Below are 922746 nucleotides of genomic sequence, written 5' to 3' on the forward strand. Positions count from 1 at the left end.
ACTGGCTGCACCACGCGCGCCGCGACCAGTCGGTGGCGCGCTCGCGCCACGAGGCGATCGAGGCGCTGGCCCAGGCCGACGCGAGCGGCCACCTGTCGTCGACCCTGGCCCAGGTGCCGGACATCGAACGCATCACCACGCGCATCGCGCTGCTGTCGGCGCGTCCGCGCGACCTCGCCAGCCTGCGCGACGGCCTGAAACAACTGCCGGCGCTGCGCGCGCAGGTGGCGCGCTGCTTCATCCCGGGCGACTCCTGCCTGCTGCGCGAGATCCACGACGCCCTGGCCCCGCCCGAGGCCTGCCTCGATTTGCTGGTACGCGCGGTGGCGGAAGAGCCGGCGGCGATGGTGCGCGACGGCGGCGTGTTCGCGCGCGGCTTCGACGCCGAGCTGGACGAGCTGCGCGCCCTGTCCGAGAACGCCGGCCAGTTCCTGGTCGACCTCGAGACGCGCGAGCGCGAGCGCACGGGCATTGCCAACCTGCGCGTCGAGTACAACCGGGTGCACGGCTTCTACATCGAGGTCACCAACGGCCAGGCCGACAAGGTGCCCGACGACTACCGGCGCCGCCAGACGCTGAAGAACTGCGAGCGCTACATCACGCCGGAACTGAAGGCCTTCGAAGACAAGGCCTTGTCGGCCCAGGACCGCGCCCTGTCGCGCGAAAAGGTCCTGTACGACGAGCTGCTGACCTGCCTGGCGCCGCACATCGGCCAGCTGCAGACGGTGGCGCAAGGCCTGGCCCAGATCGACACCCTGGTGGCGCTGACCCGCCACGCGTTGCAGAACAACTGGTGCGCACCGCAACTGGTGGCCGAGCCTTGCCTGACCATCGTCGAGGGCCGCCATCCGGTGGTCGAGCAGCAGATCGAGCGCTTCATCGCCAACGACTGCAAGCTGTCCAACGAACGGCGCCTGTTGCTCATCACCGGCCCGAACATGGGCGGTAAATCGACCTTCATGCGCCAGACCGCGCTGATCGTGCTGCTGGCCTACATCGGCAGCTATGTGCCTGCCACCAGCGCAACCATCGGCCCGATCGACCGCATCTTCACCCGCATCGGCGCCAACGACGATCTCGCCGGCGGACGCTCGACCTTCATGGTCGAGATGACCGAATCGGCCGCGATCCTGAACGGCGCGACCGAGCACTCGCTGGTGCTGATGGACGAGGTCGGGCGCGGCACCTCGACCTTCGATGGCCTGGCGCTGGCCTGGGCGATCGCGCGCCACCTGATCGACTCCAGCCGCAGCTTCACCCTGTTCGCGACCCATTATTTCGAGCTGACCCAGCTGCCGGAAGCCCACCCGAGCGCGGCCAACGTGCACCTGTCGGCGGTCGAGCACAAGGACAGCATCGTATTCCTGCACGCGGTGCAGGGCGGTCCGGCCTCCCAGAGCTACGGCTTGCAGGTGGCGCAACTGGCGGGCGTGCCGCCGGCGGTGATCAAGGCCGCGCGCAGGCACCTGGCGCGCCTGGAATCGCAGGCCCTCGACACCACGCCCCAGCTCGACCTGTTCGCCCTGCCCTGCGACGAGCCGGAACAGGCGGAACAGGCACCGGAGGCGGCTGCTCCTGCCGTATCCTCCGCCCTCCTCGACGCCCTCGACGCGCTCGACCCGGATGCGCTCACCCCGCGTGAAGCGCTCGAGCGTCTGTACGAGCTCAAGCGTCTCGCCGCCTGATGCGCCGCCTGCGTCCCACCGCCCTGCTGGCCGCCGCCCTGTGCGCGGCCCTGTGCCTGCCGGCCGCGGCGGCCGGACGCAAGGACGATGGCGACGCCCACCGCTTCGGCGTCATCGGCCACAGCTTCGACGCCAAGAACGACAAGCGCTTCAGGCAGGCGCTGGCCGACACCACGGAAAAGGCCAACGCCTTTGTCGTCGTCACCGGCATCAAGCATGCGGCCGAGCCTTGCGGCGACCGCCTCTACCAGGAGCGGCGCGACCTGGTCGAACGCTTCAAGCGGCCGATCATCGTGCTGCCGGCCGGCAGCGACTGGACCGGCTGCCGCAACTCGGCGGGCCGCACCAACGCCATCGAGCGCCTGAACCGCCTGCGAGAACTGTTCCATGGCGAGCCGCACTCGCTCGGCAAAGCCACGCTGCCCCTTACGCGGCTGTCGATGAGCCCGCGCTTTCGCAGCTATGCCGAGAACGCCCACTGGACCGTGGGCAAGGTGCTCTACGCCAGCGTCAACCTGCCGGCGAATAACAACCACTACCTGGCCGCGGCCGGCCGCAACAGCGAATACGAGGACCGGCTGGTCGCCAACCGCTTCTGGCTGAACCGTCTATTTACCCTGGCGAAGGGCGACAAGGTCGATGCGATCGTCCTGTTCTCCGAAGGAGACCTGAAGCCTTTCGCGGAACCGGAGGCGCGCACCCTGCTGCGTCGCAATACCGGCGTGTTCGACGGCTTCGGCTTCACGCGCAGGCAGGTGCAGGCGCTGGCGAAAAAGTTCGACGGCAAGGTGCTGCTGGTCGACAGCGGGACGCTGGCCAAGGGCAAACAGCCGGAGATCGAATGGCATGGCAACCTGGGGCACCTGTCGGTCGATGCGCAGGCGGTGGAGGTCGAGGTGAAGCCAGGAACGAAGTCGCTGTTCGTGGTGAAGGATGCGGCGGATTGAGTCAGGCCGCAGGCTGATCGGTTGGACGCGCTGGCAGCCGGCGGCTTCAGCGTGAACGAAACGGAGCTGACACGGCCGCGCGTTCCGCGTGGGCACGGGGTGCCCACCCTACGATCGACAATCGCTGAGTACCTGTGACATCCGCAGCATGCAGGCGGTGACCGTAGGGTGGGCACTCCGTGCCCACGCGAACGCCCGCATCGCGACTGCGCGAACCGGCACCCGCGGCGTCCTCATGACGAAACGCCGACAAGGCACACCCGCAGTACCGACATCGCACGGACGCCCAAACAAAAACCGGGACATTGCGTCCCGGTCTTCATGTAACGATCAGTGCAGCGGCTGGCTGCGGAACTGGTCGCCCGGCTCGCTGTCGTCGTCGCCTTCGTCTTCACCGTGGTGGTGACCGTGGGCGCCGTGCACGTGGCCGTGGGCGACTTCTTCTTCGGTGGCGGCGCGCACGTCGATCACCGACAGCTCGAAGCGCAGGGCCATGCCGGCCAGCGGGTGGTTACCGTCCAGCACGACCTTGTCGTCGGCGATTTCGGTGACGGTGAAGATGGTCGGCTCGTCGTCCGGCGCGCCTTCGGCCATGCCTTCGAACTGCATGCCGACTTCGAGCGGCTCCGGCAGGCGCGAACGGTCTTCGACCTTGACCAGCTCGGCGTCGTAGTCGCCGAATGCGTCTTCCGGCTCGATCTGCAGGGTCGACGAATAGCCGACTTCCTTGCCGTCGAGATGCTCTTCGATCTTCGGCAGGGTGTTCTCGTAGCCGCCGTGCAGGTAGACCATCGGCTGCACACCTTCCTCGATCAGGTTGTTCTGCGCATCCGACAGTTTATAGTTGACCGACACGACCGTATTCTTGGCAATCTTCATCGCACATCCTTTCTGTGTAAGGTGCGGATTATACCCCGCTGACCGCTGCCGCCCCTGGTGCGGCTGGTTATAATGACGCATGAAAAAATTACAGCTCCTTGGGAATATTACTCCCGCCCAGTTTCTCCGTGATTACTGGCACAAGAAACCGCTCCTGATCCGCGGCGCCATCCCCGGCTTCAAGCCCCTGCTCAAGTTCGAGCGCCTGGCCGACCTGGCCACCAAGAACTTCGTCGAATCGCGCCTCGTCACCCAGATCGACGGCGAATGGAACATGCAGCATGGCCCGCTGACCGAACTGCCGCCCCGTACCCAGCCGAACTGGACCATGCTGGTGCAGGGCGTCAACCTGTACGACGAGAAGGCCGACGATTTGTTGCGCCAGTTCCGCTTCCTGCCGGACGCACGCCTCGACGACCTGATGATCAGCTATGCCACCGACGGCGCCGGCGTCGGTCCCCACTTCGATTCGTATGACGTGTTCCTGCTGCAAGCCCACGGCAAGCGCCGCTGGAAGATCAGCGCCCAGGAAGACCTGTCGCTGGTCGAAGGCCTGCCGCTGAAGATCCTGTCCAACTTTACCCCGGAAGAGGAATTCGTGCTCGAGCCGGGCGACATGCTGTACCTGCCCCCGCACTATGCCCACGACGGCATTGCCGAGGGCGAGTGCATGACGTATTCGATCGGTTTCCGCTCGCCTTCGTTCCAGGAATTGGGCGAAGCCTTCCTGCAATTCATGGCCGACTCGATCGACCTGCCCGGCCGCTATGCCGACCCTGACATCCAGCCGGCAAAGAACCCGGCCGAGATCCCGCGCGAAATGCTCGCAACCATCACCGAGGAACTCAACAAGGTGCGCTGGGACGAGGAGGACGTGACGATCTTCTTCGGCGAATACATGTCCGAGCCGAAGCACAACGTGTTCTTCACCGGTCCGTCCAAGCCGCTCACCGTCGGCCGCTTCATGGAAAGCGCCGCGAAAAAGGGCCTGAAGCTGTCCGCCAAGACCCTGATGCTCTACCGCGGCAAGCACGTCTTCATCAACGGCGAGTCGTTCGCCGTGAGCCGTGCCGACAAGGTGGTGCTGGACGTGCTGGCCAACGAGCGCCGGCTCGACGGTGCGGCGCTGGAGCAAGCGTCGGATGACGTGCTCGAGGCGCTGTACACCTGGTACCAGGACGGCTGGATCGAGCTCGGCTAAGCAAGCGACGGTGAGCGAGCCGCCGGCGATCCGCTTCGACACCCGGCGCGACTGCGAGACGCAGTGGCGCGCGGTGCTGGAACGCGCGCGCCAGCGGCTCGACATGTTCGACCCGGATTTCGCCGTCTTCCCGCTCGGCGCGCTGGAGGCCGACGCCCGGCTGCGCGCCTTCCTGGGCGGCGGCGGGCACCTGCGTCTCGCCATGCACGACAGCGGACACATCGAGCGTCACTACCCGCGCTTCCTGCGCCTGCTGCGCGACCATGGCCACCTGGTCGAATGCCGCCAGACCCCGCGTACGCTGCGCCAGCTCACCGATTCCTTCTGCATCGCCGACGACGTGCACGTGCTGCGCCGTTTTCACAGCGACCACCTGCGCGGCGAGGCCGACTTCGAGGCGCCCGGGGCGGCCGACCTGCCCGCCCACCGCTTCGCCGCGATCTGGGAAGAATCGGGTCTCATCCTCACGCCAACGGTCACCGGACTGTAGTTTTTGTCACGCATTTTGCCTTGTTGAAAGCCCTCATCATTCCTGTTGCATCTTGTAACAAAATGAACCTTAACAAGTAACAAAATACTTACATTTTGGCATGTGTTTTCTATTGCGAATGAGTAAATTTGGCTATAATATCGGGTTAGGAAGGTTCCGTTGTATATGCGTCACTGTTGCTTCATGTGCAAGTACACGAGAATTCCAGCGAGCGATAATTACCGGTAATTATTCATCGTAACAACAAGAAGTACTCCACTTTTGAATTAAAAGGAAAATCATGAAAAAGTCCCTGCTGATCGTTTCCCTGATGGCTGTTGCCCTGGCTGCTTGCTCGAAGAAAGAAGAAGCACCGGCAACCCCGGCTGCTGTCGAAGCTCCTGCTGCTGACACCACCGCAACCACCACCACCGACGTTGCTGCTCCGGCAACCACCGACGCTGCTGCAACCCCGGCTGCTGACGCTGCCGCTGCTGCCGCTACCGCTTCGGCTGCTGCTTCGGAAGCCGCTTCGGCTGCTTCGACCGCTGCTGACGCTGCTGCTGACGCTGCTGCAACCACCAAGTAATCAGATTCTTTCTGATGCAAGACCGGCCTGCGGGCCGGTTTTTTTTCGCCTGGAGGTTTGTGTGCGACTTCGGTGAAGCCGCAATCGGTGGGTACGAGTACCCACCCTACAAACCCCGCGTTGCGAACGTTGATGAGGGCGTAGGGTGGGTACTCGTACCCACGCGGTCGTACGCATGCACGTCGCACAAGCAACAACGCCAAACGCCGGGTGCGCGCCAATAAAAAAGCCGGCCACACGGGCCGGCTCTCTGGCTCAAGCAAGCAGCACTATTACTTCAACTCGTCATTCAGCAGCGACAGGATCTTGGCCGCGGTCGGCGACGCATCCGCCTTGCCCTCGTTGTCCTGGACGGTGACGACGCTGCTGTTGCCGTTTTCAAGACCCTTGACCAGCACGCGGTAGCGCTGGGCTTCCTTGGCTTTCTCGTCTTCGCCGAAGGTGAACAGGCGCTTGAAGAAGCCGTCCTTGCTCTTGGCGTCGAGGTCGACGTAGCGCACGAAGTACACGCCCTGCACGCGGTCGCGGTCTTCGACGGTGAAGCCGACGCGGTCGAGCGCCAGGCCGACGCGGCGCCATGCGCGGTCGAAACCTTCGTCGACTTCGACGTGGTCGCCCACCAGCTTGGCGCGCTGCGGCGCCGGTGCGGCGCCCTCGACCTTGGCCTGGGCGGCCTGCACCTGCTCGGGGGCGGTGGCGCCGGTCAGGCGCGCCACCAGGCGGCCCAGGAACTGGGCTTCCAGCGTCGGGTCGTTCGGACGCACGGTCCAGACCGTGGTTTCCTTCTGGGCGCCGGTCAGCACCTCTTCGGCGCCGCGGTGGCTGATGTAGATTTCGGTCGAGCCGTCCGGCAGGCGCTCGAGGCGGGTGCGGTACTTGTCGCGCTCGCCGGTCGAATAGGCGCGGTCGAAGACCTTGCCGATCGTGCTGCGCAGGAAGTCCTGCGGGATCTTCGAGCGGTTCTCGGCCCACTCGGTTTCCATCACGCCGGTTGCCGGCGATTCGCTGGCCAGGCCGAAGCCGGCATCTTCCCAGAACTGGCGCACCTGCGGCCACAGCTGCTCGGGCGTCTGCTTGACCACCAGCCAGCGCTGGTCGCCGGCGCGCTCGACACGCACGGCCTCGGTCGAAATGGGACCAATAGAACCGGCAGCTGTACCGGCGGCTTGCGCCGACGGCACACTGCCTGCCCCGGCAGCCTGCGATTGCTGGAAGCCGGAAGCGGTGGCGACGCCGCTCTTGTCCGGCGTTGCGTAACGATTGTCCTTCTGGAGCTGGGTCAGGTCGGGCGGCACGTCCAGCGGCGGCGCCTTCTTCGACGACTTGTAGTCCACCTTGTCCGACTCGAACACGGTGGTGCATGCCGCCATGTTCAGGGCCAGTGCGGAAAGCACCAGCACGCGCGCTGCGGTCGGCGCGGAAACGCGGGTCGCGAGGGTCTTCTTGTTGCGAGTAGTCATATCGTTACGATTTCAGATCTGTAAACCAACACCCTTGCGGGACTCAGGATTGCGGCAGGAGGCCCGCCTCGCGCAGCGCAACGCGCACGGTGTCGTGGAACGGCGCCGACAGGGGCGCCAGCGGCAGGCGCAGGCCCGCCGGCATCTTGCCCATCTCCGCCAGCGCCCACTTGACCGGCACCGGGTTGGGCTCGACGAACAGCTTGGCATGCAGTTGCAGCACGCTGTTGTTGATCTCGATGGCGCGGGCAATATTGCCGGCCATGGCCGCTTCGCACAGTTCGTGCATGGCGCGCGGCGCCACGTTGGCCGTCACCGAGATGTTGCCGGCGCCGCCGCAGAACATCAGCGCCATCGCGGTCGGATCGTCGCCCGAGTAGACGGCGAAGGACGCATCGACCATCTTCAGCAGCTCGATGCCGCGGCCGATATTGCCGGTAGCATCTTTCACGCCGACGATGTTGTCGATCGGCGCCAGGCGCGCGATAGTCTCGTTGCTCATGTCGGCCACGGTACGGCCCGGCACGTTGTACAGGATCACCGGCAGGTCCACCGCTTCGGCGATGGCCTTGAAGTGGCGGTACATGCCTTCCTGGGTCGGACGGTTGTAGTAAGGAACGACCTGCAGCGAGGCGTCGGCGCCGACTTCCCGGGCGTGACGCGTCAGCGCGATCGCTTCGGCGGTCGAGTTGCCGCCGGTGCCGGCGATGACGGGGATGCGGCCGGCCACGTGGTCGACGGCCAGCTTGACCAGCTCGCAGTGCTCTTCCGGGCTGACGGTCGCCGACTCGCCGGTGGTGCCGACGATGACGATGCCGTCGGTGCCTTCGGCCACATGCCAGTCGATCAGTTTGCGCAGGCTGTCCTTGTCGAGACTGCCATCCTCAAACATCGGCGTGACGATTGCTACTATGCTGCCCTTAATCATAATCTCTGGTACGTGTCGGAAAATAAAAATCTGATTGTAGCGGATAGCCCGGTGCTATGGTTCATTAACCGCAGATAAATGGTCGAGCCGGGCCTCGGTTTGAACGAAGCTTGCGCCGCCCGCGCACAGGCGCTGCACCCGGGCCGGCTTGGGTTCCCGGACCACGCCGTCCTCGTAGGCCAGCACGCGCAGGCCGGCGCCGGCGGCCAGCTCCAGCAGCTCACCGGGACGCAGCAGGAAGGCGGGATTCGAGGGCTTGCCGAAGGCTTCGTTGCCGAGCGCGAAAGTCTCGTAGACCAGCACGCCACCCGGCGCCAGGCTGGCGGCCAGGTCGGCCAGCAGCGGCCGGTGCAGGTAGTTGGTGACGACGATGCCGGCGAAGCGGCCGGCCGCGAACGGCCAGCGCGCGCCTTCCGCCTCGAGGTCATGCGCCAGCGTGACGATGCCGGGAGCGGCGGCGGCCTGCAGGGCTTGCGGGTCGCGGTCGACCGCCAGCACCGGGTGGCCAAGCTGCGCGAACAGGCGCGCGTGGCGGCCGCTGCCGCAGGCCAGGTCCAGGACCTCCCCTGGCGGCACCAGCGGCGCGAAGCGGCGTACCCAGGACGATGGATGAACGGTCGGCGCGTGCATCACATTAACAGGAAAGTCAGCGGCGAAGCGATCAGCTTGACCGCCTGCGCGCCCAGCCACATCACCGGCTGCACCCAGAACGCGAGCAAGTTAAAGTACAGCAGCGCCAGCAGGATGAAGAAGCCGTAGGGCTCGATGCGCGCGAACTTGAAGGCGAGCCGGTGCGGCAGCATGCTGGTCAGCACCCGCCCGCCGTCCAGCGGCGGCAGCGGGAACAGGTTGAAGGCAAAGATCAGCAGGTTCGTCACCAGGCCGGCCTGGGCCATCTTGTTCGGGAACTCCTCGTCGACGCCGAACGCGGTCAGCAGCACCCCGAACACCAGCCACATCAGCGCCATCAGCAGGTTGGCGCCGGGTCCGGCCAGCGCCACCCAGGCCATGTCGCGCTTCGGGTTGCGCAGGTTACCGAACTGCACCGGCACCGGCTTCGCATAGCCGAACACGAAGCCGCTGGTCAGGTACAGCACGATCGGAATGATGATGGTGCCGAACAGGTCGATGTGCACCAGCGGATTGAGGGTCATGCGGCCCTGGGCATAGGCCGTGTTGTCGCCCAGGCGGCGGGCGGCGTAGGCGTGGGCCGCCTCGTGCAGGGTGATCGCAAACAGCACGGGCAGCGCGAACACCAGGATGTTTCGGAAATTTTCAACCATGGGGGGCGATTTTAGCAGAGCCTGGCGTGGCGGACGGCAGGCGGCCGGTCGGGCCGCCCGCCGATGGATTCCCGTGACCGGGACGGTGAGCGATCAGAGACCGAAGGCGGCCGGATCGCCCCTGCCCTCGCGCAGCAGCACAGGGTCGGGGCCGGTGAGGTCGATGATGGTGGTGGCTTCCAGGGTGCCGGCGCCGCCGTCGACGACCAGCTCGATCTGCTTTTCCAGGCGCTCGCGCACTTCGTCCGGGTCGGACAGCATGTGGTCGTCGCCCGGCAGCTGCAGGGTGGTGCCGATCAGCGGCTCGCCCAGTTCCTCGAGCAGGGCCAGCGTGATCTTGTTCTCCGGCACGCGCAGGCCGATGGTCTTGCGCGAGGGGTGGGACAGGCGGCGCGGCACCTCCTTGGTCGCCTCCAGGATCACGGTATAGGGGCCGGGCGTGGTCGCCTTCAGCAGCCGGTACTGGGCATTGTCGACGCGCGCGTACTGGGCGATCTCGGACAGGTCGCGGCACAGCAGCGTCAGGTGGTGCTTGTCGTCGATGCCGCGCACCCGGCGCAGCTTTTCGACCGCGTTTTTATCGTCCAACTGGCACACCAGCGCATAGGCCGAATCGGTCGGCAGCGCGACCACCCCGCCCGAGCGGAGGATCTGCGCCGCCTGCTTGATGAGGCGCGGTTGCGGGTTCTCGGGGTGGATCTGGAAGAATTGGCTCATCGGGTTCCTTTCTGGTCAGCGCAGCGCCTGCAGGGCGGCGATGCGTTGTTCCATCGGCGGGTGGGTCGAGAACAGCGCGCCCCAGCCGCCGCCGCTGCCGGAGATGCCGGACGCGCTCATCGACGAGGGCAAGGCGCCCGGCTGCAGGCCGCCCAGGCGGGCCAGCGCATGCTGCATCGGCACGGTCGAGCCCAGCAGCTTGGCCGAGCCGGCGTCGGCGCGGAATTCGCGCTGGCGCGAGAACCAGGCCACGATGATCGAGGCCACCAGGCCGAACAGGATTTCGCAAACGAATACGGTGACCATGTAGCCGATGCCGGGGCCGCGGTCGTCGTTGCCGCGCAGGAGCACCTTGTCGACAAAGAAGCCGACCACGCGCGCCAGGAACACGACGAAGGTATTCACCACGCCCTGGATCAGGGTCAGCGTGACCATGTCGCCGTTGGCGATGTGGGCCACCTCGTGGCCGAGCACGGCCTCGACCTCGTCTTCGGTCATGCCCTGCAGCAGGCCGGTGGACACGGCCACCAGCGCGGAATTTTTAAAGGCACCGGTCGCAAAGGCGTTCGGTTCGCCGTCGTAGACAGCCACTTCGGGCATGCCGATGCCGGCACGGTCGGCGAGTTTACGGACCGTGTTGACGAGCCAGAGTTCGGTCGAGTTCTGCGGCTGCTCGATGACGCGCGCGCCGGTCGACCACTTGGCCATCGGTTTGCTCATCAGGAGCGAGATGATCGAACCGGTAAAGCCGACCACCAGCGAGAAGACCGCCAGGGCGCCGACGTTGATGCCCTCGGCCGACACCGCGCGCCCGACACCCAGCAGGTTCAGGACAACGGTGAGCACCAGCACAACCGCGAGGTTGGTGGCGAGGAACAATACGATGCGCTTCATGGAAAAAAACCTCGACAGGATGTCATTAACAGGCTGCCAAGATAAGGCTGGGCCCGGGAAAATTCAAGGGTAGACGCTTATGGCGGGCTTAAGGAACGTGACACGGACGATGTATCCGCGCCGTAGGGTGGGCGCCCCGTGCCCACGCGTGAAGCCGGCGTTGTGTTGGCGTTTACAATGCGCTGCGTCTGCTCATCGTTTCCGCGTGGGCACGTCATTGATGCCCCGGCATCAATGACCCCACCCTACGCGGAACCCGGCAGGTCTCAGAACCAGTCGTGCCAGACCGGCGTCACGCTGGCAGGCAGCGGCGGCAGGGCATCGAACTCGACCCGCGCCTCGCCCGGCGCATGGAAATCGGTGCCGCGCGAGGCCAGGAAGCCGTAGCGGCGCGCCACCTCGGCATAGGTTGCATATTGATCCGGCGTATGGCTGCCGGTCACGACCTCGATCGCATTGCCGCCGCGCTGGCGGAATTCGTCGAACAGCGCGCCCTCGGCGGTGGCGTCGAACTTGTAGCGGCCCGGGTGTGCGATCACGGGAATGCCGCCGGCGCTGCGGATCCAGTCCATCGCTTCTTCGAGTGTGGCCCAGCGGTGCGGCACGTAGCCGGGCTTGCCTTCGGTCAGGTATTTGCGGAAGACCTCCGGGGTGGTATTGCAAAAGCCGGTCTCGACGATGTAACGCGCGAAGTGCGTGCGCGACAGCAGGTCCGGGTTGCCGACGTATTTCAGCGCGCCCTCGTAGGCGCCGGGGATGCCGGCCGCTTCCAGTTGCGCCGCGATCTCGCGCCCGCGCGCATCGCGGCCGTGGCGGGTCGCGGCCAGGCCCGCCAGCAGTTCGGGGTTGTCCTCGTCCACGTGCAGGCCGACCAGGTGCACGGTCTGGTTGGCCCAGGTGACGGAAATCTCGACGCCCGGCACGAAGCGCATGCCCACTTCCTCCGCCGCGGCGCGCGCCGCCTTGATGCCGCCGACCTCGTCGTGGTCGGTCAGCGCCCAGGCATCGACGCCGCCCTTGCGCGCATAGGCCGCCACGGCGGCAGGCGTGAGGACGCCGTCGGAAACGTTGGAATGGCAGTGAAGGTCGACTTTCAGCATGGGGCGGCGCGCTTGCGGATACTGGACGGAGCGGACATTGTACGCCGCAATCGCCGCGCGGTGCGACGCGGCCGGGACGCCTCTTCCTGTGGGTGCCTGGACAATGCTAGAGTTGCCTTTTTCACATCCATGACGAGCGACATGAAGACCTACCACGGCAGCTGCCACTGCGGCGCGGTGCGCTATGAAGCGGACATCGACCTGGCCGCGGGCACGATCAAGTGCAACTGCACGATCTGCACCAAGATGCGCTTCTGGGCGGCGCCCGTGACGCCATCGCAATTCCGTCTACTGGAAGGCGCGCAGGCGCTGGGCGAATACCGCTTCCACACGCGGCGCGACGGGCATTACTTTTGCCGTGGCTGCGGCATCAACGTGTTCTCGACCGGCGAATCGCCGGCGATGGGACCGTTCGTGGCGGTGACGGTGGCCAGCCTGGACGATGCACCCGTCGAGGAATTGATTGCGGCGCCGGTAAGGTATTTCGATGGGCGCAACGATAACTGGACAACGCCGCCGGCGGAGGTGCGGCACCTATAAGCCGTATGCAAACGATATTTGCATGAAAGGCCGCGAGTGCAAATATTGTTTGCAGTCATTTAAGGCCGGTTGAACGCGTGGGCGGGAGACCCGCCCACGCTACGTCCCTCGCGTCGCGGGTTTTCGGCCCGCGACGCATCCCGTATCTATGGACTCCACCCGATTTGCAAGAAGAAGATTGAATTTTTGCCGTTAGGAAGAGTTTGCTTGTATCTATTCGGCCTGTATGTTGAGCGTTTCCAGTGCTCTGGCCCTGATGTGATACGCGCGTCAGGATCCTCATAGGGTGACGGCCTTGATGGCCACTACAGTTTACGGATTCACCCGACGCCGGTTCGACCTGTTGGCATCATTCGTTCTTCTCGTCGCAAACTTGGCGATTGCTCCTTGTTGTTGCTGAGTTACTCGACAGTCTTTTCAGGCCGGCCTGGGCGTGTCTTTCGACCAGGCCGGAACATAAGGACGTCCGTGCGCGATCAGCGCCCAGATCACCCTGGCCATCTTGTTGGCCAGCGCAGTCGCGGCAACGTTGAAACTGCGCCGTTCTGCCAGCCTTGTTGCCCATTGCAGCAGCTTGTCGGGCTTGCCGCTTGCTGTTCTCAGCGCACTGCGCGCTCCGTGTATGAGCAGGGTGCGCAGGTAGCTGTCGCCCCTGCAGGTAATGCCATACAAGCGCTGCTTGCCTCCACTGCTATGCTCGCGTGGCACGAGGCCTAAATTCGCTGCAAAGTCTCGCGCGCTCTTGTAGTGGTGCGGATCGGCGATCGTTGCCTGCACTGCCGTTGCCGTCAACGGCCCTACACCCGGCACTTCCATCAGTTTCTTCGCCAGTTCCGACCTGGCTGCCTGATTCAAACGTCGGTCGTACGCCTGAATCCTCTCGTCCTTGTCGTCCAGCTGGGCCTTGAGCTCCCGGAATGTCTCCAGGGCCATACCAGACAAACCATTGTCCGGATCGTTCAGCCATGCTTTCAGTCCGTCGCGCAATCTTTCCACGCGCTTGGGAAATACCCGGCCATATTCGCCGGCAAATGCCCGGATCCTGTTGATCATCGCCACCCGTTCTGTCATCAGGGCGCTGCGAGCGCGGTGCAGCATCTGTAAATCTTGCTGTGCAGCCGTATTGATCGGCACATACTTGGTCGAACCGCGCGAGCGTGCCTCGGCAATTGCAGCAGCGTCGTTCATGTCGTTTTTGTTACCAGTGACATATGCCCTGACGTGTTGGGCCGCAATCAGTTTGGCGTCGTGCCCCATTTCCACGAGCTTGCGTGCCCAGTAATGCGAACCTGCGCAGGCTTCGATACCAATCATCGCCGGGGCCATCTGCGCGAACTGCGCAAGCACCTGGTCTCGAGAAAGCTTACGCTTGAACACCCGCTTGCCGTGTCCATCGAGCCCGACCGCGAAGAACACGTCCTTCGCAATATCCAAACCAACGACTTTTGCGCTAGCATTCATGGTGACTCCCCCTCTTGTTTTAGCTTGCCAGCCCAATCTGGCACGCTTGGCACAATGATGCCGATATCAGGAGGGTGGAGTCCATCACATTAGGGTGGGCTCTCGAGCCCACGCGGATCGCGCGCACCACGAACAGCACAGGCAACAGCCCCACGTCCCCGTGCATATCACCGATTCAACGCGTCAAAAACGCCTCGATCAGGCGCGCCAGCACCGCCGGCTGGTCATGGTGCACCATGTGCCCCGCCTCCGGCACGACATGGGCTTCGACCGACGCCATGTGCGCCAGCCGCCGGTCGACTTCCGCCCGCATCTCTTCCTGCAGCCCCATCCAGCGCCACATCTCCGTCTCCGCCGCCTCGATCCACAGCACCGGCGCGGTGATCTTCTTCCAGACCGCGATCATCTCGTCCAGGTGGTACAGCAGCGGCCCGTTCATCTTGTGCGCGGGGTCGCCCAGGATCTCGTACTCGCCCGCGTCGTTGCGCGCCGACCAGTGTTCGGCCAGGAAAGTCGCGCGCTCGTCCGGCAGGCGCGGGTTGGTCTTCTGCAGCCGCCCCGCCACCTCCTCCAGGCTGGCGTAGCCCTTCATGGTCGGCGGGTTCTTCAGCTCGTCGAGCCACTTCGCCATGCGCTTGGGCGCCTGCTGGGGCACGCTGCCCATCAGGCCGATGCCTTCGAGGTTGATCAATTTCTTCACGCGCTGGGGGCGCACGCCGGCGTACAGGCTGACGACGTTGCCGCCCATGCTGTGGCCGAGCAGGTTCACCGGCTCGCTTGGGGAGTAATGGTCGAGCAGGAAGTCGAGGTCGGCGACGTAGTCGGGGAACCAGTAGGTGTCGGAGTGGCTGCGCTCCGACAGGCCGAAGCCGCGCCAGTCGTGGGCGATGATGTGCCAGTCGCCTTCCAGGCAGTCGACAATGAACTGGAACGAGGCCGACACATCCATCCAGCCATGCGCCATGAAGATCTTCGGCGCGCCTTCGCGGCCCCAGTGACGCACGTGGGTGCGCAGGCCGCGCACGGTGAGGAATTCGGAACGGGAAGGTTTCATGGCTGGGTCGACAGTCAAAAAAGAACGATCGTTCAATTATACGCAAGCCGTTGAATTCCTGCCCGTCATCTTCATATGGGGCCAATCGGGCGATGGCGGGCGCGAGGGCGTAAAATAGCAGTACTTCAACCTTCCGCGAGCACATCCATGGCGATTTACCAGCTGGGCGAGCATGCGCCCGAGATCGATGCGTCGGCCTATGTGGCCGATTCAGCCAACCTGATCGGCAAAGTGACGATCGAGGCGAATGCCTCGGTGTGGTTCGGTGTCACGATCCGCGGCGACAACGAGCGGATCACGATCGGCGAGAACAGCAACGTGCAGGAAGGCACGGTGATGCACACCGACATGGGCTACCCGCTCACGCTCGGCAAAGGCGTCACCGTCGGCCACCAGGCGATGCTGCACGGGTGCACGGTGGGCGATGGCTCGCTGATCGGCATCCAGGCCGTGATCCTGAACGGCGCAAAGATCGGCAAGGGTTGCCTGGTCGGTGCCGGAGCACTGGTTACCGAGGGCAAGGAATTTCCCGACAACTCGCTCATCATCGGTACGCCGGCGAAAGCGGTGCGTACCCTCACGGAAGAAGACCTGCTGCGCCTGCAGGCCAATGCCGCCAGTTATGTGGCGCGCGGCCAGCTGTTCAAGGCGCAGCTCAAGCAAATCGGATAGACAATGACGACAGTAGACACCAAGGACACCCTGCAGAAATTCATCTTCGACAACGCCGCCGTGCGCGGCGAGCTGGTCGAGATTTCCGACACCTGGCGCGAGATCCAGGCCCGCCACGGCTACCCCAAGGCCGTGCGCGCCATGCTGGGCGAAATGGTGGCGGCAAGCGCCCTGCTGTCGGCCAACCTGAAGTTCAACGGCGCGATCGTGATGCAGATCCACGGCGACGGCCCGGTGCGCCTGCTGGTGGTCGAATGCGACGCCGGTCTGCGCATCCGCGCCACGGCAAAACTGGCGCCGGACGCCGAGGTGGCGGACGACGCCAGCCTGACCGATCTGCTGAACGCGAACGGCCGCGGCCGTTTCGTGATCACCCTCGATCCGGCCGACAAGGTGCCGGGCCAGCAGCCCTACCAGGGCATCGTGCCGCTGCACGGCGAGAACATGGCGACCGTCATCGAGAACTACATGCTGCGCTCGGAACAGATGGACACCAAATTGTGGCTGGCGGCCGACGACCAGGTCTCGCGCGGCCTGCTGCTGCAGAAACTGCCGCGCCACACCGGCAAGGATGACCAGGTGAAACAGGCGACCGAAGAGGAAGACCTGGAAACCTGGAACCGCGCCGTGATGCTGGGCAGCACCCTGAAGCAGGAAGAGCTGCTGACGACCGACATCCAGACCCTGCTGACCCGCCTGTTCTGGGAAGAAACGATTCGCGTGTTCGACCCGCAGCATCCGCAGTTCCACTGCAGCTGCACCCGCGAAAAGGTCGGCAACATGCTCAAGATGCTGGGCCAGGAAGAAGTCGAGTCGGCGCTGGCCGACCTGGGCGAACTGGGCATCAACTGCGATTTCTGCGGCAAGCACTACGCCTTCGACAAGGTCGACTGCGCCCAGCTGTTCGCCACCCCGATCGCGTCGGATGCGATGACGCCGGCCGAAGACACGAAACACTAATCAAAGGAACCCCTGACGATGCGCGACACGCCCCGCTCCGCCTTTCCCCACATGGTCGCCCTGCCGACCCGCTGGATGGACAACGACAGCTACGGGCATGTCAACAACGTCAACTACTACAGTTTCTTCGACACCGCGGTCAATCGCTACCTGGTCGACCGCGGCGTGCTCGACATCCACAAGGACGACATCGTCGGCTTCGTCGTCGAGACCGGCTGCTCCTACTTCAGCTCCATCTCCTTCCCCGACCTCATCCACGTCGGCGTCCGGGTTGCCAAACTGGGCAATTCGAGCGTGCGCTACGAGATCGCGCTCTACCGCAACGACGATGGCTTGCCGGCCGCGGCCGGGCATTTCGTGCACGTCTACGTCGACCGGCGCAGCAACAAGTCGGTGCCGATTCCGGATGCCGTCCGTGCGATCCTGCAGACGCTCGCCCCCGCCTGAGCTGCGGCCCATGTACCGGCATTGAACCGGGTTATCGTACCGCATGATTTTCGCGCCGGTGCTAAGCTGTGATTTGTTAGCAGTGCTACAACTTCCACCCGCACTGATACTTGACCACAGGAGAATCGCAATGCACATGGATACCGGCATCAATACCGAGGACCGCGCGAAGATCGTCGAGTCGCTCTCGACCGTCCTGGCGGACGCCTACATGCTTTATCTGAAAACCCACAACTTCCACTGGAACGTCACCGGGCCGATGTTCTCGACCCTGCACGTGATGTTCGAGGAGCAGTACACCGAGCAGTGGAATGCGCTCGATGAAATCGCCGAGCGCATTCGTTCGCTGGGCCATTTCGCCCCGGCCACGTCGAAGCGCTATGCCGAACTGTCGAACATCAAGGAAGAGCCGGAAGTACTCTCGGCCAAGGAAATGATCCGCCAGCTGGTCGACGGCAACGAAATCATCGTCCGCACCATGCGCGAAGGCGTGAAGATCGCCGACGAGCTGGACGACTTCCCGACCGCCGACATGCTGACCGCACGCATGGACGTACACGAGAAGAATGCCTGGATGCTGCGCTCCTTCCTGGAGCAAGGCGCCGGCGCGACGCAGGGCGAGGCCTCGTCGGACTAAGATGACCGCGGCGGGCAGCGCCTGCCCGCCGCGTGCCGTCCGCTCCTGCCCGGGGCTAAGCCTCGGGCAGGACGTAATCGAATTCGTAGAAATGCTGGCGCTCCTCGATGCGGATGCGCATCGTGCCGGCAATCCCCGCCAGTTCCCCGGTGCCCGAATCGGGCACGACCGTGATCGACAGCGCCTGCGCCCCGCGCGCCATCGTGCCGCTGTACTGGACCACGAAGCTGCCGCTCCTGCCGTCCAGCTTGCCGCTCACGCGCTCGATCGCCACGTAGCCGGCCGAGCCTTCGGTCGTCGTCATCGCCGACAGCATCTCGCCCACGCCGCTGCCTTCCAGCGCGCCGTGATAGCGCTTGTCGATCGTCATGCGTCCGGTCGTCACGCCATCGTGCACCGCGGGCTGGCCTTGCGGAGTGACGGTCACGTCGAACGGTCCTGCGGCATGTTGCTGGCTCATGGTGCGCTCGCTTTTCAGTGAAGAGATAGCGAACATTCTAGGGCAAACGGAGCGCCTTGCGTGCGTCAAGCGCAGGGTGGGCGCCCCCGTGCCCACGCGTGAAGCCGGCGTCGTGTTGGCGTCTACAACACGCTGCGTCTGCTCATCGTTCACGCGTGGGCACGGGGCGCCCACCCTACGCCGCCGAAGCCTGTGGTATCAGTGCGCCTCGCCCGGCAAATGCAGGTCGATCACCTTCATGATCGCCAGCGTCGCGTCCAGGCTCAGTTCGCCATTGGCGAAAGCGGCGCGCAGTTCAGCCTGCGGCAGGCCGGCGGCCGCCGCCAGGTGGGCCGTCCCTTCGGCGCGCGACGCGACGACCAAGGCATCGACCAGCACGGCGGTGTCGCCGGATTCGAAAGCGGCGGCAAGCCAGGCGGCCAGCGCCTCGAGCGTCGTCAGGGAAGCGGCGGCATCGCCCGATGCGCCATCAGGAGTGGTCGGGGAAGTCATGGTGTTCAGTGTGTCGGGCCGGGGGCGGTGCTCTTGGCCTCTTTCGGCGGCGGCGGAGGCGGCGGTACGGTCATCGATTCGACCGGCTGCTCGTCCTTGCGCAGCACCTGCACGAAGATCTCGTTCTGCTTGATCATGCCCAGTTCCAGGCGCGCCCGTTCCTCGACGGCGCCGAGGCCCTCGCGCAGGTCGCGCACCTCGGAGTCGAGCTTGGCGTTGCGCGCCTTGAGCCCGTCGGTATGCGCCTGGGCCAGCGCGACCTGGTCGCGCAGGTCGGCGACGGCGAGCATGCCGCCCTTTCCCAACCACAGCGGGTACTGGATCAGCAACAGCAAGGCGGCAAGGGCGAGCGTAATCAGGCGCATGACAGAAAATGATACGCCGGCCGATCATTGCAATCGGCCGGCGGTGGTGGAACGATGTTGATTTACTTCAGGCTTATTTCAGATTATAGAACGCGTCACGGCCCGGGTAGCTGGCCACGTCGCCCAGGTCTTCCTCGATGCGCAGGAGCTGGTTGTACTTGGCCATGCGGTCCGAACGCGACATCGAGCCGGTCTTGATCTGCAGGGCGTTCAGGCCGACGGCGATGTCGGCGATGGTCGAGTCCTCGGTTTCGCCCGAACGGTGCGAGATCACGGCGGTGTAGCCGGCGCGCTTGGCCATCTCGATGGCGGCGAAGGTCTCGGTCAGGGTGCCGATCTGGTTGATCTTGATGAGGATCGAGTTGGCGATGTTCTTCTGGATGCCTTCTTTCAGGATCTTGGTGTTGGTGACGAATAAATCGTCGCCCACCAACTGCACCTTCTTGCCCAGGGCCTCGGTCAGGATGCCCCAGCCTTCCCAGTCGCCTTCGGCCATCGCGTCCTCGATCGAGATGATCGGGTACTTGTCGCACCAGGTCGCCAGCATGTTGGTGAAGTCGGTCGACGACAGGGTCAGGCCCTCGCCTTCGAGCACGTACTTGCCGTCCTTGTAGAATTCGCTGGCGGCGCAGTCCAGGCCGATGGCGATGTCGCTGCCCGCCTGGTAGCCGGCTTCCTCGATCGCCTGCATGATCAGCTTGATCGCTTCCTCGTGGTTGGCCACGTTCGGCGCGAAGCCGCCTTCGTCGCCGACCGAGGTCGCCAGGCCCTTGGCGTGCAGGATCTTCTTCAGGGTGTGGAACACCTCGGCGCCGTAGCGCATGGCTTCCTTGAACGAAGGCGCGCCGACCGGGATGATCATGAATTCCTGGATGTCCAGGTTGTTGTCGGCGTGGGCGCCGCCGTTGATGACGTTCATCATCGGCACCGGCATCTGCATCGCGCCCGAACCGCCGAAGTAGCGGTACAGTGGCAGGCCCGCTTCCTCGGCGGCGGCCTTGGCCACGGCCATCGACACGGCCAGCATCGCGTTCGCGCCCAGGCGGCTCTTGTTCTCGGTGCCGTCCAGGTCGATCAGGGTACGGTCGAGGAAGGCCTGCTCGTTCGCGTCCAGGCCCATGATTGCTTCGCTGATTTCGGTGTTGATGTTCTCGCAGGCCTGCAGCACACCCTTGCCGAAGTAACGCTTCGGGTCGCCGTCGCGCAGTTCGATCGCTTCGCGCGAACCGGTCGATGCGCCCGACGGCACGGCGGCACGGCCCATCACGCCCGATTCGAGCAGCACGTCGCATTCGACGGTGGGATTGCCGCGCGAGTCGATGATCTCGCGGCCGATGATGTCAACGATAGCACTCATGGTTTACTCTCCAAAAGGTAAAAAATCGTGGCGCACATGAAAGTCGAGGCGCCGCACAGGCGCCTCGACTTTCATGCTTGATAATCGAATTATCTAATTATGCCTTGAAGCTGTTCTCGAGGAAGCCCGCACGCTTGACCACGCGGTCGAGCTCGACCAGGGTCGTCAGCAGTTCCTTCATGCGGCCCAGCGGGACGGCGTTCGGGCCATCCGACAGCGCATTGGCCGGATCCGGGTGGGTTTCCATGAACAGGCCGGCGACACCGGCCGCCACCGCGGCGCGCGACAGCACGGGGACGTGCTCGCGCTGGCCGCCCGAGGACGTGCCCTGCCCGCCCGGCAGCTGCACCGAGTGGGTGGCATCGAACACCACCGGGCAGTTCGATTCGCGCATGATGGCGAGCGAACGCATGTCCGAGACCAAGTTGTTGTAGCCGAACGAGGCGCCGCGCTCGCAGGCCATGAAGTTGTCTTCGTTCAGGCCCGCTTCGCGCGCGGCGGCGCGTGCCTTGTCGATCACGTTCTTCATGTCGCCCGGGGCCAGGAACTGGCCCTTCTTGATGTTGACCGGCTTGCCCGAACGCGCGCAGGCGTTGATGAAATCGGTCTGGCGGCACAGGAAGGCCGGGGTCTGCAGCACGTCGACCACGCTCGCCACTTCGGCGATCATCTCTTCGTCGTGCACGTCGGTCAGCACCGGCACGCCGAGCTCGCGGCGCACGTCGGCCAGGATCTCCAGGCCTTTTTCGCGGCCGGGGCCGCGGAACGACTTGCCCGACGAGCGGTTGGCCTTGTCGAACGACGATTTATAGATGAAGGGGATGCCCAGCGCGCTGGTGATTTCCTTCAGGGTGCCGGCCGTGTCGAGCGCCATCTGGCGCGACTCGATCACGCAGGTGCCGGCGATCAGGAAGATCGGGTGTTCCTGGCCTACGTCGAAACCACACAGTTTCATGCTACGTCTCCTTGCAAAGCTTGTTCGTTCGCCGCCACCTTCGGGTTGGCCGCCTGGTGCGCCAGGGCCGCCTGGATGAAGGAAGTGAACAGCGGATGGCCGCTGCGCGGGGTCGACTTGAATTCGGGGTGGAACTGCACGCCCATGTACCACGGGTGCGCATTTTCGCCTTCACGCGGCAGTTCCATGATCTCGCACAGGTCTTCGTTCGGGGTGCGCGCCGCGACCACCATGCCGGCCGCTTCCACCTTCGGCAGGTAGTAGTTGTTGGCCTCGTAGCGGTGACGGTGACGCTCGGTGACGACGCTGCCGTAGATCTCGGCGGCCAGCGTGCCCGGCTTCACCGCGCAGGTCTGGGCGCCCAGGCGCATCGTACCACCCAGGTCCGAGTTCTCGTCGCGCTTTTCGACCTTGCCGTCGTGGTTCTGCCATTCGTTGATCAGGGCCACGACCGGCTGGTCGGTGTCCAGGTCGAACTCGGTCGAGTTGGCGTTCGGCAGGCCGGCCATGTGGCGCGCGTACTCGATCAGCGCGACCTGCATGCCCAGGCAGATGCCGAGGTAAGGGATCTTGTTCTCGCGGGCATAGCGCGCGGCCATGATCTTGCCTTCCACGCCGCGCTTGCCGAAGCCGCCCGGAACCAGGATGGCGTCGTACTTGGCCAGGTGATCGCAGCCCTTGGTCTCGATTTCTTCCGAGTCCAGGTATTCGATGTTGACGCGGCTTTCGGTGTGGATGCCGGCGTGGCGCAGCGCCTCGGTCAGCGATTTATACGATTCGATCAGGTCGACGTACTTGCCGACCATGCCGATGGTCACCTCGTGCTTCGGGTTCTCCATGGTCTGGATCAGGCGGGTCCACATCGACAGGTCGGCCGCCGGCGCTTCCAGGCCCAGCGCTTCCAGGATGATGTCGTCCAGGCCCTGGTCGTTCAGCACCTGCGGCACCTTGTAGATGGTGTCGACGTCCCACACCGAGATCACGGCCTGCTCTTCGACGTTGGCGAACAGCGAGATCTTGGCGCGCTCGTCGTCCGGGATGCGGCGGTCTGCGCGGCACAGCAGCGCGTTCGGCGAAATGCCGATCTCGCGCAGCTTCTGCACCGAATGCTGGGTCGGCTTGGTCTTCAGTTCGCCGGCGGTCGAGATGTACGGAACCAGGGTCAGGTGCACGAAAGCAGCGCCCTTGCGGCCCACGCGCAGCGACAGCTGGCGCGCCGCTTCCAGGAAGGGCAGCGACTCGATGTCGCCGACGGTGCCGCCGATTTCCACCAGCGCCACGTCGACGCCTTCGGCGCCGCGGCGGATGTAATCCTGGATCTCGTTGGTGATGTGCGGGATCACCTGCACGGTCTTGCCGAGGTACTCGCCGCGGCGTTCCTTGCGGATCACCGATTCGTAGATCTGGCCGGTGGTGAAGTTGTTCACCTTTTTCATGCGGGTGCTGATGAAGCGCTCGTAGTGGCCGAGGTCGAGGTCGGTCTCTGCGCCGTCGTCGGTGACGAAGACTTCACCGTGCTGGGTCGGGCTCATCGTGCCGGGGTCGACGTTGATGTAGGGATCGAGCTTGAGCAGGGTGACTTTGAGGCCGCGCGATTCGAGGATCGCGGCGAGGGAAGCGGCCGCGATCCCCTTGCCCAGGGAAGACACGACGCCGCCAGTGACGAATACAAATTTGGTCATTGTGCTGAAGGTGCCGAACGGCACGCGCGGGAAATAGAAATTATACCTTAAACAGGCCAACACTTCTTCATCGCGAGGGAGAAGCATGCTGGAATGCACTGTTTTCAGCCTGCGGCATCGCGCTTGACCGAGAGCTGTTTCGTAATGACAACAGCAAACTTCCTCCTTGCGCTAGTTCATATAAGTGTTTTCCACAATGCAATAGACATTGATATTCATCAATGAAATATGAAGATCCCGCCATCGTTATATCTGACCATCATGGGTTTCTTCAACAATCTGAATATCGGAAAACGCCTCGCCGCCGGCTTTGCCCTGACGCTCGCGACCACCCTGCTGATCGCCGCCGTCGGCATGCTGCGCCTGCACGACAGCGCCGCGCGCAGCGCCGCCGTCCTGGACGCGCCGCTGGCCAAGGAACGCATGATCACCGAGTGGTATACGCAGATCTTCGCCGCCGTGCGCCGTACCGCGGCGATCGCCAAGAGCAGCGACGATTCGCTCGGCGCCTACTTCAAGGAAGACGCCGCCAGGACCGGCGCCCGCTCGACCGAACTGATCAAGCAGATCGAACCCCTGATCGCCGCAGGCGCCGAAAAAGCCCTGTTCGACCGCATCGGCGAGCAGCGCAAGATCTATACAAAGGCACGCGACGAGGCGGTGAAGGCCAAGGCCGCCGGCGACGCGGCGCTCGCGGCGCAGATCCTCGACCAGCAGTTCACCCCGGCCGCGACGGCCTACCAGGAATCGGTGCAGCAGCTGGTCGCCATGCAGCACGCGCACATCGCCGCCGCGGCCCAGGCCAACCAGGAAAGCGCCGCCGCGAGCCAGAAGCTGATCGGCGCGCTCGCGGTGCTGGCGGTGCTGCTCGGCGCCGTGTCGTCCTGGCTGCTCACGCGCGGCATCGTGCGTCCGATCCGCGAAGCGGTGGCGCTGGCCGAGACCGTGGCCAGCGGCGACCTGTCGCGCCGCATCGAGGCCAACGGCCGCGACGAGACCGGCGCCCTGCTGCGCGCCCTGCGCCACATGAACGAGAGCCTGGTGGCGATCGTCACCGAGGTCCGCGGCAGCACCGACACCATCGCCAACGCGTCCGGCGAAATCGCCGCCGGCAACCTCGATTTATCAAGCCGCACCGAGCAGCAGGCCTCCGCGCTCGAACAGACCGCCGCCTCGATGGAACAGCTGACCACCACCGTGCGCCAGAACGCGGACAATGCGCGCCAGGCCAACCAGCTTGCGATCACCGCTTCCAACGTGGCCGTCGACGGCGGCGCCGTGGTCGGCCAGGTGATCGCCACCATGGGCTCGATCAACGCATCCTCGCGCAAGATCGTCGACATCATCGGCGTCATCGACGGCATCGCCTTCCAGACCAATATCCTGGCGCTGAACGCCGCCGTCGAGGCGGCGCGTGCCGGCGAACAGGGCCGCGGCTTCGCGGTCGTGGCCTCCGAAGTGCGTACCCTGGCCCAGCGCTCGGCCGCCGCGGCCAAGGAAATCAAGACCCTCATCGGCGACTCGGTGGACAAGGTCGACCAGGGAGCGAAGCTGGTCGACCAGGCCGGCGCGACCATGGAACAGGTGGTCGAATCGATCCGCCGCGTCACCGACATCATGGCCGAGATCACCCACGCCAGCCAGGAACAGACCGGCGGCATCGAACAGGTCAACGCGGCGATCGGCCAGATGGACGAGTCGACCCAGCAGAACGCGGCCCTGGTCGAGGAATCGGCGGCCGCGGCCGGGTCGATGCAGGACCAGGCGGCCAAGCTGGCGCAGGTGGTGAGCGTGTTCAAGCTGGATGCGCAGGTCGTTCCGGCCGTGGCTGCGGCCGTGGCCGCACCCGCACGCGCCCTCGTGCGCGCCAAGCCGGCCGCGCGTCCGTTGAAAACGGCGCCGGTCAAGACGGCGGCGCGCGCGACCGCGGGTGCGGACGAGTGGGAAGCGTTCTGATCGCGGCTTGGCGTGATCGATGCAGCCGCCCGGTTCGCCGGGCGTTTTTTGGCGCGGGTGTTCGGATGGTGATACCGCGTGGACTCGGGAGTCCACCCTACAACGGCAAGGCATCGTAGGGTGGACTCCCGAGTCCACGCTGTGACGGCGAGTGCGTCATCGTCGCCCCATCCACAAACGATAACGCCGGCATGACGCCGGCGTTATCGTTTGTGGCCGCGGCACGCCTCGATGAGGCATGCCGCAGTTTTATTTCCCTATTACTTCTGGCCCGGCTTCAGCAGGTCCAGCAGTATCGCGGTTTCAGCCGCGATGAACGAACGCACGGTCGGCTTGAAGTCCGGCGCCCACTGCGGCGAGTGGGTGCCCGGCGGGTACTTGCCGGCGGCGCGTGCGGCGGCCAGCTTGCCCGGTTCGACGGCGCCGACGTGCAGCAGGATGGCCTTGACGCCGGCCTGGCCGTAGTTGGCGAAGTCTTCCGAGGTCATCTTGGCCGGCATCTCGACCACCTTGTCGGCGCCCAGGGCGCCCTGGATCGCGGTGACGGCGCGTGCGGTCAGCTCGGGATCGTTGTAGACCGAGTCGGCGCCCGGCTTGATTTCCACCAGCGGCTCCTTCGGCATGCCGGCGGCCATCGCCTCGCCCTTCACTTCGCGCTGGATACTGGCCAGGACGCGCTGGCGCACTTCCGGCTTGAAGGTGCGCACGGTCAGCTGCAGCTTGACCTGGTCCGGCACGATGTTGGCCTGGGTGCCGCCGTGGATGCTGCCGACGGTGATGACGACCGGGTCGGCCGGGTTGTTCTCGCGCGAGATCAGGGTCTGCAGGGCCATCACGACGCGTGCCGACAGCACGACCGGGTCGCGGGTTTCCTGCGGCGTGGCGCCGTGGCCGCCCTGGCCGAACAGGGTGATGGTGACGGTATCGGCCGAGGCGCGGAAGTGGCCGGCGTGGTAGCCGACGGTGCCTGCCGGCAGGGTGCCTTCGTCATGCATCGACAGCGCGTAGTCCGGCTTCGGGAAGCGGGTGAACAGGCCGTCCTTGAGCATCGCGGCCGAGCCGGTCAGCGGCTCTTCGGCCGGCTGGCCGACCAGCATCAGGGTGCCGCTCCACAGCTTGCGGTTTTCGGCCATCAGCTTGGCGGTGGCGTACCAGGCCGACATGTGGACGTCGTGGCCGCAGGCGTGCATGGTCGCGACGGTCTCGCCGGCGGCGTTCTTGACGGTCTTGGTGCTGGCGAACGGCAGGCCGGTCTTTTCCTGCACCGGCAGGCCGTCGATCTCGGTACGCAGCATCGCGGTCGGGCCGGCGCCGTTCTTCAGGATCGCGACGACGCCGGTGCCGCCGACGCCGGTGGTCACTTCGAAGCCGAGGGCCTTGACGCGCTCGGCCAGGGTCTTGGCGGTTTCGTGTTCGGCGAAGGCCAGTTCGGGATTGCGGTGCAGGTGCTGGTACAGGGCTTCGACGGCCGGGTAGTCCTTGTCGAGCTGGGCGGCGATCTGCGGCGGCAGGGCGGCGGCATGCGCAGCGCCGGCGAGGCTGGCGGCGGCCAGGAACAGGTGTTGCAGGAGTCGGGTCGATGATTTCATGAGCTTCTTCAGTGAAAGCGCGCTGATGCGCAGAGGGTGAGACAAAAATCTATTGCAAACTTTCGAGGGCCGCAAGCGTAACAAGCCAGTTTCCGCAAAGCAATATTTAACAATTAACAGTGTATGCTCAATCACTAAAAGTGTCGTAAAAATTTCCTTTCGTCTCTTTTTATTGGCTATGAGCATTATTTCTCCGTAGAATCCCCAGCCTGCAAGGGTTTCCGGCATGCATTGTCAGGCAGGTTTTCCACCCCCGGACGAGCGACGATGACGCCCCTCTCTCTCTCTCTCACCAATACCAGAAGGAATGCTGTAATGGGTTTCATCTCCAACATCAAGATCGGCAAACGCCTGGGTCTCGGCTTTGCGCTGATCCTGGCCATGACCGTGCTCATCGCCTGTGCCGGCGTGTGGCGCCTGAACGAAGTGGCTGACGGCACCCGGACAATGATGTCCGCGCCATTGACCAAGGAACGCCTAATCACCGACTGGTATACCCTGAACTTCGCTTCGATCCGCCGTACCGCCGCCATCGTCAAGAGCAGCGACCCCGCGCTCGGCCCCTACTTCAAGGAAGACTCGGCCGCCTCGGTGAAAAAGGCGGCCGAACTGCTCAAGCAGATCGAGCCGCTGATCGATGGCGAGCAGGAAAAAGCCCAGTTCGCGAAGATCCTCGAGCAGCGCAAGCTGTACAGCGCATCGCGCGACGGCGCCGTCAAGGCCAAGGCCGATGGCAACGAGGAAGAAGCGGCGCGCCTGCTCGACAAGAGCTTCACCCCGGCCGCCCAGCTGTACCAGGAACTGCTGCAGGAACTGGTCGTCATGCAGCGCGCCAGCATCGATGCGACCGCCAAGGCGATCGACGCCAAGGCTGAGCGTAGCCAGACCGTGATCGGCGCCCTCACCGCCTGCGCGGTCCTGCTCGGCGCCGCGCTGTCCTGGCTGCTGACCACCGGCATCACCCGTCCGATCCGCACCGCCGTCGAAGTGGCCGAAACCGTCGCCGGCGGCGACCTGACGCGCCGCATCGACGCCAGCAGCAAGGACGAAACCGGCGCCCTGCTGCGCGCCCTGCGTCACATGAACGACAGCCTGGTGCGCATCGTCGGCGAAGTACGTACCGGCACCGACACCATCGCCACCGGCTCGACCGAGATCTCGGCCGGCAACCTCGATCTGTCGGCCCGCACCGAGCAGCAGGCTTCCGCGCTGGAAGAAACCGCCGCCTCGATGGAAGAACTGACCACCACCGTGCGCCAGAACGCGGACAATGCCCGCCAGGCCAACCAGCTCTCGATCGCGGCCTCGGAAATCGCGGTCCAGGGCGGCGCCGTGGTCGGCGAAGTCATCACCACGATGGGCTCGATCAACGAATCCTCGCGCAAGATCGTCGACATCATCGGCGTCATCGACGGCATCGCGTTCCAGACCAACATCCTGGCGCTGAACGCCGCCGTCGAGGCGGCCCGTGCCGGCGAACAGGGCCGCGGCTTCGCCGTCGTGGCCTCCGAAGTGCGCACCCTGGCCCAACGTTCGGCCGCCGCGGCCAAGGAAATCAAGCTTCTCATCGGCGACTCGGTGGACAAGGTCGACCTCGGAGCGAAGCTGGTCGACCGGGCCGGCGCGACCATGGAACAGGTGGTCGAATCGATCCGCCGCGTCACCGACATCATGGCCGAGATTACCCACGCCAGCCAGGAACAGACCGGCGGCATCGAGCAGGTCAACGCCGCCATCGGCCAGATGGACCAGGTCACCCAGCAGAACGCCGCCCTGGTCGAGGAATCGGCGGCCGCCGCCGCCTCGATGCAGGACCAGGCCGCCAAGCTGGCCCAGGTGGTCGGCGTGTTCAAGCTCGACGCCCACGCCGCTCCTGCCAAGGCCGCGGCTGCCGCCCCGGCGCGCGCCCTGGCCGTGCGCGCCGCGCCGGCCGCGCGTCCGGTGAAGAAGGCGCCGGTGGTTGCAGCGCCGGCCAAGCCGGCGGCGCGTGCGACTGCGACCGCCGGTGCGGACGAGTGGGAAGAGTTCTGACCGGCTCTCTGGTTGGATGATGAGGAGCCGCCTTCGGGCGGCTTTTTTGTTTGATGCGTCACCATCGACGTGGATGACGTACCCGTAGGGTGGGCGGCTTCGCCGCCCACGCGGTGATCGTTGGTGGCTGCGATATCGCGCGCGGTAATCTTGCTGCCAGCTCGCCAATCGAAAACCTGCGCACGCTATCGGGGCTGTTGCCTGCCCTGTTATCGGTTCGCTCCATCCGCGTGGGCACAAGTGCCCACCCTACGGGAGACGTCACGGACTCACGGGACGGAACCCGATGCCAACGCTGCAATTTCCCTGTATACCCTGACCACGTTTGACGACGCCACGCGACACCTGTGCGCGCTGCGCGCATGCGCGTCTTGACGCTCCTGCGGCGCTCGGGCAGAGTTGCGCCATGGCACTGTCCCTATGGCAGTGCGCACCCATCCCGCTTACATTTTTCGCAGCCAATGCCCATCGATTTCCAGCCTCCTCCGCAGTCCACCGCACAGATCCAGCCCGCCACCAACGCTTCCTTCGACGAACAGTACGAACAGGCGCGCGCGCTGGCCAATGGCGGCCAGCCGGCGCTGGCCGTGGCCGCCTACGGTGTCCTGCTGGCGCGCTCGCCCGGCAACGTCGACGTGCTGCTGGGACGCGGCATCGCCTACACGCGCCTGGACCGCTGGGCCGAGGCCCAGGCCGACCTGGAAGCGGCGGCCAAGGCTTCGCCCGACTACGCCGACGTCTGGCTCGCGCTCGGCAACATGCACCAGTGGCATGACCAGCCCGAACAAGCCATCGCCGCCTACAGCCGCCTGGTCGCGCTGCGGCCAAGCGATGCGGCCGGCTGGCTGGCGCGTGCGCGCGCCTACCGCGCCGCCGGTCGGATTGCGGAAGCACGCGCCGACCTGGCCAAGGCGCGCGCCGTCGGCGGCAACGCGGCCGAGATCGACGCCTTCGATGCCGCCATGGCTGCGGCCTCGCTTGCAGCCGAATCGCCGCAGCCGCGCGCCGGCAATCCGGAAGCGGCCCTGGCCGCCGGCTATGCGTGGGCGGCCAGCCTGTCGGGCAGCTGGACGGACGTGGGCAGCGGCCCGCGCTGGAACGACCAGACCGCCAGCGTGCGCCATTACATGCAGCGCGGTTCGATCGGCTTCGAGACCCTGCGCGCGCACCGCTTCGACCAGAGCGGTTATGCCTGGGCGCTCGACGCCTACACCGACCTGTGGCCGGGCGCCTACGCCAACCTGCGCTACCAGCGCGCGCCCGCCGCCCGCCTGTTCCCCGAGAATTCGGGCCGGGTCGAGATCTGGCAGTCGCTGGGCAGCGGCTGGGAAGTCTCGCTCAGCGACGACGTGCTCGGCTTCGATTCGCGCGTCAACATCTACGGCGCGACGCTCGGCAAGTACGTCGGCAACTGGTACATCCAGCTGCGCCACCAGAACATCGTGTCGGAAGATTCGCACAGCAGCGGCGACCGCCTGATGGCGCGCTACTACTACGCCGGCGACGCCGACAGCTATCTCGAGGCCACGGCCAACCGCGGCCGCAGCGACGATCCGCTGTCGCTGGCCGGCGGCCGCGCGCGCTCGGGCGGCGGCAGCCTGACCTGGGTGCGCTACTGGTCGCGCGACTGGGGCACCAAGGTCGGCGCCAGCTTCTCGCGCGACAGTGGAGACGCGCGCGAACGCGGCGTCTCGATCGGCCTGTACCGCCGGTGGTAAGCGTGCGTCCCAGCGTGTTCGAGCGCCTCGGGCGCGCGCTTGCCTTTCCGTTCGAAGCCCTGCCGGCCCTGGTGCTGGCCTGGCTCTGCCTGCGCATCGCCGAAGCGATCCATGCCAGCGGCGCCGGCGTGGCGCAGTCGAGCCTGTTCGGCGCCGGCCTCGGCAACGACCTGCTGTCGCTGCTGCGCTTCGGTTTCGTCTTCCTGCTTGGCGCGCTGCCGCTGGCCCTGGTCCCCTCGCGCCGCTGGCGCACCGTCCTGCTCGGCGTGGTCTGGAGCCTGCTGCTGCTGGCGCACGCGGCGCTGCTGCAATACCACTGGATCTCGGGCGTGCCGCTCGGCGCCGACCTGTTCGCCTATTCCGGCGACGAAGTGAAGTCGACCGTGGCCGGCGGTTTCCAGATCAGCCCCCTGCTGGGCGTGGCCGCGCCGGCCGCGCTGGCCGTGCTGTGGCTGGGCCTGGCGCTGACGCTGCGCGACTGGTGGCCGCGCGCCTCCGCCCGCGGCGCCGCCATCGTCCTGGCCGCCAGCCTGGCCGGCTTCGCCCTGCTGCCGCAGCGCTTCGTGCCGCCGGTCGCGCGCAGCGATGCCGATGCCGAATACCTGCTGAACAAGACCGCCTTCTTCATCGACAACAACCTGGCTGGCCTGCATGCGCCGGATGCCGACGCCGCCGCGCCGCACGTCAAGGCGCAGACGCCCTGGTCGGGCAGCGACCCGGCCCATCCCTTCGCACATCTCGAACGCACGCCCGATACGCTCGGTCCCCTGTTCGAAGCGCGCCCCGGCGCGGCGCCGCCGAACCTGGTCTTCATCATCGTCGAAGGCCTGGGCCGCAGCTTCTCCGGTCCCGGCGCGCGCCTGGGCAGTTTCACGCCCTTCCTCGACGAGCTGGCCGGTCAAAGCCTGTATTTCGAGAACTTCCTGTCGGGCCAGGGCCGCACCTTCGGCGTACTGACCACGGTGTTCGGCTCCCTGCCCTTCGGCGAGAACGGCCTGGCCGCCCGGGGCGACAAGCTGCCGCGCCACGAATCGCTGCTGACCGTGCTGAAGAAGCAGGACTACCGCCTGCGCTTCTATTCGGGCTCGAACCTGGACTTCGACAACGAGGGCCTGTTCCTGCGCCGCCAGGGCGTCGACACCCTGGTCAGCGAAAAGGACTTCGGCCCGCCACACAAGCGCAGCAACGACTGGGGCTATGCCGACCGCGACCTGGTGGAAGTGGCGGCGGCACGCGAGGCGCAGGCCCCGGCCGGCCGTTTCGTCAGCATCCTCCAGACCACCAGCATGCACAGTCCCTTCACCTTTCCGGGCAAGGACGACTACCTGCGCCGCGTCGACGCGCGCCTGGCCGAACTGAAGCTGGCGCCCTCGCCGATCCACGCGAACGGACGCGACATCTTCGCCAGCATCCTCTACACCGACGACGCGCTGCGCCTGTTCTTTGCGCGCGCACGACAGCTGCCGGGCTTCGAGAACACGATCTTCGTGATCACCGGCGACCACCGCCTGCCCGAGCTGCCGATGGACACCCGCATCGAGCGCTACCACGTGCCGCTGATCGTCTATTCGCCGCTCCTGAAGGCACCACGCGCGATCAAGGCGGTCTCCTCGCAATTCGACATCGCGCCCTCGCTGCTGGCCTACCTGGCCAACAACCACGGCCTGAAGTCGCCGGCCGAGGTGAGCTGGATCGGCACCGGGCTGGACACCGAACAGTCGTTCCGCAACCTGCACGTGATTCCGCTGAAGCAGACCAAGACCGAGATGAGCGACTTCGTCTCGGGCACGGCCTACCTGGCCCAGGGGCAGCTGTACACCATCGGCGACGGCATGCAGACAGACCGTAACCCCGACGCCGCGGCGCTGGCGCGGGCCCAGGCCCAGTTCCGCGGCTTCCTGGAAGCGAACGGCACCGCCGGGCGCAGCGCGGCCCTGCTGCCCGCCGCCGATGCGACACTGGCCGCCTATGGCGGCGAGCGCACGCTGCGCGGCACCGCGCTGGCCGCCAGCGCGGGCGACATCGGCGTGACCAGCTTGCGCCGGGTTGCCGGCGGCAAGGAAGCCGTGTTCGAGGCGACCTTCACCAACCACGGCGCCCACGCCTCGCCCGACTTCGTGCCGCTGCTCGTCATCACCAACGAGCACGGGCTGGAACTGAACGAGACCGCCGCGCCTGCGCTTGCCCTCGGCCCCGGCGAGTCCAGCACGGTGAGGCTGCGCCCGGACGTGGACAAGGTGGCGCCGGGCAGCTATTTCGTTTCGGTCCTGCCTTCGCACCCGGCCACCGGCCGCCCGGTCGGTGTCGGCCAGTACCACGTGGAGACGCGCCTGTGAATCGTCTATGGAAACGCCTGCTCGCTACCCTGCTGCTCGCGCTTGCCGCCGCCGCTTTTGCCCACGGCGCCCACGCCGCCGAGCGCATCGGCCCGCGCGCGATCTGGACCTGGGAAGAGGATTCGTATGCGATGCTCGAGGACCCGGCCGCGGCCGGCCGCGCGATCGGTTTCCTGCAGTCGAAGTCGATCGACACCGTCTTCCTGTACGCCGACGCCTTCGACAAACGCAACCTGATCGTCGCGCAGCCCCAGCTCTACCGGCGCCTGATCCGGCGCCTGCACGCCTCCGGCCTGAAGGCCTACGCCCTGCTCGGTTCGGGCTACCTGCGCACCGAGCGCTACGTGCTGCCCAAGCATCGGGCCGAGGCGCTGGCGATGCTGCAGCGCGTCCTCGACTACAACAAGGCGGCCGCGCCCGAGGAACGCTTCGACGGCATCAACGTCGACATCGAGCCGCACATCCTGGACGAATGGGCCACCCGCAAGATGGACCTGCTGGCCGAGTTCGTGGCGCTGTCGGACGCGCTGATGCAGGCCAAGCGCGCATCGAACCAAGCGCTGCCGATGGGCCCGGCGATCCCCTTCTGGCTGGACGGCCTGTCCATCGAATGGAAGGGCCAGCGCAAACCGGTGAGCCAGCACGTGCAGGACATCTACGACTACGTAGCGCTGATGGACTACCGCGACCGCGCGCTGGGCGGCGACGGCATCGTCAGCCATGCGATGGATGAGCTGCGCTATGCCGAGCGCATCGAGCGCCGTGTGCTGATCGGCGTGGAAACGCTGCCGAACGCGATCAAGAAAGTCTCCTTCCACCACCTGAAGGAAGCGGACCTGGAACGCGAGCTGGGCGTGACGGCGCAAAGCGTGGGCGCGATGCAGCCCTTTGGCGGCTTCGTGATCCACCATTACGGCTCGTACCGCAAGTGGCTGGGACTCGCGCCCTAGGCGGATGGCCCAGGCCCTGCGGCTTCAGATCCGGGTTAGCCGCACCGTATGCTGCTGTTCCTTGCCCTCGGCGTTCCAGCGCTGGTGGGCTTCCAGGGTCGCATCGTCGATCCGGCGCCACTCGAAACGGGCGGGTGCGTTGACCGGCTCGAACACGGCGCCGTCGTTGTCGATGCGCGCGGCCTTCCAGGTGAACTCCCCCCACTGCGAGATCACCTCGCCATCCTTGAACGAAATGGTGCTGCCGTCGCTGCGCCCGTCGAAGGCGGCGCTGGCGTAGCGGTGCGACTGGAATACGTTCGGCGCGGGCCGCCCGTATTCCTCGTAGAACTCCTTGCCGTCGGCGCTATGGCCTTTCCAGCGGCCGACCAGGAACTGCAGCCGGGCGAAGTCTTCAGGGCTGAACATGCGCGCCTCCAAACAAGGAAAGTGGTTCGCGCACTGTACGCCCCTGATCCGCCGCGCGGCACACGATAAGCCGCGCCGTCCCTGCCGGGCTCAGTCGCTCACCACGTGCCAGACGTCCTTCATCTTGTCGCCCTTGCGCTCGCCGGGCTTGGCGTCCTTGGCGAACAGGTAGAGCGGCTTGCCCTTGTAGGCCAGCTGCTTGGCGCCGTCGTCGCGCGTGACGACCGAATACGGCGAGGTGACGGTGTCGCCGGTGACGGGCACCGGCGGCCACATCTTCGCGCATTCGCCGTTGCAGACGCTTTTTCCTGAACCGGCCTGGTCCTTGTCGAAGGTATAGACCGTCATGCCGGCGGCGTCGGCCAGCACGCCATCGACTTTCTTGAGCGACTGGGCCAGGGCAGTAGTGCTGGACAGCACGAGCGCGGCGCCCAGTGCTGCAAAGACAGGATGAATCGCTTTCATGGCAATCTCCTGGTTGAACGGATGAAGATCCAGTATAGGACACGCGGCGGACGATTCGGCCTGTCGCGTCGGCAAAAGGCAACATGCCTGCGCCGAGTGTGCAAGGCCGCAACGGTTTGTCGCCTGCGGTATGCACCGCAGCTGACGCGGCAGCTCGGCGGCGAAAAGGCATTGACAGGCAGACCACAAAACGGCGACATTGCTGGTTACCATTTCTCATTTACAACATGTCATGCATGATGTTGCCGTTGCGGCCGACGCGCTCCCGGTCGATGCGACTGTGCCCGCGGAGCATCCGCCCGCCGCGCGCACCTTGCGCTTCAGCTTCACCGGCAGCGGACGCGAGTATTTCCGCATCTGGGTCGTCAACCTGCTGCTGACGCTGGCCAGCCTCGGCATCTACTCGGCCTGGGCCAAAGTGCGCAGGCTGCAATACTTCGACCGGAATACCGTGCTGGCCGGCGCGCGCTTCGACTTCCACGGCAGTCCGAAGGCCATCCTGCGCGGCAGGGTGCTGGCGGTGCTGCTGCTGGCGGCCTATCACTACGCGTTCGGCATCTCGGTCACGGCCGGCCTGGCGACCATTGCAGTGCTGCTGGTCTCCCTGCCCTGGCTGATCCGCAGCGCCCTGCGTTTTCGTCTCGGCCATACCAGCTACCGCGGCCTGCATTTCCATTTCTCGGGCTCGGTGCCGATGGCTTACCGGGTCTACCTGGCGCCGATCGCCGTCTTCCTGCTGCCTGGCGTGCTGGTGGCGGTGTACGGCGAAACGCCCTGGGTGACGGTGGCCTGGCTGCTCTACCTCGGCTGGCCGCTCATGTACGCCTGGATGAAACACTACCAGTACGGCTACGTGGCCTATGGCGACCAGGCTTCCAGCAACGAACTGACCGTGCCCGGGTTCTTCGGCATCTACGTGCGCGGCTCCCTGCTGGCCACCTCGATCGTGATGGTCGCCTTCCTGGCCGCGGTCGTGGCGATGCCGCTGGGCGCGCTGATGCCGGCCGAGAGCGCCGCGGTGGGGATCGGCGTGGCCGTGGGCGCAGGGATGGCCCTGATGGCCTATGTCCTGCTCGGACCTTACCAGCAGGTGCGCATCCTGAACCTGTGCCTGCGGCACACGTCCTTTCCCGGCGTGCGCCTGGTCTCGACCCTGTCGGCACGCGGGTTCGCGCGCCTGCAGCTGAAGAACCTGGCCCTGACCCTGCTCACCCTCGGCCTGTACCGGCCGTTCGCGGTGGTCAGCGCCTACCGCTACCGCCTGGAGCACCTGGCGCTCGAGGTCGACGAGGGCTTCGACCACGTCGTCTCGCGCGTCACGGCGGGCGGCGGCGCGGCGGGCGACGGCGCCGCCGACTTCGTCGGCCTCGACCTGTCCTGGTGAGCGCCATGACGACCGCATACTTTTTCGACGGACGCAGCGCGCGCCGCCACGAGGTCGCCCTGGGCGTCGGCGACGGCGCCATCACGCTCGTGGGCGCCATCGACCGCAGCTATGCCTGCGGCGATACCCGCGTTGCCGAACCCTTCGAAGGCACGCCGACGGTACTGTATTTTCCGGACGGCGCACGCTGCGAGGTGGACGAGCCCGAGGCGGGCCGCATGCTGCGCGCGGCGCTGGGCTACCGTGCCTCGCGCACGGTGCGGCTGACCGCCCACACCTGGGCCGTGCTGGCGGCGCTGGTGCTGCTGGTGGCGCTCATCCTCGTCACGACCTTCTGGGGCATACCGACGGCCGCAAGGAAGATCGCGGACGCGCTGCCGCCATCGGTCGACCGCTCGCTCGGCGAGAGCGCCGTCGATGCCTTGCGCGCCAGCGGCGTGCTGCGCCAGAGCCGCCTGAGCGACGAATGGCTGGCCGAGGTCCAGCAGCTCATGCGCCGCGTTGCGCCGGCCGACGTGCCGGTCCGCCTGCTGATCCACGACGTCAAGGCGTTCGGCGCCAACGCGATCGCCCTGCCCGACGGCAGCATCATCATGTCTGACCTCATGGTGCGGCTGGTCGTCGGCAAGCGCGGCACGATCGGCGACACCGAGGCCGCGCAGCTGGCCGGCGTGCTGGCGCACGAGATCGGCCACGTGCGCCTGCGCCACGGCACGCGGGTCCTGGCCGGCTCCTCGCTGGCAGCCGCCCTGAGCGCCAGCCTGCTCGGCGACTTCAGCGGCGTCGCCGCCCTGCCCGGCGTGCTCGCCAGCCTGAGCTACTCGCGCGAGATGGAAGCCGAGGCCGACGAATACGCCATCGCGCTGCTGCGCAAGAACGGCATTTCCACCCTCCCCCTGGCCGACCTGTTCGAACGCATGGAGTATGGGCCGGAGCTGGAAGAAAGCGGCAAGGAGGCGCCGGGCTGGATCTGGGAAGCGGCGGAGTCCTTCATGTCCAGCCATCCGCTGAGCGAGGAACGCGCCGAACGCCTGCGCGAAGCGGCCAGCGAGTAGGAGGCGCTGCGGGAAGCGATACGGAAAGGCGGCCCTTGCCTCAGGAGGAACTGGACAGCTTCATGAGCACCAGGCCGCTGACGATCAGGACGGCCGCGATGACGCGCAGCGGCGTCAGCTGTTCGCCGAGGACGGTGATGCCGACGATGAAGGCGCCGACCGCGCCGATGCCGGTCCAGATCGTGTAGGCGGTGCCGAGCGGCAGAGTGCGCATCGAGAACGACAGCAAGCCAAAACTGGCTGTCATCAGGACCAGCGTGAGAACGGTGGGAAGGGGTCGGGAAAAGCCATCCGACAGCTTCATCGAATAGGCCCAGGCGACCTCGAGAATCCCGGCAAGTACAAGCACTATCCAGGCCATGACACACTCCTGTAAAAACAGAGCGGGTCGTCCCGAAGCAGTTGCCCTCGATGAGGGGGAGGTCGTCCTCCTGGAGGCGCCCGGGAACTCCAGGCGCATGTGGATGCCTGGAATTATAGGAAACAAAACCGGCAGGGTCAACGCCGGGCGGCGCTGCGTGCCTGCCGCCATGCCGTCAGCCGCTATGCTGTCAGCCGAAATCCCCTCAGCAGAAATCGCGGCTATTGGTCGTCAATCTTCCCAGCAGGTGCGACAGGTCGACCAGCCGCTTGGCGACCAAATGTTTGACCTGTCCCTCGCTCTGCCAGATGCCGTAGACCCCAAGCAGGTTCGCGCCCAGCACTTCGCGCCGCTGCTGTTCGACCAGGTCGGGCCAGACGATCACGTTGACGTTCCCCGTTTCGTCTTCCAGCGTGATGAACAGCACGCCCTTCGCCGTGCCCGGACGCTGGCGCACGGTGACGATGCCGCAGCCGCGCGCCAGCTGGCCGTCGGCGTACTCGTTCAGGCTTGATGCCGGCATGAAGCGCTGCGCCAGCAATTGCTTCCTCAGCAGCGCCAGCGGGTGGCGGCCCAGGGTCAGGCCTTGCGCGCGGTAGTCGCCGACGATCTCGTCGCCCTCGGAAGGCGCAGCCAGCGCCGGCATCTCTTCGGCCACCGAGGTCGGGCGCAGCAGGTCCTTGTCCGGCACCGCGCCCACCGCCTGCCACAGCGCCTCGCGCCGGTGCCCGGCCAGCGAGCGCAAGGCATTCGCGCCGGCCAGCACCTGCAAATCGCTCCGGTCCAGCCCTGCCCGCCGCGCCAGGTCGGCCACGCTGTCGAAGGGTTTGATCGCGCGCGCTTCCTCGATGCGCATGGCGGCCTCGAAGCGCATCCCGCGCTGCAGGGACAGGCCCAGGCGCACCGCCGGCTGGCGCCTGCGGTCGTGCAGCTCCTCCAGCGTCGACTCCCAGCCGCTGATGTTGACGTCGGTCGGGCGCACTTCGATGCCGTGGCGCTGCGCGTCCTGCACCAGTTGCGAGGGACTGTAGAAACCCATCGGCTGGCTGTTGAGCAGCGCGCAAAGAAAAGCCGCCGGCTCGTGGCACTTGATCCAGGAACTGGCATAGGCCAGCAGCGCGAAGCTGGCCGCGTGCGACTCGGGAAAACCGTATTCGCCGAAGCCCTGGATCTGGCTGAAGATCTGCTCGGCGAAGGCCAGGTCGTAGCCGCGCTCGAGCATGCCGCGCACGATGCGGTCGTAGTACTGTTCCAGCCCGCCCTTGCGCTTCCAGGCGGCCATCGCGCGCCGCAGCTGGTCGGCCTCGCCCGGCGTGAAGCCGGCGCCGAGGATCGCCACCTGCATCACCTGTTCCTGGAAGATCGGTACGCCCAGCGTGCGCTCGAGCGCGATCTGCATCTCCTGGCTCGGATAGACGACGTGTTCGAGGCCCTGGCGCCGGCGCAGGTAGGGGTGGACCATGCCGCCCTGGATCGGGCCGGGCCGCACCACCGCCACTTCGATGACGAGGTCGTAGAACACGCGCGGCTTCATCCGCGGCAGCATGCTCATCTGCGCGCGCGACTCGATCTGGAACACGCCCACCGTGTCGGCGGCGCAGATCATGTCGTAGGTAGCGGCATCGTCGGGCGGGATGTCCTGCATCTCGAAGGGCATGTCCTGGCGCAGGCTGACCAGGGCCAGCGCGCGGCGCAGCATCGACAGCATGCCCAGCGCCAGCACGTCGACCTTCATCAGGCCCAGTTCCTCGAGGTCGTTCTTGTCCCACTGGATGACGCTGCGGTCAAGCATGGCCGCATTCTCGATCGGCACCAGGCGCGACAGCTTGCCCTGGGCGATGACGAAGCCGCCCGGGTGCTGCGACAGGTGGCGCGGAAAATTCAGCAGCTGCTGGGCCAGGGTCGCCCACTGGCGCGACAGCGGCGCCTCCGGATCGAGGCCGCTCTCGGCGAGGCGGTTCAGGAGGTCGGCCTTGCTGTCGAACCAGTGGTGGTTCTTGCAGACCTTCTCGATGATGGCGAGGTCGATGCCGAGCGCGCGGCCGCTGTCGCGTAGCGCACTCTTGGGCCGGTAGCTGATCACCACCGCGGCCAGCGCGGCGCGGGTGCGGCCGTATTTGGCGTAGATGTACTGGATGACCTCTTCGCGGCGCTGGTGCTCGAAGTCGACGTCGATGTCCGGCGGCTCGTTGCGCTCCTTCGAGATGAAGCGCTCGAACAGCAGGTTCGCCCGCGCCGGATCGACCTCGGTGATGCCGAGGCAGTAGCAGACCGCCGAATTGGCGGCCGAGCCGCGGCCCTGGCACAGGATGTCCTGCGAACGGGCGAAGCGCACGATGTCGTAGACGGTCAGGAAGTAGTGCTCGTACTGCATGTCCGCAATGAGCGCCAGTTCGTGCTCGATCTGGGCCTGCACCTTCGCCGGGATGCCTTCGCGGAAGCGCCGGTGCGCGCCGATATACGTTTCGGCGCGCAGGAAGCTGCTCGCGCTCTGGCCCGGCGGGACCACCTCGTTCGGGTATTCGTAGCGTAGTTCGTCGAGCGAGAAGCTGCAGGCGGAAGCGATACGCAGCGTCTCGTTCAGCGCTTCCTTCGCGTAGATGTTCGCCAGGCGCAGGCGCGCGCGCAGGTGCTGCTCGGCGTTCTGCGCCAGGCCATAGCCGCATTCGGCCACGGGTTTGTTCAGGCGGGTGGCGGTGAGCGTGTCCTGCAGCGGCTTCCTCGAACGCACGTGCATGGTCACATGGCCGAGCGCGACGATGGGCAGGCCGTGCTGCCAGCCCACCTCTTCCACCGTCAGGCGGTGCGCCTCGTCGAAGGCGCGGTGCAGCAGGGTCAGGCCGAGCCAGGCACGGTTCGGGAAGTGCGCGGCGATCCAGGCGGCCTGCTCGTGCAGGCGGTCGACGCCGGCCCGGTCGTGGCCGGGATAGGCCGGCAGCAGGATCGCCAGGCAGTCGGGCATGCCCTTCAAGTGGGCCAGCTCGCCCTGCGGATCGGCGATATCCTGCGGCGTCAGGAAGTAGCTGCCCTTCTCGCTGCGCGTGCGGCCCAGGGTGATGAATTCGGACAGGTTGCCGTAGCCGTTGCGGTTTTGCGCCAGCAGGATCAGCGAGAGGGCAGTACTGCCGGCCTGGCTGCCGTCGGGCTGCTTCAGGTGGAAGTGGGCGCCGACGATGAAGGGCAGCCCCGCCTTCTTCGCCTCGGCATGGGCGCGCACCACGCCGGCCAGCGAGCACTCGTCGGTCAGCGCCAGCGCCGCATACCCCAGGCGCACCGCCCGTTCGACCAGCTCCTCGGCGTGCGACGCGCCTTGCAGGAAGGAGAAATTCGAGAGGCAGAACAGCTCGGCATAGTCGGGCAGGCCCTGCATCGATGGGTCGGGCGGCGAAGGCATTGGTCGATCGGCTGGCAGATGAGTTGAGAAAAATTAAAACGTGCAAACCGCACAAAAGTACTGTATAAAAACACAGTATCACTGACGAGATCACTTTGGCAAGGACCAGCAATGCAAGTTCATGAGTTCGTGTGTTTCGGCGAGCAGCCCGGCGAAGGCAATCCGGCGCTCGTCGTCGTGGGCGGCAACGGCAACCCGGGGTGGCGCCGGGCGCTGGCGCGCGAGCGCAATCTCACCTGCGTGTTCCTCGATCCGGGCGACGGGCTCGCGTGCGACGGACTTAATACAGCGGCGGTGCTGGACTTCGTCTATCCGCACATGCGCAGTCCCCTGTGCCTGCATGCCACGCTGGCGGCGGCCCAGCTGCTGTTCGAGCGCCACGGGGGACACCAGCCCCTGAAAGTGAAAACAGCGATGCATGGCCAGTCCTTGCTGCTCATGCCCGATGGCGAGAATGTCTTCGTGCAGTTGGCGCGCCAGGAGGCGCCGCGGGTGGAGACGCTGTTGGACATCGATGCCCTCCTGCCCGAGCGCCTGCTGGCCGCGCCCGACCTGGCCCTGGCCACCGCCCCGCGTGTGGCCTCGGTCGGCAGCCCCAAGCTGCTGCTGGAAGTGGCTGACGTGGACACGCTGTACGGCCTGGCGCCGGACCTGGCCCTGATCCACGTCTGGGGGAAAGAAGTCGGCGTGAACGGCTGCTACGTCTGGTGCAGGACGGAAAAGAACAGCGGCGACGGCGAAGTCGAAGGACGCAACTTCAACCACCTGGAGCCGGGCCTGGAAGACAGCGCCACCGGCGTCGCAGCCGGCGCCCTCACCCTGGCGCTCGGCCAGGGCCTGACGCTGCGCCAGGGCCGCGCCACCGGACGCAATTGCGTGATCCGCACCGCGCTGGAAGGCGCGCTGGAGGCTGATACTGTGCTTGTCGGCGGGCTGGCACAGCGCGTCGACTGAACGCTACCGATTCCGCCACCACGGCCATCATGCACCGCGTAGGTGGGCGGCTCCACCTTCAACAGATGCGCCTCCGCGGCGTGCGCGCCGCCCACGCGTCCAACCCACGCCCGCACAGCGCGACCGCCTCACGCAGCCCGACCGTCTCACGAAGCCCGCCTACAACAGGCTAATCCCCGGCAAGGACAACAGCGAGGTCTCGCGCATCACCTGCACGAAATCGAGCAAGCAGGCATTCCCCGCCAGCCGCTTCGGCGTCACCGCATACAGCCGCCCCGTCAAGCCGTCCGGCCCGATGCGCTGGCGCGCCACATAGCCCCGCTCCAGGTAGCCGTTGACCGCCCACAGCGGCAAGGCCGCCAGTCCGCGTCCGCTCGCCACCAGTTGCAGCATGCCGACCGTCAGCTCGGTCGTGCGCCGCGGTGGTTCGACCCCGGCGGGCTTGAGCACTTGCCGCACCAGGTCCAGCATGTCGTCCGGCACCGGGTAGGTAATCAATGCCTGGGTCGCGAAATCCTGGGCCGTCAGGTGCGGCTTGGCGAGATAGGGGTGGTTCAGCGGCAGGATCGCGACCATCTCGAATTCGAACAGCGGGTGGAAGTCGACCTCGGTCTCGCTCTCGTCCAGCTCCGACACGATCGCCACCTCGGCGCGGTCCTGGTGCAGCAAGCCGATCGGATCGGCCTGGAAGCCGGAGACGATGTCCTGCTCGACCTCGGGCCAGCGCGCGCGCAGCGCGTCCATCGACGGCATCAGCCAGTCGAAACAGGTGTGGCATTCGACCGCGATGCGCAGCTTGCCGGTGGCGTTGCTGACCAGGCGCGCCAGGTCGCGCTCGGCCGCGCCGACAAGGGGCAGGACCTGCTCGGCCAGCGCCAGCAGGCGCTGGCCGGCCGCGGTGAAGGCAACCGGCGCCGACTTGCGTTCGAACAGGCCGGTCTCGTACTGCCGCTCCAGCGCCAGCACCTGGTGCGACAGCGCCGATTGCGTCACGTTCAGCAATTGCGCCGCGCGCGAAATGGTGCCGGCCTCCTTCAGGGCCAGCAGGGTGCGCAGGTGGCGCAGTTCAAGGATGGAAGTCGCCATGAATTATTTTCACGTTTTCTCAAAATTTATTCGTTTGAATTATGCACGAGTTCTGACGACAATCCTTAGCATTGTTCATACAAATTGAGATTATCATGATTAGAATTCATACCCTCGGCTACCCACGCATTGGCCTGCAACGCGAGCTGAAGTTCGCCCTCGAAGGTCACTGGCGCGGCGAAACGGACGAGGCGCAACTGGAAGCGGTCGGCGCCGCCCTGCGCGCACGCCACTGGCAGCAGCAGGCGCAGGCCGGGCTCGACTTCGTCACGGTCGGCGACTTCGCCTTCTACGACCACGTCGCCAACCACATCCAGCTGTTCGGCTGCGAGCCAGCGCGCTTCGGTTTCGACGGCGGCGAGTCAACGCTGGCGCGCTACTTCACGCTGGCGCGCGGCGTCGCCCGCGAACCCACTGGCAGGCATGAGGGTCAGCATGACAGCGCGGCCTGCTGCGCTGGGCACGGCGGCGGCAAGCCGGCGCTGGAAATGACCAAGTGGTTCGACACCAACTACCACTACCTGGTCCCCGAGTTCGACCGCGCCACCCGCTTCGCGCTGGCCTCCGACCGCCTGCTGGCCGAGGTCGCCGAGGCGCAGGCGCTCGGCCACCAGGTCAAGGTAGCGCTGCTCGGCCCCCTGACCTTCCTCTGGCTGGGCAAGGCGAAGGAGGACGGCATCGACCGGCTCGACCTGCTGGACGAGCTGCTGCCGGTCTACGTGCAACTGCTGGTGCAACTGAAGCGTGCAGGCGTGGCCTGGGTCCAGCTCGACGAACCCATCCTCGGCCTCGACCTGCCGGGCGCCTGGCTGCTCGCCTTCGAGCGCGCCTATCACCAATTGGCCACCAGCCAGGTCCCGCTGCTGCTGGCCACCTATTTTTCGCCGCTCGAAGGCCAGCTGAGCGTGGCCTGCAAGCTGCCGGTGGCCGGCCTGCACGTGGACGGCGTGCGCGCCGCGCACGAGCTGCAGGCGGTGGCCGATTGGCTGCCCGATAACAAGGTGCTCTCGGCCGGCATCGTCGACGGCCGCAATATCTGGCGCACGGATCTCGACCGCGCGCTGGCCCTGCTGCGGCCGCTGGCCCAGCGCCGCGGCGAACTCTGGCTCGCGCCTTCCTGCTCGCTGCTGCACGTGCCGCTGTCGCTGCGCGAGGACGCCGCCATCGATGCCGAGCTGCGCGGCTGGCTCGCCGGCGCCGAGGAGAAGCTCGACGAACTGCGCGTCCTGCGCAACGCGCTGGTCGAGGGCGACGGCAGCGTCTGGACCGAACTGTGCGCCTCGCGCGCCGCGGCCGAGGCGCGCGCCGCCAGCCCGCGCGTGCGCAAGCCGGAAGTCGCGCGCCGTCTCGCCAGCCTGGCCCCAGGTGCCGACCGCCGCGCCAGCCCCTTCCCCGTGCGCCAGGCGGCACAGGCCGCGCGCTTCCAATTGCCGCTCTACCCGACCACCACCATCGGCTCGTTCCCGCAGACGGCGGCGATCCGCGCCGCCCGCGCCGCCTTCAAACGCGGCGACCTGGCGCGCGAGGACTACGAAGCGGCGATGCGGCGCGAGATCGCACAGGCAGTGCGCGAACAGGAGCTGCTGGGCATCGACGTGCTGGTGCACGGCGAGGCCGAACGCAACGACATGGTCGAGTACTTCGGCGAGCAGCTCGATGGCTTTGCCTTCAGCGCCAACGGCTGGGTGCAATCGTATGGCTCGCGCTGCGTGAAGCCGCCGGTGCTGTTCGGCGACGTCGCGCGCAGCCAGGCGATGACGGTGGCCTGGAGCGCCTATGCCCAGGGCCTCACCGCGCGTCCGGTGAAAGGCATGCTGACCGGCCCGGTGACCATCCTGCAGTGGTCGTTCGTGCGCGACGACCAGCCGCGCGCCACCACCGCGCTGCAGATCGCGCTGGCGATCCGCGACGAAGTGACGGACCTGGAGGCGGCCGGCATCGGCATCATCCAGATCGACGAGCCGGCCCTGCGCGAAGGCCTGCCGCTACGCCGCGCGCTCTGGCGCGACTACCTGGACTGGGCCGCGCGCGCCTTCCGCATCGCCGCCTCGAACATCGCCGACAGCACCCAGCTGCACACCCACATGTGCTACGCCGAGTTCAACGACATCCTGCCGGCGATCGCGGCGATGGACGCCGACGTCATCACCATCGAGACCAGCCGCTCCGACATGGAACTGCTGCGCGGTTTCGGCGACTTCGCCTACCCGAACGCGATCGGCCCGGGCGTGTACGACATCCACTCGCCGCGCGTGCCCAGCGTCGACGACATCCTGCGCCTGATGCGCAAGGCGGCCGCGGCGATCCCGCCGGCGCAGCTGTGGGTCAATCCCGACTGCGGCCTGAAGACACGCGACTGGCCCGAGACGCGCGCGGCGCTGCGCAACATGGTCGAGGCGGCGAAGGTGTTGCGGAGCGAAGCGGCGTTGCGCGGGCAGGCAGCCTGAGGATTCGTAGGGTGGGCACCTGTGCCCACGCGGTGATACGTAACAGCAAAATCACCGAGAACGATGCCGGAGCGATGATGTGATCCGTTGTAGGGTGGGTTCTTGTACCCACCAGTACAACGGTGAATGATCGGCAATGCACGCCGTGAGACCGGGTGGGTTCGAGAACCCACCCTACAAACCCCTCGCATCTCACCCAATCCGACTGGAACAGAGCTGTCTTCGTGCATGCGGTGAGACAGCGTGGACACGGGTGTCCACCCTACCCACCATCACAACGTTTGACCATCCGCAATACAGGTCCGTAGGGTGGGTTCTCGAACCCACCATCACAACGTTTGACCATCCGCAATACACGCCGCAAGACCGCATGAATGCGCGTATCCGCCCCATAACACCCGCCATTTCCACGCATCCTGCATAGACAACCTCATCATCACCCACCCCATTTTGGTGCATCCGTTGTGTTTCAGTCACAGCCAGTAGTTGAGCTTGTAAATATTGATTAGCATGAAATTTTTCTCACTGGAGATGTTTCGTGGTTAATCCAACTCAGCTTCGCCGCGCGGTGCTGCTTGCCCTGTATGGCGGCGGCGCGCTGGCCGCTTTCGTTCCACCGGCCCTTGCCCAGACCGAAGCGTCCACCGTGCCGGCCACGCCCGCCGCCGCCGAGTCAGCCGCGATGCAAAGCGTGCACGTGGTCGGCACCCGCCGTACCGGCGCCGCGTCCAGCACCGACACGCCGGTCCCGGTCGACATCATCCCGATGACGCGCCTGGCGGAACAGGGCAGCCAGTTCGACCTGGCGCAGACGCTGACCAACATCTCCCCTTCGTTCAACTCCACGCGCCAGAGCGGCGCCGACGGCGCCGACCTGGTCGACTCGGCGGCCCTGCGCGGCCTCGGCTCGGACCAGACCCTGGTCCTGGTCAACGGCAAGCGCCGCCACACCACCGCCCTGGTCAACCTGTTCGGCGCGCGCAACCGCGGCAACACCGGCACCGACCTGAACGCGATCCCGATGATGGCGATCCGTAACGTGCAGGTGCTGCGCGACGGCGCCGCCGCCCAGTACGGCTCGGACGCGATCGCCGGCGTGATGAACATCGAACTCAAGAAGAACCTGGGCTGCGAAGCGGTCGCGGGCTGGGGCCAGTACACCGAAGGCGACGGCGACAACTACCTGGCGTCGGCCTACTGCGGCATCCCGGTCGCCGGCGGCAGCTTCGGCGTGACCGGCGAATACCTCTACCGCGGCCGCTCGAACCGCGCCGAGGAAGGCAACCCGCGCATCATCGGCGACAGCAAGACCGAGAACCAGACCGTGTACATCAATGGCGACTTCGCCCTCGGCGGCGGCAAGGTGTACCTCACCGCCGGCGCCCAGCGCCGCGACGCGTCGTCGGCCGCCTTTGCGCGCGGCGGCGTCGGCTCGGACGACATCCCTTCGCGCAACTCGGCCGCCATGTATCCAGACGGATTCGTCCCCTTCATCAACGGCGACCTGAAGGACCGCTACGCCACCCTCGGCTACCGCACCAAGTTCGGCGACTGGAGCGCGGACTTCTCGCAGACCTACGGCTACAACCGCCTCGACTACACGATCGCCAACACGCTCAACGCCTCGATCGCCCAGCTCGACTTCATCCGCGGCGGCAGCGGGGTCAGCCCGGACTCGTTCTCGGCCGGCGGCTTCGACTTCAGGCAGCTGACCACCAACGCCGACTTCAGCCGCTACTACGGCGGCATCTTCAACGGCCTGAACGCCGCCTTCGGCTTCGAGTACCGCAAGGAGAACTACCGCATCTTCGCCGGCGAACCGGGTTCCTACATCGACGCCGACGGCGTGGGCGCGGGCGGCAACGCCGGCAGCCAGGGCTTCCCGGGCTTCCAGCCGGGCGACGCCACCGATCGCGGCCGCCACAGCAGCGCCGCCTACCTCGACCTCGAGGCCGACCTCACCGAACGCCTGAAGCTGCAGGCGGCGCTGCGCCACGAGCGCTTCTCCGACTTCGGCTCGACCACCGACGGCAAGCTCGCCGCCGCCTTCAAGCTCGGCGGCGACGTGCTGCTGCGCGCCTCGGCCAGCACCGGTTTCCGCGCGCCCTCGCTGCAGCAGGTCTACTTCTCGTCGACCTTCACCGACTTCGTGAGCGGCCAGCCGCTCGACGTGGTGCTGGCGCCGAACGGCGGCGCGGTCGCCAACGCGGCCGGGATCCCGAAGCTGACCGAGGAAAAGTCGAAGAGCGTCACGCTGGGCGCGACCTGGACACCGTCGCCATCGACCTCGGTCACGGCCGACCTGTACCGCATCGACATCGACGACCGCATCGTGCTCTCGGGCCGCTTCGACGCCGAGAACTACCCGGCGCTGGGCGCGACCCTGCAGACCCTGGGCGTGGGCCAGGCCCAGTTCTTCGTCAACTCGGTCGACACCGAAACCAAAGGCCTGGACATCACCGCCTCGCACCGCATGCCGCTGGCAGCTGGCCGCCTGAACACCTTCCTGGCGCTGAACTTTAGCAAGACCGAAGTGACCGGCGTGCACGCGCCGAGCGCGCTGGCCGGTTTCGAGGACGTGCTGCTGTCCGAGCGCGAGCGCCTGTTCATCGAACAGGGCGGCCCGCGCCGCAAGGCCACGCTCGGCTTCGAGTATACGCAGGGCAAGCTGGGCACGGACTTCCGCATCATCCACTTCGGCGCGCAGACCCTGGGCACCTTCTCGGGCCCGCCGGTGCCGAACGCCTACTACGAACCGAAGACCTCGGCCGACCTGGCCTTTACCTGGTCCTTCAGCGACAAAACCAAGCTGACCGTGGGCGGCACCAACATCTTCAACGTCAAGCCATCCGAGCAGGATCCGAACGAGACCGACAACGGTTTCAAGTACGAGAGCGTGCAGTTCGGCCTGAACGGCGCGGCGTACTTTGCACGCCTGTGGCACAAGTTCTGAAGGACCGGCGCGGCAGCAGGCCCTGCCCGGCCGCTTGAGCATCCTGCCCGCGCTGCGCGCGGGCAGGAAGGCTTCTTCCAAGTAGGCCGGCATTGACGAAATTGATTTCCCCTGTCCAGCAGCAGGCATGTTGATCGACCTATATAATCCAGGTTTATCGAAAATGCCGAAGGAGTTCCCATGCACGACAGTCAGAACTCCTCGCAGCAGATGGCGCAGGAAGCTGTCGCCATCCTCGAAAGCATTTCGGACGGTTTCTATTCGGTCAACCGCGACTGGGAATTCACGTATGTGAACCAGCAGGCCGAGCGGCTGCTCGGCGTGGCGCGCGAGCACATCCTCGGGCGCTCGATCTGGGAAGCCTACCCTCCCCTGTGCGGCACGCCTTTCGAGACGGCCTACCGCAAGGCCATGCACGAGCAGGCCGCCGCCGAGGTCACCTCGTACTACCCGGACCACCAGAAGTGGTACCAGGTGCGGATCGCGCCGGTCGCGACCGGCCTGTCCTTCTATTTCCGCGACGTCAGCGCGCAGGTGAAGACGGAACAGGCGCTGCGCGAAAGCGAACGCAACTTCCGCCAGATGGCCGAGTCGATTCCGCAGATCGTCTGGATCATCGACGCGTCGGGCCGCGGCGTCTATTTCAATCACCAGTGGGAGGCCTATACCGGCGTTCCCATCGATTCCACCACCCCGGCCCACGTGGCCGAGGAATTCGTCCATCCCGACGATCGCGCCGCGACCATGGCGGCGTGGAACATCGCCTACGAGGAGCGCAGCGGCTTCCACGTCGAGCACCGCATCCGCTCGGCCGCGGGCGGCTACCGCTGGTTCCTGGTGCGCGCCGAGCCCTACCTGGGCGAGGACGGCAGGATCGAGCGCTGGTTCGGCACCTCGACCGACATCCACGAAGAAAAAGTAAACAAGATCGCGCTCCGCGAAAGCGAGGAGCGCCTGCGTTCGCTGCTCGAATCGGTACAGGCCGCGGAGCGGCGCCACGCCTTCCAGCTGGCGCTGGCCGACCGCATCCGTCCCCTGCTCGATCCCGAGGAAGTCACGGCCACGGCCAGCGAGCTGCTCGGCAAGGCCGTCGGCTGCGGCCGCGTCGTCTACGGCGAGGCGGACGAGACGGCCGAGCACCTCGCCCTCGGTCGCGACTGGACCGACGGCAGCCTGGGCTCGATGAGCGGCATGCGCCTGCACCTGGACGACTTCGGCGCCGCCATCGTCGACGTGCTGCGCGCCGGGCATAACGTCGTCATCGACGATATCCTGGCCGACCCGGTCGGCGCGCGCCATACCGCGGCCTACCGGGCGAGCGGCATCCGCGCGGTCCTGGCCATCCCGCTGATGAAAGAAGGGCGCCTGCGCGCCGTCCTGAGCCTGCACCACGCCGAGGCGCGCCACTGGACGCCCGAACAGATCGCGATGGCCGAGGACATGGTCGACCGCACCTGGTTCGCCGTCGAGAGCGCGCGCGCCCAGGCCGAGCTGCGCGCCGAGCGCGACCAGAGCCGGCACATCTTCGACAGCATGACCGAAGGCTTCGCCCTGCTCGACAGCGACTGGACCATCCTGCAGATCAACGAGATCGGCGCGAAGCTGTCGCACACGACGCGCGCCGGGCTGCTCGGGCGCAAGCTGTGGTCGGCCATGCCGGAGCTGGCCGACGGCCCGGTCGAAGCACTCTACCGGCGCGTGCAGTCGAGCAGGCTGCCGGCCAATCTCGAATACCTGCAGCTGCTCCCGGACGGTGCGACCTGGCTCGACATCCGGGCCTATGCGTTGCCGGAAGGCCGGCTTGCGGTGTTCTTCCGCGACATCACCGAGCGCAAGTCAGCCGAGGAAAAGCTCAGGGAGGCGGACCGCCGCAAGGACGAGTTCCTGGCGATGCTCGCGCATGAGCTGCGCAACCCGCTGGCGCCGATCGGCGCGGCGGCGCACCTGCTACGCATGGGCAAGCTGGACGAAGACCGCGTGCGCCACACCAGCCAGATCATCGGCCGCCAGGTCGACCACATGAGCCACCTGATCAACGACCTGCTCGACGTCTCGCGCGTCACGCGCGGCCTGGTCGAACTGGACAATGCGGCGGTCGACCTCCACCAGGTCGTGCACGAGGCCATCGAGCAGGTGTCGCCGCTGATCCAGCTGCGCCGCCATCGCCTGCACACGCACATGGCGCCGGAGCCGGCGAGCGTGATGGGCGACAGGAAGCGGCTGGTGCAGGTCGTCACCAACATCCTCAACAACGCGGCCAAGTACACCAACGAGGGCGGTGCCATCACGCTGAGCGCGGACGTGTCGGCCACGCAGGTGTGCATCGAGGTGGCCGACAACGGCATCGGCATGACGCCCGACCTCGCCGCGCACGCCTTCGACCTGTTCTCGCAGGCCGAACGCAGTTCCGACCGTTCCGCCGGCGGCCTCGGACTCGGCCTGGCGCTCGTCAAGAGCCTGGTCGAGCTGCATGGCGGCAGCGTCACCTGCGACAGCGCCGGGCTTGGCAAGGGCAGCGTATTCCGCGTCTGCCTGCCGCGCCTGGCCGCCGGCGCCGCGGCTGGCGCCGCGCACGGCACCGAGAGCGCGGCGGATCCGGCCGGCGGCGGCCTGCGGGTGCTGGTGGTCGACGACAACGCCGATGCGGCGGCGATGCTGGCCATGGTGCTGGAGAGCCTGGGCCACCGCGTCGCGGTCGAACACAGCTCGCACGCCGCGCTCGAGCGCGCACGCCGCGAGCGGCTTGATGCCTGCGTGCTCGACATCGGCCTGCCCGACGTTGACGGCTACGAGCTGGCGCGGCGCCTGCGCGCGCAGCCCGAGACGGCCAATGCGGTCCTGATCGCCGTCACCGGCTACGGCCACGAGAGCGACCGCCGGCGCTCGCTCGCCGCCGGCTTCACCCATCACCTGGTCAAGCCGGCCGACACCGGGCAGCTGATGGCGATCCTGGCGGAGATCGGCAAGTCCCGGGAACCGCGCAGCCAATAGAAAACAGCAGCCGGAGCTGCTGTCGTTTGCGATGGAACCGTAGGGTGGGCACTCTGTGCCCACGCGTTACGCACGGCGCCGGTAGCCGCAGGCGGCGGCCTGTCGCCCGCAAAGCGCGCGCTGGAGGCGAACGGGCCGAGCTTGAGGTTGGCGGGCGATCGGTGCCGGCCAACGCGGAAAGGATGCGCACGTAACGCGTGGGCACGGCGTGCCCACCCTACGTTTTTCGCGGTGCCTTTAACCGACGACCTTCTCGGTCTCGCCGGCGGCCTTGCTTTCGCCGAGACGCCGCTCCCAGTAATGCGCATTCTTGATCCCCAGCGCCACCGGATCGAACTGCGGATCCTTGCCCGCGGCCTTCTGGGCCTCGTAGTCGCGCAGGCACTTGAAGGCGACGTTGCGCATCAACAGGATCGCGACCAGGTTCAGCCAGGCCATCAGGCCGACGCCGATGTCGCCCAGGGCCCAGGCCACGTCGGCGGTCTTGACGGTGCCGTAGACGGTGGCGGCGATGATCGCGACCTTCAGCGCGAACTTCATCCACGGATGGCGCGCATGGCGGTCGATGTAGGCGATGTTGGTCTCGGCGATGTAATAGTAGGCGACGATGGTGGTAAAGGCGAAGAACAGCAGCGCCATCGCGACGAAGATCGCGCCGAAGCCCGGCATCGTGTTTTCCAGCGCGGTCTGCACGTAGCCCGGGCCGCTGGCCACGCCCTGCACGCCGGTGTACATCGCGACGCCGTTCGGGCCCTCGACGTTGTACTGGCCGGTGATGAGCAGCATGAAGGCGGTGGCCGAGCACACGAACAGGGTGTCGACGTAGACCGAGAAGCCCTGCACCAGGCCCTGCTTGGCCGGGTGGCTCACTTCCGCGGCCGACGAGGCATGCGGGCCGGTGCCCTGGCCGGCCTCGTTCGAGTACACGCCGCGCTTCACGCCCCACTGGATGGCCATGCCGATGATGGCGCCGAAGCCCGCGTCCAGGCCGAAGGCCGAGCTGAAGATCAGCTTCAGGACGCCCGGCAGCTGCTCGATGTGCAGGAAGATGATGACGCAGGCGACGATGATGTAGCCGAGCGCCATGAAGGGCACGATCAGTTCCGCAAAGGTGGCGATGCGCTTGACGCCGCCGAAGATGATGAAGCCCAGCGCGATCGCCAGCAGCGCCGCGGTGACGTTCGGGTCGATGCCGACGGCGGTCTTCAGGCCTTCCGCAATCGAATTGGCCTGCACGCCCGGCAGCAGCAGGCCGGTGGCGAGGATGGTGGCGAAGGCGAAGGTCAGCGCATACCACTTCATGCCCAGGCCCTTCTCGATGTAGAAGGCCGGGCCGCCGCGGTATTCCTTGGCGATCTGCTCCTTGTAGACCTGGCCCAGGGTCGATTCGACGAAGGCCGAGCTGGCGCCGAGGAAGGCCACCGCCCACATCCAGAATACGGCGCCGGGGCCGCCGAAGGTGATCGCGGTCGCCACGCCGGCGATGTTGCCGGTGCCGACGCGGCCGGCCAGGGTCATGGTCAGGGCCTGGAAGGAAGAGACGCCCTGCTCCGAACTCTTTCCCTCGAACATGATGCGCGTCATTTCACGGAAATGGCGCAATTGGAGGAAACGCGAGCGCAGCGAGAAATACAGGCCCGCTCCCAGGCACAGCACGATCAGTGCCGGGCTCCAGATAATTCCATTGATGGTACTGACCAACTCATTCATCTACATGTTCCCCATTGCATGTGCGGCGACCTGGCTGTCGCCTGGATGTTGTCGTTCATGATCGGAAACGTTGCCCGATCTTCAAGAACCACACGATACCTCAAGGCTTGGGCGTTTCCTATTTTTTTGTTGCAATTGTTCCCCGCTGCACCGGTACAGGGCATGCGGCTGCATGGCGCCCCCGCCGCTGCCCACCTGTGGGGCATTCGCGCACCAGTCCCAAAGACAGTATCATTCGGCCCAGAAATCGATAGAAAAGAGGAATTCCATGGTCATCGTGACCCACAATGGCAAGTTCCATGCGGATGACGCATGGGCTTGCGCCGTACTGAACATCCTGTATCCCGAGGCCGAACTGGTGCGCACGCGCGACACGGCCACCATCGAGGCGGCCGATTTCGCGGTCGACGTCGGCGGCATCTGGGACCCGGCCCGCGGCCGCTTCGACCACCACCAGAAAGGCTTCGACGGCGCCCGCGCCAGCGGTGTGCCCTATGCCAGCGCCGGCCTGGTCTGGCGCGAATACGGCGCGCGCTGCGTCGCCGCGCTGGCCGCCGCCCACCTGGGCTGCCAGCTGAAGGACAGCACCGCGCTCGAGATGGCGTATTCGATCGACGCCGACATCGTGCAATACCTCGACCTGTCCGACGTCGGCGCCGCCAAGAACGCGCCGGGTGGCTACGGCCTGTCGGCCATCGTCTCGGGCTTCAACCCGAACTGGCTGGATGAAGAGCGCATCGGCTATGGCGCGCCGACCGAAGCCTACCGCCTGCAGGAATTCCGCCGCGCGATGGCCCTGCTGACCGACATCATGGTCAATGCCGTGAAATACCGCGTCGGCGCCCTGCTCGCGGTCGAACAGGTGCGCGACGCCGAGACCCTGCATAACGGCCGCCTGCTCTACCTGCACAACAGCGCCCTGCCCTGGTCGAGCGTGGTACGCAAGGAAATGCCGAAGGTGCTGTTCGTCATCAGCCACAGCATCGGCGAACGGCGCTACATGCTGCATACGGTATCGGTCAGCCCGGAAAGCTTCGAGGCACGTGCCGACCTGCCCGCGTCCTGGGCCGGCCTGCGCGACGCCGACCTGGCGGCGGTGACCGGCGTGCCGGATGCGACCTTCTGCCACAACGGCAGGTTCATCGCGGCGGCCAAGTCCTATGAAGGGGCACTGGCGATGGCGCGGCTGGCGCTGGACGCGGTGGACGCGGGCGCCTAGGAGTCTGCGCGGCAGAGAGGATCGTGTCATCGGATGAGGCAGGGCAAACGTTGAGGGAGGATGACGACCAGTTATCTTCCCTACGATCCTCAGCAGCAGTTTTTGTTGCCGCCCGCGCTGGAGGAATGGCTGCCCGAAGGGCATCTGGCTTATTTCATCAGCGATACGGTCGATTTGCTCGACCTGAGTGCTTTTCATGTCCGCTACGCCGGCGGTGGTCCGCGCAACCAGCCGTTCCACCCCGGGATGATGGTCAAGGTGCTGCTCTATGCCTACGCGAGCGGTGTCTTCTCGTCGCGCAAGATCGCGCGTAAGCTGCATGAGGACGTGGCATTCCGGGTTCTCGCGGCCGGTAACTTTCCGAAGCACCGGACGATCTGCGATTTTCGCGCCTTGCATCTGGATGAGTTGGCCGGACTATTCGTGCAGGTGGTGAAGTTGGCGCGCGAGTGCGGCATGGTAAAGTTGGGGACAGTCGCAATCGATGGCACCAAGGTCAAGGCCTCAGCGTCGCGCCATAAGGCGATGAGCTACCAGCGCATGATCGACACCGAAGCAGAGCTCAAGGCGCAGATCGATCAATTAATGGAGCGTGCCAAGCAAACCGATGCAGCCGAGCGCAATGAGCCGGAACTGGATATTCCGGCCGAGCTTGAGCGACGCGAGCAGAGGCTGAAGGTGATTCAGGCGGCACGCGAGCGGCTCGAAGCGAGGCAGCGCGAAGCGGATCGCAGCAAGGGGCGCAGCGAGGATGACGAACGCATCCCGCGCGACAAGGACGGCAAGCCAAAGAACAAAAACGGCAACCGCTACAAGCGCGACTTCGGCATTCCGGAAGACTCGGCGCAGGAGAATTTCACCGACCCCGACAGCCGCATCATGAAACGTGCTGGTGGCGGCTTTGACCAATGCTACAACGGCCAGACGGCGGTCGATGCCCATGCCCATATCATCGTCGCCGCTGAACTTACCAATTGTGGAGCCGATGCTGGCAACCTGGCACCGATGCTCGCCGCCGTCGAGGCCGCGACAGGCCATGCTCCATGCATCACACTTGCCGATGCCGGCTACCGGGCCGAGGCGACGTTTGCCCAGTTGGCATCACACCCGACCGACCTATATGTCGCTCTTGGCAGAGAAGGACAGGATCTCGCCAAGATCGACGCCAAGGCCAACCCGCATACGCTAGCCATGCGCAGCAAGATGCAGACGCCTTTGGCAAAGGCGGCATATCGACGACGCAAAGCTATCGTCGAAGCTCCCAACGCCTGGATCAAGCATGTGCTGGGCTTTCGCAGCTTCAGCTTGCGGGGCCTTCAGAAAGTGAAGGCCGAGTGGAAGCTCGTTTGTGCCGCTTTGAATTTGCGGCGGATGGGGCAATTCGCCACCTGAAGTGCGAAAAGGAGCGGGCAAATCCGCCGCTATCAGCCTTTGAAAACCCGCGAGAACGAAAATCCGACACGACGCGGCGAGAATCCGACATCAAGCACCCGGCGCGACCTGATTGCGCAACGCCAACCTCATATCAAACCTTCTGCCGCGCAGACTCCTAGGCGCGTGCCAGGCGGCGCGCCGCCTGCTTCGCCGGCGTATCCCCCAGCGGCAGCAGCCAGGCCGAACGCGCGAAGGCACGCACCAGCGCCGCTTCGCCGCGGCGCAGGCCGCGTCCGCGCAACTGCGGCAGCGAGCGCACCGGTTCGGGGGTCATCTCGACCGCGGCGCGTACCAGCAGGCGCTGGAGCGGCCGCAGCGGCGCGGGCACGATCGGCGCCCCGGCCATGATCGCCAAAAACTCGTCGAGGATGCTTGAGCCTTCCAGGCCGGGCGCGGTCGCGGCGAGCAATGCTTCCCACGCGGCCCAGGAGCGCGGCAGGCCGGTCGCGCCATACAGCCGGGCGGCAGCCTGGCCTTCGACGAAGGCGGCGTCCTTCTCCTGCGCGGACAAAGGCTGGACGTAGCGGTGGTAGGCCTCGGTGAAGCCGTAGACGGCGGTCGCCTGCACCCAGTCGAGCAGGCGCGGATCGTTGGCGCGGTAGGCCAGCCCCTCGGGCGTGCTCCCCGTCACACGGTCGTGCAGGCGCACGACGCGCGCGATCATTTGTTCGGCCGCCGAGCGCGGGCCATAGACCGTCATCATGGCGGCGAAGCCGGTGCGGCGCAGGCGCAGGCCCGGGTCGCGTCGGAAGCCGCCCTGGTCCCAGACACCCGAGCGCACCGAGGGCTCGGCCAGCTCGAGCAGCACCGCGGCCACCCCGCCGACGAACAGGACGATCGGGTTGGCGAACACCCGCCATGCGACGCCGTCCCTGGGGGCCAGCGCCGGCTCGCCGGGCGGCTGGCTGAAATCGAATTCCATGCCCGAAGGCAGGCGCATCAATTCCTGGATTGCCTGCAGCATCGTGTGCCTGTTCCGCCTTTTGCAGGAAGATCGTCTATCGTCTGAAACGAAACAGCCCCGGCATGCCGGGGCTGTTTCCAATAAAAAGTCCGGCCCCGGTCGCTTACTTCGAGGCGTCCTGCATCTTTTCGCCGGCGCGCTCGACGGCACGGCCGGTGGCGTCGGTGGCCTTGGCCGCGCCTTCTTTCACGTCCTGGGCGGCTTCGCGCGATTCCTGGCGCACTTCGGCGCCGGCTTCACGCATCTTCTCGCCGGCACGGTCGGTGGCCTGGTCGATGTTCTCGCCGGCGCGGTCGGCGGCGTTCTCGATGCGCTCGCCGGCGCGATCGGTAGCAGCGTCGACGCGCGCGGCGGCTTCACGGGTTTCGGCGGCGGCGTTGGCGCCGGCGTTGTCGATGGCGGCGCCGGCTTCCTGGGCCGGGCCCATGTTCGGATTGTCGTCGGCCTTCTTGCAGCCGGTGGCGACCATGGCAACAGCGAGCATCAGGGCGGGAATGGTGATCTTTTTCATGGTGGGCTCCTTTGTTTAAAAGTTGTAATTTAGATTACATCTTTCCGCCGAAGCACGTCACACAATTGGTGTAACGGGTGTTGCGAAATGTAAGCGGGCGCCATGGTAGGATTTGCCATGGACCGCCGCACCGACTACAAGACCGCCTTGCTCATCCACACCATCGTCAACGCGCCGCTGGCGCTTGGCCAACCCTCCCCTGCGCGCGAGCTGGCGCGCCTGGGCGTGCCCTTCGACGTGGCGCGCCGCGTGCTCACCAAACCTGCCGAGCGACGTCACCAGTTTCCGTCGCGCGAATTGCCGACGGACCTGCGCTAGGCACTCAGTCAGGCAGTCAGGTTTTTCCCAACGGAAAACGCACCAGCGCCGCCAGCCCGCCCAGCCGCTCCGACTTGTCGAGCCTGAGCGTCGCCCCATGGCGCTCGGCGATGGCCTTGATGATCGCCAGGCCCAGGCCGCTGCCGGCGGCATCGCTGCCGGCGACGCGATAGAAGCGGTCGAACACGCGCTCGCGCTCGTCAGGCGGGATGCCCGGGCCGCTGTCCTCGACCGTGATCTCGGCCGCGTCCTTTTGCAGGCGCACCGCGATGTCGACCGTGCCACCGCCCGGCGTGTACTTCACCGCGTTCTCGACCAGGTTGCGCAGCAGGATGTGCAGGGCGTCGGGCTGGCCCGCGATGCTGACCTCGTCGGCATGCTGCAGGCCGAGGTCGATCTGCTTGGCCTGGGCCAGGCCGGCCAGGTCGCCGACGGTGCGGCGCGCCAGCTCGGCCAGGTCGACCGGCCTGGCCGCCGCGCCGTCGCCGGCCGAGGCTTCCTGGCGCGCCAGCACCAGCAACTGCTCGACCAGGCGCGTGGCGCGGTCGATGCCGGCGGTCAGGCGGGCGACGGCCACCTTGCGCGCTTCGACGGTCTCGGCGCGGTCCAGGCTCTGCGCCTGCAGGCGCAACGCGGCCAGCGGCGTGCGCAGTTCGTGGGCGGCGTCGGCGACGAAATGCTGCTGGGCGTCGAAGGCCGTGCGCACGCGGTCGAACAGCAGGTTCAGTTCGTGCATCAGCGGGCGCACCTCGTCCGGCAGGCCGGCTTCCGACACCGGCGACAGGTCGTCGGCCTGGCGCGCCGCGACCTGCTTGCGCACCCGCGCCACCGGTTCGAGCGAACCGCTCACCACCCACCAGACGACCAGCATCAGCATCGGCATCATGACCGCGATCGGGCCGAGGGTGCGCAGGGCCAGGTTGCCGGCCATGTTGCGGCGCACCGCCAGGTCCTGGGCCACCTGCACGGTCTGGCCGGCGGTCTGGATCGAGAACACGCGGTAGGTGGTGCCGTTCGCCTTGAGGTTGGAAAAGCCGAGCACCGCGCGCTGCGGCAGGCGCGCGCGCGAAACGCTGTGGAAGACCTGGACGCCGTCCGGGGACCACATCTGCACCACCAGGTCGTCGTTGCCCGGCGCATCCTCGATGCGCTCGCGCGCCTCGGTGTTCGACAGCGGCGTGCCCGAACGCAGCGAGAGCGCCATCTGCTGCATGTGGTAGTCGAAAATCTGGTCGGCGTCGGACAGCGCCGTGTTGTAGGCGATCGAGGCTTGCGCCAGCGCCGCCAGCGTGATGGCCGCCAGCAGGAACCAGAGCAGGCGCCCGCGCAGCGAATGCGTCACCTTCATGCCTTGGGTACCATGTAGCCCACGCCGCGCACGTTCTGGATCAGGTCGCTGCCGAGCTTCTTGCGCAGGCCGTGGATGTAGACCTCGACCGCGTTGCTGCTCACCTCGTCGCGCCAGCTGTAGAGCTTTTCTTCAAGTTGAGCACGAGACAGCACGGCGCCCGGACGGGCGACCAGGGCCTCGAGCACCGCCCATTCGCGCGCCGACAGCGAGACCGGTTCGCCGTCGACCAGGGTTTCGCGGGTGGCGGGATTGACCGAGATGTTCTTGTATTCGAAGATGGGTTCGGCGCGCCCGGCGGCACGCCGCAGCAGCGCGCGGATGCGCGCCAGCAGTTCGTCGAGATCGTAGGGTTTCAGAACGTAGTCGTCGGCGCCGGCGTCCAGCCCGGCGATGCGCTGGGCGACCGAATCGCGCGCGGTGGCGACCAGCACCGGGGTGCGGTCCTTGCGGTTGCGCATCGAGCGCAGCACGTCGAGCCCGTCCTTCCTCGGCAGCCCGAGGTCGAGCAGGACCAGGTCGTAGTTCTGGTTCTGCACCAGGGCCGTGTCGGCCATTTCGCCGTCCTTGACCCAATCGACGGCGTAGTGCTCGGCCCGCAGCAGGTCGAGCACCACTTCGCCGATCATCGTATCGTCTTCCACCAACAGTAACCGCATGATCCACCCCATCTAGGAACCTTGATCAACCTTACTACACGTCGGTTTCCCAAGGTCCCGTTAAGTTAGTGGTGCGCGACGGAAGACACTACATTGCGTCAGCCAATCCGCACCGGAATGAAGATTCTGTCATTCCCGCGCTGGATCAGCAAGGCGACCGACTTGCTGGACTTGCCGACCACGTCGCGCACCTGCTCGACGCTGGTGACCGGCTTGCCGTTCACCGACAGCAGCACGTCGCCCGGCGCCACGCCGGCCAGTTCGGCCGCGCCGCGGGCGTCCTCGATCACGAGGCCGGAGGCGATGCCGCTCTGGCGGCGCTCGATCGGCTCGAGCGGACGCAGGACCAGGCCCAGCTTGGCGCCCTGGTCGGTCGCGGCCAGCGCTTCGCGCTCGCTCGGCGCGGCGCGGTCGGCGGCATTGCCCAGGGTCGCGTTCAGGCGCACGATCTTGCCGTCGCGCCAGACGTCGAGCGCGACCTTGTCGCCCGGCTTGGCCACCGCCAGCGAGCCCGGCAGGTCGCCCGAGCCGATGATCGGCTGGCCGTTCACCTTGCGCACGATGTCGCCCGTCTTCAGGCCGGCCTTTTCGGCCGGGCTGCCGCGTTCGACGTTGGCGATCAGGGCGCCTTCGGGCGACTCGAGGTTGAAGGAATCGGCGAAGCCCTGGTTCACGTCCTGGATCGAGATGCCCAGCTTGGCATGCTCCACCTTACCGGTGGTCATGATCTGGTCCTTGATGCGCGAGGCGACCTCGATCGGGATCGCGAACGACAGGCCCTGGTAGCCGCCGGTCTGGCTGTAGATCTGCGAGTTGATGCCGACCACCTCGCCGCGCGTGTTGAACAGCGGGCCGCCGGAGTTGCCCGGGTTGACCGCGACGTCGGTCTGGATGAACTGGACGTTGGTGTCGCTCGGCAGGCTGCGGCCGGTGGCGCTGACCACGCCGGCGGTGACGGTCGACTCCAGGCCGAAGGGCGAGCCGATCGCCAGCACCCATTCGCCGGTCTGCAGGTTGCGCGCATTGCCCAGCGGGACGGTCGGCAGGTTCTTGGCGTCGATCTTCAGCACGGCGACGTCGGTGGCCGTGTCGGAACCGAGCACCTTGGCGCGGAATTCGCGGCGGTCGGCCAGCTTGACCGTGACTTCGCTGGCGCCCTTGACCACGTGGGCGTTCGTCAGGATGACGCCGTCCGGGCTTACGATAAAGCCCGATCCGGCGCCGAAAACGGGAGCGTCGCGTTGCGGACCGCGCGGGTCCTGGAACTGACGGAAGAATTCGTAGAACGGATGGCGCGGATCCATCTGCGGCATGGCGTTCGTACTGGTCTTGGTGGTGCCCATGACACGGATGTTCACCACCGCCTTGCCGTTCTGCTTGGCGATGCGGGTGAAGTCCGGCAGGGTGACGGTGGCGGCGGGTGCGCCTGCCACCGCGGCGGGAGCCTGGACCGGAGCAGCCGGTGCCGCCGCCGTGGCAGCGGCCGGCGGCGTGGCCTGGGCGGTAGCGTTGTTGTGGTTGACTGCAACCGCACCGACCGCGCCGCCAATAACGCCCGCCGCGCACAGCGCCAGCGTGAGACGTTTTGCGGTGATGGCAGTGATTGCACCTTCGTTTTGCATGGACGTGCTCCTGGATGTTGGTGTTGGTCGATGACGGATCATCGATGGTTGTAGTGTCGCCGATCTGTCTTAGAACATGCTTAAAACTCATCTTTGGGGCGGGCCGTTGCGTGGATCGCATGGGACGAAGGGTGGGCGGCATAGCCGCCCACCCCACGCCCATCCGGACAATTCTGTCCGCCCCGGGACGTAAAAAAGGGCGCCCGGCGGGCACCCTCTTTCGCTACTGCCTAGTGCCGTTTAAGCGGCTTGACGCTGTTCGATTTGCTGAACATTGTCGATGGTGCCGTTGCCGTCGCCAATCGCGATCTTGCGCGGCTTGAGGGCCTCGGGCACTTCGCGCACCAGTTCGATGGTCAGCATGCCGTTGTCGAACGAGGCGGTGGTGACCTTCACGTGGTTCGCCAGCTGGAAGCGCTGTTCGAAGTCGCGGGCGGCGATGCCGCGGTGCAGGTAGGTACGCTGGGTCTCGTCCTTCTGCTTGCGACCGGTCACGTGCAGGGTGTCGCGCTCGGCGACGATTTCCACTTCGTCGCGGGTGAAGCCGGCAAGGGCCATCACGATGCGGTATTTGTCCTCGGCGACCAGCTCGATGTTGTACGGCGGGTAGCTCGGCTGCGACTCGGCGCGTTGCTCGAGCAGGCTGGCCAGGCGGTCAAAACCGATGGCGGAACGGTACAGGGGAGTCAGATCGAAAGTACGCATGATAAATATCCTTTTCAAAGTTAAGCGATATGTTGACGGACCTCATCGTGAGCATCCGTTGGGACCAATCTAATGCCATCCAATGCGCTTTTCAAGGGATACGAAATACGGATTTTTAGTCCGTTTTGCAAATTTTATTTGCAACGATGTTTCGGAGTATTTCATCGGGTTTCCCCACGGGCTGCGTGCTACACTCGTCCGGTTTTGTTACCCGAACACATCAAAAGATGCGCACTCTCGCCCCGTTTTCCTTCGCCGCCAAGACGGCCTCCACCCTCGCCCTGGCGCTCGCGCTGGCCTTCCCCGCACAGGCCGCCGTACCGGCGCCAGTCGACCAGCCCTACCCCGGCACCATCGTCCTGAAGGTCGATGCGACCAACCTCTCGCAGCAGATCTTCCGCATGCGCATGACGGTGCCGGTCAAGCCTGGCCCGATGACCTTCCTGTATCCGCAGTGGCTGCCGGCGAACCACGGTCCGAGCGGCCCGCTGACGCAACTGGCAGGCCTGAAATTCACGGCCAACGGCAAGCCGGTCGAGTGGACGCGCGATCCGGTCGAGGTGTTCGCTTTCCACGTCACCGTGCCCGAGGGAGCGTCGACGCTGGACGTCGAATACCAGTTCCTGTCGCCGCTCGACTCGAGCCAGGGCCGCATCGTCATGACCGACGACATCATCGGCCTGCAATGGCCGTCGGTGACGCTCTACCCGGCCGGCTACGTGGCGCGCCGCATCACGGTCCAGCCTTCGCTGACGCTTCCCGCCGGCTGGCGGTACGGCACCGCGTTGGAGACCGCCGAACGTCAGGGCGACGAGATCCGTTTCAAGGCCCACGACCTGGAAACCCTGATCGATTCGCCGCTGTTCGCAGGCCGCCACTTCAAGCAGTACGACCTCGACCCGGGCGCCAAGGTGCGCGTCTCGCTGAACGTGGTCGCCGACAATCCGGAAAGCCTGGAAGCCAAGCCCGAGCAGATCGCCGCCCACCGCGCGATGGTCCAGCAATCGCTCAAGCTGTTCGGCTCGCACCACTACCAGCACTACGACTTCCTGCTGGCGCTGTCGGACGAATTCGGCGGCATCGGCCGCGAGCACCACCAGTCGAGCGAGAACGGCGTCAAGCCGGGCTACTTCACCGACTGGGCGCGCAGCGAAGCCGGGCGCGACCTGCTGCCGCACGAGTACACCCACTCCTGGAACGGCAAGTTCCGCCGCCCGGCCGGCCAGGACGTCCCGAACTTCAACACCCCGCTGCAGAACAGCCTGCTGTGGGTCTACGAAGGCCAGACCCAGTACTGGGGCGGCATCATCGCCGCCCGTTCGGGCCTGGTGTCGCAGGCGCACGCGCGCGACGCGCTGGCCGCCACCGCGGCGCGCTACGACAATACCCAGGGCCGCGCCTGGCGCGCAATGCAGGACACGGTAAACGACCCGATCATCGCCGGCCGCCACGCGCTGGCCTGGAGCAACTGGCAGCGCAGCGAGGACTACTACTCGGAAGGCGCGCTGATCTGGCTCGACGTCGACACCAAGATCCGCGAACTGTCCGGCGACAAGCGCTCGCTCGACGACTTCGCGCGCGCTTTCTACGGCATCAATAACGGCAGCATGCTGCCGGCCTTCTACACCTTCGAAGACGTCGTCGCGCAACTCGACCGCGTGCAGAAGTTCGACTGGGCGCCCTTCCTGCGTTCGCGCGTCGAAGGCCACGGCCCGGGCGCGCCGCTCGACGGCCTCCAGCGCGCCGGCTGGAAGCTGGTCTACACCGACACCCCGACCGACGCCATCAAGGCCCTGGAAGAACGCAGCAAGTCGGCCGACTTCAGCTACTCGCTGGGCTTCTCGGTGCGCGCCGACGGCGGCGTGAGCAACGTGATCTGGGACGGCGTGGGCTTCCGCGCCGGCCTCGCCGGCAACACGACCATCGTGGCCGTGAACAACCGCGTGTACAAGCCGGACGTGCTGAAGGCGGCGGTGAAGGCAGCCAAGGGCACGAAAGCGCCGATCGAACTGCTGGTCCGCAAGGGCAACAACCTGCGCACCATCTCGCTCGACTACCACGACGGCTTGCGCTACCCACGCCTGGAACGCATCCCGGGCACGCCGGACCGCCTGGAAGCGATCTACAAGGCGCTGAAGTAAATCGGGGTCGGTGGTATGCTGGCTGTATGACTACCGACTCTTCAGACATTGAACTGTCCGGGCCTTTCAAGGCCACGGACGGTAACGGCCAAACCCACGACGTCAAGGCGATCCGCATTTTCGACGAGGGTTATGGGATCATCGACGTGTACGTGGACTTCGCCCAGCCCATCGATGCCGGGCTCTACAAGGACAAGGTCCTGGTGAAGCAGCTCATCGACCGCCTGCGCGCGCTCGGCTATCGTGGCCCGGACTTCGGCCACAGCGATCCGGGCCTGCAGGACCGCAAGCTGATCGTGCTCGAAGCGCCGGAGGAGTTCGCGGCGTTTGCCAAGAGCCGCGGGTGGAAGAACCTGGCGGAAGACTTCGACGAATAAGGCGGCCGGCATCGCCTAGCGCTCCACGTCACTCACACGGTCGCGATCGTAGGGTGGGCACCCCTTGCCCACGCGAACGCTCGCGTCATGTTGGCTGTCTTATCGCGGCTCCGTGATCGTGTCGCGGCGCCTCCTCGGGTGACGCTGCGGCTTATCCAATTCCCACGTACAAATCACGCTAACTCTGTGCCGGCTTCCGCGTGGGCACGGAGTGCCCACCCTACGGTTGCCACGGCGGCGATACGATCGCCGCCGCGGCACATCACACCTTCTCGATAAACCGCGCGCTCCACGCCGCGATCAGCGCGGCCACCTGCGCCGCATCGTCCCTGCTTGTGACCAGGTGGTCCATCCCGTCGAGCGATACGAAGCTCTTCGGATACTGCGCCAGCTCGAAAATGCGCTGGCCGTTGGCGATATCGACGGTATCGTCGTTCGGCGCATGCATCACCAGCAACGCGCGGCCGAGATGGGCGATCCGTTCGCTCAATGCATGCTGCGTGGCATCCTCGACGAACTGCTGGCGGATATGAAAATCGCGCCCCGCCAGCCTGACCCGCGCCTCGCCCTGTTCGGCCAGCGTGGCGAGATGTTCTGAGAACAGCTGGTCGACCACGTAGTGCGGATCGCTCGGCGAGGCGATCGTCACCACGGCGGTCGATTCGGGAATGCGGGCCGCCGCGGCCAGCACCGCCGTGCCGCCCATGCTGTGGCCGACGAGCAGGCGCGGCGCCTCGAAATGTTCGCGCAGGAAGGCGGCGGCCGCGACCAGGTCTTCCACGTTCGACGAAAAATTGGTGTCGGCAAAGTTGCCGGCGCTGGCGCCGAGGCCGGCGAAGTCGAAACGCAGCATGGCCACGCCGCGCTCGGCCAGGCCATGGCAGATGCGGTTTGCCGCCAGCACGTCCTTGCTGCAGGTGAAGCAGTGGGCGAAGACGCCGTAGGCGCGCGGTGTGCCGTCGGGCATGTCCAGCTTGGCCGCCAGCTTGCCGTGCGGACCCTGGAACTCGACGCGTTCTGTGAGCATGATGTCCTTCTGTTGCAATGAAGGCGCTACTCTGCACGCGATTGGGGATGCGTGCAAGGATGGTACCAGATCCTGCGCGCCAATATTTCGACTATACTGGAAATATCGAATCGGTTAGTGGAGCGACGATGGACAACAAGGATGCGGTAACGGCCCTGGCGGCCCTCGCGCAGGAGGCGCGGCTGGCGATCTTCCGGCTTCTCGTGCAGGCCGGGCCCGAAGGTTTGGCCGCAAGCAGGATCGCGCAGGCACTGAGCATGCCGTCCTCCTCGCTTTCCTTTCACCTGAAAGAGCTGACCCGCGCCGGGCTCATTGTCCCTCGCCAGGAAGGCCGTTTCATCATGTATGCCGCGCAGTTCGACACGATGCATGCCCTGCTCGCTTTTCTCACGGAGAATTGCTGCGGCGGTGCGCCCTGCGGCACGGCCACCAAGCTTGCCTGTGCACCCGGCGCCTGTGGGGCGTAAGCAAGCACTTACCACCCACCTGACGAGACCTGACGTGAACGTCCTCTTCCTCTGCACCGGCAACTCCTGCCGCTCGCTCATCGGCGAAGCCGTCTTCAACCACCTGGCGCCGGACGGCTGGCGCGCCATCAGCGCCGGCAGCCAGCCCACCGGCAAGCTGAACGAGCGGGCGCTGGCCCTGCTGGCGGCCAAAGGCATCGCCACAGGCGGCTACTACAGCAAATCCTGGGACGAGCTGCCGATCATGCCGGACATCGTGGTGACAGTCTGCGCCAGCGCCGCCGGCGAAACCTGCCCGGCCTATCTCGGTCCGGTCCTGCGAACGCACTGGGGCGTCGACGACCCCAGCCATGCGGCAGGAACGGAAGAAGAGATCGGCGCCGCTTTCGAGCAAGCCTATGCGATCCTGCGCGCGCGCATCGAGGCCTTCCTGGCCCTGCCGCTGGACGAACTGGCAAGCGACCGTGCGCGGCTCAAGGCCGAGCTCGATCGTATCGGCGGTATTGGCCGCCTCGCAGCCTGAAGAATACGCGTGCTGACCGCTATCCTCACTTTCCTGGTAACGCTTGGCTTCGTCATCTGGCAGCCGCGCGGGCTAGGCATCGGCTGGAGCGCTTCCATCGGCGCCATCGTCGCCCTGCTCGCAGGCGTCATTCACATCAGCGACATCCCGGTCGTCTGGCACATCGTCTGGAACGCCACCGGCGCCTTCGTCGCCGTGATCGTCATCAGCCTCCTGCTCGACAAGGCGGGCTTCTTCGAATGGTCCGCCCTGCACGTGGCGCGCTGGGGTGGAGGCAATGGCAGGCGCCTGTTCGTGCTGCTGGTCCTGCTCGGCGCCACTGTCGCCGCGCTGTTCGCCAACGACGGCGCGGCGCTGATCCTCACGCCCATCGTCATCGCCATGCTGGCCGCCCTGCGCTTTTCGCCGAAGGCGACACTGGCCTTCGTGATGGCGGCCGGCTTCATCGCCGACACCGCCAGCCTGCCGCTGGTCGTGTCGAACCTCGTCAATATCGTGTCGGCCGACTACTTCGGCATCGGCTTCGCGCGCTATGCCGCGGTGATGGTGCCGGTGAACCTGGTGTCGGTGGCGGCTACCCTGGGGGCGCTGGTCTGGTTCTTCCGCAAGGACATCCCCGCCGACTACGACCTGGCCTCCCTGAAGCATCCGGATGAGGCGATCCACGACCGCGCGACCTTCATCGCCGGCTGGTGGGTGCTGGCGCTGCTGCTGATCGGGTTCTTCTGGCTGGACGCTGCCGGGATGCCGATCAGTGCCGTGGCCGCGGTGGGCGCCGTGCTCCTGCTGGCGGTGGCCGCACGCGGCCACCGGATCTCGACCCGGGAAGTGCTGCGCGAAGCCCCCTGGCAGGTGGTCGTGTTCTCGCTGGGGATGTACCTGGTGGTCTATGGCCTGCGCAACGCGGGACTGACCGATCACCTCACCGTACTGCTCGAACGCTGCGCCGGCTACGGCATCTGGGGCGCCGCGCTCGGCACCGGTTTCATCACCGCCATCCTGTCATCCGTCATGAACAACATGCCGACGGTACTGGTGGGCGCGCTGGCGATCGATGCCACCGCGACCCAGGGCGTGGTGCGCGAGGCGATGATCTACGCGAACGTCATCGGCGCCGACCTCGGTCCGAAGATCACCCCGATCGGCAGCCTGGCCACCCTGCTCTGGCTGCACGTGCTGGCGACGAAAGGTATCCGTATCTCCTGGAGCTATTACTTCCGGGTCGGCATCGTGCTGACGCTGCCGATCCTCCTGGTCACCCTGAGCGCACTGGCGGTGCGCCTGAGCTGAACTAAGCTAAGGAATCAACATGGACAAACTCTCCGATCTCCCCAACATCCAGCCGGCATTGCTGGACCTGCCGACGATGGACAAGCTCGCGCCAGCCGGCGACATGCGCCACCCGCCGCGCATCCTGATGCTCTACGGTTCGCTGCGCGAACGCTCCTTCAGCCGCTTCCTCACCGAAGAGGCGGCGCGCATCCTGGAACACTTCGGCGCCGAGGTGAAAATCTTCGACCCGATGGAACTGCCGATGGTCGGCAGCGTACCCGAGACCCACCCGAAGGTGGCCGAGCTGCGCGCGCTGTGCCTGTGGTCGGAAGGCCAGGTCTGGTGCAGCCCCGAGCGCCACGGCGCGATCACGGCGGTGATGAAGAACCAGATCGACTGGATTCCGCTGGAGATGGGCGCGATCCGCCCGAGCCAGGGCCGCACGCTGGCCGTCATGCAGGTCTGCGGCGGATCGCAGTCCTTCAACGTGGTCAACACCCTGCGCCTGCTGGGGCGCTGGATGCGCATGTTCACGATCCCGAACCAGTCCTCGGTGCCGATGGCCTACAAGGAGTTCGACGAGGCTGGCCGCATGCGGCCGTCGGCCTACTACGACCGGGTGGTCGACGTGATGGAAGAGCTGTTCAAGATGACGCTGCTGATGCGCGGGCGGACGGACTACCTGACGGACCGCTACAGCGAGCGTAACGAGCGGGCGCAGAAGGCGATCAACCGGCAGATCGAGAAGCTGTAGCGTCGTTTCCGCTGTCGCAGAGCGCTCACCCGAACAAGCCATGCAGGAACCACCTCGGCTCCGCATCCTCGCCCGCTCCGACGATGCGCTCCCGGTACACCCAGTACAGCGCATGGTCCTGCCCCTCGGCGATGAAGTAGTCGCGCGTCTGGGTCTGGCTCCACCACCCGGCCTCGATGCGCTCGGGCGTCGAGACCATCCTCAACGGTGAGCCGTAGAACGGCCGGTGGTTGCGCATCAGGAGCGCGATCGGCTTGGCCAGGATCCAGGTCGGGCGCGGCAGGCTGTCGACGTCGGGCGGCATCTGCGATGCACGCTCCTTCTCGCGCACCTTCTGCTGCACCGGAACCCAGCTGTTCGCCACCTCGGGCCGGTAGTCGGCCTGCGGCAGCGCTTGCAGCACGTTCTCGGGGCCGAGGCGCGCGACCAGCAGTTCCAGCATGCGCAGGCGGTCTTCCTCGCTGCCGCCGGGCTCGGGGAACAGCGACTCGCTCGGCGGCGCCATCGGCTGCACTTGGCTGGCGTCGAGCACCAGGGCGATCACGGGGGCGTCGAGCACCAGCTTGGCCAGGCGCTCGCGCAGCAGGCGCACCAGGTGCTCGTCGCGCCAGGTGGGCTCGGCCAGCGCGACCTCGACCGGCGTCGGTGGGCGCGCCACCCTGCCCCGCTCGTGCTCGAGCAGGAGCGTGATGCGCTCGACGGCGAGCTGGTGCGCGCACAGCCAGCCGGTCAATTGCTGCACCAGGCGTTCGGCGCCAAGCAGGCACTCCTCGGCATTCTCGAGCCGGTCGAAGAGTTCGATCTTGGCGTGGAAGCGCGTCGGCGCCGCGATCCATTCGAACAGCTCGGGCGCCATGCCGTAGGCGGCGTCCAGCATGTCGAGCAGTTCGCGCCCGCAGCGCCGCTGCAGGCCGGGACGCGGCAGGCGCCGCATGGCGCCCAGGTCGAAGCAGCCGATGCCTTCGAACCAGGCGGTATAGGGGCGCGCCGGCGGCGGCAGGCTGCTCGGCAAGGCATCAAGCCGGCGCGTGAGCGAAGCGATGCGCAAGACCCGTCCCGCGCGCCGGCGCGCCAGCATCCAGGCGCCGCGCGCGGTGGGCGCGCAGCTGAGCACCCCGCTGAAGCCGAGGGCGCGCAGGCTGGCGCGCACGCGCCGGCACAACGCGCGCACGCCCCCGAACAGGCGCAGGCTGGCGCCGATGTCGATGAGCAAGGTCGATTCCTCGGCAATCGTGACCAGCGGCGTGTACTGCAGCAGCGCCAGCGCCGCCGCGTGCAGGGCCTCGGCTTCGCGCTCGGGGGCGCGCACGTGCAGGCGCGCCTCGGGCATGAGCATCAATACGCCGCCGCGGCGCATGCCGTGGCTTATCCCGGCGGCGCGCGCAGCCGGTGAGGCCGCCAGCACGCGCTCCTGCTCGAGCACGACGCTGCCGGCGTCACTGGACCAGTTCGGGCTGAAGACCTCGAGCGGTAACTGGGGCAGGTGCAGGCCGATCCACAAACGCATGTCGTTGGAGCAAAGAAGGAGTAAGTGGAAGGAACAGGGGCGCGTCGCGCTGCGGCCCCCGGCGCTTGACGAAACCGACCTCGAGCCCGCCGGCGGCCGGCCGCAGCGACAGGCGCAGCGGCGCCGGCGAAGCGTCTTGCGCGGCGGCGAGCGGGCGCATCATGAAAAACAGGGTCTCGCCGCTTTGCGCGGCCAGGTGCAGGCGGCGCAGGCTGTCGCCGCGCACATGGTTGGCCCAGAACAGCAGCGCGCCACAACTGCCGCTGCGCAGCACCTGCTCGGCCGCCCACAGGGCGTCGCTGGTGCGGCTGGCGCGCAGCCAGATCAGCTGCGAGGGCGGCACGCCGAGCGCGGCCAGCGCCAGCGCCTGCGGCGGATGGGGCGGCTGCAGCAGCACGATGCGGCGCGCCGCGACTTCCGCCAGGGCCGGGCGCAGCAGGCGCATTTCGCCGATGCCGCTCTGCTGCAGCAGCAGGTCGACCAGGGTGCCGACCGGCCAGCCGCCGCCCGGCAACTGCTTCGACAGCACAGGGTGGCCGCTGTCGACGCAGCGGGTGCCGGCGCGCGCCAGCTGCGAGGCGCGCCATAGGGATGGGTGCAATTCTTCCGGTGATGAAATTTCTTGTAAGGAAGACATAATGGAGGCAAATGCAAAAGTACTGGATGGATATACAGTACTCGTTCGTTCAGCTTTTGGCAAGATGTGTATATTCTGTCCATGCAGGATTTCACCTTGTGCCGGTGCGCGCCGAGGCCTACGTGCTCTGTTTAGCCATCCTCTTCCATCCGATCCGCATCAAAAGATGAAATAATGGCGCTTCACTGATTATCCACCTGACAATGTTCGTAGATCTCTTTTACTCGCAATACACCGTGGCAGACCGAGGCCAGCCATGACGACGATCCAGCTGGTCGGCGCCATCCTGTTCGCCTGCGCACTCGTCCATACCTTCGCCGCCAAGGGTTTCGAGATCCTGGCCGACCGCCATCCGCGTCATGCCGGACTGTTCCACCTGCTGGGCGAAGTCGAGGTCGTATTCGGCTTCTGGGCCTTCGTCCTGATCGTGGCGATGGCCTTCCTTTCCGGGCCGGACGCGGCCATCGGCTATGCCGAGTCGCGCCACTACACCGAACCGCTGTTCGTCTTCACCGTCATGGTGATCGCCGCCTCGCGCCCCGTGCTCGACGCCGTGCGCGCGCTGCTGCGCACCACGGCGCGCCTGGCGCCGCTGCGCACCGAGGTCATGCTGGCCTGGCTCGGCCTGGCCCTGGTGCCGCTGGCCGGTTCCCTGATCACCGAACCGGCGGCGATGACGCTGGCGGCGCTGATGCTCGCGCCCCAGGTATTCCGCCCCGGCGTACCGGAAGCGCTGAAGTACGGCGCGCTGGGCGTGTTGTTCGTCAATGTCTCGATCGGCGGCACGCTGACCTCCTACGCCGCGCCGCCGGTGCTGATGGTGGCCGGCACCTGGGGCTGGGACAGCGCCTATATGTTCGCCCACTTCGGCTGGCGCGCCGCGGTGGCCGTGTTCATCAACGCCACCGTCATCGTCCTGCTGCTGCGCAAGCACCTGGCGCCGCCCCCTGCCCCGACCGGCGGCGAACAGATCGTGCCGCTCAAGGTCTCGTTGATCCACCTGGGCTTCCTGGCCGCCGTGGTGCTGCTGGCCCACCATCCGGTGCTCTTCCTCGGCCTGTTCATGCTGTTCCTGGGCTTCACCAAGGCCTACGAACGGCACCAGGATCCGCTGATCCTGAAGGAAGGGCTGCTGGTCGGCTTTTTCCTGGCCGGCCTGGTGGTGCTCGGTGGCATGCAGCAATGGTGGCTGCAGCCCATCGTCTCGAGCCTGGGACCGACCGCGCTGTTCTTCGGCGCGCTGGGCCTGACCGCGATCACCGACAATGCCGCCCTCACCTACCTGGGCTCGCTGATCGCCGGCCTGTCCGAACATTCCCAGTACATGCTGGTGGCGGGCGCGGTCGCCGGCGGCGGCCTGACCGTCATCGCCAACGCCCCGAACCCGGCCGGCGCCGCGCTGCTGCGCAACGGCTTCAGCGACGAGTCGATCAACGCGCTCGGCCTGCTGGCCGGCGCGCTGGGGCCGACCGCCGTGGCGGCCCTGCTTTTCCTCATCTGAAGGAGCACACATGGACGACACCGTATTGATCGACAAGACCGGCACCATCGAACGCTGCTGCCGGCGCGCCCGCGAGGAGTACGAGAAGGACCCGACCACGTTTGTGGGCGACATCACGCGCCAGGACGCGGCCACGCTCAACGTGATCCGGGCCTGGGAGGCGACGGTGGAGATGGGGGATTATGTGATTGCCGAGGCCGGGCTGGGCGAGCCGCAGGACGAGCGCGAAGTGATTACCCTGCTGGCCGGGCATGGCTGGATCGATGCGGCGCTGGCCGAAGACCTGAAGCGCACCGGTGAATTCTGCCGCGCCGAATGGGATCACCAGGCCGCACCTTTGCCGGCGCTGGTGACGATCATCAAGCGTGGGCTGGATGATTTCGGTGCCTACAGCCAGGCCTTGCTGGCTGGTGCATCGCAGACATGATGGCGCCGCTTATGGGCGTCCATCCGTCCTGCCGAAGCGGGGTCGGCGAAGCGTGGGCCGGCTCAGTTCGGTTTGCCGGGATTCTTGTTGGCCGCTTGCTGTGCGGACTGTCCTGACTGGCTCTGCACGCTGCCATGGAACGACGCGTTGCCGGCCTGGCTGTCGACCTGCATGCTGGCGCCCGCGCCTTCGCGCTGCGGCTGGGAAGCCGCCTTGGGCTGGGCGCTACCGTTGCCGCGCGGCGCATCGCTCTCGAAGGGATTGCGGAAATTCTTCAGCGCTTCTTCCTGCTTGCGCATGCTGCGGTCGGTTTCCTCCACCGCCGTGCGCGTCACCTCGTCCGCCAGCGCATGGGCGGTACGGGCGGTTTCCTGGACATGCTCCTGGGCGACACGGGCCAGGTCGACCTGGGTGTCGGCGGTAAGACGCGAAAGATGCTGCTGGTAAGAACGCAGCTTGTCCGCGGCCGGCTGGGCGCGGGCAGCGACTTCACTGAACGCATCGCTGCTGTTCTGGGTGGTCAGCAGGCGCTGGTTGGCGATCACGCTTTCCTCGAACATCGCCTGGCCGAGCTGCATATTGGCCTGGCAGATATTCTGGAAAGCGTCGGTCATCGATTTAGACAGGTCGTTGAAAAAAGCAGCCTGGGAATCCAGGTGCATACGGACCGCGGGTGTAACGGATGATGAGAATGGAAACATGGTGTACCTTTTCTTGGTCGGGCCGCCAGCGGCGGCCACGTCGGATGGGAGTGCGGAGCCTGGCGGTGCAGGCGAGGAAGCGGCAACGATGTTTCAGCTCACCGCTCGAATGCAGGATCGCGAAGGGATCCGGCGAAACAGATGACACTATGCGCCTTTCATACCGCGCACGGGACGAAATCCGGATAAGTATTTACGCGCCATAAAATCCGGCAATGTTTCATGGCCTGCCAAGGCCAAGCCCGCGCGTCCACAGCCTCGCCCCGGCGTCCCCGCTGCACATCCCGCTTGTGGTTGCACTGCGCGCTGAACTGATATCATTCGCGTTTTCCGGACCTGGGCTCCCGACGCTGCCTGACAGCGCTCCCGTCCCTTACCCTATAGAACATCAAGAATGAATACACCGACCCAACTGCCTGGCTTCTGGAGCCGGCTGTCCCTTGCCTTCGGCAGCTTCTTCAAGACCGTCGGCGACGCCGAATTCGCCGCGCGCCTGCGCGATGACCAGGTCGGCCCTGTGGCCGCGCCGCCCGCTCCCGCACCTGCTCCCGCACCTGCCCCGATACCCACTCCGGCCCCGGCACCCGCCGCGCCGGTTCCGGCCCCGACCGTGCTGCGCGAAACGACGCCGGAAGCCGCCCTGCAGCTGCTGACCCTGCTGCAGCGCGAAGCGCGCCTGATCGACTTCGCCAACGAGAACCTGGCTGCCTACGCCGACGCCGACATCGGCGCCGCCGCCCGCGTCGTGCACGAAGGCTGCGCCCGCGTGCTGAAGGAACACTTCACGATCCAGCCCGTCCGCAGCGAGGCGGAAGGCGCCCGCGTGACGCTGGAAGAAGGCTTCGATGCCGCCAGCGTGCGCCTGACCGGCAACGTGGTCGGCAAGGCCCCGTTCAAGGGCACGTTGTCGCACCGCGGCTGGCGCGCGACGGATGTCCGTCTTCCCCAGCTGGCGAAAGAACACGACGCCAGCGTGATCGCTCCCGCGGAGGTGGAACTGTGAGCGCCCGTTACGCCATCGGCATCGACCTGGGCACGACCCACAGCGCGCTCTCGTATGTCGACCTGGAACAGAGCGACGGCGAGAAGACCGCGCACGGCGTGCTGCCGGTGCCGCAGCTGACCGCGCCCGGCACCGTCGACGCGCTGCCGCTGCTGCCGTCCTTCCTCTACCTGCCGCATCCGGACGAACTGGCGCCGGGCGAACTGGCCCTGCCATGGAGCGCCGAAGGCGAGACCACCATTGCCGGCGAGATGGCGCGCAGCCGCGGCGCCACCACGCCGATCCGCCTGGTGTCCTCGGCCAAGAGCTGGCTCTCGCACCCGAGCGTGGACCGCCGCGCCGCCATCCTGCCGAGCGATGCGCCGGAAGAAGTCACGCGCGTCTCGCCACTGGAAGCGTCCACGCGCTACCTGCAGCACTTGCGCCGCGCCTGGGACCAGGCGCATCCGGAAGCGCCCTTCGACCAGCAGCAGGTCACCGTCACGATTCCGGCCTCGTTCGACCCGGGCGCGCGCGAACTGACCGCGGAAGCGGCGCGCAACGCCGGCTACACCTCCGCCACCCTGCTGGAAGAACCGCAGGCCGCGCTGTACAGCTGGATCCAGGGCAGCAACGGCGCCTGGCGCAAGCAGGTGAAAGCCGGCGACATCGTGCTGGTGGTCGACGTCGGCGGCGGCACCAGCGACTTTTCGCTGATCGCCATCCTCGAACGCGAAGGCAAGCTGGAGCCGCATCGCGTGGCCGTGGGCGACCACATCCTGCTCGGCGGCGACAACATGGACCTGGCGCTGGCGCACCTGGTCGCGCGCAAGCTGGCCGCCAACGGCACCCAGCTCGACGCCTGGCAGATGCGCGCCCTCACCTACGGCTGCCGTGGCGCCAAGGAACACCTGCTGGCCGACGCGAACGCCACTACCTGGCCGATCGTGGTGCCGAGCCGCGGCTCGAAGCTCATCGGCGGCTCGATCCGCACCGAGCTGACGCGCGAGGAAGTCACGACCTTCATCCTTGATGGTTTCTTCCCGCGCGTGGAAGCGAGCGCCCGTCCTGCCGTGCGTACCCGTGCCGGCCTGACGCAACTCGGCCTGCCTTACGCCCAGGACGCCGCCGTCACCAAGCACCTGGCGGCCTTCCTGGCGCGCCAGGCCGGCGCCACCGCTGAACTGGAAGGCTTCGCTGGCAATGTCAACGCCGACCATACCTTCCTGCATCCGAGCGCGGTGCTGTTCAACGGCGGCGTGTTCAAGTCCGGCATCCTGGCCCAACGCGTGATGGACACCATCAACGACTGGCTCTACATGGAAGGCGCGGAACCGGCGCGCATGCTGGAAGGCGCCGACCTCGACCTGGCCGTTGCCCGCGGCGCGGCCTACTACAGCTATGCGCGGCGCGGCGGCGGCGTGCGCATCCGCGGCGGCACGGCCCGTTCCTACTACGTCGGCGTGGAATCGTCGATGCCGGCGATCCCCGGCATGGAGCCGCCGATCCAGGCCCTGTGCGTGGCGCCCTTCGGCATGGAAGAAGGCAGCGAACTGGAACTGCCGGGCCAGGAATTCGGCCTGGTGGTGGGCGAGCCTGTCCACTTCCGCTTCTTCGGCTCGACCACGCGCCGCCAGGACCAGATCGGCGAGGTGCTCGATTTCTGGGGCCCGGACGAGCTGCAGGAACTGAACGAGATCCAGGCCACGCTGCCGGCCGAGGGCCGCACGCCGGGCGACGTGGTGCAGGTGAAACTGCACGCGCTGGCAACCGAAGCGGGCACGCTGGAGCTGGCGGCATTGTCGCCTGACGGCCAGCGCTGGAAGGTCGAGTTCGACGTTCGTACCGCACCCGAGGCCCAGTGACGCCCTACCTGGTCAGCATCGACCTCGGCACCACGAACACGGTGCTGGCCTACGCCGCACCGGGGGCACAAGAGGTCGAATTGTTCACCATCGAGCAGCTGGTGGCGCCCGGCGAAGTGGCCGGGCAGCCGCTGCTGCCCTCGAACCGCTACCACCCGGCCGAAGGGGAGCTCGCGGCCGGCGAACTGCAGCTGCCCTGGCTGCTGCCCGACGTGGCGGGCGTGGCGCAGGTGGCCGTCGGCCGCCTGGCGCGCAACCTCGGCGCGGCGACGCCGGGCCGGCTGGTAACCAGCGCCAAGAGCTGGCTCTCGCATCCGGGCGTGGACCGCATGGCGCCGATCCTGCCCTGGGGCGCCGAACCCGACGTACCGAAAGTCTCGCCGGTGGCGGCCAGCGCCAGCTACCTGGCCCACCTGCGCGCCAACTGGAACATCCGCTTCCCTGCTCACCCGCTGGAACGGCAGGAACTGGTGCTGACCGTGCCGGCTTCCTTCGACGAAGGCGCGCGCGCCCTCACGCTGGAAGCGGCGAAGCTGGCCGGCCTGCCGCAACTGCGCCTGCTGGAAGAGCCGCAGGCCGCCCTCTACGACTGGTTGTACCGCCACCGCGCCAGCCTGGCGCAGGACCTGGCCGGCACGCGCCTGGTGCTGGTGCTTGATACCGGCGGCGGCACCACCGACTTCAGCCTGGTCAAGGTCGAACTCGTGGACGGCGAACCGGCGCTCACGCGCATCGGCGTCGGCAACCACCTGATCCTCGGCGGCGACAACATGGACCTCGCCCTGGCCCACCTGGTCGAGGCGCGCATGAACGAGGCGGCCGGCGCGGCGGCTGGCAATGCAGCGCCGCGCGAACGCCTGTCGGCGGCGCGCCTGGCCCAGCTGACAGAACGCTGCCGCGCGGCCAAGGAGCAGCTGCTGGCGCCCGACGCGCCGGAGTTTGTCACCGTCACCCTGCTCGGCGCCGGCGCGCGCCTGATCGGCGGCAGCCGCAAGGCCGAACTGCGGCGCGAGGACATCGCGCGCGTGGTGCTGGACGGCTTCTTCCCGCTCAACGAGGCGCAGGAAGAGGCGAAACGCGCCCGCGCCGGCATCGTCGAATTCGGCCTGCCCTACGCCAGCGACCCGGCCGTCACGCGCCACCTGGCGAGCTTCCTGCGCCAGCACGCGGCAGCGGCGCGCGAAGCCCTCGACCTGCCGGAAGACGATACATCCCTGCCGGTGCCGGACACCCTGCTGCTCAACGGCGGCGTGTTCCGCGGCGCCGCGCTGGCCGAACGCCTGGCCGAGGTGCTGGGACGCTGGCGCGGCCAGCCCCTGCGCGTCCTGCACAACGACGATCCCGACGTGGCCGTGGCGCGCGGCGGCGTTGCCTATTCGCTGGCGCGCCAGGGCCAGGCGCCCGCCATCGAAAGCGGCGCGGCGCGCAGCTACTACCTGCTGCTCGAAGGCGAGCGTGGGACGAATGGCCACTTGCGCGCCGTCTGCCTGCTGCCGCGCGGTACGCCGGCCGCCACCGAAGTACAGCTGGCCGATCGTACTTTCGCGCTGCGCCTGGGGCGGCCGGTGCGCTTCCACCTGGTGTCGACGATTGCCGACGCCGGCCAGGCGCCGCAGCCGGGCGCGCTGGTCGACCTGGCGCCGGGCGACGTGGTGCGGCTGCCGCCGATTGCCACCGTGCTGCGCGCGGCGCCCGGCGCGGCGGCGCGCAGCGACGTGCCGGTGCAGCTGGTGACGACGCTGAGCGAAGTCGGCTCCCTCGAGGTGCATTGCGTGGCAGCAGATGGCAGCGGCCAGCGCTGGCAACTCGCCTTCGAGCTGCGCGAAGCCGAGGGCGGCGACCCCGCCGAGACGCCGGAGATCGAGGCCATGCCGGCCAACCTGGATGCTGCCATCGAAAAGATCGACCGCATCTTCGGCACCCGCTCGAAGCAGGTCGACCCGAAGGAAGTGCGCCAGCTGCGCGCCAGCCTGGAACACCTGCTGGGCCGGCGCGAAGGCTGGACCACGCCGCTCTTGCGGCGCCTGTTCGACGCGCTGATGGAGCGCGCCAGGGGCCGGCGCCGCTCGAGCGAGCACGAACGCGCCTGGCTGAACCTGGCCGGTTACTCCCTGCGTCCCGGCTTCGGCCATCCGCTCGACGGCTGGCGCATCGAGCAGTTGTGGGCGATGTTCGAGAACGGCGTCCAGTACCACAAGGAAGGCCAGGTGCGCGCCGAATGGTGGACGCTGTGGCGCCGCGTGGCCGGCGGCCTCGACACCGAAGCCCAGCTGCGCCTGCTCGACGACTTCGCCTTCAACCTGCAGGCCGACGCCTCCGAACGCGGCAAGCGCCCGATCACCCTGGTCGACGGCAGCGAGGACGACATGCTGCGCCTGGGCGCCTCGCTGGAGCGCATCCCGTCGGCCTACAAGGCCGAGATCGGCAACTGGATGATGGAGCAGATCATGGCCATCCCAACCGCAGGCGCGAAGCTCGATGCGAAGACGGCGGCAACCTATACGCGCTACCTGTGGGCCCTGGGCCGCGTCGGCGCGCGCCAGTCCTTCCACGGCAGCGCGCACGAAGTCGCCCCTGCCGAGGTCGCGGAAGAATGGCTGGGCCAGCTCCTGCAGCTGGACTGGAAGAAGGTCGAGCCGGCCGGCTTCGCCGCCGCCCACATCGCGCGCATGACGGGCGACCGTTCGCGCGATATCGCGGAAGCCGTGCGCGAACAGGTGCTGCGGCGCCTGTCGTCGACCGGTGCGCCCGCGACCTGGTCGGCCATGGTGCGCGAGGTGGTGGAACTGGACCAGGCGAGCGAGACCCGGATGCTGGGCGAGGCGCTGCCGCCGGGGCTGAAGCTGCTACGCTGAGCTCCCCTACGGGTCTCAGGCAAGACATTGTTATCGGGACGCACACGTTCGGTGGGTTCGAGAACCCACCCTACGATCGATGCATTCCCGTAGGGTGGGCCGGGCCGCGCAGGACCCCGTGCCCACGCGTTCAAACAGCTCCTGCGCAGCCGCCAACAGTGTTCAAGCATTCGTTGAACGGGTCCTACTCGACCGTCACCGGCAGATCCCGTCCTGCCGTCGCGACCAGGCCCGCATAATCGGCCGCGTGGATGCGCAGGATGTACTCGCCCGGCGCCAGGTCGGCCACCTTCCAGCTCCCCGGCAGCGCCTGTCCGCCCTGCATCGTATTGCTGACCGCATAGGCGAAGCGCGTCACCTTGCTGCCGTAGACCGTGATGCCGCTGCTGTCGGCGTACACCAGCTTCACCGCTTCGCGCTCGCGCGGCAGGCGGTCGTAGACCTGGGTGATCAGGGGCGCTTCGAAGCCCGCCACTGGCGTGCCGTCTGCGTGCAGCACCTGGTAGCCCAGCTTGTAGAGGCCGAGGCGGCGGCGCGCCAGGTTGCCGTCCATCTGGTCGTAGGCGTCGACCACGATGTTGACCTCGCCCTGGGTGCGCGCGACGCGCAGCGGCTGGCCCTTGCGCGCGGGGCGGATGCGCTTGCCCGCGGCGTCGTACAGGGCGATGCCCTGGATGGTCGGGGGAATGGTGTCGCGCAGGCCGACGAAAGGCAGGGTCAGGGGATTCACCACCGCGCCGCCGGGGTAGTAATCCATGTGCACGTGGGCCATCGGGTTGATGGTGCCGAGCGCCTCGCCCACGGCGAAGCGGGTGCCGCGCCGCACCCGCACGCGTTCCGGCTTGCCGTTCGAACCGGCCAGCAGCTGGAAGCGCTCGTCGAGCGCCTTGCCGTTGGCTTCGCGTCCGACCCGCATGTGGATGTAGGAGAAGGGACCCAGGCTCATGCCTTCGCCGAGCGAGCCGAAGCCCCAGTTCGGATAGGGATCGCTGATCTTCGAGGGCAGCACCGCCAGCACGCGCGAACCGATGTCGGCGCGGATGTCCAGGCCGGCGTGGAAGTGGTGGCGGCTTTCGCCGTCGTAGCTGCCGCGCACCTCGCCCATCACGCCGACCACCTCGTGCACTTCCTGCTGCGGGCCGACCGGCCAGGGCATGGGTTCGCTGCGCGTGAACGCGGCAGCCCGTATCGGTGTCGCAGGCTCTCCCTGTTTCGGTTCGGCCAGGGAAAACACGCGCAGCGCCTGGCCGTCGGCCACGACCAGGCTGCCGTCGCGGCGCACCGCGATGCCGCGCGGCGCGTACAGGCGCACCGTGCCGTCGCTGCCGTAGCTGGCCTCGGGCGGACGATCAATGTCCGTCAGCGCGTGCGAGGTGCCGTCGGGTGCGATCTGGACGATGCGCCCGCCCGCGCCGCTGCTCACGTACAGGTAGCCGTCGCCGGTCAGCGCCAGCCCGCTCGGGCGGCGCAGCACCGGCTGCGGATCGTTCTCGATCGGCTTGGCGATGGTCGCGACCATGCCGTCCGCATCGATGCGGCGCACCGCGTCGTTGCCGGTGTCGGCGACGTAGAGCACGCCCTTCTTGTCGACCGCGACGGCGGTCGGGGTGTCGAAGCCGGCCACGGAAGCCATGCCGTCGCCGGCGCCCGGCAGGCCGTTGCCGGCCACGGTGGTGACGCTGCCGTCCGGGGCGATGCGGCGGATGCGGTCGTTGTAGGTGTCGGCGACATAGACGTTGCCCTCCTTGTCGACCGCCAGGCCCACCGGGCCGTTGAAGCGCGCGGCGCGTCCCAGGCCATCCTGGTAGCCGGGCTGGCCGTCGCCGGCGAGCGTGCTCACGCTGCCGTCGGGCGCGATTCTACGGATCGCGTGGTTGCCGGTATCGGCCACGTAGAGGTTGCCTTTGCGGTCCAGCGCCAGCGCCGACGGGGTGTGGAAGGCGGCGGCCGTGCCCACGCCGTCGGCGAAGCCCTCGCGCCCGCCGGCAAAGGTCGAGACCGCGCCATCCGGGGCGATGCGGCGGATGCGGTTGCTGTCGCCGGCGTCGGCGACGTAGGCATTCCCCTGCAGGTCGAGCGCCACGCCGAATGGGTCGCTGAAGCGGCTGGCGGCGGCCGCGCCGTCGACGACGCCGTTGCCGCCGTCGCCTGCGAGCGGCGTCACGCGCGCCGTCCAGGCGGGTTTGGTCGGCGCCTCGGCCGCCAGCCAGAGTGCGCGCCGCGGGGCGCCTTCCTGCCCGCCGCCGCTGAAGTACAGGGCCGCGCCGCCGGCCAGGATGCCGGCGCCCGCCAGCGCCGCGATGATCGTTATTCGTTTCACTGTCACTACCCGGATTTGCTCAGCCCGGGAGTCTAACCGATCGGCCGGGTTCGCATCGGCGCGGCATTTCAAACGTATGCCGCCCGCCGGCCGGAATCGCTACCATCGGTTACAGCCGCCGTGACCGCCAGGTCGCGGCCTTCCACTACTCCCCGCCAGGAGCGCACATGGATTCGAACAACAGGAAGCCGGCCGAGGAGCCGCAAGCCTCGCGCCGGCGCTTCGTCGGCACCGTCGCCACCGGTCTTGCCGCGACGGCCGCCGCATCGACAACCTTGCCCGCGGCTGCCCAGCAGGACGCAGCGGCCGGCCAGCCGCCCGCCGGACGCGCGCGCGACGCCGCCGCACGCTATCCGAGGCCGCCCTTCCCCAACCAGTCGCAACCCTGGCCCGGCCTGGCCGGCAAGATGACGCCGCGGCCCGACCACGGCGAGACCACCTACCGCGGCAGCGGGCGCCTGGCGGGACGCCGCGCGCTCGTCACCGGCGGCGACTCGGGCATCGGCCGCGCGGCCGTGATCGCCTTTGCGCGCGAGGGCGCGGACGTGGCCATCAATTACCTGCCGGCCGAGGAGGCGGATGCGCGCGAGGTCGTGAAGCTGATCCAGGACGCGGGCCGCAAGGCGGTGGCGATCCCGGGCGATATCCGCGACGAGGCCTTCTGCCGCAAGCTGGTCGACGAGGCGGTGCGCCAGCTCGGCGGACTGGACATCGTGGTCAACAACGCGGCGCGCCAGCACTCGACCGATTCCATCCTCGACCTCACCACCGAGCAGTTCGACTGGACCTTCAAGACCAACGTGTATGCGATGTTCTGGATCACCAAGGCGGCCGTGCCGCACCTGAAGCCGGGCAGCTGCATCATCAACACCGCCTCGGTGCAGGCCTACAGCCCTTCTCCCAACCTGCTCGACTATGCACAGACCAAGGCGGCCCAGGTGGCCTTCACCAAGTCGCTCGCCAAGCAGCTGGGCAAGAAAGGCATCCGCGTGAACGCGATCGCGCCGGGGCCGATCTGGACGCCGCTGCAGGTGTCGGGCGGGCAGACCCAGGAAAACCTGAAGAAATTCGGGGAGGATTCGCCGCTGGGCCGGCCGGGCCAGCCGGCCGAACTGGCGCTGGCCTTCGTGACGCTGGCGGCGGACGAGTCGAGCTATACGACCGGGCAGGTGTACGGCGTGGCGGGGGGAGCGGGCAATCCCTGAGTGGAAGCATTTCCGGCCGCGCGGGACCAAGGGTCCTGGCGCGGCATCTTGACGCCGGCGGCGCTGGCGATCAGCGGCGGCGCAGCAGGCGTGCGAACAGCGCCGGGATCGAACGGGTCGGGATCAGTTTGCCCAGTGGGCCAGCATAGTTGCAGCGGGATGTGACAGTCATCTTTATGGCCTCCGAAACATTACTTGGCAGAATAACCATACGGCTGAGTTCCTTCTGTGCGCCAGCTCGCATAGCGCGACCATAGGGTCCCATACCCGCATGACAGCGCCGTGACAAGCGCGCGCGCCGCGGCGCGATTGAGTCATATCATGGGTATTGCAAGCCGCGCTCCTATGCTGTTGGAGGGAGCTTGCAGGGAATGTCAACACACATACAGGGAGAACGAGATGGGCTACGCAGATCGTGACAAGTATGGGATGTACAAAGACACCGGCAGCGCCGGTCCCGGACCGGCGCTGATGGGGGCCGACACCCTGATCGGCGACAACGTCGTCAACGGCGCCGAGGAAGACCTCGGCGACATCAAGGAAATCATGCTCGACATGAACACCGGCCAGGTGGCCTACGCCGTGCTGGCTTTCGGCGGCTTCCTCGGCATGGGCGAAAAACTGTTCGCCGTGCCCTGGCAGGCCCTGCACCTGGACACCGTCAACAAGCGCTTCGTGCTGAACGTCGAGAAAGAGCGCCTGAAAACCGCGCCCGGCTTCAACAAGGATTCCTGGCCCGACATGAGCGACATGAACTGGGCCAGCCAGATCCACAGCTTCTACGGCACCGATCCCGCGCGCGGCGGCGCCCCGACCATGGGTCCGGGCGTGGTGATGAGCGGCACGGTCGGCGGCCTGGGCGGATCGGCCGCCAGCATGGGCGCCGGCGGCGGCCTGGGCGCTGGCCATGCCGGCAGCAGCGCGACGACTGGCGGCGCGGGCTCTGCGCTGGGCGCCGGCGCCGGCGGCGGCAGCCTCGATCCGCGTCCTGGCAACCTGGGCGACGACAAGGACCTGAGCAAGATCAGGGGCAGCAATATCGGCTGACAATGGCCGGACGATCCGCCGCCGGAAGCGGTGGCGGACCTCTTCTCAGGTCAGCGGCCACAACCGTAGGGTGGGCGCGGCCGGCGTGGGCACCCCGTGCCCACACATTACCGGCGCATCTTTCGGTCACAGACCTCGACCTATCGCTCGCGCAATATCGCCTGATACGATCAAGTTTTGACTCGCGGATATGTTGCGAGCGATACTTATCCCGACGTAGGCGACGGAGACGTGCGTAACGCGTGGGCACAGAGTGCCCACCCTACCGAACTGCGATACGGGCACAAGAATGGCCCCGGCATCGCGCGCGATCCTTAGCGGATCATCGACTCCCACACCTTCTGCAGCCGCTTGGCCGACACCGGCATCGGCGTACGCAACTCCTGCGCGAACAGCGACACCCGCAACTCCTCCAGCATCCAGCGGAACTCCGTCATGCGCGGGTCGTTGTTCTTGCCCGGCTGCTTCGAAATACGCTGGTACTGGCTGGCGGCGTTCTGCCATTCCGCCATCAGTTGCGCGTCGCGCGACGGGTTGCCGCGCAGCTTTTCCAGGCGTACGTTCATCGCCTTCAGGTAGCGCGGGAAGTGGGCCAGCTGGCTGTACTCGTTGTCGGCAACGAAGCGCTTGTGCACCAGGCCCTGCAATTGCGCCTGCATGTCGGCGGCCACCGCCTGCGGCAAGCCGTTCAGGCGCTTCGGCATGCCGTGGAATTCGGCCAGGATGGAACCGACCAGGCGCGCGATCTCGTTGATGAGCAGGCCGATGCGGCCCTTGCCCTCGTCCTTGCGCTTGTTGAAGGACGCGGCATCATGCGGCAGCGGGTCCTGCAGGCAGGCGATGTCGATCGCCTTCTGGATGATCTGGTCGCGCAGCTCTTCCTGCGAACCGACCGCCATGAACTGCATGCCCATCTGCTGCAGGCCGGGGATGTTCTTCTCGGCGAACTTCAACTGGTCCTTCAACTGCAGCGCGAACAGGCGGCGCAGGCCGATGCGGTGGGTGCGCGCCGCCACGTTCGGGTCGTCGAAGACCTCAATGTCGCAATGCATGCCTTTATCGACCAGGGCCGGGAAGCCGATCAGGGTCAGCTTGCCCTGCTTGATCTCCAACAGCTCCGGCAGCTCGCCGAAGCTCCAGCTGGTCAAACCGGTATGCTGGCTGACCGCCGGCGCGGCGGCAGCCGCGGACGCAGCTGCAGCTGCAGGCGCATTACCGCTCTTCTTGTCCCGCGCCGCCGACGCAGCCGCAGCGGGCGTCGTCGGCGTCGACGGCGTCTTGCCCTTGCCCCAGGCAGCCGGCGTGGCGACCGTGGGCCGCATCCCACCCATCGCCGCCGGTGCGGTTTCCGCCATCTTCTGGAAGCTCTCGCGCGCCTGGGCGCCCAGCTCGGCCTGCAAGGCTGCCAGGTTGCGGCCCATGTCGAGCTGGCGGCCATGCTCGTCGATCACCTTGAAGTTCATGAACAGGTGGGCCGGCAGGGTCTCGAGCTTGAAGTCGCCCGTGAGCACGTTCACGCCGGTCTCGGCGCGCACATCAAGAATCAAGACGTCGATCAAATCGCCGCGCCCGAACGTGCCAGCCGCGTTGATGCGGTCGACGAAACGCGCCGCGTAGTCGGGCAGCGGCACGCAGTGGCGGCGCAGCTTCTGCGGCAAGGACTTCAGCAGCAGGTGCACCTTCTCCTTGAGCATGCCCGGCACCAGCCAGGCCGCGCGCTCGAGCGGGATCTGGTTCAGCGCGAACAGCGGCACCGCCAGCGTGACGCCGTCGCGCAGGCTGCCCGGCTCGAAGTGATAGGACAGGCCCATCTCAATGCCGGTGACGTTCATCGTCTTCGGGAACAGCTCGGTGGTGACGCCGGCCGCCTCGTGGCGCATCAACTCCTCGCGGTTCAGGTACAGCAGCTTCGGATTGTCGCGCGAGGCGTCCTTGTACCATTTCTCGAAGCCGGCGCCGTTTACCACGTCCTTCGGAATCTCGGCGTCGTAGAAGGCCGCGATCAGCTGGTCGTCGACCAGCACGTCCTGGCGGCGCGACTTGTGCTCGAGGTTCTCGATCTCCCGCACCAGCTTGTGGTTGTGCGCGTAGAACGGCAGGCGCGTCTCGTAGTCGCCCGCCACCAGCGCGTCGCGGATGAAGATCTCGCGCGCTTCATACGGGTTGTGCAGCGCGTAGTTGATGCGCCGGCCGCTGTAGACCACGATGCCGTACAGGGTCGCGCGCTCCAGCGCCGACACCTGCGCCGGCTTCTTCTCCCAGCGCGGCTCGCCCCAGGATTTCTTCAGCAGGTGCCCGCCGATCTTCTCGATCCACTCGGGCTGGATCTGGGCCACGGTGCGCGCGTACAGGCGCGTGGTCTCGACCAGTTCGGCCGCCATGATCCAGCGCCCCGCCTTTTTCGTCAGCGCGGAACCCGGCCAGATGTGGAACTTGATGCCGCGCGCGCCGAGATAACCCGCGCCCGGCTCGTCCTCGCCCTTGAAGCCGATGTTCCCCAGGAGGCCGGTCAAGAGCGCCATGTGCAGCTGCTCGTAGGTGGCGGCCGCCCCGTTCAGGCGCCAGCCCTGTTCGCGCACGATGGTCAGCAGCTGCGAATGCACGTCGCGCCACTCGCGCAGGCGCAGCTGCGACAGGAAGTTGGCGCGGCAGTTTTCCTGCAGCTGGCGGTTCGACTTCTTGTGCGCGATCGCGTCCTCGAACCAGCTCCAGATCTTCAGGTAGCTGATGAACTCGGACTTCTCGTCGGCGAACTTCTTGTGCTTCTCGTCAGCCTGCTGCTGGTACTCCATCGGCCGGTCGCGCGGATCCTGCACCGACAGCGCGGCCGCGATGATCAGCATCTCGGTCAGGCAGTCGTTGTCCACGGCCGCCAGGATCATGCGGCCCACGCGCGGGTCGAGCGGCAGGCGCGCCAGCTTGCGGCCCAGCGGCGTCAGCTCGTTGGTCTCGTCGACCGCGCCCACTTCCTGCAGCAGCTGGTAGCCGTCGGCGATCGCGCGGCCCTGCGGCGGCTCGATGAAGGGGAAGGTCTCGACGTCGGTCAGGTGCAGCGACTTCATGCGCAGGATGACGGCGGCGAGGGACGAACGCAGGATCTCGGGGTCGGTGAACTTCGGACGCTGGTTGAAATCCTCTTCCTCGTACAGGCGGATGCAGACGCCATCGGCCACGCGGCCGCAACGGCCGGCGCGCTGGTTCGCCGCCGACTGCGCGATCGGCTCCACCTGCAGCTGCTCGACCTTGTTGCGGAAGCTGTAGCGTTTGACACGCGCGAGGCCGGCGTCGACCACGTAGCGGATGCCCGGCACGGTCAGCGAGGTCTCGGCCACGTTCGTCGCCAGCACGATGCGGCGCGCGTTGGTGGTGCGAAAAACGCGGTCCTGCTCTTCCACCGACAGACGGGCGAACAACGGCAGGATCTCGACGTGCGGCGGATGCTGCTTGCGCAGGGCTTCGGCGCAGTCGCGGATCTCGCGCTCGCCGGGCAGGAAGACCAGCACGTCGCCCGAACCGATGCGGCACAGTTCATCCACGCCATCGACCACGGCGTCGATCAGGTCGCGCTTCTCGCGCGCCTGCTGCGCCTTTGGCATTGGCTTGTTGTCGACGCCGCCGCCCACCACGACCGGATCGCGCTCGACCGGACGGTAGCGCACCTCGACCTTGTACAGGCGGCCCGAGACCTCGATCACCGGCACCGCCGGCTTGCCTTCCTGCGCGAAGTGGCGCGCGAAGCGCTCGGCGTCGATCGTCGCCGAGGTGATGATCACCTTCAGGTCCAGACGGCGCGGCAGCAGCTGCTTCAGGTAGCCGAGCAGGAAGTCGATGTTCAGGCTGCGCTCGTGCGCCTCGTCGATGATGATGGTGTCGTAGGCGCGCAGCAGCGGATCGGTCTGGGTCTCGGCCAGCAGGATACCGTCGGTCATCAGCTTGACCGAGGCGCCTGCCTGCAGGGTGTCGTTGAAACGCACCTTGTAGCCGACGTGTTCGCCGAGCGGCGAGCCGAGTTCCTGGGCGATGCGCTTCGCGGTCGAGGACGCGGCGATGCGGCGCGGCTGGGTGTGGCCGATCAGGCCCTTCTCGCCGCGGCCCAGCTCCAGGCAGATCTTCGGCAGCTGGGTGGTCTTACCGGAACCGGTCTCGCCCGAGACGATGACGACCTGGTGCGCCATCAACGCCTTGGCGATCTCGGCGCGGCGGCCGGATACCGGCAGGTCCTCGGGATAGGTGATCGGCGGCAGCGGATTGCGTACGCGCGGCGCCTGCGTACCTTCGCGCGGGGCACGTTCGCGGCGTTCTCCCTGCGCGCGCTGGCCGTCCTGCGCCGGCCTGTCCTGTGCCGATCGCTCCTGCGCACGACGTTCGCCCTGCTGCGGACGCGGTCCGCGCTGCGCGTTGGCGCCCTGCCCGGCCTGTGGCGCTGGCGCGCGCTGTGCGCCGCGCTGGCCCGTTTGCTGGCCTGCCTGCGGCTGCTGCGCACCGCCCTCGCTCGGATGCCGGCGCTCGCCTTTCGTCTGCAAACGCCCTTCCGGCGTCTGCGTCATCGGCGCGCGTAAATCTCCCGCGGCGCGCTCGCGGCGCGGGTTCGACTCAGGCTGGGAAGATACTGCGCGCGCCGCGTCCGGCGAAGGCTTGTTACTCTGTTCAGACATTGTTTTTACGAGGTATTTGGTGCGCAAGTCGCGCAGCGAATTATAATGCGGCAAATGGAAAACCCTACCCAATTCGTCCAGTGGCTGCGCTCTGTCGCGCCGTATATTCATGCCTTTGGCGGCAAGACCTTTGTCGTTGCTTTTCCCGGTGAACTGGTGGCTGCCGGCGCCCTGCCGGTGCTGGCCCAGGACCTGTCCCTGCTGGTCGCACTCGGCATCCGTATCGTGATCGTGCACGGCTCGCGGCCCCAGGTCGCCGAGCAGCTCGCGCTGCGCAACGTCGAGGGCCGCTTCCACAACGGCGTGCGCATCACCGACACCGCCGCCATGGAATGCGCCAAGGAAGCCGCGGGCGAATTGCGTCTCGATATCGAGGCGGCCTTCAGCCAGGGCCTGCCGAACACGCCGATGTCGAACGCCCAGATCAGCATCGTGTCGGGCAACTTCGTCGTCGCCCGCCCGCTCGGCGTGATCGACGGCGTCGACTTCGAACTGACCGGCGTGACGCGCAAGATCGCCGCCGACAAGATCGCCCCCATCCTGCAGACCGAGGACAACCTGGTGTTGCTGTCCCCGCTTGGCTTCTCGCCGACCGGGGAGGTGTTCAACCTGACCATGGAAGACGTGGCAGCCTCGGCCGCGGTCGCCCTGCACGCCGACAAGCTGATCTACATCACCGAAACGCCGATGATGGTCGATGCCGCCGGCGCCGAGATCCGCGAACTGTCCTCGCACCAGGCCGAGGCCGTGCTGCAGGCCGGCTTCCTGCCGCAGGACGCGTCCTTCTACCTGCGCCACGCGGTCAAGGCCTGCAACAGCGGCGTCGACCGCGCCCACATCGTGCCGTTCGAGATGGACGGCTCGGCCCTGCTCGAACTGTTCACCCACGACGGCGTGGGCACCATGATCAGCCACGAGAACCTGGAAAGCCTGCGCCAGGCCACAATTGAGGACGTCGGCGGAATTATCAAGCTGATCGAGCCACTCGAGGCGGACGGCACCCTGGTTTACCGCGGCCGCGAGCTGATCGAGCGCGAGATCGAGCAGTTCTCGGTCATCGAGCACGACGGCGTGATCTTCGGCTGCGCCGCCTTGTACCCCTTCCCGGAAGCGAAGATGGGCGAGATGGCCTGCCTCACGGTGAACCCCGACGTGCAGGCCCAGGGCGACGGCGAGCGCATCCTCAAGCACATGGAGAACCGCGCCCGCGCCGCCGGCCTCACCAAGCTGTTCGTGCTGACCACGCGCACCGCGCACTGGTTCAAGAAGCGCGGCTTCCAGCCGGCCACCGTGGACGACCTGCCGAAGGACCGCGCCCACATGTACAACTGGCAGCGCAAGTCCCAGATTTTCATCAAGACTTTATAATCGCTGTTTTAGAACTTCGAATAAACCGTCGCGAGCGGCAGCAATGTTGGCCGAGAAGCGCAGCTGTACGGTTGTACAGCGAGCATCGCAGGGCGACAGTGCAACGCGCAGCAGGTTTGTTTGAAGTTCCCTTTACTCACGAATTTCAGGAGCAAGAATCATGGCCCGCACCGTCAACTGCATCAAACTCAAGAAGGAAGCCGAAGGGCTGGACTTCCCGCCCGTACCTGGCGAAATGGGCAAGAAGATCTACCTGCAGGTGTCGAAGGAAGCCTGGCAGGCCTGGCTCAAGCACCAGACCATGCTGATCAACGAAAACCGCCTGAACCTGGCCGACGACCGCGCCCGCAAGTACCTGGCCACCCAGATGGAAAAGCACTTCTTCGGCGAAGGCGCCGACCAGGCCGTCGGCTACGTGCCGCCGACCGCGTAATCAGTCCAACTCCAGTCCCAGCTGCTCCCCGCCTTCTGGGGGGTAACTGATGCGGGTGCCTTCCACCCGCGCAAACGGCGTCAGCTTGTGCGGGCGCCGTTTTTGTTTGCCGATGATGTCCTCGACCTCGACCCCGCGCACGAGCAGTGCGTCGCCCACCAGCGAGCGGTGGCAGCGCCAGGGCACGGCTTCGGCGCACATCAGGGCGCAGCGCTGCGTCTGCGCCAGTTCGATCACCAGGTCCACGTTCTTGCCGAATTCCGGCGTCTGCATGTAGTCGGCGTAGCCGCGAAACGAGGTGTTGCGCCAGCCGCCGTTGGGCGAATCCGGACGCGGACGGCGCAGGCCACCGAGGCCCGGGATCTGGCGATACGCGATGCCGGCCTCGGCCAGCGAGCCCGGCAACTGGTCCTGGCCGAACTGCGGGTTGTGGCGCGACTTGGGAACGGTGCGGATGTCGAGCACGCAGTCGACCTCGTTCAGCCGCAGCAGCGCGATGAATTCCTCGATCGATTGGTTCGAATGGCCGATGGTGCAGACGGTGTGCGTGCTCACTGGACTCCTCCGCGACAATGGGACGCTTCATTGTCGCGCAGCGAGGAAAAACGCGGCGCAGCCAAGCGCCGCCAAGCACTAATCTAAGTACTCACCCAAAAATAAATGTGTTTTTGGCTGCCATAACCGGCGCGTTGCTGCGTTGACTCGTGCTTGCAGTGCTCGCACTGCGGCGCACTCGTCGCCTTGCACCGCATCCGGTTCTGTTTGCCAAAATTCACATTTATTTCCGGTCGAGTACTTAGTCGACGGTTTCGGTTTCGGCTGCACGCTCGCGCAGCGGCGCCTTGGCCGCTGCAGCAACCGGCACCGGCGCCTTGTAGCGCAGCACGATGCCTTGCGCGGTCACCATCGCCATGTAGCCGACGAGCTCGGCCATTTCCTCGAACACGAGCGAGTGGCCGAAGAAACTGCGCACCAGTTCCGGCACGTGGCCTTCGCCGATGGTCGAACCGAGTGCCGCACCCAGCACGAGCAGCACACAGCCCCAGGGAAAGCGGCCGCTGGTCACGACTTCCAACAGGAAGCGGTGCAGGCGGTGGCGCCAGGCGAGGTAGAGCGAGGCGGCCAGCATCAGGCCGGCAAGCGGGGGCACCAGCGGGCGGTACCAGAGGACGCGGGAGCGGTAGATCGGGCCGTCGTCGCCGAAACCTGATGGCTCGAGGAAGACCGAACCCCAGCTCAGCTCGCGCCCGACCAGCAGCAGCCAAATCGGCACCACGCACAGCGCGAGGGCGGCCGCCTTGCCTTTAGGACCCTGCCGCCATGCATGAGCGGCAAAGACCAGGCCGGCCAGCAACACAAGCACCTGGGCATTCTCGACCACGCCGTTTTCCCAGCCCCACTCCACCGGCACGATGCGCGACAGCGGGTAGCAGAGGAATAGGCTCAGCAGCAGTAAACGCTGCAGCGTGACACGGTTCGGATCGACCCGGTCGAGGTAGGCGGAAAGTGCATTCATGGGTGTAGGCAATCGATGTACCGACTGGCGCAGCGCAAGACGATCCTCGCACCGAAATAATGACTAGCCAGTCAGTTAAAGACAACAATATACATGATAGGCCGTAACTGCGCCTATGCAACTATCAGAATGCCCGGGATGGATGCATTTCGTGGGGAGCGCGCTACATTTTTCGGCACTGGCGCAATTCGCAACGCGCCATGAACACTTTTCCATCCGCACATTGAATGCGATAAACCTCGATCGGGCCTTCCTCGGTCAGCAGGCCGGCGCCCTGCGGGCTGGTGCAGGCATGCTGCCGGGCCAGGCGCTCGACGGTGCTGGACGAGACGCCGACGCGATGGGGCACGCGCTCGATCGGCACGACATCGACGCCGGCCGGCGCCGCCGATTGCTGCGGCGCCTCGACTGCGAGCGGCGCCGGCGCCGGCCCGAACATTCCACACCCGCCCAACAGGACGGGAACCAGCAGCGCCAGCAGTCGTTTCATCGCGTCTCCGGACGAATCCGTACAGGATCAGGACAGGATCAGAAAAGGATCAAAAAGTAAGGGTCTTCACGCCTTCGGCGGTGCCGAGCAGGCAGACGTTGGCACCGCGTGCGGCGAACAGGCCGACCGCGATCACGCCGACGATGCCGTTGATCTGCGTTTCCAGCGCCACCGGGTCGGCGATCTGCAGGCCGACAACGTCGATGATCTCGCCGCCGTTGTCGGTGATGAAGGCCTCATCGCTGCCGGCCTTGGTGCGCAGGCGCGGCTGGCCGCCCAGGCTTGCGAGCTGGCGCATCACGGCCGCGCGCGCCATCGGGATGACTTCCACCGGCAGCGGGAACTTGCCCAGGGTCGGCACCAGCTTCGAGCCGTCGGCGATGCACACGAATTGCTGCGACACCGAGGCCACGATCTTCTCGCGCGTCAGCGCCGCGCCGCCGCCCTTGATCATCGCGCCTTCGTCGGTGATCTCGTCGGCGCCGTCGATGTAGACGGCGATCGATTCGACCTCGTTCAGGTCGAACACCGGGATGCCGTGGCCGCGCAGGCGCGCCGCGGTCGCTTCCGAGGAGGCGACGGTGCCCTTGATGCGGTCCTTGATCTTCGCCAGCTCGTCGATGAAGAAGTTGGCCGTCGAGCCGGTGCCCACGCCGATGATTTCGCCCTCGACCACGTAGTCGATGGCGGCGCGTGCAACAGCTTGCTTGAGTTCGTCCTGAGTCATGATGTAAAGAAGATGGGTGAGAAATGGCGACATTTTAGCGGATCGGCCCTCCCCGCTCCCGCCTTTCGGCATGGCTTTTCGCCAGCGCGCCGCGCTCCGGCCGGCATGCATATCCGATTTCGCCCCATACATATCCATCAGACATTGCTGAAAAAACAGAAATATCTGACACTGGATGAATTGATGGCAAGCATCAGCTGTTTACAGGCATACACCACAGCCATACACCACAGGCATACACCACAGGCAGATACAGATGAAGATCTTCACGAAGAAGCGCATGGCCCTGGCAACTGGCCTGCTGGTGGCCGGCGCGGTCGCGCTGGTGCTGGTCAAGCGCGGCGGCGAGCCCGAGGTCCCACCGCTGAAATACCGCTTCGCCGCGGTCGATACCGGCAGCATCACCCACACCGTCACCGCCACCGGCACCATCAACCCGGTGGCCCTGATCAACGTCGGCTCGCAGGTGTCGGGCACCGTGGTCGAGCTGAAGGCCGACTTCAACGACCGCGTGAAAAAAGGCCAGGTGCTGCTGAAGCTGGACCCGACCATCTTCAACGCCCAGGTCGGCCAGGCGCGCGCAAGCCTGGCCGCGAACCAGGCCTCGCTGCGGCTGGCCCAGGCCAAGTACGAGCGCAACCAGCAACTGCTGGCCCAGAACTTCGTCTCCAGCCTGGCGCTCGACGAATCGCGCCGCGAACTCGACGTGGCGCGCGCCAACCTGTTGCTGGCGAAAGCCCAGGTCGACCGCGCCCAGGCCGACCTCGACAACAGCGTGATCCGCAGCCCGATCGACGGCGTGGTCATCAAGCGCACCATCGACCTCGGCCAGACCGTCGCGGCGTCGTTCAACACGCCCAACCTGTTCCAGATCGCCCGCGACCTGACCAAGATGCAGATCGACACCAGCGTGTCGGAAGCCGACGTCGGCGCACTCAAGGATGGCCTGCCGGGCCGCTTCGTGGTCGACGCCTATCCGAACCGCGAATTCAACGCCGTCATGCGCCAGTTCCGGCTGGCGCCGAACGTGGTGCAGAACGTCGTCACCTACAACGTCGTGCTCGACGTCGACAACCAGGACGAACTGCTAAAACCCGGCATGACGGCCCAGGTCCGCCTGGTCACCGACACCCGGCCGAAGGCGCTACGCATCCCGACCGCGGCGCTGCGTTTCCGCCTGTCCGACGAAGAGCTGGAGAAGGAACGCAAGCGCGCGAAAGACGGCAACAAGGACGACAGGAACGCGGCCGTGAAGACCGTCGCGGCGACACCCGCGGCGGCACAGGACGACGATCTGGCGCTGCAGGACAGGAGCGAGACGGCGCGCCTGTTCAAGGTCTACAAGCTCGACGCCCGCAACCAGCCGCAGCCGGTCGACGTGCGCATCGGCCTGTCGAACTTCCGCTACACCGAGATCGTGAGCGGCGACCTGAAGCCGGGCGAGCGCATCATCACCCGATCGCTGCAGCCGAACCAGGACATGTGATGACGAAGGCGAACACCGATGCACTGATCGACATCCGCGCCGTCACCAAGAGCTACGTCTCCGGCAGCGTCGAGACCCCGGTGCTGTTCGGGATCGACCTGCAGGTGGCGCGCGGCGACTTCATCGCGGTGATGGGCCAGTCCGGCTCGGGCAAGTCGACCCTGATGAACATCCTCGGCTGCCTGGACCAGGCCAGCGGCGGCGACTACCTGCTCGACGGCGCCGACACGCGTGCGCTGACGCGCCCCCAGCTGGCCGAGATCCGCAACCGCACCATCGGTTTCGTTTTCCAGAGCTTCAACCTGATCAAGCGCATGAGCATCCTCGAGAACGTCGCGCTGCCGCTGATCTACGCCGGCGCCGCGCGCTCGCACGCGCTGGCCAAGGCGCAGCAGGAACTCGAGCGCGTCGGCCTGGCCGCTTTCGGCAAGCGTACGCCGAACCAGCTCTCGGGCGGCCAGCAGCAGCGCGTGGCGATCGCACGCGCCCTCGTCGCCGATCCGCCGCTGATCCTGGCCGACGAACCGACCGGCAACCTCGACACCCAGACCAGCGACGAGATCATGCGCGGCCTGCAGCAGCTGAACAAGGAACGCGGCATCACCATCGTGCTCGTCACGCACGAACCCGACATCGCCGCCTGGAGCCGGCGCCTGGTGCGCCTGAAGGACGGCCGCGTGCTGTACGACGGTCCGGCCGCCGAAGGCCTGCGCCAGCTCGCCGCCGGCCACGACCAGCGCATCCACGGGAGCGAGGCATGAAGCTCTACCAGGTGATGGTGGAAGCCTTCCGCTCGATGGCGGCGAACCGCCTGCGCACCGCACTGACCATGCTCGGCATCGTGATCGGCATCGCCTCGGTGGTGCTGATGCTGGCGCTGGGCGACACCATGCAGCGCTTCATCGCGAAGGAGCTGCAGGCGCTGGGCACCAACATGGTCTACGTGTTCCCGGGCGGCGACCGCACCCAGGCCGAGCGCATGCGCGCCGGCGCCGCGCCCTCGCTGACGCTGCTTGATGCCGACGCCCTGGACCGCCTGCCGAGCCTGGCCGGCGCCGCTCCCGCCCTGCAGGGCAGCTTCAAGCTCGCCGCCGGCAACGAGACCGCGTCCAGCCTGGTGTTCGGCGTGACCCCGGCCATGTTCAGGATCCGCAACTGGAAGGTCGACCAGGGCAGCATGTTCACCGACGACGACGTACGTGCGGCCGCGCGCACGGTGGTCATCGGGCAGAAGGTGGCGGACCAGTTCTTTTACCGGCTCGACCCGCTGGGGCGCTACCTGCGCATCGAGAACGTCGCGTTCCAGGTCGTCGGCGTATTGCAGGGCGAGGGCCGCCAGATCGACGGCGGCGACTTGTCGGAGATGGTGCTGGTGCCGATCACGGCGGCGCGCGCCTACATGGTGCGCGGCCCCTTCCCCGACAACGTCCACTACATCGCGGCCCAGGGCCGCTCCGAAGGCGCGCTGGCCGATGCGGTCGAGGACATGAAGGAAACGCTGCGCGACCGCCACCGCATCAAGCTCGACGACCCGGACGACTTCCGCGTGCAGAACCTGGCGACCTTCGCCGCCACCGGTTCGAAGATCAGCACCGGCATCGCCCTGCTGCTGGGCGTGATCGGCGGGATCTCGCTGCTGGTCGGCGGCATCGGCATCATGAACATCATGCTGGTGTCGGTGACCGAGCGCACCCGCGAGATCGGCATCCGCATGGCCATCGGCGCCAAGCCGCGCGACATCCTGCTGCAGTTCCTGGTCGAGGCCGTGGTGATCTGCCTGGCCGGCGCCGCGGTCGGCATCGCCATCGCGGCGGCCGGCGCGGCGGCGGTGACGGCCTACGCCGATTTCGAGGTCGCGGTCGGGCTGCGCGCGGTGATCGTCGCCTGCGCCTTCGCCACCGCCGTCGGCGTGTTCTTCGGCTTCTATCCGGCGCGGCGCGCCTCGCGCCTGCTGCCGGTGGATTGCCTGCGCCACGAGTGAGCCACCGGATTTTTCATCCTCATCGTCAAAGGAATCGTATGCGTTCCACCGTGTTTTCGCGTCGTCGCTTTATCACCGTTGCAGCGACGGTCCTGACCGCCCTGCCGGCGCTGGCCGCGCCCTTCGAATCAAACCGGATCACGGTGCGCACCGAAGGCGCGGGGCCGGACGTGGTCCTGGTCCCGGGCCTGAATTCCTCCCCGCGTGTCTGGGCCTCGACCGTGGCCGCGCTGCCGGGCTACCGCTACCACCTGGTGCAGCTGGCGGGCTTTGCCGGCCAGCCCGCCGGCGCCAACAGGGAAGGCCCGGTCGCCGCGCCGGCGGCCGAAGAGATCGCCCGCTACATCAAGGAAGCCGGCCTGAAGCAGCCGGCCGTCATCGGCCACTCGATGGGCGGCACCATCGGCCTGATGCTGGCCAGCCGCCATCCGGATGTCCTGTCGCGCCTGATGGTGGTCGACATGTTTCCGCACCTGGGCAGCTTCTTTGCCGGCCCCGGCGCGCCGCCCGAACGCGTGGCCGCCGTCGCCGACGCGGTGGCAGCCCAGCTGCGCAGCGCCACCCCCGGGCAGCGCGGCAAGCACGCCGCCGACACCATCGCCGGCATGGTCGACACCGCGTCCATGCGCGCCGGCGCGACCGCCGACGTGCTGGCCAGCGACCAGGACGTGGGCAGCCGGGCCATGCGCGAGCTGATCGTCACCAACCTGGTGCCCGAGCTGCCGAAGATCGCCGTGCCGGTGACGGTGCTGTACGTCCAACCGAAGACCGTCCCGCTGCCGGCGGCGCAGTTCGACGCCGTCTACCAGGCCGGCTATGCGCCGGTGAAGCACCTGAGCCTGAAACGCATCCCGGACAGCGCCCACTTCATCATGTGGGACCAGCCGCAACGCTTCCAGGCGGAAGTGAAAGCCTTCCTGGCCGCACGGTAGGCCGGGACGGAGCGCTTCCCGAACGGCAGCGGCCCGGCGCCGACCTTGCTTGCATCCCTCCACCGCTTCCCTATGATGAAGGTTCGTCAACGAACCAATGCGGAGGCAGGAAATGGATACCGTAGGGGTAAGCGAGGTCGAGGAACTCCAGGGCGGGCTCAGGGGCAAGGTGCTGCTGCCGGGCGAGCCGGCGTACGACGAGGCCCGCAGGATCTGGAACGCGATGATCGACAAGCGTCCCGCCATGATCGTGCGTTGCGCCGGCGCGGCCGACGTGCGCGCGTCCGTCAATTTCGCGCGCGACCACGGCCTGCGGCTGGCGGTGCGCGGCGGCGGCCACAACATCGCCGGCAGCGCGCTGGTCAACGATGGCCTGGTGATCGACCTGGGCGCGATGCGCTCGGTACAGGTGGCGCCGCACAGGAAGCGGGCCTGGGTCGAGGGTGGCGCCCTCCTGCGCGACGTCGACCACGAGACCCAGGCCTACGGGCTGGCGACGCCGCTCGGCATTAATTCGACCACCGGCGTGGCCGGCCTGACGCTCGGCGGCGGCTTCGGCTGGCTGACGCGGAAATACGGGATGGCCGTCGACAACCTGGTCGCCGCCGACATCGTCACGGCCAGCGGCGACCCCCTGCACATCGACGCCGACAACCATCCCGACCTGTTCTGGGCGATCCGCGGCGGCGGCGGCAATTTCGGCGTGGTGACCACTTTCGAATTCGCGCTGCACGCGGTCGGTCCCATGGTCACCGGCGGCCTGATCGTCTTCCCGTTTGCCCAGGCCGCATCGGTGCTGAGGAAGTACCGCGACTACGTCGAGGCCATGGACGATGACCTGTCGGTCTGGGCCGTGCTGCGCGGCGCGCCGCCGCTGCCCTTCCTGCCGCCGGCCGTGCACGGCACCGGCATCGTGGCGCTGGCCTTCTTCTCGCCCCTGCCTGCGGATCGGGTGCAGGGCGCGATCGCCGACGTGCGCGCCTTCGGCGAGCCGGTCGGCGAGCACGTCGGCGCCGTGCCCTACAGCGCCTGGCAGCAGGTCTTCGATCCGCTGCTGGTGCCGCCGGCGCGCAACTACTGGAAGTCGCACAACTTCAACACGCTCAGCGACGCCGCCCTCGAGGTGGTGATCGCCTACGCCGGCCGCCTGCCCTCGAGCCAGAGCGAGATCTTCCTCGGGCTGATCGGCGGCGCGGCGAATACCCGCGCCCCGGACGAGATGGCCTACCCGCACCGTACCGCGCTGTACGCGATGAACGTGCACACGCGCTGGGAGGATGCGCAGGACGACGCCACCTGCCTGGCCTGGGCGCGCGAGTTCTTCAAGGCGGCGGCGCCCCATGCGGCCGGCAGTGTCTACATCAACTTCCTCAACGAGGACGAAGTCGACCGCATCGCCGAAGCCTACGGCCCTAACTACCGCCGGCTCAAGGAAATCAAGGCGAAGTACGATCCGGACAACCTGTTCCGCACCAACCAGAACATCCTGCCCGGCCCGTGACGCGTCGCTTCCCTCAGCGCGCCCGGTCCAGCCAGGCGCGCAGTCCGCGCGTGAAGAGCACGGGGAAGACGCTCGCGTGGTCCTCGCCGGGGAACACCTCGAGCCGTGTCTGCAGGCCGCGATAGCGGCGGCCGTTCAGGGCGGCGTCGAATTCCTTCAGGTCGGCGACCATGTCGGCCTCTTCCTCGAGGCGCGAACGCCGCTTGCCGGGCGCGAGCGTCTCGCGCGCGCCGATGCCGAAATAGACCGAGGCCGGCAGGTCGCGCCGCAAGCGCGCATAGGCCTGCTCGCGCTCGAACATCACGCCGCGGTCGAACCACAATGACGGGCTGCCGAGGATGTAGTGCTCGAAGGTGGCGGGCCGGGTCAGCAGCACCTCCAGGCCCAGCAGGCTGCCGTAGGAATGGCCGACGAAGGCCTTGCGCCCCATGTCGGCGCGGTACTGGGCGGCGACCAGCGGGAACACCTCGTCGGCAATGAAGCGGCCGTAGGCGCCGGCTTCGCCGAAGGCCGGCGCGCGGCCCGGCATGTCGGAACGGTAGGAGGACCCGCGCAGCGTGCTCGGCGTGTAGTCGCGGCGCCGGCTGTGGACCGCGCTGTCCCCCTTGGCGTAGGACAGGCCGACGACGATGACCTCCTCCATGCCGGCGTGTTTCGCCAGGCGCTGGGCGATCGAGCGCACCAGCGGGAAGGCGTAGTTGGCGTCGGTGACGAACAACACCGGGTAGCGCCGGGTCGTGTTGCGATTCGTGCTGCGATTTGTGTTGCGATTTGTGTTGCGATAGGACTCGGGCAACGCGACCAGCAGCTGGTAATCGCGCTCCAGTGCGCGCGCGTGGATGTCGCGCACTTCGGTGCCGTCGAGCTGGTAGGACGCGGGCGTGGCGGCGGCGCCGCCGCATGCCAGGCAGAGGACCAGGGCCAGGGCGGAGAGTCGTGGTTTCAAGCGTGCTCCTTGTAATCGTCGGTGGGGTGGTCGGACAGGTGGGTCGATTCTGCGGCGGCGCGCGCGGGCCGGCAGCAGGAGGGTGACGAAACGCCGCTTCCGCGGGACGGACGGCGGCGCGGCGGCGGCCCGGCCACAGTTGCCACTGATATACTTTTATCGATGAAGCATCGCCTCCTTTCCCGCCTTCCTTTCCCCCTCTTTGCGCTCCCGCCGGCAGCCAGGACCGTCGCCCTCGCCCTGCTCGCGTGGACGGCCATCAGCGCGCTGGGCGCCCTGCAGACCTACAGCGACAACCTGCGCGGCGGTGTCGACAGCCACTATCCGGCCCTGTTCGTGACCTGGTTCGCCGAGTACGCGCTGCCGCTCCTCGTCCTCAGCGTCGGCCTGAGCCTGGTCCTGGCGCGCTGGCCCGGCCTGATCGAGCGTCCGCGCAACGTCCTCCTGCTGTTCGTCGGGCTGGTCCTGGTGTTCCAGCCCACGCAGTGGACCTGGATGGCCTGGCTGCGCGGCTACCTCGACGCCGCCAGCCTCGGCGAACCCTGGCAGTTGCTGCGCAAGATGCTGCTGGTCGGCTGGTTCTCGACCACCGGCACCTTCGCCGCCATCCTCGCCCTGCACTACTGGCGCCGCGCGCGCGAGCGCGAACTGGCCTGGCGGCGCGCGCAGACCGACATGTTCAGCCTGCGCCTGGCGCTGGAGGAGCAGCGCACCCTCGCCCTGCGCGCCCAGCTCGAACCGCACTTCCTGTTCAATGCCCTGAACGCGATCAGTGCGCTGGTGCGCGACGGCGACAAGGCGCTGGCCCTGGGCGCCATCGGCCGCTTGAGCGACCTGCTGCGCTACGCGCTGTCGGCCAGCGCGCGCAGCAGCACCACGGTCGCGGCCGAACTCGATTTCGTGCGCGACTACCTCGACCTGCAGCGCCTGCGCTACGGCGAACGGCTGCGCGTGCACGTCGAGGGCGCGGACGACCTGCTGCACGCAGTCGAGTGCCCGCCCCTGCTGCTGCAGCCGCTGGTCGAGAACGCCCTGCGCCACGACCTCGACTGCCGCGCCGGACCGGGCGACATCCGACTGCACTTCGCACGCGAGGGCGACGCGCTGGCGATCCGCGTCACCAATCCCGCCGGCAGCGGCGTGTCGCCGAATCCCGGCGCGGGCCTCGGACTGGCCAACACGCGCGAGCGCCTGCGCCTGCTGCATCCGGGCGCCTCGCTGCACGCCGGGATGAAAGGCGAGCGCTTCGTCGCCGAGGTCCGCCTGCCGCTGGCGGAGGTGGACTGAATGACGAGGCGCTACCTGATCGTCGACGACGAAGCGCCGGGCCGCGCCAACCTGCGCCTGGCGATGGCCGCCCATCCGGACTGGGTCCTGGTGGCCGAATGCGACGGCGCGGCGGCCGCGCGCGCCGTCCTCGCCGGCCAGGACGTCGACCTGGTCTTCCTCGACATCCAGATGCCGGCCGAGTCGGGCCTGGTGCTGGCGCGCGAGCTCAGCCGCCTGCGCGAGCCGCCGCTGGTGGTCTTCGTGTCGGCCCACAGCGAACACGCGATCGAGGCCTTCGAGGTGCATGCGCTGGACTACCTGCTCAAGCCGCTGAGCGACGCCCGGCTGGCCCAGGCCGTCGAGCGCAGCGCGGCCATGCTGCACCAGCGCCAGCGCGAAGCCTACGGCGCCGCCCTGCGCGACTATGTCGATGCCGGCGATGCCGGCGCTGGCGCCGGGCGCGTGGACCACGTCAACGTGCGCTCGGTCGGGCGCATCGAGCGCATCGGGATCGCGGATGTGCTCTGGCTCGGCGCGGCCGCGAATTACGTCGAGCTGCACCTGGCGGGACGCAGTGTCCTGCACCGCATCACCCTCAACCGGATGGAAGCGCTGCTCCCGCCCGCGGATTTCCTGCGCGTGCACCGCGGCGCCATCGTGCGGCGCGGCCAGATTGCCCGCCTCGACAGCACGGGCGAGGCCGCTTACCGCCTGCTGCTGCGCTGCGGCGCCGTGGTGCCGGTCAGCGAACGCTACCTGGAGGCCGTGAAGTCGGCCATGTGACGACATGCCGGTTCGGAGGGACGACCACCCTGTTCCGGCCTGGACCGGCGTGCCTATACTGCCTGCCGACACCAAACACAAAAAAGGAGTGCACCATGAGCGTCCGCCGTCCCTTCCCTCGCCTGGCCATGGCTTTGGTCTGTTCACTGGCCTGCTCCCTGGCCACGGCCGCCGACGCCACCGCCATCCGCGCCATCGTCGACCGGGCGGTGCGCCCGGTGCTGGCGCAGCACGAAGTGCCCGGCATGGCGGTGGCCGTGACGGTCGACGGCGAGGCGCTATTCTTCAACTACGGCCTGGCTTCCAAAGAGGCTGGCACGCCCGTGACCGAAGACACCCTGTTCGAACTCGGCTCGATCAGCAAGACCTTCACGGCGACGCTGGCAACCTACGCCCAGGCACAAGGCAAGTTGTCGCTCGACGACCATCCCGGCCGCACCATCGCGCAGTTGAAGGGCAGCGCGCTCGACCGCGCCACCCTGCTGGAACTGGGCACCTACACGGCGGCGAACCTGCCGCTGCAGGTGCCGGACGCCGTGCAGGACGATGCGCAGATGCTCGCCTGGCTGGTCGCATGGGAGCCGGACGCTGCGCCGGGCACGCAACGCCGCTACTCGAATCCGAGCATCGGCCTGTTCGGACGGATCGCGGCCATGGCGCTGGGACGCGACTTCGGCGAGGCGCTGGAACGGCAGCTGTTCCCGGCCCTGGGCCTGGCGCACAGTCACGTGCGCGTGCCCGCCGGCTCGATGGCGAACTATGCCTGGGGCTACGACAAGGAAGGCAAGCCGGTGCGGGTCCGGCCGGACGTTTTCGCTCCTGAGAGCTACGGCGTGAAGTCGAGCGCCGCCGACATGATCCGCTTCATCCAGGCCAATATCGATCCACGCCTGCTCGCGGCGCCGCTGCGCCAGGCCGTGGAAGGCACCCAGGTCGGCTATTACCAGGCAGGGCCGATGGTGCAGGGACTCGGCTGGGAGCAGTACCGCGCGCCCCTCGGCCTGGCGCGCCTGCTGGAAGGGAATTCCCCGGCCATGATCGAGCAGGCCAACCCGGTCGCCAAGCTCGCTCCCCTGCCGGCGCCACCCGGCACCCTGTTCAACAAGACCGGCGCGACGCGCGGCTTCGGCGCCTATGCCGCCTTCATCCCGGAACGGAAGATCGGCATCGTCATGCTGGCGAATAAAAACTATCCGATAGCGGCGCGCGTCACCGCGGCCCATGCGATCCTGGAACAGCTCGCCCAGCCACCACGGGACACGGCCGCACGATGACTACCCTGCCGACAACGACGCACGCCGGCGTGCAGCACGCGCTTCCCGCAGGAGCGCCCGCGCGCCCGCGCAACTTCGGCATCGACTGCCTGCGCGGACTGGCCATCCTGCTGGTGATCGTGCACCACCTCGCCCTGCCCTTCCGCCTGCCGCTGGGCCCGAGCCTGCTGGGGGAATGGTGGCCGAAACGGCTGATCAATGCCGTCAGTTTCAACGGCTACGAAGCCGTGTTCGTGTTCTTCGTCATTTCGGGCTTCCTGATCGCGACGCGCATCATCGAGCGCGACGGCGAACTCGCACGGGTCGAGCTGCGCCACTTCTACGCGGCCAGGGCCAGGCGCATCCTGCCCCTGCTGCTCCCGATCCTGGCGCTGCTGAGCATTCTCGCCTGGCTCGGCGTGCCCGGCTTTGCGCCCGAGCCCGGCGAACAAAGCATCGCCGGCCTGCTGGGCTCGGCCCTAAGCTTCACCTTCAACTGGTACGAGGGCCGCACCGGCTGGGCGCCGGCCGGCTGGGACGTGCTGTGGTCGCTGTCGATCGAGGAGGCCTTCTACCTCGGCTTTCCGCTGCTGTGCCTGTGGCTGCCGCGCCGCCTGCTGGCCGGGCTGCTGGTGCTGTGGGCGCTGGCGCTGTCGCCCCTGCGCGACCTGGTGCCGGCGAGCGACGAGGTCTGGCGCGAAAAGGCCTACCTGCCCGGCATGGCGGCGATCGCCTGGGGCGTGCTGGCGGCCCTGCTGGCGCGGCGCTGGACACCCTCGCGCGGACAGGCGCTGATGCTGGCCCTGGCCGGCGCGCTGTGCCTGCTGGCGGCGCTCGGCTGGGGCGAGCTGGTCCATCGCCACCTGTTCCAGTCCAGCCTTTACTGGATGTGCATCGGCGCCTGCCTGCTGCTGTTCGCCTTCCAGGCGCATCCGCCGGCGCCGCGGCGCGGCCTGCGCTGGCTGGCGCGCATGGGAGAGATGAGCTACGAGCTCTACCTGTCGCACATGTTCGTCGTGCTGGCGGCGGTGGCGATCTACCGCGCGCAGCTGGGGGAAAACCAGGACTGGACCTTCGCCATCTACCTGCCGGTGCTGGTGCTGTGCTACGCATTGGCGGGCGCGCTCGCGCGGATGACGGCGCACATCGGGCGCGGCGTGCGGCGTTGACGGGATCCGGCGCCAGGGCCTCGAGCATGCGCCACCGTGACAATCGGCACATGTTCGGGCCGTCATGCTCGGCTATCATGCTTTTTTTATCGACGGACAGGATGGACATGGGACGCTGGAACACAAGGTTGCCAATTTTCCTGATGGGTGCGCTCCTGCACCTGCATGCGGCGGCTGCGGCCGACGTGGCCGCGCTCACCTTCATCAACGGGCTTCCGTTCACCACGATAAAAATTGGCGCGGCCACGACGCGCTTGATGATCGATTCGGGCGGCGCGCTGGGCATCTCGATTCCGCAAACGACCGTCAGCGAATCGGGTTCCGTTACCCTGCTCGACAGCAAGAGCAAATTCCGCGACATACACGACGATGTCTTCGAGGTCCAGAATCTCGTCGCCAACCAGGTGGTGATCGGGTCGACGCCTATCGGGCCGATCCAGGGCCATATCCATACCGAATGGGGCGGCGCGCCGGAGGGCCCGGAGGCCGCGCTGACAAAGGCGCGGAAAGCGGGTGCGATCGGATTGGGCGCCTTTGGCGCGCGGCCGCTGCTGTTCGATTACGCCCAGGCGCGGCTGGTGATCTACGCTCCTGGAGAAGGCCCGGCGGCCGGGCATCCCGGGTGGCGGACCCTGCGTCTCGCCTACGGCAAGGAAGGACCGAGCGTCACCCTGCGCATCGATGGCAAACCGCTCAAGTTCGTGCTGGACACCGGCACCTCCGTCAATCTCGTTGACGCCGCAATGCTCGCGCCCTCCGCCCCCGCATGCAGCGACGCGGATGCAGCGCGCGAAGCTTGCGATCCGCGGCTGCTGCGCGATGTCCGGGACGAGAGCGGGCAGCCCATGGAAGCCTTCCAGGCCGAACGCATGAATTTCAGCGGAGCGCCGTTCGCCGGCATCCTGGGAGCGCCGTTTTTCGCCCGGCGCCGGGTCCTGATCGACCTTGCCGGGCAGCGCTTGCTGCTTGCTTCACCCGGCACCGACACCGAAGAAAAACACTGACACCGGCGCCCTTCAGCGCGCCGTGGCCAGCGCCTCGCCCGGGACGGGACACAGGCCGGTCGTGCCGCCAGGTTTTTTCACGAGGCAGAAACGGGCCTGGTAACGCAGCGGCATGGAGGCCTTGCGGCCGGGACGGGCCTCGACCTGCACCAGGTAAGCCTTGCCCGGCGCCAGCGCCGCGGCCGGGGTCTGCGGCAAGGCCTGCACCCGTCCGCCATAGGGAATGCACATGCTGTTCATCACCGGGAAAGTGCGCTCGCGCGGCATCGCCATGCGCCACATCAGCTTGCCGCCGGCCTCGCTGACCGTCACCGACTGGAAGTCCGGAACGCCGCCGCGTTGTTCCTCACGCTGCGAGATCGTGAAGCACGGCACCCCGTTCGCGCCTTCGCGCACCTGGGCCTCGCCGACGCGCCGCGCCGCCTGCGCCGGGGGCGCGAGCAGGAGGATCAGGAGCAGGGTCAGCGGGAGCGTCATGGCGGGCGAAAACAGCAAAGCAGGCAGACTCCTAGCCTACGATGTTGCTACGCAGCAGTGTTGAGCAAAATCAAATGCAGAATTGGTAAGGCGGCACGCGCTCGCCTTCAGGCGAAGCGGGCGAGGCGTCCGGCCCAGCCGCGATGCAGGTTGGCGCGATCAAGCGGGTCGGCCAGGAAACCGGCCAGCACCCGCTCGTACAGCGCCAACTGGCCGCCGTACTGGCGCTGGCGCATCGCGTCCGGGCGGCGCAGGAATTTCAGGACGAAGTAGTCGGCCAACAGGTCGCCCTGGGCTTCCATATTGTAGTCGGCAAGCGTCGCGCCCTCGGCCAGCTCGTAGTCGTAGCGCAAGCCGACGCGCACGGCGCCGCGCAGGCGCACCGGGTAGCCCAGCTGGTGCTGCCAGACGTGGACCATTTCATGGATGAACCAGTGCTGTACCTTCACCTCGGCCTGGGCATAGTCGTCGAGGAAACAAGAGGCGTGGAAATACATGCTGCCGTTCGGCGTCATCGCGCAGTTCTTCGGCTGGAACGGCATGTAGCGGCGGGCATAGATACGCACGCGCGAATAATCGATGGCGTTGCGAAACAGCAGCGAGGCCATGGCGATTTCACCCGCAGTCAGTGGGCGCCAGGGAGGTGAGCGTAGACGAGGAAAAGGTGCAGCCGCCAACGGGCACTTTCGGAAGAGTGAACGGTGAAGCAATCTTAATGCAGATTGCCAGAATACCCTGTTGAACGACTTCGCCGGAGCGCGACCGCCTCGCATTCCCGACCGGCCGCAACCGATCCATTGCCGACATCGCTGAACTTCCTGTTCAAACGTCTCGTCCTCGCCATTCTAAAAATCCGCTACGGCACAGCCCGATGCCACGGACTGCAAGTTTTTTGCTCATCTAAAACACGGCGTCTGGTTGTCAAGCTTTCTATACTGTAGAGTGCTTACCAATAATTAAAATTACAACGGAGAACACATGGTTTCGAACCAGTTTTTGTTGGTTGTGGCGCTTGCCGCTGCGCTTGGCGGATGCGGTGGCGGCGGGAGCGGCACGACGCAAGCGCCAGGCCCGACACCGACACCGACACCGGCACCAACCCCGCCCCCGCCGTCTGCCGTCAGCGGGCTCGTGCCTGCGGCACCGACGGTCGGCGCCACGCTGTATGCAGACGCCGCATCCCTGCGCGTCTTGCGTGCCGGCGCGGTCTGGACGTACCACGGGGTCGAGAAGCCCGCCGGCGAACGCGCGCCAGACTTCACTACCTATACGAACATCGTCACCCATGCGGCATCCGGCAGCGACGTAACGGAGAGCGGCACGCATCCGTTCAACGAAGAGGCGGAAAGCAACCCGATCCGGTACGAAGGCGGAGCCTACATGTCGACCAACCAGATCGCATTCTCCGCGAACGCGCCGGCCCAGGCGGTCGACGTGATCGAATTGCGCTCGCCGGTCAAGGTCAACGACCAGTATGCCAGCATCGACAAGCACATCCCCGACAGCGGCGCCGACGTCGATGGCGACAACGTCAACGACGCGCTCGACGTTGCCGTGTACAGCACGGTGATCGGTGAAGAAATGCTCGATCTGCCGAACCGGCGCCAGGTCAAGGCCGTCCACGTCGACACGCGCTTGCGTGCGCGCGTCAAGTACAGCAAGAGCGGTACCCTTTCGCCGGTGTACGAGTCGCTCCAGAGTACCTGGTATGCGCCGGGCATCGGCATCGTCAAGAGCCGCCTCGAAGAACCGAACGATACCGCCGGCCTGCCGAACCGCGTCGTCACCGAAATTCTCGAGAACTGGGATGGCTTGACGCAGGGACTCGGCCATACGGATACCGTGCTGGCTGCGGCGCCTGCCGGTTCGTCGCTCTCCGGCCCGCCGCTGCAATATGTCGGCGACGTGGTCGGTTTCGACACCTCGGCGGTTGCCATCGGCCAGATTCCGAACCAGCCTTCGAACGAGGGCCTGGCGGTGGCCCAGCTCGACGCCCGCGGCACAGTCGTGGCCGCGCGCACCTATGCGCGCACGGATTTGTTCCCCGGGACGAATTTCTTCTCGGAGCCGCGCGCAATCCGCGTCGGCAACGAAATCAGGCTCTTTACGCGCATCGGCAACCAGCAGCTGTCGATGGTCGGGCTGGATGCGACCGGCCAGCGCATCGTGCGGCCGGCGGTGCAAGTCGTGAACGATGCCCAGATGGGCAACGACAACGACAACGGCAGCTACCGTGTCGCCAGCGACGACACTGGCGTCTGGATAGGCTGGGTGCGCGCCACCTGGGACGGTCAAACATCCAGGCGCTGGCTGGTGGCCCGGCATGTCGATGCGAATGGCCTGGCGCTGGGGCCGGTATCGACCGTGACACCGCCGGCTTCGATCAACATGTCCAGGCTGAAGATGGCGCTCGACGGCAACCGGCTCGCCTTTTCCTGGTATGCAAGCAACCTGCAGCCCAGCTGGCGCCTGGCGATGATCGATACCGGCACCGGCGCCAGCGTGACCGACCAGGTTCTGGGCATTACCTTCGACAATTGCCGATTCTTGAACACGGTCGCGCTGCAGCCGGGACTGGCGATGACCTGCTCGGACTTGTCCGGCATCGGTGCGGTTCGCCTCGACGCCAATGGCAACCCGGTTCTTTTGCCCGGCGCCACGCTCCAGGCCAGCGAGCTGCAGGCGCCGTGGCTGCTGCCGACCCGCGGCAATGCCGGTGTGTATGGCGGCACTTCCGGACAACTGATTGCCAGCATCGTCCAGAGTGGGCAATTCTGGCCTGAAGGCAGGAGCGACGCTAGCTTCACGACACTCTTCGACACCGCCGGTACCGGCCCCCTGGCGGCCAGCGAGCCAAGGCTGCTGGCCCGCATCTCGCCAGCCGTGAACGTGCAAGCCTTGGTGAGGGTCGGCAACCGCTTGCTGGTGATCGGCGCCGACAGTGCCGGCAACATGAATACGACGGTCGTCTGGCTGCCTGACTAATACGCAGCCAGGACGCGCGCGCCGTTTCCTGCGTCAGCGACTTACTGCTTGCGCAGGGCCGCCGCGGCCCTGGCCAGCTCGGTGATGCGGTCCCAGTCGCCGGCCGCCAGGGCGTCCTTCGGGGTCAGCCAGGAGCCGCCGACGCAGGCCACGTTCTTGCAGGCCATGAAAGCGGGCGCCGTGTCGATCGAGATGCCGCCGGTCGGGCAGAAGGTCATGTCCGGCAGCGGGCCGGCGATTGCGTTGAGCATGCCGACGCCGCCCGCCGGCACCGCCGGGAACAGCTTCAACTGCTTGAAGCCGGCTTCGCGCGCGGCCATCACTTCCGACGGCGTCATCACGCCCGGCAGCAACGGCAGGCCGCTCGATTTGGCCGCTGCGATCAGCGACGGGGTCAGGCCCGGCGAGACGCCGAACACGGCGCCGGCATCGCGCGCGGCGGCGAATTCTTCCGGCTGGGTCAGGGTGCCGACGCCGACGATCGCGCCTTCGACCTGGGCCATGTCGCGGATCGCCTGCAGGCCGTGCGCGGTACGCAGCGTCACTTCGAGCACGCGGATGCCGCCGGCAACCAGGGCTTTCGCCAGCGGGACGGCGTGGCTGGGGTCGTCGATGGCGATCACGGGAATCACGCTCGCCGAGCGCATAATGTCAAGTACGGTCATATTCGTAGTCATGGTTCGCAGTCGTGGTTCGCAGTGGTGGTTACTTATTCGTCCTGAACAGGAAGTCTTCGTCGGAGCCGGGCATGATTTCGCCGCTGTCGGCGCCCTCGTGCAGCGGCAGGGTGGTGTGCTTCGGCGACGGCAGCGGGAAGGTCGCCGCGCCCTCTTCCGCCGCGCTGCTGCCGTTGCGGAACATCGCGAACAGCTCGCGGCCCATGCCGATGTGGCTGGACGAGATGTCGGCGCTGGCCTGCTTGCGCTGGGCCCAGACCTCTTCCGGCACCAGGGCCTGCAGGGTGCCGTTGGTGGCGTCGACGCGCAGGATGTCGCCGTCGCGCACCAGGCCGAGCGGACCGCCGGCCAGGATCTCGGGCGAGACGTGGATCGCCGCCGGCACCTTGCCCGACGCGCCCGACATGCGGCCGTCGGTCACCATCGCCACGTGGTGGCCGGCGTCCTGCAGGTTGGCCAGCGCCGGGGTCAGCGCGTGCAGTTCCGGCATGCCGTTGGCGCGCGGGCCCTGGAAGCGGATCACCGCCACGAAGTCGCGGTTCAGGTGGCCGGCCTTGTAGGCGTGCATGAAGTCTTCCTGCGAATTGAAGGTCAGCGCAGGGGCTTCCACCACATGGTGCTCCTTCTTGACCGCCGAGACCTTCATGATGGCGCGGCCGAGGTTACCCTGGACCAGCACCATGCCGCCGTTGTCGCTGAACGGGTTGGTGTACTTGCGCAGCACCGCCTCGTCGCCGCTCTGCTCCGGCAGGTCGCGCCAGACCACCTTGCCGTCCTCGCCCAGGAAGGGCTCCTTGCAGTGCTGGCGCAGGCCGTGGCCGAGGATGGTGTTGACGTCCTCGTGCGCCAGGCCGGCGTCGAGCAGTTCGCGGATCACGAAGCCCGGGCCGCCGGCGGCCTGGAAATGGTTCACGTCGGCGTCGCCGTTCGGGTAGATGCGGGTCAGCGACGGCACCACTTTTGACAGCGCGTCGAAGTCATTCCAGTCGATGACGATGCCGGCCGCGCGCGCGATCGCCACCAGGTGCAGCGTGTGGTTGGTCGAGCCGCCGGTCGCGTGCAGTGCGACGATGGCGTTGACGATGCTCTTCTCGTCGACGATGTGCCCGACCGGCATGTAGTTGCCGCCCTGCTGGGAGATCGAGACCGCCTGGTGCGAGGCCGCGGCCGTCAATGCGTCGCGCAGCGGCGTGCCCGGGGTGATGAAGGCGGCGCCCGGCAAGTGCAGGCCCATCATCTCCATCAGCATCTGGTTGCTGTTGGCGGTGCCGTAGAAGGTGCAGGTGCCGGCGCCGTGGTAGGAGGCCGATTCGCCTTCCAGCAGTTCCTCGCGGGTGGCTTCGCCCTTGGCGTAGCGCTGGCGAATGGCCGCCTTTTCCTTGTTCGAGATGCCCGAGGTCATCGGGCCGCCGGGCACGAACACGGCCGGGATGTGGCCGAAGTGCAGCGCGCCGATCAGCAGGCCCGGCACGATCTTGTCGCAGATGCCCAGGTAGAGGGCGGCGTCGAACATGTTGTGCGACAACGCCACGGCGGTCGACATGGCGATCGTGTCGCGCGAGAACAGCGACAGCTCCATGCCCGGCTGGCCTTGCGTCACGCCGTCGCACATGGCCGGCACGCCGCCGGCGAACTGGGCCACGGCGCCGACGTCGCGCACGGCTTCCTTGATCACTTTCGGGAAGTATTCGAACGGCTGGTGCGCCGACAGCATGTCGTTGTAGGACGAGACGATCGCCACCGACGGCTTCTTCTGCTCGCGCAGCTTGAGCTTGTCGTTGGCCGGGAAGGCGGCGAAGCCGTGGGCCAGGTTGGTGCACGACAGCGCCCCGCGCTGCACACCCTTGACCCGCGCCGCCTCGAGGTGCGCAAGATACGCGGCGCGCGAGGCGCGGCTGCGTTGGATGATCCGGTTCGTTACCTGTTCAACTACAGGGTGCAGCGCCATAATCGTTCCTTCGAAAATTTGACTCTGAAATTTTACTACAGAATTGGGATGGGGTTTGCGGGCGGGGTCGATTTTGCGGCTGTGCATACGTGGCATACCGCGTGGGCACGAGTGCCCACCCTACGAAACCCAGGCGGCGGGCGCGTGACGTTTTTGTAGGGTGGGCTCTCGAGCCCACGCGGTGCAAGGTTGAAAGATCGATCAACAGCCGCGCGCCCGCACTCAAGCATTGTGTAGTGAATTTACGAACGATTCCTGTATTATTCGATAATCTGTCTAAAACAATATCTCGCGCGAGCCATGTCCCAGCCTTCCTTGACTACCACCGCCAGCTTCCAGGCCCTCGAAACCCACGCCGTCGAGGCCGAAGACTGGCAGATGCGCCACCTGTTCGCAGCCGATCCGCAGCGCTTCGAACGCATGTCGACCGAGGCCGCCGGCCTGTTCCTAGACTATTCAAAAAACCGGCTTGACGGGCGCACGCTTGAACTGCTGGCAAGCCTTGCGCGCGAGCGCGGCGTCGAGCAGCGCCGCGACGCCATGTTCGCCGGCGAGAAGATCAACAACACCGAAAACCGCGCCGTCCTGCACACCGCCTTGCGCGCCCCGCGCGACCTGAAGCTGACGGTCGATGGCCAGGATGTCGCCGCCGATGTGCACGCCGTGCTGGCGCGCATCAAGACCTTCACCGACGCCGTGCGCAGCGGCGAATGGCTGGGCCACACCGGCAAGCCGATCACCGACATCGTCAACATCGGCATCGGCGGCTCCGACCTCGGCCCGAAGATGGTCTGCCTGGCGCTGCGCCAGTACAGCCATCCGCGCCTGGCGCTGCACTTCGTCTCGAACGTCGACGGCCATGACATGGACGCGGCGCTGGAAAAGGTCGATCCCGAGACCACCCTGTTCATCATCGCCTCGAAGACCTTCACCACGGCCGAGACCATGATGAACGCCCAGACCGCGCGCAAGTGGTTCCTCGCCCACGCGCCTGAAGAGGCGTTGGCCAAACATTTTGTGGCGGTGTCGACCAACGTCGAGGCGATCAAGACCTTCGGCATCGATCCGGCCAACATGTTCCCGTTCTGGGACTGGGTCGGCGGCCGCTATTCGGTCTGGTCGGCGATCGGCCTGCCGGTGGCGCTCGCCGTCGGCTTCGGCTATTTCTCCGACTTCCTGGCCGGCGCCCATGAGATGGACCAGCACTTCCGCACCGCGCCGGTCGAGCAGAACATGCCGATGATCCTGGCCCTGGTCGGCTTCTGGAACCGCCAGTTCCTGGGCGCCACCTCGGTCACGATCGCGCCCTACCACCAGGACCTGAACCGCTTCCCGGCCTACCTGCAGCAGCTCGACATGGAAAGCAACGGCAAGCGCGTGACGCGCGACGGCGAGCCGGTCGACACCCCGACCTGCCCGGCGATCTGGGGCGAACCGGGCACCAATGGCCAGCACGCCTATTTCCAGCTGCTGCACCAGGGCACCGACCTGACGCCGATCGACTTCATCGCGGCGCTGCGCCCGGCCCACGAGCTGCACAACCACCACACCGCGCTGCTGGCGAACTGTTTTGCGCAGTCGGAAGCCTTCATGAAGGGCAAGGACATCGACGAGGTGCGCAAGGACCTGCAGGGACAGGGCCTGTCGCTCGCCGAGATCGAACGCCTGGCGCCGCACAAGACCTTCCCCGGCAACCGCCCGAGCAATACGATCCTGATGGAATACCTGACCCCGGCCACGCTGGGCGCCCTGATCGCGCTGTACGAGCACAAGACCTTCGTGCAAGGCGTGATCTGGGACCTGAACAGCTTCGACCAGTGGGGCGTCGAGCTGGGCAAGGTGCTGGCCAAGAAGATCGAAGCCGAGCTTGCCGGCGAGGCGCATCCCGAACAACACGACAGCTCCACGAATGGCCTGATCGCGCGCGCAAAGGCCGCCGTTTAAGTTTTTAACTTTCATAGAAGGGGACACGGACACCACCATGAAGAATGCGAAGATCGACGTCGTCCACGACGAAGCGATGCAGGTCGGCGAATGCCCGCTGTGGCACGACGTCGAGTCGGCCCTGTACTGGGTCGACATCAACGGGCTCACCGTCAACCGCGTACACCCGGCCAGCGGCAAGTTCTCGTCCTGGAAGATGGCGTCCGAACCCTCGGCCATCGCCGCCGACGGCGACAACAACCTGGTCGTCGCCACCCGCCAGGGCTTCGTGCGCCTGAATACGACCAGCGGCGAAGTCACCGACATCTGCCCGGCTCCCTACGACACGAGCATGGTGCGCTTCAACGACGGCCGCGTCGATCCGCAGGGCCGCTTCTGGGTCGGCACCATGTACGAGCCGCGCGACAAGCCGGCCGCCGAGATGTACGTGCTCGAACGCGACCAGCTGCGCCTGGCCTGGTCGGGCGGCATGACCAATTCGAACGGCCTGGCCTGGAGCCTGGACGGGCGCACCATGTTCCACGCCGACACCACCAGCCACCGCATCGACGTCTACGATTTCGATCCCGATGCCGGCGCGGCTGCGCTCAATCGCAACCTCGTCACCTTCTCGACCGATAAGAACTCGCCGGACTATGGCGGCCGCCCCGACGGCGCCGCCGTCGACAGCGAGGGCAACTACTGGATCGCGATGTTCGAGGGCGGGCGCCTGCTCAAGCTGTCGCCGACGGGCGAACTGCTGCGCGAAGTCCAGCTGCCGCTGCGCTGCCCGACCGGGCTCGCCTTCGGCGGCGCCGACCTGCGTACGCTCTACATCACCACCGCCAGCCACGGCCGCTCGAATGCGGAGAAGGAGCAGTATCCGCTGACCGGCAAGGTGCTGGCGCTGCGGGTCGACGTGCCGGGTGTGGTGCAGCCCGACTACCGGCGCTGAGCCAACGCCGGCAGCATGTCACTGCCGGCGTGCGCACAGGCCGTAGGGTGGGCGCCCCGTGCCCACGCGTAACGCATGCCTCATGTTGGCGTTGACAGAGCGCCGCGTCTGCTCATCGTTCACGCGTGGGCACGGGGGCGCCCACCCTACGCCTCCTCCCAGCGACTGGCGCGCCCCACCTCCCGAGCCTATGGCACCATCGATCCTCTCCAATACACGTAGTAGAATTTCTTGCTAAGCGCATATCTGTGTAGTAAATTTACACACGACTCCCATTACTCTTTGTCCTGATACCCATGGCTCTTTCCGATTTCGACCTCGTCTTCTTTGGCGGCAGCGGCGACCTCTCGATGCGCAAGCTCCTGCCCGCAATGTATGCGCGCGACGTCGCCAACGACCTGCCGCCGACCGCGCGCATCATCTGCGTCGGCAAGGACGAGAGTTCGCAGGAAGCCTTCCTGGACATGATCGAGACCCACTCCAGGCCGCACATCAAGGAGACCGTGGTCGAGGAAAAGTGGCAGCGCTTCCTCCAGCGCATCACCTACGTCGCGCTCGACGCCACCCGCGTCCAGACCTATGCGCCGCTGGTCGAGGCCTTGCGCAAGAACGAGGACATCACGCGCGTCTACTACCTGGCCACGCCGCCCAGCCTGTTCGCGCGCATCTGCGACAACCTGGCCGAAACCGGCCTGGCCACACCGAACTCGCGCGTGGTGCTGGAAAAGCCGCTGGGACGCGACCTGGCGTCGGCCAAGCAGATCAACCTGGACGTGGGCAAGGTGTTCGCCGAATCGCAGATCTACCGGATCGACCACTACCTCGGCAAGGAGACCGTGCAGAACCTGCTGGCCCTGCGCTTCGGTAACGTGCTGTTCGAGCCGCTGTGGCGGCGCGAATGGATCTCGGACGTGCAGATCACCATCGCCGAGAAGATCGGCGTCGGCAACCGCCTGGGCTACTACGACACCTCGGGCGCGCTGCGCGACATGCTGCAGAACCACCTGCTGCAACTGCTGTGCATCGTGGCGATGGAGCCGCCGACCTCGATCGCGCCGGACGCCGTGCGCGACGCCAAGCTGCAGGTGCTGCGCTCGCTGAAGCGCTTCACCCCGACCACCCTCTCCCAGAACATCGTGCGCGGCCAGTACCGCGCCGGCTTCGTCGACGGCCAGGCCGTGCCGAGCTACCGCGACGAACCGGACGCGCCGAAAAGCTCGAAGACCGAGACTTTTGTGGCCATGAAGGCCGAGATCGACACCTGGCGCTGGGCCGGCGTGCCCTTCTACCTGCGCACCGGCAAACGCATGGCCGACCGCCTGGCCGAGATCGTGGTGCGCTTCAAGCAGATCCCGCATTCGATCTTCAACCAGCCGACCTCGAGCTTCCAGCCGAACAGCCTGGTGATCCGCCTGCAGCCGGACGAAGGCCTGTCGCTGAACCTGATGGCCAAGACCCCGGGCGACTCGATGCGCCTGAAGCAGGCCGAGCTCGAACTCGACTTCCGCGAGCAGTTCAAGGCGCCGCGCATGGAAGCCTACGAACGGCTGCTGCTCGACGTCCTGCGCGGCCAGCTGACCCTGTTCATGCGCGGCGACGAGCTGGAAGCGGCCTGGGAATGGGTCGAGCCCATCCTCGACCATTGGGAGCAGGACGATACCGCGCCGGTGCCGTATGCCTCGGGCACCTGGGGCCCGGCCGCCTCGTCGGCCCTGATCGGCCGCGACGGCCTGCAGTGGCGCGAAGAAGCGCTTCCAGAAGATTGAATATTAGAGCGCAAGGAATCCGGCCAAGCATGGCCGGACCGTTCCGCAGGCGCGTTGCCATGCAACGCGAAACCCCTGCTTCACCGCTGCCTGAGGACTGATTTCATCATGCTGCTCGACTCCATCCGCACCCAGCTCGATTCGCTGTCGAAGTCCGAGCGCAAGGTCGCGCTCGCGGTGCTCGAAGCACCCAGCGCCACCGTCAGCCAGAACATCACGGCGCTGGCCAAGAGCGCGCAGGTGTCCGAGCCGACCGTGGTGCGTTTCTGCCGCACCCTCGGCTACGACGGCTGGCACGAATTCAAGCTGAAACTCGCGCAGGGACTGGCCCTGGCCCTGCCCGCCGCCAACGAGCAGCCGGCCCAGGACGACCTGGCCGCCGACCTCGTGAACAAGATCTGCAGCCGCTCGATCAACACCCTGCTCGACCTGCGCAACAATTTGAATGCCGAGTCGGTGCAGAAGGCGCTCGACATCCTGTCGCGCGCGAACAAGATCGAGTTCTACGGCCAGGGCACCTCGGGCTTCGTCGCGGCCGACGCCCAGCACAAGTTCTTCCGCTCGGGCGTGCCGACCGTGTCCTACACCGACCCGGCGATCCACTCGATCGCCGCCGCCCTGCTGCGCGAAGGCGACTGCGTGGTGGCGATCTCCCAGCGCGGCAACAATCCCTCGCTGGTACGCTCGGCCAAGCTGGCGCGGCGCGGCGGCGCCGACGTGATCGTGCTGGCGCCCTCGGGCACCCCGCTGGCCGACATGGCGACCGTGCTGATCCCGATCGACCTGGTCTTCAACATCGACCCCTACACGCCGATCTCGGCGCGCCTGGCCTACCTGGTCGTGATCGACGTGCTGGCGGTCGGCCTGGCCCTGCAGCGCGGCCCCGAGTTCCGGCGCAAGATGCAGAATGCGCAAAAGGCGCTGCAGGAGTTCGACATGCAGTTCGATTCCTTCATCGGCTGATTCATGGGCCTGCGCAAGAAGCTGACCTTCTGGGGCGCGCACGCGGACGACGACAGCCTGGTCCTGGACGTGATCGCCGGACGCAAGACCGTCACCGCCGACACCGTCGAGGACTACTACAAAGGCTATGGCGAACTGGGCGACGGCGCCTATGCGGCCGGCGACCTGATCGACGTCCACGACCTGCGCGGACGCCGGCGCTGCACGATCCGCGCGACCGAGGTGCGCGTCGTCCGCTTCGGCGACATTCCGGAAGACGTCTGGCGCGGCGAGACCTTTGCGAGCGCGGACGAATTCAGGGAAGTCCACGTCCGCTGCCTGCCGCACCTGGACCTGCATGACGACGTCGAATTCGTGACCTTGCATTTCGAACTGCTGGAAGTGGCGCCCGCCAGCTGAAGCCCCCCTTGACGGGAAAACAAGCCCGGCGTTTCGCCGTATAATGTTTTTTTACCCAGGGTTAAGCTATGCCGTCGCCATCCGGTATGACCATTTCGCTGCGCCGGCTGCTCATCCTCCTCAGCGCGATCGGGCTGCTGCCGCTCGCCCTGCTCGGGCTGTGGTCGCTGCATGCCGCCGGCCAGTACCAGCAGCGCGAGCAGGAGCGCGCGATGCTCGACCTGGCGCGCGCCCTCTCCAGCGCCGTCGACGCGGAACTCGACGGCGCGGTCTCGACCCTGGCCAACCTGGCCCAGGCGCCGGCCATCGGCGCCGGCGACATCCGCGGCTTCTACTACATCGCGGCCCGGCAGGCCGCTGCCCATCCCGAATGGTTGACCGTGATCCTCACCGACGCCGAGGGCAAGATCCTGTTCCGCACCACCAGCCCTTTCGGCGCCGCCGGCGGACGCATCGCCGATCCGGACAGCCTGCAGCGACTGCTCGCCGTGCAAAAACCGCTGGTCGGACAGGTGGCGCGCGGGCCGCGCGGGCGGCCGGCCTTCCCGGTCCGCGTGCCCGTGCGCGACCACGCCGGCCGGCTGTATGCGCTGACCGGCGCGCTCCAGCCAGACCGCATCCTGCGCGTGATCGAGCGCCAGCGGGCGCCGGCCGGATCGGTGATCGCGATTATCGATGCTTCCGGCGCGATCGTCGCCCGCTCGTCGCGTCACGAACAGACCGTCGCCACCCCGCCCAGCGCCTCGCTGGCCAGGCTGATCCGCAGCCGCGCGCCGGAAGGCATCGGCGCCACCACCACGCTCGAGGGCGAAGCGGTCACCACCGCTTATACCCGCCTGTCGCGCTACGGCTGGAGCGTCGCGCTCAGCGTGCCGACGACGACGGTCGGAAGTGCGACGCTCGAGGGCATTGCCCTCTATGGCTGGGGCCTGGCGCTGTCCCTGCTGGCAAGCATCGGCATTGCCTGGCTGCTGTCGGCGCGCATCGCCAGGACCTTCCGCACGCTGCAGGCGGCAACCGCCGCGCTCGGCACCGGCGAGCAGGCGACGGTGGCGCCCTCGCGGGTCAAGGAATTCCGCCTGATGGGCGAGGCCATCGAGACCGCGGCGAGGCAGCGCGCCGCCCACGAACAGGAGCGTTCGCGCCTGCTCGCCTCGCTCGAGCAGGCGCTCGAGGCAAGCCGCCAGTCCGGCCAGGTGAAGGACGAATTCCTCGCGATGCTCGGCCACGAACTGCGCAATCCGCTCAGCCCGATCGTCGCCTCGCTCGACCTGATGGACCTGCGCGGCGACCGGGCAAGCGAGCGCGAACGCGGCATCATGCGGCGCCAGGTCCAGCACATGAAGCGGCTGGTCGACGACCTGCTCGACGTGTCGCGCATCGCGACCGGCAAGATGGGGCTCGATCCGCGGCCGCTGAACCTGGCCGAGCTGGTGCGCCACGGCGCCGCCAGCCGCCCCGGAATGATCGTGGAGCTGGCGGCGCCCGCCGCGCTGTGGGTCCACGGCGACGAAAGCCGGCTGGCCCAGGTCCTGAACAACCTGCTGTCGAATGCCGAGCGCTTCGGCAAGGGCAAGGCGCGGGTCGGCTTGAGCGAGTGCGACGGCTGGGCGCGGCTGGAAGTGGCCGACAGCGGCATCGGCATGCCGCCCGAGCTGCTGGCGCGCGTGTTCGAACCCTTCTACCAGGCGCAGCAGCAGCTTGCGCGCAGCACCGGCGGGCTCGGCCTGGGCCTGGCGATCGTCCACAAGATCGTCGCGCTGCACGGCGGGCGGATCCGCGCCCACAGCGACGGTCCCGGCCGCGGCAGCCGCTTCGTGGTCGAGTTGCCGCTGGCGCCGGCGCCGGCGCCTTCCGCCACGCGGCTTGGCGCCCATGATGCGGCGCCCGAGCGCGTGCTGCTGGTCGACGACAACCTCGACGCCGCCACCGCCACGGCGGCGATCCTGGCCCAGCTCGGGCACGAGGTCTGCGTGGCCCACAGCGGGGCCGAGGCGCTGGCCGTCGCGGCGCGCTGCGCGCCCTCGGTGGCGTTCCTCGATATCGGCCTGCCGGACATGGACGGCTACGCCCTGGCGGGCGCGCTGCGGCGCCTGAGCCTGGCGCCGCGCCTGGTGGCACTGACGGGCTACGGCCAGCAGGACGACATCGGCCGCGCCCTCGACGCCGGTTTCGACCTGCACCTGACCAAACCGGCCACGCTCGACGAGCTGCGGCGTGCGGTCAACGGACAGGCGGCGCCGGAACCGGCGGCATCGGCAGGGTAAGCGCCAGCCCGGCGCCCGTCGAAAATCTTTACAGGATCGCGGGCCGCATGACACAAGTCGGCCGGAAAGCGAGCGTATTCAAGCACTTGGCGAGCAATTGAGCGTCTGGCCCGCTCCTTGCTATGGATGACAGCACCAAAACCAAGGAGGGGTCATGAAAATTCTGTCTTACCTTGCAGCCGCCGCGCTGTCCCTGCTGCCGCTGTGCAGCCAGGCGGGCGTCATCTACCAATGGCAGGCGACGAACGACGAAACGCCGTATGGCATCACCCTCGAACTCGAGTTCGACGAAGCCACGGTCCAGGCCGGCACGCTGAACTATTATTTCGAGCACTTCAACGACGATCTTCCGCCGCCCGGCCTGCTGAACCTGCGCTACACCTTCCCCGGTCCCTACGGCGTGCAATGGTCGCTGCAGGATGGCGGCTTCGAAAGCCAGCTGGGCTACATCGACCTGCAGCTCAGCTTCGGGGCGGACGGTTTCCTGAGCGGTTCGATCTACCTCAACGACAGCGAGAGCCACCTCTACATGGAGTCGGTCGGCCGGACATTTACCATTGTCGACGCCAACAGCGACTACGAAATGATCGAGGCCGGTTGCCCCTGGCACCGCCCCGAACCGTGCGCCGGCGCCACCGGCTACCTCGCGCGCGAGGGTGCAGAGCTTCCGGCCGAGGTCCCCGAACCGGCGACGCTGGCCCTGTTCGGCGCCGGCCTGCTGGCGGCAGCCCGCCTGCGGCGCAAGACTGTCCGGTAAGCCCGGCAGGCGGCAGGCGGGATCGGGCCCATCCTGATCGCTCCGATTCGCCGCCTGCCGGCCGCGCGTGCTGGCTGTAGAATAGTGCTTTTCGTCCAGCCTGATCGACAGCGCCATGCACATCAACCCAGAACGCAGCACCCGTCCCGACTACGACCTGCTGGTACGCCAGGTCACCAGCGTCCTCGAAGGCGAGCGCGACCTGATCGCGAACGCCTCGCAGTTCTCCGCGCTCGTCTACGACACCATCGCCGACCTGAACTGGGCCGGTTTCTACCTCACCGTCCCCGCTAAAAAGGGCGAAGGCCAGGACCTGCTGGTCGGCCCCTTCCAGGGCAAGCCGGCTTGCGCACGCATTCCCTTCGGGCGCGGCGTCTGCGGCGCCACCGCCGTCGAACGCAAGACCATCGTCGTGCCGGACGTGCACGCCTTCCCGGGCCACATCGCCTGCGACTCGGCCTCGAACTCGGAAATCGTGATCCCGCTGGTCAAGAACGACAAGCTGGTCGGCGTGTTCGACATCGACAGCCCGCAGCTGGACCGCTTCTCGGATGAGGACCGCGCGGGGCTGGAAGCGATGGTCGCGGCGTTCCTGGAAGCGACCGACTGCTGATGTCGGCGCTGCGCGGTTGGACGTTTCGACCGAACCAGCGCCGTACCGCGTGGGCACAGGTGTCCACCCTACAAGCAGCATGCAAATATTATTCGGTAGCATTATTAAATAGGCAAATTATATGAACCAGCTCGACCAACTGAAGCAATACACCACCGTGGTCGCCGACACCGGCGACTTCCAGTCGATCAAGGCCTACGCGCCGCAGGATGCGACCACCAATCCTTCGCTGATCCTGAAGGCCGTGCAGAAGCCGGAATACCGTCCGCTGCTGGAACAGGCCGTCGCCGGCGCCAACGGCGCATCGGTCGAGGCGATCGTCGACAATCTCCTGATCGCCTTCGGCGTCGAGATCCTGAAGTACGTCCCGGGCCGCGTCTCGACCGAGATCGATGCCGCCCTGTCGTTCGACACCGAAGCCACGGTCGCCAAGGGCCGCGAACTGATCGCCCTGTACGAAAAGGCCGGCGTCTCGCGCGAGCGCGTGCTGATCAAGATCGCCTCGACCTGGGAAGGCATCCGCGCCGCCGAGATCCTGGAAAAGGACGGCATCCACTGCAACCTGACCCTGCTGTTCTCGCTGTGCCAGGCCGTGGCCTGCGCCGAAGCGGGCGTCAAGCTGATCTCGCCTTTCGTGGGCCGCATCTACGACTGGTACAAGAAGTCGACCGGCACCGACTATCAAGGCGCGGACGATCCGGGCGTGCAGTCGGTCAAGCGCATCTACCAGTACTACCGCAAATTCGGCTACGACACCGAAGTCATGGGCGCGAGCTTCCGCAACACCTCGCAGATCCTGGAACTGGCAGGCTGCGACCTGCTGACCATTTCGCCGGACCTGCTGCAGAAGCTGGCCGACACCGACGCGCCGGTCGAGCGCAAGCTGGTGGCGGACGCCGATGTGGCCATCGAAAAGATCGCCGTCGACGAGAAGAACTTCCGCTTCATGCTCAACGAAGATGCGATGGCGACCGAGAAGCTGGCCGAAGGCATCCGCGCCTTCGTGGCCGATTCGGCCAAGCTGAAGAAGATGATCGAAGAACTGCGCTGATCGGCAGTTCATGGCAGAAAAAAGGCGCGGCTGGTCCGCGCCTTTTTTATTCCGCGCTCTTTATTCCGCGCTCTTTATTCCGTTTGCTTGGCGCGAATACCGTCGAGCAGGGTATCGAACACCTGTCCGCCGGTCTCGAGCAGGCTGAAGGAGCCGGGTTCGAACATCCAGTTGCGGATCAACCCATCCATCATCGACCACAGGCCGAGTGCCTGCACGCGCGCATTCACGTCCGCACGGATCTGTCCGCCGCGGATGCCCAGTTTAATGCGTTCTTCCACATGGGCCATCCACTCCTTCTTGCTCTGGCTGCGGCGCACCCGCACGGCGTCGAGTTCGCTCACGAATTCCACCTTCAGCGAAGCGATCTCGAACACCCTGCGCGCCTTCGGATCCTGCTCGGTTACCCGGAAGATCTCCAGCACGAAACTGCGCAGGTCGTCGAGCGGATCGGTCTCGCTGGCCTTGTTCAGCACGGTCAGCGCGCACTCGAACGGCAGCGTGGCGCGCTCCATCATCGCGTTGAAGAGCGCGCCTTTGTCGTCAAAATGCCAATAAATCGCGCCGCGCGTCACACCGGCAGCGCTTGCGATATGCTGCAAGGTCGTTCGCGATACTCCCTGTTCTACAAACAATTGCTCTGCTGCATCGAGGATGCTGTCTCGCGTAGCGGCCGCTTCTTCCTTGGTTCTGCGGGCCATCTTCTCTCCGTTTTTTTAGGTTCATCGCACTTTGCCGGGGAACGCATCCTTGATTTTCAGGAAGAAGTAGGATGCGTCCCGAAAACCGTAGGCCATGCGCTTGATGACCTTGATGCGGTTGTTGACGCCTTCAAGGATCGATGAGCTCATCGGATAGATGGCTGATGCCAGGATGCCGCGGCGATATTTGGCCAGGCGTTTGGCAAACTGGATCAGCGGTGCGATCTGGCTTTGCAAGGCGAGCTTGAGCCAGGCTTTCCACCGCCGGGCACCGTCCCGGACTGATGGCGCATACCAGATTTCCTTCAGCTCGGTCTTGAGCAGGTAAACCGTTGCCAAGGGCTGGTTGGCAGCCAACAGCTCTTCGAGCTTGACGGCCTGCTCGGCCTTGAGGTTGTCACGATTGCGCAGTAACAGCCAGCGACTGCGCTTGATGACCTGGCGGGCTTTTGGTTCGGCACGCAAGGCATTGGCCTGGTCGACACGAACCCGGTCGACCACTTCGCGACCGAAGCGCGCCACCACATGAAACAGGTCGTAGACGACTTCTGCGTTTGGACATTGCTGGCGAACTTCGAGGTCCATGGCCGTGTTCATATCCATGGCAACGGCTTCGATCCGCTGGCAGCCTTCCTCTCCCAGCAACTCGAAGAACGGCCGAATCGCTTCCCGGCTATTGCCTTCTCCCACCCATAGCACCCGCATTCGTTCGGCATCCAGGGCGACAGTGGCGTACCGGTGCCCCTTGTGCAGGGCGAATTCGTCCATGACCAAGCGCCGTACGCCTTCTGCCGAGAAGCCACCATGCAGGTGCTGCAAGCGCCGATGATCGATGTCCTTGATGGTATGCCAGTGCAGGCCGGTCAACCGGGCCACATGGGCTATCGGAAGCAGCTGTGCCAGCGCCTCCACCCAGAGGCGCACGCGGTGCGTGATGCGCGCCCGGCGGTCGAGCCAAACAATGTGCTCGGCTACCCGTGCGTCGCAGTGATGGCAGTCCAGTCGCCGCACCGGCACATCGAGCCAGACACGCCTATCCAGAATGTCGCGGTCACGCACCTTACGCCTTCGGCACTCATGAACCAGAGCGCAAGGCTGGCGGCATGCCCCGCACAAAGCTTCGCTTGAAGGGCTGGTATCGAGAACGATTAACAGCGACCCGTCCTCTTGTTCGTGGACGGCATCGACAATATGGCCTTCCCAAAACGGGACAGACGGCATAGCATTGAGCATGGCGGTGGTTTGACAGACTGATTTGTTTGGCGACTATCAATCTACCAACATCAGACCTCCGCCACCACCTCCTGCTCAGTTCGTCAATCCCGTCTTCCCCCATTCCCCGCGAAGAACCTTTTTTTAGGTGGTCCAACACGTTAAACATACACTCGTGATAGTATATAAAAAATTTCGCAAAAGCCAGTGACATACCGTGCACAGGGACCTCGAAGAGGTTCATGAGGGCGGTTTTGTCTTTTTAATAAAACCAGAAGGAAGCACACGTAATGCGCTCTGCCCACTCCTCTCCCCTGTCCCTGACCCGGATTGCCGCCTGCACGCTGATGGCGGTGACCCTGCTGTCGGCCTGCGGCAAGAAAGACGCCGCCCAGGCCGGTCCTGGCGCCGGCGGCCAGATGCCGCCGCCGCAAGTCGGCGTCATCACGACCAAGTTCCAGCAGGTCGCCCTTGAAACCGAATTGCCGGCGCGTGTCGAAGCGATCCGCGTGGCCGAAGTCCGCGCCCGCGTCAACGGCGTCGTCCTCAAGCGTACGTTTACGGAAGGTGGCATGGTAAAGCAGGGCCAGTCGCTCTACCAGATCGATCCGGAACCCTACCAGGCCCAGCTGAACGCGTCGCAGGCCGCCGTCGGCCGCGCCCAGGCCAACCTGACCTCGGCTTCCGCCACCGTCGAGCGCTACAAGCCGCTGGTCGAGGCAAATGCGATCAGCAAGCAGGAATACACCAACGCCGTGGCCGCCGCCAAGCAGGCCGAGGCCGACGTCGCCTCGGCCAAGGCGCAGTTGAAGATTTCGCAGATTAACTACGGTTACTCCAACGTCTACGCCCCGATCTCGGGCCGCATCGGCCGCGCGCTGGTGACCGAAGGCGCCCTGGTCTCGAGCGCCGAAGCGACCCAGCTGGCGCTGATCCAGCAGACCGACTCGGTCTTCCTGAACATCACCCAGTCGGCTTCCGAGCTGCAGCGCCTGCGCAAGCAGGCCGGCGGCAAGGGCATCGACGCGGCCATCCCGGTGACCGTGGTGCTGGACGACGGCACGGTGCTGCCGCGCCAGGGCAAGCTGCTGTTCTCGGACGTGACCGTGGATCCGACCAGCGGCCAGGTGACCCTGCGCGCCCAGGTCGCGAATCCGGACAACGCCCTGCTGCCGGGCCAGTACGTGCGCGTACGCCTGGCCCAGGCCGAGCTGCCGTCGGGCATCCTGGTGCCGCAACAGGCCGTCACGCGTGGCGGCCAGACCGGCGACACCCTGATGGTGATCGGCGCCGACAACAAGCCGACCCCGCGCACCGTCAAGATCGCGTCGCAGGAAGGCAGTAACTGGGTCGTGACCGATGGCCTGAAGGAAGGCGAGCGCGTCATGGTCGACGGTTTCCAGAAGTTGCAGATGCTGCCGCCGGGCACCCCGGTGCAGCCGGTGGCCTGGACCCCGCAGAACTCCGGCACCGCTCCGGCCGCCGCAGGCAACCCGGCCCAGCCGAACGCGACCGGCGCCGCGGCCGTCAATGCCGCCGGCGGTTCGCGCACCCCGGCTACCGGTTCGCCGGCCGCCGGCGCGACCACGCCAGGCCAGAGCCGCCAGTAATTGGTGACCGAGTCGTCACTGAGTAAAAGGAACAGGACTTTTCATGGCACGCTTTTTTATTGACCGCCCTATTTTTGCCTGGGTGATCGCGCTGTTCATCATGGTGCTTGGCGGTGTTGCCGTCAAAACACTGCCGATCGCGCAATACCCGACCGTGGCGCCGCCTTCGATCGTCGTCAACGTCGCCTATCCGGGCGCGTCGGCACAGGTGCTCGAAGACTCCGTCATCTCCGTCATCGAACGCGAGATGAACGGCGCCCAAGGCATGATCTACATGGAATCGACCAGCCAGGCCAACGGCACCGGCTCGATCACCATCTCGTTCGAGACCGGCACCGACCCCGACCTGGCCCAGGTCGACGTCCAGAACCGCCTGTCGCGCGCGACCCCGCGCCTGCCCCCGGCCGTGACCCAGCAGGGTGTGCGCGTCGACAAGGCACGCTCGAACTTCCTGCTGTTCACCATCCTGTCGTCGGACGACCCGAACTGGGACCCGGTGGCGCTGGGCGACTACGCCTCGCGTAACGTCCTGCCGGAACTCCAGCGGATCAAGGGCGTGGGCCAGGCCCAGCTGTTCGGCACCGAGAAGGCGATGCGCATCTGGATCGATCCGGCCAAGCTGGTCGGCTTCAACCTGTCGCCGACCGACGTCAACACCGCGATCAGCCAGCAGAACGCCCAGGTCGCCTCGGGCACCATCGGCGACCTGCCGCTGGCGCAAGGCCAGCAGATCACCGCCACCGTGATCGTGGCCGGCCAGCTGGCGACCGTCGAACAGTTCGGCAACATCGTGCTGCGCGCCAATCCGGACGGCTCCACCGTGCGCCTGAAGGACGTCGCCCGCATCGAGATCGGCGGCCAGGCCTATGCCACCTCGGCGCGCCTGAACGGCAAGCCGTCGGCCGGTATCGGCGTCCAGCTGTCGCCGACCGGTAACGCACTGGAAACCGGTGACCTGATCAAGGCCCGCATGCAGGAACTGTCGAAGTTCTTCCCGCACGGCATGAAGTACACCATCCCGTACGACTCGACCACCTTCATCAACATCTCGATCGAACAGGTGGTGCATACCCTGCTCGAAGCGGTCGCGCTGGTGTTCGTCGTGATGTACGTCTTCCTGCAGAACTTCCGCTACACCCTGATCCCGACCATCGTGGTGCCGGTCGCCCTGCTCGGTTCGTTCGCGACCCTGCTGGCCCTGGGCTTCTCGATCAACGTGCTGACCATGTTCGGCATGGTGCTGGTGATCGGTATCGTGGTCGACGACGCCATCGTGGTCGTCGAGAACGTCGAGCGCATCATGTCCGAGGAAGGCCTGCCGCCGCTGCAGGCAACCCGCAAGGCCATGGGCCAGATCTCGGGCGCCATCATCGGCGTGACCGTGGTCCTGATGTCGGTGTTCGTGCCGCTCGCCTTCTTCTCTGGCGCTGTCGGCAACATCTACCGCCAGTTCTCGGCGGTGATGGTGTCCTCGATCGCCTTCTCGGCCTTCCTGGCGCTGTCGCTGACCCCGGCGCTGTGCGCGCACCTGCTGAAACCGGTCGAAGCCGGTCACCACATGGAGAAGAAAGGCTTCTTCGGCTGGTTCAACCGTAACTTCAGCGCCGGCGCCAAGCGCTATGAAGGCTTCGTCGGCTCGATCCTGGGCCGCGCCGGCCGCTGGATGGTCGTGTTCGTGGTGCTGGTCGGCGTGGTCGGCCTGCTGTTCACCCGCCTGCCGAACTCCTTCCTGCCGAACGAAGACCAGGGCTATGTGATCGCCAACATCCAGCTGCCGCCGGGCGCCACCGCCGAGCGCACCAACGTCGTGCTGCGCGCGATGGAAGAGTACGTCATGAAGCAGCCGGAATACGCGAACATGGTGGCCGTTACCGGCTTCTCGTTCTCGGGCCAGGGCCAGAACATGGGCCTCGCCTTCATCCCGCTGAAACCCTGGGCCGACCGCAAGGGCCAGGGCCAGGACGCGCAATCCTTCGCCAACCGCATCACGATGCACATGGGCGCCCTGCGCGACTCCTTCATCTTCGTGGTGAGCCCGCCGCCGATCCCCGAACTGGGCACCGGCACCGGCTTCTCGTTCCGCCTGCAGGACCGCGGCGGCAACGGCCACGAAGCGCTGGTCAAGGCGCGTAACCAGATGCTGGGCATGGCAATGCAGAGCAAGGTGCTGACCGGCATGCGTCCGGAAGGCCTGGAAGACGCACCGCAGCTCAAGCTGAACATCGACCGCGACAAGGCGCAAGCGCTGGGCGTGACCTTCAGCGCGATCAACTCGGCGCTGTCGACCTCGCTCGGTTCGAGCTACGTGAACGACTTCCCGAACCAGGGCCGCCTGCAGCGCGTGATCGTCCAGGCCGATGCGCCGAACCGCATGCAGCCGGACGACCTGCTGCGCATCAACGCGCTGAATACCCAGGGCCGCCCGGTGCCGCTGTCCTCGTTCGCGTCGACCGAATGGGTCACGGGCCCGATGCAGACCATCCGCTACAACGGCTATCCGTCGATGAAGCTGACCGGCGAACCGGCCCCGGGTTACTCGAGCGGCCAGGCGCTGGCCGAGATGGAGCGCCTGGCAGCCCAGCTGCCGCCCGGCTTCGCCTTCGAATGGACCGGCCAGTCGCGCGAGGAAATCCTGTCCGGCTCGACCGTGTTCATCCTGATCGGCTTCTCGCTGCTGGCGGTGTTCCTGGCCCTGGCCGCGCTGTATGAAAGCTGGACCATCCCGGTGGCGGTGCTGCTGGTGGTGCCGCTGGGCGTGCTCGGTTCGCTGCTGGCGGCGTCGATGCGCGGCCTGTCGAACGACGTCTACTTCAAGGTCGGCCTGATCACGATTATCGGCCTGGCGGCGAAGAACGCGATCCTGATCATCGAGTTCGCGAAGGACCTGCAGGCGCAGGGCAAGTCGCCGATGCAGGCGGCGCTCGAAGCGGCGCACCTGCGTTTCCGCCCGATCGTCATGACCTCGCTGGCCTTCATCCTCGGCGTGCTGCCGCTGGTGATCGCGAGCGGCGCCGGCTCGGCCGGCCAGCGCGCCATCGGTACCGGCGTGATGGGCGGCATGATCACGGCAACCGCACTGGGCGTGGTCTTCGTGCCGGTCTTCTTCGTCGTGGTCCGCACCCTGTTCAAGGGCAGCAAGCGCCAGAACGAGCTGTACACGCACCACGAAGACACCGGCAGCGTAGTGAAGGAAAAAATTCAATGACTCTGATATCCAAGACTAAACGTTTCACTCCCTTGGTCCTGGCACTGGCGCTGGCCGGCTGCGTGAACCTGGCGCCGAAGTACGAGCGCCCGGCCGCACCGGTTGCCGGCAGCTTCCCGCAGCTGCCGGCCGAAGGCGGCGTGACGCTGCCGACCGCGACCACCGAAGCGCCGGCCAGCATCGCCTGGCAGCGCTTCTTCGCCGACGCCCGCCTGCGCCAGCTGATCGAGCTGTCGCTGGCGAATAACCGCGACCTGCGCGTGGCGGTCCTGAACATCGAGCAGGCGCGCGCCCAGTACCGCATCACCCGCGCCGACCGCGTGCCGACCGTATCGGCCGCCGTCACCGGCAACCGCCAGAGCGTCGGCGAAGACCAGCCGATCCAGAGCGCCTACCAGGCCGGCCTGAGCGTGTCGAACTTCGAGCTCGACCTGTTCGGCCGCGTGCGCAACCTGTCCGAAGCGGCGCTGGCGCAGTACTTCTCCACCGAGGAAGCGCGCAAGACCGCTCAGATCAGCCTGATCGCCTCGGTCGCCAACAGCTACCTGTCGCTGCTGGCCGACGACGAGCTGCTGGCGCTCACCGAGCAGACCCTCAAGACGCGCGAGGAATCGCTGCGCCTGACCAGGCTGCGCTTCGAGAACGGCGTCTCGTCGAACCTCGAACTGCAGCAGTCGGCCTCGCTGGTCGAGACGGCGCGCGCCACGCTGGCGCAACTGCGCCGCCTGCGCGCCCAGGATGCCAACACGCTGACCCTGCTGGTGGGCCAGCCGATCCCGGAGAACCTGCCGGCCGGCGCCACCCTGGCGACGACCGAGCTGCCGGACCTGCCGGCCGGCCTTCCTTCGGACCTCCTGACCGTGCGTCCGGATATCCGCCAGGCCGAGCAACAGCTGATCGCGGCCAACGCCAACATCGGCGCGGCGCGCGCGAACTACTTCCCGCGCATCTCGCTGACCGCCAGCGCCGGCAGCGCCAGCACCGAGCTGTCGGGCCTGTTCAAGAGCGGCTCGTTCGGCTGGACCTTTGCCCCGCAAGCGATCCTGCCGATCTTCGACCTTGGCCGCGTGAGCGCGGGCGTCGACGTCGCCCGCGCCGGTCGCGACATCGCGGTGGCGCAGTACGAGCGCACGATCCAGACCGCCTTCCGCGAAGTGGCGGACGCGCTGGCGGGCCAGGCCACCTTCAGCGAACAGCTGCGCGCCCAGCGCGCCGTGGCTACCGCCGAGGAAACCCGCTTCAAGCTGTCCGACCTGCGCTACCGCAGCGGCGCGGCCAGCTACCTCGACCTGCTCGACGCCCAGCGCTCGCTGTTCCAGGCGCAGCAGTCGGCGGTCGAAGCGAACCTGGCGCGCCTGCAGAACCAGGTCACGCTGTACCGCGTGCTGGGCGGCGGCTGGGGCGAGCCTGCGCCGGAAGCGCAGGCGGCGCGCTGATCGCCGGCATATGTCGTAACGGAAACCGGGGCCTGTGCCCCGGTTTTTTTTCGCCTTTTTTGGGGCCATCGCTTGCAACGGTTCCGTGCGGCCCTGTTGAACTGAACTTGGCTACACTGGACGGGTCTATTGGTGATGGCGCCATTGAGGCGCCGCCCACTGCCATGCGGAACTTTTTTCACTCACACTGGAAAGTCATCGTTGCGCTCGTCCTGCTCATCATGGTGGCGATCTTGACGATCAGCCCCGAGTCCGCCCGCGCGGCGCCCGACCTGGCCGAACGCATGCGCCAGCATGTGCGCGCCGTCGCCTCCGAGGAACACAACACGAACAAGCCCGAGCAGCTCGAGCATGCCGCCCGCTACATCGAAACGGCGCTGGAACGCGCCGGCTACAAGCCCGCGCGCCAGGAATACGAGGCCGGCGGGCAACGCGTGCGCAACATCGAGGTGGCGATCGACAACGTCGCCAAAGGCAAGCGGCCGGAGCGCATCTTCATCGTCGGCGCCCACTACGATTCGGCGCAAGGCGCGCCAGGCGCGAACGACAACGGCAGCGGCACCGCGGCCGTGCTCGAGCTGGCGCGCCTGCTGCGCACCACGCAGCCGGCCGCCGGCACCGAGGTGCGTTTCGTCTTCTTCGTCAACGAGGAACCGCCCTTCTTCATGGGCGAGCAAATGGGCAGCATGCGCCATGCGGCCGAGCTGAAGCGCCAGGGGCAGCAGGTCGAGGGCGCGCTGGTGCTGGAAACGATGGGCTATTACACGGACCAGCCGGGCAGCCAGCGGTTGCCGCCGGGGCTGGACGGACAGTATCCGGATACCGGCAACTTCATCGCCTTCGTCGGCACGATCGAGTCCTCGGCGCTGGTGCGCCAGGCGCTGGCGGCCTTCCGCGACGCCTCCGATTTCCCGGCACAGGGCCTGGCCGCGCCGGCGCACACGATGGGCGTGACCCTGTCCGACCACAGCGCCTACAACCGGCACGGCTATCCGGCGCTGATGATCACCGACACCGCCTTCATGCGCTATCCCTACTATCACACGGCGCAGGACACGCCCGACAAGCTCGACTACGAGAGCATGGCGCGCGTCGTCACGGGGCTGTCGAAGACGATCGCCGCGCTGGCGGGCGCCACGCGCGGCTGACCGGACTGTTACTCGGCCTCGTTCAGGAACATTTCCTGCAAATCGTTCAGGAAGCGCTGGCCCAGCTCGGTCGGGCGGATGAGCTTGAAGTCGCGGTACAGCAAACCCTTGGCCTCGGCCGTATCGAGGGCCTTGCCGATCGCCGTGATGCTCATGCCGGTGCGCTCGCCGAACAGGTTCGGATCGAAGCCGCCGGTGAGGCGCAATGCGTTGAGCATGAATTCGAAGCCCATGTCGGCGCGCGCGATTTCATGCTCTTCCTGTACCGGGTTCCCGCGTTTCGCCGCCTCGATGAAAGAGTTCGGCTGCTTGAAGCGTGCCTGGCGCAGCACGCGGTGCGGGAAGGAGATCTTCGAGTGCGCGCCTGCGCCCACGCCCAGGTAGTCGCCGAAGGTCCAGTAGTTCAGGTTGTGGCGCGCGCGCCGGCCCGGCTGCGCATAGGCCGACACCTCGTAGTGCTCGAAGCCGGCGGCCGCAGTGACCTCCGCGATCATGTCCTGCATGTCGGCGCTGGTGTCGTCGTCGGGCAGCTGCGGCGGGTACTTGGCGAAGACCGTGTTCGGCTCCATCGTCAGGTGGTACAGCGACAGGTGCGGGGGCGCAAAGGAGAGCGCGGTCTGGAGGTCGCGTTGCGCCTGCTCCAGCGTCTGCGAAGGCAGCGCGTACATCAGGTCGAGGTTGAAGTTCTCAAAAGTAGAGCGCGCGATCTCCACCGCGCGCAGCGCCTCGCGCTCGTCGTGGATGCGGCCCAGGGCTTTCAAATGCTCGCCATTGAAGCTCTGGATGCCGATCGACAGGCGGTTCACGCCGCTGTCGCGGTAGTGGCGGAACTTCTCGACCTCGAAAGTGCCGGGATTGGCCTCCATCGTGATCTCGGCATCCAGCTCCAGCGGCAGCAGGGTGCGCACGTCCGACAGCAGGCGGTCCATGCCGGCGGCCGACATCAGGCTCGGCGTGCCGCCGCCGATGAAGACCGTGTGGATCTTGCGGCCCCAGATCAGCGGCAGCGACTGTTCCAGGTCGAGGCGCACGGCGTCCAGGTACGCCTTTTCCGGCAGCTCGCCCTTGGCCTCGTGCGAATTGAAATCGCAGTAGGGGCACTTGCGCACGCACCAGGGGAAGTGGATGTAGAGCGACAGCGGCGGCAGCGCCGCCAGGTTCAGCGCGCCCGGCTGCAGGTATTGCAATGCAGCGGAGGCAGGTGAGCGCGGCTCAGCTGCCGGTGCGGCACTTACAATTTTAATCGGGATCATTTCAGTTTCTCTACCAGTGCGCGCAGGGCCTGGCCGCGGTGCGACTGCGCGTTCTTTTCCGCGGGCGTGAGTTCGGCCGTGGTCTTGCCCAGCGCCGGGATCAGGAAGTAAGGATCGTAGCCGAAGCCGTTCTCGCCGCGCGGGGTGGCGATGATTTCGCCATCCCAGCGGCCGTCGGCGATGATCGGCTGCGGATCGTCGGCATGGCGCACGTAGACCAGCACGCAGTAGTAATACGCCGACTTGTCGGCCTTGTCGGCCAGCTCCGCCACCAGTTTTTCGTTGTTGCGGGCATCGGACTTCGGCTCGCCGGCAAAGCGCGCCGAATACACGCCGGGCGCACCGCCGAGCGCGTTCACGCACACGCCCGAGTCGTCGGCCAGCGCCGGCAGGCCGGTCAGGCGCGCAGCGTGGCGCGCCTTCTCCAGGGCGTTCTCGACGAAAGTGGCGTGCGGCTCCTCGGCTTCCGGCACGTTGAATTCGCCCTGCGGGTGCAGGGTGAAACCGATCGGGCCGAGGATCTGCTGGAATTCCTTGAGCTTGCCGGCGTTGTTCGAGGCGAGGATGAGGCGTTGGGTCATGGTGGTGGCGGGAGGGTAAGACGAAGGGGGTATTTTACCTTTTCGCGATTTCGCGCGCCGGTGGAGCCGTTGCCGCGGACCGTAGGGTGGGCACCTGTGCCCACGCGAAAGCATGAGCAGCGTTGGCCCGGCCGAGGCCCGGCCATGCGCACAACGGCAACGTGTCCACAAGCGTCATGTTGGCGCCAGCGTCGATCGCGTGCGTTGCGGGGCGAATCGTTGTCGTTGCGGACGCACGGATACGCGCGTAACGCGTGGGCACGGCGTGCCCACCCTACGGTCGGCGGCCGTGATGGCTTACTTGGCGATGCCGAGCGACTGCTTCTGCAGCCGCACCAGGTCCGCGATCCCGGCCTGCGCCAGGTCGAGCAGGCGGTTCATGCCGGCGCGATCGAAAGCCGCGCCCTCGGCCGTGCCCTGCACTTCGACGAAATGGCCCTGTTCCGTCATCACCACGTTCATGTCGGTGTCGCAGCCCGAATCTTCCAGGTAATCGAGATCCAGCACGGGCGTGCCCTGGTAGACGCCGACCGAGATCGCGGCGACGAAGTGCTTCACCGGCACCGCGGCCAGCACGCCGCCGGCGACCAGCCTCGAAAACGCATCGTGGGCGGCCACCATGGCGCCAGTGATCGCGGCGGTGCGGGTGCCGCCGTCGGCCTGGATCACGTCGCAGTCCAGGTGCAGGGTGCGCTCGCCGAAGGCTTCGAGGTCGAAGGCGGCGCGCAGCGAGCGGCCGATCAGGCGCTGGATCTCCTGGGTGCGGCCGGTCTGCTTGCCGCGCGCGGCTTCGCGGTCCATGCGGCTGTGGGTCGAACGCGGCAGCATGCCGTATTCGGCGGTCAGCCAGCCCTGCCCCTTCCCTTTCAGGAAGCCCGGCACCTTTTCTTCGATGCTGGCGGTGCAGATCACCTTGGTGTCGCCGCATTCGATCAGCACCGAACCTTCGGCGTGCTTGGTGTACTGGCGGGTGATGCGAATGTCGCGCAGCTGGTCGACGGCGCGGCCGCTCGGACGGGTTGCGAATGTCATGGTGGACCTTTGTCTATTTGAGTAATTGGGAGGACTTCTCGATCGCCCGGTTGATCTCGGCGATCGCCTTCTCGATGGCGTCTTCGTCGAACGGATCGACATCCAGCGCGGCATCCAGTTCGGCGCCTGCGCCGACGATGGTGCTGCTGACCTGGTCGGCGGCCAGCATCTGGGTCGAGACCACGTTCGGCAGGCCGGCTCCGGCGCCGGCACCGTCGTCGCCCTGCCAGCTGATCGCCAGCGCGGTCGTGTTGTCGCCGCGCGCACCGCCGCGCGCCACGGCGGCCGCGACCAGCTCGGGCACCGCCTGCACCACCGTGCCGGCAGCCAGGCTGCGCACGATCTCGTGGTCCGGCAGCGTCGACCACAGGCCGTCGGAACACAGCAGCAGCACGTCGCCGGCCTGCAGCACGGACTGGCGCGACAGCTCGATGCGCGGCGGAGTATGGGCGCCCAGGCAGTTGTAGAGCTTGTTGCGATCCGGGTGGTTCGGCGCATCCGCCGGGTCGACCTGGCCCTTGTCGATCAGGTATTCGAGGTGCGAGTGGTCGCGCGTGCGCGCCAGCACCTGGCCTGCGCGCAGCCAGTACAGGCGCGAGTCGCCGCAATGCGCCCACACGGCGCAGTTGTGCTGCACCAGGCAGGCCACCACCGTGGTGCGCGGCGTGTCGGGCAGCTGGTGGCGCGCCGCATAGGCGTGGATGTCGCGGTGCGCCTGCGTCAGGGCCTCCTCCAGGAAGCGCTCGGGCTTCCTGATGGCCGGGCGCCCCTGCATCTGGAACATCATCGACAGGGTCTGCATCGCGATGGTCGCGGCGACCTCGCCGTGCAGGTGGCCGCCCATGCCGTCGGCCAGCACCAGCAGCAGCGCGTCGCGCGTGAAGCAGTAGCCCATGCGGTCCTGGTTGACGCGGCGCGCGCCGATGTGGCTTTGCTGGTAGACGGAAAACTGCATGCCTGGCTCCTTTAATTGGCGCTGCCGCCCTTTGCGCGCCCGAGACCGCCGAGGCGCCCGAACAGGCCGCGCAAGCCGCCCACGGCCGGCGCGGGGACGGGCGGGACTTCTTCCGCGATCGCTTGGGCCGGCGCCGCCTGCAGCACCTTCTGGACTTCGAACACGCTGCGCGGACGCGCCATCGGGTCGAGCGCCAGGCAGGCGCGCACCACGTCGAGCAGTTCCGGCGAATAGGCCGCCTCGATGCGCGCGAAGTGCGCAGCCAGCTTGTCCTCGTTCGCGCGGGCGTCGGCCGCTTGCGGCGCCGCGCCGCTCATGCAGGCGAACAGGGCCGCGCCGATGCTGTAGATGTCCGACCATGGCCCGAGCGGCGCGCCCCTGGCGTAGAGCTCGGGCGGTGCGAAGCCCGGCGTGTACATCGGCGCCAGCATGGGATGGTCCTTGTTGATCGCCTGGCGCGCGGCGCCGAAGTCGAGCAGGATCGGCGAACCGTCGCTGCGCAGGTAGATGTTGGCCGGCTTCAGGTCCAGGTGCAGCAGCTTGTTGGCGTGGACTTCGCGCAGGCCGTGGCAGACGCCGGTAAATACCTTGCGCACGAAACGCTCGTTCAGGCGGCTGCCCTTGCCCACCACGCGCGCGACGTGCTCCTGCAGCGAGTGGCCCGATTCGTAGGCCATCACCATGTAGACCGTCTCGTTGGCGCGGAAGAAGTTCAGGATGCGCACCACGTTCGGGTGATTCACGCGCGCCAGCGCCCTGCCCTCCTCGAAGAAGCACTTCAGGCCGATGCGAAACAGCGGCTGGTGCGGCTTGGCGACCGTGGGCGCAAGCTCGCCCGGCTGGCGCAGCGCGAGCGCGCTCGGCAGGTACTCCTTGATGGCCACCGCACTGCCTTCGGCATCATATGCAAGATAGACAATACTGAACCCGCCGGACGCGATTTTCTTTACAATACGATATCCGGCAATCTCCAGCCCATCCGGCAAGGGTGCGTTATTTTGTGCGGCCATACTGAAGAGTTCCTTGCATAACACGGCGATTGTGTGGATAAATGTCGGCTTTGTAAAGAATAAAGAGCGTCCAGCAACAACCTCAGCACCTGGCGCATCGCCGCGGACAAAACGTCAATACGGCGAGACGAATGCAGGCCGCTAGGGGAGTTGTACAGACGCTCTACAAACCGGGGACTCCATTGAGCATTTCAAGCATGACAGGTTATGCGGTTGCCACCAGCGAAGGCGCTGCCGGCACCCTCACGATCGAAATCAAGAGCGTCAATTCGCGCTTTCTCGATCTTCAGTTCCGCATCAACGACGAGCTGCGCGCGCTGGAACCGGACCTGCGCGCCGCGATCATGGCCGCCATCACCCGCGGCAAAGTCGAAGCCCGACTGTCCTTCGGCCGCAAGGCCAGCGGCGGCACCCAGGCGCTGAACCAGGAACTGCTGGCCGACCTGGCGCGGCTGCAGGGCGAGGTCAGCCGCCACTTCGCCCAGGCGTCCCCAATGTCGGTCGCCGAGCTGTTGCGCTGGCCCGGCGTGATCGAGGAATCGCACATCGGCCAGGAGTCGCTGCAGGCCGACGTGGCCGCCCTCACCGCGAAGACCATCGCCGCTTTCGTCGAGAGCCGCAAGCGCGAAGGCGCGGCGCTGGAAGCCATGCTGGTGTCGCGCATCGACGCGATGGAAGCGATCGTCAGGCGCATCACCCCCTTGATCCCGCAGGTCATTTCCCAGTTCCAGCAAAAGGCGGTCGAGCGTATGCAGGACGCGCTGGGCCTGGCCGGCCACGGCAACCCGTCGACCTTGACGCGCCAGGAAGTGTTCGAGCGCATCCGCCAGGAAGTGACGCTGTACGGCATCCGCATCGACGTCTCGGAAGAGCTGTCGCGCCTGTCGGCCCACCTGAACGAGACCCGCCACATCCTGAAGAAAGGCGGCCAGGTCGGCAAGCGCCTGGACTTCATGATGCAGGAGCTGAACCGCGAAGCGAACACGCTCGGCGCCAAGGCCTCGGTCAAGGAGCTGGCGGACGCCTCGATGGAGCTGAAGCTGCTCATCGAGCAGATGCGCGAGCAGGTGCAGAACCTGGAGTAAGTACAATTTGAATTGGCGGCGTGGCTTTTTTAGCGCCGCTTGAACGCGTGGGCACGGGGCGCCCACCCTACCGCATCAAACGTAGGGTGGGCACCCCGTGCCCACGCGTTCAGCTATATGATGAATAATCGCGGTAAACAAACCGCAATCGAAGAAAACACAGAATCAAAGGAACACACCATGCTCACCACCGCTTTCTCCGGCAGCCTGTTCGTCGTCGCCGCGCCTTCCGGCGCCGGCAAGTCGACCCTGGTCAACGCGCTGCTGGCGCAGGAGCCGGGCATCAAGCTGTCGATCTCGACCACCACGCGTCCGCCGCGTCCGGGCGAGCAGGACGGCCGCGAGTACCACTTCACCACCGCCGAGGACTTCGTCGCCCGCGCCGAGCGCGGCGAATTCCTGGAATGGGCCGAGGTGCACGGCAATTACTACGGCACCAGCCGCCTGACCGTGGAAAAGGAAATGAAGACCGGCACCGACATCCTGCTGGAAATCGACTGGCAGGGCGCGCGCCAGGTCAAGAAGCAGTTCCCGGACGCGGCCGGCATCTTCATCCTGCCGCCGTCGATCGCGGCGCTGGAAGAGCGCCTGCACAAGCGCGGCACCGACGAACCGCACATCATCACGCGCCGCCTGCTGGCCGCCGGGGGCGAGATCGCTCACGCTCCCGAGTTCGAATATGCTATCATCAACGAAGAGTTCAACGTCGCCCTGGCCGAGCTGCGGGCGATTGTCCAAGCGACACGCTGCCGCTTCGCCCAACAGGCCGCCCGCAACGCCTCGCTGTTTGCCCAACTGGGTATCCACGCACTGCAACAATCGTAATGTCTGCGGCGTCGTTCGCGCCGCCGCACTTCTATCTATTTGGAGTCCACCATGGCCCGCATCACCATCGAAGATTGCCTGAAAAACGTCCCGAACCGCTTCCAGCTGACCCTGGCCGCGACCTACCGCGCACGCCAGCTGCTGCAGGGCCACACCCCGAAGGTCGAAGCCAAGGACAAGCCGACCGTCGTCGCGCTGCGCGAAATTGCTGCCGGTAAAGTCGGCCTGGAAATGCTGAAAAAGGTGCCGATGTAAGGACATGGGCAAGGCCCGCCGGGCCTGCTCATCACGCACTCAAAATCGTCGGCCCGTAATTCTGTTATTCTGTCACCACACTGCGGCTGATCGACATAGCGTATGAACCTGTCTACCCCGGATTCGACTCATTCAGGCAATCCCCCCGCCCGGGCCAAGCGCCCGGGCAAGCCGCAAGAAACCGCCGAGCCTACGGCCATCGGCGTTGCATCGGTCACGCAACTGGTCGATAAACTCTCCGAATACCTCACCCCCGTCGAGCTGAAGAAGGTCAAGGAAGCCTATCGCTTCTCGGACGAGATGCACCTCGGCCAGGTGCGCAAGTCGGGCGAACCCTATATCTCGCACCCGATCGCGGTGGCCGAGATCTGCGCCGAGTGGAAGCTCGACGCCCAGGCCATCATGGCCGCCCTGCTGCACGACGTCATCGAAGACCAGGACGTCAAGAAGGAAGAACTCATCGAGCGCTTCGGCCCGCAGGTCGCGAACCTGGTCGACGGCCTGTCCAAGCTGGAAAAGATCGAGTTCCAGAGCCTGGTCGAGGCGCAGGCGGAAAACTTCCGCAAGATGCTGCTGGCGATGGCGTCCGACGTGCGCGTGATCCTGATCAAGCTGGCCGACCGCCTGCACAACATGCGCACGCTCGGCGTGATGGTCCCGGCCAAGAAGCGCCGCATCGCCGGCGAGACGATGGAAGTCTACGTCCCGATCGCGCACCGTCTCGGCCTGAACAACATCTACCGCGAACTGCAGGACCTGGCCTTCTCGCACCTCTACCCGCTGCGCTACCGCACCTTGTCGAAGGCGGTCAAGGCGGCGCGCGGCAACCGCCGCGAGGTGGTCAAGAAGATCCTCGAGGCGGTCAAGCAGACGCTGGCCATGGCCGGCATCCATGCCGAGGTCTACGGCCGCGAGAAAACCCTGTTCGGCATCTATAAAAAGATGCGCAACAAGCACCTGTCGTTCTCGCAGGTGCTCGACGTGTACGGTTTTCGCGTCGTGGTCGACAGCATCCCGAACTGTTACGTGGCCCTCGGCACCCTGCACGGGCTGTACAAGCCGATGCCCGGCAAGTTCAAGGACTACATCGCGATCCGCAAGATCAACGGCTACCAGTCGCTGCATACCACCCTGATCGGCCCCTACGGCACCCCGGTCGAATTCCAGATCCGCACCCAGGACATGCACCGCACCGCGGAGAGCGGCGTGGCGGCGCACTGGCTGTACAAGACCGGCGACCAGAACATGTCGGACCTGCAGCAGCGCACCCATGCCTGGCTGCAGTCGCTGCTCGACATCCAGCAGCAGACCGGCGACTCGGCCGAGTTCCTCGAGCACGTGAAGGTCGACCTGTTCCCGGATTCGGTCTACGTGTTCACGCCGAAGTCGAAGATCATCGCCCTGCCGCGCGGCGCCACGGCGCTCGACTTCGCCTACTCGATCCACACCGGCATCGGCGACCACTGCGTGGCGGTCAAGATCAACAACGAGACCCAGCCGCTGCGCACCGAGCTGCACAACGGCGACATCGTCGAGATCGTCACCGACCCGGATTCGCGCCCGAGCCCGACCTGGCTCAACTACGTCCGCACCGGCAAGGCGCGCTCGGCGATCCGCCATCACCTGCGCACGGTGAACGTCAACGAATCGGTCGAGCTGGGCCAGGAACTGCTGGCCCAGGCGCTGGCCGCGCGCGGCATCGCGCCCGAGCTGCCGGCCGCCACCATCGACAAGGTGCTGGCCGAATCCTCGGCCAAGTCGATGGAGGAGCTGTACGCCGACATCGGCATCGGCAAGCGCATGCCGGCGCTGGTGGCGCGCCACATCTTCGGCCTGATGGAAGGCGAAACCGACGTGCTGCCGTCGAGCGCGCCGCTGGCCGGCGACATCGACCCGGTCACGATCTACGGCAGCGAAGGCGTATCGGTCCAGCTGGCGCCCTGCTGCCTGCCGATCCCGGGCGACCAGATCGTCGGCCAGCTGCGCCGCGACCAGGGGCTGGTGGTGCACACGGCCGACTGCCTGCCGGCCAAGCGCCTGCGCGCCAAGGAGCCCGACCGCTGGATCGCCGTGCAATGGGGCGAGGAGCTGAACCGCCGCTTCGACTGCCGCATCCGCCTGCTGATCAACAACGAAAAGGGCATCCTCGCGCGCGTGGCGGCCGAGATCGGCGAGTCGGACGGCAACATCACTTACGTCGGCATGGACGAGGACGACGAGAACATGATGACCCAACTGCGCTTCACCATCCAGGTGAAGGACCGGGTGCACTTGGCGCACCTGATCCGCAACCTGCGGCGCGTGGCGGGCGTCAACCGGGTCGAGCGCGAGCGGGCCTGACACCGCACGGCCAGGAACGAACAGCCCACCTCGCGTGGGCTGTTTTTTTGGTACTGCCGCCGCTGCGAGGCGGACATGCCCGGCGCCATTCGCATTCCCTACCTGGCGCGCACATCCAATCGTGCCCGGCGCCCGTATCCTCGAGTGGTAAACTTGGCAAGACAGAGGAAGGCGAACGCACGTGCGCTTGCGCCGCCCCGCGCCGCCCGGCTTGCCCGTGGCGTGTACCGAGGTGCGCGCCGGTTTGCATACCGCCTCCCGCACGCCCGCCCGTCCTCGGGCGGCCATGTCAACAGGCTGGGCAGCGTCCTGCCCAGCCCGGTCGCCAGGACCGCGAAAGAAAGCCAATCGATGACTGACCCAGTGCTCAAGGACGCCGCCAGCCCCGCCGCCCGGCCGCGAATGCAAGTCAACCCGCCCGTCTTCTACATCTCGGCCGCGCTCATCCTTGTCTTCGCGCTGTTGAGCGCCCTCTTCCCGCAGCGCGCCGGCAGCGTGTTTTCCATGCTGCAGGCCGGCATCGTGCGCGATTTCGGCTGGTTCTACATCGTGGCCGTCGCCCTCTTCCTGATCTTCGTGCTGTTCCTGATGATGAGCCGCTACGGCGACGTCAAGCTCGGCCCGGACGACAGCGAGCCCGAATACAGCTACCTGTCCTGGTTCGCCATGCTGTTCAGCGCCGGCATGGGCATCGGCCTGCTGTTCTTCGGCGTCGCCGAGCCGATCCAGCACTATGCCCAGCCGCCCGTGGGCGAAGGACGCACCATCGAGTCGGCGCGCCAGGCCATGGTCCTGACCTTCTTCCACTGGGGCGTGCATGCCTGGGCGATCTACATCGTGATCGGCCTGGCGCTGGCCTATTTCGCGTTCCGGCGCGGCCTGCCGCTGACCTTGCGTTCCAGCCTGTTTCCGCTGATCGGCCAGAAGATCCACGGCCCGATCGGCCACGCCATCGACATCTTCGCGGTGCTCGGCACCATGTTCGGCGTCGCCACCTCGCTCGGCTTCGGCGTGTTGCAGGTCAATGCCGGCTTTGCCCACCTGTTCGGCATGCCCGTCAACACCACGGTCCAGGTCATCCTGATCGCTGTCATCACCGGCCTGGCGACGTTGTCGGCCGGCACGGGACTCGACAAGGGCGTGAAGCGCCTGTCGGAACTGAACATCATCCTGGCGATCGCGCTCCTGTTGTTCGTGCTGGCGGTGGGCTCGACCGTGTTCCTGCTGCAGGCCTTCGTGCAGAACGTCGGCACCTACCTGGGCGCGGTCGTGTCGCGCACCTTCCGCATGTACGCCTACGAGCCGAATGCCTGGCTGGGCGACTGGACCCTGTTCTACTGGGGCTGGTGGATCTCGTGGTCGCCGTTCGTCGGCATGTTCATCGCGCGCATCTCGCGCGGGCGCACCATCCGCGAATTCGTCACCGGCGTGCTGCTGGTGCCGGTGCTGTTCACCTTCCTGTGGATGACCGTGTTCGGCAATACCGCCATCGCGCTCGACTTCTCCGGCGCCGCGCCGATCGTGCAGACGGTCACCGACAACATGCCGGTGGCGCTGTTCACGATGCTCGAGCAGCTGCCCTTCCCGATGATCGCCTCCGGCCTGGCGACGGTGCTGGTGATTACCTTCTTCGTCACCTCGGCCGATTCCGGCGCATTGGTGATCGACATGATCACCTCCGGCGCGGCGCCGAATCCGCCGGTCTGGCAGCGCATCTTCTGGGCCGTCTGCGCCGGCGTGGTCGGCGCCGTGCTGCTGCTGGCCGGGGCCTGGAAGCGCTCCAGACCGCCGCGCTCGCCAGCGCCCTGCCGTTCGCCGTGATCATGCTGTTCATCTGCTACGGGCTGCTGCGCGCCCTGCAGACGGAGACCAAGGGCGCGTCGATGGACCTGTCGATCGCCGCGAATGCCCCACCGGATGCCGACGGCCTGAGCTGGCAGCAGCGGCTGGCCAGCATCACCCACTTCTACGGCAAGGCCGAGATCACGGCCTTCATGAACGACACCGCGCGTCCCGCGCTGGAAGCGGTCGCCAGCCAGTTCCGCGAAACCGGCCTGGCGCCGGAAGTGACGCAAACCGATGGCCATCTCGAGCTGACCGTGCCGCACGGCGACCGCGGCACCTTCCGCTACACCATCCGCGCACGCAGCTTCCGCGCGCCCAGCTTCGCCTGGGCCGAAACCACGGGCCCGCATCCGGACACCCGGCACTACCGCACCATGGCGCACAGTGCCGAAGGCGACCCGCAGCACGACGTGAGCGGCTATACGCGCGACCAGCTGATCAACGACCTGGTGAAACGCTACGCCCGCTTCCGGCACGTGCGGCGCATCACCTGAAGCCGAGCGGACGCCTGGGCCTGCCGCAGTGTTATCGCCGCAGTTTCCGCAGTTTCCGCAGTTTCATCACCTGGCCGCGAACCCGGCGCGCCAGGCTGGGCCATCAAGCGACGTGAAAGGCCAAGCCGAGGATGCGGTCGAAGGCGTCGCAGGCGCCGGCACAGGCTTCGGCGACCTCTTCCTCGCCGCGCACCTCGGCGCGCAGCGCTCCCATGAAGGCGCGCCAGCGCGGACCAGGGCCGGCGTCGCCGGCGCCGCGCAGGTAGCGCAGCGGGTGCGGGGCGAGTTGCGCCGCCAGGCGCTTGTAGAGCACGGCGCCGCCCAGTTGCGAGCCCTCGACCACGTAGGCCACGCCCCAGCGGTAGGCGGCGCTGGCGCCCTGCGGCCAGTCCGGGGCGCCGGCGGGCGCGGGCATGGCGTGGCCGGCCAGCGCGGGATCGGCCAGGTCGGCCTCGATCAGGGCGAGATGGGGGGCGCTGGGAAGCCCCGATGGGCCTTGCGGGCCGTCGTCGTAGCTGTCCAGCCAGGCTTGCAACGGCGCCAGCCAGGCGCGCAGCAGTTGCAGGTGGGCCGCATAGTCGGCCAGGGTGGCGTCGGGCGCGGACAGCGGCAAGCCGCTGTCGAGGCGTTCGTGGCGCGCGGCCGTGGCCTGCCGCAGCGCGGCCAGGACGTCGGACTCGCGCGCGGTGTCGTGGAATTGATTCATGGGGGCCAGGTGCGCCAAATCACGCATCTTACCAGCCATGGGGCATGCCGTCCCGCCGCACCGGACAAAATCCGGCTGCGTCAGCTAACGCTCGTTCGAGAGCCTGGCTTGCGGGTCTTGCCGACTACCGTCAATCCGTGATCGGTTCCGGATATTCCACGCTCAGGATTTCCAGCTCGTCCACGCCCTGCGGCGTCTGCAGCGTGACGACATCGCCCTCGCGCGCCTTGGTCAGCGCGCGCGCCACCGGCGAGACCCAGCTGATGCGCCCGCGCAGCGGGTCGAGCTCGTCGACGCCGACGATGGTGACCGTGTGCTCCTCGCCGGCTGTATTCGAATAGGAAACAGTCGCGCCAAAAAAGACCTGATCGTTTCCATAATGGACACTCGGATCGACCACGAAAGCCGAATCCATGCGCTTGGTGAGGAAGCGGATGCGGCGGTCGATCTCGCGCAGGCGGCGCTTGCCGTAGATGTAATCGCCGTTCTCCGAGCGGTCGCCGTTCGAGGCGGCCCAGTGCACGACGCGCACCACCTCGGGCCGATCGACGTCGATCAGCTGCAGCAGCTCGTCCTTGATGGCCTTGTAGCCGCTAGGGGTGATGTAGTTCTTGGCGCCGGCCGGAATGGCCTGCGCCAGTGCGACGGCGTCATCGTCGTCCTCGTTGTCGGACTCTTTTACAAATGCCTTATTCATAAGCCTTATTGTAATGGCATCGCGCCGGAGGCAGCGCCGGTTTATCGTATGATGGCGCAAATGAAAGCCGCCCCCGCCACCCGCTCCCCGCTGCTCGCGCCGCTGTTGTACGTGGCGGCGCTGCTGCTCCTGCTCGAGGAATGGCTGTGGCGCCTGGGCAGCCGCTTTGCTGCCGGGCTGGCCGACTGGCCGCTGCTGGCCTGGGTGGAAAACCGGGTGCGCCGCCTGCCGCCGTATCCGGCGCTGCTGGTCTTCGCCCTGCCCGGCCTGATGCTGTTGCCGGTCAAGCTGCTGGCCCTGCTGGCGATCGCCCACGGCCATCCGGCATGGGGCGTCGCCACCTTCGTGCTCGCCAAGCTCGGCGGCGCGGTGGTGGTGGCGCGCCTCTACGTGCTGACCCTGCCCGCCTTGCTGGCGCTGGTCTGGTTCGCACGGTGGCACAATCGCTTCATTATGCTCAAGGACCAGCTCATTACACGCCTGCGCGCCAGCGCCGCCTGGCGCCGCGCACGCCGCGCCGTCGCCGCCATGCAGAGCACGCTGCGCCGCACCCTGCGCCGGCTGCGGCGCCAGTTGCGCCCGTCGGTGCCCTTCGGCAGCCGCCAGGCGACGCGCAGCGCGCGCGCCCTGCGCCGCTTCGTCTCGCTGTGGCGGCGCCGCCGCAAATCCACCGGAGCAGAACGACCATGAACAGCGCCGCGCTTTCCCTCGCCGCCCCGATGCAGGAAGCCGCCTCGGAGATCTACCTGATCGACCCCGCCACCTTGGCCCTGGTCGACCTGAACGATTGCGCGCGCCAGAACCTCGGCGTCGACGGCGCCGACCTGCGCGGCGCCAGCATCATGGAAGTCGCGCCCGAGCTGGACGGCGCAACGCTGGCCGGCCTGCTGGCCGGGCTCGGCGAGGACATCGGCGCCCAGCGCTGCCTGCGCACCCGCCTGCGCCGCGCCGACGGCAGCACCTACCCGGCCCGGCTGAGCTTCCTGCGCACCCAGCGCGACGGCCGCGCGCTGCTGCTGGCGATCGGCGACGACCTCTCGCCCGGCCAGGCCGCCGCCGCCGCGCTGGCCGAATACCAGGCCCGCTTCAACGCCATCGTCGACCATACGCCGGGGCTGGTCTACCAGTTCGTGCTCGGCGCCGACGGCCGCCACGCCTTCCCCTACCTGAGCGAGGGCTGCGCCGCCCTGCTCGGCGTGCAGCCGGCGGCGCTGCAGGCCGATCCCGACCTGTTCCTGCGCCTGATCCTGCTTGACGACCGCAAGGGCTATCTCGAGGCCATGGCGGTGTCGAAAGTCAGCCTGTCGGCCTGGAACTGGGAAGGCCGGATCTGGATCGACGCCTGGAAGGACGTCAAATGGATCAACCTGCGCGCCACGCCCCATCCCGCTCCCGGCGGCGCGGTGCAGTGGGACGGCATCATGACCAACATTACCGAGAGCAAGAACGAGCAGCAGGACGTGCTGCGCTCGCGCGCGCGGCTGGCCGAACTGACCGACCACATCGAGCAGGTGAAGGAGCAGGAACGCGCCCGCATCGCGCGCGAAATCCACGACGACCTGGGCGGCAACCTCACCGCCATCAAGATGGCCCTGGCCATGCTCAGCGCGCGCCTGCCCGACGACCAGCCCGGGCTGCTCGAAAAGGCGAGCTACCTCGACGACCTGGTCGACCGCACGATCGAGGCGGTGCATCGCATCTCGCTCGACCTGCGCCCTTCCACGCTCGATCTCGGCATCGTCGCCGCCCTCGAGTGGCAGGCGCGCGAGTTCGAGAAGCAGATGGGCATCGCCTGCGTCTTCCGCAGCGTGGAGCGCGACATCGAACTCGATCCCGACCATGCGGCGGCGCTGTTCCGCATCTTCCAGGAGGCGCTCACGAATGTCGCCAAGCATGCCGGCGCGACCCGGGTGACGGTCACGCTGCGGCGCCAGCGCCAGCACCTGACCCTCGCCATCTGCGACAACGGCCGCGGCATCGCCCCGGCCGACCGCCTCAAGCCGCACTCCTTCGGGCTGCGCGGCATGAGCGAGCGGGCGCGCGCCCTCGGCGGCACCCTGACCTTGTCGCCGGCGCCCGGAGGTGGCACGATGGTGACCATCAAGATCAGGCTGGCCCCGGCGCCCGCGCGAACCGACACAAGAAGCAGCGACGCAAGATTCGACACCAGGTAACAATGACCGACAAAGCAACCATCCGTGTATTCATTGCCGACGACCACGCCATCGTGCGCGAAGGCCTGAAACAGATCCTGGCCGAGCAGCGCGACATCATCGTCGCCGGCGAGGCCGAGAACGGGCTCGACGCCATCAAGCTGTTCCGCAAGTCGCGCTGCCATGTGATGCTGCTCGACATCTCCCTGCCCGACCGCAACGGCATCGAAGTGCTCAAGCAGATCAAGGCGGAGCGCCCGGAGCTGGCGGTGCTGATGCTGTCCATGCACCGCGAAGACCAGTACGCGATCCGCGCCCTGAAGGCCGGCGCGGCCGGTTATCTCACCAAGCAGAGCGCCCCGCGCGAGCTGGTCACCGCGATCCGCCAGGTGGCCGGCGGCCAGAAGTACGTCAGCGCGACCCTGGCCCAGGCGCTGGCCAGCCAGATCGGGACGGACCACGAGGCGCCGGTGCACGACAGCCTGTCCGACCGCGAGTTCCAGACCCTGACCATGATCGCCTCCGGCAAGACGGTCAGCGAGATCGCGCGCGAACTCTCGCTCTCGGTCAAGACGGTCAGCGAATACCGGGCGCGCCTGCTGGCCAAGATGAACCTGAAGACCAGCGCCGAACTGACCTCCTACGCGATCCGCAACCAGCTCGTTGAATAAGGGAAACGGGCATTACTGCTAAGTAAGCCACTTTTTGGGCTCTTTTCAGTCGATGACGAAAAGAAAACCTGATTATCATTGCGATAAATCAAGTAAATACTCGCTGTACCATGTCCAACCCGCCCACTCCTGCCCAACACCCCGTCGAGATCGCCCGCGAGGCCTTCCGCCGCCTCGCCACGCGGCGCATCGCGCCCACGCCCGACGCCTACCGCGACATCTACAACGAGATCGCCGGCATTCCCAAGCCCGCCGTTGCTCCTCCGGCGCCGATTCCGCTGACCGGCCCGGCGCCCGAGGAAGTGCTGGGCGGCTTCGCCGTGCAGCTGACCGAGGCCCCGGGCGAGCTGGCCGAGTACGGGCGCCGCCTGAACCACGCGGTCAAGGGACGCAACTGGGAAGCCTATGCGCGCGCGCTGTCGCAGCTGGTCGAAAGACACTTGCGGCGCGGCATCCCGCCCGGCATCACCTACGGCATGGAGAGCAAAGACACCGCCCTCCTGCGCGAACTGCTCAGCCGCACGCTGGCCTTCGCCCTGGCCTCGCTGCTGCCGGCCAGTTCGACGCTGGCGGGCGAAGCCGAGTCGCTCGGCGCGGCGGTGAAGATCGCCCACAGCGAGGCGGCGCTGCAGGAAATCGCGGCGCGCCTGAAGGAGCTGTGCTTCCAGATCGAGCTGCACAACGGCGACGCGGCCGAGCAGCAGGAACTGCTGCTGCGCCTGTTCAAGCTGCTGCTGGAAAACGTCAGCGAACTGCTCGACGACGACAGCTGGATGCGCGGCCAGATCGCCGCCGTGCAGGACCTGATCGCCGGCCCCATCGACCAGCGCGCGCTGGAAGACGCCACGCGCAGCCTGAAGGACGTGATCTACAAGCAGGGCCAGCTCAAGCACGGCCTGTCGGACGTGAAGGCCACGGTCAAGAACATGATGATGACCTTCATCGACCGTCTCGGCTCGGTGGCCGCATCGACCGGCGACTTCCACGACAAGCTGGGCGGGTTCAGCGAACGCATCCGCCATGCAGGCGACATCACGGAACTGAACGAAGTGCTCGACGAGGTGCTGCGCGAGACCCGCCAGGCCCAGGAAGAAGCGCTGGCCTCGCGCGACCGCATGCTGGCCGCGCACCGCGAGGTGCAGGAAGCGGAAAGCCGGATCAAGGAGCTCGAAGCGAAGCTCCAGCACATGAGCGAACTGGTGCGCGAGGACCAGCTGACCGGCACCCTGAACCGGCGCGGCCTGGACGACGTGTTCGAGCGCGAGAGCGCCCGCGCCGACCGCCGCGGCACGCCGCTGTGCGTGGCCCTGCTCGATCTCGACAACTTCAAGAAGCTCAACGACACCTATGGCCACCTGGCCGGCGACAACGCCCTGCGCCACCTGGCGAAAGTGGTGAAGAACACCCTGCGCTCGATCGACGTGATCGCGCGCTTCGGCGGCGAGGAATTCATGATCATGCTGCCCGAAACGCCGGTCGAGGCGGCGGTGCTGACCATGGTGAGGCTGCAGCGCGAGCTCACCAAGCACTTCTTCCTGCACGACAACGAGAAGCTCCTGATCACCTTCTCCGCCGGCGTCGCGCTGCGCCTGCCAAACGAGGACCAGGCCTCGCTGCTGGCGCGCGTCGACCGCGCGATGTACCAGGCCAAGCAGAGCGGCAAGAACCGGGTGGTGGTGGCGCAGGAAAGCCTTTTCTAGTCTGCCAAATGACGTTTCGACATCCTGTCGGTGGAATCACACAGAATCACGCGAATCGACAAGAAAACAAATGTATCCGGGCCATTTGCTTGAACCCACGTTTTCCGTGAAGTACCATTAATACCCGCCTCCAGCCCTCTCACCGGACGACCATGGCCATCCTTCATCCCTCGCGCTCCCTTACCGCCCTTGTTCCCCAGTACGTCAGCCGGTTCAGCTGCATCGGACCCAGCTGCGAGGACAGCTGCTGCGCAGGTTGGCGCGTCACGATCGACAAGAAAACCTTTAACGCTTACCGCCAGTCGAATCACCCGGAACTCAAGCCGGTCTTCGAATCGAAGGTCAAGCGCACCCGCAGCGAAGGAGGCGACACCAGCTACGCGCGCATCGAGCTTGACGAGGAAAGCGCGGATTGCCCGCTGATGCAGGAGCGCCTCTGTTCGGTACAAAAGAACCTAAACGAGAGCTACCTGTCGCACACCTGCTTTTCCTACCCGCGCACGACGCGCCATTTCGCCAACAGCGTCGAACAGAGCCTGACCCTGTCCTGCCCGGAAGCGGCGCGCCAGGCGCTGCTGCACCCGGACGCCTTCGACTTTGTCGAGAACAAGATCATGGTCCGCGACAGCACGGCCGGCAGCATCCAGCCCAAGCATGGCTTGAGCATCGACATGATGAACGAGATCCGCATCTTCTGCTTCCAGCTGATGCGCAGCGAAGGCCTGGCACTGTGGGAGAAGATGGCCGTGCTCGGCGTCTTCTGCGAAAGCCTCACCACGGCGATCCAGGACCACCAGCAGCAGCGCATTCCGGCCCTGATCGAAGAACTCATCGTCGGGCTGGAACAAGGCGCGATTACCACGGCGCTGAAGGACCTGCAGCCGAACCACGAGGCCCAGGCTCTCGTTTTCGCCACGCTGTGGTCGACCAAGCTCTCGACGACGCACTCCAGCTCGCAGCGTGAAATCCTGGCAATGATCGCCAGGGGTATAGGTACCGACGAGGCCCGCGGAGTAGCGCGGCAAGAGGCCATCGTCGCGCACTACCGCCGCGGCATCGAGCGCCTGCCGGCGGCCCTGCGGGACGCGCCTTTCATGCTGGAGCACTATGTGCTGAACGAGATGTTCAGCAACCTGTTCCCGTTCGGCGATACTACGCCTTACGAAAGCTACCTGCGCCTGGCGTCGCGTTTCGGGATGGTCAGATTCATGCTGGCCGCGCAGTGCGCCGGGGGCGAGGAGCTGCCGTCGCCCGCCCTGCTGGCGCGCACGGTGCAGGTGTTCTGCCGACGTTTCCAGCACGACCGGAACTTCGCTGCGAATACCAGCCAGGCCCTGCACAACACTGGTTGGCACCGGCTGGAAAAGGTCTACGGCTTCCTGCGCTTCTGAGCAGCTGACTGGTCCTACAATAGATTGACAGTTTTAAGCAGCTAGAAGAAATCGTTCTTGCCGACCCCAGAGCGCCCGATGAATCTCATCGGGCGTCTTGTATTTCAGGGCCTGATGCGAACGTTCCTGGTTGTAGATCGCCGCCGACTGCGCCACGATGCGTCGTGCTTCCACCAAGTCGTCCGCGCGGTGCGACGGAAACTCAGTCTTTAGGATGCCATTGATTCGCTCATGCTTTTTGGGCAGCTTGCCCCCCATATTCCTTACGGGTCACTTCCAGCATCGCTTCGAATAACTGGGCCTGTTTTAGGACGGGAGAAGGGCCGAAAAAAAAGCCATCCGTATGGATGGCTTTTTCTTTTACCGGCGGTGCAGCGCCGTTGGGGGCGAGCCCGAGGTCAGTAGCCGCTGTTGGCCGCCAGGGCCGCCAGCTGCTGGGTGAGATAACTGTTCATGCTCTGCATGTTCGTCATCATGGTGTCGAGCGAAGTGAACTGGGCGCGGTAGCGCTTTTCGGTCTGCTCCAGCTGCAGCGTCATCCGGTCCTGGCTTTTTTCCAGGCTCTTCAGCGAAGCGTTCAGGCCGTCGGTGCGGGACTTGAACAGGCCCTTCGAACCGAGCATCTCTTCGGTGACGTCGAGCAGGCGGGTGGCGACGCCGGTCTTCGCATTGAACAGGTTCGAGACGCCTTCGAAGTTGTTGGCGATCGCCGTTTCCAGCTTGGCCGGCTTCTCCAGCTTCAGGGTGCCGTCGCGCTGGAAGGCGATGCCGATGTCGGACAGGGTCTTCAGCCCGGTAGCGTCGGTAACCGCCTTGCCCAGCTCGGCGCGGATGTTGGTCAGGATCGAACGCGCGCCCGAGTCGCCGTTGAGCACGGCGCCGGTCTTGGTCGCCGCGTTGTAGGCGGTCTGCTTGTTCACCGCCGTCGCCAGGGTATTGTAGGCATCGACAAAGGCCGTGATCGACTTCGTGACCGCGGCCGTGTCCTTGGTCAGGGTCACGTTGACCGGATTGTCTTCATTGACCTGGGCCAGGTTCAGGGTCACGCCCTTGATGGCGTCGGTGACGGTGTTCGAGGACTTCGAGACGGCGATGCCGTCGATGGTCATCTCGGCATCCTGCGCCTTCTGGGTCGCGGTCATGCCGCCCGCGCCCGTAGCGAAGGCGGCCAGGTCGCCGGTGCCGGTGATGGTGAGGCCATTCTTCACGCCGGTCTTGTTGCCGGTAATGACCAGGCGGTCCTCGGTGCCGTCGTTCAGGATCGTTGCGGTGACGCCGGCATTGGCCTTGTTGATGGCGCTCGACAGGCCAGCCAGGGTGGCGTCGGTCACCGTCAGCGGCACGCTCTTGCCGTCGATCTGGATGCTCATCGCGCCGCTCAGTTTCGCCCCCGTTGCAATGCCCGCCGACACCAGCTTGTCGCTCTGGGCCAGCTGTTTCACTTCGATCGCATAGCTGCCGGGGGTGGCGCCGCCGTCCTTGGTGGCCGAGACGCCGACCACCTCGCTCTTGCTGGAACTGGCCGTGAGCGCCTGCAGCGCATCGCCCGACAAGGCCTTGACGGCGCTTTGGAAGGTCGACACCGCGCTCTTGAGCGTGCCGAATGCGGAAAGCCTGGAATTGAAGCTGGCCTGCTTGGCCTGCAGGTTCTGCAGCGGCTGCTTTTCGATCGCCATCAGGGACGTCACGAGTCCATCGACGTCCAGTCCCGACAACATGCCGGCGGCACTAATACTCATACCAAGCTCCCATCAGTTGACGCCCGACCCGCGGTCAGGCCTTGTCCCGTAACATCACGCCCTGCATCTGCTCGATCGAGCGCCACAGCTTGAGCGCCTCGACGGTCGGAATCTGGCGCAGCACGGTATCGGTCTGGGTGTCGACCACCTTGACCACGGTGCGGCCGGTGTCCTCGTCGACCGAAAAACGCACGCCTTGCGCGGCAGCCTGCGCTACCTTGTTCAGGTCGGCCACGATATTACCCAGCTCATGCTTGTCCGGTTGCGCCGCGGGGCGCTCCGAGGGCGCCGGAGCGGGCCTGGACACGGACTCGGCGGCTGGCTTTGCCGGGTTGCCGGCCACGGCCGGCGGGCTTCCGTTTTGTATTGGTTGCAACATCGGAATACCTCTCTAGAAACGACTGCGCGGGCCAGAGCCCGCACAGTTGAAACATCGATTATACCGGTCGATTAACCACGCAGCAGCGACATCACGTTGTTCGGTGCCGAGTTGGCCTGGGCCAGCATCGCGGTGCCGGCCTGTTGCAGGACCTGTGCACGGCTCAGTTTGCTGGTCTCGGCGGCGTAGTCGGTGTCCATGATGCGGCTCTTTGCTGCCGACTGGTTCTCGACCGAGGTAGCCAGGTTGCTGATCGCGTAGCCCATGCGGTTCTGCGCGGTACCGAGCGAAGCGCGTTCGGTGTTCAAAGATTTCAAGGCCGCGTCGATATTCGTAATCGACTTGGCTGCATTTGCCGTGGTGCTGACATCGAAAGTGCCGGGGTTGGTCCCGTCGGCCGCTGCGTCAACCATCGTTGCATTCTTCGTCAGGCCAGTGTAGCCGGTGCTCTTCGCAAACGTCACATCAATCTTTTGTGTTTCGTCAGCACCTACCTGAATGGATTTCGTTACGGCGGCGGCACTGGACAACAGTGGAATACCATTAAATTTGGTTGAATTTGCGATACGCGAGATCTCATCGTTTAATGCAACCATTTCAGTATCGATATTCGACGTCTCGTCTGCGCCGTTGGTACCGTTAGCGGCCTGAACAGCCAATTCACGCATACGCTGCAGGGCGTCGGAAATATTCGACAGAGCGCCATCGGCAGTCTGAATCATCGAGATGCCGTCGTTGGCATTGCGCGACGCCTGCGACATACCGCGGATCTGCGAGTCCATCTTGGCCGCGATCGACATGCCGGCAGCGTCATCTTTCGAGCTGTTCACGCGCAGGCCCGACGACAGGCGGGTCATCGAGGTCTGCAGTTCGTTGGCCGACTTGGTCAGGTTGCGCTGTGCGTTCAGCGACGACATATTGGTGTTGATGATCGACATGGTAGTTCTCCAGTGGGCAGTTCAGTTTAGTGCTGCTATCGGGGTTCGGTTCTCGTTGCTTGCGTCGTTTGAATCAGCTCGCTTGAATTCTTTAACGGACCCCTCCGCAAAACCTTGAGGAAATTTTTTTAAAAAAAATGTTTATGAGCAACTTGCTACCTGAAGCGGACCGAACCGGTACATGACGTCCTTCCCGCGACAGGAGCGTCAACGGCAGGTTTCGGAAAATATTGAGGCCACGCGGCCGGCGCTGGGGCGCCGATTTTCTATTACTGGCAAAAAATTTCACAATCTCATCGGCACGGCATCCTGCACTCCAGTCGTGCTCGCATTGCAATTCCCCCGCGCTTCTGGCGTAATGGGCCCATCGGAACGAACCAGCCTCCCTGGTGAATTGTTAAATATGCAGAAACCCCAGATCCCGGTAGACGAAGCAAAACGCCTGGCGGCGCTCTATGCAACCGAACTGTTCGGCACCGGTCCGGAAGAAGCCTTCGACCGGATCACCCGCCTGGCGACCAAGCTGCTCGACGTGCCGACCGCCCTGGTCTCGCTGGTCGGCAGCGATACCCAATGGTTCAAGTCGCGCTGCGGCATGGCGGCCCAGTCGACCTCGCGCGACATCTCGTTCTGCGGCCACGCCATCCTCAGCGACGCGCCGCTGGTGGTCGAGGACGCCACCCTGGACGAACGTTTCGCCGACAATCCGGCCGTGACCGGTCCGCCCTACGTCCGCTTCTACGCCGGGGTGCCGCTGCATTCGATCGAGCGCGACAGGCTGGGCACGCTGTGCGTGATCGACACCCGTCCGCGCCGCTTCAGCGCCGAGCAGTTGTCGCAATTGCACGAACTGGCGCACATGGTCGAGGAGCTGATCTACCACCGCCAGCTGGCGCGCGCCGCCCAGGAACTGCACGAGCAGCTGCTGCACAACGCCGCGCATGCGCCGGTGCCGGCCGCCGCCGGCCAGGTGAAATACCTGCTGACCCACGACGCGCTGACCGGCCTGGCCAACCGCCAGGCGCTGCTGCGCACGATCGGCGAGAGCATTCCGGCCTGGCAGGCATCCGGCGCCGGCGCGGTCGTGGCCTGCCTGAACCTGGACCGCTTCAAGCGGGTCAACGAAGTGCTCGGCCACGTCGCGGGCGACCAGGCCCTGGTGGCGGTCACGCGCGCCCTGCAGTCGCGCCTGCGCGAAGACGACATGCTGGCGCGCTCGGGCAACGACGAATTCGTCATGATGCTCAACGACCCCGGCGACGCCGAGCGCCTGCAGGCCCGCCTCGACGAGCTGATGAACGAAGTCGGGCGCCATGCCTTCGGCAAGGATGCCGACATCTCGATCAGCTGCAGCATCGGTTACGCCTGCTATCCGCAGGACGGGCAGGATGCCGACACCCTGCTCAACAACGCGGTGACGGCGATGCGCCATGCCAAGGGCATGGGCGGCGGCCGCATCGAACGCTACGCGCCCGAACAGCGGCGCGAACTCGGGCGCCGCCTGCTGCTCGAAAGCCAACTGCGGCGCGCGCTCGAACGCGACGAACTGTTCCTCCAATACCAGCCGAAGATCGAACTCGTCACCTGCGCGCTGGCCGGCTTCGAGGTGCTGCTGCGCTGGCGCCATCCCGAGCACGGCGTGGTCCCGCCCGAGGAATTCGTGCCGATCGCCGAGGAAACCGGCCTGATCGCCCCGATCGGCGAATGGATCGTGAAGAGCGCCGTCGCCCAGCTGGCCGCCTGGCGCCAGGCCGGCCTGGCCGCGGCGCCGGTGGCGGTGAATTTGTCGGCGCGCCAGTTCCTGCAAAGCGACATCGTCGCCATCGTCAGCGAATTGCTCGACACCACAGGGCTGCCGCCCGCCCTGCTGGAACTGGAGCTGACCGAAAGCGTCTCGATGGCCGACCCGGCGCGCAGCATGGTCGTCATGCACAAGCTCAAAGCGCTCGGCGTGACGCTGAGCATCGACGACTTCGGCACCGGCTATTCCAGCTTCAGCTACCTGCGGCGCCTGCCGATCGACAAGCTGAAGATCGACAAGTCCTTTGTCCTGGACATTGCGCACAACCGCGATTCGCGCGCCATCGTCCAGGCGATCGCCGCCATGGCGCACCGCCTGAACCTGCAGGTCATCGCCGAAGGCGTCGAAACCCAGGCCCAGGCCAACGCGCTACGCGAGGCCGGCTGCGACCAGGGCCAGGGTTTCCTGTACGCGCGCCCCCTGGACGCCGACGACGCCGCCCGCTTCATCGAAGGCCAGGCTCCGGCCCGCCGCCTGCGCAGCGCGCCGTAGGGTGGGCGCCCCCGTGCCCACGCGTGAAGCCAGCGTCGTGTTGGCGTCCACGACGGGTGGCGTCTGCTCATCGTTCACGCGTGGGCACGGAGTGCCCACCCTACCGCTCCCCGACGCAGGCCTGAACCACTGCCCGTCGCCTTTGTCCTACACCCGATACAATTGTTAACAACTTCCAGAAGTGTGCGCCAGGCACGCAGATATCATTGTGCCAACGCCGCCCGCCAGCGCCGCCTGACACCGGTTGCCAACGGGCATGGGAGAAGTAAATGATGCAACGACGAACCGACGAACAAACCGCCCTGACGGCTGAATACGCACTCTACCTGGTCGATATCCGCGGAGTGGATTTCGCTTTCAAGTATCTCGACAGCTGCAACGTGCCGCGCGCAATCCTGGCGCGCGCCCTGCAATCGCCCCAGCATCGCCGCCACCACGAACGCCGCAAGGTCCCGCGCAACGATTGATCCGCCTGCGATCGGGTGCGTTGTTTCCTTGCGCCCCCGCAAGACCTCCGTTTCGTTATCCACCTGACAAAGGGTCAAAATGACGGGTATTCCCGGCTCTCAAGTCCCGTTAGAAGCTGCCGTTAAGCCAGTAAACTACCCTGGTTGAAGAATGGCAGGCCGGCCTCGACGCCGCCCCGACCCGCTTCAGCGCGAACGCAACACTACTGAAGTATTTGGAGGTTCTGATGTTTGGATCGATGCAGCGCGGCGTGAACGCCTACGCAAAAGTAGGGCTGGAAACTTCGGTGATTGCCGCCTCGCCCCACAAATTGATCGTGATGCTGTACGACGGCGCACTCGTTGCTGTCAGGAACGCGGTCAGGCACATGGCGGCCGGCCAGATTGTCGAGAAAGGCGCCGCCATCTCGAAGGCACTGGACATCATCAACAGCGGCCTGCGCGCCAGCCTCGACAAGAAGGCGGGCGGCGAGATCGCTGCCAATCTCGACCTGCTGTATGTCTATATGACCGAGCGCCTCCTGACCGCCAACCTGCAGAACAAGGCCGAGATGCTGGAAGAAGTACACACCCTGCTGGCCGACATGCGCGACGCCTGGTCGCAGATCGGCGAGAAGCCGGCCGCGCCGGATGCGCTGGCCTCCCACTACCCTGTCATGGCGAGCGCGTGATGATGACCGGCCAGGAAGTGCTGTCCGAATACGCCGCCGTCGCCGCCCTGACCGGCCAGATGCGGGCTGCCGCCGAAGCCGGCGACTGGGACCAGCTGGTGCTGCTCGAGCAGCGCTGCACGGTCCACGTCGACACGCTCAAACGCGAAGAAGCAGCGGTCGCGCTCAATCCGCAGGGCCGCCAGGCCAAGGTCGACTGCATCAAGCGCATCCTGGCCGACGACCGCCGCATCCGCGACCTGACCATGCCGTGGATGGCCCAGCTGTCGGCCCTGATCAACAACTCCGGTACCCAGCGCCGCCTCGCGAACGCCTACGGCAGCGTATAGACATAAATGGTCGAGCGCCTGCCCAGTCCCGGCGTCAGCGCCACGCAGCCGGTACGGCCGGCGCAGCCGCTCGAACGCACGGGCGATCCGCGCCTCGACGCCCTGCAGCGCACGCTGGCGACCATGCTGGGCAGCAAAGTTCCCGTTTCCGTGCTGTCGCGCCTGGGCGACGGCAGCTTCGTGGTACGAGTCGCCGACATGGCGGTGCGCATGCAGTTGCCACCCGGCACGCAACCCGGCGCCCAACTGTCGATGAAGGTGCTGGCGGCCTCGCCCCAGCCCACCTTCCAGCTCGGCGACGCCACCCTGCACGCCGCGCCGGCGCCGCCCGGCGCCAGCACGGCGGCATCGCTGGCCGCCGCCGTGGCCGCGGCCACCACCCCGCTGCGCCACACCGGCGGCCAGGACGCCGCCGCCGACCTGAGTCCGGCCGCGCGCCTGCTGTCCCAGGTGCTGCACAGCGCCGCCGGCGAGCACGCGGCCGGCGCCCGGACCCAGGGCGGCGCCGCCGTGACCAGCCCCACGCCCCTGCTGCCGCAAGGCGCGCCGGATGCGACCCAGCTCGCCGGCAAGCTCGCCCAGGCGATCGCGCACAGCGGGCTGTTCTATGAATCGCACCTGGCCGACTGGGCCGAGGGCAAGCGTTCCTTGAACGAACTGGCGCAGGAACCGCAGGCGCGCAACGTCCCCGGCACCGCGGCCACCGACCCGGCCAGCGCGCGCATGATCAACCTGCAGCTCGCCAGCCACGAGCAGGGCCAGGTCCTGTGGCAGGGCCAGCTCGCGCCCGGCCAGCCTTTCGAATGGCAGGTAAGGCGGCAGAAAAACCGCGAACAGGACGGCCAGGCAGGCGGCGAGGACGGGCTCGAACCGGGCTGGGAAAGCGGCCTGCGCCTGCGCTTCGCCGCCCTGGGCGAGATCGAGGCCAGCGTCTCGCTGCACGGCAGCCGGCTGCGCATCGCCCTGCACGCGGCGACCGACTCGGCCGCCGCCCTGCGCGCGGGCGCGCCGCGCCTGCAGGAAGCGCTGGCGGCCGCCGGCACCGAGCTGGCCGCGCTCCACATCCAGGCCCACGAGGACGCATGAGCGACGACACAGGCAAGGATGTCCACCTCCACCGGCAGCGCGCCGTCGCCCTCGCCTATGCGGCCGGGACCGCGGCGCCGACCGTGGTCGCCAAGGGCCGCGGCCTGGTCGCCGAACAAATCATCGAACGCGCGCGCGAAGCCGGCGTGTTCGTGCACGAATCGAAGGAACTGGTGTCGCTGCTGATGGACATCGACCTCGACAGCCATATCCCGCCTGCCCTGTACCGCGCAATTGCAGAACTGTTGGCATGGCTTTATCATATTGAGTCAGCGCAACAAACCGGCGGGCCGCTTTCCGCCCCTCCCGACAGCGCGCTCCTCATCGACTCACCTGCACCACCGGCGGAACAAGATGCAAGCAATTCATGACGCAGAACTGGAAAACTGGCACGACTACGAGGTGCAGTCGCGCAGGGAGATCGTCGCGCTGCTGCGCCAGATCGGCGAGAAAAAACAACTGATCCGCATGAAGATCAAGGGCGAGGCCGACGTCTGCGTCACCTCGATCCTGGAAGTCGATCCCGACAGCGGCCTGTTCATCCTCGACCGCTCGATCAACCGCGAGCAGAACGAACGCATCGTGCGCACCGGCCAGGTGATGTGCGAGACCTACCTCGACAAGATCCGCATCCTGTTCCGCGCCGGCGGCCTGCAGGAACTCGAGTTCGAAGGCACGGCGGCGCTGGCCGCCCAGATCCCGGATTCGCTGATCCGCCTGCAGCGGCGCGAGTTCTACCGCATGCCGACGCCGGTGACCAACCCGGTGCCGGCGTTCGTGCCGCTGCCGATCGACCTGGGCGGCGGCAGCGCCAGCTTCCCGCTGGCCGACATCAGCTGCGGCGGCGTCGCCCTGCTCGACAGCAAGATGATGCTGAACTCGACCATCGGCCAGACCTTCACCGGCTGCCGCATCGAGCTGCCTGAGATCGGCACCGTCACCACCTCGCTGCAGGTGCGCAACGCCCTCGACGTCACCATGCTCAACAACAAGACCAGCCGCCGCATCGGCTGCATGTTCGTGGATATTTCGCGTGCGAACATGGCGGCGGTGCAGCGCTACATCACCAGGCTCGAGCGCGAGCGCAACGCCAGGCTGGCTGGATTGAGCTGATTGAACGATCCGGCAATGCAAAGGCCATTACCGTAGGGTGGGCACGCCGTGCCCACGCGTTACGGGCGTCTCCGGGATGCGTTGGCGGCGGCTTATCGCTCGCGGTGCATGCCTCGGACGGGACGGCGGCTCGCGGCAAGGCTGGCGGGCGACACCTCAACGTTATCGGTGCAAGGCGCCGCACGTAACGCGTGGGCACGGAGTGCCCACCCTACGAATTAACAACAAAACGGGCCGCGCTCCTGCTGGAGACGCGGCCCGTTTCTCATCCTGATTGCGGTGATCAGACCTGCATGTTCATGATCTCGTGGTAGGCCGACACCAGTTTGTTGCGCACCTGCACGGTGGCCTGGAAGGCGATGCTCGACTTCTGCATCGCGATCATGGTGTCCGACAGGCTGACGCTGTCGTCGCCCATCGCGAATTTCTGGCCCAGTTCTTCCGCGTGCTTCTGCGAATTGCTGACCTGCTGGAGCGAGTTCTTCAGCGCGTCCGAGAAGCTGACCTTCGAGGCGCCCTCGCTGGCGCCGACGTCGGCCGCCTTGCCCAGGTCACCGAGCTTGCCGAGGTTGCCGAGGTTGCCGATACCGCCGAGGCTGCCCGGCGCCAGGTTCGGCGCGGCGGGCTTGGTGGCGGCCGCCTTCAACTGGGCCATCATCGCCTCGATGCGGCTGCTGTCGATGCCGCCGATTCCGCCTATGCTCATGGGTTCTCCTGTCTTTCCGTTGCGTGCCCGTGCGCGAAACGCGGCCGGGCGATGTCAGGCTGTCAGATTACCAGCGCGACAGCAATAATTTGCGGTGAGCAAGAGGGGAAACCACCCCCTATTCCGGGGTTTGAATGTTGCCCTACGGCTTCATAATCCTGCCTGATCCCTTTTTTCCACCCTGGACAACCACCATGGCCGCGACCGCCGACGAACTGCTCGACACCCCAGCACAGCCGCAACCCTTCCTGAAGACCGACATGGGCAAGAAAGTGCTCATCGGCGGCGGCGTGGCGGCGGCACTGGCCCTGATCGTGGCGGTCTGGCTGTGGAACCAGTCGCCCGACTACCGCGTCCTGTACGCCAACTACAGCGACAAGGATGGCGGCGCGATCACCGCGGCGCTCGACCAGATGGGGGTCAAGTACAAATTTTCCGAAGGCGGCAGCGCGATCCTGGTGCCGGCCGAGCAAGTGCCGGACCTGCGCCTGAAACTGGCCTCGCAGGGCCTGCCGAAAGGCGGCAACCTCGGCTTCGAGCTGATGGAAAACCAGAAGCTGGGCGTGTCGCAGTTCCTGGAGCAAGTCAATTACCAGCGCTCGCTGGAGGGCGAGCTGGCGCGTTCGATCCAGTCGCTCGGCTCGGTCGCCGCGGCGCGCGTGCACCTGGCGCTGCCGAAGCCCTCGGTATTCGTGCGCGACCAGCAAAAGCCGACCGCCTCGGTCCTGCTGAACCTGCAGTCCGGCCGCGCCCTCGATCCGGGCCAGGTCAGCGCCATCGTGCACCTGGTCGCCTCCAGCATTCCCGAGCTGACCGTCGGCAACGTCACCGTGGTCGACCAGAACGGCAATTTGCTGTCCGAGCAGCCGAAGCAGAATGGCCTCAACAAGCAGCTCGACGCCACCCAGCTCAAGTACGTCGAGACGGTGCAGCAGAACATCATCAAGCAGGTCGAGTCGCTGATCACCCCGATCGTCGGCAAGGACAACGTGCGCGCCGAGGCGACCGCCGAGATCGATTTTGCCCAGGTCGACACCGCCGCCGAAATGTACAAGCCGAATTCGCCGCCGGAGCCGCAGGCGATCCGCAGCCAGCAGACCTCGGAGCAGACCGGCCCGACGACCGGCAACGCCAACGGCATCCCGGGCGCGCTGTCGAACCAGCCGCCGGGCGTGGCCACGGCTCCCCTGGATGGTACCGCTGCAGGCCCGGCTGGCGCCGCGCCGGCAGCTGGCCCGACCCGCAAGGACGCGACCACGAATTACGAAGTCGACAAGACCATTCGCTACGAGCAGCGCCCGATGGGCGGCATCAAGCGCCTGACGGTCGGCGTGGTGGTGAACTACCGCCGCTCGGTCGACCCGAATACCGGCAAGGTGACGGTCAAGCCGTTGTCGGCCGCCGAGGTCAGCCAGATCAACGACCTGGTCAAGCAGGCGATGGGCTACTCGGAAGCGCGCGGCGACACCATGAGCGTGGCGAATGCCCCCTTCGACGGCGTCGACCGGCCGGACGAAGCCGGCCCCGACTGGTACAAGGACCCGGCCAACCTGCCGCTGGCATGGGAAGTCGGCAAGTACCTGCTGATCGCCGCCATCATCGCCTTCCTCTACTTCCGCATCCTGCGCCCGCTGCTGCGCCCGGTGATGCACAAGTTCGACGAGGCGGTCGCGATGCCGGAAGAGGAAAAGAAGGAAGAAGAGGAAGAAGATCCCGACGCCGTGGTCAAGCTGGGCGAAGACGGCCAGCCGATCGGCGAGGAAGAGGAAGAAGCGCCACGGGAGCGCAGCTACCGCGCCAACCTGGCGCTGGCGAAGGAAATGGCGCGCGACGATCCGCGCATCGTGGCAAACGTGATCAAGGCATGGGTGGGTGCGGAATGAGCGACAAGGACAAGGAAGGTATCACCAAGGCGGCAATCCTGATGCTGGCCCTGGGCGAGGAAGAAGCGGCCGAGGTGATGAAGTTCCTCGGCCCGCGCGAGGTGCTGAAGCTGGGCGCCGCCATGGCCGCGATGAAGTCGGTGCAGCACGAGCAGGTGGTCAACGTGCTGGAAGCCTTCCGCGACGAGGCCGACGCCCACTCGACGGTCGGCCTCGATTCGGACGAGTACATCCGCGAGGTGCTGACCAAGGCGCTGGGCGACGACAAGGCCGCGGTGCTGCTGAACCGCATCCTGGGCGGCAAGGACGCCTCGGGCATCGAGAGCCTGAAGTGGATGGACGCGCAGTCGGTGTCGGAACTGATCCGCAACGAGCACCCGCAGATCATCGCCACCATCCTGGTGCACCTCGAGCGCGACCAGGCCTGCGAGATCCTCAGCCACTTCACCGAGCGCCTGCGCAACGACGTCGTGCTGCGCATCGCCACCCTGGACGGCGTGCAGCCGGCCGCACTGCGCGAGCTGAACGACGTGCTGACCAAGCTGCTGTCGGGTAACGAGCACATCAAGAAGTCCTCGCTCGGCGGCGTGCGCACCGCGGCCGAGATCCTGAACTTCATGGCCGGCGAGCAGGAAAGCGCGGTCATGGAAAACATCAAGAACTACGACAACGACATGGCGCAGAAGATCATGGACGAGATGTTCGTGTTCGACAACATCATCGACATCGACGACCGCGGCATCCAGCTGCTGCTGCGCGAAGTGCAGTCGGAAATGCTGATCGTCGCCCTGAAGGGCGCCTCGCAGGACCTGCGCGAGAAGATCTTCCGCAACATGAGCCAGCGCGCCAGCGAAATGATGCGCGAAGACCTGGAATCGAAGGGTCCGGTGCGCCTGTCGGAAGTGGAAGCCCAGCAGAAGCAGATCCTGCAGATCGTGCGCCGCCTGGCCGACGAGGGCCAGGTCGTCCTCGGCGGCAAGGGCGAAGACTCCTTCGTTTAAGTTAAGATTCGATGATGAACAAGGACTTGCAGGGCGCTTTCAAGCGCTGGGAAATGACTTCCTTCGGCGACGAGCGGCCGAGCACCCTCGCCGCCCGCATCAAGGAAAAAGAGGAGGAGGAAAACCGCGCCCAAGCTGCCGCAGCTGGCGCTGCCGCAGCTCGGGCGCAGCAGTTCGCCGCCGAGCAGGCCGCCGCGGCCATGCCGGCGGTGCAGCTGCCGACGGCCGCCGAACTGGAAGCGATCCGCGAGCAGGCGCGCGCCGAAGGCTATGCCGAGGGCCTGGAAGAAGGCCGCGCCGCCGGCCATGCCGAAGCCTTCGAGGCCGGCCGCGTCGAAGCCGCCACCGAGCTGCAAAGCCTGCGCGCGGTCGCGGCCTCCTTCAGCGACGCGCTGGCCCAGGCCGACGAGACCATCGCCGCCGACGTGCTCGACCTGGCCCTGCACCTGGCCCGCTCGATGGTGCGCACCGCCTTCGAGGTGCGTCCGGAACTGGTCATCGGCATCGTGCGCGAAGCGATCGAATACCTGCCGGTGCTGCAGCAGCCGGCCGTGCTGGCGCTCCATCCCGACGACATCGACATCGTGCGCGCCGGCCTGGCCGACGAACTCGACAAGGGCGGTTGGCGCGTCGTCGCCGATCCGCAAATCGCGCGCGGCGGCTGCAAGGTCGATACCGCCAGCAACCAGATCGATGCCGGGGCCGCGGCCCGCTGGAGCCGCCTGACGCATGCGCTGGGCAAGAACGTGGAGTGGCTCGCCTGATGAGCACCGCAACCTTGGACCGTCACACGTCGCGCTGGAAATCCTACCTGGCCGACTGCGATGCGCTGGTCGGCTTCGTGGAGCCGATGCAGGTCTCGGGACGCGTCACGCGCGTGGCCGGCCTGGTCATGGAATGCGTCGGCCTGCGCCTGGCGGTGGGCAGCGCCTGCACCATCCCGCTGCCGAACGGCGCGAAGATCGAGGCCGAAGTGGTCGGCTTCGAGGGCGAGCGCCTGTTCCTGATGCCGCAGAGCGACGTCGAGGGCGTGGTGCCGGGTTCGCGCGTGTTCCCGGTCGAGACCCCGGTGCCGCGTCCGGGCACGGTGAACCATCCGCGCCGCCGTCCGAGCGACCGCGCGCGCCACCTGCCGGTCGGCATGGGCCTGCTCGGCCGCGTGGTCGACGGCGCCGGCCGTCCGCTCGACGGCAAGGGCCCGCTCGCCACCAGCGACGTCGCCCCGATCAACGCCCGTCCGGTGAATCCGCTCGACCGCGCGCCGATCAAGGACACCCTGGACGTCGGCGTACGCGCGATCAACGCCATGCTGACCGTGGGCCGCGGCCAGCGCCTGGGCCTGTTCGCCGGCACCGGCGTCGGCAAATCCGTGCTGCTGGGGATGATCGCGCGCTACACCACGGCCGACGTGATCGTCGTCGGCCTGATCGGCGAACGGGGCCGCGAGGTGAAGGAATTCATCGAGCAGATCCTGGGCGAGGATGGCCTGGCCCGCTCGGCCGTGGTCGCCGCGCCCGCCGACAGCCCGCCGCTGATGCGCCTGCAGGGCGCGGCCTATGCCACCGCGATTGCCGAGCACTTCCGCGACCAGGGCAAGAACGTCCTCCTGATCATGGATTCGCTGACCCGCTACGCCATGGCGCAGCGCGAGATCGCCCTGGCCATTGGCGAACCGCCGGCGACCAAGGGTTATCCGCCCTCGGTGTTCGCCAAGCTGCCGGTACTGGTCGAACGCGCCGGCAACGGCCTGGAGGGCGGCGGTTCGATCACCGCCTTCTACACCGTGCTGTCCGAGGGCGACGACCAACAAGACCCGATTGCCGACGCCGCGCGCGGTATCCTCGACGGCCACATCGTGCTGAATCGCCACCTGGCCGAGGCCGGCCACTACCCCGCGATCGACATCGAACAGTCGATCAGCCGGGCCATGCACGGCATTACCTCGCACCAGCACCAGCAGTCGGCGCGCAAGCTGAAACAGCTGTATTCGCGCTACCAGCGCTCGCGCGACCTGATCAGCGTCGGCGCCTATGCGCCCGGCAGCGACCCGGTGCTCGACCAGGCGATCGCGCTGAACGAGAAGATCGAGGAATTCCTGTGCCAGGAAATCCACGAGAACACCAACATGGGCCAGAGTTTGGGGCAATTAGGCGCTCTGTTCGGCTGATTGATTCCATATTTGCCTCGGTATACTTGAATCATGGCAAATACCTCCGCCCTTGAAACCCTGATCGAGCTGGCCCAGCGCGATTCCGACGCCGCCGCCAAGCGCCTCGGCGCCGCGCTGAAGGCGGTCGAGGAAGCGGAAGCGAAACTGCAGATGCTGCTGGGCTACCGCGACGACTACGCGAACAAGCTCGACCAGGCGCAGATGGCGGGCATCACGCCCTTCGCCTACCGTAATTTCGTCGCCTTTATCGACAAGCTCGACAACGCGACCAACGGCCAGCGCGAAGTGCTCAAGCATGCGAAGTACAAGAGCGAGCAGGAAAAGAAGGCCTGGCAGGAAAGCGAGCGCAAGCGCTTGTCCTACCGCACGCTGAACGAGCGGGCGGCGGCCGAGGCGCTGAAGGTCGAGAACAAGCGCGACCAGAAAATGATGGACGACCACGCCGCGCGCACCGTCCGCCACCAACGTTGAACCTATCATGACGATGCAAACCACTTCCCTTCCGTTCCAGGTGAGCGGCGCCAACGGCGCGAACGGCCTCAATTCCACGCATGGCCAGGCGCGCGACATGCGCGGCAGCGCGGTGCTGGCCGAGGGCGCCGACTTCGGCGCCGCGCTGACGCGCCAGCTGGCCCAGCGCCAGCTCGAGCAGCGCCAGGCGCTGGCCGCGCCGCCGCGCGCGCCGCAGTCGCAGCCGGCCGCCCAGCCGCCGGCCGCGGCGAAACCGCAGGCGCCGGCGCAACCCGCCGCCAACGAAGCGAAGGCGCCGGCACGCGAAGCGGCAAAGGAGCCGGCGAAGGACGGCACCCAGGCCGACGAAGCCGGGAAAGCGGACGCCGCCCACGGCGCAGGCGAGACCAGGACCGCCGCCGAGGGCAAGGATGGCGAGGACGCCGACGCCAAGGGCGCCGATGCGGCGACCGACATGCTGGCCATGCTGGCCAGCCTCGGCCAGCCAGCCCAGGCGGCAGCGCCGGCCGTGGCGGAAGAATCCGCCGCCGGCGGCCTGCAGGCGGCGCTCAAGGGCAAGCCCGGCGTCGACGACGGCAAGGGCGCCGTCAAGCCCGACGCCGATGCGCTCGGCGCAGTGACCGACCAGCCGCAGGACAAGGCCGCACCCGGCGTCGACCTGCGCGCGCTCGACCTGGCCCGGGCCGGCGAGCAGGCCGGCAAGGCACAGGCCGATGCCGGCCAGTTCTCGGCCAAGCTGCAGGACAGCATGGCGCACGCCGCCGCGCTGAAGGACACGGCGCCCGCGGCCGTGACCCAACTGGCGACCCAGGCCAATGCCCTGCAGACGGCGCAGGCCGCCGGCGCCCTGCCGACCGACCGCCTCAGCGCCCGCGTCGGCACGCCAGCCTGGGACAACCAGGTCGGCCAGAAGGTGATCTGGATGGTCGGCGGCGAGGACCAGAGCGCCACGCTGGAACTGAACCCGCCGGATCTCGGCCCGGTGCAGGTGGTGCTGAACGTCTCGAACGACATGGCCAGCGTGACCTTCTCGGCCCAGCAGCTCGAAGTGCGCCAGGCCCTGGAAAACTCCCTGCCGCGCCTGCGCGAGATGATGAACGAGAGCGGCATCGCCCTCGGTAACGCGACCGTGAACGCGGGCAACGACGGTTCCCAGCAGCAGAACCAGCAGGGCTCGGGCCGTCCGGGCAGCGGCGGCGGCAATGGCGCCGGCGGCGACAGCGCCGTGGCGGAAGCCGCGCCACGCCAGCGCACCAGCATCCTCGGTGGCGCGGGGGCGGTCGATACCTTTGCGTAATCCATAAGATGTTGACCTTGTAGGGTGGGTTCTCGAACCCACCGGTACGGCGGATGCCCACCCGTTGCGTTTCCGGCAACCGCCAACACGGATCACCCGGCGAAACCGCGTGGGTTCGAGAACCCACCCTACGCACAAACTTCGATCTGACCGGCCTTCTCCCCTCTTTTCAAAGCTTGCCGTCGCGCACTTTTTCTCGATAATGTCATCATTACGCAATCCATCTGGCACCGAGGTATCTTGAAAGCGAATCCGAAAACGAAGTCCGCCCCCGCGGCAGACGCAGCGGCGCCGGCAGGCGGCTCGAAGAAGAAGCTCATGATCATCGCGATCGCGGGCGTGCTGCTGCTCGGCGGCGGCGCCGGTGCGGGCTGGTACTTCCTGCACGGCAGCGGCGACGCCGAGGCCCATGAGGAAGCGCCGAAGAAAAAGAAGAAAGAGAAGAAGGCCGCCGTCAAGTCCGAGTACGTGCCGATCGAGCAGTTCGTGGTCAACCTGCAGCCGGGCGACGAAGGCGACCAGTACCTGCAGATCCAGTTCACCCTGCAGGTCGACGGTCCCGAGCAGGCGCTCCTGGTCAAGGACAACATGGCCAAGGTGCGCAGCCGCGTGCTGATGCTGTTGTCGGGCAAGAAGGCCTCCGAGATCAACACCATCGCCGGCAAGCAGCAGCTGGCCGCCGAGATCAAGGCCGTCGTCCAGGCGCCGTTCGACGAGCATGGCGACGAGCAGGAAGTGTCCGACGTGCTGTTCACCTCGTTCATCATCCAGTAAAGACGCATCATGGCCGATAATTTCCTCTCACAGGAAGAAGTCGATGCCCTCCTCAAGGGGGTCAACGGCGATCAGGACGACGTTTCCGCGCCTGAAGACACCTCGGGAGTCCGCACCTACAACCTGGCGACCCAGGAGCGGATCGTGCGCGGCCGCATGCCGACGCTCGAGATCATCAACGAGCGCTTCGCGCGTTTGTTGCGCATCGGCCTGTTCAACTTCCTGCGCCGCAGCGCCGAGGTCTCGGTGGGCTCGGTGCGGGTCTCGAAGTACAGCGAATTCATCCGCAACCTGGTGGTTCCGACCAACCTGAACCTGATCCACATGAAGCCCCTGCGCGGCACCGCGCTGATGGTCTTCGATCCGGGCCTGGTGTTCCTGCTGGTCGACAACCTGTTCGGTGGCGACGGCCGCTTCCACACGCGCGTCGAAGGGCGCGACTTTACCCAGACCGAGCAGCGCATCATCCTGCGCATCCTCGACATCGTGTTCGAGGCGTATACCAAGTCGTGGGAGCCGGTGTACCCGATCGAGTTCGAATACATCCGTTCGGAGATGAACACCCAGTTCGCGAACATCGCGACGCCCAACGAAGTCGTGGTATCGTCCACTTTCACGATCGAGCTCGGCCCGGTCTCGGGCCAGATCCACTTCTGCATGCCCTATTCGATGATCGAGCCGATCCGCGATGCGCTGACCTCGAGCATCCAGGGCGAGGCGCTGGAAGTCGACAAGCGCTGGATCCGCCTGATGACCCAGCAGATCCAGGTCGCCGAAGTCGAGCTGGTGGCCGAACTCGGCCACGGCAAGGCGAACTTCGACGAGATCCTCAACATGAAAATCGGCGACGTGATCCCGATCAGCGTCCCCGAGACCATCCAGGCCACCGTCGACGGCGTGCCGGTGATGGAATGCTCCTACGGCGTCTCGAACGGCCAGTACGCGCTGAAGGTCGAAAAACTACTGGCCAATAGCGACAGCTTCAAGTAATTCAGGAGAAACACCATGTCTGACACCCAGGACGACCAGAGCCTCGACGACGATTGGGGCGCCGCGATTGCCGAACAGGCCGCCGCCGAAGCCGCCGCGCTGCAGAAGCAGCAGCAGGCCAGCGCCGCCGTGTTCCAGGACTTCGGCACCAAGAATCCGCGTCCGGATACGCCGAACGACATCGACTTCATTCTCGACATCCCGGTCCAGCTGACGGTGGAACTGGGCCGCACGAAGATTGCCATCAAGAACCTGCTGCAGCTGGCCCAGGGCTCGGTCGTCGAGCTCGACGGCCTGGCCGGCGAACCGATGGACGTGCTGGTCAACGGCTGCCTGATCGCCCAGGGCGAGGTCGTGGTCGTGAACGACAAGTTCGGTATCCGACTCACTGATATCATCACACCTTCGGAACGGATCAGAAAATTGAATAAATGATGCCCCTGCTCGCCCCCGCCCGCCTGACTGCACATGAAATTGGGAGTGTCGTTGAGGCAGCCAGCCCAGGCTGGCTGCCTTTTCTCTCCTTACGCAGGCGCGGGGCGAGCGCCTTGCTGTCGCTGGCCTGCCTGATGCCGCTGGCGGCCTGCGCGGCCCAGCCGGCCCAGCCCGGCTCGACCGAATCGCCAGCTGTCGCCCAGCCCGCACCGACGACCGCGCCGGCGCAGCCGCCGGCTGCGGCGGCACCCGCGGCGCGCCAGCAACAGGACACCGCGACGCCGGCCACCCAGCCGCCAACCGCCGCGTCGGCCCCGGCCCCGGCCCGTACTGCGCCTGCCAACGCTCCCCGCTCCACCGCGCCGGCACCGGCGCCGGGCGACGCCCCCTCCTCCATCGCGCCGCAGGAACGCGTCACCACGGTCGGCGAAGTGCCGACCACGGCGCAAGGTTCAGCCGACCGAGCGCCTGCGAACGCGCCGCCGGCCCAGGTCGTGCCCGGCGCCCCGGCCGCGATTCCCGGCACCCCGGCCAATCCGGTGACGATTCCCCAGCCGGCGCCCGGCCCCTCGACCGGCAGCCTGCTGCAGACCATCTTCGCCCTGGTGCTGGTGCTGGCCCTGCTGGCCGCCCTGGCCTGGCTGGCCAAGCGCTATGGCCCGAAGATCGCGGGCGGCGGCGGCGGCAACCTGCGCATGGTCGGCTCGCTCAACATCGGCGGGCGCGAACGCATCATGGTGGTGGAAGTCGGCGACCAGTGGATCGTGGTCGGCGCCTCGCCCGGCCGCATCAACGCGCTGGCGACGATGCCGAAACAGGCGGCCGCAGCGGCGGGCGGCGTACAATCCGGCGCCACGCTGGCCGGCCAGCCCCCGTCGGCGACGAGTTTTTCCGACTGGCTCAAACAGACGATCGACAAACGTAATGCGAAATAAGAAACTCCTGCTGGCCGCCGGCCTCACGGCGCTGGCAGCGCTGCCGCTGATAGCACTGGCCCAGCCGGGCATCCCCGCCTTCACCACCAGCGCCGCGCCGGGCGGCGGCACCCAGTATTCGCTGCCGGTGCAGACGCTGCTCCTGATGACGGCGTTCACCTTCCTGCCGGCCGCCCTGCTGATGATGACCAGCTTCACCCGCATCATCATCGTGCTGTCGCTGCTGCGCCAGGCGATCGGCACGCAAACCGCGCCGCCGAACCAGGTGATGGTGGGCCTGGCCCTGTTCCTGACCCTGTTCGTGATGGGCCCGACCTTCGACAAGATCTACACTGAGGCCTACCTGCCGCTGCAGGAGAACCGCATCCAGATGACGGAAGCGATGAACCGCGGCGCGGCGCCCCTGAAGGACTTCATGCTGAAGCAGACGCGCCAGTCGGACCTGGCGATGTTCGCCAAGATCTCGCGCACGCCGGCCCTGCAGGGTCCGGAAGACGTGCCGCTGCGCGTCTTGATCCCGGCCTTCGTCACCAGCGAACTGAAGACCGCGTTCCAGATCGGCTTCGCGATCTTCATCCCATTCCTGATCATCGACATGGTGGTGGCCTCGGTGCTGATGTCGATGGGCATGATGATGATGTCGCCGGCGGTGATCTCGCTGCCCTTCAAGATGATGCTGTTCGTGCTGGTCGATGGCTGGCAACTGCTGCTGGGCTCGCTGTCCCAGAGCTTCAACTAGGGAGCCACGATGACGCCAGAATCGGTCATGACGATGGGCCGCACGGCCATGGAAATCACGCTGCTGGTGTCGGCGCCGCTGCTGCTGGTGGCGCTGATCGTCGGCCTGGTGGTCAGCATCTTCCAGGCCGCGACCCAGATCAACGAACAGACCCTCTCCTTTATCCCGAAGCTGGTTGCGGTCTTCATCGCCCTGATCGTGGCCGGGCCCTGGATGCTGTCGGTGATGCTCGACTACATGCGCCAGGTGTTCACCGGCATTCCGAACATGGTCGGCTAGTGGCAGGTCGATGCTGACCCTTGCCGCGGCGGACATCAACGCCTGGATCGCCGGCCTGCTGTGGCCGCTCACGCGCATCCTCGGCCTGATCGCGGCCTCGCCCGTGCTCGGCCACGCCAGCGTGCCGACCTCGGTCAAGGTCGTGCTCGGCGTGCTGCTGGCCGCCATCATCGCGCCCACCGTGCCGGCGATTCCCGCCACCGACCCGACTTCCTGGGCCGGCCTCCTGATCCTGGTGCAGGAACTGCTGGTCGGGCTGGCGATGGGGTTCTCGATGCGGATCGTGTTCGCGGCGGTCGAATATGCCGGCGAACTGGCCAGCTCGACCATGGGCCTGGCGTTCGCCTCCTTCTTCGATCCCGCCACCCAGGGCCGTTCGGCGGCGATCAGCCAGTTCATGTCGATGGTCGCGACCATGGCCTTCCTGGCCGTGAACGCCCACCTGGTGCTGCTGGCGGCGCTGTCGGAAAGTTTCGTCAGCCTGCCGATCTCGGCCACGCCGCTGTCGCTCACCGCGCCGCTGGAAGTGGTGCGCTGGGGTGCGCGCATCTTTTCGGCCGGCCTGCAATTGTCGATGCCGATCCTTGCCGCGCTACTGATCGTCAACGTCGCGCTCGGCATCCTGACGCGCGCCGCACCCCAGCTGAACATCTTCGGCATCGGCTTCCCGATCACGCTCGGGGTCGGGCTGCTGACGATCAGCGTGGCCCTGCCCTACCTCGGCACGCCGATCGTCAACCTGTTCAACGAAGGCATCGAGGCTGGACGGCGCATTCCGCGCAGCGCAGCCGAGCGCGTGCCGCCGCCCGCAGCGCCGCCCGCCAGCCTGCCGGCCGCTCCCGCCGGCTAAGGGCCGCTCGATATTATTGCCTGGCAATCAATAATAACCAGGCGATTCATGAACCGGGGTCACGAATACCCGGTAGCCAGCCCCATCTGCCTGCCGCGCACGTGCGAAATCACCGCTCGCACCCGACCGTTTGCTGCGCTATCATGGACCGATCGAAACGCGCCCGGCCGGACGAGGGCGCACAACGGTCCAGGAGGGCGCGTTGAACCTGTCACCTTTGCCGCTTGCGGTCTTCGTGGTCGATGCCGAGGGCACGATCACGAGCTGGAACAAGGCTTGCGAAAAGCTGGCCGGCTACACGGCAGCCGACATCCGCCACCAGACGCTGGCCCGGATCGTCGCGTTCGATGACCCGGACGGCGCCGCCTTGCCGGTCGCGGCGCGCACCGATATCGAGTCCAGCGGCAGCCTGATCTGCGCCGACGGCAAGCGCCTGCCGGTACGGATCACGGTCGCGCCTCAGTCCTACGATCTGGACCTGCCCGGCAGCTTCAGCGTCATCATGATTCCCCGGAACGGCCACGGACCCTCGCGCTATTCGCTGATCCAGGACCTGCCGGTGGCCGACATCATCGAGGGCCTGCCCTGCGTGTTCTACGTGATCGACCAGAGCGGCCACCTGCTGCTGTGGAACCACCAGCTGGAAGAAGCGCTCGAAATGTCGAGCGAGGAACTGCCCACCACGAACGTCAAATACTTCTTCGACGAGAAGGAAAGGCCGGCGATCGTGGAGAAAATCCTCACCGCATTCGACAGGGGCGGCTCCGCGCACGAGGCCGAGCTGGTCGGCAAGCACGGCAAGCGTACCGCCTTCCTGTTCCACTGCGTCGCCACCAGCCTGGGCAGCCTGCCCTGCGTGTTCGGCACCGGGCTCGACATCACGGCGCGCAAGCAGAGCGAACAGGGAATGCGGGTACGCGAGCGGGCCATTTATTCCAGCGTCAACGCGATCGTCATCACCTGCTATACGGACGGCAGGAACCAGATCGAGTACGTGAATCCCGCCTTCGAGCAGATGACCGGCTACACCTTGGCCGAGATCAAGGGCCGCGACCCGCGCTTCATGCGCGTCGAAGGCTGCGACGTACACGAACACCAGCGCATCCACGACGCGCTGGAACGCCAGACCAGCGTGCGCTCGGTGCTGCGCAACCAGCGCAAGAACGGCGAGATCTTCTGGAACGACCTGCGCATCGATCCGGTGATCAATGTCGACGGCGAGGTGACGCATTTCGTGGCCGTCATGAACGACATCACCGAGGCCCGCCATTACGAGCGCCGCCTGCACCACCTGGCCCACCACGACCCGCTCACGGGGCTGGCTAACCGCACCCTGCTGCAGGACGAACTGAAGCGCGCGATCGAATTCGCGGTGGGCAACGAACTGCTGGGCGCGCTGGCCTTTCTCGACCTCGACAATTTCAAGTACATCAACGACAACTTCGGCCACGAAGCCGGCGACGTGGTGCTGCGCGAGATCGCCAGCCGCCTGCGCGCCAGCGTGCGCGAGGACGACACGGTCGCGCGCGTCGGCGGCGACGAATTCGTGCTGGTCATCCGCGACCAGCCGAGCACACAGCACGTGGCCGACCTGGTCGAGCGCATCCGCCGCAGCGTCGGCGCGCCGATCACCGTGGCCGGCAAGGAAATCCTGCCCGGCACCAGCATCGGCGTCAGCCTGTTTCCCCTGGACGGCGACAACGTCGACCGCGTGATGCGCGCCGCCGACGCCGCCATGTACCACGCCAAGAGCCTGGGCAAGAACAACTGCCAGTTCTATTCCACCGAACTGAACCAGGTCGTGCACCGGCACCTGCTGCTCGAGGCCAGCCTGAGCCGGGCGATCCGCAACGACGAACTGACCCTCGACTACCAGCCGAAAGTCGACCTGCGCACGGGCAAGGTGATCGGCGCCGAGGCCCTGGTGCGCTGGCGCCACCCGGAACACGGCCTGGTCTCGCCCGAGGAATTCATTCCCGTGGCCGAGGAAACCGGCCTCATCGTGCCGCTGGGCGAATGGGTGCTGGCGCAAGCCTGCGGCACCCTCAAGACCTTGCGCGCGCTGGGCATCGGCGACTTCGTCATCTCGATCAACCTGTCGGCGCGGCAGTTGCGCCAGCGCCAGTTCGCGCGCCACCTGGCCGAGGTGCTGGAAGGCCATGGCGTCGATCCGCGCATGCTGGAACTGGAAGTGACGGAAAGCCAGCTGATGGACCGCCCGCTGGAAGCGACCCAGGCGCTGGCCGAACTGAAGGCGCTGGGCGTGCGCCTGTCGATCGACGACTTCGGCACCGGCTACTCGAGCCTGAGCCAGCTGCAGAAATTCCCGGTCGACGTCATCAAGATCGACCGTTCCTTCCTCGACGGCGGCCCGGACGACAGCCATGCCGTGATCACCCGCGCCATCATCGCCCTCGGCCACAGCCTGAAGCTGGAGGTGATCGCCGAAGGCGTGGAAACGCAGGAACAACTCGCCTTCCTGCGCCAGCACGACTGCGACCAGATGCAGGGTTATTACTTCAGCCCGGCCCTGCCCCAGGACAAGCTGCAGGCCATGGTCTGCAGCGACGCACGCCTGCCTGGCTAGGCGCCCTCGTGCTTGCCATGACGCCGGTGGTGCGCCGGCGCCGCTTCGCGTCCCCCTCCGCTCGGCGCGGCAGTTGCCTGACTGTCGGAATTTCTTACAACTGTCGTTCGACGCCATGCGTTTCAACGACTAAGTTGTTGTTTTCTTACGATATTTTTCCTGCTGGCATTAATATTGCTAGTTGGTTACTCGTATTGCAAATAAACCTACTCCCTGGAGAGACAATGAACACCATCCTGAAACATGCCCTCCCTGCCTTGATGCTGGCCGCCTGTACCTTCTCCGCCAATGCCGGCGTGATCACCCTGGGCAGCATCGACAAGAACTACGGCAGCGCACCGGGCCGCGGCGACAAGGCCAGCACCGGAGGCAAATCCTGCGACACCCTGAACAGCGCGTCGATCACGGTGCGCGATACGCAGACCGGCTGCACGCGCTTCAGCGACACCTTCGATTTCAGCCACCTGGACTACAAGCGCATCGACAGCCTGTCGCTGTCGCTGAGCTTCAGCCAGACCAACGACTACAACTACTTCCTGGGCTTCATTCCGGTCGCTGAAGACTGGCGCGTCATCATCGCCGACACGCCTTCGCACCGCACATCCAACCTGATGGACATGAACAACAAAAACGGCCAGACCACCCAGTTGTTCCATATCGACGCCAAGACCCACGCCGACGTCTTCACGAAGATTGCGCAGGATGGCAAGTTCTACCTGTGGTTCGGCGACGAGGCCTGGGGATCGAACAACTTCAAGCTGAGCGCGGCCAGCCTGACGATCAATGGTACGCCGGTATCGGAACCGTCGAGCATCGCCCTGTTCGGCGTCGCCATGCTGGGCGCCGCCTACGCAAGGCGCCGCCGCGCGGTGAAGTAAGCGGGCGCCTTCTTCGCAGGAAGCGAACAGGGCCGCGCCGGTTTTCCGGCAGCGGCCCTGTGTCTTTTCGCGCGACGCGCGCAGGCCTGTCGCGCTACTTGCGCGTCTCCGGCAGCAGCGCCGTCGCCAGTCCCAGCAGCGGCAGGAAGGACGTCAGGCCGTAGACCCAGACGATGCCGTTGTGATCCGCGAGCTGCCCCAGGCCGGCGGCGCCGATGCCGCCGATGCCGAACATCAAGCCGAACATCAGGCCCGACACCAGGCCCACGCGGCCGGGTACCGCTTCCTGGGCATAGACCACCAGCGCCGAGAAGGCCGAGGACATCACCAGGCCGACGATGCCGGCCAGGACCGCGGTCCAGAACAGGTTGGCGTACGGCAGCGCCAGCGCGAACGGCGCCACGCCCAGGAAGGAAATCCAGATCACGGCCTTGCGCCCGATGCGGTCGCCCACCGGGCCACCCGCGAAGGTGCCGATCGCCACCGACGCCAGGAACATGAACAGGAACAGCTGGCTCTGCTCGACGCTCAGGGCGAAGCGCTGGATCAGGTAGAAGGTGAAGTAGTTCGTGAACGAGGCGATGTAGACGAATTTGGCAAACATCAGCACGCAGATGACCGCCACCGCGCGGATCACCTCGGCGCGGCCCAGCCCGGCCTTCTGGTTGCGCGCCAGGCCTTTCAGCTGGGCGTGCCCGTGCGTCAGCGTCCAGCCGGTCAGGCGGAAAAGAACGGCGACGGCGACCAGCGCCGCGACCATGAACCAGGCGATCGCCGGCTGGCCGTGCGGGATCACGATGGCGGCCGCCAGCAGCGGGCCGATCGCCGAGCCGGAATTACCGCCGACCTGGAAGGCCGACTGCGCGGTGCCGAAGCGCCCGCCCGAGGCCATGCGCGCGACGCGCGAGGCTTCCGGGTGGAAGGTGGCGGAGCCGACGCCGATCACGGCCGACGCCAGCAGCAGCATCTCGAAGCTCCCGGCAAAGGCCAGCAGGGCGATGCCGAGCAGGGTCACCATCATCCCCGCCGGCAGCAGGTAGGGTTTCGGGTGCTTGTCGGTGTACAGGCCGACCCAGGGCTGCAGCAGCGAGGCCGTGACCTGGTAGGTCAGCCCGATCAGCCCGATCTCGCCGAAGCTGAGCGCAAACTGGCCTTTCAGCATCGGGTAGATCGCGGGCAGCATGGCCTGGATCATGTCGTTCAGGAAGTGCGCGAAGGCAGCCGTTCCGACGATGCCGGCAAAGAAGGTGGTGCCGGGTTGTCCGGCTGCCGGCGTCACGGTAGCGGCGGCGGCCGGGCTGTCGATGGAAGTCCTGGTGGTCATGGGGCGACGGTGTTGCGTACCTATTGCGTACGTATTGCGGGAAAGACGAAAGCTGCGGGCAGGCAGCGCCAGCCCGCCAGTGTAGGCGCGCCGGTCAAGGCCGTCTCGCGCTCATCTGCCAAAAGGTGTAGAGTTCCTGCCATGGCGACACCCTTGAAAAACCGGCACCAGGACTTCCACGACCTTCCGCGGCCACTGGTCGCCATGGAAAACACCCTGCCTGCCGGGACGGTGACCGGCTGGCATTCCCACCCGCGCGGCCAGCTGCTGTACGCGATCAAGGGCGTCATGATCGTGCATTCGGACGCCGGCTCCTGGGTCGTGCCCCCGAGCCGCGCCTTGTGGATTGTGGCCGGCCTGCGCCACAACGTCATCATGTCCGGCGACGTCGAGATGCGCACCGCCTACATCGATGCGCAGGCGGCGCCCGGCCTGCCCCGGCAGACCTGCGTCATCAACGTCTCGCCGCTGCTGCGCGAACTGATGGTGGAAGCGGTGCGCATCCCGCTCGACCGCGACCTCGGCGCGCGCGAAGAACGCCTGGTCGGCCTGCTGCTCGACGAGCTGAGCGTCTCGAGCGCGATCCCCCTGCACTTGCCGATGCCGTTTGACACCCGGCTCAAGTCGCTCTGCCAGTCCCTGATCGACCAGCCCGGCAACCCGGCGCAGGTGCGCGACTGGGCCGCCGCGCTCGGCATGGGAGAGCGGACGCTGCACCGCCTGTTCTCGCAGGAGACCGGCATGACTTTCGCGCGCTGGCGCGAGCAGGCCCGGCTGCTGTCGGCGCTCGAGCAGCTGGCCCAGGGCAGGAAGGGCATCGACGTGGCCTTCGGCTGCGGGTATGCCAGCCAGAGCGCCTTCGCCGCGATGTTCCGGCGCCACTTCGGGGTGCCGCCGTCGAACTTCTACCGGTAGGTTGGCCTGTTCCTCTCTAATCGTCGAAACCGCGCCTGGCGCGGCGGCGCGCGAGGTACACGCCCAGCATGGCCAGGGGCGAATAGAACAGGCCGGCAGCCAGCATCAGTTCGACGGGCGCCTGTGCAGCCGACGTGTCGCTCATGGAGGCCATCACCAGGCGCACCACGAGGTAGACGGCGGCGCTGAAAGGCAGGCACAACAGGTAGGTGCCGCGCCCGGTCGGGACGAAGTGGCCCAGGGCGTGTCCGGTCAGGATCGCCGCCAGCAGATAGATCATCGCGTTTCCTTTTCAAGGGGTGAAGGAAGGGCGTTGCAGACCAACGCCGCACGTCGCTCGTCGAGCCAGCCCATGGTAGGGAGCGCGGCGGCGCGCTCCACGCGCTGCGTCAAGGTGCGCGGGAAGCGTGGGGCGGCGTTACGCGAATGCCACGGCGGCGCCGGAACGCGTACGCGGGCCGCATCGAAGCAGCGAGTGCGGCGTGTCGGCGAGCGCGACTGGAGTCAGACGGGATTACCTTCGCCAGAGCTGATGGCGCGCCTTGGCGCGGAGCGACGACTTTCGGCAAACTCATCTTGAAGTAAAGCAACATACACCGTACACTTTCTTTCGCAAGGGATTGCGACCGGCCAGAAGCGGCCGTTCGGACTCTGAATATCAAAAATGAGGTATCCAATGCTGAAATTACCTGATCTCGACGAACAAATCGATCTATGCGCTCTAACTGGAAGACTAGATAGGACTTATCGCTATAAGGGAACTATCTGCCCGAAGGTCGCGCTGGACGGCCATATAGCAATTCAGCACTCGGGATATACCCTCATCGATTTGGATTTAGAAGATGCTCAGGAGTATCTTAAAGAAGCGTTCAGATTGAAGGGTGAACGAACGTCTATACCTCCGCCAAACGCAAAACTCCACGATGAATTTGTGCTGCCGACTGAAGGCCCTGTACCAAGAGTCATCAAGGCGCTATGGATCAGCGCAGTCATAATTTACGCAAAGTGTTTTGCGGAAGCCAAAGGGCGCAGGGTAAAACTAGAGAAAAGCGTGATTCCGGCACATATGCGCGCTTGTCATGACAAGATAATAAAATATCGCAATACTATTGTTGCGCACGCAGGTGAAGGAAACTTGGAAAGCGCGCTTCCAGAACTCGTGATTGGCCCTAGACCGGAGCCCTTCTATTGGATTAAGAGCAATGTCAAAAGAGTTGAGTTCGTAGATGATCGCAACGAAAGAGTTACTTTTCAAGATCTCGTTAAAGCAGTCCACAAGCACGTGATTGAGAAGCGAGAACAGCACGTGCGCAGGCTACTTGAGAACGTTAAGAAAACCCCTCTAGATACTTGGTATGCTCGCGCAATACTAAGCCCGGTAGACAAGATTGAAAGCGCCTAACAAAAACCCCGTAGTTGCTCAGCAAGCAACAGCCGGGTAGACTGGGCCGCGCCGACCGATTGAATACGCAGCCAAAAGCGGACGTTCTCGACCGTCGAAGTAGTCACCAGTGGAGTTAGGTATGCACTTTACCTTTTTGCTCTTTTTAGGCTTCATTCTTTGCGCTGTCATTAGCCCATTGGTAGCGGTAGGAGTCATGTGGGCACTGTGCACGGAACGATGGCGCTACGCCGGAAGGCGGGTCGGCAAGATGGGGGTGATCTTTGCAGCGATTTCTATCGCCACGTATTTCAGTCTCAACGCGCTGCTAGGAGATGCCGCTCCCGTTCGACCAATATCCATTGCAATCGCTGGCGGAGGCGGTTTCACAGTCGGGGCGGCGGGTATTTGGGCATGGATATGGATCAGGAGCCGCAAGGGTCTGGCGACAGCCGATTAAGGTCTGCTTCGGGTCGTAAGCGGACGCTACCGGACGTCCGCAACCGGCCAGAAGCAGCCCTTGCCAGTGCTGCATCACACCCAGTAAAACACACATCAAATGAAGATTACGGTAAAGAAGGTCGCGCTCTTTCTAGTTGCATGCGGGGTGGCTGGATGGGTAGGCAGCGTGTGGATGCAGAATGCTCCATATGCTGCAGAAGTGCTTACATTCGTAAAAGGCGATCAGCAGGTCATCAATCAGATAGGGCCGATTAGCTCTGCAAAACTCGTTGGTATTACGTCTGTACAGAGCAGCATAAGTCACGATGATAAATTCACTCCGGGCTATGACCTTTATCAAGTGAGCGTACGCGGAGAACGGTCTTCGGTACGAGTTACCGTTGAACGTAAAGCCTCGCAAAATGGGAGCAGCGATCTTCGTGTCGAATCGATTGAATGAGGCGTGCAACTGATGTGAGAGCGAAATGTCCTGGTGAGGCGACGTGTAGGACCGTAAAGGGTCGTTAGCGGACGCTCCAACAGGGCTGCAACCGGCTAAAGGCGGACGTTCCTGAAAAACCAATTTTACAAGCCTGACAACATGGTATGCTTGTTTCAAAGGCCCGTTTTCCCTGAACCGCACACCTGAGGAGAAAGCAATGAACGTACGCGCAATTGGTCTGACGATCACTGTCGTTGATATTGCCTATGTCGTCATCAGGTTGTGGAAGGCTTTCAATTCCCCGGATGGCGAGCGGTACTTGAAGCGCCGTATGCAGGGACCTTTCGTGCCGCTGACTCCAGAGGAGCAAGCGCGCGACAAGGCACGCAAGCTCGATAGCTGAGTGTCCGCTTCGGGTTGCGCATTCAACCGGTCGACGCGAAAGACAGCGGCGGCGCGATAACGCACCGGCCGCCACAGTGGGTTCGAGAACCCACCCGACGAAAGCGCGGCGCGCTTAGCCGATGTAGTTGAACAGCGACAGCCCCGACATGGTCTTGAACGATTTCTGCGCCGCTTCCAGCGTGGTCTGCTGGGTCGCGTACTGCGAGATCGCCTTCACGATGTCCAGGTCCTGCAGCCGCGACAGGGTGCCCGCGTACTGCAGGCCCAGGTCGGCGCCCGAGTCCTCCAGGTAGTCGAGTTCCTTCATGCGCGAGCCGATCGAGGCGCGCACGGTCAGCATGTTGTCGAGCGAGGACTTCAGGCCTTCGCTGGCGGTCGTGAGCTTGTTGTTCAGCGCGGCCAGGCTGGTGGTATCGTCGCCGGATGCGCGCAGGGCCGCGACCAGGTCGGTCATGGTGGTGAAGATCGATTCGCGCTGGCTCGGCTTGACCTCGAACTTGTCGCCGTCGGCCGGGGCGCCGCTGATCGTGAACGAGGTGCCGTCGAAGGCGATCTGCTTGCCGGCGACATAGGGCTCGTCGGCCAGCACCACGTTCTTCGGCGTGGTGCTCTCGTCGGTCACGCTGTAGGTGGTCACGGCCGGGCTGCCGCTGACCTTGAATTCCAGCGTGTAGTTGTGGCCGGTCAGCTTGCTGGCGTCGGTCACCGAGCCCGAGGTGGCGACCGCCCCGCCCTTGTTGCCGTCGACCATAATGGTCTGGGTAGTGCCGTTGCCGGTGCGGTTGTTCTCGAAGATGGCGTTGCCCGAGTCGCTGATCGCGATCGAGCGCGAAGGGCCGACCTGCAGCATGCGCTGGCCCTGGTCGCCCTGGTAGATGGCGCCGCTGTCGGTCTGGACGAAGGGAACGGTGCTGCCCTTGTAGCCCGAGAACAGGTAGCCGCCGTTGCCGTCGGCCCGGTTCGCCACGCCCAGCAGGTCCTGCATGCGGCCTTCGATCTCGGTCGCGATCATCAGGCGCTGCTCGCGCGACAGCGCGCCGCCGCCGGCCTGCACCACCAGGGTCTGCACGTCCATGACCAGGTCGGCGCCGTCGCTGAGCGCGCTTTCCACCAGCGCCAGCGAATCGTTCGCGTTCCCGCGGTTGGTCGCGTACTGGGTGTTGAGCGACTGCGACTGCGTCACTTCCAGCGCGCGCGCCGAGGCGATCGGGTCGTCGGCGGCGGTCAGCATGCGCCGGTTGGTCGACAGCTGGTTCTGGGTCTTCGCCATCTGCGACTGCAGCGTGTTGAGCTGGGTGGTGGCGTTCTCGTAGATGCTTCGGGTACTGATGCGCATGTTCTATTCTCCGCGGGCTGCCGTATCAGCGCCCGATCGACAGCAGGGTGTCGAAGATGCTGCTGGCGATCTGCATGACCTTGCCGGCCGCCTGGTAGGCCTGCTGGTACTTCAGCAGGTTGGTCGCTTCCTCGTCCAGGTTGACGCCCGAGACGTCGAGCGCGGCGCCCTGCACCTGCTTGAGCAGGGCTTCGTTGGCGCTGGCGTTGACCTGCACTTCGCGCGTCTTGTTGCCGACCGTGCTGACGGTCTGGGCAAAGGCCGACTGGTAGGTCGCCTTGCCGCCGTCGAAGATGTTGGTGGTCTGCAGCGCGGCCAGGGCCTGGATGTTGCGCGTGTCGGCGCTGGCGCCGGTGTTGGCGCTGATGGTGAAGCTGTCGCCGTCCTGGGGCACGCCGCTGGTGCTCACGTTCATGCCGCTGAAGCTGTAGCTGGCGTTGGCCTTGTAGGGCGCGCTGCCGCCGGTATAGGTGGTGGTCGTGCCGTTCAGGGTCATGGTCACGGTGGCGCCGCTCGGGAAGCCCGAGAGGTTGTCGGCGGCGCTGTCGTAGCGCAGCGTGACCGGCAGGCTGGGCGGCGTGCCGAAGAAGCTGCTGTCCACGGCGCCGGCGCTCAGCTTGGCGCTGCCCTTGTTCTCGTTCGGGACGGCGGTCGCGATCGGGGTGGCGGCGGCGATCTGGTTCACGTGGCTCAGAGCCACGTCCATGCCGGAAGCACCGTAAGCGGTCGGGCGCACCAGGTAGTTGTCGCCGGCGGCCGCGTTGCCGGTGATCGTGAAGGCGACGCCGTCCTTCTCGAAGGTGGTGCCGGCCGGGTCGTAGGGTTCGACCTTGGTCTTCTGGCGGTCGGACAGGCGCGTGATGTAGAAGTCGGTGCCGTCGGACTCAATCTTGTAGTCGCTGTCGGTCAGCTTGGTGGGATCCGTGACGGCCGCGCCGACCTTGGCGGTGCTGGTAATGGCGTTGTCTACCGCCGCGCCGACGTAGGCCGGGGCCTGCACGAAGAAATCCTTGCCCTGCTGGCCGGTGGCATCGATGCCGAGCTTGTGCTGGGCGTTGAAGGTCGAGGCCAGGCCGATCGCGAGGCGGCCGATCTGGTTCTGGACGCGGTCCAGGGTATTGGTGCGGAACTCGAGCAGGCCGCCCAGTTCGCCGCCGGCGAGCGCGCTTTCCGGCAGCGCCACCACTTTGTCGGCGGTGGCATAGCCGACCGTCAGGCGGGTCTGGTCGGTCGGCGACTTCATGGTCGCCAGCTGGAACGACTGCTGGCCCACGACCAGCGGCTGGCCGGTGCCGATCGAGACGTTCAGCGCATTGTTGCTGCCGGCCGTGACGGTCGCCTTGACGTGCTTGTTCAGCTCCATCACCAGCTGGTCGCGCTGGTCGAGCAGATCGTTCGGCTGGCGCCCTTCGATCGAGCCGTAGGAGCCGATCTTCCCGTTCAGCTCCGAGATCTGGCGCGCATAGGCGTTGATCAGGTTGACGTTGGTCTCGATCTCGGTGTTCACGCCGGAATCGATCTCTTCCAGGCGCGCGTCGATCTGCTGGAAGCTGCCGGACAGGGTCTCGGCCGCGGACAGCAGGGCCTGGCGCGATGGGCCGGAGGCGCCGTTGCCGGCCACTTCCTGCACCGCCGAGAAGAAGTTCTGGAGCGCCGGCGACAGGCCCGAGGTGGTGTCGGCCAGCAGGTTGTCGATCTGGCTGATCTGGTTGTAGTAGGCGTCGAGCGAGGATTTCGAGGCGGTCGCGGTGCGCACCTGGTTGTTCAGGAATTCGTCGCTGTAGCGCTTGATCTCGGCGATCTTGGTGCCGGTGCCGACAAATCCGTAGCCGAACTCCATCGACGTCGACGTGGCCTGCACCACGCCCTGGCGGCTGTAGCCGTCCACGTTGGCGTTGGTGATGTTGTGGCCGGTCGTCGCCAGCGCCGTCTGCGCCGCGTACAGGCCAGTCTTGCCGATGCTGAGGAGGTTTCCGGACATGTCGTTTCTCTATCTGTTGTTATGTTCTACGGCAGGCATTGCCAAAACTTGAATGCCGCCGCGGTCAGGACACTCGTTACGCCAGGGAGTTCTTGATAATTTTTGACAACTTAGCCCCGTATTGCGGGTCGGTCGCGTAGCCGGCGCGCTGCAGGCCGTGCGCGAAGGCCGAGGCGTCGCCTGCGCTGTCGAGCACTTTTTCGTAGCGCGGATTGTTCGCCAGCATGCGCGCGTAATCCTTGAACGAGTCGCCCGGGGTGTCGTAGGCACGGAACTTCTCGACCTTCTGGTGCGGCTTGCCGTTGATGTATTCGGTGGTCACGGCGGTCGCGACCTTGCCCTTCCAGCCCGGGCCGGCCTTGATGCCGAACAGGTTGTTGGCGTTCGTGCCGTCGGCATTGCGGATCATGCGCCGGCCCCAGCCGGTTTCGAGGGCCGCCTGGCCCAGCATGAACTTGGCCGGCACGCCGGTGACTTCTTCCGCCGCGGCCGCGTGGGCGCCGAGCTTTTCCTGGAAGGCGCGCACGTGGGCCGGCTGGACCCGGCCGGCGCCGTTGATGCCCTGGGTCTGCAGGCCGGCGTCCAGGCCTTCCTTCAGCGGTCCGAGCTTGCCCTTGACCGGGATGTCGAGCGCCTCGGCGACGCCGTTCCTGCCGACCACGGCGGACGCGGTGCCGGCATCGGCGCCGATCGCCAGCGCCTTGGCGTCGGTCTGCACCGACAGCTGGCGCACCAGCACGTCGGCCAGGCCCATGCCGCGCTTGGCCAGGTTCTGGCTGAGCTGCTGGTCGAGCATGGACGTGAACATCTTCGTCTGCTGGTTGTCCATCACGCCTTCCTGGGGCGTGGCCTCGCGCATGGTCTTCATCATCTGGTTGATGAACAGGGCCTCGAACTGGGTCGCGGCGCCGCGCATGGCATCGTTCGAGCCGGCCTTGGCCGACTGCTTCAGTTTGCCGAGGTCCTGGACGTCGAGCGCGAACTTGCTGCTCAGGTCGTGCTTGGAAGGGATCATGCGGCGTCCTTAGATGATCTCGAGTTCGGCGCGCAGCGAACCGGCGGCCTTCAGCGCCTGCAGGATGGCCAGCAGGTCTTGCGGGGTCGCACCGATCGAATTCATGGCCTTGACCACTTCCGCCAGCGAGGCGCCGCCCTTCACCAGCAGCACCTTGCCCGGGTCCTTCTTGACCTCCACGGTCGGGGTGGTCGTGACCACGGTCTGGCCGCGCGAGCCCGGGGCCGGCTGGCTGACGTTCTGGTCGGCGCCGATCGTCACCGACAGGTTGCCGTGCGAGATGGCGCAGGTATCGAGGGTGACGGCCTGGTTCATCACCACCGAGCCGGTGCGCGCGTTCAGGATCACCTTGGCGGCGGCCGCGGCCGGCTTGACGTCGATGTTTTCCAGCAGGCCGATGAAGCTCACGCGCGCATCCGACGAGGCCGGGGTACGCACGCGGATCACGCGCCCGTCGAGGGCGGTGGCGGTGCCGGCGCCGAACTGGTCGTTCACGGCGGTTACCACGCGGCTGGCGGTAGCGAAGTCGGTGTCGTTCAGTTCCAGGCGGATCTGGTTGTTCTCGCCCAGGTTCGACGGCACCGCGCGCTCGACGGTGGCGCCGGCCGAGATCTTGCCGACCGACAGATGGTTGACCTGCACCTGGGCGCCACCGGCGGAGGCGCCCACGCCACCCACCAGCACGTTACCCTGCGCCATGGCGTAGACCTGGCCGTCCGCGCCGTGTAGCGGCGTCATCAGGAGGGTGCCGCCGCGCAGGCTCTTCGCGTTGCCGATCGAGGACACGGTGATGTCGATGGTCTGGCCCGGCTGGGCAAAGGCCGGCAGCGAGGTCGTGACCATCACGGCCGCGACGTTTTTCAGTTGCAGCTGGCCGGTCGGCGGCAGGTTCACGCCCTTCTGCTGCAGCATGGCGATGATCGACTGCACGGTGAACGGGGTCTGGCTGGTCTGGTCGCCGGTGCCGTCCAGGCCCACCACCAGGCCGTAGCCCGACAACTGGTTCTGGCGCACGCCGGCGATGCTGGCCATGTCCTTCAGGCGCTCGGCCTGGGCCATCGGTGCGGCGATCGTGCTTGCGAGAGCGGCGCACAGCGCCAGCAGCGGAAAGGTAAAACGCATCATCACTCCGGAAAAATCAGAACGGCAGCAGCGACTGGAAGAAGCGCGACATCATCGAATTCACCTCGGCGCGGTCGATGCGGCTGTTGGTGCGGTACTCGACGCGCGCGTCGGCCACCACGGTCGACGAGACGACGTTGCCCGTCTGGATGGTGTCGGGGCTGACGAGCCCCGAGAAGCGGATGAACTCGATGCCCTTGTTCATCGCGACCTGCTTCTCGCCGGCGACGATCAAATTGCCGTTGGCAAGCACCTCGGTGACGGTCACGCCGATGGTGCCGGTGAAGGCATTGCTGGCGCTCTGGTTGTCGCCGTCGGCGAACTTGATGCCGCCTTCGGTGCCGACGCTCGCGCCCAGCCTCGACTGCAGCGGGCCCGGCAGGCCAAACGTGGCGCTGCCCGTCTTGTTGCCCGAGCTGGCGCCGCTCTTGTTGGCCGAGGTCTTCTCGACGATGTTGATGGTCAGCAGGTCGCCCACCTGGCGCGCGCGGCGGTCTTCGAACATTGGGCGGTAGCGCGCGGCGTTATAGATGGCGCCATCGGTCGGCGGCGCGACCTCGGCCAGCGCCGGACGCGCGCTGCGCGTTTCCTGCACGATCGAGCTCGGGGTGGTGGCGCAGCCGGTGAGGACCAGGGCGGCCGCGATGAATGCGAGTTTCTTCATGATGTAAACGTGAACGATTACAGCTGGGCCAGCTTCTGCAGCATCTGGTCGGAGGTCGTGATCGCCTTCGAATTGATCTCGTAGGCGCGCTGGGTCTGGATCATGTTGACCATCTCCTCGACCACGTTGACGTTCGAGGTCTCGACGTAGCCCTGCATCAGCACGCCGGCGCCGTTGGTGCCCGGGGTGTTCGCGTTCGGGTTGCCCGAGGCGGTGGTTTCCATGTACAGGTTCTCGCCCTTCGATTCCAGGCCGGCCGGATTCACGAAGGTCATCAATTGCAGGTTGCCGATCTGGGTGGTGGCGGTGGTGCCGGCCGTTTTCACCGACACGGTGCCGTCGCGGCCGACGGTGATCGTCTCGGCGTTGGCCGGAATCGTGATCGGCGGCTGCACCGGATAGCCGCTGGAGGTGACCAGGGTGCCGTTGGAATCGACCTGGAAGGAACCGTCGCGGGTGTACGCCTGGGTGCCGTCGGGCAGCAGCACGGGGAAGAAGCCGGTGCCGTTGATCATCACGTCCTTCGAGTTGCCCGTTTCCTGCGGGTTACCCTGGGTGAAGATGCGCTCGGTCGAGACGGCGCGCACGCCGGTGCCCAGCTGCAGGCCGGACGGCAGGTTGGTTTGCTGCGACGATTGGGCGCCGGGCTGGCGCACGGTCTGGTACAGCAGGTCCTCGAACACCGCACGCGAACGCTTGAAGCCGTTGGTGCTGACGTTGGCGAGGTTGTTGGTGATGACGTCGAGGTTGGTCTGCTGCGCCTCGAGGCCGGTCTTGGCGATGAACAGCGAACGAATCATGGGTTTCTCCTTTTGGCGGCGGGATCGGCAGGTGCCGGCCGCCATGCATAATAGAATTATGCTGGAGAAACACTTAGTTCAAAGCGAGGATCTGGCTGGCTTTCGCGGCGTTATTCTCGGCGTTCTTCATCAGGCTCATTTGCGTTTCGAAGCTGCGCGCCAGCCCGATCATGGTCACCATCGCGTCCACCGCGTTGACGTTGCTGCCCTCCAGGGCGCCGCCGGCGACGCGGACCGCCGGATCCACTTGGGCGTTGCCGCCATCCTTCAGGCGGAACAGGCCGTCGTCGCCGCGCACCAGGTCCTGGGTCGGCGGATTGACCAGCTTCAGGCGGCCGAGGATGACCGGCGCGGCCGGACGCTCGGCGTTCGAGACCGTGGAAATCGTGCCGTCGCCGCCGATGGTGACCGTAACGTCCGGCGGGATCGTGATCGGACCGCCCTCGCCCATGATGGTCTGGCCGCCGGTCGTGGTCAGCACGCCGTTCGGGCTCATCTGCAGGGCGCCATTGCGGGTATAGCTTTCGGTGCCGTCCGGGTTCTGGACCGCGATCCAGCCCGGGCCCTTGACCGCGACGTCGAGGTCGCGCCCGGTGATCTGCAGCGGGCCGGACGAAAAATCGGCGCCGACCGTGTTGTTGACCACGAAAGCACGGGTCGGCAGGCCTTCGCTTTGCACCGGCACGGCGCGGAAGGTGTCGAGCTGGGCACGGAAACCCGTCGTGTTCAGGTTCGCCAGGTTGTTCGAGGTCGTCGCCTGCTGTTCCAGGATGTGCTTGGTGCCGGAGGCGGCGGTGTAGATCAAGCGGTCCATGATTGTTTCCTTCGTTGTACGTGCCGGGTAATGCGTTTCGATGTGCTGCTGTTCCACCGCGTGGGTACAAGTACCCACCCTACCAAACCGTTTTTCGTAGGGTGGGTACTCGTACCCACGCGGCCTCACCGCTTGAACAAACGCGGCGCCGAACCAATCACGCTTAGCGCATGTTCACCAACGTCTGCAACACCGAATCCTGCGTCTTGATGGTCTGCGCATTCGCCTGGTACACGCGCTGCGCGGTGATCATGTTGACCAGCTCGGCGGTCAGGTCGACGTTCGAGGTCTCGACCGCCGACGACTGCAGCACGCCGAAGCTGCCCGAGTCCGGCACGCCGACCAGCGGCGTGCCCGAGTCGGCCGATTCGGCCCAGGCGTTGTTGCCGAGCGGCTCGAGGCCGTTGGGGTTGGTGAAGTTGGCCAGCACCACCTGGCCCAGCGGCTTGCTCTGGCCGTTGCTGTACTGGCCGAGGATGATGCCCTCTTCACCGATCGAGAAACGCTGCAGGTTGCCGGCGGTGTAGCCGTCCTGGACCAGCTTCTTGTCGCTGGTCGAGGTGCCGTACTGGGTGGTGCCGGTGTAGGCGATTTCCATCGTCTGGGTCTGGGCCGAGCCGGTCGACGGGAAGATCGGCAGGTCGATGTTGAACTTGCCGCCGTTCGGGGTGGTCACCGCGTTCAGGGCGCCGTTCTCGTCGAAGCGCAGGGTGCCGATCGGCACCGCCGGGACCTTGACCGCGGCCGCGATGGCCTTGTCGACCTGGTCCGGCGAGGCGCCGGCGATGCGCGCCGCGTCCGCGCCGGCGGCGACGATCGCGGCCTGGCCGGCAGCGTCGGCGCCGGCCGTGCCGGCCGCCGCCGACACCATGCGCGACGCTTCGGTGGCGTAGTTCGCCAGCGCGGCGGCAACCGTCGCCGCCACCGGCGGGATCGCCTTGGTCGCCGCGTCCCAGGCGGCGCGCGCCGCGTTCACGGCGGCGAAGTCGGCGGTGTCGCCCTGCGCGGCCTGCGCCACTTTCAGGTTGGTGATCTCGGTGCCGTCGTTGGCCGCGTAGACGTCCCAGGTGCCCGAGCCGTTCTTCACGTAGAAGGTCGACAGCACGTGCGGATTGCCCAGCGTGTCGTAGACGTCGATCGGGGTCTGCTTGTTGTAGGTGTTGGGGTCGCCCGCGTCGAAGGGATTCACGGCCGGCGCCGCGGCGCGCGAGTCGAGGTTCATCTCGATGCCGACCTTGGCGGTCGAGACCGGCTTCAGGTTGGCGGTGTCGATCCGCAGCGGGATCGGGGCGCCGGCCAGCACCTGGCCGGTGACGCCCACGCCGTAGCCGGTCAGCTTCGAACCGGCCGCGTTGACCATGTAGCCTTCCTTGTCCAGCGAGAATTGGCCGTTGCGGGTGTACTGCACCATGCCCGAGGACACGGTACGGAAGAAGCCCTGGCCGTTGATCGCGATGTCGAGCGAGTTGTTCGAGGATTCGATATTGCCTTGGGTGAACTGCTGGGCGATCTGCGACACCTTGGTGCCGATACCGGCCGTCATGCCGCCGGCGCCGTTCAGCGAGCTGGCATACACGTCGGCGAACTGCGCCTGCGCGCCCTTGAAGCCGACCGTGCTGGCGTTGGCGATGTTGTTACCGATGACGTCCAGCGATTTCGCAGCACCATTCAAGCCGCTCAGACCTTGTTGAAAAGACATGTGGTTCTCCTGAAAGAATTGGGGTAGCGGCTTATTTAAAGCACTTGTTTGATGTCGGCGAGGGTCACGGCCCCCTTGCCCGCGAGGTTCAACTTGACCCCGTCCTTGGAATTGGTGCTGACACTGGCCACGCTGTCGAGCGTGAGGCCCTTGACGTCGGTCAGCGGCTGGCCGCCGCGGGTGGCGACGATGCGGAAGGTGTAGCCGCCGTCGGCGAGGGTGGCGGCGTCGACCGCGTCCGAGCTGCCGTCCCAGGCCAGCGGGGTGGCGCCGGCTTCCATCGCGCCCATCTCGATCGTGGCCACGTCCTTGCCGGTCTTCGGATCGGTCACGATCACCTGCACGTTGTCGGCCGCGGTCGCCAGGTCGATGCCGAACACCGACTGGCCTTTCACCAGCGTCAGGTTGCTGCCTTCGACCAGCACGCCATGGCCGATCAGGTTGGTCGCCGCCAGCGCCTCGCTCGACTGGTAGCTCGACTTCAGCGTCTCCAGCGTCTCGTTCAGCTTGTTCACGCCGGTCACGGTCTGGAGCTGGGCCAGCTGGCTGGTCACCTGGGCGTTGTCGAGCGGGTTCAGCGGGTCCTGGTTCTTCAGCTGGGTCACGAGCAGGGTCATGAACTTGTCGGTATCGGCCTGGACGCCGTCCTTCTCGGTCTTCTTGGCGTTCATGGTCGCCATCAGGTCGTTGATCGAGGTGCCGGCGGCGGCGCTGTTTACGGTGGACATATCGGTGGCTCGTTAGGATTATTGACCCAGGGTCAGGGTTTTCAGCAGCATGCTTTTCGCCGCGTTCATGGTTTCGACGTTGTTCTGGTACGAGCGCGAGGCCGACAGCATGTTCACCATCTCGTCCACCGCGTTCACGTTCGGCATCGAGACATAGCCCTTCTCGTCGGCCATCGGGTGCTTGGGATCGTAGACCTGCTTCAGGGGCGACGGATCTTCGACCACTTCGCGCACCTTGACGCCGGTGCCGCCGGTGGCCATCGGCACCGCCTCGAACACGACCTGCTTGGCGCGGTAGGCTTCGCCGGTGCTCGAGGTGGCGCTGTCGGCGTTGGCGAGGTTGCTGGCGACCGTGTTCAGGCGCTGGGCCTGGGCGCTCATGGCCGAGCCGGAGACATTGAAGATATTAAAGAGCGACATGATGGCTGACCTCTGAAGGCTTATTGACCGTTCTGGATCGCCGCCAGCAGGCCGCGGATCTGGTGGTTGATCATGGTGATGCCGGCTTCGTAACGCAGCGCGTTGTCGGCGAACTGGTTGCGCTCGACGTCCATGTCGACCGTGTTGCCGTCGACCGCGCCCTGCACCACGCCGCGGTAGAGCACCGGGGTGCCGTCCGGCAGCGCCTTGCCGTCGGCGGCCGGCTGCTGGTGGCGCGCATTGGTGGCGGCCAGCGGATTGCCGGGGTTCGCCGCGCGCGACAAGGCGCCCTGCATGGCGCTGGCGAAGTCGATGTCGCGCGCCTTGAAGTTCGGGGTGTCGGCGTTGGCGATGTTGGACGCCAACAGTTCCTGGCGCTGCGACCGCAGGGACAGCGCCGTTTCGTTGAAGCGTAAGTAGTTGTCGAGTTTGCCGATCATGCCGCCTCCGGACAGATTTCTGGTTGGGACAGCGTGAATCATACGTTTGGGCAACACAACCCAATCGAACGATAAGGCGCCCCAAACCCCGGCTATTCAAAGTTTCACTGCGGCATCAAGACGCCTAAGATGGCAGGCATCGAAAAGCATTCTTTTGCCATGTTCAAGAATTTGAGATTGTTCACCCTCCTGCTGCTGGCCGCGCCGCTGGCGCTGGCACAGACGCCAGGCGCGCGCCAGGACGGCGCCGCGCTGCGCAAGGTGGCGGAACACTATCTGCAGACGCAAAGCGCCGGCCTGCCCGGCAAGGTGACAGTGAAGATCGGCGCGGTCGACCCGCGCCTGTCGCTGCCGGCCTGCCCGGCGCCGGAAGCCTTCCAGCAGCCGGGCGCCCGGCCCTGGGGCAAGACCACGGTCGGCGTGCGCTGCACGGCCCCGAGCTGGAGCATGTTCCTGCAGGCCCAGGTGACGGTGATCGCCGACTACGTGACCGCCGCCGTGCCGCTGGCCCAGGGCCAGGCCATCGAGGCCGGCCAGCTGACCACGATGCAGGGAGATATTGCCGCCATGCCGAACGGGATCGTCACCGAGATGGCGCAGGCGATCGGCCGCACGCCCATCGTTTCGCTGCCGGCCGGCGCCCCGCTGCGCCTCGATTCGCTCAAGAGCAAACCGGTGGTGCAGCAGAACCAGGCGGTGCGTATCGTTTCTCGTGGGGAAAACTTCTCGGTCTCGGGCGAAGGCAAGGCGATTGGCAATGCCGGCGAGGGCCAGGTGGTGCAGGTACGCACCCCGCGCGGGGCGATCATCAGCGGCACGGCGCGGATGGGGGGCATCGTCGAAGTGGCATTGTAAAAAAACTTCTTTGTTTGCGGATCCGCGCTAAAGTTTGGGCCTGTACGGCCGTTACACAGTGCAGATCCCGGAGTTCCTGCTCCGAACAGAGAAGGATGATGCTGTGAAAATCAACGATACCCTCAAAGGCCCGCAAGGCCTGCAACAACAGAATCAGACCACGGCAGCCAACGCGAAGCAGGCGGAAAAGGCTGCCGCCACCGCCGCCCCGGCCCAGACCGACAGCGTACGCCTGTCGTCGCAAGCCCAGGCAACGAGCGGTACCGGCAAGGCGAACGAAGTGTTCGATGCCAAGAAAGTTGAACGTATCAAGATGGCAATTGCCGATGGGCAGTTCCAAGTCAATTCCGAAAGGATCGCGGACGGCTTGCTCGATACCGTGCGCGACCTGCTCCACTCACGCAACCGATAAAGCGATATGACCAGTCCGAACGCCACCCTCCCCGCCGAACGCCAGCGCATCGACGCACTGGTGGAACTGATGAAGCAGGAACAGCAACTGCTGGTGGCGGCGGATGCGGACGGACTGGCAGAAGTGACGCCACGCAAGGTCGCGCTGGTGCAGGAACTGGCGCAACTCTCGCGCCAGCGCCACGCGACCCTGGGCGGCGCGGGTTTTCCCGCGGCGGAAGCGGGCATGGCCCCCTGGCTGGCGGCGCACGGCGACGAGGCTGTGCGCTCATCCTGGTCCGAACTGCTGGCACGCACGGCGGAGGCCAAGGAACTGAACCGGGTGAATGGCATGCTGATCAATCGCCAGATGGCGCATAACCAGACCGTGCTGCAGGCGCTGCGTACGCCGACCGGCGGCGCGGAATCGACCTTGTATGGGGCCAACGGGCAGACCTTTGGCGCCGGGGCGTCGCGGCGGTTCGTGCTGGGCTGAGGTTTACTTTCTTCTCTTTTGATGACGGCCGCATGCGGCCGTTGTTGTTTCCGGGTGCGCTCAAGACCTGGCCAGCTGGCGTCGCTCGATTGCGCCGCCTCGCGCCGAAAGCTGACCCATCTGGACCGTTCTAAACCGGCAACGCTGCAGATACGAGAGCGTGCAGTTCGGCCTGACAGGCGCCGCTTGGCTTGCCCGCATCGCACAAGCTCCGATGCGTTGGTGGTCCGGGCACGCCCCGGATGGCCGCAGCGTCAAGCCGCACGCTAGAGCGTGCTCTCGGTTGCGGTGCAACAAATTATCTCCTAACATACCCATCAATGATGCATTTAAAGCAAATTTTTGGAGGGTATGATCTTGCTTCCCCTTCCCTACACCCCGGATGTCGAAACGGTCGCTGAAGACGAAGCGCGCCTGACCGAAGAGATCGTCGAACGGATGGCGGCTACCAACCGCTGCGCCTTCGAGCGCCACCGCCACGGGATCCGCGACGCCCATGCGAAGTCGAACGGCCTGCTGGTGGGCGAGCTCGAGGTCCATGCGGATTTGCCGCCCGAGCTGCGCCAGGGGATCTTTGCCGAGGCGCGCACTTACCAGGTGGTCGCGCGCCTGTCCTCGGCGCCCGGCGACATCCACTCCGACAAGATTCCCGCCCCGCGCGGCTTTGCGCTCAAGGTGATGGGCGTAGACGGCGAACGCCTGTCGCCCGACATTGCCGGCGCCAACCAGGACTTCCTGATGGTGAACTTCCCGGTGCTCGCTTTCGGCACCATCCCGAAGTACAAGCAGATGCTGGCGCTGCTCGAAGCGAACGCGCATGCGCCGGACACCTTCCAGCGCCTGGTCGCCGGCACCGCGCGCGGCGCGAAGGAACTGGTGCAGGCACTGGGCCTGGAGCCGGGTGCCACCCTCGAAGGCCTGGCGCGCGACAACCACCATCCGCTCGGCGAGACCTACCACACGCAGGCGGCAATCCGCTTCGGCGACTACATCGCCAAGCTTGCGCTCGCGCCGAAGTCCGCGGAGGTACGCGCGCTGGCCGGCCAGCCGCTGCGCGAGGTGCACGACGCCTGCATGCGCGACGCCGTCAGCGCCTTCTTCGCCGAACAGGGCGCGGAATATGAACTGTCGGCGCAGCTGTGCGTCGACCTGGCGGCGATGCCGGTCGAGGACGCCGCCATACCGTGGAGCGAGGCGCGTTCCCCGCACCGCCCCATTGCCACGCTGCGCTTCCCTGCGCAGCCCAGCGCCACGCCCGGACGCCAGGTGTACGGCGACGACGTCCTGTCCTTCAACCCCTGGAACGGCATCGAGGCGCACCGGCCGCTGGGCGGCATCATGCGCATCCGGCGCGCGGCCTATGAGCGTTCGAGCGCATATCGCCACACGATGAACGCGCGACCGCGCACGGAGCCATCGCAGCCTTCCGACATTCCCGACTGAGGAGCCAGAACCATGACCGAGAAAACCACCGATCCGCGCCTGGACGACGAAACCTGGCTGCAGGAAGTCAGGCGCCGCATCGACGCGGTGGCGCACGACGCGCCGCATCTTGCGAAGATCGCGCTGGAAGCGATGGTGCGAAAGCACAATCCCGACCTGAAGGGCAGCGCCAGATCGGCCGGGCGCGCCGGCAAGCAATCCGGCAACGTGTCCGAGCTGACCGCCATCGCGCAGCTCAAGCCGGGCGGCGCCGACCGCCTGCGCCGCATTTTCGATCTCACCAACGGCAATATGGACGGCGCCCAGCGCGTCTCCACCTTGCACGACATGCGTTTCGTCTTCTTCGACAACGACACCCGCATCCTGTTCGCCACCACCTATGACGGCGACTGGGACAGCTACATCAACGATTTCGCGACCAAGATCCCGGAACTGATGGACCTGCTGTTTGCGAACGTGGAAGGCTGGCCCGGCATCGCCAGTCCGCAAGTGAAGGACTTCATTGCCGCGCACCAGATCGACGCCGCCGGCTGGTTCGTCGCCAATCCGCAGGTGACAGTGGTCGATACCCGCCGCTACCAGCGCATGGAAAAGGCGCTGGATGCCTTCTTCGATGCCATGGCCGCGCATCCGCCCGCGGACGAGACGACGCGCAAGGCGCTCGATACGCTCACGGCCGCGATCTCGCAGCCGGAAGGGGTGGATTACTGACATGAGCCTGCTCACCGATCTGAAGGCGCGCTTCCGGCGCGAACGGGTCACGCTGGCCCTGGACGACATCCAGGCCCTGATCCTGCGCTCGCGCCCCGAACCCTATGTCGGCATCCACGCGATGCTGCATATCGACGAGGCGGAGGGAGGACGCGACCTGGTGCGCCGCCTGGCCGCCCACATTCCCTCCGCAGCTGGCTGGACCGACGACCGCGAAGCCTGGATTGGCGCAGCTCTCAGTTTCCAGGGCCTGAAGGCGCTGGGCCTGCCGGAATCCTCGCTGAAGAGTTTTCCCCTGCCCTTCCAGCAAGGCATGGCGGCACGCGCCGAACAACTGCGCGACATCGGCGGCAATGCGCCCGAACACTGGGACGAGGCCTTTCGCCCCGGCGCCTGCCACCTCGCGCTGACGATCTATGCGCGCGACGAGGCCGCGCTCGACGTCGCGCGCGCCAAGGCCATGGGCGAACTGGCGCGCTCGCACGGCGTGACCCTGGTCGGCACCCATGCCTTCGGCGCCGATGCCGACGCCAAGAACCCCTTCGGCTTCCGCGATTCGATTTCGCAGCCGGCAGTCGCCGGCAGCGGCGTCGATCCGGTGCCGGGCCAGGAGCGTGCGATCGCGGCCGGCGAATTCATCCTCGGCGAAGACAGCGAGAGCGGGGCGCCGGTGGCGATGCCCGATCCGCCTGAATTGGGGCGCAACGGCTCCTTCGTGGTGCTGCGCAAGTACGCCAGCCAGGTCGGCGCCTTCAATGATTTCGTGCGCAGCCATGCCTCCGGCGAGCAGGAGGAAGAGCTGCTGGCCGCCAAGCTGGTCGGGCGCTGGCGCAGCGGCGCGCCGCTGATCCTCGCGCCCGAGCATGACGATCCGGACCTGGGCGCCGACCCGACTCGCAACAACGATTTCGATTTTTCGAAGGACCCACGCGGCTTCGTATGCCCGCATGCGTCCCACATGCGGCGCCTGAACCCGCGCGACAGCAAGCTGACGATCCTGACCGACGTGAACATCCACCGCATCATTCGACGCTCCTCGACCTTCGGCCCCAAATGGCGCCGCGACGTGACGGCGGCCGACGATGTGCATGGCGACCGCGGCATCTTCTTCATCTTCATCAGCGCGCGCGCTTACGACACCATCGAGTTTCTCCAGCAGGAGTGGATCAACCGCGGCAACTTCATCGACCTTGGTGCCGAGCGCGACGCCGTCGTCGGCCTGCACGAGACGCCCGGCAGCTTCACGCTGCCGCAGCCGCCGGTGAGACGCCGACTGGACGGCGTCGCCACCTTCAATCGCCTGAGGGGCGGCGAATACCTGTTCATGCCGTCGCTGAGCGCCCTGCGCTGGATCGGCGAGGCCGGCTGGACAGGCTAGCGGTCCGATGGAGCTGGAGATGGCAAGAGCCAACAACATCCAGCTTCCGTGACATCGAACGAGATATTCGAGCAGGTCAGGCGTTGATACTTGCCTTTCAATGCGATGCACTCAGCGGCTCCGATTGGGCGTCGCGGCGGTTCGTGCTGGGTTGAGGCTTACTTTCTTATCTTTCAACAATGGCCGCTGACGCGGCCGTTGCTGTTTCTGTTTCCGGGGCCAACTCCACCCATCCCGTGAGCAGGTGACTAAGAGCGACCGGCGCCACCGTTCCGTCCTTTGCTGTTTGCGTACACCCACGTGTATTCAGCGCCAAACAGGAAAATCTGCGCAGAATAATAAAACCACGCGACAAGAATCACAAAAGAGCCGGCTGCGCCAAAGCCCGAGGCCACGCTCGATTTCGCAAGGTACAAGCCGATCAAGGATTTGCCTACGTTGAAGAGCAAGGCTGTTACCGCGGCCCCCATCCACACATCGTGCCAGGATATCTTCGCGGTCGGCATGATCTTGTAGATCATCGCAAACAGCACTGTGAAGAGGGCAAACGACGCAGCGAAATTCAGGACACTCGCCAGCACGCTTTCCGCTGCATTTCCCCCGCCCAACCATTCGCTCGTCGCCGCGAGCGCAGCGCTGACGACAAGGGACACCATCAGCATGAAAGCGAGTCCGAGCACCAGGCCGAAGGATAAGATGCGGCTGCGCACCCACCCCCAAATGCCTGAAGGTTTTTCTTTCGCCGGCACGCGCCAGATGCGGTCCAGATCGGTTTGCAGTTCGGCGAAAATGGCCGTGGCGCCCAGCAGCAGCAGAAAACCGCCAACGATACTGGCGACGATCCCGGTGGACGGTTCACGCGCGGCTTGAAGCAAGCCCTGCACCGCCGTCGCTCCTTCCTTCCCCATGATGCCTTGAAGCTGCGCGATGATTGCGCCTTGTGCGGCGTCCTGTCCAAATACCAACCCGGCAATCGCGATGACGAGGACCAGTAGCGGCGCCAGGGAAAACAGTGTGTAGTACGACAGCGCCGCCCCCATGCTCGGGGCGTAATCATCGATCCATGCATTTCCTGCCGCCAGAATGATTTGCCACTGCCTGCCGACCCAGCTCTTCGAAGTTTGCTCGAACCTTGGGTGCGGCGGGGTGCTTGTGGCTGTATCCGTGTCCTTTGCATCGACTGTATCCGCGTCCTTTGCATCGGATGTGCGGTTCTCTGAACGCGTCACAACATATTCTTTTGCTTCCTGGACCGGGGCGGATGCGGGAACACTGGCATTCTTCACTGCCGAGGCAAGAAACGCTGCCAGAGGAACGATAAAACTACCCGCCTTCATCGTATCGCCGCTGTCGTCGCTGCGTTCCACTGCCCTGCTGAGCCTACTGGGCCTGCTCGACCGACTGGGCCAACTGAATACAGGCGTTTTTTTGCGTCTGACGAGGGCATAGCCCGCCGCTGCGATGCCCAGCACAGCGGCGCCACGCACATACGGAGAGGAAAGCACATCCGAGGCCTTCGATTTGAACACCTCGAACTGCGCATTCGCTCTCGGCTCGGCGGCAGTCACGCGGGTTTCTGCTTCATGCTTTTCTTGATCGGTAGCGCTCATATTGTCCTCATGTGGTCGGCATGCGTGCCGGGCCGCCGGGGCGTGACGGCGGCGTGACGGCGAAATGGCTGGTTTCCACCTTAAGCCTTTCATAAGGACGGGTCAGTACGGTGACTCACCGTCTGCAGATGCAAAAGCGGATTGTGCATCCGGCACATGCCATTCAGGAGACTGTTCAATTGATTGCGGTATACGAATCAAGTTTGCGACAACGCGAGCCTGGTATCGCGTGGGTTCGAGAACCCACCCTACAAACCTTGCCTTAGCGCAAGCACCATCACTCCCAACGGGCACACAGTATTCCTTGGAGTCATTTTTCGACGGAGGAATCCATGCGACGCCCTGCCCTTTACACCGCTGCCGCCCTGCTGCTGGCCTGCGCCCTGCCCGCCCATGCTCTCGGCGAGATCGCCGTTACCGTCACGCCCGACCAGCCGGCGCTCGGCAAGGGCGACGACGTCAACGTCACCGTTACCCTGACCAACACCGGCAGCACGCCCCAGCGCCTGCTGAAGTGGCGCACGCCCTTCGTGCCGGCGGAGCACGCGCTGTTCCAGATCACGCGCGACGGGCTGCCGGTGCGCTATCTCGGCCGTCACGTGAAGCGCGCGGCGCCGACCGAAGCGGATTACATCGTGCTGGCACCGGGCGAATCGCGCAGCGCCCGCGTCGAGCTGTCGAAGCTGTACGAGATGCAGGTCACGGGCGCTTATTCGGTGCGCTACCACACCAGCAATGCCGCGCCCAGCGCCAAGGCGGGGGCCGACATCGTGGTCGGCGACATCGCGTCGAATCCGGCGGCGATCTGGATCGAGGGCCGCCTGCCGCGAGGTATCGTCACGCCTAGCCTGGCCGCGCCCAGCGGCCCGGCCGGCCTGAGCTTCAGCCAGTGCTCGAACGCCCAGCAGGCCTCGATCACGAACGCCTTTGCCGCCGGCACCGCGATGGCCACCGATGGCGTGGAATACCTGACCAGCCGCAAGCAGCAGGGTCCGCGCTACGTGAACTGGTTCGGCACGCACGAGGCGGCGCGCGTGACCACGGCCACGAACAATTTCACGGCCATCAAGAACGCCTTCGAGACCAAGCCGGTGAAGGTCGACTGCGGCTGCGACGAGCCGTATTTCGCCTACGTCTACCCGGGGCAGCCCTACAACATCTATGTCTGCCGGGCCTTCTGGAGCGCGCCGCTAACCGGCACCGATTCGATGGGCGGCACCCTGCTGCACGAGATGAGCCATTTCGACGTGGTGGCCGGCACCGACGACCACGTCTACGGCCAGAGCGGCGCGGCCGAGCTGGCGCGCACCGCGCCGCAGCGGGCGATCAACAATGCCGACTCGCACGAGTATTTCGGGGAGAACACACCGCCCTTGCAGTAAAGGATGACTAGCACGGCTGAGCAGCAAAAGCCAGCGAAATATTAAAAAACCTGCACATCTATTAGTCTTGCGCAAAGAAGCTGCGCACTATTCGATGCGCATTGCTGCCGGCTCATGAAATGTTCAGTATGTAAGTGAGTTTTCGTTAGATTGAGATCAAGCTTTCTGCGAGAACTCGTCAATAACAAGGCCGTACCTTGGCCATGACAACTTACATACGGAGAGCAAACATGAGCTGGAACAGCATCCTGAAGTCGGCAGTCGGTATCGCGGCACTGGGCGTGGCCTTTGGCGCGCAGGCGGGGTCGAATGGCGTGAAGGTCTCGGTCACGCCCGAGAAAAACATGCTCGGCGCGAGCGACGACGTGGTGGTCAAGGTGACGATCACGAACACCTCGAACAGCCCGCAGTATGTGCTGAAGTCGCGCACCCCGTTCGAGGGCCTGAGCGCGCCGCTGTTCGACATCACCCGCGACGGCCAGAAAGTGATCTACACCGGCGCCCTGGTCAAGCGCGCCAAGCCGACCGCGGCCGACTACTACCTGCTCAAGCCGGGCGCCTCGCACACGGTGAAAGTGGAACTGTCGGCCCTGTACGACATGAGCGTGACGGGCGACTACGCGATCCGCTACCGCACCGCTTCGCCGGATCTGTTCCTGGGCAACAAGGGCCGTCTCGGCGGCGAGGTCAGCGCGGCCGCCGGCGGCGCCGAGATCGGCGAGCTGCAATCGGATGCCGCTGCGCTCTACATCGAGGGCCGCCTGCCGCGCGGCGCGGCCTCGCCGATTCTGGAAGCGCTCAAGCAGCAGGGCGGCACCGTGACCGCGGCCGCGACCAGCTACGCGAACTGCACCGCCTCGCAGCAGTCGACCATCGCCTCGGCGATCTCGACCGCCAAGACCATGAGCAACGGCTCGGTCACCTACATGGCCAAGACCACGATAGGGCCGCGCTACACCAAGTGGTTCGGCACCGCGACCTCGAGCCGCGTCTCGACCGTGCGCTCGCACTTCAACGCGATCAAGAGCGCGTTCGACAACCAGAACGTGGTGGTCGACTGCGGCTGCAACGACAGCGCCTACGCCTACGTGTATCCGACCCAGCCCTACCGCATCTACGTCTGCCGCGCCTTCTGGAACGCGCCGCTGACCGGCACCGATTCGAAGGGCGGCACCCTGGTGCACGAGATGAGCCACTTCAACGTCGTCGCCGGCACCGACGACCACGTGTATGGCCAGAGCGGCGCGGCCAGCCTGGCGATCAGCAATCCGTCGCTGGCCGTCGACAACGCCGACTCGCACGAATACTTCGCCGAGAACACCCCGGCGTTGAATTGATCGGCTAATTTGCCGATTATTTGCCGATGTGGATGAAGGTCAGCGGCCGCGCGGGGCTTTGCGACGGCTTGTCGAGCTGCTTCACATCGGCCAGGTAAGGGCCGTCATAGCCGATCTGGTAGCTGTGACGGCCTGCCACGAAGGCGTACGAGGGCGTGATGTCGATCGTGTTCTTCACTTCCTTGCCCGGCGCGACCGGCACGTAATCGTCCGCCGTCAGCGCCGCGCGCTTCACCATCTTGCCGGTGTAGTCGAGCGGCCGGCCGTCGAAGGCGCGCACGTCGAAGCGGCGCCCGCTCAGTTCCTTCTCTTCCGCCATCTCGCGCGGGACCCAGATGGTCTGCTTGCCGTAGTTGTACACCGTCAGGTGCACCAGCGCGCGGCCGTTCACGGATTCGACTTCGATCTTGTTTCGGACTGCCACTTGGGGGTCTCCGGGGGCGGCGCCCGCGAGTGCGGGCAGGAAGCTGGCCGCGGTCAGCGCAGTTAGGGCGGTCAGCAGGAAGGGTCGGCGTTGCATGGGTGCTCCATATGCTTGTGTGATTCCATTGTGCGGGCGGGAGCCGGAAATGCCAAGGGGCGGGGTGAGTTTGACGTTCCGTGGTAGCGAAGGGTGATCGCGTGGGGTCGAGACCCCACCCTACGCAACCTGTTACCCGTAGGGTGGGGTCTTGACCCCACCGTATAGAATGCCTGATGAAAGATTATTTCATCGGAACCAACAAACTGAAATTTTCTTTCACTCCGGCTTCGCCGCCAGGATCGTCACCGCCACCCGCCGATTACGCGCCCTGCCCGCCTCGTCCTCGTTCGATGCCACCGGCCGGTTCTCGCCATGCCCGACCGCTGTCAGGCGCGCCGGGGCAATGCCATTCTCGATGAAGAGCCGCACCACGCTGCTGGCGCGCACGGCCGAGAGTTCCCAGTTCGATGGAAACAACGGATTGGCGATCGGCACGTTGTCGGTATGCCCCTCAACCTCGATCGCATGCGGATCGTCCTTCAGCAGGCCGGCGACCACGCCCAGCGTCGCGCGCGATGCCTCGCCCAGCGCCGCCTGGCCCTGCGCGAACAGCACGCTCTCGCTGATCTCGACACTGACGCCGCGCGCGGTCTGCACCACGCGCACCTTGCCCGATTCGACCAGCGGCGCCAGCGAAGCGCCCAGGTCGCGCGCCAGGGTATTCATGCGTTCGCGGTCACGCCTGGCCGCCTCCGCCCGCTTGCGCGCGATGATGCCCGACAGCGGTAGCGGCTCGAGCGTGCTGCTGGCCTGCGGGGTCTGCGGATTGCCGCCGAAGGCGCTGCCCAGGGCGTCGGAGAGCACCTTGTACTTGCCCTCGTTGACGATGGAGATGGCGTACATCACGACGAAGAAGGCGAACAGCAGCGTGATCAGGTCGGCGTAGGAAATCAACCAGCGGTCACGGTCCTCGCCATGCGGCTGCGCATCGTCGTAGCGTTTGCGCGCCATGTCAGCGCTTCGCCAGCAGGCTGGCCACGCGCTCTTCCACCACACGGGTGTGGTTGCCGCTGGCCAGGTCGTGGAAGACCTCTGTGAGGATCTCGTACTGCACCACCTGGTCGGCGACGATGGCCTTCAGCTTGTTGCCGACCGGGAGGAAGAACAGGTTGGCCAGCCCCACGCCGTACACGGTCGACACGAACGCCACCGCGATGCCCGAACCGAGCCGCGACGGATCGGACAGGTTTTCCATCACGTGGATCAGGCCCAGCACCGCGCCCAGGATGCCGATGGTCGGCGCGTAGCCGGCCGCCGATTCCCAGATGCGCGCGGCCTGGCGCTCGGCGAATTCGAAAGCGTTGATCTCGGTTTCCAGCAGGTTGCGCAGCTTCTCGGGCTGGATGCCGTCCACCACCAGGCGCAGGCCCTTCTGGATGAACGGATCCTTGGTGCCCATGTACTGCTCGAGCGAGAGCAGGCCGTCGCGCCGCGCCGTCAGGCTCCACAACGCGATCGCGCTGGCCAGCGGCTGGCGCTGGCTGCGCGGCGGGAAGAACACCCAGCGCAGCATGCGCATGCCGCGCAGGAAGCTGCGTGCTTCGGATTGCAGCAGCACCGCGCCGAAGGTGCCGACGACGACGATGGCGAAGGCCGCCGGCTGGAACAGCGAGGCGAAGCGGCCGCCGTCGAGCGTGTGCCCGACGAACAGGCCGGCCAGCGCCAGCGCCAGGCCGATCAGGCTGGCGAAGTCCACAGTCTCTCCCGCAGCGAGGCACGCAGGCGCGCCACGGCTTGCGTGTGCAGCTGCGACACGCGCGATTCGGAGACGCCGAGGACGGCGCCGATTTCCTTCAGGTTCAGCTCTTCCTCGTAATAGAGGCCCATCAGGATCTTCTCGCGCGGCGGCAGGTTGTCGATCGCCTCGATCACGGCCGAGCGGAAGTCGGTGTCGAGCAGCGCGCGCAGCGGGTCGGCGTCGTCGACCGCGTACCGGTCGAGGAAGCTGTCGTTGCCGTCGTCCTCGTGGAAGTCCTCGTAATAGACCAGCTGGTGGCCGCCGCCTTCGAACAGCATGTCCTGGTAATCCTCGAGCGGCAGGTTGAGCGATTTTGCGACTTCCGATTCGCTCGGCGGGCGGCCCAGGCGTTGCTGCAGCGTGGTCATGGCGGTCTCCACTTTCTTCATGTTCTGGCGGGTGCTGCGCGGCATCCAGTCGTTGGCGCGCAATTCGTCGACCATCGCGCCGCGGATGCGCAGCACGGCATAGGTCTCGAACTGGGCCCCGTGGTTGTCCTCGTAGCGGTTGATGGCGTCGAGCAGGCCCATCATGCCGGCCTGGATCAGGTCGTCGACCTCGACCGAGGGCGGCAGCTTGGCCTTCATCTGGTGCGCCAGGCGCTTGACCAGCGGCTGGTGCTGGGTGAGCAAGTGATTCTTGTCCGCTTTCCCTTTGACGGTATACATGCTTGTGCTTTTTTCTTAAGAGCCGACGCGTACATTGAAACCGGCGTCAAAACCAGCGCCGCCGTGGCGCCCCACTTGGGCCATGCCCGGCAAGGCGAAGCGCCCGGCGAGCCGGCGGAACGCCACCGACGCCCCGGCCAGCGGGAAGGCGTCGACCACGGTGCGCCCGAGGCGGGCCGCGCGGTGCAGGTATTCGTCGGCCGGCACCGAGCCCATGGAACTCAAGGTTACTGCAAGGTAACGACTTGCCGCCGATGCCATATTATCGTAAACCACCTTGGCCTCAGCCTCGGTGGCCCCGGTGATCAGGATGCCGAAAGGACGGCGCCCGAACTCCTGGGCCAGGCGCTTGATCAGCGCATAGGCGTTGGTGATCGAGGTGGCGCTGTTCGAGACCTGCACCACGATTTCGGAATCGGCCAGCATCGGCACGGCGAAGCCGCCTTCGCGGTTCAGTTCGCCGTCGACGATGACGATGCCGCCCTGCCCTTTCACCATGACGTCGAAGGCCTTCGCCAGGCGGCGTTGCTCATCGCTTCCGGTACGCGGCACGACGCCGTCGCGCGCCAGCAGGGCAACCTGGAAACCCTGCGGCGCCTGCTGGACCACCTGGTTCAGCGCGCACTCCTGGCGCGCCACCTGCATCAAACTGACGTGGCGTTCCATCTCCAGGTGGCGGGCGACGCCCAACTCGCGTTGGCAGGCGTCGACGATCATCACCTCGTTGCCGGCCTGGGCCAGCGAGGCGCCCAGGTTGACCAGCATCGCGGCCTTGTCGTCGCCCGGCGTGGCCGAGAGGAACGTCACCACGCGCGGCTTCGGCCCGGCCAGCATCCGGCGCAGGCCTTCGGCCTGGTCGAAGTCGAAACTAGCCAAGGCGCACCCCGCGCAGGCTGCTGTCGCCGGCGACGTTGCCGGTATGCGCCATCACCAGCGGCAGGTCGGCGTCGTCGAACTGGTTGCCGGCGTCGCGGCGGCCGCGAAAGGCGCGGTCGACCAGCATGGCGCGGTCGGCCAGGTGCAGGTCTTCCGGCACGCGCTGGCCGTTCGAGATGTAATGCAGGTTCAGTTTCTGGCGAATCACGACGTCGAGCACGCTGCCGATCGAGGCGGCTTCGTCGAGCTTGGTCATGATGCAGCCGTGCAGGCCGCTGCCCTGGTAGGCGCGCACCACTTCGTTCAGGGTCTCGCCGGTGGCGGTCGCGTTCAGGCACAGCAGGCGCTTCACATCCGCGCCGGCGCCGGCCAGCATCGACACCTGCTCGGTGACCATCTGGTCGCGCTGCGACATGCCGATGGTGTCGATCAGCACGGTGTGCTTGTTCTTGAGCTCTTTCAATGCAATGCGCAGGTCGGCCTCGTCCTTCACCGAGTGCACCATCACGCCCAGGATCTTGCCATAGATGCGCAGCTGCTCGTGGCCGCCGATACGGTAGGCGTCGGTGGTGATCAAAGCGAGCTTCTCGGGACCGTGGCGCATCACGCAGCGCGCCGCCAGCTTGGCGGTGGTGGTGGTCTTGCCGACGCCGGTCGGGCCGACCAGGGCGAACACGCCGCCCTTGTCCAGCAGCGAGTCTTCGTCGGCCATGGTGGTCAAGTTACGGGCCAGCACGGTCTTGATCCAGCGCATCGCCTCTGCGGCATCCTTGTTGGCCGGCATCTTGTCGATCAGGTAGCGCGACAGCGACGCCGAGAAGCCGGCCGCCAGCATCTCGCGCAGCACGACGGCCTTCTGCGGCTCGCGCTGCTGGGTGCTGCCCCAGGACAGCTCGGCCAGCTGGCTTTCCATCATGCCGCGCATGGCGCGGATCTCGCTCATCATGCCGTTCATCTCGGCGGCGGCCGATTCGCGCGCCTGGGCGACCGCGGCCTGCATCATCTGGGTCATGGCGGCCATGTCGAAGGCCGGCTCCGCGGCCGGCGCAGGCGCGCGGCGCGCGCTGAAGGCGGCTTCGAATTCCGGCTCCATCTGGGCGGCGCGGCGCGGGGCGAAGACGTGCTCCGGCGCTGGGGCGGGTGCCGGCGCTGCGGCGCGGCGGTTCACGAAAGCCGGGGCTTCCGGCTCGAAGGCGTGCAGGTGGTCGAGGCGCGGCTGGGGCGCGGCCATGTCGGATTCGGCGGCCGGGGAAGCGAGCGAGGCGACGTCGTCGTTGTCGAGCGCGAGGATCTCGACCACGCCGTCGACGGGCCGGTTCGAGAGGATGACGGCGTCAGGCCCGAGCGCATCGCGCACCTTGCGCAAGGCTTCCCGGGATGTTGCCGCTGTAAATTTCTTCACATTCATCTTTTTCTCCGCACTGCTTCTGGTCTGTTCGTTGCAGGCATGGTTCGCCTGTCTACGGAAGAGATTATTGACGATGCCGTGAAGCAACCATCTACCGAAAAGGATGGGGAAATGGGGCTAATTCTGCGGGAGGTTGGCTTGAGAGCCCTGCGGCGACGTCTCCTACCGAGGCGCACAGGCTGTATTTCGTAGACACCTATCACCATTTGACAACGTCACCGGCTACAAGTGAGCAAATTGAGCCGCTCCATAGTATTGTCGGTGTGCCTCTCCCAGATCACACGCCCGTAGCACCTTAGAGGGTGTAGACAAACTAGAAGTCGTAACGGTGACATGCTTTCCCTGATATGGGAGGACATGCCATAGCAAGCAAAGATCTATCCGATTCTCAGCCGCCGACGAATCTCGGCGGCAGGCCGTCAGCGTTGAACTCTGTGCATATCGCAGCTTTGCACGAAATCGTGTCCGAGCATGCGCAGGTGAGCCTGGCGGAGATTGCCGGCGAGCTGGCGCATCGCTGTGGCGTGCACGTGTGTGAAGCGACGATCCGGCGCGCATTGCGCGCAGAAGGGATCGTGCGGCTCAAGGTGAAGCGCCGGGCGTACCCAACGGCCGATAAAGGACCCAAACGCTACGGCTACACGGCGGCACACCGGCGCGAGAATGTCCCTTTCTACAGCACTAATCTGACCGATGCCAAATGGGACCTGGTCGCCGACTTATTCGAGCGCGCTCCAGGCCAGCGGGGCACACCAGCTCACTACAGCCGGCGCGAGCTGGTCAATGCCTGTTCCTACATTTTGCGTACAGGCTGCGCCCGGCGGCTGTTGCCAGCCACGTTTCCCCCCTTGGCAGGCAGTCTACAAAACCTTCGCACGTTGGGCCGCAGCAGGCGTGTTTGAGCAGATGCAGGATCGGTTGCGCGAGCAATGATGCTCACGTATCGGGCGCCCGGAGGCGCCGACAGCGGCCGTCATTGATGCCCAATCCAATCGCAGCTCGCCGCAGGGTGGCGAAAGCGGTTTCGATGCAGGCAAGAAGGTCAAAGGTCGAAAACGCAACCTCGTCGTCGATACGATGGGTTTGATCATCGCACTTAGCGTCACCGCTGCGAGTGTGCAGGACCGGGATGCTGCCGCGGCGGTTGTGGCGCAAGCGTGCGCAAAAGCGCCCGCACTTGCAACGCTTTACACCGATGGCGCCTACGCTGGAAAGTGTGCCCGCGAGATCGAGCAGCGGCACCAGATCCGCGTCGAAGTCATACGGCGTCCCAGAAACGGCACGACGGGAACCTTGCACAACACCGCACAAGGGGCCGTCCCGGCTGCAGGAATCGACAGGGGCTTCGTGGTCCTGCCAAAGCGTTGGGTTGTCGAACGGACGCACGCGTGGACTGAACGCTGGCGACGCACCATCATGCACCACGACCGCAAACTAGCCATTTTGGCTGCTTGGGTCTGGCTGGCAGAGGCCAGAATACTACTCAGCAGACTAACTTTTAGGAGTTAATTTCGTACACACCCTGTTATTAGCTCTTGGTCAACGGTAATTGATCTGGATGTATCCGACGATGCTTGCGTGCCGGCGTAAAATTATGACATCTTTATAGCCCAACGAAAATGCCAACCGAGTTATTAAGTGCCGAAAGCGCATCAGTACGCGAACGATCTTATTGAATAAGATCGCCGAGGCGGCGATCTCATTTTACTTAAGCACATCTGTCACCAGTTCAAACGCCTCGGTTGGCAACTCTTCACAAACACGTCCAGAGATAAGTTAAAGATTGTACTTTTACTTTTTTTGCTTAACCTTCCTTCATTGGTTTGCTTCTTCAGCAGCAACTTCAGCTTGCTCTATCATCAGACGATCAGTCTCCGAAAAATATTTGTAAACCTCCGAAAACATAGCTGAGTTTTTTAACCCTACAAGATAAATGAAACTATCAAGACGATTCTTCCGATAGGCTTCAATGTCGAACACATCCTGAAAGCGATCTAGTGAGTTCACCATATCCAGCATAAGCAGGGTACGCATGCATTTTCCACACTTTCCGCAGTTCCGTTTTTCTGCCGGATAAAGGCAAACGTTCAGGAATTTTTGAGCAGTTGAGAGCGCACAAATCGAACGCGTCTTTTCAAGACGTTCGCTTTTTACTCCACCTGTAACCACCTGAAACTCCACACAACTAAACGTGTATAAAAGCAACAACTCAAACTGCGCAGTATCCCTGATACTATTATCCTTCAGCCCAAAATGACTAAAGTCTTCTGCAGTTGAATAATAATATGTACGAAACAATTTTTTCAGCGACAAGACACCGAACATTGTTTTAAAAAAATGAGTGTACAAATGCGGCAAACGAAGTGCTTCGTTAATATTTGTCGCCGTGCGAACCAAGGGCAGACCGAGATCTTGCGCTACCATTTCTGCTCTCTCGTATATTGGACCATCATTCCCGTACAAATAGTTTCCGCAATACAGATGCGTTAGATTCATCGACTTATAAATCGAGTCTTTATACAAACTTACCGTATAAAAACTATCAACACCACATGACATACCAGTCGCCACGGCATTTCCTCGAATCAAGAGTGATGAATCAGTTGCGGCCGTTATTTTTACTTTATATAGCCGCGGATCGTGGGCGCAAAGCTGTGGGACCAAGATTTCATTCAGGTTGTGCAAGAACTGCTCGCTCACAGGAGCTTCGCAAACAATATCCTTACAAACCCTCATCGCGAACGGAAGAATTGCACATAGAAATGCATCTGTCCGTTCTGCCAGCAAGAACTGACCATATATTTTATTAGTCTCGCACCAAAGCGTCTTCACCTGTCCATCGATCCTGATATCGGCATTCAATCTTGCAGCATCATCAATTGTCGTAATATATGGCTTTGAGATGGTGATATCTCGTTCGAAGCCAATTGCCCTCTCATACAAAACGTAAGGCTTATCCTGAAAAGCCAACATGTTTTTCTCAAAAGCGTTTGGACAATTATTTTTCCTCAGAAAACGGCGCAACTGTTCAACATTATCGTCAGCACCTAGCGTGTAAATAATATCTACCTGATCGTCACGGTAGCCAAGCACCTCCGTCAGATACGCACAAGTTATTTCCCCGCGCACACCAATTGACTTGGATCTTGCGAGAACCTCATCGCAAAAGGCCCGTACCGCGTCATCGCGCTCCTTATGGCCGTAATCTTTGAAAGATTTATTCGGAATGGTCGACTCGCAACCGACAACATAGCAAGGTATTTCTTGTGGATAGGAAGAAATCCAGTGCGTAAGAGCCTTGATCTTATCTATGCTACTGCTTCCCCAATTTTTCTCAAGCATGAGTACAATCAGGGATACGTCATCAAGTCCATCTCCTAATTGCACAAACTCGAAGCCGTTATGTAGATGAAACGAAGATGGTGTATTGCTTGCTACTTTCATAATTTGTTTGCCTTATTAGGTGTCCTGCATTACAAATACATTAATGCTACGTCAGAGAGATATTGCTCAAGCAGAGTGACTGCTCGCACACCCCACTTACTATGATTTATCTCATAGCCATTCTTTAATTATTTAATCAATGCAATAAAAGGAGGCAGCACGACTTATTACTTCATCGTTTTTGCAGCTTAAAGCCACGGCCACCCTTTTGCATAGCAACTCGAAACACATCGTTTTGATGCTTAACAGATACTGCTGATGTCATTAAGCCATTTTTCTGAGCGACGATCTCTTGAGCTCCTAGTTTTACGCATCTAATAGTAGTGTGCGTATTAAATAGTAAATTCATGACAGCCTTTTAATGTCGTAGATGCTGTCACGTTGATGCTCTCGATTGGCTCATCTGTGCAGTCCGATCAGTAGCCACCCTCCCTAGGCTCAAAAGGATAGATCTCTAGCGCTGCCCGGGCACTCCGAAGAATCACGCATAATTGACGACAGTGCGCAGCGCCATGCCTCCTCTAGCCGTCTATGCACCTTCGCTATGCAATTCGGTACGATTGATGCCGAACGGATTCGTAATCATGCTAGCCATGCCAATACCTGGACATGTCAGGCTCCGACTACGGGAGCGGGCTACAACATTCAGGATCACATTGTACCTTGTACAAGTGACCCTTCTAAACGTTGAAAGGTATCACTATGTTATCAGTTGAATTACCCTTCGGTCCAGATATCGCTGTTTCACCATGGCTTAAGCTTTTAACGGCATCAGCCTTGAATATCTGTGAAGTTGCCACACATGGCATCTCGTCCGTTAGAAGCCGTCAAACGTTTCCTAATGGGAAATTCGCTGGCAATGGCTTGACAGGCGAGCATGACATAAGTCATTGACTTTATTAAAAATTCCTGATTTGCATCTCAAAGAGAAATGTAAATTTTTTTTGACAAAAGCGGACGGAGTGTAGGGAAGCTCAAGCCGCTTCTGCTAGTAAAAAAGCCGACGCTTTCTGGCGCGCACTCAGGTCCGTGCTTTGCGACGAGCTAATTAGCGGGCTGTCATCATAATCGTTCAATTTCCAGACTACCAAACAATAGAACTAGTACTTTCTTCTGAGTTCCTGGGGTTAACGATTCGGCCCGATGGCCCTTCCGTGCTTCTTTTATGCGCATTCTTCATCACCGAAATTCATCAAAGAACGTGGATTCAGGTCCGTCCTCAGAAAAATACTCCGGTTTTAATGATCATGTCAGCCCTAACGGTGCCTTCCGCTAGCCACTTCTTTAAATGAATTACTGCGCCCCGACCAGGCTGGTCACCCGGATCGTCTTCGTCTCCGGAATCTCCGAATGCGACAAGACCTTCAGTTGTGGCAATGCGCGGCGCAGGAAGCGCGACAGCAGCACGCGCAGCGGGCCCGGCACCAGCAGCACCGGCGTGTGGCCCATCGCCTCCTGCTGCTGCGAGGCCAGGTGGGCCTGCTGGGCGATGGTGTCGGCCAGGCCCGGCTCGATGCCGGTGCCGTCGCCGCCCGCGCCCAGGGCCTGCATCAGGAGGCGCTCGAGGCGGTTGTCCAGGGTCATCACGCTCAGTTCGTTGGTGCCCGGGAACAGCTGCTGCACGATCGCGCGTCCCAGCGCAATGCGCACCAGCGCCGTCAAATCGTTCGGGTCCTGGGTCTGCGGCGCGTGTTCCGACAGGGTCTCGATGATGGTGCGCATGTCGCGGATGTGCACGCCTTCGAGCAGCAGGTTCTGCAGCACCTTTTGCAAGGTCGACAGCGAGACCACCTTCGGCACCAGGTCTTCGACCAGCTTCGGCGATTCCTTGCCCAGGTGATCCAGCAAGGCCTGCACTTCCATGCGCCCCAGCAGTTCCGACGCGTGGGTCGTGATCAGGTGGTTCAGGTGGGTGGCGACAACCGTGCCGGCGTCGACCACGGTATAGCCCAGGTTCTGCGCCTCGTCGCGCATGCTGGCCTCGATCCAGACGGCCGGCAGGCCGAAGGCCGGGTCGGTCGTCTGCTGGCCCGGCAGCGTGCCGCTCGCCATGCCCGGGTTGATCGCCAGGAACTGGCCGTTGACCGCTTCGCCGGCGCCCACTTCCACGCCCTTCAGGGTGATGCGGTAGGCGGACGGCTTCAGTTCCAGGTTGTCGCGGATGTGCACCGGCGGCGCCAGGAAGCCGACTTCCTGGGCGAACTTCTTGCGGATGCCCTTGATGCGCTTGAGCAGCTCGCCGCCCTGGGTCTTGTCGACCAACGGGATCAGGCGGTAGCCCACTTCCAGGCCCAGGGTGTCGACCGGCATGATGTCCTGCCAGGTCGCTTCCTCGGTCTCGGCGGATGCTGCCTTGGCCGCGCCCGCCGCCGCTTCATCGGCCGCGGCTTCGGCTTCGCGCTGCGGCGCATCCTTGGCGCGCTTGGCCAGCAGGTAGCCGCTGCCGCAGAGGGCGCCGGCCAGCAGCAGGAAAACCAGGTTCGGCATGCCCGGGATCAGGCCCAGGCCGCCGATGATGATGCCGGTGATGTACAGCACCTCGGGCTTGGCGAACAGTTGGCCGACCATCTGGCCGCCGATGTCCTGGTCGTTGGCCACGCGCGAGACGACCATACCGGCCGCGATCGAGATGATCAGCGAAGGAATCTGCGCGACCAGGCCGTCGCCGATCGCCAGCAAGGTATAGGTTTTCGCGGCATCGCCGACGGCCATGTCGTGCATCACCACGCCGACGATCAGGCCGCCGATGACGTTGATCAGGGTGACCATGATGCCGGCGATGGCATCGCCCTTGACGTACTTCGAAGCACCGTCCATGGCGCCGTAGAACTCGGCTTCCTGGCCGACTTCGGCGCGGCGCTTGCGCGCCTCGGCTTCGCCGATCATGCCGGCGTTCAGGTCGGCGTCGATCGCCATCTGCTTGCCCGGCATCGCGTCCAGGGCGAAGCGCGCGCCCACTTCGGCGATACGGCCCGCACCCTTGGTGACGACGGTGAAGTTGATGATGGTGAGGATGACGAACACCACGATACCGACGGTGTAGTTACCGCCGATCAGGAAGTGGCCGAAGGCTTCGATCACCTTGCCGGCAGCGGCGCCACCGGTATGGCCTTCGGTCAGCACGATACGCGTCGAGGCCACATTGAGCGACAGGCGCAGCATCGTGGACACCAGCAGGATCGCCGGAAAGGCCATGAAGTCGAGCGGCTTGACCGTGTACAGCGCGGTCAAGAGCACGATCACCGACAGCGCGATATTGAAGCTGAAGAACAGGTCGAGGATGAATGCCGGCAGCGGCAGGATCATCATCGCCAGCAGCAGGATGATCAGGATCGGCGCGGCCAGGGCAGTGCCCCGGGCGCCGAGTCCGCTCAGCCAGGCGGGCAGTCTCAAACTATTCATCGAATTGCTCCGTTATCGGTATCGGTTTATTGCGGTTGTTGCGTTTATTGCGGTTGTTGCGGCTTTTGCGACGCCGGGTCCAGCGGGTCCATCTCCGGCGGCACGGGCAGCTTCGTCGGGCGATCCGGATAGTGGCCGCCGGCCTTGCTGTAGTTACGCAGCTGGAACACGTAGGCCAGCACTTCGGCCACGGCCGAGTACAGCTTCTCGGGAATCTCGTCGTCGATCTCGGTGTGCTTGTACAGCGCACGGGCCAGGGCCGGGGCTTCGAGCATGGCGACCTTGTTTTCCTTGGCCAGCTCGCGGATCTTGGCCGCCACTTCGTCGACGCCCTTGGCGACCACGCGCGGCGCACCGGCCTGGCCGTCGGCGTACTTCAGCGCCACCGCGTAGTGGGTCGGGTTGGTCACCACGACGTCGGCAGTGGGCACATTCTGCATCATGCGGTTGCGCGCCATTTGCCGCTGCATCTGGCGAATCTTCCCTTTAATCTGAGGATTGCCGTCCGACTCCTTGGCTTCCTCGATCATTTCCTGGCGCGTCATCTTGTGCTTGTTGGCGTAATGCCAGATCTGGTACGGGCCGTCGATCGCCGCGATCACGCCCAGCGCGCCGACGATGAACAGGAAGGCGCGCCACATCAGGCTGGCCAGGTGGCCGGTCGAGGTGCCCAGCGGCTCCACCGCCAGGCCGAGCACCGCATCCATCTCGCTCACGACGACCACCCAGGCCACGGCGCCGACCAGCAGGGTCTTGGCGATCGCCTTCAGGAGTTCGACCAGGGCATTGGCCGAGAACATGTTGCCCAGCCCGCTGATCGGATTGAGCTTCATGAAGTTGGGCGCGAAGGCTTTCGTGCTGAAGTTGAAGCCGCCGATCATCAGCGGCGAGGCCACCGCGACCAGCATGATGGCAAAGGCCAGCGGCAGGCAGGCCAGCAGCACGCCGCCGACGTCGGCCGCGATGCGCTCGAGCAGGACGCTCGGGTTGTAGATCTGCTCGCGGTTCAGGCTCAGGCCCGACTCGAGCGCGCCCTGCAGGCGGCCGACCAGGCTGCCGCCGGTGATCCACAGGCCGGCGCCGGCCGTCATCAGCACGGCAAAGGTCGCCAGTTCGCGCGACCGGGGAACGTCGCCTTCTTCGCGCGCTTTCTCGAGCTTCTTGGGTGACGCGTCTTCTGTCTTTTCTGCGTCGCTGTCCGCCATGCCTGTTCCCCTGCCGTCCTTTAATCGGTCAAGTCTCGATTATCGCTGCTATTGCCGCACGGCTATATCTAGAACAAGCAGGAAAAGTCCTGCCAATTCATACTTGGCCGAAAAAGTTGCCTCACGGAATTATTCTAATTGTTAATTTTTCTGAAGGGCAAAATAGGAAAGTATTGTAAAAATCGCTATCAATTGTGCTACGCGTTGCGCATACTAGCTCTACAATAAAAACGGTCCAGCAGAGCACAAGAACCTCAAACCCCTTGATTCCAAAGGGAAATAATAGCTGGCAGGGATGTCTTGCAACTACGCGGCAGGTTTGCCGTGGAATCGGTTCATGCACGTCCACTGTCATCGGGGGCTCTATGGGTATCGTTTCAAATGTGAAATTTTTCTGCGTCACATCTTTTCTGTGCGCTGCCGGACTCTTCGCCGGTGCGGCGCAGGCGGGCGGGGAACTGGCCGTGCCCGAGAATCCGTTCCGCTCCGCAATGATCATCGACAGCGAATCGCCCAGCAGGGCGCGCTGGGACGTCTACCTGTCCGGCTACGCCTGGCATGACCGCGATACCTACACCGAGAAGCAGCTGAACAAGATGAACGAGAACACCCTGGGCGGCGGCATCGGGCGCAGCATCCGCAACGAGCGCGGCAACGACGAAGGGGTCTACGTCATCCGCATTCGCGACTCGAACGAGCGGCCGCAGTGGATGGCGGGCTATGTGTACCAGTGGGTGTTTCCGGTGGTGTCGAAATACGAAGTGAGCGCCGGGCTGACCGCGCTCCTGATCCGGCGCCACGACTGGTTCGAGGGCCGTCCCTTCCCCGCACTCCTGCCGGTCGCCTCGTTCGGCACCCACAAGGCCCAGTTGACGGCCACCTACGTGCCCCACCTGTCGATGCGCAAGGGCAAAGGCAATATCGTGTTGCTGATGCTGAAGATGTCGCTCTAAGGCGCCGAGGCTCAGGCGCCGTTCAGCTGCAGCTCGTCGGCTTCATCGTCGGCGACAGCCGCGGCCAGCTGCAAGGGCGCCGGATGCGCGCTTCCCGGCGCACCCTCGGCCAGCAGCGTGTAAAAATCGCGGCCGTAGAAGGCGCCATTGAGCTGGGTCTGGGTGATCAGGTAGGCACGGAAACGGCGCCAGAGCCCGCGGTCGAAGCGCGTCACCGCCGTCCAGAATTGCGCCAGCTCACCCTGGAAGGTCAAGCCGTCCATGTCGTACAGGGCGCGCCCCATCAACTTCAGCGGCTTGTAGTGGTACAGGCTGGACAAGCCGACCGTGCTGTTGATCGTGACCACGCCGCGCGAATGGCGCAGCAGCGTCGGCAGGTGCACGTCGTGGACGTAATGCACGCGGCCGTGCACGCCGTGGCGCTCGCACAGTTCGCCGATCAGGCGCCGGTAGTCGCGCTGGCCGCGGTCCATCGGGTGATGCTTGAACACCAGGTGGTGACGCGCGTCGGCATGGGCCGCGAACGACGCGACCACCTCGCGGATGAAATCGCGCACGTCGGCGTACGGGCTGTGGGTGGTCACCTGGCTGTCGTTGTACACCTGCAGCGCCACCGCGAAATACTGGCCGTCGTGTTCGCTCAACAGCTTCTCGAACACGGATTTGTCGCGCCAGCGGTTCAGGTGCTTGCGCGCCCAGGAACGGCACCAGGCGCGCGCCTCGTAGCGGATCGAAAACTTCTTGTGGTGGCGGTACAGCGGATAGCGCGACTTCAGCAGCCGCCCGGCCGCGTAATAAAACATCGACGACCAGGCCGCGCGGCCGAAGCTCGGGTGCGCCGGCGCGGGTTTCGGGACCGGCACGTCCGGCAGCGACAGGTAGAAGGCCGGGCTGCGCGGCACCAACGAATGGACGTTGACGCCGCCGCATTCGAGCGTCACATAGTCCGGCCGCACGTAACCCTCTTCGAAGACGAAGAAGGACAGGCCCATCTCGTCGGCCACCGTCTTCGCCGCCTTGTGATAATGGCGGCAGTCGCCGAAGCACAGGATGCCGTCGATCCGGTGCACCTCGAGGAACAGGCGCAGGTAGCCGGGAAAATCGGCGAGCGCGCCACGGTAATCGACCGAATCGAGCTTACGGTGGAAGAACCAGTCGCCGCCATTGAAGTTCATCTTCTTGACGGCCACGCCCTGCTCCCCCAGCCAGGCCGCGACCCGGTTGAAGAACGTGCCCATCGGGCCCTGCAGCATCAGGATGCGGCGGCATTGCAGCAGATTGTAGTAACCAGGGACGGAATAGTCGCCCATCTGGTAACGGGCGAGCTGCCTGGGATCGAGGCGTGCATTCATGAGGGAAGGCTGGACGGGAACGGCGGCTTGATTATAGGAAATCCTACCGCCCGAAAACTCAAGCTTTGTAACATTGCGGAAATAAATGCTCTATTTCAACGCCTAAGCGTTGTGTGAGCGCAACTCTCCGCGTAACAATTCCAGCAATGCCCTCCCCTTGCGCAGCTTGCGGGCAAGCCAGCCGGTGTCGAGCGCCGCATCGGCGCCGTTCGCCTGGCGGGCCAGGTGGTGCATGACCTGCTCGGCCGAGGCGAACCCCGGCGCACCGGGCAGCACATAGCGCGGATAGGCCAGCATCACGGCATGCACGAGACCATCCAGGCCGACCCGGCGCTGCCGCGCCGGCAGCGCGAAGTGGTCGTTCGTCAGCCCCCAGCCCGCGTAGAACGGGCCGCCATAGCAGTGCACGGCACGCCCGTGCAGCAAGGCCTCGAAGCCGGACAGCGACGTCATGGTGTGGACTTCGTCGGCGGCGAGGATGCAGTCGATGATGTTGGCCTCGTTGACGCAGCCGTCGGCAAGCACCGCCAGTTCCTCGGCCGGCACGGCGCCGCGGCGGTTGCCCGCGACCACGTCCGGATGCGCCTTGTAGAGGATGCAGGCGTCGGGGTTGGCCGCGCGCACGGTCCGCAGCAGGTCGAGGTTGGTGCGCACCGCGGGCGAGCCGCGCATGATCGAGGCATCGTCCTCGACCTGGCCCGGCACCAGCAACACGCGGCGGCCGCGCGCCTCCACTTGCAACGCCGAGCGGGCCAGGTTGTACTTGCTGAGTTTCATCGACACGTAAGCCTGGCGAAAGCGCGCGGCGCGCGCCAGGTCGTCGGCGTCGAGCTCCTGGGTGGCGAGCAAGTGTTCGAGCGCGCTGCCGGAAGCCGGATCGTAGTACATGCCCGAGGTGTCGAGCACCAGCGACACCGGGCGGAACAGGTCCGAGCCGAGACCGACCGAACGCAGGAAGCCGTCTTCCATGCGCCACAGCGGCAGGCCGCGCTCGCGCGCGAGCGCACCCAGGCGCGCCTCTTCCCGGATGCCCCACATGACGATGCGCGCGTCGGGCGCCAAGGACTGGCGCGCCAGCGCCTGCGCCGAGCGCACGAAGCGCAGGCGCGACGACGGCCCGGACAGGAAGGGGCGCACGATCGCGCGCTTCCACAGGCTCATGCCGACGCAATACAGCGTGCCGCGCGCGACATCGTTGGCGGCCTTGTTGCGCGCCAGCCAGTCGATGACGTCGAAGATGCTGCCGGGCGCACCGGTCGCCGGATCGATGTAGCGCGCGTAGTGCAGGTAGGCCGCCTCGAACAGCTGCTCGAGCGTGCGCCGCACCGGACGGCGCGCCCGCAGCGCTTCCATGCCGGGATGGCGGTCGTCGGTCAGGCCCCAGCCCGCATACCAGGGCTGGCCGAAGCACACCACGGGCTTTTCCAGCATCAGCGCCTCGAAACCCATCTGCGAAGTGACCACGTAGACCTTGTCGACCTGCGCGAGCAGGCCGAGCGGCGAGACGTCGTCGGCCAGCACCTGCAGGCGCGCGTCGGCATGCGGGGACAAGGCGGCCGCCGGCAGGTAGCCGCTCTTCTTGCCGCTCAGGACGTCGGGATGGGTCTTGACCCAGATCTCGGCCTGTGGATTCTCGCCCAGCGCCGCCTCCAGCATCGCGCCGAAGCGCGCGTGGTCTGCCCCTCCCAGGCGCACCGACACGTCGCCCACGGTCTGGTCGATGACCAGCACGCGCGCGGCATGGGGCGCGGCCAGCGGCGGCAGCGCACGCTCGGGCGCGTGGTTATACTTCGACAGCTTGTGGCGGCGGATCAGCCCCAGCGCACGGCGCGCCTGCGCCTGCTTTTCCTCGTCGGGCGCCAGCCCGGCGATCAGCGCCTCCAGGCGCGACGGTTCGGTGGCGTCGTAATAGATGCCGAGATCGTCCACGACCAGCGACAGCGGCGCGGCGCCGGCCACGCCCAGGCCGACCGAGCGCAGGAAGCCGTCTTCGAGGGCGAGGAAGGGTAGCTTGTGGCGGGCGGCGTAGGCGCGGGCCTGTTGCGCGGTGTCGCGGCGGCCCCAGCCGGCCACTGCGTCGAGGCCCCGTGGATCGGCAATTGCGGTCAGGCGCAGCCTGCGGACTTCCTTGCCCATAAACGCGGCCAGATGCGGCAGGCGCCAGATCCCGCCCGAGAAAATACCGATCACATCAGGCCTGCAGCGATGCGAGGTGTTTGCTGAAGTCCGCACCGACATCGGGATGCTTCATGCCATAGGCCAGCGTGGCTTTCAGGTAGCCCAGCTTCGAACCGCAGTCATAGCGCGTGCCGGCCAGGGTCTGTGCCAGCACTGGCTCATCCTTGAGCAGCGCGGCGATGCCATCGGTAAGCTGGATTTCGCCGCCGGCGCCGGCGCGCACGGCACGCAGCTTCTCGAAAATCGCCGGCGTCAGGATGTAGCGGCCGACCACGGCCAGGTTCGACGGGGCGACGCTCGGGTGCGGCTTCTCGACGATACTGGAAATCCGGGTCTTGTCGTCGTCACGCTGTGCCGCCTCGACGATGCCGTAGGAACCGGTCTGCTCCCAGTCCACGGTCTCGACGCCCAATACCGCACTTCCAGTCTGCTCGTAGGTACGGACCATCTGCGCCATCGCACCGGGCTCGCTGTCGATCAGGTCGTCGGCCAGGATCACCGCGAACGGCGCATCGCCGACAGCCGGTTCGGCGCACAGGACCGCATGTCCGAGGCCTAGCGCCTGCGCCTGGCGAATGTAGAGGCAGGACACATGCGACGGCAGGATGTCCTTCGCCAGCTCCAGCAATTTGTGCTTGCTGTTGCGCTCCAACTCGCTTTCCAGTTCGTAGGCCTTGTCGAAATGGTCCTCGATGCTGCGCTTGTTGCGGCCGGTGACGAAGATCATTTCGGTGATGCCGGCGGCGACGGCTTCTTCGACGGCGTACTGGATCAGTGGTTTGTCCACGATCGGGAGCATTTCCTTTGGACTGGCCTTGGTGGCCGGTAAAAAGCGCGAGCCGAGGCCTGCGACCGGGAAAACAGCTTTAGTGATTTTTTTCATTTTTAGGTTCTTTGCAACTGGACGTACTAGATCACAAACACTTAATATTCTAATCGTACTAGATCATAAATAATTAATGCTCTAATATTTATTGCCCCACGCCATTTGCGTTGCGCGTTCTTTCGCCGCTGCAGCCATCTTTAAGCGAAGTGTCTTATCCTCAGCCAACATGGAAATTGCTTCTTTCCAAGCACCAGGTTCATTCGGCAGGAGAAGCCCATCAATACCGTGTCGAACGAATCCTCGATAAGGCGCAACATTCGTATATAGTCCTACTGCCCCCATCCGTACATAATCAAAAAACTTAGTAGGACCTCTTCCTTTATTGAATTCCTCAGAAAGAAGAGGTGCAAGACCAATGTCTCGATATATGACGCGAGTGTATTCAAGATAATTAGCCCAATTCATAGGGTGCAATACTGACACCCTAGGAAAATCACGGTAGAGCTTATTTACTGCGTTATCGCCGAATAGCTCCAATGCGATCTTTGCGTTTTGGGTCAACACCTCTCCGAGTATTGGTGCCAGCCACTTTAGCTCTCCCTGATGTGAAGCAGTTCCATGATAGCAAACCGTCGTCGCTTCTATTTTACGCATTTCGGCATGACTCGGCCTTGGGTCAAGCACCGTAGGCGACCATTGCCAATATTTTTCCGCTAAATAAGGCGATCCCACCCAGAACTCACTGCACAATTTCGTTAGAAGCTCAAAATGGTCGGAGGCGAGTCTTTTTATTTTTCGAGCATACGCTGCCGGCAGGTCAATCAGGACACTCCGATCCATCAGGTCGTCATCCATAAAATAAATGATGCGCCCACCGACTGATTTAAAACTAAACAGTTCTGGAATCCACGCTTTCGTTAGGTACCGAGAGATAATTAGAACGCGACACCCAGCAGCAGCAAGTTGACAAGGCGCCACCGACTCTGGATCGACAATATCTGCCCGCAGTCCTTTTGCTTCGAGATAAGGGCGAAGCAAGTAGTTAATAGATGCACTCTCGCCTTTACTGAAGATTATCGCTTCCGATAGGGCTTCGAAATTTCTGCTCGACGGCCGCGCTGTTTGGCGCAGCCCCCCCCTCATCCATTCTAAAATATACTTGCCAACCATTAGCACTTATGCGGCTTCAGCTAACGTAGCTAGAAGCGATTTGCGAAAAATATGGAGCAGGCACAAGCCGATTATTCTGAAAGAACTTATAGTATTCCCCAGCCAACCGAGCGCGATTAGCGTCAAACTCATCTGGATCAAAACGAAACAATCGAGGAAGCTCGTCACGTCGAATTCCCCCGATCACCTCAGATGCGGCAACGTGCGGTACTTTCATTGTCTCGCATAGCTCTTTAGTCCTAGAGTCGTGTGCAATACATAGTCCTGGTATGCCTGCTTGCAGAGCAAGCATCACACCATGAATTCGGGTTCCAATTACGAAATCAAACCTGCGCACAAACTCAAGCCACGCTGCCGCAGAAAAGAAGCTAAAGGCATGCTGTTCAGTCCACTTCGTAAACTCTTCGTCCGATAACTGCGGGCAAGCGTAATTACGGCAAAGGTCCCGTTGCTCCTGCGTTATCCATTTAGCTTCTCCACGGCCTATCTGAACCATTTCCAAAGGGCTTTGGCAAATATACGCCCCCTTATTTGCGCCCATCAGCTGTACAAGAGACGCCTCCAAGCGAGCAAGGTGGCCCCAACGTTGGTGTCCCGCCGTTACCGCAATATTTTGCGGATTCCCCGTAAAGCGCTCAGCAATCGTCTTACCCAGCTTTACTTCTGGACTGATGAACAAAGTTGGGCAACCAAGAGCAACCGTTTTATCAGCGAGACCATACCGCTCCAACGAACGCCGACTGAACTCTCCGCGCATTGCAATATTAGGTGCGGCAGTAGGCGAACGCTCCTGAATTTCCCTAATCCAGTCCAATGTCCCTGCCGGGATATCGACCTCCTGTTGTAGATTACCCGCTTGCGCACCCAAACCAATACCTACAAGCCGACACTCTAATTTCCTGAAATTATTCACAAGAAAACCGAGATCAGCATGTGGACCAAGCTGATTAGCCAACGTTAAAACCCCAACATCTCCTGTTCGACTTATTTCGGCTGACGGCATATGCCAGAGCTTGGATTTAAGACCACCTCCCAACAGTCGGCTAATGGCATAACAAAATGCCAAATTTCCGGTATTATCGCCTACCAACTGATAGGCCCGGATCGTGTCAAGCATGCCGCTATCCTCGACGGAGGGCGCAAAACCGAGAAGAAACGGCTTCATTTAGTTATCCTTCACCAATTTAAAACGTGGACCTTCATATTTAATTAACCGCCCCTCCTCAATCTCGGCCACTAAGATCGACAAGGCTGCTTCGACGTTTGAGAAATCAAGTTTCGAAGCGACTGCCTGGACATTGTAGTCCCACCATTTCACCTCGCTCATCCTAGCGATAACCGAATTATTGAAGCGATACCTTTTGACTACAGCAGGAACCCCGGCCACGATGGCATAGTCAGGGACATCAGCTACCACTACACTGTGTGCTGCAACAATAGCGCCATTACCGATCTTGACTCCAGATTTTATAAAAACACCTTGTCCGATCCAAACATCGTTACCGATCTCCACACAGCTATTAGAATTGAATCGATTTTTTGGCAGCTCAGCAACATATTTATTTTCGTTTAGCCAAGTACCCCACCCATGGACATTCGGCACATATTGCACCATTGAGGTTGATAACCAATCCGCAGGATGCTGATCGGATGCTATGTCAACTCCAGGCGCAATTGAACAGTAGCGACCAACCTTGCAGTGTCCTAGTTTGCCCCCATAAATTCCAGTAAAAGCACCGACTTGAACTAAATTGTGTGGAGCAAGTACCGCTTGAATAACAACAGGAGCCTCTACCCAAGAGTCTCTATGAAGTTGCGGCAGCGTATGCGCAATATTTACCCCAGAACCGGGTGCGAATGAGACAGTCACTTCAGCTTTCCAAAATATTCAAAATGTGCGCGCGCGCATTCCGCATACGTTAAAGGAGCACGAATACCTGTGTGCAGCCTATCCCACAGTTCAGGTTCACGCGCAGCACGATGCAAGATGTTTTGCCATCCAGCAGTGCTACCAGCAGGGACATGTAGGCCATTTACGTCATGTAGAACCTTTTCGGCCATACCGCCGATATCCGAGCAGATGACTGGCCTGCCTGCGACGAATGCCTCCTGAATGACCATGGGGGAGTTTTCCCACCAGATAGAGGGAATAACGACCCAATCGACATTGGCCATACGCGAACGCAGTTCATGCGGCTGATACGGGCCAACCCACTGCAATACTCCCTGTTTGATCAAGGGGTCACGTAGCGTCTCTACACTTTCTCGGAACTCTGCAGTCTGGTACTCCAGGTTCGCGCCATGCACTTCTACCGTGAGCTTGCGGCGCTCGACCGGTGTCATTGCGTTCAGTGCCTTTAGAACGACGTCTAGTCCCTTGAACGGATTAATCTGACCGAAGAAACCGAAGCGGTTCCGAGTCTCACGGCCCTGCAGCAGACGTGGCGGCAGCGGCTCTTCCGGCGCCTGCCCGTTCTCGATCACTACGATCTTGCCCGGCTCGATCCCCCACTGAATGTAGCGCTTGCGCAAGAACTCGGATGGAGAGACGAAACCATCGACTAGTGCAAAGTACTTCTGGAAGCGATGCTTTCGCAGCCAGAAGTCCTCGATCGTCTTCTGTGGGAAGCAGCGCTGGCAGTCATCAAGCGATTCACGGTTGCAGAGCTTGAAACTGCCGGTCTTGATCATCTGTCCGTTATTGCTGCAGATGGCCATAAACTCGTGCAAAGTCATGTAGATCTTGATCGATGGATCGACCTGCTTGATCACACGGATGTATTCCAGTCCTAGATGCGCATAGTGATGGGTATGCACGATCGTTGGCTTAAGTGCGCGGATGAGGTCCGCAAACCAAGTCGTAAGCGATTCCTGGTGCGCCGCCGTCATGTTGTGCCAGTCGTGAACGGCCTGTTCCCACAGGTATTCGTTCTGGCGGCGGACGCTGATTGCGCCGGTATGGCCGCGATTTCGGTCGGCGCGGCCGAGGAACCATGCTTCTTCGACGTTGGGATCCGAACGGTATGCTTTGAACAGGTTATATGCGGCGATCTCGCCGCCGCCCAGGCTGAAGTCCGGATGGGCGTGCGCCATGACCAGAATACGCTGTTGTTGGTTTTCCATAAAATCTTCCGTTAATTCTTGATGACCACGTTGCCGCCCGCAAGCAGCGTCTGCCATTTGTTCTGGTGACGAACCGCGTTATAGATTACGACGCGTGTGCGCATGTCGTCGTTACCGAGCAGCTTGAACGACTGCCGTTCGAGGTGGGTCAACTGGACGGACGGGCAGTACGCGATATCGAAGCCCGCATCACGCAGTTTCAGGCACAGGTCGGAATCCTCGAAGTCGCCGATCAGATAGCCCGTGTCCCATTTGTCCACTTTCTCGAAATCGCTCTGCCGCATGACCAGACAGGCGCCGGTCACTGCCGGAACGATGGTCAGTTCCCTGGACGGGTCGAGGCTCGGATCGAGCCCCATACATGGATGGTGGTTGGTCCAGATGCCGAGGTCTTCGCGCCTCAGGAAAGCCATGCCCGCGTGCTGGATCGACCCTTCCGCCGTCACCAAACGTGGACCGACGGCACCGATATTCGGTCGTGTACGGAGTACATCGATAAGGTCCTCGAGCCAGCCCGGCTTCTGAGGGAATGCGTCGCTGTTCAGGAAAGCGAGGTATTCCCCCTTCGCGCAGGTAACGCCGAGATTGTTCGCCCCCGAGAAACCGCGGTTCGCGTTTCCCCACACCCAGCGTACCGGCAACTGATATACGCGGTACAGTGCTTCGATCTCTGTCGGAAAACCCTGCAGCAAGGCCGGGTCGTCCAGCACGTAGATGATCTCGGCGTTCACCTTGAGCCATTCGTCCTCGCAGAACTCCATAAGCTGATGCTCAACGAAGTCGGTCCGGCCGTACAACGGAATGATCACGCTGATCAGGGGCGCTTCAGGCGGCTGCCCGAGCTGGCGCACTTTGACTGGCAATAAGTCTTGCGCCGCACGCTGCAACCGGATGAGTTTTTCGAGGATCGGCTCATCGATTTCGGCAATCCGGTTATGGAAGTCAGCCAGCGCCACATTGAGCGAGAACAGATGGCGTGCCGCGGCAACCGGATCCGAGGACAGCGTTCCCGCCCTGATCTCGGCTAGTTGGTGAACACCGTCACTCCCCAGCATCTTGAGTTTCCAAGTGTTTTCCGGCTTTAGACCGCTGACATGCGCAACAAGCCCGGCGTAGTCGGAAGGGCCGTACTCCACACCGAACGCGTTGGCAACATCCTGGCGATAGCTGCGGTAGAGGCCGTGCATTGGGGAAATATTGCCGCTCTCGTCTTCGACCCAGACAAGAGCTGCCGGGTCTTTCTGCAGCAGCCAACCGATGATCACGCCTTCGCCCGTCTGCGTGCAGGAGCAAGCCTGCTCGAAGTAGGCTTTCGCGTCGCTGGTCTGGCTTGCCGACTCGGGCAGCATGGCGACGATCTCGCGCCACTCTTCGGTGAATGCTGGAACATTGTGAATCAGCGAAGCGAACGCTGTCTGAAGCAGCTGTCGCTCAGCGCTTGCCGGACCAGGATGCGCCGAAAGCGACAGCACGAACGACTGTCTTTGGCGGCGTTGGGGACACATCCACGACAGCGTAACTGGCTCGTCACCATTCGCTTGTGCGATCAGGACAAAACCGGTCTCCTCATTGGAGATCGACAAGTGCGCGGCCACATCCGGCCGCTTGGCGCTAAACCACTCGACAGCGAGGACCGCTTCGCCGGATTGCACTTGGAGCTCGACGTCCGCCGTGGACCATCCTGCAAGCACGATTTTCGATCCAATCACACAGGCCAGGTCGACTTTCACCTGTTGAGTATGCTTTGCGTTCTGCCCTTGGATAGTAACCGGCATCTTTTGCACATGCGGTACTTGGGCAAGCGATTCCTGCTTGGCTTGCGAATTCTGTTTCGAAGCCGCGCGATATAGTTTCATTTGTATCCTTCGTTAGCGGACAGGGTTTGTCCTCGATATTTTCTTCTTGATGGGGCCGGCGGCTATGCTATTCATACGCTTGCCGGCGCTTGATGCTTATTGGTGAACGAGCCTGACACACGAGCCGCTGAACAGCAGGCTGCTTACCTGGCTCTGAATGATCGAATGGCCTCGTTCGTTTGGATGAACGCCGTCGCCCGAGTCATACTCGGGAGCGAGGCGACCGTCAGCACTGGCCAGCAATTGCCGCACCGGGACAAAACATCCACCAAGCGCCGCCGCCAGGCGCTCGTCGATCGTGCGCATCTGCGCTAGCTGGGCATCGCTCAGGTTCCTCGGCTGGGTCGAGGTGATCACCACCGGCACGCCTGCCGCCAGCGCCTGGGCGCGAATCGCCAACAGGTTGCCAACGATCTCGTCGCTGCTGTAGCCGCGCGAGGTGTCGTTGGTCGGGTAGGACACGATCAGCAGCACCGGCTTGCGCGACAGCGCCTGGTCGATGTTGATGGACGGGTCCGACGCAGGCCGTCCAGCAGGGCGCGGCGCGTTCACACCAAGGCCTTCGTAGCTCACGGTGCCGCCCTTGGCGATATTCGCCACCTGCGCGCCATTACCGGCATGGGCTGCGCCCAGCAGCGCGACCCAGCCCTTGCCCGCCGGCGCGCCGGAACCGGCCGCGGTCGACGACCCCATCACGACCCAGGCCCCCGGCCCGACCTGTACTACAGGCGCAGGGACCGCCACGACAGGGGTAGAGGCTGGCGTATCGCCACCGCCACCACAGGCCGCCAATGCACCCAACAGCGCGGCGCACAGGAGACGCTTTCCGTGCTTCAGGTAAGACATCTGCTTTTTTCTCAGTTCAGTGTTCATGGATATCCAACATCTCGCAGTAAGGCAGGTTCTTCGGATCATGTGCCGCAACAGCGGCGCAGGCCTGTGCACGCGCGCGCGCCTGCGCATCGGCGGCGCGCAGCTTCTCGGCCACGGCATGACGCAGCACGAAGCCGACGCCCGGCGGCGTGATCATGAAGCGCGCCGTAGTCTGCATGACCAGGTAATCGGGACGTTCGTGCGCAACGACCGCGGTGTCGATATTGCCCGCGCTGTGCACGAAGACGATGCGGCGGAAGACGCGCTTGAGGTACTTCAGCATCGGATAGGAAGACGATGCGCCGAACAGCAGCAGCGTCGCCTGCCAGGGGGCGTGCTTGCACCCGAACACCAGTACCCGGCCGATATTCGGCAGGTGGTTGTCGAACACCGCATCCTGGGTGGCCGGTGCCGCCTGCAGGAATTCAGTCGGCGCCACCAGGGCAGGCTGCAGCTTGCTGCCGAGGTCTCCGGCAAAGGGCATCGTGTGATAAACGTCGCCAGCCCAGCATCGGCGCGCCGCCTCCGTGTCGAGGTCCAGCTGCTCGACCAGCGCCAACGCCGCCTGCATTGCGCCGCGATCGGTCCAGTGCGTATCGGTCTTGATGAAGCATTGCGCCCGGTCCGGACGGGCACGCAGCAGGGCCGCGGTGTCGATCACCTGGTGTTGCGGACGGCTCAGGCCCAGCACCTGCTCGTGCACGGTATACGCGCCTTTCGCATGTGGATAGTGCTCGGGGAGCACTTGCTCCTTCGATGCCGCGATCATCACGGCATGGCGCGCATGAGTATCCGCGGCGATGGAGGCGCAGGCGTCGAGGTAGTCCAACCAGCGCGCCAGGTCTTCCGGTTCGAGCGTCAGGCGGCCAGTGTACTGGTCCACGCTGTGGTTCGTGTCGTTGTCCAGGTAAAGCCAGCCGTCACTACCCTGGATGACCTGATGAGTGGCGGGCGACACGGTCCGCGGCACCGGCGTGCCTTCCAGCGTCACGTCGCACAGCCAGACCGTTTGCCCCTCCAGGTTGACGCCAAGCGTGAACTGCTCCGGCACCGGATCCAGGTGCGCGATGAAGCCGCAGCGCAGGCGTGGGTGCTCGTCGGGCACGGCGCCGAGCACGCGGCGGATCACGTCCGGGCGCGGGTTGCTGAATGCAAGCACCTTGTCCCGGGCCTCCTCCCCGCTGCCGATGCGGACCACCAGTTCGGCGCATGCTGCCTCGCCCTTGCCCAGCGCCCAGCCCTGCAGATACAAGCCACGATCACCGATGCGCGCGGCGGCGCCGGCCGCCGGAAAATCCAGCGCCCAGGCATGCAGCTCCGGCGTCGGAAGCTTGCGAATCGATGCGAACTGCGTCATCTCAAGCCTCCGTCGCCAGGTCCAGCGAATAGTCTTCGCGCTGGAGCGTCAGGTTGGGGTTGTAGTACGGGTCGCGCGCCAGCACTTCCGGCCAGCGCGCCTGCATGACGGCGCACTCGCGCTTGAAGCGCTCGCGCTTTTCCGGCGTCTCGTCGCTGCCGCGGCTGACCGACTCGTGGTGGTACAGCTCGGCGAACGGTGTGAACAGGTTGCGATAGCCGGCCTGCATCACTTTCAGGCACAGGTCGACGTCGTTGAACGCCACGCGCAGCCCGGTTTCGTCCAGGCCGCCGACCTGCTCGAACACCTCGCGGCGCAGCAGCAGCGCCGCGGCCGTCACCGCGCTCGTGTTGTGCACGATACGCAGGCGCGAGAAATACCCGTCGTCTTCGCGCGGCCGGTACTTGTGCGAATGACCTGCAACCCCGCCGATGCCGCAGACCACGCCGGCGTGCTGGATGGTGTCGTTCGGATAGTACAGCTTGGCGCCCACGCAGCCGATGTCGGCGCGCAGCGCATGGCTCACCATCTCGCTCAGCCAGTCCGGACTGATCACCTCGACATCGTTGTTGATGAGGCCGAGGATGCTGCCGCGTGCCTGGCGCGCGGCGAAATTGTTGATCGCCGAATAATTGAAAGGCTGGTCATAGCGCAGCACGCGCACCCTGTCCGCCGCTTCCAGCTCCGCCATGTAGGCGAGCGTGCGCGGGCAGCTGCTCTGGTTGTCGACGACCAGGATCTCGTAGTTGGCATAGCTGGTCTTCTGCACGATCGAGTCGATGCAGGTCTTGAGCACGTCATGGCAATCCCGCGTCGGCACGATCAGGCTGACCAGCGGCGCCGGCGCGGGAATCGCCCAGTGCTGGCGGTACAGGCCCGGCGCGATGACGCTGACCGCTACCGGCTGGCCGGTGCTGTCGAAATGGTCCTGCAGGGCGCGGCGTGCGGCCTCGGTCGTATAGGCTTTCTGTTCCTGCCCGCTGGCGGTCGAGCCCTCGGCCATGCGCCAGTGGTACAGCACCTGCGGGACATGGACGATGTCGCGCGCGTCGGCGATCCGCGCCACGCAGCGCAGTACCAGGTCGTAGTCCTGGCTGCCTTCGTAGCCGGCGCGGAAGCCGCCGACGGCCTGCACCAGTTCGCGGCGGTAAACGCCCAGGTGCGAAATGTAGTTCTGCGAGTACAGCAGGTCCGGCGAAAAGTCCGGCTTGAAATATGGGGCGCAGCGCCGACCTTTCGGATCGAGCTTGTCCTCGTCCGAGTACACCAGCTGCGCGCTCGGGCGCGTCTGCAGGGCCTTCACGACTTCGAACAGCGCGTGCGGCGCCAGCTCGTCGTCATGGTCGAGCAGCACGACGAATTCGCCGCTGGCAAGCGCCAGCGCGCTGTTGCTTGCAGCGACGATGTGCCCGTTGACGGGGCGGTACGCGACCTTGATGCGTGCATCCTGCTGCGCATAGCCGTCCAGGATCGCGCGGACCTGCGTCTGGGTCGAGGCATCGTCGGCGATGCACAATTCCCAGTGCGGGTAGCCCTGCGCAAGCACGCTGTCGAGGCAGGCGCGCAGCATGACCGGATCGGTGTTGTAGGTCGGGACGACGATCGACATCACCGGCTTCCACTGCCATTGCGCGGCCACGGCCCGCTGTTCCGACGCGCTCGTCAGGCGCGGCTGCTCGGTACGCTCGATCCAGTCGGCATACGAGACCAGCTCGCTGCCCGCTTCGAACACCTTGCAATAGTCGGCCCATAGCTGTTCGTCCGACGCGGCGGCGGCGCCGGCCGCGTGCAGCGGATGGCGCGCCGCCAGCTTGCGGCGCAGGCGGGTACGCGCAAATGCCGCGCCGACACGCACCAGGCGCAGCTGCTCGAGGCCGAAGCTGCCGGGCGCGCTGAGCGGGTCGAAACGCAGGCGTGCGTCGGCCGGGAGGTACACCAGCCGCTTGCACAGGCGCTCCGAATGCAGGCGCAGCGAGAAAGCGGTGTCTTCGGATTCGCCGCTGCCGGTGTCCGGATAGATGCGCGCATGCACCGACGCGTTGGGCAGGCGCAGCTTCGCTTCGAACATGTACCAGCCGGCCGGCACCTGGTGCGCGAGGCGGAAGTGCGGATCGGCGCCGACCGACTCGTAGTGTCCCGGCAGGCCCGGCACCGGCTGCAGCTCGTGCGCCGGCCGCCAGTCGCCGACCGTGTACATGGGCCAGAGCTTGCGGATCATGGGCTTGGCGTGGCGGAACACGCGCTTCTTCAGGCGCGTGAAACCGCTCGTCGCCGGCGTCTGCACCTTCATCAGGCCAGCGCCTCTTCCGTCTCGTACACCTCGGCCACGTCGAAGCGCACGCCCTGCGCGTCCTTCGCCGAGACCGACGGTGCGGCCGCGATCGGCCAGTCGATCGCCAGCGTCGGGTCGTCCCAGGCGATGCAGCGCTCGTGTTCGGGCGAATAGTAATCGGTGGTCTTGTACAGGAACTCGGCCGACTCGGACAGCACCACGAAGCCGTGCGCGAAGCCTTCCGGCACCCACAGCTGCTTCTTGTTTTCCGCGCTCAGGATTTCGCCGACCCACTGGCCGAAGGTCGGCGAGCCCTTGCGCAGGTCGACGGCGACGTCGAACACGCTGCCGTCGACCACGCGCACCAGCTTGCCCTGGGCCTGCTTGACCTGGTAGTGCAGGCCGCGCAGCACGTTGCGCGCGGACTTCGAGTGGTTGTCCTGGACGAAGTCGACCTCGCGGCCGATCGCTTCCTCGAAGCGGCGGTGGTTGAAGCTTTCGAAGAAGAAGCCGCGGTCGTCGCCGAATACGCGCGGTTCGAACAGGACGACGTCGGGAATGGCAAGGCGGATGGCGTTCATCAGAAAACAGTCTCTTTCAGGATGCGTGACAGGTATTGGCCGTAGCCGTTCTTTTTCATCGGTGCGGCGAGCGCTTCGAGTTGTTCCGGGCTGATCCAGCCCTTGCGGAACGCGATCTCCTCCGGGCAGGCCACCTTCAGGCCCTGGCGGTGTTCCAGGGTGGCGATGAACTTGCTGGCGTCGAGCAGCGACTCGTGGGTGCCGGTGTCGAGCCAGGCGTAGCCGCGGCCCATGATCTCCACGTGCAGCTTGCCCAGGTCCATGTAGATCCGGTTCAGGTCGGTGATCTCGAGTTCGCCGCGCGCCGAAGGCTTCAGGCTTTTCGCGATCTCGACCACGTTCTCGTCGTAGAAATACAGGCCGGTGACCGCGTAGTGCGAGCGCGGGTTGGCCGGCTTTTCTTCCAGGCTGATGGCGCGGCCGGTGGCGTCGAAATCGACCACGCCATAGCGCTCGGGGTCCTGCACGTGGTAGGCGAACACGCTGGCGCCATCCCTGCGCGCCGAGGCGCGCTCGAGCAGCTGGTTGAATTCGTGGCCATGGAACAGGTTATCGCCCAGCACCAATGCCGAGGGGCTGCCGTCCAGGAAGCGCTCGCCGATGGTAAAGGCCTGGGGCAGGCCTTCGGGCGACTCCTGCACCGCGTAGGACAGGTTCAGGCCCCAGCTTGCGCCGCTGCCCAGCAGCTGCTCGAAGCGCGGCGTGTCCTGCGGCGTCGAGATGATCAGGATGTCGCGGATACCGGCCAGCATCAGGGTGCTCAGCGGGTAATAGATCATCGGCTTGTCGAACACCGGCATCAGTTGCTTCGACATGGCCAGGGTGGCCGGGTACAAACGGGTGCCGCTGCCGCCGGCGAGGATGATGCCCTTGCGTTTTGTTGTTGCCATCATAATTGTCCTTGCGCCGCCAGCTCGGCAATGAGTCGGTTGACGTGGTGACGCCAGTCCGGCAGCTGGAGGCCGAACGTGGTCTGGAACTTGTGCGTGTCGAGACGCGAATTGCGCGGGCGCGCGGCCGGCGTCGGATAAGCCTCGGTGACGATCGGCTGCACCTGCTGCGGGCCGGCCTTCAGCGGCGCGCCGTGGGCGAGCGCCTGCTCCAGCACGTATTGCGCGTAGCCGTGCCAGGTGGTGGCGCCGGCCGCGACCAGGTGGTAGGTGCCCGACATCGCAGGCCCGGCCGCTCCGGCATCGCGGATGCTGTGCAGCGCAAGCGCGGTGGCGTCGGCGATCAGCTCGGCGGAAGTCGGCGCGCCATGCTGGTCGGCGATCACGTTCAGCTGTTCGCGCTCCTTGGCCAGGCGCAGCATGGTCTTGGCGAAGTTGCCGCCGCGCGCCGCGAACACCCAGCTGGTGCGCAGGATCAGGTGGCGCGCGCCGCTGGCGCGGATGCGTTCCTCGCCCTCGCACTTGGTGCTGCCGTAGACCGACAGCGGACGGGTGGCGTCGCTTTCGACGTAGGCGCCCTCTTTCGTGCCGTCGAACACGTAGTCGGTCGAGTAGTGCACCAGCCAGGCGCCGCAGGCGGCGGCTTCCTCGGCCAGCACGCCGGGGGCCAGCGCGTTCACGCGCTGCGCGGTGTCGGCGTCGCTTTCGGCCTTGTCGACCGCGGTGTAGGCGGCGGCGTTGACGATCACGTCCGGCGCGAACGCACGCATGCAGGCGCGCAGCGACTCGGGCTGTGCGAAATCGGCCTGTTCGCGGCCCAGCATGCGCAGTTCGCCCAGCGGCGCCAGCGCGCGCTGTAGCTCCCAGCCGACCTGGCCATCCTTGCCCAATAACAGGATCTTCATGCGTCGTACTGCCTTTCCATCCATTCGCGGTAGGCGCCGCTGGTGACGTTGCCCACCCAGTCCTGGTGGTCCAGGTACCACTGGACCGTCTTGCGGATGCCGGTCTCGAAGGTCTCGACCGGACGCCAGCCCAGCTCGCGCTCGAGCTTGCGCGCGTCGATCGCATAGCGGCGGTCGTGGCCCGGACGGTCCTTCACGAAGGTCATCTGGTCGGCGTAGGGCTGGCCGTCGGCGCGCGGCGCCAGTTCGTCGAGGATGGCGCACAGGGTGCGCACGACGTCGATGTTGGCCTTCTCGTTCCAGCCGCCGACGTTGTAGGTCTCGCCCAGGCGGCCGGCTTCGAGTACGCGGCGGATCGCGCTGCAGTGATCCGTAACGTAGAGCCAGTCGCGGATCTGCTGGCCGTCGCCGTAGATCGGCAGCGGCTTGCCGGCCAGCGCGTTGTGGATCACCAGCGGAATCAGTTTTTCCGGGAAGTGGTAAGGACCGTAGTTGTTCGAGCAGTTGGTGGTCAGTACCGGCAGGCCGTAGGTGTGGTGGTAGGCGCGCACCAGGTGGTCCGACGCGGCCTTGCTCGCCGAATACGGGCTGTTCGGCTCGTAGCGGTGGGTCTCGGTGAAGGCCGGCGCATCGGCGTCCAGGGAGCCGTAGACCTCGTCGGTCGACACGTGCAGGAAGCGGAACGCGGCGCGCTCGCTGTCGGACAGCGCGCTCCAGTAGGCGCGCACCGCTTCGAGCAGGTTGAAGCTGCCGACGATGTTGGTCTGGATGAAGGCGCCCGGGCCTTCGATCGAACGGTCGACGTGGCTCTCGGCGGCGAAGTTCAGCACCGCACGCACCTTGTGCTCGGCCAGCAGGCGCGCCACCAGGGCGCCGTCGCCGATGTCGCCGTGCACGAACACGTGACGGGCGTCGCCCTTCAGGCTGGCCAGGTTCTCGAGGTTGCCGGCATAGGTCAGCTTGTCCAGGTTGACGACGGTCTCGTCGTTGTTTGCGAGCCAGTCGAGGACGAAGTTCGACCCGATGAAGCCGGCGCCGCCGGTCACAAGAATAGTCATGCTTGATACTTCCCTAGTTGATTACTGAATTCGTTGTTATCGCCGTGCGCGCACGGCATGTATTACAGGCCCAGTACCACTTTCGCGGCGACGGCGATCTGGTAAATAATCTGCGTCATGTCCTTGAAGATCTGGCGCGACTTGACGTCGACCTTCGGCAGCACCAGCACTTCGTCGCCGGCGCGCAGGCGCGTGTCCGGGTTGCCTTCCTCGAAGCTGCCGTCGCGGTGGGCGATCACCACGCGCGAGTTCTCCGCGTTCTGGGTATAGCCGCCGGCGCGGGCGATGTAGTCGCGCACCTTCAGCGCGCCGTCGAAGGCCACCGCGTTCGGGAACAGCACCTCGCCGCTCACCAGCACCAGGCCGTCGCGGGTCGGAATGCGCAGCACGTCGCCGTTTTCCAGCAGCAGCTCGTCGCGCGCCGCGTTCGAGGCGATCTGCACCTGGCCGCTCGGCTCGATCTTCCTGGCCCGCTCGACCCATTGCAGGATCAGGTCCGACTCCTGCTTGCGCAGCACCGCTTCGTCGCTGGTGCCGCTGCGCGCGGTCAGTACCGCAGACTCGAGGCTGCGCATCGAGGTCTGCAGCATGGCGCGCTGGCGCTCGCGCACGCTGACGCGGTAGAGCTGGATGCTGGCGGCGTCCGACAGCGGCGTCATGCGCACCTGGCCGAGCAGCGCGCCGATGCGCGAGCCGTAAGGCAGCACGAACTCCTGCTGGCCCTGGTGCTCGCCTTCGACGCGGACGGTGATCGTGCCGGGCTTCTTGTCGGCGGTGAACTCGACGTCGTCGCCGTTGGCCGCGCGCACTTCGCGCGCCGCGCTCAGCGGGTAGTAATCGGTGTTGCGCACGGTGCCGGTGTTGCGGATCACGCGCACATGGGTGGCGCTGGCGGCCGGCTTGGCCAGGCGCGCCAGTTCGTCGATCGACAGGTCGGCGCCGGCGAACTCGAAACGCTTGGCGTTAGCGGCCAGGCCGGTGACGCGCACCGTGTTCTGGCGCGGCGCGATGAAGATCACGTCGCCGTCGCTCAGCTGGATCTGCGGGATGCTGCCCTGCAGCAGGAAGTCGTACAGGTTGACCGTGGCGCGCACCTGCTGGCCGCGCTTGACCTGCACGTCCAGGAAGCTGCCGCGGTCGACGTCGATGCCGCCGGCCTGGTCCAGGTAGTTGAGCAGGCTGTCCATGCTGGTGCCGTTGTACATGCCCGGACGGTTGACGAAGCCGCCGACGTAGATCCGCACCGGCTGGGCTGCGGCCAGGCTGGCGTAGCCGTTGACGTTGGCGCGGAACACCTGGCGCATCGCCGTCTCCAGCGTGCGCTGGAGGTCGCGGTTGCGCACGCCGAGCAGCTTGACCGGGCCGAGCTGCGGCACGAACAGGTTGCCCTGCGGGTCGACCGTCAGGATGCCGTCGAAGGTGTAGCCGCCCCAGAGGCGGATCTGGATGCGGTCGCCCACCGCGACCATGTAGTCGGGGTTGAACTGGGTGGCGCCGCCAGCGGCGAAGCTGCCCGAGAACAGCGAGGCGCCGAACACGTCGGTGGCGCGGTTGGCGCTGTAGTCGTAGCGCTGCGGGGCCTGCAGCGGCACTTCGGCCGGCATCGCCGCGGCCTGCTGGGCCTGGGCGGCGGCCTGCAACTGGGCCGCGGTCGGCGGCATGATCCCGGCAGGCAGCGCCACGGCCGGGGCGCCGGTCGGCGCGGCCGTCGGGACGGCGCCGGCGGACAGGGTCACGGCCAGCAGCGCGCCAAGGGAAAGACGTGGAACGAAACGAAGCATTGGTTAATCCTTGTGATCGCGGACGATCGCCGCGAGCAGGTGCACGACGCCTGCCAGCAGCAGGGTGACGAGCACCGAAACGATGATGTTGTAGCCGCGGCGCGGTTCGAGCGCGTGCTGCGGCAGGGTCGGGCTCTGCACCACCGAGACCTTCTTCAGGTTGCGGGTCGCTTCCACCCTGCCCTTCTCGAGCGCCACCAGCGCCGTCTTGTAAACGTCGTTGGCGAAGCCGGCTTCCATCTCGAGGCGCTGGTATTCCTCGACCGTGCTGTTGAGGGCCTTGCCGCTGGTCGAGGTCAGGCGCGCCTGCTCCTGGGCCAGCTGCTTGTCGATGGCCTCGATCTGCAGGTCGATCTCGACCACGCCGGCCGCGCGCGGCTCGAGGTAGCCGAGCAGCGCGGTGCGGCGGGTCTGCAGTTCGGTGCGCTGCGCGTTCAGGCGCTCGACCACGCCGTTGAGCTGCTCGGCGCGGCTCTGCGGCGAGACCAGGCCGTGCGTGTTCTGGAAGCGCACCACCGCCTGGCGCGTGCGCTGGAAGCGCTCGGCCATCTGCGCCACCTGCTTCTCGACGAAGGCGACCTGGTCGCGCGCGAGCTGGTGCGCCATCTCGTTCATGGCGCGCTCGCCCTCGCGCACCAGCAGCGTGGTGATGGCCTGGGCGGTGCGGGCGTCGTAGCCCTGCGCCTTGATCACCAGCACGCCCGAGTACTCGTCGAGCTCGACGCTCACGCGCGACAGGTAGTACTGGAGGAACCATTCGTCCGGCACGTCCTTGGCCCACATGCGCGACAGCGGGTCGCGCGCGCGGTCGCTGTAGTGCGCGCGCAGGTTCAGCTCCTTGTCGAGCTTCCTGAGCATGTCCATCGACAGCAGGTAGTTGCGCAGCAGGAGTTCATCGCTGCGGCTGCCGTTGACGCCGCCGAGCAGGGAGCTGAAATCCATCGTGTGGCCGCCGGCCAGGTCGGTGCGCTGGACGATCACGTTGGCCTGCGACACATAGCGATCCGAGGCGACCAGGCCCCAGTAGGCGGTGGCGGCGGCGCAGACGACGGCGGCGATGCCGAACACGCCGCGCTTGCGCAGCGCCTTGGCCAGGCGCGTCGTCCGGCCGCGCAAGCCGCTTGCGGGCTTGCCCGGCGCCGGCGCCACGGTCGCTTCCTCGTTGATGCGGTCATTCATACTGCAATGCTTTCCTTGTAATGTTTCAGCGCGTCGCCGATGTCGTCGAACCAGTGGGCGCGGCCCTCGTGCAGCCAGATGCCGGCGCTGCAGAATTCGCGCAAGGTACTGTCGCTGTGCGACACCATGATCAGGCCGGCGCGGTTGGCCAGGTTCTTGAAGGCCTTGTTGGCCTTGCCGCGGAAGGCGGCGTCGCCGGTCGACGTGACTTCGTCGGAGATGTAGACGTCGAAGTCGAAGGCCAGCGACATGGCGAACTGCAGGCGCGACTTCATGCCGGCCGAATAGGTCTTGACCGGCTCGTCGAAGGAAGCGCCGATCTCGGCGAAGTCCTGCATGAAGGCGATGCGCTCGGCCATCTCGTGCTCGTGGCCGAGGATGCGGCAGACGAACTTGGCGTTCTGGCGCCCGGTGAGCGAACCCTGCAGGCCGCCGCCGAAGCCCATCGGCCAGGACACGCGGCACTGGCGCTCGATGCGCCCGCGGTTCGGGGTGTCGATGCCGCCGATCAGGCGCAGCAGGGTCGACTTGCCGGCGCCATTGCGCCCGACCAGGCCGACGTTGACGTTCTTCGGGATCGTGAACGACACGCCGCTCAGCACCCATTTGCCGGGGCCGTGTTCGGTGCGGTAGCGCTTGTGGACGTCGTCGACGATGATCATTGGCTCACCACGCGCTGGGCGAAACGGACCTGCAGCGCCAGGCCGAGAAAGACCAGCACCAGGGCCCAGGCGTACAGGTAGGCCAGGCTCAGGTCGGTGATGGTGTGATAGTAGGGAGCGAACGCCAGGCGCGCCGACTCCAGACCGTGCACCAGCGGGTTGAGCGCCAGCCAGCCGCGGTAGGGCTCGGGAATCGCGCCGATCTGGACCATCACGCCGGACATGAAGTAGGCCGGCATCATGATGATGTTGACGAGCTTGCCCAGTTCCGGCACCAGTTCGGTGCCGACCGAGAACACCAGGCCGAAGCCCAGCCCGACCAGCCACAGGCCGAGCAGCGCGCCGAGCAGGGTCAGGGGATCGGCAGGCAGGATGTCGTGGCCGAGCAGCGCCAGCACGCACAAGGCCAGGATCAGCACCAGCAGCATCAGGAAGCCTTCGGTGGCCGCGCGCACGAGCACGGTGTCGACCGGCTTGACCTGGCGATAGGTGAACAGGGCGCGGTTGGCGCTGATGGCGTTGGTGCACTGGTTGGCGGTGCGGCGGAACATGAAGAACGCCACCATGCCGGTGGTCAGCCACAGGGTGGTGTCGATGCCGCCCACGGTCGTGACGCGGATCGCGGTGAACATCGCGAGCATGAACATCACGTGGATCAGGGGCTCGAGCAGGATCCAGACCCATGCGGCGCGGCCGGCGGCGAGACGATTCACCGTCTCGCGCAGCAGCAGCGCTTTCCACGCCGAACAGGTTACCGAAAGGCCGGAACGGACGACCACACTCATGACACCGATACTCGCAATCGAAAGGACCCAGAAGGGCTCGCAAAACCATGGGCAAGGCGTACGCCAGGGCTAAGCCCAGCGTTACCGGAGCCACGGGGTTGGGAATGAACCGCGATCGGCGATCAGCGGTACGAAAACAGGGGGTAACGGAATGAACTACGTGTTACTCGAAGGCATTGTAGCCGATGATCCTGGATTGCTCTAGAGAGGGAAATTGTTACAAATTCCAAAGAGACAATCAGGTATTTTCCTAGCGGCAATGTTAAATATTCTAAAGAAAGTAATATTTAACAAGAAGGGGAAGGATTATTGCGGATATTACTGGTCAAGCCAGCAATAAAAGTGAGTTTTAGTGAGATTAATCGCCATCCTTTTTGACGAATATGCCGAAGAAATCTCACCAAAAATCACAAGAACGTACGTACAAGCGTGAAGCGCTACAGAAGAATATTGATGAAAAAATTTTGTACAAATGTGGTTTTTTCGTCGGTGCTCAGGACTGCAGCGGCTCCGGCTCCGGCACCAGGGTCGCCACAGGGGCCGCGGAACGTGCCTGCGCCCGCATTGCGCGGCGCCGACGGGCGCGTGCGGCGTGCGCGACGTACCAGTAGAACGCCAGGTAAAGCGCGAAACTGGCCAGGGTACCGACCAGCAGCGCGCCATTGTTGTCGGCGAAGCGCACCGCCAGCACGGCCGGCACTGCCGCGATCAGCCACGAGAACGGCGACACCAGGGCGTTGCGCAGCGGCGCGCTGAGGGCGCGGAAGTAGCGTCCGGTAATGGCGATTTTCACCAGGCTGTGCAGGTGGCAGCTGTCCGGCTGGCCGGGGTGGCGCCGGCACCAGAGGCGGCGCGCGATCGTGAACACGGTTTCGAATACCGGGTAGGCGCACGCCAGCAGGGGCGCCCAGGGCGAGACGTCGGGGTTGCGGTAGACCAGCATCACCGAGAGCCAGGACAGCAGGAAGCCCAGCAGGTAGGCGCCGCCATCGCCGAGGAACAGTTTGCCAAACGGGAAATTGACGAGGAAGAAGCCGGCGGTCACCGCGCAGATCAGGAAGCACAGGCGCGCCAGTTCGGCATCGCCGCACCCGTCCGCGATGAAACCCAGCGCGACCAGGCCGATGATCACGGTGCCGCTGGCCAGGCCGTTGAAGCCGTCGATGATGTTGACCGCATTGGCGACGCCACCGACCGCAAAGGCCGTGAACAGCACCGACAGCGGCAGCGAGACGAGCGCCGCATCGAGCGGACCGATGCCGGTTTCGATGATGCGCACGTCGGTCAGGGCCCAGCAGGCCACGCCGCTGATCATGGTGGCGAGCAGGCGCGCGCCGATCGAGACGCGGCGGGTCAGGTCTTCGGCCATGCCGAACAGGAAGGCCGGCAGCGCGGCGACCAGCAACGGCGCAAACAGTGCCTGCTGCTGGCGCGACGACATGGCGCAGGCGACGATCAGGCCAAGCATGATGGCCAGGCCGCCGATGCGCGGGGTCGGAGCACTATGGAATTTCTGCACGCCGCGCGTTGCGTCCAGCGTGAACCGCCCATGCCAGCGGGTCGTTGCGACCAGCACGAGGGAGGAGACCAGCGAGACCATCCAGCCGACTTCAGAGACTATGTAATGAGTTTCCAATCGTTCCACGTTGACGCGAAAATAACTGGGCAATTCTAACGCATTTCTCTGGAGAAAGCATGAACTCAGCGGCAATCGTGCGGCGCAGCACGGCACTCGCAAGGGCGCTGCGTCGACTTTGCAAGTGACTGATTTGCCACAGCTTTTCGAGAATTCGATATTTGATTTGATTAACTGCAATAAATATTCTCTTCACTTTTCCTAATATTTCCCGACATTTTGTTACAGTTTTTGAGGCGTTTCCACCACATCGATTCGATTGCCAATTACAACTCGTAACATATCGCGAAGGGCACGATGATGAAGCAATTTCCTAAACTCAAATATCGTTGCCTAATATTATTAATGGCAGGCTGGGCCTCATTTCCCGCGACCGGGCAAACCACCAAAGACGAGCTCGATGCCGCCAAAAATGCGCTGGAGTTGCGGATCGTCCAGTTGACCGGCGATGCCATGGCCGCACGGCGCGAAGCCGAAGCGCGCCAGGCCACGCTGGAAGCCGAGCGCGCCGCCCTGTTGGCCCAGTTGCCGGCGGCGAACGCGCGTGCCCTGGCGGGCGCCGTCGAGACGCGCCAGTTCGGCGCCGCCGGGCTGGTGCGCGCCTTCGACCTGGCGCGCCAGCTCGCCGTCGAAGTCTGCGCCACCCTGCCGGCCGGCGAAAAGATCGTGCTCCACGATCCGGCCGCCAGCCAGGGCGTGCTGGCGGCGCGCACCGTCAACGACGCCCTGGTGCGCATGGGCGAGGACATGGCACGCCGCAACAAGGAACTCCAGCTGTACATCGACACCCACACGCCGCCCGGCGCCGTGCTCACTACCCTGTCGGCCGCGCTGACGGTGGTGCCGGCCGTGCTGCGCGCATCGGCCGACACGGCGTCCCTGTTCAAGAGCGATGTCACGGCCGCCGGCCTGGCCTATGGCGAGGGCGCGCGCGCCCTGTTCGCGAGCGCGCTGGCCGAATCCTGCCCCCAGCAAGTCGCCGGACTCGGCAGCGGTTACCTGGGCGAACTCGATACCGCCCAGCACGAACGCCTGCTCGGCCGCCAGCGCGCCCTGGCCGGCCACCGCGCCGACTACGCCAACCGCATTGCCCTGCTGCAAAAGCTGGCCGATAACGCCAAGGGAGAAGATAAGAAGGAACTGAGCGCAGTGGCGGGCGCTGCCGGCGCCGCGCTGGAGGCGGTCGACGCCTTCGTCGAGTCGCTGCGGGCCGGCGAGCCGGGGGATCGCAGCCCGCTGCACAACGCCGCACGCTACCTCGGCTACGCCAACCGTACTGCGGGCGCGGCCGTGCTCGACGTCGACCTGCGGCTGGAAGGCATGAGCATCGTGCGCGATCAGCTGTTTACCGGACAGAAGCTGCGTTTGTCCGGCATCGCCCTGCTCTGGTACCGGCTGCATGCGCCGGACGGCAGCGTCCGATTTGCGCGCACGCTGCGGCGGATGGCGCCGCCGGTCGAGGTGGACCTGCGCGGCGATGGCGCACAAGCACTGTTTGCCGACGAGACCGCGCCGGCGCGCTAAGTACTCGACCGGAAATAAATGTGAATTTTGGCAAACAGAACCGGAGGCGGTGCAAGGCGGCGAGTGCGCCGCAGTGCGAGCACTGCAAGCGCGAGCCAACGCAGCAACGCGCCGGTTATGACAGCCAAAAACACATTTATTTTTGGGTGAGTACTTAGCGCTACGCTTTGCGAATCACCTGGTCAATGGCGCCGAAAATCGACTTGCCCTTCTCGTCGAGCATCTCGATGCGGATGGTGTCGCCGAAACGCATGAAGGGCGTGCTCGGCGCGCCGTCGGCAATGGTTTCCAGGCAACGCTGCTCGGCGATGCAAGAATAGCCCAAAGTGGCGTCGCGATTCGATACCGTACCCGAACCGACGATGCTGCCGGCGCACGCGTTGCGTGTCTTGCACAGGTGCGCGATGAGCTGCGGGAAATTAAAGGCCATGTCCACGCCCGCATCCGGCTGGCCGACCAGGTGGCCGTTCCAGGTCGAACGCAGCGGCAGGTGGACCTTGCCGCCGCGCCAGGCGTCGCCCAGTTCGTCGGGCGTGACCGCCACCGGCGAAAAGCTGGTGGCCGGCTTCGACTGCAGGAAACCGAAACCCTTGGCCAGCTCGGCGGGAATCAGGTTGCGCAGCGAAACGTCGTTGGCCAGCATGAGCAGGCGGATCCTGCCGTGCGCTTCGTCCGGCGTCGCGCCCATCGGCACATCGTCCGTGACGACCGCCACCTCGGCCTCGAAATCGATGCCCCACTCCTCGTGCGCCAGCACGATGTCGTCGTGCGGCCCGAGGAAATCGTCGCTCCCGCCCTGGACCATCAGCGGATCGTCGCGGAAGGATTCCGGCATCTCGGCATTGCGCGCGCGCCGCACCAGCTCCACGTGGTTCAGGTAGGCCGAGCCGTCGGCCCACTGGAAGGCACGCGGCAGCGGCGCCATGCACAGCTTGGGGTCGAAATCGAAGGCGCGCCGCGCCTGCCCGGCGTTGAGCTGGGCGTACAGCTCGTCGAGCTGGGGCGCGATGAAGGCCCAGTCGTCGAGCGCGGCCTGGAGGGTCGGGGCGATGGCGTCGGCCATGTGCGCGGTCTTCAGGTCGCGCGACACGACGGCCAGCTGGCCGTCGCGGCTGCCGTCGTGGATGGTCGCAAGTTTCATTGGCGGTCGGGAAAACGATGGTGCGCTATTGTAGTGCAGCGCTCTTCCGCCGTAACGCCCCGCGCCGCAACGCCCCGCGCCGTCAGAAGGTGCCGAGCAGGCCCAGGCCGATCGAGCGCTGGAAGTAGTTGTAGTCGATCAGGCTCTGACCGTAGCCGGCGAAGGCCTGGGCATAGCCTTTCAGGTTGCCGGCCAGCGGGAAGGCCCAGCCGGCCTGGATCGCGCCTTTGTCGGTGTGGAAGTTGTAGCGCAGCGTGGACGAGTAGATGTGCCCATCGCGGCGGTAGGCCAGGGCCAGGTCGCCGTGGCCCATGTAGTCGACGATGTCCGGGTTGTCGTCGTCGCTCTCGCTCAGGCGCTTCCAGACCCGGGCGGTGGCCGAAAAGCCGTCCTTCTCGACGCCGAGCTGGGCGTAGAAGCGGTTCCAGCTGCGCGAGAGCGAGCCCGACTGGCCGTTCGACTGGTGCACGAAGCCGAGGCCGGCGAAGCGCAGGTCGACGCCGCCGACCTGGGCATGCAGCGGCGTGATCGCCATCACCTCGGGCTGGTAGTTGGTTTCGCGGAAGGGGCTCGATGCGTCGTGGTTGGCCGCCTGCCAGAAGCTGTTCTGGGTGTAGCCGAACCAGAGGTCGACAGGCTTGCCGAAAGCCTGCTCGACCATCTTCATCTTGAAGCTCAGCTGGAAGGCCAGCTCGCCTTTCGACAGCTTGGTGTCGCCGTCGGCCAGGTCGCGGTAAGGGACGTAGGGGGCGTCGTTCGGGCGATAGGTGCGGGTCGCGATCAGGTAGTTCGCATGGTGCGGACGGAACTTGAACACGCCGCGGCGGTAGGGATCGTCGAGCTCCCAGTGATCGAGCTGGCTGAACCTGGCGCTGCTTTCGGCGGATGGGCGGGCCGTGACCACCGGTACGGTCGCCGCAGGAGCGCCGCTGGCCGGGTTGACCACGACCGCGGCCTCGGTGCGCGGCGCCGGCGTGGCGGCCAGCTGGTCGAAACAGGCCAGGCGGGCGGTGTTGTCCTCGATGTTGGCGCAGTCGGACAGCAGTTTCGGGGCGTCCTGCGCACTGGCGCCGGCGGCGGCGCAGACCAGGGGAAGCGTAATCAGGAGGGTACGGTATGAGAGCGGCATGTAATACACGGTTGTCGGTTGCAAAAAGGCGTCATCGCATCCGGCAACGCATGACTGCGCCGACCACGATCTGACGCGAGTCAATACGATTTTGTAAGAAAAACAGCTTTTTTGTCGCACGCTTACCAAGGCGATACCGAAGTGTGCGTGAGTCGGAGGAGGAGCCCGTAGGGTGGGCACCCCGTGCCCACGCGTGAACGGTGATCATTGTTGGCCTGCTTTTCGCGCCGCCACGACGCAAAGGTCACGCGTGGGCACAGGGGCGCCCACCCTACCCCCTTGAAAAGCGTCAACGCGACGCATGCGTTCGCGTGGGCACGGGGTGCCCACCCTACGCCGATCATTGCGGCCCGGCAGTTCAAGCGGCAACCACCCTACCGCAACCGGGAACGGAGTCCCTCAGGCGGGCACCAGCAAATCCAGCTGCGCCTGCTCCAGGAAGCACCACTCCCCTTCCTTGAGGCCCAGCGACTCGAGCGTCAAGCCGCCGATGGCCGAACGGTGCAGCGCGCCGCAGTGGTTGCCGGCGGCGGCCAGCATGCGCTTGACCTGGTGGTACTTGCCCTGTTCGAGCACGATCTCGAGCTGGTGCTCGTCGCGCTGCACGCAGGACACCGCGCGCAGCGGCGCCGGCTCGTCGTGCAGTTGCACGCCGGCGAGCATCTGCTCGACCAGCGCCGGCGTCACCGGATCGGCCGTGGTCGCCTGGTAGATCTTCGGCACGTGGCGCTTCGGCGAGGACTGGGCATGGATGAAGGGGCCGTCGTCCGACATCAGGAGCAGGCCGGTGGTGTCGTGGTCGAGACGGCCGACCGGCTGCACTTCACGCCAGCCGAACTGCTCCGGCAACAAGGTCAGGACGCCCGGGTGGTGGCTGGGCTTGCGCGAGCATTCGAAGTTGGCCGGCTTGTACAGCGCGATATACACGTGTTCGCGGTAGACCCATTCTTCGTCGAAGACGGTCAGCACCAGGCCGTCGGTCTCGACCGTGGTCTTGTAGTTGTCTTCGATCACGCCATTCACGGCGACGTCGCCATCCTCGATCAGCGCGCGGCAATACTTGCGGGTGCCGAAGCCTTGCGATTGCAGGATTCGGTCCAGGGATAATTTACTCATGGGCGAGACTTTAACAGAAGGCCCATCAGCGCAGAAGGTCCACCGCCAGCAAGGGCCACGCAATGTTACCGCTAGGATAGTGATCTTCTACTCGTTTGACATATATCAATCGAAGCACACCATCCATTGATAGACTTCAACTCCATTAGGAATCGGCCTAACGCGACCAGCAGAACTGAAGAGGTATCGTTAGGAATTACTACCCAATACAAATAAGAGGATGACGACAATGCAACCAGTGAAATCCGATCAGGTCACCCCGCCCACGGTCGCTCCGGCGTCGGTCAAGGCAGCGCGCCTGTCGCTGGCGCGTTCGCATACCGCGCTGTTTCCGACCCGGCTCGCCCTGGCGCGCTGGACCAGCGGCGGCAACGTCCCGCATCTGCACGGTTCGGCGCACGCGCCGCTGCGCGCCGCCTGGTATGCCCGCGCCCAGCGCGATTTCCAGGCCTGGCTCGAGCGCGGCGGCTTCGTCCAGCATGACGACGGCGCCGCCCTCTCCCATCCGGCCGCGTCCGACACCCGCGCCTGAAAACCGATGCATAAAAGAAAACGACGGCTTGCGCCGTCGTTTTCGCTTCCCGGGAAGGGCCGGGTGGCATGAGGAATGGAATTCTCTCGAAAGCCGCACGTATGCGGCGCGATCGCGTCAACTAATGAACAATTGCGAACAGGTTGGCACTTCTTGTTGGTCGCCCTCCCCTGAAAGAACCACGAAGGTCACTATAGACCACTTCTCGGAACTTTCAAGGGACATATTGAGCAACGTCAGCTCAGCGCATTCCCACTCATTTTAATTGCGGCAATACCGTGTGCGACATGGCCTTCACCGCGCCATCGCCCACGGACGCGCCGAATTTCTTCAATACGCGTTCCGGCAAGCCTTCGTGAGCGGTGTAGTCGACGATGTCCTCGGCCTTGACGATGTCGCGCGCGACGGTGTCGACGGTGCCGAAACCGTCGGCCAGGCCCATCTCGACGGCCTTGGCGCCGGTCCAGTACAGGCCGGAGAAGGTTTCCGGTGTCTCCTTCAGGCGCGAACCGCGTCCGGCGCGCACCACCGAAATGAATTGCTGGTGGATTTCGTTGAGCATTTCCTGGGCGTGGGCGCGGTGCTTCTCCGATTGCGGGCTGAACGGGTCGAGGAAGCCCTTGTTGGCGCCCGCCGTCAGCAGGCGCCGCTCGACACCCAGCTTTTCCATGGTGCCTGTGAAACCGAAACTGTCCATCAGTACGCCGACCGAGCCGACGATGCTGGCCTTGTTGACATAGATCTTGTCGGCCGCGGCGGCGATGTAGTACCCGCCGGAGGCGCAGATCTCGTCGACCACCACGTACAGCGGCTTGTCCGGATACCCCTTCCTCAGGCGCCGGATCTCGTCGACGATGATCCCGGCCTGCACCGGGCTGCCGCCGGGGCTGTCGATGCGCATCACCACCGCCGCCGAGCCCGCGTCGGAAAACGCCTTGTTCAGCGAGGGGATCACATTGTCGGCCGATCCGCTGCCTTCCGCTTCGATCTCGCCGTTAATTTCGATGAGTGCCGTGTGGCGGCCGAGGTTCTCGTCGTCGCTGCCGAAGCTCAATCCGAGGTAAGTCCAGAGTCCGACGACGAGCACGAGCAGGAAGGCCAGCCGGAAGAAGATGCTCCAGCGGCGCGCCGCGCGGCGCTCCTTGATGGTGGCGAACACCAGCTTCTCGAGGGTCTCGCGCTCCCAGTTGCCCGCGGTCGGGTTGGCTGCAAACCGGCTTTCGCCATCGTTCCTGATGTTGTCGCTCATAAGCAGTGTTGAAGTTAAATGGTTGCAGCCTTCCTCAGGCGGCCGGCTGGAACCGCTCGTCCGGCTGCCAGGATACCTTGCCGTCCGCTTCGCGCACCGCGATCGCACGCAGCCGCGCGCCACGGCAGGGTCCGCCAGCGCAGAGGCCGGTCGCCGGCTGGTACACGGCCCCATGGGTTGCGCACATCAGGTACTCGCCGCTGGACTCGAAAAACTGCCCCTTGACCCAGTCCAGCTCGGTCGGCACATGGGCACAACGGTTCAGGTAGGCATAGGCGGTGCCGCCGAAGCGCACCACGAAGCCGGTCGCCGGTTCGCCGAAGGCCAGCACGGGAAAGCGCACCCCCGCGCCGCCATCGACCAGGGCCTCGGAGTCGCAAATGTAAACATCCGCCATTATGCGTTATCGGTCAGCCAGGCGTGCAGTTCGACCGCTGTCTTGGCGGAAAACACGGGATGGCAGGCCTGCAGCTGGTCGACCGGATGGGCGCCATACTCGACGGCAATCCCGGCGGCGCCGGCATTGCGCGCCATCAGCAGGTCGTGCGTGGTATCGCCGATCATCACCGTGCGGCGCATGTCCTGGCCGAGTTCGCGCGTCAATTCCTGCAGCATGGCCGGATGCGGCTTGGAGAAGGTTTCATCCGCACAACGGGTAGCGTCGAACATCGACAGCAGTCCGGCCGCGTTCAGCGCCCGGTTCAGGCCCACGCGGCTCTTGCCGGTGGCCACCGCCAGGAAATAGCCCTGTTGGGAAAGTTCGCTCAACATCTCGCGAACTCCCTTGAACAGCACCAGTTCGTGGTCTTTCGTCAGGAAATGGTAGCGGTAGCGCTCGACCATGCGTGGATACAGCGCCGGCTCGATGTCGGGCACCGCCGTCTGCATGGCTTCGGGCAGTGCCAGGCCGATGACGTGCGAGGCCGCCCCGTCGCTCGGCACGGGCAGGCCGACGTCGCGCGCGGCTGCCTGGATGCACTTGACGATGGCCGCCGTGCTGTCCATCAAGGTGCCGTCCCAGTCGAAGACGATCAGATCAAATTGCTTTCTTGGCATTTCTTCCGGCCAGTGCCGGCTCCTGTTTATTACCGGCAATGTGCCGTAGGGTGGGCGCCCCGTGCCCATGCGGTGATCGCTACTGCTCATGCATTCGCGCTGGTACCGCTATCCACGTGTTTTTCATGCTTGCGTAACGCCACGCATGATAAACGGTGGGCACGGGGCGCCCACGAACCATCAAGCTACCGGTTGCCCCAAGCTTACCAAGAAACGATCGCACTCGGCTGGCAAGGGCGCCTGCAGCGTCATCTTCGCGCCGGAATCCGGGTGGGTGAAGGTGATTTTGTGAGCGTGAAGGAACATCCGGCGCAGCGCACCGCGCGTTTCGGTAGCCTTCTGCAACTGCTTGTTGAGGGCGAAATCGCCGTACTTCTCGTCGCCCAGGATGGGGAAGCCCGACGATGCCAGGTGAACGCGAATCTGGTGGGTACGCCCGGTCTTCAGTTCCGCTTCCAGCAAGGCAAATTCTTCCCATTTGCGCAGCAGGCTGAAGACGGTGTGCGATTCCATGCCGCCAGCTTGCACCACGACACGGCGCTCGCCGTCGGGCGTCGTGTATTTATGTAAAGGCAACTTTACATGCTGGCGCTTGTTGACCCAGTTGCCGGAAACAGCCGTCAGGTAACGCTTGTCGGTAAGGCCTTCGCGCATCTGGTCGTGCAGGTTGGTCAGCGCCGAGCGCTTTTTGGCCAGCAACAACAGTCCCGAGGTTTCGCGGTCGAGGCGGTGCACCAGTTCCAGGAACTTGGCGTCCGGCCGCGCCGCGCGCAACTGCTCGATGACGCCATACGACACGCCCGAGCCGCCATGGACGGCGACGCCGGCCGGCTTGTCGATCACCAGCAGGTGATTGTCCTCGTGCACGATCTTGAATTCGGCGCCGGGAACGGCCGCGCTGCTGGCTTTTTCGGCAACGCGAATCGGTGGAATGCGCACCAGGTCGCCCTGCTCCAGCCGATACAGCTGGTCGATGCGGCCCTTGTTGACGCGCACCTCGCCCGAACGCAGGATACGGTAGATATGGCTCTTCGGAACGCCCTTGCACACGCGCAACAAGTAATTGTCAATACGCTGGCCGGCTTCTTCCTCGGTAATAGTGACGAACTGTGCCGCTAATGCCTGTGATGAAGGGGGAACAACATCGTTTTGCATCTTCATTTGGCCTGTCTTCCCAGAAATTCTCTCTAAGTCCTTCATTTTGAATATATAATCGACAGGCGGCGGTCAAACCTCTGCAGGTGTAAGAATTAAAACGATATTTTACACAGGGGCGCGTTCCATCGGCCCCGCTGGCATGCAAAATCGATGGAAAAAACGTGTACGCACATTTCTGCGTGGATCAGGGTTGCACCGCAGTTGCAATCGGGTCGCGCGCAGGAGTGCCGGATTGGATTGTTTGGAACTGTAAGGATAAGTACCGGCAAGCCTGCTCATGCGGGCTCGCCGGTTGATGGTGTCGATAACGCTTGTCGTTTCGCCCGACCCGATGTAAGCCTCACCCGAAGGCTTGAGAGTAAAGGCTGATTAACGAGGAAGGTCGAGAAACCGTAGCGAGCGCAGCAGGCATGTTGGCCGAGCCCCAGGGGATGACGGCCGGCGGGCCGACGCGCAACAGGTTGATCGACGCCTCCTTTCGCCGATAAGATCGAAGTCTTGGTTGCTGGCTGGCTACGGTTTGGCTGGTTGTTGCGCGCACCGCCTGGCTGACCCTTTGCGCCGCTCATGAAGCGGGCCGGGCACAGCTACAGTTGCGGCGTGCCCTCGGCATGACGATCGACACCATTCGCGCCCTGTGGCGGCAGCGTTGCCTTTTGCTTCGCCGGCCCCACACACCCGGGCATACCCCCCTCCAGCTCTCCCCTCCCGCGTACTTCCCTGTACTTTCGCCGCCCTGGCAAGGCGGCATGGAACGGCCCACGGGTCGCGGAGTCAATAAAAATGAAACGCATGTTGTTTAATGCTACGCAGCAAGAGGAGCTGCGCGTAGCGATCGTCGACGGCCAGAAACTGATCGACATCGATATCGAAACGGCCGGACGCGAACAGCGCAAGTCCAATATCTACAAGGGTGTCATCACCCGCATCGAACCCTCCCTCGAAGCTTGCTTCGTCAGCTACGGCGAAGACCGCCACGGCTTCCTCCCCTTCAAAGAAGTTGCCCGCTCCTATTTCCGCGATGGCGTCGACGTGCGCAACTGCACGATCAAGGAAGCCCTGCGCGAAGGCCAGGAAATCATGGTCCAGGTCGAAAAAGAGGAACGCGGCAACAAGGGCGCTGCCCTGACCTCGTTCATCTCGCTGGCCGGCCGCTACCTGGTCCTGATGCCGAACAACCCGCGCGGCGGCGGCGTGTCGCGCCGTGTCGAAGGCGAAGAGCGCCAGGAACTGCGCGAGACCATGGACAAGCTGGACCTGCCGCAAGGCATGTCGGTCATCGCCCGCACCGCCGGCATCGGCCGCACGGTCGAAGAGCTGCAGTGGGACTTGAATTACCTGATGCAACTGTGGCGCGCCATCGAAGGCGCCGGCAAATCGGCCGCCGGTCCTTTCCTGATCTACCAGGAAAGCTCGCTCGTCATCCGCGCCATCCGCGATTACTTCCAGCCTGACATCGGCGAAGTCCTGATCGACACCGACGAGATCTTCGACCAGGCCCAGCAGTTCATGTCGCACGTGATGCCTGACATGGCGCACCGCGTGAAGCGCTACAGCGACGACGTGCCGCTGTTCTCGCGTTTCCAGATCGAACACCAGATCGAGACCGCCTACGCGCGCACCGTGCCGCTGCCGTCGGGTGGCGCGATCGTCATCGACCACACCGAAGCCCTGGTTTCCATCGACGTCAACTCGGCGCGCGCCACGCGCGGCTCGGACATCGAGACCACCGCCTTCAACACCAACTGCGAAGCGGCCGACGAAGTGGCCCGCCAGCTGCGCCTGCGCGACCTGGGCGGCCTGATCGTGATCGACTTCATCGACATGGAAGTGGCCAAGAACCAGCGCGAAGTGGAAACGCGCCTGAAGGAAGCCCTGCACCACGACCGCGCCCGCGTTCAGATGGGCAAGATTTCCCGCTTCGGCCTGATGGAACTGTCGCGCCAGCGCCTGCGTCCTTCGCTGTCCGAAGGCTCCCACGTGACCTGCCCACGCTGCTCGGGCACCGGCCACATCCGCGATACCGAATCGTCCGCCCTGCAGGTGCTGCGCATCATCCAGGAAGAGGCGATGAAGGAAAACTCGGCCACCATCCACGTCCAGGTGCCGGTCGACGTTGCCGCCTTCCTGCTGAACGAGAAGCGTGGCGAAGTCATGAAGATCGAGGCGCGCCACCGCATCAGCGTGATCCTGGTGCCGAACAAGCATCTCGACACCCCGCACTACAAGCTCGAGCGCATCAAGCACGACGATCCGCGCCTGGAAGACGCCGCCGCCAGCTACAGCCTGGCCGAGACCGCCGAAACCGACATGGCCTACAGCAAGCGCCAGAAGGAAGAAGCCAAGCCGCGCCAGGAAGCCGTGGTCAAGAGCATCACCCCGGCCCAGCCGGCGCCGGTGGTCGACCGCAGCGAGCCGGTCAAGGCCGCCAAACCGGTCGAGCCGCCGGTCGTCGCCGTTCCGCAACCGACCGTCGCTCCGGCCCCGACCGGCTTCTTCGCCAAGCTGCGCAGCTTCTTCTTCGGCGCCCCCGAGCCGGTCGCACCGCCCCCGGCGCCGGTCGAGCCGCCGAAACCGGCAGCCCCCAGCCCGGCCGAGCGCGGCGAGCGCAATGGCCGCGGTCCGCGTGCTGCCCGTAACGGCCGCAACGGCAAGCCTGGCCGCGAGCGCGAAGAGCGCGACGTGACGGCCAAGGCCGGCGTCGACGAGAGCGCCAAGGCCGAGCGCGAAGAGAAGGCCCCGCGCCAGCCGCGTCCGCCGCGCGAGCCGCGTGCTCCGCGCGAACCGCGCGAGCAGGTCGAGACCGCCCAGGCCGCACCAGCCGGCCAGCGTCCGGAGCGTGCCGAGCGCGGTGAGCGCGCCGAACGTGGCGAGCGCGCCGAACGCACGCCGCGCCAGCCGCGCGAGCGTACCGAACGCGTCCAGCCGGTCGAAGCCAAGCTCGACGAAGTGAACGCGGTCGAGGCGATCCCGACCCCGGTCAGCGAACTGTCGACCACCACCCCGCACGGCGACCAGCTCGACCACGCGGTGAAGGCGGTGACCAGCCAGGGCCCGGTCGGCGATGACTTCGAGAACGAGGCCGGCGACGAGCCGCGCCGCCGCCGCCGCCGCGGTGGCCGCAACCGCAACCGCCGCGACCGCGACCAGGTCGAGGGCATGGAAGCGGGCGAGCACGGCGAACACGACGGCGCACCGGCCTTTACGCCGGTCGCCGACGAGGAAGCCGCCAAGGTGCAAGCCGAGAAGTCGGGCCGCAAGCCGCGCGCGCCGAAGCAAGACGCCAAGCTGGCGCCATGGCCCTTCCCGACCGCCGCGTCGGTCGCCGCCGCCCAGGCCAAGGCCGCCGCCAAAGCCGCGCCCGCTCCGGCAGCATCCGCTCCGGTGGCAGCCGCCGAGGCCGCGCCAGTGTCGGCAGTGAAGGCGCCGACCGCCGACGCCTGGTTCTTCCCGACCGCGGCATCGGTTGCCGCCAGCCAGGCCAAGCCGGCCGCGCCGGCCGCCGAAACCGTCGCCGCAGCACCTGCGACGCCTGCCCAGCCGGTACAAGCTGCCGAGCCGGTGCAAGCTGCCGAGCCGGTGCAAGCTGCCGAGCCGGTGCAGGCTGCCGTCCCGGCGCCTGCCGCCGAGCCGGTCGTGACCGCACCGGCCGAGCCGGTGCGAGCCGCTGCGCCAGCCCCGGCCCCGGCCCCGGTCCAGCCAGCACCAGCACCAGCACGAGCACCAGCGCCAGCGCCGGTAGCGGCCGCGCCAGTCCCGGCGGCAAGCACGCCGGCGCCCGCGGCCAACCTCGACGAGCTGCTCGGCAACGCCGGCCTGACCCTGGCCGCGACCGATCCTGAAAAGCTGCGCGCAGCCCAGGAAGCGGCCGCCAAGGCAGCCGCGCCGGTCCGCCTCGGCCGTGCCCGCAAGCCGGTCGCGCCGCCGGTCGAAGAGCCGCTGATCCAGGTCGACACCCGCCAGTGATAGCGCCTGCCGCTGTGAAAGCGAAATAACGCTGTCAAAAGCGGAACAAAAGAGGGAAGCCCGCGGGCTTCCCTCTTTTTTGTCCTTGACGCTCCTTATTGAAGCCCGTGCCCGCCATGAACGAGAGTGCCGCCCCCCGCCAGGTCAGCCGCCGCGAAGCCTTCCTGTACTGGCTCAAGCTCGGTTTCATCAGCTTCGGCGGCCCGGCCGGCCAGATCGCCCTGATGCATGCCGAGCTGGTCGAGCGCCGCCGCTGGATTTCCGAAGGCCGCTTCCTGCATGCGCTCAACTACTGCATGCTGCTGCCGGGACCGGAGGCGACCCAGCTGGCGGTCTACATCGGCTGGCTGCTGCATCGCACGCGCGGCGGCATCGTCGCCGGCGTCCTGTTCATCCTGCCTTCGCTGCTGCTCCTGATGGGCCTGGGCTGGATCTACCTGGCCTACGGCCACCTGCCGGTCCTGGCCGGCATCATGGACGGGATCAAGCCGGCGGTGGTGGCGATCGTGCTGGCGGCCGCCTGGCGCCTCGGCAGCCGCACCTTGCGCAACGCGATCCTGGTCGGTATCGCCGCGCTGGCCTTCGTCGCCATCGCATTCCTGCACATCCCCTTTCCGCTGATCGTGCTCGGCGCGGCCCTGGCCGGCGCGGCCGGCGTGCGCCTGAAGCCGGCGGCCTTCCTGGCGCCCGGTGCGGCGAACGCCCATGCCGGCGCGCAGCCCGGCAGCGCTTCTCCGGCCCTGATCGACGACGACACGCCGACGCCGGCGCACGCGCGCTTTTCCTGGGCGCGCCTGGCGCTGGTCGCCCTCGGCGGCGTCGCCCTGATGGCCGCCGCCTGGCTGGCGCTGGCCGCCTGGGGCGGCGCCAATGGCACCCTGGCGCAGATGGGCTGGTTCTTCAGCAAGGCCGCGCTGCTGACCTTCGGCGGCGCCTATGCCGTGCTGCCCTATGTGGTGCAGGGCGCGGTCGAACACTACGGCTGGCTCGACGCGACCCAGATGATCGACGGCCTGGCGCTGGGCGAGAGTACGCCGGGTCCCCTGATCATGATCGTGGCCTTCGTCGGCTTCGTCGGCGGCTGGACCCACGCCCTGCTCGGACCCGAGGCGCTGCCGCTGGCCGGCCTGCTCGGCGGCGCGGTCGCCGCGCTGTTTACCTTCCTGCCCTCGTTCATCTTCATCCTGGCCGGCGGCCCGCTGGTCGAGGCCACGCGCGGCGACCTGCGCCTGACTGCGCCGCTGACCGCCATTTCCGCGGCGGTGGTCGGCGTCATCGCCAGCCTTGCTGTATACTTCGGGCGCGAAGTGTTTTTCGCCGGCGGCGTCTTCCAACCCGCTGCCCTCGTCATCGGATTCCTCGCCGCGGTCGCGCTGCTGCGCTACCGGGTCGGCACCATCAAGCTGCTCGCCGCCTGTGCGCTCGCGGGCCTCGTGCTATCGTATTGGTATGGCTGAAAAAATCATCATGCTGAATGACCTGCGCAGTCCCGCGCTGGCCATTCCGGCAACCCCCGTTCCACCCAGCGGCCATCTCGTCGATGCGCTCGCGCGTCCCCTGCACGACCTGCGGATCTCGGTCACCGACCGCTGCAATTTCCGCTGCGTGTACTGCATGCCGAAGGAAGTGTTCGGCAAGGACTACCCCTACCTGCCGCATGGCGACCTGCTCTCGTTCGAGGAAATCACGCGCGTGGCGCGCATCTTCATCGCCCACGGCGTCGAGAAGATCCGCCTGACCGGCGGCGAGCCGCTGCTGCGCAAGAACCTCGAGCACCTGGTGGCAATGCTGCGCGCGCTGCCGACCGTCTCCGGCCGCCCGCTCGACCTGACGCTCACGACCAACGGCTCGATCCTGGCACGCAAGGCGCGCGCCCTGAAGGACGCCGGCCTGGACCGCGTCACGGTGTCGCTCGACGCGATGGACGACGCCGTCTTCAAGCGCATGAACGACGTCGACTTCGCAGTAAGCGACGTGCTGGCCGGGATCGAGGCGGCGCATGCCGCCGGCCTCGGCCCGATCAAGGTCAACATGGTGGTCAAGCGCGGCAGCAACGACGACCAGATCGTGCCGATGGCGCGCCACTTCAAAGGCTCCCCCGTCATCCTGCGCTTCATCGAGTACATGGACGTGGGCGCCTCGAACGGCTGGAACATGGATGAAGTCGTGCCGTCGAACGAGGTGGTGCAGCGCATCGGGGCCGAGATGCCGCTGGCGCCGCTCGACCCGAACTACACCGGCGAGACCGCGGCGCGCTGGCGCTACCTGGACGGCGGCGGCGAAATCGGCGTCATCTCCAGCGTCACCGGCGCCTTCTGCAAGGATTGCAGCCGCATGCGCCTGTCGACCGAGGGCAAGCTGTACACCTGCCTGTTCGCGACCCAGGGCCACGACCTGCGCGCCCTGCTGCGCGGCGGCCATGATGACCTGGCGATCGGCGGCGCCGTCGCGCGCCTGTGGCAGGGCCGCGCCGACCGCTATTCCGAGACCCGCACCATCAACACCACGGGCCTGGCGCGCGGCGCGCGCAAAGTCGAAATGTCCTATATCGGCGGTTAAACAATGACTAAGCAAGCATCGATCAGCGGACTGATCCTCGCGGGCGGACGCGGCTCGCGCATGGGCCACGTCGACAAGGGCCTGCAGCCCTTCCGCGGCAAGACCATGGTGGCGCACGTGCTCGAGCGCCTCGCGCCGCAGGTGGCCAGCCTGGCGATCAACGCCAACCAGAACCTCGCCACCTATGCCGAATTCGGCGTGCCGGTCTGGCCGGACGACCTGGCCGGTTTCGCCGGCCCGCTGGCCGGGCTGGAAACCGGCCTGCGCCGCTGCCAGACCACCTACCTGCTGACCGCCCCTTGCGATTCGCCCTTCGTCCCCACCGACCTAGCCGCACGCCTGCTGGCCGCGCTCGAGGAACAGGACGCCGATCTCGCCTTTGCCGCGACCCAGGAGCCGGGCCAGCGCGTGCAGCCGCACCCGGTGTTCTGCCTGGTGAAGGCGAACCTGCTGCCGATTCTCTCCAGTTACCTGCTTGATGGTGGCCGGCGCATGGACGGCTGGTACAAGGACCTGAAGTCCGTCGAGGTGCTGTTCGAGGACGCGGATGCCTTCCGCAACATCAATACGCTCGACGAACTGCGCAGCCTGGATACGGGCGCCGCGCCGCGCCTGCAGGACGTGACGAGCTGCCTGTCGGCCTACGATCCGGACGCGCTGCCGGTGCGTGACGCCCAGCGCATCATCCGCGAGTTCGTGCAGCCGGTGCGCGCCATCGAGCAGGTGGCGCTGCGCGCTGCCCTCGGCCGCGTGCTGGCGCGCGACATCGTCTCCCCGATCGACGTGCCGGCCCACGACAATTCGGCAATGGACGGCTACGCCCTGCGCGGCGCGGACATTCCACTTGACGGCGTGGCGCGCCTGGCGGTGATCGGCACCGTCTATGCCGGGCGGCCGACCGAGCTGGTGCCCGGCCCGGGCGAATGCGTGCGCATCATGACCGGCGGCGTCATGCCGACTGGCTGCGACAGCGTGGTGCCGCAGGAATTGCTGGTCGAGGACGGCGAGCGCGAGATCGTGCTGAAGGCGGGCACCATCCGCGCCGGCGACAACCGGCGCTTCAAAGGCGAAGACCTGAAGGCCGGCAGTCCGGCCCTCGCCGCCGGCAAGATCGTCCGCCCGGCCGACCTGGGCCTGATCGCCTCGCTCGGCATCGCCGAAGTGCCGGTGCAGCGCCGCCTGCGCGTGGCCTTCTTCTCGACCGGCGACGAGCTGCGCTCGATCGGCCAGGCGCTCGATGAGGGCAGCGTCTACGACAGCAACCGCTACACCATCTACGGCATGCTGCAGCGCCTGGGCTGCGACATCATCGACATGGGCATCGTGCGCGACGACCCGGCGGCGCTCGAAGAAGCGCTGCGCAGCGCCTGCGAGAACGCGGACGCGATCGTCACCTCCGGCGGCGTCTCGGTCGGCGCCGCCGACTACACCAAGCAGATCATGGCGCGCCTGGGCGACGTCACCTTCTGGAAGATCGGCATGCGCCCGGGCCGCCCGCTGGCCTTCGGCCGTATTAACTCGAACGGCCGCAGCGCCTTCCTGTTCGGCCTGCCGGGCAATCCGGTGGCGGTGATGGTCTCGTTCTACTTCTTCGCGCGCGCAGCCCTGCTGCGCATGATGGGCGCCGACGCGCCCCTGCCGCTGCTGCGCGCCCGCTCGCAGGGCGCGATCCGCAAGAAACCCGGCCGCACCGAATACCAGCGCGGCATCCTCACCCACGGCGACGACGGCGCGCCCCAGGTGCGCATCACCGGCTCGCAAGGCTCCGGCATCCTGCGCTCGATGTCGGAAGCGAACTGCATGGTGGTGCTGCACGACGAACAGGGCAGCGTCGCGGCGGGGGAGATGGTGGATGTGCTGATGTTCGAGGGCTTGATATAACGATAGCAGCGCCGGATCGTAGGGTGGGCGCCCCGTGCCAACGCGTGACGCATGCGGACCGCTGCCACGTCTGTGGCTTGCTGCTCTACTCGATCCACATCACTTCCATCTGCGGCGTCCCGCCCCAGTCCGCCGGATACACACCATTTTTTACGTACCGATGAAACGTCGAATACGGCCAATCCGCCGCACTCGCCACATGGCCATGCCGCACCGGGTTGAAATGGATGTAGTCCATATGGCGTTCGAAATCGCGATCATCGCGGATCTGGTGTTCATGAAAACGGCGTTGCCAGATCGATGCATCGCGGTGCTGGATACGCGACGGATTTCTGGCGCCGGTTGAAACCGTGGAGACCAAGGCAAATCTGGAGACCGAGCTCTTGATGATTGCCCAGCGGGTCGAATAGTCAGTATCGCCGTCGGGCAGGGTCCAGATGCAATGCAGGTGGTCGGGCATCAGCACCCAAGCATCGATCTCAAATGGCCGTGATTGACGGACGTCTTCGATAGCTCGGCGCAATGCCGAGCGAATCGGCGGCAAGCATAGGATCGGATTTCGCCGGAAGGACACCAACGTGAAAAAATAGGTGGAGCCAGTGCGAGAGCGGCGATAGCGGGACATAGTGGCACGCATTGTAGAGAACGCGTAGAGCCGTTTGTTAATGTACGTGGTGGTTGATGAGACGCGTCAAGGAAAAGCCTGCGCATCAATTCCAAAACAGGCCGCGTCAACGCAACATTCCGCGTGGGCACGGGGCGCCCACCCTACGATTGCGAGCACCGGGTCTATTCATCCCGCTCCATCCCATCCGGCCCCAGCATCAGTTGCGCCGCCTCGCTCGGCAGCGCCTCGACCGACTTGAGCTTGCGCGCCATCTGGCGGCTGCGCACTTCGGCGCTTTCGATGTTCTTCGCCGCCTTTTCCAGGGTCGCCTTGGTGGCGGCCAGGACGTCGCCGAACTTGGCGAATTCGGTCTTCACCGCGCCCAGCACCTGCCACACTTCGGAGGAACGCTTCTCCAGCGCCAGCGTGCGGAAGCCCATCTGCAGGCTGTTCAATAGCGCGGTCAGCGTCGACGGGCCGGCGATCGTCACCCGCAGCGTGCGCTGCAGGTCGTCGGCGACGCCGGGGCGGCGCATCACTTCGGCGTACAGGCCTTCGGTCGGCAGGAACAGGATCGCGAAGTCGGTCGTCTGCGGCGGCGACACGTATTTCTCGCAAATCGTCTTCGCTTCGGCGCGCACCGCGCGTTCCAGTTCGGCACCGAAGCGGGCTACACCTTCGGCGTCCGAACGTTCCTGGGCATCCAGCAAACGTTCGTACTGCTCCTTCGGGAACTTGGCGTCGATCGGCAGCCACAGCGGCGGGCCCCCGTCGACCACGCCCGGCAGCTTGATCGCGAACTCGACGCGGGCGTTCGAGCCGGCCACGGTCTCGACGTTCTTCGCGTACTGGTCCACCGTCAGCACCTGTTCGAGCAGCATCTCGAGCTGCACCTCGCCCCAGGTGCCGCGCGTCTTCACGTTGGTCAGCACGCGCTTGAGGTCGCCCACGCCGATCGCCAGCTGCTGCATCTCGCCCAGGCCCTGGTGCACCTTCTCCAGGCGTTCGGACACATGGCGGAACGATTCGGTCAGGCGTGTTTCCAGCGTCGTGTGCAGCTTTTCGTCGACGGTCTGGCGCATCTCTTCCAGGCGCTTGGCGTTGTCGACCTGCAGGTCGCGGATCTTGGTCTCGAGCGTGGCGCGCACCTCCAGCATGCGCTGGGCGTTCGATTCGGTGAGGTTTGCCAGGGTCTGCTGCAGGGTGTCGGCGAAGCGCTTCAGAGCGCGCGCCTGTTCCTCGCGCCCGCCGGCGGCGTGCAGCTGCATCTGCTGGCGCATGCTGTCCAGTTGCTGGACGGTGGCCCCCTGGTGCAGGGCCATGTGGGCGGCGAGTTCCTGGCGCGTGGCCTGGGCGCTGTGCTGCAGTTCCAGCCGCAGTTCGCGCTCGACGCGTTCGAACTGCTGGCCGTTGCCGTCGCCGCTGCCGTTACCACCGAGGCCGCGGCCGCGCAGCAGCACCAGGACCTGCAGCGCGATCACGACAAGCAGCGCGATCGCGATCACCGCGAATTGGAGGGTGCTCATCTCAGTCGGCCTTGTTGCGCATCCAGTCGGCGGTCTGGTAGAAGGATTGCATCAGCCGCAGGCGCAGGTCGTCGTCCATGCCGATGTCTTCCATGGCCCAGGCCATCGCGCGCAGCCACTGGTCACGCTCTTTGGTGCCGATCGCGAACGGCAGGTGGCGCGCACGCAGGCGCGGGTGGCCGTAGCGTTCGATGAACAGGTCGGGCCCGCCCATCCAGCCGGACAGGAACATAAAGAGCTTCTCGCGCGAGCTGTCGTTCGGCTTGGGATGCATCGCGTGGATGCCGGCGAATTCCGGCTCCAGTTCCATCAGGTCGTAGAAGCGGTCGACCAGTTCGCGCAGGCGGCTTTCGCCGCCGATGATTTCGTACAGGGTTTGGTTCTCGGACATCCCGTCATCATAACGTAGCGTGGGCACTTCGTGCCCACGCGTGAACGATGAATATGGTCAGCCCGCCTCGCGCAGCGTCTGCAGCGGCGGCTGGCGCAGCACGCTGCGCAGGCCGAACCAGCCGCCCACCAGCGCGCAGGCCACGCCGGCCGTGATGCCGGCCATCCAGACGCCCGGCTCGAAGGTCCAGGGGAACTTGAACTGGTACTCCGCCAGCGCCCAGCCGAGCGCCGCCGCGCCGCTCGCGGCCAGCAAACCGGCCAGTCCCCCGACCAGCATGAACTCGATGCGCTGGGCTTGCGCCAGCTGCTTGCGGGTGGCGCCCAGCGCGCGCAGCAGGCCGGCCTCGCGGGTGCGCTCGGCCTGCGATCCCATCAGGGCCGCGTACAGCACCAGCACGCCCGAGGCGAGCGTGAACAGGAACAGGAACTCGACCGCCACCACGACCTGGTCGACCACTTCCTGCACTTGGCGGATGATGCCGCTGACGTCGATCACGGTCAGGTTCGGATAGGCGCGCGAGAGCTGGCTGGCCAGGTTGGCGCCGCGCTCGGGCAGGTGGAAGGCGGTCATGTAGGTTGCCGGCGCATTCGCCATCGCCTGCGGGTTGATGATGACGAAGAAGTTGGCGCGCATCGAACCCCACTCCACCTTGCGCAGGCTGGTGACCTTGGCGTCCACCGCCAGGCCCGCCATGTCGAAGCGCATCACGTCGCCGAGCTTCAGGCCGAGCGTGCGGGCGATGCCCTGCTCGACCGAGGCTTCGGCCACGCCCGGCGCATCAAGGTACCACTTGCCGGCGACGATCTCGTTTTCCGCCGGCGGCTCGGCCATCGTCGACAGGTTGAATTCGCGGTTGGCCAGGCGGCGCGCGTCGTCGCTGGCATAGGTGTCGGCGGTCACCGGCTTGCCGTTGACGGCGGTCAGGCGGCCGCGGATCATCGGATAGAGCACCGGCGCCTGCACGCCGGCCTGGCGCAGCCGGTCTTCGACGCCCTGCTTCTGGTCGGGCAGCACGTTGATGATGAAGCGGTTCGGCGCATTCTCGGGCGTTGCGCGCTCCCAGGCAGCGACCAGGTCGCCGCGCACCACGGTCAGCAGCAGCAGCGCCATCAGGCCCAGCGCCAGCGACACCACCTGCACCACGGTGGCGCCGGGACGGCGCTGCAGCGAGGTGACCGCGAAGCGCCAGCCCTGGTGGGCAAAGGCGCCGCGCAGGCGGCGCAGCAGGCGCAGGCCGAGCCAGGCGACCAGCGCGAACACGGCGAAGCCGCCCAGGAAGCCGCCGGCGGTGGTCAAGGCCAGCTTGGGGTCGCCCGCCTGCCACAGCAGCAGCGCGACGAAGACGCCGGTGCCGAGGCCATAGGTGGCCAGCGCCATCGGCTGGGGCGCGGCCTGCTCGCGCCGGATCACGCGGTTGTGCGGGACGTTACGCAGTTGCAGCACCGGCGGCAGCGCGAAGCCGACCAGCAGCAGCATGCCGGTGGCGATGCCCTGCAGCGCCGGCAGCGGAGAAACAGGCGGCAGGTCGGCCGGCAGCAGGGTGCCGATCAATTCGAGCAGGACGAAGTGGGCGCCGAAACCGACCAGCACCCCGAGCAGGCTGCCGGCCAGGCCGACCAGCGCGAACTCGATCAGGTACATGGCGCCGACCTGGTTCTGGGTCATGCCCAGGCAGCGCAGCATGGCGCAGGCGTCGAGGTGGCGCTGCATGAAGCGGCGCGCCGCCATCGCCACGGCGACCGCCGCCAGCATCGCCGACAGCAGGCCGACCAGGGACAGGAAGCGGTCGGCGCGGTCCAGGGTGGCGCGCATCTCGGGGCGGCCGTTTTCCAGCGACTCGAGGCGCACGCCCTTGACGTTGTCGCGCTCGATGCGCTCGCGCAGCCAGCCGTCGAAGTCTTTCACGCGCGCGAAGTCGTTCTTCGAGGGCGCCGCCACCTGCACGCGGTAGGTCACGCGCGCGAAGTTGTCGACCAGGCCGGTCGATTCCAGGTCGGCGGCGTTGAGCAGCACGCGCGGCGCGAAGTTGGCGAACGAGGCGCCGCGGTCCGGCTCGGCCGCGACCAGTTGGGCGATCGTGAAGCGGCGGTCGCCCAGCTGCAGGGTCCCGCCGACCTTGACGCCGATCGCCGGCAGCAGGTTGGCATCGACCCAGACCGTGCCGGGCGTGGGGATCGCCTGCGTCTTCGTGCCCAGTGCCTGGCTCGCATCCTCGGGATCGGTCGTGATGCGCAGTTCGCCGCGCAGCGGGTAGCCGGCGGAGACCGCCTTGATCGACGCCAGCTGGGCCTGCGAATCCTCGCCCTCCCCGCCTTGCGCCATGCTGGGGAAGGTGACCGTGTCGGCCAGCAGCAGCCCGCGCCGCTGGGCTTCCGCGCGCCAGGCGGCGGCGACCGGCTGGTCGGCATTGATGACCAGGTCGGCGCCGAGCAGCTGGTTGGCGTCGCGGTTCAGGCCGGCGCGCATGCGGTCGATGAAGAAGCCGACCGAGGAGAGCGCGGAGACGGCAACGATCAGCGCCACCAGCAGGAAGCGCAGTTCGCCCGCGCGCCAGTCGCGCGCGGTCATGCGGAGGGACTGGATCAGCACGGACGTCTCCCGGTCAGGCAGCGTGCGCGCTGGCGAAGAAGCGGTCGACCTCGGCCAGGAAGGCGCGCTTCTGTTCCGGTTCGAGGAAGGCGGCGGCGAAACTGTTGCGCGCCAGCTGGCGCGCATGCGATTCGTCCAGCGGCAAGGCCTCGAAGGCGGCGACGAAATTGTCGTTCATGTAGCCGCCGAAATAGGCCGGGTCGTCCGAGTTGACGGTGACGGCCAGTCCCTTGTCGAGCAGGGTGCGCAGGTTGTGCGAGCCCATGACGTCGAACACGCGCAGCTTGATGTTCGACAGCGGGCACACGGTCAGCGCCATCTGCTCGCGCACCAGGCGCTCGACCAGCTCCGGGCTCTCCAGGCAGCGCACGCCGTGGTCGATGCGTTCGACATTGAGGATGTCGAGCGCGCTGTCGATGTAGGCCGGCGGCCCCTCCTCGCCCGCATGCGCCACGAGGCGCAGGCCGAGCTGGCGCGCACGCTCGAACACGCGCGCGAATTTTTCCGGCGGGTGGCCGAGCTCGGAGGAATCGAGACCGACGCCGATGAACTTGTCGCGGTAAGGGAGCGCCTCCTCCAGCGTGGCGATGGCTTCTTCTTCCGACAGGTGGCGCAGGAAGCACATGATCAGCGAAGCGCTGATCGGCCCGTCCTGGCAGGCGCGCCAGATGCCGTTGACGACGGTCTCGAAAGGCACGCCGCGCGCGGTGTGGGTCTGGGGATCGAAGAAGATCTCGGCATGCCGGACATTGTCGTCCGCGGCTTTGCGCAAGTAGGCCGCGGTCATGTCGTAGAAATCCTGCTCGGTCAGCAGTACGCTGGCGCCCGCGTAATAGATATCGAGAAAGGACTGCAAGTCGGTAAAAGCGTAGGCCTGACGCAACGCCTCGACCGAGGGATAGGCCAGCGACACCCCATTCCTTTGCGCCAGCGCAAAGATCAGCTCGGGTTCCAGCGAACCTTCGATGTGGATGTGCAATTCTGCTTTCGGCATCTGTTGAATCGTATGGCGCAGCTGCTCGGTCAGCATGTTTTTCTCTCCGGCTGGAAGTCGATGGATGGGGCTAGACCGTGCAGTGTACCGCATGCCGTCGGACCTCGTTTCATTGGAGGAGAAGGCGCAGGCGATCGGCGAATCGGTATGCGAATCGCGTGCGCCACCAGCAGCGCATATCGTGCACTATCGATTCAGGGCTTTGCCAACCCAGCAGTAAAGATAAAGAAAAACGGCGTATTCTGGCTCCCGGGCCGCGCCATGTTCGACGTGTTCCGGCGCACCTGCGCCCTACCGTCAATTGGCAATTTTTAACCAAAAATCAACGACTTAGCAGTAACGCGACAGTACATACGAACTGCTTTGACTTCGAGAACCAATAGGCACATAATAAATTTCAGAAATACAAGAAGACCCTCCGATTACCATGGAAATTCCGGCCACGAGCCTGGGAACTTCGGCCACGAGCCGTAGAGCGCCTAACAAAATCTTCAGGGCAAGGCGCAGCGTCGAAGACAGTACGCGTGTACGGCGAGACGATGCAACGCAGCCATGGAGATTTTGTTAGGCGCTCTTAGAACAAGAATGACCCGCCTGAATCGCCGCCACCGCGGCGCTACCAGGGCGACCCGCCAATAAAGGAAGTACGCCAAGAAAAAAACGGGGCCTGGGCAGCCGACATCGCTCGGACTGTCGTGACAGTGATCGTTGTTAGCAAACTAAAGGACATGCACATGACCATTTTTGACAACTACGCAGCCCGTTATGAGCGTACCCGCGAAGAAGAATATTCCCTCTCCGAGTACCTTGCCCTGTGCAAGAAGGATCCGCTGACCTACGCCAGCGCGCCGGAACGCATGCTCGCTGCCATCGGGGAACCCACGCTCGTCGATACCCGCCTCGACCCACGGCTGTCGCGCATCTTCGCCAACAAGGTCATCAAAATCTATCCCGCGTTCAAGGAGTTCTACGGGATGGAGGAAGTCATCGAACAGGTGGTCTCCTACTTCCGCCATGCCGCGCAAGGGCTGGAGGAACGCAAGCAGATCCTGTATCTGCTGGGACCTGTCGGCGGCGGCAAGTCCTCGATTGCCGAAAAGCTCAAGCACCTGATGGAACAGGTGCCCTTCTACGCGATCAAGGGTTCGCCCGTGAACGAGTCGCCGCTGGGCCTGTTCAACGAAGAGGAAGACGGCGTCATCCTCGAGGAGGACTACGGCATTCCACGCCGCTACCTGCGCGCCATCCCGAGCCCGTGGGCGGTCAAGCGCCTGCACGAGTTCGGCGGCGACATCAACAAGTTCCGCGTGGTCAAGCGCTACCCCTCGGTCCTCAAGCAGATCGCCATCTCGAAGACCGAGCCGGGCGACGAGAACAACCAGGACATTTCCTCGCTGGTCGGCAAAGTCGACATCCGCAAGCTCGAAGACTATTCCCAGGACGATCCGGACGCCTACAGCTATTCCGGCGGCCTGTGCCTGGCGAACCAGGGCCTGATGGAATTCGTCGAGATGTTCAAGGCGCCGATCAAGGTGCTGCACCCGCTGCTGACCGCCACCCAGGAAGGCAACTACAAGGGTACCGAAGGCTTCGGCGCGATTCCCTTCGAGGGCATCATCCTGGCGCACTCGAACGAATCGGAGTGGAAGAGCTTCCGCAACAACCGCAACAACGAGGCTTTCCTTGACCGCATTTATATCGTCAAGGTGCCCTACTGCCTGCGCGTGTCCGACGAGATTAAGATCTACGACAAGCTGATTCGCAATTCCTCGCTCGAAAGGGCGCCCTGCGCACCGGGCACCCTGCGCATGATGGCGCAGTTCGCGATCCTGTCGCGCCTGAAAGATCCGGAAAACTCGAGCATCTTCTCGAAGATGCTGGTCTACGACGGCGAAAATTTGAAGGACACCGATCCGAAGGCCAAGTCGCTGCACGAATACGTCGACTACGCCGGCGTGGACGAAGGCATGAACGGATTGTCGACCCGCTTCGCTTTCAAGATCCTGTCGAAGGTCTTCAACTTCGACAACACCGAAGTGGCGGCCAACCCGGTGCACCTGCTCTACGTGCTCGAACAGCAGATCGAGCGCGAGCAGTTCCCGCCAGAACTCGAGCAGCGCTACCACTCCTATATCAAGGAGCACCTGGCGCAGCGCTATGTCGACTTCATCGGCAAGGAAATCCAGACCGCCTACCTGGAAAGCTATTCCGAGTATGGCCAGAACATCTTCGACCGCTACGTGACCTTCGCCGACTTCTGGATCCAGGACCAGGAGTTCCGCGACCCGGACACCGGCGAGAGCTTCGACCGCGAAGCGCTGAACGCCGAGCTGGAGAAGATCGAGAAGCCGGCCGGCATCTCGAATCCGAAGGATTTCCGCAACGAGATCGTCAACTTCGGCCTGCGCGCCCGCGCCACCAACGGCGGCAAGAACCCGGCGTGGACCAGCTACGAGAAGTTCCGCACCGTCATCGAGAAGAAAATGTTCTCGAACACCGAGGAACTTCTGCCCGTTATTTCGTTCAACGCCAAGGCCAGTGCCGAGGACGCGACCAAGCACGCCGACTTCGTTGCGCGCATGGTCGAAAAAGGCTACACGGCCAAACAGGTACGCCTGCTGTGCGAATGGTATCTGCGCGTGAGGAAATCCTCGTAAGCAAGGCCATTGAGCCAGGCCGGGTTGCGCGGGACGGCAGGACCGCGCGCCTCCACCGGCCGCCTCGGTGCTGGCGGGAACCGTCAGGCGCTGCCGGGAAGCATGCAAGGTCCGGTTCCGCGCATTTTTGGCGACCCTGCCAGCCGTGCGCGCCCCGCGTGCGCACGGGGAGGATTAAGATAGGGGGACCGGGGCAGCATCCGGTCCGCCGCGAATTTGAGCAGGAGGCATGTTTTGACTTACCTCATCGACCGACGCTTGCAGGGCAAGAACAAGTCCGCGGTCAACCGCGAACGCTTCCTGCGCCGCTACAAGGCGCAAATCAAGGATGCGGTCGGCCGCGCGATCAAGGGCCGCTCGATCACCGACATCGAGAACGGCGAAAAGGTATCGATCCCGGTCAAGGACGTCAACGAACCCCACTTCGGCCACGCCCATGGCGGCGTGTGGGAAACCGTCAACCCCGGGAATACCGAATACCAGAAAGGCGACCAGTTCAACCGCCCGCGCAGTGGCGGCGGCGGCTCCGGACGCGGTCGTTCCGGCAACAGCGAACAGACGGTCGAGGACGACTTCATCTTCGAGCTGTCGCGTGAAGAGTTCATGAACTACTTCTTCGAAGATCTTGAACTCCCGAACATGGTCAAGACCCAACTGACCCAGACCATCGACTTCAAGACCCAGCGGGCCGGCTACAACGTCTCGGGCACACCCTCGAACATCCACGTGCTGCGCTCGCTGCGCGGCGCGCTCGGCCGACGCATTGCCGTCGGCGGACCGAGCCGGCGCCAGCTCGCGCTCGCCGAACAGGAATTGCAGGAACTGCAGGAACAGGAAGTGCCGGAGAGCGACCCGCGCGTCGTCGAACTGCGGCGCAAGATCCACCATTACCATACGCGCATCAACGCGATTCCCTTCATCGATCCGTTCGACCTGCGCTACAGCAACCGCATCAAGGTGCCGAAGCCCAGCACCCAGGCGGTGATGTTCTGCATCATGGACGTTTCCGGCTCGATGGACGAAACGCGCAAGGACACGGCCAAGCGCTTCTTCATCCTGCTCTACCTGTTCCTGAAACGTGTGTACGAACACATCGATGTCGTCTTCATCCGCCACCACACGGCCGCGGCCGAAGTCGACGAGGAAGAATTCTTCCACTCGCGCGAATCGGGCGGCACCGTGGTGTCCTCGGCCCTGCACCTGCTGCAAAAGGTCATCGGCGAGCGCTACGCCAGCTCCGACTGGAACACCTACGTGGCCCAGGCCTCGGACGGCGACAACTGGGACAACGATTCCGTGCTGTGCAAGCAGTTGCTGACCAACGGCATCATGCCGAAGGTCCAGTATTACACCTATGTCGAAATCACCGACGGACCGCCACAGAACCTGTGGGAGCAATACACCGAAGTCGCCTCGCACCACAGTAACTTCGCGATGCAGAAAATCGTGACGCCGGCCGACATCTATCCGGTCTTCCGCGAGCTGTTCAAGAAACAGCCGAAGTAAGCCCTACTATATATAGAGGGACGCATATGCCAGACGATCGTACCAATCCCCGCGCCCTGCCCGAACAGTCGGAGTGGACCTTCGACCTGATCGAACAGGCGCACGAAGAAATCCGCCGGGTCGCCCGCCAGTTCGGTCTCGACACCTACCCCAACCAGCTCGAAATCATCACCGCCGAGCAGATGATGGACGCCTACACCTCGGTCGGCATGCCGGTGTCCTATAACCACTGGTCGTTCGGCAAGCATTTCCTGACGACGGAAAAGAGCTACAAGCGCGGCCAGATGGGCCTGGCCTACGAAATCGTCATCAATTCGAATCCCTGCATCGCCTACCTGATGGAGGAAAACAGCCTGACGATGCAGGCACTGGTCATCGCCCACGCGGCCTATGGCCACAACTCTTTCTTTAAAGGCAATTACCTGTTCCGCACCTGGACCGACGCCGAAGCCATCGTCGACTACATGGTGTTTGCCAAGAACTATATTGCCGAATGCGAGCAGCGCTACGGCATCGATGCGGTCGAGGAATTGCTCGACTCCTGCCACGCGATCCAGAACTATGGCGTGGACCGCTACAAGCGGCCGGCGAAACTGTCGGTGGCCCAGGAGGCGGCGCGCCAGAAAGAGCGCGAAGAGTATGCGCAGTCGCAGGTGAATGCCCTGTGGCGTACCGTGCCGCGGCGCGAAGAGCAGGAGCGCGATGCGCCGCCGCCGCGCTTTCCGCTCGAGCCCGAGGAAAACCTGCTGTACTTTATAGAGAAGTATGCGCCGCTGCTCGAACCCTGGCAGCGCGAACTGGTGCGCATCACCCGCAAGATCTCGCAATACTTCTACCCGCAGCGGCAAACCCAGGTCATGAACGAAGGCTGGGCCACCTTCTGGCACTACACGATCCTGCAGCAACTATATAAAGAGGGGATCGTCGGCGACGGCTTCATGCTCGAGTTCCTGCAAAGCCATACCAACGTCGTGTTCCAGCCGGCGGCGACCAGCCCTTATTACTCCGGCATCAATCCGTATGCCCTCGGATTCGCGATGATGAGTGACATCCGCCGCATCTGCGAGAAACCGACCGAGGAAGACCGCGCCTGGTTCCCCGACATTGCCGGCAGTGACTGGATCAAGACGCTAGACTTCGCAATGCGCAACTTCAAGGACGAAAGCTTCATCGCCCAGTACCTGTCGCCCAAGCTGATCCGCGACTTCCACTTCTTCGCCGTACTCGACGACGACCGCAGCGACAAGCTGACGATTTCCGCGATCCACGACGAGGCCGGCTACCGTTACGTGCGCCAGCAGCTTGCCGAGCAATACAATATCGGCAACCGCGAACCCAACATCCAGGTCTGGCAGGTCAATACGCGCGACGACCGCGCCCTGACCCTGCGCCATACCCAGTTCCAGCGCCGCCCGCTCAATGGCCAGGCGCAGGAAGTGCTCAAGCACGTCGCCCGCCTGTGGGGCTTCGACGTACGTCTTGAGACCATGGATACGAGCGGCCACGTGGTCAGCTTCCTGGAATGCCGGCGCGAAAAGCGCAATCGTTAATAAGCGCAGCCGGTAAATTGCTTACGGGCACGAAATGCTGTCTAGACGTGTCCGTAAGCAAGCTCTTCACTGAGCCATATCAAGAAATCGTCTTCCTATCACCCGGGCTCATACGCATGCCCCGTGTCCCCTCCGGCTGTGTTATCTACCGCACGCCTCCATTCCCCGAAACTGGCTATAGTTTGCGAAAAGCTCAGCATTGCACTATATGATATTTGCCAAGTGGCAAATTCGGCGTGCAAAATTTGGTAAACGCGTGGGTCTTTCCAGATGTTCTACAGTAGGGCAAGTACTTAGCTGCAATCTTGTAATTTTTACTCGCTTTTAGGTGCGCTTTTTTGCACAACAGGAGTGCGTTCGGATGAGCTGTATTGCTTGGATTTACAGGCAGTTACGAGCGTTTGAGGGCCCTAAAAATACCTGTGCAAAAAAGAATTCGTAGGTATAATTCGCCGATGTCCCGGATGCGGCCTTGTCTTTTCGTCGTGTTTTGTGGGTTTAGTAGCAACAAAAAGAGTTGGTATTGGAGAAAGCAGGCATGAATTTTTCACATGAGAAGGAACCGGGGAAGAATCTCACTGGTATCACCATTGTGGTCCTGTTGCACGTCCTGGTCGCCTGGGGGATCATCAATGGTCTCGGTACGAAGGTGATCACGAAGGTACAGGAAGCAGTGGAAACCAAGCTGATCGAGGAGGTGAAGCCGCCGCCACCACCGGAAACCCCGCCGCCGCCGCCGCCGCCGGAAATGAAGGCACCGCCGCCGCCGTTCATCCCGCCGGTCGAGGTACAGGTACAGCAACCGCCGCCGCCGCAGAACACGATTGCAGCCGCGACGAACACGCCGCCGCCGACGACGAGCCTGGCGCCTCCGGCTCCACCTGCCCCGCCGGCACCACCGGCACCGGCAGCAGGCCCGGTCAGCACCCCGGCAGTCGCGGACTTCAGCAGCTGCGCCAAACCGGAATATCCGAAATCGGCAGCACGTAACGAAGAAGAAGGTACGACCACGCTTTCGTTCCTGATCGGCGTCGACGGCCGCGCAATCGACTCCAAGATCACGAAGTCGAGTGGTTCGCGTGATCTGGACAGGGCAGCTCAGGCAGCCATCGGCAAGTGCCGCTTCAAGCCGGCCGTCGTCAATGGTCAGCCTCAGCAGTCATGGGCTCCAGTTCAGTACGTCTGGTCGCTGGACCAATAAACCGAGACAGAGCACCGTCTCACATTATGATTTTCGTTGTCGTTTAGATCAGCGAACTGTCTATTTTATATTTCTGGAGGAAGCATGTTTAAGAATACCCGTTTGTCCGCTGTTCTGGCGGCTGTCCTGTTCTCGGTTACGGCGGCATCGGCCCTGGTGTCGGCACCGGCCTTCGCCGACGCTCCGGCAGCAGGCGCAGAAGCTCCGGCGGCAACCGCTCCGGCCGACGCAGCAGCCGCTCCGGCAGCTGACGCAGCCGCTGCTCCGGCAGGCGACGCCGCTCCGGCCGCCGCCGCTGGCGACAAGGAAGAAGTCCACAACCCGTACGGCTTCCAGGCCATGTGGGAAGAAGGCGACTTCGTCAACAAGGGCACCATCATCATCCTGTCGCTGATGTCGATGGGTTCGTGGTACATCATCATCACCAAGCTGATCGACCAGTCGAAGATCATGCGCCAGTCGAAGGAAACTTCGCAGAAGTTCTGGAAAGCCAACTCGATCGCAGCCGGCTCGGCCCAGCTGAAAGAAGGTTCGCCGTTCCGCTTCATCGCTGAAACCGGCACCAAGGCAACCCAGCACCACGACGGCGCCCTGCTCGAGCAGATCGACCTGTCGACCTGGGTGACCATGCAGATCCAGCGCGCCGTGGACCGCGTCCAGTCGCGCCTGCAAGATGGCCTGTCGTTCCTGGCAACCGTTGGTTCGACCTCGCCGTTCATCGGTCTGTTCGGTACCGTCTGGGGCATCTACAACGCACTGACCAACATCGGTATGTCGGGTAACGCTTCGATCGACAAGGTTGCAGGTCCGGTGGGTGAAGCACTGATCATGACCGCCTTCGGTCTGTTCGTTGCAGTTCCGGCCGTTCTGGGCTACAACTGGCTGGTCCGTCGTAACAAGACCGCAATGGAAGACATCCGTTCGTTCAGCGCCGACGTGCACTCGGTCCTGGTATCGGGCGCCATGTCGACCTCGGAAGCCGCTCGCGCTGCTTCGTCGGCCAAGAAGATCGGCTAATTCAGGCTGTCTTCACAAAGACTAGATTGGATAAATTATGGGAATGAGTGTCGGCTCCGATTCCGGAGATGATGATGCCGTGATGTCAGAAATCAACACGACGCCGCTCGTCGACATCATGTTGGTTCTTCTGATCATCTTCCTGATCACCAGCCCGGTGGTCCTGCAGCTGCAAAAGGTGAATCTGCCGGCAGAAACGAACCAGGTCACCAAGACTGCGCCGGAAGACATCAACATCACCGTCAACAAAGACGGCGAGATGTACTGGAACCAGACCCGCATCGCGAATACGGACGAGCTGTTCAAGTTCCTCGCGGAGCAGTCGGTGAAGGTGCCGCAGCCTGCAGTGAAAGTTCGTGGCGACCAAGAAACGCGCTACGAATCGATCGGTCGGGTGATCTACACGGCACAACGTGCTGGGGTACAGAAGGTCGGTTTCGTCATCGAACCACCTGATAAGGGCGGCTGATAAAGCTTCCCCGCAAACCGGGCTTCGGCCCGGTTTGCGACCGCGACCCCAACATTTGAAAAGGAAACACCATGGGTATGAACGTAGGTTCAGGCTCCGCCAAAGGAGCTGATCCGGAACCGATGATGGAAATGAACATGACGCCGCTGATCGACGTCCTGCTCGTTCTGATCATTATGCTGATCATCACGATTCCGAAGCAAAACCACTCGGTCAATCTGAACATGCCGGTTGGCACCCCGCCGCCGCAGACGGAAGAACCCCGGGTTGTGACGATCGACGTGGACTTCGACGGCACCGTTCTCTGGGACGGCCAGGTAGTCCAGGATCGTGCGACCCTGGAAGCCAAGATGAATGAAGTGGCAGCCCAGCCCAACCAGCCGGAAGTGCATCTGCGTCCGAACAAGCTGGTCGAGTACAAGGTTGTTGCCGGTGTCATGGCTACCGCCCAGCGTCTCGGCGTCACCAAGATCGGCATGGTCGGTAACGAGCAGTTCCAGTAACCGCACCAGGTTTGACCAACACGGCAGGGTTTCCCTGCCGTGTCCATTTTCAAAGAGGATTTTCGACACATGAGCAAATTCCGTCTCGCACACCTCGGCCTCGCACTGGCCGCCCTCGGCTTCACCGCAGCCACCCCTGTCATTGGCCTGGCCCCTGCCCACGCGGCGGAAGCCGTGCGCGCCGAGATCGGCAAGCCGCTGCAGGCAGCCCAGGCGTTGATGAAACAGGGCAAGCACAAGGATGCCCTGGCAAAACTGCGCGAAGCGGACAAGGTCGCCAACAAGACCGCCAACGAAAGCTTCCTGATCGAGCGCGTGCGCGCCTCGGCAGCATCGTCGGCCGGTGACTACGATACCGCCGCCAAGGCCTTCGAAGCCCTGATCGCTTCGGGCAAGCTGTCGGCCAGCGAGCGCAGCCAGTTCTCGGAAGGCTTGATCGGCATCTACATGCGCGCGGGCGACCTGAACAAGGCGAACGAAGCCATCCAGCGCCAGCTCAAGGACCGCGACGATCCGAAACTGCGCGCCTATTTGCTGCAGAACTATTACAAGCAGGGCAACATCGCTGCCCTGGAAACCGAGTTGCGCGCCGCCGAGAAGTCGGGCCGCATGAACGAAGACATGCTCGGCATGCTGGCCAACATCCAGCTCAAGAAGAACGACAAGGTCGGCTACGTCAACACCATCGAGAAACTGGCCGCCAACTACCCGAAGGCCCAGTACTGGAATGACCTGCTGAACCGCGTCCAGGGCAAACCGGGCTTCTCCGGCCGCCTGGCGGTGGACGTCTACCGCCTGAAGCTGGCGAACAACCTGATGAAGAAGCCGAGCGAGTTCATGGAAATGGCCCAGCTCGTGCTGCAGGCGAAGGCCCCGGCCGAAGCCCTGAAGGTCATCGACAAGGGCTACAAGAGCGGCGCCCTGGGCACCGGCCCGGATGCCGAACGCCACAAGCGCCTGAAGGACCTGGCCGAGAAGAACCTGGCCGACCAGAACAAGGGCTTTGCCGCCCTGGAAGCCGAATACACGGCCGCCAAGGACAACGACAGCCTGGTCGCCCTGGGTTACAGCCTGGTGCAGTCCGGCCAGGCCGACAAGGGCCTGAAGATGATGGAAGCCGCGATCAAGGCGGGCGGCCTGCGCTATGCCGACGAAGCCAAGCTGCGCCTGGGCGAAGCCTATGCCGTGGCCGGCAAGAAGCAGCAGGCGATCAGCACGCTGCGTACCGTGAGCGGCAAGGAAGGCACCGCCGACCTGGCCCGCTACTGGATCATGGCCATCAACAAGCCACTGGCCTGATTCCCGCGTTCCCGCGCCTGAAAACGCCGCCCCCTCCGGGCGGCGTTTTTTTTGGCCAACGTCCCCGTCCCCGCCAACCCTGGCCTGCTCTTCCGCTGTGCAACAAGCCTTTACCGTATAATCAGGTATTTCACCCTGGATTGACGTGCAGCCACCCAGCGGCACTCTGAACCAATGAAGGTATTTCGCGGACTTCCCAACGACCAGGCGCGTGCCCCTTGCGCCCTCACGATCGGCAACTTCGACGGTGTCCACCGCGGCCACCAGGCATTGCTTGCGCGCGTGCGGGCGGCAGCCGACAGCCTCGGGCTGGAAGCGGCCGTGATGACCTTCGAGCCCCATCCGCGCGAATATTTTGCGCGCCGCAGCGGGGATCTCAGCCGCGCCCCGGCACGCATCGCCAACCTGCGCGACAAGCTCGAGGCACTGGAAAACGGCGGCATCGACCGCGTCATCGTCGAACACTTCAACGAGCATTTCGCGGCGATGTCGCCGGAAGAATTCACCGAGCGCGTGCTGGTCGAGGGCCTGCACGTGAAATGGCTGATGGTGGGCGAGGACTTCTGCTATGGCGCCCGGCGCGCCGGCAACGTCGCCATGCTGGTCGAAGCGGGCAAGCGCCACGGCTTCCACGTCGAAACCCTGCCCACCGTGCTCGAAGGCGAACAGCGGATTTCCTCCTCGGCCGTGCGCGCTACCCTGGCCGCCGGCGACCTCGACGCCACCGGCGCCCTGCTCGGCCACCCGTATTCCATCTCCGGCCACGTGATCCATGGCCAGAAGCTCGGCCGCACGCTGGGCTTTCCGACGCTGAACCTGCGCGTCATGCACCGTCCCGCCCTGCAGGGCATCTTCGTGGTCCAGGTGCATGGCCTGGCCGACGGCCCGCTGCCGGCGGTCGCCAGCCTGGGCGTGCGCCCGACCGTCGAGGACGCCGGCCGCATGCTGCTCGAAGTGCACATCTTCGACTACGCCCAGCCCTGCTACGGCAAGCTGGTGCGCGTCGAATTCCTGCAGAAGCTGCGCGACGAGGAAAAATACGTCGACCTCGACACCCTGACCGCGGCCATCCACCGCGATGCCGAGCAGGCGCGCGCCTGGTTCGCGGCGCGCGACGCCCGCCGCGATGCCCCCGCCGGCTGCGGCGCGGCCAGCCGCGCCGGCGCCCTGACCGCCACCGACCGAATTTGACGCGCAGGCCACCACGCTTGCGCGGCCGCCCCTGGCTGGCCACTCCCGAACACTCCTCTTGAAGAAACATATGTCCGAAAACAGCAAACCCGTCCAGAATGCGCCTGCCCAGAAAGGCGCGAAGAAGCCTGAAAGCAAATATCCGGTCAACATGACCGATACCGCCTTCCCGATGCGCGGCGACCTCGCCAAGCGCGAACCGGGCTGGGTCAAGCAATGGCAGGACAAGAAGATCTACCAGCGCATCCGCAAGGCGGCGGCCGGCCGTCCGAAGTTCATCCTGCACGACGGTCCGCCGTATGCGAACGGCGACATCCACCTGGGCCACGCCGTCAACAAGATCCTGAAGGACATGGTCGTCAAGTCGCGCACCATGAGCGGCTTCGACGCGCCCTACGTGCCGGGCTGGGACTGCCACGGCATGCCAATCGAGATCCAGATCGAAAAACAGTTCGGCAAGAACCTACCGACCGCCGAGGTGCTGCAGAAAGCCCGCGCCTATGCCCTCGAACAGATCGACCGCCAGCGCGCCGGCTTCATCCGCCTGGGCGTGCTGGGCGAATGGGACAACCCCTACCTGACCATGGCCTACGGTAACGAGGCCGACGAACTGCGCGCCCTCGGCAAGCTGCTCGACAAGGGTTATGTCTACCGCGGCCTGAAGCCGGTCAACTGGTGCTTCGATTGCGGTTCGGCGCTGGCAGAAGCCGAAGTCGAATACCAGGACAAGCGCGACCCGGCGATCGACGTCGGTTTCCCGTTCGCGGAGCCAGAGAAAGTCGCGGCCGCCTTCGGTCTCGCGCAACTGCCGACCACGAACGGCTTCATCGTGATCTGGACCACGACGCCGTGGACCATCCCGTCGAACCAGGCCCTGAACGTGCATCCGGAAGTGAGCTACGCGCTGGTGCAGACCGAGCGTGACGGTCAACCGCTGCTGCTGCTCGTCGCCCAGGACCTGGCTGAGTCGGTCCTGCAGCGCTACAAGCTCGAAGGCCAGGTGATCGCCACCACGGTCGGCGAAAAGCTGTCGGAGATCCGCTTCAAGCACCCGCTGCACGCCGCCGATCCGTTCTACGACCGCACCTCGCCGGTCTACCTGGCCGACTACGTGACCACCGACAGCGGCACCGGCGTGGTGCACTCGGCTCCGGCCTACGGTCTGGAAGACTTCCAGTCCTGCAAGGCGCACGGCATGAAGGACGACCAGATCCTGAAACCGGTGATGGGCAATGGCGACTATGCGTCGACGCTGCCGCTGTTCGGCGGCATGAATATCTGGGAGGCTTCGCGTCCGATCTGCGACGCCCTGCGCGCCGCCGGCGCCCTGTTCGAACTCAAGATGTTCGACCACAGCTACATGCACTGCTGGCGCCACAAGACCCCGATCGTCTACCGCGCGACCAGCCAGTGGTTCGCCGGCATGGACATCACGCCGAAGGACGGCGGTGCTACCCTGCGCGAAACCGCGCTGGCCGGCATCGAGAAAACGCAGTTCTTCCCGGACTGGGGCCAGGCGCGCCTGCACGGCATGATCGCCAACCGTCCGGACTGGACCCTGTCGCGCCAGCGCCAGTGGGGCGTGCCGATGGCCTTCTTCATCCACAAGGAAACGGGCGAGCTGCATCCGCGCACCCCGGAACTGCTGGAGCAGGTCGCGAAACTGATCGAACAGAAGGGCATCGATGCCTGGCAGGCGCTCGACCCGCGCGAACTGCTGGGTATTGAGGCCGACCTCTACGAGAAGAACAAGGACACGCTCGACGTCTGGTTCGACTCGGGCACGACGCACGAGACCGTGCTGCGCGGCTCGCACAAGGAGCAGTCCGCCTTCCCGGCCGACCTCTACCTGGAAGGCTCGGACCAGCACCGCGGCTGGTTCCATTCGTCGCTGCTGACCTCGTCGATGCTGAACGGGGTTCCTCCTTATAAAGCGCTGCTGACCCACGGCTTCACGGTCGACGAGAACGGCAAGAAGATGTCCAAGTCGCTCGGCAACACGCTGGCGCCGCAGAAGATCTCCGACACGCTCGGCGCCGACATCCTGCGCCTGTGGGTGGCCTCGACCGACTACACGGGCGAACTGGCGATCAGCGAAGAGATCCTCAAGCGCGTGACGGAAGCCTACCGCCGCATCCGCAACACCCTGCGCTTCCTGCTGGCGAACACCTCGGACTTCGATCCGGCGAAGAATGCCGTGCCGGTCGCCGAGATGTTCGAGATCGACCGCTACGCGCTGGCCGAGACCGCGCGCCTGCAGCGCGACATCGGCGCCCACTTCGAACGCTACGAGTTCCACCCGGTGGTCGCGCGCCTGCAGAACTTCTGCTCGGAAGACCTGGGCGGCTTCTACCTCGACATCCTGAAGGACCGCCTGTACACCAGCGGCGTCGATTCCCTGGCCCGCCGCTCGGCCCAGACCGCGCTGTGGCACATCGCGCATTCCCTGCTGCGCGTGATGGCGCCGATCCTGTCCTTCACCGCCGAGGAAGCCTGGGCCGTGTTCGCCGGCCAGCAGGCCTTTGCCGACAGCGACGAGACCATCTTCACGCAAACCCTGTGGAGCTTCCCGGAGCTGGCGGATGGCGACGCGCTGCTGGCCAAGTACGCGGCGCTGCGCGAAGTACGCGCGGATGTCACCAAGCAGCTCGAGGAAGTGCGCGCTTCCGGCGCCATCGGCTCCTCGCTGCAGGCGGAACTGGCGATCCGCGCCGCCGGCGACAAGTACGATTTGCTGGCCAGCCTGGACGACGACCTGAAGTTCGTCTTCATCACCTCGCAGGCGAGCGTCGAGAAGGTCGACGACGCCGCCAACGAGGCGGTGAGCGTGACCCCGTCGGAAGCGGAAAAGTGCGAGCGCTGCTGGCACTACCGCCGCGACGTCGGCCACAACCACGAGCACGCCGGCCTGTGCGGCCGCTGCGTGGCCAACCTGTTCGGCGCCGGCGAAGCACGCCGTTTCGCGTAAGCAGCAGTACAGCAACCGCCATGTCGGCTCCCGGCATGGCGGTTTTTCACATCCGATCCGATAACCAAATGGCAACCAAGAAAAAACCAGGCATTTCCACGGTCCACAAATCCGGCGCCGGCATGACCCCGTGGCTGGGCATCGCCTTCATCATCGTGCTGATCGACCAGCTGACCAAGATCACGATCTCGAAACTGTTCGTCTACGGCGAATCTCTGCCGGTCACCAGTTTCTTCAACCTGGTGCTGGTGTACAACCCGGGCGCGGCCTTTTCCTTCCTGGGCGACCAGGGCGGCTGGCAGCGCTGGTTCTTCACCGCGATCGCGATCGGCGCGATCGGCTTCATCCTGTATCTGCTCAAGCGCAACGCCGGCCAGCGCCTGTTCTGCTGGTCGCTGGCGCTGATCCTGGGCGGCGCCGTCGGCAACGTGATCGACCGGGTCGCCTACGGCCACGTGATCGACTTCCTCGACTTCTACTGGCGCGGCGTCGGCCACTTCCCGGCCTTTAACGTCGCCGACATCGGCATCTCGATCGGCGCCTTCCTGTTCATCGTGGACGAACTGCGCCGCGTAAATAAAAACTAAGCAAGAACTAAGCAAGTCCCAAGCACAACCCAAGCAAGCTGAACAAGGAGACCGACATGAGCATGGACCTGAAGGGCAAGAAGATCGTCCTCGGCCTGTCCGGGGGCGTGGCCTGCTACAAGGCCGCCGAACTGTGCCGCGCGCTGGTCAAGCAGGGCGCCAGGGTGCACGTGGCGATGACCGAGGCCGCCACCCACTTCATCGGCCAGGTGACGCTGCAGGCGCTGTCCGGCAACCCGGTGTGGCTGGACCAGTGGGACCCGCGCATGCCCAACAACATGGCCCACATCGACCTCACGCGCGGCGCCGACGCGGTGCTGATCGCGCCCTGCTCGGCCGACTTCATCCGTAAACTCGCGCACGGCGTGTGCGACGACCTGCTCTCGACGCTGTGCCTGGCGCGTCCGCAGGGCGTGCCGCTGCTGGTCGCGCCGGCAATGAACGTCGAGATGTGGCAGAACCCGGCCACCCAGCGCAACGTCGCCACGCTGCTGCAGGATGGGGTTTGCATCTTCGGCCCCGCCGCCGGCGAACAGGCCTGCGGCGAAACCGGCCTGGGCCGCATGCTCGAACCCGAGCAGCTGCTGGAGGAACTGGTCGCCTCCTTCCAGCAGAAGGTCCTGGCGGGCAAGCGCGTCCTGATCACGGCCGGGCCGACCTTCGAGGCCATCGATCCGGTGCGCGGCATCACCAACCTGTCCTCGGGCAAGATGGGCTATGCGATCGCGCGCGCGGCGCGCGAGGCCGGCGCCGAGGTCACGCTGGTCTCCGGCCCGACCGCCCTGCCGACGCCGCACGGCGTGCGCCGCATCGACGTGCTGTCGGCCCAGCAGATGCACGACGCGGTCATGGCCCAGGTCGAGGGCCAACACGTGTTCGTCGGCGTGGCGGCGGTGGCCGACTGGCGCGTCGCCAACGCCAGCGAGCAGAAGCTGAAAAAGCAGGAAGGCGGCGCCCCGCCCCAGCTCGAATTCGTGCAGAACGCCGACATCCTGGCCTCGGTGGCGGCCACTACCTCGCTGTCGGGCTGGCCCTACTGCGTCGGCTTTGCCGCCGAGTCGGAAAACCTGGTCGCGTACGGCGCCGCCAAGCGCGAGAAAAAGGGCATCCCTCTGCTGGTCGGCAACATCGGCCACCACACCTTCGGGCAGGATGACAATTCCATCGTCCTGTTCGACGACAGCGGCCATACCGTGCTGCCGCGCGCCGACAAGCTGACGCTGGCGCGCCAGCTCATTTCCGAAATCGGCAAGCGCCTGGAACAGCGCTCGCTGCTCACCTGAATCACGAACCAGCAACACGCATGAAAAACATTGACGTAAAAATCCTCGACCCGCGCATGAAAGACCTGCTGCCGGCCTATGCAACGCCCGGCAGCGCGGGCCTGGACCTGCGCGCCTGCATCGACGCCCCGCTCACGCTCGAGCCGGGGCAGACCGTGCTGGTGCCGACCGGCCTGGCGATCCACGTGGCCGATCCCGGCTATGCGGCGATGATCCTGCCGCGCAGTGGGCTCGGCCATAAGAACGGCATCGTTCTGGGCAATCTGGTAGGCTTGATCGACTCCGACTACCAGGGGCAATTGATGGTGTCGACCTGGAACCGCGGTCACGCGAGCTTCACCCTGCAGCCGCTGGACCGGCTGGCGCAGCTGGTGATCGTGCCGGTGCTGCAGGTCGGCTTCAACGTGGTGGAGGAATTCGCAACCAGCGAACGGGGCGCCGGAGGGTTCGGCAGCACCGGAAAACAATAACACAAGGAGGACCATGATCCGCATCCATCGCCTGCGCCCGGGGGCGCTGGCAGTCTTTACCGCCCTGCTGCTGTCGGCCTGTACGACGCCAGGCCAGTTCGGCCAGACCGGCACCTTCCCTGGCGCCGCCACCGAGACGCCGCAGGGCCAGCCGCTCACCCCGCAAATGGCCGCAGCGGCCGACACGCTCACCACGATGGCCGCGCTGCAGGACCGCCTGTACCGCGTGGCCGCCCCGCTCCTGATCGACAACGCCGAACTGTGCACGAAACACGCACGCAACCTGCTCGGCTTCACGGCGAAGAACCGCTACTCGTATCCGGGCGAATACAACGAGGCCGCGCACCTGGCTTTCGGCATGGATGAACGGCTGCAGGTCACCGGCGTCCTGGCCGGCAGCGGCGCGGCCAAGGCCGGCCTGCGCCTGGGCGATGGCCTGGTGGCGGCCGGCGGCAAGCCGCTGCCGACCGGGCCGAACGCGCTGTCCGGCGCCGGCGCCGTGTTCGGCCCGATCGTCGCGTCGCAGCCGACCCTGCCGCTGACGGTCGAACGCGACGGCCGCAACCGCGACCTGAGCATCCCGGTCACGCGCGCCTGCAGCTTCGCGATCGAACTGGGCAACGCCGACAACGTCAACGCCTATGCCGACGGCCAGCGCGTGATGGTCACGCGCGGCATGATCGGCGTGACCAAGAACGACGACGAGCTGGCCTACGTGCTGGCGCGCACGATGGCGCACAACATGCTGAGCCATGCGGCGGCGCAGCGCAATTCGGCGACGATCGACAGCGTCATCACCAACCTGACGCGCGTGACGCCGGACCTGTCGATGCTGAACGGCAGCGCCGGCATCAAGGCCATGCCGGGCAACCTGGACGCGGCGGCCGACCGCCTCGGGATCTTCCTGCTGGCGCGCGCCGACTACAACATCGAGGGCGTCTCGGCGTTCTGGAAGCGCTTCGCGGCCAGCTATCCGGCCAGCGTGGCCAACGGCCATACCGCCAACCACCCGGCGCTGACGGCGCGCCTCGCCGCGATCGACGCCGCCGTGGCGGACGTCAAGGCCAAGCGCGCGGCGAAGAAGCCGATCACGCCGTGATGTGACCCGTTTGACCGGCCGCGTGTTCGCAATGGGACGCGGCCGGTCTTGCATGCGGTAACGTGTAAAGTATGCCAACACACCGCGTCGTTCCGCGTGGGCACAGCGTGCCCACCCTACTGTCAGCGTCGCGGTAACTTCAACCGGATCGTCAACGCTATCCGTAGGGTGGGCACCCTGTGCCCACGCCAACATCCGCACCACGTTACCGCCATTTCGCCCACACGGCAATCACATTGGCCGCGCTTCCATACGCACACCCGCGGCCCCTCCCCTCCCCGCCGACGCTCCCCCGGCTTTTTTTGTATCATTGTCATCCCTCACCAGCAGCGCCAGCAGACCGAACCATGGATAGCCTCGACCTGGAAGTACTCAAGACCGCCGCCGGCTGGATCGCCGCAGGCCACCGCTGCGAGCTGGTCACCGTGGTCAAGACCTGGGGCTCGAGCCCGCGCCCGATCGGCGCCACCCTGGCGGTGCGCGGCGATGGCCGCGTGATCGGCTCGGTGTCCGGCGGCTGCATCGAGGACGACCTGATCGAGAACGTGCGCGCCAAGGGCATTTCCCCGGACGCCAAGCCGCACATCGTCAGCTACGGCATCAGCGCCGACGACGCCCACCGCTTCGGCCTGCCCTGCGGCGGCACCATCGAGCTGGCCGTCGAGCCGCTGCATGCCGGCAGCGGCCTGCCTGAACTGCTGCACCGTCTCGAAGGCGGCGAACTGCTCGAGCGCCGGCTCGACCTGAACAGCGGCGTCGTCACGCTGGCGCCTGCGGCACCGGGCGCCGTGCTGCGCGTCGAGAACGAAAGCCTCACCACCGTGCACGGCCCGCGCTGGCGCCTGATCATCATCGGCGCCGGCCCGCTGTCGCGTTTCCTGGCCCAGGTCGCCAGCGGCATGGACTACCGCGTCAGCGTCTGCGATCCGCGCGAGGAATACCGCGCCGACTGGAACGTACCCGGCGTCGAGCTGCTGCACGCCATGCCCGACGACGTCGTGATCGAGGCGCGCCTGGATGCTCGCAGCGCCGTGGTCGCGTTGACGCACGACCCGAAGCTCGACGACCTGGCCCTGATGGAAGCGCTGAAGTCGGATGCCTTCTACGTCGGCGCGATCGGCTCGCGCCTGAACAATGCCAAGCGCCGCGAGCGCCTCAGGCTGTTCGACCTCACCGATGCCGAGCTCGACCGCCTGCACGGTCCGATCGGCCTCTACATCGGCAGCAAAACGCCGGCCGAGATCGCGATTGCGATCCTGGCCGAGATGACCGCCATCAAGAACGGCGTGCCGGCGGCGATGCTGGTGCCGCACGCGGCCGCGCCCCAGCCGGCCGGGACCGTGGCCTGCGGACCTTGAACCTTATCGCTATTCGATAGCAACAAACAGGATGCGTGCAACGACGGCGCGCGTCACGATGCGCCTTTGCCGGCCATAAGCACATGAACACTTCTAATTTCCTGCGCCTCCTGCTGCTGGCCGCCATCTGGGGCGGCTCCTTCCTCTTCATGCGCATCGGCGCGCCGGTGCTGGGGCCGGCCGTGCTGATCGAGTACCGGGTGCTGTTCGCCGCGCTGTTCCTGGCGACCGTCGGCCTGGCGCTGCGCAAGCGGCTCGACCTGCGCGCCAACTGGAAGCATTACCTGATGCTGGGCTTCTTCAACTCGGCGCTGCCCTTCCTGCTGTTCGCCTACGGCGCGCGCACGCTCAGCGCTTCGGTGCTGTCGGTGCTGAACGCCACCGCGCCGATGTGGGGTGCCCTGCTCGGCGCCGTCTGGGGCCGCCATCCGATCAACCTGAAGACCGGCATCGGCCTGGTGCTGGGCACGGCCGGCGTGGCCCTGCTGGTCGGTTTCGACGACGTCTCGACGCGCCCGGGCGCCGCCATCGCGATCGCGGCCGCGTTGGCGGCGGCGCTGTGCTACAGCATCGCCAGCCTGTACGCCAAGTCGGCGAAAAGCGTCGAGCCCTTCGCCAATGCCCACGGCACCATGTGGGCCGCGACCCTGTTCGTGCTGCCGGCCCTGCCCTTCTTCCCGGCGCCCAGCACGCCCACGCCCGGCGTCTGGGCGGCGGTGCTGGCCCTGGGCGTGCTGTGCAGCGGCATCGCCTACCTGATCTATTTCCGCCTGATCGAGGAAGTCGGCCCGACTTCGGCGCTGACGGTGACCTTCCTGAACCCGGTGTTCGGCATCCTGTGGGGCGCACTGTTCCTGGGCGAAGTAGTGGGCTGGCACACCCTGGCGGGCTCGGCCATCGTGCTGGTCGGCACCGCCCTCGTCACCGGTTTCGTACCGCGCCTGGGACGTGGCGCACCCGCCGCTGCCGGCAAATGATGACTGCGCACACGCTGATCCTGCCGCTGCCGGCCCAGTACCGTATCGAGGACGTGCTGGCCTTCCATGCACGCGATGCCGAAGGCCTGGCCGAGCAGGTCGGCGCAGATAACGTGCGCAAGGCCGTGCTGCTGGACGGGGTGCCGGTGCTGTTCGATGTGCGCCTTGGCGCGGACGCGGCCGCGTGCCGGATCGAGGCCGACGGCGCGCTCGGCGAGGGCGCGCAGGTGCTGGCGCAAGATGCGCTGCGCAACATCCTGGCGCTGCGCATCGACCCGGCGCCGTTCGCCGACGTCGTGCGCGACGACGCCGCCTTCGGCCCGCTGGTGCGGCGCCAGCCAGGCCTGCGCATCGTGCAGTCCGCCACCGTGTTCGAGGCGCTGACCTGGGCCATCATCGGCCAGCAGATCAACCTGCCGTTCGCGATCAGCCTGCGCCGCACCTTCATCGAACAGGCGGGACGCAGGCACAGCAGCGGCCTGTGGTGCTACCCCGAGGCCGCCGACGTCGCGCGCCTGGATCTCGAAACGCTGACCAGCCGCAAGTTCTCGCGCGCCAAGGCCGAGACCCTGCTGCGCGTGGCGCGCCTGGCGGCCGAGGGCGAGCTGGTGCTGCGCCAGGACGACGCCCCTGAGCGCGCCGGCGCCGCCCTGCTTGCCATCAAGGGCATCGGCCCCTGGACCGTCAACTACACCCTGCTGCGCGGCTACGGTTATGCCGACTGCTCGCTGCACGGGGACGTGGCGGTGCGCAGCGCGATCGGACGCTTGACCGGCGCCGCCACGAAGCCGGACATCGCGCAGGCCGAAGCCTGGCTCGCCGCCTACCGGCCGCACCGGACGATGGCGGCGGCGTATTTGTGGGCGAGCCTGAGCCAGCCGGCCGGGTGAACGCCGCCGGCTAGTAGGGTGGGCGGCTGCACCCCGGTGTGTGCATCGTCGCACCTGATGCGCCGCCCACGCGGCGATCGTTGGCGCCTCCGTGACCGCGCCGAATGATCTTGCCGATAACTATCACCGCGTGGGCAGCGCACCGGCCGCGTGTCTTCACGCGGTCGGGTCGAGCTGCCCACCCTAATGTGATGGACTCCACCCTCCTGATATCGGCATCATTGTGCCAAGCGTGCCAGATTGGACTGGCAAGCTAAAACAAGAGGGGGAGTCACCATGAATGCTAGCGCAAAAGTGGTTGGTTTGGATATTGCGAAGGACGTGTTCTTCGCGGTCGGGCTCGATGGACACGGCAAGCGGGTGTTCAAGCGTAAGCTTTCTCGAGACCAGGTGCTTGCGCAGTTCGCGCAGATGGCCCCGGCGATGATTGGTATCGAAGCCTGCGCAGGTTCGCATTACTGGGCACGCAAGCTCGTGGAAATGGGGCACGACGCCAAACTGATTGCGGCCCAACACGTCAGGGCATATGTCACTGGTAACAAAAACGACATGAACGACGCTGCTGCAATTGCCGAGGCACGCTCGCGCGGTTCGACCAAGTATGTGCCGATCAATACGGCTGCACAGCAAGATTTACAGATGCTGCACCGCGCTCGCAGCGCCCTGATGACAGAACGGGTGGCGATGATCAACAGGATCCGGGCATTTGCCGGCGAATATGGCCGGGTATTTCCCAAGCGCGTGGAAAGATTGCGCGACGGACTGAAAGCATGGCTGAACGATCCGGACAATGGTTTGTCTGGTATGGCCCTGGAGACATTCCGGGAGCTCAAGGCCCAGCTGGACGACAAGGACGAGAGGATTCAGGCGTACGACCGACGTTTGAATCAGGCAGCCAGGTCGGAACTGGCGAAGAAACTGATGGAAGTGCCGGGTGTAGGGCCGTTGACGGCAACGGCAGTGCAGGCAACGATCGCCGATCCGCACCACTACAAGAGCGCGCGAGACTTTGCAGCGAATTTAGGCCTCGTGCCACGCGAGCATAGCAGTGGAGGCAAGCAGCGCTTGTATGGCATTACCTGCAGGGGCGACAGCTACCTGCGCACCCTGCTCATACACGGAGCGCGCAGTGCGCTGAGAACAGCAAGCGGCAAGCCCGACAAGCTGCTGCAATGGGCAACAAGGCTGGCAGAACGGCGCAGTTTCAACGTTGCCGCGACTGCGCTGGCCAACAAGATGGCCAGGGTGATCTGGGCGCTGATCGCGCACGGACGTCCTTATGTTCCGGCCTGGTCGAAAGACACGCCCAGGCCGGCCTGAAAAGACTGTCGAGTAACTCAGCAACAACAAGGAGCAATCGCCAAGTTTGCGACGAGAAGAACGAATGATGCCAACAGGTCGAACCGGCGTCGGGTGAATCCGTAAACTGTAGTGGCCATCAAGGCCGTCACCCTATGAGGATCCTGACGCGCGTATCACATCAGGGCCAGAGCACTGGAAACGCTCAACATACAGGCCGAATAGATACAAGCAAACTCTTCCTAACGGCAAAAATTCAATCTTCTTCTTGCAAATCGGGTGGAGTCCATAGATACGGTCCCGAACGCCGTCGCCCGGTTCGCCACGCGCCGCCCACTTCGCAGTTCAGCACCAGCGCGGCAAGCCCTCGAACTGCTGCGCGCCCTCCCCTGAAAAACGGATCAGCTCAGACAGCGGCACGGTCGCCAGGTTGTCGCGCCCGTAGTGACCGCCGAGCGCACTGGGAATCTTGAGGCAGTATGTGCGGTCTTCGGTCAGCGGACCCAGCGTGGATTCGGCCAGGTCGACCAGTTCCGGCATATACCAGTCGTTCAGGAAGTCCTGGTTATAGGACAGCGCATCCAGGGCCGCGCGGTCTTCTGCGACCGGCTCGCAGCACAGGTCTTGCGGACGCAGCCGCCAATAGCTGCCGTCGGCGTCGCGAATGATCAGATTGCCGAAGGCATTCGCGCCCAGCACCTCGACGGCGGTCAGGCCCACCCAGCCCCAGGCCTCGTTGATGTCGTCAACAGTAATCATGGTCGAATCCGTCATCGTCATGGAGTCAATGGCATGGCACGTGCACACAGCCGAGCCAGCCAACAGTTGGACACTGCCGGGTTCGCCAAGTGCCGTCAACGCGCAGCCCGCTTGATCCTGATCGAGAGTTTTCGGAAGGAAAATGGAAAAAGCCGCTGTTTCCTTTGAAGAAAACAGCGGCTTTTCGAATTCTGGTTGCGGGGACAGGATTTGAACCTGTGACCTTCGGGTTATGAGCCCGACGAGCTGCCAGACTGCTCCACCCCGCGTCTGATGAAATGAATTATACGCCCCTTCGCCGGTTTAGGCAAACTTAATCCTGGCACGATGTGCGATTGCAGCAGCAAAGGGGGCACCGACAGCCCGCGGCCGCTCGGGACGCGCCCCGCACTGACGGCACAGCCGGGCCATTCGGGTGTAAAGTAGGCACACATTCATTTCCGCCATTTTTTATGAAATTCTGTTCCGAGTGCGGCCATGCGGTCGCGCTGGCCATTCCCGAAGGCGACAACCGGCCCCGCCATGTGTGCTCGCAGTGTGGCACGATCCATTACCAGAATCCAAAGATGGTGATCGGCACGATTCCAGTATGGGAGCAGGACGGGCAGCTGCAGGTCCTGCTGTGCCGGCGCGCGATCGAACCGCGCTACGGCTACTGGACCCTGCCCGCGGGCTTCATGGAAAACGGCGAAACCACCGGCGAGGCCGCGGCACGCGAAACGGACGAGGAGGCCGGCGCCAACATCGAGCTCGGCAAGCTGTTTGCCCTGCTCAACGTCGCGCACGTGCACCAGGTGCACATGTTCTACCTGGCCGCCCTGCGCGACCTGGACTTCCATCCCGGCGAGGAGAGCCTCGAAGTGCAGCTGTTCGCCGAGCGCGACATCCCTTGGGACGAGCTGGCTTTCCCGACCATCCGCAAGACGCTGGAACTGTTTTTCGAAGATCGCGTCAAAATGCGCGAGGGCGGCCAGCAGGTCGGTTACGGGTTCCACAGCCACGACATCGTCCGCCCGATGATCGCCCCGCGCGAACCCGACTGACCAGCGAGCACGCCATGATTCCCTGGCTCGACGCGCATACGCCGTTTCCCGACGTGTCCGAGGCGCTGACCATCGACGCGCCCGGCCTGCTCGCGGCCGGCGCCGACCTGTCGCCGCAGCGCCTGCTGCTGGCCTACCAGAACGGCATCTTCCCCTGGTTCTCCGAAGGCCAGCCCATCCTCTGGTGGAGCACCGACCCGCGCATGGTGCTCAAGACGGGCCAGTTCAAGATCAGCGACAGCCTGAAGAAAACCCTGCGCCGCATCGAACGCAGCCGCACGAGCGGCGGACGCTGGCAGGTGCGCTTCGACAGTGCCTTCGACGCCGTGATGCGCGCCTGCGCCGCGCCGCGCAAGGACGGGCCCGGCACCTGGATTTCCGAAGACATCATCGCTGGCTATACCGGCCTGCACCGGATGGGCTATGCCCACTCGTCCGAGGTCTGGCTCGACGGCGAACTGGTCGGCGGCGCCTATGGCGTCTGCATCGGCCGCATGTTCTATGGCGAGTCGATGTTCGCGCGCGTCTCCGACGCCTCGAAAGTCGCGCTCGCTTACCTGGTCGCCTTCCTGCGCGCGCATGGCGTGCAGATGATCGATTGCCAGCAGGAGACCGGCCACCTGGCCTCGCTGGGCGCGGCGCCGATTCCGCGCAGCGTCTTCCTGCAGCACCTGCGTTCGGCGATCCGCGAGCCGGCCATCGAACGCTGGGAAGTGGCGCCACCGTTGACTGGCTAACCGTGCGCGCCCTGTTGATTCGTTAGAATAGGTTCATCACGTCGTCTCGAGAGTCCTGCATGACGCACCTTAATGACCTGCCCTTCTCCACGCTGCAGTTCTACACGACCGCGCCCTACCCCTGCAGCTATCTGGATGCGCGCCAGGCGCGCTCGCAGGTGGCCACGCCTTCGCACCTGATCAATGCCGACGTGTACTCCGAGCTCGTGAAGAACGGCTTCCGCCGCAGCGGCATCTTCACCTACCGGCCGTATTGCGACGGCTGCCAGGCCTGCATCCCGGTGCGCGTGCGCTGCGCCGACTTCGCGCCGAACCGCGCGCAGCGCCGCGCCTGGAAACGCCACGAGGACCTGACCGCCATGGTGGCCAACCTGTCTTTCTCGGACGAGCATTACGCGCTCTACCTGCGCTACCAGACCACGCGCCACGTCGGCGGCGGCATGGACCAGGACAGCCGCGACCAGTACGCCCAGTTCCTGCTGCAAAGCCGGGTCAACACGCGCCTGGTCGAGTTCCGCGAGCCCGACGGTACGCTACGGATGGTGTCGATCATCGACGTGCTGTCCGACGGCCTGTCCTCGGTCTACACCTTCTTCGATCCGGACGTGCCCGGCGCTTCCTTCGGTACCTACAACATCATGTGGCAGGTCGGCCAGGCGCGCGAGCTGGGCCTGCCCTTCGTCTACCTCGGCTACTGGATCGAGCAGAGCCCGAAGATGGCCTACAAGATCAATTTCCGCCCGCTGGAAGCGCGCATCGGCGGGAAGTGGGGCATCCTGGATCGGTAGGGTGGGCGGGTAGCCGCAGCAATTGTCGAAACGGCACACGCGCACGGTACAATGTTGCGACCATTTCCAAGAGCGTTCCATGTCCGACAAACTCCTGTACACCCTCGCCCGCCCCCTGCTGTTCGCGCTGCCGCCTGAAACCGCCCACAACCTGACCCTGCCGGCCCTGCGCCGCGCCGCCGAGCGCGGCATGACCGGCATGTTCAGGAAGCCCGCGCCCGATCCGCGCACCGTGATGGGCATCACTTTTCCGAACCCGGTCGGCCTTGCCGCCGGCCTCGACAAGGACGGCGCCTACATCGACGGCTTGGCCGCGCTCGGCTTCGGCTCGATCGAGATCGGCACCGTCACCCCGCGCGCCCAGGCCGGCAACCCGAAGCCGCGCATGTTCCGCCTGCCGGCTGCGCAAGGCATCATCAACCGCATGGGTTTCAACAACGGCGGCGTCGACGCGTTTGTCGCGAATGTACAAGCGTCGCGCTTCTACCAGGAAAAGCAGGGCGTACTCGGCCTGAACATCGGCAAGAACGCCGACACGCCGATCGAGCGCGCGGCCGAGGATTACCTGCACTGCCTGCGCAAGGTCTACCCTTACGCCAGCTACGTCACGGTCAACATCTCCTCGCCGAACACCAAGAACCTGCGCCAACTGCAGGGCGCCTCCGAGCTGGACGACCTGCTGTCGCAGCTGAAGCTTGAACAGACCCGCCTGGCGGACGCGAGCGGACGCTACGTGCCGCTGGCACTGAAGATCGCCCCGGACATCGACGCCGACCAGATCCAGAACATCGCCGGCGCCCTGCTGCGCCACAAGATCGACGGCGTGATCGCCACCAACACCACGCTCAGCCGCAACCACGTCGCCGGCATGCGCCACGGCAAAGAGACCGGCGGCCTGTCGGGCGCGCCGGTGTTCGACCTGTCGAACATCGTGGTGCGCGAGATGAAGAAGGTACTGGGCGACGCGGTGCCGATCATCGGCGTCGGCGGCATCCTGTCGGGGCTTGATGCGAAGGAAAAGATGGCGGCCGGCGCCCAGCTGGTGCAGCTGTACAGCGGCCTGATCTACCGCGGCCCGGCGCTGGTGCGCGAGTGCGCGGACGCATTGAAGAACTAAGGGAAACGCGATGGAACGCAAACGGCTGGGGCGCAGCGACCTGATGGTATCAACAGCCTGTCTGGGCACCATGACCTTCGGCGAGCAGAACACCGAGCTTGATGCGCACGCCCAGCTCGACTATGCGGTCGAGCGCGGCATCAACTTCATCGATACCGCCGAGATGTATCCGGTGATGGGCCGCGCCGAGACCCAGGGTTCGACCGAGCGCTTCATCGGCACTTGGCTGCAAAAACGCGGCCGCCGCGACGACCTGGTGATCGCCTCGAAAATCGCCGGCCCGAACGCGAACATGGCCTGGATCCGCGGCGCATCGCACGACCTGGACGCAGCCAACGTGCGCGCGGCGGTGGAGACGAGCCTGCAGCGTTTGCAGACGGACTATATCGACCTCTACCAGGTCCACTGGCCGAGCCGGAATGTCCCGATCTTCGGTTCCAACAGCTTCAACCCGAAGCGCGAGCGCGACAGCGTGCCGATCGAGGAAACCCTGGGCGCGCTGGGTGAACTGGTCAAGGCCGGCAAGATCCGCCACATCGGCGTCTCGAACGAAAGCCCCTGGGGCGTGTGCGAGTACGTGAAGCAGAGCGAAACGCAGGGCCTGCCGCGCATCGCCACCATCCAGAATTTGTACAACCTGACGGCGCGCGCTTTCGAGACCACCCTGCTCGACGAGGTGTGCTTCCGCGAAGACGTCAGCCTGCTGGCCTACAGTCCGCTCGCCTTCGGCCAGCTCACGGCCAAGTACATCGACGATCCGAAGGCGCACGGCCGGCTGACGATCTTCCCGCCGAACTGGAGCCCGCGCTACGTGCGGCCCGAAGTACTGGCGGCCACGCGCGACTACGCGGCGCTGGCGCGCGCGAATGGCTTGAGCCCGGCGCAGATGGCGCTGGCCTGGTGTTACTCGAGGTGGTTCGTGGGGTCGACCATCATCGGGGCGACCAACCTGGCGCAGCTGAAGGAGAACATCGATGCGGCGGAGATCGTGTTGTCGCGTGAGGTGACGGACGCGATCGATGCGATTCATGCACGGATCACGAATCCGGGGCAGTAGGGTGGGGTCATTGAGGCCAATGGCCTCAATGACGTGCCCACGCGTGAAGCCTGCGTCATGTTGGCATTTATGAGGCGCCGCGTCTGCTCATCGTTTACGCGTGGGCACAGGGGCGCCCACCCTACGCCGCCACTTCCGCCTGCAGCGTCTTCTCGATATCCGAGCGCGTGAACCCGGGAGCGAAACGCTCGATGAAGTGGTAAGCGTAAGCCCGCAGATACGCCCCGCGCCGCACGGCCAGGCGCGTCACGTTCGGCGCGAACAGGTGCGAGGACTCGACCGCGCGCAGGCCGCGGTCGCGGCCGTGGTCGAAAGCCATCGAGGCGATGATGCCCACGCCCATCCCCAGCGACACGTACTGCTTGATGACGTCCGAATCCATGGCTGTGAGGACGATGTCCGGCGTCAGCCCGGCGCTGCGGAAGGCTTCGTCGATGTGGCCGCGGCCGGTGTAGCCGACGTCGTAGGTAATCAGCGGATAGTTGGCCAGGTCGTCCAGCTTGAGCGGCGTACTGCCCAGCAGCGGATGGCCGTCCGGCGCCACCACCACGTGGCTCCAGCGGTAGCACGGAAAAGAGACCAGGTCGGGGAAGGCCGACAGGCCCTCGGTGGCGATGCCGATGTCGGCGCGGCCCGACAGCACCCATTCGGCGATGTGTTCCGGCGCGCTCTGCTGCAGGGCGATGCGCACGTTCGGGAAGGCGTTGCGGAAGGACTGCACCACCTGCGGCAGCGCATAGCGCGCCTGGGTGTGGGTGACGGCAATCGTCAGCGTGCCGCTGTCCTGGGCCGCGTATTCCTGGCTGGCCTGGGCCAGGTTCTCCGCTTCCACCAGCAGGCGCTCGACGATCTTCAGGATACCCTTGCCCGGCCCGGTGAGGCCGGTCAGGCGCTTGCCGTTGCGCTCGAAGATGACGACGCCGAGTTCTTCCTCGAGTTCGCGGATCTGGCGCGACACGCCCGGCTGCGAGGTGAACAGCGCGTTGGCGACGTCGGTCAGGTTGAAGTTGCGGCGCGCGGCCTCGCGGACCGAGCGCAGCTGCTGGAAGTTCATATGCCGCCCCCCTCGTCGACGAACACTTCGATGCGGCGCGGACGCACGGTGAGCGTCTCGCCTTCCTTCAGGCCGAGGCGCGCGAAGCGTTCGTTCGGGATCACGGCCTCGATCAATTGGGCGGTGTCGAGGCGCTCGAGGTCGAGCTGGGCCAGCGGGCCGATCGCGTGCGCGCGGCGCAGCTTGACGGCGATGCCCGGCTGGCCCGGCTGCCCTGGCACATAGCGTTCCACATCCAGGTCGTGCGGACGGACGTAGCCGATGCCTTCGGCATTCGTCACGCCATTCAGGCTGGGCGCGTCGAACAGGGCGTCGCCGCTGGCCAGCACGCCTTCGTGCACGCGGCCGTGGAACAGGTTGACGTTACCGAGGAAGCCGTAGACGAAAGGCGACGCCGGCTGGTTATAGACGCTTTCCGGCGTGCCGAGCTGCTCGACGCGGCCCTTGTTCATCAGGACCACCTGGTCGGCCACTTCCAGCGCTTCTTCCTGGTCGTGGGTGACGAAGATCGAGGTGACGTGCAGCTCGTCGTGCAGGCGGCGCAGCCAGCGGCGCAGTTCCTTGCGCACCTTGGCGTCGAGGGCGCCGAAGGGTTCGTCGAGCAGCAGCACGCGCGGCTCGACCGCCAGCGCCCGCGCCAATGCGATGCGCTGGCGCTGGCCGCCGGACAGTTGCGGTGGGTAGCGGTCGGCGATCCAGTCGAGCTGCACCAGTTCCAGCAGCTGCTTGACCTTGGCGCGGATCTGGTCCTCGGAGGGGCGTTCCTTGCGCGGCTTCACGCGCAGGCCGAAGGCGACGTTCTCGAACACGGTCATGTGCTTGAACAGCGCATAGTGCTGGAACACGAAGCCGACCTGGCGCTCGCGCACGTGGCGGTGCGAGGCGTCCTGGTCGTCGAGCAGGACCGCACCGGAATCCGGATGCTCGAGGCCGGCGATGATGCGCAGCAGCGTGGTCTTGCCGCAGCCCGAAGGGCCGAGCAAGGCGGTCAGCTGGCCGTCCGGGAACTGCAGCGAGACGTCGTCGAGCGCGGTGAACTGGCCGAACTGTTTGCGGATGTGTTGGACTTCGATCGTCATTGCGCGTGCTCCGTGTTGCCGGCGTCGCTACTCCTGGACTGGTGCAGGCGCCATTCGATAAAGGTCTTGACGGCCAGCGTCACCAGCGCGAGCAGCGCCAGCAGGGATGCGATCGCGAACGCGGCCGTGAAGTTGTATTCGTTGTAGAGGATTTCCACCTGCAGCGGCATGGTGTTGGTCTCGCCGCGGATGTGGCCCGAGACCACCGACACCGCGCCGAACTCGCCCATCGCGCGCGCATTGCACAGGATGACGCCGTACAGCAGGCCCCACTTGATGTTCGGGAGCGTCACGCGCCAGAAGGTCTGCCAGCCGTTCGCGCCCAGCACCAGGGCCGCTTCCTCCTCCTCGGTGCCCTGCTGCTGCATCAGCGGGATCAGCTCGCGCGCCACGAACGGGAAGGTGATGAACACGGTCGCCAGCACGATGCCCGGCACCGCGAACAGGATCTTGATGTCGTGCGCGGCCAGCCACTCGCCGAACCAGCCCTGGGCGCCGAACAGCAGCACGTAGATCAGGCCGGCGATCACCGGCGAGACCGAGAACGGCAGGTCGATCAGGGTCAGCAGCACGCTCTTGCCGCGGAAATCGAACTTGGCGATGGCCCAGGCGGCGGCCACGCCGAACACCAGGTTCAGCGGCACCGAAATGCCGGCCGCGATCAGGGTCAGCTTGATGGCCGAGATCGCATCCGGGTCGAGGATCGATTCGACATAGGTGTCCCAGCCGCGCTTGAGCGCTTCGGTGAACACGGCGACCAGCGGCACGAACAGGAACAGGGTCAGGAAGGTCAGCGCGACGCCGATCAGCGTCCAGCGCACCCAGTTCGGTTCGAAGGTATTGGTTGTCGGGGCGCGCAGCGTGCGCGGCGCGGCGACGGTGGGTTTATCGACGATGGTATCGAGTGCAGCGCTCATTTCTTGCCCGCCCGTTTGCGCGTCCATGCCTGGAGCAGGTTGATCGTCAGGAGCAGGATGAACGAGATGATCAGCATCACGACCGCAATCGCGGTGGCGCCGGCATAGTCGTACTGCTCCAGTTTGGTGATGATGAACAGCGGCGTGATCTCGGACACCATCGGCAGGTTGCCGGCGATGAAGATGACCGAGCCGTATTCGCCGGTGGCGCGGGCAAAGGCCAGCGCGAAGCCGGTCAGCAGGGCCGGCACGATCGACGGCAGGATCACGCGGAAGAAAGTCTGCAGCGGGCTGGCGCCGAGACTGGCCGCGGCTTCCTCCAGTTCGCGTTCGGCCTCTTCCAGCACCGGCTGCACGGTGCGCACCACGAACGGCAGGCCGATGAAGGTCAGCGCGACGACCACGCCGAGCGGGGTGAACGCGACCTTGATGCCGAGTTTGTCGAGGTATTGGCCGATCCAGCCGTTGCTCGAATACAGGGCCGTCAGGGTGATGCCGGCCACGGCGGTCGGCAGCGCGAACGGCAGGTCGACCAGGGCGTCGATGAAGCGCTTGCCGGGAAACTTGTAGCGCACCAGCACCCAGGCAACGATGCCGCCGAAGACGACGTTGAGCGCCGCGCCGATCAGCGAGGCGCCGAAGGTGAGCTTGTAGGAAGCGACCACGCGCTCGGAGGTGACGGCGCTCCAGAAGGCTTCCCAGCTCATGGTGAAGGTTTTGAGGAAGACGGCCGAGAGCGGGATCAGCACGATCAGTGCGAGATAAAAGATCGTGAACCCGAGCGACAGCCCGAAGCCGGGAATGACCCGGCCGGGTGCGCGTGCTTGCGGGATGGAAGTCATGGGGTGCCTTATTACATTTTCTTCTAACAGGCTGACATAATCTCACGCAATATTCATAATACAAACGAAGGAATCTTCATTTGCATAGACGAATTACGCTATTAGCGGGCTGAACTCGATACGTCGCGTAAATCAGTAGATCAGTTTGGCCGCGACACCAGTCAGCGTCATGGCCAGCAGCGCGCGCAGGAAACGTTCAGGCACCTTGCGCGCCAACATCGAACCAAGGGTGATGCCGGGCAGCGAGCCGATCAGCAGGGTCACCAGCAGCATCCAGTCGATCGAGCCCAGCCACCAGTGGCCGAAGGCGGCGATCGCGGTCAGCGGCACCGCGTAGGCGATGTCGGTGCCGGCCACTTCGGCCGGGGTCAGCTTCGGGTAGAGCATTACCAGCAGGGTCGCGCCGATGGCGCCGGCGCCGATCGAGGACACCGTGACCAGCACGCCGAGAATGGCGCCGGAAATCACGGTGGCGGCGGTCAGGCTCCGCCCCTGCAGCTGGCGGCCCGGATGGGCATGGATCCAGGCCAGCATGCGGCGCCGGAACAGCAGCGCGACCACGGTCAGCATGACCGAGCCGGCGATCGAATAGCGGATGAGCTGGCCGATCTCGGCGTCGAGCGCACCGAAGTGGCGCAGCGCCAGCGTGGCGACCAGGGCGGCCGGCAGCGCGCCCAGGCACAGGCGGCGCACGATGCTCCAGTTGACCGTGTTATTGAAGCGGTGGGTGATGGTGCCGACGCCTTTAGTGATCGAGGCGAAGGCCAGGTCGGTGCCGACCGCAACCGTCGGCGAAACGCCGAACAGCAGCGTCAGGAGCGGCGTCATCAGCGAGCCGCCGCCGACGCCCGTCATGCCTACCAGGAGACCGACCCCGAAGCCGGCCGTAATGTATGTCATCAACATGCTGTACCCTCAAGTGAACCCAAGAGTAAGCCGGGTCAGCCGTTGGACAAACGACAGCTTCCTTATTTGCTTATGCGTGCAAGGGGGACGGGGGTGCTGAGGGCGACGGATCGTTATGCGGTTTTCGTAGGGTGGGCTCTTGAGCCCACGCGGGATCATCGGCCGAAAATACGCGGCGTGACCGGAAGACCGGATACTCCAGCCTACCGGGTGGCGTTTCGATACATCACCGTTCGACCGCGTGGGTTCAAGAACCCACCCTACGCCCTTCGATCGCCATTGCGGCCGATCAAAGGACGTGGATGCCGGCCAGCGACTTACTTGTTCGGCTGCGGCGTCAAACGCAGGTAAGGACGCGGCGCCGTGTAGCCCTTCGGATACTTCTGCTTGAGCTGCTCCGGATCCTGCACGGTCAGCGGGATGATGACGTCGTCGCCATCCTTCCAGTTGCCCGGGGTGGCCACGGTGTAGCCGTCGGTCAATTGCAGGGCGTCGATGACGCGCAGCACTTCGTCGAAGTTGCGGCCGGTGCTCATCGGGTAGGTGATGGTCAGGCGGATTTTCTTGTTCGGGTCGATCACGAACAGCGAACGCACGGTCGCGGTGGCCGACTGTTCCGGATGGATCATGTCGTACAGGCTGGACACCGACTTGTCGGCGTCGGCGATGATCGGGAAGCCCACCACGGTCTGCTGGGTTTCCTCGATGTCCTTGATCCAGTTGCGGTGCTGCTCGGCCGGGTCGACCGACAGCGCGATCGCTTTCACGTTGCGCTTGTCGAATTCGGGCTTGAGCTTGGCGGTCAGGCCCAGTTCGGTGGTGCAGACCGGCGTGAAGTCGGCCGGGTGCGAGAACAGCACCACCCAGGAGTCGCCCGCCCACTCGTGAAAGCGGATGCGGCCGATGCTGGAATCCTGCTCGAAATCGGGTGCGGTATCGCCGAGGCGTAAGCTCATGGTTTTCTCCATAGTGAAGGACAAGGATGTGCGGCGTCACCATGGCGCCGCACTGACAATTCAGCCATTGTGCGGCATTTCTGACAAGCTTGCCGGGCTATCACGCAAACCGGTTGTAGAGCACCGTGCCCCAGGTGACGGCCGCCAGCAGGACGGAGAGGCCGACGGCAGCGCTGCCGAAATCCTTGGCGTTCTTCGACAATGGATGGCGTTCGAGCGAGATCCGGTCGACCACGGCCTCGAAGGCCGAATTGATCAGCTCGACGATCAGCACCAGCAGCAGCACCCCGATCAGGACCAGGCGCTCGAACGCCGACACCGGCAGCACGAAGGCGAAAATCACCCCCAGCACGAACACCAGCAGTTCCTGGCGGAAGGCGTGCTCGATGCGCCAGGCCGTGACCAGCCCCTGGATCGAATAATTCGACGCATTGATGATGCGGCGGAACCCACTTTTACTCTTGAACTCGCTGACCGGATCTTCCATGTAGTTTCCAAAAACACATACAAGATTCCATTATGCCCGTTCCCGTCCATGCCGTCGCTGCCGGATGTTAGACGCTGGGCACTAGTGAATCCGCCGACGCTTTTTCGCATTATGGTATAAAGTAGAGACGATACTGCACTGCACCAACCACATCATGAAAATCGACACCCTTGAACCAGCCAAGACCTCGATCCAGGTGATTGAACGCATGGTCGCGCTGCTCGATGCGCTGGCCAATTATCCGGACCCGGTCAGCCTGAAGGAACTCTCCAAGGTATCGGGCCTGCACCCTTCCACCGCGCACCGCATCCTGAACGACATGGTCGTGACCCGCTTCGTCGACCGCGTCGAGCCGGGCACTTACCGCCTCGGCATGCGGCTGCTGGAGCTGGGCAACGTGGTCAAGAGCCGGCTGTCGGTGCGCGAAGCGGCGCTGGACTTCATGCGCAACCTGCACAAGAAGACCCAGCAGACGGTGAACCTGTCGGTGCGCCAGGGCGACGAGATCGTCTACATCGACCGCGCCTTTTCCGAGCGTTCCGGCATGCAGGTGGTGCGCGCGATCGGCGGACGCGGTCCGCTGCACCTGACCTCGACCGGCAAGCTGTTCCTGTCGGTGGACGAGCCGAAGGCGATCCGGGCCTATGCGACCCGCACCGGTCTTGCCGGCCACAACAAGAATTCGATCACCGACCTCGCCAAGCTCGAACGCGAACTGAGCCTGGTGCGGGCGCGCGGCTATGCGCGCGACAACGAGGAGCTGGAACTGGGGGTGCGTTGCATGGCCGCCGGCATCCATGACGACAGCGGCAGGCTGGTGGCCGGCCTGTCGATCTCGGCGCCGGCCGACCGCCTGCAGGAGGAATGGCTCGACGACCTGGTGCAGACCGCCGGGCAGATTTCGGCCACGCTGGGCTTCCGCCCCGCCTCGGCAGCCTGAGCTCGAAAAAAAACCCTCGCGGCTGGCCGGGAGGGTTGGTAGAGCGCGCCGGTTGTCAACGCTTCTGGAGCACCGTCGCCGCCGACACGGTCGAGAACGAGGTGTGGGTCGTGTCGCTGGCGGTCGCCGGCGATGCGGCGTGTGCTGCCGGGACGATGCTGTCGGGCGTCAGCGCTTCGAGCCAGCGCCGCATGCGGCCGGCATCGGCGGTCCGCGACATCTTGCCTTTCGAATCCAGGAAAACCATGATCACGTTGCGCCCCTGGATCATCGCCTGCATCACCAGGCAGCGCCCTGCTTCGTTGATGAAACCGGTCTTCTGCAGGCCGATGTTCCAGTCGGGCAGCGCCACCAAATAGTTCGTGTTCGCGTAGCGCATCGGGCGGCCGCTCGCCTCCACCACCCAGTTCGGGTCGGTCGAGTACTGGCGCAGCAAGGGCTTCTGGTGGGCAAAGGCGACCAGCTTGGCGAGGTCGCGCGCGCTCGAGACGTTCTGGCTCGACAGGCCGCTGGAATCGACGTAGCGGGTGTCGTTCATGCCCAGCTCCCTGGCCTTGGCGTTCATGGCGGCGACGAAAGCGTCGATACCACCCGGATAGTTACGACCCAGCGCGGAAGCGGCCCGGTTCTCGGAGCTCATCAGGGCGATGTGCAGCAGGTTGCCACGGGTCATGCGTGCGCCGACGGGTAGGCGCGAGCTGCTGTACTTGAGGCGGTCGACGTCGGCGTTCGTGATCGTCAGCATCTCGTTCAGGTCCTGCCCTGCCTCGACGACGACCAGTCCGGTCATCAGCTTGGTGATCGAGGCGATCGGCAGCGGGACATTGGCGTTCTTCTCGAACAGGACCTCGGAGCTGTTCTGGTCCAGGACCAGCGCGACGTTCGAGCGAAGCGACAGCGGATCGTCCGTCTTGTGCAGGCCGGCCAGGTCGCCGGCGGTACGCATCGCCGCCACGGTCGGCGCGGCCTTGCGCACCACTTGGTAGGTGACGCGGCGCTTGCCGTTGACCTTCGTAACCCGGCGCACCATGCGCTGGCGATTGCCGTCGGCGGCCTGCGCCACGTCCTGGCGCTTGGCGCGCTTGGCCTTGGCCGCGGTCTTCTTCTTGACCGGCTTCTTCTTGGCGGCCTGGCGCTTCTGCTTTTCCGAGCTGGCCTGGCTTCCCGCGCCGGCGCCGGCCGCGGAGGCCGGCTCCGCCACCAGGAACAGCGATACCAGGATGGCCAACGCAAGCTTAATCATCTGCACTCCCTTGCATGTGAAACTGATGAGTCATGACTCAAGTGTAGCCGTGTCGACCTCAAGTACAAGCACATTTGACACTGTCGCCATCATTTTGCCCCACTTCAATGGCTTGCGGCGCGCCGCGCGGCCCCGAACATTCCCTTTCGATTCAAATGTGTACGTGATGCAACATGTTATTTTACAAAGTGCACGAAGGACGCCAGCGGCTCGCGTTCGGTGACGAGCGAGTTTTCAATCTTTTCCGGGTCGGCCCAGCCCAGCGCCATGCCGCATACCACGGTCTCGTTGGCGGGCAGGTGCAGTTGCTCGGCGATGATGCGGTGGTATTGGGTAAAGGCGGCCTGGGGGCAAGTGTCGAGCCCGCGTCCGCGCGCCGCCACCATGATGTTTTGCAGGAACATCCCGTAGTCGAGCCAGGAGCCCTGCTCCATGACGCGGTCGATCGTGAAGATCAGGCCGACCGGGGCATCGAAGAAACGGAAATTGCGCGCATGCTGGGCCGCCATGCCGGCCTTGTCGTCGCGCGTCAAACCCAGCAGGCTGTACAGATCCCAGCCGACCTTGCGCCGGCGGTCGATGAAGGGCGAGACCCACTCGCGCGGGTAATACGGGTATTCCTCGGTGTGCTGGCGCGACAGTTCCGGGTCGAGGTGCACGGCCAGGATCGCGCTGGATAAGGCACTGCGCGCCTGCCCGGTCAGCACATAGACCTTCCACGGCTGGGTGTTCGTGCCCGAGGGCGCGCGCGCGGCCACCTCGAGGATTTTCTCGATGTCTTCCTGCGCAACGGGACGGTCGAGGAAGGCGCGGATCGAACGGCGCGAGGTGATGGCGGCGTCGACCGCTTCCTGCTGCTGGCTTGAAATCATGAAGTCTCCTTTTTCTTGACGACGAATGCGACACCGGCAACGGCTACCGCCATGCCCGCCAGCCCGAGCAGGCCGAGGGCCTCGCCGAACAGCAGCCAGGCCATGATAGCGGTCGTCGGCGGGGTCAGGTAGAGCAGGCTCGTCACCTCGGTGGCGGCGCTGCGGCTGATCAGCCGGAACAGCAGGAAGATCGCGCCGATCGACAGCGCGAACACCGACCACAGCAAGGCGCCAAGAAAGTGGATGGTCCACTCTACCTTTGACAACGAAACATCCAACTGTTCCAGAACGATCGCGAGCGGCAGCAGCACTGCCACCGTGGCCGCAAACTGGATCACGGTCCCCGTACGCAGGTCGAACTGCGGGCAATAGCGCTTCTGGTACATGGTGCCGGCGGTAATCGAGAACAGCGCCAGCACGCAATACAGGATGGGGGCGAGCGACAGGCCGGCCAGGTCGATCTTGGCATATACCACCAGGGCGACGCCGAGCAGGCCCAGCGTTAGTCCCAGCCATTGGCGCGGCAGCACGCGCTCGCCGATCAGCGGCGCGGCGACTGCCGTCAGGATCGGCTGCATGCCGACGATGAGCGCAGACAGGCCGGCCGGCATGCCGATCTTGATCGCGCTCCAGACGCCGCCGAGGTAGCCCGCCTGCAGCAGCAGGCCGGCGATGGCGACGTGCCAGATCCGGCCGCTCGGCCAGGGGGCGCGCCAAAGCAGCACGATGGGCACCAACACCACCAGCACGCCCAGGCAACGCAAGAGAAGGAAGGTGAGCGGCGGCGCATAAGGCAAGCCGTACTTGGCCGCGATGAAGCCGGTGCTCCACAGCACGACGAAGAACAGCGGCAGCGGCGCCAGCCAGGATTGGGCGGGACGTGTAGCGCCTGAGGTGGCGGTCGATGGGGCCATGATGGTCAAAGGTGGCGCGGCAGGCCATGGGCTGGCGTAAACGACAAGTCTAGCACGGGCGGCATGAACATTTTTCCGAGCCGAAAAAAGGCATGCAGATGGCCCGATTCGCTGGCAAAGCGATCAGTAAACTTGTTCATAAGTATTTCATTCGCTGCAAGAAAACAACAAAGCTTACCTCGATGGTGCATCGCACCAAAAACGCTTGACCTGCTCGCCAAAGTGAGGAAAAATTCGCTCTGTTGCGGTGCACAATACCTTCGATGCACCGGCCAGCCTTCCCGCTTCACCGGTCACAGCAGCATCATCCACATAACGTCTTGTTTGGAGAACCACATGTTTGCAATCCCTGAGCAGTTCTCGAATGCCACCAAAGCAAACCTCGAATCGCAATTCGCCCTGCTGTCCTCGCTGACGTCGAAGACCTTCGAAAGCATGGAAAAACTGGTGGAACTCAACATCGCCACCGCCCGCGCCACCTTGTCGGACAACTCGACCGCCGCCCGCCAGCTGCTGTCGGCCAAGGACCCGCAGGAATTCTTCCAGCTGTCCGCTTCCCAGGCCCAGCCGACCGCCGAGAAGGCGCTGTCGTACAGCCGCCAGCTGGCCTCGATCGCCACCGGCACCGGCGCCGAGTTCTCGAAGGCCGCCGAAAGCCAGATCGTCGAAGCCAACCGCAAGGTCATCGCCCTGGTCGACGAAGTGAGCAAGAACGCCCCGGCCGGTTCGGAAACCTTCGTTGCCGCCGTCAAGACCGCGATCAGCAACGCCAACGCCGGCTACGAGCAGTTCAGCAAGACCACCAAGCAGGCGGTCGAAGCCATGGAAAACAACATGAACGCGGCCATGTCGCAGTTCTCGAACGTCGCCGCCAAGGCGCCGGCCGCTGCCGCCAACGCCGCTTCGGCTGCCGCTGCCTAAGCTTCCTGCTTAAGTAAGAGTAAAAAGGGGCTGGCCGACATCGTCGGCCAGCCCCTTTTTTCGTAGGGTGGGCGCCCCGTGCCCACGCGTGAACGATGGGCAGACGCAACGCTTTATGAACGCCAACACAACGCAGGCTTCCAGCGTGGGCACGGGGCGCCCACCCTACTCTCCCAAATACGCCGCCTGCACGCGCGGATCGTGCAGCATATCGCCGGCCGGGCCGCTCATCGTGATCAAGCCCGATTCCATCACATAGCCGCGGTGCGCAGCCTGCAGCGCCAGCTTGGCATTCTGCTCGACTAGCAGCATGGTAATGCCCTGCTTCGACACGTCGCGGATCACCTCGAAGATCTTCTCGACCATGAGCGGCGCCAGGCCCATCGACGGCTCGTCGAGCAGCAGCAGGGTCGGATGGCACATCAGGGCGCGCGCCATGGCCAGCATCTGCTGCTCGCCGCCCGACAGGGTGCCGGCCAGCTGGCTCGACCTTTCCTTCAGGCGCGGGAACACCCCGTACCACTTCTCGATGTCAACCTCGATGCCCGCCTTGTCGTTGCGCGTAAACGCGCCCATCAGCAGGTTCTCGTGGATCGACATGCGGGTGAACACCCCGCGTCCTTCCGGCACCATGGCCAGCTTGCGCTGCACCAACTGGAAGGACTGGCGTCCTTTCAACGGCTCGCCGAGATAGGCAATCGTGCCCTCGACCTTTGCGGTCGGCAGCGTGCCGGTAATCGCTTTCAGGGTGGTGGTCTTGCCGGCGCCGTTGGCGCCGATCAGGGTGACCAGCTCGCCCCGGTTCACTTCCAGGTCGACGCCCTTGACCGCCTTGATGCCGCCGTAGGCGACCTGCAGGCCCTCGATCTTCAGGATGTTGTCGCTCATCAGTGAGCACCTCCCAGGTAGGCCGCGATCACCGCCGGATCCTTCTGGATCTCGGCCGGCGGTCCTTCGGCGATGCGCTTGCCGTATTCGAGCACGGTGATGCGGTCGCACAGGCCCATCATCAGTTTCACGTCGTGCTCGATCAGGAGCACGGTCTTGCCTTGCGATTTGATCTTCACCAGCAGTTCGCGCAGCGCCAGCTTCTCGGTAGCGTTCATGCCTGCCGCCGGCTCGTCCAGCGCCAGCAGCTGCGGCTCGGTGGCCAGCGCGCGGGCGATTTCCAGGCGCCGCTGGTCGCCGTAGGACAGGTATTTCGCGGTGCGGTGGGCGAACTTGCCGATGCCGACGAAGTCGAGCAGCTCCTCGGCCTTGGCGCGGATCGCCGCCTCTTCCTCGCGCGCCGCCTTGTGGCGGAAGATGGCGCCGAACACGCCCTGCCTGGTGCGCACGTGGCGCCCGACCATCACGTTCTCCAGCGCGCTCATCTCGCCGAACAGGCGGATGTTCTGGAAGGTGCGCGCAATGCCCGCCTTGGCCACCGCGTGCGGCGCCGAGGGCGAATACGGCTTGCCGGCCAGCTCGAAGGTGCCGCTGTCCGGCTGGTACAGCCCGGTGATCACGTTGAAGAAGGTGGTCTTGCCGGCGCCGTTCGGGCCGATCAGGCCGACGATCTGGCCGCGCTCGATGCGGATGGCGACGTCGGTCAGCGCCTGCAGGCCGCCGAAGCGCTTGTTCACGCCCGAGATGTTCAACAGGATGTCGCTCATGCCTTGGCCTCCTCTTCATCCTCGCGCGCCAGGGCCGCGTTCGGGCGCTCCTCCTTGTTCGGCGACGGCCACAGGCCTGCCGGACGCACCAGCATGATGCCGACCAGCGCCAGGCCGTAGAGCAGCTGGCGCAGCACCTCGGCCTCGACGATTTTCTCGCCGAACAGCGCGACCTGGGCCGGCTCGACCACGTGGCGCAGGATTTCCGGCAAGGCCGCCAGCAGAACGCCGCCCAGCACCACGCCCGGGATGTGGCCGATCCCGCCCAGCACCACCATCGCCAGCACGGCGATCGATTCGGTCAGCGCGAACGATTCCGGCGAGACGAAGCCCTGGAAGGCCGCGAACATGGCGCCGGCCACGCCGCCGAAGGAGGCGCCCATCGAGAACGCCAGCAGCTTGACGTTGCGGGTATTGATGCCCATCGCCTTGGCGGCGATCTCGTCCTCGCGGATCGCGACCCAGGCGCGGCCCAGGCGCGAATGCTGCAGGCGGCTGGTCATAAAAATGGTGGCGATGCACAGGCCCAGGAACAGGAAGTAGTAAGCGTTCACTGACGGGATCCCGTAGCCGCCGATGTAGACCGTCGACTGCGACCCGGCCTCGCCCGCCAGCGAGACGCCGAAGAAGCGGATCGGGTCGATCATGTTGATGCCCTGCGGCCCGTTGGTGATGTTGATCGGCTCGATCAGGTTGTTCATGAAGATGCGGATGATCTCGCCGAAGCCGAGCGTCACGATGGCGAGGTAGTCGCCGCGCAATTTGAGGGTCGGCGCGCCCAGCAGCGCGCCGAACAGGGCCGCGACGAGGGCCGCGAGCGGCACGATCGCCCATACCGACAGGTGGATGCCTTCCTGCTGGATTTCCGGGCCGAGCACGGCCACCAACCACTCGCCCAGCGCCGGATAGTTGTAGACCACCGACTCGAGCAGGGCCGCGAACTGGGGCGAGGCGAACAGGCCGGTGAGATAGGCGCCGACCGCGAAAAAGGCGATGTAGCCGAGGTCGAGCAGGCCGGCGAAGCCGACCACGATGTTCAGGCCCAGCGCCAGCATGATGTAGAGCAGCGCCAGGTCGATGATGCGGACCCAGGAGTTGCCGTACTGCGAGGCGAAGAAGGGAAAGGCGAGCATCACGGCCAGCAGCAGGAGCATGTTGATGCGGGCCTGGCGTGGGTGGTGCTGGAGGTCGAAAGTCAGCAGGGACATGTCGGCTCCTTACGCACGGTCGGCGACGCGTTCGCCCATGATGCCGGACGGGCGCACCGTCAGCACCAGGATCAGCACCACGAAGGCGAAGATGTCCTGGTAATGGCTGCCGAGGAAGCCGCCGGTGAGTTCGCCGATATAACCGGCGCCGAGCGCTTCGATGATACCCAGCAGCAGGCCGCCGATCATGGCGCCGTAGATATTGCCGATCCCGCCCAGCACCGCGGCGCAGAACGCTTTCAGGCCCGGCAGCACGCCCATGGTGAAGGTGACCGAAGCGTAGTTGGCGCCCCACATCACGCCGGCCACGGCCGCCAGGGCGGCGCCGATGGCGAAGGTGGCGACGATGACGCGGTTCGAGTCGACGCCCATCAGGCCGGCCACGCGCGGGTTCTCGGCGACGGCACGCATTGCCCGGCCCATCCTGGTGCGTTCAACCAGAAGCACCAGGGCAACCATGGCGAGCGCGGCCAGCGACAGCAGCAGCACCTGGGTCTGCGAAATCATCGCCCCGCCGATCATGATCGGCTCGGACGACAGCAGTTGCGGGAAAGGCAGCGGGCTGCGGCCCCAGAACGGCATCGCCATCACGATGGTCTGCAGCAGGATCGAGACGCCGATCGCGGTGATCAGGGGCGCCAGGCGCGGCGCGTTGCGCAGGCGGCGGTAGGCGACGCGCTCGATCAGCACGTTGACCAGCATGGCGACGGGTATCGCACCGAGGATGGCAAGGGCCAGCTGCAGGTAGCCCGGCAGGCCGGGAAAGTGGGCGTCGAGCAGTTGCAGGATCGACAGGCCGACCATGGCGCCGATCATCAGGACATCGCCGTGGGCGAAGTTAATGAGATTGAGCACCCCGTAGACCATCGTGTACCCGAGCGCGACCAGTGCATACATACTGCCTAGCACCAGCCCGTTAAGTATCTGCTGGACAAAAGTCTCCATCGTTTCCGCTGCCTCTTTCTTTCGATAACAAAAACGGCACTTCGAGGTCCCCGAAGTGCCGCTGCGTGGCTGACGCCATGTCAAGCCAGATGGACTGCCTTCGGCATGCCATGTAGCCTTCATTCACCGCGACCGCAGACCGTCTCCCTTCACGGAAGAACAGTTGCCAAGACAAAAATTCCGAGCGTCGCCATCATAGCGAGCTTTTTGCGAAACGAACAACGGAAAAATTGTTGCGGCGCGCCTTTGTTATCGAAAGAACAGCAGGGTTTACGCGACGTCGGCGCGCACGCCGTCCAGGCCTTTCGGCAGCGGGAAGGTCACGTTCTCTTCCACGCCCTCGAGCGCGCGCACGCTGGCCGCGCCGAGCGACTTCAGGCGGTCGATCACGGCCTGCACCAGCACCTCGGGCGCCGAGGCGCCGGCGGTGACGCCGATGCGCTTCTTGCCGGCGATCCAGACCGGGTCGATCTTGCTGGCGTCGTCGATCATGTAGGCCGGCGTGCCCATCTTTTCGGCCACTTCGCGCAGGCGGTTCGAGTTCGAGCTGTTCGGGCTGCCGACCACGACCACGACTTCCACCTGCGGCGCCATGAACTTCACGGCTTCCTGGCGGTTGGTGGTGGCGTAGCAGATATCGCCCTTCTTCGGTTCGATGATGTTCGGGAAGCGCTTCTTCAGGGCGGCGATGATGTCCAGCGTGTCGTCCACCGACAGCGTGGTCTGCGAGACGTAGGCCAGCAGCTCGGGATTGGCGACCTGCAGCGTCTCGACGTCCTCGACGGTCTCGACCAGGTGCATGCCCTCTTCCGCCTGTCCCATCGTGCCTTCGACTTCCGGGTGACCCTGGTGGCCGATCATGATGATCTCGGCGCCCTGCTTGCGCATCTTCGACACTTCCACGTGGACCTTGGTGACCAGCGGGCAGGTGGCGTCGAAGATCTTCAGGCCGCGCGCCTCGGCTTCGGCGCGCACGGCCTTCGAGACGCCGTGGGCCGAGAACACCAGCGTGTTGCCGGCCGGGACGTCGTCGAGTTCCTCGATGAAGATCGCGCCTTTGTTGCGCAGGTCGGCCACGACGTAGGCGTTGTGGACGATCTCGTGGCGCACGTAGATCGGCGCGCCGAACTGGTTCAATGCGCGCTCGACGATTTCGATGGCACGGTCGACGCCGGCGCAGAAGCCGCGCGGCTGGGCAAGCAGAATCTCGTTTTCCATAGTGTTCCCTTTACAGGACCGAAATCAGTTTCACTTCGAATTGCAGGGCCTGGCCGGCCAGCGGATGGTTGAAATCGAACAGCGCGCTGTCCTCGCGCATTTCCAGCAGCACGCCGGCGAAGCGGCCGCCCTTCGGCGCGTTGAACTCGATCAGCTCACCGACCTTGTAGTCGGCATCCGGCACCGAATTTTCTTCCAGCGTCGCCTTCGACACCGGCTGGATCAGTTCCGGGTTGCGGTCGCCGAAGGCTTCCTGCGCGCTCAGCGCGAAGGTTTCGTGGGCGCCTTCCGGCAGGCCGATCAGGCGCTGCTCGAGGAAAGGCGCCAGCTGGCCCTGGCCCAGCAGCAACGTGGCCGGCGTCCCGGTGAAAGTGGTGATCAGGTCGGCACCGCCGGCAATGGCGAGCCGGTAATGCAGGGTCAGGTAGGACGATTCGTTGACGACGGCGGGAGAGGCGTTGGACATGTTCGTTTCGAGTAGCAAGCAAGCCTGTTGCAGGCAAACCGCTATTGTAAGCCACCACCGCCCTTCCCGCCGCCGGCCGCCGCTTTTTTCGGCAGCGGCGAGGTTGCCAGAAATCGTTTCGGGCCCGTCTGTCGTGTCGGCGCATCGGCATGGCGGTCGTTCGGCCCGGTGAGAAACCGCTGGGCGAACCAGGCGCCCGCGACGATCGTGCGGCACGGCACCCATCTTGTCTTGCGTCGCGCCGCACCAGGTGCTACCGTTGCCGCGCGGCCGTCCGGCCGCCTTTCCTGGAGCGGTGCGGTGGACGACGACACGCAATACGAATATGTGAGATTCTGGGCGCGCGTCGGCGCTGCGCTGATCGATACGCTGCTGATGTTCTTCCTGACGCTGCCGCTGCTCCTCATGCTGTACGGCCCGGGATACTGGGACAGCGACAGCCTGTTCCTGGGGCCGGCCGACATCCTGATTTCCTACGTACTGCCGGCCATCGCCGTGATCGCGTTCTGGGTGGCGCGCGGCGCAACGCCGGGCAAGATGGCGATCTCGGCCCAGGTCGTCGATGCCCGCACCGGCAACAAGCCCGCACTCGGGCAGTCGGTCGGCCGTTATCTCGGCTACTACGTCTCGACGATTCCGCTCGGCCTGGGCTTGCTGTGGGTCGCGATCGATCCGAAAAAGCAGGGTTGGCACGACAAGCTGGCGGGCACTGTCGTGATCCGCCGCAAGCGGGCGCCCGCGCCGCCAGTGCGTTTCGAACGACAGTCCTGATCGCTCCAGGCCTTGGCGCCGCAGCCTGCGCACATGCGCGCTAGATCAGAACCGGCTTTCCTTGTCTGCCCATAATGCGTGGCGGCGATGCGGCCGCGGCCGCATGCCCTTCCCTCTACGACAAGGAGCAACATGGGTATCAACGACTGGCCGGAACAGGACCGGCCGCGCGAACGGCTGGCGCGCGAAGGCGCGGCGGCCCTCTCGAACGCCGAGCTGCTGGCCATCTTCCTGCGCGTGGGCGTGCGCGGGCGCAACGCGGTCGAACTCGGCGGCCACATGCTCGATCACTTCGGCTCGCTCCAGCGCCTGCTGCATGCCACGCCCCAGGAGTTTTCGGAAGTGCATGGCCTGGGCATGGCCAAGTATGCGCAACTGCAGGCCGTCATGGAACTGTCGCGGCGCGCCGTGTCGGAGCAATTCTTCCGCCAGGCGCTGTGCTCGCCCGACGTCGTCAAAAACTATTTGCGCGCCAAGTTCGGCCTGCAGGCCTACGAGTCCTTCGTGGTGCTGTTCGTCGACGTCAAGAACCGCCTGATCGATGCGCAGGAAATGTTTCGTGGCACCCTCACGCACACCAGCGTCTATCCGCGCGAAGTGGTGAAGGCGGCGCTGCGGCGCAATGCCTCGGGCGTGATGCTGGCCCATAACCACCCGTCCGGCGAGTGCGCGCCGAGCGAGGCGGACCTGGGCCTGACCCGCGCCCTGACCCAGGCGCTGGCCCTGGTCGACGTACGCGTGCTCGACCATTTCGTGGTGGCCGGCACACAGGTACATTCCTTTGCCGAACACGGCCAGTTATGACGAAGCCTGCAGTTAACTGCGTGAAAACAAGGCGCTAGCGTCGTTTTTACGATTGTTAAATTTATGCAGCAATCTAAGACACAATTGTTTTTCGCAAGTGATTGATTCCGCGATGGTTTTCACGCTATACTCTCGTTTTTCCGATTTTGGAAGTTTATCTAAGGAGTGCACTATGGCACGTGTCTGCCAAGTTACTGGCAAGGGACCGATGGTTGGCAACAACGTCTCCCACGCTAACAACAAGACGAAGCGTCGTTTCCTGCCTAACCTGCAGAACCGTCGCATTTTCGTGGAATCCGAAAACCGCTGGGTCTCCCTGCGTTTGTCCAACGCCGGCCTGCGCGTCATCGACAAGCTGGGCATCGACGCCGTTCTGGCCGACATGCGCGCTCGTGGCGAAAAAGTTTAATTAGGGAGCTATCATGGCAAAAACTGGCCGCGACAAAATCAAGCTGGAATCGACCGCAGGTACGGGTCACTTCTACACCACCACCAAGAACAAGCGCACCATGCCGGCGAAGATGGAAATCACCAAATTCGACCCGAAGGCACGCAAGCACGTGATCTACAAGGAAACCAAGATCAAGTAATTCGATCTGGTGCAGTAGACAGAAAAGCCGCCCACGCAAGTGTGCGGCTTTTTTATTTGTGCGATGCGCGCGGCCCTGCCGCCCACCCCGCCCTTTGGGCGGGACGAAAAAAAAGAGCGGGCAGTGCCCGCTCTTCTTCATTGTCGCCGGTCGCGCTGCGATCAGGCCTTGTTGGCGCGCTTGCGGGCAACCATGCCGGCGCCCAGCATCGCGATGCCGAACAGGGCCAGCGAGCCCGGCTCCGGCACTTCGGCCAGCTTGAACTGGCCGTTGTTCGACACGAAGAAGTACTGGCCTGGCTTGTTCTTGTAGGGGCTCTTGCCTGCACAGCCCGGACCCTTGAAGCCCGCGAATTCGCATGCGACTTCATCCACCAGACGCGAGGTCGGCGAACCGACGGTGTTGGCGTTGGTGAAGGCGAACGACAGGATGGCTTCCTTCGACAGGTCCTTGCCATTTTCACGGAAGAAGTAGCCTTCCGCCAAGCTGCCTACGCTGGCCGAGGCCAGCACGCTGACCTGGCCATTCTTCACCGGGCTCCCGCTTGCATCGACCAGGCCGCCGCCGCCGGCCAGCACGTCGAAGCTGGCGATCAGGTTGCCCAGGTTGGCGCCGTACACGCCCGCGGTGGTGCCGTACTGGCCGTTGGTCGGGTTCTGGTACATGCGGATGGTGCCGCCGGTGAACTTGAAGGCGCCGCTGAAGTTACCGGTGCCCTGGGCTTCGAAGACGGCCGAAATGTTGCCGCCCGCGTAGTTCAGCGGGAACAGCGCGCCATTACCGTCGGCCTGCGTGATGTTGAAGACAGCGTGCTCGACGAAGGAGAAGGAATTCTTGCCGGTCGGGGTCAGCTGGATGAAGGCATTGCCGTTCACGTCCAGGTATTCATTAACCGATTGGCCGCTTTCGAAACCGCCACCGTTCGGGTTGAACACCCAGTCGTTCAGCACGACGCCGCCAGCGTGCGCAGCATTGAACGAGAGGGCCAGGGCGGCAGCGCAAGTCAGCTTCTTCAGAAGTTTCATAGTGTGCTCTTTAACAGTAAGGTTTGGAGTGTTCAGACCTAGCTAAATAAGCAATACTTGTGCCAGATAAATCTTTACTATTGGAATCAATTACTTACTGGAACAGAAGATGAATTAAAAACAATGACTGTAAGAAATTTCGACAGAATAAACGCCTTGGTCGTGCGGGCCGGCTTGCCCCTGGAACGATACGGCGGAAGAACAAACAACAACGGCTCCCGCAGGAGCCGTTGAGATGGGCAACGAGGCCTTTTACGCGTAGCTACGCAGGCGCAGCGAGAACTCCTGCAGCGACTTGATGCCCGACGCTTCGGCACGGGCGCACCAGTCCTGCAACTGTTGCAGCAGCTGGTCACGGGTCGAGTGCGAACGTTCCCAGATCGCGCCCAGTTCCACGCGCATCTGGTGCATGGTCTCCAGCGCCTTGCTGTGCTTGAACAGCTCGATCAGCTGCTCCTTTTGCGACAGTTCCAGCTTGCCCGGCTCGCGCTGCAGCAGCTTGCGCGAGCTCTTCAGGAAGCGCGCTTCCAGCTCGGCCTTGTGCTTCAGGTGCTCGAATTCCTCGTGGAAAGCGGCCTTGACCGACTTGGCGTATTTCGCCATCACGTCGTAGCGGTTGGTGATCACCGACTGCAGGGTTTCCAGGTCGGCGACGGCCTTGTCCTTGGCCAGCTTCGGCTTCGGGGCAACCTTTTTCACTTTCGCCAGGCCCAGCATTTCCAGGGTGCGGATATACGCCCAGCCGAGGTCGAATTCGTACCACTTGCTCGACAGCTTGGCCGAGGTGGCGTAGGTGTGGTGGTTGTTGTGCAGCTCTTCGCCGCCGATCAGGATGCCCCACGGGAAGATGTTGGTCGCCGCATCGTTGCAGTCGTAGTTGCGGTAACCCCACCAGTGGCCCAGGCCATTGATGATGCCGGCCGCAGTAATCGGGATCCACATCATCTGGACCGCCCAGATGCTGACGCCGATGACGCCGAACAGCACGAAGTTAATCACCAGCAGCGCCGACACGCCGGCCGCGCTGTAACGGGTGTAGACATTGCGCTCGATCCAGTCGTCCGGGGTGCCGTGGCCATACTTTTCCAGCGTTTCCTTGTTCTTGCTCTCGGCGCGATACAGTTCGGCGCCTTCCAGCAGCACTTTCTTGATGCCGCGGGTCTGCGGGCTGTGCGGATCTTCCTCGGTGTCGCACTTGGCGTGGTGCTTGCGGTGGATGGCCGCCCATTCCTTGGTCACCTGGCCCGTCGTCAGCCACAGCCAGAAACGGAAGAAGTGGCTGGGGATCGCATGCAGTTCCAGTGCGCGGTGGGCCTGGTGGCGGTGCAGGTAGATGGTGACAGCTGCGATGGTGATGTGGGTCACCACCAGCGTGTACACCACGGCCTCCCAGGCGCTCAGGCCGACAAGGCCGGTGGACATGAATTCCAGCGCGGAATGCAGGATGTTGCTAAAGGTCATTAGTGCTCCAAAGTGATTGCTTGTCTGTGTGGCGCCGTTTTTCTGTGGAAACGGTCGCGGTAGCGGCACGAACGCGCCGCCGATCAACCCCGCATTCTACGCACTTTCCGATGACGCACGGCACGAACAGCGCAGATAAATCCACCCTGATTCGAAATGTGCGACACCGGGATGCGAAATATGCATCAAACGGGGGAAGCTTGTGGCGGAAGGCCCAGTCGGATGGCGCCGGAATGCACCAGCGCATAGATATTCTTGTTCACGGCCGAGATCACGCCGCCGCTGCCCTTTTCCGGATCGATGATCGAAAAGCCCAGCTCCAGCTCGTAGCCGTGCGGACCGAAGGCGTTCAATTGCACCGAAGGCGCCGGCTCCGCGATCACGCGCTCGACCGCGTCGGCCTGGCGCGCCAGCAGGGCCATGACTTCGTTCAGGTCGCTGTCGTAGGCGACCGTGACCTTCGTGTTCAGGCGCACCGCCTTGTTGGTTGTCGCCTGGTTCAGGACCACGCCGGTGATCAGCATTTCGTTCGGCAGCAGGGTCTGGGTGCCGTCAAGCGCCTGCAGCACCGTGGTGCGCGTGTTGATGCGCGCCACCCGGCCCGAATACTTGTCCACCGTGATCGGGTCGCCGATCGACAAACTGCGTTCCAGCAGGATCAGGAAGCCGGACACGTAGTTGCTGGCGATACGCTGCATGCCGAGACCCAGGCCGACGCCGAGCGCGCCGCCGAACACCGACAGCACGGTCAGGTCGAGGCCGACCAGCCCCAGGCTGACCAGCACCGACACCAGGATCAGGATCGCGCGCCCCAGCCGCGCCAGCACCACGCGCACCGAGGTGTGCATGCCCTCCAGGCGCATCAGGCGCTCTTCCAGCGCGGCGCCGGCCCACAGGGCCAGCATCATCAGGACGACGACGGAGACGATGGCTTGCAGGATCGCCAGCAGCGACGCCCGCTTCGCGCCAAGCGGCACCTGATGCGTGTCGAGGAAGGCGATGATGTCGGGCCATTGCCCGGTCAGGTAGAGAGCAACCCCAACCCACACCACCAGTGCCAGTACCTTCTCGAAGGTCTGCAGGGCCGTGCCGAGCTGGCCATGGCGGGCGAAGACCCGCCGCAGCAGATAGAACACCATGCGGATCCAGGCCATCGACGCGAACAGCGGCAAGGCCACGCGCAGCAGGTGCACGTTCTGGTGCCGGCCCAGGATCACCATGGCCAGCCAGACGCCGGCCGTGATCAACAGCGGCCCCAGCACCCGGCCGAAGCCCTCGACGCCGATGCGGCGGATCGCCCCGGCGTTCGTGTCCTCGTGCAGCCAGCTGCGCCGGATGATGCGCGCGAGCAGCATGCCGACGGCGACCGCGATCGCGATCGCCAGCGCCTGCCACAGAATGCGAGGATTGCTGATGTCCTCGAGCAGGTCCTGCAGCAGGTCGGTCAGCGGCATGTTGCGCACGTCTTGCCTTACTCCGCGTCAGCCTCGGCGGCCTTCGGCGCCTTGGCGCTCACTGCCTTGCGCTCCAGCACGGCGGCGAAGAAGCCGTCGGTCTGGTGCTTGTGCGGCAGCAGCTTGAGGTACTTGTCCATCTCGAGGTCGATCTTCTGCTCGGCCAGGACCTTGCTCATCGGCACCAGTTCGAAGTCCGGATGCGATGCCAGGAACTGCTCGACGATGAAGTCGTTCTCTTCGTTCAGCAGCGAGCAGGTGGCGTACACCAGGCGGCCGCCGCCCTTCAGCAGGCGCGCGGCGCCGTCCAGGATCGAGGCCTGCTTTTCCTGCATCTCGGCCACGGCGCCTTCCGGCTGGCGCCATTTCACGTCCGGATTGCGGCGCAGCGTACCCAGGCCCGAGCATGGCGCGTCGACCAGCACGCGGTCGATCTTGCCGGCCAGGCGCTTGATCTTGGCATCGCGCTCGTGCGCGATCAGGACCGGATGCACGTTCGACAGGCCACTGCGGGCCAGGCGCGGCTTCAGCTTCGACAGGCGCTTTTCCGAGACGTCGAAGGCGTACAGGCGGCCAGTGTTGCGCATGGTCGCGCCCAGCGCCAGGGTCTTGCCGCCGGCGCCGGCGCAGAAGTCGACGACCATCTCGCCGCGGCGCGCAGCCAGGATCTGGGCCAGCACCTGGCTGCCCTCGTCCTGCACCTCGATCGCGCCTTCCTTGAACAGCGGCAGGCCCTGCAGGTTCGGCTTCTTCTTGACGCGCAGGCCGAGCGGCGAGTACGGCGTCGGCTCGGCGATGATCGGCGCTTCGGCCAGCTTGGCGATCACCTCGTCGCGGTTGGCCTTGATGGCGTTCACGCGCAGGTCCAGCGGCGCCGGCGTGTTCAGCACGGCGGCCAGCTCCTGGGCTTCCTGCTCGCCGTACTGGCCGACCAGCTTGTCGTACAGCCACTGCGGCAGGTTGGCGCGCGCCAGCGGCGGCAGCAGGCTGCGGTCGATTTCCTTGATGCGGGTGAGGAAGGCGGTTTCGTCTTCCGTCAAGCCGCCGAGGGCATCGATGCCGACGGTTTCCGACAGGCCCAGCAGGGCCAGGCGGCGCATCGACGGGGTGCCGCCGGTGCCGCCGAACTCGGTGAAGAAGGTTTTATTGCGCAGGACGGCGTAGACCGCTTCGGCGATCACGCCGCGTTCGCGCGGACCGAGGCGCTGGTGATCCTTGAAGTAGCGCGACAGGGTAACGTCGGCCGGGGCCGTAAAGCGCAAGATCTCGCGCAGCACTTCTTCGGTGCTGCCGAGAATTGCTGGTGGCAATCTCATGAAATTCCTTGATTAGATACTGTAGTGAATCAGGCGAACTGCGCGATGCGCACGTCGCCTTGTTCGATGCTCAGCCTGTCCTCGACGAACAGGCGCACCGCGTAGGGGTAGAGTTTGTGTTCCTCGGCCAGCACGCGCGCGGCCAGGGTGTCCTCGGTGTCGCCGGGCAGCACCGGAACGCGCGCCTGGGCGACCATCGGGCCGTGGTCCAGCTCGGCGGTAACGAAGTGCACCGTCGCGCCGTGTTCGGGCACGCCTGCCTCCAGGGCCTTCTTGTGCGTGTCCAGGCCCGGAAAGGCCGGCAGCAGCGAAGGGTGGATGTTCAGCATGCGCCCCGCATAATGCGCGACGAAAGGCGCCGTCAGGATGCGCATGAATCCTGCCAGCACGACCAGGTCGGGCGCGAAACGGTCGATCTCGCGCTGCAGGGCGGCGTCGAAACTGGCGCGGTCCGGGTATTCCTTGCTCACGACGACAGCAGTCGGGATCCCGTGCGCCTCGGCGAAGGCCAGCCCTTTCGCGTCAGGCTTGTTGCTGATCACTGCCGCCACGCGCGCCGGCCAGCCCTCGCGCTGGGCTGCACGCACGACCGCTTCCATGTTGCTGCCGCGGCCGGAAATGAGGATCACGATGTTTTTCATAGCGCGCATTGTACCGTATGGCCAACGCCAAACTGTGGTATGGCAACGCCAGGAGCGGGTCTTGCTTTTATTCGAAGGAATAGAATACGCGGAAAGGCACGCGCTTGTCGGCCCAGAATTCGGCCGCGTCGCGGAACACGTCGAGCAGGGTCTCGCGCGCTTCCTTATCGAATTTCTGCGTGTTCGGCAATTGTTCCAGCACGACGAGGAAGCCGGGCTGGGGACCGGCCTGGGACACCGTCTCGGTCAGGCAATTGCGCAGGGCGTCGAAGTTCTTGCTGCAGGGTTTGGTGAAGTGGAAGTTTTCGCCGATGCGGGCGCACACCTGTTGCTTGGTCAGCGTGTTGGCGCAGTGCGCGTACAGGAAATGGTGGCCCATGCGCGCCGCTTCTTCCTGCAGTTCCGGCACCCGATAGGCCCGAATCGACTGCACAAGATTGGACGGCACTCTCATCAACAAACTCATTTTTCCCTCAAGTCGACCTGGTGGTGTGGTTCGAATCGCCAGTGCCCGCTCACCATGCGCGCCCGGGCGGCAACGTTGCTCTCCTAAATCGTTTCCACGCGCCAATAAACCCTAATTTGTGTAAGGGTAACGTTTTGTAGTTACCGAAGCAACCCGAATGTGACCTGAATAGTCCAATTTCGAAAAAAATTGCCGCTTTTTCACCCTAATCCGCCCTTTTTTGCGCGTTTTGCCATTCTGGACGGACCGCGCCAGTCTGCCCTCCGCTGTTACATTTTGTTGCCACGTAGATCGATTCTGCGGCCTCAACAGGATTAACATACAAGCGTGGATGAAAACAAATCCCGCCCCGCCAACAGCACCGAACGAACGAGGTTCACGATGAACATGACTAGCAAAGTACTGATTTCCGCCCTGGGGCTGTGCGCCTTGCCGCTCGCCCAGGCTGCCGAATTCGAAGACTTCGGACGCGTGGTGCGCGTACAGCCGCGCGTCGAACAGATCCGCCAGCCGCGCCAGGAATGCCGCACCGAATACGTGCAGGTGCCGGTACAGCAGCAGCGCGGCAGCGGCGGCTCGGTGGTCGGCGGCATCGCCGGCGCCCTGCTGGGCAGCCAGGTCGGCAGCGGTAACGGCAAGGTGGCCGCCGCCGCCGCCGGCGCCATCGCCGGCGCCATGGTCGGCGACCGCGTCGAAAACAACGGCCGCAACTACAATCCGGGCGTCCAGGAGCAGGCCGTGCGCCAGTGCCGCACCATCGACTCCTACGAGTCGCGCACCACCGGCTACGACGTGACCTACGAATACCGCGGCCAGACCGAAACCGCCTTCATGAGCCGCGACCCCGGCAACCGCATCCGCCTGCGCGTCTCCGCCCAGCCGGACGAGCAGTATTAATCAATCAAGACTTAAAGAGTCGAGATGTATCGGGACCTCGAGAAACCGTAGCGAGCGGAAGGAGTTTTGGCCGAGCCGCCAAGGCGATGATGCTCGCTGTACGAGCAGTACAGTGAGCATCGCAGGGCTAGGCGCCCCCGCCAAAATCCGACGCGCAGCAGGTTTATCGAGGTCCCCACCACAGTTGTTATCGGCTCGGAGAACGCCCCCTCCTTCTCCGCGCCGACCTCATTCCCATTACGCTTGCGCAGCGGGAACCCCTCCCCCGATAATAGGACGATTCAACAGGTCGCCCTATGCTCATCAAACGTAAATCCATCGAACAAGCCGAATCCTCGCGCCGTCCCGCGCGCAAACCAAAGTTCGCGCCGGTGACGCTGTCCGAACAGGACGGCGTGCGCTATCTCCACTTCGGCACCGAATGGGTGCAAGGCGCCATGCGCATCCGCAAGCCCGACTGGCCCGAGCTGGAATACGCCCAGCAGATGATGGCCTGGATGCTGTTCATCGCGTCGCCGCGCCGCATCGCCCAGCTTGGCCTGGGCGCGGCCACGCTCACCAAGTACTGCTACCGCCAGTTCCCCGAAGCGCAGGTCAGCGCCGTCGAACTGAATCCCTCGGTCATCGCCATTTGTAATTCGATGTTCAAGCTGCCGCCCGAGGACGAGCGCCTGAACGTGCTCGAGATGGACGCAATGGACTTCGTGGAAGACCCGGACAACCACGGCGCCTTCGACGTGCTGCAATGCGACCTGTACGACGCCACCGCCAAGGGCCCGGTGCTCGACACGCCCGAGTTCTACAGCGCCTGCAACGCCTGCCTGGCGCCGCACGGGATCATGACGGTCAACCTGTTCGGCGACCACCCGAGCTTCAACAAGAACATCAAGGCGATGAAGTTCGCCTTCGACTACGTGATCTGCCTGCCCGAAGTCCACGACGGTAACGTCGTCGCGCTGTGCTTCAAGACCAGGCCCCAGCTCGACAACGCGGCCCTGGCCGAACGCGCGGCCCAGATCGTGGCCGCCACCAAGCTGCCCGCGAAGTCCTGGGTCAAGGGGATCGCGGCGGGCATCGAAGCCGCGCGCTGACCAGCGCTTACTGACGAGGGAATCATGACCGCCAACGCACCGCAGACGACTTCCCTCCCCCGCACGCCCCAGCGTCCGCGGCGCCTGGACCTGCAGGCGATCTTCTCCTGGCTGCTGGCCGACGGCATCGTCGAGAAGGACAAGGTCAAGCTCCATTTCGCGCAAGCCCAGGGCATCCTGAAGAACGCGGCCGGCTCCATGCATCCGCTCACGGCGGTCGCGCAATGCAAGCTGCTGTCGAACCAGCCGCCGCACCGCCTGCTCACGCTCGACGTGCTGAGCGAGCGGTGCGCGGCCAAGGTCGGCCTGCCCTTCATCCGCATCGATCCCTTGAAGATCGACTTCACCCGGGTGGCCGACGTGATGTCGGCCAGCTACGCGGCGCGCTTCAACATCCTGCCGGTCGACATCAGCGCGACCACGCTGACGGTGGCCACCGCCGATCCGTTCGCGACCGAGTGGGAAGCCGAGATCGCCAAGGTGTCGCGGCGCCGGGTCGAGCTGGTGCTGGCCAATCCGCTCGACATCGCCCAGTACATCTCGCAGTTCTTCAGCCTGGCCAAGTCGATCCGCGACGCCAGCAAGACCAACGCCCAGGACCTCGCGCTGCGCAACAACTTCGAGCAGCTGGTCGAGCTGGGCAAGGCAAATAAACAGTTCGACGCCAACGACCAGCACATCGTCAACATCGTCGACTGGCTGTGGGGCTACGCCTTCGAGCAGCGCGCATCGGACATCCACCTGGAACCCAAGCGCGAATTCGCCGTAATCCGTTTCCGCATCGACGGCGTGCTGCACCAGGTCTACCAGGTGCCGGCGGCGGTGATGCTGGCCATGACCGCGCGCATCAAGTTGTTGGGGCGGATGGACGTGATCGAGAAGCGCCGCCCGCAGGACGGCCGCATCAAGACCCGCACCAACACCGGCCAGGAAGTCGAACTGCGCCTGTCGACCATGCCGACCGCCTTCGGCGAAAAGCTGGTGATGCGCATCTTCGACCCGGAAGTGGTGGTCAAGACCCTGCCCGAACTGGGCTTCCCACCGGAGGACGCGCGGCGCTGGGACGCGCTCACCAGCCGCCCGCACGGCATCATCCTGGTCACCGGCCCCACCGGCTCGGGCAAGACCACCACGCTGTACACGACCCTGAAAGCGCTGGCGACCAACGAGGTCAACGTCTGCACGGTGGAAGACCCGATCGAGATGGTCGAGGCCTCGTTCAACCAGATGCAGGTCCAGCCCGGCATCGACCTCTCCTTTGCCGACGGCGTGCGCGCCCTGATGCGCCAGGATCCGGACATCATCATGGTCGGCGAGATCCGCGACCTGGCGACGGCCGAAATGGCGATCCAGGCCGCGCTGACCGGCCACCTGGTGCTGTCGACCCTGCACACCAACGACGCGCCGTCGGCCATCATGCGCCTGCTCGAACTGGGCGTGCCCGACTACCTGCTGGAAGCGACACTGATCGGCGTGATGGCGCAACGCCTGGTGCGCACCCTGTGCCCGGACTGCAAAACCCCGGACGGCGAGCTGAGCGACGACGTCTGGCAAAACATCGCCGGCGCCTGGAACCTTCCCAAGCCGGCGACGGCCTATCGTCCGATCGGCTGTCCGGAATGCCGCCAGACCGGCTACCGCGGGCGCACTGGGCTGTACGAATTGCTGACCGTGTCGGAAGCCTTTACGCAACTGATCGGCGCCTCGGCCGATTTGCAGGCGCTGCGCCAGCAAAGCGTGGCGGACGGCATGAAGCCGCTGCGCATCGCCGGCGCGATGAAGATCGCGGAAGGCGTGACCACGGCGGAAGAAGTGCTGAAGGTGACCTCGGCCTTGTCGTCTGCAAGTTGATGCACGTTACCTCTAGCGCAAACGGAAATCGCCGGCTATAATGCTGCCTCTTTCGGGTCGTTAGCTCAGCTGGTAGAGCAGCGGACTTTTAATCCGTTGGTCGCAGGTTCGAATCCCGCACGGCCTACCACGAATTTAGTAGTAGCAATGAAGGCGTTACGAGTGATCGTGACGCCTTTTTTGTTTTTTAAGATATCGAACCGGATATGGATATTTAGTATGCATCCGGCATGGCGCCCCTTCCTTCACTCGAAAAAATCGGCAATTTTTTCGATCTCGCGTCTAGTCCACCGAATACCGTTTTCATAGATCTCTTCCGCATCCCTTCCCAATGCGTGAGCTTTCTTGCCGGCTGTAGAGGCAACTTGCTTACCAGACGCAGCAACCGCGCCATATGCATTACTTGTCTTGGCAACAGCCTTGCTAGCACTATCCTTTACCGCTTTAGCCGCCTCGCTCGCGCTACGCTGAGCCGCATCTGCAGCACGCCCGACCATAGCAGCGGTGCCATCAACGACCGTTGTTACTCTTTCCTTCCCTGCCTGGGCTACTGACCTCACCATATTATTAGCGGCCCCAACCTTGTTCTGAATCCAGTTTCCACCCTCAGCCCAAATACTGATAGTTGACTCGTCCAGTCCACGTGGACGAAAATAGGTAAAAGGCTCAATATTTCCCATAAAGTCAACCTTGGAATCATGCACATAGTGCGAAAAAAAATCCATCGTACTTTGTGTCGAATTCGCGTCCCAAGCGTCAAGCTGCCAATCCTTAATCTCCAGATATTGCGCAAACCCTCTGGCAGTACTTTCCTCAAGCCGCAGCCACTGGCCCGCCTTTACTAGTGACCGATAGAGGCTTACCTCAAAGGCCATCCCCTTAGATCCGAAGATGTATTTGAGCTTATTCGCATCCCTTCTACGCTCGCCAACGCTCCTTATTCCTTTTCGATGCATGGTGCCATGAGCACTGTAATAGAGCCGCAAATGTCCCTTTACTTGCTCTTCAATCGTCGCACCAGTGCCAGCGCATGCCGCCATGTAAGAGCGAAAAGCTTTTTCGGTTTCAGGGCGGCACTCGAAGCGATCTTTAAAAAGTGGATAAGCTCGCTTCTTGATCTCGTCGTAACTTAATATTCTTGCGCCATGTAGTATCGCGTCCTTCATCATGTCACGCATTGGTATCCGTGCGTAATTATTATCCACCCCCTGCTCATGTGGTTCATACCCGCCTCCAACATCCGAATGCACGCCCGGATACACTTTCTCAAGCCAGTTACCAACAAGCTTGCCATCCTTTTGAATCAAGTCAACGGGAAAGGAAAACCTCAATTCGTGCGCTGCAATAAAGTGCGCGCATCTCTCGACCAATCTTGAAACGATGAGTTCCCGCTCAGTAAAGGGGGTGCGTGCATTTTGCGCCGGAACGCCAAACGAAGCTACGGTATCGAACACGCCCATGAAATTAATACGAGCTGGAGCCCCCTGATATACCAAGGAATCATTACTTGAATCACATTTTTTATGAACAGGTTTGAAAACGCTCGTGCGAGCGCTGCTCCACGTGAAAAGCCGAAAATGGAAAGATTAATGACTTTAACGAGTCTATGTCTTGCCAAGACGGTATTCAAGTCGTTGAAACTCTTCTGCTTATTCTCATCAGCATACTTTGCAACATGACCGCCAAGCAATGAAGCATTAGCGATTAACGCTGCACGCAGCTGTTCGTTCACCATATCGCCGGCGTAAGCCATACGTCGACTCCCTCCCGCACCAGAGCCAGCCCCAGGGAAACCATCCTCAATCCATGCCGATGCTGCAGCCATCCGGTCCGAAGCCCTGCCGTTGAATTTTGTTCCGACACCTGCTACGTAAATGGGATAATTCGTGCCGCTCCTACAGACTGCGCCGCCAGTTTTGCTGCCAGATACAGGCGTGCAACATTGCTCCACTTTTTAGTTACACCATCGATCTCATCATTATTTCCGGTACCGTCGAAGAAAATAGCGACATGAATCACTTCCCTGCAGTCCTGATACGGTTTCGGGGGGGGCATCTGGTACATCGCGGTTTGCGGAGCAGCATGCCTGTACGCATTCACTTGCCATGCTTCCTCTCCCATTCCTCAATTATTTGTCTGCCGCGAATGGTCTGCAACTCATCCTTGCTACCCTTGCTGAGCTTGATCTCGACTGTGTTGTCATCGTAAATATGCAATGCCAACCATTTGATATCCTTGCTTATTTCATCTAGCGTAGGAATGTTTCTTGCCCTAACGATTTCGCCGTTTCCTGCCGCCCCTTCTGGACCTCCCATGCGCCACGTGACCAGTTGCGGCCCCAAAGTTATAGACTGCATCATCATTACTGCGTTGGAGCCGTAAAAAGAATACTCCATTGCTGCCATAAAGTCAGTGCCATTCATATCCACATCGTAGATAGGTCGATCGAGATAGCTGAACAATGATACGTTGAGAGATATTTTCATAGACCTTGCTTCGCAAGCCGTAAAAAATAAGGGGGAACACCCAAGGAGCTGCAAATATCTTCGTCGCGAAATCGGTTTACTCATATCGCCCCACTGACTCATGCCGTCGTTTGATTAAGGAAGCAATTCAAGAGCATCATGAAATGACAGTTGCCGTGTCTTTACTTGATTTAAAAGATCGGCAATATACCGATCCTCGCGAAGGCGCTCTTTGTAAATCATTTCGACGCAAACATAATTCACCAAATCGCGCATCGAAATAAGCCCGATATCACGCGCTCTGTTTAGGGCGCCACGAACGATGTGATATTGCTCCGACGACGAAAAATCGTTAATCAGATTAGACTGATTCAGAGTGAGGTAGTACAACAAATAATCTGGCACGCTTGCCTCGACTAAATCGTCGACTTGGCGCTGATCTAATTCAAGGGAGCGCACTGCCGCTACGGCGGGTGTTGCTCTGACAGCAAACGAATGAATTACCCCATTCCGATCCCAATACCACCACTTTGCTATGCCGTCAGCTAACATGGTTTGCTGTCCTTGATCCAGTACTGGCCCAGGAACGTGTAGCGTTTGGTCATCCGCCTGGCCCATTAGTGTTCCGAGCACTGCCGAGTCCCAAAAGGCAAAGAACATCGTGTCCCCATCTGGTAGCGAAATTTTCGTGCAATGGGCAAGTTGATTAAAGAGCGAATCGAAGGGTTTACAGGTCGCGATGACCGAAACGCAAGGAGTTGACGCTCCATGCAGACGAATCCACATCCAGCCACTATCAGAATAATCTGGCGAGCAGAGCTCCACGAGATGCGGACACAGTTGTGCGAGCGGACTATCCAAGGGAGCGTCCAACAAACAACGTGATTGGCGCGAACCTGCTCCGAACATATTCGGAAGCTTTTGGCATTGGGCATTGTCGACAATTGCGTACCACCTGAGCGATGGATCCTCGCACGCAATTTCTTGGAACACACCGAGATCTAGCCTCATACGCTCCATCTACGCTCCTTTATTGATGAAGGCCGACCTCTGAAGCGCACGCTTAGCAAGACATTCAACACATACGGATTGCGGCAGTATGGGCAGCTTATAGCTCAATTGTTGCGGCGGTAAGAAACTCTTCTTCCCCGCATGCACCTTGATCTTTCCCGGACACTGCACCTTAATATTCCCGCCCTCGATCGTGATATTCGCCCCACCCGCCGTCGACAAACTGATCTTCTTGGCCGCAGCCCAATCGATGTGCGCATTGGCTGAGATCATATTCACCTCATCGCGCGCCTGCACTTTCAGCTCGTCACCCTGCGCCTGCACATCGATGTCATCCTTGGCCGCGATCAGCTGCAGGCCCAGGCCACCCTCACCCGCCTTCACCGCCCCACCCAGCACGCCAATCGCCTGACCGGTATGCACCCGCATCTGCCCACCGCTAACGAACTGCGTATCCATGCCACTCATCAAGGTAACCGTCTCGCCGTTCGCCAATTGCAGGCTTTGCCCGGCATTCGCCCCAAACCCATCCTTGGCCGCAATCGCGATGACAGGGTCGACCGGATGCGGCAACTTGCCTTCGCCGGCCGAGGTAGTCCTGGCCCCGGCATCGGCCATGGCCGCGTCAAGCGACTCCTTGCCGACCATGCCCGACAAGGCCGTGAGCATTGCCTTCAACGGCGCCGCCTTCTCGTCCAGCACGCTCGCGCCGGCCTTGGCGGCGCCAAGCTGCCCCGCCAGCGCCACCGTCTGGTGCGTGACGGCAGCGGCACTGAAGGTCTCTGCCATCCGGACTGCCTGCTGTAATACACCGATGCCGGCGGCGTTCTCGCCTGCCGGATCGCGCGCGGCGGAAGAATGGTTGATCGCGTAGCTCGACACCAGCAGCCCGGCTCCGGCCCGCACGGCGCCGTAGGCGTCGGTGCGCAGTTCGGCGCCGAGGCCGCGGAAGCTGCCGCGGTAGTTGTCCGCGCTGTGAATCAAATGTCCAAGGTTCAGTTCGCTCGCAGCATGGGTGCTGCGAAGCTGGACGCGTCCCTGGCCGTCGGTGTCGTCGAACAGCAGCTGGTTGTAGCCGCTGCCGCCGAACTCCTTGCTGCGCACGCCCCACTGGGCGGCGGGATTGCGGTGGCCGGCGCTGTCGCTTGACGCGCCATGCCATGCCGGGCTGTTGCCGCCGGCGAGGTTGCCCTGCGCCGAAGGAGCGTGGTCGCTGGCCGACTTGAAGCAGTCCAGGTCATCGGACGCGTTGCGCTGGCCGCCCGGCGTCGGCGTGATCCCGCCCTCGCCCCGGCCGTTGTACAGCGCGCCCACGATGATCGGGCGATCGATGTCGTTTTCGAGGAATTGCACCAGCACTTCCTGTCCGATGCGCGGCAAGAACTGGCTGCCCATGCCGCCCCCGGCCGCGCGCTGGGCGACGCGCACCCAGCAGCTCGCATCGCCGCTGTCCTGCCAGTGGAAGCGGATGCGCACCCGGCCCAGGCGGTCGCAGTAGAGCTCGTTAGCGCCGTTCGGCCGGTCGCTGCCGTCGGCGCCGATGACGATGGCGCTCTGCGCGCCGCGCGCGGTCGGCTGCGGCCGGTCCGGCAGTTCCGGGCGCCAGGGGATGTCGGCAGGGATGGCCTCGAAGCAGTTGGCATAGCCGGTCTCGCGCGCCTGGGCGAGCGCCAGCGCAACGTCTTCCGGCCAGTCGCGCGGCGCGATTTCCTCGAGCAGCTCCGGGATCGGGCCGAACAGTTCGGCCAGGGCATGTCGGGCCGGCGCCGGCATGTTGTTGACGCCGACGCTGAGCACGCGCGTCAGCGTGAAGGCCGGTGCACCGCCCAGCTGGCGCAGGGGCGTGCCGCTTACCGCCAGCCGGGTTCCGGCGCGCAGCGTGCGCACGGTCGAGCGCCCTTGCCACAGCTGGGCGCGCGCTTCCTTCGCTTCCATCCGCAGGTCGGCGTAGCGGCGCGCCTGCTCGCGGTTCGCGTAGGCATATTGTCCCGGCACGTCGAAGGACTCGAGCGCGGGCAGCCCGGCGGGAGCGGTGAAGTACGAGGGCGAGCCGGCCGCGACGACCTGCCTGGCCTTGTAGTCGTAGCTCAGCAACGTGGTGAGCGAGACCTGCAACCGGCGCTGTGCGACCAGGGCCTGCACCGTGTCGTCCTGCTCGACCGAGCGGGCGCCGTGGAAGCGTACGCCGCCGCCGGACGCGCTGGCGGCGTCGTCCGGCACCGCGCAGCGCCGGCTGCTGTCGGCGAACAGCACCAGGCCGGGGCCGTCCTCGCCCTGCTCGAAACGCCAGCACAGGCCTTCCTCGGCCAGCAGGCGCGCGACGAAATCGAGATCGCTCTCGCGGTACTGGCAGCAGTAGCTGCGCGGCAGTGCGCGGCCCATGAACGATGTCGCGTCCTCGCTCCAGCGCCAGCGCGCCAGCGGCAGGTAGGCGGCAAACACGGCGTCGACGATCTCGATGACGGTCTTGTCCTGCCATACGCGGCTGCTCCGCACCTGGCCCAGGCGCCAGAGCCAGGGCGAGAGCCGGATCCGGTAGCGCGCCAGGCCGCCGTCGCTGCCGAGCATGGCCACTTCGCTGATCTCGCCCGCGAAGCGCGCGCGGCTGCCGTCGGCCAGGCTGAGCTCGAGCGCGGCCGGCTCGCCCAGCAGCGCCTCGAGCGCGACATGGGCGCTGGTCGACAGGACGATGACATCGCGCGCACCCACCTCGTGCAGTGCGTCGAGCGCGGCGAAGGCCTCGACCAGCAGGCTGCCCCGCACCGGCCCGGCGCGGCCCTCGTCGATGACGAGTTCCAGCAGCCGGCTTGCACTCGAAAACTCCGCCAGGGCGGACGTAATTTGCTGCGCCAAGGCAATGCTCATGACCGGCTGCGCTCCTGGGTGATCGGTTGGAAGACGCCTTCCAGCTCGATGAATGCCGGAAGGCATCTGCCACGATAGCGCGCGATGCAGGAGCGATATTGCGCCAGGTCATCGTTATGCCCGGCCGGCACCGCACGCACGTGCGCGCCTCAGCCAGGAAGTGATGCTAAAGTGTCTACAAATACGACAATAAGGTTTCCCGTGAAAGCGCTCCACAAACTCAGTACCGTCGGCTACGTCTTTGCCGCCCTCCTGTTCTTCGCCTGCGGCTTCGCGCTCATCGTGCTGGCCGGGATCGAGATCTGGTCCGCCCTGAAGCCCGGCGACGAGCAGTCGGTCCCGGAACGCTTCCAGCTGATCCTCGAATGCGTGGGCCTGTTGACCATCGCGGTGGCTGCGCTCGAACTCGGGCAGACCGTGCTCGAGGAAGAGGTCCAGCGCACCGTGCACACCAGCGCCCCGACCCGGGTGCGGCGTTTCCTGTCGCGCTTCCTGATCGTCGTCGTGGTCTCGCTCGCGGTCGAGTGCCTGATCGGCGTGTTCCAGTTCCTGCATACCAAGCCGGAATTGCTGCCGCACGTGGCCTCGATCGGGGTCGCGGCGGCCATCCTGCTGGCGGCCTGGGGCCTGTTCATCCGCCAGAACGTCGACGCCGAAAAGCTCGAGCCGGAAGCGATGCACGAGGCCCAGGAAGAAGACAAGGAAGTCGAAACGTAAGCAGCCCGCGCTTATTGCGAGCGCGGTGCGCGCGTGAAGCGCTGCGGCACCAGGCGCCGCAGCGGCGTCCCGACCGCCTCCCGGAAGCGCGGGCTGTGCAGGCAGATGCCGCCGGCCAGGCCGACCAGGCAGCCCAGCACGGTATCGATGAAGCGCGCGCCGATCAGGGCGCCGGCCGAGCCGTGGCCCAGCACCGCCGCTTCGGCCAGCAGGATGGTCAGCGGCGTGATGAACACCGTCGCCAGCGCATAGTGGCGCACGATGGTGGACTCGATGACGAAGGTAAGCGTCATCATCAGGAGCGCGATGCTCCAGTATTCCAGCGGCAACAGCAACAGACCCCAGGCCAGCAGCAGGCCGATCGCGGTGCCGATCATGCGCTGCAGCTGGCGGCTCCAGACCGCGCGCAGCGACGCGCCCTGGATCACCGCCAGGCAGCTGACCGGCACCCAGTAGGGCTTTTCCAGCTGCAGCACCTGTGCCAGGGCCAGCGCCAGCCCGACGAAAACGCCGATGATGACCGAATCGAACACCACGAAGTCGAAGGTAGCCGCCGGCAGCGGCGCGATCGGCAGCGGCGCGCGCCGGCGCAGCATATATAAACTGTAGAAGAAGCCGATCAGGCAGGCCAGCAGGCTGCCGAGGAAGATCAGCCCGACCCGCAGCGGCCAGTCGGCCAGCGGCACCGGCGAATAGGCGCCGATCGAGGCGGCCATGACGAAGAACAGGCTGCCTGGCGGGACGACCCGGTAGAACCGGCAGACCATCGTCACCAGGATGCTGACGAAGACCAGCGCGGGAATCATCAGGCCGGGCAGGAAATGGCTCATCACGCCAAGCGCGTAGCAGGCCGTCATGCCAAAGGCGGCCGCCATCACCATCACCATGCGGTGCGACATCGGCGTATTCGGCAGGTAGATGAAGACCAGGCCGCCCAGGGACGCCACCAGGCCGTAGTCCATGCGCCCGCTCCAGGCGCCGATCAATAGCGGCAGGCCCGATGCCAGCGCGGCGGCGAACGGCATCTGCCAGGCCCGGTCACTGGCGTGGATGGTGGCCAGCCCGCGCAGCTCGTCCTCCAGCAGCGCGCGCAGCCCGGCTCGTTGGGGTGGTCTGCTCATGATGTGGTCATTGTGGCATGGCTGGCGCGGACGAGACGCACGGCCTCTGCCATCGAAAAAGCGGGCACGTATTGCGATTTCGCATGAGTTTTCAGGAAACACTTGGAATCTCGCCAGAGTCCGGCTATAATCTTGCCTTCTTCGGGTCGTTAGCTCAGCTGGTAGAGCAGCGGACTTTTAATCCGTTGGTCGCAGGTTCGAATCCCGCACGGCCTACCAAAGAATTCAAGTTGCAAAGCATCGACAAAAACGCCAACCTTCGGGTTGGCGTTTTTGTTTCCATTTCCGTTTCATCTCCGGTAGCTCATGGCCCAGACCATCACCGCCCCCGTCCACCACGAACTGCTCATCAAGAAGAGCCGCTTCATCGCCTGCGTGCAGCCGATGGCCGACCGTGCCGGCGCCCAGCAGGTGGTGGCCGGCCTGCGCGCCCAGCACCCGGGCGCGGCCCACGTCTGCTGGGCCCTGCTGGCCGGCGGCCAGTCGGCCGCGGTCGACGACGGCGAACCGAGCGGCACCGCCGGACGCCCGATGCTCGACGTGCTGCGCCACCAGGACCTGGAAGGCGTGCTGGCCACGGTGGTGCGCTACTTCGGCGGCGTCAAGCTCGGCGCCGGCGGCCTGGTCCGCGCCTACACCGACAGCGTTGCCCAGGCCCTGCTGCAGGCCGAGAAGGTCGCGATCGTGCGCAAGACCATCCTGCGCTGCAGCGCGCCCTACCCGCTCGAAGGCCTGGTGCGGCGCGAGATCGACGCTGCCGGCGCCGTCCTGCTGGACGTCGCCCACAGCGAGGAGGTGACCTTTTCCTTCAGCCTGCCCGAACAGGCGGCCGGCGCCTTCAGCGCGCGCCTGAACGAAGCCGGCCACGGGCGCATCGCCTGGCTGCGCGACGACGAGGCCTGACCCGCACGGGCTGCACACCGCGCGCCATCATCGCATCGCATACCAGACATCACGACACGAAAGCTGACTGGGCGCGGGCGAACCGCTATAGTGGCCGACCACCTTCGACCGCATCCGGCGTGTCGCGGGCCACACCGCACCTGTAAAGACACCCTATTTTGATCAAGAAAAGCCTGTTCCCACTGGCCCTGGGCGGATTCGGCATTGGCATGACCGAATTCGTCATGATGGGCATCCTCCCCGACATCGCCACCGGCCTGCACATCAGCATTCCCCAGGCCGGCTACCTGATTTCCGCCTATGCGCTGGGCGTCGTGGTCGGCGCGCCGACCCTGGTCGCGCTGATGGCCGGCCGCCCGCCGCGCAGCGTGCTGATCTGGTTCATGCTGATGTTCGCCGCCTTCAACGCCCTGTCGGCGCTGGCGCCCAACTTCGGCATGATGATGGCCTCGCGCTTCCTGGCCGGCCTGCCGCACGGCGCCTTCTTCGGCGTCGGCGCGGTGGTCGCCAGCCGCCTGGCCGATCCCGGCAAGGTCGCCGCCGCGCTGGCGACCATGTTCACCGGCCTGACCCTGGCCAACGTGCTGGGCGTGCCCTTCGGCACCTGGCTCGGCCACAACCTGAGCTGGCGCCTGGTGTTCCTGATCGTCGCCGCGATCGGCCTGGCCACCGCCTTCAGCCTGAAGCAACTGGTGCCCTTCTTCGAAGCGACGCCGAGCGCCGGGCTGAGGAAGGACCTCAAGATCTTCCGCAAGCCGGCCCTGTGGCTGGCCCTGGGCATCACCTCGATCGGCACCGGCGGCTTCTTCGCCTGGTTCAGCTACATCGCGCCGCTGCTGACCGAGGTCGCGCATTTCGCGCCCGGCCAGATCCCGCTGATCATGACGGTGGTCGGCGTGGGCATGACGGTCGGGGTGACGCTGGGCGGACGCCTGGCCGACCGCTTCGCGCCGCTACGCGCGGTAGCCCTGCTGCTGGCGAGCATGACGATCCTGCTGCTGCTGAACGGCCTGCTGGCCAATTCGCAGCCGGCCATGCTGGTGCTGGCCTTTGCCACCGGCGCCAACGCGCTGGCGCTGGGCCCGCCGATCCAGATGCTCTTGATTAGCCACTCGCGCGAAGCCGAGATGCTCGGCTCCTCGCTCGGCCAGTCGGGCTTCAATATCGGCAATGCGCTGGGCGCCTTCCTCGGAGGTATTCCGCTGACGCTGGGCTATTCCTATGCGTCGCCGCAGTGGGTGGCTGCCGGCCTGGCGGTGATCGGGGTCGTCCTGTCGCTGTGGATGCTGTCGGCCGGCGGCCGCGCTCAGGCGGCCCTGCGCGCCCGATAGGCGAAGCCGGCCGCACAGAGGCCGGCCAGCAGCAGCGCCAGCGCGCCGGGCTCGGGCACCTCGGCGTGCCCGCCGCCGCCCCCGCTACCAGGCGGCAGGCTGAAGCCGGGCACGTCGACCGGCGGGAAGTAATGATTCGCGTTGACCTGGATCGTCGAATTCCAGGTATCGACGATCACGTTGCCGTTGATGACGCCCCAGTTGGCGTTGACGGTCGCATACGGCGCCAGCACGCTGCCGATCACGCCCTTCACGTTGACGTTCTTCGCCTCATGGAAGTTGAACAGCACGTTGTAGGCGCTCAGCGGCTCGAAACTGACGCCACCGTCGTTGAAGGTGCCGAGGTCGCCGCTGATGTTGAAGATCAGGGTCTGGCCCGCCGTCAGCTTCTCCAGTGTCCAGCTGCTCGAGGTGCGGAACAGGTCGGCCGACACGTTGAAGACATCCACGCCGCCGTTGCCGCTGCCGCTCACCTTTACCCCGCTCCACAACGGAGCGACGACACCGGTCGCATCGAGGTCGGCGATGGTGCGCGTCAGCGACTTGTAGTATTGCTCGGCCGCGGCGAAGTCGACCGGATTGGCCGGCAAGGCCGTCGGCGTCGCCGCCCATTGCATGCTCGTGGTCCCGCCGACATACACGCCGCCGTGGTTGATCGACCCGCTGGTCACGCTCAGATTCCCGCCCGCGACCACCGCGTATTGCCCGAAGGCCGGACGGTTGTTGGCGTTGATGGAATAGCTCGACACCGTCACGTTGCCGCCCGCGACCACCGCCCCTTCGACGTCGCTCGAGGTCGCCGTGACATCGCGGATAGCGTACAGGTTGGCGCCGCCGATCATGCTGCCCAGGTCGATGACACCGGCCTGCGCCGCACTGCCCAGGCTGAGTGAGAGAAGACTCAAGGCAAGCTTGGCAGCACGCATGGTGAATTCCTGTAGGAAATTTGTATTTCCAAATAGTATCACTAAAAGTTGACGTAGATCATCACCTCCCGCTATTTCATATCGCCGCGTTAAGGCGCGAATGTCGGCTCTAGCGGCCTTCCCTCTCGATCCACCGCGACAGCAATTCCATCGGCAACGGAAACACGATCGTCGAGCTCTTGTCGCCGGCAATGGTCGACAGGGTCTGCAGGTAGCGCAGCTGCATGGCCCCCTTCTCGCGCGCCAGCACCTCGGCCGCCTGCATCAGTTTTTCCGAGGCCTGCAGTTCGCCCTCGGCGTGGATCACCTTGGCGCGCCGCTCGCGTTCGGCCTCGGCCTGGCGGGCGATCGCGCGCACCATCGATTCGTCCAGGTCGACGTGCTTGATCTCGACGTTCGCCACCTTGATGCCCCAGGCACCGGTCTGGGCGTCGAGCACCTGCTGGATGTCGATGTTCAGGCGCTCGCGCTCGGCCAGCATGTCGTCGAGCTCGTGCTTGCCCAGCACCGAGCGCAACGTGGTCTGGGCCAGCTGGCTGGTCGCTTCCAGGTAGTTCGCCACCTGGATGATGGCCCGTTCGGGGTCGATCACGCGGAAGTAGAGCACCGCGTTGACCTTCACAGAGACGTTGTCGCGCGAGATCACGTCCTGCTTCGGCACGTCGAGCACCACGGTGCGCAGGTCGACCCGCACCATCTGCTGCAGCACCGGGATCAGGAGGATCAGGCCCGGCCCCTTGACCGACCAGAAGCGCCCCAGCTGGAACACCACGCCGCGCTCGTACTCGCGCAGGATGCGCACCGACAGCGCGAACAGCAGCGCCAGCAGGAATACCAGGAAGGCGGCGCCGAAACCGAGTTCGAACAGCATGTCGATCTCCTCAATGCCCATTCGCGGGCTTCCTGTCCTGTGCCCGCGCATCGGGCATTCCAGCGTCAAACGGCGCAACCAGCAGCACGCGCCCACGCCGCCCCGCCACCCGCACCCGCTGCCCTTGCGCGAGCGGAGTGTCGGTCAGCACGCGCCAGGTCTCGCCGCCGACGTTGGCCCAGCCCTCGCGCGCGGCGTCGCCCAGCATCTCGGCGATTTCGCCTTCCAGCCGCGCGGTGACGCCGGGCGCCGGGCGCCGCCGCGTGCGCAGCGCGACCTGGGCGGTGGCGCCGACCAGCAGCGCGGCCGTCACGCCGACCGCGGCGACGAAGCCCAGCGGCATGCCGAAACCGGGCGCCTCGCTGTCCATCAGCAGCAGCGCGCCGATGACGAAGGCCGCCACGCCCCCCAGTCCGATGACGCCGAAGCTGGGCAGGAACGCCTCGGCCACCATGCAGGCCAGCCCGAAGCAGATCAGCGCCAGGCCCGAGTAATTGATTGGCAATAGCTGCATGCCATACAAGCCGAGCAGCAGGCAGATCGCGCCCATCACGCCGGGCAGCACCGCGCCGGGGCTCATGAACTCGAACAGCAGGCCATACACCCCGACGGTGAGCAGGATCAGCGCCACGCTCGGGTTGGCGATCACGGCGAGCAGGCGCGTGCGCCAGTCGGGCGCCGCATCGACCACAGCCGCCGCGCCGGCCTGTACCCGCCAATCGGCGTTGCGCACGCGCACGATGCGGCCCTCGCTCAGCGCCAGCAACTGCGCGACGTCGCGCGCGACGATATCGACGACGCCGGCGGCGAGCGCGTCGCCGGCCGACAGGCTGCGCGACTGGCGCACCGATTGCTCGGCCCACTCGGCGTTGCGTCCGCGCAGCTGCGCGAGCCCGCGGATGTAGGCGGCGGCGTCGTTGATGGCCTTGGCTTCCATGGTCGAGGGTGGCTTGTCCTTGCCGTTTTCCGGAGGGCCGGGGCCTGCCGGGCCGACCTGGACCGGCGTGGCCGCGCCCAGGTTGGTGCCGGGCGCCATTGCCGCGATGTGGCAGGCGTAAAGGATGTAGGTGCCGGCGCTGGCCGCGCGCGCGCCGCTCGGGGCCACGAAACAGGCCACCGGCAGCGGCGCGGCGAGGATGGCGCGGATGACGGTGCGCATCGCGGTGTCGAGCCCGCCTGGCGTGTCGAGCTGGAGCACGACGAGGGCGCGCCGTTCGGCGCCGGCGCGCGCGATGCCGCGCTCGACGTAGTCGGCATAGGCGGGCCCGATCGGGCCGTCGATCGTCAGCAGCGCCACCGACGGCACGCGCGCGGATGCCTGCGCACAGGCCGGGGCCAGCGCCAGCAGGAACAACAGGCAAAACAGTTGTCGCCACAACGGTTGCAGCCACCGGGGCGCTATCGCCCGACGATTGGACGCGAAACCGTCGGACACGATGCGCCTGGACACGATGCCTCCGCACGGGACGAGGGTCCCCTACGCTTAGGACTGCTGTCCTCGCCCTTGGTTCCCGCGCCGTGGCCGGGACTGGCTTCAGACCAGCAGCGGCCCGTCCATCGCCAGGCGGGTTTCGGCGGCCTCGCGCCGGATCTCGTCGAGCATGTCCTCGTCGAGCACGAAGTCGAGCGCGCTGTCGCCGTGCGCCGGCGGCTCGGGCGCCGCGCCCAGCGGCGAAGGCACCGGGGCGAACTGGTTGGCCAGCAGCAGGGTGTCGAGCAGGGTCGCGGGCGGCATGTTGATCCAGGCGCGGCGCATCTCGCCGATGGCGTCGGCCACCGGGGCCGGCACCGCCAGCTTCCTGAGCACCTCCAGGCCCACCACGTCCTCGCACAGCTCGCCCCACTTCTCGGGGTCGTCGTCGAGCAGGCCCGGGAATTCGTCGGCGCGCGAGAGCAGGTAGAAGCCGCCGACCTCGTGGATGATGCCGGCGAACAGGGCCGTGTCCGGATTGACGAAGGTGACGTGGCGCGCCAGCGACTGCGCCAGCGTCGCGACATGCACCGTGTGCTCCCACAACTGCTCGGCCTTGGCGCGCAGGCCGGGGTCCTTGATGCGGCTGCCGAACTGGCGCACCACCAGGCTCGCGACCAGCGCCTGCAGGCGGCGGTAGCCGATCCGGATCACGGCCGCGCGCACGTTGGTGACCGTCGGGCCGGCGCCGCCGAAAGCGGCCGAATTGGCCAGCGCCACGGTGCGCGCCGCCAGCTGCGGCTCGGCCAGCACCAGGCGGATCGCCTCGTCGAGCGGACAGTCGGGATCGTCGAGCGCCTGCTGCAGGCGCAGCACGGCGTTGACACTGGTGGGAAAGGTAATTTCACCGCGGGCCGCCTGGGCCACGATGTATCCGAAGGCTTCGAGTTTGTTCACCCGAAAATTATACCCGGCGCCGCGCGCGGCCAGCCGATCGCGGCGCCCATGCAGCTGGAATGCACGCTTACGTGTTGCGGCAGCGACGAAAAAGAGCGCGCTGCCATCGAACGACGGCCGCGCGCGCGGGGTGAAGTGCGGCCACGGCGGCCGCATCGCTTGTCTACGGCAAGGCTTACTTGACCTTGATGGCGCTCTTCACGCTGGTCACGCCCTCGACTTCCTTGGCCACCTTCACGGCCTTGTCGGCCTCGGCCTTCGAATCGACGAAGCCGCTCAGCATCACCACGCCCTTCTCGGTCTCGACGTGGATCGCCATCGATTTCAGGTCCGGTTCCTTGAAGATGCCGGCCTTGACCTTGGTGGTGATGGCGGTATCGGACGCCGCCACCGCGGTGCCGCGGGTCGCGTCGCGGGTGTTGTCGGCCGCCTTGTCGGTGGCGCGGTCGGTCTTGTCGGCGGCGGTCGACGCGGCCTGGCGGGTCTTGTCGCCGGCGGTGTGCATCGCTTCCTGGGTGTTTTCCCTGGCGCTGGCGGCGGCCTCGCGGGTTTTCTCGCCGGCGTTATCGAGCGCGCTCTCGGTCTTCTGGGCGATGGTCGCACCGGCCGCGCGCAGGCGTTCGCCGGTGCCGTCCAGGCCGGTCTTCTCGGCCACGGTCGCGGCAGCCTGCTTGGTCTTGTCGACGGCGGTGGCGGCGGCTTCCTTGGTCTTCTCGGCGGCGTTCGAGGCGACGGCGCGGGTCTTGTCGCCGGCGTTCGCGGCGGCTTCCTTCGTATTCTCGGCGGCGCGCTCGGTCGCGTTCCCGGCGCGGCCGGCCAGGGTCGTCACGTTGCCCTTGCTGTCGATCAGGCAGCCGGTGTTCGCGTTCCCCGTGGCCTGCTCGCACTTGGCGACAGCCGCGGCCTTGGCCGGATCCTTGGTGTCGGTGCTGGCGACCAGGCCGGCGCTGCCGCTGGCGCCGGTGGCGCCGGTGCGGGTTTCGGTCCGGGTCTCGGCCCGAGTCTCGGCAACATCGCGGCCGGCCTTGGCGTCGGCCAGGGCGGCGGTGCGCACCGACTTGGCGTTGTCCATGCAGCTGTCCTTCTCGGCGCCGCTCTTCGCGTCGCACTTGGTCTTGGCGACATCGTACTCGGCCTCGGCGACCTTGCTGCGCGCCTTGGCCTTGCTTTCGGCGCTGGTGTCGTACTTGGCGACGGCCTGCGCTTCGGTACGCGCACGGGACGCCTTCGCCTCTGCCATGCAAACGTCCTTGTCGTTGCCGCTCCTGGCATCGCACTTGGCGGTCGCCGCCTTGTATTCGGAAGCGGCCTTCTGGGTCACGTTGCGGTAGGCCGGATCGTCGTTCAGGGCAGCGGTCGGTGCGGCGGCAAAGCTGGCGCCGGCCGCAGTGGCCAGCAAAGTGGCGAGCAAGGTTTTCATGGCGGTGTCCCTTGGGGCGGTTGTTGTGATAACGTCATTAAACGCCCTACCCCCGCCTGCATCTGTGCGTCAGCGAACACCTGTCGAAAAAACCATATCCCAGCGGTAGAAGGTCCTGCGCCACCGGGATGCTGCTGGAGAGCGGCGCCTAGTCGGCGCGCAGCAGGCCTTCGCGCCAGAGCGGCGCCGCGTCCTCGAAAGGCGCGCCGGCCGCGCCGAAACGGCCGGCGTCGCGCGCCAGCTCCACCCACAGGCGGGTATCGTGGCCGCCGCGCACCACCGGCTGCGCGCGCCGCACCGCCTCGAACCAGGCGTGCACCCGGCCATAGGCCTCCGGATTGCGGTGGCGGGTCCAGGCCAGGGCGGCCAGGTCGGCATAGGCTTCCTCGCGGCGCGCTTCGCGCATCGCTTTCGAGGCGGCCAGCAAATCGGCGCTGGCCGCGCTTTCCTCGCCGACTTCGACGAAGCCGGCCGGCAGTACATTCCAGGCGCCTTGCGCATGGCGCCAGCAGTGTGCGACTTCATGCGCCGCCATCGCCTCGATCAGCTCGCCCTGGCGCTCGGCCGGGACGCCGGCCAGCACGCTTTCGGCCTGCGGGTTGCCGCGCAGCGTCAGCACCAGCTTGCAGCGCCCACCGTCGTAGCCCATCGCCAGCGGCACGTCGTTCGGACGCGCCTGCGGCTGGACGATGATGTCGATCGGCAGCTTTAAACTTTGCGAATAGGACAGGACCGGGCCCGCCGCCTGCAGCCAGCGCTGCTCGAGCGCGGTCAGTTCGGCGGATTGGGCGGAGGCGGCGACGAACAGCGCGGTGGCGGCAGCGAGATGGTTGAACATGGAAGATTCCCGGCAGTGGCGAAATGCTCTAAGGCAATTCTAGGACCGAGGATATCTTCCCAATCGGAAATATTTTTGTGCGTGTTCAAGCCGACAACGCCAGCGCCCGGCTTTGCGGCGCCAACGCAACAGCGCGGCCCTCCGCCTGTGTCATTTTGAAGACACTCACTACCTGGGCCAGCGCCGCGGCCTCGTCCTGCAAGGCGCCGGCGGCCGCGCTGGCCTGCTCGACCAGGGCGGCATTCTGGCGCGTCGCCTCGTCCATGCGCCCGATCGCGACGTTGACCTGCTCGATGCCCGCGCTCTGCCCGGCGCTGGCCAGGCTGATCTCGGCCATGATGTCGGTGACCCGCTTCACGCTGGTGACGATCTCCTCCATCGTGCTGCCGGCCGCGTCGGCCAGGCGCGCTCCGGCGTCGACCCGCTCGACCGAACTATTGATCAGGTCCTTGATCTGGTGCGCGGCCGTGGCCGAGCGCTGCGCCAGGTTGCGCACCTCGCCGGCGACCACCGCGAAGCCGCGCCCCTGCTCGCCCGCGCGCGCCGCTTCCACCGCCGCGTTGAGCGCCAGGATATTCGTCTGGAAGGCGATGCTGTCGATCAGGCCGACGATGTCGGCGATCTGCTTCGACGAATCGTTGATCGCGGCCATGGTCTCGACCACCTGGCCGACCACCGCGCCGCCGCGCAGCGCCACGCTGGAGGCCGATTCGGCCAGCGCGTTCGCCTGGCGCGCATTGTCGGCATTCTGGCGCACGGTGCCGGTCAGTTCCTCCATCGCGGCGGCAGTCTCCATCAGGGTCCGGGCCTGGCGCTCGGTGCGCTGCGCCAGGTCGTGGTTGCCGGCAGCGATCTCGGTCGAGGCGTCGGCGATGGTCAGGGTGCCGGCGCGCACCTGCGCGACAATCCCGACCAGGCTGTCGCGCATGCCCTGCATCGCATGCAGCAGGCTGGAACGGTCGCCCGGCGCGGTCTCGATCTGCACGCCCAGTTCGCCGGCGGCGATGCTGCCGGCGATGCGTACCGCATAGTCCGGCTGGCCGCCGAGCTGGCGCAGCAGGCCGCGGCTGATGACCCAGGCGCCGAGCGCCCCGATCGCCACCGCGATCGTGCACAGCAGCGCCATCCAGGCCAGGAAGCTGCCCGACAGCGCACGCGCCCCTTCGGCCGCGGTCTTGTTCAGCGTCTCCTCGAGGTCGATCAGGCGGTTCACGCTGGCCAGCCAAGCCACGAAGGCGGGTCCGGCTTCCCGCGCCAGCAGGCTGCGCGCAGCGTCGAGGTCGCCGGCCTGGCGCAGTGCGCTCACCTGCGCGATCAGGGGCTGGCTCTTGCCCTCCTCTTCCTTGATCGCGGCCAGGGCGGCGCGTTCCTCGGGCAGGATGTCGCTACGCTGTGCGAACAGCGCATCGAGCGCCGCCGCGGCCTGCGCATAATCGGCGGCCAGGACGCGGATACGCTCCAGCGCCGGTTGGGCGCCGGCGTTGTCCGAGGCCAGCACCACGTCGCGCAGGGCGATGGCGCGGTCGTGCACACTGCCGCGGAAATTGATCGCGTGGCGCTGCTTGACGTTGTTGACGTCGTTGATGTGGTTGAGGGCGGCGTCGATCTGGCCGACGCGGCTGACCGCGAGCGCGGTCAGCATCATCATTAGCGCCAGCACGGCGCCGAAACCGAGCGCAAGGCGTGCGCCGATGGTCAATCTGGAAGAGGACATGTTCTGTTTGTCGATTCACGCGGAGAAAACGCTCCGCCCGCTCATGCAGCAATGATTGCCACACGGAAACAAATGTGAATATAACAGAAATTGTCGAATTTGATTGTCAGTTCAATTGAATTTGCCGATCCGATAGCGAAAAACAACGAAATTGATCAGCTTTCCGCTATCGGCTTCTTTCAACGCGTCGCTGGAGCCGTCAAGGCTGCCGCCGTGACGAAGGCCGGGCGGATGTCGTTCGGCACCGCCTTCATCTTGTCGAGCGCCTTCTGCACGTCCGGACGGATGACGACGTAGCGCGCCATCATCGACTTGGCGCGCGTGTAGTCGCCGGTCGCCTCGATGGTCAGGAACTCGCGGTCGAGGTCGATCACGGCCTGCTTGATCTTCTTGAAGTCGACCGAGAAGGTGCCGTCGCCGTGCGAAACAAAAGCGCCCTTGTCCAGCAGGTAGTTGACCTGGATCGCCATGCCGCGCGCGTGCGAATCGGTCAGGCCGAAGTGCAGCGTGCGGAAGCACGAGGCCAGGAAGGTGTTGTACAGCTTGCGCTCAGCAAGCTCGCCCTGCCCCAGCGTGTCCTTCAGCTGGCCCTTCTCCATCATGTAGGCCAGCGCCCACAGGCCGGTAACGTCGGCCTTTGCTTCCTCGATGGTCGAGTAGGTCTCCTTCAGGTCCTGGCGCGGCGTCGATTCCTTGCCGTTCCTGCGCGTGACGTGCGGCCCCAGGCCGTGCGTAATCTCGTGCGCCAGGATGTGGGTGAAGAAGGAATCGAAGTCGAGGTCCTTCTGGTCCTCGGGACGCAGCACCAGCTTCGTGATGGGTTTGAGGGTCGATTCGAACTTCGCTTCCTGGATGTTCTTGAGCATCACGCGCTTCGAGCCGCGTTCGCGGATGATGCGCTCGTCGTTCGGCAGGTTGTAGGCGGCGGTCTGCACGCCCATGTTGCCGTCGCCGGCGCCGTAGACCTGGTTCACCACCACCATCGGCGCCATCGCCCCGACTTTCGGGTTCTTGTACTGCTTGTCGAGCGGCAGGTTGTCTTCGAGCTCCTGCATGTGCTTGCCGAAGAAGTTCAGCTTCTGCGTCTCTTTCGGATCGCGCACGCTGACGTAGGCCTCGAACGCGGCCTTGTAGCCGAACAGCTCGTCGTTATAGGTCTCGTAGGGTCCGATGGTGATGTCGACCGGGCTGTCGAGGTCCATCCAGGCGAAGTCCGAGGCCAGGTAGTCGTTCGACAGGAAGGCGTCGGCGCGCAGGTTGAGGAATTTCTTCAGCGAGGCGTTGTCGGTATGGCTGGCCGCTTCGCGCAGCAGCTTCGCCAGCTGTTGCAGTTCCGGCTTGTATTCTTCCGAATATTTCACGGTCCGGAACTTGCCGTCCGGGCCGCTGCGGATCACGGTGAAATACCACTGGGCCGCTTCGCGCTCCTTCGCCGGCAGCGAATTCATCCAGGCTTCCAGCGCCTCCTTGCGCGCACCGGCCGGGTAGAAATTGGCGCCGTCGGGCTTGCGCGCCGGGATGTTGATGCCGGCGTACTCGGCGGGCATGAAGGAGCGGTTGCCGTCGATGATGGACCAGGGTCCCTTGTTCAGCCAGAAGTAGTCCTGGCGCGCCTTGCCCAGCGGCGAATTGTCCTTTTGCAGGGCCGCCCACAGGGCTTCGTTATGGGCCCAGCGCTGGCGCAACTGCAGGGTGTCGACGACCTTCGCCGCCTCGATCAGCTTGACGATCGCGGCGCGGTCGCCGCTGGACAGCTTCGAGGTATCGGCGCGCAGCTCGACCGGCGCGAAACGCTTCGCCATGACGTTCAGTTCGGCCACGCTGGCCGGGCCCGGCTTGACGCTGGGCGCGTCGGCGGCGATCACGGCGCCGGCGGCCATGGCCAACACGATAGGTGCGAGAAGATGTTTCATGGGTCCCCTGGTTGATTGGAATGCAAGCAGGGGATTGTAATACCGTTAGGGGGGAATGGGTTTCGCCGGCGATGCCGCGAAAACCGAAAATGGAACGGAATGCGCCATGACGTAGGGTGGGCACCCCGTGCCCACGCGTTACGTGCGTTCGATCGCACCTGTTGCGGTGAATTGTCGCTCGCAAGATCAGCAAGGACCAAACACGGTATGCGCGCGTTTCGTCCGCTTCAACTGTCGCGAGCGAGTCAGTCCCGCCAACGGTGCGAGGACGCGAACGTAACGCGTGGGCACGGAGTGCCCACCCTACAATTAACGCACCGTCGCCAGCGCCGGCGCCTGCGACCAGCCGCCACCGAGCGCGCGCGCCACGGCGACCGAGGCCAGCAGGCGCTGGGTGCGGATCTGCGCCGCCGCGCGGCTGGCCGCCAGCGCGCTGCGCTGGGCGTCGGTGACGTCGAGGTAGGTCGACAGGCCGCGCTCGTAGCGCGCCTGCGCCACCAGCAGCGCGCGGCTTGCCGCTTCCTGCGCCTGGGCCTGCACCTCGCCCTGCTTCTGGCGCTGCTGCACGTCCGACAGCGCGTCTTCCACTTCGCGCAAGGCCGTCAACAGGCGGTTCTCGTGGTTCGCCACCGCCTCGTCGTAGCGCGCCCGGGACAGCGCCAGGTTGGCGCGGTTGCGGCCGCCGTCGAAGATCGGCAGCGACAGCGCCAGCGGCCCGATCGAGAACTGGCGCGCGCTGCCGCCCGCCAGGTCGCGCAGCGATTCCGAGGCATAGCCGAAGTTGCCGGTCAGGGTCAGCGAAGGATAGAACGCGACCTCGGCCACGCCCACCTGGGCGTTGGCGGCCTTCAGGTTGGCCACGCTCGCGGCCAGGTCCGGGCGCTGGCCCAGCAGGCTGGCCGGCAGGCCGACCGGAATGCTCGGGGGCAGCGGCAGCGCCGGCTTGGCTTGCGGCGCGACCAGCGGCGTGCTCGGCGAGACGCCAACCAGCACTGCCAGCGCATGCTCGACCTGGTTGCGCTGGCGCTGCACCTCGTGCAGGTCGGCTTCGGCGTTCGCCCGCTCGATGCGCGTGCGCGAGACGTCCAGCTCGTTCGACAGGCCGGCGTCGAAGCGCGCCTCGATCAGTTCCTGGGCTTCGCGCCGGGTGGCCAGCGCGTCGGCCAGGATCGCCTGCTCCGCATCCAGCCCCCGCAATGTCCAGTAGTTTTGCGCCACCTGGCTCGACAGCATCAGGAGCACGGCGTCGCGGTCGTCCTGGGCCGCCAGCGCCTGGGCGTCGGCCGCTTCCACGATGCGGCGCACGCGGCCCCAGATATCGAGCTCGTAGGACAGCGCGGCGCCGACCGAGAAGTTGTCGCCCTCGATCGAGCGGCCACCCAGCGCCTGGCCCTGCGCGGTCTCGGCCGAGGTGCGCGAGTTCGACACGCCGGCGTTCACCGACAGGTTCGGCACCTGGCCGGCGCGCACCACGCCGAGCTGGGCCTGGGCCTGCAGCAGGCGCTGGGCCGCGGCGCGCACGCCCGGGCTGTTGCCCAGGGCGCGGTTTTCCAGCTCGTTCAGGGCGGGGTCGTCGAACACGGTCCACCAGCTCGCCGACAGGCGCGCGCTGTCCGCCGGCGCTGCGGGGGCATGACGGAAAGCGGCTTCCTCGGCGCCCTTCGGAGCCACGAAATCCGGACCGATCGTCGAACAGCCGGACACCAGCATGGCGGTAGCGATGGCAATTGTCACGGCAGGCGCCGCACGGCGCGGGAGGTTCTTGGCAAAGGTTTCGAACATCGTTTTTCTCTTCAATCGAATGGGTTCAACGGCCGCCGCCAGCGCCGCCGGGGGACTTGACCTTGTCGGCCAGCCAGACCACGGCGATGCACGAGATCAGGACCAGGCCGACGATCCAGAAACCGTCGTTGTAGGCCATCACATAGGATTCGCGCCGCACGATGCGGTCGAGCGCGGCGATCGCCTGGCTGGCGGCAGTCGCCGGGTCGATACCGCTGGCGATGAAGGCCTGGGTCATCTGGTCCAGGCGCTCCTGGGTCGCCGGTGCATAGCTCGACACCGCTTCGCCGATGCGCGCCGAGTGGAAGTGCTCGCGGTTGGTGAGCGAGGTGGCCAGCAGGGCGATGCCGACCGAACCGCCCAGGTTGCGCGTCATGTTGAACAGGCTCGAGGCCGAGGGCATGTCCTTCGGCGCGATGCCCTGCATCGCGAAGTTCGACAGCGTCAGCATCACGAAGGGCTGGCCGATGGCGCGGATGATCTGGGTCACCATCAGCTGGTCGTAGCCGGTGCTCGCGTCCATGAAGGCGTTCATCAGGCAGGAGCCGCCGAACAGCAGCAGGCCGAAGCTGCACATGATGCGGTTGTCGACTTTCGACGACAGCGCCGCCGCGAACGGCATCACGATCAGCTGCGGCAGGCCGACCCAGGCGATCACTTCGCCGATCTGCATCGGCGTATAGCCGGCGATCTGGCCGAGGTACAGCGGCAGCAGGTAGGACGAACCATACAGCCCCATGCCGGTCACGGCCGACAGCGCGGTCGCGACCAGGAAGTTGCGCTGGCCGTAGAGGCGCAGGTTGACGAAGGACTGCTGGCGGACAAAACTGTTCGCGATCCAGCCGAGGATGCCGACCAGCGCCAGCGCCGCGAAGGTGATGATGAACTGCGAATCGAACCAGTCCTTCGAGTTGCCCTCTTCCAGGAAGATGGTCAGGCAGCCCAGGCCCATCGCCATCAGGGAGATGCCGAGCCAGTCGGCATTGACCAGCTGGCCGACCTGCATCTTCTCCTTGTCCAGGCCGTAGACCATGCCGGCGATGAGCAGCACGCCCGGCACCCAGTTGATGTAGAAGATCGAGGGCCAGCCGTACAGCTCGGACAGGTAACCGCCGAGGGTCGGGCCCATCGCCGGTGCCAGCGTTGCGGTCAGGCCGAAGATGGCCATGCCGACCGCGCGCTTCGAGCTCGGCAGGCGCGTCATCACCAGCGTCATCGCCATCGGGATCAGCGCGCCGCCGGTGAAGCCCTGCAGCATGCGGAAGACGATCATGCTTTCCAGGTTCCAGGCCGCGCCGCACAGGGTCGAGAAGACCAGGAACAGCGCGGTGGTGCCGATCATGTAGTTGCGCACCCCGAAGGCGCGCGCGAACAGCGCCGTCATCGGGATCACGACGATCTCGGCGCACAGGTAGGCGGTGGAAATCCAGGAGCCCTCTTCCTGGGTCGCCGACAGCGTGCCCAGGATGTCGCGCAGCGACGAGTTGGTGATCTGGATGTCGAGCACCGCCATGAAGGCGCCGAGCATGCCGGCGGCAACCGCGATCCAGGTGCGCAGGTCGACGCGCGCGCCGGCGGCCGGCGCGCCCGGGAAGGCGGCTGGCGCGGCCTTGGTCGTAGTGCTCATGGTGGTCCTTGGCTAGGTATTGGCTAAGCGCTTACTTCGCCGAGGCAGTCCGGGTCGCCTCGGCCTTCTGGCGCAGGTCGATCTCGGCCACCACCGACATCCCCGGCACCAGGCGGCCGGCCAAGCGCTGCTGGTCCTGCTGCGACAGCGTGATCTTCACCGGCACGCGCTGGACGATCTTGGTGAAGTTGCCGGTCGCGTTATCGGCCGGCAGCAGCGCGAACTGGTTGCCCGAGGCCGGCGAGAAGCTGTCCACGCGGCCGACCAGGTGCTCGTCCGGCAGCGCGTCGACCGCCAGTTCCACTTCCTGGCCGGGCTTCAGGCCGGCCAATTGCGTTTCCTTGAAGTTGGCGGTGACCCACACCTTGTCCTCGACCACGGCGACCAGTTGCTGGCCCGGCTGCACGCGCGCGCCCACTTCGACGCTGCGGCGGCCGATGCGGCCATCGACCGGCGCCAGGATGCGGCTGTAGCCGAGCTGCTGCCGGGCGTCCTTCAGTTGCGCCTGCAGCACCTTGATCTGGGCGTCCAGCACGTCGCGCGCCGAGCTGGCGGCCGCGATCTGGGCTTTCGCCGCGTTGGCGGTGTCGCGGCGCGCGGCGACGTCGGCGGTGGCGGCGGCTTTCGCGGCGTTGGCGGCATCCACCTCGGCCTTCGAGACGGCCTTCATCTGGGTGGTGTACAGCTGGCCGAAGCGCTCGGCGTCCTGGCGCGCGCGCACCAGGAGGGCCTGCGACTGGCCGACCTGGGCGCTGGCCGCCTCGGCCTGGGCGCGCACTTGCGCCACCTGGGCTTCGGCCTGGATCACCTGCTGCTTCGCGCTGGCGATTTGCGCCTCGATCTGCTCGACGCGCACGTGCTGGTCGGCGGGGTCGAGCTCGGCGATCGGGTCGCCGGCCTTGACGTGCTGGTTGTCTTCGACCAGCACGCGGGTGACGACGCCGGCGATGCGCGAGGACACCGGGTGCACGTGACCGGCGACGTAGGCATTCTCGGTCTCGACGAAGTTATGGCTGCGGTACCACATGCGGCCGCCGGCGACGATCGCGGCCAGCGCGATCAGCCCGACCACGGTCAACACGCGCTTGTTGGGCGGCGTCTTGCCGGCGGCGGCGGGTGCGGCAGCAGATGCGGCGGGTGGAACGGCGCCGAGCGGCTTGTGCTCGACCGAAGTCTGCGGTTGGGACATGAAGGCAACTCCGAAAAAGGAATAAGGGTTGTCCTACATTATTCGGCATACGCCCCAGTTCGTCAAGAAATGAAACGGTTGCATTTCATTTCCGCGTGCTTTACAGTGATGCCATGAGCAAACCATCGCAAGCAAGCGTTTCCACCGGCGTCCGCAGTGCCGGACGGCCGAAGGCAAGCGACGTCGAAGCCCGCACCCAGGACCTGATCGACGCCGCCGCCGCCCTGTTCCTGGCCAACGGCTATACCCGCACCAGCCTCGAAGCCATCGCGCGCGCCGCGCGCGTTGCGGTGCGCACCATCTACGTCAAGTTTGGCGGCAAGGCCGGCCTGCTCAATGCGGTGCTGCTCTCGCGCCGCGACCAGTTCTTCCGCATGCGCGACATGGACAAGGACCTGCGCCCGCTGCGCGACGTGGTCGGCGATTTCGCCCACCAGTTCTACGACCTGCTGTGCACGGAGCAATTGATTGCGATGCAGCGCGTGGTGATCGCCGAGGCGCCCAGCAACCCCGAGCTGGCCGAGACCTTCTACAGCGCCGGTCCGCGCCTGACGCGCGACATGCTCGACCGCTTCTTTAGCCGACCGGACGTGCGCGCCCAGTTGCGCACCGACCTGCCCTTCGGCCAGTTGCCGGCCCTCCTCACCAGCACCATCGCCGGCGACAGCGTGCAGCGTTTCGTGTTTCCGAACGCCCAGCCGCCGCGCGAAGAGGCCCATCGCCTGCTCGACGAGCGGCTGGAATTGTTCTTCCGCGCAGTATTAAGATAAGAGTTCTGCGTAGGATATTGCTTAGGGATACTGCTGAGCAAATGTGCGTCAACGCACCGACCTGGTGCGCCCGCTGTGCGAACCTGACTGCCTTATCAAGGAGGATGTCATGGATCTCAACAAGAACATCACAGCGTTGAATCGCGGGGAGGCGGCATGAGCAAGTCCTCCCGTTACGAATGGCGCGACCAGCAGGCCGCGCTGCACGAGCGCATGAAAGGCTTCCTGCAAAACCCCGGCAACGAACAGCTGGAAGCGGTCGTCGCCGAGATGCGTGCCTATGCCGATGCCGCCAAGTCCGGTCATATCGACATTCCGAAGACCTGGACTGCGTACTGAGCTGATCCGAGCAGTGTGATGACGCGATGCCGCCCGGCGTGAGCCCGGCGGCATTTTTCTTGGGCTGAGCACGGCCACGGCACGCTTAAACGAACAGGTGCTCGTACTGCGCCTGGTAATACCACTCGACCAGATGGTCGGGCCGGATCGGCTTACTGATGAAAAACCCCTGCCCCAGGTCGCAGCCGATGTTGGCCAGCATCTTGATGCCGGCCTGGGACTCGATGCCCTCGGCGATGACGGTCATGCCCAGCTTCTTGCCGAGCGCGATGACCGTTTCCGCGATCGCCAGGGAGCGCGCATCGGTGTCGATGTTCAGGATGAAGGACTTGTCGATCTTTAGTTTGTTGATCGGGAACTGGGACAGGTAGCTCAGGCTGGAGTAGCCGGTGCCGAAGTCGTCGGGCGCGATGCTGACCCCATCGTGCTTCAGGCGCGCCAGCATGTCGGCGGCCTCTTCCACGTCGCTCATGATGGCGCTCTCGGTGACCTCGAACTCGATCCAGGACGGATTGACGCCGCTATGCTGGATGATGCGCGCGGCCCGCTCGCTGAAGTCCTTTTCCCGGAACTGCACCGCCGAGACGTTTACCGCCATGCGCAGCGGCGGCAGGCCCAGGTTGCGCCACTTCTCATGCTGCAGGCAGGCCTGCTGCAGCACCCATTCCCCCAGCGGCTTGATCAGGCCGATGCGCTCGGCCGCGGCGATGAAGCGTTCCTGCGCCATGTTCGACGCATCCATGCCGCGCCAGCGCAGCAGCGCCTCCACGCCCACGAACTTCCTGCTGCGCAGGTCGATGAAAGGCTGGTACACCAGGTCGAAATCGCTGTCCGTGATGCTGTGGCGCAGCCGCTGCTCGAGGTCGAAGGTCTGCCTGGCATGCAGGTAGATTTCCTGCGTGAAGAACTGGCAGGTATTGCGCCCGGCGTTCTTGGCGTGGTACATCGCCGCATCGGCGTGGCGGATCAGGGTATCGAGATCGTCGCCGTCGTTCGGATAGACGCTGATGCCGATGCTGGGCGAGGTCCGCAGTTCCAGCGCATCGATGCGATAGGGTTCGCTCAGGGTATGCAGGAACCCGGATGCCATGCGCAGGACGGCATCGTCGGCACGGATGTCGGACAGCACGGCCACGAACTCGTCGCCGCCGAGCCGGCCGACCAGGTCGTTGCCGCGCAACCCGGATTTCAGGCGCTGCGCCACCTGTTGCAGCATCTTGTCGCCGACCGTGTGGCCATAGGTATCGTTGATCGGCTTGAAGCGGTCGAGGTCGAAGAACAGGATCGCGATGCTGTCGCCATGGCGCCTGGCCGAGGCCAGCAGGTGCGCGCCGAGCTCGTAGACCAGGGCGCGGTTCGGCAGGCCGGTGAGCGGATCGTGGCGCGCCGCGTGCAGGATTTTTCTTTCCGCTTCGCGGCGCTCGCTGATGTCGGCGATATAGCTGACTACCAGGCGGCCGGACGGTACGTCGGCGACCGCCAGGCTGGCTTCGGCCGGGAACAGGCTGCCGTCCTTGCGCCTGCACTGCAGTTCCTGGAGCTCGCTGACGGATCCCAGGGTATCGGCGTTGAAGAGATTGTTCAGGCCCTCGCCCCTGAGCTGGCGCAGGCCATTGACCACCAATACCTCGAACGACTGGCCGATCAGCTCGCCCGGCCTGTAGTCGAACACGCGCGCCACGGATTCGCTCGCGAAGCGGATCTTGCCGTCGCTGCCGATGCCGAGGACGGCGGTCGGCGACGCGCCCAGCAAGGCGCCGAGGGTATGTTCCCGCTCCTGCGCGCTGAGCAGGAAGGCATGGGCCCGCCCTTCGGCACGCTCGAGTACGGCGGCCATGGCGCAGATGAACAGGCAGACCGTGATGAACACGACCATCGCGCCCATGTCCTGCGGCCGGCTGATGTAAAAGGTGAATTCAGGCACCACCAGCAGCAGCGCCAGCAGCAGCGACACGCTTGACGCAAACAGCGCCGGCCGCCACCCGCCCAGGATGGCGCTGGCCATGACGGGAATGTAGAACAGGCCGAACGGCGTGCGCTGCCCAAGGTAGCGGCGGCCCTGGTATTGCAGGAAGGCGCAGGCGAGCACGAGCACGAAGGTGACGGCAAACGGATGCCTGGTCCTGATGCCGGGTCCCGGGAATACTTTGCTGAAAAACATGCCGCCGCTCCTGGCGCGAATCCTTGCCCGGCGCGAAAACGGTGCGGCAGGCGAAGGACGACGGCACCAGCTTACGCCGCTGGCATCGATATGTCAGGCAAGCGTGTGCGCAGCAGGGACTTAGCGGCTTGGGCGGTTTCCACCCAGCAGGAACACCAGCGGCGCCTCCAGCCGCGCCGCCCACGCCTTCTCGTTGTGGTCGTCTTCCGGGAACACCTTGCTGAGGTAATTCGTCTTGTTATAACCACGGTCGCGCGCGATCTGGTCGACGAACACCTGGTAGGGCCCGTACAGCGCGTCGAGGCCGACGCCGCCGTGGTCCTGGTACAGCTTGTGCCCCTGCGGCGCCGGCAGCTTGCGGTTCAGGTAGTTGAAGGCCGCCAGCGGCAGCGCGGCGTTCGGCTTGCCGATGCCGGGCCAGTGGGTCGACAGGCCGGCCGCGCCGCCGAAGACCTGCGGATACTCGCTCATCGCGTAGACCGAGATCAGGCCGCCCATGCTCGAGCCCATGACGAAGGTGCCGGCGGCATCCCGGCGCGTGGCGTAGTTCGCGTCGATGAAGGGTTTCAGTTCCTGCACCAGGAAGCGCAGGTAGTCGTCCGCCTTCGGCGCGCTCTTCAGGCCTTCGCGCTGGAAGACCGCGCGCGCCTCGGGCGCCATCTCGTCCAGGAACTTCTGCGGGAAATATTCGAAGTAACGGTTCTGCTCGATGTTGAAGACGCCGACGACGATGGTGTCGTCCACCTTCCCTTCGCGCATCAGGCGCGCCAGCGTGTCCTGCACGCCCCACGCCGTCCCGTTCCAGGTGGTCCTGGCATCGAACAGCATCTGGCCGTCGTGCATGTAGAGCACCTGGAAGCGCTTGCCGGCACGCGCCTTGTCGGCATAGCCGTCCGGCAGCCAGACTTCCACCGGGCGCGGCGCGATGAACTTCGAGGGCGGCAGCGCCAGGCGCTCGAGCTTGCCGACGGCGACCTGGGCCAGCGTCGGGGCGGCGGGCGGCGCGGCCTGCGCCGGAAGGGCGGCGGACAGAGCAGCAGACGCGGCGATGGACAGGCAGAGGCAGGCTTGGGCGAACGGCTTCACGGGGTCTCCGGCAAGAAGAGGGATGGACAATACGGATGAGCCGGCATTATGCCGGACAAGGCGCTGCCCGGCCGTGGAAGTCGGCGCTGACCCGCCTTTGTCCCGCATCTGGCATCGTTTGCCGGCGTTCGGCGCCATCTCAAGACAGGCAGACCAGCCAATGATTATCCTGCCCTGACGGCCTCGACGCACAGGAAAAATGGCGCCAGAGTAAATTTGCCGAATTTGTCTATACCGCACACGCTTGACAAGGTTAATCATTGCTTAACTTTATTTCCGGTATGATGGCCTGCAAATTCATCAATTTTTCGACCATCCAGATCTCGGCGGAGGAAACGCGCATGACTACGCAAGCACGACGGTTCGCCAGGCTCGATGTGGAAAACCGGGAAGACGCCGCAGGGGCCGAACTGGCCCTCGTCCGCCAGGAACTCGAAGAGCGCCTGGCGTTCCTGCTGACCGACTGCGGCCCGCCGTCGGACCCGCTGGCGGGCGCCATGCGCGCCGCCGCGCTCGGCGCCGGCAAGCGCATGCGCCCGCTGCTGCTGATGCTGGTCGCGCGCGACCTCGGCTGCGATTCGCCGGCCCTGACCGACGTCGCCTGCGCCGTCGAGCTGGTGCACGCCGCTTCCCTGATCCTCGACGACCTGCCCTGCATGGACGACGCCCGGCTGCGCCGCGGCAAGCCGACCATCCACGTCCAGTTCGGCGAGGACGTCGCCATCCTCGCTTCCATCGCCCTGCTCAGCCGCGCCTTCGGGATCCTCGGCGCGGCCCAGGACGTGCCGCCTGCCGTGCGCGCGCGGCTGGTGGCGCGGCTGTCGCAAACGATCGGCGCCCAGGGCCTGGTGCGCGGCCAGTTCCTCGACCTGCAGGGCGGCGCCCGCTCGCCCGAGGAAATCGCCACCACCAACGAACTCAAGACCGGCGTGCTGCTCGGCGCCGCGGTCGACATGGCGGCCATCATTGCCGAGACCGACGACTGCGTGGCGCAGGCGCTGCGCAACTTCGCGCTGGCCGCCGGCCAGGCCTTCCAGATCCGCGACGACTTCCAGGACGATCCCGGCATGGACAGCGCCGTTACCGGCAAGGACACCGGCAAGGACATCGGCAAGGCCACGCTGATCAATACGCTCGGCTTCAAGGAAGCCCGGCGCCGCTTGATGGAACACCTGCTCGAGGCCGACCGCTGCCTGACCGACGCCATCGGCAGCAAGCAGGGCACGCGGCGCTTCGTGGGCAGCCTGTTCGGCCAGGACGCGCAGCGGCATTTCGCGGTCCAGGAACCCGGCTACGCCGTCCACCATTGATCACGCTGGCGCAGCGGTAAAGGACCTTCGCATGGCCCACTTCGGCGTGGTTGCACCGGCTTTCTACAGCCACTACAGCGCGATGGCGGCGCTCGGCGCCGAGCTGGTCGCGCGCGGCCATCGCGTCACCTTCCTGCACCAGGTCGACGCCGGCGCCCACCTGCAGGGCCTGCCGCTGTGCTTTCATGCGCTGGGCGCGGCCAGCCACCCGGCCGGCTCGCTGGCGGCGTCGGTGCGGCGCGCGGCGAATCCCGGCGGCCCGCTCGGCCTGCGCCGCGTGATCCAGGACATGGCGCGCACCACCGACATGCTGTGCCGCGAACTGCCGCCGGCGATCGAGGCGCTCGGCATCGAGTTTCTCCTGTGCGACCAGATGGAGGCGGCCGGCGCCCTGGTGGCCGAAGGCATGAAGCTGCCCTTCGCCTCGGTCGCCAATGCGCTGCCGGTCACCCGCGAACCTGGCATCCCGCTGCCGGTGATGCCCTTCGCCTATGAGGACAGCGAGCGTGCGCGCCACATCTACCAGGGCAGCACCCGCGTCTACGACTGGCTGATGACGCCGCATGCCGAGGTCATCGAGGCGCACGCGCGCCGCCTGGGGCTCGGGCCGCGCCGCGCCCTGCACGACTGCCTGTCGCCGCTGGCCCAGGTCAGCCAGACCACCGAAACCTTCGACTTCCCGCGGCGCGAGCTGCCGGCTTACTTCCACCACGTCGGGCCGCTGCGCTTTTCGACAGCCAGCGCCAGCGCCGCAGGCACGCCCGGGAAGCAGGCCATGCCGCCGGTGGCGCCCGGCCGTCCCTTCGTGTTCGCCTCGCTCGGCACCTTGCAGGGCGGACGCTACGGCCTGTTCAGGCGCATCGTGCGCGCCTGCCGCCGGCTCGACGTGCAACTGCTGGTGGCCCACTGCGGCGGCCTCGACGCGCGCCAGGAGCAGGCCCTGCGCGACGCCGGCGCCGACTGGGTCTGCGCTTTTGCCCCACAGCAGGAAGCCCTGGCGCGCGCCGACGCCGTGATCTCGCACGCCGGCTCGAACACGGTCATGGATGCGATCGCCCACCGCACGCCCATCCTCGGCCTGCCGATCGCTTTCGACCAGCCCGGCGCGGCGGCGCGCATCCGCCATGCGGGCATCGGCCTCACCATCGCACCGCACTTCGCCACGCCCGGCCGGATCGCCGGCCGTTTGCAGCGCCTGCTCGACGAACCCGGTTTCGCGCAGCGCATGGCGCCGCTGGCCGAGGACCTGGCGCGCTCGGGCGGCACGCCGCGCGCGGCCGACATCATCGAGGTGGCGCTCGGCCTAAAGCAGCCGGGACTGAAGCAGCCGGACCTGACGCCGACACGCCCGGCTTCGCGCGAGGACACGCCGCAGGGCGTGGCCAGCCTTGGATAAGCCCGGCGCGGCGGGGGGCGAACCCGCCTGGGACCTGATCCTGGTCGGCGGCGGGCTGGCCAACGGCCTGATCGCCTGGCGCCTGCACACGACCCGCCCCACCCTGCGCATCCTGCTGCTGGAAGCGGCCGGCCGGATCGGCGGCAACCACACCTGGTCGTTCCACGACGGCGACTTGACCGATGAACAGCGCCAGTGGCTGGCGCCGCTCGTGTCCGCGCGCTGGCCGCGCTACGACGTGGTCTTCCCCGAGTTCGCGCGCACGCTCGACAGCGGCTACGCCAGCGTGACCTCGGGCGAATTCGCGCGCGTCATCGAAGCGGCGCTCGGCCCCGCCCTGCGCCTGGACACGCGCATCGAGACGCTCGGCCCGACCAGCGTGACCCTGGCCGGCGGCGAGACCCTGCACGCGCATGCCGTGATCGACGGCCGCGGCGTGCGCGCCACCAGCCGGCTGGCGCTGGGCTACCAGACCTTCCTCGGCCAGGAAGTGCGCCTGGCGGCGCCGCACGGACTCACCGCCCCCATCATCATGGACGCCAGCGTCGAACAGCAGGGCGGCTACCGCTTCGTCTACGTGCTGCCTTTCGACGCGCACAGCCTGCTGATCGAGGACACGCATTACGTCGACAGCGGCGCCTGGGAACCCGAGCGCCTGCGCGCGAACATCGCGGCCTATGCGCAGGCGCGCGGCTGGCGCATCGCCGAGCTGCTGCGCGAGGAGCACGGCTCGCTGCCGATCGTGCTGGCCGGCGACTTCGACGAGTACTGGCGCGACCTGGCCGGCCAGCCCTGCGCCGGCCTGCGCGCCGGCCTGTTTCACTCGACCACCGGCTATTCGCTGCCGCATGCGGTGCGCCTGGCCGAGCGCATCGCGACGTTTTCGGATTTCAGCGCGCCGCGCCTGTTCGCCGCGATCCGCGACGAAGCCGGCAAGGAATGGCGCCAGCAGCGCTTCTTCCGCCTGCTCAACCGCATGCTGTTCCTGGCCGGCAGCCCCGATAAACGCTGGCGCGTGATGCAGCGCTTCTACCGCCTGCCGTCCGGCTTGATCGCACATTTTTATGCCGGCCGCCTGAGCCTCGGCGACAAGGCGCGCCTGCTCACCGGCAAGCCTCCCGTACCCCTGCTGGCCGCCTTCTCGGCCGCCTGCAAGATCCACCCCCGTCAGATCAGGAAACCCGAATGAACGAACGCAAAACCGCCGTGGTCGTCGGCGCCGGATTCGGCGGCCTGGCCCTGGCCATCCGCCTGCAGGCCAGCGGCATGCAGACCACCCTGCTCGAGAAGCGCGACAAGCCGGGCGGGCGCGCCTACGTCTACGAAGACCAGGGCTTCGTGTTCGACGCCGGCCCCACCGTGATCACCGATCCATCCTGCATCGAGGAATTGTTCGACCTGGCCGGCAAGCGCATCGAGGACTACGTCGAGATGCTGCCGGTCGCACCCTTCTACCGCCTGTGCTGGGAAGACGGCAGCCATTTCGACTACCTGAACGACCAGGAAGCGCTGGACCGCCAGATCCACGCGCGCAATCCGGCCGACGTCGAAGGCTACAAACGCTTCCTCGCCTATTCGAAGGCCGTGTTCGAGGAAGGCTACATCAAGCTCGGCGCCGTGCCCTTCCTGTCGTTTCGCGACATGATCCAGGCCGGGCCGCAACTGGCGCGCCTGCAGGCCTGGCGCAGCGTCTACGGCATGGTCTCGCGTTTCATCCAGGACGAGCACCTGCGCCAGGCCTTTTCCTTCCACTCGCTGCTGGTGGGCGGCAACCCGTTTGCCACGTCCTCGATCTACACCCTGATCCACGCGCTGGAGCGGCGCTGGGGCGTGTGGTTCCCACGCGGCGGCACCGGGGCGCTGGTCAAGGCCCTGGTCAAGCTGTTCGAGGACATCGGCGGCCATATCGAGCTGAACGCGCCGGTGGCGCGCATCGAAACGCAGGGCGAGCGCGCCAGCGGCGTACGCCTGGAAGACGGGCGCCTGTTCGCGGCCGATGCGGTGGCCTCGAACGCCGACGTGGTGCACACTTACGCCAAGCTGCTGGGGCACGACGCGCGCGGCGTGGCCGAGGCCCAGGCGCTGCGCAAGAAGCGCTTCAGCAATTCGCTGTTCGTGCTCTACTTCGGGCTGGACCACCATCACTCGCAACTGCAGCACCACACGGTCTGCTTCGGCCCGCGCTACCGCGAACTGATCAAGGACATCTTCAACGGCGAAACGCTGGCCGAGGATTTCTCGCTCTACCTGCACGCCCCCTGCGTCACCGACCCCTCGCTGGCGCCGCCCGGCTGCGGCAGCCACTACGTGCTGGCGCCCGTGCCCCACCTGGGCAATGCGCCGATCGACTGGGAAGTCGAAGGGCCGCTCTACCGCGACCGCATCTTCGAGTATCTCGAAAAGCGCTACATGCCTGGCCTGCGCAGCCAGCTCGTCACCAGCCGCATCTTCACGCCGCTCGACTTCCGCGACCAGCTCAATGCCCACCACGGCTCGGCCTTCTCGCTCGAACCGATCCTGACGCAAAGCGCCTGGTTCCGCCCGCACAACCGCGACAGCGCACTGGCCAACCTCTACCTGGTCGGCGCCGGCACCCATCCGGGCGCGGGCGTGCCCGGCGTGATCGGCTCGGCCAAGGCGACCGCCGGCCTGATGCTCGGGGAGGTCGCGGCATGAGCGAAGCATTGATGGATCACGCCACCCAGACGATCGAGGTAGGATCAAAAAGCTTTGCCGCAGCGGCAAAACTTTTTGCTCCCAGAACGCGGCGCGGCGTGCTGATGCTGTACGCCTGGTGCCGCCATTGCGACGACGTGGTCGACGGCCAGGAGCTCGGCTTTGCCTCCAGCGCGCCGGCGCCGCACGACGCCGCCGCCGAGCTGGCCCTGCTGCGCGAACAGACCCGGCGCGCCTATGCCGGCGCCCCCATGCACGACCCGGCCTTTGCCGCCTTCCAGGAAGTGGCCCTTACGCACGCCATCGAGCCGCGCCATGCCTACGACCATCTGGAAGGCTTCGCCATGGACGTCGCGGGCGCGCGTTACGAGACCATCGAGGACACCCTGCGCTATTGCTACCACGTGGCCGGCGTGGTCGGGCTGATGATGGCGTCGATCATGGGCGCGCGCGATCCGCAGGTGCTGGACCGCGCCTGCGACCTGGGCCTGGCTTTCCAGCTGACGAACATCGCGCGCGACATCGTCGACGACGCCGCCATCGGGCGCTGCTACCTGCCGGCCGCCTGGCTGCTTGATGCCGGTATCCCGCCGGATGAAGTGGCGCTGCCGCGGCACCGCGCGGCGCTGGCGACGGTCGCTGCACGCCTGGTCGACCATGCCGAGCCCTACTACGACTCGGCGGCCGTCGGCCTTTCGGCGCTGCCCTTGCGTTCGGCATGGGCGATCGCCACCGCGCGCCGGGTCTACCGCCAGATCGGCATCGAGGTAAAACGGCGCGGCGCGCACGCCTGGGACCGGCGCGCGGGCACCTCGAAGCTGACGAAACTGTGGCTGTTGCTGCGCGGCGGGCTGGACGCGCTCAGTTCACGGATTCGGACGGGGGCCGCGCCGCGTCCGGCGCACCTGTGGCGTCGCCCCGGTGGCGGCGCTGCAGGCGGCCTCCATGGCGTGCCTGCAACTGCTGCTTGAGCGTCTCGACCGGCGGCGCGTACAGGAAGCCGAAGGACACCGCGCCGTCCTTGCCTTCCACCGCGTGGTGCATGCGGTGGGCCTGGTAGAGGCGCTTCAGGTAGCCGCTTTTCGGCACGTAGCGGAAGGGCCAGCGCCGGTGCACCAGGCCATCGTGGGCGACGAAGTACAGGAAGCCATAGGCCGTCATGCCGGCGCCGATCCATTCGAGCGGATGGTGGCCGCGGGTGCCGGCGTAGATCAGGGCGATGGCGACGCCCGCGAAGACCACGGCGTACAGGTCGTTCTTCTCGAACCGGCCGCTACGCGCTTCGTGGTGCGACTTGTGCCAGCCCCAGCCGAAGCCGTGCATGACGTACTTGTGCGCGACGATGGAGAAGATTTCCATCGCAACGACGGTGAGCACGACAATGAAGATGTTGAATAGCATTGCGATGGACGGCCACGGAAACGGGAATATCCAAGCCTACCATGGCGTACGGCGCGCACGGCTGGGATTTCCCCCCTCCCGGCTGCAACTTTTAACGGATAAAGGATGACGCATGTTTTTCAGGACAGTTCTGGGTTGCACCCTCTTCTACGCAGCGATCGGCGCAGCATCGATCGGCACGGCAACGGCCGCCACGGTCGAGGTGCGGGTGTCGGGCGTGAGTGCCGGCAAGGGCAAGGTGAACGTCGCCGTCTGCGACAGGGAGCGCTTCCTGAAGCAGTGCAGCCATAGCGGTTCGGCGCCGGCCAAGGCGGCCGAGACGGTCGTCACGCTGAAGGACGTGCCGCCCGGCACCTGGGCCGTGCTGGCCTACCAGGACGAGAACGAGAACAACGAACTCGACCGCAACTTCATCGGTATCCCCAGCGAAAACTACGGCTTCAGCCGCAACGCGCGCGGCAAGTTCGGGCCGCCCGGCTTCGAGGACGCGGCGATCGAGGTGCAGGGCGAGCTGACGGTGGCGCCGGTCAGGCTGAAATAGGCGGAACAGCGCGCTGGCAGGGCCATTGCTGCACATGGCCGCGCTTGTTTCGGCCAACATGTAAAAGTGACAATTTGCGATATTTCACGGCAGGGGCGCATGCTAGAGTCCTGGGATGGGCGCATGGCGCCCGTTCAATGACCATGGAGCGAAGATGAACAAATTTTGTCTGCTGGCAGCTGTGATGGTGACGATTGCCGGCTGCGCGAACACCGGTACGGATGCGTCGGCTACCGGAACGAAGGAACGCGTTGCCGATGCCTACCGACCGACCGGCACCCTGATTCCGCGTAAAAAGTCCGAAAGCAACTCCGTCAACACGAGCGAAGTGAACAAGCAGGCGCTCGAGAACGACCGCATGACCAGCCCGGTCAACATCCCCACGGGCGGCCGCTAGGGTCTATCTGACTGAACTCAAGCCGTTTCGGCTCTGCCAGCAGAGTGGAGCGGGGCCGTTTGCGCGTTCAGCTAGCGCATGACAATAGTAGCGCGCCGGTTATGGCCGCCAAAAACACATTTATTTCTGGGCGAGTACCTAGGCCAGCGCGCCGTTGTCCATCACCCGCATCAGGAAGTGAATCTTGCGCGGCGCCCGGTGCCGCTCGTGGATTTCGCGCGTCAGTACCTCGACCCGGCGCGGCTGCAGCGCCAGCTGGCGCACGTCGATCGGCGCGCCGGCGGCCAGGTTGCCGGCGAACTGGGCCGCGAGCTGCTGGGACACGGTCCCGGTCAGCGTGACCGGCACCCCGTGCAGCGTCGTCTTCAGCTCGAAGCTGCGCGACTCCGGCAGGACAAACACCGTTCCGACATATTCTTTGCCGATCTCTTCCATGGTTGTCTCCTTCGACACGCACTGTGGCATCGCGCCGCGTTGGCAAGGTCTGCACTTTTGTCCCTTCATGATAGCAAGCCGGCGGCGCAGCACAACACCTGCGCCCGACCTGGCCCGCGCTTCCTGATTGCGCTGGTGCTCGTGCTGCCGCTTGTGCTGCAACTCGCGCCATCCCGCTGCAACTGGCGCCGCCCTGCTCCCCGCTCGTCGCAAGGGCGAACGGCCCGGCGGGCGGCTCGCTACAGTGGCCTCACTCGAACCCACCGGAGACCACCATGCAAGCACGCCGCACCGCCGCCCACTTCGTCCTCTCCCTCGCGCTGTCCGCCGCCGCGGCCGCCCATGCCGGCGACCTCGTCATCACCGTCGAGGGCGTCAAGAGCAGCGAGGGCCAGCTCATGGTCGCGCTCTACGATGCGGCCGAGGGCTTCCTCAAGCGCAGCGTGAAGGTAGGCGCCGCACCGGCCGCCGCGGGCAGCACCACGGTCGTGATCAGGGACGTCGCGGCCGGCAGCTACGGCTTTGCTCTCTTCCACGACGCCAATGGCAACGGCAAGAGGGACACGAACATGATGGGCATTCCCGTCGAACCCTATGCCTTCAGCAACAACGCGCTCGGCAACATGGGCCCGCCGAGCTTCGACCAGGCCCGCTTCACGGTCCCGGCCGCGGGCGCCGCCGTCACCGTTTCCCTGCGCTGAGGCCGCCATGGACCGCCGCCATTTCCTCCAGGCCGGGATCACCCTGGGCGCGCTGGCTGCGGCCGGCAGCGCGCGCGCCGATGCCGAGACCCTGCGCCGCTTCCACGCCGCCCTCGCCCGCGACAAATCGCTCGCGGTCTACGCCGACCTGGCCGGCGAGCAGTCGGGCACTGCCGTCGTCAAGGGCCGCCTGCCGCGCGACCTGCAGGGCAGCTTCTACCGCAACGGCCCCGGGCGCTTCGAGCTCGGCGGCGAGCGCTACCACCACTGGTTCGACGGCGACGGCTTCGCGCAGCGCTGGACCATCGCCGGCGGCAAGGTCGCCCACCATGGCCGCTTCGTCGAAACCCGGCGTTTCCTCGACGAGTCGCAGGCCGGCCAGTTCCTGTATCCCGCCTTCGGCACCCATGTGGCGCGGCGCGGCGTGCGCGACAACGACACGATGAACGCCGCCAACACCAACCTGCTGCCCTTCGCCGGCCGCCTCTATGCGCTGTGGGAAGGCGGCTCGGCCACGGAGATGGATCCCGACAGCCTGGCCACCGTCGGCATCAAGACCTGGCGCGAGGACATCCAGGCGATGCCCTTCTCGGCCCACCCGAAGCTCGACCCGGAGGGCGGCATGTGGAACTTCGGCGCGATGCCTGGCGCCAACCGCCTGGCCCTGTACCGGATCGGCGCCGACGGCGCCCTGCAGCGCACTGCCATCGTCGAGGTGCCGCAACTGGCGCTGGTGCACGATTTCGTCGTCAGCGCGAAGCACCTGATCTTCGTGGTGCCGCCCTACGACCTCAGCGCGGACCGCGGGCGCAGCCTGGCCGAGCGTCACATCTGGGCTGGAGGTGGAGCTGAAGGCGGCCCGCAGGCGCGGCCGACGCGCATCGTCGTGGTGTCCAAGGACACGCTCGCCGTGCGTCAGGTGTTCGAGCTGCCGCCGCAGATGGTGTTCCACTTCGGGAACGCCTGGGAAGACGGCGCCTGCACCCGCTTCGACCTGGTCCTGCACCAGGGCGATGCCTTGGCCGGCCTGGGCGGCCTGATGCTGGGCGAGCGCCAGCCGAACACGTCGGGCCACAGCCAGGCGGTGCAGGTCTGCCTCGACTACGCCAGCGGAAAGGCGACCAGTACCCGCCTGCTCGGCGCCAGCGAGTTCCCGCGCGTGATGCCGCAAGTGGTCGGCCAGCGCCACCGCCGCCTGGCCCTGCTCGGCTGCGACCGCGCCAACCGCGAACTCGTGCTCGATACCGTCCACCTGGTCGACACCGACAGCGGCAAGGCCGACAGCTACCGCTTCGAAGCCGGCTGGCAGGTCGAGGAGCACGTGCTGGTGCCGCGCCGCCATGCCCGCCTTGAGACCGATGGCTACCTGGTCGGCGTGGCGCAGGACACACGCAAGGGCATCACGGCGCTGACGGTGTTCGACGCCGGCCACGTCAGCGATGGCCCGCTGGCCGTCGCCAGCTTGTCCTATCGCACCGCGCATTGCTTTCATGGTAATTTTGCAAGCTCATGAACCATTCCACTTTTATGGACAACACCGAATCCGCCGCGCAAGGCAGGCATCCGCTCGAAGCCATCCTGCCCCTGCGCCGCGCGCAAGCGTCGCCCTGGCGCGACTTGTTCTTCACCTTCGTCTGGAATTGCCTGGTCGGCACGGTGCTGACGGCGGTCGAGCAGTTGCTCGCCAGGACGCCGCCGTCGCTGCTGGGTAACTGGCTGGGCATGCTGCTGGCAGCCAACATCGTCGGTTTCCTGATCCATGGCGCCTTGTTTGCCGTGTACCGCTGGGCGCCGCAGCTGATGACGGGCAAGCGCCAGACGCGGCGCCTGGTGCAGATCGTCGTGGCGGGCGTGTGCGCCATCGTCGGCATCGCCCTCGCCCGGGTCTTGCTGTCGGGTGACGATCCGCTCGGCCTGATCCGCTCGAACGCGCTGACCAGGATCGCGGCCTATGCCATCGTCACCGCCGTGATCATGCGCATCTCGCTCTCGATCGGCGAACGGCGCGCCGAGCGCGCCACCCAGGCCGCGCGCCAGCAGGAGCAGATCGCAACGGCCGGCAGACTGCTGTCCGAGGCCCGCCTGCGCGCCCTGCAGGCCCAGATCGAGCCGCACTTCCTGTACAACACCCTGGCCAACGTGGTCAGCCTGATCGACACCCAGCCGGCGCAGGCGCGCCGCATGCTGGAGCGCTTCATCGACTACCTGCGGGCCAGCCTCGCCGCCAGCCGGGCCGAGGCCGCCACGCTCGGCGGCGAACTCGACCTCGTGCGCGCCTACCTCGACGTGCTCGCGGTGCGCCTGGGCCCACGGCTGCGCTACCGGATCGAGGCCGAACCCGACTGCCGTACGCTGCCGATCGCGCCGATGCTGCTGCAGCCGCTGGTCGAGAACGCCGTCATGCACGGCATCGAACCCAAGCTCGAGGGCGGCGAGATCGTGGTGCGCGCCAGCCTCGTCGGCGACGCCTTGTGCGTCGAGGTCGGCGACACCGGCATGGGCCTGGCCCAACCCGCGCCGCCGCGTCCGGGCGGCGGGGTCGGCCTGGCCAACCTGCGCGAGCGGGTGCGCCAGCTGCACGGGCCCGGCGCCGGGCTACAATTACTCGAAAACCAGCCCTGCGGCGTGCGCGCGCGCCTGCTGCTGCCATTCACCAAGGTGCCGCCATCGACTCCCCACGCGCCCTGATCGCCGACGACGAACCCCACCTGCTCGATTACCTGGCCGCCCAGCTGGCGCAGGCCTGGCCGGAGCTGCGCATCGTGCGCGCCGCCAACGGCGTGCAGGCGCTCGAACTGATCGATGTGCTGGCGCCCGAGGTCGTCTTCCTCGACATCCGCATGCCGGGCCTCACCGGCCTCGAGCTGGCCGCGCGCCTGTGCGCCGGCGGCCGGCCGCCGCGCGTCGTGTTCACCACCGCGCATGAAGAGTACGCACTGAAGGCCTTCGAGCATGCCGCCTTCGATTACCTGCTCAAACCTATCGGGCTGGACCGTCTGCAGCGCACCGTCGAGCGGCTGCGCGAGGCCCTGCGCGCATCCACGCCGGCCCCGAACCTGGCGCCGGATGCCTTGCAGGCCCTGCTGCGCCAGCTCGGCGCGGCCCAGGGCGCGACCGCAGCAGCACCCGCTCCGGCGCCGGCGCCGCTGCAATGGATCCGCGCCGCGCAGGGCCAGGACACGCGCCTGATCGCCATCGACGAAGTGATTTACTTCCAGAGCAACGACAAGTACACCAGCATCTTCCTGCCGGACGGCGAAAGCCTGATCCGCACGCCGCTGTCGAAGCTGAAGGAACAGCTCGACCCGCAGCAGTTCTGGCAGATCCACCGCGGCGTGATCGTCGCCGCCCGCCACGTGGCCGGCACCCGCACCGATTTCCGCGGGCGGCTGCACGTCAGGCTCAAGGGGCGGGAAGAGCAACTGGTGGTCAGCCGCAACTACGTCGACCTGTTCCGCCAGATGTAGAGCAGTCCGGCCTGTACTGGGCTTCAGGCGGGCTGCTGCACGATTTGGCTGGCGTCCGGCGAGCATGCGCCTAGAATGATTGGTGCCCCGCGGCGTCCGTGGCGGATGGCGCGGCTTCCTGCACCTTTCGCGAAGGAGTAGCCATGTTGCGCAAACTGATCGCCGAATTCATCGGCACCTTCTGGCTCGTGCTGGGCGGCTGCGGCAGCGCCGTGCTGGCCGCCACCTTCCCCGAGGTCGGGATCGGCCTGACCGGGGTGTCGCTGGCCTTCGGGCTGACCGTGTTGACCGCAGCCTATGCGCTCGGTCCGATCTCCGGCGGCCACTTCAATCCCGCCGTCACGCTTGGGCTCTGGGCCGGCGGACGCTTCCCCGCCAAGCTGATCGGCCCCTACATGCTGATCCAGGTCGCCGGCGCCATCGCCGCAGCGGCGGTGCTGTACGCGATCGCCAGCGGCAAGCCCGGCTTCGATGCGGCCGCCGGCTTCGCCGCCAACGGCTATGGCGAGCACTCGCCGGGCAATTGCGCGCTCGGCTCCGCCATCATCTGCGAGGTGGTGATGACCTTCATGTTCGTGCTGATCATCCTCGCCGCCACCCATGCACGGGCCCCGGTCGACTTCGCCGGCCTGGCGATCGGCCTGGCCCTGACCCTGGTCCACCTGATCAGCATCCCGGTGACCAATACCTCGGTCAACCCGGCGCGCAGCACAGGACCGGCCCTGTTCGCCGGCGCCTGGGCGGTCTCGCAGCTGTGGCTGTTCTGGCTCGCGCCGCTGCTGGGCGGAACGCTGGCCGGCGCCCTGTACCGGATCCTGCTCGAACGCGAAGAGGCGCCCTCGGTGACCGGCGAACGCCGGACCATGCGCGGCGAGCGCCGCGGCGCGCTGGTGACGGCGCACCGCTGAGATGTTCCGGCGCGGACCGCACCCTACTTCGACATGCGCGCCAACGCCGCCAGGTCGAGATCGCCGTCGCCGCGCTGCACGGCTTCCTGCAGCGTGTCGCGCAACACCGAGCCGAAACGCAGGCGCAGGCCCTGCCCGGCCGCGGCGTCGTTGGCCAGGCCCACGTCCTTCAGGCCGAGCGTGAGCTTGAAGCCGGCGGGGCTGTAGCGCTCCTGCGCGATCATCCCGCCGTAGCCCTTGTAGACGGGCGAGCCGGCGAACAGGGTCTGGCTCAGGAGGTCGAGGAAATCCGCGGCCGGGATGCCGTGCGCGCCGGCCAGCGCCGCCGATTCGCCCATCGCTTCGATCGCGCAGGCCAGCGCCAGGTTGGCGCCGAGCTTGACCGCGTTGGCCTGTTCCGGCGCCTCGCCGAAACACCAGGTCTTCTGCCCCATCAGGTCGAACAGCGGCTGGACGCGCTCGATCAGCGCGGCCGGACCGGCCGCGACGATGTTCAGCTTGCCGGCCGCGGCGACGTCGACCCGGCCCAGCACGGGCGCCGCGACATAGCCGACGCCGCGCGCGGCGTGCAGCGCCGCCATCTCGCGCGCAAAGGCGACCGAGACGGTGGCCATGTTCACGTGGATGCTGCCGGGCTGCAGTGCATCGAGCACGCCGCCCTCGACCAGCACGGCGCGCGTGGCCGCATCGTCGGCCAGCATCGTAAACAGCACGTCGACCGCGCCCGCCGCGGCCGGACTGTCGACGGCGTGCGCGCCCTGCACCGCCAGTTCCTGCATGGGCCCCGCGCTGCGGTTCCACACGCGCAGCGGGTGCCCGGGGCGCAGCAGGTTCGCCGCCATCCCGCGTCCCATGGCGCCCAGGCCGATGAATCCGATATCCATGTTGTCGCTCCTTGTTGTGCGCCTGAATTGTGCGCCTGAATGCGGCCGATGCGCTCATTGAAGCAGCATTTCGGGATCGGCGGCGCGGCAAGGCCGGCGCCGCGCATCCCGGCTGCCGATGCGCTCACGAGATGCCAGGCGCCGCCAGCGTGTAGAAGTCGAAGCCGCCGCCGCCCTTCCAGGCCAGCGCCGGCGACATGCCGCCCTGGTCGCGGCCGTCGATCACCATCCTCAGGCGCGGCACGATATGCGATTCGCAATGCCGGCCGCATTCGACCATCACCCAGCGCCGCCCCATCTTGTGCGCCACCGCCCCGGTCGTCCCCGAGCCGGCGAAGCAGTCCAGCACGATGTCGCCGGGCGCGGTCGCCAGGTGGATGATCCGGTGCAGCAGCCGTTCGGGCTTCGGGGTGTCGAAGGGCTGGTCCGGATGGACGGCCCTGGCCTCGTCGCGCGCCTCGTGGTTGTGGCCGGCCTCGGCATGCAGCCAAATGGTCGGGCTGGGCGTGCCCGCGTCCGCGAGCTCGGCCAGGAAGGTCTTGCGCGCGGGCGCGGTGGTGCCGCGCTTGCCGAACCAGATCTCGCCGCCCTGGTCAAGGCGCCGCAGCGTCTCGCTGGAGAAGCGCGGAAAGGTCCCGGCCGGCGGCTGCCACACCGCGCCATTGCTGAAGGTGAACGAGAACGCCCGGCTGCCGTGCGACCCGCTTTTCGCATGCAGCGGCGTGGCCTTCCATGGTCCCTTCGGATGGCGATCGGGATTGCGATAGCGCGCCTTCATGACCTCGGTGCGCGGCAGCCGGTTCGGGCGCCACTGCGTCTTGTCCTTCGCATACACGAGGATGTGGTCGTGATTGTCCGACAGCCACCGGGCGTCGTTCGCGATCGTGTACTTCTTCTGCCAGACCACGTTGGCGACGAAGTTCGCGCGGCCGAAGATTTCGTCGCACAAGACCTTCAGGTAGTGCGACTCGTGGTCGTCGATCGAGATCCACAGGGAACCCTGCTCCGACAGGAGTACCCGCAGCAGTTCCAGGCGGTCGCGCATCAGGCCGAGCCAGCGCGCATGCGCGAGGCCGTCGTCGTACTGGGCGAACGCGCTGCCCGTGTTGTAGGGCGGGTCGATGAAGACGCAACGCACCCGGCCCGCATAGTCGGGCGCGAGCGCCGCCAGCGCCGCCAGGTTGTCGCCGAAGACCAGCTTGTTCCCGAGGCGCCGGTCTGCGCGCTCCTGGCCGGGGGCATGGTACGAGAGCGCGGGCACCTCGACCAGCACGCCGGGTGCGACCGGGCGCCGCTCGCTCTTGCTTGTCCAGCTCAGTGCGGGCTTGTCCATCCATCCTCCCAACGATCGACACAGCCATGCTGTCTCGCTGCCGTCCGTTCGGATATTCCCACACTCCAGCCAGGTGTCGAGGACCAAGGCGAGAGGCGTTTGGGAGGCATCAACATGACGAAAAAAAACGGGACCATCCGGTCCCGTTTTTCTCGTCGATGCGACGCTGCCGCTTAGTTGCCGCTTAGTTGCCGCTTAGTTGCCGCTTAGTTGCCGCTTAGCGCTTGCGCGGCGGCGGCAAATCGGTGCAGACGCCCTTGTAGACTTCCGCCGCCATGCCGATCGACTCGCCCAGGGTCGGGTGCGGGTGGATGGTCTTGCCGATGTCCACGCCGTCCGCGCCCATCTCGATGGCGAGGGCGATCTCGCCGATCATGTCGCCGGCGCTGGTGCCGACGATGGTGCCGCCGATGATGCGGTGGGTCTCGGCGTCGAACAGCAGCTTGGTGAAGCCTTCCGAGCGGCCGTTGGCGACGGCGCGGCCCGAGGCGGCCCACGGGAAGTGGCCCTTCTCGACCGCGATGCCCTTCTGCTTGGCTTCGTCCTCGGTCAGGCCGACCCATGCCACTTCCGGATCGGTGTAGGCCACCGACGGGATCACCTTTGCGTCGAAGAAGGCCTTCTCGCCGTGCGCGGCTTCGGCCGCGACGTGGGCTTCATGCACGGCCTTGTGCGCCAGCATCGGCTGGCCCACCAGGTCGCCGATGGCGAAGATGTGCGGCACGTTGGTGCGCATCTGGCCGTCGACCGGGATGAAGCCGCGGTCGGTGACCGCCACGCCGGCTTTGTCCGCGGCGATCTTCTTGCCGTTCGGGCTGCGGCCCACGGCCACCAGCACCAGGTCGTAGGTCTGCGGCGCCGGTGCGGCCACGCCCGCTTCGGCCGACTCGAACGTCACCTTGATCCCTTCCGGCAGCGCTTCCACGCCGACGGTCTTGGTCTTCAACATGATGTTGTCGAAGCGGTGTGCGTTGAACTTCTGCCAGACCTTGACCGCCTCGCGGTCGGCGCCCTGCATCAGGCCGTCCATCATCTCGACCACGTCGATGCGCGCACCCAGGGTCGAGTACACGGTTGCCATTTCCAGGCCGATGATGCCGCCGCCGATGACCAGCATGCGCTTCGGTACCTGGCGCAATTCCAGCGCGCCGGTCGAGTCGACGATGCGCGGATCTTCCGGCACGAAGGGCAGCTTCACCACCGAGGAACCGGCCGCGATGATCGCTTTTGCGAACTTCACGACCTTTTTCGCGCCGTCCGGGCCGGTGACTTCGATGTGGTTCGGGCTGAGGAACTGGCCCACGCCCTGCACCACGTTGACCTTGCGTGCCTTGGCCATGCCGGCCAGGCCGCCGGTCATGGTCTTGATGACCTTGTCCTTGTAGGCGCGCAGCTTGTCGATGTCCACATCCGGCTTGGCGAAGGAGACGCCGAGGTCGGCCATGTGCGCGGTCTCGTCCATGATGTGCGCCACGTGCAGCAGCGCCTTGGACGGGATGCAGCCCACGTTCAGGCAGACGCCGCCGAGGGTGGCGTACTTCTCGACCAGCACCGTGTTCATGCCGAGGTCGGCCGAGCGGAAGGCGGCCGAATAGCCGCCGGGGCCGGCGCCCAGCACCATCATTTCGCATTCGACGTCGACCTGGCCGCTGTAGCTGGCCGCGTTCGGCGCAGGCACGGCGTTCGGGGCGGCGGCGTCGGCCTTGTGGGCCGGTGCGTACGAATCGGTCGGGCCTGCGGCCGCGGTGGGAGCCACGGCCTGCGCGCCGATCTGCGCAGCAGGCGCGGCAGCGGCAGGCGCCGGCGCCGAAGCGGCAGGCGCATCCGCACCCGCACCGCTTTCCTCGACGGTCAGCAGCAGCGAGCCTTCGTTCACCTTGTCGCCGACCTTGACCTTCAGTTCCTGCACCACGCCGGCGTGGGTCGACGGAATCTCCATCGAGGCCTTGTCCGACTCGACGGTGACGAGCGACTGGTCGACCTTGATGGTGTCGCCCGGCTTCACCATCAGCTCGATGATCTCGACGTCCTTGAAGTCGCCGATGTTCGGGACCTTTACTTCAACAGTACTCATGCTCGGCGCTCCTTACAGAAGGGTCTTGCGCAGGTCGGCCAGGACGTCGGCCAGGTAGGCGGCGAAGCGCGCGGCGCCGGCGCCGTCGATCACGCGGTGATCGTAGGACAGCGACAGCGGCAGCATCAGGCGCGGCTGGAAGGCCGAGCCGTCCCAGACCGGCTTCATCGCCGACTTCGACAGGCCGAGGATCGCGACTTCCGGCGCGTTGATGATCGGCGTAAAGGCCGTGCCGCCGATGCCGCCCAGCGACGAGATGGTGAAGGTCGCGCCCTGCATGTTAGCGGGCGACAGCTTGCCGTCGCGCGCCTGGGCCGAGAGTTCGCCCATTTCGACGGCGATCTGCGAGATGGTCTTCTTGTCGGCATCCTTGACGACCGGGACCACCAGGCCGTTCGGGGTGTCGGCGGCGAAGCCGATGTTGTAGTACTGCTTGACGATCAGGCTGGCGCCGTCTTCCGACAGCGACGAATTAAATTGCGGGAACTTCTTCAGTGCGGCGACCGATGCCTTGATGACGAAGGCCAGCATGGTCAGCTTGACGGTCGACTTCTGCTTGGCCAGCGCGGCGTTCGAATCGACGCGGAACTGTTCCAGGTCGGTGACGTCGGCGTCCTCGAAGTGGGTCACGTGCGGGATCATGACCCAGTTGCGGTGCAGGTTCGGGCCGGAGATCTTCTTGATGCGCGGCAGGGCCACGGTTTCGGTCGGGCCGAACTTCGAGAAGTCCAGCGACGGCCATGGCAGCACGTCCAGGCCGACGCCCGAACCGCCGGCCTTCGCAGGCGCAGCGGCGGCCTGCGGCGCGGCCATCACGCCCTTGACGAAGTTCTGCACGTCCTGCTGGGTAATGCGGCCTTTCGGGCCGGTGCCCGGCACGCGCGCCAGGTCCACGCCCAGTTCGCGGGCGAACTTGCGGATCGACGGCGAGGCGTGGGCTTTCGAGCCGGTGACGCCCTGGCTTGGTGCGGCTGCCGGCGCGGGCGCAGCGGCAGGGGCAGCAGCAGCGGACGCAGGGGCGGCCGCCGGAGCAGACGCCGCGGCGGCTGGTGCGGGAGCTGCTGCGGCAGGCGCAGCGGCGGCACCGCCAGTGGACTCTACCAGCAGCACCAGCGAACCCTTGGCGACCTTGTCGCCGACCTTGACCTTCACTTCCTTGACGGTGCCGGCGTGGCTGGACGGGATCTCCATGCTCGCCTTGTCCGATTCGACCGTGATCAGCGACTGGTCGACCTTGATCTGGTCGCCCGGCTTGACCATCAGCTCGATGACTTCGACTTCCTTGAAGTCGCCGATGTCCGGCACGGTGACTTCGACGATGCCGCCAGCGGCTGCGGGCGCAGCGGCCGGCGCGGGTGCAGGTTCAGCTGCGGCCGGCGCGGGTGCCGGTGCGGCAGCGGCAGCAGCCGGCGCAGGCGCGGCGGCGTCGCCCGCTTCTTCGAGCAGCAGCACGAGCGAACCCTCGGCGACCTTGTCGCCGACCTTCACTTTCACTTCCTTGACGACGCCCGCATGGCTGGACGGGATCTCCATGCTCGCCTTGTCCGACTCGACGGTCACCAGCGACTGGTCGACCTTGATCGTGTCGCCCGGCTTGACCATCAGTTCGATGACCTCGACTTCCTTGAAGTCGCCGATGTCAGGGACTTTGACTTCCACAATGCTCATAGTGTTAGCTCCGTTATTTTTTATCTGGCTGAACAGCACGCACCAGCCCCGAAGGGCCAGCACACACTACTCGCATTGATTACTGGGTCACCGGATTCGGCTTGTTGGCGTCGATGCCGTACTTGGCGATCGCCTGGGCCACGACGGCCTTGTCGATCTTGCCTTCGTCGGCCAGCGCGCGCAGGGCGGCGACGGTGACGTAGTAGCGGTTCACCTCGAAGAACTCGCGCAGCTTGACGCGCGAATCCGAACGGCCGAAGCCGTCGGTGCCGAGCACTTTATAGGTGCGCTCCTTCGGCATGTAGGCGCGGATCTGCTCGGCGAACATGCGCATGTAGTCGGTGGTCGCGACGATCGGGCCGGTCGTGTTTTGCATCAGCGAGGTCACGTACGGCACGCGCTGCTCCGCGTCCGGGTTGACCATGTTCCAGCGCTCGGCGTCCTGGCCGTCTCGGGCCAGCAGCGTCAGCGACGGTGCGGACCAGATGTCGGCGGCGACGCCCCAGTCGTTCTTCAGCAGCTCGGCGGCGAAGATCGATTCGCGCAGGATGGTGCCGCAGCCGATCAGCTGGACGCGGTTTCCAAGCTCTTTGTCGCCTTCCTGGAACAAATACATGCCCTTCAGGATGCCCTCTTCCTGGCCTGGCTTCAGGCCCGGCTGCTCGTAGTTCTCGTTCATGATGGTGATGTAGTAGAACACGTCTTCCTGTTCTTCCACCATGCGGCGCAGGCCGTCACGGATGATCACCGCCACTTCGTGCCCAAAAGTAGGGTCGTACGGCAGGCAGTTCGGGACGGTCGCCGCGATGATGTGGCTGTGGCCGTCCTCGTGCTGCAGGCCTTCGCCGTTCAGGGTCGTACGGCCGGCGGTGCCGCCCATCAGGAAGCCGCGCGCACGGATGTCGCCCGCCAGCCAGACCAGGTCGCCCACGCGCTGCATGCCGAACATCGAGTAGAACGTGTAGAACGGGATCATGGTGCGGTTGTTCGACGAGTACGAGGTCGCCGCGGCGATCCACGAGCTCATGCCGCCCGCTTCGTTGATGCCTTCCTGCAGGATCTGGCCGGCCTTGTCTTCGCGGTAGTACATGACCTGGTCCTTGTCGACCGGTTCGTACAGCTGGCCCTGCTGGTTGAAGATGCCGATCTGGCGGAACAGGCCTTCCATGCCGAAGGTACGCGATTCGTCGACCAGGATCGGGACGATGCGCTGGCCCAGGCTCTGGTCTTTCAGCAGGCTGGTCAGCACGCGGACGTAGGACTGGGTGGTCGAGATCTCGCGGCCCGGCGCGGTCGGCTCGAGCACGGCCTTGAACGACTCCAGCGGCGGCACGACCAGCTGCTCGTCGGCCTTCGAACGGCGCTGCGGCAGGTAGCCGCCGAGGGCTTGGCGGCGCTCGTGCAGGTACTTCATTTCAGGCGCGTCGTCGGACGGCTTGAAGAACGGGATCTCGGCCAGCTTGTCGTCGGGAATAGGGATGTTGAAGCGGTCGCGCATTTCGCGGATCGCCTCGTCGTCGAGCTTCTTGGTCTGGTGCGCGGTGTTGCGCGCCTCGCCCGACTTGCCCATGCCGAAGCCCTTGACGGTCTTCACCAGCAGCACGGTCGGCGAACCCTTGTTCTCCTGCGCGTTCTTGAAGGCGGCATAGATCTTGTGCGGGTCGTGGCCGCCGCGGGTCAGGCGCCAGATGTCGTCGTCGCTCATGTTGGCGACCATCTTCAGCAGCTCGGGGTGCTTGCCGAAGAAGTGCTTGCGCACGTAGGCGCCATCCTTGGCCTTGTAGTTCTGGTATTCGCCGTCGACGGTTTCCATCATCACGCGCTGCAGGATGCCGTCCTTGTCCTTCGACAGCAGGGCGTCCCACTGCGAGCCCCAGATGACCTTGACGACGTTCCAGCCGGCCCCGCGGAAGTCCGCTTCCAGTTCCTGGATGATCTTGCCGTTGCCGCGCACCGGGCCGTCCAGGCGCTGCAGGTTGCAGTTGACGACCATGACCAGGTTGTCGAGCTGCTCGCGCGCGGCCATGCCGATCGCGCCCATCGATTCCGGCTCGTCCATCTCGCCGTCGCCGCAGAAGACCCAGACCTTGCGGTTGTCGGTCTTGGCGATGCCGCGCGCGTGCAGGTACTTCAGGAAGCGCGCCTGGTAGATCGCCATCAGCGGCCCGAGGCCCATCGACACGGTCGGGAACTGCCAGAAATCCGGCATCAGTTTCGGGTGCGGATACGAGGACAGGCCCTTGCCGTCGACTTCGCGGCGGAAGTTCAGCAGCTGGTCTTCGCTCAGGCGGCCTTCGAGGAAGGCGCGCGCGTAGATGCCGGGCGAGCTGTGGCCCTGGATGTAGAGCAGGTCGCCGCCGTGCTCTTCGGTCGGGGCGTGCCAGAAGTGGTTGAAGCCGATGCCCAGCATGTTCGCCAGCGAGGCGAACGAGGAGATGTGGCCGCCCAGGTCGCCGTCGGCGCGGTTGGCCTTGACCACCATCGCCATCGCGTTCCAGCGCATCCACGAGCGCAGGCGCTCTTCGTATTCGAGGTTGCCCGGGCAGTTCACGTTCAGGTGGGCCGGGATGGTGTTCACGTAGGCGGTGTTGCTCGAGAACGGGATGTGCGCGCCGCGGCGGCGCGCCAGGTCGACCAGGCGCTCCATCAGGTAGTGGGCGCGCTCGGTACCTTCGTTTTCGATGACCGCCTCGAGCGCGTCGAGCCATTCCTTGGTCTCGAGGGCGTCCGGGTCATTGGCGGCCTGGGCCGTCAATTGATCGAGTTGAGCTGACATATCAGTGCGTCTCCTTGGTTTATGCCCCACCCCGATCCCCAGATCGCCGGCGGCGGATTTGATGAACAGTAAACATGAAATTAAGCCGTGCGATTCTACCAGTGCACCTTGGCTTTTTCAAATTACGATATTTCGTTTCATAATATGGAATTACCGATGCAAAAACGGGTTTCGTAGGGTGGGTTCTTGAACCCACGCGGTCGAACCGATGCGTCATCGCGCGGCATGACAACGCCCAATCGCATGCGCGGACCTGCGCTTGCGTCGCGATGACGCATGCGTTCATTCCGCGTGGGTTCGAGAACCCACCCTACGCCCTATACCGCGTGGACACAGGTGTCCACCCTACCAAGGCCACCTGCCCTCCCATCGGTAAATATGACAACGAAGCGCGCGGCGCGGCGCGCGATACCCGTGCCGGCCTTATAATTTCATCTTTGTCCAGTGATGAGCCCCACCATGCCAGCCCAACTGATCGACGGAGTCAAACTTTCCCAACAACTGCGCGCCGATATCGCCGAACGCGCGGCCAAACTCAGCGCTGCCGGCCAGCAGCCGGGCCTGGCCGTGATCCTGGTCGGCGAAGACCCTGCCAGCCAGGTCTACGTACGCAACAAGGTCAAGGCCTGCGGCGACGTCGGTTTTCATTCGGTGCTGGAAAAGTACGACGCCGACCTGCTTGAGTCCGCCCTGCTGGCGCGCATCGCCGCCCTCAACGAGGACCCGAGCATCCACGGCATCCTGGTGCAGATGCCCCTGCCCAAGCACATCAACCCGAGCAAGGTGATCGAGGCGATCGCCACAAGCAAGGACGTCGACGGCTACTCGGTGCTGTCGGCCGGCGAACTGGTCGCCAACCTGCCGGGCTTCCGCCCCTGCACGCCCTACGGCTGCATGAAGCTGATCGAAAGCACGGGCTTCGACCTGCGCGGCAAGCATGCGGTCGTCATCGGACGCTCGAACACCGTCGGCAAGCCAATGGCCCTGCTGCTCTTGCAAGCCAACGCCACCGTCACCATCTGCCATAGCGCGACGCCGGACCTGGGCTACCACACCCGCCAGGCCGACGTGATCGTCGCCGCCGTCGGCCGCCGCAACACCGTCGCCGCCGACATGGTCAAGCCGGGCGCGATCGTGATCGACGTCGGCATGAACCGCGACGACGCCGGCAAGCTGTGCGGCGACGTCGACTTTGCCGGCGTCAGCGAAGTGGCCGCCCACATCACGCCGGTGCCGGGCGGCGTCGGCCCGATGACGATCACCATGCTCCTGATGAATACCGTCGAGTCCGCGGAGCGCGTGCTCGGCAAGCGCCAGGAACAGCTGGCCCAGGCCACGGGCATGGATCCGAAGCCGGGCGTCGCTTGATTAAATAAGCGAGATCGCTCCCTCGGGGGCGATTTCCGAACCCTAGGAAGGAACACCATGAGCATTGACACCAGTAATCCCCTTCTCGATTTCTCGGGCCTGCCGCGCTTCGACCTGTTCCGTCCTGAACATGTCACGCCAGCCATCGAGCAACTGATCAAGGAAGCCACCGAGGTGGTGGCCAAGCTCGAAGCGCCGAGCGACAACGTGACCTGGGACAATTTCGTGGTGCCGCTGGAAGAAGCGACCGAACGCCTGGGCCGCGCCTGGGGCATCGTCAACCACCTGAACCACGTGGCCGACACGCCCGAGCTGCGCGCCACCTACAACGAGAACCAGCCGAAGGTCACCGAGTTCTGGACCATCCTGGGCCAGAACGAGGCGCTGTTCGCCAAGTACAAGGCGATCCGCGCCAACCCGGACTTCGTCAACCTGTCGCCGGCCAGGAAGCGCATTGTCGAGAACGCCCTGCGCGACTTCCGCCTGGGCGGCGCCGAGCTGCCGGCCGACAAGAAGGAGCGCTTCGCCGCGATCCAGGAACAGCACGCCGCCATTTCCACGCGCTTTTCGGAAAACGTGCTCGACGCCACCAACGACTACAAGCTGATCGTCGAGAACGAAAACGAGCTGGCCGGCATCCCCGACGACGTCAAGGCGGCCGCGCGCGCCGCCGCGGAAGCGCAAGGCAAGGCCGGCTGGCAATTCACCCTGCATTTCCCGTCCTATTTCCCGGTGCTGCAGTTCGCCGACAACCGCCAGCTGCGCGAGACCATCTACCGCGCCAGCGCCACCAAGGCGTCGGACGCCGGCACCGTGTTCAGCGAACTGGACAAGTGGGACAACACGAACAACATCGCCCAGCTCCTGAAGCTGCGCGACGAGGAAGCCAAGCTGCTCGACTACCGCAACTTCGCGGAAGTCTCGCTGGTGCCGAAGATGGCCGAAAGCCCGGAACACGTGATCAGCTTCCTCGAAGACCTGGCACGCCGCGCCCGCCCCTTCGCCGAGAAGGACCTGCTTGAACTGCGCGCCTTCGCGAAAGATGAACTCGGGATCGAAGACATGCAGGCCTGGGACGTGGCCTACACCTCGGAAAAGCTGCGCGAGAAGCGCTATGCCTTCTCGGCCCAGGAAGTAAAGGAATATTTCCCCGAGCATAAGGTGATCGAGGGCCTGTTCAAGGTCGTGCAAAACCTGTTCTCGGTGCAGATCAAGCCGGACGATGCGCCCGTGTGGCACCCGGACGTGCGTTTCTACCGCATCGAGCGCGACGGCGAACTGGTCGGCCAGTTCTACTTCGACCTGTACGCGCGCGCCGGCAAGGGCCAGGGCGCGTGGATGGACGACGCGCGCGGACGCCGCACCACCACCGGCGGCATCATCCAGACCCCGGTCGCCTACCTCACCTGCAACTTCACCCCGCCGGCAACCGTCGACGGCAAGCTCCAGCCCTCGCTGTTCACGCACGACGAGGTGACCACCTTGTTCCACGAATTCGGCCACGGCCTGCATCACATGCTGACCGAAGTCGAGGAGCTGTCGGTGTCGGGCATCTCGGGCGTCGAGTGGGATGCGGTCGAGCTGCCTTCGCAGTTCATGGAGAACTTCTGCTGGGAGTGGGACGTGCTGCAAGGCATGACCGCCCACGTGAAGACCGGCGAACCGCTGCCGCGCGCGCTCTACGAGAAGATGCTGGCGGCGAAGAACTTCCAGTCGGGCATGCAGACGCTGCGCCAAGTGGAATTCTCGCTGATCGACATGCACCTGCACTACGACTTCGACCCGAACAGCCAGCAGACCGTGCAGGAGCTGATCGACGACGTGCGCCAGAAGTTCGCGGTCCTGATCCCGCCGTCCTTCAACCGCTTCCAGCACTCCTTCGGCCACATCTTCGCCGGCGGCTACGCGGCCGGCTACTACAGCTACAAGTGGGCGGAAGTGCTGTCGGCCGACGCGTATGCGGCCTTCGAAGAGGCGGTCGAAGCCGGCGGCGGCGAGATCTCGGTCGAGACCGGGCGCCGCTTCCAGCGCGAGATCCTCGCCGTGGGCGGCTCGCGCCCGGCGCTCGAATCGTTCAAGGCTTTCCGCGGCCGCGAACCCTCGATCGACGCCCTGCTGCGCCATAACGGCATGAACGGCTGACCAGAAACGTAGGGTGCCCACTCTACGAATCTTGCAGCAACTCAGCAACAAGCAACGGCCCGCCCACGGTTGAACACCGTTGGCGGGCCGTTCGCATTACAATCCTGAACCATGACCCGGATCGACTTCCATACCAACATTCCCGACAAACTGAGCTATGCCTGCCGCCTGGCGCGCAAGGCCTGGTCGACGCGCGCCAAGGTCGTGCTGCTGGCCGAGGACGCGGCCCAGGCCGCCGCCCTGAACGACGCCCTGTGGACCCTGTCGGAAACGGATTTCATCCCGCACGTGCTGGCCGGCGACCCGTTGGCCGAGCAGACGCCGATCATCGTCACCGACCGCGACGACGTCGCCCTGCCGCACTACGAGATGCTGGTGAACCTGACGCGGCGCACGCCCGGCATGTTCTCGCAGTTCACCCGCGTGTTCGAGATCATCTCCACCGACGAGCAAGACGCCGCCGCCGGCCGCCAGCGCTACGTCGCGTACAAGAAGCAGTCCTACCCGTTGACCCACTTCGTCGCAGGACAATCATGAGCCAGAACCCGGCCTTCGATAGCAGCATCCCCGTGTTGACCGAGGTAGTGATGGAGCCCCTGGTGCTGGAACCGGTGCCGGGATCGGGGCCGGCCGAGCCCGAGGCACCGGCTGCCGAGCCGGTTGCCGAACCTGCGCCAGCCGCGGAGCCGGACTGGGACGAACTCGAACGCCGGATCGCCGAGCGCGTCGTGCAGCAACTGCAGTCGCAGATCGACGCCGTCGTGCGCAGCGCGCTGGCCGCGGCCAACGAGCAGATCCGGCAAGGCGTGCGCCAGGCGGTCGAGCAAGTCGTGGCGCAGCAGGTGGCGGCGGTCCAGTTCGGGCAGAAATAGGTGGTGTAGGGTGGGGTCTCGACCCCACCGACCGCTGCCGATTCGCACCCACCGCGTCGGCGATCGACCGGCCCGCCGCGTTCGACGCCGTTTGCACGCGTTTCGATCACCCAAACGTATGACCGCGTGGGGTCGAGACCCCACCCTACCAAAAACCGGCCGCGGCGCCTCTCATCGTCCCCCTCTTTTCCCGCTTTCCCCCGCACCATTTTTGTTGTACCTTTTTCTCTGCATTAACCCGTAACCGGCGCACGCTGGCGGTCTAGCGCAATGGCGCCATCCCCTACCTTTGGAGAACACATGACCACCAAGCTCATCCTCCTGGCCGCCACGCTGGCGGCCGCCGGGAGCGCCGGCGCCCAGCAAGTCGTGAAGATCGGCCACGTCAGCCCGACCTCGGGCCCGGTCGCCCACCTCGGCAAGGACATGGAAAACGCGGCGCGCCTGGCAATCGAGGACCTCAACGCCAAGGGCCTGACCCTGGGCGGCCAGAAAGTGACTTTCCAGCTGGTCGCCGAGGACGACGCCTCCGATCCGAAGCAAGGCACAGCCGTGGCCCAGAAACTGGTCGACGCCAAGGTCAAGGGCGTGATCGGCCACCTGAACTCGGGCACGTCGATTCCGGCGTCGAAGATCTACAACGACGCCGGCATCCCGCAGATCTCGCCGGCCACCACCGCGCCGCAATACACCCGCCAGCGCTTTCCGGGCGCCTTCCGCGTGGTCGCCGACGACAGCAAGCTCGGCGGCACGCTGGCGAAGTACGCGGTCGACACTCTCAAAGTGAAGAACATCGCCGTCATCGACGACCGCACCACCTATGGCCAGGGCGTGGCGACCGAGTTCGTCAAGGGCGCCAAGGGGCCGGGCGTGAAGATCGTCGGCAAGGAGTTCACCAGCGCCACCGCGACCGACTACACCGCGATCCTGACCTCGATCCGCGCCAAGAAGCCCGACCTGGTGTTCTTCGGCGGCATGGACGCGGTCGGCGGGCCAATGCTCAAGCAGATGAAGAACCTGGGCATCACGGCCCGCTTCATGGGCGGCGACGGCGTCTGCACCGACGCGCTGGGCCGGCTCGCGGGCGACGCCGTCGGCATCGAGGGCAAGGTGATCTGCGCCGAGGCCGGCGGCGTGACCGGCGCCGAGCAGGAAAAAGCCATGGCCGACTTCCGCACCCGCTTCAGGCAGAAGACCGGCAAGGACGTGCAGCTGTACGCGCCCTACGTATACGACGCGGTGATGGTGATGGTCAGCGCGATGCAGAAGGCCGGCTCGGCCGAACCGTCGAAATACCTGCCCGAGCTGAAGAAGATCGCCTACCGCGGCGTGACCGGCGACATCCGCTTCGACGCCAAGGGCGACATCGAGAACGGCGCGCTGACCTTGTTCACCTACAGGGACGGGAAGAAGGCCAAGCTGGATGTGATCCGCTGATGATTTGTTGGCGCGAACGGTAGGGTGGGCACTCCGTGCCCACGCGTTACGTGCGTATCCGCAGTCCTGGACAGTGAAATATCGCTCGCACCGTATGCGACGGACGGCAAACTCGACGTAGTGTCGGGCTTCGCTCGGTGTTGGCGGGCGAGATGTCACCGTCAAGTGCGCAAGGAAGCGACCGTAACACGTGGGCACGGGGCGCCCACCCTACGGTTCACGGCCAACAAAAAAGCGCGCCGGCTTCCGCCGTCGCGCTTTGTATCTTCTCTTCGAAATCCGCTGGAATTACTTGGTCGCCAGCACCCACTTCACCAGGCTGCGCGCTTCCGCTTCGCTCACCTGCGGATTGGCCGGCATCGGCACCGGCCCCCAGGCGCCCGAGCCGCCCTTCATGACCTTCTGCACCAGTTTGTCTTCGGCGCCCTTCTGGCCAGCGTATTTGGCGGCAACGTCCTTGTAGGCCGGGCCCACCAGCTTGGTCGCGGCGGCGTGGCAAGCCATGCAGTTTTTCGCCTTTGCCAGGTCGGCTTGCGCGAATGCGCTCGAGGACGCGAGGGCCGACAACACTACGCACAACATCAAGGACCGTTTCATCTAAGACTCTCCATGGTTAACTACTTGCATTCTACCGCGTTTCCCAGCAAGGACATGGCGTGGACACACTCTGTAACGACGCTTACGTTTTGACGCCGAGGCGTTTCCGCCACACATGGTTATTTTGCCACAGGGCATCGAAATCTTTGTAAGATGTGGGGTCCTGGAGAAATGACCATGCCCCTGATCCTGTTGATTGTCGCCCTGGTGGGCTTGCGTTTTTTCGACGTCTGGCGCTTCGCCGACCTGTCCTGGTGGTGGATCGGCGGCTTGATGGTGTTTGCCTTCGTCTGGTTCGAGTACATCGAAAAGCTGCTCGGCTGGGACAAGAAGAAGGCCCACGACGAGGACGAGAAGCGGCGCCAGGCGCGGGTGAAGAAGTCCTTCGACCAGCGCAAATGAGCTACGCAATTTTCTTTTAACCAGTAACGGCGCCCTTGCTCGCGCTCGAGGCTAGCGCCGCGAACTTGGCCAGCACCCCGCGCGTATAACGCGGCGCCGGACGGGTCCAGGCGGCGCGGCGGCGGGCGATTTCCTCTTCCGGCACATTCAGCTGGATCAGCAACTGGTTGGCATCGATCGTCACCGAATCCCCTTCCCGCACCAGCGCGATCGTCCCGCCCTCGAAGGCTTCCGGCGCCACGTGGCCGACCACCATGCCCCAGGTGCCGCCCGAGAAGCGGCCATCGGTGATCAGGCCGACCGATTCGCCCAGGCCTTTACCGATCAGGGCGCCGGTCGGCGCCAGCATTTCCGGCATGCCCGGCCCGCCCTTCGGGCCCAGGTAGCGCAGCACCAGCACGTCGCCCGGCTGGATGCGGTCGCCGAGGATGGCGTCCATTGCCGTATATTCGTCGTCGAACACGCGCGCCGGACCGGTGATCGCCGGGTTCTTCAGGCCGGTGATCTTGGCGACCGCCCCTTCCGGCGACAGGTTGCCCTTCAGGATCGCCAGGTGGCCCTGGGCATACAAGGCCCGGTCGATGGGGTGGATCACGTCCTGGCCGGCGCGCGGCGTCGAGGGGACATCGGCCAGTTCCTCGGCCAGGGTGCGGCCGGTGATCGTCACGCAGTCGCCGTGCAGCAGGCCGGCGTCGAGCAGGATCTTCATCACCTGCGGCACGCCGCCGGCCTGGTGCAGATCGGTGGCGACGTACTGGCCCGAGGGTTTCAGGTTGCAGATGACCGGGACCTTGCGGCGCACGCGCTCGAAGTCGTCCAGCGTCCATTCGACCTCGGCGGCGTGGGCAATGGCGAGATAGTGCAGCACGGCGTTGGTCGAGCCGCCGGTGGCCATGATCAGGGACACCGCGTTCTCGATCGACTGACGGGTGATGATGTCGCGCGGCTTCAGGTCGCGTTTCACCGCGTCGACCAGCACACGCGCCGACTCGGCCGCCGAGCCGACCTTTTCGTCGTCCGGATTGGCCATCGTCGACGAGTACAGCAGCGACATGCCGAGCGCCTCGAACGAGGACGACATGGTGTTGGCCGTGTACATGCCGCCGCAGGAACCGGACGACGGGCAGGCGTTCTTCTCGATGCCGTCGAAGTCTTCCTGGCTCATGCGCCCGGCCGTGAATTCGCCGACCGCCTCGAAGGCCGAGACGATGGTCAAATCCTTGCCTTTCCAGTGGCCCGGCTTGATGGTGCCGCCGTAGACATAGATTCCGGGCACGTTGGCGCGCGCCAGGGCGATCATCCCGCCCGGCATGTTCTTGTCGCAGCCGCCGATGACGACCACGCCGTCCATCCACTAGCCGTTGACGCAGGTTTCGATGCAGTCGGCGATGACTTCGCGCGAGATCAGCGAGAACTTCATGCCCTCGGTGCCCATCGACATGCCGTCGGAAATGGTCGGGGTGCCGAACACCTGCGGGTTGGCGCCGGCGTCCTTGACCGCGGCAATCGCGACGTCGGCCAGCTTCTGCAGGCCGGAATTGCAGGGCGTGATCGTCGAGTGGCCGTTGGCCACGCCGATCATCGGCTTGTCGAAGTCTTCCTTCTGGTAACCCATCGCGTAGTACATCGAGCGATTCGGGGCGCGGGCGACGCCTTCGGTGACGTTGCGGGATCGGCGGTTGTAGCGCGGCTGTTCAGACATGCTGGCCTCCTTGGACACGTCTTGCGAGCATGCCTTGCGCGCCACGCCCCGTCAAATGTAAGATTTGCCGGGCTGTGATATGGAATAGATATCAATAACCGATAAATCCATGGAAACGCATATCGATGAATCTTGAACTGCGCCAGCTGCGCTATTTCGTAACGGTGGCCGAAGAGCTGCACTTCGGCCGCGCCGCCGCGCGCCTGCACATGACCCAGCCGCCGCTGTCGCAGGCCATCGCGGCCCTGGAAGACGGCCTGGGCGCGCCGCTGTTCCTGCGCACGCGGCGCCAGGTCGCGTTGACGCCGGCCGGCGCCGCCCTGCTGCCCGAGGCGCGGCGCCTGCTCGAGCAGGCGTCCGGCATCCCGGACCTGGTGCGCCGCGCGGCCGCCGGGGAATCCGGGCGGCTGGCACTGTCCTTCGTCACGCCGGCCGACTACAGCGTGCTGCCGCCGTTGCTGCGCGACTACAGCGCCGCCTTTCCGAAGGTCGAGCTGGTGCTGCAGGAAGCGACCAGCGATGTCCAGGTCGACGGCTTGCTACACGGGCGCATCGATGCCGGCCTCCTGATCCCGCCGCTGCCGGACAAGGCCCGGGACCTGCTCGATTACGCCAGCGTGCTCGAGGAGCCGCTGGTGCTGTGCGCCCCCGGCGGCCTGCTGCCCGATGATGGGAAGCCGGTCGACCTGCGTGCCCTGCCTGCGTTGCCGCTCATTATCTTCCCGCGCAAGAGCGCGCCCAGCCTGTACGACGCCATCCTCGGCTGCTTCCGCGATGCCGGCCTGACGCCGGCCATCGGCCAGGAAGCGATCCAGATGCAGACCATCGTCAGCCTCGTGTCCGCGGGCATGGGCTTGGCACTTGTGCCACAATCCGTGTCGAACCTGCTGCGTCCCGGCGTAGAATACCGTGCTCTTGCCAACCCGACACCGCTGGTCGAGCTCGGCCTGGCTTGGCGGCGCGACAACGCTTCTCCGGTGCTGCGGGGCTTTTTGGAATTACTGAGGAAGACATAATATGCTGGTACACCCGAATCCGGACCCGGTCGCGTTCTCGATCGGCCCCGTGGACATCCACTGGTATGGCCTGATGTACGTGCTCGCGTTCGCGATGTTCATCATCCTGGGACGCGTGCGCATCAAGCAGCCGCACATTGCCGCGCAAGGCTGGAAGAACGAGGACCTGGACGACATGCTGTTCTACGGCATGCTCGGCGTCGTGCTCGGCGGCCGCCTGGGCGAAGTGCTGTTCTACCAGCCGGGCTATTTCTTCGCCAATCCGCTCGAGATCTTCAAGGTCTGGAAAGGCGGCATGTCCTTCCACGGCGGTTTCCTGGGCGTGCTGATCGCCATGGCCCTGTGGGCGCGTAAATCGAAACGCAACATCCTCGACGTCTACGACTTCATCGCCCCGATGGTCCCGCTCGGCTACGCCGCCGGCCGCCTGGGCAATTTCATCAACCACGAACTGCCGGGCCGCGTCGCCGACGCCAGCCTGCCGTGGGCGATGCAGTGGCCGAATCCCGACGGCATCGGCTATCTCGACACCCTGCGCCACCCGTCGCCGCTCTACCAGATGCTGATCGACGGCATCCTGGTGTTCCTGATCCTGTGGCCCTACGCGCGCAAGGCGCGCCCGCGCCTGGCGGTCGGCGCGATGTTCACCCTGCTCTACGGCTGCGCGCGCTTCTTCACCGAATGGTTCCGCGTGCCGGACTGGGAAACCACGGTCGCCGGCCTGCCGATCACCTCGGGCCAGGTGCTGTCGCTGCCGATGATCGTCGCCGCGCTGATCATGCTGGCCTGGGCGTATTCGCGCGACGGCAAACAGCCGGTGCGGGCATAGAACAAACATCGGCGCTCTCGGGCGCCGATGTTGTTTTATGCCGCACGGGTTATTGTGCCGCCTTCCAGAACATATAGGCAGCCAGCGCGTACAGGATCACCGCGAACACTTTCTGCAGCCGGCGCACCGGCATCCGGTGCGCGGTCCGCGCGCCGATCGGCGCCATCACCACGCTGGCCGCAACGATGATCAAGAGCGCCGGCACGTAGATGAAGCCCAGCGCATAGTCGGGCAGGCCCGGCTCGCCCCAGCCATAGAACACGTTCGCCAGCGTGCCGGCAAACGCGATCGGGAACCCGAGCGCGGCGCTGGTGGCGACCGCGTTGTGGATGCGCACGTTACACCAGGTCATGAAGGGCACCGAGACGAAGCCGCCGCCCGCCCCCACCAGCCCCGCCAGGATGCCGATCACGCCGCCCGCCGCGAACATGCCGGGCGCCCGCGGCAAATCGCGCGCCGCGGCCGGCTTCTTATTCACCAGCATCTGCGTGGCCGAGAACGCGACAAAGGCGCCGAAAAACAGGGACAGCACCGCCGTATTCATCTGCTTGCCGATCCAGGGCCCGATGGTGGAGCCGACCAGGATGCCGGGCGCCAGCAATTTCACGATGTCCCAGCGCACCGCGCCGTGCTTGTGGTGCGCGCGCACCGAGGACAGCGAGGTGAACATGATGGTGCCGAGCGAGGTCGCGATCGCCATGTGCACCACCAGTTCGTGCGGCACCTGGCGCGCGTCGAGAACCATCGTAATGAAGGGCACCAGGATCATGCCGCCGCCGATGCCGAGCAAACCGGCGGCGAATCCGCCGAAGCAGCCCATGGCCAGCAGGGCCAGGATCAGCAGCGGGTCCATGCGGCCTCCCTGCCGGTGCGGGTGGACGGGTGGGCGCCGATGCGCCACGCATCGGGGGACGGCGAAGAGAAAACTGGGATCGACAACATCATGACCTTTCGAACATGCAAGAAATGCATACTAGTCCATGGCCCGCGAATTGTCGAAACGGCCGACGGCCGGCTCAGGCGGCGCAGGTGCGAAAGCCGACGAAGATGTCGTCGCGGCCGGGCAGGTAGAAGTTGCGAAAGTGCGCTGAGCGCAGGCGCGCCGGCGTCGCGCAGGACGCGCCGCGTACGGACTGGCAACCGCCGAACGACGGCGCCGAGTACTCGCGGTAACGGTCCGGAGAAAAGCCGGCATACGGCTGGAAGCGCGATGCCGTCCATTCCCACAGGTCGCCCCAGGCGAAGTCCAGCCGGCCCGCCTGCGCCGCATATTCCCACTCCTCCTCCAGCGGCAGGCGCCGCCCCGCCCAGCGGCAGTAGGCCTCGGCCTCGTACAGGCCGACGTGCCGCACCGGCTCGGCCGGGTCCAGCGCTGCCGGGGCGCCGAAGCGCAGCGTGCGCCAGCCCGCCGCGTCAAGCTGCCAGTAGCGTGGCGCCGCGCGCTGCTGCGACAGAAGCCAGGCGCGTCCGGTCTCGCTCCAGTACTGTTGCTGCCGATAGCCGCCGTCCTCGACGAAAGCGAGGTAGGCCGCGCTCGAGACCAGCGACGCATCGATCGCGAACGGGCCGACGCGGCAAGGCGCCGCCTGCCGTTCGTTGTCGAACACGAAGCCGCAGGCCTGCTCCCCGCCGCGCAGGAAGCTGGCCGCATCGAAGGCGATGTCGCCGGCTGCTCCCGTGGCGCGCGCGGGCGTATCGGCAAAGTCGGCAGGCGCCGCCGCGCCCAGCGTCTGCAAGGTATACAGCAGGGCTTCGCCATGCATGTCCTCGTGCGCGAGGGCCAGGCGCCAGGGATACAGCGCAGCATCGTCCTGCGCCTCGTCCGGCATGCGCGCCAGCCGCGCCAGCATCCGCTCCAGCACCTCGCGGCAATACGATGTGATCGCGCCCGGTGCGGGCAGGCCGAGCGCCCAGCGCGTGTCGTGGGCCACCGCGTTCGAGTCGAACCAGTCGTCGCCGTGCGGCAGCAGGGACTGTCCGAGGGCCTCGCCCGGCGCGCTGCCGGCGGCTTCGCGCAGCACGTACCATTCGGCGAACCAGGCGATGTGCCCCAGTTCCCAGAGCGGCGGATTCAGGATGGGAAGGCGCGGCACCCGCGCCGCCTGGTCGTAGCCGGCCGCCGCCAGCGCGTCGAACAGGGCCAGCGTGCGCCGGCGCGCATCGCGCAGCGCGGCCTCGAGCGCGCGCGGCCCCATCCGTCGGAAGCTTGCATGGTTTTCTGTCATGCAGCCATTGTACGGTCCATGCCTGGCTGCTCGCGCAGACGCATCGGACGCCGAGCCCAACGCGCCGCTTGCAAAGCGCCCGCCATCGGTGCACGATGTCTTCCCATACTTGAGTTACCCACCACCAGGAGGCAGGCGATGATCAAGGTAAGCGTGATGTACCCGAACGGCCCGGAAGCCCGATTCGACGAAGTCTATTACCGGGACCAGCACATGCCCATGGTAAAAAGCCTGATGGGTGACTATTGCAAGTACTACACGGTCGACAGGGCGATTCCATCCGGATCGCCGGACACGAATGCGCCGTATATCGCCATGGGCCACCTGTTTTGCGAGTCGGTCGAGGCCTTCCAGGCCGGCTTCGGTCCGCACACGCAGCAGATCATGGCCGACATTCCGAACTATACGAACCAGAAGCCGGTCATCCAGATCAGCGAAGTGCTGGTCGGATAAGAGCGCCTAAAAACACCTCCATGGCTGCGTTGCATCGTCTCGCCGTACAGGTGTACTGTCTTCGACGCTACGCCTTGCCCTGAAGGTGTTGTTAGGCGCTCTAAACCGGCCCCGGCTCAGTCGCCGCTTTCGACCGGCAAGCCGGCGCCCAGCCAGCCGCTGATGCCGGCCGACATCACGCGCACGTCCGCGTAGCCGAGCTTGCCGGCGCGGCGCGCGGCCTGGGGCGCCTTGCGGCACAGCGGATTCGAGCAATAGAACACCAGCGGCGTGCCCCGGTCCGCCGGCAGCAGGCCGGCGTCGAACTCCGGCGCCAGGTTGAGCGCGCCCGGCACCCGCGCCTGCAGCCAGGAGCGGCGCGCGTTGACGTCGACCACGGTCAAGCCGCCCTGCCCGATGCGCCCGTGCAGTTCCCGCGGCGCGATCGATTTCAAGCCCATCAGCATTGCGAACATGGCGCCTCCTCAAGCACGGGCCGCGCCGACGCAGCGCAGGATGGCGGCCAGCAGGGACAGCCCGAGCAGGCTGCCGCCGATCAGGTGCATCGACGCCAGCGGCGCGAACAGGGCGGCCAGCATGTAAGCGAGGCCGCCCAGCACCAGGCTCCAGCCGGCGAAGCGGCGTGCGGCCTGTTCGCGTTCGGGCGCGCAGCGCAGGCGGGCCAGGCTGGTGAGCGACTTCGGGATCACGTTCGCGTAGAAGACGACGATGGCGCCGAGCAGCACGCCCATGAAGCGCGGCGCCAGGTCGGCATCGATGTACGCGGGCGTGGCCCAGCGCAGCGCGCCGGCAACGGCGAGGATGAGTCCCGCGCCCAGCAGCGCACGGCCATACGGTAGAGCAGCGTTCATGGTTTCTCCTGTGTCGATCGAGCTTCGGGATGGCCGTCGTCCGGCCGCGTGACCTGCAATCCAAACGTCCGGGCAAACGCCAACAGCGCCTCCTCGAGCACCGACAGCTTGAGGCGATAGGTGACGTTGCGCCCCTGCTTCTCGGCGTCGATCAGACCGGCCGACACGAGCACCGCAAAGTGCGCCGACATGGTCGGCTTGGAGACGTCGAACATCTCCGCCAGTTCACCCGCCCCGATCGGGCCGCGGTCCTGCAGCAGTTGCAGGACCTTGCGGCGGGTCGGGTCGGACAGGGCTTTGAAGACGGTGCTCATGGTTTGATTATTAGCCAATTATCTAAATATCGCAAGCAGTTTGACGCTTGTCGTGGTGCAGGCGGCGATTGGACGCGTGGACGATGGAAGGCGCGGGAACGCTGGCAATGCTTGGTCGCGTGGGCAGCGAAGCTGCCCACCTTGGAGCGCCTAAAAAAACCTCCATGGCGGCGTTACATCGTCTCGCCGTACGCTCGTACTGTCTTCGACGATGCGCCTTGCCCTGAAGGTTTTGTTAAGCGCTCTTAATGACAGACGGCGAATCAGTTGCGGATCAATTCGAGGTTCTTGTTCCACTGGCCGGTCGTCACCGGCGAAATGGACAGGCGGCTGCCTTTTTGCAGCAAGACCATGTCGTCGAGTTCGGGAATGGCGCGCATCTCGGAGAGCGGCAGGTAGCGGCCCTGCTCCACCGCTTTGACGTCGACGGAAATCCAGCGCGGCTGTTCGTGCGTGGCTTTCGGGTCGAAGTATTTACCCTGGCTATCGAATTGCGACGCGTCAGGATACGGGCCGCTCGCGACCTGCGCAATACCGGCGACGCCGGGCACCGCGCAACTCGAGTGATAAAACAGGACACCGTCGCCGGGTTGCATCGCATCGCGCATGAAATTCCGTGCCTGGTAATTGCGCACGCCGAACCAGGCGACCGTTTGCCCGGGTGCGGCCAGGACGTCGTCGAAACTGACTTCATCCGGCTCGGATTTCATCAACCAATAGCGCATCGCTGCTTCACTCCATGAAAAAGACACGCTTTTCCAAAAAGCGCGCGGACATAAAAAAAACGGCTGCGTGCAAATGCGCGCAACCGTCTTTTGGAATAATAGCCCCGCCTGTGCCGTTTATGCCGGCATCCCAGAACCTGACGGTTCAAGGTGGTCGCAGTTAGCTCAATTTCGGGTTCGTCGGACTAGCGACGCTCACGCCCATCGAACATGATCCCGCAACCGATGCACAAAAATGGTTCAAGGAATATATGGCAATCTCGAACACCGCAGGGTGCCTCGCAGTTTACTCGCTTGAACCGGCATGTCAAACGAATTTGGACCTTCAGGGCAAATTTTCTTGCGGCGCCAGGGCCTGGTCGAGCACGCTATGCATGGCGGCGAGTTTTTGTTTCACTTCAAGCATCGTCATGTCCGACAGCGGACCTTGCGGCGACTTGACCGACAGGAATTCGGCAGCCACGCTCAGCGCCGCCATGACGGCGATGCGGTCGGTGCCCTTCACCTTGCCCGAGTCGCGCAGTGCGATCATCTTGCCATCGAGGTAGCGCACGGCGTCGCGCAGCGTTGCCTGCTCGCCTTCCTTGCAGGCCAGGCGGTAGGGCTGGCCCATGATCGTAACGTCCAGGTAAATCATCGGGTGGCCTCGGTGTCGGTCGGTTCGGCGTCTTCTTCTTCCCCGGCCGGCGCGGGCAATTGCTCGATCACGGCTTCCAGCCGGCGCTGGGCCTCGACCAGACGCTCGAGGAGCGCCGCGTTCACTTCGTTGAGCACGACATTGGTCTGCTGAAGATGCGCATTCTCGCTGCGCAACGCCCCGACGAGCCCGGCGAGCCGCTCGATCTTGTCAGATAGGTCTTGGAATTCGGAAATCATTCGTAACTATAGGACTGATAAGGTTTGACAGTCAACAGGATAGCGTGTTGTGCGGGCCTTCGTAGGGTGGGCTCTCGAGCCCACGCGGATTGAACGCTTGCAAAGCGCCATCCCGGCCGGGAGTCGATACTGCAAGCGACTTCAATGGAGGCGCCGCTCCTCAACCGATGAGACCGCGTGGGCACAAGTGCCCACCCTACGAGGATATTTCCAAACATCCTTGACCTCACTCAAGCACCCCGGCAACAGTGCGTCAACGCAGAATGTTTCAGTGCTACCCTTGCCGCCTTGTGTCTGCGGGGTAGACCCTGCGGGACAAGCGCCGCGTCACCTCGGCGGTTTGCGCTTTGACAAACGGTCGGGTGAATTTCACAACGGGTGCGCTTGAAATGCCCCATTATCGTCCCTATAATTAGCACTCGTTAGTAGAGAGTGCTAACAACTCTTTCGAGCCGCAGCGTCATTACACGATGCGGCATACAACGCAGATAAATAGCTAGTCCAAACCACTGAATAAAGGAGTTTTGCATGAACCTTCGCCCTCTGCACGATCGCGTTATCGTGAAGCGTCTCGACCAGGAAACCAAGACTGCCTCGGGCCTGATCATCCCTGATGCAGCGGCGGAAAAGCCGGACCAGGGTGAAATCCTGGCAATCGGCAACGGCAAGGTGCAGGACAACGGCCAGGTGCGCGCGCTGGAAGTGAAAGTCGGCGACCGCGTCCTGTTCGGCAAGTACTCGGGCCAGGCCGTCAAGGTCGATGGCCAGGAGCTGCTGGTGATGCGCGAAGAAGACATCATGGCCGTTCTGGTCTCGTAATCCTCCCTGAATAAAACAGTTCACGAATAACTGGAGAAATACAAAATGGCAGCTAAAGAAGTAGTGTTCGGCGACGCAGCGCGCGCCAAGATGGTCGAAGGCGTCAACATCCTCGCCAACGCAGTCAAGGTCACCCTGGGCCCGAAAGGCCGCAACGTCGTGCTCGACCGTGCATTCGGCGCACCGACCGTCACCAAGGACGGCGTCTCGGTCGCGAAAGAGATCGAACTGAAAGACAAGCTCATGAACATGGGCGCGCAGATGGTCAAGGAAGTCGCTTCGAAGACCAGCGACAACGCCGGCGACGGCACCACCACCGCGACCGTGCTGGCACAAGCCATCGTGCGCGAAGGCATGAAGTTCGTTGCCGCCGGCATGAACCCGATGGACCTGAAGCGCGGCATCGACAAGGCCGTCACCGCGACCGTCGAAGAACTGAAGAAGATCGCCAAGCCGTGCACCACCTCGAAGGAAATCGCCCAGGTCGGCGCGATCTCGGCCAACTCGGACGCATCGATCGGCGAGCGCATCGCTGAAGCGATGGAAAAAGTCGGCAAGGAAGGCGTCATCACCGTCGAAGACGGCAAGTCGCTGAACGACGAGCTGGACATCGTCGAAGGCATGCAGTTCGACCGCGGCTACCTGTCGCCGTACTTCATCAACAACCCGGACAAGCAAGTCGCCATCCACGAGAATCCGTTCGTCCTGCTGTGCGACAAGAAGATCTCGAACATCCGTGACCTGCTGCCGGTGCTGGAGCAAGTTGCCAAGGCTGGCCGTCCGCTGATGATCATCGCCGAAGACATCGAAGGCGAAGCGCTGGCGACCCTGGTCGTCAACAACATCCGCGGCATCCTGAAGACCGTTGCCGTCAAGGCTCCTGGCTTCGGCGACCGTCGCAAGGCCATGCTGGAAGACATCGCCATCCTGACCGGTGGCCAGGTGATCGCAGAAGAAGTCGGCCTGACCCTGGAAAAGGTCACGCTGGCGGAACTGGGCCAGGCCAAGCGTATCGAAGTCGGCAAGGAAAACACCATCATCATCGACGGCGCCGGCTCGGCTGAAGCGATCGAAGCACGCGTCAAGCAAGTGCGCGTCCAGATCGAAGAAGCGACCTCGGACTACGACCGCGAGAAGCTGCAGGAACGCGTGGCCAAGCTGGCCGGCGGCGTTGCAGTGATCAAGGTTGGCGCTGCCACCGAAGTCGAAATGAAGGAAAAGAAAGCACGCGTCGAAGACGCCCTGCACGCAACCCGCGCTGCCGTTGAAGAAGGCATCGTTCCGGGCGGCGGCGTGGCCCTGCTGCGCGCTCGCGCCAACCTGAACATCCAGGGCGACAACCCGGACCAGGACGCAGGCATCAAGATCGTCCTGCGCGCCATGGAAGAGCCGCTGCGCATGATCGTCCAGAACGCCGGCGAAGAAGCATCGGTCGTCGTCTCGGGCGTGCTGGCTGGCCAGGGCAACTACGGCTACAACGCCGCCAACGGCACCTACGGCGACATGGTCGAAATGGGCGTGCTGGATCCGGCCAAGGTCACCCGTTCGGCCCTGCAAAATGCAGCGTCGATCGCCGGCCTGATGCTGACCACCGACTGCATGGTCTCGGAAATCGCCGAGGACAAGCCGGCCGGCGGCATGGGCGGTATGGGTGGCATGGGCGGCATGGGCGGCATGGACGGCATGATGTAAGAGTCGTCGGCCCGACGGTCCGGCGCCTTTCGGTACCGGGCTGCCGATCCCACATCAAGCCCGCAGGTTCGCGCCTGCGGGCTTTTTCTTTGTCGACGCTTTTTTTGATCGCTAACATGACCATGCCATCCCTCCCCACAGTCAGCCTGGACGCCCTGCGCGACGCCCTGCTCTTCATCGACGACATGGACGGCGGCGCCGAAGCCTGGGTCGACCGCCGCAGCGGCGCCGTGCACGTCGTCGCCGAGGGCCTCGATCCCGACGAGCTGGCCCTGCCGGAAGACCTCGGCGACCCGGACCATTTCCTGGCCCTGCCTCCTTCGCGCGACCTGTGCATCGAGCGCGAACTGGCCTTCGACTTCGTTGCCGAGCACCTGCCGGCCGACGAACGCCTGGTGCGCGCCATGTTCACGAGGAAAGGCGCCTACCGCGCGCTGCGCGCGCTGCTGGCCGAACGCGGCGTGCTCGAAGCCTGGTATCGCTTCAAGGACAGCGCCATCGATGTCGCCCTGGCCGAATGGTGCGGCGACAACGGGTTGCATCTGCAGCAATAACCCGGCCGTGCATCCCGGCCACAGGTGCGCCATCGGCCGAGCAAGCTTCTTAACACCGTTTTACCTGGATTTACGTGGCGCACGCGATGCCGGTAAAAGGCCGCATCGCTGAGCCACGTACCATCTGCTCAACCTTTGGCAAACTGAGCAGATTATGGTCATGACCGACGCCGGCCCCTGTCGCGGCGCATCGAACCCAGGAACCGCCCCATGAGCAGGCCGCGGTCCGATTTCTGGAAGAACGTGCTCACCGTGCTGGCCGGCGCGACCGGGGCCCAGGCCCTGGCGCTGCTGGCGGCGCCGCTGCTCACCCGCATGTGCACGCCGGCCGAGATGGGCGCCTTCAGCGTCTGGCTGGGCGTGATCGTCGTGAGCTCGAGCGCCGCCACCCTGCGTCTCGAGGCGGCCATGGTCCTCGACCACGACCGGGCTCAGCAAGGCATCTGCTTCGGCGTGGTCGGCTATTGCGCGACCCTGCTGGCCCTTGCGCTCACCCTCGTCATGCTGATCGGACACGCGCTCGGCCTGCCCGTGCTGCGCGCCATGTCCCTGTTCGAACTGCTCAGCATCGGCGTGGGCACCTGGCTCACCGCCGCCATGCAGACCACGCTCGCGTACGCCGCCTCGCACAACCTGTTCGCCAAGGCGGCGAAGGCAAAGGTGCTGCAGTCCGCGACCATCGTCGTCAGCCAGCTTGCGCTGCTGTATGTCGGATGGAACAGCACCGGCTTGCTTACAGGGCAATTGATCGGATTAATCGTCGGACTCTGGACCGCACGGCGCCTGCTGGCGCCGCCCGCGGCACGCCTCGGGCTGACACTCGACCGCGGCCAACGCGCCTACTTCACCAGGCACCAGGCCTTCTGGCGCTATTCCCTGCCCTCGAGCCTGCTCAACAGCCTGGTCAGCTACCTGCCGCTGTTCATGATCGGCATCCACCACGGCGCCCTGGCCGCCGGCCTGTTCGCCCTGACCCAGCGCGTGCTGGCCGCCCCCACCGCCCTGATCGCCACCTCGATCCGCGACGTCTTCAAGCGCGAGGCGGTGCACCAGTTCCAGTCGCTCGGCCATTGCCGCGACGCCTATCGCGCGACCTTCAAGGCCCTGGTGCTGCTCGCCCTGGCGCCCTCGCTGGTCCTGTTCCTGTTCTCCCCGCAATTGTTTGGCTGGGTATTCGGTCCGGCCTGGCGCCCGGCCGGCGAACTGGCGCGCATCCTGGCCCCGCTGTGCTTCCTGGGCTTCATCGCCAGCCCCTTGAGTTATGTATTCTTCGTCGCCGGCAAACAGAAGATGGAGCTGCTGTGGCAGGTCGCGCTGTTCCTGATGACCTTCGCCGTGTTCGTTGCCCCCTTGACGCTGCACCAGAGCCTGCTGACGTACGCGATCGGCCGCTCCCTGCTCTACCTGGTCTACCTCTACCTGTCGCACCGCTACTCGCGTCCGCGCGCCATCGCGACTGCCGCCGCCCCGGTTCCGCATCCCTGAGCGGACAGCCGGCAAGGACCGGAACGACTGCGGCAGCCCGAACAGCTGGCTGGCCACCTGCAACGGCCGGCGTCACCGCCTGGTCGCCGATGAAGCGCTGGGGCGTCAAGGCGGACGACAAGGTCGGCGTGAAGAGATCGCGCAGGACCGATGGTTGATGTCCCTGGCGACCGGGCCGCTTCGGGTTCGATGATTGCTCCGTGACCACGCATCGTTTAGTATGGGCGCCACGTTTTCACGAGGCTTCACCATGACCACACGCGGCACGTCCACCGCCCTTCTTCGCCTGCTGACCGTTTCCCTTGTCGCCGCCGCCGCGCTGGCCGGCTGCAAGGACCGGCAAGCGCCCGCTCCCGCTCCTTCGCAGCCGGTCGTACAGCAGAAGGCCGAACCAATGGTGACCCGGGAACAGGCGATGGCGACGCTGATGGCGCTGCCGGAAGTGAAGACCTGGTCGGCCGAGATCGAGAAGCGCTCGAAGGGTAAGGCGCACGGCGCCATCATCGAGGACGACCAGCAGCCGCGCACGATCAACGGGCGCCAGTACTGGCAAATGAGTTTCGTCGAAAACCGCGCCGACAAGGTGCAGCGGCGCGAAAGCTTCCTGGTGGCGCAGACCGGCGACCAGATCCTGGTCGAAGACTTCGAGAACGATTCGGTGATGTCGCTGGACGACTGGCGGCGCGGGATTCACCGGATACAGCTGAAGTCGGCGGACTGAGGCGCTCCGGCACGATTGAGCGGCATCAAGCTCGGCCGTCAGGCGCCGGGTATCTTGGCTAGGCCGCTGACCGATCGCCACCGTTTTGCGGTAGACGCGTGGCCCACTCCTCCCTCGGTTGGCGGCACCTGCCGCCTGATCATTTCGCGCTTTTCAACTCGCGGTGCTGTTTCGAATTGCATGCGTCGTACCGCGTGGGCACAAGTGCCCACCCTACGGTAACCCGGGGACTCGCGGCTTTCTCGATTTGCATATGCTGTACAGCGTGGACTCGGGAGTCCACGCGGTACAACCCGTGAACACCACACGCGGTACGCGGTAGTTTCGTAGCGTGGGTATTCGTGGTGCTGGCATTTAGCCAGCCCCACTACCCATGCCGTGTCCCCGCTTGCATACCGCAGCCGGCGCACGGCAGTCCGAAAAATCATCCCCCCAGATGCGAAATCAGCATCCGGCGCTGGTCAACTTCCTCTTGCTCGCGCCCATTGTGCGCATCCACCGACAATCCCACCGCCATGATGTCGATGAGCAGCAGCTGCAGGATCCGCGAAATCATCGACAGGAAGCTGGTGCTGTCCTCGGCGTGGTCGACCGCCAGGCAGACGCTGGCCTTGCGCGCCAGCGGCGACTGGCTGTTGCCGATGGCGATCACGTCGGCGCCGGCGGCGCGGGCGATGTCGACCGCCTGCAGCAGCTCGGGCAGGCGGCCCGAGTTCGAGATGGCGATCACCACGTCGCCCGGACCCAGCAAATCCGCCGCCAGCGCGAACAGGTGGGCGTCGCCGTACAGCGCGGTCGGAATCCGGAAGCGGAAGAATTTATGTTGGCCATCGAGCGCCACCACGCGCGCATTGCCCATCGCGTAGAACTCGACGCGCCGCGCGCGGCTCACCAGGTCGATCGCGCGGTCGAGCGAGCGCACGTCCAGGCCGTCGCGGAATTTCAGGATCGCCGACACGGTGTTGTCGATCACCTTGGCCGACAAATCGTGGGTACTGTCGCTGTTGCGCACCTGGCTGTGGCGCACCGGAATGGCGCCGGTCAGGCTGCTCGCGAACTTGAGCTTGAAGTCGGCCAGGCCGAGGAAGCCGAGCGAGCGGCAGAAGCGGATCACGGTCGGCTGGCTCACCTCGGCCAGGCGCGCGATGTCGGCGATCGGCTCGTTCAGCACCAGGCGCGGCTGCTCCAGCACCAGGCTGGCGACGCGCTGCTCGGCCGGCGTCAGCTCCGGCTGCAGGTGCTTGATGCGTTCCATCAGCGTGTTGGCGCCGCTGCGCCCGCGCAGGTGCTCGGACAGGATGGTCGCCACGCCGTGGAAGGCCGGGTGCGGCGTGGTGATGACGTAGGTCGGAATGCTCGACAGGTAGCTTGAAAACCGCCCCTTCGCCTCGAAGCGGGCGCGGAACGGCGAGCGCGCGAAATATTCCGTCATGCGCGGCACGATGCCGCCGCCGATGTAGACGCCGCCAAAGGCGCCCAGCGTCACCGCCAGGTTGGCCGCGGCGCCGCCCAGCATGCCGCAGAAAACTTCCAGCACTTCCAGGCACAGCGGGTCGGCCTCGTCGAGCGCGCCGGCGACGATCTGCGCCGCCGTGCGCGCCCTGGTGTCCGCCACGCCGTTGCGCTGGGCCAGCGCCAGGTACATCAACTCCATGCCCGGTCCCGAGATCAGGCGCTCGTTCGAGACGTGCTGCCATTCGCGCCAGGCGTACTGCAGGATGGCGAACTCGCGCTCGTCGCTCGGCGCGAAGTTCACGTGGCCGCCCTCGCTGCCGAGGGTGACGAAACCGTCGGCGGTCGGGATCAGGCCCGACACGCCCAGGCCCGTGCCCGGACCGAGCACGCCGATCACCGAGCCGGCGGCCGGCTTGCCGTCGCCCACCTGCAGCAGGTCCGCGGACTGCAGCACCGGAATGGCCATCGCCAGCGCCGTGAAGTCGTTCACCACCAGCAGCGTCGACAGGCCCAGCTCGCGCCGCAGCGCCTCGGTCGAGAATTCCCAGGCGCGGTTGGTCATGCGCACCTGGTCGCCGTGCACCGGATTGGCCACCGCGAAGGCGGCGTGGTGCAGGCCCGGGCCGTCATGCTCGGCCAGGTAGTGCCGCAGCAGCGGCCCGATGCCGTCGAAGCGTTCGCACTCGAGCACCGCGACCGAGCGGAACACGCCGGGCGCGGTCTGCAGCGCGAAGCGCGCATGCGTCGCGCCGATGTGGGCCAGCAGGCGCGGGCCGTCGGCGAAGGCGGTGCGCGCGAACTTCTCGGGCTCCTGCCCGCTCTCCATCAGGCGACCTTACCGAACCAGGCGCCGTAAGGCGGCAGCGTGACGCGGCCGTTGGCGGCCTCGCCCGGCAGGCCGTGGCCTTCGAGGACCTGCGCGTTCGCCGACTCCGGCCAGTCGAACGACACGGGTTCGTTCGACAGGTTGAAGGCGGCCAGCACGGTCGGCTCGCCGTCCAGCGTGCGGCGCAGCGCCAGCACCGGTTCCGGCGCGTCGAAGAAGGAGATGCCGCCGCGGGTCAGCTGCGGCAGCGCCTGGCGCCAATGGATGATGCGGCGCGCGGCGTTCAGGGCCGAATCCTTGTCGGCTTCCTGTACCGATGCGGCGGCGGCGATGTGCGGCGCGGCCGCCGGCAGCCAGGGCGTGCCGGTGGTGAAGCCGGCGTTCGGGGTCTCGTTCGTCCACGGCATCGGCGTGCGGCAGCCGTCGCGGCCCTTGAACTCGGGCCAGAAGGTGATGCCGTAGGGGTCCTGCAGCAGTTCGAACGGCACGTCCGCTTCCGGCAGCGCCAGCTCGTCGCCCTGGTACAGGCAAGGCGTGCCCTTCAGCGACAGCTGCATCGCCAGCACCATCGCCGCGAACGCGGCAGGCGCATCCTCGCCCTTCCAGCGCGTCACGACGCGGATCGCGTCGTGGTTGCCGACCGACCAGGAGGCCCAGCCGCCCTGCACCCGCGCCTCGAATTCCTCGACCTGGGTGCGGATGTGCCTGGCCGTGAATTCCGGGGTCAGCAGGTTGAAGCTGTAGGCCATGTGCAGCTTGTCGCCGTCGGCCGTGTACTCGGCCATGCAGGCCAGGGCGTCGTCGGCGCCGACTTCGCCGATCGACACCGCGCCGTATTCGTTCAGCAGCGCGCGGATCTTCTGCAGGAAGGCGATGTTCTCCGGACGCGTCTTGTCGTAGATGTGCGCCTGCATGCCGTAGGGATTGACGTCGGTGACGGACGCCGTGTCGCGCTTGGTCGCCGGCGGGTTGCTGCGCAGCCCGGTGTCGTGGAAGTGGTAGTTGCAGGCGTCCATGCGCACGCCGTCGACGCCGCGCTCGAGCCAGAAGCGCAGTGCGTCCAGGTGGGCCTGCTGCACGTCCGGGTTATGGAAGTTCAGCTGCGGCTGGCTGACCAGGAAGTTGTGCATGTAGTACTGCTTGCGGCGCGTGTCCCACTGCCAGGCGGAGCCGCCGAAGACCGACATCCAGTTGTTCGGCGGGTTGCCGTCCGGTGCGGCGTCGGACCAGACGTACCAGTCGGCCTTCGGATTGTCGCGGCTGGAGCGGCTTTCGACGAACCACGGGTGGGCGTCGGCGGTGTGCGCCATCACCTGGTCGATCATGATCTTCAGGCCCAGGCTGTGCGCCTTGGCGACCATGGCGTCGAAGTCGGCCAGGGTGCCGAACAGCGGATCGACGTCGCAGTAGTCCGAGATGTCGTAGCCGAAGTCCTTCATCGGCGACTTGAAGAAGGGCGACAGCCAGACGATGTTCACGCCCAGGCTGGCAATGTAGTCGAGCCTGGCGGTGATGCCGGGGATGTCGCCGACGCCGTCGCCATTGGTGTCGAGGTAGCTGCGCGGATAGACCTGGTAGATGATGGCTTCGCGCCACCAGTCGTTCTGTTGCGTGGGAGTCTGGGTCATGATGGAGGTTCGGTAAGTGATTCGGTTGGTGGTTTTTACGCAATATACAGCAGCTTTTTCAACTTTACAATCTGGAGCAGGAGCGCGTATATATGCGAATTTCCTTTGCATTCAAAGGCTTGCGTGCAAATAGTATTTGCAGTCTGCACAACAAAAGTAGCTAAACTACGGTTCAGTGAATCAAGCATTATTTTCCTGTTGCAAAGACCCTGCCGGCGTCATAGCATCCCGGGTTAATTCACTTCCAGGACGAGTCCATGAACCAGCCGACCACGCCCTCCAGCGGGCGCATGCCCCGCCAGATCCCGTACATCATCGCCAACGAAGGTTGCGAGCGCTTCAGCTTCTACGGGATGCGCAACATCCTGACGCCCTTCCTGATCTCGACCCTGCTCTTGTTCCTGCCGGAGTCCGAGCGCACCGGCGAAGCCAAGCACGTGTTCCACACCTTCGTGATCGGCGTCTACTTCTTCCCGCTGCTGGGCGGCTGGCTGGCCGACCGCTACTTTGGCAAGTACAACACCGTGTTCTGGCTCAGCCTCGTGTACTGCGCGGGCCACGCCTGCCTCGCCATCTTCGAGGACAACGTCAAGGGCTTCTATCTCGGCCTGGCCCTGATCGCGCTCGGCTCGGGCGGCATCAAGCCGCTGGTGTCGAGTTTCGTGGGCGACCAGTTCGACCAGACGAACAAGGACAAGGCGAAGATCGTGTTCGACGCCTTCTACTGGATCATCAACTTCGGCTCCTTCTTCGCCTCGCTCCTGATGCCGCTGTTCCTGAAGAACTACGGCCCCTCGGTCGCCTTCGGCATCCCCGGCATCATGATGTTCATCGCGACCATGGTGTTCTGGAGCGGGAAGAAGAAGTACGTGCACGTGCCGCCGGCCGCGCCGAACCCGCACTCGTTCTCGCGCGTCTCGCGCACCGCCCTGTCGACCAACGGCCCGGGCCGCACCGTGGCGATGGTCGGCCTGTTCGGCGCGATCGCTTCGCTCCTGATGTCCCCGCAGTGGGGCTTCGTGATCGCGGCCTGCACCGCCCTGGTGCTGCTGCTGGCCTTTGTCGGCGCCGGCATCTCGATGCAGCTCGAACGCGCGCGCGGCCACCATCCGGACGAAGCGGTCGACGGCGTGCGCGCGGTGCTGCGCATCCTGGTCGTGTTCGCGCTGGTCACGCCGTTCTGGTCGCTGTTCGACCAGAAGGCCTCGACCTGGATCGTGCAGGCCAATTCGATGACCACCCACTTCTCGGTGTTCGGCAACGAATTCACCCTGCTGCCGGCCCAGATGCAGGCGCTGAACCCGCTGCTGGTGATGCTGCTCATCCCCTTTAACAACCTGGTGCTGTTCCCGCTGCTGGAAAAGTTCGGCCTGCGGCCAACGGCGCTGCGCCGCATGACGGCCGGCATCGCCTTCTCGGCCCTGTCGTGGCTGGTGATCGGCGCGATCCAGGTCTCGATGGACGCCGGCACCCCGACCTCGATGGCCTGGCAGATCCTGCCCTACGCCTTGCTGACCATGGGCGAAGTGCTGGTCTCGGCCACCGGCCTCGAATTCGCCTACAGCCAGGCCCCGGCCTCGATGAAGGGCGCGATCATGGCGCTGTGGAGCCTGGCCGTCACGGTCGGCAACCTGTGGGTGCTGGTGGTGAACGCGGCGGTCAAGAACGACGCCGTGGTGAATTCGATCGCCGACTCGGGCCTGTCCGTGATCGCCTTCCAGATGTTCTTCTTCGCCGGCTTCGCGGCGCTGGCCGCCATCGCGTTCGGGCTGTACGCCAAGCGCTACAAGATGGTGGACCACTACCGCAGCAGCGAAGGCACGAAGGCGCCGGCGGCGGCCAAGGTCTGAGCCGCCTCGCCGCGGCGGGATGCCGCCGCCGCGGCACGTAGGGTGGGCACGCCGTGCCCACGCGTTACGCACGTACCGGTCATCGTTGGCGGAGAAGTGTCGCCCGCGGGGTGACCGCCAGCCGCGATACCGCATGACGGGCTTCGCTCATCGCTAACGAGCGACATACCGCTGCAGCAGGTGCAAGGATGCACCCGTAACGCGTGGGCACGGCGTGCCCACCCTACAAGTGCCGGGCTTTCAGCAAACCCTAGTAAAATTACATCAGCAGTCTACCCCGGCTCAGCTGATCTCTAGAGTGTCATCTAGCAAAGCTGTAGCAAAATTACGTCAACCGTAACCTCAGCCGAACATGATTCGATACGCTCGCCTCCCCGTCCTCCTCGCCGCCGCCTTCAGCGCCTCCGCCCACGCCGCCATTCCCCTGGAGACCTGCGACAGCCCCGCCTTTGCGCAGACGCTGGCCGCGGCGCCGCAGGCCTTCGAGGCGCGCGCCGTCTGGCTCGACCGCCGGCTGGCGAAGTGGCCGGGGGCGCCGCGCGATCGCAGCTACCGGCTGTACCACTCCCCGACTTCCAGTATCGAAGCGAAGGTGGGCGGCAAGGTGGCCGGCGCCGCCGGCGCGCTCCAGCTCGACGTCGTCAACGCCGTCCCGCCGGATGCCGCCGAACGCTTCAAGTACGTTCCCGATGGCGCCGTGCTGGCGGTGCGCGAGGCCGATCTCGAACGCCTCCCGTCCCTGCACCGCGAACAGCTGGTGCTGGTGCGCGAGGGGCCGGACGGCACGGTCCTGGCCGCGACCCGCCTGCAGGCGGCCGGCGCGCTCGACGACCTCTACGCCGAAGCCGGGCAAATATCCGATCTCGGCGCCACGCCGACAAAAAAGCACACCGGCTTCAGGCTGTGGGCGCCGACCGCGCAGCAGGCGGCCGTGTGCGTGTTCGAGACCGGCAGCAGCCGCGCCGGCACCGTGTACCAGCTGAGCCTCGACGCCGCCACCGGGGCCTGGAGCGCCCAGGTCCCGGGCGATCTCTCGGGCCGCTACTACAGGTACGCCGTCGACGTGGTCGCCGCCGGCGCCGGCGTGGTGCGCAACCTGGTCACCGACCCGTACTCGGTCAGCCTCACCACGGATTCGCAGCGCAGCTACATCGCCGACCTCGACGCGCCCTCACTCAAGCCCAAAGGCTGGGACAAGGAGAGCGCGCCGCGCACCGTAAAAGCCGCCACCGACATGGCCGTCTACGAACTGCACGTGCGCGACTTCTCGCGCGACGACGAGACCGTGCCGCCCGCGAAACGCGGCAAATACGCGGCCTTCGGCGAAGCGGAGTCGAACGGCATGCGCCACCTGAAGGCGCTCGCAAAAGCGGGCATGACCGACATCCACCTGCTGCCGGTGTACGACATCGCGACCATCCCCGAGCGGAATTGCGCGCTGCCGCGGCCAGCGGGTGCGCCGGACGGCGAAACCCAGCAGGCGCTGATCCGCAAGACCGCGCACACCGACTGCTACAACTGGGGCTACGACCCCTGGCACTACAACGCGCCGGAAGGCAGCTACGCCAGCGACCCGGCCGACGGCGCGCGCCGCATCGTCGAATTCCGCGAGATGGTGATGAACCTGCACCGCGCCGGCCTGCGCGTCGGGCTCGACGTGGTCTACAACCACACCTTCGTCGCCGGCCAGGACGGGAAATCGGTGCTCGACCGCATCGTGCCCGGCTACTACCACCGCCTGGATGCCAAGGGCGGCGTCGAGCGCTCGACCTGCTGCGACAACACCGCCACCGAGAACCGCATGATGGGGAAACTCATGATCGATTCGAGCGTGCTGTGGGCCAAGCACTACAAGATCGACTCCTTCCGCTTCGATTTGATGGGCCACCAGCCGCGCGACACCATGGAGCGCCTGGAAGCGGCGGTGAACAAGGCGACCGGCCGCAAGGTCCAGCTGATCGGCGAAGGCTGGAATTTCGGCGAAGTGGCGAACGGCGCGCGCTTCGTGCAGGCCTCCCAGCTGTCGCTGAACGGCAGCGGCATCGGCACCTTCAGCGACCGCGGGCGCGATGCGGCGCGCGGCGGCGGCGCGGGCGACGCCGGCGACGCCGTCGTCAGGCAGCAGGGCTGGATCAACGGCCTGGTCTACGACGCCAACGCCAGGGCCGGCGAGCGCCCGGCCAGCGAGCTGCTGCGCACCGCCGACATGGTCCGCATTGGCCTGGCCGGCACCCTGCGCGCCTACCCGCTCACGACCTACGACGGCAGCACCCGCAAGCTGGAGGATATCCGCTACGGCGACCAGCCGGCCGGCTATGCCAGCCAGCCGGGCGAGACCGTCAACTACGTCGAGAACCACGACAACCAGACGCTCTACGACAGCAACGCGCTCAAGCTGCCGCTGGCGACCACTACCGCCGACCGCGCCCGCGTGCAGGTGCTGGGCCTGGCGCTGACCGCCTTCAGCCAGGGCGTGGCCTACTTCCACGCCGGCTCGGACATCCTGCGTTCGAAATCCCTGGACCGCAACAGCTTCAACTCGGGCGACTGGTTCAACCGCCTCGACTGGACCTACCAGACAAATTACTTCGGCACCGGCCTGCCGCCCGCCGACGACAACGCGAAGGACTGGCCGCTGTTCAAGCCGCTGCTGGCGAATCCGGCCCTGCGCCCGGAACCGCGCGACATCGCCTTTGCGCGCGACGCCTTCCGCGACCTGCTGGCGATCCGCGCCAGCTCGACCCTGCTGCGCATGCGGTCGACCGACGACGTCGTCCAGCGCCTGCGCTTCTTCAACACCGGGCCGAAACAGGAGCCGACCGTGATCGCGGCGCATATCGACGGCCGCGGCTATACGGGCGCGCGCTTTGCCGGCCTCACTTACCTGATCAACGTCGACAAGGTCGCCCACGTCGTGGTCGACCCGCAGGCCGCCGGCCGCCGCATGCGGCTGCACCCGGTGCACACGGCAAAGACCGCAGGGGACAAGCGCGCCGCCAGCGCCGGCTACAAGAGCGACAGCGGCACCTACAGCATTCCGCCGCGTACCGCCGTCGTCTTCGTCGAGGATTGAGGAGCGGGCGCGGCACCAGCCGGCCGGCCGCGCTCAGTGCTGGCCGCCGCCCTGCTCCAGGGCGAGCGACATGGCCTGGGCCAGCGCCGGCAGCGTGTAGGGCTTGCGCAGGAACTGGACGTGCAGCGTTTCCAGCCGTCCGGGATCGACCAGGTAGCCGCTGGTCAGCACCACCGGCAGGCCGGGGTGGTGGCTGGCGAGCCAGTTGACCAGGCCGATCCCGTCCATACTGCCCGGCATCATCACATCCGACAGCACCAGGTCGATCGCGCTGTAGTCGGCCTCGAGCGCCGCGTCGGCGCTGTCGACCACCGTGATCTCGGCGTCGAGCACGGACAGCAGCGACGACATGGTCTCGGCCACTACCGGGTCGTCCTCGACGCACAGGATGCGTGCGCCGGCCAGCGCGTGCGCCGGCACCTCCGGCGCGGCCGCCTGCGGCGCCTCCGCCGCTTCGGCGCTGCGCGGCAGCAGGATGCCGACCGTGGTGCCGACCTGCTCGCGGCGGATGAACGCGATGCCATGACTCTGGCTGGCGAAGCCATAAACCTGCGATAGTCCGAGGCCGGTGCCCTTGCCGACCGACTTGGTCGTGAAGAAGGGCTCGAATGCCTGGCGCGCGGTCTGCTCGGACATGCCCTCGCCGTCGTCGGTCAGGGTGATCAGAACATACTCGCCGGCCAGGTTCGCCGCTTCCGGCAGGCCGGGGTCGGGCAAGACCGTGTTGGCGGCGGCCAGCACCAGGCTGCCGCCATCGGGCATCGCATCGCGCGCGTTGCTGGCCACGTTCAGCAGCGCGGCGTCGAGCTGCGCCGGGTCGACCGAGACCGCCCACAGGTCGGGCGCCATGCGCAGGCTGAAGCGCACCCCTGGACCGATCGCGCCGGTCAGCATCTCGGCGGACGCATGCAGGTACATGGGCAGGTCGAGGACGACGTTGTTCAGGGGCTGGCGCCGCGCATACGCCAGCAGCTGCTGGGTCAGCGATGCGCCGTGGCTGGCCGCGCGGCGGATGCTGTCCAGCGCGCGCACCAGGCGCTCGTTGGCGTCCTTTGCCAGCAGCATGCGCAGCAGCGTTTCCGAACCCGAGATCACCTGCAGGATATTGTTGAAGTCATGGGCGACGCCGCCCGTCAGGCGCCCGAGCGACTCCAGGCGGCGCGCCTCGGCCAGTGCCGTCTCGACCCGGCGCCGCTCGCCGATCTCGCGCTCCAGCGAGGCGGTGCGTTCTGCCACCGCGAGCTCGAGCGCGCCGGCATGCCGTTCCAGGGCCCGCCACTGGTCGCGCACGGCGAACTGGAGCCGGCGTGCACGCAGGGCCGAGCGGATCGACATCAGCAGCACCTCGCGCGAGGTCGGACGTTCGACCAGCGTGACGTTGCCGATCCGCGCCAGGCGCGCGAAACGGTTGCTGTCGACCCTGGCCAGGTCCGGGCCCGCCAGCGTCAGCAGCGGCAGGTCGGACCATGCCGGCTGGCGCCGCAGGCTGGCGTCCAGGCCGTCCAGCGAACACCGGTCCAGCCCTTCCTCGGTGACGATGGCGCACCAGGCCTGCTCGTCCAGGCAGGCGTAGAAAGCGGCAGCATCGGCGCACGCGCGCATCGCGACGCCCTCGTCCTCCAGCATGCGGCCCAGCGCGGCGGCGTCGCCTTCGACCGGCGCGAAGACGACGACGCGGGCCGTTCCGGCCTCAGGTTTCAAGGTTCGCCACTCCCACCTCGTCCACCGGCACGCCGATGCGCGCGCCGATCTCGATGCCGGCATCGGTCAGGCGCAGTTCGCGCACGTCGTGCTCGTGCCGGCCATCGCGCCGCTTCAGGACGCAGATCGCCTTGTGGACCACGTTGTCGTGCTCGTAGTAGCGCAAGGAGATGATGTTGTCGGTGATGATGCTCAGCGCATCCGGCTCCTTCGAGGTATCGAGGCGGGCCGAATGGGCGCCGATGATGATCGAGGTCACGTTCATGTTGCTCAGATACGAGAACAGCTCGTTCATCTGCAGCAGCAGCGACTTCTCTTCGCGGATCACGTCGAGGTAGGAGTTGATGCAGTCGATGATGATGAGGCGCGCGCTACGGTCCTCGACAATGCGCCTGACGTTCCAGATGAATTCCCCGGGCGAGATGCGCGAGGGATTGACGCGGCGCAGGTGAAAGCGGCGCCGCTCATCGGAGTCGGCGTCCTGGTGCATGTGCGCGACCATGCGCGAACGCAGCGTGCTCTCGGATTCGTCGAAGCTGAAGTAACCGACGTGGCAGCCGCTTTGCACCGCGGACAAGGCGTATTGCAGGGCCACCGTGGATTTGCCGACGCCCGAAGGGCCGACGATCATCGTCGAGCTGCCGGCGGTGAGCGCACCGCCGACCAGGCGGTCGAGATTGGCGACATTGCTGGCGATGTCGAGGGTCTCGTCGTCGCGCTGGTGCTCCTGCGCGATCAGGCTGGGAAACACCAGGATCTCGTTCTTCTGGATCGCGTAGTCGTGCCAGCCGCTCTGGAAGTCGCCGCCGCGCAGCTTGACGACACGCATGCGCCGGCGCGCCGCCCCGAAGCTGCGCTCGAGCTGCTCGAGCGTCACGACGCCGTGCACGGCGCTCTGCAATTCGTATTCGCGGCCGTCGGCCGTGAGGTCGTCAAGCATCAGGACCGTGGCCCCGAGCGCGGACAGCCGCTGGCGCAGGTCGATGATCTGGCGCCGGTAATGCGCGCTGTCGCGCGCCAGCAGGCGCACCTCGACCATCGAATCGATGACGACGTGCACGGCGCCGCTGGCGGCGATGGTGTCGGCGATGCGGCTCACCAGTGCGGACAGCTCGGTATCGGTCGGCAGCAGGATCGTCTGCGCCGACCCCGCATCCGGCGGCAAGGGCATGATTTCCTCGATGTCGATGCCGTCCAGGGACCAGCCGTGGCTGTTCGCGGTGGCCAGCAGCTCGGCGCGGCTTTCGGACAGGGTGACATACAGGCAGCGCTGGCCCAGCGATGCGGCATGGATCAGGTAACGCAGGCCCAGGGTGGTCTTCCCGGTGCCGGGCCGGCCTTCGATCAGGTGGACCCGCTGGCGAATCAGGCCGCCACGCAGGATGGCGTCCAGCTCGGGGATGCCAGTGGGAACACGTTCAATATCGAGATTCATGGCTGCCTTTTGCGTTAGATAAGAAATCGCTGCAGCTGACGATCAGCAGACGTCAGAGCATTTTAGATCATGCAGGCGGCATTTGTTATTCTTGTAATAACAATGGTGTGCAGCAATAAAATGCCTGGCGTTGCGTCCGCGCGGCAAGAAACGGACGCGGCTGCCGTACATCGGGGAATGAACTGCCATTACAATACGACATCATCCGGCACCGGCCGGCACAGCATCCAGGGCTTCGGCACACACGATGAAAACGCGCCCCTACCTCTCCGACATCAGCCTCAAGCCCTCGGCCCAGGCCCATGCCGGCAGGTTTCCGTTCTCCCTGCCGGTGGTGCGCTCGCTGGGCCAGCTCACGCTGCATCCGCAGGTGACCTTCTTTGTCGGCGAGAACGGCTCGGGCAAGTCGACGTTGCTCGAAGCGATCGCAGTGGCGATGGGCTTCAATGCCGAAGGCGGCAGCCGCAACTTCCGCTTCGCCACGCGCGCATCGCATTCGGGCCTGCACGAACACCTGCGCCTGGCGCGCGGCATCGCGCTGCCGCGCGACGGCTACTTCCTGCGCGCCGAGAGCTTTTTCAACGTCAGCACGGAGATCGAGCGGCTCGGCGTGGCCGGTGCGTACGGCGGCAGGCCCCTGCACGAGCAATCGCACGGCGAAGCCTTCCTGACCCTGTTCATGGAGCGATTCAGAGGTAACAGCTTCTACGTGCTCGACGAACCGGAAGCCGCCCTCTCCCCGCAGCGCCAGCTGGCCATGCTCAGCCGCCTGCACGACCTGGTGCAGGACGGCAGCCAGTTCCTGATCGCGACCCATTCGCCGATCCTGATGGCCTACCCGAACGCGACGATCTACGAATGCGGCGCGCAGGGCATCCGCAAGGTGGGGTACGAGGACACCGAGCACTACCGCGTGATGCACGACTTCATCGCCAACCCGCAGCGCATGCTGAAGGTGCTGCTGGCGCCGTGAATATGAACTGCGGCTAACGCAGCCGGATCTCCGCCACCATCTCCTGGTTGCAGTCGATGCCGATCTCGACGAAGCCGAAGCTCTTGTAGAAGGCGCTGGCGCGCGCGTTGTGCGGGTGGTAGCAGATGTTGATGACCTCGACGTCCGGCGCGGCCTTGATCTCTTCGAGCAGGAGTGCCATCGCGCGCCGCCCGATGCCCTGCGACTGCAGCGGGAAGTCGACCATGAAGCGGTAGATGCCGTAGTAGCCGGGCCGGCCATCGTCCTCGCGGTTGTACATCGCGAAGCCGACCGGACGCTCGTCCTGGTAGATCGCGCGCGGCACCAGGCAGGCATAGAACTTCGCCTGCGCGATCGAATACGCGTTGGTGTGCAGCAGATCGCGCTGGTGCGCGGGCAGCTCCATGTCCATCAGCGACTCGAAGTTCTCTTCGGTGACGTCGCGCAGGGTGATCGTCACGGCGTCACACATCCAGGTGCGAAATAAGCAGCTTGCGCTTCTCGATATCCCCATCCTGCTCGGCCTGGGCACCGAGCGAGATCCCGACCGCCATGATGTCGATCAGCAGCAGCTGGAGGATGCGCGAGATCATCGACAGGAAGGTGGTGCTGTCCTCCGTATGATCGACCGCGAGGCAGACATTGGCCTTCTTCGCCAGCGCCGACTTGCTGCTGGTGATGGCGATCACGCTGGCGCCGGCCTGGCGCGCGGCGTCCACCGCTGCCAGCAGCTCGGGCGCCTGGCCCGCCGTCGAGATCGCGACCACGACGTCGTTCGGTTTGAGCAGTTCGGCCGCCAGCTGGAACAGGTGGGCGTCGCCGTGGGCCGTGGTCGGGATGCGAAAGCGGAAGAATTTATGTTGGCCGTCCAGCGCCACCACGCGCGCATTGCCCATCGCGTAGAACTCGACCTTGTTCGCGCGGCGCAGCATCTCGATGGCGCGGTCGATCGCGTGCACGTCGAGCCCGTCGCGGAATTTCAGGATGGCCGAGACCGTGTTGTCGATCACCTTGGCCGACAGATCGTGGGTGCTGTCGCTCATGCGCACCTGGCTGTGGCGCACCGGGATCGAGCCGGTCAGGCTGCCGGCGAACTTCAGCTTGAATTCGGCCAGGCCCTGGAAGCCGAGCGAGCGGCAGAAGCGGATCACGGTCGGCTGGCTCACGTCCGCCAGGCGCGCGATCTCGGCGATCGGCTCGGACAGGACCTTCCTCGGATGCTCCAGCACCAGGGCGGCCACGCGCTGCTCGGCCGGCGACAGTTCGTGCTGCAGGTGCTGGACGCGCTCCATCAAAGTGTTCGCGCCGCTGCGCCCGCGCAGGTGTTCGGACAGGATCGTCGACACGCCGCGCAGCGCCGGGTTCGGCGTCATGATGACGTAGGTCGGGATCGCGGCCAGGTAATCGCTGAAGCGCCCTTTCGCCTCGAAGCGCGCGCGGAACGGCGACGTCGCGAACCACTGCGCGATGCGCGGCACGATGCCGCCGCCGATGAAGATGCCGCCGAAGGCGCCCAGCGTCACCGCCAGGTTGGCCGCCGCGCCGCCGAGCATGCCGGCGAAGCATTCGAGCACTTCCAGGCACAGCGCGTCCTGGTCGTCGAGCGCGCAGGCGACGATCTCGGCCGCAGTACGGGCCGGCGCATCCACGCCGTTGCGCTCGGCCAGCGCGCGGTAGACCAGCTCCATGCCGGGGCCGGACAGGATGCGCTCGTTCGAGACGTGCGGCCACTCGCGCCAGGCGTACTGCAGGATCGCGAACTCGCGCTCGTCGGCCGGGGCGAAGTTCACGTGGCCGCCTTCGCTACCTAAGGTGATGAAGCCGTCCGCGGTCGGGATCACGCCCGATACGCCGAGACCGGTGCCGGCGCCGAGCACGCCCGCCACCGCATGCGGCGCCGGCTTGCCGCCGCCGACCTGCAGCACGTCGCTGGCCTGCAATCCGGGCAGCGCCATCGCCAGCGCGGTGAAATCGTTGACGATCAGGAGGGTCGACCAGCCCATGGTCCTGCGCACCTCGTCGGTGGAGAATTGCCAGTCGCGGTTGGTCATGCGCACCAGGTCGCCGCTGATCGGGTTGGCCATCGCAAAGGCCGCGTGCGCGATGCGCTCGCCGCCGTGCTCGTCGAGATAGGCGTTCAGCAGCGGGACGATGCCGCCGTAGTCGTCGCAGCGCAGGACCGCGGTCTGGCGCAGCACGCCGGGCGCCGTCTCGAGCGCAAAGCGGGCATGGGTGGCGCCGATGTCGGCCAGCAGGCGCGGGCCGTCGGCGTAGGAAGCACGGCTGTTCTTGTGTTCGTTGTCTGGTACGGTGCTCATTTCATGACTGCTGGGATACCTCTGGAGCCATACAGGATAGCATTGTTTGATTGCTACCAGATGGGTATCTGCGGCCGGGCCCCGCATCGCTGCCCGGCGGCGCGCTATCGTGCTAGCCTTCCCTCTTCGGCTCGCAGGAGTAGGAACGTTCCGCTTCCTTGAACACGGTCACGCTGGTCAGCGTACCGGCGCCGTCATATCCGAGCCCGATCGTCTGCTTGTCCGGCATGAGCAGGCTCAGCGACATCGTACGGCCGGCATCGTCGAAGGTGAACATCTCGGTCTGCGCGGCCGTGATGTCGAACTTCGTGCCGCCGATCTTCAGCACGTCGCCGTCGATCTCGACATCGGTGTCGCGGCGCACCAGCAGGTTCGTGTTGTCGAGGCAGCTGACCGTCTGCGTCTTCGCGCCGAGGAGGCCCGAGAACACGGCGCGCAGCGGCCTGGCGCTCAGCTTGTCGATGCCGCCGACCTCGCTGCACATGAGGCCGATGTCGTCGCGATTGATGACGACACTGCCCTTGCCGCCTTCGGCGGACTGCAGCAACAGGTCGCCGCCCTTGCCTTCGTCGACCGAAAACATGAACATCGCGCCGTAGCCGCCGTCCTTCTCGCGCTGGCGCGTCAGCATGACCTTCCTGGCATCGCGAAAATCCAGGTCCAGGCCGTTGGAGGAGGCCTTGCCGTCGGCGCCGACCTTCACGGTCGCATCCATCTTGTGCAGGTCGGGCTTGCGCAGGCAGGCGCCGCTGTAATCGCCGGCCACGAGGGGACCGACCACCTTCCAGTAATCCACGTTCGGCGGCGGCGTCTCCTCGGGCTGGATGTCGGTCTCGACCTGTTCGTCGCCCTCTGCCTGCGCCTGCGCCTGGGTTTCGTCAGCGTCAGCGGATTCGTCCTTGTCCTTGCTGCAGGCAGCCAGCAGGAGGGAAAGCGTGAGGGCGGACAGCAGTGCGGTGCGGCGGATCATGAGTGGCTCCAATGGATGAGAGCCCTCACGCTAGCACAATAGTTATCTTTTTTTCAATGCGACGCGAATAATCGTCCTGCCGGCGGCAGGATCTTCAACGCGGATACACGAATCCGGTCCGGATATCCATCGGCAGCAGCTTGCCGCCCTCGCGCACCATCAGCCGCTGCGGCGGCTCCTCGCCGGCCAGCGCGCGCCAGATGACGGGCAGGCCTTCGCCCTTGCGCAGCAACTCGTCGGTGCGTTCGAACACGTTGTTGCAGCCGGTGGCCTTGATCAGCGCCTGAACGACGGCGACCTTCCACAGGTCGACGCCGGCGGAATTGAACTGGCAGACCAGGTAGCCCGCGGCGCCGCCGTAGCTGTGCACCACCAGGCCCGGTAGGCCATCCTTTTCGCCATCGACCAGCTGCACCAGCGCCTGCGGGTCGGCGTCGTCCAGCGCATCGGCGCGGCGCTCGACGGCGGCCTGCACGCGCCGCTTGACCAGCGCGTGGTCGACCGGTTCGTCCTCGCGCAGGGTCCAGACGCGGGCGGCGATCTGCGATTTGGCGTTGTAGGCGGCGCGCGCCAGGAAGCGGCGCGACGAGGACTGCACGATGGCGGTGGCGCCCGGCTTGTTGCGTTCCTGCTGCTTGCCGTCGACCTTCTCGATGGCGGACAGGTAGATCCAGGGATCGCCGGCAAGGATGCTTTTCTCCTTGCCCTGTTTGATGGTGATGATGAGCATGTGGGGCTTTCGTTTCCAGGGGCGGGATGATACAGCAAGCCGCCCCTGTCCTGCTCCTGCGTTTGCCCGGGAGCGCGCGCTTACTTCTTCGCGGCCAGGCCCTTCAGCAGCGCCTCGTGGAAAGCCTTCGGATCCTGCATCTGCGGCGCGTGGCCCATCTCCGGGAAGGTGACCAGGGTCGCCTTCGGAATCGCCTTGGCCGTCTTCTGCGCCAGTTCCGGATAATTGCCCAGCTTGGGGCGCAAGGCTTCCGGCGCGGCATCCTTGCCGATCGCGGTCGTGTCCTTCAGGCCGATCAGGAGCAGGGTCGGCATCGTCAACAGCGGGAACTCGTAGACCACCGGCTGGGTGTAGATCATGTCGTACAGCAGGGCCGAGTTCCAGGCGACGATCTCCTTGCCCGGACCGCGGTACATCCCGGCCAGCATCTGCACCCAGGGCTCGTATTCCGGCTTCCACTGGTTGACGTAATAGGTCGCCTTCTCGTAGTTGCGGATCCGGTCGGCCGTGGTCTGCAGCTCGCGCTGGTACCACTTGTCGACGCCCAGCGACGGCACGCCCAGCGCTTTCCAGTCTTCCAGGCCGATCGGATTGACCAGCACCAGCTGCTCGGTCTGCTGCGGGAACATCAGGCCGTAGCGCACCGCCAGCATGCCGCCGGTCGAGTGGCCCATGATGGTCGCGCTCTTGACGCCGACCGATTCGAGCAGCGCGCGCGTGTTCTCGGCCAGCTGCTGGAAGGTGTACTGGTAGTGCTGGGGTTTGCTGGACTTGCAGAAGCCGACCTGGTCAGGCACCACCACGCGGTAGCCGGCGCCTGCCAGCGCCTTCATGCTGCCTTCCCAGGTCGCGCCGCAGAAGTTCTTGCCGTGCATGAGAACGATGGTGCGGCCGTTCGCCTTGCCCTGCGGCGCGATGTCCATGTAGGCCATGTGCAGCTTCACGCCCTGGGAGGTGAAGTTGAATTGCTTGACCGGCGCCGGGTAGTCGAAGCCTTCGAGTTCGGGGCCGTAGGCCGGCTCGTTGGTAGACGTGTCGGCGGCGTGGGCGGCGGTCAGCGAGGCCAGGGAAAAGGCGATGGCCGAGGCGATGCGGGAGGTGCGATTGAGCGTCATGGCAGTGGCGGTCGGGTTATCGGAAGCACAAAGTCTAGCCGATATGCCAAAGGCGCGATGCTCCGGACCGTCGGGCGCCGGTGGTGTACCACGGTCGCGGAGCCCGTCGGCGCGCCGCTATCGATATGTCGAATCCGCGTGGGCACCAGTGCCCACCCTACAGGAAGCACCGCGGACCGTATGCTTTACCCCTGGCTGTGGCGGTAGGGTGAGCGCCACTGTCCGCCAGCGGGCCAGGTCAGTTCAAGCCGATCAGCGCCAGCTTGGCCGTGACCGGGAACTGCACCTTGCCCCCTTTGACCACGGCCGTGGTGCCCGTGTACCAGTCGCGCACGGTCTGGCCGTCCATGAACACGCCGGCGACCGGCACGGCGGTCGGCTTGTCCGCCGGCAGGTCCAGAGCCACCACCACGCGGTCGTTCGCATCCTTGGTTTCCCAGGTGCGCTTGAAGGTATAGGGGTAGTGCTGGATCATCTGGTGCACGCCGGCGCCGACGGCCGGGTGGGCCTGGCGGAAGCGGCCCAGTTTCAGCCAGTGTTCGCGCACGTCGCGCACGCGGTTCAGGCCGCGCTGGGCGTTCGAGGCCAGCTCGTCCCAGTTCATGAAGGAGCGCAGCGTGGCGTCGCCCTCAGCGCCCTCGACTTTCAACAGGCGCGCGGTCTCGTCTCCGTAGTAGATCTGGGCGGCGCCCGGCGCCAGCAGCAGCTTGGTGGCGGTCTCGTAGGGACGCTCGCGCATCGGGTCGTAGGGCGCGCCGTCGTCGTGCGAGCTGAGGTAGTTCAGCACCGAGGAATCCTTCATCGGGCCATGCAGCGCCTTCGAATACGCGCTGAACAGCTGCTCGTAGCTGTTGACGGCGTCGGTCTTCATGGCGAAGTTGATCAGGCTGTCGAAGCCCTGCTTCGGATAGTCGACCTTCATGCCGCCCAGGTCGTAGGCGTGGCCGTGCCCGATCGCGTAGCCGTAGACCTCGGCCGTCATGTAGAACGGCGTGTCGCCCAGCTTCTTCGACGGGTTGGCGCGCTTCCAGTCCTCGTAGGCTGCGCTCGCGACCTTTTTCAGGTCCTTCCACACGCCCGGCTCGGTGTGCTTGACGGTGTCGGCGCGGAAGCCGTCGAAGCCGTACTTGCGCACCCAGTCGGCGTGCCATTTCATCAGGTAGTAGCGCGGCGCGCGCGGGTAGCCGGTGCGCTTGAAGAAGTCGTCCAGTTCCTTCACCTCGCGCTCGTAGCGCCCTTCCTTCTTCCACTTCTCGACCAGCATCGGCGGCAGCGCGACGGCCTTGTTGCTGTCGGTGCGGATGTCCGGCAGGTTCTTCACCAGCGTGCAGTCGATGGTGCCGCGCGCGTCCTTGAAGTTGCAGGTCGGGCCGGTCCGCACCCAGTCCGATGGCCAGACCGGGTCCTTGTCCGTCACCGGACCGGTGTGGTTCATGACCACGTCGAGCAGCACGCGGATGCCGTGGGCGTGGGCGGTGTCGACCAGGGTGCGCACGTCTTCCTCGGTGCCGAGGTTGGCGTCGACCGCCGTGAAGTCGCGCGCCCAGTAGCCGTGGAAGCCGTAGCTCCTGCCGGTACCCTCGTCGGTGCTGCCGTGGATCTGCTCGACCGGGGGCGTGATCCAGATCGCGCTCACGCCCAGTTCGTTGAAGTAGCCCTCCTTGATCTTGGCCGTGATGCCCGCCAGATCCCCGCCCATGTAACCGCGCAGCTTGGCCGCGTCCGCCTTCCGGCCGTAGGCCAGGTCGTTGCTCGGGTCGCCGTTGTTGAAGCGGTCCGTCAGCAGGAAGTAGACGGTCGCGTTCTCCCAGACGAAGGGCTTGCTCGGCGCCGCCCAGGGCGCAGCGATCTGGGCTTGTGCCTGCGCGGCAAACGCGAACATCAGGGAAGCGGCAAGTGCGGGTAGTTTCATGCAGGGTTCCTGTGGTGGTGGGTCGAAATCAGGTAATCACGCTCGGTTGCGCGCGGCCGGTACGGGCGCGCAGTTCCGAGACCTTGTCGGCGATCGCGATCAGGCTCGATAAGGCCTGCTGCGTTTCCAGGTCGTGGCGGACCGGGTCGGCCTCGTAGCGTTCAAGGTAGACGCGGATGGTGGCGCCTTCGGTGCCGGTGCCTGACAGGCGGAACACGATGCGCGAACCGTCGGTCATGACGATGCGCACGCCCTGGCGCGAGGCGATGGAATTGTCCACCGGGTCGGTGTAGACGAAGTCGTCGGCCAGCGAGACGCGGTAGTCGCCCAGCGCCTGACCGGCGAGCGTCGGCAGCTTCTCGCGCAGCGCGGCCATCATGCCGTCGGCGGCAGTGGCATCGACGGCTTCGTAATCGTGGCGCGAATAATAGTTGCGCCCGAAGCGGGCCCAGTGCTCGGTCACCAGTTCGCCGACCGACTTGCCGGTGGCGGCGATGATGTTCAGCCAGAACAGCACGGCCCACAGGCCGTCCTTTTCGCGCACGTGATCGGAGCCGGTGCCGTAGCTCTCCTCGCCGCACAGGGTCGCCATGCCGGCGTCCATCAGGTTGCCGAAGTACTTCCAGCCGGTCGGGGTCTCGAAGCAGGACACGCCCAGCGCCTCGGCCACGCGGTCGGCCGCGGTCGACGTCGGCATCGAGCGCGCGATGCCCTTGATGCCGGCGGCATAGCCCGGCGCCAGCTTCGCATTCGCGGCGATGATGGCCAGGCTGTCCGAGGGCGTGACCGCGATGCCGCGCCCGACGATCATGTTGCGGTCGCCGTCGCCGTCCGAGGCCGCGCCGAACTCGGGCGCGTCGGGACCGTTCATCAGGGCGATCAGCTCGGCCGCGTTGACCGGGTTCGGGTCGGGATGGTGGCCGCCGAAGTCTTCCAGCGGTTCGGCGTTGATCACGGTGCCGGCGGGCGCGCCGAGGATGCCCTCGATGATGGCCTTGGCGTAGGGACCGGAGACGGCGCTCATGCCGTCGAAGCGCATCGTGAAGCCGCGTGCGAACAGGGCGCGGATGGCGTCGAAGTCGAACAGGCGCCCCATCAGTTCGGCGTAGTCGGCCACCGGGTCGATGACCTCGACCTGCATGCCTTCCAGCTGGACCGTGCCGATCTGGTCGAGGTTCACGGGCGGCGCATCGCTGATGCGGTAAGAGCGCAAGGCTTGCGTTTGCGCGAAGATCGCCTCGGTGATCTTCTCCGGCGCCGGGCCGCCGTTGGCGATGTTGTACTTGATGCCGAAGTCGCCGTCCGGACCGCCCGGGTTGTGGCTGGCCGACAGCACGATGCCGCCAAAGGCGGCATGCTTGCGGATCACGCAGCTCACGGCCGGCGTCGACAGGATGCCGCCGCGCCCGACCAGGATGCGCGCCACGCCATGGGCGGCGGCCATGTGCAGGATGGTCTGGATCGCGCTGCGGTTGAAGTAGCGCCCGTCGCCGCCCAGCACAAGGGTCTGGCCGGACAAGTCGCCCAGGGTCAGGAAGATGGCTTCGACGAAGTTCTCGAGGTAGCCCGGCTGCTGGAATTCGGTCACCTTCTTGCGCAGGCCCGAGGTGCCGGGACGCTGCCCGGCGAACGGCGTGGTCGCCACGGTGTTGATCGTCATGCTCCGCTCCTGTGTATGCATTCGTTTGTTAGCAAAACATTACGATACGACAGGGGCTGAAATCGTGGCGCAGGGTATTCGGATGCATAGGCTCGCGTGCAGCTATATCTCGTAGGGTGGGCACTCGTGCCCACGAGGTACGGGCGTCGCTGGCATACGTGCCCTCGAATGTTCGCTCGCGCGGCATGCTGCGGCCACGCGCTTCGAATATGTTTCGAGCGATGCTTCGCCGCCGCAGGTGGAAGGATACGTTCGTAACGCGTGGGCACGGGGTGCCCACCCTACGGGAGACATCGCGGCTCCTGGGCGCCTCAAGCCTGGTTCGGCGCCTTGTCCGTCACCGCCAGCGTCAGCAGTGCGGCCAGCAGCATGCTGGCGCCGCCCAGCACCAGGGTCTGCACGGTGTGGCCGTCGAAGAATTCGCGGGTCACGAAACCGAGCAGCAGGCCGCTGACGATCTGCGGGATCACGACGAAGAAGTTGAACAGGCCCATGAAGTAGCCCATGCGCCTGGCCGGCAGCGAACCTGCCAGGATCGCGTACGGCATGGTGAGGATACTGGCCCAGGCGACGCCGACGCCGATCATCGGCAGCATCAGCATGTCCCTGGAATCGATCAGGGCGATGCTCGCCAGGCTCAGGCCGCCGATGGCCAGGCAGGTGAAGTGCACGGTCTTGCGGCTGGTGGCGCGGGCGAACACGGGCAGGATGAAGGCGGCCAGCGCCGACACGCCGCTGTACACCGCGAACATGATGCCGACCTGGTTGCCGGCTTCCTGGAAGGCCGCCGACTGGGCGTCGCGCGTGCCCCAGACCACGTCGGCGATCGCGCTGCCGGTGTAGATCCACATCGCGAACAGCGCGATCCAGGTGAAGAACTGCACGAAGGCCAGCTGCACCATGGTCTTCGGCATCTTGCCGAAACCGCCGACGATCTCGGCCAGCGCCACGCCGATGTTGCGCGCGTGCTTGCGCTCGTGCTGGAAGCTGTCGAGGTCGGGCGGCGGCAGCTCGTCGGCGGTGAACACGGTCCAGCTGACGGCGACCATGAACACCAGCGCGCCGGCATAGAAGGAGTAGCGCACGCTGTCGGGGATCGTGCCGTCGACCGGCACGTTCGACACGCCGAGATGGGTGAAGATGGTCGGCAGCAGCGAGGCGATGACCGCGCCGCAGCCGATGAAGAAGGTCTGCATCGCGTAGCCGGCGGTCTGCTGCGAGGGGTCGAGCTTGTCGCCGACGAAGGCGCGGAAGGGCTCCATCGAGACGTTGATCGCGGCGTCCATCATCCACAGCACGGCCACCGCCATCCACAGCGCAGAGGAATTCGGCATCAGGAACAGCGCGATCGCGGCCAGCAGCGCGCCGATGAAGAAGAACGGGCGGCGCCGGCCCCACTTCGGGTGCCAGGTGTTGTCGCTCATGTAGCCGATCACCGGCTGCACCAGCAGGCCCGTGACCGGCGCGGCGAGCCAGAACAGCGCCAGGTCGTCCGGATTGGCGCCCAGGGTGGAGAAGATGCGGCTGGTGTTGGCGTTCTGCAGCGCGAAGCCGAACTGGATGCCGAAGAAGCCGAAGCTCATGTTCCACAGCTGCCAGAACGACAGGCGTGGCTTGAGCGCGTTGGTATGCATTTCCATCTGTGTCCCCAAGCGGCCCGGCACGAGCCGGACTCTCTGTATGTGGCGAACGCCCCACATGCGCGCATCGGCCGGCTGTTGGGCAGGGTCGGCGGAGGTCGATGGGAGGCGTTCCCGTCCGGAAGGCCAGGAGGACGGGCTGGTTGCAGGGTAATTTGTAGCAAAATAACATGGCGTTTTCCGAGTGTCAATCCGGCATTTGCATAGTAAAATCGCCATGTCTACGGGCTCGACAGTGAGTTTTGTAGTCAAATAACATAACAACACGGAGACACCATGCTCGACATGCAGCGTCGGCTGAGCCCTTCCTTCTACGCATTGACCAGCTTGCCGGCGACGGCGATGGGCTTTGCGCTGTGTATCCAGATTTCCGCCCTGAGCTGGCTGCTGAGTACCAAATACCACCTCGACATCCACGAGATCGGCATCGTCTGGGCCGCCGGGCCGCTGGCCGGCATCCTGGGCCAGGTGATCATCGGCTTCATCAGCGACAAGACCTGGTTCTGGGGTGGGCGGCGCCGGCCCTTCATCCTGATCGGCGGCACCCTGGCCGCCCTGTCGGTGTTCCTGCTGCCGCGCATCGAGGTGGTGGCCGACCTGCTCGGCGTGACCAACCTGCTGGCGGTGGCCGTCATCATCGCCCTGACGCTCGATTTGTCGATCAACATCAGCTTCAACCCGACCCGCTCGCTGATCGCCGACGTCACGCCCGAGGGCCAGGCGCGCACGCGCGGGTATACCTGGATGCAGACGATTTCCGGCTTCTGGGGCGTGATGGCCTACCTGATCGGCGCCTTCATCGACAACTATGCGCTCATTGCGATCGGCGTGATCGTCGTACTGGCCTTCTCGGTGCTGCCGGTGTTCCTGATCGAGGAGCCGCGCGAACTGGCGCCCGAGGCGGCAGCGTCCGCAGCGTCCGTGGCGCCGGCCGCCGCCACCGGCACCGACTGGGGCCAGTTGTGGCGCCTGTGGACGGCGCACGCCTTCAGCTGGTTCGGCGTGCAGGCCATGTTCGTCTATATCATCGCCTTCATCCAGCAGCACGTGGTCGCCGCCGGCGCCACGGCGGAACAGGCGGCGGCGCAGTCGGGCCACGTGATCGCGATCTCGTTCGCGGTGATGAACGTGGTCGGCTTCCTGCTGCCGGCGCTGGTGCTGGCGCCCCTGGGCGCGCGCATCGGACGGGTGCGCACCCAGGCGATCTGCATCGGCATCATGGCCCTCGCCTACTTCGCGATCGCCCTGCTCGCGCGCTCGCCCGCCAGCCTGTATGTACTGATGGCGGTGGTCGGCATCGGCTGGGCGGCCGTGGTCAGCCTGCCCTTCGCGATCATGAGCGAAAAGGTCGACAAGCGCCGCATGGGCTTTTTCATGGGCCTGTTCAACCTGTCGGTGGTGCTGCCGCAGCTGGCGACGACGGGCGTCGGCTACGTGCTGCGGGATGCGGCCGACAAGAGCCTGCTGTTCCTGATCTGCGGCGGCTGCCTCGCGGTGTCGGCCGTGCTGTGGACCTTCGTCAGCGACGCCCGCGCCACGCAGGCGCTCGAGCCGGCGCTCGCCAACTCGCACTAATAGAAGGACATCGCCCATGCACCCGTTCCGCCGCTTCTTCTCGCCGCTGTGCCTGGCCATGCTGCTGGCCGCCCCGGTCTTCGCCACGGCCGCCGACACGGCGCCGCCCAAGGCCTCGACCGCCCTGCCCGGCGTGCACGTCCTGCCCGAACTGCTGGACATGCCGGGCCTGGACCGCAAGCGCCAAGTGCGCCTGTATCTGCCGCCGGGCTATGCCACGTCAAGCAAGCGCTATCCCGTGCTCTACATGCACGACGGCCAGAACCTGTTCGACGAAGCGACCGCCTATGCCGGCGAGTGGAGGGTCGACGAAACGCTGGACGCGCTCGCCAGGGAAGGCAAGCTGGAACTGATCGTGGTCGGCATCGACAACGGCCTGGAAAAGCGCATGACGGAGCTGAACGCCTGGCCGCACACGGAATTCGGCGCGCCCGAGGGACGGGAATACACCGACTTCATCGTCAAGGTGCTCAAGCCCCTCATCGACGGCAAGTACCGCACCCTGCCCGGCCGCGCGCACACGGCCATCATGGGCAGCTCGATGGGCGGCCTGGCCTCGCACTATGCGATCGCCCAGTATCCGCAGGTGTTCAGCAAGGCCGGCGTGTTCTCGCCGGCCTACTGGACGGCGCAGCCCGCGTTCGACTTCATGGCGCGGCACCCGGTGCCGAAGGATGCGCGGCTGTTCATGCTGATGGGAGAAAAGGAAGGCGGGGCGATGGTGCCGGACGTCGAGCGCATGGCGGCCGTGGTGAAGCAAAGCGGGCATCCGGCGGCGAATACGGTACTGAAGATCGTGCCGGGGGCGGAGCACAACGAGGCGTTCTGGAGCGGGGAGCTGCGCGAGGCGCTGTTGTGGATGTTTGCGGATTAACGTAGGGTGGGCACGCTGTGCCCACGCGGAACGCTGCCTGAATGCGGCTTGGCATCAATACGAGACACGGATATGTGATGCCATGTCCAAATGCGTATCGTTAGCCAAACGATGATCGCTACCGTCCCGGAGCGAATCGTCCCCGCAGCGAACTGCCGGACGAACACGTAGCGCGTGGGCACGGCGTGCCCACCCTACGATGCCGCGACGATTACGATTTGCGCGGCTTCTTGAAGCCCGGCTTCTCGGCCATGCGGCGTTCGGCGCCGAAGGATTTCTTCGGTCCGGCGGCCTTCTTCGGCGGCGGTGCTTCCTCGCCGTCGCGCGTGATGTTGAGCTGCTGGCCGGCGACCCACACGGTCTTCAGGTGGTCGACCAGGTCCTTCGGCAGATCGTCCGGCAGGTCGAGCGTGGTGAAGTCGTCGTAGATCTCGATGCGGCCGATGTACTTCGACTCGATGCCGCCTTCGTTGGCAATCGCGCCGACGATGTTGCCCGGCTTGACGCCGTTCGCGTGGCCGACTTCGATGCGGTAGGTCGCCATGCCCGGCTCCGGATCGCGCATCACGCGTTCCTTCTTCATGCCGAACTCACGCTGGCCGCGTGCCGGACGCTCTTCCCAGGTATCGCCGCGCGGTGCGCGTGCAGGACGCTCTTCCCAGCCGCCTTCGCGCGGGGCGCGCGCCGGACGGTCTTCCCAGGCCGGGGCCGGGCGGGCTTCGCGGTCCGGCTTTTCCAGCAGCAGCGGCACGTCGCCGCGGCCGAGTTTCGCCAGCGCGGCGGCGATGTCGACCGCCGGCACGTTCTGCTCGCGCTCGTATTCCTCGATCAGGGAGCGGAACTGCTCCAGGCCGCCCGCGGCCAGGGTCTCGGTGATCTGGTCCTTGAACTTGGCGATGCGCACGTCGTTCACCGCCTTCACGGTCGGCAGCGTCAGCGGCGACACCGGCTGGCGCGTGGCGCGCTCGATGGCTTTCAAGAGGCCGCGCTCGCGCGGGGTGATGAACAGGATCGCCTCGCCGCTGCGCCCTGCCCGGCCGGTGCGGCCGATGCGGTGGGTGTAGCTTTCCGGGTCGGACGGCACGTCGTAGTTGATGACGTGGCTGATGCGGTCCACGTCCAGGCCGCGCGCGGCGACGTCGGTGGCGACCAGGATGTCGATCTTGCCGTTCTTGAGCTGCTCGATGGTGCGCTCGCGCTGCTGCTGGGCCATGTCGCCGTTGATCGCCGTGGCCGCGAAGCCGCGCGCCTGCAGCTTGGTCGCCAGTTCCTCGGTGCCCAGCTTGGTGCGGGCGAAGATGATCATGCCGTCGAACGGCTCGGCCTCGAGGATGCGGGTCAGCGCGTCGAGCTTCTGCATGCCCGCCACCAGCCAGTAGCGCTGGGTGATGTTCTCGGCGGTGCCGGTTTTCGCGGCGACCGTCACTTCCGACGGGTCGCGCAGGTAGGTCTTGGCGATGCGCTTGATCGCCGGCGGCATGGTGGCGGAGAACAGCGCGATCTGGCGTTCGTCCGGAATCTGCTGCAGGATCTGTTCGACGTCGTCGATGAAGCCCATGCGCAGCATTTCGTCGGCCTCGTCCAGCACCAGGGTTCTCAGCTGCGACAGGTCGAGCGAGCCCTTTTCGATGTGGTCGATCACGCGACCCGGCGTGCCGACAATGACCTGCACGCCGCGGCGCAGGGCCGACAACTGCGGACCGTAGCTCTGGCCGCCGTAGATCGGCAGCACATGGAAGTTCTTCATGTGCGCGGCATAGCTCTGGAAGGCTTCGGCGACCTGGATCGCCAGTTCACGCGTGGGCGCCAGCACCAGCGCCTGCGGCGCGCTCTGCTTGGTATCGATGCGCGACAGCACCGGCAGCGCGAAGGCGGCGGTCTTGCCGGTACCGGTCTGCGCCTGTCCCAGCACGTCGCGGCCTTCCATCAGCAGGGGAATGGTGGCGGCCTGGATCGGCGACGGCGTTTCGTAGCCGACGTCCTTCAGCGCCTTGAGGATGGGCGCCGGGATGTTCAGGTCGGAAAACGATGGGATGGGGGTGTCAGACATGGATGAGTTGCTCTTAAATTAATGCGAAAGCGATAGTTTACACCGTCGCCCAGGCAGACGTGGGCCGATTGGCTTGCGTCGCCGAAATTGCAATAGAAAAAAACCCTTGCAGGCATGGTTGCCTGCAAGGGCTGCTACCGATGTCGCCGCCCGGAAGCGGCGTATCAGACTTACAGTTTGTAGTTCAGGCCCAGCAGCATCTGGCGGCCGTATTTCGTGTAGCCACGCGGACGGTCCTTGGTGCCGGCATAGGTCTCGAAGTTGGTGTCGGTCAGGTTGTTGACCTGGAACAGCACCGACAGACCCTTGACTTGCGGGAAGTCGTAGCCCAGCTGCAGGTCGACGACCTTGTCCGCCTTCACGAAGGTCAGTTCGTTGGCGCCGCCGATGCCGCCGATCTCGCCGACGAAGTCGCTGCGATAACGCTGGCTGACGCGGGCCGAGAAACCGTCCTTCTCGTAGTAGCCGGTCACGTTGAAGACACGCTTGGACAGGCCCGGCAGCGGGATGTCCATGCCGCCGAAGCGCTGGTCTTCGATGGTGATCTGGCTGCTGGTGAACGAGGCGTTGGCGGTGATGCCGAAGCCGTCGAGCATCGGGTGGATCATGTCCAGCGGGGTCGACACCGCGAACTCCAGGCCCGACAGGCGGCCGCCTTCGCCGTTGCGCGGCTGGCTCATGGTACCGATGTCGCTGGTCGCACCTTCCAGGCGGTACTCGGAGAAGTCACGCGGCATGGTGATGTTGTAGATGTACGACTTCAGGTCCTTGTAGAAACCTGCGGCCGACACATAACCCTTGTTGCCGAAGTACTTCTCGTACGACAGGTCGATCTGCGATGCGCGCCACGGATCGAGCTGGGCGTTGCCGCCGTTGCCCCATGGGGTGCCGGTGCTTTGCTGGGTCAGGCCGACTTCCAGCGCGGCGTTCAGCTCGTTGAGCTTGGCGCGAGCCAGGGTCTTGCCCAGGCCCAGGCGCACGACCTGCTCGTTCGGCAGGGTCCAGGCCAGGTTCAGGCTCGGCAGGTAGTCGGTGTAGGACTTGCCGTCGGTCAGCGGGACCAGGTCGGCGAACGGCCAGGCGCGCAGCGTGTTCGCGGTCGAGCTCTGGTCGGTCTTGACGACCTGGACGCCGACGTTACCGCGCAGCGGCATCGACATCAGTTCGGTGTCGATGTTCAGCTTGACGTAGCCGGTCTTGACCTTCTCGTCGATGCTCCAGTTCTTGGTCGCGCCCCATGGCACCAGGATCGACGGGGTGTACGGGCCGAAGTTCTGGGCCAGCACGCCGTTGATGTCCCAGCTCAGGGTGTTCGGCAGCGCGTACAGGTTTTGCGAGCCGTTGATCACGTTGGCCGCGAAGCTGCCGTCGCCAATCTTGTTGAAGCCGGTTTCCAGGTGCTCTTTTTCCTTCGAGCGCTTGGAGACGTTGAAGCCGACTTCGACGCTGCTGAACGGACCGTCGGCGAACTTGTATTCGACGCTGGCGCGGGCCGAGTTCAGCTTGTCGGTCAGGTTCGGGGCGTTGACATAGCCTTCGCCGAACTGGCCGCCGATGCGGATGTCGTTCGGGTTATCGTAGGAACCCGACAGGTTCAGCGCGGGAATGGCGCTGCCGCCCATGTAGTCGAAGCCCAGGGTCTGGCGCGCCTGGCGGCCGGCGTTGATCTCGACCAGCTCTTCCTTGTGGTCGGCCTTCGAGTGGCTCAGGTCGATGATGCCGACCCAGTCGCCCGAGGTGAAGCGGTTGTTCCAGCCGATCGCGGTCAGCTTGTCTTCGCGGATCATGCGGTTGTTGCGCACCACCGGGTTGACGTCGTTGGCGAGACCGGCGCGCATCACGCCGTTGACGATGGTCGGGTTGGCGAAGCTGACGGTGCCGTCGTCCTTCATCGGGATTTCCATGCCGCGACGGATCTCTTCCTGGTCGAAGCGCGAGTGGTAGGCGTCGATGGTCGAGGTGAAGTTGCGGTTCGGGCGGTATTCGAGCACGCCCATCAGGCCGTCGCGCACCTGGTCGCCGGTGACGGCCAGGGCCTTGATGCCTTTCGGTACCTTGACGGTCTGGCCGTTGACGGTGGCGTCGACCCAGTCCCAGGTCTCGAAGGTCTCGGAGACGTTCGGCTTGTCCTGGCGCGCGTAGCCGATCGCCACGCCGATGGTGCGGTTGGCGAACTGGTCGACGTAGGAAGCGCTGATGCGGCTGCCGGTGTCCGGCGAACCGGCGCTGACCGAACCCTTGGAATTCTTTTCGCCGCGCACGTTGATGCTGATGGCGCGCTCACGCAGCGACAGCGGCTTGATGGTCTGCATGTCGACCGTGCCCGACAGGCCCTGGCCGACGACGCCGGCGTCCGAGGTCTTGTACACGGTGACGCCGTTGATCAGCTCCGACGGGTACTGGTCGTATTCGACGGTACGGTTGGCGCTGGTGCTGACCTGCTCGCGGCCGTTCAGCAGCGCGGTCGACAGGTCGCCCGAGGTGCCGCGGATGCTGATCTGCTGTGCCTGGCCATTCACGCGCTGCGACGACAGGCCCGGCAGGCGGGCCAGCGACTCGGCGATCGAGATGTCCGGCAGTTTGCCGATGTCTTCGGCGGAAATGGCTTCGACGATGCCGGTGGCATCGCGCTTGACGGTGATGGCGTCCTCGATGGCGCGGCGGATACCGGTGACCTGCACGGTCTGGATCGGCGCTTCGGCAGCCGGCTCGGTGACGGCGGTTTGCGCGTAGGCGTTACCTGCCATGGCGGTCACGAAGATGGCGCAGCCGGTTGCAACCGGGCTCAGCTGGAATACAAGGCCTGCCGTGTTCGCAGCGCGCTTGTTTGCGAAAATTTTCATTTGTCCCCTCAGTCAGAACTACATAATTTCCCGGAAACAGCTTCAGAGCCACGGCACGGGATCCAAACCAACGTCTTTTTTAGACGTTCTGTCAACGATTCTGTACTAAAACTAGATGCACTGTCAACGGGAGTTGCTTGACACTACGGCGAATCGCAGCCTTTCTTCCTATTGTATAGAATGAAAAACGAAGAACGTTGTATTCGGGCTACAGAACACCGTATGCACGGGTGTAGTCGGACTACAAACTGCTTACTTTTCACCAAGTGAGTGCAGGAACGCACCAGCCTGGTGCGTTTTTTATCTGGTTTTTATAGCTGAAAAGGTAACGGAACATGATCCCGGCCGCGGCAGGACTGCCTGGCACCTGTCCGGGAATGCACTTCCCGACAATCGCGAGCACGGTCGTATGTACTTAAACTAGCAACTCGTCCGCGTTGTCGCTTGGGCAGCGCTATAGTATGCTTCCCTCCATAATAGAGAGACAACCGGACGCGCCTGACGCGATCGGCTAAATAATATGTAGCGAAACTACCTCTCCCGCCCTCCTGCGTTCTGCGCAGCCCTCCATTTCTCGCCGAGACCGCCATGAGACGTTCTTTTGCAACACTTTTCCTTGCCGCCAGCTGCGCCGGCGCCTTTGCCGCCACGCCGACCGCCATCGAACACATGGAACCGCCGTTCTGGTGGGCCGGCATGCAACACAAGGGCCTGCAGTTGATGGTCCATGGCAAGGACATCGGCCGCATGGAAGCGGCGCTCGACTACCCGGGCGTGCGCCTGGTCTCGACCACCCGGGTGCCGAATGCGAACTACCTGTTCGTCGACCTCGAGATCGGGCCCGAGGCGCAGCCGGGCGACTTCGACATCGTGTTCAAGGGCGACGGCCGCAGCGAGCGCTATCGCTACCGGCTGCTGGCGCGCGAACCGGGCTCGGCGCAGCGTCAGGGCTTCGGGCCGGGCGACGCCATCTACCAGATCATGCCGGACCGCTTCGCCAACGGCATTCCTGCGAACGACAACGTGGCCGGCATGCGCGAACAGGCCGGCCGCAGGCACGGGGGCGGGCGCCATGGCGGCGACATCCAGGGCGCCATCGACCACCTCGACTACATCGCCGGCCTGGGCTTCACCCAGCTGTGGCCGACGCCCCTGGTCGAGAACGACTCCCCGGCGTACTCGTATCACGGCTACGCCGCCACCAACCATTACAGGATCGACCCGCGCTACGGCAGCAACGAGGACTTCGTGCGCCTCTCCCGCGAAGCGAAGCAGCGCGGCGTGGGCCTGATCCAGGACGTGGTGCTGTCCCACATCGGCAAGCACCACTGGTGGATGAAGGATTTGCCGACGCCGGACTGGATCAACTACGGCGGCAAGTTCATCCCGACCCAGCATCACCGCGTCGCGGTGCAGGACCCGTATGCCTCGCAGGCCGACAGCGACAACTTCACCAGAGGCTGGTTCGTCGAAGGCATGCCGGACCTGAACCAGACCAATCCGCTGGTCGCCAACTACCTCATCCAGAACAACATCTGGTGGATCGAATACGCCGGCCTGTCCGGCCTGCGCATCGACACCTACGGCTATTCCGACGGCGCCTTCCTGACCGAGTACACCAGGCGCCTGATGGCCGAGTACCCGCGCCTGAACATGGTGGGCGAGGAATGGAGCGTGCGCGTTCCCGTCGTGGCGCGCTGGCAGCGCGGGAAGGCCAACTTCGACGGCTACACCAGCCACCTGCCCAGCCTGATGGACTTTCCGCTGGTCGATGCGATGCGCAATGCGCTCTCGAAGACCGGCGACGAGAACGGCCTGAACGAGGTCTACGAGACGCTCTCGCTCGACTACCTGTATCCGGAGCCGGGCAATCTCGTGCTCTTCGGCGGCAACCACGACATGGCGCGCATGTTCAGCGCCGCCGGCGAAGACATCGACCGCTGGCGCATGAACCTGGTGTTCCTGATGACGATGCCGCGCATCCCGCAGTTCTACACCGGCGACGAGATCCTGATGACCAGCACGGTGAAAGGCCGCGACGACGCCAGCTACCGCCGCGACTTCCCCGGCGGCTGGGCAGGCGACAAGGTGAACGCCTTCAGCGGCGCCGGCCTCACCAGCCGGCAGCGCGCGGCGCAGGACCTGGTGCGCAAGCTTGCCAACTGGCGCAAGAACGAGCCGGTCATCCACAGCGGGCGCCTGATGCACTTCGGCCCCGAACAGAACACCTGGGTCTACTTCAGATATAACAAGGACAAACGCATCATGGTGGCCATGAACAACAACGATAAACCGATGACCCTGGCGACCGCGCGCTTCCAGGAAATGCTCAAGGGCGCCCCTTCCGGCGTCGATATCCTGAGCGGGAAGACGGTCGACCTCGGCCGCGAACTGCGCCTGGCGCCGAAGTCGGTCGTCATCATCGAACTGCCGGGGGCATGATGAAAGCATCCGTACTCGCACGCTCGCTCGCTCTTGCCTTCTCCCTCTCGTTCGGCACCGCCGGCGCAGTGGAAAAGCCCGGCATCGACGCCTTCTTCGACGCCATGGCGATCCATGCGCAACCCGGCCAGCAGGCGCGCTTCGTCGCCGGCGACAACCTGGCCGGCTATTTCGAGGCCTTCACCCACAGCTACGACAAGGGCGAAGGCTACGTCTTCAAGAGCGGCACCGTCTTCCACAACTACATGAGCTTCGCCGACGGCGTGCAGAACGACCGCAGCGGCGGAAGCGAAGAAGTGCTGCCCTGGGGCCACCGCGTGCGCTACGCCAACGGCGCGCGCGAGGAACTGGCGCTGCTCTCCAAGCAGCAGGCGCTGGCGCTGCGCGTGACCAGTGCCAAGGACGCGACGCTTGCCCTGCGCCCCCTGCTCAAGACCGCGGGCAGCGTGACCCAGGCGGACGGCATCGTCACCGTGGCGCCAGGCAAAGGCGCGGCGCTGTACATGGCGCTCGCCGCCGACCGCCCCTTCACGCTGCGCGACGACCTGACGCTGGCGACAAAGGCGCCCGCGACATCGTTCACCGTGATCGCCGCCTTCGGCGCCACCGCCGCCGAAGCGGCCGCACGCGCACGCACGCTGGCGCAGGGCGATGCGATCGCCGCCGAGCGCCGAGTGACGTACGAGGCGCTGACGCGCAGCTACCTGGCCACCAGCGATCTTGCGTACAACAAGGCGCTGAACTGGGCCAAGGCCTCGGCGCGCATGTTCGTGGTCGAGGAATACGGCACCGGCATGTGGGCCGGCCTGCCCTGGTTCCGCGAGAACTGGGGCCGCGACACCTTCATCGCCCTGCCCGGCACGCTGCTGGTGGCGGGCGACTTCGCATCCGCCAAGGCTGTGCTGGCCAACTTCGCGCGCTACCAGAACCTGCGCGCGCCGCGCGACAAGGATTACGGACGCATCCCGAACCGCGTTTCGCCCTCCGAGATCATCTACAACACGGTGGACGGCACGCCCTGGATGCTGCGCGAGGCGATCGAGACCATCCGCTACACGGGCGACCGCGCCTTCGCCGCCGAGATGTACAAGCTCGCCGTGCCCTACTTCGAGGGCGCGATCGCCAACTACATGGACCCGGACGGCCTGCTGCGCCATGCGGCGTCCGACACCTGGATGGACGCGCGCGTCGAGAACCCGCTTCACCAACCCTGGTCGGACCGCGGCCCGCACGCGGTCGAGATCCAGGCCCTGTGGTACACCGCGCTGCAGTCCGGCGCCATGCTGGCCAGCCAGGCCGGCGACCATGCCCGCGCCCGCGAATGGTCGACGCTGGCGGCCAAGGTGCAGGCCAGCTTCCTGCGCCGCTTCTGGGATGGCAAGACCATGGCCGACCGCCTGCGTGCCGACGGCAGCCGCGACACCAAGCTGCGCCCGAACCAGCTGATGCTGGCCTCGATTCCCTTCGACGACTTCGTGCCGGGCGAGGTGCAGGCCAAGGTGACGAAGAATGCCGTATCTGGCCTGCTCTACCCCTACGGCATCGCCTCGTTGGCCCAGGACGACGTCTACTTCCACCCGCGCCACGAGAACCCGGCCTTCCACCACAAGGACGCGGCCTACCACAACGGCACCATCTGGGGCTGGAACGCCGGCTTCACGGTGACCGCCCTGAACCGCTTCGGCTACCAGGATTTGAGCTGGCCGCTGACGCAGAACCTGGGCGCCCAGATCCTTGGCCTGGGGACGCTGGGCAGCATGAGCGAAAACCTCGACGCCCTGCCGCGCGAGGACGGCAGCCTGACCCCGACCGGCACCTTCGCCCAGTCCTGGAGCGTGGCAGAGTACGCGCGCAACGCCTACCAGGACTACGTCGGCTTCCGGCCCGACCTGCTTGCCAACACGCTGGTGTTCGAGCCGGCCATTCCGACCGGCTGGCGCGATTTCGGCGCGGCCCTGCCCTTCGGCGCCGACGAAAGCGTGGACGTGGACTTCGAGCGCACCAGGGATGGCGAACGCTGGACCTTCACCCTGCGCGGCAAGACCGCGCGCACGCTGCGGATGATCTATTTGAACCCGGACAAGAGCCGCTCGCAGGTCGCCTTCATCCTGGCTCCGGGCAAGGCGGCGACGCTGGCGATCGCCGGCGGGCGCGCCCTGCTCGACGGCCGCGCGTTGAAGGCGCAGGCCGCGCGCCCCTCGCATGCGGCAACCATCGGCAAGCTGGACTTCGTGCAGCCGAAGGTCTACCGTAGCCAGGACTTCCCGATGCTGCGCGGCCAGGATGTCCTGCGCGGCATCGTCGAACGCAACGAATACCGCTGACAGGAGTGCCGATGTCGTCATCCCAATGGCTGCTGGGCGCAGCCTTCTTCACCAGCGCGGCTGCTGCCGTTGCTACCTCGGCGGATCCCGGCCCGCTGCGCCAGGACATCTTTGTCCGCGGCGGCTTCAACGGCTGGGGCACCGAGCACCGGCTCCAGTACCAGGGCGACGGCGTCTATGCCGCCGAGGTGCTGATCGGTCCCGGCAACCATGGCTTCAAGATCGGCAGCCGCGACTGGCGCCAGGAATGGGTGCTCGATAGCGGCAAGAGCGTGCGCGTCCAGCCCGACCAGGCGCTGCGCCTGGAGACCCAGGCCGGCCCCGAGGACTACCTGTTCGTGCGCAGCACCGGCACCTACCGCTTCACCGTCGATGCGCGCAACCCGGCCGCGCCGCTGTTGCGCGTCACGCGGCTGGCGCCTGCCGCGGCGGCTTCGAAGGACGACCCACACGCCGGCCGCGCACGGGTCTCCACCCTGGCCTGGCCCACCTGGGACGGCAAGCAGGAACAGGCGCGCTTCTCGCTGGTCGATCCGGAAGCCCAGCTGCGCAGCTACACGCATTCGACCACGCTGGCGCTGCGCGACCCCGTGCCCCAACACGCCACCTACGCCGAAAGCGCGGACCGCCCCTACACCCGCAGCGGCAACCTTGCCTTCGACGCGCTGTTCGCGCTGGCCGGCAGCGAGATGGCGCAGGACGCGGTCAGCGACATCCGCGACGGCAACTACAACGGTGGCGCCGCGATCCCCTGCGACTGCTTCGAGACCGGCGAGAAATGGCATTACGTCTGGACCCGCGACCTGTCCTACGCGGCCGACCTCGGCCTGGCCCTGCTCGACCCGGCGCGGGTGCGCAACTCGCTCGATTTCAAGCTGGCCGCCTACCGCCAGGGCGCAACGAAAGCGCCGCAGGTGCCCGGCACGAACGACGGTTTGCAGGTCGTGCAGGACACCGGCAGCGGCGGCAGCTGGCCGGTCAGCACCGACCGCGTCACCTGGGCCTTCGCGGCCGAGGAAGTGCTGCGCACCCTGCCTCCGGCCGAACGCGCCGCCTTTGCCGCGCGGGCGCTGCAGGCGCTGGCGAACACGATCGAGATCGACCGCGTCGCCGCCTTCGATCCGCAGGACGGCCTATACACCGGCGAGCAGAGCTTCCTCGACTGGCGCGACCAGAGCTATGCCAGCTGGATCGTCGACGACCTGGCCTCGATGTCGAGCGCCAAGGCGGTCTCGACCAACGCCACCCACTACCAGGCCCTGAGGCTGGCCGCGAAGCTGGCGCGCGAACAGAAGGACACGGCCCGCGCCGCGCGTTACGAAGGCTGGGCGGCCGACCTGAAACGCGCGATCAACCGGAAACTGTGGCTGCCGGACGCCGGCATGTACAGCAGCCTCACCGCCGCCCATTTCGACGGCGCGCCGCTGCACAAGTTCGACTGGCTGGGCCAGTCGCTGGCGATCATCACCGGCATCGCCGACGCCGGCCAGGCGCGCAGCATCCTGGCACGCTACCCGCACGGCCCGATGGGTCCGCCCGTGATCTGGCCCCAGCAGCAGGGCGCGCCGGTCTACCACAACCGCGCCATGTGGCCCTTCGTTACCGGCTATGGATTGAAAGCCGCCGCCCTCGGCAGCAATGCCAGCGTGGCCGACGCCGCCTACGACTCGCTGATGCGCGGCGCGGCGCTGAACATCTCGAACATGGAGAACCTCGAGTGGCTATCGGGCCAGCCGCTGCTGCTCGACGAACGGCATCCGGAGCTGATCGGCCCGGTGATCAATTCGCGGCGCCAGCTGTGGTCGGTCGGCGCCTATCTCGGCATGGTGATCGAGTCCGTGTTCGGGGTGTCGGCGCGCGACGAGGGCATTGCCCTGCGCCCCTTCGTGACGGCGAAGCTGCGACGCGAGACCTTCGGCGGGACCGACCAGGTCGCGCTGCACAACCTGCGCCTGCGCGGCCAGCGCATCGCGGTGCGCCTGCTGCTGCCTGCCGCGAGCAAGGGCAATGGGTACTACCAGGTCGCGGGCGTGATGCACAACGGCGCACCGGCGGGTGCCACGATTCCCTGGACGGCGCTACGCGACGGCGACATGATCGAGGTGAAGCTGGGCGCGCTGGTGGAAGGCGACAGCGCCATCCGCCGCGTGAACGGCGATCCCTACGTCGAAGCGCCCGCCGTGTTCGCGCCGCGCGAGCCGGCGATCGACGCGCTGCAACCCGGCACGGACGGGCGCGTACGCCTGGCCATCGGCAGCGGCGGCCGCAGTGAAAGCGGCGCCGGCACCGTTTACAACATCTACCGCGACGGCAAGCTGGTCGCCGCCGGCGTACCGGCCGGCGCCTGGACCGACCGCGAGGCGGCGCCCTTCGCCTGCTATGCGGTGGAGGCGCAGTTCGCCGCATCGGGCAACCGCAGCCACCACAGCGTGCCGCGCTGCGCCGCGCCCGCCAGCGAAATCGCGGTGACGGATGCGCGCGTGGCATCCAACCTGAATGTCACGCCGGCCGCCGGACGCTTTGGCGCGCCGCGCCTGGCGGACTGGGGCCAGCCTGCGGACCGTTTCGCGGTGCGCGACGTCAAGATCGCCGAGGCCGGCGACTACCGCATCCAGGTCCGGTATCACAACGCCGCCAACCAGATCAACCTGGGCATCAGCAATGGCGTGAAATGGCTGACGGTGCTCGACGCGCAAGGCAGGACCGTGGCCGAAGGCGTGGTCCAGCTGCCGCAGGCGCAGTTCGACAGGACAGCCACCCCGACGGTGCTGTCGACGCCACTCGCGGCGCGCCTGCAGCCGGGCGCCTACAGCCTGCGCATGAGCGATTTCTATAACATGAGCTACCTGGAGAGCAACGCCAGCTTCAGCGGCGCCGGCGGCACGCAAGGGCCGTGGAATCGCATCGACATCTACGGCGTCCGCGTGCAGAGGGTGAATTAAGCCGAATGCTTAAGCCGCGGCGCGCTCGCTCTGGCTGCCCGGCTTCAGCGGCTTGAGCAGCGCCAGCCGCCCTTCCAGCACGCGAAATTCGAGCGGCATCGGCATGCGCGTCACCTCGCCGTCGGTGGCGACCTTCACGGTACGCCGCGGCGACAGGCGGGCATGCTTGACCGTCAGGCGCTTGAACGAGAACGCGACCACGTTCGGCGCCTCGCCCAGGCGGCCCAGCGCGCCGCGCAGCAGCAGCCCGAGCATGCCGAGCTTGCCGACCCGGCGCGGCGCGATCGCGGCCAGCTCGCCGTCCTCGACCGCCGTGGTGAGCGGCTCCATGCCGACCTGCTCCATCTGCAGCCGGTTGTTCCCGACGAACAGGGTCGCGGTGCGGAGTTTACGCACCTGCCCCTCGGTCTCGAGCGCGATGCGCAAGGGCCGGTGGCGGCCGAGCGCGGTCTTCAGCGCCGACAGGATCGCGACCACGCGGCTGCGCCCGTACTGGCGCTTGTCCTGCTCGCGCGCCTCGAGCAGGGCCGGATACAGGCCGACGCTGGCGTTCACCAGGAAGATGCGGTCGTTGACCATGCCGACCTGGACCGGCTGCACGGTCGAGGTGACCAGGGCGCGCACCGCCTCGGCCAGGTCTTCGGGAATCCCGTGGGTGCGGCCGAAGTAGTTGAAGGTACCCTGCGGCAGCACGCCGAACACGCAGCCCTGCAGCACGGCCTGGTGGGCGACGGTATTGATGGTGCCGTCGCCACCGGCGGCCACCAGCACGCCGCCGTTGCGCCTGGCCTCTTCCGCCATGCGGCGCGCGGTGTCGCCCAGTTCGGCGGCATCGTCGACGACGTGGAGATGGCAGGTGCGGCCGGCCTCGGCCAGCACGTCGCGGATGGTCGAGCAGCGCAGCTCGGTCTCGGCATGGCCGGAGCCGGCGTTGAGCACCACGTAGAAGGCAGCGTTCTGGTCTGGCTCGGTGATCGGCATCGCGGCGGGGCTTTCGAAATGTGATGAAGAGCGTCTAACAAAACCTTCAGGGCCAGGGATACGGCCATCCGGCGCGTCGTCGAAGACAGTACGAATGTACGGCGAGACGACGCAACGCCGCCATGGAGGTTTTGTTAGGCGCGCTAAGGGTCTCCCTTATCCTACCACTGCGTAACACAGCTTCCGTGCTGCACCGCACACAGCCAAAAACGTGTGCGCCGTGGCGATTTCCGTGTGTCGATCGTCATCGGGTGTGCCTGGTGGGTACGAGTACCCACCCTACGGTGCGGCGCTATTCATCCGCAGTCGGCCAGTGGTCGGGATCCTGCAGCAACTGGTACATGACGTAGGCGTCGACGTAGCCGAGACGCTTGTGGCGGAAGGCCTTGGGCAGGGTGCCGACGATGGAGAAGCCGAGCTTTTTCCACAGCATCACGGCGGCGCTGTTGGTGCTTACCACATAGTTGAACTGCATGGCCAGGTAGCCCTGGCTGCGCGCCTCTTCCAGGCTGTGCTCGCCGAGGATGCGGCCCACGCCCACGTCCTGGGCGTTCGGGCTGACCATGTAGGACGCATTCGCCACATGGTGTCCGCGCCCGAGCTGGTTCGGCACCACCCGGTACATCCCCAGCACGCGCTCGCCCAGCACGGCCACGCGCGCGGTGACGTTCGGGCCCAGCCAGTAGGCGTACGCGCCCTCGCGCGTGATGTCGGGGCCAAAGGGGTAGGTTTCGCCGGTAGCGACGTGGGCGCTGAAGATGGTCCACATCGCGTCGAAATCGGCGCTGGTGGCGGGGCGAATCTGAATATCTTTCACGGGTGAAATAATGCTTAGCGAAAATGCATGACTGGCGATTCTAGCACCGGCTCGGCACGCTTCAGCGTCCGATACGAAAGTCGACCGCGGCGGCCCGGCCCGGCAGGCGCAGGGTAGCGCGCGCGGACGGCGCTTCGGCCACGACCGCGCCGCGCCGCACGACCAGCCGGCGCGTCGCGCGCAGGCGGATCGCCTCGACCGGGGTAGCGGCGTCGAGCAGCACGAAGTCGGCATGGCAGCCCGGCGCCAGTCCATAGCCTTCCAGGCCGAGGATGCGCGCCGGGGTCTCGGTAACGGCCAGGAAGCACTGGCGCATTGCTTCCTGGCCGGTCATCTGCGCCACGTGCAGGCCCATGTGCGCCACTTCCAGCATGTCGCCCGAGCCCAGGCCGTACCAGGGATCCATCACGCAATCGTGGCCGAAGGCGACGTCGATGCCGGCGGCCAGCAGCTCGGGCACGCGGGTCATGCCGCGTCGTTTCGGGTAGGTGTCGTGGCGGCCCTGCAGGGTGATGTTGATCAGGGGGTTGGCGATCGCCGCCACGCCGGACTCGCGCATCAGCGGCAACAGCTTGCTCACGTAATAGTTATCCATCGAATGCATCGAGGTCAGGTGGGAGCCCGCCACCCTACCCTGCAGGCCCAGGCGCCAGGTCTCGTAGGCCAGGGTCTCGATGTGGCGCGAGAGCGGATCGTCGGTCTCGTCGCAATGCATGTCGACGCGCAGGCCCTTGTCGGCCGCGAACTCGCACAGCAGGCGTACCGACTCGGCCCCTTGCGCCATGGTGCGCTCGAAATGCGGGATGCCGCCGACCACGTCCACGCCCATGGCAATCGCCCGCTTCAGGTTGTCGAAGGCGCCAGGGCTGCGCAGCAGGCCGTCCTGGGGGAAGGCCACCAGTTGCAGGTCGAGGTAGGGTGCGACGCGGCGGCGCACCTCGAGCAGGGCCTCGACCGCCAGCAGGCGTTCGTCGCAGACGTCGACATGGGTGCGGATCGCCAGCAGGCCGCGCGCCACGGCCCAGTCGCAGTACTGCAGTGCCCGCTCGATCAGCGCTTCCTGGACCAGTTGCGGCTTGAGCTCGCCCCACAGCGCGATACCCTCCAGCAAGGTGCCGGATGCGTTGACGCGCGGCATTCCATAACTGAGCGTGGAATCCATGTGAAAGTGGGCGTCGACAAAGGGCGGCGTGACGAGGTCGCCGCCAGCCTCGATCTCGTGGATCCCGCGCAACGCCAGCGCCGGGCCGACCTCCGCAATGCGTCCGTCCTGCACGGCGATATCGATGCCGGTGCGTCCGTCCGGCAAACTGGCATTGCGTATCACAAGGTCCATGGCCGCTCCTGAGGTCGTTGATTCATTGTAGCGATTTCCGGTCGCCTGAAAAGCTGAATCGCGTGTCACTTTGTAACAATGCTGCAGCGCAAGATTGCGTGAACGCGACACTACCAAATTGTTCTTTTCAACACTCGGCATCAGGGCTACACTAGGCCATGTTGCAGTGCGCCATAACCGAACGATAAGGAATTTCGATGATTTCTCTTCCAGAACAGTTCCACGCAGCACGCCAGACCCAGATCGACAAGCAATTCCAGCTCCTGCGCGTCCTGGGCGACCAGGCTCTGGACAGCACCGGCCGCATCCTCGCCCTGAACCTCGACGCTTCGCGCGCCGCGGTCGAACACTCCTCGAGCGCCATGCGCCAGCTGCTGGCCATGCGCGATCCGCGCGACCTCCTGAACATCGGCGCCCAGGGCCAGCGCCAGCTGCGCACCATGTTCGACTATGGTCGCGAGCTGTTCAGCATTGCCACCGGCCTGCGCGGCATCGGCCTGCAGACGTATGCGGTGGCGCCAAGCGCACTGGCCGCCCCGGCCGCGGTCGAAGCCGCGCCGCTGAAGGAAGCCGAGATCGTCGCCGATGCCACGGCGGCGGTTGCCGCCAGCGCCGCCGAGGCGCTGTCCGAGACCGCGTCGACTACCGCGTTGGCTACCACGTCAGATACCGTGCCGGCTGCCGCAGCGGCTGCGCCGCCCCCGAAGCCCGCCCACGTTTCCGTATCGGCCGCCGAGCTCGTGCCCGACAGCTCGCCCGTCGTGACCTCGGACGTCGCCCCGCCGGTCGAGCCGACGCCGATCGCCAGGGCCGCCAGCGAAGCGCTCGAGGTGCCGCTGGCGCCACCGCACCCGGTCGCCGCCAGCGTGCCGGTCGAGGTCGCGGTCGAGATCGAGATCCCGAAGATCGCGCCGGTCGACGCCACGCCTCCCGTCGCCGCCCCGGCGCATGGCGCGCCGAAGGTCACGGAAATCCGCAGCGGCCGTGGCCGCAAGAAGCAGAATTAATCCAGGGCTGATGCCGATTTAGAGCGCCTAACAAAACCTTCAGGGCAAGGGATGCGGCCACCCGACGCTGCGACGAAGACAGTACGCCTGTACGGCGAGGAGCTGCAACGCAGCGATGGAGGTTTTGTTAGGTGCTCTTAATGCTTATCGGCACCCGCGCTGCGCTGCGTGGGCAAAGAAAGTAGACTAGCGGGCTTCGGCCCGCTTTCTTTTTTGCGGGCGCAATGCAAGGAATTCCAATGAGTCTAGCGAGCTTGGTGGGCAGCTTCGTGCTGCGCCACTGGAAAGCATACGCGTCCTCCGCGGTGATGCTGATCGCGGTCGCGGTGTGCAGCGTGTGGGTGCCGCGCAAGGTGGGGGCGATGATCGACGGCCTGGCCGCGCACCGCCTGTCGCACCACGACCTGATGGTCGGGATCGCCCAGCTGCTGGCGCTGGGCGTGGCAATCTACATCCTGCGCGTCTGCTGGCGCGTGCGCCTGTATTCGGCGGCTTACCGCCTCGGCGTCGAGCTGCGCATGCGCCTGTATGCCAGGCTGTCGAGCCAGGGTCCGGCCTTCTACCAGAAGCAGCGTACCGGCGACCTGATGGCGCTCGGCACCAACGACATCGACGCCATCGAGATGGCCGCCGGCGAAGCGATGCTGGCCGGCTTCGACGGCACCCTGACCCTGGTGATGGTGCTGGGCGTGATGCTGCTCGGCGTCGACTACCGGCTGGCCCTGATCGCCCTGCTGCCCTTCCCTCTGATGGGCCTGGCCTTCTGGTATATCTCGCGCCACATCCACACCGCCGAGACCGATTCGCTCAAGCGTTTCTCGGACCTGAACGACCACGTGCAGGAATCGCTGTCGGGCGTGCGCACCCTGCGCGCCCTGGGCCTGGAAGCGCGCAGCGCCGGCCAGTTCGGCGAGCTGGCCGGCAAAGCCTCGGAAGCCAGCCTCGCGGCCCAGAAATGGGAAGCGGCCTACGAGCCTGCGGTCGGCCTGACGCTCACCGCCGCCAGCACCCTGACGCTGGGTCTCGGCGGCTACCTGGTCTGGCAGAACCAGCTCACCATCGGCGCGCTGACCAGCTTCACCATGTACCTCGGCCAGCTGATCTGGCCGATGTTCGCGGCCGGCTGGGTGCTGTCGCTGATCGAGCGCGGCCGCGCCGGCCTGGCGCGCCTGCAGCCGATGCTCGACGCACCGCTCACCGTGGTCGACGAAGGCCGCATCGAGCAGATCGAGGACGGCCCGCTGGTGCTGCGCGAAGTCAGCTTCACGTATGCCGGGTCGGCCCAGCCGGCGCTCGACAAGGTCTCGGTGGCGCTGCGTCCCGGCATGACCCTGGGCCTGGTCGGCGCCACCGGCGCCGGCAAATCGACCCTGCTGCGCGTGCTGCTGCGCCAGGCCGAGCCGCAGCAGGGCGAGGTCACCTGGGGCGGCCACCGGCTGGAGGACTACAAGCTCGCGGCCCTGCGCGCGGCGACCAGCTGGGTGCCGCAGGAATCCTTCCTGTTCTCGGCCAGCATCGCCGAGAACATCGCACTGGCGCGTCCGGGCGCCAGCCGCCTCGAAGTCGAGGAAGCCGCGAAGATGGCGGCGGTCCACGACGACATCCTGCGCTTCCCGCAGGGCTACGACACGCCGGTCGGCGAAAAGGGCATCACGCTCTCGGGCGGCCAGCGCCAGCGCATCGCGATCGCGCGTTCGCTGCTGGCCGACAGCTCGCTGCTGCTGCTCGACGACGCGCTGTCGGCGGTCGATACCGGCACCGAGACCCGCATCCTCGAGCACCTGGCCGAGCTGCGCGCCTCGCGTCCGGAACTGACCGCCATCATCGCCAGCCACCGTCTCTCGGCCGTGGTGAATGCCGACCTGATCGTGGTGCTGAAGGACGGCCGCGTGGTCGAATCGGGCGACCACGAATCCCTGCTGCTGCGCGACGGCTGGTATGCCAGCCAGTGGCGCTACCAACAACTGGAGGCCAGCATCGATGCCAGCTAAAAAAATCGAACAAGCCGGGCGCGCCGAAGCGAAGCGGGCGGCCGGCCTGCTGCGCCGCGCCGCCTGGCCCGACATCAAGCATTTGAAATGGGCCACCTTCTGGCTGGTCATCGCCGCCGCGCTGGAAGTCATGGGTCCGATCCTCGGCAAGGCCCTGATCGACGACCACCTGGTGCCGCGCCATGCCGACTGGACGCGCATGGGCCTGCTGCTGGCCGGCGTGCTGCTGACCGGCTGGATCTCGACCTGGCTGCGCTACCTGCAGCTGGTGCGCCTGTCGGGCCTGGCCATGCGCTCGGTGCAGCGCCTGCGCGAGTGGGTCTACGGCCACGTGCTGCGCCTGCCGATGGCCTTCTTCGACCGGGCGATCACCGGCCAGCTGGTCAGCCGCGTGACCAACGACACCGAGGCGGTGAAAAAGCTCTACATCCAGGTGCTGTTCTCGATCCTCGACAGCACCATCGTCCTGCTCGGCACCACGGTCGCCATGGCCTGGCTCGACTGGCGCCTGATGACGATCGTGCTGGCGCTGCTGCCGGCGGTGCTGGTGATCGTCTGGCTCTACCAGCGCCTGTCGGCGCCGGCGGTGACGCGCGCGCGCGCCCTGCGCAGCGACATCAACGCCCAGATGGCCGAGTCGATCGGCGGCATGACCGTGCTCCAGGCCAGCAACGCGGCGGGCCGCTTCGGCGAGCGCTTCGCCAACACCAACGATGGCCACTACCAGGCGCGCATCGCCGAGATCCGCGTCAATGCCCTGCTGCTGCGCCCCGCCCTCGACCTGCTCAACGTCGCGCTGCTGGCGGTCGTCATCTTCGCCTTCGGGCGGCGCGAGATCGGCGCGGTCGAAGTCGGCATCCTGTACGCCTTCATCAGCTACATCGCGCGCGTGGTCGAGCCGCTGATCCAGATCACGATGCAATTCAGCGGCCTGCAGCAGGCGGTGGTGGCCAGCGCGCGCGTCGCCACCCTGCTGGACGAAGCCAGCGCCGACGAACATGCGGCGGGCAGGGCAACGGGTGCACGGCCGACGGTATCGCCTCATTCTCCAGCGGTGCGCGTGCGCCACCTGGACTTCGCCTACGTGCCGGGCCAGAACGTGCTGCACGACGTCTCGCTCGACATCCCGCAGGGCGCCTTCTACGGCATCGTCGGCCACACCGGCAGCGGCAAGTCGACCCTGCTGTCGCTGCTGCTGCGCTACTACGTCGCCGACAAGGACCATGGCAGCGGCCAGATCGAAATCTGCGGCGAGCCGATTGCCGCCATCGACAACGAGCGCTTCCGCAACGAGGTCGGCCTGGTGCCCCAGGATCCCTTCATCCTGGCGGCCTCGGCGCGCGAGAACATCGACATGGGACGTGGCCTGCCCCAGGAGCGGATCGAGGCGGCGGCGCGCGCGGCGCATGCCCACGGCTTCATCGCCGCGCTCGAGGGAGGCTACGAGACCTCGCTCGGCGAAGGCGGTTCGCGCCTGTCCTCCGGCCAGAAGCAGCTGATCGCGATCGCGCGCGCGCTGGCGGGCGAGCCGCGCATCCTGCTGCTCGACGAGGCGACCTCGCGCATCGATTCGGCCACCGAGCAGATCGTGCAGCAGGCCCTGGTCGAGCTGCGCGGCAAGGTGACCATCATCGCGATCGCGCACCGGCTCTCGACCATCCGCGACGCCGACCGCATCGTGGTGCTGAACCACGGACGCATTACCGAGTCCGGCCCGCACGAGGAACTGATGCGGATCGAGAATGGTTTGTACCAGCGCCTGTACATGCTGCAGCAGCTGGCGGTATAGCCTTCGTCCCGCGCGCGGCCTACACGGCTCGCCGGTGGGATGAGCAGTTGCCAATGTTGCCGTTTTGGCGTCGCTTTTTTGCTATATTCACAAAAAAAAGCGAAATTTCTATTAGGCAACACGCATATAATGCTCGGTGGCGTTGACCGTATGAAAAACGCATAACCACATCGAGACAGCTATGCCGGCAGCGAGAACGACGAGACAACCACGACAGCATCGTGCCGTGCTGCTGGCAACCCTATTGTTGGCGTCCTCGTACGCCGGCGCCCAGGGCCAGGGCCCACTGCAGAGCCGGCTGGCCGAGATCCGCGAGATCAACCGCTTCATTCCCGAACGCGCGCTGCCGATGCTGCTGAAGATCGAGCAGGAAGCGCGCGCCGGATCGGTCGAGGAGAAGGGCGAGATGCTGGCGCAGCTGTGCGGCGCCTACCACGCCCTGAGCCAGACCGCCAAGGCGCTGGCGGCCTGCGAGGAATTGATCGCGCTCGGCCAAAGCAGCGGCAACAATGCCGCGCTGGCCAAGGGCCTGGTGCGCAAGAGCTACATCATGTACGCCCGGAACGAGCTGGCGCTGTCGCACAACCTGACCTGGGAGGCCGAGCGCCTCGCCAACACCACCAACGACATCGAGCTGCGCGTGCGCGTGGGCGTGAACGCGGCCCAGGCCTTCTCCGAGGACGGCAACTTTCCGCGCGCGCTGGAAAAAATGCAGGCCACCCTGGCCTACGCCCGCGAGCACGGCGACGCGATCCACCAGGCCATCGTCCTGAATGCGCTGGCCAACCTGTACTCCCATATGCGCGAGTACGACAAGGGTTTCGAAACCCTGGCCGAGGCCTTCGAGGTGGCGAAGAAGGCCGATTCGCCGGGCCGCATGGCCCAGTTGAAGTCGACCGAGTATCGCCTGGCGGTGAAGGTCGGCCAGATGCGGCGCGCGCTGGCGGCGCAGATGGCCGCGCTCGAACTGCAGCGCAAGATCGGCGCGCATTCGCTGGTGACCTACTCGCTGATCAACCTGGCGGACGGTTACCTGAAGATGCGCGATTACCGCAACGCGAGCGCGTATGCGCAGCAGGCGATCGCGGCGGCGCAGGCGCTGAACGACAACGCGGCGCTGGCGACGGCGCGCGTCAACCTCGGCCAGGCGTACCTCGCCACCGGGCGCCTGGCCGAAGGCAAGGCGAGCTTCGAGGCCGGCCTGGCGGAGTACGAACGCAACGGCGACAAGCCGGAACTGCAGGGGGTGCTGCTCGAATACGGCGAGGCGCTCGAGCATGCCGGCGACCATGGCGCCGCCATCAAGGCCTACCACCGCGAGCGCACCCTGTCGAACGAGCTGTTCGAGAAGCGCCGCCAGAAGGCGATGCTCGAGCTGCAGGAAAAATACGACGCCGACAAGAAGCAGCGCCAGATCGAGCTGCTCGAGCGCGAGAATCAGGTCAAGTCGGCCGAGATCGACAACCGCCGCCTGCAGCAGCGCATCTGGGCGCTCCTGATCGTGGTGTTCGCGCTGGTTTCGGTGATCGTTGGCCTGCTGTACCGCAAGGTGCGCCACGCCAACGCCCAGCTGCACGAAAAGAACCAGGAGCTGAAGCAGCAAAGCGTGCGCGACCCGCTGACGGGCCTGTACAACCGCCGCCACTTCCAGGACTTCATGCGCACCCACCAGCTGCTGGACAAGCGCGGCGCCGGCGCCTCGGGCGACGAGATGGTCAGCGCCCTGTTCCTGATGGACGTCGACCACTTCAAGCACATCAACGACACCTACGGCCACGCGGCCGGCGACGCGGTCCTGATCAGGATCGCCGCCAGCCTGCGCGAGATCCTGCGCGAGACCGACATGATCGTGCGCTGGGGCGGCGAGGAATTCCTGGCCTTCCTGCCCGCGATCCCGCGCGGCGGCCTGGACGAAGTCGCGCGCCGCCTCCTGAGCGGCATCGCCGAGACCCGGATCGTCTACCAGGACATCACGCTGACGGCGAACGTGTCGATCGGCTTCGCGCCCTACCCGCTCGCGCCGGCCGGCCAGCCGCTGCCGTGGGAACGCGCGGTCAACCTGGTCGACATGGCGCTCTACATGGCCAAGGGCCACGGCCGCAACCGCGCATACGGCGTGCGCGGCTTCGCCGGCTTCGACCAGACCTCGATGGAAGAGATCGAGCAGAACCTCGAGCAGGCCTGGCGCGCCGGGTTTGTCGACATGTCGATCGTGACGGCGGGGTGGCAGGAGTTGAAGGTGGCGGGATAGGCGCGTAGGGTGGACACCTGTGTCCACGCGGTACGGCGGGTGATGTGTCGTGCCATTGAGCGCCAGCGTCCAGTCCGCTCGATCACACGTATTTTCTCGAAGGTCTCCTCCGATCAGGCGATGAGACCGCGTGGGCTCGAGAGCCCACCCTACGAAAACCCGGTAATCCGTAGGGTGGGTTCTCGAACCCACGCAGGTCCGTAGGGTGGGTTCTCGAACCCACGCGGTACGGCGTGTGATATGTCGCAGAAACCGCGTGGGCTCAAGAGCCCACCCTACCAACCTAACGCGCCGCTTCCTGCATCTTCTCGCCGGCCCGCTCGACCTTCTCGCCCACCTTGGCGCTCGCCTTTTCCAGCCCGCGCCCGGCCTCGGCGGTCGCGTCCTTGATCTTCTCGCGCGCTTCCTCGGTGCGGTCGGCCAGCCGGTCGCGCGCCTCTTCGGCGCGCTCGACCGCGCGCTGCGCGGCCTCGTCGGCTTTCTCGAGCGGCGCGCGCAGTTCGCGCGCCACCTTGTCGCCGGCCTCGTCCATCGCCTTGCCGGCCTTTTGCGCCGGTCCCATCGCGTCTTCGTCGCGCGGCGAGCAGGCGGCCAGGACCGCCAGCGCGGCCACCAGCAGCGGCGCACCGATCATGTTCGTCGTCTTCATGGTCGCTCCTGTCAAAAGCTGTTTCCGGCAGCATACACCCGGCGCGCTGCGCGCGGCTCACGGGTGACGCGCATCAGCGCACCTGGTCGGCGCGCGGATGCTCGGGCTGGCGCGCGTCGATCTTCGCCTTCAGCGCGCGGGTGGCGTCGTCCTCGCCCCAGCGCTTGGTAAAGGCGCGCAGGCGCGTGCGTGCCCGCTCGACGGACGACGACGCCAGCGCCGTCTCGACCGCCGCCTTCGCCTCGCGCCAGGCCTGGTTGCGCTGGCGCTGGCGGGTGCAGTCGCCGGCCGCCTCGTTGAGCGCCTGCTGCACCTTCTGCAACTGCTCGGGCGTGGCCCGGGTCGAGCGCAGGGCGATTAACTCGCTCTGCGCCTCGCGCGGCTTGCAGGCGGTGGCCAGGGCGATCGCCTTGTCGATCTGCTTTTCGATGCGCCGCTTGGCCGGATTGGCGACCAGCCAGACCGCCCACAGCACGGCCAGCGCCAGCAGCCACCAGCGCAGGCGTACCGGCTGGCGCTGCGGCGGCGCGTCCGGGGCGGGCGCGGGGCGCGGCCCGATGCCGGCGCGTACGCCGGGGCGCGGCGGTGGGGCCGGCGTTGCCGGCGGCGCTGGAGGAGCCGGCGCCGCCGGACCGGCCGGCCTGCCCATGGCGGCAGCCGCCCCGTTCACCGCGCCCTGCGCGTGGGCGAGCGCGGCGGCAGCGGCGGGCGCGGCCGTCGTGGCCGCGGATGCGCGCGGCGGCGCGGGCGCATCCTCGCGTCCGGCCTTGCCGAGCCGGATGCCGGAGGTGGTGGCAGCGGCCGGCGCCTGGTCGGCCGCTGCCGGCGCCGCTGCAGCCGCCGTCCCCTGCTCCGCCGGCGGCATGCGATGCGCCGCCGCGTCGCCGCGCTCCACGCCCGCCTTTTGCGGCGTGCCGCAATACGGACAGAAGTTCACGGGGCGCGGCCAGGTGCGGGCACAGCCGGGCTGGATACATCGATAAAGCATTTCGTTCTGCACAGCCTGGTCCTCTTACTGCGGGTCCGGAATGCCGTCGTCCGGATCGGGGATGGCCGGCCCGCGCAGCGCGTCCAGCCCCGGGATGTCGGCCACGCTGCCCCATTTGCCGAACTTCGGGTCCTGCGCCATGTTCCAGGCGCGCGTGGCCAGGTCGATCTCGCCGGCCGCCAGCTGGCGCCCGATCTCCTCGACGGCGAAGGGGCCGCGCTGGGCACCCTGCACGAACAGCTTGTAGCGCGGGCCGCCTGCCGCCACCGCCGCCGGTGCCGGTGCCGGTGCCTGGGTGCGCCGCTCCATCGCCTGCGCCGCGCGCGCGTCGCTGGCCAGGAACTCTGGCTTGATCACGCGCTTGTCGACCGAACGCTCGACTTCCCAGCTGTAGGCGTCCGATGCGGAGTCGGACACGGATTCCGTCCAGTCGAGAAGGGTCGCCAGGGCGGCATCGACCGAGGCGTTCGACAGCGCGGGATCGAGCGCGGCGGCGCGCCGGAACCAGGCCTCGTACAGCCGGCGCGCCGTGATGTTCGGCAGCGAGGGCGAGGGCAACTGGGCGCCGGTCTCGTCGGTTTCCAGGCGCGGCTCGTAGACACGCAGCTGGTAGTGGCGCATCAGCGCGGCCAGCAGCAGCAACTGGTGCGCGCCCAGCTGGGCCTGGCGGCTGCGCACGGCGCCGATCACCTGCTCGCGGTAATACGGCGGCAAGCCGTTCGAGCGGATCGCGTACTCGTTCCCGATCTGCAGCCATTCGCCGGAACCCGGCTCGACCTCGAACAGGTACTGGCCGCGCGGCTGGAAGCTGGCTTCGCGGTCGCCCAGGTCGGCTTTTCTCCGGATGACACCCAGCGCGATCGCCTGCATGAACCACTCGTAGTCGTCGGCCAGGCGGTTCAGTTCGTCCATCGAGGGCGAGATCGGGTGGCGGAAGCGCGTCGAATCGAAGTGCAAATGGGTCGGGATCTTCGGGTTCTCGATCTGGTACGAGGCGCGCCAGGTCGGCAGGCCGCGCAGCACCGTCATCGGGATGCCCGACAGTTCGATGTAGCAGACCGCCCGTCCCGGAATGCCGGTGTTGACGATCGAGACCAGGTCGCCGTGGAAGAAGCCGGTCGGCACGGCGGCGCGGATTTCCGCCTCCATGCGGCGCCAGGCGGCGACGTCGCCCACTCCGATAAAACATTTAAATTGATCCGAATTCGGAGTAAACTCGGCCGAGAAGCGCGCGTTCACCCAGGGCATGGCGCTCCTGATCCATTCGGCGAAGACGCGCTGGCGTTCCTGCGGACTCATCGCGTTCAGCCGTTCCAGCAGCGGATCGACCGGCTCGGCGCCGGCCAGCTCGCTGCTGGAAAGCTGGGTCTGGGCGCGGCGGAACAGTTTCAGCAGCAGGTCCGCCCGCATGCGCTCGTCGCCCAGCTGCGGGAACAGTTTGCCGGAACCGCCGAATTCGAGCAGCACCTCCTCGCTCCACGCGCTCACGTCGCCGGTCAATCGCACCGGCGCCGGCGCCACGTCGCTGGCCAGCTTGATATAGGTGGCGTGCTCGTGGCGCGCATCGGCACGCAGCTGGCTGATGCGCTGGTCGACCGCGTGCAGGATCTCCTGCACGTGGCGCCGCCCTTCCTGGAATTCGCCGGCGATGCCGCTCCACTGCGCATTGCCCTGCTCGTCCGTCGACTGCGGGTCGCCCAGCCAGGCCGACATGTTGCGCATCACCTCGATCGACTGGCCGGCGGCCACCGCCAGCAGGTGGAAGCGCAGGTAGTCGGCGATGTCGCGCTTCAGGTGAGCCATCACCTCGCGGCCCTGGGCGTCCTTGCCGAACAGGCGCCCGGCCGCCTGGCCGAGGTTGTTCAGCGATTCCTCGACCTGGCGCGTGCGCAGCGCGTCGCGCACGTCGCGGTAACGGCGGCCGTTGCGCTCGGCGTTGATCAGGTCGCGCTGCAGCAATCTCGCCTTGACCTGCTCCAGCAGCGAGAGCACGAATTCCAGCCCGCCCTGTTTGCGGTCGTCGAGCAACGCGTACAGGCGTTCGCGCACGCGCGTCTTCAGGCGTCCGGTCAGTTCGCCGGTATGCCGCTTGATGCGGTCTTCGCTGGTCTCGGCAGTGGCGCCGGCCTCGCGGATCGCGTCGCGCTCCAGTTGCGGCAGCAGCTCGGCCACCTTCTCGCGCCACAGCTTGATGTCGTAGCCGGCCATGATGCGGTCGATCTCGAGCTGGACCTTGCTTTCCACCCGTTCGAGCAGCGAGCGGCCGTCCTTGTCCATCAGGAGCTGTTCGGTCAGCGCGTATTCCTGGAAAGGCGTGACGTCCACGGTCCCCTTTTTGAAATCGGGGAATTCGTTGAAGGGACGCTCGCGCATCTCCATCTGCTCGCGCATGAAGCTGTCGCGCTCGGCGTCGCCGGCGCGGCGCGCGAGTGCGCCGTCGCGCCCGACCAGGCCGAAGAATTCCTTGACCATCAGCGCCGCCAGTTCGTAGGCGCGGATGTCCTCGCGCAGGCTTTGCTGGGTGTCGAGCACGGCCTGCCCGAAGGCCGAATACACCTTCGAGTAGGACAGGCGCATGTCGCCGAAGCGCGCCTCCGGCACACGCGGATTGTAGGGACCGAGCTTGTGCTGCTGCTGGTTGACCGCGACCGAGCGCTTGCGGTTGGCGAAGTCGGCCGAGGCGAAATCCTCGAACAGGGTGTCGGCCACCATCTGGTAGACGTCCTTCACGTCCTGGGTCGCCTTGTTCGCCAGGTTGGCGGTGTCGACGAAATACACGTCGTCGAACGGCGCGCCGCGGCCCTGGATGCTGTCCGGGTCCATCCACGACACGCGCGCGTTCATGTCGCGCATGGTCGTTTCCAGCTCCATCATGGTCGCGTAGGCGTTGGCCTCGGTACGCTCCTTGTTGGCCTTGGCAAAACCCGAGGGCATGAACATCACCAGGTCGACCTGGCTGTCCGATACCTCCTGGCGCGCGATCGCCTTGGCCATCCAGCCCAGGTCGATGGCGCTGCCGGCGCCGGTGCCGCCGGCATTCGAGGCGATGACGACGATGCGGAACTTCGAGGTGTCGACCTGCAAACCGAGGCGCTGGTAATTCTCCTTGCGCTCGATGCCGGCGTTACTGCTCAGGAAATTCAGCGCGCCCTTGATGCGCCCGCGCAGCTTCGGGTATTTGTCGAACAGGTACAGCCGCGCCACCGAGCGGATCTGGCCCGCCCCTTTCGACGGGTCGATGCCGAGCGAGCGCAGCTTCTTCGGACGCAGCGGCATCCAGCTTTCGATCAGCGGGAAGCGCGCCAGGCTGTCGTCGGACTCGTGGTACTGCGGCAGGTCGAGCGGCTCCACCAGCCGCTCTTCGTCCGTCAGGCGCACCAGTTCGTACCAGGGATCGGTGCGCTGCGACTTGCCCTCGTCGATGACGGCGTTGTTGTCGAGGTCGAAGTGCAGGAAGCGCGCGACCGGGAAGTCGGCGATCGATTCCACGCGGGTCGGATGCTGGCGGTTCCAGACCGCGGACAGGATGCGCCGCCGGATACGCATCATGACTTCCATGCCGGTGCCGCCGGCGCCGATGAACAGCGTCGGGCGCAGGTCGACCTTGAGTTCGGCCTTGCGGTTGACGCTTGCCGGGGTGGGGATGTCTGCCATCGTATATCTCTCTCGTTTCAACGTCGGCCGCTCAACGTCGGCCGATAAACAGGGCTGCCACCAGCGTCACCAGCCCGACCGCTACCAGCGGCCCGGTCACCGCCCAGGTCAGATAGCGGCTGGCGTTGATGATCGCCAGCACCGCCGCGGCCGACAGGAAGGCCAGGCCGACGAACAGCAGCCAGCCGGCGCTGCCCGCGGACGAAGGCGAGACGCGGCGCACGACCATGTGGTGCACGTAGGCGTTCCTCACGAAGAAGTAGACGACCAGCAGCACCAGGAACACGCCCGCGCCGATGGCGAGGTCGCGGTCCGAGGTGTCGGTGGCCGCCGGCGGCAGCGGACCGGGCACCACTTCCACCGGACCGCCGGCGGTGTCGGGCGTGGTCTGCGGCAGCGCCGCGTCGGGCGCGTTCTTTTCCTCGGGCAGCTTGAAGCCGGGATCGGCCTGGCCGCCGGCTGGAGTCGGGTTTGCTTGCATGGGTTATTCCTTTCAGCGGCCAAGGCGCACTTGCGCGCCCTCGCGCAGGTCCGTCAATTGATGGCCGAACAGGGTGGTCTTCAGGCGGGCCACTTCGTTGCCCGCCTTGTCGTAGATCGGTTGATCGGTGCCGGTGCGCGCGTGCATGGTGCGCAGCTCGTCCTCGACCGTCACATAGGCGCGGCGCGGACGCATCCAGGCGTACGCCGCCGCGCCGGCGACCGCCAGCAGCGCCAGCAGCCCGCCGCCCACCGCCAGCAGCGGCGCCATCCCGTAGTGCACGCGCACCTCGATCGGCAGCATCGCGGTCGAGGCTTGCACCTGGGCCGGCGGGACGAAAATGTCCGGCAGCGGGTCGCCCGGGAACAGCGCGGCCATGCGCTCGCGGAATCCCTGCGACAGCGCCAGCTTCTGGTCCGCCAAATGCACCTCGATCGTCCCCGGCAGCACGTAGGCCGAGCCTGCGGACTTGACCGCTTCCATCGACCATTTGCTGGGCAGCTTCGCCACCGGCAGCTGCAGGGTGGAGGCCAGCGGCTGCGGCTTGCCCGGCGCCAGCATGCTGACGTGGCGGCTTGCCAGCGTCACCGGACGGTTCTCCCCGCCCAGCGTCGAGCGCGCGCTTAAGGAGGCGCTGAGGATGGTGTAGGGGTACATCGTGTTTTCCAGGTTCCAGCGGATCTTCGCCGAGGGCGAGACGGCGCTCGAGGCCACATCGGCGCGCAGCACGCCGCCCTGCCCCATCGAGAACGCCACGCCCGGCGCATCCTCGACCTTGCGCGGCACCAGGCGCACCGTGTCGCGGTCCAGCGGTTTCAGGCGCGCCGGCGGCTCGGTGATGATCCTGGCGATGCTGCCGCCCGCCAGCAGGCGCTCGAGCGTCTGCGCCCCGCCTGCGCCGATCGCGAAGGCATACACCATCAGCCCATTGGCGCGGTAGTGCCGGCCCTCTACCGGCATGCGCAGCGGGAAGGCCAGCGCCGTGCGGATCGCGCCGCCGCGGTGGATCAGTTCGTAGAACTCGCGGTTGCGCCGGGCCGTGGCCTGGTCGTTGTTCGGGCTGTTGCGGTTGTTCGTGACCAGCCAGACGATGCCGTCCTTCCCTCCCAGTGCCTGGGCGATCGCGGCATTGACCGCTTCGCCGAGGTCGGTGTCGGCCAGGGCGCCGCCGGGCTTGCGCGCGGTGTCGAGACCAGCCAGGGCCTGCGTCACCTGGGCGCGCGTGCCCTCGCCGACCTTGGCGGACAGCAGCGCCTTCGGCGACGGCGCACCCGGCAGCGACTGGTTGAAGGCGGCCAGCACCAGCGCGTCGCCCGGCTGCGCGACGGCGAGGGCCAGTTCCGTCACCAGCGGCTTGAAGCGCGATTGCGGATCGGCGTAGAAGGGCTCCATCCAGCCCGAGTTCTGGACCAGGAAGACCTGGGGCGTGGCGAACGCCGGCCAGGCGCAGCCCAGCAGCGCCAACGCGGCCAGCAGACGCGTAAGCAGGTACGTAAGCACGCCGCTCACGACAGCTCTTCCAGGCGCCAGCCGCGCATCTGGTTCCAGTCCGGGTGGTGCAGCCAGAGCGCGCCGGCGTACACGAAAGGTACGCATTCCAGCGGCCGGGCGAGGCGCACGATCTCGTCGAGGATCACGTTGCGCTTGCCGATCCACTCGACGGTGGTGCGGGCGATGGTGCGTGTGGAGAGGGCTTCCTCGGCGCGCCCGGTGTACTTGTGAAAGCGCAGCACCAGGCCGCTCGGCTGGCTGCGGTTGTTATTAAAACTGCGCAGCAGCGGCAGCACCAGGGTGTCGTCATCGATGACGTCCTCGACGTGCTCGGCCGACCAGGGCTCGTCCAGCACGGCATGGCCGCGTCGGAACAGCAAATTCGCAAAGCCCAGGCGCGCGCCGTCGATGGGTTCGAGCTGGGGATGGTCCGCGCCCAGTTCGAGGAAGGAATAAGCCTGGCCGTCGTGCCCGATCTGCCACAGGCGCCCGTCGCGGCTCTGGGTCGGGCCGCCGAAGTCGAGCCTGGGCGACCAGCCGGCCGGCCAGGGCATCCAGCGTGGCGCCTCGCCCGGGCGCCAGGCCAGTTGCCCCTCTTCGTGCAGCCAGAACAGGCGGTTGTCGTAGCCGATCGGACGCATCCAGCCGCGCATGGGCGCACCCTCGCAGGCCAGGATCTCGCCCTGCTCGAGGTCGGCGCTGGTGGCCAGCAGCCTGAGTACGCCATCGGCAACGAAGGGGCAGCCCACGTGGCGCCGCATCATGCCCGGCGCCGCCGCCAGCGCGCCGGCGAACAGCGGTTCGAGGCGGTAGCTCTCGTTGACCGGATTGATCCACAGGCGGGCCAGACCGCTGTCGGTCGGCACGATGCCAACCTCGCCGCGCACCGGATTGAGTGCCGGCAGCCAGCCATACTGGCCTGGCGTGAAGCGCAGCTCGCTGGCCGTATCCTCGGCCGTCATCACGTGCCAGAGTTGGGCCAGCGGGTCCCAGTATTGCAGCACGCCGCGGGCAGGCGCCAGCGCCAGCAGGCGCGGCTCGGGGAAGCCCCAGGTGGACGCGGCGAACACGCAATGGGCATTCGGCGGCACCGGCATGGCCAGCTCGGCGCGGCCAACGGCGGGCAGCGGCGGGCGCTCTTCCAGGCTGTCGCCCAGGGGCAGCGAGGTCACCGGCAAGCCGTGCGGCACGTGGCGCGGCAGGGCCTGGTCGCCGGCCGTTCCCCACCAGTCCGGCTGGCGCAGGCTGCGCCCGGCCAGCTTGTGCAGGGCCTGGCCGCAGGTCGGGCAGAAAGCAAAACCCTCCGGATAGATCGGCGCGCAGGCGCAGGACACGGGCAGGGATGCGCCCAGCAAGTGGGCGACGTCGAGCACCCGGCCGCGCGCATGCGCCTGCCAGTCGATGCGGCCGAGACCTTCCGTGGTCTCGAGCGCGAACTGCCCGCTCCTGTCGTCTTCCAGCCAGACGCTGGATGGCGTTTCCCATCTGTATGCCATTGCGCTCCGCCGTCGAATGAAAAATGGACGCAAGCGACCCGCCACGAAAGCGGCCCTTGCTGTCGAAATCATAACGCCGCCATTGCCGCGATGGCGCGCCGTTCGCCGGGTAGCGCCAGACGGCACTTCAGGCATCAAGATACAGGCTGTTCACGGGAACTTCGGCGCAGAACCGTATAATGACGGGTCCGATATGCCCCACGCTGCACACCATGAATTCCCCTGCCCTGCCCGATTCCCCCGACCTGCCCCCGCACGCCATCGATGCGGCGGGCAGCCACCTGCACGCCATCCTCGGCATCGCCATCGAGCACGGCCCCGCGCACCGGGCGCTGGTGGTGTATGACGAACGCACCGGCCTGTCGCGCGCCCTGGTGGAGGCCTACCGGCGCAACCTGCCGGACGCCGACTTCGTCGACTTCGGCAGCGTGCGCCCCGAGGAGGTGCTGGCCCGCTTCCGTTCCATGGCGGCGAAGGACCTGGTGGTGCTGGTGCAGTCGACCAACTTCCGGCTGGAGGCCTTCCGCATCCGCGTCGAGCTGTTCAAGCTGGGGCTGAAGGTGATCGAGCACGTGCACCTGTCGCGCATGCCGGGCCCGCAGGCCGAGCACTACATCGAGGCGCTGGCCTATGACCCGGCCTACTTCCGCGGCGTCGGCCGGGCGCTCAAAAGCCGCATCGACGCGGCGCCGCACGGCCGCGTGGTCGGCGGCGGCGCCGAGCTGGTGTTCGCTTCACCCTTCGAGCCGGCCAAGCTGAACATCGGCGACTACAGCGAGATGCACAACGTCGGCGGCCAGTTCCCGATTGGCGAAGTCTTCACCGAGGCCCTCGACCTGGAAGCGGTGAACGGGCGCGCGCAGATCCACGTGTTCGGCGACACCAGCTACCGCTCGAACCATCCCGGTACGCCGGTCACCATCATCGTCGAAAAGGGCCGCGTGGTCGGCACCGAGAATGCGACACCGGAATTCCAGCACATGCTCGACATCATCCGCGCCGACGAGGGCGAGGTCTGGGTGCGCGAACTGGGCTTCGGCATGAACCGCGCCTTTACCCGCGAACGCCGCGTGGCCGACATCGGCACCTACGAACGCATGTGCGGTATCCACCTGTCGCTGGGCGCCAAGCACGGGGTGTATCCGAAGCCGGGCTTCAAGCGCAAGGATGCGAAGTACCACATCGACGTGTTCGCGGTGACCGATGCGGTGTATCTCGGCGAGGAACGGGTGTATGCCGACGGGGCCTGGACGGTCGCCGCGGCCGAGCAGGCCGCCCCCGGCGGTGGTACTATCCAAGCCTAAAAATATTGTTCGGCTGGGGATGAGCATGGTGGTGGACCTCCGAAAGCGCGTGGACGAAATCCAGGCGATCAGCGCAGTACCCAAGATCCTGGAAACGGTGGCGGCCATGACCGGCCTCGGTTTCGTCTGCATCGCCCACGTCACCGACGAGAACTGGCTCACCTGCGCCGTGCTCGACCGGCTGGAGTTCGGCCTCAAGCCGGGCGACGAGCTCGACGTCACCACCACGCTGTGCGAGGAAGTGCGCGACACCGGCCGCGCCGTCATCATCGACAACGTCGCCGAGAGCGCGGCATACTGCGCGCACCATACGCCGCGCATCTACGGCTTCCAGAGCTACTTTTCGATACCCATCTTCCGCGCCGACGGCAGCTATTTCGGCACCCTGTGCGGTCTCGATCCGAGGCCGATGACGCTGTCGGATACCGTCACCGTCTCCACCTTGCAGTTGTTCGCCGAGCTGATCTCGAAGCAGCTCGACGACGAAACGCGCCAGGAAGCGACCCGCACCGACCTGCTGAGCGAACGCGGAACGGCCGAGTTGCGCGAGCAGTTCATCGCGGTGCTCGGCCACGACCTGCGCACGCCGCTCGGCGCGATCACGATGGGCGCCGACCTGCTGGCGCTGAAAGTCCGGGAGCCCGAGCTGCGTCCAGTGATAGAACGCATCCGCAGCAGCGCGCGGCGCATGGCGGCCCTGGTCGACGACGTGGTCGACTTCACGCGCGGCCGCATGGGCAGCGGCATCGGCCTGAACCTGCGCCGGCACGACAGCGTGCACCTGACCCTGGAACAGGTCGTCGACGAGTTGCGCGGCCTGCATCCCGAGCACCGTATCGTCGCCAGCATCCCGCCGCAGCTGTGTCTGCACTGCGACCCCGAACGCCTGGCCCAGCTGCTGTCGAACCTTCTCAAGAACGCGCTGGTGCACGGCAGCGCCGACGCGCCGGTTCGCGTGGAGGCGCGCACGGAAGGCGGGGTATTCACGATGACGGTGTCGAACCAGGGCCAGGACCTGCGACCGGAAGTGATCGGGCAGCTGTTCAAGCCCTACTGGCGCGCCGCCTCGCGTCCGGGCAGCGAAGGACTCGGCCTGGGCCTCTACATCGTCGACCAGATCGCACGCGCGCACGGCGGCAGGATCGACGTGCGCTCCGGCGCCGGGCGCACCTCGTTCACGTTCACGCTCGACGGCCAGGCCGCCTGAGCCGCAGTACCATCCGCGCAGGACTACCGATATTCGTTCCGCTACCACCGCAAGACCATGCTCACTCCCGAACAACGCGCCCAATACCAACGCGACGGCTTCATCGTCCTCCCCAACTTCAAGTCTTCCGACGAGATCGCCGCGCTGCGCCGCCGCGCCGAGGAAATCGTCGACGCCTTCGACCCGGCCGAATCGCGCGCCATCTTCACCACGCGCGACCAGGAGCGCGCCAGCGACGACTGGTTCCTCGGTTCGGACAACACGATCCGCTGCTTCTTCGAAGAGGAAGCCTTTGGCGCGGACGGCCAGCTGCGCCAGCCGAAGGCGCTGTCGATCAACAAGATCGGCCACGCCATGCACGACCTCGACCCCGTGTTCGAGCGCTTCACGCGCGACGCCAGGCTGGCGGCCGTGGCGCGCGACCTCGGGTTGGAGCAACCGCAGGTCTGGCAATCGATGTACATCTTCAAGCAGCCCGGCATCGGCGGCGAAGTGCGCTGGCACCAGGACGCGACCTTCTTCGACTCCACCCCGATCAGCGTGACCACCTTCTGGTTCGCACTGGAAGACGCGACCATCGAGAACGGCTGCCTGTGGGCCGAACCGGGCGGCCACCGCGGTCCGCTGCGCGAGCGTTTTCTGCGCGACGGCGACCGCATCCACATGGAAAAGCTCGACGCCACGCCCTGGCCCGACAACAGCACCGCCGTCCCGATCGAGGCCGCGGCCGGCACCCTGGTCTGTTTCCATGGGCTGCTGCCGCACTACAGCGCGCCGAACCGCTCGCCGGTGTCGCGTCATGCCTTCACCCTGCATGCGACCGATGCGCGCACTCTGTACTCGCCGCGCAACTGGATCCAGCGCGATGACAGCCTGCCGGTTCGCGGCTTCGACTGACCCCACCTCCACGGGCGTGTAGCAAAACTACGGCACGCTACCCGAATTCGATTGACACGCCCTTGAGCTGCTCCGAGAATCGGAACAGCTCAGCGGCCGCATCCGTAGTTTTAATACGTATCACGGACTCTTGCCGCTCGGGCAAGTACTTCTATTTTCCTAAGGAAAGAAACGACAGCCAACCCGTAGCACCAAGGAGGAGACATGAGAAACAAAACAATCCTGGCCAGCATGCTCGCAAGCGCCTTTCTCGCAACGTCCTACGCGTACGCCGCCACGCCGCCGGCCCAGTCCGGCAACAGCCAGGCCATCCTGCTGCAGGGCTTCCACTGGAAGTCATCCGGCTACGCCAGCCCGAACTGGTATAACACCGTCCTCAACAACGTCGCCGACCTGAAGGCGCTGGGCGTGACCCACGTCTGGTTCCCGCCGCCGTCGGACTCGGCGGCCAGCGAAGGCTACCTGCCGCGCCAGCTTAACTCGCTCAATTCGCGCTACGGCAGCTCGGCCGAACTGACCAACGTGGTGCGCGCCTTTACCAACAACGGCATCAAGGCGATCGCCGACGTGGTGGTGAACCACCGGGTTGGCACCACCGGCTGGTCCGACTTCACCAATCCGAACTGGACCACCCACGCGATCGTCAACAACGACGAGTGCAATTGCGGCCTGGGCAATGCCGACACGGGGCCGGGCTTCGATGGCGGCCGCGACCTCGACCACAAGAACGTGGGCGAGGTCCAGAACGGCATCGTCAACTGGCTCAATTACACGATCAAGCCGGTCGGCTTTTCCGGCCTGCGCTTCGACTACGTGAAGGGCTTCGGCGCCAGCTACGTCGGCCAGTACGCGAATGCCTTCAACGCCGAGTTCTGCGTGGGCGAGCTGTGGAACGACCTGAACCTGAATAACATCGACGCCCACCGCCAGGGCATCATGGACTGGATCAATGGCACCGGCAACAGCTGCGGCGCCTTCGACTTCACGACCAAGGGCCTGCTGAACGACGCGCTGGCGAACGGGAATTACTGGCGCCTGAAGGACTCGTCGGGCAAGCCGCAGGGCGCCGTCGGCTGGTGGCCGGCAATGGCGGTCACCTTCGTCGACAACCACGACACCGGCCCGACCGAAAGCTGCGGCACCGGCCAGAACCACTGGCCCGTACCCTGCGGCGCGGTGATGCAGGGTTACGCCTACATCCTCAGCCATCCCGGCATCCCGACCGTCTTCTACCCGCACATCTACAACTGGAACCTGAAGACGGAGATCGCCGCCCTGATCAAGGCACGCAAGGCCGCCGGTGTGCACTCGACCTCGCCGGTCGCGATCCAGCAGGCCACGCAAGGCCTGTACGCGGCGATCGTCACCGGCAGCACGCGCCAGCTGGCCATGAAGATCGGCCCGAACAGCTGGAGCCCGGGCGCCGGCTGGACGCTGCAGACCTCGGGCAATAACTATGCGGTCTGGATGAAGTAAGCCGTGTCGCTATGAACCCGTGTGGAGCGCGCTCGTCCGGCGCGCTCCATCGATCGCCGACTGCCGCACCCAGAGTGGCGCCCATCCTTTTGATTTCCAAAAACTGCGCCGGCCAAGTGACGTCGTGACAGATTTGATGTAGGCTCCAGTATCTTTTACTGCACTTTAGCCTCGCAGAGCCCACTGGCAGGTGCGAAAGTCGACTATGGATTGTCACATCGAGATCTTTCACGAGGGTCAATGGCTGGAAGCCGCCCTGGCCAGCTTTTCCGACCGGGTGCGTAACGGCTTCCGGGAGAGCGGCTGCGTCTTTGAATACGATCTCGATCATGCGTTCGGCAGTTCGCCGCTTCCGGTATCGCTGGCTGTTCCGGTCGACGCGGACCGCCACGTCCTGCAAGCATGGCCCGCGTTCCTGTACGACCTGGTCCCGCAAGGGAATGGGCGCCGCTTCCTGCTCGATCGCCTGCAGCTTCCCGACGCCGAGGCTTCCGACCTGCCGCTGTTGTGCGCCGGCGCCTTCAATCCCATCGGGCGCCTGCGCATCAGGGAGGCGGTGCAGTATTTCGAACGGCACGTCGAACGCCATGGCCTGGCTGCCGACGGTTTCGAGTTCGACGAACTGCTGGCGCGGGCTCCCGACTTCCATGAAGCGATGATGGTCCATGGGATGCTGGCGGCAGGCGGCACCGGCATCCAGGGCGTCGCGCCGAAGTATCTGCTGACCCAGGCGCTGGACGGGAAATGGTATCCGGACGCGGCGCTGCCGGACGACCGGGCGCAGCGCCACTACATCGTCAAGCGCCCGCGCGGCCCATCGGAAGCGGACCGTAAGGTGCTGCGCAACGAAGCGCGCTACATGGAGGTCGCGCAGCGCTTCGGCATCCGCAGTTTCGACTTGCCCTTCCTGCGCGAAGACATGCTGTTCATACCGCGTTTCGACCGCCGCGCGCAGGACGGAGGCGTGCTGCGCTTTCATCAGGAGAGCGCCGCCTCGATTGCCGGCCTGGCCGGTTTCGGCATCCAGGCCAACCAGTTCGACCTGCTGGCTGCGATCCGGCGCGTCGTCGATGAACCGCTCGAAGAGACCATCGAGTTCATCCGCCGCGACGTGCTGAACCTGGCAATGCGCAATCCCGACAATCACGCCCGCAATACCGCCGTGCATACCGTTGACGGTGTCACCCGCATCACGCCTCTGTTCGATTTCGCGCCGATGTACCTGGACCCAGAGGGGATCACGCGCGCGGCGCGCTGGTACCACCGCGAGACCGGAAAAGAACTGCAACGCTGGGACGACGTGCTGGCGCACCTGGCCTTGCCCGCGGCCGAGCACCGGCAACTGGTCGACGCGCTGGTCGGGTTTGGCGAACGGCTGGTGACGCTGGCGGACTGCATGCGCGAAACCGGGGTGGATGAGGATATCGTCGCGTTCGTCACGCCCAGCATCGAAGCGCAACGCACCCAACTTCTGGCATTGAGGCCGTCATGAGAAAACGAAAACCGATGGACAAGGAACAGGCGCGCGAACGCCGTAATCGGTTGCTGGAAACCGCTGCCGCGGCCGAGCTGTCGATTACCGAAGGCGTGCGCGAGATGCGCGCAATTGCCGGCATGACGCAGGAGGAGTTCGCGCGCCACCGCGGCGTCAGCGCGCGGGTCATCAAAGGGATCGAACTTGGCCAGGCGAATCCCACGGTGGCGACACTGAACCAGATTGGCCAGTTCTTTGGATTGGAGGTCGGATTCGTGCCGATCAGGCGAGCAACGGCACTCGTACAGGCAGAGCCAGCCAGCCAGCCTACACCTGCCGATTCAATACATCCGCCAAGCAGCACTGTTACCGGAAAATTTAAAATGCCGAGCCAGGAACAGATCCAGAAGCTTGCCTATACCATGCTAGAAAACGCATTCAGGGAAGCATTTGAAAAAGGTTTCCGGATCGGCATGGACGATGCCGCCGCAATGTTGGAAGAGGCCGATAAGCCGGCGGTAAGCGGCTGCGATAAAGAACCTCAGGATACCAACGCTTACAAGAAGGGCAAAGCAGGTCGATCCTGACGCCACCACCACGGCGTTTCAGCCCTGCTCTTTCCGGCTCCGGCCCGCGCGTCTTCCCCGGCGGCGGCGCCAGCTTCACCGGCCGTCCGCTGCGCGCCGAGGTATAGATCGCGTCGATGATGCGCTGGTCCTGCAGCCCTCCTCGCCCGCGCGTGTGCGGCTGCCTCTCCTGCAGGCATGCCGGTCAGCCCCAGCCGCCGGCAATCCGTCGCCCCGGCTTGCCGTTCGTCGCAAGAGACATGCGCCATCCCGCATCAACCACGACACTAGGGTTTTCGGCCCACCCTCATCGAACCATGACGCTCCCGCGCACCTTCAAGCCCCTGCTCTCCCCCGCCCGCGCCCTGGCGCTGCGCGCGGCCTCCTGTTCGCTGCTCCTGCTCTGCGCGCCGCCGGCGCCGGCCGCCGGACCGGCCAGCATCGACATTGTCGACGGCCGCAAACTCGAGTCGCTCGTCATCCGCAACCCGGCGGCGCAGGCGACCGTCGTCTTCGAGAACGGCTCGCGCGCCACCCTGGACGGCTGGGACAAGGTGCTCGACGCAGTCAGCCCGCATGCCACCGTGTTCGCCTACAACCGGCCAGGCTACGCCAACAGCGAGGCGACCGATGCGCCGCGCGACGGCGCCACTATCGTCGAGGAACTGCGTGCCAGCTTGAGGCGCAAGGGACTGGCGCCGCCCTACGTGCTGGTCGGGCATTCGCTCGGCGGCCTGTACATGCAGCTGTTCGCGCGGCGCTATCCGGAGGAAGTCACAGGCCTGGTGCTGGTCGATGCGCTGTATCCGCGCGTGGTCAAGAAAGCCGTGGATTTCCCCTTCCTCACCCGCGCCGGCAAGTGGCTGTTGTTTTCGCGCACTGTGGGCGAGGAGATCGACCGCATCCACGAGACCGGCGAAATGGTGGCCGCGCTGCCGGGCATCGACGACAAGCCGATCATCCGGCTGGTGAACCGGCCGCTGTCCTCGACCGCGATCGCGGTCGACTTCGGCGCCTTCAACCTCGACGAAGACACGCGCGCCTACGTGCGCGGGCTATACCCGAAAGCGAAGACCGTGGTGGCCGATGCCTCGCACCAGATGCAGGTCACGCATCCGGAGATCGTCAGCGCCGCCATCCGCGAAATATTGAAAGCCAGGCGCGCCGGCCAGCCTCATGTATCAGCTTTTTTACAAATTAGCCGAGGCTTGCCCAAGAGATACCATTAGAATAGTTTCTCCAAACTAAACATAAAAACAGGGGAAACATGATCCGATTGCCACTGGCCTTGGCGGCGCTGTGCCTCGGCGCGTCCGCTTTTGCGGCCGAACCTTTCGACGACAAGTTCCGCCAGCTCGACGAGCTGCTGCCGACGCCGACGACGATCCGCACCGCGTCGGGCGCGCCGGGCCACGCCTACTGGCAGCAGCGCGCGGACTACACCATCCGCGCCACCCTCGACGAAGCCAACCGCGCGATCCGCGGCGCCGAGACGATCACGTACCACAACAATTCCCCGGACACCCTGAATTACCTGTGGGTGCAGCTGGACCAGAACATCTACAAGCCGAACTCGGACGCGCGCACCTCGGCGACGGCGGTCTCGCGCGAGGCCTGGGCCAAGCCGCGCAGCCCGGAAGAAGGCATGAAGTTCGACAGCATGCGCACCACGCTCGAAGCGATGAGCTTCGACGGTGGCTTCAACATCACCGCGGTGACCGCCGGCGGACGCAAGCTCCCCTACGTCATCAACCGCACGATGATGCGCATCGACCTGCCGCAGCCGCTCAAACCCGGCCAGCGCTTCTCGTTCGGCATCGAGTGGAACTACAAGATCAACGAGCAGAAGGTCCTGGGCGGCCGTTCGGGCTACGAAAAATTCGACGACAAGAACGACCTGTTCGAGATCGCCCAGTGGTTCCCGCGCATGGCGGCCTACTACGACGCCGTCGGCTGGCAGCACAAGCAGTTCCTGGGCGCCGGCGAATTCACGCTCGAATTCGGCGACTACGACGTCGAGATCACGGTGCCGTCGGACCACATCGTGGCCTCGACCGGCGTGCTGCAGAATCCGGGCTCGGTGCTGACCGCCACCCAGCGCGATCGCCTGGCCAGGGCGAAGACCGCCAAGAAGCCGGTGATCATCGTGACCCAGGCGGAAGCCGAAGCCGCGGAAAAGCAGCGCGCCACGACCACGAAGACCTGGCGCTTCAAGGCGAAGAACGTGCGGGACTTCGCGTTCGCCTCGAGCCGCAAGTTCATCTGGGACGCGCAGGGCATCAAGAGCGGCGACACCGACGTGATGGCGATGTCCTACTACCCGAAGGAAGGCAACCCGCTGTGGGAGAAGTACTCGACCCAGGCGATCATCCATACCATCGAGCAGTACAACAAGTACGCCTTCGACTACCCCTACCCGACCTCGATTTCCGTGAACGGCCCGGTGGGCGGCATGGAATACCCGATGATCACCTTCAACGGCCCGCGTCCGACCAAGGACAAGAAGACCGGCGAGATTACCTATTCGAAGCGCACCAAGTATGGCCTGATCGGCGTGATCATCCATGAAGTGGGCCACAACTACTTCCCGATGATCGTCAACTCCGACGAGCGCCAGTGGACCTGGATGGACGAGGGCCTGAACTCCTTCGTGCAGACCCTGGCCCAGGAAGCGTGGGAAGAACAATGGCCGGAGATGCGCGGCGAACCGCGCCTGATCACCGACTACATGAAGAGCCGCAACCAGGTGCCGATCATGACCAATTCGGAGTCGCTGCTGCAGTTCGGGAACAACGCCTACGCCAAGCCGGCCGCCGCGCTGACCGTGCTGCGCGAGACCGTGCTGGGCCGCGAGCTGTTCGACTTCGCCCTGCGCGAATACGCCCAGCGCTGGAAGTTCAAGCGTCCGACCCCGGCCGACTTCTTCCGCACCATGGAAGACGCTTCGGGCACCGACCTCGACTGGTTCTGGCGCGGCTGGTTCTACACCACCGACGCGGTCGACGTCAGCGTCGACGGCATCAGCGAGTACACCATCAGCTCGCAGAATCCGGAAACGGAGAAGGCCCTGCGCCGCAAGCTGAAGGAAGCGGAACCGGTCTCGCTGTCCGACCAGCGCAACAAGGGCATGGCGCGCCGCGTCGACGCGCATCCCGAGCTGAAGGATTTCTACAACGAGCACGACGACTTCACCGTCACCAACGCCGACCGCAACAAGTACAACGAAGCCCAGGGCAAGCTGGAAGACTGGGAAAAGGCGCTGCTGAACGAAGGCAAGCACCTGTACCTGGTCGACTTCTCGAACATCGGCGGGCTGGTGACGCCGCTGGTGCTGGAGATCGAGCTCAAGAGCGGCAAGAAGTACATCGAGCGCATCCCGGCCGAAGTCTGGCGCTACTCGCCGAAGAAGATCACCAAGCTGATCGTCACCGACGAGCCGATGGTGTCGCTGGTGCAGGACCCGTACTGGGAAACGGCCGACATCGACCAGTCGAACAACGCCTGGCCGCGCAAGCTGACCCCGTCGCGCCTGGAACTGTTCAAGACCGAACGCGGCGGCAACGACCTGATGAAGGACTTCAATACCAAGCTGAAGACGCCTGAGGAAAAGGCGGCGACGCAGGAAGAACCGAAGAAGGAGACGGTGCCGGTCGTGCAGTGACGATCGTAGGGTGGGCACGCCGTGCCCACGCGCTACGCACTGCTCCGTAGTTAACTGCCGTGAAGTGTCGCTCGAAACGCATGTAATGGCCTCCAACCAGGCACTACCTGGCTTCGGTCGGGATTGCGGGCGATACGTCACCGCCAACAACAAATTCATAAGCACGTAACGCGTGGGCACGGAGTGCCCACCCTACGTTCAAGCCGGTGGCTGCGCAATGCGGCCACCGGTTGTTTTGCTTTAAAAACCATTCGAATACCCATGAACATGAAGCACCTGGCGCGCGGCGCCGCCCTCCTCTTCGCCCTGTCCGCCGGCGCCCACGCCGCCGACAAGTTCGACGACAAGTTCCGCCAGCTCGACGAGCTGCTGCCCACCCCGACCAGCACCCGCACCGCCTCCGGCGCGCCGGGCCACGCCTACTGGCAGCAGCGCGCGGACTACAAGCTGCGCGCCACGCTGGACGAGGACAAGCGCGCCATCAACGGCGCGGGCACCGTCACCTACACCAACAACTCGCCCGACACCTTGAATTATCTGTGGGTGCAGCTGGACCAGAACATGTTCCGCGGCGATTCGGACAACCGCAACATCTCGACCATCCCCTCGCGCGACGCCTGGCAGAAGGGCGGCGCCGAAGGCGTGAAGTTCGACGCCATGCGCTTCGCTTTCGAGAGCCGCAAGTTCGAGGGCGGTTTCGACATCAAGAGCGTGAAGACGACCGACGGTCGCCCCCTGCACCACGTCATCAACAAGACCATGATGCGCATCGACCTGCCGCAGCCGATGAAGCCGGGTTCGCGCTTCTCGTTCGCGCTGGAGTGGAGCTTCAACATCCCCGAGATGAACGTGCTGGGCCGCCGCATGGGCTTCGAGCGCTTCAAGGAAGACGGCAACGACATCTTCGAGATCGCCCAGTGGTTCCCGCGCATGGCGGCCTATTACGACGCCGCCGGCTGGCAGAACAAGCAGTACCTGGGCGACGGCGAATTCACGCTCGAATTCGGCGACTACGACGTCGAGATCACGGTCCCGTCGGACCACATCGTGGCCTCGACCGGCGTGCTGCAGAATCCGGGTGCGGTCTTGAGCCCCGCCCAGCGCGAGCGCCTGGCGCAGGCGAAGAAGGCGAACAAGCCGGTGATCATCGTCACCCAGGCCGAGGCGGAAGCCGCCGAGAAGGCGCGTTCGAAGACCATGAAGACCTGGCGCTTCAAGGCCGACAAGGTGCGCGACTTCGCCTTTGCCTCGAGCCGCAAGTTCATCTGGGACGCGCAGGCAATCAAGAGCGGCGATACCGACGTGATGGCGATGTCCTACTACCCGAAGGAAGGCAACCCGCTGTGGGAAAAATATTCCACGCCGGCCATCATCCACACCATCGAGCAGTACAGCAAATACTCCTTCGACTATCCCTACCCGACCGCGATTTCCGTGAACGGCCCGGTGGGCGGCATGGAATACCCGATGATCTCGTTTAACGGCCCGCGTCCGACCAAGGACAAGAAGACCGGCGAGGTCACGTATTCGAAAGCGACCAAGTATGGCCTGATCAGCGTGATCATCCACGAGGTCGGCCACAACTACTATCCGATGATCGTCAACTCGGACGAGCGCCAGTGGACCTGGATGGACGAGGGCCTGAACAGCTTCGTGCAGTTCCTCGCCGAGCAGGCCTGGGAAGAGAACTACCCGGCGCGCCGCGGCGACCCGCGCAACATCGTCGACTACATGCGCAGCAAGAACCAGGTGCCGATCATGACCAATGCGGAGTCGACGCTCCAGCGCGGCGCCAACGCCTACGCGAAGCCGGCGACCGCCCTGAACATCCTGCGCGAGACGGTGCTGGGCCGCGAGCTGTTCGACTTCGCCTTCCGCGAGTACGCGCAGCGCTGGAAGTTCAAGCGCCCGACCCCGGCCGACTTCTTCCGCACCATGGAAGACGCTTCCGGCACCGACCTCGACTGGTTCTGGCGCGGCTGGTTCTACACCACCGACGCGGTCGACGTCAGCATCGACGGCATCAGCGAGTACACCATCAGCAGCCAGGATCCGGAAGTCGAGAAGGCCCTGCGCCGCAAGCTGAAACAGGCCGAGCCGCTGTCGCTGACCGAACAGCGCAACCAGGGCATGGCGCGCCGCGTCGACGCGCATCCCGAGCTGAAGGACTTCTACAACGAGCACGACGACTTCACCGTCACCAATGCCGACCGCAACAAATTCAACGAGGCGCAGTCCAAGCTGGAAGACTGGGAAAAGGCCCTGCTGAAGGAGGGCAAGCATTTGTACCTGGTCGACTTCTCGAATCTCGGCGGGTTGGTGACGCCGCTGGTGCTCGAGATCGAGCTCAAGAGCGGCAAGAAGGTTATCGAGCGCATCCCGGCCGAAGTCTGGCGGTATTCTCCGAAGAAGATCACCAAGCTGATCGTCACCGACGAGCCGATGGTGTCGCTGGTCCAGGACCCCTACTGGGAGACTGCCGACATCGACACCGGCAACAACGCCTGGCCGCGCAAGCTGACGCCGTCGCGCCTGGAGCTGTTCAAGACCCAGAGCGGGCAGAACGACATGATGAAGGACTTCAATACCAAGTTGAAGACGCCTGAAACGAAGGCGACGGACGGCGCAACGCCGAAGGCGGCGCAATGATGCGCTGGCCGAAGTGGTGGGCGCTGTTGGCGGCGAGCCTGCTGCTGTGCGCGAGCACGGCGGCATGGGCGCACCGCTTCCATGCGGGGATGACGGACATCTCCTTCAATGCCCGCACCGGCAGCACCGAGATCGTCCACACCTACATGGCGCACGACATCGATGGCCTGTTGGCCAACATGTACGGGCGCCAGTTCGACCTGTCCGAGCCGGACGACCAGGACGTGCTGCGCAAGTACATCGACGGGCGCTTCTGGCTGTACGGCCGGGACAGGACGCGCCTCCCCGTGCGCTGGGTCGGCGTCTCGGTCAATGCCGACTACGTGACGATCTACCAGGAAGTCGAGCAGACCCCGCTGTGGAAGGCCGGCGCCGTGCACCACGAGGTGCTGACCGACTTCCTGCCCGACCAGGTCAACACCGTCAACCTCAACGAGGGCAACGCCGTGCGCACCCTCACCTTCGACCGCGACAAAACAGAACAGCCGACCCGCCCGGAAATACCATGATCCAGCTTCGCCCCCTACCCTGTGCGCTACTCTGCGCCTTGCCTGCATTATTCATTCATCACGCCGCGCAGGCGGACGACCTCGTGCTGCAGCGCGTGCTGGTCGAAGGTTCGCGCATGAGCCAGCTCGGCATTGCCGATTCCGCCAACGCCGGCACCGTCGGCCAGAAGGAGCTGGCCGCGCGCACCGCCTACCGTCCCGGCGAAATGCTGGAAGCCATGCCCGGCCTGATCGCCAGCCAGCATAGCGGCGAAGGCAAGGCCAACCAGTTCTACCTGCGCGGCTTCAACCTCGACCACGGCACCGATCTCGCGACCTGGGTCGACGGCATGCCGGTCAACCAGCGCAGCCACGCCCACGGCCAGGGCTGGACCGACGTCAACTTCCTGATCCCGGAACTGGTCGGCCGCCTCGATTACCGCAAGGGTCCGTACTCGGCGCGCAGCGGCGACTTTTCCTCGGCCGGCAGCGCCGAGATCAGCTACGCCAACCGCCTGGTGAAGGACATCGCCAGCGTCACGCTGGGCCAGGACGGCTTCGCGCGCGGCGTGGTTGCCGGCGCGCCCGAAGTGGCCGGCGGCGTGCTGCTGTATGCGATCGAGGCGATGAAGAACGACGGCCCGTGGACGCGCCCGGACGACTACCGCAAGACCAACGCCGTGCTGCGCTACAGCCGCGGCTTCGCCAACAACGGCTGGAGCGTCACGGCGATGGCCTACCGCGGCCGTTGGAACGCCACCGACCAGATCCCGCTGCGCGCGGTCCAGGATGGCACGCTGGGCCGCTTCGATGCCATCGACGACACCGACGGCGGCAATGCGCGCCGCTACAGCCTGTCGGGCATCTGGCGCCAGACCGACGCCGATTCGGCCTCGAAGCTGAGTGCCTACGTGATCCGCAACCAGCTCGACCTGTTCTCGAATTTCACCTACTTCATGAACGACCCGGTCGACGGCGACCAGTTCGCCCAGCCGGACCGGCGCGTCACCAGCGGCCTGGATGCGACCCAGACCTGGCACGTGCACCGCGGCGAGACCATGGCCTCGGACCTGACGGTCGGCGCGCGCCTGCAGAACGACAACATCTTCAATGGGCTCTACAACACGCGCGCGCGCCAGGTGCTGGCGACCACGCGCGAGGACCACATCGTCGAGACCAGCGGCGGCCTGTTCGTCGAGAGCGCCACTCGCTGGAACGAGGTGGTGCGCACCGTGGCCGGCGTGCGCGCCGACCGCTACCGCTTCGACGTGCGCAGCGACCGCCTGGAAAACAGCGGCCGCGCCAGCGACACCCAGCTCAGCCCCTCGCTCAGCCTGATCCTGGCGCCGCTCGATTCGACCGAGTTCTACCTGAACTACGGCCACGGCTTCCACAGCAACGACGCGCGCGGCACGGTCGCCGGCATCGACCCGGCGACCTTGGAAAGCGTCGAGCGCACGCCGGGCCTGGTGCGTTCGCGCGGCATGGAACTCGGCCTGCGCACGGAAGCGATTCCCAAGATGCAGACCGCCGTGTCGCTGTACAAGCTCGACTTCGACTCCGAGCTGACCTACATCGGCGACGCCGGCATGACGGAAGCGGGCGACGCCAGCCGCCGCTATGGCATCGAGTTCTCGAACTACTGGCGGCCCCTGAAATGGCTGGCGGTCGACTTCGACGCCGCCTTTGCGCGTGCCCGCTCGCGTGGCGGCAACCCGGATGGGAACCGGATCCCCGGTGCGGTGGAAGGCGTGGGCCAGTTCGCCCTCACCGTCGACAAGGTCGGACCGTGGTCGGGCGCGCTGCGCCTGCGCTACTTCGGCCCGCGTCCGCTGATCGAGGACAACAGCGTGCGCTCGCACGCCAGCACCACGCTCAACGGCCGGATCGGCTACCGCATCGGCAAGGACATGCAGCTCGAACTCGAGGGCTTCAACCTGGCCAACCGGCGCGACTCCGCGATCGACTACTTCTATGCCTCGCAGCTGGCAGGCGAGGTTGACGCGCGCGAGGACATCCACTTCCATCCGATCGAGCCGCGCTCGTTCCGCGTGACGCTCACCAAGACCTGGTGAAAGTTGACGTAGCGAATTGACGTAGGGAGTTGACGTAGAACAAGAGGCGGCGGGGCCGCCTCTTTCACCGCCCCCTGGGAAAAGTGCTACGCTACCGGGATGATCACTTCCGAACCACCCTATACCGATCCTTCCCGCCTCGTCGACGCCCTGCGCATCGAAGGCTATGCGCTGCTGCGTCCGCGCGACGTCGCCGCCCTGTCCGGCTGCACGCTGGATGAACTGCAGGCGTTGGCGCCGAGCTGGGACCATCTCGAACTCGACAACTACCTGAAGGACGGCGGCCGCTACCGGCGCCGCCGCCATTCCTGCTTCGTCGACAGCGGAGAAGCGCTGACGCAGACGCCGCACCGCGCGCACTGGCAGCCGGTCGAGTACAACGCCCTGCACGGCGGCATGCACCGCCTGTTCGAACCGGTCGAGGACACGACCATCGCCCAGCCGGCCTGGCAGCAATTGCTGCGCGCGCTGGGCGCGGTCTGCTCCAGGGTGAAGGGCGAGCAGCCCTGGTATGTGGAAGCGCACCAGTTCCGCATCGATACCGCCGACGGCATCGGCCGCCCGACGCCGGAAGGCGCGCACCGCGACGGCGTCGACTTCGTCGCCGTGATCCTGATCGGCCGCGCCGGCATCAAGGGCGGCGAGACCCGCGTGTTCGAAGCGGACGGCCCGCGCGGCCAGCGCTTCACCATGACCGAGCCGTGGACCATGCTGCTGCTCGACGACGCCGCCGTCATTCACGAATCGACGCCGATCCAGCCGCTGGACGAGCACGGGCACCGCGATACGCTGGTGCTGACCTGGCGCGCCGGCGCGTTCCAGGGCGAAGACGCTTAAGCACGCCAACGTAGGGTGGGCACTCGTGCCCACGCGTTTCGTGCGCATCCCTGCCTCGTTTGCCAGAACATATCGCCCGCAAACGCCGAGCGAAACCGCGCTCGATGCAAAGGGTTCTGTCCATCGCATACGTTGCGGGCGACACCTTACTGTCATCGACTTGCGGACCTGACCGTAACGCGTGGGCACGGGGCGCCCACCCTACGGATCGCCCCCTGGCCCATAATCAGGCAAAAAAAACGCCCGCGTACCTGGCGGTAGCGGGCGGCAATCCAGTATTTCGGAGAAAAACTGGAGGAGACGGTTCTAATATAACGTGGTTTTTTGTGCAGTGCAATACGGTAAAACTACCGTAAGCACGTCGGCCCTCTCCTACGTACTGCGTCCTGACAACCAATCCACCCCACACCCGGCCGGACCATTATGTCGCAGCGCATCATGCGGGTGCGCAGGCGGCGCATAACGCACGCTTCCGGTGCAAGATTGCCACACCCTCCTCGCTCAACCCTTCTGCGCGCCCTGAACCGGGGCGGCCTGCTGGGCCGCCGGCTGGCATCCGTCCTGCGTGTCTTTTTTCGCACTCTGTGCCTGTTCTTCGCGCGCCTTTGCCGCCGCCAGCGCGCGCGACGAGGCGCTGACCGCGGTCGAAGGCACGTGGGTGGCCGGCGCGACCGTGCCGCGTTCGGGCATCGGGTGGGTGCCGGCGCGCGCGGGCAGCGCGGCCGAGGCGCGCTCGTCGGCCGTTTCCGCGACCCGGCAGGGCGCGTCGGGCTTCGCCGGCTCCTGGGCAACGGCATACAGGGGCTGCACGGCAGCCAGTGCGACAGTCAACCAAACTCGCTTCATCGTCATCTCCAGTTCAAAAAACCATTGTAGCGAGGAGCGGGCGAATGGGTCGTACTTGAATTCGCATCAACTTTTTATGCCTTTTGGTAAACTACCCGATGCTATCGACCGACCGCTTCGTCCGACCACGGAACCCATTATGTCCTCATCGAATTCCCGCCTTCTCCTGCGCGCCGCGCCGGCCGCCCTGCTCCTGTTGATCCTGGCCGCCTGCGGGCGCGACGCCGACGAGAAGAAGAACGCGCCAGCCACGCCCGCGTTGACCGTCACCACGGCGCAACCCAGAACGGCGACGCTGCCGCTGCGCCTTGGCGCCAACGGCAACGTCGCCGCCTGGCAGGAAGCGATCATCGGCAGCGAGTCGGGCGGACTGCGCCTGACTGACGTGAAGGTCAACGTCGGCGACGTGGTCGAGAAGGGCGACGTGCTGGCCGTGTTCTCTGCCGATACCGTCAACGCCGACGTCGCGCAGGCGCGCGCGGCGCTGAAAGAAGCCCAGGCGAATGCCGCGGAGGCGGCCGCCAACGCGAAACGCGGCGAAGCCCTGCGCGCATCGGGCGCGATGAGCGAACAGCAGGTGGCGCAGTACGTCACGGCCGCGAACACGGCGGCGGCGCGCGTGGCCGCGGCCCGCGCCACGCTCACCCAGCAGCAGCTGCGCCTGAAGTACACGACGGTGGTTGCGCCCGACAGCGGCGTGATCTCGGCGCGCAGCGCCACCGTCGGCGCCGTGGTCGGCGTCGGCACCGAACTGTTCCGCCTGATCCGCCAGGGCCGGCTGGAATGGCGCGCCGAAGTCACCGCCGCCGACATCGGCCGCATCAAACCGGGCACGCGCGCCGTGGTCAAGGCGGCCAACGGCGCGGAAGTCAGCGGCAAGGTGCGCATGGTCGCGCCGACCGTCGACCCGCAAAGCCGCACCGCCCTGGTCTACGTCGACCTGCCGCCGGCGATGCGCGCCGACGCGCCGCTCAAGGCCGGCATGTTCGCCGGCGGCCAGTTCGAGCTCGGCGAGTCGAGCGCCCTCACCGTGCCCCAGCAGGCCATCGCCGTGCGCGACGGTTTCAATTACGTGTTCCGCCTGAATCCGGACAACCGCGTCAGCCAGCTGAAGATCGATACCGGCCGCCGCCTGGGCGAGCGCATCGAGGTGGTGAAGGGACTGGCGCCGGACGCGCAGATCGTCGTCAGCGGCGCCGGCTTCCTGAACGATGGGGACCTGGTACGCAATGCGTCCTCGCCCCAACCGGCAACGCCGGCCAAAGTAGCGACGCGCTAAGAGGCCAGCGATGAATTTTTCCGCCCTCTCGATCCGCAACCCGATCCCGGCGATCCTGCTGTTCGCCCTCCTCACCTTCGCAGGCATCCTGGCCTTCAAGGCCAACAAGGTCCAGTTCTTCCCCGACATCGAACTGCCGATCGTCACCGTCATTGCCACGCTCGACGGCGCGGCGCCGGCCCAGCTCGAGACCGAGGTCGCGCGCAAGATCGAGGACTCGGTCGCCACGCTGCAGGGCGTGAAGAACATCTATACCCGCGTGCTCGACGGCGTGGCCACCGTCACCGTCGAATTCATCCTCGACAAGGACCTGTCGGACGCCGTCAACGACGTGCGCGACGCCGTGTCCCAGGTGCGGTCCGACATGCCGGCCGAGCTGCGCGAACCGAGCGTGACCAAGACCGCCACCGCCGGCCGCGCGGTGCTGACCTTTACCGCGACGCCGAAGCCCGGTGCGAATGCCCTGGACGACCAGGAGCTGAGCTGGTTCGTCGACAACGCCGTCTCCAAGCGCCTGCTGAGCGTGCCCGGCATGGGCGCGGTCAAGCGCGTCGGCGGCGTCGACCGCGAGATCCGCGTCGAACTGGATGATGCCCGGATGGCCGCGCTACGCGTGTCGGCGCTGGACGTCTCGCGCCAGCTGGGCAACGTGCAGCGGGAAGCCCCCGGCGGGCGCGGGGATGTGAGCGGCGCCGAGCAATCGGTGCGTACGCTGGCAACGGTGGGCAGCGCCCAGGAGCTCGCGCGCATGGACATTCCGCTGCCGGACGGGCGCCGCGTGCGCCTGGACGAAGTGGCGAAAGTGATCGACACCGTGGCCGAGCCGCGCGCGCTGGCCGAACAGGACGGGCGCCGCGTGGTGGCCTTCGAGATCTTCCGCACCCGCGGCGCCAGCGAAACCGAAGTGGCCGCAGGCGCGCGCGCGGCGGTGGCCGAGCTGCAGAAGGCCCACCCGAACGTGGTGCTGCGCGAAGTGGTCGACAACGCCGAGCCGGTGCAGGAGAACTTCGACGCCTCGATGGAAATGCTGTACGAAGGCGCGGTGCTGGCGGTGGTGGTGGTCTGGTTCTTCTTGCGCGACTGGCGCGCCACCTTCGTCGCCGCCGCCGCCCTGCCCTTGTCGGTGATTCCGGCCTTCCTCGGCCAGTACCTGTTCGGCTACACCCTGAACATGGTGACCCTGCTCTCGCTGGCGCTGGTGGTCGGGGTGCTGGTGGACGACGCCATCGTCGAGATCGAGAACATCGCGCGCCACCTGCAGATGGGGAAGACGCCGATGCAGGCCGCACTGGAAGCGGCCGACGAGATCGGCATGGCGGTGATCGCCACCACCTTCTCGCTGGTCGCGGTGTTCTTGCCGACCGCCTTCATGGGCGGCATTCCGGGACGCTTCTTCAAGCAGTTCGGCTGGACCGCGGTGCTGGCGATCCTGGCCTCGCTGGTCGTGGCGCGCCTGCTGACGCCGATGATGGCGGCCTACATCCTGAAACCAGCCAAGCCGCACGAGCAGAAGGACGGCCCGCTGATGCGCCGCTACATGGGCGCGATGCAGTGGTGCCTGCGTAACCGCCTGCTCACCGCGATTGCGGCGGGCGTGTTCTTCGCCGCCTCGATCGCCCTGGTGCCGCTGCTGCCGACCGGCTTCGTGCCGGCGGCCGACCGCGGCCAGACCCTGATCAACGTCGAGCTGCCGCCCGGCGCCACCCTGGCCCAGACCCATGCGGTGGCCGAGCAGGCGCGCCAGGCGACGATGCGCATTCCCGGCGTGACCGGCGTCTTCAGCTCGATCGGCGGCGGCTCCAGCGGCGACGCCTTTGCTCCCGGCGCGGCGGCCGAAGCGCGGCGCGCGGTGCTGACCGTGACCACGGTGCACCGCAGCGACCGCGACGAAAAGCTCTCCGACCTGGAACGCCAGATGCGCAGCCAATTGGCGGCCATTCCCGGCGCCCGCTTCACCGTCGGCCAGCCCGACACCGGCAGCAAGCTGCAGCTGGTCCTGCGCAGCGAGGACCCGGCCGCCCTGAGCGCCGCCGCCCAGCGCGCCGAGCGCGACCTGCGCACGCTGCAGGGCATCGGCAACGTCAGCTCGAGCGCCTCGCTGGTGCGCCCGGAGATCATCGTGCGGCCCGACTTCGCGCGCGCGGCGGACCTGGGCGTGACCGCCGCGTCGATCGGCGAGACGGTGCGCGTGGCCACCGCCGGCGACTACGACCAGGCGCTGCCCAAGATGAACCTGTCCGAGCGCCAGGTGCCGATCCGCGTCAAGCTGCCGGACGCGGTGCGCGCCGACCTCGACGCCATCGGCCGCCTGACGGTGCCCGGCAAGAACGGTCCGGTGCTGCTGGCGAGCGTGGCCGACATCACGATGGAAAGCGGCCCCGCCCAGATCGACCGCCTGAACCGCAGCCGCAACGTCACGCTCGACGTCGAGCTGTCGGGCCGCTCGCTGGGCGAAGTGAACGCCGAGGCGCGCGCCCTGCCCGCCTTCCAGAACCTGCCGCCCTCGGTGACGATCGCGGAACTGGGCGACGCCCAGGAGATGCAGGCGCTGTTCGCCAGCTTCGGCATCGCCATGACCATCGGCGTGCTCTGCATCTACGGCGTGCTGGTGCTGCTGTTCGCCGACTTCATGCAGCCGCTGACCATCCTGGCCGCGTTGCCGCTGTCGATCGGCGGCGCCTTCGTCGCCCTGCTGATCACGGGCAGCGCGCTGTCGATGCCGACCATGATCGGCCTGATCATGCTGATGGGGATCGTGACCAAGAACTCGATCCTGCTGGTCGACTACGCGATCCTGGCGCGCAACGCCGGCATGAACCGCTTCGACGCCCTGGTCGACGCCTGCCACAAGCGCAGCCGCCCGATCATCATGACCACCATCGCGATGGGCGCTGGCATGCTGCCGCTGGCGCTCGGCCTGTCGGGCGACCCGAGCTTCCGCGCGCCGATGGCGATTGCCGTGATCGGCGGCCTGATCACCTCGACCCTGCTCAGCCTGCTGGTGGTGCCGGCCGTGTTCACCTATGTCGACGACCTCAAGAACCTGATGTGGCGCGCCGTGCGCAAGGTGCAGCGGCATCCGCACGATGTGCCGGTAAAACGCGAAGAGCCAAGTGCGATGAAGTGAGAAGAACGGCCCCGCAATAAAAAAACGCCGGTTGAATGTCAACCGGCGTTTTTCGTTTTCCTGTCCTGCGACGGTGCGTTCAACGCGCCGGCGTCACCCGCCAGACCGTGTTCGCCAGGTCGTCCGCGACGATCAGCGCGCCGCGCGGGTCGACCGTCACGCCCACTGGCCGGCCGCGCGTCTTGCCGTCCTCGCCACGGAAACCGGAGACGAAGTCGACCGGTTCGCCGGCAGGACGGCCATTCGCGAACGGCACGAAGATCACCTTGTAGCCCACCGGCGGCGTGCGGTTCCAGCTGCCGTGCTCGCCGACGAAGGCGCCGTTGGCATACTTCGCGCCCATCGCCGGCCCGGAGAAGCTCAGGCCCAGCGCGGCGACGTGCGAGCCCAGGCTGTAGTCAGGCTTGATGGCGGCCGCGACCTTTTTCGGGTCCTGCGGCTTGACGCGCGGGTCGACGTTCTGGCCCCAGTAGCTGTACGGCCAGCCGTAGAAGCCGCCTTCGCGCACCGAAGTCAGGTAGTCCGGCACCAGGTCCGGCCCCAGCTCGTCGCGTTCGTTGACCACCGACCACAATTGTCCGGTTTCCGGATGGATCGCCAGGGCCGTCGGATTGCGCAGGCCGGTCGCATACGGCTTGTGGGCACCGGTCGTGGCGTCGATCTGCCACACTAGGGCACGGTCGAGTTCGGCTTCCATGCCGCGCTCGGTGATGTTGCTGTTCGAACCGATGCCGACGTACAGGAAGCGTCCGTCCGGGCTCACGGTCAGCGCCTTGGTCCAGTGGTGATTGATTTCCGCGGGCAGCTTGGCAACGCTCGTCGGGGCGCCGCCGGCCTTGGTCTGGCCCTGCTGGTAGTCGAAGCTGACCAGTTCGTCCTGGTTCGCCACGTAGATCTTGTTGTTCGCAAATGCCAGGCCGTAAGGGGCATTCAGGTTTTCCGCGAACACCGTTTTCAGTTCGTACTTGCCGTCGCCGTCGGCATCGCGCAGCAGGGTCAGGCGGTTGCCGCCCTTGACCTTGGTATTGCCCTTGGCCTTGATGTAGCCGGCGATCACGTCTTTCGGCTTGAGCTTGGCCGCGCTGCCGCCCCGGCCTTCCGCCACCAGGATGTCGCCGTTCGGGAGCACCAGGGTCTGGCGCGGAATCGCCAGGTCGGTGGCGATCGCCGTGATCGTGAAGCCCTGGGGCACGGTGGGTTTCTGGTCGCCCCATGCGGTCGGCTCGGCGATCTTCATGTCGGGCAACAGGCCGCGTTGCGGATCGGGCAGCTTGGGGTCCGGTCCGCGCGCCTGCGTGCTCGCGCCGTCGTTACTGCATGCGCCCAACAGCAGGCTCACGCCCAACAATGCCAGTGTGCTGGATCGTTTCATTTCACACCTCCCGTGCGGTGGCTCAAACCCACCCAGGCCGCCAGGCAGCTGAGGAAGAACACGATGGCCGACAGGACGAGCCCGGCCGGCATGACGGCCCAGGCATCCTTTGCATGCTGGAAAGCATTCACCAGCCCGAGCACGAAGGTCGCCAGCAGCAACAGGAAATACATCAGCGGATGACCGCTCTTCCGCCTTGCCCGGACCAGGTTGATCAACGCGAACAGCAGCGCCAGGCCGCAGAGCAGCTCGGCACCGGCAATCAGCCAGGAGGCGAAGTTGCTCCACTGGATCTGGTAGCTCTGGTAGTAGGCAATATCGCTCAGCAAGGCGCCGAGGAACAGGGGAACGGTCCCGGCCAGCAGGATGGTATGCAGTGTGCCCGGCGGGTGTCGATATGCCGGGTTGGGCATTGCGGTGGTAGACATGTGGCTTGTCCTTGATGTGGTGAGGATTGCTTAAATACTATCAACTATGCGAAATAAGTGGCGCTAGCTTGACCCTAGGGAAATTGCTTTGGCAATTCAGCGCAGCATCGCGACGAGGGCGATGATCGGAACCGGCACACCTAGGAGCCACAGCAGTATTGAACGCATGCGCATGCCCTTCCTGTTCCGCTGGCGGGCAGCGCCAGCGTGGCCATCGCGCATCCTGCCGCCGATCGCCGCGCACCAGCCGGCGGCGACAGCGCCGAGGAGCAGCGCGGCAGCCAGCCACAGCGCAGTGCTGGCCGCCGCCTCGCGCGCACTGTCGGCGGCCTCGCGCGCGGCAGCCCGGGCTTTCGCGGCAGCCGCGGCGCTGCTGGCAAAGGCGTCGTCGACCCGCCTCCCGGCATCCTCCCGGTTCAGGCCGGTACGGTCGGCGATGCGCCGGGTCAGCCAGGCGTCGTCGGTCACGGACAGGCGGCCCTTGGCCACGGCGCTAGCCAGGATGCGCTTGGCCTCCTGGCGCAAGGCGGTATCGGCGGGGCCGGCCCTGTCGCTGCGCAGCATGACGTCGATCAGGTATTCGGGCGCATGGCCGGCTTCGCCGTTCGCCACCATAGCCGTGGGCGCGGCGCCGCCGGCCATGTTGCCGAACGCACCGCCGAGGAAGACGGCGGCCACCAAGGTCGACACCGCCCAACTTAACAGTCCGTGTGCGGTATCGCGAAAATAGGCTTCGTCGTCGTGGATGCCGATCCACTGGGCGCGCAGGCGTCCGGCCAGGAAGCCGCCAAGCGCGGCGGCGGCGAGCTGGGCGAACGCGAGCCAGGGCATGGCGGACGCGCCGACGGCGATGCCGCCAGCGTCCGTCCAGGGAGGATACGTGACAAGACCCAGCCCCGCGCCGAGCAGGCAGAGGACGAGGAACACTGCGGTAGCGCTGGTCGCGCCTGCCAGGACCGCGCCCCAGGAAACGCCGGAACGCAGGGACGCGCGGACAACGTCAGGGACAGTGTCAGGGGCAAGGTCGGGAGCAGTGTCGGGAGCAGTGCGGGGAACGGCGTCGGGAGCGCCCGCGTTCGAAGCGCCGGGGACGCCCGCAGGGGCGTGCGTCGGCCCGCTCGCCGAATGCGCTTGCATGGCTGCCTCCGGATGATTTCGTGTGATGAAATACCGCATCCCGGCCGAACGCGAGCTCGACCGGGATGTCGGTGGGGCAGGCGCCGGATCAGTAGTCGCGGCGGTTGCTGCCCAGCAGCTTGGCCAGGATATAGCCTGCGCCGAGTGCGATGGCGACGGCGGTGCCCGGCTTGTTGCGGATGTACTCGCGACCGGAATCAGCCAGTTGCTGGTAGGTGTCGTTCATCTGCACCTTGCGGTTGCCGAAGGTTTCCGAGGCGCTGCTCAGCATGCCGCTCAGCTTGTCGACGCCGGCGTGGGCGCTGCTGACGACACGGTCGACCATCGGCTGGGCTGCCTCGGCAGCCTTGTCGATCGACTTGTGCATGTCTTCCGGCTTCATCGAAGCCATCATGCCGGCGTCCTTCGACGACGAATCGCTGCTTGAACCCATGCTGCTCGAACCGCTCGAACCGCCCATGGCGCCCGAGGAGCTGCCCGAACCGGTCGACGAGCTGCCCGAACCCGAGGTCGACGAGCTGCCCATGGCGCCCGAGGAACCCGAACCCGAAGTGGACGAGCTGCCCATTGCGCCCGACGAGCCCGAGGTGGACGAGCCCATGCCGCTCGACGAACCCGGGGTGGACGAACCCGTGCCGCTCGACGACGAACCCATGCTGCCCGAGGAGCCGGCTGCGCTGCCGGCGTTGCTGGCGCCGCCGACGGCGCCGGTGCTGGTGCCCGTTGCCGGGCTGGCGCTCGACGACGAGCTGCCGCTCAGGCTGCCCGACGAAGAGCCGGTGCTGCCCGACGATCCCGAAGCGCCCTTCTGGCTGCTGGAACCGATTTGCTGGTCCTTGCCCAGGCTCGATTGCTGGTCCTTGCCCATGCTGCTGCCGTTGCCTTGACGGCCGGCGTCAACGCCTTTTCCCTCGCTTGACTTTTGATTATCCATGACTTTTGTCCTCTTAAAAATTAAGACCAACGCGGAGTAGACCGATACTCGACCATCACCACATTCTTCCTCGATTCCGCTCGAAACAAAACGCAGGCGCGAGAATGAGCTGCGCTACATCAATGGATCATTCGGATTTTGCCTTCGGTCAAGGATTCGTATCGATGACCTCCGGAGAACTCAAAAGTTCCGTTCATAGCACGTCACTTTCGCATCCCGTCTGCAAGCGTACGCCGATCCGACGTACTGCACGATTGCGGCCGTCGGGAAAACCGCGTCGCGATACAAAAAATATAACGGATGGGAGGTCGGGACAGTGCGCTGACTAACAGAGCCGTAGGATCGATGCGATTTGCGTGAAGATGCGAGCAGAAAAATGGGAAAAGCGCGGCGTACAGGAAAAATCAATTTCCGGATCACAATCGATCGCGATTTGTAGGGTGGACACCCGTGTTCACGCGGTACGGCGCCTCCAGTCCGTTGCGCTCATCAGGAACGGTATGCCAGCCAACCGGATGCGGGCAACGGGTATGGCGGGCGGGAGCACAACCGCGTGGACTCGGGAGTCCACCCTACACAACGAGAAAAGCGTTCATGCGGACGAAGCGGGATGCGGGAGAACGTGGGGGTGCACAGGGGCATGACCGCGTGGGTTCGAGAACCCACCCTACGAAAAACCGAGCGCAAAACAAAAAGCCCAGCTGCAAGCTGGGCTTTTTATTGAAAACTTCTCTACTACTTTTAAATCCTTTGGTGCCGCTGACCGGAATCGAACTGGTGACCTTCGCATTACGAATGCGCTGCTCTACCGACTGAGCTACAGCGGCTCTACGCCAGGCAATCCCGACGAAGAGCCGTATTCTAGCAACAACGTGCGAAAGGTGCTAGTCCGACTCGGCAATTTCGCACGGGATTTGCCAAAAAATTACTGGTCAGCGTGATAACGGGTCACCAGCTCGACTTCTTCCTTCGAGCCGAGGAAGACCGGCACGCGCTGGTGCAGCTTGGTCGGCGGAATGTCCATGATGCGCTGGCGGCCGTCGGTCGCGGCGCCGCCGGCCTGCTCGACGATCATCGCCATCGGGTTCGCTTCGTACATCAGGCGCAGCTTGCCCGGCTGGGACGGATCGCGCATGTCGGCCGGGTACATGAAGATGCCGCCGCGGTTCAGGATGCGGTGCACGTCGGCCACCATCGAGGCGATCCAGCGCATGTTGAAATCCTTGCCGCGCGCACCGGTCTTGCCGGCCAACATTTCGTCGACGTAGCGCTGGACCGGCGCGTGCCAGTGGCGCTTGTTCGACATGTTGATCGCGAATTCCTTGGTGCTTTCCGGGATGCGCATGTTGCTCTCGGTGAGCACCCAGGAACCCATCTCGCGGTCCAGGGTGAAGCAGTGCACGCCGTTGCCGGTGGTCAGCACCAGCATGGTCTGCGGGCCATAAACGGCATAGCCGGCCGCAACCTGGGCCGCGCCCGGCTGCAGGAAGGCTTCCTCGGTTGGCTCGCCCATGCCTTCCGGGGCCTTCAGGACCGAGAAGATGGTGCCGATCGAGACGTTGACGTCGATGTTCGAGGAGCCGTCGAGCGGATCGAACAGCAGCAGGTATTCGCCCTTCGGGTAGCGGTTCGGGATCGGGTGGATGGTTTCCATCTCTTCCGAGGCCATGGCCGCCAGGTGGCCGCCCCACTCGTTCGCCTCGAGCAGCATTTCGTTCGAGATCACGTCGAGCTTCTTCTGCACTTCGCCCTGGATGTTCTCGGTGTCGGCAGTGCCGAGCACTTCGCCCAGCGCACCCTTGCTGACCGAGTAGCTGATGCGCTTGCAGGCGCGGGCCACGACCTCGATCAGGAGGCGCAGCTCGGCCGGAATGGTGTTGTGGAGGCGTTGCTCCTCCACCAGGTATTGCGTGAGACTGACGCGTTTCATGACTTCCTTTACTTGGGATTGAATTCTTTTGGAGCGATCAGTTGGCCAACGCCTTGCCGACCACTTCGCGCACGTCGTTCGACAGGCGCTGCTGGCCGGCGACCTGCTGCAGGGCCTTCTTCATGTGCTCCTGCAGCTCGGGGGTATAGCGGCGCCAGCGGTCCATCGCGCGCGCCAGGCGGCTGGCCACCTGCGGGTTCAGGGCGTCGAGCGTGATCACCTGTTCGGCCCAGAAGGCGTAGCCGCTGCCGTCCGGCGCGTGGAACTGCACCGGGTTGTTGGCGCAGAAGCTCGACACCAGGCTGCGCGCGCGGTTCGGGTTGCGCAGGTTGAAGGCCGGGTGGCGCATCAGTGCGCGCACGCCCGACACGTCGGTGGTGGCGCTGGAGGCCTGCATCGCGAACCACTTGTCGACCACCAGGGCTTCGTCCTCGAACTCGTCGTAGAAGCGCTGCAGCACCTGGTCGACGTTCGGTGCGCGGGCATGCAGCAAGGCGCTGACGGCGGCCACGCGGTCGGTCATGTTGCCGGCGTTGTCGAACTGTTCCTGGGCCAGGCGCAGGCCTTCCTCGTCCTGGGCCGCGGTGAGATAGGCCAGGCACAGGTTCTTCAGGGCGCGCTTGCCGATCGAGAGCGCGTCCGGGCTGTACTCGCCCGGCGTCTGGTTGGCGTGGTATTGCGCCAGCAGTTCCTCGCGCAGGCGGGTGCCGATGTTGGCGCGCACGAACTGGCGCGCCAGGTGGATCGACAGCGGATTCACCACCTCGATCTGCTCGGCCACCATGGTTTCCGACGGCAGCAGCAGGCATTGCTCGCGGAAGGCCGGATCCAGGCTCTCGTCGCTCAGCATCTTGCCCATGGCCATCAGGAAGGTGTCGTCCAGCAGCAAGGAGGCGCCGACGCCGACTTCGCCGGTCAGCTTCAGCAGGCGGCCCATGGCCAGGCGCTGGCCGGCTTCCCAGCGGTTCACCGGGTCGCTGTCGTGGCTGAACAGGTGCAGCAGGTCGGCATCGCCATAGTTGTAGTCGAGGACGACCGGGGCCGAGAAGTCGCGCAGGATCGAGGGCGTCGGCTGCTCCTGCACGTTCTCGAAGACGAAGCTTTGCTGGGCTGCGGTCAGCTCGAGCACGGCGGTGGTGCCGCGTTCCTGGCCATCGATGACGAGCGGCATGTCGCGCCCGTCCGCACCCAGCAGGCCCACGGCCACCGGGATGTGGAAGGGGAACTTGCTCGACTGGCCAGGGGTGGCCGGGCAGGACTGGAACAGGGTCAGCGTATAGGTTTTCGCGATCTCGTCGTAGCGGGTCTCGGCGCGCACCACCGGGGTGCCGGCCTGGCTGTACCAATGCTCGAACTGGCTCAGATCGCGGCCGTTCGCGTCAGCCATGGCGCGACGGAAATCGTCGCAGGTCACGGCCTGCTCGTCGTGGCGCTCGAAATACAGGTCCATGCCCTTGCGGAAGCCTTCTCGGCCCAGCAGGGTCTGGTACATGCGCACCACTTCGGCGCCCTTCTCGTACACCGTGACGGTATAGAAATTGTTGATCTCGACAAACGAGTCCGGGCGCACCGGGTGGGCCATCGGGCCGGCGTCTTCCGGGAACTGGGCCTGGCGCAGGGTGCGCACCTGGTCGATGCGGCCGACGGCGCGGCCGCTCTCGGTGCCGACCATGTCGGCCGAGAACTCCTGGTCGCGGAACACGGTCAGGCCTTCCTTCAGCGACAGCTGGAACCAGTCGCGGCAAGTGACGCGGTTGCCGGTCCAGTTGTGGAAGTATTCGTGCCCAACTACCGCTTCGATGCCCTGGAAGTCGACGTCGGTGGCGACGCGCGGATTGGCCAGCACGAACTTGGTGTTGAAGATGTTCAGGCCCTTGTTTTCCATCGCGCCCATGTTGAAGTCGCCGACGGCGACGATCATGAAGCGGTCCAGGTCCAGTTCCAGGCCCCAGCGCTCCTCGTCCCAGCGGATGCTGTTCTTGAGCGACTGCATGGCGTAGTCGGTCTTGTCGAGGTTGCCCTCTTCGACCCAGACCTGGAGCAGGGCCTCGCGCCCGTCTGCCAACTTGAATTTTTCTTCCTGGCACACCAGGCGCGCGGCGACCAGGGCGAACAGGTAAGAGGGCTTCTTGAACGGGTCTTCCCACTTGGCGTAGTGGCGGCCATCGCCGAGATCGCCTTCCTCGATCAGGTTGCCGTTCGACAGCAGCACCGGATATTTTTCCTTGTCGGCACGCAGCATGACCGTGTACTTGGCCATCACGTCCGGGCGGTCCGGGAAATAGGTGATGGCGCGGAAGCCCTCGGCCTCGCACTGGGTGTAGAAGCTGCCGTTCGAGGTGTACAGGCCGTTCAGGGTGGTGTTCAGCTCGGGCGCGCAGACCGTCTCGATCTCGAGCGTCGCTTCCTCGGGGGCGTTCGGGATGGTCAGCAGGCTGCCCTCAATCCGGTAGTCGCTCTCGCCGAGCGTCTTGCCGTTCATGCGCAGCGCCACCAGTTCCAGGTTTTCCCCGTACAGCTCGATTTCGCGCTGGGCGCTGTCGGGATTGCGGCGCATCGTCAGCCGGTTGGCGACGACAGTGCGGGCGGGATCGAGGTCGAAACCGAGCTCGACAGTGTCAACGAGGTAGCTGGGCGGAGTGTAGTCTTTCCGGTAGATCGTCTGGGGCGTATCAGTGCGCATGGGATTGTTCCGAAAAATACAGTCGAAGAAGAAGGTCTTATTCTACCAACAAGGTTTGCCTCGGGCGCGCCCTGATTCTTCCCATCCCGTGTATCGCCATGTGCCATGAGTAACCAGGTGTAAATTTATCTGCGAAAATGCGGGTAGAGGCGCAATCTGAGCATCGGGAAAGACCGTCGATATTTTGGAGAGAACAACATGAAACGCTTGATCATGATGACAGCGGCCGCCGCCATGGCCCTGTTGCTGGGCGGGTGCGCGACGACTGTCCGCAGCAACGTGACCACCTTCCACCAGTGGCCGGCGCAGATCGAGGACAAGAGCTATGTCTTCGAGGCGCCGCCGGCCATGGACAACACGCTGGAATACCAGAGCTACCAGAACCTGGTGCGCGGACAACTGGCGCAACTGGGCTTCCGCGAGGCGCCCGCCGCGCCGGCTGCCCTGAAGGTAGCGATGCGCTTTACCACGACCGAAGTGCCGGTGCGCGTGGTCGAACCGGTGCCGCCGATGTTCAACAGCTTCTCCTACCGCTACGGCCCGCGCTTCGGCCCGCGCGGGCGCTGGGCCGGCTGGTATCACCCGTTCTACGATCCGTTCTGGAGCCCCTTCCCCGCGTATGAGGTGTCGATCCAGAACCAGTACCGCCGCGAGCTGCAGGTCTCGATCAAGGACGCCGGCGACAAGCGCCTGTTCGACGTGACCGTGCACAACATGAGCCGCGAGCTGTCGACCCCGAGCGTGATGCCGGCGCTGGTGCAGAGCGCCTTTGCGGGCTTCCCGGGACCGAACGGCGGCGTACGGCGCGTGGAGATGAAGCAGCAGAATGGTTGAATCGGCGCAGGCCTGTACAGCCTGCCAAGGATGGAAAAACCCGGCGTAGTGCCTCATGCCAGTCAGCGAAGATGACTGGCATTTTTCATGGCGCTGTCAGCGTTCGCTATGGATGAGCGGTGAACTGTCGAGCTCATTCATTCGTGGCGCCGGATGCGCGATGGCGGAAAGATCACTTGCCGATCATTTGTTTCGCCTTGCGACTGGGCTCATCCATAGCAAGGCGGCCATGAGGCTTTATCGAGCGCTCAAGCACTTTTCATAAAAGAATCTTGGACAAATGACCTCGTCCACAGCAATACTGATGGCGTCGGCACGCAATGGTAACGATGCGAATTGGCGCAGCCGAGCAATGCGGACCAGGTACCACCAGGCATCTACGAGTTCAGGGTTTGTCGAGTGAAACCTAAGGCTGGCCAATGGCCTGTCGTCACCACTGGAGCGACACATGGTAGAGATCACCAACGCCGAAGCATACATGCCGGCTCCCGGTCCAGGTCGCGCATCGCGCAGCCCTGCCGGCGGCCCCACGACGCAGCTTTCCACGCGCCAGAGCTTGCTGTCCGCGAGCCCGGCTTCTGTCCCGTATTCGCCGGTCAATCAGCTCACCAGCGGCCAGCCTCTCGCCATGACCGACAATGTGATCAGCGCAGGTTACATGTTCTCGGATTTTGGCGGCTCGCGCTGCCTTGTGAATGGCACGCCTTCGCCCGCGCCCATCATTACGCGGGACTTTTCGGGCATGGACGCCGAGGGAAATGCCACCGGAATCCTCTCCCGCACAGGTCTGCCGGCCATGATGCTGGTCGAGCCGGCTTCGGACGCCACGATCCAGCTGGTCCTGTATAACGACGCGCTAGGCGACGTTGCAACCGACGGCCTGATTGGCCTCTGGCTGTACGCCGACCTGTCGGCAAAAACCAGCAGTGTGCAGCACTCGCTGGGTATTACTCCCAGCAACAACGGCGATTACAACGACGACAGCTATGCCGTCTATTTCAACGCCAACCAGGTTCGGCACGGCTGGAACTTCCTGGTACTGAAACAAAAGCACCTTGTCGGGAACATGCCGGCGGTAGAGGCTATCTTTCCCGGCCTGAGTTTCACGAAATATGGTACAGGCGCTGGCAGCGAGCTGCTCGACACTACAGGAAATTTCCTGAAAACCCTCTTCATCGACCTGGAGAACTTTGCTGGTTGCAAACTCTATTTCGATAGCCTCTGGACCGGCTTCTCCAGCAAACCGCAATTTTGCCTCGGCGTGGACCAGTTGAGCAGCGACGGTATCGACTACGTGCTGCCTGTCTTCGAAGAATATGGCTGGGTGGGATACGTCGCCGCGCCACGCCGGGTGGTAGGCAACGAAAGCAAGATCATCCGCGACTGGACGCCGGATGCTGCAGGAGACTACGCGTTTTGCCGGACCTATTACGACGCCGGCTGGGACATCATTAATCATACCGCGAATCACTATAATCTGGCGACCGAAACCAACCCGGCTGCGATTCGCTATGAAATCGAGGCGGCAAAATCCTGGTATGCGCAAAGCGGCTTTGTCCGCGGACAGGAGTTCTACGCGTCGCCCCAATCCGGCACCAGCATCCTGGCCGAAAAAGTCATTACCAATTGCGGCATCAAGCTCCAACGCCACTCGCTGCACTCGAACGTGCATATCACGCCGTTCGGGATCGACAATCCCGCAAGCGTTGGCTCCATCGATATCGGCAACCATGGGGCGGGCTGGCAGAAATTTTCAGCCATAAAAACGTGGATTGACAACATCGTGCTTTACGGCGCAACAGGTTTCCCGTTCTGGCATACCGTGACGACACTCGGCGATTCGGGCTCAGGTGAAGACCTGACTGGCGACGACCTGCGCATCACAAAAAGCGCTTTCGAGAAGACCATGGCGTATATCCGCCAACTCGAGCTGGCAGGGACTGTGAACGTCACGCGTGGCATGACCGGCTTCTATTACGGAGCATGATATGAACATCGATGAAATTCGTTTCAGCACAGTATGCTGTGGAGAATGTCATTATGCCGAGATCACTACCACCAGCGGCTATGCGTCTGTTTATCGCGACATCCACAGCGGCGCTTATCGCATTCGTAGCTACGGCATCGATAAAATGCCAATCAGTAACGAGTCCGCGATGAGCGCATGCGAATTTACCGACTGGCTAAGCATGAATACCTGAGCAATTTCACCGGCCATGCCCGGATGCGGTCTGATCGCTACGAGAAATACGCTTCCGATGCGATGGTGATGACGATGACCAGCAGCACAGCCAGAACCAGCACCACCAATAAACGTCCAAACCTCGGCGAGCCCGTCTCATCGGGCTCGTCCGGCTCGCGGTCGTCGGAAAACTCCCTCATGGCAGCAGGATGGTCGAGCCGGTGGTGCGGCGCGACTCGAGGGCGATGTGGGCTTGTGCCGCCTCGGCCAGCGGGTAACGCTGGTTGATGCCGATCTTGACCTTGCCGCTGGCGACCATGTGGAACAGGTCGGCAGCCATCGCCTCCAGTTCCGGGCGGGTGGCGGCGTAGGCGCCGAGCGAGGGGCGCGTGATGTAGAGCGATCCGCGCGAGGCGAGTTCGTTCAGCGAGAACGGCGGCACCGCGCCCGAGGAATTGCCGAAGCTGACCATCAGGCCGCGCGGCTGCAGGCAGTCGAGCGAGCGGATGAAGGTGTCCTTGCCGACCGAATCGTAGACTACCGGCACCTTCTTGCCGCCCGTGATCTCCAGCACGCGCGCCACGATGTCTTCCTCGTTGTAGTTGATGACGTGCGCGGCGCCGTGCGCCAGGGCGAGTTCCCCCTTCTCTTTCGAACCGACCGTGCCGATCAGGTTCACGCCGAGCGCACGCGCCCACTGGCAGGCGATCAGGCCGACGCCGCCGGCCGCCGCGTGGAACAGGATGGTCTGGCCCGGCTGCAACTGATACGTGCCGTTGAACAGGTATTGCACCGTCAGGCCCTGCAGCATCATGGCGGCGGCGGTCTCGAAATCGATCGTGTCCGGCAGCTTCACCAGGATGTCGGCCGGCATGACGCGCAGCGCGCTGTAGGCGCCGTTCGGGCGCCCGGCGTAGGCCACGCGGTCGCCCGGCCGCACATGGGTGACGCCCTCGCCCACCGCCTCGACCACGCCGGCGCCTTCCTGGCCGAGGCCGGATGGCAGCGGCATCGGGTACAGCCCGGTGCGGAAGTAGACGTCGATGAAGTTCAGGCCGATCGCATGCTGGCGCACGCGCGCCTCGCCCGGGCCCGGCTCGCCGACCTCGACGTCGACGTATTCCAGCACCTCCGGTCCGCCGGTCCGGGTCAGTCGGATTGCCTTGGCCATCATTGTGTCTTCTCCTTGTCGTTGGCATGCATGAGTTGGTTCAGCACCAGGTGCGCCGTCGCGACATTCGTCGCGCAGGCGACGTCGTGCACGTCGCAGGCGCGCACCAGGGCGTTGATGTCGGGTTCGTGCGGTTGCGGCGTCATCGGATCGCGGAGAAAAATCACGCAGTCGATCTCCCCCATCACCAGCTGGGCGCCGATCTGCAGGTCGCCGCCGAAGGGGCCCGAGTGCTTGCACTCGACCTCCAGCCCGAGCTCGTTGATCAGGCGTCCGCCCGTGGTGCCGGTGGCCGACAGCGTGCAGCCGGCCAGGAAGTCCCGGTATTCGGCGGCGAGCGTGATCATGTCGTCCTTCTTCTTGTCGTGCGCGATGAGTGCGATGCGTGGCTTCATTCTTCGTCTCTTTCCTATTTTTTCAGGGACAGCATGTAGATACCCACCAGGACGAGGCCGGTGCCGGCCAGCTGCACCGCGGTGATCGGCTCGCCCAGCACCAGGGCGCCGAGGAAGAGCGTGGACACCGGGCCGATCATGCCGGCCTGCGAAGCGGTGGCGGCGCCGATGCGCTGCACCGCGGCCATCGTCATGAACACCGGGAAGATAGTACAGAAAAGTCCATTCACGAGCGAGAGCCCGTATACCGGCAGCGGCTGCACCAGCAGCGAGGCCGGGCGCAGCAGGAAGAACTGGGCGATGCAGGCGACGCTCGACACGCACATCGCATACGCCACCAGGCGCAGCGAGCCGATGCGGCGCACCATCTCGCCCGAGCCGAGCAGGTAGAAGGCGTAGGTCAATGCGGATGCAAGCACGAACAGCGCGCCGACTGCCGTGCTGCCGGCGCCGCCGGCCAGGTCGTGCACGAACACCAGCACGATGCCGCAGTAGGACAGCGCCAGCGCGCACCACTCGACGGCGGCGATGCGGCGCTTGAAGACCACGGCCGTGATCGCCAGCACGAAGGTCGGGGTCAGGAACAGGATCAGGCGCTCGAGCCCGACCGAGATGTACTGCAGGCCCAGGAAATCGAGGTAGCTCGACAGGTAATAGCCGACCAGCCCGAGGCCGGCGATGCGCCAGCGGTCGGGCCAGCCCAGGGGCGCTTCGGTGCGCATCTTCCAGAGCGCCACGCCAGCGAACACCGGAAGCGAGAACAACATTCTGAAGGCGATCAAAGTAACTGCATCGATGTGGTAGCGATACAGCAGTTTGGCGACCACAGCCTTCATGGAAAACAAAACGGCGCCACCGATGGCGATGGCGAGACCGGCAACCAGGCCAGAGTGTGGCGTGGATGCTGCGGATGTGCTTGATGAGTCCTGGGTCATGCGTCGATTGTACGGCGAAGCATTGAATCAAGCTCGGCAGCGCCCGGAACGCAAGCCCATGCGCCAAGTCAAAGCTCCACAATCACTACTCATGAGGAACCACAATGCCGAACTGGAGCTTGACATGGCCGCCCGCCCCCAGGGAGGCGGCCCGATGAGCGCGCTGATCCGTGTCGACCCCTCGGCCGGGCGCGACCGGCCGTTCGTCATCGCCTGGCTAACCGCGCTTGTCGCGCTGTGCTGGGCCTGCCTGGTGTTCCGGGCGCTGCGCATCTCGACGGTCGACCCGGGCGCCCTGCCCGCTGCCCTGCCCGGCGCCGTGCTGGCGGCCGCGCCCCAGGTCTCGCCCTACCGCGCGCACGAACTCGGCCTGGTGCTCGCGATGTGGGGGGCGATGCTCTGGGCCATGGTGCTGCCGGCCGCCACCCCGGCGATCCTGCTGTTCGCCCGCATCAACCGGCTGGCGCATACCGTGCGTTACCCGAACCTCGCCACGCTGCTGTTCGTGGTCGGCTACCTGATGGTGTGGGGCGGCTTCGGCGCCCTCGCCGCCCTGGCCCAGTGGGCGCTGCACGACGCCGGCGCGCTCGACGCCAACATGGCCGTCACGAATGCCAGCGCCTGCGGCCTGGCCCTGGTCGCGGCCGGCCTCTACCAGTGGACGCCGGCCAAGCATGCCTGCCTGCAGATGTGCCGCAGTCCGCTCGCCTTCGTGCTGACCGGCTGGCGTCCCGGCCTGTTCGGGGCCTGGCGCATGGGCTTCACCCATGGTCTCTACTGTTGTGGCTCGTGCTGGCTGCTGATGCTGCTGCTGTTCGCGGCCGGCGTCACCAACCTGGCGGCCCTGATCGCACTGGCGGCGCTGATCCTGGCCGAGAAGCTGCTGCCGGGCGGCACGGTGGTGGCCTGCGTGGGCGGCCTGGGGCTCGTCGCATGGGCGACACTATTGCTGTTTCCATAACACGAGAGCCGACGGTTCGCGGGCGGGCGCATGCTAAAATGTCGCCCACTCTTGCATAAGGGAAGCGCAAAAAACCGTCGCGAGCGGCGGCGAGGGGCGCCCCAAACCGTCTAAGGAATTCTCGAACATGGCTGGACACAGCAAATGGGCCAATATCAAGCACAAGAAAGCCGCCACTGATGCCAAGCGCGGCAAGATCTGGACCCGACTGATCAAGGAAATCACGGTCGCCGCGCGCATGGGCGGCAGCGACGTCAACGCCAACCCGCGCCTGCGCCTGGCGGTCGAAAAGGCGGCCGACGCCAACATGCCGAAGGACAACGTCAACCGCGCGATCCAGCGCGGCGCCGGCGAACTCGAAGGCGTCAACTACGAAGAGGTCCGCTACGAAGGCTACGGCATCGGCGGCGCGGCCATCATCGTCGACTGCCTGACCGACAACCGCGTGCGTACCGTGGCCGAAGTGCGCCACGCCTTCAACAAGTACGGCGGCAACATGGGCACCGAGGGTTCGGTCGCCTTCATGTTCAAGCACGTCGGCCAGTTCCAGTTCGCGCCGGGCGTGGACGAGGACAAGCTGATGGAAGCGGCGCTCGAAGCCGGCGCCGACGACGTGGTGCAGGACGAGGAAGGCGGCTTCGAAGTGCTGTGCGCCCCATTCTCCTACGCCGGCGTGAAGGAAGCGCTGGAAAAGGCCGGCTTCAAGGCCGAAGTCTCGGAAGTCATCATGAAGCCGGACAGCGAGACCGTGCTGGTCGGCGACGATGCGGTCAAGATGCAGAAGATCCTCGATGCGCTGGAAAACCTGGACGACGTCCAGGACGTCTACACCAACGCCGTCATCGAAGAATAAACGACGAGAGCCATATGAAGATTCTGGTAGTCGGCTCTGGAGGCCGTGAACATGCCCTGGCCTGGAAACTGGCCCAATCCGAACGCGTCCAGACGGTCTACGTCGCGCCCGGCAACGGCGGCACCGCGCTCGATACGCGCCTGGTGAACGTCGAGATCACCGACCCGGCGGCGCTGGCCGACTTCGTCGTGGCGGAACACGTCGCGCTGACCCTGGTCGGCCCGGAAGCGCCGCTGGCCGCCGGCATCGTCAACCTGTTCCGTTCGCGCGGGCTGAAGATCTTCGGCCCGACGCGCGAGGCGGCGCAGCTGGAAAGCTCGAAGGATTTTGCCAAGGCCTTCATGCAGCGCCACGGCATCCCGACCGCGAAGTACCAGAGTTTCTCGGATGCGGCCCAGGCCCACGCCTACGTCGACGCGAACGGCGCGCCGATCGTCATCAAGGCCGACGGCCTGGCGGCCGGCAAGGGCGTGGTCGTCGCCATGACACTTGCTGAAGCCCATTCTGCGGTCGACCACATGCTGTCCGATAACGCCTTCGGCGACGCCGGCGCGCGCATCGTCATCGAGGAATTCCTGGCCGGCGAGGAAGCCAGCTTCATCGTCATGTGCGACGGCAAGAACGTGCTGCCGATGGCCACCTCCCAGGACCACAAGCGCCTGAAGGACGCCGACCAGGGCCCGAACACGGGCGGCATGGGCGCCTATTCGCCGGCGCCGATCGTCACCCCGGCGATGCACGCACGCGTGATGCGCGAGATCATCAACCCGACCATCCAGGGCATGGCCAAGGACGGTATCCAGTTCACCGGCTTCCTCTACGCCGGCCTGATGATCGACGCCGAAGGCAACCCGCGCACGCTGGAATTCAACTGCCGCATGGGCGACCCGGAAACCCAGCCGATCATGTCGCGCCTGAAAAGCGACTACGTCACCGTGCTCGAGCATGCTTGCAACGGCACGCTGGACGCGGTCGAGCTGGAATGGGACCGCCGCACGGCGGTGGGCGTGGTGATGGCAGCCGCCGGCTACCCGGACAGCCCGCGCAAGGGCGACGTCATCGACGGCATCCCGGCCGAGACGGCGGAATGCATCACCTTCCATGCCGGCACCACCCTGGCCGATGGCGTCCTGAAGACCAACGGCGGCCGCGTGCTGTGCGTGGTCGGCCTGGGCGACAGCGTCAAGATGGCGCAGAAGCAGGCCTATGACGTGGTCGACCGGATCCGTTTCGACGGCGCGCAGTTCCGCCGCGATATCGGGTGGCGCGGGATCAAGTAAGCCGTCGGCATTTCATTCATCAGGCGCGTCGCCGATAGCGGCATTTGTCGTTGTCGCCGGTTCGGAACTGTTGTACCGCGTGGGTTCAAGAACCCACCCTACGAAAATCGCACCGCGATGCGTCAGAACGCGGCGGGCGCCTTTGTAGGGTGGGTTCTCGAACCCACGCCGTCCTTGGCACCCAAAGCAGCGAATTCCGTACGCACACCGCGCACAGTGTACAATCGCCATCAATTTTGACTCCCGTAGCGATCCCCATGTCCACCCCCTCCCCATCCGCCATCAAAGCCTGGCTGCTCGACCTCCAGTCGCGCATCGTCGCGGCCCTGGAAGACGTGGACGGCAAGCCTTTCCTGCGTGACAGCTGGGAACGCCCCGAAGGCGGCGGCGGGATCTCGCGCCTGATCGAGGAAGGCAATGTCCTCGAGCGCGGCGGCGTGAATTTCTCGCACGTGATGGGCGCCAACCTGCCGCCGTCGGCCGCCGCGGCGCGTCCGGAGCTGGCGGGCCGCGCCTGGGAAGCGATGGGCGTGTCGCTGGTGCTGCATCCGCGTAACCCCCATGCGCCGACCGTGCACATGAACGTGCGCTTCTTCGAAGCGACGGCCGAGGGCAAGGACCCGGTCTGGTGGTTCGGCGGCGGCATGGACCTGACGCCCTACTACGGCAACGTCGACGATGCCCGCCACTTCCACCGCGTCTGCCACGACGCGCTGGCGCCCTATGGCGAGGACCTGCACCCGCGCTTCAAGAAGTGGTGCGACGAGTATTTCTACCTGAAGCACCGCAAGGAAGCGCGCGGCGTCGGCGGCATCTTCTTCGACGACTTCAACGAACTGCCGTTCATTGATGCCTTCGCCATGGTGCAGCGCGTCGGCGACGGTTTCCTCGACGCCTACCTGCCGATCCTGAAGAGCCGCAAGGACACGCCCTACGGCGAACGCGAACGCGACTTCCAGGCTTACCGCCGCGGACGTTACGTCGAGTTCAACCTGGTGTGGGACCGCGGCACCCACTTCGGCCTGCAGTCGGGCGGCCGGACCGAGGCGATCCTGATGTCGCTGCCGCCGATCGTCAAGTGGCGCTACGACTGGCATCCGGAACCGGGCAGCGCCGAAGCCGCGCTGTACACCGATTTCCTGCCGCACCGGGACTGGCTCGCTTCGTGATTCCCTGCGTTGCCCTGCTGGGGGGCAGTTTCGATCCCGTGCACCACGGCCACGTGGCGCTGGCGCGCCTGTTCGCCGAGCTGCTGGCGCCGACCGAATTGCGCGTGCTGCCGGCCCGGCCCTGGCAGAAGGCCGCGCTGCAGGCCGGCGACGAAGACCGGGTCAACATGCTGGAACTGGCGTTTCGCGAGGCCGGCCTGGCGGCAGTCGTCGACCGCCGCGAAATCGACAGCGGCAAACCGACCTATACGGTGGACACCCTGCGCGGCCTGCGCGCCGAACTGGGACCGGAGGTCTCGATCGTGTTCCTGATGGGGGCCGATCAGTTGCAAAGACTGGACAGCTGGCGCGACTGGCGCGAGCTGTTCGACCTGGCGAATATCGGCGTCGCCGCCCGGCCGGGCTACAGGCTGGAGCAGGACGCCATGCCACCCGCGGTGGCGCAGGAAATCGCGCGGCGGCTGGCGCCGCCGCAACAGGTGAGGACGACGCCCTCGGGGCTGGTCTGCCTGGCGCATACCCTGGCGGTGGATATTTCCGCGACTCAGGTGCGCGCAGCACTACAGGACGGCGCCGCATCCGGGCCTGCCCCGGAGAATGGCGCGACCGCGTACCTGGCGCGGGTAGTGCTAGACTACATTCAACAACATAATTTATACAGAAACTAATGGATATCAAAAAACTGCAAACCCTCGTCGTCGACGCCCTCGAAGACGTCAAGGGCCAGGACATCATGCTGTTCGACACCACCCACCTGACCAGCCTGTTCGACCGCATCGCCGTGGTCTCGGGCACGTCGAATCGCCAGACCAAGGCGCTGGCCGCCTCGGTGCGCGACAAGGTCAAGGCAGCAGGCGGCGACGTGGTCGGCCTGGAAGGCGAAGACACCGGCGAATGGGTGCTGGTCGACCTGGGCGACATGATCGTCCACATCATGCAACCGGCCATCCGCCAGTACTACCGCCTGGAAGAAATCTGGGGCGAGAAGCCGGTGAAGCTGGGCGCAGCCAAGCGCAAGTCGACGCCGGAAGCGGCCGAGGCAGCCGAGCCGAAGACCAAGTCGAAGCACCTGGCCGCGAACCAGGAGCAGCCGGAAGCCAAGCCGGTGCGCGAGCGCAAGACCGCGACGAAAACCGCCGCCGCCAAGACCGTCGCCGCGAAGAAGCCGGCCGCCAAGAAGGCCCCGGTCGGCAAGGTCGTGAAAGTGGCGCCGAGCAAGAGCGAGATCGCCGCCGTCGAAGCGACCAAGGCCAAGCCGCCGAAGCGCACCCCGAAAGCCGCGCCGGCAGCCGCCGAGCCGGTCAAGAAGGTCATCAAGCGCGTCGTCAAGAAGGCCGCCGAGTAAGTTTCGATGCAACTCATCATTGCCGCGGTCGGCCACAAGATGCCGGCCTGGATCGAGACCGGCTTTACCGAATACACGAAGCGCATGCCACCCGAGCTGCGCATCGTGCTCAAGGAAATCAAACCGGTCGAGCGTTCCGGCAGCAAGACGGCGGCCACCGCGATGGCGCTCGAGCGCGAGCGCATCGAAGCGGTGCTGCCGAAAGGCGCACGCATCATCGCGCTCGACGAGCGGGGCAAGGACCTGACAAGTGTTGGTCTTTCCCAACAATTGTTGGGCTGGCTGCAGGACGGGCGCGACACCGCCTTCCTGATCGGCGGCGCCGACGGCCTCGATCCTGAACTGAAGGCGCGGGCCGAAGGGATGATCCGGATTTCCAGCATGACCCTGCCGCACGGCATGGTCCGTGTGATGCTGGCGGAGCAGCTCTATCGCGCCTGGTCCATTACCCAGAACCATCCGTATCACCGCGTCTGAATCGGCCCCTCATGAAAGCGCACGACAAGAAAATCTACCTCGCCTCGAAAAGCCCGCGGCGCCGCGAACTGCTGCGCCAGGTCGGCATCGACTTCGACCTGCTGAGCCTGCGCAGCGACCCGGCGCGCGGCGTCGACGTGCCCGAGGATGTGCTGCCGGGCGAACCCGCGCACGAGTACGTGGTGCGCGTGGCGCGGGAGAAAGGCGCTTTTGCCTGGAAGGTGCTGCAGCAGCGCCGCCAGCCGCTGCGTCCGGTGCTGACGGCCGACACCACGGTCACCATCGACGACGAGATCCTCGGCAAGCCGGCCGACCCGGCCGAGGCGAAGGCGATGCTGGAGCGCCTGTCGGGCCGCACCCACCAGGTGCTGACCACGGTCGCGGTGCACTACACGGATTTCGCCCAGCACATCACCCAGGTCTCGGACGTGCGCTTCGCTCCGCTGTCGCCGCAGCAGATCGCCGCCTACTGCGCCACCCTCGAACCCTACGACAAGGCCGGCGCCTACGGCATCCAGGGCCTGGCCGCGCTGTTCATCGAGCACATCGAAGGCAGCCATTCGGGCATCATGGGCTTGCCGCTGTTCGAGACGGCGGCGCTGCTGCGCAAGGTGGGCGTGCCGGTTTGATGGCCTCGGCATCATCTGCATCTCATCTCTGGCTTTCGCGGTCCAGGTTCGGCTAACACTGCTCGTATTTTCGCGTGGGCACGGGGTGCCCACCCTACGAGATGCGCGGCGGACCATCGGATAAGCCGCGCGATCTCCCGTAGGGTGGGCACTCCGTGCCCACGCGAACATTTGCGTCACGTTGGCCTACAGACGCGGCCTCAACCCTACGGAACCACATCGGCCTCCGCGGAACACCCCGCAGCCCCACCTTCCCCCATCCCAGCGTGTATCATGACACTCTGAACAATATCCTTACGCGCAGCGCTCATGAACGAAGACATCCTCATCAATATCACCCCGCAGGAAACGCGCGTGGCGCTGGTCCTGCAGGGCGCGGTGCAGGAGTTGCACATCGAGCGCACGCTGACGCGCGGCCTGGCCGGTAACGTATATTCGGGCAAGGTGGTGCGGGTGTTGCCGGGCATGCAGTCGGCCTTCATCGACATCGGCCTGGAGCGCGCGGCCTTCCTGCACGTGGCCGACATCTGGGAAGCGCGTCCGCACGACAATTCGAACGTGCCGCCCACGCCCATCGAAAAGCTGCTCTACGACGGCCAGGTGCTGACCGTGCAGGTCATCAAGGATCCGATCGGCACCAAGGGCGCGCGCCTGTCGACGCAAATCTCGATCGCCGGCCGCATGCTGGTCTACTTGCCGCAGGACAAGCACATCGGCATCTCGCAAAAGATCGAGAAGGAAAGCGACCGCGAACTGCTGCGCACGCGCATGCAGGAACTGCTGCCGGCGGACGAGAAAGGCGGCTACATCGTGCGCACCCAGGCCGAGGAAGCCAGCGACGCCGACCTGGCCGCCGACATCGATTACCTGCGCAAGACCTGGGCCGCGATCCAGCACGGCGCCCGCACCCGCCCGGCCACGAGCCTGTTATATCAGGATTTGAACCTGGCCCAGCGCGTGCTGCGCGACTTCGTGCACGACGAGACGGCGACGATCCAGGTCGACTCGCGCGAGAACCATCTGATGCTGGTCGAGTTCGCCAAGGTCTACACCCCGAGCGTGCTGTCGCGCCTGCAGCACTACACCGGCGAGCGCCCCCTGTTCGACCTGTACGGCGTGGAAGAGGAAATCCTGCGCGCGTTGGGCCGGCGCGTCGACCTCAAGAGCGGCGGCTACCTGATCGTCGACCAGACCGAGGCGATGACCACCATCGACGTCAACACCGGCGGTTTCGTCGGCGGCCGCAATTTCGCGGACACGATCTTCAAGACCAACCTGGAAGCGGCCCACGCCATCGCGCGCCAGCTGCGCCTGCGCAACCTGGGCGGCATCATCATCCTCGACTTCATCGACATGGAGAACAACGAGCACCGCAACGCCGTGCTGCTTGAACTCAAGAAGACCCTGGCGCGCGACCGCACCAAGGTCTCGGTCAGCGGCTTCTCGGCCCTGGGCCTGGTCGAGATGACGCGGAAGCGCACCCGCGAGTCGCTCGCCCACATCCTGTGCGAGCCCTGCCCCGCCTGCAGCGGCAAGGGCCAGGTGAAAACCTCGCGCACCATCTGCTACGAAATCCTGCGCGAACTGCTGCGCGAAGCCAAGCAGTTCAACCCGCGCGAATTCCGCATCCTCGCCTCGCAGGAAGTGGTCGATTTGTTCCTGGAAGAGGAGTCGCAGCACCTCGCCATGCTGGGCGACTTCATCGGCAAGAAGATCTCGCTGCAGGTGGAGAAGGGTTACCACCAGGAGCAGTACGACGTGATCCTGATGTAGGACGAGGCGCCCGCCGCCACGGGTGCGCTCCATGGGTGCGCTCCACGGGTGCGCTCTTATTGCGCGAATCGTCCTAAGATCGCGCCATGAACAGCCAAGCCTCCATCCGCCTCGACATCTGGAGCGACTACGTCTGCCCCTTCTGCTACCTGGAACTGCCCGCCGTGCAGCGCCTGCAACAGGCCTATGGCGACCAACTCGAGGTCGTCTGGCGCGCCTTCGAACTGCGCCCCGATCCGAAACCCACGCTCGATCCGGACGGCGAATACCTACACACGACCTGGAACCGCTCGGTGTACCCGATGGCGGCCGAACGAGGCATGACCCTGAAACTGCCGCCGGTGCAGCCGCGCAGCCGCAAAGCCTTCGAGGCGGTCGCCTATGCGCGCGAGCAGGGCCGCTTCGACCTCATGCACGAGGCGCTGTTCCGGGCATTCTTCGTGGACGGCCGCGATATCGGCGACCCGGGCGTGCTGGAGGATATCGGGGTCGAGTGCGGTGTCGACCGGCTCGGCCTGAGCGAAGCGCTCGGCAGCGCGCGCCATACCAATGAGGTGCTGGAAGACCAGAAGCTGGCGCATTCGCTCGGCGTGGCCGGGGTGCCGATCATGGTCTTCCGCCCAAGCGGCGCCGGCTGGGACCAGGCGCTGGCGGTGCGCGGCGCCGTGCCCTACGAGACCATGGAGGCGGCGCTGCGCCAGGTGCTCGAAGGCGCAGGCCGCTAAGAACCTGTCCCGGTACGGTATTCCAGGCGCCCGTCGCGCAGCTTCAACCTGCGCACGCCCGGCAAGCCGATCAGATCGCGGTCGTGGCAGGCCATGACCACGGTGCTGCCCTGCTCCAGCAAGGTCGGGATCAGCGCAATCACCTGTTCGCGCGCGCTGCCGTCCAGGTTCGCGGTCGGTTCGTCCAGCAGCAGCAGACGCGGCCTCAAGACGCGCGCGCGCGCCAGCGCGACGCGCTGCTTCTCGCCGCCGGACAGGCGCGCCGGGTCGGTATCCTGCAGGTAGTCGACGCCAGCCCAGGCCATCGCCTCGTCCACCGCCTTCTTCACGTCCGCCTTCGATGCGCCGCGCGCGCGCAGGCCGTAGGCGATGTTGTCGGCCACGCTGGTCGAAAACATGATCGGGTGCTGGTGCACGTAGACGATGGCCGCGCGCAGCGCCTGCGGATAGGGATGCAGCGAGACCGGTTGGCCGTCGAAGGACACCTCGTCGACCTCGGCCGTCTCGAGCCCGCCGAGGATGCGCAGCAGCGTGCTTTTTCCCACGCCGTTGGCGCCGGTCAGCACGTAGGCGCTGGCCGCGTCCAGCGTCAGTTCGGCGATGTCGAACAGCAGGCGCTCGCCGTGCCGCTTGCGCAGGCCGCGCACCGTCAGCAAGGCGCTCATGCGCGGCCCCCGGCGGTATGCGCTTCTCCCTGCAGCAGCATCAGCGCGCCGTTCATCACCAGGGCCAGCGTGACCAGCACGATGCCCAGCGCGATCCCCTGCGCGAACTCGCCCTTGCTGGTTTCCAACGCGATGGCGGTGGTGATGGTGCGGGTCTCGCCCTGGATGTTCCCGCCCACCATGAGGGCGCAGCCGACTTCCGAGATCACGCGGCCGAAGCCGCTGATCACGGCCGCCATCACGCCGTAGCGCGCCTCGTGCAGCACGGTGGTCATGGTGCGCCAGCGCGAGGCACCGAGGGCGCGCGCGGTCTCGGCATAGCGCGGATCGAGCGCCTGCACCGCCGCCAGCGTAAAGGCGAGCAGCACCGGCAGGCCGACCACGAACTGGCCTGCGATGATGCCCGATTGGGAGAATAGCCACTCCAGTGGCCCGAGCGGCCCGCGGCGCGACAGCAGCAAATACAGCAGCAGGCCGATCAGGACCGTGGGCAGCGACAGCGCGCACTGCGCCAGCCAGACCGCGATGCGGCGGCCCGGGAAGCGATGCATGGCGATCGCGTAGCCGAGCAGCACGGCGGGCGGCGTCGCCAGCAGCAGGCCGATCACGCTGGTCTTGATCGAGACCCAGATGATGTGCCAGAGCGCGGCGTCGCCCGAGAACAGCAGCGCGAACGCGTGCCGCGTCGCTTCGAACAGGGTCATGCGGGCTTTCGGATCACGAACGAGCGTGCAAGGGCTGGGGCAGCGGCTGCTCGAGCAGCTCGGGCTCGAACACCAGCCGCTCCTGCCCGGCGAGCAGCAGGAAGTGGCGCCCGGTGCAGCGCGCCAGCAGCGACATCCCGACCTTTTCCGCCACCATGTGTCCCATTTGCGTGGTGCCGGAGCGCGACAGCAGGAAGGGAATGCCCATCTGGGCGCCCTTGATCACCATTTCGGAGGTCAGGCGGCCGGTGGTGTAGAACACCTTGTCTTCGCCGCGCATGCCCTCCAGCCACATCAGGCCGGCGATGGCGTCGACCGCGTTGTGGCGACCGACGTCCTCGACGAAGTAGAGCAGCTCGCCCGTGTTGGAAAACAGCGCGCAGCCGTGCACCGAACCGGCCTGTTTGTAGATCGACTGCTGGGTGCGGATGGTCTCGACGATGCGGTACACGACCGACTGGGGCAGGCGCGCATCCGGCGGCAGCGCGATCTGGTCGACCTCGTCCATCAGTCCGCCGAACACCGAGCCCTGGCCGCAGCCGGTGGTGACGACCTTCTTCGCGGTGCGCGCCTCGACGTCGAGGATGCCGCTCCGGGTGACCACCGCCACCGCGTCGACCGACCAGTCGACCTGCACCGATACGACGTCCTCGATGGCGCGCACCAGGCGCTGGTTGCGCAGGTAGCCGAGCGTGAGCGCCTCGGGCGCGCCGCCCAGGGTCATCAGGGTGACGAGCTCGCGCTTGTCGACGTAGACCGTGAGCGGCCGCTCGGCCGGAATCGAGATCGTGGAGCGGCGGCCACGCTCGTCCAGGGCCTCCACCTCATGGGTGAGGTGGGCGCGCGCATCGGACAGCAAGGGACGGTATCGGGACAAGTCTGGGCAATTCATGTTGCCAATTGTGCCACGTCCGCCAGAATTTGGCCGCCACCGTAGCTGCCCTGCGGTGCGACGGTGCCGCCCGGCGTGACGCGCACCGCGCAGTACTTGAACTCGGGGATCTTGCCGAAGGGGTCGAGCGCCGCATTGGTCAGGCGGTTGATCGCCGCTTCGTAATAGCAGAACGGGACGAAAATCGCGCCCAGCGGCGAACTGTCGTCGGCGCGCGCCCACAGTACCACTTCGCCGCGGCGCGACGCGATCGTGATCGGCGCACCCGGCGCAATGCCGAGGCGCTGCAGGTCGAGCGGATGCACCAGCGCCACCGGATCGGGCTCGAGCGCGTCCAGCACGCCGGCGCGCCGGGTCATGCTGCCGGTGTGCCAGTGTTCGAGCTGGCGGCCGGTGATCAGGACCATCGGGTAGTCGACGTCGGGCCGCTCGTCGGCCGGGATGATATCGGCCGGCACGAAGCGCGCCTTGCCGCCTTCGCGCGGGAAGCTGTCGATGAACACCACCGGCTGGCCGGGGTCGTCCTCGCCGCGGCAGGGATAGACCACGGCGCCCTCGCGCTCCAGGCGCTCCCAGCTGATGCCCGCGATGCTCGGCATCAGGCGCCGCATCTCGTCGAACACCTCGGAGACGTGGCCGTACTGCCACGGCAGCCCGAGCCGGTTCGCCATCTGCCCGATGATCCACAAGTCCTGCTTCGCTGCGCCCGGCGGATCGATCGCCTGGCGGCCCAGCTGCACCAGGCGGTCGGTATTGGTGAAGCTGCCGGTCTTTTCGGGGAAGCCGGAGGCCGGCAGGATGACGTCGGCGAGATACGCGGTCTCGGTCAGGAAGATGTCCTGCACCACCAGGTGTTCGAGCGCGGCCAGCGCGGCGCGCGCGTGGTTGGCGTCGGGATCCGACATGGCCGGGTTCTCGCCCATGATGTACATGCCGCGGATTTGCCCGCTTTGAATAGCGTCCATGATCTCGACCACGGTCAGGCCCGGCCGCGGGTCGAGCGTGGCGCCCCAGGCGGCTTCGAAACGCGCGCGTACTTCCGGATTGTCGACGCGCCCGTAGTCGGGCAGCATCATCGGGATCAGGCCGGCGTCGGACGCGCCCTGCACGTTGTTCTGGCCGCGCAGCGGATGCAGGCCGGTGCCGGGGCGGCCGACCTGGCCGGTCATCAGGGCCAGCGCAATCAGGCAGCGCGCATTGTCGGTGCCGTGCACGTGCTGCGACACGCCCATGCCCCACAGGATCATCGAGCCCCGCGAGGTGGCGTACAGGCGCGCCACGTAACGGATGGTCTCGGCGTCGATGCCGCAGATCGGCGCCATCAGCTCGGGGCTGTAGCCGGCGACGTTGCGTTCCAGTTCCTCGTAGCCGAGGGTGCGGCTGGCGATGAAGTCGGCATCGACCAGGCGTTCGCTGACGATCACGTGCATCATCGCGTTGAGCAGGGCGACGTCGGTGTCGGGCTTGAACTGCAGGTAGCGGTGCGCGTGGCGCGCGAGTTCGGAGCGGCGCGGATCGAGCACGACCAGCTTCGCGCCCTCTTTCACCGCGTTCTTGATCCAGGTGGCCGCCACCGGGTGGTTCACGGTGGGGTTGGCGCCGATCAGGACGATGACCTCGGCTCGCGTGACGTCCATCACCGGGTTCGACACCGCGCCCGAGCCGATCCCCTCGAGGAGCGCCGCCACCGAGGAGGCATGGCACAGGCGCGTGCAGTGGTCGACGTTGTTGGTCCCGAAGCCGGTGCGCACCAGCTTCTGGAACAGATAGGCTTCCTCGTTGCTGCCCTTGGCCGAGCCGAAGCCGGCCAGCGCCGCGCCGCCGTGCTGGTCGCGGATCTGCGCCAGGCGGCCGCCGGCCAGGGCCAGCGCTTCTTCCCAGCTGGCCTCGCGGAAGACCTCGAGCACGCGCGCCGGGTCGACCGTGAAGTCCCCGGTCTTCGGCACGCCGTCCCTGCGGATCAGCGGCTGCGTCAGGCGGTGCGGATGGTGGGCGTAGTCGAAGCCGTAGCGGCCCTTGACGCACAGGCGGCCGTGGTTCGCCGGACCGTCGCGTCCCTTCACTTCCAGGATGCGGTTGTCCCTCACCTTGTAGGTCAGCTGGCAGCCGACGCCGCAATACGGGCAGACCGAATCGACCTCCTTGTCGGGAACCGCCAAAGCCACGCCGCGCGCCGGCGCCAACGCCCCGGTCGGGCAGGCCTGCACGCACTCGCCGCAGGCCACGCAGGTGGACGCGCCCATCGGGTCGTCCTGGTCGAACACGATCTTCGCCTCCTGCCCGCGCCCGGCCAGGCCGATGACGTCGTTCACCTGTTCGTCGCGGCAGGCGCGCAGGCAGCGCGTGCACTGGATGCAGGCGTCGAGGTTGACGGTCATCGCCGCGTGGGTGGCGTCGCGCGCGGGCTGGGCGCGCGTGGAGGCAAAGCGCGGCTTGCCCACGCCGAGGCGTGCGCTCCAGTCGTCCAACTCGTTGTGGCGCGTGTAGCGGGCTTCGGGCATGTCCGACTGCAGCAGCTCGAGCACCATCTTCTGCGCCGCAAGCGCGCGCGGGCTGCTTGTACTCACCTTCATGCCGGCGGCGGGATGGCGGCAGCACGATGGCGCCAGCACGCGCTCGCCCTCGATCTCGACCATGCAGGAGCGGCAGTTGCCGACTGCCTCCAGGCCCGGCTTGTAGCACAGGTGCGGGATCTCGACGCCTTCGCGGCGGGCGACCTCGATCAGGGTCTCGCCGGGCAGCGCTTCCACGCTGCGCCCATCGAGCTCGAATGCAATGCGCGGAATATCGGCGTTCATGCTGCCCCCAGTTCGTGTGGGAAGTACTTGATGACGCAGTCGACCGGGTTCGGCGCGGCCTGGCCCAGGCCGCAGATCGAGGCGTCGCGCATCACCTGCGACAGTTCGGCCAGCAGGCCGGTGTCCCATGCGGGCTGCTCGATGAGTGCCAGCGCCTTTGCGGTGCCGGCGCGGCAAGGCGTGCACTGGCCGCAGGACTCGTCCTTGAAGAAGCGCATCGTGTTGCGCGCCGCCGCCACCGCGCTATCGTGATGCGACAGGATCACGACCGCGGCCGAGCCGATGAAGCAGCCGTAGGGCTGCAAGGTGTCGAAGTCGAGCGGAATATCGCCCATCCGGGCCGGCAGGATGCCGCCCGAGGCGCCGCCCGGCAGGTAGGCATAGAAGTCGTGCCCGTCCTGCATGCCGCCGCAATACTCGTCGATCAGCTCGCGCACCGTGATGCCGGCCGGGGCCAGCTTGACGCCGGGCGCGCGCACCCGGCCCGAGACCGAGAACGAGCGCAGCCCCTGGCGGCCGTGGCGTCCATGAGCGGCGAACCAGGCGCCGCCACGTTCGAGGATCTCGCGCACCCAGTGCAGCGACTCGAAGTTGTGTTCCAGCGTCGGCCGCCCGAACAGGCCGACCTGGGCCACGTAAGGCGGACGCAGGCGCGGCATGCCGCGCTTGCCTTCGATCGACTCGATCATCGCCGACTCTTCGCCGCAGATGTAGGCGCCGGCGCCGCGCCGCACATGAATCGGCGGCATGCCCTGCACTGGCGGGTCGAGCCGCAGCTCCTCCAGCTCCCGCTCCAGCAGCGCGCGGCAGCCGTGGTATTCGTCGCGCAGGTAGATATAGATGGCCTCGACGCCGACCGCCCAGGCGGCGACCAGGGCGCCTTCCAGGAAGCGGTGCGGGTCGCGTTCCAGGTAGACGCGGTCCTTGAAGATGCCGGGCTCGCCCTCGTCGATGTTGACCGCCATCAGGCGCGGTCCCGGCGCGCCGCGCACGATACGCCACTTGCGCCCCAGCGGAAAGCCGGCACCGCCCAGGCCGCGCAGGCCGGAGGCTTCGAGGCTGCCGATCACGGCTTCCACATCGTGTTCGCCCGCCACGCAGGCGCGCAGCAGATGGTAGCCGCCGCCGGCGCGGTAAGCGGCGTAATCGATATAGCCTTCCGGCGCATCGGCGACGACGCCGGCGCTCACCTTGGCCAGCACCGCTTCGACGCTGGCGCGCGGCACCGGATGCTGGCCGACCACGACGGCCGGCGCCCCTTCGCAGCGCCCGACGCAGGGCGCGGCCAGCACCCTTACCTCGCGCCCGAGGATGGCCGGCAGCCTCGCCAGCAAATCGGCGGCACCGGCCAGTTCGCAGGACAGGCCGGCGCAGACGCGCACCGTCAGCGCGGCGGGCGCTTGCTCTCCCTCGCGCACGACGTCGAAATGGTGATAGAAGGTGGCGACTTCGAAGACTTCGGCCTGGGCCAGCCGCATTTCCTGGGCCAGCGCGGCGAGGTGGCGGCTGGCCAGGCAGCCGTAGCGGTCCTGGATGGCGTGCAGGTGCTCGATCAGGAGGTCGCGCTGGCGCGACGCATCCCCCAGCAGCGCGCGTATCTCGTCCAGGGCTTGCGGATCGACACGGCGGCCCTTGGGCGCCTCGCGCTTGCGCTGCCGGCTCGGGCCGGCCGGCGCGATCGGGATGATGGGGTGGCTCATTGTCGTCTCCAGGACGGCAGCCTGGCGCGGGGCCGGTTGCCTTGTCATCATGCTTGTACGGCAAGCATATGCCAGTTTTCCCGTCAATTCAACGCATGCCTTGCTCCCGCCGCGGCCAACCGCCCATGATTAGCGCCGCCGCTTCTTCCAGTTGTAGTCCGGCCCGGTGACGTCCACGCCCGGATGGCCGACGGCGTCCGGGTGCTCGGAGCACATGGTCACGAAACGCACGCCCTCGCCGCCGCGCTGGCGGCGGCGCAGCGCTTCCATGAACTGCATGGCCGCGACCATCGCGTCGGTGCCGAAGAGCTGCGCATGGGGGGTGCTTTCCGCTTCCTCGACCATTGTCCAGTAGACCATGTACATCGGCTGACTCCTTTTTACCGGCCAGAACGTCTTGCCGAACAGGCAATTATGACATGATTCTGCGTTTGACAGCCAGATCAAGTCGCACGATTTAGAGACAGATCAATGTTATTTAGCAGAGGAAACGGATACGAAGACAAAAAGTAGGACTAGTCCGAAATTTCCCCATTATGTTCGCCATTTCACATAACCGAGGCTACGAGGCCGTTAGGCTTAAGCCTGTCTTCACTAAAGCAGGCATTCCTCATGAACACTGACAAGAACATCCAGCCAGAATCCGTATCCGAACTGGCGCTTTGGGGCGGACTCGAATGCACCGTCAACCGCGTGCGCGACCAGTACTTCAGCCAGATGGACCGCAACGGCCATGCCGACCGCCTGCAGGACATCGAACGCTTCGCTTCCCTCGGCATCTCGGCCATCCGCTACCCGGTGCTGTGGGAGCGCACCGCTCCTAACGGCATCGAGAGCGCGGACTGGTCCTGGTCCGACGCCCGCCTGCCCGCCCTGCAGCGGCTCGGCGTCACCCCGATCGTCGGCCTGGTGCACCACGGCAGCGGTCCCGAACACACCAGCCTGGTCGATCCAGCCTTTCCCGAAAAGCTCGCCGAGTACGCCGGCGCGGTAGCGGCACGCTACCCCTGGGCCGAGTACTACACCCCGGTCAACGAACCCCTGACCACGGCGCGTTTCTCGGGCCTGGCAGGCGTCTGGTACCCGCACGGGAAAAGTCATGAGACCTTCGTGCGTGCACTCCTGATCGAGTGCCGCGCCACCGTGCTGTCGATGCGCGCGATCCGCGCCGTCAATCCCGAGGCCAAGCTGGTCCAGACCGACGACCTGTCGAAAACCTACGGCACGCCCGAGATGCAGTGGCTGGCCGACTTCTTCAACGAGCGGCGCTGGCTGGGCTGGGACCTGCTGTGCGGCATGGTCGACCAGGAGCATGCGCTGTGGGACTACCTGCTCAAGTCCGGCGCGACGGCCGAGGAACTGCTGTGGTTCCGCGAGAACCCCTGCCCTCCCGACATCATCGGCGTCAATTACTATGCCACCAGCGAGCGCTGGCTCGACCACCGCACCGAACGCTATCCGAAGGACCGCTGCCACGAATACGACGGCGTCCCGCATGCCGACATCGAAACCCCGCGCGCGCTGGCCACGCCGACCCCGGGCATTGGCCCGCTGCTGCAGGAAACCTGGGAACGCTACGGCCTGCCGATCGCAATCACCGAGGCCCACATCGACGCCAACCGTGAAGACCAGATGCGCTGGCTGCTCGAGATCTGGAATGCGGCCAGGAAGGTCAGGGCCGGCGGCGCCGACGTACGCGCGGTCACGGTCTGGGCCCTGCTCGGCTCCTACGACTGGAACTGCCTGGTGACCGAATGCCGCGGCTACTACGAGCCGGGCCCGTTCGATGTGCGCGGCCCCGAACCGCGGCCGACCGCAGTGGCGACCCTGATGCGCGAACTGGCCTCGGGCCGTCCCTTGACCAACCCGGTGCTGCAGGGCCAGGGCTGGTGGCGCCGCCCGGGCCGCTTCCTGTGCAAGCCGGTCGCCACCCGCACGGCAGTCGCCGACATCGCGGTGCGCAACCAGTTCAAGTCGCAGCACGTGCAGCCGATTCTAATCACCGGCGCCACCGGCACCCTGGGCTCGGCCTTCGCCCGCATCTGCGAAAAGCGCAACCTGGCCTGCCACGTGCTGACGCGCCAGGAGATGGACATCACCGATCCGGCCTCGGTCGAGGCGGCGATCCAGCGCTTCAAGCCCTGGGCCATCATCAACGCCGGCGGCTATGTGCACGTCGACGAAGCCGAGACCGACAGCGAAGGCTGCATGCTGGCCAATACCCACGGTCCGACGGTGCTGGCCCTGGCCTGCATCCGCCATGCGATCCGCTTCATGACCTTCTCGAGCGACCTGGTGTTCGACGGCGGCAAGGACACGCCCTACGTCGAATCCGACCCGGTCGCGCCGCTGGGCGTCTACGGGCGCAGCAAGGCCGAAGCCGAGCGCCGCGTGCTGGAAGCGGACCCGCAGGCGCTGGTGATCCGCACCAGCTCCTTCTTCGGCCCCTGGGACCGCCATAACTTCGTCACCCAGGCGCTGGACACGCTGCGCCGCGGCCAGCGCTTCACCGCCTCGAGCGATCTGGTGGTGTCGCCGACCTACGTCCCCGACCTGGTCAACGCCAGCCTCGACCTGCTGATCGACCGCGAACGCGGCATCTGGCACCTGAGCAACGGCGAAGCGGTAACCTGGGCCGAGCTGGCGCGCAAGGCCTGCGAGATCGCCGGCGTCGACGCCAGCCGCCTGGTCGAGCGCCCGGCGACCGACCTCGGCTACGTGGCCGTGCGTCCGGGCTACTCGGCGCTGGGCAGCGAACGCGGCCTGCTGCTGCCCTCGCTCGACGACGCCCTGGCGCGCTACATCAAGGCACTCGAGGAGCACGCCAGCGACGACGGCGAGCTGGCCGGCGAAGCCGCGCACTACGCCAGCTGAGGCGCCGTGGTTTGACCTTTCACCGCCGCCCGCCGCGACAGCGCCGGGCGGCGGTTTGCCTTTGGTTACCTGGCAGCCAAGCATCCTGGCGGCCTGCACGCCGCCCGGCCGATCAGGTAACATTCTGCCTGTGCCGGTTCGCCCGGTCCTTCAGTACGGCATCACTACAGGCTTACCTTGAAAATATTAGTCATCAGTCTTCCCAAGAGCACCGAGCGGCGCGCCCGCGCGGCGCAGAAACTCGGCGAGCGCCAGCTTCCGTTCGAGTTCATCGACGCCGTCGACGGCCGGGTCGACAAGCATCCCTACCTCCAGCACTACGACGAAGCCAGTTTCCTGGTGCACCGCCGCCGCCGCGCCGCGCCGGGCGAACTGGGCTGCTACGTCAGCCACCTGCTGGCGTGGGAACGCTGCATCGCCCTGGGCGAACCGGTGGTGGTGCTGGAAGACGACTTCGAGCTCACGCCCGACTTCGAGGGCGGGGTGGCGTATGTCGGGCAGTTCGCCGATAAGGTATCCTTCGTGCGCCTGGAGCCGCTGGAAAAGCACACGGTGCTCACGTCCAGCAAGGGCTCGCGCTTCAGCCTGGTCAAGCAGCTCGACGTCGGCATGTGCATGACCGGCTACGTGATCACGCCGCATGGCGCGAAACGGCTGCTGGAACACGCACGCACGATCCGCGCGCCGATCGACCTGTTCCTGAAATACACCTTCGACCACGGCGAGCTGATTCACGCGGTGGTGCCGCATGGCGTGTATCCGACCCATGCCGATTCGGTGATCGGGATCGAGGTGCGCAACCAGAGGGAGAAGGGGTTCCTGCTGGGGCTGAAGCGGTTTGCGTATAAAACGTTTTATCGCTTCGCGAATTTGTTGACGAATCTGGCGAACGGGTTGCGGCGGTTCTAATCACGCTGCAGGACTTCTGGCTTCACGCGTGGGCACGGGGCGCCCACCCTACGTAATCAAGGCCGCTGGCCGTTGCGCTCGTAGGGTGGGCGCCCCGTGCCCACGCGGTGATCGTTGACAGGTAATTCATCGAGCACGAAACCGGAGCCGATAACGATCACCGCGTGGGCACAGCGTGCCCACCCTACGAGATCGGTAGCCGTCAGGCGTTGGTCGCCGCCGCGAACTGCAGGCGGTACAAATTCGCATACATCCCATTTGCCGCCAGCAGCGTCTCGTGCGTGCCCTGCTCGACGATGCGGCCCGCTTCCATGACGACGATGCGGTCGGCCCGTTCGATGGTCGACAGGCGGTGCGCGATCACCAGGGTGGTGCGGCCGGCCATCAGGGTGTCGAGCGCGGCCTGCACCGCGCGCTCGGATTCGTTGTCGAGCGCGGAGGTCGCCTCGTCCAGGATCAGCACCGGCGCATCCTTGTAGATCGCGCGCGCGATCGCCACGCGCTGGCGCTGGCCGCCCGACAGGCGCATGCCGTTCTCGCCGATCTTCGTCTCGACGCCTTCCGGCAGCTTGGCCACGACATCCGTCAGGTGCGCGGCCTTGACCGCAGCCGCCAGGCGTTCGTAGTCGATCTGCTCGGCCCCGTAGGCGATGTTGGCCGCCAGCGTGTCGTCGAACAGCACCACGTTCTGGCTCACCATCGCCAGTTGCTGGCGCAGGCTGGCCATGGTCAATTCTTCATACGGAATGCCGTCGAGCAGGATGCGTCCCGCCTGGGGGTCGTAGAAGCGCGTCACCAGGTTCACGAAGGTCGACTTGCCGCCGCCCGAGACGCCCACCAGGGCCACGGTCTGGCCCGGCTGCACGTCGAGCGTAATGTCGGTCAGGGCCGGCGCCTGCGCTCCCGGATAGGTGAAGCCGACGTGCTCGAACCGCAGGTGGCCCTGGGCGCGCTCGATCGTACGGGTGCCCGGGTCGTGCTCGACCGGCGCGTCGATGATCGAGAACACGGTTTCGGCGGCGGCGATCCCGCGCTGCATCGGGCCGTTCACTTCGGCCAGGGATTTCAGCGGCGTGAGCAGCATCAGCATCATGGTGGTGAAGTTGGTGAATTCGCCGACCGTCATGTCGGACTGGATCGCCATCACGATCACCACCGACACCGCGACCGCGGTGGCCACCTGGGTGATCGGGGTGGTGGCGGCAAAGGCGACCGTCATGCGTTGCGAGAAGCCGCGCATGGCTTCGCTGCGGCGCTCGAAGCGGCGCCGCTCGTAGCTTTCGCCGGCGAACACGCGGATCACCTGGTGGCCGCGGGTGGCTTCCTCGACCACCTGGGTCATCTCGGCGGTGACGCGCTGATTCTCGCGGTTCAGGCGGCGCAGGCGGCCGGTGGTGGTGCGCACGATCACGGCGGTGAGCGGCACCACCACCATCGCGATCAGGGTCAGGCGCCAGTTCAGGTAGAGCAGCGCACCGAGCAGGCCGAGCACCACCAGCACGTCGCGCACGTAGGCGACGAAGACCGAATTGATCATGTCGACCACCTGGCGCACGTCGCCGATCACGGTGTTGATGATCTTGCCGGTCGACTCTTCGTGGAAGCGCGCCACCGGCAGGCGCAGCACGCGCGAGAAGGCCATGCGGCGCAGGTCGTTGAGCACGCGGCTGAGGACCCAGTTGTTCAGGTAGGCGGTCGAGAAGGTAAACACCCCGCGCAGCGCAAAGATCGAAATCAGGATCCCAGGCACCAGCCATAAACTGAACTCGACCTTGTTCGGTCCGAACCCCTTGTCGAGCAGCAGTTCGAGCGCCTTGGCCAGCAGCGGCTGGGTGGCGGCGGTGCCGGCCATCGCGAACAGCGCCAGGAAGGCGCGCGAGCGATACGGCTTGATGATCGCCAGCAGGCGTTTGACGATGGTGCTAGTTTCCAAATTCTTCTTTCTCGTTCAGGCAAAAGCCCATGAGAATGAATATCATGAGCGCGTAAAACAGGCAGGACTTGCCCGAATAGAACATCATCTCGGTCAGGCCGAAGCCGAAGTAGCCGAGCGCGACCAGCATGCCGGCCAGCGCGGAGGCGCTCGGCGGCTGCCCGCGCGCGACGGCCAGCCTGGCGTGGCGCGCGAAAAACGCGAACGGCGCCACCAGGATGCCGACCAGGGCCAGAAGGCCGAGCGCGCCGCCGCTGGCAAGTGCCTGCAGGGCGTCATTATGCAGGTGCTGGGGCGCCAGCGCCACGTCCGACAGGGTGCCGTCCTGCACCCAGCGTACCACTTTCTCGTGCGCGACGGCCGGGTCCTGCCCCACCAGCGGCTGCTCGGCGATCAGCATGCCGGCCGCCTTCCACAGTTCGAGGCGGATGCCGACGTTGGTGAATTTATCGACGCCGCTGTGCCACTTGCGCACGTCGTCGATCCCCTGCTGCACGCGCAGCTGCATCTCGGTGGCCGGCACGAAATAGAGCACGGCCGCCAGCGCCACGCCGGCGCCGAGCAGGAGCCGCACGTTGCGGCTGCGCGCCAGGTGACCGTAACGCATGCACAGGAGGGCTCCCAGCACCAGCCCGATCCAGCCGCCGCGGGTACCGGTCATCACAAGCGCCAGGATGCCGGCCAGGCCGCCCACCAGCGGCCACAGAACCGAACGCCCGGCGCGCCGGAATTCGAGCGCCGCCACCAGCGCCACCATGCTCAGGACCAGGGCGATGTCGCCGAAGGTAATCGCATTCATGAAGCCGCCCGGGCGCTCCATCTCCAGCACGACGCGCTGGTGGCCGATGAAGAACATGGCGCCGATGGCGCCCGCGATCGCGCCCCACCACAGCGCCTGGCGCGGCGGCCGCGCAAGCAGCACCGCCATCGTGGCGGTGACGGCGCAGAACATGCGCAGCGGCTTTTCCAGCGTGTTCAGGGGCTGCTCGGGGCGGAACAGGAAGTAGGCCAGCACCAGGACAAAATTGAACAGGAAGGCCAGCAGCACCCAGCGTACGTCGTGCCAGTGGCGTGCCAGCGCGGCGCGGCCGGCGCCGAACTTCCACAGCGCCGTCAGCAGGAACAGGAAACTGGCGAGCCCGATCCCGACGTGGGTGGTGAGGATAAGCGACGGCACCATGAAGACAAGGGCGCCAGTCCATACCCGCAACGGGGCCGTCGTTTTCAACAACGAATTGTCCATCAGCTCATATGTATGTATGCTTGCTGGAACAGCAAGAGGGTTGATCCGGACGCCGTACAGCCGGCGCCGTGCACCGGAGGGCGCAGTGGACACATTCGAGGCAGAACGACAACTTTTTTCAACCCATTATCGCTGATGGCGGCTGGACTGCCAACACGCGCGCCAGCTGGCCCCCTCGTAGCAAAGCAAAGAAAGGCAAGGCAGTTCCATGAACACGGCACCGACGCTTTCCATCCTCGTGCCGGCATACAATGCCGAGCGCCATATCGAGGCCTGCCTGCGTTCCATCCTCGGACAGATGGACGCGCGGCATGCCCTGGTCGTCCTCGACGACGGCTCGCGCGACGGCACCGGCGCCGTGGTCGAACGCCTGCGCGCGGCGCATCCCGAGGCGGCTTTCACGCTGCTCCGCCAGGAGAACGCCGGCATTGCACGCACCCGCAACCGGCTGCTCGATGCCGCCACCGGCGAGTACGTCCTGTTCGTCGATGCCGACGACTTGTTGCTGCCCGGCGCCCTCGCGGCGCTCGACGAGATCATCGCCCGCGAGCGCCCCGACGCCATCGCCTGCGACTTTAACGACTGGCACCCGCACGACATGCGGCGCACCCGCCGCGTCTCGCTCGGCTATCCGGCAGGCGCCCGGATCAGCGACCGCGAGGCGATCCTGCGCACCTTCTTCGCCGACCGCCATTCCTATGTGTGGGCCAACGTGCTGCGGCGCGAGATCTATGCGCGCCAGCCGGCGCCGCTGTTCCCGCCCGGGCGCGACTTCGAGGACGTGACCGTACTGGCCCAATTGCTGGCCGATTGTACAAGCCTGGTGCGCCTGGCGCAGCCGACCATCGACTACCGCCAGCACCCGGGTACGCTGAAACGCGGGCTGTCGCGCAAGTGGTGCCTCGACTTCGCCCAGGCGGTGCTGCACATCCGCGAGCATTTTGCGCAACTGCCGTTCAGCGACGCGCTGCGCCTCCATATCGACGCCGCCGCGATCCACTTCTACATCGTGATCCTCAAACGCACCTATGAGCTGCCGCTGCGCGAAGGCCGGGACGCCCGCGCCGAGCTCGAAGTCCTGCTGCGGAAAAGCCTGTTCCACGAGCTCGGCACGGTACTGGCGGCGATGGAAGCGGGCACGCTGGAAAGCGCCGACCGGCCCGCCGACCGCAAGGCCGCCGCGCAAATGCGCAAGCTCCTGGCCGGCAATCTCGCTTTCGTCCTGGCCAAGCTGGTAGCCCGCAGGCTGAAGGTGTGGCAGCGCGCGGCTGCGGCGTGAAGCCCCGTAGGGTGGGCGGCTCCACCCGGGGGCGTGAGCAGCCCGCGCCTTGCATGCCGCCCACGCGTTCAACGATCCCGTGAAACCTCGCGTCTGCTCGCCTGTGCTTTGAACGCGTGGGCGGCATCCGGGTCGCGGGCAGCACAAACACCCGGGTGCAGCCGCCCACCCTAGGTCTTAATACTCGACCGCCACGTCCTTCGCGCCCAGGTTCAGCTCGAGCGCGTGCTTGAGCGCGTCGGACGGCGCCACGCGCCATTCGTCGCCCAGCTGCAGCGTGCACTCGACGCCTTGCGGCTTCACGCGCAGGCTGACCGGCAGGCCGTCCGGGTTGCGGTAGGGCGCCAGCACCTCGGCCATCTTGGCCGGGCTGATCGTGCACTCGATGTCCATCTCCAGCTTGTGGCCGTAGTGGACGCGGGCGGCGGCGATGTCGAACACCTTCTCGGCCGTGATGCGCAGGCCGCCGTTGAAGCGGTCTTCCGACACCTTGCCCACCACCAGCAGGAATTCGTCTTCCTTGAAGACGTTCTTGTGCTGCTCCAGCAGCTCGTTATAGATGGTGACCTCGACCACGCCGGTCTTGTCGTCCAGCGCCACGATCAGGAGCTTGCCGCGCTGAGTCATCTGGGTGCGTACGCCCGTGATCACGCCGCACAGCATGCGCGGCTCGCGCGACGGCTCGAGGTCCTTCAGCTTGGTCTTGGCGAAGCGCCGCACTTCCTGGGCATACGAGTCGAACATGTGGCCCGACAGGTAGTAGCCGAGCGCGATCTTTTCCTCGGATAACTTCTGCCGGTCGGTCCAGGGCGTGGCCTTGACGTAGTCGGGCGGCGCGATCAGGTCGGAATCGTCGCCGCCGAACAGGCTGACCTGGTTGGCGGCCGCTGCCGCCTGGCCGGCCGCTTCCATGGCAAAGGCGACCGAGGCCAGCAGCACGGCACGGTCGACCCCGAATGCATCCATCGCGCCGGCGCGGATCAGCGACTCGATGGTGCGGCGGTTGATCTGCTTCTTGTCCACGCGCTTGCAGAAGTCGAACAGGTCCTTGAACTTGCCGCCCTCTTCGCGCGCCGCGATGATCGCCTCGATCGCGCCCTGGCCGGCGCCCTTCACGCCGCCCAGGCCGTAGCGGATGTTCGACACCTGCTTGCCCGTCACCGACGGCGGCGGGCCTTCCGGCGTGAAGCGGAACTGCGATTCGTTCACGTCCGGCGGCAGGATGGTCAGCTTGCAGACGTCGATCGCGTCTTCGACCAGGATCTTGATCTTGTCCGTGTCTTCCATCGCCAGCGACATGTTGGCTGCCATGAACGCGGCGGTATGGTGGACCTTCAGGTAGGCCGTGTGATAGGACAGCAGCGCATACGCGGCCGCGTGCGACTTGTTGAAGCCGTAGCCCGCGAACTTCTCCATCAAGTCGAAGATCTCGTCGGCCTTTTCCTGGCTCAAGCCGTCCTTGGCGGCGCCGGCGCGGAAGATCGCGCGGTGCTCGGCCATCTCCTCGGCCTTCTTCTTGCCCATCGCGCGGCGCAGCATGTCCGCGCCGCCCAGCGAATAGCCGCCGACGATCTGCGCCATCTGCATGACCTGCTCCTGGTAGACCATGATGCCGTAGGTCTCGGACAGGATCGACTCGGTGCGCGGATCGGGGTAGTCGAACTTCTCGCCGTGCTTGCGCTTGCAGAAGTCGGGAATCAGGTCCATCGGGCCCGGACGGTACAGCGCAACCAGCGCGATGATGTCCTCGAAGCGGTCGGGGCGCGCGTCCTTCAGCATGCCCTGCATGCCGCGCGATTCGAGCTGGAAGATGGCGACGGTCTTCGCCTCGGTCAGCAGTTTATAAGACGGGCGGTCGTTCAGCGGCAGCTTGGCCAGGTCGAAGTCGGCCATCGCCGGATCGAGCGCCTTGATGTAGTTGACGGCGCGGTCGAGGATGGTCAGCGTGGTCAGGCCCAGGAAGTCGAACTTCACCAGGCCGACGGCCTCCACGTCGTCCTTGTCGTACTGCGAGACCACGCCGGCGTCGCCGCCCTGGGTGTAGAGCGGGCAGAAGTCGGTGAGCTTGCCGGGCGCGATCAGGACGCCGCCGGCGTGCATGCCGATGCCGCGGGTGATGCCCTCGACCTGCTGCGCGAGGTCGAGCAGCTGCTTGACCTCTTCCTCGTTCTCGAGGCGCTCCTTGAGCAGCGGTTCCTCTTCGATCGCCTCGGCGATCGAGACGGGTTTGCCTGGCTTGAACGGAATCAGTTTCGAGATGCCGTCGCAGAAGTTGTAGCCGAAGTCGAGCACGCGGCCGACGTCGCGGATCGCGCCCTTTGCCGCCATGGTGCCGAAGGTGGCGATCTGCGAGACTGCATCACGTCCGTACAAATCTTTCACGTGCTGGATGACGAGTTCGCGCTTTTCCTGGCAGAAGTCGATGTCGAAGTCGGGCATCGAGACGCGTTCCGGGTTCAGGAAACGCTCGAACAGCAGGTTGTACTTCAGCGGATCGAGGTCGGTAATCTTGAGCGCATACGCGACCAGCGAGCCCGCACCCGAGCCGCGGCCCGGGCCGATCGGCACGCCGTTGTTCTTGCCCCACTGGATGAACTCCGCAACGATCAGGAAGTAGCCCGGGAACTTCATCTTGATGATGGTCTGGTTCTCGAACTCCAGGCGCGCATCGTAGCGCGGGCGCTCCTTCTCGCGCACTTCCGGATCGGGGAAGAGCTGCAGCAGGCGCTCTTCCAGGCCCTTCTTGGTTTCGGCGACCAGGAAGTCGTCGATGGTCATGCCCGGCGGCGTCGGGAAGTCCGGCAGCTGCGGCTTGCCCAGCGTGAGCGTGACGTTGCAGCGCTTGGCGATCTCGACCGAATTGGCGAGTGCCCCCGGCAGGTCCTTGAACAATTCGGCCATCTCGGCCTGCGACTTGAAGCACATCTCCTCGTTAAAGCGGCGCACGCGCTTGGCGTTGGCCAGCATCTCGCCTTCGGCGATACAGGTGCGCGCCTCGTGGGCGATGAATTCGTCCTTCTTGAGGAACTGCACCGGGTGGGTCGCCACCACCGGCAGCCCCATGCGCGAGGCCAGCGCCACCGAATGGCGCACCTGCTGCTCCTGGTTGGCCTGGCCGGCGCGCTGGATCTCGATGTAGAAGTGGCCCGGGAAGATGCGCGCCCAGCGCTCGGCGGCCTTCTCGGCTTTCGCCAGGTCGCCGTTCTCGATGGCCTGGCCGACGTCGCCGAAGTGCGCACCCGAGAGCACGATCAGGGCGTTGGCCTGGTCGACGTCGGGCTCGAGCGTGGAGACGCTCGCCGCCAAAGCCTCAAGCCATTCGACGCGGATCTCGGCGCGGCCCTTGTACTGGTTGGTGAGCCAGGCCTTCGACAGCAGCTCGCACAGCTGCAGGTAGCCGGTGTGGTTCTTCGCCAGGATCAAGAGGCGGTGCGGCTTGTCGCGGTTGTCGTCGTTGGTGATCCAGGCGTCGACGCCGACGATGGGCTTGATCCCCTTCCCGCGCGCCGCCTTGTAGAAGCGCACCATGCAGAACATGTTGGCCAGGTCGGTGACGGCCAGCGCCGGCTGCTGGTCCTTGGCGGCGGCGCCCACCAGTTCGTCGATGCGCACGAGGCCGTCGACGATGGAGTATTCGGAGTGGACGCGAAGGTGGGTGAAGATCGGGGAAGTCATCCCGTCATTTTAACCCGGCAGGCCGCCGCCGGTCAGCCGCCGGTCGCGCCCGCGCACACAGTTGCAAGGAGACAACAAGCTGGCTGGCGCCGGCGCCATCTTATAATACTGTCCACTTGCGATCCGGCCGGCCTGGCCCCGTTTTCAACAAGATGACCTGTATCCGCCCTTCCCCGTCCGTGCCACCCTGCACTGCGCCGCTGACCCGCGCCGCTGACCAATGAACCCGGCCCCGACCACCCTGCTCGACCTGCTGGCGGCAGCACCCGTGGCCGGCGCCGCCACGGCCGCAGCCCCCGCCCTGGCCGTCCTGCCGCCCGCACAGCCGCAGGTGACGCAAGCGGCCCAGGCTGCCCGGCCGCGCCGCCTGGGCCGCCTCCTTGCGGCGCCGCTGCTGCCGGCGGCGCGCCTGGTGCTGCGCCATCCGCGCGTGCGCCAGCTCGCGCTGCGCATCTTGAAACGCTCCCCGGCCCTGTATGCACGCGCCTACCGGATGATGATGGGCGCCGGCGGCGGCGGTGCGGCGGCGCCGGCGCAGGCCGGGCCCGATCACGTGGACGCGCTGTCGCCGCGCGCGAACGCGGTCCTGCGCGCCCTGCGCACCTTGCGGGATGCGCCCCCCGCCGCTGTCTCTGCCCCCGCCCCTGCCCGGCCACGCCTGGCCTTCGTCTCCCCGCTGCCGCCCGAACGCACCGGCGTGGCGACCTACGCGACCGAACTGCTGATGGAGCTGGCGGCGCATTTCGAGATCGAGCTGGTGGCCGCGCAGCCCGAGGTCAGCCTGCCGCCGGCGCTTGCCGGCCTGCCGCTGCGCACCGCCGCCTGGTTCCTCGAGCACGGAGAAGGCTACGACCAGGTACTCTACCAGTTCGGCAACAGCCCCTTCCACAGCCACATGGTGCCGCTGCTGGCGCGCCATCCGGGCGTGGTGGTGCTGCACGACTTCTTCCTCGGCGGGATGCTGGCGCATGCGCAGATGAGCGGCGCCGCCCCGGGCGCCTGGCAGGGCGCGCTGTTCCACTCGCACGGCTACCTTGCGGTGCGCGCCAGCGAAAGCGCCGCCGGACGCGCCCAGGCGCACAAGGCCTGGCCCGCCAGCCTGCCGGTGCTGGAAGGAGCGACGCGGGTGATCGTCCATTCGCGCCACGCGCGCCGGCTCGCCGCCGACTGGTTCGGCCCGGCCGCCACCGGCAACATCGACGTCATTCCCCATCCGCGCACCCCGCCGGCCGCCATCGACCGCGCCAGCGCGCGCGCCGCGCTCGGCATCGCCGAGGACTGCTTCCTGGTCTGCAGTTTCGGCTTCGTCGCGCCGAATAAACTGACCCACGAGCTGCTGCGCGCATGGATCGGGTCGGCGCTGCATGGGGACCGCCGGTGCGCGCTGGTGCTGGCCGGCGCCAACCACGACAGCCCCTATGGCGTGGAAGTCGAGGCCCTGATCCGCGCCGCGGGTCCGAACGCGAACATCCGCATCGCCGGCTGGCTCGACGACAGCGCCTATCGGCAGTATCTGCAGGCGGCCGACGTCGGCGTGCAGCTGCGCACCAACGCACACGGCGAAAGCTCGGGCGCGGTCCTCGACTGCATGAACTACGGCCTGCCCACCATCGTCAACGCCAACGGCTCGATGGCCGAATTCCCCGACGACGCGGTCTGGCGCCTGCCGGACGCCTTCGACATCGCCGAACTGGGCGGCGCGCTCGAAGCCCTGCGCGCCGATCCCCCGCGGCGCCGCACGCTCGGCACGCGGGCGGTGGCCCTGCTCGATGCCCATTTCCGCCCGGCCGCCTGCGCACGCCAATACCTGGCCACGCTGGCGCAGGCGCGCGCCGACACGGCGGCCCGGCACGCGGCCTGGCGCAGCGCCTTGGAACAGGCAGCGCCTGCGGACGAGGATGAGTTGCGGCGCCTGGCGGCCAGGCTGGCCGAGGAAGGCGGCGCCACGCGGCGCCAGCTGCTGGTCGACGTCAGCGGCTGGGCCCGGCCCGGCAGCACGCCCGATCCGCTGGCGGCGGCCCAGCTGGAAGAACTGCTCGCGCAGGCGGGGCCGGACCTGCGCGTCGAGCCGGTGTACCTCGATACCGGCACCGCCCCGCCGTGCTGGCGCCAGGCGCGCAACGCGACCGGCCGCCTGCTCGGCCTGGGCTGGCCGGAACAGGCGCAGCCGGTGGTCGACGTCCATCCGGGCGATGTCTTTTACGCACCGGACGCCGCCGCGCCGGCCGTCGCCCGGGCGCTCGATGCCGGCCTGCTGGCCGCCTGGCGCGCGCGCGGCGTCGGCGTGGCATTGCTGGTGCGCGATCCGGACGACGCGGCAAGCCTGCGCGCCGCCGCCTGCGCCGATCGCCTGCTGTGCGCCTCGGAGGCGCTTGCGCAACAGATGAGGAAGCGAATCGCCTCCGCTGCCACCAAGGCGGCGCCCCAGGCGATTCGGCACGGTTCCGACGGCTTATAATAGCGGTTGACCAGAATTGAGTTTCTTAGCAATCATGCAAACCACCAACACCCAGACGACCGCCGCCGGCGTGCACGCCACCACTGGCCGCTACGTCAACATCGCCGCCTATAAGTTCATCACCTTCGACAACACCGAGGAGATGCGCCCGCAGTTCCAGGCCCTGTGCGCGGAACGCAACCTGAAGGGCACGATCCTGCTGACGCCGGAAGGCATCAACATGTTCCTGTCCGGCCTGCCGGCCGACATCGACGCTTACCTGGCCTGGCTGCGCCAGGACCCGCGCTTCGCCGACATCGAAGTCAAGTACAGCTATTCCGACGAGCAGTCGCACAAGCGCATGCTGGTGAAGATCAAGCAGGAAATCATCACCATGCGCATGCCGCTCATCAAGCCGGAGCTGGGCCGCGCGCCATCGGTGGACGCGACCACGCTCAAGCGCTGGCTCGACCAGGGCGTCGACGACAACGGCAAGCCGGTCGTGATGGTCGACACCCGCAACGACTTCGAGGTCGACGTCGGCACGTTCGACAACACGGTCGACTACCGCATCGCCAAGTTCACCGAGTTCCCGGAAGTGATCGCGGCGCACAAGGACGACTTCGCCGGCAAGACCGTGGTCACCTTCTGCACCGGCGGCATCCGCTGCGAAAAGGCGGCGATCCACATGCAGAACATCGGCTACGACAACGTCTACCAGCTCGAGGGCGGCATCCTGAAGTACTTCGAGGACGTCGGCGGCGCCCACTACACCGGCGACTGCTTCGTGTTCGACTACCGTACCGCGCTCAACCCGAAACTCGAGCCGACCGAGACCGTGCAGTGCTTCGCCTGCCGCGCCGTGGTCACGCCGCGCCAGCAGCTCTCGCCGCAGTACGTGTACGGCGTGTCGTGCCCGCATTGCGCGGACAAGCAGGCGGCCGCCTGACGATGGCGCGCGGCGCTTCCCTGGTGCGCGGGCTTGTCAAGAAGGCCGCGCTGCGCGCTGTCGCCTTTATCGTGGCGCGTCCGCGCCTGGACGAGTTCCTGCGGCGCCAGATCTACCGCTTCCCCGGGCTTGCCGGACGCGTGCGCGCAGCGGTGGCGCATTCGCGCCGCGCCGACTGGCAAAGCCTGCCGCCCGTGCTCGCCGACGAGGCCGAGCTGACCGACAGTGCGCGCCAGGTGCTGCAGGACCTGCGCCGCGCCATCGACCGTACCCGCACACCGTAAGACTCCCGATGCGCATCATTCTCGACCTGCAGGCATGCCAGGCTTCCAGCATGCACCGCGGCATAGGCCGTTATTCGATGGCGCTGGCCCTGGCCATGGCGCGCAATCCGGGCGGGCACGACCTGCGCATCGTCCTGAACCAGGCCTATCCCGACAGTGCCGAGGCGCTGCGCCAGGCCTTTGGCCAGCTGCTGCCGCAGTCGCACATCACCAGCTTCGCCACGCCGCTGCCGCTCAGCGAAGTCGACCCGCGCAATGCCTGGCGCGTGCGCGCGGCCGAACGGATCCGCGAGCACTACCTGGCCAGCCTGCGCCCCGACATCGTCCACGTCGCCAGCCTGTTCGAGGGCCGGAGCGACGACTCGGTGGCATCGGCGCCGCACGGCACGAGATGCGGCAAGACCGCCGTGACGCACTACGACCTGATCCCGCTGATGCGCAAGGAGCGCTACCTGGGCGACCCGAACGTCGCGGCCTGGTATTACCGCAAGATCGAGAGCCTGAAACGGGCCGACCTGCTGCTGGCGATCTCGGGTTCGGCGCGCCAGGAAGCGATCGAACTGCTGCAGCTTCCTTCCGACAGCGTGGTCAACATCTCGTCCGCGGTCGATCCCATGTTCCGTCCGGTCGAGCTCGCGCCCGGCGCGCGCACCGAACTCCTGCATCGCTACGGCCTGACCCGCCGCTTCATCATGTACACCGGCGGCATCGACTACCGCAAGAACATCGAGGGTCTGCTCGAGGCCTACGCCATGCTGCCGCCCGCGCTGCGCCACGCGCACCAGCTCGCCGTCGTCTGCAACGTCCAGGATGCGGACCGCCAGCGCCTGCAGCGCCTGGCCGCGAAGCTGGGCCTGGCCGGCGACGACTTGGTGCTGACCGGCTTCGTACCCGACGACGACCTAATCGCCTTGTATAACTGCACGGCGCTGTTCGTCTTCCCTTCGCTCCACGAAGGCTTCGGCCTGCCGGCGCTCGAGGCGATGGCCTGCGGCGCGCCGGTGATCGGCTCGGACACGAGCAGCATTCCTGAAGTGATCGGACGCGCCGACGCACTGTTCGACCCAGCAAGTAGCGCGGCGATCTGCGCCGCCATGGCGGCGGTGCTGGACGATCCTGGGCGCGAGACCGAATTGCGCGCGCATGGCCTGGTCCAGGCGACCCGTTTTTCGTGGGATGCCAGCGCGCGGCGTGCCTTCGAGGCCTTCGACGCGTTGCACGACCGGCAGGCCCGCAACGCGCCGCTGCCCGGCGCAGCGCGCAAGCCGCGCCTGGCCTACGTCTCGCCCCTGCCGCCGGCGCGTTCCGGGATTGCCGATTACAGCGCCGACCTGCTGCCGGAACTAGCGCGCCATTACGACATCGAGCTAGTACTGGCTCAGGACGGCGCCGGCGCCCTGCCCTACCCGCAACGCTCCGTCGACTGGTTCGACCAACACGCCCATGCCTTCGAGCGCATCGTCTACCAGTTCGGCAATTCGGCGTTCCATGCCCATATGTTCGACCTGCTCGAGCGCCATCCGGGAGTGGTCGTCCTGCATGACTTTTTCCTGAGCGGCGTCGTCAGCCATGCCGAATCCGAGCACCCGCTGCCGAACCATTACTGCCGGACGCTCTACCTGGCGCACGGCTGGCAGGCGCTGGCCGAAGAAAAGGAAGCGGGCCGCGCCGCTTCCTGCCTTGCCTATCCCTGCAACAAAGCGGTGCTCGACCGCGCCACCGGCGTCATCGTCCATTCGCGGCACGCCGCCGACCTGGCGCGCTGCTGGTACGGCGCGGACTACGCCGCGCGCCTGCAAGTGCTACCGCTGTTGCGCCGTACGCCTGGCGCGGACGGCCGCAGTGCTGCACGACATGCGCTCGGGTACGCCGACGAGGAGTTCGTTCTGTGCTCGTTCGGCATCCTGTCCGCGCCCAAGTGCAACGAGCGCATCGTCGAAGCCTGGCTTGCCAGCGACCTGGCGCAGGATCCGCGCTGCCGCCTGGTGTTTGTCGGCGAAACCGCACCCGGCCGCTTCGGCATCGCGCTGCGCGACCGTATCGCGGCCCACCCGCGCATCAGCATCACCGGCCATGTCGACGAGGCCCGCTACCGCGCCCACCTCGCCGCGGCCGACGCCGCCGTGCAGTTGCGCGCGAACTCGCGCGGCGAAACCTCGGCCGGCGTGCTCGACTGCCTCGCTTTTGGCCTGGCGACGATCGTGAACGCCCATGGCTCGGCCGCCGAGGTGCCCGACGCCACTTGCCTGCGCCTGGCCGACACATTCGGCGACGCCGAGCTGCGCGCCGCCATCGAGACACTGCGCACCGATCCGGCCCTGCGCGCGCGCCTTGGCGCCGCGGCCGCCGCCTTCATGGCGGCGATCCATGCGCCGGCGCAGGTCGGCATGCTGTACCGCGAGACGATCGAGGCCTTTGCGCGCGACAGCGACGCCAGCGCCGAACAGGGCCTGATTGCCGCCCTGGCCGATGGCCTGCCCAAGGCCGACCTGTTGCAGACGGCTGCCGCCATCGCGGCAAACCGGCCGCGGCACGGTGCGCGCCAGCTGCTGGTCGACATCGCCGGCCTGGGCGACGAGGTAGGCGCATCCGGCCGCGCTTTCCTGCGCGCGCTGATCGCCCGACCGCCGGCAGGCTGGCGCATCGAACCGGTACAGCGCGATGGCGCCATCTACCGCTATGCACGCGGCTTTACGCTCGCCCTGATCGGCCGCGCCGACCTGCAGCTCGAGGATGCCGTAGCAGAGGCCGGCAACGGCGACGTGCTGCTGGCCAGTACGGAAACGGGCAACCGGCCCGGGGCCTGGCGTGCAAGAGGCGTGACGGCGCTGCGCATCGACCCGCACGAAGGGCTGGAACAGGTGGAGACGCGCTTGCGTCAGGCTGCCGCTGCGGGCCGCCTGGTCTTGCCTGTTCTATAATGCGAGCCTGACCGACGCACCGAACCGTACATGCTCTTTGCTGCAAGCCCCCACTCCACTGCCCCACGCGCCGGCGCCGACCTGCCGCCGGCGCCCACCCCCAGCGCTCTGTTCTCCGTATTCGGTTCCGAGCCCGGGTTCTATCTCGAAGCAGCGGCGCCAGGCGCCCAGCCGTCACGCCTGGCGCGCGAGTTCGCCGATGCCGGATGGCGCGGCATGCAGTTGGCGGTAAGCGGCGACGGCACGCAGGAATGCCTCGGCCGCCTGCTGGCAACGGCGGGCGCGCCCGGGGCGCAGTGGCTGCTTGTGCGCGGCAGCGCCGCGCTGCGCGCGCTCGCCGGCTGGCAGGGCGACGGCTGCCGTCCGCCGGCGCTGCTGGTCGAGTCAGGCCAGGCTGCCTTGCCCGCGTCGGATGCAGGCTGGCGCGCAGCGCTGGCCGGGGCCGGCTACCGCTTCGTGCTCAGCGCCGACGGACTGCATTACTTCGTCAGCGGCGACCAGCCGGCGCTGATGCAGCAGGTAGCGGAGGCGGCCAGCCTTGCCTGGCAAGCGCACCTGCAGGAGGGACGCAAGCTGCTCGCGCAAGCACTGCGCGAGACCGAACAGGCGCGCGGCGCCCTCCGAGTGGCGCAGTCGGACGGTCTGGCCGCCACCGTGCGCGCCACCATGCAACAGCAGCAGATCGACGCCATCCTGGCCAGCAGCTCCTGGAGACTCACGAAACCGCTGCGCTGGGCCATGCGGCTGCGGCGCGCTCCCGGCCCTGCCTTGCGACAGCTGCGCAGTGTCGTGCGCCGGCTGCCCCAGGCCCTGCTGAGACGCCTGGCCGCCAGGCTTGAGAGCATCCCGGTCCTGGGCCGCTGCGCTGCCTGGCTGGGGCAGCGTTTGCCGGCGCCGGCCGCGGCTGCGAGCGCGCCAGGCCTGCTGCCGCTGACCGTCGATCCCGACAACATCGTCGGACCGCAGTTCAAGAGCCTGCTGCTCGAGGAACTGGACGCCACTTCGCCAAGGACTTCCGATTGCGACTGATTTTCGACCTGTTTCCCTGCCAGACCGATTCGCGCCTACGCGGCATCGGCCGCTACACCCTGTCGCTGGCCCAGGCCATGGCAGCCGAACGCGGCGCGCATGAACTGCGCCTGCTGGCTAACGGCCTGTATCCGGACACCGCGGCCAGCCTGCGCCATGCTTTCGGTGGGCTGGCGCCGCCCGGCGCCTACTCGTGCTATACCCACCCGCCGCTGAGCGCCGCAGGCGTGGACGAAACGCGCGACGAACAGATTGCCTCCGCGCTGATCCATGCAGCCTACCAGTCCGTGCGCGCCGATGCGGTATTGTGCGCCAGCCCCTTCGAGGGCTGGTGCGAGCGCGGCATGGCGGCCCAGCCCGACGGGCTCCTGCCGCAGCGCCTGCGCGTCGCCGTGCTGTACGACCTGATACCCCTGCTGTTTCCCGAGCAGCACCTCGCCCCGTCGCCGGCCTACGCAGCCTGGTACCGGCGGCGCCTGGACAATCTCCAGCAGGCCGACCTGCTGCTGGCGATCTCGGAAGCCACCCGCGACGACGCCATCCGGCTGCTCGGCATTGCGCCGGAACGGGTAGTCAACATCGGCGCCGCCGCCGACGCCCATTTCCGCCGCCTGGAAGACCGCGAAGCGGTCGACGCCGCCGTGCGCCAGCTCGGCATTGCCCGGCCCTTCGTGCTGTACACCGGGAATGGCGACTACCGCAAGAATCTCAGCGGCATGCTGCGCGCCTATGCGCTGCTGACGCCGGCCACGCGCCGCAGCCACCAGCTGGTGGTCAACCAAGTCGGCGACCTCGAACGGTTCCGTACGCTCATGCGTGAAGCCGGACTGGACGAGGACGAGGTGGTCGTCACCGGGCGCGTCGACGAGGACACCCTGGTCTCGCTCTACAACGCCTGCACCGTCTTCGTGTTCCCTTCGCTGTACGAAGGCTTCGGCCTGCCGGTGCTGGAGGCAATGCATTGCGGCGCGCCGGTCATCGCGGCCAACAATTCCTCGATTCCGGAAGTGGTCGGCCGCGCCGACGCCCTTTTCGACTCTGCCGAGCCGGCCGCCATCGCGGCGAGCCTGGAACGCGTGCTGGGCGACCACGCCTGGCGCGCCGACCTGGCCAGCCATGGCCTGGCGCGCGCGCGCGGTTTCAGCTGGAGCGACACGGCCAGGCGCGCCTGGAGCGCGATCGCCCAGGCGTATGAAGATGCGCACGAGCAGGCCGGATCCGCCGGCCTGCGGGTGGCAGTCGTCCACGCCGCAGCGCCAGCCGGCCTTGCCGCCGCCACGCTCGATACGCTGGCGCGCCAGCTCGACCTATCCTTCGTCGACGCCGCCGAACTGGCCCAGGCGCGTCCCGCCGAGCGTACGCGCGCCGCCCTAGCGGCGCGCCTGAACGGGTTCGACGCCGTCCTATACCTGCTGGCGGCCGAGGCCATGAGCCCGGCGCTGGTGCAACTGATGCGCGCTGCGCCGGGCGTGCTGTGGCTTACCGGCGCCCCCCATGTCGCCGCGGCGCATGCACCCGACCCTGCGCTGCTGCTGCGCGACGCCGGCTTGCAGGGCTTGCATGCCTGGCTGGCGGCGGGCAAGGCGCAGCCTCCCGGCCGCAGCTTGCACGAAGCCTTGCACGGCTTGGTGCTCGACGATGCCGCCAGCGTCGCGGCGCTGCGCCAGCGCCATGGCATGGCCCTGCCGCCGCGGGCACCGGCCGAAGCCGGACCCGGCCAGCAGGCGGCGCTCCTGGCCGGCATGCTGGACGCCGCCCATCAGCACAGCCCACGGCGCGTGGCGGCATGCATTGCCGCCAATATGCAGGGTGGCCGGCCGGCCCTCGCCGCCATCGATGTCCTGGCCGCCCACGCCCAGGCCAACCTGATGAGCGGGCGCGCGCCGCGGCTGCTGATCGACGTGACCCAGCTGTCGGAGACCGATGCGCTGAGCGGCATCCAGCGCGTGGTGCGCAACGTGGCGCGCGAACTGTGCCTCCTGGAAGACGACGTACCGCCGATCGAACTGGTTCAACTGGAACATGGCGTGTTGCGCCGCGCCGGCACGGTCGCGGCGCGCCTGCTGGGCCACCCGGCGGGCGCGGTGCCCGGCGGCGCCATCGATATCCACCCCGGCGACCTGCTGTTCATGATCGATTCGTCGTGGCAGCGCTACCCCGACTTCGTCCCGGTGTTCGAGTCGGTGCGCCGCCTGGGCGGACGCATCGTTACCGTGGTGTACGACCTCATACCGCTGCGCATGCCGCAATTCTGCGGCGCTGGCCTGGTAGAGGTATTCAAGCGCTGGTTCGACCTGGCGGTACGGCACAGCGACATGCTGCTGTGCATTTCCGGTGCGGTGCGCGACGACGTCGCCGCCTACCTCGACGAACACGGCATGCATCCACCGCATTCGCTGCGCCTGGACTACTGGCGCCTCGGCGCCGACATCGTGCCGGACAGCGCCGGCCAGGCGATCCGCCCGGAAGTGGCGGCCATGGCCGCCGACAGCGCGAGTCCTCTGTTCCTGATGGTAGGCACGATCGAGCCGCGCAAGGGCCATGTCGCGGTACTCGACGCCTTCGATGCGCTGTGGAACGAGGGCAGCCAGGCGCGCCTGTGCCTGGCCGGCAAGGAAGGCTGGGAAGTTGGCACGCTGATGCAGCGCATCCGCCGCCACCCCGAACTGGGGCGGCGCCTGTTCTTCGTCGAGCGCTTTACCGATGCCGAGATCAACCTGTGCTACAGCCGCGCCCAAGCCCTGCTGGCCGCCTCGGTCGCCGAAGGCTATGGCTTGCCGATCGTCGAAGCGGCCCAGCACCAGGTCCCGGTCATCGCTTCCGACATCGCAGTGTTCCGCGAAGTAGCGGGCGCGGGCGCAGAATATTTCCCACTCGGCGACCAGGGCGCGCTGATGGCCCTGATACGGCGCTTCAGCCTGCTCCCGCTGCCCGAACGCCAGGCGATGGCGGCCCGGGTCGAGGTCCTGACCTGGCGCGACAGCGCACGCCAGGCCTGGCGCAAACTGCAACAGACCTTTTCCTGACAGAAGACCGGAGCGTTGCTGCGAGAGCAATTTCTTACAGAAAAATTATCCTTATGCGAGGTCAGCAGGTTACAATGCCTGCCTTTGATTTGTTGCTTTAATTCTTATAAATGAGTAACCGCCCTACTGCGAACGCCGTGCTGGACATTGTCGCGGCCATCCAGCGTCTTCCGCTCGTCGGCATGCTCGGGTGGCAGGACGTGCGTGCGCGCTACCGCCGCTCCGCGCTCGGGCCTTTCTGGATTACGCTCAGCATGGGCGTCATGATCGGCACCATCGGTATCGTTTTTGGCCAGATATTCCAGTCGCCGATGCAGGAATTCCTGCCCTTCCTGACCATCGGCATGATCCTCTGGACCTTTATCGCGTCGGTCATCACCGAAGGCGCAATCGGCTTCATCAGCGCCGAAGGCATCATCAAGCAACTCCCGCTGCCGCTGTTCGTGCACATCATGCGCATGATCTGGCGTAATTTCCTGATCCTGCTGCATAACCTTGTGATCTTTCCGGTCGTGCTACTGATTGTCGGCAAGCCGCTCGACTGGGCCGCCCTGCTGAGCGTCCTAGGCCTGCTGCTCGCCATTCTCAACCTCGGCTGGATGGTCTTGATCCTGGCAATTGTCTGCGCACGCTACCGCGACCTGCCGCAAATGGTGACCAGCGTACTGCAGGTGATCTTCTACCTGACCCCGGTCATGTGGATGCCGTCGCTGCTGCCCGCCCGCGCGGGAACCTTCCTGCTCGACCTGAATCCCTTTTATCACATGCTCGAGATTGCCCGCGCTCCGCTCCTTGGCCAGGTGCCGGACACGAAAAACTGGGTGGTCGCCGCCGCGATGGCCGCGCTCGGCTGGGGACTGGCTCTTCTGATCTTCGGCCGCTACAAGCGCCGTATTGCTTACTGGCTGTAAACGAACCATGGCGTCTATTCATTTCGACAACGTCGCAGTCGACTTCCCGATCTATAACGCAAGCGGGCGCTCGCTCAAGAAGCGCCTGATCTCGGTCGCTACCGGCGGCCAGCTCGGCTCCGATCCGATGGGGCGCGTCGTCGTGCGCGCACTCGAAGGCCTCAGCTTCACCCTGCGCGACGGCGACCGCGTCGGCCTGCTGGGCCACAACGGCGCCGGCAAGAGCACGCTGCTGCGCCTGCTCAGCGGCGTCTACGTGCCGTCGCAGGGGAGCGCCCGCATCGACGGCGAGATCGGTTCGCTGATCGATATTTCGCTGGGTATCGATCCGGAAGCGACGGGCCGCGAGAACATCTACCTGCGCGGCGCCCTGCTCGGCATGAACAAGGCCGAACTGGCCGAACGCATGGAAGAAATCATCGCGTTCTCCGAACTTGGCGATTTCATCGACATGCCCCTGCGTACCTACTCGACCGGCATGCACCTGCGCCTGGCCTTCGCGGTCTCGACCACGGTGCGCCCGCAGATCCTGCTGATGGACGAGTGGCTCGCAGTCGGCGACGAGAACTTCAAGCACAAGGCCGAGGAACGCATGCGCACCCTGGTCCAGTCGACCAACATCCTGGTCATCGCCAGCCACTCGCGCGACCTGATCCTGGAAACCTGCAACCGCGTGCTGTGGCTGGAACACGGCAAGATCCGCATGGATGGCCCTGCCGCCGAAGTCGCTGCCGCCTATTTCGGACACTAACATGGAACGACAGTATCGTAGCGGACTGGATATCGATGTCGCGCTGGCGACCGCGGCGCGGCGCGCAGCGGCGGCCTTCACGACAACCCGTCCGGTCGCGTCGCTGTCCGGCGAGCCGGCTGCGCTGCCGGTCCAGCAGGCCAGCATCGACATGGCCCGGACCGACCTGCGCGGCCGCGTCAAGCGCTGGTTGCGCCGCCCTGCCGCCATCACCTTCCGCTTGCTCAAGCCTTTCCTGCGTCCGGTCGCCTTCCGCACGCGCCGCTACCTGACCGAGGCGCTGCACCAGGACACGCTGCGCACCCTTGCCGATACCCAGCGCGAGGTGCAGCGCGCTTCGGCCGAAGTCCTGCGCGAAGTACAGTCGGCGCGCGAAATGCTGCGCCACGAAATCATCTCGATGCAGGGCCACGCGGTACAGGAGCAGCAGATCCTGTTCACGGGACTGCTGCAGGAACAGCAGGCGACGCGCGACCTCGTGCGCCGCCTGTTCGCGGAAGACCGGCACAGGATAGCGGCCCTGTTGAGCGAACAGGCCGGCAAGAACGATGCGATGCGCCAGGCCCTCGCCGACGCGCAGCAGCAACTGGCACAGGTGGTCGGGCACAAGCTCGACGGGTTTGCGCCGCAATTCGACCGGCTCGAACAATATGCCTATGCCAGCGCGCGGCGTGCGCTGATGCACTGCGCGGCCGACGAAGTGATGGTGAAAACCGAAGCCGGCTATGTGATGTGCTCGGATACGGACCTGGCATTGCTGGCGACCCTGATCGACACCGGCGACCTCGAGCGCGGCACCCGCCTGCTGATCCAGCAGATCCTGCAGCCGGGTGACACCTTCGTCGACGTCGGCGCGAACGTCGGGCTGCACACGCTGGCTGCGGGGCGTGCCCTGCAGGGCCGCGGACGCATCGTTGCATTCGAGCCTTTCGCGGGAACGCGCAGGCTGCTCGACAAGACGCTCTGGATCAATGGCCTCAGCCAGTTGACCGAGGTCCACGGCAAGGCTGTCTGGGACCGCGAAGGCGTCAAGACACTGTTCCTTGGCGCCACCAGCGGACACCATTCCCTGTTCGAGCTCGGCAACGGCCAACAGGCTGCGCCGTCGGTCGAGGTATCCACGGTCACGCTCGAAGCCGTGCTCGGGCCGGCCTGCCATGTCGATCTCCTCAAGATCGATGCGGAAGGTGCGGAACTCGAAGTGCTGCGCGGCGCTCTGTCGATCGTGCAAGCCAATCCCGACATCGCCCTCATCGTCGAATTCGGACCATTGCACTTGCACCGCAATGCGCATACCAGCTCGGAATGGCTTGCTGCCTTTACCGACCTCGGCCTTGAGTACCGCGCCATCGATGCCCATACCGGCGCGCTCTCGGAAATCGACATGGCTGCCCTGGAAGCGGCGGAATCGACCAACCTATTCTTTTCACGCCCGGGCGCACGGCTCTGGCCCAAAGCCGGGGACACTGCATGAACCAACCCGTCATCGTCGTCGGTGCAGGCGGCCACGCCAAGGTCTGCATCGAACTCCTGCAAGCCATGGGCGAGACCGTCCTGTGCTGCGTCGGCGCCAGCGACAGCGCGCCGACCTGCCTCGGCCTGCCCGTTTTCGTGGGCGACCACCACCTGGCCCGGCTCCGCGACGAGGGCCACACGCGCGCCTTCGTCGCGCTCGGACCGAACCGTTTGCGCGCCAGGCTCGGCCGGCAAGTACGCGAACTGGGCTATGAACTCGTGAATGCGGTGAGCCCGGCCGCGGTCGTGTCGCCATCGGCCCGGCTTGGCGCCGGCGTCGCCGTCATGGCAGGCGCCGTCATCAATGCCGAAGCAAGCATCGGCGACCTCGCCATCGTCAATACCGGCGCCACCGTCGACCATGACTGCAACATCGGCGAAGCCGTGCACCTCGCACCGCAATGCGCATTGGCGGGCAACATCACCGTAGGCGCCGGCACCTTCCTGGGCGTGGGCTGCAAGGTCATTCCGGGAATCGAGATCGGTGCGCACGCGACCGTTGGCGCGGGCGCCGTGGTCATCTGCCAGATCCCGCCAGACGTCACCGCAGTGGGCGTACCCGCCCGTGTCCTGCACAAATAAAGAGAAACAGAGAGCAACTCACCATGGAGCGAAATCAATGAGTCGTATTTCAGTAGCCCAGCCTACCCTGAACGGTAAGGAACGCGAATACGTTCTGGATTGCATCGACACCAACTGGATTTCGTCGAACGGCAAATATATCGGCATGTTCGAACGCGCCTTCGCCGAATTCTGCGGCGTAAAGCACGCAGTCGCCACAAACAACGGCACCACTGCGCTCCACCTGGCGCTGATCGGCATGGATTTGCAGCCGGGCGATGAAGTGATCATCCCGACCGTCACCTACATCGCCACCGCCAATGCCGTGCGCTACTGCGGCGCGACGCCGGTGCTGGTCGACGTCTGCCGCGAGACGATGAACATCGACCCTGCCGCCATCGAAGCGAAGATCACGCCGCGCACGCGCGGGATCATCCCGGTGCACCTGTACGGCCATCCTGCCGACATGGATGCGGTGAATGCCGTTGCCGAAAAGCATGGCCTGTGGGTGATCGAGGACGCCGCCGAGGCACATGGCGCCGAAGTGCGCGGCCGCCGCGTCGGCGGGCTGGGCACCTGCGCTATTTTCTCGTTCTTCGGCAACAAGATCGTCACGACCGGCGAAGGCGGCATGATCACGACGAACAACGACCAACTGGCCGACAAGCTGCGCCTGTTCCGCGGCCAGGGCATGGACCCGCAACGCCGCTACTGGTTCCAGGTGATCGGCTATAACTACCGCATGACCAACATCCAAGCGGCGATCGGCACGGCGCAGATGGAAACCATCGACCGCGCGATCGAGGAACGCCACCGTCTCGCCGGCTGGTACAACGACGCGCTGGGCAGCCTGGCCGACAAGCTCGTGCTACCGGTCGAGCAGTCCTGGGCCAGGCAGGTGGTATGGATGTACACCGTCTACCTCGCCCACGGCGACGAAGCGAAGCGCGACGGCATCATGCGCGCGCTGGACGAAGCCGGCATCGAAACGCGGCCGGTGTTCTACCCGATGCACATCCTGCCGCCCTACCTGGAGCAGACGTCCTACCCGGTGGCAGACAGCTGGGCCGGCCGCGGCATCAACCTGCCGACGCACCAGGGGATGACCCGCGACGACGTCGAACGCATCGCCGGCCAACTGCGCACTCTTCTCGTAGACGCATGAAAATTGCCCTCTGCTCCTCGTTCATCCCCTTTTTGCCAAGTGGCGCGCGCAATATCGTGGAATGGCTGCAGGCAATGCTCGAGAAAGAGGGCCATCAGGTAGAGCGCGTCTATCTCCCGGAAGTGGATGCTCCGGACCTGCTGTTCCAGCAGATGGCGGCATTCCGCTGGATCGACCTGTCGGCCGCGGACCGCGTCATCTGCTTCCGGCCGCAGTCGCACCTGATCCGGCATCCCCACAAGATCCTGTGGTTCATCCACCACTTGCGGGTTTTCTACGACCTGTGGGATACGCCTTACCGCACCTACGAGGACGACCTGCGCCACCGCGGCCTGCGCGATGCGCTGCACCAGGCCGACACCGCCGCACTGCGCGAGGCGCGCCACGTCTTCACCAATTCGCAGGTGGTGTCGGACCGGCTCACGCATTTCAATGGCATCGACAGCGAAGTGCTGTACCCGCCCGTGATCGATGCCGAGCGCTTCCATTCGCGCGGCCATAACGACGAAATCGTGTATGTCTGCCGTCTCGAGCACCACAAGCGCCAACATCTCCTGGTCGAGGCGATGGCGCTGACCCGCACGCCGGTCCGCCTGCGCCTGTGCGGCGCCAGCATCAGCAACACGTATCCGGACGCTTTGAAGCAACAGGTCGCGGCGGCCGGGCTGCAGGGCCGCGTCATGCTCGAAAACCGCTGGATCAGCGAACAGGAAAAAGTCGACGTCCTCGCCGACTGCCTGGCCGCCGCCTACTTGCCGCTTGACGAAGATTCCTACGGCTATCCAAGCATCGAGGCGAGCCATGCACGCAAGGCGCTGCTGACGACGAGAGACTCGGGCGGCGTGCTCGAACTGGTGCGCGACGGCGACAACGGCATCGTCGCCGCGCCGACGCCGCAGTCGCTGGCTGCCGCGATGGACAAGCTCTACACCGACCGCCAGCGCACCGTGGCGATGGGCGAGCGCGCCCACGCCAGGCTCGACGAACTGAACATATCCTGGTCCCACGTACTGAAAAGGCTCCTCGCATGAAGGTGCTCATCGTAAATAACATGGCGCCCTTCGTCTGGGGCGGCGCCGAAGAGCTGGCTGTGCACCTGCAAAAGAACGTCATCGCGGCCGGGCACGAAGCGGAAGTCCTGCGCATTCCATTCCAGTGGGAGCCGGCATCGCGCATTCCATCGCAGATGCTGATGGTTCGCGCCTTTGAACTGATGAACGTCGATCATGTCATCGCCCTGAAATTCCCGGCCTACCTGATTCGCCACCCGCGGAAAACCCTGTGGCTGCTGCACCAGTATCGCCAGGCATACGACCTGTTCGACGCCGGCCAGACCAACCTGCCGCCCGGCCCTGCTGGCGACGAGCTGCGCACCCTCATCCGCAATGCGGACAGCGAGAGCTTTGCCGAGAGCCGCAAGATCTTCACCAATTCGGAAGTCACTCGCCAGCGCCTGCAGCACTACAACGGCTTCAACGCCGAAGTCCTGCTGCCGCCCATCAACGATGCCGAGCTGTTCAATGGCGGCCAGGTGGGCGATTACGTGTTCGCCGGCGGCCGCATCAACGACATGAAGCGCCAGTACCTGCTGCTGGAAGCCCTGTGCCACGCACCGCGCAACGTCAAGCTGCTCATTGCCGGCCCGCCAGACCGGCCGGCCGACGGCGAGCGCCTGCGCGCCCTCGTCGGACAGCTCGGGTTGGCAGACCGGGTGCGTCTCGACCTGCGGTTCCTGCCGCGTACGACCTATGCGGAATACCTGAACGGCGCCGCGGCCGTCGCTTACCTGCCGTTCGATGAAGATTCGCTCGGCTATGTATCGATGGAAGCAGCGCTGGCGGGCAAAGCCTTGATCACGACGACCGACAGCGGCGGCATTCTCAGCCTGGCCAAGCACAACGAAACCGGCTGGGTGGCCGAACCGGAGGCCGAAGCGTTGGCGTCGGTGCTGGCGCAGGCCTGCGAGGATCCGCAACGTGCAGCGGCGCGCGGAGCCGCTGCCAAGGCACTCTGGCTCAGCCTTGGCATCAACTGGCCCCAAACTGTGGAGAAACTGCTGCAATGAAGGTTGTCATGTTCACTCCCGGCTTGCAAGCGTCTGCGATTGGCCGGATGAGCACGCTTGTCGTGCATGCGCTGCGTGCGGCCGGCCACGAGGTCACCGTCGTGCGCTGCGAGCTGGAATCGCTGATGAAAAAGCAGTCGCACGATTTTGGCGGCACGGTGCTGTCATGGGGCAACCAGGCCGCCGTCAAAGCCGCCATTGCTGGTGCCGACAGCGTCGTCTACCAGGTCGGCAACAACTACGATTTCCATATCGGCTGCCTCGAATGGCTGCCGCGCGCGCCAGGAATCGTCTGTCTCCATGACTTCTTCTTGGGCCATCTGTTCTGGGCCTGGGCAGAGCGCAACAGGCCCGCCGCCCATGCCATTCTCCGGTCCTGGTATGGCGACACCGTGCCCGAACACTACTTCGCGCATCCGGATTCGGATTCGTTCCTCGCCAGCACGGTCGATGCCGCGCCAATGACCGAATGGATCGGCGCCATGGCCTCTGGCGTCATTACGCACAGCAATTGGGGGGCGGAGCGCCTGTGGCGCAGCTGCGCCGGTCCGATACACGTCGTGCCGCTGCCCTACAACGCGCCGGCAGGCAGGGGCGCCGCGGCACACAGCAACGGCCCCACTTTCCACGTGCTGACGATCGGGCATGTCAACCCAAACAAGCGTGTCGCCAGTGTCATCCGGGCGATCGGCAACAGCCCAGTGCTGCGCGACCATACCGTCTACCGGCTGGTTGGCCGGATCAAGACCGATACGGTCGTCGCCCTGTCGAGCCTGGCCCGCAGGTACCAGGTCAATTTGCTGATCTCGGACGAACTCGACGACGATGCACTAGTCAGCACGATCGACCAGGCCGACGTGGTTACCTGTCTGCGCTGGCCAAGCCTGGAAGCAGCGTCGGCCTCCGCGATCGAATCCATGTTGTATGGAAAACCGGTCATTGTCACCAACACGCATTTCTATAGCGAATTGCCAGACGATTGCGTCCTCAAGATCGATCCCGAGGACGAGATCAGCTCACTTCAAGGCGCGCTCGAAAAACTCTACGAATCGCCCGAATTGCGCAGCACGCTCGGAGCCCGCGCAAAAGAATGGGCCGGAGCGACCTTCCGCGCCGACCATTACGCGCAATGCCTGACCAGGATGGCAGCCGACGTCAGCCGGGTACGTCCTGCGCTGACGGCCATTGAACGGCTGACCTCGACACTGGCAGGCTGGGGCGCCAGTTCGGATTGGCTGAGCGGCGACGAAAGTCGTTCCGCGCTGGCTATCTTTGGTAGCAGCGCACTCAACAATTGATCAAAATGTGTTGTTGGCAACTATTATCATGTCGCCTTTATATATCGACATTCTCCTTGCTGCCACGCCGTTTCGCAATCATGTAGCAGCCAGGCGCAATCGAACGATCATATGCAACGTGCCATGGCGTTTTCTTCGCCATCGGCGCTGATCGGAAGATAAATCGAATGGCAACACGTCGGTATGCGCATAGTGATTACCGGTCTCCCGGCACGCTGTATGTCCGGGCAATGACCTGACGCTGCCAATACACCGATATGCGCGTTCTGACCTGCAAGAATCATCATGTCGCGGCATGCCCATTTCTTTATCGCCTCCCACGTCGTGGGCTGGACACAAAAACAGAATTTATTCCAGGTTTTTCCGGGCACAGCCAGCCCATTCATATAATGACATTCGCAACCAATACCACCTGTTCAATGCACAAGAACGCTTTGATCGCCGTCGTTATTCCCAGCTATAAGGTAACCCGCCATATTCTCGGCGTCATCGAAGGCATAGGAGACGAAGTAGGTCTTATTTTCGTCGTGGACGACTGCTGCCCCGACGGCTCGGGCGCCTTCGTCCGCGCCAACTGCCAGGACCAGCGCGTTTCCGTCCTCGAACACAAGGTCAACCAGGGCGTAGGCGGCGCGGTGATGACCGGATATGCGGCTGCAATCGCTGCTGGCGCCACTGTCATCGTCAAGGTCGACGGAGATGGCCAGATGGATACCCGCCTGATCCCGAAGTTCGTTGCACCGATTCTTGCAGGCGAAGCCGATTACACGAAGGGTAACCGTTTCTTCGACCTCGAGCAGATCAGGTCGATGCCGGCGATGCGCCTGTTCGGGAATGCCGTACTGTCTCTGATGACCAAGCTGTCTTCCGGATACTGGGACCTGTTCGACCCGACTAACGGTTACACCGCCATTCACGCGGAAGTGGCCAATCATTTATCGTTCGGCAAAATCAGCAAGCGTTATTTCTTCGAGACGGATATGCTTTTCCGCCTAAATACGCTGCATGCCAGGGTAGTCGATGTGCCGATGGATGCGGTGTATGGCGATGAAGTAAGTAATCTGAAGATCAGCAAGATTGTGACGGAATTCTTGCGCAAGCATGCGCGCAATTTCCTCAAGCGCGTGTTCTATAACTACTACCTGCGCAACATGTCACTGGCGTCGATCGAATTGCCACTGGGCCTGTGCCTGCTTGGCTTCGGCGCTGGCTACGGTATCGCCGCGGCAGTCGATTCGGCACGCGCCGGCGTGGAAACACCGGCTGGCGTCGTCATGACGGCTGCCCTGCCGGTCTTGATGGGCGCGCAACTGATCCTTGCATTCCTTGCCTACGATATCGCCTCGGTCCCGCGTCGCGCCATCCATACACGCATTCTTGCCAACGCCGCCAAATGAACGATTTGCTGGCACGACACCGGCAATTCCTGGTGTTTCTATGCGGCGGTGTGCTGTCGGCGGTGATCGACATCGGCGTCATGCAATTGCTGATCAACGCCGGTGCCTCCGCCGCACTGGCCACCACCGCCGGGTTCGCCACTGGCCTAGTGGTGAACTACGTCTTTCATGCGAAGTTGACGTTCCAGCGCTCTGCCGTTTCTGCGAACTTCATCCGCTACATCTGCCTGGTAGCGTTCAACTATGGATTGACACTGGCCTGTGTGGCATTCGTGGACATGCTGACGGGTTATCCGATCCTAGGCAAGCTGATCTCCCTGCCCCTGGTCGCGATCAATGGTTTCTTGCTGGGCAAATACTGGATCTTCAGATAAGCCTGGCCGTCGGCCGGCAGTGCCTCGGGTACGCCTGCAACCGCTGCTTACCTGCCGTAACGACGATCTTGCCGGACATTTTGATACTTTCATCCCAATGACAACAGTAAACGCTAATACTACAAAACAACGCTGGCAAGCCGGCATGTATCTCATTCTGGTGCTACTCCTGGTATATCTGGTATGGCGCAGTTTCGGCCTGAATCCAGTCGTTTTTGCCGATGAGTGGTACTACAGCAAGTTTTCGCGCCTGGTGCCCCTGAGCGAATCGATCCTGCCGTCTTATCTCTACCTTTGGATCATGCGTCCGACCAGTGCCTGCGGCATAGGCTTCCTCGACTGCGCACGCATCATCAACGCTCTTGCCTTCGTCGGCGCGGCACCGTTCATTTACCTTGCCGCGCGCGCCTTTACGAGCGTGAAACTAGCCGTATGCGTGGCAGTGATCGCCACGATGCTGCCGGCCGGTAGCTTCACCGCGTACTTCATGCCGGAATCCGTCTACTACTTCGGCTTCTGGGTACTGAGCTGGTACGCACTGACGCGCTGCGCGCAGAACCGCATGGCGGACGCACTGGTGCTGGGCGCCATGGTGGGCGTACTCAGCCTCATCAAGGTGCACGCCCTGTTCCTGGTCCCTGCCTTGTGCATCTATCTGGTCCATGTCGACCTGAGCGACAAGGACCGTCCGGGGTCGATGTTCCATGCCCTGCTGGTGGCAGCTGCGGCCGTGATCGCAGTCCTGGCGACCAAATTCGGTCTTGGTTACCTGCTTGCAGGCAAAGAGGGCCTTGGCCTGTTCGGCAGCTTCTACAGCGCAACCGCCGATACTGCCAAGCCGAGTTCCATCGAGACCCTGCTGAATCCGCTCTTCATCAACGGCCGCGGTCACATGATGGCGCTGGCCGTGCTGTTTGCCTTCCCGCTTGCCCTGGTCGGACGCACGGTTGTCAGCGCCGTGCTTCGCCGCAGCGCGACGCCGGGCGGCAACCGCTTGCATGTGTTTACTTTCCTGATGCTGGGCTCGGCAATCGGCGTCACCGTTCTGTACACGGCATCGATCGTCAAGTTCGGCCCGAACGAAGTCTTCCGGCTGCACATGCGTTACTACGATTTTGCCTTCCCGTTGCTGCTGATTGTCGCCGCGAATGCCATCACCGAGGTACGCGCCAACGCCTTGCCGAAGTGCACGTGGGTGCTCAGTGCAGGTTTCGGCATCCTCATCCTGCTGGCCCCCTTCAAACTGCCTTTGTACGTACTGGGCCACGTCGATGGGCCCGAGATCGTTTCGCTCGTGCAGCTGCGCTTCGCCTTGTACGGCATCGCTGCCTTGGGCCTGGCGATTTTGGTGCTGTGGAGCCTGAACAAGAAAATCGCGCCTGCCTTGTTCCTGTTCGTCCTGACGCCAGGCATACTTGTCGTGGCGGAAGCCCGACTGGGTACCCAGATGCATTACTTCGTCACCGACACCGAATACGACGCAGCCGGCAAGTTCGTTCGCGACAACATTCCTGCTGCCGAACGCGGCAGCGTTACCGTGATCGGAACCTACGTCGGCCACCTGATGCGTGTGCTGTTTTACATCGACAACAAGGACGCGAATTTTGTCGACGTTCCCGAAGGCGCTGCACTGCGCAAGGAACAAATTCCTACAGACAAGAGATGGGTAATTATCGTCAACCCTCATCCACTGCCGGAGGACATGCCGGTCGTCGCCCAGACCCGGGAGTACACCCTGCTCAAGTTCGCCCTCCCCCGCATTATTGGCAAGACATCGATGAATGGGCCGCTGTCTGGCCTGATTGACCGCGCCGAGGGGCTCTCCGGGGTGGAACCGATGGGACGCTGGTCGGATGCAAAACAAGTCACCCTGCACGCGGCCCAGGCTTTGCCGAAACAGTTCTCGCTGGTGCTGCACGCAGCCGCGTTCGGCCCGAATGTCGACCAGCCATTCATCGTGAAAGTAGGCTCTGTATCCAGCGAAATGCGCCTTGGCCCGACGGCCGCGGATATCACGCTGGAATTCGATACCGACGGCACTGCCACGGAAATCGTCATTGAAGTTCCGAAACCGACCTCCCCGCTCTCGCTGGGGCAGTCGGAGGACTCGCGTCTTCTGGGCATCATGCTGGGAGCGGTTACCGTGAATACCACCGACTGATATCAGGAAGCCAGCAGGAGGACAGGGCACGACAAGGCGCAACGCAGGTGGCTGCCTTGCCCCCGCAAAGGCGGCCGTGCGTGAAGAGCCGCACAGTCAGGCACCACCATGCCCGGTAGGATGGCACATGACGCTTCGATGGATGCTTTCAAAGCGCTAGCTTAATCCGAGGAAAGAATCCCATGGCAACCGGATCACACCGCGAAGACGACGACAAGAAAGACCTCGACCCGCAGGGCGACGGCCAGAGCGTCGGCGTGCCGGCCGACGGCCAGCTCGAAGGCAACTCCTTCAATCCGCTGGGTAATCCCGGCATGCGCCACTGGCAGGCCAGCTACATCGACAAGTCCGGCTTGGAAGACCGCGGCAACATCTTCTTCGCCGCCGTCGAGATGACGCGCATGCCGATGGTCGTGACCGATCCGCGCCAGCCGGACAATCCGATCGTCTTCGTCAACCGCGCCTTCCTCGACCTGACCCTGTACGAGGAAGAGGACGTCATCGGCCGCAACTGCCGCATGCTGCAGGGGCCGCAGACCGACCCGGCCACGGTCGCCGAGATCCGCAAGGCGATCGCCGAGGAGCGCGCCGTCGCTCACGACATCCTCAACTACAAGGCCGACGGCACGCCGTTCTGGAATGCCCTGTATCTCGGCCCGATCTTCGACCAGGAAGGCCACCTGCTGTACTTCTTCGCCTCGCAGATGGACGTGACCGAACGCCGCGCCACCGAGCAGTCCTCGATGCAGGCCCAGAAGATGGAGGCGATCGGCCAGTTGACGGCGGGGATGGCGCACGACTTCAACAACCTGCTGCAGGTCATCAACGGCAACCTGGAGCTGGCCCTGCTCGGCATTGGCGGCAACCCGAATGCCAGCGAACCGATCCGGCGCGCCCAGCGCGCCGCCATGAAAGCCGGCAAGCTCACCCAGCAATTGCTGACCTTTGCGCGCAAGCAGCGCCTCGAGCCGCGCCGCGTCAACCTGAATTCGTTGCTGGTCGAGTTCTCGGAAATGCTGGTGCGTACCCTGGGCGACAAGGTCGAGCTGCATCTCGACCTGAAGCCCGGACTGCCTTATTGCACGCTCGACCCCACGCACCTGGAAATGGCCCTGCTCAATGTCCTGATCAACGCGCGCGATGCGATGCCGCAGGGCGGCAAGGTCAAGGTCGGCACCTCCCTGCTGCGCCACGGCGGCGGGGACGGCAGCCACGTGGTCATCTGCGTGATCGACGAGGGCGAAGGCATGACGCCGGAGGTGATGCGGCGCGCGACCGAACCCTTCTTCACGACCAAGGGTCCGGGAACCGGACTCGGCCTGGCCATGGTGCACGGCTTCGTCCAGCAGTCGCGCGGCCGGCTCGAGATCGACAGCGCGCCCGGCGCGGGCACCACGGTGCGCATGGTGTTTCCGGTCGCCGACGGCGCCGCCGATGCTCCCGGCAGCGCGCCTGCGCCGGCGGCCACGGCGGAAGAGGAAGCGGCCCGGCCGCGCATCCTCGTGGTCGAGGACAACGAGGACGTGCGCGAACTGGCCGAGACCATGCTCGGCGCGGCCGGCTATGCGGTGGTCTCGGCTTCCAGCGGCGAGCGCGCGCTGGAACTGCTGGACGGGGAAAAGAACATCGACCTGCTGTTCACGGATGTGATCATGCCGGGCGGCATGAACGGCTTGCAGCTGGCGGAACGCGTGCGCGAACGGCGCCCGGACACGCCAATCCTGATCACCACCGGCTACATGGAAGAGCTGCCCTCGTCCACAGGACCGACCCAGCCGCTCGGCGTCCTCAGCAAGCCCTACCGGCAGGAGGAATTGCTGTCGCGCGTGCGGGCGATCTTGCCGGGGGTGTCGTGATCGATCGTTGAGAAGGCGCTGGGCTGCGCGCAGGCTGGCTGAACGCGTGGGCGGCATCCAGGCCGCGTGTACACACACGACCGGGTGCAGCCGCCCACCCTACGGTGCAGCGTCCTATCTGGCCTTACGGCTTCGGTACGCCGCCGAGCAGGAAGGCGATTTTCTGCTTCGGCTTGGCCGGTGCGCTCGGTGCGGCCTGGGCGCTGTCGCGGCCTGGCGCGTTCGACGGCTCGTAGGGCTTGAGGAACCAGGGGTCGACCTTTTCGCGGCGCGGCAGGGGACCGGCGCCGTAGCTACGCGCGGGGCGCTCGCTGCGCGCCGGCTCGGCCTCGCGGCGGGGGCGGCGTTCGCCACGTTCGGCCTCGCGATCCCGGCTGCGTGCGCGCGGCGTGAAGCCGGCCAGTTCGCCGCGGGTGATGGTCTGCTTGATCAGCTTCTCGATGTCGGCCAGCAGGCGCTCGTCCTTCTCGGAATACACCGAAATCGCGTCGCCCGAGGCGCCGGCGCGGCCAGTGCGGCCGATGCGGTGCACGTAGTCCTCGGCGTTGTATGGCAGGTCGAAGTTGATCACGCACGGCAGGTCGGAGATGTCGAGGCCGCGCGCGGCGACGTCGGTGGCGACCAGTACCTCGATCTCGCCCTTCTTGAAGGCCTCCAGGGCGGCCATGCGTTCCTGCTGGGTTTTATCTCCGTGGATCGCCGAGGCCTTGATGCCGCACTGTTCGAGGTGGCGCGACAGGCGCGAGGCGCCGATCTTGGTGTTCGAGAACACGATCACCTGCTTCAGCGCGCGCTGGCGGATCAGGTATTCGACCACGTCGCGCTTCTGCTCGTCGTCGACCTTGTAGACGACTTGCGTGACCTTTTCCGCGGTGGCATTGCTGCGCGCCACTTCGATCAGCACCGGCTGGTCGAGGAAGCTGTTGGCCAGTTTCTTGATCTCGGGCGAGAAGGTGGCCGAGAACATCAGGTTCTGGCGCTTCTTCGGCAGCAGGTTGATGATGCGCTGCAGGTCGGGCAGGAAGCCCATGTCGAGCATGCGGTCGGCTTCGTCCATGACAAGCATCTGCACCTGCGCCAGGCTGATGTTCTTCTGTTCGACGTGGTCGAGCAGGCGGCCCGGGGTGGCGATGACGATCTCGACGCCGCGGCGCAAGGTCTCGGTCTGCGGCTTCATGTCCATGCCGCCGAACACGACGGTCGAGCGCAAGGGCGTGTGCTGGGCGTAGGCCTTGACGTTGTCGGCCACCTGCACCGCCAGTTCGCGGGTCGGGCACAGGACCAGGGCGCGCACCGGATGGCGCGCCGGCGACATGCTGCTGTTGGCATGCGCCATCAGGAGCTGGATGATCGGCAGCGAGAAGCCGGCGGTCTTGCCGGTGCCGGTCTGGGCGGCGCCCATGACGTCGCGGCCCTGCAGCACGACCGGAATGGCCTGGGCCTGGATCGGGGTCGGATGGACGTAGCCCTGGTCGGCGAGGGCACGCTGGATTTCCGGCGCCAGGCCGAAATCGGCAAAGCGCACGCCCGGGGTGGGTGCCGGCGCTGCGGCGCCCGGCGTTGCCCCAGCCTCGTTGTTCATCGGTGTTTCAGACATTATTCTTTCCAGGCATTAAATCGTTCCGCTCTACGGCCGCTTCGCTGCGGCGCCTCGGTGGCGTGCAAGGCGCGCAGAACGTTGGATGGGCGGGCTTGCCGCCGACTGGTGCGCGGCCCGCGGCCGGCTCGGTAGGCACGTTGCGCCGCCAAAAACGAGGGCGCGGACGTAGAGACACTAGGTAGCGCCCTCAAGGTTACCTTAAAACCACCGGAGTGTATATGAAATCGTGTGCGCGGCGGGCGCATGGAATTGCGGTTTTTGCAAATATGCCTCGCGCCTTGCCCACCGTGTCCAGGTTTCCGTCGGCATGCATCCACACACCGGAAATACAGCGTCGCTACGTGACCCGTAGGGTGGGCGCCCCGTGCCCACGCGTGGAGCCTGTGTCGTGTTGGCGTTCATCAGCGCCGCATCTGCATATCGGTTGGCGTTCATGAGCGCCGCATCTGCGCATCGTTTACGCGTGGGCACGGGGTGCCCACCCTACGTGCCGTACGGGTTCCTGTCAGATTGACCGCTCGATGTCCGTGTGCGCCGTTGACGCGTTCAACGCACCTCAGCGCCAGCCGCGTGCCTGCGCGGCGCGCTCGGCCGCCGAGCTGAGCGGCGTGCCCTCGATGCGCTGGTCGATGACGTCGAGCACGGCCGGCGGCAGCACCGTGCCGTCCATCCAGGCGGCGCCCGCCGGGCCCTGGGCCAGCACGGGGATCTTCCACTGCCCGTTCTCGCGGCAAGCCAGGCCGGCGGTGGTGTCCATCACGAAGCTGCGGCAGTAGGCGCCGTTCTTGGCCAGGAAGCTGATGCCGATGCGCACCCGGCCCGAGGGGCCGGGGCTGGCCAGCTGGCCGGTCAGCGCCGCGGCCAGGTTGCCTTGCGCTACCAGGGCGCCGCCTGCGCCGCTGAGGGAAGCCAGTTCGGCTTCGTCCTGCAGGACATGCCAGCCGCCGGCGCCGGCCAGCGCGCCGACGAGCAGCGCCGCGGCCAGCGCGCCCCAGTGGCGCGGCGTCCACTGCGGCTCGGGCGGCGGCGGCGGCGTCAGCGGCCCGAGGCGGGCGGCGCGGATGCTGTCGAGCTGGACCACCTTGGCGCTGCCGTGGCAGCCCGGGGCGTGGGTGGGGCCGCCGCTGTCGCGTCCACCGGCGACGACGCCGTAGACGCGGCTGCGCCTTGCCCGGTGCTGGGCGACGCGCGCGGCAATTGCCGGATCGGCTCGGATCGCGCGTTCGACGGCGGCGCGTGCCGGTTCGGCCAGCTCGCCGTTGACGAATGCAACCAGGAGTTCGTCCGAAAATTTCATGGCGGCGCTAGGAGGTAATCAATCCATGTTCATCCAGCACGTCGTGCAGCAGCTCGAGACGGATCACCGGATTGTCGAGCATGAGCATGTTTTGTTTTTGCGAATTGGGCAGCGGCAGCAACTCGCACCAGCGGTTTGCGACCCAGCCGCAGTCGTCGAGCCGGAACGGCGGCTGCACGGGCCAGCGTTCCTGCGGCACGTCGTGCAGCGAAGCGAGCACCCGGTCGAGCGCATCGGCCGCCCCTTGCAGCTCGGACGGAATGCGCACCTCGTGGTCGCCCTCTACCAGTTCGACCTCCGCCATCCATAAACCGTTCAATTTTTGTTGCGAGGATTTCACTTCGAAGCGGGCGCCGCCGCGGCAGACGATCTGGAGCAGGCCCGGCGACGTGGCGGCGGTCTCGCACACCGTGGCGAGCGTGCCGCCTTCGACGAAACGCTCGGGCTGGCCGCCGCGCTCGCGCACTTCCTGTCCCTGGGTCAGCAGCACGACGCCGAAGGGCGCATCCTCGGTCAGGCAACGGCTGACCATGTCGAGGTAGCGCGCCTCGAACACCTGCAGCGGCAGCACACCGTCCGGAAACAGCACGGTGCTCAGCGGGAACAAGGGAAGAGAAATCGTCGCCATGCCCCATGATGACAGAATCGTCCGCCAGACCGCAGCACGATTGCCGATTCCGGCTCAGTCCTGGGGCGGGATCAAAGGTAGGTGGCGTAGCCTGTCGGCCAAGGCCCCGAGGCGCCAGCGCAGGCGGTCCCAGCCGGGGTCGGGCAGGCGCACCACCTGCACCAGCAACTCGCCGCCGGCAACGGCCGGGCAGGCATAACGGTAGTCGCCGGGATGCTCGAAGGGCAGCCGGAATTCCTGTCCCGGACGCAGCTGGAGCGGGCCGAACACATGGCCGACGCGGTCGCTGTTACGCAGCAGCAGCACGTCCTGCACGCCGAGCGTCAGCCGCAGCGTGCGCGGCAGCGCGGGGCGCCGTACGCCGGGCGCCGGGTCGAGCGCATGGCGGGGAATCTCGAACACACGCTCGTGACTGGGATAGCGCAGCGGCGCGAGCGCGGCCCACAGGAGCGCCAGCAGCGCGGCGCCGGTCATCAGCCACAGCGGCGAGTAGCGGCGAAGGGCGGGGCGAAAGGCGGGATGCATCGTGTTCCTTCAGGAGACGTGCCGGCGGCACGGCGGCCGATTTTATACCGGGAATATTGATTCCTGTAAAATCGCAGACGCTGCAAACAGGCCGTGCACGCCCCCTCCTGTGCGCCCCGGCGACGATGAGATGCGTATGCTTGCGGCATCGAGAAGCCCCCCTATTTCACTTCGTCCAGGCGGACGCACGGCACCCGACCCTACATGCAGCGTTCAGACCCCGACCAGAGCAGCCCCCTCCCCCACGCCACGGCGCGACGGGGGTGGGGGCCCCTGCTGCTGGCCGGGCTGGTGTTCGCGATCTCGCTGCTGGTCACCGGGGTTGCCTGGAACGGCGCACGGCGCGTTGCCGCCGCCGACCTCGAAGCCCAGTTCGACTACCGCGCGCGCGAACTCGCCACCGGCACCGTGCGCCGCATGGCGGTCTACGAGCAGGTGCTGCGCGGCCTGCGCGGCTTCATGCGCGGCAGCGTCGACATCGAGCGCCGCGATTTCGCCGAATACTTCCGCGTCCAGAACCTGCAGGAACATTTTCCCGGCATCGAGGCGCTCGGCATCGCCAGCGTCGTTCCGCCGCGCCAACTCGCCGCGCACGAGGCGGCGATCCGCGCCCAGGGCTTTCCCGGCTATGACGTGCATCCCACGGGCGAGCGCCCGATCGTGACCTCGATCACCCACATCGAACCGTTTACGGGACGGAACCTGCGCGCCTTCGGCTACGACATGTACAGCGAACCGGTGCGGCAGCGCGCCATGGCGGCCGCGCGCGACAGCGGCACCGCGGCGATGTCGGGCAAGGTGGTGCTGGTGCAGGAGGGCAGCAACCCGCAGCCCGGCTTCCTGATGTACCTGCCGATCTACCGCAGGGGGATGCCGGTCGCGACCCTCGACGAGCGCCGCGCCGCCATCGCCGGCTGGGCCTATGCCCCCTTCCGCATGAACGACCTGATGCGCGGGGTCGGCGGCGCCCATGCCTCCGACCTCGACGTGACGATCTACGACGGCGTGCGCGCCGAGCCGGAAGCCCTGCTGTTCCGCTCGCAGCCGACGCCGTCCTGGCGCACGCCGCTGCTGCGGCGCACCCTGGCGGCGACGATCTCGGGCCGGCCGTGGACGCTCGAGATCGCCTCCTCGCCCGCCTTCGAGGCGCGGCTCGACAACACGCGTCCGCGCGTGATCGCCGGCACCGGTATCGGCCTGGGCTTCCTGCTGGCCCTGGTGGTGTGGCTGCTGGCCAGCGAGCGGCGCCGCGCGCTGCAGCTGGCGCGCGCGATGACGCTCGAACTGCGCCAGTCCTACGAGCGCATCGCGGCCGAGCGCGCACGCATGAACGTCATCCTGCAGAATGCCCACGACGCCTTTGTCGCGGTCGATGCCGGCGGGCGCATCACCGACTGGAACGCCCAGGCGGCGCGCCTGTTCGGCTGGAGCGCGCAGGAAGCGCTGGGACGCGATGCCGGCGAGCTGCTGCTGGCACCGCAGCATGGCGCGCCCGACGCCCAGGGCTTCGCGCGCCTGCGCGCGCACGACGGCGCGCCCATCGTTCCCGGCGAGCCGGCCGAACTGACCTTGCAGGGACGCGACGGCCACGCCCTGCCGGTCGAGATCGTGGTGGCCCTGCTGCCGGCCGAAGTCGGCAGGGGCGCGAGCGCCTTCATGCGCGACCTGCGTCCGCGCAAGCAGTTCGAGGAACGCGAACGGCTGCGCCAGCAAGGCCTGGACGAGGCGCGCGCGGCGCTGGCGCGTTCGCAGAAGCTGGAAGCGGTCGGCAAGCTGACCGGGGGCGTCGTCCATGATTTCAACAATATCCTGCACATCGTCAGCGCCAACGTGCAGTTGATGCTCAGGTCGGGAAAGAGCAGCGAGAAGCGCCTGCACGGCATCCTCGACGCCGTCGACCGCGGCGCGAAGCTGGCCTCGCAACTGCTGGCCTTTGCCCGGCGCCAGCCGCTGCACCCGAGCGTGGTGAACGTCGCCCAATTGCTCGACCGCATGGACAGCCTGCTGCACCGCGCCGCCGGCGATGCGGTCGAGATCGCGCGCAGCGCCCCCGAAGGACTGTGGAACACGCTGGTCGACCCGAACCAGCTGGAAAACGTGCTGCTCAACCTGGTCATCAACGCGCGCGACGCGATGGAAGGCAGCGGCAAGGTGACGATCCGCCTCCAGAACGCCCGCATCGAACACGCCGAGGCCGAGGCCGAGATCCTGCCCGGCGACTATGTGCTGGTCGCGGTTGCCGACACCGGCCAGGGCATGCCGCCAGACGTGATGGAGCGCGCCTTCGAGCCCTTCTTCACGACCAAGCCCGAAGGCAAGGGAACCGGGCTCGGCCTGTCGATGGCGCACGGTTTCGTCAAGCAGAGCGGCGGCCACATCCGCCTGGAAAGCAGGCCCGGCGCGGGCACGACGGTCAGCATCTACCTGCCGCGCTGCGAAGCGGAAGCGGAGCAAATGCCGGCCAGCCACGGCCATGCAGTGCAAGGTTCCTGAATCGCGGCGGCGGCCGACGGGCCGGCGCCTCAATGCGCCGGCCCGGCACGCGCCAGGCTGCGCGCGATGGCGCCCACGTGACGCTCGTCGGTGCCGCAGCAGCCTCCCACGAAATTCATTTGCGGCAACAGCGTGCGCAATGCCAGGTATTCCTCGCCCAGCTCTTCCGGATTGCCGTCGTCGAGTTCGGTCGATTCGTCGAGCTCGGCATGGCTGCGGCGCGAGGCGTTCGCACGCAGGCCGCGGATGCGCGCGCGCCATGCGCCGTCTTCCTCGAGCGCCTGGCCGATGTGGCTCGGGTGGGCGCAATTGATCATGTAATAGGCGCAATAAGCACCGGTCTCGGCGTCGGTGCGCAGGATGGCCTCGGACAGCGCATCGCCCGACGGCAGGCGGCCGTCGGTTTCCACAGTGAACGAGATCGCCACCGGCATGTCGCAGGAAGCGGCGGCATCGACCACGCCGATCGCCTCGTCCGGATAGGTCATGGTGAAGGCGGCGACCATGTCGGCCTCGGTGCCGGCGAAGGTGGCAACCTGGGCCAGGTGGTAGTCGCGCGCCTCGAACGCGCGCATGCGGCGGTCGGCGCGGTAGCCGTCGCCGCGCGGGCCGAGGTTGCCGCTGATGACGATCGGGTTGGCCGGGCGGTCCCAGCGTTCGCGCACCTCGGCCACCAGCGCCACCGCGGCCCGGTTCGCCTCGGCCAGCGCGAGCGCGTTGTAGCCGAGGCCGCGCGCCCAGTCCGGGTTGGCGCGCCAGGTCGGCGTTTCCAGCACGGCGCCCGTGCCGTGCTCGTGGGCCATGCGCGCGAAGGTGTCGAAATAGGCGGCCAGCGCCTGCCGGCCGCGCTCCTCGCGCAGCAGCACGAAGGAGGCGAACGAGGGCAATACGAAACCTTGCTGGAAGCTCAGCATCGTTTCGAGCCCGGCATCGGACAGGAAGATCCGTCCGCCCAGCTGGGGCAGGCGCTTGCGGTAGCGGCTCATCGTGCCTCCTGAAAGAAGGGAGCGTCGCATGCTTGGAACGCGCCGGCGCCGCTGCGGTTCCCGGCTGGGTGTGCAGCACGGCTGACGTTGCGCAAGATCGACTCGTAGGGTGGGTACTTGTACCCACGCGTGAAGCCTGCGTCGTGTTGACGTTCAATGCAGCGCCGCGTCTGCTCATCGTCGTGTTGACGTTCAATGCAGCGCCGCGTCTGCTCATCGTTTACGCGTGGGTACGAGTACCCACCCTACGCCACGCGCATCGCGGCGGCGGCCAATTTCAGCGCGCCAAACCGTTGCGCATATCCGTCAGACGCGACGGTAAGGGCGCTGGCGCACATTGTGCGCACGCGGCCTCTGGCACACTCGGCACGAAAGGAGAACGCCATGAACGACCTTCGCCAGCCCGCCCTGCCGGTCCATCGTGCCATTCCCGAGGCGCCGGGCTTCGACAACACCTATGCCCTGCTGAGCGAGGGCTACCGCTTCATCGGCAACCGCTGCGACGCCCTGAATTCCGACATCTTCTCGACGCGCCTGATGCTCAAGCGCGTGGTCTGCGTGCGCGGCGAGGCGGCCGCGCGCATGTTCTACCAGCCGGGGCGTTTCACGCGGCGCCGCGCGATCCCGCCGACCGCGCTGGCGCTGCTGCAGGACCACGGCAGCACCCAGGTGCTGGACGGCGCAATGCACCGGCTGCGCAAGGAATTGATGATGGCGCTGCAGTCGCCGGAGCAGCGCGCGCGCCTGGTGGCGCTGGCCGAGGCCGAATGGCGCAAGCAGTTCGCGCTGTGGACGCGCACGCGCCAGGTGGTGCTGGTCCAGGAAGCGCAGGCGGTACTCTGCCGCGCCGCCTGCGCCTGGGCCGGGGTGCCGCTGGCGAACGCCGACGAGGCCGTGCTGCGCACCGCCGAGTTCTCGGCCATGATCGACGGCGCCGGCACCGTGGGCCCGCGCAACTGGCTCGGCCAGTCGCTGCGCCGCCATACCGAGCAGTGGGCGCGCGAGCGCATCAACGCGATCCGCATGGACGGCGCGCTCGACCCCGACAGCCCGGCGGCGCGCATCGCCTACCACGTCGATGCCGACGGCGAAGTGCTGTCGGGCGAACACGCGGCCGTCGAGCTGATCAACATCCTGCGCCCGGTGGTGGCGGTGGCGCGCTACATCGTGTTCGGCGCGCTGGCGCTGCACGAATTCCCCGAGTGGCGCGAGCGCCTGGCCGCCGGCGACGATGCCGCGCTCGACATGTTCGTGCAGGAAGTGCGGCGCTACTACCCCTTCTTCCCGGCGGTGGGCGGGCGCGTCCTGGAAGAATTCGAATGGCAGGGCCTGCGCTTCGCGAAGAACGACTGGGTGCTGCTCGACCTCTACGGCACCAACCGCCACCCGGGCAGCTGGGGCGGCGACGGCGAGCACTTCCGCCCGGGACGCTTCGAGGGCCGCCAGGGCAGCGGCTACGACCTCGTCTCCCATGGCGCCGGCGACTACGCCAGCGGCCATCGCTGCCCGGGCGACACCGTGACCGTCGAACTGACGAAGTCGGCCCTGCGCTTGCTGGCGTCCGAGGTGGCCTACGAGGTGCCGCCGCAGGACCTGAGCATCGACCTGGCGCGCATGCCGACCTTGCCGGCCAGCGGCTTCGTGATGGAAGGATTGCGGCTGCGGCGCTGAAACAGGATTGAATTAAGCGGCGAGCCGTTCGGCGACGCGCCCGCGTCCACCCAGCTTGGCTTCGTACATGGCCAGGTCGGCGTGGTGCAGCAAGGCCTCGGCATCAAGGGCCGAGTCCGGGTACACGGCCACGCCGAGGCTGCCCGAGATATGCAGGGTCGCCGCATCGAGCGCGAAGGGGCGGTTCAGCGCCGCCAGGATTTCCTCGGCGACGCGGCGGGCATCGGCCGCGGCGGCGATGCGCGGCAGCAGCACGACGAACTCGTCGCCGCCGAGGCGCGCCAGGGTGTCGGAGGCGCGCAGGGCGGCGCGCACCCGCGTCGCGACATGTTGCAGCAGCACGTCGCCGACCGCGTGGCCATAGGTGTCGTTGACCGGCTTGAACTTGTCGAGATCGAAGAAGACGACCGCCAGCTTGTGCTTTTCGCGCTGGGCGCTCAACAGGGCCTGGCGCAGGCGGTCGCCGAACAGCAGGCGGTTCGGCAGGCCGGTCAGCATGTCGTGGTGGGCCTGGTGGCGGATCTCGTCTTCCTGCAGCTTGCGCGTGTCGATGTCGGCGACGGTGCCGACGATGCGCAGCGGCCGCCCACTCGGCGCGCGCTCGACCACCCGGCCGCGCGCCAGGATCCAGCGCCAGTTGCCGTTGCCCAGCCGGGTACGGTACTGGCCCTTGTAATGCGCGGTAACGCCGTGCAGGTGCTCGTCGAGTCCGCTCAGCACGGCGTCGACGTCCTCGGGATGGGCCATCGCGCGGAAGGTGTCGCGATCGAAAGGCAGCAGGCTGCCGGAGGCGTCGACGATGCCCTGGGCGCTCGGCGACAGCGTGATCATGCCGCTGGCAAAACTGTAGTCCCAGACGCCCTCGCCGGCGGCATTGAGCGCCAGCTTCCAGCGCGCCTCGGCCGCGGCCAGCGCCGCCACGGCGTGGCGCCGGCTGTCGGCCGCGGTGAGCGCGATCCAGCCGCCCGCCGCCAGCAGCAGCGACACCGCGCAGCCGATGGCGACCATCAGCGAGCGCTGGCCGGCATAGCGCGCCTGGGCATCTTCGACCGCCTGGCCGACCGTCACCACGAGGCCATATTCGGGCAGGCTGCGCCAGCCGTAATAGCGCTCGATGCCGTCGACGCGGCTGATGCGGTGGAAGACACCATAGGGCGGACTATCCGGCGTATACGGTGCGCCGGCCAGTGTACTACCGCTGTCGTGCGCCTCGCGCGAGCGCGAGGTCCGGGCGACGATGACGCCGTCGGTGCGCACCAGTGCGATCGAGGCATTCGCGCCGAGGTCGATGTTGCGGTAGAAGCGCGAGAAGTGGGCCGGCGCGACAGTGGCGGCCATGACCCCTGCCAGCGTCCCGTCCTCGCGGTGGATCGGCCGTGTGAAGTGGACCATCCACAGGCCCGAAATACGCTCCCTGAGCGGCTGGCCCATGACCAGGCGGTCGCGTCCGGCACTGTCGAGCTGAGCACGTATGTGCGGGCGGTCGCTCAGGTCCACCGGGCGCGAGAACTTGCCGCTGCTTGCAAACTGCACGATGCCGCGCGCGTCGGTCACCAGCACGTTGATCTTCAGCTGGCCATGCAAATGCTCGTTGAGTTCGTCCACGACCTGCGTGAAGTGGTCCGGATGGCGCAACCAGCTCAGCCGCAATTGGCTGAGGGACAGGTCGATCGTCGTGACGGTCGAACGTACTTCCTCCGCAAAGGCATGCGACAGGTTCTGGACGTTGCGATGGCTTTCATCGCGTGCGGTGGCCGCCAGCTCGAGGTGCGCGCGCGCGATCAGCGCCCATAGCAGCGGTAGCGCAAGCAAAAGGAAAAGCGCAAGACGCAGGAGCACCGCGCGGCGAAAATAAGGGCGCACAGCGCGAACGAAGCGCAGCGACGTGTCGATCTGATGGGGCATGGCCGGGAACGACCCGGCAGCATGAGGGTCGGCTGAATGACAGTTGACGAAAGATTACCTATAAATTGTATAGGTGGCGTATCTCTACAGCAAGAAAAACCGGTATAAGTGTTGTTTCAATGCACGTTTAATTTCTTTGCGGAATGAAATATTCTTTCATTTTATTTCTTTTATGAAATTAAATTTCATGCCCATGCGGTCGTGCATAATGCAGGTTCACCTCTCCCAAGCCGATGAAACTCCTCCTTAACATCGCCGGCGCGCTGGCGCTCGTGCTCGCGATCCTCGGCCTGTTCCTGCCGCTGCTGCCGACCACGCCCTTCCTGCTGCTGGCCTCGGCCTGCTTCGCCCGCGGATCAAGCCGCCTGCACGGCTGGCTGGTCAACCACCGCGTGTTCGGCGTCTACCTGCGCAATTTCGAGGCGGGCAACGGCATTCCGCTGCGGGCGAAGATCGTCGCCTCGGTCATGATGTGGAGTTCGCTCGTGGTGGCCATGGTGCGCTTCGAGCACCTCGGGCTGCGCATCGCGCTGCTGCTGATCGGCTGCAGCGTCAGCCTGTATGTGTGGCGCTACTTGCCGACGCTGCGCACTGTCGCGCGCTAGCGCGCTAGCGTGCACCCGCATTGTCCGCGATCGACTGCGCCACGCCCTCCTCGACATCGCCCAGGAAACGCGCTCCCGCCCCGGACAAGGCCAGGCTCGGCGCCGCCAGCTCCAGCAAACACGCCAGCATCGGCCGGAACCAGCCGGTATCGCTGCCGAGCTCGGGATGGGCGTGGGTGTCGGACAGGTAGATCACCGCACGCGTCACCATGTTCGGATCGCGCCCGAGCAGTTCCACGTATTCGGCATGCTGGGTGGCCTCCTGCGCCAGCCGGTGGGTGACGGTCTCGAGGATATCCTGGGAAGCGCCCTGGGTCCCGGCCAGCAGGATGCGGGCCAGCGCGGCGCAGGCGTCGTCGAGTTCTTGGGTAAGCAGGTGCATGGTTCTTTCGTGGTTGATTGAAGTCGTCACTGAAGTCGTAACGCTCGGCATGACTGTGCCGGGTTCGGCCCTTTGACCGATAATCGTAAGCGATATCCACGATCGGCGAACAGCATGGAATTTCAATTTCTCGGCACCTCGGCAGGCACCCCGACCCGTGCCCGCAACGTCACCGGCCTGGCGCTGCGCGCGCCGGGCGGCAAGGCATGGTACCTGGTCGATTGCGGCGAGGCGACCCAGCACCGCATCCTGCGCACCGGCTTTTCGCTGATGACGCTCGGCGCGGTCTTCATCACCCACATCCACGGCGACCACTGCTACGGCCTGCCCGGCCTGCTCGCCAGCGCCGGCATGCTCAATCGTAGCGCGCCGCTCCTGATCGTGGCCCCGCCCTCGGTGCGGCGCTTCGTGCAGGCCGTGTGCGAGACCAGCGAGCTGACGCTGCCCTACCCGCTCGAATTCATCGACGTCGAGGAAGCGATGGACATCGACCGCCTGCCCGACGTGGGGGTGCGCGCCACCGCGCTGTCGCACCGCGTGCCGACCTTCGCCTACAGTTTCACCGAAAAACAGATCGAGCGGCGCCTGGACATCGACAAGCTGCGCCGCGACGGCATCGCCTCCGGCCCCGGCTGGGGGCGGCTGCAGGCTGGCGAGGACATCGTACTCGCCGACGGCACGCCGGTGCGCAGCGCCGACTACCTGCGGCAGCCGCGCGCGGCGCGCAAGATCATCGTCGCCGGCGACAACGACACCCCTTCCCTGCTGGCGGCGCAGGCGCAAGATGCCGACGTCCTGATCCACGAAGCCACCTACACCCAGGCGATCCTGGAAAAGATCGGGCCCGGACCGCAGCACAGCTCGGCGAAGATGGTCGCCGCCTTTGCCCGCGAAGTGAAGCTGCCGAACCTGGTGCTGACCCACTTCAGCCCGCGCTACCACGACCTGGGCGAGATCGAGGAGGAAGCGCGCGGCGAGTACGAAGGCCGGCTGTTCCTGGCGCGCGACCTGCAGCGCTATGCGCTGGAGCGGCAGGGGGAGCTCGCCCTCGTTCCCGACTGACGCGCAGGCGCTATGACCAGACGTCGCTGCCCTGCTCCATCGCATTGCGCAGCCGCTCGGCGCTCACCGGCGGACTGAAGAAATACCCCTGGAACTGGTCGCAGCGGTGCGCGCGCAGGAAGGCCAGCTGCTCCTCGGTTTCGACGCCTTCGGCGATCACCTTCAATTGCATGGTGTGCGCCAGCGCGATCACCGCGCAGACAATCGCCGCGTCGTCGGCGTCGGTGGTCAGGTCGCGCACGAACGAGCGGTCGATCTTCAGCGCGTGGATCGGGAAGCGCTTCAGGTAACTCAAGCTGGAGTGGCCGGTGCCGAAGTCGTCGATCGACAGGCTGACGCCCATGTCGCTCAGCTCCTGCAGGGTGGCGGTGGCGCCGGCCGGGTCGGCCATCACCACGCTTTCCGTGATCTCGAGTTCGAGCTGGGCCGCGTCGCAGCCAGTCTCGGCCAGGATCTGGCCGACCAGTTGCACCAGGTTTTGCTGGTGGAACTGGCGCGCCGACAGGTTCACGGCCACGGTCATGGACGGCAGGCCGGCCTTGCGCCAGGCCACGATCTGCTCGCAGGCGGCGCGCAGCACCCAGGCGCCGATCTGGACGATCAGCCCGGTCTCCTCGGCGATCGGGATGAACTCGGCCGGCCCGACCGGCTCGCCGCCCGGCGGGTTCCAGCGCAGCAGCGCCTCGACGCCGACCTGCTCGCCGGTGGCCAGGTCGATCTGCGGCTGGTAGTGCAGTTCGAACTCGTGCCGCTCCAGCGCACGGCGCAGGCCACTTTCCAGGCGCAGGCGGTCGAGCGTGCGCGCGTTCATCTCCTCGGTATAGAACTGGAAGTTGCCCCGCCCCAGTTCCTTGGCGCGGTACATGGCCGCGTCGGCGTTCTTCAGCAAGGCGTTGCTGTCGACGCCGTCGCGCGGATAGATGCTGATGCCGATGCTGCCGACCGGCGAGAACTCGTGGCCGAGCACGTTCATCGGCAGCAGCAGGGCCTCGAGCAGCTTGGCCGACAGTACGGCGGCGCCGTCGGCGTCGGCCAGGTCCGGCATCAGGACCACGAATTCGTCGCCGCCGAGCCGGGCCACGGTATCGCCTTCGCGCACGATGCCGGACAAGCGCCGGCCGGCCTCGACGATCACGTGGTCGCCGGCTTCGTGGCCGAGGCTGTCGTTGATGGTTTTAAAACGATCGAGGTCGATGAACAGGATCGCCACCTGGTGGCCGCTGCGGTGCGCCATCGTCAGCGCCTGGTCGAGCCGGTCCATCAGCAGGCTGCGGTTGGCGAGCCCCGTCAGCACGTCGTGGCTGGCCATGTGGCGCAGCTCGTGCTCGTACTGCTTGCGGCGGGCGATGTCCTCGATCACGATCATCAGGTTGACGTCGCCGCGGCTGGAGACCATGCGCGACACCGCCACGTTGACCCAGACCGGCTGCCCATCCTTGCGCACATAGCGCTTCTCGATCGCGTAGCTCGGTATCGCGCCGGACAGCAGCATGCGCAGCGGCGCCTCGCTGGCGGGCAGTTCCTGTTCGAGCGACATCTCGCGGAAGTTCATCGTCTTTAGTTCTTCCTCGCTGTAGCCGACGATGGCCTCGAACTTGCGGTTGGCGCGCAGCCAGCGTCCATCGGGCGCCGCCTGGGCCAGGCCGACGGCGGCGTGGTCGAATGCGATGCGGAAGCGCTCCTCGCTGTCGTGCAGGGCGGCCTTGGCGCGCATCGGTGCGGTGAGGTCCTCGGCAATCAGGAGCAGCAGGTCTTCGCCGTCGAGCCAGACGCGCGACAGCGCGCAGCGCAGGTAGCGCGGCTGGCCGGCCGCCGCCTCGGGCTCGAGCGTCAGCATCAGCTCCTCGCGGTGCTCCGGCGCCTGCAGCGCGACCTCGATGGCCGCGCGCAGTTCGGGCTGGGGCAGGAAATCGATGTCCACGCTGGGCGGCACCGCCACGCCCAGCATCGTGCACATCGCCGGGTTGATGGTGCGCACCTGGCGCGCGCCGTCGACCACCATCACGCCCGACGGCAGGCTGGTGAGCACCTGCTCGGCGTAGTTCTTCAGCCCGGACAACTCGACGCGCCCGGCCTGCTCGTAGGTGTCGAGCGCCAGGCTCATGTCCAGGCAGATCAGTTTCAGCAAGGCGTCGTAGGTCGGGTGGTATTTCTCCGGCGTGTCCGCCAGCGCCTGGCGCAGCACCGGCGCCAGCTCCGCCAGGTACTTGCGGTAGGCGCCGATATACCAGCGGATCTCGAGTCCGACGTGCTGGTGCACCAGCCCGACCCGCACCCGGTTGCGTTCGTAGGCCGCGTCGTAGTCGCCGACGGTAAGGGTGTCGAAGTAGGCGGCCTGCAGATTCCTCAGGCGGGCGAAGGTATGGCAATCGTCGAGCAGCGACTGCAGCCGGGGAAAGCGCAGCAGGTGCTCGTAGAAGGACACGACCACCTCGGACTGGTGGGCTTTCAGGTAGGGATGCACGTCGCGCAGGAGCTGGACGTCGTGGTCGGTGAATTCGAGGTAGTCGCGGTACTGGCGGGAAGTCTCGGGGTCGGGCGCCATCAGGTCGGTCATGGCGTCGATGTCGAATTTTTTTCTTTTCATTGCTTAACGGAGGCGCCGGAGCGACAGGGTTGAATTACGCGGACGCAAGAATGACCCAGACCTCGACCGCCAGTCCTTGCGGTAGATCAAACTATTTCCTATGAACTATGGAAGTTGAGCAAAGGCATTTACACCCCGGCGAGGTCTTTGAACCACTCAGGCAGCTGGACTGCCCGTGCCGCCGCCCTTCCCCTTCGAATACGGCCGTGCCTTCCCCTGCCGTGGATTGTGCAACCCCAACCCAGCTCGGCAGGGATGGCGTACCGTGACTGACGACTCGCCGATCTCGCCATAAGCGCTTGTTTCTTAACGGATTATTTTCTCGGCGGCAGGCGAATTGTTGTCGAGCCATCCTCTACCCTGGAGATCACCATGCAACGACCGTTTCCTCTTCCCCTGCTCCTGTTGTCGCTGGCCCTATCCGCGGCACACGCCGCCCCTGCTTATCAGGAATACCGGGTCACCGTCGTCGGTCCGGCCAACAGCGCGGCCACGGACATCAACCAGGCCGGCGTCGTCGTCGGCACCTATCCGATCAGTCCCACCGCCACGCACGGCTTCATCAACCGCGGCAAAGGCATGATCGACTTGGGCACGCTGGGCGGCACGTCCAGCAACGCCGTGGCGATCAACGACAAGGGCCAGGTGCTCGGCAACTGGACGACCCGGGGCGGCCAGCAGCGCGGCTACATCTACTACCAGGGCAGGCAGCGCGACATCGGCGCCGTCCGGGGCAGGCACACGACCTACACCGACATCAACCATGCCGGCTACGCCACCTTGTTCGCGGGCACACCGTATCCCTACGATGACGCCGGCGTGCGCAGCTTCCTGCGCACCCCGGGCGGCACCCTCAGGGACATCGGCAGACTGATGTCCGACGAGAACGCACCGAGCATTACCCAGGCCATGGCGCTGAACAACCGGAACCAGGTCACCGGCGATTCCGGCCTCGGAACCGTCCCCGAACCGCTATCGCACGCTTTCACCTGGAGCGGCGGCGTCATGCGTGACCTGGGCAACTTCGGCCTCGATATCCGGAACGCGGGGAGCGCGATCAACGAGCTTGGCCAGATCACCGGCTACATGGGAGTGACGGAGGGCTATTGGGAGAAGATTGCCTTTTTTTACAGCAATGGCCGCCTGATCAGGATCGACAACCGCCCAGGTGACGAAACGACGGACAGGCAAAGTAGCGGCACCGGTATCAACAACCACGGCCACGTCGTCGGCACCAGCGACCACCTGTCCGGCTTCATCTGGCGCGGCCGGCGCATGGAAAACCTGAATGCGCTAGTCGACCCGCGGCTGGGCTGGGACATCTCCAATCCGCGCGCCATCAACGACGCCGGGCAGATCGCGGCCACCGCTACCCGCGGCGGCGTGCAGTATGCGGTGCGGCTCGACTTGATCCGGCCGCATCTGCTGGCGGCGCCGGACTTGGAGGCGGATGCACCTGCTGCGTCGGATGAGCAGGCGGCGGCGGAGGCTCAGACGGAAGAAGAGGCGCAGCTGCGGGAAGTGGTGAGGCCGGTGCGGCAGTAAGGGGGGCGTGGATCGTTGCTCTGGCCCCAGGCTGGATGCGGTGTCTCTACAGGAAATCTGAAAGGGCTGCGGGATACTGCGGCCCTTGGGCCGACAGTGAAAATCTTGGTAGGCCTCCCCGGAGTCGAACCGGGCACCAACGGATTATGAGTCCTTAGCACACACCGTTGGCGTCGATCTGCGATCGATACATTTTCCTTTTATTTTCAGAAACTTATGAATCCAGAATGCGGCATTAGGCGTCAGATTTAGCCGATTTATAAGGACCAGAACTGGACCAGACGACCGCCGCAGACCGGACGAAGACCGTCCCGACCTCGCGATTTGAAGCCGCTATCAGCTCGCCCATTGGAATAGTATATACCGCAAAATTGGCGTGAGCTTTCCGTCTATAACCCCGTTCTAGCGGATGGCAAGCCACCTTCGCAAGTGAGATTGGTAACATCCTAACCTCTGGTCTCGCTATCTCCGCGGTTCACCGGTAGATACCGATCTCACTGGCCCTACTACTCGCATGGCTACCTCCGATGCTTCTCACCACTGATTGGCTCCGCTGTAGCCCGACTTAGGCAGGCAGTGCTCGTTAGTGTGAGCGGTGTGGTGAGCTAGTCAGTGTACATTGCACGTTGGGGGGATATATGGCATATAAAACGACACCGCGTTCCTTCTTTATGACGTCCGTTTATTGGCCTCCATTAGCTCCTGCACGACTGGACCATGCTCTTTGACGACCATGTGTAACGCTTGTTTTTGGTAGTCACTGAACGACGGCATTTGGCCTTCCACGTACTTTTTCATAGCCGCGAAGAAGCAAGCAGCGTACACATTGGCGCCATCAATGTCGTCGTGATCGATGGAATATGCAGTGATATTGGAGAGTGACAAAATCGCGAGCACCTTCTCGCCACCTTTGCAGGCATCTGCGTCAGGAATATTAGCGCAGACATTGTTAATCAACATGGAGGCCTCATCACGAGAAATCGAAGCACCATTAGCATTCGCAATCTCAAATACAATTTCAGAAGCTTTTCGCTTAATATTGACCAGGCTAGATTCGCTTTGTGCTGAGGGGGATACATTAGATCCAACTATGCTCGCATCTGCTACGGCATACTTCCCAAGCCGCGTTTTTTTGAGAAGCTTATCATCTATCATCAGTCTGAACCGAACCATAAGATCTCTATCAGGCATCAGCTGCATAGTGATATCGTCGAGAAAGGTTTTTGCTCCATTGGGTCCATCAATTTCTGGATGAGACCGATTGAGTGCGCCCTTATAATCCTCTGGCTTAAAACCGCTATTGCGCGCGAACGACTTTGCCGTTTCGTTTCCGATACTTGCACCTTCGATCTCTTCGAGTATAAGTTGACGCATCAGACTGGCATCTTTTAAATTTTCCAGAACCATTTTCGCAAAATGCTCTGTCGCTGCGTCTAAACCGACTTTTTCAACGAACTCTTGCACTTTTGTTTTTTTATTTTTTCCAAAAAGACCGAACATAGCGCTCCTAATACTTTAGTTTAATAAGTACCTATCAAGCTGCGCACCGCGTCATTAATCATTCCTTAAACGTGGTAACTAGTGTTGCCTTCAGGTTTAATTAGCTTACTTCGCGCGCTATTCTTCTGGCGCGCAGCACAACCTCTTCCGGTGAAATCCTTCCAATTTATTTTTGTTAGATTTCTTAAATCGTGACTTTCGCCATAACCCACTGATGAATTTTGGCTTAAGAGACCGCGCGTGCTCGGAACGCCTTTGTGGTGAATACATCGATATCTGTCCGCCGGACACGGCGGCTAGCTGGCCGGTGCGACGCAAGCCCCACTGCCGGCTTATAGATATCCAGTCCTCGCCCTAATTTATATACTAAGCCATGGTCGCAAACGACGTAACGATCATGAATCGTCGGGTCAATTTTTATTGTAAGAACGGTGCCGTATGAGCGGAATAAATCGGTTCCCACCTGCTCCATGATTCGAACGTTCGCACCATTTCCGTCGTTCCACGTTCCGGACGTCACCACGACAATCTCTTTTGGCTTGGAGGCCTCAGCTACAATTAGGAGGAACTCTTTGAGATTTCGGACCTGATGTGGTGCGGCGAGGTAAGGGTCGATCAGGGCGATCCTGACACAACCAGACAGAAGCGCCCGGCTAAATATTTTTTCTAACGGCCACCCGCTTTCGCCATCGCTGAGCCTAAACCGGGCGAGACTTTCCTTAGCTTCCTTTTGAGTGGACTCAAGCCATTCTACTTCGCTATCCTCAACGTAATACGAATTAGACTTTGTCTCAATGACCGTAGAGATCGTCGCAACTAGGTCAGTTTCTGAATCTGCCGCTTCTTCGCCAACCTCTAATAATGGCGTGCAAGCTGCCATGACGGGCTTGATCGAGTCGACCATTACTTCACATCGGCGCTCAAACGTTTCACGCTCGTCTCCAATCTTAGCAGTGGCTGCGGCTTTGATGTCCTGCTCGGCCCCGGCCAGCGTAGCGTCGACTTCGGCCAATGCGTTTCTGGGCACACCGTCAGCCTCGACCGCGAGGAACTCGGCGAAAGCCGCTGCTCGCTCCTGTAGATGGTTCGTCAACGCTTCCTGAAGCAAACGTCTGACTTCGGCATAGAACACCCTAACTTCATTTGATTGGTTATAGGTAGTCCCCTTACCGAAAACCTCGGCAACCTTTTCTCTCGCTGCCGAAATTTTCTCGGACACTTCATCTGATACAAAGTCGTCCAAGAAGGAGATGATGCGTTGTTCTTCTGTTGCGATTAGCTCGTTTGCCGCGCTAAGGGACTTGTCCAACGACCCAGCCAGTGTTTTAGTAAGATCAAATGGCAGGCTGGCCCCAAGCTCGAGTTTCTCCGCCAACGCTCCGCTTGAAGAAGATAGAGCGGAAAGATGCTTCTCAAAATGCTCGACAAAAGACGCGAAGTGGCCCGTCATGTCTGAGAGCAGCTCCTGCACCCTTGGGAAAATCCTGTTCGCTACGCGCCCCTGCAAATTGTGCATGTAGCCCCAATAACCGGAGCGGCGAGTCTTCCAGTGCTTACCGACGTCGTTTGTCTCGAAGTCGCCAAGCTCCCGATCCGCGATCAGGCCTATCGCTTCGATAAGGTGATTGTTCCTTTTATTCGCGGCTTCAAGATTCTTTCGGAGGATAGTGACATCGGACTCTGCCGCTGTTTGAAACTTTTCCCTAACAGTTTCAAACTCCACACGAAACGTAGCGAGCCTTTGCTCGGCCACCTCCCCGTCCTTAATTCCATTAAGGGCTGCGCGACGGTTCGCAATTGTTCCCAGCAAGTCGTCTAATGCAGCCTTCGCTCCAGAAGCAATGTTTTGAGAAACAAGAGCTAGTCGCGACTCAGTCGACAATAGTTGAAGCAGCTGCGACTTCATATGCTCAATTCCACCCGGGTCGTCCGAGTAAATTCTGTGAGCTATGTCTTTTCCGTCCTTCCAGTCGCGGTGCTTCCGAGCTGAAGTGAAAACTAAACCGACGACTCCAAGCTGCTCCCGGTACCTACGCATGGTAGGGGAGTCTTCGCTTCCGAGCTCGTTCAGCGTAGCTTCGATCTCAGCGCGGATTCGGCGCTCTTCTCGCCTTATCCGCTGAGCCAACGACTCTGGATCCTCGTCGTTGTCGTCGGCCGCTGACAGATGCTGGTCATATGTCTTGTCGACCTGAGTAATAACAAAAATGAGTTGCTTGACCGTTCCTCTTCGGAGCAAGGTCAACATGAAATCCTTCTCCGATTGCCCGTAAGCAACCCCAGACTGGGTTAAGAAAAGAACCGCATCAACGTCCTCGACAGCTTTCTCGGTCAAGGTCACGCGAAATCGCTCTGTATCGTCCAGCCCTGGCGTGTCTACTAAGAGGACCCCTTCGTCAAGAAGAGGAGATGGCGACGATATTTCGATACCCTCAACTAAGCAATGGTGAGGGCGCGTGCCGGAGGTGAAGTCTTTTAACTTGCGTCGAAAATTGTTCTCAGATGCCTTGTCCCCGGGTTTGTCGAGAATAATTTCTAGACTATGGCCTCCGGGCTTCACATACATTCTTTCGAGTGCTGCAAGATCGAAGGTTTCAAGGATCTCGCCATCGGAGTTCTTTCGAGCTTTCCCATCGAAACTACTCCACATCTTCATCCGATGGGCGTCGACATGCTTAGGATCGTCTTGGTGAAGCTTACGGAGCTCTTGCCAAGCCTCCGCTCCGACAAAGCGGATCACTGCCTTAACTGTAGGGCCGTGCCGAAATGTCGTGACCGCCGCTGTCTCAGGACTGGTATCCTCCCCAGCCAGCCGTGCCCCGAGCAGTTCGTTGACAAAAGATGATTTCCCTGCCTTGAATCGTCCAACGACCGCAACCTTGTACCAGTCTGGGATCGTCTGGCCTTTAAGCAGTGTGTCCAGCGATTCGGCAGCCTTAGCGCAGTCTTTGCCGATACCCCAAGTTGGCTCTTTTATGTCGAGAGTCTTATGAAGAAGGGTCTCCCGAAGCGAATTGATGCTCCAGCGCAGCATTTGTATCTCGGTCCGTAACTCTTTCGGCGACTTCACCTATCATCCCCCTTAGAAACGCGCCTAGCTGCGCAAGTTAGCAGTTTCGCCGCTAGAAATATTTATTGCATCTTACACAATAATGACATTGATCAACAGATAACACAAGCTAGCCCTTAATGACCGACATTCTGGGTGCACATTGCATGTTGGGGGATAAAGGACAACCAAACGACACCAATGTCCCGCTCGCCTCCGCTCACATTAGAACAGCTGCCGTTGGGCTCAGTACCGTTACCTTGAGCACATCGTCGAGCTTGAAACGACGCTGAAACCAATACCCCAGCTCACTCTTGCCATAGATGCGTGGGGTTCCGTTTTGCTGATTGGCCCTCCTATCGAGGGTCGCGCGCACGAGCGCCCGCTCTGTGCCGCAATAAAGGTCAACGGTAGCGCCATGGGTACCAAACAGCTCAGAGAAGACAACTGGGACGTTAAAGAAGCCGCGCTCGTAGTAGGTCTTCCCCAGTCGTACAGTGAAGGTGGTGCCATCAACGCTTGAGTATGCGCTTGACCGCACCGTATTTGAGACTGACGTGGTCGGACCAACCGGCGCCCCGGCAACTGCGGACACCAAAACCTGCGCCCCCCTATCTGGGACAGACGAGATCGCTAAATTCGGTCGCGGCGCCTCTGAGGGGACCTGAGGCAGAGTATGAGTATGCGATATGGTCTCGCGGGTTTCCACCATGCGAGCCCCGTTCCACGGTGGCGCCAGCAGCGTAATAATGCTGTCCTCCAGACCCGCTGCCATATTCAGGTCAAACGGGCCAATGCGGTGCAGTCCCGGATCAATCCAGCCAAGGATGCGAACTTTCGTCCCCCCACGCAGTAGATCGAGCAAAGCCGCACGATTCCGCACGTTGGTCCGCTGACTCTGATGGGGGGAGACATAAGCCTGCAGCCGTACTGGGAGCGTTCCGGCAGTCTTGCCGACGTACAACAACTTCGATTCCGTCGCGAACGCATACAACGCCCGACGATGTGCCTGCAGCGTATCAAGCTGTAGCTGTAGCCCGTCCCCTGCTAAAGCCCAGCGACCGATTTCCCGAAACCCGATCTGAAGCAAACGATCCATGTGTTACCAGTCCCCAAGAGAAGCACGTGTGACAGCTACCGGCCCTACCATACGGATGATCCTACGCAGCGTGAAGGACAACATTCTTTCACAATGTCAATTATGCAATTATTTTTAACGTGGTGCTAGCGTTAAAGCGTCTGCCAAGGCGAACCGTGCTGAGACGTTAAACCCACGACCGCGAACGCCCTTTGTCAACATACGGCTCACCAGGTTCCCTAACCTCGGCGTCATTGATGAGGACGTCGTGGCGGGTTGCGCAGCTTGAAACGCGCGCCGAGAAAGGGTTTCAGTGCCTGCACCAGCTCGCGGCGCTTGATGTCGCGCGCCAAAAGTCTACGCCAGGTTCCATCCCCCTTCGCGCTTCGAACGAAGTCCGCTATCTCACGCTTAACTTCGATTACGTTCTTCCGTGCCGTCTCGTCATTTTGTCGCTTTGTGATGCGTTCAAGGTGGTCGATCTCATCTTTTTTCTTGAGCGGACTAACCAAGGGCACAGACTTTAGCGTCCACCGCTCGAAATCAATCTGAACCTCTGGAAGCGTGATAGCGAATGGCGCTTCTGATCCGTCGATAATGCAGATCCTGAGTATTGGGAGAGATAGATAGGATTCCACATCTTTAACGAATTCCGGGATCCGGCCGGCAACCGAACTAAGGTCACCGATTACGTCAAACGATATGTAACCCGTCAACTCTTCGTAGCCGAACAAATACGCTCGCTTGCTTTGGCTTCCCATGGTCGCAACTTCCACCGCTCGGATACGAAGACGGCACCTCGTGAGTAATGTTGGGCGAGTGCCTTTTAATGAAGCTATTCTCAAGCGTTTCCCAGGCCCAGTTCGTTCATGAAAGATAGTTTCCCGAAATGGTAGCCCTTCGGGTTGCAACAGTGCGCTCAACTCTCGATAAAGATGCGATGCCTTGAGCCCAGTAAGCGCTAATAACTCGGGAAGCAACTGATCCCATATGTCCAGTTTGCGTTCGCCACCTTTCGGGCGGCCCCTAGGCAAATTTTTCAGATTTCCGGTAGTGCCAAGATAATAACGGACGGTATTCCGTGTAACTTTATACCCGAGCTCTCCCGTCAGAGTTCTTGCAATTTCCTCATGTGGTCGCCCTGCTAAGTCGTCTATACGAGCGTGAAGCCTCTTTCGCTCTTCCGTTGTAGCCATGTGCGCTGCATCCGAAATAAATTCACCATTTTACCCGGACAATCCGCTTCGTTACGACGGCGGTGCCTGAGGGTTCTCTCGGCGGGCCGGCGGAAAGCTCAAGACTGGCTCGTGCGTCCCCAATTTGTAGAGGGAGACAGGGGCTAGCAAGCCCATTTCTAACCGATTACTATCCGGTCCGTGGTGCACGAAACGCGCCATAGAACTAGGGGTTTCCTGGTTCGTGTTCTTTAACAATCGAGAGGAAAAGCCGTGGTAGAGGTCACGTGCGCCGACACTTTGCGCCGACGTGCTCAAGACCTCATTACCACCCGCGGCGCCAAGCAAGCCGAAGTGTCTGTTGGTCTGGTATCAGGGCTAAGATATCTGCTCTACAAGACGGGCAAACACTGCTGGCTGCTACGCTACATCGATCCCAAAACCCGCAAGAAGACAGTTCGAGTCCTTGGGGGTGGTTCGATGGCGCAGGCTGTCGTCGAGGCGGTAAAGGTCAGAGAGCTCATCAGTGCAGGCCGCTCACCCAGCGAGACCAGGATCAGAGTCGGCGGGTTCTTTGATGAACACTACGAACCCTGGGCCAAAGTCAACTTGGCGAGCGCGTCTGACAGCGTAAGCCGCTTTAATCGATATATCAGACCGGAGATAGGGAACGCTGCAATTGCTGACCTGACTCTGCCGGTGCTCTTGAGCCTAATCGCAAAGCTGCCGAACCGACTTTCTGCAACGACTAAGAATCATGTTGCGGCTGTTGTGAAAGCGGTTTTTCGACGAGCGCATGAGCTCGGGTTTATTGAGTCAAACCCAGCTTTAGGTATCCGATTAAAAAAAATACACAACGCTAGAGATCGAGTCGCTAGTAAGTCGGAAATACAGGCGATCTACGACGCGATCAAACTTGAGCCGCAACCTTCATTGGCCGGGTTATTCATTCGACTGCTGTTTTGCACTGCCATGCGTTCAGGCGAGGCAAGACAAGCGAAGTTCGAAGATTTAGATGTCGAAAAAGGGCATTTAATCCTTCGACAGACGAAGAACGGAAAAGACCGGACAATTAGGCTCAACAACGAAGCCCTTGATGTGATCGCAGAATTGCAGAAGCTTCGCACAAGTGGTTATCTTTTCCCCGGTCCTAGGGGAAAAACAATGGGGCGACCCACTGCGGCCTGGAACCGCATACTAAAACGAGCTCAAGTTGAAGGGCTCACACTACACGACATTAGGCGCTCTGCACTGAGCCTCGGCATTAATGCGGGCGCCACCGTGTTCGAAATGGCCACGTTTGCTGGGCATTCGAGCATGCAAACTACATATGATCATTACTTAAAGCCCGATGATCACGCTTCCCGAAGGGCTAGCGAACTTATACAGAGCGGTTTGCCAAAGTACTAACCCTCTGAAAGATCTACAGCGGCATCCTGTCCCGCTTAACGGTAGCAAATGGCTAGCCGTTACGCAGGACAGGAATCAAGCGTGAAGCGGAACAGACGTTCTGCGCGCTTTCCTTGGCTTTCTGCCAAGGTTTACCATCGAAAGATAAGAAATGGCTAAGTATATTCGTGCTGTGCGGCTCCCGAACGGTGATCTGGTTTCGATTGACCATATTGCTACCGTAAAGCGCTTTGACTCGGGCGTTGGTCTGTTGGACCACCGCAACCGTATGGTTGGCTGGGTTGAGATCAGTGGAACCGAGGACGCCGACGAACAGTTCGCTACCGTGCTGGACATTTTCGACATGCTCATCAACGACCGCCGTCGTGCTGAGCAGCCGGACTGGAGCTTCCTGGATGAGGGCACTGAAGAACCCGAAGCCGCCTCTACCAAGAAGAGCTCTGTAAAGAAGTCTGCTGAAGATTAACTGACTAAAGCACTCACTTTTGCCGCCTACTTAAGGCGGCATTTTTTTTGTCTATGGTGGTGTCATTCGGTCGTTGGGGGATTAAGGAATGGAAAATGAAACCGTCGGTTTCGACGATGAGGACGATGCTTGTGAAGTCGAAGAGGCGTACGTGGATCTTTGTGCGAGGGACAAGGACAATGAGACATTACTGATGCACCTCGACATAGTGTTTGGGCCGCTAATGAAGCATTGTGCCGAGACGTGTACTAATCCGCTCAACAGCGTGCCCCTGTTAGAGACATCTCCGCTGTTGCGTCCCGATCCTGAGCAAATGCGTGCGCAGTCGTTGGCTGCACTTGAACGGTTTCGCGCGCAGGGTAAATTCAAACCGGGCGAGCATACAGCAGGCAAACGTTCCGCTCGTAAAGGCAAAGATGTTGTTTATATCGGCTTTGATGCTGAGTGGGAAGAGAAGAGCAAGGGGCGTAACCATGTTCTAAGTGTTCAGTTTCATTTGGTCGGACCGACCGGACGCATTTACGAAAAAGTGTTCGACATGAACGCTTCAGAGCGCGGCGGGGAGCGGATGCGGCTTGCAGATGCGCTCCAAGAAGTGCTTGAGGGGGCTGAGGATGAAGATGTACTTTTGGAATGGCCCCGAGAAGTTGTTCTGGTCGGTTTCTTCACTCGTGCGGACATTACCGTTTTCTCTGACTTCAAACAGCATCTCCGTCCGCAATTAGATGGTGTGGGGGGAACGCTCGCTTCTGTTAAGGGCGCCGCAAAAATTGCATTGCCGCTTACTCTGGACCGTATAGCAAGGATCAAGTCGCAACATCGATTTGTCGTCGGAGACGACTTCGACCCTAAAGAGCTGAGCGTCCGTCTGATTGACGCGCGCCTGTTTGTGCCGCCTGGCACAAATTTGTCCAAGCTCGGGTCAATGCTAGGGCTTGCCAAACTTGAGTTGCCAGCAGGTTATCGCAAAGATCAGATGAGCGTTTTTCAGCGAAAAGATCCCGAAGCGTTCAACCGGTATGGATTGCGCGATGCTGAGATTGCGGTTTGGTTCGTGCTTTGGGTTCGATGGTTCTCCAGACGCTATCTTCACTTACCAGCCCTAGCTGCAACCGCTAGTGGGATGGCGGTCCATTTGGCGGAAAAGTGCATGCATGAAGATGGTGTTCTCCCTGACGTGGCACTAAATTTCGAAAAGGTCGAGCTCCTGCGCTTTGACGCCCGCACTGGACTTCCACGTCGCTTTAGCGAAAGGCATCCCTCTCCTAAGCGCGGCTGGTTAGAAAAATTCCTTGCAGACTGTTACCAAGGCGGGCGCAACGAGTGCTACTGGTTCGGCCCGACTCCGATCATGAAATATTCGGACCCGGACTTGGCGGGGGCATACGTTACAACGCTGGTAGAGCTCAAAACCTTAGATTATGACAAGGTGTACACCTCGACCAATTTGAACGACTTCCTCGGTGATGTTGCTGGATTTGCAGAGGTAGCCTTCTGCTTCCCGGACGGAACCGCTCATCCATGTCTCCCTGTGAATGCTGGCGAGCGAGGGCTGATATTTCCACGGCGAGGCATCAGCCTATGCACATCGCCCGAAATAGAGCTCGCAGTAACGATGGGCGCGGAGATCTCAATCCGGTTCGGCTACATTATTCCGTGGGCTGAGAGATCTGATTTGATCAGGCGAAGCCAAGATGTTGCAAAGTCGTTAAGACGAGGTAAAACTAGGTTGAGAATGACCTCGCCTGGAACCGATATGGCCGGCTCGGTCGACGGCGTAGGTAGTCAACGCCACTACCGCCCATTTGAGAGCTTTGCCATACGCATTCGCGATCATCGCTCGAAGTTTCGACGCAAAACGCTACCATTCGAGTTCGTCAAACTGTTAGGTAATTCTCTATACGGGAAAACGGGGCAAGGCTTCCGCGACAAGCGTACCTTCGGCCCCCGAGAAATGGGGAGTGTTAAAGTTGGACAGTCCCGTGTGTCCGAGCCAGCCGTTGCCGCATTAGTGTGCGGTATGGTTAGGGCCGTTGTAGGCGAGATTTTGGCGAGGTTGCCTGATGGCATCCCTGCTGTCTCCTGTACTACTGACGGTATGATTGTCGGTGGAGAATTGGCTGATCTAGACCTGAGTGGCCCAATCTGTACACGATTTCGCGAACTCGTCGAGTTGGTCACGCCTGGCATGCCGATGCTGGAAAATAAGCATACGGTGTCGCAGGTGGTTGCTATGAGAACGCGGGGGCAGCTGACCGGGTTACCGTACGGAAGCGAACCAATCGTGTTGGCGAAAACAAGCGTACGTCCACCTAGTGATGCTGCTGATCCTAACTTATGGATGGTAAAACTGTTCGCCGATCGCGCTCCTGGTCAGATGATGCAACAGGAGTCATTCATTTCAATGCGTGACCAACTGACCAAAGGCTGGGACCTGCAGATGGAACGATCCGAGGTAAAACTCAATCTTGAGTTCGACTTTAAACGGAAACCGGTTAAACCCCATCTTGGGCGCATTGGCTTGGCGGGCGTTGAGCACCTTGCGTTCGACACTGAACCTTGGGATACCGTCGATCAAGCCGTTGAGGCCCGCATGCTGTTTGATGGGTGGCGACGGGATCGATGTCTAAAAACTCTGGCGGACTTCGAGGATTGGCAGGCGTACTATTCTCTTCAAATTAGTAATACAAGAAGACGATCCGCGATGACTCAAAAAAGTGTCTCGGGTGGACAGGAAATCGATTCGTCTGATAAGGCGAACCTTGTTCGCGGATCGCAGGGTGGAATATACAAGACGAAGAGGACGGGATACGTGGGAATTGCGGTCAGAGCATTTCTCATAGCTTATTCTCAACGTAAATGGGGACTCGATGGCACTGAAAGGATGACACAAGCTGCTCTTTCGAAGTGGCTCACAGATCAGGGCTACCCAACGAGTTTGAGTTCGGTAAAGAATGCAAGCCGATCGAAGCTGCATGATGAGGCTGTGCCCCATACTGCCGACGTCGAACGTTTTATTGACGTCGCCTGCGCAAAATTTCCAAGGCTAGAGCGCGATCGCTTTTTCATCAAGCCGCTTTAATTCCGTAAAAAAGAAAAAATACCCGATCTGTCTTTCGACAGCTCGGGTATTTTCATTTCTGGCCAACTTGCTGAAGGCTACGTATCCCTGCTCATACGGGCCTCTTCACTGCCGGTTGCTGTCGCAGGCTTTAGACTGCAGGGTTGCCTGCCCTAGTTGAATCGCCACGAGTTTTCTAGACACTCGCGAGCCGCTGGAAATACTGCTTTTCATATTCGACCGGCGACAAGTCATTGCTGAAGCTGTGCCGGCGCTTTGGATTGTAAAACATCTCGATGTAATCGAAGACATCCTGCCTTGCCTCTTCCCGGGTGCCGTAAGTCTTGCGTCGGATTCGTTCCCGTTTTAAGAGCTGGAAAAAGCTCTCGGCGACGGCGTTATCGTGGCAGTTCCCGCGTCGGCTCATGCTTTGCTGCAGATTGTGCTGGTCCAGGAAGTCGCGCCAGTCATAGCTGCTGAACTGACTGCCCTGATCGGAATGCACCATCACTGTATTCTTGGGCTGCCGCCTCCAGACGGCCATCAAGAGCGCATTCATCGCCAGCTCGCGATCGATTCGAGAACTCATCGACCAGCCAACCACCTGGCGCGAAAACAGGTCCAGTACGACAGCCAGATAGAGCCAGCCTTCGTAAGTGCGGATGTACGTAATGTCCGTCACCCAGACCCGATTCGGTTCCTGCACGTCGAACTGGCGCTGTAGATGGTTAGGTGCTACCAGCGAAGGGGCGCCGCCGCGTTTGTATTTCCGTTTGGCGTAGCCTGTTTGCGAACGAATCCCGGCCGACCTCATCAGACGGTGGACGCGATTGATACCGCATTGTTCACCGAGCTCGCGCAAATCGTCGCTGACTTTACGGTAACCGTACACGCTGCCGCTTTCCAGCCACGATTCCTTGATAGGAACCAGAAGGCGCTTGTCTTCCCTGGTGCGCTTACTTTCAGGGTTCAGGCGCCAGGCATAGAAGCCGCTCGGATGCACCTCGAGCACCTTGCACAGCCGGCGCACTGGAAATTGGTCCTGTAACTGAGCAATTAAGGTGTACCTTACCCGGACGTCTTGGCAAAGTACACCGCGGCCTTTTTCAATATGTCACGCTCCTCCGTGACGCGCTTGAGCTCGGCCTTCAGGCGCCGCATCTCCTCGGACTGGGCATCGACAGCCTTGCGCTCTGCCTCAGGCACGCCGTAACGCTTCGTCCAGGCGTACAGGCTATGGATACTTACCCCAAGTCGGGCCGCTACTTCGCTTGCTGGGTGACCGCCCTGCGCCACCTGCTTGGCCGCTGCAATCTTGAATTCCTCTGTGTACCGCTTACCGCTCATATCTTCTCCTTGTGCCCGACATTATGGCTCAGGAGTGTCTACGTTAGTCGTGGCGATTCAAGTTGCCCTCCCGATAACATCTGCGATCGATTCCGAAGCGCTGCGCAGCGTGCTATTCATCAAATGACTATACCGCATGGTCTGCACAGGGCTTTGATGATGTAACAGCCCCTGAATAACGGAAAGCGAAACGCCCGCGTTGATTGCCAGGCTAGCGTAGGTGTGACGTAGATCGTGTAGTCTAAGGTGCTCGATACCGGCTGCAGTGAGCACCCGATCGAATGCGTCTCTGGGACTGTAAATTGGCTTTCTCGGATCGCGTTTGGATGGAAACAACCATGGACTGCCCTCCTCGCGCGGCAAGGTCCGCAATAGCACTTGCGCCTCACTGTTCAACTGCACGTATCGTCCTTTTCCTGACTTCGTCTGCGGCAAAAACCAAACTCCGTTCTCCAAATCAACGTTTTCCCATCGAGCCTTCAAGGCTTCCTCTCGTCTGGCCCCTGTCAGTAAAAGGAACTTCAGCGCTGCGACGGCGATCTTGTTGGGCTCGCTCTCCATAGCTTTGTACATCTTCTGGATTTCTTCCGGCGTCAGGAAGCGCTGACGCTGGTTGTTCTCCTTGAACTTAGCTATTCCGACGCATGGATTGCGTTCAACCCGTCCCCATTGGACGGCGAGCTTATACATCCTAGAGATCAGAGACAGATGACGGTTTGCCGTTGCGGCGCAGTGTGACTCCTTCATGTCGGCGTGGAACTGCTGAATCTCCCTAGTTTGTATGTCGCTCATCTTCCGCGTGCCGAACCTTGGATAGATCTGGACGCGCAAGCGGCACTCGTCATCATGGGCGCTCCTCTTCGTTTGTCGTGCAAACGGCATGTACTCGTTCTTACCGAACGCCTCAAAGGTCAGTGATGGCCCTACTCCGCTTTCGCTCTCCTGCGGATTGATGCCGCGGTCCACCTTTGCCCGCATTTCCAGCGCCAGGGTGCGTGCTTCTGCGACCTCCAGCGCAGGGAACTCCCCAAGCTTGGCGGCCCGCTTCTGCCCTTCGAAGACGAAGCGAAAGTAGAAATACTTGCGCCCTTGCTTGTTAACCAGGATGCGCAAGCCGATCACTTCTGCATCGCTGTACTCGGCTGAGCGTGACGGTGAGTCGGCCGCGTGCGCTGGCAGCTGGCTCAGTGCCCTGTTGTTAAACCTGAACTTGTTCTTTTTCATTGCTTTTCCTTGAAGTCGACTAAGCAGCTGGTCTGCACCTCCGTTTCCGTACCACCGTCTTCTAAGTCCGTTGTCCGTCGTGACAGCTTGCGTAGACAGTTGTACATAGCCCTGCTGGCGCCTTGGCTAATGTGTTTGGGCTGGCGACAAGGCGCCGCAGGACAACTGTTTCCGGTCTCCTTCCGGTAGTTCGCGCGTGCTTCCTCGCGGGGCTGGACCAGTCAAACTGCGCATTGGACATGCCCGCCCCATCCAACTTCGGACGGTATATCTAGCAAGAATGGGTTAATAGTCCGACGGCAAAAGTAGTGTTGTTACCGAGCGGTCCGCCTCCGTAATAATCCAGACCTTTTCATTGCCCGTGATGCTGTAGGCGGAGAGCAACCGGCAGCCGAATTTCAGTGCATCTTGATTCGCTTTGGCGTCATCGGCAGGCACGTCCCCCCAATCGCCAGCAGCGTGTCGCTTGAGCAGGATCAGTGGTGCGACGCCGTGCTGCTCCAAGAGCTGCAAGGCGTTGGGCGTCGCGATTACGCGACCCAGATTGAAAATCGCGGCAGCCGAGATAGCTTCCGGAAGCATAAGATTTCCTTTCATTTCGGAAAATCCGGGCGTGCTACCACTCGCGCGCCAAGTAAGTTGGCGTGGTAGTTTGCCTCCCGGAATATGGTTCGTGAGATGCGCTCTCGCCGATTTGAAATTTTGGCGGAGCGTGAAGAACGTTGCGACGGTTACAAATGAGGTGCAGCGCGTAAGGAAGATTCCTGCTGCTTTTAGTGGATCAATAAACGAATCCGTAGTCGCCGAACTCGCTGCGCAGGGCCGAGATTGCGACCAAGTTTGGGTTTGGCGAAGCCATGATGTCCGCGACGCGCAAGTAAATCCGGTCCCACTGCCCGACAGCATCAAACCGGTACTCGCCTGATGCTCGCAGACCGTCGTGCTCGATGCCGAGAAGGACCGGGTCGATGGGCAAATAGACCTCAACGAAATGCTGCGGATCGCATTCTTCCAGTTGCACACCAAGGCCCTGCAGGCAGAACACGACACCATCCGTTAGCAGTTCGTCGACTGGTATCCGTTCAGCGAAGGCGTCTTCCGGATCTTCCCCCTCAATTACGGCGAGCTGTATCAGGTAGGCCTGGTGGACGTTCTGGTAATACACAGCGTTGCGATGAAAGTCGCTCACCGTCAGCGGAGACCAGTACTTGAGGATGCTTGCGTAGTCGTGAGGCAGATGAGCGGCTCCAGCATAGACCACGCCGCGCAAGTCATCGGGAGCCGTCACGATCTGGTTGTAGGCATCGCCCTGCTCGGGTGTCAGCGAGAGAGCAATACTGGCATCGGCTGGCAGCTCCGCGATACGAAGAGCCGCAGTGTTGAGAAAGTATCCTGGAGCACTGGTAAGGTCCTGCCCAGTTTCATCGCTCAGGGAGACGCGTTCATAGTAGTCGAGCGGCCGAATGGCCTCCAGCGTCTGGAGGGCCTCCGGTCTCACAAAAATGATTGCTTGCATAGGGTTGGTTCCTGTGGTTGTCATGGATGGCGAAGCCCCGCCGTACGAGCTTGATGCGATGGCGTGCTTCGATTAATGGTCGGTTTGCACTGAACAGTGTGAGGTCGCGGGGAGTGTCAACGGCGGTCGCCTGCTTCCTTTGAAGAGCCTGCCGAATCGACGTCTCGCCGACTTGGTCATCGAAGTAAAAGCGACCGTTGCTGTAGCCAACACGGTCAATGTCGTACTGCGCAGAAAGGATGAATCGCCTTGCTTCTTCGCTCGTCTTGAGCAGGACAAGATGGATTGATTTCCCTGCTCGGTTGGACTTGCCCAGGTAGTAGCGCGGATAGCTTGTCGTCCCTTGCGAGATTTCCCTGAACTGATAACCGAACCGTTCCTGCAATGGTCGCAAAGCGGCGATATCGGTGGCCACAAGATCGATGTCCGTGAACTCGCTGTGCACGGTCGCGCTCAGCATATGCTTGACCGCGCCTCCGAAAATATGGATGTGCGGGTCCTGCATCAGATGTTCGAACAGCTTTTGATGGTCGAGCAGAATCTCGTGACCGCGCCATTCTTGCGTCGCCAGATACCGACCAGCCAGGCACAACGACTTGGGGACGAAAACGATGCCTCGATGCCCCATAGACAATCGACTGAGGTTCGCGGCATAAAGCGAGTTGAGGTTCTCGCGCAAAACAAGACGGCGACCCAGCCGACGATGCAGCGCCGTGTATTGCGGCATCAATACTTGAAGCTGCTCGGTTGGCAGAGGTGGCAGGACGAGCGAATACTCGACATCCATCCCCGTCCACTCGTGCTGATAGCGCGGCAATTCCGCCAATACTTCCGCGTCCAGCGAGATTGAGAAGCGATCAACAATGCCGCTGAGCTTTGCGACGTGTTGCACTTCACGGGTGACGACTCGTGTTCGGAGTCCGTGGTCCCTGATGACGCCGATCATGGCTAGGAGCTTTGGCAGATTCTCGCTTAACCGGTATAGCGGCTCGGCGCCGCCGCTAATGGAGACGGTGCTTTTCCGGCATGACGCGACGAAGGCCGCCACCTGTTTGGAGGACTGCGCTTGGTAAGGCAATCTGCTCCACCCTCGCCAGTTGCAATAGTCGCAGGCCTTAGGGCAGCCAAAGCCACGCGGGTTTTGCTTACCGACTCCCCAGTTGACAAGGATGGTGCAGTTCGGATTTTGATCATACATGTGAGCTCGAAATCATTTAGTAGGGTTGACAGGCTTCTGCGGTTTAGCCGCTACCGCCTTGTTATTCGCTGGACTGCCCGGTGCATCGGTTGACCGCACAGACGGCGCATTCGTTTCGTCCTGAGTCGCTTCCAAAGCCAGCACGGAGGCTTTCCATTTGGTCCAGGCCCCGGTGCTGACGTGTTTGGTTTCGCTGTCGGCGGCGCGCGAGAGCAGTCCTTCCGCATGAAGAATGGCGGCTAGAAAGCCGGCGTTGTTGCTGCTCCTGCCAGTGAAGACGGGCTTGAGCGCCTTCGATGGGAAGTCCGATCGGTCGAGGTTGGCGAGTAGCTCCTCTATGCGAGCGACAGGGACGTATTCCCGGCTGAAGTAGCCGCCGCTGGAGTTGTCTGTGATTGCTAGGAACAGTGCTGTTCGCCCAATGTCGCAAGCTACCTTGTAGCTGATGGTGCCGTCGGCGTGCTTCCCGAGCTTGGGGGCGGTCGCGTTTTTCTGCGTGATGTACCGTGGTCCGGATGCTGCTGACGCTTCATTGGTTGCGGTTTCGCTTTTCATTGGTAATTCCAAGAATTGTTAAGCCCGCCGAAGCGAGCTCAAATACGAAAAAGCCCATGACATCGGAATGTCATGGGCTCTGTCAGGACGCGGCATTAACTACCGCGAAGGGATGAGGTCTCAGTTAACGACGATACTTAAATTCGAAAGAGACATCGAGGCTACGCGGGAGCAGCGCCTGCCCAATCGTCATCGGCCCGGTGGTCATCGTAATCGGGGCTCTACTCTTCGAACTCAGCGGGCTGCGCGAGCTCGTCAGTTGCCATTTAGGTGCTGCCGTAATTTTCATCATGTCGTAGTAATTCCTTTGCTTGATTGTTCAAACGTTGTTAATTGATTCGTATGGTAGTCCTTACCAGCGAATTCATAATATGTGACTAAATTTCTTCTAAATACGGTTACGAAATTTTAAAATCAGCAACATCCTGCGACTCACAGAAATGTCCCGGCAAATGCATCGCCGCTCAACGGTCTAAGAACAGACCTTATCCAACTGCAGAGGCCCTTTTGTTGGGGTGCCCGACCGTTGAATCGGTCCAAATCCAACGAGGTTAAGGCGCCCGTCCAGGTCCGAGCGTGTACTTTCCCTGCATTGGACCAGGTAGGTTCATGAGCGGGCTACATTTCCCTGGACACATGTCTTCTCAGATTTTTGCGTAAAAAACACTTGACAAATCTTCCGTATATAGCAAACATAGCATACATAACATTTTTAATTTGATTGGTAGTTATGACGCCCGACGTGAATTTCCCGGCTATCCTGCGCGCTACCCGTGCAGCTCTCAACTTGACTCAAGAGCAATTTTCGGAGCGCTTAGGAGTTTCCTTTGCCACGGTAAACCGCTGGGAAGGTGGCGGTAATAAACCGCAGCGTGCAGCTCAGGAAGCCATCTTAGCCCTCGCCCGAGAGGCCGGTGTAGATAGCGCAGACTCCGCTGCCCCTGAACCCGTTGATGCTGCAGCACAGGTCACGCGCCGCCGTACTGGTCGAGCATCCACCGTTACACCATCCACAAAACCGATGGAGCAAATGTTGTGGGATGCGGCCTGCTCTATTCGGGGCGAGAAAGACGCCGCTCGGTTTAAGGACTACCTGCTGCCAGTACTCTTCCTTAAACGTCTGTCTGACGTCTTTGATGATGAGATTGATCGGCTTGCCGAGGAGTACGGCGATCGCGATACAGCGCTGGAGATTGCTGACTCAGATCATTCGCTCTTACGCTTCTATTTGCCACGCGAGGCACGTTGGGCAGTGATTAGCGGTCGGGAGCGTTATGATTGGCCGCTTGACGACAAAGGGCGCAGCAACGCGCCGAAGGACCTCGGCGAGCACTTGACGAAGGCGGTCCGTGCCGTCGTGAAACAAAACCCGTCGCTGGCCGGTGTCATTGACATTGAAGACTTTGCCGCCGAGCGCAATGGTGAGCGCGACATCAACCCAGCCAAGCTGCGTGGGGTGGTCGAGTCCTTCTCTGACCCCCGATATCGCCTAGGCCTGGCTGATGTGCAGCCTGACTTCCTGGGCCGTGCTTACGAATACCTATTGCGCAAGTTTGCAGAGGGCTCAGGTCAAAGCGCGGGCGAGTTCTTCACCCCAACTGAGGTCGGCTTCCTGATTGCGCACCTAATGCGCCCCCGCCCTGGTGAAACCTGCCACGACTACGCCTGCGGCTCTGCAGGTCTGCTGATTAAGCTGCAGCTCGTCGCCCGTGAGCTCGATCCCACGATCAAGGTGCCGCTCAAGCTCTCGGGCCAGGAGCTACAAGCCGAAAGCTACGCAGTGGGCCAGATGAACGCGATCATCCACGACATGGACGTAGAGCTTGCGCGCGGTGACACGATGATCAACCCTAAATTCCGCACGTCCGAAGGTACGATCCGACAGCATGACATCATCGTCGCAAATCCCATGTGGAATCAGCCATTCGCGCCGGATATCTTCGCCAATGACCCGTTCGACCGCTTTCGAACCACCGGCGGCATCACCAACGGCAAGGGCGACTGGGCTTGGCTACAGCACACTCTGGCGTGCATGAATGAGCACGGCCGTGCAGCTGTCGTGCTCGACACCGGCGCCTTAACGCGCGGCTCGGGCTCAAAAAACGAAGACAAGGAACGCAATGTCCGCAAGTGGTTTGTCGATCGAGATCTGATTGACGGCGTGATCCTGCTGCCTGAGAACCTTTTCTACAACACGACAGCAGCCGGCGTCATCGTTGTTTTGAATAAGCGCAAGCCGGCATCGCGCCAGGGAAAAATTGTGCTACTTAATGCGAGCAAGCGATTTAGCAAGGGCCGGCCAAAAAACTATCTGCGCGAAGACGACATCCGTACTCTTGCAAGTATGTATCTGAAGGGTGACCCAATAGAAGGCGAACTGGATGTCATTACGGCAGAGCTAGCGCAGGAGGCTGACTACAACCTGAGTCCGAGCCGGTGGGTGGCACAGAATGGCGATGCCGAGCACGGCTCTGTGCCGGCATTGATACAGGAACTGCAGCGCTTGGTCCAGCTCGATGCCGACGTCACTGGCGAGATCGTGCGGCTGTTACAACCCCTGGCGGCAACGGGGGAGGCATAATGGCAACCTCTTGGACTGTAGCGTCAGTCGCTGACTGCCTAATGCCCGTATCGGTAACCGGGAAGGCCAAGCTTCAAGCGCGGGACTATAAACCTGCTGGGCGCTTTCCTGTTGTTGACCAAGGTCAAGAACGCATCGCTGGCTGGACCGATGACGAGTCCGCCGTCATCAGTGAACCGCTTCCGCTAATCGTCTTTGGTGACCACACTCGCTCCTTCAAATTCATCGATCAACCGTTTGCCCGCGGCGCTGACGGCACTCAGTTGCTGAGGCCGAGGTCTGGAATCGACCCGTTGTTCTTCTTCTATGCCTGCAAAGCTCTGGATCTGCCAGCTCGTGGCTACAACCGGCACTTTACAGCTCTCAAGGAAAAACAAATCTCGTATCCCGATAAGACCGAGCAGGTCGCTATTGGAGGCGTTTTGCGGCGTATTGATTTCGCGCTTGAACAGCAAATCACGCTGATCGATAACGCACGCGCGTTAAAACAAGCTGTGATGCGTGAGCTATTTGGGTGCGGCCTGCGTGGCGAGCCGAAGAAAGAGACCGAGATCGGGCCGCTACCGCAAGGTTGGCAGGTGGTATCGCTAGGCTCTATCGGAAAGATTGGAAACGGTACCACACCCAATCGACAAAACCCTGCGTACTGGCATGGCGGAACACTTCCTTGGATCACAAGTGGAAGGATGTATGAGCGTCGAATCAACGGGGCTGATTCACTTGTTACAAATACAGCACTAGAGGAGTGCAGCCTCCCACTGCTTCGTCCAGGCGCTGTTCTCATTGCCATTGTTGGTCAAGGAAAAACCCTTGGGCATTGCGCCATATTGGATGTGGAGGCTACGGTGAGCAGGCATGTAGGGTTCATACAGCCAAAAGAGTCTGTGATCTGCCCCGGATACCTTAGAGGTTTTCTCGAAAGTCGGTACGAATACCTCAGGCAACTTGCATCGGGCAACGGAAGCACCAGGGGCGCATTGACCTGTGCAATTCTGCGAAACCTGCGTATTCCTTTGCCCTCCATTGAGGAGCAGCAGGAGATTGTAGCGATCCTTGATACGCTCGATCTCAAGATCGATTTGCAGCAGCGAAAGCGTGCCGTACTGGAAAATCTCTTCAAGACCCTCCTCCACAAGCTGATGACTGGCGAGATCGGGGTTAATGAGCTGGCTCTTTCGGCGCTGAATCGTTCTGTCGACACCACCATGGAGGTCACCGTATGAGCACCTTGAAGATAGGCGAAGCAGGTAGCGTTCAGTTCCCGATGGTCAATCACGCCGTGGAGATCGGCTGGTCGGCAGTGACCGACAAGGATGCACAGGCTCTTCGCGGTGGCGTCGCAGGCACGTTCTTTCGAAGCGTACTGGAAGCCAAATTAGCTGAGTGCAACCCTTGGTTGACGGTCGACATGGTACGCTCAATCATCGAGCGGCTTGACGCGCTGCAGCCCAACATTGAAGGCAATCGAGAAATGCTGGCCTGGATGCGCGGCGAACGTCAGTGGTACGACGAAGCCGAGAAGCGTCACCGGCCCGTAACTCTGATTGACTTCGAGACAGTGGCTAACAATGCCTTCCACGTGACTTGGGAGTGGGTGAGTAAGCCGCCCGCGCGTGCTAAGGGCAATCGTGCCGACGTGATGTTCGTTGTGAATGGTTTGCCGGTTTGCATCGTTGAGCACAAGAACCCAAAAGATGGGGACGCCATTGAGCGCGCGATCAAGCAGCTACGCCGCTACGAGCTTGAGACACCCGAACTTCTGGCCGCGCCGCAGCTCTTCAATGTCACACACCTGCTGGACTACTGGTACGGCGTGACATGGAACGTGAACCGGCGTGACATGGCACGCTGGAAGCAAACCCGCGAGGAAAGCTACCGCTTTGCAGTACAGGCGTTCTTCGAACCAACCGATTTTTTGCGTACGCTCCAGCACTGGATTTTGTACTACGTGCAAGACGGCGAGACGCGCAAGTCCATCCTGCGGCAGCATCAGCGACGCGCCATCGATTCAATCATCGAGCGCTGCCTTGACCCGGTTAAGAAGCGCGGCTTGATATGGCATACACAGGGGTCAGGAAAGACCTTCACGCTGCTTACAGCCGCCCGTCAGATTCTGGAAGACAAAGCCCGCTTTGACCACGCGACGGTAATCCTTGTCGTTGACCGCACCGAGCTCGAGGGCCAGCTGCGCGGCTGGGTGGAGCGCCTGCTTGGCGAAATGCAGCAGAAGGACATTGCTGTTAAGCGCGCGAGCACGAAAGCTGAACTGCAGGAGTTGCTCGATGCAGGGTTCCGCGGCCTGATCATCGCCATGATCCACAAGTTCGAAGCGATCCGCAAAGACAGCTTCACCGCGTCCAACGTCTATGTGTTCATCGACGAGGCGCACCGCTCAGTGGCCAAAGACTTGGGCACCTATCTGATGGCTGCCTTGCCCAACGCAACGCTGATCGGATTTACCGGGACGCCGATTGCTCGAACGGCGCAAGGTGAAGGTACCTTTAAGATCTTTAGTCCAGACGACGATCAGGGCTACCTGGATAAATACTCTATTGCCGAATCGATCGCCGATGAGACCACCCTGCCCATCAAGCATTTGATGGCTCCGAGTACCATGACCGTGCCGGTAGAGCAACTTGATAAGGAGTTCTTCGCTCTAGCCGGCAGCGAGGGCGTGACCGATGTCGAAGAGCTGAACAAGGTACTCGATCGCGCGGTGGGGCTTCGCACCTTTTTATGTGCCGATGACCGCATCGAAAAGGTCGCTGCGTACATCGCTGAGCATTTTCAGGAGAACGTGCTGCCGCTAGGCTACAAAGCCTTCGTCGTCGCGGTGAATCGCGAGGCTTGCGCCAAGTACAAGCAGGCGTTGGACAAGCTCCTGCCGCCTGAATGGTCAGTACCGGTGTACACCGAAAACGCAGCAGATGCTATCGACCGGCCGTTGGTGGCACAGCTCCAGCTTTCAGCTGAGCGTGAAGAGGACGTGCGGCTGCTGTTTAAGAAGTCTGCCGAAGATCCAAAAATTCTCATCGTTACTGACAAGCTGCTGACCGGCTACGATGCGCCGCCGCTATATTGTTTATACCTCGACAAACCGATGCGCGACCATGTGCTATTGCAGTCCATCGCACGAGTGAACCGGCCATACATTGATGCGCAAGGTGTCGCCAAGCGCGTCGGTCTGGTGGTGGACTTCGTCGGCGTGCTACGCGAACTCAAAAAGGCGCTGGCGTTCGACTCTAGCGACGTTAGCGGAGTAATTGAAGGACTCGACGTTCTGCTGCATGACTTCGAACAGCGCATAGTGACCGCAGAGAAAGACTATCTTGATGCGGGTGAAGGTGGCAGTGCAGACGAACGACTTGAACGGCTGGTATACGGCCGCTTCTTAGAACCCGAGGCGCGTAAGGCGTTCTTCGAGGCCTATAAGGAGATCGAGGCGCTGTGGGAAATTCTCTCACCCTCGCCTGAGCTGCGCGAGTACATTGAACCCTATAAGCACCTGACCCAGCTTTATGCAGCCGTGCGTAATGCCTATGCACCGAAGGTCGGTTTCATTGGAGACCTGGCCCACAAAACACAGCGTTTGATCGAAGCGAATGCCACACAGCAAGGGCTGGGAATCTTCACCAAGAGCGTCACATTCGATGTGAAAACGCTTGAATCACTACGCGGAGACAAGGGCTCGGATGAGGGCAAGGTGTTTAACCTCGTGCGCGGCCTACAAGAGGAGATGGATGAAAACAGCGCCAAGGCGGCTATGTTACAGCCGTTGAGGGACCGTGCTGAGCGCATCCTTAAGGATCTAGAGGAGCGCAAGACGACTGGACTAGCCGCGATGGACCTACTGGCAACGCTGGCCGCAGAGAAGGAGGCGGCCCTCAAATCTGCGCTGGCAAGTGGTCTGTCGGCTCGCGCTTTCGCGGCAGCGTGGACGCTACGAAATGATACAGCCATGCTGAGCGCGGGGATCGATCCGATGGCACTGGCCAAGGAAGCAGAGGAACAGTTGGCTCGCTTCCCGAACGCGGCAGTCAATTCGGACGAGCAGCGACGGTTTCGCGCTTCCCTTTACAAGCCCCTACTGAAACTGTCACAAGACGAGCGCGCTCGAATTGTCGATCTCGTGGTTAAAGTGCTATTGGAGAAGGATACGTGAAATCATCACTGTATCCTGCCCAAGAACTTAAGAGACGGACACTCTGGTGGGCGACAAAGCTTCGCGTGAATCCGAAGATGATTCGCGTACAGGACATGTGTAGGAAATGGGGTTCTTGTTCGTCTACAGGAACCGTAACGCTTGCAAGTGATTTAGCCGAACAGGATGAGCGATTTCAAGACTTCGTTATTGTGCACGAATTATTGCATCTTCGTTTATCTACCCATGGCCGCGTCTTTAAAGCACTGATGAGTGCTCATATCCCAGGCTGGCAAGCGATGGAGCGAAGCCGCATGCGCAAGCAAACTGTCAGAGCACTGCAAGAAAAAACAGCATAACTTAGGTTTTTATACGGCTTATGAAAATTTATTTTCCAGGAGATCGCCAAGCCGAATGATTGTTTAATGTCTCCGAAACTGGATATCGCATTTAGCTTTATAACCTATCCAGTCGCGGAATGGCCCAGGCAAACCTTAGCTTGTGCATTAGAGCACAAGCTAAGCTTGCAATCCAGCCCACAAACTTCAGTAAATAACCATGAAACTCCTAACGGCTCATACAGCAAAGCGTCATTGGGTCACGTACTGTGCTTTACCAGAGCTGTAAAACTGGGCAAGTTCATCTAGTCGCCGATAGTATGCTAGCAAGTATTTTGCCGAAATGTACCAACTACCCCCAGATTGTTCGTGAAGGGTTGGAAGCTCCTGAAAAGCGATAGCATCAGCGAGATCCTCACAACCAATTCGCAAAAATTCCTCCGTTGCACTGTCGATATCGACTTCCTGATTAGAGCGACCTAAGAGATTTCTATTAGTCATGCCCCGCCGCAGGTCTTGATAGCGGCGGTAAGCTAGTTCTGAGTCCACTACCCTAACAGCTCGATGCACTGCATCCATTATCTCTTTAGAGGCTTGAACCGAAATAGTTCCGGGGGAGGCGTACTGGATCTTCTTGACAAGAACGCGAGACGCATTTGGAATCCGGTCATACAAATCGCGGAAGAAATTGACTGTACTGAAACCACCTCGCCATGGATAACGCTGAAAAACAGGATTTGTGCTCGCATTTAGCAGCTGACGGGAATGTCGCAACGAAAACATGAACGCATAGGGCGCCGAAAGTTTTTGCGGAAAATCGGAAAGGTCTTCAAGATCCCAGCGCCCATCAACTTTTATCGTAATACTATCGCGTGCTCCAACAGAACTTGGAACTGCTGCTACTGCGTCGAGTTCTAGGAAAAAGCCTCGCTCAGGATACCAAGCCTGAGGTACGACGTCTTTAAATTCTTCCGCAATAACTTCACGTGACGATCCATCAAATGAAAAAGAAATATGCCGGCTTCGCCTCTCATTAGTAAGCGCGTAATAAAGATCAATTCTTGAAGTGCGAAACTGTGATATATGCTCTTCATCTATTCGTGAACCGAAGAAAAGATTTTCCTCCTGTTCATCAGGAACAGCGACGCAAATAAAATTGACATTCTTTAGATCTTTGGCAAGTACAATCTGAGGGCCATCATACTCCAGCAGAATTTCGCTAATCTGAATACGCGATCGCTTCATAGTCAGACCTTTGCTGGTAAAACATCAGTAATCAGGTTTAGTGGAGTGCACGCGGCGTAAATCCACCAATCACAATGTGACCCGTTACCCTTAAGAATCCTCCCACAATTAGCGGATAAAGTTAGGGCAGCTACGGCAGCATGCTGTTTAAATTTCGGCAACTTTGTCAATCCTCTTGCCGCATCGAGCGATGTGTTAATCGAGCATGCGTGTGCACGACAAACGAAATCGTCGTCCCGGCCTTCGGTCTTGATGGTACCGAGCTTTACCTGAGAGTAAAAGTCATTGATAGTCGGCGGATTGCCCCTCAGCAACCGATACACATGCAGCTCGTTGGGCTCAAACGCTTCTGCCGGTGGGCACTGCACGCCAAGCTCAGGCAACTGTTCGAAATACATCTGAGTTCGATCCTTTTTACTTTTTATAGTTCAGTCTATCAGCTAGTGGAGACTAGGAAAACAAAAAAATGCCAACTTGATATGTTTCATCGCTGTAGTAGTAGGTTGCACAGGAGAAGATGATTTACGTGGGCGTTGAGTAAAAAGGACCAGAAATGGACCAGAAACGAAAAAGGCTTACGCGGAAAATTCGCGTAAGCCTTTGTTTTTACTGGTAGGCCTCCCCGGAGTCGAACCGGGCACCAACGGATTATGAGTCCGCTGCTCTAACCAGGCATGAGCTAGAGGCCCAGAAATCGGGACAGTGGCTAGATAGACATCTCGCCACCCGCTCCAGCGGCGCGGTACCGTGAAGCAGAGTGGCGAGAGGATATTGCTTTTACACTAGAGCCGTCAAGCTTTCAATGGCGATCAGCCGAACAATCAGCTGCTGCCCTCGAGGAAGCTCTTCAGTTTGTCGGAACGCGACGGGTGGCGCAGCTTGCGCAGGGCCTTGGCTTCGATCTGGCGGATGCGCTCGCGGGTGACGTCGAACTGCTTGCCGACCTCTTCCAGCGTGTGATCCGTCGACATCTCGATGCCGAAGCGCATGCGCAGCACCTTGGCTTCGCGCGGGGTCAGCGAGTCCAGCACGTCCTTCACCACGCCGCGCATCGAGGCGTGCAGGGCCGCGTCGGACGGGGCCAGCGTGTTGTTGTCCTCGATGAAGTCGCCCAGGTGCGAATCGTCGTCGTCGCCGATCGGGGTTTCCATCGAAATCGGCTCTTTCGCGATCTTCATGATCTTCCGGATTTTGTCTTCCGGCATTTCCATCTTGATCGCCAGCGTCGCCGGATCCGGCTCGGCGCCCGTCTCCTGCAGGATCTGGCGCGAGATACGGTTCATCTTGTTGATGGTCTCGATCATGTGCACCGGAATACGGATGGTGCGCGCCTGGTCCGCGATCGAGCGGGTGATGGCCTGGCGGATCCACCACGTCGCATAGGTCGAGAATTTATAGCCGCGGCGGTATTCGAACTTGTCCACCGCCTTCATCAGGCCGATGTTGCCTTCCTGGATCAGGTCGAGGAACTGCAGGCCGCGGTTCGTGTACTTCTTGGCGATCGAGATCACGAGACGCAGGTTGGCCTCGGTCATTTCGCGCTTGGCCTTGCGCGCCTTCATTTCACCGGCCGCCATCTGGCGGTTGATGTTGCGCAGGTCCGGCAGCGGCAGCACGACGCGGGCTTGCAGGTCGATCAGGCGCTGCTGCAGCTCCTTGATGGTCGGGATGTTACGGCCAAGAATGGCGCTGTAGGCGTGGCCGGCGTTGACTTCGCCGTCGACCCATTCCAGGTTCGTCTCGTTGCCCGGGAAAACCTTGATGAAGTGGGCGCGCGGCATGCCGCAGCGGTTCACGGCGACATCCAGGATCTGCTTTTCGATGTGGCGCACCTCGTCGACCTGGCCGCGCAGGGTGTCGCACAGCTTTTCGACGACTTTCGCCGTGAAGCGGATGCCCAGCAGTTCGTTCGAGATGGATTCCTGGGCCTTGACGTAGGTCTTGGAGTTGTAGCCTTCCTTCTCGAAGGCCTTGCGCATCTTGTCGAACTGCTGCTCGATCTGGTGGAACTTGTCGAGGGCGGCGGCTTTCAGTGCTTCGAGCTGCTCAGCGGAGTAGCCGGCGGCGCCAGGGCTGGCGGCGGGCTCTTCTTCCTCTTCTTCTTCCTCTTCGCCAGCGTCCTCGTCGTCGTCCTCGTCGCTGTCGCTCGAGGAGGGGCCGACGGCGCTCGGCGAGGTGTCTTCCGATTCTTCCGGGTCGACCATGCCGTCGACGATTTCGTCGATCTTGATCTCGTCGTTCTCGATGCGCTGGGCGGCGGAGATGATTTCAGCGATCGTCACCGGGCAGGCCGAGATCGCCTGGATCATGTCGCGCAGGCCGTCTTCGATGCGCTTGGCGATCTCGATCTCGCCTTCGCGGGTCAGCAGCTCGACCGAGCCCATTTCGCGCATGTACATGCGGACCGGGTCGGTGGTGCGGCCGAAGTCGGAGTCAACGGTCGACAGCGCGGCCTCGGCGGCGGCCTCGGCTTCATCGTCGCTGGTGACGTTCGGGACGCTGTCGGACAGCAGCAGCGTTTCGGCATCGGGCGCGTGCTCGTACACGGCGATGCCCATGTCGTTGAAGGTGCCGATGATGCCTTCGATCGCTTCCGGATCGACGATGTTGTCGGGCAGGTGGTCGTTGATTTCCGCGTAGGTCAGGAAGCCGCGTTCCTTGCCGGACTTGATCAGCGCCTTGAGCTTCTGGCGCCGGATCTCGAGCTCTTCTTCGCTCGCTTCGGTGTCGGACGAGAACGCGTCTTTCAGCAAGGCTTTTTCTTTCGCCTTGCGGTCCTTGGCCTTGGCCTTGTCGACGGCCTTCAATTCGGCACGTTCGACGGCGTTCAGCGCGGCGACTTCGTCGTTCTCGGGCGTGAATTCCTTCGGCTTACGCCCACGGCGCCCCGGGACCTTCACGGTCGGCAGCACGTAGCCCGACGTATCGATGGCGGCCAGGGCGGCGGCATCGGTGGTCTGGCTGACGACAGGCGCGGCGCTCGTGCGAACTTCGGCCTTGTCTTGCGCGTTGTCCGCCTTGGCGGACGCTCTGGTGGATTTGGCAGCCACTTTGGGTTCGGGTTTCTTGGTTGGCACAGGCGCTTTCGATGTCACAACGACTAACTTTACGATGGTTAAAGATAAAGTTTTGTTACCTTACATCACCCTGCAGACAGCGTACAACACTGCCGCGCTAACTGAAACTCCACGCCGCTTTTGACACGAAAATCGTTTCAAAGGTTGCAATAGTTAGCGTTTTATTATAGCACGCACCCCTTTTTTTCCAAGTTGCACAAATCCTAATGGTCAACTACGCAACACCCCCTTAGCGCGGGGACATCGCAGCAGCGTCTTCCTGCTCCAGAACCTGCAGCAACGCTGTGATTTCACGATAGCGAGTGCTTACCTGATCTGGGGGCAGGCCGCCGGAAAGCAACTGGCTTTGCTCCTTTTTTAGTGCATCTTTCTTGATTTGCCTCACAGCACTAGCCAAGACGATACGTTCAGCCTCGGGGTCGGATTCGGACTCGGATGCGATCTTGGCAATGATGCTGTTGTAGGCATCGCTGCCCTCTTTCAACTGTTCGGACAGGGCGGCAAAGTTGCCGTATTCGCCAAGCGCTTGCGCCATCCCGACCAGGTAGCGCAAGTTGTCAGCCGACTCCTGTCCGAAGTGATCGAAGGCTTGCAGCGCCTCGTCATCGAGGCTCAGCGACAGCGCCGGATGCGCGACCAGGATCTGCTCGATCTGCGCCTGCAGCCCGACCGGTTCCGGCCGGCCCTGGCGCGGCGGCGCCTTTTTCGCCACCGATACCGGCCTGGATAGCTCGAACAGGCCTTCGATCTCGGCCGATGTCGATTCCGTCAGGCTGGCCAGCATGCGCACGATCTGCAGGCGCAAGGCGGATGGGGTCATCGCCTGCAGCAGTGGCTTGGCGTCGAACTGGGTCTTGGCGCGGCCTTCCGGCGTGGACAGGTCGTGTTCGCCCGTCACTTCGCGGATCAGGAACTGCGACAGCGGCATGGCTTCCGCCACTTCCTGGGCAAAGGCGTCGGCGCCGAATGCGCGCACATAGCTGTCCGGGTCGTGCTCTTGCGGCAGGAACAGGAACTGGATGGTCTTGTTGTCGCTCACCTGCGGCAGGCAGGCCTCCAGTGCACGGCGGGCGGCGCGGCGGCCGGCCTTGTCGCCGTCGAAGCTGAAGATGACGTTGTCGGTCTGGCGCAGCAGCTTTTGCACGTGGGTACTGGTGCAGGCGGTGCCGAGCGTGGCCACGGCTTGCGGGAAGCCGAGCTGAGCCAAGGCGACGACGTCCATGTAGCCTTCGGTCACCAGCACGTAGCCGGCGTCGCGGATCGCCTGGCGCGCCTCGAACAGGCCGTACAACTCCAGGCCCTTCTGGAACAGCGGCGTTTCCGGCGAGTTCAGGTATTTCGGTTCGCCACCGTCGAGCACGCGGCCGCCGAAGCCGATCACCTGCCCTTTCGTGTTACGGATCGGGAACATGATCCGTTCGCGGAAACGGTCGTAGCGCTTCTTGTTGCCGCCGTCCTCGTCGACCTTGTCGATCACCAGGCCGGACTCGACCAGGGCCAGCGCATCGTAGTCCTGGAACACCGAGCGCAGGTTGTCCCAGCCGGAAGGCGCGTAACCCATGCCGAAGCGGGCGGCGATCTCGCCGGTCAGGCCACGGTTCTTCAGGTAATTGATCGCGTTCGGTGCCTGGCGCAGTTGCGCACGGTAATAGTCGCAGGCCTGGGACAGGGCGTCGGTCATCGCCAGCGATTGCGCCTGCTGGGCGGCGCGCTGCTGGGGCGGGATCTTGTCGTCGGCGTCGGGCACGATCATGCCGACGTTCTGGGCCAGGTCCTTGACCGCCTCGACGAAGCCCATGCCCGAGTATTCGATCAGGAAGCCGATCGCGGTGCCGTGGGCGCCGCAGCCGAAGCAGTGATAGAACTGTTTGGTGGGGCTGACGGTGAAGCTGGGGGATTTTTCGCTGTGGAAAGGACAGAGGCCCATGTAATTGGCCCCGCCCTTTTTCAGCTGAACGTAGCGCCCTACCACGTCGACGATGTCGACGCGGTTGAGCAAATCGGTAATGAATGATTGCGGAATCACTTGGCTTACACAGTGTTTGTCTCAGGTCAGACTATACCGCAGGGCTCGCTACAAATTGATTTGCAACAAGCAAGGACCTCGTAGAGCCCTTTTGTGGTACATCAGGCGCCCGACAGCGCTTTCTTAACGAGGTTCGATACAACGGTCATGTCGGCACGGCCAGCCAGTTTCGGCTTGACGATGCCCATCACCTTGCCCATGTCCTGCGGACCGGCGGCGCCCGATGCGGCGACGGCGGCGGCGACTTCGGCGGCGATCTCGTCGCTTGATAAGCCGGCCGGCATGTAGGCGACCAGCACGTCGAGCTCGGCCTTTTCGATCTCGGCCAGGTCCGGACGGTTGCCGGCTTCGAATTGCGTGATCGAGTCCTTGCGCTGCTTGATCATCTTCTCGACGATGGCGATGGTCTGCTGGTCGTTCACTTCGATCTGCTCGTCGACTTCCTTGCGCTTGATCTCGGCCAGCAGCAGACGGATGGTGGCCAGCTTGCCGGCTTCCTTGGCACGCATGGCGGCTTTCATGTCGTTGGAGATTTGTTCTTTCAGGCTCATGGCGTCCTCGGGGATGGATGGGTGCAAACAACAAAACCCGCCGCGGTCACAACCAGGGCGGGTTCAAGAGACTTCTAGCAGCTACCGGGAACGGGAAAATTCCCGCGATCACCGGATTGTGGCCGGCTGGACAGTCTTAGTACAGTTTCTTCGGCAGTTGCTGGCTGCGGATGCGCTTGTAGTGGCGCTTCACGGCAGCGGCGAGCTTGCGCTTGCGCTCTGCAGTTGGCTTTTCGTAGAACTCGCGAGCGCGCAGTTCAGTCAGCAGACCGGTTTTTTCGATAGTGCGCTTGAAGCGACGCATAGCGACTTCGAACGGCTCGTTTTCTTTAAGGCGGATAGTGGTCATGTAAAAATCAAACCGTTGGATTTAGGGAAGAACGAAATTCTAGCAGCTTTTGACAAGTAGTGGAAGAGTTTACTGAGATGTGCTGAATTAGCCACATGCTGCGCTGGGGGTGGCTCGGCGCTGGTTTGCGTGCATGCGTTCGTGGGGCTGTTGCCTGCGCTGCCATGGGTGTCTTGAGTCCGCGTGGGCTCGGGAGCCCACCCTAATGTGATGGACTCCACCCTCCTGATATCGGCATCATTGTGCCAAGCGTGCCAGATTGGGCTGGCAAGCTAAAACAAGAGGGGGAGTCACCATGAATGCTAGCGCAAAAGTGGTTGGTTTGGATATTGCGAAGGACGTGTTCTTCGCGGTCGGGCTCGATGGACACGGCAAGCGGGTGTTCAAGCGTAAGCTTTCTCGAGACCAGGTGCTTGCGCAGTTCGCGCAGATGGCCCCGGCGATGATTGGTATCGAAGCCTGCGCAGGTTCGCATTACTGGGCACGCAAGCTCGTGGAAATGGGGCACGACGCCAAACTGATTGCGGCCCAACACGTCAGGGCATATGTCACTGGTAACAAAAACGACATGAACGACGCTGCTGCAATTGCCGAGGCACGCTCGCGCGGTTCGACCAAGTATGTGCCGATCAATACGGCTGCACAGCAAGATTTACAGATGCTGCACCGCGCTCGCAGCGCCCTGATGACAGAACGGGTGGCGATGATCAACAGGATCCGGGCATTTGCCGGCGAATATGGCCGGGTATTTCCCAAGCGCGTGGAAAGATTGCGCGACGGACTGAAAGCATGGCTGAACGATCCGGACAATGGTTTGTCTGGTATGGCCCTGGAGACATTCCGGGAGCTCAAGGCCCAGCTGGACGACAAGGACGAGAGGATTCAGGCGTACGACCGACGTTTGAATCAGGCAGCCAGGTCGGAACTGGCGAAGAAACTGATGGAAGTGCCGGGTGTAGGGCCGTTGACGGCAACGGCAGTGCAGGCAACGATCGCCGATCCGCACCACTACAAGAGCGCGCGAGACTTTGCAGCGAATTTAGGCCTCGTGCCACGCGAGCATAGCAGTGGAGGCAAGCAGCGCTTGTATGGCATTACCTGCAGGGGCGACAGCTACCTGCGCACCCTGCTCATACACGGAGCGCGCAGTGCGCTGAGAGCAGCAAGCGGCAAGCCCGACAAGCTGCTGCAATGGGCAACAAGGCTGGCAGAACGGCGCAGTTTCAACGTTGCCGCGACTGCGCTGGCCAACAAGATGGCCAGGGTGATCTGGGCGTTGATCGCGCACGGACGTCCTTATGTTCCGGCCTGGTCGAAAGACACGCCCAGGCCGGCCTGAAAAGACTGTCGAGTAACTCAGCAACAACAAGGAGCAACTGCCAAGTTTGCGACGAGAAAAACGAATGATGCCAACAGGTCGGACCGGCGTCGGGTGAATCCGTAAACTGTAGTGGCCATCAAGGCCGTCACCCTATGAGGATCCTGACGCGCGTATCACATCAGGGCCAGAGCACTGGAAACGCTCAACATACAGGCCGAATAGATACAAGCAAACTCTTCCTAACGGCAAAAATTCAATCTTCTTCTTGCAAATCGGGTGGAGTCCATAGATACGGGACATGCCGCGGGCCGCTGGCGCGGAAGGAGTAGAAACGCCGCGGACTGCTGGCTCGGAAGAAACCGGACGTTGCCGTTGTTTACACGCTCTGGCCGGCGGCGAAGCCGGAGGCCCAGGCCCACTGGAAGTTGTAGCCGCCGAGCCAGCCGGTGACGTCGACGGTTTCACCGATGAAATACAGGCCGGGAACCTTGTTCGCCATCATCGTCTGCTGGGACAATTCTCGGGTGTCGACGCCGCCCAACGTCACTTCGGCCTTGCGGTAGCCTTCCGAACCGGTCGGGACGATCGCCCAGCGGTTGATGGCGTCGCCCAGCTTGCGCAGCTTGGCGTCGGGCATGTCGGCCAGGCGGGCGTCGGGGGCGAAACCGTTGGCGAGCAGCAGGCCCTCGGCCAGGCGCGCCGGCAGCCACTGCGCCAGCACGTTGCCGAGCTGCTTCTTGACGGTCGTCTTCGCGCCGATCAGTTCCTCGGCCACGTCCATTTCCGGCAACAAATCGAGCACGATCGGCGTGCCCGGCTGCCAGTAGCTGGAAATCTGCAGGATCGCCGGGCCCGACAGGCCGCGGTGGGTGAACAGCAGGTCTTCGCGGAAGTAGCCCTTCCTTGCACCCTTGCCCTTGCCGGAACCGGTCGAAACGTCGACCTCCAGTGCGATGCCGGCCAGCGGCGCGAACGGGGCCCAGCTCGGGCCGTCGAAGGTCAGCGGCACCAGGCCCGGACGCGGCTCGATCACCTTCAAATCGAACTGGGTCGCGATGCGGTAGCCGAAGTCGGTCGCGCCGATCTTCGGGATCGACAGGCCGCCGGTGGCGATCACCACGCTGGCGGCGGCGATCTCGCCGTGGTCGGTGGCGATGACGAAGCCCGCTTCCTGGCCTTCTGCGCGCCGGTCGATCGATTCGACCTTGCACGGCATGCGCCAGCTGACTTCGCCCTTCAGGCATTCCGATTTCAGCATCTCGATGATCTGCTCGGCCGAGTCGTCGCAGAACAGCTGGCCGCGGTGCTTTTCGTGCCAGCCGATGCGGTAGCGCTTCACCAGCGCCAGGAAATCCTGCGCCGTGTAGCGCGACAGCGCGCTCTTGCAGAAGTGCGGATTCTCGGACAGGTAGTTCTGGTGGGTGGCGCCGACGTTGGTGAAATTGCAGCGTCCACCGCCGGAAATGCGGATCTTTTCCGCCAGCTTGCCGGCATGGTCTATCAGCACCACGCGCTTGCCGCGCTGGCCGGCCACGGCCGCGCACATCATCCCGGCCGCGCCCGCGCCGATTACCGCTACATCGAATTGTTTTGCCATGCCTGCCGCCCTGCCCTCGCAGGTTCCCGTGAATCGCCAAACCTGCCATTGTAAACGCTTGCGGCGGCCGTGTCCGCTGGTCTTCGCATCGGCGGGCACCCTCCTCAGCCTTCGCCGGCGCGCCGCACCTCCAGATCGCGGCCATTGAGGATCGTGCCCTCGGGGCCGATCGTGACCGCCTGTCCGGCGCCCTCGACCAGGCCCAATCGCGCGAGCTGCTCGGGGTCGACGCGCAGCCGGTACGCGCCCGGGAAGACGCCGGTCAGGACGTAGTAGCCGTCGGCGCCGCTGCCGATGGTCGCGGCGACCTTGCCGCCGGCGTCGACCAGCTGCAACCGCAGGTCGCCGATGGGACGGCGCGTGCCGCCGGCGGCCAGGTAGGTCGTGCCGTCCACCTCGCCGGTCAGGCTGACCGCGAAATCGACCTGGCTGACCTTGCCCGGGCGCGGCACGATGCGCACGCCGCGCCGTTGCGGCTGCCATTGCGGGTCTTCGAGCGTGTCGGGGTCGAGCCCGATGTCGGTGTGGCGGTTGGCCGGCAGGCGCGCCAGCCAGGCCAGGCCGGCCCCGTCCGTGCGCGCGCCGTAGCGGGCGCCGTTGACGGTGAAGCCGGCGCCCTTGATCGCCTCTTCGTCCTCGTCCATGACCCCGTTCTGGTTGGCGTCGACGAACACGCGCAGCGAGGCCGCGCCCATGCCGGCCATCGGCTGCGCCTCGCGCAACAGGCGCGCCGTGCGCGGCTCCAGCCCCATGGCCATGAACAACTGCACGCCGAGGCCGTAGGCACCGCGGTTCGCATAAAAGGCGTTCACGCCGAGGCCGAAACTGCCCAGGCTCTTGTTCAGCGCCGCCGTCCACTGCAGCTCGCGCTCCCGGAACAGGCGCGTCGCCCCCAGGTTCAGCAGATAGCTCTGGCCGAGGCGCCAGTCGGTCGAGACGGCCGCGCTGGCCAGCTGCTTTTCCGGCGCCAGCGTGTAGTGCAGCTGGCCGGCGACGCCGACGCCGGCCACCCTGCGGCTGAGCTGGAACTGGCCGTCGGCGCGCCTGGTTCCGGCCGGCGCCCTGTCATTCGGCACCCCGCTTGCGAGCGACTGCCAGCGCAGCGTATTGCTCAGCGCCGTGCCGTCGCGATAGGCCGACAGCCGGGCCTGGACGTCGCGCTGCTCGGCGCCGGAAGCGAGCAGGTCGCGCCGCAGCTGCAGCGACAGCGGGAAGACGTTGGCGGCGCCCAGCGCCAGCACGCCCTCGGCGCGCACTTCGTCGCGGATGCGCACCGGGTCGCTTGCCGGCCTGAAGACCTCGCTGTTGAAGTCGTCCAGGCGGGCGCGGCTGGCTGTCAGCGCGATGGGGCCGATGCGGGTCTTCAGCCCCAGCTGGGCGAGCCGGCCGCCGTCGTCGGCGCGCACCGCGTCGGCAGTCACGATCAGTCTGCTCCAGTAGCTGCGCAGGCCCAGGCTGGTATAGCTGCGCATGGCGTCGAACAGCGGCAGGCGCTGCCAGCCGGCGACAAGGTTCAGGTGCGCGCCCGCGCCCCACTCGACCCTGGCCAGGGCGCGCACCTGGCCGTCGGCGTCGCGATGCGCGGCCAGGTCGTAGAACAGCGCACCGCGTGGCAGCGCCGTCTGCTCCAGCAGGAAAGAACGGCGCTCGACCCGCGTCTGGCCGAGCGGCCCGTGGAATACCAGGCGAAATTCGTTCGGGCCATAGGTCAGCGGCTGGTCCGCGAAGCTGTACATGCCGCTCGGCCCCGACTGCTGCAGGCCGACCAGCGCGTCGTTGTAGTACAGCTCGACGTCCCAACCGGGCGGCAGGCCGCCCTGCAGCGTGTGGCGGTCGTAGCTGGCCGGCTGGTCCAGCGGCCGGTTGCCGAGCGCGATGCCGTCTCCGGCCGCGCTGGTGAGCGAGACGTTGGCCACGCCGGGCACCGGCACGCTGCCGACGAGGACGCTGCGCGCCCCCAGCGGTCCGAGCAGGCCGGCGTCGGGATCCTTGCGCCCGAGCGTCAGGCGCAGGCCGGTCGAGGGCGCGCGGCGGTTGCGGTTGAGGTACAGCGCCGCCTCCATGCCCAGCAGGTCGGCGGTCAGGTAGGTGGTGGTGGAGACGTCGGTGCTGCGCGCGTCGGTACTGTGCTGCGGGCCGCGCCGGTCGAGCGTGAACCCGAGCGTCTGGTCGACGAAGGGAACATCGGCCAGGCGATAGGGCGTGTCCAGGCGCGGATAGCCGGGGTCGACATACCCGCCCGGCATGCCCGGCAGGCTGCCGTGGCGGCGCCTTGCGAGGCGCGCCTGCAAGGGCAGCTGTTCGCGCGGGCGCACCTTCAGGACCAGGCCCGACATGTCGAGGTCGAGGTCGACCGGGAGCCAGCGTGCCAGCAGCCGGCTCGCCACGTAGATGTCCTCGTCCTGCACCAGGAACTGCGCGGGGTCGAGCGCCTCGCGCCGGCCGGCCAGGTCGACCACGCGGCCGGGCAGGTCGAGGCTGAAATGGCGTTCCTCGGCCAGGATGTAGCCGCTGGCCCGGCCCGCGTCCGGCGCCACCCGGATGGCCAGGGTCAGCAGGCGCGCCATCTCGCCCAGCGGCAGGTAGATGTCGCGCCCGAGTTCGTAGGCGCTGACCGCGTCGGACAACTGCTCGCTGCCGAGGCGCACCTCGAGCAGGACCAGGGCCGCTTCGCTTTTCTGCACGGGCGCAGGCGCAGCCGGGGGCGCCGCGCGCAGCGGCGCCGGCAGCGCCAGCGCTGTCAGCGCAACGACGGCAAGGCCGGTTCGAAACGGCTGCATGGCCGGAAGTGCGGCGCTGGCCGCCGCCGCACCCTGTTCCTTACGGCAGCGCCAGGCTGGCCTGGGCCAGCAGCTTGCCGCCGGCCTCGGGCCGGTCGCGGTAAGCGACCTCGATCGTGCCGCCGGCCAGCGCCACCCCGGCCGGCACCTGCAGCGGCAGCGCCGCCTTGCGCAGGCGGTTCGGCGTGTACACGGCGATGCCGCTCACCTGGCCCAGGCTGTGCGGCTTGCCGTTCTTCGGCGTGAAGGTGACTTCGATGTCGCCATATACCGAGCTGGCGCCTTCGCGCTCGAACTGCATGGCCAGCAGCGGGTGCTTGCCTTCGCCCGGCTGCAAAGCCAGCCCAGCCAGCTTCACGCTGGCGCCGCCGCTGCCATGGCGGACGATCACCGGCACCGAGGCGCCCACCAGGGCGTTCATGATCACGCCGATCCCCTTCCCGCTGGCCGCCTGGTTTTCGATGCTGGCATTGGCGGCGACCTCGGGCAGCTTCTCGAACTGCAGGTGCGAACGGTATTCGCCCTCGGCCAGCTCGGCGGGTTTGCGCAGCATGACGCGCACGGTCTGCGCCATGCCCGGCTGCAGGGTGACCTGGCGCGGCGAGAAGCGCAGCATCTCGTCGGCGAATCGTTCGCCGTCCTGCTCCCGCTCGGCCGGCGCGAACTGGCCGGTCTCGCTCATGCGGCGGTTCACCAGCGCGATGCGGTAGCTGGCCGGCTTGCTGCCGGTATTGATCAGTTCAATCTGTGCCGCGCGCGCGTTCTTCTCGAACACGATCCGGGTCGGGTGCAGCATCAGCTCGGCGCGGGCGGGCAGGAACAGCGCGAACAGCAGGCAGGCCAGCGCGCTGCGCGTCCAGCGCAGGCGAAGCAGGCAGACGGATGCGGACGCGAGATACACCATGACGAAGTCCTTTCGCTGCGGGCACATGGCGGCGCAGATCATTGGTAGTTGACGATCAGGGAAAAGCTGCCCGCGTAGTTGCCGGGCGCCTGGTTCGGCGCCACCGTCAGCGTCGCACCGACCGCCAGCGTCGTGCCGCCGGCCGGGATCGCCGACAGCTCGGCGGGCGTGTGGACGAAGCCGTCGACCGCCATGCTGTGGGCGCCGCTGACGAGGCGGGTGACGCCGTTGGGCGGCAGCGACACGATGACGGCCATGCCGGGGTCCTCGCCCCTGCGCCCGAGGCTGAACGCCGCCTGGCCCGCATTCGGGGAGTTCAGCAGGACCACGCCGCCCGTGCGCGAACGCAGGCCGCCGGGAGTCAGGACCACGGTGCCGCCGCTGCCGGCGACGAAGCGGCCGAAATCGAGGCCGCGGATATTGACCAGGTTGAGGTCCTGCTGCTGCGCGGGCGCGGGACGCGCGGCGACCGCGAGCAGCGCCAGGCAGGCGATGCGCGCGGTCGCGAGGAAGCGATAGCGGCGTGGCGGCATGGTCGGGAGCGGCGGCGCCGCTCCTCGCCCTAGTTGTACTCGACGGTTGCCGAGACGGTGCCGGTATAGGTGCCGGCCGCCTGCGCGGCGCCCACCACCAGCTCGCCGCCGACGAAGATGCTCTGGGTGCCGGCGGTCAGCGCGCCGCTGGCGACGTTGCCGGAAGTGATGGCGCCGCCGACCAGGTCGCTCACCGTGGTAAAGGCCATCGTGTTGGTTCCCGAGGTCAGCTCGGTCGAGCCGCCCAGCGAAATCGAATAGGTCGCGCCTGTCGCGCCTTCGACGTCGAACCTGGCCGCGGTGACCGTCCCGGCCATCAGCACCGCACCGCCGCCGGCGACGCGGGCGCCGTTCGGGCTGATCGTCACGGTGCCCGGCGTGGAGCCGCCGGCGAAGGCGCCGAACGACAGGTCCGCGGCCTTGGTGATCTTGATCGGTTCGACGACGATGCTGGTCGAGTCGGCGGACACGGTGGCGGCGATGGCGCTGCCGGCGCCGGCGACAGCCAGCGCCAGCGCGGCGAGACGCAAACCATGGGAAATCGGGAAAGTCTTGTTCATGCTGGTCATCCTTCGGGTTGGAGGGCCGGCGCGTGCCGTGCCTGTGGGAGCGAGACCGAACGCGATCGTATCGATGAGGTCGAACGAATTGTCTTACGGTATCGTTTTTCTATACTGCAAGAAAACAGGCGCAGCGTTTTTGCCGCAGATCAGCTAACGGCCGGTATCCCGAAGATGAACGAAGGGGCGTAGGGTGGGCAGGTCTCCTGCCCACGCGTTCAAACCGCGCTTCCCGGCCCGCGCCGTGGCATACCAGCGTGCGTTGAACGCGTGGGCGGAGAATCCGCCCACCCTACGGGTAGGCCGAGATCAGGCGCGCAGGGCGCGCGCCGCGCGCACGCATTCGGCCACCTGGACCAGGATCGGGCGCGGCACCGGCGCCTCGCCGCGCAGGGCGGCGCCGATCCAGGCCGCGGTCGCGGCGGCGTCGCGGGCGCCGGGCACCTCGGCCAGCGCGTCGGTGGGCGCGTCGCGCTCGACCAGCACGGTGCGGGTGCCGGCGTGGAACCAGTCGATCTGCGGGGCGCGGTGCGGATTGGCCACCGTCTCGCCCTCGGTACCGCGCATCAGGAAGGCGTCGCCGCGCGCGCCTGGTGCGGCCGTGGTGAAGTATTCGCCCAGGGTCTCCAGGTATTCCGGATGGGTGTAGGAGACCAGGCGCATGGCCGGTCCCTCGAAGGGTTGCAGGATCTTGACCAGCGTGTGGGTGGAATTGCGCACGCCGAGGATGCGGCGCAGCGACAGCTGGTGGGCGAGCGCCGGCGCCAGTGTCTCGATTGGCATGAAGGCCGGGCGGCGCGCGGCGAAGGCGTCCTGCAGGTCGGCGCTGGAGCCGGCTTCGGCCAGCCCCATCTCGAACAGGATCTCGGCCGTGGTGACGCGCCCCGGGTCGCTGCGCACGCCGTGCACCAGCACCGGCACGCCCTCGCGCGCCAGCAGCAACGCGAGCAGCGGCGTCAGGTTGGCCAGCTTGCGCGCGCCGTTGTAGCTGGGGATCAGCACCGGCGCGAATTCGCCCGGCGGACTGGGAAGCGGCGCGAAGGAGCGCTCGGCGGCGTCCATGAAGCCGGCCAGTTCCTCGACGGATTCGCCCTTGATGCGCATGGCGAGCAGGATGGCGCCCAGCTCGAGATCGGAGACGCGGCCCTCGAGCATGGCGCCGTATAACAGGGCGGCGTCCTCGCGCGTCATGCTGCGGGCGCCCTTGACGCCGCGGCCGATCTCCTTGATGAAGCGGGCGGCAGGGAATGGTTGATGATCGGTGTGCATGGCGCTAGCTTACACCGTTGCGCCGCGGTGTCGCTCCCTCATGGCTTTTGACCTGTCCGCTGCAAATATGCATTTTTGGCGCTACACTGGCCCATCCGACTTGCCTCACGGACGCATCATGCTGATTACACCAGATATCGAAAACACCAACGTCACCTCGTTCGGGCGCATGCCGACCCCGACCGAACTGCACGCCAAGCTGCCGCTCACCGAGCGCGCTTTCACCACCGTCATGCAGAGCCGCGCCGCCCTGCGCGACATCCTCGACCGCAAGGACAAGCGCCTGTTCGTGGTCGTCGGCCCCTGCTCGATCCACGATCCGGAAGCAGGCCTGGACTATGCGCGCCGCCTGAAGAAGCTGCAGGAAGAAGTGGCGGAGACGATGCTGCTGGTGATGCGGGTGTACTTCGAAAAGCCGCGCACCACCACCGGCTGGAAGGGTTACATCAACGATCCGTTCATGGACGACTCGTTCCAGGTCGACGTCGGCATGGAACGCGCGCGCCGCTTCCTGCTCGACGTCTGCGAGCTGGGCCTGCCCACCGCGACCGAGGCGCTCGACCCGATTTCGCCGCAATACCTGGGCGATTTGATCGCCTGGACCGCCATCGGCGCGCGTACGACTGAATCGCAGACCCACCGCGAGATGTCCTCCGGCCTGTCGACCCCGGTCGGCTTCAAGAACGGCACCGACGGCGACGTGGGCATCGCGATCAACGCCGTGCTGTCCTCGGCCAATCCGCACGCCTTCCTGGGCATCAACGACAAGGGCGTCGCGGCGATCGTGCGCACCCGCGGCAACGCCTACGGCCACGTGGTGCTGCGCGGCGGCGGCGACCGTCCGAACTACGATTCGGTGTCGGTCACCATCGCCGAGCAGGCCCTGAAAAAGGCCGGGCTGCCGGCCAACCTGGTGGTGGACTGCTCGCACGCGAACAGCTACAAGAAGCCGGAATTGCAGCCACTGGTGATGTCGGACGTGATCCAGCAGATCCGGCACGGCAACCGCTCGCTGGTCGGCGTGATGATCGAATCGAACATCGTCGCCGGCAACCAGCCGATCCCGGCCGACCTGACGCAGCTGAAGTACGGCTGCTCGGTGACCGACGGCTGCATCGGCTGGGAGGATACGGTGGAGATGCTGCAGCGGGCGCACAAGGAGCTGCTGCAGCGTCCCTGATGGGTTCCGTAGGGTGGGCTCTCGAGCCCACGCGGTCTCATCGGTTGCGAACACGCGGCGCCTGTCGCTACCGGAGCGTGCAGGGATGATCGTTATGACACGATCAGTGCCGAACAATATCCACCGCAGATACGCGACCGGTCAGACCGCGTGGGCACAAGTGCCCACCCTACGCCCCCCTCTACAACACCGCCGCCGGTATTCCCTCGCCGGCCACAGCACCGCGCGCCCGGGTGCTTTACAATGTCGAATTCCGCTTTCCCCTTCCGTCTGTTCCCATGATTGTTCTCGGCGTCGAATCCTCCTGCGATGAAACCGGCTTGGCTCTGTACGATACCGAGCGCGGCCTGCTGTCCCATGCCCTGCATTCGCAGGTCGCCATGCACGAGGAGTACGGCGGCGTGGTGCCGGAACTGGCCTCGCGCGACCACATCCGGCGCGCCCTGCCCTTGCTCGAACAGACGCTCGACAAGGCCGGCATCGCGAAAAACGACATCGACGCCATCGCCTACACCCAGGGACCGGGTCTGGCCGGCGCGCTGCTGGTCGGCTCCTCGGTCGCCTGCAGCCTGGGCTTGGCGCTCGACAAGCCGGTGCTCGGCGTGCACCACCTCGAGGGCCACCTGCTTTCGCCGCTGCTGGCCAGCGAGCGCCCCGACTTCCCCTTCCTCGCCCTGCTGGTCTCGGGCGGGCATACCCAGCTGATGCGCGTCGACGGCGTCGGCCGCTACACCCTGCTCGGCGAGACCCTGGACGACGCCGCCGGCGAAGCTTTCGACAAATCGGCCAAGCTGCTCGGCCTGGGCTATCCGGGCGGGCCGGCGATTTCGCGCCTGGCCGAATTTGGCGACCCGAGCGCCTACACCCTGCCGCGCCCGATGCTGCACTCGAAGGACTTCAACTTCAGCTTCTCGGGCCTGAAGACGGCGGTGCTCACCGTCGTCAAGAATCACGACGAAAAGGTCATCGCCAACATCTGCGAACAGGACAAGGCGAACATCGCGCGCGGGTTCGTCGATGCGATCGTCGACGTGCTGACCGCGAAATGCGTCAACGCGCTACGCCACACCGGCCTGAAACGCCTGGTGATCGCCGGCGGCGTCGGCGCCAACAAGCAGCTGCGCGCAGCGCTGGACGCGGCGGCCGCCAAGCGCAAGTTCCGCGTCTACTATCCCGAGCTGGAATTCTGCACCGACAACGGCGCCATGATCGCCTTTGCCGGCGCCATGCGCCTGGAGAGGAACCCGGCGCTGGCGACGCGCGATTACGCCTTCAACGTGCGGCCGCGCTGGCCGCTGGACGAGCTCGAAGCGGCCTGAACACGGCCGGATGGCGGCCTGGCCGCGGCCCGATTGCGACCCGATTGCGGCCTGGCCGCGGCCCGATGGCGGCCCGATTGCGGCCCGATTGCGGTTGTTTGACGCCGCGCCAGCGGTGAACTTGCAACGCTGACATCGATCCTACCGTGTGACCGCGCCATGCCAAAGGATGGCAATATTTGGCGGTTCAGTTTTCGGAGGTTCTACATGCGCGTCGTCAGTTGGAACATTCATTGGGGGTGTGGGAGAGACGGGCGCATCCGTATCCACGCCATCATCGATGTGCTGCGCAAGCTCAATCCCGACGTCATCTGCCTGCAGGAAGTAGCAGCCAATCACCCCGAGCTCGAAGGCAGCGCCAGCGCCAACCAATTCAAGCAACTGTCCGGCGCCTTCGGCGGCTACCACGCGGTCGAATACGCCCCGAGCGAAATTTATCGCAACAATGTTCCCCGCCTGTTCGGCAACCTGATCCTTTCCAAATTCCGCATCACCCAGGCGCACCGCCACCTGCTGCCCTGGCCGGCCGACCCGGCGCATTCGCCGGGCATGCCTCGCGGGGCGATCGAAGTCGTGCTCGACACGCCGCGCTCCAAGTTGCGGCTGGTTACTACCCACCTGGAATACCATTCGCAGCTGCAAAGAAGCGCCCAGGTGCGCCGGCTGCGCGAACTGCATGCCCAGGCCTGCGCGCGGGCGCGCGCCTTCCAGCCGAATCCCGGCATGGATGCGCCCTACCAGCTCGGGCTGTTGCCCGACTCGGCGATTTATTGTGGAGATTTCAATTTGCAGCCGGAGTCGCCGGAATATGCCGAGCTGGTCGCGCCGGCGGCCGCGGGCGAGCTGGCGCTGGTCGACGCCTGGCGCGTACGCCACCCGGACCACGCGCGTGCGCCGACGGCCGGGCTGCATGGCTTTGCTTGGCCCGAGAAGCCGGATTGCTACGATTATTTCTTCGTGACGGAAGACCTGGCGCCGCGCATCGCGGAGATCGAGGTGCAGTCGGAAACCTCGGCGTCGGATCACCAGCCGATCGTGCTGGATCTGGTTTGAGGTTCGTGGCCGATCTGTTGAAGCGCTAGCGGTTTGCCGGCCTTGCGGCCGAGCGCCGCGCTGGCGTCATGCTGGCGTTCGCGTGGGCACGAGTGCCCACCCTACGGTTTCCGCCGCGTGTGGTGAACAACGATGGCTGTTCCTTGAGTTAGCTGGGATCGTTGGGTGGGCACCCGTGCCCACGCGGAACGCCGCGTCGAGTTTGCGGACTGACTGCCGCGGAGTCGGCGCAGAAGCGCCGTCTCCACACATCACCCCAGCTGCGCCTCGCCCTGCGCCGCGATCTCGCGCAGCGCGCGCTCGAACACTTCCGGCGGCTGGCCGCCCGAGATCAGGTGGCGCTGGTTGATGACGATGGCCGGCACCGAGCGGATGCCGGCGCGCTGGAAGAAGTATTCGGCTTCGCGCACTTCGTCGGCGAATTCGCCCGATTCCAGGACGCGCCTGGCCTCGGTGGTGTCCAGCCCGACCTGCCCCGCCACGCGTACCAGCAGCTCGCGCGAGCTGGGGTCTTCGCAGTGGGTGAAATAGGCCTCGAACAGCGCCAGCTTGAGCGCGTGCTGGCGGCCCTGGGACTCGGCCCAGTGCAGCAGGCGGTGGGCGTCGAAGGTGTTGTAGATGCGGCCGCGGCGCGCCATGTCGAAGGTGAAGCCGACCGCTTCGCCGCGCTGGCGGATGGTTTCGCGCGACTGGACCTGCTGCTCGAGCGTGGCGCCGTACTTCTCGGTGATGTGCTCGACGATGTCCTGGCCCTCCGGCCCCATGTCCTGGTTCAGCTCGAATGGCTGGAAGTGCAGGTCGACGGTGACCTCGGGCGCGACGCGCGCGATCGCCTGCTCCAGCGACTTGAGGCCGATCGCGCACCACGGGCACGATACGTCCGACACGAAATCTATCCTCAATTGCTTGCTCACGCTACACCGCCTTCCTGAAATGAATACCGGCGCACAACGCGCCGGTCTCCGCCCCATATGGGCCTGCTTGCCGCGGTATCAAGTTACTTTTTCTTGGCGCCCGCCGCCTTGCTGCCGATGCGCGACTCCTTGCCGGCGATCAGGTTGCCGATGTTCTTCGCGTGACGGAAGATCAGCAGCGCGCTCATCGCGGCCACGGCGAACAGGATCTCGTTCACGCCGAACAGCAGGCCGTAATAGAAAGGCGCGAAGAGCGAGGCGATCAGCGCCGCCAGCGAGGAATAGCGGAAGGCGTAGGCCACGACCAGCCAGGTGACCAGGGTCGCCAGGCCGAGCCAGACGTTCAGGCCGAGCAGCACGCCGAGCGCGGTCGCCACGCCCTTGCCGCCCACAAAGCGGAAGAACACCGGCCACAGGTGGCCCAGGAACACCGCGATCGCCACCAGCGCGACGCCGCCGCGCTCGATGCCGACTTGCTCGCCGAACTGCACCGCCAGCCACACGGCCAGCCAGCCCTTGGCGGCGTCGCCGACCAGGGTGGCGATCGCCGCTTTCTTGCTGCCGCTGCGCAGCACGTTGGTGGCGCCCGGGTTCTTCGACCCGTAGGTGCGCGGGTCGGACAGGCCGAACAGGCGGCTCATCACGACGGCAAAGGAAACGGAGCCGAGCAGATAGGCGGCAACGACGGCGATCAAGGTATTCATGTTATCTCTCTATTATTTCCCGTATGGAACGGGCTCGTGAATATACACCAGCCCGCAGCGCCGCGATAGTCAGTCGGCCAGCGCACACTGCACCGGTTTCGCGCCCAGCACGTCGACCAGCACGTCCGGCGCCATGCCGACCAGGTAGCCGCGCCGCCCGCCGTTGATGTAGATTTTCCCCAGCGCGAGGATGCTTTCCTCGACGTAGACCGGCATCGCCTTGCGCGTGCCGAAGGGCGAGGTGCCGCCCACCAGGTAGCCCGAGTGGCGCTGGGCCACCTCCGGCTTGCACGGCTCGACCGATTTGCAGCCGATGGCGCGCGCCAGGTTCTTGGTCGAGACCTTGCAGTCGCCGTGCATGAGCACGATCAGGGGGCGCGCCGCCTCGTCCTGCATCACCAGGGTCTTGACGACGTCGTGTTCGGGCACGCCCAGTGCGCGCGAGGACACGGCCGTGCCGCCATGCTCCTCGTAGGCGTAGGGATGCTCGGAAAAAGGCACTGCATGCTTGCGCAGGAACCCGGTCGCGGGTGTTTCTGAAACGTGCTCTTTCTTGGCCATGCGTGATACGCTAAACACTGGAATAAAGGGGTTTCTATTATGCAGCAAGAAATACGTTTTGCGACCTTCAACGTCTGCAACCTGGCGCCGCCAGGTGTGAAACTCTACGACAACTTGCTGCCCACGACACACGAGGAATACGAGGCCAAGCTGAACTGGACGGCGCGCCAGATCGACCTGCTCGATGCCGACGTGATCGGCTTCCAGGAAATCTTTTCCCAAGCCACGCTGCGCGAAGTGCTGGCGCGTACCCGGCGCTACCGCGAAGCCTTCCACGCCGGTTTCGACCCCGACCCGGCCGCGATGCGCCTGACCCCGAGCGTTGCCCTGGTCTCGCGCCTGCCGCTGGTCTCGCCTGCTCCCCTGGCCGGATTCCCGCGCGGGATCGAGCTGCCGCCGGGCAGCCGCGACGCGGCCCGCTTCACCCGTGCGCCGCTGCATGCCGTGGTCCAGGCGACGCCCGACGTGGCGGTCGACGTGGTGGTGGTGCACCTGAAATCGCGCCGGCCCGACTACCGCACCGGCGACACCGGTGAAGACCCGGCCCTGTATGCGCTGGCCTGCCTGCGTTCCCTGATCCGGCGCGGCACCGAGGCCGCGGCCCTGCGCGTGCTGCTCACCGAGATGGGCCGCGCCAACCGCCGCCCGCGCGTGGTGCTGGGCGACTTCAACGACGTCGCCGATTCCGTCACCACCAGCATCGTGCTCGGCGCCGGCACGCCGCTGGGCGACCGCCTGTACGACGCCAGCCAGGTGCAGCGCCGGGTCGACCATGCACGCCACCTGGGCTTTTCGAGCGTGCACGAGGGCCATTACTCGACCATCGACCATATACTGGTATCGGAAGAATTCAATGCCGCGCTGCCGAACGCGATCGGCGAGGTGATCGACGTGCTCTACCTGAACGACCACCTCGACCTGGAATTACCCGAAGCCTCGGACCACGGCCAGGTGCTGGCGCGCATCCGGCTGTTCGACGAAAGCCACGGCCTCATGGATGCGGGAATGTGAGTGGCGGCGTGCCGGTCGCCATCGCGGCGTAATGCCCCTGGTATTCGTCGCAGCCGTGCTGGCGCAGGTAATGCAGCTGCTCGATCGTTTCCACGCCTTCCGCGACCACCCGCAGCCGGAGGCTGCGCGCCACCGCGATGATGGCCGGGATCATGACGGCCTGGTCGGGCGCGCGCGTGATCTCGTCCACAAAACTACGGTCGATCTTCAGTTTCGATAGCGGCAACAGGCGCAGGCTGGTCAGGCTGGAAAAGCCGGTGCCGAAGTCGTCGATGGTCAGCTGCACCCCGCGTCCGCGCAAGGCGTCGATGGTCTCGCGCGTGGCCGAGCCGCTGTTCATCACCACCGCTTCCGTGATTTCCAGGTCCAGGTATTCCGGCGCCAGGCCGGAGCCTGCCAGCGCCTCGTCCACGTAGTGCACCAGGTTGTTGTGGATGAACTGCACGTTCGACAGGTTGACCGCCACCACCACCGGATAGCCCTGGTCGCGCCACTGGCGCGCCTGGCGGCAGGCTTCGCGCAGCACCCATTGGCCGATCGGCACGATCAGGCCGGATTCCTCGGCCGCGTGGATGAACTGCTCGGGCAGCAGCAGGCCGCGCTCGGGGTCGCGCCAGCGGATCAGCGCCTCGACGCCGACCGTGCGCCCGCTGGCAATGTCGACCTCGGGCAGGTAGTCGAGCACGAACTCGCCGTTGGCGAGCGCGCGGCGCAGGCGGTTTTCCATCTGCACGCGCTCGTGCACGTGGGCGTTCATGACCGGGCTGAAGAAGCAGAATTCGTTGCGTCCATTCTGCTTGGCATGGTACATCGCCACGTCGGCATGGCGCAGCAGGGTCTTGGCGTCCTGGCCGTCGCTGGGACAGAGCGCGATGCCGATCGAGACCGACAGGCTGATCTCGCGTCCGCCGGCCGCCACCGGCCGCGCCACCGACTGCATGACGGTGGCGGCCACGTGCGCGGCCTGGTCGGCGCCGCCGATGTCGGTGAGCAGCACCACGAATTCGTCGCCGCCCAGGCGGCTGACGGTGTCGACCCCGCGCACGCAGCGCGCCAGGCGCACCGCCACTTCCTGCAGCACGGCGTCGCCGGCCTCGTGGCCGTGGGTGTCGTTGATGGCCTTGAAGTGGTCGAGGTCGAGGAACATCAGGGCGAACTCGGCATGCTGGCGGCGGTTGCCGGCCAGCGCCTGGGCCAGCCGGTCCATGAACAGCACGCGGTTGGGCAGGCTGGTCAGCGGGTCGTGGTGGGCCAGGCGCCGGGCTTCCTCTTCCATGCGCTTGCGGTCGGTGATGTCGGACAGCAGCGCCATGTAGCTGATGACCTCGCCTTGCGCGTCGCGGATCGCCGACAGCGAGGCGCGGATCGGAAAGGGGGCGCCGTCGCGGCGCACGCTCCACAATTCGCCTTCCCAGTGGTCGTGGCGGTCCATGTGGCGCAGGATGCGGTCGTAGAAGGCCTGGTCCTGCACGCCCAGGCGCAGGCTGGGCAGGCTGGCGCCGATGATTTCGTGCGCATGGAAGCCGGTCATGGTCGTGTAGGCGCGGTTGACCGCCAGCACGTGGTAATCGCGGTCCATGACCAGGATGGCGTCGCGCGCGTTGTCGAACACCAGCGCGGCCTGCTGCAGCGTACCTTCGATCTCCTTGCGCGCGCTGATGTCCATCTCCATGCAGAACACCTGTTGCGCTCCGCCCTCCCCGATGACCGGAAAATGGCTCGAGTGCAGCCACAGGCGGCGCCCGTCCAGACACTGCACATGCCACTCGCGCGCCGGCGGCGCCTGCAGGGTGGACCAGATGGCGGCGATGCCGCGGTCGAATTCGTCCTGCTGCTCGAGGTGCGACACCAGGCTGGCGAAAGGCTGACCGAGCGCCTGCTGCGCCGGCACCCCGAACAGCTCGGCGCAGGCCCGGTTCCAGAAGCGCACGATGCCGGCGCGGTCCTGGCTATGCACGGCCACCGCGGGCGTCAGCTCGATCGCCGCCACGAAGCGGTAGAGCGCATCGAGCGCCTCCCGGCCCTGGCCGTCGGGCAGGGCCAGCGGCAGCGGCGGTAGCAGCGGGCCCGGCGCGTCGTCGTTCACAAGAAGCCTTTCTATAGGAAAACGCGGCGGCCATGCCGCCTGCATCGTCCCATTCTTGTCCAGGCACCGTATCCGGCTTTTGCGGGCACGCAAAGGCCCGCAGAAGCCGCGCCCGCTCCCCGCCCCCCGGGGTTGGCCACGTTTGGTCCGCTTTTTCTGCACTTCAGCGTCCGGAAACGCCTGCTTGTCGCATTCCGTTGGCGCTTCGAGTTGCCAATTTCTATAGTCCTCACCATGCGCACGGAGCTCCGCCTTGCACAAGGTGGAGCACGGGCGCCTCCTGAAGCGCCTCACGCTCAAATACCGCCTTTTCCAACAATTCAAACAACGGCCGCCATGAAAATCGAAACCCTGCCGCTTTCCAATGCGACTCCCCTCTCAACCCGGCGCCGCTGGCGCAAGCCGGCCATCGCGCTGGTATTGGCGCTGCTCGCCGCCGGCGGCTGGTATGCGTTCGCCGGCAAGGGCCAGCCCGCGCCGGCCGAGGCCGCGGCCAAAGCGGCCCCCAAGACCACCGTCTTCGAACTGGCCCACAACGATGTGGTGACGGTGGAGGCGCGCGAGCTGGCGCTGCGCCTGCCGCTGTCGGGCGCGCTCTCGCCGCTGGCCCAGGCCACGGTGAAATCGAAGGTCTCGGGCGTGGTGCTGGAAACCACGGTACGCGAAGGCATGAACGTGCAGGCCGGCCAGGTCATCGCGCGCCTGGACGACGCCGACGCGCGCGCCCGCGTGGCGCAGCAGCAGGCGGCGCTGAAGGAAGCCAATGCGCGCCTGGCGCTGGCCACTAAGAACGAAGCCAACAGCCAGGCCCTGCTGGCGCAGAAATACATTTCGCAGAACTCCTTCGACACCACGAGGAACAGCGTCGAACTGGCGCAAGCCGCGGTCGACGCCGCGCGCGCCCAGCTCGACCTGGCGCGCATCGCGCTGAACGACACCGTGATCCGCGCGCCCCTTTCCGGCGTGGTCAGCAAGCGCTTCGTGCAGGCCGGCGAAAAGCTTTCGCCGGACAGCCCGGTGATGGCGATCGTCGATCTCGCGCACCTGACGCTCGACGCCCAGGTGCCGGCTTCCGACATCCCGCGCGTGCAGGTCGGCCAGGACGTGCGCTTCAAGGTCGACGGCTTCGATGCGCGCGAATTCTCAGGCAAGGTGGCGCGCATCAACCCGGCGGCCGAAGCCGGGTCGCGCGCGATGCTGGTGTATATCAGCGTCGCCAACGACGACGGCGCGCTGCGTGCCGGCATGTTCGCGAAGGGCCAGATCACCACCGAGAAATCGGGCGCGCGTCCGATCGTGCCGCTGGCGGCCTTGCGCAAGGATGGCGCGCGCGACGTGGTCTACCGCGTCGACGGCGGCAAGGTCGTGGCCCAGCCGGTCGAACTGGGCATGCGCAACGACGACGAGGGCCTGGCCGAGGTGACCGGCGGGCTGGATGCCGGCGCGGTGCTGCTGGCGGTGCCGCTCGACGGCGTCAAGCCGGGCACGCAGGTAAAGCTGGCCGGAGCGCAAGCCGGCGCCTCGGCGCCGGCTGGAGCGAAGGATTCCTCCCTCGTCGTCGCGAAGAAGGACTAAGCCATGTGGATCACCAAAGTCAGCATCCGCCATCCCGTCTTCGCGACCATGGTCATGGTCGGCCTGATGGTGCTCGGCCTGTTCTCCTACCGCTCCTTGGGCGTGGAGAGCATGCCGAACGTCGACATTCCCTACGCCTGGGTCGAGACCCAGTACCCGGGCGCCTCGCCGGAGCAGGTCGAGAACGACGTCACCCGTCCGATCGAGGAAGCGGTCAACACCGTCAGCGGCATCAAGAACATCCGCAGTAACTCCTGGGAAGGCCGCAGCGGCGTGTCGGTCGAGTTCCACATCGCCACCAACATGGACAAGGCGATGCAGGACCTGCGCGACAAGATCGCGCGCGTGCGTCCCGGTTTCCCGAAGGAGGTGAAGGAACCCTTCATCATCCGCGCCGACGGCGAGAACCAGCAGCCGGTGGTGCGCCTGTCGGTCACTTCCACCGAACGCGACATGCGCGCCCTGTCGACGCTGGCCGAGCAGGTCATCGTCAAGCGCCTGCAGAGCGTGGCCGGCGTGGGCGAGGTGCGCACCGGCGGCGTGGCGACGCGCCAGATCCTGGTGCACGTGAAGCCCGAGCAGCTGCGCAGCCAGAACATCGGCATCGACGAGGTGCTGCGCGCGATCCAGGCGACCAACACCAACCTCCCGGCCGGCAACCTGCAGTACGGCGCGGCCGAGCGCCTGGTGCGCGTGGAAGGCAAGATGCGCGAGGCGCGCGAGTTCAACAACATCATCGTGGCGCGCCGCGCCAGCGGCCCGGTCTACCTGTCGCAGGTGGCCGAGGTGGTCGACGGCGAGCGCGAGGAGACCTCGATCTCGCGCGTCAACGGCCAGCGCGCGATCTCGCTCGACGTCACCAAGGTGCAGGACGCGAACACCGTGCAGGTCGGCACCGGCGTGATCAAGATGGTCGAGGAGATGCGCAAGACCCTGCCCGCCGACGTGCAGTTCCGCGTCATGGACGACCAGTCCACCACCGTCCAGCACCAGCTCGACAACGTGAAACGCACCATCATCGAGGGCGCCATCCTGACCATGGTGATCGTGTTCCTGTTCCTGCACTCCTGGCGCAGCACGGTGATCACCGGCCTGACCCTGCCGATCTCGGTGCTGGCCTCGTTCATCGCGATGCGCTACTTCGGCTTCACGCTGAACTTCCTGACCCTGATGGCGCTGTCGCTGTGCATCGGCCTCCTGATCGACGACGCGATCGTGGTGCGCGAGAACATCGTGCGCCACCTCGGCATGGGCAAGTCCCACATGCGCGCCGCCGAGGACGGCACCAACGAGATCGGCCTGGCCGTGATGGCCACCACCTTCGCCATCGTCGCCGTGTTCGTGCCGATTGCCTTCATGGACGGCATCATCGGCCGCTTCTTCCTGCAGTTCGGCGTGACCGTGGCGGTGGCGGTGCTGGTGTCGCTGTTCGTGAGCTTCACGCTCGACCCGATGCTGTCCTCGGTGTGGCCCGACCCGGTCAAGGACCGCTTCAAGTACCTGCCCTGGCTGGGCCGCCTCATGGCGAAGACCGAGCACGGCATCGAACGCGTGCACGTCTGGTACGGCCGTGTGCTGGGGCTGGCGCTGCGCTGGAGGAAGTCGACCCTGGCGCTGGCGCTGGCGGTGTTCGTCGGCAGCCTGGCTTTGGTGCCGATGATCGGCGGCGAGTTCGCGCCGAAGACCGACAACGGCTTCATCGAGATGCGCTTCAAGACGCCGGTCGGCTCCAGCCTGGCCTACACCGACGGCAAGGTCAAACAGGTCGAGGACATCCTGCGCGAGTACAAGGAGATCGACGCGATCAGCAGCGCGATCGGCATGTACGAAGGCCACAACAGCGCCCAGGTGACCCTGAAGCTCACCGATGTCAGGAAGACCAAGCGCCGCTCGCAGGAAGAGATGGAGTCCGTCATCCGCGAGCGCCTGTCCTCGATCGCCGGCATCACGATGTCGGTCGGTAACAAGCCGATCTTCATCGCGATCCTTGGCCGCGACGAGGCCAAGCTCGACGACGTCGCCCACCGCCTGATGGACAAGATGCGCGAAATCAAAGGTGTGGCCGACATCGAGTACAGCCAGGAAGGCGCGAATCCGGCGACCGTCATCCGCATCAACAACGAGCTGGCCAGCGACCTCGGCCTGTCGGTGCAGCAGGTCGGCGCGGCGCTGCGTCCCTTCGTTGCCGGCGACGAGATCAGCCAGTGGCTGGCGCCGGACGGCCAGAACTACCAGGTCAACGTCCAGCTCCCGCGCAACGGGCGCCAGAAGGTGGCCGACCTGGCCGACCTGTCGCTGGCATCCTCGCGCGTCGATGCGAGCGGCAACCCGATCATGGTGCCGCTGCGCCAGGTGGTCGAGTTCGTGCCCTCGTTCAGCCCGCAAGTGCTCAAGCGCCAGGCGCTGGAACGCCGCGTCGCGATCTACGCCGGCGTCGAGGGCCGTCCGTCGGGCGACGTGAATGCCGACATCGACAAGGCCATGAAATCGATCGAACTGCCGGAAGGCGTGCGTTTCGACGTCGGCGGCGACGCCCAGCAGATGGCCGAGACCATGGCCAACTTCGGCTCGGCGCTGGTGATCGCGATCATCTTCATCTACCTGGTGCTGGCCTCGCAGTTCGGCAGCTTCCTGCAGCCGATCGCGATCATGATGTCGCTGCCGATGTCGCTAATCGGCGTGCTGGTGGCGCTGCTGGTGACGGGCAGCACCCTGAACGTGTTCTCGGTGATCGGCGTGGTCATGCTGATGGGCCTGGTGACCAAGAACGCGATCCTGCTGGTGGACTTCGCGAACCACGGCCAGCGCGAGGGCAAGGGCCAGTTCGCAGCCATCCTGGAAGCCGGCCAGGTCCGCCTGCGCCCGATCCTGATGACGACGCTGGCGATGATCTTCGGCATGCTGCCGATGGCGATCGGCGCCGGCGACGGCGGCGAAACGCAAGCGCCGATGGGCCGCGCGGTGATCGGCGGCGTGATCACCTCGACCCTGCTGACGCTGGTGGTGGTGCCGGTGGCCTACAGCTACCTCGACAACCTCGGCAAGCGCGCCAAGCGCTGGTTCGCCAAGGGGCACGAGGAAGTGGCGGACGAGGTGCCGACGATTGCCAAGGAAAGCGCGTAAAAAGCCTGAGGCGCGTCCCGTAGGGTGGGCACAGAGTGCCCACGCGGAACGCGCCGCAGTGTCAGCAGTGTTCGGGCTCAACGATATGCATTCAAGCAGAGCATCTCCATGAACAGCGCTACGGCATAGCTCTGCCACCCAAGTCGACATTCGACCAGGTAGCCCAACAGGTTTGCTTAAGATATTGCGCGATCGGACCGCAACTTTCAAAACAGGCCAACATGGCGGCGCGTTGCGCGTGGGCACGGGGTGCCCACCCTACGGTCCAAGCCGCTGACTACGATTGCTCCTGCGGCTCGGCCGCCTCCTCGCTTGTCGCCTCCCCCTGCTCCCCCTCTGCCGGCTTCGGACTGTTCTTCGCCTCCAGCTTGCGCCGCGCTTTTTCCTCTGCCTTGCGCTTCTTTTCCAGTTCCCGTTGCCGCTTTTCGTATTGGAAGTTGGTCTTTGCCATGATTTCCTCGTATGCAAGCTGACATGAAAGGATGGTGCCGAATTCGAACTATTATGCGCCAGTTATGTTGCCAGGATTTGAATTAACCACGTGGGTGGTGACGTGCATGCAGGTGCTTGAGGCGCTCGCGCGCAACATGGGTATAAATCTGTGTGGTTGAAATATCGGAGTGGCCCAGCAGCAATTGCACCACGCGCAGGTCGGCGCCGTGGTTCAGCAGATGGGTGGCAAACGCATGGCGCAGGGTGTGCGGCGACAGCGGCGCGCGGATGCCCGCCTTCAGCGCGTGTTTCTTGATCAGGATCCAGAACATCTGGCGCGTCATCGGTCCGCCGCGCCCCGTGACGAACAGCGCGTCGTCGACCTGGCCGTTGAGGATGATGCCGCGCGCATCCTTCAGGTAGCGCTCGATCCAGTTCCTGGCCTCGGCCCCGAAGGGGACGAGGCGCGTTTTACTGCCCTTGCCGGTGATGCGCAGCACGCCGTCGTTCAGGCTCAGTTCGACCAGTTTCAAGGCCACCAGCTCCGACACCCGCAGGCCGCTCGCATACATCAGCTCGAGCATGGTGCGCTCGCGCAGCCCGAGCGGGGTCGACACGTCGGGCGCGGCGAGCAGCGCCTCGACCTGCTCTTCCGTGAGCGTGTGCACGAAGCGCAGCGGCTGGCGCGCCGTGGCCATCTTCAGGCAGGGGTCTTCCGCCACCTGGTTGCGGCGCAGCGCCAGCTGGTAGAAGCGCTTCAGGACCGACAGGCGCCGGTTCGCGGTGCTCGGCTTGGTGTCGGCATGGCGCTCGGCGAAATAGCCGGCCAGGTCCTCGGGACCGGCCGCGAGCAGGCCGCGTCCCGGCCGCTTCGTCTCGAGCCAGCCGGCGAACAGGCGCAGGTCGCGCCGGTAGGCGTCGAGCGAGTTCTTCGCCAGGCCGTGTTCCAGCCACAGCGTGTCGCAGAACTCGTCGATCAGTCCCAGATCGACTGCTGCTGCCATGGCGATGCGGTGGCGCCCTCGTGGCGCAGGAGCCAGCGCTTGACCGAGAGGTGGAAGCCGTTCTCGTCGTCGTTGCTGGCGAAGCCGCCCAGGCCGCGCGCGGCGGTCACGCGGTGGCAGGGAATGACGAGCGGGAACCAGTTGGCGCCGCAGGCCTGGCCGACCGCGCGCGGCGCCGAACCGAGTTCCTTGGCGAGGATGCCGTAGGTGCGCACCGTCCCGCGCGGGATTGCCTGGATCGCGTCCCAGACGCGGCGCTGGAACACGCTGCCGGCCTCCAGCAGCGGCAGGTCGAAAGCGAAATCGGGGTCCGCCAGGTAACGCTCGACCTGGCGCGCGGCCAGTTCGGCCGTCGGATTTTCCGGGGCCTTGTCGCCGAAACGCGGTTGCAGGTAGACCAGTTCGCGCACGCGCTCGGCCTCGGTGCGGATGCCGATCGCGCCGAAAGGCGCCGGCACGATGGCGGAAAACAGCTCGCTGCCTTGTGGTGTATTCATGGTGCGCAGTTTACTCCTGGCGCCGTCCATCCACCACTATTTTTCGCTGGAGCAATTGCCCGTCCGTGGCGGCCCATCCATGGGAAAACGTCTATCCTGTCATCAAACACCGACACCGACGCTATGCCGCGCGCACTCTGCCTCCTGGTTTTCGTTTCGCTGCTTGGCTGCCTGGGCCAGGCCGGCGCCCAGACATCCGCGCCGCTGCGGGTTGGCATCTACGCCAACGCACCCAAGGTGTTCATGAACGAGGACGACCAGCCGGCCGGCATCCTGGTCGAACTGCTGCGCGAGATGGCCAGCGCCGAGCGCTGGACGCTCGAATTCGTGCCGTGCGAATGGCCGGGCTGCCTCGACCTGCTCGCCGCCGGACGCATCGACCTGCTGCCCGACGTCGCCTGGTCCGAGGGACGCGCGCGCGCCTTCGCCTTCCACCGCATTCCCGCCCTGCACAGCTGGTCGCAGATCTATGCTCCGCCCGGGAACGCGATCCGCTCGCTGCCGGCGCTGAAGGGCAAGCGCGTGGCGGTGCTGGCCGGCTCGGTCCAGGCCCAGAACCTGCCGGCCGTGCTCGAAGGGTACGACGCCACCGTGACCCTGCTGCCGGTCGGCTCGCTCGAGCGCGCGTTCGCGATGGCTGCGCGCGGCGAGGCCGACGCGGTCGCCGCCAACCACTTCTTCGGCGACCTGCAGGCCGCGCGCCACGGGCTCGATGCGACCGCGGTCGTGTTCAACCCGGCGCGCCTGTACTACGCCGCCCCGCCGGGACGGCACCGGGAGCTGCTCGATGCCATCGACCGCCACCTGGCCGCCTGGCGCGCCGACCCGGATTCGGTGTACTTCGCCACCCTGCGCCGCTGGCAGGCCGCCGACACGACGCAGGCCGCGCCCTCGCGCCTGTGGTGGGCGCTGGCGGTGGCGGTCGGCCTGCTGCTCTCGAGCCTGGCGCTGGCGAGCTGGCTGCGCAGCCAGGTCGCGGTGCGCACGCGCGAACTGCGCGAGAACGAGGAAAAGCTCAACACCATCCTCGACAGCGTCGACAGCCTCATCTACATCAAGGACACCCAGTCGCGCTACCGGTACGTCAACGGCGAGATGTGCCGCCTGCTGAACCGCCCGGCCAGCACCATCATCGGCCAGGGCGACGAAGTGCTGTTCGGCCCGGCGCTGGCGCGCATGACGCGCGAGAGCGACCGCGTCACGCTTACCGAGCAGCGGCGCCACGTGGTCGAGGAACGCATCGGCGAGAAGATCTACCTGACCACCAAGGTGCCGCTGGCGCGCGACGGCGAGCTGTATGGACTGTGCGGCATCACCACCGACATCACGCCCAACAAGCAGGCCGAGGAATCGCTGCGCATCGCCGCCACCGTGTTCCAGTCGGGCGAAGGCATGTGCGTGCTCAGCCCCGAAGCGACGATGGTCGAGGCCAACGAAGCCTGGGGTTTGCTGGTCGGCTGCCCGGCCGCCGAACTGCCCGGCACGCCCTTTCCCCCGTTCTCGCTGGAGCAGGACGGCGACGACTACCGCGAACGGATGTGGGCCACGGTGCGGCGCGCGCATACCTGGCAGGGCGAAGTCTGGACCCGGCGCCGCAACGGCCAGCCCTATCCGGCCTGGCTGACGGTCAGCGCGGTGCGCAACGCCGACGGCGTGCTGACCAATTTCGTCTGCACCCAGTCCGACATCAGCGCGCGCAAGCAGGCCGACGAGAAGATCGTCCAGCTGGCCTACTACGATTCGCTGACCGGGCTGCCGAACCGGCGCCTGCTGTACGAGCGCCTGCACCACTGCATCGGCCAGCACGGGCGCAACCGCCGCGTCGGCGCCCTGCTGTTCCTCGACATGGACAACTTCAAGGACCTCAACGACAGCCGCGGCCACGTGGTCGGGGACCACCTGCTGCAGCAGGTGGCGGCGCGCCTGCTGCAGTGCGCGCGCGAGAGCGACACCGTGGCGCGCCTCGGCGGCGACGAGTTCGTGATCCTGCTCGAGGCGCTCGGCGTCAGCGAGGAGGAGGCGACGCGCCATGCCGAGGCGGTCGGCCACAAGATCCTGGCGGCGCTGCGCGAGCCGTTCGAGGTCGGCGGCGCCGTGCACCACGCCAGCTGCAGCATCGGCGTCACGCTGTGCACCGGCAACGAACAGCAGCTCGACGACCTGATGCGGCGCGGCGACCTCGCCATGTACGAGGCCAAGCGCCAGGGCCGCAACACGCTGCGCTTCTTCCACAACTCGATGGAGCTGGAAGTGACCTACCGCACCGCGATCGAGACCGAGCTGCGCGAAGCGCTGCGCCAGTCGCAGTTCGTGCTGCACTACCAGGGCCAGGTCGACGGCGGCGGCGTGCTGACCGGGGCCGAAGCCCTGGTGCGCTGGCAGCATCCGCAGCGCGGCCTGATCGGCCCGGCCGGCTTCATCGCGATCGCCGAGACCTCCGGGCTGATCGTGCCGCTCGGGCGCTGGGTGCTGCGCACGGCCTGCGAGCAGCTGGCCCTGTGGGCCGCCACGCCGGCCACCGCGCACCTGACGCTGGCGGTGAACGTCAGCGTGCGCCAGTTCCTGCAGAGCGACTTCGTCGAGGAGACGCTGGCGACCGTGCGCGCCAGCGGCGCCGACCCGGCGCGCCTGAAGCTGGAGCTGACCGAGACCCTGATGATCGAGGGCGTCGAGGAAACGATCGACAAGATGCGCGCGCTGCGCGAACACGGCATCGGCTTCTCGCTGGACGACTTCGGCACCGGCTACTCGTCGCTGAGCTACCTGAAGCGCCTGCCGCTGGACCAGCTGAAGATCGACCAGAGTTTCGTGCGCGACGTGCTCGACGACCCGAACGACGCCTCGATCGCGCGCAGCGTGGTCGCGCTCGGCAAGTCGCTGGGGCTGGGCATCATCGCCGAAGGGGTGGAAACCGAGGCCCAGCGCTGCTTCCTGGCCGAGATCGGCTGCGATGCCTGGCAGGGTTTCCTGTTCAGCCGGCCGGTGGATGCGCGGACGCTGGAGGAGCTGGCGGCGTGATCCTGCGTTGGCGGCCATGGCGAGGCGGCGCGAGCGACAGGTTGCCGCAGGCGTTCACCGGAGCCGCACGTAACGCGTGGGCACGGGGTGCCCACCCTACGGGAAGCGGTGCATCCCACATCGTTCGCCTTTGGACGATACGCCTCGTAGGGTGGGCACTCCGTGCCCACGCGGTCCAGGCTCATCCGCAAGCCCGCGACAGCGAGACATCGCCCGCAACGCATCCGGAAACCGCCGCGCGCAAAAAAAAAAAAGCGCACCAGGTGCGCTTTTGAATCATGGTCACGTCCCGGCTACTAGGCGTACCCGCAGCTTCTGTCGAACGTGTGTCTCCTCACATGATCTCCGGTATGGACTACCGTGCTTTTCTCTCACTCCCCAAGACTTGTGTCCGGTTTGCCCGCACCACTCTGGTGCCGACAGCGCTCAATCATAACGCAACTGTGCCGGCGAAGAATAGTTTTTTATATACGATTTTCGAGAATCAGCCATAGACGAGGTTAGGCAGCCACAACGAGATCGCCGGCACGTAGGTCACCAGGAGCAGGAAGCCGAGCATGGTCAGCAGCCAGGGCATGACCGCCACCGTCAACTCGGAAATGCCCATCTTGGTGATGCCCGAGGCAACGTACAGGTTCAGGCCGACGGGAGGATGGCACATGCCCACTTCCATGTTGACCACGATCAGGATGCCGAAGTGGATCGGGTCGATCCCCAGCTGCACCGCGACCGGGAACAGGATCGGCGCCATGATCAGCACGATCGAGGACGGCTCCATCACGTTGCCAGCAAGCAAGAGCAGGATGTTCACCACCAGCAGGAAGCCGACCACGCCCAGGCCCTGGCCGGTGAGCCAGGCCGCCATCTGTTGCGGGATGTTTTCGCTGGTCATCAGGAACGAGAACAGCACGGCGTTCGTGATGATGTAGAGCAACATCGCCGACAGCGAGGCCGAGTCCAGCAGCACCCTGCCAACCTGTTCCAGGCGCAAATCCTTGTAGACGAACACCGAGATCACGAAGGCATACACGGCGGCGATCGCGGCGGCCTCGGTCGGCGTGAATACGCCCGAATAAATGCCGCCCATGACGATCACGATCAGGAACAGGCCCCAGGCGCTCTTGCGGAAGGCGTCCCAGCGTTCGCGCCAGCTGGCCTTGGCCATGCGCGGGTAGCCGTGTTTCTTCGCCAGCACCCAGGTGGTCAGGCCGAGCAGGCAAGCCAGCATCAGGCCCGGCACCACGCCGGCCATGAACAGCGCCCCGACCGAGGTGTTGGTGGTCACCGAGTACATCACCATCACGATCGAGGGCGGGATCAGGATCCCGAGTGCGCCCGAGGTGGTGATCACGCCGGCGCCGAAGCGCTTCGGATAGCCCTGCTTGACCATCGCCGGCAGGATGATCGACCCGATCGCGACCACGGTCGCCGGGCTCGATCCCGACACCGCCGCGAACAGGGCGCAGGCCACCACGCCGGCCAGCGCCAGCCCGCCGTGCCAGTGGCCGACCATCGAGGTGGCGAAGCGGATCATGCGCCGCGCCACCCCGCCGTGGGTCAGGAAGTTACCCGCCAGGATAAAGAAGGGAATGGCCATGATCTCGAACTTCTCGATGCCGGTAAACAGCTTCAGCGCGACCGACTCGATCGGCACCGTGGTCATCGTGAACAGGAAGGTCAATACCGTCAGGCCGAGCGAGATCGAGATCGGCATCCCGGTCAGCATCAGGAGCAGGAGCAGGATGAAAATGATGGCGGCGTTCATGCGGCACCTTTCGAGATCGGCAAATCGTCGTCGTCCAGGCCCTCGACCTGGGCCGGATCATGGTGCGGCACTTCGCCGGTGCGGATGAAGTTCACCATCACCTGCAGGAAGCGGAAGCACATCAGGTAGGAGCCGAGCGGCACCGCCAGGTAGACGATCCACATCGGCCATTCGAGGTCGGCCGAGGTCTGGTCGGTTTCCGACATGTGCCAGACGAAGTTGGCGCCCAGGGTGCCGACGATGCCCGTGAACAGGGCGCCGGCCAGCAGGCCGAAGACGATGAAGCCGGCGCGCCAGCGCGGGTTCAGGCGGTTCACCAGCACGTCGACGCCGACGTGGATGCCGGTGCGTACGCCATAGGCCGCGCCGAACTTGGCCATCCACACGAACATGTAGATGCACAGTTCCTGGGCCCAGCTGGTGTTGATCTGGATGAGGTAGTCCTGCAGCGCCGGGATCGGCACGCCGGACAGGTAGCGATGGACCACCGCGACGAAGATGACGACGGTTGCCGCCGCCATCAGGGTCGCGATGATCCATTCTTCGAGTCGATCGAGGAATTTCATGGATGTCTTTCAGGAGGCAGGGAGCGCGCGCAAGGGGCAAGCGACGTGCACGCGCCCCGCAACGCTGCGGGACGCGCGAGCTGGAACGTCTCTTCGGCGCCCGGTCCGCCGGCCGCTGGCGGCCGGCTTGCTTGGCCGGCTTACTTCTTCGCGGTCTCGCGGCTGATCGCCTGGATCAGGTCCTTGCCGATCCGGACTTCCATCTGCTTGTGCACCGGCAGCAGGGCCTGGCGCCACTGCGCCTGCTCGGCCGGCGTCAGGTTGTAGATGGTGGTCTTGCCGGCCTTGCGGATGGCTTCCAGCGCCAGGTCGTTGTCGCGCTGGGCGATCGCCTTCTCGAAGGTGGTGGCGTCGCGCATGGCCTGCTCGAGCTGGCCGCGGATGTCGGCCGGCAGGCCGTCCCAGAACTTCTTGTTGACGATGACGGCGTAGCCCAGGTAGCCGTGGTTCGACACCGTCAGGTGCTTCTGCACCTCGTGCATCTTCTGGGTGTACATGTTCGACGGCGGGTTCTCGGTGCCGTCCACCACGCCGGTCTGCAGGGCCTGGTAGACCTCGGAGAAGGCCAGCACCTGCGGGTTGGCGCCGAGGGCGCGCATCTGGGCGTCGAGCACCTTCGAGGACTGGATGCGCATCTTCTGGCCGCGGAAGTCGGCCGGCACGTGCAGCGGCTTGTTGGCCGACATGATCTTGAAGCCGTTATCCCAGTAGGCCAGGCCGGTGATGCCCTTCGGTTCGAGCTTCTTCAAGAGTCCCCTGCCGATCGGGCCCTCGGTCACCGCGTACAGCGCGGCCTTCGACGGGAAGATATAAGGCAGGTCGAAGGCTTCGAATTCCTTCACGCCGAGCGGTCCGAACTTGGCCAGCGAGGGCGCCAGCATCTGCACCGCGCCCAGTTGCAGGGCCTCGAGTTCTTCCTTGTCCTTGTAGAGCTGGCTGTTCGGATACACTTCGACCTTCACGCGTCCCTTGGTCAGCTTTTCGGCCTGTTCCTTGAAGCGCTCCGCCGCCTGCCCCTTCGGGGTGTCGGTCGCCACCACGTGGCTGAACTTGATGACGATCGGCGCCTGGGCCCAGGCGGCGTTCATGGAAAGGGCGACGGCAAAGGCCGCGACCAGGGTCTTGATCTGCATGATGTCTCCTTGGTGTATCGAATTATTGTATTTACCAGCACCGAACAGTCTGCTCACCACCATTTTGCCTTGCAATTGTGGATTTCCACAATAACATCGGAAACAGGAATCTTCCACGGTATCGCATGAAAAATCCTTTCCGGCTGCCGCGCCGCGCCAGCCTCTCCCGTCCCTGGCGCTGGCTGGTGCCGGTGCTGCTGGTGCTGCTGTTCCTGGCGGTGCTGCTCTGGCTTCCCTGGCAGGCACGCCAGATGGAAGCCAACGAGCGCCAGGAACAGCTGATCGCCGATACGCTCTGGGTCGAGCAGACCCTGCGCTTCGAGCTGGCGCGCAGCGAGGAGGCGCTGGCCGTGCTCGGCGCCGACCTGGTGTCCAAGCCGCCCACGCCGGAGCAGCTGCAGGCGCGCTTTGTCCAGATGTTCAAGAACGGCCACGAACTGCGCCGCGTGCTCTGGCTCGGCGCCGACGGCGCCGTGCTGGCCCATCACGGCCTGGAACTGCCGCCCGCCGGCCTGGCGGAGGTCGGCCGGGAGACCCTGGAGATGGCGCGCCTGACGCGCGCCGGCCGCTACACCGAGCCATACGGCGCCAGCGCCCATGCGCCGGGCATGATCGACTACTACCTGCCGCTATTCAGGCGCGGCGAATACGCCGGCAGCCTGGTCGCCAGCTACAGCCTGAAGGTGCTGCTGGACGAGACCGTGCCCTGGTGGTTCGCCCAGGACAACGACCTCGCCCTGCTCGACCGCGACGACCGCCCGATCGCCGAGCGCGCCGACGGCGGCCCGGGACGCGGCGTCTACACGCACCGGCGCGCGCTCGACCTGCCGGGCAGCGCGATCGTGCTCGCCACCGACAGCGTGAAGGGCGCGCCGCGCCTGCTGCCGAACTTGCTGGTCGGCTCGGTGATCGTGCTGGCGCTCGGCCTGCTGCTCAGCCTCATGACGCTGTGGCGCCACATCTCGCGCACCCTGGCGGCCGAAGCCGCGCTGCGCCAGCAGATGGCCTTTCGCACCGCGATGGAGAACTCGCTGCTGACCGGCCTGCGCGCGCGCGACCTGGAGGGGCGCGTCACCTACGTCAACAAGGCCTTCTGCCAGATGGTCGGGCTGTCGGTCGAGGAACTGGTCGGCAAGAAGCCGCCGATGCCCTACTGGGCGCCGGAAGCGATGACGGAATACGAGGAACGCTTCGCCGGCGTGCTGGCCGGGACCATCACGCCGCAGTTCGAGACCGTGTTCCAGCGCTCGGACGGCGTGCGGGTGCCGGTGCTGGTGTTCGAGGCGCCGCTGGTCGACAGCCGCGGCAAGCAAACTGGCTGGATGAGCTCGATCCTCGACATCACCGACCGCAAGCGCGCCGAGGAACTCAACCGCCAGCAGCAGGAAAAGCTCGAAGCGAGCGCGCGCCTGGCCACCATGGGCGAGATCTCGTCGATGCTGGCCCACGAGCTGAACCAGCCGCTGGCGGCGATTTCCAGTTACACGGCGGGCGCCCTGAACGTGCTCGAGCGCGCCGACAGCGGCGTGCCGGTCGAGCCGACCCTGCTGCGCCGCGCGCTCGAGCAGGCGCGCCAGCAGGCCCAGCGCGCCGGCCAGATCATCAAGAGCGTGCACGAGTTCGTCAAGAAGAGCGAACCGCGGCGCGAGGAGGTCGCGATCCGGAGCGTGGTCGACGGCGTGCGCGCGCTGATCGACCTGCAGGCGCGCAAGGCCTACGTGTCGCTGCAGTTCGACCTGCCGCCCACATTACCCACCGTGCTGGCCGACCGCGTGATGCTCGAGCAGGTGCTGCTCAACCTCACGCGCAACGGCATCGAGGCCATGGTCGACGTGCCGCCCGCGCGGCGCATCCTGCGCATCGTCGCCGCGGCCGACGCGGCCCAGGTCTCGGTATCGGTGATCGACAACGGCCACGGCATCCCCGCCGACGTGGCCGAGCGCCTGTTCTCGCCCTTCTTCTCGACCAAGGCCGAAGGCATGGGCATGGGGCTGTCGATCTGCCGCACGGCGATCGAGTTCCATGGCGGCACCCTGACCCACGCGCCGAACCCGGCCGGCGGCACCGTGTTCACCTTCAGCCTGCCGCGCCAGGATGCGGCGGCGGCATCGCCTGAGCTAAAATAGGGCACCGAGGAGAGACCGCATGCTGCATATCGTCGACGACGAAGAAGTGATCCGTGACGCCCTCGCGTGGCTGGCACAGTCGCGCGGGCTGGCGGCGCGCGGCTATGCCGGCGGCCAGGCCTTCCTCGACAGCGTCGGCGCGCCCGATCCCGGCGGCGACTGCGTGCTGCTCGACGTGCGCATGCCCGACATGAACGGCGTGGCGGTGTTCGACCAGTTGATCGGACGCGGCCTGCTGCCGCGCCTGCCCGTGATCTTCCTGACCGGCCACGGCGACGTGCCGATGGCGGTCGACTCGCTCAAGCGCGGCGCCTTCGACTTCTTCGAAAAACCCTTCAACGACAACCAGTTGATGGACCGCGTCGACCAGGCGCTGGCCGCCTCGCGCGCCGCCGCCGCTTCCGACCAGGTGCGCGCGCGCCTGGCAACGCTGTCGGCGCGCGAGCGCGAAGTGCTCGACCTGATCCTGGCCGGCAAGATGAACAAGGTCGTCGCCGACGAGCTGGGCATCAGCATGCGGACGGTCGAGGTGCACCGGGCGCATATCTTCGACAAGATGCAGGTCAAGACGGCGGTGGAGCTGGCGGGGTTGTTGAAGTAGATTTTTACCGCTCGTGGCGCTGTTGCGTGGGGCGTTCGTGGTGTGTTGAATCCGCGTGGGCACGAGTGCCCACCCTACGGGACACGTTAGCTGGTCTGGGGTTTGCATGAGCTCGCCATTACGGCCGACCGTAGGGTGGGCACCTGTGCCCACGCGGATCACGCGCACCGATAACGACACAGGCAACAGCCCCACGAACACCAGCATATCCCTTGCGATTGCTCAATCCGCCCCTACCTGACAAGCATCCCCGCTCCTCGCCCCTCCCCCATCTCCCAGCTTGCCGCAAGCCGCGCCAGCTCAGCCACGACTATTGGTTTCAGGAGGGCGCGCACAGGACGTGCCGAAAGCCGTCCATTTCGGGGATCGCTTGTAAAATCAATTTGAACGCGTCGCCGCGCGCGCCGCGCGACGCCAACTTCTTTAGGGAAAGCAGATGAACGAAAAGACAGTTGCAGACAGAATGTTTTTGCGGAATGCGAAATCGATGCAGGTGCTCAATGGTGGCGTCCACCCCGCGGTCGTGTCGCAGTTGCCGCAGGAGCTCATCAAGGAAGGCGATGGCCCCTTCGACGTCATCATGGCCTTTTGCATGAACCGCAAGGACCTCGAACAATACGTGCCGGTGGCGAAAGAGCGCCTAGGCGACAAGGGCTCGCTGTGGATCGCCTACCTGAAACAGACGGCGTCGAAGGCGACCGACATCAACCGCGACTCGATCAATGCCTATCTGAAGGAACAGGGCATCACGGCCGTGGCCATGATCTCGATCGACGGCGACTGGTCGGCGCTGCGGGCCAAGCGTATCGAGCTCTAAACCAACTAGAGCGCTCAGGAATGGCGCGCAAGTGCCCAGGCCACGTGCTCCCGCACCAGCTCGGACGGATGATCCGCACGTGCACGTAGCGCGCCAACGATGAGCGGGTCGCCGGCGCGCCCGTCAGCGGCATTGCCCAGCCCCACCGCCAGGTTGCGCAGCCAGCGCTCGTGGCCGATGCGCCGGATCGGGCTGCCCTCGGTCCGGCGGTTGAATTCCTCTTCTTCCCACGCAAACAATTCCACCAGGCCTGCCACGCCGAAGCCATTGCGCTCGTCGAAGTCGGGCAGCACCGCGCGCTGCGCGAACTTGTTCCACGGGCAGGCCAGCTGGCAATCGTCGCAGCCATAGATGCGGTTGCCGATCAGCGGCCGCAGTTCCAGCGGAATGCTGCCCTTCAGCTCGATGGTGAGGTAGGAAATGCAGCGCCGCGCATCGAGCCACCCCGGTCCCAAGATGGCGCCGGTCGGGCACAGGTCGATGCAGTTGCTGCACTGGCCGCAGTGGCCCGTGGTCGGCGCGTCGAGCGGGAGCGGCAGGTCGACCAGGATCTCGCCGATGAAGAAGGTCGAGCCGGCCTCGCGCGAGAGCAGCAGGGTATGCTTGCCGCGCCAGCCGAGACCGGCCTTTTCCGCCAGCGGCAACTCCATCACCGGCGCCGAATCGGTGAACACCCGGTAGCCGTACTCGCCGATCTCGGTTCTCACGCGCTCGGCCAGCTGGGCCAGGCGGTTGCGTAGCACCTTGTGGTAGTCGCGGCCGCGCGCGTACACCGAGACCACGGCCGCGCCGGGGTCGCGCTGGCGCGCCGCCTCGTGCGCGCGCCAGTCGCCGGCGTCCTGCGGCAGGTAATCCATGCGCGCCACGATCGCGCGCACCGTGCCCGGCACCAGCTCGGCGGGCCGCGCACGCTTCATGCCGTGGCTTGCCATATAATCCATCTCGCCATGGTGGCCCGCCGCCAGCCAGGCGCGCAGGCCTTCCTCGGCATGCGCGAGGTCGACGTCGGCGATGCGCACGTCGGCAAAGCCAAGCTCCGCGCCCCATGCCTTGATGGCGCGCGCGAGTTGGTTCAGGTCGGGGGAGTCGAGGGACATGGCAAAGACGACAATCGCGGCAAAATCGCGCCGCCAAACATGACATTCTAATTGATGCAGCACTTCACAGCCTACCTGCCGGACGAATCGGCGACCGCCGCCTTCGGCGCCGCGCTGGCGCGCGCGCTGGCGCCCGGCCTGGTCATCTACCTGCACGGCGACCTCGGCGCCGGCAAGACCGCGCTCACGCGCGCCCTGCTGCACGCGGCCGGCCACCAGGGCACGGTCAAGAGCCCGACCTATACCCTGTCGGAACCCTACCGCGTGCAGCTGGACGGCCAGCCGGTCAACGTCATCCACTACGACCTCTACCGCATGGCCAGCCCGGAAGAATTCCTCGACGCCGGCTTTCGCGAAGACTTCGACGGGCGCAACATCTGCATCGTCGAATGGCCGGAAAAGGGCGAACCGGTGTTGCCATTGCCCGACGTTAAAGTCTTGCTTAAGGTCAGCGGCCTCGGCCGTGAGGTAGAATTGCAGGCGTTGTCCGAAATAGGCCTGCTATGCCTCGACCGCCTCTCTTACGCTCCCCCTCCCTGATGTCCGGCGCGCGGCGCCGCACCCTGATCAAGGCCGGCGGCACGCTGCTGTTGTCGGTCCTGTCTCCGTTGCCCGCGCGCGCGGCCCAGATCCTGGCCGTGCGCGTCTGGCCGGCAGACGACTACACCCGCGTGACGCTGGAAAACGACAGCGACCTCAAGACCGAACACTTCCTGCTCGCCGACCCGCCGCGCCTGGTGGTCGACATCGACGGCCTGGACCTGAACAACACCTTGAAAAGCCTGGTGGCGAAGGTCGAGGCGAACGATCCCTACATCAAGCAGGTCCGCGTCGGCCAGAACCGCCCGCGCGTGGTGCGCCTGGTGTTCGACCTGAAGGAAGAGATCAAGCCGCAGGTGTTTACGCTGGCCCCGGTCGGCACCTATAAACACCGCCTGATCTTCGACCTGTATCCGGTGCACGAGCCGGACCCGATCCTGGCGCTGATCGAAAAGGGCGAATGGTCGCCGGGCGACGGCACCCCGACCGCGGTCCCGGCCGAGCCGACGCCGATCCAGCCGCCCGTTCCCGATCCGGTGGCGCGCATCGAAGCGGAGATCGCCGCGATCGACGGCAGGACGCCGCCGGGTCCGGTGCAGGCGCCGCCCACGCCGGGCAAGCCGGCCGTCAAGGCGCCCGCTCCGCCCGCCAACAACGTGGTGCGCATGGTCACCATCGCGCTCGACCCCGGCCATGGCGGCGAGGACCCGGGTGCGATCGGCCCCACCGGCACCCGCGAGAAGGACATCGTGCTGGCCGTGGCCAAGCGCCTGAAGGCCAAGCTGGAAGCGTTGCCGAACACGCGCGTGATGCTGACCCGCGACGGCGACTTCTTCGTCCCGCTCGGCAAGCGCGTGGAAAAGGCGCGCAAGGTGCAGGCCGACCTGTTCGTCTCGATCCACGCCGACGCCTTCACCGAACCGCGCGCGCGCGGCTCCTCGGTGTTCGTGCTGTCGGAAAAAGGCGCGACCTCGACCGCCGCGCGCTGGCTGGCGAACGACCAGAACAAGGCCGACATGATCGGCGGCGTGAACCTGGGCCGCCACGACAAGCAGCTCGCCAGCGTGCTGTTCGACCTCTCGACCACGGCCCAGATCAACGACAGCCTGAAGCTCGGCAAGGCCGTGCTGGGCGAGATCGGCGGCATCAACCGGCTGCACAAGGCCGCCGTCGAGCAGGCCGGCTTTGCCGTCCTCAAGGCCCCGGACATTCCCTCGATCCTGGTCGAGACGGCTTTTATCTCGAACCCCGAGGAAGAAGCCAAGCTCAAGGACGACGGCTACCAGGAGCAGCTGGCCAACGCCATCACCAAGGGCATCAAGCGTTATTTCTCGGCCAATCCGCCGATGGCGAAGAGCCGCACGACCTGAGGCGGTCTTCGCGGCGCGACCGGCGCATCGGGGGGCATGGCATACTATGGCCCCCGCATAACGCATCGACAAACCGCCCATGGAAGCCGCGATCCAGACCACCTTCGGCGAACTGCCGGCCCTGCTCCTTAGCGCCCCCGACGGCGCGCAAGCCACCATCACCCTCTACGGCGCCCACCTGATCTCCTGGCGCGGCGCCGACGGCCGCGAGCGCATGTTCTGCAGCGCCAAGTCAGCGCTCGACGGCAGCCGCGCGATCCGCGGCGGGGTGCCTGTGATCTTCCCCCAGTTCGCCGAGCGCGGCAGCGGCATGCGCCACGGTTTCGCGCGCGTGAGCACCTGGCGCGTGCTGGAAAGCGGCGTCGAGGATGGCTGGGCCTTTGCCGTGTTCGGACTCGGCGCCGGCGACCTCGATCCGAAGCACGCGCAGGCCTGGCCGCACGGCTTCGAGCTGGCGCTGCGGGTGGCGATCCACGCCAACCAGCTGGCGATGCGTTTCGAAGTGCGCAATACCGGCGGCAGCGCCTTCCCGTTCGCGGCGGCGCTGCACACCTATCACCTGGTCGACGACATCGCGACCGTGCGCATCGATGGCGTCGAGCGCGAGGAACTGGTCATCGCCGACAAGTTCGACCGCGTCTACGAAGGCGTTGCTCCGCCGCTGGCCCTGGTCGACGGCAGCATCGTGCTGACGCTGCGCCAGGAAGGCTTTACCGATGCGGTGGTCTGGAATCCGGGCGCGGCCGACGCGGCGGCACTGGCCGACATGGCCGACGACGAATACCGGCGCTTCGTGTGCGTCGAGCCGGCGCTGCTGGAGGGGCCGACGCTGCAACCGGGCGAGCGCTGGGTGGGCGAGTACCACGTTTCGTAGGGGTTAATTCGACTCTTTGACCATCCGCCCTTCGCCCGCCTGCACCGGCCGCGCATTGAGGGGATACAGGCGCGAGAACAGCGCCATCTGCGCCGGCGAGGCCGTCATCGGCTGTTTCATCACCAGCCACAGGACGTTTTCGCTGCACGGCGGCGTGGTCTGCGAGCCCATGTAGGTGTAGTACTCGCGGCGCTCCGGCAGCAGTTCGTAGGGGTCGATCTCGATGCCGGGCGCCACCGCCTGCTGCTTCTCGAGCGGGATGTTGTTCCACACGGTCTGGATCGCGCCGTTGGCCTGGCCGCGCTCGAGCAGCACGGCGACGATGGCCAGCTTGCCGTTCGGGCCGCGGTGCTCCAGGTGGACCACCATTTCGGTGCCCTTGCCGTTGATTTTCTCTTCCGAGGGCCGGTGGAAGTGGAACTGCACCAGCTCGTAGCTCTGGTTGCCGATGGTGATGAAATTGTCGGCGGCGACATTCACCTGCACGGTCTTGCCGTTGTCGATCTCGGTGAACAGCGAGGGACGGTAATTGAAATCGATCTCGGCGAGGTCGACCTTCATGCCGTCGCGGATGTCGATCGGCGACTGGCGCTTGCCGCTGCCGCACTGCGACCAGGCCGGGTTGATCTTGCCCCAGTTCTCGGGGCCGTATTCGCCCTCGTAGTCCCAGTGATTGCTGATCTTCGGCGCGGCCGCCAGCGCCGCTTCCTTCTTGCGTTTCGCCTCGGCCGCCTTCTTCGCGCGGGCCGCGGCGGCGACCCGTGCCGCCTGTTTGGCGCGCATCTCGGCCAGGCGCTCGGCGATCTTCACCGACAGCTCGACCTGCGCGTCTTCCTCGCTCTGCGCGGAGACGCGCGATGCCACGCGGTCGGCCGTGGCGGCGCTCGCCTTGGCCGGCGTCGTTTCCGCCTTCACTTCCTTGTCGGCCGCCGCGGCGAGCGCCGCCATCGACGCCTTTTCGACCGGCTTGGCGCTGGCCGGTTTCGACAGCTCGGCCGCGAGCTTCCTGGCCGCCTCCGCGTCGGGCTTGGCGGCGGGGACAGGCGATTCGTTGGCGCTTGCGTGATGCATGACGATACTGCAAGCGAACAGGGCAATGAGCTTACGCATGGGGTTCGGGGAAGTGGCTTACCATGCTTTAACGACGCTTCCACCCGGAAACTTGAGGAAAAATACGCTCGTAAACGACAAAGCGCCGGATGCATCCGGCGCTTTGAGCGATCAGGAAAGAATCAGCGGCTCCACATGCGGCGCCCGACTTTGTACAGGCCGCCCAGCATGAGGGGCACAAGCGCGACGCTGACGCCGATCAGCACGATTTCCGTCAGGTGGTCGCGCACGATCGGGATGTTGCCGAAGAAGTAGCCGGCAGTTACCAGACTCGCCACCCAGAACACGGCGCCGGTGATGTTGTAGAGCTGGAAACGCCAGTGGGTCATGTCCGACACGCCGGCAACGAAAGGCGCGAAGGTGCGCACGACCGGAATGAAACGCGCCAGGATGATGGTCTTGCCACCATGTTTTTCGAAGAAGTCGTGGGTGCGGCGCAACGCGTCCTTGTTGAGCCAGCGGTAATCGTTCGTGAACATGCGCTGGCCGACGGCCTCGCCTATGTAGTAATTCAATGTATTGCCGGTGACGGCGGCGACGATCAGGAGCGCCATCAACAGCGGATAACTCATCTCGCCCGTGGCGCAGAAGGCGCCGGCGATGAACAGCAAAGTGTCGCCAGGGAAGAAAAACAGGACCACGAGGCCGGTTTCGCAGAAAACGATTGCGAACAGGACGATGTAAACATAAACGCCATACTCAGCCAGCAGGACGCCCAACGTTTTATCGACATGAAGAATCATGTCGAAAAATTGCATCAGATCCATAATTTTCCTAAACGGTAACGCCGCATCATACCACCAGTCAGCCTGCCGAAACCTTTGGCCGGACTGAGGCATTTGCGCTGTTTAAGGGTGGGTTAAGTTTTAAAAGCGGTTTCGAAAACGGTTTCCGAAACGCTTGTCAACCGGTTGAGTTTCGCGTCTACAATTACCTCACATTAACAACAACGAGGAGCGGAGATCATGGCAAGGATCATGGGATGGGGGGCCGGTGTTGCGCTGGCGCTGGCAGGCAGCCTGGTGCAGGCGGCCGAACCGAAGCCGCTGCCGCCGAAACCGAGCGTCGGCGAGATCGTCAAGGCTTCCAAAGCGGCCGACTGGCGCCCCCTCGACCTGGACAACACGCTCTACATGGACTTGCCGGGCGGGCGCGTGGTGATCGAGCTGGCCCCGCCCTTCGCGCCGAACCACGTCGCCAACATCAAGGCGCTGGCGCGCGAGCATTATTTCGACGGCCTCGTCATCCAGCGCTCGCAGGACAACTTCGTGGTCCAGTGGGGCGACCCGGACGAGCAGAATCCGCGTCCCGTGAAGGACGCGAAAATGAAACTCAAGGCCGAGTTCACGGTGCCGCTGAAGAACGACAAACACTTCACGCGCCTGAAGGACGTCGATGGCTACGCGCCCCAGGTCGGTCATTCGAACGGCTTCCCGGTCGGGCGCGACCCGAAAAAGGGCGAGACCTGGCTGGCGCACTGCTACGCGATGGTCGGCGTCGGCCGCGACAACGAGGCCAACAGCGGCGGCGGCACCGCGCTGTACGTCGTCACCGGCCAGTCGCCGCGCCACCTGGACCGCAACATCACCGTGGTCGGGCGCGTCGTGTCCGGCATGCCGCTGTTGTCGAGCATGCCGCGTGGTCCGGCGCCGATGGGTTTCTACGACAAGCCGGAGATGCGGGTGCCGATCACCTCTTTCCGCGTCGCCGCCGACGTCCCGAAAGAGGAACGCAGCAACTTCGAGGTAATGCGCACCGACAGCGCCACCTACCAGAAGGTGATCGAGGCCCAGCGCAACCGCGGCGGCCCCTGGAACGTGGTGGCGGCCGGGCATGTCGACCTGTGCAATGCGCCGATTCCCGTTCGTGAAAAAGGCGGCGAGCAAAAATAAGACAGCGCAGCGGCCGGGGTGGGATCAGCGAATTCGCCACGGGTATAATCCGGGGGATGAACGCGCCCGCCCCCACCCATCGTCCCATCCAGCAATTGCCCGACCAGCTGATCTCGCAGATCGCGGCCGGCGAGGTCGTCGAACGGCCCTCGGCCGTCGTCAAGGAACTGCTGGAAAACGCGCTGGATGCCGGCGCCACCCAGATCACGGTCCGCCTCGAGGAAGGCGGCGTCAAGCGCATCGCGATCACCGACAACGGCCGCGGCATCGAGCCCGACCAGATGCCGCTGGCCCTGGCGCGCCATGCGACCTCGAAAATCGCCTCGCTGACCGACCTCGAAAACGTGTCGACCCTGGGTTTCCGGGGCGAGGCGCTGGCCTCGATCGCCTCGGTGGCGGCGGTATCGATCACCTCGCGCACCAAGGACGCCCCGCACGCCTGGGAAATCGTCGGCTCGCACCTGGACCAGGTCGTGCCCTCCTCCGGCCCGCTCGGCACCACGATCGACGTGCAGGACCTGTACTTCAACACGCCGGCGCGCCGCAAGTTCCTGAAATCCGAGCAGACCGAATACGGCCACTGCGCCGAGGTCGTGCGCCGCATCGCGCTGGCGCGCCCGGACGTGGCCTTCAGCCTGACGCACAACGGCCGCACCATCGACCACTGGAACGTGTGCGAGATGGCGAGACGGAGCAGCCAGATCCTGGGCAGCGACTTCGCCGAGGCGCGGCTGCCGATCGACGAGTCGGCCGGCCCGCTGCGCCTGCACGGCTACGTCGGCCTGCCGACCGCCTCGAAGGCGCGCGCCGACGGCCAGTTCTTCTACGTGAACGGCCGCTTCGTGCGCGACAAGCTGCTGGTGCACGCGGTGCGCGCCGCCTACCAGGACGTGCTGCACGGCGACCGTTTCCCCTCCTACGTGCTGGCGCTCGAACTCGATCCGGCGCTGGTCGACGTCAACGTCCACCCGTCGAAGATCGAAGTGCGCTTCCGCGACAGCCGCGCCGTCCACCAGTTCGTGTTCCACGCGGTGCAGCGCACGCTGGCGCAGACCTCGGCCACCGCCCACGGCAGCGTGCCGGCGCCGCTTAGCGCCGCCGAGATCGCGCCCTCGCCTTCGCTCTCGAACTGGCGCCGTCCGCACGAACAGACTTCGTTCGGCGCGCAGTTGTCTCCGACCTTCTCGCCTTCGCCCTATCCGCCGGGCAGCCGCTGGGATGCACCGGCCACGCAAAGCGGCGTGGCCCAGAGCACCGCGAACTATGGCGCGCTGTTCGCCGGCGCGCCGGATCGGAGCGAACCCGGCAACGGCAGCGGCAGCGCCGCCTCGATGTCGGTCGCGCCGATGCCGATGACGTCCGCCGCACCGACCAACGACGACTTCCCGCTCGGCTTCGCACTGGCCCAGCTGCACGGCATCTACATCCTGGCCCAGAACACCCGGGGCCTGGTGCTGGTCGACATGCACGCCGCCCACGAGCGCATCCTCTACGAGCAGCTGAAGAACGCGCTCGACGCCCAGGTCGAAGGCCAGGACATGCAGGTGCAGCAGCTCCTGATCCCGGTGACCTTCTTCGCCGACGCGATCGAGGTCGGCACCGCCGTCGAGAACCAGGAGACACTCAAGGCGCTCGGCTTCGACATCGCCGCGATCTCGCCGACCACGCTGGCCGTGCGCGCCGTGCCGACCCTGCTGAAGAACGCCGACGCCCAGACCCTGGCGCGCGACGTGCTGCGCGACGTGCGCGAATTCGGCGGCTCGCGCGTGCTGATCGAACGCCGCAACGAACTGCTCGGCACGCTCGCCTGCCACACGGCAGTGCGCGCGAACCGCATCCTGACCGTCCCCGAAATGAACGCGCTGCTGCGCCAGATGGAGAGCACCGAGCGCGCCGACCAGTGCAACCACGGCCGCCCGACCTGGGTGCAGCTCGAAATCGCGGCCCTCGACAAACTGTTCCTGCGCGGGCAATAAGAAACATGCAAGAGAAACTGGATAACGCCCGGCCGCTGGCCGTGGCGATCATGGGCCCGACCGCGTCGGGCAAGACCGCGGCCGCGCTCGCCATCGCGCGCGAACGGCCGGTCGAGATCATCTCGGTCGACTCCGCCCTGGTCTACCGCGAAATGGACATCGGCACCGCGAAACCGACGCCTGAAGAACTGGCGGCCGTGCCGCACCACCTGATCGACATCATCGACCCGCTCGACGCCTATTCGGTGATGCAGTTCCGCAACGACACGCTGCGCCTGGTGGCGGAGATCGCCGCGCGCGGCAGGCTGCCGCTGCTGGTAGGCGGCACGATGATGTACTTCAAGGGCCTGACCGACGGCCTGGACGACCTGCCGACTGCCGACGCCGCCGTGCGCGCCCGCATCGACGAGGAAGCGGCCCGCATCGGCTGGCCCGGCATGCACGCGAAACTGCGTCTACTGGACCCGGTCACCGCCGAGCGCCTGGCGCCGGCAGACGCCCAGCGCATCAACCGCGCGCTCGAGATCATCGAGCTGACCGGCAAGCCGATGTCCGAACTGCTGGCGCGCCGCGACAAGCCCACGCTGCCGTTCGAACTGGTGTCGTTCGCGCTGGAGACGCCGGACCGAAGCGTGCTGCATAAGCGGATCGCGCTGCGTTTCGACCAGATGCTGGGCGACTCCGACGACCAGGGCATCGTGGCGGAAGTGGCGCGCCTGCGCGCACGCGGCGACCTGACGCCGAATTTGCCCTCGATGCGCTGCGTCGGCTACCGCCAGAGCTGGGATTACCTGGACGGCAAGATCGACCGCGCGGCGCTGCGCGAAACCGGCATCATCGCCACGCGCCAGCTGGCCAAGCGCCAGCTGACCTGGCTGCGTTCGATGCCGGAGCGGATCGTCGTCGATTTCCTCGGCCCCGACCCGGCCGGCGAGATCCTGCGCCACCTCGACCAGTTATCGGATTAGCACGGACAGTAAAAAAGGCGCTTGATTGCAGGCAGCAGCCTTGACAGCACAGCCGCCGCCTTGGATAATATCGTTCGCTTTGGTGATATAGCTCAGCTGGTTAGAGCACAGCACTCATAATGCTGGGGTCGGTGGTTCAAGTCCACCTATCACCACCAGGAATTCTGACGAATGGCTTGGCTCCCGCGGGTCAAGCCATTTTGTTTTAGCCGTTTTTCGGTGATATAGCTCAGCTGGTTAGAGCACAGCACTCATAATGCTGGGGTCGGTGGTTCAAGTCCACCTATCACCACCAAAATAGAAAGCCGCCGGTTCGCAAGGACCGGCGGCTTTTTGGTTTTTGGTGTGTGCGGTTTATACGTCAGCGTTCTCGTCGAGTTCAAACTCACCCCGCCCAAAGGCTTCGATCACCGCTTGCGCCTGTTGCAGGTAAGTCGCCGGCACCAGGATGCGCACCCCGCCCAGCGCCGGCGCCAGCAGCAGATCGGTCTGCATCAGGTGGGCATCGGCCAGCACGGCGGGAATGCCGGACGCTTCCAGGCAGCCCTGCATCAGCGCCGCTTCCATCGGCACGAGATAGCGCGCGACGATGAACAAATCGCGTCCCGGTATCGCCTCGATTTCCGGGTGCGCGGCAAGCCACGCGTCCAGCGCCTGTTCCATTGCTTTCTCCCGCGATTGATGGATGAGTCAATATTACTCTGTCCCCGCGTCGCATGACGCCGGATTGCGTCTTCACGACAACATGCCCGGCAACGACGACAGCAAATACAGCGTCACGCCGATCAACCCGCCCACCACGGTGCCATTAATGCGGATGAATTGCAGGTCCTTGCCGATATTCAGTTCGATTTGTTCCGACATGTCGCCGCTGTCCCAGTTCTTCACCGTATCGGCGATATGCCGGGTCAGGAACACCGCGAATTCGGGTGCGGCCGCGCGCGACGCCAGCTCCAGGTTCTCGTTCAGGGATTGGCGCAGTTGCGGGTCCTCGGCCAGCGTCTGCCCCAGCCAGGTGCCGGTCGCCTCGATCCGCCCGCGCAGCATCGAGTGCTCGCTGTGCAGGTCCTGTTTGAACCAGTCGCGCAGGTCGTGCCAGAGCGAGCCCAGGTAGCTGTTCAGGGACTCGTCGTTGAGCAGGTAGTGCTTGATTTCTTCGCTGCGCGCGGAGAATGCCGGATCGGCTTTCAGGCGCTCGATGAATTCCTGGGTGAACACATCGAAACGCTGGCGCAGCGGGTGCCGCGGATCTTCGCTGACCTTGTTCAGGATGCCCGAAGCCAGGCGCACCGTGATATCGGCGCCTTTGCGGCCGATCAGTTCCGAGGGCAGCATGCGCTCGATGAAGGCGTATTCGTCGCGCAGCCAGTCGACGATGCCCTGCGAAATATACGATTGCGTTTCTTCGTTGTTCAGCAGTTTCGCCAGCTGGTGAATGCCTTCGTTCAGCAATTCCTGGTGGCGCCCTCCCCGCGTCAGGCTTTCCAGGATGGTGCCGGCCGATTTCGACAGGTCGACGCTGTTCACCATCGAATGCACCGCCTTGCGCAGGAAATTCTGCACCGCCGCGTCATCGAGAAAATCGAGCATCCAGGACGCGAGCTTGACCAGGTATTGCCCCATGCGCCCGGTATTCGCCGGTTTCACCAGCCAATCGGCGACCTTTTGCGCCGGGTCGTGCTTGCGGATCAGGCCGACGATGGATTCGGTATCGAGGAATTTCTCGCGCACGAACAAGGCGAGATTCTCGGCGATCTTGACCTTGTTCTGCGGGATGATCTCGGTATGGCGCGAGACGATGGGAATCGGGATGCGCTTGAACAGCGCCACCACGGCAAACCAGTCCGCCAGGGCGCCGACCATGGCCGCTTCCGAAAAAGCCTTCAACAAACCGGTCCACCAGTTCTGTGGCAGGAAAAAGCTGAGCACGAACAGCGCGGCCGCGCCGACGAAGAAGGCCAGCGCCAGCCGTTTGGCTTGTTCGAGTTCGTATTCTTTCGTCATCGGATCAGGTACGAGTTTCTACCTTGATAATCCTATATGACGCCGGCCTTTTCCAGCGTTTCGATTGCGTCAAAGCTCCAGCCCCAGTCGGCCAGCACGGCGGCGCTGTGCTGGCCCGGCGTGGCCGCCGCCGCACCCGCTTCCGGCACGGTGCGACTGAAGCGCGGCGCCGGCGCCGGCTGGGTCACGCCGTCGATCTCCACGAAAGCCGCACGGGCATGGTTGTGCGGGTGCAGCGGCGCTTCCGCCATGTCGAGCACCGGCGCGACGCAGGCGTCGGTGCCTTCGAGCAAGGCGCACCAGTCGTCGCGGGTGCGAGTGGCGAATAAGGCCGCGAACTTGTCCTTCAGCTGCGGCCAGAGCGACTGGCTCCACTGTTTCTTGAATTCCGGGTCGCTGGCGCCCGTCAGCTCCAACAGCTGGGCATAGAACTGCGGCTCGATCGCGCCCACCGACAGGTATTTGCCGTCGAGGCAGGCGTAGGTGTCGTAGAACGGGGCGCCGCCGTCGAGCATGTTGGCTTCGCGCTGGTCGCGCCAGGAACCGAAGGCACGCAGGCCATACATCATGGCGCCCAGCAGCGCCGCGCCGTCGGTCATGGCGGCGTCGACGACCTGGCCCTTGCCCGAGTTGCGCGCTTCCAGCGCGGCGCAGACCACGCCGAAAGCCAGCATCATGGCGCCGCCGCCGAAGTCGCCGACCAGGTTCAGGGGCGGGCTTGGCGGAGAGCCGACGCGCCCCATGGCATGGAGCATGCCGGACAGGGCGATGTAGTTCAGGTCGTGGCCGGCCGCTTGCGCCAGCGGGCCGGTCTGGCCCCAGCCGGTGATGCGACCGTAGACGAGGGCCGGGTTGCGTACCAGGCAGGCGTCGGGACCGAGGCCGAGGCGCTCCATCACGCCGGGGCGGAAGCCTTCGACCAGGATGTCGGCCTGCTCGACCATGGCCAGCACCACGTCGCGCGCCTGGGGGTGCTTCAGGTCGAGGGCGAGCGAGCGGCGGCCGCGCGCCATGACGTCGTATTTGGTGCCGAGCGTGGGGAAAGGGTTGTCGGCGCCGGGTTTGGTCTTGCGGTCGATGCGGATCACTTCGGCGCCCATGTCGGCCAGCATCATGGCGGCGAAGGGGCAGGGGCCGATGCCGACCATTTCGATGACTTTGATTCCGGTGAGGGGACCTGGCATGAATAATCCTCCGGCTTCGGATAAGGTGAGATCGGTGGGTTCGAGAACCCACCCTACGGTCATTTTCGGCTGATCATGCTTTGTACAGCGTGGACACAGGTGCCCCCCCTACGAATTACAACGAGCGGGCGACGATCTCTTTCATGATCTCGTTGGCGCCGCCGTAGATGCGCTGGACGCGGGCGTCGACGTACATCTGGGCGATCGGGTATTCGAGCATGTAGCCGTAGCCGCCGAACAGCTGCACGCACTGGTCGACGACCTTGCATTGCAGGTCGGAGATCCAGTACTTCGCCATCGAGGCGCGCACGGTGTCCATGCGGCCCGCCAGCATGTCCTCGACGCAGCGGTCGATGAAGATGCGTGCGACAGTTGCCTCGGTCTTGATCTCGGCCAGCACGAAGCGGGTGTTCTGCATCTCGATCAGCGCCTGGCCGAAGGCCTTGCGTTCCTTCGCGTGCTCGACCGTCAGGCGCAGCGCGCGCTCGATGGCGGCGACGCCGGCCACGCCGATGATGGTGCGCTCGTAGGGCAGTTCCGTCATCAGCTGGGCGAAGCCCCTGCCCTCCTCGCCGCCCAGTACGTTCGCCAGCGGCACGTGGGCATCATCGAAGAACAGCTCGCAGGTGTCCTGGCCCTTCTGCCCGACCTTCTCGAGGATGCGGCCGACCCGAAAACCTGGGTTGTCCCGGGTTTCCAGCAGCATCAGCGAGATGCCTTTCGCGCCGGCGGTGGGGTCGGTCTTGGCCACCACCAGGATCACATCGGCCAGGTAGCCGTTCGAGATGAAGGTCTTGGAGCCGTTCAGGCGGTAGCCATCGCTGCCACGCACGGCCGTGGTGCGGATGCCCTTCAGGTCCGAGCCGGCGCCCGGTTCCGACATGGCGATCGCCGCGACCATCTCGCCGCTGGCGAGCTGCGGCAGGTAGCGATTCTTCTGCTCCTCGGTGCCCTGGTTCAGCAGGTAATGGGCGACGATGGCGTGAACGTGCAAACCGAAGGCCATGTCGCCGGCATAACCGAGCTCCTCGAACACCACCGCCATGTGGGCGAAGCTGCCGCCCGATCCGCCGTATTCCTCGGGGATGTCGGCGGCAAGCAGGCCCATTGCGCCGGCCTTGTGCCAGAGCTCGCGGTCGACGTGCTGCTGCGCGCGCCAGCGTTCGCCATGCGGGGCGATCTCGCTGGCGACGAAGCGGCGCACGGCGTCGCGGAAGGACTCCAGTTCCGGATTGCTCCAGGAGGGCGTCATCAATTCCATCGGCGCCTCCTCAGGCCGTGCGATACATCGTGACGACGCAGGCGCCGCCCAGGCCCAGGTTGTGCTGCAGCGCCGTGCGCGCGCCCTCGACCTGGCGCGCGCCGGCGCTGCCGCGCAGCTGGTGGGTCAGTTCAAAGCATTGCGCCAGGCCCGTCGCGCCCAGCGGATGGCCTTTCGAGAGCAGCCCGCCGGAAGGATTGGTGACGACCTTGCCGCCATAGGTGTTGTCGCCATCGAGGATGAATTTATCCGCGCCGCCTTCCGGGCACAGGCCCAGGGCTTCGTAGGTGATCAGTTCGTTGTGGGCGAAGCAGTCGTGCAGCTCGACCACATCGAGTTCGTCCGGGCCGATGCCGGCCTTTTCGTAGACCTTGGCGGCCGCCTCGCGGCTCATGTCGTAGCCGACCAGGCGCATCATGTCGTTCGCCTCGAAGGTGCTGGCGCGGTCGGTGGTCATCGCCTGGGCGGCGATGTGCACGTCGGCACGCAGGCCGCGCCGTTTCGCGAATTCTTCCGAGACCAGCACGGCGGCCGCCGCGCCGCAGGTCGGCGGGCAGGCCATCAGGCGCGTCATCACACCCGGCCAGATCGCCGGCGCATCCAGCACGTCCTGGGCCGAAACCTCCTTGCGGAACAGCGCCAGCGGATTGTTCGCCGCGTGGCGGCTGGCCTTGGCGCGGATGCGGGCAAAGGCTTCCAGGGGCGTGCCGTATTTGTCCATGTGCGCCAGGCCCGCGCCGCCGAAGTAGCGCAGCGCCAGCGGGATCTCGGGCTTGCCGACCAGGCGGTCGGTGACGGCGTCGAAGTCGTCGAACGGCGCCGGGCGGTCGGTGAAGACCGAGCCGAGGGCGCCGGGACTCATCTGCTCGAAGCCGAGCACCAGCACGCAGTCGACCGCGCCGCTGGCCACCGCCTGGCGCGCCAGGAACAGGGCGGTGGAGCCGGTCGAGCAGTTGTTGTTGACGTTGACGATGGGGATGCCGCTCATGCCGACGCCGTACAGGGCCTTCTGGCCGCAGGTCGAGTCGCCGTAGACGTAGCCGGCATAGGCCTGTTCGATGTCCTCGTAGGCGAGGCCGGCATCCTGCAGGGCGGCGCGGGCAGCGTCCGCGCCCATCTCGTGGTAGGGCGCGGACGCGCCGGGCTTGGCGAACGGGATCATCCCGACGCCGGTAACGAATACCTTGCGACTCATGTTGTCTCCTGTCTGGGTTGGCGGCCTGCGGCCTTTTTGCGTTCGATTATAGACAGATAAGGTGGCGCAGGAATGGCCGTGCCGTCGAGGTGCGCCTCTATTTTTTTCGACATCGTGGAAGCCCCGTCCTTTATACTTGATCGATTTAACTTTGATAAGGGGATGTACTGCATGCACCATGAACTCAGTCTGATCACAACCATTGCCGCCGCGCTGGGCTTCGGCCTCTTGTTTGGCATGATCGCCATACGCCTGAAACTGCCCGCGCTGGTCGGCTATCTCGCCGCAGGTGTCCTGATCGGCCCCGCCACGCCAGGTTTCGTGGCCGACGTATCGCTGGCATCGCAATTGGCGGAGATCGGTGTGATGCTGCTGATGTTCGGGGTGGGCCTGCATTTCTCGCTGAAGGACCTGCTCGACGTGCGCAGGATCGCCCTGCCCGGCGCCATCCTGCAGATCTCGGTGGCCACCGCGATGGGCATCGGCCTGACCCACCTGTGGGGCTGGAGCCTGGGCGCGGGCCTGGTGTTCGGCCTGGCGCTGTCGGTGGCCAGCACGGTGGTGCTGCTGCGCGCGCTGGAAAGCCGCGGCGTGCTCGATTCGATGAACGGGCGCATCGCGGTCGGCTGGCTGGTGGTCGAGGACCTGGTGACGGTGCTGGTGCTGGTGCTGCTGCCGGCGTTGGCCGGCCCGCTCGGCGGCAAGGGCGCCGGCGGCGACGACTCGCTGTGGATGGCGCTCGGCAAGACCCTGCTGCAGGTCGGCGCCTTTGTCGCCTTCATGCTGGTGGTCGGCCGCAAGATCTTCCCCTGGTTCCTGTGGCGCGTGGCGAAGACCAATTCGCGCGAGCTGTTCACGCTGTCCGTGATCGCCGCCGCGGTCGGCATCGCCTACGGCTCCTCGCACCTGTTCGGCGTCTCGTTCGCGCTGGGCGCCTTCTTCGCCGGCATGGTGCTGCGCGAATCGGAACTCTCGCACCGCGCCGCCGAGGAGTCCTTGCCGCTGCGCGACGCATTCTCGGTGCTGTTCTTCGTCTCGGTCGGCATGCTGTTCGACCCGATGGTGCTGGTCGAGGAACCGATCCACGTGCTGGCGGTGGTCGCGGTCATCATCTTCGGCAAGTCGATCGCCGCGATGGCGCTGGTGCTGGCGCTGCGCTATCCGCTGAACACCGCGATCACGGTCTCGGCCAGCCTGGCGCAGATCGGCGAGTTCTCGTTCATCCTGGCAGCGCTCGGCATTTCGCTCGGACTCATGCCGGCCGAGGGCCAGAGCCTGATCCTGGCCGGCGCGATCATCTCGATCGCCGTCAATCCGCTGCTGTTCACGGCGATCGAGCCGCTGCAGCGCTGGCTGCGCAAGAACTCGGACCTGGTGCGCAAGCTGGAAAGCTCGCCCGACCCGCTGGCGGAATTGCCGATGAGCGTGCCGCACGAGCGCCTGAGCGGCCAGGTGGTGCTGGTCGGCTATGGCCGCGTGGGCCGCCGCATCGCCGATGCGCTCACGGCGCAGGGCATCCACTACGTGGTCGCCGAGCAGAACCGCGAGATCGTCGATGCATTGCGCAAGCGCGACCAGCCGGCCGTGGTCGGCAACGCCTCGGAACCGGCGGTGCTGATCCAGGCCCACATCGCGCGCGCGGCGGTGCTGGTGATCGCCACCCCCGACACCTTCCACGTGCGCACCATGATCGAGACGGCCAAGGCGCTCAATCCCGAAATCCGCTGCGTCGTGCGCACGCATAACGAGCAGGAAGCCGAGCTGCTGCGCGAGGACACCGGCGGCAAGGTCTTCCTCGGCGAGCACGAGCTGGCCGGCAGCATGACGCGCTACGTGCTCGATACCTTGAAGGAGACGCAGCCCGCGCATTGAGGAATGTTCGCAGGGTCGGCGCCGAGGCCGTTGTCCAGGATAGCGGATCGCTCAGGCGCCAAAAAAAAAGGTTCTTCGCGGGGAATGGGGGAAGACGGGATTGACGAACTGAGCAGGAGGTGGTGGCGGAGGTCTGATGTTGGTAGATTGATAGTCGCCAAACAAATCAGTCTGTCAAACCACCGCCATGCTCAATGCTATGCCGTCTGTCCCGTTTTGGGAAGGCCATATTGTCGATGCCGTCCACGAACAAGAGGACGGGTCGCTGTTAATCGTTCTCGATACCAGCCCTTCAAGCGAAGCTTTGTGCGGGGCATGCCGCCAGCCTTGCGCTCTGGTTCATGAGCGCCGAAGGCGTAAGGTGCGTGACCGCGACATTCTGGATAGGCGTGTCTGGCTCGATGTGCCGGTGCGGCGACTGGACTGCCATCACTGCGACGCACGGGTAGCCGAGCACATTGTTTGGCTCGACCGCCGGGCGCGCATCACGCACCGCGTGCGCCTCTGGGTGGAGGCGCTGGCACAGCTGCTTCCGATAGCCCATGTGGCCCGGTTGACCGGCCTGCACTGGCATACCATCAAGGACATCGATCATCGGCGCTTGCAGCACCTGCATGGTGGCTTCTCGGCAGAAGGCGTACGGCGCTTGGTCATGGACGAATTCGCCCTGCACAAGGGGCACCGGTACGCCACTGTCGCCCTGGATGCCGAACGAATGCGGGTGCTATGGGTGGGAGAAGGCAATAGCCGGGAAGCGATTCGGCCGTTCTTCGAGTTGCTGGGAGAGGAAGGCTGCCAGCGGATCGAAGCCGTTGCCATGGATATGAACACGGCCATGGACCTCGAAGTTCGCCAGCAATGTCCAAACGCAGAAGTCGTCTACGACCTGTTTCATGTGGTGGCGCGCTTCGGTCGCGAAGTGGTCGACCGGGTTCGTGTCGACCAGGCCAATGCCTTGCGTGCCGAACCAAAAGCCCGCCAGGTCATCAAGCGCAGTCGCTGGCTGTTACTGCGCAATCGTGACAACCTCAAGGCCGAGCAGGCCGTCAAGCTCGAAGAGCTGTTGGCTGCCAACCAGCCCTTGGCAACGGTTTACCTGCTCAAGACCGAGCTGAAGGAAATCTGGTATGCGCCATCAGTCCGGGACGGTGCCCGGCGGTGGAAAGCCTGGCTCAAGCTCGCCTTGCAAAGCCAGATCGCACCGCTGATCCAGTTTGCCAAACGCCTGGCCAAATATCGCCGCGGCATCCTGGCATCAGCCATCTATCCGATGAGCTCATCGATCCTTGAAGGCGTCAACAACCGCATCAAGGTCATCAAGCGCATGGCCTACGGTTTTCGGGACGCATCCTACTTCTTCCTGAAAATCAAGGATGCGTTCCCCGGCAAAGTGCGATGAACCAAAAAAAATGCCCGCTGGCGCATCGCGCACAGCGGGCATTTTTCATTCGGCGCCGCAGCGCCGGCCAGGTTCAGATCAGGCAGCGACCATCTCGCCGGTCTCCGTGCACAGCTTCAGGTTCGCATGCTTCGGTGCCAACTGCAGCAGCTCCTTGCGCTCTTCCAGCAGCGCGAACACGGCGTCCTTCGACAGCACATACTGCTCGAGCAGCGTGTCCTTGATCGACTCCATCATCGCGCGGTAGTCGCGCATCGCACCCAGGGTGTAGCTGTAGAGCTCATCCGCCTTTTCTTCCATCTGGCGCAGCGTGTGCTCGCCGCTGGCGTCGTTCTGCAACTGGCTGTAGTCGATCTTCGAGCGCGAGTACATCGACAGGCGGTTGACCATCAGGTTGAGCATCTTGGTGACCTTCTCGATGTCGTTCTGGGCGCCGACCGAGATGCCGCGGGCGCCGTAGAACAGCTCTTCGGCCGCCATGCCGCCGTACAGGCCGATCACGTCGCGCTCGAGTTCTTCCAGCGTGCGCAGCGACATGTCGTCACCCGACTGCAGCACGTAGCCCAGGGCACCGATCTTCGACACGGCTTCGGTGCTGATCTTCAGCAGGTGCGACTTTTCCTTCACCTCGTCCAGGCTCATGCCGGCGCGCAGCCAGGGGTCGATCTGCATGAAGAAGTGACCCAGTTCGTGCAGGGCGATGCGTTCGCGCTGCTTGTGCTTCTCGGCGGTGGTGGCGCGGTCGGTCAGGCCGATCGTGGCGCGCTCGTAGGCGCGGAACAGCAGGTCGGTGTTGATGATCGCCTTTTCCTGGATCGAGATCATGGAGGCGCGCTCGACCACGGTTTCCAGCAGCGCCGGGCTCAGGTTCTGGGTGATTTCCGCGACCTGGTCCAGGTCGAGGTCGCTCCAATCGACCAGGCCTTCTTTTTTACGCGACAGGAAGCTCTTCAGGAGTTCGCGGCGCTCGTTCTTGTTCGGCAGGCGGAAGTTGATCTTTACCGAGAAGCGGCGCAGCATCGCTTCGTCCATCTCGGTCGAGGCGTCGTCGAAGTTCGAGGCGACGACCCAGATCACGCCCTGGCCCTTGTCGCTCTTCACGCCGTCCAGCAGGCCCAGCAGGGTGTTGGCGGTGTCGTCTTCCCACTTCTTTTCGCTGCGGCCGCGCGGCATGAACAGGCTCTGGGCTTCATCGAGGAAGATGATGCACTTGCCCTTGGCGCAGGCCTTGCGGTACAGGGCGTTCAGGGCCTTCGAGCCGCCGCCGACGTAGCCCGACTCCAGCGCCGAGCCCGAAGCCGAGATCAACGGCATGTCGAGGCGCTTGGCGAGGTAGCCGACCAGCTTGGTCTTGCCGGTGCCGGCAGGCCCGGTCAGCATCACGTTGAACGGCTTGTCGATGTTGTGCGACTGGTATTCCTCGCGGTTGCGGATCATGTCTTCCAGGTGCAGCACTTCCTGCTTGATGTCTTCCATGCCGATCAGGTCATCCATGCTGCCCTTGAGCTTGTCCGGCGTGATCATGGTCGAACTCGCGCCCATGCCCGGAATGCCGAATTTCAGGCAATAGATGATCAGGCCGATCAGGAGGATCTCGAAGGCGTGGCGCTTGAGGAAGTCGCCGGTGTCGGAGGCAAAGCTGTTGCCTTCGTCGAGCACGGCCTTGTGCGTGGCCAGGAAGTCTTCCTTGGCGATCGAATAGGGAATCGCGTTCTTGAGCAGCACTTCGCGCTCCAGGCTCAGGTGCGAGGTGCTCGGCACCTTGACCACGTGCAGCTCGGGCGCGCCCTTGAACTTGAAGACGTAGCGTGGCGACTCGGACAGCGGCTTGGCCACCATCAGGTAGTCGAGCTTGTCTTTCTGCGCAGCCAGGCGCGTGATTTCGGAAATATCCTGCGAATGGACGACCGGGCTGGGATCCTGGGGCTTGTCGGCCGACCAGATCGCCACGCCAGCCATTGCGCCCAGCAAGACGGCGGCGGCAATGCGCACATAGACGTTCTTGAAGGCAATCTGGATACGGGCAAAGTTGGGCATTATCGGTACTCTACGAATGTATGGCGCGCGTGATGCAACAGTGCAAAAACGGAGGCGGCCTTCCGGGTCGCGCTTGTCGGAATGGCGGCGGCTGGCAGGTCCGCGTGGAGTCGAACAAGTGCTTGTTCGACATGGTTTTGATGCCCAAGGGCAATGGGGATAGGGAGACTATACCCGTAAAAAAATCGGAGATGTATACGCCTGGCTTAAAATTTTTTGATCAGGCGCATAGCTGGAAAAACTGACAATGCAATTCGTTGCGAGGCTGTCAAATAAATCAGCATTCTGTCTAGCCATATCGCTAAAACATTAATCCTGTTTCAACAAAGGCTGGCGCCAGCCTTGCATCCTTGACATGCACCACTTCCGCCGCTGTCGCATTTCTTTCACATGATGCGGCCTGGTGTCCACAAGGTTTCCGGCGCCGGCATGCAGTTCCTCTTGTTCCGATTCCTGTCGTACATCACAGGCGCAAGAAGCGTACAGGAAGCGCGAAATGTACGCGAAACGCGCAGCTGTTTTTGTTATGCTTTTTTGCGGACCCGATGGCAGCGACGGCGCCGGCTGTGTCGCCTCGATACAGCGTTTGTACCCAGCAATATCTGCAAGGAAGGGAACTATCGTGAACAGATATTTACTCGCAGTAGCGCTCGGTTTCGTCGTCGGCGGTGCGGCGCATGCCGCCGTCATCGACGTGACGCCACCCGGCGCCGGCGACGCAGGCGTCCAGCCGCGCGTGGCCGACCTGGCCGTCAACGCCCGCCAGGACATCGTCACGGCCCCGGTGCACATGTCGGAACTGCCTGAACCGGAAGTGTTTGCGATGATGCTGGTCGGGCTGGTCCTGCTCGGCTACCGGGCACGTCGGGACAGCAACGAGAAATTCAAGTAAGGCGTCAAGTAGCGGCCGGCCGCAGCGGCCCTCGTCGGCCCTCATCGGCCGTCCTCGGCATGCGCCGCGCTTCATTGCCGAAATCGAGGGCTGCACTCGAGGGCTGCACTTCAGGCGCCGCGTGGCGCCGGCGCGGGCTCGGTGCACAGCGCATACAGCTTGCACAAGGTATTCCAGTTACGCGAGGTGGTCGCGTCTCCCAATTGCTTGCCGAGCGCCGCCGCTGCGGCGCTGTCGAGCACGCCGTCCGGACACCAGACATAGGCCGCGCGCTGGCCGAGCGCCAGCGCGCCCTCGCCCCAGTCGCGCTCGCACAGCGGGGCCAGGGCATCGCGCGCGGCGGCGTCGGGCAGCAGGAAGACCAGCAGGCGCGCGTGGTCGGTGGCAAGCGGCAGCAGCGAGTTTTCCGCCAGCACCGCCGCCAGGTCGTCGCCGGCGATCACCATCACACGCGCCGCCACGCCCAGCTTGAGCACCAGCCCTTCCTCGATCGCGGCCGCGGCTGCGGCCGGGTCGACCTCGTCGGCGCTGAACACGATGTTGCCGCTGTTCAGGACGCTGCGCACGTCGGCATAGCCGAGTTCTTCGACCAGTTTGCGCAGGTCGGCCATGGCCACGCGCTTGGCGCGGCCCACGTTCACGCCGCGCAGTAAAGCAATATAGCGTTTGTTCGTCATGCTCCCATGTTACCGCCCACGCGGGTGGGCGGCGACCTGTTTACTTGACGAGGCCGTCTTACTTGACCAGGCCTTCCTCGCGCAGGGCCTGCTGTACGGCCGGGCGCTGGGCGACGCGCGCACGGAATGCCTGCAGCTGCGGCCAGTCGGCCAGGCTGAACTTGAGGAAGTCGGTCCAGCCCAGGACGGTGAACAGGTAGGCATCGGCCACGCCGAACTGGCTGCCCGCGAGGAATTCGCGGCCGTCGAGGTGACGCGCGACGTAATCAAAGCGCAGCGCCAGCATCTTGCGTGCGCGTTCGCGCATGTCGTCGGTGGAGTCCGGCTTGAACAGCGGGCTGAAATTCTTGTGCAGTTCGGTCGAAATGTAGTTCAGCCAGCTCAGGGCCTGGTAGCGCTCGACGCTACCCACGGCAGCCAGGAGGCCGGCCTGCGGTGCGCTGTCGGCCAGGTACTGGACGATTGCCGGCCCTTCGGTCAGCACGACGCCCTCTTCCAGTTCGAGCGCCGGCACGTATCCGTTCGGATTGATGCTGCGGAAGTCCGCGCCGCCGGCCGTGCGTTTCGTGCCGAGGTCGACGCGCTCGGACGTGAAGGCCAGCCCTGCTTCGAGCAGGACGATGTGCGGGGACAGCGAGCAGGCGCCGGGGCTGAAATACAGTTTCATGTTGGTCCTTAGTCTGGAGGTGAACGGTCGCGGCATGGCGCCGGCCGGCTGGAGAGCGGCTGGCGCGCGGCCCCCGCTTCAAGGCAGGGCGAGAATACCGCAATCGGCCCGGGCTTGCTTGGGGCCGCTCAACTTGCTTCGGTCATCCGATTGTCGTGCGCAATGGACGAAAACCGGCCTGCCCTGGCGGGCACCGGAAGTGAAACGGGAGGAAAGCGCCGCGTGGCGGCAAGGAAGCGCGAGGAAAGGGGAGTTGCGCGGCGTGTCAGGACGCCGCGCAACTGCCCTGCATGGCCGATGGCAAGGCAGTCAAGGCTGCCATGCCGCCGGCATTAGTGCGCATAGTTACCAGACGACGAAGAAGCTTCGTTGTTCTGCGATTGCTGCTGGGTTTGCTGTTGCTGCTGTTGCTGCTGGGCTGCTGCCGCGGCGGCCTGGGCTGCCTTCTCTTCTGGCTTCGGGCGGCCCTGGGCGTCGGACAGGCGGTACTTGGTGCGGCGGTCGCCCATCAGGTCGCGCAGGTCGCGGATGCTCATGCCGGTCACTTCGTGCATGCGGATCAGCAGCGAGGCGCCAACCGGCAGGCGGTGGTGGCGAATCTTGCTGATGACAGGCGGGGCCACCTCGAGCATGCGCGACAGCGCAGCGTCGTTTTTCAGCTGCATCTTGCCAAGCAGGATGTCCAGCAGGTGGTTCGGGTTGTAGCTTTCCTGTGAAGACAAAGCATGATGTGCCATGATTTTTACCTCGTGAGTGTGGTTTAAAATAGTTCCGTTACGAACTTTGTTAAAGACTACCTTTCGTCAACATAAGTTCCCGAACACGCTCTTGAACGATTAAACAGAACAAGTCTGAGTCTTCGCTTAAGAAACATGCTCGCGCCTGCGCTCTGCTTAACACTCCCCTGAACGCACTTGTCTTTCCAACAAATTATCAGACTCATACGAGCTTGGGACATCCGTCCTGAGCACATGACTCATTGTTGGAAATCAAGCTATCGTGTGGAAAGCTTGTCACATAAGCATTTCAACACATGGGGATTATTTGTGGCGCACGCAAGAGATTTCTTCCGTTAATTTGTGTAAAAGAATTTGTAGCGAACGTATTGATTTACAACAGGAAATATCTCCTGCAAAGCCTCACCCCGCCTTGCGCTGCCGCCTGTTGATAAAAATTCGCAATTTAACAATCTAGTCAGACTTGCAATGCATTTGATCCGAGCAACAAGTAATTCTTGGTAGCATTAACTCACCCTGTTCCGCACGCCGTTTTTGCATCGTCAGCAGGGATTTACGGTAAACTGGCTTGACGCTTTGTCAAAGCCTTAGCATTTCTTATAACGAAGCATTCCATGCAGAAAAAAGTATTCATCAAGACCTTCGGCTGCCAGATGAACGAGTACGACTCGGACAAAATGGCGGACGTGCTTGGCGCGTCCGACGGCTTGGTTCGCACCGACAAACCCGACGACGCGGACGTCATCCTCTTCAATACCTGCTCGGTGCGCGAAAAAGCGCAGGAAAAAGTGTTTTCCGACCTGGGCCGCCTGCGCGAACTGAAACGCCAGCGCCCCGACCTGATCATCGGCGTCGGCGGCTGCGTGGCCTCGCAGGAAGGCGAAGCCATCGTCAAGCGCGCGCCGCACGTGGACATGGTGTTCGGGCCGCAGACCCTGCACCGCCTGCCGCAGATGATCCGCGAGCGCCGCAGCAGCGGCGCCGCCCAGGTCGACATCAGCTTCCCGGAAATCGAGAAGTTCGACCACCTGCCCCCGGCCAAGGTAGAGGGTCCCGTCGCCTACGTCTCGATCATGGAAGGCTGCAGCAAGTACTGCAGCTATTGCGTCGTGCCCTATACCCGCGGCGAGGAAGTCTCGCGCCGCTTCGAGGACGTGCTGACCGAAGTCGCCGGCCTGGCCGCGCAAGGCGTCAAGGAAATCATGCTGCTGGGCCAGAACGTGAACGCCTACCGCGGCACGATGGAAGGTGGAGAAGTTGCCGACTTTGCCCTGCTGCTCGAATACATCGCCGACATCCCCGGCATCGAACGCCTGCGCTTCGTTACCAGCCACCCGAAGGAATTCACCCAGCGCCTGATCGACGCCTATGCGAAGATCCCGCAACTGGTGAACCACCTGTACCTGCCGGTGCAGCACGGCTCCGACCGCATCCTGCAGGCCATGAAGCGCGGCTACACGGGCCTCGAATACAAGTCGATCATCCGCCGCATCAAGGCGGTGCGCCCGGACATTGCGATTTCCTCGGACTTCATCGTCGGCTTCCCTGGCGAAACCGACGCCGATTTCGAGGCCATGATGAAGCTGGTGGAAGACGTCGGCTTCGACAACAGCTTCAGCTTCATCTTCAGCAAGCGCCCGGGCACCCCGGCCGCCAACCTGGAAGACGACACCCCGCACGAGGTCAAGCTGGCGCGTCTGCAGCGCTTGCAGGCCCTGATCGACGCCAACACCCGCAAGCTCAGCGCGGCGATGGTCGGCACGGTCCAGCGCATCCTGGTCGAGGGACCGTCGAAGAAAGACCCGAACGAACTGCAGGGCCGCACCGAAAGCAACCGTGTGGTCATTTTCGCCCCGGGCGCCTCCGGCGCCGCGCTGGTCGGCCAGCTGGTCGACGTGCGCGTCACCGAGAGCCTGGATTACTCCCTGCGCGGCGAACTCGTCGCCAATCTCGATACGATTGCCAAAGCCAGTTGAAAACACACACGCCTACCCAGCCTTCGTACTTCATCCCCGAGCCGCTCGATAACACGCGGCTCGCCCACCTGTGCGGTCCGCTCGACGAGAACCTGCGCCAGATTTCCGCGGCGCTCGACGTGACCATCTTCCGCCGCGGCGAGAAGTTCATCGTCAGCGGCGCCAACGCCGAGCGCGCGGTCGAACTGCTCGAACGCTTCTACGCGGTCGCCAACAAGGTCGTGCCGATCGAGGAAGTGCAGCTGGCGCTGGTCGAACAACGCGCCGGCCTGAAGCCGAAGATCGAGGGCGCCGCGCCGGCCGAGCAGGAAGACGAGGCCGAGGACGAGGAAGGGGAAGAGAATCCCGAACTCGTCAGCCCCACGCTCAAGACCCGCCGTAGCGACCTGCGCGGCCGCACCCCGCACCAGATCCAGTACCTGCGCGCCGTGCTCGAACACGACATCAGCTTCGGCATCGGCCCGGCCGGCACCGGGAAGACCTACCTGGCCGTGGCCTGCGCGGTCGATGCGCTCGAACGCGACGCGGTGAAACGCATCATCCTGACCCGTCCGGCGGTGGAAGCCGGCGAGCGCCTCGGCTTCCTGCCGGGCGACATGAGCCAGAAGGTTGATCCCTACCTGCGCCCGCTGTACGACGCGCTGTACGACCTGCTCGGCTTCGACCGCACCCAGAAGCTGTTCGAGAAGCAGGTCATCGAGATCGCCCCGCTAGCCTACATGCGCGGCCGCACGCTGAACCACGCCTTCGTGATCCTGGACGAAGCCCAGAACACGACGGTCGAGCAGATGAAGATGTTCCTCACGCGTATCGGTTTCGGCAGCAAGGCCGTCGTCACCGGCGACGTCACCCAGGTCGACCTGCACAAGACCCAGCGCAGCGGCCTGGTCGATGCGATGCACGTGCTGAAGGACGTGCGCGGCATCGCCTTTACGCAATTCTCCAGCGCCGACGTGGTGCGCCATCCGCTGGTGGCACGCATCGTCGACGCTTACGACAAGGCCAGCGAAGTCCAGGAAATGGGCGCGTTGGCGAAACCTACCACTGCCCGCAATGCAAGAAAAAAATCATAAGCTCGAACTCGACGTCCAGTACCCGGACGCGCGCCTGGAAACCGCCATCACCCCGGAGATGGTGGAACGCTGGGTGCGCCCTGCCCTCCTGGGACCGGCCGAACTGGCGATCCGCTTCGTCGACGCCGCCGAAGGCCAGACCCTGAACCGCGACTACCGCGGCAAGGACTACGCCACCAACGTGCTGACCTTCGCCTATAACGAAGGCGAGGAACTGGCCGAGGACGAACCGGTGCAGGCCGACATCGTACTGTGCACCGACGTCCTGCAGCGCGAAGCCGACGAGCAAAAGAAAACGCTCGAGGAACACGCCGCCCACCTGGTCGTGCACGGCGTGCTGCACGCCCAGGGCTACGACCACGAGCACGACGAGGAAGCCGAGGAGATGGAACAGCTCGAGCGCGACATCATGGAAGCGCTGGGGTATCCGGATCCGTATGCGGAGAGCTGACAGGTAGGGTGGGCTCTCGAGCCCGCGCGGATTCACCCTCTGCCAGCCTGCGCATGGGTTTCGTAGGGTGGGCTCTCGAGCCCACGCGGTCTCACCGGTAGAAATTCGGCGCCCCAACGCGGCAGCTTCGTCAACGCTGGCGTCTCCGTGATGCAAGCGATGAGACGGCGTGGACACAGGTGTCCACCCTACGAATCTCAAGCGGTCTCATTATTCGAACAATGAGACCGCGTGGGCACGAGTGCCCACCCTACGAGAATAGCGTTGCGGCAAATCCGGTCGCATCACCAAATTTGCCCACATAACCAAACCTTACGCCTTCAACTGCTCCCCGATCGGCAGCTTGCGAATCCGCTTGCCGGTCGCCGCGAACACCGCATTCGTCAGCGCCGGCGCGATGCCCGCCGTGCCCGGCTCGCCGATCCCGCCCGGTTCGTCGCGGCTGTTGACGATGTGGACCTCCACCGCCGGCGCCTCGCTGATGCGCATCATGCGGTAGTCGCCGAAGTTCGATTGCTGCACGCGTCCGTTGGCCAGCGTGATCTCGTTCCACAACGCCGCCGAGGCGCCGAACACGATGCCGCCTTCCATCTGGGCGATGATGCCGTCCGGATTCACCGCCTGGCCACAATCGACCGCGCAGACCACGCGGTGCACTCGCACGTCGCCTTCCGGGCCGACCGATACTTCCGCGACCTGCGCCATGTAGCTGCCGAAGGCGAACTGGGTCGAGATGCCGCGCCCGACCTTGCGCCCGGCAATCGGCACCAAAGGCTTGCCCCAGCCCGCCTTTTCGGCCGCCAGGTTCAGCACGCCCAGCGTGCGCGGCGATTTTTCCAGCAGCGCGCGGCGAAACACCACCGGGTCCTGCTTGGCCGCCTGGGCCAGTTCGTCGATGAAGCTCTCGACCACGAACACGTTGTGGGTCGGGCCGACGCCGCGCCAGAAGGCAGTCGGCACGCCCGGCGGCTCGTGGCGCACGTATTCGACGCGCATGGCCGGAATCGCGTACTGCAGGTCGGCCGCGCCCTCGACCGCGTCGGGATCGACGCCGTCCTTCACCGCCGGCGGCGCGAAGCGCGCCATGATCGAGGAGCCGGTCACGCGGTGGAACCAGGCCGTCGGGCGGCCCTTGTCGTCCAGGCGCGCCGACAGGCGGTCCACATAATAGGGGCGGTACATGTCGTGCTGGATGTCTTCCTCGCGGGTCCAGATGAACTTCACCGGGCCCTTGGCCAGCTTGGCAAAGGCGACCGCCTGGATCACGTAGTCGACCTCGAGACGGCGCCCGAAACCGCCGCCGATGTAATAGTTATGGACCTTGACCTTCTCGACCGGCAGGCCGGCGGTCTTGGCCGCGGCCCCCTGCGCCAGCGCCGGCACCTGGGTGCCGACCCAGAGGTCGCAGCCGTCGGCGCGCAGGTCCACGGTGCAGTTGATCGGTTCCATGGTCGCGTGCGCCAGGAACGGCAGCTCGTAGACCGCGTCGATCCTGCGCCCGCCCTTTTCCTCCAGCGCCTTCAACGCGTCGCCCACGTTGCGCGCCACCGCGCCTTCGCCCTGCGAGACCTTCATCATGTCGGCGACGATGCCGTTCAGGCTCACTTTCGCGTTCGGGCCGTCGTCGAAACGCGGCGCGGCCGCCGCCAGGCCCTGTTTCGCGGCCCAGAAGTGGTCGGCCACCACCGCCACCGCGCCCTCCAAACGCAGCACCTGGCGCACGCCCTTGACCGCCATCGCCTTCTGCTCGTCGACGGCGACCAGCTTGCCGCCGGTGACAGGCGACGCGGCCACCGCCGCGATGCCCATGTTCGGCAGGCGCGCATCGATGCCGAACTGCGCCGTGCCGTTCACCTTCGCCGGCGAATCGAGGCGCTTCATCGCCTTGCCGATCAGGACGAACTGCTCCGGGTCCTTCAGCTTGACGTTCTTCGGCAGCTCCATCTTCGAAGCCGCATCGACCAGCTCGCCGAAGTGGGCCGAGCGGCCCGAGGCCTGGTGGCGCACGGCCCCGGCCACGACCTGCAGGTCGGCGGTGTCGACGTCCCACTGCTTGGCCGCGGCCGCGACCAGCACGCTGCGCACCATGGCGCCGGCTTCGCGCAGCGGCTTCCAGGCGCCGCGCACCGAGGTCGAGCCGCCGGTCACCTGGCCGCCCAGCAGCGGATCGGCGTAGAGTTCGTTATTTGCCGGCGCCTGCTCCAGCTTGACCTTCGACAGGTCGGCGCCCAGCTCTTCGGCCAGCAGCATCGGCATCGAGGTGAAGGTGCCTTGCCCCATTTCCACCTTGTGGATGACCAGGGTGACGATGCCGGTGCGGTCGATGCGGATGAAGGCGTCGCGCGCCAGGCCCGGTGCGGTGTCGGAATGCTCGGTCGATGCCTGGCCGACAGCCTTTTCCGGCGGCGGCTCCTTGCGGCTATCTTCCTTGCTGCAACCGAACAGCGAGAAACCGAACAGCAGGCCGCCGCCGGCGGTTGCGCCGATCTGCATGAAGCGGCGGCGCGATGGCGAAACGCGTTGTTCTTCCTTGACTTGGCTCATGTCTTGGCTCATGTGCGTTCCTTCTTATTTGCTGGCGGCGATCTTGATCGCCTTGCGGATGCGCCCATAGGTACCGCAGCGGCAGATGTTGCCGGCCATGGCATTGTCGATGTCGCTGTCGCTGGGTGTTGGTGTGGATTGCAGCAATGCCGTGGCCGACATGATCTGGCCCGACTGGCAATAGCCGCACTGCACCACGTCGATCTGGCGCCAGGCGTCCTGGACCTTGGCGCCGACCGGGTCGTTGCCGATCGCCTCGATCGTGACGATCTTCTTGCCGACGGCGCTGGACACCGGCGTGACGCAGGAACGGATCGGCTGGCCGTCGAGGTGGACCGTGCAGGCGCCGCACATGGCGACGCCGCAGCCGAACTTGGTGCCGGTCAGGCCGGCGACGTCGCGCAGTGCCCACAGCAGGGGCATGTCGTCGGGGACGTCGAGGGTGGTGGTATTGCCGTTGATGGTGAGGGCAGGCATGGGCGCTCCTTTGTATTCTAGACAATTACTATATGCCATTTTTGTGCGCCGCGTCGCATTGCCCTCCGGGCGCACAAGCCGGCGTAAAGATCGGGCGCGGCCACTTTTGGTGTATGCTTACGCCCATCGCAACAACGGCTTCACGCCAACTATGCCCGAGTATCCCAGTGACGTCCGATCGGACGCCAAACCCCATCGGTCGCTTTTCGAAAGACTGACCGCATTCATCTCCCCTGAGCCAGAAAATCGCACCGAGCTGCTCGAAGTGCTGCACGAAGCACACGAGCGCAACCTGATCGACGCCGACGCCCTGTCGATGATCGAAGGTGTGTTCCAGGTCTCCGACCTGTCGGCGCGCGACATCATGGTGCCCCGTTCCCAAATGGACGTGATCGACATCACGAAACCGATCGAGGAATGGCTGCCGATCGTGCTGGAAACCCAGCACTCGCGTTTCCCCGCCATCGAAGGCGAGCGCGACAAGGTGGTGGGCATCCTGCTGGCCAAGGACCTGCTGCGCTATTACGCTGAGGAATCGTTCGACGTGCGCGCCATGCTGCGCCCGGCGATCTTCATTCCGGAATCGAAGCGCCTGAACGTGCTGCTGCGCGACTTCCGCGCCAACCACAACCACATGGCCATCGTGGTCGACGAATACAGCGGCGTGGCCGGCCTGATCACCATCGAGGACGTGCTCGAGCAGATCGTCGGCGACATCGAGGACGAGTACGACTTCGACGAGGAAGAAGACAACGTCCTGTCGATCAAGGAGGGCCAGCATGGCCCGCGCTGGCGCGTCAAGGCGCTGACCGAGATCGAGCAGTTCAACGAAGAGATCGGCGTCGACCTGCCCGAGGATGACGCCGACACCATCGGCGGCTTCGTCGCCAGCCACCTCGGGCGCATGCCGCACAAGGGTGAGGAATTCACCCTGGGCAACCTGCAATTCGAGGTGCTGCGCGCCGATGCGCGCCAGATCCACGTGCTGCTGGTCGAAAAACTGCCGCATTCGCTGCACGCCAACGACGACGACTGATGCTGTTGCGTCGCCGTCCTAACCTCGCCGCCAGCGATCCGGCAGCAAGCGCCGCCGCGCGCGGCGCGCGGCCGTCCGCGGCCGCGCTGGTGGCCGCCGCCCTCGCCGGCGGCGCTTCCCTGTTCTCCTTCGAGCCCTTCGGCTGGTGGCCGCTGCAGTTCCTGCTGCTGGCCTACCTGTTCTACCAGGTCGGCCTGGGCAGCTCCGTGAAACGCGCCACCCTGCTCGGCTGGGCCTTCGGCTTCGGCTGGTCGATCGGCGCCATGTACTGGCTGTACACCATGATGACCCGCTTCGCGCATTTGCCGGCGGTCCTCGGCGTGCTCGGCGTGATCCTGCTGGGTCTCTACATGGGCCTGTTCGGCGCCTTCGCCACCGGCGTCTCGGCCTGGCTGCGCCGGCGCTGGTCGCTGCCGGTGCCCGCCTTCCTGCTGCTGGTGCTGCCCGTCAGCTGGGGCGTCTCGGAATGGATGCGCGGCTGGGTGTTTACCGGCTTTCCCTGGGCGGTGTCGGGTTATGCCCATGACGTCTCGCCGCTGGCCGGCTATGCGCCGCTGATCGGCGTCTACGGCATCGGCGTGCTAGTTGCGGCCTGCGCCTCCTGCCTGGTGTTGCTGACCCAGCGCGTGCGCCTGCCGGCGATCGGCCTGTTCGCCGCCCTGCTGCTGGCCGGGGCCGGCCTGCGCACCATCGAATGGACGCAAGTGACGGGCGCGCCGCTGACCGTGCGCCTGCTGCAAGGCAATATTCCGCAGGACCGCAAGTTCGACTACGCCTTCCTCTCGAACATCCTGGAGCGCTACCACGGCATGATCACGGCCAGCCCGGCCGACCTGATCGCCACGCCGGAAACCGCGATCCCCGTGTTCCGCCACCAGGTCGACCCGGGCTACCTCGCCAGCCTGCAGCGCTTCGCCGGCGCCAGCGGCAGCACCCTGGCCTTGGGCATGCCGCTGCTCGACGGCCCCTCGCAGTACGCCAACAGCGTGGTAACGGTCACGCCCACCGAGCAGGCCCAGCCCTACCGCTACGACAAGGCCCACCTGGTGCCCTTCGGCGAATTCATCCCGCCGGGCTTCCGCTGGTTCACCGACATGATGAACATCCCGCTGAACGATGCCACCCGCGGCAAGGCGCTGCAGGCGCCGTTCGCGGTAAAAGACCAGCTGGTGCTGCCGAACATCTGCTACGAGGACGTGTTCGGCGAAGAGATCGCCTACCAGCTGCGCGCCGCGCCGCGTCCGGCCACCATGCTGTTGAACATGTCGAACCTGTCCTGGTACGGCCAGTCGAGCGCAGTGCCCCAGCACCTGCAGATCTCGCGCATGCGCACGCTCGAGACCGGCCGCCCGATGCTGCGATCGACCAACGACGGCGCCACCGCCGTGATCGACCACCGCGGCCAGGTCACCCACCTGCTGCCCTTCTATACCGAAGGCATGTTGACGGCGACCGTGCGCGGCACGACCGGCATGACGCCCTACATCCGCTTCGGCAACCTGGCCTTCCTGCTGCTCGGCGCACTGGCGCTGGCCGGGGCCTGGCTGGCTGGCCGAAATTACCGAAAGAAAAAGGCTAATCTCTCATAGTTGAGTCCAATCCGGTCCCAGAGGGCCGGTAAAACCCGCTAGAATTGGTCATTTGGCAAACTTACCGTGTTCGCGGCCCAGCGCCGCGTCGCCCAATCACGATGCTCACATTCCAACAAATCATCCTGACCTTGCAGTCCTATTGGGACAAGCAGGGTTGCGCCCTGCTCCAGCCCTATGACATGGAAGTGGGCGCCGGCACCTTCCACACCGGCACTTTCCTGCGCGCGATCGGCCCCGAGCCCTGGCGCGCCGCCTATGTCCAGCCTTCGCGCCGTCCGAAGGATGGCCGCTATGGCGAAAACCCGAACCGCCTGCAGCACTATTACCAGTACCAGGTCGTGCTGAAGCCGGCGCCGGAAAACATCCTCGATTTGTACCTCGGTTCGCTCGAAGCGCTGGGCCTGGACCTCAAGAAGAACGACGTGCGCTTCGTCGAGGACGACTGGGAAAGCCCGACCCTGGGCGCCTGGGGCCTGGGCTGGGAAGTCTGGCTGAACGGCATGGAAGTGACCCAGTTCACCTACTTCCAGCAGGTCGGCGGCCTCGACTGCAAGCCGGTGCTGGGCGAGATCACCTACGGCATCGAACGCCTGGCGATGTACCTGCAGGGCGTGGAAAACGTCTACGACCTGGTCTGGACCGAGTGGGAAGAGAACGGCGTTAAAAAAACGCTGAGCTACGGCGACGTCTTCCACCAGAACGAGGTCGAGCAGTCGACCTACAACTTCGAGCACGCCAACACCGAACTGCTGTTCCAGGCCTTCGCCAACCACGAATCCGAAGCCAAGCGCCTGATCGAGCTGGAACTGACCCTGCCGGCCTACGAGCAGATCATGAAGGCTTCGCACAGCTTCAACATGCTCGACGCGCGCGGCGCCATCTCGGTGACCGAACGCGCCGCCTACATCGGCCGCGTGCGCACCCTGTCGCGCCTGGTGGCCCAGGCCTATTACGACTCGCGCGAGAAGCTCGGCTTCCCGATGCTGCCCAAGGCCGAGAAAGCCGCAGCCTAAGCCCAGGAACAGACAAGAACAGACCATGAATCAAACTCTCCTCGTCGAAATCCAAACCGAAGAACTGCCACCGAAGGCACTCGTCAAACTCGGCGCCGCGTTCGCGAACGGCATCGCCAACGGCCTGAAGGCGCGCGACTTCCTGGAAGCCGACAGCGTCGTCACCCCGTATGCCACGCCGCGCCGCCTGGCCGTCTCCATCACCAAGGTGCGCGCCACCTCGCCCGACAAGCAAATCCGCGAAAAAGTGCTGCCGGTCTCGGTCGCGCTGGACAAGGACGGCAACCCGAGCGCGCCGCTCGCCAAGAAGCTGGCCGCGCTGGGCTTCCCCGACCTGCAAATCAGCGACCTCGAACGCGCCCAGGACGGCAAGGCCGAATCCTTCTTCTATACCTACACCGCCGCCGGCAGCGCGCTTGCGGGCGGCCTGCAGGACGTGCTGGCCGACACCGTCGCCAAGCTGCCGATCCCGAAGGTCATGAGCTACCAGCGCCCGGACGGCGCGACCGTGCAGTTCGTGCGCCCGGTGCACCTGCTGCTGGCCCTGCACGGCGAGCAGGTGCTGCCGCTGACCCTGCTGGGCCTCGACGCCGGCCGCCAGACCATGGGCCACCGCTTCCTGTCGCACGGCGGCCCGATCACGGTCGACCACGCAGATAACTACGCGGCGGTGCTGGAAAGCGAGGGCAAGGTGCTCTCCGGTGCCGAAGCGCGCAAGGAAAGCATTCGCACGCAGCTGCTGGAGAAAGCCGGCGCCGACCTGGTGCTGATGCCCGAGTCGCTGCTCGACGAAGTGGCGGCCCTGGTCGAGTGGCCGGTGGTCTACGAGTGCCGCTTCGAGGAAGAATTCCTGGCCGTGCCGCAGGAATGCCTGATCCTGACGATGCAGACCAATCAAAAATACTTCGCGCTGACCGATGCCAATGGCAAGCTGCGCTCGCGCTTCCTGATCGTCTCGAACCTGGCCACAAGCGATCCGTCGGCCATCGTCGGCGGCAACGAGCGCGTGGTGCGCCCGCGCCTGTCGGACGCCAAGTTCTTCTTCGAGCAGGACAAGAAGAAGACGCTGGAGTCGCGCCTGCCGCAACTGGCGAACGTGGTCTACCACAACAAGCTGGGCACCCAGGCCGAGCGCTCGCAGCGCGTCATGCGCCTGGCCGGCGCGATCGCCAAGCGCCTCGGCTACGACGTGGCGCTGGCCGAACGCGGCGCCATGCTGGCCAAGGCCGACCTGCTGACCGACATGGTCGGCGAGTTCCCCGAGCTGCAGGGCATCATGGGCACCTATTACGCCCGCCACGACGGCGAGCACGAGGAAGTGGCCCTGGCCGCCTCCGAACACTACCAGCCGCGCTTTGCCGGCGACGCCCTGCCCTCGACCAATACCGGCCTCGTGGTCGCCCTGGCCGACAAGCTCGAGACCCTGGTCGGCATCTGGGCCATCGGCCTGCAGCCGACCGGCGAGAAGGACCCGTTCGCGCTGCGCCGCCACGCCCTGGGAGTGATGCGCATGCTGGTCGAGAAGCGCCTGCCGCTGTCGATCTCGGAACTGCTGCTTGATGCCGCTGCCGTATTCGAAGGCCAGGCCGCATTCAAAGACCCGACCGCCGACGTCAAGGCCTTCATGCTGGACCGCCTGCGCGGCATGCTGCGCGAGCGCGGCTTCACGCCGAACGAAGTCGAAGCCGTGCTGGCCCAGAACCCGGACCGCGTCGACGACGTCGTGCAGCGCCTGGAAGCGGTGCAGGCCTTTGCCGCCCTGCCGGAGTCCGCCTCGCTGGCCGCGGCCAACAAGCGCATCACCAACATCCTCAAGAAGAACGAGGAAGCGATGCCGCAGGACGCCGCCATCAAGGCCGAACTGCTGGTCGAGCCGGCGGAAAGCGCGCTGGCCGCGAAGATGCAAAGCCTGGAATCGAGCGTCGACAGTGCGTTCGCCAACAGCGACTTCACCGGCGCCCTGAAGACGCTGGCGCTGATGAAGGAAGAAGTCGATGCCTTCTTCAACGACGTGATGGTGATGGCCGAGGACCTGGCGCTCCGCAACAACCGCCTGGCCCTGCTGTCTTCGCTGCACGGCATGATGAACCGCGTCGCCGACATCTCGAAACTGGCGGCGTAAGGAAGCACCATGAAGCTGATCATCCTCGACCGCGATGGGGTCATCAACCACGATTCGCCGGACTTCATCAAGAGCCCGGCCGAATGGGTGCCGATCCCCGGCTCGCTCGAGGCGATCGCCCGCCTGAACCAGGCAGGCTACCGCGTCATCATCGCCTCGAACCAGTCCGGCATCGCGCGCGAACTGTTCGACATGACGACCCTGAACGCGATCCACCAGAAGATGCACAACGCCGCCCAGCAGGTCGGCGCCGACATCGACGCGGTGTTCTTCTGCCCGCACGCGGCCAGCGACAACTGCGACTGCAGGAAGCCGAAGGCCGGCATGTTCGAGGAGATTAGCAAGCGCTTCAAGGTCAGCCTGAAGGGCGTACCCACCGTCGGCGACTCGCTGCGCGATTTGCAGGCCGGCTTCATCAGCGGCTGCGTGCCCTACCTGGTCCTGACCGGGAAAGGCGAAAAGACCCACCAGACCGGCGGCCTGCCGCCCGGCACCCAGGTGTTCCCGGACCTGGCCGCGATGGTCGCGGCCTTCCTGAAAACACCCGCTTCATCCGCCGCACCCAACTGATCCACCTGATCCACCTGACTCCTAAGGAGACCACGTTCTTGCGTACCACCGTCCTGTTTTTGCGTTCCCTGCTGTTTACGATCGTGATGGTGCTCGCCACCGTGGTCTGGGCCTGCGTCTGTTTCCTGGCCGCTCCCCTGCCCTACAACAAGCGCTTCTGGGTGACCTCGCGCTGGAACGTCTTCGTCATCTGGTGCGCCAAGGTCATTTGCGGCATCCGCTACCAGTTCAAGGGCTACGAGAACCTGCCGGACGGACCGGCGGTGATCCTGTCGAAGCACCAGTCGGCCTGGGAGACCATCTTCCTGCTGCCGAACCTGACGCGCCCGCTCGTCTTCGTCTTCAAGAAAGAGATCCTCTACATCCCCTTCTTCGGCTGGGCGATGGCGCTGCTGCGCATGATCCCGATCGACCGCAAGGAAGGTAAAAATGCCTTCGCCCACGTGGTCCGGCACGGCAAACGCCGCCTGGCCGATGGCCAGTGGATCATCATGTTCCCCGAGGGGACGCGCATCCCTGTTGGAAAAAAGGGAAAGTACAAGAGCGGCGGCACACGTTTGGCGATTGAAACCAATGCCGTAGTCGTGCCGATCGCGCATAATTCAGGAGAATGCTGGCCCAAGAATTCGTTCATCAAACGACCGGGCCTGGTGACGGTATCGATCGGCAAACCGATATCGCCACAACGCCACACTCCCGACAGCCTGATGCAAGAGGTCGAAAATTGGATAGAATCAGAAATGCGCGTCATTTCGCCCCACGTCTACACCGATGGCTGAACGAAGTTGGCGCCCTGATCAAAGCCTCTCCATCGCAGCACAGCATGAACTCCCCCAAGATCAACGGGCCCCAGCTAGACCTGTTCGCACAAGCCTTACTTGAAGAATCTTTAAAGAAGGCGGCCGTGGCGCCGGCCGAAAGGCCCGCGCCGCCGCCGCAGCCTCTTTTCAAGGCGCCGCCCGGTCCGCCCCGCATCACCCTGCCCTCCCCGCCGCGCACGCCCGACGATCCGCCCCTGAAGCGCATCGTGCTGGGCCAGTACGCGGTCGACTACGAAATGAAGCGCTCCTCGCGCCGCTCGATCGGCTTCATGATCGACGACGAGGGCCTGCACGTGACGGCGCCGCGCCGCGCGACCCAGCCCGCCATCGAGGAAGCGATCCGCGCCAAGCAGCGCTGGATCCTGACCAAGCTGCACGAACGCGGAGAACGGCGTGCACGCCACGCGCAGCGCGAGCCGCTGCGCTGGGAGGACGGCACGCGCCTGCCCTTCCTGGGCGGCGAGATCACCCTGCGCCTAGAGACCGCGGCGCGCAGCCACTGCGCCTTCGATCCTGAGTCGCGCGAACTGCGGCTCGGCGTCGTGGCGGGGCTGTCGGAATGGCAGCTGAAGGAACGCGTCAAGCTGTGGTTCCAGGCCGAGGCCAAGCGCCTGTTCACCGAGCGCCTCGACCTGTACGCGCCGCGCCTGGACGTGCATTACCGCTCGATGACGCTGTCCTCGGCCGGTTCGCGCTGGGGCTCGTGCACGGTGGCCGGCAACATCCGCCTGAGCTGGCGCCTGATCCACTATCCGCTGGCCCTGGTCGACTACGTGGTGGTGCATGAACTGGCGCACCTGCGCGAAATGAACCACAGCCCGCGCTTCTGGGCGGTGGTCGGATCGGTGTATGCGGATTACGACGGCGCGCGGCTTGAGCTGCGGCGCCGGTCGCATGAGATGCCGGTGTTGTTTACGGATTGAGGCGGGCCGCATTCGCGTCGCGCGTTTCGACCGAGCAGACGCCGTACCGCGTGGGCGCGAGAGCCTGCGCGGCCCGGCCCACCCTACCAAAGCAACGCCGCTTTTCGTAGGGTGGGCTCTTGAGCCCACGCGGTACGAACCTTAACAAACTGCGGCGCTAAAAACGCCGACGAAACGCGCGCCTACGCCTACCTCAGCGCATTCTCCCGCCGCGTCGCCGCCAGCATGCGCATCGCGCCCTGCTGCGTCTCGTTCAGGCAGCGGTAGGGAATCGGCAGGGTCCCGCGCTTCAGGACCATCATGAAGCCGCGCGAATAGGTGCGCACCGCCGTCACGTCGGCCCAGTCGATCAGCGTAACGCCGCCACTGGTGCGCACGATGCCGTGCTGGTCGATGGTGAATTCATAGGTGCGCTTGCCGCGCTGGAGCAGCACGAAGTGCAGCGCGGCGCTCGCGGTGCTCTTGATGCGCAGGTACAGGCTGGCGGGCCAGCGCACGCGCCGGCGGCGGATCAGAAAGCCGCCATGCTGCCACATGAAGCCGATGTACTCGCGCAGCGTGTAGCGGACGAAGAAATGCAGGTCGCATAAAACCGAACCGGCGGGACTGGATGGCGATACCGGATTGCCTGCGGCAGCGCCGTAATAACCGTCATCCGTGCCATCGGCAGGTTGATGGGCCATCATGGCCATCGGTCGTGCGCTGCGCGGCGATTCCGGGTGATTAGACGACAACATGCGCATCCCCTTTTTTGTCTACCGAGCTCAAAAAGCAATGGTAACAAAACCTAGAGGATAATCCGTTGCAAGAGTTCAACAGTGCGCAGGGTCGCGCCGCGGTGGCGGCCGGCGAAGGCTGCCGCCTGCGCACCCATCGCGGCGCGCGCGTCCGCGTTCCGCAGCAGGCGCAGCGCCTGCGCCACCAGGGCATCGGCGTCCGCCACGCGCAGCGCGCCGCCGGCCGCGACCGCTTCCTCGGTCGCATCGAGGAAGTTGAAGGTGTGTTCGCCCACCAGCACCGGCTTGCCCAGGGCGCAGGCCTCGATCAGGTTCTGGCCGCCCAGGGGCAGCAGGCTGCCGCCGATGAAGGCGCAGTCGCAGGCGGCGTAATAGGCGAACATCTCGCCCATCGAATCGCCAAGCAGCACCTGCGCGTCGACCTGCTTGTCGCCCAGCTGCGAACGCCGCTGCAGCGACAGGCCGCGCGCGCCCACCATCTGCGCCACGTCGTCGAAACGTTGCGGATGGCGCGGCACGATCGCCAGCAGCGCGTCGGCTGGCTTGTCTGCCTGGCGCTGCCAGGCATCGAGAATCAAGGCCTCTTCGCCCTCGCGCGTGCTGGCGCACAGGAACACCGGCCGCGCCCCGATGTGCGCACGCAGCCGGGCGCCGGTTTCCAGCGCCGCCTGTGGCGGCACCACGTCGAATTTGATGCTGCCGGTGACGGCCACGCGCGGCGCGCCCAGCGAGCGGATGCGCTCGGCATCGAGTTCGGTCTGCGCCGCCACCACCGACATCGCGCGCGCGGCATCCATCATGATGCCGCCGAAGCGCTGGCCGCGCCGCAGCGAGCGCTCGGACAGGCGCGCATTGACCAGGGCCACCGGCACGCCCTGTCGGGCGCAGCCGGCGATCAAGTTCGGCCAGACCTCGGTCTCCATCAGGATGCACACGCGCGGCGCGAAGTGCTTCAGGAAGCGCCGCACCAGGACACCGGTGTCGTAGGGAAGATAAGACTGCACGACGCGTTCGCCGTGCTTGCCGAACAGCGCGCGGCCGGTGGCGCGGCCGGTCGGCGTCATGTGGGTCAGCAGGATGCGGCAATCGGGCCAGCGCGCCAGCAGCGCTTCCACCAGCGGTTCGGCGGCGCGCGTTTCGCCGACCGACACCGCGTGCAGCATGAAGGTTCGACGTTCGGGCAGGCGCGCGCCGTAGAAACCCAGGCGCTCGCCCCAGTGCGCGCGGTAGCCCGGCTCCTTGCGCCCGCGCCACCACAGGCGCGCCAGCACCAGCGGCAGCGCCAGCCACCACAGCAAGGAGTACAGGCCGCGCGTCATGCGGTCGCCAGCAGGCTGCGCGCGGCGGCGATCACCTCGCCGCTGGAGGGCGGCGCGCCCTTCTCGCCCAGGTTGAGGATGCGCGGCGACCAGTTGCCCTCGGTCTTCCACTTCGGCGAGTCGGCATAGATCTCCACCGTCGGCCGGTAAAAGGCCGCGGCGATGTGGGTCAGGCCGGTATCGACGCCGACCGCCAGTCCGGCCTGCTGGGCCAGCGTGACCGCATCCATCATCGACAGCTTCGGCAGCACGCGCGCGTTCGGCAGTCCGGCCGCGAGCGCTTCGGCTTCCTGCCTTTCCTTGTCCGAACCCCAGGGCAGCAGCACCGGCATCGGCGCCAGTGCGCGGCCCAGCGCCATCCAGTTTTCGGGAGCCCACTTCTTGGCGTCGCGCGCGGTGCCGTGGAAGAACACGGCGTAGTCCTCGCGCGGCAGCCACGCCGGGCGCTGCGCGGCATCGGGCGCCGGCAGACCGAAGTCGGGCGGCGTATCGACCGCGTAGCCGAGCGCCGCGCCCGCGACCAGGCGCCCGCGCGCCACCGCGTGGGTGCGCGGATCGAGCGGGATGCTCTGGCTGTGGAAGAAGCGCGAGATGCCTTCGTAGCCCGAGCCCTCGCTGCCGTTGGCCAGGCCGACCTTGCGCCCGCCCGGCTTGATGCGCGCGGCGCCCATGACGATGCCGGTCTTGAGCAGGCCCTGGGTATCGAACACCACGTCGTATTCGTCCTCGCGCAGGCTGCGGAAGAAGGCGCGGATCTCGGCGCGCGTCTCCGCCTTGCCCAGGCCCTTGCGCCAGCGCCGCAGCGCGAACGGAATGATTTTGCGCACATGCGGGTTCAGGCGCACCAGGCTGACGTAGCCTTCCTCGACCACCCAGTCGATGGTGGCGCCCGGATGGTGACGCAGGATATCGGCCACCATCGGCAGGTTGTGCAGGACGTCGCCCAGGGACGACACCCGCACCAGCAGGATCTTCACATTACTCTCGCTTCAGAACGGCAGTTCGGCATCCGGTTTGGCGGCCAGGATCACGCTGCGGAATTCGCCCTGGATGCGCGCCAGCGCTTCCCGGTTCTCGCCCTCGAAACGCAGCACCACGACCGGCGTGGTGTTCGACGAGCGCGCCAGGCCGAAGCCATCGGCGTACTCGACGCGCAGGCCGTCGATGTCGTTGATCTTCTCCGAGGTCGGGAAGGTGGCGTCGCTGCGCAGCTTGTCGATCAGCGCGAAGTTCTCGCCTTCCTTCAGGTGCAGGTGCAGCTCGGGGGTGCTGGTGGCGATCGGCAGCGCGTTCAGGACGGCTGAAGGATCGGCGTGGCGGGTCAGCAGCTCGAGCATGCGCGCGCCCGAATACAGGCCGTCGTCGAAGCCGTACCAGCGGTCCTTGAAGAAGATGTGGCCGCTCATCTCGCCGCCCAGCGGGGCGCCGGTTTCCTTCAGCTTGGCCTTCACCAGCGAGTGGCCGGTCTTGTACATCAACGGGCGGCCGCCGTGCTGCTCGATCCACGGGCCGAGGTGGCGCGTGCACTTGACGTCGTACAGGATCTCGGCGCCCGGGTTGCGTTCGAGGACGTCGGCGGCGAACAGCATCATCTGGCGGTCCGGATAGATGATCTGGCCATCCTTGGTGACGATGCCGAGGCGGTCGCCGTCGCCGTCGAAGGCCAGGCCGATCTCGGCGTCGGTCGTTTGCAGCGCGCGGATCAGGTCCTGCAGGTTCTCCGGGTGCGCCGGGTCCGGATGGTGGTTCGGGAAGTGGCCGTCGACTTCGCAGAACAGTTCGATGACTTCACAGCCCATGCCGCGGTACAGGTCGCCCGCGAAGGCGCCAGCCACGCCGTTGCCGCAATCGACCGCGATCTTGATCGGACGCGCCACCTTGACGTCGCCGACGATGCGCTCGATGTAGGCGGCGCGGATGTCGTGGGTGCTGTAGGTGCCCAATTGCGGGGCGCTACTGCCGTCGTGGGCGAGGATGCTCTCGTACAGGCCCGTGATGGCCCCGCCATGGATCGCTTCACCCGCCAGCACCATCTTGAAGCCGTTGTAGTCCGGCGGGTTGTGGCTGCCGGTGACCATGATGCCCGAGCGCGTGCCTTCCAGCACGTTGGTCGCGAAATACACCATCGGCGTGGCGACCATGCCGAGGTCGATCACGTCGACGCCGGCGGCCTGCAGGCCTTCGGCCAGGGCCGCTGCCAGCGCCGGGCCCGACAGACGGCCGTCACGTCCGATCACGACCTTGCGCTCTCCCTTGGCCAGTGCAGCGCGGCCAAAGGCGGCCCCGATCGCACGCGCCACGCCGGCGTCGAGCGTGCTGTCGATCACGCCGCGAATGTCATATGCCTTGAAAATCGTCTTCGAGAGAGCAACCATGTTCGACCTTAGAAAAACGGACGACAGCCGGCATCGTCCGCACCACGGTGCGGACAAACGCAGCTTCGCCAAATGTTAGAGGGATGACAAAACAGGGAGTATTGTAGCGGCAAGCGCACCAATGGGGGATACCCCATTGGTGCGCTTGCTTGACTACTTGATTACTTGACTACTTGAGTGCTTGATTGCTGGATGCTTGATTGCTTCCTTGTTTCTCCCGGCGAGCGCCGGAAGAAGAATCAGACGCGCAGCGTGTCGAGCGACTTGCCGCCTTCGACCCATTCCTTGACCCACTTTGGCTGGCGGCCGCGGCCGGTCCACTGCTGGGACGAATTGTCCGGGTGACGGTAACGCACGGCAACCGAACCGGTTTTCGCGCCGCGGGCATTGGTGGCGATCAAATCTTTCAGGGGCACGCCCACGCTTTGGGCAATCGCCAGGATCTGTTCGCGTGCCTTCTGCACCTCTTGTACCTCACGCTTTTTCATTTCCTGTTTGATTTGCTCCTGCAGGTTGCGCAAATCGCCTACGGACATATTCGACAGATCCATCATCGTTCCTCGATAGTTGGGTTAATCCAATTCAGGTGAATTCTCACCAAATGTCGCAATATACTACAACGGCAATTTATTGCCAGTCCTTCTTGCGCCAAATCAGCCAACGTGGCGACCTGAATCGAACAATACGCGCATACAGCCAGAGGTAGCTGATAACGAACAATAAACAGAAAACTATCAGCACGCTTGTATTCTGCCAGAATAAAGTGGCCGGGATCACGGCCATGAGAGAAAAAAGCCACAAATAAGGCGAGGTCCGGGCATTACGCTTCAGCAGCGCCCGTGCTTCTTTTCTTCCCACCGTCCATCGCACGACGCGCCGGAAAATGAGGCTGTGCAGGTGTATGCCGTCCGGCACCGCTGGCGATTTCCCACGTACAAACATTCGTCGATAAGCGGAAAACACCGTTTCGAATGCCGGATATATCAGCAGCAGCGCGGCATACCAGGTCGACACGTCGGGATTGCGCATTACCAGGAGCAATGCCAGCTCGCCGAGCATGAATCCGATAAAGTAGGCGCCGCCATCCCCCAGGAAAATCAGGCCGACCGGGTAATTCCAGACGAGGAAGCCGGCCGTCGCCCCGGCAACCGTCAACGCGGCAATCAGCACGAATACATCGCCTACCTGCAGCGCCACATAAGCAAGCGACAGCAGCATACAAATGGTTACCATGCTGGCCAGGCCATTGAAGCCGTCGATGATATTCACCGCATTCGCGATACCGGCCACGGCCAATACCGTCATGGGCATCACGATCCAGTTCGAAGCAAGCAATACCAGACCGAATGGCAGGTCGATACGGTCGATTTTGGCATCCAGCAGCAGATAACCCAGCATGGCGCCGGCCATGGTCAGCAAGAGCCGGCGCGACGGCCGCACGGTGCCGGTGTAATCCTCGACAATTCCACCGATAAAAGCGACGAAAGCGCAGAACAGAAGCGTGGTCATCCATTGCAGCATGACCGGTTCGCGCCAGATTGAAATGGTGGCGCTGACGATCACCGCAAAATAAATCGGCAGGCCGCCGATGCGCGCCACCAGGTGGCTGTGCGCCCGCTGCACGCCCCGGAAGTCGGTGTCGAGCGCGGGTTCGTGCAGTTTTGCCTGCTTGATGACGAGCAGGGTCAGCAGGGTGGAGCAGACAAAGCTAACCAGGAATGAAAACATGACGATCCTGCGGTTCCGACTCTCGGCAGACAACGGCCTGCAACGCGCATGCGGTGCCGGACGACGCCATGCGAGGCATGATGAAAGGCGGAGGCACCCAGCTCCGCCACGCTTGCCAAAAACGTAATTACATTGTAACCGCATAAATGCGGCCTGCCCCAAACACGGCAGTTTATCGCGCACGCAATGCACACGATTGATCAAAATCGCCTGTGACGGAAGATGAGGAAGAGAAACGCAGAGCCGGCGCAGCGTGTCAGAAAAAATCGCAGGTGTCGGCGTCGCGTAATAGCCTGCCGGCCTTGTCTTTTGCCGACAATACCGGTTCCCCGTTCAAGGGCCAGGCAATGGCCAGCGCGGGATCGTTCCACAGCAGTACGCGCTCGTGCCCAGGCGACCAGTAGCCGCTGATCTTGTAGACGCATTCCGCGCCCTCGCCAAGCGCCAGGAAACCATGGGCAAACCCTGGAGGAATCCATAACTGGCGCCGGTTCCCGGCGCTGAGCACGATCGTCATCGCCTGCCCGAAGGTGGGCGACGCGCGGCGCATGTCGACCACGACATCGAAGACCGCACCCCGAATCACGCGCACCAGTTTGCCCTGCCGCATGTCGACCTGGTAATGCAGTCCGCGCACGGCATTCGGCACCGAGACCGATTGGTTATCCTGGACAAAATGCGGCCGCAATCCGGTGGCGCGTTCGAATGCGCGCTCATTATAGGTTTCAAAGAAAACGCCACGTTCGTCTGCGTGGAGCGTCGGCTCGATCAGCAGCACTCCGGAAATGTCAGTCGCTTGCGCTTTCATTTCAGCACCAAATCGTTCGGTCATTGCAACGGGATTTTCCTGACGGGTCTGCCCTCATTGTCCAGCCAGGCTTTCCAGCGCAGCCGCATCAATATCGTCCATACGAAACGGCATTTCTTTCGGCAGCGCCGCTTCCGGCCCCTGGAACCGGGATCCTGTATTTCTTCGCCTGCATCAGCGTGGTCAGCGTTAAACCCTCACCAGCTTGTCGAATACCGGCAGCAGCAGCTTCGACATAACAGCATCATTCGCTTAGGTGATTTCATGCGGCGTGCGGGCAAGGGGGGCCCATCGACACGCCCGCCACCGAAATCATTTAGTATGCCAGCACTGCAAGGGCGAGGATAGCGCCGCCGCCGCGTCGTTGCAGGCATTATCGAACAAGAACAAGGGCCGCGGCGCGCGGCCGCGCCCAGGAAAGAGCTGACGATGAGAACCTATGTCATAGGCGACCTGCAGGGTTGCGCCCACGAGGCCCAGGCCCTGCTCGACAAGATCGCCGAGGATGCCGCGGGCGACGCCCGCATCCTGTTTGTCGGCGACCTGATCAACCGTGGTCCGGAGTCGCTGATGGCGCTGCGCCGCATGAAAACGCTATCGGAAGCGAGCGGCGGGCGCGTCGAAGCCCTGCTCGGCAACCACGACCTGCACCTGCTGGCGGTGGCCGTCGGCGCCCAGCGGGCAAGCAGGTCCGACACGCTCGACGAGATCCTCGGCGCCCCCGACCGCGACGAACTGATCGGCTGGCTACGCATGCGTCCGCTGGCGATGTTCGTCGACGCCCACCTGCTGGTGCACGCCGGCGTCGCGCCGCAATGGGACGCCGCCCAGACCATGGCGCTGGCCGGCGAAGTCGAGGCCGTGCTGCGCGGCGACGGCTGGATCGATTTCCTGGGCCGGATGTACGGCAACCAGCCCGACCGCTGGGACGACGGCCTGGAAGGCATCGACCGCCTGCGCTGCATCGTCAACGCCCTCACCCGCATGCGCCTGTGCCTGCCCGACGGCAGCATGGATTTCGCGCACAAGGAAAGCGAGAGCGGGCCGGAAGGCTCGGGGCTGCTCCCCTGGTTCGACCTGCCGGGGCGCCGGACCAACGACGTGACGGTGGTGTTCGGCCACTGGTCGGCGCTGGGCCTGGTGCTGCGTCCGAACCTGGTGGGCCTGGACAGCGGCTGCGTCTGGGGCGGCAAGCTGACCGCGGTGTGCCTCGACGACCGCACGCTGTTGCAGGTGGATTGTCCGGAGTATCGGCCGCACGCCGGGAAGAAGTAGCATTTTCTTTTCGTAGGGTGGGTTCTTGAACCCACGCGGTACCACGCATGCGTATCGAAACACATGCCGGGCTCGTTTACCGAGCGTCGCACCGGTGGGTACGAGTACCCACCCTACGGGACTGCGACGAATTCAAGCGGCGCGGTCCATCCGACGGTGAGACCGCGTGGGCACAGGTGCCCACCCTACGACACGACGCGTGCCTCGAGCGCCGACGCCACCGCGTCATGCGCCGCCTGCGCCAGCTCGCGCCGGTGCGCACCCTTCGCGTCGAGCGGCGCCAGGCAGGCCAGGCGCGCGCGGATCGGCCCGCCGCGCAGGATCGTCAGGATGCTGTCGACAAAGGTGATCTCGCCGACGTAGTCGACGTTCGGATGCCAGTTGCCGGCCTCGTCGAGGTAGGCCAGTGCGCAGGGCTGCACCTGGACGCCGGCGTCGATCGCCGCCTCGAACAGGTTGGCGTGGAAAGGCAGCACCTGGCCCTGCTGCGCCACCGTCCCCTCGGGGAAGAAGGCAACGCGCTCGCCCTCCCCCAGTACGTTCACGATGCCCTTGAAGATGTGGCGCAGTTCGCGCCGGTTGCCGCGCGCGATGAAGACGGTGCCGGCCGCCGCGACCAGCCAGCCGAGCACCGGCCAGGCCCGGATCTCGGCCTTGGCCACGAAGCGGCAGGGATGCAAGGCGTTGATGACGAAGATGTCCAGCCAGGAGACGTGGTTCGAGACGAACAGCGCGTGCTCGAGCGCCGCGTTGCCGGGCGCCTCTTCGACGCGCACGCCGCAGATCGCCAGCAGGCGGCGCGACCAGCGCTGCGTGAGCTGGGCGCGCCGCCCGCTGCGCGCCCAGGGAAAGACGAGTGCGCAGCTGGCCAGGCCCGCCAGCAGGTGGAAAACGACGCGCGCGAGGCGCCAGGCTAACCGCAGGCGGAGCATGGATTACCGACGCCGCGCACCGGACGCCGCCCCGCGAACATCAACGCTGGTAGGCGACACGGCCGCCGACCACGGTCGCTTTCACCTGTCCGGTCAGCTCGTAGCCGAGGAAAGGCGTGTGCTTGCCCTGGCTGGCCAGTGCCGCGCCTTCCACCAGCCAGCGCTGCGCCGGATCGAAGACGACGACGTCGGCCGCGGCGCCGGGCGCCAGGTGGCCGGCGTCCAGGCCGGCGGTGCGGGCCGCCTGCGAGGTGATCTTCGCCAGTGCGCGCACCAGTGCCGTGTCGCCGTGCAGCTCCTCGGCCCATTTCAAGGTGAGCGAGAGCAGCAGCTCCAGGCCGGTCGCGCCGGGCGAAGCTTCGCCGAAAGGCAGCAGCTTTTCGTCGTCGTCCACCGGGGTGTGGTCGGAGCAGACCGCGTCGATCGTGCCGTCCAGGAGCGCGGCGCGGATGGCGTCGCGGTCGCGCTGGGTGCGCAGCGGCGGCGTCAGGCGCGCGTTCGAGTCGAAGAAGCCGATGTCGGCGTCGGTCATGTGCAGGTGGTGCACGCCGACGTCGCAGGTGACCGGCAGGCCTTCGGCCTTGGCGGCGCGCACCAGCTCCAGGCCGGCGCTTGATGACATGCGGCACAGGTGCACGCGCGCGCCGGTGCTGCGCACCAGCTCGAAGATCGTGTGCAGGGCGATGGTCTCGGCCATCACCGGCACGCCGGACAGGCCCAGGCGCGTCGCCAGCGGGCCGCTGTGGGCCACGCCGCCGCGGCCTATGTGGGGGTCCTGCGGGCGCAGCCAGACCGTGTAGCCGAAGGTCTTCGCGTACTGCAGCGCGCGCAGCAGCACGTTGGTGTCGAGGATCGGCACCTCGGCCTGGGCAAAGCCGATGCAGCCGGCCTCGGTCAGCTCGGCCATCTCGGTCAGCGCCTGCCCTTTCAGGCCCATGGTCAGCGCGCCCAGCGGGTGCACGTTGGCCTGGTTCAGGTTGCGCGCGCGGTGCTTGAGCATCTCGACCAGGCCCGGCTCGTCGAGCACCGGGTCGGTGTCCGGCGGGCAGACCAGGGTGGTCACGCCGCCCTGGATCGCCGCCTGCATTTCCGACTCCAGCGTGGCCTTGTATTCGTAGCCCGGCTCGCGCAGGCGCGCCGACAGGTCGACCAGGCCCGGCGCGACCACGAGGCCTGTGGCGTCGATGGTGGAGTCGGCCGTGAAGCCGTCCGGCGCGTTGCCGATGGCGGCGACCTTGCCGTCCGCGATGAAGAGGTCGGTGACCGAATCGATGCCGTTTGCCGGGTCGATCAGGCGCCCGTTCTTGATATGTAAGTTCATCCGTGCGAAGTTCAAACCCGGCCTCCCGCCAAAATACTCATCACTGCCATGCGCACCGCGATACCGAAGGTCACCTGCGGCAGGATCACTGCCTGCTTGCCGTCGGCGACCGCCGAGTCGATTTCCACGCCGCGGTTCATCGGCCCCGGGTGCATCACGATCGCGTCCGGCTTCGCCAGCGCCAGGCGCTCGGGCGTCAGGCCGTAGCTCTTGAAGTACTCCTGCGCCGAAGGCAGCAGCGCGCCCGACATGCGCTCGTTCTGCAGGCGCAGCATGATGATCACGTCGACGTCCTTCAGGCCCTCGTCCATGTTGTTGAAGACGCGCACGCCCATGTGATCCAGACCGCCCGGCAGCAGGGTCTGCGGGCCGATGGCGCGCACTTCCGGCACGCCGAGGGTGGTCAGCGCATGGATGTCCGAACGCGCCACGCGGCTGTGCAGGATGTCGCCGACGATGGCCACGCGCAGGTTGCTGAAGTCCTGCTTGTAGTGCCGGATCGTGTACATGTCGAGCAGGCCTTGCGTCGGGTGCGCGTGGCGCCCGTCGCCGGCGTTGACGACGTGGATGTCCTTCTGGCCGGTCTTGTCCAGGTGCTGGGCGATCAGGTAGGGCGCACCCGACTGCGCGTGGCGCACCACGAACATGTCGGCGTGCATGGCCGCCAGGTTGTCGATGGTGTCGAGCAGCGACTCGCCCTTCGAGGTCGACGAGGCCTGGATGTTCAGGTTGATGACGTCGGCCGACAGGCGCTTGGAGGCGATCTCGAAGGTGGTGCGGGTGCGCGTGGAGTTTTCGAAGAAGAGGTTGAACACGCTCTTGCCGCGCATCAGCGGCACCTTCTTCACTTCGCGGTCGGAGATGCCGACGAAGCTCGACGCGGTGTCGAGGATGTGGTTGATGATCGACTTCGGCAGGCCTTCGATGGTCAGCAGGTGCTGCAGTTCGCCGTTCTTGTTCAGTTGCGGGTTATTGTTCAGAATCGGCATTGTCGTCTTCGATGGTAAGCGAGAGTTGGCCGGCCGCATCGCGTGCCAGCGACAGCAACTGGTTGCGCGCCAGGCTGGTGCGCACGCCCACGAAGTCCGGCGCCACCGGCAGTTCGCGTCCGCCGCGGTCGGCCAGCGCGGCCAGCTTGATGCAGGCCGGACGGCCGTAGTCGAACAGGACGTTGATCGCGGCGCGCGTGGTGCGTCCGGTGAACAGCACGTCGTCGACCAGCACGATGGTCGCGCCGTCGACGTTGAAGCCGATGTGGGTCGGCTTCACGTCCGGGTGCAGGCCCTTTTTCGCGTAGTCGTCGCGGTAGAACGAGACGTCGATGAAGCCCAGGCGCGCTTTCAGGTCGAGGTCCGAGGCGAGGCGCTCGGCCAGCCAGGCGCCGCCCGAATGGATGCCGACGATGGCGGCATCCGGCACGCCGGCAAGGCCCGTGCGTACCTGTTCGAGCAGGGCGCGGTACAGCGCCTCCGCATCGAAGTCGTGATTAATTGTTGGCATGATCGTCAAAGTACTGTTGCAAAATAATGGCGGCCGCCTTGGCGTCGATGCGTTCACCGCGCTTGGAGGGGATGACGGCGGAGGAATAACGTTCGTCGACCAGCTCGACGGGCAGGTTGAAGCGGCCATTGAGCTGGTTGGCGAAGCGGCGCGAGCGCAGGGTCATGTCGTGCTCGGCGCCGTCGGGATGGCGCGGCTCGCCGACGACGAGGCGCGTTGGGCGCCATTCGTCGATCAGCTCGCCGATCACCCTGAAGCGCGTGGCGTTGTCGATGGCATCGATGATGGTCAGTGGTTGCGCCTGCCCGGTAAGCGTGTTGCCCATCGCGATGCCGATGCGCTTCACGCCGAAGTCGAACCCGAAAACGATGTCAACCATTGTCACGCATGGCCGGCCTCGGTGGCGAGCATCATCGGGTCGATGCCCAGCAGTTTGATGGCAGCGTTGTAGCGCTCCTCGATCGGCAGGTCGAACAGCACGTGGGCGTCGGCGCCCACGGTGAGCCAGCCGTTGCGCGAGATTTCTTCCTCGAGCTGGCCCGGGCTCCAGCCGGCATAGCCGATGGAGACCAGCATGCGCGCAGGACCGGCGCCGCTGGCGACCGCCTCGAGCACGTCGATCGAAGTGGTAAAGGCCACTTCGTCGGTGACGTTGAGCGACGACGAATAGCGTCCGCCCGGGCTGTGCAGCACGAAGCCGCGGTCGTCCTGGACCGGGCCGCCGAACATGATCGGTTCGTCCACGACGGCCGAACGCAGGCCGTCGGCCAGTTTCAGGTCGATGCGGTCGAACAGCACCTCCATCGTCATGTCGGTCGGCTTGTTGATGACCACGCCGAGCACGCCTTTTTCGTTGTGCTCGCAGACGTAGACCACCGCGCCGCCGAAGATCGGGTCTTCCATGGACGGCATGGCGATGAGGAAATGATTGGCTAAGTTCAACCCAGATGGCGCCGGACCGATGTTTCCAAGGATTTCGCCTTGCTGCGGCAGGCCGGCCATGGGTAGAGTTTTGCCGATTTTGCTCTTCTTCATACGCTGACTCTCTCTTGGCTCACTCTCTGATTGACCACTAGTATCCAGACTACAACATTAGGCTTTTCGTTAGTTTACACTGAAACGCACAACGGGCCATCCGGCAGCGCGGTTGCGCGCGCAACCGCACGCTTGACAGGAGGCGCACCGAAGCATGGTAGCCAGTAAAATAGCGCGCCGTGTTGACTGAACACACAATGATGCCGATAAACAAGTCTCTCGTCTGGTTCCGCCGCGACCTGCGCGTTTTCGACCACGCCGCCCTGCACCACGCCTTGCGCGCATCGAAAGCGGTCTACTGCGCCTTCGTCTTCGATACCGCCATCCTGGCCGACCTGCCGCGCGACGACCGGCGCCTGCGCTTCATCCACGCCAGCCTGCTGGAGCTCGATATTGAACTGCGCCGGCTTGGCGGCGGCCTGATCGTGCGCCACGGCGCCGCGCGCGAACTGGTCCCGGCGCTTGCGGCCGAGCTGGAGGTGGATGCGGTCTACGTCAACCGCGACTACGAGCCGGACGCGATCGCGCGCGATGCCGCCGTGGCCGAGGCGTTGGCGGCGGCCGGACGGACACTCCTCAGCTACAAGGACCAGGTGGTGTTCGAGAAGAGCGAGGTACTGACCCTGGCCGGCCAGCCCTACGGCGTGTTCACGCCTTATAAAAACGCCTGGCTCAAGCGCCTGGCGGCGCAACCCGAGGCGGTGGCGCCATGGCCGGTCGAGCCCTACGCGGCCGCGTTCGCGGCGCCCGCAGCAGAAGCCATGCCCACCCTGGCCGAGCTGGGCTTCGACGATGGTCCCCTGCCCGCCCCGGCAGGCATGTCGGGCGCCGGCGACCTGTTCGAAGCCTTCCTGCCGCGCCTGGCCGAGTACGGCACGGCGCGCGATTTTCCGGCGCAGACCGGCACCTCGCAGCTGTCGGTGCACCTGCGCTTCGGCACCACCTCGGTGCGCCACCTGGTGCGCACGCTGCAGCAGGCAATGGCCAGCGGCCTGGGCGGCAGCGGCGCGCCGGTCTGGCTGTCGGAACTCGTCTGGCGCGATTTCTACGCGATGATCCTGTTCCACCATCCGCACGTGGCCGAGCGCTCCTTCAAGCCGGTCTTCGATGCCGTCGACTGGGAAGCGGGACCGGAAGCTGACGAACTGTTCGCCGCCTGGTGCGAGGGCCGCACCGGCTATCCGCTGGTCGACGCGGCGATGCTGCAGCTGAACCGGACCGGCTTCATGCACAACCGCCTGCGCATGGTGACGGCGAGCTTTCTCGTGAAGGACCTCGGCATCGACTGGCGCCGCGGCGAGCGCTATTTCGCACGCCAGCTCATCGACTACGACCTGGCCTCGAACGTCGGCGGCTGGCAATGGGCGGCCTCCACCGGCTGCGATGCCCAGCCCTGGTTCCGGATTTTCAATCCGGTGACGCAGTCGCAGAAGTTCGATGCGAAAGGCACATTCATCCGGCAGTACCTGCCGCAGCTGGGCAAGCTCGATGCGCGCGATATCCACGCGCCGTGGACGGTGCCGGCGGAGGAGTTGGCGGAATGTGGCGTGATATTGGGACGCGATTACCCGGAACCCGTCGTGAAGCATGAAGAAGCGCGGCAGAAGACGCTGGCGCGCTTTGCGGTGGTCAAGGCGTCCGCGCCGCCCGGCGATTGATCGACGTTCGAAACGGTGGGCACGGGGGCGCCCACCCTACGTGATTCATGAATGAGGGCTGTAGGGTGGGCGCCCCGTGCCCACCGTTACAGCGCCTGCACATCGAAACGCCGGATCAGTCGCCCGCGTTGTCCGCCGCCGGCATTTCTCCATCCAGCAGCCCCGAAATCGCCGCCAGCAGCACATCCTCTTGATAGGGCTTGCCGAAATAGGCATTCACGCCCAGCCCCAGCGCGTAGTTGCGGTGCTTGTCCGCCGTGCGCGAGGTGATCATGATGACCGGCAGTGCCTGCGTCGCGGCGTCGTTGCGGACGTGGCGCACGAGGTCGAAGCCGTCCATGCGCGGCATCTCGATATCGACCAGCATCAGGTCCGGCCGCACTTCCGGCAGCTGTTCCAGCGCATCGACGCCGTCCTTCGCCAGCGCGACGCGGTAGCCTTCGCGCTCGAGCATGCGCTGGGTCACGCGGCGCACGGTAAGCGAATCGTCGACCACCATCACGGTCGGGCGGTGCGCCGGCGCGGGGTGGCTGGCGACCTCGGCCAGCGGCGCGGCCGTCCCGGCGTTGCGGCCCAGGGCCAGCGGATTGAGGATCAACACGATGTCGCCCGAGCCCAGCACCGTGGCGCCGGCGATGCCCGGCACGCGCGCCAGTTGCGGCCCCAGGTTCTTGATGACCACCTCGCGGTTGCCCAGCACCTCGTCGACCTGCAACGCGATGCGCTCGCCGGCGCTGTGCAGCAGCATTACCGGGCGCGAGCGCAGGCCCGGCTCGAAAGCCGCGGCTTCGCCCAGCAGCGCCGGCAGGTAGTGGAAGGGCAGCACCTGCCCCTGCACTTCCAGCACGCCGGCCTGGGCCGCCGCGGCAAGGTCGGGCTCGCGCACCGGCTGCACCTGCTCGACCAGGGTCGAGGGCAGCGCGTAGGTCCGGCCGGCGCTGGCGACCAGCACCACCTGGGTGACGGCCAGCGTCAGCGGCAGACGGATGGTGAAGCGCGTGCCCTGCCCCGGGTTCGAATCGATGACGACGCGCCCGCCGAGCGCCTGGGCCTCCGAGCGCACCACGTCCATGCCGACGCCGCGGCCGGCCAGTTCGGTCAGGCTGTCGGCGGTCGAGAAGCCCGGCGCGAAGATCAGCTCGGACGCGTCCTGGTCCGACAGTTCGGCGTCGGCCGTGGCCAGTCCCTGCGCACGCGCCTTGGCGCGGATGCGCTCCAGGTCGAGTCCGGCGCCGTCGTCGGAAAACTGCAGCACGACCTCGTTGCCCTGCTGGCTAACCTGGACCAGCACCTCGCCCGTCTCGCTCTTGCCCGCGGCTGCACGCTGCGCGCGCGGCTCGATGCCGTGCACGATGGCGTTCCTCAGCAGGTGTTCGAAGGGCGCGGCCATCTGCTCCAGCACGCTGCGGTCGATCTCGACGCCCCCGCCGCGGATGTCGAGGTTGACGCGCTTGTCGGTCTCCTTTGCGGTCTGGCGCGCCACGCGGAACAGGCGCTCGGACAGGCTGGCGAAGGGCACCATGCGCACCCGCATCAGGTCGCGCTGCAGGTCGCGCGTCATGCGCGACTGCGCGGCCAGCTCCTCGCCGGCGCCTTCCACCGTGCGCGCCAGCGACTCCTGGAAGGAAGCGACGTCGTTCACGCTTTCGGCCATCATGCGCGTCAGTTCCTGCAGGCGCGTGAAGCGGTCGAACTCGAGCGGGTCGAATTCCCGCTCGCCGGCGATCGACAGGCGCGAGGCGATCTGCGATTCGGCCTGCATCTCGACTTCGCGCAGCTGGCGGCGCAGGCGCGCCAGGTTGTCCGAGAAGTCGGTCAGTGCGCCCTTCAGCGTGCCCACCTGGTTTTCCAGGCGCGAGCGCGCGATCGACACCTCGCCGGCCTGGGTCACCAGGCGGTCGAGGATATCGGCGCGCACCCGCACCAGCGGCGTACGGGCCTCGGGCGGCGGGTCAGAGGGAGCCGGGGCGGCGCCTGGCGCCTCCACGGCGACCGATGCGTCCGGGTCCGCATCGGCCTGGGCCGGCTTGACCAGCTGCTCGAACAGCGCCAGCGCCTGGTCGTAGCTCGCCATCAGTTCGTCGAAGGCGGCCGGCGCCGTCGTCCCGGCGTGCACCATGTTCTCGACCTGCGTTTCCAGCTCGTGCGTGTGCTGGCCGATGCGCATCGCGCCGGCCATGCGCGCGCTGCCCTTGACGGTGTGCAGGGTACGCAGCAGGCCCTGGGCCGGCGCGGTGTCGTGCGGATCCTGCTGCCACTGGCGCAGGCCGTTGCCGATCTGCGGCAGCAGGTCCGCCGCCTCTTCCAGGAAGACCGGCAACAGGTCGGGATCGAGTTCGTCGTGCAGCACCGGCTCGGCGGCCAGGGCCGGCGACGTGATCGGCAGCGCTGTGGCCGCGAACTGCGCCACGGTCTCCGCTTCCGGCTCCGGTTCCGGCTCCGGTTCCGCTGCTGTTTCCGGGACTGCGATGTCCAGGCCGATCGGCAGCTCGATGGCTTCCGTTGGCGGCGCCTCGACCGGATCGACGCCGAAATCGGCTTCGGCCGCGGCCAGCGCCTCGTCTTCCGAGACGGCATCCGGGGCCGGCGCGGCGGGCTGCAGGGACGGCGCATCGAACAGGTCGTCGACATCGAGGCCGAACAGCGCGTCGATGTCGTCGCTCGCGGCGGCCGGCGCGCGTGCCGGCTGCGCCGCGGCCGACGGCGCGAACTGCGGCGGCTCGGCCAGCAGGCTGTCGTAGGCCTGGGCGAACAGCGAGTCCAGGCGCCGCGCCAGGTCCGCCGGCACGTCGCCGTAGATCTCGTTGGCCCGCTGCGCGTCGAATTCCTCGCGCAAGGCGTCCAGTTGCGCGATCAGTCCGGGCTGGGCCGGCGCCAGCTCGCCGCGCCCAAAGGCCTGCAGCATCTGGCGCACCTGGGCGAGGGCGGCGTCGAACAGGTCGTGCTGGGCGCCCCCCAGCACCGGCGCCGGCGCGTCCAGGGATTCCAGCGTCGCTTCCAGCGCCTGCGCCAGGTCGCGCAAGGCCTCGAAGCCGACCGTGGCCGAGGTACCGGCCAGCGTGTGCACCGCCTTCAGCGCATCCGCCGTGACCGGGCGGCCCGGCTCGTGGCGCCACTCGCCGAAGTCGCGCTCGAGCGTGCGCAGCAGCTCGTCGGTCTCGGCGACGTAGATGTTGTACAGCGCGAGGGGAATGTCCAGCGTGCCGACGCGGCGCAGGTTGTCGTCCTGCACCGGCGCCGGACGGGTCGCGGTCGGCAATGCAAAGACGTTGGAATGGGCGTTCGCATGCTCGGGCTCGGGCTCGGGCTCGGCCGCGGGCTCCGGCTGCATGTCGGGCGGCGCTTCGAATGACGCTTCCTGCGCCTCATCCTGCCCATCGGGCACGAACGGCCCGCCCGCCTGCACGCGCTCGGCGGCCGCGACCAGGCCGGCGCCGCTGCGCGGCGACTGCCCGGCCCCGGCCAGCTCCGCCACCCAGGGCGCGAGTTCGGCATGGGCGTGTTCGGCCAGCGCCAGCAGGTCCGGCGTCGCGGCGCGGCCGTCGGCCAGCCAGACGTTCATTACCCGCTCCAGCGCGGCGGCGGCGGCGGCGAAGTCGTCCAGGCTGACCATGCGCGCGCTGCCCTTGAGCGTGTGGAAGGCGCGGCGCACGATGGTCAGCGCCTCCTGCGCACCCGGATCGCGCCGCAGTTCCGGCAGCGTGGCCGCCACCGTGCCCAGCACTTCCTCGGCCTCGGCCACGAAGATCTCCAGCAGCTCGGCGTCGATGCCCGGCGCTTCCTGCGCATGCTCTTGCTCATGCGCCGATTCCGGTTCCAACGCCGGCGCCGGCGCGGCCGCGATGGCCTGCGCCTGCTGTTCGGCGGCCTCGGCGATCGTCAGCTCGCGCAGCAGGCCGGCTTCCTCGTCGAAGGCAAAGCGGCTCTGCGCGCTGGCGCTGTTCTGGGCCAGCATGTCGGTGAAGAAGCCGAGCGCGCCGATGTTGCGGGCGATGTTGTGCAGGGGCGCGGCCTGGGCGTCGAGGTCGCCGTCGCCCTGCGCCAGCGCGCGCACGGCGTCGCGCACGTGGACGGCGGCGCGCGCGGCCTGGTCCTGGTCGAGGATGCGCAGCGCGCCCTCGATCTGGTGCAGCAGCGGCGCGGCCTGGTCGAGCACGCCGCGCTTGTCGAAAGGCGAATCGTAGTACTCGTCGAGCAGCTTCTCGACCTGGCGCAGCCCGCTCTTGATCTCGCCGGCCAGCACGGCCACGGTCTGGCCCTGCTGGATGCGGCTGGCCAGTTCGCTTTGCCACTGCGGCGCGTCCGGCGGCGTTTCGCCGGCGGCCAGGGCCAGCAGGCGCTGGCCGACCACTTCGGCATGCTGGTCGAAATCCTGGGGCAATTGGCGCACCTGGTCCAGGCTGTGCTCGACGAACAGCATCGCCGCCGCCATCTCCAGCCCGAACTGGTCGTTGCGGCCGGAGGCAATCGAGTCGCTCGCCGCCTGGCCAAGTTCGCGCAGCAGCTGCGCCAGGCCCGGCGCACCCAGGCTCTCGCTGGCTTTGGCCAGCGTGGCCAGGGCCTGGTTGAAGTCGGCCTCGCGCGTGTCGTCGGCCTGCACCGCCAATTGATCCCAGTCCGACTTGGAACGGGCCAGCGCTTCCTTCGCCTGCTTCAGGGCATTCGGGTCGACCTTGCCGTAGCGGCGCTCGGCGTAATCGGGCGGCACCGCGCCATCCAGGCGGAAGACGCGCCGCAGCGCGGCGGCTTCGCCGTCCAGCTCGGGAGCGGCGGCAATGAAGAACAACGCGTCGCGCAGCAGCGCATCGAGCAGGCCGGACTGGCCCTGCGCCAGGCGGCGCAATTGCAGGTTGACCTGGCCGAACAGCTGCTTCACGTACAGGTCGCCGGCCAGGCGGCCGGTCGCCACCAGCTGCGCAACGCTGCGCAGCGCGCTCCAGAAGGTGCGCGCACGCGCATCGCCGGCCTCGGCCAGCGGCGCGAGCGCCTCGCCCAGTGCCTGCGCATGGGTGCGCTGGGCCTCGCCATCGGCGCTTTTCAGGTAAGGCAGCAACGCCTTTTCGAATCGGGCGCGGCAGGCGGCGTGGTCGGGCGCGGCGCCGTCGGCAGGCGGCAGCTCGAGCGTGACCGCCGTGTCGACCGCCAGCAGGTCCGAGGGGTGGACGCGCTCGGCACCCAGCAGTTCCTGCAAGGCGCGGTAGTAGGGAAACAGCCGTGCCGGCTGCGGCGCGGTGCCGGCCACCAGCTCTTCCAGGTATTCGCCGATCGCGCCGTAGGCCTCGCGCACCACCTGCACGCTGTCGGGCGTGCAGGCGATGGCGCGTTCCTTGAAGCCGTCGAGCGCGCGCTCGGCGGCGGCGGTCAGCAGCCCCACCCCATCCACGTCCACCATCTGCAGCGCGCCGTGGGCCTGGTGCAGGTGGGTCTTCGCATGCAGCAGCAACGTCGCCTGCGCCTCGGGCGAGCGCACGGCGGCGTCCAGCAGCGCGCTGCCGGAACGCTCGAGCGCGTCGCGGATCTCGCCGATCACCCAGGACAGGGGGCCGGTATCGAAGCTGCTCGCGGACGGGGATGAAGTCATGGTCGATGGATGGCTCATTGGGCGACGCGGAAGCGCGACACCGAGTTTTTCAGTTCCTGGGCCAGCGCGGCGAGCTGGTGGATCGAGTGCGCGGTCTGGCGCGTGCCTGCCTGGGTGTGCTCGGTCACCGACAGGATGTGCTGCATATTGTGCGCCACGCCGTTGGCGGACGTCGCCTGCAAGCCGGCCGCGAACGAGATGCCCTGGATCAGTTCGGCCAGGCGGTTCGACACGCGCGAGATGTCGGCCAGCGCGGCGCCGGCCGCGTCGGACAGGCGCGCGCCTTCGACCACGCCCTGGGTCGATTTTTCCATTGCCGCGACGGCGTCGTGGGTATCGGTCTGGATGGTGCGCACCAGGGCGCCGATCTGCTTGGCCGCCTCGGCCGAGCGTTCCGCCAGGCGCTGGACTTCCTCGGCCACGACCGAGAAGCCGCGTCCCGCCTCGCCGGCCGACGCGGCCTGGATCGCCGCGTTCAGCGCCAGCACGTTGGTCTGCTCCGTGATGTCCGAAATCAGCTCGGTGATTTCGCCGATCTCCTGCGAGGATTCGCCCAGGCGCTTGATGCGCTTCGAGGTTTCCTGGATCTGCTCGCGGATCTCGTGCATGCCCGAGATCGCGTCCTGCACCGCGTTCGCGCCCTGCTCCGCCGCGGCCACCGACTGGCGCGCCACCTCGGCCGATTCGTTGGCCGACTTCGACACGTCGGTGATCTCGCCGGCCATGCGCAGGACGGTCGACGAGGCTTCCTCGATCTCGCGCGACTGCTGCTCGGTCGCGCCCAGGAGTTCGGTCGAGATCTGCTGCGCCTCGTTCGAGGCCTGGGTCACCTGCTCGGCGGTGCCGGTCACGCGCAGCACCAGGCCGCGCAGTTCCTCGACGGTGAAGTTGACGGAATCGGCGATCGCGCCGGTGATGTCCTCGGAGACGGTGGCGTGCACGGTCAGGTCGCCGTTCGCCACGTCCTGCAGTTCGTTCATCAGGCGCAGGATCGCCGCCTGGTTCTGGTCGTTGGTCGCCTTTGCTTCCTCTTCCTTGGCCTGGGCCAGCTGGCGCATCGCCTCGGCTTCGCGGCGGCGCGTCTCGGCGCCGCGGGTGCGGTTGCGCGAGTCCTGCAGCATGACGCGGCTGATCGAGCCGGCCGTGGCCAGCGTGAAGATCGAGGCCGCCACCAGCAGCCAGAACCAGACGTTCGACGAGGATTGCTGCTCGCGGTAGCCGCCCTGCAGCGCGGCGACCTGCTTCTTCATCTCCTCGTTGTCGCGGTGGATGGTGCGCGCGGCGGCGCGCGCCTTCGAGTAGGCGGTCGGGTTGTCGAGGAAGGGCGCGAAGTCCTTGCGGAAGGCGTCGAAGCGCACCTGCACCTGGCGCAGCTTGTCGCGCAGGTCGTCGTTGCGCTGGGCGGCGCCGCCTGCCAGCAGGGTCTCGAGCGCGTGCTCGAAGGCGGCGCTGTCGGCGCCGATGCGCACCGCCGCGTCGTCGCGTGGCACGCCGATCGCGAAGAAGCTGCTGGCGCCGCGCGCCAGGCGCTGGGTCAGCATCATCATGCGGCCGATCGCGGCCAGTTCGCGCGCGCTGGCGCCGCGCTCGACGTTCTGGGCCATCAGGTCTTCGGTCAGGACCAGCATCTCGGAGGCCAGCGCGTCGAGCTGGCGCACGCTCTTGTCGAAACCGATCAGGGCCGGCTTCATCTGCAGGATGTTGGCCGCGCCCAGCTCGGACGCGGTCCAGGTGGCGCGCACCCGCGCCAGCAGCGCGCTCTGGCGTCCGCTGGCTCCCGGCACGTCGACGCTGCCGACGTTGCCGCCCTGGGTCAGCAGGCGCAGGTCGCGGTTCACCTCGAGCCGGCTCTCGGCCAGCTGGTCGAAGGAAGCGGGATTGCCGGCCAGCGCATTCGGCGCCGCCTTGCCGACCCGCTGCGAGTGCATCAGCAGGTCGCTCGCGACCTGGACCTGGGCCGCGACGCGGGCGTTGACGGCGGCGTTCTGCCACATCGCCAGGATGGTCAGCAGGATGCCGGCGCCGAAGGCGACCAGCAGGATGCGCAGCTGGCGCGGCAGCGACAGGTGGCCGATCAGGGGCAGGCGCAGGCTGCTGTCTTCGTCGTCTTCGTCGGCGGCGGGAGCGCGGCCGCGGATCGCGTGCCCCAGGCGCAGCATCGCTTCGCCGGCCGAGCCGTGGCCCGGCGCCAGCGTCCCGGCGGAACCGGGCGGCGACGCCAGCGCGAGTTCGGGCCCGAATTCGGTATCGGGCGAGGCCAGCACGGTTTCGTCTGCGCTCCTACCCTTCGACAGAAAATTCAACGACATGATTCCCATTGCGGCTCCTGGTCCTGCGGGTTGATTATTATTGTGATGCGAACCTATGACAGTCCGACGTGCAGGAAGCGCTGTTCCCGCACCAGTGCCGCGAGCGACAGCGGCGTCCATGCATTGCCTTCGGCGTCCAGCAGGCGCGCCGGGTTGCCCTGTTCCGGCGTCATCGCCTCGGGGCGGCGCAGGCCGTGGACCTGGGTCACCAGCAGCGCGCAGTGCAGGCCCAGGCGCGGCGCCAGCGACAGCAAGCGCGCATCGGGACCGGCGGCGCTGCCCTGGCCGCCTGCGCTGAAGTAGCGCGCCAGGTCGACCACGCCGAGCAGGCTGCCGCGCACATTGGCCAGGCCCAGGTACCAGGGCTGGGTCAGCGGCACGCGCGCCAGCGGCTGCGGCGGCACGATCTCGCCGGCCTCGGCCAGCGCCAGCAGGTAGCGTTCGGCGCCGATCGAGACGCCCAGCTGGTGCACGGCCTGGGCCGCGCCCTCCTGGGCCGCCTGCATGCGCGCCAGCAGCTGCGCCTGGTAGTCGCGCAGGCGGGTGCGGCGCGAGGAGGCCGGCGCCAGCGCCTCGAGGTCGGAACTGGCGCCCATCTACGCCCCGAGGGCGGCGATCTTCGCCAGCAGTTGCTGCGGGTCGACCGGCTTCACGAAATAATCCTTGGCGCCCTGGCGCATGCCCCAGATGCGGTCGGTTTCCTGGTTCTTGCTGCTGCAGATGATGACCGGCACCGAGGACAGCTCCGGATCGCGGGCAATCGAACGCGTGACCTGGAAGCCGTTCGCGCCGGGCATGACCACGTCCATCAGGATCAATTCGGGGCGGTCGGCGCGCATCTTCAGCAGCGCTTCCTCGCCGTTGTCGGCGGTGGAAACGGAGAACCCGTTCTTCACCAGGATGTCGGTCAGGTAGTAGCGTTCGGTCGGGGAATCGTCGACGATCAGGATTTTTTGAATGGCCACGGGGGCTCCGTACTTGGATCAGGCTTGTGCAGCCGTGTGCTCGCGGACGGCCGCGAGCAGGGTGTCTTTGGAAAAAGGCTTGGTGAGATAGGCGCTCGATCCGACCATCGCGCCGCGCGCACGGTCGAACAGGCCGTCTTTCGACGACAGCATGACCACCGGCGTGGCGTGGAAACGCGCGCTCTTCTTGATCAGCGCGCAGGTCTGGTAGCCGTCCAGGCGCGGCATGAGGATATCGCAGAACACCAGCGCCGGATGATGGTCGTTGATCTTGGCGAGCGCGTCGAAACCGTCCTCGGCCAGCACCACCTGGTAGCCGGCCTGGGTCAGGAAGATTTCGGCGGAGCGACGGATCGTGTTGCTGTCGTCGATCACCATGATGGTGGGGCCGGAGGCTTGCTGCGATGTCGTCATGTTCGTTTCACTTCAGCATGGAACGCAACGATAGCATAGGGCTGTCGGCTTGTGCGCGATGTGTTGCTCAAAGTCAACTATTCGCAAATACAGGGGAAAAAGGCTTGTCGGAAGGGCTAGAAATTCAGTTATCGGGTGGAGTGGAATTGATAACTTGGTTGATTGAACTGCAAGCGTAGGGTGGGCGGGAAACCCGCCCACTCTACGGAACCGACAACGAATCAGATCGCGGTCATCTCGAAATCGTCTTTGCGCGCGCCGCATTCCGGGCAGGTCCAGTTCATCGGCACGTCGGCCCAGCGCGTGCCCGGCGCGATGCCGTCTTCCGGCGCCCCGGCTTCTTCGTCGTAGACCCAGCCGCAAATCAGGCACATCCAGGTCTGGTACGCGGTCGCCGTCGTTTCGTTACTCACGGTGTCGTTCCTTCTATCTAGTAAAATGGGGAATCAGGTATCTTAATCTACCCGCCGTGCAAAACCAACCGTCTCCGCTGATTCTCACTTTCGGCGTTTCCGATCCTGTCGGCGCGCTGGGTGTGCAGGCAGACCTCGCCACCTTCGCCGTCCACGGGTGCCACGCCCTCACCGTCACCACCGCCCTGCTGGTGGCCGACAGCGCACGCGTCGAAGACCTGCACGAAATCGACGTCGGCTGGATGGCCGACCAGGCCCGTGTCGTGCTCGAGGACATGCCGGTCGCCGCCGTCAAGATCGGGGCGATTGCCAGCATCGAGCAGGCCGCGGCGATCGCCGAGATCGTCTCCGACTATGCCGAGGTGCCGCTGATCGTCGATCCCTTCCTCTCGTCCCTGCCCGACGCCGGCATGTCCGACGAGGACACCGTGCTGGCGATCCGCCAGATCCTCGCGCCCCAGGCCACCGTGCTGATGCTCTCGCAGTCGGAACTGGGCCGCATGGCCGAGACCTGGCGCGAGCCGGGCGTCGAGAGCAGCCTGGAAGCCGATGTCGCGGAACTGACCGCGCGCGGCTGCCAGTACGTGCTGGTGACCTGCACCCAGGGCAGCGCCAACAACCGCGCCAACACCCTGTTCGACCGCGACGGCGCCGTCGTCACGATCGACTGGCAGCACCTGCCCGGCCCCTTCGTCGGCGCCGGCACCACCCTGTCCGGCGCGCTGGCCGCGCTGATGGCCCAGGGCATGGACGTGACCGACGCCCTGCCGGCGGCCCAGGAATACACCTATGGCGCACTGCGCCATGCCCAGCGTTTCGGCATGGGCAAGTTCGTCCCCAACCGCTTCTACCGCGCCCTGCCCAGCAAGGGCCGACAATAAAAAGGCTTCCAAGATGACCACTGAACAACCAACTTCCAAGAACGACATCCTCTTCGAGCGCGCCCAGAACAGCACCCCCGGCGGCGTGAATTCGCCGGTGCGCGCCTTCCGCTCGGTCGGCGGCACCCCGCGCTTCATCACCCGCGCCGAAGGCCCGTACTTCTGGGACGCCGACGGCAAGCGCTACATCGACTACATCGGCTCCTGGGGCCCGGCCATCGTCGGCCACGCGCATCCGCAAGTCATCAAGGCGGTGCAGGATGCCGCCGCCAATGGCCTGTCCTTCGGCGCCCCGACCGAGGGCGAGATCGAGATCGCCGAGGAAATCTGCAAGCTGGTGCCCTCGATCGAGCAGGTGCGCCTGGTGTCGTCCGGCACGGAAGCGACCATGAGCGCGCTGCGCCTGGCGCGCGGCGCGACCGGCCGCGACAAGATCGTCAAGTTCGAAGGCTGCTACCACGGCCACGCCGACTCGCTGCTGGTGAAGGCCGGCTCGGGCCTGCTGACCTTCGGCAACCCGACCTCGGCCGGCGTGCCGGAAGACTTCGTGAAGCACACCCTGGTGCTCGACTACAACAACATCGCCCAGCTGGAAGACGCCTTCAAGTCGATGGGCGACACCATCGCCTGCGTGATCGTGGAGCCGGTGGCCGGCAACATGAACCTGATCCGCGCCACGCCGGAATTCCTGCAGCGCATGCGCGAACTGTGCACCGAACACGGCGCCGTCCTGATCTTCGACGAAGTGATGTGCGGCTTCCGCGTCGGCCTCGGCGGCGCCCAGGAGATGTACGGCATCGAGCCGGACCTCACCGCGCTGGGCAAGGTCATCGGCGGCGGCCTGCCGGTCGCGGCGTTCGGCGGCAAGCGTGACCTGATGCAGAAGATGGCGCCGATCGGCCCGGTCTACCAGGCCGGCACGCTGTCGGGCAACCCGGTGGCAGTGGCCGCCGGCATGACCACCCTGAAACTGGTGCAGGAGCCGGGCTTCTACGACAAGTTGACCGCCACCGGCCAGAAGCTGGTCCAAGGCCTGACGGAAGCGGCGAAGGAAGCCGGCATCGCCTTCTGCGGCGATTCGGTCGGCGGCATGTTCGGCATGTACTTCAGCGACACCATCCCGGCCTCCTACGGCCAGATGATGGCGGGCGACAAGACGCGCTTCAATGCCTTCTTCCACGGCATGCTCGAAGAAGGGGTGTATTTCGCGCCGGCGATGTTCGAAGCCGGTTTCGTGTCCGCAGCGCACGACGACGCTGTCATCGAAGAAACGGTTGCAGCCGCGCGCAAAGTGTTCGCGCGCCTCGTTTAAGCGAGCGCAAATCCGGCGCGCCGTGCGCGCCGCACCCGTCGGCGCGTTATCCCATCATGGGTCCATCACCTGGACTCGATCATGGCGCGCCTTCGACGATCCCCTCCCGGCACGGCCCGCTCCCGCCTGCCGCGTTCACAGCAGCCGCAGCCGCAGCCCCAACGCGGCGGCGCGCCCGTCACCGTGACCGTCGCGCTGCTGCGCGTGGCCGAAGTGACCAATCCCGAGGATTATTACGCCGCCATCGTCGATGGCCTGAATGCCAGCGCGCGCCGCTACGGCGTCGACACGGCGCTGCGCCTGGCCCACTTCCTGGCCCAGATCGGGCACGAGAGCAGTTTTCGCGCGACCGAGGAGAACGGCCGGTATTCGGCCACGCGCATGCGCGAGATCTTCGGCTGCAAGGGCGGCCGCGCCCAGTACGACCGCAACACCGACGACTGCCGCCTGGGCGACGACGGCAGGCCGGCACGCCTGCGCCCCAAGCTCTGGACCGAGCAGGACCTGTATGCCGGCAACGCCGAGCGCCTGCTCGGCTACGTCTACGCCGACCGCCTGGGCAACGGCAGCGAGGAATCCGGCGACGGCTACCGCTACCGGGGCCGCGGCCTGGTCCAGCTCACCGGCAAGGACAACTACCTCGCGTTTACCGCCGCGCACAACGCGCGCGATGCGGGCGACCCACGCGATTTTGTCGCCGACCCGGATTTGCTTCTGAGCGAGCTCAAATACGCCATCGAATCGGCTTTCTGGTACTGGGATGCGCGTAAAGTAAATGCGCTTGCCGATGCCGACGACCTCGAGGGCGTGACCCGCGCCGTCAACGGCGGCCTGAACGGACTGGAAGATCGTGGAGCGCGCCTTGCGAGGATCAAGACAGCATTGGGTATCTGAAGGAATCGTGGCGCTGGCCTGCGGTGCACTGGCGCTTGTCCTGACGCCTGCGCTGACGCCTGCCTGGGCGCAGGCAGCGGGCGCGCAGGCGGCCGACCCTGCGGGTGAGCCTGCGGGCGAACCCGCGGGCGCATCGCTGTGCCTGGCGCACGAGCCCGTCGTGTTCGCCTGCAGCGTGGAGGGCAAGATCGCCTCCCTGTGCCGCTCGCCGGACGCCGGCAACGAATTGAGTTACCGCTTCGGCAAGCCGGCGGCGGTGGAATTGCGCTATCCGCAGCCGGGCCAGCGCGCGCGCCCCGCCTTCACCGTGAAGACCGAACCGCTGATCGGCGGCGGCGTCACCAAGGTCGCCTTCCAGCGCGGCGCCTACACCTATACCGTCTACAGCCGCGTGGCGCGGGCGCCGGACGGCGCCACGCCGGAGTTCGAGGACGGCGTTACCGTCGAGCGGCGTGGCAAGCTACTGCGGCGCCTGCGCTGCGAGGACGGCGGCGCCGGCTTCCGCGAGCCGCCGGGGCAATATATAAAATAAAAAAGGGTGAAATAAAATTTCACCCTCCGTCGTTACGTGAAATTTTATTTCACGCCATGTATCGATCGTTTACATGCCCGGCCCGCCGAAGCCACCCGGCGGCATGCCGCCCGGCGGCGGACCGCCGCGCCAGCCTTCGCCCGGCGGACCGTCTGGACGGCGGCTCGACTGCACGCCGCCGAAGCGATACGACAGGCCGACGTAGACGAAGCGGCCGTCGAAGCGGCGGATGCCGCGTTCCTGCAGGGTCGGCGAATCGGTGATGGTCTCCATCTTCTGCGAATCGAAGATGTCGTTCGCGTTCACCACGAACGTCAGGCTCGGGCTCAGGTTGCGGCGATAGCTCAGGTTGGCGGTGGCGCTCGGCTCGCGGTAGCCGTAGCCGGTCAGGGTCTTGCCCTGGGCGTTGAACATCAGCTGCAGCTGGTCCTGCGGCGTCGCCTGCCAGTTCAGGCGGCCGCGCACGTTCACCGAGGTGGCGCTGCGCTTGCTCTCGATACCGGCCAGGTCGATCTGCTGCTGCTCGACCACGAAGACGTTGCCGCTGGTGTTGAGCGACAGCGTCGGCGTGATCTTGCCGCTGAGCGTGAATCCCAGGCCGCCGGAGCGATTGCTGCCGCCGTTCTCCAGCGTGGTCAGGATCACGGTGTCGCTCACCGGCACCTGGCGGCTGCGGATGGTGTCGCGCTCGTTGCGGTAGTAGGCGCGCAGGTTGGCGTCGAGCACGCCGGCCTTGGTTTCGTAGCCGACCTCGAAGGAATCGGTCTTCACCGGCTTCAGGTAGGGATTGCCGCTCGACTCGTTGAATTCGTCGCGATAGACCACGAAGGGATTGAGTTCGCTCGCGCTCGGCCGGCGGATCCGGTGCGCGTAGGCCAGGCGCAGGTTGGTCCGGTCGCCCAGCTTGTAGGTGGCGAAGGCGCTCGGCACCCAGTTCAGGTAGTCGTTGCTCGCCTCGACGCGGGTGGTGGCCTGCTCGAGCTTCATGTCGGTGTATTCGCCGCGCAGGCCGAGCTGGGCGCCCCAGCGCTCGCTGAGCTTCCACTGGTAGGAGCCGTACAGGGCGGCGACGCGCTGGTCCAGTTCGAAGGCATTGGTCAGGCGGTCGTTCACGCCCGGCGCGCCGCTGGCCAGGTCGAAGTCGTAGTAGCGGTTGTCGAACTCGCTCTTCGTATCGGAGAGCTTGTAGCCGAGCTTCACGATCGCGCCGCTGTCGAGCGGACGCTCGTAGTCGCCGGTGTAGTCGACGATCCGGGTGCGGTTGTCGACGTCCTGCAGGTTGCGGCTGTCGGCCGCGAAAGGCGGCGTGACCGTATAGGTGTTGGTGGAGTCGGTCTCGCTGTCGTTTTCGCTGCCGGACAGGCGCAGGTCCATCTTGAACAGCTCGCCCAGCTTCTCGCCCTTGTGGTCCCAGCGCAGGCCCACCATGCCGTTGCTGCTGTCGCCCGTCCTGCGGCTGGCGCGCACGTAATCGCTGGTGACCGCGCCCATGCCGTCGGCCACGTTGTAATGGTCCTGCACCTGCTGGTCGTTGTCGCGCTGCATGTACATCAGGCTCGCTTCCAGCGTATCGTCCTCGCCGATGTTGTAGCTGAGCTGGCCGCGCAGGCCGACGCTGTCGTTCAGGCCGGTGCTGGTCGTGGACTGGGTGCTGCGCTGCACGTCGCCGGTGACCGGGTCGATGCGCTCGCGCTCGTTCTCGTAGGTCGAGTCGCGCCCGTCGTGGCGGACGTGGATGCCGCCCTGGAAGCCCCACGCGCCGCTGTTGTAGGAACCGTTCAGCGCCGAGTTGTAGCGCCCGGCCGTGCCCAGGTTGGCATTGGCCACGCCGAAGCCGCCGGGGCGGCGGGTGCGCTTCATGACCAGGTTCAGGATCGGGCCGCCGCCGCCCTCGTTGCCGAATTCGGCGCCCGGATTGTTGATGACCTCGATCGAATCGATGTCCTCGGACGGCATGGCCTGCAGCGCGCCGCCGCGGTTCTCGCCCTGCAGCATGGCCGAGGGCTTGCCGTCGACCAGGATCTGCACGTTGGTGCTGCCGCGCAGCGAGACGGTGCCGTCCGGATCGACCGACACCGAGGGCACGTTGCCGAGTGCATCGGCGGCGCTGCCGTTCGAGGCGTTCACGTCCTGCTTGACGTCGTAGACCTGGCGGTCGATGAACTTGGTGGTGCGCTCGCCGACCACGTTGACGGACTGGATCGGGGCCGGCGCCATCTGGGCACCGGCGGCGTCCGGCTGGGCCGCACCTGCGGGTGCCGCTGCGGGCGCCGCCGGTGCGTTTGCAGGGGCGGGTTGCGCCGCAGCGGCGGCCGCTGTGGGCTTCGCCGCCGTGGTGGCGGGAGCGGGCTGGGCGGCGGGGACGTTGGCGGCGCTTTGCGCCAGGGCGGAACTTGCCGCGCCCAGCTCGCACACGGCGAGCAGCACGGCAAGATGGACGGCGCGGCGGCGCGGCGATGCGTCGGCAGCGCCAGGCTGCATGCCGCCTTGGGTGAAACGATTTCGTTGGACCATTTTTGCTGTTGTTGACGTTGAGAGGCATCGCCTGCGCCATGTTCGTGCCTAAACGTTTCATTCAACGTCTACTCAAAAACAATAACGCACGCGCAAAGTTTCAATTTTAAAACGTCACGCCACCCTTGCGCCGTTTTAAGGCGTAAAGAAGCGTAAAAGCGCCATTTCCGCACAGTCCGGAGAATCGCCAAAGGCCCGAGACAATAAGTTACACTTTTGCAATTACCGTAAACAAAAGGCATGCAGATGGGTGTCGACTCGAACCATGGCTGGCCACACTTCGTGCGCGCATGCATGTGCAGCCTGCTGCTGTTCGCCGCCCTGCCCGTCCACGGCGCGGCCACGCGCTTTTACGCCAACATGACATGACGTTCACGCGTGGGCACGTCATTGATGCCCCCGGCATCAATGACCCCACCCTACGCGTCGCGGCAACAATCGTGTTCCCGCTCCTCGTCGTTCAGCCAGATACACCCTGGCAGCCCGGCGCTGTTCGCGCCAGGATCGGCACGCTCAGCAGGAAGCCTTCTGCAGAAAAGAATAAAACGCGCGAAAATACCGGGTTACGTGTTTACGGCGATCTCATTCCTATGTCCAATACCGCTACTTTGCCCGTTCGCCCCCGCGGCGACATCAACATCAAGCCACTGGGCGTGGCGCTGCTCTTCATCGTGCTCGGCGCCCTCTATCTGGCGCAGGTGGTCGACGCGCGCCAGTCCGCGCTCTACCTGGTCGGCGCCCTGCTCGGCGTCGCCCTGTACCACGCGGCCTTCGGCTTCACCTCGGCCTGGCGCGTCTTCATCGCCGACGGCCGCGGCGCCGGCCTGCGCGCCCAGATGCTCATGCTCGCGGTCGGCGTGCTGCTGTTCTTCCCGGCGCTGTCCAGCGGCACCCTGTTCGGCACGCCCGTCAGCGGCCTGGTCTCGCCCGCCGGCACCTCGGTGGTCGTCGGCGCCTTCATCTTCGGCATCGGCATGCAGCTGGGCGGCGGCTGCGCCTCCGGCACGCTGTACACGGTGGGCGGCGGCAGCACGCGCATGATCGTGACCTTGATCGCCTTCATCGCCGGCTCGGTGATCGCCACCGCGCACATGCCCTGGTGGACCTCGATGCCGCAACTGGCGCCGATCTCGCTCGTGAAAACCCTGGGCCTGGCGCCGGCGCTGCTGCTGAACCTGGCCGTGTTCGCGCTGATCGCGGGCATCACGGTACTGGTCGAGAAGCGCCGCCACGGCCGCCTGGTCACGCCCGATGCGAAACCGGTGAACGGCCCGCGCTGGCTGCGCGGCCCCTGGCCGCTGGTGGCCGGCGCCCTGGCCCTGGTGGTGCTGAACTTCACGACCCTGGCCCTGGCCGGCCGGCCCTGGGGCGTGACCTCGGCCTTCGCGCTGTGGGGCGCAAAAGCTGCCTCCGCCATCGGCATCGACGTCGCCAGCTGGACCTACTGGACCACCAAGGCCAATGCCGCCGCGCTGGCCGCGCCGATCTCGCAGGACGTGACGTCGGTCATGGACATCGGCATCGTGCTCGGCGCCATGCTGGCCGCCGCCCTGGCCGGCCGCTACGCCCCGGTGTGGAAGCTGCCGCTGCGCTCCTTCGTCGCCGCCGTGGTTGGCGGCCTGCTGCTCGGCTACGGCGCCCGCCTGGCCTACGGCTGCAACATCGGCGCCTACTTCAGCGGCATCATCTCGGGCAGCCTGCACGGCTGGCTGTGGCTGGTGTTCGCCTTTGCCGGCAACGTCATCGGTACGCGCCTGCGTCCGCTGTTCGGACTGGAAGTCGAACGCGTGAAGCTGGCGGCCTGCTAAGCCGCTTCATCGTTCCGCACCGTGAATGCCTTCACGGTGCGGGGGCCAAGGGCGTGACGGGCGGCGTCCAGCGCCGCGCGACGATGTGGTAGCGCACCTCCAGCGCGTCCTGCACCGACAGCAGCCCGCCTCCTACCGAGAACGGCGTCACGCCGAAATCGGTCTGTTTCAATGTCGCCGTTCCACGCGCGCTCACCTGCCGCGCGTCGACCCGGACCGCGGCCGGCAGCGCCAGCCGGCGCGTGACGCCGTGCAGCGTGATATCGACGCCCAGCCGGCCGCCGGCCATTCCTTGCACATGCAGTTCTACCTGCGGATAACGCTGCGCCTCGAGCACCGGGCCGAGCATGTTGTGGCGCGTGCCCTCGACCGCTGGCGGCGACGGCTGCCTGGCGATGCCTGCCTCAGCCAGCAATTGCGGTTCGTCGACGCTCATCTGGTCGAGACGGAACGAGAGGTCGGCGCGGCCCAGGTCGGGCACGACATGGCCGCTCAAGGTGCGGACGGCCACCACGTGGTCGTGCCCCAGCCGCGCCATCAAGCCGGCGCGGCGTACCGTGACGGCCACCAGCGAGGCGTCCGGGTCGACCGCATAGACAGCGGCGCCGGCAGCCGCCGCCTGATACCAGTCCAGGCCGGCCGTCGGGCCGGGCGCAGGCGGACAGCAGCGACAGCAGTAACAGGGCACGTTTCATGGCAGCGGTTCAGACTGCTTCCATCAGCGACGACGCGCTGCCTGGTCTGCCGGGCGCTTCCTGCGCAGGCTTTGCGGCTCGCCTTTCCAGGCCGCGACGGCAACCAGCAGCACGCCGAGGAAACAGCCGTAGGCGATGATGGCGAGCTGCCCATGCGGCGCCAGGACGATCACGCCGCCGATGAGCAATACCAGGAAAGCCAGCAGGACCGCCCAGCCTTGCCAGACTTGCGGCAAGCCCCATCCCCAGCCATTTCCTGCCGGTCGAACGGGAAACCAGTAGCGCTTTTCATCCATGATGTGAGTATAGTGAACGATTAGCCGTAGAAATCCTCCAAATCCCACACTGTCAGCGGCCGCGCCCGCTGCAACTGCCGCATAATGCGCTTTTGACATGGGAGCATGCACGATGGACCAGCTCGACGCCACGATCATCGATTCCTGGCACCGCAATACCGATCCCTGGGTCGCCGCCGTACGGAACGGCGAGATCGAAACACGCACCCTGGTCACGAACGGGGCGATTGTCGACACCGTGCGCGCCTATGCCCCGCAGAGCGCCGTCGACCTCGGCTGCGGCGAAGGCTGGCTGGTGCGGGCCCTGCCGGAGGTGGAGATGACCGGGGTCGATGCGATCCCCGGCCTGGTCGAAGCGGCGCGCGCGGCCGGCGGCGGCGAGTTCCAGTTGCTGTCCTATGAAGACATCGCCGACGGCAAATTGACACTGTCGGTCGACTTGGCCGTGTGTAATTTTTCGCTGATCGGGAACGAGGCCGTGGACGGGCTGCTGCGGGCCGCGCCCTCCTATCTGCGGCGCGGCGGCCACCTGGTCGTGCAGACCGTGCATCCGGTCGCCGCCTGCGGCGATGCGCCGTATGTCGACGGCTGGCGCGAAGGCAGCTGGGCCGGTTTCAACAGCGGCTTCCAGGACGCGCCGCCCTGGTATTTCCGCACCCTGTCGAGCTGGATCGCGCTGTTCGCCGCGAACGGCCTGCGGATCCGCGAGATGCGCGAGCCGCTGCATCCGCGCACCGGCAAGCCAGTGTCGCTGATCCTGGTGGGCCAGCTGGAGGAGCGTCCGCCTACGTCAGCTTGAGCCAGCCGCGGCGGCGGAAGTACCACAGCGGCGCGGCGGCGCTGGCGGCCATCAGGCCCAGCGCCATCGGATAGCCGAAGGTCCAGTTCAGCTCGGGGAACTTCTGGAAGTTCATGCCGTAGACACTGGCGATCATGGTCGGCGGCAGGAAGATCACCGAGGCCACCGAGAACATCTTGATGATCTTGTTCTGGTTGATGTTGATGAAGCCGACGGTGGCGTCCATCAGGAAGTTCACCTTGTCGAACAGGAAGGACGTGTGGCCGTCGAGCGATTCGATGTCGCGCAGGATCTGGCGCGCCTCGTCGAACTGGTCGGAATTGAGCAGGCGCCCGCGCATCAGGAAACTGACCGCGCGCCGCGTGTCCATCATGTTGCGGCGGATGCGGCCGTTCAAGTCTTCCTCGTGGGCGATCGCGTTCAGCGCGGCAGCCGCATCCTGATCGGAGAATTCTTTCTGCAGCACGCGCTGGCTGACTTCTTCCAGGCTCTCGTAGATGCCTTCGAGCGCGTCCGCCGAGTATTCGGCGTCGGTCGCGTACAGGTCGAGCAGCACGTCCATGTAGTCGGCGATCGAACCCGGGCGCGAGCGGGCGCGCATGCGCACCAGGCGGAACACCGGCAGGTCGTCCGCATGGACCGAGAACAGCATCTTGCCCGACAGGATGAAGGCAACCGTGATCACGCGCGACGGGCCGTCGTCTTCCTCGCGCAGGAAGTCGGTGCGCAGGTGCAGGTCGCCGTTCTCGGCTTCGTAGTAGCGGGCCGAGGCCTCGATGTCCGACACCTCGTCCTCGCCCGGCAGCGAAACGTTATAGATGGCCTTGACCCAGGCGCGCTCGTCATCGTCCGGATCGGTGAGATCGACCCAGACAGGCTTGACGTTCTCCAGGTCGGCGCGCGAGGCGATCGGTACCTGGTTCAGTCGGCCATTTTGTAGGACAAATACATTGATCATGCGCGCTTTCTCGGCCGGAATCAAAACTGACGCAAGTGTACCCGTTAGCCCTCATACCGGCCACCCCGAAACGACGGTTTTGCCCCGCCATCGGCGTTTTTTCAGCGTTTCTGATAACTACCGTTAAGGTAACTCCGCGGCACGCATGCGGCGCTGGATCAGGTTAGTACGCTTGATCAGGTAATTGGTGCTCCGGTTGCGGTCATAGTAGCGCGGATTGGGCAGCATCACCGCCAGGCGCGCCGCCTGGTTCGGGGCCAGCTTGGCGGCCGAGGTGCGGAAGTAATAGCGCGCCGCCGCTTCCGCGCCGAACACGCCGCGCCCGAACTCGACCACGTTCAAATACACCTCGAGGATGCGGCGCTTGCTCATCACCGATTCCAGCATGAAGGCGATGATCATCTCCTGCCCCTTGCGCAGGTAGCTGCGCGAGCCGGACAGGAACAGATTCTTCGCCAGCTGCTGGGTGATGGTCGAGCCGCCGCCGACGACCTTGTGGCGGCGGTTGTTGCGCTCGTAGGCCCGTTCGAGCGCATCGAAGTCCACGCCCGGATGGTCGGCGAAGTTGGCGTCCTCGGAGGCCACCACCGCGCGCTTGAGGTTGTCCGAGATGCGCTCGTAGGGCACCCACTCGTGCTTGAGCCGGGCATTCGGGTTGGCTTCGCGCAGCTCGGACAGCTGCTGGCGCATGAAGCTGGTCGAGCCCGGATTGAAGTACACGAACCAGCAGACCTGCACGAAAAAATACAACTGAATCAGCAGCACGGCCAGGATCGGCCCCAGGAAAATCCACTTGATCCAGCGGCGCCGTCCGGATGCACCGCGGACGCCGCCCGCATTGCCTTTTTTTGCCATCGCTTTAATTATGAACGCAGAGTCGTCAGGAGATCGTGGGTGTCCGGGCGCACGTCGCGCCAGATCGCAAAGGCTTCCGCGGCCTGCTCGACCAGCATGCCGAAGCCGTCGCGCGTACGCGCGCCCTGCCGCGCCGCGAACTGCATGAAGGGTGTCGGCTGGTCGCCGTACATCATGTCCAGCGCCAGCGTGTCCTTCGTGAAGGCCGAGGCCGGGACCGGCGGCAGCGCCTGGCTCAGGCTGGCCGAGGTGGCGTTGACGACGATGTCGAACTCGCCGCGAATACCATCGAAGCCGCAGGCGCTGACCTGCGTCACCTGGTCCTGGAAAGCCCCCACCAGCGCCTCGGCCGTGGCCAGGGTGCGGTTCGCCACCACGATCGCCGCCGGCCCCTGTTGCAGGAAAGGCAGCATCACGCCGCGCGCCGCGCCGCCCGCGCCCAGCAACAGGATGCGTTTCCCCGCCAGCGGCACGCCGGCGTTGCGCACGATGTCGGCCACCAGGCCGGGGCCGTCGGTGTTGTCGCCGACGATCTCGCCGTCGACAAAGCTGAGCGTGTTGACCGCGCCGGCGGCGCGCGCCCGCTCTTCCAGGCGCGTGGCCAGGGCGGCCGCCTCCAACTTGAAGGGCACGGTGACGTTCGCGCCTTTGTATCCCTTGGCGATGAGGTCGCGCACGACGTCGGCAAAACCGTCGAGCGGCGCCAGGCGGCGGCCGTAAGCGATGTGCTGGCCGGTGCGGGCGGCAAAGGCGGCGTGGATCAGCGGCGACTTGCTATGGGCAACCGGGTTGCCGATGACGCAATAGTGGTCGGCATCGTCGGGCCTCATGATGCCTCCTGCAATTCAGCCTTCATTTTCTCCTCGCGTGTGAAGGTAAAGCGGGTAATCACGATCCACAAGTCGTCCTTGCCGGCCGTGCGCATGTTCTGGGGGAAGCTGCCGAAAGGCGCGGCGCGGCGCACGATCTCGAGCGCGGCCTTGTCCAGCGCCGGGTTGCCGGAACTGCGCTCGATGCGCGGACCGCCCTCTTTCTGGTACAGGCTGCCGTCCTGGAAGATCGGGATCGATACCACCAGCTCGCCGTACAGCTTGCGCCCGTTCTGCTGGGGGAAGTTCAGCGTGCCCATTTCTTCCACGCGCTTTTGCATCGCCTTGTAATACAGCGCATAGCCGACCTGGCGCGTGCTCGGCGAGATGTGGGTGCGCTTCGGCCGGCGGTTCTGGTCCTCGATGGTCTGGGTGATCTCGGCCGTCATGCGCGCAATCTGGCGCGCGGTGTCGACCTCGTCCTGGCCGTTGCGGGTCGGGTCCGGCTTGTCCTTGTCGCGCACCGGGGCGGCGGCGAACGTCGACTGCTGCACGCGCGTGAGCACGTTCTGTTGCAGTTGCTCGAGTTCGGCGATGCGGCGCTGCAGGGCCTTGATGCTGTCGCCGTTCTCGTTGCGGCGCAAATCGGGCAGCGGCGACTTCGAACGGCCGGCGTCCTGGGTGCCGCCGCCTTCCAGGTTGGCCTGGGCCAGCGCCTCGGCCTTGGTCGGCGCGTTGGCGTGCCTGGCGTTGACCAGGATGACCTCGAGGCCGGGATCGGCCGGCTGCACCCGGAACGCCTCGGGCGCGGCAAAGCGGACCGCCAGCAGCAGCGCGTGCGCCGCCACCGAGGCGGCAAGGGCGATCATCAGGGGTCGGTTTTGTAGTGAATACTTCACGCGGGCGCGCCGGACGGCTTTGAATCAAGGGAATCCGGGCATTCTACCGTGCCGCAAGGCACTGCGGGAGATTGGTGGCGGCAAGGCAACGACTGGCTTCCGGCGCGCCGCAGGCGGTGGCGCCGCCCGTCCGGCTGCGCGACGGGCAGCCCCGCATGCCGGGTTATAATGTCCCCAGGGTGCACACACATCGTGTGGAGCAGGATGCGCGTTGGTCGGGCCGCCACGCGGAACGCCTCCGTCCATGAAAGGCACCCGATGACCGTCATCCAACGCGCCCTGTCGCGCAGCTTCACCCGTTTTTTCCAGTCCAAGAAAGCCGGCGGCATCGTCCTGATCGCCTGCACCATCCTCTCCCTGCTGCTCGCCAATTCGCCCCTCGGCGCCGACTACCTGCACATCTGGCACATGAACGTGCTCGGCATGAGCGTCGAGCACTGGGTCAACGATGGCCTGATGGCGATCTTCTTTCTCCTGATCGGCCTGGAACTGGAACGCGAGCTGTACAACGGCGAACTGTCCGACATCCGCAATGCCATGCTGCCGATCCTGGCGGCGGCCGGCGGCATCGCGGTGCCGGCCCTGATCCACTTCCTGCTCAACGGCGGCACCCCGACCCAGGCCGGCATCGGCATCCCGATGGCGACCGACATCGCCTTTGCCCTCGGCGTGCTGGCCCTGCTCGGCAGCCGCGTGCCGGCCTCGCTGAAGATCTTCCTGACTGCCCTGGCCGTCATGGACGACCTCGGCGCGATCATCGTGATCGCCATCTTCTACACGACGGAACTGGCGGGCCTGTACCTGCTGGGCGCGCTGGCCGTGTTCGCGCTGCTGGTGTGCATGAACCGTTTCGGACGCGTGATGGCGCTGGCGCCCTACCTGCTGGGCGGCGCGCTGATGTGGTTCCTGATGCTGAAATCCGGCGTGCACGCGACCATTGCCGGCGTGCTGCTGGCCTTTGCGATTCCCTATTCCGCGCGCGAAGACGACGAGGCCTCGCCGTCGCACCGCCTCGAGCACGTGCTGCATACGCCGGTCGCCTTCGGCATCCTGCCGGTCTTCGCGCTGGCCAATACCGGGATCGTGGTCAATGCCGGCTGGACCCAGGAACTCCTGTCGTCCAACAGCCTCGGCATCATGGGCGGCCTGCTGCTGGGCAAACCGATCGGCATCGTGCTGGCCAGCCTGGGCGCGGTGGCGCTGGGCCTGTGCAAGCTGCCGCTCGACCTCAACTGGAAACATGTGCTGGGCGCAGGCCTCCTTGGCGGGATCGGCTTCACGATGTCGATCTTCATCACGAATCTCGCCTTTGTCGGCAGCGCGGAAGCGATCAATGCCTCGAAGATGGCGATCCTGCTGGCCTCGCTGGTGGCGGGCACGCTCGGGTTTGTGTGGCTGAAGCTGTTCGGCGCGCCGACGCCGGTCGACGTCGATCCGGACACGATGGACCTGGAGCAGGACGCGCGCTGACGCAAGAGAGGGGAAGTGGCGGCGTTCCGGACGCCGCTGCGTATCTTTAACGGGGCTTGTCGGGGCAGACCAGCTTCAGCGCCGCCCCGTCCTTCTCGGCGAAGTACTCGACGCATTCGCTGCCGTCGCGGTACATGGTGCGCATGCCAAAGGAGGACGCATAGTCCGCCTCGTCGAAGCTGACCGAGCCGTCATGGTCGAAGTCGATCGCCTCGTAGCTCAGGGGGGAGCGGAACACCATCCAGGCGAAGACGGCCCAATACGCCAGCACGAGCACGGCCGTGACGATCGCCAGGGTTCGTATCGACCTGCTCATGGTGTATCGGCGCCCTCCCCTTGCTGGTCCGCTTTACTGCTGGCCGGCCGGCGGCGTGGCGTCGCCGGTGCTGATCGCCGCCACCGCGCCTTCGGCTTCCACCACTTCTTCCACCGCCGCTTCGCCGGTGTCGCCCTCTTCTTCCTCTTCGAAGACCAATTCCTCGCTTGGTGCGGCCTGCGCCACTTCGAGCAGGCGTGCTTCGAGCGAGAGGTCGACTTCGTCCCAGCGCACGATGTCGAGCTTGACCTGGGCGCCGCGCGCCACCTGCGGCAGGCCGGCCAGGCGGATCACCAGCGGGACGTCGACCAGGCGCAGCACGTCTTCCTTGAGCACCACGGCGTCGGTCTGCTTCACGTTTTCCTGGCCCAGCCAGCGCAGGCACCAGTAGCGTTCCATGGTCTGCTGGAAGTCATTGTAGGCCGAGTAGGCGGCATCGAAAGCGGAGACGATCGAGAACAGGGTCGCGTCGCGCGGCTTGAACGGTGCCACCAGCGGCGCGGTCACGCCGTGCTCGGCACAGGCGATGATCTGCCACTGGTTGACCAGGTCGGTGTAGCGGCGCAGCGGCGAGGTGCTCCAGGCATACTGGTCGACGCCCAGACCCTGGTGCGGCGCGGCGTGCGTGACCATGCGCACCTGCATCTTGGCGGCCCAGCCGGCGCCGCTGCCGGCGCCCTGCGAACGGTAGATGCCCGGTACGCCGCAGTCGTGCAGCAGCTTGCCCCAGGTGCTGTTGGCGAAGATCATCAACTCGGCGACGATCTTGTCCAGCGGCGCGCCGCGCTTCCTGCGCACGATCGAGACCACGTCGTCCTCGACGTAGAAGTTGAAGTCGACGCGGTTGGCCTGCTCGGGCTTCAGGCCGAAGGCTTCGCGCTTGACCATGCGGCCCGCTTCCAGCTTCAACGCCCACTTCCACAGCAGGGACAATTCAAGCTTGTGCGGATACTCGCCTTCGCCGCTTTCCAGCGTCGCTTCGTTAACCACGTCGTCCAGGTCGTTGTGGCGCAGGTTGCTCTCGATCGGCACCAGCTCGGCGCGGGTCGTGGTCGAGACCACGGACCAGTCGGCCGGGTTCAGCACCGCGTACAGCGACAGCGCCGGGCAGGTCGTGCCTTCGGCCAGGGTGAAGGCATCCACCACTTCGTCCGGCAGCATGGTGATCTTGTCGCCCGGCATATAGACGGTCGACATGCGGCCGCGCGCGATCTTGTCGATCTCGTCGTCCGGCTTGATGGCCAGGCCCGGTGCGGCGATGTGGATGCCGACGCGCACGGTGCCGTCTTCCAGGTGCTCGACCGAGAAGGCGTCGTCGATCTCGGTGGTGGTCACGTCGTCGATCGAGAAGGCGGCGACCTTGGCCGTCGGCAGGTTGGCCGGGGCGGCCGGCACCGGCAATGCCGGGAAGCCGACGCCGCGCGGGAAGTGCTCGAACAGGAAGCGTCCCATGTGCAGCTCTTTCGGCGAGGCGATGCCTTTCGTCGCCAGCATCAGCCGTGGCGCCGAGGTCTGCAGTTCGCTGGCGGCCGTTTCCATCGCCTTGTATTCGATGGTGTTCTTGTCCGGCTTGAACAGCAGTTGCTGGACGATCGGCGCCATCGATTCCGGCAGCTTGCCCGCCTTCAGTTCCTCGACGTAGGCGGCCTGGACCAGCGCCTGCTGCTTCTTCTTCTCGATGCCGGCCTGGGCCGCGCGCAGCGACTGCTCGGGCGCGGCCTTGTAGCGTCCGCGTCCCTTTTTATAGAAGTAGATCGGGGCCGAATGCAGGGCCAGCACCAGGCCGGCCGCTTCCGCCGGCAGCGGCGCATGGCCGAAGTACTCGGCGCCCAGCTCGGCGAAGCCGAATTCTTCCTGGCCGGCCACTTCCCACAGGAACTCAAGATCGACGTCGGCGGCAATGCCTTTCGCCGCTTCCAGCAGCGCTTCGGGATCGGGTTTCTCGAACTGCAGGAGCACGTCCTTGGCTTTCACCTTGGTGCGCTTGCCGCTTGCCAGTTCTACCTGGTAAGCCTCGCCTGCCTGGGACAGCACCGAGCCGACCTTGAAATCGCCCGACTCTTCAAAAAATACATTCATGTTTCGTTTCGCGTTATAGGTGTTGCGCCCAGATCGAGTACCGCCGGCAAGAATACCTCGGTGACCATCAGCAGGCCTTGACGGCGGCGGTAGACACAACGCCGCGCATAAAATACGTTTCCTTGCAGCTCGCCGCCAAGCGCCTTGTCCAGCTTGTCGACCAGCGGATGGCCACGCCGCAGCCTGGCAAATTCCAGCGTCCCGCGCACGACCTTCGGGTCGTAGAACAGGGTGGTGCCGAGCGAACGTTCACCCAGCGCCGAAAACAGCGGCCAGTCCGCCGCCGTGGCCGACATCGGCACCACGGTGTGACCGAACACCACCGGCCTGCCGTCGCAGCACAGCAAGACCTCGCGCTCCCAGACACGCTCGCGCCGCGGCAGGCCGATCGGCGCCGCCTCTTCCAGCGCGCACAGCGCCGCCTTCTGGTGCAGGCGCCGGACACGGAAGGCCGCGCTGCTCCGCACCAGGCGCGCGGTCAGCGAACCCGGCGTCGTCAGCCAGTCGCGCATTGTCGCCGGCGCGCGCAGGGCGTCGGCATGGCGATGCCATTTCGCCCGGCGCAGCGAAGCGCTCCTCACTGCGCCTTGCCTGCCGCGGCCCAGTCGACCTGCGGCTGGCAGAAGGCCAGCACCTCGTCCACGTACTGCGGGAATTCCGAGATCGCGTGGTCGCTGCCTTCGATCACGTGCTGGCGCGCGCCGGCGTAGTGGGCCACCATGTCGCGGTAGTCCAGCACTTCGTCGCCGGTCGCTGCGATCAGGAAATAGCGTTCGGGGCGGGTGATGCGCTCCACCTTCAGTTCGGCCAGTTCGTCGATGTACTCGCGGCGGAATTCGAAGGGCTCATCCGAATGCCAGGCGGTGGTCACGCCGACGTGCTGCTCCAGGTTCTTCAAGGGATTCACGGCCGGGTTCAGCAGCACGGCCGGCACGTCCAGGCGCTCGGCCAGCCAGGTGGCATAAAAGCCGCCCAGCGAAGAGCCGACGATGGCGAGATTGTCCGGCGCATGGCGCTCGGCCAGCAGCAACGCCAGTTCCATCGCCGCTTTCGGCGAAGCCGGCAGCTGCGGGCAGATCAGGTCGCCCGCGCGTCCGGCGGCCGTCATCCGCTCCTGCACCAGGCGCGCCTTGAACGAGCGTGGCGAGGAGCGGAAACCGTGGAGGTACAAAATCATTTTGCCAGGGCCTCGAGCAGCTTCTGGTGCACGCCGCCGAAGCCGCCGTTGCTCATCACGAGGATGTGGTCGCCCGGCTGGGCCGCCTGCACGATGGCCTGCACCATGTAGTCGATCTGGTCGAAGCTGTGGGCAATCGCACCCAGCGGCTTCAGGGCGTCGGCCAGCGACCAGCCCAGCGCCTGCTGGCTGCCGAAGCCGAACACGAGATCGGCATCCTTCAGGCTGCCCGGCAGCGCATCCTTCATCGCGCCCAGCTTCATGGTGTTCGAGCGCGGCTCGAGCACGGCCAGGATGCGGCCCGAGGTCCCGATGCGCTGACGCAGGCCGCCGACCGTGGTCGCGATCGCGGTCGGGTGGTGGGCGAAGTCGTCGTAGACGGTGACATTGTTGACCACGCCGCGCACTTCCATGCGCCGCTTGACGCTCTGGAAGCGCGACAGCGAGTCGACCGACTGCGCCACCGGCACGCCGACGTGGCGGGCGGCGGCGATCGCGGCCAGCGCGTTCGAGCGGTTGTGCTTGCCGGTCAGTTCCCAGTGAACCGTGCCTTGCACCTCGCCATTGAAGACGACGTCGAAGCTGGCGCCGCCCGGATGCTCGACCAGCGACCAGTCCACGCCGTCGGACAAGCCGAAGGTTTCCTTCTCGCTCCAGCAGCCGCGCTTGATGACGCGCGCGAGCGAGGCTTCGTCGCCGTTGACGACCAGGCGGCCCACGCCCGGCACGGTGCGCACCAGGTGGTGGAACTGGGTCTCGATGGCGCCGATGTCCGGGAAGATGTCGGCGTGGTCGAATTCCAGGTTGTTCAGCACGGCGGTCTTGGCGTGGTAGTGCACGAACTTCGAGCGCTTGTCGAAGAAGGCGGTGTCGTATTCGTCGGCCTCGATCACGAAGAAATCCGATTCGGTCGCGCCCTGCAGGCGCGCCGAGATGCCGAAGTTCATCGGCACGCCGCCGATCAGGAAGCCCGGCGCGTAGCCTGCGTCTTCCAGGATCCAGGCCAGCATCGACGAGGTCGTGGTCTTGCCGTGGGTGCCGGCCACGGCCAGCACCCATTTATTACGCAGAATATGTTCCCCGATCCACTGCGGGCCCGACATGTAGGGCAGGCCGCGGTTCAGGATTTCCTCGATCAGCGGATTACCGCGGGTCATGACGTTGCCGACCACGTAGAGGTCGGGATTCAGCGACACCTGTTCCGGACCGTAACCCTGGATCAGTTCGATGCCCTGGGCTTCGAGCTGGGTGCTCATCGGAGGATAGACGTTGGCGTCGCAACCGGTGACGCGGTGGCCGGCCTCCTTGGCCAGGACCGCCAGGCCGCCCATGAAGGTGCCGCAAATGCCGAGGATATGAATGTGCATGGTCGTGGGAAAAAAAGCGAATACGCGATTTTACCCGACGCGATGCCGTTTTCCGTTCAAGAGTATGATCTGCCTCATGATGCCAAGCCAGAACTATGACCTACTTCAGCTGCGCGCCGAGATTGCCGCAACGGCCGCGCGCATGATCGCCCAGGACGGCGCCGACTACGCCACCGCCCGCCGCAAGGCAGCGCGCCAGGTGCTCGGCGTGGACCAGCCGGCGCCCAACCTGATGCCCGACAATCTCCAGATCGAGGACGAGGTCCGTAAATACCAGTCCCTGTTCGGCGGCGCGGCGCACGGTGAACGCCTGCGGCAGTTACGCGAGACCGCGCTGCAGGTGATGGATGCACTGGCCGACTTCCGTCCCTACCTTACCGGCGCGGTGCTCAACGGCACCGCCGGCGAGCACGACGACATCCACCTGCAACTGTTCGCCGACAGCGCCAAGGAGGTCGAGATTTTCCTCCTGAACCGCAACGTCAATATAGAGATCTCCGAAACCCCGCACTTCAAGGGTGCGCGCCATGAGCCGGTTGAAACGGTGAGCTTCCTGTGGCATAAGGAAGCGGTGCACGCCGAGTTGTACGATTTTCATGACTTGCGTGGGGCACTCAAGCCGCGCGCCGATGGCCGCCTGCAGCGTGTCGACGCGGCCGGCCTGCGCGCCTTGATGACGACCGATGAATCTCTGGAACAGGACGAATGAACAAAAAGAAGCTGGCCGCCTTTGCGGCCGTGGCGGTACTCTTCGGCGCGCTCGGCGCTTATCTGGGTGTCAAAAAACAGCCGCAAGGCCCGGTCACCACCGCCATGGCCCCGACCGGCGGCGCGGCCCACAGCGCCGCGACTAACTTATATGCGCAATCGCTCAACGACCTGGCCGGCAAGACCGAGTCGCTGGACAAGTGGAAAGGCAGGCCGCTGCTGGTGAACTTCTGGGCCACCTGGTGCGCTCCCTGCGTGCAGGAGATGCCGGAACTGTCGGCGCTGGCGAACGAGGAGGCCAAGACGGGAGAACAGCGGCGCTTCAACGTGATCGGCATCGGCATCGATTCGCCGTCGGCGATGAGCGAATTTGCGACCAAGCACAACATCAAGTATCCGCTGTACGTCGGCGGAATGGGCGGCACCGAGCTGTCGCGCGGCTTCGGCAATCCGAGTGGCGGCCTGCCGTTTACGGTCCTGATCGGCGCCGATGGCCAGGTGAAGAAGACGTATCTGGGCAAGCTGAAGTTCGACGAACTGAAGGCGGACCTGGCGGCACTCTAGGTCTCGCGAACGGTCGTTCTTTTCCGAACTACGCCCAAGTCACGCTTATCCGCACTGAATTTTATTGCTTGCCAATACGTATTGTTGGCGGCAAAATGCGTCACTTTCGAGCATAGACTCTACAAAAACATGGCGAAAAAGCTACTGCTGCTCAACGGTCCCAATCTGAATCTGCTGGGAACCCGAGAGCCTGCGGTGTACGGCGCAGCAACGCTGGCCGACATCGAAAGCGCTGCGACGGCTCAGGCTGCCGCAGCTGGCGGATCGCTTTCCTGCTTTCAGAGCAACCACGAAGGTGCGCTGATCGACCGCATCCACGCCGCCCGTGACGAGGGCGTGGACGCGATCGTCATCAATCCTGGCGGGCTGACCCACACGAGCGTGGCATTGCGCGATGCGCTGGCCGCGGTGGCGATCCCGTTTATTGAGGTACATATCTCAAACATTTACCAGCGTGAAGAGTTCCGGCATCACTCGTACCTGGCGGCGATCGCCCGCGGGACGATCTGCGGACTGGGCGTGGACGGATATCGGTTTGCCATCGACTTTGCGCTTAAACAGCGTTAATCTACGTCAACTTCATGCATCATGCGCGGATGCGCCCTCGTTTTGGCGCTTCGCTTACTCTTAAAACACAAATAATTCCAAGGGGTTTCACATGGATCTTCGTAAACTCAAGACTTTGATCGACCTCGTCGCCGAATCGGACATCGCTGAACTCGAAGTGACCGAAGGCGAGAGCAAGGTCCGCATCGTCAAGTCGTCCGCAATGCCCCAGAACCAGATGGTGATGCTGCCGTCCGCCGGCGTGCAGCAGTACTCGGCGCCGGCCGCCCCTGCCGCGGCGCCTGCCGCTCCGGCGGCCGCACCGGCACCTGCCGTTGCCGCCGAGCCGACCGGCCACGTGGTCAAGTCGCCGATGGTCGGCACCTTCTACCGTTCGTCGGCACCGGGCGCACCGGCCTTCGTCGAAGTCGGCGCCAACATCAAGGAAGGCGACACCCTGTGCATCATCGAGGCGATGAAGCTGCTGAACGAGATCGACGCCGACGTGTCCGGCGTGGTCACCAAGATCCTGGTGGAAAATGGCCAGCCGGTCGAATTCGGCCAGCCGCTGTTCGTGATCGGCTAAGGCATTCGCTAGCCCGCCCGGCCGTGCTCTCTTCGCGGCCCATGATCCGAACCCAGCCGGCGCCCGACGCCGGCTTTCTCTCATACACCGAAGCTAACCATGTTTGAAAAAATCCTCATCGCCAACCGTGGTGAAATCGCGCTGCGTATCCAGCGCGCCTGCCGCGAAATGGGCATCAAGACGGTGGTCGTTCACTCGGAAGCGGACAAGGACGCCAAGTACGTCAAACTGGCCGACGAATCGGTCTGCATCGGCCCGGCACAGTCGTCGCTGAGCTACCTGAACATGCCGGCCATTATCAGCGCCGCCGAAGTCACCGACGCCGAAGCGATCCACCCGGGCTACGGCTTCCTCTCCGAAAACGCCGACTTCGCCGAGCGCGTGGAAAAATCGGGCTTCGTCTTCATCGGCCCGCGTTCCGATTCGATCCGCCTGATGGGCGACAAGGTCTCGGCCAAGCAGGCCATGATCCGCGCCGGCGTGCCTTGCGTGCCGGGTTCGGACGGCGCCCTCTCGGACGATCCGAAGGAAATCATCCAGACCGCGCGCAAGATCGGCTACCCGGTCATCATCAAGGCCGCCGGCGGCGGCGGCGGTCGCGGCATGCGCGTCGTGCACACCGAAGCGGCCCTGCTGAACGCCGTGCAGATGACCAAGACCGAAGCCGGCACCGCCTTCGGCAACCCGGAAGTCTATATGGAGAAGTTCCTGGAAAATCCGCGTCACGTGGAGATCCAGGTGCTGGCCGACGAGCACAAGAACGCCGTCTGGCTGGGCGAACGCGACTGCTCGATGCAGCGCCGCCACCAGAAAGTCATCGAGGAAGCGCCGGCGCCAGGCATCCCGCGCAAACTGATCGAGAAGATCGGCGACCGCTGCGCCGAAGCCTGCCGCAAGATCGGCTACCGCGGCGCCGGCACCTTCGAATTCCTGTACGAGAACGGCGAGTTCTATTTCATCGAGATGAACACCCGCGTCCAGGTCGAACACCCGGTCACCGAAATGATCACCGGCATCGACATCGTGCAGGAACAGATCCGCATCGCCTGCGGCGAAAAGCTGCGCTTCCGCCAGCGCGACATCATGCTGTCGGGCCACGCGATCGAGTGCCGCATCAACGCCGAAGACCCGTTCAAGTTCACCCCGTCGCCGGGCCGCATCACCAGCTGGCATCCACCGGGCGGCCCTGGCATCCGTGTCGATTCGCACTCGTATGCGGGATACTATGTTCCACCTCATTACGACTCGATGATCGGCAAGGTAATTTCCTACGGTGCAACGCGCGAGCAGGCAATTCGCCGCATGCAAATTGCGCTCTCGGAAATGGTGGTTGAGGGTATCCTCACCAACATCCAGCTGCACCGCGAACTGATGGTGGACGCCCGCTTCATCGAAGGCGGCACCAACATCCACTACCTGGAGCAGAAGCTGGCCAACCGCCCGGACACGAAAGTGACCCTGGGCACGGACAATAAGGCTGAGGCATGAGCTGGACTGAAGTCGTCATCGAAATCGCACGCGAGCACGCAGAGGCGCTGTCGGATGCCTTGATGGAAGCGGGCGCGTTGTCGGTGTCGGTGGAAGACGCCGACGAAGGCACGGAGCAGGAAAATCCCCTGTTCGGCGAGCCGGGCATGGAGCCGCTTGAGGCGGCCTGGGACCACAGCCGCGTGGTCGCCCTGACCGATACCGACGCGGATCAAGCCGCGATCGTCGCCGAAGCGGCGGCCGCCATCGGGCTGGCGAATCCACCGGCATTCACCACCCGTTCGGTGGCGGATGCCGACTGGGTGCGCCTGACCCAGTCGCAGTTCGAGCCTATCCACATCGGCAAGAACATCTGGGTCGTGCCGAGCTGGCACGAGGCGCCGAACCCCGACGCCCTGATCCTCGAACTCGATCCGGGCCTGGCCTTCGGCACCGGCAGCCATCCGACCACCCGCCTGTGCATGGAGTGGCTGGAAGCGCACCCCAAGCCCGGTAAATCGGTGCTGGACTACGGCTGCGGCTCGGGCATCCTGGCGATGGTCGCCAAGAAGCTGGGCGCCGCCGACGTTGCCGGCGTCGACATCGACCCGCAAGCGATCGAATCGGCGAAATCGAACGCCGAGCGCAACGGTTGCGAGATCGATTTCTACCTGCCGGACGCCTTTGCCGTTGCGCCGAACGAGCGCCATGCCAAGGGTCAGTTCGACATCGTGGTGGCCAACATCCTCTCGAGCCCATTGAAGCTGATGGCGCCGATGCTGTCCGGCCGCGTGGCGCCGGGCGGTTCGCTGATCCTGTCGGGCGTGCTGGCGCGCCAGGCCGAGGAAGTGGCCGCCGCCTACGCACCTTTCATCAAGCTGGGCGTCTGGGCCGAGCAGGACGGCTGGGTCGCCCTTCACGGCACGCTCGGTCAGGACACCGTACCGCCGGCGCGTAGCTCCACTCCTCGATAAGGAGAGCCCGGCATGGCGCTCGCCACTCAATGCCCCCATTGCGGCACGATGTTCCGGGTCGCCTCGGACCAGCTCAAGCTACGTGGGGGCATCGTGCGCTGCGGCGCCTGCCAGGAAATCTTCGACGGCAGCGCCACCCTGGTCGACCTCGATGCCCTGCCGGCGCGTACGCCGGTGGCGCCGCAGCCGGCCAGTACGCAGGCTGCGCCTGCTGCTGCTCCCGCCGTCGCACCTGTTCCCGCATCTGCGCCACCTGCTGCTGAATCACCTGCCGCAACCGTAGCCGCACCCGAGGCTGCCCGTGCAGCCGAACCGGAATCCGATCCCCTGCCCTTCACCATCGTCGACGGTCCGGCGGAGTCGTCCGATGCCGTGAACGACGCGGCTGCGCCGGATGTCGACGAGCAGCCAGTCTACACGCTCGACTTCGACCACACCTTCGACCCGTTCGGCATCCTGCCGAAGGTCGATGCGGCCGAGGCGAATCCGGAACCCGCGGCGCAAGCTGTGCAGGCCGAGGCCGACAGCCACGCCTTGCCCGAGACGCCGCAGGAAGAACCGGCGGTGGCGCTCGAGGCCGAGACTGTCGCCGAAGCGCCCGTCGACGCTGTGCCGATTGAAGAGGAAACCGCGGCGGCGGCGGAAACGGCTGCGGCGGCGCAGGCCGACATCGCGTCCGAACCAGAGGCCGCCGAGGCCGCGCCGGTCGAACCGGCGCCTGCCGCATTACTGCCCGACGAAACGGCGTCCATCGAACCCGTGCCCGAGCCTGCGACGCCGGTATCCGCCAGCGAGAAACAACCCACCGCGGCAGTGCCTCCGCCTTCCGCGGCAACGGGACGCATCGAACCCAGCCTCGGCCTGCCCGTGGACGAGGAACTGGTGGCCCAGGCGCTGCCGGACCACGCCCCCGAACCGGCAAGCAGGATCCCCGCGCCGCGCGCGGCGGATGCACCGCCGCTGCCGATGCGCGAAGCCGCCGCCAGCGTCATCAACGCCCATGCGCCCAGCCTGCCCAGCGCGCCGCCGGTGGCACGCACGCCGGCCGTGCGCCGCGCCGAAAAGGCGGCCGCACGCCGCTCGCGCCTGACCCCGACCAGGATCGACGCGCCGCCGAAGATCCGCGTGCCGGAAAGCGACGAGCCCGAATTCGTCCGCCGCGGCCGCCAGCAGGAGCAGAGCGGCCGCACGCGCAAGATCGCGATGCTGGCCGGCGCGATCGTGCTGCTGCTGATCCTGGTCGCCCAGGGCGCGATCACTTTCCGCAATGCCCTGGCAGCGCACTTCCCGGCCGCCAAGCCGGCGCTGGCATCAAGCTGCGCGGTGCTCGGCTGCCGCGTCGAGCTGCCGGCGCAGGTCGACAACCTCGTCATCGACACCGGCGAACTGACCACGCTCGGCGGCGGCGCCTATGCCTTCACCACGCAGCTGCGCAACCAGGGCGCGGTGCCCCAGGCCTGGCCGAGCCTGGAACTGTCCCTGACCGACGCCAACGACAAGCCGCTGGTGCGCCGCGTGTTCGCGCCGCGCGACTACTTGAAATCGGGTTCCAGCCCGGGTGCCGCAGCTGCGGCCACCGGTCTTGCGCCGCGCGTCGAACAAGCGATCACGCTCCACTTCCGCGTGGACGACCTTCAACCATCCGGCTACCACATCGCCGTTTTCTACCCCTGACAGAACATGACTCACCCTACCCTGATCTGCGGATCGCTGGCATTCGACAAGATCATGCAGTACCACGGCCGCTTCGCCGACACCCTGCTGGCTGACCAGCTGCACCGCGTGAACGTCTCCTTCCTGGTCCCGACCCTGCGCACCGAATACGGCGGCTGCTCGGCCAACATCGCCTACAACCTGAATCTGCTGGGCGGTGACCCGCTGATCATGGCGACCATCGGCCAGGACGGCGCCGACTACCTCGAGCGCCTGCGCAACTTCGGCATCAAGACGCGCGCCATCAAGACCATCGGCGACGCCTACACCGCCCAGTGTTTTGTTACGGCCGACCAGGACAACAACCAGATCAACGCCTTCCACCCGGGCGCGATGCAGTTCTCGCACGAGAACAACGTCGCCGACTGCGGCCCGCTGCGCGTGGCGATCATCGCCCCGGACGGCCGCGACGGCATGCTCAAGCACGCGCGCGACTGCGCCGCACTCGGCATCCCCTTCATGTTCGACCCGGGCCAGCAGCTGCCGATGTTCAGCGGCGAAGAGCTGCTCGCCTTTATCGAGCAGGCGACCTACCTGGCGGCGAACGACTACGAGTTCGAGATGATCATGGACCGCACCGGCCTGACGCTGCAGGACATCGCATCGCGCCTGGACGCGCTGGTCGTCACCCGCGGCGAGAAGGGTTCCGAGATCTACGCCGGCGGCGAGCGCTACGACATCCCGGCGGTGCCGGCAGCGACCGTGGTCGACCCGACCGGCTGCGGCGACGCCTACCGCGCCGGCCTGCTGTACGGCATCGCGCAAGGCTACGACTGGAAGACCAGCGGCCGCATCGCCAGCCTGCTCGGCTCGATCAAGATCGCCCACCAGGGCGGCCAGAACCACAGCTTCACCCCCGCCGAGATCGCCGACAAATTCGAAGCCGCCTTCGGCTACCGTTTCAAATAAGCCGATACGTGATCGTGGGGTGGGCACTCCGTGCCCACGCGTTACGCCCTTCGAGCGAAGCCACGTACAGCGAGCTATCGCTCGCGCCGTGAAGCGCAAGCCAGCGAACGCAAAGTACGAAACGCAAAGTACGAAACGCAAAACAAAAAAATGGGCAGCCCAGGCTGCCCATTTTCACATCCAAACAATACGACTCAATACGGCCCCGGAATCAGCATCCGCAGCACGTAAAGCGCAATCTGCAGCAGCAGCACCGCCACCAGCACCGACAAGTCCAGCCCGCCGATCGGCGGCACCACGCGGCGGATCGGCCGCAGCAGCGGATCGTTCAGCGCGTGCACGAAGGGCGCCAGCGGCGCGTGGGGATTGACCCAGCTGAAGATCGCCTCGATGATCAGCAGCGCCACGAAACCGTAGATGATCCACTTCACGAAGCGCGCCAGCGCCAGCAGGAACACTTCCTGCCCGCTGGCCCCGACCAGCAGGTAGATGCAGGTGGCCAGCAGCACCACCAGGAAGGCGCCGAGCAGGCTCGCCCAGTCGTAGCCGCCGGCGCCCGGTACCACGCGGCGCAGCGGCTTGACCAGCCAGTCGCTCAGTGTGAACGTGAACTGTGCCACGGACGCGGGGGGACGCACCCGGATGGCCTGCATCCAGAAACGCAGAAGCAGCACCGCGCCCAGCACGCTGGCGGCGGTATCGACGATCAACTGAAGAATGGGCAGCACGAAGACTCCTTGAGATGAAAACCTATTTCGGTAGGAATGCCTGGCTGCGGGCAAGCCCCCAGCGTTCAGCCTACTGAAATAGATTCGAAAAAAAACCGCTGTGCGAACATATCACACAGCGGTATTGTGCCCTAAGCGGGCGCGGCCTGCCGTTACGGACGGCTGCTGGTCGGGAACGGCCATGCGGCGGCCGGCGCCAGCACGGTCTTCGCCGCCGGTGCCGGAGCGGCCGGCTTGGCGTCGCCGCTCGCTTCTTTCGACGCTTGCTTGGCTGCGGCCTGGGGCTTGGCTTCGGTTTCCTTGGCTGCCTTCTTCGCTGCCGGCTTCTTGGCTGCAGGCTTGGCCGCTGCTTCCGGCTTGGCTTCGGCCTTCGCTTCCGGCTTCGCTTCCGCCTTGGCTTCCGGCTTCGCTTCGGCCTTCACTTCCGGCTTGGCTTCGGCCTTGACTGGCGGTGCAGCCGGCTTGGCCGCGGTTGCCGCTTCCGGCTTGGCTTCGGCCTTCATTGCGGTCTTGGCTGCCGGCTTGGCTGCGGTCTTGGTTGCGGCGGCTTTCGCGGACGTCTTCGCAGACGTCCCCTTCGCTACGGTCTTGGTCGCTGCAGCTTTGGCCGGAGCCTTCGTTGCGGTCTTGGTTGCTGCGGCTTTGGCCGGAGCCTTCGCTGCGGTCTTGGTCGCTGCGGCTTTGGCCGGAGCTTTTGCTGCGGTCTTGGTTGCGGCTGCCTTGGCGGACGTCTTCGCAGACGTCCCCTTCGCTGCGGTCTTGGTTGCGGCTGCCTTGGCCGGAGCTTTTGCTGCGGTCTTGGTTGCGGCTGCCTTGGCCGGAGCTTTTGCTGCGGTCTTGGTTGCTGCCTTGGCCGGAGCCTTCGCTGCGGTCTTGGTTGCTGCCTTGGCCGGAGCCTTCGCTGCGGTCTTGGTTGCTGCCTTGGCCGGAGCCTTCGCTGCGGTCTTGGTTGCTGCCTTGGCCGGAGCCTTCGCTGCGGTCTTGGTTGCTGCCTTGGCCGGAGCCTTTGCTGCGGTTTTCGTTGCGGACGTCTTCGCAGACGTCCCCTTCACCGGAGCTTTTGCTGCGGTCTTGGCTGCCGACTTGGCCGGAGCCTTTGCCGCGGTCTTGGCTGCCGACTTGGCCGGAGCTTTTGCTGCGGTCTTGGCCGGCGCTTTTGCCGCGGTCTTGGTTGCTGCTGCCTTCACCGGCGCTTTTGCTGCGGTCTTGGCTGCTGCCTTGGCGGACGTCTTCGCAGACGTCCCCTTCGCTGCGGTCTTGACTGGCGCTTTTGCCGCGGTCTTGGCTGCTGCCTTCACCGGAGTCTTTGCTGCGGTCTTGGCTGCTGCTTTGGCCGGTGCTTTTGCTGCGGTCTTGGTTGCTGCTGCTTTAGCCGGAGCCTTCGCTGCAGTCTTTGCCGGAGCGGCAGTTTTCTTTGCAGCCGGTTTTGCGGCGGCCTTGGTCGCTGCTGCTTTTGCTACCGGCTTGGCTGCGGCTTTCTTTGCTGCCGGTGCTGCAGCTTTCTTTGCTGCCGGCTTCGCAGGTGCCTTGGTTGCAGTTGCTTTCTTCGCTGCCGGCTTTGCAGCCGGCTTGGCAGCCGACTTCGCAGCCGGTTTGGCGGCGGCCTTGGCCGGGGTCTTCTCTGCCGGCTTGGCGGCGGTTGCCGACTTCTTGGCCGCGACTGGCTTTTCTGCTGCGGCGGTCTTTGCGGCCGGTTTGGCGGCAGTCTTCGCTGCCGGTTTTGCTGCTGGTTTCTTAGCGGCTGTTGCCATTTTTATTCTCCTTCTCTGCGATGAGAAAATACGCTACAAGGTTTAAACCCGTCCGAACGTTTTCTTGCGTCGGGCGAATTATTCATCGGCACAAACCGGTCGGTTACTGCCAATGAATACGGCACCAGCTGAACTGCTGCAACTCCTCACAATTGCAGCGCTTCAGCCAACGTCGCAGGACACTCACTCTTCCAGCTGTTTTTCACATCGCTACCCTTGCGGGCGCGAAAAGAAAAAGCCGCCTTGCCTGAACGCGATCAGGCAGTGCGGCTTGTTCTTTTCGCTGCGCTCAAGTGCATACTGATTGAATCAGCGTCCCATTATTCGATCGGTTTTGTTTGCCGGTGAGCATGCAAAAAAATCCATGTTCACACTTTGACAAATTCAATCACGTAAAGTACACGAAAACCTTGTCAGTGCGCAACCCGCACACATGAATTTCACTCTATTGGACAGCGCCGCAACGCTTTGTGCGTCAAAGGAAGCCTGATTTCATCGGCAAATCTCGCAAATCGCGTTTGCACGCAGGGTGCGCACGATTGAAACGCCGGCATCGACCGGAATAAAAAAAACCCGACGATTTCTCGTCGGGCTTTTGCATTTACTGACGCTGTCGCTGTGGCTATCGCGACGATCAATCCCAGCTCAGCGCACCGCCGGTCTGGTACTCGGTCACGCGCGTCTCGAAGAAGTTACGCTCCTTCTTCAGGTCGATCATTTCGCTCATCCACGGGAACGGGTTCTCTTCGTTCGGGAACAGCGGTTCGAGGCCGATCTGCACGGCGCGGCGGTTGGCGATGAAGCGCAGGTAGCTCTTGAACATCGGCGCGTTCAGGCCCAGCACGCCGCGCGGCATGGTGTCTTCGGCATAGCGGTATTCGAGTTCGACCGCCTGCAGGAACAGCTGCTTGAGCTCTTCGCGGAAGGCCGGGGTCCACAGCTGCGGGTTTTCCATCTTGATCGTGTTGATCAGGTCGATGCCGAAGTTCACGTGCATCGACTCGTCGCGCAGGATGTACTGGTACTGCTCGGCGGCGCCGGTCATCTTGTTCTGGCGGCCCAGCGCCAGGATCTGGGTGAAGCCGACGTAGAAGAACAGGCCTTCCATCAGGCAGGCGAAGACGATGATCGACTTCAGCAGCTGCTGGTCGGCCTCCAGGGTGCCGGTCTTGAATTCAGGATCGGTCAGGACGTTGATGAACGGGATCAGGAACTGGTCCTTGTCGTGGATCGACGCGATCTCGTTGTAGGCGTTGAAGATTTCCTTCTCGTCCAGGCCGAGCGACTCGACGATGTACTGGTAGGCGTGGGTGTGGATCGCCTCCTCGAACGCCTGGCGCAGCAGGTACTGGCGGCATTCCGGCGCGGTGATGTGGCGGTAGGTGCCCAGCACGATGTTGTTGGCGGCCAGCGAGTCGGCGGTGGTGAAGAAGCCGAGGTTGCGCTTGACCAGGCGGCGTTCGTCTTCGGTCAGGCCGTTCGGGCTCTTCCACAGCTCGATGTCGCGCTGCATGTTCACTTCCTGCGGCATCCAGTGGTTGGCGCAGCCGGCCAGGTACTTGTCCCATGCCCACTTGTACTTGAACGGCACCAGCTGGTTGACGTCGGTCTGGCCGTTGATGATGCGCTTGTCGTCGGCGTTCACGCGCTTGGCGACTTCTGCGGCAGGTGCGCCGTCTGGAGTCACTGCGGGATTGCCTGCGAGCGCAGGGTTCGCGCCTGGCGCGGTGCTTGGTTCATCGTCCCATGACAACATGATTGTTTCCTTTGAATTCTTGACGTGGCAGCGCCCGGCATGGAGCCGGGCGTGCGCTTACTGATTAATTACTGATTGACGTTTATTGGCAAGCTTCGCATTCGTCGAAGCCGGCGTCGCCCGGACGCAGGTAGCAAGCCGCGCCGTCGACCACTTCAGGAGCGGCGCCTGCAGCAGCGGCTGGCGCCGATGCCGCGGCCGCTGCCGGAGCAGCGTGACCGGTCAGGCCGCCCGACACAGGGACCGCGTTCAGCGCGCCGGTACGGGTGGTCGACTTCTCCATGTGCGTCGCCGCGATGGTGCGCAGGTAGTAGGTGGTCTTCAGGCCGCGCAGCCATGCCAGTTTATACGTCTCGTCCAGCTTCTTGCCCGAGGCGCCAGCCATGTAGATGTTCAGCGACTGGGCCTGGTCGATCCACTTCTGGCGGCGCGATGCCGCTTCCACCAGCCACTTCGGCTCGACTTCGAACGCGGTGGCGTAGATGTCGCGCAGGTCCTGCGGCACACGGTCGATCTTCGAGAGCGAGCCGTCGAAGTACTTCAGGTCGGCAATCATCACTTCGTCCCACAGGTCGCGCGCCTTCAGGTCGCGCACCAGGTAGGAGTTGATCTCGGTGAATTCGCCCGACAGGTTCGACTTCACGTACAGGTTCTGGAAGGTCGGCTCGATGCAGGCCGACACGCCGATGATGTTCGAGATCGTCGCGGTCGGTGCGATCGCCACGCAGTTCGAGTTACGCATGCCGAACTGCTTGATGCGCTCGCGCACCACGTTCCAGTCCATCGATTCGCTGGTGTCCTGCTCCAGGTAACCGCCACGCTCTTCCGCCAGCAGCTTGATCGAGTCCTGCGGCAGGATGCCGCGGTCCCACAGCGAACCTTCGTAGGTCTCGTAGCGGCCGCGCTCTTCGGCCAGCTCGGTCGAGGCCAGGTAGGCGTAGTAGCAGACGGCTTCCATCGACTTGTCGGCGAACTCCACCGCTTTGTCGGATGCGAACGGCACGCGCATCATGTGCAGGCAATCCTGGTGACCCATGATGCCCATGCCGACCGGGCGGTGGCGCAGGTTCGAGTTGCGCGCCTTTTCCACGGCGTAGTAGTTGATGTCGATCACGTTGTCCAGCATGCGCATCGCGGTGCGGATGGTCTTCTGCAGCTTGACGTGGTCCAGGCCATCGCCCTTCATGTGCTGCGGCAGGTTCACCGAGCCCAGGTTGCAGACGGCGATCTCGTCGGCGCTGGTGTTCAGCGTGATCTCGGTGCACAGGTTCGACGAGTGCACGACGCCGATGTGCTGCTGCGGCGAACGGATGTTGCACGGATCCTTGAAGGTGATCCATGGGTGGCCGGTTTCGAACAGCATCGACAGCATCTTGCGCCACAGGTCGAGCGCCTCGACTTTCTTGTACACGGTCATTTCGCCGCGCGCCGCCTTGGCTTCGTAGGCGACATACGCCTCTTCGAAGGCACGGCCGACCTTGTCGTGCAGGTCAGGCGTCTCGCTCGGCGAGAACAGGCTCCAGTGGCCCTTTTCCATCACGCGCTTCATGAACAGGTCCGGGATCCAGTTCGCGGTGTTCATGTCGTGGGTGCGGCGGCGGTCGTCGCCGGTGTTCTTGCGCAGGTCGAGGAATTCCTCGATGTCCATGTGCCAGGTTTCCAGGTAGGCGCAGACCGCGCCCTTGCGCTTGCCGCCCTGGTTCACCGCGACGGCGGTATCGTTGACCACCTTCAGGAACGGGACCACGCCCTGCGACTTGCCGTTGGTGCCCTTGATGCGCGAGCCCAGCGCACGGACCGGGGTCCAGTCGTTGCCCAGGCCGCCAGCGAACTTCGACAGCAGCGCGTTTTCCTTGATGGCGTCGTAGATGCCTTCCAGGTCGTCGCCGACGGTGGTCAGGTAGCACGACGACAGCTGCGAGCGGCGGGTGCCCGAGTTGAACAGGGTCGGGGTCGAGCTCATGAAGTCGAACGACGACAGCAGGTTGTAGAACTCGATGGCGCGCTCTTCGCGCTCGGCTTCGCGCAGGGCCAGGCCCATGGCGACGCGCATGTAGAAGGCCTGCGGCATCTCGATGCGGGTTTCGCGCACGTGCAGGAAGTAGCGGTCGTACAGGGTCTGCAGGCCGATGTAGCCGAACTGCAGGTCGCGGTCGGCGACGATGGCTTTCGCCAGGCGCTCGAGGTCGTACTTGCCCAGTTCTTCGTCGAGCAGCTCGTTGGCGATGCCCTTGGCGATGTATTGCGGGAAGTAGGTGACGTATTCGGCGGCAGCCTTGGCTTGCGGGACTTCCTTGCCGAAGACTTCCTTGCGGATGGTGTGCAGCAGGATGCGCGCGGTCACCTGGCTGTAGGCCGGGTCCTTTTCCATCAGGGCGCGGGCGGCCAGGATGGCGGACTTGTGCAGTTCCTCGACCGGCACGCCGTCGTACAGGTTCTTCAGGGTCTCGGCGACGATGGCGTCGGCGTCGACGTGCTTCTCCAGGCCGGCGCAGGCGGCGTTCACCAGGCCGTGGACGGCGTCCATGTCCAGCGGCAGGCGCTGGCCGTTGTCGACCACGTGGATTTGGGGAGCCTGCGGGGCCGAGGTACCCGCAGCTTCCTTGGCGGCGCGGCGCTCTTCCATCTGCTTGGCGCGGTACAGCACGTAGGCGCGCGCAACGTCATGCTCGCCCGAGCGCATCAGCGACAGCTCGACCTGGTCCTGCACGTCTTCGATGTGGAAGGTGCCGCCGTTCGGCTGGCGGCGCACCAGGGCAGCGACCACGTTGTTGGTCAGCTCTTCCACCAGGTCGCGGATGCGGGCCGAAGCGGCGCCCTGGCCGCCGGCGACCGCCAGGAAGGCCTTGGTCATCGCGACCGAGATCTTGTTCGGCTCGAAAGGCACGACCGCGCCGTTGCGGCGGATGATGCGGTAGTCGCCGCGTGCGGCGATCTCTGCTGCGTTATTGCCGCCGGCTGCCGCTCCTGGTGCCGCTTGCGGGTGAATTGAAATGTCTTGAGATGTCTGCATTGAGCCTCCAGGAAGGGCAGTCGTGCTGCCACCGGTTATTTCCAATGGACCGCTCGCGTGCGAGCGTCCAACGACGATTTAAAAAGCGAAAAGAGTCCCGCCAGCCGGGCAACGCCAAGCCGGGCAATATTGTTGCCTACGGATATTTAATGCATATGAAGCAAATGCGAAGCGATGCGATACTGCTGGGCTAGCGGCTACCGGTCAGCTGCCTTGCGCTGCTCCTTGAGTGTCTGGACTACGACTGGGCTGCGGCTGGGCTACCGGGTGTTACTGCTGACTCCGCTACCACTATATCTAGTGTTGCGTATTGAGATGGGACTAATTGTAGTACCTGCGCGCACAGGGGTGCAAGTGAATAAATTCTCAATTTCTGGCGTTTTTTGGTTGCGCACCTCTTGACAATCGGGGCTCTGCCAAAAGATGGGCCGTCGCGGGTTAGTAAGCACTAACACGCTGCTCAAAGCTTGTTCAGCCAACTTGTTTGGTGCTCAACAACGGCGCAGGCCGCACCATTTTGCACTGGCGAAAAGGCAACACTTTTTGATAAGTATCAACGTAGGGTGGGCGGGCAGTACCCGGGTATCGGCCTCCCTTCGACGCGTGCGCCGCCCACGCGTTCCGCTCACGATCGAAACCACGCTCCGGCTATTCATCCCTCTGTTGAACGCGTGGGCGGCGCCACCGTCGCGTGCGCGCATCCCGGCGGGTGCAGCCGCCCACCCTACACGGCGGTGCCGCCCGACGCCGGCGGTGCCTGCACGCATTCGCCCAAGGCATTATCCCAGCGCCCGCCCGCCTCGGCGCAGTCGCGCACCTTCGATTCGTGCCGCATCCACATCAGCGCGGCGATGAGCGCGATGGCCAGGGCTGCATAACGCAAGCGTTTCGGCATGTCAGTTCTCCGGCGCCTGGATGTCCAGCTTCTGCATCTGGTAGCGCAACTGGCGTACGCTGATGCCGAGCAGGCTGGCGGTCCTGGTGCGGTTGAATTGGGTCTGCTGCAGCGCGCGCTGGATGATGTCGCGCTCGACCTGCTCCAGGTAGGCCGGCAGGTTGCTCGGCAGGCTGTCGGGGCCGAGGGCCACCGGGGCGCCCGGCGCCGGCAGCGGCGCCGCGGCCGGCAGCGCGGGGGCTTCGGCGCTCGCCACCGGCAGTGCCGGCGCCGGCACCTCGTAGCTTCGCGCGCCCTCCGCCGGCCGCGCCGCCTTCAGCGACAGGTCCTCGACCTCGATCACGCCATCGTCGGCAAAGGCCAGCGCGCGTTCCAGTACGTTCTCGAGTTCGCGCACGTTGCCCGGGAAGGAATAAGCGCGCAAGGCGTCGAGCACGCCCGGCCCCAGCGAGGCGCCGCCCGCTCCGGCCAGGCGCGCCAGGATCGCGTTGGCCAGCACCGGCAGGTCGTCGAGACGCTCGCGCAGCGGCGGCAGCGCCAGCTCGATCACGTTCAGGCGGTAGAACAAGTCCTGGCGGAAGCTGCCGGTCTCGACGCATTTCGCCAAATCCTTGTGGGTGGCGCTGATGATGCGCACGTCGACCGGCTCTTCCTGGGTGGCGCCGATCTTGCGCACGCGCCGCTCCTGGATCGCGCGCAGCAGCTTGACCTGCATCGCCAGCGGCAGGTCGGCCACCTCGTCGAGCATCAAGGTGCCGCCGTTGGCCGCCTGGAAGAAGCCGTCGCGCTCCTCGGCGGCGCCGGTGAAGGCGCCCTTGCGGTAGCCGAAGAACTCGGCTTCCATCAGGTTCTCGGGAATCGCGCCGCAGTTCACGGCGACGAAGGGTTTTGCGGCGCGCGAACTCTGGGCGTGGATCTCGCGCGCGGCCAGCTCCTTGCCGGCGCCGGACTCGCCGGTAATGGCGATCGGCGCCATCGAGCGCGCCAGGCGCGCGATCTGGGCGCGCAGCGCCTGCATCGCCTGCGAGTTGCCGATCAGGCGGGAACCGGTCCCGCCCTCCCCCGCCGCCGGGCCCGCCGGGGCCTCGGACAATTTCAGCGCCGAGCGCACCATCACGCGCAATTCGTCCAGCACCACCGGTTTCGAGACGTAATCGAAAGCGCCGGCCTTCAGCGCCACCACCGCGTTCTCGGCGCTGCCGAAGGCGGTGATCACGGCGATCGGCGTCTTCGAGGTGCTCGAGACCTCGCGCACCAGTTCCAGCCCGAGCCCGTCCGGCAGGCGCATGTCGGTCAGCACCAGGGCGTAGCTGTTGTCGTCGACGAGACGGCGCGCCTCGCGCAGGGTGGCGGCGCAGTCGACGTCCAGGCCCATCTTGACCAGCGTGATCTCGAGCAGGTCGCGCAGGTCGGCTTCGTCGTCGACGACCAGGATGCGGGGTGAACTCATGGCTGCCTTTCTTTACTGTCCATGCGCGCCGGCCGCCGCCGGCTGGGCGAAGGTGATCACAAAACGGCCGCTGGCCTTGCGCGCGCCGCTCGCCGCCGGGTCGTAGCGGTATTCGTAGTCGAGCTTGGCGCCGTTGTTCAGGCACAGCTCGCGCGCCAGGTAGAGCCCGAGGCCCGTGCCCTTGCTCGACGTAGTATAGAAGGGTTCGAACAGGTGGGCGCGCACGTCGGGCGTGATGCCGGGGCCGTCGTCCTGCACGTGCAGCTCGAGCGTGCCGAAGGGATCGAGCTCGGGCCAGATGCGGATGCTGGCCGGCTTGCGGCTGGCATAGCGGATCGCGTTGCCGAGCAGGTTGACCAGCACTTCGCGCAGGTGCAGGCCGTCGAAGCGGACCTCGATCGCGCCGGCGCCGCCCAACCACAGCATATCCTCGGGCAGCTCCTGGGTTTCGCAGAACTCCGCCTTCAGCTCGGCCAGGAAGCGGCCCAAGGGGATCGGCTCGGCATACGGTTGGGCCTTGCGCGAGAGCTGCAGGATGTCCTCGACCATGCGGTTCACGCGCGCCACGTTGTCGCCGATGATCTTCAGGAGCCGCACCTCGGCCTTGCCGTGCAGGTCCTCGGCCAGCAGCGCGGTGGCGTGGCCGATGGCCGACAGGGGATTCCTCACCTCGTGCGCGATGCTGGCGGTGAGCCGCCCCATCGAGGCCAGCTTCAGCTGCTGCGCCTGGTTTTCGATGGCGCTCACGTCCTCCATGAAGACGACGCTGCGCCCGGGCCCGCCGGCGCCCACGTCGACGCGGGCGAAGCGCAATTTCAGGTGCGCCGGCTGGTCGCGCCGCGCGCTCGCGCCCTTGTCTGCGCCCTGCTCCTGGAAGGGTTTCAGGATCACCCAGGCTTCGTCCGGCCCGGCCTCGCCTTCGACCGGCTCGACCGCGGCCAGGGCCGGGGGCGTGCCGGTGAGACCTCGCCAGCGCGCAAAGGCGCCGGCCACCGGCTCCAGCCCATGCACCGCGTCCAGGCGCAGTCCGGCCGGCGCGTCGAGTCCCAGCATGCGCCGTGCGGCCGGGTTGGCGGTGTGGATGGCGCCGTCGGCGCCGAGCACCAGCACGCCGTCGCCGACATCGGCGATCACGATCTCGTTGATCGATTGCTGCACCTGCAGGTCGAGGCCGCGCTGGGACGCCAGCTCTTCCTGCCCGATCAGGCGCGCCGCCAGCCGGTTGACCAGCAGGACCACGGCGAAGAAGGCCACGCCGTACATCCCGGCCTGCATCAGCGGCGGCTCGCCCTCGCGCGCGAAGATCTGCCAGGAAGCTTCGAGCAGGATGAAGATCGACGCGATCGAGGCCGCGAACAGCGCCAGCACCAGGGGCGCGAGGATGGCGGCGCCGGCCAGCGGGAACAGGTAGAGGATGCCGAGGCCGCTGCGGACGCCGCCGGCCGCCAGGTAGAGCAGCGAAATGGCCGCCAGGTCGGTCGCGATCTGGCAGGCCAGCTGCAGCGGGAAACGGCGCTTCCAGAAGGTGGTCAGCAGGCCGAACAGGATCGCGGCGGCGAAATACGCGATGCAGGTGCGCGCATAGGCCGGATCGCTGGTGGCGCGACCGTCGCGCACGTCGAAGGCGAGGTAGAGCAGCAGCACCACCCCGATGACGATGCGGGTGACGTTCAGCGCCTGCAGCGAGCGCCAGAAGGTCGTGCGCGACTGCGTGGACAGCGCCGGCCAGCGGATCTTCAAGATCGCGAGCCTATTGCGGCGGCAGGCGCACGTGGGCCGGGCTGCAGTAGTCCAGGCCGTCGGCACGCACCGCTTCCGAGGCCGGGAAATGCAGACCGCAATGCGCGCAGCGGGTCATGTTTTCGATCTGCATTCCGGGCGGCGGGCTGCTCGGCCGCGGCGGCGTGTCTTCCTCGTGGCGGCGCACCGCGGCGCGCAGCTTGGCGCGCACCGCGAAGCCGATCAGGGCGATCAGGGCGATCCAGAACAGCAGGCGGCTCATGCGATCCCCCGGTGCAGCACGACTTCGAGCACGAAACGGCTGCCGACATAGGCCAGCGCCAGCGTCGCAAACCCCGCCAGCGTGAAGCGCAGCGCGGTCTTGCCGCGCCAGCCGCGCCAGTGCCGTCCCGCCAACAAGGCCGCGAACAGGATCCAGGACAGCAGCGCGAACACGTTCTTGTGGTCCCAGCGCATTGCGCGCCCGAACAGCTGCTCCGAGAACACCACGCCCGACAGCACGGTCAGGCTGAGCAGGACGAAGCCGATGCCGATCAGGCGAAACAGCAGCTTTTCCATGGTGAGCAGGGCCGGCAGCTGGTCGATCGCGCCGCCGAACCAGCCGCCACCGCCCGTGGTGGCGGTGCGCGCGTGCAGCCGCGTTTCCTGCAGCGCCATCAGCACCGCGTGGAAGGCGGCAATCGTCAGCGTGCTGTAGGCCAGCACGGCGACCGCCACGTGCCAGCCAAAGGCGCTCGACTGGCTTTCGACGGCCATCACCGCCCCCGGAAACAGCACCGGCAACAGCGCCGCGCCGAAGGCGCAAGGCATCACCAGGCGGCGCAGGCCGTCGAGCGCGAAGTTGCGGTTTTCGACCCAGTAGGCGGCCACCGAGACCCACAGCGCGGACGAGAGCATGATGGCGAAACCGATGCGCAAGCTGCCCGGCCCGAAGGCGGCGCTCCACAGCGCCGCGCCATGGACCAGCCAGGCCAGCGCGGTGACGCCGGATATGACGGCGCCCCGGCGCGACGGCAGCAGGGCGCAAGCCGCGTACAGGAAGGCCGCGGCGAAAAAGAGGGTGTTCTGCATACCGGCAGTCTACACCATCGGGAAACGCCGGTGGCGGCCCCTCCCCCATTCCGCCCGTAGGGTGGGCACCCGTGCCCACGCGGAACGACGCGCATTGCTGGCTCCGTTCCTGCCGAGCTCCCGGCACTGACGCGGCGTCCCGAAAAACATCCCGCCAACGCCTCCAGCCATCGCACACGTTCCCGAGCGAATCGTCGCGGCCAAGGGTGCAAGGACAAGGCCGTACCGCGTGGGCACTCCGTGCCCACCCTACCCTAATCCACAGCCGCCATGCGCAGCTCGTCGCTGTGATGGCGCTGCTGCTCTTCCATCACCATCTGGCCGAGTTCGCGCTTCAGGGCGTTGAATTCGGGCGCGGCCGGATCGCGCATGCGCGGCAGGTCGACCAGCATGTCGCGCTTGACCGTGCCGGGGCGGTAGGTCATCACCACGATGCGGTCGGCCAGGTAGATCGCCTCCTCGATGCTGTGGGTGACGAACAGGATGGTCTTCTTCAGCTCGGCCCAGATGCGCAGCAGCTCGTCCTGCAGGTTGCGCCGGGTGAGCGCGTCCAGCGCGCCGAAGGGCTCGTCCATCAGCATGATCGGCGAATCGAGCGCCAGCACGCGCGCGATCGCCACCCGCTGGCGCATGCCGCCCGACAGGTCCTTCGGGTAGCGCTGGCGGAAGTCCGACAGCGACAGCATGCGCAGCAACCCATCCACGGTGCGGGCGATCTCGGCCTTCGGCATGCCCTTGATGTCGAGGCCGAAGCCGACGTTCTGCTCGACCGTCATCCAGGGAAACAGCGCATATTCCTGGAACACCATGCCGCGGTCCGGCCCCGGCGCGACCACCGGCATGCCGTCGACCAGGATGGTGCCGCCCGTCGGCGGCGAAAAGCCGGCCACGGCATTGAGCAGGGTCGACTTGCCGCAGCCGGAAGGCCCGAGCAGGCAGGTGAACTGGCCGCGCGGGATGTCGAGGTTGATGTCCTGCAGCGCCACCACCTGGCGGTCCTCGCTGGCGAAGACCTTGTTCACGCCGTTGATCTGAATATGGATTGCTTTCGATGCGTCCATCTCAATGCTCCAGGCCGCGGTGCCAGCGCAGCAGATAGTTGTTCAGGCGGTTCATGCCGATGTCGATCGCCAGGCCCAGCATGCCGATCGTGATCATGCCGGCGATGATCTTGTCGGACCAGAAGTACTCGCGCGCTTCCAGGATGCGGTAGCCCAGGCCGTTGTTCACCGCGATCATCTCGGACACGATGACGACGATGAAGGCGGTGCCGATGCCGATCCGTACACCCGACAGGATGTAGGGCACGGCGGCCGGCAGGATCACGCGCACGAACATGGTGGTGCCGCTCGCGCCCAGGTTGCGCGCCGCGCGCAGGTAGATGCCGTCGACGTGGCGCACCCCGGCGATGGTGTTCATCAGCACCGGGAAGAAGGCCCCGAGCGCGATCAGGAACACGGCCGGCGGATTGCCCAGCCCGAACCACAGGATCGCCAGCGGGATGTAGGCGATCGGCGGGATCGGGCGCAGGATCTGCACCAGCGGATTGAACCAGGCGTAGACGGACTTGCTCGCCCCCATCGCCAGCCCCAGCGGCAGCGCCAGGCCGGCGCCGATCAGGAAGCCCACCACCACCCGGTACAGGCTGGTGAGGGTGTCGACGATCAGCTCGCCCGAGAAGGCCCAGTGCCACCAGCCGCCCTCGGTATAGCTCTCGAACGGCGTGAGCGGCAGCAGGTAGGCCACCCAGCGCTCCCACACCGCCAGCGGCGAGGGCAGCACCTGGGGGTTGACCCAGCCCATGCTTGCCACCCACTGCCAGATGCCGATTGCCAGCACCGGCACCACCATGCCGATGCCGATTTCGCCCCAATTACGCTTTTTCATGGCGTCCCCAAGCGTGAATGCGTTGGCTTACTGGATGTTCAGGCTTTTCTTGGCCGCGTCCAGCAGATCGGTCTTGACCCAGTCCTTGGCCACCGGCGGCTTGCTCATGCGTCCGACCCCGGTCTTGACCATGGTGTCGGTGGTGATCTGGATGTGCTCGGGCGTGATGTCGTAGGAGTACTCGGAATTGCCGATCGCGTCGTTGAAGTCGTCGGTCGTGATCTGGCCCTTGAACACCACCTCGCGCACGTACTTCTCGGCCAGGCTCTTGTTGTCGATGAAGGTCTTGGTGGCCTGCACGAAGCAGCGCATGAACTTCTCCGCCACCGGACGCCGCTCCTTGTAGAACTTCTCGGTCATCACCATGGTGCGGATCGGCTCGCCGATCGGGGTGTCGTAGGGCTTCAGCACCTCGGCGCCAAAGCCCTTGTTGATCGCCTGCGAGGACTGCGGCTCGGACTGCATCATGGCGTCGATCTGCTTGCCCAGCAGCGCCTGGTTCAGGTCGGCGTAGGGCAGGAACACCAGTTGCACGTCCTTGCCGGGCGCGGCGTCGGCCTTCATGTTGTGCTTGGCCAGTTCGGCCAGCAGCAGCACTTCCTGGATGCCGCCGCGCGTGACGCCCACGCGCTTGCCCTTCAGTTGCGGCACGCTGGTGATCTTCAGGTCGGGCCGCGCCACCAGGCGCGCGCCGCCCTTGGCGAAACCGGCGACGACAAAGATCGGGGCGCCGCCGGCGCGGCCCGAGATCGCCGCCTCCGAGGCGGTGGTGCCGACATCGAGCTCGCCCGCGATGATCGCCTGCATGACGTCCAGCCCCTTCGGGAAGATCTTCTCCTCGACCTTGATGCCGCACTTGGGTGCGATTTCCTTGATGTACGAGACGGCGCCGTAGTGGGCGAACTTGAGATTCCCCAGCCTGACTACTTCCTGGGCCTGGGCGCCGGCCGCGGCCAGCAGGGTCATTGCGATCAGGGTCTTGCCGAACACTTTAGTCATGCCTTGTCTCCGTTGTGCGCTTCGTCAGAATCGGGTGGCTGCTGCGGTGGTGCCGGATGCCGCCATCATGTGGATGATGATGCCGGCGGGAAAAGGCTATATGGGAACGTTAGATGTGTCAAACATGACAGTGAACAGTTGTGACACAAGACAGAACGCGCACCGAAAAAAGGCGTAACTGTCGCCGGCTGGACGGGCAGGACAACCTTGCGCAGGGTAAAATGGCGGTTTCCCGAATGCTGTCCTCTATATATAGATAGTCAGGTAGAACATGCTAGATAACCTTACCCAACGCCTTGCCAAGGTCGTCAAGACCATGCGCGGCGAGGCGCGCCTGACCGAGGCGAACACCTCCGAGATGCTGCGCGAAGTGCGCCTCGCGCTGCTCGAGGCCGACGTGGCGCTGCCGGCGGTGCGCGAATTCATCGCCAAAGTGAAGGAAAAAGCGCTGGGCGAAGAAGTCATCGGCTCGCTCAGCCCGGGCCAGGCCCTGGTCGGCGTGGTGCAGCGCGAGCTGGCTGCCCTGATGGGCGCCGACCTTGGCCCCGAAGCGACCCAGCTGTCGTTCGCCCAGCAGCCGCCGGCGATCATCCTGATGGCCGGCCTGCAGGGTGTCGGTAAAACGACCACCACCGGCAAACTGGCCAAGTACCTCAAGGAACAGAAGAAGAAAAAGGTCCTGACCGTTTCCGCCGACGTCTACCGCCCTGCCGCAATCGCGCAGCTGGAATCGGTCACGAAGCAGGTCGGCGCCGACTTCTTCCCTTCGTCCTCGACCGACAAGCCGGTCGACATCGCCCGTAACGCCCTCGACTGGGCGAAGAAGCACTACCACGACGTCCTGATCATCGACACCGCCGGCCGTCTCGGCATCGACGAAGCGATGATGCAGGAGATCGCCGCGGTGCACGGCGCCGTGAAGCCGATCGAGACCCTGTTCGTGGTCGACGCCATGCTGGGCCAGGACGCGATCAACACCGCGAAAGCCTTCAACGACGCCCTGCCCCTGACCGGCATCGTGCTGACCAAGCTCGATGGCGACTCGCGCGGCGGCGCGGCGCTGTCGGTGCGCCACGTGACCGGCAAGCCGATCAAGTTCGCCGGCGTCTCGGAAAAGCTGGACGGTCTGGAAGCCTTCGACCCGAGCCGGATGGCGAACCGCGTGCTGGGCATGGGCGACATCCTGGCGCTGGTCGAAGAAGCGCGCAAGGGCGTCGACGAGAAGGCCGCCCAGGACATGGCCAACAAGATCAAGTCGGGTGGCCGCTTCGACATGAACGACTTCAAGGCGCAGCTGACCCAGATGAAGAAGATGGGCGGCATGTCGGGCCTGCTCGACAAACTGCCGGCGCAGTTCCAGCAGGCCGCGGCCGGCGCCAACATGGACCAGGCCGAGAAGCAGGTGCGGCGCATGGTCGGTATCATCGACTCGATGACGCCGCAGGAACGCGCCAAGCCGGAGCTGATCAAGGCCAACCGCAAGCGCCGCATCGCCGCCGGCGCCGGCGTACAGGTGCAGGAAGTGAACCGCATGCTGACCCAATACGACCAGATGCAGACCATGATGAAGAAGCTCAAGGGCGGTGGCCTGATGAAGATGATGCGCGGGATGAAGGGCATGATGCCCGGCATGCGCTAAGCGTTTTTAGCGTTTTCCGCTTCCCCTGACGCCGCGCCCGACACTCGTCCGGCGCGGCGTTTTTACGTCGGTTTTTGCGTAGTTTTTCACTCTATCGACGTGACTGGCGGTCAAACCCCGAATTTTGGCCCGAATAGAATGAAAAAATGGTGAAAAAGACTTGCAGGAACGCTAAAACGACACCAATATAAGCCGTGCGATGAATTGCGCAACTTTTACATATGTTCGTTTAGGAGGCTCGAAGATGGCAACAGCCAAGAAATCCCCAGCAGCGCCCGCAAAGAAGGCCGCCGCAAAGCCGGCCGCCAAGCCTGCGGCGAAGAAGGCCGCCGCTCCGGCAAAGGAAGCAGCACCGAAGGCCGCGGCAGCAAAGAAGCCGGCCGCGGCACGCAAGCCGAACGCCGCTTTCATGAAAGAGCTGACGCCGTCGGCCGAGCTGGCCGCAGTGGTCGGCAACAAGCCGCTGCCACGCACGGAAGTGACCAAGAAGGTCTGGGAATACATCAAGAAAGCGGATCTGCAGGCTGCGGACAACCGCCAGATGATCAACGCCGACGACAAGCTGAAAGCCGTCTTCGGTGGCAAGGAACAAGTGTCGATGTTCGAAATGACCAAGCTCATTTCGAATCACCTGAAATAAAGAAAAGCCTGGCTGTCCAAAAGCCTGAACGTAAAAAGCCCCGATCGTGTGATCGGGGCTTTTTGTTTTTGGGTAGCGATTATCCGGGTGAATATACGCGACGTGTGAGCCGCCCACCCTACCTCACAACCCGAACGCCGCCTTCATCAGGTCGAACACGCGGGTATTCTCGATCGTGCCCTTGAACGGTGCGGAACCGGCGCCGGTCGCGTACAGCTTCACGTCGCCGCCGCCGTGCGATTCGCTCGACCAGCGCACGCCCGTCTCCTGGTGGTAATCCTCGGACAGGGCGGTGGCGCTGTCGACGTCGGCGCGCACCTCCGGCCGGTTCGGGCCGTTGCCGAAGACCAGCGTGGTAAACGTCTTGCCGTCGGCGTCGCGGGTCGGCTCGCCGGTGGCGTAGCCGCGCACGATGTCGAGCACCGGGTTGCCGCGCTTCGGGTAGCCGTTCAGGACCATCGTGTGGTCGTGATCCGCGGTCACCACGATCAGGGTGTTTTCCAGGCCCGGATCGATGGCGCGCATGCGGTCCACCGCGGTCTGGATCGCCTCGTCGAAGGCCACCGTCTCGACCAGGGCGTTGCGGGCATTGGTGTCGTGCAGCGCATGGTCGATCTTGCCGCCTTCGACCATCAGGAAGAAGCCCTTCGGGTTCGTCGACAGCAGTTCGATCGACTTGGCCGTCATCTCGGCCAGCGTCGGCTGTTCGGGGCGGCGCTTCGAGGCGTAGTCGAGGTGGCTGTCGGCGTAGATGCCGACGAACTTGCGGCCGACACGTGCGGACTGCATGTCGGCGCGGGTGTTGGCGACGAAGTAGCCGCGCGCGCCGAGTTCCGCGACCAGGTCGCGCCCGTCGCCGCGGCCCTTCGGATTGCGCTTCGCATCGAAAGGCGTGAAGTGGATCTTCCCGCCGCCCATCAGCACGTCGACGCCATCGCCCAGGCGCGGGTTGTAGCCGGCGCCGCCCGGCACCACCTGCTGGGCGATCGTATAGCCCATGTCGCGGTCGCACACGTGGGCAAAGGTCGAGGCCGGGGTGGCGTGGGTCAGCTCGGTGGTGGTGACGGCGCCCACCGACTTGCCGTTGGCCTTGGCCAGCTCCAGGATGGTCATCGGCGAGCTGCCGTTGTTCGCGCCGCAGCGGTCGATGCTGGCGTTGCCGTTGGCGTCCTTGGCGGGCGCGACCGGCTTGGCGTCCTTCATCGAGATCACGTCGTTGTTGATCTTCACGCCGGTCATGTAGGCGCCCATCGAGGGCGCGCTGTCGGTCACCTGGGCGTCGTTTGAGTAGGTCTTGATGCGCGCGGTGCGGTCCAGGCGCTCGAAGTTCAGCAGGCCGTCCTCGCCGGCCTTGAAAATGCGCGCGGCGGTGATCGTGGTCGGGCCCATGCCGTCGCCGAGGAAGAAGATGATGTTCTTCGCCTGCGGCTTCGCCGTGGGAGCGGAAGACAGCGCCTGGGCTTGCGCGCCGGCGCCGAAACAGGCCGCCAGCAGCAGCGCGATAATGCGGTGTTTGTTCATTGCTTGCTCTCCTGCGGCGTTCACAGACCGGCCGCGGTCTTGATCAGGCTGAAGACGCGGGTGTTGTCGATGGTCCCGCGGAACAGCTCGGCATTGGCGCCGATCGCGCCCAGGTAGACGTCGGCGCCGCCGTGCGTCTCGGCCCCCGTGCGCGTACGCACCACCGCCTCCTGGTGGTAGTCGTCGCCGGCCGCGATCTCGTCGGTCAGCTGCACGCCCTTGCGGCTGCCCTGCACCCGGTGTTCGCCGGTGCCGAAGCCCAGGATCGTGAACGGCGCGCCATCCTTGTCGAGGCGGACCTTCCCGTCCGGCAGGCTGCGCACCAGCCCCAGCACGCCCGGATTGGTCGGCGTGGTCTTGCCGGTGCGCGGCGAGTAGCCGTTGATCAGCAGGGTGTGGTCGTGGTCGGCGGTGGCCACGATCAGGGTGTTCTTCAGGCCCGGATCGATCGCCCGCATCTTCTCGATCGCGACTTTCAGGGCCGCGTTGTAGCTGGCGGTTTCCTGCAGCGCGCGCTTGGCCAGCGTGGCGTGCAGCGCGTGGTCGATCAGGCCGCCCTCCACCATCAGGAAGAAGCCGTTCTGGTTGCGCGACAGGATGTCGATCGCCTTGGCGGTCATGTCGGCCAGCGCCGGCTGCTTGGCGGCGTCGCGCGCTGCCTCGTAGCTGAAGTGGTTCTGGGCGAACAGGCCGATGACCGGCTGCGCGGTCGCGGCCAGGGCCTGCATCTGCTGCGTGTCCGCGGCGTAGCGCCAGCCTTTCGCCTGCAGCTCCTCGACCAGGTTGCGGCCGTCGGCGCGCTTGCCGCCCTGCGCGACTGGCGCGAAGAATTGCGCACCGCCGCCGAACACGAGATCGAGCCCGTTCGCGCCCAGCGCCGCGTTGAAACCGGCGCCGCCCGGCACCAGGCTCGCCGCGATGTCGGATTCGACCTTGCGGTGGCAGGCATGGGCATAGGTCGCGGCCGGGGTGGCGTCGGTGACGCTGGTGGTGGTGACCACGCCGGCGGCCATGCCGCGCGCCTTGGCCAGTTCGGCCAGGGTCGGCACCGGACGGCCGTTCGAGGTCTGGCCATCCGTGCAGCGGCTCACCTGCTTGTTGCCGTTGGCGTCGGCTGCGGGCGCGAACGAACGCGTGTCCGAGGACATCGAGATTACGCCGTTGTTCTGCTTCACGCCGGTCATGTAGGCCGACATCGAGGCGGCGCTGTCGGTGACCTGGGCGTCGTTCGAGAAGGTCTTCACGAAGGCCGATTCCGGCAACGTGTCGATGGTCAGCTCGCCCTCTTCGCCGACGGCGTAGATGCGCGCGGCGGTGAGGGTGTTGATGCCCATGCCGTCGCCGAGGAAGAAGATGACGTTCTTGGCGCGTGGGGACGCATCGGCCTGGGTGGCCGCCTGCAGCGGCGCCTGCGTCGGGCCGGTCGACGCGCAGCCGGCGAGCAGCAACAAACTGGCGCCGGCGAGAGTGGTCAATCGCATAGTTGAACCCTGGAACAGAAAGCGGGCAGTCTACACTGCAAACGGGCCCTGTGGCTCAGTTGGTATGTTGTCGCTTTGTATGGCCCATGGCGGCGCCTCCAGGCCGCCCATCTTGAGGATGAGGTCGCGTAGCGGTGCCGGGCAGGTTCAGCGCGCCGCCACCGCGGCTGGCTGGAACTCCCACTTCTTCCACGCCGCCAATACCGCGTTCGGATACTGCGGCTTGCCGCGGCTGCCGTTGTAGCGGCCCAGCGCCAGGTAGAGGTTGCCGCGTTCCATGTCGATATACATGCGCAGGATCGAGCAGCCGTAGCGCAGGTTGGTCTGCATGTGGAACAGCTTGCGGCGGTCGCTGTCGCCGATGACTTTCGTCCAGAACGGCATCACCTGCATGTAGCCGCGCGCGCCGGCGATCGACACCGCGTACTTGCGGTAGGCCGACTCGACCTGGATCAGGCCCAGCACCAGGCCGGGATCGAGCCCGGCGCGGGTCGCTTCGTACCAGGCCGCCTCCAGGAATTCGGTGCGCGAGAATTCGTCGGGGATGCGCTTTTTCAGGCGTCCCGACATTTCGTTGAACCATTGCTGGTAGCGCAAGCGCGCGGCATCGTCGCGGAAGCTCGGTTTCGGCGGACGCGCGTCGTTGATCGCGTTCGACAGCGCCAGGCGCACGGAATCGGCGAGCGCCTCTTCCTTCTGGTTGCCGGCGTGCGCGGGGCTGCCTGCGAACGCCGCAACCAGGGTCACGGCAAGCGCGGCAGCTCCCAGCCGGGCGCGCACCCGGCTGTGTACCTGCGTCGGCTTCACTGGCCGAGTTTGGCCTTGACGAAGCCGGCGATGTCCGCCACCGGGACGGCGGTCGCTTCAGGATCGCGGCGGCCCTGGTATTCCAGGTTGCCTTCCTTCAGGCCGCGTTCGCCGATGACGATGCGGTGCGGCACGCCGATCAGTTCCCAGTCGGCGAACATGGCGCCCGGGCGCAGGCCGCGGTCGTCGACGATCACGTCGACACCAAGCGCCAGCAGTTCTTCGTACAGCTTCTCGGTCTGTTCCTTGACCATCTCGCTGCGGTCCAGGCCCATCGGGCACAGCACCAGCGTGAAGGGCGCGATCGCGTCCGGCCAGATGATGCCCTTGTCGTCGAAGTTCTGCTCGATCGCCGCACCCAGGATGCGGGTCACGCCGATGCCGTAGCAGCCCATCTGCAGCGGCGCCGGCTTGCCGGCTTCGTCCAGGTAAGTTGCTTCCATCGCCTGCGAGTAGGCGGTGCCGAGCTGGAACACGTGACCGACTTCGATGCCACGCTCGATCGCCAGCACGCCCTTGCCGTCCGGCGAGGCATCGCCCTCGACCACGTTGCGCAGGTCGGCCACCAGCGGCTCCGGCAAGTCGCGGCCCCAGTTCACGCCGGCGATGTGGAAGTCAGCTTCGTTGGCGCCGCAGACGAAATCGCGCATGTTGGCGACGGTGCGGTCGGCAACGATCTTCACCGGCAGTTTCGGATTGACCGGACCGAGGTAGCCCGGCACGGTGCCGTAGACTTCCTGGATTTCGGCTTCGGTCGAGAAGCGGTAGGTACCCAGGCCATCGACCTTGTTGACCTTCACTTCGTTCAGTTCGTGGTCGCCGCGCAGCAGCAGCATCCAGTATTCCTTGCTGAGCTTGCCGTCCTCTTCTTTTTCCACCGTCAGGGCGATGGTCTTGACGGTCTGCGACAGCGGCAGGCCGAGCAGTTCGGCAACCGATTCGCACTTGGTCTTGCCCGGAGTCGGGACCTTGTTCATGTCCTGGGTCGGCGCGGCGCGCTCGCCGATCGCCAGCGCCTCGGCCGCTTCCATGTTGGCCGCGTAGTCGGACGTCGGGCAGTACACCAGCGCGTCTTCGCCGGTCGAGGCGATCACGTGGAATTCATGCGAGCCGGTGCCGCCGATGGCGCCGTTGTCGGCCGCCACCGCGCGGAACTTCAGGCCAAAGCGGTTGAAGATGCGCACATAGGCATCGAACATGATCTGGTAAGACTTCTGCATGCCTTCCAGGTCGCGGTCGAAGGAATAGGCATCCTTCATCGTGAACTCGCGGCCGCGCATCAGGCCGAAGCGCGGACGGCGCTCGTCGCGGAACTTGGTCTGGATGTGGTAGAAGTTCAGCGGCAATTGACGATAAGACTTGATCTCGCTGCGCACCACGTCGGTGACGACTTCTTCCGAGGTGGGCTGGATCGCGTAGTCGCGGCCATGGCGATCCTTGACGCGCATCAGCTCCGGCCCCATCTTGTCCCAGCGGCCGGTTTCCTGCCACAGTTCGGCGGGTTGCACCACCGGCATCAGCAATTCGAGGGCGCCCGACTTGTTCATCTCTTCGCGAATGATGGCTTCGACCTTGCGGATCACCCGCAGGCCGGTCGGCATGTAGGTGTAGATGCCCGAGCCGAGGCGCTTGATCATCCCCGCCCGCATCATCAGTTTATGGCTGACGATCTCGGCGTCGGATGGCGCTTCTTTAAGAGTTGAAATAAAAAATCGTGAGGCGCGCATATCGATGAATTCTTTTTAAAAAGAGAGGGTTATAATCGACCTAATTTTAAAGGATTAGCTGGCTGATGCGTCCAAACTTTGTACAAATGGGTCCGGAACACGCAGCCGCCGCCGTTTTCGTTATCGGAAGGCATGGCTGACGCAGGGATTTGTAGGTAAAAACGCAAGGGACCAGACGCCGGCAGAAAGTTTCGAGGTGCACTTATGCTCGATCGTGAAGGGTTTCGCCCCAACGTCGGCATCATCCTGCTCAACGCCAATAACGAGGTGTGGTGGGGCAAGCGGGTGCGCGAGCACTCATGGCAGTTTCCGCAAGGGGGTATCAAATACGGCGAGACGCCGGAACAGGCGATGTACCGCGAGCTCGAGGAGGAAATCGGCCTGCGCCAGGAGCACGTCAAGATCGTGGGCCGTACCCGCGACTGGCTGCGCTACGAGGTGCCCGACCACTTCATCAAGCGCGAGATCCGCGGCCATTACCGCGGCCAGAAGCAGATCTGGTTCCTGTTGCGCATGATTGCGCGCGACAACGACGTCAACCTGCGCCTGACCGACCATCCGGAATTCGACGCCTGGCGCTGGCACGACTACTGGGTGCCGCTGGACGTGGTCATCGAGTTCAAGCGCGATGTCTACCAGAAGGCGCTCCAGGAACTGTCGCGCTTCATCACCTGGCCGGCGAACAGCGCCCACGGCGAGCGCCGCCACAGCGCCCGCTACCTGCGCCAGCCACGCGGCCAGGGCAACGCCTCCTCGGCGGCAGCCAAGGCCATGGCCAAGGTACGCGAGACGGCGGCGGAACCGCAGTTGGTGCTGACACCGGAAAAATAGTTGCGGCGCTGACGCACCGTTACTCACGCATCGGCCATGATGATCGAGAAGGCAAGCGCGCCGCGCACGCGGCGGGGCTTGCCTTTTTCTTTTTGCAATCCGTTTCAGATTGCAATAATTGAAACTTTCCCCGTAGAATCACCGGTATGAAGCCGCTCCTACCCCTCGCCTGTTTCCGTCCCCTAGCCACGCTGCTGCTGGCCCTGTCCGCCCTGCAGGCGCATGCCGCCGAGGCGCCGCGCTGCCGTTATGTGATGGTAGCGAAACTGCCTCTGCAATACACCGGGCCCAGCCTGCAAGTCACGACCCAAGGCGTCATCGACGGCACGCCGGCAACCATGCTGGTCGATACCGGCTCCTATGACAGTTTCCTGACCCGCACCGGCACCGAAAAACGCGGCATGAAGCTCAGCAACCTGGGCCGGGTCGCCCAGGGTGTCGGCGGCCACGCGTCGATCTACCAGACCTGGATCAGGGAATTTGTCGCCGGCCCCGCGCGCAGCGAGCGCGGCCAGATGCTGGTGCTGTCGGACTTCGGCCAACCGCCTTCGTACGACGCGATCCTCGGCGCCCCCTTCCTGCTGCAGACCGACCTCGAGATTTCCCTGGCGACCAAGGAAATCAAGTTCTTCCAGCCGGTCGATTGCGGCGACACCCACCTCGCCTACTGGGATGCCGATGCCCTCGTCGTTCCTTTCGACAGCAGTTTCGAAACGACGCCAACCCCGGAGTTCACGGTCCTGGTCAATGGCCTGAAGATGCGCGCCATCATCGACACCGGCGCGACGGCGACCACGATGTCGCTGGCCGCGGCCAAGCGCGCCGGCCTGCAGCTGGACGCGCCCGGCGTCACACCGGCAGGCCATGCCGTCGGCGTCGGTGACGTCAAGGTCGCCTACTGGCACGCGACCTTCAACACCTTCCAGATGGGAGAAGAAGTCATCAGGAACGCCGATATCGGCGTCGTCGACGGCAAGGACAAGGGTGTCGACGTCGTGCTGGGCGACGACTTCCTGCGTTCGCACCGGGTGCTGTTTGCAATGAGCCAGCGCAAGATCTACTTCTCGTATGTCGGCGGCCAGCCTTTCGAACAGCACCGCAAGCTCGAATCCTGGATCCAGGCCGAAGCGGACGCCGGCAATGGCGACGCCCAGATGCGGGTGGCCAGCATGTACGCACGGGGCGAGCGCGTGGCGCCCGATGCCGCCGCCGCCGCCAACTGGCTGGAAAAGGCCGCCGTGAACGGCAACGGCCATGCGAACCTGTTCAGCGGTCGCGCGCTGTTGATACAGGGCCGGGCCCTCGACGCCGCGCCACGCCTGCGCCTGGCGCTCGACAAGCTGCCGTCCAGCCGCGACGCCGCCCTCTGGCTGTATCTTGCCCGCCTGCGCACCGGCCAGGCCGAACTCGGCCGTACCGAACTGACAGCTGCCTTTGCGCGCAGCCAGGACGGCGAATGGCCGGCGCCGGTCGCCGCTTTCTATCTCGGCAAGTCGAGCGCGCAGCAATTGCTGAAACAGGCCATGCAAGACCGCGAGCTGGGCCGGAAGCGCCGCTGCAGCGCCATCTCGGCGATGAAGGAATGGTATGAAGCGCAGGGCGACCATGCCCAGGGGCAGGCAATGGCAGCGGCGCGCACGGAACACTGCGGCAACCCGGCGGACAACGAGGACCAAGACTGACGCAAGGCGGTGCCGGCAGCGAAGTGCGCGTCATCGCGCTAGAATAGCGCCCTTCCCTCACCGCATCGATTCCCAGCCATGTTCACCCCGTCCTCGCACGACGTGCGCCGTTTTTTCTGTGAAGCCTTCCGCAAGCAACGCGCCGGCGAAGTGCTCACGCCGATGGACGCCATCGCCGCCGACTGGATCGTCCAGCATCCCGAATACCACGACGAACTGTTCGACGCCGAGGAAGCCGTCGCGCGCGACTATTCGGTCGAAGGCGGCAAGCCGAACCCTTTCCTGCACCTGTCGATGCACCTGTCGATCGCCGAGCAGGTCTCGATCGACCAGCCGCGCGGCATCAAGGCCGCCCACGACCTGCTGGTGCAGAAGATCGGCGAGCACGACGCCCACCACGAGATCATGGAGTGCCTGGGCGAGATGATCTGGAAGTCGCAGCGGAACGGCGTGCCGCCGGACACCGAGGCGTATATCGAGTGCGTGCGCCGGCGCGCGACGCGCTAACTCGTAGGGTGGGCACCTGTGCCCACGCGGTGATACGTGACGACACCGATGTCGTGCCGGATGATCTTGCCGCAACCTACCACCGCGTGGGCACGAGTGCCTACGCCGGCCACGCCCACCTTATGTGATACAAAAAAGGCGACCGAGGCCGCCTTTTTCGTATCATATTATTAACCCAACTTGTCGTCCGCCATCCGGTAACGCGGATCTTCCACCACGTTCACCTCGATCATGTCCCTGGCCTTGTCCAGCAGCTCGCGGCAGTCCGGGCTCAGGTGACGCAGGTGCAGGCGCTTGCCCAGCGCGCGGTATTTCTCGGCCAGGGCATCGATGGCCTGGATCGCCGAATGATCGACCACGCGCGCGTTGCGGAACTCGACCACCACGTCCTGCGGATCGTCCTTCGGCGCGAACAGCTCGTTGAAGTTGGCGATCGAGGCGAAGAACAGCGTGCCCTGCAGTTCATACACTTTCCAGCCCTGCGCGTCGACGCCCGTCTTCACGGCGATCTGCTTCGCATGCTGCCAGGCGAACACCAGCGCCGAGACGATCACGCCGACCAGCACCGCCACCGCCAGGTCGAAGATCAGCGTGATCGCCGCCACCAGCACCACCACGAGGGTGTCGGCGCGCGGCACCTTGCCGATCATGCGGAAAGTGCCCCATTCGAAGGTCTTCTCGCACACCACGAACATCACGCCGATCAGCGCCGCCAGCGGGATCTGCTCGATCCAGCTCGAGCCGAACAGGATGAAGGAGAGCAGGAACAGCGAGGCGGAGATGCCCGACAGGCGGCCATAGGCGCCGTTGTTCACGTTGATCATGCTCTGGCCGATCATCGCGCAGCCGCCCATCCCGCCGAAGAAGGCGGTGACGACGTTGGCCGCGCCTTGCGCCATGCATTCGCGGTTCGGCTGGCCGCGGGTCCCGGTGATCTCGTCGACCAGGGTCAGCGTCAGCAGCGACTCGATCAGGCCGACGCCCGCCAGCACCAGCGAATACGGGAACACGATCTTCAAGGTCTCGAGGTTGAACGGCACGTCGGGAACCGTGAACGCCGGCAGGCCGCCGCCGATCGAACCCAGGTCGCCCACCGTCTTCGATTCGATGCCCAGCAGCGCCGCGCCGAGCGTGACTACCAGGATGCCGACCAGGGTCGCCGGCACCGCCTTCGTGATGCGCGGCGTGACGTAGATGACGGCCATGGTCGCGGCAACCAGGCCGAGCATGGTAAGCAGCTGCGCGCCCTGCATCCACTGGCCGCCCACCTTGAAATGCCCGAACTGGGCGATGAAGATTACCAGCGCCAGGCCGTTGACGAAGCCGAGCATGACCGGATACGGCACCATGCGGATGAATTTGCCGAGCCGCGCGGCGGCGAACAGCATCTGCAGGATGCCCATCAGGACGATCGCCGCGAACAGGTACTGCACGCCATGCTCGACGACCAGCGCCACCATCACCACGGCCAGCGCCCCGGCCGCGCCCGAGATCATGCCGGGCCGGCCGCCGAAGGCCGAGGTGATGAAGGAGACCAGCACCGCGGCGTACAGGCCGGTCAGGGGCGACACATGGGCGACCAGCGCAAAGGCGATCGCTTCGGGGACCAGGGCCAGGGCGACGGTCAGGCCGCTGAGCAGGTTGGTTTTCAGGTAGGCAGGTGAGACGGACTGCAAGATGATGAGACTCCAACAAAAGGCGCGCGCGCCAAAAACGAAAAACCCCGGGAGCGGCTTGGCGGGCCGGCCCGGGGATTCAATTCGGTTGCATATTATATGTCGGTGCCCCGTAGGGTGGGCACCCCGTGCCCACGCGGAAGTATGAACTGTGCTGGCACATGCCTGTGCAGTGCCAACAGAGCAGCCGCGCCAATATCAAGTGATCAGCTGCTCACTTGTCGAAGCCGCATCGACGCTCGCTTTTCGATTCAAATCCAGCCGCGAGCGTGCTGGCTTTCGGTGGGCACGGGGCGCCCACCCTACGAGAGCCGCCGCTGGCCTATTTGCTCACCACCAGCTGCGACGGCAAACTGGCCAGGTAAGCGCCGATATCGATCATGTCCTGGTTCGACAGCGGTTTCGCGAAGCCCGCCATGATCGGGTTGCTGCGGCCGTTGGTCTGGTCGCCGCCGCGCTTGTACGCGTTCAGGGCATGGGCGATGTAGTCGGCGTGCTGGCCGGCCAGCTTCGGATAGCTCGGGTCGATCGGCTTGTTGTAGTCGGCGCCGTGGCAGGAGGCGCAGTTGTATTTCTTGGTCAGCTCTTCGCCGCGCTTGACGTCGGCTGCGGCTGCCAAGGTGGCAACAGAAGAGGAGATGGCGCCGAGGGCCAGCGCGATGATCAGTTTTTTCATGGCGGCGGTCCTCACTTGCGGTTCTGGGCGTTCTGCTGCGAGTAATACGCGGCGACGTCGGCGATGTCCTGGTCGGACAGGCTGGCGGCGATGCCGCGCATCGACGGATGCTTGCGGTCGCCCTTCTTGTACGCGTGCAGCGCGGCTTCGATGTACTTGGCCGACTGACCACCGATCATCGGCACTTGATATACCTCGGGGAAGGCGGACTTGTAGCCGGGAATGCCGTGACAGCCGATGCACATTTCGATCTTGGCTGGCGCGGCCTTCGGGTTGCCGACGACGTCCGCAGCCGACGCAGCGCCGGCGCAAGCGCCCAGGACGAGTACAGCTAAAAGTTTTTTCATGGTGGGAATCGCAAAAGTTGTAATCGAATACCGCTACCGCACAAAAACCACTACCGCAAAACATTAGCAAAAGTACCAACCGTCCGATTCTAGCCCAACAAAAGATTGCAGTCTACCAACGTCGTGCGCCCTTCCCGCCACGCACTCACTACCTCGCGGGTTCTGGCATATACTCAAGATTTCCTCTCTCACCACGGACGCCCATGCAAGCCCAAGCCCGCTTCGAAGGAACCGACAGCTACGTCGCCACCGATGACCTGAAACTGGCCGTGAACGCCGCCCTGACGCTGGCGCGCCCGCTCCTGATCAAGGGCGAGCCGGGCACCGGCAAGACCATGCTGGCCGAAGAGGTGGCGGCCGCGCTGAACATGCCGCTGCTGCAGTGGCACGTGAAGTCGACCACCAAGGCCCAGCAGGGCCTGTACGAGTACGACGCCGTCTCGCGCCTGCGCGACTCCCAACTGGGCGACGAGCGCGTGCGCGACATCCACAACTACATCGTCAAGGGCGTGCTGTGGCAGGCCTTCACGTCGCCGGAACCGGTGGTGCTGCTGATCGACGAGATCGACAAGGCCGACATCGAATTCCCGAACGACCTGCTGCGCGAACTGGACCGCATGGAGTTCTATGTCTACGAGACGCGCGAAATGGTGGTGGCGAAACACCGTCCGCTGGTGATCATCACCTCCAACAACGAGAAGGAACTGCCGGACGCTTTCCTGCGCCGCTGCTTCTTCCACTACATCAAATTCCCGGACCGCGAGACCATGGCCGACATCGTCCAGGTCCACTTCCCGCGCCTGAAGCAGGACCTGCTGGCCGCCGCCCTGCAGAGCTTCTACGAAGTGCGCGATGTCCCCGGTATCAAGAAGAAGCCGTCGACCTCGGAGTTCCTCGACTGGCTCAAACTGCTGATGGCCGAAGACATCCCGGCCGAAGCCCTTGCTAGCCGTGATGCCAAGACGGTCGTGCCGCCGCTGCACGGCGCCCTGCTCAAGAACGAGCAGGACGTGCACCTGTTCGAGCGCCTGGTCTACATGTCGAGGACGAATCGATGACGGTCATGCGAGTTGCGGTCGAGCCGACCGTGCTCGAATTCAACGGCGTGCGGCTGGAACCCTTGAGCCTCGACCACGTCGAAGGCCTGCGCGCGGCCGCCGCCGACGGAGAATTGTGGAACCTGCGCGTGACCTCGGTGCCCGAGCCGCACCGCACGCAAGCCTACGTCCACGCCGCGCTCGACACGCCAAACCGCCTCGCCTTTGCGGTGTGCGACGCCTCGAGCGGCCGGGTGCTGGGCAGCACCAGCTACCACGACATCGTGCCCGAGATCGGCCGCGTCGAGATCGGCTACACCTGGTATGCGAAACGCGTCCAGCGCAGCCACGTGAACACCAGCTGCAAGCTGCTGCTCCTGTCGCACGCCTTCGACACCCTCGGCTGCGCCGTGGTCGGCCTGCGCACCGATAATTTCAACCACGCCTCGCAGGCCGCCATCGAGCGGCTGGGCGCCAGGAAGGATGGCGTGATCCGCCACCACGGCCTGCGCCGCGACGGCACCGTGCGCGATACCGTCATGTACAGCATCGCGCGCGGCGAGTGGCCTGAAATCAAGGCCCACCTGCACGACCGACTGAACCGCCACGCCGGATGACAGCATGCTGATCGACTTCTTTTTCGCGCTGCGCAACGCCAAGGTCCCGGTCTCGATCAAGGAATTCCTGACCCTGCTCGAGGCCCTGGAAAAAAGCGTCATCGCCCCCTCGCTCGACGCGTTCTACTACCTGGCGCGCCTGACATTAGTGAAGGACGAAGCCCACTTCGACAAGTTCGACCGCGCCTTCGGCGCCTACTTCAAGGGCATCGAGGCCGTCTTCGACACGACCAAGGGCGAAATTCCGCTCGACTGGCTGATCAAGCGCATGGAGCGCGAACTGACGCCCGAGCAGAAGGCGGCGCTGGAAAAATTCGGCTACGACAAGCTGATGGAGCGCCTGAACGAGCTGCTGAAGGAGCAGAAGGAACGCCACGAAGGCGGAAATAAATGGATCGGCACCGGCGGCACCTCGCCTTTCGGCCACGGCGGCACGAATCCGGAAGGCATCCGCATCGGCGGCCAGGGCCGCAACCGCACGGCGGTGAAGGTCTGGGACCAGCGCAGCTACAAGGACTACGACGACGAGCGCGAACTGGGCACGCGCAACATCAAGGTCGCGCTGCGCCGCCTGCGCCGCTTCGCGCGCCATGGCGCGCCCGATGAACTGGCGCTGGACGACACCATCCGGGCCACCGCCAGCAACGCCGGCTACCTCGACATCCGCATGCAGCCCGAGCGCAAGAACCGCATCAAGGTCGTGATGCTGCTGGACGTGGGCGGCACCATGGACGACCACATCGAGCGCACCGAGGAACTGTTCTCGGCGGCGAAGAGCGAATTCAAGAACATGGAGTTCTACTACTTCCACAACTGCGTCTACGACTACCTGTGGAAGAACAACCGGCGCCGCCACGCCGAGCGCTTCCCGACCTGGGATGTGCTGCGCAAGTACCCGCCCGACACCCGCATCATTTTCGTCGGCGACGCCACCATGAGCCCCTACGAGGTCATGGCGCCGGGCGGCTCGGTCGAGTACAACAACGAGGAAGCCGGGGCCGAATGGCTGGCGCGCTTCTGCAACGCCTTTCCGAAGTTCGCCTGGCTCAATCCCGAGCCGGAACACCTGTGGCAGTACCGCCAGTCGATCGCGATCATCCGCCAGATCATGAACAACCGCATGTTCCCGGTGACGCTCGAAGGGCTGGAGCGGGCGATGCGGCTGCTGAGCAAGTAAATTCGGAGCGTAGGGTGGGGTCATTGATGCCGGGGGCATCAATGACGTGCCCACGCGGAACGCTGCGCTGTGGCTGCGTTATTCAAACCCGAACCGTCGCGTCTCCGCGGCGGCGTCCCGGGCACACCGCGAACGCGTAATCGATTCGCCGTCGTCTCGGCCGCGTTCACGCGCCACCACGGTGCCGGCGTTCGCGTGGGCACGGCGTGCCCACCCTACGAAATCAGCTCCGCTGGCGCAGCGCGTTGCGCACCACGTACAGCCCCACCACATCGATCGCCACGTGCACCAGCACCGCCGCCAGCAGGCCGACGTACTGGTAGATGAAGCCCAGCGCCACGCTGACGCCGAAGATGCCGGCCGCCTGCACCAGGGTCGCGCGGTCGAGCTTGCGGAACTGGTAGACCGGCGTATGCGTCAGCAGGAAGACGATCGAGGTGATCCAGACACCCAGCAGCGGCTGCAGGGCGGCGCGGAACAGCAGCTCCTCGCCGATCCCGGCGGCCAGGCTGATCCAGACCGGATTCAGGCCCGACAAATCGAGCCGCGAATAGGCCGCGATCGTCTTGTGGGTCGCCTCCGATTGCGCGGTCAGGCGAAAGCTCACGTAGGAGCCGACCGCCGCCAGCGCCGACAGGCCCAGGCCGAACAGCAATTGCTGGCCGAGACCCATCGGGCCGCTCAATACCGACAAAGGTTCATCCTGGGCCACGAAGATGATCAGGGCGGCGACGATGCAGAAGATCACGCAGGTGAGAAGCTGGGCGGTCAGGCGGATCGGGGAACGGGCTTGCGGCTGGATAGGCGGTTGTGCGGACATGGTCGGGAAGACGTCAGCGCGCGGCTGACGGGTGAGAGGATCGGCGGCGCTGGGGCCGGATGGCAGTCCCGTGGGACATGAGCCCGCCATTCTAGCCAGCGGCGTCGCCAATGACAACGAACGCATCCGCTGGCCGCCCGTCTGTTAGTGCGAGCACGGACGCCAGCGCCATAAATATTAATATCAAGGCAAGCCGCATCGCCCAGCCGGACCCAATCGTGCGCGCGGCGCCAGCTTGTAGTATTGACAGAACCGTTCGCCCTGCCTTTTCGAGGAGATTGCATGCCCGACCTGCCGACCGTCCTGACCAGCCTCGCATGGCCCTTCACGATTGCCATCGCCTGGATAGCCGGGGAATTCGGCCAGCGGTTCACGGGCTTGCCGCGCATTAGTTTCTATGGACTGGTCGGCTTCGCGCTGGCCGGGCCCCAGCTCGGCATCCTGCCGGCGCCCGATGCCGGACCGGTATCGATGCTGGCCGACGTTGCCTTCGGCCTGATCCTGTTCGAACTGGGCTACCGCATCAACCTGCGCTGGCTGCGCGCCAACCCGTGGATCGGCATCGCCGGCGTGGTCGAATCGATCGCCACCTTCATTGCCGTCTACCTGATCGCGCTCGCCTTCGCCACGCCGCAGCTGACCGCGCTCATGCTGGCCTCGCTGTCGATGGCGACCTCGCCCGCCACCGTGGTGCGGGTGATCAACGAACAGCGCAGCTCGGGCCAGGTGACCGAACGCGTGCTGCACCTGTCGGCGCAGAACTGCGTGCTGGCGGTGTTCGCCTTCAATGCCGTGATCGGCTTCTGGATCTTCCGCACCTTCGAGGATATCGGCGACGCGATCTGGAACAGCCTGGTGCTGCTGGCGGTGTCCGCTCTCACCGGCGCCGTGTTCGGGCTACTGGTGCCGGCGCTGCTGCGCGCGATCGGCAATCCGCGCCACGATGCCACCGTCGCGTTCGCAATCGCGGTGCTGCTGCTGGTGGCGATTTCCTATGCCGGCGGCCTGTCGCCGGTGGTCGCCACCCTCGCCTTCGGGCTGGTGGCGCGCCATCGCCGCGTCGCCTTCAGCCAGGCCCAGCGCAACTTCGGCGCGCTCGGCGAACTATTGACCGTGCTGCTGTTCGTGTTCGCCGCCTCGACGCTCGACTGGCGCGAGGTCGCCGCCGGCGGCATGCTGGCCGTGGTCCTGGTGCTGGCGCGCCTGGTCACCAAGACCGCCGGCGTCACCGCCTTCGCCCACTTGTCCGGCGTCTCCTGGCGCAAGGGCTTCCTGGCCGGGGTCGCGCTGGCGCCCTTGTCCGTGTTCGTCATCCTGCTGCTCGAGCACGCGCGCCTGGCCGGCGTGCACGTGGTCGACGAGCTGCGCGCGGTGGCGGCGGTGACCATGCTGCTCGAAGTGTTCGGCCCGATCATCATCCAGCGCGCCCTGGTGTGGGCGCGCGAAGCACCGGAGATCCGCCATGCCGCTTGAGCCCTTTGCCCAATCGACGCCGCTCACCTTCGGGGTCGAGCTCGAACTGCAACTGGTCAGCCTGTCCGACTTCGACCTGACGGCGGCCAGTCCCGATTTGCTGCACCTGCTGTCGCGCAAGCCCTTCCCCGGCAACGTGACGCCGGAAATCACCGAGAGCATGATCGAGATTAACTCCAGCGTGCACTCGGCATACGGCCCGCTGCTGGCCGAGCTGCTCGAGATCCGCGACACGCTGGTGGCCGCCGGCGACACCCTGAACATCGGCATCGCCGGCGGCGGCACCCACCCTTTCCAGCACTGGTCGGAACAGAAGATCTTCGCCAAGCCGCGCTTCGAACATCTGTCCTCGCTGTACGGCTACCTGGCCAAGCAGTTCACCGTGTTCGGCCAGCACGTGCACATCGGCTGCGGCAACGGCGACAACGCCATGTACCTGCTGCACGCCCTGAACCGCTACATCCCCCACTTCATCGCGCTGTCGGCCTCGTCGCCTTTCGTGCAGGGGCACGACAGCCTGTTCGATTCGGCGCGCCTGAATTCGGTGTTCGCTTTCCCGATGAGCGGACGCGCGCCCTTCACGCTGAGCTGGGGCGATTTCGAGTCGACCTATTTCGCCAAGATGGAGCGCACCGGCATCATCAAAAGCATGAAGGATTTTTATTGGGACCTGCGGCCCAAACCCGAGTACGGCACCATCGAACTGCGCGTGTGCGACACGCCGCTGACGGTGCAGCGCGCCGCGGCCCTGGCGGCCTATCTGCAGGCGCTGTGCAGCTATCTGCTGGAACGTAGCGAGGAGGCACCCAGCGAGGACGATTACCTCGTCTACAACTACAACCGTTTCCAGGCCTGCCGCTTTGGCCTGGACGGCTCGCTCACCCACCCGAAGACCTACGAGACGGTATCGCTGCGCGAGGACATCCTCACCACGCTGCGCAGGATGGAGCCGCACGCCGCCAAGCTGGGCAGCCTGGACGCCCTGCAGCACCTGGCCGCGGCGGCAGCCGGCGGCAGCGACGCCAGCCTGCTGCGCCAGCAATACCAGCGCGAAGGCAGCGTCGAGGCGATCGTGCATGCGGCGATCAACTGGTTCCGGGGCGAGCGGCGGTTCTGGCGCAGATAGTTCAGGCCGGGCTGGCGCCGACGCGGCCGCCGCGCATGATGCGTTCCAGGAAGCCGGGTTTCGCCGGCGGGCGCGGCATGCCGTCGTCGACCATGCCGGCCCACTTCTCGCACAGCTGCTCGCAGGTGGCGCGCAGCACCGGGTCGAGCTCGGGCAGGCGCGCCAGCGCGCACAGGTGGCGCTCGATCACCGAGGCCAGGCGCACGCAAGGGCGGTCGTTCTCGTCGCGCGCGGTGTAGTGCGACATCAGGTGCAGCAGCGACGCGATCATCACGGCGTCGCGGTGATGCAGGTCCTGCGGCATGGATGGCTCGTTCGGTTGGTCTTGCATGGCGGCCCCTCAGGTTCAGTTGGACGGTGGGTGTCAATATTCATTAATGAGAATCATTCTCATTCAATGGTAAACAAGGGGCAGATGGGATGCAAGCGATTTTGCAAGCGTGCGAGGGGTAGCGGTTCGACGGAGACGGTGGCGCGAAGCATGTGGTGAGACCGCGTGGACACAGGTGTCCACCCTACGGAAAAGCAGGGTTGTAGGGTGGACTCCCGAGTCCACGCTGTCTGACAAGTTGAAAGGCGGCGAATCCGGCGAAGACCGCTTACAACCGCGTCTCCCTTGCCGCCCGCAAAAACTCATCCAGCACCGGCGTGCAATCGAGCAGGTCCGTCCCGCCCGCCCGGTGGAACTCCGGATGCCACTGCAAGCCCATGACGAAATCGGCCCGGTCGTAGCGGATCGCCTCGACAATGCCGTCGGGATAGGACACCGCCTCGATGCGCACGTCGCGCCCGAGCTCCTTGACTGCCTGGTGGTGGATCGAATTCACGGTCGGCCGCTGGGCGTTCGGGAACATGCGCCCGAGCGTGGAACCGGGCGGGAATTCGATCGCGTGACGGTGGGCGTCGTAGTCAGTGTGCACGTGGGCCAGCGCCTCGGGCACGTTGGTCGCCACGTCCTGGTAAAGCGTGCCGCCGAAGGCGACGTTGATCAGCTGGCAGCCGCGGCATACGCCCAGCACCGGCTTGCCGGCCTCGACGAATTCGTGCAGCAGCTCGAGCTCGTAGAGGTCGCGCGCGCGGTCGCCGCTCCACTCGGGACGGGTCGGCGTTTCGGAATAGGTCTGCGGCGAGACGTCGGCCCCGCCCTGCAGCACCAGGCCGTCGAGGTGGCGCGCGTAGTGGCGCAGCGTGATGTTGCTGGGGTGGAGCAGCCCATTCGTATTCACCGTCGGGATCATGAACACCAGCACGTCGCGCGACATCACCCACTGCGCGATCGACTCCTCCAGGTATTGCAGGTTCTTGCTGCGCAGGCCGGTCGCCCCCGGTTCGGGGTGAAAAATGCGGGCCGAGACGCCGATGCGCAGGGTGCGGCGCATGAAGTCGCGGTGGAAGCGGTCGCGCAGCGCGCGCCAACGCGAGGACAACACCCGTCCGACCAGCGCGAACGGCGTGTCGCCGGGGCGCTGGTAGCGCGGCGGACCATCGGCGGCGCGGCGGTCGGGCACGCGCTCGGGTGCGTCGGGGCGGGTCTCCAGCGGCGGGCCGGGCGCCTCGCCACGCCGGGGTTGATGATCATCTGCCATGGTCTCAATATAGCCCCGCCACGGCCGCGCACGATTTGAAGTTGTAACAAAATCACACGACTGGGCACATACGCAAGCCATTTACGAAAGACGCTTCCTTGGGTTTGAACGCGTGGGCGGGAGACCCGCCCACCCTACGCCGGCATCGATGTCAGGCGTGCCAGGATCGCCACCAGGCTGCGGTCGGTCACCGGCTTGTCGAGCAGGCCGCGCACGCCGGCCGAGTGGGCGCGCGCGGTATCGTAGGGGAAGGCCTTGCCGACCAGGAACACGACCGCCGTGCGGCCCGCGCCCTCCTGGGCCTTGATCGCGCTGCACAGCGCGTAGGGATCGATGCCGGGGGTCGAGGTATTGATCATCGCCACCCCGACCTGGGTTTCGTCGCACAGGCGCACGGCGGTCGATGCGCTGTCGGTCCAGGCGATCGCCAGGCGGCGCTCGCCGACCAGGCGCGCCAGGTGGTCGCGGAAGGCGCCCTCCTTGTCGACGATCAGGACCTGGTCCGGCCGTGGCGGCTGGCGCAGCGCCGGACCATCGACGGCGAGGCTGTCGTCGGCCAGGCGCTGGCGGCGCCTGCGTTCCGGCAGGGGCGGCTCGCCGCGTGCGCACAGCAGTTCCAGCGCGCGGCGGCGCTCGGCAACCAGCTGGGCCAGCGTCACCTGGAGCGTGGCGGTATCGAAGGGACGCGCAAGGCGCGCCAGGCCATGGTCGAGGCCGCCCACCTGCAGCGCCAGCGGCATGCTGCGCATGCTGGTCAGGCGCAGCAGCGCCGCCGGGTTCTCGCCGTCGACCAGGTAGAGATCGGGTTCCTGCAGGCTGTCTTCGTGCAGGCAGGCGTAGGATGGGCCCGCGCGGGGGGCCTCGCATAACATCGCGGACATGCGGGCGGCCTCGCCGGGCTCGAATCCGAGCAGGCGTACCGCAATCGGAATTTTTTGTACCTGCATGATGACCGTCCCGGCAGCGCCGCTTCCGGGGCTCCCCAGTGTTGTGCATGATGCCAGGCGGCGCATCGTCCTTGCATTCGATACTGTACACATGTACAGTATTATTCTTGACCGATGCCGTCCGATCGACGGTTTCCAGGGCCGCCCTGGCGTAGCAAGCTTGCGTACCAATCTAGTCACGTTCCGTTGCGTTGACAAGCACAATCCGTCACGCCATCCCTGCTTTTTCCTTCCGACAAGATATAGAATGCGCAGGCATTCGAAAAAACACTGATCAGCATGGCCACTAAGAAACCCGCAACCGATTACAGCGAATCATCCATCCGGGTCCTGAAAGGACTCGAACCCGTGAAGCAGCGTCCGGGCATGTACACCCGCACGGAAAATCCGCTGCACATCATCCAGGAAGTGATCGACAACGCCTCCGACGAGGCGCTCGGCGGCCACTGCAAGAATATCGGCGTGACGATCAATACCGACGGTTCGATTACCGTCGAGGACGACGGCCGCGGCATCCCGGTCGGCATGCATCCCGAGGAAGGCGTCTCCACCGTCGAGATCGTCTTCACCCGCCTGCACGCCGGCGGCAAGTTCGACAAGGGTTCGGGCGGCGCCTACGCCTTCTCGGGCGGCCTGCACGGCGTCGGCGTCTCGGTCACCAATGCGCTGTCGAAGCGCCTGGAAATCACCGTCTGGCGCAAGACCGAGGATGGCAACGGCGTCCACAACCTGGTGTTCGCCGACGGCGACGTCATCGAGCCCCTCAGCTCCTCGCCATTCGAGCGCGGCGGCAAGAAGAACGGCACCCGCGTCACCGCCTGGCCGGATGGCAAGTATTTTGACTCGCCGAACATCCCGATGACGGAACTGCAGCGCCTGCTGCGTTCCAAGGCCGTGCTGCTGCCGGGCGTCACCGTCACGCTGACCAACGCCAAGACCGGCGACGTCCAGACCTGGCGCTACGACGAAGGCCTGCGCGGCTACCTGACCGAAGCGCTCGCCTCGAGCTCGAACGGCGAGACCTTGATCCCGCTGTTCGAAGGCGCGCAGTACGCCGCCGCGGGCGACGAAGGCTTCGCCGAAGGCGAAGGCGCGGCCTGGGTGGTCGCCTGGACCGAGGAAGGCGCGATCGTGCGCGAATCCTACGTCAACCTGATCCCGACCCCAAGCGGCGGCACCCACGAGTCCGGCCTGCGCGACGGCCTGTTCGGCGCCGTGAAGGGTTTCGTCGAGCTGCACGGCCTGCTGCCGAAAGGCGTGAAGCTGCTGCCGGAAGACGTGTTCGCGCGCGTCTCGTTCGTGCTTTCGGCGAAGGTGCTGGACCCGCAGTTCCAGGGCCAGACCAAGGAGCGCCTGAACTCGCGCGACGCCGTGAAGCTCGTCTCGACCTTCACCAAGCCGCCGCTGGAACTGTGGCTGAACCAGCACGTCGAATACGGCAAGAAGCTGGCCGACCTCGTGATCAAGCAGGCGCAGTCGCGCATGCGTTCGCTGCAGAAGGTCGAGAAGAAGAAATCCTCGGGCGTGGCCGTGCTGCCGGGTAAGCTGACCGACTGCGAGTCCACGGACATCACCCGCAACGAACTGTTCCTGGTCGAGGGCGACTCGGCCGGCGGTTCGGCCAAGATGGGCCGCGACAAGGAATTCCAGGCCATCCTGCCGCTGCGCGGCAAGGTCCTGAACACCTGGGAAACCGACCGCGACCGCCTGTTCGCGAACAACGAGATCCACGACATCTCGGTGGCGATCGGCGTCGACCCGCACTCGCACGGCGATTCGCCGGATCTCACCGGCCTGCGCTACGGCAAGATCTGCATCCTGTCGGACGCGGACGTCGACGGCTCGCACATCCAGGTCCTGCTGCTGACCCTGTTCTTCAAGCACTTCCCTGCCCTGTTCAAGCACGGCCACATCTGCGTGGCGCGCCCGCCGCTGTACCGCGTCGACGTGCCGGCACGCGGCAAGAAGCCGCTGCAAAAGCTCTATGCCCTGGACGACGGCGAACTGCTGGCGATCGAGGACAAGCTGAAAAAGGAAGGCCTGAAGGAAGGCTCGTGGAGCATTTCCCGCTTCAAGGGCCTGGGCGAGATGAACGCCGAGCAGCTGTGGGAAACCACGATGAACCCGGACACGCGCCGCCTGCTGCCGGTGTCGCTGGGCGACTTCGACCACGGCGAATCCTCGGCCCGTTTCAACATGCTGATGGGCAAGGGCGAAGCCGCCGCACGCCGCGCATGGATCGAGGAACACGGTAACGAGACGGAAGCGGATATTTGATGGCGTCCGGGGTGATTTGATGCACGAAAGACGCGTGGGCACAAGTGCCCACCCTACGTAGGGTGGGTTCTCGAACCCACCACTACTCCGCCAGCACAATCGAATCGCCCGAGCCACGCGACCGCTCAACAAGAATCGAACACACAGAATATGTCTACCCAAGCAAGCCTCTTTGAACAAGCCAGCGAATCGGCCGACGACGTCGAAATGCTGACCCTGTCCACCTTCGCCGAGCGCGCCTACCTCGACTACGCGGTCTCGGTGGTCAAGGGCCGTGCCCTGCCCGACGTCTCCGACGGCCAGAAACCGGTCCAGCGCCGCATCCTGTACGCGATGAACGAACTGGGCCTGGGCGCCACCGCCAAGCCGCGCAAGTGCGCGGCCGTGGTCGGCGACGTGCTCGGCAAGCTGCACCCGCACGGCGACCAGTCGGTCTACGATGCGCTGGTGCGCATGGCCCAGGACTTCTCGCTGCGCTACCCGCTGATCGACGGCCAGGGTAACTTCGGCTCGCGCGACGGCGACGGCGCCGCGGCGATGCGCTACACCGAAGCGCGCCTGACCCCGATCTCGCGCCTGCTGCTCGACGAGATCGACATGGGCACGGTCGACTTCCAGCCGAACTACGACGGCACCACGGACGAGCCGCGCTCGCTGCCGGCGCGCCTGCCGATGGTGCTGCTGAACGGCGCCTCCGGCATCGCGGTGGGCCTGGCGACCGAGATCCCGTCGCACAACCTGCGCGAAGTGGCCGACGCCGCGGTCACCCTGATCCGCAATCCGAAGCTCTCGAACGCCGAGCTGATGACCATCGTCCCGGGCCCCGACTTCCCGGGCGGCGGCCAGATCATCACGCCGGCGTCGCAGCTTGCCGACATGTACGCGACCGGCCGCGGCTCGATGAAGGTGCGCGCGCGCTGGAAGATCGAGGAACTGGCGCGCGGCCAATGGCAGGCCGTGGTGACGGAACTGCCGCCTGGCACCTCGGCGGCGCGCGTGCAGCAGGAGATCGAAGAGCTGACCAACCCGAAGGTCAAGCTCGGCAAGAAGACCCTCACGCCCGAACAGCTGGCACTGAAGCAGACCATCCTCGGCGCGCTCGACACGATGCGCGACGAATCCGGCCGCGAGGCGCCGGTGCGCCTGGTGTTCGAACCGAAGTCGAAGAACCAGGACCAGACCGAATTCATGCTGCTGCTGCTGGCGCATACCTCGCTGGAGACCTCGAGTCCGATCAACCTGGTGATGATCGGCGGCGACGGCCGTCCGCGCCAGAAGGGCCTGCTCGAAATCCTGCAGGAATGGATCGACTATCGCTTCGTCACCGTGCGTCGCCGTACCGAGTTCAAGCTGGGCAAGGTCAACGACCGCATCCACATCCTGGAAGGCCGCGAGACCGTCCTGCTGAACATCGACGAGGTGATCGCCATCATCCGCAATGCGGACGAGCCGAAGGCGGCCCTGATCGAGCGCTTCCGCCTGTCCGAGCGCCAGGCCGAGGACATCCTCGAGATCCGCCTGCGCCAGCTGGCGCGCCTGGAAGCGATCAAGATCCAGCAGGAGCTGGCCGAGCTGCGCAATGAAAAGGAAAAGCTGGAAGACATCCTGGCCAATCCGTCGACCATGAAGCGCACCATCATCCGCGAGATCGAAGCCGACGCAAAACAGTTCGGCGACGCCCGCCGCACCCTGATCGAGGAAGCGCAGAAGGCCGTGGCCGAGCAGAAGGTGGTCGACGAGCCGGTGACCGTCATCATCTCGGAGAAGGGCTGGGTGCGTGCGCGCACCGGCATCGGCCACGATCCGGCGCAATTCACCTTCAAGCCGGGCGACTCGCTGGGCAATGCCTTCGAATGCCGCACCGTCGACACCCTGCTGGGCATCGGCGACAACGGAAAGGTGTATTCGGTGCCGGTGGCGGCGCTCCCTGGAGCGCGCGGTGACGGCGTGCCGATCACGACCCTGGTCGACCTGTCGGGCGGCGTGCGCATCCTCCATTATTTCGCCGGCAACGGCGAGACGCGCCTGCTGCTGTCGACGACCAACGGCTTCGGCTTCATCACCAAGGCCGGCGACATGATCAGCCGCCTGAAGGGCGGCAAGTCCTTCATCACCCTGGACGACGGCGCCGTGCCGCTGGCGCCGCGCGTGGTTCTCGATAACGCCGGCGCCGTGGCCTGCCTGTCGGAGAAGGGCCGCGTGCTGGTGTTCGGCATCGACGAGATGAAGGTGCTGACCAACGGCGGGCGCGGCGTGACGCTGATGGACCTGGAGCCGAAGGAAACGCTGCTGGCGGCGCAACCGATCAGCCAGAAAGGCGTGAACGTGATCGGCACCTGGGCCGGCTCCAAGCCGCGCGTGGTCGAGCTCTACGCCTCCGGGCTGGAGCCGCACTTCGGCAAGCGGGCGAAGAAGGGCAAGCCGCTGTCGGCCAAGCTCAAGGCGAGCGATTTGGCGATGCGGGCGACGGGCGAGTAAGCGCGCCTGGTTGTAGCGTGAAGTGAACAAAGCCGGAGGGATGCCGGCTTTGTTGTTTTTGAGTGTGCGTGGGTCGCGGGATCGATTGTCGATGTTCGATTGCGGAACGTCGTACCGCGTGGGTTCGAGAACCCACCCTACGAAACCGATCGATTGCGGTACCGCGTGGACTCGGGAGTCCACCCTACGAAAACCAAGGCCGTTGTAGGGTGGACTCCCGAGTCCACGCTGTAGGGCCTATCCGCAATCGAAAAGCATCAAGCCATCCGCGATCCGTAGGGTGGGTTCTCGAACCCACGCGTCCTCCGCATCCGAAGCCGCACCAACAAAAAATGCCGGCACCACGGCCGGCATCCCTTACACGCTCACGTGCGATTATTTCGTTGCCGCAGCCTTGTGCACATCGGCCATCGCCTCGGCACGCACCTGCTCGGTCTTGGCGGCCGCGGTCGCCTTGTCGGCGGCAGCATCCACCTGCACCTTCAGCGATTTTTCATCGGCCTTGATCATCTTCTTCTCGGCCTTCAGGTTCGCTTCCGACACTTTTTCCTCGGCCTTGGCGATCGCCTTGGCACGGTCCTCAGGATCGGCCTTTGTCACTTTTTCGGAAGCGTCGGCATGCGCCTTCACGGCCTTGGCGTGGGCCTTGGCTTTCTTTTCCTGGGCGTCGGCGACGGCCTTGGTGACTTTTTCGTCGGCCTTGGCCGCAGCCTTGGCTTCCTTCGCTTCGGCCTTGGCGATGTCGGCTTCGGCCTTCGCTTCGGCTTTCACCACGGCTTGCGTGTTGGCCTGGGTGACGGCGGTCTGGGCATAGGCGCCGGCGGCAAACAGACCGGCGATCAGGGTAGCGAGCAGCTTGTTCATGGTGTGTCCTTTCGGTTGTATGGTGGGGTTGCGGGTCTGTGCCCGCGTTTATGTTTTTCGCTTAACTTCTTGTTAACGACGCCCTCAGAATAGGCCCCGCCCATACAAGGGTCTGTTCGCCATCACACACACTACCGCTGAGTTGAAACAAGGTGTTTCAGCGCCCTCCCGCCCTGGACGCCGGCCCCGCGTACAGGTCGATGATCTCGCTGATCCCGTCCTGGCACACCGGGCAGAACTGTTCGCTGCGGTCGAACATGATGCACTGCATCGCCGGCCGGTAGTAACCCGTCGCCTCGTAGTTTGCGCCCTCGAATGCTCCGATGGCGTGGCGGTGCGGCTGCTTCGCGAACAGGGCGCGGGTGGCGGCCAGGTCTTCGCGGAACAGCGCGTTCATGTCGCTTTCCGGACGGTTCTGCGCCCGCAGCGCGGCGCGCTTCTTCTGGTAAGCGCGCGACGCCGTTTCGTACTCCTGCTTGGGCCAGGGCGTCGGCAAGGGCGTGCCGGCTGTTACATGTTGTTTCCATTTGATGGTCTTCGGATCGCGCAGCGCGGTCACGTTCGGCTCCCAGGGTTCCATGCGCGTGCCGCTCGCCTGGTAGGCCACCGGCGAGGTGTAGTACTCGTCCGCCAGGCCGGCGAAATGGTGGCCGAATTCGTGCACGAACAGGTAGTCGGCCCAATCGTTGCTCGCCGCCGCGGTGCTGAACTGCCCGAAGATGCCGCCGCCGCCATAGGTCTCGTTGTTCACCAAAATCTCGATGAACTCGTAGGGCGCGTGCTGGGCGATGTCGCGCAGCGCGCGGTTATCCAGGGTCAGCACGTAACGCTCGCTGCCGAAGATGTCGTAGCGCGTGCCCAGGCGCGATGCGTGGTGCACGCCCGTGGACGGCCGGGAGATGCCCGATTCCGCGGTCGGCACGGCCAGCGCCCAGACGTTGAAATCGTTCGCGCGCTCCTTGAAGGGAGAGACGGTGAACAGGTGCGCCGAGAGGCGGCGTGCATCGGCTTCGAACTTTTGCATGTCCTGTTGCTTGTAGCCGTCGCCCAGGATCAGCAAATCGACCTTCCGCGGCGAAGGGCCGCTGACGCGGATCGCGATCGGCTTTGCCGGGGCGGCCGGTTGCTGCCTCACCACGTCCTGGGCCCTGGCGTCGACGTCCACGCTCCACACCACCGAGAAGGCGTTGCGCTCGTCGCGCTTGAGGATGCGCACGCGCACCGGCCGCTCGAAGTCCGGGAAGCGCACCGATTCGCCGAAGCTGCGGCTGAGCTTGTTCCCCTCTTCCGTCGTGCGCCATTCGCCGAACACGGTCGAGAAGCCGCGCGAGTACAGCAGGTCGCCGGTTTTCGCGTCGACCACCTCGACCCGGTTCTGGCCGCGGTTGGTCTCGTCCAGGTTGCGCGCCATGTCGCCCGGCCAGGGCAAGGGCTCGACCAGCACGCGCTCGATGGCGTACTGGTCCGACAGGGCGTTGCCGCTGTGGGTGTAGTCGAGACGGACGGTGGCCGGTTGCTGGGCAAAGGCGGCGCCCGTGGCAAGCGCCAGGGCGGCGGCAAGATAGCGGAGCATGCGGTTTTCCTGTTGAGAGGGGGAAGGCATGCATTGTAATCCTGTCCACGGACAGGATCGACAGCCGGCTACTTGTACTGGTACAGCGGCCTTCTCACCACGATCGGCCGGATATCCAGCCGCACGTTGTAGATCGAATACGCCTCGGTCGCCGCCGACATGTAGCCGACGCTTTCGCCGGTGCGCGAGAACTTGAACTCGAAGCCCAGGTCGGGTTGCACGCCGTGCGGGCTGTCGAGGGTGAGGCCGATGGCCTCGGACTGGTCGCTGTCGATCAGCTTGCCCATCAGGTCGACCACGGTGCTGTTGCCGAGGATGTCGGCCGAGAACAGCGGTTCGCGGTAGTAGGGCCGGGCCGGGTCGAGGCGGCCGTCGGCCTTGTCCTGGGCCGGCGTGAAGCTGTGGCTGGCGATGTTGAAGCGGTCGCCGTTGTCGAGGTAGCTCAGGCGCACGTTGCTGACGTTGAAGGGTCCCTGTTGCGCGTTGGCCGCCGACAGATCGACTACCAGCGCGCCCTTGTAGCCGAGCACCTCGACGTCGCGGTTCGGGCCCACCACCATCGCCGTGTTCTCGTCGATGCCCAGGCCCAGCTTGTAGCCTTTCTGCAGCATCGCCGGCAGCATGCGCGCGAAGCGTCCGCGCACCAGCAGATGCTGGTCGACGAACACGTCGTCGCCGATGAAGCCCAGGCCCGGCGTGATTTCCTGGCCGTCGGTCAGGCCCAGCTTCAGGGTGGCCAGCACCGGTTTCGGGTGGCCGAACATGGTGCTGCTCATGATGGCCGCGCCGGCGCTGGTGCCGGCGATCACGCCGCCGCGCCGGTACATCTCCCACAGGGCGTCGAGCACCAGGGTGTTGGCGCCGTCGGCGCGGCGCAGCGCGCGCGTGATGCGGGCCTGGTCGCCGCCGGCGAAGTACGCTCCGCCCGCGGAGCGTATGGCTGCTGCTATGTCGGGATTGTCGGCGGCGGCCTGGTAGTCGGTGCCGGTCAGGCGCACCGCCACCGGGACGAAGAAGGCGTTCGCGCCGTACTTGTTGAGGCGCTCGACCAGGCTGGCGCCGGCCTTTTCGGGATTGGCGGACGCGGAAGCGAAGACCGCGATGCGGGCGCCCTGCCCTCCGGCGAGCTGGACGATGCGCTCCCAGACGGCCGCGTTATCCGGGCGCAGCGCGCCGCCGATGATGACCAGCGAGCCCCTGGGCGCCGCCTCGGCGGCGTGCACCTGCATACCCGCCAGCATAGCGGCAGCCAGGACGACGGAAACAGCGAACCGCAACATGGGGCGCTCCTTCTCGGACAGGACAAGCGTAAGCCTGATTCGAGAAGGATGTCGCCATGTTGAGACCGCTCAGGAGAGGTAAATGTTGGGGAAATAACGCTCCATCAGGTGCTCGGGCTGGCGCGGTGTGGCGAAACCGAAACGCTCGTAGAGGCCGTGCGCGTCGCTGGTGGCGAGCGTGAAACGGCGCAGGCGCTGCAGGCTCGGATGACGCAGCACCGCCGCGACCAGCTGCTTGCCGTAGCCATGGCCGCGGTACTCCGGCACGACGAACACGTCGGCCAGGTGGGCATAGGTGGCGAAATCGGTGACGACGCGCGCGAAACCGACCTGGCGTCCATCCAGGTAGGCGCCGAAGCAGAGCGAACTCTCGATGGCGCGCTCGACCAGCGAACGCGAAATGCCGACTGCCCAGCTCGACTGTTCGCTGAGGAAACGGTAGATCATCGGGATGTCGAGCCGCGACTGGTCGGTACTGACCTCGAAACTGGAGTCGTTGGTAGTCATGTGCCTGGAGAAGCTGGCGAAAAAACCAATTCTAGCGCCGTTTGCACATTCGATAAGTTCCGATTGCGTGCGCCCTTCCGGCCTGGCTCGACCGCCCTGGATCAGCGGCTTTGCAGGTAGCGCTCGGGCAGGGTCAGGCTGGCGTCTTCCGCGCGCCAGACGAGGTTGGCGATCCACCAGCGCTTGCCGTCGTGGTAGAGCTGGATGCTGTTGATACCGCGGAGAAAAGGTCTCACGTCGTGCGGCGCGCGCAGCAGTTCATAGGTGCTGAATACATGCACCAGCTGGCCGAAGGTCTCGGTGCTGCGCGCGATCTCGCGTTCGTAGAAGCCGGACGTGGTGAACACGCTCATGTTGCGGCTGATGTAATCCTCGACCGTCATCGTGCGCAGCGCGAAGCCGCCGCCCGCGTGTGGAACGATGGTCGACAGTTTGGCCTCGGGCGCGAACAGGGCGCGCATGCGGTTCCAGTTGCGCGGCGCGCCGGCCGGGCCGGAAATCACCTCGTACAGGGCGTTCACCGTCGAATCGACCGACGCGCCGTCGGCTTCCTTCACCGTTGCCGGCTGGGCCGGCACGGCCTGCACCGGCTGGGCAGGCGCCGGCACCGGGACCTGGACCGGCGGCTGGGGCTGGGCGGTGGCGCTCGCGCACAGGGCGGCAAAGGCGAGCGGGAAGCAACGTGCGATCATGTTTTTCTCCGGGGCGATGCGTTAACTATCGCATCATCAGCGATTTCGTCCAGCTTGTCATCCGCCCCCGGCGCCGGCGGCCGGCCGGCGCCGCGGTTTATAATCGAAGAAATCAAACCGGAACTTCCCATGACTGCACAACTCTCCAAGAAAGCCGAAGCCTGGTCGGCACGCTTCTCCGAACCCGTTTCCGACCTCGTCAAACGCTACACCGCCTCGGTGTTCTTCGATAAACGCCTGGCCCTGTTCGACATCCAGGGCTCGCTCGCCCACGCCGAGATGCTGGCCGCGCAAGGCATCATCAGCAATGAAGACCGCGCCGAGATCGAGCGCGGCATGGCGCAGATCAAGAGCGAGATCGAGGCCGGCAGCTTCGAATGGCTGCTCGACCTGGAAGACGTGCACCTGAACATCGAGAAGCGCCTGACCGAACTGGTCGGCGACGCCGGCAAGCGCCTGCACACCGGCCGCTCGCGCAACGACCAGGTCGCAACCGACATCCGCCTGTACGTGCGCGCCGCGATCGACGACATCGTCGCCCTGCTGAACGGCCTGCGCGGCGCCCTGGCGGACCTGGCCGAGCGCCACTTCGACACCATCATGCCGGGCTTCACCCACCTGCAGGTGGCCCAGCCGATCACCTTCGGCCACCACATGCTGGCCTACGTGGAAATGTTCGGCCGTGATGCAGAGCGCATGATCGACGCGCGCCGCCGCGTGAACCGCCTGCCGCTGGGCGCCGCGGCGCTGGCCGGCACCACCTTCCCGATCGACCGCCTGCGCGTGGCGAAAACCCTCGGCTTCGAGGACGTCTGCCACAACTCGCTCGATGCCGTCTCCGACCGCGATTTCGCGATCGAGTTCACCGCCGCCGCCTCGCTGGTCATGATGCACGTCTCGCGCATGTCGGAAGAACTGGTCATGTGGATGAGCCCGCGCGTCGGCTTCATCGACATCGCCGACCGCTTCTGCACCGGCTCGTCGATCATGCCGCAGAAGAAGAATCCGGACGTGCCGGAATTGGCGCGCGGCAAGACCGGCCGCGTGTATGGCCACCTGGCGTCCCTGCTGACCCTGATGAAAGGCCAGCCGCTGGCCTACAACAAGGACAACCAGGAAGACAAGGAACCGCTGTTCGACACCGTCGACACCGTGCTCGACACCCTGCGCATCTTCACCGACATGGCCGCCGGCATCACGGTCAAGCCCGAGAACATGCGCGCCGCTGCCCTGCAGGGCTACGCCACCGCGACCGACCTGGCCGACTACCTGGTCAAGAAGGGCCTGCCCTTCCGCGACGCCCACGAAGCCGTGGCCCACGCCGTGCGCGCCTGCGACGATGCGGAATGCGACCTGGCCGACATGTCGCTCGACACCCTGCGCGGCTTCTCGCCGCTGATCGAAGAGGACGTGTTCGCCGTGCTGACCCTGGAAGGCTCCGTGGCGGCCCGCGACCACGTCGGCGGCACCGCGCCGAACCAGGTGCGCAAGGCGATCGAGCGCGTGCGCGGGCAGCTGAAGGATTGAAATAGTGGATTGAAATAATATTTCACGAATAAGGACTTCCTGAAATAATATTTCAGGATTGCGTCACGGGTGCGGGACCCGGCCTCGTAGGGTGGGCACCCGTGCCCGCGCGTTCAATCTCCAGTTGCCGCGCGGGCGCTTCGATGTCAGCATGCATGCTCGACAACGACGCCGCCCCCACATGGACACCCAGCTCTGGCTGATCTGTTTCCTCACCTTCGTCATCCACCTGATCGGCACGCTCGCCTACTCGGTTCGCATCGCCGGCGTCCGGACCCGGCGCATCGCCGTTTCCTTTGCCCTGTTCAGCATCCTGGTGCTGGTCTCGCGCACCTCGAATTCCTTCCTCGGCCCCTTCCTCGCCAAGCGCGTCGAATCGAACCTGGCCGGAACGCTGGCGACCGACCTGCTGTCCGACTTCCGCTGGCTGCTGGTCTCGGCTTCGCTCGCCACCATCGCCGGCGCCCTCCTGGTCCCGACTTTCCAGCGGGTGTTCTGCCGGGCGGTGGAACACTTCCAGGTCCATCGTTCGGTCCCGAAACTGATCCTGCACGGCTTCTTCAAGGGCGGCCTTTCCTTCGTCAAGGATGCGGCCACGCTGCCGGCAGCGCCCCAGGTCAGCAAGCCCCACAACAGCGGCGCGGTGTCCTGGTCGATCCTGCTGCTGAACGTCGGCGCCGCCGCGCTCTGGACCGTGGGCGTGTTCGCCGCGCTCTACGCCGGCGCGCTCGATCCGGCGGTGCGTGTGACCTCGAGCACGCTGTCGTCGATCATCAATGGCGGCGCGACGATCATGATGGCCGTGTTCATCGACCCGCACCTGTCGGGCATGACCGACGACGTGGTCGAAGGGCGCCTCAGCGAGGGAGAATTTCGTGGCGCCATCGTCTGGCTGGTCGGCAGCCGTCTCGCCGGCACCTTGCTCGCGCAACTGCTGTTCGTGCCCTCGGCCATGCTGATCGTCTTCGTGGCGCAAGTGCTTTAACTTCGCACCAGCGTTGAACCGCCAACAGAAGGCCTCCTGCGATGGGGCTAGACTTCAGTGCTAGCCATATCGCAGGGGAAGCACATGCAGCGCTACAAAAACCGCAACGGCGAATCCGGGGTGGTCGCCTACGACATCGCCGCGCGCTCGATCACGGTCGAGTTCAGGGATGGCGACCGCTACCTCTACACCGACCAGAGCGCCGGCGCCGAGAACATCACCGAGATGCAGCGCCTGGCAACGCTGGGCAGCGGCCTGTCGACCTACATCAGCCAGGTGGTGCGCGAGCGCTATGCGCGCAAGCTGGGCTAGCGCAGGCGTCCGCCCGATCAGGCGCCGAACGCGCCGTCGATCGTGTGCATCGCGCCGGTGACGAAGCCGGCTTCCGGGCCCGCCAGCCAGGCCACCATGGCCGCGACCTCTTCCGGGCGGCCGTGGCGCTTGAGCGCCATGAAGCCATGCAGCAAGTCCTTCATCGGGCCATCGGCCGGGTTGGCGTCGGTGTCGATCGGACCGGGCTGGACGACGTTCACCGTGATCTCGCGCGGGCCGAAATCGCGCGCCAGGCCGCGCGCCATGCCCTGCAGCGCGGACTTGCTCAGCGCGTAGGCCGCCATCCCCGGCACCGGCATGCGGTCGCCGTTCACCGAACCGATCACGATGATGCGTCCCCCCTGCGGCATCTGGCGCGCCGCCTCGACCGAGGCGTGATACGGCGCATGCACGTTGATCCGGAACAGGCGGTCGACCGCGTCCGGATCGAGCTCGAGCGCGTTGCCGAACACGGCGATCCCGGCATTCACCACCAGCACGTCGAGCGGCCCGCTGTTGCGCACCACCTCGATCACGGCGTCCCGGTCTGCGCTGTCGGCGAAGATGGCCGTGCTCCCCGTCTCGGCGGCCAGGGCGAACGCCGCTGCCTCCGAGCCGGCATAGGTGAAGCTGACGCGTGCGCCGTCCACCACGAAACGGCGGACGATCGCGGCCCCGATGCCACGGCTCCCACCCAGCACCAAAACAGATTTTTCATTAAAAATAGACATGGGACACCTCTATGCAATTAATTTAGGAGTCGCTACAATAATCGATCCACGGACGATGTCACGCGATTTATATAGTGATGACTACAAAAATTAACCGATCCCGCGGCCGGCCGCGGCAATTCGATCCCGACCAGGCGACCGAAGTCGCGCAGCAGCTGTTCCATGCGCGCGGCTACGACGCGGTGAGCGTGGCCGACGTGACCGATGCCCTCGGCATCAAGACGCCCAGCTTTTATTCGGCCTTCGGCAGCAAGGCCGGCCTGTACAACCGGGTCATCGAACGTTACGGCAGCAAGGGCGCCGTCCCGCTCTCCGTCCTGCTGCGCGCCGACCGCCCTGTTGTCGAGTGCCTCAAGGTATTGCTAGAGGAAGCCGCCCGTATCTACTCGGCCGATCCGGACGCGCCCGGCTGCATCGTGCTCGAAGGTTGCCGCAGCACCGACGAAGAAGCCCGCACTGCGGCACGCGCCGCCTACCAGGCTGCCGAACAGGCGGTGCATGACTACATCGCGAAACGCCACCCGGAACAGGCGCAGGAGGTCGCGGCCTACGTCAGCACGGTGATGAATGGCCTGTCCGCGAAAGCCAGGATGGGGCAAAGCCAGGCCAGCCTCCTCGCCAGCGCCCGCCTTGCCGGCCTCGCCCTGGCGCAGGTGCTGCCGGCTTGAGCCTTACGCTGGCCGGCGTGGCTGGCGCAACCGGCAGGCGTCCGCCGCGTCCCGCGCCGGGCGGCTACACTAAGCGGCTGATCCGCCTATCGAGAAAGCCCCGCAAGTGAACACGACCACCCTCCCCGACCGCGCCTACGCCGCCTTCCTGTTCGACATGGACGGCACCCTGCTCACCTCGATCCGCTCCGCCGAGCGCGTCTGGAGCGCCTGGGCGACGCGCCACGGCCTCGACGTCGAGACCTTCCTGCCGACCCTGCACGGCAAGCGTACCCACGACACCATCCGCCAGCTCGGCCTGCCCGGCGTCGACCCGATCGCGGAAGCCGCCTGGATCACGGCGGCCGAGATCGAAGACGTGGCCGACATCGAGGCCATCGAGGGCGCGGCCGCCTTTATCGCCAGCCTGCCGCCCGCATGCTGGGGCATCGTGACCTCGGCGCCGCGCGCGCTGGCCATGGCGCGCCTGAACGCGGCCGGCCTGCCGTCGCACCGGCTGCTGGTGGCGGCCGAGGATGTCGAGCACGGCAAGCCGGCGCCCGATCCCTTCTTGCTGGGCGCACGCAAGCTCGGCGCGGCGCCGGCCGATTGCCTGGTGTTCGAAGACACGCTGACCGGCCTGAAGTCGGCCGCCAGCGCCGGCATGGACAGCATCGTCGTCACCGTCACCCACACGCATCCGCTGGAGATCACCGTGCCCGCCGTGCTCGACTACGCCGACCTGCGCGCCGAGGCCGGCCCGGACGGCCTGCGCGTGCTGCGCAAGCGCGGCTGAACAAGGCGATGCGCATTTCCGCCACAAACTGTCCCCTGGTCCTGCTGCCGGGCTACATGCTGGACGCGTCCCTCTGGGATGAGGTCGTGCCGCTGTTGCAGTGGACTGCGCCCGTGCATCGCCTGCCCTTGAGTCCGGGGGCGACGACGGAAGAGATCGCACGCAGCGTGGCGCAGGCTGCGCCGGAACGCTTCGTGCTGGTCGGTTTTTCCCTGGGCGGGTATATCGCCCGCAAGGTGGCCGAGTTGTATCCGGAGCGGGTGGCGGCGCTGGTGCTGGTGGCCAGTTCGCTCGAGGTCGACAGCGCGGAGCGAACCAAGGCCAAGCAGGATGCGATCAGGGCGCTCGATCCTTCGACTTTCCGCGGCCTGAGCATGGGCGCGATTGCGCAGTCGCTGCATCCAGACCGGCGCGGCGACAGGGAGCTGGTGACGCGGATCAGGGAGATGGGGCGGCGGCTCGGTTACGAGGCGCTGGTGCTGCAGTCGGGGCTGCAGCGGGATGGGATTGCTGCGGCATCGTTGACCTGTCCGACGCTGGTGATCGGGGCGGCGCAGGATCCGCTGCGCAGTGCACGGGAAACCCGCGAGCTGGCCGAAGCCATTCCCGGCGCACGTCTCGACGTCATCGAACAGTCCGGCCACATGCTGCCGCTGGAGCAGCCGGAAGCGCTGGTCAGGGCGATCGCAGCGTTTCTCCACGGGCAGAAGAACGCGCTGTGATTTCCCGTCGTGGCGTCAAGCATTCTTAAGAACGCCTGTCATTTTTCACACGGCCAAACTCCGTTTCACATCGTGGAGTTTGCTGCGAATCAACCCTGCCATAAAATTTCGTTTTACAAGATAACGTTGCGCATCATGAAACAGAATATTCAGGCCATTGAATTTTAAGGGAAAAATAACTCACCAACTCTTATATAAGATATAAGATAGGCCGCCGAATTGGGGCTATGATGAACTCATCCGATCACGATTCGCTGCGCACCACCGCTGGCGGCGAACGCAGGAGATTTCGATTCTTTCTTATGGAGTTCATCATGTCCCAGTACCAGAACGATATCCAGGCCATCACCAGTCTCAAGCAACAGCAGGGCAATGGCTGGCATGCGATCAACCCCGAGTCCGCAGCCCGCATGCGTGCGCAGAACCGTTTCCAGACCGGCCTCGACATCGCCCGCTACACCGCCGGGATCATGCGCCGCGACATGGCGAACTACGACGCCGACCCGTCCCAATACACCCAGTCGCTGGGATGCTGGCATGGCTTCATCGGCCAGCAGAAGATGATCTCCATTAAAAAGCACTTCAACAATACCGAGCGCCGTTACCTCTACCTGTCGGGCTGGATGATTGCCGCGCTGCGCTCGGAATTCGGCCCACTCCCCGACCAGTCGATGCATGAAAAGACCGCGGTGCCCGCTTTGATCCGCGAGCTGTACACCTTCCTGCGCCAGGCCGATGCGCGCGAACTCGGCGGCCTGTTCCGCCAGCTCGACGCCGCGGAAGGCGCAGCGCGCGCCGCGATCCAGGACAAGATCGACAATTTCGTCACCCACGTCGTGCCGATCATCGCCGACATCGATGCCGGTTTCGGCAATGCCGAGGCCACCTATCTGCTGGCCAAGCAGATGATCGAAGCGGGCGCCTGCTGCATCCAGATCGAAAACCAGGTGTCGGACGAGAAGCAATGCGGGCACCAGGACGGCAAGGTCACCGTGCCGCACGAAGACTTCCTGGCCAAGATCCGTGCCGTGCGCTACGCCTTCCTCGAACTGGGCGTGGACGATGGCCTCATCGTGGCGCGTACCGATTCGCTAGGCGCGGGCCTGACCAAGCAGATCGCCTACACCCGCGAGCCGGGCGACCTGGGCGACCAGTACAACAGCTTCCTGGACGTGGAAGATGTTTCGCTCGATGCGATGACGAATGGCGACGTGCTCATCAAGCGCGACGGCAAGCTGCTGCGTCCGAAGCGCCTGCCCAGCAACCTGTTCCAGTTCCGCGAAGGCACCGGCGAGGCGCGCTGCGTACTCGACTGCATCACTTCGCTCCAGAACGGCGCCGACCTGCTGTGGATCGAAACGGAAAAACCGCACATCGCCCAGATCGGCGGCATGGTAAAGGAAATCCGCAAGGTGATTCCGAATGCGAAGCTGGTCTACAACAACAGCCCGTCGTTCAACTGGACCCTGAACTTCCGCCAGCAGGTCTTCGACAGCATGAAGGCCGAGGGTGCCGATGTGTCGCGCTACGAGCGCTCGCAGCTGATGAGCGCCGAATACGACGACTCGGAACTGGCGCGCGAAGCCGACGAACGCATCCGCACCTTCCAGGCCGACGCGGCGCGCGAAGCCGGTATCTTCCATCACCTGATCACGCTGCCCACCTACCACACCGCCGCGCTGTCGACGGATAACCTGGCCAAGGAATACTTCGGCGAGCAGGGCATGCTGGGTTATGTGGCCGGCGTGCAGCGCAAGGAGATCCGCCAGGGCATCGCCTGCGTCAAGCACCAGAATATGTCGGGTTCCGACCTGGGCGACGATCACAAGGAATACTTCAGCGGCGAAGCAGCGCTGAAGGCTTCCGGCAAACTCAACACCATGAACCAGTTCTGAGGAAATTCGCACGCGCAGGCTCGCCACGGCGAGCCTGCGCCGCGTGATCGGCTCGGTTGCACATCGGGCATCGCATTATCCCTGTCGAGGAAGCCACATGAATAGTATGCAAAACGAGGCCCGCGGCACGCTTGCGCTTGCCGGCGCTCGAACGGTCGGACGGGTTGGCATCATCGGCGCCAACGCCATGGGCCTGGACATCGCTGTGAGCCTGCTGGACGCCGACGTCCCGGTGACGCTCTTCGAACCCGAGCGCGCGTCGCTCGACAAGCTGATCGAGAGTGCCCGGTCGGCTTACCGGACTGCGGTCGCGCAAGGCGAGCTTGGGCCGGACGAGCACGACAGACGCATGGCGCTGCTGGCAGGCACGGTCAATTTTCATCACTTGAAAGACTGTGACCTGATTGTCGACGCAGCGTGTACCGACAGGGCCGGCAAGGAGAAGCTGTTTCGCCGGCTGGACCAGGTTGCCAAGCCAGGCGCCGTACTGACGACCCGGGCGTCGGATGCCAGCGTCGAGCACATTGCCGGGTGCACGAGGCGTTCCGGCGATGTGCTTGGTCTGCATCTCTCGCGTTCTTCGGATACAGGGGAGATATGGACGATCGTACCCGGGAAGGACACTTCAGGCGTAAGCCTGGCCACCGTGATCGCACTCGCTCGAAAACTTCATCGCGTCGCCACGGTTCCCGGCACATGCAGAGGCATTGTCAGCGATGCGACAAGCATCGTGCCGGATGCGGATACTGATGTCACAGTCAGATAGACAGCCGCTTCTCTGCCAGAAGTCAGTCTAAACCCGATGCACGACGATGCCTCGATCGGGCATCGGGCTGCGGCACGGCCTTATTCGTGCCGATAGGTACGCGGCTCGAGCGTGTGCTCCTCCAGCGGCGGCGCCGGCGCCACGGTGCCGAGGGACTGCGCCGCCCCATCGCGCTTCGGATACGGCGTCCCATCCTTGTGCGTGTAGCTGTCGGTCGCGCCGTCGTACACCAGGTCGATGTCCGGATAGGTGGCGCGGTCGGCCGGGATGTTCGGCCCGACCGCCAGGAACAGCGCATTGCCCCAGCTGCGGTTGACCAGGTGGTGGCCGTTCGGCTTGCCCGCCGGGAAAGCCGCGCAGTCGCCGGCGCGCATCAGGGTGTCGCCCTCGTCGGTGACCAGGGTCAGTTCCCCAGACACCACCATCACGAATTCGTCTTCATGGCTATGCCAGTGGCGCTGCGAGGAAGCCGCGCCGGGTTTCAGCTCGACCAGGTTGACGCCGAACTGGGTCAGGCCGCCGGCCTCGCCCAGCGCCTGGCGGCTGCGGCCATTGACGATCTCGGCGAAGGGATCGGGATACTTGGTGCCGGTCAGCACCGGGATAACGCTCAGGTCTAGCCGCGACATGCTTGCTCCTTGTGGATTGAGTGGGCCGCGGCTGTGACCGGTAGGTGGCTCCCGTCAGCCGCGCTTCTGCACCAGCGTCAGGATATCGTAACTTGCCACCAGTTCGTCGTTCTGGTTGGTGACCTGCACGTCCCAGGCCACCACACCCTGGCCACGGCCCTGCTCGTCGGTGCGATTCCGGTCGACCTTGCGCTTGCAGGTGAGGCGTGCGCGGATGGTGTCGCCGATCGCCACCGGCGCAACAAAACGCAGGTTGTCCAGGCCGTAGTTGGCCAGCACCGGGCCCGGCGCAGGCGAGACGAACAGCCCCGCCGCGGCCGACAGCACGAAGTAGCCGTGGGCGATGCGCTTGCCGAACTGGGTGTCCTTGGCCGCGATCTCGTCGAAGTGCATGTAGAAGTAGTCGCCCGAGATGCCGCCGAAGTTGACGATGTCGGCTTCGCTCACGGTACGGCGGTGCGTCAAGAGAGAATGGCCGATCTCCAGGTCTTCGAACCAGCGGCGGAACGGGTGGATCTCGCTTTCCTTCACCGCGCCACCGCGCACGTATTCGCCGGTGACGGCGGTCAGCATGGTCGGCGAGCCCTGCACCGCCGCGCGCTGCAGGAAGTGCTTGACGGCGCGGATGCCGCCCAGCTCTTCGCCGCCGCCGGCGCGGCCCGGACCGCCGTGCTTCAGCTGCGGCAGCGGCGAGCCGTGGCCGGTGCTGTCCACGGCCGACTCGCGGTCCAGGATGTGCACGCGGCCGTGCGAGGCAGCCGCGATCGGCACCGCGTGCGCGGCGATCGCCGGGTCTTTGGTCGCCAGCGTCGTCACCAGGCTGCCGCGGCCGCGCGCGGCCAGGTCCAGCGCCTCGTCGATGTCGCGGTAGGTCATCATGGTGCTGACCGGGCCGAAGGCTTCGATGTCGTGCACGGCGGCGTTGATGGACGCGTTGCGGCACAGGAGCAGCGTCGGCGAGAAGAAGGCGCCGGAGGCAACGCCTTCGCCCACCGGGTTGAAGCCGTGGTGGGCGCCGAAGATCACTTCGTTGCCGCGCGCGAGCATCTCGACGCGCTCGCTGACGTCGCGGTGCTGGTCCATCGAGGCCAGCGCGCCCATGCGCACGCCTTCCAGCTTCGGATTGCCGACCACGATTTTCGCCAGGCGCTCGCGCAGGCGCTCGCCCAGCGCATCGGCGTGCTGCTCGGGGACGATGACGCGGCGGATCGCCGTGCATTTCTGGCCGGCCTTGCCGGTCATCTCGCGCGCGACTTCCTTCACGAACAGGTCGAACTCGGGATCGTCCGGGGTGACGTCCGGCGCCAGGATGGCGGCGTTCAGCGAGTCGGCTTCGGCCGTGAACGGGACCGACTCCTTGATGAGATTCGCATTGGCGCGCAGCTTGGCGGCGGTGTCGGCCGAGCCGGTGAAGGTGACCGCGTCGAAGCCGGTCAGGCGGTCGAGCAGGTCGCCGGTCGAGCCGATCACGAGCTGCAGCGCGCCCTCCGGCAGCAGGCCGGATTCATGCATCATCTTGACCACCGCGTGGGTCAGGTAGCTGGTCGCGGTAGCCGGCTTGCCGATGCAGGGCATGGCGGCCAGGAAGCTCGGCGCGAATTTCTCGAGCAGTCCCCAGATCGGGAAGTTGAAGGCGTTGATGTGCACCGCCAGGCCGCCCTTCGGGACCAGGATGTGGGTGCCGGCGAAGCCGCCGCGCTTGCCCAGGTTCATTGCCGGACCTTCGTGCAGCACGTTCGACGAGGGCAGCTCGCGCGAACCCATGCTGGCGTAGGCGAACAGGGTGCCGATGCCGCCTTCGACGTCGACCCAGCTGTCCGGGCGGGTGGCGCCGGTCAGGTGCGAGATTTCGTAGAGTTCTTCCTTGCGCTCCATCAGGTAGAGCGCCAGGGCTTTCAGGCGCTGGGCGCGGGTCTGGAAGTCGAGCTTCATCAGGCCGGGGACGCCAGTCTTGCGGGCGTAGGTGACGGCTTCGTCGAAGTCGAGCTTTTCGGCGTGGGTGTGGTAGACCAGCTGGCCGTCGAGGGCGCTGTGCAGGGGGGTGGCGGCTTCCTGGCCGATCCAGCGGCCGGCGATCCAGCTTTGCAGGGTGCTTGGGGTGTGCATGTTTGGTGTCTCCTCGGGATGACCGTCATTGTTGCAGGCGGTCGGGATGATCGTGGGCCGCGTGCGCGTGGGGACGAGTCCCCACCCTACGTCTGTGCTCTTTGCGGTTGTGGTCGGTTGACGTTCCATACCGCGTGGGCACAGGTGCCCACCCTACGATGTTTTGGGTACGTGGCCGCCGTTGTTTGAAAAATCGAAAACGGGGCGGTTCGGTTCGATTTCGGTGTAGGCCTCGACTTCGCGCATGGTCTTCATGGAGCGCTCGGTCAGCTGGTGGTACTGGCGGGTGCCGAAGCTCTTCCAGGCGATTTCTTCGGGTTTCAGTTCGCGCATCACGCGCGCCGGCGTGCCCATCACCATGCTGCGCGGTGGGATGATCATCTTCGCCTTCACGAAGCTCATCGCGGCGACGATCGATTCCTCGCCGACCACCGCGCCGTCCATCACCACCGCGTTCATGCCGACCATGGCATTGCGGCCCACGCGGCAGCCGTGCAGCACGGCGCCGTGGCCGATGTGGCCGTCGACCTCGATGACGGTCTCGCCGTCCTCGAAGCCGTGCATCACGCAGGTGTCCTGGACGTTGGCGCCCTCTTCCAGGACCAGGCGGCCGAAGTCGCCGCGCAGCGAGGCCAGCGGGCCGATGTAGCAGCGCGGGCCGACGATCACGTCGCCGATCAGGACCGCGGTCGGGTGCACGTAGGCTGTCGGATGCACCACCGGGCGCACGCCGTCGATTTCATAGACCTTCACCATGCTCAGACCCTTTCGATGATCAGGGCGATGCCCTGGCCGACGCCGATGCACATCGTGCACAGCGCGTAACGGCCGCCGGTGCGCTGCAGCTGGTAGACGGCAGCGGTGACCAGGCGTGCGCCGGATGCGCCGAGTGGGTGGCCGAGCGCGATCGCGCCGCCGTTCGGGTTGACGTGTTCAGCGTCATCGGCCAGGCCGAGGTCGCGCAGCACGGCCAGGCTCTGCGATGCGAAAGCTTCGTTCAGCTCGATCACGTCCATCTGCTCGATGGTCAATCCGGTCTGTGCCAGCACCTTCTTCGTGGCTGGAGATGGTCCAAAACCCATGATGCGCGGCGCCAGGCCGGCGGTGGCCATGCCGATGATGCGGGCGCGCGGGGTCAGGCCGAAGCGTTCGGCGGCGCTGCCGGATGCGATCAGGAGGGCGCAGGCGCCATCGTTCACGCCCGAGGCGTTACCGGCGGTAACGGTGCCGTCGGGCGACACGACGCCCTTCAGTTTCGCCAGCGCTTCGATGCTGGTGTCCGGGCGCGGATGCTCGTCGGTGTCGAACACGCGCGAATCGCCCTTCTTCGAGTGAATCGTCACCGGCACGATCTCGTCCTTGAACACGCCGGCCGCGTTGGCGCGCGCCCAGCGCTGCTGGCTGCGGATCGCGAACGCGTCCTGGTCCGCGCGGTTGACGTTGAAATCCTTCGCCACGTTCTCGGCCGTTTCCGGCATCGAGTCGATGCCGTACTTCGCCTTCATCAGCGGATTGACGAAGCGCCAGCCGATGGTGGTGTCCTCGATCTTGGCCGCACGCGAGAAGGCGGAGTCGGCCTTTCCCATCACGAAGGGGGCGCGGGTCATGCTCTCGGAGCCGCCGGCGATGATCAGGTTGGCCTGGCCCGACAGGATGGCGCGCGCGCCGATGCCGACCGCGTCCAGGCTGGAGCCGCACAGGCGGTTGATGGTGTTACCGGGCACCTCGGGCGGCAGGCCGGCCAGCAGGCCTGCCATGTGGCCGACGTTGCGGTTGTCTTCGCCGGCCTGGTTGGCGCAGCCCCAGTACAGGTCGTCGACCATGGTCCAGTCCACGCCCTTGTTGCGCTCGATGAGGGCAGCGATCGGCAATGCCGCCAGGTCGTCGGCGCGCACCGAGGCGAGCGAGCCGCCATAGCGGCCGAAGGGGGTGCGGATGGCGTCGCAGATGAATGCGTCGATCATGAATGTCTCCTTGTATCCTTGGATGCGCTTCAAGTGTTCTTGGTGCGCTTGTCGACCACGCGCCGGGCCTTGCCGGTCATGGTGCGCTCGATGCCCATCGGCGGGGTCAGGGTCACTTTCGTGGTGACGCCGACATAGGTCTTGATGCAGTGCTGCAGCTCGCGGCACAGGGCCTCGACCGTGTCCGCCGCCACGCCGGCCTCGCGCAGTTCGCCGAACACTTCCAGCGTGTCGAGGTGGCCGTCCTTGGCGACGACCAGCTGGTACTGCGGCGCCAGCGCCGGCATCTTGAGGACCAGTTCCTCGATCTGGCTCGGGAACACGTTCACGCCGCGGATGATCAGCATGTCGTCCGAACGGCCGGTGATGCGGCCCATGCGGCGCATCGCGCGCGAGGTGGGCGGCAGCAAACGGGTCAGGTCGCGCGTGCGGTAGCGGATGATGGGCAGCGCTTCCTTCGACAGCGAAGTGAACACCAGCTCGCCCTCTTCGCCGTCGGGCAGCACTTCGCCGGTCTCGGGGTCGATGATCTCGGGGTAGAAATGGTCTTCCCAGATCACCGGGCCATCCTTGCTCTCGATGCATTCGCTGGCCACGCCCGGGCCCATCACTTCGGACAGGCCGTAGATGTCGACCGCGTCGATGCCGGCCTTCTGCTCGATCTCGGCGCGCATGGCGTTGGTCCAGGGCTCGGCGCCGAAGATGCCGACCTGCAGCGGAGACTTCGCCGGGTCCAGCCCCTGGCGCTGGAATTCCTCGACGATGTTCAGCATGTAGGAAGGGGTGACCATGATGATCGAGGGCTTGAAGTCGCAGATCAGCTGGACCTGCTTCTCGGTCTGCCCGCCCGACATCGGCACCACCGTGCAGCCCAGGCGCTCGGCGCCGTAGTGCGCGCCCAGGCCGCCCGTGAACAGGCCATAGCCGTAGGCCACGTGCACCATGTCGCCCGGACGCCCGCCCGCGGCGCGGATCGAGCGCGCGACGACATCGGCCCAGGTGTCGATGTCCCGCTGCGTATAGCCGACCACCGTCGGGCGGCCCGTGGTGCCGGAGGACGCGTGCACCCGCACCACCTGTTCGCGCGGCACGGCGAACAGGCCGAAGGGGTAGTTGTCGCGCAGGGTCTTCTTCTCGGTGAACGGGAACTTCGCCAGGTCGGCGAGGGTTTTCAGGTCCTCGGGATGCACGCCTGCCTCGTCGAAAGCCTTGCGGTAGTGCGGCACGTTCTCGTAGGCGTGCTTCAAGGACCATTTCAGGCGCTCGAGCTGCAGCGCCTGCAGTTCGTCGCGGCTGGCGCGTTCGATCGGTTCCAGCTCGCCGGGCGAGGGAATGCGTTGGACCATCTGTGTCTCCTTCTCAGCTGTGTTTCAGGCGGCGCCTATCAAATGTCGAACTACGCGTTCACCTCTGCCACCATCCCGCTCACGCGGTGCGACTTTCCGCGGAAGAGCGCGATCGTCTTCCCTTCGGCATTGGTCACGGTGACGTCGTAGACGCCGGTCTTGCCGGAAAGCGCCCGCTCCACCGCCTCGGCCGTCATCAGGTCGCCTTCGCGTCCCGGGGACAGGTAATCGATGGTGCAGCCGGCGCCGACCGTGTTGAAATTGTGCGAGTTGCAGGCGAAGGCGAAGGCGCTGTCGGCCAGCATGAAGATGAAGCCGCCGTGGCAGGTCGCATGCCCGTTGAGCATGTCGGCGCGCACGCGCATGCTCATGCGCGCATAGCCGGGGCGGATTGCATCGAGGGTCATGCCCAGCGCCTGGCTGGCCGGGTCGCGTTCGTACATGGTCTTGCCGGCCAGTTCGGCCAGCGCCTGCGGGTCGTGCAGTTGATTGCTGTGCTGGTCGCTATGCATGGAAACGGGCTCCGGTCGGGTTGGCGGCGAGCTTGCGGCGCAAGAGCGGCGAGACGCGGTAGCGGTCTTCGCCATAGGTGGCGGCGAGGTTCGCCAGAACCGTCACCACGTGCTCGATGCCGACGCTGTCGGCCCAGGCCAGCGGCCCGCGCGGGTAGTTCACGCCTTTCTGCATTGCGATGTCGACCGCGATGGCGCTGCACACGCCCTGGTTGACGGCATCGGCCGCTTCGTTGGCGAGCATGGCGACGGTGCGCATCACGGCCATGCCGGGCACGTCGTCGATGCGCGTGACCTCGAAGCCGGCGGCCTGGAACATGCCGACCACGGAGTAATAGGCTTCGTCGCTGCACTGGTCGGCGCGCGCCAGCGCGATGCGGGTCGCCTTGGCGTGATCCAGCAGCAAATCGTAGACCACCGTGTTCGGGTGGTTGTTGGCGGCCGCGCGCTCGGTGGCGCTGCGTCCGTCGGTGAGGAAGATCGCCGCGCCGTTGCAGTGGAAGGCGGGCGCTTCGTGCTTCTCGGCGCCGGCCAGCGGTTCGCGGTGGGTCACGCTGAAGCCGGCATCGGCCAGGCGCGCTTCCATCGGGCTGACGATGCTGTTGGTGATCTCGCGGCGCACGCTGATGCCGACCGTGTTCGGGCGTTCCTGCGCCGGCTCGACCCGGGGCGCCGGCTTCGCGGCATCGGCACCGTAGCGGTAGAAGCCGCGGCCGCTCTTGCGGCCGAGGAAGCCGGCGTTCACCAGTTCCTGCTGCAGGATCGAGGGCGTGTAGCGCTGGTCGCCGTAATAGGCCGCGTGCACCGATTGCGTGACCGAGAAGTTGACGTCGTGGCCGATCAGGTCCATCAGCTCGAAGGGGCCCATGCGGAAACCGCCGCAGTCGCGCATGACGGCGTCCAGCGTGGCCGGATCGGCGGCGCGCTCGAGCAGCAGGCGCAGCGCCTCGGCATAATAGGGGCGCGCCACGCGGTTGACGATGAAGCCGGGCGTCGACTTGGCGTGCACCGGGTCCTTGCCCCAGGCTTCGGCGGTGGCGTAGACGGTGTCGGCGACCGCCTTGCTGGTGGCCAGGCCACTGATCACTTCCACCAGGGCCATCAACGGCACCGGGTTAAAGAAGTGCATGCCGACCAGGCGCTCGGGATGGCGCAGCGGCGCGGCGATCGCGGTCACCGAGATCGACGAGGTATTCGTCGCCAGGATGCAGCGCGCGTCGACGATAGCTTCCAGGTCGGCGAAGAGCGTGCGCTTGGCATCCAGGTTCTCGACGATGGCTTCGATGACGAGCGATGCATCGCTCACCTGGGCCAGCGTGTCGACCGTTTTCAGGCGCTCGCGCGCCAGGTCGGCATCGACCGCGCCCATGCGGCCCTTCTCGACCAGCTTGTCGTAGACCTTGCCGATCTCGGCGATGGCCTTCGCGGCGGCGTCAGGCCGCGTGTCGAACAGGCGCACCTCGTGGCCGCTGGCGGCGGCGATCTGGGCAATGCCCGAGCCCATCGCGCCGCTGCCGATGACGGCAACGACACTCCCCTTGGCGAGTGCCTCCATTCCTACTCTCCCTTGAACTGGGCCGGACGCTTGGCGATGAAGGCGGCGACGCCTTCGCGGTAATCGTGGCTGTAGCCCAGCTCGCGCATCATCGCGCCTTCCAGCTGTAATTGTTCCGGCAGGGTGTTGGCGTAGCTGGCCTGCAGCGCTTTCTTGGTGAAGGCCAGGCCGCGGGTTGCAGCGCTGGCGAAGTGATCGGCCATGGCCATCGCCTCATCCATCAGCGCCTCGTCCGGCACGCAGCGCCAGATCAGGCCCCATTCCTCGGCCTTCTCGGCGGTGAGCTTCTCGCCCAGCATGGCCAGGCCCGTGGCGCGGGCGTGGCCGATCAGGCGCGGCAGGTGCCAGGTACCGCCGGTATCCGGAATCAGGCCCAGCTTGCAGAAGGCCTCGATGAAGCTGGCGGATTTCGCGGCCAGCACGATGTCGCAGGCCAGCGCCAGGTTGGCGCCGGCGCCGGCCGCCACGCCGTTGACGGCGCAGATGACCGGCATCGGCAGCGAGCGCAGGGTCAGCACCAGCGGCGCATAGAATTTTTCCACCGATTCGCCCAGGTCCACGCCCGGCGCACCGGGAGCGACCGCGCGGTCGGCCAGGTCCTGGCCGGCGCAAAAACCCCGGCCGGCGCCGGTCAGCACCAGCACGCGCACCGACTTGTCGGCTTGCAGCTTATCGAGTGCGTCGCGCACTTCGAGGTGCATGGCTTGCGTAAAACTGTTCAGGCGGTCGGGGCGGTTCAGGGTCAGGACGGCGACGCCGTCCTCGATCTTGAATTGAATCGATTCGTAGCTCATGGTGTCTCCTCCAGTTTTATTTTTTACTCGTGCTGGTCGAAATCGACGATCACTTTGTCCGTAATCGGGAAGGACTGGCAGGACAGGACAAAACCGCGCGCCACTTCGTAGTCTTCCAGCGCGTAGTTCACGTCCATCTCGACATTGCCCTCGACGACCTTGCAGCGGCAGGTCGAGCAGACGCCGCCCTTGCAGGAGTAGCGCATGTCGATGCCCGCGCGCAGGCCGGCGTCGAGGATCGATTCCTTGTCCTTGTCCATCGTGAAGCTGGCGGCGCTGCCGTCCATGATCACGGTGACTTCGGTCTGGTGCGCGGCGCCGACCTCGATCTTGCGCGGCTTATGTTCGTGTTTCGGGATGCTGGCGGCGAACAGCTCGATGCGGATCTTCTCCTTCGCCATGCCCGCGTCCTGCAGCGACTTCGAGACGCCCTGCATCATGTCTTCCGGGCCGCAGATGAAGGCGACGTCGATGTCGTTGATGTCGATCCAGTGCTTGAGGAAGGCGCTGCACTTCTCGCCGGTGATGCGGCCGTTGAAGAGTTCGATGTCCTGCGGCTCGCGGCTCATCACATAGACCAGCTTCAGGCGGCCCATGTAGCGGTCCTTCAGGTCGGTCAGCTCGTCGCGGAAGATCACCGACGAGGAGGCGCGGTTGCCGTAGACCAGGGTGAAGCGGCTCTTCGGCTCGGCCTGCAGGGTGGTCTTGATGATCGACAGGATGGGCGTGATGCCGCTGCCGGCGGCAAAGGCCAGGTAATGGCGTTCGCTCTCGGGTTCGAGCGGCACGTTGAAGTGGCCCATCGGCGGCATCACTTCCAGCGTGGCGCCCGGCTGCAGCGATTCGTTGGCCCAGGTCGAGAACACACCGCCGGGCGTGCGCTTGATCGCCACGCGCAGCTGCTCGTCCTGCACCGCCGAGCAGATCGAATACGAGCGGCGCACGTCTTCGCCCTCGATCAGGGCACGCAGGGTCAGGTGCTGGCCCTGCTGGTAGGCGAAGGTTTGCTTCAGTTCCGGCGGCACGGCGAAGGTGACGGCGATGGCGTCGCGCGTCTCGTGCTTCACCTTGGCGACAGTCAGTGGATAGAATTTGCTCATGGTTTAAGCTTTAATGCGCTGGCTTTAATGGCACTTGAAGTAATCGAAAGGCTCGCGGCAATCCAGGCACTTATATAAAGCCTTGCACGGGGTCGAGCCAAACTGGCTGGTGAGCTGGGTGTGCTTCGATCCGCAGTGCGGACAGGCGACTTCGGGCTCGACGAAAGCGCTACGCTTCACACCGCCGCGCAGGCCGCTGATGTCGATTGCCTGCTGCACCGGCGGCGCGATGCCGTAACCCTTGAGGGCCGCCTTGCCGGATTCGCTCATCCAGTCGGTGGTCCAGGCGGGCGAGAGTTGGGTCACGATGCGCAGCTTGTCGATGCCGCGCGCGTGCAGGGCTTCGTTCACGGCGTCCGCAATGACCTGCATTGCCGGACAGCCCGAATAGGTCGGCGTGATCGTCACCACGCACTCGTCGCCAATGAGGGCGACGTCGCGCACGATGCCCAGGTCCACCACCGAGATCACGGGGATCTCGGGGTCGGGCACCTCGCCGAGCCAGGACCAGACCTGCTCGACCGTGACGCCTTGAAGAGTCATTACCACTCCGCTCCCGGATAGGCACGCTGCAGGAACTGCATCTCGGCCAGGATGTAGCCGAGGTGTTCGCTGTGGCGGCCCTGCTTGCCGCCGCGCTGCATCCAGGCGTCGGGCGATGGCATGGTCAAGGTGGCTTCCGCGAAGATCTCGCTGACGTGTTCGAGGAAGGCGGCGCGCAAGCCTTCGACCGGCGGGGCAATGCCCTGCTCGACCATCGCGTTGTCGATCTCGTCGTAGATGAAGACTTCGCCGGTGTACATCCACAGTTCGTCCGCCGCCGCCTGCATCTTCGCGTGGCTGACGTCGGTGCCGTCGCCCAGGCGTACCACCAGGTCGCCGCTGCGGCGCAGGTGATAAGTGATTTCCTTCAGCGACTTCTCGGCGATCTCGGCGATGCGCTGGTCGCTCGATTTCAGCAGGCCCTGCATCAGGAAGTAGTGCCAGGTGTCGAAGAAAAACTGGCGCATCATCGTGTCGGCGTAGCTGCCGTTGGGCTGCTCGACCAGCAGGACGTTGCGGTACGCATGGGCGTCGCGGTGGAAGGCCATGCGGTCTTCGTCGCGGCCTTTGCCTTCGAGTTCGCCGGCGTAGGTCAGCCACATGCGCGTTTGACCCAGCAGGTCCAGCGCGACGTTGGTCAGGGCCATGTCTTCTTCCAAGGCCGGGCCCTTGCCGCAGAGCTGGGAGAGCTGCTGCGAGAGGATCAGGGCGTTGTCGCCCTGGCGCAGCAGATAGTCGAATTTTGCGGTGCTCGCATCCATGGCTGGGCTCACAGGTTCTTCACTTCTTCCGGCATCGGGAAGAAGGTCGGGTGGCGGTAGACCTTGCTGTTGGCCGGCTCGAACAGCGCTTCCTTGTCGGATGGGCTGGAAGCGACGATGTCGGCGGCGCGCACGACCCAGATCGAGACGCCTTCGTTGCGGCGGGTGTAGACGTCGCGTGCGTTGTTGATTGCCATTTCGGCGTCAGGGGCGTGCAGGCTGCCGACGTGCTTGTGGGCGAGGCCGTGCTGGCTGCGGATGAAAACTTCCCACAGGGGCCATTCTTTGCTCATGGTTGTGTCTCCGGTATTCCAGGATGTTTTCGGCTTCGTCAGCCGTATTGGTTTGCGTGCGCTGGGTGAACGCGTGGGCACGGGGTGCCCACCCTACGGATCATTGGCCAGCCTCAGGCGGCGGCCTTGCGGGCGGCCTTCTTTTCGGCGTGGGCGACCAGGGCGTCGCGGAACCATTCGCCGTCATCCCAGGCTTTTACACGGGTGCGCAGGCGCTCGCGGTTGCAGGGGCCGTTGCCCTTCAGGACGTTGTGGAATTCGCTCCAGTCGATCTCGCCGAATTCGTAGTGGCCGGTTTCCTCGTTCCATTTCAGATCGGGGTCGGGAATCGTCAGGCCCAGGTATTCGGCCTGCGGCACGGTCTGGTCGACCATGCGCTGGCGCAGCTCGTCGTTCGAGAACAGCTTGATGCGCCACTTGGTCGATTGCGCGCTGTTCACCGATTCGGCGTCGGACGGGCCGAACATCATCAAGGAAGGCCACCACCAGCGGTTCAGCGCATCCTGCGCCATCGCCTTCTGCTCGAGCGTGCCCTTGGCCAGGCTCATCATGATGTCGTAGCCCTGGCGCGCGTGGAAGGACTCTTCCTTGCAGACGCGGATCATGGCGCGCGAGTACGGGCCGTAGGAGCAGCGGCAGAGCGGGATCTGGTTGATGATGGCCGAGCCGTCGACCAGCCAGCCGATCGCGCCCATGTCGGCCCAGCTCAGGGTCGGATAATTGAAGATGCTCGAGTACTTGGCCTTGCCCGAATGCAGGGCGGCGAGCAGTTCGTCGCGCGAGACGCCCAGGGTTTCGGCGGCGCTGTACAGGTAGAGGCCGTGCCCGGCTTCGTCCTGGATCTTGGCCAGCAGCACCGACTTGCGCTTCAGCGTAGGCGCGCGGGTCACCCAGTTGCCTTCCGGCAGCTGGCCGACGATCTCGGAGTGCGCGTGCTGGGAGATCTGGCGGATCAGGGTCTTGCGGTAGGCCTCGGGCATCCAGTCCTTCGGCTCGATCTTCACACCGGCATCGATGCGGGCCTGGAATGCCTGCTCCTCGGCACTCATGTCGTCTTGCGTCTGGACCTTTTTCAGGCCCGTTTCCACCATCTGTGCGTACATGGTCTGTCTCCCATTGCAAACATCGTGAAAGGATAATACGATACAAAAAACTAGATGTACACCAAAATTTTGAATCATATTGCGAAGCAATAGCAGCAGGAACAAGAACAGGATTCCATGAAGCAAATGAACAGTACCGAGTGGATTGCCCACTGCCTCGCCATCGATCCGCCGCGCTCGAAATCGCTGGTCATGACGATCATGGGAGATACGATTGCGCCGCACGGCGGCGCAACCTGGCTGGGCAGCCTGATCGAACTGCTGGCGCCGTTGGGCGTGACCGACCGCCTGGTGCGCACCAGCGTGTTCCGCCTAGTGCAGGAAGGCTGGCTCACGGCCAGCCGCGAGGGCCGGCGCAGCCGCTATGCCTTCGACCCGAAGTCGCTGCCGCGCTTCCAGCGCGCCGACCGCCGCATCTACGCCCCGCCCGGCCTGCATTGGGACGGCCGCTGGACCCTGGTACTGGCGCCGAACGGCAGCATCGACGGCGAGCTGCGCACGGCGGTGCGCAAGGAATTGCAGTGGGAAGGCTACGCGATGCTGGGGCCGGGGCTGTTGGCGCATCCGGCGGCGGATGTCGAGGGCCTGGCCGATGCCTTGATCCGCACCGGCGCGCAGGGCAAGGTGTTCGTCGTGGGCACCGCCGAGCTGCCGGACGCGGGTTCGCGGCCGCTGCGCGAACTCGTGGACGACGGCTGGGACCTGACCGCCGTGGCCCAAAGCTACCGCGACTTCATCGACCGCTTCACGCCGCTGCTGGCCCTGCTGCGCGACGAAGGCGAGGTCGCGCCCGAGGCCGCGTTCGCGATCCGTTCGCTGCTGATCCACGCCTACCGGCGCCTGCAATTGCACGACCCACTGCTGCCGATCGAGCTGCTGCCCGAGCCCTGGCCGGGGTCGGATGCCTACGAGGTGGCGCGCGCGGTGTACCTGCTGGTGTATGCGCAGGCCGAGCTGCACGTCGATGCGGTGCTGCGGCGCGAGGACGAGGCGGCGCCGGCGGCCGATGAGGCGTTTTATCAGCGGTTTGGCGGGTTACGCGGCTGATCTGGCGTTCGAATCGGTGGGTTCGAGAACCCACCCTACGCCACTTCGATCGGGTTTCCGTAGGGTGGGCACTCGTGCCCACGCGGTCTCACCGTTTGCATGATCGGCGCCATGAAACACGCCCTCGCACCGAATACGAAACCGGGTATCATCTCGGCTTTACGCCATCAACCGGGACACACCATGTCTATCAAGATCAGCAGCCAATTCGACGCTGGCGCCATCGAGGTCGTGAACGCCACGAGCGCGAACGCCATCGACCTGAACATCCGCAAGGATTCGCACGCCGACATCACCCAGTGGTTCTACTTCCGCCTGCAGGGCGCGCAAGGCCAGGCCTGCACGATCCGCTTCCTGAACGCCGGCCAGGCCGCGTATTCGAAGGGCTGGGAAGACTACAACGCGATGGCGAGCTACGACCGCGTCAACTGGTTCCGCGTGCCGACCTCGTTCGACGGCCAGGTCATGACGATCGAGCATACCCCGGGCATGGACAGCGTCTATTACGCCTACTTCGAGCCCTACTCGTGGGAACGCCACCTGGAGCTGCTCGACCGCGCCCAGATGAGCGAGCACGTGCGCATGGTCGACCTCGGTTCGACCGTCGACGGCCGCGACCTGAACATGCTGGTCATCGGCGAACCGGCGCCCGAGAAGAAGAAGGTCTGGGTCATCGCGCGCCAGCACCCGGGCGAGACCATGGCCGAGTGGTTCGTCGAGGGCATGCTCGACGCCCTGCTCGATCCATCGCACCCGTTCGGGCGCCAGCTGCTGAACGAAACCGTGTTCTACGTGGTCCCGAACATGAATCCGGACGGTTCCGTCCGCGGCAACCTGCGCACCAACGCCGCCGGCGCCAACCTGAACCGCGAGTGGCTGAACCCGACCATGGAACGCAGCCCGGAAGTCTTCCTGGTCAAGCAGAAGATGCATGAAACCGGCGTCGACCTGTGCCTGGACGTGCACGGCGACGAAGGCCTGCCCTATGTGTTCGTGGCCGGCAGCGAATCCCTGCCGAACTTCACGGCCGAGCAGGACGCGGCCCAGAAGCGCTTCATCGCCGACTTCAAGATCGCCAGCCCGGACTTCCAGGACGTGCACGGCTACGGCGAATCGCCGTATAGCGAGGAAACCCTGACCATGGGTTCGCCGCACATCACCCACGCCTTCGGCTGCCTGTCGCTGACCCTGGAACTGCCGTTCAAGGACAACGCCAACGACCCGGACCCGCAAGTCGGCTGGGACGGCGCACGCAGCGCCCGCCTCGGCGCAGCGGTGCTGCAGCCGGTGCTGCAGTCGGTCCGCGCGATCAAATAAGCGACCAACTAAGCGACCAAGCACGCAATCGACAAGCGAACGCGGTCTCGAGCGGCAGTCACTCCGGTGACTGCCGCTTTTCTTTACACATACTCCCCGCGGCGCCGGCGGCTTTCTCCAAGTAATTGATTCTATTGACATGGCACAACTTATGCTGTGCTGCCAGCAGTTCAACCCACCAGGAGAAAGGCATGAAAAAGCTGTTGCTCGCGACGCTGTTGACACTGGCCACGCTCGGCGCCGCCCAGGCCGCGCCCATCACGGTGGGTGAACCCACCCTGCCCGGCAACTGCTTTCCTTTCAGCTGCCTGGCAAGCAAGGAAGGCACGCAGTACCAGCAGGTCTACACCGCCGACGCCTTCTCGGGCGCCGGCACGATCGACGGCATCAGCCTGTACCGCGCCATCGGCGGCGGCATGGACGGCGCCACCTTCACCCTCTACCTCTCGACGACCAGCGCCCAGGTCAACGCCCTCGACGGTGCCAACCTGAACGCCAACCTTGGCGCGGACAACAGCTACTTCGGCCAGTACACGATCGGCGGCGAGATGCCCGAGGTCCTGCGCTTCGATGGCCTGCCCTTCCATTACGACCCGGCCCAGGGCAACCTGCTGCTGAACGTCCTCATCTCGGACCCGACCTCCACCGGCGTCCCGACCTCCTACTTCATGGCCGACGGCCGCGGCAGCGTCACCAGCCGGGCCCTGGCCGCAGGCGGCATCTCGGGCGCCGACGAGGCCGGACTGGTCACGACCTTCGACTTCACGCCGGATGGCGAAGTGCCCGAGCCGGCCAGCCTGCTGCTGGTCGGCGCTGGCCTGGCCGTGCTGGCGCGGTCGCGCCGCGCGACACGCAGCGGCGCATGACAGGCCGGCGCGCCAGCGAGTAAGATCACACATGCCCCGCAATCAGGGGCATTTCATCATCATGGAAGGATATTCGACAGCATGAGCATTTTCGCCGCACCCGTCTTCGACGCCACCGTCATCTATAACGGCCAGGAACTCTTCAAGGGCCGGGGCGCCGCCCAGGGCTGGGCCGAGAAGGTCGCCAAGGAACTCGAGACCGAGATCACGGTCGAGAAGATCGGCACCGGCTGGGTGCTGCGCGGCATGGTCGACGGCGTCGACGTTACCTGGGGTATCTACGGCCAGCGACTGAGCCGTATCGAGGCGGCCTGAACGGCAGGTGTTGTGGCCGTTAGGCAACGTGTCGCGCGAGCCTGCGTTTGCCGAAGCACTCTATAATGCATGCTCGGCAATGCCGGCAGCTGCCGGCGGCGCCATCACAACCGGTCGGGCATGCGACGGCTCCACGCCGCCAGCGGCGCAGCAGTCGATCCCGTCCCATCCATAGGCCGTCCATGAGCACCGCTTCTCTCTCGCACAGCGCGCCTCCGGGCGCATCCCCGCGCATGTCCACCGGCATCCCGGGGCTCGACGACATCCTTGGCGGCGGTCTGACCCCGCAGCGGGTCTACCTCGTCGAAGGCACGCCCGGTACCGGCAAGACCACGCTGGGCCTGCAATTCCTGCTCGACGGCGTGGCCCGCGGCGAGCGCGGCCTGTACATCACCCTGTCGGAAACGGCCGACGAACTGCGCGCCGTCGCTGCCAGCCACGGCTGGTCGCTCGATGCGCTGGCGATCCACGAGCTGGCCGGGGACGAGGCGTTCGACCCCGATTCCCAGCAGTCGGTGTTCCACCCGTCGGAGGTCGAGCTGGGCGAGACCACGCGCAGGGTAATGGACGAAGTCGACGGCCTGAAACCGGTGCGCGTGGTGTTCGACAGCATGTCCGAGATGCGCCTGCTGGCCCAGAATCCCCTGCGCTACCGGCGCCAGATCCTCGCGCTGAAACAGTTCTTCGCGGCGCGCGCCTGCACCGTGCTGCTGCTCGACGACAAGTCCAGCGCCTCGGACCAGCACCTCCACAGCATCGCCCACGGCGTCATCAGCCTGGAGCAGATCGCCAAGGAATTCGGCAAGGAGCGGCGCCGCGTGAACATCGTCAAGATGCGCGGCATCCGCTTCCGCGGCGGCTTCCACGACTACAACCTGGACACCGGCGGCATCGTCATCTACCCGCGCCTGGTGGCGGCGGAACACATGCGCGACTTCGCCCCGGCCGTCAGCTCCACCGGCGCGATCGGCTTCGACCGCCTGCTGGGCGGCGGCCTGGTGCGCGGCACCAACACCCTGATGGTGGGACCGTCGGGCATCGGCAAGACCACCCTGTCGGTACGCTGCCTGCTGGCGGCGCTCGAGCGCGGGGAAAAGGGCTCTTTCTACCTGTTCGACGAAGGCATGGGCACCTTCTTCGCGCGCAGCGCCGCGCTCGGCATGGACCTGCGCCCCTACGCCGACAGTGGCCAGTTGCGCATCTCCCACATCGATCCGGCCGAACTGTCGCCCGGCGAATTCGCCCAGATGCTGCGCGACGCGGTTGAACTGCACGAGGTGCGCTTCATCGTCATCGACAGCCTGAACGCCTACCTGCAGGCGATGCCGGGCGAGCAGTACCTGACGCTGCAGATGCACGAGCTGCTGTCCTACCTGAACCAGCAGGGTGTGACCACGGTGCTGGTGCTCGGCCAGCATGGCCTGATCGGCGAAATGCGTACCGACGTCGACCTGAGCTACCTGTCCGATACGACCGTGCTGATGCGCTTCTTCGAGTCGAACGGCCGCCTGCGCCGCGCGCTCACCGTCATCAAGAGCCGCACCGCGACCCACGCGCTGACCATCCATGAGCTGCAGCTCGGCGCCGACGGCGTCCGCATCGGCGAGCCGCTCGAAGGCTTCGAGGGCGTGCTGACCGGCCTGCCCAGCTATCGCGGCCAGACGCCGATGATGGCGACCGATGCCGATGCCGTCCGCTAGCACTGCCGACGAACGCGTCCTGATCTTCGCGCCGCGCGGGCGCGACGCCGAAGTCATGTGCTCGGTCCTCGCGGGCGACGGCTTCGGCTGCGACACCGCAACCGGCTTCGAGACCTTCGTCGAACGCATCGAAGCCGGCGCCGGCGCGGCCGTCGTCGCCGAGGAAGCGCTGGCCGGCGTCGACCTCACGCGCCTGCTCGCCTGGCTCGGGCAGCAGCCGCCCTGGTCGGACTTCCCCTTCGTGGTCTTGCTGGGCAAGGCCATCGGCCCGGCGCCCGAGGGCGCCCGCGCCCGCATCCACGAACTCGGCAACGTGATCCTGCTCGAGCGCCCAATCAATACCCAGACCCTGCGCAGCGCCGTGGCCTCGGCCCTGCGCGCCCGCCGCCGCCAGTACCAGGCGCGCGACGTGCTGGCCGACCGCGAGCGCACCGCCGCCAGCCTGCTGCAAAGCCAGCAGGCCCTGGTCAACCTGAACGAGACGCTGGAGGTGCGCATCGAGGAACGCACGCGCGCCCTGGCCCAGGCCAACGACCGCCTGATGAACGAGGTGATCGAGCGCGAGCGCGTCCAGCAGGCGATGGTCCAGTTCCAGAAAATGGAAGCGGTCGGCCGCCTCACCGGCGGCATCGCGCACGACTTCAACAACCTGCTCAACGTGGTCCAGGGCAGCATGGACCTGATCCTGCTGACCTCGAAGGACGAGGCCGCGAAGAAGCGCGCCGACATCGCGCGCCGCGCCTGCCAGCGCGGCGGCAAGCTCACCAGCCAGTTGCTGGCCTTCTCGCGCAACCAGAGCCTGGACCTGCGCCGGATCGACGCCGGCGCCCTGTTCGAGGGTGTGCGCGAACTGGTCGCCACCTCGCTCGGCTCGAGCATCCGCCTGCACTTCGAGGTCGATACGCCGGGCATCGGCGTGATGGCCGACACCAACCAGATGGAGATGGCGCTCCTGAACCTGGCGATCAACGCCCGCGACGCCATGCCGGACGGCGGCGAGCTGCGCTTTTCGGCGGGCGCGGCCACGCCGCCCGCGGGCCTGCTGCCGGCGGGCGACTACGTGCGCATCGCCGTCACCGACAGCGGCCAGGGCATGCCGCCGGAGATCGCGGCGCGCGTCTTCGAGCCCTTCTTCACGACCAAAGGCGTGGGCAAGGGAACGGGGCTGGGCCTGAGCCAGGTCTACGGCATGGCCCAGCAGTCAGGCGGCGCGGCGCGCATCCTGAGCGAAGCGGGCGTCGGCACGACGGTCGAGATCTGGCTGCGCGCGGGCGGAGGGAAAGACGACGCGGCAGCGGCGCCCGCAACGAGGTTGCCGCCGGCGCGCCGCAGCGGCCGCATCCTGGTGGTCGAAGACGACGATTTCGTACGCCAGTCGATGGTCGAATCGCTCGAGGCGCTCGGCCACACGGTGGCGCAGGCGGCCGACGGCGAAGCGGGCCTGCGCGAACTGCAGCGGGCGCGGCCCGACCTGATCATCACCGACTACCTGATGCCGGGCATGACCGGCGCCGAGCTGGTGCAAAGGGCGCGGCGCAGCTTCCCGGACGTACCGATGATGATCGCCACCGGCTATGCCGACATGCGCGCCATCGAAGAAGTGATTGCGGAAGACATGGTGTTGCGCAAGCCCTTCCAGCTGGCCGAACTGGCGGCAAGCGTGGAGCGGGCGCTGGAAAAAACGAGCAGGCGGCCGGCGCGGCGGCCAGGACTAGCCGGCGGCAGTGATTGACGTCAGTTGCCGGCTTCAGGCGCCGGCGTCAGGCGCGATCCACGCCCCGATCAGAGCTCCACGCCGAGGTGCTGCTTGACCCAGGCGTGGGCGTCGTCGACGGTGTCGAAGTGCACGGTGGCGATCACCGTCTTGTCGCCGGCCAGGCAGCTGGCGTAGACGCGCTTCTCGTCGCTCGAGCTGAGCAGGTCGGATTGTGGCGAGAGCTCGACCGAGGCCACCAGGTCCAGGTTCAGCAGGACCGCCTTTTTCGGATTGTTTTCCTTATCGATGCGAACGAATTTGCTCATGGCATTCTCCTGATTTAGTTACCCGCCACGACCATCTTTTCGATCAGGATCGATCCGGTCGATTTATTGCCGCGCTGCAGTACGTCGTTGCCGACGCCGACGATTTGCTGGAACATCTCGCGCATGTTGCCGGCGATCGTGATTTCCTCGACCGGGTACTGGATGACGCCATTCTCCACCCAATAGCCGGACGCGCCGCGCGAATAATCGCCGGTAACGTAGTTCACGCCCTGCCCCATCAGCTCGGTGACCAGCAGGCCGGTGCCCATCTTGCGCAGCATGCCCTCGAAGGTGTCGGCCAGCTTGGTCTCGTCGGAAGTGATCGTCAGGTTGTGCGAACCGCCGGCGTTGCCGGTGGTCTGCATGCCGAGCTTGCGCGCCGAGTACGAGGACAGGAAGTAACCCTGCAGCACGCCGTCCTTGACGACCTTGCGGCGCACCGTGCGCACGCCCTCTTCGTCGAAGGGAGAAGAACCGACTTCGCCGATCAGGTGCGGGTCTTCGACGACCTGGATGTGATCCGGGAAGACCGATTTGCCCAGGGTATCGAGCAGGAAGCTCGACTTGCGGTACAGCGAACCACCCGACACCGCCTGCACGAAAGCGCCCAGCAGGCCGGCGGCCAGCGGCGCCTCGAACAGCACCGGGCAGGTGCGGGTATCGAGCTTGCGTGCGTTCAGGCGCGCCAGGGCGCGCTCGGCGGCGTAGCGGCCCACCGCTTCCGGCTTGGCCAGCTTCTTCGGATCGCGCGCCGAGGTATACCAGTCGTCGCGCTGCATGTGATTGCCCTTGCCGGCGATCGGCGCCACCGACATCGTGTGGCGCGAGAACGGATAGCCGCCAATGAAGCCGCGCGTATTCGCCGCGACAAAATGCGATTGCTGCACGTAGACGCTGGCGCCTTCGCTGTTGGTGATGCGCCGGTCGACCTCGAAGGCGGCGTTCTCGCAGCGCTGGGCCAGTTCGACCGCTTCCTCGGTGCTGATCTGCCACGGGTAGCACAGGCGCAGGTCGCGCGGGTTCATTTCCAGCATGTCGGCGTCGGGCAGGCCGGCGCAGTCGTCCTCGGCGGTGAAGCGGGCGATGTTCCAGGCCGCTTCCACGGTCGCCTTCAGCGAAGCTTCGGAAAAGTCCGAGGTGCTGGCGTTGCCGCGGCGCTGGCCGCTGTAGACGGTAACGCCGATGCCCTTGTCCCGGTTTTGCTCGATGGTCTCGATATTGCCTCGACGTACCGACACCGACAACCCGCTCCCCTCGCTGATCTCCACCGACGCATCGGTGGCGCCCTGTTCGCGGGCAAAGGCGAGCACATTGCGCGCCAGTTCCTTCAACTGGTCCTGGGTGTGGGTAAAAACGGTGTCGTTCATGTCGTGTTTTTCGTAGCGAGCCCTAAAACAGTTATCATAGCAGCCGTTTACTGTTTTCATTGATCGGCCCAGCGCCAATCGGATCATCCATATCATGCCTAATGCAAATCGCGGTTCGGTGGGCTTCCAGTCCAACGAGTTCGAGCAAGAATACGAACGTCCCTCCAAGTCTGAACTCAAGCGCCAGATGGAAGAGTTGCAGAAACTGGGAGCCCAACTCGTTGCCGAGCCGCGCGACCGCGTCAAGCGCGTGCCGATGCCGGACGAGGTGAAGGACGCCATCCTGATGTGCCAGACCATCACCAACCACGAGGGTCGCCGCCGCCAGCTGCAATACGTCGGCAAGATGATGCGCACCCTCTCGGACGAGGAAGTGGCCGTCATCCAGCGCACCATCGACAGCTGGAAAGGCGCCTCGAAGGCCGAGACGGCCGCCCTGCACGCGCTGGAGCGCCGCCGCGAGAAGCTGCTCGCCGACGACAAGGCGCTGACCGAGCTGCTGTCCGAGCACCCGGAACTGGACGTGCAGCACCTGCGCACCCTGATCCGCAATGCGCGCAAGGAGCAGGCCGAGAACAAGCCGCCGAAGGCCTACCGCGAACTGTTCCAGATCCTGAAGGAGCTGGGCAAGCAGGGCAAGAACGCCGGCGCCGACGAGGAATCCGATGACGACGAGTCTGATGACGAGTAAAGAGGTGGAACTGGTGATCGGCCTGGTCTCGGTCTCCGACCGCGCCAGCGGCGGCGTCTACGAGGACAAGGGCATTCCTGCCTTGCAGGACTGGCTGGCGTCCGCCATCACCACCCCCTACCGGATCGAGCCGCGCCTGATCCCCGACGAGCGCGCACAGATCGAGAAGACCCTGGTCGAGCTGGTCGACGTGCAGGGCTGCCACCTGGTGCTGACCACCGGCGGCACCGGCCCCGCGCGGCGCGACGTCACGCCCGAGGCGACGCTCGCCGTCGGCACCAAGGAAATGCCGGGCTTCGGCGAGCAGATGCGCCAGATCAGCCTGCAGTTCGTGCCGACCGCGATCCTGTCGCGCCAGGTCGCGGTGATCCGCGAAACCGAGGACCACGCCGCCCTGGTCATGAACCTGCCCGGCCAGCCGAAGGCGATCAAGGAAACCCTCGAAGGGCTGAAGGACGCCGAAGGCAAGGTGCTCGTTGGCGGCATCTTCGCCGCCGTCCCGTACTGCATCGACCTGATCGGCGGACCGTACATGGAAACCGATCCGGCCATCACCAAAGCCTGGCGTCCGAAGAACGCCCAGCGTCCCGCCACCGCCCCAACCCAGGATCAGGCATGAACGAACTGCTGCAGAACATCGAAATCGAAACCGCGCCGAATCCTTCGGTCGCGATCATCTGGCTGCACGGCCTGGGCGCCGACGGCAACGACTTCGTGCCCCTGGTGCGCGAACTCGACCTGAAGGGCCTGCCGGGCATCCGCTTCGTCTTCCCGCATGCGAAGACGATCCCGGTCACCATCAACGGCGGCTACGTCATGCGCGCCTGGTACGACATCACCGGCGCCGAGCTGACCCGCCGCGAAGACGAAACCGGGCTGCGCAACTCGCAGCGCGACGTCGAAGCCCTGATCGCACGCGAAAAGGCGCGCGGCATCCCGGCCTCGAAGATCATCCTGGCCGGCTTCTCGCAAGGCTGCGCGATGACCCTGCAGACCGGCCTGCGCCACCCGGAAAAGCTGGCCGGCATGCTTTGCCTGTCGGGCTACCTGCCGCTGCACGCCCACGTGGCGCACGAGCGCACCGAGGAAAGCATCGACACCCCGATCTTCATGGCCCACGGCCGCCAGGACCACGTGGTGCCCGTGCTGCGCGCCGAGCAGTCGCGCGACGTGTTGAAAGGCCTGGGCTACCAGGTCGATTGGCATGAATACCAGATGCAGCATTCGCTGTGTTTCGAGGAAGTCCAGGACATCTCGGCCTGGCTGAAAAAAGTACTGGCTTAAGCCTCATATCCACGGGAGCCGCGGCTCCCGTTTTTCATTTTGGAGGTCCGACATGGCCAAGAAAGAACAGCTCGACGAAGAAACGATGGCGCTGATTAACTGGTGCATCGAGGTCGAACAACACCTGGTGGCCGGCGGCGCCACCCAGCAGCAGGCGCAGGACCACATCGAGGAACAGGTCGAGTGGTTCACGGACCTGTTCTACGACGGCTTGACGCCGGAAGAGGCGGCGAAGGAAGCGCTGGCCTGATGTCGTAGGGTGGGTTCTCGAACCCACCCTGTCTCACAGGCAGAGTATCGATAACGCCGACCGGAGACGGTGGGTTCGAGAACCCACCCTACGCTCCTCCTCATCCACCGCCCGGGCTAGTCCGGCAGCTGCGCAGCGCTCGACACGGGCACTTCCGTCTGCGCCGTATTCATCACCATCGCCAGGAAGGTGTAGTAGCCGTTCAGGCCCATCAAGTCGACCACGCCCTGCTCGCCGAACAGCGCCAGCGCGTCGGCGTAGACGCGGTCCGACACCCGCTTGTTCTGGTGCAGCTCGATGCAGAAGTCGTGCACCACCGATTCGTCGACCAGCATGTTGTCCGGGCGCCGGCGCTCGGCGATCGCGTTGATCACGGCCGGCGGAACGCCCACCTGCGCGGCGATCGGCGCGTGGATCGCCCACTCGACCTGCTGGTTCCACTGGCGCGCCGTGACCAGGATCGCCAGTTCCGACAGGCGGATGCCGATCGCGCTGCGGTAGCGCAGGTACTCGCCCATGCGCTGCGCATTTTCCAGCAGCTCGGGACTGCGCAGCAGCGGCACGAAGGGACCGTAGAGCGCGCCGCGCGGCCCCGCGATCACGGCCTGGGCGGCGCGGCGCTGCGCTTCGGTCATCTGATCGGGCGGGATCGGGCGAAGTCGGTCACTCATGGTCGGCGTGGCGAAAGTGTCTAGACGGAAAAATATTCGCACAGCTTCCGGCAAAGATCAAAGGAATCCCGCCCCTTCGCCCTTATTGTCAAACGTCAATTCTTCCTCGAAGGGGGCAGCCATGAGCCATATCATCCATCGCAGCTTGCGCCAGACACCGCCGGTGGCGGTGGCGGCCAGCGGCGTGACCATCCGCGACAGCAGCGGCAAGACCTATATCGACGCCAGCGGCGGCGCGGCGGTGTCCTCGCTCGGGCACGGCCATCCGCACGTGATCGCGGCGATGCACCGCCAGATCGACCAGTGCGCCTACGCGCATACTGCCTTCTTCACCACCGAGCCGGCCGAGGAGCTGGCGGCCAGGCTGGTGGCGCAGGCGCCCGCCGGCATGAACTCGGTCTACCTGGTTTCGGGTGGCTCGGAGGCGATGGAAACGGCGCTGAAGCTGGCGCGCCAGTACTTCGTCGAGGGCGGCGAGGAGCGCCGCAGCCTGTTCATCGCGCGCCGCCAGAGCTACCACGGCAACACGCTGGGTGCGCTGGCGGTCGGCGGCAACGAGTGGCGCCGCAAGCCCTTCGCGCCGCTCCTGATGGAGGTGCCGCGGGTGGCGCCCTGCTACGAATACCGCGACCGCGGCGAACGCCAGACCCAGGCCGAGTACACCGCCAGCCTGCTCGACGAGCTGGAAACCGCCATCATCAAGGTCGGCCCGGACAGGGTGATCGGCTTCGTGGCCGAACCCGTGGTCGGCGCGACCGGCGGCGCGATCCCGCCCACCCCCGGCTATTTCAAGGGGGTGCGCGAGATCTGCGACCGCCACGGCATCCTGTTCATCGCCGACGAGGTGATGTGCGGGATGGGCCGCACCGGCACCATGTTCGCGATCGAGCAGGACGGCATCGCGCCCGACATCGTCGCGGTCGCCAAGGGGCTGGGCGCCGGCTACCAGCCGATCGGTGCGGTGCTGGCGCAAGGCGCCATCGTCGAGCGCCTGCGCCACGGCAGCGGCAGCTTCCTGCACGGCCACACCTACATCGGCCATCCGGTGGCGGCGGCGGCGGCGCTGGCGGTGCAGGAAGTGATCGAGCGCGACGGCCTGCTGCAGCAGGTGCAGCGGCGCGGCGCCACGCTCAAGCGCATGCTGGGCGACGTCTTCGGCCAGCACGAGCACGTCGGCGACATCCGCGGGCGCGGGTTGTTCGTCGGGATCGAACTGGTGCGCGACCGCGCGACCAAGGAACCGTTCGCGCCGCAGCGCCGGCTGCACGCGGCGATCAAGAACGAGGCGATGGCGCGCGGGCTGATGGTGTATCCGATGGGCGGGACCATCGACGGCCAGCGCGGCGACCACATCCTGCTGGCGCCGCCGTTCATCGTCAGCGCGTCGGATCTGTCGGAGATCGTGGCGCGGCTGGCCGAGGCGGTGGATGCGGCGCTGGTGGCGTGAAGGCGTAGGATGGGCACTCCGTGCCCACGCGGAACGATGAGCTAACGAGACGCCCATGCCACCGTTAGCCGATGATCATGTGATCCGCGTCGAAGAGAGCAGCCGCAACGCGTACGTTCGCGTGGGCACGGGGTGCCCACCCTACAGATGCGTTTCGTGGTCCCTTTACTTCGGAAACGCCACCACTTCCGCCTGCTGCTCGCCCAGGCCAGCGATCCCCAGGCGCAGCTTGTCGCCCTTCTTGAGGAAGCGCTGCGGCGTGCGGCCCATGCCGACGCCCGGCGGAGTGCCGGTGGTGATGATGTCGCCGGGTTCGAGGGTCATGAAGCGCGAGACGTAGCTGACGATCTGCGCCACCGTGAACACCATGGTCGACGTATTCCCGGTCTGCATGCGCTTGCCGTTCACTTCGAGGTAAAGGTCGAGGTCCTGCACGTCGAAGATCTCGTCGCGCGTGACCAGGAAGGGGCCGACCGGGCCGAAGGTGTCGAAGCCCTTGCCCTTGTCCCACTGCGAGCCCATCTCGAACTGGCAGGCGCGCTCGGAGACGTCGTTCACCACGCAGTAGCCGGCGACGAACTTCAGCGCGTCCTCTTCGCTCACGTACTGCGCGCGTGTGCCGATCACCACGCCCAGCTCGACTTCCCAGTCGGTCTTCTTCGCGCCTTTCGGCAGCTGGATCGGGTCGTCCGGGCCGTTCAGGCAGCTGATGGCCTTGCTGAAGACCTCCGGTTCCTTCGGCACCGGTGCGCCGGTCTCCGCCGCGTGGTCGGCGTAGTTCATGCCGATGGCGATGAACTTGCCGATGCCGGCCACCGGCACGCCCAGGCGCGGATTGCCGCGTACCAGCGGCAGGGTCTTCCAGTCGACCTTGGCCAGCTTGCGCAGCGCCCTGTCGCCCAGCACGGAAGCATCGATATCGGCAACCACGCCGGACAGGTCGCGCAGGCGCCCTTCTTCGTCGAACAGGCCCGGCTTCTCCTTGCCCGGGCGGCCATAGCGCACCAATCTCATGTCACTCTCCTGTCGTTTGTCCGCGCGCGCCGATGCACGCGCCAAAGCGGCGAATGATACCCGACTTATTTCTTGAGGGTCAGCAGGTAGGCGCTCATGTCGATCGCATCGCGCTCGCTCACGCCCATCGCCGGCATCGCGGTGCCGGGGTCGATCGACTGCGGGTCGCGGATCCAGCGCACCAGGTTGGCCTGGTTGTTCGGCAGCTTGCCGCCGATGTACTGGCGGTCGCCCAGGTCTTCGAGCGTGCGGCCGACGTAGACCTCGGAGCCGGTCACGCCGGGAATCATGTGGCAGGCGCGGCAGGCGTATTGCGACAGCGCGATGCGCCCGCGCTCGGGATCGCCCTGCACGCCGGCCGGCGCCGGCTTGTCGCCGCAGCCGGCCAGCAGCGCCAGCAACGCCAGCAACCCCGGCAAAGGCGTGGCGAACAGGACGCGCCTCATCGCGCAGCCTCCCGCGGCGGCGACGCCGCTGCCGTCGCCTCCGCGTAACCGCGCGCGGACAGGCGCGGCAGCGTCTGCACGAAGGCCACCACGGCCCACAGTTCGTCTTCGTTCATGTGAAACTCCCAGGCCGGCATCCCGCTCATCTTGATGCCGTGGCGGGTGATCCAGTACAGCTCCCGCGGCTTCCAGCGCTTGCTGGCGTCGACCAGGGGGCCGGGCAGCGGCTGCATGCTCTGCCCGATCGGCGACTGGGCGACACCGGGCGCGCCGTGGCATTGCACGCAATTGTCGCGGTACAGCGCCGCGCCCAGCGCCACCTGCCGCGCGTCGCCCAGTTGCGGCGCCGCGATCTCGCGCGCATGCCGCCGCACCGAGTAATGCATGCCCGATTCGAGCAGGGTGTAGACCGGCTGCAGGTGCAGGGAAGTCGCGCTGATGTCGTACCAGCCCGCGCGCAGCACCACCGCGCCGGCGGCCGCGGCCGCAAGCCCGGCCACGACCAGGGTCGCGGCGGCGGTTTTCAGGATCAGGCGCTGGCGGTTCGAAGGCATCGGTTCCTGGGACTGGGGGTGCACACGGTTGAAAATTAGATATTGTCTTTCTTGTATTATAAAGAGACACCAGTTTTCCGTCGGATCGAACCGTGCGCATGTATTTACCTCGACTTCAGCTCCCCTCCCGTCCCTGCGCCCTGCTCCTGTGCGCACTGGCGCTGGCCGGCTGCGGCAAGGGCGAGGAACCCACGCCGCGCGTCTCCGGCGGCGATCCTGAGCAGGGCCGGCGCCTGATGGCGCAGTACCAGTGCGCGGCCTGCCACCAGATCCCGGAAGTGCCGGGCGCGCACGGCAATGCCGGTCCGCCGCTCGAGGGCTTCGGCCGCCGCAGCTACATCGCCGGCGGCATCCCGAACCTGCCGGACGAACTGGTCCGCTGGCTCGACAATCCGCAGGCGCTCAAGCCCGGCAGCCCGATGCCGGACGTCGGCGTGTCTCCCGCCGAAGCGCGCCACATGGCGGCCTACCTGTATTCACTGCAATGAGCGCTGCAATGAGCGCGCCGCTGCAATCGGTCCTGCATCCCGCCGGCCCCGACGCGGGCATCATCTCGCAGTTCGCCTGGGTGCTGTTCGCCGGCGGCGCGGTCATCTTCGTGGCGGTGATGGCGCTGATGGTGCTCAGCCTGCGCCGCAGCGCGCGCCCGGTCACGCCGCGCTGGTGGATCTTCGGCGCCGGTTTCGCCTTCCCGGTGGTGGTCCTCAGCGCGCTGCTGATCTGGAGCACCTGGCGCAGCGCCGAGCTGACGCCGCAGACCTCGAAAGGCGCATTGACGATCGGCGTCACCGCCAAGATGTGGTGGTGGGAAGTGCGCTACCACGACCCGGCCAGCGGACGCGAGATCGCCAGCGCCAACGAAATCCGGATTCCGGTCGGACGCCCGGTCTACCTGGGCCTGACCTCGACCGACGTGATCCACAGCCTGTGGGTGCCGGCCCTGAACGGCAAGATGGACACCGTCCCCGGCCGCGTCACCGGCCTGACCCTGCGCGCCGACAAGCCGGGCGTCTACCGCGGCCAGTGCGCCGAGTACTGCGGCGAGCAGCACGCGCGCATGGCGCTGCACGTGGTGGCGATGCCGCCCGAGGAATTCGACCGCTGGCTGGCGCGCCAGGCCCAGCCGGCCGCCGCACCGAACAATGCGCTGGTCGAGCGCGGCCGCGCCGCCTTCCTGGAACAGCGCTGCCAGGCCTGCCATACGATCCGCGGCGTGGCAGGCAACGCCCGTCTCGGCCCCGACCTGACCCACGTCGGCAGCCGCCTGCACATCGCCGCCGGCACGCTGCGCAACCACCGCGGCACGCTGGCCGGCTGGATCGCCGATCCGCAGGCGATCAAGCCGGGCGCGCGCATGCCGGCCGCCGCCGATCTCGACGGCGAGACCCTGCATGCGCTCGCCGCCTATCTCGAGCAGTTGAAATGACCGATACCCAGACCAGTTCGCCCGACGCATTGCCAAGCTCATTGCCCAGCTCATTGCCCCGTCCGGCGCAGGAATTCCCGCGGCTGGAAAAAGCCTGGGTGACACCCAAGGGTTGGCGCTTCATCACCACCGTCAACAACACCAACATCGGCCTGTTCTACATCGGCACCGCCCTGCTGTTCTTCCTGCTGGCCGGCGTGCTGGGCCTGTTGATGCGGGCCCAGCTCGCGGTGCCGGACAACGCGCTTCTCTCGCCCTCGACCTACAACCAGGTCTTCACGATGCACGGCAGTGTGATGATGTTCCTGTTCGCGATCCCGATCGTCGAGGCGCTGGCCGTCTACCTGCTGCCCAACATGCTCGGTGCGCGCGACCTGCCCTTCCCGCGCCTGTCCGCCTACGCCTTCTGGGCCTATGCGATCGGCGGCCTGGCCTTCTTCTGCACCCTGTTCGTCGGCCTGGCGCCGGACGGCGGCTGGTTCATGTACCCGCCGCTCACCAGCAAGGAGTATTCGCCCGGCCTGAACGCCGACTTCTGGCTGCTCGGGATCGGCTTCATCGAGATCTCGGCGATCGCCGGCGCGATCGAGCTGATCGTCGGCATCCTGTTCACGCGTGCGCCGGGCATGTCGCTGTCGCGCATGCCGGTGTATGCCTGGGCCATGCTGGTGGTGGGCATCATGATCGTGTTCGCCTTCCCGGCCGTGATCGCCGGCACCGCGCTGCTGGAAATGGAACGCGCCTTCGACTGGCCCTTCTTCAACGCCGAGCGCGGCGGCGATCCGATCCTCTGGCAGCACCTGTTCTGGTTCTTCGGCCACCCCGAGGTCTACATCATCTTCCTGCCGGCGGCCGGCATGGTCTCGACCATGATCCCGACCATCGCCGGCAGCCCGCTAGTCGGCCGGCGCGCCATCATCGTGGCGCTGGTCGCGGTCTGCTTCTTCAGCTTCGCGCTGTGGGCGCACCACATGTTCACCGCAGGCCTGGGGATCATGACGATGAGCTTCGTGTCGGCGGCCAGCATGGCGGTCGCGGTGCCGACCGCGATCCAGGTGTTCGCCTGGATCGCCACGCTCTGGCGCGGCAAGGTCGCCATGACGGCGCCGGCGCTGTTCCTGGCCGGCTTCATGTTCATCTTCGTGCTCGGCGGCCTGACCGGCGTGATGGTGGCCCTGCTGCCCTTCGACTGGCAGGTGCACGACACCTATTTCATCGTCGCCCACTTCCACTACGTGCTGATCGGCGGCATGGTATTCCCGGTGTTCGCCGGCATGTACTACTGGATCCCGCTGATCAAGGGCCAGCGCATGTCCGAGCGCGTCGCGCGCTGGGCCTTCTGGCTGATGTTCGGCGGCTTCAATCTCGCCTTCTTCCCGATGCACATCAGCGGCCTGTTCGGCATGCCGCGCCGGGTCTACACCTATCCGGCCGAGATGGAATGGGGCACGCTGAACATGCTCTCCACGGTCGGCGCCTTCGTCTTCGCGGCCGGGGTGCTGGTGTTCGCCGTCGACCTGGTGCGCAGCCAGCGCCGCCCGTCGCGCGATCCGGGCAATCCGTGGAACGCCTCGACGCTCGAATGGCTGCCTTCCGGCGACTACGCCACGCGCAGCATTCCGCACGTTCACTCGGCCGACCCACTCTGGGACCAGCCGAACCTGGCGAAGGAAGTCGAGGCCGGCCAGCACTACCTGCCCGGCAGCGCCAGCGGCCTGCGCGAGACGATCGCGACCAGCCCGATCGCGGCGCGCCCGACCTACCTGATGATCCTGCCCGCCGACAGCTGGCTGCCCCTGATCGCCGCCGCCGGCACCGCCGGTTTCTTCCTGCTGATGACAGTGAAGCTGATGTGGTTGGCCTGGGCCTGCGGCATCACGGCGGTCGGCGCCGTCATCGCCTGGCTGTGGCAATCGGACCGCAAGCCGCCGATCGTCGAGGCACGGGTGTCGGACAAGCTGGTGCTGCCGGTGGGCGCGAAGGGCGTGCGTTCGCACTCGTGGTGGGGAACGCTCATCATGCTGGTGGTCGACGCCATCATCTTCGCGTCGCTGGCCTTTGCCTACATCCACATCTCGATGCGCCTGGTGGTGTGCCCGCCACCCTCGGCCGGGCTGCCCGATCCGATCTGGCAGATGCTGTCGAGCGCCCTGCTGCTCACCGGCTCGGCGTTGATGTTCTGGGCCACGCGTTCGGTCGGCAAGCGGCGCCTGCCCTGGCTGGCGCTGGCGGCCACCGCCTGCGTGGTGCTGGCCTTCCTGGCCGACTTCCACGGTTATCAACTCGCCGGCCTGGCGCCGCGCCGGCTGGCCTGGAGCGCGACCATCGCGGCGATGCTGACCTACCAGGGCCTGCACGTGGTGCTGCTGGCGATCGTCGGCCTGTACCTGGCCGCGCGCGGCTGGAGCGGACGCCTCACCGCGCACAGCCGCGCCACCCTCGACAACTCGGCACTGATCTGGCACTACGCCACGCTGCAGGGCATCGCCGCGGCGCTGATCGTGCACATCGTGCCCCTGCTGATGGATTGACGATGCGCGAACACTTCCTACGCAAGCTGTTGCGCGGCACCCTGCCGCTGCTGGTCTGGGCGGCGCACTTCGCCGCCTGCTACGTGTTCGTCGCCGCCCAGTGCAGCCCGGCGGGCTACGTGCCGGGCTATCCGCAGCGCCTGCCGCTGGCATTGATCACGGCGGCGGCGCTGGCGGCCTGCGCCCTGCTCGGGTGGAAGTGGAAGAACACCCTGCGCCACGCCGACGAGCGCACCGCGCTGCTCCACTGGGCGGCGGGCGGGACGGCGGTGCTCGCCTTTATCGGGATTTTATGGACGTCGGTGCCGATGTGGTTCATCCAGGGGTGCCGATAACAAGCGTGTATTGTTGGCTGCAACCGTAGGGTGGGCACGCCGTGCCCACGCGGACGCTGGCGCAGTGTTGTCGGTGTTCCAGCCGAAGCACACGTACCGTTGCAGACGGTGTCGAATGGTCATTCGATAGCGCCAACAATGTTCGATTAGCGCGGCAAGCAATGCGGCCAACACTATTCGACCATCCGCGTGGGCACGGGGTGCCCACCCTACATTTATCTGGCCGCGGGCCGCACGCGCCACACTACGTTGCCGACGTCGTCGGCCACCAGCAAGGCGCCCCGCTTGTCGATCGCCACGCCCACCGGACGCCCCATCGCATTGCCGTCCCCGTCGACGAAACCACGCAGGACCTCGACCGGCATGCCGCTCGGCTTGCCGTTTTCGAAAGGCACGTAGACCACGTTATAGCCCGACAGCGGCTTGCGGTTCCACGAGCCGTGCTGGCCGATGAAGGCGCCGCTGGCGTAGGCCGGGCCCAGTCGGGCGCCCTCGGCGAAGGCGAGGCCGAGCGCCGCGACGTGGGCGCCGAGCGCGTAGTCGGGCGCGATCGCCTTTGCCACCATCTCCGGGCGCTGCGGCCTGGCGCGCTCGTCGACGTGCTGGCCGTAGTAGCTGTACGGCCAGCCGTAGAAAGCCCCGTCCTGCACCGAGGTGAGATAGTCGGGCACCAGGTCGCTGCCGATCTCGTCGCGCTCGTTCACGACCGTCCACAGTGCGCCGGTTTGGGGTTCCCAGGCCATGCCGTTCGGGTTGCGCAGGCCGGAAGCGAACAGGCGCGTGCCGCCGGTCTTGACGTCGACCTCGAGGATGGCGGCGCGGTTGACCTCGTTCTTCATGCCGTTCTCGCCGACGTTGCTGTTCGAGCCGACGCTCGCGTACAGCTTGCCGCCGTCGCGGCTGGCGAGGATGTTCTTGGTCCAGTGGTGGTTCAGCCCGGCCGGCAGCGGCGCCAGCTGCTGCGGGGCGGCGGCGATGGCGATGGCGGTCGCGCCTTCCCTGTAGGGCACGCGCACGATGGCGTTGGCGTTGGCGATGTAGAGCGTGTCGCCCACCAGCGCCATGCCGAAGGGCGAATGCAGGCCTTGCAGGAAGACGCTGCGGGTTTCGGCCACGCCGTCGCCATCGGCATCGCGCAGCAGGGTGATGCGGTCGGCGCTCGGCACGCCCGCCCCCGCTTTGGCCATTACCTTGCCCATCACCCAGGTACGCAGGCCGGCCTTTTTCGTTTCCGGCGTTTGCGGCTTGTTCGATTCCGCCACCAGCACGTCGCCGTTGGGCAGCACGTAGAGCCAGCGCGGATGGTCCAGGCCGGTGGCCATGGCGTTCACCTCCAGTCCCGGCGCCGCCTGCGGCTTGCCGCCTTGCGGCCAGCCCTTGGCCGGCGCGATGTCGACGGTCGGGATCAGGGTTTTCCGGGGCGCCGGCAGTTGCGGGGAAGGACCGACGTCGGCATTGACCGGCAAGGTGGAACGGTCGCCGCAGCCGGCGAGCGTGACCAGCGCGGAAGCGGCGGCGGCGAGGATGGCGAGGGCTGGACGGCGCATGGGTTTCTCCTGGATCGGACGGAACGGCCGTGGCCGATTCTAGCGAAAACGACAATACCGTTCCGCTCGATACCAAAGAGAAACCCGTCTCGGCTGACGCTGCGCGCTCACGCCGGCTCACCTGCCTCCTCGACCGCTTCCTCGACCGCGTCCTCAGCCGCCAGCGCGGCCGGCGCGCCCCGTGTGACATGCCAGCGCCGCAAGTGCGCCAGCAGGCCCGGCAGCTGCAGCAGCACCAGGGCGCCGAAGGCGACGCGGTAGGCCAGCGCCGGGTAGTGGCCGGCCGCGTCCGGCGCCCACAGCCCGATCAGGAGGCCAAAGCCGGCCTGCACCAGGAAGGCGCCCACGAAGATCAGGAGGTTCAGGCAGGTGGCCGCGCGCCCGGTCAGTTCGCGCGGCATGCTCTGGGCGACGATCGCGTACTCGATGCCGGTGATCGTGCCCACCAGCGTGAACAGCACCGACAGCAGCTGGTAGCTCGGCGCATAGCCGACCACGAAGGCCGCCTGCACCAGCACGAACAACGCGATGCCGCAGCCGGCCACGTCGAGCGGCCTGATGCCGCGCCGCCCCGCCCACTCGGTGATCATGCCGACCGCGATCGCGCCGAAGATCACCGCCGCCATCCCCATGTACAGCAGGTAGGCCACTGCGTCGTTCGGGAAGCGCGCCACGTCCGACAGCCAGCGCCCGATCCACAGCCCCTGGATGCCGAAGAACACCGCGTGCGGGATCAGCACCAGCGAGATCGTGGTACGGAAGGTCGGCGTGCGCACCACCTCGCGCAGCGACTGCAGCACCGGCGGCCGCGCACCGGCCGGTTTGCCGCTCGGCGGGGCCAGCAGCCAGATCGCCGCGCCGGTGGCGGTGATCAGGACGCCGAGGATGAGGAACAGGCCGCGCCAGTCGGTGTATTCGAGCGCCATGCGCACCGGCATGGTGCTGGAAGCCGCGCCCAGGCCGCCGACGGCGATCAGGTAGCCGTGCACCGAAGGCAGCTTGCTCGGCGCGATCCAGGTCGAGATCGCCTTGACCGCCGACATGAAGCAGCCGCCCAGGCCGCAGCCGAGGATGGCGCGCGCCAGCACCAGCTGGCCGAAGCTCTGGCCGCGCGCGAACAGCAGCGCGCCCAGCGCGGCGACCAGCATCAGCGCCAGCTGCACCTTGCGCGGACCGTAGCGGTCGAGCGCGATCCCGACCGGCAGCTGCACCAGCGCGAACGCGAAGAAGAAGGCGCTGGTCAGCAGGCCGAGCTGGCCGGGCGTCAGCGCCAGCGCCCGGAGCAGGTCCGGCGCCAGCACCGCGTTCACGTTGCGCAGCAGGGAAGACAGGTAGTGTCCGAGCGCGAAAGGCAGGAACACGTAGCAGAAAACCGCCACGCCGGACAGGCGTGGCGGATGCGGATCGACGCCCATGGCGGCCGGGATTTACGCGGCGCTCGGCTGGCTGTCGCTGGCGCGGCCGTCGTGGCTGCGCGCCGGCGCGATCGGGATCACGCGGCCGGCCGGGCCATGGCAGCCGGCGTCGCCGCCTTCCTCCTCGAAGAAGAACTTCTTGCGTCCGAAGGCCGGTTTCAGGTGGTCGAGCCAGGTGGCGTCGGGATCGTACTTGGCGAAGAAAGGTTTCCTCACCCACTCCGGATTGCGGGCCTGCAGGAACTGCAGCGCGAACAGCTTTTCGCCGTTGATCGTCACTACCCCGTCGATCACGACCTTGCCGGGGAAGGCGCTCATCGAGGGGCCGCGCACGGTGCGCGACAGGCCCGAGACCATCGAGTAGGCCGACTGGAAGATTTCGTGAGCGCGCGCCAGCGGCAGCGCGAAATAGTCGCGCGGGCCGGTATCGCGCTCGACGAACATGTAATACGGGATCGCGCCCAGGCGCACGCCGGTGGTCCACAGCTCGGCCCAGCTCTTCGGGTCTTCGTTGATGTGGCGGATCAGTGGACCCTGCATACGCAGCGTGGCGCCGGTGCCGACGATGCGCTTGACGGCCTGCTGGGCGATCGGATGACGCAGCTCGACCGCGTGGTTGTAGTGGCCCATGATGGCGAGGTTCTTGCCGGCGTTGACCACGCGCTCGAACAGGCGCATCAGGTCGTCGGAATCCTTGTCCGAGACGTAGCGTTGCGGCCAATAGGCCACCGACTTGGTGCCGATGCGGATGTTCTGGATATGGGCCAGCTCGGGCGCCAGCAGCGGCTCCAGGAACTCGGCCAGCGAGCGCGTGTTCATGATCATCGGGTCGCCGCCGGTGATCAGGACGTCGGTCACGTCGGGATGGGTTGCCAGGTAGGACACCAGCTCGTTGCATTCGCGCGCGTCGAACTTCATGTCGTCCATGCCGACGAACTGCGGCCAGCGGAAGCAGAAGGTGCAGTAGGCGTGGCAGGTCTGGCCCGAGCTCGGGAAGAACAGCACGGTTTCCTTGTACAAGTAGTGTACGAAAGCGTCTGAACTAAACCGGGCGGTTGAAGCCCATTTCTTGACAGAATGCCGAATCACCGGAAAATACCCCCTATGCACTTCCTGCAAGCGTTGAAGTGTTGCAAACTAAGCAACAAATTTCGGGCCTGTGTGGGCGTAAGCTGAAAAGCCGCCCGGATAGCTGAGCAAATCACCAAGTTCAGTTTTCAAAAAAGGCTGGCGAAAATCAGCCAACCGCCACCGTTCGGCACTAGGAAAAGGTGCCCGGTTCATGTGCGATAGCCGAACAAATAAAAAGTGTAACAACGCTTGACAAGTCAACGGTTTCTTGACTTATAAGGCTGAGTGTGCTATACTGTTGTTATCTGGAGCTTCCCGTAGTTTCCTACCGGCTCCAACCCGATAGAAGCGTTCGCTTTTGTCGTCAGCGTGAAATCAATCGATTCCACTTAATTATTTCTTTTCAAGGAAAGGCATCGCTATGCTTAATCAATTCGCAGCACCGGGCTTCGGGAAACCGCTACGCCCGCCCCAGTTTTACACCACCGTCGATAGCATTATCCGCACGTTAAAGCCATACGCAACGCTACGCGCAATCGCTGAAAGGTTGAATGCAGTCGGCCTAACAACACCCAGCGGCAAGTCTTGGACCCGTCAATCGGTTTCGTGCTACACGCGCAAACGCAGTTTTTAATTCAACTTCATAAGGAATCATCACATGACAAATAAAGCAATCCCAGCGGCAAAGCTAACGAGCGAAGTGATTTCGCAAGATGCACAAGCCGCCGAAGTACCGGCAATCGAAGCAGGCCAGCCGAAGGTAATTAGCCTAGTTGGACCAAGCTATCGAATCTTGGCTCAAGTCGTCGCACTGGCTCGCCAAGGTTTTACCTTTGACTCCAACGTTCCCGTCAATCTGTTCCCTGCAACCGGCCAGATTGATCTGACTATGGTACTCGGCGATCCTGAGAAAGCAGACGTGGACGAAGCAGCGAAACTAATGGCTGATGCATTCGAACTTGAACGGTACACAGCCGAACAACTTGAAAAAGCCGCCGCCAGCCAACGTGCCGAAGAAGTAGCACGCGTAGCCAAGCAAGCGGAAATTGCCGCCCAGATCGCAGAAGCAGAAAAAGTAGTTCGTGCTTTGAAGCGCCAGATCGACAAAGTAGCAGCTTAACACCCCGCCTACCGCTTATCCGGTAAATCGGGTAACGCACCAATCGGCCACCCGGCCAATAGTATCACCAAAACCAGACGTTCGAATTGTCGTGCAACCCGATACGGGATTGTTACGCCCGTTTTACGTCTGGAATTTACTTAAAGGAAAGAAGATGGAAAGTAGAAAACCAATTGGCATTGCTAACAGCCGCCGCCAGCGGCTAACAACGCGTTCAGGCGAAGTCCTTGAAAGGGCTTACGTCTTTCTATCTGCCGAGGCATGGAACGATTTGAGAGAAATCTGCACCGTGCATGAATGCAGTAATTCAAAAGCAATTGAAATGTTAATCAACAAAGCCAAAGATGGCTACTCAAAGGATGATAATGACACAACTCGCACTCGTATCAAGTAATACCGTTGAAGCAGCGCCAGCCGCCCCGTTAGAGGAATATACGGAATCAGAGCGTAAGCTAATTTCTGATTATCAAGCGGCCCTTGAAGTAGGGCGTTACTTCAAGTTCCATAACGCCGCCAGCCCAGTGACCCGCCTTATTTCTGGCGACGATCCTACGCAACCGCTGCCGTTGTCTTTCTTGGTGGATGACTTCGTGGACTTCTGCCGGGAACAGGGGCGCAGACCGCCCCGTAAGCTACCGTCTGTTGGCTATCTGGCCTACAACCTGCAAACGGTTACGGGCACGATTTTCAAGCCCAAAGGCACGCCGTTGGTGCGTGCGAAGCAGTCCCGCCATAGGTACGTGAACACGTTCAAAGCCTTTGAGCCTGCACGCCCGGCGTTGCCACTGTCCCGGCACTTTCATGCCCTTATGGAAGGTATGTTCCCCGATGCGGTAGAGCGTCACACGTTCCAACAATACGTGGCCCATATGATGCAATGCCCGGAAATCCGCCCATCGTGGCATCCAATGCTTCTATCTGAAACCGGCACGGGCAAAGGGTTTCTGTTTGAATCAATTCTGACGCCGCTATTGTGCGGGCAAACCAGTTTGCTTAAAAAGTACAGCGAGCTAACCGGGCGATTCGCTAATGTCATGCGGGATTGCATTCTGATTCAATTGGATGATTGCAAATCAAAAAGGGCCGACGTTCAGACGCAGCTAAAATCGTTAATGTCAGAAGAGCGCGTATTGCTGGAACAGAAGAATCAAGCTGCCGGTATGGTAGTTACCTACGCCCGCTTTTTCCTTGCCAGTAATGAGGAAGTCCCGCTTGAGATTGACGACACGGAACGCAGGTGGTGGATTCCAAAACGGCTAGGCTATTCCAACGGCCTAACCGGCGATGACGGCCGCAAACAACGTAAGCGTGAAGTTATTCAGCCGCTTGCCGATTGGCTGAAATTGGACGGTGCACTAGAAGCCGTTCATGCTTACTTCATGGCCTATGATCTGGAACACTTCGATGCCAAAACGCCGCCTATGACAGCCACATTGCACGAACAGATTGCCAAGTCCGTTACTGTAGAACAGAGTTTTGCACTGGATTTCCTAGCCGACCATCAAACGAAAGTAGTAAAGTCGGAAGAACTAAGCAAAGCGTTCTTGGAAGCAAGTTTGACGAAGCCGGGCTATCAATTAATCAGTCAGCTATTTGCAGACGCCGGTTATCGGTCAGAGTCGCTTACCGTCGCTGGGAAAAAAACGCGTTGGTGGATTCCTGCCGCGATGACAAAAGCCGAAGCCGAAGCGATTGCAACAGCCCAGCTTCCAATTATCGACCCGGATTATCCGTTCTGAGTGGGCCGGGAACACACACAGAACACACGAAACACACACGCAGAACACACGCCCGCCCTATGAAGAACGGACGAAACAGACGACTTGCGATTTACTACTAATAATGTCCAAGTCGTACACCAAGAAAGGATTTCAAATGAGTATTACATCAGTAGCAGAACGCACGGCATTGGCAAAGTTTGCCAAGCTACCATTCGACATTAAGCCGTCGCAAACATTCGCCCCGCTGCTAACAAGCAACTACCGGGACGGTGCGGGCGTGGAGCTAATCGGCAAGCCCGACGCCCTTTGTACGCAAGCCCACTGCTACACGTACATTGAATCGAAAGCCGGGCGTCTTAATCACCACCCTGACAAGGCAAGTAGCCATCGTGCATTACAGGACGAATACACTAGCCGCACGTTCGATATGCGTGAGAAGTCCTACGCGTTCCTGACAGACTACTTCTACCGCAACAGCCCGGTATTTCTGCACGACCACGCTTTTAACCAGTCGCTGTTTAAGGTGCTGGCGATGCAAACCCAGTACGGATGGGAACGCTACTTGGTGGTTTTCGCGCAGAACCCAAAGTCGGTAGACGCCCAGCGATACGCCGAAGCCGGGCTTGTTTGGTGCACACTCGCCACTCTGGAAACCATGCTAACCGTCATCGCTGCCGCTGCCGAAGGCTTTTACTTCCCGTTCTTCCTGAACGCCTACCGCAGCCATTACACCGTGACAGTCAACCCGTTCCCGAACCCAGCCCACGCCGGATTCACCCCGGAACAGGTAGCCGCCGCCAACCGTGCCCAGTTCGAAGCCGTGGTAGCCGCTCGACGTGCCGAAGCCCAGCACGCCCCGGACTTCGACCCTTTTTGACGCATTGCCGGTCAACGGGTCTTAATCGTCTGGTCGGTCTATGACAGCATGTTGGTAAGGAAAATCGCGTCCTGGCCATCTTTGCCGAATCGGCGTAGCAGGTTCTCAAGCCCGGTCTTCGTTACAATGTGTAAGTGGGAAAGCGTGAATGTACCTGAAAAGCTCCCGCCAACCGTTTTTTGGTCGCTACCGATGAAGTATTGTGCTTCGTTTGCCTGAATTGGCTCGGCAGAGTCATTGACGCCGTAATAGTCTACGACCCAAAGTGTTCCATCCGGTACAACTAGCACTGGCAACACCGCAGAACTCTGCAATGTATCCTCAATCCTGTAGTTCAAAGAAGCGGCTCTGCTAATCAACTGGTTTGACGAAGCGATTGCTTGCCCCCACTTCTCGAAGACTTCCGAATCCTTGGAGTGAAGCTTACCTTCCCCGTTAAAGCCCACCTGCGATGATGCCTTGCCGACAAATTCAGACATAGGATAGAGCGACGCACCCCCACTAAGTTCTTGAGCTTGAGCGTTGCCCATATAACTGGCCCGCCCTTTACCCATCGTATTCACTATGTGCTGGAAACTTTCCTCACGTATCCGAGGTATCCGGCTGACGAGTAGTGGGAATGACGGGCGAAGTGCTTTGCATTCAATCGCCATGTAAATATGAAAGTTTTCCCCGCAGGCCCTGCTTGCTTGAACGTCGTATTGCCGTGCTTTTCCTGTTTGGGGATCAATGTATGACCCTGCATGCGTTGCTTTAAACCCAAGTTCGCGGGCAAGGTTGTACGCGTACAGTTCCAACGCGAAATCATCTTGAGTCGCAATGAACTCCTTAAGATGCTCTTTTGTGATGGTGTCGGATGGTGTCCTACCTTCGTGCTTGATCGGCTTTTGGTTCATGGGCGTGTCTGCATTAATTACTGTCGGTACGCGCCCAGATCGCGGCTGTAAGCGTGGCCGCTGTCACATCAAGGACATCACTCGAAACGCGGCCTTCAAGCCCCTTCTTCACTTGCAGGAACTGGGCAATGATCGTACCCGCACTTTGAATCTGTGCACGTTCAAGGCCGGGTGAATTAATTGCCGAATCGACATACTCATGCACGCTTACGTTTGTCATACCACCTCCGCAGTTAAGGAGCAGGTAGTGTAACCCGGCACGAAACGTAGCGGAACAGGGCTTGTTGCGACCTCTAAACGGTCGTATAATCATCGCAATAGCAATCCACCGGAGCAAAAACGATGAAAAAGCCAGCCATTGCCTTAACGCGTGTCTCGACCACGGAGCAAGGCAAGTCCGGTCTTGGCCTTGCAGCGCAAGAAGCAGCTATCCGCAGCTTTGCAGACGCCGAAGGCTTCGAAATCGTTGAACTGTTCTCCGAAGTAGCAAGCGGTTCCCAAGGCATCGAAGACCGTGCCGGGTTGCGTGCTGCACTCGCCAAGGCTAAGAAGCTCCGCTGTGCTGTCATCGTTAGCAAGCTTGACCGCCTGAGCCGTGATGTAGCGTTCATATCGGGGCTTATGTCGCGTGGAGTCCCGTTCATCGTTGCCGAACTGGGAGCCGACGTTGATAGTTTCGTACTCCATCTTTTCGCCGCATTGGGCGAGAAAGAACGCCGCATGATCGGTGCACGTACCAAAGCAGCACTTGCCCCGATGGTAGGCACCGGCAAGCTGGGCAACCGGACCAATCTCGCAGACGCTCAAGCCAAGGGCCAAGCCGCTAACGCTGCCCGTGCTGCCGAGTTCGCCGCTAAAGTTCTGCCAACCATCATGCAAATGCGTTCGCAGAAGATGACCCTTGACCAAGTAGCCGAAGAACTGAACGCCCGGAACGTCCCTACGTTGAACGGTGCATCGTGGCACAAGTCCACTGTCTCGCGTCTGCTCAAATCCGCCGCCTGATTGTTAGCCTAGCGTTGCGCTCCTGGCCGCTGCCACAACAAACGCTCAAGCACCCATTCGCCTTTCGATACGAACGGCATGATCCACGGTTCGTTCTCCTTTGAGAAGACAAAACGTTTGCTGTTGTAGGCAGTACGTCGATTAATCTGCTTCACCGCAGCGCCCACAGCGTCGACATATAAGCCGTTTTGAACCGGGTGCCGTGTAGCCCAAAGTGCAATCGAACTAGAGATAGGGAAGGTAAGTTCTGACAGCGGACTCCCGATCCCTTCATGTTCGAAGAAGAAGACGGGGTTGTCCGAGGTGAGGTATTGCTGCTTCCCGCTATAAAGGAAGACCCAGTTCATCGATAGCAAAGCGTCTTCAACACTACCTTCGTCAGTGAGGTTGAAACTGTCGTACCACAAGTGCGCTGGCGGGGCTTCCTTCACCCTCTCGATGTATGCCTTGGCCTTGCTTCTCACTTCTTCCCCCCGTACTCGGAACGTTGGTTCAGCTTCGATTAGGGCATCGATTTCAGACATTAAGTTGTCGTGTACTTCGTCTGCTACCGAAGGCATCCGCTTCAATGCTCGCTCACGTCCTGTAGGCACGCGTTTCCACATGACGGTTATGTACTTCGCCAAAGTGCTTCGTTCGGCATTAGAGAGCGCCTGTTTTGACAGCACTTTTTGAAAGACTGGCAACGTTGGCTGTTCAACTTGCAAGTTCAGGTTTTCTTCGACAGCATCTGAGTACATGCCAACTTCGGCTCCAATGTTTTCGACCGTAGTCGCGTGGCTCTTTAGTGTCTTTCGATCGTGGAACCAGACCCCACCGCTGTTGTTGGCAAACATGCGGAGGTACGCCCGTGGAATGTAGTGATTGCCCATGTTTATGTCTGCGATGGTGGAGGTCAGTCGGCTTACCTGAGTCGGGTACAGAAGGCATCGTACCGTACCGGAACTCCTAACGCTACCACATCAGTTTCCATTGGGCCTTGTAAAGCCTCCCACAGCCCCGTCACGGGGCGAACGGCTGACGGTTGCGGGAAAGTGCCCGCGTATATTTTAAAACGCCCCACGGCCTTTTAATTACGACCCGTTTTCCGTATTAACAGCCGAGTTCGAAACATGGGATTTTCCGATTCCGGCCCGTAGATATAAATTTCAATCCGCCGCAGCCGTTTCCGTCTTGGCCCGTGTGCCCGATTTTTTTTTGGTAGTTTTTACGGCCGTAGGAACTCGTACCGCAAGTTTGTGATGCCGAACCTCTCCTGCACCCGCTCGGCGCTCCATTCTTTGCCCCGCATCTTCTCCGGGCGCAGTTCGGGAAACTCCTGTCGGACCACTGCATGCAGGACAGTTCGCCGTGTCCAACGTTGCCCGATGAAATCGAGAATAAGTTCGCCTGGGGCTTGTTTGCCTGTAAGAGTGTAAGTCAGCCGTAAATAGCGCATAATTCCTCCGCTGCGTATTTACACCCAAGTTAGCATACGACGGCGACACCGCAACTATCAACCTCTCTAGGTTCCGTTGTCTGCTGTACCTCCGCCTTCCGTCGCGTGCCCCTGCCGTTAGGCGTCGTCAGCGTGCCGATTCGAGTGATGATGATGCCCGGCTTCGCTAAGAGCTTCTCAACCGTTGATGCCGTAGCGTTCGCCGCTTCCAAGTCTGGAATCTCGCCTTCGCCTTCCATCGCAACGTAACCTATCTCCCCCTTCGACACGACGAACAAGGCTCTTGCTTCGTCACGCTGGATCACCAAGTAACCCCCTGCAATCCTCACCTGTACGCCCAGCCGATGCAAGAAAGCATTCGCCCGCTTGCGAGTGTTCTTGTCGGTAAGGTCGATCCTAGCCTTTAGCTCTGTCCAGTTCAGCTTATCGCCGCCCGTCAGTTCTTCTGTCAGGCGTGCAATTTCAGCTTTGAGCAGGGCTATACGCCCCTCGCCTTGCAGAACGAATCGTTCAAACGTGTCTGATTCAGGGTGCAGCGCCAGCTTGTCTGCCCAGATAGCAAGCTTGCGACGTTCTTCCAGAAGCTTACCTTCGGCCACGGTCAACTCCCGGTGAAGCTTGTCAGGATCGGGCATCACCAAGCTTAGCGCGTTCAACTCTGCCAGCATGGCCTTGAACACGTCTTCGCTTTCATCCAGTCGGACGTTCTTCGCCCCTTCGCACGTACCATAGCGACGGTTTGCGCACATTAGGTAGCGGTGGTTTCGCTTGATGATGTGCATGGCGCTGCCACACGCACCACAGAACACAAGCTTCTGCCAGACGTTGAACTCTGCCGATTGCTTCGTTACGCTGCCCGTCTTTCGCTTCCTGATAATCGCCTGTGCAGATTCAAACTTTTGCACGTCAACGACTGCCGGGAAGTAGTTCGGGATCGGTTCGCCGCCATCCTTCGGTGCCAGTTCCCCGATAGCCGCCCGGTTCTTGAGAATGTTAATAACGGCGGTGGTGCCCCAGCGTTCGCCCCGGTTGAACGTATCCCGCTTGTTAGCGTTCAAAGTCTGGGCAATGACCGTGCTCCCGTGCCCTTCAAGGCACAAATCGAAAATCTCCCGCACGGTATCGGCATGCTCGTTCTCGTGGTACTGCCCATCGTCGCCAAGCGTGAGCCAGTTGCTAACACGCTTGCCGATGTGGTGCTTCCCCGGCTCCCGTGCACGTGCAAACCGCTTCGCCCATTCGATCTTGCCAAGGTCGCTCTTTCGGGCGCTTTCCTTGTGGGCGTTATCCAAGTGCAGCACAGCTTGTAGAAGCTGCATGGTGTCCCATTCCTTCGTGAACTTCATTTCAGGCCGAAGGGTTACGACGGTTATGCCTAGCTCCGTAATGCTGGAAAGCAGCGCCACAGCTTGCATTGGCTTCATCCGCGTCAGACGATCCAAGTGTTCGATTATCAGGTAGCTATCGGATTCAATCTTCCCCGACTTAACATCGTCAATGAACTCACCTAGCGCCCCTGTTCGCACGTTGTCACCATGCAGCCCAGACACGGCCTCGTCTGCATACGTGATGGTGGATAGCTCGACGGTATGCTCCTTGCACCACTTGCGGGCTAACGTCTGCTGGCGGTCAATGGACGTACCTTGCCGCTGCATCTCACTTGAATATCTTGAATAGGAATAGGCTTTCATAGCGACGCATTGTATCAGCACCAGTACTTGTGCTGCAGGCCCTTGAGCGGGGCGTCGTTCACGCGCGGCACGTTGTGGGTCATCTGGCCGGCCGGGTGCGGGTTCATGCGCATGCGGATCGCGTGCACCAGTTTGTTTGTTGCGGCCTGGTCCTTCTTGTACAGCACCAGGTCGCGCAGCTGCTCGTATTCGCGTGCGGGCAGCATGTCGCGGTGCGGGAAGGTCAGGCGGAAGATCGGGTCGTCGGGGATGCGGTCCCAGTCGATCAGCTGGTCGAGCACATATTCGTTGACGCGAAACGGCAGCACGTGCGAGACCACCTGCACTGCTTCCTGCAGGTCGGGACTCATCCATTGCCATTGGCGCGCGAGCGCGATGGTCTGGCGCGTGTATGGCTTGAACTTGGCGGGCGTCGATTCGGTGGTGGTCACGGCATGCTCCTGAAGAGGAAAGATGGTGGGGGCGGCGGTCAATTCTTGAAGGAAGAAATTGCCGACGAAAGCGCATCTTAGGAGTCGTCTATGCAGGTCGAATTGCCGTCAATCAATTGAATAAGAGGAAGATTTCTTTGAGGAACAATCCCATGCGGCAAGACAAATGATGGCGGCGCGACACCCGACGTAAGCCTTTGCGCATTCGCAAGTTACCCATAGGAAGTGACGCGTACATTTCCTAATGGCATTTAATAGAACCCCAGAAACTGCCTACTCATTGCACTACTTCGAAAGGACCGCACCATGAAGCTGCTCGCTACCGCCACCGCCCTGTGCCTCGCCCTGGCCTCGTCCAGCGCGCTGGCTTTTGAACCGACCGAGAAAGACGCGATTGCCATGGCCGAACGCGGGGCTGCCCTGATCAAGGCCAAGGGCAAGGCCGAAATGATGAAGAAGATCAATGCCAAGGATCCCGACTTCGTCCAGGGCGAACTGTATGTCGACCTGCGCGACATCAAGACCGGCATCGTGCTGGCCCACCCGTACAACCCGTCGATCGTCGGCAAGGACCTGACCGACGTGCCCGATGCGAACGGCAAGAAGTACCGCCGCGAGATCATCGAACTGGCCGCCGCCAAGGGCAAGGGCTGGGTCGATTACCAGTACAAGAACCCGACCTCGGGCAAGATCGAGCCGAAGACCACCTACATCCTGCGCGTGGACGACGTGGTGCTGGAAGCGGGCATCTACAAGAAGTAAGACCTTGCATCACGGGGCGGCCGCGGCCTAATGCCAGTCAGTTAAGCTGACTGGCATTTTTCATTGGAAACTTGGATCTGCACTGTTTGACGACTCTGGGATAGGACCGCGTTCGACGTTCTGGCAAGAGATAGGCGCGTGCCTGCTCGCGTAGCAGTGCCAGACGCTTGGGGAAGGTGCCAGGCGTTTGCAGAGGCCAGTGGTACAGGGCCGTGGTAATGGCCAGGGCCAGCCACTGGAAGCTTAGGCGTTGTGGCGGTACGTGTAGTTCATCGGCCATTTGGGCAATTTCATGGCGCAGCAGGTTGTAGGCGATGAGCGTGCCCCATACTTCCTGGCGTACCAGCGCAGGCAACTTGCTGCGCAGTGTCGTCGCATTCTTCTGCATGCCTTGTTTGATTTCCCTGAAACCTAATTCGATCTCCCAGCGCTGCATGTAGTGCGCAACGATCTCACGCGCTGGAAAACGGTGCGCGTCCCACAGAGAGGTAAGGTACTGCCGGCGCTCTCCACCAACCATGCAGGTAATGAGTCGTGCTTGCCAATGCGATGGCAAATCCGGTCGCTGCTTGCGTGCCTGCTGGGATACCTCGAAACTCACCAGGCAGTCGTCAGGGGCAAACTGGCAGACCACTTCATAACGCAATCCGCTTCTAGCCCGCATGAGCCAATGTCTTTGCTCACCTGCCTGCTGCCAGTCCAGAAGAAGGGTTGCCGAGAGATAGGCACGATCGAAGATCGTCAACGATCCATCTGGCACCTTATGCATCAGTGATTTGGCAAAGCTCAGCTCTGAGGTGCCGTAGTCGCCAAACTCGGCAGCGCGGATCAGGTGAGTGTAGGTGTCCATCAAGCAGACTGCGCGCAATTGTGGCCAAGCGCCTTTGCAATGCGCGTTCGAGCCTCGGCCAAACTTTTCACCGTTGGCTGGTGTGTCGGGCAGCGACCACACCACGCCGTCGACGGCGTAACTGCGCAACCCATGAAACAGCCCTTGTTCAGGTATGGCAGTGCTCCCCCAGCAGCTTGCCAAGCGTTCGAACAACCATGCCATCGGTGCCTCACCAAGGCGCTCTCGCCCTGCTACAGCAGCACTGGGCACGGGAGCACTGGGTGTCGGGCCCTCGGCCAAATCGAGCTGCTGGACGATATGCCAGATCGGTTCATTGCGAAACAGAGCCAGGCCGATGACCAGCCAGACCATGCGTTCGGCCGGCAAGCGCCGCCGCCGCAATGACACTGTCCTGGTCTGCTGCAAGGCTTCGTCGATCCAGGCTGGATCGATCAGGCTGGCGAAGCGTTCAAACTCATGCGGTGCCAGCTCAGCCGCATAGTCCAGGTCAAGTTGGAGAGCCATAATAAAAAACGGATTCACGTTGATCGTGAATCCGTTTTAGCTCAAACCGCCGACTGGTCAATGCCTTAAGTGACCGGCATTAGGCCGCGGCCGCCCTTTTCTTTTGTCCAGGAGGTGAAGCATGTTGAAGAAACTGCGGATCGGCCCGAAGCTGCTGCTGGCGCCGGGACTGGTGCTGGTGCTGCTGACGCTGCTCTCCGGCGCCGCCTATTACGGCATGGTGCGCCAGCACGCTTCGCTCGAGAACATGGTGCAGGTGCGCGCGGCGCGCCTGCAGGATGCCGCCGACGTCGCAGGCGAAGCCAAGTACGCCCACGCGAACATCTACCAGTTGCTGGCCTGGGTCAGCGGCAGCTTCGCCAAGGAGCGGCTCGACGCCCTGGTCAAGGAAATCAACGGCCGGCACGCGGCGATCGGCGAGCAGCTCGCGGCCCTGGCGAAAGTCGCCGATCCCGAGGAGCGCAAGCTGATCGACACCTCGAGCGCGGCGCTGAAGGCCTATCGCAAGTCGGTCCTGGAAACCATCGAGATGGCCCAGGTCGACCAGTCGATCGCCACCAATTCGATGCAGAAGGCGGAAAAGGAATTCACCATCCTGAATACCCAGCTGGCCCGGCTGGCCGCGCTGGAAACGACGCTGAGCGAGCGCGCCTATGCCGCCGCCGGCGCCGAGTTCCGCTCGCTCGGCGTCACCATGGCGGTGCTGGTGGTGCTGTCGATCGCGCTGTCGCTGCTGGTGACGATGCTGGTGCGGCGCGCCATGCTGGCCGACATCCGCAAGATTTCCGACGTGGTCGCCGAGCTGTCCGACGGCCGCCTGGCGCCGCCGGTCGGCAGCACGGGCCGCGACGAGATCGCCGACACCTCGCGCGCGCTCGACCACACCATCGCCACCCTGAACACGACGCTGCACGCGATCCTGACCTCGGTGCGCTCGATCGACACCGCCTCGAAGGAGATCGCCACCGGCAACCTCGACCTGTCGACCCGCACCGAGATGCAGGCCGGCTCGCTCGAGCAGACCGCCAGCGCGATGGAGACCCTGACGATCGCCGTGAAGGACAACGCCAACAATGCGCGCCTGGCGACCGACCTGGCGGCCGAGGCGGCGCGGCTGGCCAGCGACGGCGGCCATGCGGTCGAGCGCGCGGTGACGACCATGGAATCGATCAAGGCCAGTTCGCGCAAGATCGTCGAGATCATCGGCGTCATCGACGGCATCTCGTTCCAGACGAATATCCTGGCCCTGAACGCGGCGGTGGAAGCGGCGCGCGCCGGCGAACAGGGGCGCGGCTTCGCGGTGGTGGCCTCCGAGGTGCGCACGCTGGCGCAGCGCTCGGCCGCGGCGGCCAAGGAGATCAAGGCCCTGATCGCCGATTCGGTGACGATCATCGACGGCGGCAGCGTCTCGGTGAACGAGGCCGGCAGCAGCATGGGCCACATCGTCGCCTCGGTGCAGCAGGTGAACGACATCATCGGCCGCATCAGCGTAGCCAGCACCGAGCAGGCCGACGGCATCGCCGAAGTCAACCGGGCAGTCGGCCAGATGGACGACATGACCCAGCAGAACGCGGCCCTGGTCGAGCAGGCCGCGGCGGCGGCGGAAAGCCTGCACGAGCAGACCGTCAACCTGGCGCGCGCGGTCTCGATCTTCAAGATCGAGGGCGTCGCGCCGCTCGACACCGAGACCGCGCTCGACACGGACGAGACGCACGGCTTCCACGACCCGCGCGAGCGCCGCGCGCCGGACAGCCCGATGCGCGGCCGTGCTCAAGGTCTGCGCAACCCGGCGCTGCCCGACGCCAGCCGTGGCAAGCGGCAGGAGCGCGAGAGCCGGATCAACGGAACGGACGGCTGACGAAGCGCGAGCCGTGCAGGCCGAAGCGCCAGGGCACGTCGACCGCCTTCGAGATCCCGATGCGCGGGCCGGCGATCACTTCCAGCCCTGGCGGCGCGGCTTCGAGCCGGAACGGCGGCGCCGCCAGCGAAGCGCCGTTGAAGTCGCGCGTGACGTTCAGGGCCTGGCACAGCTTGCCGGGCCCGGAACAGAGCAGCTGCACATCCTCGGCGTCGCGCCGGGCGCGCATGATGTCGAGGCCTGCGAGCGGCTCGATCGCGCGGATCAGGACCCCGGCGCCGTGGCCCTCTTCGCGGCAGACGAAGTTCAGGCACCAGTGGATACCGTAGGAGCGATACACATAGGCATGGGCGGGCGGGCCGAACATGGCGAAGTTGCGCGCGGTGGGACCGGAATACGCGTGCGAGGCCGGGTCCTCGCGGTCGTAGGCTTCGGTCTCGACGATGCGGCCGCCGACGCCGTCGACCAGCACGGTGACGCCGATCAGCTGGCGTGCGACCACCTCGGCTGGTGCAAGAAAGTCAATCCCGGCAAGCTTGGTTGGGTTCATGTCGTGATTCTAGGCGCCGTTACAACAGGGTTCTGTCCGTTTTGCCACACAATGCAGCCGAAGCGCACACGAAGCACAACCTGTTGCTGCAACGAAATCCGTACTGGTTTATAGTGACAAGCTTTGCGGTATTTCCCGAAAGCATCACCTCCCCATGAGCACAGTTGCAGCTAAAGCAATGCCGGTGCGCGCTGCGGCCGCTGCGGCTCCCGCATCGAATTCCGCAGCGCCGGCAGCGGTCGACCGCGTCGACGCGCTGATCAAGTCGATCCGCATCCCGCCCCGTCCCAGCCTGCTGGCCGATCTGCAGGCCGAGCTGGCGTCAAGCGATCCGTCGCCGGAAACCATCGGCCGCATTGTCGCGCGCGACGTCGGCATGGCCGGCGCCCTGCTGAAACTGGCCAACTCCTCTCTGTTCGGCGGCCGCCGCGCCAAGTCGATCGAGCAAGCCATCTTTTTCCTCGGCATCAACCAGGTTGCCTCCCTGATGACCGGCCTGCTGGCGCGCCAGGCGATTCCCGCCAACAGCGACGCCCTGGCCAGCTTCTGGGATGTGTCGACCAAGCGCTCGCACGCGATGATGTTCCTGTCGCGCCGCCTGCGCATCGGCGCGCCCGACATCGCCCATACCTTCGGCCTGTTCTGCGACACCGGCGTACCGCTGCTGATGGAGCGCTTCCCGGGCTACGAAGCGACGCTGCTCGTGGCCGCCGCCGAGCCCGCGCGCGCCTTCACCGCGGTCGAGGAAGAACGCCACAGCACCAGCCACGCGGCGATCGGTTCCCTGCTCGCGCGCAACTGGGGCCTGTCCTCGGACGTGGCCTGGGCCATCCTGCACCACCACGACTATCCCGTGCTGGAGGACGAGCACACCGCCGACGCCATCCGCTCGCTGGTGGCGCTGTCGCTGCTGGCCGAGCGCGCGATCCGCCGCTACCAGGGCCACGCCGGCTCGGTCGAATGGGACAAGGGCGGCGAACGCGCCTGCGCCTACCTGTCGCTGGACGAAGACGAAACGGCCGAGCTGCTCGACGAGCTCGAAGAAGCCCTGCACGACGAGCACTAGCATGTTTTGACAGCGTCACGTCGCAGGTGGATACTGGAAACAGACCACCGGCAAGGAGACGCGATGAAAACCTGGCTGCTGCTGTTCATCCTGCTGTCCGGCTGCGCCGGCACCCCTTCCCGGCCGCCGGCCGATCTCGCCTCCCTGTTCGACGATGGCGCCTTCGCGGCGCCAAGCGGCCAAGTCGGCGCCGCCGACCTGTTCACGCTCAGCGCGCCGATGCGCGCGCACCTCGACAGTCCGGAATTCAGGAAGGCCCTGCGCGACAAGGGCGGCGCGCGCGGCCTGGTCGCCGCGCTCTACAGCAAGAGCGACCTCAAGCTCGACTACGACGCCACCGTCACCCGCACCGCGGCCCAGACCTATGCCGAACGCGCGGGCAACTGCCTGTCGCTGGTCGTCATGACCGCGGCCTTCGCGCGCGAACTCGGGATGAACGTGCGCTTCCAGAGCGTGGAGACCGAAGAGACCTGGAGCCGCAGCGGCTCGCTCTACCTGGTCAGCTCCCACGTCAACATCAGCCTGGCGCCGCGCATGGCGGCGCCAGGCGGATACGGTCCCGGCACCGATCCGCTGGTGATCGATTTCCTGCCGCCGCCGGACGCGGCGCGCCTGCGCACGCGCGAGCTGGAGGAAGCGGACATCGTCGCGCTGTACATGAACAACCGCGCCGCCGAGGAACTGCTGCAAGGCCGCACTGCCGACGCCTACTGGTGGGCGCGCGCCGCTATCCTCCAGCGCCCTATCCTGGTGGAGGCCTACAACACCCTGGCCGTGATCTACGCGCGCAGCGGCCACCCGGCGCGGGCCGAACAGGTCTACCGCGCCATCCTGCGCAAGCAGCCCGACAGCCTGGTCGTCATGCAGAACCTGGAACAGGCCTTGAACACGAACGGCAAGCTGGCCGAAGCGCAGGCGCTACAGCGCCGCATCGACCGCCTGTATCCGGCGCCGCCCTTCCATTACTTCAACCAGGGCATGCGCGCCTACCAGGCCGGGGATTTCAGGCGTGCGAAAGCGCTGTTCGCGCGCGAAGCGGCGCGCGCGCCGGACAACGACGAATTTCATTTCTGGCTGGGAGCCACGCACCTGCAGCTGGGGGAGCTGAATACGGCGGTGGAAGAACTGGCGCTGGCACGCGAGACCAGCACCCGCGCCGAGACGCGCGAGCGGTATGTGGCGAAGCTGGCGCGCCTGAAGTCCAGCGTGGCGCGCCCGTCGGGCAGGTAGATTAGCGCCGGCGCTGGTAGCCGGTGCGGGGAGCGGGGGTGCCGCGCTGTTCGATATGACGGAACACGATGCGCGCCTTGTTCAGGTCGTACGGCGACATCTCCAGCGTCACCTTGTCGCCCGCCAGGATGCGGATGTGGTTCTTCTTCATGCGCCCCGAGGTATACGCGACCAGCTTGTGGCCGTTCTCGAGGTCGACGCGAAAACGCATTTCGGGGAGGACGTCGGTGACGAGGCCTTGCATTTCGATGAGGTCTTCTTTTGCCATGATGCTTTCCTTGTGTGAGCTGCGAGCCGGCTGCCAACGCCGCCATGAACAATGCCTCGGTCGGCAGCGCCCGCAGGGACTGGACCGGAAATGAGGTGAATCGACCGCCGTCGGGCGGGAAAAGATGCGCCGGCAACCGCGATGCGGATGCACGGGGAAGAAAAAAGCCCGCTCATTGCGGGCCGGTGATCGACAAAGCCTGGATCGTGCTCCTGTCCTGGACCATCTGCCAGGTACGGAGCGCAGGACGCCCATGCTATCTACGTGGTGCTTCCCGCATGTCACTCGATCAAGGTGGCTCGATCGGCTAACTGCGTTCGGCCGCCGTCGTTGTGCGGCCCTGCCGAAACGTCGCGAAGCGTGTGCGTGCTTCCTCGACTGCATACAGTGTAGCACGGATGGCGAAATGACGTATGGATGAGCGAAGCCTGGCACCGGCGCCGGAGAATTCAGAACAGCGGCGCCTGGCCCGATGCCTGCGGGTCTGCATCGCCCTCTTCCATTAACGCGCCCCACACCGCCAGCTTTTGTTCGAACGATATCGCCATGTGCGCCGGCGAACTCGATGGCAGCACGACGGTGCGGTAGCCGGCCTCGGCGAACTGTGGCGCGAATTTTCCCGATGCCTGGCCGTTGAAGCCGACCGTCTCCAGCTTCGGGCACAGCTTGTGCAGGCGCTCGAAGTCGTTCGCCGCCGGCTTGCGGATGGCGGAATCGAGGCTGCCCTCGCGCTCGCAGGCGGCCAGCACGTCCCATAAACCGAAGCGGTGCGCCAGCAGGCGTGGCAGGCGCTCGTCGTAGGGCAACCCATACAGGTCTTCGCCGACCAGGGCGCCGACCAGCTTCCAGAATTGATTGCGCGGGTGGGCGTAGTACTGCTGGGCCGCAAGCGAGGCGGCGCCGGGAAAGCTGCCCAGCACCAGGATGCGGGTGTCGGGCGCGATCACGGGCGCGAGGCCGGTGAGCAGCGGGCTGTCTTTGGAAACGGTGTTGGGCATGGGCCGATTGTAGCGCCCTGCCCGGCCGCGTATGCGCACGAAAAAAAGCGGCGGACCGCGTGAGCGGGCCGCCGCAAAGGGCATTCCGGAGGAGATCAGGAATCCCTCAACGCTGCGCCAGCCCGTCCTGCGTCTGCTGCGCCGCCGGCGCATCCCAGCCGCCGCCGAGGGCGCGGATCAGGGCGACCGTGGTCAGGGCGCGGTCGCCGCGCAGCTGCGCCGCGTTGCGCTCGACCGAGGCCAGGTTGCGCTGGGCGTCGAGCAGTTCGAGGTAGCTCGAACGCCCGGCGTCGTAGAGCTTGCGCGCCAGGTCGACCGAACGGCGCGCCGAGACCACTGCGTCCTGCACCTCGGCGCCTTGAGCGTCGAGGATGCGCAGGCCGGCCAGGTTGTCCTCGACCTCGGCGAAGGCCGCCAGCACGCGTTCGCGGTAGGCGCCGACCGACTCCTCCAGCGCCGCTTCGCTGCGCGTCACCTCGGCCCGGTTGCGTCCGCCGTCGATCACCGGCAGCGCCAGCAACGCGCCCAGCACCCAGGAGCGGCTGCTCCATTTGAAGGCCTCGGCCATGGTGCCGCCGACGCCGCCGCCCGCGGCATCGATGGTCAAGGCCGGGAACATGGCCGAACGGGCCACGCCGATGCGCGCGTTCTGCGCTTCCATCGTGCGCTGGGCGGCGGCGACGTCGGGCCGGCGTTCGAGCAGGGTCGACGGCAGCCCGGCCGGGATCAGCGGCATCGCGCTCGATTCCGGCAGCGGGCTGGTGGATGCCGCGAAGTCCGCCGGCGGGCGGCCCAGCAGTACCGCCAGCCCATGCTCGGCGTTGGTCCGCTGGCGCTGCAGGCCGATGGCTTCGGCGCGCGTGGCCGACAGTTCGGTTTTTGCCCGCGTCAGGTCGAATTCGCCGATGTCGCCGAGGTCGAAGCGGCGCTGGTTCACCGCCACGCTTTCCTCGCGCAGGCGCACGGCGCGCTCGACGGTTTCCAGTTCGGCGTCGAGGGCGCGCAGCCGGAAGTAGCCCTGCGCGACGTCGGCCTGCAGCGATAGCAGCACGGACTGGTAGCTCGCTTCCACCGAGGCGGCATCCTGGCGCGCCGCCTCGACGTTGGCGGCCACGCGGCCGAACAGATCGACCTCGTAGCTGGCCGACAGGCTGGCCGTGTAGGTGCTGCGCGGCGCGACCGGGCTGCCCTGCGGCAGGTTCGCCTCCAACGACGACGGGCGGCCGCGCTGGGCGCCGACGCCGACATTCACCTGCGGGATGCGGTCGGCCTCGGCGATGCCGGCGATGGCGCGCGCCTGTTTGACGCGCGCCGCGGCCACCGTCAGGCTGGGGTTGTTGCGCGCCGCCTCGTCCATCAATGCGGTCAGGCGCGCGTCCTGGAACACCAGCCACCATTCGCCGCGCGGCTGCTGCTCGGCCGGGCGGGCCGGCTGCCAACGGCTGCCGTCGGGCGCCGTCTGCACGGCGCCTGCTTCCTTGAAGGCGGTCGGCACGGTCACCGCGGGTTGCTTGAAATCCGGCGCCGCGCAGGCACTCAGCAGCAGGGCCGCCATCAACGGGGCGATACCGCGTGCAATCATGGTGTTCATTGTGCGACTCCTTCCGCCTGCACGGCCGGGGCAGGCGCCGCGGCGGGTTGTTCGAAACGTTGGGCCAGCGTGCGCAGCAGGACGTAGAACAGCGGCGTGAGGAACAGGCCGAAGAAGGTCACGCCCAGCATGCCGGCGAACACGGCCACGCCCATCGCGTGACGCATCTCGGCGCCGGCGCCGCTGGAGAACACCAGGGGCAGCACGCCCATGATAAAGGCGATCGAGGTCATCAGGATCGGACGCAGGCGCAGGCGGGAGGCTTCCAGCGCGGCTGCCACGATGCTGCGGCCGTGGTGTTCGAGTTCGCGGGCGAACTCCACGATCAGGATCGCGTTCTTCGACGCCAGCCCGACCAGCACGAACAGCGCGATCTGGGTGAAGATGTTGTTGTCGCCGCCGGTCAGCTTCACGCCCAGCAGTGCGCACAGGATCGACATCGGCACGATCAGGATCACCGCCAGCGGCAGGGTCCAGCTTTCGTACTGGGCGGCCAGCACCAGGAACACCAGCAGCACGCACAGCGGGAAGACGTAGATCATGGTGTTCCCCGACAGGATGTCCTGGTAAGTCAGGTCGGTCCACTCGTAGGCGATCCCCTTCGGCAGCGTCTCCTTCGCGATCTGCTCGAAAATAGCCTGTGCCTGGCCCGAGGAGACGCCGGGCGCCGGGCCGCCGTTCATGTCGGCCGAGACGTAGGCGTTATAGCGCTGCACGCGGTCCGGGCCATAGCTGTCCTTCACCTGCATCAGCGAGGACAGCGGGATCATCTCGCCGCTGCTGCTCCTCACCTTGAGTTGGGCGATCTGCTCGGGCTGCGAGCGGAACTGGGCATCGGCCTGCACCCGCACCTGGTAGGTCCGGCCGAACTGGTTGAAGTCGTTCACGTAGAGCGAACCGAGGTTCACCTGCAGGGTCTGGTAAATGGTCTGCAGCGGCACGCCGAGCTGCTTGGCTTTCACGCGGTCGATGTCGGCGAACAGCTGGGGCACGTTGATCTGGTAGCTCGAGAACACGCCTTGCAAACGCGGGTCGGCCCAGGCTTTCGCCTGCATCGCCTGGGTCGCCTTGTACAGCGCGTCGTAGCCCAGGTTGCCGCGGTCTTCCAGCATCATCTTGAAGCCGCCGGTGGTGCCGAGGCCATTCACCGGGGGCGGCGGCAGCACCATCACGAAGGCGTCTTCGACCGCGCCCATGCGCGCGTTGATCGCGGCGGCGATGCCTGCGGCCGACTGCTCCTCGCCCTTGCGCTCGTTGAAGGGCTTCAGGGTGAAGAAGACGATGCCCGCGTTCGGCGCATTGGTGAAACCGTTGATCGACAGGCCGGGGAAGGCAACCGAGGACTCCACGCCCGGGATCTCGGCGGCGATGTCCGACATCTTGCGGATCACGGCATCGGTGCGGTCGAGCGAGGCGGCGTCCGGCAGCTGGGCGAAGCCGATCAGGTAAGCCTTGTCCTGCTGCGGCACGAAGCCCGGCGGCACCACCTTGAACATGAAGGCGGCGGCCACGCCCAGCACCGCATACACCGCCAGCGAAACGGTCTTGCGGCGCAGGACGCCCTGCACGCCGCCTTCGTAGCGGTGCGAGGCGCGCCCGAAGAAGCGGTTGAAGGCGGCGAAGAAGCGGCCGAACAGCTTGTCCATGATGCGGGTCAGGCGGTCCTTCGGCGCGTCGTGCGCCTTCAGCAGCGCGCTTGAGAGCGACGGCGCCAGCGTCAGCGACACGAAGGCCGAGATCACGGTCGAAATGGCGATGGTCAGCGCGAACTGGCGGTAGAACTGGCCGGTCAGGCCCGAGACAAAGGCGATCGGCACGAACACCGCGCACAGCACCAGGGCAATCGCCACGATCGGGCCGCTGACTTCCCTCATCGCCTGGATCGTCGCGTCGTGCGGCGACAAGCCATTCGTGATGTTGCGCTCGACGTTCTCGACGACCACGATGGCGTCGTCGACCACGATGCCGATCGCCAGCACCAGGCCGAACAGGGACAAGGTGTTGATCGAGAAGCCGAACATCAGCATCACGGCAAAGGTGCCGACCACCGACACCGGCACCGCCAGCAACGGAATGATCGAGGCGCGCCAGCTTTGCAGGAAGACGATCACGACGATCGCCACCAGCACCACGGCTTCGAGCAGGGTGTGGATGACGGAGTCGATCGACTCGCGCACGAATTGGGTCGGGTCGTACACAATGCTGTATTCGACGCCTTCCGGGAAATCTTCCGACAGCTCGGCCATGGCCGCGCGCACGTCGGTGGACAGCTGCAGCGCGTTGGCGTTCGGCGCTTCGAAAATCGGGATCGCCACCGCCGACTTGTTGTCCAGCAGCGCGCGCAGGGCATACGAGTTCGAGCCCATCTCCAGGCGCGCCACGTCCTTCAGCAAGGTGGTGGCGCCGTCGGCATTCGTCTTGACGACGATGTCGCCGAACTCCTCGACGGTCGACAGGCGGCCCTGGGTGTTCACGGTCAGCTGGAACTCGGCGTCTTTCGCCGGGCCCTGGCCGATGACGCCGGCCGCGACCTGCACGTTCTGCTCGCGGATGGCGTCGACCACGTCGCCGGCGGTGAGATTACGCGCGGCCACCTTCTGCGGATCGAGCCAGACCCGCATCGCGTAGTCGCCCGAACCGAACAGCTGCACCTCGCCCATGCCATGGATGCGCGCCAGGCGGTCCTTGATGTTCAGGGTTGCGTAGTTGCGCAGATAGAGGTCGTCATAGCGGCCGCTCGGCGACTTCAGGTGCACCACCATGGTCAAATTCGGCGAGCTTTTCACGGTGGTCACGCCGATCTGGCGCACCTCCTCGGGCAGGCGCGGCAGCGCGCGCTGGACGCGGTTCTGCACCTGCGTCTCGGCCTGCTCGACGTCGGTGCCGATGGCGAAGGTAATCGTCAGCATCAGCGCGCCGTCCGACGTGTTTTGCGAGGACATGTAGAGCATGTTCTCGACGCCGTTGATCTGCTCTTCCAGCGGCGCGGCCACGGTCTCGGCGATCACCTGGGGATTGGCGCCCGGGTACTGGGCGCGCACCACCACCGAAGGCGGCACCACGTCCGGGTACTCGGACACCGGCAGCTTGAGGATCGAGATCAGGCCACCGACGAAGACCAGCACCGACAGCACGGCCGCGAAGATCGGCTTGTCGACAAAGAAGCGGGAGAAATTCATGGTCTTACTCCTTGGCGCCTGCTTGTGCATTGGCCGCGAGCGCCAGCGGCGCGGATGCGGCGTCCATCGCCACCATCTGCGCCGCGATCGGCGCGCCGGGACGCACGCGCTGCAGGCCGTTGACGACGATCTTCTCGCGGCCCTTCAGGCCGGCGCGCACCACGCGCAAGCCATTGATGGTCGGCCCCAGCGTCACCGGGCGGTACTCGGCCTTGTTGTCGGCGCCGACCACGAACACGTACTTGCGGCTCTGGTCGGTGGCGACGGCGCGGTCCTGGATCAGGATCGCCTTGCGGCTGTCGGCCGCGCCCAGTTGGACCCGCGCGAACAGGCCCGGCGCCAGCGTGCGGTCGGCGTTGTCGAAAGCGGCGCGCATGCGCACGCTGCCGGTGCGGGCATCGAGCTGGTTGTCGACGAATTCGAGCTTGCCCTCGTGCGGGAAGCCCTCTTCGTTGGCCAGGCCGACGCGCACCGCGACCGGCGTGCCCTGCTGGGCTTTGGCGCCGACGCGCAGGTAGGTTTCCTCGTCGCCGTCGAAGCTGGCGTAGATGCGGTCGAGCGATACCACCGAGGTGAGCACGGCCGAGGCGTCGACCAGGTTGCCGAGGGTGATCTCGGCCTTCGAGACACGCCCGTCGATCGGCGAAGTCACGCGGGTATAGGCCAGGTTCAGGCGCGCTGCCTCGAGCTGGGCCTGGGCCGCGGCGGCATTCGCTTCCAGCTCCTTCTGCGCGGCCGCCGCTTCGTCGTATTCGCGTTTCGCGATCGCCTTGTCGGCCAGCAGACTCTCGGCGCGGGCCAGCTCGCGGCGGGCGAGCTCCAGCTTGGCGCGGGTCGATGCGGCATTCGCTTCGGCGCGGGCGGCTTCGGCCTGGTAGGGGCGCGGATCGATCACGAACAGGACCTCACCCTTCTTCACTTCGCTGCCCGGCTTGAAGTTCACCGCCGTGATGAAGCCGCTGACGCGCGAGCGGATCTCGACGCGTTCGATCGCTTCCAGGCGGCCCGAGAATTCCTGGGTTTCGGCGACTTGCCGTTCCAGCACCAGTGCGGCGGACACCGGCGGCGCGGCGGGCGCGCCGGCTTCGGCGGCTTTTCCCGTGGCATCGCCGCAGCCGGACAGCATCGCCGCGGCCAGGCCGGCCCCGGCCAGCGCCAGCACGGCCGGACCACGCTGCGAGCGTAGGGTCGACCGCACTGCGGCGGTCAATTGATGAACGGTTCTCATGTTTATTGCCTCTTATTGTTGAGAAAATGTAATTAATTAGGCGACACCCGTCCCTCCCGGCGACGCATCGTGAAAAAGCGCGAAGGAAAGCAGGTCCCGCCGCACCCGTGGGGTGCGTTGACCAGTTCAGCTAGTTGTGGAAAGAATCAGGTGGAAGAAGTCATCCGGGCGGCGCCTCCCCGTCCAGATCGGCGATGAAGCCGGCGATTTCGGTGAGGGCATGCGCCTTGCAGGCGCAATCGTTGCGTCCGCCCGGTTCGGTGAGCGGCGCCGGCAGCAGGCGGCGGACAGTGGCCCGCACGCCGAAGGTGGTCAGCTTGGCCCCGTAGGCCTCGGCTTCGTCGCGCAAGGGGTCGTCCTCGGCGGACAGGATCAGGGCCGGCGGCAGGTTGCGCAGCCGGCTCGATTGCAGGGGCGAAGCGTACGGGTGGGTACGGTCGGCCGCATGCGGCAGGTAGCCGCGGTAGCCGGCCGCGCAGGTGTCGGCCAGTTGTTCGCGGTCGGGACAATTCGGCATCTCGCGCATCGAGCAGGTCGACAGGCCCGGGTCGAGCATCGGCATCAGCAGGATCTGGCCGGCCAGCTTGGGCGTGCCGCGGTCGCGCGACATCAGCGCGCAGACGGCGGCCAGGTTGGCGCCGGCTTCGATGCCGGCCACCAGCATGCGCTTGCCGCTCCAGCCCAGTTTGGTCTTGTTCTTCTTGGCCCACAGCAGCACCGCATGGGCATCCTCGACCGCCGCCGGGAACGGGCGCACGGTTGCCAGCGTGTAGTTCGAGGCCAGGACGACCTGGGCATGGCTGGCGTCGGCCAGGTGGCGCAGGAAGCCATCGGCATCGTCCAGGTCGCCGGCCACGAAGCCGCCGCCGTGGAAGAACACGATCAGAGTGTCGCGTTTTGACGCCGGGCCGGCCGCGTACAGGCGCGCTTTCAGCGGCCCCTGTTCGCCGGCGGCTTCGAGTTCGCGCACGCGAACCGTATCGGTGGGATGCGCCGCACCAGCATTGGCGGCGCCCAGGTCGAACGGCGCGTTCATGGCTTCACCTCCTGCGCGGCGGCGAACAGTTGTGCGTTCGCAGCATTCTCGGGACAGACAGCGCACGCCACCGTATTGGCGAGCGCATGGATGCCGTGCGCCTCGGCGCCGGCGGCCTGTCCATAGGCGCCGCTGCCGACCGCCGCCGCCATGGCCAGCGTGCTGACCGCCAGCGCGATCGTTGCCACGATGCCGTCCCGATGTCTCATGTTCCGCTCCATTGATGATTACTTCAGCTCCCAATACGCACACTATAGACATCAACTACAATCTGATAAAGATCGCAATTTCGAATTGATTGTTCAGATTGGACGAACAATCAGCAAAAACTAGGAAGGTTCCTGACCGCAGGAGGAAAAGATGAACAAGTTGCAGGCCATGGAAGTCTTCGTGCAGGTGGTCGATACCGGCAGCTTCACGCGCGCGGCCGAGATGCTGAGCATGCCCAAGGCCAGCGTCTCGACCATGGTGCAGGCGCTGGAAACGGCGCTGGCGGCCAAGCTGCTGCACCGCACCACGCGCCTCGTCACCGTCACTTCCGATGGCGCCGCCTATTACGAGCGCTGCATCCGCATCCTGTCCGACGTGCGCGACGCCGAGGAATCGCTCTCGCGCACCCGCCTGAACCCGAGCGGACGCCTGCGCGTCGACACCCCGACCGGCTTCTCGAGCGAAATCCTGGTGCCGGCCCTGCCCGCCTTCTTCGAACGCTACCCCGACATCAGGCTGGAGCTGGGCAGCACCGACCGCCCGGTCGACCTGATCGAGGAAGGCGTCGATTGCGCGGTGCGCGGCGGGCCCTTGTTCGACACCAGCCTGATCGCGCGCCGGGTCGGCGTGATCAATTTTGTCACCGCCGCCTCGCCCGACTACCTGGCCCGCTTCGGCGTTCCGCAGCATCCGAACGATTTGCTCCAGCACCGCTGCGTGAATTATTTCTCGGCCAAGAACGGCAAGGTCTACGACTGGGACTTCAACCGCGGCAGCGAGCGCATCGAGGTGCCGCTGCCGGGCCTGATCGCCCTGAACGACTCGAACGCCTACGTGCAGGCGGGGCTGGCCGGGCTGGGTGTCATCCAGATGACCGACTACCTGCTGCTGCGCCACATGCAGGAAGGCCGCATGGTGCAGCTGCTGCCCGACTGGGCCAGCAACCCCTTGCCGATCCACGTGGTCTACCCGCAGAACCGCCACCTGTCGGCCAAGGTGCGGGCCTTCGTCGAGTGGGTGTCCGAGCTGCTCGCGAACCATCCGCAGATGCGCCTGGGCGCGCGTCCGGCCTTTGCGCAGGAAGCGCAGGCGGCGTGATGCCGTCGACTTGAAAATACGGCGCGGCCCGGGTGTAGAATTTCCCCATAAAACCATCACCGGGAGACCCTCATGACCAGCGCCGCGCAGCCCCGCAATATCCACACCCTGCTCGAGATCTACAGCGAAAGCCACCGCAACCCGACCAATGAGCTGATCCATTTCGTGTGCGTGCCGGTGATCGTGTTCTCGCTGCTGGGCATCCTGTGGGCGGTCCACCCGGTGCTGGCGCTCGCCGCGGTCCTTGCTGCCATGTGGTACTACTTCCAGCTCTCGCGCCCCTTCGCCTGGGGCATGCTGGCAATGTCGGCCGCGATGCTGGCGATCCTGGCCGCGATGCCGCCGATGACCGTGCTGCCGCTGTCGATCGCGGTGTTCGTGGTGGCCTGGATCGGCCAGTTCATCGGCCACAAGATCGAAGGCAAGAAGCCGTCCTTCTTCGACGACCTGCGTTTCCTCCTGATCGGGCCGCTGTTCGTGCTGGGTTTCCTGTACCGCCGCCTGAATTTGGCGTACTAAGCCGGCGTACCGACAGGAAGCGGGCGCGCGCCGCCCCTTGCTGGCAAGGAGTAGGCTTCAAGCATAAGATCACCTGTTGGAGCCTGCCATGAAAACCACGCTTCCCCTCGCCGCCCTTCTCGCTGCCGGCCTGCTGGCCGGCTGCGCCACGCCGCCGCCCTCCGGCAGCGTCTACCGGTATGGCCAGACCCAGAACGAGCAGGTCGTGCGCATGGGCACGGTCGAGTCGGTCCGGAATGTCACCATCGTCAACCCGGAATCGGGCGTAGGCACCATGGGCGGCGCGGCCCTCGGCGGCATCGGCGGCGCGCAGATCGGCAGCGGCAGCGGCTCGGCCGCGGCCAGCGTCGCCGGCGCCATCGCCGGCGGCCTGCTCGGCAACCGGATCGAGGCCAACGCCAACCAGCGGCCGGGTTTCGAGATCACCGTCCGGCTCGACAGCGGAGAATTGCGCGCCATTACGCAGGCGGCGGACGAGATGTTCCGGCCGGGCGAGCGCGTGCGGCTGCTGAGCGATGGGTATCAGACGCGGGTGACGCACTGAGCACCGGTGGTGGCTGATTTCCTCCCACGCGTTCAAACAAAACCTGCGTTATCACAGTGCCAATGTAATTTGAACGCGTGGGCGGGAAACCCGCCCACCCTACGGTCCAAAAACTGTGCGGTTTGGGGCGCATATTTCCAATCTATAGACGACAGGCAATAGCGAAAGCACGTATACTTTCGCGATGCCTTCTTCCGTCCTCTTCGTCATCGCATCCCTGATCTGGGGTTCGACTTTCTGGGCCATTACCTTGCAGCTGGGCGAAGTGCCGCCGGCGGTCTCCGTGGTCTACCGTTTCGCACTGGCCTCGGCCACGCTGTTCTTCATCTGCACCATCCGCGGCCACAAGCTGCAGCTGCCCTGGCGCACCCAGAAATGGATGATGCTGCAAGGCGCGGCGACCTTCGGCCTGTCGTATATCTGCACCTACCAGGCCGAGGAAGTCGTGGTCTCGGGCCTGGTCGCCGTGCTGTTCGCGCTGATGGTGTTCTGGACTCCCCTGCTGGGACGACTCTTCCACGGCACGCCGATCGCCGCGCGCACCTGGGGCGCCGGCGCGGCCGCCACCGCCGGCGTGGCCTTGCTGTTCTACCATTCGATCGGCCAGGCCTGGCGCGACCTGCAAATGGGCGGCAGCGGCCACTTCCTGCTGGGCGTGGTCCTGGCCCTGGTCGCGACCATCGCCAGCTCGGCCGGCAGCATCGTGGTCGGCAAGGTGCGCGAGCAATCCACCAACGTCATGCTGACCACCGCCTGGTCGATGCTCTGGGGCACCCTGCTGGTGGTGCTCTACGTGCTGGCCACCGGACAGCGCTTCGTCGCGCCGCCGACCCTCTCGTACACGCTGGGCTTGCTGTATCTCGCCCTGTTCGGCTCGGTGATCGCCTTCCTTGCCTATTTCACGCTGATCGCCCGCATCGGGCCGCAGAAAGCGGTCTATATCGGCGTCATCACGCCGGTGCTGTCGGTGCTGCTGTCGGTCAAGCTCGAACACTACCGCCCAGGTCCCGTCGAGTTCCTGGGCATGGTGCTGTGCCTGGCCAGCGTGGCCTGGGCCCTGCGCGCACCCGCAGCCAAACCGGTGCAAAATGATCTTTTGAACAACGCCATCGAAACCCCATGACCTCTGCCACACATTTTTCCATCCGCCCTGCCGAGCCGGCCGACATCAGCCACATCCATTCGATGATCGTCGAGCTGGCCGTGTTCGAGAAACTCGAGCATATGGTGGTGGCCACCGAGGAGCTGCTGCACGAAGGCCTGTTCGGCACGAAACCCTCGTGCGAAGCCATCGTCGGCGAGGAAAACGGCGAAGTGGTCGCCTTTGCCCTGTTCTTCCATAACTTCTCGACCTTCCTGACCAAGAAGGGCCTGTACCTGGAAGACCTGTACGTGCGCCAGTCGCACCGCGGCAAGGGCTACGGCACCCAGCTGCTGGCGCGCCTGGCCCAGCTGGCCGTGGAGCGCAACTGCGGCCGCTTCGAATGGTCTGTCCTCGACTGGAACGAGCCGGCCATCAACTTCTACAAGGCGATGGGCGCCCAGATCCTGCCGGACTGGCGCATCTGCCGCGTCACCGGCGAATCGCTCGACTATCTCGCCCGCCGCGCGCTGTAACCGGCAAAGAAAAACCCACGGGACCGTTCGGTGCCGTGGGCGAACCCATTTTTTAGGATGGGGAGGGGAGAGTGGATATCAACGACTTCAATATAGCCGGGCGATGTCGCTGACTGTGGTGGTTCTTACAATTGCTTACCTCTCTTACGGATTCCACTGAAGCTAATAATTACCCAGCTGGAATCTGGGGATTTGAGAAGCCTCAAGCCTTGTGCCGGGGTGTGGCACGATTGAGTTATCACAAAAGCAATGTATGGGTGACGCCGACAATGTGCTCTCCGCACAAAGGGCAAACCCATGACATTCAGCCTCAAACCGATCAGGACCTGGCTCTACAAGGCCTGGCTGCGCTCCCGTCTCGATAACTACACGCGCAGCCTGCACGCCATTGCGGCGCAGCGCGAAAACGACTTTTACGCCGAGCGCATGCTGCACCGGGCGGTGTCGACGACCAAGGCGAAGTTACAGTCGCTTTGAACAAGGCCTGCGGCGGGTGGGCATCTTGAAGCGCCGCGCCTGCTCATCGTTCATGCGCGGGTATGGCGTGTCCACCCTAAAACTGCGTTGCAGCTGTTCCGATGCCGGACCGGGTGGGTTCGAGAACCCACCCTACGAACGATTCGGGCGTCCTGGGCCGAGGTTGAAGCTGCCGCTTGTTTTGGCGCTCGACCGCGTGGACACGGGTGTCCACCCCACAACTGCAGCCTTACGTAGGGTGGACACCTGTGTCCACGCTGTGCGCAGTGTCCCGGATCGCGCTGCGCCTATGACTGCGCGATGCGATGACGCGTGGTTTTTCAAGCCGATCAAAAACTGGCCGGCAGCCCGGCGTCGCGCTCGCGCATCACGCCGCCGTTGACCACGGCCTGGCAGGGATTGAAGCCGATCGCATAGGCCAGCTCACCCGGGCGGGCGATGTCCCACAGGGCGAAGTCGGCGCGCTTGCCCACTTCCAGCGTGCCGCGGTCCTGCATGCCGAGTGCGCGCGCCGCATGCACGGTGGCGCCCTGCAGCGCTTCGCGGGGACTGAGGCGCCACAGCGTGCAGGCCATGTTCATCGCCAGCAGGATCGAGCTCAGAGGCGAGGTGCCGGGGTTGCAGTCGGTCGCCACCGCCATCGGAACGCCGGCCGCGCGCAACTGCGCAATCGGCGGCATCTGCGTCTCGTGCAGGAAGTACCAGGCGCCCGGCAGCAGCACCGCCACCGTGCCGGCGGCCGCCATGGCCTGGATCCCCGCCGGGGTCAGGTGCTCGAGGTGGTCGGCCGACAGGCCGCCGTAGCGCGCCACCAGTTCGGCGCCGCGCTGCTCCGACAACTGCTCGGCATGCAGCTTGACCGGCAGGCCCAGGCGCTTCGCGGCCGCGAATACGCGCTCGGTCTGGTCGTAGGTGAAGCCGATGTGCTCGCAGAAGGCGTCGACGGCGTCGACCAGCCCTTCCTTGGCCAGCAGCGGCAGCATGCGTTCGGTCACTTCGGCGATGTAGTCGTCGGCGCGGCCGGCGAACTCGGGCGGCAGCGCGTGGGCGCCGAGGAAGGTGGTCTTCACGCACACCGGCAGCAGTTCGCCCAGGCGGCGCGCGGCGCGCAGCATGTTGGCTTCGCCCTGCAGGTTCAAGCCATAGCCGGACTTGATCTCGAGCGTGGTCACGCCCTCGGCCAGCAGTTGCGAGACGCGCGGCGCGCTGACGCGCATCAGGTCTTCCACCGATGCGGCGCGGGTGGCGCGCACGGTCGACATGATGCCGCCGCCATTGCGCGCGATGTCCTCGTAGCTCGCCCCTTCCAGGCGCGCCTCCCACTCCTCGCTGCGGTTGCCGGCATGGACGATGTGGGTGTGGCAGTCGATCAGGCCGGGGGTGAGCCAGGCGCCGTCGCAATCGTGGATGACGGCCGCGCGCGGCGCTTCGCGGCGCGCGCCGACCCAGGCGATGCGGCCGTGGTGCACGGCGATCGCGCCATCCATCACCTCGCCGTAGCCGCCGACCATGGTGGCCAGGTTCACGTTCGCAAACACCGCGTCATAACGCGGCCCGCTGCGCTCACTCATCTTCGTCCTCGCTGTAATAGAAAATGTCGACGATGAAGATCGTCGCCTGGGTGGTCTCGAGCGACCACACCGTGCCCGGATCGAACATCACCGCGTCATAGCGTACCAGCCCGATGCGTTCGGCGTCGCTGGCGATCTCCAGGCTTTCGCCCTCGGCCAGGAACAGGATCGTCAAATCGGCGCGCGCGACAAAAGTCGACTTGCCCGACAGGCGGCGCCGGCCGAACTGGTGGTAGCAGCGTTCGCTGCGCGTCATGACGTTGAAGTCGGTCGTCGGCCCGCGGTTGAGCTTGGCGACCACCTCCGACTCGCCGTCGAAGGCCAGCACCGGCCCCGACTCGCACAGGATCACGCGCTCGGTGCCGTCGATGTCGAGCGTCATGCCGTGGCCGTCGACCAGCGCCAGCGTGCGGTCGACGCCGGGGAAGGTCGAGAACGGGCCGTCCTCGGCAATGGTCGCCAGGCTCACGCGCCAGTCGAAATTGTCGAAGGTCGCCTCAGGCGGCCCGACCGCGATGGTGGTGGTGGTGCCGCCGCCGTTCTTCCACGGCACCGCCGACAGCCCCGCAAACGGAATCAGGATGTTCATGCTCGTACCTCACGCAACTGGTTGATCGCCTGCCGGTAGCGGCGCGCGATGGTGTCCTGGGCCATGTGGCGCCCGCCCTGCACGACCCAGCGTCCGCCGGCCAGCACGTCGCGCACCAGGTTGTCGTTGCCGCAGAACACCAGGCGGCCCATCACGTCGGATTCAAGCGCGCCTTCCAGGTTCGGGTGCGCGCTGTCGAGCACCAGCAGGTCGGCGCGCCGCCCGGCCGCCAGCAGCCCGACCGGCCTGCCCGCCGCCTGGGCGCCGCCGGCCAGCGCATCCTGCCACAAGTTGAGCGCCACGTCGCGCCGCGCAGGCGTGGCCGCGACGTTGCGGCGCTGGTGCACCAGGCGCTGGCCGTACTCGAGCCAGCGCAATTCCTCGACCGGGCTCTGCGAGACGTGGCTGTCGCTGCCGATGCCCCAGCGCCCGCCCGCCGCCAAATAATCCCCGAGTGGGAACACGCCGTCGCCCAGGTTGGCCTCGGTGGTCGGGCACAGGCCGGCCACCGCGCCCGATGCCGCCATGCCCCGCACTTCCTCGTCGTTCAGGTGGGTCGCATGCACCAGGCACCAGCGCGCATCGACGCCGACGTTCTCCAGCAGGTATTCGACCGGGCGCCGGCCGCTGAAATCCAGGCTTTGCCGCACTTCGCCCTGCTGTTCGGCGATGTGGATGTGCAGCGGCCGGCCGGCAGGCAGGGCCGCCGCCAGTTCGCGCACCTGGTCGATGCCGGCCGCGCGCAGCGAGTGCGGGGCCGCGCCGACCTCGAGCTGGCCCGAGCGCAGCGGTGCGAGCGCCTCGACGATGCGTAGCACGGTCTCGGCATCGGTACGGAAACGCGCCTGCTCCAGTTTCAGTGCCTGCTCGCCGAAGCCGCTGTAGCTGTACAGCACCGGCAGCAGGGTCAGGCCGATGCCGGTGCCCTGCCCGGCCGCCGCGACGCGCTCGGCCATCTCGGCCGGCCGCGCGTACAGCGCGCCCTGCGGGTCGCGCTGGATGTAGTGGAATTCGCACAGCGAGGTATAGCCGTGGCGCAGGCATTCCGAGAACAACTGGGCCGCGATGGCCTCGACCTGCTCGGGCGTGATGTGGGCCGCGAAGCGGTACATCAGGTCGCGCCAGGTCCAGAAACTGTCGGGGCCGTCGCCGGCCTTCTCGGTCAGGCCACCGAGCGCGCGCTGGAAGGCGTGCGAATGCAGGTTGACCATGCCCGGCACCACGTAGTCGGCGCGCGGCACGCCGATCGGCGCCTTGGCCTGGGGCTGGACCCGGGTCAGCGCGCCGCGCGCATCCCACTCGACCAGCACGTCGCCGCGCCAGCCTTCCGGCAGCAGTGCGTGGCGGGCAAACAGGGCGTTCACGCGCGTCCCCCTGCGCGCACCCAGTCGAGCGCGGCCCGCATCATGTCGGCCAGCAGCGGCTGCACCTCGGCCGCCACCTCCGGACGGTATTCGAAAGGCGGCGCCTCGTTCATGTACAGGCACTGGCACATCTCGAGCTGGATCGCGTGCACGCCCTCTTTCGGCTGGCCATAGAAGCGGGTGATGTGGCCGCCCTTGAAGCGGCCGTTGACGGCGATGCTGAAGCGGTCGTGGGCGCGCGCCACGTCCACCACCGCGTTTTCCAGGCCCGGATCGCAGGACTTGCCTTCGGCGGTGCCGAAGTTCAGGTCCGGCAGGCGGCCCTCGAAGAAGCGCGGCACCTGCGATGCGATCGAGTGCGCGTCCCACAAGACCACGCGGCCGTGCAGCGCCAGCAGGCGCACCAGCTCGGCGCGCAGCTGCGTGTGGTAGGGCTGCCAGTAGCGTTCCAGGCGGCGCTTCACCTCGGCCTCGTCCGGCACGCGGCCTTCCTGGTACAGGCTTTCGCGGCCGAAGGTGTCGACCGGGCACAGGCCGGTCGTGTCCATCCCGGGGTACAGGTTGGTGTTTTCCGGCGGCCGGTTCAGGTCGATGACGTAGCGCGACCAGCGCGCCGCCAGGGTCGAGACGCCGAGGCGGTCGGCGGCCTCGTACAGCTCGGCCAGGTGCCAGTCGGTGTCCGCTTTCGCGAGGGCGCAGGGCGCCATCGTGGCCGCCACTTCGTCGGGAATGTCGGTGCCCACGTGGGGCATCGACAGCAGCATCGGCGCATCGCCTGCCTTGAACCGGAAATCCATTCGCACTCCTGTCTAGATCTGGTTATATTAAGGGTTCGAGAAACCGTAGCGAGCGGAAGGAGTGCTGACCGAGAAGCGGAGCTGTACAAGAGTACAGCGAGCATCGCAGGACGGCAATCCGACGCGCAGTAGGTTTATCGGCCCCTTAAGGATGAAGAACCGAGAACAGCTCCTTGCATGAGGCCGACAGTTCGCCTTCGATCACCATCCGACGCGCGGCCTCGATGTCGGGCGCGAAGAAGCGGTCCTCGTCGTAGGACGGCACCTGCCGGCGCAACTGGGCATGCACGTGCTCCAGGTAGCCCGAGCTGGTCAGCGGACGGTGGAATTCGATGCCCTGCCCCGCGGCCAGCAGCTCGATCCCGATGATCACAGCCGTATTGTGCGCCATCTGGTCGAGACGGCGCGCAGCGAAGGTCGCCATGCTGACGTGGTCTTCCTGGTTGGCCGAGGTCGGCAGGCTGTCGACGCTGGCCGGATGGGCCAGCGACTTGTTTTCCGAGGCCAGGGCGGCGGCCGTCACGTGGGCGATCATGAAGCCCGAGTTCAGGCCCGGCTCGCGCACCAGGAAGGCCGGCAGGCCGGACAAATTCGCGTCGATCAGGAGCGCGATGCGGCGCTCGGCCAGCGCGCCGATTTCGGCGATGGCCAGCGCCAGGGTGTCGGCGGCAAAGGCCACCGGCTCGGCGTGGAAGTTACCGCCCGAAACGATCGCGCCATCGTCGGGGAAGAGCAAGGGGTTGTCGGTGACCGCGTTCGCCTCGATCAGGAGGGTGCGGCCGGCATTCGCGACCAGGTCCATGACGGCGCCCATCACCTGCGGCTGGCAGCGCAGGCTGTAGGGGTCCTGCACGCGTTCGTCGCCGACCAGGTGCGAGGCGCGGATCGCGCTGCCCGCCACCAGCTCGCGGTAGATGGCGGCGGCAGCGATCTGGCCCGGCTGGCCGCGCACCGCGTGGATGCGCGGGTCGAACGGCGCATCGCTGCCGCGCGCGGCGTCGACCGACAGCGCGCCGGTGACCATTGCCGCTTCCACCAGGCGCTCGGCCATGAACAGGCCGTGCAGGGCGAGCGCGGTCGACACTTGCGTGCCGTTGATCAGGGCCAGGCCCTCTTTCGCGGCCAGGGTCACCGGCGCGATGCCGGCTTGCGCCAGCGCCTCGCCGGCGTCCACCAGGCGGCCGTCGACGCGCACCTGGCCGACGCCGAGGATGGCCAGCGTCATGTGCGCCAGCGGCGCCAGGTCGCCCGAGGCGCCGACCGAGCCCTGCGAGGGGATGGCCGGCATGATGCCCGCGTTGTAGAGCGCGATCAGGGTGTCGATGATCAGCGGACGCACGCCCGAGTAGCCGCGCGCCAGGCTGCCGATCTTGGTCAGGAGGATCAGGCGCACCACGGCGTCGGAGAGCAGCTCGCCGGTGCCGACCGCGTGCGACAGGATCAGGTTGCGCTGCAGTTGCGCCAGCTGGTCGTTCGGAATGTGGGCCTTGGCCAGGATGCCGAAGCCGGTGTTGATGCCGTAGGCCGGGTCGCCCTTGGCGACGATGGTGTCGACCAGCGCGCTCGAGGCGGCGATCGGCGCGGCGGCATCCGGCGACAGGGCGATCGGGCGGTGCGCGCTCCAGGCGGCGCGCAGGTCCGCCAGGGTCAGGGCGCCGGGTTGCAGGGTCCAGCCGTGTTGCGATTCGTGTTTCATGTTCGTTTAAAACCTTACTTGATCATCGGGAGGTTCAGGCCATTGCGCTTGGCCGTGGCGATCGCGCTTTCGTAGCCGGCGTCGGCGTGGCGCATCACGCCCGAGCCGCTGTCGTTCACCAGCACGCGCGCCAGGCGCTTGGCGGCGGCGTCGGTGCCGTCGGCAACGATGACGACGCCCGAGTGCTGCGAATAGCCCATGCCGACGCCGCCGCCGTGGTGCAGCGAGACCCAGGTCGCGCCGCCGGCGGTGTTCAGCATCGCGTTCAGGAGCGGCCAGTCCGACACCGCGTCGGTGCCGTCGCGCATCGCTTCGGTCTCACGGTTCGGGCTCGCCACCGAGCCGGTGTCGAGGTGGTCGCGGCCGATCACGATCGGCGCCTTCAGTTCGCCGGTGCGCACCATCTCGTTGAAGGCCAGGCCGGCCAGGTGGCGTTCTCCGAGTCCCAGCCAGCAGATGCGCGCCGGCAGGCCCTGGAAGGCGATGCGTTCGCGCGCCATGTCGAGCCAGCGGTGCACCTGCCTGTGCTGGGGGAACAGCTCCTTGATCTTGGCGTCGGTTTTGTAGATGTCCTCGGGGTCGCCGGACAGCGCCACCCAGCGGAAGGGGCCGCGTCCTTCGCAGAACTGCGGGCGGATGTAGGCGGGAACAAAACCCGGGAAGTCGAAGGCGTTGGCCACGCCCTCGTCCTTTGCGACTTGCCGGATGTTGTTGCCGTAGTCGACCGCGTAGGCGCCGAGTGCCTTGAAGTCGAGGATGGCCTGGACGTGCTGCGCGCACGATGCGGCGGCCGCCGCTTTCAGGCGGGCGTGCTGGGACGGGTCGCGCTGGGCCGCCTTCCACTCCTCCACGCTCCAGCCGGCCGGCAGGTAGCCGTTGATCAGGTCGTGGGCCGAGGTCTGGTCGGTGACCAGGTCGGGCACCAGGCCGCCGGCACGGGCGCGGCGCACCAGTTCCGGCAACACCTCGGCGGCGTTGCCGAGCAGGCCGATGGAAACGGCTTCGCGTTTCTCCGTGTGTTCCTTGACCAGGGCCAGCGCCTCGTCGATGTCTTTCGCCTGCTTGTCGAGGTAGCGGGTGCGCAGGCGGAAGTCGATGCTGCTCTGCTGGCATTCGACCGTCAGCGAGACGGCGCCGGCGAAGGTCGCGGCCAGCGGCTGGGCGCCGCCCATGCCGCCCAGGCCGGCGGTGAGGATCCAGCGGCCTGCCATGTCGCCGCCGAAGTGCTGGCGGCCGGCCTCGGCGAAGGTCTCGTAGGTGCCCTGCACGATGCCCTGGGTGCCGATATAGATCCAGCTGCCGGCCGTCATCTGGCCGTACATGAACAGGCCCTTGCGGTCGAGCTCGTTGAAATGCTCCCAGTTGGCCCACTTCGGCACCAGGTTCGAGTTCGCCAGCAGCACGCGCGGCGCGTTCTCGTGGGTCTGGAACACGCCGACCGGCTTGCCCGACTGGATCAGGAGGGTCTGGTCGTCTTCCAGTTCGCGCAGCGAGGCGAGGATCTGGTCGTAGCATTCCCAGTTGCGGGCGGCGCGGCCGATGCCGCCATAGACCACCAGCGCCTGCGGGTTTTCGGCCACCTCGGCGTCGAGGTTGTTCTGCAGCATGCGGTAGGCCGCTTCGGTGAGCCAGCTCTTGCAGGAAAGTTCGGTACCGCGCGGGGCGCGGATGGTGCGCGTCGGATCGAAACGCGGATCGACATCAACTCGGGGCGATTCTTGGGTCATGGCAGCTCCTGGGGTTGAAGAAGGGCGAACGATTGAACCGATCGCGCCGGAATCCACAGAGTCTAAGTTGTCTATACAAGCCAGTCAATCCATTTTGTCGCGATGTTTCCCCGTAGGGTGGGCACTCCGTGCCCACGCGTTACGTGCTGGTCCGTCTTCCGCTGCTTGAAAACATCGCTCGGCAAGCATGCAGTACTCTTGACGCTAACAATGTTCTCTCTGTGCTGCCAACACTGCTCATCATTCCGCGTGGACACGGGGTGCCCACCCTACGGTCTGCCAACACTGCTCATCGTTCCGCGTGGGCACGGAGTGCCCACCCTACGACCTTGGCTCCGCTTTATTGTTTCTGGTACACCGCCTTCCCTCCGACCCAGGTCTGCAGCACGCCCACCTTGTGGATGTCGTAGGTCGGCATCTTGAACAGGTCCTGGTCGATGACGATGAAGTCGGCCCACTTGCCCGGCTCCAGCGAGCCTAAGCTGTTTTCGGCGTGGCCGGCGTAGGCTGCGTCAAGCGTGAAGCAGCGGAAGGCTTCCTTCAGCGACATCGCCTGCTCCGGATGCCAGCCGGCGACCGGCTGGCCGGCGTGGTCCATGCGCGTCACCGCGGCATGGATGCCGAAGAAGGGATTCGGCGACTCGACCGGGAAGTCCGAACCGCAGGCGATGCGCGAACCCTGGTGCAGGAAGGTACGCCAGGCATAGGCGCCCTTGATACGCTCCGGGCCGACGCGGGTCTCGGCCATGTTCTTGTCCGAGGTGGCGTGGGTCGGCTGCATCGACGGGATGATGCCCAGCGTCTTGAAGCGGCCGATATCCGCCTGCGTCACCACCTGGGCGTGTTCGATGCGGTGGCGCTGGGCCGCGCTCTTGGTCGCCGCCAGTTCCTTCTGGTAGATGTCGAGGATCTGGTGGTTGCCGGCGTCGCCGATCGCGTGCACATTGACCTGGTAGCCGCGCGTCATCGCCTTCTTCATCATGGCGTCCATCTGGTCGAGCTTGTAGAACAGCAGGCCGTGCGAATGCGGCTCGTCGCTGTAGGGCTTGATCAGGGCGGCGCCGCGGCTGCCCAGGGCGCCGTCCGAATACAGTTTCACCGCACGCAGCGCATACATGTCGTTGCCGTAGGTTTTCAGGGGGCCGTTCTTCGACAGCGCGTCGAAATCCTTCTCGGTGCCGCCGATCATGCCGTAGATACGGGCGGTCAGTTTTCCTTGATCCGCATAGGCGCGATACAGGCGGTCCTCGGACATGCCCAGGCCCGCGTCGTGGGTGCTGGTGATGCCGACTTTCGCCATCGCGGCCAGCGCGCGGTCGAGCGCCACGCGGGCTTCAAGCTCGGTCTGCGGCGGCAGCACTTTCGTCACCAGTTCCTGCGCCGCGTCGACCAGCACGCCGGTGGCTTTCCCGTTGGCGTCGCGCATGATCTTGCCGCCGGCCGGGTCCGGGGTCTTGTCGGTGATGCCGGCCGCCGCCAGCGCGCGGCTGTTGGCCCAGCCGGCATGACCGTCGACGCGCTCGAACCAGACCGGGCGGTCATTGACCACGGCATCCACGTCGGCCGCGGTCGGGAAGCGGCCCAGCTTCCAGTTTTCCTGGTTCCAGCCGCGCCCGCGCAGCCAGCCCTGGCCCGGGTTGGCGCGGGCGTAATCGCCAATCGCCTTCTGGGCGCCTTCCAGCGAGGTGGCCTGCGACAGGTCGAGCTGGGTCAGCATCTGGCCCAGGCCGAACACGTGACCGTGGGCATCGATCAGGCCCGGCAGCACGGTGCGGCCTCCCAAGTCGACGCGGCGCGCGCCGGGCGCCTTGGCATTGACCTCGGCGGCGCTGCCGACGGCGATGATCTTGCCCTGGTCATCGATGGCCAGCGCCGTGAACTGCACCAGGTCACCCTTGCTGTCGAGCGTGTATCCATTGGCGTTGTCGATCACCGTGCTGGCATGCGCGGCCGACAGCCCGGCGAGCGCGGCAAGGACGAACATGGAACACTGCTTGAGGGTGGGGTGCATGGACTCTCCGTTTTATTAAATAAATGCAAAACATGAGTGTAGCGAAGTCCTCCCGCGTTGGACACAGGCAGAGGTCCCAAGCACCTGTTTTTTCGTTATGATTTCGCCGCAGCAATTAGTTAGTGAACATATTGATTTCAGCCCATCCCGAGGCTGGACGGGCGTGGCTCGCGACGACGCTGGCGCAGGAAGCAAACAAGCGCTGACGCGTAGGGTGGGCGGATCTTCCGCCCACGCGTCCAACGCCATCTTGCGCATTCGTGCGCGCCAGATCACCGTGCGTTGAACGCGTGGGCGGCGCAGCGGGCGCGTGCATATCGGCCGAGCAGTACAGCCGCCCACCCTACTGGCCGGCGCCGTCCTTCTCGCGCGCGATCAGCGCTGCTTTTCTCTCGATGCCCCAGCGGTACCCCGACAGAGCGCCGTCGTTGCGCACCACCCGGTGGCAGGGAATTGCCACCGCCACCGGGTTGGCGGCGCAGGCGCCGGCCACCGCGCGCACCGCGGCCGGTGCGCCGATACGCCGCGCCAGTTCGGTATAGCTGACCGTCTCGCCGGCCGGAATCGCGCGCAGCGCTTCCCACACGCGCTGCTGGAAGGCGGTGCCGCGCACGTCGAGCGGCAGATCGAGGCCGATGCGCGGCGCCTCGACGAAGCCGACCACCTGCGCCACCAGGCGTTCGAAGTCCGCGTCGCCGCCGACCAGCCGCGCCTTCGGGAAGCGGTCCTGCAGGTCGCGCACCAGCCGCTCGGGATCGTCGCCCATCAGGATCGCGCAGATGCCCTGGCTTGTGGCCGCGACCAGGATCGCGCCCAGCGAGCAGGCGCCCACCGCGAAGCGAATGTCCTCGCCCGTGCCGCCTTTGCGGAAGCGCGCCGGCGCCATGCCCAGCATTGCCTCCGCATCCGCATAAAAGCGCGAACTGGAGTTGAAGCCGGCGGCGTACAGCGCGTCGGTGACCGGCGCGCCCTGCGCCAGGCCGTCGCGCACGCGCGCCGCGCGCAGCGCCGCCGCATAGGCTTTCGGAGTGACGCCGGCATGCTGCCTGAACAGGCGGTGGAAGTGAAAACGGCTCATGCCGGCCGCTGCCGCCAGCGCGTCCAGGTTGGGCTCCTCCGCGCTGGTCGCGATCAGGCGGCAGGCCGCGGCCACCGCTTGCGCCTGGCGCTCGGCCAGCGGCGGCAGGTCGGGCCGGCAGCGCAGGCAGGGCCGGAAGCCCGCGCTTTCGGCCGCTTCGCGGCTGGCATGAAAGGCGACGTTCTCGCGCCGCGCCGGGCGGGCCGCGCACGACGGCCGGCAATAGACCCCGGTCGTGCGCACCGAATAATAGAAGACGCCGTCGGCGGCGCGCTCGCGTGCCTGCACGGCGGCCCAGCGCGCCTCGTCGCTGGCGTAAGCATGAAGGATGGTCTCGGTTTTCATGGCGGCTCCTGCGAGGGGATTGGCGCGTATCGTGGCACGCATGCGCCGGATGCGCACTCCGGGTCTTGCTTTCGAATCGGCGATGCTAGAATCCGCACTGTCGAGAGCCATCATTATCGCCCCACCGGAGAGCAGTTTGAACGAACAGAGCGCACCAGCGACTACCCCCATCTTCCAGCGCATCAAGGACTACCTGGTCGGCGAAATCGCTTCCGGCCGCTGGAAGGAAGGCGACCTCGTGCCCTCGGAGCAGGCGCTGGTGCGCCAGTTCGGCGTCTCGCGCATGACGGTCAACCGCGCCGTGCGCGAGCTGACGGCCGAGCAGGTGCTCACGCGCCGCCAGGGTTCCGGCACCTACGTCGCGCCGCAGAAATACCAGGCCACCCTGGTCGAGATCCGCAACATCGCCGACGAGGTGCGCGCGCGCGGCCACCGCCACCGCAGCGCGATGCACCTGCTGGAAGGGGCGCCGGCAAGCGAGGCGCTGGCCCTGCAGTTCGAACTGGCGCAGGAAAGCCCGCTGTTCCATTCGCTGATCGTGCATTTCGAGAACGACGTGCCGATCCAGTTGGAGGACCGCTGGGTCAACCCGGCCTGCGCACCGGACTACCTGGCCCAGGATTTCAACACCATCACCCCGAACGAACACCTGATGGCGGTGGCGCCGCTGCAGGGCGCCACCTACGCCATCGAGGCGCTGGGCGCACCGCGCGAAGTGGCCGAGCTGCTCGCGATCGATGCGCGCGAACCCTGCCTCGTCCTCAAGCGCAAGACCAGTTCCGGCGGCCGGGTCGCCTCGATCGTGACCATGTGGCATCCGGGCCGGCTCTACCAGTTCACGGGCAGCGTGGGCTGAACGTGGACTGGACGAGACGGCCGCAGATTTTTTTTGACGCGTATGCGCACGGCATGGCTTTTCTCGCCCATAATGCCCTTCCAGTCAAAAAATCTCCGGAACCGTTTGTATGGATGAGCCAGTCGTTACCAGGTCGGTCCGGCCGCCGCGCGTGCTGGTGCTCGACGACGACCATTTCATGCTGGAGGTACTGACCGACATGCTGGAACAGGTGGGCGTGCACGAAGTGTTTGCCGAGGCAACGACCCGCCACGCGCTGTCCACGCTGGAGGAACAGGGACCGGACACCCTGATCTGCGACCTCGCCCTGCCCGACATGGACGGCATCGAATTCCTGCAGGCGGCCGCGGCGCGCGGTTTCGACGGGCGCGTGATCCTGCTGTCGGGCATGGATGCAGGCGTGCGCGACGCCGCCGGCGAGCTGGCGCGGGTACTCGGTTTGCGCGTGGCCGGCACCTTCCGCAAGCCGATCGGACTCGACCAATTGCGCTCGGCGGTGACGTGTTAAGATTTGAACAAACGTCCGACCACTTTTTGGGAAAATAAGGTATTATTCGACCTAAATTCCCCGCCTGACGTCCTCTCGACGCCCTTCCAATATTGAGTTTGCGCACTTTGGCACCACCATCGTGTTGCAAGCAGTTCCATCAGCAAACGGAAGCCGGATGAGCTGTTATCAAGCTCCAGGCGTACATTGATCCTTACCTCTAATTTGAGGAAAACATGAGCGAAAACATTAAACACATCAGCGATGCTTCTTTCGAAACCGACGTGATCAAGTCCGAACGTCCGGTCCTGGTCGATTTCTGGGCCGAGTGGTGCGGTCCGTGCAAGATGATCGCCCCGATCCTGGAAGAAGTCGCCAAGGAATACGATGGCAAGATCACGATCGCGAAGATGGACGTCGACGCCAACCAGGCCGTGCCGGCCAAGTTCGGTATCCGTGGCATCCCGACCCTGATCCTGTTCAAGGACGGCGTCCCGGCCGCGCAGAAAGTCGGCGCAATGGCCAAGGGTCAACTGACCGCTTTCATCGACAGCAACATTTAATCGGGCGTTCACAGAACGTTCGTTGAGCGGCGGCAGCGCGCCCGCACTGCCGCCATTGTCTGGACGGGAATCCGATCGCTTCCGGTCGCCTCCCAATTGACTAACCCACGCAGTTCCCTCCCCTACCTTGATTTCCCGTCACGGGACACCCACACAACATGCACTTATCTGAACTGAAGGCAATGCACGTCTCCGCCCTTCTGGAGATGGCGATCAGCCTCGATATCGACAACGCAGCGCGCCTGCGCAAACAAGAACTGATGTTCGCCATCCTGAAGAAGCGCGCGAAGCAGGGCGAACAGATCTTCGGCGACGGCGCGCTCGAGGTGCTGCCGGACGGCTTCGGCTTCCTGCGTTCGCCCGATGCGAGCTACATGGCCTCGACCGACGACATCTACATTTCGCCGTCGCAGATCCGCCGCTTCAACCTGCATACGGGTGACTCGATCGAAGGCGAAGTACGCACCCCAAAGGATGGCGAGCGTTATTTCGCGCTGGTCAAGGTGGACAAGGTCAACGGCGAGTCGCCGGAGGCGTCGAAGCACCGCATCCTGTTCGAGAACCTGACCCCGCTGCACCCGCAGGAACCGCTGCGCCTGGAGCGCGACATGAACGGCGCCGAGAACATCACCGGCCGCATCGTCGACCTGATCTCGCCGATCGGCAAGGGCCAGCGCGGCCTGCTGGTCGCCTCGCCGAAGTCGGGTAAATCGGTCATGCTGCAGCACATCGCGCACGCGATCACCGCCAACCACCCGGACGTCACCCTGATCGTCCTCCTGATCGACGAGCGTCCGGAAGAAGTGACGGAAATGCAGCGCTCGGTGCGCGGCGAAGTCGTCGCCTCGACCTTCGACGAACCGGCCACCCGCCACGTGCAAGTTGCCGAAATGGTGCTGGAAAAGGCCAAGCGCCTGGTCGAGATGAAGAAGGACGTCGTGATCCTGCTCGACTCGATCACCCGCCTGGCGCGCGCCTACAACACCGTGATCCCGGCCTCGGGCAAGGTCCTGACCGGCGGTGTCGACGCCAACGCGCTGCAGCGTCCGAAGCGTTTCTTCGGCGCTGCCCGTAACGTCGAGGAAGGCGGCTCGCTGACCATCGTCGCGACCGCCCTGATCGAAACCGGCTCGCGCATGGACGACGTCATCTACGAGGAATTCAAGGGCACCGGCAACATGGAAGTCCACCTCGAGCGCCGCCTGGCCGAGAAGCGCGTCTACCCGGCGATCAACCTGAACAAGTCGGGCACCCGCCGCGAAGAGCTGCTGATCAAGCCGGACCAGCTGCAGAAGATCTGGATCCTGCGCAAGCTGCTGTACTCGATGGACGAGATCGAGGCGATGGAGTTCATCCTCGACAAGATGCGTGCGACGAAGAACAACGTGGAGTTCTTCGACATGATGCGCCGCGGCGGCTAAGACCTGCCAAAAGCATCGACGAGGGCGGCCTGGGCCGCCCTTTTTATTGGGTGCAATCTGCGGAACTGACCGATGACGTCGGACGCAACCGTAGGGTGGGCACTCTGTGCCCACCCTACGGTCAGCGCATCGGCCACAAATCCCGTACCGGATCATCGGCAGTCCGGCCCCGCGCTTGCCTTGCCTGAACAGCCGTTTTATAATCGTGGGTTCAGTACATCAACCTCTGGCAAGTGATCGGCAATCGGGTCAAGAAGCAGGAAGACCGACGAAGTGCTGTTTGGCTACCAACTCATCGAAAGCAGAATCATGAAGACCGATACCCATCCGAATTACCGCGAAGTCCTGTTCCACGACGTGTCGTGCGATTTCAAGTTCATCACCCGTTCGACCATCTCGACCCGCGAAACCGCTACCTACGAAGGTAAGGAATACCCGCTGATCAAGATCGAAGTCTCGGCTGAATCGCACCCGTTCTACACCGGCAAGCACAAGATCGTCGACACCGCTGGCCGCGTCGAGAAGTTCCGCCAGAAGTTCGGTGCTGTCGGTTCGAAGACCAGCGTCGCCAACGGCTAAGCAAGAAATCCAAGGAAGCCCACGCGGCTTCCCCAGCCTGTACAAGGCACAAGAGAAGCCGGCTCCCGGCTTCTTTTTTTTCGCCTTTCCATTCGCCGCTATACTAGCGCGACATTAATTCCTCGCATCAGACTTATCGATGAAACCAGTCCGCCTCCCCGCCGCCGCCACGCTGGCCCTGCCGCGCTGGGCGCTGTACGCGCTCGGCATGCTGTATATCCTGCCGGGACTGATCGGCCGCGACCCGTGGAAGGACGACGCCGGCAGCTTCGGCATCATGTGGACAATGGCGCGCGGCGGCCTGCACGACTGGCTGTATCCGAACATCGCCGGCCTGGCCGTCACCGACGAGGGCCCGCTCGCGTTCTGGCTGGGCGCCCTCTGCATCAAGCTGTTCGGCTGGCTGCTGGGCGACGTGCTGGCCGCGCGCGTCTCGAACATCGGCATCTTCGTGCTCGGCACCATGTCGCTCTGGTACACCGCCTTCCACCTGGGACGCCGGCCGGAAGCCCAGCCGCTGCGCCTGGCCTTCGGCGGCCAGCCGGAACCGGACGACTACGGCCGCACCCTGGCCGACACCGCCGTGCTGGTCTACCTCGGCTCGCTCGGCCTGCTGCTGTACAGCCACGAGACCCTGGCCGTCACCCTGCAGGGCTCCCTGCTCGCCTATTTCCTCTACCGCGCGGTGCGCTACATCGAGAGCGCCAGCCTGCGCAACGCCGCCCTGGTCGGCCTGTCGCTGGGCGCCCTGACCCTGACGCGCGGCCCGCTGTCGCCGCTGGCCCTGGTCGCCGCGCTGTTCCTCGGCACGCGCTTCTTCCGCATGCCGGCCGCCAATTCCCTGCGCCACCTGGCGCTGGCCCTCGGCGTCGCCGCGCTGCTGACCCTGGTCTGGATCGTGCCCGCCGCCATCGTCCAGCCGCATGGCGAGTCGCCGGTGCCGGCCTGGCTGGCCTGGAACGCAGAGCAGCTGAGCCTGCCGAACTGGAACTCGATCAACGCCTTCTTCCGCGTCGGCGTCTGGTTCTTCTGGCCGGCCTGGCCGTTTGCCGGCTGGGCCATCTGGGCCTGGCGGCGCGAGCGCAACATGTTGCACATCGTGCTGCCGCTGACCTTCCTCGGCGCCCTGACCCTGGTCACTCTCTGCGATCCGTCGCCGGAAAACGGCGACCTGCTGAAACTCCTGCCGCTACTGGCCCTGATGGCCGCTTTCGGCCTGCCGACCATGAAGCGTGGCGCGATCAATGCCATCGACTGGTTCTCGGTGATGGCGCTGACCACCCTGGCCGCCCTGATCTGGCTGTTCTGGATCGCCAAGCTGACCGGCTGGCCGGCCAAGCTGGCGCACAATGCGCTCAAGCTGGTGCCTGGCTTCAAGCCGGAATTCGGGATCGTCGCCTTCGTCGTCGCCGCCGCGGTGTCGATCGGCTGGTTCTGGCTGGTGCGCTGGCGCGTGTCGCGCCAGCCGGCCGTGCTGTGGCGCGCGGTGGTGCTGTCCTCGAGCGGGCTGATCCTGCTGTGGGTGCTGCTGATGACCCTGTTCCTGCCGGACCTGAACTACAGCAAGAGCTACGCCGGCGTGGCACAGGCGATCGCCGCCAAGCTGCCGCCGAATGCGAACTGCATCGACACCAACGTGAGCGCGGCGCAGCGCGCCTCGTTCGCCTATTTCGGCCGCCTGCCTTTCGCCGGCGTGCAGGGCGGCGACTGCGACTACGTGCTGCTGCAGGACCGGGTCAAGACGCGCGGCGACCGCGACCTGGCGCGCCGCTGGGACACGCGCGGCGCCACGCTGCTGTGGGAAGGCCGGCGCGCGTCCGACCGCGACGAACGCTTCCGCCTGTACCGCCGCGCGCCCTGAAGCGCGCGCCTGCCCGACATCGAACCGCCCTGCCGGAGCCATCCGCAGGGCGGTTTTTCTATGCCGCGGCAGTCATGCGACGCCGCACCAGCGCGCCAAAGGCCAGCCCGCCCAGCAGCAGCGCGAAGCCGGGCGCCTCCGGCACCGGCGACACCGTCAGGTCGGCGCCGAAGCTGCCGCCGCCGGCGCCCCGCACCACCCCGTCGACGCGCACCGCATAGGCGCCGGCCGGCAGGCTGTACGCCGCCAGCGACCAGGAATCGGGGGCATCGGCGCCGAAGCCGGTCTGGTCGATGCCGGCGATCGCGGGACCGACGATGTCCAGCGTCGCCGGATCATAGCGGTACAGGCTCAGGGCCGTGATGCGCAGGTCCTTGTCGGACGGCGAGTTCAGGTAGGACGAGGTGACCGAGGCCGCGGCATCGAAGGGCAGCCCGGCGACGTCGAAGGTGAAGACGTCGATGAAGCTGCGGCCGGATTGCGCGGCGGCGAAGCCGTCGCCGAAATAGGCATTGAAGCCGCCCGCCCCGTCGTCGATCGTGGAAATCGGCACGCTGCGCTCGATCGTCTGCGCGGCGGCATGCGGGCCGGCGCAGGCAGCGCCTGCCAGCAACGCGCCCAGGACCAGGAATGTGCTTTTCATGTGAACTCCATCGGCAATGTGTCGGCAAAGGCGGCCCGATCCGGATCGGCGTCGCGCCGCTATCTCATGCTTTGATCCGGCGCAGATGGCAGACGTTTATTCCTGATCGCCGCCTCCTTGAGTCAGCTCAATCCGGGACCAGATACAGGACAGAAAATGGCAGACAGTGCCATCCCATTCGCCCCGGAGGAAACGACATGAAAAGCGTCATGTTCTCGGAAGTCGTGCGTTCGAACCGGGGTGGCGCGTGGTTGCGCGGCCTGTCGCCCCTGACGGCTTACGGGCTGACGGTGGCCGTCGGCATGCCGGTCATGGTGCTGGCGCTGCATCTGGTCGACCCGGGCGCGCCCCTGGCCCTGATCTTCCTGCCGCTATTGGCCGGCCTGGCCCTGCCCCTGTGCGCCAGCGCGCCGGGCCGGCTCGACGTCAACACCCGCTTCGACGCCTGCCACATGAGCATGACCCTGGACGCCACCCTCGCCACGCTCGGCTACGCGCGCACCGAAGCCGCCCCCGGCCGGCTGCGCTACGTCAGGACTGCCAGCCTCTCCTGGCGCGCGCGGGCGCAGACGATCAACGTCAAGGTGCATGCGCACGCGCTCGAAGTGATCGGCCCGATCCCGATCCTGCGCTCCCTGCAAAGGGCGCTCGCGAGCTAAGGGACGGCCCCCGGCCGCGCTTGTAAACTGTTGCCGGTGCAATCCAAATCAGCGATAATGCACAGCGCGTTGCCGGGATGGCGGAATAGGTAGACGCACGGGACTCAAAATCCCGCGCCGCAAGGCGTACCGGTTCGATTCCGGTTCCCGGCACCACCTCATACGATCAGGACTTATCGGAACCCGTACTCTCTCCAGGAGGTACGGGTTTTTTGTTGTCTTGCAACCGCGTAGTGGCAACGCCGCTGAGACGACGCCGGAACCGGAATCCCGCTACGCATCGTCTTACTAACGCGAAAGCGGCATATTCGAGTGACCTCAATTCCCCTTTCGCTCAAGAGAAATCGAAAAATCATGAATCAAGTAAATTGACAGGAAGTTTCCGGTAGACAACTAAGTTGAGATAACCATACAATGCTGCATTGTCAAATCAAGCAAGTTCACTGTTCGACGTACTGCGCATTGGTGCTTGATCGTTCTTTTGATACAAGCCAGGAATCCATGTCGCATGGATTGCAAATATCCCGGCAGTGCGCATTCAAATGCCAGACTGAACATTCAGAACGCTAGAAATAATTTATGGGAATTCTTGGTTTAATTGGCCTCCTTTTTGCCGTAGGAGGATTTTCTGTCATGTCGAAAACCAGTCGTATTCTCTTGGTTATCCTTCTAGGTGGCAGCCTGTATTATTGGCAATCGATCTCCGCTGTTTTTCATGGCGGCAACGGGCCAGACCTGGGCGAGCTAAAAATCGCCATGACCCTGTTAAGTGCCAACATTGGCGGGTTTGTTCTGGGCTCGGTGTTGGGGGTGGCGAAGCGTAGTAGCACCAATGAGCTCCACTACCAGGAGAGAAAAAAAGCCATTTTTACATTTCTTGTAAAATGGGGAATCATATATGCCATTTATTCTTTCGTCGGCGGCAAGGTGATCGATCTGATATCCGGCGAGGACGGGATGGGTTGGCTGTTCATGCGCGTGTGGGGAATCTATGGCTTCGTCGCGTTGATTATTATCTGGCTAGTCCTCAAGAACACCTCGAAAAACCGCAGTCGAGTGAAATCCTGAAGTCGAATCACACCAGCGTGTCATGATCCAGTAGTGTCGGGCACGACAATAGCTTGTTCGCTACCGTGCAGTAAAATGTAGTCGCACTCGCACATCGTTTGATGCTGGTTCCAGCACCAACATAGATGACAGACAAGACCCGCGTTTCTTCATCGGAGAACGCGGGTCTTTGTTTTTCCGGCGGCACGCGCGCCAGTCCTTATTTGCCCGTCGGCGCCGTCCAGTCGTCATACCCCCGCTCGATCCGCCGCAACACCCCATCGCGCTCGAGCGCGGCGAAGGCATCGTTGAGCCGCTCGACGACCGTATCGGGCACGCCGCGGTTGCAGGCAAGGAAGAGCTCATGCCGGTTGAATGCGAGCACCGGGACGATCTTGCCGGCCCAGCCATTCTGTTCGAGCACCACGCTGCCGGGCCGCAGCGCCGCCACCCACAGGTCGATGCGTCCCAGCAGCAGCTTGCGCGGATTGAGCAGGTCGTGCGGTGCGGCGTCAACCGTAAAGCCGCGGCTGCGCAGGTAATGGTCACGCGCATCGCCGTTATACGTGCCGATCCGGTAGGGCCGGGCGTCCTCCAGGTTGCGCAGCGCGATGTGGCGGTCGGCGCGCGCCATCAGCAACCATTGCGCGGTATCAAGCGGACCGACCCACTTGAACAGGGCCTCGCGCTCGGGCGTGCGGGTGGTCGAGTAGACGCAGGCATCCGCGCGCCGGCGGGCGGCGGCATAGGCACGCTTCCATGGCAGCAGCTCGATCGTATAGCCGACGCCGGCGCGGCCGAGCGCGGCACGCACCTTGTCGGTGGCGATGCCGACCACCTGTCCTCGCTCGTCAAGCATGCTCGACGGTGCCGCCGGCTCGGCCGTAATGTACAGGGCCACGTCCCGGCTGCCTGCCGGAACAGCGGCGGCCACCGCATCGGACAGGACGGCCAGCGTGGCCGACAGCGCCGCCAGCGTGATTTGGATTCTCCGCATCAGGACTCCCTTATCGCCGGATACATGAGCGAAAAGGCGGCTCGATACATGTATCACAACATTTATTAATTGAGCATAACCCAAGGCTGGCCCTGGTCGTCAACACATAAAACAGCGGGGTAGCGGCAACGCGACAGTCGCAATGTCGCCTTGCCAACTTTTCCTAATAAAATCAAGACTTTCCATAGGGAAAATGCCATACTGGCGGGTGCTTTTTTGTCCTCTCGACGGACCACTCCGGAAAACCTCCATGTCGCTTTTCATGTTGCCCGATGATCCATCGCTGCTCAGCTATGGCATCTACGATCCCAAGCTCGTGCTGCTCTCGCTGCTCGTCGCCATCTTCTCGTCGTGGATGGGCCTGCAGATCGCGGGCCAGGCACGCCAGCGCAACAGCCAGCGTACGATCTTCCTGCTGACCGGCAGCCTGGCGCTCGGCGCCGGCGTCTGGGCCATGCACTTCGTCGGCATGCTCGCCTTTAACCTGTGCACCCGGGTCGGCTACGACCCGATGATCACCGTCGGCTCGAGCCTGCCGAGCATTGGCGCGTCCTTCGTCGCGCTGAACCTGATCGCGCGCGAGCGCCTGGGCAGGACCGGCCTGCTGGCCGGCGGCGTGCTGGTCGGCGCCGGCATCGGCGCGATGCACTACGCCGGCATGGCCGGCATGCGCATGAGCCTGGACCTGCGCTACGACCCGGCGACCTTCGCGCTGTCGATCGTGGTCGCCGTGGTGCTGGCGACGCTGGCCCTGTGGGTGCGCTTCGGCCTGAACCGCCTGCACTGGATGAGCGAATCCAGGCGCCTGCTGCTGGCGGCGGTGGTCATGGGCTGCGCGATCGCCGGCATGCACTACACCGGCATGGCCGCCGCGCGCTTCGTCGGCACCATCGATCAGAACGCCCCGGCGTCCTCCGACACCACCACCCTGGCGCTGGCCATCTCCCTGATCACCGTCCTGTTCACCGTCGTCGTGCTGGCCGCCAACGGCCTGCTGCGCTACCGCCGCCTGTACGCAGAACTGTCGCGCAGCGAAGCCTGGATGCGCGCCCTGCTCACCACCACCGTCGACGGCGTCATCACGGTCGACCGCGACGGCGCCATCCTCGAATTCAATGCCTCGGCCGAGAAGATCTTCGGCTGGCGCCGTGACGAGATCGTCGGCGGCAACGTGCGCCTCCTGATGCCGGAGGAAGAACGCAACAAGAAAGTCGGCCTGCTCGGCTACCTGCGCGACAGCGGCGCCCATCCCGCGCCCAACAACGCCGAAGTCGACGCCCTGCGCCGCGACGGCAGCCTGGTGCCGATCCGCTTTGCCGTCGGCCATGCGCTCCTGGGCAAGCAGGAACTGTTCGTCTGCTTCGTCACCGACATCAGCGAACGGCGCGAGATGGTGCAGGCGCTGCGCGCCAGCGAGCAGCAGTTCCGCTCCCTGATCGGCACCATTCCCGGCATTTCCTACCGCAGCCGCATCGAAGGCGAGCACCCCATGGTGTTCATCAGCGACGCGGTCGAGCGCGTGGCCGGCTACCCGGCGCGCGACTTCACCGGCATTCCGCCGGGGAGCCCGCCGCGCCGCTGCTTCGGCGCCCTGATCCACGCCGCCGACCGCGTGCGCGTATCGCAGGCGATCGAGGCCGCGCTGGCTGAAGACCGCCCCTGGCTGGTCGAGTACCGCCTGCTGCACGCCGACGGCAGCACCCGCTGGCTGTGGGAAAACGGCACCGGCGTGCGCGACGACCAGGGCGAGCTGGTCTGGCTCGACGGCGTGATCCTCGACATCAGCGAGCGCCGCAAGATGGAAGAGGCGCTGCGCGAGGCCAAGGAGCACGCCGAGCAGGCGGCCGCCGCCCGCGCGACCTTCGTGGCCAACATGAGCCACGAAATCCGTACGCCGATGAATTCCATCCTCGGCTTCACCGACGTGCTGCTCGACGGCGAACTGGCGCCCGACCAGCGCCGCCACCTCGACACGGTGCGCAACGCCGGCCGCTCGCTGCTGCGCCTGCTCAACGAGATCCTCGACACCGCCAAGCTGGAAAAGGGCGCGGTGGAGCTGGAGATCAACGACTTCAACCTGCTCTCGCTGATCGACGAGCTGTCCTCGACGCTGGCGGCGAACGCGCGCGCCAAGGGCCTGCAGGTCGACATCCACTACGACCCGGCACTGCCCACCAATTTGCGCGGCGACGAGCTGCGCATCCGCCAGGTGCTGACCAACCTGCTGGACAACGCGATCAAGTTCACGGCCAGCGGCAGCGTCACCCTGCGCGCCGCGCCGCGCGGCGACCAGCTGCACTTCTCGGTGAAGGACACCGGCATCGGCATCGCGCCCGAGCGCCTGGACGCGATCTTCGATCCCTTCACCCAGGCCGACGCCTCGATGACGCGGCGCTTCGGCGGCACGGGCCTGGGCACCACGATCAGCAAGCAGCTGGTCGAGCTGATGGGCGGGAAGATCTGGGCCGAGAGTACGCTCGGCGAAGGCACCACCTTCCACGTGCTGCTGCCGCTGGTGGTGGCGCGCTTCGCGCCGCAGCAGGCGCGGGTGCGCACCGCCGCCGTGCTGCCGCCGCTGCGCGTGCTGGTGGCCGACGACGTGCCGCAGAACCTGGAGCTGCTGCAGCTGCTGATGGCGCGCCGCGGCCATACGATGACCGGCGTGTCCGATGGCGCCCAGGTGGTCGAGCTGGCCGCGCGCCAGGAGTTCGACCTGATCCTGATGGACTTCCAGATGCCGACCATCGACGGCCTGCGCGCCACCCGCCTGATCCGCAAACAGGCGGAGGCTGCCGGCCGGGCGCGAGTGCCGGTGATCGCGATGACGGCCAGCGTGCTGGCCGAGCACCGCCGCGCCAGCGCGGAAGTGGGCATGGACGGCTTTGCGTCCAAGCCGGTCGACTGGTTCACGCTGTCGCATGAGATCGCGCGCGTGCTCGGCATCGGTTCGGAGCAGGCGCTCGCCGCCCCGGCGATCGAGCGCCAGGCCTGGAACCGCCTCGGCGGCGTGCACCGCTGGGGCGGCAAGGAAGACGCCTACCTGGAAGCGCTCGCGCACTTCCACACCCAGCACGCCCTGCTGCCGCAATTCCTGCGCGGCTTCGCCGACGCCGCCGACTACCCTTCGCTGCGCATGTTGGCGCACAAGGCGCGCGGCATCGCCGCCAACCTCGGCCTGGAACTGCTGGCCGACGCGCTGGGCGAGCTGGAACAGCTGGCCGAAGGCGACAAGGGCCAGCAGCTGGCCAAGGTGTCACTGCTGCCGCAGGCGCTGGCGCGCGTCGACGAGACGCACGAGGCGGTGCTGGCGCTGATCAAGACCAGGCGGCCGGCTGCTGCGCCGATGGCGCAGGGCGCCGTCGATGCCGCCATCGACCTGGAGCGCGCGCGCCGCGCCGGCAGTGTGCTGCGCGAGGCGCTCTCGCGCGGCGCCCTCGACGACGCGGCGCTGGCCGGCCTGGCGGCCGCCCTCGCCGGCCATGCGGCGGCCGCGCGCGTGACCCAGGTGCAGGCCGCGCTTGCCGATTTCGACTTCGACCTCGCCCAGCAACAGCTCGACGCCGTGCTGGCCGCGCTCGACACCCTTGACGATTCAACGCCACAGGAAACGACGTAATGAGCACTACCCCCAACCGCCCGCTGATCCTGGCGGTCGACGACGAAGCGAGCAACCTGCAATTGCTGCGCCAGATCCTGCAGGACCACTACCGCCTGCTGTTCGCCAAGGACGGCGCGCGCGCGCTGGAGCTGGCGCAGAAGGAACGCCCGGACCTGGTGCTGCTCGACGTGATGATGCCGGGGATGAGCGGCTACGAAGTGTGCGCCGCGCTGAAGGCGAACCCGGCCACCGCGCCGATTCCGGTCATCTTCGTCACCGCCCTGACCGACACCGCCGACGAGCTCGAAGGCTTCGAGGCCGGCGCGGTCGACTACATCACCAAGCCGGTCAGCCCGCCGCTGGTGCGCGCGCGCGTGCGCACCCACCTGTCGCTGGTGCGCATGGAAGAGTTGAAGGCGACCCGCCTGGCGATCGTCCAGCGCCTCGGCCTGGCGGCCGAGTACAAGGACAACGAGACCGGCCTGCACGTGATCCGCATGAGCCATTTCGCGCGCATCCTGGGGCTGGCGGCCGGCATGACCGAACAGGAAGCGGAAGACCTGCTGCACGCGGCGCCGATGCACGACGTCGGCAAGATCGGCATCCCCGACCGCATCCTGCAGAAGGCCGGCCCGCTCGACGCCGACGAATGGAAGATCATGCAGAGCCACGCCAGCATCGGCGGCGAGATCATCGGCCGCCACGACAGCGGCATGCTGAAACTGGCGCACGACATCGCCATGACCCACCACGAGAAATACGACGGCAGCGGCTACCCGAACGGACTGGCCGGCGAGCAGATCCCGCTGACCGGCCGCATCGTCGCGATCGCCGACGTGTTCGACGCCCTGACCTCGGTGCGCCCCTACAAGCGTGCCTGGAGCGAGGAAGAGGCGGTCGACTACCTGGTGCAGCAGAAGGGCAAGCACTTCGACCCGGCGCTGGTCGACCTGTTCATCGCCCAGCTGCCGGCGATCCGCACCGTGCGCCTGCGCTGGGCCGAGGCGGCGGAGCCGCAGGCGGCCTGAGAGGTCCGCGCCTCCACGGAACCGCTACGGCGATCGCATCGAACGCACGCGGCACATCGATGTTGGTAGGGTGGGTTCTCGAACCCACGCGGTACACTGCCTGCAAACCGCCTGCGCTCATGGAACCGGCAATGGCGCTTGATTTGGGCGCCAAGCGGTCAATCTGCAACAGATCATGTTCCCAGCGTGGGTTCAAGAACCCACCCTACGAAAAAAAGGGGCGCAGCGCGCCCCTTTTTCATTCGCCCGGCCGGCCCGGCCGTGCCGGGGGGGCCAACGGCGCCGCGGGCGCCTGCGGCGCGGCCGCGTGGCGCGCCAGCACGTCCTGGTACAGGGCCGTGTAGCCGGCCGCCATTTGAGCCGAAGTGAACACCTGGCCGAAACGCTGCGCCGCGCGCGCGCCCATCGTGCGCGCCAGCTCGGGGTTGTCCCACAGCGCGCGCATGGCCGCGTGCAGCGCCGGCGCATTATCGGGCGGCACCACGAGGCCGGTCTCGCCGTCGATGTTGATGAAGGTGGTGCCGGTGCCGATCTCGCAGGAGATCATCGGCTTGCCGTACATCGCCCCTTCCAGCAGCGAGACGCCGAAGGCTTCCGAGCGCAGGTGCGAGGGGAAGGCCAGCGCATAGGCCAGCGTCAGCAACGCCACCTTGTCGTCCTCGTCGACCGCGCCGACGAACAGCACGTTCTTCAGCCCCAGGCGCGCGGCCTGGGCCTTGAGCGCCGCCTCTTCCGGGCCGGCGCCGACGATCACCACCGGATACTCGGTGCGCGCCACCGCGTCGAGCAGCACGTGCAGCCCCTTGTAGTAGCGCAGCACGCCGACGAACAGGAAGAACTTCGGGCCGACGCGCTCGCGCCAGTAGGCCAGCCGCGCCGGGTCCGGCTGCGGATAGCTGGTCTGGTCTAGGCCGTAGGGAATGACGTGGGTCTTGTCGCGGTAGCGCGCCAGCACCTGCGAGGAGGCCAGGTAGTTGGGCGAGGCCGCGACGATGGCGTCGACGCTGCGCAGGAAGCGGTGCTTCAGCGGCTGGTACAGGCGCAGCAGGTTCTTCTGGCGCACGATGTCGGAGTGGTAGCTGACCACGGTCGGCTTGCGCACGCGCGCGACGAAGTGCGCCAGGTCCATGAAGGGCCAGGGAAAGTGGTAGTGCACCACGTCGGCGTCGCGCGCCAGGCGCCCCAGCGCGCCGAGCGCGGCCAGCGAGCAGGCATTCGACGCCAGCTCGAAGTCGAGCGGCGCGCGGTGCACGGTGTGCCCCTCGAACTCGAAGGGCTGCAGGTTCTTCTCGCGCGACAGCGACAGCACGGTATTGGTCACGCCAAGACGGCCGGTGCCAACGCACATCTGGCGGATGGTCTGCTCGATCCCGCCCAGGGAGTCCGGGTAATAAGTCTTGTAGAAATGAAGGACGCGCATGATGGTGACGAAAAATAAAAGCTTAATGCGCGCAGGTGTTGCGGCGGACGGCGGAGCGCGCGGCGACGGCGATGCCCGGCCTTGCGCTCTGCCCGCCCATGGTCAATCCTCGGCCATCCAGCGCAGCGTCTCGGACAGCGGCCGGGTCGGGATGGGGCCGATGACGCTTGCCAGCTTGGTGTTGTCGCCGGTGAGCGTCAGCACGTCGTTGGCGCGCACGAAGGCGGGGTTGACCCTCACCTCGATGCGGTAACCGGCGATCTCGGCCATCATGTCGAGCACGCCGGAGAGCGAATGGCTGCGGCCGGAGCAGATGTTGAAGGCTTCGCCGGCCGGCGCGGCAGCCAGCAGGCGCCGGTAGCTGTAGGCGACCATGCGCACGTCGGAGAAGTCGCGCGCGATCGCCAGGTTGCCCAGTTCGATCTGCGGCGCCTTGCGGCGGAAATGCGCGACGATCTTCGGCAACAGGAAATTCTCGCCCTGGCCGCGACCGGTGTAGTTGAACGGACGGGCGATGACGATCGGCAGCCGGTCCATCCACAGGCGCGCCATGTACTCCATCGCCAGCTTGCTGACGGCGTAGTCGTTGGCCGGCGCCGGCGCCACGTTCTCGTCGATGAAGGGCACGCTGGCGTTGCCGTAGATGTTGGCCGACGAGGCCAGCAGCACGGCCGAGGGCCGGTGCGGCACGGCCGCCAGCGCCTCGAGCAGGTTGCGGGTGCCGGCCACGTTGACGCGGTAGATCTGCTCGGCGTCGCCATGGCCGACGAAGGCGATGCCGGCCAGGTGCACCACCACGTCGGGCTGGACCTGCTCGACCATCGCGGCCACCGCCGCGCGGTCGCACAGGTCGACCGGGTAGATGTCGGGGCCGGCGGCGTCGCCCGGCATCGCGGTGCCGAACACGCGGTAGCCGGCGTCGACCAGCTCGCGTGCCATGTAATGGCCGGTAAAGCCGCGCAGCCCGGTGATGAGGGCACGCCGGCCCTCGCCCTCGCGTGCGCCGCCGGCCGGCTGCTGCTCCGTGCCCAGGGTGCTCATGTCAGAACGAGGCGCCCTGTTGGTTGCGGCGCAGGTCGGCGTCGACCATCATCTGGCACAGCTCCTCGAGCGTGGTCTTCGGTTCCCAGCCCAGCTCGCGCTTGGCCTTTTCCGGGTTGCCGATCAGGAGGTCGACCTCGGCCGGACGGTAGAACTTCGGCGAGACGCGCACCACGGCCTTGCCGCTGCGGGTGCAGTGGCCGGTTTCGTTCTCGCCGCTGCCGCTCCACTCGAGCGCCACGCCGGCGCCCTTGAACGCCATGGTGACGAAGTCGCGCACGGTCTCGGTGCGGTTGGTCGCCAGCACGTAGGTGTCCGGGCGATCGACCTGCAGCATGCGCCACATGCCCTCGACGTATTCCTTGGCATAGCCCCAGTCGCGCTTGGCGTCGAGGTTGCCCAGTTCGAGCACGTCGAGCTTGTCCAGGACGATCTTGGCGACCGAGTCGGTGATCTTGCGGGTGACGAACTCGCGTCCGCGCAGCGGCGACTCGTGGTTGAACAGGATGCCCGAGGTGCCGAAGATGTCGTAGCTCTCGCGGTAGTTGATCGTCATCCAGTGCGCGTACAGCTTGGCCACGCCATACGGGCTGCGCGGATAGAACGGGGTGTCCTCGACCTGCGGGATGGCCTGCACCTTGCCGAACATTTCCGAGGTCGACGCCTGGTAGAAGCGGATCTTCGGATTCACCAGGCGGATCGCTTCGAGCAGGTTGACCGCGCCCAGGCCGGTGATCGAGGCGGTGGTCAGCGGCTGGTCGAAGGAAACGCCGACGAAGCTTTGCGCCGCCAGGTTGTACACCTCATCCGGTTCCGCGTTCTGGATCAGGCGCAGGCTCGACGCCAGGTCGGTCAGGTCGTATTCGACCAGCGACAGGTTCGGGTGCGCGGCGATGCCCAGTTCCTCGATACGCCAGAAGTTGGTCGAGCTGGCGCGGCGGAAGGTGCCGGTCACGTGGTAGCCCTTCTCGAGCAGCAGCTGCGCCAGGTAGGCGCCGTCCTGGCCGGTGATGCCGGTAACGACGGCCTTTTTGCTTGTTCTTTGCATGATATGGAATTCCGGATGAGTGCTCGGTCAATCGAATACTTTTCTGACAACCCCATATTGTAACAGAGCCGTATCCCAAAACGACCGAGCCGGTAACATAGCTGTTGCAGTGACAATAACGCGCGAGCATTATTGCCCGAATCGGAACCCGGCAAGGCCCCGCTTACGGATTGTTACTTGTTCAAGCCAAAAAAAACAGGCGGGGACGCCCGCCTGTGAGTCTGCGCAAGCAATGCCTGCGCGGCCGGAACTTTGCATGCTCCGGCCGGCCCAAGCTGGATCAGCGGTTCGCCACCGCGTCCACCACGCACAGCGCCGTCATGTTGACGATGCGTCGCACCGTCGCCGACGGGGTCAGGATGTGCACCGGACGGGCGCAGCCGAGCAGGATCGGGCCGACCGCGATGCCGTTGCCGGCCGCCGTCTTGAGCAGGTTGTAGGCGATGTTGGCCGACTCGATGTTCGGCATCACCACCATGTTGGCATCGCCCTTCAGCGTCGACTGCGGCATGATCTTGGCGCGCAGCTTGGCATCGAGCGCCGCGTCGCCGTGCATCTCGCCGTCGATCTCCAGGTTCGGCGCCTGCTGCTGCACCAGCGCCAGGGCGGCGCGCATCTTTTGCGCCGAGTCGCTGTTCGACGAACCGAAGTTCGAATGCGACAGCAGCGCCACGCGCGGGGTGATGCCGAAACGCTCGAGCTCCTCGGCCGCCATGATCGTCATCTCGGCCACTTCCTCGGCGCTCGGGTTGTCGTTGACGTGGGTGTCGAGCATCGCCAGCTGGCGCTCAGGGGTGATGATGATGTTCATCGCCGCGTACACCTTGGCGCCTTCGCGCTTGCCCAGCACCTTGTCGATGAAGTCCAGGTGGGTCCAGGTGGTGCCGTAGGTGCCGCAGATCATGCCGTCGGCGTCGCCCTTGTGCACCATCATGGCGCCGATCAGCGTGTGGCGGCGGCGCATCGCCAGCTTGGCCATGTCCGCGGTCACGCCCTTGCGCATCACCATCTGGTGGTAGGTCTGCCAGTAGTCGCGGTAGCGCTCGTCGAAATCGGGGTTGATGACGTCGAAATGCACGCCCTGCTTCAGGCGCAGGCCGAACTTCTCGATGCGTTTTTCCAGCACCTCCGGGCGGCCGACCAGGATCGGGCGCGCCAGCCCTTCGTCGGCCACTACCTGCACCGCGCGCAGCACGCGCTCGTCCTCGCCCTCGGCATAGACGATGCGCTTGACTTCGGACTGGGCCGACTTGGCCATCGAGAACAGCGGCTTCATGAAGGTGCCGCTGCGGTACACGAACTGCTGCAGGCTCTCGGCGTAGGCGTCCAGGTCCGCGATCGGGCGCGTCGCCACGCCGCCGTCCTGGGCCGCTTTCGCCACCGCCGGCGCGATGTGGGTCAGCAGGCGCGGGTCGAACGGCATCGGGATCAGGTATTCCGGGCCGAACGACAGGTTGCTGATGCCGTAGGCCGAGGCCACGATGTCCGACTGCTCGGCGTGGGCCAGGTCGGCGATCGCGTGCACCACCGCGATTTCCATGTCGCGGGTGATGGTGGTCGCGCCGCAGTCGAGCGCGCCGCGGAACATGTAGGGGAAGCACAGGACGTTGTTGACCTGGTTCGGGTAGTCCGAACGGCCGGTCGCGATGATGGCGTCGCTGCGCACGGCCTTGACGTCTTCCGGCAGGATTTCCGGGTTCGGGTTGGCCAGCGCCAGGATCAGCGGGTTCGGCGCCATGCGGGCGACCATATCCTGCTTGAGCACGCCGCCGGCCGAGAGGCCGAGGAAGATGTCGGCGTTGTCGATCACCTCGGACAGGGTGCGCAGCGGCGTGTCCTGGGCGAAGCGTTCCTTGTCCGGGTCCATCAATTCGACGCGGCCCTTGTAGACCACGCCGGCCAGGTCGGTCACGAAGATGTTCTCGATCGGGAAGCCGAGGTCGACGATCAGGTCGAGGCAGGCCAGCGCGGCGGCGCCGGCGCCGGACACGACCAGCTTGCAGTTCTTGATGTCCTTGCCCACGACCTTCAGGCCGTTCAGGATGGCGGCGCCGACGATGATCGCGGTGCCGTGCTGGTCGTCGTGGAAGACCGGGATCTTCATGCGCTCGCGCAGTTTACGCTCGATGTAGAAGCACTCGGGCGCCTTGATGTCTTCCAGGTTCACGCCGCCGAAGGTCGGCTCGAGCGAGGCGATGATGTCGACCAGTTTGTCGGGGTCGTTTTCGTTGATCTCGATGTCGAAGACGTCGATCGCGGCGAACTTCTTGAACAGCACGCCCTTGCCTTCCATGACCGGCTTGGAAGCCAGTGGGCCGATGTTGCCCAGGCCGAGCACGGCGGTGCCGTTCGAGATCACGGCCACCAGGTTGCCGCGCGCGGTGTACTTGTAGGAGGCTGCGGGATCCTTGACGATCTCTTCGCAGGGCGCGGCCACGCCGGGGGAATACGCAAGCGCCAGGTCACGCTGGTTCAGCAGGCCCTTGGTCGGCGTGACAGAAATCTTGCCGGGGCGGGGAACCTGGTGGTATTCGAGCGCTGCAGCACGCAGTTGTTGGCGTAATTCTTCTTTTTTATCCGATGACGAATCCATGCTATGCAGCCTTCCTGAACTAGAGGGGAACCTCCAATTTTATCAGACTGACTCTTTCTGTCGGCTACGTATTTTCCACGCCCAGGTATATTCAGAAGCTAGTCTAATGCAATGAGTTGCCCTATAAGCCTAGCCTATGGAAGCGCCGGCGCAGCCATGGAGACAGTTGCAATGGCTGCCCGGCGTGGCCGGCAACGGTAGAATTCGCGCATGCTTTCCGAATTCGACCTCATCAAACAGTACTTCCGCCGCCCGCGTCCGGGGCGCGCCGTGCTCGGCATCGGCGACGACTGCGCCCTGCTGGCGCCGACGCCCGGCATGCAGATGGCGATCTCGACCGACATGCTGGTCGAGGGCCGCCACTTCTTCGCCGGCGCCGAGCCGCGCATGCTGGGCCACAAATGCCTGGCGGTGAATTTGTCGGACCTGGCGGCGATGGGCGCGCGTCCGCTCGGCTTTACGCTGGCTCTGTCCCTGCCCGCTGCCGACCCGGCCTGGCTGGAAGGTTTCTCGAGCGGCCTGTTCGCGCTGGCCGACCTGCACGACTGCGAACTGATCGGCGGCGACACCACGCGCGGCCCACTGAACATCTGCATCACGGTGTTCGGCGAAGTCGCGCCCGGCCAGGCATTGCGGCGCGACGCCGCGCGCGCCGGCGACGACATCTGGATCTCGGGCACGCTGGGCGACGCGCGCCTGGCGCTGGCCGGCTACTTGAGCGAGGTCGCGCTCGATCCCGCCACCCATGCGCAGGCTGCCACGCGCATGCACATGCCGACCCCGCGCGTGGCCCTGGGGCAGGCGCTGGCGCGGCTGGCCGCGCCGCCGGCCGCGCTCGACATCTCGGACGGCCTGGCGGGCGACCTGGGGCACATCCTGGCGGCCTCCAGGGTCGGCGCGACGCTGGACGCCGATGCGCTGCCGGCCGGGCCGATGCTGGCGCGCCAGCCGCAGGCCTTGCGGCGGCGCTTCACGGCGGCCGGCGGCGACGACTACGAACTGTGCTTCGCGGCGCGGCGCGCGGACCGCGAGGCGGTGCTCGCCGCTGCCGAGGCCAGCGGCACGGCGGTGACGCGGGTCGGGACCATCGATGCCCAGCCGGGGCTGCGTTTCGTGGATGGGGCGGGGGCGCCGCTCGATTTGCAGGTCGGGGGGTGGGACCATTTCAGCGGCAGTTGATGTTCAAGCGCCGTCATGTGGGTTCAAGAACCCACCCTACGAAACCCCGCTTTCCCGTAGGGTGGACACCTGTGTCCACGCGGTCGTACCCATGCACACCGCACCGTCAAGGACACCACCACGGAACCCGGCAAGGGCGTAGGGTGGGTTCTCGAACCCACGCGTGACGTACGCAAGCCGCAGGCTCACCCCGTCCGCGGCACCTTGCGGTCGTCATACGGCCCATGCTCCATCCAGTACTGCCGGAACGCCAGGCGCACGTTGTCGCGCAACTCGGCGTCGACCCAGGGTTTCGTATAGAACTTGTAGATCGCACCGCGGTTGATCGAGTCGAGCACGGTCTGCACGCCGGTGTAGCCGGACAGGATGATGCGCATGGTGTCCGGATACATCTCCTTCACCTTGCTGAGGAACTCGGTGCCGCTCATGACCGGCATGCGCTGGTCGCAGATCACCACCTGCACCCGGTACAGCGCCAGCAGCTCGAAGGCTTCGGACGGCGACGAAGCGGTCAGCACGCGGTAGTTGTCGCGCCTGAACAGGCGATGCAGGGCGCTCAAGGTGTCGACGTCGTCGTCGACCACCAGGATGGTCTGCACGCTGCTGTCGTCGGCCGCCGGCCGGTCCGGCGCATCGCGGTTCTTGCGCACCAGCTGGGCCAGTTGCGCGGCCGGGAGCGCGCGCGAAAAATGAAAACCCTGGATCTCGTCGCAGCGGTTGCGCCGCAAATACGCCATCTGGGCGCGCGTCTCCACCCCTTCGGCGATCACCTGCATGTGCAGGCTGTGCGCCATGCTGATGATCGCCAGCGCGATCGCGGCATCGTCCGGGTTGTTGACGATGTCGCGCACGAAGGCGATGTCGATCTTCAGCTTGTCGATCGGGAAGCGCTTCAGGTAGGCCAGGCTCGAGTATCCGGTGCCGAAGTCGTCGATGGCAATGCGGATGCCGAGCGCCTTCAGGCGCTGCAGCACCTCGATGGTGCGCTCGGCGTTGGTCATCAGGGCGCTTTCGGTCAGTTCCAGCTCGAGCATGCCCGGCTCGATGCCGTGGCGCTCGATGGCCGCGCGCACCACGCCCTCGAGGTCGCCCTCGACGAACTGGCGGCTCGACACGTTGACCGCCACGCGCAGCTCGCGCACGCCCTCTTCGTTCCACGCGGCGATCTGGCGGCAGGCCTCGTCGACGATCCATTCGCCGACCCGCACCACCATGCCGGTTTCCTCCAGCACCGGCACGAATTCGGCCGGATAGACCAGGTCGTGGCCGGGACGGTGCCAGCGCAGCAGGGCCTCGACCCCGGACACGCGTCCGGTGTTCAGTTCCAGCTTGGGCTGGTAGTGCAGCACGAACTCGCCGCCCTCGAGCGCACCGCGCAGGGCCACTTCCAGGTCCAGGCGCGCCAGCACCTGCACGTTCATGCCGGCGGTGAAGAAGCGGTAGCCGTCGCGTCCGGCCTCCTTGGCGCGCACCATGGCGGTGTCGGCGTACTTGACCAGGGTGCTGGGTTCGAGCGCGTCGTCGGGATACATCGCGATGCCGATGCTGGCCGTGAGCACCGCCTTTTGCCCATTCAGGTCGAACGGCGCGCGCAGCGACTCGCGGATCTCGTTGGCCACGCGCACCGGTTCCTGCTCCTGCTCGCGGGTCATGGTCAGGATCAGCGCGAACTCGTCGCCGCCCAGGCGCCCGACCGCATCGCGCAGGCCGATCGCCTTGACCAGGCGGTTGCTGAACTGGCGCAGCAGCTCGTCGCCCAGTGCCGGCCCGAGCGAATCGTTGACGACCTTGAAGCGGTCGAGCGTGATGAACAGCACCGCCACGCGCCAGGCCTTGTCCTGGGCCAGCTCGATCGCCTCGCGCAGGTTCTGGAAGAACAGCGTGCGGTTCGGCAGGCCGGTGAGCGCGTCGTAGCTGGCCAGGTGCTTCAGGCGCTGCTGCGCGTGGATGCGTTCGCTGATGTCGCGCGCGACCGCGATCAGGAGCTTGCTGCTGCCGGCTTCCTGCCACTGCCAGCTGATCTCGACCGGCACCGCGCCCTCGCCGCCGGCGCGCAGCAGCTCGGTCTCGGCGATGTCGGATTCGTGCGCGGCGCCGTTGGTGGCGAGGTGGCGCTGCAGCTGGTCGGCGGTGGTCAGGCCCAGGGCCACCGGATCGATGCGCAGCAGCGCGTCGCGCGAGAAGCCGAGCATGCGGCAGGCGCCGTCGCTGACGTCGACCAGCGCCAGGCTGGCCGCGTCGACCAGGAAGATGCCGTCGGTGGTGGCGTCCATCGCGCGCCGGAAGCGCTCCAGCGCCGCGGTACGCTCGCGCACGGTGCGTTCGAGATTGGCCCCGTGCTCGCGCGACTCGCGGTGCATCAGGCGCACTTCGAGCAGGTTGCGGATGCGGGTCATCACCTCGACCGTGTCGAGCGGCTTGCCGATGAAGTCGCGCGCGCCCGCTTCCAGCGCCGCCAGCTTCTTGTCCGGCTCGGCCGTCACCACCAGCACCGGCAGCCACGACTCGCTTTCCAGCGGCTTCAAGGCCTCCATCACCTGGAAGCCATCCATGCCCGGCATGTGCAGGTCGAGGATGATCAGGTCGAAGCGGTGCTTCAGGTGCAGCGCCACCACCTGGCGCGGGTCGGTGGTGCTGTGCACGTTCTCGTACCCGGTCGTCTTGAGCAGGTATTCGAGCAGCTGCACGTTGACCGGCTGGTCGTCGACGACCAGCACGCGTGCGCGCCGCACATCGGCGGGCGTGATCATGTTTCGGTTCCTTTCCCGGCACGCAGCTGGGCCAGCGTGCCGTCGATCGCTTCGTTGAACTTGTCGATATCGACCGGTTTCGTCAGGTAGCGGAAAAACCCTGCCGCCAGGCCGCGCTCGATGTCGCTCGCCATTGCGTTGGCGGTGAGCGCAATCACGGGGATGCCGGCCGTCTGCGCGTCGCGCCGCAGTTCGGCGAGCACCTCATAGCCGTCCATGCCGGGCAGGTTGATGTCCATCAGGATGATGTCGGGGCGCCGCTCGCGCGCCAGCGCCAGGCCGGCCGGGCCGTCGGCGGCGGCGATCAGCCGCAGGTCGGGCCGGAAGCGCACGATTTCCACGACCAGCTTCAGGTTGGCCGGGTTGTCCTCGACGTAAAGCACGAGATGCGGAGCATGATCGGTACGCCCGGCAGGCTCCCCCGACGGGTGCGACGAGGCATCGTCCAGCGAGGCTTGCGGCACGGTGGTGCCCAGCTCGATCGCGAACACGCTGCCCACGCCGGGACTGCTGCTGACCTCGATCGAACCGCCCATCAGCTCGACCAGGCGGCGCGTCACCACCAGGCCGATGCCGGTGCCTTCCTGGGCGCCGGCTTCCTGGCCGAGGCGGTTGAAGGGCTGGAACAGGCTGTCGAGCTGGTCGGCGCGCAGGCCCATGCCGGTGTCCTGCACCGAGATGCGCATGCGCTCGGGCGTGAGCTGGACACAGTCGAGCACCACGGCGCCGGCGTCGCGGTTGTACTTGATCGCGTTCGACAGCAGGTTCAGCAATACCTGCTTCAGCCGGGTGCGGTCGGCCAGCAGCACCGCGTCGACCGTTTGCGGGAACAGCACGCGGATGCCGCGCCCGGCCGCCAGCGGCTCGACCATGGTGCGGCACTCCTCCAGCACCTCGGCGAGGGCCACCGGCTCCATCGACAGCGAGATCGTGCCCGACTCCACCTTGGCCAGGTCGAGGATCTCGTTGATCAGGGTGAGCAGGTGGCGTCCCGACTTCAGGATGTGGCTGGCGAACTCCTTCTTCTGTTCGCTGGAAGTCGGCAGCGCCTCCGAGGTCAGGATCTGGGCGAAGCCGAGGATCGCGTTCAGGGGCGTGCGCAGCTCGTGGCTCATCGACGACAGGAAGGCCGATTTGGCCTGGTTGGCGTTGCGCGCCTCGTCGATCGCGTTGGCCAGTTCGGCGTTGGCCAGCGCCAGCTGCAGGGTGCGTTCGTCGACGCGGTGTTCGAGCTGCTCGTTCAGGCGCATCACTTCCTGCTGGGCGCGCGAGCGCTCCTGCGCCTCGCGCACGATTTCCCGGTTCGAATCCTCGAGCTCGCGGGTGCGCTGCTCGATCTCGGTCAGCATCGCGTTGAAGGAATCGACCAGCTCGGCCGCCTCGTCGTTGCTGATGCGCGGCGCGCGGCGCGAATAGTCGCGCGTGGCGACCACGTCCCGTGCGATCTCGGTGATCGCGATGATTGGCGCGGTGATCACGCGGCCCAGGCGCCGCATCACGAGATACGCGATCGCCATCGCCAGCAGGGTCACGGCCAGCGCGATCGCCAGGTAGTCGAGGGTGCGCGAGAGCAGCCGGTTCTCGGCGCGCAGCCAGACCGTGCCGACGGTCTCGCCGTTCTCGACGATCGGCCGGAACACCACCAGGTAGCCGTCCTCGACGCGGGTGGCGGCCGCTTCGGCCTGAGCCGGGAATACCGTGCGCGCCCCGCCCGCGGCGTAGGATGCGAACAGGCGCCCGCGTTCGTCGTAGATGGCGGCGGCGGCGGCCATCGGGCGGGTGCGCAGCAGCGCCAGGTTCTCACCGGCCAGGCGGGCGTCGTCGAAGGCCAGCGCGGCCGAGCTCATGTGGCCGACCAGCTCGGCCTGGGTCGAGAGGTCGTTCACCAGCGAGCGGTGGTAGCTGCGCAGGTCGTAGCCGATCACCAGCCCGACCGAGACCACGAGCGCGGCCAGCGTGGTGGCCATCACCACGGCGACGAGCTTCTTGCGGAGCGACGGCAGGCGGATCATGCCGCCTCCGGCGTGTTCGGGCACGCGGGCAGGCTCCTTTCGCGCGCGCGCGCCCCGGCCCGGATGGCGACGGCCATCACGACCGCGCCGGCCTAGCCCGGCAGCACGCGTATTGATGAAGCGACATTGAATTCTATTGAGTAAAAGAAACGCGGCGGAACCCGCCGCGATGCAGGATAGCAGCATGGAATGTCAACGTGTCGCACGGGACATTTCCATGAGTACAAACGGCGCCACTCTACCTTCTCGCAAGGCGCTTGGGTAGCGGCGGCGTGATTTTCCATGCAAGTTTGCCACACCGATAGCGGCCGGGGCGCGCTAGAATGGTTGCTGCGTGACCGATGCAGTCACGCTGCAATGCAGGGGCGCTTGGCGACCTGCGTGCCGCAGCATTCTTATTATCCTGGAGGAGCCGCATGAGCAACGAGATTATCGAACTTGCAAGCAAAGTCGGCGAGGCGCTGCAGGCCAAGCGCCTGGTGCTGGTCACTGCCGAATCCTGCACCGGCGGCGGCGTGTCGCAAGCCATCACCGAGATCGCCGGCTCCACCGGCTGGTTCGACTGCGGCTTCGTCACCTATTCGAACAACTCGAAGACCGAACTGCTCGACGTTCCGGCTGCCCTGATCGCGCAATTCGGCTCGGTGAGCGAGGAAGTCGCCGCCGCCATGGCCGAGGGCGCGCTCTCGAACAGCGTTGCCGACGTCGCCCTGTCGACCACGGGCATCGCCGGCCCGACCGGCGCGGTGCCGGGCAAGCCGGTCGGCACGGTGTGCTTCGGCTGGTCGCGCGGCGGCACCAGCATGACCGAGCGCCTGGTATTCCAGGGCGACCGCCACGCGGTGCGCGAACAGACCGTCATCCACGCGCTGCGCGGCCTGCTGCGTTTTATCGAATAGTGGGGTCCGTCCCCTCGCGCTTCAGCGCCTACCGCGCCCTGGCCGGCGCGGCGCTGCTGCTCGCGGGCGCGCAGGCTTCTTCGCAACCGGTTCTGCCGGCGCCGCCCCAGGTTGGGGTACAAACCGTCTACGCCGCCGGCGACATCGCGCGCTGCCGCCATCCCGACCCGCGCTGGTCGGGCGCCGCCGACACCGCCGCGGTGGTCGCGGCGGGCCTGGCGGCCGACCCCGATGCGGTGGTCCTGACCCTGGGCGACCACACCTACCCGCGCGGCGCGGCCCGGGAATTCGCCGACTGCTACGGCCCGACCTGGGGCCGCTTCAAGGACCGCACCTGGCCTTCTCCCGGCAACCACGAGTACTACACCAAGGGCGCCCTGCCCTATTTCGCCTACTTCGGCGAACGCGCCGGACGCGGCTACTACAGCCTGGAGCTCGGCAGCTGGCGCGTGATTTCCCTCGACAGCAACCTGGCCCCGGCGGCGCACGCGGCCCAGCTGGACTGGCTGCGCGCCGAACTGCGGGACCATCCGAGCCGCTGCACGCTCGCCTTCTGGCACCATCCGCTGTACAGTTCGGGCGGGCACGGCAGCGTGCCGAAGATGCGGGAAGCCTGGGCCCTGCTGCACGCGGCCGGCGCGGAACTGGTATTGTCCGGCCACGACCACGACTACGAACGCTTCGCGCCGCAGGACGCCGACGGCAACCTGGACCGCGCGCGCGGCATGCGCCAGTTCGTGGTCGGCACCGGCGGCGCCTACGCCACGCCGTTCCTGCTGACTGTCATACACAGCGAAGCGCGCGACGCCAGCCGCAACGGCGTGCTGCGCCTGCGCCTGCGCGCCGACGGCTACGACTGGGAATTCCTGGAAGCGACCCCACCTTCCCTGCCGAACGCATCGCCGCCCGACCATGGCAGCGCCGCCTGCCATTGAACCATCACACCCTGGAGTACCTGCATGAAAACCCGTCCGCTGTTCGCCGCATCGCTGCTGCTGGCCGCATTGAATAGTGCTGGCGCACAGCCCGGTGGCGCCGCGGCCCCCGCCGTTCCCGTCGACGTGCCCCACATCGCCTTCGATAAATACACCCTGCCCAACGGCCTGCAGGTGATCCTGGTCGAGGACAAGCGCCTGCCAATGGTGGCGGTCAACGTCTGGTACCACGTCGGCCCGGCCAACGAGGCGCCGGGGCTGGCCGGTTTCGCCCACCTGTTCGAGCACATGATGTTCGCCGGCAGCAAGCACCTGCCGCGCGGCCTGGCCGACCGCCTGCTGGAAGGCGCCGGCGCCACCGACAGCAACGGCGGCACCGGCTACGACAGCACCAGCTACTACGACACCGTCCCCTCGAACCAGCTCGAGCTGACCCTGTGGGTGCATGCCGACCGCATGGGCTACCTGCTCGACGTGCTGGACCAGAAGGCCCTGACCAACCAGCAGGACGTGGTGCGCAACGAGCGCCGCGAGACGGTGGAGAACGAACCCTACGGGATCGTCGAGGAAGCGCTGAACCACGCGCTGTTCCCGCCCGAGCACCCCTACTACGCCTCGGTGATCGGCTCGCACGCCGACATCCAGAACGCGAAACTGGCCGACGTGCGCGAGTTTTTCACGCGCTACTACGGCCCGAACAACGCCAGCATCGTGATCGCCGGCGACATCGACAAGGTGAAGACCCGCGCGCTGGTGGCGAAGTACTTCGGCAGCCTGAAGCGCGGCCCCGACGTGGCGCGCCCGCAGATCGTCACGCCGCCGATCGCGGCCGAGCGCCGGCTCACGGTGCCGGACCGGGTCGAACTGGCGCGCGTCTACATGGGCTGGCTCACGCCGCCGGCCTACCAGCCGGACGACGCCGAACTGGCGGTGGCGGCCCAGATCCTCGCCGGCGGCAAGTCGAGCCGGCTGTACAAGTCGCTGGTGTACGAGCGCCAGATCGCCCAGGACGTCGACGCCGACCAGGATGCGCGCGCCCTGGTCTCGACCTTCCTGGTCGAGGTGACGGCGCGCGCCGGCCACACCCCGGCGGAACTGGAAAAGGCGATCGACGCCGAACTGGCGGCGCTGCGCGAGCACGGCCCGACGCAGCAGGAAGTCGAGCGCGCCAAGCGCCAGATCGAGACGGCGATGCTGACCTCGCTCGAACAGCTCGGCGGCGACGGCCTGGCCGACCAGCTGAACCACTACAACCAGTTCACGGGCGACCCGGGCTACCTGGCCAAGGACATCGCCCAGCTGCGCCGTATCACCCCGGCCGACGTGCAGCGCGCCGTGCGCACCTGGCTGCAGCCGAAGAACCGGGTAGTGGTGGCCGGCGTGCCGGGCGAACCGAAGCTGCCGATTGATCCGCCGGCGCCGAAGCCGCCAAAGACGGCGAAGGGAGACAAGAGCGGCATCAACCCGGTCGAAGCCTGGCGCGCCAAGGCGCCGAAGGCCGGCCCGACGCCGGAAGTGAAGCTGCCGCAGGGCGAGGCCTTCACGCTCGCGAACGGCCTGACCGTGATCCACCACTACAACCCGGCGCTGCCGCTGGTGTCGGCGGAGCTGGTCATCAAGAGCGGCGCCGACAGCAATCCGATCGACCTGCCCGGCCTGGCCGGTTTCACCGCCCAGGTGCTGACCGAAGGCACGGCCAAGCGCAGCGCGCCGCAGATCGCCGACGAGATCGCCCAGCTGGGCGCCTTCCTGGAAGCCGACAGCGGCACCAACGCGTCGGCGGTGTCGCTGCTGTCGCTGCGCTCGACCTTCGACCAGGCCTTCGACGTGATGGCCGACGTGGCCCTGCATCCCGCCTTCCCGAGCGCCGAGGTCGAGCGCCAGCGCGCCAGCCGGCTGGGCGAACTGATGCAGCAGCGCGACGAGGCCGAGGCCGTGGCCTCGATCGCCGCCGCCGCCGCCCTGTACGGCGCGCGCCATCCTTATGGCTACGGCCAGCTCGGCACGGAACCGGCGATCCGCGCCGTGACCCGCGACGACCTGGCAGCGTTCTGGCGCCGCCATTACGTCCCGAGCAATGCCGCACTGGTGGTGGCGGGCGACATTTCGCGCACCGAGCTGAAGGCGCTGGCGGAAAGCCGCTTCGGCGCCTGGCGCGGCGGCGAGGCGCCGCCCTTCTCGCCCGGCACGCCGGCGCCGACCCGGGCGCGGGTGGTCGTGGTCGATAAACCCGGCGCGCCGCAGACCGCGCTGCGCCTGGTCGCGCTCGGCGCCGAGCGCAAGACGGCGCAGTTCCCGGCGCTGGAAGTCATGAACGCGGCCTTCGGCGGCCTGTTCACCAGCCGCATCAACCAGAATCTGCGCGAAGAAAAGGGCTACAGCTACGGCGTGTTCTCGGGCTTTCGCTACCACCGCGCGCCTGGCCCGTTCAGCATCGCCGGCAGCGTGCGCGCCGACGTCACCGGCGCATCGGTCGCCGAGCTGCTGCGCGAAGCGGCGGAGATGATCGACCAGCCCTTGCGCCCGGCCGAACTGCTCGACGCGCGCAACGCCGAACTGCTGTCGCTGCCGAACGGCTTCGCCACCAACGCCGACATCGGCGCCAGCCTGGCCGAATCCTTCGTGTTCGACCTGCCGCTCGACTACTACCGCCAGTTGCCGGCCAAGCTGGCGGCGGTCACCGCCGAGCAGGTGCGGGAAGCGGCGCGCCGCTACCTCGACCCGCAGCGCCTGATCGTGGTCGCGGTGGGCGACCGCAAGCGCATCGTGCCGCAGCTGGAAAAGCTGAAACTCGGGCCGATCGAGGTGCGCGACAGCGAAGGCCAGTTGCCCGCGGCCCAGCCCGGACAGTAAGCGCCACCGGCATCCCCGCCCCGGCAGCGGGGATGCCGCACACGTATTTTCCCCGACGATAGATGTCGAATCGTCTATCATGGGCCGACTGATTTCATATTGACGGCCCATGAACCAATTCACGATCCAGCAGAAATTCTTCCTTCTCCTCCTTACCATCGTCACCCTGGGATTCGGCTGGATCCTGCTGCCCTATTCGGGCGCGGTGTTCTGGGGCATGGTGCTGGCGATCCTGTTCGCGCCGCTGTACCGCCGCCTGCTCGCCGCGACCGGCCAGAAACCAACCGTTGCCGCCCTGCTGACGCTGGCGTCGATCGTGGTGATGGTGATCCTGCCGCTGTCGATCATCACCGCCTCGCTGGTGCGGCAGGCCGCCGACATCTATGCGAACGTCAGCTCGGGCCAGATCAATTTCGGCGCCTACTTCCAGCAGGTCATCAACGTGCTGCCGGACTGGCTGGTGGGACTGCTGGAGCGCTTCGAGCTGACCGACCTGGCTTCGCTCGAACAGAAGCTCGCCGACGGCGCGGCCCAGGTCAGCCAGTTCTTCGCGCGCCACGCCATCAACGTCGGCCGCAATACCTTCGACTTCCTGGTCAGCCTGACCATCATGCTGTACCTGCTGTTCTTCCTGCTGCGCGACGGCCAGGCCCTGGCCAACCGGATCAAGCGCGCGGTGCCGCTGAGCCGCATGTACAAGCAGCGCCTGTTCGACAATTTCATCACCGTGATCCGCGCCACCGTCAAGGGCAACGTACTGGTGGCGATCGCCCAGGGCGCGCTTGGCGGCCTGATCTTCTGGTTCCTCGGCGTCCAGGCCGCCCTGCTGTGGGGCGTGGTGATGGCCTTCCTGTCGCTGCTGCCGGCGGTCGGCGCGGCCATCGTCTGGGCCCCGGTCGCGGTCTACTTCCTGGTGACGGGCGCGATCTGGCAGGGCGTGGTCCTGATCGCCTTCGGCGTGCTGGTGATCGGCCTGGTCGACAACATCCTGCGCCCGATCCTGGTCGGCAAGGACACCAAGATGCCCGACTACCTGGTGCTGCTGTCGACCCTGGGCGGCATGGCGCTGTTCGGCCTGAACGGCTTCGTCATCGGCCCGGTGATCGCGGCGCTGTTCATCGCGGCCTGGGATTTGTTTGCTTCGGCCGAGGAGTTTCATCCGCAGTAAAAGCAGGGAAGATTCGTCGGGGCCGGCAGGCGCAGTCGGTTACGCCAGAATAAGTCTCGAATGAGATACCAACAGAAGCAAGGACTTAGGAAGGGTAGCCAGGAAAGCGAGAAGGTATCGGCCCACGATCGGCTGGCCAGTTAGCGCACCGCCGCGCTTCGACGCACACGCTTACAAAAGCCGAAATATGGTCGAACGTGCCATCAATCGCCTGGAGGATTTCGGCCCCGTTGCAACCCCTTACGAAAAACGCGGACACAACTATGTGACGACCGCGATTATCGCAACAATGATCCTGCAGCCCCCGCAGAACTCGATCAGACAGACCTCGCGCTTCCCGCGATAGCCCGCAGCCCTCCCGGCGCAAGTCTTGTCCTGCCGGTAGCTTTCCAGCGCCTTCCTGCCCGGGATGCGGCACGGTGCGCGATCGGACCACGCATTTGCTGGCCTGGATTTCCTCCGCAATATCTTCCCACGTGTTTCCGCCAAGCTTGTGTTTACGCATTTCCGACCGAATGGAATTGCCGTGATATGCCGGCGCTTTCTACCCCGATCAAATCCAGCCGTGCAACGAAAAACCGGATTTTAACCCGATTTGAATAGTTACAAACTTTTCTTGAATTGTGACATTGCGTGATATTTCGACCGGTATCGCGCCGGTAAAATCGTTTCGTCTAACAGCATTAGCCCGCTAGACCGTCGCCTGATGGAGACATGCGGATAATCGAAGAGAGAAAGCCGCTTGTCGCTCGACCGCGATGTTTTCAATCTTAACTTGACGAGGAACTATGAAATCGAATGCTGTCCCGGAAGCACTGCGTGATGTCTTCGCTAGCATCACCGGCAAGAAGCGTGAAGAACTTGTATCGCTGGAACAGTTGAGTACCGAGCAACTGACCGAAATTAGCGGCGGCCTCCAGTCGGAGCCGAAGTGGAAAGCGAATATCCACAGCTACTCGTTTAATTGAAGTACGGGCCGGGCCGTGCGCCCGGCCCATTCGACTCGAATTCGATAGGGATGCATATGTTTACTGCGGTTGTCAAGCCAACGCATATTTGCAATCTGGCCTGCGATTATTGCTTCAACGACGATGTGCGCAAGCCGGTCATGGACCCGGCAACGCTGGAACGAGTGGTACAGCAAACGTTCGAATATACACGGCAAACCGGGAAAGACCAGGCGCACTTTATCTGGCACGGTGGCGAACCAACTGTCGTGGGCCTGGATTTCTATCGCAATGCCGTGGCCTTGCAGGAAAAATATGCGGACGGCTGCAAGTATTCCAATGCATTTCAGACGAATGGCGTGCTGGTCAACAAGGAGTGGGCCCGCTTTTTCAAGTCGCATGACTTCTCCGTCAGCGTTTCCCTCGACGGCAAGCAGCTGCACAACGATAAGTACCGGGTCGATTTTGCGGGTAAAGGCTCGTATCACAAGGTCGAGCGGGCGATGAACATCCTCAAGGACGAGGGAATCCAGTTCGGTGTCTGCCTGACCATGCATAAAGGTAATGTCGAGGATGCGGCCGACATCTACCGCTTCTTCGCCGAGCAGAAACAAGCTTTTCATATCGTGCCGTTGATGAAATCCGGTGGCGCGCGCGACGGTTACGAAGACTTCGGGCTGACGGAGAACGAATACGCCGACGCCTGGCTGGCCATGTACGACCTCTGGTTCGACGCCGCCCCCGATTACGTGTATGTATCCGATTTCGTCGACCGCACCGAGGCTGTATTGCGCGGTTTACCCGGCAGTTGCTGGACGGCATCCCACTGTTGCGACACCAACGTCACCGTCGACCCGGAAGGCGACGTGTATTCCTGCGCTTCGGTCAGCGCGACGCCAATTGCGTTATATGGAAATGTGAACGAAAAGAGTTTCAAAGAAGTCTTCGCTTCGCGCAATGCCCTGTATTGGCGTACGCGCCAGCATTCCGACCAGTGCACGTCCTGCAAGTGGTTCCACGTTTGCCACGGCGGATGCATGTCCCGGTCATACAAGTTCTTCGGCAATATCGACGCCCCTGATTATTATTGCGACAGCCTGTACCGTATTTACGAGCATATCGAAAAGCGCCTGCGTGGAATGGACCTTGCCCCGGCGCTTCCGCATGAAAATCATATGCGCTCGCAACTGCCTGCGGACACCCGGTCAAAACTCGACATGACCGGCCTGAAATCCCGTATCTCGTCGATTCCCGTAAAGGTCGTGCAATGAGGCTCGTCAACGTTTTAAAACCGACGCATATCTGCAATCTCAATTGCGATTACTGCTATAACGACGACGAACGGCAGCCGATCATGACTGTCGACACCTTGCGGCGGACGATCGAGCAGACATTTGAATATGCGCGCAGCACCAAGGGATTTACCGGCGTCGAATTCGTCTGGCACGGCGGCGAACCGCTGGTCGCGGGCCTGCCTTATTTCGAAGCAGCGATGAGGTTTCAGGAAGAACTAGCAAATGGGCTTGCCTGTTCGAACGTCATTCAGACAAACGGCCTGCTGCTGAACGACGCCTGGACCGGTTTTTTCAAGTCGAATGGGTTCTCGGTCAGCGTCTCGCTGGACGGCACGCAGGAAATGCATGACGCCTATCGTAAGGACCATGCCGGCAAAGGCTCGTTCGCGAAGGTTCTCAAGGCAATCGAATTGCTGCGCAAGGGCGGTATCGAGCCCGGCGTGGTGCTGGTGGCGACCAAGGCGATGATCGGCAAGGCAAACGAGATTTATCGATTTTTGGTCGACAACGCATTGCCCTTCCAGATCGTCACTTTGACCAAGTCCGGCAACGCACGCGACAAGTATTCGGAAATGGCCCTGAGCCAGGCCGAATATGCGGAACTGTGGATTGCGCTGTTCGACCAATGGTTTGCCGGCAATCCTGGTTACGTCCGCTCGCATGAATTCGAGAACCGCTTGTCCGCGCTTATGTCAGGAATGCCGCGCGGGTGCGAGGCACTGGCCAATTGCGCCGATACGAATATCTCGGTGGATCCAGTCGGCGACGTGTATACCTGCGGCACGCTGAGTGGGACTGCCAGCGTCAAGTACGGAAACATCGTGGAGCAGGACCTTGTCTCGCTGATGGTGTCGCCGACCGCCATCCATTTTCGGACCCGCGTCATCGATCCGCAATGCGCCAGCTGCGAGTGGCAGCATGTGTGCCACGGTGGTTGCATGTCGCGCGCGTTCAAGATGTACGGGACGATCGACCGGCGCGACAACAAGTGCGAGGCACTCGGGAAGACATGGTCGCACATGGCGAAGCAATTGAAACTGCGCGAGCTCGACGTTGCGCCGCCACATCCGAACAATCGGTACGAAGAGTTCGCCCTGGACCCGTCGCTCAAGTTGCAGAGACCGGGCCTGCGGGGAGTGATCCCGATTCTGGCACGGTAACGGGCGCAAGGCGGAGCATCAATGTCCCGTATTTTTCGCCTCGCGGCCTTGGAGTCGGAACGGAACAAGCTGGTTGGGCCGGCCCTGCAGTTCAAGCCGAAAGCCGTTCGTCATATGCAGGCGTGCTGCGCCGCCCTGCTTGTTGCGGTCGCAGCCTACCTAGCCTGTGCGAGGACGGACGTCGTCGTCGCGGCAGGGCAGGCAGGTGCGCAATCCGGGACCGCCGTCCGTGACGGCGAGATACGGGTGGAGATCGCGTCATCGTACGCGTTTGCCGCCATCGCCGGAAGTCCCGTCGAGTATCGGCTGCATCGGGGGACGACTGTCCTTGCCGGCCATGTTGCCGGAAGCAGCCCGGCGCCTGCCGCTTGCGCCCGCACCGCGCCGGGCTGCCGCGCCGGCGTCGTGCTTGCCATTCGCTTCGGCGCGATGCCGGCAGATCCCGTCGCGGGCGGCGAACTCATCATCAAAGATGTGCCACTACGCCGCGCGCTGGGTGCATCGTTCTGACTGTGCCTTCGAAAGAGCAAACCCCGGATGTACGAAAAGTTATTGTTCTCCCGCTGGCGGCGCCTGCCTCTCGTGCTGCAGGCAGAAGTCACGGAATGCTCGCTTGCCTGTCTGGCGATGATCTCGGGTTATTACGGCGGCAGGGAGTCGCTTGGCTCCCTGCGCGACCGCTATCCAGCATCGCCCTCCGGCACGAATCTGGCTGCCGTGATGCAGGTGGCCGAGAAGCTCGGACTCGCGACCCGCGCAGTGCGGATCGAGCTCGACCAGCTTGCACTGCTGCGCCTGCCCTGCATCCTGCACTGGGACTTGAACCATTTCGTGGTGCTCAAGCGGGTCGGCAAACACCACATCGATATCCATGACCCCGCGTCGGGCCTGCGCCGTATTGCGCTGAGCGAGGTATCGTCCTCGCTGACCGGCGTGGCGCTGGAGGTCTGGGCGAACGAACAGTTGACGCCCGGCTCCAGCAAGGGCGGCAGCCTCTTTCGTTCGCTCGTCAACGATGCGCCGGGAATCCGCAGCATGCTGTTGACGAGCCTGGGCATGGCATTCGTGATCGAAGCATTGATGCTCGCGTCGCCTTGGTTCCTGCAGTTCGTGATCGATTTCGACGGCGCCGGCGCCAACGTCGAATTACTGGCGAAGCTGGCGATCGGGTTTGGCTTCATCGTGCTGCTGCAGCAATGCCTGACCGCGGTGCGGGGATGGCTTATCCTGAAGACGAGCGCCGCCCTGAACATGGAGTGGCGCTCGAATATCTTTCGCCATCTCCTGCAACTGCCGGCGACGTACTTCGAACGGCGCCACTTCGGCGATGTCGTCTCGCGCTTCGGTGCGGTCGACGAGATACAGAAAGCGGTCACGGTGTCGCTGGTCGAGGTGGTCCTCGACGGAGCCATGGCGCTGTTGACGCTCGCCGCGATGTTCGCCTGCGGAGGCGCGCTGGCCTGGATCGCCCTGGGCGCGGCGGGTATCTACACCGGCATCCGCGCCGCCACCAATGCCAGGCTGTCGCGTGCCGCGGCCGAAGAGGTCGTGCATGCAGCACATCAGCACAGCAACTTTCTCGAAACCATACGGGCAGCCAGGACGGTCAAGCTGTTCCAGCGCGAACAGCAGCGCCGCGGGGCCTGGGCGACGCATTTTGCCCGGCAGCTCAATGCGCGTCTCGACATTGCGCGGATCCAGTTGTCCGCGCGCCTGAGTAGCGGGATTCTGATCGGACTCGGTTCCGTTGCTACCGTCTGGGCCGGAGCGACGGGCAATGCCGGCGAATCGATCAGTGCAGGCGCCCTAGTGACCCTGATCGCATACAAGATGCAGTTCGATAACCGGATCACGGCGCTTGTCGACAAGATGGCCGACATGCGCCTGCTGCGGGTTCATTTCGATCGTGTCAGCGATATCGTCGATGCCCAGCCCGAACCGGATGCCCGTGCACAGGTGCAGGGCGTCGCCTCCACCTCCGTCGTGCTGCGTAATGTCCGGTTTCGTTATCATGCGAGCCTGCCTTTCGTGCTCGACGGCGTGACGCTGGATGTGCGCCAGGGTGAATGCGTGGCGGTCGTCGGACCGTCCGGCTGCGGGAAATCGACGTTGCTGGGACTGATCGCGGGATTGCATGCGCCAGAGTCGGGGACAGTCGAGATCGGAGGAGTCGATGCCACGCAGCTGGGCAATGCACAACGGCGGTCCCTGATCGGCACTGTGTTCCAGGAGGACCATCTGTTCGAAGGATCGATTGCCGAAAACATCAGTTGCTTCGACGATGCCACTGACATGGCCTGGGTCGAGGAAGTCGCCAGGATGGCCTCCGTACATGAGGATATCCAGGCGATGCCCATGCGCTATCGCAGCCGCGTCGGCGATATGGGTAGCGCGCTGTCCGGCGGCCAGAAACAGCGCATCCTGCTGGCGCGGGCGCTCTACAAGCGTCCCGGCATCCTGCTGCTCGACGAGGCGACCAGCCACCTCGACGCCAGGCGCGAAAGCGCGGTGAACAAGGCGGTGCGCGACCTTGCGATCACCCGGATTATCGTGGCTCACCGGAGCGAAACGATCGCCAGCGCCGATCGCGTGATCGCGATCGCGGGCGGCCGCATCGCCCTCGACGGGCCGGCAGCGGTCGAGACGCCTTGCGGCGTGGGCGAACGCGGATGAGGGCGTGATGCTGCGAACGACAGGCAAACGGCTCCCCCTGGCGCTGCTGATCGTGTCGATCCACCTGCTCGTGGCCGTGCTGATGGCGCGTCGGGCAGCGTTTGACCCCACGCCCGCAGGATCGGCCTCGGCCGCGGCGCCGACGATGCTCGTGCTCCTGACGCAGCCGCGGGCAGCGCCACCTCCGCCGCGCCCCGCCGTGGCCGATGCGGCGCAGCGCACACGCAAACCGATCCGGCAACGCGAAGCCGGGCGCCTGCCGCGTGGGAGGGCTGTCGCGGTCGCGGTGCCGGTGCGCGAGGCGGAGGGACCGGCTGAAGCGGCCCCCGACCAAGCCGCTCAAGCGGACGAAGCAGCCGTGCCGCACTCGCCGCTCTTCGACCGTGACGCCGCGCTACGCATGGCCCGGGAGGTCGCCAGCCAGCCGGATGCGTTCGCCAGGCAGCATCCCGCCAGGCTGCGCAGCCGCGAACTGACGCCCACCGAGAAGCTAGGCCGGGAGATCGATCGTTCGACGCGCAGCGATTGTCGCACAGCGTACGCGGGAGCAGGCCCCCTGGCGATCATCATGCTGGCAAAGGATGCGATCAGCGACAAAGGGTGTAAATGGTAAGCAGGGAATTTTATTCGAGAGTAAGGAAGAGTTGAATGCACGATCGCGTGAAAAGTCGACGTCACTCCAAGGGAGAACACGGTCCCCGTGCCGTCGCGGCCATGTGCGTCCTGGCGATGGCCCATGCCGGCGCCGCTGAGCAGGTTGCGGCCGCCGCGGCGAGCCCGCAAACGCAGGACAAGGTGATGGCGGTCGAGGTCCAGGGGCGGCGTATCGGCGTCGAGCAGGAGCGGCGCGAAGGCACCGGGATCAAGTACATCGTTTCCAGGGCCGACTTGGCGCGCTACGGCGACAGCCGCACGCTGGACGTCCTGCGGCGCGTTCCGGGGCTGTCGGTCGATCCGGACGGCGGAGAGATCAGGATGCGCGGCCTCGGCACCGGTTACGTGCAGGTGCTGCTCGACGGCCGACCGGCCGGCGAGAGCTTCAGCTTCGACAGCATTACGCCGGACCTGATCGAACGTATCGAAATACTCGGTTCACCGTCGGCGGACCGCAGTACCCAGGCCATCGCGGGCACCATCAATATCGTGCTGAGGCGTGGCGGCAAAAGCGTGAAACCCGTGGTTAAGGCGGGGGCAAGCCTCCAGGATGGAAAGCTGTCGCCATCACTGTCGATTCAGGCAAGGAACAAGCTTGAGGACTTGTCGTTCAGCGTCGCAGCCACGGTGGCGCGCGAGAACGTCGAGCGGGTCCTCGAGCGCCGCGAGTATGGCGTCATCGGCCAGGACGACGGTCGGTACGAACGCAGCGGCGCAATCCGCACCTTCGACCGTAGCCGCCCCGCCTCGGCCACGGTGCAGGCCGACTGGCAGCCCGATCCGGAGACGCGCCTCGGTGCAACGCTGCTGTTGAACCTGAACGATTCGGCTGCGCAGACCACGGAGCGGACCGCCACCGTCGCCGGCGCGGACTTGCAGTATCCGTCGAGCCGCCTGGCGCTCGAGGCCAGGTCCAGGTCGGCACGGCTCAACTTGACCGGGAGCCGGCAACTCGACCAGTTTCAAATGATCGAGCTCGATGGTACGGCCGGCGCGACCAGGCGCAGCTCGGACGCCGGCTTCAGCGGCCTTGGCCGGCACGAGGAACTTCTGTTGCAACGCGATGTCGACGGAAAGCTTTCGGAGGACACGGGAAATCTATCGTTCGCTTACAGCCGCTCCGGCTCGGGCAACCATACCTTGAAACTGGGTGCGGAAACCGACCATACGCGTCGTTCGGACGCCCGCATCCAGCGCGACCAGACCTTCGACGCTACCCTGCCGATCAATCTGGACGAGCATTTCGACGCCACGGTGCACAAGACGTCGGTCTACTTCCAGGATGAATGGAAAGGAAAGGCCGGCTGGTCCGCCTATGCGGGAATGCGCTGGGAAAACTTGAGCACCAGGGCCGCCAGCGCGGGAGAGACGGCTTTGCGCAAGCGCTACCGTATGGCCAGTCCAATCGTGCAGCTGGCGTGGAAAACACCGGAAACCGGGCGCAACCGATTTACTGTCGGACTCTCGCGCACTTACCGGCCGCCGACAGCGGCGAGCCTGATACCGCGCCGCTTTTATGCCGTGAATAACGGTCCCCTGCGGGCCGACACCACCGGCAATCCCGCTTTGAAACCTGAGTTGTCGTGGACGCTCGACGGCAGCTATCAGCATGAATTCGACAACAAGGGAAACATCGGCATCAACCTTGCTGCGAGCAGGGTCAGCGACGTGATCCTGAGCGACGTACGGCAAGCAGGCCAGGCCTGGCTCATCGTGCCAGAAAATCACGGTTCGGCCGACGTTCGTTCCGTGACTCTCGAAGCAAGCCTGCCGCTCAGTGGGCTGCTTGCCTGGCGAGTGCCGCTATCGCTCACAGCAAATGCCACGCGAAACTGGTCGCAGGTCGAGCAACTGCCGGGGCCGCACAACTACCTGGCCCAGCAGTTGCCTTTCAGCGCCAATCTAGCGCTCGACGCCGGGAACGAGAAATCGACCTACGGCGCCGGCGTCAGCGCGTCGCTGCAGTCGGGTTCGACGATTCGAAGCGGACAGCAGCAGCAACTCATCAGGAAGTCGTATGCCAGTGTCGACCTGTACGCGGTCGCACGCCTATCCCCCTCGGCCCGGCTGCGCCTTTCTATCGCCAATCTCGCGCCGCGCGATGCACGCAGCGACCAGATCTACTTCGACGCGTCGCGGCGCGACGTCGTCGCCAACACCTCGCAGGCGTTCGCGACGATACGGCTGTTCTGGGAGGGGCAGTTCAACTAGGGCATGTCTGACTGAACTTAATTAAGCCTGGAGGGTCGTGGGGCGATGAGCCGGACCGACCTTGCCGAAAGCAGTGGCGCCAGCTTGAGCCCCACCTGCCGTCTAATCCGCATCATGGTCTGTTGCACGCGGCAAGGTCGTGCCCACGACGGTTGCCGATGCGAAGGCGCCATGCCCTCCCAATGGGTCAACCGGCATTGCGCCTTCTGTGGGCAATAAGGGCGACAGCCATGACAACGCCCTGGCCGAGACCATCAACGGGCTCTACAAGGCTGAAACGATCGCTGCGCTTGCCGGCCCTGTCGTTTTGATCTAACATGTGAACACCTATTCACATGTTAATGATGACTACACTCGACATTCCCGATCACGCCGTCGAGCAGGTCGCCGACCTGTTCCACCTGCTGGGCGACCCGACCCGGCTGCGCATCGTGCTGGCCTGCCTGGCGCAGCCGACCGCCGTGGGCGACATCGCCGCGGCCCTGGACCTGTCCAGTTCCCTGGTCAGCCACCACCTGCGCCTGCTGCGTGCGGCGCGCATCGTCAAGGCGGAGCGCCAGGGCAAGCAGGTGTTCTATGCGGCCGCCGACGCCCACATCAGCTCCCTGCTCTCCAACATGTTCGAGCACATCGCCGAACCCGCCAACGGAAACGACCCATGAGCCACGATCACGATCACCCTCACGACCACGGCCATCACGGACATGGCCACGGCCACGGCCACCATCACCACCAGGCGCCGCCGCCCGGACACGGCCGCGCCTTCGCACTGGCGATCGGCCTGAACACGGTCTTTGTCGCAATCGAATTCATCTACGGCTTCCTGGCCGGCTCCACCGCGCTGATGGCCGACGCCGGCCACAACCTGTCCGACGTGCTAGGCCTGGTGCTGGCCTGGGGCGCGGCCCTGCTCGCCAAGCGGGCGCCGAGCGCACGCTATACCTACGGGCTGCGCAGCTCTTCGATCCTGGCGGCGCTGGCCAATGCCCTGCTGTTGCTGCTGGCCTGCGGAGCGATCGGCTGGGAAGCCGTGCAGCGCATCGCCACGCCGCATCCGGTGGAAGCGGTCACGGTGTCGGTGGTGGCGGCGATCGGGGTGGCGATCAACGGCTTCTCGGCCTGGCTGTTCATGGCCGGCAGCAAGGGCGACCTGAACATCCGCGGCGCCTACCTGCACATGGCGGCGGACGCGGCGATCTCGCTGGGCGTGGTGGTGTCGGGCCTGGTCATCATGGGCACCGGCTGGACCTGGCTCGACCCGGCGGTCAGCCTGGTGATCGTGCTGGTGATCGTCTGGGGCACCTGGTCGCTGCTGCGCGAATCGCTGCAGATGGTGATGGCGGCGGTGCCGGAGAGCGTCGACGCCACCGCGGTGCAGGGCTTCCTGGAGGCGCGTCCCGGCGTGGCCGAGGTCCACGACCTGCACATCTGGGCGATGAGCACCACCGAGACCGCCCTCACCGCCCACCTGGTGATGCCGGGCGGTTATCCGGGCGACGGCGCGATCGACGCCATCGTGGCCGAGCTGCGCAAGGAGCATGGCATCCACCATTGCACGCTGCAGGTGGAGGAAGGCACGACCAGGCACCACCATTGCGCGCTGGAGGCGCACGGGGCGTGATGGGACGTAGGGTGGGCACGCCGTGCCCACGCGTTACGTGCGTCTCCTATTCGCGTTTGTCGTAAGAGTTCGCTCGCGACAATGAGCGGAGTATCGCGGCATCACGCGTTGCCGCTCCTTGCGTATTCTGCGGGCGACGTCTCGCTGCCGCTGACTGCGGCCTCGTGCGTAACGCGTGGGCACAGAGTGCCCACCCTACGATGAAGCCGCTGACGCCGCTCAGCCGGCCAGGTTCGCAAACAGCGCCGTGCTCAGGTAGCGCTCGCCAAACGACGGGATGATGACGACGATCGTCTTGCCCGCATTCTCGGGCCGCTGGGCGACCTGCATCGCGGCCCACAGCGCGGCGCCGGACGAGATGCCGACCAATAGCCCTTCCTCGCGCGCGGCGGCGCGCGCGGTCTCGAAAGCGTCTTCGTTGCGCACGGCGATCACTTCGTCGTAGATGCCGGTATTGAGCACCTGCGGCACGAAGCCGGCGCCGATGCCCTGGATCGGGTGCGGGCCCTTGGTGCCTTTCGAGAGCATGGGCGAGGCTTCCGGCTCGACCGCGATGGCCTGGAAGCCGGGCTTGCGCTCTTTCAGCACTTCGCTGACGCCGGTGATGGTGCCGCCGGTGCCCACGCCGGCGACCAGGATGTCGACCTTGCCGTCGGTATCGCGCCAGATTTCCTCGGCCGTGGTGCGGCGGTGCACTTCCGGGTTAGCCGGGTTGTTGAACTGCTGCGGCATGAAGGCGCGCGGATCGTCGGCGACGATTTCCTCGGCGCGGCGGATCGCCCCCAGCATGCCCTCGGCGCCCGGCGTCAGCACCAGCTCGGCGCCGTAGGCGCGCAGCAGCATGCGGCGCTCGTTACTCATGGTTTCGGGCATCACCAGCTTGCAGCGGTAGCCGCGCGCCGCGCACACCATCGCCAGCGCGATGCCGGTGTTGCCGCTGGTCGGCTCGACGATGACGGTGTCGGGGCCGATCTTGCCGGCTTTCTCCGCCGCCTCGATCATCGCCAGGCCGATGCGGTCCTTGACGCTGTGCGCCGGGTTGTGGAACTCGAGCTTGGCCAGGATCTCGGCGCCCTGGCCGGGCCCCTTGCCCAGCCTGCGGATCCTGACCAGTGGGGTGTTGCCGATCAGCTCAGTGACATCGTTTGCGACTCGCATCCGTTCCTCCGCATCAGTTGACAAAGTTGGGTTTATTTTACGCCGAGCAGTTCCACGTCGAAGATCAGGTCGGTGTCCGGCGGAATGCTGCCGCCCGGCGCGCCGCGCTTGCCGTAGGCCAGGTGGCTCGGGATGATCAGGGTGCGCTTGCCGCCGACCTTCATGCCGGCCACGCCCTGCTCCCAACCTTTGATGACCTGGCCGGCGCCGAGCTGGAAGTCGAGCGGCGTACGGCCGGCGTCGAGCGAGGAATCGAATTTGCGGCCGCGCTGGTTGCGCGCCATCGGCTTGAAGAACCAGCCGGTGTAGTTGACGGTGACCTTGTGGCCGATCTCGGCAGTCTTGCCCTTGCCGACCACCTGGTCGACGATCTCGAGCTGGGGACCGCTTGGCGCCACCGGCTGCGGCGCCTGGGCGGCCGCGGCGGCGTCCTGGGCCGCACCGCTGGCCGCTTCCGCGCCGCTCTGCACGGCCTGCCCGGCGGCGCCAGCGGCCTGCTGCGAACCCGCGGCGGCCTGGTCGGCGGCGCTCTGCACGCCCTGCTGGCGCACGGTGCTTGCCGCCTGGTCGGCGGCCGGTGCGTTCTGCGGCAGGTTGGCCGGGGTGGCCGGGGTGGCCGGGGTGGCATTCGGTGCACCCTGCTGGGCATGGGCGGCGGCGGCCGCAAGCAACAGGGCGAGGAAGGAAGTACGACGCATCATGGAGGCTCTTTCAATAACAGGATTCAATCGACAATCCTATGATAGCAAACGCCTCCCCGCGTTGGACAGCCGCAGGAGTCGGTCTCCTGGGCCGCTCTTGTACGGCGGTCTTATGCGGTGGCCTTGCGCGGCCTCATGCGGCTTCCGGCAGCGTTGCCGTCCCGGCGCCGGCAGGCGCTGCCACGACGGCCTGCTCCTGGGCCGCCTCGGCCATGCGGCGCAGGATGTGGCCGGCGGCGATCATGCCGAAGCTGGCCGTCACCACCATGCTCGAACCGAAACCGGCGCAGTTCAGGCCGGTGACGCTGGAGCCCACCTCGCAGGCTTCCCCTTCTTCCGGGTAGCGCAGCGGCTCCATCGAGAACACGGCGTCGATGTGGTACTTCTGCTTTTCGCCGCGCGAGAAACCGTACTGCGCGCGCAGCAGCTTGCGCACCTTTTTCAGGAGCGGCTCCTGCTCGGTGCGGGCCAGGTCGCGCACTTCGATTTTCGTCGGGTCGAGCTGGCCGCCGGCGCCGCCGATGGTGACCAGGGGCAGCTTGTGGTCGCGGCAGTAGGCGATCAGGGCGGCCTTGGCCTTGACGCTGTCGATGGCGTCCACCACGTAGTCGAAACCCTTGCCGGCGATCATCTGCTCGATGTTATCGGGCTCGATGAAGTCCTCGACCAGGGTCACCTGGCAGAAAGGATTGATTTGCGCGATACGCTCGCGCAGCGCCTCGATCTTCGGCATGCCGACGGTCGAGCTCAAGGCCTGGATCTGGCGGTTGATGTTCGACTCGGCCACATTATCGAGGTCGATCAGGGTGAGGTGGCCGACCGCGCTGCGCGCCAGCGCCTCGACCACCCAGGAACCGACGCCGCCGACGCCGATCACGCAAACGTGCGCCGCGCGGAAGCGTTCCAAGGCACGCTCGCCGTAAAGACGGGCAATGCCGCCGAAACGGCGTGCGAAGTCGACGTCATCGTCCAAAGTTCCTGCCGGGATGGGGTGGTTGATCGTATTCATAGCCCAGCATTTTACCGGACCGGGCAGGCACGACTTGCTCTAAAATGCAAGTCAGTCAATCAAAAATTATTTTCCTTGTCGCAAAAACGCAAATGAATGATTTCCTCCCGGAAGCCGCTCCCGGTTTCGACCAGCCGATCGCCGTCCTCAAGCATTGTCACGGACGCATCCGCAAGCAGCTCGGCACGCTCGAACGCCTGCTCTCGCACCTGCCCGAGCACGGCGCCGACGAGCAGGCGCGCCAGGCGGCCGGCGCGGTGCTGAAGTACTTCGAGAAGGCAGCCCACCTGCACCACGACGACGAAGAGCAGGACCTGATCCCGATGCTGCGCGCGGTGGCCCAGGGCGAGGACGCCGCCACCCTGCAGGCGCTGGCGCCGGTGATCCTGCAGGACCACAAGGACATGGACGCCCTCTGGCAGGACCTGCACGAGCAGCTCGCCGCGATTGCCGACGGCAGCGCCAGCACGCTGTCGACCACCAACGTGCAGCGCTTCTGCCAGCGCTACCTGTCCCACATGGAACGCGAGGAAAGCACGCTGGCGCCGATGGCGCTGCGCCTGTTCTCGGGCGAGCAGATGGCGCGCCTGGGCCAGGCGATGCAGCAACGCCGCGGGATCGATGCGCCGGCGCCCTCGATCGGCGAAGCGGTGGCCGGCCTGCGCAAGGATTACGGCCAGGCCAGCCTGAACGAGGACGACGTGCTGGACGACCCGATCCAGCAGTTCACGCGCTGGTTCGAACAGGCCTTGAAAGCCGAGGTCAACGAGCCGAACGCCATGAACGTGGCGACGGTCGACGCCGATGGCCGGCCGAGTTCGCGCATCGTGCTGGTCAAGCAGTTCGACGAGCGCGGCTTCACCTGGTACACCAATTACGACAGCCGCAAGGCGCAGGAACTGCGCGCCAACCCGCATGGCGCCTTGTTATTCTTCTGGAGCGAACTCGAGCGCCAGGTGCGCATCGAGGGCCGGGTCGAAACCACCTCGCCCGAGGAAAGCGACAAGTATTTCCACAGCAGGCCGCTGAAGAGCCGCCTGTCGGCGATTGCCTCCCAGCAGAGCGCGCCGATCGCAAGCCGCGCGGCCCTGGAACAGAACTACGAAGCGGTCGCCGCGCAAGCCGGCGAGGCGCCGCCGCGTCCCGCCAACTGGGGCGGCTTCCGGCTGGTGCCCGAGCGCATCGAGTTCTGGCAGGGACGCCGCTCGCGTTTCCATGACCGCATCGTCTACGAGCGGCAGCAGGACGGCAGCTGGACGCGGCAGCGTTTGCAGCCCTAGTTTGCAAGCGCGCTTCCAAGCGCCCTTGCAACCGCAGTTGTAGTCGCATTTTTAACCGCATTTGTAAAGGCAAGCAGGTCTCGACAAGCCGCCACAGCGGCAGCAGTTTTCGAGTGATTCGTATGGCCGGCGCGGCATGGGCCGGCTTCTTCTCAAAGCCGGAGGAATACGTGTTCAACGAAATGAAGCTGACTGCCTGGAGCGCGGGCATGCGCAGCAAGCTGTCCCTGCCCTTGCGGGTGGAACTCTGGAACGGAGAACATGTCGACCTGTCCGCCGAAGCGCCGCGCGTGACGATCCGCATCCCGCAGGCATCCTCGCTGCGCTACCTGCTCTCGCCCTCGCTCTACAACCTCGGGCGCGCCTACGTCGAGGGCGCGATCGACGTCCAGGGCCGCGCCGCCGACATGATCCGCATCGGCAGCGAACTGGCGGCATCGAGCGGCAAGCACGAACGCCACTTCACCCATCCGCTGCGCCTGCTGTCGCCGCACACGCGCAAGAAGGACGCCGAGGCGATTCGCTACCACTACGACGTCTCCAACGAGTTCTACCAGGCCTGGCTCGACGAGAACATGGTCTATTCCTGCGCTTATTTCGAGACCGGCGAGGAAGACCTCGGCACGGCGCAGGTGCGCAAGATCGACCACATCCTGACCAAGATCGGCGTGCGCCCCGGCCACACCCTGCTCGACATCGGCTGCGGCTGGGGCGCGCTGGCGATCCGCGCGGCGCGGCAGTTCGGCGCGCGCGTGGTCGGGGTCACGCTGTCGGAAAACCAGGCGCGGCTTGCGCGCGAACGCGTGGCGGCGGCCGGGCTGGAGGGACGCGTCGAGATCCGCCTGCAGGACTACCGCGACGTCGGCGGCCAGTTCGACCGCATCACCAGCGTCGGCATGTTCGAACACGTCGGCGTCAAGCACCTGCCCGAGTACTTCGAGCGCATCAACGCCCTGCTCGCCCCGGACGGCGTGGTCATGAACCACGGCATCACCAGCACGGACGTCGAAGGACGCTCTTCGCCCTATGGCGGCGGCGAATTCATCGACCAATACGTGTTCCCGCACGGCGAGCTGGCACACCTGTCGGAAGTCATCAAGACCATGCAGCAGGGCGGCCTGGAGGTGCGCGACGTCGAGAACCTGCGCCGCCACTACGCCAAAACCTGCGCGGCCTGGACCGAGAACTTCGAGAACCGGGCCGACGCCATCGCCAGGCTCACGGATGCCAAGCGCTTCCGCATCTGGCACGTCTACCTCGCCGGCTGCGCCTACGCCTTTGCCCACGACTGGATCAGCCTGTACCAGATCGTCTGCGGCAAGGCCGGCGAAGACCCGGCGCAGATCCCGTGGTCGCGCAGGTACATGTACCCGTAGGGTGGGCACTCCGTGCCCACGCGTGACGCTTGCGTCGTGTTGGCGTTCATGAGGCGCCGCGTCTGTTCACCGTTTACGCGTGGGCACGGAGTGCCCACCCTACGACTTCGCAGGCGCCCTACTTCATTAACTGCTGAAACGTCTTCCTGAACTTGGCCACCTTCGGCGCCACCACGAAGGCGCAATAGCCCTGCATCGGATGCTGGGCGTAATAATTCTGGTGGTACTCCTCGGCCTTGTACCAGGTCTCGGCCGGCAGCACCTGGGTGACGATCGGCGCGTCCCACACGGCCGCCATCTCCGCCATCACCTGGCGCGCCGTCGCCTCCTGCTCGGCGCCCTGCGTGAAGATCACGGAACGGTATTGCGGGCCGACGTCGTTGCCCTGGCGGTCGGGCGTGGTCGGGTCGTGGATCGTGAAGAAGATCTGCAGGATGTCGCGGTAGCTGATGACCGAGGGATCGAACTCCAGCCGCACCACTTCGGCGTGCCCCGTGGCGCCGCCGCATACCTGCTCGTAGCTCGGGTTGACGACCTGCCCGCCCATGTAGCCCGACTCCACGCGCGTGATTCCGCGCACCTCCAGGTAGACGGCCTCGACGCACCAGAAGCACCCTCCGCCGAGGATCGCCACATCGGTCGTTTTTTGCTCGCTCATTCCATACCTCGACACTGTTAGCTATGACCTCACTCTAACGTAAAGTCACTTTTTATGCAGCGGCAACATGGAGGCTGGCGGCGTCGAATGTCTCGCGATGGCATAATGAGCATGCAACTTTTCAAGGTACCGATGAACACACGCTCTCCCCGCGCCACCGAGCGCGGTTTCGACACGGCGCATTTCCGCCAGGCGCTGTCGCAATTCGCGACCGGGGTCACCGTCATCACGACGCGCCTGGCCGACGGCAGCTTCCGCGGCCTGACCGCCAGTTCGTTCAATTCCGTCTCGCTCGATCCGCCGCTGGTGCTGTGGAGCCTGGGCGCGCGCGCCAACAGCCTGCCCATCTTCAGCGGCAACTCGCACTACGTCATCAACGTGCTCGCGGCCGGCCAGGAAGAACTGGCGCTGCGCTTCTCGCGCCGCGGCGAGGATCCCTTCGCCGGCGTCGATTACCTGCTCTCGCGCACCGGCCAGCCGATCCTGAAAGGCGCGGTCGCCTGGTTCGAATGCCATAACCGCAGCCGCTATCCCGAAGGCGACCATGTGATCTTCGTGGGCGAAGTCGAGGAATGCGAAGTCGAACCGCAGCCGGCGCTGCTGTTCCACGGCGGTCGTTTCGGCGTCACCCCCTGAGGCGCACGCAGGCGCGTTACGCTAACTTCACGCTGACTGCACGCGTCCGCCCCGCCCGCCATCCGGCGAGAAATGCGCCAGCTTCCTGGAGTTTCAGGCAAGTCGCCGCCCTGCTCCCGCCCTACCATGCTCTCCACGTTCAACGCCACGCCATGTGGCACAACCTGGAGAAAACATCATGAGCAAAGTCTGGTTCATCACGGGCGCCGGCCGCGGCATCGGCGCCGACCTCGCCCGCGCGGCGCTCGCTGCCGGCGACAAGGTCGCCGCAACGGGCCGCAGCCTGGCGCAACTGCGGGATGCCTTCGGCACGGTCGACCAGGAGCGCGTCGCGCTGGTCCAGCTCGACGTCGCCAGCGAAGCGCAGGCCGCGCCCGCGATTGCCGCCGCGGTCGAACGCTTCGGCCGCATCGACGTGCTGGTCAACAACGCCGCCTACGGCCTGCTGGGACGCCTGGAAGAGGTCACGCCGGACGACATCGCGCAGCAGTTCGCGGTGAACGTGTACGGCGTCATGCACATGCTGCGTGCGGCGCTGTCGGTCCTGCGGCGCCAGCGCGGCGGGCACGTCATCAACATCGGCTCGATCGCCGGCGTCACCGGTTTCAACGGTTCCTCCGTGTATTGCGCGACCAAGTTTGCGCTGGAGGGCTTGTCGTCCTCGCTCGCGCTCGAAATCGAACCCTTCGGCATCAAGCTCACGACCGTCGAGCCGGGCTTCTTCCGTACCGGCTTCCTGGCCCCGGACTCGGTACGCTACGGCGCGAACGTCATCGACGACTATGCCGCCCACGGCAGCATCGCGCAGGCCTATGGCGCCTACAAGGGCAGGCAGCTGGGCGACCCGGTGAAGCTGGCCGCCGCCATACTCGAACTGGCCGGCATGGCCGCGCCGCCGCGCCGCTTCCTGGCCGGCAGCGATGCCGTCGCGATGGCCGAAGCGGAACTCGAAGCGCGCCGCGGCGAAATCGCGGCCATGAAGGCATTGTCGCTGTCGACCGACCACGACAATTAAGAGTGCCATGGAGGTTTTGTTTAGGCGCTCAGGCGTGGTGTATCCTGCGCCGACCATGACTGCATCGACGCCCTCCTCCGCCCCGGGACTGGCGCGCCTGGCCGCCCTGCTTGCCGCCAACGCGCCTAGCGACGATTCGTTTGCCACCTGCATTCCCGGACTGCATGCGGTGCGCGCCTCCACCCCGAGCGAGGAGCTGGTGCACGGCCTGCACCGGCCGGCGCTGTGCATCGTGGCGCAAGGCGCCAAGACCGTGATGCTGGGCGACGAGGCCTACGACTACGACCCGTCGCGCATGCTGGTCTTCTCGCTCGACCTGCCGATCGCGGCCATGATCCGGCAGGCCAGCGTGGCCGCGCCCTACCTGTCGTTCCGGCTCGATTTCGACCAGGAACGGCTGGCCGAACTGGTGCTGAAGGCCTGGCCGGACGGCGCGCCGCCGGTGCCCCAGGCGCGCGCGGTGTATGTAGCCCAGGCGAGCGAGGCGATCGTCGACGCCGCCGTGCGCCTGCTGGCGCTGGCCGCGCAGCCCGAGGATGCCGCCCTGCTGGCGCCGCTGGTGCACGACGAAATCGTGCTGCGCCTGCTGCGCGGCCCCTTCGGTACGCGCCTGGCCCAGCTGGGGCGGATCGAGTCGACCCGGGTCGGCAAGGTGGTGGCCTGGATCCGCGCCCATTACGACCAGCCGATGCGCATCGGCGAGATGGCCGCCCTGGCGCACATGAGCCCGTCGGCGCTGCACGGGCACTTCAAGTCGCTCACGTCGATGAGCCCGCTGCAGTTCCAGAAAACCCTGCGCCTGCAGGAAGCGCGCAGGTTGATGCTGTCGACCGGCATGGATGCGAACCTGGCCTGCCAGCGCGTCGGTTACGTGAGCGCCTCGCAGTTCAGTCGCGAATACGCGCGCCACTTCGGCAGCGCCCCGACGCGCGACATGATGCGCCTGCGCGAGGCCGGCCTGACGGAGGCCGTCTCGTTTTCGCAGTAGCCTCCCTGCATGGACGCACGCGGGAAAATGAAAATGGCTGTCGCAGTTAGAAAAGATGCATCGGAACGTCCTTCCTATAATCCCTTGATCCCGGAATGCCCCCGCTGCCTTCCGCCGACAAGAACCCAAGAGCGTCTAACAAAACCTACAGGGCAAGGCGCATCGTCGAAGACAGTACGAGCGTACGGCAAGACGATGCAACGCTGCCATGGAGTTTTTGTTAGACGCGCTAACCAGGACCGATCCATGACGCCATCCAATTCGCCTCGCAAGACCGCTTTCCACTGGGATGATCCGCTGCTGCTGAACAGCCAGCTCACCGACGAAGAGCGCATGGTGCGCGACGCCGCCGCCGCCTACTGCCAGGACAAGCTGCAGCCGCGCATCCTCGAGGCCTTCCGCCACGAGACCATGGACACCTCGATCTTCCGCGAGATGGGCGAACTGGGCCTGCTCGGTCCAACCATTCCCGAGCAGTACGGCGGTCCGGGCCTGAACTACGTCGCCTACGGCCTGATCGCGCGCGAAGTCGAGCGCGTCGACTCGGGCTACCGCTCGATGATGAGCGTGCAATCGTCCCTCGTCATGGTCCCGATCTACGAGTTCGGCAACGAAGCGACCAAGCAGAAATACCTGCCGAAACTGGCCACCGGCGAATGGATCGGCTGCTTCGGCCTGACCGAACCGAACCACGGCTCCGACCCGGGCTCGATGGTCACCCGCGCCCGTAAAGTGGACGGCGGCTACAGCTTGAGCGGCTCGAAAATGTGGATCACGAATTCCCCGGTCGCCGACGTGTTCGTCGTCTGGGCCAAGGACGACGAAGGCGCGATCCGCGGCTTCGTGCTGGAAAAAGGCTGGGAAGGCTTGTCGGCGCCGGCGATCCACGGCAAGTTCGGCCTGCGTTCCTCGGTCACCGGCGAAATCGTGATGGACAACGTGTTCTGCCCGGAAGAAAACGCCTTCCCCGAAGTGCGCGGCCTGAAAGGTCCGTTCACCTGCCTGAACTCGGCCCGCTACGGCATCGCCTGGGGCGCGCTGGGCGCCGCCGAAGCCTGCTGGCACACCGCGCGCCAGTACACGATGGACCGCAACCAGTTCGGCAAACCGCTGGCGGCAAACCAGCTGGTACAGAAGAAGCTGGCCGACATGCAGACCGAGATCACGCTCGGCCTGCAAGGCTGCCTGCGCCTGGGCCGCATGAAGGACGAAGGCACCGCCGCGGTCGAGATCACCTCGATCATGAAGCGCAATTCCTGCGGCAAGTCCCTGGATATCGCCCGCACCGCGCGCGACATGCTGGGCGGTAACGGCATCTCCGACGAATTCGGCATCATCCGCCACATGGTCAACCTCGAAGTGGTCAACACCTATGAGGGCACGCACGACATCCACGCCCTGATCCTGGGCCGTGCGCAGACCGGCATCGCGGCGTTCTGATCGCGCCGGCGGATGCGCAGGGCGGGCCCGACACGCGTCGGCGCCCGCCTTTTTTATTCAGCCGGCATAACGCAAACCGTATCTATCTGGCAACATCGCAAATTATTCGTAAATACGATACCGAATCTGCATAGTTTTCGCGTTACCATGTGATTAATCAATTAACCCTCCGATAGTGTTCCACCAACTCAATCGCGCGGAACATGTACTCCACTGACACTGCGGCGTCGCCAAATTCCCGGGCCCAGGGATCGTCGGCTTTATCGCTCGATCTGTTGCTCAGTAACCTGCCCGGTACGGTGTACCGCTGCCTGAACGATCCCGAGTGGACCATGGAGTTCATCAGCGCCGGCGTCGAGAAGCTGACCGGCTATCCAGCCGCGGCCTTCATCGGCGCGCATGCCCTCTCGTTTGCCAGCCTGATCCATCCCGATGACCGCGCCAAGGTGGCCGACGACACCAACGCCGCGATCCGCGATCGCCGTTCCTACCAGCTGAGCTACCGCATCACCAACGCCGCCGGCCAGATGCGCTGGGCCTGGGAGCAAGGGGCCGCCGTCTACGACGAGCGCGGCGTCGTGGTGGCGCTCGAAGGATTTATCGCCGACATCACCGTGGTGCGCCGCGCCGACATGCTGGCCCTGGAACAGGCTTCGCTGCTGGACAAGGCGCACGACGCCATCTTCGTGATGGACATGAGCACCCGCATCACCTACTGGAACCAGGGCGCCGAACGCCTGTACGGCTGGACCGCCGAGGAAGCGCGCGGCCAGCACATGCCCGACCTGCTGTGCGACGACCATAGCGCCTACAGCGAAGCCTGGCGCCAGGCGGTCGAGGAAGGCGAATGGTCGGGCGAGCTGTCCCAGCACCGGCGCGACGGCAGCCCGATGCAGGCCGACACGCGCTGGACCGTGGTGCAATCGGACCCCGTTGCCGGCGTGCCGCAGAAGATCCTGGTCATCAGCACCGACATCAGCGAACGCAAGAGCAACGAGGCGCGCATCCACCGGCTGGCCTATTTCGACGCCCTGACCGAACTGCCGAACCGCGCCAGCCTGCACGACCATTTGCGCCGCGCCCTGGTCGGCAGCGCGCGCTCGCGAAAGTTCGGCGCGCTGATGTTCTGCGACCTCGACAACTTCAAGACCCTGAACGACACCCACGGCCACGCCGCCGGCGACATGCTGCTGCAGGCGGTGGCGCGCCGGCTCGAGCACAGCGTGCGCGAAGCCGACATGGTGGCGCGCCTGGGCGGCGACGAATTCGTGATCCTGGTGCCGCCCGAGGAGGACACCCCGGACGCGGCCGCGCACCAGGCCGAGACGGTGGCGGCGAAGATCGTCGCGGCAATGGCCACGCCGTTCCAGCTGGCCGACTTCATGTACGCGGTCTCGACCAGCGTGGGCGTCACGATGATCAGCGGCGTGACCGACACCGTGGAATCGGCGCTGAAGCAGGCCGACACCGCGATGTACCAGGCCAAGGCCGCCGGGCGCAACACCTTCCGCTTCTTCGATCCGGCCATGCAGGCGGCCTGGAGCGCGCGCTCGGAACTCGAAAGCGGCCTGCGGCGCGCCCTGCGCAACCAGGAGTTCATGCTCTATTACCAGCCCCAGCTCGACGGCAACAGCCGCGTGATCGGCGCCGAGGCCCTGCTGCGCTGGCGCCTGCCCAGCGGCGAGATGCTCTACCCGACCGAGTTCATCAAGGCAGCCGAGGAAACCAGCCTGATCGTCGACATCGGCCGCTGGGTGCTGGCCACCGCCTGCGCCGAGCTGGCCGGCTGGCAGCGCAACCCGGCCACGCAACACCTGTCGCTGTCGGTCAACGTCAGCGCGCGCCAGTTCGTCGAGCCCGACTTCGTCGCGATGACCCAGGAGATTTTGGCGGCCACCGGCGTCGATCCGCACGGCCTGAAGTTCGAGCTGACCGAGACCCTGGTCGTCACCGATTTCACGCACACGGTGCAGACCATGGAAACCCTGCGCCGGCTCGGCATCACCTTCTCGCTGGACGACTTCGGCACCGGCTATTCCTCGCTGGCCTACCTGCGCAAGCTGCCGCTGGACCAGCTGAAGATCGATTACTCGTTCATGCGCGACGTCCTCACCGACCGCAACGACGCCTCCATCGTGCGCTCGATCATCGCCCTCGGCGGCAGCCTGGGCCTGCAGGTAATCGCCGAAGGCGTCGAGACCCCGGGCCAGCACGCCTTCCTGTCCGAAGCCGGCTGCCACGGCTTCCAGGGCTACCTCTACGAACGCGCCCTCAGCGGCGAACGTTTTACGCGCTACGTGGCCGGCGTGCATTGACAACACGGCGCGGCCACCTTCATCCACTCGCGCGCGGACGAAAAAAAGCCGGCAGGGCTGACGCCGTGCCGGCCGGTCGCGGCCAGTGCCGCTTTATGCTTAGAACTTGTAGCCGACAGCCAGGATGACCGAGACCGGATCCAGTTTCATCTTCTGGGTCTGGCCGGTCGAGAAGTTCGCCACGGTGCGCAGGCGGGTCTTGTTGACGGTCATGTCGACGAACCAGCGCTCGTTCAGGTTCGTCACCAGGCCAACCTGACCGGTGTAGGTGAACTTGTTGTCGATGCTCAGGGTCGTTGCCGGGCCGCCCGGGTTGGTCAGCGCGGTCAGCTTGCCCGAACCGCGTTCCTTCATGAAGTAGGCGTAGGTTGCGCCGAGGCCGACATACGGACGGAAGGTCGCGCTCGGATCGAAGAAGCGGTATTGCAGCAGGGCGATCGCCGGCAATGCCTCGACCGTGGCCAGCTCGCCGGTGCCCTGGATCGAGCCCGCGCCCTTGATCTTGTGCTTGTACGGGGTGCCCAGCGCCACTTCGGCCGAGATGTTGTTGGTCAGGCCGTAGGCGAAGATCAGCACCGGCTGGATGTCGCGGTCGACCGATGCCTTGGTGAACGGCAGGGCCGGACCGCTCAGGTCGCCACTTTCGACTTTCGGGGTCAGCTGGTTGAAGCCGAATTTCGCGGTCAACTGGCCGGCCGACTGCGCCGAAGCGCCGCTTGCGCAAGCCAGCGCGGCGGCAGCCACGGCCATTTTCACGACGCTATTGAAACGTACTTTCATTATTTCTCCTGATTCTTATAAGAGCTGCAGGGCCCGCCTGTCGACAGGCGGGCGCGCAGGCGAGCTTTGTTCTCGCTTTATTCCTGGATTACAGCCAGCCCTTGACAGCCATGTCCTTCAGGACATAACGAGCCACCAGCCAGTACTCGTACGGGGTCGGGTGGATCGTGTCGGCGTACATGTAGGTTGCCGCATCGCCGGCGACCAGGGTGTTGGTCGTGCACAGCAGCGAGGTGTCCTTGGTCTTGGTCAGGTCGCAGGCCGGGGTCGTGACGTTGGTCAGGCCGTAGATTTCCTTGGTGCGCGGATTGGTCATCTGGTCCTTGCTGATGGTGTACAGGTCGACGTACAGGACGTTCGCGTTGTACTTCGGATCCAGGTTCGCCTTCAGCTGCGCGTTGAAGGTGTTGACCATGGTGTCGATCAGCGGCTGCAGGGCCGGCTGGGCGCGGCCCGACGGGGTGTTCGCCACGTCCGGCAGGTTGTTCACGATGACGTATTTCGCGCCTTTCGCGACGAGCTGGTTGACCAGCGCCGCTTTCTCCGCACCGGCCCGGCCGAGTTCGCCGACCAGGGTCTGGGCATTGGCCGCGGCGTACTCGCCGGCGGCCTTGGTGCCGGCAGCCTGGGCGTCGGCAGCGGCCTTGGTGGCGGCGGCGACAGCGTCGGCCTGGGTCGCGCCGTTCATGACGGCGGCGGTGACGGCGGCGTTGACGATCGCGGTCTGGCCGTTCGCAGCGTTCTGCTGGACCGCCGCGCCGATCGCCTGCGCCGATGCCGGGTTCTTGGTGGCAGCGACCAGGCCGGCGATCAGCAGCGATGGGAAGGCTTGCTGGCCGGCGCGGGTGCCGGCGGCGCTGACCGCAGCCAGCTGCATCAGGACGTCGTTGCCGCCCGCCATGATGGTGACCAGCTCGGTGCCCTTGAAGGAGCCGCCGACCTTGGCCAGGTGGTTCTGGATCTGGGTCACGACCGGCACCGTCATTTCGCCGAATTCAGGCTTGTTGGCCTTGTTGCCGGCGCCAATAGGATTGGTCACGCGCGCGCCGCCCTGGGCGTAGTTGTAGCAGTTGACGTTGTTGACGATCGGCACGTTGAAGCCTGGAGCCGTGCCTTCCAGGCCGGTCTGGGCCGCACACGGGGCAGGCAGGCGCAGCTCGGCGGCCAGCACTTCCGTCCAGTTCAGGCCGGTCAGGGCCGGATTCTTCGCGGTGTCCACGCCATTGATGGTGAAGCGGCCGCCACCGGCCGCCTTCACGGCGCCGACGTTGTAGGAACCGACGTCCGACAGGCTGTCGCCGAACGTGACTTGCTGACTGAAAGTAATCGGGTGCGATTGGTCGCCACCGCTGCTACCGGTGCCGCCGCATGCGGCGAGCGCAGCCGCGGTCAGCAGCGCAAGCGCGAAATTCTTTGGTTCATCGCACTTTGCCGGGGAACGCATCCTTGATTTTCAGGAAGAAGTAGGATGCGTCCCGAAAACCGTAGGCCATGCGCTTGATGACCTTGATGCGGTTGTTGACGCCTTCAAGGATCGATGAGCTCATCGGATAGATGGCTGATGCCAGGATGCCGCGGCGATATTTGGCCAGGCGTTTGGCAAACTGGATCAGCGGTGCGATCTGGCTTTGCAAGGCGAGCTTGAGCCAGGCTTTCCACCGCCGGGCACCGTCCCGGACTGATGGCGCATACCAGATTTCCTTCAGCTCGGTCTTGAGCAGGTAAACCGTTGCCAAGGGCTGGTTGGCAGCCAACAGCTCTTCGAGCTTGACGGCCTGCTCGGCCTTGAGGTTGTCACGATTGCGCAGTAACAGCCAGCGACTGCGCTTGATGACCTGGCGGGCTTTTGGTTCGGCACGCAAGGCATTGGCCTGGTCGACACGAACCCGGTCGACCACTTCGCGACCGAAGCGCGCCACCACATGAAACAGGTCGTAGACGACTTCTGCGTTTGGACATTGCTGGCGAACTTCGAGGTCCATGGCCGTGTTCATATCCATGGCAACGGCTTCGATCCGCTGGCAGCCTTCCTCTCCCAGCAACTCGAAGAACGGCCGAATCGCTTCCCGGCTATTGCCTTCTCCCACCCATAGCACCCGCATTCGTTCGGCATCCAGGGCGACAGTGGCGTACCGGTGCCCCTTGTGCAGGGCGAATTCGTCCATGACCAAGCGCCGTACGCCTTCTGCCGAGAAGCCACCATGCAGGTGCTGCAAGCGCCGATGATCGATGTCCTTGATGGTATGCCAGTGCAGGCCGGTCAACCGGGCCACATGGGCTATCGGAAGCAGCTGTGCCAGCGCCTCCACCCAGAGGCGCACGCGGTGCGTGATGCGCGCCCGGCGGTCGAGCCAAACAATGTGCTCGGCTACCCGTGCGTCGCAGTGATGGCAGTCCAGTCGCCGCACCGGCACATCGAGCCAGACACGCCTATCCAGAATGTCGCGGTCACGCACCTTACGCCTTCGGCACTCATGAACCAGAGCGCAAGGCTGGCGGCATGCCCCGCACAAAGCTTCGCTTGAAGGGCTGGTATCGAGAACGATTAACAGCGACCCGTCCTCTTGTTCGTGGACGGCATCGACAATATGGCCTTCCCAAAACGGGACAGACGGCATAGCATTGAGCATGGCGGTGGTTTGACAGACTGATTTGTTTGGCGACTATCAATCTACCAACATCAGACCTCCGCCACCACCTCCTGCTCAGTTCGTCAATCCCGTCTTCCCCCATTCCCCGCGAAGAACCAATTCTTTTGACGCATTGTGTCTCCTAAGGGGAAAGGATGTTTTTTCTTTGAAACGAAACGAACGCCCGTGCTATTCGTGCCCTAACTAATATGCCAGTCTTCTTGCCGCTTGTATATATACCAATTGTCACGGCGTCGGCCGAAGACAACAGTATGCAACGATAAAGTGCTGGCAACGGTCTTGATTATATCAAGCATTAATGCTTGTTATATGTCAAAAGGAAAGGTGTGGGTTGGGAGGGGTGATCGGGAGGGTCGAGTGTGGAGGGAATGCGACGCCCAAGCAAGAAATTCGCGGGATGAATGCGATCTGCATAGGCGCCTGTGCCTGCGCGGTGTGACCTCTTGAAGCCCGCATCAGCGTTTGATGCCGCGGGTTCGCCGGTGGTGAGCGGCGTGGGCTCGAGAGACTACGCCGGCCGCGCGCCCTACGAAACGAGGAAATGCAGCGTTCGGGCTTTTGTAGGGTGGACACCTGTGTCCACGCGGTTTGACCGCTTGAAAATCGCACCAGCGTTTGATGCCGCGGGTTCGCCGGCGGTGAGACTGCGTGGGCACAGGTGCCCACCCTGCGACCTGCAGCGTTGAGGATTTTGTAGGGTGGACACTTGTGTCCACGGGGATCGACCTCGCGAAGACCGCACAATCGATTCATGCCGCGGATTTGCCGAGGGTGAGACAGCGTGGACACAGGTGTCCACCCTACGACAACCTGAACAGCCCTACGCTGCGCGACGCGCTTACACGCCGGCGTCGCGGTTGAGCAGGCCGTGCACGATGCCGGTCGAGCCGTGGGCGGCGCGGCGCAGGCGGTCGTTGACGCCGAGCCAGGCGCCGCCTTGCGGCGGGGCCTCGACCAGGATCACGTCGGCGCCCTTGCCGTCCATCGCGCGCAGCGCCGCGTACAGGGCGTGGGCGAAACCTTCCGGCGTGGCCGGCAGGCGCTCGCCGGCGTGTGTCGGCGGCAGGTCCGAGTAATGGATCAGCGCGACCTTGCGCCCCGCATCGTGCAGGCGGACCAGGGTCTGCGCCAGGCTGGCCGTGTCCTGCATCGCCACCGGCGTGTGCGGCGCGTAGTGCGATTCCAGCGTGCCGGAAGCACGCGGGGCGGCCGCGTCCGGTGCGCCCGGCAGCTGGTCGATGACCGCCGCGATCGCTTCCGCGCTCACGTGGCCGGGGCGCAGCAGCACCGGGCCGTGGGTCGCCAGGCGCGACAAATCGACAATGGTCGACTCGATCCCGACCTGGGCGGCGCCGCCGTCGAGCACCATGGCGACGGTGCCGTCGGCGCCGAATTCGTCGCGCACGTGCTCGGCCAGCGTCGGGCTGACGTGGCCGAACTTGTTCGCCGAAGGCGCGGCCACCCCGCCCTGCCCGCCCTTGAAGGCGCGCAGCAGCGCAATGGCCACCGGGTGCGACGGGCAGCGCAGGCCGACGGTGTCCTGGCCGCCGCTGACGGCATCGGGAATGTTCGGCGCGCGTTTCAGGATCATGGTCAGCGGACCGGGCCAGAAGGCCTCGGCCAGCGCATGCGCCTGCGGCGGAATCTCGCAGGCCCAGTGCCCGATGTCAGCTTCCGGCGCCAGGTGCACGATCACCGGGTGATCCTGCGGGCGGCCCTTGGCGGCGTAGATGGCGGCGACCGCCGCCGGGTTCTCGGCATCGGCCCCGAGGCCATAGACGGTCTCGGTCGGGAAGCCGACCAGCTGGCCCGCTTCGAGCGCGCGCGCGCCCGCTTCGATGGCGGCCTGGTCGATGCTTGCTTCGTTCATGCTCACGGCGCGATCCCCAGGATGGCGCAGGCGGCCTGCAATTGCTGCTGGGCATCAAGCAGGGTCGGGGCAACAAACGTCACGTGCCCCATCTTGCGCCCGCGGCGCGGATCGTCCTTGCCGTACAGGTGCAGGAAAGCGCCCGGCAGCGCCAGCACGCGGTCCCAGGCGGGCTCGCGCGGCTTGTCGTCCGCACTGTCGCCGTCGAACCAGACGTCGCCCAGGATATTGAGCATCACGGCCGGCGAATGCTGACGTACATCGCCCAGTGGCAGCCGCGCCATCGCCCGCACCTGCTGGGCGAACTGGCTGGTGACGCAGGCGTCGATCGTGTAGTGGCCGCTGTTGTGCGGACGCGGCGCCATCTCGTTGACGACCAGCGAGCCGTCTTCCAGCACGAAGAACTCGATGCACAGCACGCCGACGTAGCCGAGCTGGGCCACGATGGCGCGCGCTGCATCCTGCGCCTTGCGGGCGCATTCGGCGGAGACGTTCGGTCCCGGCACGGTGGTGGTGAACAGGATGCTGTCGCGGTGCACGTTCTCGGCGATCGGATAGACCACCGATGCGCCATCGAAGCCGCGCGCGGTCAGCACCGAGACCTCATAGGCCAGCGGCAGCATCTTCTCGAGCAGGCAGGTCACCTGGCCCATGGCTTCGAAGGCGGCGCGCACGTCCTCGCGGCTTTTCACTCGCACCTGGCCCTTGCCGTCGTAGCCCATGCGCACGGTTTTGAGGATGCCGGGCAGCAGCTCGTCGCCGATGGCCTCGACGTCCTCGAACGATGCGATCACCTTGTGCGGCGCCGGCATCACGCCCGATTGCGGTGCGCAGTCGACAAAGAAACGCTTTTCCAGCACGCGGTCCTGGGCGATCGCCACGCAATTGCCGCCGGGGGCGACGAAGCTGCCCTGGGCCAGCAGGTTCATGCTGTCGGCCGGGACGTTCTCGAACTCGGTGGTGACGGCGCTGCACAGGGCGGCCAACTGGCCCAGCGCGACGCTGTCGGTGTAGTCGGCGTTGACCAGGCGCTCGGCCACCTGCCCCGCGGGGCAGTCAAGCGAGGGCTCGAGCACGGCGACCTTGTAGCCCATCGCCTGTGCGGCGTGGGCGAACATGCGGCCGAGCTGGCCGCCTCCCATCACGCCCAGCCAGGTCGGCGGATTGGCGCTTGGGAGAAAGGGAGGATGCTGGGTATTACTCATCACGATTCAACTTAAGCTTCAGACAGGCAGGACCATCGCCTGGGCGGCGGCGGTCTGGTCCTTGCGGAACTGTTCCAGCTGCGCGGCCAGGGCGTCGTCGTTGGCGGCGATCATGGCGACCGCGGTCAGCGCGGCATTCGCGGCGCCGGCTTCGCCGATGGCGAAGGTCGATACCGGCACGCCTTTCGGCATCTGCACGATCGACAGCAGGGAATCCTCGCCGCGCAGGTACTTCGAGGGCACCGGCACGCCCAGCACCGGCACGATGGTCTTGGCCGCCACCATGCCCGGCAGGTGGGCTGCCCCACCGGCGCCGGCAATGATGGCGCGCAGGCCGCGCGAACGTGCGCTCTCGGCATACGCGAACATCTCGTCCGGCATGCGGTGCGCCGAGATCACCTGCGCTTCGAACGGCACGCCGAACTGTTTCAGTACGTCGACCGCGTTCTTCATCACGTCCCAGTCCGAGGACGAACCCATGATGACGCCGACCAGCGGCTTGTTCACTGCTTGATCCGTCATCTTATACCTTCAGCTTTTCGCCGGTCAGGCGTTCGATGGCTTCGAAATACTTGACCTGGGTCTTCGCGATCACGTCCTGCGGCAGGGCCGGGGCCGGTGCGGTCTTGTTCCAGTCGCTCAGGGTTTCCAGGTAGTCGCGCACGAACTGCTTGTCGAAACTCGGCGGCGACATGTCCGGCGCATAGGAGTCGGCCGGCCAGAAGCGCGAGGAGTCGGCGGTCAGGACTTCGTCCATCAGGTGCAGCACGCCGTTGTCGTCCAGGCCGAACTCGAACTTGGTGTCGGCGATGATGATGCCTTTCGTGGCGGCGTATTCAGCGGCGGCGGTGTAAAGGGCGATCGAAACCTCGCGCATCTTGTTCGCGAGTTCCGAACCGATGCGCTGCTCCATGTCGGCGAACGAGATGTTCTCGTCGTGCTCGCCGATGTCGGCCTTCGCGGCCGGCGTGAACAGCGGTTCCGGCAGTTTGTCGGCCTGGCGCAGGCCGGCGGGCAGTTCGATGCCGCAGATCTTGCCGCTTTGCTGATAGTCCTTCCAGCCCGAACCGATGATGTAGCCGCGCACGACGGCTTCGACCAGGATCGGTTTCAAGCGCTTGGCGACGACGGCACGGCCGCGCACCTGCTCGACTTCCTCGGGCGCCACGACGCTTTCCGGCGCCACGCCGGTCAGGTGGTTCGGCACGATGTGGCCGAGTTTCTCGAACCAGAAGTCGCTCATCTGGTTCAGCACCATGCCCTTGCCGGGGATCGGTTCGTTCATGACGACGTCGAAGGCCGACAGGCGGTCGGTGGTGACGATCAGGATCTTGTCGTCGCCGACGGCGTAGTTGTCGCGCACTTTGCCGCGGCCGAGCAGTGGCAGGGACTGGATCGTGGATTGGTAGAGGCTGTTCATAGAAGGGCAATCAGGGGGTACAAACTAAGCGGACCCGGCAGGCCGGCAAACGCCGCCCGCCGGAAAGAAACGCGGGCTGCCGCAGCAGCCCGTTCCAAACGCAATTTTACTTGACGACCTGCGCCAGCTCGCCGGCCTTGTAACGCTCGGCCATCTTTTCCAGCGGGATCGGCTTGATCTTCGCAGCCATGCCTTCGCAGCCGAAGGACAGGTAGCGCGCCTTGCAGACCTCGGTCGCGGCTTCGCGCGCCGGCTTCAGGTAGTCGCGCGGGTCGAACTTCGACGGGTTCTGGAACATGTACTTGCGGATCGCCGCGGTCATGGCCAGGCGGATGTCGGTGTCGATGTTGATCTTGCGGACACCGTGCTTGATGCCTTCCTGGATCTCTTCGACCGGCACGCCGTAGGTCTCTTTCATGTCGCCGCCGAATTCGCGGATGATGGCCAGCAGTTCCTGCGGCACCGACGACGAGCCGTGCATCACCAGGTGGGTGTTCGGGATGCGGGCGTGGATTTCCTTGATGCGGTCGATCGCCAGGATGTCGCCGGTCGGCTTGCGGGTGAATTTGTAGGCGCCGTGCGAGGTGCCGATGGCAATCGCCAAGGCATCGCACTGGGTGCGTGCCACGAAATCAGCCGCCTGGTCGACGTCGGTCAGCAGCTGCTCGCGGGTCATGGTGCCGTCGGCGCCGTGACCGTCTTCCTTGTCGCCCTTCATGGTTTCCAGCGAACCGAGCACGCCCAGTTCGGCTTCCACCGTCACGCCGATCGAGTGCGCGAACTTCACGACTTCTTTCGACACTTCGACGTTGTATTCGTAGGAAGCAACCGACTTGCCGTCGGCTTCCAGCGAACCGTCCATCATCACCGAGCTGAAGCCCGAACGGATCGCGGCCATGCAGACCGCCGGCGACTGGCCGTGGTCCTGGTGCATGACGACCGGGATGTGCGGATAGGCTTCGACGGCGGCGTCGATCAGGTGGCGCAGGAAGGCTTCGCCGGCGTACTTGCGCGCGCCTGCGGAGGCCTGCATGATCACCGGCGAACCGGTGGCATCGGCCGCGGCCATGATGGCCTGCACCTGCTCCAGGTTGTTGACGTTAAACGCCGGCAGGCCGTAGCCGTTTTCGGCGGCGTGGTCCAGCAATTGACGCAGTGATACGAGTGCCATGGTTAGTACTCCAAGCAATAAAAAAAACCTGTTCAAGAGCTTCGACAACGCGAAGCATCCATTTAATCCTTATAAGTCTCGCCGACGCGCACGATCTTGAGCGCGTTGGTGCCGCCGGCCTCGCCCATCGGCGAACCCCAGGTCACGACGATGGTGTCGCCAGGGTTCACCATGCCCTCCTTGATCAGGAGCTCTTCCGCCTTGCGCAGCACCGCGTGGCTGCCGCCTTCCTGCAGCAGGTGGAATGCTCGCACGTTCCGGTACAGCGAAGCCTTGCGCTGCGTCGTTTGTGACGGGGTCAGGGCAAAAATCGGGGTGTCGATGTTATGACGGCTCATCCACAGCGCGGTCGAGCCCGATTCGGTCAGGGCGACGATCGCCTTCACCGCCAGGTGGTGCGCGGTGAACAGCGTGCCGTAGGCGATCGACTGGTCGATGCGGGTGAACTCCACGTTCAGGAAGTCGGCGTCGAGCTTGTTGTATTCCGACTGTTCCGCTTCCAGGCAGATCGCGGCCATCATCTCGACAGTTTCGACCGGGTACTTGCCCGATGCGGTCTCGGCCGAGGTCATGACGGCGTCGGTGCCGTCCAGAACGGCGTTGGCCACGTCGGACACTTCGGCGCGGGTCGGCACGGCGTTGACGATCATCGACTCCATCATCTGGGTCGCGGTGATCGCCAGCTTGTTCGAGGCGCGCGCCATGCGGATCATGCGCTTTTGCAGCGCCGGCACGGCGGCATTGCCCACTTCCACCGCCAGGTCGCCGCGCGCGACCATGATGCCATCCGAGGCGTCGAGGATTTCCTGCAGCACGGGAATGGCTTCGGCGCGCTCGATCTTGGCGATCATCATCGGCTTGTGGCCATACGGCTCGCCGGCGATGTTGGCCAGCTGGCGCGCCATCTCCATGTCGGTCGCGCTCTTCGGGAAGGAAATGGCGAGGTAGTCGGCCTGGAAGCTCATCGCGGTCTTGATGTCTTCCATGTCCTTCGCGGTCAGCGCCGGCGCGGTCAGGCCGCCGCCCATGCGGTTGATGCCCTTGTTGTTCGACAGCTCGCCGCCGACCTTTACCGTGGTGCAGATCTCGTGGCCGATGACGCGGTCGACGACGAGGACGATCAGGCCGTCGTTGAGCAGCAGCTTGTCGCCCGGCTTGACGTCGCGCGGCAGCGCCTTGTAGTCGAGGCCGACGCGCTCCTGGTTGCCCAGCTCGCCGTTTTCTCCCCATTTGGCGTCGAGGATGAACTTGTCGCCATTGTTCAGGAAGATCTTGCCCTCTTCAAACTTGCCAACGCGGATCTTCGGACCCTGCATGTCGGCCATGATCGCCACTTCGGTGCCGCACTCGGCGGCAGCGCGGCGCACCAGCGCGGCGCGGTCGATGTGGTCCTGCGCCTTACCGTGCGAAAAATTCAGGCGCACGACGTCGACGCCGGCGCGGATCATTTTCACGAGGATGTCGAAGTCGGTCGAGGCAGGGCCGATGGTGGCAACGATCTTGGTCGCGTTGTACAGAGGGCGCATGTGCTGAAATCCTTGATTCTGAAAAGAGAAGCGCAGCCCCGGGGGCTGCGCTGTGCTACTCGTTACTGGGCCTGACGCTGGAGCAGGATCTCGACTGCCGGCAGGGTCTTCCCTTCGAGGAATTCGAGGAAGGCGCCGCCGCCGGTGGAGATGTAGCCGATCTTGTCGCCGATGTCGTACTTGGCGATCGCGGCCAGGGTGTCGCCGCCGCCGGCGATCGAGAAGCCCTTCGAATCGGCAATCGCCATCGCAAGCGTCTTGGTGCCTTCGGCGAACTGGTCGAACTCGAACACGCCGACCGGGCCGTTCCAGACGATGGTGCCGGCCTTGGCCACCTGCTCGGCCAGCATGGCGGCGGTCTTCGGGCCGATGTCGAGGATCATGTCGTCGTCCGCCACGTCGGCCACGTCCTTGACGGTGGCAGCCGCGGTCGGGCTGAATTCCTTGGCACAGACCACGTCCACGGGAATAGGCACCGAGGCGCCGCGCGCGCTCATCATGTCGATGATGGATTTCGCTTCATTGACCAGGTCGTTCTCCGCCAGCGACTTGCCGATGTTCAGGCCGACGGCCTTCATGAAGGTGTTGGCGATGCCGCCGCCGACGATCAGGTTGTCGACCTTGCCGGCCAGGCTCTGCAGGATCGACAGCTTGGTCGAGACCTTGGAGCCGGCGACGATCGCCAGCAGCGGCCGCTGCGGCTGGCCGAGGGCCTTGCCCAGCGCATCGAGTTCGGCCGCCAGCAGCGGACCTGCCGCGACGACCGGTGCGAATTTCGCGATGCCGTGGGTGGTCGCTTCCGCGCGGTGGGCGGTGCCGAAGGCGTCGTTCACGTAGACGTCGCACAGCTTGGCCATCTTCCGGGCCAGCTCATCCGAATTCTTCTTTTCGCCCTTGTTGACGCGGCAGTTCTCCAGCAGCACGACCTGGCCCGGCGCCACATCCACGCCATCGACCCAGTCCTGCTTCAGTTCGACCGGCTGGCCGAGCAGCTCGGACAGGCGCTTGCCGACCGGCGCCAGGCTGTCTTCCTGCTTGAATTCGCCCTCGGTCGGACGGCCCAGGTGCGAGGTCACCATCACGGCGGCGCCGGCCTTCAAGGCGGCCTGGATCGCCGGGACCGAGGCGCGGATGCGCGTGTCTTCGGTGATGTTGCCGGCGTCATCCTGCGGCACGTTCAGGTCGGCGCGGATGAAGACACGCTTGTTTTTCAGCGCATCGCGGTCGATCAGGTCTTGCAAGCGGGTGAAACTGAGAACGGCGTCCATGGCGACTCAACAGTGAAATAGTGAAAAAACGTTATTCTACCTCAGGGCGCAGTGCCAAAAACGTGTAGGAGGCGCAACAGTGTGAAGGCAAGCATGCCGAATACGATGGTCTGCAGCATGTTGCGCCGCCACAGGTAGAAGCCCAGCGCGGCAATACCCGCCAGCAGCTTCGGATTGCCCAGCTCCAGGTGCGCATTGCCGGCGCTGTCGAGCAGCAGGTCGGGCCCGATGATGGCCGCCAGCGCGCAGGCCGGCGCATAGCGCAGCATGTCCTGGATGCGCGGCGGAATACTCACCTTGTGCCCGACCAGCCAGAAGCCGCTGCGGGTGATCGCGGTAGCCAGCGCCAGCACCACGATCACGACCCAGATTTCCCAGTCAGCCATGGCGGCCCTTTCGTCGTTGGAGGATGTTTTCGGCCGCGAGCGCGGCCAGCATGCCGGCGACCACCGCCACCAGCAGGCCCAGCTTGTAAGGGAAACCGTTGGCCAGCACCGCGACCGTTCCCGCGACCAGCACGCCGCACAGCGCCGCCTTGTTGACGATGAGCGGCACCGTGATGCACAGGATGGCCAGGGTGCCGGCAAAGCCCAGGCCCCATTCGGCGGGAATCGTGCTGCCGAGGAAGATGCCGATCAGGGAACCGGCCTGCCAGGCGCACCAGTTCGGGAACATCAGCCCCTTCAGGTAGGACAGCTTGCCCTTGACCGGCACGGCCGTCGGGAAGCGCTGCAGGAACAGGGCAATCGTCAGGTCGCCCGAGATGTAGCCGTAGAACAGGCGCTGGCGCCAGGGCAGGTGCGTGAAGTGCGGCGCCAGCAGGGCCGAGAAGATCACGAAGCGTAAATTCACCACCAGGGCGGTGGCGAAGATCACCCAGATCGGCGCATGCGCGAGGATCAGCGGCAGCGCCGCCAGCTGGGCGGAACCTGCGAACACGAGCAAGGTCATACCGCTGGCCTGCAGCACGGTGAGCCCGGTCTTGACCATCGCGATGCCAACGACCATGCCCCAGGCGGCGATGCCGAACAGGGTCGGCAAGCCGGTCTTGACACCTTCGCGCCAGAGCGCGGGATCGTGTTCCTCGATGACTTGCGGTGCGGCTTGCGTAACGGGCGGCGCGCTCATGTCGCCTTCCTGCAACAACCTGGATGAGGAAACACTGCGGTAACGCGGAAGATGAAAAGCATGAAATGCAGCGGATAAATGTAGGGTGGGCACTTGTGCCCACGCGGTACGCACGCAAACCCTGGCCACGTGTAGCGAAATGTCGCTCGCACCGCGTCCCAGACCCGCAAGCAATGTGATCAATTCACCATTCTACCGATCATCCCGTTCCCCCGCTCGAATCCGTTAAAATCCCCTCTTTGCCCAACTTTGCTCGACGGAGAACTTTCAATGAATGTAAAGACGATGCCTGTGGTGGAACTCGAGGCCAAGGACCTGCCGGCGCACTGCCCGAATCCGGCCATGCCGCTGTGGTCGTCGCATCCGCGCGTCTTCCTCGATTTCGATCATGAAGGCACGGCCAAGTGCCCGTACTGCGGCACCCACTACCGCCTGGCCCCTGGCGTCGAGTTCAAGCACCACTAAGCCGGCTGCGGCCCGGCCGCTCCCCATGAACTACGTCGCCCCGAGGTGGCTGCCCGGCGGCCACCTGCAAACGATCTATCCCGCGACCTGCATCGCCAAGCCGCCGGTCGCCTACCGACGCGAGCGCTGGCTTGTTTCGGATCCGCTGCTGGGCGACGATTTCGTCGACGTCGATTTCGTCGACGGTGAGCCCGGCAAGCCGCTGGTGGTGCTGTTCCATGGGCTGGAAGGAAGTTCGAACAGCCATTACGCGCGCGGCCTGATGGCGGCGCTGGCCAGCCGCGGCTGGTCCGGCGCGGTGCCGCATTTCCGCGGCTGCTCGGGCGAAGCGAACCTCACCGCCCGCTTCTATCACTCCGGCGACGCCACCGAGATCGCCTGGATCATGGACCGCCTGCGCCTGCGCGCGCCGGGTCCGCTGTACGCCGCCGGTGTCTCGCTCGGCGGCAACGCCCTGCTGCGCTGGCTCGGCGAATCCGGCCACGGCGCCGACTTCGTCACCGCCGCCGCCGCGATTTCCGCCCCGCTCGATTTGGCACGCGGCGGCGAAGCCCTGTCCTCGGGTCTGAACATGCTCTACACGCGCATGTTCCTGCAAACCCTGAAACCGAAGTGCCTGGCCAAGCTCGAACAGTTCCCCGGCCTGTTCGATCGCGACGCCCTGCTCGCCGCGCGCGACCTCTACGCCTTCGACAACGTGGTGACGGCTCCGCTGCATGGCTACCGCGACACCGACGACTACTGGCACCGCGCCAGCGCGCGCCACGTGCTGAACGAGATCACCGTGCCGACCCTGGTGCTGAACGCCCGCAACGACCCCTTCCTGCCGAGCGTGCACCTGCCGACCAGTGCGTCGCAGGCGGTGACGCTGGAATACCCGGCGGAAGGCGGCCACGTCGGCTTCCCGGTCGGTCGTGTTCCTGGCCGCATCGACTGGCTGCCGGCGCGCATCCTCTCCTTCTTCGACGGCATCCGCGCGCCGGACGCCCGCGACTTATGCAATGCTGCTACCCATGGATGACATCGTAATTCAGGCAATGGCCAAGTGGCCGAACGTGCCGCACTGCTACGGCTGGCTCGCCCTCGACGCGCGCGGCGGCTGGCGCATGCGCGACGAAGCGGCCCAGCAGGCCAACGCGCCCGGCGACCGGCTGAGCAATGAAGCACTGGTCGGCTTCATCAACCGCAATTACCTGCACGACGAGCAGGGCCGCTGGTATTTCCAGAACGGGCCGCAGCGCGTGTACGTGAATCTCGAAAGCACACCTTTCATTGCGCGCACCGATCCGGCGCAAGGCATGGTGGTGCAGACCGGGGCGTCGATTCCTGCGATCGAGCGTTTGTACCTGACCGAAGCCGGCGAGGCGATCGTGCAGGCGGGCGAGATCGTGGCCCAGGTCGATGACCGCGACGTGGCGCAGTTGTTCGAAGGTCTGGAGCTGGACGGCAAGTTGGCCGGGGACGAGGCATTGATGGCCTGGATCGAAGGCGGGAACGAAGCGATGACGCTGCGCTATCGTGGCGCACAGGTGCCGGTCGAGCGCATCAAGCGTGAGGAACTGCCGCAGCGCTTTGGGTTCGTGCGCACGCCCGCGCAGGCTTGATACGCTTCCCGCAACCTGGCGTCACATCCGCGTCGGCGCTTCCAGACCCGGCATGCAATCGCTTCGACAGTTTCACGCCTGACCGGCCCGATCATCCCGCCACGCCATCTTCGCTGCCTCGCTGATCACCGACCGCACCAGCTCCGGCTCGGAAAACTGCGGAAAATGCCCGCTCTCCTTTGCCATCACCTGCTTGCCCAGCGGAGACAATTTCACCAAGTCCTTCTGGTGCCGCGCCCGCGCCTCGCGCTGCGCGGCCGGCGTGGCCCAGCGCAGCGGATGGCTTTCGCCTGTAACGACGTACAGGGGAATCGGCGGAAACGGCGGCGCCGCTTCCAGCTCGGCCAGAGTCTGGTCGACGTGGCGCGTTTCGGCCAGCGGATGGGCCGGCATGAGGCGCTCGCCCAGCGCCTTCAGGCCGCGCTGCAGCATGCTCTCGTGCCGCGGCAGCACGCGCAGGTCGTCCGGGCTGATCGCCTCCAGCAGCACGACAGCGCCGACTTCTTCCGGATACAGGCGCGCGAACAGGTTCACGACCAGTCCGCCAAAGGAATGGCCGACCAGCACATAGGGCTGGGGCACGCCGGCCGCTTCCAGCACGTCGCGCAGCGCCTCGACCATTTCATCAAGCGTCTGGGCGCGCACCGGCTTGCTGCTGGCGCCGATGCCGGGGCGGCTGTGGGCGAAGCTACAGTGCTCGCCGGCCAGGGCGGCAAAGATCTTGAACCAGGCGTCGACCGGCCCGCCCGTGCCATTCACCAGCACGATGGCGGGACTGCCGCTGCCGGCCATGACGTACTCGACGGTCTCGCCGGAGACGTCGATGGTCATCTTCATGGGCAGGACAACTGGACGCACGCGCTTATTTCACCTTCTCTTCGAGTTCCTTGTCCTGGCGCTGGCGCTCCCGGATCTCGCGTTCGCGCGCGTCGATCACGGACTGGTCGTAGAAGGACACATCGCTCGCCTTGCGCGCGAGGTTGAGCTGGTCCACCGCCGCCGGCAGGGCGCCCGCCAGCACGTAGGATTCGGCCAGCGACATGTGCTGCAAGGCGATCTTGCCCTGCTGCGAATAGGCTTTCGCCAGCAGGTCGTGGAGTTTCGGATCCTCGCGGTACTGGCGCACCTGGTCGCGCAGGTAACGCGTCGCGTCGTCGTACTTGCCGGCGGAGATCATCGCATCCGCATACTGGCGCGCCAGCGCGCGCGACAGCGGATAACGGTTGACGGCCTGCTCGGCATCCTTCAGGGCCTGCTGCGCGACTTCCTTCGGCTGGCCCGGCGCCAGCTTGATCTCGAGATCGAGCCCGGCGAACATGGCGCCGCCATCGCTGGCCGGAGCGGCAGAAAACACACCTTCCCGCGGCTGCATGCTAGCGCGCGCCTTGTCGAGCCAGCTGCGCGCGGCCGCCAGGTCGCCCTGCTTCAGCGCCAGGAAGGAAAGACCGTACTGGGCCGCGACCTGCTGCTGGCGCTGCGGCTGGTTCAGCTGGGATTCGAAAGTGATGCGGGTGTCGCGCAGGCCGGTGGTGCTGCCGTCCTGCAGCACGCGTGCGCGCGCCCTGGCGAGGTGAAACTCGATCGCATCGGCACGCTGGCGCAGCGGGGTCTCGCGGATGCGCGACTGGATGTCGGCAATGCGCTCGCCGGTCAGCGGGTGGCTGCTGAGGAAGGCCGGCAGTTCTCCGTAGATCTTGTTCGCGCTTTGCAGGCGCTTGAAGAAGGCGACCATGCCCGAGGTGTCGTAGCCGCCGGCGCTCATGATCTGGAAACCGACGCGGTCGGCCTCGCGCTCGGCATCGCGGCTGAAGCTGAGCTGGCGGTCGACAGCCAGGCCCTGCCCGCCCATCAGCACGCCCATCGCCGCATCCGGGTTGGCTTTCGCGGCCAGCGCCGCCAGGACCATCGCGGCCAGCGGCAGCAGCGCATCCTGCTTCTGCTGGCCGATCATGCGCGCGATATGGCGCTGCGACACGTGGCCGATTTCGTGCGACATCACCGAGGCCAGCTCGGACTCGGTCTGGGCCGCGATCAACAGGCCCGAGTGGATGCCGATGAAGCCGCCGGGCAGCGCAAAGGCGTTCAGCACCGGGTCGCGCACGGCGAAGAAGCCGAAGTCGGCGCCGGTCTCGCCGCGCGCGCCGGGCACGGCGTCGACCAGGGCGCCGCCGAAATGGTTCAGGTAATCGAGGATCTGGTCGTCGTCGAGATAGTCGCGGTCGCGCCGGATCTGGCGCATGATCTCCTCGCCGAGCTTGCGCTCGGTGATCGGCGACAGGTCTTCGCGCGCGGTGTCGCCCAGGGTGGGCAGGCGCGCGGACGCGGCAACGTTCAGGGATTGCCCGGCCGCCGAGGCACAGGCGAAACCGGTCGCAGCCGACACGAGCAGGACGGCCAGCGAACGGCGCCAGCGGGCGGATGCGGGCGGCAACGCAGGATGGGTCATCGGTTTCACGGTGCTATGATAACCCCATCCACGACTACTTTGCCGCGGACCGAAACACTTTCTTACCCAGCCATACAGACAGACAATGACCGATCCGAACCCGACCGCCGCCTCCCCGCTCACCCATTTCGACGCCAGCGGCCAGGCCCACATGGTCGGCGTCGGCGCCAAGAACGAGACCCACCGCATCGCGGTGGCGGCCGGCACCATCCGCATGCAGCCCGAGACGCTGGCGCTGATCCAGTCGGGCAACGCCAGGAAAGGCGACGTGCTCGGCATCGCCCGCATCGCCGCCATCATGGGCGCGAAGCGCACCAGCGACCTGGTGCCGCTGTGCCATCCGCTGGCCATCACCCGCGTCGCGGTCGACTTCGAGGTCGATGGCGCCAACAACAGCGTGCATTGCCGCGCGCAGGTCGAGACCCATGGCAAGACCGGGGTCGAGATGGAAGCGCTGACCGCCGTGCAGGTCGGCTTGCTGACGATCTACGACATGTGCAAGGCGGCCGATCGCGGCATGGTCATGACCAATGTGCGGGTGCTGGAGAAGCATGGCGGCAAGTCGGGCGACTGGACGGCGGCGATCTAGTCGTCGTTCGGCCAGTCCCGCCAAGACCCTTTACGCGCAAGGAATCGTCTTTGCGTCCGGCAAGGTAGTCAAGGGCTTGAAGCCGGCTGCGGCAGCTGCCGCGCCCTGGTCGACCGGGATCTCGAAGATCCCGATGCGGCCATCCGAGACACCGCATACCGCCGGGGTGGGCCGGCCATCGTTGCCGCACTCGGCAGCCTGGACCTGGATGTTGGCCGCAGCCAGTTGCGCTTGCAGGGCTGAGAGCGGGACGCCACCGCCGCTGCACTGCAGCGAGTCCATCGATTTGAACACTTTGGTACCGGGGACGATTTTGGTGCCGGCGAGTTTGGTATCGGCGTTTCCCTCGCCGCTACCACCGCAAGCGGCCAACGACGCCACAACTGCCACTGCCGGAAGCAAGATTCGCATATCAGGGTCCTTTTCAGCGAGTGTGACGACGTGATCGTCGTCCGACCCGAGTATGGACGAGCATTACATATTTTCCAAGTACCAAGTATCAACATACCCGATCGGCATGGACACGGCGGCGCGGGCAGGCTTCATCTCGCCGGCTGCATGCTTTCCATCCTGCGTGAGTGCCTGCCCCATCAGGCCGGCCACCTTGCAGTTCGCAACGGCAAAGCGCTCCATCGACTGGCGCTGGACCACCGTGGCGCTCTTCGCCAGCGCGTCGGCACAGGATTGCGATGCGCTGATGAAGGCGCGCAGCATCTGCTCCTGAATGACGGCCACATTTCGCCATCCAATTGCCCACGCACGTAGCACATGTGTCAGTTCTGCAATACCACTGTTCAACTTTGGCACACCTGATCAGGCGATTATCGCCATTCACAATTCCACGACGCCCCAGCGCGCAGGTGGCATGGGTATTGCCTATTGCCTCGTGACTGCACGAATCGCCAGCTTCGCAGTCGAGCCGCCTGCTGGCGCAATCGGAATGGCGCATTCAATCATTTAAGGAGACGATCATGACCTGGAGTAAGCCCGAGTTCATCGACTGGCGTTTTGGTTTCGAAATCACGCTGTACATCGCCAATCGCTAGCAAGCGTCAAGGCCGGCCATGGCGCCGCCGCCCCGGGCGCCGCCGCCGGCTGACGCATCTGCCTATGATCCGCCTATGAAAATCATCGTATTGGGCTCGGCAGCTGGAGGCGGTTTTCCCCAGTGGAACTGCAACTGCCGCAACTGCAGCGGGCTGCGCAGCGGCGCCATCCGGGCGACGGCGCGCACGCAGTCCTCCATCGCGGTGTCCGCCGATGGCCAGGACTGGGTGCTCATCAACGCTTCGCCGGACATCCTCGCGCAGATCCGCGCCATGCCGGCGCTGCAGCCGGAGCGTGCCCGGCGCGACTCCGGCATTGCCGCCGTGATGCTGATGGACGCGCAGATCGACCACGTCACCGGCCTGCTGATGCTACGGGAAGGAAAACCGCTGCCCCTCTACTGTACGGCCCCGGTCTGGCATGAACTCAACAATACGCTGCCTTTGGCGCCGGTCCTGTCCCACTACTGTGGCGTGCGCTGGCATGAACTGGCCGTCGGCAGCGACGCGGCAAGCATCAAGCGCCTGCCGGCGACGCAGGTGCCGGGCATCGAAGGCATCCGCTTCACGCCACTTGCGCTTAGCAGCAAGGCGCCGCCGTATTCGCCGCATCGGGAGCGCCCTGAAATTGGCGACAACATCGGCCTGCTGATCGAGGACGTGGCAAGCGGCAAGTCGGTGTTCTATGCGCCGGGCCTGGGTGCGATCGACCCGCCGGTGGAGGCTGCGCTGCGCCACGCGGATTGCGTGCTGGTCGACGGCACCTTCTGGAGCGCGGACGAAATGGTCACCCTTGGATTCTCGAAAAAGCGCGCGGCCGACATGGGGCACCTGCCGCAGTCGGGCGAGGCCGGCATGATTGCCGTACTCGACAGCATCGGCGAGCGGCGCAAGGTGCTCATTCACATCAACAACACCAATCCGATCCTGGACGAGGACTCCGAGCAACGCGTCCTCCTGGCGCGCCACGGCATCGAGGTCGCGTTCGACGGCATGGAGATCGACCTATGACTGTTGCCGTCCCCTGGAGCCGCAGCGAGTTCGAAGCGCAATTGCGCGACCGTGGAGCCGGTTACCACATCCATCATCCGTTCAACGTGAAGATGAACGAAGGCCTGCTGCGCGAGGACCAGATCCGCGGGTGGGTCGCCAACCGGTTCTATTATCAGGTCAACATTCCGCAGAAAGACGGCGCCATCATCGCCAATTGCCCGGACCGCGAAACGCGGCGCAAATGGGTGCGCCGCATCCTCGACCATGACGGCTGGGACGATAACGAAGGCGGCATCGAAGCCTGGGTGCGGCTGGGCGAGGCGGTCGGCCTCGCGCGCGAGGCCCTGTGGTCGCAACGCCATGTGGTTCCCGGTGTGCGCTTTGCCGTCGATGCCTACGTCAACTTCGCGCGCCGCGTCCCCTGGCAGGAAGCGGTCTGCTCGTCGCTGACCGAGATGTTCGCGCCAAAAATCCACAAGGACAGGCTGGCCAACTGGCCAATCCACTACGGCTGGATCGACCCCGCGGGCCTGCAGTATTTCCGCAGCCGCATATCGCTGGCCGAACGCGACGTCGAACATGGCCTGCAAGTGACGCTCGATCATTTCACGACCCGTGCCCAGCAGGAGCGCGCGCTCGAGATCCTGCAGTTCAAGCTCGACATCTTGTGGGCGATGCTCGACGCCATCGAAAAAGCTTATCCATAACCAAGGTGCCCCATGAACATCGTCCCCGACAAACCCGCCCTGTCGCGCCTGTTCCGCATGCAGTGGGAAGAGGCGCAAGGCAACTACGTGCTGCTGTATCCGGAAGGAATGGTGAAGTTGAACCAGAGCGCGGCCGAGATCCTCAAGCGCTGCGATGGTCAGCATACGGCGCCGGCCATCGTCGGCGAGCTCGAGCAGGCGTTCAACTGCAGCGGCCTGCAGGGCGACGTCGACGATTTCCTGCGCGCCGCCAGCGAACGCGGCTGGATCGCCTGAAGCCGGCTCGGTCACTTGCAGCCATGAACGCCCCGACTCCTGGCCCCGCCCTGTCCCGCCCTGCGATCTCCGCGCCGCTCTGGTTGCTGGCCGAGCTGACCTATCGCTGTCCACTGCATTGCCCGTTCTGCTACAACCCGGTCGACTACGCGAAGCACCGCGCCGAGCTGACGACCGAAGAATGGTTCGACGTGATGCGCCAGGCGCGCCAGCTCGGTGCGGCCCAGCTCGGGTTCTCGGGCGGCGAGCCGCTGCTGCGCGACGATCTCGAGGAGCTGGTCGGCGAAGGCCGCCGGCTGGGCTTCTATACGAACCTGATCACGTCCGGGATCGGCCTGACGGAGGCGCGCCTGGGCCGCATGAAGGAACGCGGGCTGGATCACGTCCAGCTCTCGTTCCAGGATTCGACCCGCGAGATGAACGACTTCCTGTCGAGCACCAAGACGTTCGACCTCAAACGGCGTGTGGCCAGGCTGATCAAGCAGCACGACTATCCGATGGTGCTGAACGTCGTGCTGCATCGGTTCAACCTCGACCACGTGGACAGGATCATCGCGATGGCGCTCGAGATGGAGGTCGAGTACCTGGAACTGGCCAACACCCAGTATTACGGCTGGGGCCTGGTCAACCGGGCGCAATTGATGCCGACGCGCGAGCAGCTGGCGCAGGCCGAAGCGACCGTCAACGCCTGGCGCGCCCGGATCGGGAACAGGATGCGCATCCTGTTCGTCGTGCCCGATTATTTCGAAGAGCGGCCGAAGGCCTGCATGAACGGCTGGGGCTCGGTTTTCCTCGGCATCGCCCCCGATGGCACCGCCCTGCCCTGCCATGCCGCCCGCTCCCTGCCGGGAATCGCCTTCCCCAACGTACGCGCGTTCAGCGTCAAGGATATCTGGTACGCCAGCGGCGCCTTCAACCGCTACCGTGGCGATGCATGGATGAAGTCGCCTTGCAGCGGTTGCGCCGACAAGGACAAGGATTTCGGCGGCTGCCGCTGCCAGGCCTATGCGATGACGGGGGACGCCGACAACGCGGACCCCGTATGCGCGAAATCGCCGCGGCACGGCGAGGTGCAGGCCGTCGTGATGCATGCGCGGCGCACGCAGGAGGATGGACAGCGGCAGCAACTGCAACCGATCCTGTTCCGCACCGACGCCAATTCGCGCGAGATGGGTGGCGCGTAGCGGCCGGCGGAGCTGGCGTCACGCCGGGGATGTAGCATAGGCAGGAAGGCGAGACGACGCGGGATTTGGGTTACTGCGGTATAACTTCCCCCACTTTCTGGCTAGACAGAAAACCGCGTCGCTAAATGGGCTGAAGCTTGCGTCCTGTCTTATTCCTCAGGCGTTGGAGGCGCCAAGAATCGCTGGACATTACGTTCGATCTCGGACCATGAATGCTCACCACTTATTACTGCCAGAAGAGGAATAGCAGTTGGCCGGACCTCGGCCCAAACAAGGTATCCATTGTCGAGACTATCGAGTACCTGCTGCGGCACCACCCAGGCGCCGACATTCGCCCCGACGAGCCGGATCAGATCGAACGTGTCTCGTGCGTTCCTTAGTCCGCCGCCATTCCCCTCAAAGCTCATCCGCATTCTAGGGAAAACGAACCATTCGCCGGTAACGCGCGACTCAAGCACCATGCTCGGCAGGCGATAAGAGGTCGATGGCGTGTCTTCGATCAAAATAGAAATTACTGGTTCAGAAACAGTACGAAGCAGTGTGTCGAAGTCCCTGGCAGAATCAAATGTTCTGAAGCGCGCTGTACGCTTGATCTCGGGCCCCTCACTTCTTTGTTCCTCAGCAGGAATGGCAGCTGATTGAACCGTTGTATGTGTCGCTCCTTCCGACACTGGTGTTTTCAAAAATGTGTCGAGCTTGTTCGCTAACCAGCTGGCAAAAACGCTCAGACCAAAGTCCCCTGGGCTCATCAAAACCTCACTCGCTGTTGGTAATCATGTGCATCTCGAATGACTTGTTATCGCATCATGTAGAAGCGATTTCTACTCTCAACTCGATGGGGTTCTGTATGCCGTTTTCTTTGCTAGGCATACCGCAACATACGGTGCTTTATCTAAAGACCGTGCTGGCCAGCTACGCCTTCCCATTTTAAAGTTGCCCCTCTGATAGTCGAACGGATCGTCGATGGCGTGTTAAATTGCTGGTTTGCCCACGGCACGCCTGTGCCTGCGCACAAGAACAACACCCGAGACACTGCTTGAAGAGGATCGAATGAAATTACGCTTGTTTGCCATGGTGACGGCATTGGCTGCCGCCAATACCATGGCCGCCGCGCCGCGCGGCTTCACGGTGGAAGACCTGGTCAACCTGGAACGCGTCGGCAGTCCGGCCCTGGCGCCGGATGCCAGCCGCGTCGTCTACACCGTGCGCAGCACCGACATGGACAAGAACCGCGGCCACACCAAGCTGTGGATGGTCGACCTGCGCGACGCCAAGGCGGCGCCGAAAGTCTTCGTTTCGCACGACAGCAGCAGCACCGATCCGGAATGGTCGCCGCAGGGCGACGCCGTCTATTTCCTGTCGAGCCGTTCGGGCAGCGCCCAGGTCTGGCGCCAGCCGGCCGGCGGCGGCGCGCCGGTGCAGGTGACGAACCTGCCGCTGGACGTCGACAACTTCCGCGTCTCGCCGACGGGCGACCGCATCGCCCTGAGCATGGCGGTGTTCCGCGATTGCGCCGACCTCGCCTGCACCAAGCAGCGCATGGATGCGCAGGCCAAGAACAAGGCCAGCGGCCGCGTCTACGACCGCCTGTTCGTGCGCCACTGGGATACCTGGGGCGATGGCCGCAACGCGGTGCTGTTCTCGGCGCCGCTGAACGACAAGGGCGTGGTGGCCGGCGAGCCGGTCAGCCTCTCGGGTTCGCTCGACGGCGACGTGCCCTCGAAACCATTCGGCGACCGCGAGGAATACCGCTTCAGCCCGGACGGCAAGACCGTCGTGTTCTCGGCCCGCATCGCCGGCAAGACCGAGGCCTGGTCGACCAACTTCGACCTGTATAGCGTCCCGGCCGCCGGTGGCGCCGCGCCGCGCAACCTGACCGCCGACAATCCTGCCTGGGACACCAAAGCCGTGTTCTCGCCGGACGGCAAGACGCTGGCCTACCTGGCGATGGCACGCCCGGGTTTTGAAGCCGACCGCTTCCAGATCATGCTGATGGACGTCGCGACCGGCCAGAAGCGCAAGCTCGCCGCCGACTGGGACCGCTCGGCCGGCGGCCTGCAATGGAGCGCCGACGGCAAGGCGCTGATCGTGGACGCCGAGGACATCGGCCAGCACCGCCTGTTCAGCATCGACGTGGCCAGCGGGAAGGTCAGCGGCCTGACCGACAAGGGTGCGATCGGCGGCTTCGACGTGCGCCGCGACACTGTCGCCTTCACGCAAGCTTCGCTGAAGTCGCCGGCCCAGCTGTACTCGATGAAGCTGGGCGGGACCAAGCCGGTGCAGCTGACCGCGAACAACGCCGACAAGCTGGCCGACGTGCGCTTCGGCGACTTCGAGCAGTTCTCGTTCAAGGGCGCGAACGGCGACACCGTCTACGGCTACGTCATGAAACCGTGGAACGCCACCCCGGGCGCGAAGTACCCGATCGCCTTCCTGGTGCACGGCGGCCCGCAGGGCAGCTTCGGCAACAGCTGGAGCTACCGCTGGAACCCGCAGGTGTACGCCGGCGCCGGCTATGCCGCCGTGTTCATCGATTTCCACGGTTCGACCGGCTATGGCCAGAAGTTCACGGATTCGATCAGCGGCGACTGGGGCGGCAAGCCGCTCGAGGACCTGCAAAAAGGCCTGGCGGCGGCGGTGCAGAAATTCCCCTGGCTCGACCGCGAGCGCAGCTGCGCGCTCGGCGCCTCCTACGGCGGCTACATGATGAACTGGATCGAGGGCAACTGGTCGGACGGCTTCAAGTGCATCGTCAACCACGACGGCGTGTTCGACACCCGCGGCATGGCCTACTCGACCGAGGAGCAGTGGTTCACCGACTGGGAAAGCGGCGGCCCCTATTTCACGGTGCCGGAGAACC

At 65.4% G+C, this 922746-nt stretch carries 785 protein-coding genes, 8 tRNA genes, 1 other RNA gene and 8 pseudogenes (2 of these 802 running past the window's edge); 394 read left to right on the forward strand and 408 right to left on the reverse strand.

The features are described from left to right. Together mutS and ACFOPH_RS12400 are read left to right on the forward strand one after the other, a co-directional pair. On the forward strand, positions 1-1685 hold the 3' portion of the coding sequence (gene mutS, locus ACFOPH_RS12395; RefSeq protein WP_379735532.1) for a DNA mismatch repair protein MutS. It extends 982 nt beyond the left edge of the window; 1685 of the gene's 2667 nt are visible here — the last part of the coding sequence; the start codon falls outside the window, past its left edge; it ends in the stop codon at positions 1683-1685. Then, positions 1685-2632, forward strand: coding sequence for a hypothetical protein (locus tag ACFOPH_RS12400; RefSeq protein ID WP_312548130.1), 948 nt, complete (start codon positions 1685-1687; stop codon positions 2630-2632). Before mutS ends, ACFOPH_RS12400 begins: the two co-directional genes overlap by 1 nt. A gap of 330 nt (positions 2633-2962) precedes the next feature. Here the strand turns inward: ACFOPH_RS12400 and ACFOPH_RS12405 are convergent, their stop codons facing one another. Then, complete coding sequence (locus tag ACFOPH_RS12405) at positions 2963-3511, reverse strand: FKBP-type peptidyl-prolyl cis-trans isomerase (RefSeq protein ID WP_312548129.1); 549 nt, start codon at positions 3509-3511, stop codon at positions 2963-2965. Positions 3512-3590: 79 nt separating this feature from the next. On the opposite strand from ACFOPH_RS12405, the gene ACFOPH_RS12410 reads away from it, so the two are divergent. The 3 genes from ACFOPH_RS12410 (at position 3591) to ACFOPH_RS12420 (ending at position 5770) form a co-directional block, all read left to right on the forward strand. Continuing rightward, complete coding sequence (locus ACFOPH_RS12410) at positions 3591-4712, forward strand: ribosomal protein uL16 3-hydroxylase (RefSeq protein ID WP_312548128.1); 1122 nt, start codon at positions 3591-3593, stop codon at positions 4710-4712. A gap of 10 nt (positions 4713-4722) precedes the next feature. Continuing rightward, the gene (locus ACFOPH_RS12415; RefSeq protein WP_379735535.1) at positions 4723-5202 is read left to right on the forward strand and encodes a DUF7931 domain-containing protein; all 480 of its coding nucleotides are present in this window, start codon (positions 4723-4725) and stop codon (positions 5200-5202) included. Positions 5203-5482: 280 nt separating this feature from the next. After that, the gene (locus ACFOPH_RS12420; protein WP_312548126.1) at positions 5483-5770 is read left to right on the forward strand and encodes a hypothetical protein; all 288 of its coding nucleotides are present in this window, start codon (positions 5483-5485) and stop codon (positions 5768-5770) included. Between the two features lie 272 nt (positions 5771-6042). Here ACFOPH_RS12420 and bamC read toward each other — a convergent pair whose 3' ends face one another. The 7 genes from bamC to ACFOPH_RS12455 all read right to left on the reverse strand — a co-directional run bounded on the left by bamC (position 6043) and on the right by ACFOPH_RS12455 (position 12152). Continuing rightward, positions 6043-7230 (reverse strand): outer membrane protein assembly factor BamC, encoded by a 1188-nt coding sequence (gene bamC, locus ACFOPH_RS12425; protein WP_312548125.1) that lies wholly within the window; start codon positions 7228-7230, stop codon positions 6043-6045. Positions 7231-7273: 43 nt separating this feature from the next. Further along, on the reverse strand, positions 7274-8158 hold the full coding sequence (gene dapA / locus ACFOPH_RS12430; RefSeq protein WP_312548123.1) for a 4-hydroxy-tetrahydrodipicolinate synthase: 885 nt from the start codon (positions 8156-8158) through the stop codon (positions 7274-7276). A gap of 54 nt (positions 8159-8212) precedes the next feature. Beyond that, the gene (locus ACFOPH_RS12435) at positions 8213-8788 is read right to left on the reverse strand and encodes a class I SAM-dependent methyltransferase (protein WP_312548121.1); all 576 of its coding nucleotides are present in this window, start codon (positions 8786-8788) and stop codon (positions 8213-8215) included. Further along, positions 8788-9441, reverse strand: a complete 654-nt coding sequence (locus ACFOPH_RS12440; RefSeq protein ID WP_312548120.1) for a site-2 protease family protein — start codon at positions 9439-9441, stop codon at positions 8788-8790. The genes ACFOPH_RS12435 and ACFOPH_RS12440 overlap by 1 nt, the downstream gene beginning before the upstream one ends. Before the next feature lie 93 nt (positions 9442-9534). Continuing rightward, positions 9535-10158 (reverse strand): L-threonylcarbamoyladenylate synthase, encoded by a 624-nt coding sequence (locus tag ACFOPH_RS12445; protein ID WP_379735538.1) that lies wholly within the window; start codon positions 10156-10158, stop codon positions 9535-9537. A 15-nt stretch (positions 10159-10173) separates the two neighbouring features. Further along, positions 10174-11052 (reverse strand): protease HtpX, encoded by an 879-nt coding sequence (gene htpX / locus ACFOPH_RS12450; protein ID WP_312548117.1) that lies wholly within the window; start codon positions 11050-11052, stop codon positions 10174-10176. Between the two features lie 266 nt (positions 11053-11318). Further along, a complete protein-coding gene (locus tag ACFOPH_RS12455) occupies positions 11319-12152 on the reverse strand; it encodes a 3',5'-nucleoside bisphosphate phosphatase (protein ID WP_379735540.1) in 834 nt (277 codons plus the stop codon). Positions 12153-12293: 141 nt separating this feature from the next. On the opposite strand from ACFOPH_RS12455, the gene ACFOPH_RS12460 reads away from it, so the two are divergent. Further along, entirely contained in the window at positions 12294-12692 is a 399-nt protein-coding gene (locus ACFOPH_RS12460) for a GFA family protein (RefSeq protein ID WP_312548115.1), read from the forward strand. A 417-nt stretch (positions 12693-13109) separates the two neighbouring features. Here ACFOPH_RS12460 and ACFOPH_RS12465 read toward each other — a convergent pair whose 3' ends face one another. Both ACFOPH_RS12465 and ACFOPH_RS12470 read right to left on the reverse strand, forming a co-directional pair. Beyond that, positions 13110-14153, reverse strand: a complete 1044-nt coding sequence (locus tag ACFOPH_RS12465; RefSeq protein ID WP_379732773.1) for an IS110 family transposase — start codon at positions 14151-14153, stop codon at positions 13110-13112. Positions 14154-14328: 175 nt separating this feature from the next. Then, entirely contained in the window at positions 14329-15207 is an 879-nt protein-coding gene (locus ACFOPH_RS12470) for an alpha/beta fold hydrolase (protein ID WP_312548114.1), read from the reverse strand. Between the two features lie 147 nt (positions 15208-15354). Between ACFOPH_RS12470 and ACFOPH_RS12475 the strand changes: the two genes are divergently transcribed. The 4 genes from ACFOPH_RS12475 (at position 15355) to ACFOPH_RS12490 (ending at position 17923) form a co-directional block, all read left to right on the forward strand. Next, positions 15355-15879, forward strand: a complete 525-nt coding sequence (locus ACFOPH_RS12475; protein WP_312548112.1) for a gamma carbonic anhydrase family protein — start codon at positions 15355-15357, stop codon at positions 15877-15879. A gap of 3 nt (positions 15880-15882) precedes the next feature. Beyond that, the gene (gene hslO / locus ACFOPH_RS12480; protein ID WP_312548111.1) at positions 15883-16839 is read left to right on the forward strand and encodes an Hsp33 family molecular chaperone HslO; all 957 of its coding nucleotides are present in this window, start codon (positions 15883-15885) and stop codon (positions 16837-16839) included. 18 nt (positions 16840-16857) lie between these two features. Next, positions 16858-17286, forward strand: a complete 429-nt coding sequence (locus ACFOPH_RS12485; RefSeq protein ID WP_312548110.1) for an acyl-CoA thioesterase — start codon at positions 16858-16860, stop codon at positions 17284-17286. Between the two features lie 130 nt (positions 17287-17416). Further along, on the forward strand, positions 17417-17923 hold the full coding sequence (locus tag ACFOPH_RS12490) for a Dps family protein (RefSeq protein ID WP_312548109.1): 507 nt from the start codon (positions 17417-17419) through the stop codon (positions 17921-17923). Between the two features lie 55 nt (positions 17924-17978). Here the strand turns inward: ACFOPH_RS12490 and ACFOPH_RS12495 are convergent, their stop codons facing one another. The 6 genes from ACFOPH_RS12495 to ACFOPH_RS12520 all read right to left on the reverse strand — a co-directional run bounded on the left by ACFOPH_RS12495 (position 17979) and on the right by ACFOPH_RS12520 (position 23234). Next, the gene (locus ACFOPH_RS12495; protein ID WP_312548108.1) at positions 17979-18383 is read right to left on the reverse strand and encodes a DUF3224 domain-containing protein; all 405 of its coding nucleotides are present in this window, start codon (positions 18381-18383) and stop codon (positions 17979-17981) included. A gap of 198 nt (positions 18384-18581) precedes the next feature. Beyond that, positions 18582-18875: a hypothetical protein gene (locus ACFOPH_RS12500; protein WP_379735544.1), complete on the reverse strand. Its 294-nt coding sequence runs from the start codon at positions 18873-18875 to the stop codon at positions 18582-18584. Between the two features lie 5 nt (positions 18876-18880). Next, on the reverse strand, positions 18881-19240 hold the full coding sequence (gene ftsB, locus ACFOPH_RS12505) for a cell division protein FtsB (protein WP_312548105.1): 360 nt from the start codon (positions 19238-19240) through the stop codon (positions 18881-18883). 73 nt (positions 19241-19313) lie between these two features. Further along, a complete protein-coding gene (gene eno, locus ACFOPH_RS12510) occupies positions 19314-20597 on the reverse strand; it encodes a phosphopyruvate hydratase (RefSeq protein WP_312548104.1) in 1284 nt (427 codons plus the stop codon). 97 nt (positions 20598-20694) lie between these two features. Continuing rightward, positions 20695-21552, reverse strand: a complete 858-nt coding sequence (gene kdsA, locus ACFOPH_RS12515) for a 3-deoxy-8-phosphooctulonate synthase (RefSeq protein ID WP_312548102.1) — start codon at positions 21550-21552, stop codon at positions 20695-20697. Further along, entirely contained in the window at positions 21549-23234 is a 1686-nt protein-coding gene (locus ACFOPH_RS12520; protein ID WP_312548100.1) for a CTP synthase, read from the reverse strand. Before ACFOPH_RS12520 ends, kdsA begins: the two co-directional genes overlap by 4 nt. 261 nt (positions 23235-23495) lie before the next feature. Here ACFOPH_RS12520 and ACFOPH_RS12525 point away from each other — a divergent pair, with 261 nt between their 5' ends. Beyond that, positions 23496-25190: a methyl-accepting chemotaxis protein gene (locus ACFOPH_RS12525; RefSeq protein WP_379737925.1), complete on the forward strand. Its 1695-nt coding sequence runs from the start codon at positions 23496-23498 to the stop codon at positions 25188-25190. A gap of 260 nt (positions 25191-25450) precedes the next feature. On the opposite strand, the gene ACFOPH_RS12530 is transcribed toward ACFOPH_RS12525, so the two are convergent. Next, the gene (locus ACFOPH_RS12530; protein WP_312548098.1) at positions 25451-26779 is read right to left on the reverse strand and encodes an amidohydrolase; all 1329 of its coding nucleotides are present in this window, start codon (positions 26777-26779) and stop codon (positions 25451-25453) included. Positions 26780-27094: 315 nt separating this feature from the next. Between ACFOPH_RS12530 and ACFOPH_RS12535 the strand changes: the two genes are divergently transcribed. The 4 genes from ACFOPH_RS12535 (at position 27095) to ACFOPH_RS12550 (ending at position 33814) form a co-directional block, all read left to right on the forward strand. Continuing rightward, positions 27095-28810 carry a methyl-accepting chemotaxis protein gene (locus ACFOPH_RS12535; protein WP_379735547.1) on the forward strand — a complete coding sequence of 572 codons (1716 nt, stop codon included), beginning with the start codon at positions 27095-27097 and terminating at the stop codon, positions 28808-28810. Between the two features lie 461 nt (positions 28811-29271). Then, positions 29272-30528, forward strand: a complete 1257-nt coding sequence (locus tag ACFOPH_RS12540) for a YaiO family outer membrane beta-barrel protein (RefSeq protein WP_312554334.1) — start codon at positions 29272-29274, stop codon at positions 30526-30528. A gap of 2 nt (positions 30529-30530) precedes the next feature. Beyond that, positions 30531-32864, forward strand: coding sequence for an LTA synthase family protein (locus ACFOPH_RS12545; protein WP_379735549.1), 2334 nt, complete (start codon positions 30531-30533; stop codon positions 32862-32864). Continuing rightward, positions 32861-33814, forward strand: coding sequence for a hypothetical protein (locus ACFOPH_RS12550; RefSeq protein WP_379735551.1), 954 nt, complete (start codon positions 32861-32863; stop codon positions 33812-33814). Before ACFOPH_RS12545 ends, ACFOPH_RS12550 begins: the two co-directional genes overlap by 4 nt. A 24-nt stretch (positions 33815-33838) precedes the next feature. Here ACFOPH_RS12550 and ACFOPH_RS12555 read toward each other — a convergent pair whose 3' ends face one another. Next, complete coding sequence (locus tag ACFOPH_RS12555) at positions 33839-34222, reverse strand: hypothetical protein (RefSeq protein ID WP_312551923.1); 384 nt, start codon at positions 34220-34222, stop codon at positions 33839-33841. A 90-nt stretch (positions 34223-34312) separates the two neighbouring features. Continuing rightward, entirely contained in the window at positions 34313-34687 is a 375-nt protein-coding gene (locus ACFOPH_RS12560) for a COG4315 family predicted lipoprotein (RefSeq protein ID WP_312551924.1), read from the reverse strand. A gap of 232 nt (positions 34688-34919) precedes the next feature. Here ACFOPH_RS12560 and ACFOPH_RS12565 point away from each other — a divergent pair, with 232 nt between their 5' ends. Both ACFOPH_RS12565 and ACFOPH_RS12570 read left to right on the forward strand, forming a co-directional pair. After that, entirely contained in the window at positions 34920-36071 is a 1152-nt protein-coding gene (locus tag ACFOPH_RS12565; protein ID WP_379735554.1) for a YjgN family protein, read from the forward strand. A 5-nt stretch (positions 36072-36076) separates the two neighbouring features. After that, positions 36077-37126: a M48 family metallopeptidase gene (locus ACFOPH_RS12570; RefSeq protein ID WP_379735556.1), complete on the forward strand. Its 1050-nt coding sequence runs from the start codon at positions 36077-36079 to the stop codon at positions 37124-37126. A gap of 40 nt (positions 37127-37166) precedes the next feature. Here ACFOPH_RS12570 and ACFOPH_RS12575 read toward each other — a convergent pair whose 3' ends face one another. Together ACFOPH_RS12575 and ACFOPH_RS12580 are read right to left on the reverse strand one after the other, a co-directional pair. Beyond that, positions 37167-37487 (reverse strand): DMT family transporter, encoded by a 321-nt coding sequence (locus ACFOPH_RS12575; protein WP_379735558.1) that lies wholly within the window; start codon positions 37485-37487, stop codon positions 37167-37169. A gap of 205 nt (positions 37488-37692) precedes the next feature. Beyond that, complete coding sequence (locus tag ACFOPH_RS12580; protein WP_379735560.1) at positions 37693-40881, reverse strand: error-prone DNA polymerase; 3189 nt, start codon at positions 40879-40881, stop codon at positions 37693-37695. Between the two features lie 111 nt (positions 40882-40992). Between ACFOPH_RS12580 and ACFOPH_RS12585 the strand changes: the two genes are divergently transcribed. Beyond that, complete coding sequence (locus ACFOPH_RS12585) at positions 40993-41835, forward strand: PhzF family phenazine biosynthesis protein (protein WP_379735562.1); 843 nt, start codon at positions 40993-40995, stop codon at positions 41833-41835. A 159-nt stretch (positions 41836-41994) separates the two neighbouring features. On the opposite strand, the gene ACFOPH_RS12590 is transcribed toward ACFOPH_RS12585, so the two are convergent. Continuing rightward, positions 41995-42921 carry a LysR family transcriptional regulator gene (locus ACFOPH_RS12590; protein WP_379735564.1) on the reverse strand — a complete coding sequence of 309 codons (927 nt, stop codon included), beginning with the start codon at positions 42919-42921 and terminating at the stop codon, positions 41995-41997. Between the two features lie 95 nt (positions 42922-43016). On the opposite strand from ACFOPH_RS12590, the gene metE reads away from it, so the two are divergent. The 3 genes from metE (at position 43017) to ACFOPH_RS12605 (ending at position 51312) form a co-directional block, all read left to right on the forward strand. Continuing rightward, a complete protein-coding gene (gene metE / locus ACFOPH_RS12595; protein WP_379735566.1) occupies positions 43017-45368 on the forward strand; it encodes a 5-methyltetrahydropteroyltriglutamate--homocysteine S-methyltransferase in 2352 nt (783 codons plus the stop codon). Positions 45369-45906: 538 nt separating this feature from the next. Continuing rightward, positions 45907-48321, forward strand: coding sequence for a TonB-dependent receptor plug domain-containing protein (locus ACFOPH_RS12600; protein ID WP_312552998.1), 2415 nt, complete (start codon positions 45907-45909; stop codon positions 48319-48321). 180 nt (positions 48322-48501) lie between these two features. Continuing rightward, complete coding sequence (locus tag ACFOPH_RS12605; RefSeq protein ID WP_379735569.1) at positions 48502-51312, forward strand: hybrid sensor histidine kinase/response regulator; 2811 nt, start codon at positions 48502-48504, stop codon at positions 51310-51312. A gap of 237 nt (positions 51313-51549) precedes the next feature. Here ACFOPH_RS12605 and ACFOPH_RS12610 read toward each other — a convergent pair whose 3' ends face one another. After that, positions 51550-53022 carry an alanine/glycine:cation symporter family protein gene (locus ACFOPH_RS12610; RefSeq protein WP_312553329.1) on the reverse strand — a complete coding sequence of 491 codons (1473 nt, stop codon included), beginning with the start codon at positions 53020-53022 and terminating at the stop codon, positions 51550-51552. A gap of 268 nt (positions 53023-53290) precedes the next feature. Between ACFOPH_RS12610 and ACFOPH_RS12615 the strand changes: the two genes are divergently transcribed. Together ACFOPH_RS12615 and ACFOPH_RS12620 are read left to right on the forward strand one after the other, a co-directional pair. Beyond that, positions 53291-54241, forward strand: a complete 951-nt coding sequence (locus tag ACFOPH_RS12615; protein WP_379735571.1) for an MYG1 family protein — start codon at positions 53291-53293, stop codon at positions 54239-54241. Positions 54242-54301: 60 nt separating this feature from the next. After that, positions 54302-55633 carry an IS1182 family transposase gene (locus ACFOPH_RS12620; protein WP_379735573.1) on the forward strand — a complete coding sequence of 444 codons (1332 nt, stop codon included), beginning with the start codon at positions 54302-54304 and terminating at the stop codon, positions 55631-55633. Positions 55634-55790: 157 nt separating this feature from the next. On the opposite strand, the gene ACFOPH_RS12625 is transcribed toward ACFOPH_RS12620, so the two are convergent. Together ACFOPH_RS12625 and ACFOPH_RS12630 are read right to left on the reverse strand one after the other, a co-directional pair. After that, the gene (locus tag ACFOPH_RS12625; RefSeq protein ID WP_312553332.1) at positions 55791-56639 is read right to left on the reverse strand and encodes an oxygenase MpaB family protein; all 849 of its coding nucleotides are present in this window, start codon (positions 56637-56639) and stop codon (positions 55791-55793) included. Between the two features lie 103 nt (positions 56640-56742). Further along, positions 56743-57150 (reverse strand): hypothetical protein, encoded by a 408-nt coding sequence (locus ACFOPH_RS12630; protein ID WP_312553335.1) that lies wholly within the window; start codon positions 57148-57150, stop codon positions 56743-56745. A 117-nt stretch (positions 57151-57267) separates the two neighbouring features. Between ACFOPH_RS12630 and ACFOPH_RS12635 the strand changes: the two genes are divergently transcribed. Continuing rightward, a complete protein-coding gene (locus ACFOPH_RS12635; RefSeq protein ID WP_312553338.1) occupies positions 57268-57468 on the forward strand; it encodes a hypothetical protein in 201 nt (66 codons plus the stop codon). Between the two features lie 16 nt (positions 57469-57484). Here ACFOPH_RS12635 and ACFOPH_RS12640 read toward each other — a convergent pair whose 3' ends face one another. The 4 genes from ACFOPH_RS12640 to ACFOPH_RS12655 form a co-directional block, all read right to left on the reverse strand. Then, entirely contained in the window at positions 57485-58816 is a 1332-nt protein-coding gene (locus ACFOPH_RS12640) for an ATP-binding protein (protein ID WP_379735576.1), read from the reverse strand. Continuing rightward, entirely contained in the window at positions 58813-59475 is a 663-nt protein-coding gene (locus ACFOPH_RS12645) for a response regulator transcription factor (protein ID WP_312551963.1), read from the reverse strand. The genes ACFOPH_RS12640 and ACFOPH_RS12645 overlap by 4 nt, the downstream gene beginning before the upstream one ends. A gap of 98 nt (positions 59476-59573) precedes the next feature. Beyond that, positions 59574-61097: a DegQ family serine endoprotease gene (locus tag ACFOPH_RS12650; RefSeq protein ID WP_312551961.1), complete on the reverse strand. Its 1524-nt coding sequence runs from the start codon at positions 61095-61097 to the stop codon at positions 59574-59576. Positions 61098-61337: 240 nt separating this feature from the next. Next, complete coding sequence (locus tag ACFOPH_RS12655) at positions 61338-61802, reverse strand: Hsp20 family protein (RefSeq protein WP_312551959.1); 465 nt, start codon at positions 61800-61802, stop codon at positions 61338-61340. A 227-nt stretch (positions 61803-62029) separates the two neighbouring features. On the opposite strand from ACFOPH_RS12655, the gene ACFOPH_RS12660 reads away from it, so the two are divergent. Both ACFOPH_RS12660 and ACFOPH_RS12665 read left to right on the forward strand, forming a co-directional pair. Then, positions 62030-63943 (forward strand): M61 family metallopeptidase, encoded by a 1914-nt coding sequence (locus ACFOPH_RS12660; protein ID WP_379735579.1) that lies wholly within the window; start codon positions 62030-62032, stop codon positions 63941-63943. A 26-nt stretch (positions 63944-63969) separates the two neighbouring features. Then, positions 63970-64320, forward strand: coding sequence for a hypothetical protein (locus ACFOPH_RS12665; RefSeq protein WP_312551956.1), 351 nt, complete (start codon positions 63970-63972; stop codon positions 64318-64320). Positions 64321-64582: 262 nt separating this feature from the next. Here ACFOPH_RS12665 and ACFOPH_RS12670 read toward each other — a convergent pair whose 3' ends face one another. Continuing rightward, positions 64583-65347 carry an alpha/beta hydrolase family protein gene (locus ACFOPH_RS12670; RefSeq protein ID WP_379735581.1) on the reverse strand — a complete coding sequence of 255 codons (765 nt, stop codon included), beginning with the start codon at positions 65345-65347 and terminating at the stop codon, positions 64583-64585. Positions 65348-65475: 128 nt separating this feature from the next. Here ACFOPH_RS12670 and ACFOPH_RS12675 point away from each other — a divergent pair, with 128 nt between their 5' ends. From ACFOPH_RS12675 to arsH, 4 genes are read left to right on the forward strand one after another with little or no spacing between them, the layout of a single operon-like run. Beyond that, positions 65476-65814, forward strand: a complete 339-nt coding sequence (locus ACFOPH_RS12675) for an ArsR/SmtB family transcription factor (RefSeq protein WP_379735583.1) — start codon at positions 65476-65478, stop codon at positions 65812-65814. 34 nt (positions 65815-65848) lie between these two features. Further along, the gene (locus ACFOPH_RS12680) at positions 65849-66337 is read left to right on the forward strand and encodes an arsenate reductase ArsC (protein WP_379735585.1); all 489 of its coding nucleotides are present in this window, start codon (positions 65849-65851) and stop codon (positions 66335-66337) included. Positions 66338-66346: 9 nt separating this feature from the next. Continuing rightward, positions 66347-67627 (forward strand): arsenic transporter, encoded by a 1281-nt coding sequence (locus ACFOPH_RS12685; protein ID WP_379735587.1) that lies wholly within the window; start codon positions 66347-66349, stop codon positions 67625-67627. Positions 67628-67646: 19 nt separating this feature from the next. Next, complete coding sequence (gene arsH / locus ACFOPH_RS12690) at positions 67647-68363, forward strand: arsenical resistance protein ArsH (protein WP_379735589.1); 717 nt, start codon at positions 67647-67649, stop codon at positions 68361-68363. Positions 68364-68388: 25 nt separating this feature from the next. On the opposite strand, the gene ACFOPH_RS12695 is transcribed toward arsH, so the two are convergent. Both ACFOPH_RS12695 and imuA read right to left on the reverse strand, forming a co-directional pair. Beyond that, on the reverse strand, positions 68389-69870 hold the full coding sequence (locus tag ACFOPH_RS12695; RefSeq protein ID WP_379735592.1) for a Y-family DNA polymerase: 1482 nt from the start codon (positions 69868-69870) through the stop codon (positions 68389-68391). After that, a complete protein-coding gene (gene imuA, locus ACFOPH_RS12700; RefSeq protein WP_379735594.1) occupies positions 69800-70507 on the reverse strand; it encodes a translesion DNA synthesis-associated protein ImuA in 708 nt (235 codons plus the stop codon). The genes ACFOPH_RS12695 and imuA overlap by 71 nt, the downstream gene beginning before the upstream one ends. A 256-nt stretch (positions 70508-70763) precedes the next feature. Between imuA and ACFOPH_RS12705 the strand changes: the two genes are divergently transcribed. Then, on the forward strand, positions 70764-72008 hold the full coding sequence (locus ACFOPH_RS12705) for a putative Na+/H+ antiporter (RefSeq protein ID WP_379735596.1): 1245 nt from the start codon (positions 70764-70766) through the stop codon (positions 72006-72008). Between the two features lie 10 nt (positions 72009-72018). Beyond that, positions 72019-72435, forward strand: a complete 417-nt coding sequence (gene hepT, locus ACFOPH_RS12710; protein WP_379735598.1) for a type VII toxin-antitoxin system HepT family RNase toxin — start codon at positions 72019-72021, stop codon at positions 72433-72435. Between the two features lie 62 nt (positions 72436-72497). On the opposite strand, the gene ACFOPH_RS12715 is transcribed toward hepT, so the two are convergent. Then, positions 72498-73136 carry a phasin family protein gene (locus ACFOPH_RS12715; RefSeq protein ID WP_312551938.1) on the reverse strand — a complete coding sequence of 213 codons (639 nt, stop codon included), beginning with the start codon at positions 73134-73136 and terminating at the stop codon, positions 72498-72500. 394 nt (positions 73137-73530) lie between these two features. Between ACFOPH_RS12715 and ACFOPH_RS12720 the strand changes: the two genes are divergently transcribed. Genes ACFOPH_RS12720 through ACFOPH_RS12730 form a run of 3 tightly spaced genes read left to right on the forward strand, consistent with a single transcriptional unit; the run spans position 73531 to position 78838 of the window. Beyond that, positions 73531-74139, forward strand: coding sequence for a DUF2760 domain-containing protein (locus tag ACFOPH_RS12720; protein WP_312551939.1), 609 nt, complete (start codon positions 73531-73533; stop codon positions 74137-74139). After that, positions 74136-75983, forward strand: coding sequence for an Hsp70 family protein (locus tag ACFOPH_RS12725; RefSeq protein WP_379735601.1), 1848 nt, complete (start codon positions 74136-74138; stop codon positions 75981-75983). Before ACFOPH_RS12720 ends, ACFOPH_RS12725 begins: the two co-directional genes overlap by 4 nt. Further along, the gene (locus ACFOPH_RS12730; RefSeq protein ID WP_379735603.1) at positions 75980-78838 is read left to right on the forward strand and encodes an Hsp70 family protein; all 2859 of its coding nucleotides are present in this window, start codon (positions 75980-75982) and stop codon (positions 78836-78838) included. Before ACFOPH_RS12725 ends, ACFOPH_RS12730 begins: the two co-directional genes overlap by 4 nt. 184 nt (positions 78839-79022) lie before the next feature. On the opposite strand, the gene ACFOPH_RS12735 is transcribed toward ACFOPH_RS12730, so the two are convergent. Then, a complete protein-coding gene (locus ACFOPH_RS12735; RefSeq protein WP_379735605.1) occupies positions 79023-81158 on the reverse strand; it encodes an NHL repeat-containing protein in 2136 nt (711 codons plus the stop codon). Positions 81159-81325: 167 nt separating this feature from the next. Between ACFOPH_RS12735 and ACFOPH_RS12740 the strand changes: the two genes are divergently transcribed. Further along, entirely contained in the window at positions 81326-82363 is a 1038-nt protein-coding gene (locus tag ACFOPH_RS12740; protein ID WP_379735607.1) for an SDR family oxidoreductase, read from the forward strand. A 429-nt stretch (positions 82364-82792) separates the two neighbouring features. Next, positions 82793-83410 carry a PRC-barrel domain-containing protein gene (locus ACFOPH_RS12745; protein WP_379735609.1) on the forward strand — a complete coding sequence of 206 codons (618 nt, stop codon included), beginning with the start codon at positions 82793-82795 and terminating at the stop codon, positions 83408-83410. A gap of 314 nt (positions 83411-83724) precedes the next feature. Here ACFOPH_RS12745 and hrpA read toward each other — a convergent pair whose 3' ends face one another. Next, positions 83725-87957: an ATP-dependent RNA helicase HrpA gene (gene hrpA, locus ACFOPH_RS12750; protein WP_379737927.1), complete on the reverse strand. Its 4233-nt coding sequence runs from the start codon at positions 87955-87957 to the stop codon at positions 83725-83727. 162 nt (positions 87958-88119) lie between these two features. Here hrpA and argA point away from each other — a divergent pair, with 162 nt between their 5' ends. After that, positions 88120-89433 carry an amino-acid N-acetyltransferase gene (gene argA, locus ACFOPH_RS12755; RefSeq protein WP_312551725.1) on the forward strand — a complete coding sequence of 438 codons (1314 nt, stop codon included), beginning with the start codon at positions 88120-88122 and terminating at the stop codon, positions 89431-89433. Positions 89434-89593: 160 nt separating this feature from the next. Beyond that, positions 89594-89866 carry an oxidative damage protection protein gene (locus ACFOPH_RS12760; protein ID WP_312551724.1) on the forward strand — a complete coding sequence of 91 codons (273 nt, stop codon included), beginning with the start codon at positions 89594-89596 and terminating at the stop codon, positions 89864-89866. Here ACFOPH_RS12760 and ACFOPH_RS12765 read toward each other — a convergent pair whose 3' ends face one another. The 4 genes from ACFOPH_RS12765 to rpiA all read right to left on the reverse strand — a co-directional run bounded on the left by ACFOPH_RS12765 (position 89867) and on the right by rpiA (position 92599). Further along, a complete protein-coding gene (locus ACFOPH_RS12765) occupies positions 89867-90421 on the reverse strand; it encodes a DUF488 domain-containing protein (RefSeq protein WP_312551723.1) in 555 nt (184 codons plus the stop codon). Between the two features lie 241 nt (positions 90422-90662). Further along, a complete protein-coding gene (locus ACFOPH_RS12770; RefSeq protein ID WP_312551722.1) occupies positions 90663-91382 on the reverse strand; it encodes a hypothetical protein in 720 nt (239 codons plus the stop codon). Between the two features lie 163 nt (positions 91383-91545). Beyond that, a complete protein-coding gene (locus ACFOPH_RS12775; RefSeq protein WP_379735612.1) occupies positions 91546-91872 on the reverse strand; it encodes a hypothetical protein in 327 nt (108 codons plus the stop codon). Between the two features lie 49 nt (positions 91873-91921). Continuing rightward, a complete protein-coding gene (gene rpiA, locus ACFOPH_RS12780; RefSeq protein WP_379735614.1) occupies positions 91922-92599 on the reverse strand; it encodes a ribose-5-phosphate isomerase RpiA in 678 nt (225 codons plus the stop codon). A 256-nt stretch (positions 92600-92855) separates the two neighbouring features. Between rpiA and ACFOPH_RS12785 the strand changes: the two genes are divergently transcribed. The 5 genes from ACFOPH_RS12785 to ACFOPH_RS12805 all read left to right on the forward strand — a co-directional run bounded on the left by ACFOPH_RS12785 (position 92856) and on the right by ACFOPH_RS12805 (position 98499). Then, positions 92856-94085 (forward strand): efflux RND transporter periplasmic adaptor subunit, encoded by a 1230-nt coding sequence (locus ACFOPH_RS12785; RefSeq protein WP_379735616.1) that lies wholly within the window; start codon positions 92856-92858, stop codon positions 94083-94085. After that, the gene (locus tag ACFOPH_RS12790; RefSeq protein WP_312551718.1) at positions 94085-94846 is read left to right on the forward strand and encodes an ABC transporter ATP-binding protein; all 762 of its coding nucleotides are present in this window, start codon (positions 94085-94087) and stop codon (positions 94844-94846) included. Before ACFOPH_RS12785 ends, ACFOPH_RS12790 begins: the two co-directional genes overlap by 1 nt. Further along, on the forward strand, positions 94843-96066 hold the full coding sequence (locus ACFOPH_RS12795; protein ID WP_312551717.1) for an ABC transporter permease: 1224 nt from the start codon (positions 94843-94845) through the stop codon (positions 96064-96066). Before ACFOPH_RS12790 ends, ACFOPH_RS12795 begins: the two co-directional genes overlap by 4 nt. Positions 96067-96104: 38 nt before the next feature. Further along, complete coding sequence (locus ACFOPH_RS12800; protein ID WP_379735619.1) at positions 96105-96998, forward strand: alpha/beta fold hydrolase; 894 nt, start codon at positions 96105-96107, stop codon at positions 96996-96998. Between the two features lie 112 nt (positions 96999-97110). Next, the gene (locus tag ACFOPH_RS12805) at positions 97111-98499 is read left to right on the forward strand and encodes an FAD-binding oxidoreductase (protein ID WP_379735621.1); all 1389 of its coding nucleotides are present in this window, start codon (positions 97111-97113) and stop codon (positions 98497-98499) included. Between the two features lie 13 nt (positions 98500-98512). Here the strand turns inward: ACFOPH_RS12805 and ACFOPH_RS12810 are convergent, their stop codons facing one another. After that, a complete protein-coding gene (locus tag ACFOPH_RS12810) occupies positions 98513-99445 on the reverse strand; it encodes an alpha/beta hydrolase (RefSeq protein ID WP_379735623.1) in 933 nt (310 codons plus the stop codon). A 162-nt stretch (positions 99446-99607) separates the two neighbouring features. Between ACFOPH_RS12810 and ACFOPH_RS12815 the strand changes: the two genes are divergently transcribed. The 5 genes from ACFOPH_RS12815 to ACFOPH_RS12835 all read left to right on the forward strand — a co-directional run bounded on the left by ACFOPH_RS12815 (position 99608) and on the right by ACFOPH_RS12835 (position 104923). Beyond that, a complete protein-coding gene (locus ACFOPH_RS12815) occupies positions 99608-100732 on the forward strand; it encodes a sensor histidine kinase (RefSeq protein WP_379735625.1) in 1125 nt (374 codons plus the stop codon). Next, positions 100733-101497, forward strand: coding sequence for a LytR/AlgR family response regulator transcription factor (locus ACFOPH_RS12820; protein WP_379735627.1), 765 nt, complete (start codon positions 100733-100735; stop codon positions 101495-101497). A 95-nt stretch (positions 101498-101592) separates the two neighbouring features. Continuing rightward, a complete protein-coding gene (gene ampC / locus ACFOPH_RS12825) occupies positions 101593-102771 on the forward strand; it encodes a class C beta-lactamase (RefSeq protein ID WP_379735629.1) in 1179 nt (392 codons plus the stop codon). Further along, complete coding sequence (locus tag ACFOPH_RS12830; RefSeq protein ID WP_379735631.1) at positions 102768-103919, forward strand: acyltransferase family protein; 1152 nt, start codon at positions 102768-102770, stop codon at positions 103917-103919. Before ampC ends, ACFOPH_RS12830 begins: the two co-directional genes overlap by 4 nt. 107 nt (positions 103920-104026) lie before the next feature. Then, positions 104027-104923 (forward strand): hypothetical protein, encoded by an 897-nt coding sequence (locus ACFOPH_RS12835; protein ID WP_379735633.1) that lies wholly within the window; start codon positions 104027-104029, stop codon positions 104921-104923. A gap of 12 nt (positions 104924-104935) precedes the next feature. On the opposite strand, the gene ACFOPH_RS12840 is transcribed toward ACFOPH_RS12835, so the two are convergent. After that, entirely contained in the window at positions 104936-105418 is a 483-nt protein-coding gene (locus tag ACFOPH_RS12840; protein WP_379735635.1) for a hypothetical protein, read from the reverse strand. A gap of 89 nt (positions 105419-105507) precedes the next feature. Beyond that, positions 105508-106008, reverse strand: coding sequence for a Rhs element Vgr protein (locus tag ACFOPH_RS12845; RefSeq protein WP_379735637.1), 501 nt, complete (start codon positions 106006-106008; stop codon positions 105508-105510). A 523-nt stretch (positions 106009-106531) separates the two neighbouring features. Here ACFOPH_RS12845 and ACFOPH_RS12850 point away from each other — a divergent pair. Then, positions 106532-108385 (forward strand): hypothetical protein, encoded by a 1854-nt coding sequence (locus ACFOPH_RS12850; RefSeq protein WP_379735639.1) that lies wholly within the window; start codon positions 106532-106534, stop codon positions 108383-108385. A gap of 41 nt (positions 108386-108426) precedes the next feature. On the opposite strand, the gene eda is transcribed toward ACFOPH_RS12850, so the two are convergent. Both eda and edd read right to left on the reverse strand, forming a co-directional pair. Continuing rightward, a complete protein-coding gene (gene eda, locus ACFOPH_RS12855; RefSeq protein WP_379735641.1) occupies positions 108427-109050 on the reverse strand; it encodes a bifunctional 4-hydroxy-2-oxoglutarate aldolase/2-dehydro-3-deoxy-phosphogluconate aldolase in 624 nt (207 codons plus the stop codon). A gap of 40 nt (positions 109051-109090) precedes the next feature. Continuing rightward, complete coding sequence (gene edd / locus ACFOPH_RS12860) at positions 109091-111010, reverse strand: phosphogluconate dehydratase (RefSeq protein WP_379735643.1); 1920 nt, start codon at positions 111008-111010, stop codon at positions 109091-109093. Between the two features lie 300 nt (positions 111011-111310). On the opposite strand from edd, the gene pgi reads away from it, so the two are divergent. From pgi to tal, 9 genes are all read left to right on the forward strand, one after another. Continuing rightward, complete coding sequence (gene pgi / locus ACFOPH_RS12865; RefSeq protein ID WP_312550269.1) at positions 111311-112954, forward strand: glucose-6-phosphate isomerase; 1644 nt, start codon at positions 111311-111313, stop codon at positions 112952-112954. A 37-nt stretch (positions 112955-112991) separates the two neighbouring features. Continuing rightward, entirely contained in the window at positions 112992-113888 is an 897-nt protein-coding gene (locus ACFOPH_RS12870; RefSeq protein WP_312550270.1) for an SMP-30/gluconolactonase/LRE family protein, read from the forward strand. Positions 113889-114184: 296 nt separating this feature from the next. Further along, complete coding sequence (gene zwf, locus ACFOPH_RS12875) at positions 114185-115654, forward strand: glucose-6-phosphate dehydrogenase (RefSeq protein ID WP_379735646.1); 1470 nt, start codon at positions 114185-114187, stop codon at positions 115652-115654. 108 nt (positions 115655-115762) lie between these two features. After that, entirely contained in the window at positions 115763-116617 is an 855-nt protein-coding gene (locus ACFOPH_RS12880) for an SIS domain-containing protein (RefSeq protein WP_312550272.1), read from the forward strand. Positions 116618-116620: 3 nt separating this feature from the next. Beyond that, positions 116621-117016, forward strand: a complete 396-nt coding sequence (locus ACFOPH_RS12885) for an ASCH domain-containing protein (protein ID WP_379735648.1) — start codon at positions 116621-116623, stop codon at positions 117014-117016. An 86-nt stretch (positions 117017-117102) separates the two neighbouring features. Further along, positions 117103-119283, forward strand: a complete 2181-nt coding sequence (locus tag ACFOPH_RS12890; RefSeq protein ID WP_379735650.1) for a hybrid sensor histidine kinase/response regulator — start codon at positions 117103-117105, stop codon at positions 119281-119283. Between the two features lie 154 nt (positions 119284-119437). Continuing rightward, positions 119438-120040: a PEP-CTERM sorting domain-containing protein gene (locus ACFOPH_RS12895; RefSeq protein ID WP_379735652.1), complete on the forward strand. Its 603-nt coding sequence runs from the start codon at positions 119438-119440 to the stop codon at positions 120038-120040. Positions 120041-120155: 115 nt separating this feature from the next. Further along, positions 120156-120653 carry a GAF domain-containing protein gene (locus ACFOPH_RS12900; protein ID WP_312554067.1) on the forward strand — a complete coding sequence of 166 codons (498 nt, stop codon included), beginning with the start codon at positions 120156-120158 and terminating at the stop codon, positions 120651-120653. A 121-nt stretch (positions 120654-120774) separates the two neighbouring features. Then, positions 120775-121704, forward strand: a complete 930-nt coding sequence (gene tal / locus ACFOPH_RS12905) for a transaldolase (RefSeq protein ID WP_312554069.1) — start codon at positions 120775-120777, stop codon at positions 121702-121704. Positions 121705-121778: 74 nt separating this feature from the next. On the opposite strand, the gene ACFOPH_RS12910 is transcribed toward tal, so the two are convergent. After that, entirely contained in the window at positions 121779-122405 is a 627-nt protein-coding gene (locus tag ACFOPH_RS12910) for a TetR family transcriptional regulator (protein ID WP_312554071.1), read from the reverse strand. Positions 122406-122426: 21 nt separating this feature from the next. Next, entirely contained in the window at positions 122427-123638 is a 1212-nt protein-coding gene (locus tag ACFOPH_RS12915; RefSeq protein WP_379733102.1) for an ISL3 family transposase, read from the reverse strand. 269 nt (positions 123639-123907) lie between these two features. Between ACFOPH_RS12915 and ACFOPH_RS12920 the strand changes: the two genes are divergently transcribed. From ACFOPH_RS12920 to ACFOPH_RS12935, 4 genes are all read left to right on the forward strand, one after another. Continuing rightward, a complete protein-coding gene (locus ACFOPH_RS12920) occupies positions 123908-125227 on the forward strand; it encodes an efflux RND transporter periplasmic adaptor subunit (protein ID WP_379735655.1) in 1320 nt (439 codons plus the stop codon). 43 nt (positions 125228-125270) lie between these two features. Further along, a complete protein-coding gene (locus ACFOPH_RS12925; RefSeq protein ID WP_312552462.1) occupies positions 125271-128432 on the forward strand; it encodes an efflux RND transporter permease subunit in 3162 nt (1053 codons plus the stop codon). After that, positions 128429-129868, forward strand: coding sequence for an efflux transporter outer membrane subunit (locus tag ACFOPH_RS12930; RefSeq protein WP_312552460.1), 1440 nt, complete (start codon positions 128429-128431; stop codon positions 129866-129868). Before ACFOPH_RS12925 ends, ACFOPH_RS12930 begins: the two co-directional genes overlap by 4 nt. A 233-nt stretch (positions 129869-130101) precedes the next feature. Then, entirely contained in the window at positions 130102-131016 is a 915-nt protein-coding gene (locus ACFOPH_RS12935) for a M28 family peptidase (RefSeq protein WP_379735657.1), read from the forward strand. A gap of 8 nt (positions 131017-131024) precedes the next feature. Here ACFOPH_RS12935 and hemW read toward each other — a convergent pair whose 3' ends face one another. The 5 genes from hemW to ACFOPH_RS12960 all read right to left on the reverse strand — a co-directional run bounded on the left by hemW (position 131025) and on the right by ACFOPH_RS12960 (position 135847). Next, the gene (gene hemW / locus ACFOPH_RS12940; RefSeq protein WP_379735659.1) at positions 131025-132269 is read right to left on the reverse strand and encodes a radical SAM family heme chaperone HemW; all 1245 of its coding nucleotides are present in this window, start codon (positions 132267-132269) and stop codon (positions 131025-131027) included. After that, the gene (rdgB, locus tag ACFOPH_RS12945; RefSeq protein ID WP_312552454.1) at positions 132266-132850 is read right to left on the reverse strand and encodes an RdgB/HAM1 family non-canonical purine NTP pyrophosphatase; all 585 of its coding nucleotides are present in this window, start codon (positions 132848-132850) and stop codon (positions 132266-132268) included. Before rdgB ends, hemW begins: the two co-directional genes overlap by 4 nt. Positions 132851-133147: 297 nt before the next feature. Continuing rightward, entirely contained in the window at positions 133148-133882 is a 735-nt protein-coding gene (gene rph, locus ACFOPH_RS12950) for a ribonuclease PH (RefSeq protein ID WP_379735662.1), read from the reverse strand. A 13-nt stretch (positions 133883-133895) separates the two neighbouring features. Then, positions 133896-134837 carry a PP2C family protein-serine/threonine phosphatase gene (locus tag ACFOPH_RS12955; protein WP_379735664.1) on the reverse strand — a complete coding sequence of 314 codons (942 nt, stop codon included), beginning with the start codon at positions 134835-134837 and terminating at the stop codon, positions 133896-133898. Positions 134838-134848: 11 nt separating this feature from the next. Continuing rightward, positions 134849-135847: a serine/threonine protein kinase gene (locus ACFOPH_RS12960; RefSeq protein ID WP_312553117.1), complete on the reverse strand. Its 999-nt coding sequence runs from the start codon at positions 135845-135847 to the stop codon at positions 134849-134851. Between the two features lie 197 nt (positions 135848-136044). On the opposite strand from ACFOPH_RS12960, the gene ACFOPH_RS12965 reads away from it, so the two are divergent. The 5 genes and pseudogenes from ACFOPH_RS12965 (at position 136045) to ACFOPH_RS12985 (ending at position 142691) form a co-directional block, all read left to right on the forward strand. Further along, complete coding sequence (locus ACFOPH_RS12965; protein WP_312553118.1) at positions 136045-136932, forward strand: YicC/YloC family endoribonuclease; 888 nt, start codon at positions 136045-136047, stop codon at positions 136930-136932. Positions 136933-137112: 180 nt separating this feature from the next. Beyond that, positions 137113-137757: a guanylate kinase gene (gene gmk, locus ACFOPH_RS12970; RefSeq protein ID WP_379735667.1), complete on the forward strand. Its 645-nt coding sequence runs from the start codon at positions 137113-137115 to the stop codon at positions 137755-137757. A 51-nt stretch (positions 137758-137808) separates the two neighbouring features. Next, entirely contained in the window at positions 137809-138012 is a 204-nt protein-coding gene (gene rpoZ / locus ACFOPH_RS12975; protein WP_005665923.1) for a DNA-directed RNA polymerase subunit omega, read from the forward strand. Positions 138013-138114: 102 nt separating this feature from the next. After that, complete coding sequence (locus tag ACFOPH_RS12980) at positions 138115-140352, forward strand: RelA/SpoT family protein (RefSeq protein ID WP_379735669.1); 2238 nt, start codon at positions 138115-138117, stop codon at positions 140350-140352. A gap of 402 nt (positions 140353-140754) precedes the next feature. Continuing rightward, positions 140755-142691: pseudogene (locus ACFOPH_RS12985) on the forward strand (BCCT family transporter). A gap of 103 nt (positions 142692-142794) precedes the next feature. Here the strand turns inward: ACFOPH_RS12985 and ACFOPH_RS12990 are convergent. Together ACFOPH_RS12990 and greB are read right to left on the reverse strand one after the other, a co-directional pair. After that, positions 142795-143397 carry a biliverdin-producing heme oxygenase gene (locus ACFOPH_RS12990; protein ID WP_379735671.1) on the reverse strand — a complete coding sequence of 201 codons (603 nt, stop codon included), beginning with the start codon at positions 143395-143397 and terminating at the stop codon, positions 142795-142797. A 130-nt stretch (positions 143398-143527) separates the two neighbouring features. After that, positions 143528-144094, reverse strand: a complete 567-nt coding sequence (gene greB / locus ACFOPH_RS12995; RefSeq protein WP_312554504.1) for a transcription elongation factor GreB — start codon at positions 144092-144094, stop codon at positions 143528-143530. 60 nt (positions 144095-144154) lie between these two features. On the opposite strand from greB, the gene ACFOPH_RS13000 reads away from it, so the two are divergent. The 5 genes from ACFOPH_RS13000 to fliB all read left to right on the forward strand — a co-directional run bounded on the left by ACFOPH_RS13000 (position 144155) and on the right by fliB (position 150009). After that, positions 144155-144784: a hypothetical protein gene (locus ACFOPH_RS13000; RefSeq protein WP_379735673.1), complete on the forward strand. Its 630-nt coding sequence runs from the start codon at positions 144155-144157 to the stop codon at positions 144782-144784. Further along, positions 144781-146268 (forward strand): sensor histidine kinase, encoded by a 1488-nt coding sequence (locus ACFOPH_RS13005; RefSeq protein ID WP_379735675.1) that lies wholly within the window; start codon positions 144781-144783, stop codon positions 146266-146268. The genes ACFOPH_RS13000 and ACFOPH_RS13005 overlap by 4 nt, the downstream gene beginning before the upstream one ends. 2 nt (positions 146269-146270) lie before the next feature. After that, positions 146271-146918: a response regulator gene (locus ACFOPH_RS13010; protein WP_379735677.1), complete on the forward strand. Its 648-nt coding sequence runs from the start codon at positions 146271-146273 to the stop codon at positions 146916-146918. A gap of 110 nt (positions 146919-147028) precedes the next feature. Next, the gene (locus tag ACFOPH_RS13015; protein WP_379735679.1) at positions 147029-148618 is read left to right on the forward strand and encodes a GGDEF domain-containing protein; all 1590 of its coding nucleotides are present in this window, start codon (positions 147029-147031) and stop codon (positions 148616-148618) included. A gap of 152 nt (positions 148619-148770) precedes the next feature. After that, positions 148771-150009, forward strand: coding sequence for a flagellin lysine-N-methylase (fliB, locus tag ACFOPH_RS13020; protein ID WP_379735681.1), 1239 nt, complete (start codon positions 148771-148773; stop codon positions 150007-150009). Positions 150010-150042: 33 nt separating this feature from the next. Here the strand turns inward: fliB and ACFOPH_RS13025 are convergent. The 4 genes and pseudogenes from ACFOPH_RS13025 to ACFOPH_RS13040 all read right to left on the reverse strand — a co-directional run. Continuing rightward, positions 150043-150240: pseudogene (locus ACFOPH_RS13025) on the reverse strand (integrase core domain-containing protein); the annotation flags it as partial. 167 nt (positions 150241-150407) lie between these two features. Further along, positions 150408-151748, reverse strand: a complete 1341-nt coding sequence (fliD, locus tag ACFOPH_RS13030; RefSeq protein ID WP_379735683.1) for a flagellar filament capping protein FliD — start codon at positions 151746-151748, stop codon at positions 150408-150410. A 34-nt stretch (positions 151749-151782) separates the two neighbouring features. Next, the gene (locus ACFOPH_RS13035; protein WP_313704292.1) at positions 151783-152055 is read right to left on the reverse strand and encodes a flagellar protein FlaG; all 273 of its coding nucleotides are present in this window, start codon (positions 152053-152055) and stop codon (positions 151783-151785) included. Between the two features lie 143 nt (positions 152056-152198). Then, positions 152199-153065, reverse strand: a complete 867-nt coding sequence (locus ACFOPH_RS13040) for a flagellin N-terminal helical domain-containing protein (protein ID WP_379735685.1) — start codon at positions 153063-153065, stop codon at positions 152199-152201. 403 nt (positions 153066-153468) lie between these two features. Between ACFOPH_RS13040 and ACFOPH_RS13045 the strand changes: the two genes are divergently transcribed. The 7 genes from ACFOPH_RS13045 (at position 153469) to ACFOPH_RS13075 (ending at position 159024) form a co-directional block, all read left to right on the forward strand. After that, complete coding sequence (locus ACFOPH_RS13045) at positions 153469-155358, forward strand: putative bifunctional diguanylate cyclase/phosphodiesterase (RefSeq protein WP_379735687.1); 1890 nt, start codon at positions 153469-153471, stop codon at positions 155356-155358. Between the two features lie 269 nt (positions 155359-155627). Then, entirely contained in the window at positions 155628-155825 is a 198-nt protein-coding gene (locus tag ACFOPH_RS13050; RefSeq protein WP_313704289.1) for a hypothetical protein, read from the forward strand. Positions 155826-156052: 227 nt separating this feature from the next. Next, positions 156053-156496, forward strand: coding sequence for a flagellar export chaperone FliS (gene fliS, locus ACFOPH_RS13055; RefSeq protein ID WP_312551803.1), 444 nt, complete (start codon positions 156053-156055; stop codon positions 156494-156496). Continuing rightward, entirely contained in the window at positions 156496-156825 is a 330-nt protein-coding gene (locus ACFOPH_RS13060; protein ID WP_312551805.1) for a flagellar protein FliT, read from the forward strand. The genes fliS and ACFOPH_RS13060 overlap by 1 nt, the downstream gene beginning before the upstream one ends. Before the next feature lie 6 nt (positions 156826-156831). Then, on the forward strand, positions 156832-157911 hold the full coding sequence (fliK, locus tag ACFOPH_RS13065) for a flagellar hook-length control protein FliK (RefSeq protein WP_379735690.1): 1080 nt from the start codon (positions 156832-156834) through the stop codon (positions 157909-157911). Next, positions 157908-158282: an EscU/YscU/HrcU family type III secretion system export apparatus switch protein gene (locus ACFOPH_RS13070; RefSeq protein ID WP_312554539.1), complete on the forward strand. Its 375-nt coding sequence runs from the start codon at positions 157908-157910 to the stop codon at positions 158280-158282. The genes fliK and ACFOPH_RS13070 overlap by 4 nt, the downstream gene beginning before the upstream one ends. Next, positions 158266-159024, forward strand: coding sequence for a flagellar brake protein (locus ACFOPH_RS13075; protein WP_312554536.1), 759 nt, complete (start codon positions 158266-158268; stop codon positions 159022-159024). The genes ACFOPH_RS13070 and ACFOPH_RS13075 overlap by 17 nt, the downstream gene beginning before the upstream one ends. A gap of 283 nt (positions 159025-159307) precedes the next feature. Here the strand turns inward: ACFOPH_RS13075 and fliE are convergent, their stop codons facing one another. Beyond that, positions 159308-159730: a flagellar hook-basal body complex protein FliE gene (gene fliE / locus ACFOPH_RS13080; RefSeq protein ID WP_312553082.1), complete on the reverse strand. Its 423-nt coding sequence runs from the start codon at positions 159728-159730 to the stop codon at positions 159308-159310. A 194-nt stretch (positions 159731-159924) separates the two neighbouring features. On the opposite strand from fliE, the gene fliF reads away from it, so the two are divergent. The 15 genes from fliF to ACFOPH_RS13155 all read left to right on the forward strand — a co-directional run bounded on the left by fliF (position 159925) and on the right by ACFOPH_RS13155 (position 175019). Then, positions 159925-161613, forward strand: coding sequence for a flagellar basal-body MS-ring/collar protein FliF (gene fliF, locus ACFOPH_RS13085; RefSeq protein ID WP_312553079.1), 1689 nt, complete (start codon positions 159925-159927; stop codon positions 161611-161613). After that, the gene (gene fliG / locus ACFOPH_RS13090) at positions 161610-162614 is read left to right on the forward strand and encodes a flagellar motor switch protein FliG (RefSeq protein WP_379735693.1); all 1005 of its coding nucleotides are present in this window, start codon (positions 161610-161612) and stop codon (positions 162612-162614) included. Before fliF ends, fliG begins: the two co-directional genes overlap by 4 nt. Positions 162615-162625: 11 nt before the next feature. Then, on the forward strand, positions 162626-163378 hold the full coding sequence (locus tag ACFOPH_RS13095; protein WP_312553074.1) for a flagellar assembly protein FliH: 753 nt from the start codon (positions 162626-162628) through the stop codon (positions 163376-163378). Then, complete coding sequence (gene fliI / locus ACFOPH_RS13100) at positions 163378-164781, forward strand: flagellar protein export ATPase FliI (RefSeq protein WP_379735695.1); 1404 nt, start codon at positions 163378-163380, stop codon at positions 164779-164781. Before ACFOPH_RS13095 ends, fliI begins: the two co-directional genes overlap by 1 nt. Positions 164782-164814: 33 nt before the next feature. Further along, a complete protein-coding gene (gene fliJ / locus ACFOPH_RS13105) occupies positions 164815-165255 on the forward strand; it encodes a flagellar export protein FliJ (protein WP_312553070.1) in 441 nt (146 codons plus the stop codon). A gap of 7 nt (positions 165256-165262) precedes the next feature. Next, a complete protein-coding gene (locus ACFOPH_RS13110) occupies positions 165263-166552 on the forward strand; it encodes a flagellar hook-length control protein FliK (protein WP_379735697.1) in 1290 nt (429 codons plus the stop codon). Positions 166553-166792: 240 nt separating this feature from the next. Beyond that, the gene (gene fliL, locus ACFOPH_RS13115; RefSeq protein ID WP_312554093.1) at positions 166793-167326 is read left to right on the forward strand and encodes a flagellar basal body-associated protein FliL; all 534 of its coding nucleotides are present in this window, start codon (positions 166793-166795) and stop codon (positions 167324-167326) included. A gap of 9 nt (positions 167327-167335) precedes the next feature. Then, positions 167336-168316: a flagellar motor switch protein FliM gene (gene fliM, locus ACFOPH_RS13120; RefSeq protein WP_312554091.1), complete on the forward strand. Its 981-nt coding sequence runs from the start codon at positions 167336-167338 to the stop codon at positions 168314-168316. A gap of 15 nt (positions 168317-168331) precedes the next feature. Then, the gene (fliN, locus tag ACFOPH_RS13125) at positions 168332-168751 is read left to right on the forward strand and encodes a flagellar motor switch protein FliN (RefSeq protein ID WP_312554089.1); all 420 of its coding nucleotides are present in this window, start codon (positions 168332-168334) and stop codon (positions 168749-168751) included. Positions 168752-168864: 113 nt separating this feature from the next. Beyond that, positions 168865-169686, forward strand: coding sequence for a flagellar biosynthetic protein FliO (gene fliO / locus ACFOPH_RS13130; RefSeq protein ID WP_379735700.1), 822 nt, complete (start codon positions 168865-168867; stop codon positions 169684-169686). After that, positions 169676-170425 carry a flagellar type III secretion system pore protein FliP gene (gene fliP, locus ACFOPH_RS13135; protein ID WP_312550713.1) on the forward strand — a complete coding sequence of 250 codons (750 nt, stop codon included), beginning with the start codon at positions 169676-169678 and terminating at the stop codon, positions 170423-170425. The genes fliO and fliP overlap by 11 nt, the downstream gene beginning before the upstream one ends. 9 nt (positions 170426-170434) lie before the next feature. After that, positions 170435-170704: a flagellar biosynthesis protein FliQ gene (fliQ, locus tag ACFOPH_RS13140; RefSeq protein ID WP_312550715.1), complete on the forward strand. Its 270-nt coding sequence runs from the start codon at positions 170435-170437 to the stop codon at positions 170702-170704. Between the two features lie 10 nt (positions 170705-170714). Beyond that, positions 170715-171554: a flagellar biosynthetic protein FliR gene (fliR, locus tag ACFOPH_RS13145; protein ID WP_312550717.1), complete on the forward strand. Its 840-nt coding sequence runs from the start codon at positions 170715-170717 to the stop codon at positions 171552-171554. A 202-nt stretch (positions 171555-171756) separates the two neighbouring features. Then, on the forward strand, positions 171757-174141 hold the full coding sequence (locus ACFOPH_RS13150; RefSeq protein ID WP_379735703.1) for a sensor domain-containing protein: 2385 nt from the start codon (positions 171757-171759) through the stop codon (positions 174139-174141). A 224-nt stretch (positions 174142-174365) separates the two neighbouring features. Continuing rightward, positions 174366-175019: a PEP-CTERM sorting domain-containing protein gene (locus tag ACFOPH_RS13155; RefSeq protein ID WP_312550720.1), complete on the forward strand. Its 654-nt coding sequence runs from the start codon at positions 174366-174368 to the stop codon at positions 175017-175019. 94 nt (positions 175020-175113) lie between these two features. Here ACFOPH_RS13155 and ACFOPH_RS13160 read toward each other — a convergent pair whose 3' ends face one another. Further along, positions 175114-176343, reverse strand: a complete 1230-nt coding sequence (locus ACFOPH_RS13160; protein ID WP_312550721.1) for an MFS transporter — start codon at positions 176341-176343, stop codon at positions 175114-175116. 141 nt (positions 176344-176484) lie between these two features. Here ACFOPH_RS13160 and ACFOPH_RS13165 point away from each other — a divergent pair, with 141 nt between their 5' ends. Further along, positions 176485-177258, forward strand: coding sequence for an AraC family transcriptional regulator (locus ACFOPH_RS13165; RefSeq protein WP_379735706.1), 774 nt, complete (start codon positions 176485-176487; stop codon positions 177256-177258). A gap of 16 nt (positions 177259-177274) precedes the next feature. Here the strand turns inward: ACFOPH_RS13165 and ACFOPH_RS13170 are convergent, their stop codons facing one another. Further along, positions 177275-177538 (reverse strand): hypothetical protein, encoded by a 264-nt coding sequence (locus ACFOPH_RS13170; protein ID WP_312550724.1) that lies wholly within the window; start codon positions 177536-177538, stop codon positions 177275-177277. Positions 177539-177934: 396 nt separating this feature from the next. Here ACFOPH_RS13170 and ACFOPH_RS13175 point away from each other — a divergent pair, with 396 nt between their 5' ends. From ACFOPH_RS13175 to ACFOPH_RS13185, 3 genes are all read left to right on the forward strand, one after another. Next, positions 177935-178660: a hypothetical protein gene (locus ACFOPH_RS13175; protein WP_312550725.1), complete on the forward strand. Its 726-nt coding sequence runs from the start codon at positions 177935-177937 to the stop codon at positions 178658-178660. 538 nt (positions 178661-179198) lie between these two features. Continuing rightward, a complete protein-coding gene (locus ACFOPH_RS13180; protein ID WP_379735708.1) occupies positions 179199-179540 on the forward strand; it encodes a hypothetical protein in 342 nt (113 codons plus the stop codon). A 199-nt stretch (positions 179541-179739) separates the two neighbouring features. Next, complete coding sequence (locus ACFOPH_RS13185) at positions 179740-179925, forward strand: hypothetical protein (protein ID WP_312550729.1); 186 nt, start codon at positions 179740-179742, stop codon at positions 179923-179925. Positions 179926-180039: 114 nt separating this feature from the next. On the opposite strand, the gene flgL is transcribed toward ACFOPH_RS13185, so the two are convergent. From flgL to flgB, 11 genes are all read right to left on the reverse strand, one after another. After that, positions 180040-181263, reverse strand: coding sequence for a flagellar hook-associated protein FlgL (flgL, locus tag ACFOPH_RS13190; RefSeq protein WP_312550730.1), 1224 nt, complete (start codon positions 181261-181263; stop codon positions 180040-180042). A 25-nt stretch (positions 181264-181288) separates the two neighbouring features. Then, positions 181289-183244, reverse strand: a complete 1956-nt coding sequence (gene flgK / locus ACFOPH_RS13195; RefSeq protein ID WP_312550731.1) for a flagellar hook-associated protein FlgK — start codon at positions 183242-183244, stop codon at positions 181289-181291. Between the two features lie 76 nt (positions 183245-183320). Further along, positions 183321-184259, reverse strand: coding sequence for a flagellar assembly peptidoglycan hydrolase FlgJ (gene flgJ, locus ACFOPH_RS13200; RefSeq protein ID WP_312550732.1), 939 nt, complete (start codon positions 184257-184259; stop codon positions 183321-183323). A 9-nt stretch (positions 184260-184268) separates the two neighbouring features. Further along, positions 184269-185381, reverse strand: coding sequence for a flagellar basal body P-ring protein FlgI (locus tag ACFOPH_RS13205; protein ID WP_312550733.1), 1113 nt, complete (start codon positions 185379-185381; stop codon positions 184269-184271). Positions 185382-185397: 16 nt separating this feature from the next. Next, a complete protein-coding gene (locus ACFOPH_RS13210; protein ID WP_312550734.1) occupies positions 185398-186045 on the reverse strand; it encodes a flagellar basal body L-ring protein FlgH in 648 nt (215 codons plus the stop codon). Positions 186046-186062: 17 nt separating this feature from the next. After that, positions 186063-186845, reverse strand: a complete 783-nt coding sequence (gene flgG, locus ACFOPH_RS13215; protein ID WP_312550735.1) for a flagellar basal-body rod protein FlgG — start codon at positions 186843-186845, stop codon at positions 186063-186065. Between the two features lie 73 nt (positions 186846-186918). Beyond that, a complete protein-coding gene (gene flgF, locus ACFOPH_RS13220; RefSeq protein ID WP_312550736.1) occupies positions 186919-187659 on the reverse strand; it encodes a flagellar basal-body rod protein FlgF in 741 nt (246 codons plus the stop codon). A 163-nt stretch (positions 187660-187822) separates the two neighbouring features. Then, on the reverse strand, positions 187823-189358 hold the full coding sequence (locus tag ACFOPH_RS13225) for a flagellar hook protein FlgE (protein WP_379735712.1): 1536 nt from the start codon (positions 189356-189358) through the stop codon (positions 187823-187825). A gap of 35 nt (positions 189359-189393) precedes the next feature. Continuing rightward, entirely contained in the window at positions 189394-190086 is a 693-nt protein-coding gene (locus ACFOPH_RS13230) for a flagellar hook assembly protein FlgD (protein ID WP_312548600.1), read from the reverse strand. 18 nt (positions 190087-190104) lie between these two features. Further along, a complete protein-coding gene (gene flgC, locus ACFOPH_RS13235; RefSeq protein WP_312548599.1) occupies positions 190105-190506 on the reverse strand; it encodes a flagellar basal body rod protein FlgC in 402 nt (133 codons plus the stop codon). Positions 190507-190526: 20 nt separating this feature from the next. After that, a complete protein-coding gene (flgB, locus tag ACFOPH_RS13240) occupies positions 190527-190946 on the reverse strand; it encodes a flagellar basal body rod protein FlgB (RefSeq protein WP_312548598.1) in 420 nt (139 codons plus the stop codon). A 159-nt stretch (positions 190947-191105) separates the two neighbouring features. On the opposite strand from flgB, the gene flgA reads away from it, so the two are divergent. From flgA to ACFOPH_RS13270, 6 genes are all read left to right on the forward strand, one after another. After that, the gene (gene flgA / locus ACFOPH_RS13245; protein WP_312548597.1) at positions 191106-191801 is read left to right on the forward strand and encodes a flagellar basal body P-ring formation chaperone FlgA; all 696 of its coding nucleotides are present in this window, start codon (positions 191106-191108) and stop codon (positions 191799-191801) included. 103 nt (positions 191802-191904) lie between these two features. Beyond that, positions 191905-192213, forward strand: a complete 309-nt coding sequence (flgM, locus tag ACFOPH_RS13250; RefSeq protein WP_312548595.1) for a flagellar biosynthesis anti-sigma factor FlgM — start codon at positions 191905-191907, stop codon at positions 192211-192213. Positions 192214-192219: 6 nt separating this feature from the next. Beyond that, positions 192220-192687 carry a flagella synthesis protein FlgN gene (locus ACFOPH_RS13255; protein WP_312548593.1) on the forward strand — a complete coding sequence of 156 codons (468 nt, stop codon included), beginning with the start codon at positions 192220-192222 and terminating at the stop codon, positions 192685-192687. A 351-nt stretch (positions 192688-193038) separates the two neighbouring features. Beyond that, on the forward strand, positions 193039-194130 hold the full coding sequence (locus ACFOPH_RS13260) for a catalase family protein (RefSeq protein ID WP_312548592.1): 1092 nt from the start codon (positions 193039-193041) through the stop codon (positions 194128-194130). Positions 194131-194142: 12 nt separating this feature from the next. Further along, a complete protein-coding gene (locus ACFOPH_RS13265) occupies positions 194143-194841 on the forward strand; it encodes a hypothetical protein (protein WP_312548591.1) in 699 nt (232 codons plus the stop codon). Between the two features lies 1 nt (position 194842). Then, positions 194843-196219 (forward strand): Dyp-type peroxidase, encoded by a 1377-nt coding sequence (locus ACFOPH_RS13270; RefSeq protein WP_312548590.1) that lies wholly within the window; start codon positions 194843-194845, stop codon positions 196217-196219. Between the two features lie 248 nt (positions 196220-196467). On the opposite strand, the gene ACFOPH_RS13275 is transcribed toward ACFOPH_RS13270, so the two are convergent. Next, positions 196468-197829 carry a YihY/virulence factor BrkB family protein gene (locus ACFOPH_RS13275; protein ID WP_312548589.1) on the reverse strand — a complete coding sequence of 454 codons (1362 nt, stop codon included), beginning with the start codon at positions 197827-197829 and terminating at the stop codon, positions 196468-196470. Between the two features lie 332 nt (positions 197830-198161). On the opposite strand from ACFOPH_RS13275, the gene ACFOPH_RS13280 reads away from it, so the two are divergent. Together ACFOPH_RS13280 and ACFOPH_RS13285 are read left to right on the forward strand one after the other, a co-directional pair. Continuing rightward, the gene (locus ACFOPH_RS13280; protein ID WP_312548587.1) at positions 198162-199211 is read left to right on the forward strand and encodes a M35 family metallo-endopeptidase; all 1050 of its coding nucleotides are present in this window, start codon (positions 198162-198164) and stop codon (positions 199209-199211) included. Positions 199212-199441: 230 nt separating this feature from the next. Then, a complete protein-coding gene (locus tag ACFOPH_RS13285; RefSeq protein ID WP_312548585.1) occupies positions 199442-200548 on the forward strand; it encodes a M35 family metallo-endopeptidase in 1107 nt (368 codons plus the stop codon). Between the two features lie 16 nt (positions 200549-200564). On the opposite strand, the gene ACFOPH_RS13290 is transcribed toward ACFOPH_RS13285, so the two are convergent. The 6 genes from ACFOPH_RS13290 to flhF form a co-directional block, all read right to left on the reverse strand. Continuing rightward, on the reverse strand, positions 200565-201068 hold the full coding sequence (locus ACFOPH_RS13290) for a hypothetical protein (RefSeq protein ID WP_312548583.1): 504 nt from the start codon (positions 201066-201068) through the stop codon (positions 200565-200567). A gap of 219 nt (positions 201069-201287) precedes the next feature. After that, the gene (motD, locus tag ACFOPH_RS13295) at positions 201288-202022 is read right to left on the reverse strand and encodes a flagellar motor protein MotD (RefSeq protein WP_379735718.1); all 735 of its coding nucleotides are present in this window, start codon (positions 202020-202022) and stop codon (positions 201288-201290) included. Between the two features lies 1 nt (position 202023). Continuing rightward, on the reverse strand, positions 202024-202767 hold the full coding sequence (locus ACFOPH_RS13300) for a flagellar motor protein (RefSeq protein WP_379735720.1): 744 nt from the start codon (positions 202765-202767) through the stop codon (positions 202024-202026). After that, positions 202749-203477, reverse strand: coding sequence for an RNA polymerase sigma factor FliA (locus ACFOPH_RS13305; protein ID WP_312548578.1), 729 nt, complete (start codon positions 203475-203477; stop codon positions 202749-202751). Before ACFOPH_RS13305 ends, ACFOPH_RS13300 begins: the two co-directional genes overlap by 19 nt. A 15-nt stretch (positions 203478-203492) precedes the next feature. After that, a complete protein-coding gene (locus ACFOPH_RS13310; RefSeq protein ID WP_379735723.1) occupies positions 203493-204353 on the reverse strand; it encodes a MinD/ParA family ATP-binding protein in 861 nt (286 codons plus the stop codon). After that, positions 204346-205761: a flagellar biosynthesis protein FlhF gene (gene flhF / locus ACFOPH_RS13315; protein WP_312548576.1), complete on the reverse strand. Its 1416-nt coding sequence runs from the start codon at positions 205759-205761 to the stop codon at positions 204346-204348. Before flhF ends, ACFOPH_RS13310 begins: the two co-directional genes overlap by 8 nt. A 347-nt stretch (positions 205762-206108) precedes the next feature. Between flhF and ACFOPH_RS13320 the strand changes: the two are divergent. After that, positions 206109-207270: pseudogene (locus ACFOPH_RS13320) on the forward strand (IS5 family transposase). Between the two features lie 306 nt (positions 207271-207576). Here the strand turns inward: ACFOPH_RS13320 and ACFOPH_RS13325 are convergent. From ACFOPH_RS13325 to flhB, 3 genes are all read right to left on the reverse strand, one after another. Further along, positions 207577-209205: a hypothetical protein gene (locus ACFOPH_RS13325; protein WP_379735725.1), complete on the reverse strand. Its 1629-nt coding sequence runs from the start codon at positions 209203-209205 to the stop codon at positions 207577-207579. 1293 nt (positions 209206-210498) lie between these two features. Further along, on the reverse strand, positions 210499-212607 hold the full coding sequence (gene flhA, locus ACFOPH_RS13330) for a flagellar biosynthesis protein FlhA (protein ID WP_312548575.1): 2109 nt from the start codon (positions 212605-212607) through the stop codon (positions 210499-210501). Positions 212608-212651: 44 nt separating this feature from the next. Continuing rightward, positions 212652-213812, reverse strand: a complete 1161-nt coding sequence (gene flhB, locus ACFOPH_RS13335) for a flagellar biosynthesis protein FlhB (protein ID WP_379735728.1) — start codon at positions 213810-213812, stop codon at positions 212652-212654. Between the two features lie 464 nt (positions 213813-214276). On the opposite strand from flhB, the gene ACFOPH_RS13340 reads away from it, so the two are divergent. Beyond that, positions 214277-214765 (forward strand): hypothetical protein, encoded by a 489-nt coding sequence (locus ACFOPH_RS13340; protein WP_379735730.1) that lies wholly within the window; start codon positions 214277-214279, stop codon positions 214763-214765. 11 nt (positions 214766-214776) lie between these two features. Here the strand turns inward: ACFOPH_RS13340 and ACFOPH_RS13345 are convergent, their stop codons facing one another. From ACFOPH_RS13345 to ACFOPH_RS13440, 20 genes and pseudogenes are all read right to left on the reverse strand, one after another. Continuing rightward, positions 214777-216117 (reverse strand): capsule biosynthesis protein, encoded by a 1341-nt coding sequence (locus ACFOPH_RS13345; protein ID WP_379735732.1) that lies wholly within the window; start codon positions 216115-216117, stop codon positions 214777-214779. Positions 216118-216219: 102 nt separating this feature from the next. Next, the gene (locus ACFOPH_RS13350) at positions 216220-218307 is read right to left on the reverse strand and encodes a capsular polysaccharide biosynthesis protein (RefSeq protein WP_379735734.1); all 2088 of its coding nucleotides are present in this window, start codon (positions 218305-218307) and stop codon (positions 216220-216222) included. A gap of 1 nt (position 218308) precedes the next feature. Then, entirely contained in the window at positions 218309-219178 is an 870-nt protein-coding gene (gene galU / locus ACFOPH_RS13355; protein ID WP_379735736.1) for a UTP--glucose-1-phosphate uridylyltransferase GalU, read from the reverse strand. Between the two features lie 81 nt (positions 219179-219259). After that, entirely contained in the window at positions 219260-220291 is a 1032-nt protein-coding gene (locus ACFOPH_RS13360) for a hypothetical protein (RefSeq protein ID WP_379735738.1), read from the reverse strand. Between the two features lie 16 nt (positions 220292-220307). Then, positions 220308-221456: a polysaccharide pyruvyl transferase family protein gene (locus ACFOPH_RS13365; RefSeq protein ID WP_379735740.1), complete on the reverse strand. Its 1149-nt coding sequence runs from the start codon at positions 221454-221456 to the stop codon at positions 220308-220310. A gap of 236 nt (positions 221457-221692) precedes the next feature. Further along, a pseudogene (locus ACFOPH_RS13370) lies at positions 221693-221798 on the reverse strand (CatB-related O-acetyltransferase); the annotation flags it as partial. A 359-nt stretch (positions 221799-222157) separates the two neighbouring features. Beyond that, entirely contained in the window at positions 222158-223414 is a 1257-nt protein-coding gene (locus ACFOPH_RS13375) for a glycosyltransferase family 4 protein (RefSeq protein WP_379735742.1), read from the reverse strand. A gap of 11 nt (positions 223415-223425) precedes the next feature. After that, a complete protein-coding gene (locus ACFOPH_RS13380; RefSeq protein WP_379735744.1) occupies positions 223426-225270 on the reverse strand; it encodes a glycosyltransferase family 2 protein in 1845 nt (614 codons plus the stop codon). A 96-nt stretch (positions 225271-225366) separates the two neighbouring features. Beyond that, entirely contained in the window at positions 225367-226143 is a 777-nt protein-coding gene (locus ACFOPH_RS13385) for an SGNH/GDSL hydrolase family protein (protein WP_379735746.1), read from the reverse strand. Further along, on the reverse strand, positions 226133-227500 hold the full coding sequence (locus ACFOPH_RS13390; protein ID WP_379735748.1) for an alginate O-acetyltransferase AlgX-related protein: 1368 nt from the start codon (positions 227498-227500) through the stop codon (positions 226133-226135). Before ACFOPH_RS13390 ends, ACFOPH_RS13385 begins: the two co-directional genes overlap by 11 nt. A gap of 1 nt (position 227501) precedes the next feature. Further along, entirely contained in the window at positions 227502-229790 is a 2289-nt protein-coding gene (locus ACFOPH_RS13395) for a glycosyltransferase family 2 protein (RefSeq protein ID WP_379735750.1), read from the reverse strand. Further along, positions 229790-230353 (reverse strand): dTDP-4-dehydrorhamnose 3,5-epimerase, encoded by a 564-nt coding sequence (rfbC, locus tag ACFOPH_RS13400; RefSeq protein ID WP_379735751.1) that lies wholly within the window; start codon positions 230351-230353, stop codon positions 229790-229792. The genes ACFOPH_RS13395 and rfbC (ACFOPH_RS13400) overlap by 1 nt, the downstream gene beginning before the upstream one ends. Further along, positions 230353-231246, reverse strand: coding sequence for a glucose-1-phosphate thymidylyltransferase RfbA (rfbA, locus tag ACFOPH_RS13405; protein WP_379735753.1), 894 nt, complete (start codon positions 231244-231246; stop codon positions 230353-230355). Before rfbA ends, rfbC (ACFOPH_RS13400) begins: the two co-directional genes overlap by 1 nt. Next, on the reverse strand, positions 231243-232148 hold the full coding sequence (gene rfbD, locus ACFOPH_RS13410) for a dTDP-4-dehydrorhamnose reductase (RefSeq protein ID WP_379735755.1): 906 nt from the start codon (positions 232146-232148) through the stop codon (positions 231243-231245). The genes rfbA and rfbD overlap by 4 nt, the downstream gene beginning before the upstream one ends. Continuing rightward, positions 232145-233206 carry a dTDP-glucose 4,6-dehydratase gene (gene rfbB, locus ACFOPH_RS13415; RefSeq protein WP_379735757.1) on the reverse strand — a complete coding sequence of 354 codons (1062 nt, stop codon included), beginning with the start codon at positions 233204-233206 and terminating at the stop codon, positions 232145-232147. Before rfbB ends, rfbD begins: the two co-directional genes overlap by 4 nt. A gap of 62 nt (positions 233207-233268) precedes the next feature. After that, a complete protein-coding gene (locus ACFOPH_RS13420; RefSeq protein WP_379735759.1) occupies positions 233269-234987 on the reverse strand; it encodes a polysaccharide biosynthesis/export family protein in 1719 nt (572 codons plus the stop codon). Positions 234988-234990: 3 nt separating this feature from the next. Then, entirely contained in the window at positions 234991-236166 is a 1176-nt protein-coding gene (locus ACFOPH_RS13425) for a chain-length determining protein (RefSeq protein ID WP_379735761.1), read from the reverse strand. Next, entirely contained in the window at positions 236163-236828 is a 666-nt protein-coding gene (locus ACFOPH_RS13430; RefSeq protein WP_312551283.1) for an ABC transporter ATP-binding protein, read from the reverse strand. The genes ACFOPH_RS13425 and ACFOPH_RS13430 overlap by 4 nt, the downstream gene beginning before the upstream one ends. Then, the gene (locus tag ACFOPH_RS13435) at positions 236825-237613 is read right to left on the reverse strand and encodes an ABC transporter permease (RefSeq protein ID WP_312551281.1); all 789 of its coding nucleotides are present in this window, start codon (positions 237611-237613) and stop codon (positions 236825-236827) included. The genes ACFOPH_RS13430 and ACFOPH_RS13435 overlap by 4 nt, the downstream gene beginning before the upstream one ends. Before the next feature lie 493 nt (positions 237614-238106). Then, positions 238107-239213, reverse strand: coding sequence for an MraY family glycosyltransferase (locus tag ACFOPH_RS13440; protein ID WP_312551280.1), 1107 nt, complete (start codon positions 239211-239213; stop codon positions 238107-238109). 381 nt (positions 239214-239594) lie between these two features. On the opposite strand from ACFOPH_RS13440, the gene ACFOPH_RS13445 reads away from it, so the two are divergent. Continuing rightward, entirely contained in the window at positions 239595-240773 is a 1179-nt protein-coding gene (locus ACFOPH_RS13445; protein WP_379735764.1) for a hypothetical protein, read from the forward strand. Positions 240774-240933: 160 nt separating this feature from the next. Here the strand turns inward: ACFOPH_RS13445 and ACFOPH_RS13450 are convergent, their stop codons facing one another. The 3 genes from ACFOPH_RS13450 to ACFOPH_RS13460 form a co-directional block, all read right to left on the reverse strand. After that, complete coding sequence (locus ACFOPH_RS13450; RefSeq protein WP_379735766.1) at positions 240934-241914, reverse strand: fumarylacetoacetate hydrolase family protein; 981 nt, start codon at positions 241912-241914, stop codon at positions 240934-240936. 82 nt (positions 241915-241996) lie between these two features. Beyond that, positions 241997-243043: a phospholipase A gene (locus ACFOPH_RS13455; RefSeq protein WP_312551274.1), complete on the reverse strand. Its 1047-nt coding sequence runs from the start codon at positions 243041-243043 to the stop codon at positions 241997-241999. Positions 243044-243442: 399 nt separating this feature from the next. Beyond that, positions 243443-244159: a pseudouridine synthase gene (locus ACFOPH_RS13460; RefSeq protein ID WP_312551272.1), complete on the reverse strand. Its 717-nt coding sequence runs from the start codon at positions 244157-244159 to the stop codon at positions 243443-243445. Positions 244160-244388: 229 nt separating this feature from the next. Here ACFOPH_RS13460 and ACFOPH_RS13465 point away from each other — a divergent pair, with 229 nt between their 5' ends. Then, on the forward strand, positions 244389-244691 hold the full coding sequence (locus tag ACFOPH_RS13465) for a hypothetical protein (RefSeq protein ID WP_312551271.1): 303 nt from the start codon (positions 244389-244391) through the stop codon (positions 244689-244691). A 256-nt stretch (positions 244692-244947) separates the two neighbouring features. Here ACFOPH_RS13465 and ACFOPH_RS13470 read toward each other — a convergent pair whose 3' ends face one another. The 4 genes from ACFOPH_RS13470 to ACFOPH_RS13485 form a co-directional block, all read right to left on the reverse strand. After that, positions 244948-245940 carry a S49 family peptidase gene (locus ACFOPH_RS13470; RefSeq protein ID WP_312551269.1) on the reverse strand — a complete coding sequence of 331 codons (993 nt, stop codon included), beginning with the start codon at positions 245938-245940 and terminating at the stop codon, positions 244948-244950. A 34-nt stretch (positions 245941-245974) separates the two neighbouring features. Continuing rightward, positions 245975-246337: a Rieske (2Fe-2S) protein gene (locus ACFOPH_RS13475; RefSeq protein ID WP_312551268.1), complete on the reverse strand. Its 363-nt coding sequence runs from the start codon at positions 246335-246337 to the stop codon at positions 245975-245977. Next, on the reverse strand, positions 246337-246996 hold the full coding sequence (locus tag ACFOPH_RS13480) for an HAD-IIIA family hydrolase (RefSeq protein WP_312551267.1): 660 nt from the start codon (positions 246994-246996) through the stop codon (positions 246337-246339). The genes ACFOPH_RS13475 and ACFOPH_RS13480 overlap by 1 nt, the downstream gene beginning before the upstream one ends. Positions 246997-247176: 180 nt before the next feature. After that, entirely contained in the window at positions 247177-248157 is a 981-nt protein-coding gene (locus tag ACFOPH_RS13485; RefSeq protein WP_379735770.1) for an RluA family pseudouridine synthase, read from the reverse strand. Between the two features lie 780 nt (positions 248158-248937). Between ACFOPH_RS13485 and ACFOPH_RS13490 the strand changes: the two genes are divergently transcribed. The 4 genes from ACFOPH_RS13490 to moeA all read left to right on the forward strand — a co-directional run bounded on the left by ACFOPH_RS13490 (position 248938) and on the right by moeA (position 256560). Then, positions 248938-252120 (forward strand): Rne/Rng family ribonuclease, encoded by a 3183-nt coding sequence (locus ACFOPH_RS13490; protein WP_379735772.1) that lies wholly within the window; start codon positions 248938-248940, stop codon positions 252118-252120. Positions 252121-252236: 116 nt separating this feature from the next. Further along, positions 252237-253577 carry a chromate efflux transporter gene (gene chrA / locus ACFOPH_RS13495; RefSeq protein WP_379735774.1) on the forward strand — a complete coding sequence of 447 codons (1341 nt, stop codon included), beginning with the start codon at positions 252237-252239 and terminating at the stop codon, positions 253575-253577. Beyond that, positions 253570-254679 (forward strand): GTP 3',8-cyclase MoaA, encoded by a 1110-nt coding sequence (gene moaA, locus ACFOPH_RS13500; protein WP_312550442.1) that lies wholly within the window; start codon positions 253570-253572, stop codon positions 254677-254679. The genes chrA and moaA overlap by 8 nt, the downstream gene beginning before the upstream one ends. A gap of 3 nt (positions 254680-254682) precedes the next feature. Next, positions 254683-256560, forward strand: coding sequence for a molybdopterin molybdotransferase MoeA (moeA, locus tag ACFOPH_RS13505; protein ID WP_379735776.1), 1878 nt, complete (start codon positions 254683-254685; stop codon positions 256558-256560). 85 nt (positions 256561-256645) lie between these two features. Here moeA and ACFOPH_RS13510 read toward each other — a convergent pair whose 3' ends face one another. The 5 genes from ACFOPH_RS13510 to ACFOPH_RS13530 form a co-directional block, all read right to left on the reverse strand. Continuing rightward, a complete protein-coding gene (locus ACFOPH_RS13510; protein ID WP_379735778.1) occupies positions 256646-257185 on the reverse strand; it encodes an REP-associated tyrosine transposase in 540 nt (179 codons plus the stop codon). A 164-nt stretch (positions 257186-257349) separates the two neighbouring features. Beyond that, positions 257350-258693: a DNA recombination protein RmuC gene (gene rmuC / locus ACFOPH_RS13515; protein ID WP_379735780.1), complete on the reverse strand. Its 1344-nt coding sequence runs from the start codon at positions 258691-258693 to the stop codon at positions 257350-257352. 1 nt (position 258694) lies between these two features. Continuing rightward, on the reverse strand, positions 258695-259084 hold the full coding sequence (locus ACFOPH_RS13520; RefSeq protein ID WP_379735782.1) for a group II truncated hemoglobin: 390 nt from the start codon (positions 259082-259084) through the stop codon (positions 258695-258697). A gap of 57 nt (positions 259085-259141) precedes the next feature. Continuing rightward, on the reverse strand, positions 259142-261676 hold the full coding sequence (locus tag ACFOPH_RS13525) for an ABC transporter permease (RefSeq protein ID WP_379735784.1): 2535 nt from the start codon (positions 261674-261676) through the stop codon (positions 259142-259144). 13 nt (positions 261677-261689) lie between these two features. Next, a complete protein-coding gene (locus ACFOPH_RS13530) occupies positions 261690-262706 on the reverse strand; it encodes an adenosine deaminase (RefSeq protein WP_379735786.1) in 1017 nt (338 codons plus the stop codon). A gap of 698 nt (positions 262707-263404) precedes the next feature. Here ACFOPH_RS13530 and ACFOPH_RS13535 point away from each other — a divergent pair. The 18 genes from ACFOPH_RS13535 to ACFOPH_RS13620 all read left to right on the forward strand — a co-directional run bounded on the left by ACFOPH_RS13535 (position 263405) and on the right by ACFOPH_RS13620 (position 285015). Continuing rightward, a complete protein-coding gene (locus tag ACFOPH_RS13535) occupies positions 263405-265327 on the forward strand; it encodes a PrkA family serine protein kinase (RefSeq protein WP_312550436.1) in 1923 nt (640 codons plus the stop codon). Between the two features lie 234 nt (positions 265328-265561). Next, complete coding sequence (locus ACFOPH_RS13540; protein ID WP_379735788.1) at positions 265562-266833, forward strand: YeaH/YhbH family protein; 1272 nt, start codon at positions 265562-265564, stop codon at positions 266831-266833. A 26-nt stretch (positions 266834-266859) separates the two neighbouring features. Next, positions 266860-268383, forward strand: coding sequence for a SpoVR family protein (locus ACFOPH_RS13545; RefSeq protein ID WP_379735790.1), 1524 nt, complete (start codon positions 266860-266862; stop codon positions 268381-268383). Between the two features lie 538 nt (positions 268384-268921). After that, a complete protein-coding gene (locus ACFOPH_RS13550) occupies positions 268922-269584 on the forward strand; it encodes an energy transducer TonB (protein ID WP_379737929.1) in 663 nt (220 codons plus the stop codon). A gap of 84 nt (positions 269585-269668) precedes the next feature. Next, positions 269669-270601, forward strand: a complete 933-nt coding sequence (locus ACFOPH_RS13555; RefSeq protein WP_312550432.1) for a MotA/TolQ/ExbB proton channel family protein — start codon at positions 269669-269671, stop codon at positions 270599-270601. A gap of 37 nt (positions 270602-270638) precedes the next feature. Beyond that, a complete protein-coding gene (locus tag ACFOPH_RS13560; RefSeq protein ID WP_312550431.1) occupies positions 270639-271070 on the forward strand; it encodes an ExbD/TolR family protein in 432 nt (143 codons plus the stop codon). Between the two features lie 71 nt (positions 271071-271141). Beyond that, positions 271142-271573, forward strand: coding sequence for an ExbD/TolR family protein (locus ACFOPH_RS13565; RefSeq protein ID WP_312550430.1), 432 nt, complete (start codon positions 271142-271144; stop codon positions 271571-271573). A gap of 69 nt (positions 271574-271642) precedes the next feature. Further along, positions 271643-272872: a tetratricopeptide repeat protein gene (locus ACFOPH_RS13570; RefSeq protein ID WP_312550429.1), complete on the forward strand. Its 1230-nt coding sequence runs from the start codon at positions 271643-271645 to the stop codon at positions 272870-272872. Positions 272873-273046: 174 nt separating this feature from the next. After that, positions 273047-274063, forward strand: coding sequence for a bifunctional riboflavin kinase/FAD synthetase (locus tag ACFOPH_RS13575; protein WP_379735793.1), 1017 nt, complete (start codon positions 273047-273049; stop codon positions 274061-274063). 70 nt (positions 274064-274133) lie between these two features. Further along, positions 274134-277031 carry an isoleucine--tRNA ligase gene (gene ileS / locus ACFOPH_RS13580; RefSeq protein ID WP_379735795.1) on the forward strand — a complete coding sequence of 966 codons (2898 nt, stop codon included), beginning with the start codon at positions 274134-274136 and terminating at the stop codon, positions 277029-277031. Positions 277032-277099: 68 nt separating this feature from the next. Further along, a complete protein-coding gene (gene lspA, locus ACFOPH_RS13585) occupies positions 277100-277618 on the forward strand; it encodes a signal peptidase II (protein WP_379735797.1) in 519 nt (172 codons plus the stop codon). Between the two features lie 62 nt (positions 277619-277680). Continuing rightward, a complete protein-coding gene (gene coaBC, locus ACFOPH_RS13590) occupies positions 277681-278901 on the forward strand; it encodes a bifunctional phosphopantothenoylcysteine decarboxylase/phosphopantothenate--cysteine ligase CoaBC (protein WP_312553261.1) in 1221 nt (406 codons plus the stop codon). A 20-nt stretch (positions 278902-278921) separates the two neighbouring features. Continuing rightward, positions 278922-279371 carry a dUTP diphosphatase gene (dut, locus tag ACFOPH_RS13595; protein ID WP_312553260.1) on the forward strand — a complete coding sequence of 150 codons (450 nt, stop codon included), beginning with the start codon at positions 278922-278924 and terminating at the stop codon, positions 279369-279371. A 13-nt stretch (positions 279372-279384) separates the two neighbouring features. Next, a complete protein-coding gene (locus ACFOPH_RS13600; protein WP_379735799.1) occupies positions 279385-280470 on the forward strand; it encodes a M48 family metalloprotease in 1086 nt (361 codons plus the stop codon). A 347-nt stretch (positions 280471-280817) separates the two neighbouring features. Then, positions 280818-281828, forward strand: a complete 1011-nt coding sequence (locus ACFOPH_RS13605) for an XdhC family protein (RefSeq protein ID WP_312548027.1) — start codon at positions 280818-280820, stop codon at positions 281826-281828. An 83-nt stretch (positions 281829-281911) separates the two neighbouring features. After that, complete coding sequence (locus ACFOPH_RS13610) at positions 281912-282805, forward strand: DMT family transporter (RefSeq protein WP_379735801.1); 894 nt, start codon at positions 281912-281914, stop codon at positions 282803-282805. Beyond that, positions 282805-283695: a DNA-3-methyladenine glycosylase family protein gene (locus tag ACFOPH_RS13615; protein WP_379737931.1), complete on the forward strand. Its 891-nt coding sequence runs from the start codon at positions 282805-282807 to the stop codon at positions 283693-283695. Before ACFOPH_RS13610 ends, ACFOPH_RS13615 begins: the two co-directional genes overlap by 1 nt. 276 nt (positions 283696-283971) lie before the next feature. Then, positions 283972-285015: an IS110 family transposase gene (locus ACFOPH_RS13620; protein WP_379732773.1), complete on the forward strand. Its 1044-nt coding sequence runs from the start codon at positions 283972-283974 to the stop codon at positions 285013-285015. Positions 285016-285339: 324 nt separating this feature from the next. On the opposite strand, the gene ACFOPH_RS13625 is transcribed toward ACFOPH_RS13620, so the two are convergent. After that, entirely contained in the window at positions 285340-285753 is a 414-nt protein-coding gene (locus tag ACFOPH_RS13625; protein WP_312548030.1) for a T6SS immunity protein Tdi1 domain-containing protein, read from the reverse strand. A 192-nt stretch (positions 285754-285945) separates the two neighbouring features. Continuing rightward, positions 285946-286022 (reverse strand) — tRNA-Met (locus tag ACFOPH_RS13630). A gap of 183 nt (positions 286023-286205) precedes the next feature. Here ACFOPH_RS13630 and ACFOPH_RS13635 point away from each other — a divergent pair. The 5 genes from ACFOPH_RS13635 to ACFOPH_RS13655 all read left to right on the forward strand — a co-directional run bounded on the left by ACFOPH_RS13635 (position 286206) and on the right by ACFOPH_RS13655 (position 290495). Continuing rightward, positions 286206-286796 (forward strand): NUDIX hydrolase, encoded by a 591-nt coding sequence (locus tag ACFOPH_RS13635; RefSeq protein ID WP_379735803.1) that lies wholly within the window; start codon positions 286206-286208, stop codon positions 286794-286796. Positions 286797-286810: 14 nt separating this feature from the next. Next, on the forward strand, positions 286811-287533 hold the full coding sequence (gene aat / locus ACFOPH_RS13640) for a leucyl/phenylalanyl-tRNA--protein transferase (RefSeq protein ID WP_312548032.1): 723 nt from the start codon (positions 286811-286813) through the stop codon (positions 287531-287533). Positions 287534-287592: 59 nt separating this feature from the next. After that, on the forward strand, positions 287593-288321 hold the full coding sequence (locus tag ACFOPH_RS13645) for an arginyltransferase (protein ID WP_312548033.1): 729 nt from the start codon (positions 287593-287595) through the stop codon (positions 288319-288321). A gap of 79 nt (positions 288322-288400) precedes the next feature. Then, positions 288401-289438, forward strand: a complete 1038-nt coding sequence (locus ACFOPH_RS13650; RefSeq protein WP_312548034.1) for a quinone-dependent dihydroorotate dehydrogenase — start codon at positions 288401-288403, stop codon at positions 289436-289438. 10 nt (positions 289439-289448) lie between these two features. Continuing rightward, positions 289449-290495 carry an aldo/keto reductase gene (locus tag ACFOPH_RS13655; RefSeq protein WP_379735806.1) on the forward strand — a complete coding sequence of 349 codons (1047 nt, stop codon included), beginning with the start codon at positions 289449-289451 and terminating at the stop codon, positions 290493-290495. Between the two features lie 121 nt (positions 290496-290616). Here ACFOPH_RS13655 and ACFOPH_RS13660 read toward each other — a convergent pair whose 3' ends face one another. The 7 genes from ACFOPH_RS13660 to ACFOPH_RS13690 all read right to left on the reverse strand — a co-directional run bounded on the left by ACFOPH_RS13660 (position 290617) and on the right by ACFOPH_RS13690 (position 296736). Further along, a complete protein-coding gene (locus ACFOPH_RS13660; RefSeq protein WP_312548036.1) occupies positions 290617-291549 on the reverse strand; it encodes a CysB family HTH-type transcriptional regulator in 933 nt (310 codons plus the stop codon). Continuing rightward, on the reverse strand, positions 291546-292628 hold the full coding sequence (locus tag ACFOPH_RS13665; protein WP_312548037.1) for a sulfate/molybdate ABC transporter ATP-binding protein: 1083 nt from the start codon (positions 292626-292628) through the stop codon (positions 291546-291548). Before ACFOPH_RS13665 ends, ACFOPH_RS13660 begins: the two co-directional genes overlap by 4 nt. Beyond that, entirely contained in the window at positions 292625-293545 is a 921-nt protein-coding gene (cysW, locus tag ACFOPH_RS13670; protein WP_312548038.1) for a sulfate ABC transporter permease subunit CysW, read from the reverse strand. Before cysW ends, ACFOPH_RS13665 begins: the two co-directional genes overlap by 4 nt. Then, positions 293542-294387, reverse strand: coding sequence for a sulfate ABC transporter permease subunit CysT (gene cysT, locus ACFOPH_RS13675; RefSeq protein ID WP_312548039.1), 846 nt, complete (start codon positions 294385-294387; stop codon positions 293542-293544). The genes cysW and cysT overlap by 4 nt, the downstream gene beginning before the upstream one ends. Positions 294388-294519: 132 nt before the next feature. Then, positions 294520-295293, reverse strand: coding sequence for a sulfite exporter TauE/SafE family protein (locus ACFOPH_RS13680; RefSeq protein ID WP_379735809.1), 774 nt, complete (start codon positions 295291-295293; stop codon positions 294520-294522). A gap of 317 nt (positions 295294-295610) precedes the next feature. Further along, on the reverse strand, positions 295611-296249 hold the full coding sequence (locus ACFOPH_RS13685; RefSeq protein WP_312548042.1) for a peroxiredoxin: 639 nt from the start codon (positions 296247-296249) through the stop codon (positions 295611-295613). 100 nt (positions 296250-296349) lie between these two features. Further along, complete coding sequence (locus ACFOPH_RS13690; protein WP_312548043.1) at positions 296350-296736, reverse strand: diacylglycerol kinase; 387 nt, start codon at positions 296734-296736, stop codon at positions 296350-296352. A gap of 154 nt (positions 296737-296890) precedes the next feature. Here ACFOPH_RS13690 and ACFOPH_RS13695 point away from each other — a divergent pair, with 154 nt between their 5' ends. Continuing rightward, positions 296891-297676 (forward strand): IclR family transcriptional regulator, encoded by a 786-nt coding sequence (locus tag ACFOPH_RS13695; RefSeq protein WP_312548045.1) that lies wholly within the window; start codon positions 296891-296893, stop codon positions 297674-297676. 55 nt (positions 297677-297731) lie between these two features. Here ACFOPH_RS13695 and ACFOPH_RS13700 read toward each other — a convergent pair whose 3' ends face one another. From ACFOPH_RS13700 to ACFOPH_RS13715, 4 genes are all read right to left on the reverse strand, one after another. Then, a complete protein-coding gene (locus tag ACFOPH_RS13700) occupies positions 297732-298919 on the reverse strand; it encodes a serine hydrolase (RefSeq protein ID WP_379735812.1) in 1188 nt (395 codons plus the stop codon). 176 nt (positions 298920-299095) lie between these two features. Then, positions 299096-299791: a nitroreductase gene (locus tag ACFOPH_RS13705; protein ID WP_379735814.1), complete on the reverse strand. Its 696-nt coding sequence runs from the start codon at positions 299789-299791 to the stop codon at positions 299096-299098. Then, a complete protein-coding gene (locus ACFOPH_RS13710; RefSeq protein ID WP_379735816.1) occupies positions 299788-300705 on the reverse strand; it encodes a DMT family transporter in 918 nt (305 codons plus the stop codon). Before ACFOPH_RS13710 ends, ACFOPH_RS13705 begins: the two co-directional genes overlap by 4 nt. A 5-nt stretch (positions 300706-300710) precedes the next feature. Further along, positions 300711-300845, reverse strand: a complete 135-nt coding sequence (locus ACFOPH_RS13715) for a hypothetical protein (RefSeq protein WP_379735818.1) — start codon at positions 300843-300845, stop codon at positions 300711-300713. Between the two features lie 196 nt (positions 300846-301041). Between ACFOPH_RS13715 and phaP the strand changes: the two genes are divergently transcribed. Next, entirely contained in the window at positions 301042-301626 is a 585-nt protein-coding gene (phaP, locus tag ACFOPH_RS13720) for a TIGR01841 family phasin (RefSeq protein WP_312548051.1), read from the forward strand. 165 nt (positions 301627-301791) lie between these two features. Here phaP and ACFOPH_RS13725 read toward each other — a convergent pair whose 3' ends face one another. The 6 genes from ACFOPH_RS13725 to ACFOPH_RS13750 form a co-directional block, all read right to left on the reverse strand. Next, on the reverse strand, positions 301792-302514 hold the full coding sequence (locus ACFOPH_RS13725) for an ABC transporter ATP-binding protein (protein WP_379735820.1): 723 nt from the start codon (positions 302512-302514) through the stop codon (positions 301792-301794). Continuing rightward, a complete protein-coding gene (locus ACFOPH_RS13730; protein WP_312548054.1) occupies positions 302514-303281 on the reverse strand; it encodes an ABC transporter ATP-binding protein in 768 nt (255 codons plus the stop codon). Before ACFOPH_RS13730 ends, ACFOPH_RS13725 begins: the two co-directional genes overlap by 1 nt. Beyond that, positions 303278-304489 carry an ABC transporter permease subunit gene (locus tag ACFOPH_RS13735; RefSeq protein WP_312548055.1) on the reverse strand — a complete coding sequence of 404 codons (1212 nt, stop codon included), beginning with the start codon at positions 304487-304489 and terminating at the stop codon, positions 303278-303280. Before ACFOPH_RS13735 ends, ACFOPH_RS13730 begins: the two co-directional genes overlap by 4 nt. Positions 304490-304498: 9 nt before the next feature. Further along, positions 304499-305434, reverse strand: coding sequence for a branched-chain amino acid ABC transporter permease (locus ACFOPH_RS13740; RefSeq protein WP_312548057.1), 936 nt, complete (start codon positions 305432-305434; stop codon positions 304499-304501). Between the two features lie 270 nt (positions 305435-305704). Next, positions 305705-306652 (reverse strand): 4-hydroxy-3-methylbut-2-enyl diphosphate reductase, encoded by a 948-nt coding sequence (ispH, locus tag ACFOPH_RS13745; RefSeq protein ID WP_312548058.1) that lies wholly within the window; start codon positions 306650-306652, stop codon positions 305705-305707. 10 nt (positions 306653-306662) lie between these two features. Then, the gene (locus ACFOPH_RS13750; RefSeq protein WP_379735823.1) at positions 306663-307118 is read right to left on the reverse strand and encodes an FKBP-type peptidyl-prolyl cis-trans isomerase; all 456 of its coding nucleotides are present in this window, start codon (positions 307116-307118) and stop codon (positions 306663-306665) included. A 27-nt stretch (positions 307119-307145) separates the two neighbouring features. Between ACFOPH_RS13750 and ACFOPH_RS13755 the strand changes: the two genes are divergently transcribed. The 4 genes from ACFOPH_RS13755 to rpmG all read left to right on the forward strand — a co-directional run bounded on the left by ACFOPH_RS13755 (position 307146) and on the right by rpmG (position 309283). Further along, positions 307146-307889: an RDD family protein gene (locus tag ACFOPH_RS13755; protein ID WP_379735825.1), complete on the forward strand. Its 744-nt coding sequence runs from the start codon at positions 307146-307148 to the stop codon at positions 307887-307889. Between the two features lie 132 nt (positions 307890-308021). Continuing rightward, positions 308022-308693 (forward strand): RadC family protein, encoded by a 672-nt coding sequence (radC, locus tag ACFOPH_RS13760; protein WP_379735827.1) that lies wholly within the window; start codon positions 308022-308024, stop codon positions 308691-308693. 172 nt (positions 308694-308865) lie between these two features. Further along, entirely contained in the window at positions 308866-309102 is a 237-nt protein-coding gene (rpmB, locus tag ACFOPH_RS13765; RefSeq protein ID WP_312548065.1) for a 50S ribosomal protein L28, read from the forward strand. A gap of 13 nt (positions 309103-309115) precedes the next feature. Then, positions 309116-309283: a 50S ribosomal protein L33 gene (rpmG, locus tag ACFOPH_RS13770; protein WP_005665735.1), complete on the forward strand. Its 168-nt coding sequence runs from the start codon at positions 309116-309118 to the stop codon at positions 309281-309283. A 161-nt stretch (positions 309284-309444) separates the two neighbouring features. On the opposite strand, the gene pepA is transcribed toward rpmG, so the two are convergent. From pepA to ACFOPH_RS13800, 6 genes are all read right to left on the reverse strand, one after another. Continuing rightward, on the reverse strand, positions 309445-310308 hold the full coding sequence (gene pepA / locus ACFOPH_RS13775; RefSeq protein WP_379735830.1) for a flocculation-associated PEP-CTERM protein PepA: 864 nt from the start codon (positions 310306-310308) through the stop codon (positions 309445-309447). Positions 310309-310560: 252 nt separating this feature from the next. Continuing rightward, positions 310561-311730 carry a DesA family fatty acid desaturase gene (locus tag ACFOPH_RS13780; RefSeq protein WP_449288637.1) on the reverse strand — a complete coding sequence of 390 codons (1170 nt, stop codon included), beginning with the start codon at positions 311728-311730 and terminating at the stop codon, positions 310561-310563. 224 nt (positions 311731-311954) lie between these two features. Beyond that, complete coding sequence (locus ACFOPH_RS13785) at positions 311955-313223, reverse strand: mechanosensitive ion channel family protein (RefSeq protein WP_312548096.1); 1269 nt, start codon at positions 313221-313223, stop codon at positions 311955-311957. A 17-nt stretch (positions 313224-313240) separates the two neighbouring features. After that, positions 313241-314539, reverse strand: a complete 1299-nt coding sequence (locus ACFOPH_RS13790) for an RsmB/NOP family class I SAM-dependent RNA methyltransferase (RefSeq protein ID WP_312548069.1) — start codon at positions 314537-314539, stop codon at positions 313241-313243. 29 nt (positions 314540-314568) lie between these two features. After that, positions 314569-315180, reverse strand: coding sequence for a phosphoribosylglycinamide formyltransferase (purN, locus tag ACFOPH_RS13795; protein WP_312548070.1), 612 nt, complete (start codon positions 315178-315180; stop codon positions 314569-314571). Positions 315181-315247: 67 nt separating this feature from the next. Beyond that, positions 315248-315646 (reverse strand): barstar family protein, encoded by a 399-nt coding sequence (locus tag ACFOPH_RS13800; RefSeq protein ID WP_312548072.1) that lies wholly within the window; start codon positions 315644-315646, stop codon positions 315248-315250. 387 nt (positions 315647-316033) lie between these two features. Between ACFOPH_RS13800 and ACFOPH_RS13805 the strand changes: the two genes are divergently transcribed. From ACFOPH_RS13805 to ACFOPH_RS13820, 4 genes are all read left to right on the forward strand, one after another. Further along, the gene (locus tag ACFOPH_RS13805; RefSeq protein ID WP_379735835.1) at positions 316034-316543 is read left to right on the forward strand and encodes a glycine zipper 2TM domain-containing protein; all 510 of its coding nucleotides are present in this window, start codon (positions 316034-316036) and stop codon (positions 316541-316543) included. 296 nt (positions 316544-316839) lie between these two features. After that, positions 316840-317634, forward strand: coding sequence for a spermine/spermidine synthase domain-containing protein (locus tag ACFOPH_RS13810; protein WP_312548074.1), 795 nt, complete (start codon positions 316840-316842; stop codon positions 317632-317634). A 24-nt stretch (positions 317635-317658) separates the two neighbouring features. Then, on the forward strand, positions 317659-319485 hold the full coding sequence (locus ACFOPH_RS13815; protein WP_379735837.1) for a GspE/PulE family protein: 1827 nt from the start codon (positions 317659-317661) through the stop codon (positions 319483-319485). A gap of 54 nt (positions 319486-319539) precedes the next feature. Continuing rightward, a tRNA-Lys gene (locus ACFOPH_RS13820) sits at positions 319540-319615 on the forward strand. A gap of 115 nt (positions 319616-319730) precedes the next feature. Here the strand turns inward: ACFOPH_RS13820 and ACFOPH_RS13825 are convergent. The 6 genes from ACFOPH_RS13825 to ACFOPH_RS13850 form a co-directional block, all read right to left on the reverse strand. Then, positions 319731-320945 carry a phospholipase effector Tle1 domain-containing protein gene (locus tag ACFOPH_RS13825; protein ID WP_379735839.1) on the reverse strand — a complete coding sequence of 405 codons (1215 nt, stop codon included), beginning with the start codon at positions 320943-320945 and terminating at the stop codon, positions 319731-319733. Continuing rightward, positions 320924-321310: a hypothetical protein gene (locus ACFOPH_RS13830; RefSeq protein WP_379735841.1), complete on the reverse strand. Its 387-nt coding sequence runs from the start codon at positions 321308-321310 to the stop codon at positions 320924-320926. Before ACFOPH_RS13830 ends, ACFOPH_RS13825 begins: the two co-directional genes overlap by 22 nt. Positions 321311-321351: 41 nt before the next feature. Beyond that, positions 321352-321549: a hypothetical protein gene (locus tag ACFOPH_RS13835; RefSeq protein WP_379735843.1), complete on the reverse strand. Its 198-nt coding sequence runs from the start codon at positions 321547-321549 to the stop codon at positions 321352-321354. 32 nt (positions 321550-321581) lie between these two features. Beyond that, the gene (locus tag ACFOPH_RS13840) at positions 321582-321971 is read right to left on the reverse strand and encodes a hypothetical protein (RefSeq protein ID WP_379735845.1); all 390 of its coding nucleotides are present in this window, start codon (positions 321969-321971) and stop codon (positions 321582-321584) included. A gap of 114 nt (positions 321972-322085) precedes the next feature. After that, positions 322086-322970, reverse strand: a complete 885-nt coding sequence (locus ACFOPH_RS13845; RefSeq protein WP_379735847.1) for a DUF4123 domain-containing protein — start codon at positions 322968-322970, stop codon at positions 322086-322088. Beyond that, positions 322971-325826 (reverse strand): type VI secretion system Vgr family protein, encoded by a 2856-nt coding sequence (locus ACFOPH_RS13850; protein WP_379735849.1) that lies wholly within the window; start codon positions 325824-325826, stop codon positions 322971-322973. A 201-nt stretch (positions 325827-326027) separates the two neighbouring features. Between ACFOPH_RS13850 and ACFOPH_RS13855 the strand changes: the two genes are divergently transcribed. Then, on the forward strand, positions 326028-326543 hold the full coding sequence (locus ACFOPH_RS13855) for a hypothetical protein (RefSeq protein WP_312548083.1): 516 nt from the start codon (positions 326028-326030) through the stop codon (positions 326541-326543). 11 nt (positions 326544-326554) lie between these two features. On the opposite strand, the gene ACFOPH_RS13860 is transcribed toward ACFOPH_RS13855, so the two are convergent. Beyond that, positions 326555-327664, reverse strand: a complete 1110-nt coding sequence (locus ACFOPH_RS13860) for an FUSC family protein (protein WP_312548084.1) — start codon at positions 327662-327664, stop codon at positions 326555-326557. A gap of 143 nt (positions 327665-327807) precedes the next feature. Between ACFOPH_RS13860 and ACFOPH_RS13865 the strand changes: the two genes are divergently transcribed. The 3 genes from ACFOPH_RS13865 to ACFOPH_RS13875 all read left to right on the forward strand — a co-directional run bounded on the left by ACFOPH_RS13865 (position 327808) and on the right by ACFOPH_RS13875 (position 329898). Then, a tRNA-Lys gene (locus tag ACFOPH_RS13865) sits at positions 327808-327883 on the forward strand. Positions 327884-327970: 87 nt separating this feature from the next. Then, on the forward strand, positions 327971-328567 hold the full coding sequence (locus ACFOPH_RS13870; protein WP_312548085.1) for an IMPACT family protein: 597 nt from the start codon (positions 327971-327973) through the stop codon (positions 328565-328567). A gap of 158 nt (positions 328568-328725) precedes the next feature. Beyond that, on the forward strand, positions 328726-329898 hold the full coding sequence (locus ACFOPH_RS13875; protein WP_379735851.1) for an MFS transporter: 1173 nt from the start codon (positions 328726-328728) through the stop codon (positions 329896-329898). Here ACFOPH_RS13875 and ACFOPH_RS13880 read toward each other — a convergent pair. From ACFOPH_RS13880 to ACFOPH_RS13930, 11 genes are all read right to left on the reverse strand, one after another. Beyond that, a complete protein-coding gene (locus tag ACFOPH_RS13880; RefSeq protein WP_379735853.1) occupies positions 329874-330824 on the reverse strand; it encodes a choice-of-anchor A family protein in 951 nt (316 codons plus the stop codon). The genes ACFOPH_RS13875 and ACFOPH_RS13880 overlap by 25 nt on opposite strands. Before the next feature lie 109 nt (positions 330825-330933). After that, positions 330934-331716, reverse strand: a complete 783-nt coding sequence (locus ACFOPH_RS13885; RefSeq protein WP_379735855.1) for a slipin family protein — start codon at positions 331714-331716, stop codon at positions 330934-330936. Next, entirely contained in the window at positions 331706-333073 is a 1368-nt protein-coding gene (locus ACFOPH_RS13890; RefSeq protein ID WP_379735857.1) for an NfeD family protein, read from the reverse strand. The genes ACFOPH_RS13885 and ACFOPH_RS13890 overlap by 11 nt, the downstream gene beginning before the upstream one ends. Positions 333074-333229: 156 nt before the next feature. After that, on the reverse strand, positions 333230-334063 hold the full coding sequence (locus ACFOPH_RS13895; RefSeq protein ID WP_312548090.1) for an HDOD domain-containing protein: 834 nt from the start codon (positions 334061-334063) through the stop codon (positions 333230-333232). A 175-nt stretch (positions 334064-334238) separates the two neighbouring features. Beyond that, positions 334239-335483: a BON domain-containing protein gene (locus ACFOPH_RS13900; protein WP_379735859.1), complete on the reverse strand. Its 1245-nt coding sequence runs from the start codon at positions 335481-335483 to the stop codon at positions 334239-334241. A gap of 148 nt (positions 335484-335631) precedes the next feature. Continuing rightward, positions 335632-336321, reverse strand: coding sequence for a hypothetical protein (locus tag ACFOPH_RS13905; protein WP_379735861.1), 690 nt, complete (start codon positions 336319-336321; stop codon positions 335632-335634). Positions 336322-336406: 85 nt separating this feature from the next. After that, positions 336407-338035 (reverse strand): methyl-accepting chemotaxis protein, encoded by a 1629-nt coding sequence (locus ACFOPH_RS13910; protein WP_312548094.1) that lies wholly within the window; start codon positions 338033-338035, stop codon positions 336407-336409. Positions 338036-338214: 179 nt separating this feature from the next. Next, a complete protein-coding gene (locus ACFOPH_RS13915) occupies positions 338215-339948 on the reverse strand; it encodes a dipeptidyl-peptidase 3 family protein (protein WP_379735863.1) in 1734 nt (577 codons plus the stop codon). A 309-nt stretch (positions 339949-340257) separates the two neighbouring features. Beyond that, a complete protein-coding gene (locus tag ACFOPH_RS13920; protein WP_379735865.1) occupies positions 340258-341730 on the reverse strand; it encodes an efflux transporter outer membrane subunit in 1473 nt (490 codons plus the stop codon). Between the two features lie 25 nt (positions 341731-341755). Next, complete coding sequence (locus ACFOPH_RS13925) at positions 341756-343357, reverse strand: DHA2 family efflux MFS transporter permease subunit (protein WP_379735867.1); 1602 nt, start codon at positions 343355-343357, stop codon at positions 341756-341758. 31 nt (positions 343358-343388) lie between these two features. Next, positions 343389-344546: an HlyD family secretion protein gene (locus ACFOPH_RS13930; RefSeq protein WP_379735869.1), complete on the reverse strand. Its 1158-nt coding sequence runs from the start codon at positions 344544-344546 to the stop codon at positions 343389-343391. Positions 344547-344659: 113 nt separating this feature from the next. On the opposite strand from ACFOPH_RS13930, the gene ACFOPH_RS13935 reads away from it, so the two are divergent. Beyond that, complete coding sequence (locus tag ACFOPH_RS13935; protein WP_312552562.1) at positions 344660-345316, forward strand: TetR/AcrR family transcriptional regulator; 657 nt, start codon at positions 344660-344662, stop codon at positions 345314-345316. A 156-nt stretch (positions 345317-345472) separates the two neighbouring features. Beyond that, positions 345473-345655 carry a hypothetical protein gene (locus ACFOPH_RS13940; protein ID WP_312552561.1) on the forward strand — a complete coding sequence of 61 codons (183 nt, stop codon included), beginning with the start codon at positions 345473-345475 and terminating at the stop codon, positions 345653-345655. Between the two features lie 85 nt (positions 345656-345740). Here the strand turns inward: ACFOPH_RS13940 and ACFOPH_RS13945 are convergent, their stop codons facing one another. Then, positions 345741-347816 (reverse strand): putative bifunctional diguanylate cyclase/phosphodiesterase, encoded by a 2076-nt coding sequence (locus ACFOPH_RS13945; protein WP_379735871.1) that lies wholly within the window; start codon positions 347814-347816, stop codon positions 345741-345743. Positions 347817-347936: 120 nt separating this feature from the next. Continuing rightward, positions 347937-348902, reverse strand: coding sequence for an alpha/beta hydrolase (locus ACFOPH_RS13950; protein WP_379735873.1), 966 nt, complete (start codon positions 348900-348902; stop codon positions 347937-347939). Between the two features lie 341 nt (positions 348903-349243). On the opposite strand from ACFOPH_RS13950, the gene ACFOPH_RS13955 reads away from it, so the two are divergent. The 5 genes from ACFOPH_RS13955 to crtB are packed head-to-tail and all read left to right on the forward strand — an operon-like array spanning position 349244 to position 355255. Beyond that, entirely contained in the window at positions 349244-350212 is a 969-nt protein-coding gene (locus ACFOPH_RS13955; RefSeq protein ID WP_379735875.1) for a polyprenyl synthetase family protein, read from the forward strand. Positions 350213-350243: 31 nt separating this feature from the next. Beyond that, positions 350244-351608: a glycosyltransferase gene (locus ACFOPH_RS13960; RefSeq protein ID WP_379735877.1), complete on the forward strand. Its 1365-nt coding sequence runs from the start codon at positions 350244-350246 to the stop codon at positions 351606-351608. Further along, the gene (gene crtY, locus ACFOPH_RS13965) at positions 351601-352797 is read left to right on the forward strand and encodes a lycopene beta-cyclase CrtY (protein ID WP_379735879.1); all 1197 of its coding nucleotides are present in this window, start codon (positions 351601-351603) and stop codon (positions 352795-352797) included. The genes ACFOPH_RS13960 and crtY overlap by 8 nt, the downstream gene beginning before the upstream one ends. Beyond that, entirely contained in the window at positions 352794-354284 is a 1491-nt protein-coding gene (locus ACFOPH_RS13970; RefSeq protein WP_312552159.1) for a phytoene desaturase, read from the forward strand. The genes crtY and ACFOPH_RS13970 overlap by 4 nt, the downstream gene beginning before the upstream one ends. Next, complete coding sequence (gene crtB, locus ACFOPH_RS13975) at positions 354281-355255, forward strand: 15-cis-phytoene synthase CrtB (RefSeq protein ID WP_312552157.1); 975 nt, start codon at positions 354281-354283, stop codon at positions 355253-355255. Before ACFOPH_RS13970 ends, crtB begins: the two co-directional genes overlap by 4 nt. Here the strand turns inward: crtB and ACFOPH_RS13980 are convergent. After that, the gene (locus tag ACFOPH_RS13980) at positions 355146-355685 is read right to left on the reverse strand and encodes a sterol desaturase family protein (protein ID WP_379735882.1); all 540 of its coding nucleotides are present in this window, start codon (positions 355683-355685) and stop codon (positions 355146-355148) included. The genes crtB and ACFOPH_RS13980 overlap by 110 nt on opposite strands. A gap of 112 nt (positions 355686-355797) precedes the next feature. Between ACFOPH_RS13980 and ACFOPH_RS13985 the strand changes: the two genes are divergently transcribed. Both ACFOPH_RS13985 and ACFOPH_RS13990 read left to right on the forward strand, forming a co-directional pair. Continuing rightward, positions 355798-356226, forward strand: coding sequence for a DUF2141 domain-containing protein (locus ACFOPH_RS13985; RefSeq protein ID WP_379735884.1), 429 nt, complete (start codon positions 355798-355800; stop codon positions 356224-356226). A gap of 154 nt (positions 356227-356380) precedes the next feature. Then, positions 356381-356623: a hypothetical protein gene (locus ACFOPH_RS13990; RefSeq protein WP_312552152.1), complete on the forward strand. Its 243-nt coding sequence runs from the start codon at positions 356381-356383 to the stop codon at positions 356621-356623. A gap of 138 nt (positions 356624-356761) precedes the next feature. Here the strand turns inward: ACFOPH_RS13990 and ACFOPH_RS13995 are convergent, their stop codons facing one another. Beyond that, positions 356762-357058: a hypothetical protein gene (locus tag ACFOPH_RS13995; RefSeq protein WP_312552151.1), complete on the reverse strand. Its 297-nt coding sequence runs from the start codon at positions 357056-357058 to the stop codon at positions 356762-356764. Positions 357059-357333: 275 nt separating this feature from the next. Here ACFOPH_RS13995 and ACFOPH_RS14000 point away from each other — a divergent pair, with 275 nt between their 5' ends. The 5 genes from ACFOPH_RS14000 (at position 357334) to aqpZ (ending at position 362134) form a co-directional block, all read left to right on the forward strand. Further along, the gene (locus ACFOPH_RS14000; protein WP_312552150.1) at positions 357334-357759 is read left to right on the forward strand and encodes a DUF2141 domain-containing protein; all 426 of its coding nucleotides are present in this window, start codon (positions 357334-357336) and stop codon (positions 357757-357759) included. A gap of 7 nt (positions 357760-357766) precedes the next feature. Beyond that, on the forward strand, positions 357767-359272 hold the full coding sequence (locus ACFOPH_RS14005; RefSeq protein WP_379735887.1) for a carotenoid oxygenase family protein: 1506 nt from the start codon (positions 357767-357769) through the stop codon (positions 359270-359272). 14 nt (positions 359273-359286) lie between these two features. Continuing rightward, complete coding sequence (locus tag ACFOPH_RS14010; RefSeq protein WP_379735889.1) at positions 359287-360447, forward strand: sensor histidine kinase; 1161 nt, start codon at positions 359287-359289, stop codon at positions 360445-360447. A gap of 20 nt (positions 360448-360467) precedes the next feature. Further along, positions 360468-361226, forward strand: a complete 759-nt coding sequence (locus tag ACFOPH_RS14015; RefSeq protein ID WP_379737934.1) for a LytR/AlgR family response regulator transcription factor — start codon at positions 360468-360470, stop codon at positions 361224-361226. 143 nt (positions 361227-361369) lie between these two features. Further along, the gene (gene aqpZ, locus ACFOPH_RS14020) at positions 361370-362134 is read left to right on the forward strand and encodes an aquaporin Z (RefSeq protein WP_379735891.1); all 765 of its coding nucleotides are present in this window, start codon (positions 361370-361372) and stop codon (positions 362132-362134) included. Positions 362135-362157: 23 nt separating this feature from the next. On the opposite strand, the pseudogene ACFOPH_RS14025 reads toward aqpZ, so the two are convergent. From ACFOPH_RS14025 to aceE, 5 genes and pseudogenes are all read right to left on the reverse strand, one after another. Continuing rightward, positions 362158-363027, reverse strand: a pseudogene (locus ACFOPH_RS14025) (NAD(P)-dependent oxidoreductase); the annotation flags it as partial. Positions 363028-363142: 115 nt separating this feature from the next. Then, the gene (locus ACFOPH_RS14030; RefSeq protein WP_379735893.1) at positions 363143-364351 is read right to left on the reverse strand and encodes a site-specific DNA-methyltransferase; all 1209 of its coding nucleotides are present in this window, start codon (positions 364349-364351) and stop codon (positions 363143-363145) included. A gap of 217 nt (positions 364352-364568) precedes the next feature. After that, a complete protein-coding gene (gene lpdA, locus ACFOPH_RS14035) occupies positions 364569-366425 on the reverse strand; it encodes a dihydrolipoyl dehydrogenase (protein ID WP_379735895.1) in 1857 nt (618 codons plus the stop codon). A gap of 12 nt (positions 366426-366437) precedes the next feature. Further along, positions 366438-368093, reverse strand: a complete 1656-nt coding sequence (aceF, locus tag ACFOPH_RS14040; protein ID WP_379735897.1) for a dihydrolipoyllysine-residue acetyltransferase — start codon at positions 368091-368093, stop codon at positions 366438-366440. A 79-nt stretch (positions 368094-368172) separates the two neighbouring features. After that, entirely contained in the window at positions 368173-370869 is a 2697-nt protein-coding gene (gene aceE / locus ACFOPH_RS14045; protein ID WP_379735899.1) for a pyruvate dehydrogenase (acetyl-transferring), homodimeric type, read from the reverse strand. A gap of 459 nt (positions 370870-371328) precedes the next feature. Here aceE and folD point away from each other — a divergent pair, with 459 nt between their 5' ends. The 5 genes from folD to ACFOPH_RS14070 all read left to right on the forward strand — a co-directional run bounded on the left by folD (position 371329) and on the right by ACFOPH_RS14070 (position 376688). Next, complete coding sequence (gene folD / locus ACFOPH_RS14050) at positions 371329-372237, forward strand: bifunctional methylenetetrahydrofolate dehydrogenase/methenyltetrahydrofolate cyclohydrolase FolD (protein WP_379735901.1); 909 nt, start codon at positions 371329-371331, stop codon at positions 372235-372237. 57 nt (positions 372238-372294) lie between these two features. Beyond that, positions 372295-374379, forward strand: coding sequence for a M3 family metallopeptidase (locus tag ACFOPH_RS14055; RefSeq protein WP_379735903.1), 2085 nt, complete (start codon positions 372295-372297; stop codon positions 374377-374379). A gap of 111 nt (positions 374380-374490) precedes the next feature. After that, positions 374491-374916 (forward strand): DNA polymerase III subunit chi, encoded by a 426-nt coding sequence (locus ACFOPH_RS14060; protein WP_379735905.1) that lies wholly within the window; start codon positions 374491-374493, stop codon positions 374914-374916. Further along, positions 374913-375251: a hypothetical protein gene (locus tag ACFOPH_RS14065; RefSeq protein ID WP_312551876.1), complete on the forward strand. Its 339-nt coding sequence runs from the start codon at positions 374913-374915 to the stop codon at positions 375249-375251. The genes ACFOPH_RS14060 and ACFOPH_RS14065 overlap by 4 nt, the downstream gene beginning before the upstream one ends. Before the next feature lie 300 nt (positions 375252-375551). Continuing rightward, positions 375552-376688, forward strand: coding sequence for a branched-chain amino acid ABC transporter substrate-binding protein (locus ACFOPH_RS14070; RefSeq protein ID WP_379735907.1), 1137 nt, complete (start codon positions 375552-375554; stop codon positions 376686-376688). A gap of 288 nt (positions 376689-376976) precedes the next feature. Here ACFOPH_RS14070 and ACFOPH_RS14075 read toward each other — a convergent pair whose 3' ends face one another. Then, positions 376977-377285: a c-type cytochrome gene (locus ACFOPH_RS14075; protein ID WP_312551878.1), complete on the reverse strand. Its 309-nt coding sequence runs from the start codon at positions 377283-377285 to the stop codon at positions 376977-376979. A gap of 177 nt (positions 377286-377462) precedes the next feature. On the opposite strand from ACFOPH_RS14075, the gene ACFOPH_RS14080 reads away from it, so the two are divergent. Beyond that, complete coding sequence (locus ACFOPH_RS14080; RefSeq protein ID WP_312551879.1) at positions 377463-377687, forward strand: TIGR04438 family Trp-rich protein; 225 nt, start codon at positions 377463-377465, stop codon at positions 377685-377687. A gap of 16 nt (positions 377688-377703) precedes the next feature. Here the strand turns inward: ACFOPH_RS14080 and ilvD are convergent. Further along, a pseudogene (gene ilvD / locus ACFOPH_RS14085) lies at positions 377704-379389 on the reverse strand (dihydroxy-acid dehydratase). Positions 379390-379514: 125 nt separating this feature from the next. Between ilvD and ACFOPH_RS14090 the strand changes: the two are divergent. Together ACFOPH_RS14090 and lgt are read left to right on the forward strand one after the other, a co-directional pair. Beyond that, a complete protein-coding gene (locus tag ACFOPH_RS14090) occupies positions 379515-380405 on the forward strand; it encodes a LysR family transcriptional regulator (protein ID WP_379735910.1) in 891 nt (296 codons plus the stop codon). Position 380406: 1 nt separating this feature from the next. Continuing rightward, entirely contained in the window at positions 380407-381234 is an 828-nt protein-coding gene (gene lgt / locus ACFOPH_RS14095) for a prolipoprotein diacylglyceryl transferase (RefSeq protein ID WP_312550956.1), read from the forward strand. A gap of 49 nt (positions 381235-381283) precedes the next feature. Here the strand turns inward: lgt and ACFOPH_RS14100 are convergent, their stop codons facing one another. After that, positions 381284-382087 (reverse strand): sulfite exporter TauE/SafE family protein, encoded by an 804-nt coding sequence (locus tag ACFOPH_RS14100; protein ID WP_312550958.1) that lies wholly within the window; start codon positions 382085-382087, stop codon positions 381284-381286. 163 nt (positions 382088-382250) lie between these two features. After that, complete coding sequence (senA, locus tag ACFOPH_RS14105) at positions 382251-383459, reverse strand: selenoneine synthase SenA (RefSeq protein ID WP_379735913.1); 1209 nt, start codon at positions 383457-383459, stop codon at positions 382251-382253. Positions 383460-383597: 138 nt separating this feature from the next. Here senA and ACFOPH_RS14110 point away from each other — a divergent pair, with 138 nt between their 5' ends. Further along, positions 383598-383912 carry an EthD family reductase gene (locus ACFOPH_RS14110; RefSeq protein ID WP_379735915.1) on the forward strand — a complete coding sequence of 105 codons (315 nt, stop codon included), beginning with the start codon at positions 383598-383600 and terminating at the stop codon, positions 383910-383912. 116 nt (positions 383913-384028) lie between these two features. Here ACFOPH_RS14110 and ACFOPH_RS14115 read toward each other — a convergent pair whose 3' ends face one another. The 7 genes from ACFOPH_RS14115 to ACFOPH_RS14145 all read right to left on the reverse strand — a co-directional run bounded on the left by ACFOPH_RS14115 (position 384029) and on the right by ACFOPH_RS14145 (position 386678). Continuing rightward, entirely contained in the window at positions 384029-384367 is a 339-nt protein-coding gene (locus tag ACFOPH_RS14115) for a rhodanese-like domain-containing protein (protein ID WP_312550964.1), read from the reverse strand. A 9-nt stretch (positions 384368-384376) separates the two neighbouring features. Beyond that, on the reverse strand, positions 384377-384763 hold the full coding sequence (locus tag ACFOPH_RS14120; protein WP_312550966.1) for a hypothetical protein: 387 nt from the start codon (positions 384761-384763) through the stop codon (positions 384377-384379). Beyond that, entirely contained in the window at positions 384760-385077 is a 318-nt protein-coding gene (locus tag ACFOPH_RS14125) for a metalloregulator ArsR/SmtB family transcription factor (protein WP_379735918.1), read from the reverse strand. Before ACFOPH_RS14125 ends, ACFOPH_RS14120 begins: the two co-directional genes overlap by 4 nt. Positions 385078-385340: 263 nt before the next feature. Next, on the reverse strand, positions 385341-385802 hold the full coding sequence (locus ACFOPH_RS14130) for an EVE domain-containing protein (protein WP_379735920.1): 462 nt from the start codon (positions 385800-385802) through the stop codon (positions 385341-385343). Positions 385803-385899: 97 nt separating this feature from the next. Continuing rightward, a non-coding RNA gene (ssrS, locus tag ACFOPH_RS14135) (6S RNA) lies at positions 385900-386081 on the reverse strand. Between the two features lie 46 nt (positions 386082-386127). Next, positions 386128-386439, reverse strand: coding sequence for a cell division protein ZapA (locus tag ACFOPH_RS14140; RefSeq protein ID WP_312550970.1), 312 nt, complete (start codon positions 386437-386439; stop codon positions 386128-386130). Then, positions 386436-386678 carry a hypothetical protein gene (locus ACFOPH_RS14145; protein WP_312550972.1) on the reverse strand — a complete coding sequence of 81 codons (243 nt, stop codon included), beginning with the start codon at positions 386676-386678 and terminating at the stop codon, positions 386436-386438. Before ACFOPH_RS14145 ends, ACFOPH_RS14140 begins: the two co-directional genes overlap by 4 nt. A gap of 528 nt (positions 386679-387206) precedes the next feature. Between ACFOPH_RS14145 and groES the strand changes: the two genes are divergently transcribed. The 5 genes from groES to ACFOPH_RS14170 all read left to right on the forward strand — a co-directional run bounded on the left by groES (position 387207) and on the right by ACFOPH_RS14170 (position 391949). Beyond that, complete coding sequence (gene groES / locus ACFOPH_RS14150) at positions 387207-387497, forward strand: co-chaperone GroES (RefSeq protein ID WP_312550974.1); 291 nt, start codon at positions 387207-387209, stop codon at positions 387495-387497. Between the two features lie 45 nt (positions 387498-387542). Next, positions 387543-389189 (forward strand): chaperonin GroEL, encoded by a 1647-nt coding sequence (gene groL / locus ACFOPH_RS14155; protein ID WP_312550976.1) that lies wholly within the window; start codon positions 387543-387545, stop codon positions 389187-389189. A 116-nt stretch (positions 389190-389305) separates the two neighbouring features. Beyond that, positions 389306-389743 (forward strand): UPF0158 family protein, encoded by a 438-nt coding sequence (locus ACFOPH_RS14160; protein WP_379735923.1) that lies wholly within the window; start codon positions 389306-389308, stop codon positions 389741-389743. Positions 389744-389953: 210 nt separating this feature from the next. Next, a complete protein-coding gene (locus ACFOPH_RS14165) occupies positions 389954-391228 on the forward strand; it encodes a lipopolysaccharide biosynthesis protein (RefSeq protein WP_312550979.1) in 1275 nt (424 codons plus the stop codon). Between the two features lie 250 nt (positions 391229-391478). Then, positions 391479-391949: a hypothetical protein gene (locus ACFOPH_RS14170; protein ID WP_312550981.1), complete on the forward strand. Its 471-nt coding sequence runs from the start codon at positions 391479-391481 to the stop codon at positions 391947-391949. A 424-nt stretch (positions 391950-392373) separates the two neighbouring features. Here the strand turns inward: ACFOPH_RS14170 and ACFOPH_RS14175 are convergent, their stop codons facing one another. Together ACFOPH_RS14175 and ACFOPH_RS14180 are read right to left on the reverse strand one after the other, a co-directional pair. Then, a complete protein-coding gene (locus tag ACFOPH_RS14175; RefSeq protein ID WP_312550983.1) occupies positions 392374-394230 on the reverse strand; it encodes a glucokinase in 1857 nt (618 codons plus the stop codon). Next, positions 394230-395858 carry an alpha-glucosidase family protein gene (locus tag ACFOPH_RS14180; protein WP_312550985.1) on the reverse strand — a complete coding sequence of 543 codons (1629 nt, stop codon included), beginning with the start codon at positions 395856-395858 and terminating at the stop codon, positions 394230-394232. Before ACFOPH_RS14180 ends, ACFOPH_RS14175 begins: the two co-directional genes overlap by 1 nt. Before the next feature lie 257 nt (positions 395859-396115). Here ACFOPH_RS14180 and ACFOPH_RS14185 point away from each other — a divergent pair, with 257 nt between their 5' ends. Together ACFOPH_RS14185 and ACFOPH_RS14190 are read left to right on the forward strand one after the other, a co-directional pair. Then, on the forward strand, positions 396116-397708 hold the full coding sequence (locus tag ACFOPH_RS14185) for a POT-type proton-dependent oligopeptide transporter (protein WP_379735927.1): 1593 nt from the start codon (positions 396116-396118) through the stop codon (positions 397706-397708). Positions 397709-398060: 352 nt separating this feature from the next. Beyond that, a complete protein-coding gene (locus tag ACFOPH_RS14190) occupies positions 398061-400781 on the forward strand; it encodes an alpha-1,6-glucosidase domain-containing protein (RefSeq protein ID WP_379735929.1) in 2721 nt (906 codons plus the stop codon). Between the two features lie 33 nt (positions 400782-400814). Here the strand turns inward: ACFOPH_RS14190 and ACFOPH_RS14195 are convergent, their stop codons facing one another. Both ACFOPH_RS14195 and ACFOPH_RS14200 read right to left on the reverse strand, forming a co-directional pair. Next, positions 400815-402482 (reverse strand): response regulator, encoded by a 1668-nt coding sequence (locus ACFOPH_RS14195; RefSeq protein ID WP_379735931.1) that lies wholly within the window; start codon positions 402480-402482, stop codon positions 400815-400817. Then, the gene (locus tag ACFOPH_RS14200; RefSeq protein WP_312549220.1) at positions 402472-403917 is read right to left on the reverse strand and encodes an ATPase domain-containing protein; all 1446 of its coding nucleotides are present in this window, start codon (positions 403915-403917) and stop codon (positions 402472-402474) included. Before ACFOPH_RS14200 ends, ACFOPH_RS14195 begins: the two co-directional genes overlap by 11 nt. 247 nt (positions 403918-404164) lie before the next feature. Here ACFOPH_RS14200 and ACFOPH_RS14205 point away from each other — a divergent pair, with 247 nt between their 5' ends. Then, positions 404165-404890 (forward strand): AAA family ATPase, encoded by a 726-nt coding sequence (locus ACFOPH_RS14205; RefSeq protein ID WP_312549221.1) that lies wholly within the window; start codon positions 404165-404167, stop codon positions 404888-404890. 13 nt (positions 404891-404903) lie between these two features. Here ACFOPH_RS14205 and ACFOPH_RS14210 read toward each other — a convergent pair whose 3' ends face one another. The 8 genes from ACFOPH_RS14210 to ACFOPH_RS14245 all read right to left on the reverse strand — a co-directional run bounded on the left by ACFOPH_RS14210 (position 404904) and on the right by ACFOPH_RS14245 (position 415235). Then, entirely contained in the window at positions 404904-405350 is a 447-nt protein-coding gene (locus ACFOPH_RS14210) for a GNAT family N-acetyltransferase (protein WP_379735934.1), read from the reverse strand. A 4-nt stretch (positions 405351-405354) separates the two neighbouring features. Next, positions 405355-407208, reverse strand: a complete 1854-nt coding sequence (locus ACFOPH_RS14215; protein ID WP_379735936.1) for a glucokinase — start codon at positions 407206-407208, stop codon at positions 405355-405357. 112 nt (positions 407209-407320) lie between these two features. Then, positions 407321-408178 carry a hypothetical protein gene (locus tag ACFOPH_RS14220; protein ID WP_312549225.1) on the reverse strand — a complete coding sequence of 286 codons (858 nt, stop codon included), beginning with the start codon at positions 408176-408178 and terminating at the stop codon, positions 407321-407323. A gap of 94 nt (positions 408179-408272) precedes the next feature. Next, the gene (locus tag ACFOPH_RS14225; RefSeq protein WP_379735938.1) at positions 408273-408908 is read right to left on the reverse strand and encodes an SAM-dependent methyltransferase; all 636 of its coding nucleotides are present in this window, start codon (positions 408906-408908) and stop codon (positions 408273-408275) included. Positions 408909-408988: 80 nt separating this feature from the next. Next, positions 408989-410023, reverse strand: coding sequence for an alpha/beta fold hydrolase (locus tag ACFOPH_RS14230; protein WP_379735940.1), 1035 nt, complete (start codon positions 410021-410023; stop codon positions 408989-408991). A gap of 238 nt (positions 410024-410261) precedes the next feature. Continuing rightward, positions 410262-411935 (reverse strand): alpha-amylase family glycosyl hydrolase, encoded by a 1674-nt coding sequence (locus ACFOPH_RS14235; protein ID WP_312549229.1) that lies wholly within the window; start codon positions 411933-411935, stop codon positions 410262-410264. A 28-nt stretch (positions 411936-411963) separates the two neighbouring features. After that, positions 411964-413595, reverse strand: coding sequence for an alpha-D-glucose phosphate-specific phosphoglucomutase (locus ACFOPH_RS14240; protein ID WP_379735943.1), 1632 nt, complete (start codon positions 413593-413595; stop codon positions 411964-411966). Between the two features lie 311 nt (positions 413596-413906). Further along, entirely contained in the window at positions 413907-415235 is a 1329-nt protein-coding gene (locus ACFOPH_RS14245; protein WP_312549231.1) for an MFS transporter, read from the reverse strand. Between the two features lie 276 nt (positions 415236-415511). Here ACFOPH_RS14245 and ACFOPH_RS14250 point away from each other — a divergent pair, with 276 nt between their 5' ends. Then, on the forward strand, positions 415512-416810 hold the full coding sequence (locus tag ACFOPH_RS14250; protein ID WP_379735945.1) for an MFS transporter: 1299 nt from the start codon (positions 415512-415514) through the stop codon (positions 416808-416810). A gap of 16 nt (positions 416811-416826) precedes the next feature. Continuing rightward, complete coding sequence (locus tag ACFOPH_RS14255) at positions 416827-417684, forward strand: alpha/beta hydrolase (RefSeq protein WP_312549233.1); 858 nt, start codon at positions 416827-416829, stop codon at positions 417682-417684. A 211-nt stretch (positions 417685-417895) separates the two neighbouring features. On the opposite strand, the gene ACFOPH_RS14260 is transcribed toward ACFOPH_RS14255, so the two are convergent. After that, a complete protein-coding gene (locus ACFOPH_RS14260) occupies positions 417896-419734 on the reverse strand; it encodes a DEAD/DEAH box helicase (RefSeq protein ID WP_312549235.1) in 1839 nt (612 codons plus the stop codon). A 170-nt stretch (positions 419735-419904) separates the two neighbouring features. After that, the gene (locus ACFOPH_RS14265) at positions 419905-422577 is read right to left on the reverse strand and encodes a TonB-dependent receptor (protein WP_312549237.1); all 2673 of its coding nucleotides are present in this window, start codon (positions 422575-422577) and stop codon (positions 419905-419907) included. 588 nt (positions 422578-423165) lie between these two features. On the opposite strand from ACFOPH_RS14265, the gene ACFOPH_RS14270 reads away from it, so the two are divergent. The 3 genes from ACFOPH_RS14270 to ACFOPH_RS14280 are packed head-to-tail and all read left to right on the forward strand — an operon-like array spanning position 423166 to position 430285. After that, entirely contained in the window at positions 423166-425019 is a 1854-nt protein-coding gene (locus ACFOPH_RS14270) for a glycoside hydrolase family 13 protein (RefSeq protein WP_379735948.1), read from the forward strand. Continuing rightward, positions 425016-427343, forward strand: a complete 2328-nt coding sequence (locus ACFOPH_RS14275) for an amylo-alpha-1,6-glucosidase (RefSeq protein WP_379735950.1) — start codon at positions 425016-425018, stop codon at positions 427341-427343. Before ACFOPH_RS14270 ends, ACFOPH_RS14275 begins: the two co-directional genes overlap by 4 nt. Before the next feature lie 11 nt (positions 427344-427354). Then, the gene (locus ACFOPH_RS14280; RefSeq protein ID WP_379735952.1) at positions 427355-430285 is read left to right on the forward strand and encodes an MGH1-like glycoside hydrolase domain-containing protein; all 2931 of its coding nucleotides are present in this window, start codon (positions 427355-427357) and stop codon (positions 430283-430285) included. A 9-nt stretch (positions 430286-430294) separates the two neighbouring features. Here the strand turns inward: ACFOPH_RS14280 and ACFOPH_RS14285 are convergent, their stop codons facing one another. The 3 genes from ACFOPH_RS14285 to ACFOPH_RS14295 all read right to left on the reverse strand — a co-directional run bounded on the left by ACFOPH_RS14285 (position 430295) and on the right by ACFOPH_RS14295 (position 433419). Continuing rightward, on the reverse strand, positions 430295-431266 hold the full coding sequence (locus ACFOPH_RS14285; RefSeq protein WP_312549243.1) for a diacylglycerol/lipid kinase family protein: 972 nt from the start codon (positions 431264-431266) through the stop codon (positions 430295-430297). Between the two features lie 292 nt (positions 431267-431558). After that, the gene (locus ACFOPH_RS14290) at positions 431559-432083 is read right to left on the reverse strand and encodes a GNAT family N-acetyltransferase (RefSeq protein ID WP_379735955.1); all 525 of its coding nucleotides are present in this window, start codon (positions 432081-432083) and stop codon (positions 431559-431561) included. A gap of 61 nt (positions 432084-432144) precedes the next feature. Continuing rightward, positions 432145-433419 carry an amidohydrolase family protein gene (locus tag ACFOPH_RS14295; protein ID WP_379735957.1) on the reverse strand — a complete coding sequence of 425 codons (1275 nt, stop codon included), beginning with the start codon at positions 433417-433419 and terminating at the stop codon, positions 432145-432147. A 197-nt stretch (positions 433420-433616) separates the two neighbouring features. Between ACFOPH_RS14295 and ACFOPH_RS14300 the strand changes: the two genes are divergently transcribed. The 4 genes from ACFOPH_RS14300 (at position 433617) to ACFOPH_RS14315 (ending at position 440457) form a co-directional block, all read left to right on the forward strand. Continuing rightward, on the forward strand, positions 433617-434426 hold the full coding sequence (locus tag ACFOPH_RS14300) for a phasin family protein (protein ID WP_379735959.1): 810 nt from the start codon (positions 433617-433619) through the stop codon (positions 434424-434426). Positions 434427-434665: 239 nt separating this feature from the next. After that, positions 434666-436417 (forward strand): ABC transporter ATP-binding protein, encoded by a 1752-nt coding sequence (locus ACFOPH_RS14305; RefSeq protein WP_379735961.1) that lies wholly within the window; start codon positions 434666-434668, stop codon positions 436415-436417. Beyond that, positions 436407-438206: an ABC transporter ATP-binding protein gene (locus ACFOPH_RS14310; protein ID WP_379735963.1), complete on the forward strand. Its 1800-nt coding sequence runs from the start codon at positions 436407-436409 to the stop codon at positions 438204-438206. Before ACFOPH_RS14305 ends, ACFOPH_RS14310 begins: the two co-directional genes overlap by 11 nt. Positions 438207-438432: 226 nt before the next feature. Further along, on the forward strand, positions 438433-440457 hold the full coding sequence (locus ACFOPH_RS14315; protein ID WP_312552379.1) for a tetratricopeptide repeat-containing diguanylate cyclase: 2025 nt from the start codon (positions 438433-438435) through the stop codon (positions 440455-440457). A 283-nt stretch (positions 440458-440740) separates the two neighbouring features. Here ACFOPH_RS14315 and ACFOPH_RS14320 read toward each other — a convergent pair whose 3' ends face one another. The 6 genes from ACFOPH_RS14320 to ACFOPH_RS14345 form a co-directional block, all read right to left on the reverse strand. Then, positions 440741-441106 carry a hypothetical protein gene (locus ACFOPH_RS14320; protein WP_312552377.1) on the reverse strand — a complete coding sequence of 122 codons (366 nt, stop codon included), beginning with the start codon at positions 441104-441106 and terminating at the stop codon, positions 440741-440743. A 73-nt stretch (positions 441107-441179) separates the two neighbouring features. Continuing rightward, the gene (locus tag ACFOPH_RS14325) at positions 441180-442094 is read right to left on the reverse strand and encodes a hypothetical protein (protein WP_379735966.1); all 915 of its coding nucleotides are present in this window, start codon (positions 442092-442094) and stop codon (positions 441180-441182) included. 24 nt (positions 442095-442118) lie between these two features. Beyond that, positions 442119-445748, reverse strand: a complete 3630-nt coding sequence (locus ACFOPH_RS14330; RefSeq protein ID WP_379735968.1) for a tubulin-like doman-containing protein — start codon at positions 445746-445748, stop codon at positions 442119-442121. Between the two features lie 31 nt (positions 445749-445779). Beyond that, positions 445780-446229 carry a hypothetical protein gene (locus ACFOPH_RS14335; RefSeq protein ID WP_312550038.1) on the reverse strand — a complete coding sequence of 150 codons (450 nt, stop codon included), beginning with the start codon at positions 446227-446229 and terminating at the stop codon, positions 445780-445782. A gap of 12 nt (positions 446230-446241) precedes the next feature. After that, the gene (locus ACFOPH_RS14340) at positions 446242-447729 is read right to left on the reverse strand and encodes a hypothetical protein (protein WP_379735970.1); all 1488 of its coding nucleotides are present in this window, start codon (positions 447727-447729) and stop codon (positions 446242-446244) included. Between the two features lie 5 nt (positions 447730-447734). After that, positions 447735-449216, reverse strand: coding sequence for a hypothetical protein (locus ACFOPH_RS14345; RefSeq protein WP_379735972.1), 1482 nt, complete (start codon positions 449214-449216; stop codon positions 447735-447737). 212 nt (positions 449217-449428) lie between these two features. Here ACFOPH_RS14345 and ACFOPH_RS14350 point away from each other — a divergent pair, with 212 nt between their 5' ends. From ACFOPH_RS14350 to ACFOPH_RS14405, 12 genes are all read left to right on the forward strand, one after another. Continuing rightward, positions 449429-450520, forward strand: coding sequence for a hypothetical protein (locus ACFOPH_RS14350; RefSeq protein WP_379735974.1), 1092 nt, complete (start codon positions 449429-449431; stop codon positions 450518-450520). A 25-nt stretch (positions 450521-450545) separates the two neighbouring features. After that, the gene (locus tag ACFOPH_RS14355; RefSeq protein ID WP_379735976.1) at positions 450546-451727 is read left to right on the forward strand and encodes a GAF domain-containing sensor histidine kinase; all 1182 of its coding nucleotides are present in this window, start codon (positions 450546-450548) and stop codon (positions 451725-451727) included. A 57-nt stretch (positions 451728-451784) separates the two neighbouring features. Next, complete coding sequence (locus ACFOPH_RS14360) at positions 451785-452624, forward strand: phytanoyl-CoA dioxygenase family protein (RefSeq protein WP_379735978.1); 840 nt, start codon at positions 451785-451787, stop codon at positions 452622-452624. A 204-nt stretch (positions 452625-452828) separates the two neighbouring features. Next, positions 452829-454100 carry a glucan 1,4-alpha-maltotetraohydrolase domain-containing protein gene (locus ACFOPH_RS14365; RefSeq protein ID WP_379735980.1) on the forward strand — a complete coding sequence of 424 codons (1272 nt, stop codon included), beginning with the start codon at positions 452829-452831 and terminating at the stop codon, positions 454098-454100. A 205-nt stretch (positions 454101-454305) separates the two neighbouring features. Further along, the gene (locus ACFOPH_RS14370; RefSeq protein WP_312550028.1) at positions 454306-455592 is read left to right on the forward strand and encodes a type II toxin-antitoxin system HipA family toxin; all 1287 of its coding nucleotides are present in this window, start codon (positions 454306-454308) and stop codon (positions 455590-455592) included. Positions 455593-455606: 14 nt separating this feature from the next. Beyond that, entirely contained in the window at positions 455607-456161 is a 555-nt protein-coding gene (locus ACFOPH_RS14375; protein ID WP_312550027.1) for a helix-turn-helix domain-containing protein, read from the forward strand. A gap of 296 nt (positions 456162-456457) precedes the next feature. Then, positions 456458-457369 (forward strand): alpha/beta fold hydrolase, encoded by a 912-nt coding sequence (locus ACFOPH_RS14380; protein WP_312550025.1) that lies wholly within the window; start codon positions 456458-456460, stop codon positions 457367-457369. A 38-nt stretch (positions 457370-457407) separates the two neighbouring features. Next, the gene (locus tag ACFOPH_RS14385; RefSeq protein ID WP_312550023.1) at positions 457408-459801 is read left to right on the forward strand and encodes a M1 family metallopeptidase; all 2394 of its coding nucleotides are present in this window, start codon (positions 457408-457410) and stop codon (positions 459799-459801) included. A 261-nt stretch (positions 459802-460062) separates the two neighbouring features. Further along, complete coding sequence (locus ACFOPH_RS14390) at positions 460063-462450, forward strand: M1 family metallopeptidase (protein WP_379735983.1); 2388 nt, start codon at positions 460063-460065, stop codon at positions 462448-462450. Continuing rightward, positions 462447-462959, forward strand: coding sequence for a DUF6702 family protein (locus ACFOPH_RS14395; protein WP_312550020.1), 513 nt, complete (start codon positions 462447-462449; stop codon positions 462957-462959). Before ACFOPH_RS14390 ends, ACFOPH_RS14395 begins: the two co-directional genes overlap by 4 nt. Beyond that, a complete protein-coding gene (locus ACFOPH_RS14400) occupies positions 462956-465013 on the forward strand; it encodes a TonB-dependent receptor (RefSeq protein WP_312550018.1) in 2058 nt (685 codons plus the stop codon). Before ACFOPH_RS14395 ends, ACFOPH_RS14400 begins: the two co-directional genes overlap by 4 nt. 99 nt (positions 465014-465112) lie before the next feature. Beyond that, positions 465113-465850 carry a 2OG-Fe dioxygenase family protein gene (locus ACFOPH_RS14405; protein ID WP_379735986.1) on the forward strand — a complete coding sequence of 246 codons (738 nt, stop codon included), beginning with the start codon at positions 465113-465115 and terminating at the stop codon, positions 465848-465850. A gap of 501 nt (positions 465851-466351) precedes the next feature. Here ACFOPH_RS14405 and ACFOPH_RS14410 read toward each other — a convergent pair. Continuing rightward, complete coding sequence (locus ACFOPH_RS14410; RefSeq protein WP_379735988.1) at positions 466352-466696, reverse strand: hypothetical protein; 345 nt, start codon at positions 466694-466696, stop codon at positions 466352-466354. A 139-nt stretch (positions 466697-466835) separates the two neighbouring features. Here ACFOPH_RS14410 and ACFOPH_RS14415 point away from each other — a divergent pair, with 139 nt between their 5' ends. Together ACFOPH_RS14415 and ACFOPH_RS14420 are read left to right on the forward strand one after the other, a co-directional pair. After that, positions 466836-467975 (forward strand): efflux RND transporter periplasmic adaptor subunit, encoded by a 1140-nt coding sequence (locus tag ACFOPH_RS14415; protein ID WP_379735990.1) that lies wholly within the window; start codon positions 466836-466838, stop codon positions 467973-467975. 10 nt (positions 467976-467985) lie between these two features. Continuing rightward, positions 467986-471102, forward strand: a complete 3117-nt coding sequence (locus ACFOPH_RS14420; RefSeq protein ID WP_379735992.1) for an efflux RND transporter permease subunit — start codon at positions 467986-467988, stop codon at positions 471100-471102. Positions 471103-471181: 79 nt separating this feature from the next. Here ACFOPH_RS14420 and ACFOPH_RS14425 read toward each other — a convergent pair whose 3' ends face one another. From ACFOPH_RS14425 to pepN, 7 genes are all read right to left on the reverse strand, one after another. Continuing rightward, a complete protein-coding gene (locus tag ACFOPH_RS14425) occupies positions 471182-472474 on the reverse strand; it encodes a PQQ-dependent sugar dehydrogenase (RefSeq protein WP_312548417.1) in 1293 nt (430 codons plus the stop codon). Continuing rightward, positions 472471-472902, reverse strand: a complete 432-nt coding sequence (locus ACFOPH_RS14430; protein ID WP_312548418.1) for a DUF2231 domain-containing protein — start codon at positions 472900-472902, stop codon at positions 472471-472473. The genes ACFOPH_RS14425 and ACFOPH_RS14430 overlap by 4 nt, the downstream gene beginning before the upstream one ends. Before the next feature lie 96 nt (positions 472903-472998). Next, positions 472999-473829 (reverse strand): hypothetical protein, encoded by an 831-nt coding sequence (locus ACFOPH_RS14435; protein ID WP_379735995.1) that lies wholly within the window; start codon positions 473827-473829, stop codon positions 472999-473001. A gap of 298 nt (positions 473830-474127) precedes the next feature. Then, positions 474128-474973, reverse strand: a complete 846-nt coding sequence (locus tag ACFOPH_RS14440) for a DUF883 family protein (protein ID WP_312548420.1) — start codon at positions 474971-474973, stop codon at positions 474128-474130. 751 nt (positions 474974-475724) lie between these two features. Beyond that, a tRNA-Thr gene (locus ACFOPH_RS14445) sits at positions 475725-475800 on the reverse strand. Positions 475801-475898: 98 nt separating this feature from the next. Beyond that, entirely contained in the window at positions 475899-476903 is a 1005-nt protein-coding gene (locus tag ACFOPH_RS14450) for a class 1 fructose-bisphosphatase (protein WP_312548421.1), read from the reverse strand. Between the two features lie 37 nt (positions 476904-476940). Further along, entirely contained in the window at positions 476941-479586 is a 2646-nt protein-coding gene (gene pepN / locus ACFOPH_RS14455; protein ID WP_379735997.1) for an aminopeptidase N, read from the reverse strand. Positions 479587-479784: 198 nt separating this feature from the next. Between pepN and ACFOPH_RS14460 the strand changes: the two genes are divergently transcribed. The 3 genes from ACFOPH_RS14460 (at position 479785) to ACFOPH_RS14470 (ending at position 482621) form a co-directional block, all read left to right on the forward strand. Then, complete coding sequence (locus ACFOPH_RS14460) at positions 479785-480420, forward strand: DUF4136 domain-containing protein (RefSeq protein ID WP_312548422.1); 636 nt, start codon at positions 479785-479787, stop codon at positions 480418-480420. Between the two features lie 448 nt (positions 480421-480868). Then, complete coding sequence (locus tag ACFOPH_RS14465; RefSeq protein WP_379735999.1) at positions 480869-482407, forward strand: hypothetical protein; 1539 nt, start codon at positions 480869-480871, stop codon at positions 482405-482407. A gap of 1 nt (position 482408) precedes the next feature. After that, the gene (locus ACFOPH_RS14470) at positions 482409-482621 is read left to right on the forward strand and encodes a hypothetical protein (RefSeq protein ID WP_312548424.1); all 213 of its coding nucleotides are present in this window, start codon (positions 482409-482411) and stop codon (positions 482619-482621) included. 37 nt (positions 482622-482658) lie between these two features. Here ACFOPH_RS14470 and ACFOPH_RS14475 read toward each other — a convergent pair whose 3' ends face one another. From ACFOPH_RS14475 to ACFOPH_RS14490, 4 genes are read right to left on the reverse strand one after another with little or no spacing between them, the layout of a single operon-like run. Next, a complete protein-coding gene (locus ACFOPH_RS14475; protein WP_312548425.1) occupies positions 482659-482802 on the reverse strand; it encodes a hypothetical protein in 144 nt (47 codons plus the stop codon). Beyond that, positions 482799-483773: a quinone oxidoreductase family protein gene (locus ACFOPH_RS14480; RefSeq protein ID WP_379737936.1), complete on the reverse strand. Its 975-nt coding sequence runs from the start codon at positions 483771-483773 to the stop codon at positions 482799-482801. The genes ACFOPH_RS14475 and ACFOPH_RS14480 overlap by 4 nt, the downstream gene beginning before the upstream one ends. Further along, positions 483773-484168, reverse strand: a complete 396-nt coding sequence (locus ACFOPH_RS14485; protein ID WP_312548426.1) for a methylglyoxal synthase — start codon at positions 484166-484168, stop codon at positions 483773-483775. The genes ACFOPH_RS14480 and ACFOPH_RS14485 overlap by 1 nt, the downstream gene beginning before the upstream one ends. A 14-nt stretch (positions 484169-484182) precedes the next feature. Next, entirely contained in the window at positions 484183-485103 is a 921-nt protein-coding gene (locus tag ACFOPH_RS14490; RefSeq protein ID WP_312548428.1) for a DMT family transporter, read from the reverse strand. 124 nt (positions 485104-485227) lie between these two features. Here ACFOPH_RS14490 and ACFOPH_RS14495 point away from each other — a divergent pair, with 124 nt between their 5' ends. The 10 genes from ACFOPH_RS14495 to ACFOPH_RS14540 all read left to right on the forward strand — a co-directional run bounded on the left by ACFOPH_RS14495 (position 485228) and on the right by ACFOPH_RS14540 (position 494315). Next, entirely contained in the window at positions 485228-486064 is an 837-nt protein-coding gene (locus ACFOPH_RS14495; protein ID WP_379736002.1) for a DUF2182 domain-containing protein, read from the forward strand. Positions 486065-486191: 127 nt separating this feature from the next. Beyond that, the gene (locus ACFOPH_RS14500) at positions 486192-486917 is read left to right on the forward strand and encodes a YebC/PmpR family DNA-binding transcriptional regulator (protein WP_312548430.1); all 726 of its coding nucleotides are present in this window, start codon (positions 486192-486194) and stop codon (positions 486915-486917) included. 14 nt (positions 486918-486931) lie between these two features. After that, positions 486932-488197 carry a phosphoribosylamine--glycine ligase gene (purD, locus tag ACFOPH_RS14505; RefSeq protein ID WP_312548431.1) on the forward strand — a complete coding sequence of 422 codons (1266 nt, stop codon included), beginning with the start codon at positions 486932-486934 and terminating at the stop codon, positions 488195-488197. 257 nt (positions 488198-488454) lie between these two features. Next, positions 488455-489366: an oxygen-dependent coproporphyrinogen oxidase gene (hemF, locus tag ACFOPH_RS14510; protein ID WP_312548432.1), complete on the forward strand. Its 912-nt coding sequence runs from the start codon at positions 488455-488457 to the stop codon at positions 489364-489366. Then, on the forward strand, positions 489363-490034 hold the full coding sequence (locus tag ACFOPH_RS14515) for a nicotinate-nucleotide adenylyltransferase (protein WP_312548433.1): 672 nt from the start codon (positions 489363-489365) through the stop codon (positions 490032-490034). The genes hemF and ACFOPH_RS14515 overlap by 4 nt, the downstream gene beginning before the upstream one ends. Then, a complete protein-coding gene (rsfS, locus tag ACFOPH_RS14520; protein WP_312548435.1) occupies positions 490034-490711 on the forward strand; it encodes a ribosome silencing factor in 678 nt (225 codons plus the stop codon). The genes ACFOPH_RS14515 and rsfS overlap by 1 nt, the downstream gene beginning before the upstream one ends. Positions 490712-490717: 6 nt before the next feature. Next, a complete protein-coding gene (gene rlmH, locus ACFOPH_RS14525; protein ID WP_312548436.1) occupies positions 490718-491188 on the forward strand; it encodes a 23S rRNA (pseudouridine(1915)-N(3))-methyltransferase RlmH in 471 nt (156 codons plus the stop codon). 11 nt (positions 491189-491199) lie between these two features. Further along, entirely contained in the window at positions 491200-491817 is a 618-nt protein-coding gene (locus ACFOPH_RS14530) for a Maf family protein (RefSeq protein ID WP_312548438.1), read from the forward strand. A 309-nt stretch (positions 491818-492126) separates the two neighbouring features. Continuing rightward, on the forward strand, positions 492127-493590 hold the full coding sequence (rng, locus tag ACFOPH_RS14535; RefSeq protein ID WP_379736006.1) for a ribonuclease G: 1464 nt from the start codon (positions 492127-492129) through the stop codon (positions 493588-493590). Between the two features lie 86 nt (positions 493591-493676). Beyond that, positions 493677-494315: a DsbA family oxidoreductase gene (locus tag ACFOPH_RS14540; RefSeq protein ID WP_379736008.1), complete on the forward strand. Its 639-nt coding sequence runs from the start codon at positions 493677-493679 to the stop codon at positions 494313-494315. Here ACFOPH_RS14540 and ACFOPH_RS14545 read toward each other — a convergent pair. The 6 genes from ACFOPH_RS14545 to ACFOPH_RS14570 form a co-directional block, all read right to left on the reverse strand. After that, positions 494312-494980, reverse strand: coding sequence for an ABC transporter ATP-binding protein (locus tag ACFOPH_RS14545; protein ID WP_379736010.1), 669 nt, complete (start codon positions 494978-494980; stop codon positions 494312-494314). The two genes, ACFOPH_RS14540 and ACFOPH_RS14545, sit on opposite strands and share 4 nt — an antisense overlap. Further along, on the reverse strand, positions 494977-495684 hold the full coding sequence (locus ACFOPH_RS14550) for an ABC transporter permease (RefSeq protein ID WP_312548443.1): 708 nt from the start codon (positions 495682-495684) through the stop codon (positions 494977-494979). The genes ACFOPH_RS14545 and ACFOPH_RS14550 overlap by 4 nt, the downstream gene beginning before the upstream one ends. Before the next feature lie 13 nt (positions 495685-495697). Further along, on the reverse strand, positions 495698-496576 hold the full coding sequence (locus tag ACFOPH_RS14555; protein WP_312548444.1) for a formate dehydrogenase accessory sulfurtransferase FdhD: 879 nt from the start codon (positions 496574-496576) through the stop codon (positions 495698-495700). Continuing rightward, positions 496573-499374, reverse strand: coding sequence for a formate dehydrogenase subunit alpha (fdhF, locus tag ACFOPH_RS14560; protein ID WP_379736012.1), 2802 nt, complete (start codon positions 499372-499374; stop codon positions 496573-496575). Before fdhF ends, ACFOPH_RS14555 begins: the two co-directional genes overlap by 4 nt. After that, positions 499371-501074, reverse strand: a complete 1704-nt coding sequence (locus ACFOPH_RS14565; RefSeq protein WP_379736014.1) for an NADH-ubiquinone oxidoreductase-F iron-sulfur binding region domain-containing protein — start codon at positions 501072-501074, stop codon at positions 499371-499373. The genes fdhF and ACFOPH_RS14565 overlap by 4 nt, the downstream gene beginning before the upstream one ends. A gap of 129 nt (positions 501075-501203) precedes the next feature. After that, on the reverse strand, positions 501204-501434 hold the full coding sequence (locus ACFOPH_RS14570; protein ID WP_379736016.1) for a hypothetical protein: 231 nt from the start codon (positions 501432-501434) through the stop codon (positions 501204-501206). Between the two features lie 252 nt (positions 501435-501686). Between ACFOPH_RS14570 and ACFOPH_RS14575 the strand changes: the two genes are divergently transcribed. Together ACFOPH_RS14575 and ACFOPH_RS14580 are read left to right on the forward strand one after the other, a co-directional pair. Then, a complete protein-coding gene (locus ACFOPH_RS14575; protein ID WP_312548448.1) occupies positions 501687-503948 on the forward strand; it encodes a family 1 glycosylhydrolase in 2262 nt (753 codons plus the stop codon). Positions 503949-504125: 177 nt separating this feature from the next. Next, positions 504126-504857, forward strand: a complete 732-nt coding sequence (locus tag ACFOPH_RS14580) for a glycosyltransferase family 25 protein (RefSeq protein WP_312548449.1) — start codon at positions 504126-504128, stop codon at positions 504855-504857. A gap of 202 nt (positions 504858-505059) precedes the next feature. Here the strand turns inward: ACFOPH_RS14580 and msbA are convergent, their stop codons facing one another. Then, positions 505060-506790, reverse strand: a complete 1731-nt coding sequence (gene msbA / locus ACFOPH_RS14585; RefSeq protein WP_312548450.1) for a lipid A export permease/ATP-binding protein MsbA — start codon at positions 506788-506790, stop codon at positions 505060-505062. Next, positions 506780-507970 (reverse strand): O-antigen ligase family protein, encoded by a 1191-nt coding sequence (locus ACFOPH_RS14590; RefSeq protein WP_312548451.1) that lies wholly within the window; start codon positions 507968-507970, stop codon positions 506780-506782. The genes msbA and ACFOPH_RS14590 overlap by 11 nt, the downstream gene beginning before the upstream one ends. Positions 507971-508241: 271 nt before the next feature. Here ACFOPH_RS14590 and ACFOPH_RS14595 point away from each other — a divergent pair, with 271 nt between their 5' ends. Continuing rightward, a complete protein-coding gene (locus ACFOPH_RS14595) occupies positions 508242-509312 on the forward strand; it encodes a glycosyltransferase family 2 protein (RefSeq protein ID WP_379736019.1) in 1071 nt (356 codons plus the stop codon). A 177-nt stretch (positions 509313-509489) separates the two neighbouring features. Here ACFOPH_RS14595 and dnaE read toward each other — a convergent pair whose 3' ends face one another. After that, on the reverse strand, positions 509490-512987 hold the full coding sequence (gene dnaE / locus ACFOPH_RS14600; protein WP_379736021.1) for a DNA polymerase III subunit alpha: 3498 nt from the start codon (positions 512985-512987) through the stop codon (positions 509490-509492). A 220-nt stretch (positions 512988-513207) separates the two neighbouring features. Between dnaE and ACFOPH_RS14605 the strand changes: the two genes are divergently transcribed. From ACFOPH_RS14605 to ACFOPH_RS14690, 18 genes are all read left to right on the forward strand, one after another. Beyond that, positions 513208-515445 carry a glycosyltransferase family 4 protein gene (locus ACFOPH_RS14605; RefSeq protein ID WP_379736023.1) on the forward strand — a complete coding sequence of 746 codons (2238 nt, stop codon included), beginning with the start codon at positions 513208-513210 and terminating at the stop codon, positions 515443-515445. Positions 515446-515479: 34 nt separating this feature from the next. Further along, the gene (locus tag ACFOPH_RS14610) at positions 515480-516373 is read left to right on the forward strand and encodes a sulfurtransferase (protein ID WP_379736025.1); all 894 of its coding nucleotides are present in this window, start codon (positions 515480-515482) and stop codon (positions 516371-516373) included. Continuing rightward, entirely contained in the window at positions 516346-516657 is a 312-nt protein-coding gene (locus tag ACFOPH_RS14615; protein ID WP_379736027.1) for a hypothetical protein, read from the forward strand. Before ACFOPH_RS14610 ends, ACFOPH_RS14615 begins: the two co-directional genes overlap by 28 nt. An 8-nt stretch (positions 516658-516665) precedes the next feature. Beyond that, positions 516666-519578, forward strand: coding sequence for a glycosyltransferase (locus ACFOPH_RS14620; protein ID WP_379736029.1), 2913 nt, complete (start codon positions 516666-516668; stop codon positions 519576-519578). A gap of 30 nt (positions 519579-519608) precedes the next feature. Next, entirely contained in the window at positions 519609-520607 is a 999-nt protein-coding gene (locus tag ACFOPH_RS14625) for a hypothetical protein (RefSeq protein ID WP_379736031.1), read from the forward strand. Next, positions 520598-523633, forward strand: coding sequence for a glycosyltransferase family 4 protein (locus ACFOPH_RS14630; RefSeq protein ID WP_379736033.1), 3036 nt, complete (start codon positions 520598-520600; stop codon positions 523631-523633). The genes ACFOPH_RS14625 and ACFOPH_RS14630 overlap by 10 nt, the downstream gene beginning before the upstream one ends. 137 nt (positions 523634-523770) lie before the next feature. After that, positions 523771-524544 carry an ABC transporter permease gene (locus tag ACFOPH_RS14635; protein WP_379736036.1) on the forward strand — a complete coding sequence of 258 codons (774 nt, stop codon included), beginning with the start codon at positions 523771-523773 and terminating at the stop codon, positions 524542-524544. 7 nt (positions 524545-524551) lie between these two features. Further along, the gene (locus ACFOPH_RS14640; RefSeq protein WP_379736038.1) at positions 524552-525295 is read left to right on the forward strand and encodes an ABC transporter ATP-binding protein; all 744 of its coding nucleotides are present in this window, start codon (positions 524552-524554) and stop codon (positions 525293-525295) included. A 1-nt stretch (position 525296) separates the two neighbouring features. After that, positions 525297-526769, forward strand: a complete 1473-nt coding sequence (locus tag ACFOPH_RS14645) for an FkbM family methyltransferase (RefSeq protein WP_379736040.1) — start codon at positions 525297-525299, stop codon at positions 526767-526769. Beyond that, a complete protein-coding gene (locus tag ACFOPH_RS14650) occupies positions 526766-527392 on the forward strand; it encodes an acetyltransferase (RefSeq protein ID WP_379736042.1) in 627 nt (208 codons plus the stop codon). Before ACFOPH_RS14645 ends, ACFOPH_RS14650 begins: the two co-directional genes overlap by 4 nt. A 37-nt stretch (positions 527393-527429) precedes the next feature. Next, on the forward strand, positions 527430-528536 hold the full coding sequence (locus ACFOPH_RS14655) for a DegT/DnrJ/EryC1/StrS family aminotransferase (protein WP_379736044.1): 1107 nt from the start codon (positions 527430-527432) through the stop codon (positions 528534-528536). Further along, positions 528533-529567 carry a glycosyltransferase family 4 protein gene (locus tag ACFOPH_RS14660; protein WP_379736046.1) on the forward strand — a complete coding sequence of 345 codons (1035 nt, stop codon included), beginning with the start codon at positions 528533-528535 and terminating at the stop codon, positions 529565-529567. The genes ACFOPH_RS14655 and ACFOPH_RS14660 overlap by 4 nt, the downstream gene beginning before the upstream one ends. After that, positions 529564-530601 carry a glycosyltransferase family 4 protein gene (locus ACFOPH_RS14665; RefSeq protein ID WP_379736048.1) on the forward strand — a complete coding sequence of 346 codons (1038 nt, stop codon included), beginning with the start codon at positions 529564-529566 and terminating at the stop codon, positions 530599-530601. The genes ACFOPH_RS14660 and ACFOPH_RS14665 overlap by 4 nt, the downstream gene beginning before the upstream one ends. 8 nt (positions 530602-530609) lie before the next feature. After that, the gene (locus tag ACFOPH_RS14670) at positions 530610-531899 is read left to right on the forward strand and encodes a glycosyltransferase family 4 protein (protein WP_379736050.1); all 1290 of its coding nucleotides are present in this window, start codon (positions 530610-530612) and stop codon (positions 531897-531899) included. A 419-nt stretch (positions 531900-532318) separates the two neighbouring features. After that, positions 532319-533296: a glycosyltransferase family 2 protein gene (locus ACFOPH_RS14675; protein ID WP_379737938.1), complete on the forward strand. Its 978-nt coding sequence runs from the start codon at positions 532319-532321 to the stop codon at positions 533294-533296. Next, positions 533293-533670, forward strand: a complete 378-nt coding sequence (locus ACFOPH_RS14680; protein ID WP_379736052.1) for a GtrA family protein — start codon at positions 533293-533295, stop codon at positions 533668-533670. The genes ACFOPH_RS14675 and ACFOPH_RS14680 overlap by 4 nt, the downstream gene beginning before the upstream one ends. A gap of 145 nt (positions 533671-533815) precedes the next feature. Further along, complete coding sequence (locus tag ACFOPH_RS14685) at positions 533816-535831, forward strand: ArnT family glycosyltransferase (RefSeq protein WP_379736054.1); 2016 nt, start codon at positions 533816-533818, stop codon at positions 535829-535831. Between the two features lie 182 nt (positions 535832-536013). Continuing rightward, positions 536014-537687, forward strand: coding sequence for a histidine kinase famiy protein (locus ACFOPH_RS14690; RefSeq protein WP_379736056.1), 1674 nt, complete (start codon positions 536014-536016; stop codon positions 537685-537687). Between the two features lie 124 nt (positions 537688-537811). On the opposite strand, the gene ACFOPH_RS14695 is transcribed toward ACFOPH_RS14690, so the two are convergent. The 4 genes from ACFOPH_RS14695 to ACFOPH_RS14710 all read right to left on the reverse strand — a co-directional run bounded on the left by ACFOPH_RS14695 (position 537812) and on the right by ACFOPH_RS14710 (position 541737). Further along, the gene (locus ACFOPH_RS14695) at positions 537812-539284 is read right to left on the reverse strand and encodes a DEAD/DEAH box helicase (protein ID WP_379736058.1); all 1473 of its coding nucleotides are present in this window, start codon (positions 539282-539284) and stop codon (positions 537812-537814) included. Between the two features lie 559 nt (positions 539285-539843). Beyond that, positions 539844-540584 carry an anti-sigma factor family protein gene (locus tag ACFOPH_RS14700; protein WP_379736059.1) on the reverse strand — a complete coding sequence of 247 codons (741 nt, stop codon included), beginning with the start codon at positions 540582-540584 and terminating at the stop codon, positions 539844-539846. A gap of 7 nt (positions 540585-540591) precedes the next feature. Then, on the reverse strand, positions 540592-541212 hold the full coding sequence (locus ACFOPH_RS14705) for an LON peptidase substrate-binding domain-containing protein (protein WP_379736061.1): 621 nt from the start codon (positions 541210-541212) through the stop codon (positions 540592-540594). Between the two features lie 54 nt (positions 541213-541266). Further along, positions 541267-541737, reverse strand: a complete 471-nt coding sequence (locus tag ACFOPH_RS14710; protein WP_379736063.1) for a cupredoxin domain-containing protein — start codon at positions 541735-541737, stop codon at positions 541267-541269. Between the two features lie 204 nt (positions 541738-541941). On the opposite strand from ACFOPH_RS14710, the gene ACFOPH_RS14715 reads away from it, so the two are divergent. Further along, on the forward strand, positions 541942-544230 hold the full coding sequence (locus ACFOPH_RS14715; RefSeq protein WP_379736065.1) for a CHASE domain-containing protein: 2289 nt from the start codon (positions 541942-541944) through the stop codon (positions 544228-544230). 29 nt (positions 544231-544259) lie between these two features. Here ACFOPH_RS14715 and ACFOPH_RS14720 read toward each other — a convergent pair whose 3' ends face one another. Then, positions 544260-545216 (reverse strand): homocysteine S-methyltransferase family protein, encoded by a 957-nt coding sequence (locus ACFOPH_RS14720; protein ID WP_379736067.1) that lies wholly within the window; start codon positions 545214-545216, stop codon positions 544260-544262. 384 nt (positions 545217-545600) lie between these two features. Here ACFOPH_RS14720 and ACFOPH_RS14725 point away from each other — a divergent pair, with 384 nt between their 5' ends. Beyond that, positions 545601-546887 (forward strand): cytochrome P450, encoded by a 1287-nt coding sequence (locus tag ACFOPH_RS14725; protein WP_379736069.1) that lies wholly within the window; start codon positions 545601-545603, stop codon positions 546885-546887. Positions 546888-546899: 12 nt separating this feature from the next. On the opposite strand, the gene ACFOPH_RS14730 is transcribed toward ACFOPH_RS14725, so the two are convergent. Beyond that, entirely contained in the window at positions 546900-548699 is a 1800-nt protein-coding gene (locus tag ACFOPH_RS14730; protein WP_379736071.1) for a diguanylate cyclase domain-containing protein, read from the reverse strand. 326 nt (positions 548700-549025) lie between these two features. Between ACFOPH_RS14730 and ACFOPH_RS14735 the strand changes: the two genes are divergently transcribed. Further along, positions 549026-549397, forward strand: coding sequence for a YbaN family protein (locus ACFOPH_RS14735; RefSeq protein ID WP_312550144.1), 372 nt, complete (start codon positions 549026-549028; stop codon positions 549395-549397). Between the two features lie 4 nt (positions 549398-549401). Here the strand turns inward: ACFOPH_RS14735 and ACFOPH_RS14740 are convergent, their stop codons facing one another. Next, a complete protein-coding gene (locus ACFOPH_RS14740) occupies positions 549402-549779 on the reverse strand; it encodes a hypothetical protein (protein ID WP_312550145.1) in 378 nt (125 codons plus the stop codon). Between the two features lie 114 nt (positions 549780-549893). On the opposite strand from ACFOPH_RS14740, the gene ACFOPH_RS14745 reads away from it, so the two are divergent. Continuing rightward, a complete protein-coding gene (locus tag ACFOPH_RS14745; RefSeq protein WP_379736073.1) occupies positions 549894-550841 on the forward strand; it encodes a ribonuclease Z in 948 nt (315 codons plus the stop codon). 10 nt (positions 550842-550851) lie between these two features. Here the strand turns inward: ACFOPH_RS14745 and ACFOPH_RS14750 are convergent, their stop codons facing one another. Further along, positions 550852-553428: an EAL domain-containing protein gene (locus tag ACFOPH_RS14750; protein WP_379736075.1), complete on the reverse strand. Its 2577-nt coding sequence runs from the start codon at positions 553426-553428 to the stop codon at positions 550852-550854. Positions 553429-553800: 372 nt separating this feature from the next. Between ACFOPH_RS14750 and ACFOPH_RS14755 the strand changes: the two genes are divergently transcribed. Beyond that, positions 553801-554973, forward strand: coding sequence for an HAF repeat-containing protein (locus ACFOPH_RS14755; RefSeq protein WP_379736077.1), 1173 nt, complete (start codon positions 553801-553803; stop codon positions 554971-554973). A 669-nt stretch (positions 554974-555642) separates the two neighbouring features. Here the strand turns inward: ACFOPH_RS14755 and ACFOPH_RS14760 are convergent. The 4 genes from ACFOPH_RS14760 to ACFOPH_RS14775 form a co-directional block, all read right to left on the reverse strand. Continuing rightward, a complete protein-coding gene (locus ACFOPH_RS14760) occupies positions 555643-556473 on the reverse strand; it encodes a hypothetical protein (RefSeq protein ID WP_379736079.1) in 831 nt (276 codons plus the stop codon). Between the two features lie 226 nt (positions 556474-556699). Next, a complete protein-coding gene (locus ACFOPH_RS14765; protein ID WP_379736081.1) occupies positions 556700-559507 on the reverse strand; it encodes a dynamin family protein in 2808 nt (935 codons plus the stop codon). A gap of 235 nt (positions 559508-559742) precedes the next feature. Further along, on the reverse strand, positions 559743-560621 hold the full coding sequence (locus ACFOPH_RS14770; RefSeq protein WP_379736083.1) for a hypothetical protein: 879 nt from the start codon (positions 560619-560621) through the stop codon (positions 559743-559745). Between the two features lie 230 nt (positions 560622-560851). Next, positions 560852-561796, reverse strand: coding sequence for a hypothetical protein (locus ACFOPH_RS14775; RefSeq protein ID WP_379736085.1), 945 nt, complete (start codon positions 561794-561796; stop codon positions 560852-560854). 252 nt (positions 561797-562048) lie between these two features. Between ACFOPH_RS14775 and ACFOPH_RS14780 the strand changes: the two genes are divergently transcribed. The 3 genes from ACFOPH_RS14780 (at position 562049) to ACFOPH_RS14790 (ending at position 566733) form a co-directional block, all read left to right on the forward strand. After that, positions 562049-563185 (forward strand): tyrosine-type recombinase/integrase, encoded by a 1137-nt coding sequence (locus tag ACFOPH_RS14780; protein ID WP_379736087.1) that lies wholly within the window; start codon positions 562049-562051, stop codon positions 563183-563185. 151 nt (positions 563186-563336) lie between these two features. Next, complete coding sequence (locus ACFOPH_RS14785; protein ID WP_379736089.1) at positions 563337-563651, forward strand: hypothetical protein; 315 nt, start codon at positions 563337-563339, stop codon at positions 563649-563651. A gap of 88 nt (positions 563652-563739) precedes the next feature. Next, positions 563740-566733 (forward strand): hypothetical protein, encoded by a 2994-nt coding sequence (locus tag ACFOPH_RS14790; RefSeq protein WP_379736091.1) that lies wholly within the window; start codon positions 563740-563742, stop codon positions 566731-566733. A gap of 175 nt (positions 566734-566908) precedes the next feature. Here the strand turns inward: ACFOPH_RS14790 and ACFOPH_RS14795 are convergent. From ACFOPH_RS14795 to ACFOPH_RS14820, 6 genes are all read right to left on the reverse strand, one after another. Beyond that, positions 566909-568059, reverse strand: a protein-coding gene (locus ACFOPH_RS14795) for an IS3 family transposase (RefSeq protein ID WP_379733106.1) whose coding sequence is annotated in 2 segments (ribosomal slippage) — positions 566909-567819 and positions 567819-568059 — 1152 coding nt in all. Because the reading frame shifts where the segments join, the coding sequence is not laid out codon by codon here. Positions 568060-568116: 57 nt separating this feature from the next. Next, positions 568117-569283 carry a tyrosine-type recombinase/integrase gene (locus ACFOPH_RS14800; RefSeq protein WP_379736093.1) on the reverse strand — a complete coding sequence of 389 codons (1167 nt, stop codon included), beginning with the start codon at positions 569281-569283 and terminating at the stop codon, positions 568117-568119. A gap of 285 nt (positions 569284-569568) precedes the next feature. After that, the gene (locus ACFOPH_RS14805) at positions 569569-569865 is read right to left on the reverse strand and encodes a hypothetical protein (protein WP_379736095.1); all 297 of its coding nucleotides are present in this window, start codon (positions 569863-569865) and stop codon (positions 569569-569571) included. Between the two features lie 199 nt (positions 569866-570064). Continuing rightward, on the reverse strand, positions 570065-570799 hold the full coding sequence (locus ACFOPH_RS14810) for a hypothetical protein (RefSeq protein ID WP_379736097.1): 735 nt from the start codon (positions 570797-570799) through the stop codon (positions 570065-570067). After that, positions 570726-571997 (reverse strand): radical SAM protein, encoded by a 1272-nt coding sequence (locus tag ACFOPH_RS14815; RefSeq protein ID WP_379736099.1) that lies wholly within the window; start codon positions 571995-571997, stop codon positions 570726-570728. The genes ACFOPH_RS14810 and ACFOPH_RS14815 overlap by 74 nt, the downstream gene beginning before the upstream one ends. Positions 571998-572009: 12 nt before the next feature. After that, a complete protein-coding gene (locus ACFOPH_RS14820; protein WP_379736101.1) occupies positions 572010-572552 on the reverse strand; it encodes a hypothetical protein in 543 nt (180 codons plus the stop codon). A 730-nt stretch (positions 572553-573282) separates the two neighbouring features. On the opposite strand from ACFOPH_RS14820, the gene ACFOPH_RS14825 reads away from it, so the two are divergent. From ACFOPH_RS14825 to ACFOPH_RS14840, 4 genes are read left to right on the forward strand one after another with little or no spacing between them, the layout of a single operon-like run. Beyond that, positions 573283-575133, forward strand: a complete 1851-nt coding sequence (locus ACFOPH_RS14825; RefSeq protein WP_379736103.1) for an N-6 DNA methylase — start codon at positions 573283-573285, stop codon at positions 575131-575133. Between the two features lie 41 nt (positions 575134-575174). Next, complete coding sequence (locus tag ACFOPH_RS14830; RefSeq protein WP_379736106.1) at positions 575175-576356, forward strand: restriction endonuclease subunit S; 1182 nt, start codon at positions 575175-575177, stop codon at positions 576354-576356. Further along, positions 576353-579295, forward strand: a complete 2943-nt coding sequence (locus tag ACFOPH_RS14835) for a type I restriction endonuclease subunit R (RefSeq protein ID WP_379736108.1) — start codon at positions 576353-576355, stop codon at positions 579293-579295. The genes ACFOPH_RS14830 and ACFOPH_RS14835 overlap by 4 nt, the downstream gene beginning before the upstream one ends. Further along, positions 579292-579633, forward strand: a complete 342-nt coding sequence (locus ACFOPH_RS14840; protein ID WP_379736110.1) for a M48 metallopeptidase family protein — start codon at positions 579292-579294, stop codon at positions 579631-579633. The genes ACFOPH_RS14835 and ACFOPH_RS14840 overlap by 4 nt, the downstream gene beginning before the upstream one ends. Before the next feature lie 231 nt (positions 579634-579864). On the opposite strand, the gene ACFOPH_RS14845 is transcribed toward ACFOPH_RS14840, so the two are convergent. The 7 genes from ACFOPH_RS14845 to rpsU form a co-directional block, all read right to left on the reverse strand. Further along, positions 579865-580857, reverse strand: a complete 993-nt coding sequence (locus tag ACFOPH_RS14845; protein WP_379736112.1) for a hypothetical protein — start codon at positions 580855-580857, stop codon at positions 579865-579867. Between the two features lie 2 nt (positions 580858-580859). Further along, positions 580860-581255 carry a hypothetical protein gene (locus ACFOPH_RS14850; RefSeq protein WP_379736114.1) on the reverse strand — a complete coding sequence of 132 codons (396 nt, stop codon included), beginning with the start codon at positions 581253-581255 and terminating at the stop codon, positions 580860-580862. A 212-nt stretch (positions 581256-581467) separates the two neighbouring features. Beyond that, a tRNA-Ile gene (locus ACFOPH_RS14855) sits at positions 581468-581546 on the reverse strand. Positions 581547-581678: 132 nt separating this feature from the next. Continuing rightward, positions 581679-583907, reverse strand: a complete 2229-nt coding sequence (gene rpoD, locus ACFOPH_RS14860) for an RNA polymerase sigma factor RpoD (protein WP_379736116.1) — start codon at positions 583905-583907, stop codon at positions 581679-581681. Between the two features lie 256 nt (positions 583908-584163). Further along, entirely contained in the window at positions 584164-585960 is a 1797-nt protein-coding gene (gene dnaG, locus ACFOPH_RS14865; protein ID WP_312550153.1) for a DNA primase, read from the reverse strand. A 101-nt stretch (positions 585961-586061) separates the two neighbouring features. Continuing rightward, positions 586062-586511, reverse strand: a complete 450-nt coding sequence (locus ACFOPH_RS14870; RefSeq protein ID WP_312550154.1) for a GatB/YqeY domain-containing protein — start codon at positions 586509-586511, stop codon at positions 586062-586064. A gap of 136 nt (positions 586512-586647) precedes the next feature. Next, positions 586648-586860: a 30S ribosomal protein S21 gene (gene rpsU, locus ACFOPH_RS14875; RefSeq protein WP_005665410.1), complete on the reverse strand. Its 213-nt coding sequence runs from the start codon at positions 586858-586860 to the stop codon at positions 586648-586650. Positions 586861-587119: 259 nt separating this feature from the next. Here rpsU and ACFOPH_RS14880 point away from each other — a divergent pair, with 259 nt between their 5' ends. Beyond that, positions 587120-588199 (forward strand): IS110 family transposase, encoded by a 1080-nt coding sequence (locus ACFOPH_RS14880; protein ID WP_379736119.1) that lies wholly within the window; start codon positions 587120-587122, stop codon positions 588197-588199. Between the two features lie 358 nt (positions 588200-588557). Here ACFOPH_RS14880 and ACFOPH_RS14885 read toward each other — a convergent pair whose 3' ends face one another. The 6 genes from ACFOPH_RS14885 to ybiB form a co-directional block, all read right to left on the reverse strand. Beyond that, the gene (locus tag ACFOPH_RS14885) at positions 588558-589778 is read right to left on the reverse strand and encodes a BaiN/RdsA family NAD(P)/FAD-dependent oxidoreductase (RefSeq protein WP_312550155.1); all 1221 of its coding nucleotides are present in this window, start codon (positions 589776-589778) and stop codon (positions 588558-588560) included. Positions 589779-589882: 104 nt separating this feature from the next. Next, complete coding sequence (locus tag ACFOPH_RS14890) at positions 589883-592558, reverse strand: hypothetical protein (RefSeq protein ID WP_379736121.1); 2676 nt, start codon at positions 592556-592558, stop codon at positions 589883-589885. A 40-nt stretch (positions 592559-592598) separates the two neighbouring features. Next, complete coding sequence (locus tag ACFOPH_RS14895) at positions 592599-593462, reverse strand: fimbria/pilus periplasmic chaperone (RefSeq protein ID WP_379736123.1); 864 nt, start codon at positions 593460-593462, stop codon at positions 592599-592601. Positions 593463-593500: 38 nt separating this feature from the next. Then, entirely contained in the window at positions 593501-593995 is a 495-nt protein-coding gene (locus tag ACFOPH_RS14900) for a DUF4402 domain-containing protein (protein ID WP_379736125.1), read from the reverse strand. Positions 593996-594024: 29 nt separating this feature from the next. Next, positions 594025-594555: a DUF4402 domain-containing protein gene (locus ACFOPH_RS14905; protein WP_379736127.1), complete on the reverse strand. Its 531-nt coding sequence runs from the start codon at positions 594553-594555 to the stop codon at positions 594025-594027. Positions 594556-594864: 309 nt separating this feature from the next. After that, a complete protein-coding gene (gene ybiB / locus ACFOPH_RS14910) occupies positions 594865-595824 on the reverse strand; it encodes a DNA-binding protein YbiB (RefSeq protein WP_379736129.1) in 960 nt (319 codons plus the stop codon). Between the two features lie 121 nt (positions 595825-595945). Between ybiB and ACFOPH_RS14915 the strand changes: the two genes are divergently transcribed. The 3 genes from ACFOPH_RS14915 to ACFOPH_RS14925 all read left to right on the forward strand — a co-directional run bounded on the left by ACFOPH_RS14915 (position 595946) and on the right by ACFOPH_RS14925 (position 599376). Beyond that, on the forward strand, positions 595946-597004 hold the full coding sequence (locus ACFOPH_RS14915; protein ID WP_312550688.1) for a 3-deoxy-7-phosphoheptulonate synthase: 1059 nt from the start codon (positions 595946-595948) through the stop codon (positions 597002-597004). Between the two features lie 278 nt (positions 597005-597282). Next, a complete protein-coding gene (gene tsaD / locus ACFOPH_RS14920) occupies positions 597283-598323 on the forward strand; it encodes a tRNA (adenosine(37)-N6)-threonylcarbamoyltransferase complex transferase subunit TsaD (protein ID WP_312550685.1) in 1041 nt (346 codons plus the stop codon). A gap of 207 nt (positions 598324-598530) precedes the next feature. Beyond that, positions 598531-599376 (forward strand): endonuclease/exonuclease/phosphatase family protein, encoded by an 846-nt coding sequence (locus ACFOPH_RS14925; protein WP_312550684.1) that lies wholly within the window; start codon positions 598531-598533, stop codon positions 599374-599376. 251 nt (positions 599377-599627) lie between these two features. Here ACFOPH_RS14925 and ACFOPH_RS14930 read toward each other — a convergent pair whose 3' ends face one another. The 3 genes from ACFOPH_RS14930 to ACFOPH_RS14940 form a co-directional block, all read right to left on the reverse strand. Continuing rightward, complete coding sequence (locus ACFOPH_RS14930; RefSeq protein ID WP_312550683.1) at positions 599628-600290, reverse strand: DsbA family oxidoreductase; 663 nt, start codon at positions 600288-600290, stop codon at positions 599628-599630. Between the two features lie 83 nt (positions 600291-600373). Then, on the reverse strand, positions 600374-600994 hold the full coding sequence (gene plsY, locus ACFOPH_RS14935; RefSeq protein WP_312550682.1) for a glycerol-3-phosphate 1-O-acyltransferase PlsY: 621 nt from the start codon (positions 600992-600994) through the stop codon (positions 600374-600376). Positions 600995-601063: 69 nt separating this feature from the next. Then, the gene (locus ACFOPH_RS14940) at positions 601064-601555 is read right to left on the reverse strand and encodes an aminoacyl-tRNA deacylase (RefSeq protein WP_312550681.1); all 492 of its coding nucleotides are present in this window, start codon (positions 601553-601555) and stop codon (positions 601064-601066) included. 39 nt (positions 601556-601594) lie between these two features. Here ACFOPH_RS14940 and ACFOPH_RS14945 point away from each other — a divergent pair, with 39 nt between their 5' ends. After that, entirely contained in the window at positions 601595-602566 is a 972-nt protein-coding gene (locus tag ACFOPH_RS14945) for an endonuclease/exonuclease/phosphatase family protein (protein WP_379736132.1), read from the forward strand. On the opposite strand, the gene ACFOPH_RS14950 is transcribed toward ACFOPH_RS14945, so the two are convergent. Continuing rightward, on the reverse strand, positions 602547-604652 hold the full coding sequence (locus ACFOPH_RS14950; protein ID WP_379736134.1) for a putative bifunctional diguanylate cyclase/phosphodiesterase: 2106 nt from the start codon (positions 604650-604652) through the stop codon (positions 602547-602549). The genes ACFOPH_RS14945 and ACFOPH_RS14950 overlap by 20 nt on opposite strands. 336 nt (positions 604653-604988) lie before the next feature. Between ACFOPH_RS14950 and ACFOPH_RS14955 the strand changes: the two genes are divergently transcribed. Together ACFOPH_RS14955 and ACFOPH_RS14960 are read left to right on the forward strand one after the other, a co-directional pair. Beyond that, entirely contained in the window at positions 604989-606227 is a 1239-nt protein-coding gene (locus tag ACFOPH_RS14955) for an efflux RND transporter periplasmic adaptor subunit (protein WP_379736136.1), read from the forward strand. A gap of 3 nt (positions 606228-606230) precedes the next feature. Then, the gene (locus ACFOPH_RS14960) at positions 606231-609350 is read left to right on the forward strand and encodes an efflux RND transporter permease subunit (RefSeq protein ID WP_379736138.1); all 3120 of its coding nucleotides are present in this window, start codon (positions 606231-606233) and stop codon (positions 609348-609350) included. Positions 609351-609627: 277 nt separating this feature from the next. On the opposite strand, the gene ACFOPH_RS14965 is transcribed toward ACFOPH_RS14960, so the two are convergent. The 3 genes from ACFOPH_RS14965 to ACFOPH_RS14975 all read right to left on the reverse strand — a co-directional run bounded on the left by ACFOPH_RS14965 (position 609628) and on the right by ACFOPH_RS14975 (position 611283). Beyond that, positions 609628-609801, reverse strand: coding sequence for a hypothetical protein (locus tag ACFOPH_RS14965; protein ID WP_312550676.1), 174 nt, complete (start codon positions 609799-609801; stop codon positions 609628-609630). An 82-nt stretch (positions 609802-609883) separates the two neighbouring features. After that, positions 609884-610786 carry a site-specific tyrosine recombinase XerD gene (xerD, locus tag ACFOPH_RS14970; protein WP_312550675.1) on the reverse strand — a complete coding sequence of 301 codons (903 nt, stop codon included), beginning with the start codon at positions 610784-610786 and terminating at the stop codon, positions 609884-609886. Continuing rightward, positions 610759-611283 (reverse strand): methylated-DNA--[protein]-cysteine S-methyltransferase, encoded by a 525-nt coding sequence (locus tag ACFOPH_RS14975; protein ID WP_312550674.1) that lies wholly within the window; start codon positions 611281-611283, stop codon positions 610759-610761. The genes xerD and ACFOPH_RS14975 overlap by 28 nt, the downstream gene beginning before the upstream one ends. Before the next feature lie 123 nt (positions 611284-611406). On the opposite strand from ACFOPH_RS14975, the gene ACFOPH_RS14980 reads away from it, so the two are divergent. Further along, the gene (locus tag ACFOPH_RS14980) at positions 611407-614301 is read left to right on the forward strand and encodes an EAL domain-containing protein (RefSeq protein WP_379736140.1); all 2895 of its coding nucleotides are present in this window, start codon (positions 611407-611409) and stop codon (positions 614299-614301) included. A 484-nt stretch (positions 614302-614785) separates the two neighbouring features. Here the strand turns inward: ACFOPH_RS14980 and ACFOPH_RS14985 are convergent, their stop codons facing one another. The 3 genes from ACFOPH_RS14985 to ACFOPH_RS14995 form a co-directional block, all read right to left on the reverse strand. After that, entirely contained in the window at positions 614786-616066 is a 1281-nt protein-coding gene (locus ACFOPH_RS14985) for a TRAP transporter large permease (protein ID WP_379736142.1), read from the reverse strand. Next, positions 616063-616632 (reverse strand): TRAP transporter small permease, encoded by a 570-nt coding sequence (locus tag ACFOPH_RS14990; RefSeq protein WP_312549022.1) that lies wholly within the window; start codon positions 616630-616632, stop codon positions 616063-616065. The genes ACFOPH_RS14985 and ACFOPH_RS14990 overlap by 4 nt, the downstream gene beginning before the upstream one ends. Before the next feature lie 140 nt (positions 616633-616772). Continuing rightward, complete coding sequence (locus ACFOPH_RS14995) at positions 616773-617765, reverse strand: TRAP transporter substrate-binding protein (protein ID WP_379736144.1); 993 nt, start codon at positions 617763-617765, stop codon at positions 616773-616775. A gap of 125 nt (positions 617766-617890) precedes the next feature. On the opposite strand from ACFOPH_RS14995, the gene ACFOPH_RS15000 reads away from it, so the two are divergent. The 3 genes from ACFOPH_RS15000 (at position 617891) to ACFOPH_RS15010 (ending at position 621309) form a co-directional block, all read left to right on the forward strand. Further along, complete coding sequence (locus ACFOPH_RS15000; RefSeq protein ID WP_379736146.1) at positions 617891-619891, forward strand: sensor histidine kinase; 2001 nt, start codon at positions 617891-617893, stop codon at positions 619889-619891. A 19-nt stretch (positions 619892-619910) separates the two neighbouring features. Continuing rightward, on the forward strand, positions 619911-620492 hold the full coding sequence (locus tag ACFOPH_RS15005; RefSeq protein WP_312549025.1) for a response regulator transcription factor: 582 nt from the start codon (positions 619911-619913) through the stop codon (positions 620490-620492). 463 nt (positions 620493-620955) lie between these two features. Then, positions 620956-621309, forward strand: coding sequence for a DUF3052 domain-containing protein (locus ACFOPH_RS15010; RefSeq protein WP_312549026.1), 354 nt, complete (start codon positions 620956-620958; stop codon positions 621307-621309). 14 nt (positions 621310-621323) lie between these two features. Here ACFOPH_RS15010 and queG read toward each other — a convergent pair whose 3' ends face one another. Beyond that, entirely contained in the window at positions 621324-622406 is a 1083-nt protein-coding gene (queG, locus tag ACFOPH_RS15015; protein WP_379736149.1) for a tRNA epoxyqueuosine(34) reductase QueG, read from the reverse strand. Between the two features lie 54 nt (positions 622407-622460). On the opposite strand from queG, the gene tsaE reads away from it, so the two are divergent. From tsaE to ACFOPH_RS15030, 3 genes are all read left to right on the forward strand, one after another. Next, entirely contained in the window at positions 622461-622946 is a 486-nt protein-coding gene (gene tsaE / locus ACFOPH_RS15020) for a tRNA (adenosine(37)-N6)-threonylcarbamoyltransferase complex ATPase subunit type 1 TsaE (protein WP_312549028.1), read from the forward strand. Then, positions 622910-624316 carry an N-acetylmuramoyl-L-alanine amidase gene (locus ACFOPH_RS15025; protein WP_312549030.1) on the forward strand — a complete coding sequence of 469 codons (1407 nt, stop codon included), beginning with the start codon at positions 622910-622912 and terminating at the stop codon, positions 624314-624316. The genes tsaE and ACFOPH_RS15025 overlap by 37 nt, the downstream gene beginning before the upstream one ends. Positions 624317-624395: 79 nt before the next feature. After that, positions 624396-625190: a D-hexose-6-phosphate mutarotase gene (locus ACFOPH_RS15030; protein ID WP_312549031.1), complete on the forward strand. Its 795-nt coding sequence runs from the start codon at positions 624396-624398 to the stop codon at positions 625188-625190. A 3-nt stretch (positions 625191-625193) separates the two neighbouring features. Here the strand turns inward: ACFOPH_RS15030 and ACFOPH_RS15035 are convergent, their stop codons facing one another. Next, positions 625194-626261 carry a carbonic anhydrase gene (locus tag ACFOPH_RS15035; protein ID WP_379736151.1) on the reverse strand — a complete coding sequence of 356 codons (1068 nt, stop codon included), beginning with the start codon at positions 626259-626261 and terminating at the stop codon, positions 625194-625196. Positions 626262-626422: 161 nt separating this feature from the next. Next, positions 626423-627067, reverse strand: coding sequence for a VTT domain-containing protein (locus tag ACFOPH_RS15040; RefSeq protein WP_312549059.1), 645 nt, complete (start codon positions 627065-627067; stop codon positions 626423-626425). A 198-nt stretch (positions 627068-627265) separates the two neighbouring features. On the opposite strand from ACFOPH_RS15040, the gene ACFOPH_RS15045 reads away from it, so the two are divergent. The 5 genes from ACFOPH_RS15045 (at position 627266) to ACFOPH_RS15065 (ending at position 631431) form a co-directional block, all read left to right on the forward strand. Then, complete coding sequence (locus tag ACFOPH_RS15045) at positions 627266-628192, forward strand: peptidylprolyl isomerase (protein ID WP_379736153.1); 927 nt, start codon at positions 627266-627268, stop codon at positions 628190-628192. A gap of 56 nt (positions 628193-628248) precedes the next feature. Then, positions 628249-630168 carry a DNA mismatch repair endonuclease MutL gene (mutL, locus tag ACFOPH_RS15050; protein WP_379736155.1) on the forward strand — a complete coding sequence of 640 codons (1920 nt, stop codon included), beginning with the start codon at positions 628249-628251 and terminating at the stop codon, positions 630166-630168. Between the two features lie 5 nt (positions 630169-630173). Then, the gene (miaA, locus tag ACFOPH_RS15055) at positions 630174-631136 is read left to right on the forward strand and encodes a tRNA (adenosine(37)-N6)-dimethylallyltransferase MiaA (RefSeq protein ID WP_379736157.1); all 963 of its coding nucleotides are present in this window, start codon (positions 630174-630176) and stop codon (positions 631134-631136) included. Positions 631137-631217: 81 nt separating this feature from the next. After that, positions 631218-631294 (forward strand) — tRNA-Met (locus ACFOPH_RS15060). A gap of 60 nt (positions 631295-631354) precedes the next feature. Further along, positions 631355-631431 (forward strand) — tRNA-Met (locus ACFOPH_RS15065). Between the two features lie 59 nt (positions 631432-631490). On the opposite strand, the gene ACFOPH_RS15070 is transcribed toward ACFOPH_RS15065, so the two are convergent. From ACFOPH_RS15070 to ACFOPH_RS15090, 5 genes are all read right to left on the reverse strand, one after another. Next, complete coding sequence (locus ACFOPH_RS15070; RefSeq protein WP_312549036.1) at positions 631491-631799, reverse strand: putative signal transducing protein; 309 nt, start codon at positions 631797-631799, stop codon at positions 631491-631493. Positions 631800-631871: 72 nt separating this feature from the next. Then, positions 631872-633140, reverse strand: coding sequence for a DUF445 domain-containing protein (locus ACFOPH_RS15075; protein ID WP_379736159.1), 1269 nt, complete (start codon positions 633138-633140; stop codon positions 631872-631874). A 32-nt stretch (positions 633141-633172) separates the two neighbouring features. Further along, the gene (locus ACFOPH_RS15080) at positions 633173-634324 is read right to left on the reverse strand and encodes a CaiB/BaiF CoA transferase family protein (RefSeq protein ID WP_379736161.1); all 1152 of its coding nucleotides are present in this window, start codon (positions 634322-634324) and stop codon (positions 633173-633175) included. A gap of 115 nt (positions 634325-634439) precedes the next feature. After that, positions 634440-635585 (reverse strand): acyl-CoA dehydrogenase family protein, encoded by a 1146-nt coding sequence (locus tag ACFOPH_RS15085; RefSeq protein ID WP_379736163.1) that lies wholly within the window; start codon positions 635583-635585, stop codon positions 634440-634442. A gap of 10 nt (positions 635586-635595) precedes the next feature. Beyond that, the gene (locus ACFOPH_RS15090; protein WP_379736164.1) at positions 635596-636780 is read right to left on the reverse strand and encodes a lipid-transfer protein; all 1185 of its coding nucleotides are present in this window, start codon (positions 636778-636780) and stop codon (positions 635596-635598) included. Between the two features lie 171 nt (positions 636781-636951). Between ACFOPH_RS15090 and ybaL the strand changes: the two genes are divergently transcribed. Both ybaL and ACFOPH_RS15100 read left to right on the forward strand, forming a co-directional pair. After that, entirely contained in the window at positions 636952-638652 is a 1701-nt protein-coding gene (gene ybaL, locus ACFOPH_RS15095; RefSeq protein WP_379736166.1) for a YbaL family putative K(+) efflux transporter, read from the forward strand. A gap of 187 nt (positions 638653-638839) precedes the next feature. Then, positions 638840-640051, forward strand: a complete 1212-nt coding sequence (locus tag ACFOPH_RS15100; RefSeq protein ID WP_379732752.1) for an ISL3 family transposase — start codon at positions 638840-638842, stop codon at positions 640049-640051. Between the two features lie 78 nt (positions 640052-640129). Here ACFOPH_RS15100 and ACFOPH_RS15105 read toward each other — a convergent pair whose 3' ends face one another. Next, a complete protein-coding gene (locus tag ACFOPH_RS15105) occupies positions 640130-642088 on the reverse strand; it encodes an AAA family ATPase (protein ID WP_312549043.1) in 1959 nt (652 codons plus the stop codon). Between the two features lie 622 nt (positions 642089-642710). Between ACFOPH_RS15105 and ACFOPH_RS15110 the strand changes: the two genes are divergently transcribed. Beyond that, entirely contained in the window at positions 642711-642980 is a 270-nt protein-coding gene (locus ACFOPH_RS15110; RefSeq protein ID WP_379736169.1) for a PEP-CTERM sorting domain-containing protein, read from the forward strand. Between the two features lie 110 nt (positions 642981-643090). On the opposite strand, the gene ACFOPH_RS15115 is transcribed toward ACFOPH_RS15110, so the two are convergent. The 3 genes from ACFOPH_RS15115 to ACFOPH_RS15125 form a co-directional block, all read right to left on the reverse strand. Then, a complete protein-coding gene (locus ACFOPH_RS15115) occupies positions 643091-643657 on the reverse strand; it encodes a DUF1697 domain-containing protein (RefSeq protein ID WP_312549045.1) in 567 nt (188 codons plus the stop codon). Positions 643658-643715: 58 nt separating this feature from the next. Further along, positions 643716-644324 (reverse strand): glutathione transferase GstA, encoded by a 609-nt coding sequence (gstA, locus tag ACFOPH_RS15120; RefSeq protein ID WP_379736171.1) that lies wholly within the window; start codon positions 644322-644324, stop codon positions 643716-643718. A gap of 332 nt (positions 644325-644656) precedes the next feature. Continuing rightward, positions 644657-645061, reverse strand: a complete 405-nt coding sequence (locus ACFOPH_RS15125) for a hypothetical protein (protein WP_312549048.1) — start codon at positions 645059-645061, stop codon at positions 644657-644659. 614 nt (positions 645062-645675) lie between these two features. Between ACFOPH_RS15125 and miaB the strand changes: the two genes are divergently transcribed. From miaB to ybeY, 3 genes are read left to right on the forward strand one after another with little or no spacing between them, the layout of a single operon-like run. Then, a complete protein-coding gene (miaB, locus tag ACFOPH_RS15130) occupies positions 645676-647037 on the forward strand; it encodes a tRNA (N6-isopentenyl adenosine(37)-C2)-methylthiotransferase MiaB (protein WP_379736173.1) in 1362 nt (453 codons plus the stop codon). After that, entirely contained in the window at positions 647034-648110 is a 1077-nt protein-coding gene (locus ACFOPH_RS15135) for a PhoH family protein (RefSeq protein WP_312549050.1), read from the forward strand. Before miaB ends, ACFOPH_RS15135 begins: the two co-directional genes overlap by 4 nt. Continuing rightward, entirely contained in the window at positions 648091-648561 is a 471-nt protein-coding gene (gene ybeY, locus ACFOPH_RS15140) for an rRNA maturation RNase YbeY (protein ID WP_312549052.1), read from the forward strand. Before ACFOPH_RS15135 ends, ybeY begins: the two co-directional genes overlap by 20 nt. Positions 648562-648873: 312 nt before the next feature. Here ybeY and ACFOPH_RS15145 read toward each other — a convergent pair whose 3' ends face one another. After that, positions 648874-651117 carry a xanthine dehydrogenase family protein molybdopterin-binding subunit gene (locus tag ACFOPH_RS15145; protein WP_379736176.1) on the reverse strand — a complete coding sequence of 748 codons (2244 nt, stop codon included), beginning with the start codon at positions 651115-651117 and terminating at the stop codon, positions 648874-648876. Between the two features lie 12 nt (positions 651118-651129). Then, a complete protein-coding gene (locus ACFOPH_RS15150) occupies positions 651130-651582 on the reverse strand; it encodes a (2Fe-2S)-binding protein (protein WP_312549056.1) in 453 nt (150 codons plus the stop codon). Between the two features lie 151 nt (positions 651583-651733). Between ACFOPH_RS15150 and ACFOPH_RS15155 the strand changes: the two genes are divergently transcribed. From ACFOPH_RS15155 to ACFOPH_RS15185, 7 genes are all read left to right on the forward strand, one after another. Further along, positions 651734-652618: an HlyC/CorC family transporter gene (locus tag ACFOPH_RS15155; protein WP_312549057.1), complete on the forward strand. Its 885-nt coding sequence runs from the start codon at positions 651734-651736 to the stop codon at positions 652616-652618. Then, positions 652618-654207 carry an apolipoprotein N-acyltransferase gene (lnt, locus tag ACFOPH_RS15160; protein ID WP_379736179.1) on the forward strand — a complete coding sequence of 530 codons (1590 nt, stop codon included), beginning with the start codon at positions 652618-652620 and terminating at the stop codon, positions 654205-654207. Before ACFOPH_RS15155 ends, lnt begins: the two co-directional genes overlap by 1 nt. 101 nt (positions 654208-654308) lie before the next feature. Continuing rightward, the gene (glyQ, locus tag ACFOPH_RS15165; protein WP_312552649.1) at positions 654309-655223 is read left to right on the forward strand and encodes a glycine--tRNA ligase subunit alpha; all 915 of its coding nucleotides are present in this window, start codon (positions 654309-654311) and stop codon (positions 655221-655223) included. Between the two features lie 25 nt (positions 655224-655248). Further along, complete coding sequence (gene glyS, locus ACFOPH_RS15170; protein WP_379736181.1) at positions 655249-657345, forward strand: glycine--tRNA ligase subunit beta; 2097 nt, start codon at positions 655249-655251, stop codon at positions 657343-657345. A 9-nt stretch (positions 657346-657354) separates the two neighbouring features. Beyond that, entirely contained in the window at positions 657355-657915 is a 561-nt protein-coding gene (gene gmhB / locus ACFOPH_RS15175) for a D-glycero-beta-D-manno-heptose 1,7-bisphosphate 7-phosphatase (protein WP_312552652.1), read from the forward strand. Between the two features lie 86 nt (positions 657916-658001). Further along, a complete protein-coding gene (locus ACFOPH_RS15180) occupies positions 658002-658694 on the forward strand; it encodes a lysophospholipid acyltransferase family protein (RefSeq protein WP_379737940.1) in 693 nt (230 codons plus the stop codon). A gap of 125 nt (positions 658695-658819) precedes the next feature. Further along, complete coding sequence (locus ACFOPH_RS15185) at positions 658820-659659, forward strand: M48 family metallopeptidase (protein WP_379736184.1); 840 nt, start codon at positions 658820-658822, stop codon at positions 659657-659659. A 188-nt stretch (positions 659660-659847) separates the two neighbouring features. Here ACFOPH_RS15185 and ACFOPH_RS15190 read toward each other — a convergent pair whose 3' ends face one another. The 7 genes from ACFOPH_RS15190 to rfbC (ACFOPH_RS15220) form a co-directional block, all read right to left on the reverse strand. After that, positions 659848-660396, reverse strand: a complete 549-nt coding sequence (locus tag ACFOPH_RS15190) for a YcxB family protein (protein WP_312552658.1) — start codon at positions 660394-660396, stop codon at positions 659848-659850. 50 nt (positions 660397-660446) lie between these two features. Next, positions 660447-661715, reverse strand: coding sequence for a lipid IV(A) 3-deoxy-D-manno-octulosonic acid transferase (gene waaA / locus ACFOPH_RS15195; RefSeq protein WP_379736186.1), 1269 nt, complete (start codon positions 661713-661715; stop codon positions 660447-660449). Beyond that, positions 661712-662692: a lipopolysaccharide heptosyltransferase I gene (gene waaC, locus ACFOPH_RS15200; RefSeq protein WP_312551204.1), complete on the reverse strand. Its 981-nt coding sequence runs from the start codon at positions 662690-662692 to the stop codon at positions 661712-661714. The genes waaA and waaC overlap by 4 nt, the downstream gene beginning before the upstream one ends. Positions 662693-662704: 12 nt before the next feature. Continuing rightward, complete coding sequence (locus ACFOPH_RS15205; protein ID WP_379736189.1) at positions 662705-664090, reverse strand: phosphomannomutase/phosphoglucomutase; 1386 nt, start codon at positions 664088-664090, stop codon at positions 662705-662707. Between the two features lie 239 nt (positions 664091-664329). Further along, the gene (locus ACFOPH_RS15210; RefSeq protein WP_312551213.1) at positions 664330-664641 is read right to left on the reverse strand and encodes an H-NS histone family protein; all 312 of its coding nucleotides are present in this window, start codon (positions 664639-664641) and stop codon (positions 664330-664332) included. 76 nt (positions 664642-664717) lie between these two features. After that, positions 664718-665818: an MraY family glycosyltransferase gene (locus ACFOPH_RS15215; RefSeq protein ID WP_312551201.1), complete on the reverse strand. Its 1101-nt coding sequence runs from the start codon at positions 665816-665818 to the stop codon at positions 664718-664720. 256 nt (positions 665819-666074) lie between these two features. Beyond that, positions 666075-666626 (reverse strand): dTDP-4-dehydrorhamnose 3,5-epimerase, encoded by a 552-nt coding sequence (gene rfbC / locus ACFOPH_RS15220; protein WP_312551211.1) that lies wholly within the window; start codon positions 666624-666626, stop codon positions 666075-666077. 429 nt (positions 666627-667055) lie between these two features. On the opposite strand from rfbC (ACFOPH_RS15220), the gene ACFOPH_RS15225 reads away from it, so the two are divergent. Then, a complete protein-coding gene (locus ACFOPH_RS15225) occupies positions 667056-667901 on the forward strand; it encodes a symmetrical bis(5'-nucleosyl)-tetraphosphatase (protein ID WP_312551199.1) in 846 nt (281 codons plus the stop codon). 185 nt (positions 667902-668086) lie between these two features. Here the strand turns inward: ACFOPH_RS15225 and ACFOPH_RS15230 are convergent, their stop codons facing one another. From ACFOPH_RS15230 to ACFOPH_RS15255, 6 genes are read right to left on the reverse strand one after another with little or no spacing between them, the layout of a single operon-like run. Continuing rightward, positions 668087-668833, reverse strand: coding sequence for a lysophospholipid acyltransferase family protein (locus ACFOPH_RS15230; RefSeq protein WP_312551197.1), 747 nt, complete (start codon positions 668831-668833; stop codon positions 668087-668089). 40 nt (positions 668834-668873) lie between these two features. Next, the gene (locus ACFOPH_RS15235) at positions 668874-670154 is read right to left on the reverse strand and encodes a dihydroorotase (RefSeq protein WP_312551196.1); all 1281 of its coding nucleotides are present in this window, start codon (positions 670152-670154) and stop codon (positions 668874-668876) included. Positions 670155-670165: 11 nt separating this feature from the next. Further along, positions 670166-671143 carry an aspartate carbamoyltransferase catalytic subunit gene (locus ACFOPH_RS15240; protein ID WP_312551194.1) on the reverse strand — a complete coding sequence of 326 codons (978 nt, stop codon included), beginning with the start codon at positions 671141-671143 and terminating at the stop codon, positions 670166-670168. Then, positions 671124-671654 carry a bifunctional pyr operon transcriptional regulator/uracil phosphoribosyltransferase PyrR gene (gene pyrR, locus ACFOPH_RS15245; protein ID WP_312551192.1) on the reverse strand — a complete coding sequence of 177 codons (531 nt, stop codon included), beginning with the start codon at positions 671652-671654 and terminating at the stop codon, positions 671124-671126. The genes ACFOPH_RS15240 and pyrR overlap by 20 nt, the downstream gene beginning before the upstream one ends. Beyond that, positions 671641-672033 (reverse strand): Holliday junction resolvase RuvX, encoded by a 393-nt coding sequence (ruvX, locus tag ACFOPH_RS15250; protein WP_312551190.1) that lies wholly within the window; start codon positions 672031-672033, stop codon positions 671641-671643. Before ruvX ends, pyrR begins: the two co-directional genes overlap by 14 nt. A gap of 2 nt (positions 672034-672035) precedes the next feature. Further along, on the reverse strand, positions 672036-672689 hold the full coding sequence (locus ACFOPH_RS15255) for a YqgE/AlgH family protein (RefSeq protein WP_379736193.1): 654 nt from the start codon (positions 672687-672689) through the stop codon (positions 672036-672038). Positions 672690-672889: 200 nt separating this feature from the next. Between ACFOPH_RS15255 and ACFOPH_RS15260 the strand changes: the two genes are divergently transcribed. After that, positions 672890-674347 carry a cryptochrome/photolyase family protein gene (locus ACFOPH_RS15260; protein WP_379737943.1) on the forward strand — a complete coding sequence of 486 codons (1458 nt, stop codon included), beginning with the start codon at positions 672890-672892 and terminating at the stop codon, positions 674345-674347. A 115-nt stretch (positions 674348-674462) separates the two neighbouring features. Here ACFOPH_RS15260 and ACFOPH_RS15265 read toward each other — a convergent pair whose 3' ends face one another. The 6 genes from ACFOPH_RS15265 to ACFOPH_RS15290 all read right to left on the reverse strand — a co-directional run bounded on the left by ACFOPH_RS15265 (position 674463) and on the right by ACFOPH_RS15290 (position 683990). Next, positions 674463-679928, reverse strand: coding sequence for a hybrid sensor histidine kinase/response regulator (locus ACFOPH_RS15265; protein ID WP_379736195.1), 5466 nt, complete (start codon positions 679926-679928; stop codon positions 674463-674465). 14 nt (positions 679929-679942) lie between these two features. Beyond that, positions 679943-682246 (reverse strand): methyl-accepting chemotaxis protein, encoded by a 2304-nt coding sequence (locus ACFOPH_RS15270; RefSeq protein ID WP_312553597.1) that lies wholly within the window; start codon positions 682244-682246, stop codon positions 679943-679945. A gap of 44 nt (positions 682247-682290) precedes the next feature. Then, a complete protein-coding gene (locus ACFOPH_RS15275) occupies positions 682291-682833 on the reverse strand; it encodes a chemotaxis protein CheW (protein ID WP_379736197.1) in 543 nt (180 codons plus the stop codon). Further along, positions 682834-683202, reverse strand: coding sequence for a response regulator transcription factor (locus ACFOPH_RS15280; protein WP_312552820.1), 369 nt, complete (start codon positions 683200-683202; stop codon positions 682834-682836). A gap of 18 nt (positions 683203-683220) precedes the next feature. Then, positions 683221-683616 (reverse strand): response regulator, encoded by a 396-nt coding sequence (locus ACFOPH_RS15285; protein ID WP_312552819.1) that lies wholly within the window; start codon positions 683614-683616, stop codon positions 683221-683223. A gap of 221 nt (positions 683617-683837) precedes the next feature. Then, positions 683838-683990, reverse strand: a complete 153-nt coding sequence (locus ACFOPH_RS15290) for a rubredoxin (protein WP_091876441.1) — start codon at positions 683988-683990, stop codon at positions 683838-683840. Between the two features lie 95 nt (positions 683991-684085). Between ACFOPH_RS15290 and thiD the strand changes: the two genes are divergently transcribed. The 4 genes from thiD to ACFOPH_RS15310 all read left to right on the forward strand — a co-directional run bounded on the left by thiD (position 684086) and on the right by ACFOPH_RS15310 (position 687648). After that, complete coding sequence (gene thiD, locus ACFOPH_RS15295) at positions 684086-684910, forward strand: bifunctional hydroxymethylpyrimidine kinase/phosphomethylpyrimidine kinase (RefSeq protein ID WP_379736200.1); 825 nt, start codon at positions 684086-684088, stop codon at positions 684908-684910. A gap of 13 nt (positions 684911-684923) precedes the next feature. Further along, on the forward strand, positions 684924-686222 hold the full coding sequence (gene hemL, locus ACFOPH_RS15300; RefSeq protein WP_379736202.1) for a glutamate-1-semialdehyde 2,1-aminomutase: 1299 nt from the start codon (positions 684924-684926) through the stop codon (positions 686220-686222). A gap of 81 nt (positions 686223-686303) precedes the next feature. After that, on the forward strand, positions 686304-687116 hold the full coding sequence (locus tag ACFOPH_RS15305) for a glycoside hydrolase family 19 protein (RefSeq protein WP_312552814.1): 813 nt from the start codon (positions 686304-686306) through the stop codon (positions 687114-687116). A 7-nt stretch (positions 687117-687123) separates the two neighbouring features. Further along, a complete protein-coding gene (locus tag ACFOPH_RS15310) occupies positions 687124-687648 on the forward strand; it encodes a hypothetical protein (RefSeq protein ID WP_379736204.1) in 525 nt (174 codons plus the stop codon). 69 nt (positions 687649-687717) lie between these two features. Here the strand turns inward: ACFOPH_RS15310 and ACFOPH_RS15315 are convergent, their stop codons facing one another. Further along, positions 687718-690129, reverse strand: coding sequence for a TonB-dependent receptor domain-containing protein (locus ACFOPH_RS15315; RefSeq protein ID WP_379736206.1), 2412 nt, complete (start codon positions 690127-690129; stop codon positions 687718-687720). Between the two features lie 623 nt (positions 690130-690752). Between ACFOPH_RS15315 and ACFOPH_RS15320 the strand changes: the two genes are divergently transcribed. Then, positions 690753-691970, forward strand: coding sequence for a YeeE/YedE family protein (locus ACFOPH_RS15320; RefSeq protein WP_312551348.1), 1218 nt, complete (start codon positions 690753-690755; stop codon positions 691968-691970). 31 nt (positions 691971-692001) lie between these two features. Here ACFOPH_RS15320 and ACFOPH_RS15325 read toward each other — a convergent pair whose 3' ends face one another. Together ACFOPH_RS15325 and ACFOPH_RS15330 are read right to left on the reverse strand one after the other, a co-directional pair. Beyond that, positions 692002-692658 (reverse strand): YceI family protein, encoded by a 657-nt coding sequence (locus ACFOPH_RS15325; RefSeq protein ID WP_379736208.1) that lies wholly within the window; start codon positions 692656-692658, stop codon positions 692002-692004. Between the two features lie 30 nt (positions 692659-692688). Beyond that, positions 692689-693060 (reverse strand): hypothetical protein, encoded by a 372-nt coding sequence (locus tag ACFOPH_RS15330; protein WP_379736210.1) that lies wholly within the window; start codon positions 693058-693060, stop codon positions 692689-692691. A gap of 13 nt (positions 693061-693073) precedes the next feature. Between ACFOPH_RS15330 and ACFOPH_RS15335 the strand changes: the two genes are divergently transcribed. Beyond that, positions 693074-693760 carry a class I SAM-dependent methyltransferase gene (locus ACFOPH_RS15335; protein ID WP_312551342.1) on the forward strand — a complete coding sequence of 229 codons (687 nt, stop codon included), beginning with the start codon at positions 693074-693076 and terminating at the stop codon, positions 693758-693760. On the opposite strand, the gene corA is transcribed toward ACFOPH_RS15335, so the two are convergent. The 4 genes from corA to ACFOPH_RS15355 all read right to left on the reverse strand — a co-directional run bounded on the left by corA (position 693747) and on the right by ACFOPH_RS15355 (position 697251). Continuing rightward, on the reverse strand, positions 693747-694718 hold the full coding sequence (gene corA / locus ACFOPH_RS15340) for a magnesium/cobalt transporter CorA (RefSeq protein WP_312551340.1): 972 nt from the start codon (positions 694716-694718) through the stop codon (positions 693747-693749). The genes ACFOPH_RS15335 and corA overlap by 14 nt on opposite strands. 123 nt (positions 694719-694841) lie before the next feature. Further along, positions 694842-695573, reverse strand: a complete 732-nt coding sequence (gene mtgA, locus ACFOPH_RS15345) for a monofunctional biosynthetic peptidoglycan transglycosylase (protein WP_379736212.1) — start codon at positions 695571-695573, stop codon at positions 694842-694844. Positions 695574-695581: 8 nt separating this feature from the next. Further along, positions 695582-696403 carry a shikimate dehydrogenase gene (gene aroE, locus ACFOPH_RS15350; protein WP_379736214.1) on the reverse strand — a complete coding sequence of 274 codons (822 nt, stop codon included), beginning with the start codon at positions 696401-696403 and terminating at the stop codon, positions 695582-695584. Further along, complete coding sequence (locus ACFOPH_RS15355; RefSeq protein ID WP_312551337.1) at positions 696400-697251, reverse strand: TonB family protein; 852 nt, start codon at positions 697249-697251, stop codon at positions 696400-696402. The genes aroE and ACFOPH_RS15355 overlap by 4 nt, the downstream gene beginning before the upstream one ends. Before the next feature lie 288 nt (positions 697252-697539). Between ACFOPH_RS15355 and nhaA the strand changes: the two genes are divergently transcribed. Further along, a complete protein-coding gene (gene nhaA, locus ACFOPH_RS15360) occupies positions 697540-698751 on the forward strand; it encodes a Na+/H+ antiporter NhaA (protein ID WP_312551335.1) in 1212 nt (403 codons plus the stop codon). Between the two features lie 46 nt (positions 698752-698797). On the opposite strand, the gene ACFOPH_RS15365 is transcribed toward nhaA, so the two are convergent. The 5 genes from ACFOPH_RS15365 to mpl are packed head-to-tail and all read right to left on the reverse strand — an operon-like array spanning position 698798 to position 703690. After that, on the reverse strand, positions 698798-699067 hold the full coding sequence (locus tag ACFOPH_RS15365) for a hypothetical protein (protein WP_312551334.1): 270 nt from the start codon (positions 699065-699067) through the stop codon (positions 698798-698800). Between the two features lie 33 nt (positions 699068-699100). Beyond that, a complete protein-coding gene (locus ACFOPH_RS15370; protein WP_379736217.1) occupies positions 699101-701146 on the reverse strand; it encodes a ribonuclease catalytic domain-containing protein in 2046 nt (681 codons plus the stop codon). Then, a complete protein-coding gene (locus ACFOPH_RS15375; RefSeq protein ID WP_312551332.1) occupies positions 701143-701727 on the reverse strand; it encodes a chorismate--pyruvate lyase family protein in 585 nt (194 codons plus the stop codon). Before ACFOPH_RS15375 ends, ACFOPH_RS15370 begins: the two co-directional genes overlap by 4 nt. Then, on the reverse strand, positions 701724-702323 hold the full coding sequence (locus tag ACFOPH_RS15380) for a YqiA/YcfP family alpha/beta fold hydrolase (RefSeq protein ID WP_379736219.1): 600 nt from the start codon (positions 702321-702323) through the stop codon (positions 701724-701726). The genes ACFOPH_RS15375 and ACFOPH_RS15380 overlap by 4 nt, the downstream gene beginning before the upstream one ends. Beyond that, positions 702320-703690, reverse strand: coding sequence for a UDP-N-acetylmuramate:L-alanyl-gamma-D-glutamyl-meso-diaminopimelate ligase (mpl, locus tag ACFOPH_RS15385; protein ID WP_379736221.1), 1371 nt, complete (start codon positions 703688-703690; stop codon positions 702320-702322). Before mpl ends, ACFOPH_RS15380 begins: the two co-directional genes overlap by 4 nt. Before the next feature lie 76 nt (positions 703691-703766). Between mpl and ACFOPH_RS15390 the strand changes: the two genes are divergently transcribed. From ACFOPH_RS15390 to ACFOPH_RS15425, 8 genes are all read left to right on the forward strand, one after another. Then, positions 703767-704399, forward strand: a complete 633-nt coding sequence (locus ACFOPH_RS15390; RefSeq protein WP_312551353.1) for a hypothetical protein — start codon at positions 703767-703769, stop codon at positions 704397-704399. Beyond that, positions 704396-704962, forward strand: coding sequence for a TlpA family protein disulfide reductase (locus ACFOPH_RS15395; RefSeq protein ID WP_312551330.1), 567 nt, complete (start codon positions 704396-704398; stop codon positions 704960-704962). Before ACFOPH_RS15390 ends, ACFOPH_RS15395 begins: the two co-directional genes overlap by 4 nt. Positions 704963-705091: 129 nt before the next feature. Next, a complete protein-coding gene (aroQ, locus tag ACFOPH_RS15400) occupies positions 705092-705529 on the forward strand; it encodes a type II 3-dehydroquinate dehydratase (protein WP_312551329.1) in 438 nt (145 codons plus the stop codon). A gap of 91 nt (positions 705530-705620) precedes the next feature. Further along, positions 705621-706094, forward strand: coding sequence for an acetyl-CoA carboxylase biotin carboxyl carrier protein (gene accB / locus ACFOPH_RS15405; RefSeq protein WP_313705064.1), 474 nt, complete (start codon positions 705621-705623; stop codon positions 706092-706094). Between the two features lie 99 nt (positions 706095-706193). Continuing rightward, positions 706194-707582 (forward strand): acetyl-CoA carboxylase biotin carboxylase subunit, encoded by a 1389-nt coding sequence (gene accC / locus ACFOPH_RS15410; protein WP_312554000.1) that lies wholly within the window; start codon positions 706194-706196, stop codon positions 707580-707582. Further along, entirely contained in the window at positions 707579-708535 is a 957-nt protein-coding gene (prmA, locus tag ACFOPH_RS15415) for a 50S ribosomal protein L11 methyltransferase (protein WP_312554003.1), read from the forward strand. Before accC ends, prmA begins: the two co-directional genes overlap by 4 nt. 12 nt (positions 708536-708547) lie before the next feature. Beyond that, the gene (locus tag ACFOPH_RS15420) at positions 708548-710209 is read left to right on the forward strand and encodes a DUF3426 domain-containing protein (protein ID WP_379736224.1); all 1662 of its coding nucleotides are present in this window, start codon (positions 708548-708550) and stop codon (positions 710207-710209) included. A 6-nt stretch (positions 710210-710215) separates the two neighbouring features. Continuing rightward, a complete protein-coding gene (locus ACFOPH_RS15425; protein WP_312554144.1) occupies positions 710216-711157 on the forward strand; it encodes a carbohydrate kinase family protein in 942 nt (313 codons plus the stop codon). 194 nt (positions 711158-711351) lie between these two features. On the opposite strand, the gene ACFOPH_RS15430 is transcribed toward ACFOPH_RS15425, so the two are convergent. Further along, on the reverse strand, positions 711352-711885 hold the full coding sequence (locus ACFOPH_RS15430; protein ID WP_312554146.1) for a YggT family protein: 534 nt from the start codon (positions 711883-711885) through the stop codon (positions 711352-711354). A 152-nt stretch (positions 711886-712037) separates the two neighbouring features. After that, positions 712038-712388 carry a histone gene (locus tag ACFOPH_RS15435; protein ID WP_379736227.1) on the reverse strand — a complete coding sequence of 117 codons (351 nt, stop codon included), beginning with the start codon at positions 712386-712388 and terminating at the stop codon, positions 712038-712040. Here ACFOPH_RS15435 and ACFOPH_RS15440 point away from each other — a divergent pair. Next, positions 712372-713682: a hypothetical protein gene (locus ACFOPH_RS15440; protein WP_379736229.1), complete on the forward strand. Its 1311-nt coding sequence runs from the start codon at positions 712372-712374 to the stop codon at positions 713680-713682. The genes ACFOPH_RS15435 and ACFOPH_RS15440 overlap by 17 nt on opposite strands. 588 nt (positions 713683-714270) lie before the next feature. Here the strand turns inward: ACFOPH_RS15440 and ACFOPH_RS15445 are convergent. From ACFOPH_RS15445 to ACFOPH_RS15490, 10 genes are all read right to left on the reverse strand, one after another. Next, positions 714271-715392 carry a ribonucleotide-diphosphate reductase subunit beta gene (locus ACFOPH_RS15445; protein WP_312552967.1) on the reverse strand — a complete coding sequence of 374 codons (1122 nt, stop codon included), beginning with the start codon at positions 715390-715392 and terminating at the stop codon, positions 714271-714273. Between the two features lie 82 nt (positions 715393-715474). After that, positions 715475-718405 carry a ribonucleoside-diphosphate reductase subunit alpha gene (locus ACFOPH_RS15450; protein ID WP_312552965.1) on the reverse strand — a complete coding sequence of 977 codons (2931 nt, stop codon included), beginning with the start codon at positions 718403-718405 and terminating at the stop codon, positions 715475-715477. Between the two features lie 724 nt (positions 718406-719129). Further along, complete coding sequence (locus ACFOPH_RS15455) at positions 719130-719300, reverse strand: hypothetical protein (protein WP_312552962.1); 171 nt, start codon at positions 719298-719300, stop codon at positions 719130-719132. A gap of 1 nt (position 719301) precedes the next feature. Next, positions 719302-720750 (reverse strand): sigma-54-dependent transcriptional regulator, encoded by a 1449-nt coding sequence (locus ACFOPH_RS15460; RefSeq protein WP_379736231.1) that lies wholly within the window; start codon positions 720748-720750, stop codon positions 719302-719304. A 12-nt stretch (positions 720751-720762) separates the two neighbouring features. Next, the gene (locus ACFOPH_RS15465; RefSeq protein WP_312547669.1) at positions 720763-722490 is read right to left on the reverse strand and encodes a sensor histidine kinase; all 1728 of its coding nucleotides are present in this window, start codon (positions 722488-722490) and stop codon (positions 720763-720765) included. 10 nt (positions 722491-722500) lie between these two features. Next, positions 722501-722752, reverse strand: coding sequence for a PP0621 family protein (locus tag ACFOPH_RS15470; protein WP_379736233.1), 252 nt, complete (start codon positions 722750-722752; stop codon positions 722501-722503). Beyond that, the gene (locus ACFOPH_RS15475; protein ID WP_312547671.1) at positions 722749-723561 is read right to left on the reverse strand and encodes a cytochrome C assembly family protein; all 813 of its coding nucleotides are present in this window, start codon (positions 723559-723561) and stop codon (positions 722749-722751) included. Before ACFOPH_RS15475 ends, ACFOPH_RS15470 begins: the two co-directional genes overlap by 4 nt. A gap of 254 nt (positions 723562-723815) precedes the next feature. Beyond that, on the reverse strand, positions 723816-724622 hold the full coding sequence (locus ACFOPH_RS15480; RefSeq protein WP_312547673.1) for an ABC transporter ATP-binding protein: 807 nt from the start codon (positions 724620-724622) through the stop codon (positions 723816-723818). Between the two features lies 1 nt (position 724623). Continuing rightward, on the reverse strand, positions 724624-725448 hold the full coding sequence (locus ACFOPH_RS15485) for an ABC transporter permease (RefSeq protein WP_312547675.1): 825 nt from the start codon (positions 725446-725448) through the stop codon (positions 724624-724626). A gap of 27 nt (positions 725449-725475) precedes the next feature. Continuing rightward, on the reverse strand, positions 725476-726447 hold the full coding sequence (locus ACFOPH_RS15490) for an ABC transporter substrate-binding protein (protein WP_312547676.1): 972 nt from the start codon (positions 726445-726447) through the stop codon (positions 725476-725478). Between the two features lie 271 nt (positions 726448-726718). Between ACFOPH_RS15490 and ffh the strand changes: the two genes are divergently transcribed. Next, positions 726719-728086 (forward strand): signal recognition particle protein, encoded by a 1368-nt coding sequence (gene ffh, locus ACFOPH_RS15495; protein ID WP_312547677.1) that lies wholly within the window; start codon positions 726719-726721, stop codon positions 728084-728086. A 244-nt stretch (positions 728087-728330) separates the two neighbouring features. Continuing rightward, positions 728331-728726, forward strand: coding sequence for an SWIB/MDM2 domain-containing protein (locus ACFOPH_RS15500; RefSeq protein ID WP_229437346.1), 396 nt, complete (start codon positions 728331-728333; stop codon positions 728724-728726). A gap of 123 nt (positions 728727-728849) precedes the next feature. Here the strand turns inward: ACFOPH_RS15500 and ACFOPH_RS15505 are convergent, their stop codons facing one another. The 4 genes from ACFOPH_RS15505 to ACFOPH_RS15520 form a co-directional block, all read right to left on the reverse strand. Beyond that, the gene (locus tag ACFOPH_RS15505; protein WP_312547679.1) at positions 728850-730247 is read right to left on the reverse strand and encodes an alkaline phosphatase; all 1398 of its coding nucleotides are present in this window, start codon (positions 730245-730247) and stop codon (positions 728850-728852) included. Between the two features lie 20 nt (positions 730248-730267). Then, on the reverse strand, positions 730268-731728 hold the full coding sequence (locus tag ACFOPH_RS15510; protein ID WP_379736238.1) for an alkaline phosphatase: 1461 nt from the start codon (positions 731726-731728) through the stop codon (positions 730268-730270). Positions 731729-731875: 147 nt separating this feature from the next. Further along, positions 731876-732496: a lytic transglycosylase domain-containing protein gene (locus tag ACFOPH_RS15515; protein ID WP_379737945.1), complete on the reverse strand. Its 621-nt coding sequence runs from the start codon at positions 732494-732496 to the stop codon at positions 731876-731878. Positions 732497-732531: 35 nt separating this feature from the next. Next, complete coding sequence (locus ACFOPH_RS15520; RefSeq protein WP_379736240.1) at positions 732532-734262, reverse strand: proline--tRNA ligase; 1731 nt, start codon at positions 734260-734262, stop codon at positions 732532-732534. 204 nt (positions 734263-734466) lie between these two features. Between ACFOPH_RS15520 and ACFOPH_RS15525 the strand changes: the two genes are divergently transcribed. From ACFOPH_RS15525 to ACFOPH_RS15535, 3 genes are all read left to right on the forward strand, one after another. Next, positions 734467-735093, forward strand: coding sequence for an RNA pyrophosphohydrolase (locus ACFOPH_RS15525; protein WP_312547683.1), 627 nt, complete (start codon positions 734467-734469; stop codon positions 735091-735093). 146 nt (positions 735094-735239) lie between these two features. Further along, a complete protein-coding gene (locus ACFOPH_RS15530) occupies positions 735240-736775 on the forward strand; it encodes an aspartyl protease family protein (protein WP_379736242.1) in 1536 nt (511 codons plus the stop codon). Positions 736776-736853: 78 nt separating this feature from the next. Continuing rightward, positions 736854-737282 (forward strand): DUF1841 family protein, encoded by a 429-nt coding sequence (locus tag ACFOPH_RS15535; RefSeq protein WP_312547686.1) that lies wholly within the window; start codon positions 736854-736856, stop codon positions 737280-737282. A 170-nt stretch (positions 737283-737452) separates the two neighbouring features. On the opposite strand, the gene ACFOPH_RS15540 is transcribed toward ACFOPH_RS15535, so the two are convergent. From ACFOPH_RS15540 to ACFOPH_RS15550, 3 genes are all read right to left on the reverse strand, one after another. Next, complete coding sequence (locus ACFOPH_RS15540) at positions 737453-738958, reverse strand: SulP family inorganic anion transporter (protein ID WP_379736244.1); 1506 nt, start codon at positions 738956-738958, stop codon at positions 737453-737455. Between the two features lie 322 nt (positions 738959-739280). After that, positions 739281-739634, reverse strand: a complete 354-nt coding sequence (locus ACFOPH_RS15545) for a c-type cytochrome (protein WP_312547689.1) — start codon at positions 739632-739634, stop codon at positions 739281-739283. An 11-nt stretch (positions 739635-739645) separates the two neighbouring features. Next, complete coding sequence (locus ACFOPH_RS15550; RefSeq protein ID WP_312547691.1) at positions 739646-739981, reverse strand: c-type cytochrome; 336 nt, start codon at positions 739979-739981, stop codon at positions 739646-739648. Between the two features lie 203 nt (positions 739982-740184). On the opposite strand from ACFOPH_RS15550, the gene ACFOPH_RS15555 reads away from it, so the two are divergent. Genes ACFOPH_RS15555 through ACFOPH_RS15565 form a run of 3 tightly spaced genes read left to right on the forward strand, consistent with a single transcriptional unit; the run spans position 740185 to position 742812 of the window. Further along, positions 740185-741039 (forward strand): AAA family ATPase, encoded by an 855-nt coding sequence (locus ACFOPH_RS15555; RefSeq protein ID WP_312547693.1) that lies wholly within the window; start codon positions 740185-740187, stop codon positions 741037-741039. A 5-nt stretch (positions 741040-741044) separates the two neighbouring features. Further along, positions 741045-741635, forward strand: coding sequence for a GNAT family N-acetyltransferase (locus tag ACFOPH_RS15560; protein ID WP_312547757.1), 591 nt, complete (start codon positions 741045-741047; stop codon positions 741633-741635). Positions 741636-741639: 4 nt separating this feature from the next. Beyond that, positions 741640-742812 (forward strand): vWA domain-containing protein, encoded by a 1173-nt coding sequence (locus ACFOPH_RS15565; RefSeq protein ID WP_312547695.1) that lies wholly within the window; start codon positions 741640-741642, stop codon positions 742810-742812. A 223-nt stretch (positions 742813-743035) separates the two neighbouring features. Here the strand turns inward: ACFOPH_RS15565 and ACFOPH_RS15570 are convergent, their stop codons facing one another. After that, the gene (locus ACFOPH_RS15570) at positions 743036-743632 is read right to left on the reverse strand and encodes a CPBP family intramembrane glutamic endopeptidase (RefSeq protein WP_379736247.1); all 597 of its coding nucleotides are present in this window, start codon (positions 743630-743632) and stop codon (positions 743036-743038) included. A gap of 282 nt (positions 743633-743914) precedes the next feature. Between ACFOPH_RS15570 and ACFOPH_RS15575 the strand changes: the two genes are divergently transcribed. Continuing rightward, positions 743915-745105 (forward strand): cation:proton antiporter, encoded by a 1191-nt coding sequence (locus ACFOPH_RS15575; RefSeq protein WP_379736249.1) that lies wholly within the window; start codon positions 743915-743917, stop codon positions 745103-745105. Next, complete coding sequence (locus tag ACFOPH_RS15580) at positions 745095-746231, forward strand: YbdK family carboxylate-amine ligase (RefSeq protein ID WP_379736251.1); 1137 nt, start codon at positions 745095-745097, stop codon at positions 746229-746231. The genes ACFOPH_RS15575 and ACFOPH_RS15580 overlap by 11 nt, the downstream gene beginning before the upstream one ends. A 1-nt stretch (position 746232) precedes the next feature. Here the strand turns inward: ACFOPH_RS15580 and ACFOPH_RS15585 are convergent, their stop codons facing one another. The 3 genes from ACFOPH_RS15585 to ACFOPH_RS15595 all read right to left on the reverse strand — a co-directional run bounded on the left by ACFOPH_RS15585 (position 746233) and on the right by ACFOPH_RS15595 (position 748764). Beyond that, entirely contained in the window at positions 746233-746562 is a 330-nt protein-coding gene (locus ACFOPH_RS15585) for a hypothetical protein (protein WP_379736252.1), read from the reverse strand. 268 nt (positions 746563-746830) lie between these two features. Beyond that, positions 746831-747817, reverse strand: a complete 987-nt coding sequence (locus ACFOPH_RS15590) for a gamma-glutamyl-gamma-aminobutyrate hydrolase family protein (protein ID WP_379736253.1) — start codon at positions 747815-747817, stop codon at positions 746831-746833. Positions 747818-747951: 134 nt separating this feature from the next. Next, a complete protein-coding gene (locus ACFOPH_RS15595; protein ID WP_312547702.1) occupies positions 747952-748764 on the reverse strand; it encodes a response regulator in 813 nt (270 codons plus the stop codon). A gap of 279 nt (positions 748765-749043) precedes the next feature. Between ACFOPH_RS15595 and ACFOPH_RS15600 the strand changes: the two genes are divergently transcribed. Beyond that, positions 749044-751041 carry a DNA topoisomerase IV subunit B gene (locus ACFOPH_RS15600; protein ID WP_379736255.1) on the forward strand — a complete coding sequence of 666 codons (1998 nt, stop codon included), beginning with the start codon at positions 749044-749046 and terminating at the stop codon, positions 751039-751041. A 150-nt stretch (positions 751042-751191) separates the two neighbouring features. Beyond that, complete coding sequence (gene parC, locus ACFOPH_RS15605; RefSeq protein ID WP_379736257.1) at positions 751192-753519, forward strand: DNA topoisomerase IV subunit A; 2328 nt, start codon at positions 751192-751194, stop codon at positions 753517-753519. A 375-nt stretch (positions 753520-753894) separates the two neighbouring features. On the opposite strand, the gene ACFOPH_RS15610 is transcribed toward parC, so the two are convergent. The 5 genes from ACFOPH_RS15610 to ACFOPH_RS15630 form a co-directional block, all read right to left on the reverse strand. Next, on the reverse strand, positions 753895-754383 hold the full coding sequence (locus ACFOPH_RS15610) for a hypothetical protein (RefSeq protein WP_312547706.1): 489 nt from the start codon (positions 754381-754383) through the stop codon (positions 753895-753897). A 157-nt stretch (positions 754384-754540) separates the two neighbouring features. Further along, entirely contained in the window at positions 754541-755956 is a 1416-nt protein-coding gene (locus ACFOPH_RS15615) for an IgA Peptidase M64 (protein WP_379736259.1), read from the reverse strand. A 68-nt stretch (positions 755957-756024) separates the two neighbouring features. Then, positions 756025-757236 carry a cyanophycinase gene (locus ACFOPH_RS15620; protein WP_379736261.1) on the reverse strand — a complete coding sequence of 404 codons (1212 nt, stop codon included), beginning with the start codon at positions 757234-757236 and terminating at the stop codon, positions 756025-756027. A 69-nt stretch (positions 757237-757305) separates the two neighbouring features. Beyond that, complete coding sequence (locus ACFOPH_RS15625) at positions 757306-757743, reverse strand: GNAT family N-acetyltransferase (RefSeq protein ID WP_312547710.1); 438 nt, start codon at positions 757741-757743, stop codon at positions 757306-757308. Positions 757744-757844: 101 nt separating this feature from the next. Continuing rightward, positions 757845-758435 carry a hypothetical protein gene (locus tag ACFOPH_RS15630; protein ID WP_312547712.1) on the reverse strand — a complete coding sequence of 197 codons (591 nt, stop codon included), beginning with the start codon at positions 758433-758435 and terminating at the stop codon, positions 757845-757847. A 129-nt stretch (positions 758436-758564) separates the two neighbouring features. Here ACFOPH_RS15630 and argH point away from each other — a divergent pair, with 129 nt between their 5' ends. The 3 genes from argH to ACFOPH_RS15645 all read left to right on the forward strand — a co-directional run bounded on the left by argH (position 758565) and on the right by ACFOPH_RS15645 (position 761259). Continuing rightward, positions 758565-759962: an argininosuccinate lyase gene (argH, locus tag ACFOPH_RS15635; protein WP_312547713.1), complete on the forward strand. Its 1398-nt coding sequence runs from the start codon at positions 758565-758567 to the stop codon at positions 759960-759962. Between the two features lie 181 nt (positions 759963-760143). Then, entirely contained in the window at positions 760144-760947 is an 804-nt protein-coding gene (locus ACFOPH_RS15640; RefSeq protein ID WP_379736264.1) for a lipid II flippase Amj family protein, read from the forward strand. An 84-nt stretch (positions 760948-761031) separates the two neighbouring features. Continuing rightward, complete coding sequence (locus tag ACFOPH_RS15645) at positions 761032-761259, forward strand: hypothetical protein (RefSeq protein ID WP_379736266.1); 228 nt, start codon at positions 761032-761034, stop codon at positions 761257-761259. Between the two features lie 17 nt (positions 761260-761276). On the opposite strand, the gene bdcA is transcribed toward ACFOPH_RS15645, so the two are convergent. Further along, positions 761277-761990, reverse strand: a complete 714-nt coding sequence (gene bdcA / locus ACFOPH_RS15650) for an SDR family oxidoreductase (RefSeq protein WP_379736268.1) — start codon at positions 761988-761990, stop codon at positions 761277-761279. A 77-nt stretch (positions 761991-762067) separates the two neighbouring features. Here bdcA and ACFOPH_RS15655 point away from each other — a divergent pair, with 77 nt between their 5' ends. From ACFOPH_RS15655 to ACFOPH_RS15675, 5 genes are all read left to right on the forward strand, one after another. Beyond that, on the forward strand, positions 762068-762658 hold the full coding sequence (locus ACFOPH_RS15655; RefSeq protein ID WP_312547717.1) for a TetR/AcrR family transcriptional regulator: 591 nt from the start codon (positions 762068-762070) through the stop codon (positions 762656-762658). Positions 762659-762764: 106 nt separating this feature from the next. Next, positions 762765-763433: an HAD-IA family hydrolase gene (locus ACFOPH_RS15660; protein ID WP_379736271.1), complete on the forward strand. Its 669-nt coding sequence runs from the start codon at positions 762765-762767 to the stop codon at positions 763431-763433. A gap of 8 nt (positions 763434-763441) precedes the next feature. Further along, entirely contained in the window at positions 763442-764155 is a 714-nt protein-coding gene (locus tag ACFOPH_RS15665) for an alpha/beta fold hydrolase (RefSeq protein ID WP_379736273.1), read from the forward strand. A 314-nt stretch (positions 764156-764469) separates the two neighbouring features. After that, positions 764470-766050, forward strand: coding sequence for an isocitrate lyase (locus ACFOPH_RS15670; RefSeq protein ID WP_379736275.1), 1581 nt, complete (start codon positions 764470-764472; stop codon positions 766048-766050). 97 nt (positions 766051-766147) lie between these two features. Continuing rightward, positions 766148-766816: a 3-hydroxyacyl-CoA dehydrogenase NAD-binding domain-containing protein gene (locus ACFOPH_RS15675; protein WP_312547723.1), complete on the forward strand. Its 669-nt coding sequence runs from the start codon at positions 766148-766150 to the stop codon at positions 766814-766816. Between the two features lie 80 nt (positions 766817-766896). On the opposite strand, the gene ACFOPH_RS15680 is transcribed toward ACFOPH_RS15675, so the two are convergent. The 13 genes from ACFOPH_RS15680 to paaA form a co-directional block, all read right to left on the reverse strand. Then, positions 766897-767445, reverse strand: coding sequence for a cupin domain-containing protein (locus tag ACFOPH_RS15680; RefSeq protein WP_312547724.1), 549 nt, complete (start codon positions 767443-767445; stop codon positions 766897-766899). A gap of 54 nt (positions 767446-767499) precedes the next feature. Continuing rightward, positions 767500-769551: a phenylacetic acid degradation bifunctional protein PaaZ gene (gene paaZ / locus ACFOPH_RS15685; RefSeq protein WP_379736278.1), complete on the reverse strand. Its 2052-nt coding sequence runs from the start codon at positions 769549-769551 to the stop codon at positions 767500-767502. Between the two features lie 153 nt (positions 769552-769704). Then, a complete protein-coding gene (locus ACFOPH_RS15690) occupies positions 769705-770307 on the reverse strand; it encodes a phenylacetic acid degradation protein PaaY (RefSeq protein WP_379736280.1) in 603 nt (200 codons plus the stop codon). Between the two features lie 2 nt (positions 770308-770309). Next, the gene (pcaF, locus tag ACFOPH_RS15695; RefSeq protein WP_312547728.1) at positions 770310-771515 is read right to left on the reverse strand and encodes a 3-oxoadipyl-CoA thiolase; all 1206 of its coding nucleotides are present in this window, start codon (positions 771513-771515) and stop codon (positions 770310-770312) included. A 29-nt stretch (positions 771516-771544) separates the two neighbouring features. Continuing rightward, the gene (paaK, locus tag ACFOPH_RS15700; RefSeq protein ID WP_379736282.1) at positions 771545-772861 is read right to left on the reverse strand and encodes a phenylacetate--CoA ligase PaaK; all 1317 of its coding nucleotides are present in this window, start codon (positions 772859-772861) and stop codon (positions 771545-771547) included. A gap of 50 nt (positions 772862-772911) precedes the next feature. After that, positions 772912-773373 carry a hydroxyphenylacetyl-CoA thioesterase PaaI gene (gene paaI, locus ACFOPH_RS15705; protein ID WP_312547731.1) on the reverse strand — a complete coding sequence of 154 codons (462 nt, stop codon included), beginning with the start codon at positions 773371-773373 and terminating at the stop codon, positions 772912-772914. Further along, on the reverse strand, positions 773366-774928 hold the full coding sequence (gene paaH, locus ACFOPH_RS15710; RefSeq protein WP_379736284.1) for a 3-hydroxyacyl-CoA dehydrogenase PaaH: 1563 nt from the start codon (positions 774926-774928) through the stop codon (positions 773366-773368). The genes paaI and paaH overlap by 8 nt, the downstream gene beginning before the upstream one ends. A 2-nt stretch (positions 774929-774930) precedes the next feature. Continuing rightward, positions 774931-775722, reverse strand: a complete 792-nt coding sequence (paaG, locus tag ACFOPH_RS15715; protein ID WP_379736286.1) for a 2-(1,2-epoxy-1,2-dihydrophenyl)acetyl-CoA isomerase PaaG — start codon at positions 775720-775722, stop codon at positions 774931-774933. Between the two features lie 23 nt (positions 775723-775745). Next, a complete protein-coding gene (gene paaE, locus ACFOPH_RS15720; RefSeq protein ID WP_379736288.1) occupies positions 775746-776822 on the reverse strand; it encodes a 1,2-phenylacetyl-CoA epoxidase subunit PaaE in 1077 nt (358 codons plus the stop codon). 24 nt (positions 776823-776846) lie between these two features. After that, complete coding sequence (paaD, locus tag ACFOPH_RS15725; RefSeq protein ID WP_312547735.1) at positions 776847-777365, reverse strand: 1,2-phenylacetyl-CoA epoxidase subunit PaaD; 519 nt, start codon at positions 777363-777365, stop codon at positions 776847-776849. Continuing rightward, positions 777365-778126 (reverse strand): 1,2-phenylacetyl-CoA epoxidase subunit PaaC, encoded by a 762-nt coding sequence (gene paaC / locus ACFOPH_RS15730; RefSeq protein WP_379736290.1) that lies wholly within the window; start codon positions 778124-778126, stop codon positions 777365-777367. The genes paaD and paaC overlap by 1 nt, the downstream gene beginning before the upstream one ends. 8 nt (positions 778127-778134) lie before the next feature. Continuing rightward, entirely contained in the window at positions 778135-778419 is a 285-nt protein-coding gene (gene paaB, locus ACFOPH_RS15735; protein WP_020651929.1) for a 1,2-phenylacetyl-CoA epoxidase subunit PaaB, read from the reverse strand. A gap of 113 nt (positions 778420-778532) precedes the next feature. Beyond that, positions 778533-779522, reverse strand: coding sequence for a 1,2-phenylacetyl-CoA epoxidase subunit PaaA (gene paaA, locus ACFOPH_RS15740; RefSeq protein ID WP_379736293.1), 990 nt, complete (start codon positions 779520-779522; stop codon positions 778533-778535). Positions 779523-779639: 117 nt separating this feature from the next. Between paaA and paaX the strand changes: the two genes are divergently transcribed. The 6 genes from paaX (at position 779640) to ACFOPH_RS15770 (ending at position 786499) form a co-directional block, all read left to right on the forward strand. Beyond that, on the forward strand, positions 779640-780569 hold the full coding sequence (paaX, locus tag ACFOPH_RS15745) for a phenylacetic acid degradation operon negative regulatory protein PaaX (RefSeq protein WP_379736295.1): 930 nt from the start codon (positions 779640-779642) through the stop codon (positions 780567-780569). 183 nt (positions 780570-780752) lie between these two features. Beyond that, positions 780753-781886 (forward strand): M14 family metallopeptidase, encoded by a 1134-nt coding sequence (locus ACFOPH_RS15750; RefSeq protein ID WP_379736297.1) that lies wholly within the window; start codon positions 780753-780755, stop codon positions 781884-781886. Between the two features lie 191 nt (positions 781887-782077). Further along, positions 782078-782752 (forward strand): PEP-CTERM sorting domain-containing protein, encoded by a 675-nt coding sequence (locus tag ACFOPH_RS15755; protein ID WP_312547741.1) that lies wholly within the window; start codon positions 782078-782080, stop codon positions 782750-782752. Between the two features lie 81 nt (positions 782753-782833). Next, positions 782834-783067 (forward strand): hypothetical protein, encoded by a 234-nt coding sequence (locus ACFOPH_RS15760; protein ID WP_379736299.1) that lies wholly within the window; start codon positions 782834-782836, stop codon positions 783065-783067. Between the two features lie 182 nt (positions 783068-783249). Beyond that, positions 783250-784767 (forward strand): ATPase domain-containing protein, encoded by a 1518-nt coding sequence (locus tag ACFOPH_RS15765; protein ID WP_312547744.1) that lies wholly within the window; start codon positions 783250-783252, stop codon positions 784765-784767. Then, positions 784754-786499, forward strand: a complete 1746-nt coding sequence (locus ACFOPH_RS15770) for a response regulator (protein ID WP_312547745.1) — start codon at positions 784754-784756, stop codon at positions 786497-786499. The genes ACFOPH_RS15765 and ACFOPH_RS15770 overlap by 14 nt, the downstream gene beginning before the upstream one ends. Before the next feature lie 50 nt (positions 786500-786549). Here ACFOPH_RS15770 and ACFOPH_RS15775 read toward each other — a convergent pair whose 3' ends face one another. Together ACFOPH_RS15775 and pmbA are read right to left on the reverse strand one after the other, a co-directional pair. Then, positions 786550-786789 carry a hypothetical protein gene (locus ACFOPH_RS15775; RefSeq protein WP_379736302.1) on the reverse strand — a complete coding sequence of 80 codons (240 nt, stop codon included), beginning with the start codon at positions 786787-786789 and terminating at the stop codon, positions 786550-786552. Positions 786790-786803: 14 nt separating this feature from the next. After that, positions 786804-788156 carry a metalloprotease PmbA gene (gene pmbA / locus ACFOPH_RS15780; RefSeq protein ID WP_379736304.1) on the reverse strand — a complete coding sequence of 451 codons (1353 nt, stop codon included), beginning with the start codon at positions 788154-788156 and terminating at the stop codon, positions 786804-786806. 94 nt (positions 788157-788250) lie between these two features. Between pmbA and yjgA the strand changes: the two genes are divergently transcribed. Genes yjgA through ACFOPH_RS15800 form a run of 4 tightly spaced genes read left to right on the forward strand, consistent with a single transcriptional unit; the run spans position 788251 to position 790381 of the window. Further along, the gene (gene yjgA / locus ACFOPH_RS15785) at positions 788251-788847 is read left to right on the forward strand and encodes a ribosome biogenesis factor YjgA (RefSeq protein ID WP_312547749.1); all 597 of its coding nucleotides are present in this window, start codon (positions 788251-788253) and stop codon (positions 788845-788847) included. Then, a complete protein-coding gene (gene mog, locus ACFOPH_RS15790) occupies positions 788837-789466 on the forward strand; it encodes a molybdopterin adenylyltransferase (protein ID WP_379736306.1) in 630 nt (209 codons plus the stop codon). The genes yjgA and mog overlap by 11 nt, the downstream gene beginning before the upstream one ends. Further along, the gene (locus ACFOPH_RS15795) at positions 789463-790131 is read left to right on the forward strand and encodes an alpha/beta hydrolase (protein ID WP_312547751.1); all 669 of its coding nucleotides are present in this window, start codon (positions 789463-789465) and stop codon (positions 790129-790131) included. Before mog ends, ACFOPH_RS15795 begins: the two co-directional genes overlap by 4 nt. 52 nt (positions 790132-790183) lie before the next feature. Further along, positions 790184-790381 carry a hypothetical protein gene (locus ACFOPH_RS15800; protein WP_312547752.1) on the forward strand — a complete coding sequence of 66 codons (198 nt, stop codon included), beginning with the start codon at positions 790184-790186 and terminating at the stop codon, positions 790379-790381. 116 nt (positions 790382-790497) lie between these two features. Here ACFOPH_RS15800 and ACFOPH_RS15805 read toward each other — a convergent pair whose 3' ends face one another. Next, on the reverse strand, positions 790498-791052 hold the full coding sequence (locus ACFOPH_RS15805) for a carboxymuconolactone decarboxylase family protein (protein ID WP_312547753.1): 555 nt from the start codon (positions 791050-791052) through the stop codon (positions 790498-790500). A gap of 121 nt (positions 791053-791173) precedes the next feature. Here ACFOPH_RS15805 and ACFOPH_RS15810 point away from each other — a divergent pair, with 121 nt between their 5' ends. Further along, positions 791174-792499 (forward strand): aspartate aminotransferase family protein, encoded by a 1326-nt coding sequence (locus ACFOPH_RS15810; RefSeq protein WP_379736309.1) that lies wholly within the window; start codon positions 791174-791176, stop codon positions 792497-792499. A 165-nt stretch (positions 792500-792664) separates the two neighbouring features. Here the strand turns inward: ACFOPH_RS15810 and ACFOPH_RS15815 are convergent, their stop codons facing one another. From ACFOPH_RS15815 to ACFOPH_RS15825, 3 genes are all read right to left on the reverse strand, one after another. Then, positions 792665-793513: a fumarylacetoacetate hydrolase family protein gene (locus ACFOPH_RS15815; protein WP_312553092.1), complete on the reverse strand. Its 849-nt coding sequence runs from the start codon at positions 793511-793513 to the stop codon at positions 792665-792667. Positions 793514-793578: 65 nt separating this feature from the next. After that, a complete protein-coding gene (locus tag ACFOPH_RS15820; RefSeq protein WP_312553091.1) occupies positions 793579-793959 on the reverse strand; it encodes a c-type cytochrome in 381 nt (126 codons plus the stop codon). Next, the gene (locus ACFOPH_RS15825; protein WP_379736312.1) at positions 793956-794513 is read right to left on the reverse strand and encodes a c-type cytochrome; all 558 of its coding nucleotides are present in this window, start codon (positions 794511-794513) and stop codon (positions 793956-793958) included. The genes ACFOPH_RS15820 and ACFOPH_RS15825 overlap by 4 nt, the downstream gene beginning before the upstream one ends. Positions 794514-794611: 98 nt before the next feature. On the opposite strand from ACFOPH_RS15825, the gene ACFOPH_RS15830 reads away from it, so the two are divergent. The 4 genes from ACFOPH_RS15830 to ACFOPH_RS15845 are packed head-to-tail and all read left to right on the forward strand — an operon-like array spanning position 794612 to position 798805. Next, the gene (locus ACFOPH_RS15830) at positions 794612-795001 is read left to right on the forward strand and encodes a c-type cytochrome (RefSeq protein WP_312553088.1); all 390 of its coding nucleotides are present in this window, start codon (positions 794612-794614) and stop codon (positions 794999-795001) included. Between the two features lie 8 nt (positions 795002-795009). After that, on the forward strand, positions 795010-795939 hold the full coding sequence (coxB, locus tag ACFOPH_RS15835; protein WP_379736314.1) for a cytochrome c oxidase subunit II: 930 nt from the start codon (positions 795010-795012) through the stop codon (positions 795937-795939). Further along, on the forward strand, positions 795936-798470 hold the full coding sequence (ctaD, locus tag ACFOPH_RS15840) for a cytochrome c oxidase subunit I (RefSeq protein ID WP_379736316.1): 2535 nt from the start codon (positions 795936-795938) through the stop codon (positions 798468-798470). The genes coxB and ctaD overlap by 4 nt, the downstream gene beginning before the upstream one ends. 2 nt (positions 798471-798472) lie before the next feature. Beyond that, positions 798473-798805 (forward strand): hypothetical protein, encoded by a 333-nt coding sequence (locus tag ACFOPH_RS15845; protein WP_312553084.1) that lies wholly within the window; start codon positions 798473-798475, stop codon positions 798803-798805. Between the two features lie 215 nt (positions 798806-799020). Here ACFOPH_RS15845 and ACFOPH_RS15850 read toward each other — a convergent pair whose 3' ends face one another. The 3 genes and pseudogenes from ACFOPH_RS15850 to ACFOPH_RS15860 form a co-directional block, all read right to left on the reverse strand. After that, positions 799021-800352 (reverse strand): PQQ-dependent sugar dehydrogenase, encoded by a 1332-nt coding sequence (locus ACFOPH_RS15850; protein WP_379736318.1) that lies wholly within the window; start codon positions 800350-800352, stop codon positions 799021-799023. Between the two features lie 107 nt (positions 800353-800459). Next, positions 800460-801767 carry an MFS transporter gene (locus ACFOPH_RS15855; protein ID WP_379736320.1) on the reverse strand — a complete coding sequence of 436 codons (1308 nt, stop codon included), beginning with the start codon at positions 801765-801767 and terminating at the stop codon, positions 800460-800462. A gap of 12 nt (positions 801768-801779) precedes the next feature. Continuing rightward, positions 801780-802796: pseudogene (locus ACFOPH_RS15860) on the reverse strand (KamA family radical SAM protein); the annotation flags it as partial. Between the two features lie 700 nt (positions 802797-803496). On the opposite strand from ACFOPH_RS15860, the gene ACFOPH_RS15865 reads away from it, so the two are divergent. The 4 genes from ACFOPH_RS15865 to ACFOPH_RS15880 all read left to right on the forward strand — a co-directional run bounded on the left by ACFOPH_RS15865 (position 803497) and on the right by ACFOPH_RS15880 (position 806556). Then, entirely contained in the window at positions 803497-803958 is a 462-nt protein-coding gene (locus ACFOPH_RS15865; protein ID WP_379736322.1) for a hypothetical protein, read from the forward strand. A 91-nt stretch (positions 803959-804049) separates the two neighbouring features. Then, complete coding sequence (locus ACFOPH_RS15870) at positions 804050-804352, forward strand: hypothetical protein (protein ID WP_379736324.1); 303 nt, start codon at positions 804050-804052, stop codon at positions 804350-804352. Then, entirely contained in the window at positions 804324-805697 is a 1374-nt protein-coding gene (locus ACFOPH_RS15875) for a primase-helicase family protein (RefSeq protein ID WP_379736326.1), read from the forward strand. Before ACFOPH_RS15870 ends, ACFOPH_RS15875 begins: the two co-directional genes overlap by 29 nt. Before the next feature lie 136 nt (positions 805698-805833). Further along, the gene (locus tag ACFOPH_RS15880) at positions 805834-806556 is read left to right on the forward strand and encodes a hypothetical protein (protein WP_379736328.1); all 723 of its coding nucleotides are present in this window, start codon (positions 805834-805836) and stop codon (positions 806554-806556) included. Positions 806557-806594: 38 nt separating this feature from the next. On the opposite strand, the gene ACFOPH_RS15885 is transcribed toward ACFOPH_RS15880, so the two are convergent. After that, a complete protein-coding gene (locus tag ACFOPH_RS15885; RefSeq protein WP_379736330.1) occupies positions 806595-807452 on the reverse strand; it encodes a hypothetical protein in 858 nt (285 codons plus the stop codon). A 13-nt stretch (positions 807453-807465) separates the two neighbouring features. Continuing rightward, positions 807466-807672, reverse strand: a complete 207-nt coding sequence (locus ACFOPH_RS15890; protein WP_379736332.1) for a hypothetical protein — start codon at positions 807670-807672, stop codon at positions 807466-807468. A gap of 122 nt (positions 807673-807794) precedes the next feature. Between ACFOPH_RS15890 and ACFOPH_RS15895 the strand changes: the two genes are divergently transcribed. Then, entirely contained in the window at positions 807795-808457 is a 663-nt protein-coding gene (locus ACFOPH_RS15895; RefSeq protein ID WP_379736334.1) for a recombinase family protein, read from the forward strand. 8 nt (positions 808458-808465) lie between these two features. Here ACFOPH_RS15895 and ACFOPH_RS15900 read toward each other — a convergent pair whose 3' ends face one another. From ACFOPH_RS15900 to ACFOPH_RS15910, 3 genes and pseudogenes are all read right to left on the reverse strand, one after another. Then, positions 808466-809329: a DUF4238 domain-containing protein gene (locus ACFOPH_RS15900; protein WP_379736336.1), complete on the reverse strand. Its 864-nt coding sequence runs from the start codon at positions 809327-809329 to the stop codon at positions 808466-808468. A gap of 595 nt (positions 809330-809924) precedes the next feature. Further along, a complete protein-coding gene (locus ACFOPH_RS15905; RefSeq protein WP_379736338.1) occupies positions 809925-811586 on the reverse strand; it encodes a recombinase family protein in 1662 nt (553 codons plus the stop codon). Between the two features lie 23 nt (positions 811587-811609). Then, positions 811610-812017, reverse strand: a pseudogene (locus tag ACFOPH_RS15910) (lysine 2,3-aminomutase); the annotation flags it as partial. Positions 812018-812323: 306 nt separating this feature from the next. Between ACFOPH_RS15910 and ACFOPH_RS15915 the strand changes: the two are divergent. After that, on the forward strand, positions 812324-812779 hold the full coding sequence (locus ACFOPH_RS15915; protein ID WP_312548517.1) for a cache domain-containing protein: 456 nt from the start codon (positions 812324-812326) through the stop codon (positions 812777-812779). 37 nt (positions 812780-812816) lie between these two features. Here ACFOPH_RS15915 and ACFOPH_RS15920 read toward each other — a convergent pair whose 3' ends face one another. Next, positions 812817-814154 carry an IS4 family transposase gene (locus ACFOPH_RS15920; RefSeq protein ID WP_379732757.1) on the reverse strand — a complete coding sequence of 446 codons (1338 nt, stop codon included), beginning with the start codon at positions 814152-814154 and terminating at the stop codon, positions 812817-812819. A 103-nt stretch (positions 814155-814257) separates the two neighbouring features. On the opposite strand from ACFOPH_RS15920, the gene ACFOPH_RS15925 reads away from it, so the two are divergent. Next, entirely contained in the window at positions 814258-815994 is a 1737-nt protein-coding gene (locus ACFOPH_RS15925; RefSeq protein ID WP_379736340.1) for a methyl-accepting chemotaxis protein, read from the forward strand. Here the strand turns inward: ACFOPH_RS15925 and ACFOPH_RS15930 are convergent. Beyond that, the gene (locus ACFOPH_RS15930; RefSeq protein ID WP_379736342.1) at positions 815975-816544 is read right to left on the reverse strand and encodes a DNA-3-methyladenine glycosylase; all 570 of its coding nucleotides are present in this window, start codon (positions 816542-816544) and stop codon (positions 815975-815977) included. The two genes, ACFOPH_RS15925 and ACFOPH_RS15930, sit on opposite strands and share 20 nt — an antisense overlap. Positions 816545-816698: 154 nt before the next feature. On the opposite strand from ACFOPH_RS15930, the gene ACFOPH_RS15935 reads away from it, so the two are divergent. Continuing rightward, positions 816699-817610: an HDOD domain-containing protein gene (locus tag ACFOPH_RS15935; protein WP_312548520.1), complete on the forward strand. Its 912-nt coding sequence runs from the start codon at positions 816699-816701 to the stop codon at positions 817608-817610. A 63-nt stretch (positions 817611-817673) separates the two neighbouring features. Further along, on the forward strand, positions 817674-818840 hold the full coding sequence (locus ACFOPH_RS15940) for a tetratricopeptide repeat protein (RefSeq protein WP_379736345.1): 1167 nt from the start codon (positions 817674-817676) through the stop codon (positions 818838-818840). A 1-nt stretch (position 818841) separates the two neighbouring features. Here the strand turns inward: ACFOPH_RS15940 and infA are convergent, their stop codons facing one another. The 7 genes from infA to ACFOPH_RS15975 form a co-directional block, all read right to left on the reverse strand. Then, positions 818842-819108, reverse strand: coding sequence for a translation initiation factor IF-1 (gene infA, locus ACFOPH_RS15945; protein WP_312548522.1), 267 nt, complete (start codon positions 819106-819108; stop codon positions 818842-818844). Positions 819109-819557: 449 nt separating this feature from the next. Beyond that, the gene (locus ACFOPH_RS15950) at positions 819558-820106 is read right to left on the reverse strand and encodes a DNA-deoxyinosine glycosylase (RefSeq protein ID WP_312548523.1); all 549 of its coding nucleotides are present in this window, start codon (positions 820104-820106) and stop codon (positions 819558-819560) included. A gap of 106 nt (positions 820107-820212) precedes the next feature. Beyond that, positions 820213-821697: an efflux transporter outer membrane subunit gene (locus ACFOPH_RS15955; RefSeq protein ID WP_379736347.1), complete on the reverse strand. Its 1485-nt coding sequence runs from the start codon at positions 821695-821697 to the stop codon at positions 820213-820215. Beyond that, positions 821694-824876 (reverse strand): efflux RND transporter permease subunit, encoded by a 3183-nt coding sequence (locus ACFOPH_RS15960; protein ID WP_379736349.1) that lies wholly within the window; start codon positions 824874-824876, stop codon positions 821694-821696. The genes ACFOPH_RS15955 and ACFOPH_RS15960 overlap by 4 nt, the downstream gene beginning before the upstream one ends. Before the next feature lie 4 nt (positions 824877-824880). After that, positions 824881-826104 (reverse strand): efflux RND transporter periplasmic adaptor subunit, encoded by a 1224-nt coding sequence (locus ACFOPH_RS15965; RefSeq protein ID WP_379736351.1) that lies wholly within the window; start codon positions 826102-826104, stop codon positions 824881-824883. 160 nt (positions 826105-826264) lie between these two features. Next, a complete protein-coding gene (locus tag ACFOPH_RS15970) occupies positions 826265-827140 on the reverse strand; it encodes an alpha/beta hydrolase (RefSeq protein WP_379736353.1) in 876 nt (291 codons plus the stop codon). Next, the gene (locus ACFOPH_RS15975) at positions 827137-827349 is read right to left on the reverse strand and encodes a hypothetical protein (protein ID WP_379736355.1); all 213 of its coding nucleotides are present in this window, start codon (positions 827347-827349) and stop codon (positions 827137-827139) included. The genes ACFOPH_RS15970 and ACFOPH_RS15975 overlap by 4 nt, the downstream gene beginning before the upstream one ends. A gap of 151 nt (positions 827350-827500) precedes the next feature. Here ACFOPH_RS15975 and ACFOPH_RS15980 point away from each other — a divergent pair, with 151 nt between their 5' ends. The 6 genes from ACFOPH_RS15980 (at position 827501) to ACFOPH_RS16005 (ending at position 831605) form a co-directional block, all read left to right on the forward strand. Then, positions 827501-828448 carry a LysR family transcriptional regulator gene (locus ACFOPH_RS15980; RefSeq protein ID WP_312548530.1) on the forward strand — a complete coding sequence of 316 codons (948 nt, stop codon included), beginning with the start codon at positions 827501-827503 and terminating at the stop codon, positions 828446-828448. Between the two features lie 72 nt (positions 828449-828520). Further along, on the forward strand, positions 828521-828967 hold the full coding sequence (locus ACFOPH_RS15985; protein WP_312548531.1) for an Mpo1 family 2-hydroxy fatty acid dioxygenase: 447 nt from the start codon (positions 828521-828523) through the stop codon (positions 828965-828967). 88 nt (positions 828968-829055) lie between these two features. Further along, positions 829056-829511 carry an outer membrane lipoprotein gene (locus ACFOPH_RS15990; protein ID WP_312548533.1) on the forward strand — a complete coding sequence of 152 codons (456 nt, stop codon included), beginning with the start codon at positions 829056-829058 and terminating at the stop codon, positions 829509-829511. A 184-nt stretch (positions 829512-829695) separates the two neighbouring features. After that, positions 829696-830634, forward strand: a complete 939-nt coding sequence (locus ACFOPH_RS15995) for a DMT family transporter (RefSeq protein WP_312548534.1) — start codon at positions 829696-829698, stop codon at positions 830632-830634. Then, positions 830631-831128, forward strand: coding sequence for a GNAT family N-acetyltransferase (locus ACFOPH_RS16000; RefSeq protein ID WP_312548535.1), 498 nt, complete (start codon positions 830631-830633; stop codon positions 831126-831128). Before ACFOPH_RS15995 ends, ACFOPH_RS16000 begins: the two co-directional genes overlap by 4 nt. A gap of 297 nt (positions 831129-831425) precedes the next feature. Continuing rightward, entirely contained in the window at positions 831426-831605 is a 180-nt protein-coding gene (locus tag ACFOPH_RS16005; protein WP_379736359.1) for a hypothetical protein, read from the forward strand. A gap of 329 nt (positions 831606-831934) precedes the next feature. Here ACFOPH_RS16005 and hutI read toward each other — a convergent pair whose 3' ends face one another. The 8 genes from hutI to ada form a co-directional block, all read right to left on the reverse strand. Continuing rightward, complete coding sequence (gene hutI / locus ACFOPH_RS16010) at positions 831935-833176, reverse strand: imidazolonepropionase (protein ID WP_312548537.1); 1242 nt, start codon at positions 833174-833176, stop codon at positions 831935-831937. After that, positions 833169-833765 carry a HutD/Ves family protein gene (locus ACFOPH_RS16015; protein ID WP_379736361.1) on the reverse strand — a complete coding sequence of 199 codons (597 nt, stop codon included), beginning with the start codon at positions 833763-833765 and terminating at the stop codon, positions 833169-833171. Before ACFOPH_RS16015 ends, hutI begins: the two co-directional genes overlap by 8 nt. Next, a complete protein-coding gene (locus ACFOPH_RS16020) occupies positions 833762-835129 on the reverse strand; it encodes a formimidoylglutamate deiminase (RefSeq protein WP_379736363.1) in 1368 nt (455 codons plus the stop codon). The genes ACFOPH_RS16015 and ACFOPH_RS16020 overlap by 4 nt, the downstream gene beginning before the upstream one ends. Further along, positions 835126-835926 carry an N-formylglutamate deformylase gene (gene hutG, locus ACFOPH_RS16025; protein WP_379736365.1) on the reverse strand — a complete coding sequence of 267 codons (801 nt, stop codon included), beginning with the start codon at positions 835924-835926 and terminating at the stop codon, positions 835126-835128. The genes ACFOPH_RS16020 and hutG overlap by 4 nt, the downstream gene beginning before the upstream one ends. 145 nt (positions 835927-836071) lie before the next feature. Then, on the reverse strand, positions 836072-837622 hold the full coding sequence (gene hutH / locus ACFOPH_RS16030) for a histidine ammonia-lyase (RefSeq protein WP_379736367.1): 1551 nt from the start codon (positions 837620-837622) through the stop codon (positions 836072-836074). A 14-nt stretch (positions 837623-837636) separates the two neighbouring features. Next, positions 837637-839349, reverse strand: coding sequence for a urocanate hydratase (hutU, locus tag ACFOPH_RS16035; RefSeq protein WP_379736369.1), 1713 nt, complete (start codon positions 839347-839349; stop codon positions 837637-837639). Positions 839350-839689: 340 nt separating this feature from the next. Next, positions 839690-841360 carry an amidohydrolase gene (locus ACFOPH_RS16040; protein ID WP_379736371.1) on the reverse strand — a complete coding sequence of 557 codons (1671 nt, stop codon included), beginning with the start codon at positions 841358-841360 and terminating at the stop codon, positions 839690-839692. Positions 841361-841703: 343 nt separating this feature from the next. Further along, a complete protein-coding gene (gene ada / locus ACFOPH_RS16045) occupies positions 841704-842783 on the reverse strand; it encodes a bifunctional DNA-binding transcriptional regulator/O6-methylguanine-DNA methyltransferase Ada (RefSeq protein ID WP_379736373.1) in 1080 nt (359 codons plus the stop codon). Between the two features lie 136 nt (positions 842784-842919). On the opposite strand from ada, the gene hutC reads away from it, so the two are divergent. From hutC to ACFOPH_RS16075, 6 genes are all read left to right on the forward strand, one after another. Further along, a complete protein-coding gene (gene hutC / locus ACFOPH_RS16050) occupies positions 842920-843639 on the forward strand; it encodes a histidine utilization repressor (protein ID WP_379736375.1) in 720 nt (239 codons plus the stop codon). A gap of 109 nt (positions 843640-843748) precedes the next feature. Further along, entirely contained in the window at positions 843749-844147 is a 399-nt protein-coding gene (locus tag ACFOPH_RS16055; protein WP_312548548.1) for a response regulator, read from the forward strand. A gap of 215 nt (positions 844148-844362) precedes the next feature. Then, positions 844363-844689, forward strand: coding sequence for a thioredoxin TrxA (trxA, locus tag ACFOPH_RS16060; RefSeq protein WP_312548549.1), 327 nt, complete (start codon positions 844363-844365; stop codon positions 844687-844689). 158 nt (positions 844690-844847) lie between these two features. Next, the gene (rho, locus tag ACFOPH_RS16065; protein ID WP_312548550.1) at positions 844848-846110 is read left to right on the forward strand and encodes a transcription termination factor Rho; all 1263 of its coding nucleotides are present in this window, start codon (positions 844848-844850) and stop codon (positions 846108-846110) included. A gap of 309 nt (positions 846111-846419) precedes the next feature. Then, positions 846420-846689: a type B 50S ribosomal protein L31 gene (locus ACFOPH_RS16070; RefSeq protein ID WP_312552432.1), complete on the forward strand. Its 270-nt coding sequence runs from the start codon at positions 846420-846422 to the stop codon at positions 846687-846689. A 139-nt stretch (positions 846690-846828) separates the two neighbouring features. After that, complete coding sequence (locus ACFOPH_RS16075; RefSeq protein ID WP_379736378.1) at positions 846829-848550, forward strand: ArnT family glycosyltransferase; 1722 nt, start codon at positions 846829-846831, stop codon at positions 848548-848550. 58 nt (positions 848551-848608) lie between these two features. Here ACFOPH_RS16075 and ACFOPH_RS16080 read toward each other — a convergent pair whose 3' ends face one another. Further along, on the reverse strand, positions 848609-849193 hold the full coding sequence (locus ACFOPH_RS16080) for an FxDxF family PEP-CTERM protein (protein WP_379736380.1): 585 nt from the start codon (positions 849191-849193) through the stop codon (positions 848609-848611). A gap of 197 nt (positions 849194-849390) precedes the next feature. On the opposite strand from ACFOPH_RS16080, the gene ACFOPH_RS16085 reads away from it, so the two are divergent. The 3 genes from ACFOPH_RS16085 (at position 849391) to ACFOPH_RS16095 (ending at position 850920) form a co-directional block, all read left to right on the forward strand. Further along, positions 849391-849852: a hypothetical protein gene (locus tag ACFOPH_RS16085; protein WP_379736382.1), complete on the forward strand. Its 462-nt coding sequence runs from the start codon at positions 849391-849393 to the stop codon at positions 849850-849852. Between the two features lie 71 nt (positions 849853-849923). Next, positions 849924-850008 (forward strand) — tRNA-Leu (locus ACFOPH_RS16090). Between the two features lie 423 nt (positions 850009-850431). Beyond that, positions 850432-850920: a hypothetical protein gene (locus tag ACFOPH_RS16095; RefSeq protein WP_379736384.1), complete on the forward strand. Its 489-nt coding sequence runs from the start codon at positions 850432-850434 to the stop codon at positions 850918-850920. Positions 850921-851119: 199 nt separating this feature from the next. On the opposite strand, the gene ACFOPH_RS16100 is transcribed toward ACFOPH_RS16095, so the two are convergent. Beyond that, on the reverse strand, positions 851120-851896 hold the full coding sequence (locus ACFOPH_RS16100) for a substrate-binding periplasmic protein (protein ID WP_379736386.1): 777 nt from the start codon (positions 851894-851896) through the stop codon (positions 851120-851122). Between the two features lie 250 nt (positions 851897-852146). Here ACFOPH_RS16100 and ACFOPH_RS16105 point away from each other — a divergent pair, with 250 nt between their 5' ends. Then, entirely contained in the window at positions 852147-855512 is a 3366-nt protein-coding gene (locus ACFOPH_RS16105; protein WP_379736388.1) for an MHYT domain-containing protein, read from the forward strand. Then, on the forward strand, positions 855512-856522 hold the full coding sequence (locus tag ACFOPH_RS16110) for a response regulator (RefSeq protein WP_312552607.1): 1011 nt from the start codon (positions 855512-855514) through the stop codon (positions 856520-856522). Before ACFOPH_RS16105 ends, ACFOPH_RS16110 begins: the two co-directional genes overlap by 1 nt. Positions 856523-856760: 238 nt before the next feature. Here ACFOPH_RS16110 and ACFOPH_RS16115 read toward each other — a convergent pair whose 3' ends face one another. The 4 genes from ACFOPH_RS16115 to ACFOPH_RS16130 all read right to left on the reverse strand — a co-directional run bounded on the left by ACFOPH_RS16115 (position 856761) and on the right by ACFOPH_RS16130 (position 862624). Continuing rightward, positions 856761-857942 carry a glycosyltransferase family 4 protein gene (locus ACFOPH_RS16115; RefSeq protein ID WP_312552609.1) on the reverse strand — a complete coding sequence of 394 codons (1182 nt, stop codon included), beginning with the start codon at positions 857940-857942 and terminating at the stop codon, positions 856761-856763. Positions 857943-858044: 102 nt separating this feature from the next. Continuing rightward, positions 858045-858983, reverse strand: a complete 939-nt coding sequence (locus ACFOPH_RS16120) for a GDP-mannose 4,6-dehydratase (protein WP_312552610.1) — start codon at positions 858981-858983, stop codon at positions 858045-858047. Between the two features lies 1 nt (position 858984). Then, positions 858985-860031 carry a GDP-mannose 4,6-dehydratase gene (gene gmd, locus ACFOPH_RS16125; RefSeq protein ID WP_379736391.1) on the reverse strand — a complete coding sequence of 349 codons (1047 nt, stop codon included), beginning with the start codon at positions 860029-860031 and terminating at the stop codon, positions 858985-858987. A 280-nt stretch (positions 860032-860311) separates the two neighbouring features. Further along, positions 860312-862624 carry an NADP-dependent malic enzyme gene (locus ACFOPH_RS16130; protein WP_312552613.1) on the reverse strand — a complete coding sequence of 771 codons (2313 nt, stop codon included), beginning with the start codon at positions 862622-862624 and terminating at the stop codon, positions 860312-860314. Positions 862625-862834: 210 nt separating this feature from the next. Here ACFOPH_RS16130 and thiL point away from each other — a divergent pair, with 210 nt between their 5' ends. Beyond that, entirely contained in the window at positions 862835-863803 is a 969-nt protein-coding gene (gene thiL, locus ACFOPH_RS16135) for a thiamine-phosphate kinase (RefSeq protein ID WP_379736393.1), read from the forward strand. A gap of 185 nt (positions 863804-863988) precedes the next feature. Here the strand turns inward: thiL and ACFOPH_RS16140 are convergent, their stop codons facing one another. Together ACFOPH_RS16140 and ACFOPH_RS16145 are read right to left on the reverse strand one after the other, a co-directional pair. Further along, complete coding sequence (locus ACFOPH_RS16140; RefSeq protein WP_312553191.1) at positions 863989-866553, reverse strand: EAL domain-containing protein; 2565 nt, start codon at positions 866551-866553, stop codon at positions 863989-863991. Beyond that, positions 866550-868589, reverse strand: coding sequence for a response regulator (locus ACFOPH_RS16145; protein ID WP_379736395.1), 2040 nt, complete (start codon positions 868587-868589; stop codon positions 866550-866552). Before ACFOPH_RS16145 ends, ACFOPH_RS16140 begins: the two co-directional genes overlap by 4 nt. 392 nt (positions 868590-868981) lie before the next feature. On the opposite strand from ACFOPH_RS16145, the gene ACFOPH_RS16150 reads away from it, so the two are divergent. The 13 genes from ACFOPH_RS16150 (at position 868982) to ACFOPH_RS16210 (ending at position 884981) form a co-directional block, all read left to right on the forward strand. Next, the gene (locus ACFOPH_RS16150) at positions 868982-869464 is read left to right on the forward strand and encodes a CinA family protein (RefSeq protein WP_312553186.1); all 483 of its coding nucleotides are present in this window, start codon (positions 868982-868984) and stop codon (positions 869462-869464) included. Then, entirely contained in the window at positions 869464-870399 is a 936-nt protein-coding gene (locus tag ACFOPH_RS16155) for a metallophosphoesterase family protein (protein ID WP_379736397.1), read from the forward strand. The genes ACFOPH_RS16150 and ACFOPH_RS16155 overlap by 1 nt, the downstream gene beginning before the upstream one ends. A 24-nt stretch (positions 870400-870423) precedes the next feature. Then, a complete protein-coding gene (locus ACFOPH_RS16160; protein ID WP_379736399.1) occupies positions 870424-873252 on the forward strand; it encodes a M16 family metallopeptidase in 2829 nt (942 codons plus the stop codon). 109 nt (positions 873253-873361) lie between these two features. Then, the gene (locus ACFOPH_RS16165; protein WP_312551231.1) at positions 873362-874420 is read left to right on the forward strand and encodes an AI-2E family transporter; all 1059 of its coding nucleotides are present in this window, start codon (positions 873362-873364) and stop codon (positions 874418-874420) included. Between the two features lie 788 nt (positions 874421-875208). Continuing rightward, positions 875209-875388, forward strand: a complete 180-nt coding sequence (locus ACFOPH_RS16170) for a hypothetical protein (protein ID WP_312551229.1) — start codon at positions 875209-875211, stop codon at positions 875386-875388. A 56-nt stretch (positions 875389-875444) separates the two neighbouring features. Continuing rightward, the gene (dynA, locus tag ACFOPH_RS16175; protein WP_379736401.1) at positions 875445-876638 is read left to right on the forward strand and encodes a dynobactin maturation radical SAM/SPASM protein DynA; all 1194 of its coding nucleotides are present in this window, start codon (positions 875445-875447) and stop codon (positions 876636-876638) included. Then, the gene (gene dynA, locus ACFOPH_RS16180) at positions 876635-877822 is read left to right on the forward strand and encodes a dynobactin maturation radical SAM/SPASM protein DynA (RefSeq protein ID WP_379736403.1); all 1188 of its coding nucleotides are present in this window, start codon (positions 876635-876637) and stop codon (positions 877820-877822) included. The genes dynA (ACFOPH_RS16175) and dynA (ACFOPH_RS16180) overlap by 4 nt, the downstream gene beginning before the upstream one ends. 21 nt (positions 877823-877843) lie before the next feature. Then, on the forward strand, positions 877844-878332 hold the full coding sequence (locus tag ACFOPH_RS16185) for a hypothetical protein (RefSeq protein WP_312551223.1): 489 nt from the start codon (positions 877844-877846) through the stop codon (positions 878330-878332). 27 nt (positions 878333-878359) lie between these two features. Continuing rightward, entirely contained in the window at positions 878360-880495 is a 2136-nt protein-coding gene (locus tag ACFOPH_RS16190; protein ID WP_379736405.1) for a peptidase domain-containing ABC transporter, read from the forward strand. Positions 880496-880502: 7 nt separating this feature from the next. Further along, positions 880503-881108 carry a hypothetical protein gene (locus ACFOPH_RS16195; protein ID WP_312551219.1) on the forward strand — a complete coding sequence of 202 codons (606 nt, stop codon included), beginning with the start codon at positions 880503-880505 and terminating at the stop codon, positions 881106-881108. A gap of 35 nt (positions 881109-881143) precedes the next feature. Further along, entirely contained in the window at positions 881144-883360 is a 2217-nt protein-coding gene (locus ACFOPH_RS16200; protein WP_312551217.1) for a TonB-dependent receptor plug domain-containing protein, read from the forward strand. A 341-nt stretch (positions 883361-883701) separates the two neighbouring features. Further along, the gene (locus ACFOPH_RS16205) at positions 883702-884022 is read left to right on the forward strand and encodes an ArsR/SmtB family transcription factor (protein WP_379736407.1); all 321 of its coding nucleotides are present in this window, start codon (positions 883702-883704) and stop codon (positions 884020-884022) included. After that, a complete protein-coding gene (locus ACFOPH_RS16210) occupies positions 884019-884981 on the forward strand; it encodes a cation diffusion facilitator family transporter (protein WP_312551216.1) in 963 nt (320 codons plus the stop codon). Before ACFOPH_RS16205 ends, ACFOPH_RS16210 begins: the two co-directional genes overlap by 4 nt. Before the next feature lie 219 nt (positions 884982-885200). On the opposite strand, the gene cysK is transcribed toward ACFOPH_RS16210, so the two are convergent. The 3 genes from cysK to tcdA all read right to left on the reverse strand — a co-directional run bounded on the left by cysK (position 885201) and on the right by tcdA (position 887849). Beyond that, positions 885201-886139, reverse strand: a complete 939-nt coding sequence (gene cysK / locus ACFOPH_RS16215) for a cysteine synthase A (RefSeq protein WP_312551215.1) — start codon at positions 886137-886139, stop codon at positions 885201-885203. 32 nt (positions 886140-886171) lie between these two features. Further along, positions 886172-886840, reverse strand: a complete 669-nt coding sequence (locus ACFOPH_RS16220) for an FKBP-type peptidyl-prolyl cis-trans isomerase (protein WP_379736410.1) — start codon at positions 886838-886840, stop codon at positions 886172-886174. A gap of 133 nt (positions 886841-886973) precedes the next feature. Then, positions 886974-887849 carry a tRNA cyclic N6-threonylcarbamoyladenosine(37) synthase TcdA gene (gene tcdA / locus ACFOPH_RS16225; RefSeq protein WP_379736412.1) on the reverse strand — a complete coding sequence of 292 codons (876 nt, stop codon included), beginning with the start codon at positions 887847-887849 and terminating at the stop codon, positions 886974-886976. A gap of 92 nt (positions 887850-887941) precedes the next feature. On the opposite strand from tcdA, the gene pdxH reads away from it, so the two are divergent. Next, positions 887942-889129 (forward strand): pyridoxamine 5'-phosphate oxidase, encoded by a 1188-nt coding sequence (gene pdxH / locus ACFOPH_RS16230; RefSeq protein WP_379736414.1) that lies wholly within the window; start codon positions 887942-887944, stop codon positions 889127-889129. 170 nt (positions 889130-889299) lie between these two features. Beyond that, positions 889300-890505 (forward strand): class I SAM-dependent methyltransferase, encoded by a 1206-nt coding sequence (locus tag ACFOPH_RS16235; protein WP_379736416.1) that lies wholly within the window; start codon positions 889300-889302, stop codon positions 890503-890505. Between the two features lie 118 nt (positions 890506-890623). Here ACFOPH_RS16235 and msrA read toward each other — a convergent pair whose 3' ends face one another. Then, a complete protein-coding gene (gene msrA / locus ACFOPH_RS16240; protein WP_312554044.1) occupies positions 890624-891163 on the reverse strand; it encodes a peptide-methionine (S)-S-oxide reductase MsrA in 540 nt (179 codons plus the stop codon). A gap of 132 nt (positions 891164-891295) precedes the next feature. On the opposite strand from msrA, the gene ACFOPH_RS16245 reads away from it, so the two are divergent. From ACFOPH_RS16245 to ACFOPH_RS16265, 5 genes are all read left to right on the forward strand, one after another. Next, on the forward strand, positions 891296-891799 hold the full coding sequence (locus tag ACFOPH_RS16245) for a flavin reductase family protein (RefSeq protein WP_379736419.1): 504 nt from the start codon (positions 891296-891298) through the stop codon (positions 891797-891799). A gap of 178 nt (positions 891800-891977) precedes the next feature. After that, positions 891978-892814, forward strand: a complete 837-nt coding sequence (locus ACFOPH_RS16250) for an SDR family NAD(P)-dependent oxidoreductase (RefSeq protein WP_379736421.1) — start codon at positions 891978-891980, stop codon at positions 892812-892814. A gap of 55 nt (positions 892815-892869) precedes the next feature. Next, positions 892870-893802, forward strand: coding sequence for an AraC family transcriptional regulator (locus ACFOPH_RS16255; RefSeq protein ID WP_379736423.1), 933 nt, complete (start codon positions 892870-892872; stop codon positions 893800-893802). A 246-nt stretch (positions 893803-894048) separates the two neighbouring features. Beyond that, entirely contained in the window at positions 894049-895242 is a 1194-nt protein-coding gene (locus ACFOPH_RS16260; protein WP_379736425.1) for an acyl-CoA dehydrogenase, read from the forward strand. Between the two features lie 275 nt (positions 895243-895517). Then, a complete protein-coding gene (locus ACFOPH_RS16265; RefSeq protein WP_312548604.1) occupies positions 895518-897557 on the forward strand; it encodes a putative bifunctional diguanylate cyclase/phosphodiesterase in 2040 nt (679 codons plus the stop codon). A gap of 99 nt (positions 897558-897656) precedes the next feature. Here the strand turns inward: ACFOPH_RS16265 and ACFOPH_RS16270 are convergent, their stop codons facing one another. From ACFOPH_RS16270 to ACFOPH_RS16325, 12 genes are all read right to left on the reverse strand, one after another. Continuing rightward, positions 897657-898337, reverse strand: coding sequence for an OmpW/AlkL family protein (locus tag ACFOPH_RS16270; protein WP_312548605.1), 681 nt, complete (start codon positions 898335-898337; stop codon positions 897657-897659). Between the two features lie 88 nt (positions 898338-898425). Continuing rightward, a complete protein-coding gene (locus ACFOPH_RS16275; RefSeq protein WP_379736428.1) occupies positions 898426-899781 on the reverse strand; it encodes an SGNH/GDSL hydrolase family protein in 1356 nt (451 codons plus the stop codon). Next, positions 899756-900967 carry an ISL3 family transposase gene (locus ACFOPH_RS16280; RefSeq protein ID WP_379733102.1) on the reverse strand — a complete coding sequence of 404 codons (1212 nt, stop codon included), beginning with the start codon at positions 900965-900967 and terminating at the stop codon, positions 899756-899758. Before ACFOPH_RS16280 ends, ACFOPH_RS16275 begins: the two co-directional genes overlap by 26 nt. Before the next feature lie 859 nt (positions 900968-901826). Further along, entirely contained in the window at positions 901827-902858 is a 1032-nt protein-coding gene (locus ACFOPH_RS16285; protein ID WP_312548608.1) for an L-threonylcarbamoyladenylate synthase, read from the reverse strand. Positions 902859-902860: 2 nt separating this feature from the next. Further along, positions 902861-904063 carry a 5-(carboxyamino)imidazole ribonucleotide synthase gene (locus ACFOPH_RS16290; protein WP_312548610.1) on the reverse strand — a complete coding sequence of 401 codons (1203 nt, stop codon included), beginning with the start codon at positions 904061-904063 and terminating at the stop codon, positions 902861-902863. 18 nt (positions 904064-904081) lie between these two features. Beyond that, positions 904082-904585, reverse strand: coding sequence for a 5-(carboxyamino)imidazole ribonucleotide mutase (purE, locus tag ACFOPH_RS16295; RefSeq protein WP_312548612.1), 504 nt, complete (start codon positions 904583-904585; stop codon positions 904082-904084). Between the two features lies 1 nt (position 904586). Next, positions 904587-905483 carry a phosphoribosylaminoimidazolesuccinocarboxamide synthase gene (locus ACFOPH_RS16300; RefSeq protein ID WP_379736431.1) on the reverse strand — a complete coding sequence of 299 codons (897 nt, stop codon included), beginning with the start codon at positions 905481-905483 and terminating at the stop codon, positions 904587-904589. Positions 905484-905589: 106 nt separating this feature from the next. Continuing rightward, positions 905590-906654: a class II fructose-bisphosphate aldolase gene (fba, locus tag ACFOPH_RS16305; protein ID WP_312548614.1), complete on the reverse strand. Its 1065-nt coding sequence runs from the start codon at positions 906652-906654 to the stop codon at positions 905590-905592. Positions 906655-906716: 62 nt separating this feature from the next. Continuing rightward, positions 906717-908171: a pyruvate kinase gene (pyk, locus tag ACFOPH_RS16310; protein ID WP_312548651.1), complete on the reverse strand. Its 1455-nt coding sequence runs from the start codon at positions 908169-908171 to the stop codon at positions 906717-906719. A gap of 71 nt (positions 908172-908242) precedes the next feature. Further along, the gene (locus ACFOPH_RS16315) at positions 908243-909448 is read right to left on the reverse strand and encodes a phosphoglycerate kinase (RefSeq protein ID WP_312548615.1); all 1206 of its coding nucleotides are present in this window, start codon (positions 909446-909448) and stop codon (positions 908243-908245) included. Between the two features lie 41 nt (positions 909449-909489). Next, a complete protein-coding gene (locus tag ACFOPH_RS16320; RefSeq protein ID WP_312548616.1) occupies positions 909490-909834 on the reverse strand; it encodes an AzlD domain-containing protein in 345 nt (114 codons plus the stop codon). Further along, the gene (locus tag ACFOPH_RS16325) at positions 909827-910576 is read right to left on the reverse strand and encodes an AzlC family ABC transporter permease (protein WP_312548617.1); all 750 of its coding nucleotides are present in this window, start codon (positions 910574-910576) and stop codon (positions 909827-909829) included. Before ACFOPH_RS16325 ends, ACFOPH_RS16320 begins: the two co-directional genes overlap by 8 nt. A gap of 270 nt (positions 910577-910846) precedes the next feature. Between ACFOPH_RS16325 and ACFOPH_RS16330 the strand changes: the two genes are divergently transcribed. The 3 genes from ACFOPH_RS16330 to ACFOPH_RS16340 are packed head-to-tail and all read left to right on the forward strand — an operon-like array spanning position 910847 to position 912645. Further along, positions 910847-911041 (forward strand): zinc-finger domain-containing protein, encoded by a 195-nt coding sequence (locus ACFOPH_RS16330; RefSeq protein ID WP_312548618.1) that lies wholly within the window; start codon positions 910847-910849, stop codon positions 911039-911041. 25 nt (positions 911042-911066) lie between these two features. Further along, positions 911067-912062 carry a YheT family hydrolase gene (locus ACFOPH_RS16335; RefSeq protein WP_379736434.1) on the forward strand — a complete coding sequence of 332 codons (996 nt, stop codon included), beginning with the start codon at positions 911067-911069 and terminating at the stop codon, positions 912060-912062. Beyond that, complete coding sequence (locus ACFOPH_RS16340; protein WP_379736436.1) at positions 912055-912645, forward strand: DUF2946 family protein; 591 nt, start codon at positions 912055-912057, stop codon at positions 912643-912645. The genes ACFOPH_RS16335 and ACFOPH_RS16340 overlap by 8 nt, the downstream gene beginning before the upstream one ends. A 72-nt stretch (positions 912646-912717) precedes the next feature. Here the strand turns inward: ACFOPH_RS16340 and ACFOPH_RS16345 are convergent, their stop codons facing one another. Together ACFOPH_RS16345 and ACFOPH_RS16350 are read right to left on the reverse strand one after the other, a co-directional pair. After that, positions 912718-913503, reverse strand: a complete 786-nt coding sequence (locus ACFOPH_RS16345) for an alpha/beta fold hydrolase (RefSeq protein ID WP_379736439.1) — start codon at positions 913501-913503, stop codon at positions 912718-912720. Positions 913504-913507: 4 nt separating this feature from the next. Further along, positions 913508-915091, reverse strand: coding sequence for a M48 family metalloprotease (locus ACFOPH_RS16350; RefSeq protein WP_379736441.1), 1584 nt, complete (start codon positions 915089-915091; stop codon positions 913508-913510). Positions 915092-915176: 85 nt separating this feature from the next. Here ACFOPH_RS16350 and moaC point away from each other — a divergent pair, with 85 nt between their 5' ends. Beyond that, complete coding sequence (gene moaC, locus ACFOPH_RS16355) at positions 915177-915680, forward strand: cyclic pyranopterin monophosphate synthase MoaC (protein WP_379736443.1); 504 nt, start codon at positions 915177-915179, stop codon at positions 915678-915680. Positions 915681-915710: 30 nt separating this feature from the next. Here the strand turns inward: moaC and ACFOPH_RS16360 are convergent, their stop codons facing one another. Continuing rightward, positions 915711-916091, reverse strand: coding sequence for a hypothetical protein (locus tag ACFOPH_RS16360; RefSeq protein ID WP_379736445.1), 381 nt, complete (start codon positions 916089-916091; stop codon positions 915711-915713). Positions 916092-916154: 63 nt separating this feature from the next. After that, positions 916155-916415, reverse strand: coding sequence for a hypothetical protein (locus tag ACFOPH_RS16365; protein WP_379736447.1), 261 nt, complete (start codon positions 916413-916415; stop codon positions 916155-916157). Positions 916416-916651: 236 nt separating this feature from the next. Between ACFOPH_RS16365 and pqqA the strand changes: the two genes are divergently transcribed. The 5 genes from pqqA to pqqE all read left to right on the forward strand — a co-directional run bounded on the left by pqqA (position 916652) and on the right by pqqE (position 919886). Then, positions 916652-916726, forward strand: coding sequence for a pyrroloquinoline quinone precursor peptide PqqA (gene pqqA, locus ACFOPH_RS16370; RefSeq protein WP_379737949.1), 75 nt, complete (start codon positions 916652-916654; stop codon positions 916724-916726). A 75-nt stretch (positions 916727-916801) separates the two neighbouring features. Then, positions 916802-917737, forward strand: a complete 936-nt coding sequence (gene pqqB / locus ACFOPH_RS16375) for a pyrroloquinoline quinone biosynthesis protein PqqB (RefSeq protein ID WP_379736449.1) — start codon at positions 916802-916804, stop codon at positions 917735-917737. Next, on the forward strand, positions 917734-918426 hold the full coding sequence (gene pqqC, locus ACFOPH_RS16380; protein WP_379736451.1) for a pyrroloquinoline-quinone synthase PqqC: 693 nt from the start codon (positions 917734-917736) through the stop codon (positions 918424-918426). The genes pqqB and pqqC overlap by 4 nt, the downstream gene beginning before the upstream one ends. 12 nt (positions 918427-918438) lie before the next feature. Then, a complete protein-coding gene (gene pqqD, locus ACFOPH_RS16385; RefSeq protein WP_312548629.1) occupies positions 918439-918702 on the forward strand; it encodes a pyrroloquinoline quinone biosynthesis peptide chaperone PqqD in 264 nt (87 codons plus the stop codon). A 23-nt stretch (positions 918703-918725) separates the two neighbouring features. Next, positions 918726-919886 carry a pyrroloquinoline quinone biosynthesis protein PqqE gene (gene pqqE / locus ACFOPH_RS16390; RefSeq protein ID WP_379736453.1) on the forward strand — a complete coding sequence of 387 codons (1161 nt, stop codon included), beginning with the start codon at positions 918726-918728 and terminating at the stop codon, positions 919884-919886. A 149-nt stretch (positions 919887-920035) separates the two neighbouring features. Here the strand turns inward: pqqE and ACFOPH_RS16395 are convergent, their stop codons facing one another. Beyond that, on the reverse strand, positions 920036-920635 hold the full coding sequence (locus ACFOPH_RS16395) for a hypothetical protein (RefSeq protein WP_379736455.1): 600 nt from the start codon (positions 920633-920635) through the stop codon (positions 920036-920038). 301 nt (positions 920636-920936) lie between these two features. On the opposite strand from ACFOPH_RS16395, the gene ACFOPH_RS16400 reads away from it, so the two are divergent. Next, on the forward strand, positions 920937-922746 hold the 5' portion of the coding sequence (locus ACFOPH_RS16400) for a S9 family peptidase (protein WP_379736457.1). Its footprint extends 248 nt past the window's final position; the window shows 1810 of its 2058 coding nt (coding positions 1-1810); it begins with the start codon at positions 920937-920939; its stop codon lies beyond the right edge, outside the window.

It is taken from the genome of Massilia haematophila (genome assembly GCF_042647645.1).
GTDB classification, from domain to species: Bacteria; Pseudomonadota; Gammaproteobacteria; order Burkholderiales; family Burkholderiaceae_D; genus Telluria; species Telluria haematophila.

Coding starts and splice junctions, on each gene's coding strand:
- ACFOPH_RS14480 (WP_379737936.1), bottom strand. CDS start 483,773: ATGGCCAAGGCAATCCGACTGACCCGGACCGGCGGACCGGAGGTGCTG.
- pepN (WP_379735997.1), bottom strand. CDS start 479,586: ATGCGCACTGATACGCCCCAGACGATCTACCGGAAAGACTACACTCCG.
- ACFOPH_RS14205 (WP_312549221.1), top strand. CDS start 404,165: ATGAAAACGCGCCCCTACCTCTCCGACATCAGCCTCAAGCCCTCGGCC.
- msrA (WP_312554044.1), bottom strand. CDS start 891,163: ATGAGCGAGCAAAAAACGACCGATGTGGCGATCCTCGGCGGAGGGTGC.
- paaC (WP_379736290.1), bottom strand. CDS start 778,126: ATGGATGCGAGCACCGCAAAATTCGACTATCTGCTGCGCCAGGGCGAC.
- ACFOPH_RS14725 (WP_379736069.1), top strand. CDS start 545,601: ATGAACGACCTTCGCCAGCCCGCCCTGCCGGTCCATCGTGCCATTCCC.
- ACFOPH_RS14550 (WP_312548443.1), bottom strand. CDS start 495,684: ATGACCCTGTTCGAAGCGACGCGGCACGCGTTCGCGCTGCTGTTCTCG.
- ACFOPH_RS14345 (WP_379735972.1), bottom strand. CDS start 449,216: ATGGCATACAGATGGGAAACGCCATCCAGCGTCTGGCTGGAAGACGAC.
- ACFOPH_RS16000 (WP_312548535.1), top strand. CDS start 830,631: ATGACCTCTGCCACACATTTTTCCATCCGCCCTGCCGAGCCGGCCGAC.
- lnt (WP_379736179.1), top strand. CDS start 652,618: ATGCTGTTGCGTCGCCGTCCTAACCTCGCCGCCAGCGATCCGGCAGCA.
- fliJ (WP_312553070.1), top strand. CDS start 164,815: ATGGCAAATACCTCCGCCCTTGAAACCCTGATCGAGCTGGCCCAGCGC.
- ACFOPH_RS16105 (WP_379736388.1), top strand. CDS start 852,147: ATGTCGCTTTTCATGTTGCCCGATGATCCATCGCTGCTCAGCTATGGC.
- ACFOPH_RS15810 (WP_379736309.1), top strand. CDS start 791,174: ATGAGCCATATCATCCATCGCAGCTTGCGCCAGACACCGCCGGTGGCG.
- ACFOPH_RS15010 (WP_312549026.1), top strand. CDS start 620,956: ATGTTTTTGCGGAATGCGAAATCGATGCAGGTGCTCAATGGTGGCGTC.
- ACFOPH_RS15070 (WP_312549036.1), bottom strand. CDS start 631,799: ATGGAACAGGCGCTGGACGCGTGGCTTGCCGCGCACCCGGAAATCGAG.
- ACFOPH_RS14740 (WP_312550145.1), bottom strand. CDS start 549,779: ATGCACCTGCTTACCCAAGAACTCGACGACGCCTGCGCCGCGCTGGCC.
- accC (WP_312554000.1), top strand. CDS start 706,194: ATGTTTGAAAAAATCCTCATCGCCAACCGTGGTGAAATCGCGCTGCGT.
- ACFOPH_RS14670 (WP_379736050.1), top strand. CDS start 530,610: ATGTTCACTCCCGGCTTGCAAGCGTCTGCGATTGGCCGGATGAGCACG.
- ACFOPH_RS15085 (WP_379736163.1), bottom strand. CDS start 635,585: ATGGAATTGATGACGCCCTCCTGGAGCAATCCGGAACTGGAGTCCTTC.
- ACFOPH_RS12500 (WP_379735544.1), bottom strand. CDS start 18,875: ATGACTTCCCCGACCACTCCTGATGGCGCATCGGGCGATGCCGCCGCT.
- ACFOPH_RS13395 (WP_379735750.1), bottom strand. CDS start 229,790: ATGAAGGTGCAGACGCCGGCGACGAGCGGTTTCACGCGCCTGAAGAAG.
- cysW (WP_312548038.1), bottom strand. CDS start 293,545: ATGAGCGCTGCACTCGATACCATCGTCGATAAACCCACCGTCGCCGCG.
- ACFOPH_RS13520 (WP_379735782.1), bottom strand. CDS start 259,084: ATGTCCGAGAACCAAACCCTGTACGAAATCATCGGCGGCGAAAGCCGC.
- ACFOPH_RS14420 (WP_379735992.1), top strand. CDS start 467,986: ATGAATTTTTCCGCCCTCTCGATCCGCAACCCGATCCCGGCGATCCTG.
- ACFOPH_RS14905 (WP_379736127.1), bottom strand. CDS start 594,555: ATGAACAAGACTTTCCCGATTTCCCATGGTTTGCGTCTCGCCGCGCTG.
- ACFOPH_RS14225 (WP_379735938.1), bottom strand. CDS start 408,908: ATGCTCATCATCACCATCAAACAGGGCAAGGAGAAAAGCATCCTTGCC.
- ACFOPH_RS13710 (WP_379735816.1), bottom strand. CDS start 300,705: ATGGCCCCATCGACCGCCACCTCAGGCGCTACACGTCCCGCCCAATCC.
- ACFOPH_RS12980 (WP_379735669.1), top strand. CDS start 138,115: ATGAACCTGTCTACCCCGGATTCGACTCATTCAGGCAATCCCCCCGCC.
- ACFOPH_RS16040 (WP_379736371.1), bottom strand. CDS start 841,360: ATGCACCCCACCCTCAAGCAGTGTTCCATGTTCGTCCTTGCCGCGCTC.
- ACFOPH_RS14115 (WP_312550964.1), bottom strand. CDS start 384,367: ATGTTCGCAATGCTGATGGGCTTGAAATCGATCGCGCCGCGGGAACTG.
- ACFOPH_RS14260 (WP_312549235.1), bottom strand. CDS start 419,734: ATGTCTGACACCCCCATCCCATCGTTTTCCGACCTGAACATCCCGGCG.
- ACFOPH_RS15770 (WP_312547745.1), top strand. CDS start 784,754: ATGCCGTCCGCTAGCACTGCCGACGAACGCGTCCTGATCTTCGCGCCG.
- ACFOPH_RS15895 (WP_379736334.1), top strand. CDS start 807,795: ATGAAAAAGCCAGCCATTGCCTTAACGCGTGTCTCGACCACGGAGCAA.
- ACFOPH_RS13915 (WP_379735863.1), bottom strand. CDS start 339,948: ATGAAACATCTTCTCGCACCTATCGTGTTGGCCATGGCCGCCGGCGCC.
- ACFOPH_RS12845 (WP_379735637.1), bottom strand. CDS start 106,008: ATGGCCTCGCTGCTGTTTCGCAACGCCATCGATTATTCGCGCGTGCGT.
- ACFOPH_RS14360 (WP_379735978.1), top strand. CDS start 451,785: ATGCTCACTCCCGAACAACGCGCCCAATACCAACGCGACGGCTTCATC.
- ACFOPH_RS15965 (WP_379736351.1), bottom strand. CDS start 826,104: ATGAGAACCGTTCATCAATTGACCGCCGCAGTGCGGTCGACCCTACGC.
- ACFOPH_RS12720 (WP_312551939.1), top strand. CDS start 73,531: ATGAATACACCGACCCAACTGCCTGGCTTCTGGAGCCGGCTGTCCCTT.
- ACFOPH_RS13175 (WP_312550725.1), top strand. CDS start 177,935: ATGCTGAAATTACCTGATCTCGACGAACAAATCGATCTATGCGCTCTA.
- paaB (WP_020651929.1), bottom strand. CDS start 778,419: ATGAGCAAAGAATGGCCCCTGTGGGAAGTTTTCATCCGCAGCCAGCAC.
- ACFOPH_RS13365 (WP_379735740.1), bottom strand. CDS start 221,456: ATGAAGCCGTTTCTTCTCGGTTTTGCGCCCTCCGTCGAGGATAGCGGC.
- ACFOPH_RS15240 (WP_312551194.1), bottom strand. CDS start 671,143: ATGCCGATTCTGAACAATAACCCGCAACTGAACAAGAACGGCGAACTG.
- ACFOPH_RS12490 (WP_312548109.1), top strand. CDS start 17,417: ATGCACATGGATACCGGCATCAATACCGAGGACCGCGCGAAGATCGTC.
- ACFOPH_RS12420 (WP_312548126.1), top strand. CDS start 5,483: ATGAAAAAGTCCCTGCTGATCGTTTCCCTGATGGCTGTTGCCCTGGCT.
- ACFOPH_RS14140 (WP_312550970.1), bottom strand. CDS start 386,439: ATGATTTACCTGGACGTTACGATCATGGGCCAGCCCTACCGCCTGGCC.
- ACFOPH_RS14215 (WP_379735936.1), bottom strand. CDS start 407,208: ATGAGCACCGTACCAGACAACGAACACAAGAACAGCCGTGCTTCCTAC.
- ACFOPH_RS13945 (WP_379735871.1), bottom strand. CDS start 347,816: ATGTTTTTCAGCAAAGTATTCCCGGGACCCGGCATCAGGACCAGGCAT.
- ACFOPH_RS16160 (WP_379736399.1), top strand. CDS start 870,424: ATGAAAACCCGTCCGCTGTTCGCCGCATCGCTGCTGCTGGCCGCATTG.
- ACFOPH_RS13785 (WP_312548096.1), bottom strand. CDS start 313,223: ATGCCGCTGACCGACCTGCTGCAGGACCTGCTCGAGGACATCAGCAAT.
- ACFOPH_RS14310 (WP_379735963.1), top strand. CDS start 436,407: ATGCCAGCTAAAAAAATCGAACAAGCCGGGCGCGCCGAAGCGAAGCGG.
- ACFOPH_RS13840 (WP_379735845.1), bottom strand. CDS start 321,971: ATGAAAATATCTCTCAACGTATCATTGTTCAGCTATCTCGATCGACCT.
- ACFOPH_RS13605 (WP_312548027.1), top strand. CDS start 280,818: ATGGATAGCCTCGACCTGGAAGTACTCAAGACCGCCGCCGGCTGGATC.
- ACFOPH_RS12890 (WP_379735650.1), top strand. CDS start 117,103: ATGACCATTTCGCTGCGCCGGCTGCTCATCCTCCTCAGCGCGATCGGG.
- ACFOPH_RS14645 (WP_379736040.1), top strand. CDS start 525,297: ATGGAACGACAGTATCGTAGCGGACTGGATATCGATGTCGCGCTGGCG.
- fliR (WP_312550717.1), top strand. CDS start 170,715: ATGCTGACCCTTGCCGCGGCGGACATCAACGCCTGGATCGCCGGCCTG.
- ACFOPH_RS14065 (WP_312551876.1), top strand. CDS start 374,913: ATGAGCCAGAACCCGGCCTTCGATAGCAGCATCCCCGTGTTGACCGAG.
- tcdA (WP_379736412.1), bottom strand. CDS start 887,849: ATGAATACGATCAACCACCCCATCCCGGCAGGAACTTTGGACGATGAC.
- ACFOPH_RS15005 (WP_312549025.1), top strand. CDS start 619,911: ATGCTGCATATCGTCGACGACGAAGAAGTGATCCGTGACGCCCTCGCG.
- ACFOPH_RS12530 (WP_312548098.1), bottom strand. CDS start 26,779: ATGAAATCATCGACCCGACTCCTGCAACACCTGTTCCTGGCCGCCGCC.
- ACFOPH_RS16325 (WP_312548617.1), bottom strand. CDS start 910,576: ATGAGCGCGCCGCCCGTTACGCAAGCCGCACCGCAAGTCATCGAGGAA.
- ACFOPH_RS16140 (WP_312553191.1), bottom strand. CDS start 866,553: ATGATCACGCCCGCCGATGTGCGGCGCGCACGCGTGCTGGTCGTCGAC.
- paaK (WP_379736282.1), bottom strand. CDS start 772,861: ATGGTCCAACGCATTCCCTCGCCCGGCGAGCTGGAACCGATCGAACGC.
- ACFOPH_RS15800 (WP_312547752.1), top strand. CDS start 790,184: ATGGCCAAGAAAGAACAGCTCGACGAAGAAACGATGGCGCTGATTAAC.
- ACFOPH_RS12570 (WP_379735556.1), top strand. CDS start 36,077: ATGACGACCGCATACTTTTTCGACGGACGCAGCGCGCGCCGCCACGAG.
- ACFOPH_RS16130 (WP_312552613.1), bottom strand. CDS start 862,624: ATGGATTCGTCATCGGATAAAAAAGAAGAATTACGCCAACAACTGCGT.
- ACFOPH_RS16245 (WP_379736419.1), top strand. CDS start 891,296: ATGAACACACGCTCTCCCCGCGCCACCGAGCGCGGTTTCGACACGGCG.
- ACFOPH_RS14250 (WP_379735945.1), top strand. CDS start 415,512: ATGCTCGACATGCAGCGTCGGCTGAGCCCTTCCTTCTACGCATTGACC.
- fliG (WP_379735693.1), top strand. CDS start 161,610: ATGAGCGACAAGGACAAGGAAGGTATCACCAAGGCGGCAATCCTGATG.
- ACFOPH_RS14160 (WP_379735923.1), top strand. CDS start 389,306: ATGACCATGCCATCCCTCCCCACAGTCAGCCTGGACGCCCTGCGCGAC.
- ACFOPH_RS15775 (WP_379736302.1), bottom strand. CDS start 786,789: ATGAGCAAATTCGTTCGCATCGATAAGGAAAACAATCCGAAAAAGGCG.
- ybiB (WP_379736129.1), bottom strand. CDS start 595,824: ATGCACACCGATCATCAACCATTCCCTGCCGCCCGCTTCATCAAGGAG.
- ACFOPH_RS14400 (WP_312550018.1), top strand. CDS start 462,956: ATGATCCAGCTTCGCCCCCTACCCTGTGCGCTACTCTGCGCCTTGCCT.
- ACFOPH_RS13255 (WP_312548593.1), top strand. CDS start 192,220: ATGACCAGTCCGAACGCCACCCTCCCCGCCGAACGCCAGCGCATCGAC.
- ACFOPH_RS13970 (WP_312552159.1), top strand. CDS start 352,794: ATGAACGAACGCAAAACCGCCGTGGTCGTCGGCGCCGGATTCGGCGGC.
- ACFOPH_RS15820 (WP_312553091.1), bottom strand. CDS start 793,959: ATGAGGCGCGTCCTGTTCGCCACGCCTTTGCCGGGGTTGCTGGCGTTG.
- ACFOPH_RS15180 (WP_379737940.1), top strand. CDS start 658,002: ATGGTGCTCGCCACCGTGGTCTGGGCCTGCGTCTGTTTCCTGGCCGCT.
- ACFOPH_RS15275 (WP_379736197.1), bottom strand. CDS start 682,833: ATGGGCGCCAGTTCCGACCTCGAGGCGCTGGCGCCGGCCTCCTCGCGC.
- ACFOPH_RS15100 (WP_379732752.1), top strand. CDS start 638,840: ATGCTCAATGCTATGCCGTCTGTCCCGTTTTGGGAAGGCCATATTGTC.
- ACFOPH_RS15225 (WP_312551199.1), top strand. CDS start 667,056: ATGAGAACCTATGTCATAGGCGACCTGCAGGGTTGCGCCCACGAGGCC.
- ACFOPH_RS13075 (WP_312554536.1), top strand. CDS start 158,266: ATGCAAGCAATTCATGACGCAGAACTGGAAAACTGGCACGACTACGAG.
- nhaA (WP_312551335.1), top strand. CDS start 697,540: ATGACCGTCATCCAACGCGCCCTGTCGCGCAGCTTCACCCGTTTTTTC.
- ACFOPH_RS15260 (WP_379737943.1), top strand. CDS start 672,890: ATGCCGATAAACAAGTCTCTCGTCTGGTTCCGCCGCGACCTGCGCGTT.
- ACFOPH_RS16255 (WP_379736423.1), top strand. CDS start 892,870: ATGACTGCATCGACGCCCTCCTCCGCCCCGGGACTGGCGCGCCTGGCC.
- ACFOPH_RS14750 (WP_379736075.1), bottom strand. CDS start 553,428: ATGAAAAGAAAAAAATTCGACATCGACGCCATGACCGACCTGATGGCG.
- ACFOPH_RS14625 (WP_379736031.1), top strand. CDS start 519,609: ATGCTCTTTGCTGCAAGCCCCCACTCCACTGCCCCACGCGCCGGCGCC.
- ada (WP_379736373.1), bottom strand. CDS start 842,783: ATGAAAACCGAGACCATCCTTCATGCTTACGCCAGCGACGAGGCGCGC.
- ACFOPH_RS12625 (WP_312553332.1), bottom strand. CDS start 56,639: ATGCTGCAGGCAATCCAGGAATTGATGCGCCTGCCTTCGGGCATGGAA.
- ACFOPH_RS14675 (WP_379737938.1), top strand. CDS start 532,319: ATGCACAAGAACGCTTTGATCGCCGTCGTTATTCCCAGCTATAAGGTA.
- ACFOPH_RS14545 (WP_379736010.1), bottom strand. CDS start 494,980: ATGAGCGCCTTGCTGACGGTGCGCGGCCTGCGCAAGCGGCACGGCGAG.
- ACFOPH_RS12440 (WP_312548120.1), bottom strand. CDS start 9,441: ATGGTTGAAAATTTCCGAAACATCCTGGTGTTCGCGCTGCCCGTGCTG.
- ACFOPH_RS14335 (WP_312550038.1), bottom strand. CDS start 446,229: ATGCAAGCAAACCCGACTCCAGCCGGCGGCCAGGCCGATCCCGGCTTC.
- ACFOPH_RS14980 (WP_379736140.1), top strand. CDS start 611,407: ATGCCGCGCGCACTCTGCCTCCTGGTTTTCGTTTCGCTGCTTGGCTGC.
- xerD (WP_312550675.1), bottom strand. CDS start 610,786: ATGGCAGCAGCAGTCGATCTGGGACTGATCGACGAGTTCTGCGACACG.
- rsfS (WP_312548435.1), top strand. CDS start 490,034: ATGGATATCAAAAAACTGCAAACCCTCGTCGTCGACGCCCTCGAAGAC.
- ACFOPH_RS15750 (WP_379736297.1), top strand. CDS start 780,753: ATGTCTATCAAGATCAGCAGCCAATTCGACGCTGGCGCCATCGAGGTC.
- fliD (WP_379735683.1), bottom strand. CDS start 151,748: ATGAGTATTAGTGCCGCCGGCATGTTGTCGGGACTGGACGTCGATGGA.
- ACFOPH_RS13420 (WP_379735759.1), bottom strand. CDS start 234,987: ATGCTTCGTTTCGTTCCACGTCTTTCCCTTGGCGCGCTGCTGGCCGTG.
- ACFOPH_RS14605 (WP_379736023.1), top strand. CDS start 513,208: ATGAACCCGGCCCCGACCACCCTGCTCGACCTGCTGGCGGCAGCACCC.
- ACFOPH_RS14100 (WP_312550958.1), bottom strand. CDS start 382,087: ATGGACCCGCTGCTGATCCTGGCCCTGCTGGCCATGGGCTGCTTCGGC.
- ACFOPH_RS14355 (WP_379735976.1), top strand. CDS start 450,546: ATGGTGGTGGACCTCCGAAAGCGCGTGGACGAAATCCAGGCGATCAGC.
- ACFOPH_RS13280 (WP_312548587.1), top strand. CDS start 198,162: ATGCGACGCCCTGCCCTTTACACCGCTGCCGCCCTGCTGCTGGCCTGC.
- ACFOPH_RS14300 (WP_379735959.1), top strand. CDS start 433,617: ATGATTTCTCTTCCAGAACAGTTCCACGCAGCACGCCAGACCCAGATC.
- ACFOPH_RS14030 (WP_379735893.1), bottom strand. CDS start 364,351: ATGGACAAGCCCGCACTGAGCTGGACAAGCAAGAGCGAGCGGCGCCCG.
- ACFOPH_RS15520 (WP_379736240.1), bottom strand. CDS start 734,262: ATGCGCGCCTCACGATTTTTTATTTCAACTCTTAAAGAAGCGCCATCC.
- ACFOPH_RS14960 (WP_379736138.1), top strand. CDS start 606,231: ATGTGGATCACCAAAGTCAGCATCCGCCATCCCGTCTTCGCGACCATG.
- ACFOPH_RS14690 (WP_379736056.1), top strand. CDS start 536,014: ATGGCAACCGGATCACACCGCGAAGACGACGACAAGAAAGACCTCGAC.
- ACFOPH_RS12805 (WP_379735621.1), top strand. CDS start 97,111: ATGGATACCGTAGGGGTAAGCGAGGTCGAGGAACTCCAGGGCGGGCTC.
- pqqD (WP_312548629.1), top strand. CDS start 918,439: ATGAACATCGTCCCCGACAAACCCGCCCTGTCGCGCCTGTTCCGCATG.
- ACFOPH_RS16335 (WP_379736434.1), top strand. CDS start 911,067: ATGAACTACGTCGCCCCGAGGTGGCTGCCCGGCGGCCACCTGCAAACG.
- ACFOPH_RS15105 (WP_312549043.1), bottom strand. CDS start 642,088: ATGCCCAACTTTGCCCGTATCCAGATTGCCTTCAAGAACGTCTATGTG.
- rph (WP_379735662.1), bottom strand. CDS start 133,882: ATGACATTCGCAACCCGTCCGAGCGGCCGCGCCGTCGACCAGCTGCGC.
- rdgB (WP_312552454.1), bottom strand. CDS start 132,850: ATGACCCAACGCCTCATCCTCGCCTCGAACAACGCCGGCAAGCTCAAG.
- dnaE (WP_379736021.1), bottom strand. CDS start 512,987: ATGACTTCCCCGATCTTCACCCACCTTCGCGTCCACTCCGAATACTCC.
- ACFOPH_RS14450 (WP_312548421.1), bottom strand. CDS start 476,903: ATGAAACGCGTCAGTCTCACGCAATACCTGGTGGAGGAGCAACGCCTC.
- pyrR (WP_312551192.1), bottom strand. CDS start 671,654: ATGCCAACAATTAATCACGACTTCGATGCGGAGGCGCTGTACCGCGCC.
- htpX (WP_312548117.1), bottom strand. CDS start 11,052: ATGAAGCGCATCGTATTGTTCCTCGCCACCAACCTCGCGGTTGTGCTG.
- ACFOPH_RS13995 (WP_312552151.1), bottom strand. CDS start 357,058: ATGGAAGAGATCGGCAAAGAATATGTCGGAACGGTGTTTGTCCTGCCG.
- infA (WP_312548522.1), bottom strand. CDS start 819,108: ATGGCAAAAGAAGACCTCATCGAAATGCAAGGCCTCGTCACCGACGTC.
- ACFOPH_RS14885 (WP_312550155.1), bottom strand. CDS start 589,778: ATGGCAAAACAATTCGATGTAGCGGTAATCGGCGCGGGCGCGGCCGGG.
- ACFOPH_RS14495 (WP_379736002.1), top strand. CDS start 485,228: ATGGCCGCCCGCCCCCAGGGAGGCGGCCCGATGAGCGCGCTGATCCGT.
- trxA (WP_312548549.1), top strand. CDS start 844,363: ATGAGCGAAAACATTAAACACATCAGCGATGCTTCTTTCGAAACCGAC.
- ACFOPH_RS12535 (WP_379735547.1), top strand. CDS start 27,095: ATGGGTTTCATCTCCAACATCAAGATCGGCAAACGCCTGGGTCTCGGC.
- ACFOPH_RS13935 (WP_312552562.1), top strand. CDS start 344,660: ATGAGCAAACCATCGCAAGCAAGCGTTTCCACCGGCGTCCGCAGTGCC.
- aceE (WP_379735899.1), bottom strand. CDS start 370,869: ATGTCAGCTCAACTCGATCAATTGACGGCCCAGGCCGCCAATGACCCG.
- ACFOPH_RS14925 (WP_312550684.1), top strand. CDS start 598,531: ATGCGCGTCGTCAGTTGGAACATTCATTGGGGGTGTGGGAGAGACGGG.
- hutG (WP_379736365.1), bottom strand. CDS start 835,926: ATGGATTTCCGGTTCAAGGCAGGCGATGCGCCGATGCTGCTGTCGATG.
- purN (WP_312548070.1), bottom strand. CDS start 315,180: ATGAAAAACATCGTGATCCTCATTTCCGGCCGCGGCAGCAACATGGAA.
- hepT (WP_379735598.1), top strand. CDS start 72,019: ATGGACGACACCGTATTGATCGACAAGACCGGCACCATCGAACGCTGC.
- ACFOPH_RS14555 (WP_312548444.1), bottom strand. CDS start 496,576: ATGAATTGCCCAGACTTGTCCCGATACCGTCCCTTGCTGTCCGATGCG.
- ACFOPH_RS13380 (WP_379735744.1), bottom strand. CDS start 225,270: ATGAAACTATATCGCGCGGCTTCGAAACAGAATTCGCAAGCCAAGCAG.
- ACFOPH_RS15560 (WP_312547757.1), top strand. CDS start 741,045: ATGCGAGTTGCGGTCGAGCCGACCGTGCTCGAATTCAACGGCGTGCGG.
- ACFOPH_RS12670 (WP_379735581.1), bottom strand. CDS start 65,347: ATGCTCACAGAACGCGTCGAGTTCCAGGGTCCGCACGGCAAGCTGGCG.
- ACFOPH_RS13345 (WP_379735732.1), bottom strand. CDS start 216,117: ATGAATGCACGCCTCGATCCCAGGCAGCTCGCCCGTTACCAGATGGGC.
- ACFOPH_RS12615 (WP_379735571.1), top strand. CDS start 53,291: ATGGTCATCGTGACCCACAATGGCAAGTTCCATGCGGATGACGCATGG.
- ACFOPH_RS15530 (WP_379736242.1), top strand. CDS start 735,240: ATGAAGCCGCTCCTACCCCTCGCCTGTTTCCGTCCCCTAGCCACGCTG.
- ACFOPH_RS12630 (WP_312553335.1), bottom strand. CDS start 57,150: ATGAAAAAGATCACCATTCCCGCCCTGATGCTCGCTGTTGCCATGGTC.
- ACFOPH_RS15615 (WP_379736259.1), bottom strand. CDS start 755,956: ATGCTCCGCTATCTTGCCGCCGCCCTGGCGCTTGCCACGGGCGCCGCC.
- ACFOPH_RS15880 (WP_379736328.1), top strand. CDS start 805,834: ATGAGTATTACATCAGTAGCAGAACGCACGGCATTGGCAAAGTTTGCC.
- ACFOPH_RS12920 (WP_379735655.1), top strand. CDS start 123,908: ATGCGCTCTGCCCACTCCTCTCCCCTGTCCCTGACCCGGATTGCCGCC.
- ACFOPH_RS12900 (WP_312554067.1), top strand. CDS start 120,156: ATGCACATCAACCCAGAACGCAGCACCCGTCCCGACTACGACCTGCTG.
- ACFOPH_RS13485 (WP_379735770.1), bottom strand. CDS start 248,157: ATGAAGATGCAAAACGATGTTGTTCCCCCTTCATCACAGGCATTAGCG.
- ACFOPH_RS13940 (WP_312552561.1), top strand. CDS start 345,473: ATGAGCAAGTCCTCCCGTTACGAATGGCGCGACCAGCAGGCCGCGCTG.
- kdsA (WP_312548102.1), bottom strand. CDS start 21,552: ATGAAACTGTGTGGTTTCGACGTAGGCCAGGAACACCCGATCTTCCTG.
- groL (WP_312550976.1), top strand. CDS start 387,543: ATGGCAGCTAAAGAAGTAGTGTTCGGCGACGCAGCGCGCGCCAAGATG.
- fliM (WP_312554091.1), top strand. CDS start 167,336: ATGGCCGATAATTTCCTCTCACAGGAAGAAGTCGATGCCCTCCTCAAG.
- ACFOPH_RS14285 (WP_312549243.1), bottom strand. CDS start 431,266: ATGCCGATCACCGAGCCAGACCAGAACGCTGCCTTCTACGTGGTGCTC.
- ACFOPH_RS14490 (WP_312548428.1), bottom strand. CDS start 485,103: ATGACCCAGGACTCATCAAGCACATCCGCAGCATCCACGCCACACTCT.
- ACFOPH_RS14995 (WP_379736144.1), bottom strand. CDS start 617,765: ATGCAGATCAAGACCCTGGTCGCGGCCTTTGCCGTCGCCCTTTCCATG.
- ACFOPH_RS15570 (WP_379736247.1), bottom strand. CDS start 743,632: ATGTCCGCACAACCGCCTATCCAGCCGCAAGCCCGTTCCCCGATCCGC.
- flgK (WP_312550731.1), bottom strand. CDS start 183,244: ATGTCCGGAAACCTCCTCAGCATCGGCAAGACTGGCCTGTACGCGGCG.
- ACFOPH_RS15960 (WP_379736349.1), bottom strand. CDS start 824,876: ATGAATTTCTCCCGCTTCTTTGTCGACAAGCCGATCTTCGCGGCCGTG.
- ACFOPH_RS14735 (WP_312550144.1), top strand. CDS start 549,026: ATGAAACTCCTCCTTAACATCGCCGGCGCGCTGGCGCTCGTGCTCGCG.
- rlmH (WP_312548436.1), top strand. CDS start 490,718: ATGCAACTCATCATTGCCGCGGTCGGCCACAAGATGCCGGCCTGGATC.
- aat (WP_312548032.1), top strand. CDS start 286,811: ATGATTCCCTGGCTCGACGCGCATACGCCGTTTCCCGACGTGTCCGAG.
- ACFOPH_RS15480 (WP_312547673.1), bottom strand. CDS start 724,622: ATGGACGCATCGAAAGCAATCCATATTCAGATCAACGGCGTGAACAAG.
- ACFOPH_RS13565 (WP_312550430.1), top strand. CDS start 271,142: ATGGGTATGAACGTAGGTTCAGGCTCCGCCAAAGGAGCTGATCCGGAA.
- ACFOPH_RS13205 (WP_312550733.1), bottom strand. CDS start 185,381: ATGCGTTTTACCTTTCCGCTGCTGGCGCTGTGCGCCGCTCTCGCAAGC.
- ACFOPH_RS16165 (WP_312551231.1), top strand. CDS start 873,362: ATGAACCAATTCACGATCCAGCAGAAATTCTTCCTTCTCCTCCTTACC.
- ACFOPH_RS12955 (WP_379735664.1), bottom strand. CDS start 134,837: ATGCAGTTTTCCGTCTACCAGCAAAGCCACATCGGCGCGCGCCGCGTC.
- ACFOPH_RS13575 (WP_379735793.1), top strand. CDS start 273,047: ATGAAGGTATTTCGCGGACTTCCCAACGACCAGGCGCGTGCCCCTTGC.
- flhA (WP_312548575.1), bottom strand. CDS start 212,607: ATGAATAGTTTGAGACTGCCCGCCTGGCTGAGCGGACTCGGCGCCCGG.
- ACFOPH_RS14835 (WP_379736108.1), top strand. CDS start 576,353: ATGAGCACCTTGAAGATAGGCGAAGCAGGTAGCGTTCAGTTCCCGATG.
- fliI (WP_379735695.1), top strand. CDS start 163,378: ATGAGCACCGCAACCTTGGACCGTCACACGTCGCGCTGGAAATCCTAC.
- groES (WP_312550974.1), top strand. CDS start 387,207: ATGAACCTTCGCCCTCTGCACGATCGCGTTATCGTGAAGCGTCTCGAC.
- ACFOPH_RS13010 (WP_379735677.1), top strand. CDS start 146,271: ATGACCGACAAAGCAACCATCCGTGTATTCATTGCCGACGACCACGCC.
- ACFOPH_RS15670 (WP_379736275.1), top strand. CDS start 764,470: ATGTCCCAGTACCAGAACGATATCCAGGCCATCACCAGTCTCAAGCAA.
- ACFOPH_RS12495 (WP_312548108.1), bottom strand. CDS start 18,383: ATGAGCCAGCAACATGCCGCAGGACCGTTCGACGTGACCGTCACTCCG.
- mog (WP_379736306.1), top strand. CDS start 788,837: ATGACGAGTAAAGAGGTGGAACTGGTGATCGGCCTGGTCTCGGTCTCC.
- pepA (WP_379735830.1), bottom strand. CDS start 310,308: ATGAAACTTCTGAAGAAGCTGACTTGCGCTGCCGCCCTGGCCCTCTCG.
- ACFOPH_RS12795 (WP_312551717.1), top strand. CDS start 94,843: ATGAAGCTCTACCAGGTGATGGTGGAAGCCTTCCGCTCGATGGCGGCG.
- ACFOPH_RS15045 (WP_379736153.1), top strand. CDS start 627,266: ATGGCAAGGATCATGGGATGGGGGGCCGGTGTTGCGCTGGCGCTGGCA.
- hslO (WP_312548111.1), top strand. CDS start 15,883: ATGACGACAGTAGACACCAAGGACACCCTGCAGAAATTCATCTTCGAC.
- ACFOPH_RS15935 (WP_312548520.1), top strand. CDS start 816,699: ATGAGCACAGTTGCAGCTAAAGCAATGCCGGTGCGCGCTGCGGCCGCT.
- ACFOPH_RS14175 (WP_312550983.1), bottom strand. CDS start 394,230: ATGGAGAGCGGGCAGGAGCCCGAGAAGTTCGCGCGCACCGCCTTCGCC.
- gstA (WP_379736171.1), bottom strand. CDS start 644,324: ATGAAACTGTATTTCAGCCCCGGCGCCTGCTCGCTGTCCCCGCACATC.
- ACFOPH_RS15850 (WP_379736318.1), bottom strand. CDS start 800,352: ATGCGCCGTCCAGCCCTCGCCATCCTCGCCGCCGCCGCTTCCGCGCTG.
- ACFOPH_RS13905 (WP_379735861.1), bottom strand. CDS start 336,321: ATGTTCAACCATCTCGCTGCCGCCACCGCGCTGTTCGTCGCCGCCTCC.
- ACFOPH_RS15845 (WP_312553084.1), top strand. CDS start 798,473: ATGCGCGAACACTTCCTACGCAAGCTGTTGCGCGGCACCCTGCCGCTG.
- ACFOPH_RS13185 (WP_312550729.1), top strand. CDS start 179,740: ATGAACGTACGCGCAATTGGTCTGACGATCACTGTCGTTGATATTGCC.
- cysK (WP_312551215.1), bottom strand. CDS start 886,139: ATGCGAGTCGCAAACGATGTCACTGAGCTGATCGGCAACACCCCACTG.
- phaP (WP_312548051.1), top strand. CDS start 301,042: ATGTTTGCAATCCCTGAGCAGTTCTCGAATGCCACCAAAGCAAACCTC.
- ACFOPH_RS14640 (WP_379736038.1), top strand. CDS start 524,552: ATGGCGTCTATTCATTTCGACAACGTCGCAGTCGACTTCCCGATCTAT.
- ACFOPH_RS16185 (WP_312551223.1), top strand. CDS start 877,844: ATGTCCCGTATTTTTCGCCTCGCGGCCTTGGAGTCGGAACGGAACAAG.
- ACFOPH_RS13650 (WP_312548034.1), top strand. CDS start 288,401: ATGTCCGACAAACTCCTGTACACCCTCGCCCGCCCCCTGCTGTTCGCG.
- ACFOPH_RS13705 (WP_379735814.1), bottom strand. CDS start 299,791: ATGATTTCAAGCCAGCAGCAGGAAGCGGTCGACGCCGCCATCACCTCG.
- ACFOPH_RS14790 (WP_379736091.1), top strand. CDS start 563,740: ATGGAAAATGAAACCGTCGGTTTCGACGATGAGGACGATGCTTGTGAA.
- ACFOPH_RS13845 (WP_379735847.1), bottom strand. CDS start 322,970: ATGGAGCGTATGAGGCTAGATCTCGGTGTGTTCCAAGAAATTGCGTGC.
- ACFOPH_RS12705 (WP_379735596.1), top strand. CDS start 70,764: ATGACGACGATCCAGCTGGTCGGCGCCATCCTGTTCGCCTGCGCACTC.
- bamC (WP_312548125.1), bottom strand. CDS start 7,230: ATGACTACTCGCAACAAGAAGACCCTCGCGACCCGCGTTTCCGCGCCG.
- ACFOPH_RS14275 (WP_379735950.1), top strand. CDS start 425,016: ATGATGAAAGCATCCGTACTCGCACGCTCGCTCGCTCTTGCCTTCTCC.
- ACFOPH_RS14595 (WP_379736019.1), top strand. CDS start 508,242: ATGAACACGGCACCGACGCTTTCCATCCTCGTGCCGGCATACAATGCC.
- miaA (WP_379736157.1), top strand. CDS start 630,174: ATGCAAGAGAAACTGGATAACGCCCGGCCGCTGGCCGTGGCGATCATG.
- rfbA (WP_379735753.1), bottom strand. CDS start 231,246: ATGATGGCAACAACAAAACGCAAGGGCATCATCCTCGCCGGCGGCAGC.
- radC (WP_379735827.1), top strand. CDS start 308,022: ATGGGTATCAACGACTGGCCGGAACAGGACCGGCCGCGCGAACGGCTG.
- lgt (WP_312550956.1), top strand. CDS start 380,407: ATGCTGGTACACCCGAATCCGGACCCGGTCGCGTTCTCGATCGGCCCC.
- ACFOPH_RS14170 (WP_312550981.1), top strand. CDS start 391,479: ATGACCACACGCGGCACGTCCACCGCCCTTCTTCGCCTGCTGACCGTT.
- ACFOPH_RS13635 (WP_379735803.1), top strand. CDS start 286,206: ATGAAATTCTGTTCCGAGTGCGGCCATGCGGTCGCGCTGGCCATTCCC.
- ACFOPH_RS12605 (WP_379735569.1), top strand. CDS start 48,502: ATGCACGACAGTCAGAACTCCTCGCAGCAGATGGCGCAGGAAGCTGTC.
- ACFOPH_RS16210 (WP_312551216.1), top strand. CDS start 884,019: ATGAGCCACGATCACGATCACCCTCACGACCACGGCCATCACGGACAT.
- rmuC (WP_379735780.1), bottom strand. CDS start 258,693: ATGAGCACCCTCCAATTCGCGGTGATCGCGATCGCGCTGCTTGTCGTG.
- ACFOPH_RS14385 (WP_312550023.1), top strand. CDS start 457,408: ATGATCCGATTGCCACTGGCCTTGGCGGCGCTGTGCCTCGGCGCGTCC.
- ACFOPH_RS13780 (WP_449288637.1), bottom strand. CDS start 311,730: ATGTCCACCGGCCTTGTCGGCCTGAGCGCCTGGGAGGCCGTGGTGTAC.
- fliP (WP_312550713.1), top strand. CDS start 169,676: ATGCGAAATAAGAAACTCCTGCTGGCCGCCGGCCTCACGGCGCTGGCA.
- ACFOPH_RS13445 (WP_379735764.1), top strand. CDS start 239,595: ATGGCAGGCTGGGCCTCATTTCCCGCGACCGGGCAAACCACCAAAGAC.
- ACFOPH_RS15450 (WP_312552965.1), bottom strand. CDS start 718,405: ATGCAGACATCTCAAGACATTTCAATTCACCCGCAAGCGGCACCAGGA.
- ACFOPH_RS14820 (WP_379736101.1), bottom strand. CDS start 572,552: ATGAAAAGCGAAACCGCAACCAATGAAGCGTCAGCAGCATCCGGACCA.
- lpdA (WP_379735895.1), bottom strand. CDS start 366,425: ATGAGTACTGTTGAAGTAAAGGTCCCGAACATCGGCGACTTCAAGGAC.
- ACFOPH_RS13290 (WP_312548583.1), bottom strand. CDS start 201,068: ATGCAACGCCGACCCTTCCTGCTGACCGCCCTAACTGCGCTGACCGCG.
- ACFOPH_RS15395 (WP_312551330.1), top strand. CDS start 704,396: ATGAACAAAAAGAAGCTGGCCGCCTTTGCGGCCGTGGCGGTACTCTTC.
- ACFOPH_RS14130 (WP_379735920.1), bottom strand. CDS start 385,802: ATGCGCTATTGGTTGATGAAATCCGAGCCGGATGAAGTCAGTTTCGAC.
- ACFOPH_RS15865 (WP_379736322.1), top strand. CDS start 803,497: ATGACAAATAAAGCAATCCCAGCGGCAAAGCTAACGAGCGAAGTGATT.
- ACFOPH_RS15630 (WP_312547712.1), bottom strand. CDS start 758,435: ATGATCGCACGTTGCTTCCCGCTCGCCTTTGCCGCCCTGTGCGCGAGC.
- ACFOPH_RS12830 (WP_379735631.1), top strand. CDS start 102,768: ATGACTACCCTGCCGACAACGACGCACGCCGGCGTGCAGCACGCGCTT.
- flgA (WP_312548597.1), top strand. CDS start 191,106: ATGTTCAAGAATTTGAGATTGTTCACCCTCCTGCTGCTGGCCGCGCCG.
- ACFOPH_RS13450 (WP_379735766.1), bottom strand. CDS start 241,914: ATGAAACTTGCGACCATCCACGACGGCAGCCGCGACGGCCAGCTGGCC.
- ACFOPH_RS12460 (WP_312548115.1), top strand. CDS start 12,294: ATGAAGACCTACCACGGCAGCTGCCACTGCGGCGCGGTGCGCTATGAA.
- ACFOPH_RS14005 (WP_379735887.1), top strand. CDS start 357,767: ATGGACCGCCGCCATTTCCTCCAGGCCGGGATCACCCTGGGCGCGCTG.
- ACFOPH_RS13535 (WP_312550436.1), top strand. CDS start 263,405: ATGACCATTTTTGACAACTACGCAGCCCGTTATGAGCGTACCCGCGAA.
- ftsB (WP_312548105.1), bottom strand. CDS start 19,240: ATGCGCCTGATTACGCTCGCCCTTGCCGCCTTGCTGTTGCTGATCCAG.
- ACFOPH_RS12620 (WP_379735573.1), top strand. CDS start 54,302: ATGACGACCAGTTATCTTCCCTACGATCCTCAGCAGCAGTTTTTGTTG.
- ACFOPH_RS15490 (WP_312547676.1), bottom strand. CDS start 726,447: ATGACTAAAGTGTTCGGCAAGACCCTGATCGCAATGACCCTGCTGGCC.
- ACFOPH_RS15290 (WP_091876441.1), bottom strand. CDS start 683,990: ATGTGCCTGATTTGCGGCTGGGTCTACGACGAAGAAGCCGGGGCGCCG.
- ACFOPH_RS12445 (WP_379735538.1), bottom strand. CDS start 10,158: ATGAGCCAATTCTTCCAGATCCACCCCGAGAACCCGCAACCGCGCCTC.
- ACFOPH_RS15230 (WP_312551197.1), bottom strand. CDS start 668,833: ATGCTCCGCCTGCGGTTAGCCTGGCGCCTCGCGCGCGTCGTTTTCCAC.
- flgL (WP_312550730.1), bottom strand. CDS start 181,263: ATGCGCATCAGTACCCGAAGCATCTACGAGAACGCCACCACCCAGCTC.
- ACFOPH_RS13000 (WP_379735673.1), top strand. CDS start 144,155: ATGAAAGCCGCCCCCGCCACCCGCTCCCCGCTGCTCGCGCCGCTGTTG.
- ACFOPH_RS14540 (WP_379736008.1), top strand. CDS start 493,677: ATGAACAGCCAAGCCTCCATCCGCCTCGACATCTGGAGCGACTACGTC.
- ACFOPH_RS13570 (WP_312550429.1), top strand. CDS start 271,643: ATGAGCAAATTCCGTCTCGCACACCTCGGCCTCGCACTGGCCGCCCTC.
- thiL (WP_379736393.1), top strand. CDS start 862,835: ATGCTTTCCGAATTCGACCTCATCAAACAGTACTTCCGCCGCCCGCGT.
- ybaL (WP_379736166.1), top strand. CDS start 636,952: ATGCACCATGAACTCAGTCTGATCACAACCATTGCCGCCGCGCTGGGC.
- ACFOPH_RS15235 (WP_312551196.1), bottom strand. CDS start 670,154: ATGAACTTACATATCAAGAACGGGCGCCTGATCGACCCGGCAAACGGC.
- ACFOPH_RS13830 (WP_379735841.1), bottom strand. CDS start 321,310: ATGGCTGCAGCATCGGCATGGATTGAGGATGGTTTCCCTGGGGCTGGC.
- ACFOPH_RS13060 (WP_312551805.1), top strand. CDS start 156,496: ATGATGACCGGCCAGGAAGTGCTGTCCGAATACGCCGCCGTCGCCGCC.
- ACFOPH_RS13725 (WP_379735820.1), bottom strand. CDS start 302,514: ATGAGCGACAACATCCTGAAGATCGAGGGCCTGCAGGTCGCCTACGGC.
- flgF (WP_312550736.1), bottom strand. CDS start 187,659: ATGGACCGCTTGATCTACACCGCCGCCTCCGGCACCAAGCACATCCTG.
- ACFOPH_RS16190 (WP_379736405.1), top strand. CDS start 878,360: ATGTACGAAAAGTTATTGTTCTCCCGCTGGCGGCGCCTGCCTCTCGTG.
- ACFOPH_RS15210 (WP_312551213.1), bottom strand. CDS start 664,641: ATGGATCTGTCGAATATGTCCGTAGGCGATTTGCGCAACCTGCAGGAG.
- ACFOPH_RS12915 (WP_379733102.1), bottom strand. CDS start 123,638: ATGCTCAATGCTATGCCGTCTGTCCCGTTTTGGGAAGGCCATATTGTC.
- ACFOPH_RS16205 (WP_379736407.1), top strand. CDS start 883,702: ATGATGACTACACTCGACATTCCCGATCACGCCGTCGAGCAGGTCGCC.
- ACFOPH_RS14350 (WP_379735974.1), top strand. CDS start 449,429: ATGAATTCCCCTGCCCTGCCCGATTCCCCCGACCTGCCCCCGCACGCC.
- ACFOPH_RS15435 (WP_379736227.1), bottom strand. CDS start 712,388: ATGAAGGCCGAAGCCAAGCCGGAAGCGGCAACCGCGGCCAAGCCGGCT.
- ACFOPH_RS14415 (WP_379735990.1), top strand. CDS start 466,836: ATGTCCTCATCGAATTCCCGCCTTCTCCTGCGCGCCGCGCCGGCCGCC.
- ACFOPH_RS15425 (WP_312554144.1), top strand. CDS start 710,216: ATGACTCACCCTACCCTGATCTGCGGATCGCTGGCATTCGACAAGATC.
- ACFOPH_RS15550 (WP_312547691.1), bottom strand. CDS start 739,981: ATGAAAAAACTTTTAGCTGTACTCGTCCTGGGCGCTTGCGCCGGCGCT.
- ACFOPH_RS13690 (WP_312548043.1), bottom strand. CDS start 296,736: ATGGAAGATCCGGTCAGCGAGTTCAAGAGTAAAAGTGGGTTCCGCCGC.
- ACFOPH_RS13955 (WP_379735875.1), top strand. CDS start 349,244: ATGACTACGCAAGCACGACGGTTCGCCAGGCTCGATGTGGAAAACCGG.
- ACFOPH_RS13265 (WP_312548591.1), top strand. CDS start 194,143: ATGACCGAGAAAACCACCGATCCGCGCCTGGACGACGAAACCTGGCTG.
- ACFOPH_RS16070 (WP_312552432.1), top strand. CDS start 846,420: ATGAAGACCGATACCCATCCGAATTACCGCGAAGTCCTGTTCCACGAC.
- parC (WP_379736257.1), top strand. CDS start 751,192: ATGTCTACCCAAGCAAGCCTCTTTGAACAAGCCAGCGAATCGGCCGAC.
- ACFOPH_RS12785 (WP_379735616.1), top strand. CDS start 92,856: ATGAAGATCTTCACGAAGAAGCGCATGGCCCTGGCAACTGGCCTGCTG.
- ACFOPH_RS12655 (WP_312551959.1), bottom strand. CDS start 61,802: ATGCGTACTTTCGATCTGACTCCCCTGTACCGTTCCGCCATCGGTTTT.
- ACFOPH_RS12880 (WP_312550272.1), top strand. CDS start 115,763: ATGCTGCTCGACTCCATCCGCACCCAGCTCGATTCGCTGTCGAAGTCC.
- ACFOPH_RS15030 (WP_312549031.1), top strand. CDS start 624,396: ATGGAAGCCGCGATCCAGACCACCTTCGGCGAACTGCCGGCCCTGCTC.
- paaD (WP_312547735.1), bottom strand. CDS start 777,365: ATGACTCTTCAAGGCGTCACGGTCGAGCAGGTCTGGTCCTGGCTCGGC.
- senA (WP_379735913.1), bottom strand. CDS start 383,459: ATGACAGAAAACCATGCAAGCTTCCGACGGATGGGGCCGCGCGCGCTC.
- ACFOPH_RS13440 (WP_312551280.1), bottom strand. CDS start 239,213: ATGGTCTCGCTGGTCTCCTCCCTCGTGCTGGTCGCAACGACCCGCTGG.
- ACFOPH_RS15510 (WP_379736238.1), bottom strand. CDS start 731,728: ATGCGATTGACCACTCTCGCCGGCGCCAGTTTGTTGCTGCTCGCCGGC.
- ACFOPH_RS14110 (WP_379735915.1), top strand. CDS start 383,598: ATGATCAAGGTAAGCGTGATGTACCCGAACGGCCCGGAAGCCCGATTC.
- greB (WP_312554504.1), bottom strand. CDS start 144,094: ATGAATAAGGCATTTGTAAAAGAGTCCGACAACGAGGACGACGATGAC.
- ACFOPH_RS12485 (WP_312548110.1), top strand. CDS start 16,858: ATGCGCGACACGCCCCGCTCCGCCTTTCCCCACATGGTCGCCCTGCCG.
- ACFOPH_RS13750 (WP_379735823.1), bottom strand. CDS start 307,118: ATGTCCAACGCCTCTCCCGCCGTCGTCAACGAATCGTCCTACCTGACC.
- ACFOPH_RS16320 (WP_312548616.1), bottom strand. CDS start 909,834: ATGGCTGACTGGGAAATCTGGGTCGTGATCGTGGTGCTGGCGCTGGCT.
- ACFOPH_RS12575 (WP_379735558.1), bottom strand. CDS start 37,487: ATGGCCTGGATAGTGCTTGTACTTGCCGGGATTCTCGAGGTCGCCTGG.
- ACFOPH_RS15040 (WP_312549059.1), bottom strand. CDS start 627,067: ATGGATCTGATGCAATTTTTCGACATGATTCTTCATGTCGATAAAACG.
- ACFOPH_RS15475 (WP_312547671.1), bottom strand. CDS start 723,561: ATGCAGAACACCCTCTTTTTCGCCGCGGCCTTCCTGTACGCGGCTTGC.
- glyS (WP_379736181.1), top strand. CDS start 655,249: ATGAATCAAACTCTCCTCGTCGAAATCCAAACCGAAGAACTGCCACCG.
- ACFOPH_RS14685 (WP_379736054.1), top strand. CDS start 533,816: ATGTATCTCATTCTGGTGCTACTCCTGGTATATCTGGTATGGCGCAGT.
- ACFOPH_RS15875 (WP_379736326.1), top strand. CDS start 804,324: ATGACACAACTCGCACTCGTATCAAGTAATACCGTTGAAGCAGCGCCA.
- coaBC (WP_312553261.1), top strand. CDS start 277,681: ATGGACCTGAAGGGCAAGAAGATCGTCCTCGGCCTGTCCGGGGGCGTG.
- ACFOPH_RS15455 (WP_312552962.1), bottom strand. CDS start 719,300: ATGCCGAAACGCTTGCGTTATGCAGCCCTGGCCATCGCGCTCATCGCC.
- ACFOPH_RS15545 (WP_312547689.1), bottom strand. CDS start 739,634: ATGAAAAAACTGATCATCGCGCTGGCCCTCGGCGCCATCTCCTCTTCT.
- ACFOPH_RS16080 (WP_379736380.1), bottom strand. CDS start 849,193: ATGAAAAGCACATTCCTGGTCCTGGGCGCGTTGCTGGCAGGCGCTGCC.
- fliS (WP_312551803.1), top strand. CDS start 156,053: ATGTTTGGATCGATGCAGCGCGGCGTGAACGCCTACGCAAAAGTAGGG.
- metE (WP_379735566.1), top strand. CDS start 43,017: ATGATTAGAATTCATACCCTCGGCTACCCACGCATTGGCCTGCAACGC.
- ACFOPH_RS13900 (WP_379735859.1), bottom strand. CDS start 335,483: ATGAAAACCTTGCTCGCCACTTTGCTGGCCACTGCGGCCGGCGCCAGC.
- ACFOPH_RS16115 (WP_312552609.1), bottom strand. CDS start 857,942: ATGCGCGTCCTTCATTTCTACAAGACTTATTACCCGGACTCCCTGGGC.
- ACFOPH_RS15915 (WP_312548517.1), top strand. CDS start 812,324: ATGAAGCTGCTCGCTACCGCCACCGCCCTGTGCCTCGCCCTGGCCTCG.
- ACFOPH_RS15090 (WP_379736164.1), bottom strand. CDS start 636,780: ATGAGTCGCAAGGTATTCGTTACCGGCGTCGGGATGATCCCGTTCGCC.
- ACFOPH_RS15485 (WP_312547675.1), bottom strand. CDS start 725,448: ATGAAAAAGCGTAATTGGGGCGAAATCGGCATCGGCATGGTGGTGCCG.
- ACFOPH_RS14850 (WP_379736114.1), bottom strand. CDS start 581,255: ATGTATTTCGAACAGTTGCCTGAGCTTGGCGTGCAGTGCCCACCGGCA.
- ACFOPH_RS12740 (WP_379735607.1), top strand. CDS start 81,326: ATGGATTCGAACAACAGGAAGCCGGCCGAGGAGCCGCAAGCCTCGCGC.
- ACFOPH_RS14090 (WP_379735910.1), top strand. CDS start 379,515: ATGAATCTTGAACTGCGCCAGCTGCGCTATTTCGTAACGGTGGCCGAA.
- rpmG (WP_005665735.1), top strand. CDS start 309,116: ATGGCAAAAACTGGCCGCGACAAAATCAAGCTGGAATCGACCGCAGGT.
- ACFOPH_RS14590 (WP_312548451.1), bottom strand. CDS start 507,970: ATGGTGCCGTCGCTTATCCTCACCACCCACGTCGGGATCGGGCTCGCC.
- ACFOPH_RS16350 (WP_379736441.1), bottom strand. CDS start 915,091: ATGACCCATCCTGCGTTGCCGCCCGCATCCGCCCGCTGGCGCCGTTCG.
- crtB (WP_312552157.1), top strand. CDS start 354,281: ATGAGCGAAGCATTGATGGATCACGCCACCCAGACGATCGAGGTAGGA.
- ACFOPH_RS14120 (WP_312550966.1), bottom strand. CDS start 384,763: ATGAACGCTGCTCTACCGTATGGCCGTGCGCTGCTGGGCGCGGGACTC.
- ACFOPH_RS12540 (WP_312554334.1), top strand. CDS start 29,272: ATGCCCATCGATTTCCAGCCTCCTCCGCAGTCCACCGCACAGATCCAG.
- ACFOPH_RS16110 (WP_312552607.1), top strand. CDS start 855,512: ATGAGCACTACCCCCAACCGCCCGCTGATCCTGGCGGTCGACGACGAA.
- fliN (WP_312554089.1), top strand. CDS start 168,332: ATGTCTGACACCCAGGACGACCAGAGCCTCGACGACGATTGGGGCGCC.
- ACFOPH_RS15535 (WP_312547686.1), top strand. CDS start 736,854: ATGTTCACCCCGTCCTCGCACGACGTGCGCCGTTTTTTCTGTGAAGCC.
- ctaD (WP_379736316.1), top strand. CDS start 795,936: ATGACCGATACCCAGACCAGTTCGCCCGACGCATTGCCAAGCTCATTG.
- ACFOPH_RS16055 (WP_312548548.1), top strand. CDS start 843,749: ATGGATGAGCCAGTCGTTACCAGGTCGGTCCGGCCGCCGCGCGTGCTG.
- ACFOPH_RS15990 (WP_312548533.1), top strand. CDS start 829,056: ATGAAAACCACGCTTCCCCTCGCCGCCCTTCTCGCTGCCGGCCTGCTG.
- ACFOPH_RS12475 (WP_312548112.1), top strand. CDS start 15,355: ATGGCGATTTACCAGCTGGGCGAGCATGCGCCCGAGATCGATGCGTCG.
- paaI (WP_312547731.1), bottom strand. CDS start 773,373: ATGCATAGCGACCAGCACAGCAATCAACTGCACGACCCGCAGGCGCTG.
- lspA (WP_379735797.1), top strand. CDS start 277,100: ATGGCAACCAAGAAAAAACCAGGCATTTCCACGGTCCACAAATCCGGC.
- ACFOPH_RS15205 (WP_379736189.1), bottom strand. CDS start 664,090: ATGGTTGCTCTCTCGAAGACGATTTTCAAGGCATATGACATTCGCGGC.
- ACFOPH_RS13490 (WP_379735772.1), top strand. CDS start 248,938: ATGAAACGCATGTTGTTTAATGCTACGCAGCAAGAGGAGCTGCGCGTA.
- ACFOPH_RS12565 (WP_379735554.1), top strand. CDS start 34,920: ATGCATGATGTTGCCGTTGCGGCCGACGCGCTCCCGGTCGATGCGACT.
- ACFOPH_RS14145 (WP_312550972.1), bottom strand. CDS start 386,678: ATGATTTCCGAATTCCAAGACCTATCTGACAAGATCGAGCGGCTCGCC.
- ACFOPH_RS12885 (WP_379735648.1), top strand. CDS start 116,621: ATGGGCCTGCGCAAGAAGCTGACCTTCTGGGGCGCGCACGCGGACGAC.
- ACFOPH_RS14900 (WP_379736125.1), bottom strand. CDS start 593,995: ATGCCGCCACGCCGCTATCGCTTCCTCGCGACCGCGCGCATCGCCTGC.
- paaZ (WP_379736278.1), bottom strand. CDS start 769,551: ATGCACACCCCAAGCACCCTGCAAAGCTGGATCGCCGGCCGCTGGATC.
- ACFOPH_RS13305 (WP_312548578.1), bottom strand. CDS start 203,477: ATGTATACCGTCAAAGGGAAAGCGGACAAGAATCACTTGCTCACCCAG.
- ACFOPH_RS14945 (WP_379736132.1), top strand. CDS start 601,595: ATGCAGCAAGAAATACGTTTTGCGACCTTCAACGTCTGCAACCTGGCG.
- ACFOPH_RS13160 (WP_312550721.1), bottom strand. CDS start 176,343: ATGACCACCAGGACTTCCATCGACAGCCCGGCCGCCGCCGCTACCGTG.
- gmd (WP_379736391.1), bottom strand. CDS start 860,031: ATGCAAAGAACAAGCAAAAAGGCCGTCGTTACCGGCATCACCGGCCAG.
- fba (WP_312548614.1), bottom strand. CDS start 906,654: ATGGCACTCGTATCACTGCGTCAATTGCTGGACCACGCCGCCGAAAAC.
- ACFOPH_RS13925 (WP_379735867.1), bottom strand. CDS start 343,357: ATGAGCACTACGACCAAGGCCGCGCCAGCCGCCTTCCCGGGCGCGCCG.
- ACFOPH_RS15460 (WP_379736231.1), bottom strand. CDS start 720,750: ATGAGTTCACCCCGCATCCTGGTCGTCGACGACGAAGCCGACCTGCGC.
- mutL (WP_379736155.1), top strand. CDS start 628,249: ATGAACGCGCCCGCCCCCACCCATCGTCCCATCCAGCAATTGCCCGAC.
- ACFOPH_RS14775 (WP_379736085.1), bottom strand. CDS start 561,796: ATGGCTACAACGGAAGAGCGAAAGAGGCTTCACGCTCGTATAGACGAC.
- ACFOPH_RS14370 (WP_312550028.1), top strand. CDS start 454,306: ATGGATTGTCACATCGAGATCTTTCACGAGGGTCAATGGCTGGAAGCC.
- yjgA (WP_312547749.1), top strand. CDS start 788,251: ATGCCTAATGCAAATCGCGGTTCGGTGGGCTTCCAGTCCAACGAGTTC.
- rpiA (WP_379735614.1), bottom strand. CDS start 92,599: ATGACTCAGGACGAACTCAAGCAAGCTGTTGCACGCGCCGCCATCGAC.
- ybeY (WP_312549052.1), top strand. CDS start 648,091: ATGCAAGAAAAAAATCATAAGCTCGAACTCGACGTCCAGTACCCGGAC.
- ACFOPH_RS14715 (WP_379736065.1), top strand. CDS start 541,942: ATGCAGCGTTCAGACCCCGACCAGAGCAGCCCCCTCCCCCACGCCACG.
- hutI (WP_312548537.1), bottom strand. CDS start 833,176: ATGAGTGAGCGCAGCGGGCCGCGTTATGACGCGGTGTTTGCGAACGTG.
- mtgA (WP_379736212.1), bottom strand. CDS start 695,573: ATGGCAAAAAAAGGCAATGCGGGCGGCGTCCGCGGTGCATCCGGACGG.
- hutU (WP_379736369.1), bottom strand. CDS start 839,349: ATGACCCAAGAATCGCCCCGAGTTGATGTCGATCCGCGTTTCGATCCG.
- ACFOPH_RS14470 (WP_312548424.1), top strand. CDS start 482,409: ATGAACATCGATGAAATTCGTTTCAGCACAGTATGCTGTGGAGAATGT.
- ACFOPH_RS14200 (WP_312549220.1), bottom strand. CDS start 403,917: ATGAATCTCGATATTGAACGTGTTCCCACTGGCATCCCCGAGCTGGAC.
- ACFOPH_RS13510 (WP_379735778.1), bottom strand. CDS start 257,185: ATGTCCCGCTATCGCCGCTCTCGCACTGGCTCCACCTATTTTTTCACG.
- ACFOPH_RS14800 (WP_379736093.1), bottom strand. CDS start 569,283: ATGAAAAAGAACAAGTTCAGGTTTAACAACAGGGCACTGAGCCAGCTG.
- chrA (WP_379735774.1), top strand. CDS start 252,237: ATGAACGAGAGTGCCGCCCCCCGCCAGGTCAGCCGCCGCGAAGCCTTC.
- ACFOPH_RS13165 (WP_379735706.1), top strand. CDS start 176,485: ATGGCGACACCCTTGAAAAACCGGCACCAGGACTTCCACGACCTTCCG.
- ispH (WP_312548058.1), bottom strand. CDS start 306,652: ATGGAAAACGAGATTCTGCTTGCCCAGCCGCGCGGCTTCTGCGCCGGC.
- ACFOPH_RS16220 (WP_379736410.1), bottom strand. CDS start 886,840: ATGATGCGTCGTACTTCCTTCCTCGCCCTGTTGCTTGCGGCCGCCGCC.
- ACFOPH_RS14940 (WP_312550681.1), bottom strand. CDS start 601,555: ATGGCCAAGAAAGAGCACGTTTCAGAAACACCCGCGACCGGGTTCCTG.
- ACFOPH_RS12770 (WP_312551722.1), bottom strand. CDS start 91,382: ATGAATGCACTTTCCGCCTACCTCGACCGGGTCGATCCGAACCGTGTC.
- ACFOPH_RS14720 (WP_379736067.1), bottom strand. CDS start 545,216: ATGAGCCGCTACCGCAAGCGCCTGCCCCAGCTGGGCGGACGGATCTTC.
- ACFOPH_RS13465 (WP_312551271.1), top strand. CDS start 244,389: ATGCAACCAGTGAAATCCGATCAGGTCACCCCGCCCACGGTCGCTCCG.
- ACFOPH_RS13360 (WP_379735738.1), bottom strand. CDS start 220,291: ATGGTTGGCAAGTATATTTTAGAATGGATGAGGGGGGGGCTGCGCCAA.
- ACFOPH_RS13550 (WP_379737929.1), top strand. CDS start 268,922: ATGAATTTTTCACATGAGAAGGAACCGGGGAAGAATCTCACTGGTATC.
- cysT (WP_312548039.1), bottom strand. CDS start 294,387: ATGACTTCCATCCCGCAAGCACGCGCACCCGGCCGGGTCATTCCCGGC.
- ACFOPH_RS16170 (WP_312551229.1), top strand. CDS start 875,209: ATGAAATCGAATGCTGTCCCGGAAGCACTGCGTGATGTCTTCGCTAGC.
- corA (WP_312551340.1), bottom strand. CDS start 694,718: ATGATCAATGTATTTGTCCTACAAAATGGCCGACTGAACCAGGTACCG.
- ACFOPH_RS14765 (WP_379736081.1), bottom strand. CDS start 559,507: ATGCTGCGCTGGAGCATCAATTCGCTTCGGGAGACCCTTCTTCATAAG.
- ACFOPH_RS14305 (WP_379735961.1), top strand. CDS start 434,666: ATGAGTCTAGCGAGCTTGGTGGGCAGCTTCGTGCTGCGCCACTGGAAA.
- ACFOPH_RS14610 (WP_379736025.1), top strand. CDS start 515,480: ATGCAAACCACCAACACCCAGACGACCGCCGCCGGCGTGCACGCCACC.
- ACFOPH_RS14845 (WP_379736112.1), bottom strand. CDS start 580,857: ATGAAGCGATCGCGTATTCAGATTAGCGAAATTCTGCTGGAGTATGAT.
- ACFOPH_RS14700 (WP_379736059.1), bottom strand. CDS start 540,584: ATGAAATTTTCGGACGAACTCCTGGTTGCATTCGTCAACGGCGAGCTG.
- ACFOPH_RS13665 (WP_312548037.1), bottom strand. CDS start 292,628: ATGACGATCGAAGTCCAACACATCCGCAAACAGTTCGGCCAGTTCACC.
- ACFOPH_RS16340 (WP_379736436.1), top strand. CDS start 912,055: ATGGATGACATCGTAATTCAGGCAATGGCCAAGTGGCCGAACGTGCCG.
- ACFOPH_RS14475 (WP_312548425.1), bottom strand. CDS start 482,802: ATGAGGGAGTTTTCCGACGACCGCGAGCCGGACGAGCCCGATGAGACG.
- ACFOPH_RS14125 (WP_379735918.1), bottom strand. CDS start 385,077: ATGAGCACCGTCTTCAAAGCCCTGTCCGACCCGACCCGCCGCAAGGTC.
- ACFOPH_RS13425 (WP_379735761.1), bottom strand. CDS start 236,166: ATGAATGACCGCATCAACGAGGAAGCGACCGTGGCGCCGGCGCCGGGC.
- ACFOPH_RS14425 (WP_312548417.1), bottom strand. CDS start 472,474: ATGAAACGATCCAGCACACTGGCATTGTTGGGCGTGAGCCTGCTGTTG.
- queG (WP_379736149.1), bottom strand. CDS start 622,406: ATGTCCCTCGACTCCCCCGACCTGAACCAACTCGCGCGCGCCATCAAG.
- ACFOPH_RS15000 (WP_379736146.1), top strand. CDS start 617,891: ATGAAAAATCCTTTCCGGCTGCCGCGCCGCGCCAGCCTCTCCCGTCCC.
- ACFOPH_RS13180 (WP_379735708.1), top strand. CDS start 179,199: ATGAAGATTACGGTAAAGAAGGTCGCGCTCTTTCTAGTTGCATGCGGG.
- ACFOPH_RS14235 (WP_312549229.1), bottom strand. CDS start 411,935: ATGAAACTACCCGCACTTGCCGCTTCCCTGATGTTCGCGTTTGCCGCG.
- ACFOPH_RS14465 (WP_379735999.1), top strand. CDS start 480,869: ATGGTAGAGATCACCAACGCCGAAGCATACATGCCGGCTCCCGGTCCA.
- ACFOPH_RS12650 (WP_312551961.1), bottom strand. CDS start 61,097: ATGCAAAACGAAGGTGCAATCACTGCCATCACCGCAAAACGTCTCACG.
- ACFOPH_RS15955 (WP_379736347.1), bottom strand. CDS start 821,697: ATGAACACCATGATTGCACGCGGTATCGCCCCGTTGATGGCGGCCCTG.
- ACFOPH_RS16300 (WP_379736431.1), bottom strand. CDS start 905,483: ATGAACAGCCTCTACCAATCCACGATCCAGTCCCTGCCACTGCTCGGC.
- ACFOPH_RS13600 (WP_379735799.1), top strand. CDS start 279,385: ATGATCCGCATCCATCGCCTGCGCCCGGGGGCGCTGGCAGTCTTTACC.
- ACFOPH_RS14410 (WP_379735988.1), bottom strand. CDS start 466,696: ATGAAGCGAGTTTGGTTGACTGTCGCACTGGCTGCCGTGCAGCCCCTG.
- ACFOPH_RS13435 (WP_312551281.1), bottom strand. CDS start 237,613: ATGAGTGTGGTCGTCCGTTCCGGCCTTTCGGTAACCTGTTCGGCGTGG.
- ACFOPH_RS13210 (WP_312550734.1), bottom strand. CDS start 186,045: ATGAAGAAACTCGCATTCATCGCGGCCGCCCTGGTCCTCACCGGCTGC.
- ACFOPH_RS15420 (WP_379736224.1), top strand. CDS start 708,548: ATGGCGCTCGCCACTCAATGCCCCCATTGCGGCACGATGTTCCGGGTC.
- ACFOPH_RS16360 (WP_379736445.1), bottom strand. CDS start 916,091: ATGCGAATCTTGCTTCCGGCAGTGGCAGTTGTGGCGTCGTTGGCCGCT.
- ACFOPH_RS14955 (WP_379736136.1), top strand. CDS start 604,989: ATGAAAATCGAAACCCTGCCGCTTTCCAATGCGACTCCCCTCTCAACC.
- accB (WP_313705064.1), top strand. CDS start 705,621: ATGGATCTTCGTAAACTCAAGACTTTGATCGACCTCGTCGCCGAATCG.
- ACFOPH_RS12800 (WP_379735619.1), top strand. CDS start 96,105: ATGCGTTCCACCGTGTTTTCGCGTCGTCGCTTTATCACCGTTGCAGCG.
- purD (WP_312548431.1), top strand. CDS start 486,932: ATGAAGATTCTGGTAGTCGGCTCTGGAGGCCGTGAACATGCCCTGGCC.
- ACFOPH_RS15665 (WP_379736273.1), top strand. CDS start 763,442: ATGCGCATTTCCGCCACAAACTGTCCCCTGGTCCTGCTGCCGGGCTAC.
- ACFOPH_RS15980 (WP_312548530.1), top strand. CDS start 827,501: ATGAACAAGTTGCAGGCCATGGAAGTCTTCGTGCAGGTGGTCGATACC.
- ACFOPH_RS12760 (WP_312551724.1), top strand. CDS start 89,594: ATGGCCCGCACCGTCAACTGCATCAAACTCAAGAAGGAAGCCGAAGGG.
- argA (WP_312551725.1), top strand. CDS start 88,120: ATGGAAAACCCTACCCAATTCGTCCAGTGGCTGCGCTCTGTCGCGCCG.
- ACFOPH_RS13430 (WP_312551283.1), bottom strand. CDS start 236,828: ATGATCATCGTCGACGACGTCCACAAGCGCTACCGCACCGAACACGGC.
- ACFOPH_RS13480 (WP_312551267.1), bottom strand. CDS start 246,996: ATGCCAAGAAAGCAATTTGATCTGATCGTCTTCGACTGGGACGGCACC.
- ACFOPH_RS15525 (WP_312547683.1), top strand. CDS start 734,467: ATGCTCGATCGTGAAGGGTTTCGCCCCAACGTCGGCATCATCCTGCTC.
- ACFOPH_RS16250 (WP_379736421.1), top strand. CDS start 891,978: ATGAGCAAAGTCTGGTTCATCACGGGCGCCGGCCGCGGCATCGGCGCC.
- ACFOPH_RS12990 (WP_379735671.1), bottom strand. CDS start 143,397: ATGAATCAATTCCACGACACCGCGCGCGAGTCCGACGTCCTGGCCGCG.
- ACFOPH_RS15995 (WP_312548534.1), top strand. CDS start 829,696: ATGCCTTCTTCCGTCCTCTTCGTCATCGCATCCCTGATCTGGGGTTCG.
- ACFOPH_RS14375 (WP_312550027.1), top strand. CDS start 455,607: ATGGACAAGGAACAGGCGCGCGAACGCCGTAATCGGTTGCTGGAAACC.
- ACFOPH_RS14265 (WP_312549237.1), bottom strand. CDS start 422,577: ATGAAAATTTTCGCAAACAAGCGCGCTGCGAACACGGCAGGCCTTGTA.
- ACFOPH_RS14295 (WP_379735957.1), bottom strand. CDS start 433,419: ATGGACCTTGTGATACGCAATGCCAGTTTGCCGGACGGACGCACCGGC.
- ACFOPH_RS15255 (WP_379736193.1), bottom strand. CDS start 672,689: ATGAAGAAGAGCAAAATCGGCAAAACTCTACCCATGGCCGGCCTGCCG.
- ACFOPH_RS14530 (WP_312548438.1), top strand. CDS start 491,200: ATGAAAGCGCACGACAAGAAAATCTACCTCGCCTCGAAAAGCCCGCGG.
- ACFOPH_RS15270 (WP_312553597.1), bottom strand. CDS start 682,246: ATGGGAATCATGTCGTTGAATTTTCTGTCGAAGGGTAGGAGCGCAGAC.
- ACFOPH_RS15885 (WP_379736330.1), bottom strand. CDS start 807,452: ATGAACCAAAAGCCGATCAAGCACGAAGGTAGGACACCATCCGACACC.
- ffh (WP_312547677.1), top strand. CDS start 726,719: ATGCTAGATAACCTTACCCAACGCCTTGCCAAGGTCGTCAAGACCATG.
- ACFOPH_RS14280 (WP_379735952.1), top strand. CDS start 427,355: ATGTCGTCATCCCAATGGCTGCTGGGCGCAGCCTTCTTCACCAGCGCG.
- ACFOPH_RS15115 (WP_312549045.1), bottom strand. CDS start 643,657: ATGACGAACAAACGCTATATTGCTTTACTGCGCGGCGTGAACGTGGGC.
- paaA (WP_379736293.1), bottom strand. CDS start 779,522: ATGTACGCACAGATGGTGGAAACGGGCCTGAAAAAGGTCCAGACGCAA.
- tsaD (WP_312550685.1), top strand. CDS start 597,283: ATGATTGTTCTCGGCGTCGAATCCTCCTGCGATGAAACCGGCTTGGCT.
- ACFOPH_RS15855 (WP_379736320.1), bottom strand. CDS start 801,767: ATGGGCGTCGATCCGCATCCGCCACGCCTGTCCGGCGTGGCGGTTTTC.
- ACFOPH_RS13455 (WP_312551274.1), bottom strand. CDS start 243,043: ATGCCGCTCTCATACCGTACCCTCCTGATTACGCTTCCCCTGGTCTGC.
- ACFOPH_RS14220 (WP_312549225.1), bottom strand. CDS start 408,178: ATGATCCGCCGCACCGCACTGCTGTCCGCCCTCACGCTTTCCCTCCTG.
- ACFOPH_RS13170 (WP_312550724.1), bottom strand. CDS start 177,538: ATGATCTATCTGCTGGCGGCGATCCTGACCGGACACGCCCTGGGCCAC.
- hemW (WP_379735659.1), bottom strand. CDS start 132,269: ATGATCCCGATTAAAATTGTAAGTGCCGCACCGGCAGCTGAGCCGCGC.
- ACFOPH_RS14190 (WP_379735929.1), top strand. CDS start 398,061: ATGATTCGATACGCTCGCCTCCCCGTCCTCCTCGCCGCCGCCTTCAGC.
- moeA (WP_379735776.1), top strand. CDS start 254,683: ATGACTAAGCAAGCATCGATCAGCGGACTGATCCTCGCGGGCGGACGC.
- ACFOPH_RS16330 (WP_312548618.1), top strand. CDS start 910,847: ATGAATGTAAAGACGATGCCTGTGGTGGAACTCGAGGCCAAGGACCTG.
- ACFOPH_RS13655 (WP_379735806.1), top strand. CDS start 289,449: ATGGAACGCAAACGGCTGGGGCGCAGCGACCTGATGGTATCAACAGCC.
- ACFOPH_RS12815 (WP_379735625.1), top strand. CDS start 99,608: ATGAAGCATCGCCTCCTTTCCCGCCTTCCTTTCCCCCTCTTTGCGCTC.
- ACFOPH_RS13050 (WP_313704289.1), top strand. CDS start 155,628: ATGATGCAACGACGAACCGACGAACAAACCGCCCTGACGGCTGAATAC.
- ACFOPH_RS14755 (WP_379736077.1), top strand. CDS start 553,801: ATGCAACGACCGTTTCCTCTTCCCCTGCTCCTGTTGTCGCTGGCCCTA.
- ACFOPH_RS14440 (WP_312548420.1), bottom strand. CDS start 474,973: ATGGATAATCAAAAGTCAAGCGAGGGAAAAGGCGTTGACGCCGGCCGT.
- ACFOPH_RS13645 (WP_312548033.1), top strand. CDS start 287,593: ATGACGCACCTTAATGACCTGCCCTTCTCCACGCTGCAGTTCTACACG.
- ACFOPH_RS12745 (WP_379735609.1), top strand. CDS start 82,793: ATGTACAAAGACACCGGCAGCGCCGGTCCCGGACCGGCGCTGATGGGG.
- rpsU (WP_005665410.1), bottom strand. CDS start 586,860: ATGACCACTATCCGCCTTAAAGAAAACGAGCCGTTCGAAGTCGCTATG.
- ACFOPH_RS13620 (WP_379732773.1), top strand. CDS start 283,972: ATGAATGCTAGCGCAAAAGTGGTTGGTTTGGATATTGCGAAGGACGTG.
- ACFOPH_RS16260 (WP_379736425.1), top strand. CDS start 894,049: ATGACGCCATCCAATTCGCCTCGCAAGACCGCTTTCCACTGGGATGAT.
- ACFOPH_RS13870 (WP_312548085.1), top strand. CDS start 327,971: ATGGCCCAGACCATCACCGCCCCCGTCCACCACGAACTGCTCATCAAG.
- eda (WP_379735641.1), bottom strand. CDS start 109,050: ATGACCGTACTTGACATTATGCGCTCGGCGAGCGTGATTCCCGTGATC.
- mpl (WP_379736221.1), bottom strand. CDS start 703,690: ATGCACATTCATATCCTCGGCATTTGCGGCACCTTCATGGGCGGCCTG.
- dynA (WP_379736401.1), top strand. CDS start 875,445: ATGTTTACTGCGGTTGTCAAGCCAACGCATATTTGCAATCTGGCCTGC.
- ACFOPH_RS15590 (WP_379736253.1), bottom strand. CDS start 747,817: ATGGCAGATGATCATCAACCCCGGCGTGGCGAGGCGCCCGGCCCGCCG.
- ACFOPH_RS12835 (WP_379735633.1), top strand. CDS start 104,027: ATGGGACGCTGGAACACAAGGTTGCCAATTTTCCTGATGGGTGCGCTC.
- ACFOPH_RS15765 (WP_312547744.1), top strand. CDS start 783,250: ATGAGCACCGCTTCTCTCTCGCACAGCGCGCCTCCGGGCGCATCCCCG.
- ACFOPH_RS15335 (WP_312551342.1), top strand. CDS start 693,074: ATGGACCAGCTCGACGCCACGATCATCGATTCCTGGCACCGCAATACC.
- ACFOPH_RS13545 (WP_379735790.1), top strand. CDS start 266,860: ATGCCAGACGATCGTACCAATCCCCGCGCCCTGCCCGAACAGTCGGAG.
- ACFOPH_RS12645 (WP_312551963.1), bottom strand. CDS start 59,475: ATGCGGTTACTGTTGGTGGAAGACGATACGATGATCGGCGAAGTGGTG.
- fliF (WP_312553079.1), top strand. CDS start 159,925: ATGGCCGCGACCGCCGACGAACTGCTCGACACCCCAGCACAGCCGCAA.
- ACFOPH_RS16395 (WP_379736455.1), bottom strand. CDS start 920,635: ATGAGCCCAGGGGACTTTGGTCTGAGCGTTTTTGCCAGCTGGTTAGCG.
- ACFOPH_RS12610 (WP_312553329.1), bottom strand. CDS start 53,022: ATGAATGAGTTGGTCAGTACCATCAATGGAATTATCTGGAGCCCGGCA.
- ACFOPH_RS14890 (WP_379736121.1), bottom strand. CDS start 592,558: ATGCAGCCGTTTCGAACCGGCCTTGCCGTCGTTGCGCTGACAGCGCTG.
- ACFOPH_RS15565 (WP_312547695.1), top strand. CDS start 741,640: ATGCTGATCGACTTCTTTTTCGCGCTGCGCAACGCCAAGGTCCCGGTC.
- ACFOPH_RS14810 (WP_379736097.1), bottom strand. CDS start 570,799: ATGCAAGCAATCATTTTTGTGAGACCGGAGGCCCTCCAGACGCTGGAG.
- imuA (WP_379735594.1), bottom strand. CDS start 70,507: ATGTCTTCCTTACAAGAAATTTCATCACCGGAAGAATTGCACCCATCC.
- hutH (WP_379736367.1), bottom strand. CDS start 837,622: ATGAAACACGAATCGCAACACGGCTGGACCCTGCAACCCGGCGCCCTG.
- paaG (WP_379736286.1), bottom strand. CDS start 775,722: ATGAGCTACGAATCGATTCAATTCAAGATCGAGGACGGCGTCGCCGTC.
- fdhF (WP_379736012.1), bottom strand. CDS start 499,374: ATGAACGCCGATATTCCGCGCATTGCATTCGAGCTCGATGGGCGCAGC.
- ACFOPH_RS13555 (WP_312550432.1), top strand. CDS start 269,669: ATGTTTAAGAATACCCGTTTGTCCGCTGTTCTGGCGGCTGTCCTGTTC.
- ACFOPH_RS15390 (WP_312551353.1), top strand. CDS start 703,767: ATGATGCCAAGCCAGAACTATGACCTACTTCAGCTGCGCGCCGAGATT.
- ACFOPH_RS15125 (WP_312549048.1), bottom strand. CDS start 645,061: ATGGCACATCATGCTTTGTCTTCACAGGAAAGCTACAACCCGAACCAC.
- ACFOPH_RS14000 (WP_312552150.1), top strand. CDS start 357,334: ATGCAAGCACGCCGCACCGCCGCCCACTTCGTCCTCTCCCTCGCGCTG.
- ACFOPH_RS13460 (WP_312551272.1), bottom strand. CDS start 244,159: ATGAGTAAATTATCCCTGGACCGAATCCTGCAATCGCAAGGCTTCGGC.
- ACFOPH_RS15940 (WP_379736345.1), top strand. CDS start 817,674: ATGAAAACCTGGCTGCTGCTGTTCATCCTGCTGTCCGGCTGCGCCGGC.
- fliQ (WP_312550715.1), top strand. CDS start 170,435: ATGACGCCAGAATCGGTCATGACGATGGGCCGCACGGCCATGGAAATC.
- ACFOPH_RS13560 (WP_312550431.1), top strand. CDS start 270,639: ATGGGAATGAGTGTCGGCTCCGATTCCGGAGATGATGATGCCGTGATG.
- flhB (WP_379735728.1), bottom strand. CDS start 213,812: ATGGCGGACAGCGACGCAGAAAAGACAGAAGACGCGTCACCCAAGAAG.
- ACFOPH_RS13070 (WP_312554539.1), top strand. CDS start 157,908: ATGAGCGACGACACAGGCAAGGATGTCCACCTCCACCGGCAGCGCGCC.
- ACFOPH_RS13800 (WP_312548072.1), bottom strand. CDS start 315,646: ATGAGTTTGTTGATGAGAGTGCCGTCCAATCTTGTGCAGTCGATTCGG.
- ACFOPH_RS15760 (WP_379736299.1), top strand. CDS start 782,834: ATGAGCATTTTCGCCGCACCCGTCTTCGACGCCACCGTCATCTATAAC.
- ACFOPH_RS12560 (WP_312551924.1), bottom strand. CDS start 34,687: ATGAAAGCGATTCATCCTGTCTTTGCAGCACTGGGCGCCGCGCTCGTG.
- ACFOPH_RS15645 (WP_379736266.1), top strand. CDS start 761,032: ATGCAGCGCTACAAAAACCGCAACGGCGAATCCGGGGTGGTCGCCTAC.
- ACFOPH_RS15150 (WP_312549056.1), bottom strand. CDS start 651,582: ATGCCTGCCCTCACCATCAACGGCAATACCACCACCCTCGACGTCCCC.
- ACFOPH_RS16120 (WP_312552610.1), bottom strand. CDS start 858,983: ATGAGCACCCTGGGCACGGAGCAGCAGCCGGCCGGCGGCGCACGCGAG.
- flgJ (WP_312550732.1), bottom strand. CDS start 184,259: ATGATCCCTTCCAAGCACGACCTGAGCAGCAAGTTCGCGCTCGACGTC.
- rpoZ (WP_005665923.1), top strand. CDS start 137,809: ATGGCCCGCATCACCATCGAAGATTGCCTGAAAAACGTCCCGAACCGC.
- ACFOPH_RS15825 (WP_379736312.1), bottom strand. CDS start 794,513: ATGCCTTCGAACCGCCAGCGCCTGATCCTGAAAACCGCCGCCGCGACC.
- ACFOPH_RS15215 (WP_312551201.1), bottom strand. CDS start 665,818: ATGTTTTCATTCCTGGTTAGCTTTGTCTGCTCCACCCTGCTGACCCTG.
- ACFOPH_RS14830 (WP_379736106.1), top strand. CDS start 575,175: ATGCCCGTATCGGTAACCGGGAAGGCCAAGCTTCAAGCGCGGGACTAT.
- ACFOPH_RS14760 (WP_379736079.1), bottom strand. CDS start 556,473: ATGTTCGGTCTTTTTGGAAAAAATAAAAAAACAAAAGTGCAAGAGTTC.
- ACFOPH_RS16200 (WP_312551217.1), top strand. CDS start 881,144: ATGCACGATCGCGTGAAAAGTCGACGTCACTCCAAGGGAGAACACGGT.
- ACFOPH_RS14365 (WP_379735980.1), top strand. CDS start 452,829: ATGAGAAACAAAACAATCCTGGCCAGCATGCTCGCAAGCGCCTTTCTC.
- ACFOPH_RS14985 (WP_379736142.1), bottom strand. CDS start 616,066: ATGAACGCCGCCATCATTTTCATCCTGCTCCTGCTCCTGATGCTGACC.
- ACFOPH_RS14650 (WP_379736042.1), top strand. CDS start 526,766: ATGAACCAACCCGTCATCGTCGTCGGTGCAGGCGGCCACGCCAAGGTC.
- ACFOPH_RS14695 (WP_379736058.1), bottom strand. CDS start 539,284: ATGTCTGAAACACCGATGAACAACGAGGCTGGGGCAACGCCGGGCGCC.
- ACFOPH_RS14785 (WP_379736089.1), top strand. CDS start 563,337: ATGGCTAAGTATATTCGTGCTGTGCGGCTCCCGAACGGTGATCTGGTT.
- ACFOPH_RS16100 (WP_379736386.1), bottom strand. CDS start 851,896: ATGCGGAGAATCCAAATCACGCTGGCGGCGCTGTCGGCCACGCTGGCC.
- ACFOPH_RS12400 (WP_312548130.1), top strand. CDS start 1,685: ATGCGCCGCCTGCGTCCCACCGCCCTGCTGGCCGCCGCCCTGTGCGCG.
- argH (WP_312547713.1), top strand. CDS start 758,565: ATGACTGCACAACTCTCCAAGAAAGCCGAAGCCTGGTCGGCACGCTTC.
- rpmB (WP_312548065.1), top strand. CDS start 308,866: ATGGCACGTGTCTGCCAAGTTACTGGCAAGGGACCGATGGTTGGCAAC.
- ACFOPH_RS14770 (WP_379736083.1), bottom strand. CDS start 560,621: ATGGATCGTTTGCTTCAGATCGGGTTTCGGGAAATCGGTCGCTGGGCT.
- ACFOPH_RS14240 (WP_379735943.1), bottom strand. CDS start 413,595: ATGACGATCAACACCGTGGCGACCACGCCGTTCGCCGGGCAGCGTCCC.
- ACFOPH_RS15080 (WP_379736161.1), bottom strand. CDS start 634,324: ATGCCAGGTCCCCTCACCGGAATCAAAGTCATCGAAATGGTCGGCATC.
- ACFOPH_RS14705 (WP_379736061.1), bottom strand. CDS start 541,212: ATGGCGACGATTTCTCTTCCCTTGTTCCCGCTGAGCACCGTGCTGTTT.
- ACFOPH_RS12405 (WP_312548129.1), bottom strand. CDS start 3,511: ATGAAGATTGCCAAGAATACGGTCGTGTCGGTCAACTATAAACTGTCG.
- ACFOPH_RS15025 (WP_312549030.1), top strand. CDS start 622,910: ATGCCTCGACCGCCTCTCTTACGCTCCCCCTCCCTGATGTCCGGCGCG.
- ACFOPH_RS16095 (WP_379736384.1), top strand. CDS start 850,432: ATGGGAATTCTTGGTTTAATTGGCCTCCTTTTTGCCGTAGGAGGATTT.
- ACFOPH_RS13260 (WP_312548592.1), top strand. CDS start 193,039: ATGATCTTGCTTCCCCTTCCCTACACCCCGGATGTCGAAACGGTCGCT.
- flgB (WP_312548598.1), bottom strand. CDS start 190,946: ATGATCGGCAAACTCGACAACTACTTACGCTTCAACGAAACGGCGCTG.
- ACFOPH_RS15930 (WP_379736342.1), bottom strand. CDS start 816,544: ATGAACCCAACCAAGCTTGCCGGGATTGACTTTCTTGCACCAGCCGAG.
- ACFOPH_RS14825 (WP_379736103.1), top strand. CDS start 573,283: ATGACGCCCGACGTGAATTTCCCGGCTATCCTGCGCGCTACCCGTGCA.
- ACFOPH_RS13835 (WP_379735843.1), bottom strand. CDS start 321,549: ATGTACCAGATGCCCCCCCCGAAACCGTATCAGGACTGCAGGGAAGTG.
- ACFOPH_RS15580 (WP_379736251.1), top strand. CDS start 745,095: ATGCCGCTTGAGCCCTTTGCCCAATCGACGCCGCTCACCTTCGGGGTC.
- ACFOPH_RS13385 (WP_379735746.1), bottom strand. CDS start 226,143: ATGAACACTGAACTGAGAAAAAAGCAGATGTCTTACCTGAAGCACGGA.
- pcaF (WP_312547728.1), bottom strand. CDS start 771,515: ATGATCGACGCATTCATCTGCGACGCCATCCGCACCCCCTTCGGCCGC.
- ACFOPH_RS15690 (WP_379736280.1), bottom strand. CDS start 770,307: ATGGTGAAGGTCTATGAAATCGACGGCGTGCGCCCGGTGGTGCATCCG.
- ACFOPH_RS14165 (WP_312550979.1), top strand. CDS start 389,954: ATGAGCAGGCCGCGGTCCGATTTCTGGAAGAACGTGCTCACCGTGCTG.
- ampC (WP_379735629.1), top strand. CDS start 101,593: ATGAGCGTCCGCCGTCCCTTCCCTCGCCTGGCCATGGCTTTGGTCTGT.
- ACFOPH_RS16280 (WP_379733102.1), bottom strand. CDS start 900,967: ATGCTCAATGCTATGCCGTCTGTCCCGTTTTGGGAAGGCCATATTGTC.
- ACFOPH_RS13985 (WP_379735884.1), top strand. CDS start 355,798: ATGTTTTTCAGGACAGTTCTGGGTTGCACCCTCTTCTACGCAGCGATC.
- aqpZ (WP_379735891.1), top strand. CDS start 361,370: ATGTTGCGCAAACTGATCGCCGAATTCATCGGCACCTTCTGGCTCGTG.
- ACFOPH_RS15265 (WP_379736195.1), bottom strand. CDS start 679,928: ATGACTTCATCCCCGTCCGCGAGCAGCTTCGATACCGGCCCCCTGTCC.
- ACFOPH_RS13805 (WP_379735835.1), top strand. CDS start 316,034: ATGACTAGCAAAGTACTGATTTCCGCCCTGGGGCTGTGCGCCTTGCCG.
- ACFOPH_RS12790 (WP_312551718.1), top strand. CDS start 94,085: ATGACGAAGGCGAACACCGATGCACTGATCGACATCCGCGCCGTCACC.
- ACFOPH_RS14485 (WP_312548426.1), bottom strand. CDS start 484,168: ATGAAGCCACGCATCGCACTCATCGCGCACGACAAGAAGAAGGACGAC.
- ACFOPH_RS14185 (WP_379735927.1), top strand. CDS start 396,116: ATGAACCAGCCGACCACGCCCTCCAGCGGGCGCATGCCCCGCCAGATC.
- ACFOPH_RS14390 (WP_379735983.1), top strand. CDS start 460,063: ATGAACATGAAGCACCTGGCGCGCGGCGCCGCCCTCCTCTTCGCCCTG.
- ACFOPH_RS13530 (WP_379735786.1), bottom strand. CDS start 262,706: ATGCTGACCGAGCAGCTGCGCCATACGATTCAACAGATGCCGAAAGCA.
- ACFOPH_RS12665 (WP_312551956.1), top strand. CDS start 63,970: ATGACTACCGACTCTTCAGACATTGAACTGTCCGGGCCTTTCAAGGCC.
- ACFOPH_RS13285 (WP_312548585.1), top strand. CDS start 199,442: ATGAGCTGGAACAGCATCCTGAAGTCGGCAGTCGGTATCGCGGCACTG.
- ACFOPH_RS12925 (WP_312552462.1), top strand. CDS start 125,271: ATGGCACGCTTTTTTATTGACCGCCCTATTTTTGCCTGGGTGATCGCG.
- ACFOPH_RS16195 (WP_312551219.1), top strand. CDS start 880,503: ATGCTGCGAACGACAGGCAAACGGCTCCCCCTGGCGCTGCTGATCGTG.
- ACFOPH_RS15380 (WP_379736219.1), bottom strand. CDS start 702,323: ATGATTTTGTACCTCCACGGTTTCCGCTCCTCGCCACGCTCGTTCAAG.
- ACFOPH_RS13390 (WP_379735748.1), bottom strand. CDS start 227,500: ATGACGCAGTTCGCATCGATTCGCAAGCTTCCGACGCCGGAGCTGCAT.
- waaA (WP_379736186.1), bottom strand. CDS start 661,715: ATGACGCGCGGCCTGTACTCCTTGCTGTGGTGGCTGGCGCTGCCGCTG.
- ACFOPH_RS15075 (WP_379736159.1), bottom strand. CDS start 633,140: ATGACGAAAGAATACGAACTCGAACAAGCCAAACGGCTGGCGCTGGCC.
- ACFOPH_RS15625 (WP_312547710.1), bottom strand. CDS start 757,743: ATGACTACCAACGACTCCAGTTTCGAGGTCAGTACCGACCAGTCGCGG.
- ACFOPH_RS15925 (WP_379736340.1), top strand. CDS start 814,258: ATGTTGAAGAAACTGCGGATCGGCCCGAAGCTGCTGCTGGCGCCGGGA.
- ACFOPH_RS14990 (WP_312549022.1), bottom strand. CDS start 616,632: ATGAAATTCCTCGATCGACTCGAAGAATGGATCATCGCGACCCTGATG.
- ACFOPH_RS16150 (WP_312553186.1), top strand. CDS start 868,982: ATGAGCAACGAGATTATCGAACTTGCAAGCAAAGTCGGCGAGGCGCTG.
- ACFOPH_RS14895 (WP_379736123.1), bottom strand. CDS start 593,462: ATGGTGTATCTCGCGTCCGCATCCGTCTGCCTGCTTCGCCTGCGCTGG.
- ACFOPH_RS13230 (WP_312548600.1), bottom strand. CDS start 190,086: ATGTCCACCGTAAACAGCGCCGCCGCCGGCACCTCGATCAACGACCTG.
- ACFOPH_RS16275 (WP_379736428.1), bottom strand. CDS start 899,781: ATGCGTTCCCCGGCAAAGTGCGATGAACCAAAGAATTTCGCGCTTGCG.
- ACFOPH_RS16015 (WP_379736361.1), bottom strand. CDS start 833,765: ATGAACATCCTGATTCCGTTTGCGGGGCTGTCGGCGGTGCCGTGGAAG.
- galU (WP_379735736.1), bottom strand. CDS start 219,178: ATGAAAAAAATCACTAAAGCTGTTTTCCCGGTCGCAGGCCTCGGCTCG.
- pqqC (WP_379736451.1), top strand. CDS start 917,734: ATGACTGTTGCCGTCCCCTGGAGCCGCAGCGAGTTCGAAGCGCAATTG.
- pgi (WP_312550269.1), top strand. CDS start 111,311: ATGTCCCAGCCTTCCTTGACTACCACCGCCAGCTTCCAGGCCCTCGAA.
- ACFOPH_RS12465 (WP_379732773.1), bottom strand. CDS start 14,153: ATGAATGCTAGCGCAAAAGTCGTTGGTTTGGATATTGCGAAGGACGTG.
- ruvX (WP_312551190.1), bottom strand. CDS start 672,033: ATGGTTGACATCGTTTTCGGGTTCGACTTCGGCGTGAAGCGCATCGGC.
- ACFOPH_RS13625 (WP_312548030.1), bottom strand. CDS start 285,753: ATGATTACTGTTGACGACATCAACGAGGCCTGGGGCTGGGTGGGCCTG.
- ACFOPH_RS12965 (WP_312553118.1), top strand. CDS start 136,045: ATGACAGGTTATGCGGTTGCCACCAGCGAAGGCGCTGCCGGCACCCTC.
- ACFOPH_RS15470 (WP_379736233.1), bottom strand. CDS start 722,752: ATGAGCCGCCTGCTGTTCTGGATCGCCCTGATCGCCCTGATCGGCTTC.
- ACFOPH_RS15500 (WP_229437346.1), top strand. CDS start 728,331: ATGGCAACAGCCAAGAAATCCCCAGCAGCGCCCGCAAAGAAGGCCGCC.
- ACFOPH_RS14665 (WP_379736048.1), top strand. CDS start 529,564: ATGAAGGTGCTCATCGTAAATAACATGGCGCCCTTCGTCTGGGGCGGC.
- plsY (WP_312550682.1), bottom strand. CDS start 600,994: ATGAATACCTTGATCGCCGTCGTTGCCGCCTATCTGCTCGGCTCCGTT.
- ACFOPH_RS13730 (WP_312548054.1), bottom strand. CDS start 303,281: ATGAGCGACATCCTGTTGAACATCTCGGGCGTGAACAAGCGCTTCGGC.
- ACFOPH_RS12435 (WP_312548121.1), bottom strand. CDS start 8,788: ATGCACGCGCCGACCGTTCATCCATCGTCCTGGGTACGCCGCTTCGCG.
- ACFOPH_RS13275 (WP_312548589.1), bottom strand. CDS start 197,829: ATGAGCGCTACCGATCAAGAAAAGCATGAAGCAGAAACCCGCGTGACT.
- paaH (WP_379736284.1), bottom strand. CDS start 774,928: ATGGAGGCACTCGCCAAGGGGAGTGTCGTTGCCGTCATCGGCAGCGGC.
- folD (WP_379735901.1), top strand. CDS start 371,329: ATGCCAGCCCAACTGATCGACGGAGTCAAACTTTCCCAACAACTGCGC.
- ACFOPH_RS14380 (WP_312550025.1), top strand. CDS start 456,458: ATGACGCTCCCGCGCACCTTCAAGCCCCTGCTCTCCCCCGCCCGCGCC.
- ACFOPH_RS15370 (WP_379736217.1), bottom strand. CDS start 701,146: ATGAATGTATTTTTTGAAGAGTCGGGCGATTTCAAGGTCGGCTCGGTG.
- ACFOPH_RS15985 (WP_312548531.1), top strand. CDS start 828,521: ATGACCAGCGCCGCGCAGCCCCGCAATATCCACACCCTGCTCGAGATC.
- ACFOPH_RS15145 (WP_379736176.1), bottom strand. CDS start 651,117: ATGAGCCAAGACATGAGCCAAGTCAAGGAAGAACAACGCGTTTCGCCA.
- ACFOPH_RS15805 (WP_312547753.1), bottom strand. CDS start 791,052: ATGAGTGACCGACTTCGCCCGATCCCGCCCGATCAGATGACCGAAGCG.
- ACFOPH_RS12590 (WP_379735564.1), bottom strand. CDS start 42,921: ATGGCGACTTCCATCCTTGAACTGCGCCACCTGCGCACCCTGCTGGCC.
- ACFOPH_RS13960 (WP_379735877.1), top strand. CDS start 350,244: ATGGCCCACTTCGGCGTGGTTGCACCGGCTTTCTACAGCCACTACAGC.
- flgG (WP_312550735.1), bottom strand. CDS start 186,845: ATGATTCGTTCGCTGTTCATCGCCAAGACCGGCCTCGAGGCGCAGCAG.
- ACFOPH_RS13610 (WP_379735801.1), top strand. CDS start 281,912: ATGAACACTTCTAATTTCCTGCGCCTCCTGCTGCTGGCCGCCATCTGG.
- prmA (WP_312554003.1), top strand. CDS start 707,579: ATGAGCTGGACTGAAGTCGTCATCGAAATCGCACGCGAGCACGCAGAG.
- ACFOPH_RS14815 (WP_379736099.1), bottom strand. CDS start 571,997: ATGTATGATCAAAATCCGAACTGCACCATCCTTGTCAACTGGGGAGTC.
- ACFOPH_RS14430 (WP_312548418.1), bottom strand. CDS start 472,902: ATGTCTACCACCGCAATGCCCAACCCGGCATATCGACACCCGCCGGGC.
- fliK (WP_379735690.1), top strand. CDS start 156,832: ATGGTCGAGCGCCTGCCCAGTCCCGGCGTCAGCGCCACGCAGCCGGTA.
- ACFOPH_RS13700 (WP_379735812.1), bottom strand. CDS start 298,919: ATGATTAAGCTTGCGTTGGCCATCCTGGTATCGCTGTTCCTGGTGGCG.
- ACFOPH_RS14460 (WP_312548422.1), top strand. CDS start 479,785: ATGAAACGCTTGATCATGATGACAGCGGCCGCCGCCATGGCCCTGTTG.
- ACFOPH_RS15890 (WP_379736332.1), bottom strand. CDS start 807,672: ATGACAAACGTAAGCGTGCATGAGTATGTCGATTCGGCAATTAATTCA.
- rho (WP_312548550.1), top strand. CDS start 844,848: ATGCACTTATCTGAACTGAAGGCAATGCACGTCTCCGCCCTTCTGGAG.
- ACFOPH_RS14255 (WP_312549233.1), top strand. CDS start 416,827: ATGCACCCGTTCCGCCGCTTCTTCTCGCCGCTGTGCCTGGCCATGCTG.
- ACFOPH_RS15505 (WP_312547679.1), bottom strand. CDS start 730,247: ATGAACAAACACCGCATTATCGCGCTGCTGCTGGCGGCCTGTTTCGGC.
- ACFOPH_RS15675 (WP_312547723.1), top strand. CDS start 766,148: ATGAATAGTATGCAAAACGAGGCCCGCGGCACGCTTGCGCTTGCCGGC.
- ACFOPH_RS16075 (WP_379736378.1), top strand. CDS start 846,829: ATGAAACCAGTCCGCCTCCCCGCCGCCGCCACGCTGGCCCTGCCGCGC.
- ACFOPH_RS15355 (WP_312551337.1), bottom strand. CDS start 697,251: ATGATCGCCCTTGCCGCCTCGGTGGCGGCGCACGCGCTGCTGCTGGCG.
- ACFOPH_RS15640 (WP_379736264.1), top strand. CDS start 760,144: ATGGACACCCAGCTCTGGCTGATCTGTTTCCTCACCTTCGTCATCCAC.
- ACFOPH_RS13880 (WP_379735853.1), bottom strand. CDS start 330,824: ATGCGTGCTGCCAAGCTTGCCTTGAGTCTTCTCTCACTCAGCCTGGGC.
- ACFOPH_RS13735 (WP_312548055.1), bottom strand. CDS start 304,489: ATGTCCCTGCTGACTTTCGACCTCCAGCACCACCCACGCCAGGCCCGC.
- ACFOPH_RS15575 (WP_379736249.1), top strand. CDS start 743,915: ATGCCCGACCTGCCGACCGTCCTGACCAGCCTCGCATGGCCCTTCACG.
- ACFOPH_RS14565 (WP_379736014.1), bottom strand. CDS start 501,074: ATGAGCCACCCCATCATCCCGATCGCGCCGGCCGGCCCGAGCCGGCAG.
- ACFOPH_RS14080 (WP_312551879.1), top strand. CDS start 377,463: ATGCCCCTGATCCTGTTGATTGTCGCCCTGGTGGGCTTGCGTTTTTTC.
- gmk (WP_379735667.1), top strand. CDS start 137,113: ATGCTCACCACCGCTTTCTCCGGCAGCCTGTTCGTCGTCGCCGCGCCT.
- aceF (WP_379735897.1), bottom strand. CDS start 368,093: ATGAGCATTGTGGAAGTCAAAGTCCCTGACATCGGCGACTTCAAGGAA.
- ACFOPH_RS15900 (WP_379736336.1), bottom strand. CDS start 809,329: ATGGGCAATCACTACATTCCACGGGCGTACCTCCGCATGTTTGCCAAC.
- ACFOPH_RS13110 (WP_379735697.1), top strand. CDS start 165,263: ATGACGATGCAAACCACTTCCCTTCCGTTCCAGGTGAGCGGCGCCAAC.
- ACFOPH_RS14805 (WP_379736095.1), bottom strand. CDS start 569,865: ATGCTTCCGGAAGCTATCTCGGCTGCCGCGATTTTCAATCTGGGTCGC.
- ACFOPH_RS16085 (WP_379736382.1), top strand. CDS start 849,391: ATGAAAAGCGTCATGTTCTCGGAAGTCGTGCGTTCGAACCGGGGTGGC.
- ACFOPH_RS13680 (WP_379735809.1), bottom strand. CDS start 295,293: ATGTTGATGACATACATTACGGCCGGCTTCGGGGTCGGTCTCCTGGTA.
- ACFOPH_RS15795 (WP_312547751.1), top strand. CDS start 789,463: ATGAACGAACTGCTGCAGAACATCGAAATCGAAACCGCGCCGAATCCT.
- ACFOPH_RS15600 (WP_379736255.1), top strand. CDS start 749,044: ATGGCCACTAAGAAACCCGCAACCGATTACAGCGAATCATCCATCCGG.
- ACFOPH_RS13685 (WP_312548042.1), bottom strand. CDS start 296,249: ATGAGCTTACGCCTCGGCGATACCGCACCCGATTTCGAGCAGGATTCC.
- ACFOPH_RS16270 (WP_312548605.1), bottom strand. CDS start 898,337: ATGAAAGTACGTTTCAATAGCGTCGTGAAAATGGCCGTGGCTGCCGCC.
- ACFOPH_RS15035 (WP_379736151.1), bottom strand. CDS start 626,261: ATGCATCACGCAAGCGCCAACGAATCGCCTGTCCCCGCCGCCAAGCCC.
- ACFOPH_RS13860 (WP_312548084.1), bottom strand. CDS start 327,664: ATGAGCAGACCACCCCAACGAGCCGGGCTGCGCGCGCTGCTGGAGGAC.
- ACFOPH_RS15755 (WP_312547741.1), top strand. CDS start 782,078: ATGAAAAAGCTGTTGCTCGCGACGCTGTTGACACTGGCCACGCTCGGC.
- ACFOPH_RS12410 (WP_312548128.1), top strand. CDS start 3,591: ATGAAAAAATTACAGCTCCTTGGGAATATTACTCCCGCCCAGTTTCTC.
- aroQ (WP_312551329.1), top strand. CDS start 705,092: ATGGCGAAAAAGCTACTGCTGCTCAACGGTCCCAATCTGAATCTGCTG.
- ACFOPH_RS12930 (WP_312552460.1), top strand. CDS start 128,429: ATGACTCTGATATCCAAGACTAAACGTTTCACTCCCTTGGTCCTGGCA.
- ACFOPH_RS15585 (WP_379736252.1), bottom strand. CDS start 746,562: ATGCAAGACCAACCGAACGAGCCATCCATGCCGCAGGACCTGCATCAC.
- ACFOPH_RS13040 (WP_379735685.1), bottom strand. CDS start 153,065: ATGTCGATCATCAACACCAATATGTCGTCGCTGAACGCACAGCGCAAC.
- ACFOPH_RS14010 (WP_379735889.1), top strand. CDS start 359,287: ATGGACAACACCGAATCCGCCGCGCAAGGCAGGCATCCGCTCGAAGCC.
- ACFOPH_RS14965 (WP_312550676.1), bottom strand. CDS start 609,801: ATGGCAAAGACCAACTTCCAATACGAAAAGCGGCAACGGGAACTGGAA.
- ACFOPH_RS12455 (WP_379735540.1), bottom strand. CDS start 12,152: ATGCTGAAAGTCGACCTTCACTGCCATTCCAACGTTTCCGACGGCGTC.
- ACFOPH_RS13885 (WP_379735855.1), bottom strand. CDS start 331,716: ATGGGCATTGAGGAGATCGACATGCTGTTCGAACTCGGTTTCGGCGCC.
- ACFOPH_RS14975 (WP_312550674.1), bottom strand. CDS start 611,283: ATGAATACACCACAAGGCAGCGAGCTGTTTTCCGCCATCGTGCCGGCG.
- ACFOPH_RS15190 (WP_312552658.1), bottom strand. CDS start 660,396: ATGTTGTCGTCTAATCACCCGGAATCGCCGCGCAGCGCACGACCGATG.
- fliE (WP_312553082.1), bottom strand. CDS start 159,730: ATGAGCATAGGCGGAATCGGCGGCATCGACAGCAGCCGCATCGAGGCG.
- ACFOPH_RS14575 (WP_312548448.1), top strand. CDS start 501,687: ATGAACACTGACAAGAACATCCAGCCAGAATCCGTATCCGAACTGGCG.
- pmbA (WP_379736304.1), bottom strand. CDS start 788,156: ATGAACGACACCGTTTTTACCCACACCCAGGACCAGTTGAAGGAACTG.
- ACFOPH_RS12525 (WP_379737925.1), top strand. CDS start 23,496: ATGGGTTTCTTCAACAATCTGAATATCGGAAAACGCCTCGCCGCCGGC.
- ACFOPH_RS14055 (WP_379735903.1), top strand. CDS start 372,295: ATGAGCATTGACACCAGTAATCCCCTTCTCGATTTCTCGGGCCTGCCG.
- rfbC (WP_312551211.1), bottom strand. CDS start 666,626: ATGAAAGCGCAAGCGACTGACATTTCCGGAGTGCTGCTGATCGAGCCG.
- ACFOPH_RS13615 (WP_379737931.1), top strand. CDS start 282,805: ATGACTGCGCACACGCTGATCCTGCCGCTGCCGGCCCAGTACCGTATC.
- ACFOPH_RS14320 (WP_312552377.1), bottom strand. CDS start 441,106: ATGAAGACGACGAACATGATCGGTGCGCCGCTGCTGGTGGCCGCGCTG.
- ACFOPH_RS12470 (WP_312548114.1), bottom strand. CDS start 15,207: ATGAAACCTTCCCGTTCCGAATTCCTCACCGTGCGCGGCCTGCGCACC.
- ACFOPH_RS12695 (WP_379735592.1), bottom strand. CDS start 69,870: ATGCGTTTGTGGATCGGCCTGCACCTGCCCCAGTTACCGCTCGAGGTC.
- ACFOPH_RS15975 (WP_379736355.1), bottom strand. CDS start 827,349: ATGAGACATCGGGACGGCATCGTGGCAACGATCGCGCTGGCGGTCAGC.
- ACFOPH_RS16285 (WP_312548608.1), bottom strand. CDS start 902,858: ATGAACGAAGCAAGCATCGACCAGGCCGCCATCGAAGCGGGCGCGCGC.
- dut (WP_312553260.1), top strand. CDS start 278,922: ATGAAAAACATTGACGTAAAAATCCTCGACCCGCGCATGAAAGACCTG.
- ACFOPH_RS13045 (WP_379735687.1), top strand. CDS start 153,469: ATGCAGAAACCCCAGATCCCGGTAGACGAAGCAAAACGCCTGGCGGCG.
- ACFOPH_RS15595 (WP_312547702.1), bottom strand. CDS start 748,764: ATGCAGGTACAAAAAATTCCGATTGCGGTACGCCTGCTCGGATTCGAG.
- flgC (WP_312548599.1), bottom strand. CDS start 190,506: ATGTCGCTCTTTAATATCTTCAATGTCTCCGGCTCGGCCATGAGCGCC.
- purE (WP_312548612.1), bottom strand. CDS start 904,585: ATGACGGATCAAGCAGTGAACAAGCCGCTGGTCGGCGTCATCATGGGT.
- ACFOPH_RS13850 (WP_379735849.1), bottom strand. CDS start 325,826: ATGAGCATTGCCTTGGCGCAGCAAATTACGTCCGCCCTGGCGGAGTTT.
- glyQ (WP_312552649.1), top strand. CDS start 654,309: ATGCTCACATTCCAACAAATCATCCTGACCTTGCAGTCCTATTGGGAC.
- ACFOPH_RS12870 (WP_312550270.1), top strand. CDS start 112,992: ATGAAGAATGCGAAGATCGACGTCGTCCACGACGAAGCGATGCAGGTC.
- arsH (WP_379735589.1), top strand. CDS start 67,647: ATGGACAAACTCTCCGATCTCCCCAACATCCAGCCGGCATTGCTGGAC.
- rfbC (WP_379735751.1), bottom strand. CDS start 230,353: ATGAACGCCATCCGCCTTGCCATTCCCGACGTCGTCCTGTTCGAACCG.
- ACFOPH_RS15155 (WP_312549057.1), top strand. CDS start 651,734: ATGCCCGAGTATCCCAGTGACGTCCGATCGGACGCCAAACCCCATCGG.
- ACFOPH_RS14745 (WP_379736073.1), top strand. CDS start 549,894: ATGGAATTTCAATTTCTCGGCACCTCGGCAGGCACCCCGACCCGTGCC.
- ACFOPH_RS14620 (WP_379736029.1), top strand. CDS start 516,666: ATGCGCATCATTCTCGACCTGCAGGCATGCCAGGCTTCCAGCATGCAC.
- ACFOPH_RS12910 (WP_312554071.1), bottom strand. CDS start 122,405: ATGGCCCGCAGAACCAAGGAAGAAGCGGCCGCTACGCGAGACAGCATC.
- ACFOPH_RS15610 (WP_312547706.1), bottom strand. CDS start 754,383: ATGAACAAGCTGCTCGCTACCCTGATCGCCGGTCTGTTTGCCGCCGGC.
- ACFOPH_RS15320 (WP_312551348.1), top strand. CDS start 690,753: ATGTCCAATACCGCTACTTTGCCCGTTCGCCCCCGCGGCGACATCAAC.
- ACFOPH_RS13825 (WP_379735839.1), bottom strand. CDS start 320,945: ATGGGCGTGTTCGATACCGTAGCTTCGTTTGGCGTTCCGGCGCAAAAT.
- rng (WP_379736006.1), top strand. CDS start 492,127: ATGAACGAAGACATCCTCATCAATATCACCCCGCAGGAAACGCGCGTG.
- pdxH (WP_379736414.1), top strand. CDS start 887,942: ATGAATGATTTCCTCCCGGAAGCCGCTCCCGGTTTCGACCAGCCGATC.
- ACFOPH_RS14060 (WP_379735905.1), top strand. CDS start 374,491: ATGACCCGGATCGACTTCCATACCAACATTCCCGACAAACTGAGCTAT.
- coxB (WP_379736314.1), top strand. CDS start 795,010: ATGAGCGCGCCGCTGCAATCGGTCCTGCATCCCGCCGGCCCCGACGCG.
- ACFOPH_RS13095 (WP_312553074.1), top strand. CDS start 162,626: ATGATGAACAAGGACTTGCAGGGCGCTTTCAAGCGCTGGGAAATGACT.
- ACFOPH_RS13325 (WP_379735725.1), bottom strand. CDS start 209,205: ATGAAAGTAGCAAGCAATACACCATCTTCGTTTCATCTACATAACGGC.
- flhF (WP_312548576.1), bottom strand. CDS start 205,761: ATGAATGTGAAGAAATTTACAGCGGCAACATCCCGGGAAGCCTTGCGC.
- ACFOPH_RS14395 (WP_312550020.1), top strand. CDS start 462,447: ATGATGCGCTGGCCGAAGTGGTGGGCGCTGTTGGCGGCGAGCCTGCTG.
- ACFOPH_RS12660 (WP_379735579.1), top strand. CDS start 62,030: ATGCGCACTCTCGCCCCGTTTTCCTTCGCCGCCAAGACGGCCTCCACC.
- ACFOPH_RS14180 (WP_312550985.1), bottom strand. CDS start 395,858: ATGACCCAGACTCCCACGCAACAGAACGACTGGTGGCGCGAAGCCATC.
- ACFOPH_RS14500 (WP_312548430.1), top strand. CDS start 486,192: ATGGCTGGACACAGCAAATGGGCCAATATCAAGCACAAGAAAGCCGCC.
- ACFOPH_RS12895 (WP_379735652.1), top strand. CDS start 119,438: ATGAAAATTCTGTCTTACCTTGCAGCCGCCGCGCTGTCCCTGCTGCCG.
- ACFOPH_RS13660 (WP_312548036.1), bottom strand. CDS start 291,549: ATGAACTTCCAGCAGCTGCGCTCGGTCCGCGAGGCCGCGCGCCGCAAC.
- hrpA (WP_379737927.1), bottom strand. CDS start 87,957: ATGACGCAGACGCCGGAAGGGCGTTTGCAGACGAAAGGCGAGCGCCGG.
- ACFOPH_RS14230 (WP_379735940.1), bottom strand. CDS start 410,023: ATGACGCTCAATCGCACCTCCCGCATCGCCTCGGCCATCGCCTTTTCC.
- ACFOPH_RS12675 (WP_379735583.1), top strand. CDS start 65,476: ATGGACAACAAGGATGCGGTAACGGCCCTGGCGGCCCTCGCGCAGGAG.
- ACFOPH_RS15330 (WP_379736210.1), bottom strand. CDS start 693,060: ATGTCAAAAGCGCATTATGCGGCAGTTGCAGCGGGCGCGGCCGCTGAC.
- ACFOPH_RS16315 (WP_312548615.1), bottom strand. CDS start 909,448: ATGGACGCCGTTCTCAGTTTCACCCGCTTGCAAGACCTGATCGACCGC.
- hemF (WP_312548432.1), top strand. CDS start 488,455: ATGTCCACCCCCTCCCCATCCGCCATCAAAGCCTGGCTGCTCGACCTC.
- ACFOPH_RS13920 (WP_379735865.1), bottom strand. CDS start 341,730: ATGTTCGAAACCTTTGCCAAGAACCTCCCGCGCCGTGCGGCGCCTGCC.
- ACFOPH_RS14570 (WP_379736016.1), bottom strand. CDS start 501,434: ATGGTCTACTGGACAATGGTCGAGGAAGCGGAAAGCACCCCCCATGCG.
- ACFOPH_RS14070 (WP_379735907.1), top strand. CDS start 375,552: ATGACCACCAAGCTCATCCTCCTGGCCGCCACGCTGGCGGCCGCCGGG.
- ACFOPH_RS12585 (WP_379735562.1), top strand. CDS start 40,993: ATGCAAGTTCATGAGTTCGTGTGTTTCGGCGAGCAGCCCGGCGAAGGC.
- ACFOPH_RS12520 (WP_312548100.1), bottom strand. CDS start 23,234: ATGACCAAATTTGTATTCGTCACTGGCGGCGTCGTGTCTTCCCTGGGC.
- dapA (WP_312548123.1), bottom strand. CDS start 8,158: ATGATTAAGGGCAGCATAGTAGCAATCGTCACGCCGATGTTTGAGGAT.
- ACFOPH_RS13225 (WP_379735712.1), bottom strand. CDS start 189,358: ATGTCTTTTCAACAAGGTCTGAGCGGCTTGAATGGTGCTGCGAAATCG.
- ACFOPH_RS15815 (WP_312553092.1), bottom strand. CDS start 793,513: ATGAGATTGGTGCGCTATGGCCGCCCGGGCAAGGAGAAGCCGGGCCTG.
- ACFOPH_RS15365 (WP_312551334.1), bottom strand. CDS start 699,067: ATGAGCAGGTCGATACGAACCCTGGCGATCGTCACGGCCGTGCTCGTG.
- tal (WP_312554069.1), top strand. CDS start 120,775: ATGAACCAGCTCGACCAACTGAAGCAATACACCACCGTGGTCGCCGAC.
- ACFOPH_RS15680 (WP_312547724.1), bottom strand. CDS start 767,445: ATGTCGCGGCTAGACCTGAGCGTTATCCCGGTGCTGACCGGCACCAAG.
- ACFOPH_RS14270 (WP_379735948.1), top strand. CDS start 423,166: ATGAGACGTTCTTTTGCAACACTTTTCCTTGCCGCCAGCTGCGCCGGC.
- ACFOPH_RS15970 (WP_379736353.1), bottom strand. CDS start 827,140: ATGAACGCGCCGTTCGACCTGGGCGCCGCCAATGCTGGTGCGGCGCAT.
- dynA (WP_379736403.1), top strand. CDS start 876,635: ATGAGGCTCGTCAACGTTTTAAAACCGACGCATATCTGCAATCTCAAT.
- ACFOPH_RS15620 (WP_379736261.1), bottom strand. CDS start 757,236: ATGTTGCGGTTCGCTGTTTCCGTCGTCCTGGCTGCCGCTATGCTGGCG.
- ACFOPH_RS16290 (WP_312548610.1), bottom strand. CDS start 904,063: ATGAGTAATACCCAGCATCCTCCCTTTCTCCCAAGCGCCAATCCGCCG.
- miaB (WP_379736173.1), top strand. CDS start 645,676: ATGCAGAAAAAAGTATTCATCAAGACCTTCGGCTGCCAGATGAACGAG.
- ACFOPH_RS14330 (WP_379735968.1), bottom strand. CDS start 445,748: ATGGCAGACATCCCCACCCCGGCAAGCGTCAACCGCAAGGCCGAACTC.
- ACFOPH_RS14075 (WP_312551878.1), bottom strand. CDS start 377,285: ATGAAACGGTCCTTGATGTTGTGCGTAGTGTTGTCGGCCCTCGCGTCC.
- ACFOPH_RS13815 (WP_379735837.1), top strand. CDS start 317,659: ATGACCGCCAACGCACCGCAGACGACTTCCCTCCCCCGCACGCCCCAG.
- ACFOPH_RS15655 (WP_312547717.1), top strand. CDS start 762,068: ATGACTACAAAAATTAACCGATCCCGCGGCCGGCCGCGGCAATTCGAT.
- ACFOPH_RS12775 (WP_379735612.1), bottom strand. CDS start 91,872: ATGAAACGACTGCTGGCGCTGCTGGTTCCCGTCCTGTTGGGCGGGTGT.
- ACFOPH_RS13790 (WP_312548069.1), bottom strand. CDS start 314,539: ATGAGATTGCCACCAGCAATTCTCGGCAGCACCGAAGAAGTGCTGCGC.
- ACFOPH_RS15950 (WP_312548523.1), bottom strand. CDS start 820,106: ATGCCCAACACCGTTTCCAAAGACAGCCCGCTGCTCACCGGCCTCGCG.
- ACFOPH_RS15905 (WP_379736338.1), bottom strand. CDS start 811,586: ATGAAAGCCTATTCCTATTCAAGATATTCAAGTGAGATGCAGCGGCAA.
- ACFOPH_RS13475 (WP_312551268.1), bottom strand. CDS start 246,337: ATGGCGGATGTTTACATTTGCGACTCCGAGGCCCTGGTCGATGGCGGC.
- ACFOPH_RS14655 (WP_379736044.1), top strand. CDS start 527,430: ATGAGTCGTATTTCAGTAGCCCAGCCTACCCTGAACGGTAAGGAACGC.
- hemL (WP_379736202.1), top strand. CDS start 684,924: ATGACCACTGAACAACCAACTTCCAAGAACGACATCCTCTTCGAGCGC.
- ACFOPH_RS12635 (WP_312553338.1), top strand. CDS start 57,268: ATGGACCGCCGCACCGACTACAAGACCGCCTTGCTCATCCACACCATC.
- ACFOPH_RS12715 (WP_312551938.1), bottom strand. CDS start 73,136: ATGTTTCCATTCTCATCATCCGTTACACCCGCGGTCCGTATGCACCTG.
- ACFOPH_RS13930 (WP_379735869.1), bottom strand. CDS start 344,546: ATGTCCCAACCGCAGACTTCGGTCGAGCACAAGCCGCTCGGCGCCGTT.
- eno (WP_312548104.1), bottom strand. CDS start 20,597: ATGAGTGCTATCGTTGACATCATCGGCCGCGAGATCATCGACTCGCGC.
- ACFOPH_RS16005 (WP_379736359.1), top strand. CDS start 831,426: ATGACATTCAGCCTCAAACCGATCAGGACCTGGCTCTACAAGGCCTGG.
- ACFOPH_RS12555 (WP_312551923.1), bottom strand. CDS start 34,222: ATGTTCAGCCCTGAAGACTTCGCCCGGCTGCAGTTCCTGGTCGGCCGC.
- ACFOPH_RS12960 (WP_312553117.1), bottom strand. CDS start 135,847: ATGGCCGCACAAAATAACGCACCCTTGCCGGATGGGCTGGAGATTGCC.
- ACFOPH_RS14710 (WP_379736063.1), bottom strand. CDS start 541,737: ATGCATCCCGCCTTTCGCCCCGCCCTTCGCCGCTACTCGCCGCTGTGG.
- ACFOPH_RS13810 (WP_312548074.1), top strand. CDS start 316,840: ATGCTCATCAAACGTAAATCCATCGAACAAGCCGAATCCTCGCGCCGT.
- aroE (WP_379736214.1), bottom strand. CDS start 696,403: ATGAGGCCCGACGATGCCGACCACTATTGCGTCATCGGCAACCCGGTT.
- ACFOPH_RS13910 (WP_312548094.1), bottom strand. CDS start 338,035: ATGTCCTCTTCCAGATTGACCATCGGCGCACGCCTTGCGCTCGGTTTC.
- ACFOPH_RS12820 (WP_379735627.1), top strand. CDS start 100,733: ATGACGAGGCGCTACCTGATCGTCGACGACGAAGCGCCGGGCCGCGCC.
- ACFOPH_RS13005 (WP_379735675.1), top strand. CDS start 144,781: ATGAACAGCGCCGCGCTTTCCCTCGCCGCCCCGATGCAGGAAGCCGCC.
- gmhB (WP_312552652.1), top strand. CDS start 657,355: ATGAAGCTGATCATCCTCGACCGCGATGGGGTCATCAACCACGATTCG.
- paaX (WP_379736295.1), top strand. CDS start 779,640: ATGAAGCAAATGAACAGTACCGAGTGGATTGCCCACTGCCTCGCCATC.
- fliB (WP_379735681.1), top strand. CDS start 148,771: ATGGCCATCCTTCATCCCTCGCGCTCCCTTACCGCCCTTGTTCCCCAG.
- ACFOPH_RS15305 (WP_312552814.1), top strand. CDS start 686,304: ATGGCGCGCCTTCGACGATCCCCTCCCGGCACGGCCCGCTCCCGCCTG.
- ACFOPH_RS13740 (WP_312548057.1), bottom strand. CDS start 305,434: ATGGAGACTTTTGTCCAGCAGATACTTAACGGGCTGGTGCTAGGCAGT.
- ACFOPH_RS14245 (WP_312549231.1), bottom strand. CDS start 415,235: ATGGAAATGCATACCAACGCGCTCAAGCCACGCCTGTCGTTCTGGCAG.
- moaA (WP_312550442.1), top strand. CDS start 253,570: ATGGCTGAAAAAATCATCATGCTGAATGACCTGCGCAGTCCCGCGCTG.
- rfbB (WP_379735757.1), bottom strand. CDS start 233,206: ATGACTATTCTTGTGACCGGCGGCGCCGGCTTCATCGGGTCGAACTTC.
- ACFOPH_RS13015 (WP_379735679.1), top strand. CDS start 147,029: ATGTCCAACCCGCCCACTCCTGCCCAACACCCCGTCGAGATCGCCCGC.
- pqqE (WP_379736453.1), top strand. CDS start 918,726: ATGAACGCCCCGACTCCTGGCCCCGCCCTGTCCCGCCCTGCGATCTCC.
- ACFOPH_RS13375 (WP_379735742.1), bottom strand. CDS start 223,414: ATGGAAAACCAACAACAGCGTATTCTGGTCATGGCGCACGCCCATCCG.
- ACFOPH_RS13715 (WP_379735818.1), bottom strand. CDS start 300,845: ATGAACAAGTTTACTGATCGCTTTGCCAGCGAATCGGGCCATCTGCAT.
- tsaE (WP_312549028.1), top strand. CDS start 622,461: ATGCAGCACTTCACAGCCTACCTGCCGGACGAATCGGCGACCGCCGCC.
- rfbD (WP_379735755.1), bottom strand. CDS start 232,148: ATGAAGATCCTGTTATTGGGCAAGGATGGCCAGGTCGGCTGGGAGCTA.
- ACFOPH_RS13695 (WP_312548045.1), top strand. CDS start 296,891: ATGAAAATCGACACCCTTGAACCAGCCAAGACCTCGATCCAGGTGATT.
- ACFOPH_RS14870 (WP_312550154.1), bottom strand. CDS start 586,511: ATGAGCCTGAAAGAACAAATCTCCAACGACATGAAAGCCGCCATGCGT.
- ACFOPH_RS15315 (WP_379736206.1), bottom strand. CDS start 690,129: ATGCAGCCTGGCGCTGCCGACGCATCGCCGCGCCGCCGCGCCGTCCAT.
- ACFOPH_RS14405 (WP_379735986.1), top strand. CDS start 465,113: ATGATCACTTCCGAACCACCCTATACCGATCCTTCCCGCCTCGTCGAC.
- zwf (WP_379735646.1), top strand. CDS start 114,185: ATGGCTCTTTCCGATTTCGACCTCGTCTTCTTTGGCGGCAGCGGCGAC.
- ACFOPH_RS13980 (WP_379735882.1), bottom strand. CDS start 355,685: ATGCTATTCAACATCTTCATTGTCGTGCTCACCGTCGTTGCGATGGAA.
- ACFOPH_RS12640 (WP_379735576.1), bottom strand. CDS start 58,816: ATGAAGGTGACGCATTCGCTGCGCGGGCGCCTGCTCTGGTTCCTGCTG.
- ACFOPH_RS15830 (WP_312553088.1), top strand. CDS start 794,612: ATGTATTTACCTCGACTTCAGCTCCCCTCCCGTCCCTGCGCCCTGCTC.
- ileS (WP_379735795.1), top strand. CDS start 274,134: ATGTCCGAAAACAGCAAACCCGTCCAGAATGCGCCTGCCCAGAAAGGC.
- pqqB (WP_379736449.1), top strand. CDS start 916,802: ATGAAAATCATCGTATTGGGCTCGGCAGCTGGAGGCGGTTTTCCCCAG.
- bdcA (WP_379736268.1), bottom strand. CDS start 761,990: ATGTCTATTTTTAATGAAAAATCTGTTTTGGTGCTGGGTGGGAGCCGT.
- motD (WP_379735718.1), bottom strand. CDS start 202,022: ATGGCGCGCAAACGCTACGACGATGCGCAGCCGCATGGCGAGGACCGT.
- ACFOPH_RS15445 (WP_312552967.1), bottom strand. CDS start 715,392: ATGTTGTCATGGGACGATGAACCAAGCACCGCGCCAGGCGCGAACCCT.
- ACFOPH_RS14325 (WP_379735966.1), bottom strand. CDS start 442,094: ATGCTTTATCGATGTATCCAGCCCGGCTGTGCCCGCACCTGGCCGCGC.
- ACFOPH_RS13470 (WP_312551269.1), bottom strand. CDS start 245,940: ATGAGCGACAACATCAGGAACGATGGCGAAAGCCGGTTTGCAGCCAAC.
- ACFOPH_RS13990 (WP_312552152.1), top strand. CDS start 356,381: ATGAACAAATTTTGTCTGCTGGCAGCTGTGATGGTGACGATTGCCGGC.
- ACFOPH_RS15285 (WP_312552819.1), bottom strand. CDS start 683,616: ATGACGACATCGCAGCAAGCCTCCGGCCCCACCATCATGGTGATCGAC.
- paaE (WP_379736288.1), bottom strand. CDS start 776,822: ATGAGCAAATTCTATCCACTGACTGTCGCCAAGGTGAAGCACGAGACG.
- ACFOPH_RS15555 (WP_312547693.1), top strand. CDS start 740,185: ATGCAAGCCCAAGCCCGCTTCGAAGGAACCGACAGCTACGTCGCCACC.
- ACFOPH_RS12580 (WP_379735560.1), bottom strand. CDS start 40,881: ATGCCTTCGCCGCCCGACCCATCGATGCAGGGCCTGCCCGACTATGCC.
- edd (WP_379735643.1), bottom strand. CDS start 111,010: ATGGCGCTGCACCCTGTAGTTGAACAGGTAACGAACCGGATCATCCAA.
- ACFOPH_RS14680 (WP_379736052.1), top strand. CDS start 533,293: ATGAACGATTTGCTGGCACGACACCGGCAATTCCTGGTGTTTCTATGC.
- moaC (WP_379736443.1), top strand. CDS start 915,177: ATGACCGATCCGAACCCGACCGCCGCCTCCCCGCTCACCCATTTCGAC.
- ACFOPH_RS14660 (WP_379736046.1), top strand. CDS start 528,533: ATGAAAATTGCCCTCTGCTCCTCGTTCATCCCCTTTTTGCCAAGTGGC.
- ACFOPH_RS13155 (WP_312550720.1), top strand. CDS start 174,366: ATGAACACCATCCTGAAACATGCCCTCCCTGCCTTGATGCTGGCCGCC.
- ACFOPH_RS13270 (WP_312548590.1), top strand. CDS start 194,843: ATGAGCCTGCTCACCGATCTGAAGGCGCGCTTCCGGCGCGAACGGGTC.